The 922,746-nt window shown below is 62.9% G+C and carries 810 protein-coding genes, 10 tRNA genes, 1 other RNA gene, 8 pseudogenes and 2 riboswitches (2 of these 831 cut by a window edge); of the genes and pseudogenes, 368 read left to right on the top strand and 461 right to left on the bottom strand.

Going from position 1 to position 922,746, the window contains the following annotated elements; all coding sequences use genetic code 11:
- Positions 1-48, top strand: partial view of a hypothetical protein gene (locus EV679_RS06100; protein WP_127774787.1) — the 3' end only. 246 nt of this gene lie to the left of the window's left edge; only the last 48 of its 294 coding nucleotides appear in the window; its start codon lies off the left edge, out of view; the stop codon is at positions 46-48.
- A gap of 119 nt (positions 49-167) precedes the next feature.
- On the opposite strand, the gene pobA is transcribed toward EV679_RS06100, so the two are convergent.
- Positions 168-1,343 carry a 4-hydroxybenzoate 3-monooxygenase gene (gene pobA, locus EV679_RS06095; RefSeq protein WP_068366182.1) on the bottom strand — a complete coding sequence of 392 codons (1,176 nt, stop codon included), beginning with the start codon at positions 1,341-1,343 and terminating at the stop codon, positions 168-170.
- A gap of 259 nt (positions 1,344-1,602) precedes the next feature.
- Between pobA and EV679_RS06090 the strand changes: the two genes are divergently transcribed.
- Positions 1,603-2,403 carry an IclR family transcriptional regulator domain-containing protein gene (locus EV679_RS06090; protein ID WP_068367625.1) on the top strand — a complete coding sequence of 267 codons (801 nt, stop codon included), beginning with the start codon at positions 1,603-1,605 and terminating at the stop codon, positions 2,401-2,403.
- A 17-nt stretch (positions 2,404-2,420) separates the two neighbouring features.
- Here EV679_RS06090 and EV679_RS06085 read toward each other — a convergent pair whose 3' ends face one another.
- The gene (locus EV679_RS06085) at positions 2,421-3,182 is read right to left on the bottom strand and encodes a TSUP family transporter (RefSeq protein WP_130486703.1); all 762 of its coding nucleotides are present in this window, start codon (positions 3,180-3,182) and stop codon (positions 2,421-2,423) included.
- A gap of 304 nt (positions 3,183-3,486) precedes the next feature.
- Here EV679_RS06085 and EV679_RS06080 point away from each other — a divergent pair, with 304 nt between their 5' ends.
- Positions 3,487-4,410 carry a LysR substrate-binding domain-containing protein gene (locus tag EV679_RS06080; protein WP_130486702.1) on the top strand — a complete coding sequence of 308 codons (924 nt, stop codon included), beginning with the start codon at positions 3,487-3,489 and terminating at the stop codon, positions 4,408-4,410.
- Here the strand turns inward: EV679_RS06080 and EV679_RS06075 are convergent.
- The 7 genes from EV679_RS06075 to EV679_RS06045 form a co-directional block, all read right to left on the bottom strand.
- On the bottom strand, positions 4,371-5,351 hold the full coding sequence (locus EV679_RS06075) for an aldo/keto reductase (RefSeq protein ID WP_130486701.1): 981 nt from the start codon (positions 5,349-5,351) through the stop codon (positions 4,371-4,373). The genes EV679_RS06080 and EV679_RS06075 overlap by 40 nt on opposite strands.
- A 193-nt stretch (positions 5,352-5,544) precedes the next feature.
- Positions 5,545-6,489, bottom strand: coding sequence for a prolyl aminopeptidase (gene pip, locus EV679_RS06070; RefSeq protein ID WP_130486700.1), 945 nt, complete (start codon positions 6,487-6,489; stop codon positions 5,545-5,547).
- Between the two features lie 169 nt (positions 6,490-6,658).
- A complete protein-coding gene (locus EV679_RS06065; RefSeq protein ID WP_130486787.1) occupies positions 6,659-7,411 on the bottom strand; it encodes an amino acid ABC transporter ATP-binding protein in 753 nt (250 codons plus the stop codon).
- A gap of 19 nt (positions 7,412-7,430) precedes the next feature.
- Positions 7,431-8,084, bottom strand: coding sequence for an amino acid ABC transporter permease (locus EV679_RS06060; RefSeq protein WP_130486699.1), 654 nt, complete (start codon positions 8,082-8,084; stop codon positions 7,431-7,433).
- A 101-nt stretch (positions 8,085-8,185) separates the two neighbouring features.
- Positions 8,186-8,974: an amino acid ABC transporter substrate-binding protein gene (locus EV679_RS06055; RefSeq protein ID WP_068366202.1), complete on the bottom strand. Its 789-nt coding sequence runs from the start codon at positions 8,972-8,974 to the stop codon at positions 8,186-8,188.
- Positions 8,975-9,307: 333 nt separating this feature from the next.
- The gene (gene lysM, locus EV679_RS06050; protein ID WP_068366205.1) at positions 9,308-9,757 is read right to left on the bottom strand and encodes a peptidoglycan-binding protein LysM; all 450 of its coding nucleotides are present in this window, start codon (positions 9,755-9,757) and stop codon (positions 9,308-9,310) included.
- A gap of 152 nt (positions 9,758-9,909) precedes the next feature.
- Positions 9,910-10,488, bottom strand: a complete 579-nt coding sequence (locus tag EV679_RS06045; RefSeq protein ID WP_130486698.1) for a hypothetical protein — start codon at positions 10,486-10,488, stop codon at positions 9,910-9,912.
- Between the two features lie 266 nt (positions 10,489-10,754).
- Here EV679_RS06045 and EV679_RS06040 point away from each other — a divergent pair, with 266 nt between their 5' ends.
- Positions 10,755-11,051, top strand: coding sequence for a hypothetical protein (locus EV679_RS06040; RefSeq protein ID WP_068366211.1), 297 nt, complete (start codon positions 10,755-10,757; stop codon positions 11,049-11,051).
- A 298-nt stretch (positions 11,052-11,349) separates the two neighbouring features.
- Here EV679_RS06040 and EV679_RS06035 read toward each other — a convergent pair whose 3' ends face one another.
- The 3 genes from EV679_RS06035 to EV679_RS06025 all read right to left on the bottom strand — a co-directional run bounded on the left by EV679_RS06035 (position 11,350) and on the right by EV679_RS06025 (position 14,512).
- The gene (locus tag EV679_RS06035; RefSeq protein WP_130486697.1) at positions 11,350-12,675 is read right to left on the bottom strand and encodes a TRAP transporter large permease; all 1,326 of its coding nucleotides are present in this window, start codon (positions 12,673-12,675) and stop codon (positions 11,350-11,352) included.
- Positions 12,672-13,211, bottom strand: a complete 540-nt coding sequence (locus EV679_RS06030; RefSeq protein ID WP_130486696.1) for a TRAP transporter small permease — start codon at positions 13,209-13,211, stop codon at positions 12,672-12,674. Before EV679_RS06030 ends, EV679_RS06035 begins: the two co-directional genes overlap by 4 nt.
- Positions 13,212-13,474: 263 nt before the next feature.
- On the bottom strand, positions 13,475-14,512 hold the full coding sequence (locus tag EV679_RS06025; RefSeq protein WP_130486695.1) for a TRAP transporter substrate-binding protein: 1,038 nt from the start codon (positions 14,510-14,512) through the stop codon (positions 13,475-13,477).
- 509 nt (positions 14,513-15,021) lie between these two features.
- Here EV679_RS06025 and EV679_RS06020 point away from each other — a divergent pair.
- The 3 genes from EV679_RS06020 (at position 15,022) to EV679_RS06010 (ending at position 16,771) form a co-directional block, all read left to right on the top strand.
- Entirely contained in the window at positions 15,022-15,909 is an 888-nt protein-coding gene (locus EV679_RS06020) for a fructose bisphosphate aldolase (RefSeq protein ID WP_130486694.1), read from the top strand.
- A 168-nt stretch (positions 15,910-16,077) separates the two neighbouring features.
- Positions 16,078-16,425 carry a YidH family protein gene (locus EV679_RS06015; RefSeq protein ID WP_338134544.1) on the top strand — a complete coding sequence of 116 codons (348 nt, stop codon included), beginning with the start codon at positions 16,078-16,080 and terminating at the stop codon, positions 16,423-16,425.
- Positions 16,426-16,438: 13 nt separating this feature from the next.
- A complete protein-coding gene (locus EV679_RS06010; protein ID WP_130486693.1) occupies positions 16,439-16,771 on the top strand; it encodes a DUF202 domain-containing protein in 333 nt (110 codons plus the stop codon).
- A 78-nt stretch (positions 16,772-16,849) separates the two neighbouring features.
- Here the strand turns inward: EV679_RS06010 and zigA are convergent, their stop codons facing one another.
- Together zigA and EV679_RS06000 are read right to left on the bottom strand one after the other, a co-directional pair.
- Entirely contained in the window at positions 16,850-18,052 is a 1,203-nt protein-coding gene (gene zigA / locus EV679_RS06005) for a zinc metallochaperone GTPase ZigA (protein ID WP_130486692.1), read from the bottom strand.
- A 334-nt stretch (positions 18,053-18,386) separates the two neighbouring features.
- Positions 18,387-19,796: an aspartate ammonia-lyase gene (locus tag EV679_RS06000; protein ID WP_068366230.1), complete on the bottom strand. Its 1,410-nt coding sequence runs from the start codon at positions 19,794-19,796 to the stop codon at positions 18,387-18,389.
- Between the two features lie 1,134 nt (positions 19,797-20,930).
- Between EV679_RS06000 and trpB (EV679_RS05995) the strand changes: the two genes are divergently transcribed.
- On the top strand, positions 20,931-22,238 hold the full coding sequence (trpB, locus tag EV679_RS05995) for a tryptophan synthase subunit beta (protein WP_083969314.1): 1,308 nt from the start codon (positions 20,931-20,933) through the stop codon (positions 22,236-22,238).
- 60 nt (positions 22,239-22,298) lie between these two features.
- On the opposite strand, the gene EV679_RS05990 is transcribed toward trpB (EV679_RS05995), so the two are convergent.
- The 6 genes from EV679_RS05990 to EV679_RS05965 all read right to left on the bottom strand — a co-directional run bounded on the left by EV679_RS05990 (position 22,299) and on the right by EV679_RS05965 (position 28,841).
- Positions 22,299-23,579 carry a TRAP transporter large permease gene (locus EV679_RS05990; protein ID WP_130486785.1) on the bottom strand — a complete coding sequence of 427 codons (1,281 nt, stop codon included), beginning with the start codon at positions 23,577-23,579 and terminating at the stop codon, positions 22,299-22,301.
- Positions 23,580-23,587: 8 nt separating this feature from the next.
- Complete coding sequence (locus EV679_RS05985; protein ID WP_068366238.1) at positions 23,588-24,094, bottom strand: TRAP transporter small permease; 507 nt, start codon at positions 24,092-24,094, stop codon at positions 23,588-23,590.
- Between the two features lie 202 nt (positions 24,095-24,296).
- Positions 24,297-25,331 carry a DctP family TRAP transporter solute-binding subunit gene (locus EV679_RS05980; protein ID WP_068366241.1) on the bottom strand — a complete coding sequence of 345 codons (1,035 nt, stop codon included), beginning with the start codon at positions 25,329-25,331 and terminating at the stop codon, positions 24,297-24,299.
- Positions 25,328-26,329, bottom strand: a complete 1,002-nt coding sequence (locus EV679_RS05975; RefSeq protein WP_068366245.1) for an alpha-ketoacid dehydrogenase subunit beta — start codon at positions 26,327-26,329, stop codon at positions 25,328-25,330. The genes EV679_RS05980 and EV679_RS05975 overlap by 4 nt, the downstream gene beginning before the upstream one ends.
- Complete coding sequence (locus EV679_RS05970; RefSeq protein WP_068366247.1) at positions 26,326-27,327, bottom strand: thiamine pyrophosphate-dependent dehydrogenase E1 component subunit alpha; 1,002 nt, start codon at positions 27,325-27,327, stop codon at positions 26,326-26,328. The genes EV679_RS05975 and EV679_RS05970 overlap by 4 nt, the downstream gene beginning before the upstream one ends.
- Positions 27,328-27,638: 311 nt before the next feature.
- Positions 27,639-28,841 carry a multidrug effflux MFS transporter gene (locus EV679_RS05965; protein WP_130486691.1) on the bottom strand — a complete coding sequence of 401 codons (1,203 nt, stop codon included), beginning with the start codon at positions 28,839-28,841 and terminating at the stop codon, positions 27,639-27,641.
- 246 nt (positions 28,842-29,087) lie between these two features.
- Between EV679_RS05965 and EV679_RS05960 the strand changes: the two genes are divergently transcribed.
- A complete protein-coding gene (locus tag EV679_RS05960) occupies positions 29,088-29,432 on the top strand; it encodes a DMT family transporter (RefSeq protein WP_068366253.1) in 345 nt (114 codons plus the stop codon).
- A 30-nt stretch (positions 29,433-29,462) separates the two neighbouring features.
- On the opposite strand, the gene EV679_RS05955 is transcribed toward EV679_RS05960, so the two are convergent.
- From EV679_RS05955 to gyrA, 9 genes are all read right to left on the bottom strand, one after another.
- Positions 29,463-29,990 (bottom strand): DUF1543 domain-containing protein, encoded by a 528-nt coding sequence (locus tag EV679_RS05955; protein ID WP_207224894.1) that lies wholly within the window; start codon positions 29,988-29,990, stop codon positions 29,463-29,465.
- Positions 29,991-30,163: 173 nt separating this feature from the next.
- Positions 30,164-30,493 carry an integration host factor subunit beta gene (locus EV679_RS05950; protein ID WP_068366257.1) on the bottom strand — a complete coding sequence of 110 codons (330 nt, stop codon included), beginning with the start codon at positions 30,491-30,493 and terminating at the stop codon, positions 30,164-30,166.
- Between the two features lie 6 nt (positions 30,494-30,499).
- Positions 30,500-32,212 (bottom strand): 30S ribosomal protein S1, encoded by a 1,713-nt coding sequence (gene rpsA, locus EV679_RS05945; protein ID WP_068366260.1) that lies wholly within the window; start codon positions 32,210-32,212, stop codon positions 30,500-30,502.
- A 100-nt stretch (positions 32,213-32,312) separates the two neighbouring features.
- On the bottom strand, positions 32,313-32,999 hold the full coding sequence (gene cmk, locus EV679_RS05940; RefSeq protein ID WP_068366263.1) for a (d)CMP kinase: 687 nt from the start codon (positions 32,997-32,999) through the stop codon (positions 32,313-32,315).
- A gap of 14 nt (positions 33,000-33,013) precedes the next feature.
- A complete protein-coding gene (aroA, locus tag EV679_RS05935; RefSeq protein ID WP_130486690.1) occupies positions 33,014-34,381 on the bottom strand; it encodes a 3-phosphoshikimate 1-carboxyvinyltransferase in 1,368 nt (455 codons plus the stop codon).
- Positions 34,326-35,237, bottom strand: a complete 912-nt coding sequence (locus EV679_RS05930) for a prephenate dehydrogenase (protein ID WP_130486689.1) — start codon at positions 35,235-35,237, stop codon at positions 34,326-34,328. Before EV679_RS05930 ends, aroA begins: the two co-directional genes overlap by 56 nt.
- A 79-nt stretch (positions 35,238-35,316) precedes the next feature.
- A complete protein-coding gene (pheA, locus tag EV679_RS05925; protein ID WP_068366269.1) occupies positions 35,317-36,420 on the bottom strand; it encodes a prephenate dehydratase in 1,104 nt (367 codons plus the stop codon).
- Positions 36,413-37,543: a 3-phosphoserine/phosphohydroxythreonine transaminase gene (gene serC / locus EV679_RS05920; protein WP_130486688.1), complete on the bottom strand. Its 1,131-nt coding sequence runs from the start codon at positions 37,541-37,543 to the stop codon at positions 36,413-36,415. The genes pheA and serC (EV679_RS05920) overlap by 8 nt, the downstream gene beginning before the upstream one ends.
- A gap of 6 nt (positions 37,544-37,549) precedes the next feature.
- Positions 37,550-40,267 carry a DNA gyrase subunit A gene (gene gyrA / locus EV679_RS05915; protein ID WP_068366276.1) on the bottom strand — a complete coding sequence of 906 codons (2,718 nt, stop codon included), beginning with the start codon at positions 40,265-40,267 and terminating at the stop codon, positions 37,550-37,552.
- A gap of 493 nt (positions 40,268-40,760) precedes the next feature.
- Here gyrA and ompA point away from each other — a divergent pair, with 493 nt between their 5' ends.
- The 5 genes from ompA (at position 40,761) to ssrA (ending at position 44,432) form a co-directional block, all read left to right on the top strand.
- Positions 40,761-41,372: an outer membrane protein OmpA gene (ompA, locus tag EV679_RS05910; protein WP_068366279.1), complete on the top strand. Its 612-nt coding sequence runs from the start codon at positions 40,761-40,763 to the stop codon at positions 41,370-41,372.
- A 162-nt stretch (positions 41,373-41,534) separates the two neighbouring features.
- Positions 41,535-42,263, top strand: coding sequence for a bifunctional 2-polyprenyl-6-hydroxyphenol methylase/3-demethylubiquinol 3-O-methyltransferase UbiG (gene ubiG / locus EV679_RS05905; protein WP_130486687.1), 729 nt, complete (start codon positions 41,535-41,537; stop codon positions 42,261-42,263).
- Entirely contained in the window at positions 42,260-42,940 is a 681-nt protein-coding gene (locus EV679_RS05900) for an HAD family hydrolase (RefSeq protein WP_238591267.1), read from the top strand. The genes ubiG and EV679_RS05900 overlap by 4 nt, the downstream gene beginning before the upstream one ends.
- Before the next feature lie 89 nt (positions 42,941-43,029).
- On the top strand, positions 43,030-43,968 hold the full coding sequence (locus tag EV679_RS05895) for a DMT family transporter (RefSeq protein WP_068366284.1): 939 nt from the start codon (positions 43,030-43,032) through the stop codon (positions 43,966-43,968).
- Positions 43,969-44,068: 100 nt separating this feature from the next.
- Positions 44,069-44,432: a transfer-messenger RNA gene (gene ssrA, locus EV679_RS05890) on the top strand.
- A gap of 57 nt (positions 44,433-44,489) precedes the next feature.
- Here the strand turns inward: ssrA and EV679_RS05885 are convergent.
- The 5 genes from EV679_RS05885 to EV679_RS05865 form a co-directional block, all read right to left on the bottom strand.
- The gene (locus EV679_RS05885; RefSeq protein WP_130486686.1) at positions 44,490-45,362 is read right to left on the bottom strand and encodes an alpha/beta hydrolase; all 873 of its coding nucleotides are present in this window, start codon (positions 45,360-45,362) and stop codon (positions 44,490-44,492) included.
- Between the two features lie 85 nt (positions 45,363-45,447).
- Complete coding sequence (locus EV679_RS05880; protein ID WP_242611426.1) at positions 45,448-46,620, bottom strand: FAD-dependent oxidoreductase; 1,173 nt, start codon at positions 46,618-46,620, stop codon at positions 45,448-45,450.
- An 85-nt stretch (positions 46,621-46,705) separates the two neighbouring features.
- A complete protein-coding gene (locus tag EV679_RS05875) occupies positions 46,706-47,695 on the bottom strand; it encodes a DODA-type extradiol aromatic ring-opening family dioxygenase (RefSeq protein ID WP_068366289.1) in 990 nt (329 codons plus the stop codon).
- Between the two features lie 69 nt (positions 47,696-47,764).
- On the bottom strand, positions 47,765-50,200 hold the full coding sequence (locus tag EV679_RS05870; protein WP_130486685.1) for an efflux RND transporter permease subunit: 2,436 nt from the start codon (positions 50,198-50,200) through the stop codon (positions 47,765-47,767).
- Positions 50,197-51,237, bottom strand: coding sequence for a WD40/YVTN/BNR-like repeat-containing protein (locus tag EV679_RS05865; RefSeq protein ID WP_165389961.1), 1,041 nt, complete (start codon positions 51,235-51,237; stop codon positions 50,197-50,199). Before EV679_RS05865 ends, EV679_RS05870 begins: the two co-directional genes overlap by 4 nt.
- 530 nt (positions 51,238-51,767) lie before the next feature.
- Here EV679_RS05865 and EV679_RS05860 point away from each other — a divergent pair.
- The 3 genes from EV679_RS05860 to EV679_RS05850 all read left to right on the top strand — a co-directional run bounded on the left by EV679_RS05860 (position 51,768) and on the right by EV679_RS05850 (position 56,332).
- The gene (locus tag EV679_RS05860; RefSeq protein ID WP_130486683.1) at positions 51,768-52,913 is read left to right on the top strand and encodes a helix-turn-helix transcriptional regulator; all 1,146 of its coding nucleotides are present in this window, start codon (positions 51,768-51,770) and stop codon (positions 52,911-52,913) included.
- Between the two features lie 402 nt (positions 52,914-53,315).
- Complete coding sequence (locus EV679_RS05855) at positions 53,316-54,953, top strand: DUF1302 domain-containing protein (protein WP_130486682.1); 1,638 nt, start codon at positions 53,316-53,318, stop codon at positions 54,951-54,953.
- Between the two features lie 29 nt (positions 54,954-54,982).
- Positions 54,983-56,332 carry a DUF1329 domain-containing protein gene (locus EV679_RS05850; RefSeq protein ID WP_130486681.1) on the top strand — a complete coding sequence of 450 codons (1,350 nt, stop codon included), beginning with the start codon at positions 54,983-54,985 and terminating at the stop codon, positions 56,330-56,332.
- A gap of 54 nt (positions 56,333-56,386) precedes the next feature.
- Here EV679_RS05850 and EV679_RS05845 read toward each other — a convergent pair whose 3' ends face one another.
- The 10 genes from EV679_RS05845 to EV679_RS05800 all read right to left on the bottom strand — a co-directional run bounded on the left by EV679_RS05845 (position 56,387) and on the right by EV679_RS05800 (position 64,406).
- Entirely contained in the window at positions 56,387-56,689 is a 303-nt protein-coding gene (locus EV679_RS05845) for a Dabb family protein (protein ID WP_068366303.1), read from the bottom strand.
- Between the two features lie 44 nt (positions 56,690-56,733).
- Positions 56,734-57,513 carry an SDR family NAD(P)-dependent oxidoreductase gene (locus EV679_RS05840; protein WP_130486680.1) on the bottom strand — a complete coding sequence of 260 codons (780 nt, stop codon included), beginning with the start codon at positions 57,511-57,513 and terminating at the stop codon, positions 56,734-56,736.
- A gap of 9 nt (positions 57,514-57,522) precedes the next feature.
- Complete coding sequence (locus EV679_RS05835) at positions 57,523-58,311, bottom strand: SDR family oxidoreductase (protein WP_130486679.1); 789 nt, start codon at positions 58,309-58,311, stop codon at positions 57,523-57,525.
- 29 nt (positions 58,312-58,340) lie between these two features.
- Positions 58,341-59,090, bottom strand: a complete 750-nt coding sequence (locus tag EV679_RS05830; RefSeq protein WP_130486678.1) for an SDR family NAD(P)-dependent oxidoreductase — start codon at positions 59,088-59,090, stop codon at positions 58,341-58,343.
- A gap of 115 nt (positions 59,091-59,205) precedes the next feature.
- The gene (locus EV679_RS05825) at positions 59,206-60,255 is read right to left on the bottom strand and encodes a TRAP transporter substrate-binding protein (protein WP_130486677.1); all 1,050 of its coding nucleotides are present in this window, start codon (positions 60,253-60,255) and stop codon (positions 59,206-59,208) included.
- Between the two features lie 97 nt (positions 60,256-60,352).
- Positions 60,353-60,754: a cupin domain-containing protein gene (locus tag EV679_RS05820; RefSeq protein WP_068366311.1), complete on the bottom strand. Its 402-nt coding sequence runs from the start codon at positions 60,752-60,754 to the stop codon at positions 60,353-60,355.
- Between the two features lie 56 nt (positions 60,755-60,810).
- Entirely contained in the window at positions 60,811-61,716 is a 906-nt protein-coding gene (locus EV679_RS05815; protein WP_130486676.1) for a fumarylacetoacetate hydrolase family protein, read from the bottom strand.
- Between the two features lie 125 nt (positions 61,717-61,841).
- Positions 61,842-62,531 (bottom strand): GntR family transcriptional regulator, encoded by a 690-nt coding sequence (locus tag EV679_RS05810; RefSeq protein WP_130486675.1) that lies wholly within the window; start codon positions 62,529-62,531, stop codon positions 61,842-61,844.
- A gap of 24 nt (positions 62,532-62,555) precedes the next feature.
- Positions 62,556-63,836, bottom strand: a complete 1,281-nt coding sequence (locus tag EV679_RS05805) for a TRAP transporter large permease subunit (protein WP_130486674.1) — start codon at positions 63,834-63,836, stop codon at positions 62,556-62,558.
- A 33-nt stretch (positions 63,837-63,869) separates the two neighbouring features.
- Positions 63,870-64,406 (bottom strand): TRAP transporter small permease, encoded by a 537-nt coding sequence (locus EV679_RS05800; protein WP_068366323.1) that lies wholly within the window; start codon positions 64,404-64,406, stop codon positions 63,870-63,872.
- Positions 64,407-64,672: 266 nt separating this feature from the next.
- Between EV679_RS05800 and EV679_RS05795 the strand changes: the two genes are divergently transcribed.
- On the top strand, positions 64,673-65,230 hold the full coding sequence (locus EV679_RS05795) for a DsbA family protein (RefSeq protein WP_130486673.1): 558 nt from the start codon (positions 64,673-64,675) through the stop codon (positions 65,228-65,230).
- Positions 65,231-65,359: 129 nt separating this feature from the next.
- Here the strand turns inward: EV679_RS05795 and EV679_RS05790 are convergent, their stop codons facing one another.
- Positions 65,360-65,551, bottom strand: coding sequence for a hypothetical protein (locus tag EV679_RS05790; protein WP_130486672.1), 192 nt, complete (start codon positions 65,549-65,551; stop codon positions 65,360-65,362).
- Positions 65,552-65,835: 284 nt separating this feature from the next.
- Here EV679_RS05790 and EV679_RS05785 point away from each other — a divergent pair, with 284 nt between their 5' ends.
- The 5 genes from EV679_RS05785 (at position 65,836) to EV679_RS05765 (ending at position 75,412) form a co-directional block, all read left to right on the top strand.
- Entirely contained in the window at positions 65,836-69,261 is a 3,426-nt protein-coding gene (locus EV679_RS05785; RefSeq protein ID WP_165389960.1) for a TonB-dependent receptor, read from the top strand.
- Positions 69,262-69,489: 228 nt separating this feature from the next.
- Positions 69,490-70,308, top strand: coding sequence for a HupA family protein (locus EV679_RS05780; RefSeq protein WP_130486670.1), 819 nt, complete (start codon positions 69,490-69,492; stop codon positions 70,306-70,308).
- Between the two features lie 159 nt (positions 70,309-70,467).
- Positions 70,468-71,970, top strand: coding sequence for a porin family protein (locus EV679_RS05775; protein WP_130486669.1), 1,503 nt, complete (start codon positions 70,468-70,470; stop codon positions 71,968-71,970).
- A 5-nt stretch (positions 71,971-71,975) separates the two neighbouring features.
- Positions 71,976-74,138, top strand: coding sequence for a hypothetical protein (locus EV679_RS05770; protein ID WP_130486668.1), 2,163 nt, complete (start codon positions 71,976-71,978; stop codon positions 74,136-74,138).
- A 311-nt stretch (positions 74,139-74,449) separates the two neighbouring features.
- Entirely contained in the window at positions 74,450-75,412 is a 963-nt protein-coding gene (locus EV679_RS05765) for an RpnC/YadD family protein (RefSeq protein WP_130486667.1), read from the top strand.
- Positions 75,413-75,463: 51 nt separating this feature from the next.
- Here the strand turns inward: EV679_RS05765 and EV679_RS05760 are convergent, their stop codons facing one another.
- From EV679_RS05760 to EV679_RS05735, 6 genes are all read right to left on the bottom strand, one after another.
- A complete protein-coding gene (locus EV679_RS05760) occupies positions 75,464-76,504 on the bottom strand; it encodes a FecR family protein (protein WP_165389959.1) in 1,041 nt (346 codons plus the stop codon).
- Between the two features lie 105 nt (positions 76,505-76,609).
- The gene (locus EV679_RS05755; RefSeq protein ID WP_068366342.1) at positions 76,610-77,140 is read right to left on the bottom strand and encodes an RNA polymerase sigma factor; all 531 of its coding nucleotides are present in this window, start codon (positions 77,138-77,140) and stop codon (positions 76,610-76,612) included.
- A 281-nt stretch (positions 77,141-77,421) separates the two neighbouring features.
- The gene (locus tag EV679_RS05750) at positions 77,422-77,745 is read right to left on the bottom strand and encodes a DUF2149 domain-containing protein (protein WP_068366344.1); all 324 of its coding nucleotides are present in this window, start codon (positions 77,743-77,745) and stop codon (positions 77,422-77,424) included.
- Positions 77,746-77,748: 3 nt separating this feature from the next.
- Positions 77,749-78,267 carry a MotA/TolQ/ExbB proton channel family protein gene (locus EV679_RS05745; RefSeq protein WP_068366349.1) on the bottom strand — a complete coding sequence of 173 codons (519 nt, stop codon included), beginning with the start codon at positions 78,265-78,267 and terminating at the stop codon, positions 77,749-77,751.
- On the bottom strand, positions 78,264-82,421 hold the full coding sequence (locus EV679_RS05740; RefSeq protein ID WP_165389958.1) for a cobaltochelatase subunit CobN: 4,158 nt from the start codon (positions 82,419-82,421) through the stop codon (positions 78,264-78,266). Before EV679_RS05740 ends, EV679_RS05745 begins: the two co-directional genes overlap by 4 nt.
- Before the next feature lie 211 nt (positions 82,422-82,632).
- Positions 82,633-84,714: a TonB-dependent receptor domain-containing protein gene (locus EV679_RS05735; protein ID WP_207224893.1), complete on the bottom strand. Its 2,082-nt coding sequence runs from the start codon at positions 84,712-84,714 to the stop codon at positions 82,633-82,635.
- A 333-nt stretch (positions 84,715-85,047) separates the two neighbouring features.
- Between EV679_RS05735 and EV679_RS05730 the strand changes: the two genes are divergently transcribed.
- Positions 85,048-85,124, top strand: a tRNA-Met gene (locus tag EV679_RS05730).
- Positions 85,125-85,169: 45 nt separating this feature from the next.
- Here the strand turns inward: EV679_RS05730 and EV679_RS17595 are convergent.
- The 4 genes from EV679_RS17595 to atzF form a co-directional block, all read right to left on the bottom strand.
- Complete coding sequence (locus EV679_RS17595; RefSeq protein WP_165389957.1) at positions 85,170-85,325, bottom strand: hypothetical protein; 156 nt, start codon at positions 85,323-85,325, stop codon at positions 85,170-85,172.
- Positions 85,326-85,499: 174 nt separating this feature from the next.
- The gene (locus EV679_RS05725) at positions 85,500-86,261 is read right to left on the bottom strand and encodes a GntR family transcriptional regulator (RefSeq protein WP_130486664.1); all 762 of its coding nucleotides are present in this window, start codon (positions 86,259-86,261) and stop codon (positions 85,500-85,502) included.
- A gap of 4 nt (positions 86,262-86,265) precedes the next feature.
- Positions 86,266-89,901, bottom strand: a complete 3,636-nt coding sequence (gene uca / locus EV679_RS05720; protein WP_130486663.1) for an urea carboxylase — start codon at positions 89,899-89,901, stop codon at positions 86,266-86,268.
- 17 nt (positions 89,902-89,918) lie between these two features.
- Positions 89,919-91,757 carry an allophanate hydrolase gene (gene atzF, locus EV679_RS05715; RefSeq protein ID WP_130486662.1) on the bottom strand — a complete coding sequence of 613 codons (1,839 nt, stop codon included), beginning with the start codon at positions 91,755-91,757 and terminating at the stop codon, positions 89,919-89,921.
- Between the two features lie 473 nt (positions 91,758-92,230).
- Between atzF and urtA the strand changes: the two genes are divergently transcribed.
- From urtA to EV679_RS05670, 9 genes are all read left to right on the top strand, one after another.
- Positions 92,231-93,493: an urea ABC transporter substrate-binding protein gene (gene urtA / locus EV679_RS05710; protein ID WP_130486661.1), complete on the top strand. Its 1,263-nt coding sequence runs from the start codon at positions 92,231-92,233 to the stop codon at positions 93,491-93,493.
- Positions 93,494-93,753: 260 nt separating this feature from the next.
- Positions 93,754-95,421, top strand: coding sequence for an urea ABC transporter permease subunit UrtB (gene urtB, locus EV679_RS05705; protein ID WP_130486660.1), 1,668 nt, complete (start codon positions 93,754-93,756; stop codon positions 95,419-95,421).
- Complete coding sequence (urtC, locus tag EV679_RS05700) at positions 95,418-96,554, top strand: urea ABC transporter permease subunit UrtC (protein WP_130486659.1); 1,137 nt, start codon at positions 95,418-95,420, stop codon at positions 96,552-96,554. The genes urtB and urtC overlap by 4 nt, the downstream gene beginning before the upstream one ends.
- Complete coding sequence (urtD, locus tag EV679_RS05695) at positions 96,547-97,422, top strand: urea ABC transporter ATP-binding protein UrtD (RefSeq protein WP_130486658.1); 876 nt, start codon at positions 96,547-96,549, stop codon at positions 97,420-97,422. Before urtC ends, urtD begins: the two co-directional genes overlap by 8 nt.
- Before the next feature lie 106 nt (positions 97,423-97,528).
- Positions 97,529-98,227 (top strand): urea ABC transporter ATP-binding subunit UrtE, encoded by a 699-nt coding sequence (urtE, locus tag EV679_RS05690; protein WP_068366375.1) that lies wholly within the window; start codon positions 97,529-97,531, stop codon positions 98,225-98,227.
- Positions 98,228-98,382: 155 nt separating this feature from the next.
- Positions 98,383-98,877, top strand: a complete 495-nt coding sequence (locus EV679_RS05685; protein WP_068367653.1) for a sigma-70 family RNA polymerase sigma factor — start codon at positions 98,383-98,385, stop codon at positions 98,875-98,877.
- Between the two features lie 10 nt (positions 98,878-98,887).
- Entirely contained in the window at positions 98,888-99,880 is a 993-nt protein-coding gene (locus tag EV679_RS05680; RefSeq protein ID WP_165389956.1) for a FecR domain-containing protein, read from the top strand.
- Positions 99,881-99,998: 118 nt separating this feature from the next.
- Positions 99,999-102,773, top strand: coding sequence for a TonB-dependent receptor (locus EV679_RS05675; RefSeq protein WP_130486656.1), 2,775 nt, complete (start codon positions 99,999-100,001; stop codon positions 102,771-102,773).
- A 94-nt stretch (positions 102,774-102,867) separates the two neighbouring features.
- On the top strand, positions 102,868-105,291 hold the full coding sequence (locus tag EV679_RS05670; protein WP_130486655.1) for a PKD domain-containing protein: 2,424 nt from the start codon (positions 102,868-102,870) through the stop codon (positions 105,289-105,291).
- A gap of 273 nt (positions 105,292-105,564) precedes the next feature.
- Here EV679_RS05670 and EV679_RS05665 read toward each other — a convergent pair whose 3' ends face one another.
- From EV679_RS05665 to EV679_RS05655, 3 genes are all read right to left on the bottom strand, one after another.
- A complete protein-coding gene (locus tag EV679_RS05665; RefSeq protein ID WP_127774946.1) occupies positions 105,565-106,089 on the bottom strand; it encodes a Fur family transcriptional regulator in 525 nt (174 codons plus the stop codon).
- A gap of 14 nt (positions 106,090-106,103) precedes the next feature.
- Complete coding sequence (locus EV679_RS05660) at positions 106,104-106,508, bottom strand: hypothetical protein (protein WP_130486654.1); 405 nt, start codon at positions 106,506-106,508, stop codon at positions 106,104-106,106.
- A gap of 280 nt (positions 106,509-106,788) precedes the next feature.
- Positions 106,789-107,730, bottom strand: coding sequence for a LysR family transcriptional regulator (locus tag EV679_RS05655; RefSeq protein ID WP_068366391.1), 942 nt, complete (start codon positions 107,728-107,730; stop codon positions 106,789-106,791).
- 342 nt (positions 107,731-108,072) lie between these two features.
- Between EV679_RS05655 and EV679_RS05650 the strand changes: the two genes are divergently transcribed.
- From EV679_RS05650 to cls, 3 genes are all read left to right on the top strand, one after another.
- Complete coding sequence (locus EV679_RS05650; RefSeq protein WP_165389955.1) at positions 108,073-108,576, top strand: ester cyclase; 504 nt, start codon at positions 108,073-108,075, stop codon at positions 108,574-108,576.
- Positions 108,577-108,595: 19 nt separating this feature from the next.
- Positions 108,596-110,800: a TonB-dependent siderophore receptor gene (locus EV679_RS05645; protein WP_207224892.1), complete on the top strand. Its 2,205-nt coding sequence runs from the start codon at positions 108,596-108,598 to the stop codon at positions 110,798-110,800.
- A 388-nt stretch (positions 110,801-111,188) separates the two neighbouring features.
- Positions 111,189-112,652: a cardiolipin synthase gene (gene cls / locus EV679_RS05640; protein ID WP_068366400.1), complete on the top strand. Its 1,464-nt coding sequence runs from the start codon at positions 111,189-111,191 to the stop codon at positions 112,650-112,652.
- Positions 112,653-112,739: 87 nt separating this feature from the next.
- Here the strand turns inward: cls and EV679_RS05635 are convergent, their stop codons facing one another.
- Both EV679_RS05635 and EV679_RS05630 read right to left on the bottom strand, forming a co-directional pair.
- Entirely contained in the window at positions 112,740-114,431 is a 1,692-nt protein-coding gene (locus EV679_RS05635; protein WP_130486652.1) for an NAD+ synthase, read from the bottom strand.
- 15 nt (positions 114,432-114,446) lie between these two features.
- Positions 114,447-114,523: transfer RNA gene (locus EV679_RS05630), tRNA-Arg, on the bottom strand.
- 297 nt (positions 114,524-114,820) lie between these two features.
- On the opposite strand from EV679_RS05630, the gene EV679_RS05625 reads away from it, so the two are divergent.
- Positions 114,821-116,047: a phospholipase A gene (locus EV679_RS05625; RefSeq protein WP_242611425.1), complete on the top strand. Its 1,227-nt coding sequence runs from the start codon at positions 114,821-114,823 to the stop codon at positions 116,045-116,047.
- A 195-nt stretch (positions 116,048-116,242) separates the two neighbouring features.
- Here EV679_RS05625 and EV679_RS05620 read toward each other — a convergent pair whose 3' ends face one another.
- The 10 genes from EV679_RS05620 to EV679_RS05575 form a co-directional block, all read right to left on the bottom strand.
- The gene (locus EV679_RS05620) at positions 116,243-117,037 is read right to left on the bottom strand and encodes an ABC transporter ATP-binding protein (protein ID WP_068366411.1); all 795 of its coding nucleotides are present in this window, start codon (positions 117,035-117,037) and stop codon (positions 116,243-116,245) included.
- A 1-nt stretch (position 117,038) separates the two neighbouring features.
- Entirely contained in the window at positions 117,039-117,929 is an 891-nt protein-coding gene (locus tag EV679_RS05615) for an ABC transporter permease (RefSeq protein WP_068366414.1), read from the bottom strand.
- A gap of 116 nt (positions 117,930-118,045) precedes the next feature.
- A complete protein-coding gene (locus tag EV679_RS05610; RefSeq protein WP_130486650.1) occupies positions 118,046-119,014 on the bottom strand; it encodes an ABC transporter substrate binding protein in 969 nt (322 codons plus the stop codon).
- 288 nt (positions 119,015-119,302) lie between these two features.
- Entirely contained in the window at positions 119,303-120,049 is a 747-nt protein-coding gene (locus EV679_RS05605; RefSeq protein WP_068367660.1) for a class I SAM-dependent methyltransferase, read from the bottom strand.
- A 79-nt stretch (positions 120,050-120,128) separates the two neighbouring features.
- The gene (locus EV679_RS05600; protein WP_130486649.1) at positions 120,129-121,415 is read right to left on the bottom strand and encodes a quaternary amine ABC transporter ATP-binding protein; all 1,287 of its coding nucleotides are present in this window, start codon (positions 121,413-121,415) and stop codon (positions 120,129-120,131) included.
- On the bottom strand, positions 121,412-122,269 hold the full coding sequence (locus EV679_RS05595) for an ABC transporter permease (RefSeq protein WP_127774956.1): 858 nt from the start codon (positions 122,267-122,269) through the stop codon (positions 121,412-121,414). Before EV679_RS05595 ends, EV679_RS05600 begins: the two co-directional genes overlap by 4 nt.
- Positions 122,270-122,418: 149 nt before the next feature.
- Positions 122,419-123,465 (bottom strand): ABC transporter substrate-binding protein, encoded by a 1,047-nt coding sequence (locus EV679_RS05590; protein ID WP_083969328.1) that lies wholly within the window; start codon positions 123,463-123,465, stop codon positions 122,419-122,421.
- A gap of 413 nt (positions 123,466-123,878) precedes the next feature.
- The gene (locus tag EV679_RS05585) at positions 123,879-125,141 is read right to left on the bottom strand and encodes a class I SAM-dependent methyltransferase (protein WP_130486648.1); all 1,263 of its coding nucleotides are present in this window, start codon (positions 125,139-125,141) and stop codon (positions 123,879-123,881) included.
- Between the two features lie 524 nt (positions 125,142-125,665).
- Positions 125,666-126,082, bottom strand: a complete 417-nt coding sequence (rplS, locus tag EV679_RS05580; protein ID WP_068366423.1) for a 50S ribosomal protein L19 — start codon at positions 126,080-126,082, stop codon at positions 125,666-125,668.
- 170 nt (positions 126,083-126,252) lie between these two features.
- Entirely contained in the window at positions 126,253-126,657 is a 405-nt protein-coding gene (locus EV679_RS05575) for a hypothetical protein (protein ID WP_130486647.1), read from the bottom strand.
- Positions 126,658-127,167: 510 nt separating this feature from the next.
- On the opposite strand from EV679_RS05575, the gene EV679_RS05570 reads away from it, so the two are divergent.
- Entirely contained in the window at positions 127,168-127,971 is an 804-nt protein-coding gene (locus tag EV679_RS05570; protein WP_165389954.1) for an alpha/beta hydrolase, read from the top strand.
- Between the two features lie 19 nt (positions 127,972-127,990).
- On the opposite strand, the gene EV679_RS05565 is transcribed toward EV679_RS05570, so the two are convergent.
- Positions 127,991-128,851 (bottom strand): M23 family metallopeptidase, encoded by an 861-nt coding sequence (locus EV679_RS05565; RefSeq protein WP_207224891.1) that lies wholly within the window; start codon positions 128,849-128,851, stop codon positions 127,991-127,993.
- A 253-nt stretch (positions 128,852-129,104) separates the two neighbouring features.
- A complete protein-coding gene (locus EV679_RS05560) occupies positions 129,105-129,752 on the bottom strand; it encodes a peroxiredoxin (protein ID WP_068366433.1) in 648 nt (215 codons plus the stop codon).
- A gap of 276 nt (positions 129,753-130,028) precedes the next feature.
- Between EV679_RS05560 and EV679_RS05555 the strand changes: the two genes are divergently transcribed.
- From EV679_RS05555 to EV679_RS05530, 6 genes are all read left to right on the top strand, one after another.
- A complete protein-coding gene (locus EV679_RS05555; protein ID WP_130486645.1) occupies positions 130,029-130,919 on the top strand; it encodes an AraC family transcriptional regulator in 891 nt (296 codons plus the stop codon).
- Positions 130,920-131,060: 141 nt separating this feature from the next.
- Positions 131,061-131,684, top strand: a complete 624-nt coding sequence (locus tag EV679_RS05550) for an isochorismatase family protein (RefSeq protein WP_165389953.1) — start codon at positions 131,061-131,063, stop codon at positions 131,682-131,684.
- A 4-nt stretch (positions 131,685-131,688) separates the two neighbouring features.
- On the top strand, positions 131,689-132,924 hold the full coding sequence (locus EV679_RS05545; RefSeq protein WP_130486643.1) for an MFS transporter: 1,236 nt from the start codon (positions 131,689-131,691) through the stop codon (positions 132,922-132,924).
- A 206-nt stretch (positions 132,925-133,130) separates the two neighbouring features.
- Positions 133,131-134,081 (top strand): ABC transporter permease, encoded by a 951-nt coding sequence (locus tag EV679_RS05540; protein ID WP_068367670.1) that lies wholly within the window; start codon positions 133,131-133,133, stop codon positions 134,079-134,081.
- Positions 134,078-134,983 carry an ABC transporter permease gene (locus tag EV679_RS05535; protein WP_130486642.1) on the top strand — a complete coding sequence of 302 codons (906 nt, stop codon included), beginning with the start codon at positions 134,078-134,080 and terminating at the stop codon, positions 134,981-134,983. Before EV679_RS05540 ends, EV679_RS05535 begins: the two co-directional genes overlap by 4 nt.
- A 27-nt stretch (positions 134,984-135,010) precedes the next feature.
- Positions 135,011-136,495 carry an ABC transporter substrate-binding protein gene (locus EV679_RS05530; protein ID WP_130486641.1) on the top strand — a complete coding sequence of 495 codons (1,485 nt, stop codon included), beginning with the start codon at positions 135,011-135,013 and terminating at the stop codon, positions 136,493-136,495.
- A gap of 123 nt (positions 136,496-136,618) precedes the next feature.
- On the opposite strand, the gene EV679_RS05525 is transcribed toward EV679_RS05530, so the two are convergent.
- The 7 genes from EV679_RS05525 to EV679_RS05495 form a co-directional block, all read right to left on the bottom strand.
- Complete coding sequence (locus tag EV679_RS05525; RefSeq protein ID WP_242611438.1) at positions 136,619-138,619, bottom strand: TonB-dependent copper receptor; 2,001 nt, start codon at positions 138,617-138,619, stop codon at positions 136,619-136,621.
- A gap of 323 nt (positions 138,620-138,942) precedes the next feature.
- A complete protein-coding gene (locus EV679_RS05520; RefSeq protein WP_130486640.1) occupies positions 138,943-139,428 on the bottom strand; it encodes a hypothetical protein in 486 nt (161 codons plus the stop codon).
- A 102-nt stretch (positions 139,429-139,530) separates the two neighbouring features.
- Complete coding sequence (kdsB, locus tag EV679_RS05515; protein WP_130486639.1) at positions 139,531-140,253, bottom strand: 3-deoxy-manno-octulosonate cytidylyltransferase; 723 nt, start codon at positions 140,251-140,253, stop codon at positions 139,531-139,533.
- Position 140,254: 1 nt separating this feature from the next.
- The gene (gene kdsA, locus EV679_RS05510; RefSeq protein ID WP_130486638.1) at positions 140,255-141,127 is read right to left on the bottom strand and encodes a 3-deoxy-8-phosphooctulonate synthase; all 873 of its coding nucleotides are present in this window, start codon (positions 141,125-141,127) and stop codon (positions 140,255-140,257) included.
- A gap of 296 nt (positions 141,128-141,423) precedes the next feature.
- Positions 141,424-142,353 (bottom strand): electron transfer flavoprotein subunit alpha/FixB family protein, encoded by a 930-nt coding sequence (locus tag EV679_RS05505; protein WP_130486637.1) that lies wholly within the window; start codon positions 142,351-142,353, stop codon positions 141,424-141,426.
- Between the two features lie 2 nt (positions 142,354-142,355).
- A complete protein-coding gene (locus tag EV679_RS05500; RefSeq protein WP_130486636.1) occupies positions 142,356-143,105 on the bottom strand; it encodes an electron transfer flavoprotein subunit beta/FixA family protein in 750 nt (249 codons plus the stop codon).
- Positions 143,106-143,275: 170 nt separating this feature from the next.
- Positions 143,276-144,202, bottom strand: coding sequence for a histone deacetylase family protein (locus EV679_RS05495; protein ID WP_130486635.1), 927 nt, complete (start codon positions 144,200-144,202; stop codon positions 143,276-143,278).
- Positions 144,203-144,212: 10 nt separating this feature from the next.
- On the opposite strand from EV679_RS05495, the gene mltB reads away from it, so the two are divergent.
- A complete protein-coding gene (gene mltB, locus EV679_RS05490; RefSeq protein ID WP_130486634.1) occupies positions 144,213-145,436 on the top strand; it encodes a lytic murein transglycosylase B in 1,224 nt (407 codons plus the stop codon).
- A 135-nt stretch (positions 145,437-145,571) separates the two neighbouring features.
- On the opposite strand, the gene cysM is transcribed toward mltB, so the two are convergent.
- Positions 145,572-146,477 carry a cysteine synthase CysM gene (gene cysM / locus EV679_RS05485; RefSeq protein ID WP_130486633.1) on the bottom strand — a complete coding sequence of 302 codons (906 nt, stop codon included), beginning with the start codon at positions 146,475-146,477 and terminating at the stop codon, positions 145,572-145,574.
- 309 nt (positions 146,478-146,786) lie between these two features.
- Positions 146,787-147,284, bottom strand: coding sequence for a ComEA family DNA-binding protein (locus tag EV679_RS05480; RefSeq protein ID WP_130486632.1), 498 nt, complete (start codon positions 147,282-147,284; stop codon positions 146,787-146,789).
- A gap of 411 nt (positions 147,285-147,695) precedes the next feature.
- Here EV679_RS05480 and EV679_RS05475 point away from each other — a divergent pair, with 411 nt between their 5' ends.
- Positions 147,696-148,787, top strand: a complete 1,092-nt coding sequence (locus tag EV679_RS05475; RefSeq protein ID WP_130486631.1) for a branched-chain amino acid aminotransferase — start codon at positions 147,696-147,698, stop codon at positions 148,785-148,787.
- 111 nt (positions 148,788-148,898) lie between these two features.
- On the opposite strand, the gene rfaE1 is transcribed toward EV679_RS05475, so the two are convergent.
- The 8 genes from rfaE1 to EV679_RS05435 form a co-directional block, all read right to left on the bottom strand.
- Positions 148,899-149,837, bottom strand: coding sequence for a D-glycero-beta-D-manno-heptose-7-phosphate kinase (rfaE1, locus tag EV679_RS05470; RefSeq protein ID WP_068366475.1), 939 nt, complete (start codon positions 149,835-149,837; stop codon positions 148,899-148,901).
- Positions 149,834-151,078 (bottom strand): lipopolysaccharide assembly protein LapB, encoded by a 1,245-nt coding sequence (gene lapB, locus EV679_RS05465; RefSeq protein ID WP_130486630.1) that lies wholly within the window; start codon positions 151,076-151,078, stop codon positions 149,834-149,836. The genes rfaE1 and lapB overlap by 4 nt, the downstream gene beginning before the upstream one ends.
- A 60-nt stretch (positions 151,079-151,138) precedes the next feature.
- On the bottom strand, positions 151,139-151,462 hold the full coding sequence (locus tag EV679_RS05460; protein WP_068366481.1) for a LapA family protein: 324 nt from the start codon (positions 151,460-151,462) through the stop codon (positions 151,139-151,141).
- 204 nt (positions 151,463-151,666) lie between these two features.
- Entirely contained in the window at positions 151,667-152,818 is a 1,152-nt protein-coding gene (gene bamC, locus EV679_RS05455) for an outer membrane protein assembly factor BamC (RefSeq protein WP_068366484.1), read from the bottom strand.
- A 19-nt stretch (positions 152,819-152,837) separates the two neighbouring features.
- A complete protein-coding gene (dapA, locus tag EV679_RS05450; protein ID WP_130486629.1) occupies positions 152,838-153,743 on the bottom strand; it encodes a 4-hydroxy-tetrahydrodipicolinate synthase in 906 nt (301 codons plus the stop codon).
- 158 nt (positions 153,744-153,901) lie between these two features.
- Positions 153,902-154,531, bottom strand: coding sequence for an L-threonylcarbamoyladenylate synthase (locus EV679_RS05445; protein WP_130486628.1), 630 nt, complete (start codon positions 154,529-154,531; stop codon positions 153,902-153,904).
- Positions 154,532-154,961: 430 nt separating this feature from the next.
- Entirely contained in the window at positions 154,962-155,282 is a 321-nt protein-coding gene (locus EV679_RS05440) for an H-NS histone family protein (RefSeq protein WP_068366493.1), read from the bottom strand.
- A 483-nt stretch (positions 155,283-155,765) separates the two neighbouring features.
- Positions 155,766-155,841, bottom strand: a tRNA-His gene (locus EV679_RS05435).
- A gap of 326 nt (positions 155,842-156,167) precedes the next feature.
- Between EV679_RS05435 and EV679_RS05430 the strand changes: the two genes are divergently transcribed.
- The 4 genes from EV679_RS05430 (at position 156,168) to EV679_RS05420 (ending at position 158,027) form a co-directional block, all read left to right on the top strand.
- Positions 156,168-156,647, top strand: a complete 480-nt coding sequence (locus EV679_RS05430; protein WP_068366496.1) for a hypothetical protein — start codon at positions 156,168-156,170, stop codon at positions 156,645-156,647.
- A 26-nt stretch (positions 156,648-156,673) separates the two neighbouring features.
- Entirely contained in the window at positions 156,674-157,135 is a 462-nt protein-coding gene (dtd, locus tag EV679_RS05425) for a D-aminoacyl-tRNA deacylase (protein ID WP_130486627.1), read from the top strand.
- A 143-nt stretch (positions 157,136-157,278) separates the two neighbouring features.
- Positions 157,279-157,437, top strand: a complete 159-nt coding sequence (locus tag EV679_RS17590) for a hypothetical protein (protein ID WP_165389952.1) — start codon at positions 157,279-157,281, stop codon at positions 157,435-157,437.
- 74 nt (positions 157,438-157,511) lie between these two features.
- A complete protein-coding gene (locus tag EV679_RS05420) occupies positions 157,512-158,027 on the top strand; it encodes a GAF domain-containing protein (protein ID WP_068367676.1) in 516 nt (171 codons plus the stop codon).
- Between the two features lie 78 nt (positions 158,028-158,105).
- Here the strand turns inward: EV679_RS05420 and EV679_RS05415 are convergent, their stop codons facing one another.
- The 7 genes from EV679_RS05415 to EV679_RS05385 all read right to left on the bottom strand — a co-directional run bounded on the left by EV679_RS05415 (position 158,106) and on the right by EV679_RS05385 (position 164,235).
- Positions 158,106-159,092, bottom strand: a complete 987-nt coding sequence (locus tag EV679_RS05415; RefSeq protein WP_068366502.1) for an aldo/keto reductase — start codon at positions 159,090-159,092, stop codon at positions 158,106-158,108.
- A 276-nt stretch (positions 159,093-159,368) separates the two neighbouring features.
- Positions 159,369-160,328, bottom strand: a complete 960-nt coding sequence (locus EV679_RS05410) for a Gfo/Idh/MocA family oxidoreductase (protein ID WP_068366505.1) — start codon at positions 160,326-160,328, stop codon at positions 159,369-159,371.
- Positions 160,328-161,182 carry a class III extradiol dioxygenase subunit beta gene (locus EV679_RS05405; protein ID WP_068366508.1) on the bottom strand — a complete coding sequence of 285 codons (855 nt, stop codon included), beginning with the start codon at positions 161,180-161,182 and terminating at the stop codon, positions 160,328-160,330. The genes EV679_RS05410 and EV679_RS05405 overlap by 1 nt, the downstream gene beginning before the upstream one ends.
- Positions 161,182-161,571, bottom strand: a complete 390-nt coding sequence (ligA, locus tag EV679_RS05400) for a protocatechuate 4,5-dioxygenase subunit alpha (protein ID WP_068366511.1) — start codon at positions 161,569-161,571, stop codon at positions 161,182-161,184. Before ligA (EV679_RS05400) ends, EV679_RS05405 begins: the two co-directional genes overlap by 1 nt.
- Positions 161,561-162,484 (bottom strand): amidohydrolase family protein, encoded by a 924-nt coding sequence (locus tag EV679_RS05395; RefSeq protein WP_130486626.1) that lies wholly within the window; start codon positions 162,482-162,484, stop codon positions 161,561-161,563. The genes ligA (EV679_RS05400) and EV679_RS05395 overlap by 11 nt, the downstream gene beginning before the upstream one ends.
- Positions 162,485-162,497: 13 nt before the next feature.
- Complete coding sequence (ligK, locus tag EV679_RS05390) at positions 162,498-163,181, bottom strand: 4-carboxy-4-hydroxy-2-oxoadipate aldolase/oxaloacetate decarboxylase (protein WP_068367678.1); 684 nt, start codon at positions 163,179-163,181, stop codon at positions 162,498-162,500.
- A 28-nt stretch (positions 163,182-163,209) separates the two neighbouring features.
- A complete protein-coding gene (locus EV679_RS05385) occupies positions 163,210-164,235 on the bottom strand; it encodes an amidohydrolase family protein (RefSeq protein ID WP_068366516.1) in 1,026 nt (341 codons plus the stop codon).
- A gap of 318 nt (positions 164,236-164,553) precedes the next feature.
- Here EV679_RS05385 and EV679_RS05380 point away from each other — a divergent pair, with 318 nt between their 5' ends.
- Complete coding sequence (locus tag EV679_RS05380) at positions 164,554-165,459, top strand: LysR substrate-binding domain-containing protein (protein WP_068366520.1); 906 nt, start codon at positions 164,554-164,556, stop codon at positions 165,457-165,459.
- A 97-nt stretch (positions 165,460-165,556) separates the two neighbouring features.
- Positions 165,557-166,021: a bacterioferritin gene (gene bfr / locus EV679_RS05375; RefSeq protein ID WP_068366523.1), complete on the top strand. Its 465-nt coding sequence runs from the start codon at positions 165,557-165,559 to the stop codon at positions 166,019-166,021.
- 221 nt (positions 166,022-166,242) lie between these two features.
- Here bfr and serS read toward each other — a convergent pair whose 3' ends face one another.
- The 4 genes from serS to EV679_RS05355 all read right to left on the bottom strand — a co-directional run bounded on the left by serS (position 166,243) and on the right by EV679_RS05355 (position 172,194).
- Positions 166,243-167,562, bottom strand: coding sequence for a serine--tRNA ligase (gene serS, locus EV679_RS05370; RefSeq protein ID WP_130486625.1), 1,320 nt, complete (start codon positions 167,560-167,562; stop codon positions 166,243-166,245).
- Between the two features lie 168 nt (positions 167,563-167,730).
- Complete coding sequence (locus EV679_RS05365; RefSeq protein ID WP_130486624.1) at positions 167,731-169,074, bottom strand: replication-associated recombination protein A; 1,344 nt, start codon at positions 169,072-169,074, stop codon at positions 167,731-167,733.
- Positions 169,074-169,721, bottom strand: a complete 648-nt coding sequence (lolA, locus tag EV679_RS05360; protein ID WP_240733249.1) for an outer membrane lipoprotein periplasmic chaperone LolA — start codon at positions 169,719-169,721, stop codon at positions 169,074-169,076. The genes EV679_RS05365 and lolA overlap by 1 nt, the downstream gene beginning before the upstream one ends.
- Before the next feature lie 76 nt (positions 169,722-169,797).
- Positions 169,798-172,194: a DNA translocase FtsK gene (locus tag EV679_RS05355; protein ID WP_068366532.1), complete on the bottom strand. Its 2,397-nt coding sequence runs from the start codon at positions 172,192-172,194 to the stop codon at positions 169,798-169,800.
- A gap of 50 nt (positions 172,195-172,244) precedes the next feature.
- Between EV679_RS05355 and trxB the strand changes: the two genes are divergently transcribed.
- Together trxB and EV679_RS05345 are read left to right on the top strand one after the other, a co-directional pair.
- Complete coding sequence (gene trxB, locus EV679_RS05350; protein ID WP_068366534.1) at positions 172,245-173,207, top strand: thioredoxin-disulfide reductase; 963 nt, start codon at positions 172,245-172,247, stop codon at positions 173,205-173,207.
- Positions 173,204-174,055 (top strand): Smr/MutS family protein, encoded by an 852-nt coding sequence (locus EV679_RS05345; RefSeq protein ID WP_130486623.1) that lies wholly within the window; start codon positions 173,204-173,206, stop codon positions 174,053-174,055. Before trxB ends, EV679_RS05345 begins: the two co-directional genes overlap by 4 nt.
- Before the next feature lie 87 nt (positions 174,056-174,142).
- Here the strand turns inward: EV679_RS05345 and EV679_RS05340 are convergent, their stop codons facing one another.
- Both EV679_RS05340 and EV679_RS05335 read right to left on the bottom strand, forming a co-directional pair.
- On the bottom strand, positions 174,143-174,349 hold the full coding sequence (locus EV679_RS05340) for a YgaP family membrane protein (protein WP_068366536.1): 207 nt from the start codon (positions 174,347-174,349) through the stop codon (positions 174,143-174,145).
- Positions 174,350-174,403: 54 nt separating this feature from the next.
- Positions 174,404-174,928 carry a rhodanese-like domain-containing protein gene (locus tag EV679_RS05335; protein ID WP_068366539.1) on the bottom strand — a complete coding sequence of 175 codons (525 nt, stop codon included), beginning with the start codon at positions 174,926-174,928 and terminating at the stop codon, positions 174,404-174,406.
- Between the two features lie 228 nt (positions 174,929-175,156).
- Here EV679_RS05335 and EV679_RS05330 point away from each other — a divergent pair, with 228 nt between their 5' ends.
- Together EV679_RS05330 and ppk2 are read left to right on the top strand one after the other, a co-directional pair.
- The gene (locus EV679_RS05330) at positions 175,157-175,459 is read left to right on the top strand and encodes an ArsR/SmtB family transcription factor (RefSeq protein WP_202969498.1); all 303 of its coding nucleotides are present in this window, start codon (positions 175,157-175,159) and stop codon (positions 175,457-175,459) included.
- 546 nt (positions 175,460-176,005) lie between these two features.
- Positions 176,006-176,941: a polyphosphate kinase 2 gene (ppk2, locus tag EV679_RS05325; RefSeq protein ID WP_127774982.1), complete on the top strand. Its 936-nt coding sequence runs from the start codon at positions 176,006-176,008 to the stop codon at positions 176,939-176,941.
- 26 nt (positions 176,942-176,967) lie between these two features.
- Here ppk2 and EV679_RS05320 read toward each other — a convergent pair whose 3' ends face one another.
- From EV679_RS05320 to icd, 5 genes are all read right to left on the bottom strand, one after another.
- Complete coding sequence (locus tag EV679_RS05320; protein ID WP_068366549.1) at positions 176,968-177,612, bottom strand: DsbA family protein; 645 nt, start codon at positions 177,610-177,612, stop codon at positions 176,968-176,970.
- 25 nt (positions 177,613-177,637) lie between these two features.
- The gene (locus tag EV679_RS05315; RefSeq protein ID WP_415777414.1) at positions 177,638-178,168 is read right to left on the bottom strand and encodes a nuclear transport factor 2 family protein; all 531 of its coding nucleotides are present in this window, start codon (positions 178,166-178,168) and stop codon (positions 177,638-177,640) included.
- Between the two features lie 235 nt (positions 178,169-178,403).
- A complete protein-coding gene (locus EV679_RS05310) occupies positions 178,404-178,712 on the bottom strand; it encodes a ClbS/DfsB family four-helix bundle protein (protein WP_240733250.1) in 309 nt (102 codons plus the stop codon).
- Between the two features lie 16 nt (positions 178,713-178,728).
- On the bottom strand, positions 178,729-179,952 hold the full coding sequence (locus EV679_RS05305; protein WP_207224900.1) for an RNA-guided endonuclease InsQ/TnpB family protein: 1,224 nt from the start codon (positions 179,950-179,952) through the stop codon (positions 178,729-178,731).
- A 292-nt stretch (positions 179,953-180,244) separates the two neighbouring features.
- Positions 180,245-181,504 carry an NADP-dependent isocitrate dehydrogenase gene (gene icd, locus EV679_RS05300; protein ID WP_068366554.1) on the bottom strand — a complete coding sequence of 420 codons (1,260 nt, stop codon included), beginning with the start codon at positions 181,502-181,504 and terminating at the stop codon, positions 180,245-180,247.
- Positions 181,505-181,826: 322 nt separating this feature from the next.
- On the opposite strand from icd, the gene EV679_RS05295 reads away from it, so the two are divergent.
- From EV679_RS05295 to EV679_RS05265, 7 genes are all read left to right on the top strand, one after another.
- Positions 181,827-182,912, top strand: a complete 1,086-nt coding sequence (locus EV679_RS05295; RefSeq protein ID WP_068366558.1) for a DUF4272 domain-containing protein — start codon at positions 181,827-181,829, stop codon at positions 182,910-182,912.
- Between the two features lie 325 nt (positions 182,913-183,237).
- Positions 183,238-183,474, top strand: a complete 237-nt coding sequence (gene rpmB, locus EV679_RS05290) for a 50S ribosomal protein L28 (RefSeq protein WP_068366561.1) — start codon at positions 183,238-183,240, stop codon at positions 183,472-183,474.
- A gap of 32 nt (positions 183,475-183,506) precedes the next feature.
- A complete protein-coding gene (rpmG, locus tag EV679_RS05285) occupies positions 183,507-183,674 on the top strand; it encodes a 50S ribosomal protein L33 (protein WP_068366564.1) in 168 nt (55 codons plus the stop codon).
- Positions 183,675-183,887: 213 nt separating this feature from the next.
- Positions 183,888-185,063: an ABC transporter substrate-binding protein gene (locus tag EV679_RS05280; RefSeq protein ID WP_240733251.1), complete on the top strand. Its 1,176-nt coding sequence runs from the start codon at positions 183,888-183,890 to the stop codon at positions 185,061-185,063.
- A complete protein-coding gene (locus EV679_RS05275) occupies positions 185,060-186,976 on the top strand; it encodes an ABC transporter permease (RefSeq protein ID WP_068366567.1) in 1,917 nt (638 codons plus the stop codon). Before EV679_RS05280 ends, EV679_RS05275 begins: the two co-directional genes overlap by 4 nt.
- Entirely contained in the window at positions 186,969-187,769 is an 801-nt protein-coding gene (locus EV679_RS05270) for an ABC transporter ATP-binding protein (protein WP_130486621.1), read from the top strand. The genes EV679_RS05275 and EV679_RS05270 overlap by 8 nt, the downstream gene beginning before the upstream one ends.
- 427 nt (positions 187,770-188,196) lie before the next feature.
- Positions 188,197-190,368 carry a malate synthase G gene (locus tag EV679_RS05265; RefSeq protein WP_127774989.1) on the top strand — a complete coding sequence of 724 codons (2,172 nt, stop codon included), beginning with the start codon at positions 188,197-188,199 and terminating at the stop codon, positions 190,366-190,368.
- Between the two features lie 96 nt (positions 190,369-190,464).
- On the opposite strand, the gene EV679_RS05260 is transcribed toward EV679_RS05265, so the two are convergent.
- Positions 190,465-190,800 (bottom strand): thioredoxin family protein, encoded by a 336-nt coding sequence (locus tag EV679_RS05260; protein ID WP_068367689.1) that lies wholly within the window; start codon positions 190,798-190,800, stop codon positions 190,465-190,467.
- Positions 190,801-191,084: 284 nt separating this feature from the next.
- Between EV679_RS05260 and EV679_RS05255 the strand changes: the two genes are divergently transcribed.
- The 18 genes from EV679_RS05255 to EV679_RS05170 all read left to right on the top strand — a co-directional run bounded on the left by EV679_RS05255 (position 191,085) and on the right by EV679_RS05170 (position 211,852).
- The gene (locus tag EV679_RS05255) at positions 191,085-192,605 is read left to right on the top strand and encodes a DNA recombination protein RmuC (RefSeq protein ID WP_130486620.1); all 1,521 of its coding nucleotides are present in this window, start codon (positions 191,085-191,087) and stop codon (positions 192,603-192,605) included.
- A 169-nt stretch (positions 192,606-192,774) separates the two neighbouring features.
- Positions 192,775-193,470, top strand: coding sequence for an aspartate/glutamate racemase family protein (locus EV679_RS05250; protein WP_130486619.1), 696 nt, complete (start codon positions 192,775-192,777; stop codon positions 193,468-193,470).
- 22 nt (positions 193,471-193,492) lie between these two features.
- Positions 193,493-194,341, top strand: a complete 849-nt coding sequence (locus EV679_RS05245; RefSeq protein WP_130486618.1) for a helix-turn-helix domain-containing protein — start codon at positions 193,493-193,495, stop codon at positions 194,339-194,341.
- Between the two features lie 138 nt (positions 194,342-194,479).
- Positions 194,480-195,151, top strand: a complete 672-nt coding sequence (locus EV679_RS05240) for a B3/B4 domain-containing protein (RefSeq protein ID WP_130486617.1) — start codon at positions 194,480-194,482, stop codon at positions 195,149-195,151.
- Complete coding sequence (locus EV679_RS05235) at positions 195,148-195,759, top strand: LysE family translocator (protein ID WP_068366585.1); 612 nt, start codon at positions 195,148-195,150, stop codon at positions 195,757-195,759. The genes EV679_RS05240 and EV679_RS05235 overlap by 4 nt, the downstream gene beginning before the upstream one ends.
- 218 nt (positions 195,760-195,977) lie before the next feature.
- Positions 195,978-196,517: a MarR family winged helix-turn-helix transcriptional regulator gene (locus EV679_RS05230; RefSeq protein ID WP_127774992.1), complete on the top strand. Its 540-nt coding sequence runs from the start codon at positions 195,978-195,980 to the stop codon at positions 196,515-196,517.
- A 76-nt stretch (positions 196,518-196,593) separates the two neighbouring features.
- The gene (locus tag EV679_RS05225) at positions 196,594-197,802 is read left to right on the top strand and encodes an MFS transporter (protein ID WP_083969337.1); all 1,209 of its coding nucleotides are present in this window, start codon (positions 196,594-196,596) and stop codon (positions 197,800-197,802) included.
- A gap of 87 nt (positions 197,803-197,889) precedes the next feature.
- Entirely contained in the window at positions 197,890-200,550 is a 2,661-nt protein-coding gene (gene leuS / locus EV679_RS05220) for a leucine--tRNA ligase (RefSeq protein ID WP_130486776.1), read from the top strand.
- A 19-nt stretch (positions 200,551-200,569) separates the two neighbouring features.
- Positions 200,570-201,157 (top strand): LPS-assembly lipoprotein LptE, encoded by a 588-nt coding sequence (locus tag EV679_RS05215; RefSeq protein WP_068366594.1) that lies wholly within the window; start codon positions 200,570-200,572, stop codon positions 201,155-201,157.
- A gap of 15 nt (positions 201,158-201,172) precedes the next feature.
- Positions 201,173-202,216, top strand: a complete 1,044-nt coding sequence (gene holA / locus EV679_RS05210) for a DNA polymerase III subunit delta (protein ID WP_068366598.1) — start codon at positions 201,173-201,175, stop codon at positions 202,214-202,216.
- Positions 202,217-202,250: 34 nt separating this feature from the next.
- Complete coding sequence (locus tag EV679_RS05205; RefSeq protein ID WP_130486775.1) at positions 202,251-203,516, top strand: glutamate-5-semialdehyde dehydrogenase; 1,266 nt, start codon at positions 202,251-202,253, stop codon at positions 203,514-203,516.
- A gap of 902 nt (positions 203,517-204,418) precedes the next feature.
- Positions 204,419-205,876, top strand: a complete 1,458-nt coding sequence (locus tag EV679_RS18000; protein WP_415358552.1) for a THUMP domain-containing class I SAM-dependent RNA methyltransferase — start codon at positions 204,419-204,421, stop codon at positions 205,874-205,876.
- Between the two features lie 93 nt (positions 205,877-205,969).
- On the top strand, positions 205,970-206,989 hold the full coding sequence (locus EV679_RS05195; protein WP_372726434.1) for a UDP-2,3-diacylglucosamine diphosphatase: 1,020 nt from the start codon (positions 205,970-205,972) through the stop codon (positions 206,987-206,989).
- 150 nt (positions 206,990-207,139) lie between these two features.
- Positions 207,140-208,579, top strand: coding sequence for an AMP-binding protein (locus EV679_RS05190; RefSeq protein ID WP_068366604.1), 1,440 nt, complete (start codon positions 207,140-207,142; stop codon positions 208,577-208,579).
- 60 nt (positions 208,580-208,639) lie between these two features.
- On the top strand, positions 208,640-209,161 hold the full coding sequence (locus EV679_RS05185) for a gamma carbonic anhydrase family protein (protein WP_068366607.1): 522 nt from the start codon (positions 208,640-208,642) through the stop codon (positions 209,159-209,161).
- Between the two features lie 45 nt (positions 209,162-209,206).
- Entirely contained in the window at positions 209,207-210,145 is a 939-nt protein-coding gene (gene hslO / locus EV679_RS05180; protein ID WP_068366608.1) for an Hsp33 family molecular chaperone HslO, read from the top strand.
- Positions 210,146-210,277: 132 nt separating this feature from the next.
- Entirely contained in the window at positions 210,278-210,580 is a 303-nt protein-coding gene (locus EV679_RS05175; protein WP_242611423.1) for a polysaccharide deacetylase family protein, read from the top strand.
- A gap of 156 nt (positions 210,581-210,736) precedes the next feature.
- Positions 210,737-211,852 (top strand): hypothetical protein, encoded by a 1,116-nt coding sequence (locus EV679_RS05170; RefSeq protein ID WP_130486616.1) that lies wholly within the window; start codon positions 210,737-210,739, stop codon positions 211,850-211,852.
- Positions 211,853-211,877: 25 nt separating this feature from the next.
- On the opposite strand, the gene EV679_RS05165 is transcribed toward EV679_RS05170, so the two are convergent.
- Entirely contained in the window at positions 211,878-212,714 is an 837-nt protein-coding gene (locus EV679_RS05165; RefSeq protein ID WP_068366617.1) for an EamA family transporter, read from the bottom strand.
- Positions 212,715-212,986: 272 nt separating this feature from the next.
- On the opposite strand from EV679_RS05165, the gene EV679_RS05160 reads away from it, so the two are divergent.
- Both EV679_RS05160 and EV679_RS17810 read left to right on the top strand, forming a co-directional pair.
- Positions 212,987-213,616: a TetR/AcrR family transcriptional regulator gene (locus tag EV679_RS05160; protein WP_238591273.1), complete on the top strand. Its 630-nt coding sequence runs from the start codon at positions 212,987-212,989 to the stop codon at positions 213,614-213,616.
- A gap of 83 nt (positions 213,617-213,699) precedes the next feature.
- Positions 213,700-214,160 (top strand): annotated as a pseudogene (locus EV679_RS17810) (transposase); the annotation flags it as partial.
- Between the two features lie 71 nt (positions 214,161-214,231).
- Here EV679_RS17810 and ftsB read toward each other — a convergent pair.
- The 3 genes and pseudogenes from ftsB to EV679_RS05140 all read right to left on the bottom strand — a co-directional run bounded on the left by ftsB (position 214,232) and on the right by EV679_RS05140 (position 217,831).
- Positions 214,232-214,662, bottom strand: a pseudogene (gene ftsB / locus EV679_RS05150) (cell division protein FtsB).
- Positions 214,663-214,722: 60 nt separating this feature from the next.
- Positions 214,723-216,009, bottom strand: a complete 1,287-nt coding sequence (gene eno / locus EV679_RS05145) for a phosphopyruvate hydratase (protein WP_130486615.1) — start codon at positions 216,007-216,009, stop codon at positions 214,723-214,725.
- Positions 216,010-216,169: 160 nt separating this feature from the next.
- Positions 216,170-217,831 carry a CTP synthase gene (locus EV679_RS05140; protein WP_068366626.1) on the bottom strand — a complete coding sequence of 554 codons (1,662 nt, stop codon included), beginning with the start codon at positions 217,829-217,831 and terminating at the stop codon, positions 216,170-216,172.
- Between the two features lie 375 nt (positions 217,832-218,206).
- Here EV679_RS05140 and EV679_RS05135 point away from each other — a divergent pair, with 375 nt between their 5' ends.
- Positions 218,207-218,635, top strand: coding sequence for a hypothetical protein (locus EV679_RS05135; RefSeq protein WP_083969340.1), 429 nt, complete (start codon positions 218,207-218,209; stop codon positions 218,633-218,635).
- A 136-nt stretch (positions 218,636-218,771) separates the two neighbouring features.
- Here the strand turns inward: EV679_RS05135 and EV679_RS05130 are convergent, their stop codons facing one another.
- The 3 genes from EV679_RS05130 to EV679_RS05120 all read right to left on the bottom strand — a co-directional run bounded on the left by EV679_RS05130 (position 218,772) and on the right by EV679_RS05120 (position 222,133).
- A complete protein-coding gene (locus tag EV679_RS05130) occupies positions 218,772-220,571 on the bottom strand; it encodes an aminopeptidase P family protein (RefSeq protein WP_068366629.1) in 1,800 nt (599 codons plus the stop codon).
- A 199-nt stretch (positions 220,572-220,770) separates the two neighbouring features.
- Entirely contained in the window at positions 220,771-221,421 is a 651-nt protein-coding gene (locus EV679_RS05125; RefSeq protein ID WP_068366632.1) for a 3-oxoacid CoA-transferase subunit B, read from the bottom strand.
- A 13-nt stretch (positions 221,422-221,434) separates the two neighbouring features.
- Positions 221,435-222,133 (bottom strand): CoA transferase subunit A, encoded by a 699-nt coding sequence (locus tag EV679_RS05120; RefSeq protein ID WP_068366635.1) that lies wholly within the window; start codon positions 222,131-222,133, stop codon positions 221,435-221,437.
- 225 nt (positions 222,134-222,358) lie between these two features.
- Here EV679_RS05120 and EV679_RS05115 point away from each other — a divergent pair, with 225 nt between their 5' ends.
- Positions 222,359-223,987, top strand: a complete 1,629-nt coding sequence (locus tag EV679_RS05115; protein WP_130486772.1) for an electron transfer flavoprotein-ubiquinone oxidoreductase — start codon at positions 222,359-222,361, stop codon at positions 223,985-223,987.
- A 54-nt stretch (positions 223,988-224,041) separates the two neighbouring features.
- Here EV679_RS05115 and EV679_RS05110 read toward each other — a convergent pair whose 3' ends face one another.
- Positions 224,042-224,449, bottom strand: coding sequence for a GlcG/HbpS family heme-binding protein (locus tag EV679_RS05110; RefSeq protein WP_068366638.1), 408 nt, complete (start codon positions 224,447-224,449; stop codon positions 224,042-224,044).
- 139 nt (positions 224,450-224,588) lie between these two features.
- Between EV679_RS05110 and EV679_RS17710 the strand changes: the two genes are divergently transcribed.
- The gene (locus tag EV679_RS17710) at positions 224,589-224,822 is read left to right on the top strand and encodes a hypothetical protein (RefSeq protein WP_151098452.1); all 234 of its coding nucleotides are present in this window, start codon (positions 224,589-224,591) and stop codon (positions 224,820-224,822) included.
- Positions 224,822-225,457: a C40 family peptidase gene (locus EV679_RS05105; RefSeq protein WP_068366640.1), complete on the top strand. Its 636-nt coding sequence runs from the start codon at positions 224,822-224,824 to the stop codon at positions 225,455-225,457. Before EV679_RS17710 ends, EV679_RS05105 begins: the two co-directional genes overlap by 1 nt.
- 332 nt (positions 225,458-225,789) lie before the next feature.
- Here the strand turns inward: EV679_RS05105 and EV679_RS05100 are convergent, their stop codons facing one another.
- The 3 genes from EV679_RS05100 to lptF all read right to left on the bottom strand — a co-directional run bounded on the left by EV679_RS05100 (position 225,790) and on the right by lptF (position 228,695).
- Positions 225,790-226,101, bottom strand: a complete 312-nt coding sequence (locus EV679_RS05100) for a DUF2325 domain-containing protein (protein WP_068366642.1) — start codon at positions 226,099-226,101, stop codon at positions 225,790-225,792.
- A gap of 326 nt (positions 226,102-226,427) precedes the next feature.
- Positions 226,428-227,387, bottom strand: a complete 960-nt coding sequence (locus EV679_RS05095; protein WP_068366648.1) for a CysB family HTH-type transcriptional regulator — start codon at positions 227,385-227,387, stop codon at positions 226,428-226,430.
- A 210-nt stretch (positions 227,388-227,597) separates the two neighbouring features.
- On the bottom strand, positions 227,598-228,695 hold the full coding sequence (lptF, locus tag EV679_RS05090; protein ID WP_068366651.1) for an LPS export ABC transporter permease LptF: 1,098 nt from the start codon (positions 228,693-228,695) through the stop codon (positions 227,598-227,600).
- A gap of 59 nt (positions 228,696-228,754) precedes the next feature.
- On the opposite strand from lptF, the gene EV679_RS05085 reads away from it, so the two are divergent.
- The 3 genes from EV679_RS05085 (at position 228,755) to EV679_RS05075 (ending at position 231,587) form a co-directional block, all read left to right on the top strand.
- The gene (locus EV679_RS05085) at positions 228,755-230,275 is read left to right on the top strand and encodes a leucyl aminopeptidase (protein ID WP_068367706.1); all 1,521 of its coding nucleotides are present in this window, start codon (positions 228,755-228,757) and stop codon (positions 230,273-230,275) included.
- A gap of 10 nt (positions 230,276-230,285) precedes the next feature.
- The gene (locus EV679_RS05080; protein ID WP_068366654.1) at positions 230,286-230,717 is read left to right on the top strand and encodes a DNA polymerase III subunit chi; all 432 of its coding nucleotides are present in this window, start codon (positions 230,286-230,288) and stop codon (positions 230,715-230,717) included.
- A gap of 168 nt (positions 230,718-230,885) precedes the next feature.
- Positions 230,886-231,587, top strand: a complete 702-nt coding sequence (locus tag EV679_RS05075) for a Bax inhibitor-1/YccA family protein (protein WP_068366657.1) — start codon at positions 230,886-230,888, stop codon at positions 231,585-231,587.
- Positions 231,588-231,759: 172 nt separating this feature from the next.
- Here the strand turns inward: EV679_RS05075 and EV679_RS05070 are convergent, their stop codons facing one another.
- The 4 genes from EV679_RS05070 to EV679_RS05055 form a co-directional block, all read right to left on the bottom strand.
- Entirely contained in the window at positions 231,760-234,303 is a 2,544-nt protein-coding gene (locus EV679_RS05070) for a TonB-dependent receptor domain-containing protein (RefSeq protein ID WP_205704118.1), read from the bottom strand.
- Between the two features lie 175 nt (positions 234,304-234,478).
- Positions 234,479-235,651, bottom strand: coding sequence for a FecR family protein (locus EV679_RS05065; protein ID WP_130486614.1), 1,173 nt, complete (start codon positions 235,649-235,651; stop codon positions 234,479-234,481).
- A gap of 7 nt (positions 235,652-235,658) precedes the next feature.
- Positions 235,659-236,180 carry a sigma-70 family RNA polymerase sigma factor gene (locus EV679_RS05060; RefSeq protein ID WP_134838774.1) on the bottom strand — a complete coding sequence of 174 codons (522 nt, stop codon included), beginning with the start codon at positions 236,178-236,180 and terminating at the stop codon, positions 235,659-235,661.
- A 169-nt stretch (positions 236,181-236,349) separates the two neighbouring features.
- Positions 236,350-238,740, bottom strand: a complete 2,391-nt coding sequence (locus tag EV679_RS05055) for a 3-hydroxyacyl-CoA dehydrogenase/enoyl-CoA hydratase family protein (protein ID WP_130486613.1) — start codon at positions 238,738-238,740, stop codon at positions 236,350-236,352.
- A gap of 549 nt (positions 238,741-239,289) precedes the next feature.
- Between EV679_RS05055 and EV679_RS05050 the strand changes: the two genes are divergently transcribed.
- The 13 genes from EV679_RS05050 (at position 239,290) to EV679_RS04990 (ending at position 253,215) form a co-directional block, all read left to right on the top strand.
- Positions 239,290-239,961 carry a GntR family transcriptional regulator gene (locus EV679_RS05050; protein WP_202969500.1) on the top strand — a complete coding sequence of 224 codons (672 nt, stop codon included), beginning with the start codon at positions 239,290-239,292 and terminating at the stop codon, positions 239,959-239,961.
- 23 nt (positions 239,962-239,984) lie between these two features.
- Complete coding sequence (locus tag EV679_RS05045) at positions 239,985-240,896, top strand: dihydrodipicolinate synthase family protein (RefSeq protein ID WP_068366668.1); 912 nt, start codon at positions 239,985-239,987, stop codon at positions 240,894-240,896.
- A 175-nt stretch (positions 240,897-241,071) separates the two neighbouring features.
- Positions 241,072-242,253, top strand: a complete 1,182-nt coding sequence (locus EV679_RS05040; RefSeq protein ID WP_130486612.1) for an extracellular solute-binding protein — start codon at positions 241,072-241,074, stop codon at positions 242,251-242,253.
- A gap of 198 nt (positions 242,254-242,451) precedes the next feature.
- On the top strand, positions 242,452-243,510 hold the full coding sequence (locus tag EV679_RS05035) for an ABC transporter ATP-binding protein (protein ID WP_130486611.1): 1,059 nt from the start codon (positions 242,452-242,454) through the stop codon (positions 243,508-243,510).
- Complete coding sequence (locus EV679_RS05030; protein WP_242611422.1) at positions 243,511-244,434, top strand: ABC transporter permease; 924 nt, start codon at positions 243,511-243,513, stop codon at positions 244,432-244,434.
- Positions 244,435-244,438: 4 nt separating this feature from the next.
- Positions 244,439-245,281 (top strand): ABC transporter permease, encoded by an 843-nt coding sequence (locus tag EV679_RS05025; protein WP_068366678.1) that lies wholly within the window; start codon positions 244,439-244,441, stop codon positions 245,279-245,281.
- A 1-nt stretch (position 245,282) separates the two neighbouring features.
- Positions 245,283-246,485 (top strand): mandelate racemase/muconate lactonizing enzyme family protein, encoded by a 1,203-nt coding sequence (locus EV679_RS05020; RefSeq protein ID WP_068366681.1) that lies wholly within the window; start codon positions 245,283-245,285, stop codon positions 246,483-246,485.
- The gene (locus tag EV679_RS05015) at positions 246,482-247,360 is read left to right on the top strand and encodes an SMP-30/gluconolactonase/LRE family protein (protein WP_068366683.1); all 879 of its coding nucleotides are present in this window, start codon (positions 246,482-246,484) and stop codon (positions 247,358-247,360) included. The genes EV679_RS05020 and EV679_RS05015 overlap by 4 nt, the downstream gene beginning before the upstream one ends.
- Position 247,361: 1 nt before the next feature.
- Complete coding sequence (locus EV679_RS05010; RefSeq protein WP_068366686.1) at positions 247,362-248,144, top strand: NAD-dependent epimerase/dehydratase family protein; 783 nt, start codon at positions 247,362-247,364, stop codon at positions 248,142-248,144.
- Between the two features lie 4 nt (positions 248,145-248,148).
- Entirely contained in the window at positions 248,149-249,147 is a 999-nt protein-coding gene (locus tag EV679_RS05005; RefSeq protein WP_165389951.1) for an aldose 1-epimerase, read from the top strand.
- Entirely contained in the window at positions 249,144-250,880 is a 1,737-nt protein-coding gene (araD, locus tag EV679_RS05000; protein ID WP_127775018.1) for an L-arabinonate dehydratase, read from the top strand. The genes EV679_RS05005 and araD overlap by 4 nt, the downstream gene beginning before the upstream one ends.
- A 16-nt stretch (positions 250,881-250,896) precedes the next feature.
- Entirely contained in the window at positions 250,897-251,622 is a 726-nt protein-coding gene (locus EV679_RS04995) for a ribonuclease activity regulator RraA (protein WP_130486609.1), read from the top strand.
- A gap of 72 nt (positions 251,623-251,694) precedes the next feature.
- Positions 251,695-253,215: an aldehyde dehydrogenase (NADP(+)) gene (locus EV679_RS04990; protein ID WP_130486608.1), complete on the top strand. Its 1,521-nt coding sequence runs from the start codon at positions 251,695-251,697 to the stop codon at positions 253,213-253,215.
- A 102-nt stretch (positions 253,216-253,317) separates the two neighbouring features.
- On the opposite strand, the gene EV679_RS04985 is transcribed toward EV679_RS04990, so the two are convergent.
- From EV679_RS04985 to prpC, 3 genes are all read right to left on the bottom strand, one after another.
- The gene (locus tag EV679_RS04985; protein ID WP_127775019.1) at positions 253,318-254,190 is read right to left on the bottom strand and encodes an isocitrate lyase/PEP mutase family protein; all 873 of its coding nucleotides are present in this window, start codon (positions 254,188-254,190) and stop codon (positions 253,318-253,320) included.
- A 189-nt stretch (positions 254,191-254,379) separates the two neighbouring features.
- Positions 254,380-255,834: a bifunctional 2-methylcitrate dehydratase/aconitate hydratase gene (locus EV679_RS04980; protein WP_130486607.1), complete on the bottom strand. Its 1,455-nt coding sequence runs from the start codon at positions 255,832-255,834 to the stop codon at positions 254,380-254,382.
- A 77-nt stretch (positions 255,835-255,911) separates the two neighbouring features.
- Positions 255,912-257,069, bottom strand: coding sequence for a bifunctional 2-methylcitrate synthase/citrate synthase (gene prpC, locus EV679_RS04975; protein ID WP_068366704.1), 1,158 nt, complete (start codon positions 257,067-257,069; stop codon positions 255,912-255,914).
- 194 nt (positions 257,070-257,263) lie between these two features.
- Between prpC and EV679_RS04970 the strand changes: the two genes are divergently transcribed.
- Positions 257,264-258,724, top strand: coding sequence for a short-chain fatty acyl-CoA regulator family protein (locus tag EV679_RS04970; RefSeq protein ID WP_068366707.1), 1,461 nt, complete (start codon positions 257,264-257,266; stop codon positions 258,722-258,724).
- A gap of 64 nt (positions 258,725-258,788) precedes the next feature.
- Here EV679_RS04970 and EV679_RS04965 read toward each other — a convergent pair whose 3' ends face one another.
- From EV679_RS04965 to EV679_RS04950, 4 genes are all read right to left on the bottom strand, one after another.
- A complete protein-coding gene (locus tag EV679_RS04965) occupies positions 258,789-261,296 on the bottom strand; it encodes a PKD domain-containing protein (RefSeq protein WP_130486606.1) in 2,508 nt (835 codons plus the stop codon).
- A 54-nt stretch (positions 261,297-261,350) separates the two neighbouring features.
- Positions 261,351-264,128 carry a TonB-dependent receptor gene (locus tag EV679_RS04960; RefSeq protein ID WP_242611421.1) on the bottom strand — a complete coding sequence of 926 codons (2,778 nt, stop codon included), beginning with the start codon at positions 264,126-264,128 and terminating at the stop codon, positions 261,351-261,353.
- Positions 264,129-264,240: 112 nt separating this feature from the next.
- Entirely contained in the window at positions 264,241-265,269 is a 1,029-nt protein-coding gene (locus EV679_RS04955) for a FecR domain-containing protein (RefSeq protein ID WP_165389950.1), read from the bottom strand.
- Positions 265,256-265,768 carry a sigma-70 family RNA polymerase sigma factor gene (locus EV679_RS04950; RefSeq protein ID WP_068366718.1) on the bottom strand — a complete coding sequence of 171 codons (513 nt, stop codon included), beginning with the start codon at positions 265,766-265,768 and terminating at the stop codon, positions 265,256-265,258. Before EV679_RS04950 ends, EV679_RS04955 begins: the two co-directional genes overlap by 14 nt.
- 434 nt (positions 265,769-266,202) lie before the next feature.
- Here EV679_RS04950 and EV679_RS04945 point away from each other — a divergent pair, with 434 nt between their 5' ends.
- The 6 genes from EV679_RS04945 (at position 266,203) to EV679_RS04920 (ending at position 271,234) form a co-directional block, all read left to right on the top strand.
- Positions 266,203-267,036, top strand: coding sequence for an ABC transporter substrate-binding protein (locus EV679_RS04945; protein WP_068366721.1), 834 nt, complete (start codon positions 266,203-266,205; stop codon positions 267,034-267,036).
- Positions 267,037-267,172: 136 nt separating this feature from the next.
- A complete protein-coding gene (locus tag EV679_RS04940; protein WP_068366724.1) occupies positions 267,173-268,000 on the top strand; it encodes an ABC transporter substrate-binding protein in 828 nt (275 codons plus the stop codon).
- Between the two features lie 15 nt (positions 268,001-268,015).
- Positions 268,016-268,708 carry an amino acid ABC transporter permease gene (locus EV679_RS04935; RefSeq protein ID WP_068366727.1) on the top strand — a complete coding sequence of 231 codons (693 nt, stop codon included), beginning with the start codon at positions 268,016-268,018 and terminating at the stop codon, positions 268,706-268,708.
- The gene (locus EV679_RS04930; RefSeq protein ID WP_068366730.1) at positions 268,705-269,424 is read left to right on the top strand and encodes an amino acid ABC transporter permease; all 720 of its coding nucleotides are present in this window, start codon (positions 268,705-268,707) and stop codon (positions 269,422-269,424) included. Before EV679_RS04935 ends, EV679_RS04930 begins: the two co-directional genes overlap by 4 nt.
- Entirely contained in the window at positions 269,421-270,185 is a 765-nt protein-coding gene (locus EV679_RS04925; protein ID WP_274519705.1) for an amino acid ABC transporter ATP-binding protein, read from the top strand. Before EV679_RS04930 ends, EV679_RS04925 begins: the two co-directional genes overlap by 4 nt.
- Before the next feature lie 20 nt (positions 270,186-270,205).
- Complete coding sequence (locus EV679_RS04920; RefSeq protein WP_068366733.1) at positions 270,206-271,234, top strand: isopenicillin N synthase family dioxygenase; 1,029 nt, start codon at positions 270,206-270,208, stop codon at positions 271,232-271,234.
- Between the two features lie 109 nt (positions 271,235-271,343).
- On the opposite strand, the gene EV679_RS04915 is transcribed toward EV679_RS04920, so the two are convergent.
- Positions 271,344-272,204: an RNA polymerase sigma factor gene (locus tag EV679_RS04915; protein ID WP_068366735.1), complete on the bottom strand. Its 861-nt coding sequence runs from the start codon at positions 272,202-272,204 to the stop codon at positions 271,344-271,346.
- A gap of 53 nt (positions 272,205-272,257) precedes the next feature.
- Between EV679_RS04915 and EV679_RS04910 the strand changes: the two genes are divergently transcribed.
- The 3 genes from EV679_RS04910 (at position 272,258) to EV679_RS04900 (ending at position 275,858) form a co-directional block, all read left to right on the top strand.
- A complete protein-coding gene (locus tag EV679_RS04910; protein ID WP_068366737.1) occupies positions 272,258-272,872 on the top strand; it encodes an ATP-dependent Clp protease proteolytic subunit in 615 nt (204 codons plus the stop codon).
- Between the two features lie 174 nt (positions 272,873-273,046).
- Positions 273,047-273,670, top strand: a complete 624-nt coding sequence (locus tag EV679_RS04905) for a glutathione S-transferase family protein (protein WP_068366739.1) — start codon at positions 273,047-273,049, stop codon at positions 273,668-273,670.
- Between the two features lie 94 nt (positions 273,671-273,764).
- Positions 273,765-275,858 carry a LamG-like jellyroll fold domain-containing protein gene (locus EV679_RS04900; RefSeq protein ID WP_130486604.1) on the top strand — a complete coding sequence of 698 codons (2,094 nt, stop codon included), beginning with the start codon at positions 273,765-273,767 and terminating at the stop codon, positions 275,856-275,858.
- Between the two features lie 203 nt (positions 275,859-276,061).
- Here the strand turns inward: EV679_RS04900 and EV679_RS04895 are convergent, their stop codons facing one another.
- A complete protein-coding gene (locus tag EV679_RS04895) occupies positions 276,062-278,281 on the bottom strand; it encodes a FepA family TonB-dependent siderophore receptor (protein WP_238591275.1) in 2,220 nt (739 codons plus the stop codon).
- Between EV679_RS04895 and EV679_RS17585 the strand changes: the two genes are divergently transcribed.
- On the top strand, positions 278,269-278,523 hold the full coding sequence (locus EV679_RS17585) for a hypothetical protein (RefSeq protein ID WP_165389915.1): 255 nt from the start codon (positions 278,269-278,271) through the stop codon (positions 278,521-278,523). The two genes, EV679_RS04895 and EV679_RS17585, sit on opposite strands and share 13 nt — an antisense overlap.
- A gap of 188 nt (positions 278,524-278,711) precedes the next feature.
- Here the strand turns inward: EV679_RS17585 and recO are convergent, their stop codons facing one another.
- The 18 genes from recO to EV679_RS04805 all read right to left on the bottom strand — a co-directional run bounded on the left by recO (position 278,712) and on the right by EV679_RS04805 (position 294,531).
- Positions 278,712-279,323 carry a DNA repair protein RecO gene (gene recO, locus EV679_RS04890; RefSeq protein ID WP_068366757.1) on the bottom strand — a complete coding sequence of 204 codons (612 nt, stop codon included), beginning with the start codon at positions 279,321-279,323 and terminating at the stop codon, positions 278,712-278,714.
- The gene (era, locus tag EV679_RS04885) at positions 279,316-280,206 is read right to left on the bottom strand and encodes a GTPase Era (RefSeq protein ID WP_068367721.1); all 891 of its coding nucleotides are present in this window, start codon (positions 280,204-280,206) and stop codon (positions 279,316-279,318) included. The genes recO and era overlap by 8 nt, the downstream gene beginning before the upstream one ends.
- A gap of 77 nt (positions 280,207-280,283) precedes the next feature.
- Entirely contained in the window at positions 280,284-281,054 is a 771-nt protein-coding gene (rnc, locus tag EV679_RS04880; protein ID WP_068366760.1) for a ribonuclease III, read from the bottom strand.
- 4 nt (positions 281,055-281,058) lie between these two features.
- Positions 281,059-281,943 (bottom strand): signal peptidase I, encoded by an 885-nt coding sequence (gene lepB, locus EV679_RS04875; RefSeq protein ID WP_068366761.1) that lies wholly within the window; start codon positions 281,941-281,943, stop codon positions 281,059-281,061.
- Positions 281,944-281,956: 13 nt separating this feature from the next.
- Positions 281,957-283,750, bottom strand: a complete 1,794-nt coding sequence (lepA, locus tag EV679_RS04870) for a translation elongation factor 4 (protein WP_127775034.1) — start codon at positions 283,748-283,750, stop codon at positions 281,957-281,959.
- A 145-nt stretch (positions 283,751-283,895) separates the two neighbouring features.
- On the bottom strand, positions 283,896-285,380 hold the full coding sequence (locus tag EV679_RS04865) for a DegQ family serine endoprotease (RefSeq protein WP_240733255.1): 1,485 nt from the start codon (positions 285,378-285,380) through the stop codon (positions 283,896-283,898).
- Between the two features lie 67 nt (positions 285,381-285,447).
- A complete protein-coding gene (locus EV679_RS04860) occupies positions 285,448-286,509 on the bottom strand; it encodes a MucB/RseB C-terminal domain-containing protein (protein WP_130486602.1) in 1,062 nt (353 codons plus the stop codon).
- 8 nt (positions 286,510-286,517) lie between these two features.
- Entirely contained in the window at positions 286,518-287,012 is a 495-nt protein-coding gene (locus EV679_RS04855; RefSeq protein WP_068366765.1) for a sigma-E factor negative regulatory protein, read from the bottom strand.
- 9 nt (positions 287,013-287,021) lie between these two features.
- Complete coding sequence (gene rpoE, locus EV679_RS04850) at positions 287,022-287,621, bottom strand: RNA polymerase sigma factor RpoE (protein ID WP_068366767.1); 600 nt, start codon at positions 287,619-287,621, stop codon at positions 287,022-287,024.
- Positions 287,618-288,076 carry a protein YgfX gene (locus EV679_RS04845; RefSeq protein ID WP_130486601.1) on the bottom strand — a complete coding sequence of 153 codons (459 nt, stop codon included), beginning with the start codon at positions 288,074-288,076 and terminating at the stop codon, positions 287,618-287,620. Before EV679_RS04845 ends, rpoE begins: the two co-directional genes overlap by 4 nt.
- A 4-nt stretch (positions 288,077-288,080) precedes the next feature.
- Positions 288,081-289,310: a beta-ketoacyl-ACP synthase II gene (gene fabF, locus EV679_RS04840; protein WP_068366770.1), complete on the bottom strand. Its 1,230-nt coding sequence runs from the start codon at positions 289,308-289,310 to the stop codon at positions 288,081-288,083.
- A 162-nt stretch (positions 289,311-289,472) separates the two neighbouring features.
- On the bottom strand, positions 289,473-289,712 hold the full coding sequence (gene acpP / locus EV679_RS04835) for an acyl carrier protein (protein WP_068366772.1): 240 nt from the start codon (positions 289,710-289,712) through the stop codon (positions 289,473-289,475).
- A gap of 181 nt (positions 289,713-289,893) precedes the next feature.
- A complete protein-coding gene (fabG, locus tag EV679_RS04830; RefSeq protein WP_068366775.1) occupies positions 289,894-290,628 on the bottom strand; it encodes a 3-oxoacyl-ACP reductase FabG in 735 nt (244 codons plus the stop codon).
- A gap of 18 nt (positions 290,629-290,646) precedes the next feature.
- Entirely contained in the window at positions 290,647-291,582 is a 936-nt protein-coding gene (gene fabD / locus EV679_RS04825) for an ACP S-malonyltransferase (protein WP_127775040.1), read from the bottom strand.
- A gap of 35 nt (positions 291,583-291,617) precedes the next feature.
- Positions 291,618-292,592, bottom strand: coding sequence for a beta-ketoacyl-ACP synthase III (locus tag EV679_RS04820; protein ID WP_068366779.1), 975 nt, complete (start codon positions 292,590-292,592; stop codon positions 291,618-291,620).
- Between the two features lie 10 nt (positions 292,593-292,602).
- The gene (gene plsX / locus EV679_RS04815; RefSeq protein WP_127775042.1) at positions 292,603-293,646 is read right to left on the bottom strand and encodes a phosphate acyltransferase PlsX; all 1,044 of its coding nucleotides are present in this window, start codon (positions 293,644-293,646) and stop codon (positions 292,603-292,605) included.
- Positions 293,647-293,720: 74 nt separating this feature from the next.
- A complete protein-coding gene (rpmF, locus tag EV679_RS04810) occupies positions 293,721-293,903 on the bottom strand; it encodes a 50S ribosomal protein L32 (protein ID WP_068366782.1) in 183 nt (60 codons plus the stop codon).
- Positions 293,904-293,991: 88 nt separating this feature from the next.
- Positions 293,992-294,531, bottom strand: coding sequence for a YceD family protein (locus EV679_RS04805; protein WP_068366784.1), 540 nt, complete (start codon positions 294,529-294,531; stop codon positions 293,992-293,994).
- Between the two features lie 242 nt (positions 294,532-294,773).
- Here EV679_RS04805 and EV679_RS04800 point away from each other — a divergent pair, with 242 nt between their 5' ends.
- From EV679_RS04800 to EV679_RS04790, 3 genes are read left to right on the top strand one after another with little or no spacing between them, the layout of a single operon-like run.
- Positions 294,774-295,379, top strand: a complete 606-nt coding sequence (locus EV679_RS04800; protein ID WP_372726476.1) for a Maf family nucleotide pyrophosphatase — start codon at positions 294,774-294,776, stop codon at positions 295,377-295,379.
- Entirely contained in the window at positions 295,376-296,101 is a 726-nt protein-coding gene (locus tag EV679_RS04795; RefSeq protein ID WP_068366788.1) for an SAM-dependent methyltransferase, read from the top strand. The genes EV679_RS04800 and EV679_RS04795 overlap by 4 nt, the downstream gene beginning before the upstream one ends.
- A 5-nt stretch (positions 296,102-296,106) precedes the next feature.
- Entirely contained in the window at positions 296,107-296,958 is an 852-nt protein-coding gene (locus EV679_RS04790; protein ID WP_238591276.1) for an N-acetylmuramoyl-L-alanine amidase, read from the top strand.
- Here the strand turns inward: EV679_RS04790 and EV679_RS04785 are convergent.
- Positions 296,955-297,881 carry a LysR family transcriptional regulator gene (locus EV679_RS04785; RefSeq protein ID WP_130486600.1) on the bottom strand — a complete coding sequence of 309 codons (927 nt, stop codon included), beginning with the start codon at positions 297,879-297,881 and terminating at the stop codon, positions 296,955-296,957. The two genes, EV679_RS04790 and EV679_RS04785, sit on opposite strands and share 4 nt — an antisense overlap.
- Before the next feature lie 155 nt (positions 297,882-298,036).
- Between EV679_RS04785 and EV679_RS04780 the strand changes: the two genes are divergently transcribed.
- The 6 genes from EV679_RS04780 (at position 298,037) to EV679_RS04755 (ending at position 304,121) form a co-directional block, all read left to right on the top strand.
- Positions 298,037-298,909: a branched-chain amino acid ABC transporter permease gene (locus EV679_RS04780; protein ID WP_068366792.1), complete on the top strand. Its 873-nt coding sequence runs from the start codon at positions 298,037-298,039 to the stop codon at positions 298,907-298,909.
- Between the two features lie 16 nt (positions 298,910-298,925).
- Complete coding sequence (locus EV679_RS04775) at positions 298,926-299,852, top strand: branched-chain amino acid ABC transporter permease (protein WP_127775046.1); 927 nt, start codon at positions 298,926-298,928, stop codon at positions 299,850-299,852.
- Between the two features lies 1 nt (position 299,853).
- Positions 299,854-300,621, top strand: a complete 768-nt coding sequence (locus EV679_RS04770; protein ID WP_130486599.1) for an ABC transporter ATP-binding protein — start codon at positions 299,854-299,856, stop codon at positions 300,619-300,621.
- Complete coding sequence (locus EV679_RS04765; RefSeq protein WP_068366798.1) at positions 300,615-301,328, top strand: ABC transporter ATP-binding protein; 714 nt, start codon at positions 300,615-300,617, stop codon at positions 301,326-301,328. Before EV679_RS04770 ends, EV679_RS04765 begins: the two co-directional genes overlap by 7 nt.
- A gap of 83 nt (positions 301,329-301,411) precedes the next feature.
- Positions 301,412-302,602: an ABC transporter substrate-binding protein gene (locus EV679_RS04760; protein WP_130486598.1), complete on the top strand. Its 1,191-nt coding sequence runs from the start codon at positions 301,412-301,414 to the stop codon at positions 302,600-302,602.
- 67 nt (positions 302,603-302,669) lie between these two features.
- The gene (locus tag EV679_RS04755; RefSeq protein WP_068366802.1) at positions 302,670-304,121 is read left to right on the top strand and encodes an amidase; all 1,452 of its coding nucleotides are present in this window, start codon (positions 302,670-302,672) and stop codon (positions 304,119-304,121) included.
- Positions 304,122-304,171: 50 nt separating this feature from the next.
- On the opposite strand, the gene EV679_RS04750 is transcribed toward EV679_RS04755, so the two are convergent.
- The 4 genes from EV679_RS04750 to EV679_RS04735 form a co-directional block, all read right to left on the bottom strand.
- Positions 304,172-305,380, bottom strand: coding sequence for a benzoate/H(+) symporter BenE family transporter (locus EV679_RS04750; RefSeq protein ID WP_242611420.1), 1,209 nt, complete (start codon positions 305,378-305,380; stop codon positions 304,172-304,174).
- 104 nt (positions 305,381-305,484) lie between these two features.
- Complete coding sequence (locus tag EV679_RS04745) at positions 305,485-306,405, bottom strand: DMT family transporter (RefSeq protein ID WP_130486597.1); 921 nt, start codon at positions 306,403-306,405, stop codon at positions 305,485-305,487.
- Between the two features lie 13 nt (positions 306,406-306,418).
- Positions 306,419-307,075 (bottom strand): HAD-IA family hydrolase, encoded by a 657-nt coding sequence (locus EV679_RS04740; RefSeq protein WP_068366808.1) that lies wholly within the window; start codon positions 307,073-307,075, stop codon positions 306,419-306,421.
- Positions 307,076-307,086: 11 nt separating this feature from the next.
- On the bottom strand, positions 307,087-308,073 hold the full coding sequence (locus EV679_RS04735) for an RluA family pseudouridine synthase (RefSeq protein ID WP_083969348.1): 987 nt from the start codon (positions 308,071-308,073) through the stop codon (positions 307,087-307,089).
- A 525-nt stretch (positions 308,074-308,598) separates the two neighbouring features.
- Here EV679_RS04735 and EV679_RS04730 point away from each other — a divergent pair.
- Positions 308,599-311,994, top strand: a complete 3,396-nt coding sequence (locus tag EV679_RS04730; RefSeq protein ID WP_068366810.1) for an Rne/Rng family ribonuclease — start codon at positions 308,599-308,601, stop codon at positions 311,992-311,994.
- Between the two features lie 117 nt (positions 311,995-312,111).
- Here EV679_RS04730 and EV679_RS04725 read toward each other — a convergent pair whose 3' ends face one another.
- The 5 genes from EV679_RS04725 to EV679_RS04705 form a co-directional block, all read right to left on the bottom strand.
- On the bottom strand, positions 312,112-312,660 hold the full coding sequence (locus EV679_RS04725) for an acyloxyacyl hydrolase (protein ID WP_068366812.1): 549 nt from the start codon (positions 312,658-312,660) through the stop codon (positions 312,112-312,114).
- A gap of 254 nt (positions 312,661-312,914) precedes the next feature.
- Positions 312,915-313,787: an acetyl-CoA carboxylase, carboxyltransferase subunit beta gene (gene accD, locus EV679_RS04720; RefSeq protein WP_127775052.1), complete on the bottom strand. Its 873-nt coding sequence runs from the start codon at positions 313,785-313,787 to the stop codon at positions 312,915-312,917.
- A gap of 25 nt (positions 313,788-313,812) precedes the next feature.
- Positions 313,813-314,646 (bottom strand): tryptophan synthase subunit alpha, encoded by an 834-nt coding sequence (gene trpA / locus EV679_RS04715; protein ID WP_068366816.1) that lies wholly within the window; start codon positions 314,644-314,646, stop codon positions 313,813-313,815.
- Positions 314,647-314,657: 11 nt separating this feature from the next.
- Positions 314,658-315,857, bottom strand: a complete 1,200-nt coding sequence (trpB, locus tag EV679_RS04710) for a tryptophan synthase subunit beta (RefSeq protein WP_068366818.1) — start codon at positions 315,855-315,857, stop codon at positions 314,658-314,660.
- A gap of 180 nt (positions 315,858-316,037) precedes the next feature.
- On the bottom strand, positions 316,038-317,087 hold the full coding sequence (locus EV679_RS04705) for a helix-turn-helix domain-containing protein (RefSeq protein WP_083969349.1): 1,050 nt from the start codon (positions 317,085-317,087) through the stop codon (positions 316,038-316,040).
- A gap of 363 nt (positions 317,088-317,450) precedes the next feature.
- Here EV679_RS04705 and EV679_RS04700 point away from each other — a divergent pair, with 363 nt between their 5' ends.
- Both EV679_RS04700 and EV679_RS04695 read left to right on the top strand, forming a co-directional pair.
- Positions 317,451-318,905: an aldehyde dehydrogenase gene (locus tag EV679_RS04700; protein WP_068366819.1), complete on the top strand. Its 1,455-nt coding sequence runs from the start codon at positions 317,451-317,453 to the stop codon at positions 318,903-318,905.
- A gap of 220 nt (positions 318,906-319,125) precedes the next feature.
- Positions 319,126-319,902: a coniferyl-alcohol dehydrogenase gene (locus tag EV679_RS04695; RefSeq protein WP_068366821.1), complete on the top strand. Its 777-nt coding sequence runs from the start codon at positions 319,126-319,128 to the stop codon at positions 319,900-319,902.
- Between the two features lie 80 nt (positions 319,903-319,982).
- Here the strand turns inward: EV679_RS04695 and EV679_RS04690 are convergent, their stop codons facing one another.
- Entirely contained in the window at positions 319,983-322,184 is a 2,202-nt protein-coding gene (locus tag EV679_RS04690; protein ID WP_130486596.1) for a RelA/SpoT family protein, read from the bottom strand.
- 237 nt (positions 322,185-322,421) lie between these two features.
- Between EV679_RS04690 and EV679_RS04685 the strand changes: the two genes are divergently transcribed.
- Complete coding sequence (locus EV679_RS04685; protein ID WP_130486595.1) at positions 322,422-323,273, top strand: M90 family metallopeptidase; 852 nt, start codon at positions 322,422-322,424, stop codon at positions 323,271-323,273.
- On the opposite strand, the gene EV679_RS04680 is transcribed toward EV679_RS04685, so the two are convergent.
- Both EV679_RS04680 and pncB read right to left on the bottom strand, forming a co-directional pair.
- Positions 323,254-323,607 carry a RidA family protein gene (locus tag EV679_RS04680; protein ID WP_068366827.1) on the bottom strand — a complete coding sequence of 118 codons (354 nt, stop codon included), beginning with the start codon at positions 323,605-323,607 and terminating at the stop codon, positions 323,254-323,256. The genes EV679_RS04685 and EV679_RS04680 overlap by 20 nt on opposite strands.
- 35 nt (positions 323,608-323,642) lie before the next feature.
- Positions 323,643-324,824: pseudogene (gene pncB / locus EV679_RS04675) on the bottom strand (nicotinate phosphoribosyltransferase); the annotation flags it as partial.
- Positions 324,825-324,955: 131 nt separating this feature from the next.
- Between pncB and fdxA the strand changes: the two are divergent.
- From fdxA to EV679_RS04650, 5 genes are all read left to right on the top strand, one after another.
- A complete protein-coding gene (fdxA, locus tag EV679_RS04670) occupies positions 324,956-325,279 on the top strand; it encodes a ferredoxin FdxA (RefSeq protein WP_068366831.1) in 324 nt (107 codons plus the stop codon).
- 38 nt (positions 325,280-325,317) lie between these two features.
- On the top strand, positions 325,318-326,094 hold the full coding sequence (locus tag EV679_RS04665; RefSeq protein WP_130486594.1) for a ferredoxin--NADP reductase: 777 nt from the start codon (positions 325,318-325,320) through the stop codon (positions 326,092-326,094).
- 81 nt (positions 326,095-326,175) lie between these two features.
- A complete protein-coding gene (gene rsxB / locus EV679_RS04660) occupies positions 326,176-326,874 on the top strand; it encodes an electron transport complex subunit RsxB (RefSeq protein ID WP_083969350.1) in 699 nt (232 codons plus the stop codon).
- The gene (gene nth / locus EV679_RS04655) at positions 326,871-327,506 is read left to right on the top strand and encodes an endonuclease III (protein ID WP_068366835.1); all 636 of its coding nucleotides are present in this window, start codon (positions 326,871-326,873) and stop codon (positions 327,504-327,506) included. The genes rsxB and nth overlap by 4 nt, the downstream gene beginning before the upstream one ends.
- A 132-nt stretch (positions 327,507-327,638) precedes the next feature.
- Positions 327,639-328,355, top strand: a complete 717-nt coding sequence (locus tag EV679_RS04650; protein ID WP_068366837.1) for an ABC transporter ATP-binding protein — start codon at positions 327,639-327,641, stop codon at positions 328,353-328,355.
- A gap of 26 nt (positions 328,356-328,381) precedes the next feature.
- On the opposite strand, the gene EV679_RS04645 is transcribed toward EV679_RS04650, so the two are convergent.
- The 3 genes from EV679_RS04645 to EV679_RS04635 form a co-directional block, all read right to left on the bottom strand.
- A complete protein-coding gene (locus tag EV679_RS04645; protein WP_068367732.1) occupies positions 328,382-328,930 on the bottom strand; it encodes a biotin transporter BioY in 549 nt (182 codons plus the stop codon).
- A gap of 117 nt (positions 328,931-329,047) precedes the next feature.
- On the bottom strand, positions 329,048-329,659 hold the full coding sequence (locus EV679_RS04640; protein ID WP_068366839.1) for an energy-coupling factor transporter transmembrane component T family protein: 612 nt from the start codon (positions 329,657-329,659) through the stop codon (positions 329,048-329,050).
- Positions 329,660-329,720: 61 nt separating this feature from the next.
- Positions 329,721-330,398, bottom strand: a complete 678-nt coding sequence (locus tag EV679_RS04635) for an energy-coupling factor ABC transporter ATP-binding protein (protein WP_068366841.1) — start codon at positions 330,396-330,398, stop codon at positions 329,721-329,723.
- Positions 330,399-330,475: 77 nt separating this feature from the next.
- On the opposite strand from EV679_RS04635, the gene msrB reads away from it, so the two are divergent.
- The 4 genes from msrB to EV679_RS04615 are packed head-to-tail and all read left to right on the top strand — an operon-like array spanning position 330,476 to position 332,527.
- Complete coding sequence (gene msrB, locus EV679_RS04630) at positions 330,476-330,880, top strand: peptide-methionine (R)-S-oxide reductase MsrB (RefSeq protein WP_068366843.1); 405 nt, start codon at positions 330,476-330,478, stop codon at positions 330,878-330,880.
- A 16-nt stretch (positions 330,881-330,896) separates the two neighbouring features.
- On the top strand, positions 330,897-331,466 hold the full coding sequence (locus EV679_RS04625; RefSeq protein ID WP_068366845.1) for a septation protein A: 570 nt from the start codon (positions 330,897-330,899) through the stop codon (positions 331,464-331,466).
- Positions 331,450-331,734, top strand: coding sequence for a BolA family protein (locus tag EV679_RS04620; protein ID WP_253099675.1), 285 nt, complete (start codon positions 331,450-331,452; stop codon positions 331,732-331,734). Before EV679_RS04625 ends, EV679_RS04620 begins: the two co-directional genes overlap by 17 nt.
- 10 nt (positions 331,735-331,744) lie before the next feature.
- Positions 331,745-332,527 carry a peptidylprolyl isomerase gene (locus EV679_RS04615; protein WP_068366849.1) on the top strand — a complete coding sequence of 261 codons (783 nt, stop codon included), beginning with the start codon at positions 331,745-331,747 and terminating at the stop codon, positions 332,525-332,527.
- Between the two features lie 136 nt (positions 332,528-332,663).
- Here EV679_RS04615 and EV679_RS04610 read toward each other — a convergent pair whose 3' ends face one another.
- From EV679_RS04610 to smc, 6 genes are all read right to left on the bottom strand, one after another.
- Positions 332,664-333,164, bottom strand: a complete 501-nt coding sequence (locus tag EV679_RS04610; RefSeq protein WP_238591277.1) for a TPM domain-containing protein — start codon at positions 333,162-333,164, stop codon at positions 332,664-332,666.
- A complete protein-coding gene (locus tag EV679_RS04605) occupies positions 333,145-334,089 on the bottom strand; it encodes a TPM domain-containing protein (RefSeq protein ID WP_238591278.1) in 945 nt (314 codons plus the stop codon). Before EV679_RS04605 ends, EV679_RS04610 begins: the two co-directional genes overlap by 20 nt.
- Before the next feature lie 44 nt (positions 334,090-334,133).
- Positions 334,134-334,784: a LemA family protein gene (locus EV679_RS04600; protein ID WP_372726475.1), complete on the bottom strand. Its 651-nt coding sequence runs from the start codon at positions 334,782-334,784 to the stop codon at positions 334,134-334,136.
- Positions 334,785-334,948: 164 nt separating this feature from the next.
- Complete coding sequence (gene ligA, locus EV679_RS04595) at positions 334,949-337,081, bottom strand: NAD-dependent DNA ligase LigA (RefSeq protein WP_068366852.1); 2,133 nt, start codon at positions 337,079-337,081, stop codon at positions 334,949-334,951.
- On the bottom strand, positions 337,078-338,205 hold the full coding sequence (locus EV679_RS04590; protein WP_068366854.1) for a cell division protein ZipA C-terminal FtsZ-binding domain-containing protein: 1,128 nt from the start codon (positions 338,203-338,205) through the stop codon (positions 337,078-337,080). Before EV679_RS04590 ends, ligA (EV679_RS04595) begins: the two co-directional genes overlap by 4 nt.
- A 108-nt stretch (positions 338,206-338,313) precedes the next feature.
- Positions 338,314-341,844 carry a chromosome segregation protein SMC gene (gene smc / locus EV679_RS04585; RefSeq protein WP_068366856.1) on the bottom strand — a complete coding sequence of 1,177 codons (3,531 nt, stop codon included), beginning with the start codon at positions 341,842-341,844 and terminating at the stop codon, positions 338,314-338,316.
- Between the two features lie 383 nt (positions 341,845-342,227).
- Here smc and lplT point away from each other — a divergent pair, with 383 nt between their 5' ends.
- Positions 342,228-343,532, top strand: a complete 1,305-nt coding sequence (lplT, locus tag EV679_RS04580; protein ID WP_068366858.1) for a lysophospholipid transporter LplT — start codon at positions 342,228-342,230, stop codon at positions 343,530-343,532.
- A gap of 71 nt (positions 343,533-343,603) precedes the next feature.
- Here lplT and EV679_RS04575 read toward each other — a convergent pair whose 3' ends face one another.
- The gene (locus tag EV679_RS04575; RefSeq protein ID WP_415777423.1) at positions 343,604-344,629 is read right to left on the bottom strand and encodes a uracil-DNA glycosylase family protein; all 1,026 of its coding nucleotides are present in this window, start codon (positions 344,627-344,629) and stop codon (positions 343,604-343,606) included.
- Positions 344,581-345,813: a tRNA (adenosine(37)-N6)-threonylcarbamoyltransferase complex dimerization subunit type 1 TsaB gene (tsaB, locus tag EV679_RS04570; RefSeq protein ID WP_130486593.1), complete on the bottom strand. Its 1,233-nt coding sequence runs from the start codon at positions 345,811-345,813 to the stop codon at positions 344,581-344,583. The genes EV679_RS04575 and tsaB overlap by 49 nt, the downstream gene beginning before the upstream one ends.
- 227 nt (positions 345,814-346,040) lie before the next feature.
- Here tsaB and ompR point away from each other — a divergent pair, with 227 nt between their 5' ends.
- The 3 genes from ompR to EV679_RS04555 all read left to right on the top strand — a co-directional run bounded on the left by ompR (position 346,041) and on the right by EV679_RS04555 (position 348,803).
- Positions 346,041-346,778, top strand: a complete 738-nt coding sequence (gene ompR, locus EV679_RS04565) for an osmolarity response regulator transcription factor OmpR (RefSeq protein ID WP_068366864.1) — start codon at positions 346,041-346,043, stop codon at positions 346,776-346,778.
- Positions 346,765-348,165: an ATP-binding protein gene (locus EV679_RS04560; protein WP_068366866.1), complete on the top strand. Its 1,401-nt coding sequence runs from the start codon at positions 346,765-346,767 to the stop codon at positions 348,163-348,165. The genes ompR and EV679_RS04560 overlap by 14 nt, the downstream gene beginning before the upstream one ends.
- Before the next feature lie 98 nt (positions 348,166-348,263).
- Positions 348,264-348,803, top strand: coding sequence for a redoxin domain-containing protein (locus tag EV679_RS04555; protein WP_068367738.1), 540 nt, complete (start codon positions 348,264-348,266; stop codon positions 348,801-348,803).
- Positions 348,804-348,845: 42 nt separating this feature from the next.
- Here EV679_RS04555 and ispF read toward each other — a convergent pair whose 3' ends face one another.
- Entirely contained in the window at positions 348,846-349,337 is a 492-nt protein-coding gene (gene ispF / locus EV679_RS04550) for a 2-C-methyl-D-erythritol 2,4-cyclodiphosphate synthase (protein WP_068366868.1), read from the bottom strand.
- Complete coding sequence (gene ispD, locus EV679_RS04545) at positions 349,334-350,026, bottom strand: 2-C-methyl-D-erythritol 4-phosphate cytidylyltransferase (RefSeq protein ID WP_068366870.1); 693 nt, start codon at positions 350,024-350,026, stop codon at positions 349,334-349,336. The genes ispF and ispD overlap by 4 nt, the downstream gene beginning before the upstream one ends.
- A gap of 27 nt (positions 350,027-350,053) precedes the next feature.
- Here ispD and mfd point away from each other — a divergent pair, with 27 nt between their 5' ends.
- From mfd to EV679_RS04530, 3 genes are all read left to right on the top strand, one after another.
- Complete coding sequence (gene mfd, locus EV679_RS04540) at positions 350,054-353,542, top strand: transcription-repair coupling factor (protein ID WP_068366872.1); 3,489 nt, start codon at positions 350,054-350,056, stop codon at positions 353,540-353,542.
- 171 nt (positions 353,543-353,713) lie between these two features.
- Positions 353,714-354,580 carry a phosphoserine phosphatase SerB gene (gene serB, locus EV679_RS04535; RefSeq protein WP_130486592.1) on the top strand — a complete coding sequence of 289 codons (867 nt, stop codon included), beginning with the start codon at positions 353,714-353,716 and terminating at the stop codon, positions 354,578-354,580.
- A 77-nt stretch (positions 354,581-354,657) separates the two neighbouring features.
- On the top strand, positions 354,658-355,113 hold the full coding sequence (locus tag EV679_RS04530; RefSeq protein ID WP_068366876.1) for a GNAT family N-acetyltransferase: 456 nt from the start codon (positions 354,658-354,660) through the stop codon (positions 355,111-355,113).
- 77 nt (positions 355,114-355,190) lie between these two features.
- Here the strand turns inward: EV679_RS04530 and EV679_RS04525 are convergent, their stop codons facing one another.
- Positions 355,191-355,955, bottom strand: coding sequence for an SDR family NAD(P)-dependent oxidoreductase (locus tag EV679_RS04525; RefSeq protein ID WP_130486591.1), 765 nt, complete (start codon positions 355,953-355,955; stop codon positions 355,191-355,193).
- Between the two features lie 266 nt (positions 355,956-356,221).
- Between EV679_RS04525 and EV679_RS04520 the strand changes: the two genes are divergently transcribed.
- Positions 356,222-356,752 carry an RcnB family protein gene (locus EV679_RS04520; RefSeq protein ID WP_130486590.1) on the top strand — a complete coding sequence of 177 codons (531 nt, stop codon included), beginning with the start codon at positions 356,222-356,224 and terminating at the stop codon, positions 356,750-356,752.
- A gap of 100 nt (positions 356,753-356,852) precedes the next feature.
- Complete coding sequence (locus EV679_RS04515) at positions 356,853-357,464, top strand: RcnB family protein (protein WP_130486589.1); 612 nt, start codon at positions 356,853-356,855, stop codon at positions 357,462-357,464.
- An 81-nt stretch (positions 357,465-357,545) separates the two neighbouring features.
- Here the strand turns inward: EV679_RS04515 and nuoN are convergent, their stop codons facing one another.
- From nuoN to EV679_RS04420, 19 genes are all read right to left on the bottom strand, one after another.
- Positions 357,546-359,033 (bottom strand): NADH-quinone oxidoreductase subunit NuoN, encoded by a 1,488-nt coding sequence (nuoN, locus tag EV679_RS04510; RefSeq protein ID WP_068366881.1) that lies wholly within the window; start codon positions 359,031-359,033, stop codon positions 357,546-357,548.
- Between the two features lie 9 nt (positions 359,034-359,042).
- Positions 359,043-360,542, bottom strand: a complete 1,500-nt coding sequence (locus EV679_RS04505; protein ID WP_068366883.1) for an NADH-quinone oxidoreductase subunit M — start codon at positions 360,540-360,542, stop codon at positions 359,043-359,045.
- Positions 360,539-362,557 carry an NADH-quinone oxidoreductase subunit L gene (gene nuoL, locus EV679_RS04500; protein ID WP_165389949.1) on the bottom strand — a complete coding sequence of 673 codons (2,019 nt, stop codon included), beginning with the start codon at positions 362,555-362,557 and terminating at the stop codon, positions 360,539-360,541. Before nuoL ends, EV679_RS04505 begins: the two co-directional genes overlap by 4 nt.
- 14 nt (positions 362,558-362,571) lie before the next feature.
- Positions 362,572-362,880 carry an NADH-quinone oxidoreductase subunit NuoK gene (gene nuoK, locus EV679_RS04495; protein WP_068366885.1) on the bottom strand — a complete coding sequence of 103 codons (309 nt, stop codon included), beginning with the start codon at positions 362,878-362,880 and terminating at the stop codon, positions 362,572-362,574.
- The gene (locus EV679_RS04490) at positions 362,877-363,521 is read right to left on the bottom strand and encodes an NADH-quinone oxidoreductase subunit J (RefSeq protein WP_068366887.1); all 645 of its coding nucleotides are present in this window, start codon (positions 363,519-363,521) and stop codon (positions 362,877-362,879) included. The genes nuoK and EV679_RS04490 overlap by 4 nt, the downstream gene beginning before the upstream one ends.
- Positions 363,522-363,539: 18 nt before the next feature.
- Entirely contained in the window at positions 363,540-364,028 is a 489-nt protein-coding gene (nuoI, locus tag EV679_RS04485; protein WP_068366889.1) for an NADH-quinone oxidoreductase subunit NuoI, read from the bottom strand.
- Between the two features lie 22 nt (positions 364,029-364,050).
- Positions 364,051-365,124: an NADH-quinone oxidoreductase subunit NuoH gene (nuoH, locus tag EV679_RS04480; protein WP_068366891.1), complete on the bottom strand. Its 1,074-nt coding sequence runs from the start codon at positions 365,122-365,124 to the stop codon at positions 364,051-364,053.
- A 1-nt stretch (position 365,125) separates the two neighbouring features.
- Positions 365,126-367,459: an NADH-quinone oxidoreductase subunit NuoG gene (gene nuoG / locus EV679_RS04475; protein ID WP_127775081.1), complete on the bottom strand. Its 2,334-nt coding sequence runs from the start codon at positions 367,457-367,459 to the stop codon at positions 365,126-365,128.
- Positions 367,460-367,474: 15 nt separating this feature from the next.
- The gene (gene nuoF / locus EV679_RS04470) at positions 367,475-368,839 is read right to left on the bottom strand and encodes an NADH-quinone oxidoreductase subunit NuoF (protein ID WP_130486767.1); all 1,365 of its coding nucleotides are present in this window, start codon (positions 368,837-368,839) and stop codon (positions 367,475-367,477) included.
- A 20-nt stretch (positions 368,840-368,859) separates the two neighbouring features.
- Positions 368,860-369,369 (bottom strand): NADH-quinone oxidoreductase subunit NuoE, encoded by a 510-nt coding sequence (gene nuoE / locus EV679_RS04465; protein ID WP_130486588.1) that lies wholly within the window; start codon positions 369,367-369,369, stop codon positions 368,860-368,862.
- A gap of 40 nt (positions 369,370-369,409) precedes the next feature.
- Positions 369,410-370,666 (bottom strand): NADH-quinone oxidoreductase subunit D, encoded by a 1,257-nt coding sequence (locus tag EV679_RS04460; RefSeq protein ID WP_130486587.1) that lies wholly within the window; start codon positions 370,664-370,666, stop codon positions 369,410-369,412.
- A gap of 2 nt (positions 370,667-370,668) precedes the next feature.
- Positions 370,669-371,283, bottom strand: coding sequence for an NADH-quinone oxidoreductase subunit C (locus tag EV679_RS04455; protein ID WP_068366899.1), 615 nt, complete (start codon positions 371,281-371,283; stop codon positions 370,669-370,671).
- 41 nt (positions 371,284-371,324) lie between these two features.
- Positions 371,325-371,801 carry a NuoB/complex I 20 kDa subunit family protein gene (locus tag EV679_RS04450; protein WP_068366901.1) on the bottom strand — a complete coding sequence of 159 codons (477 nt, stop codon included), beginning with the start codon at positions 371,799-371,801 and terminating at the stop codon, positions 371,325-371,327.
- Between the two features lie 30 nt (positions 371,802-371,831).
- Positions 371,832-372,191, bottom strand: coding sequence for an NADH-quinone oxidoreductase subunit A (locus EV679_RS04445; RefSeq protein WP_068366904.1), 360 nt, complete (start codon positions 372,189-372,191; stop codon positions 371,832-371,834).
- 325 nt (positions 372,192-372,516) lie between these two features.
- The gene (locus EV679_RS04440) at positions 372,517-373,593 is read right to left on the bottom strand and encodes a porin (RefSeq protein WP_130486586.1); all 1,077 of its coding nucleotides are present in this window, start codon (positions 373,591-373,593) and stop codon (positions 372,517-372,519) included.
- A gap of 253 nt (positions 373,594-373,846) precedes the next feature.
- On the bottom strand, positions 373,847-374,503 hold the full coding sequence (locus EV679_RS04435; protein WP_130486585.1) for a histidine phosphatase family protein: 657 nt from the start codon (positions 374,501-374,503) through the stop codon (positions 373,847-373,849).
- Positions 374,500-375,534 carry an ABC transporter ATP-binding protein gene (locus EV679_RS04430; protein WP_130486584.1) on the bottom strand — a complete coding sequence of 345 codons (1,035 nt, stop codon included), beginning with the start codon at positions 375,532-375,534 and terminating at the stop codon, positions 374,500-374,502. Before EV679_RS04430 ends, EV679_RS04435 begins: the two co-directional genes overlap by 4 nt.
- Complete coding sequence (locus EV679_RS04425) at positions 375,522-377,246, bottom strand: ABC transporter permease (protein WP_238591279.1); 1,725 nt, start codon at positions 377,244-377,246, stop codon at positions 375,522-375,524. Before EV679_RS04425 ends, EV679_RS04430 begins: the two co-directional genes overlap by 13 nt.
- 272 nt (positions 377,247-377,518) lie before the next feature.
- The gene (locus EV679_RS04420; RefSeq protein WP_068366912.1) at positions 377,519-378,499 is read right to left on the bottom strand and encodes an ABC transporter substrate-binding protein; all 981 of its coding nucleotides are present in this window, start codon (positions 378,497-378,499) and stop codon (positions 377,519-377,521) included.
- A 415-nt stretch (positions 378,500-378,914) separates the two neighbouring features.
- On the opposite strand from EV679_RS04420, the gene EV679_RS04415 reads away from it, so the two are divergent.
- Both EV679_RS04415 and EV679_RS04410 read left to right on the top strand, forming a co-directional pair.
- Positions 378,915-381,623, top strand: a complete 2,709-nt coding sequence (locus tag EV679_RS04415) for an aminotransferase class I/II-fold pyridoxal phosphate-dependent enzyme (protein WP_242611419.1) — start codon at positions 378,915-378,917, stop codon at positions 381,621-381,623.
- 117 nt (positions 381,624-381,740) lie between these two features.
- Positions 381,741-383,213 carry a glycoside hydrolase family 32 protein gene (locus EV679_RS04410; protein ID WP_130486583.1) on the top strand — a complete coding sequence of 491 codons (1,473 nt, stop codon included), beginning with the start codon at positions 381,741-381,743 and terminating at the stop codon, positions 383,211-383,213.
- A gap of 52 nt (positions 383,214-383,265) precedes the next feature.
- On the opposite strand, the gene EV679_RS04405 is transcribed toward EV679_RS04410, so the two are convergent.
- On the bottom strand, positions 383,266-383,775 hold the full coding sequence (locus EV679_RS04405) for a GNAT family N-acetyltransferase (RefSeq protein WP_341272962.1): 510 nt from the start codon (positions 383,773-383,775) through the stop codon (positions 383,266-383,268).
- A gap of 400 nt (positions 383,776-384,175) precedes the next feature.
- On the opposite strand from EV679_RS04405, the gene EV679_RS04400 reads away from it, so the two are divergent.
- The 16 genes from EV679_RS04400 to EV679_RS04325 all read left to right on the top strand — a co-directional run bounded on the left by EV679_RS04400 (position 384,176) and on the right by EV679_RS04325 (position 404,107).
- Positions 384,176-384,664, top strand: a complete 489-nt coding sequence (locus EV679_RS04400; protein WP_068366918.1) for a PACE efflux transporter — start codon at positions 384,176-384,178, stop codon at positions 384,662-384,664.
- 238 nt (positions 384,665-384,902) lie between these two features.
- On the top strand, positions 384,903-386,552 hold the full coding sequence (locus EV679_RS04395) for an ABC transporter substrate-binding protein (RefSeq protein ID WP_205704119.1): 1,650 nt from the start codon (positions 384,903-384,905) through the stop codon (positions 386,550-386,552).
- Positions 386,549-387,580 (top strand): ABC transporter permease, encoded by a 1,032-nt coding sequence (locus EV679_RS04390; RefSeq protein ID WP_083969352.1) that lies wholly within the window; start codon positions 386,549-386,551, stop codon positions 387,578-387,580. The genes EV679_RS04395 and EV679_RS04390 overlap by 4 nt, the downstream gene beginning before the upstream one ends.
- Positions 387,577-388,416 (top strand): ABC transporter permease, encoded by an 840-nt coding sequence (locus EV679_RS04385; RefSeq protein WP_068366920.1) that lies wholly within the window; start codon positions 387,577-387,579, stop codon positions 388,414-388,416. Before EV679_RS04390 ends, EV679_RS04385 begins: the two co-directional genes overlap by 4 nt.
- Entirely contained in the window at positions 388,413-390,098 is a 1,686-nt protein-coding gene (locus EV679_RS04380; RefSeq protein WP_068366922.1) for a dipeptide ABC transporter ATP-binding protein, read from the top strand. The genes EV679_RS04385 and EV679_RS04380 overlap by 4 nt, the downstream gene beginning before the upstream one ends.
- Positions 390,095-391,573 carry an NtaA/DmoA family FMN-dependent monooxygenase gene (locus tag EV679_RS04375; protein WP_130486582.1) on the top strand — a complete coding sequence of 493 codons (1,479 nt, stop codon included), beginning with the start codon at positions 390,095-390,097 and terminating at the stop codon, positions 391,571-391,573. The genes EV679_RS04380 and EV679_RS04375 overlap by 4 nt, the downstream gene beginning before the upstream one ends.
- Before the next feature lie 4 nt (positions 391,574-391,577).
- On the top strand, positions 391,578-392,819 hold the full coding sequence (locus EV679_RS04370; RefSeq protein ID WP_130486581.1) for an acyl-CoA dehydrogenase family protein: 1,242 nt from the start codon (positions 391,578-391,580) through the stop codon (positions 392,817-392,819).
- A 9-nt stretch (positions 392,820-392,828) separates the two neighbouring features.
- Entirely contained in the window at positions 392,829-394,259 is a 1,431-nt protein-coding gene (locus EV679_RS04365; protein WP_130486580.1) for an LLM class flavin-dependent oxidoreductase, read from the top strand.
- Positions 394,256-395,410, top strand: a complete 1,155-nt coding sequence (locus tag EV679_RS04360) for an LLM class flavin-dependent oxidoreductase (RefSeq protein WP_068366930.1) — start codon at positions 394,256-394,258, stop codon at positions 395,408-395,410. Before EV679_RS04365 ends, EV679_RS04360 begins: the two co-directional genes overlap by 4 nt.
- A gap of 22 nt (positions 395,411-395,432) precedes the next feature.
- On the top strand, positions 395,433-396,683 hold the full coding sequence (locus EV679_RS04355; protein WP_068366932.1) for an acyl-CoA dehydrogenase family protein: 1,251 nt from the start codon (positions 395,433-395,435) through the stop codon (positions 396,681-396,683).
- A 3-nt stretch (positions 396,684-396,686) separates the two neighbouring features.
- Positions 396,687-397,916, top strand: a complete 1,230-nt coding sequence (locus EV679_RS04350) for a GNAT family N-acetyltransferase (protein WP_068366935.1) — start codon at positions 396,687-396,689, stop codon at positions 397,914-397,916.
- A 255-nt stretch (positions 397,917-398,171) separates the two neighbouring features.
- Positions 398,172-399,920, top strand: a complete 1,749-nt coding sequence (locus EV679_RS04345) for an ABC transporter substrate-binding protein (RefSeq protein ID WP_068366937.1) — start codon at positions 398,172-398,174, stop codon at positions 399,918-399,920.
- A complete protein-coding gene (locus EV679_RS04340; protein ID WP_207224889.1) occupies positions 399,901-401,646 on the top strand; it encodes a dipeptide ABC transporter ATP-binding protein in 1,746 nt (581 codons plus the stop codon). Before EV679_RS04345 ends, EV679_RS04340 begins: the two co-directional genes overlap by 20 nt.
- Positions 401,639-402,589 (top strand): ABC transporter permease, encoded by a 951-nt coding sequence (locus EV679_RS04335; RefSeq protein ID WP_130486579.1) that lies wholly within the window; start codon positions 401,639-401,641, stop codon positions 402,587-402,589. The genes EV679_RS04340 and EV679_RS04335 overlap by 8 nt, the downstream gene beginning before the upstream one ends.
- A 39-nt stretch (positions 402,590-402,628) precedes the next feature.
- A complete protein-coding gene (locus EV679_RS04330; RefSeq protein ID WP_068367753.1) occupies positions 402,629-403,612 on the top strand; it encodes an ABC transporter permease in 984 nt (327 codons plus the stop codon).
- Positions 403,613-403,729: 117 nt separating this feature from the next.
- Positions 403,730-404,107, top strand: coding sequence for a glyoxalase superfamily protein (locus tag EV679_RS04325; RefSeq protein ID WP_205704121.1), 378 nt, complete (start codon positions 403,730-403,732; stop codon positions 404,105-404,107).
- 125 nt (positions 404,108-404,232) lie between these two features.
- Here the strand turns inward: EV679_RS04325 and EV679_RS04320 are convergent, their stop codons facing one another.
- Both EV679_RS04320 and EV679_RS17580 read right to left on the bottom strand, forming a co-directional pair.
- Complete coding sequence (locus tag EV679_RS04320; protein ID WP_068366945.1) at positions 404,233-405,528, bottom strand: MFS transporter; 1,296 nt, start codon at positions 405,526-405,528, stop codon at positions 404,233-404,235.
- Positions 405,529-405,566: 38 nt separating this feature from the next.
- Positions 405,567-405,773 (bottom strand): hypothetical protein, encoded by a 207-nt coding sequence (locus tag EV679_RS17580; RefSeq protein WP_134838815.1) that lies wholly within the window; start codon positions 405,771-405,773, stop codon positions 405,567-405,569.
- 138 nt (positions 405,774-405,911) lie between these two features.
- Between EV679_RS17580 and EV679_RS04315 the strand changes: the two genes are divergently transcribed.
- The 4 genes from EV679_RS04315 to EV679_RS04300 all read left to right on the top strand — a co-directional run bounded on the left by EV679_RS04315 (position 405,912) and on the right by EV679_RS04300 (position 407,514).
- Positions 405,912-406,502: a helix-turn-helix domain-containing protein gene (locus tag EV679_RS04315; protein ID WP_068366948.1), complete on the top strand. Its 591-nt coding sequence runs from the start codon at positions 405,912-405,914 to the stop codon at positions 406,500-406,502.
- Positions 406,503-406,551: 49 nt separating this feature from the next.
- On the top strand, positions 406,552-406,752 hold the full coding sequence (locus EV679_RS04310) for a DNA-binding protein (protein ID WP_238591280.1): 201 nt from the start codon (positions 406,552-406,554) through the stop codon (positions 406,750-406,752).
- A 163-nt stretch (positions 406,753-406,915) separates the two neighbouring features.
- A complete protein-coding gene (locus EV679_RS04305) occupies positions 406,916-407,221 on the top strand; it encodes a type II toxin-antitoxin system RelE/ParE family toxin (RefSeq protein WP_130486578.1) in 306 nt (101 codons plus the stop codon).
- Entirely contained in the window at positions 407,218-407,514 is a 297-nt protein-coding gene (locus EV679_RS04300; RefSeq protein WP_068366953.1) for an addiction module antidote protein, read from the top strand. Before EV679_RS04305 ends, EV679_RS04300 begins: the two co-directional genes overlap by 4 nt.
- Before the next feature lie 497 nt (positions 407,515-408,011).
- Here EV679_RS04300 and EV679_RS17950 read toward each other — a convergent pair whose 3' ends face one another.
- The 16 genes and pseudogenes from EV679_RS17950 to EV679_RS04225 all read right to left on the bottom strand — a co-directional run bounded on the left by EV679_RS17950 (position 408,012) and on the right by EV679_RS04225 (position 424,515).
- Complete coding sequence (locus tag EV679_RS17950; RefSeq protein WP_257740034.1) at positions 408,012-408,140, bottom strand: hypothetical protein; 129 nt, start codon at positions 408,138-408,140, stop codon at positions 408,012-408,014.
- Positions 408,141-408,221: 81 nt separating this feature from the next.
- Positions 408,222-408,551 (bottom strand): GNAT family N-acetyltransferase, encoded by a 330-nt coding sequence (locus EV679_RS04295; protein WP_332841694.1) that lies wholly within the window; start codon positions 408,549-408,551, stop codon positions 408,222-408,224.
- 29 nt (positions 408,552-408,580) lie between these two features.
- Positions 408,581-409,707 (bottom strand): IS3 family transposase gene (locus EV679_RS04290; protein WP_372726418.1). Its coding sequence is split into 2 segments (ribosomal slippage): positions 408,581-409,455 and positions 409,455-409,707, totalling 1,128 coding nucleotides; the frame shifts between segments, so codons are not numbered across the junction.
- Between the two features lie 223 nt (positions 409,708-409,930).
- Complete coding sequence (locus EV679_RS04280; protein WP_068366960.1) at positions 409,931-410,194, bottom strand: zincin-like metallopeptidase domain-containing protein; 264 nt, start codon at positions 410,192-410,194, stop codon at positions 409,931-409,933.
- A gap of 203 nt (positions 410,195-410,397) precedes the next feature.
- Positions 410,398-410,580 carry a helix-turn-helix domain-containing protein gene (locus EV679_RS17805; protein ID WP_434737179.1) on the bottom strand — a complete coding sequence of 61 codons (183 nt, stop codon included), beginning with the start codon at positions 410,578-410,580 and terminating at the stop codon, positions 410,398-410,400.
- A pseudogene (locus EV679_RS18085) lies at positions 410,575-410,703 on the bottom strand (recombinase family protein); the annotation flags it as partial. The pseudogene EV679_RS18085 and the gene EV679_RS17805, both read right to left, overlap by 6 nt.
- Positions 410,704-411,020: 317 nt before the next feature.
- Positions 411,021-411,824, bottom strand: a complete 804-nt coding sequence (locus tag EV679_RS04270) for an alpha/beta fold hydrolase (protein ID WP_068366961.1) — start codon at positions 411,822-411,824, stop codon at positions 411,021-411,023.
- 102 nt (positions 411,825-411,926) lie between these two features.
- Positions 411,927-412,100 (bottom strand): annotated as a pseudogene (locus EV679_RS04265) (transposase); the annotation flags it as partial.
- A gap of 373 nt (positions 412,101-412,473) precedes the next feature.
- Positions 412,474-413,334, bottom strand: a complete 861-nt coding sequence (locus tag EV679_RS04255; RefSeq protein WP_068366966.1) for a class I SAM-dependent methyltransferase — start codon at positions 413,332-413,334, stop codon at positions 412,474-412,476.
- A gap of 62 nt (positions 413,335-413,396) precedes the next feature.
- Positions 413,397-414,395, bottom strand: a complete 999-nt coding sequence (locus EV679_RS04250; RefSeq protein WP_071535909.1) for a MerR family transcriptional regulator — start codon at positions 414,393-414,395, stop codon at positions 413,397-413,399.
- Between the two features lie 115 nt (positions 414,396-414,510).
- Complete coding sequence (locus EV679_RS17945; RefSeq protein ID WP_257740035.1) at positions 414,511-414,645, bottom strand: hypothetical protein; 135 nt, start codon at positions 414,643-414,645, stop codon at positions 414,511-414,513.
- A 48-nt stretch (positions 414,646-414,693) separates the two neighbouring features.
- Positions 414,694-414,915, bottom strand: a complete 222-nt coding sequence (locus tag EV679_RS18025; RefSeq protein WP_369410286.1) for a DUF4279 domain-containing protein — start codon at positions 414,913-414,915, stop codon at positions 414,694-414,696.
- A gap of 839 nt (positions 414,916-415,754) precedes the next feature.
- Positions 415,755-416,846 (bottom strand): hypothetical protein, encoded by a 1,092-nt coding sequence (locus tag EV679_RS04240; RefSeq protein ID WP_130486575.1) that lies wholly within the window; start codon positions 416,844-416,846, stop codon positions 415,755-415,757.
- 18 nt (positions 416,847-416,864) lie between these two features.
- Positions 416,865-418,436, bottom strand: a complete 1,572-nt coding sequence (locus EV679_RS04235; protein WP_207224888.1) for a hypothetical protein — start codon at positions 418,434-418,436, stop codon at positions 416,865-416,867.
- A complete protein-coding gene (locus tag EV679_RS04230; RefSeq protein WP_130486574.1) occupies positions 418,433-423,316 on the bottom strand; it encodes an AAA domain-containing protein in 4,884 nt (1,627 codons plus the stop codon). The genes EV679_RS04235 and EV679_RS04230 overlap by 4 nt, the downstream gene beginning before the upstream one ends.
- Before the next feature lie 335 nt (positions 423,317-423,651).
- Positions 423,652-424,515, bottom strand: coding sequence for a helix-turn-helix domain-containing protein (locus EV679_RS04225; protein ID WP_130486573.1), 864 nt, complete (start codon positions 424,513-424,515; stop codon positions 423,652-423,654).
- A 111-nt stretch (positions 424,516-424,626) separates the two neighbouring features.
- Between EV679_RS04225 and EV679_RS04220 the strand changes: the two genes are divergently transcribed.
- The 3 genes from EV679_RS04220 (at position 424,627) to EV679_RS04210 (ending at position 426,440) form a co-directional block, all read left to right on the top strand.
- Positions 424,627-424,866 carry a DNA-binding protein gene (locus EV679_RS04220; protein ID WP_415359154.1) on the top strand — a complete coding sequence of 80 codons (240 nt, stop codon included), beginning with the start codon at positions 424,627-424,629 and terminating at the stop codon, positions 424,864-424,866.
- Positions 424,867-424,889: 23 nt separating this feature from the next.
- Positions 424,890-425,708, top strand: coding sequence for a helix-turn-helix domain-containing protein (locus EV679_RS04215; protein WP_170283826.1), 819 nt, complete (start codon positions 424,890-424,892; stop codon positions 425,706-425,708).
- Positions 425,709-426,059: 351 nt separating this feature from the next.
- Complete coding sequence (locus EV679_RS04210; protein WP_130486571.1) at positions 426,060-426,440, top strand: plasmid mobilization protein; 381 nt, start codon at positions 426,060-426,062, stop codon at positions 426,438-426,440.
- Between the two features lie 60 nt (positions 426,441-426,500).
- Here the strand turns inward: EV679_RS04210 and EV679_RS04205 are convergent, their stop codons facing one another.
- Positions 426,501-426,686: a hypothetical protein gene (locus EV679_RS04205; RefSeq protein ID WP_130486570.1), complete on the bottom strand. Its 186-nt coding sequence runs from the start codon at positions 426,684-426,686 to the stop codon at positions 426,501-426,503.
- A gap of 99 nt (positions 426,687-426,785) precedes the next feature.
- Here EV679_RS04205 and EV679_RS04200 point away from each other — a divergent pair, with 99 nt between their 5' ends.
- Entirely contained in the window at positions 426,786-427,004 is a 219-nt protein-coding gene (locus tag EV679_RS04200; RefSeq protein WP_130486569.1) for a helix-turn-helix domain-containing protein, read from the top strand.
- A gap of 11 nt (positions 427,005-427,015) precedes the next feature.
- Here EV679_RS04200 and EV679_RS04195 read toward each other — a convergent pair whose 3' ends face one another.
- The 5 genes from EV679_RS04195 to mnmC all read right to left on the bottom strand — a co-directional run bounded on the left by EV679_RS04195 (position 427,016) and on the right by mnmC (position 433,524).
- Positions 427,016-427,297: a HigA family addiction module antitoxin gene (locus tag EV679_RS04195; RefSeq protein WP_130486568.1), complete on the bottom strand. Its 282-nt coding sequence runs from the start codon at positions 427,295-427,297 to the stop codon at positions 427,016-427,018.
- A 23-nt stretch (positions 427,298-427,320) separates the two neighbouring features.
- Positions 427,321-428,406, bottom strand: coding sequence for an integrase (locus EV679_RS04190; RefSeq protein ID WP_068366991.1), 1,086 nt, complete (start codon positions 428,404-428,406; stop codon positions 427,321-427,323).
- 127 nt (positions 428,407-428,533) lie between these two features.
- Positions 428,534-428,609: transfer RNA gene (locus tag EV679_RS04185), tRNA-Lys, on the bottom strand.
- A 220-nt stretch (positions 428,610-428,829) separates the two neighbouring features.
- Entirely contained in the window at positions 428,830-431,049 is a 2,220-nt protein-coding gene (locus EV679_RS04180) for a glycoside hydrolase family 31 protein (RefSeq protein WP_130486567.1), read from the bottom strand.
- A gap of 594 nt (positions 431,050-431,643) precedes the next feature.
- Positions 431,644-433,524, bottom strand: coding sequence for a bifunctional tRNA (5-methylaminomethyl-2-thiouridine)(34)-methyltransferase MnmC2/FAD-dependent 5-carboxymethylaminomethyl-2-thiouridine(34) oxidoreductase MnmC1 (gene mnmC / locus EV679_RS04175; RefSeq protein ID WP_130486566.1), 1,881 nt, complete (start codon positions 433,522-433,524; stop codon positions 431,644-431,646).
- Positions 433,525-433,607: 83 nt separating this feature from the next.
- On the opposite strand from mnmC, the gene EV679_RS04170 reads away from it, so the two are divergent.
- The 4 genes from EV679_RS04170 to mgtE all read left to right on the top strand — a co-directional run bounded on the left by EV679_RS04170 (position 433,608) and on the right by mgtE (position 438,070).
- Complete coding sequence (locus EV679_RS04170) at positions 433,608-434,510, top strand: inositol monophosphatase family protein (RefSeq protein ID WP_068367759.1); 903 nt, start codon at positions 433,608-433,610, stop codon at positions 434,508-434,510.
- A complete protein-coding gene (locus EV679_RS04165; protein ID WP_130486565.1) occupies positions 434,507-435,715 on the top strand; it encodes a M20 aminoacylase family protein in 1,209 nt (402 codons plus the stop codon). The genes EV679_RS04170 and EV679_RS04165 overlap by 4 nt, the downstream gene beginning before the upstream one ends.
- A gap of 430 nt (positions 435,716-436,145) precedes the next feature.
- Positions 436,146-436,583: an acyl-CoA thioesterase gene (locus EV679_RS04160; RefSeq protein WP_083969357.1), complete on the top strand. Its 438-nt coding sequence runs from the start codon at positions 436,146-436,148 to the stop codon at positions 436,581-436,583.
- Positions 436,584-436,606: 23 nt separating this feature from the next.
- On the top strand, positions 436,607-438,070 hold the full coding sequence (mgtE, locus tag EV679_RS04155) for a magnesium transporter (protein ID WP_068366999.1): 1,464 nt from the start codon (positions 436,607-436,609) through the stop codon (positions 438,068-438,070).
- A gap of 562 nt (positions 438,071-438,632) precedes the next feature.
- On the opposite strand, the gene secA is transcribed toward mgtE, so the two are convergent.
- Complete coding sequence (secA, locus tag EV679_RS04150; protein WP_130486564.1) at positions 438,633-441,344, bottom strand: preprotein translocase subunit SecA; 2,712 nt, start codon at positions 441,342-441,344, stop codon at positions 438,633-438,635.
- Positions 441,345-441,394: 50 nt separating this feature from the next.
- Positions 441,395-442,378 (bottom strand): M23 family metallopeptidase, encoded by a 984-nt coding sequence (locus EV679_RS04145; RefSeq protein ID WP_068367763.1) that lies wholly within the window; start codon positions 442,376-442,378, stop codon positions 441,395-441,397.
- A gap of 59 nt (positions 442,379-442,437) precedes the next feature.
- Here EV679_RS04145 and EV679_RS04140 point away from each other — a divergent pair, with 59 nt between their 5' ends.
- Positions 442,438-442,917 (top strand): DciA family protein, encoded by a 480-nt coding sequence (locus EV679_RS04140; protein ID WP_130486762.1) that lies wholly within the window; start codon positions 442,438-442,440, stop codon positions 442,915-442,917.
- Positions 442,918-443,108: 191 nt separating this feature from the next.
- Here the strand turns inward: EV679_RS04140 and lpxC are convergent, their stop codons facing one another.
- From lpxC to EV679_RS04125, 3 genes are all read right to left on the bottom strand, one after another.
- On the bottom strand, positions 443,109-444,035 hold the full coding sequence (gene lpxC, locus EV679_RS04135) for a UDP-3-O-acyl-N-acetylglucosamine deacetylase (RefSeq protein ID WP_068367004.1): 927 nt from the start codon (positions 444,033-444,035) through the stop codon (positions 443,109-443,111).
- Positions 444,036-444,201: 166 nt separating this feature from the next.
- On the bottom strand, positions 444,202-444,681 hold the full coding sequence (locus EV679_RS04130; RefSeq protein ID WP_068367006.1) for a barstar family protein: 480 nt from the start codon (positions 444,679-444,681) through the stop codon (positions 444,202-444,204).
- A 475-nt stretch (positions 444,682-445,156) separates the two neighbouring features.
- Positions 445,157-447,448: an NADP-dependent malic enzyme gene (locus tag EV679_RS04125; RefSeq protein ID WP_068367008.1), complete on the bottom strand. Its 2,292-nt coding sequence runs from the start codon at positions 447,446-447,448 to the stop codon at positions 445,157-445,159.
- 204 nt (positions 447,449-447,652) lie between these two features.
- Between EV679_RS04125 and EV679_RS04120 the strand changes: the two genes are divergently transcribed.
- Positions 447,653-448,819, top strand: a complete 1,167-nt coding sequence (locus tag EV679_RS04120; RefSeq protein ID WP_068367010.1) for a pyridoxal phosphate-dependent aminotransferase — start codon at positions 447,653-447,655, stop codon at positions 448,817-448,819.
- A 110-nt stretch (positions 448,820-448,929) separates the two neighbouring features.
- Here the strand turns inward: EV679_RS04120 and EV679_RS04115 are convergent, their stop codons facing one another.
- Positions 448,930-449,718: a lytic transglycosylase domain-containing protein gene (locus EV679_RS04115; RefSeq protein WP_068367022.1), complete on the bottom strand. Its 789-nt coding sequence runs from the start codon at positions 449,716-449,718 to the stop codon at positions 448,930-448,932.
- 143 nt (positions 449,719-449,861) lie between these two features.
- Between EV679_RS04115 and EV679_RS04110 the strand changes: the two genes are divergently transcribed.
- Entirely contained in the window at positions 449,862-451,406 is a 1,545-nt protein-coding gene (locus EV679_RS04110; protein WP_130486563.1) for a UbiD family decarboxylase, read from the top strand.
- An 82-nt stretch (positions 451,407-451,488) separates the two neighbouring features.
- On the opposite strand, the gene EV679_RS04105 is transcribed toward EV679_RS04110, so the two are convergent.
- From EV679_RS04105 to EV679_RS04080, 6 genes are all read right to left on the bottom strand, one after another.
- Entirely contained in the window at positions 451,489-452,283 is a 795-nt protein-coding gene (locus tag EV679_RS04105) for a heme ABC transporter ATP-binding protein (protein WP_130486562.1), read from the bottom strand.
- Positions 452,280-453,278 (bottom strand): FecCD family ABC transporter permease, encoded by a 999-nt coding sequence (locus tag EV679_RS04100; RefSeq protein ID WP_264622989.1) that lies wholly within the window; start codon positions 453,276-453,278, stop codon positions 452,280-452,282. The genes EV679_RS04105 and EV679_RS04100 overlap by 4 nt, the downstream gene beginning before the upstream one ends.
- Before the next feature lie 7 nt (positions 453,279-453,285).
- Entirely contained in the window at positions 453,286-454,131 is an 846-nt protein-coding gene (locus EV679_RS04095; protein ID WP_130486561.1) for a heme/hemin ABC transporter substrate-binding protein, read from the bottom strand.
- Between the two features lie 240 nt (positions 454,132-454,371).
- The gene (locus EV679_RS04090; RefSeq protein ID WP_130486560.1) at positions 454,372-454,692 is read right to left on the bottom strand and encodes a hypothetical protein; all 321 of its coding nucleotides are present in this window, start codon (positions 454,690-454,692) and stop codon (positions 454,372-454,374) included.
- Entirely contained in the window at positions 454,689-455,126 is a 438-nt protein-coding gene (locus tag EV679_RS04085; RefSeq protein WP_068367036.1) for a phage holin family protein, read from the bottom strand. The genes EV679_RS04090 and EV679_RS04085 overlap by 4 nt, the downstream gene beginning before the upstream one ends.
- A gap of 36 nt (positions 455,127-455,162) precedes the next feature.
- Entirely contained in the window at positions 455,163-455,477 is a 315-nt protein-coding gene (locus EV679_RS04080; protein ID WP_068367037.1) for an ElaB/YgaM/YqjD family protein, read from the bottom strand.
- A gap of 414 nt (positions 455,478-455,891) precedes the next feature.
- On the opposite strand from EV679_RS04080, the gene cysG reads away from it, so the two are divergent.
- Complete coding sequence (gene cysG / locus EV679_RS04075) at positions 455,892-457,331, top strand: siroheme synthase CysG (protein WP_130486559.1); 1,440 nt, start codon at positions 455,892-455,894, stop codon at positions 457,329-457,331.
- 132 nt (positions 457,332-457,463) lie between these two features.
- Here the strand turns inward: cysG and upp are convergent, their stop codons facing one another.
- Positions 457,464-458,102 carry a uracil phosphoribosyltransferase gene (upp, locus tag EV679_RS04070; RefSeq protein WP_068367039.1) on the bottom strand — a complete coding sequence of 213 codons (639 nt, stop codon included), beginning with the start codon at positions 458,100-458,102 and terminating at the stop codon, positions 457,464-457,466.
- 216 nt (positions 458,103-458,318) lie between these two features.
- On the bottom strand, positions 458,319-459,779 hold the full coding sequence (gene dacB, locus EV679_RS04065; RefSeq protein WP_068367043.1) for a D-alanyl-D-alanine carboxypeptidase/D-alanyl-D-alanine endopeptidase: 1,461 nt from the start codon (positions 459,777-459,779) through the stop codon (positions 458,319-458,321).
- 210 nt (positions 459,780-459,989) lie between these two features.
- Between dacB and queA the strand changes: the two genes are divergently transcribed.
- From queA to aqpZ, 12 genes are all read left to right on the top strand, one after another.
- The gene (gene queA, locus EV679_RS04060; protein ID WP_130486558.1) at positions 459,990-461,042 is read left to right on the top strand and encodes a tRNA preQ1(34) S-adenosylmethionine ribosyltransferase-isomerase QueA; all 1,053 of its coding nucleotides are present in this window, start codon (positions 459,990-459,992) and stop codon (positions 461,040-461,042) included.
- A 4-nt stretch (positions 461,043-461,046) separates the two neighbouring features.
- Positions 461,047-462,183, top strand: a complete 1,137-nt coding sequence (gene tgt / locus EV679_RS04055; protein WP_130486557.1) for a tRNA guanosine(34) transglycosylase Tgt — start codon at positions 461,047-461,049, stop codon at positions 462,181-462,183.
- A gap of 175 nt (positions 462,184-462,358) precedes the next feature.
- Positions 462,359-462,709 (top strand): preprotein translocase subunit YajC, encoded by a 351-nt coding sequence (yajC, locus tag EV679_RS04050; protein WP_068367051.1) that lies wholly within the window; start codon positions 462,359-462,361, stop codon positions 462,707-462,709.
- 63 nt (positions 462,710-462,772) lie between these two features.
- Complete coding sequence (gene secD / locus EV679_RS04045) at positions 462,773-464,644, top strand: protein translocase subunit SecD (RefSeq protein ID WP_130486556.1); 1,872 nt, start codon at positions 462,773-462,775, stop codon at positions 464,642-464,644.
- Positions 464,645-464,652: 8 nt separating this feature from the next.
- On the top strand, positions 464,653-465,591 hold the full coding sequence (gene secF, locus EV679_RS04040) for a protein translocase subunit SecF (protein ID WP_068367055.1): 939 nt from the start codon (positions 464,653-464,655) through the stop codon (positions 465,589-465,591).
- Between the two features lie 233 nt (positions 465,592-465,824).
- On the top strand, positions 465,825-467,138 hold the full coding sequence (locus EV679_RS04035) for an MFS transporter (protein ID WP_130486555.1): 1,314 nt from the start codon (positions 465,825-465,827) through the stop codon (positions 467,136-467,138).
- Positions 467,139-467,428: 290 nt separating this feature from the next.
- Positions 467,429-468,907, top strand: a complete 1,479-nt coding sequence (miaB, locus tag EV679_RS04030) for a tRNA (N6-isopentenyl adenosine(37)-C2)-methylthiotransferase MiaB (RefSeq protein ID WP_068367061.1) — start codon at positions 467,429-467,431, stop codon at positions 468,905-468,907.
- A complete protein-coding gene (locus EV679_RS04025; protein WP_130486554.1) occupies positions 468,900-469,907 on the top strand; it encodes a PhoH family protein in 1,008 nt (335 codons plus the stop codon). The genes miaB and EV679_RS04025 overlap by 8 nt, the downstream gene beginning before the upstream one ends.
- 7 nt (positions 469,908-469,914) lie before the next feature.
- Entirely contained in the window at positions 469,915-470,442 is a 528-nt protein-coding gene (gene ybeY, locus EV679_RS04020) for an rRNA maturation RNase YbeY (RefSeq protein WP_068367065.1), read from the top strand.
- Positions 470,443-470,614: 172 nt separating this feature from the next.
- Positions 470,615-471,505: an HlyC/CorC family transporter gene (locus EV679_RS04015; RefSeq protein ID WP_068367069.1), complete on the top strand. Its 891-nt coding sequence runs from the start codon at positions 470,615-470,617 to the stop codon at positions 471,503-471,505.
- A 219-nt stretch (positions 471,506-471,724) separates the two neighbouring features.
- Complete coding sequence (gene lnt / locus EV679_RS04010) at positions 471,725-473,317, top strand: apolipoprotein N-acyltransferase (protein WP_130486553.1); 1,593 nt, start codon at positions 471,725-471,727, stop codon at positions 473,315-473,317.
- Positions 473,318-473,500: 183 nt separating this feature from the next.
- Positions 473,501-474,211 (top strand): aquaporin Z, encoded by a 711-nt coding sequence (gene aqpZ / locus EV679_RS04005; RefSeq protein WP_257740045.1) that lies wholly within the window; start codon positions 473,501-473,503, stop codon positions 474,209-474,211.
- A gap of 43 nt (positions 474,212-474,254) precedes the next feature.
- Here aqpZ and EV679_RS17995 read toward each other — a convergent pair whose 3' ends face one another.
- The 9 genes and pseudogenes from EV679_RS17995 to EV679_RS17575 form a co-directional block, all read right to left on the bottom strand.
- A complete protein-coding gene (locus EV679_RS17995) occupies positions 474,255-475,388 on the bottom strand; it encodes a glycosyltransferase family 4 protein (RefSeq protein ID WP_068367771.1) in 1,134 nt (377 codons plus the stop codon).
- A 192-nt stretch (positions 475,389-475,580) separates the two neighbouring features.
- Positions 475,581-476,633, bottom strand: a pseudogene (locus EV679_RS17990) (glycosyltransferase); the annotation flags it as partial.
- 49 nt (positions 476,634-476,682) lie between these two features.
- On the bottom strand, positions 476,683-477,807 hold the full coding sequence (locus EV679_RS03995; protein ID WP_068367073.1) for a glycosyltransferase family 4 protein: 1,125 nt from the start codon (positions 477,805-477,807) through the stop codon (positions 476,683-476,685).
- On the bottom strand, positions 477,804-478,982 hold the full coding sequence (locus tag EV679_RS03990) for a glycosyltransferase family 4 protein (protein ID WP_130486551.1): 1,179 nt from the start codon (positions 478,980-478,982) through the stop codon (positions 477,804-477,806). The genes EV679_RS03995 and EV679_RS03990 overlap by 4 nt, the downstream gene beginning before the upstream one ends.
- Positions 478,979-480,358 (bottom strand): murein biosynthesis integral membrane protein MurJ, encoded by a 1,380-nt coding sequence (gene murJ / locus EV679_RS03985; RefSeq protein ID WP_068367079.1) that lies wholly within the window; start codon positions 480,356-480,358, stop codon positions 478,979-478,981. The genes EV679_RS03990 and murJ overlap by 4 nt, the downstream gene beginning before the upstream one ends.
- Positions 480,359-480,378: 20 nt before the next feature.
- A complete protein-coding gene (locus EV679_RS03980; RefSeq protein WP_068367086.1) occupies positions 480,379-481,401 on the bottom strand; it encodes an SDR family oxidoreductase in 1,023 nt (340 codons plus the stop codon).
- Positions 481,402-481,410: 9 nt separating this feature from the next.
- Entirely contained in the window at positions 481,411-482,691 is a 1,281-nt protein-coding gene (gene tviB, locus EV679_RS03975) for a Vi polysaccharide biosynthesis UDP-N-acetylglucosamine C-6 dehydrogenase TviB (protein ID WP_130486550.1), read from the bottom strand.
- A 40-nt stretch (positions 482,692-482,731) separates the two neighbouring features.
- Entirely contained in the window at positions 482,732-483,838 is a 1,107-nt protein-coding gene (locus EV679_RS03970; RefSeq protein ID WP_068367087.1) for an MraY family glycosyltransferase, read from the bottom strand.
- Positions 483,839-484,378: 540 nt separating this feature from the next.
- Positions 484,379-484,654, bottom strand: coding sequence for a hypothetical protein (locus EV679_RS17575; RefSeq protein ID WP_165389948.1), 276 nt, complete (start codon positions 484,652-484,654; stop codon positions 484,379-484,381).
- 56 nt (positions 484,655-484,710) lie between these two features.
- Here EV679_RS17575 and EV679_RS03965 point away from each other — a divergent pair, with 56 nt between their 5' ends.
- The 4 genes from EV679_RS03965 to EV679_RS03950 all read left to right on the top strand — a co-directional run bounded on the left by EV679_RS03965 (position 484,711) and on the right by EV679_RS03950 (position 488,132).
- On the top strand, positions 484,711-485,148 hold the full coding sequence (locus tag EV679_RS03965) for an OsmC family protein (RefSeq protein ID WP_068367090.1): 438 nt from the start codon (positions 484,711-484,713) through the stop codon (positions 485,146-485,148).
- A gap of 4 nt (positions 485,149-485,152) precedes the next feature.
- Entirely contained in the window at positions 485,153-485,947 is a 795-nt protein-coding gene (locus EV679_RS03960; protein WP_068367091.1) for a thymidylate synthase, read from the top strand.
- Between the two features lie 103 nt (positions 485,948-486,050).
- Positions 486,051-486,563, top strand: a complete 513-nt coding sequence (locus tag EV679_RS03955; protein WP_130486549.1) for a dihydrofolate reductase — start codon at positions 486,051-486,053, stop codon at positions 486,561-486,563.
- 45 nt (positions 486,564-486,608) lie between these two features.
- A complete protein-coding gene (locus EV679_RS03950; protein ID WP_068367094.1) occupies positions 486,609-488,132 on the top strand; it encodes a YdgA family protein in 1,524 nt (507 codons plus the stop codon).
- A 115-nt stretch (positions 488,133-488,247) separates the two neighbouring features.
- Here the strand turns inward: EV679_RS03950 and gcvH are convergent, their stop codons facing one another.
- The 9 genes from gcvH to apbC all read right to left on the bottom strand — a co-directional run bounded on the left by gcvH (position 488,248) and on the right by apbC (position 501,294).
- Positions 488,248-488,625 carry a glycine cleavage system protein GcvH gene (gene gcvH, locus EV679_RS03945; protein WP_068367096.1) on the bottom strand — a complete coding sequence of 126 codons (378 nt, stop codon included), beginning with the start codon at positions 488,623-488,625 and terminating at the stop codon, positions 488,248-488,250.
- Between the two features lie 168 nt (positions 488,626-488,793).
- Positions 488,794-489,408 (bottom strand): superoxide dismutase, encoded by a 615-nt coding sequence (locus EV679_RS03940; RefSeq protein WP_068367098.1) that lies wholly within the window; start codon positions 489,406-489,408, stop codon positions 488,794-488,796.
- A 200-nt stretch (positions 489,409-489,608) separates the two neighbouring features.
- Positions 489,609-490,049 carry a hypothetical protein gene (locus EV679_RS03935; RefSeq protein WP_068367102.1) on the bottom strand — a complete coding sequence of 147 codons (441 nt, stop codon included), beginning with the start codon at positions 490,047-490,049 and terminating at the stop codon, positions 489,609-489,611.
- Between the two features lie 370 nt (positions 490,050-490,419).
- Positions 490,420-491,670 (bottom strand): BaiN/RdsA family NAD(P)/FAD-dependent oxidoreductase, encoded by a 1,251-nt coding sequence (locus tag EV679_RS03930; RefSeq protein WP_278043806.1) that lies wholly within the window; start codon positions 491,668-491,670, stop codon positions 490,420-490,422.
- Entirely contained in the window at positions 491,667-493,931 is a 2,265-nt protein-coding gene (locus tag EV679_RS03925) for an arginine/lysine/ornithine decarboxylase (protein ID WP_068367104.1), read from the bottom strand. The genes EV679_RS03930 and EV679_RS03925 overlap by 4 nt, the downstream gene beginning before the upstream one ends.
- A gap of 268 nt (positions 493,932-494,199) precedes the next feature.
- The gene (gene dcd, locus EV679_RS03920) at positions 494,200-494,763 is read right to left on the bottom strand and encodes a dCTP deaminase (protein ID WP_068367106.1); all 564 of its coding nucleotides are present in this window, start codon (positions 494,761-494,763) and stop codon (positions 494,200-494,202) included.
- A 166-nt stretch (positions 494,764-494,929) separates the two neighbouring features.
- Entirely contained in the window at positions 494,930-498,409 is a 3,480-nt protein-coding gene (locus EV679_RS03915) for a translocation/assembly module TamB domain-containing protein (RefSeq protein WP_130486547.1), read from the bottom strand.
- On the bottom strand, positions 498,406-500,205 hold the full coding sequence (locus EV679_RS03910) for an autotransporter assembly complex protein TamA (protein WP_068367110.1): 1,800 nt from the start codon (positions 500,203-500,205) through the stop codon (positions 498,406-498,408). The genes EV679_RS03915 and EV679_RS03910 overlap by 4 nt, the downstream gene beginning before the upstream one ends.
- Positions 500,206-500,208: 3 nt before the next feature.
- Positions 500,209-501,294: an iron-sulfur cluster carrier protein ApbC gene (apbC, locus tag EV679_RS03905; RefSeq protein ID WP_068367112.1), complete on the bottom strand. Its 1,086-nt coding sequence runs from the start codon at positions 501,292-501,294 to the stop codon at positions 500,209-500,211.
- 144 nt (positions 501,295-501,438) lie between these two features.
- On the opposite strand from apbC, the gene EV679_RS03900 reads away from it, so the two are divergent.
- Entirely contained in the window at positions 501,439-501,726 is a 288-nt protein-coding gene (locus EV679_RS03900) for a hypothetical protein (RefSeq protein WP_068367114.1), read from the top strand.
- 182 nt (positions 501,727-501,908) lie between these two features.
- Here the strand turns inward: EV679_RS03900 and EV679_RS03895 are convergent, their stop codons facing one another.
- From EV679_RS03895 to ahpC, 3 genes are all read right to left on the bottom strand, one after another.
- The gene (locus EV679_RS03895) at positions 501,909-502,583 is read right to left on the bottom strand and encodes a DUF4328 domain-containing protein (protein WP_130486546.1); all 675 of its coding nucleotides are present in this window, start codon (positions 502,581-502,583) and stop codon (positions 501,909-501,911) included.
- 248 nt (positions 502,584-502,831) lie between these two features.
- On the bottom strand, positions 502,832-504,412 hold the full coding sequence (gene ahpF / locus EV679_RS03890) for an alkyl hydroperoxide reductase subunit F (protein ID WP_068367117.1): 1,581 nt from the start codon (positions 504,410-504,412) through the stop codon (positions 502,832-502,834).
- Between the two features lie 182 nt (positions 504,413-504,594).
- A complete protein-coding gene (ahpC, locus tag EV679_RS03885) occupies positions 504,595-505,158 on the bottom strand; it encodes an alkyl hydroperoxide reductase subunit C (protein ID WP_068367119.1) in 564 nt (187 codons plus the stop codon).
- Between the two features lie 247 nt (positions 505,159-505,405).
- On the opposite strand from ahpC, the gene metG reads away from it, so the two are divergent.
- Positions 505,406-507,475 (top strand): methionine--tRNA ligase, encoded by a 2,070-nt coding sequence (gene metG, locus EV679_RS03880; RefSeq protein ID WP_068367121.1) that lies wholly within the window; start codon positions 505,406-505,408, stop codon positions 507,473-507,475.
- 143 nt (positions 507,476-507,618) lie between these two features.
- Here the strand turns inward: metG and EV679_RS03875 are convergent, their stop codons facing one another.
- Positions 507,619-508,377 (bottom strand): sulfurtransferase, encoded by a 759-nt coding sequence (locus EV679_RS03875; protein ID WP_068367123.1) that lies wholly within the window; start codon positions 508,375-508,377, stop codon positions 507,619-507,621.
- A 77-nt stretch (positions 508,378-508,454) separates the two neighbouring features.
- Positions 508,455-509,243 (bottom strand): META and DUF4377 domain-containing protein, encoded by a 789-nt coding sequence (locus EV679_RS03870; protein ID WP_165389947.1) that lies wholly within the window; start codon positions 509,241-509,243, stop codon positions 508,455-508,457.
- Between the two features lie 294 nt (positions 509,244-509,537).
- Between EV679_RS03870 and EV679_RS03865 the strand changes: the two genes are divergently transcribed.
- From EV679_RS03865 to EV679_RS03850, 4 genes are all read left to right on the top strand, one after another.
- Positions 509,538-510,896, top strand: coding sequence for an MBL fold metallo-hydrolase RNA specificity domain-containing protein (locus tag EV679_RS03865; protein ID WP_130486544.1), 1,359 nt, complete (start codon positions 509,538-509,540; stop codon positions 510,894-510,896).
- A gap of 25 nt (positions 510,897-510,921) precedes the next feature.
- Positions 510,922-513,807: a sensor histidine kinase gene (locus EV679_RS03860; RefSeq protein WP_130486543.1), complete on the top strand. Its 2,886-nt coding sequence runs from the start codon at positions 510,922-510,924 to the stop codon at positions 513,805-513,807.
- A 51-nt stretch (positions 513,808-513,858) separates the two neighbouring features.
- Complete coding sequence (locus tag EV679_RS03855; RefSeq protein WP_068367130.1) at positions 513,859-514,530, top strand: response regulator; 672 nt, start codon at positions 513,859-513,861, stop codon at positions 514,528-514,530.
- 226 nt (positions 514,531-514,756) lie between these two features.
- On the top strand, positions 514,757-518,011 hold the full coding sequence (locus EV679_RS03850) for a hybrid sensor histidine kinase/response regulator (protein WP_130486542.1): 3,255 nt from the start codon (positions 514,757-514,759) through the stop codon (positions 518,009-518,011).
- A gap of 34 nt (positions 518,012-518,045) precedes the next feature.
- On the opposite strand, the gene ptsJ (EV679_RS03845) is transcribed toward EV679_RS03850, so the two are convergent.
- A complete protein-coding gene (gene ptsJ / locus EV679_RS03845; protein ID WP_130486541.1) occupies positions 518,046-519,353 on the bottom strand; it encodes a MocR-like B6 salvage transcription factor PtsJ in 1,308 nt (435 codons plus the stop codon).
- 256 nt (positions 519,354-519,609) lie between these two features.
- Here ptsJ (EV679_RS03845) and EV679_RS03840 point away from each other — a divergent pair, with 256 nt between their 5' ends.
- A complete protein-coding gene (locus EV679_RS03840) occupies positions 519,610-519,867 on the top strand; it encodes a cytoplasmic protein (RefSeq protein ID WP_127775148.1) in 258 nt (85 codons plus the stop codon).
- 144 nt (positions 519,868-520,011) lie between these two features.
- On the opposite strand, the gene gadC is transcribed toward EV679_RS03840, so the two are convergent.
- From gadC to EV679_RS03800, 8 genes are all read right to left on the bottom strand, one after another.
- Positions 520,012-521,565, bottom strand: coding sequence for a glutamate/gamma-aminobutyrate antiporter (gadC, locus tag EV679_RS03835; RefSeq protein ID WP_130486540.1), 1,554 nt, complete (start codon positions 521,563-521,565; stop codon positions 520,012-520,014).
- 353 nt (positions 521,566-521,918) lie between these two features.
- Positions 521,919-522,482: a hypothetical protein gene (locus EV679_RS03830; RefSeq protein ID WP_130486539.1), complete on the bottom strand. Its 564-nt coding sequence runs from the start codon at positions 522,480-522,482 to the stop codon at positions 521,919-521,921.
- A 175-nt stretch (positions 522,483-522,657) separates the two neighbouring features.
- Positions 522,658-523,284, bottom strand: coding sequence for a hypothetical protein (locus EV679_RS03825; protein WP_068367149.1), 627 nt, complete (start codon positions 523,282-523,284; stop codon positions 522,658-522,660).
- Positions 523,281-523,895 (bottom strand): hypothetical protein, encoded by a 615-nt coding sequence (locus EV679_RS03820; RefSeq protein WP_130486538.1) that lies wholly within the window; start codon positions 523,893-523,895, stop codon positions 523,281-523,283. The genes EV679_RS03825 and EV679_RS03820 overlap by 4 nt, the downstream gene beginning before the upstream one ends.
- Before the next feature lie 2 nt (positions 523,896-523,897).
- Positions 523,898-524,650, bottom strand: coding sequence for an ABC transporter ATP-binding protein (locus tag EV679_RS03815; RefSeq protein WP_130486537.1), 753 nt, complete (start codon positions 524,648-524,650; stop codon positions 523,898-523,900).
- Complete coding sequence (locus tag EV679_RS03810; protein ID WP_165389946.1) at positions 524,643-525,695, bottom strand: FecCD family ABC transporter permease; 1,053 nt, start codon at positions 525,693-525,695, stop codon at positions 524,643-524,645. The genes EV679_RS03815 and EV679_RS03810 overlap by 8 nt, the downstream gene beginning before the upstream one ends.
- Positions 525,692-526,819, bottom strand: a complete 1,128-nt coding sequence (locus tag EV679_RS03805) for an ABC transporter substrate-binding protein (RefSeq protein WP_127775154.1) — start codon at positions 526,817-526,819, stop codon at positions 525,692-525,694. Before EV679_RS03805 ends, EV679_RS03810 begins: the two co-directional genes overlap by 4 nt.
- Positions 526,820-526,836: 17 nt before the next feature.
- Positions 526,837-529,038 carry a TonB-dependent receptor gene (locus tag EV679_RS03800; RefSeq protein ID WP_130486536.1) on the bottom strand — a complete coding sequence of 734 codons (2,202 nt, stop codon included), beginning with the start codon at positions 529,036-529,038 and terminating at the stop codon, positions 526,837-526,839.
- A 267-nt stretch (positions 529,039-529,305) separates the two neighbouring features.
- Here EV679_RS03800 and EV679_RS03795 point away from each other — a divergent pair, with 267 nt between their 5' ends.
- The gene (locus EV679_RS03795) at positions 529,306-530,022 is read left to right on the top strand and encodes a Crp/Fnr family transcriptional regulator (RefSeq protein ID WP_068367162.1); all 717 of its coding nucleotides are present in this window, start codon (positions 529,306-529,308) and stop codon (positions 530,020-530,022) included.
- A gap of 27 nt (positions 530,023-530,049) precedes the next feature.
- Entirely contained in the window at positions 530,050-530,607 is a 558-nt protein-coding gene (hemG, locus tag EV679_RS03790) for a menaquinone-dependent protoporphyrinogen IX dehydrogenase (protein WP_238591286.1), read from the top strand.
- A 72-nt stretch (positions 530,608-530,679) separates the two neighbouring features.
- On the opposite strand, the gene EV679_RS03785 is transcribed toward hemG, so the two are convergent.
- The gene (locus tag EV679_RS03785) at positions 530,680-531,996 is read right to left on the bottom strand and encodes a pyridoxal phosphate-dependent aminotransferase (RefSeq protein WP_068367164.1); all 1,317 of its coding nucleotides are present in this window, start codon (positions 531,994-531,996) and stop codon (positions 530,680-530,682) included.
- Between the two features lie 490 nt (positions 531,997-532,486).
- Here EV679_RS03785 and EV679_RS03780 point away from each other — a divergent pair, with 490 nt between their 5' ends.
- Positions 532,487-533,692, top strand: a complete 1,206-nt coding sequence (locus EV679_RS03780) for a benzoate/H(+) symporter BenE family transporter (RefSeq protein ID WP_068367166.1) — start codon at positions 532,487-532,489, stop codon at positions 533,690-533,692.
- Between the two features lie 18 nt (positions 533,693-533,710).
- Here the strand turns inward: EV679_RS03780 and pdxR (EV679_RS03775) are convergent, their stop codons facing one another.
- From pdxR (EV679_RS03775) to EV679_RS03765, 3 genes are all read right to left on the bottom strand, one after another.
- A complete protein-coding gene (pdxR, locus tag EV679_RS03775) occupies positions 533,711-535,216 on the bottom strand; it encodes a MocR-like pyridoxine biosynthesis transcription factor PdxR (RefSeq protein ID WP_068367170.1) in 1,506 nt (501 codons plus the stop codon).
- A gap of 27 nt (positions 535,217-535,243) precedes the next feature.
- A complete protein-coding gene (locus EV679_RS03770; protein ID WP_068367171.1) occupies positions 535,244-535,816 on the bottom strand; it encodes a GNAT family N-acetyltransferase in 573 nt (190 codons plus the stop codon).
- A 163-nt stretch (positions 535,817-535,979) separates the two neighbouring features.
- The gene (locus EV679_RS03765; RefSeq protein WP_130486535.1) at positions 535,980-536,828 is read right to left on the bottom strand and encodes a siderophore-interacting protein; all 849 of its coding nucleotides are present in this window, start codon (positions 536,826-536,828) and stop codon (positions 535,980-535,982) included.
- Positions 536,829-536,962: 134 nt separating this feature from the next.
- Here EV679_RS03765 and EV679_RS03760 point away from each other — a divergent pair, with 134 nt between their 5' ends.
- Together EV679_RS03760 and EV679_RS03755 are read left to right on the top strand one after the other, a co-directional pair.
- Complete coding sequence (locus tag EV679_RS03760; RefSeq protein WP_130486534.1) at positions 536,963-537,601, top strand: TetR/AcrR family transcriptional regulator; 639 nt, start codon at positions 536,963-536,965, stop codon at positions 537,599-537,601.
- 111 nt (positions 537,602-537,712) lie between these two features.
- Positions 537,713-539,089 (top strand): CoA transferase, encoded by a 1,377-nt coding sequence (locus EV679_RS03755; protein WP_130486533.1) that lies wholly within the window; start codon positions 537,713-537,715, stop codon positions 539,087-539,089.
- Between the two features lie 43 nt (positions 539,090-539,132).
- Here the strand turns inward: EV679_RS03755 and gabP are convergent, their stop codons facing one another.
- The 3 genes from gabP to aptA all read right to left on the bottom strand — a co-directional run bounded on the left by gabP (position 539,133) and on the right by aptA (position 543,848).
- Entirely contained in the window at positions 539,133-540,575 is a 1,443-nt protein-coding gene (gene gabP, locus EV679_RS03750; protein ID WP_068367177.1) for a GABA permease, read from the bottom strand.
- Positions 540,576-540,834: 259 nt separating this feature from the next.
- Positions 540,835-542,328: a CoA-acylating methylmalonate-semialdehyde dehydrogenase gene (locus EV679_RS03745; RefSeq protein ID WP_127775164.1), complete on the bottom strand. Its 1,494-nt coding sequence runs from the start codon at positions 542,326-542,328 to the stop codon at positions 540,835-540,837.
- A 173-nt stretch (positions 542,329-542,501) separates the two neighbouring features.
- Positions 542,502-543,848, bottom strand: coding sequence for an omega-aminotransferase AptA (gene aptA / locus EV679_RS03740; protein ID WP_068367181.1), 1,347 nt, complete (start codon positions 543,846-543,848; stop codon positions 542,502-542,504).
- 106 nt (positions 543,849-543,954) lie between these two features.
- Between aptA and EV679_RS03735 the strand changes: the two genes are divergently transcribed.
- Both EV679_RS03735 and EV679_RS03730 read left to right on the top strand, forming a co-directional pair.
- On the top strand, positions 543,955-544,875 hold the full coding sequence (locus tag EV679_RS03735; protein WP_068367183.1) for a LysR family transcriptional regulator: 921 nt from the start codon (positions 543,955-543,957) through the stop codon (positions 544,873-544,875).
- A 209-nt stretch (positions 544,876-545,084) separates the two neighbouring features.
- Positions 545,085-546,506 carry a short-chain fatty acid transporter gene (locus EV679_RS03730; protein ID WP_127775165.1) on the top strand — a complete coding sequence of 474 codons (1,422 nt, stop codon included), beginning with the start codon at positions 545,085-545,087 and terminating at the stop codon, positions 546,504-546,506.
- A 64-nt stretch (positions 546,507-546,570) separates the two neighbouring features.
- Here the strand turns inward: EV679_RS03730 and EV679_RS03725 are convergent, their stop codons facing one another.
- Together EV679_RS03725 and asd are read right to left on the bottom strand one after the other, a co-directional pair.
- Complete coding sequence (locus tag EV679_RS03725) at positions 546,571-547,371, bottom strand: hypothetical protein (protein ID WP_130486532.1); 801 nt, start codon at positions 547,369-547,371, stop codon at positions 546,571-546,573.
- Between the two features lie 83 nt (positions 547,372-547,454).
- The gene (gene asd, locus EV679_RS03720) at positions 547,455-548,297 is read right to left on the bottom strand and encodes an archaetidylserine decarboxylase (protein WP_130486531.1); all 843 of its coding nucleotides are present in this window, start codon (positions 548,295-548,297) and stop codon (positions 547,455-547,457) included.
- 245 nt (positions 548,298-548,542) lie between these two features.
- Between asd and serC (EV679_RS03715) the strand changes: the two genes are divergently transcribed.
- Positions 548,543-549,661: a 3-phosphoserine/phosphohydroxythreonine transaminase gene (serC, locus tag EV679_RS03715; RefSeq protein WP_130486530.1), complete on the top strand. Its 1,119-nt coding sequence runs from the start codon at positions 548,543-548,545 to the stop codon at positions 549,659-549,661.
- A 2-nt stretch (positions 549,662-549,663) separates the two neighbouring features.
- Positions 549,664-550,767 (top strand): histidinol-phosphate transaminase, encoded by a 1,104-nt coding sequence (gene hisC, locus EV679_RS03710; RefSeq protein ID WP_415777361.1) that lies wholly within the window; start codon positions 549,664-549,666, stop codon positions 550,765-550,767.
- Between the two features lie 38 nt (positions 550,768-550,805).
- On the opposite strand, the gene EV679_RS03705 is transcribed toward hisC, so the two are convergent.
- A complete protein-coding gene (locus EV679_RS03705; RefSeq protein ID WP_127775169.1) occupies positions 550,806-553,070 on the bottom strand; it encodes an arginine/lysine/ornithine decarboxylase in 2,265 nt (754 codons plus the stop codon).
- Positions 553,071-553,210: 140 nt separating this feature from the next.
- Here EV679_RS03705 and EV679_RS03700 point away from each other — a divergent pair.
- Positions 553,211-553,284: transfer RNA gene (locus tag EV679_RS03700), tRNA-Cys, on the top strand.
- Between the two features lie 117 nt (positions 553,285-553,401).
- The gene (gene ptsJ, locus EV679_RS03695; RefSeq protein WP_130486528.1) at positions 553,402-554,700 is read left to right on the top strand and encodes a MocR-like B6 salvage transcription factor PtsJ; all 1,299 of its coding nucleotides are present in this window, start codon (positions 553,402-553,404) and stop codon (positions 554,698-554,700) included.
- Between the two features lie 72 nt (positions 554,701-554,772).
- On the opposite strand, the gene glyA is transcribed toward ptsJ (EV679_RS03695), so the two are convergent.
- The 5 genes and pseudogenes from glyA to EV679_RS03670 form a co-directional block, all read right to left on the bottom strand.
- Positions 554,773-556,038: a serine hydroxymethyltransferase gene (gene glyA, locus EV679_RS03690; RefSeq protein WP_130486527.1), complete on the bottom strand. Its 1,266-nt coding sequence runs from the start codon at positions 556,036-556,038 to the stop codon at positions 554,773-554,775.
- 10 nt (positions 556,039-556,048) lie between these two features.
- Positions 556,049-556,921 carry a tryptophan synthase subunit alpha gene (locus EV679_RS03685; RefSeq protein ID WP_130486526.1) on the bottom strand — a complete coding sequence of 291 codons (873 nt, stop codon included), beginning with the start codon at positions 556,919-556,921 and terminating at the stop codon, positions 556,049-556,051.
- A gap of 195 nt (positions 556,922-557,116) precedes the next feature.
- Positions 557,117-557,920, bottom strand: a pseudogene (gene pdxK, locus EV679_RS03680) (pyridoxine/pyridoxal/pyridoxamine kinase); the annotation flags it as partial.
- Positions 557,917-558,636: a glutamine amidotransferase gene (locus tag EV679_RS03675; protein WP_130486524.1), complete on the bottom strand. Its 720-nt coding sequence runs from the start codon at positions 558,634-558,636 to the stop codon at positions 557,917-557,919. The pseudogene pdxK and the gene EV679_RS03675, both read right to left, overlap by 4 nt.
- Positions 558,633-559,472: a YggS family pyridoxal phosphate-dependent enzyme gene (locus EV679_RS03670; RefSeq protein WP_130486523.1), complete on the bottom strand. Its 840-nt coding sequence runs from the start codon at positions 559,470-559,472 to the stop codon at positions 558,633-558,635. Before EV679_RS03670 ends, EV679_RS03675 begins: the two co-directional genes overlap by 4 nt.
- A gap of 111 nt (positions 559,473-559,583) precedes the next feature.
- Here EV679_RS03670 and pdxR (EV679_RS03665) point away from each other — a divergent pair, with 111 nt between their 5' ends.
- On the top strand, positions 559,584-561,095 hold the full coding sequence (gene pdxR / locus EV679_RS03665) for a MocR-like pyridoxine biosynthesis transcription factor PdxR (protein WP_130486522.1): 1,512 nt from the start codon (positions 559,584-559,586) through the stop codon (positions 561,093-561,095).
- A gap of 389 nt (positions 561,096-561,484) precedes the next feature.
- On the opposite strand, the gene EV679_RS03660 is transcribed toward pdxR (EV679_RS03665), so the two are convergent.
- Positions 561,485-561,808 carry a helix-turn-helix domain-containing protein gene (locus EV679_RS03660; RefSeq protein ID WP_238591287.1) on the bottom strand — a complete coding sequence of 108 codons (324 nt, stop codon included), beginning with the start codon at positions 561,806-561,808 and terminating at the stop codon, positions 561,485-561,487.
- 477 nt (positions 561,809-562,285) lie between these two features.
- A tRNA-Gly gene (locus tag EV679_RS03655) sits at positions 562,286-562,359 on the bottom strand.
- A gap of 215 nt (positions 562,360-562,574) precedes the next feature.
- Here EV679_RS03655 and EV679_RS03650 point away from each other — a divergent pair.
- The 4 genes from EV679_RS03650 (at position 562,575) to EV679_RS03635 (ending at position 567,161) form a co-directional block, all read left to right on the top strand.
- Complete coding sequence (locus EV679_RS03650; protein WP_242611415.1) at positions 562,575-563,705, top strand: porin; 1,131 nt, start codon at positions 562,575-562,577, stop codon at positions 563,703-563,705.
- A complete protein-coding gene (locus EV679_RS03645; protein WP_130486521.1) occupies positions 563,705-564,424 on the top strand; it encodes an ABC transporter ATP-binding protein in 720 nt (239 codons plus the stop codon). Before EV679_RS03650 ends, EV679_RS03645 begins: the two co-directional genes overlap by 1 nt.
- A 72-nt stretch (positions 564,425-564,496) precedes the next feature.
- Positions 564,497-565,441 carry an ABC transporter substrate-binding protein gene (locus EV679_RS03640; RefSeq protein WP_207224899.1) on the top strand — a complete coding sequence of 315 codons (945 nt, stop codon included), beginning with the start codon at positions 564,497-564,499 and terminating at the stop codon, positions 565,439-565,441.
- Positions 565,442-565,496: 55 nt separating this feature from the next.
- On the top strand, positions 565,497-567,161 hold the full coding sequence (locus EV679_RS03635) for an ABC transporter permease (protein WP_130486519.1): 1,665 nt from the start codon (positions 565,497-565,499) through the stop codon (positions 567,159-567,161).
- A 71-nt stretch (positions 567,162-567,232) separates the two neighbouring features.
- On the opposite strand, the gene EV679_RS03630 is transcribed toward EV679_RS03635, so the two are convergent.
- Complete coding sequence (locus EV679_RS03630; RefSeq protein ID WP_130486518.1) at positions 567,233-569,542, bottom strand: TonB-dependent siderophore receptor; 2,310 nt, start codon at positions 569,540-569,542, stop codon at positions 567,233-567,235.
- A 563-nt stretch (positions 569,543-570,105) separates the two neighbouring features.
- On the opposite strand from EV679_RS03630, the gene EV679_RS03625 reads away from it, so the two are divergent.
- The 6 genes from EV679_RS03625 to EV679_RS03600 all read left to right on the top strand — a co-directional run bounded on the left by EV679_RS03625 (position 570,106) and on the right by EV679_RS03600 (position 575,643).
- Positions 570,106-571,101 (top strand): RpnC/YadD family protein, encoded by a 996-nt coding sequence (locus tag EV679_RS03625; protein WP_130486517.1) that lies wholly within the window; start codon positions 570,106-570,108, stop codon positions 571,099-571,101.
- 310 nt (positions 571,102-571,411) lie between these two features.
- The gene (gene rplU, locus EV679_RS03620; RefSeq protein WP_068367227.1) at positions 571,412-571,723 is read left to right on the top strand and encodes a 50S ribosomal protein L21; all 312 of its coding nucleotides are present in this window, start codon (positions 571,412-571,414) and stop codon (positions 571,721-571,723) included.
- 99 nt (positions 571,724-571,822) lie between these two features.
- Entirely contained in the window at positions 571,823-572,083 is a 261-nt protein-coding gene (rpmA, locus tag EV679_RS03615; RefSeq protein WP_068367228.1) for a 50S ribosomal protein L27, read from the top strand.
- A 163-nt stretch (positions 572,084-572,246) separates the two neighbouring features.
- Positions 572,247-573,410: a GTPase ObgE gene (gene obgE / locus EV679_RS03610; RefSeq protein WP_068367230.1), complete on the top strand. Its 1,164-nt coding sequence runs from the start codon at positions 572,247-572,249 to the stop codon at positions 573,408-573,410.
- Positions 573,411-573,499: 89 nt separating this feature from the next.
- A complete protein-coding gene (proB, locus tag EV679_RS03605; RefSeq protein ID WP_068367232.1) occupies positions 573,500-574,636 on the top strand; it encodes a glutamate 5-kinase in 1,137 nt (378 codons plus the stop codon).
- A 32-nt stretch (positions 574,637-574,668) separates the two neighbouring features.
- Positions 574,669-575,643: a LysR family transcriptional regulator gene (locus tag EV679_RS03600; protein ID WP_068367233.1), complete on the top strand. Its 975-nt coding sequence runs from the start codon at positions 574,669-574,671 to the stop codon at positions 575,641-575,643.
- Positions 575,644-575,711: 68 nt separating this feature from the next.
- Here EV679_RS03600 and EV679_RS03595 read toward each other — a convergent pair whose 3' ends face one another.
- From EV679_RS03595 to EV679_RS03565, 7 genes are all read right to left on the bottom strand, one after another.
- A complete protein-coding gene (locus EV679_RS03595) occupies positions 575,712-576,263 on the bottom strand; it encodes an adenine phosphoribosyltransferase (RefSeq protein WP_068367235.1) in 552 nt (183 codons plus the stop codon).
- Between the two features lie 167 nt (positions 576,264-576,430).
- The gene (gene cydC / locus EV679_RS03590; RefSeq protein ID WP_130486516.1) at positions 576,431-578,116 is read right to left on the bottom strand and encodes a thiol reductant ABC exporter subunit CydC; all 1,686 of its coding nucleotides are present in this window, start codon (positions 578,114-578,116) and stop codon (positions 576,431-576,433) included.
- Positions 578,113-579,942: a thiol reductant ABC exporter subunit CydD gene (cydD, locus tag EV679_RS03585; RefSeq protein WP_068367238.1), complete on the bottom strand. Its 1,830-nt coding sequence runs from the start codon at positions 579,940-579,942 to the stop codon at positions 578,113-578,115. The genes cydC and cydD overlap by 4 nt, the downstream gene beginning before the upstream one ends.
- Positions 579,943-579,944: 2 nt before the next feature.
- Positions 579,945-580,085, bottom strand: a complete 141-nt coding sequence (gene cydX / locus EV679_RS03580; RefSeq protein ID WP_068367239.1) for a cytochrome bd-I oxidase subunit CydX — start codon at positions 580,083-580,085, stop codon at positions 579,945-579,947.
- A 12-nt stretch (positions 580,086-580,097) separates the two neighbouring features.
- On the bottom strand, positions 580,098-581,252 hold the full coding sequence (gene cydB, locus EV679_RS03575) for a cytochrome d ubiquinol oxidase subunit II (protein ID WP_068367241.1): 1,155 nt from the start codon (positions 581,250-581,252) through the stop codon (positions 580,098-580,100).
- Positions 581,253-581,267: 15 nt separating this feature from the next.
- Positions 581,268-582,860 (bottom strand): cytochrome ubiquinol oxidase subunit I, encoded by a 1,593-nt coding sequence (locus tag EV679_RS03570; RefSeq protein WP_068367243.1) that lies wholly within the window; start codon positions 582,858-582,860, stop codon positions 581,268-581,270.
- A gap of 101 nt (positions 582,861-582,961) precedes the next feature.
- Complete coding sequence (locus EV679_RS03565; RefSeq protein WP_068367245.1) at positions 582,962-583,519, bottom strand: GbsR/MarR family transcriptional regulator; 558 nt, start codon at positions 583,517-583,519, stop codon at positions 582,962-582,964.
- Between the two features lie 607 nt (positions 583,520-584,126).
- On the opposite strand from EV679_RS03565, the gene EV679_RS03560 reads away from it, so the two are divergent.
- The 4 genes from EV679_RS03560 (at position 584,127) to mutY (ending at position 589,217) form a co-directional block, all read left to right on the top strand.
- The gene (locus tag EV679_RS03560; RefSeq protein ID WP_068367247.1) at positions 584,127-584,807 is read left to right on the top strand and encodes a cell division ATP-binding protein FtsE; all 681 of its coding nucleotides are present in this window, start codon (positions 584,127-584,129) and stop codon (positions 584,805-584,807) included.
- Entirely contained in the window at positions 584,804-585,712 is a 909-nt protein-coding gene (locus EV679_RS03555; RefSeq protein ID WP_130486515.1) for a cell division protein FtsX, read from the top strand. The genes EV679_RS03560 and EV679_RS03555 overlap by 4 nt, the downstream gene beginning before the upstream one ends.
- A gap of 244 nt (positions 585,713-585,956) precedes the next feature.
- Positions 585,957-588,089, top strand: a complete 2,133-nt coding sequence (locus EV679_RS03550) for a PhoX family protein (protein WP_130486514.1) — start codon at positions 585,957-585,959, stop codon at positions 588,087-588,089.
- Between the two features lie 60 nt (positions 588,090-588,149).
- Positions 588,150-589,217, top strand: coding sequence for an A/G-specific adenine glycosylase (gene mutY, locus EV679_RS03545; protein ID WP_130486513.1), 1,068 nt, complete (start codon positions 588,150-588,152; stop codon positions 589,215-589,217).
- Between the two features lie 21 nt (positions 589,218-589,238).
- Here the strand turns inward: mutY and rodA are convergent, their stop codons facing one another.
- The 5 genes from rodA to EV679_RS03520 are packed head-to-tail and all read right to left on the bottom strand — an operon-like array spanning position 589,239 to position 594,922.
- Positions 589,239-590,375 (bottom strand): rod shape-determining protein RodA, encoded by a 1,137-nt coding sequence (rodA, locus tag EV679_RS03540; protein WP_068367255.1) that lies wholly within the window; start codon positions 590,373-590,375, stop codon positions 589,239-589,241.
- Entirely contained in the window at positions 590,372-592,366 is a 1,995-nt protein-coding gene (gene mrdA / locus EV679_RS03535) for a penicillin-binding protein 2 (protein WP_083969363.1), read from the bottom strand. Before mrdA ends, rodA begins: the two co-directional genes overlap by 4 nt.
- 8 nt (positions 592,367-592,374) lie before the next feature.
- Positions 592,375-592,956: a rod shape-determining protein MreD gene (mreD, locus tag EV679_RS03530; RefSeq protein WP_083969364.1), complete on the bottom strand. Its 582-nt coding sequence runs from the start codon at positions 592,954-592,956 to the stop codon at positions 592,375-592,377.
- Positions 592,953-593,837, bottom strand: a complete 885-nt coding sequence (gene mreC / locus EV679_RS03525) for a rod shape-determining protein MreC (RefSeq protein WP_127775197.1) — start codon at positions 593,835-593,837, stop codon at positions 592,953-592,955. The genes mreD and mreC overlap by 4 nt, the downstream gene beginning before the upstream one ends.
- Positions 593,838-593,878: 41 nt before the next feature.
- Positions 593,879-594,922, bottom strand: coding sequence for a rod shape-determining protein (locus EV679_RS03520; protein WP_130486512.1), 1,044 nt, complete (start codon positions 594,920-594,922; stop codon positions 593,879-593,881).
- 284 nt (positions 594,923-595,206) lie between these two features.
- On the opposite strand from EV679_RS03520, the gene gatC reads away from it, so the two are divergent.
- The 6 genes from gatC (at position 595,207) to yfaE (ending at position 603,842) form a co-directional block, all read left to right on the top strand.
- The gene (gene gatC / locus EV679_RS03515) at positions 595,207-595,518 is read left to right on the top strand and encodes an Asp-tRNA(Asn)/Glu-tRNA(Gln) amidotransferase subunit GatC (protein ID WP_068367263.1); all 312 of its coding nucleotides are present in this window, start codon (positions 595,207-595,209) and stop codon (positions 595,516-595,518) included.
- A gap of 2 nt (positions 595,519-595,520) precedes the next feature.
- The gene (gatA, locus tag EV679_RS03510; protein WP_068367265.1) at positions 595,521-597,038 is read left to right on the top strand and encodes an Asp-tRNA(Asn)/Glu-tRNA(Gln) amidotransferase subunit GatA; all 1,518 of its coding nucleotides are present in this window, start codon (positions 595,521-595,523) and stop codon (positions 597,036-597,038) included.
- Entirely contained in the window at positions 597,038-598,495 is a 1,458-nt protein-coding gene (gene gatB / locus EV679_RS03505) for an Asp-tRNA(Asn)/Glu-tRNA(Gln) amidotransferase subunit GatB (RefSeq protein WP_130486511.1), read from the top strand. The genes gatA and gatB overlap by 1 nt, the downstream gene beginning before the upstream one ends.
- Before the next feature lie 1,286 nt (positions 598,496-599,781).
- Positions 599,782-602,061 carry a class 1a ribonucleoside-diphosphate reductase subunit alpha gene (gene nrdA, locus EV679_RS03500; protein WP_068367269.1) on the top strand — a complete coding sequence of 760 codons (2,280 nt, stop codon included), beginning with the start codon at positions 599,782-599,784 and terminating at the stop codon, positions 602,059-602,061.
- A 306-nt stretch (positions 602,062-602,367) separates the two neighbouring features.
- Positions 602,368-603,501 carry a class Ia ribonucleoside-diphosphate reductase subunit beta gene (nrdB, locus tag EV679_RS03495; RefSeq protein ID WP_068367785.1) on the top strand — a complete coding sequence of 378 codons (1,134 nt, stop codon included), beginning with the start codon at positions 602,368-602,370 and terminating at the stop codon, positions 603,499-603,501.
- Positions 603,498-603,842, top strand: a complete 345-nt coding sequence (gene yfaE, locus EV679_RS03490; RefSeq protein ID WP_068367271.1) for a class I ribonucleotide reductase maintenance protein YfaE — start codon at positions 603,498-603,500, stop codon at positions 603,840-603,842. Before nrdB ends, yfaE begins: the two co-directional genes overlap by 4 nt.
- Positions 603,843-603,946: 104 nt before the next feature.
- Here yfaE and EV679_RS03485 read toward each other — a convergent pair whose 3' ends face one another.
- The 6 genes from EV679_RS03485 to pyrE form a co-directional block, all read right to left on the bottom strand.
- Complete coding sequence (locus EV679_RS03485; RefSeq protein ID WP_130486510.1) at positions 603,947-605,824, bottom strand: hypothetical protein; 1,878 nt, start codon at positions 605,822-605,824, stop codon at positions 603,947-603,949.
- Positions 605,825-605,862: 38 nt separating this feature from the next.
- Positions 605,863-608,043: a choice-of-anchor tandem repeat GloVer-containing protein gene (locus EV679_RS03480; protein ID WP_130486509.1), complete on the bottom strand. Its 2,181-nt coding sequence runs from the start codon at positions 608,041-608,043 to the stop codon at positions 605,863-605,865.
- A 166-nt stretch (positions 608,044-608,209) separates the two neighbouring features.
- Positions 608,210-610,753, bottom strand: a complete 2,544-nt coding sequence (locus tag EV679_RS03475) for a TonB-dependent receptor (RefSeq protein ID WP_130486508.1) — start codon at positions 610,751-610,753, stop codon at positions 608,210-608,212.
- A gap of 133 nt (positions 610,754-610,886) precedes the next feature.
- On the bottom strand, positions 610,887-611,891 hold the full coding sequence (locus EV679_RS03470; RefSeq protein ID WP_130486507.1) for a FecR domain-containing protein: 1,005 nt from the start codon (positions 611,889-611,891) through the stop codon (positions 610,887-610,889).
- A complete protein-coding gene (locus tag EV679_RS03465) occupies positions 611,884-612,390 on the bottom strand; it encodes a sigma-70 family RNA polymerase sigma factor (protein ID WP_341272959.1) in 507 nt (168 codons plus the stop codon). Before EV679_RS03465 ends, EV679_RS03470 begins: the two co-directional genes overlap by 8 nt.
- Positions 612,391-612,682: 292 nt before the next feature.
- Positions 612,683-613,363 carry an orotate phosphoribosyltransferase gene (gene pyrE, locus EV679_RS03460; RefSeq protein WP_068367278.1) on the bottom strand — a complete coding sequence of 227 codons (681 nt, stop codon included), beginning with the start codon at positions 613,361-613,363 and terminating at the stop codon, positions 612,683-612,685.
- Between the two features lie 339 nt (positions 613,364-613,702).
- On the opposite strand from pyrE, the gene EV679_RS03455 reads away from it, so the two are divergent.
- The 3 genes from EV679_RS03455 (at position 613,703) to EV679_RS03445 (ending at position 617,497) form a co-directional block, all read left to right on the top strand.
- Complete coding sequence (locus tag EV679_RS03455; RefSeq protein ID WP_127775205.1) at positions 613,703-614,500, top strand: exodeoxyribonuclease III; 798 nt, start codon at positions 613,703-613,705, stop codon at positions 614,498-614,500.
- Positions 614,501-614,903: 403 nt separating this feature from the next.
- Positions 614,904-616,253, top strand: coding sequence for an NADP-specific glutamate dehydrogenase (gene gdhA / locus EV679_RS03450; RefSeq protein ID WP_193755138.1), 1,350 nt, complete (start codon positions 614,904-614,906; stop codon positions 616,251-616,253).
- A 353-nt stretch (positions 616,254-616,606) separates the two neighbouring features.
- On the top strand, positions 616,607-617,497 hold the full coding sequence (locus EV679_RS03445; RefSeq protein ID WP_068367282.1) for a universal stress protein: 891 nt from the start codon (positions 616,607-616,609) through the stop codon (positions 617,495-617,497).
- 70 nt (positions 617,498-617,567) lie between these two features.
- Here EV679_RS03445 and EV679_RS03440 read toward each other — a convergent pair whose 3' ends face one another.
- The 4 genes from EV679_RS03440 to EV679_RS03425 all read right to left on the bottom strand — a co-directional run bounded on the left by EV679_RS03440 (position 617,568) and on the right by EV679_RS03425 (position 621,916).
- The gene (locus tag EV679_RS03440; RefSeq protein ID WP_068367284.1) at positions 617,568-618,836 is read right to left on the bottom strand and encodes an AmpG family muropeptide MFS transporter; all 1,269 of its coding nucleotides are present in this window, start codon (positions 618,834-618,836) and stop codon (positions 617,568-617,570) included.
- 25 nt (positions 618,837-618,861) lie between these two features.
- Positions 618,862-619,497 (bottom strand): methionine biosynthesis protein MetW, encoded by a 636-nt coding sequence (gene metW / locus EV679_RS03435; protein ID WP_240733266.1) that lies wholly within the window; start codon positions 619,495-619,497, stop codon positions 618,862-618,864.
- A complete protein-coding gene (gene metX, locus EV679_RS03430; protein ID WP_068367795.1) occupies positions 619,494-620,720 on the bottom strand; it encodes a homoserine O-succinyltransferase MetX in 1,227 nt (408 codons plus the stop codon). The genes metW and metX overlap by 4 nt, the downstream gene beginning before the upstream one ends.
- 25 nt (positions 620,721-620,745) lie before the next feature.
- Positions 620,746-620,824: riboswitch (SAM riboswitch) on the bottom strand.
- 189 nt (positions 620,825-621,013) lie between these two features.
- Positions 621,014-621,916 carry an AEC family transporter gene (locus tag EV679_RS03425; protein WP_130486506.1) on the bottom strand — a complete coding sequence of 301 codons (903 nt, stop codon included), beginning with the start codon at positions 621,914-621,916 and terminating at the stop codon, positions 621,014-621,016.
- Positions 621,917-622,038: 122 nt separating this feature from the next.
- Here EV679_RS03425 and EV679_RS17940 point away from each other — a divergent pair, with 122 nt between their 5' ends.
- On the top strand, positions 622,039-622,314 hold the full coding sequence (locus tag EV679_RS17940; RefSeq protein WP_127775209.1) for a helix-turn-helix domain-containing protein: 276 nt from the start codon (positions 622,039-622,041) through the stop codon (positions 622,312-622,314).
- A 152-nt stretch (positions 622,315-622,466) separates the two neighbouring features.
- Positions 622,467-624,056 carry a glutamate--cysteine ligase gene (gene gshA, locus EV679_RS03415; protein WP_130486505.1) on the top strand — a complete coding sequence of 530 codons (1,590 nt, stop codon included), beginning with the start codon at positions 622,467-622,469 and terminating at the stop codon, positions 624,054-624,056.
- Between the two features lie 63 nt (positions 624,057-624,119).
- On the opposite strand, the gene EV679_RS03410 is transcribed toward gshA, so the two are convergent.
- Positions 624,120-625,814 carry an FAD-binding protein gene (locus EV679_RS03410; protein ID WP_130486504.1) on the bottom strand — a complete coding sequence of 565 codons (1,695 nt, stop codon included), beginning with the start codon at positions 625,812-625,814 and terminating at the stop codon, positions 624,120-624,122.
- 417 nt (positions 625,815-626,231) lie between these two features.
- Here EV679_RS03410 and EV679_RS03405 point away from each other — a divergent pair, with 417 nt between their 5' ends.
- Positions 626,232-626,777, top strand: a complete 546-nt coding sequence (locus EV679_RS03405) for a hypothetical protein (protein ID WP_068367294.1) — start codon at positions 626,232-626,234, stop codon at positions 626,775-626,777.
- Positions 626,778-626,923: 146 nt separating this feature from the next.
- Here EV679_RS03405 and EV679_RS03400 read toward each other — a convergent pair whose 3' ends face one another.
- From EV679_RS03400 to EV679_RS03355, 10 genes are all read right to left on the bottom strand, one after another.
- On the bottom strand, positions 626,924-628,579 hold the full coding sequence (locus EV679_RS03400; protein WP_207224887.1) for a thiamine pyrophosphate-dependent enzyme: 1,656 nt from the start codon (positions 628,577-628,579) through the stop codon (positions 626,924-626,926).
- A gap of 92 nt (positions 628,580-628,671) precedes the next feature.
- Positions 628,672-629,625 carry a LysR family transcriptional regulator gene (locus EV679_RS03395; RefSeq protein ID WP_068367296.1) on the bottom strand — a complete coding sequence of 318 codons (954 nt, stop codon included), beginning with the start codon at positions 629,623-629,625 and terminating at the stop codon, positions 628,672-628,674.
- Positions 629,626-629,635: 10 nt separating this feature from the next.
- Positions 629,636-630,358 carry a B3/B4 domain-containing protein gene (locus tag EV679_RS03390; RefSeq protein WP_068367298.1) on the bottom strand — a complete coding sequence of 241 codons (723 nt, stop codon included), beginning with the start codon at positions 630,356-630,358 and terminating at the stop codon, positions 629,636-629,638.
- Between the two features lie 250 nt (positions 630,359-630,608).
- Entirely contained in the window at positions 630,609-631,430 is an 822-nt protein-coding gene (locus EV679_RS03385; RefSeq protein ID WP_130486503.1) for a DUF1460 domain-containing protein, read from the bottom strand.
- A 169-nt stretch (positions 631,431-631,599) separates the two neighbouring features.
- Positions 631,600-632,727, bottom strand: coding sequence for an endonuclease domain-containing protein (locus tag EV679_RS03380; protein ID WP_165389945.1), 1,128 nt, complete (start codon positions 632,725-632,727; stop codon positions 631,600-631,602).
- A gap of 72 nt (positions 632,728-632,799) precedes the next feature.
- Positions 632,800-632,876: transfer RNA gene (locus EV679_RS03375), tRNA-Asp, on the bottom strand.
- A 21-nt stretch (positions 632,877-632,897) separates the two neighbouring features.
- Positions 632,898-632,973 (bottom strand) — tRNA-Glu (locus EV679_RS03370).
- Positions 632,974-633,053: 80 nt separating this feature from the next.
- A tRNA-Ala gene (locus EV679_RS03365) sits at positions 633,054-633,129 on the bottom strand.
- Positions 633,130-633,602: 473 nt separating this feature from the next.
- Complete coding sequence (locus tag EV679_RS03360; RefSeq protein WP_165389944.1) at positions 633,603-634,571, bottom strand: FecR domain-containing protein; 969 nt, start codon at positions 634,569-634,571, stop codon at positions 633,603-633,605.
- 5 nt (positions 634,572-634,576) lie between these two features.
- Positions 634,577-635,086, bottom strand: a complete 510-nt coding sequence (locus EV679_RS03355) for a sigma-70 family RNA polymerase sigma factor (RefSeq protein ID WP_130486501.1) — start codon at positions 635,084-635,086, stop codon at positions 634,577-634,579.
- Positions 635,087-635,336: 250 nt separating this feature from the next.
- Between EV679_RS03355 and EV679_RS03350 the strand changes: the two genes are divergently transcribed.
- Entirely contained in the window at positions 635,337-636,473 is a 1,137-nt protein-coding gene (locus tag EV679_RS03350) for an HPP family protein (protein WP_068367308.1), read from the top strand.
- A 74-nt stretch (positions 636,474-636,547) separates the two neighbouring features.
- On the opposite strand, the gene EV679_RS03345 is transcribed toward EV679_RS03350, so the two are convergent.
- The 3 genes from EV679_RS03345 to EV679_RS17570 all read right to left on the bottom strand — a co-directional run bounded on the left by EV679_RS03345 (position 636,548) and on the right by EV679_RS17570 (position 638,270).
- Positions 636,548-636,988 (bottom strand): HIT family protein, encoded by a 441-nt coding sequence (locus tag EV679_RS03345; RefSeq protein WP_068367311.1) that lies wholly within the window; start codon positions 636,986-636,988, stop codon positions 636,548-636,550.
- Between the two features lie 45 nt (positions 636,989-637,033).
- Positions 637,034-637,849, bottom strand: coding sequence for a type I methionyl aminopeptidase (map, locus tag EV679_RS03340; protein ID WP_068367313.1), 816 nt, complete (start codon positions 637,847-637,849; stop codon positions 637,034-637,036).
- Between the two features lie 244 nt (positions 637,850-638,093).
- Positions 638,094-638,270, bottom strand: coding sequence for a hypothetical protein (locus EV679_RS17570; protein ID WP_165389943.1), 177 nt, complete (start codon positions 638,268-638,270; stop codon positions 638,094-638,096).
- On the opposite strand from EV679_RS17570, the gene bioB reads away from it, so the two are divergent.
- Both bioB and EV679_RS03330 read left to right on the top strand, forming a co-directional pair.
- Positions 638,269-639,387, top strand: coding sequence for a biotin synthase BioB (bioB, locus tag EV679_RS03335; protein WP_127775221.1), 1,119 nt, complete (start codon positions 638,269-638,271; stop codon positions 639,385-639,387). The two genes, EV679_RS17570 and bioB, sit on opposite strands and share 2 nt — an antisense overlap.
- On the top strand, positions 639,375-640,247 hold the full coding sequence (locus tag EV679_RS03330) for an EamA family transporter (protein WP_130486500.1): 873 nt from the start codon (positions 639,375-639,377) through the stop codon (positions 640,245-640,247). The genes bioB and EV679_RS03330 overlap by 13 nt, the downstream gene beginning before the upstream one ends.
- Here the strand turns inward: EV679_RS03330 and EV679_RS03325 are convergent.
- From EV679_RS03325 to EV679_RS03310, 4 genes are all read right to left on the bottom strand, one after another.
- Positions 640,185-641,699, bottom strand: coding sequence for an MFS transporter (locus tag EV679_RS03325; protein WP_068367317.1), 1,515 nt, complete (start codon positions 641,697-641,699; stop codon positions 640,185-640,187). The two genes, EV679_RS03330 and EV679_RS03325, sit on opposite strands and share 63 nt — an antisense overlap.
- A gap of 329 nt (positions 641,700-642,028) precedes the next feature.
- Positions 642,029-642,490 (bottom strand): universal stress protein, encoded by a 462-nt coding sequence (locus tag EV679_RS03320; RefSeq protein WP_068367318.1) that lies wholly within the window; start codon positions 642,488-642,490, stop codon positions 642,029-642,031.
- 163 nt (positions 642,491-642,653) lie between these two features.
- Positions 642,654-642,995 (bottom strand): protein tyrosine phosphatase family protein, encoded by a 342-nt coding sequence (locus EV679_RS03315; protein WP_068367320.1) that lies wholly within the window; start codon positions 642,993-642,995, stop codon positions 642,654-642,656.
- 128 nt (positions 642,996-643,123) lie between these two features.
- Positions 643,124-644,572, bottom strand: coding sequence for an aminotransferase-like domain-containing protein (locus EV679_RS03310; RefSeq protein WP_127775224.1), 1,449 nt, complete (start codon positions 644,570-644,572; stop codon positions 643,124-643,126).
- Between the two features lie 159 nt (positions 644,573-644,731).
- On the opposite strand from EV679_RS03310, the gene EV679_RS03305 reads away from it, so the two are divergent.
- Positions 644,732-645,364, top strand: coding sequence for a LysE family translocator (locus EV679_RS03305; protein ID WP_130486499.1), 633 nt, complete (start codon positions 644,732-644,734; stop codon positions 645,362-645,364).
- Between the two features lie 20 nt (positions 645,365-645,384).
- Here the strand turns inward: EV679_RS03305 and pdxY are convergent, their stop codons facing one another.
- Positions 645,385-646,221 (bottom strand): pyridoxal kinase, encoded by an 837-nt coding sequence (gene pdxY / locus EV679_RS03300; RefSeq protein ID WP_068367324.1) that lies wholly within the window; start codon positions 646,219-646,221, stop codon positions 645,385-645,387.
- Between the two features lie 249 nt (positions 646,222-646,470).
- On the bottom strand, positions 646,471-647,073 hold the full coding sequence (locus tag EV679_RS03295) for a YqaA family protein (protein WP_068367326.1): 603 nt from the start codon (positions 647,071-647,073) through the stop codon (positions 646,471-646,473).
- A 66-nt stretch (positions 647,074-647,139) separates the two neighbouring features.
- On the opposite strand from EV679_RS03295, the pseudogene ilvA reads away from it, so the two are divergent.
- Both ilvA and EV679_RS03285 read left to right on the top strand, forming a co-directional pair.
- Positions 647,140-648,669, top strand: a pseudogene (gene ilvA, locus EV679_RS03290) (threonine ammonia-lyase, biosynthetic); the annotation flags it as partial.
- 67 nt (positions 648,670-648,736) lie between these two features.
- On the top strand, positions 648,737-650,056 hold the full coding sequence (locus EV679_RS03285) for a glycerate kinase type-2 family protein (RefSeq protein ID WP_130486498.1): 1,320 nt from the start codon (positions 648,737-648,739) through the stop codon (positions 650,054-650,056).
- A 15-nt stretch (positions 650,057-650,071) separates the two neighbouring features.
- Here EV679_RS03285 and EV679_RS03280 read toward each other — a convergent pair whose 3' ends face one another.
- The 3 genes from EV679_RS03280 to EV679_RS03270 all read right to left on the bottom strand — a co-directional run bounded on the left by EV679_RS03280 (position 650,072) and on the right by EV679_RS03270 (position 654,847).
- Complete coding sequence (locus EV679_RS03280; RefSeq protein WP_068367332.1) at positions 650,072-651,442, bottom strand: sigma-54-dependent transcriptional regulator; 1,371 nt, start codon at positions 651,440-651,442, stop codon at positions 650,072-650,074.
- Positions 651,439-653,301: an ATP-binding protein gene (locus EV679_RS03275; RefSeq protein ID WP_068367801.1), complete on the bottom strand. Its 1,863-nt coding sequence runs from the start codon at positions 653,299-653,301 to the stop codon at positions 651,439-651,441. The genes EV679_RS03280 and EV679_RS03275 overlap by 4 nt, the downstream gene beginning before the upstream one ends.
- A gap of 172 nt (positions 653,302-653,473) precedes the next feature.
- Positions 653,474-654,847 carry a dicarboxylate/amino acid:cation symporter gene (locus EV679_RS03270; protein ID WP_415358798.1) on the bottom strand — a complete coding sequence of 458 codons (1,374 nt, stop codon included), beginning with the start codon at positions 654,845-654,847 and terminating at the stop codon, positions 653,474-653,476.
- Between the two features lie 508 nt (positions 654,848-655,355).
- Here EV679_RS03270 and thiC point away from each other — a divergent pair.
- From thiC to EV679_RS03245, 5 genes are all read left to right on the top strand, one after another.
- Positions 655,356-657,272 (top strand): phosphomethylpyrimidine synthase ThiC, encoded by a 1,917-nt coding sequence (gene thiC / locus EV679_RS03265; RefSeq protein ID WP_130486497.1) that lies wholly within the window; start codon positions 655,356-655,358, stop codon positions 657,270-657,272.
- A 167-nt stretch (positions 657,273-657,439) separates the two neighbouring features.
- Positions 657,440-657,979 (top strand): YaeQ family protein, encoded by a 540-nt coding sequence (locus EV679_RS03260; protein WP_068367805.1) that lies wholly within the window; start codon positions 657,440-657,442, stop codon positions 657,977-657,979.
- Positions 657,980-658,052: 73 nt separating this feature from the next.
- Entirely contained in the window at positions 658,053-658,862 is an 810-nt protein-coding gene (locus EV679_RS03255; RefSeq protein WP_127775233.1) for a thiazole synthase, read from the top strand.
- 5 nt (positions 658,863-658,867) lie between these two features.
- On the top strand, positions 658,868-659,713 hold the full coding sequence (thiD, locus tag EV679_RS03250; protein ID WP_130486496.1) for a bifunctional hydroxymethylpyrimidine kinase/phosphomethylpyrimidine kinase: 846 nt from the start codon (positions 658,868-658,870) through the stop codon (positions 659,711-659,713).
- A gap of 124 nt (positions 659,714-659,837) precedes the next feature.
- A complete protein-coding gene (locus tag EV679_RS03245) occupies positions 659,838-660,518 on the top strand; it encodes a protein-L-isoaspartate O-methyltransferase family protein (RefSeq protein ID WP_068367340.1) in 681 nt (226 codons plus the stop codon).
- A gap of 150 nt (positions 660,519-660,668) precedes the next feature.
- Here EV679_RS03245 and rfaE2 read toward each other — a convergent pair whose 3' ends face one another.
- The 5 genes from rfaE2 to ubiE all read right to left on the bottom strand — a co-directional run bounded on the left by rfaE2 (position 660,669) and on the right by ubiE (position 665,903).
- A complete protein-coding gene (gene rfaE2, locus EV679_RS03240) occupies positions 660,669-661,166 on the bottom strand; it encodes a D-glycero-beta-D-manno-heptose 1-phosphate adenylyltransferase (protein ID WP_130486495.1) in 498 nt (165 codons plus the stop codon).
- Positions 661,167-661,236: 70 nt separating this feature from the next.
- Positions 661,237-662,790, bottom strand: a complete 1,554-nt coding sequence (ubiB, locus tag EV679_RS03235) for a ubiquinone biosynthesis regulatory protein kinase UbiB (RefSeq protein WP_068367345.1) — start codon at positions 662,788-662,790, stop codon at positions 661,237-661,239.
- A complete protein-coding gene (locus EV679_RS03230; protein WP_165389942.1) occupies positions 662,787-663,434 on the bottom strand; it encodes a ubiquinone biosynthesis accessory factor UbiJ in 648 nt (215 codons plus the stop codon). The genes ubiB and EV679_RS03230 overlap by 4 nt, the downstream gene beginning before the upstream one ends.
- A gap of 251 nt (positions 663,435-663,685) precedes the next feature.
- A complete protein-coding gene (locus EV679_RS03225) occupies positions 663,686-664,675 on the bottom strand; it encodes a Tim44 domain-containing protein (RefSeq protein ID WP_130486493.1) in 990 nt (329 codons plus the stop codon).
- Between the two features lie 430 nt (positions 664,676-665,105).
- Positions 665,106-665,903: a bifunctional demethylmenaquinone methyltransferase/2-methoxy-6-polyprenyl-1,4-benzoquinol methylase UbiE gene (gene ubiE / locus EV679_RS03220; protein WP_068367349.1), complete on the bottom strand. Its 798-nt coding sequence runs from the start codon at positions 665,901-665,903 to the stop codon at positions 665,106-665,108.
- A 186-nt stretch (positions 665,904-666,089) separates the two neighbouring features.
- On the opposite strand from ubiE, the gene phoB reads away from it, so the two are divergent.
- The 3 genes from phoB (at position 666,090) to serA (ending at position 669,600) form a co-directional block, all read left to right on the top strand.
- Positions 666,090-666,788, top strand: coding sequence for a phosphate regulon transcriptional regulator PhoB (phoB, locus tag EV679_RS03215; RefSeq protein ID WP_068367350.1), 699 nt, complete (start codon positions 666,090-666,092; stop codon positions 666,786-666,788).
- A gap of 95 nt (positions 666,789-666,883) precedes the next feature.
- Complete coding sequence (gene phoR / locus EV679_RS03210; protein WP_130486754.1) at positions 666,884-668,185, top strand: phosphate regulon sensor histidine kinase PhoR; 1,302 nt, start codon at positions 666,884-666,886, stop codon at positions 668,183-668,185.
- A 206-nt stretch (positions 668,186-668,391) separates the two neighbouring features.
- Positions 668,392-669,600, top strand: a complete 1,209-nt coding sequence (serA, locus tag EV679_RS03205) for a phosphoglycerate dehydrogenase (protein WP_068367354.1) — start codon at positions 668,392-668,394, stop codon at positions 669,598-669,600.
- A 134-nt stretch (positions 669,601-669,734) separates the two neighbouring features.
- On the opposite strand, the gene EV679_RS03200 is transcribed toward serA, so the two are convergent.
- Together EV679_RS03200 and EV679_RS03195 are read right to left on the bottom strand one after the other, a co-directional pair.
- Positions 669,735-670,634 carry an HpcH/HpaI aldolase/citrate lyase family protein gene (locus EV679_RS03200; protein ID WP_130486753.1) on the bottom strand — a complete coding sequence of 300 codons (900 nt, stop codon included), beginning with the start codon at positions 670,632-670,634 and terminating at the stop codon, positions 669,735-669,737.
- 84 nt (positions 670,635-670,718) lie between these two features.
- The gene (locus tag EV679_RS03195; RefSeq protein ID WP_202969506.1) at positions 670,719-671,516 is read right to left on the bottom strand and encodes a sulfite exporter TauE/SafE family protein; all 798 of its coding nucleotides are present in this window, start codon (positions 671,514-671,516) and stop codon (positions 670,719-670,721) included.
- 188 nt (positions 671,517-671,704) lie between these two features.
- Here EV679_RS03195 and EV679_RS03190 point away from each other — a divergent pair, with 188 nt between their 5' ends.
- The 3 genes from EV679_RS03190 (at position 671,705) to EV679_RS03180 (ending at position 676,502) form a co-directional block, all read left to right on the top strand.
- Positions 671,705-674,146, top strand: a complete 2,442-nt coding sequence (locus EV679_RS03190; protein ID WP_130486492.1) for an ExeM/NucH family extracellular endonuclease — start codon at positions 671,705-671,707, stop codon at positions 674,144-674,146.
- A 158-nt stretch (positions 674,147-674,304) separates the two neighbouring features.
- Entirely contained in the window at positions 674,305-675,225 is a 921-nt protein-coding gene (locus EV679_RS03185; protein WP_068367815.1) for a sulfurtransferase, read from the top strand.
- A 2-nt stretch (positions 675,226-675,227) separates the two neighbouring features.
- A complete protein-coding gene (locus EV679_RS03180) occupies positions 675,228-676,502 on the top strand; it encodes a YeeE/YedE family protein (protein WP_130486491.1) in 1,275 nt (424 codons plus the stop codon).
- 243 nt (positions 676,503-676,745) lie between these two features.
- Here EV679_RS03180 and EV679_RS03175 read toward each other — a convergent pair whose 3' ends face one another.
- Positions 676,746-677,354, bottom strand: a complete 609-nt coding sequence (locus EV679_RS03175) for an arylesterase (protein ID WP_130486490.1) — start codon at positions 677,352-677,354, stop codon at positions 676,746-676,748.
- Between EV679_RS03175 and EV679_RS03170 the strand changes: the two genes are divergently transcribed.
- From EV679_RS03170 to EV679_RS03155, 4 genes are all read left to right on the top strand, one after another.
- The gene (locus tag EV679_RS03170; RefSeq protein WP_068367358.1) at positions 677,353-678,045 is read left to right on the top strand and encodes an ABC transporter ATP-binding protein; all 693 of its coding nucleotides are present in this window, start codon (positions 677,353-677,355) and stop codon (positions 678,043-678,045) included. The genes EV679_RS03175 and EV679_RS03170 overlap by 2 nt on opposite strands.
- 63 nt (positions 678,046-678,108) lie before the next feature.
- On the top strand, positions 678,109-680,592 hold the full coding sequence (locus EV679_RS03165; protein WP_130486489.1) for an ABC transporter permease: 2,484 nt from the start codon (positions 678,109-678,111) through the stop codon (positions 680,590-680,592).
- Positions 680,593-680,754: 162 nt separating this feature from the next.
- Positions 680,755-682,356, top strand: a complete 1,602-nt coding sequence (locus tag EV679_RS03160; RefSeq protein ID WP_068367362.1) for a flavin monoamine oxidase family protein — start codon at positions 680,755-680,757, stop codon at positions 682,354-682,356.
- A gap of 75 nt (positions 682,357-682,431) precedes the next feature.
- Positions 682,432-682,938: a RidA family protein gene (locus EV679_RS03155; protein ID WP_130486488.1), complete on the top strand. Its 507-nt coding sequence runs from the start codon at positions 682,432-682,434 to the stop codon at positions 682,936-682,938.
- 51 nt (positions 682,939-682,989) lie between these two features.
- Here EV679_RS03155 and EV679_RS03150 read toward each other — a convergent pair whose 3' ends face one another.
- Positions 682,990-684,387, bottom strand: coding sequence for an aminotransferase-like domain-containing protein (locus EV679_RS03150; protein ID WP_068367366.1), 1,398 nt, complete (start codon positions 684,385-684,387; stop codon positions 682,990-682,992).
- Positions 684,388-684,616: 229 nt separating this feature from the next.
- On the opposite strand from EV679_RS03150, the gene cyoA reads away from it, so the two are divergent.
- From cyoA to EV679_RS03120, 6 genes are all read left to right on the top strand, one after another.
- The gene (gene cyoA, locus EV679_RS03145; RefSeq protein ID WP_130486487.1) at positions 684,617-685,585 is read left to right on the top strand and encodes a ubiquinol oxidase subunit II; all 969 of its coding nucleotides are present in this window, start codon (positions 684,617-684,619) and stop codon (positions 685,583-685,585) included.
- Between the two features lie 12 nt (positions 685,586-685,597).
- Positions 685,598-687,601, top strand: coding sequence for a cytochrome o ubiquinol oxidase subunit I (gene cyoB, locus EV679_RS03140; RefSeq protein WP_068367370.1), 2,004 nt, complete (start codon positions 685,598-685,600; stop codon positions 687,599-687,601).
- 2 nt (positions 687,602-687,603) lie between these two features.
- Positions 687,604-688,251 carry a cytochrome o ubiquinol oxidase subunit III gene (gene cyoC, locus EV679_RS03135; protein WP_068367373.1) on the top strand — a complete coding sequence of 216 codons (648 nt, stop codon included), beginning with the start codon at positions 687,604-687,606 and terminating at the stop codon, positions 688,249-688,251.
- Between the two features lie 2 nt (positions 688,252-688,253).
- Complete coding sequence (gene cyoD / locus EV679_RS03130) at positions 688,254-688,595, top strand: cytochrome o ubiquinol oxidase subunit IV (RefSeq protein ID WP_068367375.1); 342 nt, start codon at positions 688,254-688,256, stop codon at positions 688,593-688,595.
- A 20-nt stretch (positions 688,596-688,615) separates the two neighbouring features.
- The gene (gene cyoE, locus EV679_RS03125) at positions 688,616-689,485 is read left to right on the top strand and encodes a heme o synthase (protein WP_068367377.1); all 870 of its coding nucleotides are present in this window, start codon (positions 688,616-688,618) and stop codon (positions 689,483-689,485) included.
- A 204-nt stretch (positions 689,486-689,689) separates the two neighbouring features.
- Complete coding sequence (locus EV679_RS03120; RefSeq protein ID WP_068367379.1) at positions 689,690-690,448, top strand: glucose 1-dehydrogenase; 759 nt, start codon at positions 689,690-689,692, stop codon at positions 690,446-690,448.
- A gap of 180 nt (positions 690,449-690,628) precedes the next feature.
- On the opposite strand, the gene EV679_RS17565 is transcribed toward EV679_RS03120, so the two are convergent.
- The 5 genes from EV679_RS17565 to EV679_RS03100 form a co-directional block, all read right to left on the bottom strand.
- A complete protein-coding gene (locus EV679_RS17565) occupies positions 690,629-690,793 on the bottom strand; it encodes a hypothetical protein (RefSeq protein WP_165389941.1) in 165 nt (54 codons plus the stop codon).
- Positions 690,794-690,949: 156 nt separating this feature from the next.
- A tRNA-Val gene (locus EV679_RS03115) sits at positions 690,950-691,024 on the bottom strand.
- A 149-nt stretch (positions 691,025-691,173) separates the two neighbouring features.
- Entirely contained in the window at positions 691,174-691,917 is a 744-nt protein-coding gene (dnaQ, locus tag EV679_RS03110) for a DNA polymerase III subunit epsilon (protein WP_068367381.1), read from the bottom strand.
- 116 nt (positions 691,918-692,033) lie between these two features.
- Positions 692,034-692,549, bottom strand: a complete 516-nt coding sequence (rnhA, locus tag EV679_RS03105) for a ribonuclease HI (protein ID WP_068367383.1) — start codon at positions 692,547-692,549, stop codon at positions 692,034-692,036.
- Between the two features lie 5 nt (positions 692,550-692,554).
- Positions 692,555-693,370 (bottom strand): class I SAM-dependent methyltransferase, encoded by an 816-nt coding sequence (locus EV679_RS03100; protein ID WP_130486486.1) that lies wholly within the window; start codon positions 693,368-693,370, stop codon positions 692,555-692,557.
- A 14-nt stretch (positions 693,371-693,384) separates the two neighbouring features.
- On the opposite strand from EV679_RS03100, the gene gloB reads away from it, so the two are divergent.
- The 3 genes from gloB (at position 693,385) to fabI (ending at position 696,545) form a co-directional block, all read left to right on the top strand.
- Positions 693,385-694,203 carry a hydroxyacylglutathione hydrolase gene (gloB, locus tag EV679_RS03095; protein ID WP_130486485.1) on the top strand — a complete coding sequence of 273 codons (819 nt, stop codon included), beginning with the start codon at positions 693,385-693,387 and terminating at the stop codon, positions 694,201-694,203.
- Positions 694,204-694,254: 51 nt separating this feature from the next.
- Positions 694,255-695,658: a LysM peptidoglycan-binding domain-containing protein gene (locus EV679_RS03090; RefSeq protein WP_068367389.1), complete on the top strand. Its 1,404-nt coding sequence runs from the start codon at positions 694,255-694,257 to the stop codon at positions 695,656-695,658.
- Between the two features lie 101 nt (positions 695,659-695,759).
- Complete coding sequence (gene fabI, locus EV679_RS03085; protein ID WP_068367391.1) at positions 695,760-696,545, top strand: enoyl-ACP reductase FabI; 786 nt, start codon at positions 695,760-695,762, stop codon at positions 696,543-696,545.
- Positions 696,546-696,673: 128 nt separating this feature from the next.
- On the opposite strand, the gene EV679_RS03080 is transcribed toward fabI, so the two are convergent.
- The 6 genes from EV679_RS03080 to apaG form a co-directional block, all read right to left on the bottom strand.
- Positions 696,674-697,063 (bottom strand): OsmC family protein, encoded by a 390-nt coding sequence (locus EV679_RS03080; RefSeq protein ID WP_068367393.1) that lies wholly within the window; start codon positions 697,061-697,063, stop codon positions 696,674-696,676.
- Positions 697,064-697,109: 46 nt separating this feature from the next.
- Complete coding sequence (locus tag EV679_RS03075; RefSeq protein WP_083969373.1) at positions 697,110-698,246, bottom strand: AI-2E family transporter; 1,137 nt, start codon at positions 698,244-698,246, stop codon at positions 697,110-697,112.
- 38 nt (positions 698,247-698,284) lie between these two features.
- The gene (locus tag EV679_RS03070; RefSeq protein ID WP_068367395.1) at positions 698,285-699,052 is read right to left on the bottom strand and encodes a DsbC family protein; all 768 of its coding nucleotides are present in this window, start codon (positions 699,050-699,052) and stop codon (positions 698,285-698,287) included.
- Positions 699,053-699,097: 45 nt separating this feature from the next.
- Positions 699,098-700,261, bottom strand: a complete 1,164-nt coding sequence (locus EV679_RS03065) for an FAD-dependent monooxygenase (protein WP_127775701.1) — start codon at positions 700,259-700,261, stop codon at positions 699,098-699,100.
- Positions 700,258-701,595 carry a murein transglycosylase A gene (mltA, locus tag EV679_RS03060; protein ID WP_130486484.1) on the bottom strand — a complete coding sequence of 446 codons (1,338 nt, stop codon included), beginning with the start codon at positions 701,593-701,595 and terminating at the stop codon, positions 700,258-700,260. Before mltA ends, EV679_RS03065 begins: the two co-directional genes overlap by 4 nt.
- An 83-nt stretch (positions 701,596-701,678) precedes the next feature.
- Positions 701,679-702,059: a Co2+/Mg2+ efflux protein ApaG gene (gene apaG, locus EV679_RS03055; protein ID WP_068367399.1), complete on the bottom strand. Its 381-nt coding sequence runs from the start codon at positions 702,057-702,059 to the stop codon at positions 701,679-701,681.
- A 272-nt stretch (positions 702,060-702,331) separates the two neighbouring features.
- On the opposite strand from apaG, the gene rpe reads away from it, so the two are divergent.
- From rpe to EV679_RS02945, 22 genes are all read left to right on the top strand, one after another.
- Positions 702,332-703,030 carry a ribulose-phosphate 3-epimerase gene (gene rpe, locus EV679_RS03050; protein WP_253100126.1) on the top strand — a complete coding sequence of 233 codons (699 nt, stop codon included), beginning with the start codon at positions 702,332-702,334 and terminating at the stop codon, positions 703,028-703,030.
- 13 nt (positions 703,031-703,043) lie between these two features.
- The gene (locus tag EV679_RS03045; RefSeq protein WP_130486483.1) at positions 703,044-703,727 is read left to right on the top strand and encodes a phosphoglycolate phosphatase; all 684 of its coding nucleotides are present in this window, start codon (positions 703,044-703,046) and stop codon (positions 703,725-703,727) included.
- A gap of 226 nt (positions 703,728-703,953) precedes the next feature.
- The gene (locus EV679_RS03040) at positions 703,954-705,519 is read left to right on the top strand and encodes an anthranilate synthase component I family protein (protein ID WP_068367405.1); all 1,566 of its coding nucleotides are present in this window, start codon (positions 703,954-703,956) and stop codon (positions 705,517-705,519) included.
- A gap of 98 nt (positions 705,520-705,617) precedes the next feature.
- Positions 705,618-707,729: an LTA synthase family protein gene (locus EV679_RS03035; RefSeq protein ID WP_068367407.1), complete on the top strand. Its 2,112-nt coding sequence runs from the start codon at positions 705,618-705,620 to the stop codon at positions 707,727-707,729.
- Between the two features lie 550 nt (positions 707,730-708,279).
- Entirely contained in the window at positions 708,280-708,849 is a 570-nt protein-coding gene (locus EV679_RS03030) for an anthranilate synthase component II (protein ID WP_068367821.1), read from the top strand.
- 29 nt (positions 708,850-708,878) lie between these two features.
- The gene (trpD, locus tag EV679_RS03025) at positions 708,879-709,913 is read left to right on the top strand and encodes an anthranilate phosphoribosyltransferase (protein ID WP_127775702.1); all 1,035 of its coding nucleotides are present in this window, start codon (positions 708,879-708,881) and stop codon (positions 709,911-709,913) included.
- Complete coding sequence (gene trpC / locus EV679_RS03020) at positions 709,910-710,698, top strand: indole-3-glycerol phosphate synthase TrpC (protein ID WP_068367410.1); 789 nt, start codon at positions 709,910-709,912, stop codon at positions 710,696-710,698. The genes trpD and trpC overlap by 4 nt, the downstream gene beginning before the upstream one ends.
- A 240-nt stretch (positions 710,699-710,938) precedes the next feature.
- Complete coding sequence (locus tag EV679_RS03015; protein ID WP_127775263.1) at positions 710,939-711,787, top strand: MurR/RpiR family transcriptional regulator; 849 nt, start codon at positions 710,939-710,941, stop codon at positions 711,785-711,787.
- 32 nt (positions 711,788-711,819) lie between these two features.
- Positions 711,820-713,061: a diaminopropionate ammonia-lyase gene (locus tag EV679_RS03010; RefSeq protein WP_130486482.1), complete on the top strand. Its 1,242-nt coding sequence runs from the start codon at positions 711,820-711,822 to the stop codon at positions 713,059-713,061.
- On the top strand, positions 713,058-714,287 hold the full coding sequence (locus EV679_RS03005) for a M20 family metallo-hydrolase (RefSeq protein ID WP_127775265.1): 1,230 nt from the start codon (positions 713,058-713,060) through the stop codon (positions 714,285-714,287). Before EV679_RS03010 ends, EV679_RS03005 begins: the two co-directional genes overlap by 4 nt.
- 37 nt (positions 714,288-714,324) lie before the next feature.
- Entirely contained in the window at positions 714,325-715,269 is a 945-nt protein-coding gene (locus tag EV679_RS03000) for an N-carbamoyl-D-amino-acid hydrolase (protein ID WP_130486481.1), read from the top strand.
- Between the two features lie 147 nt (positions 715,270-715,416).
- Positions 715,417-716,748: an MFS transporter gene (locus tag EV679_RS02995; protein ID WP_068367417.1), complete on the top strand. Its 1,332-nt coding sequence runs from the start codon at positions 715,417-715,419 to the stop codon at positions 716,746-716,748.
- A gap of 69 nt (positions 716,749-716,817) precedes the next feature.
- Complete coding sequence (locus EV679_RS02990; RefSeq protein ID WP_130486480.1) at positions 716,818-717,966, top strand: YgeY family selenium metabolism-linked hydrolase; 1,149 nt, start codon at positions 716,818-716,820, stop codon at positions 717,964-717,966.
- Positions 717,967-718,122: 156 nt separating this feature from the next.
- Positions 718,123-719,685 (top strand): polyphosphate:AMP phosphotransferase, encoded by a 1,563-nt coding sequence (gene pap / locus EV679_RS02985; protein WP_130486479.1) that lies wholly within the window; start codon positions 718,123-718,125, stop codon positions 719,683-719,685.
- A 20-nt stretch (positions 719,686-719,705) separates the two neighbouring features.
- On the top strand, positions 719,706-720,146 hold the full coding sequence (locus EV679_RS02980; RefSeq protein ID WP_130486478.1) for an HIT family protein: 441 nt from the start codon (positions 719,706-719,708) through the stop codon (positions 720,144-720,146).
- A gap of 104 nt (positions 720,147-720,250) precedes the next feature.
- Positions 720,251-720,820: an RNA polymerase sigma factor gene (locus EV679_RS02975; RefSeq protein ID WP_130486477.1), complete on the top strand. Its 570-nt coding sequence runs from the start codon at positions 720,251-720,253 to the stop codon at positions 720,818-720,820.
- Positions 720,810-721,886, top strand: coding sequence for a FecR family protein (locus EV679_RS02970; protein WP_130486476.1), 1,077 nt, complete (start codon positions 720,810-720,812; stop codon positions 721,884-721,886). Before EV679_RS02975 ends, EV679_RS02970 begins: the two co-directional genes overlap by 11 nt.
- Before the next feature lie 178 nt (positions 721,887-722,064).
- Positions 722,065-724,695 carry a TonB-dependent siderophore receptor gene (locus EV679_RS02965; RefSeq protein ID WP_130486475.1) on the top strand — a complete coding sequence of 877 codons (2,631 nt, stop codon included), beginning with the start codon at positions 722,065-722,067 and terminating at the stop codon, positions 724,693-724,695.
- A 20-nt stretch (positions 724,696-724,715) separates the two neighbouring features.
- A complete protein-coding gene (locus EV679_RS02960) occupies positions 724,716-726,668 on the top strand; it encodes a hypothetical protein (RefSeq protein WP_130486474.1) in 1,953 nt (650 codons plus the stop codon).
- Positions 726,669-726,791: 123 nt separating this feature from the next.
- The gene (locus EV679_RS02955) at positions 726,792-728,690 is read left to right on the top strand and encodes a hypothetical protein (RefSeq protein ID WP_130486473.1); all 1,899 of its coding nucleotides are present in this window, start codon (positions 726,792-726,794) and stop codon (positions 728,688-728,690) included.
- A 247-nt stretch (positions 728,691-728,937) separates the two neighbouring features.
- Entirely contained in the window at positions 728,938-729,720 is a 783-nt protein-coding gene (locus tag EV679_RS02950) for a factor H binding protein domain-containing protein (protein ID WP_130486472.1), read from the top strand.
- Positions 729,721-729,863: 143 nt separating this feature from the next.
- Complete coding sequence (locus EV679_RS02945; RefSeq protein WP_130486471.1) at positions 729,864-731,501, top strand: surface lipoprotein assembly modifier; 1,638 nt, start codon at positions 729,864-729,866, stop codon at positions 731,499-731,501.
- Between the two features lie 171 nt (positions 731,502-731,672).
- On the opposite strand, the gene thpD is transcribed toward EV679_RS02945, so the two are convergent.
- From thpD to EV679_RS02920, 5 genes are all read right to left on the bottom strand, one after another.
- Positions 731,673-732,608, bottom strand: a complete 936-nt coding sequence (gene thpD / locus EV679_RS02940; RefSeq protein ID WP_130486470.1) for an ectoine hydroxylase — start codon at positions 732,606-732,608, stop codon at positions 731,673-731,675.
- A 51-nt stretch (positions 732,609-732,659) separates the two neighbouring features.
- On the bottom strand, positions 732,660-733,052 hold the full coding sequence (locus tag EV679_RS02935; protein WP_068367439.1) for an ectoine synthase: 393 nt from the start codon (positions 733,050-733,052) through the stop codon (positions 732,660-732,662).
- Entirely contained in the window at positions 733,052-734,356 is a 1,305-nt protein-coding gene (ectB, locus tag EV679_RS02930) for a diaminobutyrate--2-oxoglutarate transaminase (RefSeq protein ID WP_068367830.1), read from the bottom strand. Before ectB ends, EV679_RS02935 begins: the two co-directional genes overlap by 1 nt.
- A 166-nt stretch (positions 734,357-734,522) precedes the next feature.
- Positions 734,523-735,068, bottom strand: a complete 546-nt coding sequence (gene ectA, locus EV679_RS02925) for a diaminobutyrate acetyltransferase (RefSeq protein ID WP_068367441.1) — start codon at positions 735,066-735,068, stop codon at positions 734,523-734,525.
- Positions 735,065-735,628 carry a MarR family winged helix-turn-helix transcriptional regulator gene (locus EV679_RS02920; RefSeq protein WP_068367443.1) on the bottom strand — a complete coding sequence of 188 codons (564 nt, stop codon included), beginning with the start codon at positions 735,626-735,628 and terminating at the stop codon, positions 735,065-735,067. Before EV679_RS02920 ends, ectA begins: the two co-directional genes overlap by 4 nt.
- A gap of 207 nt (positions 735,629-735,835) precedes the next feature.
- Between EV679_RS02920 and EV679_RS02915 the strand changes: the two genes are divergently transcribed.
- The 5 genes from EV679_RS02915 (at position 735,836) to EV679_RS02895 (ending at position 741,767) form a co-directional block, all read left to right on the top strand.
- Entirely contained in the window at positions 735,836-736,201 is a 366-nt protein-coding gene (locus tag EV679_RS02915) for an ElaB/YgaM/YqjD family protein (protein ID WP_083969375.1), read from the top strand.
- Between the two features lie 144 nt (positions 736,202-736,345).
- Positions 736,346-737,152: a uracil-DNA glycosylase gene (locus EV679_RS02910; RefSeq protein WP_083969376.1), complete on the top strand. Its 807-nt coding sequence runs from the start codon at positions 736,346-736,348 to the stop codon at positions 737,150-737,152.
- A 450-nt stretch (positions 737,153-737,602) separates the two neighbouring features.
- A complete protein-coding gene (locus tag EV679_RS02905; protein WP_130486469.1) occupies positions 737,603-739,267 on the top strand; it encodes a DEAD/DEAH box helicase in 1,665 nt (554 codons plus the stop codon).
- A gap of 217 nt (positions 739,268-739,484) precedes the next feature.
- Entirely contained in the window at positions 739,485-740,675 is a 1,191-nt protein-coding gene (locus EV679_RS02900; protein WP_130486468.1) for a class I SAM-dependent methyltransferase, read from the top strand.
- A gap of 159 nt (positions 740,676-740,834) precedes the next feature.
- The gene (locus EV679_RS02895) at positions 740,835-741,767 is read left to right on the top strand and encodes an Rpn family recombination-promoting nuclease/putative transposase (RefSeq protein WP_130486467.1); all 933 of its coding nucleotides are present in this window, start codon (positions 740,835-740,837) and stop codon (positions 741,765-741,767) included.
- 99 nt (positions 741,768-741,866) lie between these two features.
- Here the strand turns inward: EV679_RS02895 and EV679_RS02890 are convergent, their stop codons facing one another.
- Positions 741,867-742,991, bottom strand: coding sequence for a tRNA nucleotidyltransferase/poly(A) polymerase-related protein (locus EV679_RS02890; protein WP_127775276.1), 1,125 nt, complete (start codon positions 742,989-742,991; stop codon positions 741,867-741,869).
- Positions 742,988-745,021 carry a lytic transglycosylase domain-containing protein gene (locus tag EV679_RS02885; protein WP_127775277.1) on the bottom strand — a complete coding sequence of 678 codons (2,034 nt, stop codon included), beginning with the start codon at positions 745,019-745,021 and terminating at the stop codon, positions 742,988-742,990. The genes EV679_RS02890 and EV679_RS02885 overlap by 4 nt, the downstream gene beginning before the upstream one ends.
- Positions 745,022-745,035: 14 nt before the next feature.
- Between EV679_RS02885 and EV679_RS02880 the strand changes: the two genes are divergently transcribed.
- Together EV679_RS02880 and EV679_RS02875 are read left to right on the top strand one after the other, a co-directional pair.
- Positions 745,036-745,677: a 5-formyltetrahydrofolate cyclo-ligase gene (locus EV679_RS02880; RefSeq protein ID WP_068367453.1), complete on the top strand. Its 642-nt coding sequence runs from the start codon at positions 745,036-745,038 to the stop codon at positions 745,675-745,677.
- A gap of 328 nt (positions 745,678-746,005) precedes the next feature.
- Entirely contained in the window at positions 746,006-746,932 is a 927-nt protein-coding gene (locus EV679_RS02875) for a TauD/TfdA dioxygenase family protein (RefSeq protein WP_130486466.1), read from the top strand.
- A gap of 87 nt (positions 746,933-747,019) precedes the next feature.
- Here EV679_RS02875 and metF read toward each other — a convergent pair whose 3' ends face one another.
- The 5 genes from metF to metK form a co-directional block, all read right to left on the bottom strand.
- On the bottom strand, positions 747,020-747,874 hold the full coding sequence (metF, locus tag EV679_RS02870; RefSeq protein ID WP_068367455.1) for a methylenetetrahydrofolate reductase [NAD(P)H]: 855 nt from the start codon (positions 747,872-747,874) through the stop codon (positions 747,020-747,022).
- On the bottom strand, positions 747,871-748,206 hold the full coding sequence (locus EV679_RS02865; protein ID WP_068367457.1) for a phage holin family protein: 336 nt from the start codon (positions 748,204-748,206) through the stop codon (positions 747,871-747,873). Before EV679_RS02865 ends, metF begins: the two co-directional genes overlap by 4 nt.
- 136 nt (positions 748,207-748,342) lie before the next feature.
- On the bottom strand, positions 748,343-749,755 hold the full coding sequence (gene ahcY, locus EV679_RS02860; protein WP_127775281.1) for an adenosylhomocysteinase: 1,413 nt from the start codon (positions 749,753-749,755) through the stop codon (positions 748,343-748,345).
- Positions 749,756-749,921: 166 nt separating this feature from the next.
- Positions 749,922-750,005: riboswitch (S-adenosyl-L-homocysteine riboswitch) on the bottom strand.
- Positions 749,998-751,026, bottom strand: a complete 1,029-nt coding sequence (locus EV679_RS02855) for a glycosyltransferase family 4 protein (RefSeq protein ID WP_068367461.1) — start codon at positions 751,024-751,026, stop codon at positions 749,998-750,000. Its footprint overlaps the riboswitch before it by 8 nt.
- 205 nt (positions 751,027-751,231) lie before the next feature.
- Positions 751,232-752,392, bottom strand: coding sequence for a methionine adenosyltransferase (metK, locus tag EV679_RS02850; protein ID WP_127775283.1), 1,161 nt, complete (start codon positions 752,390-752,392; stop codon positions 751,232-751,234).
- Between the two features lie 252 nt (positions 752,393-752,644).
- On the opposite strand from metK, the gene EV679_RS02845 reads away from it, so the two are divergent.
- From EV679_RS02845 to xerC, 5 genes are all read left to right on the top strand, one after another.
- On the top strand, positions 752,645-753,508 hold the full coding sequence (locus tag EV679_RS02845; protein WP_130486465.1) for a lysophospholipid acyltransferase family protein: 864 nt from the start codon (positions 752,645-752,647) through the stop codon (positions 753,506-753,508).
- Positions 753,509-753,671: 163 nt separating this feature from the next.
- The gene (locus tag EV679_RS02840; protein WP_068367467.1) at positions 753,672-754,568 is read left to right on the top strand and encodes a lysophospholipid acyltransferase family protein; all 897 of its coding nucleotides are present in this window, start codon (positions 753,672-753,674) and stop codon (positions 754,566-754,568) included.
- A 110-nt stretch (positions 754,569-754,678) separates the two neighbouring features.
- Positions 754,679-755,587, top strand: coding sequence for a diaminopimelate epimerase (gene dapF / locus EV679_RS02835; RefSeq protein ID WP_130486464.1), 909 nt, complete (start codon positions 754,679-754,681; stop codon positions 755,585-755,587).
- Between the two features lie 31 nt (positions 755,588-755,618).
- Entirely contained in the window at positions 755,619-756,434 is an 816-nt protein-coding gene (locus EV679_RS02830) for a DUF484 family protein (protein WP_068367470.1), read from the top strand.
- Between the two features lie 14 nt (positions 756,435-756,448).
- Positions 756,449-757,423: a tyrosine recombinase XerC gene (xerC, locus tag EV679_RS02825; protein WP_068367473.1), complete on the top strand. Its 975-nt coding sequence runs from the start codon at positions 756,449-756,451 to the stop codon at positions 757,421-757,423.
- Positions 757,424-757,435: 12 nt separating this feature from the next.
- Here the strand turns inward: xerC and feaR are convergent, their stop codons facing one another.
- Positions 757,436-758,428, bottom strand: a complete 993-nt coding sequence (gene feaR / locus EV679_RS02820; RefSeq protein WP_130486463.1) for a transcriptional regulator FeaR — start codon at positions 758,426-758,428, stop codon at positions 757,436-757,438.
- Between the two features lie 345 nt (positions 758,429-758,773).
- Here feaR and EV679_RS02815 point away from each other — a divergent pair, with 345 nt between their 5' ends.
- The 4 genes from EV679_RS02815 to EV679_RS02800 all read left to right on the top strand — a co-directional run bounded on the left by EV679_RS02815 (position 758,774) and on the right by EV679_RS02800 (position 763,922).
- Positions 758,774-760,075 carry an NAD(P)/FAD-dependent oxidoreductase gene (locus tag EV679_RS02815; protein ID WP_068367477.1) on the top strand — a complete coding sequence of 434 codons (1,302 nt, stop codon included), beginning with the start codon at positions 758,774-758,776 and terminating at the stop codon, positions 760,073-760,075.
- 49 nt (positions 760,076-760,124) lie between these two features.
- Positions 760,125-760,493, top strand: a complete 369-nt coding sequence (locus EV679_RS02810) for a cupin domain-containing protein (protein WP_068367479.1) — start codon at positions 760,125-760,127, stop codon at positions 760,491-760,493.
- A gap of 161 nt (positions 760,494-760,654) precedes the next feature.
- Entirely contained in the window at positions 760,655-762,097 is a 1,443-nt protein-coding gene (locus tag EV679_RS02805; RefSeq protein WP_068367481.1) for an APC family permease, read from the top strand.
- A gap of 244 nt (positions 762,098-762,341) precedes the next feature.
- A complete protein-coding gene (locus tag EV679_RS02800) occupies positions 762,342-763,922 on the top strand; it encodes an amidase (protein WP_130486462.1) in 1,581 nt (526 codons plus the stop codon).
- Between the two features lie 31 nt (positions 763,923-763,953).
- On the opposite strand, the gene EV679_RS02795 is transcribed toward EV679_RS02800, so the two are convergent.
- From EV679_RS02795 to EV679_RS02770, 6 genes are read right to left on the bottom strand one after another with little or no spacing between them, the layout of a single operon-like run.
- Positions 763,954-765,165, bottom strand: a complete 1,212-nt coding sequence (locus EV679_RS02795) for a nickel/cobalt transporter (protein ID WP_130486461.1) — start codon at positions 765,163-765,165, stop codon at positions 763,954-763,956.
- Positions 765,166-765,180: 15 nt separating this feature from the next.
- Entirely contained in the window at positions 765,181-765,957 is a 777-nt protein-coding gene (locus EV679_RS02790) for a DUF1007 family protein (protein ID WP_242611414.1), read from the bottom strand.
- On the bottom strand, positions 765,954-767,015 hold the full coding sequence (locus tag EV679_RS02785; protein WP_068367841.1) for a metal ABC transporter solute-binding protein, Zn/Mn family: 1,062 nt from the start codon (positions 767,013-767,015) through the stop codon (positions 765,954-765,956). The genes EV679_RS02790 and EV679_RS02785 overlap by 4 nt, the downstream gene beginning before the upstream one ends.
- Positions 767,016-767,026: 11 nt before the next feature.
- Positions 767,027-767,902 (bottom strand): metal ABC transporter permease, encoded by an 876-nt coding sequence (locus EV679_RS02780; RefSeq protein WP_068367483.1) that lies wholly within the window; start codon positions 767,900-767,902, stop codon positions 767,027-767,029.
- Entirely contained in the window at positions 767,899-768,642 is a 744-nt protein-coding gene (locus EV679_RS02775; protein WP_068367485.1) for a metal ABC transporter ATP-binding protein, read from the bottom strand. The genes EV679_RS02780 and EV679_RS02775 overlap by 4 nt, the downstream gene beginning before the upstream one ends.
- On the bottom strand, positions 768,639-768,872 hold the full coding sequence (locus tag EV679_RS02770; protein ID WP_165389938.1) for a hypothetical protein: 234 nt from the start codon (positions 768,870-768,872) through the stop codon (positions 768,639-768,641). Before EV679_RS02770 ends, EV679_RS02775 begins: the two co-directional genes overlap by 4 nt.
- A 193-nt stretch (positions 768,873-769,065) precedes the next feature.
- Here EV679_RS02770 and EV679_RS02765 point away from each other — a divergent pair, with 193 nt between their 5' ends.
- The 5 genes from EV679_RS02765 to hslU all read left to right on the top strand — a co-directional run bounded on the left by EV679_RS02765 (position 769,066) and on the right by hslU (position 773,884).
- On the top strand, positions 769,066-769,575 hold the full coding sequence (locus tag EV679_RS02765) for a Fur family transcriptional regulator (RefSeq protein ID WP_068367489.1): 510 nt from the start codon (positions 769,066-769,068) through the stop codon (positions 769,573-769,575).
- A gap of 369 nt (positions 769,576-769,944) precedes the next feature.
- Entirely contained in the window at positions 769,945-771,090 is a 1,146-nt protein-coding gene (locus EV679_RS02760) for a CobW family GTP-binding protein (protein ID WP_130486460.1), read from the top strand.
- Positions 771,091-771,286: 196 nt separating this feature from the next.
- The gene (dksA, locus tag EV679_RS02755) at positions 771,287-771,664 is read left to right on the top strand and encodes an RNA polymerase-binding protein DksA (RefSeq protein WP_193755146.1); all 378 of its coding nucleotides are present in this window, start codon (positions 771,287-771,289) and stop codon (positions 771,662-771,664) included.
- A gap of 289 nt (positions 771,665-771,953) precedes the next feature.
- A complete protein-coding gene (gene hslV, locus EV679_RS02750; protein WP_068367493.1) occupies positions 771,954-772,493 on the top strand; it encodes an ATP-dependent protease subunit HslV in 540 nt (179 codons plus the stop codon).
- Positions 772,494-772,555: 62 nt separating this feature from the next.
- Positions 772,556-773,884 carry an ATP-dependent protease ATPase subunit HslU gene (gene hslU / locus EV679_RS02745; protein WP_130486459.1) on the top strand — a complete coding sequence of 443 codons (1,329 nt, stop codon included), beginning with the start codon at positions 772,556-772,558 and terminating at the stop codon, positions 773,882-773,884.
- 74 nt (positions 773,885-773,958) lie between these two features.
- Here the strand turns inward: hslU and EV679_RS02740 are convergent, their stop codons facing one another.
- From EV679_RS02740 to EV679_RS02720, 5 genes are all read right to left on the bottom strand, one after another.
- Complete coding sequence (locus tag EV679_RS02740) at positions 773,959-774,288, bottom strand: copper-binding protein (RefSeq protein WP_238591291.1); 330 nt, start codon at positions 774,286-774,288, stop codon at positions 773,959-773,961.
- A gap of 99 nt (positions 774,289-774,387) precedes the next feature.
- Complete coding sequence (locus tag EV679_RS02735; protein WP_130486458.1) at positions 774,388-775,647, bottom strand: Bcr/CflA family multidrug efflux MFS transporter; 1,260 nt, start codon at positions 775,645-775,647, stop codon at positions 774,388-774,390.
- Between the two features lie 144 nt (positions 775,648-775,791).
- Positions 775,792-777,111: a TRAP transporter large permease gene (locus tag EV679_RS02730; protein WP_068367496.1), complete on the bottom strand. Its 1,320-nt coding sequence runs from the start codon at positions 777,109-777,111 to the stop codon at positions 775,792-775,794.
- Positions 777,108-777,677 (bottom strand): TRAP transporter small permease, encoded by a 570-nt coding sequence (locus EV679_RS02725; protein ID WP_068367498.1) that lies wholly within the window; start codon positions 777,675-777,677, stop codon positions 777,108-777,110. The genes EV679_RS02730 and EV679_RS02725 overlap by 4 nt, the downstream gene beginning before the upstream one ends.
- Before the next feature lie 30 nt (positions 777,678-777,707).
- Complete coding sequence (locus EV679_RS02720; RefSeq protein WP_130486457.1) at positions 777,708-778,727, bottom strand: TRAP transporter substrate-binding protein; 1,020 nt, start codon at positions 778,725-778,727, stop codon at positions 777,708-777,710.
- Positions 778,728-779,018: 291 nt separating this feature from the next.
- Here EV679_RS02720 and EV679_RS02715 point away from each other — a divergent pair, with 291 nt between their 5' ends.
- From EV679_RS02715 to hpaA (EV679_RS02650), 14 genes are all read left to right on the top strand, one after another.
- Positions 779,019-779,699: a fumarylacetoacetate hydrolase family protein gene (locus EV679_RS02715; RefSeq protein ID WP_130486456.1), complete on the top strand. Its 681-nt coding sequence runs from the start codon at positions 779,019-779,021 to the stop codon at positions 779,697-779,699.
- 1 nt (position 779,700) lies between these two features.
- Positions 779,701-780,477: a fumarylacetoacetate hydrolase family protein gene (locus EV679_RS02710; RefSeq protein WP_068367504.1), complete on the top strand. Its 777-nt coding sequence runs from the start codon at positions 779,701-779,703 to the stop codon at positions 780,475-780,477.
- 175 nt (positions 780,478-780,652) lie between these two features.
- The gene (gene hpaE / locus EV679_RS02705; protein ID WP_068367852.1) at positions 780,653-782,113 is read left to right on the top strand and encodes a 5-carboxymethyl-2-hydroxymuconate semialdehyde dehydrogenase; all 1,461 of its coding nucleotides are present in this window, start codon (positions 780,653-780,655) and stop codon (positions 782,111-782,113) included.
- A gap of 110 nt (positions 782,114-782,223) precedes the next feature.
- The gene (gene hpaD / locus EV679_RS02700) at positions 782,224-783,147 is read left to right on the top strand and encodes a 3,4-dihydroxyphenylacetate 2,3-dioxygenase (RefSeq protein ID WP_068367506.1); all 924 of its coding nucleotides are present in this window, start codon (positions 782,224-782,226) and stop codon (positions 783,145-783,147) included.
- A 63-nt stretch (positions 783,148-783,210) separates the two neighbouring features.
- Complete coding sequence (locus EV679_RS02695; protein WP_068367508.1) at positions 783,211-783,618, top strand: 5-carboxymethyl-2-hydroxymuconate Delta-isomerase; 408 nt, start codon at positions 783,211-783,213, stop codon at positions 783,616-783,618.
- Positions 783,619-783,659: 41 nt separating this feature from the next.
- Positions 783,660-784,463, top strand: coding sequence for a 2-oxo-hept-4-ene-1,7-dioate hydratase (gene hpaH, locus EV679_RS02690; RefSeq protein ID WP_068367510.1), 804 nt, complete (start codon positions 783,660-783,662; stop codon positions 784,461-784,463).
- A gap of 10 nt (positions 784,464-784,473) precedes the next feature.
- Complete coding sequence (hpaI, locus tag EV679_RS02685) at positions 784,474-785,283, top strand: 4-hydroxy-2-oxoheptanedioate aldolase (protein ID WP_068367512.1); 810 nt, start codon at positions 784,474-784,476, stop codon at positions 785,281-785,283.
- 90 nt (positions 785,284-785,373) lie between these two features.
- Complete coding sequence (locus tag EV679_RS02680; protein WP_068367514.1) at positions 785,374-786,981, top strand: GMC family oxidoreductase; 1,608 nt, start codon at positions 785,374-785,376, stop codon at positions 786,979-786,981.
- Between the two features lie 43 nt (positions 786,982-787,024).
- On the top strand, positions 787,025-788,512 hold the full coding sequence (locus tag EV679_RS02675) for an aldehyde dehydrogenase family protein (protein ID WP_130486455.1): 1,488 nt from the start codon (positions 787,025-787,027) through the stop codon (positions 788,510-788,512).
- Positions 788,513-788,527: 15 nt separating this feature from the next.
- Positions 788,528-790,012 carry an NADP-dependent succinate-semialdehyde dehydrogenase gene (gene gabD, locus EV679_RS02670; protein WP_068367518.1) on the top strand — a complete coding sequence of 495 codons (1,485 nt, stop codon included), beginning with the start codon at positions 788,528-788,530 and terminating at the stop codon, positions 790,010-790,012.
- Between the two features lie 303 nt (positions 790,013-790,315).
- On the top strand, positions 790,316-791,248 hold the full coding sequence (hpaA, locus tag EV679_RS02665) for a 4-hydroxyphenylacetate catabolism regulatory protein HpaA (protein ID WP_068367520.1): 933 nt from the start codon (positions 790,316-790,318) through the stop codon (positions 791,246-791,248).
- A 153-nt stretch (positions 791,249-791,401) separates the two neighbouring features.
- On the top strand, positions 791,402-793,000 hold the full coding sequence (gene hpaB, locus EV679_RS02660; protein ID WP_202969508.1) for a 4-hydroxyphenylacetate 3-monooxygenase, oxygenase component: 1,599 nt from the start codon (positions 791,402-791,404) through the stop codon (positions 792,998-793,000).
- Between the two features lie 334 nt (positions 793,001-793,334).
- Positions 793,335-793,760: a homoprotocatechuate degradation operon regulator HpaR gene (gene hpaR, locus EV679_RS02655; protein ID WP_068367524.1), complete on the top strand. Its 426-nt coding sequence runs from the start codon at positions 793,335-793,337 to the stop codon at positions 793,758-793,760.
- Between the two features lie 76 nt (positions 793,761-793,836).
- The gene (gene hpaA / locus EV679_RS02650; protein WP_068367526.1) at positions 793,837-794,742 is read left to right on the top strand and encodes a 4-hydroxyphenylacetate catabolism regulatory protein HpaA; all 906 of its coding nucleotides are present in this window, start codon (positions 793,837-793,839) and stop codon (positions 794,740-794,742) included.
- Here the strand turns inward: hpaA (EV679_RS02650) and EV679_RS02645 are convergent.
- From EV679_RS02645 to EV679_RS02590, 12 genes are all read right to left on the bottom strand, one after another.
- Positions 794,717-795,676, bottom strand: a complete 960-nt coding sequence (locus EV679_RS02645; RefSeq protein WP_068367528.1) for a p-hydroxyphenylacetate 3-hydroxylase reductase component — start codon at positions 795,674-795,676, stop codon at positions 794,717-794,719. The two genes, hpaA (EV679_RS02650) and EV679_RS02645, sit on opposite strands and share 26 nt — an antisense overlap.
- Positions 795,677-795,835: 159 nt before the next feature.
- On the bottom strand, positions 795,836-797,011 hold the full coding sequence (locus EV679_RS02640) for a p-hydroxyphenylacetate 3-hydroxylase oxygenase component (protein WP_068367530.1): 1,176 nt from the start codon (positions 797,009-797,011) through the stop codon (positions 795,836-795,838).
- A 351-nt stretch (positions 797,012-797,362) separates the two neighbouring features.
- A complete protein-coding gene (locus tag EV679_RS02635; protein WP_068367532.1) occupies positions 797,363-797,578 on the bottom strand; it encodes a TOBE domain-containing protein in 216 nt (71 codons plus the stop codon).
- 67 nt (positions 797,579-797,645) lie between these two features.
- On the bottom strand, positions 797,646-798,233 hold the full coding sequence (ssuE, locus tag EV679_RS02630) for an NADPH-dependent FMN reductase (protein WP_130486454.1): 588 nt from the start codon (positions 798,231-798,233) through the stop codon (positions 797,646-797,648).
- Positions 798,234-798,457: 224 nt separating this feature from the next.
- The gene (gene pbpC / locus EV679_RS02625) at positions 798,458-800,794 is read right to left on the bottom strand and encodes a peptidoglycan glycosyltransferase PbpC (protein WP_130486453.1); all 2,337 of its coding nucleotides are present in this window, start codon (positions 800,792-800,794) and stop codon (positions 798,458-798,460) included.
- Between the two features lie 76 nt (positions 800,795-800,870).
- Positions 800,871-805,823 (bottom strand): alpha-2-macroglobulin family protein, encoded by a 4,953-nt coding sequence (locus EV679_RS02620; RefSeq protein WP_130486452.1) that lies wholly within the window; start codon positions 805,821-805,823, stop codon positions 800,871-800,873.
- Positions 805,824-805,901: 78 nt separating this feature from the next.
- The gene (gene lipA, locus EV679_RS02615; RefSeq protein ID WP_068367538.1) at positions 805,902-806,927 is read right to left on the bottom strand and encodes a lipoyl synthase; all 1,026 of its coding nucleotides are present in this window, start codon (positions 806,925-806,927) and stop codon (positions 805,902-805,904) included.
- A gap of 166 nt (positions 806,928-807,093) precedes the next feature.
- On the bottom strand, positions 807,094-807,795 hold the full coding sequence (gene lipB / locus EV679_RS02610) for a lipoyl(octanoyl) transferase LipB (protein WP_130486750.1): 702 nt from the start codon (positions 807,793-807,795) through the stop codon (positions 807,094-807,096).
- A complete protein-coding gene (locus tag EV679_RS02605; RefSeq protein ID WP_068367541.1) occupies positions 807,795-808,064 on the bottom strand; it encodes a DUF493 family protein in 270 nt (89 codons plus the stop codon). The genes lipB and EV679_RS02605 overlap by 1 nt, the downstream gene beginning before the upstream one ends.
- 87 nt (positions 808,065-808,151) lie before the next feature.
- Positions 808,152-809,045 carry a D-amino acid aminotransferase gene (locus EV679_RS02600; protein WP_130486451.1) on the bottom strand — a complete coding sequence of 298 codons (894 nt, stop codon included), beginning with the start codon at positions 809,043-809,045 and terminating at the stop codon, positions 808,152-808,154.
- Between the two features lie 135 nt (positions 809,046-809,180).
- Entirely contained in the window at positions 809,181-810,395 is a 1,215-nt protein-coding gene (locus EV679_RS02595; protein WP_130486450.1) for a D-alanyl-D-alanine carboxypeptidase family protein, read from the bottom strand.
- Positions 810,396-810,612: 217 nt separating this feature from the next.
- On the bottom strand, positions 810,613-811,275 hold the full coding sequence (locus EV679_RS02590) for an alpha/beta hydrolase (RefSeq protein ID WP_068367547.1): 663 nt from the start codon (positions 811,273-811,275) through the stop codon (positions 810,613-810,615).
- A gap of 149 nt (positions 811,276-811,424) precedes the next feature.
- On the opposite strand from EV679_RS02590, the gene EV679_RS02585 reads away from it, so the two are divergent.
- Together EV679_RS02585 and EV679_RS02580 are read left to right on the top strand one after the other, a co-directional pair.
- Complete coding sequence (locus EV679_RS02585) at positions 811,425-812,285, top strand: biotin--[acetyl-CoA-carboxylase] ligase (protein ID WP_130486449.1); 861 nt, start codon at positions 811,425-811,427, stop codon at positions 812,283-812,285.
- Positions 812,282-813,076 carry a type III pantothenate kinase gene (locus EV679_RS02580; RefSeq protein WP_068367549.1) on the top strand — a complete coding sequence of 265 codons (795 nt, stop codon included), beginning with the start codon at positions 812,282-812,284 and terminating at the stop codon, positions 813,074-813,076. Before EV679_RS02585 ends, EV679_RS02580 begins: the two co-directional genes overlap by 4 nt.
- 118 nt (positions 813,077-813,194) lie before the next feature.
- Here the strand turns inward: EV679_RS02580 and EV679_RS02575 are convergent, their stop codons facing one another.
- The 9 genes from EV679_RS02575 to EV679_RS02535 all read right to left on the bottom strand — a co-directional run bounded on the left by EV679_RS02575 (position 813,195) and on the right by EV679_RS02535 (position 824,967).
- The gene (locus EV679_RS02575) at positions 813,195-814,496 is read right to left on the bottom strand and encodes a 3-deoxy-D-manno-octulosonic acid transferase (RefSeq protein WP_415777753.1); all 1,302 of its coding nucleotides are present in this window, start codon (positions 814,494-814,496) and stop codon (positions 813,195-813,197) included.
- Positions 814,497-814,607: 111 nt separating this feature from the next.
- A complete protein-coding gene (gene waaC / locus EV679_RS02570) occupies positions 814,608-815,612 on the bottom strand; it encodes a lipopolysaccharide heptosyltransferase I (protein ID WP_130486447.1) in 1,005 nt (334 codons plus the stop codon).
- A 319-nt stretch (positions 815,613-815,931) separates the two neighbouring features.
- Entirely contained in the window at positions 815,932-816,795 is an 864-nt protein-coding gene (locus tag EV679_RS02565) for an endonuclease/exonuclease/phosphatase family protein (RefSeq protein ID WP_068367553.1), read from the bottom strand.
- Positions 816,796-816,831: 36 nt separating this feature from the next.
- Positions 816,832-818,622 carry an aspartate--tRNA ligase gene (gene aspS, locus EV679_RS02560; protein ID WP_068367555.1) on the bottom strand — a complete coding sequence of 597 codons (1,791 nt, stop codon included), beginning with the start codon at positions 818,620-818,622 and terminating at the stop codon, positions 816,832-816,834.
- A gap of 306 nt (positions 818,623-818,928) precedes the next feature.
- Positions 818,929-820,191, bottom strand: a complete 1,263-nt coding sequence (locus tag EV679_RS02555) for a putative Na+/H+ antiporter (RefSeq protein WP_068367556.1) — start codon at positions 820,189-820,191, stop codon at positions 818,929-818,931.
- 683 nt (positions 820,192-820,874) lie between these two features.
- Positions 820,875-822,230, bottom strand: a complete 1,356-nt coding sequence (locus EV679_RS02550) for an LLM class flavin-dependent oxidoreductase (RefSeq protein WP_130486446.1) — start codon at positions 822,228-822,230, stop codon at positions 820,875-820,877.
- A 25-nt stretch (positions 822,231-822,255) separates the two neighbouring features.
- Positions 822,256-823,089 carry an ABC transporter permease gene (locus tag EV679_RS02545; RefSeq protein ID WP_127775316.1) on the bottom strand — a complete coding sequence of 278 codons (834 nt, stop codon included), beginning with the start codon at positions 823,087-823,089 and terminating at the stop codon, positions 822,256-822,258.
- A complete protein-coding gene (locus EV679_RS02540; protein ID WP_130486445.1) occupies positions 823,082-823,966 on the bottom strand; it encodes an ABC transporter ATP-binding protein in 885 nt (294 codons plus the stop codon). Before EV679_RS02540 ends, EV679_RS02545 begins: the two co-directional genes overlap by 8 nt.
- Positions 823,963-824,967 carry an ABC transporter substrate-binding protein gene (locus EV679_RS02535; RefSeq protein ID WP_242611413.1) on the bottom strand — a complete coding sequence of 335 codons (1,005 nt, stop codon included), beginning with the start codon at positions 824,965-824,967 and terminating at the stop codon, positions 823,963-823,965. The genes EV679_RS02540 and EV679_RS02535 overlap by 4 nt, the downstream gene beginning before the upstream one ends.
- A 297-nt stretch (positions 824,968-825,264) precedes the next feature.
- On the opposite strand from EV679_RS02535, the gene EV679_RS02530 reads away from it, so the two are divergent.
- Positions 825,265-826,470: an MFS transporter gene (locus EV679_RS02530; protein WP_165389937.1), complete on the top strand. Its 1,206-nt coding sequence runs from the start codon at positions 825,265-825,267 to the stop codon at positions 826,468-826,470.
- Between the two features lie 7 nt (positions 826,471-826,477).
- Here EV679_RS02530 and EV679_RS02525 read toward each other — a convergent pair whose 3' ends face one another.
- The 5 genes from EV679_RS02525 to ehuB form a co-directional block, all read right to left on the bottom strand.
- Positions 826,478-827,770 (bottom strand): TIGR03862 family flavoprotein, encoded by a 1,293-nt coding sequence (locus EV679_RS02525; protein WP_127775320.1) that lies wholly within the window; start codon positions 827,768-827,770, stop codon positions 826,478-826,480.
- A gap of 103 nt (positions 827,771-827,873) precedes the next feature.
- Positions 827,874-828,641: an ectoine/hydroxyectoine ABC transporter ATP-binding protein EhuA gene (ehuA, locus tag EV679_RS02520; RefSeq protein ID WP_165389967.1), complete on the bottom strand. Its 768-nt coding sequence runs from the start codon at positions 828,639-828,641 to the stop codon at positions 827,874-827,876.
- Between the two features lie 74 nt (positions 828,642-828,715).
- Positions 828,716-829,378: an ectoine/hydroxyectoine ABC transporter permease subunit EhuD gene (gene ehuD / locus EV679_RS02515; RefSeq protein ID WP_202969509.1), complete on the bottom strand. Its 663-nt coding sequence runs from the start codon at positions 829,376-829,378 to the stop codon at positions 828,716-828,718.
- Positions 829,375-830,022, bottom strand: coding sequence for an ectoine/hydroxyectoine ABC transporter permease subunit EhuC (gene ehuC, locus EV679_RS02510; protein WP_207224886.1), 648 nt, complete (start codon positions 830,020-830,022; stop codon positions 829,375-829,377). The genes ehuD and ehuC overlap by 4 nt, the downstream gene beginning before the upstream one ends.
- Positions 830,023-830,094: 72 nt before the next feature.
- On the bottom strand, positions 830,095-830,946 hold the full coding sequence (gene ehuB / locus EV679_RS02505) for an ectoine/hydroxyectoine ABC transporter substrate-binding protein EhuB (protein ID WP_130486441.1): 852 nt from the start codon (positions 830,944-830,946) through the stop codon (positions 830,095-830,097).
- A 397-nt stretch (positions 830,947-831,343) separates the two neighbouring features.
- Between ehuB and EV679_RS02500 the strand changes: the two genes are divergently transcribed.
- Together EV679_RS02500 and trmA are read left to right on the top strand one after the other, a co-directional pair.
- Positions 831,344-831,826 carry a MarR family winged helix-turn-helix transcriptional regulator gene (locus EV679_RS02500; protein WP_068367576.1) on the top strand — a complete coding sequence of 161 codons (483 nt, stop codon included), beginning with the start codon at positions 831,344-831,346 and terminating at the stop codon, positions 831,824-831,826.
- Between the two features lie 68 nt (positions 831,827-831,894).
- Positions 831,895-832,983, top strand: coding sequence for a tRNA (uridine(54)-C5)-methyltransferase TrmA (gene trmA, locus EV679_RS02495; RefSeq protein ID WP_130486440.1), 1,089 nt, complete (start codon positions 831,895-831,897; stop codon positions 832,981-832,983).
- A gap of 31 nt (positions 832,984-833,014) precedes the next feature.
- Here trmA and EV679_RS02490 read toward each other — a convergent pair whose 3' ends face one another.
- The 6 genes from EV679_RS02490 to EV679_RS02465 form a co-directional block, all read right to left on the bottom strand.
- A complete protein-coding gene (locus EV679_RS02490) occupies positions 833,015-834,328 on the bottom strand; it encodes a TRAP transporter large permease (protein ID WP_068367580.1) in 1,314 nt (437 codons plus the stop codon).
- Between the two features lies 1 nt (position 834,329).
- Entirely contained in the window at positions 834,330-834,839 is a 510-nt protein-coding gene (locus EV679_RS02485) for a TRAP transporter small permease subunit (protein ID WP_165389936.1), read from the bottom strand.
- 115 nt (positions 834,840-834,954) lie between these two features.
- Positions 834,955-836,025, bottom strand: a complete 1,071-nt coding sequence (gene dctP, locus EV679_RS02480; protein ID WP_130486439.1) for a TRAP transporter substrate-binding protein DctP — start codon at positions 836,023-836,025, stop codon at positions 834,955-834,957.
- A 91-nt stretch (positions 836,026-836,116) separates the two neighbouring features.
- Positions 836,117-836,857 carry an SDR family NAD(P)-dependent oxidoreductase gene (locus EV679_RS02475; protein WP_068367586.1) on the bottom strand — a complete coding sequence of 247 codons (741 nt, stop codon included), beginning with the start codon at positions 836,855-836,857 and terminating at the stop codon, positions 836,117-836,119.
- The gene (locus tag EV679_RS02470; RefSeq protein ID WP_068367588.1) at positions 836,854-837,783 is read right to left on the bottom strand and encodes an NAD-dependent epimerase/dehydratase family protein; all 930 of its coding nucleotides are present in this window, start codon (positions 837,781-837,783) and stop codon (positions 836,854-836,856) included. Before EV679_RS02470 ends, EV679_RS02475 begins: the two co-directional genes overlap by 4 nt.
- Before the next feature lie 113 nt (positions 837,784-837,896).
- Positions 837,897-838,847: a LysR family transcriptional regulator gene (locus EV679_RS02465; protein ID WP_242611412.1), complete on the bottom strand. Its 951-nt coding sequence runs from the start codon at positions 838,845-838,847 to the stop codon at positions 837,897-837,899.
- A gap of 157 nt (positions 838,848-839,004) precedes the next feature.
- On the opposite strand from EV679_RS02465, the gene EV679_RS02460 reads away from it, so the two are divergent.
- Positions 839,005-839,793: an SDR family NAD(P)-dependent oxidoreductase gene (locus EV679_RS02460; RefSeq protein WP_130486438.1), complete on the top strand. Its 789-nt coding sequence runs from the start codon at positions 839,005-839,007 to the stop codon at positions 839,791-839,793.
- Here EV679_RS02460 and EV679_RS02455 read toward each other — a convergent pair.
- Complete coding sequence (locus tag EV679_RS02455) at positions 839,743-840,483, bottom strand: creatininase family protein (protein ID WP_068367590.1); 741 nt, start codon at positions 840,481-840,483, stop codon at positions 839,743-839,745. The genes EV679_RS02460 and EV679_RS02455 overlap by 51 nt on opposite strands.
- A 254-nt stretch (positions 840,484-840,737) precedes the next feature.
- Between EV679_RS02455 and EV679_RS02450 the strand changes: the two genes are divergently transcribed.
- Positions 840,738-841,316, top strand: coding sequence for a DoxX family protein (locus tag EV679_RS02450; RefSeq protein WP_068367866.1), 579 nt, complete (start codon positions 840,738-840,740; stop codon positions 841,314-841,316).
- 164 nt (positions 841,317-841,480) lie between these two features.
- Here EV679_RS02450 and ssb read toward each other — a convergent pair whose 3' ends face one another.
- Entirely contained in the window at positions 841,481-841,999 is a 519-nt protein-coding gene (gene ssb, locus EV679_RS02445; RefSeq protein ID WP_068367592.1) for a single-stranded DNA-binding protein, read from the bottom strand.
- A gap of 72 nt (positions 842,000-842,071) precedes the next feature.
- Between ssb and uvrA the strand changes: the two genes are divergently transcribed.
- From uvrA to EV679_RS02430, 3 genes are read left to right on the top strand one after another with little or no spacing between them, the layout of a single operon-like run.
- Complete coding sequence (gene uvrA, locus EV679_RS02440; RefSeq protein ID WP_068367594.1) at positions 842,072-844,933, top strand: excinuclease ABC subunit UvrA; 2,862 nt, start codon at positions 842,072-842,074, stop codon at positions 844,931-844,933.
- A gap of 52 nt (positions 844,934-844,985) precedes the next feature.
- A complete protein-coding gene (locus EV679_RS02435) occupies positions 844,986-845,885 on the top strand; it encodes a 4-hydroxyphenylpyruvate dioxygenase (RefSeq protein WP_130486437.1) in 900 nt (299 codons plus the stop codon).
- The gene (locus EV679_RS02430) at positions 845,882-846,760 is read left to right on the top strand and encodes a sugar phosphate isomerase/epimerase family protein (RefSeq protein WP_130486436.1); all 879 of its coding nucleotides are present in this window, start codon (positions 845,882-845,884) and stop codon (positions 846,758-846,760) included. The genes EV679_RS02435 and EV679_RS02430 overlap by 4 nt, the downstream gene beginning before the upstream one ends.
- Before the next feature lie 35 nt (positions 846,761-846,795).
- On the opposite strand, the gene EV679_RS02425 is transcribed toward EV679_RS02430, so the two are convergent.
- Genes EV679_RS02425 through EV679_RS02415 form a run of 3 tightly spaced genes read right to left on the bottom strand, consistent with a single transcriptional unit; the run spans position 846,796 to position 849,747 of the window.
- A complete protein-coding gene (locus EV679_RS02425; RefSeq protein ID WP_130486747.1) occupies positions 846,796-847,959 on the bottom strand; it encodes a deoxyguanosinetriphosphate triphosphohydrolase in 1,164 nt (387 codons plus the stop codon).
- Positions 847,960-847,970: 11 nt separating this feature from the next.
- Positions 847,971-849,062: a 3-dehydroquinate synthase gene (gene aroB / locus EV679_RS02420; protein ID WP_068367600.1), complete on the bottom strand. Its 1,092-nt coding sequence runs from the start codon at positions 849,060-849,062 to the stop codon at positions 847,971-847,973.
- Positions 849,063-849,090: 28 nt separating this feature from the next.
- Complete coding sequence (locus EV679_RS02415) at positions 849,091-849,747, bottom strand: shikimate kinase (RefSeq protein WP_068367601.1); 657 nt, start codon at positions 849,745-849,747, stop codon at positions 849,091-849,093.
- Between the two features lie 125 nt (positions 849,748-849,872).
- On the opposite strand from EV679_RS02415, the gene EV679_RS02410 reads away from it, so the two are divergent.
- The gene (locus tag EV679_RS02410) at positions 849,873-852,329 is read left to right on the top strand and encodes a penicillin-binding protein 1A (RefSeq protein WP_083969389.1); all 2,457 of its coding nucleotides are present in this window, start codon (positions 849,873-849,875) and stop codon (positions 852,327-852,329) included.
- A 111-nt stretch (positions 852,330-852,440) separates the two neighbouring features.
- Here the strand turns inward: EV679_RS02410 and cyaY are convergent, their stop codons facing one another.
- Positions 852,441-852,773, bottom strand: a complete 333-nt coding sequence (cyaY, locus tag EV679_RS02405) for an iron donor protein CyaY (protein WP_068367603.1) — start codon at positions 852,771-852,773, stop codon at positions 852,441-852,443.
- 179 nt (positions 852,774-852,952) lie between these two features.
- Here cyaY and lysA point away from each other — a divergent pair, with 179 nt between their 5' ends.
- Together lysA and EV679_RS02395 are read left to right on the top strand one after the other, a co-directional pair.
- Complete coding sequence (gene lysA, locus EV679_RS02400; protein ID WP_130486435.1) at positions 852,953-854,266, top strand: diaminopimelate decarboxylase; 1,314 nt, start codon at positions 852,953-852,955, stop codon at positions 854,264-854,266.
- Positions 854,267-854,538: 272 nt separating this feature from the next.
- Complete coding sequence (locus EV679_RS02395) at positions 854,539-855,513, top strand: DUF6607 family protein (RefSeq protein WP_207224885.1); 975 nt, start codon at positions 854,539-854,541, stop codon at positions 855,511-855,513.
- A 52-nt stretch (positions 855,514-855,565) separates the two neighbouring features.
- On the opposite strand, the gene EV679_RS02390 is transcribed toward EV679_RS02395, so the two are convergent.
- Complete coding sequence (locus EV679_RS02390) at positions 855,566-856,129, bottom strand: Rrf2 family transcriptional regulator (protein ID WP_068367607.1); 564 nt, start codon at positions 856,127-856,129, stop codon at positions 855,566-855,568.
- Positions 856,130-856,408: 279 nt separating this feature from the next.
- Between EV679_RS02390 and EV679_RS02385 the strand changes: the two genes are divergently transcribed.
- From EV679_RS02385 to EV679_RS02355, 7 genes are all read left to right on the top strand, one after another.
- Positions 856,409-856,834, top strand: a complete 426-nt coding sequence (locus EV679_RS02385) for a PAS domain-containing protein (RefSeq protein WP_068367609.1) — start codon at positions 856,409-856,411, stop codon at positions 856,832-856,834.
- Between the two features lie 5 nt (positions 856,835-856,839).
- The gene (locus EV679_RS02380; RefSeq protein WP_130486434.1) at positions 856,840-858,384 is read left to right on the top strand and encodes a flavodoxin domain-containing protein; all 1,545 of its coding nucleotides are present in this window, start codon (positions 856,840-856,842) and stop codon (positions 858,382-858,384) included.
- Between the two features lie 156 nt (positions 858,385-858,540).
- Entirely contained in the window at positions 858,541-859,632 is a 1,092-nt protein-coding gene (locus EV679_RS02375; RefSeq protein ID WP_130486433.1) for an Rpn family recombination-promoting nuclease/putative transposase, read from the top strand.
- A 59-nt stretch (positions 859,633-859,691) separates the two neighbouring features.
- Positions 859,692-860,315, top strand: a complete 624-nt coding sequence (yihA, locus tag EV679_RS02370; protein WP_068367617.1) for a ribosome biogenesis GTP-binding protein YihA/YsxC — start codon at positions 859,692-859,694, stop codon at positions 860,313-860,315.
- A 135-nt stretch (positions 860,316-860,450) separates the two neighbouring features.
- Positions 860,451-861,467, top strand: coding sequence for a porphobilinogen synthase (gene hemB, locus EV679_RS02365; RefSeq protein WP_068367619.1), 1,017 nt, complete (start codon positions 860,451-860,453; stop codon positions 861,465-861,467).
- 188 nt (positions 861,468-861,655) lie between these two features.
- Entirely contained in the window at positions 861,656-862,231 is a 576-nt protein-coding gene (locus EV679_RS02360) for an ATPase (RefSeq protein ID WP_193755141.1), read from the top strand.
- Positions 862,228-862,416 (top strand): hypothetical protein, encoded by a 189-nt coding sequence (locus EV679_RS02355; RefSeq protein WP_127775344.1) that lies wholly within the window; start codon positions 862,228-862,230, stop codon positions 862,414-862,416. The genes EV679_RS02360 and EV679_RS02355 overlap by 4 nt, the downstream gene beginning before the upstream one ends.
- Positions 862,417-862,856: 440 nt before the next feature.
- Here EV679_RS02355 and EV679_RS17795 read toward each other — a convergent pair whose 3' ends face one another.
- Both EV679_RS17795 and EV679_RS02345 read right to left on the bottom strand, forming a co-directional pair.
- Positions 862,857-863,192, bottom strand: coding sequence for an integrase core domain-containing protein (locus EV679_RS17795; protein WP_242611411.1), 336 nt, complete (start codon positions 863,190-863,192; stop codon positions 862,857-862,859).
- Positions 863,193-863,545: 353 nt separating this feature from the next.
- Complete coding sequence (locus EV679_RS02345; RefSeq protein ID WP_068375548.1) at positions 863,546-863,860, bottom strand: DUF1153 domain-containing protein; 315 nt, start codon at positions 863,858-863,860, stop codon at positions 863,546-863,548.
- Positions 863,861-863,919: 59 nt separating this feature from the next.
- On the opposite strand from EV679_RS02345, the gene EV679_RS02340 reads away from it, so the two are divergent.
- The 15 genes from EV679_RS02340 (at position 863,920) to EV679_RS02270 (ending at position 882,532) form a co-directional block, all read left to right on the top strand.
- Positions 863,920-864,621: an ABC transporter substrate-binding protein gene (locus EV679_RS02340; protein WP_068375459.1), complete on the top strand. Its 702-nt coding sequence runs from the start codon at positions 863,920-863,922 to the stop codon at positions 864,619-864,621.
- On the top strand, positions 864,618-865,118 hold the full coding sequence (locus EV679_RS02335) for a DUF3237 domain-containing protein (RefSeq protein WP_130486432.1): 501 nt from the start codon (positions 864,618-864,620) through the stop codon (positions 865,116-865,118). The genes EV679_RS02340 and EV679_RS02335 overlap by 4 nt, the downstream gene beginning before the upstream one ends.
- A 342-nt stretch (positions 865,119-865,460) precedes the next feature.
- Positions 865,461-866,579 (top strand): aromatic ring-hydroxylating dioxygenase subunit alpha, encoded by a 1,119-nt coding sequence (locus tag EV679_RS02330; protein ID WP_068375454.1) that lies wholly within the window; start codon positions 865,461-865,463, stop codon positions 866,577-866,579.
- Positions 866,580-866,705: 126 nt separating this feature from the next.
- Positions 866,706-867,485, top strand: a complete 780-nt coding sequence (locus tag EV679_RS02325) for a GntR family transcriptional regulator (RefSeq protein WP_068375451.1) — start codon at positions 866,706-866,708, stop codon at positions 867,483-867,485.
- Positions 867,486-867,511: 26 nt separating this feature from the next.
- Positions 867,512-868,522 (top strand): PDR/VanB family oxidoreductase, encoded by a 1,011-nt coding sequence (locus EV679_RS02320; protein ID WP_068375448.1) that lies wholly within the window; start codon positions 867,512-867,514, stop codon positions 868,520-868,522.
- Positions 868,523-868,667: 145 nt separating this feature from the next.
- Entirely contained in the window at positions 868,668-869,861 is a 1,194-nt protein-coding gene (locus EV679_RS02315; protein WP_130486431.1) for an ABC transporter substrate-binding protein, read from the top strand.
- Between the two features lie 107 nt (positions 869,862-869,968).
- On the top strand, positions 869,969-870,847 hold the full coding sequence (locus EV679_RS02310) for a branched-chain amino acid ABC transporter permease (RefSeq protein WP_130486430.1): 879 nt from the start codon (positions 869,969-869,971) through the stop codon (positions 870,845-870,847).
- Positions 870,844-871,860, top strand: coding sequence for a branched-chain amino acid ABC transporter permease (locus EV679_RS02305; protein WP_068375439.1), 1,017 nt, complete (start codon positions 870,844-870,846; stop codon positions 871,858-871,860). Before EV679_RS02310 ends, EV679_RS02305 begins: the two co-directional genes overlap by 4 nt.
- Positions 871,857-872,639, top strand: coding sequence for an ABC transporter ATP-binding protein (locus tag EV679_RS02300; protein ID WP_068375436.1), 783 nt, complete (start codon positions 871,857-871,859; stop codon positions 872,637-872,639). Before EV679_RS02305 ends, EV679_RS02300 begins: the two co-directional genes overlap by 4 nt.
- Positions 872,632-873,336, top strand: coding sequence for an ABC transporter ATP-binding protein (locus EV679_RS02295; RefSeq protein ID WP_068375433.1), 705 nt, complete (start codon positions 872,632-872,634; stop codon positions 873,334-873,336). The genes EV679_RS02300 and EV679_RS02295 overlap by 8 nt, the downstream gene beginning before the upstream one ends.
- 568 nt (positions 873,337-873,904) lie before the next feature.
- The gene (locus EV679_RS02290; protein WP_068375431.1) at positions 873,905-874,432 is read left to right on the top strand and encodes an RNA polymerase sigma factor; all 528 of its coding nucleotides are present in this window, start codon (positions 873,905-873,907) and stop codon (positions 874,430-874,432) included.
- Positions 874,429-875,409: a FecR family protein gene (locus EV679_RS02285; protein WP_130486429.1), complete on the top strand. Its 981-nt coding sequence runs from the start codon at positions 874,429-874,431 to the stop codon at positions 875,407-875,409. Before EV679_RS02290 ends, EV679_RS02285 begins: the two co-directional genes overlap by 4 nt.
- 234 nt (positions 875,410-875,643) lie before the next feature.
- Positions 875,644-878,196 carry a TonB-dependent receptor gene (locus EV679_RS02280; protein ID WP_130486428.1) on the top strand — a complete coding sequence of 851 codons (2,553 nt, stop codon included), beginning with the start codon at positions 875,644-875,646 and terminating at the stop codon, positions 878,194-878,196.
- A 101-nt stretch (positions 878,197-878,297) separates the two neighbouring features.
- Positions 878,298-880,139: a hypothetical protein gene (locus tag EV679_RS02275; RefSeq protein WP_151098404.1), complete on the top strand. Its 1,842-nt coding sequence runs from the start codon at positions 878,298-878,300 to the stop codon at positions 880,137-880,139.
- Positions 880,140-880,276: 137 nt separating this feature from the next.
- The gene (locus EV679_RS02270) at positions 880,277-882,532 is read left to right on the top strand and encodes a choice-of-anchor tandem repeat GloVer-containing protein (protein ID WP_130486427.1); all 2,256 of its coding nucleotides are present in this window, start codon (positions 880,277-880,279) and stop codon (positions 882,530-882,532) included.
- An 82-nt stretch (positions 882,533-882,614) separates the two neighbouring features.
- Here the strand turns inward: EV679_RS02270 and EV679_RS02265 are convergent, their stop codons facing one another.
- The 7 genes from EV679_RS02265 to EV679_RS02235 all read right to left on the bottom strand — a co-directional run bounded on the left by EV679_RS02265 (position 882,615) and on the right by EV679_RS02235 (position 890,828).
- On the bottom strand, positions 882,615-883,298 hold the full coding sequence (locus tag EV679_RS02265) for an FMN-binding negative transcriptional regulator (RefSeq protein WP_127775355.1): 684 nt from the start codon (positions 883,296-883,298) through the stop codon (positions 882,615-882,617).
- A gap of 112 nt (positions 883,299-883,410) precedes the next feature.
- Positions 883,411-884,400, bottom strand: coding sequence for an alpha/beta hydrolase fold domain-containing protein (locus EV679_RS02260; protein WP_130486426.1), 990 nt, complete (start codon positions 884,398-884,400; stop codon positions 883,411-883,413).
- 70 nt (positions 884,401-884,470) lie between these two features.
- Complete coding sequence (locus EV679_RS02255; protein WP_068375410.1) at positions 884,471-885,445, bottom strand: 2-hydroxyacid dehydrogenase; 975 nt, start codon at positions 885,443-885,445, stop codon at positions 884,471-884,473.
- Between the two features lie 56 nt (positions 885,446-885,501).
- The gene (locus tag EV679_RS02250) at positions 885,502-887,313 is read right to left on the bottom strand and encodes an ABC transporter ATP-binding protein (protein ID WP_238591454.1); all 1,812 of its coding nucleotides are present in this window, start codon (positions 887,311-887,313) and stop codon (positions 885,502-885,504) included.
- A gap of 27 nt (positions 887,314-887,340) precedes the next feature.
- On the bottom strand, positions 887,341-888,180 hold the full coding sequence (locus EV679_RS02245) for an ABC transporter permease (RefSeq protein ID WP_127775358.1): 840 nt from the start codon (positions 888,178-888,180) through the stop codon (positions 887,341-887,343).
- Complete coding sequence (locus tag EV679_RS02240; protein WP_130486425.1) at positions 888,177-889,172, bottom strand: ABC transporter permease; 996 nt, start codon at positions 889,170-889,172, stop codon at positions 888,177-888,179. The genes EV679_RS02245 and EV679_RS02240 overlap by 4 nt, the downstream gene beginning before the upstream one ends.
- A gap of 69 nt (positions 889,173-889,241) precedes the next feature.
- A complete protein-coding gene (locus tag EV679_RS02235; RefSeq protein WP_308219082.1) occupies positions 889,242-890,828 on the bottom strand; it encodes an ABC transporter substrate-binding protein in 1,587 nt (528 codons plus the stop codon).
- Between the two features lie 309 nt (positions 890,829-891,137).
- Between EV679_RS02235 and pdxR (EV679_RS02230) the strand changes: the two genes are divergently transcribed.
- Positions 891,138-892,649, top strand: coding sequence for a MocR-like pyridoxine biosynthesis transcription factor PdxR (gene pdxR / locus EV679_RS02230; protein ID WP_068375401.1), 1,512 nt, complete (start codon positions 891,138-891,140; stop codon positions 892,647-892,649).
- 63 nt (positions 892,650-892,712) lie between these two features.
- On the opposite strand, the gene EV679_RS02225 is transcribed toward pdxR (EV679_RS02230), so the two are convergent.
- Together EV679_RS02225 and EV679_RS02220 are read right to left on the bottom strand one after the other, a co-directional pair.
- Complete coding sequence (locus tag EV679_RS02225; RefSeq protein WP_207224884.1) at positions 892,713-893,594, bottom strand: alpha/beta hydrolase; 882 nt, start codon at positions 893,592-893,594, stop codon at positions 892,713-892,715.
- 212 nt (positions 893,595-893,806) lie between these two features.
- Positions 893,807-894,661 (bottom strand): AraC family transcriptional regulator, encoded by an 855-nt coding sequence (locus EV679_RS02220; protein WP_068375396.1) that lies wholly within the window; start codon positions 894,659-894,661, stop codon positions 893,807-893,809.
- Positions 894,662-894,808: 147 nt separating this feature from the next.
- Here EV679_RS02220 and cutA point away from each other — a divergent pair, with 147 nt between their 5' ends.
- Positions 894,809-895,162 (top strand): divalent-cation tolerance protein CutA, encoded by a 354-nt coding sequence (gene cutA / locus EV679_RS02215; RefSeq protein ID WP_068375393.1) that lies wholly within the window; start codon positions 894,809-894,811, stop codon positions 895,160-895,162.
- A gap of 5 nt (positions 895,163-895,167) precedes the next feature.
- Positions 895,168-897,213, top strand: a complete 2,046-nt coding sequence (gene dsbD, locus EV679_RS02210; RefSeq protein ID WP_165389935.1) for a protein-disulfide reductase DsbD — start codon at positions 895,168-895,170, stop codon at positions 897,211-897,213.
- A 129-nt stretch (positions 897,214-897,342) separates the two neighbouring features.
- Here dsbD and EV679_RS02205 read toward each other — a convergent pair whose 3' ends face one another.
- From EV679_RS02205 to EV679_RS02065, 29 genes are all read right to left on the bottom strand, one after another.
- Positions 897,343-897,969 (bottom strand): LysE family translocator, encoded by a 627-nt coding sequence (locus EV679_RS02205; RefSeq protein ID WP_130486423.1) that lies wholly within the window; start codon positions 897,967-897,969, stop codon positions 897,343-897,345.
- A 244-nt stretch (positions 897,970-898,213) separates the two neighbouring features.
- Positions 898,214-898,615: a 50S ribosomal protein L17 gene (gene rplQ / locus EV679_RS02200; protein ID WP_068375385.1), complete on the bottom strand. Its 402-nt coding sequence runs from the start codon at positions 898,613-898,615 to the stop codon at positions 898,214-898,216.
- A gap of 275 nt (positions 898,616-898,890) precedes the next feature.
- Complete coding sequence (locus tag EV679_RS02195) at positions 898,891-899,883, bottom strand: DNA-directed RNA polymerase subunit alpha (RefSeq protein ID WP_068375382.1); 993 nt, start codon at positions 899,881-899,883, stop codon at positions 898,891-898,893.
- Positions 899,884-900,188: 305 nt separating this feature from the next.
- Complete coding sequence (gene rpsD, locus EV679_RS02190) at positions 900,189-900,812, bottom strand: 30S ribosomal protein S4 (protein WP_130486422.1); 624 nt, start codon at positions 900,810-900,812, stop codon at positions 900,189-900,191.
- Positions 900,813-900,823: 11 nt separating this feature from the next.
- Positions 900,824-901,222, bottom strand: coding sequence for a 30S ribosomal protein S11 (rpsK, locus tag EV679_RS02185; protein ID WP_068375377.1), 399 nt, complete (start codon positions 901,220-901,222; stop codon positions 900,824-900,826).
- A 15-nt stretch (positions 901,223-901,237) separates the two neighbouring features.
- Positions 901,238-901,603: a 30S ribosomal protein S13 gene (rpsM, locus tag EV679_RS02180; RefSeq protein ID WP_068375374.1), complete on the bottom strand. Its 366-nt coding sequence runs from the start codon at positions 901,601-901,603 to the stop codon at positions 901,238-901,240.
- A 77-nt stretch (positions 901,604-901,680) separates the two neighbouring features.
- Positions 901,681-901,899, bottom strand: coding sequence for a translation initiation factor IF-1 (gene infA, locus EV679_RS02175; RefSeq protein ID WP_068375372.1), 219 nt, complete (start codon positions 901,897-901,899; stop codon positions 901,681-901,683).
- Positions 901,900-901,916: 17 nt separating this feature from the next.
- Positions 901,917-903,248, bottom strand: coding sequence for a preprotein translocase subunit SecY (gene secY, locus EV679_RS02170; protein ID WP_068375370.1), 1,332 nt, complete (start codon positions 903,246-903,248; stop codon positions 901,917-901,919).
- Positions 903,249-903,262: 14 nt separating this feature from the next.
- On the bottom strand, positions 903,263-903,703 hold the full coding sequence (rplO, locus tag EV679_RS02165; protein ID WP_068375367.1) for a 50S ribosomal protein L15: 441 nt from the start codon (positions 903,701-903,703) through the stop codon (positions 903,263-903,265).
- 9 nt (positions 903,704-903,712) lie between these two features.
- Entirely contained in the window at positions 903,713-903,898 is a 186-nt protein-coding gene (gene rpmD / locus EV679_RS02160) for a 50S ribosomal protein L30 (protein ID WP_068375364.1), read from the bottom strand.
- A 3-nt stretch (positions 903,899-903,901) separates the two neighbouring features.
- Positions 903,902-904,423 (bottom strand): 30S ribosomal protein S5, encoded by a 522-nt coding sequence (gene rpsE, locus EV679_RS02155; RefSeq protein WP_068375360.1) that lies wholly within the window; start codon positions 904,421-904,423, stop codon positions 903,902-903,904.
- 15 nt (positions 904,424-904,438) lie between these two features.
- Entirely contained in the window at positions 904,439-904,795 is a 357-nt protein-coding gene (rplR, locus tag EV679_RS02150) for a 50S ribosomal protein L18 (RefSeq protein WP_068375359.1), read from the bottom strand.
- Positions 904,796-904,816: 21 nt separating this feature from the next.
- Positions 904,817-905,350, bottom strand: a complete 534-nt coding sequence (gene rplF, locus EV679_RS02145; protein ID WP_130486421.1) for a 50S ribosomal protein L6 — start codon at positions 905,348-905,350, stop codon at positions 904,817-904,819.
- A gap of 12 nt (positions 905,351-905,362) precedes the next feature.
- On the bottom strand, positions 905,363-905,758 hold the full coding sequence (rpsH, locus tag EV679_RS02140; RefSeq protein WP_068375353.1) for a 30S ribosomal protein S8: 396 nt from the start codon (positions 905,756-905,758) through the stop codon (positions 905,363-905,365).
- A gap of 11 nt (positions 905,759-905,769) precedes the next feature.
- Positions 905,770-906,075 (bottom strand): 30S ribosomal protein S14, encoded by a 306-nt coding sequence (gene rpsN, locus EV679_RS02135; protein ID WP_068375350.1) that lies wholly within the window; start codon positions 906,073-906,075, stop codon positions 905,770-905,772.
- Between the two features lie 10 nt (positions 906,076-906,085).
- Positions 906,086-906,625, bottom strand: a complete 540-nt coding sequence (rplE, locus tag EV679_RS02130) for a 50S ribosomal protein L5 (protein WP_068375347.1) — start codon at positions 906,623-906,625, stop codon at positions 906,086-906,088.
- A 9-nt stretch (positions 906,626-906,634) separates the two neighbouring features.
- Positions 906,635-906,955, bottom strand: coding sequence for a 50S ribosomal protein L24 (gene rplX / locus EV679_RS02125; RefSeq protein WP_068375344.1), 321 nt, complete (start codon positions 906,953-906,955; stop codon positions 906,635-906,637).
- Positions 906,956-906,965: 10 nt separating this feature from the next.
- Positions 906,966-907,334, bottom strand: coding sequence for a 50S ribosomal protein L14 (gene rplN, locus EV679_RS02120; protein ID WP_068375341.1), 369 nt, complete (start codon positions 907,332-907,334; stop codon positions 906,966-906,968).
- 367 nt (positions 907,335-907,701) lie between these two features.
- The gene (gene rpsQ / locus EV679_RS02115) at positions 907,702-907,983 is read right to left on the bottom strand and encodes a 30S ribosomal protein S17 (RefSeq protein WP_068375338.1); all 282 of its coding nucleotides are present in this window, start codon (positions 907,981-907,983) and stop codon (positions 907,702-907,704) included.
- 1 nt (position 907,984) lies between these two features.
- Entirely contained in the window at positions 907,985-908,176 is a 192-nt protein-coding gene (rpmC, locus tag EV679_RS02110; protein WP_068375329.1) for a 50S ribosomal protein L29, read from the bottom strand.
- 10 nt (positions 908,177-908,186) lie between these two features.
- On the bottom strand, positions 908,187-908,603 hold the full coding sequence (gene rplP, locus EV679_RS02105; RefSeq protein ID WP_068375326.1) for a 50S ribosomal protein L16: 417 nt from the start codon (positions 908,601-908,603) through the stop codon (positions 908,187-908,189).
- Positions 908,604-908,605: 2 nt separating this feature from the next.
- Complete coding sequence (rpsC, locus tag EV679_RS02100; protein ID WP_068375323.1) at positions 908,606-909,394, bottom strand: 30S ribosomal protein S3; 789 nt, start codon at positions 909,392-909,394, stop codon at positions 908,606-908,608.
- A gap of 9 nt (positions 909,395-909,403) precedes the next feature.
- Positions 909,404-909,733, bottom strand: coding sequence for a 50S ribosomal protein L22 (rplV, locus tag EV679_RS02095; protein WP_068375321.1), 330 nt, complete (start codon positions 909,731-909,733; stop codon positions 909,404-909,406).
- A gap of 3 nt (positions 909,734-909,736) precedes the next feature.
- The gene (rpsS, locus tag EV679_RS02090; protein ID WP_068375319.1) at positions 909,737-910,012 is read right to left on the bottom strand and encodes a 30S ribosomal protein S19; all 276 of its coding nucleotides are present in this window, start codon (positions 910,010-910,012) and stop codon (positions 909,737-909,739) included.
- Positions 910,013-910,024: 12 nt separating this feature from the next.
- On the bottom strand, positions 910,025-910,852 hold the full coding sequence (rplB, locus tag EV679_RS02085) for a 50S ribosomal protein L2 (protein WP_068375316.1): 828 nt from the start codon (positions 910,850-910,852) through the stop codon (positions 910,025-910,027).
- A complete protein-coding gene (gene rplW / locus EV679_RS02080) occupies positions 910,853-911,149 on the bottom strand; it encodes a 50S ribosomal protein L23 (RefSeq protein ID WP_068375313.1) in 297 nt (98 codons plus the stop codon).
- Entirely contained in the window at positions 911,146-911,766 is a 621-nt protein-coding gene (gene rplD, locus EV679_RS02075) for a 50S ribosomal protein L4 (RefSeq protein WP_068375310.1), read from the bottom strand. The genes rplW and rplD overlap by 4 nt, the downstream gene beginning before the upstream one ends.
- A gap of 3 nt (positions 911,767-911,769) precedes the next feature.
- Positions 911,770-912,459: a 50S ribosomal protein L3 gene (gene rplC / locus EV679_RS02070; protein WP_068375308.1), complete on the bottom strand. Its 690-nt coding sequence runs from the start codon at positions 912,457-912,459 to the stop codon at positions 911,770-911,772.
- A 276-nt stretch (positions 912,460-912,735) separates the two neighbouring features.
- Positions 912,736-913,644, bottom strand: coding sequence for a LysR family transcriptional regulator (locus EV679_RS02065; RefSeq protein ID WP_068375305.1), 909 nt, complete (start codon positions 913,642-913,644; stop codon positions 912,736-912,738).
- 185 nt (positions 913,645-913,829) lie between these two features.
- On the opposite strand from EV679_RS02065, the gene EV679_RS02060 reads away from it, so the two are divergent.
- Together EV679_RS02060 and EV679_RS02055 are read left to right on the top strand one after the other, a co-directional pair.
- Positions 913,830-914,450, top strand: coding sequence for a trimeric intracellular cation channel family protein (locus tag EV679_RS02060; protein ID WP_068375302.1), 621 nt, complete (start codon positions 913,830-913,832; stop codon positions 914,448-914,450).
- Positions 914,451-914,541: 91 nt separating this feature from the next.
- Positions 914,542-915,438, top strand: a complete 897-nt coding sequence (locus EV679_RS02055; RefSeq protein ID WP_130486420.1) for a glutamate racemase — start codon at positions 914,542-914,544, stop codon at positions 915,436-915,438.
- 138 nt (positions 915,439-915,576) lie between these two features.
- Here the strand turns inward: EV679_RS02055 and rpsJ are convergent, their stop codons facing one another.
- The 8 genes from rpsJ to EV679_RS02015 all read right to left on the bottom strand — a co-directional run bounded on the left by rpsJ (position 915,577) and on the right by EV679_RS02015 (position 922,345).
- Positions 915,577-915,885, bottom strand: coding sequence for a 30S ribosomal protein S10 (gene rpsJ / locus EV679_RS02050; RefSeq protein ID WP_068375295.1), 309 nt, complete (start codon positions 915,883-915,885; stop codon positions 915,577-915,579).
- 65 nt (positions 915,886-915,950) lie between these two features.
- On the bottom strand, positions 915,951-917,141 hold the full coding sequence (tuf, locus tag EV679_RS02045; RefSeq protein WP_068375540.1) for an elongation factor Tu: 1,191 nt from the start codon (positions 917,139-917,141) through the stop codon (positions 915,951-915,953).
- Positions 917,142-917,215: 74 nt separating this feature from the next.
- The gene (gene fusA / locus EV679_RS02040) at positions 917,216-919,318 is read right to left on the bottom strand and encodes an elongation factor G (protein WP_068373039.1); all 2,103 of its coding nucleotides are present in this window, start codon (positions 919,316-919,318) and stop codon (positions 917,216-917,218) included.
- A 27-nt stretch (positions 919,319-919,345) separates the two neighbouring features.
- A complete protein-coding gene (gene rpsG, locus EV679_RS02035; RefSeq protein WP_068373042.1) occupies positions 919,346-919,816 on the bottom strand; it encodes a 30S ribosomal protein S7 in 471 nt (156 codons plus the stop codon).
- 146 nt (positions 919,817-919,962) lie between these two features.
- Positions 919,963-920,343: a 30S ribosomal protein S12 gene (gene rpsL / locus EV679_RS02030; RefSeq protein WP_068373045.1), complete on the bottom strand. Its 381-nt coding sequence runs from the start codon at positions 920,341-920,343 to the stop codon at positions 919,963-919,965.
- A 344-nt stretch (positions 920,344-920,687) separates the two neighbouring features.
- Positions 920,688-921,098 carry a YchJ family protein gene (locus tag EV679_RS02025; protein ID WP_130486419.1) on the bottom strand — a complete coding sequence of 137 codons (411 nt, stop codon included), beginning with the start codon at positions 921,096-921,098 and terminating at the stop codon, positions 920,688-920,690.
- Positions 921,095-921,286: a hypothetical protein gene (locus EV679_RS02020; RefSeq protein ID WP_130486418.1), complete on the bottom strand. Its 192-nt coding sequence runs from the start codon at positions 921,284-921,286 to the stop codon at positions 921,095-921,097. The genes EV679_RS02025 and EV679_RS02020 overlap by 4 nt, the downstream gene beginning before the upstream one ends.
- 99 nt (positions 921,287-921,385) lie before the next feature.
- Positions 921,386-922,345: an AEC family transporter gene (locus tag EV679_RS02015; protein WP_165389934.1), complete on the bottom strand. Its 960-nt coding sequence runs from the start codon at positions 922,343-922,345 to the stop codon at positions 921,386-921,388.
- Positions 922,346-922,659: 314 nt separating this feature from the next.
- On the opposite strand from EV679_RS02015, the gene EV679_RS02010 reads away from it, so the two are divergent.
- On the top strand, positions 922,660-922,746 hold the 5' end (the start) of the coding sequence (locus EV679_RS02010) for a YegP family protein (RefSeq protein WP_130486417.1). 258 nt of this gene lie beyond the right edge of the window; only the first 87 of its 345 coding nucleotides appear in the window; the start codon lies at positions 922,660-922,662; its stop codon lies beyond the right edge, outside the window.

The following is a 922,746-nucleotide window of genomic DNA, read 5'->3' as shown; positions in this document are numbered from 1 at the left end:
ATACTCGCCACGTTGTTCGCGCCAGACCCTTCCCGTCAGGAAGTCTGAACCGCCCCGGCTGCTGCGGGCGAGCGGGCAGTAAAAACGCATCACGGCAAAAAAACCGTTTCCGCCCCAAGGGCCGGAAACGGCAGATGCCTGCTTTTCCGCGCATCGCGGAACCGGCCTTATTTCATCGGCAGGCCGACATAGTTCTCCGCCAGCGACGTCGATGCCGCCACGGATTTCACCAAGTACTCCAGCTCGGCTTCCTGAATCTTCTGGCCGAACTCCCCTTCGGCAGGGAAACGGTGCATCAGCGACGTAAACCACCAGGAGAAGCGCTCGGCCTTCCAGATACGGCTCAGGCAACGCTGCGAGTAAGTGTCGATACCAGCCTGGCTCTTCTCGTCATAGTACTCGGTGATGGATTCGGACAGATAGCCCACATCGGACGCGGCCAGGTTCAGGCCCTTGGCGCCCGTGGGCGGCACGATGTGCGCGGCGTCGCCAGCCAGGAACAGCCGGCCAAAGCGCATGGGTTCCGCCACGAAGCTGCGCAGCGGGGCAATGCTCTTTTCCAGCGACGGGCCGGTCACCAGGCGTTCGCGGGCCTCGGCATCCAGGCGCAGGCGCAATTCGTTCCAGAAGGCCTCGTCGCTCCACGATTCGACCTTGTCGGTCAGTGGCACCTGCAGGTAATAGCGGCTGCGCGTCAGGCTACGCATGCTGCACAGCGCGAAGCCCCGTGGCGTATTGGCATAAATCAGTTCGTCGCTGACCGGTGGCGTGTCGGACAGCAGGCCCAACCAGCCAAACGGATAGACTTTCTCGTAATTGTGGATGGCGGACGCCGGTACGCTGGCGCGGCTCACGCCATGGAAGCCATCACAGCCAGCGATGAAATCGCATTCGATCTCGTGCTCCTGGCCATTTTTGGTATAGCGCACACGCGGGCGTTCGCTGTCGAAATCATGCAGGCTGACATTGGACGCCTCGTAGATGGTCGTCAGGCCTTCGGCAGCCCGGACTTCCATCAGGTCGCGGGTCACTTCGGTCTGACCGTAGACCAGCACCGACTTGCCGCCGGACAGCCCCGTCAGGTCGATACGGTGGCGCTCGCCCTTGAACAACAACTCAATACCGTGGTGGGGCAAGCCTTCCTCGTGCATGCGAGAACCCACGCCAGCACGATCCAGCAGATCGACCGCCACCTGCTCCAACACGCCGGCCCGGATGCGGCCCAGCACATATTCGCCAGTCTGGCGTTCAAGGATGATGTTGTCGATGCCGGCCTTGTACAGCAACTGGCCCAGCAGCAAACCGGAAGGACCGGCGCCAACGATGACGACTTGGGTACGCATGGGGGAGTCTCCTTGTGATTTTTGCTTGGCCGGAATCTGATTCCGAACCGACGCTCACAGACTAAGAGACCGGCTTTCTTTGCGCCATGGCCCGCCCTGGCTATTGCGCGATCATTAGAATGGCCGTGCGATAATCGCGCAATTATTGATAAAACCTAACTGTCTCGTCGCTCAACTGAACGGACCGCGCACCATGCCGAACTCCCACCCGCCCGGGATTGGCCCCCACTCGAACACCCATCCGACCACGCAGCCAGCACTGTCTGCCGGCGGCATCGCCCATGCGGATTTCATTGCCGGCCTGGCCAAGGGGCTGGCAGTCCTGGAAAGCTTCGATACCGAACGCCAGCGCCTCAATGCCACCCTGGCCGCCGAACGCGCCGGACTGACACGCGCCGCCGCCAGGCGTCACCTGCTGACACTCACGCATTTGGGCTACCTTGAGAGCGATGGACATTATTTCTGGCTGTCCCCCAAGGTACTGCGCTTCTCCGGCAGCTATTTATCCTCTGCACGCCTGCCACGCGTGGTGCAGGCCACGCTCAACCGGCTGGCAGCACAGACCGGTGGATCGTTCTCCGTTGCCGTGCTGGATGGCGATGAAAGCGTCATTGTGGCCCGCAGCGCCAATTACGGGGGAGGCGAGCGCGCCATGCTGCCTTACGGCTTGCATCTCGGGGCGCGCCTGCCTGCCCATGCGACGTCTACCGGACGCATGATGCTGGCCCTGCTGGCCCCCCAGGAACTGGCTCACTGGCTAGAGGGCCCCGCGCCCGGCAGCATGCGCGAACTGCCGCGTCTTACTCCGAACTCGATCACCGACATCAGGGAACTGCGTGGCAGCCTCGAAACCGCGCGCAAACAGGATTTCTGCCAGGTCAGCGAAGAGCATGAACTGGGCGTGCATGCGCTGGCCATCCCGCTGCGCAACATGAAGGGCATGGCCCTGGCCGCGCTGAATATCGTTTCATCCACACAAGGCCGTACAACCCTGCAGGTTCGCCAGGACATATTGCCGGCCATGCTTGATGCCGCCCGGGAACTGCGCGGTCTGCTATAGCAGGGGCCGGCGTCGCGTCAGCCCCACTGACGCAGGATCATGTGCAGACCCAGCCCGGCCAGGCACAGGAAGAAACAGAAACGGAAGTGTTCAAGCGACAATCGGGCGCGTAGCGCCGCACCCAGTTGCATGCCCGCCACGGCGGGCAGCAACATCAGGCAGGAAGCCGCCAAGGTCCAGCCATCGTAACTGGCGTTCAACCACAATCCGGCGGCCAACGCCAGCGTCGATGCGGTAAAAGCCAGCCCCATGGCGCGTATGAGTTCATCCTTGGCGAGGCCCAAGCCTTGCAGATAGGGCACAGCCGGCAAGACAAACACGCCTGAAGCGGCTGTCAGCAAACCGGTCAGCAGGCCGGCCAGCGGTCCCATCCAAGCCTCATGGCGGCGCGGCACAAGAAACCTGCGGCCAGCCAGCCCCCATGCGGCATAGGCCAGCAATGCCAGGCCCAGCACCACGCTGGCGGCACCGCCTGCCGGCGCCCCCAGCCAGGCCGCGCCGGCCAGCGTCCCGGCGACACAACCGGCCAGCAGCCCGCCCAGCCTGCCTACCTCCGTCCTGACCGCACGCCAGGGGCCAGCCTGCCAGAGATTCGTCAGCAAGGACGGCACGACCAGCAAGGCGGCCGCTTGCGCCGGAGCAATCAACAGGGCCAGCAAAGCCATGGAAATCGTCGGCAATCCCAGGCCCACCACGCCCTTGACGACACCTGCCAGCAAAAAGACCGCCACCACTGCAAGCAGGACACCCACTGACACTTCATGTACGGACAACACCATTGCCATGCTCCCGGGCCACGTCGGCCACTATGGAAATTCACGGTATTGTGCGCCGCTGCCCGGCCCTGGTGTGATCGGGATATTCTTGACCCAGCCTCAGGCCTATCCTTAGCCTATTTCAGTCACGGCTACCGCAACCCAACACGCGCCCCAGGCACTGGCAGGCATCGAAGAATGGTGTCTATAAGCGATAATTTTCGCTATTTCGGCAGCTATCATGTGGCATGGCCTGAACCGCCGGCGGTCCGCCGGACACCTGAAAACCTAAGGCTGACACTGAGCCTGCCAAGTTGCGGAATTTCCCATGCGCTTCGACCTGACGGACCTGAGCCTGTTCCAGCACATCTGCGAGAGCGGGACCATCACCGCCGGCGCAGAACGTTCCCACCTGACGCTGGCATCAGCCAGCGAACGCGTGCGCGGCATGGAAGCCACGCTTGGGGTTGCACTGCTGCGGCGCGACCGGCGCGGCGTGACGCCCACTCCCGCCGGACAAACCCTGCTGCACCATGCGCGGCTCATGACCCAGCAAATGGCACTGATGCACGGCGAACTGCAGCAATACGGCCAGGGGCTCAAGGGCCTGGTGCGCATGAGCAGCAACGGCGCGGCGTTCAGCGAATACCTGCCCACCCTGCTGGGCAGCTTCCTGCATCGCTATCCGGGCATTTCCATTGATATTGAGGAACGTGCCAGCCATGAAGTCGTCGATGCCTTGCGGCGCGGCGCCTGCGAACTGGGCATTGCCGCCGACAGCGCGGACCTGTCGGGCTTGCGCCAACTGCCCTTCCGCCACGACACGCTGGTGCTGATCGTTCCGCCCGGGCATGCGCTGGCAGCGCGGCGCAGCATTGGTTTCGACGAAGTGGCCGGCGCGGATTTCGTCGGCCTGGACAACGACAGCGCGCTGCAGCAGCACATCGCCCAGCATGCGCGCCGCCAGCATGGCGGCCTGCCGGCCTATCGCATACGCGCACGCAGCTTCGAGGCCGTATGCCGGATGGTCGGCAGCGGCGCCGGCATCGCCGTGGTGCCCAAAGTCACGGCCGTGCGCTGCGCCCGCCATTCTGGCATCCGCCGCCTCACACTGGAAGACGCCTGGGCCGAGCGCACGCTGGTACTGTGCACGCGGGCCGGGGAACCGTTATCGCGGCATGCTGGCCAGCTCGCCGCCCACTTGCTTGGGTGTCAGGAAGACGCGACGCTGGCCTGGTCCAGCACGGCGTAATCTTCCGCCGACAGCCGCAGGGTTGTGGCCTTGAGCAGGCTTTCCAACTGATCCAGGCGCGTGGCGCTGGCGATAGGCGCAGTCACGCCATCGCTGCCTATCAGCCATGCCAACGCCACTTCCGCCGGCCGGGCATTGTGCCGCCCCGCCACTTTATCCAGTGCATCCAGGATGCGCAGGCCACGCGGGTTCAGATATTTTTCCACGCGGCTGCCCCGGGCGCTCTGCCCCAGGTCGTCCAGGCTGCGGTACTTGCCGGACAGGAAGCCGGAAGCCAGGCTGAAGTAAGTGATGACCCCCAGCCCTGCGTCGCGTGCCAAGGCCCGCAAGGCGCCTTCGAAACCGGCCCGATCATACAGGTTGTACTCGGGTTGCAGGACGTCATAGCGCGGCAGGTTTTCGCGCTCGGAGACCGTCAAGGCCTCGCGCAGCTGCGCGGCATCATAGTTGGAAGCGCCGATGGCGCGCACCTTGCCTTGCTGCAGCAGTTTTTCATGGGCCCGCAACGTCTCCTCGATGGGCGTCTGCGCATCCGGATGGTGGCTGAAGTACAGGTCGATATAGTCGGTCTGCAGGCGCCTGAGCGAATCTTCCACGGCCTTCAGGATGTATTCCGCCTTCAATCCGCCGCCGCCCGGGGCGTCAGGCCAGCCGACCTTGGTGATCAGCACGGCCTGGCTGCGCCGAGATGGCGAGGCCTTGAACCAATTGCCGATGATGGTTTCCGATTCCCCGCCCTGGTTGCCCGGCACCCAGGCCGAATAGACGTCGGCCGTATCGACGGCATTGAAACCGGCGTCGAAGAAACGGTCCAGCAATTCGAAGGAGCGTTTCTCGTCCACCGTCCAGCCGAACACATTGCCGCCGAACACCAGCGGCGCGATTTCCAGGCCGGAGCGGCCCAGCGGGCGCTTGCCCGGGTTTCCCTTCGATGCGGTCATGAACGTCTCCTGAAGATCGGTTGCGTGATATCGCCGGCGCCCTGGCGCGCCGGCAGCGCAACTATTGTAAGTGGCTGGCGCGGCCTGTAAATCCCGGCTGAGAAATAAACTCATTTCCGCCTGCTGCGCCTCGCCCCCAGGCCGCAAACCAGCAGAGTGACGGCCTGGCGCCGCCACTCTGCCCGCACCGGCATCAGCCCGCGAATTCGTCCGTGGCGCGCACCAGCGCATCCACGTTCTGCACTTCCGAGGCCGCATGGCCCGCCAACGGCGAAATGTGCAGACGCGACCCGGGCCAGGCATGATGCAAGTCCCAGGCATTGGCCAGGGGGCAGATCATGTCGTAGCGGCCATGCACGATGACGCCGGGGATACCTGCCAGACGGTGCGCATCCCGCAGCAGCTGGCCATCTTCCTCGAAAAAGCCGCCATTGAAGAAATAATGGTTTTCGATGCTGGCGAACGCAAGCGCGAACATGTCTTCCTCATGGCCGGCAATCGCCTGCGGGTCCATTTCCAGGCGGCTGGTCGAACCTTCCCAGGCGCTCCATGCCTTCGCCGCAGCCAGCCGCGCGGCAGGATCGCAACCATTGAGGCGGCGGTGATAGGCTGCAATCATGTCGCTGCGCTCATCGGCCGGAATCGCATCACGGAACCCTTCCCAGGTATCGGGGAACAGGTGGCAGGCCCCTTCCTGGTAAAACCATTCAAGCTCCCAGCGACGCACCAGGAAAATGCCGCGCAGCACCAGATGCAGTACCTGCTCCGGATGGCGCTCGGCATAGGCCAGCGCCAGCGTTGAACCCCAGCTGCCGCCAAATACCTGCCAACGCTCGATGCCCAGGTGGCGCCGCAGCGTCTCGATATCTTCGACCAGATGCCAGGTGGTGTTGTTACTCAGGTCCACATGCGGCGTAGAACGGCCGCAGCCCCGCTGGTCGAACAGCACGATGCGGTAGCGCTCTGGGTTGTGGAAACGACGCATGTCGGCATTGCAGCCGCCGCCAGGCCCGCCATGCAGGATCACGACCGGCAGCCCATCCGGGTTGCCGCATTGCTCGTAATAGAGTTCATGCCGGTCGTCCACACGCAGACGGCCGTGGTCAAAAGGTTCGATTTCCGGATACAAGGTACGCATGTCTGGCCTTCTTCAGCACCCTGCCGCCAGGAACGGCGGCAGGCAACCGACCGATTGTATGCCTGTGCCCCGCTGGCGCGGCAGATCCCCCAAAATATGACAAGGGCCCAGGCACGCATGCGCCGGGGCCCTTGCAATGCGCCATGCCGCCAGGCATGGGCTGGATAGCCTACAGCATGCGCCCAAGGAAGGCGCGAGCGCGTTCATGGCGCGGCGCATCGAAGAATTCGGCGGAAGGCGCTTCCTCCACAATCTGCCCCTGGTCCATGAACACCACGCGTTGCGCCACTTCCCTGGCGAAACCCATTTCATGGGTCACGACCAGCATGGTCATATGCTCCTCAGCCAGCTGGCGCATGGTGCGCAGCACTTCAACCGTCAGCTCCGGGTCCAGCGCGGACGTCGGCTCGTCGAACAGCATGATTTCCGGCTCCATCGCCAGCGCCCGGGCAATGGCCACGCGCTGCTTCTGGCCCCCAGACAGGCGCGAAGGATAGTTGTCGCGCTTGTTCAGCAGGCCCACCTTGCGCAGCAGTTCCTCAGCCCGGGGAACCGCCTCTTCGGCCTTCATTCCCTTGACGGTCACCGGCGCTTCGATGATGTTCTGCAGCACCGTCATGTGCGGGAACAGATTGAACGACTGGAACACCATGCCCATCTTGCGGCACAGGCGCCGCACATCGGCGTCTGGGGCATAACGGCTGCGGCCATCGGCCTGCGCCTGCGCCAGCGTCTCGCCTTCGACGCTGATGCTGCCTTCGTCTATGGTTTCCAGATGATTGAGGCAGCGCAGGAAAGTGCTTTTGCCCGACCCTGACGGGCCGATCACTGCCACCACCTCGCCTTTGCCCAGGGTCAGCGAAACGTCGCGCAATACCCGGGTCGCGCCGAAGGACTTGCCCACGCCACAGGCTTCGATCATGATGTGGCGCGCCGCGGCTTCAATTGTCGTACTTGGCATAGTGCTTCTCCAGGCGCTGGAAGATCCAGGTCAGCAACAGGGTCATGGTCAGGTAGAACACTGCCGCGACGATGAAAGGCGTACTGGTGAAATCACGCTGCACGAATCCCCGCGCCACGCGCAGCACTTCGTTCAACGCAAGCACGTAGATCAGCGCCGTGTCCTTGATCAGCGTAATGGTCTCGTTGCTCATGGGCGGCAGAATGCGCTGCACCATCTGCGGCAGCACGATGCGCCGCATGGTCTGCACATAATTCATGCCCAGCACTTTTGCGCCTTCGTACTGCCCCCGGTCTATGGACTGGATGCCAGCCCGGAAGATCTCGGCAAAATAGGCAGCGTAATTCAGGGTGAAGGCCACCACCGCCGCAGGAAAATCATCCAGCCTCACCCCGATCACCGGGACATAAGGCAGGGCGAAATAGATGAACAGCAATTGCAGCATCAGCGGCGTGCCGCGCATCAGCCAGATGAAGCCATTGACCAGCCAGTTGAGCACCTGGAACCTGGAAATGCGCGCCAGCGCGAGCGCCAGGCCCAAAGGCACCGCCAGTATCAGGGTAATGAAGAATAGCTTGAGCGTTACCTGGGCGCCTTGCGCCATCGGCCCAAGCAGGGAAAAAACATAATCCATGCAAGTTTTCCAGCGGCACAGGCCGGCCACCGCGCGACACGGGGCCGGCCCCTGGCGGATGGCCGGCTAGGGCCTTGGTCTTTGGTGAGAAGGACCGTATTTTATTTGATGATGTCGGCGCCGAACCACTTATTGGAGATCGTGGCGGCGGAACCGTCCTTCTTCATGGCATTGAGCGACTCATCGAGCTTCTTCAGCAATTCGGTGTCGTCCTTGCGCACGCCCACGCCGTATTCCTCGGTGCCGAAGTGGTCTTCCAGCACGCGGAACTCATCCGGACGCTTGCCGACATAATAGCGGCCCACCACTTCGTCGACCACCACGGCTTCCAGACGGCCCGTACCCAGGTCCATCAGCGCGGTGATGTTATCGCCGAAGGTCTTCAGGTCCTTGAAGCTGGCGGCGACTTCGGTTTCCTTCTTGATGGCATCAACGGCGCTGCTGCCTTCCTGGGCACCCACCACGCGGCCAGCCAGATCAGCCTTGGATTGCACTGGCGAATCCTTGGTCACAATGATGATCTGGTGGTTTTCCATGTACGGCTCGGTGAAACCGATGTTCTTGCGGCGCTCGTCGGTGATCGTCAGGCCGTTCCACAGCACATCGACGCGCTTGCCGTTGAGCTCCGCTTCCTTGGAGCCCCAGTCGATCGACTTGAACTCGACGTCAGCACCCAGGCGCTTGGCAGCTTCGCGGGCCATGTCGATATCGAAGCCAACCAGTTCATTCTTGTCATCGCGAAAGCCCATGGGCGGGAAATTGTCATCCAGGCCCACGACAATCTTGGCCGGAATGGCGGGCGCAGCCGCCACGGGCGCGGGATCGTCTTTCTTGCCGCAAGCGGCCAGGACAGCAGCAGACACCAGGAGAACAGCAGAGATTTTTTTCATAGCCAGGAACGCCGTAGCGAAAAAGTCAGAAACGTTTGCCGAGCCAGGGCGCGGCGGGAATCTTCCATTTTAGCCTCTGGCTGAAATAAAAAGCGCCCAGGCCTGTAAAAGGCGGCAAAGATGCCCCGACCGGCCAAGTCCGCCACGACGGCAGCCAGGCGGCAGGCGCCGCCCATGGGCACGCCGCCAGCCCGCGCCGCCTGTGGCAACACGGCTGGCCCCGCGACAGATACAAAAAAGGCATGGCCGGCCTGGGACGCTTGCGGCGCCCCGGCCTGCCATGCCCGGAACTGCACCACCCGCCCCGCCACGCAATCATGGCGGGCGCCAGCTTCAGGCCTCCAGTGCAGGAATGCGCAGCACCTGGCCCGGATAAATCTTGTCCGGGTGGGTCAGCATCGGCTTGTTGGCCTCGAAAATGACGGTGTACTTCGCACCTTTGCCCTTACCGTACTGGGTCTCGGCAACCTTCCAGAGCGTGTCGCCCTTCTGCACGGTATAGAACACCGCCTCGACGGCGGGCGCATCCACTTGCAGTTGATTGTCCACGGCGGCCACACCCAGCGTATTGCCCAGCGCCAGCGCGATTTTTTCAGCTTCCTCGGTGGAAGCCGCCTTGCCCTTGACCGTCACCTTGTCGCCATCGACAGAAACATCCAGGCCTTCAGCGCCCAGGCCCAGCTTATCCAGCTCTTTCTTCAGCGCGTCCGGCGTCGCCGCCTGGGCTTCGCTGCCACCGAAAATCTTCTCACCGACGTCTTTGATAAAACTCAGCAGGCCCATGGCTGGACTCCTATCTGGTTGGGAAAACGGAAACATCCCAACCATCATATCGGCATATCCGGCTATCCGTCTGTCAACGGCTGTTAAAAAAAGCAATTCCGGTAAATACTGGCAATAGCGGAAATGATGGGGAGGCGCCAGGCTGGCAGCCTTCAGACACTGGCCGGACGGCTCACTCGCTCATTGAGCGACTGCATCAATTCATGTTCGCGCAGCAGGACGAGCCGCATACCCAGGATCACGACCACGAACGGCCCCAGGAGCGCCAGCAGCCAACTGCCCCAGACCAACCCGGCCAGAGACAGTGACAGATACATCGCAAACGTAAAGGCCGCGACGCGGACGATGTAACGGGCATTGGCAGCGTCATAGCCCAGTGCCCGGCCGATCACCATGGGCAGGATCAGCAACAGGGCGATGACCTGCCCGAGGAAAGGAATGGCGCACATCACGCCAGTCTGGATCGCCAGCGCCCCGGCGGCCGCGCGGGTGGTCTGGCCGCCTTTTTCATACAGCATGCGCGCGTCGCTGACATCGTAGATCCGCACGATATCGTGCCTGGCGTCACTGAGCAGCCTGACCACATGCCCCAGCTCCATCTGTTCCGCCACCGACAGCGCCACGGTAAAGGTATGGGACTGCGTTCCGCTGGACAGTGTGACACTGTCGCCCACACTGGCCACCACCGTGCCTTCCAACATTCGATAGTCCCGTTTACTCATGGCAGTCATGACTGATTTCCGTGCGCCTGGCAAAAAGCGACAGCTTAACCGCTATCCGCCTCGTCCGTCGCCGCTGCTTGCCCATCACACGCCTGGCCCGCTGGCAGCGCGCGTCCCGTCCCGGTAAGCGACCCGACGCGGCGCCGCCCTGCCGGGCCGTACGGTGCTGCCGCCCGACAGGCTGAAATATGTGTTCGCATGGTGCGGCACGGTCATGTCACTGACAGGCCGACTCTGCTATCGTGTTGATTCACTACCAGCCAACGAGGCCAGCCATGCAACGCGATTTCGACTTGATCGTCACTCTCCTGGGCGCCTTCCGCGATGCGGATTCCGCCACCCTTACCGCTAACGACCTGACCGTACTCCTCCAGGAAGAAGACAGCAGCGAAGATCTGGAACGCGTGCTGCTACACCTGGACCTGCTCGAAGACGCCGGCCTGGCCCGCAAGGTCGACGAAACCGGCATTCCGGAAGACGATGCCTGGCGCATCACCTGGAAGGGCTATGACGCCCTGGAACAGGACGAGGAAGACGACCTCGATGATGACGAAGACGAACTGAACGACTGAAGCCTGTGCCTGAGGCGGCGCCGCAGGCAAACCGGCGTCCGCTCCGTGTAAAAAAGGCCCCCTACGCTGCGCCTTCGGCTTGCTGCCCCCGTTGGGGCGTATTTGTCTTGGGGCAGCCCGAAAAAAAGGACCTTCCTTTGCAGGGAGGTCCTTTTTTCGTCACCCGGCCGCCCCAAGACAATCACTTGGGGGCAGCCGGCCGGAAAGCACTGCTTGGGAACTTTGTCCCCTACTGCCCCGGCGAGACCGGCAGCGGCATGCATCATGCCAGCTACCGGCAACCCGGATCGTGCCGCGCCTAGCCAAGCCAGCGAATCATGCCCAGCGACAGCACGGGGAACAGCACCAGCAACACGATACGAACCAGGTCGGAAGCCAGGAACGGCACCACGCCACGGAAGATGGTGCCCGGGGAAATGTCCTTGGCCATGCTGTGGATGATGAACACGTTCATCCCCACCGGAGGTGTGATCAGGCCGATTTCCATGACCACCAAGGCCAGCACACCGAACCAGATGGCCTTTTCATCAGGTGTCAGGCCCCAGAATTCCAGGCCCATAATGATGGGCAGGAAAATGGGAATGGTCAGCAGGATCATCGACAGGCTGTCCATCACGCATCCGAGCAGGATGTAGATGATGATGATGGCTGCCAGCACGGTGAAGGGATCCAGGCCCAGGCCCTGCACCCAGGTAGCGAACTCGACCGGCACCTGGCTCACGGCCAGGAAGGCATTGAGCATATCCGCGCCCAGCAGGATCAGGAACATCATGCCGGTACCTTGTGCCGTACCCAGCACGCAGCGCAACAGGCCGCCATTGCTCAGGCCGCCAGCCATCCAGGCGGCCAGGCCCGCCGCCACGGCGCCGATGGCGGCCGCTTCGGTAGGCGTGAACAGGCCGCCATAGATACCGCCCAGCACGACGATGAAGATCGCCATGACCGGCCAGGTCGCGCCCAGCGTGCGCAGGCGCATCATCCAGTTCTGGCGCGGCAGCGGAGGGCCGCTGGCATCGGGATCGCGCCAGCAGATCAGGCCCACGACCAGCATATAGCCCAGCACGGCCAGCACGGAGGGCAGGAAGGCCGCCATGAACACCTTGGCGATATTCTGCTCGGACAGGATGGCGTAAATCACCATGGGCACGGAAGGCGGGATCAACATGCCCAACGTGCCACCCACGGCCAGGGAAGCGCTGGCGAGACCGGGCTTGTACTGGTAGCGGCGCAGCTCGGGCAGCACGACGTGCGACATCGTGGCCGCCGTTGCCAGCGACGAACCGCAAATCGCGCCGAAACCCGCGCAAGATGCGATACCAGCCATGGCCATGCCTCCGCGCCGGTGCCCCAGGAATGCACTACCGGCACGGAACAGCGCCTGAGACAGCCCCCCTTGCGTGGCGAACTGCCCCATCAGCAGGAAGAGCGGCACGACCGACAGGTCATAGACCGAGAAACGCCCGAACGGTGCGTGCTTGAGATGCGCCATCAAAGGATCCCAACCGGAAATCCACCAGTAGCCCAGACCTCCAGCCAGGAACATGGCAATCCCGATATGCATGCGCATCGCCAGGAACAGCATCATCAGAATCCCGATGATGATCCCTATGGTAGTACCGCTCATGCCTGCACCTCGCGCTCATTGTTCAGGGGACGCAGGTCCTGCACCACCGCCATCAGCGCGGCAAGACCGAACAGAACGAAAGAGGGCATCAGCGGCACATAGCCCCACCATACCGGCATGGAAATCACCATGGTGGTTTCGCCATATTCGTGCATTTCCACCATGCCTTCCCAGCAACGCCAGGCCAGCAGGAAAGCGCAGCCTGCCAGCACCAGCGAGGCAAATGCATCCATGTAGCGCTTCACCGGGGCCGGCGCCCACAGCGTAAAGAAATCGACGAACACGTGGCCGCGCTTGATCTGGCAATACGGCAGGCACATGGCAATACCCATCGCCGACATGAGCTGGACCAGCTCATAATCACCGGAGATGGGAGTGGACAGGAAGATACGGCCCAGCACACTGACCACAGACATCAGCGCTTCACAGAGGAACAGCAGGCCGCCCAACACGGCGAGAAATGCGCACGCCTGCTCCAGGGCCTTGCCCCACGCGCTAGATGCCACGGCATCAGGCCGCGGCAATGGTTCGGACATTTTGGATACTCCAGGTTACAAAAAACACCCCTGAACTGGCGATTCGGCAGGCCGGACGCAGGGCTGGCAAGACCGGCCGCAACGCAGCCGGACACTTGTTCCAGCACAGCCCGCCCGGGCATGAAGACGCTGGCGCCTCACAGACAGTTCAACGGAAAACGGCAACGGGTTGATGCCTAGAACGTGAAAAGGGCCGTTATGCGGCCCTTTTCATTCAGGAATGGCAGTCCAGGCCTGTCCCGGACGTGCCATCACTGCTTGCTTTACTGGGCCGAGGAATACTGTTTGACCAGGTCCCGGGCTTCCTGCACCAGCGCTGCGCCATCCACACCCTTGGAGGAAACTTCCTTGATCCACTCGGCGATGACCGGCTGGGTTGTCTGTTCCCACAGCGCGGTCTGCTCGGGGCTCAACGAATAGACAACATTACCGCGCGCAATCGCTGCTTCGCGGCCGGCAGCATCGGCAGCTTCGAACTGGGACGCAACCCAGGCGGAAGTATCGCCACCGCTGTTGTCGTCGATGACCTTCTTCTGTTCCGGCGTCAGGCTATCGTACTTGCGCTGGTTCATGACGAACACCATGGTCGCGGTGGTCATGGCCGTGTCGCCAGCCGTTTCCATATGGAACTTGGTCAGTTCATGCGCCTTGGTGGCGGGCAGGACTTCCCAGGGCACCAGCGCGCCGTCGATCACGCCCTTGGAAAGGCTTTCGGCCATTTGCGGCACGGGCATGCCGACCGGGGTCGCGCCCAGCGCAGCCAGGATCTTGTTACCCAGGCGAGACGGGGCACGGATCTTCAGGCCGCGCAGTTCGTCGAGATTTTCCACCTGCTTGTCACGCAGATGCAACTGGTTGGCGCCGTTGACCCAGATGGCCAGCGGCTTGACGCCACGGAACTCGTTCATGGCGTTCTTCTGGACGAAATCCCAGATGGCGCGCGAAGACGGTTCGTGCTTGGTCGTCAGGAAAGGCAGTTCAAACACTTCGGAAATCGGGAAGCGACCGGCGGTATAACCCGGCAGGGTCCAGACAATGTCGGCAACGCCATCACGCGCCTGGTTGAACAGCTGCGCCGGCGTTCCGCCCAGCTGCATCGCCGGGTAGATCTGGCACTTCAGTTCGCCATTGGATTCCGCTTCAATCTTTTCACACCACGGGGCGATGAATTTGGTATGCCCGGGAGAGACCGGAGGCAAAAAGTGAGCAACCTTCAGAATCACCGGTGCTGCCTGCGCTGCGCCCCCCGCGGCCATTGCCACGACTGCTGCCAGCCCTGCCAACGCTTTGCGTTTGATCATATCTCTCTCCTACGGTACCCGCGGACATCCATGTCGTCCGAGGTGAATTGAAACAATAGGCGGTAATACCCGCCTTCTAACCCCAGTTTGCCAGAGCGGCCGGGATGAAGACAGCAAATTGTCGTTCTAACAGCTATCTGCATGCCACCCCTTAAAACTAGGGATAACACCAGTGCAAAAGAAAAAAATCCCGTGTATTAGATTGCCGCGCCATTGACACACCGGCAGCAGACCGACGGCTGGCGTCTGCTTGCAGCCTGACGGGCGGCACACCCGCGCCAGGGCGCCATTTACGATTTGTTCCGCGCCGCCTGCATCTGGACACAGTATGGCTCGATATCCAGCTAGGTTGTGCGATAAACTCGCGGCATTGCGCCCAGAGCCCCGCCCTGGCTTCGTGCCGTGCGCCTGGCTGCCGCAGGATCCATTCTGCCCGGTGCCGGCCTGCCGCTGTCTCCGGGCCAGCCGATTCACCACCAGATTCATCACTATTACATAAGGATTTCAACGTGAACCAGGAACAACTGGCAAAAGTCTCGCAAGGTAACGGTTTTATTGCGGCGCTCGACCAGAGCGGCGGCAGCACCCCGAAGGCGCTGCGCCTGTATGGCGTCGAGGAATCCGCCTACAGCAACGAAGCGGAAATGTTCGACCTCGTGCACGCCATGCGCAGCCGCATCGTGACCAGCCCGGCTTTCGACGGCCGCCGCATTCTGGGCGCCATCCTGTTCGAAGCCACCATGGACCGCCAGATCGAAGGCCAGGATGCTGCGGCCTATCTGTGGGAAAAGAAGCAAGTCGTTCCCTTCCTGAAAGTGGACAAGGGCCTGGCTGCGCAAGCCGACGGCGTGCAGCTGATGAAGCCCATGCCCGAACTGGAAGCCCTGCTGGAACGCGCCGTGGCCAAGGGCATCTTCGGCACGAAGATGCGCTCGGTGGTTGCCGAGAACAACGCCGCCGGTATCGACCAGGCCCTGGACCAGCAATTCGAATACGGCCTGCGCATCCTCAAGGCCGGCCTGTGCCCGATCCTGGAACCGGAAGTGCTGATCAACGCCCCGGAAAAGGCTGCCATCGAAACCCGCCTGAAGGAAGGTTTCCTCAAGCGCCTGGACGCGCTGACCGGCGACAACCGCGTCATGCTCAAGCTCACGCTGCCCAGCGTTGACGGCTTCTATGACGAACTGGTCAAGCACCCGCGCGTGGTTCGCGTGGTGGCCCTGTCCGGTGGTTACTCGCGTGCCGATGCCAACGACATCCTGGCCCGCAACCCCGGCATCATCGCCAGCTTCAGCCGCGCCCTGACCGAAGGCCTGAGCGCCCAGCAAAGCGATGCGGAATTCAATCAGGCGCTGGATGCTTCCATCGAATCCATTTACCAGGCTTCGCTGAAGTAATCACCCGCCCCTTTCAAGGGGTGGCGGCAGGCCGGATGGACAGCAACGCTGCACCACCGCAGCCGCCAGGCAACAGCGCCTCCCCCACGGGAGGCGCTGTTGTTTTCCCGCCGCCATTTCCTCTCGCCATCGTCTACGCATTTCCTCCCCCAGACAGGAGACCTGCCCGTGTTGAAGCGCCCCCGCTGGCAACAGCAAGGCCAAGACCCCGATTACCGTTTCACGCTGGCCAACGAACGCACCTTCCTGGCCTGGATACGCACGGCACTGGCGGTGCTGGCTGGAGGTGTGGCCCTGGACCAGTTCGCCAGCCAGCTTGGCCCTCCGGGCACCGTGCGCGTGCTGGCGCTGTGCCTCGCCCTGCTGGCAGCCTTGCTCTGCCTGTTGGCCTACATGCGCTGGCGCCAGAATGAACTTGCCATGCGCCTGTCGCGGGGATTGCCGCATACGCCCGCCATTCCGTTGCTGGCGGCGGCCTTGGCAGGGATCGCAATCGTGCTGGCGGTACTGCTCTAGGCTTGCGCGCGCCATGGACCCCAACGATCCCGGTTTGCAGCCGCAACGCACCGTCCTGGCCTGGAACCGCACCTGCCTGGCGCTGATGGCCAACGCGTTGCTGATTCTGCGTTCCGGCATGCTGCAGCAAAGCCATTTCATCCTGGCCCTGGGCTCGGTCGTGCTGGTGCTGGCATCAGCCACCTTGCTGCTGGCCTACCGTCGCCACCATCTCCTGCTGCGCGGCGGACTGGATGCCGCCGCGGACGCCTCGGTACTATCGCGCGCCATCCCGTGGCTCGCCGCGACCTGCGGCCTGGCCACGCTGAGCGGCATCCTCACCATCCTGACCACCACCGCGGCCTGAATGCTGCCGACCGGAAACATCCGGCCGGCCTGAAGACGACTGCCCCCAATACTGTTGCCCGGATCAGGGCAGCACGCTTCAGTCCGGCCAATCCGGAAACGGATTTTTCCAGTCCATCCAGACCCGCGGACCCGCTGCCATTTCTGCGTCGGTCAACAGGCAATGATCAAACCCCTGGCGCAATGCGGGTTCGTCCATGTCCGCACCGATCAATACCAGTTCCTGGCGCGCATCCCCTACCCCATCGACCCATTTCCGCCGGATCAGCGCAATGGCCTCGGGGTCTTGGGGCCAGCGCTCGGCAGGCATGGCAGCCCACCAGAAGCCTGCTACCTGTTGGCGCGCCACCACCCCGGCCTGTGACCAGGTGGCCGCCAGCGCAGGGTGGCTGGCCAGCCAGAAAAAGCCCTTGGCACGAACCACGCCCGCCCAGCGTTGCCGCGTCCAGTCAAAAAAACGTTGCGGATGGAACGGGCGCCGGGCGCGGTAGACGAAACTGGCAATGCCATATTCCTCTGTTTCCGGCACGTGTTCGCCGCGCAGTTCCCGCAGCCAGCCTGGGGCTTGCTCGGCCTGTTCGAAATCGAACAAGCCGGTTTCCAGCACGCTGGACAACGGCACCTGGCCGAAGCTGGCCTGCTCTATCCTGGCGCGCGGATTGAGACTGCGCAGTATGGCCAGCAGGCGTTCGCGCTCGGCGGTGCTGACGAGATCCGTTTTGTTCAGGACGATCACATCGCAAAACTCGACCTGGTCTACCAGCAAATCCACCACGGTGCGCTCGTCTTCCTCTCCCAGCGATTCGCCGCGCGCTTGCAGGCTGTCCCGGGACTCATAATCTCGCAGAAAATTGCAGGCATCCACCACCGTCACCATCGTGTCCAGGCGCGCAATCTCTCCCAGGCTGCGGCCATCCTCTCCCTCGAAAGTGAATGTCTCCGCCACGGGCAAAGGTTCGGAAATACCGGTAGATTCAATCACCAGCTGGTCAAAGCGACCTTCGCGCGCCAGGCGCTGCACTTCCAGCAGCAAATCCTCGCGCAGGGTACAGCAGATGCAGCCATTGCTCATTTCCACCAATTTTTCATCGGTGCGCGACAAGGCGGCCCCACCCTCCCGCACCAGCTCTGCATCAATATTCACTTCCGACATATCGTTGACGATCACCGCCACGCGGCGGCCCTCACGGTTGTTCAGAATGTGATTCAGCAATGTGGTCTTGCCTGCACCGAGAAACCCTGACAGCACCGTGACCGGCAGCCTATCCTGTCTATCTGGCATGACATCTTTCCTTGAAACGTTAAGGCGGGCGCTTGCCGTGGCAGCTCTCGCCGAAAATATAAAATGATATAACATTTCAAATTACGGATGCAGCCATTTCATAGAACGCCACTGCACAGGCAGGCAGCGGTGGAAAATCCAGAGATGAAATGGCGCCAAAGCCCAGACCCGGCACGCACAAGCCCTCGCCTTCCTGGCGGACACAGCCTGACAGCCTGCAGTACCAGTCAGCCCGCCCCCTGCCGCTTGCCATCAAAGAAAAAACCGGGTGGGAGCCTGTCAACGGCTCCCACCCGGTTCCGGCCCGGGCCGGTCAAGGCCACGGACGTATGGATCAGCTATGTGCCGCGACGCGCGGACGCATCATATTTTCCGGCTTGAGCACTTCTTCCAGCACGTCGTCATCAAGCAGCTTTTCTTCGCGCACCAATTCCAGCACGCCACGGCCCGTTTCCAGGGCCAGCGCAGCAATACGCGTGGAGTTTTCGTAACCGATGAACGGGTTCAGCGCTGTCACGAGGCCGATCGAGTTTTCCATCAGCTTGCGGCTGTGCTCGGCGTTGGCAGTGATGCCGACGATGCACAGTTCGCGCAGCATATCCATGGAACGCGCCAGCAGGCGTTGCGACTCGAACAGCTTGAATGCCACCAGCGGTTCCATGACGTTCAGCTGCAACTGGCCAGCTTCAGCCGCCATGGTAATCGCCACGTCGTTGCCCATCACCGCGAAAGCCACCTGGTTGACGGCCTCCGGAATCACGGGGTTGACCTTGCCCGGCATGATGGAGCTGCCCGGCTGGCGCGGCGGCAGGTTCAGTTCCTGCAGGCCGGTGCGCGGACCGCTGCCCAGCAGGCGCAAATCGTTGCACATCTTGGACAGGCGCATCGCCAGGCGCTTGAGCGCCGACGACAACATCACGAACGCACCCATGTCGTAGGTGGCTGCAATCAGGTCGCGCGCCGGCTTCATCGCTTCGCCGCTGACAGCCGCCAGGCGGGCCACGGCCAGGCCGGCGTAATCCGGATGCGTGTTGATGCCGGTGCCAATGGCAGTGCCGCCCAGGTTCACGTCATACAGCAAGCGCTTGGCATCCAGACGCAGGTAATCCGCGTCGTCGGCCAGGGTGCTGGCGAAAGCATGGAATTCCTGGCCCATGGTCATGGGCACGGCATCCTGCAACTGGGTACGGCCCATCTTGAGAACGTCAGCCAGTTCACCCGCCTTGCTCTCCAGCGAGTCGATCAGGCGGTCCAGGCTGGCCACCACTTCCTGCTGCTCCAGCAAGAGGCCCAGGCGGATCGCCGTCGGGTAGACGTCATTGGTGGACTGCGACATGTTGACGTCGTTGTTCGGGTGCAGATTGGCGTACTCGCCTTTCTTGCGCCCCATGAACTCAAGGCCGACATTGGCCACGACTTCATTCATGTTCATATTGGTCGACGTACCTGCGCCGCCCTGAATCATGTCGACCGGGAATTGGTCGCTGAACTCACCGTTCACGATGCGCTGGCAGGCGTGCACAATGGCCTCGTGCCTGTCGTCGGCCATCTGGCCCAGCGCATGGTTGGCATCCGCGCAGGCATGTTTGACCATCGCCAGCGCCCGGACAAAGGAAGGATAGTCGGACAACTTCGTACCGGACAGGTTGAAATTGTGCACGGCACGGTAGGTCTGGATACCGTAGTAAATATCTGCTGGCAATTCCAGGTCGCCGAGCAGATCATGTTCAAGGCGTGTTTCCATCTCGTCTTTAATCATTGCAGATAAACAAGGGACCGGCGGTCTTGCATCCCGCCGCTCCCACTTCCGGTTCCGACCCGAACGGCTTCATGGCCGGGGCCTGCGCGCAGGCGCGTGGTCAGCCATGCGGGAGACGCAGCGCCTCCTGGGCACTGCCGTCAAAGCGCCTACTGCTGTCCGCGCTTCCTTTTGGGAGGCTGACAACAGCAACTGCTCCATACGGACGAGACCCGTCCCGCCTGGCCTGGCTGGCTATGGACTAACCAAAAACTTGCAAACGCCCCCGGAACCGGGGTCTTCGATCTCTCGCGGCTGGAGTTGCAGCACATGCTTCAAGCATGCCGTGCATCGCCGGAGAGTGGGAGAAAAAACAGACTGGAGCCCGGCCAAGGACGCCAGACGAGGCGTCTCATGCGCAATCGGGGAATCGCGCAGCCGCAATACGGCATGAAAGGAAATCAGTCTGATTGATAGCCCAGCACGCCGATGCGGTCAGCGGACAAATTCGAGGGATCGAAAATTATCGTAACACGCTGCAGCGGAAAATCTCCATGCCCCGTCACATTTCCGGCCCTAATTTTTTTATCCAGGTGCAAATTCCTGGACAGACTGTGCCGTCAAGGCGGCAACAGACCAGCATAGACACGAAAAAATTGGCAATTATGCGAACACTCTGCATCTATGCCACATCCGATAAAAAAATGGTCCCGTACTGGCAGGGGGCTTGCGCCACTGGCTTCGGGCGTTAGAATAAGATCAGGACTCTTCAATAACGGCGCCTGCCGTGCTGCGAAGAATCATCATTTCCGACAGGAACCAGACTTGGTCACTTCTTCCAACAAACGCCAGCTCTCGCCGCGCCTCGCGTGGTGGGTGCATATCTGCAAGCGTGAACGATGGCACAGCCCCATCGTTTCCACGCTGCTGATCCCGCACGCCTGAGATCAGCCAGTCGGCATTTGTTGTTTCATTCCGCTCCCTGACGTCCATGCACGCCTGCCGTGGCCGGTCCTATCCGGCTCTGCCGTGCCCTGCTGCCACGCGAACGGGCCGGGCGGAATGATCCCTGGAAATATCCGTCCCCTGTTTTCGGCGCCTCGTACGGCGCCGGCGTGGGCGGAGCAATGGAGTCTGACCATGAGTTTCAATCGTCCCCTGCAAGCAACCGCAACGGCTGCTCCCCAAGCCCAGACCGCCCCGGCAAGCACCGCCACGACAGATTACGCCAACTACCAGCAACCCGACGCCAGCGGCCATTTCGGCCCCTATGGCGGCAGTTTCATCAGCGAAACCCTGGCACAGGCCGTCACGGAACTGGGCGAAGCCTATCGGCACTACCGGCGCGACCCGGCTTTCATTGCCGAATTCCGCAATGAGCTGGCCCATTACGTCGGCCGCCCTTCACCGGTCTATCACGCCAAGCGCCTGAGCGACGAAACCGGCGGTGCACAGATTTTCCTCAAGCGCGAGGACCTCAACCATACCGGCGCGCACAAGATCAACAACGTCATCGGCCAGGCGCTGCTGGCACGCCGCATGGGCAAGCCGCGCATCATCGCCGAGACCGGCGCCGGGCAGCATGGTGTCGCCACCGCCACCATCTGCGCCCGCTATGGCCTGGAATGCGTGGTTTACATGGGCAGTGAAGACATCCGCCGGCAAATGCCCAATGTGCAGCGCATGCAATTGCTGGGTGCCACCGTCACCAGCGTCGATTCAGGCAGCCGGACGCTCAAGGACGCCATGAACGAGGCCATCCGTGACTGGGTCGCCAACGTGGACCGCACCTTTTATCTGATCGGCACGGTGGCAGGCATGCATCCCTACCCCATGATGGTGCGCGACTTCCAGAGCGTGATCGGCAAAGAATGCCGGGTGCAGATGCCCGATATGCTGGGCAGCCTCGGCCTGGGACGGCGCCAGCCCGATGCCGTGGTCGCCTGCGTCGGCGGCGGCAGCAATGCCATCGGCATTTTCCATCCCTATATCAGCGAGGAAAGCGTACGTCTCATTGGTGTGGAAGCCGCCGGCCTGGGGCTGGACAGCGGCAAGCATGCCGCCTCGCTGCAACGGGGCCGGCCCGGCGTGCTGCACGGCAACCGCACCTACATCATCCAGAACGAGGATGGACAGGTCATGGAAACCCATAGCATCAGCGCCGGCCTGGACTACCCTGGCGTCGGGCCAGAACACGCCCTGCTGCATGATATCGGCCGCGTGGAATATGTCGGCATTACCGACGAGGAGGCCCTGCACGCCTTCCATTACCTGTGCCGTGCGGAAGGCATCATCCCCGCGCTGGAATCCAGCCACGCTGTCGCCTATGCACTCAAGCTGGCGCGCGACATGCGCCCGGACCAGGCGGTGCTGGTCAACCTCTCCGGCCGCGGCGACAAGGACATGGGTACTGTCATGGAATACATGGCGGCCAGCAAGGCTCCCTGACTCCCTGCCCGGCTGACCCAGGACGTCTGGCAGGCACGCCTGCCAGACGCAGCGGCATCCTCAATAACCGAGTGCGCGGGGCAGCCAAAGCACGACCTGCGGCACGAAGGTGCACAGCAGCAGCAACAGCACCATGAACAGGCTCAGCATCACGGCCCAATAGGTGGTGGACTCCAGTGATGTCCTGGCGATACGCGCCGTGACGACCAGGTTCAGACCTACCGGCGGCGTGAACTGCCCGATCGCGATATTGATCGTGATGAGAATGCCGAACCACACCGGATCCCACTGAAAGTAATTCATGATGGGGATGAACAGCGGCAGGAAAATGAAGAAAATCGAGATCCCGTCGATGAACATGCCGGCGATCAGCAGTACCAAGTTGATCATCAGCAACAGGCCGACTTCGGAACTGACCGACGCAACCAGGGCGCGAGCCATGTGATCGAAGGTGCCCAGGGCATTGCTGGCCAGCGAAAAGACCGATGCCAGCGCCAGGATGATGAGGATGATGGCCGACAATTCGCAGGCCTCCACCAGTACGCGGTAAAGCACCCGTGGCGTCAGCGTGCGGTAGACCAGCACACCCACGACCAGGCCATAGAACACCGCCAGCACCGCGGCCTCGGTCGGTGTCACCAGCCCGGTGCGCATACTGCCCAAAATCACCACCGGCGCCATCAGAGCCCAGATGGCCTCGCGCAGGCTGGCCCAGAATGGTGGCCTGACATCTTCGCGTTCCGTGCCGATTTCATGGTGGCGCGCCAGCCACACCGAACCGCCGATGAGGCACAGGCCGGCCAGCACGCCCGGCACCATGCCTGCGGCAAACAGGGCCGGCACACTGGCCTCGGGCACCAGCATGCTGTAGATCACCAGCGCGATGGAGGGCGGAATGAGGATATCCGTGGATGCCCCGGCCCCGACGACGGCTGCGGCAAAACCGCTCGGATAGGCAGCGCGTACCATCTGCGGAATCATCACCGCACCGACGGCGGAAGACGCCGCCGGGCCCGAACCGGATATCCCGCCCAGGATCATCGCTACAATGATCGCGGTGGCAGCCAGGCCGCCGCGCCTGGGCCCCACGATGGATGCCGCAAAACGCACCATGGAAGCTGCAATACCGGCGCGTTCGAACAGCACCCCGGCCAGGATGAACATCGGAATCGCCAGCAGCGGATACTTGGAAATACTGTTGTAGACGTTCATCGGCACGGACAGCATGCCCAGATCCGCAAAAGCGACGACCGCCGTACCGGACAGACCCAGCGCCACCGCCAGCGGCACTCCGGTAGCCAGGAACAGCAGAAACAGGGCGAACAGCATCACCCCCAGCATGTCATAGCTCATGGCTGCTTGCGCCTCAATACAATGGCCAGGGCCTGAAGCTGGCGCAGGACAATCAGGCAGGAAAATACCGGCACCACGGCGGTATACCACCACTGCGGCACGCCCAACCCCGGCGACACCAGCCCGCTGTCGTAGTCATCCAGCCAGGCCAGGGCGCCGTACCACGCCAGGATGCCGAACATCAGGATGCCGCAGGCCAGCGCATAGACCCGCTGCCAATACTGCACACGCCAGGGCAGGCGCTCGACCAGCGCCAGCATTGCCAGGTGCAGGCCGCGCGAAAACGCCGTCGCGGTACCGATGAAAGTCATCATCACGACCAGGAAAACCGAGATTTCCTCGGTGAATGCAAAAGAAACATTCGTCAGATAGCGCGTAGCGACATTCAGCAACGTAATGACGCAAAGCACCGCCATGATGCCCGCGGCCAGTGCTTCCTCCACATGGAAGCCGCGCACCGGCACGCCCGACGATGGCTCATCCTTGGATGGCTCAACAGACATAAATCCAATTCCAGAAAATTCCGCCGTGCCCGCCTCTGCGCACATCGTGCGGCGCCCGGCATCCTGCCAGGACGCAAGCGCCGGGCCACGGCCGCTACACCGCGCCCCGGCGAACCCGGCGACGCAGCTAACCCATGCGGCAAAAACCGGCCAGCCGCCAGGCGCAATCCATGCTTGCGGTAGCGGCGGCCGGTACGGCGTATCAGCGTGTCGCCGCGACCTCCTGTTGCGCCTTGCGAACCAGATCCTCGCCGATGGTCCGGGACCATTTTTCGACCACCGGACGTGTCGCCTCGGCAAATGCCGCCTTCTCGGCATCACTGAGAATCGTCACCTGTACGCCTTGCCCGATTGCCTGCTGGATCAAGGCGTCGTCTCCCGGGCTCACGCCCTTGCGAGTCGCGGCAATTTCATTGCGCGCCGCTTCCTGCGCCGCCTGGCGTACGATTTCCTGGTCTTCCGGCGACCAGCTTTCCCAGGCTTTGGCCGACACCGCAAATACCAGCGGATCGTTGACGTAATTCCACTTGGTCAGATACTTCTGCCCCAGGGTATGCATCTTGGCGCCAACAAACAGGGAAATCGGATTTTCCTGGCCATCGACCACGCCGCTTTGCAGCGCCGGCTGGGCGTCAGCAAAGGTCATTTGCGTCGGATTGGCGCCCAGGGCCGTATAGATGTCGTTGAAAATAGGCGAACCGACCACGCGGAACTTCAACCCCTTGAGGTCATCCGGAGTGCGGATCTCGTGCTTGGAATTGCTGATTTCCCGCGCGCCGTTTTCGCCCCAGGCCAAGGGCACCACCCCCCGCTTTTTCACGATTTCAAACAGCTCGTCTGCCACTTCACCGCTGGTCAACGCATCGAAGGCCTTGTCATCCGGCACCAGGAACGGCAGCAGGAACAGGTTCAGTTCCTTGACGTGGGGCGACCAATTGATCACCGACGACACGTTGAAATCAATGCCGCCTTGGCGCAACGCCGTAAATTCACGCGTGGTTTCCCCGCCGACCAATGAAGAGCCGGGATACCACTTCACATTGATGCGGCCATCCGTGCGTTCGGTGACCAGGCGCGCCCATTCCTGCGCGCCGCGCCCCAGTGGGAATGCTTCGTTGACATTGGTGGACAGGCGATATTCCTGTTTGTAATCCGCTGCCTCGGCGCTTCCGGCCACGCCGGCGAGCAAAGGCAGGACCACGGCAGGTATGGCTGCAAGGCTGAACAACGACTTCATGATGCGATCTCCAAGGGAGAATGATTGAGCAAGGCAACGATCGCCGCGCGGACCTTGCCGGCGTCGATACGCGATTCGTTTTCAAGTATCTGGGCATAGCCCACCGGAATGCGCGGCGCGCCCAGGCGCCGCACCCTTGCGCCCGTATGTTCGGCGACAGTCGCCGCCACCTCGGCGCCGAACCCGGCCACCTGCACCGCCTCGTGCGCCACCAGCACATGGCCGGTACGCGCCGCCGACGCCAGCACGGCCTCGCGGTCCCAAGGCCAGATCGTGCGCAAATCCAGCACTTCCACGCTGATGCCTTCAGCGGCCAGTTGTTCTGCCGCCTCGGTGCAGGCATGCACCTGGCGCGACCAGGACACCACCGTGACATCGCTGCCAGCGCGGGCAACCCGGGCCTTGCCCAAGGGCACGGGCTCGCCGGTATGCACCGTGCCCTTGGAACCCCAGAGTTCCTTGTGCTCCATGTAAATCACCGGATCACCGGATGCGAGCGCAGCATGCAGCAGGCCATAGTTGTCTGCCGGCGTCGCCGGCGTCACGACGGTCAGCCCGGGAATATGCGCAAACCAGGCTTCCAGGGATTGCGAATGCTGCGCCGCCGAGGCGCTCCACAAGCCTATGGGCAAGCGCGCCACCATGCCAACGCGTCCCTGCCCGCCAAACATGAAGCGATTCTTGGCTGCCTGATTGACGATTTCGTCGATGGCACAAAGCGCGAAATCCACCACCCGCAACTCCACTACCGGTTTGAGCCCGGCCAGGGCCATGCCCACCGACGCCCCGACAATGGCGGCCTCGGAAATCGGCGTATCCACGATGCGCTGCTCGCCGAAGCGCTGCACCAGCGGCTGGTTCTCGAGATCGCGATACTGCCCGAAGACGCCGCCGCGCCCCAGGTCCTCGCCCAGCGCCACGACGGACGGATCGGCCTCCATGGCCTCGGTCAGCGCCAGCGCCGCTGCTTGCGCATAGCTCAGGTTCAGCGTGCTCATCGCCAGGCTCCTTCACCGGTGGTCGTGATATCCGTATAGGCGTCCGCCACTTCCGGGAACGGGTCCGCCTGCGCGGCGGCCAGCGCCGCGTCTATTTCCGTCTGTGCTTGCGCCTCGATCTGCGCGGCCTCCTGCTGCAGGCCCAGCTGCACCAGGCGCTGGCGTGCCCGCAGCAGCGGGTCCCGCGCCAGCGCGGCCGCCACCTCGGCGGGATCGCGATAAGTACCGGGGTCTACCGATACGTGCCCCTTGTGTCTGTCCGTCAGCGCATGCAGCAACCTGGGGCCCTGCCCTGCGCGTATGTCGGCAATCAGGCCGGCTGCCGCATCAGCGACGGCTTCGACATCATTGCCATCGACCTTGAGCGCCGGCACACCCAGCGAGTTCGCTCTGGCGCTGGCACCTTCACCACCCGTCATCGGCGCGCTGGCGGTCGTTGCGGAAATGCGGTTATCTTCGCAAACGAAAAGCACCGGCAATTGATAAACCACCGCCCAATTCAGGGATTCCAAGAATGGGCCGCGATTGATCGCGCCATCGCCAAAGAAAGAAACGGCAATGGCATCGACGCCACGCAGTTTCAATGCCTGGGCCGCACCGACGGCAATCGGTAATCCCGCTGCCACCACTCCATTGGCGCCCAGCATGCCCACGGAGAAATCCGCGATATGCATGGAACCGCCCTTGCCCTTGTTATAGCCAGTTGCCCGGCCAAACAATTCGGCCATCATGCGCTTGCTGTCCGCGCCCTTGGCCAGCGTATGGCCGTGCCCCCGGTGCGTGGAAGTCAATAGATCCTGTGGCCCCAAATGGGCGCAAACCCCAGCCGCTACGGCTTCCTGCCCCGTGGACAGGTGCAGCGGCCCGCGCACCAGTGCCGGTTTGCTGGATTCTGACAACCCCCATGCCTGCACCCCGCCCTGGCTGGCGATCTCCGCCGCATCCTCGAAGGCGCGTATCCGGACCATGGTCCGGTAAAGCTCCAATAAATCTGCCATACACCCGGTAACTCATAACCATTAGAATTAAATTCACCCCACCTTAATTAAAAATGGAATGAAACCGGGATTAACAATAGCAGTCGGTATTTATCAATAAAACGACTTTCGAATTATGTCGATATACCGGCGCGCGATAATGGAACAAAGACTCCCATCAATCATAACCAGTGGAAATAACAATATCTCCGGCAGGTATTGATGACGAAATTGAAACCACCTCTTGATTCACGAACCGCTGACAGGAAAAAAAACGGCCTCCCGCAGGAGGCCGACCACAGTCAGGAAAGCCGCTCAGGCCCGGGCGGGCCTCACGCCTTGGCGCGGTAGAAACACTTCCACAGCACGGCCGCTGTCGTGCCGCAGATCGCCATGGCGAACGTCATCGGGTAGGCCGTGCCATTCTGTGTCGCCGCCACCACACTGCTGACCACGAAAGCCAGGCTGAACTGCAGCACGCCTATCAAGGCCGAACCGCTGCCCACATGTTGCATGCTGGCGCTCAATGCAACGGCTGCCGCATTCGCACCGATAAAACCCAGCGTGCTGATCGTCAACCAAAGCGGCACGAACAGCAACGGCAGACTATGCAGACTGACCGACAGCACCGTACAAATACCGGCAGCCGCGTTGACGCGCAATGCCCAAGCCAGCAGGCGGGCTGGCGGAAAACGCCGCAACAGCCGCCGATTGATGGAAGCGCCGACAATCAGCGCGCAGGCGATAGCGGCAAACAACAGGCCGTAAGTCTGTTCGTCGGCATGATGCAACTGCATGAATACGAACGGCGAACCGGTAATGAACGCAAACATGCAGGCCTGCGCCATGCCGCCCAGGATAGCGGGCACCACAAAGGCACGCGTGCCCAACAAAGTGCCCCAGGTGCGAAACACACCGCCCAGGCTGGTACGCCTGCGCGCTTCCGGCGGCAGCGTCTCGGGCAGATAGCGCCATGCCAGCACCCAGCAGCTCAGGCCGAACAGCAGCATGATCACGAAAACGGCGCGCCAACCCATGTGGGTAACAACAAAACCGCCGACAATCGGGCCGAGAATCGGCGCCAGCGTGACGATCGCCATCATGAGTGACAGGGCGCGCGCGCTTTCCCGGTCATCGTACAAGTCGCGGATGATGGCCCTGCCGATGACCATGCCGGCGGCACCCCCGGCGGCCTGCAGGAAGCGCAGCAACATGAAAAAGCGGATATCCGTCACCACCAGGCACAATACCGTCGCTACGACATACAGGCTGACACCCACCATCAAAGGCCGCAAGCGGCCATAGCGGTCTATCATCGGGCCATAGACGGCCTGGCCGCAGGCCAGCCCCAGGAAAAATACCGACAGCGAGCCTTCCACGCCGCCTTCCGGTACATTGAAATACTTTTCCAGCAAGTGGAAGGCAGGCAGATACATATCCGTCGCCAACGGCGCGAATGCCGTCAGCATGGCCAGAATGACAATAATGCCGCCTGAAGAAACTGCCCGTTTTTGCCTGTTTATTGGCTCAGCCATCTATTCTTTCCTGATTGAAACGACAAGCGCCAGCCTGCCGGCCGGCGCCTTTGCGTCATGATACGGAGTCTTCCGGCTAGGCGTAAACGCTGTTTTCAGCGCTGTCACACCCGGGCCGGACTCCCCTGCACGGTATCGTGCAAACATTAAAAAAGCCATGATGCCCCTACGCTGCGCTACGATTTCAACTACCGCGCACGAGCGCCGGCTGCCATCTGGCGGCCCTTCACCTGGAACACCCGCAGCATGTCACCCACCGCCGCCAGCTACTGTTATCTGCTGATCGCCATCGTCGCGGAAGTCATCGCGACATCCACGTTGAAACTCTCGAACAGCTTTACCCGCCCCTGGCCCAGCCTGATCACCATCCTTGGCTACGGCATTGCCTTCTACTGCCTGTCCCTCAGCCTGCGCACCATGCCTACCGGCATTGCCTATGCGATCTGGTCCGGGCTGGGTATCGTCCTCATCTCGCTGGTGAGCTGGCTGTTCTTCCGGCAATCACTGGACTGGCCGGCAATACTCGGCCTGGCCTTGATCATTGCCGGAGTGCTGGTCATCAATGTCTTTTCCAAAAGCCTGGCGCACTAAGCAGCGGGCCAGGGCAATCCGGCCCCCGCTTCATCCAGCCGTCCGTGCCGGAACACCTATCGGCTGGTAGCCCTGCCAGGCCGGCTCCGCCTCCCTGCCATCGGGGTTCACGTTCAGATGGATATGCCAGCCCCCCAGCTCGTTCAGCATCAGGCAATCATCCACGTCCTTGAGGTTGTCGCGGTGCTGGTGGCCAATACCTGGCAGCAGGCGCTCTAGCGCCCGGCGTTTTGCCGTCGCAGCGTCAGGGGCAACGAACAAGCCATATTCATGCTGCTCTGCCAGGGTGTCGGCGCGATAGCCACCCACATTCACGAAGAACAGGCGTACCTGTGCTGCAGCGGGCGGCGCAGGCAGCAAGCGGACATCATGCCCATCCGCCCATTCGATCACGCTGTATCCATCAACATGGATTTTGTCGGGGTCGCCAAACCAGGCCTGGCGCAACAGCGGCCAGGCTGCTTCGGGCCGATCCACGGCAGCAAACTGGATATCATGAACCTCGATGTTGGACCGGCCGGCATTGCCGCCGACATAGAACATGTGCAATTTGACCAATTTCTCTCTTCCCGGACAGGCCAGCCATCACTGAACGATACTGCCTGTCGCAGGCAGTGAAACAGAAAAGCCGGTTCCCGCTGTAGCAGGAACCGGCTCTTTTACCGATGACATCAGTTCACTCCGGCGCATGGCCAGAAACGCCGTCATCGCAGTTCGGTGGCCAGGCCACCTTATTCGAAGGGGACTTCTCCGACTGCTTGCGCAGCACTCTCGCCGGGCTCGGATTCATCGACTTTTTCCCGAAGTTCCTTGCCCGCCTTGAAATGCGGAACCTTCTTGCCAGGAACCATCACGGGTTCGCCGGACTTGGGGTTGCGGCCCACACGGGCCGCACGCAGGGACAGGGAAAAGCTCCCGAAGCCCCGTATCTCGATGCGCTGACCCGAGGACAAGGCCTGGGTCATGGCATCAAGGACGGTCTTGACCGCATAATCTGCATCCCTGGCGGCAAGCTGAGGATAGCGTGCCGCCAGGATGGCGATCAATTCCGACTTCGTCACCGCTTCTTAACCGTTGTCGCGCTGGAGATCCAGCTTGGCCTTCAGCAGCGCGCCCAGGTTCGTCGTACCCGACGAAGCGCTGGCTTCGGACATGCGCTGGATGGTTTCAGCGGTTTCAGCGTTGTCGCGAGCCTTGATCGACAGCTGGATCGAACGCGTCTTGCGGTCGATGTTGATGATCATGGCGTCGATGTTGTCACCGGCCTTCAGGGCGGTGGTTGCATCTTCGACACGGCCTTGCGAGATTTCGGAAGCGCGCAGGTAGCCTTCGACATCCACCGACAGGGTCACGACTGCGCCCTTGGCTTCAACCGACTTGACGGTACCTTGAACCACGGCACCCTTTTCATAGGTGGCAACGTAGTTGTTGAACGGATCGCCTTCCAGCTGCTTGATACCCAGCGAGATGCGTTCCTTCTCGACGTCGATGCCCAGAACCACGGCGTCGACTTCGTCGCCCTTCTTGTAGTTGCGCACGGCTTCTTCGCCCGATTCCGTCCAGGACAGGTCGGACAGGTGCACCAGGCCGTCGATGCCGCCTTGCAGGCCGACGAACACGCCGAAGTCGGTGATCGACTTGATGGCGCCGCGGACCTTGTCACCACGCTTGAAGTTCGAGGAGAACTCTTCCCACGGGTTGGCACGGCACTGCTTCATGCCCAGCGAGATACGGCGACGGTCTTCGTCGATTTCCAGGACCATGACTTCGACTTCTTCGCCCAGGGTGACAACCTTGCGCGGATCGACGTTCTTGTTGGTCCAGTCCATTTCGGAAACGTGCACCAGGCCTTCGATGCCGGCTTCCACTTCCACGAACGCACCGTAGTCGGTCAGGTTCGTGACCTTGCCGAACAGGCGGGTGCCTTGCGGGTAGCGGCGGGCCAGGCCGATCCAGGGATCTTCGCCCAGTTGCTTGACGCCCAGGGAGACGCGGCTCTTTTCCTGGTCGAACTTGAGCACCTTGGCTTCGACTTCCTGACCCACTTGCAGGACTTCGGAGGGGTGACGGACACGGCGCCATGCCATGTCGGTGATGTGCAGCAGGCCGTCGATACCGCCCAGGTCAACGAACGCACCGTAGTCGGTGATGTTCTTGACGATGCCCTTGACCACAGCACCTTCGTGCAGGGTTTCGAGCAGCTTCTGACGGTCTTCGCCCATGGTGGCTTCCAGCACGGCGCGACGCGACAACACGACGTTGTTGCGCTTGCGGTCGAGCTTGATGACCTTGAACTCCATGGTCTTGCCTTCGTACGGCGTCGTGTCCTTGACGGGACGCAGGTCAACCAGCGAACCCGGCAGGAAGGCGCGGATGCCGTTGGTCATGACCGTCAGGCCGCCCTTCACCTTGCCGGTGATGGTGCCGGTGACCAGTTCATTGTTTTCGAGCGCCTGCTCCAGTTGCAGCCAGGCCGACAGGCGCTTGGCGCGGTCACGCGACAGGATGGTGTCGCCGTAGCCGTTTTCGAGGGAGTCGATCGCGACGGAAACGAAGTCGCCCGGTTGGACTTCGACTTCGCCCTGATCGTTCAGGAACTCTTCCAGGGGGATCAGCGCTTCGGACTTCAGACCGGCGTTGACAACGACGAAATTGTGGTCGATGCGCACGACTTCAGCGCTGATGACCTCGCCGGAACGCATGTCCTGGTTCTGGACGCTTTCGGCAAACAGATCGGCGAAGCTACCGCCGGCTTGAATAATGGAAGAATTGGCAGACATTGAGAATCCACAGCGGCCCGAGGGCCGTTTGTTACACGCCCGGCAGGGGATCAGCCGGCCAGGCGGAGTTCACGAAAAGCCCAGGCGACCCTTGCGGCCCCTAGGCAACGATTTCGGACCAAAGCTGCAATATGGCCCGGGTGGTTTCCTCGGCTGTCCAGTTGGACGAATCGAGGGTTATTGCATCCTGCGCAGCCACTAGCGGCGCCACACTGCGATGGGTATCGCGCGCATCGCGCTCGCGCATGTCGCGCAAAATATCCTCTAGATTAGCAGAAATCCCTTTGTCACTCAACTGCTTAGCCCTGCGTCGTGCGCGTGCCTCGGCATCCGCGACCAGAAATATCTTCAAAGGGGCATCGGGAAACACGATAGTGCCCATATCCCGGCCGTCTGCCACCAGGCCCGGCACCTGCCGGAATGCCCGCTGGCGGGCCAGCAGCGCCTCGCGCACGGGCAGCAGCGCTGCGATACGCGATGCCCGGTTGCCCACGGCCTCCTGGCGTATGGTTTCCTCGACACGCTGTCCGGCCAGCCAGATCGCCCCACCATCGAAACGCACGTCCAGGCTGCGTGCCGCCTGGGCCAGCCCATCCAGATCCTCATCGGCGATCCCGGCCTGGCTCGCCGCCAGCGCGGTCAGTCGATACAGGGCGCCGCTATCGAGCACCTGCCAGCCCAGCGCGCTGGCCACTGCCTGCGCCACCGTGCCCTTGCCGGACGCAGTCGGGCCATCAATCGTGATCACAGGCGCCGGCGTACTGTCCGTGCTTGGGAAATTCTTCATGAAACAAGCTCCAGCTATGCCACCAGACGGGCATAGACATCGAAATAATCAGGGAAGGTCTTGCTGACGCAGCCTGGTTCCAGAATGCGCACCGGCACCGGCCCGAAGGCAGCCAGCGAAAAGCACATGGCCATGCGGTGGTCATCCCAGGTACCGATGGCGGCCGGCTTCCATTGCTCCGGCCCAGGCGGTACGACACGCAGCCAGTCAGGCCCGGACGTCACCTCTGCCCCCAGTTTCCTCAATTCGGTTTCCATCGCATGGATGCGATCGGTTTCCTTGACGCGCCAGCTGCCAATGTTGCGCAAACGACACGGTCCGTCCGCAAACAGCGCCAGAACAGCCGTCGTCATCGCGGCATCGGGGATCAGATTGAAATCCATGTCGAAGGCACGCAGGCGCTCGCCCCGCGCCACATTGACACCCTCGGCTTCCATCCAGTCATCGCCACGCCGGATGGTGGCGCCTATCTGCGCCAGCGTATCGGCAAACCCGATATCGCCCTGCACGCTGCGCGCGCCCACGCCCTCGACCCGGACCGGACCACCACCGATGGCCCCCAGCGCCAGGAAATAGGATGCGCTGGACGCATCGCCCTCGACCAGATAACGGCCAGGCGACACATAGCGGCTGGCCGCAGGCACCAGGAAGCTGGACCATCCGTCCTGCTCCACCTGGACGCCGAAATCGGCCATCATCGCCAGCGTGATGCCAATATAGGGCTTGGAAATCAGCTCGCCCGCGACGTCGATGCGCAATGCCTTGCCGGTACGCTGGACATGCAACGGCGCAGACAGCAGCAACGCCGTCAGGAACTGGCTGGAAACATTGCCCTGCACGCTGACGCGATCGCCGCCCTGGCCCGCCACACCCTGACCGATTTTCAGGGGCGGATACCCCTCGGCCCCCAGGTAATCAACCCTGGCGCCCAGGACGCGCAAGGCATCGACCAGGTCGCCAATGGGACGCTCGCGCATGCGCGGCACGCCATCCAGGCGGTAATCGCCGCCATGCAGCGCCAACGCCGCCGTCAGCGACCGGAATGCGGTCCCTGCGTTGCCCAGGAAGAACTCAGCCTGGCGGGTGGCGAACTCGGCCACGCCATCGACAGTCACTTCACCTGCCCCGCGCTCCTGCACCCCGACACCCAGCCCTGCCAGGGCATCGAGCATGACACGTGTGTCGTCGGATGCCAGCACGCCGCGCAACTCGGTACGCCCAGGTGACAAGGCCGCCAGCAGCAGCGCCCGGTTGGAAATGCTCTTGGAACCCGGCAGCGCCAGGCTGCCGCGCGCCTGCGTCACCGCAGGCAAATCGAGAAAATGTTCAGTCACTGCGCTTGCCCCCCGGCTGCCATGCCCGCCGCGCCTGCGCGGCCTCATCCAGCCACTGCTGCAGGGCGTCGCTATCCGTCCGGTCCAGTGCCGCCTCAAGGCGATCCAGCGTCCGGCGCAACGCCCGCAGCTCGGCCTGCATGGCTGTTTTGTTCGAAATGAATACGTCCCGCCACATTTCCGGCGAACCGGCCGCGATGCGGGTGAAATCCCGGAAGCCGCTACCCGCGAGTTCGAAACGCAGATCGGCGTCTTCGCCGGTTTCAAGATAGTGCACGTAGGCCGCGGCCAGCCAGTGCGGCAAATGGCTGACAGCCGCGAACACGCCGTCATGGCGATCCGGTGTCATCAGCCGCGTGCGCGCACCACAAGCCCGCCACAGGCTGGCCACATGGGCCACGGCCTGCGGATCGTTCTCGGGCAAAGGCGTGAGGATGACATTCCGGCCGCGGTACAGATCGGCGTCTGCTGCCTGCGGGCCTGTCGCATGCGAGCCGGCAATGGGATGACCGGGAACGAATTGCGCGACCTTGTCACCCAGCGCCAGGCGTGCCTGTTCGATCACGTCCGCCTTGGTACTGCCGGCGTCCGTCAGCACGGCCCGGGAAGACAGGGCATCCTTCATGCCCCCCAGGATCGCGCCCATGGCGCTCACCGGCGTGGCCAGCAGAATAATGTCGGCCTCACGCGCCGCCTGCTCAGGGCTGGCAACCGCGTCGATCAGGCCAAGGTCCAGCGCCTCGTCCAGCGACTTGCGCTGGCGCCCCACGCCCAGCACCCGCCCAACCCGCCCGGCAGCACGCAGGCCGGCCGCAAAAGAGCCGCCGATCAGGCCGACGCCAACGACAGCCAGTGTCTGGCAGACACCGGTCCCATTTCCATCCGCTGCAAGCGGTGAGTTCATCGTTGCAAAGCTTCCCATCAAGGCATCAGTGAAGCCCGCGACCGGGTTGGCCGGCGCCGGCCATGCCGACCCCTTATCGTCACGCCAATTGCTGCGCGGGATAAGAACCAAGGATCTTGAAAAAGGCAGCGCGTTCCTGCAATGCCGCCAGCGCACCGGCGACATTCTCATCCGCGCGATGCCCCTGCACATCCACGTAAAAATAATATTCCCACTGGCCGGTGCGGGCCGGGCGCGATTCGAAGCGCGTCATGGACACGCCAAAGCGCGCCAGCGGGGAGATCATGTCATAGACGGCGCCAGCGCGATTGGGCACGGCAAAGACCAGACTGGTCTTGTCGCCACCGCTGCGTTCGGCATCGCGCTTGCCGATGGCAAGGAAACGCGTGCGATTCTGCGCATCGTCCTGGATGCCTGCAGCCACAACCGCCAGCCCCCAGACTTCGGCCGCACTCTCGCCTGCAATCGCGGCAATCGACGGGTCGGCGGCCGCCAGGCGCGCCGCTTCCGCATTACTGGAAACCGCATCCCGCGGCACGCCGGGGTATTCACGATTCAGCCATTCCTGGCACTGTGCCAGCGCCTGGGGATGCGCCAGGATGCGCTTGACCGCATCCATGCCGTCACGCGCCATCAGGCAGTGGCGGATCTGCAACGAATGCTCGCCCAAGATCTTCAGCGGGGAATGCAACAGCAGATCCAGCGTGCGGTTGACCGCCCCTTCAGTTGAGTTCTCGACCGCAACCATGCCGACATCCGCCTGCCCTGCCTCGACGCAGCGAAATACTTCGTCGAAATTGGGGCACGGGATGCCCTGGGCCGAATGGCCGAAATGGCCAAACGCCGCCTGTTCGGAAAACGAACCCTGAGGCCCGAGGTAGGCCACGGTCAGCGTACGTTCCAGGCCACGACAGGCGGAAATGATTTCCGTCCAGATGGCCGCGACGGCCTCATCGGGCAAGGGGCCGTCGTTGGCCCGCTGCAAGGCGCGCACGATCTGCGCTTCGCGCTCGGGGCGCAGCACCTGGCCATCATCGCCCTTGGCACCTGCGGCTTCCTTGACCTTGCCCACTTCCTGGGCCAGGCGTGCACGGCGCGATACCAGGCCGAGGATCTCGCGATCCATGGCATCTATGCCTTCGCGCAAGGGCCGCAGTTTTGCGGCAAGCGACTCATCAGCCATGGCGACGCTCGAACTCCTGCATGTAGCTGATCAGCGCGCGCACGCCTTCGATGGGCAGCGCGTTGTAGATGGAGGCACGCATGCCGCCGACGCTCTTGTGACCCTTGAGCTGCATCAAGCCGGCTTCCTGCGCCCCGGCCAGGAATGCCGCATCCAGCGAGGCATCACGCAGTACGAAGGGGACGTTCATGCGCGAACGCACTGATTTTTCCACCGGGTTGCGATAGAAGCTGGTGCCGTCCAGATAGGAGTACAGCAGGTCGGCCTTGGCGATATTGGCCTGCTCGATGGCAGCCACGCCCCCCTGCTCCAGCAACCACTTGCACACCAGGCCCAGCATGTAGATGCCATAGGTGGGAGGCGTGTTGAAACTGGAACGGGCTTCGACCACGTTCGCGTAGTCGAACGCGGATGGACAAATCGGCAACGCATGGCCCAGCAGGTCCTTGCGCACGATCACCACGGTCACGCCAGCCGGGCCGGCGTTCTTCTGCGCGCCGGCGTAGATCAGCCCGGCGCGGGACACATCCATGGGGCGCGACAGGAAGTGCGACGACGCATCGACCACCAGTTCGGTATCCGGCGCCCCCAGGCTGGCCAGCTCGGGCCAGTCGACGAACTCGACGCCGCCGATGGTTTCATTGCTGCACAGGTGCACATAGGCGGACTCGGGGCGGACGTGCCAGTCCTGGGCTTGCGGCACCCAGGTCCAGGCTGCCTGCTCAACGCCGCCGAGCACGGTCACGCTATCGCTGGCCGCAGCGACCTGAACATCGCCGTAGCGCTGCGCTTCCTTGAAGGACTTGCGCGACCACTGGCCGGTCAGCACGTAATCCGCAGACTTGGTGCCGCGCAGATTGATCAGGTTCATCGGCACGATGGCATTTTCCGCCGTCGCGCCACCCTGCATGAATACCACGCCGTACTCTTCCGGGATCGACAGCAGCGTGCGCAGGTCGGCTTCCGCTTCGTCGCAGATCTGGATGAACTGCTTGCCGCGGTGGCTCATTTCCATGACGGACATGCCACTGCCATGCCAATCAAGCATTTCCTCGGCGGCGCGCTTGAGCACCGCTTCAGGCAATACCGAAGGTCCTGCCGAGAAATTCCATGGTCTGGCCATTTCGCCTTACTCCTTTGCTTCTTCGCCCGCCTGCGGGTCTGCCGAAGGCGCCTGTCCGGCCGGATCCTGGCCATCAGTCGCGCCGTTTTCCAACGATTCCAACTCTTCCGCTTCGTCCGCGTCGCTTTCCGCGACCCGGCGCACGCCGGACAGCACGCTGCCATCATCCACGCTGATCAGTGTCACGCCTTGCGTGGCGCGGCCCATTTCGCGGATTTCTGCCACCCGGGTGCGCACCAATACGCCGCCAGTGGTGATGAGCATGATTTCATCCTCGGGCTGCACCAGCACTGCGCCCACCACCTTGCCATTGCGAGCCGTGGTCTGGATCGCGATCATGCCCTTGGTGCCGCGCCCGTGGCGCGTGTACTCGACGATGGACGTACGCTTGCCATAGCCATTCTCGGTTGCCGTCAGCACGCTGGGCTGCAACCTGCCATCGACTTCGGCCACGACTTCACCGCCTTCTTCCGGCAGCACTTCGGCGACCAGCAGCGCGATCACACGCTGGCCGTCTTCCAGCATCATGCCGCGCACGCCACGGGCATTGCGGCCCATCGGGCGCACATCGTTTTCGTCGAAGCGCACTGCCTTGCCAGCGTCGGAGAACAGCATCACGTCATGCTTGCCATCCGTCAGGTCGGCGCCGATCAGGTAGTCGCCCTCATCCAGGTCGACCGCGATGATGCCTGCCTTGCGCGGGTTGGAGAAATCGGACAGCGGGGTTTTCTTGACCGTGCCGCGCGACGTCGCCATGAAAACGTAGTGGTCTTCGCTGAACGCCTTGACCGGCAGCACCACCGTGATGCGCTCGCCATCAGCCAGCGGGAACATGTTGACGATGGGGCGGCCGCGCGAATTGCGCGAGCCCTGCGGCACTTCCCACACCTTCAGCCAATAGACGCGTCCGCGGTCGGAGAAGCACAGCAGGAAGTCGTGGGTATTGGCAATGAAGAGCTGGTCGATCCAGTCGTCTTCCTTGGTGGCCGACGCCTGCTTGCCACGCCCGCCGCGACGCTGCGAGCGATACTCGGACAGCGGCTGGCTCTTGATGTAGCCGGATGCAGAAAGCGTCACCACCATATCCATCGGCGTGATCAGGTCTTCGGTATCCAGTTCCGTCGCATTGTGTTCAATGGTGGAACGACGCTCGTCCTTGGCACCGAATTCAGCCTTGATGGCCTGGAGTTCGTCGCCGATGATCTGGTTGACGCGCTCAGGACGCGAAAGAATATCAAGCAAATCCGCCACCAGCAGCATGACGTCGCGGTACTCGCCGACGATCTTGTCCTGCTCCAGCCCGGTCAGGCGTTGCAGGCGCATGTTCAGGATTTCCTGAGCCTGGACTTCGCTCAGGCGGTACAGGCCGTCGGCCTGCATGCCGAATTGCGCTTCCAGCCCTTCGGGGCGATAGGCTTCGCGCCCGCCCGGGGTTTCGCCATCGGCACGCGCGAGCATCTCGCGCACCACTGAGGAATCCCAGGTACGCGCCATCAGTTCCTGGCGCGCCACCGGCGGCGTGGGCGCCGCCTTGATGATGGTGATGAATTCGTCGATATTGGCCAGCGCCACTGCCAGGCCTTCCAGCACATGGCCGCGCTCGCGCGCCTTGCGCAGCTGGAACACCGTGCGGCGCGTCACCACTTCGCGACGGTGCAGCAGGAAGTACTGCACCAGCTGCTTCAGGTTCAGCAGGCGGGGCTGGCCATCGACCAGCGCCACGAAGTTCATGCCGAAGGTATCCTGCAGCTGCGTGTTCTTGTAGAGATTGTTCAGCACAACCTCAGGCACTTCGCCACGCTTGAGCTCGATCACCAGACGCATGCCGTCCTTGTCGGACTCATCGCGGATATCGGAAATGCCTTCGATCTTCTTTTCGTTGACCAGCTCGGCAATGCGTTCCTGCAGCGTCTTCTTGTTGACCTGGTAGGGCAGTTCATCGACGACAATGGCCTGGCGGTTGCCACGTTCCATGTCCTCGAAGTGAGTCTTGGCGCGCATGATCACACGACCACGGCCCGTGCGGTAACCTTCGCGCACGCCGGACATGCCGTAGATGATGCCCCCGGTAGGGAAATCCGGCGCAGGAATGCGCTCCATCAGCTCATCGACCGAGCACTCCGGGTTGGCCAGGCAATAAAGGCAGCCCTCGACCACTTCGGACAGGTTGTGCGGCGGGATATTGGTCGCCATGCCGACGGCAATACCGGAACTGCCGTTGACCAGCAGGTTGGGAAGGCGCGACGGCAACAGCAGAGGTTCCTGCTCGCTGCCATCATAGTTAGGCCCGAAATCCACGGTTTCCTGGTCGATATCGGCCAGCAACTCATGGGCGATCTTCGCCAGGCGGATTTCGGTATAGCGCATGGCAGCCGCACCATCGCCGTCGATGGAGCCGAAGTTGCCCTGGCCATCCACCAGCATGTAGCGCAGCGAGAAGTCCTGGGCCATCCGGACGATGGTGTCATAGACCGCCTGATCACCGTGAGGGTGATATTTACCGATGACGTCCCCGACGATACGCGCAGACTTCTTATAGGCGCGGTTCCAGTCATTGTTCAGCTCATGCATCGCAAACAGCACACGGCGATGCACAGGCTTGAGGCCGTCTCGCACATCAGGCAGTGCCCGTCCGACGATCACGCTCATGGCGTAATCGAGGTAGCTGCGGCGCATTTCGTCTTCCAGCGATACGGGAAGTGTTTCCTTGGCGAAGGAATCCATAGTTGTGGCGGCTATCCAAAATCAGTTACTGCCCACCGGCATGCAGCGCAGCGCTCCCGGGATGGGAATGGCGCCGCACTATCCCGCGCCATCGCAACAGCGCTGGCGGGCAGGCCTCGTACACACGCACGAAAGCATGGCGGACTAAACAGGCCATTCTAGCATTGGCGGCCAAATTCCATGGTTTTCCACCTGACACCGCGTGCAATCCGGCGCAAAAGCCGGCTGACACCCATCCCCCTGGGCATTGTTGCCAAAAACCAACAAGAAAAATGGCCCAACTGCCAGAAATCCACAAAGGAAAGGTCAATCGCCCCACGCCGCAAGACGAAAGCGACGAAATCACCGTAAGATTGACTTCAGGCACGCAGGAAGCCCCCAGCAATGAATGCGCCAAACAAGCCTTGCATTGCTATACTGGCCCCGCTTCCTGATTGTGGCGGGGGATTCGCTGCAAGTCACTTATTCAGCTTCAAGCTTAACGAGGAGAAATATGAACAAGCCCTCCAAATTCGCTCTGGCGCTTGCGTTCGCCGCCGTCACGGCCGCTGGCGCCGCTTCCGCTCAGAATGTGGACAACTGGCGCAACAGCTCCGGCGAAGTCTGGCGCAACGTCAACGGCGAACTGTGCTGGCGCGATGCCTTCTGGACGCCTGCTACCGGCGTTCCCGGCTGCGACGGTGTACCCGTTGCTGAAGCTGCTCCGGCTCCGGCCCCGGCTCCCAAGCCCGCCCCTGCCGTTGTCGCGACCAAGGTTGTCTTCAACGCCGATACCTTCTTTGACTTCGACAAAGCCAACCTGAAGCCGGAAGGCCGTCAGCTGCTGGACCAAGTCGCTGCTCAAGCCAAGGCTATCGACCTGGAAACCATCATCGCCGTCGGTTACACCGACTGGACCGGTCCTGACGCTTACAACCTGAAGCTGTCCGAGCGCCGCGCTCAGTCCGTGAAGAACTACCTGGTTGAGCAAGGCATCGACCCCAACCGTATCTACACGGAAGGCAAGGGCAAGGCTGATCCTATCGCCAACAACCGTACCCGTGAAGGCCGCGCAAAGAACCGTCGCGTGGAAATCGAAATCGTCGGTACGCGTTACAGCCGTTAATAAGCCAGGCAGCCAGTTTTCTGGCTGACGGCTTACAATGAAAGGGTTCCGGTTTCGGAACCCTTTTTTTTGCCCATGCGCAGCCGGGCACGCCGGCAGCGAACCAGGCAAACCTGTTAACGATGCAGGGCCAGGGCCCTCTTCACTGACATTTTCCGTGCCATGACCACCACATCCAAGCCTGCCACCGAGCATCACAACGTCAGCCAGGCCGAACTGGACAAGTTCAGCGCCCTCGCCTCCCGCTGGTGGGACCCCGAAAGTGAATTCAAGCCCTTGCATGCAATCAACCCCCTACGTCTGGGTTGGATACGTGAACAGGCAGGAGGTTCCCTCAATGGCCTGCGTATTCTCGACGTCGGCTGCGGCGGCGGCATTCTTGCCGAAAGCATGGCGGCCCAGGGGGCCGAGGTCAAAGGCATAGACCTGGCTGACGCTTCGCTTCAGGTGGCGCGCCTGCACAGCCTGGAAAGCGGCATCAAGGTTGACTATGAATCCGTCGCTGTCGAAGCGCTGGCCGAACGTGAACCCGGCAGCTACGATGTCGTGACCTGCATGGAAATGCTGGAGCATGTGCCCGACCCCTCCTCCGTGGTTCAGGCCTGCTCCACCCTGCTCAAGCCCGGCGGCCTGGCGACGTTCTCGACGCTGAACCGCAACGCCAAGTCCTTCCTGTTTGCCATCGTCGGCGCCGAGTACATCCTGAAGCTGCTGCCCCGCGGCACGCACCAGCATGACAAATTCATCAAGCCCAGTGAGCTGGCCGCCTACGTGCGCCGGGCCGGTTTAACGGCCCTGGGTTTGCGCGGCCTGGAATACAACCCGCTGACCCAGCACTACCGTCTTTCCGGCGACACCTCGGTCAACTACATGATGGCGACCACCAAATGAACCAAATGACCTACCAGGGCCTGGTTCTCTTCGACTTCGATGGCACCCTGGCTGACTCGGCACCTGATCTGGCGGAAGCTGCCAACAAGCAGCGCCGGCGTCGCGGGCTGGAAGACCTGCCCTATGAAGCACTGCGCCCAGTGGCCTCCCAGGGCGCGCCCGGACTGCTGCGCGTCGCGCTGGGCCTGGAACGCAGCGACACGGAATTCGAGCCTACGCGGCAACAATTCCTGGCCGACTACGCCGCCTGCATGACGGAACGCACCGACCTCTTTCCCGGCATCCCCGAGCTGCTGGGCAACCTCGAAGGCCACGGGCTGGGCTGGGGCATCGTCACCAACAAGGTCGAACGCCTGGCTTTGCCCATCATCGAATACCTGGACCTGATGCGCCGCAGCGCGGCGACTGTCTGCGGCGATACCTGCGCCTACGCCAAGCCCCATCCCGAGCCCGTCGCACATGCGATCCGGCTGGCGGGCTACCAGGCTGCCGACACCATCTATGTCGGCGATGACGAACGCGACATCATCGCTGGCCGGGAAGCCGGAACGCGCACCATCGCCGTCGGCTTCGGCTACTGCGACCCGGCACAGGCCCGCAACTGGGGCGCCGACCTCTATGTCGGGCATCCCGACGAACTTTGGGACGCAGTACTGGAACTGCTGCCGCGCCGCTAGGCACCGGCCTGCCCCGGCGTCGCTGCCGCGCCGGGGCTTATTCCCTCCAAGCCTCCTCTTACCAAACGCGCCTGCGCGCCACCCTCACCATGCCTCGCTCCGCCGTTTCCCGGCCCAGCCGTGCCGTTGCGCTCGCGCCGCAACTGGCCCTGGTGTTCATCACTATGATCTGGGGCGGCACGTTCCTGGCCGTCCAGTACGCCCTGGGCAGCAGCACCCCGATGTTCTTCGTCGGCTGCCGCTTTGCCGCCGCCACCCTGGCCGTCGGGCTGATTTCCCTGAACGCGCTGCGCGGCATGACTTGGCGCGACATCCGGGCCGGCGTCGTCATCGGCATTTCCATCACGCTGGGATATGGCGCCCAGACCCTGGGCCTGCAAACCATCACCAGCAGCGAATCCGCCTTCCTGACCGCGCTCTACATGCCCCTGGTACTGTTGCTGCAATGGCTGCTATTGCGCAAAGCGCCACGCCTCATGACCTGGCTGGGCATCCTGCTGGCCTTCAGCGGCCTGCTGTTGCTGACCGGCAACAACACGGGCGCCATTACCCTGAACCAAGGCCAATGGCTGACCATTTTCTGCGCCTTTGCGGTGGCAGTTGAAATCGTGCTCATCAGCCATTTCTCCAGGAGCGTGAACCTGCGCCGCGTAGTGGTCGTGCAACTGGCCACGGCCTCCGTCACGGCGTTCGCCCTCATGCCGCTTGCCGGAGAAACCCGCATCCCGCCGTTCTCCTGGACGCTGCTCCTGTGCGCGGGCGGCCTGGGGTTGGCCAGCGCCCTGATCCAGCTGGTCATGAACTGGGCGCAGCGCTTCGTCGATCCCGCCAGGGCGGCCATCATCTATGCTGGCGAACCGGTATGGGCCGGGCTGATCGGCCGCATTGCCGGCGAACGCCTGCCTGCGCTGGCGCTGCTGGGCGGCAGCCTGGTCGTACTGGGCATCATTGTGAGCGAGCTCAAGCCGCGCCGCTGGCGCAACCGCCCAGGCGCGCCGGACAGCAAGGCGCCGGCAGCACAGTCATGACGCCACAGAGGCTGGTGCCATGCGGTTGCGCACGGGAGACACCTGTTTGAAACATAATGCTGGCATTAGCCAGCATGTACGCGTAGAATTAACTACCTCTGGGGCCGATCCGGATTCGACGTGGGTCATGAAACAGAGCAGGGCATGTCGAGCACCAGTTCGCTCGTAAATCCACTGGAAAACTACAAACGCCAACGACGAGCGTTTCGCTCTGGCCGCTTAAGCGGTGAGCCGCTGCACTGATTTGTCTTTGGGTCAGCCAGGGTAAAACCTGGAGCAGCGTCATCTACAAAGAATCGGGTCTGTCTGGGTCACGAAGCCAGATCTTAAATCCAGTGAATCGCCAAGGAAGGGCCTGTCGATAGGCATGATCCAAGGTTAAAACTTAAAATTTATCGACTACACATGTAGAACTGCCTGCGGAGGGCTTGCGGACGCGGGTTCAATTCCCGCCGGCTCCACCACTTCCCAGAAAAACCAACCGGTTTCCGGTTGGTTTTTTTTTCGTCCAGCCTGCACTCTTAAACCCGTCCCAGCATCTCCCTGGCGTAGGCCAACCAGACATGACCAGGGTCGACGCAGCGGGCGTGGGCATCGAAATGATCATGGCCGGGCAGAATATTGATGGTGGCTGGCACACCGGCGGCCTGCAACCTGGCGCACAGCATGACGGCCTCGCTGGCGAGATTGCCCAGGTCATGCTGGCCTGCGGTGATGTGAAATGGCGCCGCCCTCGGACTGACGTGCGACAGCGGGCTGGCCGCAGGCAGGTCGGCCGACTCGGGAACGAAGGCCGCACAGATGGCAGCGGCGAAGCGGTTGCGCTCGTCGCTGGTGTCATACTGCAAGTCGTAGAGCCCGCTGATCGGCAACACGCCACGGATGCAATCGACCCCCAACCCTTCGGCTGCCAGCCAGCGTGGGTCCAGCGCCACCAGGCTCGCCAGGTGTGCGCCGGCCGAATGCCCGGACAACAGGATGCGGCCGGGATCGCCGCCGAATTCCGCGATGTGCTGTTGCACCCATTTCAGGGCCGCTGCGACATCCTGAACGGCAGCCGGATAGACATGTTCAGGCGCCAGGCGATATTCCACCGATACCAGGATGGCCGGCTGTGGCAACAGCGCGGGTGCCATGAATCCCGCCCATTCCTTGTAACCGCCGACCCAGGCGCCGCCATGCACAAATACCAATACGGGCAGGCCGGTGCGCTCGCCTGCCGGCGCATAGATGTCCAGCCGCTGGTCAGGGTGGCTGCCATAGGCACGGTCTGCGCTCAGGCGGACGCCGGGCAATGCCGCTGCAGCCCGCGAGCGCGCCAGCACAGCGTCGGAATAGGCATCGGCTGCCGGAAAATGCATGGGGGGACGCTCAGGTAACTGATCAAAAGGCATCTCGTACTCCTCAATGGTTGGTTGAATGGCTGCACCTCAACGCGCAACCGTGGCGGCTTCGCAGCGGCCTGTCTCCTGCGCTGTCTCAAGCCGCCACGCGCCTGCCCGGCCAGGGCGCGGGCGCCCAGTCCGTACGCACGATGGGTTCGGACATGCCGGGCCCACAGATTTTTCCGCCCAGCCAGGCATTGCTGGACACGCTGCGCAGCAGGCGCGTGCGTTCTTCATTGGGCAGGGAAACCAGCTCTCCCCACATGCAGGACCAATACTGGCATTCGTCCGTCAAGGGACGTACCTCCGCCTCCCAGGCCTTGAGCGCGTCCGGGATGTCGCGCCTGTCCATGACGTTTGCCATGTAGGCGGCCAGTGCCATGCCATTCTGCATGGCCATGCCGCCGCCCTGCCCGAAGTTGGGTGGCTGGGCATGCGCCGCATCGCCCAGAATGCAGGCGCGGCCTGCCGACCAGGTGTCGCACTTGACGATGGCATAGACATTCCACAGCACTTCGGCGTCGATGCGGTCGAGCAGAAAGCGCCAGTGCGGGAAGTCCGTGCGCCAGCAATCAAGAACAGCCGGGTCACGCGCTTCGTCGTCGCGCTCCGGGCATGTCAGCGCCAGATAGATTTCCTCGCTGTTGATGGGCGTCACCAGCAGGCGCCGCCTGCCATTCCAGTTCTCGAAGCAGCGGCCTCGATCCGCCGGGTCCAGGTCCTCCTGTTTCGCCTTGACGATGGTGCGCAGTGCTCCTTCAGGTGAACGCAGGAACGAGGTTTCCAGTCCCAGCGAGCGGCGCACCGGGGAGCCGGCCCCGTCACAGCCCACCACCAGGTCGGCCCGGACCCGGTCGCCATTGGCAAAGGCCAGGCTGCCATCAGCGCGCGCACCCACGACCTGCGCATGGGTGACGATGCGCACGCCCGAGCGGCGCGCGGCTTCTTCCAGCCCCGCCAGAAGATCGGTGCGCGCCACGCACAGGATGTCCAGCCCCGGCGGCACGAAGGCCGGGGTCATCATTTCATTGTCCTGGTTACGGTTCTCCACCCCCAGGGACCAGAACGGATCGCGCAGGGTGCGTTCGTAGGCACCGATGTCGCGCAGTACCTTGAGGCCATTGGTCCAAAGGTAGATGCCGGAACCCGTCACGCGCAAGACCGGGTTGGATTCGTATACCGTGACGTCCCAACCGCGCTGCGCCAGCGCTGTTGCCGTGGTCAGCCCGCCGATGCCGCCACCACTGATGATTGCTTTCATGCTCATGTCTCACTCCTGGAGGCCCGTGCCTGCACGGGCATATTGAGGGTCGCTGCTGCGCTGGACGACAGGCCGCCGTCCGGCCCATCCGTCATCCCTGACGCAAGGCCCGTCCATAGCTGATCAGACCCACGCCTCCCATCCACTCCTCCACCGCCTCGTAGAGCACGATGTCTGCCGGTTCGGCGCGCATGGCGCCCATCAGGGCAACCCACAACATCATTTCCAGGCCGCCGTCGCCCCCCTCGGCACGCGCAGCTTCGTGCGTCAGGCTGCTGAAGTAAGCCACATCGCCGGCCGCCAGCTTTTCAAGGATCATGCGATCCCATTCCACATTGATGAGCGGCCGGCCAGAAGCCACCATCTGGTGCTCGCGTTCCAGCAGCGCCATGGGCAGCGCAGGGTCCAGGCGCAAGGCATCGCGGCCCAGCAGGTGCAATTGTTCCAGGCGCGGCACCAGCGGGTCGTCGGCGCTCATGTCATTGGTCGTGATGGGCGGCCAGTGGGAAATACCACCACTGGCCATGAACGCCACGCGTTCCCCCCGGCCATCAACCACTCGACGCACGGCAGCGCCCAGCTCATAGACCCGGCGCCAGCTCGGCAGCGGCGGCAGGAAGCAGTTGACGTAGATCGGCACAACGGGAATGTCCAGGTCTGGCCAAAGATATTTCTTCGGAATCAGGACGTTATGCACGAATTCGGCTTCATCGAACAGGAAAGGCTCTATGCCCTGCTCCATCAGGCCCTGGTAGATCGCATTAGCCACTTCCGGATGGCCCGGCACCGGGCCGCGCTGCATCTGTATCCAGGCTTCGGTTTCCGGCGTCGGCCCCCAGTGGGTCGCACCGGCCCCGACCGCAAATGCCGGCATGCCTCGCCGTGTGAACATGTCGAAGTGGTCGTTCACAAAGGCGATCATCACGTCCGGACGCGCAGCGCTCACCTGCTGTTTCACTACCTCGAACCCTGCCAGGATACGGCCGATCTGTTCGCGGCTGGGCCGGTCCATCAGGTTGCCCAGGCCGGGCGTATGGGTGATGCCGAAAGCGGCAGCCACTTTGTCATGCGTTTGGGTCATCTCTGTACTCCTCTCTCTTTCTGGTTCGTCTCTCCCGATGGCAACGCCGCCGGGAAGAAACATCCACGGTCAATGGGAAGGCGCCGGCGGCAGCGTGGACGCCTGCGCCGGTTCGGGCGCACGTCCGGAACGGAAGGCGCGGGGAAACAGGAAATAGGCCAGCGCCGGCAGCAGCACGAGCGCGCCGAGCATGTTCCACAGGAACATGAATGCCAGCAGCAGCCCCATATCGGCCTGGAATTTGATGGGGCTGAATATCCAGGTGGCGACCCCCGCCGACAGCGTGAAGCCCGTCAGCATCACCACCTTGCCGGTAAACAGCAGCGCCCCGCGATAAGCCTCGCGCAAGGCCATGCCCTGGCGCAGGTTGGCCAGCATGGCCGACAGGATGTAAAGCGCGTAATCGACGCCTATGCCGACGCCCAGCGCAATGACAGGCAGCGTGGACACCTTCACGCCTATGCCCAGCAACACCATGACAGCCTCGGCCAGCAGTGAAGTCAGCACCAGCGGCAACACAGCCACTACCACCGCGCGCCAGTTGCGGAACGTCAGGAAGCACAGCAGCACCACTGCGCCATACACCATGAACAACATGCGCCGCCAGGCATCGCTCACGACTTCGTTGGTGGCGGCTTCAATGCCGGCACTGCCGGCCGCCAGCAGGAAGCGCGCATGTTCGCTGTCATTGACGCGGGCGAAGGCCTCGATATGCTGCGTCACGCGCATCAAGGTGGCTGCCTTGTGATCCTGCAGATAGACATACAGCGTCAGCAGGCTGCAAGCCTCGTTGTAAAGGCCGCGCGGCGAGGCGCCAGTGACGGAGTTCAGAATGCCCTGGTTGGGAATGAATTCATACCACCTGGGGTTCCCTTCGTTCAGACCCATGACTGCCCGGCGTGTCAATTGCGCCAGCGTACTGGTGGCCTCCACGCCCTCCAGGCGCTGCAATTCCCATTCCAGCGCGTCGATGCGGTTCAGGGTTTCATAGCGCGCGCACTCGCCCTCAGGCGTTTCGACCATGACCGCCAGCACATCGGTGCTCGCGCCATACGCCTGCCCCATATAGGCTACGTCCCGGTTGTAGCGGCTATCGGCACGCAGTTCGGGCGCGCCCTGGTCCAGATCGCCGATCTGCAGGCGTGTGCTGGCGTAGAAACCCGCTCCGCCCAGCAGCACGGCCAGCAGCACGGCCGCCCCCGCCCGGCGCGGCTGGGTGAAATCGGCCAGCGCATTCCACAGCCGCTGGCCACGCCCTGTCGCTGCGGCCTGATCAGCCATCAGGCTGCGACGCGCCGCGCGCGCACTCACACCGGTATAGCTGAGCAAAATAGGCAACAGCACCAGATTGGTGACAATCAGCATCGCCACCCCCAGGCTGGCGGCAATCGCCAGTTCGCGGATCGCCTGGATGTCGATCGCCAGCAATACCGCAAACCCGACGGCGTCGGCAAGCAATGCCGTCAGTCCCGCCATGAACAGGCGCCGAAAGGTATAGCGCGCCGCCAGCAGTTTGTGCACACCGCGCCCGACATCCTGCATGATGCCGTTCATCTTCTGGGCGCCATGGCTCATGCCTATCGCGAATACCAGGAAAGGCACCAGGATGGAGTACGGGTCGAGCACATACCCGAGCAGCGGCAGCGTACCCAATTGCCACACGACCGCCACCAGCGACACCAGCACAACCAGCAGCGTGGAACGCACGCAGCGGGTGTACCAGAACACCATAAGCGCCGCGATGGCCAGGGCCAGCATGAAAAAGGCCAGCACGTCATGCACGCCGTCAATCAGGTCGCCCACGATTTTTGCAAAACCAACGATATGCAGCGTTACGCCCCGCTGTTCGTACTTGTCCCGCAATGCTTCCAGGCTGGCGGCCAACGCCCCGTAATCCAGCGCCTGTCCCCTCGCTTGAGCCAGCAAGGGCACGAAGATGACCGAAGAACGGGCATCGAACGCCACAAGCTGCCCGATTTCACCCGAGCGGCCGATATTGGTGGCCAGCTGCTGCAGGCTCTGCGGGCCGCCATCATATTGGTCAGGAATCACCGGCCCGCCTTCCAGGCCTTCTTCGGTCACGCCGGTCCAGCGTGTCGTCGGGGTCCAGAGCGACTTCATCTGCGAACGGTTGACCCCAGGCAACAGGAACACTTCGTCGCTCAGCTCGCGCAAGGTGTCGAGATACTCGCGGTCGTAAATGCTGCCTTGCGGGTTGGCCACCACGATGCGCACCACATTGCCCAGGCCAGCGAGATCGTCCTGGTGCGCGGCGAAATTGACGATATAGGGATGATGCGCCGGGATGGTTTTCTCGAAACTGGCATTAACCTGCAAATGTGTGATCTGCCATCCCATGAAACAGGTCACCAGCAGGCAAAGCAGCACCACCCAGCGGCGGTGATTGAACAGCAAACGCTCCAGCAACGACCCGGAACGCGGATCGAAATCTTCCAGTCTAGCCACCAGGTTTCCCGGCGTCAGGCAGGCGTTGGGCAGACTCATGACGCGCTCCCTGTTTCCACCTTGCAGGGCACGGCCAGCGCTCCGGTGAAGCTCAGGCCCAGGCAGCGGCCCGGCGCCAATGCCAGCAGGCCATTGAGCGCCGGCAAATGCTCGGCGACCGGGTGCAGGCTGCCGTCTTCCAGCATCAGCACCATACCCATCTGGTTGGCCAACAGCACCTTGCCGCTGGCGTCGCGCGTCGAAGCGGTGATATTCACCGGCGGCCCGCCCCGAACCTGCCCCCAGCTCATACCGCCATCCTGACTGCGCCAGACATTGCCGCGCAGGCCCGCTACCAGGAAATCCTGCGGCCCCAACAACTCCGCGGCAAACCAGCTGCCGGCATACGGCACACTCAGGCGCTGGAAACTGCGCCCCTCATCGTGCGATACCATGACCAGCCCCTGCTCGCCAGCGATCAGCACGGTCTGGCCCAGCACACGCACCGCATACAGGTGCAGTGCGCCAGGATTGGGCAAGCGCGCCGACACCGGTTCCCAGCTGGCGCCGCCATCCGCCGTGCGAAATGCCAGGTTGTAAGCACCCACGGCCCAGCCATGGCGGGTATCGGTGAACAGGATGTCGAGAAACGGCTTGTCGGCGCCCTCTTCCACCAGGCGCCGAGCTTCGGCAATGGCAGGTGGCGACCCGCTGCCCTGTGCATGCTCCAGCAGCATGCGCGCGGCCTGTGCGCCATCAAGCTGGCGCGTCCAGTGCAGGCCACCATCCTGGCTGGCCAGTATGCTGCCGCCATGCCCAGCCACCCAGCCGTGACGGGCATCGGCAAAGCTCACCGCTGTCAGGGCCACGCTGGTCGGCAACACTATCTGGCGCCAATGCCCGCCTTCGTCCTCGGATACCAGCAGTACGCCCCTTTCCCCAACTGCAACCAGCCGCTGCCCGGCACGCGCAGCCGCCTGCAATACCGCGTGCCCGGCCCGGGGCGTCACCAGCGCCTCTCGGCGCAAGGCCGGTGCAACCGGCTGCCCGGCACGGGCATCCTGCCCGCCAGCCAGCATGCCAGTTGCCGCCAACACCCCCGCAGGCCGCGCACCGGACCCCGGCAACACTCCCGCCGCCCCGGCCGGCATGCACAGGGCGGCCATATACAACCCAACACCTGCCAACCCGACACCTGCCAGCCCGGCGGCCGGCAGCCCGGCGGCCGGCAAGCGGTGAGCACGTAGGCGCTCACGTAGTGGCGCGCCACTCAAAACCTGGCAGTGAGATCCAGGTATCCCCGCCACCACTGCCTGACTGCCCGGCTGTCTGGCCGGTCCTTGCTGAACTGACGCCATGTTTGCTTCCCCTACCCGCGCAAATCCGGGTTTGCGCCTGCTGTTGCAAAGGCCGGGAGGTGAACCACACCTTCCCTGACCGCTGCCCGCAGTATCCGGACGGTCCATGCCTGCGTCATCTGCAAAACAATAGATAGGGTTTATGCCCAAATGCCGCCAGGCCAGGACGCGGCGGCGCGTGCGTGCCAACCATAGGGGTAATCCTCAAGTGACCATAAAGGTCTGTTTCTTGAGAATTAAAGTAATCTCAGCTGTCGTAACCGCTTTCCATGAACACCGCTTCCACTCTCGCTCCGCTGTTGTTCAACCTGTACGGCTCCTGTACCCGCACGGAGTGCTGGACCCAGGCCCTGGACTTGCTGTGCGACGAACTGGGAGCCAAGGCAGCAGCCGTCTACTGCGTCTCCTTCGATGACCAGCGCGCTGTGCCGTATTGGATGTCGTACAACTCACGCTTCGACAGCGATAGCTATCAGGCCGCCATTGCCGACGACCACAACCCGCGCCTGGAGGCACGCCGGCTGCGCCAGCGTTCCGGCACGGACGGCCTGGGCAGTGACGACACGCTGTTCGCGCCTTCCGAATACAGCGCCCGCGCACAATTGCAGCGGCGCTTTGCCGACATCGGCCTGGGGCGTTTCATCGGTGCCATCGCCCCGTTGGATACAGACCGCTATTTCACGGTCGCCCTGTTTCGCGAGCCGGAAGACCCGCATGAGTATTCGGAAGCCCAGCGGCAGATGCTGAGCGCCCTGCTGCCCCATTTCGTACAGGCCACCCAGCTGTCAGAAACCATGACCCAGGGCCGCTTTGCCGCGACCCTGGTGGATGGTCACCTGGAGCGCTGGCCCTGTGCGCTCGTACTGTGCGATACGCAAGGACAGGTGCAATGGCTCAACCGGCAGGCCAAGACGCTGTTGTACCGTGGCGCCGGCCTGCAAGTACGCAACGGTGAATTGCGCGCAGGACTGCCAGGCACCCAGAAGCGCCTGGCCGAAGCCTGCCAGGAAGCCCTGCAGCGTGACAGCGCCACCTACCTGGCGCTGGAGACCCTCCAGGGCAGGCTGCAGCTGGCCTTGCAACCTGTCACGCCAGCGCATGAATCGTCGGCTTCCTACCTGCTGATTTCCATTGCCACGGAAGACCAGACAGGCCAGGTCCCGCCAGACGCACTGCGTGCGCTCTTTGATCTGACCGAAGCCGAGGCCCAGCTTGCCAGTGCACTGGTCGCCGGCATGACGGTCGAGCAATATGCTCAGAAACGAGGTGTCACCGTCGGCACAGCGCGCTACCAGCTCAACCAGGTACTGGTGAAGTCCGGTGCGCGACGCCAGGCAGACCTGGTACGACGCGTCCTGAATTCGGCAGCTGCGCACCTGGCGGTACTGGGCCAGCACATGGAACCCGACGCCTGATTCTGCCGCCGACCTGCGGCTGTCCGAGGACAGCCGCAGGGTGACTCTAAGGGCAACCTAAAGGAAACCAGAACCTCCACCGTCAGTGCTCGTGGCCACACCCCTACCTTTCTCGCCTTCCCCTGATTTTTTCTCTGCCTGCTCTCCGCCTTTAGCCCCCCCATTCCCTGCCTGCCGTTCCCGTCCAGGGTGCCCGGCCATGCCGCCGCACGTCCTGGCGCTGCCCTGGAACCGGCCTGTTCTGCCGCATGGACGTTAACCATTAGGTATCCACCCTATCTACCGTTTGCAAGATGACCGCCCTGGTCGCGCCTCCCATACTTGGTTGCGCTGGCAGGCCTACCGGCGGCTGCCGGCACGCCGAAGCGAGCATTTCCAATCCATCCAAGAGGAACCACGACCATGCCCAGACTTTCCTACTGGCCACTGGCAGGCATGATGGCGGCGGGGCTGATGAGCACGCCCGCACAGGCAGCCGAGATCGGCACGAGCAATCCCGACGTACGCATACGCTGGGACAACACCCTGAAGTACAGCACCGGCGTGCGGCTGCGCCATCCCTCGGCCACGCTGGTCGACGGCCCGGATACAGTCAATGGCGACGATGGCGACCGTAACCTGGGGCGTGGCTTCATTTCCCAGCGCTTCGACCTGTTGTCCGAACTGGATATCGTCTACCAGCGCTTTGGCGTACGGGTTTCCGGCGCTGCCTGGTACGACAGCATTTACAACCGCGACAACGACAACCACTCGCCGGCAACCGCCAATGCGCTGTCGGTTCCCTACTACGAATTCACCCGCGCCACCGAGAAGCTGCACGGCCGCAAGGCCGAACTGCTCGATGCCTTTGCCTTCGGCTCCACCGAAATCGGCAGCACCAAACTTTCCTTTCGCGCCGGCCGCCACTCCCTGCTCTGGGGAGAAAGCCTGTACTTCGGCGATAACGGCATCGCCGCCGGCCAGGCACCGATAGATGCGGTCAAAGGCCTGTCCGTGCCCGGCACACAGTTCAAGGAACTGATCCGTCCCGTGCCCCAGGTATCCATGCAGCTGCAAATTACCCCCCGCATTTCGGTCGGCGCCTATTACCAGTTCCATTGGGAGGAAACCCGGTTGCCGGGCTCGGGCAGCTACTTTTCGACCTCCGACATCATCGGCGCAGGCGCCGAGCGTCTATTACTGGGCGGCCCCCTGATTCCCGGCGGAGGCGCCATGGGGCTGGTGCGCGGCCCCGACATGAAACCCAGCAATGGCGGGCAAGGCGGCGTACAACTGCGTTTGCGCGTCGGCGAAAGCGATTTCGGCCTGTACGCCATCCGTTACCACGCCAAGACGCCGCAACTCTACGGCCGTTTCTATGACCCAGCCGGCATCGACCCGCATACCGGCCTTGTCGGCCTCTACCAATTGGCCTACCACGAAGGCATACGCGCATTCGGCGCCAGCGCCAGCCGGTCTTTCGGCGACTGGAACGTCGCTGCGGAAGTCTCGATGCGCGACAACATGCCGCTGTCCAGCGACCTGCAGGACAACAGCACGGGCGGCGGCGACAACCACGGTAATGCACTCTATGCCATCGGCAAGACCTTGCACGCCCAGATGTCCTGGCTGGCCAGCTTCGGACCGAACTTCATCGCCCGCGAATCGGATTTCTCCGGAGAAATCGCCTTCAACCGGCGCATGAGCATCACCCACAACCCGCAGGCGCTCAATCCAAACGCGGACCGCGACGCAGTCAACATCCGCTTTTCCTATGAACCACGCTACCGCCAGGTCCTGCCGGGCCTGGATGTGGGCGTGCCGATCGGCATGGGCATCGGGTTCGGTAACTCGTCCATGGTGGATTCGTTCTACGGCAACCACGTGGGCAACATCAATATCGGCCTGAACATGAATTACCTGAACACCTGGCAGATCACTGCCCACTACAACCATTATTTCGGCCCGTCCGGCCCGTATCTGGTCAATAACAGCGTGTCCTACCTGCAAAGCATGAAGGACCGAGATTTCATTGCGCTGTCCGTACAGCGCTCCTTCTGATCCCGCTCTAAAAACAAGGAATTCCCGCCATGACCTTTCTGCGTACTACCTTGCCTCTGGCCCTGACAATGGCGCTGTTGGCCAGCGGCGCACGCGCCGGTGTCGATGCCGCGCAGGCCGAACGCCTGAAGCAGGACCTCACGCCCTTCGGCGCCGAACGCGCCGGCAATGCCGACGGTTCCATTCCGCCCTGGGAAGGCGGCTACACCACGCCCCTGCCCGACCCGCGCACCGACCCCTTTGCAGCCGACAAGCCGCTCTACCAGATCAACGCGCAAAACATGGGCGAATACGCTACTCAGCTGTCGGAAGGCACCCGCGCCCTGCTGCAGAAATACCCAGACTCATTCCATCTTGACGTCTATCCCACGCGGCGCACGGCATCAGCGCCGCAATGGGTCTACGACAACACCTATGCCAATGCCACGCGTGGCCAGCTGGAAGGCGACGACGTGCGCGGTGCCTTCGGCGGCGTCCCCTTCCCCATTCCGCAATCCGGGACGGAAGTCATGTGGAACCACCTGTTGCGCTGGCAGGGCGTGGCCTTGCAGCGTTCGCCATCGCAATACCAGGCAACCGCCAACGGCAAGCTGGTGAAGATCACCGACATTACCAGCGACTATCAATATCCGTTCTATTACCAGGACGGCTCACCCGAAACCTTTTACGACTCCGGCGAGTTTTCCAAGCTGCGCCTGCTGACACGCGCACCGGCAATACGTGCCGGTGACGCCATCGTGGGCATAGAAAATCTGGACCAGGACAAAACCCAGGTCTGGCTGTATCTCACCGGACAGCGCCGCGTGCGCAAGCTGCCCAACCCCTGTTGCGATACGCCGGACCCATCAACCGGAGGCATTACGTCGGTCGATGAAGCCTACGGATTTTTCGGCCGGCTGGACCGCTACGACTGGAAACTGGTGGGCAAGCAGGAGATGTTCATTCCCTACAACAACAACCGCATTTTCGGCGCGGCAACCGACGAGGATGTCATGGCGCCCCATCATGTAAAACCGGAGTACATGCGCTGGGAAAAACACCGAGTTTGGGTAATAGACGCCACGCTGCGTGCAGGCAAGCGTCACCAGGCGCCACGCAGCCGCTACTACTGCGACGAGGACACCTGGATCTGCACGCTGGGCGAACGCTGGGACGGCCATGGGCAGTTGTGGAAAATGACCTGGGTGGCGCCCGTCGTGGCGCCGGATATGCCTGCGCTGCTGCCCGCTGTTTTTGGCGCCCACGATCTGCTGGCGGAAACCGCCTTCATCTCCGGCATCAATTCCCGAGCTTCGGCCAATCCACCATTTGTGGTACGGGAGCGGCAGCCGGACTCCGTCTTCACGCCCGATGCCATGGCAGGCGAAGGCATACGCTAGGCCGGCAGCCCTGGCGGTGCCGCCGCTGCCCACAGGTGCGGCGCCGCCATGACCTCAGCAGGCGTCTGCCACCGGACTGTCGAATACCACCATACGCTCGATGAAGGGCGTCATCCAGGCCTTCATTTCCTGATGGGCCGGACTCACCTGGTATTCCTCATGGGCATGGCTGGACACAAAACCCGACACCATGGCGTAGCCATAGCCCTGGGAACGCGCCGCTTCATTGACATGCAGGCCATACAGCAGCACACCGTCGCACTCCTGGCGGATGCGCTGCGCATAGTGTTCCACCCGTTCGAAAAATCCGGCATCCGCCGACTCATCCAGGGCCATCAATACAATATGCATATACATTGAAAAACTCCCTCATTCCTGCTTAGAAAAGGCCCGGGCCTGGGCTACATGCGCGCCAGCATGCCGCCATCAAGCGCCAGCACCTGCCCGTTGACGAATGCCCCGGCGGCGGATGCCAGATACACCACGGCGGGTGCAATATCGTCCGGCGTCGCCCAGCGCCCCAACGGCACCGCCTGGCGCAGGAAATCATCAAACCCGTCCCGTTCCTGCAGGCCCTGCGTGAAGCGGGTGCGCACAAAACCGGGGGCCAAGGCATTGGCCGTAATGCCTGACGCGCCATACTCCACCGCCAGCGCGCGCGTGAAAGCGGCAATGGCGCCCTTGGCCGAGGCATAGGCCGCGATGCCTGGCATGCAGGCCTGCCCTGCAACTGAGGACATCATGACGATGCGGCCGAAGCCCGCCTGCTGCATGTGTGGCAGAACGGCGTGCGCGCAATTGAAGGCGCCGTTCACATGCACATCGAACAGTGCCTGCCATTCCTGTTGCGTCATGTCCACGACAGGCTTGCGGTTCTGATTGCCTGCATTGCTCACGAGAATGGCCGGTGCCCAGCCCGCCGCCACCAGACCGGCCATTGCTGCCTCGACCTCATCGGCGCTGGCCACATTGAACACGGCGTGGCGCGCCTGGATGCCTTCTTCGGCCAGCGCTTGCACCGCCGCCGCGCAGCGCGCTGCATCCAGGTCGTTGATCACCACGCGCGCGCCTGCCAGCCCCAGATGCCGGGCGATGGCCAGCCCCAGGCCGGACGCACTGCCGGTAATGCATGCGACACGGCCCTGCAGGCCGAAGGTCTGCTCAAAATAATGAGTGTTCATGGTCATTGTTCAGATCAAGGTTTGTATGCCGGCGCAGACATTGAAATTCTGGCCAGTGAAACTGCGGCCCGCAGGCGAGGCCAGGAACAGCGCCGTTGCGGCCACGTCCTGCAGCGGCACCTTGCGATGCAATGCCACATTGCCCAGGATGAGGGCTTCCTGCTCGGCGACGCTTACCCCCCTGGCACGAGCCTTGGTCTCCGTGACCGTCCGCGAGCGTTCGCTATCCACGATGCCCGGCAGGATGGCATTGACCGTAATGTCATCGCCCCCCAGTTCCAGCGCCAGGCTCTGGGTCAGCCCGACGACGGCCCACTTGGATGCCGCATAAGGCGTTCGCAATGGATAGCCCAGGCGGCCCGCCACCGAACTCAGGTTGATGATGACGCCCCTGCCGGACTGCCGCAGCGCCGGCACTGCCAGCCGCGTACACAAGAACTGACTGCGCAGGTTCACGGCCATCACCTGGTCCCACTGTGCCGGTTCGATGTTTTCGATGCCGGCCGTCGGCCCGGCGATACCGGCGTTGTTCACCAGCACATCCAGCCCGCCCAGGTCTGCCAGCGCCGTCCGGAACCAGCTATCTACCGCAGCCGCATCGCTGGCGTCGGCCACGCAAGCTCCGCCACCCGGCAAAGTTTCCAGTGCCACGGCCAGCGGCCCGGCAGCAATATCACTGATATGCACCCGAGCGCCTGCGCGCGCAAATGCCTGGGCGATGGCCAACCCGATGCCGGAAGCACCTGCACTGACCATGACCCGCAAGCCGCGCCAGGCGTCCCCTGTGTGTTCATGCATGTTTTTCTCCCCTGCCGCACCCGGATTGCTCAGCGCAAATAGGCGCCGCCATTGACGTCCAGGGTGATGCCGCAAATGAAACTGGCACCCGGCGAGCACAGAAAGGCCAGCGGCCAGGCCACCTCTTCCGGACGGCCGAACCGCGGCACCGGCACGTTCTGCATCATGGCAGGATCAGCCATGGCGACCATACGCGTGGCAATGGCCCCCGGCGCCACCAGGTTCACCATGACTTCCGGTGCGGCGCGGCGTGCCAGCCAACGTGTAAAGCTGTGCAGCGCCCCCTTGGAAGCCGCATAGTGGACCGGCGCATGGGCAAAGGAACCGCCGGTATGCGCCGCGATCGAACCGACAACCGCCAGGCGGCCATAGCCTGCGGCCTTCATGCCTGGCAACAGGGCGCGAGCGAAATTCACCGGTCCGGCCAGATTGACGTCCATCGTTTCGGCCAGGCTGTCGTTCCAGTCCTCATCCTCCCAGGACTTCAACGCATACACGCCGGCATTGAGAATCGCCGCATGAACGGGCGCATGGGCAGCGCACAGCGCCTCCACTGCCATGCGGTCGCGGACATCGCAGACCACGAAATGATGGTCGCGGCTGGCGCTGTCTGGCAGCGCCTCCATGAACCCCGCAGGCGGCGCCACGCAATCGGTCAACACCAGCTCGGCGCCCAGGCGTGCACACAGGCGTGCCGTCGCCTGTCCGATGCCACCGCAAGCGCCTGTCACCAGCACACGCTGGCCGCTGAGGTCATAGGGAAGTCTATCGACATCCATGCTTTTTGCTCCTTGGATAGTTTTCCCGGCTGGCAGCAGCAGGCAGGCCTGCGCGCCTGCGCCAGCCTGCTACTGCCGTGCTACCGGAAAGCGGCGCGGAGGCGCCGCCCAGGAATCAGTTGGCCTTGTTGCGGGCTTCGCTGATGATCTCCAGCGTGCGGTCCACCAGCGCCGCCCCGAGTTCTGGCTTGTACTTTTCGACTACTGGCGCCGTCACTTCCACCATGCGCTCGTGCTCTGCCGGATCTATCGAGTTGAAAACCATGCCTGCGGCAGTCAGTTCCTTGACTACGTCCGCCTCCATCTGGCGGCTCAGATCCCGGTGAAACGCCTGGGTTTCCACGCAGGCCGATTGCAGCACGCCACGTTCTTCATCATTGAGCTTGTCCCAGAATTTCTTGCTGGCCATGACCACGGCGGGCAGATAGACATGGCGTGTCTCGCTCAGGTACTTCTGGATATCCTGGTACGAACTGGACTTCGTGACCAGGAACGAGCTTTCCTGTCCATCTATCGCCTTCGTTTCCAGCGCCGTGTAGGTCTCCGGATACGGCAGCGGCAAGGGGTTCGCCCCCAGCGCCTTGAAGATGTCGATGTATACCCGGTTCTGCAAGGTGCGTATCTTCAGGTCGCGGAAATCTTCCAGCCGGTTGATGGGATGCTTGCTGTTGGTCACCTGGCGAAAGCCATAATCCAGGTAGCACATGCCGACCAGCCCTTTGGCCGAGAATTTGTCGAGCAGTTGCTGGCCGACTTCGCTGTCAATCACGGCATCCGCTTCCTCCGGGCTCTGGAAGATGAACGGCAGGTCGAAGATGGCCAGTTCCTTGACGTTGCCGGCCGCTCCGGCGGTAGACACGACCGTCATTTCAAGGATGCCACCCTGCGCCGAGGACATGGCCTGGATTTCATTGCCCAGCGTCGCGTTGGGGTAGCCGGTCACCTTGATGCGGCCACCGCTTTTCTGCTCCACCAGTTTCGCGTAGTGATCCACGGCAATGCCCACCGGATTGTCCTGGGCCACCGGATAGCTGAACTTGACCCGCTGGTCGCGGATATCCGCGGCTTGCGCCGCCGCCGCGCCCCACACCATCATGATGGCCGCGCACAGCGCTGCGCCACGGCCGCGACCTGCTCCTGCCTGGGAAATGTTGCGAGTTTTCATTGTTGTCTCCTGCCTGGTGGATAAACCAGTATTTTTCTAATTGATGGAACGGTGCAGGCCGCGTGCCACACAGGGGCGGCAGGCAGGCCTGCGGACATCACTTGAGTTCGGTACCGGCCAGATCACCGTCGATGAACTTGTTGGGCTTGAGGAAGAAACAGAGCACCAGCGCGCCCTTGGGGGAGCGCGCCACATGCCTGTGACCTTTGGGACGCCAGACAAAATTACCGGCGCGATACACGCCATCCTCGTCCTCGAACTCTCCTTCGAGCACATAGCTCTGCTCAACTTCGACGTGTTCATGCAAGGCCAGCACGCTGCCCGGCTGCCAACGAAACAACGCCGTCAGCAGGCCGGTTTCCTCGTCCTGTACCAGGACCTTCATGTCCACGCCTGGCGTCGGGGTCTTTTTCCACGGCAGATCATCGACGGCCATGTTGCGCGAATCCAGCGGGCCATAGCGTTCGGCATTGGGCAAATGGGGGGTATTCAAAGCCATGTCTCTCTCCTTATCGGGTTCTTCTTTCGTAAAAAACGGAACGGCTGCCGTGCCGCTCAATCGACGACCGTATTGACGAGCTCTCCAATGCCCTCGATACGGGCGCGCACCGTCTGCCCCACCTGTAAACAGCGTTGCGGCCGCATCGCGAAACCGACCCCTTTGGGCGTGCCTGTCGCGATAATGTCGCCCGGCAACAGCGTCATGCCGGCGGACAACGCCGACACAATCGTTGCCACGCTGAAAATCATGGAGGCAGTGTTATCACGCTGGCGCAGTTCACCATCCACATCCAGTTCCAGCATGAGCGCATCCGGGTCTGCGATAGCGCTTGCGTGAACCACTGCCGGCCCCAGTGGACAGCTGGTGTCCAGGCTTTTTCCCTTGAACCACTGGCCGTGCAGGCGCTGCAGGTCACGCGCCGTCACATCGTTCAGGATGGTGTAGCCGAACACGTGCGACAACGCATCCGCCACCGCGATATCGCGCCCCGCCCTGCCGATCACGATCGCCAGTTCCACCTCGTAATCCAGGCTGTTGGTCAGGCTGGCATGGCGCAGCACCTGGCCTTTGTGGCCGACCATGGCCGTACGCGGCTTGGTAAAGAACTCGATTGCCGTGGGGAAGGCATCGGCGGGCCGGCCATTGGCCAGATTGCCTTCGATGATGTGATCGCGGTAGTTCCTGCCCACATTGAAGATATTGCGCCCCTGGGGATCGGCCGGCGGCAGGATTTCCAGCGCCTCGTATCGGTGTACATGTGGTCCGGCGTCGGCGCCGCCGTACTGTTGCAACAGCTCTCGTGTTATCGCCAGTGCGGGCTCGCCTGCCTGGATCAGGGCATCCACTGAAGCGGGTGCTGGCCGCGACGGCCAGGCGGCGCCCAGGTCCAGCACATGCGCGGCGCCAAGCATGACGCCCAGGCAAGGGCTGCCATTGTGCAAAAAGTTAAGGAATTTCATAGGACTCAACCTCTTCAAGAAATCCGGCCTGGCGGCGGCAAGTGCTGTACCGCCATTCGGTGGAGCCTGCGCGGCTCCGGATGGAAAACATCGGCGCCAGCGCCGGCCTGGGCCATGGCTTGCGCTCAGATCGTGCCGACGCCGGAGGCCGGCTCTCGCCCGGCCTCCTGCTCCACGGCAATGAACAATGCACGCACGTGCGCCCGCGCCAGCGCTGCTGCTTTTTCCGCATCACCCTCTTCGATCGCCTGGATGATCTCCATGTGTTCGCGCAGCGAATCCTCGGCGCGATGCAGTCGCGCAATGGTGCGACGCCGGTAGCTGGTCTGGCGGTGGCCAAATGAGGCCCAGACCCGTTCAAGCAAATGATTGTTGGCCAGCCGGAAGATCTCCTTGTGAAAGCTCACATTGGCCTGCGCATAACGCTCCGGCGCCGCTTCCGCTGCACCGGGTTCCATAAAAGGCGCGAACAGCGCCCTCAGGCCCATCACGTCACGCCGCGAAGCATTGAGCGCGGCTTCCCGGGCCGCGAAGCCTTCGAGCTGCTCGCGCAATTGCAGCCATTCCATGTAGTCTTTATCACTGACTGGCTGAAGCAACGCGCCACGTCCCGGACGCAGGCTGATCAGGCCCGTGCTGTCCAGCCGGATAAGCGCTTCGCGCACTGGCGTGCGGCTCACGCCCAGCTTGTTCGCCAGGTCTTCTTCGCGCACGCGCACGGGCTCCGTGATCTGGGCACGCAATTCATTGAGGTGCGTACTGACCGCCTCGAAAATATCCTGGCTGGTGGTCTTGGGCGACGGTTTACTGGTCATAGTGGCAAGCAATCGAAAAAGGGTTCAACGTGTCAGGAAGTTCAGCGGCACCATCACGATGGACGGGAACAGCACCAGCAGGAACATGACGGCAAACTGGGCAAACATGAAGGGCAACACGCCGCGAGCAACCTCATCGAGGCGCATTTTCCCTACGCCTGCGACGACATTCAGCACCGAGCCAACCGGCGGTGTTACCAGGCCGATGGCATTGTTCATGATGAACAACACGCCGAAGTAGACAGGATCTATGCCTGCGCTTTTGATGACCGGCATCAGGATGGGCGTGAGGATCAACACGGTCGGCATCATATCCATGGCGGTGCCGACCACCATCACCAGCAGCATGATCACGATCAGCAGCAGGGTCGGGTTGTCCATGAAGGGTTGCAGCAGGCCAATCACCTGCGAAGGAATATCCGCAATCGTGATCAGCCAGGCGGACACCATGGACGCCGCCACCAGGAACATGATCACAGCAGTAATGCGCGACGCCGAGACAAAGACATCGTAGAGCTGGCGCAGGCTCATTTCCCGGTAGACCACGGTGGCGACCAGCAGTGCATAAACCGCCGCCACCACAGCGGCCTCGGTCGGCGTAAAAATCCCGAAGCGCAGGCCGAACAGCACGATAACCGGCAAGCCCAGCGCCCACAGCGACTCCTTGAATGCCACCAGTTTCTGGCGCAGGCTGGCCGGCGGCGGCAAAGTCACCGATTCGCGGGAAGCCACAAACCACCATGCCAGGGCAATGGCCACGCCCATCAACAGGCCCGGCACGATGCCGGCCAGGAACAGCTTGCCGATGGAAACATTGGCGGCCACGCCAAACACGACAAACCCGATGGATGGCGGAATCACTGGCGCAATAATGCCCGCCGATGCAATCAGCCCGCCAGCCTTGGCCTTGTCATGGCCGGCCTTCACCATCATAGGCAACAGCAGTGCCGCCAGCGCAGCGGTATCGGCCACTGCGGACCCTGACAACGCCGCCATCAGGCAGGCCGCGATAATGGCGACAAACCCCAACCCGCCACGCATGTGCCCCACCAGCGCAATCGCCAGCCCGACAATGCGGCGCGACAGGCCGCCCACGTTCATGATCTCGCCGGCCAGCATGAAGAACGGTACGGCCAGCAGCGGAAAGCTATCGGCGCCGTTGATGACATTCTGGGCAAGGATCTGCGCATCAAACACATCCAGGTGCCACATCAGGGCCACGCCAGACAACAGCAGCGCGTAAGCAATGGGCATGCCAATGGCCATGCCCGCCAGCAACGCACCGACAAAGATATAGACAGTCATAGGATTCTCCGGGACTCGGTAATCGGTGCGTCATCAATCGCGGCTGGCCGCGGACCTGGGAGGCTCGAGATCAGCGCATTCCTGTACCATCAAGGCGCTGCTGTCCCTGCGCCCGCTGAGATTCATCCACAGTTCGTAGAACAGGATGAGCAGGGTCGATACGGCAAACACCACGCCGCAGAAATACAGGAATGACAAGGGCAACCCACTCACCGGCGCCTCCGTGCCGGCGTTGATTTCCACCTGGCTCCAGCTGCCCGAGAGCATCAGCCAGCTGATGTAAAGCATGATCAGCTGCGCTACCACGGTACAGGCGCGGCGGACACCCGCAGGCAAACGCACCACCACCATATCCGTACCCAGGTGGGCGTTTTCACGCAAGGCGACAATGCTGCCGATGAACACCATCCAGACAAACATCCAGCGAGAGATTTCCTCGGAAATCAACCAGCCGGTGCTGAACGCATAACGCAGCACCACATTGCCAAATACCAGCACAACCATCGCAGCCATCAACAGCGCACAGATTGCCGACAGCGCCCGGCAATAGACATCCAGCACCCGGTTCATGCGTTTCTCCCTGTGACCTGCCCGGCGGCACACCGCCTTTCGTCTCCCGAGCCAAACATTTTTGTACTCCGTTTTTATATTTTGCATACAAAATCTATTTTCTGTGTGCCATTTTATTTTCCGTATGCATAAATGGAATCGGGGTTTTCCTGTTCAGGGTTTCCGGGGAGATACTTGCCATATGGCTAAATCAGCCCGGCGCTTGGCAGCCCGGCCGATCTGGCGCAAGATTGCCCCCGACGTTTCAACTGCAAGGAAATCCATTCATGACACAAGCCGCACGCAAGGCCGACCCGCTCTCCTGGGGCCATGGTGACAAGATTTTTGAAATGTTCCTGGAACCCACCTGCCCTTTTTCAGTCCGGGCGTTCAACAAGATGGATACGCTGCTGGCCCAGGCGGGCGCAGACCGGATCACGGTGAAACTCCGGCTGCAATCGCAGCCCTGGCATATGTATTCGGGTGTGATCACCCGCTGCATTCTTGCCGCCTCCCTGCTGGAAGGCGGACGCGACAACGCCAAACGCGTGCTACAGGTCGTCGGCGAACACCGTGAGGAATTCGAATTCGAAGGCCACTGCAAGGGGCCGAACATGGACGCCACGCCGCGCGACATCATCCGGCGCATCGAAGCCTACAGCGGCCTGACGCTAGCCGAGGCTTTCGAATTCCCGGAACTGGAAACCGAAATCAAATGGCACGCCAAATATGCGCGTCAGAACGGCATTCATGTCTCGCCCACTTTCATGGTGGATGGACTGATCCAGCCCAAACTGGGCAGCGGTGACCCGGTGGAAGATTGGGTCCAGGCGCTGCTGGGCTGAACACAAAAAAGGATGCCGCCTCGCAGGCGGCATCTACAGCAACAGACACGCGCCGGCAGCGATGTGCCAACAGCGATCCAACGTACCCAGTATCGCAAACCGTTTTGGCGCTCAGGCGCGCTTCAGGTCTTAACGACGCTGCCCGAGCCAGGCCAAGGGCAGCAGCAAAGCGACGGCACCACCGCCACCACCGGACGAGGCTTCCCGACCTTCGGTCTTTTCAGTGCCAGAGTCATTACCGCCAGGATTGCCCGTGCCTTCGCTGCCGGTCGGACCGCCCTCCCCTGATACCGAATAGCCACTCTCGATATACCTAAACATCGAATCAATCACCGCCGTGCGTCACAGTGTTGCGCTGCCCACTCCTCAAGGCTTGGCATATTAATTAAGAAAAATAAAATATAAAAACAGTATGCCACGCATTAATTCTCTCTGAGGTGTCTCCATTTTTTATCGCTACCCGTCTACTGCTACAGATGGGCAATAAAAAAGAATGACTTTCTTTAAGATTTGCATCCTTGACTTGAACTTTGACCCTGTCGGGATTGACGCTTTTCGACCTGCCCCAGGCCTCTCCCATGCTTACGCCAGGAAAAAATAAAAACATGTCACACAGGAAATACAGCCAGCCGGCAAGCCGTTCGTCGGTCCGGGTATCACCTTCGATCCCGGCTTTCCGCCACACGCTTATTTCCCTTGCCATCGCCGCACTGCTGGGCGGCCATACCCTGCCTTCCACGGCCTATGCGCAAGACAGTACGGTCATCCATGGCACCCTGGAACTCTCCCTGCCCGCCCAGCCACTGACCGATACCCTGACCGAGATTTCCCGCCTCAGCGGCATCCAGATATTTGCCAATGGCGCAATACTGGCCAATCTGCAGGCGCCTGCCATCAGTGGCGCCATGACCCCGCAGCAGGCCGTCAGCCGTGCGCTGGCCAACAGCGGCCTGCAGGCCATGGCCAGCGGGCCGGATGTCCTCACCATCATCAAACCCAGTGAGCAGGGCCACAATGCCGTCACCACCCTGGAAGAAGTCACGGTCATCGGCGCCAACCGCCACGATCAGGGTCACCAGAATGTCTACGACAAGGACATCACCAATATCTACCTGGACCGAGCCTATCTGGATACCTACCGCGCCACCTCGCCGGCAGACATCTTCCAGGGCGCGCCAGGGGTATTCAGCGGCGAAGCCCGCAACAGCGCTGCCCTGGACCCGAACATCCGCAATATCCAGGGCCAGGGCCGCGTGCCGGTGGCCGTGGACGGCACGGAACAGGCCGTCACTGTCTATCGCGGCTATTTCGGCGCCAACAACCGCAACTACATCGACCCTGCGCTGATCAGTTCCGTCGCCATCGAAAAAGGCCCGACGCTCAGCCGTGACATGCCGCATGGCGGCATAGGCGGCGGCATTGCCATCACCACGCTGCGCGCAGACGACATCATCAAGGATGACCAATCCTTCGGCGCCGAGCTCAAGCTGGAAACCGGCAACAACGCCACCAAGCCCCGCATCAATGACAGCATCTACAACACGGACTACCGGGATATCCCTGGCGCGCACCGCAACTGGGAAACTTTCGCTTCCAGCTGGAAATGGACCAACCTGACCAGCGACGCCAAACGCAGCGGCCGCAGCGGTTTCAACATGGAAGATGCCGCCGCCCGGCTGGCGCTGGCCTGGCAGGGCGAAAAATACGAAGTCCTGGCCGCCACGGCCGTGCGCCGGCGCGGCAACTATTACTCGGGCACCAAGGGCGCGGACAAATACATGGATGCCGCCCCCAACACCAGTAACTCCTTGAACCCCTGGCGCAGCCCCTTCGCCCCCTTCATTGCGCGCGTGGCGCTGCCGGGCACCGAGGTCATGAACACCTCGATGGACACCACCTCTTTCCTGCTGAAAGCCAATCTGCTGATGCCGCAGGAACAGCGTCTGGGCCTCAGCTATCGCAAGACCATCATCGAAAACGGCGAAATCATGCCCTCGCGCCTGAACTGGGCACAGCTGGAAAAAGACGGCGGCCTGCCGCAATGGCCGCTGGCTGAAGTGGACCAGCAGGCCTTCAGCCTGGACTACGCCTGGAACCCCGACAACAACCGCTGGATAGACCTGAAAGCCCAGGTTTGGGCGACACGCACCAAATCGGATACGAACAGTTCTGGCGGCTACGCGGTGGAGCCCTATGAACAGGATGATGCCTGGAATGCCTATCAACGCTCCAAGGAATATCACGAAAGCAATACCGGTACGCCTTACACCGGCACACCCGTTCTACCCAACCCGAACATAGATGGCCGCCTCGTCAATAAGTCAAAGATGCGCTCCACCGAGAACCGCATCGGTATCCGCCTGGACAACAACATCACCCTGCGCGACAACCTCAGCCTGCTGCTGAGCGCCGATTTCCAGCATGAACGGCTCAAGCCTGACCCCCACTACAACTACTACACCCATGGCGGTGAATTCGAGGCCCGCCCGCGCGACGGCAAACGCCGTGAATCCAAGTTCGGTTTCAACTTCAGCTGGCAGCCGCTGTCCTGGCTGGACGTCAATGCGGGCGCCCGGTATGTGAGCTATGCCTCTACCGATTTTGAAGTGGACGCAATGCTTGAAAACAGGGGCTGGGGGCCGTTTACTGGCTCCGACAGCAAATCCTACAGTACCGGTCTCTTTTCCGCCTGGCTGGTTCCCCTGGACAAGGAAATGGCCACCCTGAAAGCACTTCAGGAAAAAGCCAAGCAGGAAGGCAACAATGCCATCGCGACTGAAGCCAGCAACAAACTCAATGCGGCGTTGCGAACCAAATATCCTGATACCGACAATACTTACGGACATCAAGGCATCCCCTACGAAGTCAAACAGGTGACAGATCCTCTGAGCGGTCAGGCCATCTGGGTCGCCCATGTCCCTATTGAATGGAAGCGCAGCACGGAAGGCTACAAATTCGAGGCCGAGGACAACCCCTTTACCAATGGCACTTATGACGCCGACAACGGTACGGTCGAATACTACGCAGATCCCTTGAACCCGGATGCCGCTCCCATTGAGGTCAAGCAGTTACAACAACAAATCAGTGCCTTCCGCCATTCCAGAAAAAGCATCAGGCTGACCAGTCCGGAAGAATTGCGCGCACTGATCGAGAAGAACAAGAAGCGCCATGCTTGGGCCCCCGTCTTTTCAATTAGCGCCCGCCTGACAGATAACAGCCGCATCTACAGCCGCTACGCCCAAAGTGTGCGCATGCCCAGCATCTTCGAAGACACTTCCGGCTTTTCCAAAGGCGCCGCAGATATTGGCGCCCCCTTCGCCAGCAGTTTCAAGCCGGAGCGCGCCACCAACATCGAAGTCGGCTATGCCCACAATCTGACGTCTTACCTGCCATCGGCACGGCATGCGGACATCCGCTTTTCCTATTACCACACCACCGTCAAGAACATCATCGACCGCATCGACGACAACCTGTTCTGGCAATTCGACAAGATGAAAACCTCGGGCCTGGAACTGCAAGGGCGCCTGGACACCGGCCGCTGGTTCTTCAACGTCGGCGGCAATTACAACCTCAGCCAGGAAGTCTGCGACAAAGGCGAAGCCCTGGCGCTGGACCCGCTCTATGGCCGTATTCCCGAATGCATAGAAGGCGGTTTCCCTACCGGATTCCTGCGCAGCATGGTCGGGCCGCGCTACTCCATCACCACCGACCTGGGCACGCGCTGGTTCAATGATGACCTGGAAATCGGCGGCCGCCTGACCTACCACAGCAGCCGCAACCAGACCCAGGAAGCCGAGTTTGCCAATATCGAAGGCGCGCGCTGGCCGGAAGTCTCAGCAGGCAACCGCCCTATCCAGTGGCACCCGGTAGCCGTCTTCGACGCCTATGTGCGCTACCGCTTCAACGATCACTACGCCATGGAAGTCGTCGGCACCAACCTGAGCGACCGCTACTACCTGGACCCGCTGACACGCACCATGATGCCCGCGCCTGGCCGCGCCGTCAGGCTCAGCGCCACGATGAAATTCTGAACGGACATGCCAATGAAAAACGCACCCAGTTTTTAAGACGCCTTGACCAAGACTCCAGGCCACACGCTACCCCATGCAGCGTTTCATCCAAACACGGAAGAAACGCTGCCGACGACAGACCTGCACCTTGCTCACGCTGGATTTTCGAATGGAACCGCACCATGACACACGCTGCCTGCTGTACCTGGCCAACGCCAGTTTCCCACACTCACTTTTAAGGTGAACAGCATGAAAAAGTCCGTTATCTTCGCTGCGGTCGTTATCCTGTCTACTACGACATGTGCATACGCACAGTCTGGTCCATATCAAGTCATAGGCGATGACTCAATCAATGGCTCTTTAGTTGGCGTAGCTAATTACACCACTCCTGGCCACGGCCTAATGGGCATACCAACAATAATGAACTTGCGCACCCATACTCTTTATGAAACGGGTACGTCAATTAGCACTACGGCACAAGGCAATTTCATTATTAAAAAAATCAGTATAGGATCTCCTTACACGACGATGGGCCGCATCGTCGATGGCGCTAAGAGCGCGCAAGGCTACTACGAGAACGAGGTTTACTTCGGCTCGTGGGTCTATGACCCGGCCATCTACCAGCCCACCACGTGGGACCGCGCCCAGTTCTACACCGGCATGCAAGGCAGCGGCGATATTTCCGCCAAAACCGGAACCGTCATGTATGACGTGCGCGGCATCAGCAACTACGTCAATGGAGCGGGCACACAAACCGATTCCTTCCTGATCGGCTCGCTGAGCGCCAACTTCACGACTTCCGTGCTGAATGGAGGCATCAGCAACGCTTCGGGCAACAAGCAAATCGCCTTTGTCAATGTCAAGATCGACAAAGCCTCGGGCTCTTATGGTACTGCGGGTGGCGGCCTTGTTATCGGCGTACAGGGCACCACCCAATACAACGGCGTGACTACCGGTCTCTTCTACGGTGATCAAGCACAAATCCTGGCAGGTTATGCCACGTTTGCCGGCAATTCTGACCTGAACACAGCTTACGGTGGCGCCAGCGGCTCGGCCAAGTTCGAGTAAGCGCTAACCCACATTCCGTGGGTTAGTTCTCTACGCACAGGCCCACTTCAAGTGTGCCTGTGCCTTTGTTTTCTGTCTTACTCACGCACAGATACTGCTTTGGCCTTTCCTGCTTATCCCACCTCGTTGCGACTTGTAAGGTTCAAACACCTTCCCGTTTTGCGCCTGCTATCCGGTCTTACCCTTTTTTTCGGTATATCTCTATCGCTGGCGCATGCCCAACCCGTCAGCGCCAATATCGAAGATGACCAGCGCCTGATCTTCGACAAGGCGCGTGCGCTGACACAACAACGTGAACAGGCCATCCTTCCGGCGGCCGACACGGCCGAATCCTTCACGCTGAAACCGGAAGTCAACGGGTTAAGCCTGGAATACAACGGCCAGATCCTGCGCCTGGGTTATAGCGAACAAGACCTTGGCCGGGCGCTGTTCATCAGCATCAACCTGCAGCGCTGGGATGACGTGCGCACGCTGCAAAAATTCTATCTTGGCCTGCCCGAACACAAACCCGCCATGGCGGCATTTGTCGAGGCCGGCCTGTTGCAGGCAGAAGGCCGCTTCGCCGCAGCCAAGGAACGCTACCGTGCCGCGCTGGACCTGGACCCCGCCTTCACCCGCGCCCAGCTGGATCTGGCGCAGCTGCTGTTCCTGGACAAAGAAGACCGTGAATCACAACAGTTCTTTTCCAGCCTGCAGGCCGCGCCGCTGCCCGCCGGACTCTCACAGCGCATCACCGCTTATCTGAATGCGCTGGACCTGCGCCAGGCCTGGAACGGTTATATCTCGCTGGGTATGGTGGACAACAACAATATCAATCAAAGCAATGGCAATGAAATCTTCCAGTTAATGTCCAACCCTGGCGGCAATCCGCCCTTTCTGCTGATCGTCACCCGTCTCCCCAAGCCCATCCGCGCCCGAGGCCCCGCCTACGAATTCAGCGCCAACAAGAACTGGCAATTGCGCAGCCATCATTACCTGACGTTCCGCAGCAGTGCTTATGGCCAGCACTACAACAATTACCGGGAATATTCGGACGACCACGTTTCCGTCCATACCGGCTACGCCTACCAGAGCGCGCGCGATACGCTGGCCGGCCTGCTGGTCGGCGAGTTGCACCGCCAGGATGCCAGTACCGATTACCGCGTCTATGGCCTGCGCGGCGAATGGGGGCGCAATTTCCTGCCCCGGGCCAACCTGAGCCTGCAGGCCGAACACAAGTTGCGCCGTTACACCGATCAGAACATCGCCCAGCGCATGGACGGCCGCCAGGCGTATGTCGGCCTGCAAGGCTATTACTCCTTCACCCCCAACACATTGCTATTCGGCGGCGTGGACTATACACGTTTCAAAACCGACAACAGCCCGACTGATAGCTACCGCCAGAAAGGCTTGCGCCTGGGCTTGTACCAGCAGTTCGGCAGCAGTTTCAGCACCACACTGATGGGCATGCAGCGCAACCGGCGCTTCGATGGACCGTTCCTGAGTGCAGAGCACTACGACAAGGAACGCATTTATATGGCCACGCTCAAGGCCGATGCCCTGGCGCTGGCCGGCTTCACCCCTGTCCTGAGTTTCAAGCACACCCGCCTGCGCAGCTCCATCGACTGGATGCTCGACTACCACCAGAACGAAGTTTCCCTGAAATTCGAAAAGCAATTCTGACCGCCATGATGACCTGCCCCTATTTCCCTATCAAAACCGCTACGCCTGCGCTGCGCCCGAAGATTGCCCACATGGTGCTGACGCACCTGATCCTGTGGGCTGGCCTGCAAGCCACGCTGGTGCCAGCACAGGCCGCCACTAGCGCAGCCCCAAGCTACCGCACATTGGGCATTCTCAATACAGCAAAACTGCCTGGCGCCCAGCCCGGGCAGTTGCTCTACAGCCAGGGCAAGTTCTATGGCAGCGTGATAAACGGCGGCAAGGACGGCAAGGCTTTTTTGCAGCGCTGGGGGCGTCTTTTCGTCGGCGCGGCAGCCCCCGGCGCCGCCTTCCAAACGCTGGATGCCAGCGACATCCAGGGCCAGGATCTAGGCCGCGGTGCCATGCTGGAGTATGTCAGCCCTGGGACAGGTACGATTTATGGCTGGCGGCCCTATCAGCGGCCGCTAGACAATCAGCTGGAATGGAGCCGACCGGAACAACGCAGCGCCATTCTGAAGTGGACACCCGGCCAGCCAGCCCCCGATGTGCTCGAAGTCGATAATGCACTGGAGTTCTCACCCCATTATCAAGTGGGGGGGCTGGAACTTGGGGCATTTGGCACCACTTGGGCTGAGGACTCCCAAGGAAATATTTACATCCCGGCATGGAACTCAGGCTTGTTCCAGCTGAATGCTGAACAGAAAATTTCTCCTATTTTCATATCGACGCAATCAGTAACCACACCCAAGGTGCCTGACGCATCGCTTCCTCCTGTCGTACCAGACCACATATGGGCCTTTCCCTTGCCGAACCCAACAATGTGCCTGGATATGGCCAACAATTACGCCCCTGTAGATTGCGCCCTGTATTTCCCACCTGCAGGCTCAATTACAGTTACCTACGAATACTGGCCCAACGGCAGCAATACTCATGCAGTCGTCCACAGCTCAGACCATGGCGGGACGCTTTATGTGCTGGTGGGCGGAGGCAACACTTATACCGCCTTCAATTCTGAAACCGTTAACGAAGCCACAAAATGGATAGGCACCTACCCCAACGCCAGCATCCCCATGGATGACTCCGCTGGCGCTGCCATCCTGGCGGTTCGCACCTCGGAACTGAACGGCACCGATGCGCCGTCAATCACTTTCCTGCAAAGCCTGGCGCGCGCACGTGATGGCCAGACAGTATTCGAATCCAGCGGATTGATAACACCTGCCCCTAATGGCATGGTCGAAGTCGGCGACTATCTTTACGGCACAACAGATAAAGTGCTTTGGCGCTACAACAAGGCCGAGGGCTCTGGCGGAACAATTGAACACGTTCATGTGTTCAATACCGCTGCGTCCGATGGCAGCATCACGGGCGACCTGAACACCAACACCTTCCGCCCCTACGGCCCCATGGTGCTGGCCAAGGATGGCTGGCTCTACGGGACGGCGGCCAATCGCGTGGCCAATGCCAGGAATACGGAAACCGGCGAACTAGGCTCAGTGAAAGACTACGGCGCCATCTTCCGGGTCAAACCCGGCCACACCACGACAGAAGAGGATGACGCCAGTTTTGAAATCGTGCACCGCATGGCCATTCTGGACGGCACGCACCCAATAGGCCTGAGCAGCGGCCCCGTCACGACCCAGGCGGACGGCAGGCATATCCATACCCTGCTGGGCGCCAACCGCTGGGGGGGCTACGCACGCTCGGGCGGCGGCGACGATATCGACCCCAGCCGCTACACACCCAGCAGTGAACGCGGCGGCGGCTCCTTCTTTGCCCTGGATCTCACGATTCCGGCCATGCTGACGCTGAACCCGGCCAGCATTCAGGCCGGACAAAGCGCCGAACTCAGCTGGAGCACAAACAGCCTGAGTTGCCAGGCCCGCAGCAGCGATGGCAGTTTTAACGGCGCGCAGGGCGTGTCGGGCAAGCTGCAACTGCAGCCGGCGCAGAATGGCCGCTATACCTACGAGCTGGACTGCCGTGACGCCCAAGGCCGTGTGTATGGCGATGCCGTGAGCTTGCAGGTGGGCGACGCTAAAGAAGAAACCCCTGGCGACACCGACAATGACGGCGACAGCGGCTCGGGCGGCGGCCCGCTGGGCTGGCCACTGGGATTGGTGCTGCTTGCGCTGCTGGCGGCACGACCGGCCATGCGGCAGGCTGGCAGGCCGTCGTCCACCCGTTGAGCTCGTATTCGGCGCGACAACGAGTGCCTGCCATAATCGGCATGCACTCGTTTGGGATCTCAGATTCAAAAAGCGTGACGTTTCCGTCACGCCTGCCCTTGGCAGACACAAGCCAGCCGCGCATGCTGTGAGGGTCGTCAACCCGCCCGCTGTTTCCCATGTTGCCAGCCATTCCCCAGCAGGCCATGTGCCGGCCTGCCCGCTCACGCCGCAGTTGCCGGCCCGGCCCAACGCGCAGTGCCGCGCAAATGCCGGTTCCGCCGTCTTCCGATAGACCGGAAGCGGCATCGGCCCTACTACCGGCAAGCTCATTGCGTGCCGACTCGGACGGCCACTGGAAAGATGCCCTGGAAACCTGGCTGCAACCCTGCACCGCACTTTTCTGGCCGGAATTCCATGATTTGATCGACTGGCGCACGGCTCCGGTTTTCATGGACAAGGAACTGCGCCGCATCGGCGGCAGTCTTTACCGCGACCGGCTCTATGTGGACAAGCTCGCGCAACTGCACACCCGGCACGGCCCGGTGCTGCTATTGATGCACACGGAAATCCAGGCACGCCTGGAACGTGATTTCCCCCAACGCATGTTCCGCTATTACTGCCGCCTGGAAGCGCGGTACCCCAAACACGACATCGTGCAATTCGCTATCGTCACCAAGAGCAAGAATTCCAGAAAAATCCGTTATTTGGAACACCGCCGTGCCCCCCTGAATGGCAATTTTCTGACCCTTTTCTATGCCGCACCAGTGATACATTTACAGGACTGGGCCGGCCAGGAAAAAGCCTTGCAGGCACAGGCCGGGCATAACCCTTTTGCGATGGTACTGCTGGCCGAACTGGAAGCGGCCAAACGCCCTACATCGGCGCGCACGCGGCTGCACAGCAAAATCCGGCTGGTGCGCCGGCTCTATCAACTGAAGTACTCGGAAACCGAGATACGGCAGCTGTTCCTGTTCATCGACCATGTCCTGCGTCTTCCCGTTGCACAGGAACTTGCATTCACCCAATCTCTGGAACGCCTGGAACAGGAGGAAAACGTGGCATACATCTCTAGCGTCGAACGCGTCTGGCTGCATCGTGGCCTGGAACAAGGCATAGAACAAGGCAGAGAACAGGGGCTGTCGCAAGCCCTCACTGCCCAGTTGCAGCAACGCTTCGGTTGCCTGCCCACCGACTTGCAGCAACAGCTGGACCGCGCCTCGGTGGAACAATTGCAACGTTGGCTACTGTCCGTCATGCATGCTGAATCACCACAAGCGGTGTTCAACAGCTGACAAGCCCCATGCCCTCAGCCTGAAGCTCCGGTATTCACCGCAACCTCACATTTAACGCAACCGCAATAGCAGCGCGTTGCGTTCTGCGTCAGGCTCCACACGGATTGGCAGAATCAATGGCAAGGCAGCCAGCAAGGCCTTGGGGTCGTCCGCACGCAGCCGGGCAGTCAGGCGCAGCTGCCCAACCCTGGGGTCCAGGCTCTTCAAGGGCCGGACCAGATAGGCATTCAGCACAGGCAAGGCTTCCAGCAGCGGCATATTATCGAAGACCAGCCAGCCGTCACGCCAGCTGTCTTCGCGCCCACCCGGTATCACGACACGCCTATCCACCGCTGGCGCCTGGCCGGTACGAACGGACAGACGGTCGCCGGCATACAGGTCTACGGTTCCGCCATCCCCCCAGGGCCAGTATCCATCAGGACGCCAGCGGACATGTCCCTGCGATACCCCCACCTGTACGCTCTCGCCGCGGTCGGTGACCGTGAAAATCGTGCCGACGACCTCAACTTCGCCTATGCGCAGCGGCACAATGAATGGCCTCTGCACATCTGGCGTCACCTCGAAACGAACCCGGCCTCGTTGCAAAGCCACTTCGCGCTTGCCGGCATACATTTCCGCCAGGATTTCACTGTCGGCATCCAGATACAACTGACTGCCGTCCGGCAATTCGACAGCAAAGGATTCCGCGATCCGGGTGCGATAGCGCCGGCTGAATTCTCGCAGGGAATGCTGCCAGGCCAGTATGGCAGCGCCGCCCAGCAGGCCTGCGGCCGCCATGGCCAGGAATTTCCGGCGGCCGGGCTGCGCCAGCGTCGCGGCAAACATTAACCCTGGATGTATTGGCCGGCGTGGCGCGGGTTCCGCGAACTGATCGCGCAAACCGGTCCCGATCTGATCAAGCATCTTCCAGCGCCGCAACGCTTCGGCATGTGCCATGGCATGGCGTTCGGAGCGGGCCACCCACAAGCGCAATTGCTGGCGCGCCGCCTGAGCTTCGTCGTCAGGCGCCACCGCTGCGGTTGCGATCAGGCGCAGCGCGTGCGCGATCATCCGTTCGGATGGCGGAGCCGGCCGCGTGCTTGCCGCACTCACGGCGCACCCCGCAATGCAGGCCGTGCAACACCAACAGGCCGCCATTCAGGGCGGCATGACCGATAGGGGCAACAGGAATTCCGCAGGGCTTTCATCTTCGGCAGACTAACACTCCGGCCCGGCCAATGCCCGCAATTCAGACAACGCGGCAGCGCAATCCAGTGTAGCCCGCACGACATGCTTGGCAACCGCTGCCTCGGTAATGGCCAGCCGTTGTGCAATTTCCGCCCTGGAATAGCCATACACACGGAACAGCACGTAAACATCACGACGCCGACCAGGCAGGCTTTCCAGCTTGGCAACGACTTTTTCCATCAACTGGCGATACATGACGATGGTCTCCGCAGAGGCCGCATGACACGGCATGGCTTCAGCCGCAACCAGGCTGGCTTCCAGGTAATCCTGTTGATGTTTGCGTTGTCTGATGAAGTCGATGACGATATTGTGCGCGGTGTGGAACAGCAGGGCCTGCGGCGATTCGATCGCCCCCGCCCCCTCGCGCATCATCTTGGCATAGACTTTCTCAAAGCTGTGCTGAGCAATGTCATCGGCAGTATGCGGATCACGCAGCTCACGCGCCAGATGCCTGCACAACTTGTTGTAGCAGGCCAGCAATTCTTCCACGACATTGTTCATCTGGTACCCACGATACGCCAGTACCGCCAGGAAAAAATTGGATGGATCGGCAGAAAATCAACAATTGCCGGCGCGCTCCGACAGTCTGGCCGCCAGCCTGAAGCAAAGTGGAACAGCGGCAAGAAGTATGATAATCATTATCATATCATGCAATGGGACATCCGATTTTGAGAGAATTCTCAAGATTGTTGCCCGCTGTCCACGCTCACTATTTTCCCCCTGAATTCCGCGCGGATCACACCCGCTATCCGCCCTGCTGTCCATGGGCCATCTCTGGACATTCAAGGCTGCGCGGCATCGCCCTCCGGCACGTAAATCATGCGCCCATCATCCAGCCTATAAGTTACGCCCGCTCGCATACCTTGACCTTCTCCGAGTTTTCCGGAAGATTCGTAACGTTGCAGTTCCTGGCCATTCTTGATGGTGATGCGCATATTGTCCTCGCCGGGATTCTCTACCACCACGACATGCTCGCTGGCATAGGGATTGAGCGGATTGCTTGCGATCACTACCATCAGAACGCCGATGACAACCAGGAATAGGTCTATCAGATTGACGACCGACAAAATGGGATCATCGGCGTCGTCAGATTCCAGAAACCGCATCGCTCAACCCTCTCCTACAGCGCCGGCAGCACTATGCGGCTTGCCGTTTTTCTCGATCTCCCGCAATTCTTCCAGCAACCAGCGGCGCCGGATCGTCAACAGAAAAAACGCGATGCTGGCGCCGGCGAGCGCCAGGATCACTGCTGCGAACGACACCACCATATTCCTTCCCACTGTCGCCGTATCGCCACTGCCCAGGGCCAGCAAGGCCGGCCCCATGGGAATCATGGTGGCAATCAGCCCCAGCATCGGCGCCACACGTGACACCATCCGCAGGCACTCCAGGCGCTTCATGATCCATAGCTCCATATCGTCCGTGGCCCATTGCTGTTCCTGCGCTTCCCAGCGCCTGCGCAACAACGACTGATGCCGGCCACGCAGGCGCGCCAGCCATTCGGCCAGGAAGCCACCCAAGGCAAACAAGGAATAAGCCAGCGCAGCAAGAATCAGCACCAGCACCGGCCACAGCAATACCCTGGAAATTTCATATAGGCCTGTTTCCAGGCTAGGCGCACCCATCATTTTTCTTCATGTCCTTTTGTCATTGCGTGAATGCCGGATCGGGTCATGCGCGGACGCTGATTGGCATGGCGGTACTGCCAGGCGCCAGCCACCAACAGCAGCAGCACTGCCAGCGCGATCGCGCCCTGCAGCAACGCGAGCTGCTGCGCGTCCGCCATGTCCGCCACAGGCTGCAGCTCCTGCCCGGTCACTGGCACCGATGGCGTTGGCTCCTGACCCTGATCCGCTTCCGGCTGTGGCATGGCCGCCTGCCCTGCCGCTGTTGCAGCAGCCTCCGATGGCGCTGCACCATCCTGCAGGCCGAAACCCGCCAGCAGGTCCGCCAGATAGTCTTGGGTTACCGCCGCGCTGGCCTGAACCTGGAAATCACGTTGCAGCGCCTGCCAGCGCTGGGCCAGCTTGCGGCGCGTGTCTGCCGGCGCGTCCCAGTATCCTTTGCGCACTGCTTCGGCCATGCGCTCCAGCATCTGCGCCTGGGCGTGCGGGTTGTCGCGCTCGAACCATTCCTGCATACCCAGTTCGCGGGTATCGGAAACATAGGTATCGAACATGGCCTGCCATTGATCCGCGCGTACCGTGGAGGCATCCATGGCTTGCCAGCCATACAGGTTGTTCGTTGCCTCGAGCACCGCCAGGGTACCGGCGTAACCCTCTTCCTGCATGCCCTTTATCCAGGCAGGGTTGAGGTAGCGCACCCGCATCTCATCAGACAGGAAACGTTGCAGGCTGGCCGTGCGCGGCTGTCCCTGGCGAAGGTCGGAAATCAGCAATTGCGGCGCGGCGCCGTCTATCTGCCGAATGGCCGCCGATAGCCCGCCCATGAATTCAAAGGGGTGGTCAGTGGACAGCACGCCATGCAAATGGGATGAACGCGACATCACCACTGCCTGTACGCCACTCAGTTGGGTTTGCAGCACCTGGATACCGCCACTGGCATCCCCCCAGGCAGCCGTGCCATAACCATACTGGCTGCTCTGCATGAACTGCTGCGCCAGAGCCGACTCATCCTCCCAGGCATCCGCGCGCAGGGTCAGATGCGGCACGCCGGTGCCATAGGCGCCTGGTGCATTGCCGAAAATACGCAGCAGCGCGCCCTGCCGCGCCTGTTCCGGCGTGACGCCGGCAGCCAGCAGGCGAGCTTGCGCGGCCCGGGTATTGGCAGCCACCTGGTTGCCTGGCTCGTCCAGTTGCGCCAGGCGCTCCATGGCCTCTGCCAGCAGGCGCATGAAACCGTCGAACTGATCCCGGTATACGCCGGTCACCTGTACCACCACATCCACGCGCGGCCGGCCCAGTTCACTGGCTGGAATGATTTCCAGGGCTTCCACCCGGCCACCGCGCCCCCAGACCGGCCGCAAACCCAGCGCATGCAGCACCTGGGCCTCCGTGACTCCCAGGTGGCGAATGGCTTCCGAGGACCACAGGCTGAATGCCAGCTTGCCCGGTACGGCACCCTCATGGCTGGCTGCATAAGCCTGCAGCAGCTGCGCATAGGCGGCGCCGCCTGCTTCGAACGCCGCCGGGCTGGGAATGCGGTCCGCCTCGAAGGCATAGAGATTGCGGCCGCTGGCGATATCCGGATTGCGCAGCGGGTCTCCGCCTGCGCCCGGCAGCACGAAGCGGCCTGCCAGTCCGGCCAGCAGGGCTTCGATTTCCTGCGTATCTTCCAGTGCCCGGTCCAGCTGGCGCGCACGCGTCACCTGTTCCTGCAATGCGGGTTCCAGACCGGGCGCCGCTGCCGGCCCGTCATCCTGCACCGGCGCACGCAAATGGGTTTGCAGAAAACGGTAGGGCAGCGACTGCTGCAAGGTATCCATCCCGGTCGCCACCGATGCGGCGACTGCCTGCTGCGGTAGTTCTCCTGTCAGCGCATCATCCTGCCGGCTTTGCTGCCCGTTTGCCGCAGCGCCGACGGCAGCAGCAACACCTGGAACATGCCCTTGCGCCAGCCATTCGTCATCCTGTAGGCCCAGCGCACGATAGAAGGGCTCACCCAATTGCTGCATCACGGTCATCAGGCGATGCTCCGGCTCGGCCGGCTCGCCGAACGTATGCAGGCCCAGCGGCATGGCCGCGCGTGCCAGCTCGTGCAGGTGATCATGCAGTTCCTGCACAAAATCCTCGAAATGCAACCGCGCCCGGTTTTCATCCCAGCCCAGGTCTGCCACCATGTGGTTGGCCTCGGCAGCGGCCAGCACTTTGTCGCGGGCCACCGCCTGCGCAGCCCCTTCATCGAGCTGCTGGTATTCGTGGATCAGCTGGTGCAGGTCCGACAGGGTGTCGTACAAACCGGCGGGGGCGAACGGTGGCGTCTGGTGACTGATGATGACGGCGCGGCCTCTGCGCCGGGCCTGCATGGCTTCGCCGACGTTATCCTGCAAATAGGGATAAAACACCGGCACGTCACCCACCGCCAGAAAAGGGAAGTCCGTCGCTGCCAGCCCCCTGTCCTTGCCGGGCAGCCATTCCTGCGTGCCATGCGTTCCCATGTGGATGATGGCGTGCACGCCCAGCCGCTCGCGCAGATACAGATAGGCGGCCAGATAGAGATGGTCCGGCGCACTGGCCGTATCATGATAATGCTGGCCCATTTCCGCCGCGCGCGGCATCTGCGGCATGACCGTGAGATTGCCCAGCTGCAGGCGCGGGATAATGAATGCCGGTTCGCCCGCCACCATGCGCACGGACCAATGCTTGCCAGGATCGCCCCAATGCAGCAGCGCCTGACGCTGCGCAGTTGGCAGACGGCGCAACCATTGCCGGTAGGCATGTACCGGATAGCTGTCTGCCAGGCCTTGCTGCAGCAAGGTTTCCAGCGGTACCTGGCGGTACAGGGCGCCCAGCATCTGCTGCGCCTGCTCGATCAGCTCGGTTTCACCCGGTACTGTCACCTGATATCCCGCTGCATTCAGGCCGCGCGCCAGCGCCACCACGCTGCGCGGCAGGTTCAGGTGCGACGCTGCGAGGTTTTTCTCGCCTTGGGGATAGTTCCAGAACAGCAAAGCCAGCTTCTTGCCGGCTGCCGGCAACTGCCGCAGCGCCACCAGGCCCTGCAGTTTGCCGATCAGGGCATCAGCCTGTTCTGGCAGCAAACGCTGCTCCCCCTGTACCGAGGCCCGCAAAACAATGGGGTCCATCATGCCCCAACCTTCCGGGCCCGCCAGGAAAATCGCCAGCGTGCGCGGCGGCATGCCACTGGCAGCGTGCGCCCAGTCGGCCTCGCCAGGTTCCTGGCGAAAAGTGGTGGTCTGCAAGACGGGAATATCCAGCGCCCGGAAATCTGCGCTGCGCGCCTTGCCATCCTGCAAATGCCCCAGATTCACCAGCGCATCCACTCGCCCCTGCCCCAGTACCTCCGGCAAGGTTTCGTGCTCGGCATCAAACCAGAATATGACGGGCACCATGCCGGCAGCTTCGGTTTTGCTGGCCAGCACATCCAGCGCATCGGTCTGCAGATCGCCCAGCGCGCCGGCATGCGTCAGGAAAGCCACCACGCCGCTGCCCGGTTGCCAGCGGGCCTTGCCCCAGGCCAGATACGCCTCCAGCGTCGAAAATACCCCGGGGGCCGCAGGATGATAAAACCCGGTGCCTGCCGGTGCCTGCGCAGCAGGGAAAGCACTGGTATCACCGCCCGCCAAGGCTGCCCTGACATAGCCGAAGAAATGCTCAAAATTGGCAGCGCCGCCCGCGGCATAATAGGCCGCCAGGCGCCGCGCCGCGCCCGCATCCAGACCACTCTGCCCCGGCGCCCCGCCCCCTACGGCCAGCCAGCGCCGTCCCGGCGTATGCAAGGCCTCGCCCAGCGAGGCCTCCACTTGCGCACGGTCTGCCGGCCTGGGGACATCCAGCACCACCAGATCGGCATTCGCCAGCCAGTTGGCGGCAGTCCCTGTGGCGTACTCAACATTGACATGTTCCAGCTGGACGCCGGCCGCTGCCGCCAGAGGAAGCATGCGTTCGAACTTGCCGTTGGGCACAAAGCTGTTGCTGAATACGCGCACCATGGGGCGAGCTGCTGCGGCCTCTGCGCCATCCCCTGCCGCCGGTTGCGGCATGCCATGCCCAATCACACCGCCTTGAACAACTTCGTGGCCGGCCCCCGGCTGGCTGGCCCGGGCCTGTCCGGCCAGGCCGCCCAGGCTGACTGCCAACAAACACAGCAACGCCAGGAGCCAAGCATCCAGACCATTTCTCATGCGGCCCGCGCAAAAACAAGCAATTTCAAGCCCGCTTTCAAACCCTATGTCGGGCCGTCTTTCAAGCCCACTTTCACGTCCGATTCCATGGCTGATTCCGCAACCGGCGTGACATCCTGAGCCACGCCCCATCCGGCTCCCAATGTATTTCGTCCAGGCAGGCATGCGTTCAGAACCTCGCATTCATGCCCAGGTAGTAGCGCCGCCCCTCATCAGCCAGGGAATAGCTCGTCGCATCTTCGGCGGCCAGCCTGCGGTCACCCAGGTTTTCCACACCCGCCTGCAAGGTGAGATAACGGTTGATGGCGTAATCTGCGTACAGCGACAACAAGGCATAGCCCGGACGTTCGGTGCGTGGCGTGCTGCCCGAGTTGTACTGTCGTCCAACGATTTCCGCGCGCAACCGCGCAGTCCAGGCCGGCAGCGGCGACCAGGCCAGCGTCGCGCCACCGCTGTGCCTTGGCCGGTCTGCCAGGGTCTCGCCAGTTTCCCGGTTCTTCGGGTCCAGCCACATGTAGTTGGCATCCAGGCGCATTTGCCACGGCAGGTCCACGCCTCCCCCCAGTTCCAGGCCGCGGATACGCGCCTTGGCGACATTCTGGTAGTACAGGCAGGTCAGCCCCTTGATATCGCAACTGGCGGCACGCTGGGTTTCGATCAGTTTTTTGACATCGTTCTGGAATACCATGGCATTGGCATTCCAGCCGCCGCCGTCATAGTCCAGTCCGGCCTCGAAGGACACCGCCGTTTCCGGCTGCAAGTCCGGATTGCCACGAATGATGCCGCGCCCACCCATGGCTGCGCGCGACTCATATTCGGGCGAAAGCTGCTTGAGCGTCGGTGCCTTGAAGCCTTTGCCGATCCCCCCCTTGAATGTCAGCGCGTCATTGAAGTGGTACAGCACGTACGCACGCGGGCTGGCCTCACGGCCGAACTCCTCGTGCCAATCCAGGCGCCCGCCCAGCACCAGTTCCCATTGCCGATTCAAGCGCCACTCATCCTGCAGCAATGCAGCGTAGTGCTGCATGGAAAGACGACCCGCACGATTGACGGTCGGGTCCTCGAGTTTCTCGCGACGCGCCGTGCCACCCAGGGTCAGGGTATGCCCAGCCCAGGGGACCAGTTTGAGGCTGGCGTCGGCCACGGTATCGACAAACCGGTTGGGGCCGGTTGCCGTGCCGCCGTCGCTGCGCCAGTTTTCCCGGTACAGGGTGGAGCGATAAAGTTTGACGTCGCTGCTGCCCCAGCTCCAATCGCCGCGGTACGCCGCAGAATAGTGCCGCCGCCGCACGGTATCGTCGGATTCATAACTGGCTGCCGTCGTGCCACGCACGCCGTCGCGCTCCTCATTGCCCGCACCAGCCGTGACGTCAATACGTTGCCGCCCGTCCGGCGTCCAGCTCAAGGCTGCGTTGCCACTGCGTGCGACATTCCTGTCCAACAGGCTCAAACCGGGATTGCTGCCATCCTCCAGCGCATTGCGGCGCAGGTACTCCCCCCAGACACTCAGGCCCAGCACATCCTTTACCAGCGGGCCGCCCGCATACAGGCCTGTCTTGAACTGGGCGCCGCCCGTGTCGTGGGCAGGCTTCACGTAATAGGATGACAGGGAACCCTGCCATTCATCGGTCGCGGTCCGGGTGATGACATTCACCACGCCGCCCAAGGCTTCCGATCCATACAGCGACGATAAGGGGCCGCGCACCACCTCCACCCGTTCAATCGCCTCGGTCGGCACCCAGCCCAGCTCGTAATCCGAATGGGAAATCCCGGAAGACGAAGCGCTGATACGCTTGCCATCCACCAGGAACAAGGTATGTGCGGCATCCATGCCACGGATGGAAATTGCCCGCCTCCCCAGCCCCGCGCTCTGGATATTGATACCTTCCGTGCCGCGCAGGGCATCGGCCAGATCCAGCACCGGCCGCTCGCGCAGTGCCGCGCCCTGCACGACGCTAACGCTGGCTGGCACATCGGCCAGATTGCGCTCCCCGGCAGTAGCCGTCACAACCACCGGCTGCAAGGCCGCCACCTGCGGCGCGGCAGCAGGCCGTAGCGGCACTGCCTGCGCATGCGCCTGGGCGCACAATAAGGACAGCACGGCCGCCAGGGGCAACATGCGCCAGACAGGTGCTCCCCAACCACCCAGCCCTGTGCGGCTCTCGCCGCCTCCGCCTGTCACACTGGCATGCGCCAGGAATCGTTCGCTGCCCTCTGGCAGCGGATCGGGCAGGAAATTGCGGCAAAACATGAAAACCCCGTCAGGCATGCTCAGGCCGCCCGGATAGCGGCCCGCAAAAATTGGAATGATATATCAAATCAAATAAATTGAAATGATATATCAAAACATATGGCAGCGTGACGTCAAAAGATGCCAGATCGCAGAGCCTGGCCCCCAGGGCACAAGCCCTGGATGGACGAAAGCCGTCAACCCAAGTGGCCCCGTCCCCTTGGAATTGCTCACTAAGTGAGCAAAATTCCGGCGAAATTCTGTCGCGAAGAACAAAAATCCGTCTTTTATAGAAAAAAACACAGAAAAGACTTGCGCACATCGAAAAAAATAGGTTATATTTAATTCTTCAGACGCGGGGTGGAGCAGTCTGGCAGCTCGTCGGGCTCATAACCCGAAGGTCGTAGGTTCAAATCCTGCCCCCGCAACCAAATACAGAAATGCCCTGATGCTTACGCATCAGGGCATTTTTATTTTCAAAAACGGTTAACCGGAATAAAAACGGCACGGAATAAAAACGGCACGGAATAAACACGGCGCGGAATAAACACGGCGCAGATAAGCACGACGGTTTTAGCTGCCCCCTGCTGACGCAAGCCTCCGTCACCGACGACAGAGAGTCGTCGATTCATCCCAGCATATTCATCCCCGCATACGCGAGGAACACCGGGGCGATCAAGGCAATGTCCGGGATGGAGATGGTTCCCAGATGAAAAGAGAACGGCATTCATGCCGGCGTCTGAGAAAAACGGCAAAAAGCCAGGGCAAGGCACCGACAATACGCTGGCCGCCAGGCAGGCACCAGGCTACTCCGTTAGCCGACGGCTCCAGGCCAATTGGCCAAGACCGATCTTGCGCGCCGATTGCAGGTGATGGATAGTAATCTTCCGAACTTCCGCCTTGCTGGCTTCGATATGCGTGCACAACAAGCACTTGGCCGCGTCCCCCCGTCGCTCTAGTATGGCCTGCAAAATTGCAGCATGCTCGGCATAGGTCGCCGCCACCCGGTTCTGCTTGGTGAAGTCCAGACGGCGCACGATGCTGATCTTCTCGGTCACATCCCGATGCATGGCCGCCAGCTCCTTGTTGCCTGTCGCTACCACCAGCATGCAATGGAACTCCTCGTCCAGCAAGGCAACCTCACGGCAGGCCGGTAAACGCTGCTCCGGCGTCACATTCCAGAGACTGTCGAGTTCCTGCAGCATACTGTTGACGCGCAGGCCCGGCTGCTGGCACAGACGTTCCACCGCTGCCAGTTCCAGAATGATGCGCACATCGTAGAGCTGTTCGAAACGATCGAAGTCGAACGGGCACACCTGCCAGCCATGGCGCTGGCTGACACGCACGAAGCCTTCCCGGGCCAGTTGTTGCAAGGCCTGCCGCACAGGCGTGCGGCTCACCCCAAGCGCGCTGACCACATCGGATTCGGTGAAGTGATCACCAGGCAGCAGCGCCAGATCGAACAGTCCGGCTTTCACATGCTCGTACACCTGTTCGGCCAGACTGGGCGCCAACGAGGCGTCCTGGTGCATTTTCAGCTGCAAGCGCAGCCCCTGTGACGCCGCCATCTGCTCACCTCTCCGCCACCAGCCGTTCCGACAGCACCAGCAATGCGTCGCCGCTGTCCACTGGCCTGCCTGACTGGCAGAAAATCTCATCGACCACGCCAGCGACGGGCGCTGCCACATGGATCTCCATCTTCATGGCCTCCACGATGACCAGCGTGTCACCGGCCTGCACGATCTGACCCGCTTCCACCTGGATTTTCCAGATGTTGCCGGACAAATCGGCTTCGACCAGCACTTGTCCTTCTTCCAGTACGATTTCTGCAGTTTCCGCCGCTGGCGGCTCGATCGCGGCGATGTCCTCTTCCTGCCACAGGGCCACTTCATTGCGGAAGGCTTTGGCCTGATGCGCCTGGAAGGCGGCGATATCTTCCTGGCTGTCCTCCAGGAAGCGACGGTACTCGGCATAGTCGAAGATTTCCTCTTCAATCCGCACCATCGCCCGGCCTTCACGGAAATCCTCCCGGAAACGATTCAGCTCGGCCTCTTCCACCGGGTAGAAACGCACCTGATCGAAGAAACGCAACAGCCACGGCTCGCCAGCATGAAATACCGGGTTCTTCAGGAATTTGTTCCAGATCGGTACCGTGCGCCCCACCAGCTGATACCCGCCAGGAGAATCCATGCCATAAATGCACATATAGACCCCGCCGATGCCTACCGTACCTTCCGCCGTGAAGGTGCGCGCCGGGTTGTACTTGGACGTCAGCAGGCGGTGGCGCGGGTCCAGCGGCACCGCGCAAGGCGCCCCCAGGTACACGTCGCCCAGGCCCATCACCAGATAGCTGGTATCAAAGAAAATGCGCCGGACATCCTCGCGCTCCTTCAGTCCGTTGATGCGCTGGATGAAGTCCACATTGTTGGGCAGCCAGGGGGCCTTGGCCTTCACGGTTTCGCGGTAACGTTCGACGGCACCCAGGGTGGCGCTGTCTTCCCAGGCCACCGGCAGATACACCACGCGCGTCGGCACTTTGACAGTATTGACGTCAGGCAGCAAGGCTTCGATCGCGAGCAAGCGCCGCACCAGTTCTCCCTGGGCGATCACCAGCCCGTCATAGCGCACCTGCAAGGAGCGCACCCCTGGCGACAGTTCCCGCACGCCATCAATCGGCTGCACCTTTAAGTATTGCATCAGCAGATGGATGCGCAGCCGAGAAGATATATGCAGTTCGTTTTCCCCGTACTCAAGCAGCAGGTAGCTATCGCCCGCCTGGCGATAGGTAATCAAGGGCTGATGCCCCTGGGCCGGCACGCAGGCCACGATGGTAGAGGCCAGTGCTGCCGCCTGACGCACCGGCAGGCTGGCAATGCCTTCCTGCGGCGCCCTGAGCGTCGCCACCGCTTCTTCCTGGCGTAGCAGCAGCGTCACGGACTGCTCGTAGCTGAGGGGATGAAATCGGATGGTATCGCCAGGCTTGACCTGCCCGACTTTCCACAACTCTGCCCTGGCAATGGTGACGGGGCAGACAAAGCCGCCCAGGCTGGGGCCGTCGCGCGTCAGGATGATCGGCGTGTCGCCAGAGAAATTGATGCTGCCCAGGGCGTATTCGCAATCATGCACATTGGACGGATGCAGACCAGCCTCACCGCCGTCACTGCGGGCCCAGACCGGCTTGGGGCCAACCAGACGGATGCCCAGGCGGTTGGAGTTGTAGTGCACCTGCCAATCCGTGCCGAAGAACATGTCCAGCGCTTCGGGCTTGAGAAAATCCGGCGCACCATGCGGGCCATACAGCACGCCAATATCCCAATGACTGCGATACACCGGTACCAATTGGGCCTCCAGCCGCTGTGGCAGCGCCACAGGCGCCGGCGTCGAGCAGGCCGGCAATTCAGGCTGGGACACGGCCAGCATATCGCCGCTGCGCAACACCCGGCCCGCGTGTCCGCCAAACTGGCCCAGCGCAAAAGTGGAACGGCTGCCAAGGTAGAGCGGCACATCCAGGCCATTGCGTACTGCCACATAGGTCCGGCAGCCCGACAGCACCTTGCCCAGCCGCAGCACCTGCCCCGCTTTGACTTCAAAGGCATGCCACATGGGGCAGGCATCGCCATCCAGCGTCGCTGGGGTATTCGCGCCCGTCAGCGCTACGACCCCATCACAATGAAAGCGCAGTACCGGGCCGTTGAGCGTGCATTCCAGACCTGCGGCCTCGTCGGCGTTTCCCACCAGGCGGTTGGCAATGCGGAAAGCGAAGTCATCCATCGGGCCGGAAGGCGGCACGCCGATATCCCAATAGCCTTCGCGGCCCGGCCAATCCTGCACGCTGGTGGCCGTGCCCGCTTCCAGCACCTCAATCACGTGCGGCCGAAAGTCGAAACTGCCCAGGAACTGGGTCGTGGCACGCCCGGCCTGGAATACCTCGGAGGCAATGATCTGGCGCAGGTAGTCCAGATTACTGGCAATGCCATGCAAACGCGTCTGCGCCAGCGCCTGCTGCATGCGCGCCAGCGCTGCGCCGCGATCCTTGCCATGCACGATGATCTTGGCCAGCATCGGGTCGTAGAATGAGGCCACTTCTGTGCCGGTTTCGACCCAGCCATCCACGCGGACATCCTGCGGAAATGCGACATCGGTGATCGTGCCCGGCGAGGGCAGGAAATTCTTCTGCGGGTCTTCCGCATACAGGCGCACCTCTATCGCCGCGCCTTGCGGCACCCAACGCAGGGCTTCCCAGTCCAGGGCATCGCCAGCTGCCACACGCAGCATACACTCCACCAGATCCAGGCCAGTCACCGCTTCGGTCACAGGGTGCTCTACTTGCAGACGGGTATTGACCTCCAGGAAATAAAACTCGTCGCGGGCGCTGTCATAGACGAATTCCACCGTGCCCGCGCTGCGATACTGCACTGACTCCCCCAGCAGCGTGGCCGCCTTGAGCAGCGCTTCCCGCGTCGCCGCAGGCAGGTTGGGTGCCGGCGTCTCTTCGATCACCTTCTGGTTGCGGCGCTGCACGGAACAATCGCGCTCGCCCAGCGCGGCCACCTGCCCCAATCCATCACCGAATATCTGCACTTCCACATGGCGGGCGTTATCGACAAAACGCTCCAGGAACACGCCCCCGTCACGGAAAAACGTCTCGCCCAGGCGCTGCACACTCTCATAGGCGCGCGCCAGATCTTCGGCATCGTTGCAGCGTGTCAGGCCAATCCCGCCGCCTCCCGCCGTGGTCTTGAGCATCACGGGATAACCTATGCGCTCGGCCGCTTGCACGGCCTCTTCCAGGCTTTGCAGCAAACCCGTGCCCGGCGTCATGGGTACCCCTGCAGCCGCTGCCAGTTCCCGCGCCCGATGCTTCAGGCCGAATGCTTCTATCTGCTGCGCCGTCGGGCCAATGAACACAATGCCTGCGGCTTCGCACAGGCCGCTGAACTCGGTACTCTCGGACAGAAAGCCATAACCGGGAAACACTGCTTGCGCGCCGGTGCGGCGGCAAGCCTCCAGCACTTTGGCGATATCCAGGTAGCTCTCTGCTGGTTTATCGCCCCCCAGGGCAATGGCTTCGTCAGCCAATTGAACATGCGCGGCATTGCGATCGGCATCGGAATAAATGGCGACGCTGAGTACACCCAGTTTCTTGAGCGTTCGGATGGCACGGACAGCGATTTCGCCGCGATTGGCGATCAGGACTTTGGTAAACATGAAAAACTCCCCCGGGTTCAGCGGCTTTGCAAGTAGGCGCGCCAGCCGCCAAAAGCAGTAATGTCGGTCGCACCGTCCAGCGCGGCAGGCTCGCAAATAAAGCCTTTGACCACCCGGCCATCGGCCAGCATGACGTTGCCTATGCCCAAAGGCTGCGGCACCTCGGCCACGAACTCGCCAAAGGCATGCGGCGTCAACGCCCACAGTTCCAGCACAATGGCGTCGCCCTGGCCTGGCGCATATTTGAGGCCAGGCTTGGGAGGAACCGTGCCCGGCAGCGCATACAGCCGGTAGTCGCCTGTTGCGGTCTGCGTCTCTTCCAGGAAACGCGCCTGACGGCTGGTAAGCTGGTGATTCAAGGGCATGCCGCGCAGGTGCGCGCCCACGACGGCCAGAATGATTTCGCCTTCGTCCTCCAGCCAGGCAGCTGGGCTGTCCGGTAGCGGCAGAGACTGCGCCACCACGCCAGGCGCGCCGGGCAACACACTGGCCCGAGCTTGCCAGCGCCTGCCGAAATCCGCCAAGGCCCAGTCGTGCCAGGCCGGTGCAATCAGGGTAATGCCCGCAGGCAGACCGTCCTGGCGCAGGCCGGCAGGCAAGGCCAGCGCGCTCAGGTCGGCCAGATTGGTGAAATTGGTATAGATACCCAATTCCGAGTTGCGGCGTACCGGCTCCTGGCACAACTGCTCAATGGTGTAGATCGAAGGCGTGCTGGGAACCACCAATGCGTCGAAGCCGGCCAGGCTGACCTGGATACGCCTTGCCAGGTCCGCCCGGCGGTACTCGGCGCGAAAGGCATCGGCCGCCGAATAATTCCCCGCCTGCCCCACGATGCCTGCGACCACCGGGTCCAATGCAGACGGCTCTTGAGCCAACAAAGCCGCAACGGTCACGAAGCGCTCCGCGACCCATGGCCCCTGGTACAACAGCCCGGCCAATTCCGCAAAGGGGGAAAAATCAATTTCTTCCAGCACTGCCCCCATTTGCTGCAGCTGCTGCCGTGCTTCGGCAAAATTCGAACGAGCCTGTTCATCGCCAAAGAATTCGAGATGGTCTGGCACCGCCAGGCGCGGCACAGCCGGAAACCGCACTGGCGCGGTGACAGGACGCTGGCGCGCGTAGCCATCGGCAGCGTCATAGCCGGCCATGCTGCGCATCACCAGCGCAGCGTCTTCTACCGTCAAGGCAAAAGTACTGATGCAATCCAGGGTACGGCAGGCAGGCACCAGGCCGGTGTTGCCCACCCAGCCCTTGGTCGGCTTGAAGCCAACAATGTTGTTGAATGCGGCCGGCACACGTCCGGAACCCGCCGTATCGGTTCCCAGCGCGAACGGCACCAGGCCGCGTGCCACCACACTCGCAGAACCGGAACTCGAACCGCCGCTGATGTAGGCAGGATCGAAACTGTTGGGCACGACGCCAAAGGGGGAACGCGTCCCCACCAGGCCGGTGGCAAATTGATCCAGGTTTGTCTTGCCCACCAGAATCGCGCCCGCCGCCTTCAGGCGAGCCACGGCAAAGGCATCCTGCCGGGCCAGATAGGCGAATGCCGGGCAAGCGGCAGTCGTCATCCAGCCTGCGGCATCAATGTTGTCCTTGACGGCAAACGGTACGCCATACAAAGGCAGGCGGCTGCGGTCACCGCCAGCCGCGTGCAGCAAGGCTTCCAGCGTCTGTAACTGCTGTGCCAACTGCTCTGCCGAAGCCTTCGCAATCCAGGCGGCATCGCCCGCCGCCAGGGCGGCCAGCAACTGCGTCAATAATTCGCTGGCATCCGCATTCTGTTCGATATAGGCATGCCGCCACTGCGCCAGGGTCCAGCCACTGGAAGGAAATGAGGATGTGCAGGAAATCATGCTGTGGAATCCTTATTGGTATACAAGCAAGCATCACCCAGCAATATCCGTGCCATCACACTCGTACGCAGCTATCCGATAGCCCCATAAGACACTGATAAATATGAAAATCCGATACTGAAAAAGAGGTTTCTCACGCAGTTTCCCTGGCGGTTCGCCACGAGACAGGCACCTCTCTGCCCTCCCCCTTCAGGCATCCCACAATGGTGCGTCGCGCACCTTTTTCTATCAAAAAACTGTCGGGATGGTGCCTGCGACCCTGCCGCAAAGGGCAGCAGAATCTCTTCGAATTGCCCAGAAAGCCGCCCCACGGTGTTCCCCTGAAAGTGCCTTGCCGCAGGCACGCCTGCGCTGGCCGAAGCCTGAGCCTCCATGGCGATCCGAAATCTGGCACGGATCTTGCTGAATGGACTGCAGGTGGCGTCCTGCCATCGCCCCGCAGCAATCCAACCTCTTTCAGGGAAGGCTTTCTCATGCAACGCAGAACGATCCTCAAGCAATTGACCGTAGCGACCCTCCTGGCGGCCTCCGGGCTGTCCTTGAACGCCTATGCCGAAGACACCATCAAGGTCGGCATCCTGCATTCGCTCACAGGCACGATGGCTATTTCCGAGACCGCGCTCAAGGATGTAGCGCTGATGACCATTGACGAAATCAACGCCAATGGCGGCGTCCTTGGCAAAAAACTGCAAGCCGTGGTGGTCGATCCTGCCTCCAGCGAACCGCTCTTCGCGGAAAAGGCACGCGAACTGCTGGGGCAGGAAAAAGTGGCCGTGGTATTCGGCAACTGGACCTCCGCCTCGCGCAAGGCCGTGCTGCCGGTGTTCAAGGAGCTCAACGGCCTGCTGTTCTACCCGGTGCAATATGAAGGCGAGGAGCTGGAACGCAATGTGTTCTACTCCGGCGCGGCCCCAAATCAGCAGGCCATTCCCGCTGTCGAATACCTGTTGAGCGAAGACGGCGGCGGCGCCAAGCGTTTCGTGCTGCTGGGCACGGACTACGTCTACCCCCGCACCACCAACAAGATCCTGCGCGCCTTCCTGAACAGCAAGGGCATCACCGACGAGAACATCATGGAGGTGTACACGCCCTTCGGGCATTCGGACTACCAGACCATCATCGCCGACATCAAACGCTTCGCGGCGGGCGGCCCCACAGCCGTGGTCTCTACCATCAACGGCGACTCCAACGTCCCCTTCTACAAGGAACTGGGCAATGCCGGCCTGAAGGCCACCGACGTGCCGGTTGTCGCCTTCTCCGTGGGCGAAGAGGAACTGCGCGGCGTGGACACCAAGCCGCTGGTCGGTCACCTCGCAGCTTGGAACTACTTTCAATCGCTGGACAATCCCACCAACGAAGCCTTCATCTCAAAATGGAAAGCCTATGCCAAGGCCAGGAACCTGCCCAAGGCCGACTCTGTCGTGACCAACGACCCGATGGAAGCTACCTACATCGGCATCAATTTGTGGAAACAGGCGGTCGAGCAAGCAGGCAGCACGGATGTGGACAAGGTCATCGAAGCAATCGGTGGCCAGAGCTTCGCGGCGCCTGACGGCTTCACCATCAAAATGGATGAAACCAATCATCACCTGCACAAGCCAGTATTCATCGGTGAAATCCGCGACGATGGTCAGTTCGACGTAGTGTGGAAAACCGACGGCCCGATCCGTGCCCAGCCCTGGAGTCCCTACTTGCCCGGCAACGACAAGAAGCCGGACACGGCGCCGGCCAAGTAAGCCGCACCGTTGCAGGAACGGCGAGGCCACCAGCCCCCAGGGGCCGCAGACCTCGCCCCCTCCCCAGACAGCGCGTCATTGCCTGGCCTGGCTCCCCCAGGATCAATGGGCCTCAAACTTACTGGCCATGAACCTGGGCCGAACCCCGCTTCTCTCGCAGCAAACGGGCAGCGAGGCCGGACGGCTTCTGCTTTTTGGCCGAAGAGTCTTACCGCCGACATGGCAACAAGACAGACCGACTACACACCAGGGCATCCATTATGTTTCCTACCCTGTTCCACGCATCAAGCCGGCCTGCCTGGCTGGCAGCCGTGCTGGCCTTGCTGGCCTGCCTGCTGCTAGTCTCCGCGCCAGCCCAGGCTGCCGTCTCTACCGAAAGCCTGGCCCAACTGGCTTCGGGCGACAACAACGAACGCCTGGAAGCCATAGACCGCCTGGGCAAATCCGGCGATGCACAAAGCCTGGCGATATTGCAGGCACTGGCCGACGGCCGCCTGCGCGGCACGCCAAATGGCGGCGTTTGGATCATAGACAGTGGCGCCGACAACACTGGCATTGCAGCCAACCACCCGGCCATCAATGCCCTGACCGGCGCGCATGAGCCGCTGCCCGTCGATGCCAGCCGCATTACCATCAACAACAGGCTGCGCCGCGCCCTCTCCGGCGCGCTCGCCACCGGGCAGCTGTACGCGCCCGACGCGGCCACCCGGCTGGCTGCCGCCCAACAACTGCGCAACACCACCGATGCCAGCCTGCTGCCCATGCTGCAGCAGGCGCTGGCAAGCGAAGGCCATGACAAGGTCAAGCAGGCGCTGGCTGTCGCGCAAGCCAATCTGGAACTGCAAAGCCCTGACGCCGCGACCCGGCTACATGCCGTGCAATTGTTGACTGCCGCCAACGACGCATCGTTCCGCAACGTGCTCGCCGGCATGCTGGTGCAACACAACGGCAACTGGGCCGAACCCGACGCCGAGGTGCGCCGCGCTGCGCAGCAAGCCGTCGCCGCCATCGACCGCCACCTGCAAACTGTGCAATGGCTGGGCAACCTGTTCTACGGCATCAGCCTGGGCAGCGTCCTGTTGCTGGCAGCGCTGGGCCTGGCCATCATCTTCGGGCTGATGGGCGTGATCAACATGGCGCATGGAGAACTGCTGATGATAGGCGCCTACGCCACTTACCTGGTGCAATCCGGTTTCCGCCAATTCGCTCCGCAATGGCTGGAATGGTATGTGGTGGCAGCCCTGCCCGTGGCTTTCGTCATCACGGCCTGCGTCGGCATGGTGCTCGAACGCACCGTCATCCGCTGGCTCTACGGCCGTCCGCTGGAAACGCTGCTGGCGACCTGGGGCATCAGCCTGGTGCTGATGCAGGCCGTGCGCAGCCTGTTCGGCGCGCAGAACGTTGAAGTGGCCAACCCAGGCTGGCTCAGCGGCGGCCAGGAAATCATGAATGGTCTGGTACTGAGCTACAACCGCCTGGCCGTCATCGTGTTCTCGCTGCTGGTGGTGGCTTTCGTCTGGCTGCTGCTGAACCACACCCGCCTGGGCCTGTTCGTGCGCGCCATTACGCAGAACCGGCGCATGGCCGGCTGTGTAGGCGTCGCCACCGGCCGCGTCGATATGCTGACCTTCGGCCTGGGCGCAGGCATCGCCGGCCTGGCCGGCGTCGCGCTTTCACAGTTGGGCAACGTCGGCCCCGACCTCGGCAAATCCTACATCATCGACTCTTTCATGGTGGTGGTACTGGGTGGCGTAGGCCAACTGGCAGGCACCGTGATTGCCGCCTTCGGTCTGGGTAGCATCAGCAAATTCATCGAACCCTTCTCCGGCGCGGTCCTTGCCAAGATTGCCATCCTGGTCCTGATCGTGCTGTTCATCCAGAAGCGCCCGCAAGGGCTGTTCGCCCCCAAAGGAAGGAGCGTGGAATGAACAAGCGCCACCGCGATACCCTGCTGGCGCTCAACCGCCAGCCGCTGTTCCCCGCCAAGGCCTGGACCGCCCTGGCCATCGCCACCGCGATACTGGCCATCCTGCCGCTGCTGAACCTGTTCTTTGCCCCCGGCCATGCCCTGCATGTGCCAGCGCATACGGTTGCGCTGCTGGGCAAGTTCATGTGCTACGCCCTGGCCGCGCTGGCGCTCGACCTGGTGTGGGGCTACGCCGGCATCCTCTCGCTCGGGCATGGCATTTTCTTCGCACTGGGCGCCTATGCCCAAGGCATGTACCTGATGCGCAGCACTGCTGAAGTAACCGCTGCCGCAGGCGGCTCCCGCCTGCCCGCCTTCATGTCCTTCCTCGGCTGGACCGAATACCCCTGGTACTGGTCCATGACACAGCATTTCTGGTGGGCCATGCTGCTGGCGCTGGCCGTCCCCGGTTTGCTGGCCTTCCTGTTCGGCTACTTCGCCTTCCGCTCGCGCATCAAGGGGGTGTACTTCTCCATCATCACCCAGGCATTGACGTTCGCCGCTATGCTGCTGTTCTTCCGCAATGAAACCGGTTTTGGCGGCACCAACGGTTTCACCGACTTCCAGCGCATCCTGGGTTTCAACCTCACCGCGCCAGCCACGCGCGCCTGGCTGTTCTGGATCACCCTGGCCGTGCTGTTCGCCGCCCTGGTGCTCTCGCGTCTGCTGACGCAATCACGCTATGGCCGGGTACTGACCGCCGTGCGCGACGCCGAAAGCCGCGTGCGCTTCCTGGGCTACGAACCGCTGGGCTTCAAGCTTTTCGTCTGGACCATTTCCGCCATGCTGTGCGGCCTGGCCGGCGCGCTCTACGTGCCGCAGGTAGGCATCATCAACCCCAGCGAAATGTCCCCGGCCAATTCCATTGAAATGGTGATCTGGGTTGCCACCGGCGGCCGTGGCACGCTCTTCGGCCCGATCATCGGCGCTGGCACCGTCAATGGTCTGAAAACCTGGTTCACCACAGCCATGCCGGAATACTGGCTGTACGCACTGGGCGCGCTTTTCGTGATCGTGACAATTTTCCTGCCGCAAGGCATGGTCGGCCTGGCCCGCAAACTGGCGGCCCGGCGCAAGGAGCAGGCCCATGATTGATGCACCCAAGACGCAAGCCTCCGTCAAAGAACCGGACATCCGCTCCGAACTGCACCCCGGCGGCGAAGCCAGCTACAGCCGCGCCCTGCCCGCCGCCGCGGCCGGTAATACCGTGGACACCACTCATGGCGTCATTCTCTACCTGGAGAATATCAACGTGGTATTCGACGGATTCCGCGCCATCAAGGACCTGAATCTGTATATCGGCGTCGGTGAACTACGCTGCATCATTGGCCCCAACGGCGCGGGCAAAACCACGATGATGGACGTCATCACTGGCAAAACCCGGCCCACCAGCGGCAGCGCCTTCTTCGGACAGAACATTGACCTGACCAAGCTCAGCGAAACCGAAATCGCCAACATAGGCATAGGCCGCAAGTTCCAGCGTCCCACGGTATTCGAGGCGCATAGCGTACTGGAAAACCTCGAACTGGCCATGAAGGCCGACAAACGTGTTTGGCCGACCTTGCGGTCGCGGCTGACCAGCGAACAGGCAGACCGCATTGCCGAAGTCATGGAAACCGTTGGCTTGACACAGGCCTATGCGCGCCAGGCCGGCCTGCTGTCGCACGGACAGAAACAATGGCTGGAGATCGGCATGCTGCTGATGCAGGAACCCCAACTGCTGCTGCTCGACGAACCCGTAGCCGGCATGACCGATGCTGAAACCGAACGCACGGGCGAACTGTTCAACACACTCAAGGGCAAGCACTCGCTGATGGTAGTTGAGCACGATATGGACTTCGTCACGCAAATTGCCCAGGGCGGCAACGTCACGGTCCTGAGCGAAGGCTCGGTACTCGCGGAAGGCAGCATGGACCAGGTACAGAACGATGAGCGGGTCATTGAGGTGTATTTGGGGCGTTAATAACGGAAGCATTGCAGCCCTGAGAGCGCCATCTGCCGCATCGGCCGCCCGCAAACCGGACACGCCGAACAGCGCGCCTGAGCCCCTCAGGAAAAGGAAGAGTGACATGCTGGAAATCAAGCAAATCGAGCAATACTATGGCAGCAGCCACACGCTGCGCAGCGTCTCCATGGACGTTCGCAGCGGCGAGTGCATGGCGCTGCTGGGCCGCAATGGCGTCGGCAAGACCACACTGCTCAAGTGTCTGATGGGCGTGTTGCCCATCGCCCGGGGCCAGATCCTGCTGGATGGCACGGACATCACGCGGCTGGCGCCGCACCAGCGCGCCGGGCTGGGCATGGCCTACGTGCCTCAAGGACGCGACATCTTCGCGCGCCTGAGCGTGGAAGAAAATATCCTGATGGGTATGGCACGCTTTCCTGCGGCCAAGGCCCGGCGTATCCGCGAAGATGTCTACGAACTGTTCCCGGTGCTGCAAACCATGCTGGCGCGGCGCGGCGGCGACCTGTCCGGCGGTCAACAACAGCAACTCGCCATTGCCCGCGCGCTGGTATCCGAACCCCGCTTCATCATTTTCGATGAACCCACCGAGGGCATACAGCCTTCCATCATCAAGGACATAGGCCGGGTCATCCAATTGCTCAAGCAACGCGGCAACATCGCCATTCTGCTGTGCGAACAGTACTTCGACTTTGCCCACGAACTGGCCGACCGCTTCGTCGTCCTGAACCGTGGCGAAGTCGCGGCACACGGTTCGCATACGGAAATGGGGTCCGAAGACGTGCGCATGCTGCTGGCGGTCTAGCACCCTGAAGACCTTGGGCAACCGGGGGCTGATGACGCGCAAGCTGCATCCTGTACTGAGCCAACTACTGCACGTGGCGGGAAAATGCTTGCATCTCCCCCCATTTCCAGACAACAATGAGAATTAATATTAACCTCATGTCTGGTCTGGCTTCCATGAATGGTACCTTGGCTGCGCACCTGTACGATAGTCACTATGGATGGCTGGAACGCTGGCTGCGGCGCTGGGTCTCCACGCCCGCCGATGCCGCCGACTTCGCGCAGGACACTTTTGTCCAGCTGCTGATACGCAAGGGCGGAGTGGACATTGGCGACAACCCCCGCGCCTTGCTGGTGCGCATCGCCAAGGCCAGGCTTATCGACCACTGGCGCCACCAGGAAGTCGAACGCATCTATCTGGAAGCACTGGCTGCGCAGCCGGAAGCGGAAGCGCCCTCGCCCGAATCCATCCTGCTAGTACGCGAAGCATTGATGCGCATCGACGCCATGCTGGGTGCCATGCCAGAACGCACCCGCACGATTTTCCTGATGGTGCGTGTCGATGGCATGCGACATGCGGAAATCGCCGAACGCCTGGGCATGGCCGAAACCTCCGTCAAGCGCCACGTCCAGCGCGCTTATCTGGCCTGCCTGTCCCTGGCTGCCTCCTGACGCTGGCGACATGGCTTCGGATACCGACATCGACCCTCGCATCCTGAACGAAGCCGCCGCATGGCTGGCTCGTTTCGATGAAGGTGCGCTGAGCGCCGACGAAACTGCCTCACTGCGCGCCTGGCAACAACGCAGCCCGCAGCATACGGAAGCATGGTCGCGGGTGCAGGCGCTGATGGCAATCTTCAACCAGATTCCTGCCCAGGTGCAGCCGCAGGTCCTGCCGGCCATGGCCCTTTCCAGATCCCAGGGCCGGCGCCGCATGATGCGCGGCCTGGGCATGCTGGCCCTGGCTGCCCCCCTGGGCTGGCTGTCCTATCGCTACCATGCGGACGGCCTCGCGGGCGGGCCATGGCAACCGGTTTCCGACTGGCACACGAGGCTGGGCGAAATCAGCGAACAGCGGCTGGATGACGGCTCGCTGCTTGTCATGAATACCGACACAGCTGTCGATATCCGCTTCACCGCGCAGGAACGGCGCATACGCCTGCGCGCAGGCGAAATTTTCCTGGAATCCGCCCGGCAACCCGACCCGCTGCAACGCCCCTTGCTGGTGGAAACCCGGGAAGGTACCGCACGTGCGCTGGGTACCGGCTACGTGGTCCGCCAACATGCCGACCGCACCGAAGTGGCGGTGCACGAAGGCCGGGTCGCCCTGAGGCGCCATGGCGAAACCCGGGACTTTATCGTACTGGAACCCGGCCAGGCCATGGACTTCAGCCGCACCGGCACGCCAGGCGCCGTTCGGCACGCGACGCCGGACGCATTGATGTGGCGCCATGGTCTGCTGGTGGCCAACGGTATGCGCCTGGACACCCTGCTGGCAGAGCTCGGGCGCTATCGCCCCGGCCTGTTGCAGGTTCAGCCCGAAATTGCCGGCCTGCGTGCCTCGGGGTCCTTTTCCTTGCGCGATACGGACGCCAGCCTGGCCCTGCTGGCCGACACCCTGCAACTGCGCATCACGCGTCGTACCCCATACTGGATCGTCCTCGGCCGCAGTTGATACAAATTTTTTTGCGCGGTTTTTCAATCTCACCCGATAGAACAAGTAAGAGCCTCCATCATCACCGTTCCGGGGATGGGGGGTCATCTTCTTCCAGTTCTTGCGACGAAAAACCACCATGCTGCGTTCCGTACCCCGCCCGGCCCTTTCCTTGCGTGCGTCCGCGCCTCCTGCACGCCATGGCAACACGCCCAGTGCCATCTACCTGGCCTGCCTGGCCAGCCTGCTGATCATCGGCCAGCTGCCGGATGCCGCGCAGGCGCAAGGCGCGGCGCAACAAGCGCATGCTGAAAGCGAAAAACGCGACATCCGGCTCGCGCCAGGGCCGCTGGGCACAGTCCTGGCCCGCTATGCTGCGCAGTCGGGCGTCCTGCTTTCCTTCGATTCGGCACAGCTGGACAATCTGCAAAGCGCCGGCCTGCAAGGCAGCTATACCATCAGAGAAGGCTTTGACCATCTGCTGCGCGGCAGCGGCTATGTACTTGAACGACGCCCCAACGGCTACGCCTTGAAAAAAGCTGCCAGCGTAGTGGAACTGGATACCGTCCAGGTCACTGCCCTGCGCGAGGAAGACCTGCGCGACAGTCCCTACCGCACCGCAGGTTCGCAGGCCGTACTCAACCGCGAAGATATCGAGCGTTCACGCGGGCTGTCCGTCGGTGATATCTTTCGCGGCATCCCTGGCGTGCTGGTCGGGGAAAACCGCAACAGCGGCGGCCTGGACGTGAATGTGCGCGGGATGCAGGGCCAGGGACGGGTGCCTGTCCTGATTGACGGCACACGCCAGGAAACCACGGTATACCGCGGTTATGCCGGGGTCGCCTCGCGCAGCTATGTCGATCCGGACCTGATAGGCAGCGTCCAGATCGACAAAGGCCCGACCATGTCCGCCCAAGGCACGGGCGCCACCGGCGGGCTGGTCAGCATGCGTACCATCAATGCAGAGGATATTGTTCCCGATGGCGACAGCTTCGGCATGCGCGTGCGCGGCAGCGCCACAGGCAACAACAGCGGTTCCGCCCCCGACCCCGGCACGTATGCTGGCTACTTCCTGGAGAAAAACGCCTACCGTTCCGATTGCCGGATCAGCAGCTATTGCTCCGAGGACTACACCATGCCGGACAGCTTCGCCCCTGACGACGGCATGGACCGGCCCGGCACCTACCGCCCGAAGAGCTTCGCCGGCAGCATTGCCATCGCCAAGCGGCTGGAACACATCGACCTGGTTGCCGCCTATGCGCAGCGCAAGCAGGGCAACTATTACGCCGGGCGCCACGGCCCGTCCCCGTATATCAAGCAGGGCGAAAAGCAGTTCGCAGGCTGGTACTGGGAAACGCCGGTTTCCATCGAAGGCGTCTCGCGCTTTCGCGCCGGAGAACGTATCCCCAATACCCAGTACGAGAGCAAATCCTTCCTGCTCAAGAGCAATATCTACCTGAACGATGCCAGCGAACTGGACCTGAGCTACCTGCGCTATTCCAGCGACTTCGGCGAAATGATGCCCTCCCAGATCCAGGGCTTCGGCCAGGCTCGCCAGTGGATCCCCAGCCAGGTAAAGCAGGACACCTATGCCCTGCGCCACCGCTGGCAACCTCAGGACAACAACTGGATATCGCTGCATACCAATCTCTGGCACACCGACAACCGCAGCGATATCAATACGCCTGAAATCTATAGCGTAGATATCGAAAAAAACACGCATCGGGAGGAAACCTACCGGCGCTGGGGCGGCGACATCAGCAACACCATGCAGTTCGATGTCCTGGGCGGGATCAAACTTGAATATGGCGTGGCCGGGCAACAGGAAAAAATGAATACCGATGTCGCCGAGGGCAGCTACACCGGCTTCTATGGTGGCGCTCGCTCGGGCAAACGCTGGGAAGCCAGCACCTTCGGCAACCTGGCCTGGACGGTATTGCCCAGCGTCACACTTAATGCCGGCATCCGCCAGACCTGGTTTGGTTCCGAGGACAATAATGCCCTGCCGGTGGCCGAAAACAGCCAGTACTGCAACGATGCCGATGGCGATGGTGAATGCGATGCCGTGTTCTACAAGAACCGGAAAAGTGGCTCGGCCCCCATGTTCAGCCTGGTCTGGGAGCCGATCGACGGCTTGCAGTTCTACGGCCGCTATGCCGAGGCGCTGCGCATGCCCAGCCTGTTCGAAACCACATCCGGCTGGTCCGTCGGACCCGCCCTGGATATAGACCTCAAACCCGAACACACCAAGAACAAAGAAGTCGGCATCAATTACATGCGGGACGGCCTGCTGCGCAGCAACGACAAGCTGCGCCTGAAATTCGCCTACTTCCGCAACCACACCAAGGACTATCTCACACGCACGATACCGAATATGTGGGAAGAAGGCGCCTCCTATGGTTTTTTCCGCATGCGCAATATCCAGGGGGTCCGTTTCGAGGGCCTGGAACTGTCCGGCAGCTATGACCTGGGCATGATCTATACCCACTTCGGCGCCACGCGCTACACGCGCATCGAAGTGTGCAACGTCGGCAGCCGCGTGCGGGATTACTGCACCAATTACGGCATTGCCCAAAGCTATATCAGCAACATGATCCCGCCCAACTGGCATGCCAGCGTCACGCTGGGAACGCGCCTGCTGGACCGCCGCCTGGATCTCGGCCTGCGCGCCATCCTCATGGGCGAACGCAACCAGGTGCCACGCTACAACGCCCAGGTCGGCTTCAACGCTCCCGTGCTCTGGCACTCCTACCGGCTCTTCGACCTCTACGCCAACTACAAGGTCACCGACCAGTTCAGCGTGAATTTCACCATCGACAACCTGACCGACCGTTTTTACCTCGACGCGCTCAGCCTTGGCATTGTGCCTGCGCCGGGACGCACGGCGCGCCTGGGCATGACGATGACCTTCTGAACCCGATCCTCATTCCAGCGCGCCCGGGCAAGCGCGCTTTCATTCCGCGTCCGGCCTGCCGGGCGTGACTTTTCAGCATAGGAAGTTCACCACCATGAAATTCTCACTACGCAATCTTGCGGCTGGACTGGGCGCCGCCCTGTTTCTCGCCGCTTGCGGCGGCGGCAGCGATTCCTCCCCGCCGACCGAAACCAGCCTGCCGGTTGCCGATGCAGGCAGCAATCAGACCGTGAACATGGGCGATATCGTCACCCTGCGGGGTTCCGGCAGCTCTCCCAACCAAGGCAGCCTGTCCTACAAGTGGACGCTGGCGGGCAAGCCGACCAGCAGCACGGCATCGCTCAACGGCGACAACACGCAGGCGCCCAGCTTCACTGCCGACCTGCCGGGCACTTATACGGCCGACCTGATCGTCCATGATGGGACTGCTTCGAGCAAGCCCTCCCGCGTCGTCATTACGGCAAACAATACCGAACCGGTCGCCATCACCCAGACGCAATACAGCGTCCGGCTGGGCACCGCCACCCTGGGCCTGGACGGTACCGCCAGCCTGGCTCCCACCGGCTCCTCCGGCGCCTTGAGCTACCTCTGGACGCTGCTGGAAAAACCCGAAGGCAGCGCCGGCAATATTTCCGACTACACCTCGGGCAATGCCACCTTGCACCTGGATATCGCCGGCAGCTACATCCTGCAGCTGGTGGTCAGCCACAACGGCAAGGACAGCCAGCCCGCCCGCGTGGAAGTCACCGTATCCTCGGGCAATGCGCCGCCCGTTGCCGTGGCTGAAGACATCACCATCAAGCTCGGCGAAACCGCCAGGCTCGACGGCAGCGCCAGCTATGACCCGGATCAGCAACCCCTGCAATACCGCTGGCGTTTCGCCCAGTACGGGGCGGCCCCGGCCTATTCGCCTTTGCCGGAACTGGCGAATGCGAATTCGGCACGTCCCAGCTTCACGCCGGCCGCCGTCGGTGACTACCTGCTCGAATTCTTTGTCTATGACGGCAACTGGCAAAGCGCGATACAGAAAGTCAAAGTGACGGTCGTGAAACCTGACAGTTTCCCCGGCAAGAACCTGCCGCTGGCAGGGCAATTGGTCGGCACTGGCTACTATCCGTCCAGCAGCGTCGGCGAACAGGAAGTTGGCGGCCGCGCGAACTTCATCTTTGAAGGCTATGACCCGGAAGGCGAACCGATACAACTGATCAAGGCCGAATTGATCACTATCCCCCAAGGCAGCACTGCCACGCTGGTCGAGGCACTTCCTGGCTCCGGCATGCCTACCTATCAAAAGATTCAGAAGCTGGATCTGGCTGGCGACTATACCGTCCGCATGACGGTTTCCGATGGCGTCAACGAGCTCGTCTCGACCGCCACCGTCACCGCCAAAATCGGCGGTGTCAACAATACGCCCTCGGCCGGCACGATCAAACCCATTGCAGCATCCGTGCTGGTCAACGAGCCCATGCTGTTCCTGGCATCCAGCGCCAGTGACCCCGACGGCGACCCCTTTAGCTTCCACTGGTCGCTGTTTGATAAACCGGATGGCAGCCAGGCTGCGCTGGTTGCGGAAATCGAACCGGAATCCCGCGAATACCGCCGTGCCCGACTGATTCCTGATGTACCGGGCGTTTATACCGTGCGTCTGGAAGTCGAGGATGACCGCGGCATGCGCTCCAGCAGTTATGCCCAGACCCAGGCCATTGCCAAGCTCGTGAACAATCCACCGGAAATCCGCCGGATCGCCTACCGTACCCAGCATACGCAGTTGCGGGATACTACCCCGTACCAGCTGCTGCCGTGCATGATCATCCCCTTCACCCCCGTGGTGATTGACCCCGACGGCGACACCATCTATACCCATCGCACCCTGATCAGCAAGCCGGAGGGCGGCAACCACGGCAACAACCGCAACAGCGGCCTATGCAAAACCTCGTCCGAGACCTTCAGTGTGCCAGGCGAGTATGTGTTCCGCTATCAGATCAGTGACGGTATTGCCGACCTGCCGGACTACGATTTCACGATCGCCATTGATTCCCTGAGCAACGCCAGGGGCATCGTCCTGGAAGACATCTTTTCGCCCGGCTCCGCCAGTGAGCAGTCCGCCCTGCAACCTTGGCCGTATGTCCGCCAGGTACCTGAAAACTACGGTGGCGGCAGCAGCCAGCCCGGCACCGCCCCGATGGCCGAGAAAACATTCCGGCTGACGGCCATGAATGGAAACTACACCATCGTGGACGTCCGCGGCGAGCATCTCAATGGCAACATTTCCCGCCTGACGCCCTACTTCGATGGACTGACCGAAGGCCAGGTCATTCCCCAAGGCAGCACCGTGGAAGTCAAGCTGATGAGCCCGCTCTTCAATTGCCTGCGCAACGACGAAACGCTGTATGAGGGTTTCCGCTGGACGTTCCGCGTCAAGGAGATTCCGGAACAGACCTTCGTCTATGAACATTGGCGCAGCGCCATTCTCAACAATGGCGCCACGCCGTGGCCGCAATGCGCCCCGGAGCAATGACACACCGAACGGCCCGGCCTGCTGATGCGAGTCCTGTTGGTACTGGGCTGACCCAGGCGGCCAGGCTGCAGCCGGCCTGAAGCCTGGCATCCCGGAACGCAGCCTGACAGCAGGCTGTGCCTGGCGCCCGAAAGCCGCACCTGCCATGACCGGCCGGTGCGGCTTTTTCACCCTCATTGGCACGACGGGTTCACCGTGCCCCCATCTTCCATACGAACTGGCGCCAGTAGCACCCATTCGGGTCTTTCAGCTTGGCAACCGCGGTGCAACCAATCACAAGCTGCAACTTGCGCATACGGTCTGGATGATCAGCGGGCCGCCAGCCAGGGACAAGCCCTGGGCATCCGCCAACCGCAACAGCTGGTCGCGCAGGCCAGGCGCATCCAGGGTGACCGTGCCACCGCACTCCACACACATCAGCCTGTCCTGCTGGCGGTCGATATGCTGTTGCACCAGGCGGTGCAGCGTTTTGGCGCCATTGCGGCTGGGGCGATATTCACGCCGCACAATGCCGCGCTCTTCCAGCTCGCGCAGGATACGATAGACACTGGCCAGGCCGGTACGCACGTTACGCAGCAACAGATGGCGCAGGACTTCCTCGGCAGCCAGCGGCTCCGGCGCCACGGCCTCCATGGTCTGCAGGATCGCAATGCGCGCCATGGTCGGCCGCAGGCGCAGGTCGCGCAAACGCGACAGCGCCGGCTCATCCTGGCGCACCGTCCTGGCCCTTGCCTTGGTTCGGGCAGTCAAGCCGCTCTCGTGGGGAACGTCCGCCACTGTCAGGTCTTCCGTATACATGCGCGCCCCCTGTTCTAAAGCGCGGAAGCAATCAGGCTGTCTGCAATTTCCCTGGCGGCTTCATGGGTGGCAAGCACTTCCTGGCGGATACCGAATGCCTTTTGCGCCGTTGCAGCAAAGGCGCGCACGTTTTCACGCTTTTGCTCATCCGGCTCGATACTGATCAGCGCCAGGCATACCTTGCCCAGAGCTTCTTTGTTGTGCTTGAGCCAGAGCGCCCGCACCTTGCGGTCCTCATGTTCTTCTTCGTGACTGAGCTGGTCGTACACGATCACGAACGGCAGGCCGCTGGCCACCAGCGCATCCATTTCGGTTTGCCACTGGCCGGCATAGCCGGGCTTGGCCGCCTCGTTACGGAAGACGATGTACGGAAACGCCTGGACATCGTGAATGATGAAAGAGTTGGAATCGAACGCCATGGCCGGATTTTCCTGTAGTCAGACTGCCGCGCGTCACGCCCTGTGACAGCGGCTGATCCCGACGCACTGCCAACCCTCAGAGACCCGATGACAGCCGGGCCGGGCCAGCAACGCGCCGGACGGGACCAGCCTGGCCTCCCGCCGTCCTGACACTGCGCCAGGGTTGCAGCGCAAGCAAGAAACCACGGTGATTGGCATGACTGGCCTGCCCAATGTATGCCCGGCCATGCATGCGGAAAAGTGACATCTCTTAAATTCATGATTGCATCAAACGCAATCTTTAGATCAACGGTGAGCGGGCTTGCCAGGCAACCGAGGCATCGTCTCCGGTACACAGCGCCCGAATGGTCCGGCGCAGCCATTGATGCCCCGGATCATTCTGGAAACGCGGATGCCAAGCCTGGGTGATGGGCACCGTCGCCAGCGAAATCGGCAGATCGAACAGCCGGATTTTCAGGCCTGCCGCCAGGGCGCCGTGCGCCAGATGACCGGGCAGCGGCAGCAGCAGGTCGGAATCACGCAGGGCGAAAACTGCGGAATATGGCGTGGGCACGACCAGCGCCACATGCCGGCGCAAGCCCAGGGCCGCCAGCGCGCTGTCTATCGGACCGGTGGATTTCCCGCGCCGCGACACACCGATATGCCCCCAGCGCGTCAACCGCTCCGGCGTGATTTCATCATCGAAGATGGGGTGACCGGCACGCGCCACACCTATCACCGATGTCGTGAACAATGATTGTTCGCAGATCTCCGGCCCCAGCTTGCGCGCCGCGCTGATGAACAGGTCGATGCGTCCGCTGCGCAGGGCTTCATCGTCGATGTCATCTTCTTCCGGCGCAAAACGCAACATGGCGCGCGGCATCTCCCTTGCCATGACATCCAGCAGGCGGCCAGCGTGGGCACCCACGAAAATGTCGTTGGCACGTACGCTGAAACGACGCTCCAGGGTTTTCAGGTCCACGCCGGTGGCAGGCTGGAACACCAGTCCGGCCTGCTCCACCGCCAGCCGGACCTGTTCGCGCAAGGCCAGCGCCCGTGGCGTGGGGACCAGGCGGCGGCCTGCCTGCACGAATACCGGGTCGCCCAGGGCTTCCCGGATGCGTCCCAGCGTGCGGCTCATCGCTGGCGCGCTCAGATTCATCCGCCGGGCCGCGCCGATCACGCTGCCCTCCTCAAGCAGGACATCCAGCGCAACCAGCAAATTCAGGTCAGGAAGTTCCATGGCATTTCCCTATTCATTGCGGCCCGGCATACGGCAACGCACATGCCGGCCTCATTGCGTATGCCGCAATCGTACCGGCATGACGCCTGCGTGGAAAGCTAGGAGTAATCATTGCGCAAGACGCACTTCTGAAATGCAGACGCCGGCATTTACCACCAAATCCATGCGCAGCAGAATCATTTTCATCTGCGTTTGCAGAAATTGCCCCCCGCCCATTTCCGTGCCGCAGCACTTCCGGTCCCGGTAGGACGCCATGCTTCACGGCTAGGCCCTGTACCGATCCCAGGCATGCAGGAATACCGGCGGGCACAGGCACTGTTTCCTGTCCATCTGGAGATCCTGATGCAAAGTTCCCGCGCCGGCCTCGCCCGTGTCATCCGCCCTGCCTTGTGGCTGGCCGCCTTCCTGCCCGTTGCCCCGGCACTGGCGACCTCTTGCGACGCGCCAGCCTGGCCTGTCGTGCAGCAGTACATCGCCGCCTGGAATGAACACGATGTCCTGGCGGCCGGCACCACGCTGGATGCCCAGGTCAGCTACTTCAGCACCAGCGCCGCAACCACACGCCAGGGTAGCCAGGTAGTGCTCGATGTCGTCAAGGGACTGACCGGGCTGATCCCCGACCTGCGCTGGCGAGTGCTGGGCACGCCCGTGCAGGCCTGCGAGCAACTGGCCTTCGAATGGGAATTCAGCGGTACCGCACAGTTTCCTGCCCAGGACGGCAAACCCGCCGCTTCCCGCCCCGTCAGCCTGCGCGGCGCCAGTTTCGTCCGCGTGGAACACGGGCGCATCGTGCAACTGGCCGACTACTACAACGGCCTGACCATGCGCGAGCAACTGGCCCACTAAGACTGCAGCGACAATGATCATGATTGCCCCCCCTCCCCTGTTTTCCAGCCCTTGCGGCAAGCCCCGGCCCACCGCACTGGCGCTGGCCCTGGCGACCTGCCTTTTCAGCGCGGTGGCCGGTGCGCAGGACGCCCGCCCACCCATGCCTCCTGACCCTGCCGGGGCCCGTCCGGCCACGCTGGATGCGATTGTCATCACCGCCACGGAAGACAACAGTGCCACGGAAGGCAGCGGCGCCTATACCGTGCGGCAGACATCGGCCGCCACCCGCCTGCCGCTTTCGCTGCGCGAAACCCCGCAATCCGTCACCGTGATGACACGCCAGCGCCTGGATGACCAGCAACTGGGCTCGGTACAGCAGGCGCTGGAGCAAACCGTGGGTATCTCGTCACAAACGCTAGACAGCGAACGTGTGAGTTTCCACGCCCGTGGTTTCTCCATCGACAGCTTCCAGTTCGATGGCATCCCGACCGAATTTCTCGACGGCGCCAGTTTTCTCGATACCGCGTTCTATGACCGTATCGAAGTCGTCCGTGGTGCCACCGGCCTGCTGACCGGCGCCGGCAATCCGTCCGCTTCGGTCAATCTGGTGCGCAAGCGGCCCGGACGGGACTTCGCCGCCAAACTCTCCGCCAGCGCCGGTTCCTGGGACAATTACCGGGGCATGGCTGACCTGTCCACCCCGCTGGTCGAAGACGGACGCATCCGCATGCGCGTGGTCGGTGCTTACCAGGACCGCCATTCCTTCATAGACCTGTATCAGCAGAAGAAACAGGCCTTCTATGGCATCATCGAAGCCGACCTTAGCGATACGACGCTGCTCAGCCTTGGTTATGACTACCAGAACATCAAGCCCGAGGGCACGACCTGGGGAGGTGTGCCACGCTGGTACAGCGATGGCACGCAGGCCGACTGGCGCCGCTCGAAAACGCTAGCCGCCGACTGGAGCCACTGGGACAACCGCATCAGCACCGCCTTCGCCACACTGGAGCAGGATCTGGGCCATGGCTGGAACGCCCGCTTGTCATTCAACCAGCAACGCAGCCATTCGCATGCCCAGCTGTTTTCCGGCCTGGGCTACCCGGATCGCGATACCGGGCAGGGCTTGTTGCCGGTCGCGCTGGCCAGCGACGGACAGACTCGTCAGAACAGCCTGGATGCCATGATTTCCGGCCCATTCGAACTGCTGGGCCGCCGCCATGAACTGACGCTGGGCATGATGAACTCGCGCCGCAGTGCAGATGACAACAGCACCGGTTTCGTGTTTCCCGCCACGCCCATCGGTAATTTCAACGACTGGAACGGCAACTATCCTCGCCCTGATTTCGGCGCCCAGCCGCACACCCTCACCCATACGACAACCCGCCAGCGCGGCATCTATGGCGTGGCGCGCTTTTCGCTGAGCGAGCGTCTCAAACTGATCGCCGGGGGGCGGCTGAACCGCTACGAAATCAGCCAGACGGCAGCCGGCAAGGCCTTCCACAACAAGGAAACCGGCAAATTCACGCCCTATGCCGGCCTGGTCTTCGACCTGAGCGCCCAGCATTCCATCTATGCCAGCTACACGGAAATTTTCAATCCGCAAACCACACGAGACCGCGACAATCAGGTGCTGTCGCCCACCAAGGGGAAGAATCGTGAAATCGGCCTGAAGAGCGAGTATCTGGGTGGCCGGCTCAACACTGCCATCGCGCTGTTCGATATCCGCATGGATAACGTGGCCCAGATAGACGCAGGCCAAATGCTGCCAGACGGCACACAAGCCTATTACGCTGCCAGCGGCACGAAATCGCGCGGCTTCGACATCGACATCCAGGGTGAGCCGCTACCGGGCTGGAACCTGTACGCAGGAGTCTCGCACTTCACCGCTGCAGATGCCAACGGCAGCCGCCTGAGCACGCAATTGCCGCGCACCACGGCCAGGTTGTTCACCACCTGGCAGCTGCCTGGAGACTGGCGGAAACTGACGTTGGGCGCCGGTCTCAATTGGCAAAGCCGCTTCTACCAGACGGCCACCAGCCCGGCGGGAGCCGCCGTGACCGAGCAGTCTTCCTATGCACTGGCCTCGGTGATGGCGCGTTATGCCATCACGCCCGAGCTGGACGCCACGCTCAACATCAACAATCTATTCGACAAGAAGTACGCCGTCATGAGCGGCTTCTACAACCAGGTGCTGTATGGCGAGCCCCGCAACGCCATGCTGACGCTGAACTACCGCCACTGACAGCATCGCCCTCTGGCTGACGGCCCCGGCGCGCCCTGAAGGCGCCCGGGGCCTTGCTCATGCGGATACGCGGGTACGAGTATGTGGTTAGCGGGTACGCGCAGGCAAGCTGCGCCACCAGGCTGAAAGCAGAATACCGCCCGGGGAATATGACAATCCTTGTCGCCCCGCCCACGCCGCACGGCCCGTCGCACGCCCCCCGGCGCGGCGATACGGGCACTATGGCGGGCTTGATCCAGCCCCTGACGCACGCCGTTGCGAGACGCAGGGCATCCGCCGCCCCGACCTGGCCGGATCGGAAATGCCTAAATCGTTGTCAAATCAGCGACAATAAGCATTGTTTCATATTGCATTCCGACCAACACATCCTCAAAAAGCCTACCGACCCGTGACCAGCACGAATCAGCTCGAACACCTGTTCCAGGAATACTGGCCGCACATCATCTTTGTCGTCTCGCTGATAATCAGCCTTGCGGCAGCCGTGCATATCGCCATGAACAAGCGCGATGCGCGCGCCGCCATCGGCTGGGTCGGCGTGGTCATGCTTTCTCCTATCCTCGGCACGCTGCTCTACATCATTGCCGGAATCAACCGGGTGCGCGAGCAGCGTGTTTCGCAACAGCGCAGCGAAACCCACCTGGACGCGTATCCCGACATGCGCCCCAGCGATGTCGATCTGGTCCATACCTACGGCGTGGCCCTGGCGGGCCAGAAAACCCTGGGCGACCGCGTCAGCGAATTCCCCCTGCTCGACGGCAACCTGGTACAGATACTGCCGGGTGGCGACAGTACCTATCCCGCCATGCTGGAAGCGATACGCAACGCCAAGACCTGCATTGCAATGCAGAGCTATATCTTCGACCATGACCGCGTCGGCGTGGAGCTCGCCCAGGCGCTGGTGGATGCCCATCAGCGTGGCGTACAAGTACGCGTACTGGTCGATGCCGTCGGCGAAAAGTATTCGCGCCCGCCCATCACCCGGATCTTTGCCCAGCACAAAGTCCCGCACGCACGATTCATGAGCACCGGTCTGGGCCTGCGCCTGGCCTATGCCAATATGCGCAGCCATCGCAAGATACTGGTGATCGACGGCTGCCTAGGTTTTACCGGCGGCATGAATATCCGCGAAGCCTTTACCCACCGCTATGGCGGCGACAATATGGCGCGCGATACCCACTTCCGCCTGGAAGGGCCCATCGTGTCGCAACTGATGTACGGCTTTGCACATGACTGGGAATTCACCACCGGCGAATCCCTGTACGACACCCAGTGCGACTGGTTCCCCGTCATTCCCACGCCAGGCTATGTACCGGCACGCTGCGTGCCCTCGGGGCCGGATCAGGCCCTGGGAAGCAACCACAGCATGATCATGGGTGCGCTGGCCGCCGCACAGCATCACGTCATGATCCAGACCCCGTATTTCCTGCCTGATCCCGCCCTGATCGGTGCGCTGGCCACCACGGCGCGCCGTGGCGTTGCCGTGGATATCGTGATTCCCGGCCAGAACAACCTGCGCCTGGTTGATTACGCCATGAAGGCGCAAATCGACCTCGTCATCGCCAACGGCTGCCGCGTCTGGCGCTCGAATGGCGGCTTCGATCACTCCAAGCTGATTACGCTGGACGACGTCTATTCCTACGTGGGCTCGTCGAATATGGACCCACGCAGCCTGCGCCTGAACTTCGAAATGGATGTGGAAATCTACGACCGAAATACGGCCGACTGGATCAAGCAACGCATTCAGTCGCAGATCGAATCTGCCACGCTGGTCACGCTGAAACACCTCAACAGCCAACCTTTTCTCAGCCGGCTGCGCAACAAGATCATCTGGCTGGCCTCGCCGTATCTGTAACACCCGGCCCTGCGATAGGCCCTGTCGTACCCAGCGCAATGCCCGGTGCGCTGCCCGCCATGCAGGCAGCGCACCCACATGGCCCGTTCAGCGCGCCGCTACCGGCATCTGCCAGCCCGCGCCGAAAGCGCGGCCACGCAACTTCAGTATCGGCGGCGCCTGCCGCCGCTTGAACTCGGCGCGCGCCACGAGTTGCTGCACCCGCGCCACTGTTTCCGCGCCCCCCGCTTCCTGCATCAGGCGTTCCACGAAATCGGTCGCGGCAGCCAGTTCCTGCGGACGCAGCGCCTCGCCCTCGATATGCCACTTCAGGATTTCATCCAGCACCGGATACGGTGGCAAGGAATCGCTGTCGCGCTGGCCTTCGGCCAGCTCTGCCGAAGGCTCCTTGGTAATGATGGCTTCGGGAATGATCTCGGCGCCATGGATGCGGTTGAATTCCCGCGACAGCTCGAACACCTCGGTTTTGTACAAATCCCCGATCAGGTTCAAGCCGCCGTTGGTATCGCCATACAGCGTGCAGTAGCCCACCGCCACCTCCGATTTGTTGCCAGTGGTCAGCAGCAAGGGGCCATGGCGGTTGGAAAACGCCATCAGGATGGTTCCGCGCACGCGCGACTGCAGGTTTTCCAGCGACAAGCCTGCGAGCTCGCTCGCAAAAGCGGCCTGGAAACCCGTGCCATAGGCCTCCACCAGCGGCGCGATCGGAAATTCGTGCAGCGCAATGCCCAGATTGCGGCACAGATCGACGGAATCCGACACGCTGCCCGCGGTGGAAACGCGCGAGGGCATGGTTACCGCCTGCACGTTTTCCGCACCCAGCGCATCCCGGGCCAGAGCCAGGGTCAAGGCGCTGTCTATGCCGCCCGAGCAACCGACGACCACGCTGCGCACGCCTATCTTGCGCAGGTAGCCACGCAGTCCAAGCAAAATCTGCTGATAATAGAAACGACTGTCGTTGAGTTCAGGCAGGGCCACGGGTGAGTCCAGAACGCCGGCCTTTCTGGAAAAGCCCCGGCCTGGTTCAAACGCCAGGCTTTCCTGCGCCGGCTCGAACCAGGGCAGGCGCGCCACCACGCCGACGGCGGGGTCGGCCACGAATGATGCGCCATCGAACACCAGGCTGTCGTTGCCGCCGACCTGATTCACGAATACCAGCGGCAACTGCAGGCGGCGACTCAAGGCAGTGAACAGGGCGTCGCGCTGTGCCTGTTTGCCCACGCACGAAGGGCTGGCATTGATGCTGACCACCAACTGCGCCCCGGCATCCCGCAAATCCTGCGCCGGGTCCTGCTCGTACAGGCTGGTAGCGTCGTGCCAGGCATCCTCGCACACGAGGAACCCCACCTTCACACCGGCCAGTTCCAGCACCGCCGGCTGACGCGGGCCGGGTTCGAAATGACGCTGCTCGTTGAACACGTCATAGTCAGGCAGCAATTGCTTGTGGTATCGCAGAACTTCCCGGCCCGCCTGCAGCACCACCAGACTATTGAACCAGGGCTTGCCCGGCCCCTGATTGGGCGTGGCCATGCCGAACGCCAGCGCGGCCGGGGTCTGCCGTGACACGGCCGCCAGCTGCTCCAGCGCACGCGCCTGGCCTGCGCGGAAAGCCGGCAAGTCCAGTTTGTCGGCGGGATAGTAGCCGGACAGTGAAAGCTCGGAAAAAACGATGAGATCGGCTGGTCCGGCCGCTGCGACGGCTTGCGCCATGAGTTGGGCATTGCCGTCGAAATCGCCGACCGTATAGTCGAGCTGGACCAGGGAAAGACGTAACGTCATCAGGACCACCTGTGATGGCGCCCCCGGCGTGACTCGAACACGCAACCCCTCGCTTAGAAGGCGAGTGCTCTATCCGGTTGAGCTACGGGGACGGTATAAGGGCCGTATTCTAACGCGAGCGGCGCAGCCTTGCGAATCCTGGCGCGCCGCTGCCCCCGAGGCGGCGCCGGGCAGCACGCTTTACTCACATTTTTAGTACAGCGGCTATCGACAGGCTCAGGCAAATCGGATTCAATCCTCATATCGCATCGCCTCGTTTCCGCCCGATCATGGCCCCGCCCCTACCCGTTTTCCGCCGCAACCTCCCAAGCCGCCCAAGCAGCCCACGTCGCCGCGCCCCATGGCCGCACCTGCACCTGCGTTGGTTCGCCTGTCTGCTCGGGCTGGGCATGTCCGCCGTGGCCCATGCCGGGTTGACCTTCTCGCTGGACAGGCCGCAGGCCGTCAGCGGCGAACCCATCGCCGTCCAGGGCCTGTTCTTCAACGACCAGAAGAACAAGACCTCCTGGGTCGCCCCCGAGCTGATCGTGCTGCAATGGCGTTCGCCCCAGGGCGAAATCATCCGCACAACAGCCAGGCTGGACGGACGTCCCGGCACCATCAGCCTGCCGGTAGGGGGCTACACCCGCGTTTTCTGGAAAACCGAGGTACCGGCGTCACTGGTCGGCCTGCAAGCCATTTCCGTGGAAGGCTACCCGGCACTGCTGGCGCTGGATACCGACCCCATCGAGGACAGCCGGGTCGCTGCCACGCCTGCCAATGTTCCCTTGCAGGAAGTGCCTGTGGTGCAGACCGGCAACCTGCTGGCGGCCTCCCCCAGCGGTATTTCGGTTGATCATGGCCCAGCGCCCTTGGAAAGTGCTGCCGTCCATGCCCAGGCGCAGCCGGTTCCCAGCGCGTCCGAGCGTTTCCTCAGCGCGTTTTCCGCCTATGAGCCGCTTTACTTCGCCTTCGGCAACCGTGGCGGTTTTCACTCCCGCTTCCAGCTCAGCTTCCGCTACCGCCTGTTCAACCCGCGCAGCGAACCCAATCTGCTGCTGGACAATCTGTTCCTGGGGTACACCCAGACAGCGATGTGGGACCTGTCCGGTGAATCCAAGCCTTTCATCGACACCACCTACAACCCCAGCCTGTTCTGGCGGGCCGAACGGCTGGTGCAATCCGATGATGCGCGCTGGGGCCTGGGTTTTGCCACCGGCGCAGAGCACGCTTCCAACGGCCGCGATGGCCCGGAATCGCGCTCGCTCAATGATTTCTATATCCAGCCTATTGCGCACCTGCGCTTCGGCAGCAATCTGCTGACCTTCCAGCCGAGGTTCAAGCAGTACTTCGGCGTCGAAGAGGAAAACCATGACTTCCGCCGCTATGCCGGACGGGTCGACTGGCGCCTGCGCTGGGCGCAGGACAACGGCATCATCATGCATCTGCTGTACCGCCAGGGCAGCCACAGCCGCCGCGCCACCCAGGTCGATGCCTCCTGGCCCCTCAAGCGCATCTGGCCCGACATGAACGGCTATCTGTTCGTGCAGTATTTCAACGGCTATGGCGAAACCCTGCTGGGCTACAACGAACGCCAGTCGTCGCAGTTCCGCGTGGGCATTTCCATCGTGCCGTAATTCTGCCGGACAACCCGGCTTGCGGGGCTGCGCCCATGGCGTCCTCGGCAACACCCCGGAGACAGGCCCGAGCAGGCCAACATCGCTACCGCCCAACAAAAACGCCAGGCCGGGATTTTCCCAGCCTGGCGTTTTCCTATCCGCACTGCCCGGTCCCGGCCCATACGGCATGGCCGGGAACTGCATGCGGCAGGCCTATCCCAGCAACAAAGCGTCGTCGTCCACCGATTCGCCACGCACCCGCTCGAACATGGACAGCAAGTCCCGCACGTCCATGCCACGGCGCTCTTCGCCTGATACGTCCAATACCACCTTGCCCTGGTGCAGCATCACCGTGCGGTCGCCGACATCCAGCGCCTGGCGCATGCTGTGCGTCACCATCATCGTGGTCAGCCCGTAATCGGCAACGATGCGTACCGTCAGTTGCAGCACGAAGTCTGCCGTGCGCGGGTCCAGCGCTGCCGTATGCTCGTCGAGTAGCAGGATGCGCGACGGCTGGAGCGCCGCCATCAACAGGCTGACAGCCTGGCGCTGGCCGCCAGACAACAGGCCGATGCGATCGGTCAGGCGGTTTTCCAGGCCCAGGCCCAGGGTAGCCAGGCGTTCGCGGTAGAGCTCACGCCCTGCAGTATCAACCGCGCGGGCAAAGCCCCGGCCACGTCCGCGGCGATGGGCCAGCGCCATGTTTTCCTCGATGGTGAGGTCTTCGCAGGTTCCGGCCAGCGGGTCCTGGAACACCCGCGCCACCTGGGTTGCACGCGTCCAGACGGGCATGCGTGTGACGTCCTGGTCGCCGATATGGATGCTGCCTTCGTCTACCGACAGTTCACCCGATACCGTATTCAGGAAGGTCGACTTACCCGCCCCGTTGGAACCGATCACCGTCACGAACTGGCCTGCCGGAATGTCCAGGCTCAGCCCCTGCAAGGCCTTGGTTTCTATCGGCGTGCCCGGATTGAAGGTCAGCCGCAAGTCTTTTACCGTCAACATATCAGCGTGCTCCCTTGCCGGAACGCCGTTTCTTCAGGCGCGGCAATACCAGTGCAATCGTAACCAGGACAGCAGTCACCAGGTTCAGGTCCTGGGCCTGCAGGCCGATGAAGTCGCTATTGAGCGCCAGGGCGATGAAGAGCCGGTAGACCAGCGCCCCCAGAATCACCGCCAGCGTCGCCAGCACCAGCTTGCGCGAAGGCAGCAGGCTTTCGCCCACGATGACCGCCGCCAGACCGATCACGATGACGCCCACGCCCATGGAGATGTCCGCGCCGCCCTGGGTTTGCGCAAACAGCGCCCCCGCCAGACCCACCAGCGCGTTCGACAATGCCATGCCGCCGATGATCATCGCACCGGTACGGATGCCCTGGGCCCGCGCCATGCGGGGATTGGAACCCGTGGCACGCATCGCCATGCCGGAATGCGTGCTGAAGTAGGCATCCAGCGCGAACTTCGCTATCAGCACCACCAGCAACAACAGCAACGGCCGCATGAAGGAATCCGCCAGGACGTCCGTTTGCAGAATGGAAAAGACCGTTGGTTCCAGGATCAGCGGCACATTGGGCCGCCCCATGATGCGCAGATTGACCGAGTAAAGCGCGATCATCATGAGGATACTGGCCAGCAGATCCATGATTTTCAGGCGCACGTTCAGCCAGCCGGTCATCATGCCAGCCAGGGCGCCGGCACCCGCCGCCGCCAGGGTGGAGACGAAGGGATCATGGCCTGCGCTGATCAGGGTGGCGGCAACGGCACCGCCCAGCGGGAAGCTGCCATCGACCGTCAGGTCGGGAAAGCGCAGCACACGGAAGGAAATAAAGACACCCAGCGCCACCAGACCGAAAATCAGGCCCAGCTCCAGGGCACCCATCAAGGAGAAGAGAGACATGATGCGTCGCGAGAGAATGTGCCGGTACTACTGATCCGCAGCGCCGCGCATAAGCGCGGCGCTGGCGCATTCATTTCTCCGGCGAACCGGCCGCAGCCGGTGCTAGACAGCAGTGATTACGGCACTACCTGGTCGGCCTTCTTGATGAAGGCTTCCGACAGGGGCGCGCCCTGCTTCACGGCAGCGGCCGGATTCACGTACAGCAACAGGTCCTGCGGCACGGCCGATGCAATGGTGCCGGGGGCTTCGCCATTGAGAATGCGCACCACGACTTCGCCGGTCTGTTCGCCCAGCTTGCGGTAATTCACACCCAATGCTGCGATGGCACCGCGCGCGACGCTGTCGGTATCCGAAGCAACCAGCGGGATCTTGGCATCGTTGGCCACCTTGACCAAGGCTTCGAAGGCGGACACGACATTGTTGTCGGTGTTGGTGTAGAACACATCGACCTTGCCGATCAGGCTGCGGCCGGCTGCGCCGACATCAACCGTACGTGGCGCCGCGGCTTCGACCAGCGTCATGCCGCGCTGGCCCAGCAATTCGCGCAGTTCCTGCACGACCACCACCGAATTGGCTTCGCCGGGGTTGTAGACGATGCCCACGCGCTTGGCATCGGGCACGATTTCGGTGATCAGGTCGATCTGGCGCGACAGGTCCAGCTTGTCGGACACGCCCGTCACGTTATTGCCGGAGGCATCAAAGCTGGGCACAAGCTGTGCAGCGACCGGATCGGTAATGGCGGCATAAACGATGGGGACATTCTTGGTCGCGGCGACGGCAGCCTGCGCCGCTGGCGTCGCGACCGCAACGATGGCGTCGGGCTTGTCACCCACGAACTTGCGCACGATCTGGGCGGCCGTGGCCGTATTGCCCTGCGCACTCTGATATTGCCACTTGAGCGCCTTGCCATCCTCATAACCGGCCTTGGCCAGCGCATCCTTGACGCCATCACGCACCGCGTCCAGCGCAGGGTGCTCGACAATGGTGACCAAAGCAACGGATTTCTGCTGTGCGAACGACGGTGCGGCAGCTGCCAGGCCAGCGGCGGCGACCATGGCCAGGACTGTACGTTTGATATGCAACATAACGAGATTCCCCCGGAAAAGCCCTGTGAAAGTGGGGAAATAGTAACCCGCACAGACCTATATCGGTGAATTATGGAATACGCAGGTTGCGCAAATCGCCAGACCAATATATAGCGAAATTGCAGGCATCATGCTTGGATGGATAACTTGACGCAGGAATACACCCAATAAAAGGATAACGCTGCACTTCCTCACCACCAAAATGCCATTGCATGACGCGCCCCGCCAGCGCTGCGAGGGCGCCGCCAGGACGCCCATGCACGCCGGAAACCCCCGGCCCGCGCCAGATCAGACCCGCAGGATGCCGTCCTGCGCTTCGCTCAGCAAACTCCGGGCCCAGCGCCGCGCCGGCAGGCCGTAGCTCGACTCTACCGTCTCGGCACGCGCCAGCAGGCGCTGCGCATCCACCTCCAGGGGAGGACCGCTGAAGGCGATGGCAATGCGGTTGCCCGCGTCGATTTCAGGCAGGAGCAGCAGCCGACCGTCAAAGGCCTCCCGCAGGTTGGCAATATTGGGCGCGAAGCTCTCGTGCGCCCCGAACAGATTCACCGTCAGCACGCCGGTATCCCCAAGCACGCGGCGGCAATTGCCATAGAACTCGACGGAATCCCGTACCGGACCCTGGGCATCGGCATCGTAAAGATCGACCATCAGGACCGGGCAGCTGCCCGCGTTCAGCGGGTCGGCCACCCAGTGCTCGGCATCGTCGATCTCTATATTGAGACGCGCTGCATCCGGCAAGCGAAAATACAGACGGCACATCATGGGCAGCATGCGGTTCCATTCCACCACCGTCAGGCGGCTGCGGGTCTGCTTCAGGCAAAACCGCGTCAAAGACCCTGCCCCCAGGCCCAGCTGCCCGATGGCGCCGTCACGCGGCGGCTCCAGAAACAGCAGCCAAGCCATCATCTGCCGGGTATATTCGAGCACCAGCTCGGCAGGCCGGTCCACCGCCATCGCTCCCTGTATCCATTCCGTACCGAAATGCAGGTAGCGGATGCCATCCTCTTCGGACAAGGTGGGGTCGTCATACATGCGGCGATCTGCGCCTTTGCGTGCGCGGCTGGCGCCGCGCCCGTTTACTGCTGCCACGAATACTTCTCCTGTTTCAGGCTCAGGCCGTCGCACCACGATCGCCAGCGTCCGGCGGCGTACCACCCTCGGCAGGTGGCACCGCTTCGTCCGATGCCCGGTCCTGCACTTGCGCGGCAGCCTCCTGGGCGTCGGCCACGATCGGGGCCACCAGTTCCGCTACCTTCTTGCGCGACAGCATGCCTATGAATTCATCATCCTCGCCCGTAACAGCAACGGGGTCATTGCTGTCGAGCATGCGGCTCAAGACTTCGTCGAGCCCCGCCGTCGCCGGCACCGAGGTCATATCGCCAGTGTAGGCTGAAATGTCACGCGCATGCGCGGCAATGGCCTCATCCAGGCGCTCGCGCAGAATGATACCCGCGAGACGCTTGCCATCGAGCACTGGCGCATATTCATAGTCCAGCATCTTCATGCGCTGCAGGGCATGCGCCGGCTGCGAACGCATGGTGAGCGTCAGGCGGGGCGGGTTGACCACATGACTGGCATTGAGAACCTTGGTGCGGTTGACGTCCTGCAGGAAGGCCTGGACGTAATCCGTCGCGGGGTTGAGCAGGATATCCTCCGGCGTTCCCTCCTGGACCAGTTCGCCATCCTTCAGGATGGCAATCCGGTTGCCCAGGCGCAGCGCCTCGTCCAGGTCGTGGGTAATGAACACGATGGTCTTGTTGAGCTTCAACTGCAACTGCAACAGCTGGTCCTGCATCTCCCGGCGGATCAGCGGGTCCAGCGCGGAAAATGCCTCGTCCATCAGCAGGATTTCTGCATCTGTCGCCAGCGCGCGCGCCAACCCGACACGCTGCTGCATCCCGCCGGACAACTGGTCCGGGTATTGTTCCTCGAACCCGGCCAGGCCCACCTGCTCCAGCCAGTAGCGCGCCTTTTCTTCGCGCTGCGCCCGCCCCACGCCCTGCACTGACAGCCCATAGGCGGCATTCTCCAGCACCGTGCGGTGCGGGAACAGGCCGAAGCGCTGGAAAACCATGCTCATGGTCTTCTGCCGGAACTGTTCCAGCTCGCGCTTGCCCAGGCTCATGACATCGACGTCATCGACCAGAATCTGGCCCGCCGTCGGTTCGATCAGGCGGTTGAAATGGCGGATCAGGGTGGATTTGCCCGACCCCGACAGGCCCATGATCACGTAGATACTGCCCTCTTCGATGGACAGGCTGATATCCCTCAGGCCCAGCGTATGGCGGCTGCGCTTGAGCAGTTCTTCCTTGCTGATGCCGGATTGCGCCTCGGCCAGCCATTTCTTGGGGTGCGAGCCGAAAATCTTGTAGATACCCTTGACTTCGATCTTGCTCATCGCGCACCTCCTTGCCGCACTCGCTGTCCATACGATTGCGTAATGCGGTCGAACAGCACGGCCAGCACCACGATACCCAGGCCGGCCAACAGGCCGCGCCCCACTTCCAGGCGGTTGATGCCCAGCAGGACTTCATAGCCCAGGCCACGGGCGCCGATCATGGAAGCGATCACCACCATCGACAAGGCCATCATCGTGGTCTGGTTGATACCGGCCATGATGTTGGGCAGCGCCAGCGGCAGCTGCACGCCGAACAATTGCTGGCGCGAATTGGCGCCAAACGCCCGCGACGCTTCCAGGACCTCCTGGTCTACCAGGCGGATGCCCAGGTCGGTCAGGCGGATCAGCGGGGGCACCGCATAGATCACCGTCGCGATAATGGCAGGAATCTTGCCCAGGCCGAACAGCATGACCACCGGGATCAGGTAGACGAAACTGGGCATGGTCTGCATGACGTCCAGCACCGGCATCATGACGCTGCGCAGCCAATTGACGCGTGCCATGATGATGCCCAGCGGAATGCCTATGATGACGGAGGTCACGACCGCCATGATCATGAGCGACAAGGTCTGCATGCCGGCATCCCACAGCCCGAGCAGGCCGATCACGCACAACAGCGCCCCCATGGAAATGCTGAGAACCAGCCGGCGGCTGACCAGCCATGCAATGACGATGACCGCCAACACGACCACCCACCAGGGCGTGCCGCGAAGAACTTGCTCAAGCCAGACCAGTACATGCAGGAAAGGCTTGGACAAAGTCTCCAGCGTATCCGCATAGCGGGAAACGAGAGTTTCGACAAAACCGTCGATAGCGCGCCGCAAATCGCGCGCGGGAATCAATTCAGGGAACATGATGTGCACCATTAAGCATGCCGGGAACGCGTACGCCCCCGGCATGTCGTGATGAGAGGAAATGGCCGGCGCAGGCGTACCCGCCGCAGCGCCGGACAGCCAGGCTGCCCGGCGGCGACAGTTGCGCGCCGCGCGTGTTCAGGACTGGCTTAGAGCGCAGCCTGCACCCGTGTGGCCACGTCTTCGGGCACCCATTGCTTCCAGACATCGCCATGGTTCTTCAGGAACCATTGGGCCACGTCGCCAGCGTCATCGCCGGTTTCCTCGAGATGCGCCAGGGTGGCGTTCATCACCGGCAGCGGCACGGACATCTTGGTGAAGAATTCCGTCAAGACTGGCGCCTTCTCGGCAAACGCCACGTTCAAGCCGGTGAAGACCGGGTTTTCAGGATAGGCGCTGGGCTCGGGGTTGGCGCACTTGGGAGCCGTCAGGCACTCGTGCTTGGCCTTGTCGTAGGGCGGCAATTCCAGTTCCACGAGATCCATGGCACCGACCAGCGGGGTCGGCGACCAGTAGTAGAAAACGATGTCCTGCTTGCGCTTGTAGGCCGAGGTCAGTGCCGCCTTCTGTGCCGCACCGGTGCCCGGCGAGTACAACGTGAAGCTGTCTTCCAGGCCCAGCGCGCGGTACAGGTTGGAACTCACGACTTCGCAGCCCCAGCCAGCCGGGCAGCCATAGAATCGGCCCTTGCCCGGTTCCTCGGGGTCCGCGAATTTGTCCTTGAACTTCGGCAGATCAGCGGCCGACTTCAGCTCGGGATAGCGTTCGGCCGTATAGCGCGGGATGTACCAGGCCTCGCCACCCATGTACAGCTCACCCACGCGCTTGACCTTGCCGCCGCTTTCCGCCTTGGTCCAGGGTTCAGCCACGCTGTTGAGCCAGATTTCCGTATTCACATCGAGGTCGCCACGTTCCAGCGCCGCCAGCGCGGGCAAGGTTTCCGTAGGCAACACATCGGTCTTGCAGCCATATCCCTGCTCGAGGATAAAGCGCTGCACATCGACCAGCACCAGGTTGGACTCCCAGTTCATACCGCCGAAATTGACCGGGCGGCTGACTTCGCATTCAGGGGCCGATTGCGCCTGCGCGGTTCCGGCAATACCGGAAAGCGCCAGCAGAACGGCACCCGCCAGCAATGTGCTGCGCTGATTGCGCGCCACATTGCGAGCAGAATTGAAACGACGGGAAATACTCATGATTCGCCTCCTTAAGGGTCTTGGACGCGGTGTCGCCGACTAGAAGCAGCAACGCGCCATTTAGCAGATAAGGAAGGTGTGCGGAAGACGGGCAAGACCGCCAATACATACCGACATTTTGACGGGGAGCCAGGCAGAGGCTCTCCACAAGGGATCGTTTTTCGTTATGGAAAGCCAAAACGAATACAACGAAATTGACACCAAACTGAATGAAGAAGGGGGCATTTTAACCAAAAATGGCCGAAACCCCAAATAATCCAGGAAAACCCTGAGATGCAGACCGTCCCGCTGGCCCGGATTCCGGCAACAAAAAGGCCTGGAAACCGCGGGAGTTTCCAGGCCCGTCCAAGCCGGAGAAAAGCGCGTGAAAACACGCTTGCCCCCCGTCAGAAAATAGCCTTGCAGGCAGACGCTCAGGCCTCCCGGTAGATATCGTCGCGGCGCCACGGATAGGCCAGGTCTGCCGGATAATCCAGCTCGTCAGCCCGGCCCCGGCGGGGCTGGTGCTGGGCCACGACCTGATGCAAGGCAATCCAGCCGTTTTCGAAGCCTGCCGCACATCCCGCCAGGTACAGCCGGTAGGCACGCAACGAGCGCTGCCCCTGCTCGCCTGCCAGAATACTCGAGGCTTCATCCAGGCGCTGCTCCAGAGCGTCACTCCAGGCCCACAGCGTGCGTGCGTAATGGGGCCGCAGATTCTCGGTATCAAGCATTTCCAGCCCACCCGCCGACAGGCTTTCGATGACATGGCTGATGTGAGTCAGCTCGCCCCCCGGGAAGATGTACTTACCGATGAATTCACCCATGCCACCGCCAACTTCGGCGTTATACAAACCGCCAGCCGTGATGCCGTGATTCATCACCAGCCCGCCCGGGCGAATCAATTGTGCCAGGCGTTCGAAATACTTGCTCAGCTGCGCCCGGCCTACGTGCTCGAACATGCCGACCGAAGCAATCTTGTCGTAGGGGCGCGAGGTATCGAGCTTGCGGTAATCCAGCAATGACATCCGCACCCGGCTGCCCAACCCCTTTTCTTCGATCAGACGATTCACATAGGCATGCTGGTTGCGCGACAGCGTGATCCCTTCGGCTTCCACCCCATAGTGTTCGGCCGCCCACAGCAACAGGCCGCCCCAACCCGCACCCACATCCAAGAAACGTTCACCAGGCTGTAGGCGCAATTTGCGGCAGATAAGATCCAGCTTGGCTTCCTGGGCCTGCGCCAGCGTCATTTCAGGCTTGGCGTAGTAGGCGCAGGAATAGACGCGGCGCGGATCGAGCCAGAGGCCATAGAAATCGTCCGACAGGTCATAGTGGAACTCGATTTGCTTGGCGTCTCGTTCGATGGAGTGGCGCCAGACTGACAGCAGGCGGCGCACCAGATCCGTAAACAGGCCGCCGCGCGCCGCCTCGACCGGCGAGCCGGGCAGCAACTCTGCCGCTGCCGCCATGATGTCGCGCATACTGCCCTGGATATCCACCCGGCCTTCGACATAGTCCTGCCCCAGGATACCGATGTCGCCAGACACCAGGCGCGCCAGGACAGCCTTGTCATTGATAGTAAGCACTACCTTGGGGTCAGACGCCCCCAGTTTCTCGCCGCCCGGCATATTGACCTGCACCGGCGTGGCAAGATTTTCCAGAATCGAACTGACTTTGGACAACAGTGGATTCACCAATATCTCCCAAGCTGAATGATCCCAGCCGCAATGGCGGCACACCATTGTGAGGCACTCCAGCCTGATGGCGGGACTGTCTCCGCAGCCATTCAGGGAAGCATAAACCTCATAAACCACCGTGCTCGACCTCGCCATCAACCGCAAGGTTCCGCATTGGCGTTTGGTCACGGCCGGAGGAACATGCCCGATCCGGCCATGAAGCCGAGCGAGTATCCAAGCCTGTGATCAGACTGTTATAAACGTTATGAGCAGTACTTGGCAAACCACTTGATCAGCGATCCTTCGGTTTTTTAGAAAATAAAAGACAAAGCTGAAACAATTGGACATCCACCGGAAATCCAGCCGCCTTGCCACAAGGCGGCTGGCCGTGAGCACCATTTTTCTTATGACGATTGCCCCGCCTGTCTTTGGCAGACGAGGGGTAGAAAGCAGCACAACAGCGGGAGCTGACACCGCACCAGGCAAAGAAAAACGGCCTGGAGAGGTTTCCCTCTCCAGGCCGTTCAAACCAGTTGCCGGTATTATTCGGCAGCTGCTTGGGCTTGGGCTTGCGCTTGAGCCTGGCGCTTGTTGCTGCGCACCAGCTTTTCCTTGATGCGAGCCGACTTGCCGGAACGCTCACGCAGGTAGTACAGCTTGGCACGGCGAACGTCGCCACGGCGCTTGATTTCGATCGAGGCAATTTGCGGCGAGTACAGTTGGAACGTACGTTCCACAGCTTCACCGGACGAGATCTTGCGCACGATGAAAGCGGAGTTCAGGCCACGATTGCGCTTGGCGATCACGACGCCTTCGTAAGCCTGGACGCGCTTGCGCGTGCCTTCAACCACGTTGACGTTGACCACGACGGTGTCGCCAGGGGCGAAATCAGGAAATACCTTGCCAGCCGACAGGCGGGCAATTTCTTCCTGCTCGATGATTTCAATGATGTTGGCCATTTAGGGCTCCAGAACCATCATGCTCGGGGATGTTATAGGAACAGAACTGCTGAACCCCGGCAGAGGATGCGTTGAAAAACCAGCTATTCTACACCAGATTCAGCCACTTACGCTGGTTTCCTGCCTCCGCCGTTGCATGGCCGCCAAGATTGAAAACCAGGCAGTCGCCCTCAAAAGCCGGCATAGTGCCCCAGCCACATGAACCCGGGGATCAAGGCGGCCCACATGCCCAGCAGCACGACGTCCACGCATTTCTGCCGGAAGCTCACCGTTCCAGCGACGCCACGGAACGCCTGGGTTCCCCCCATGGACACGGCGGCGGCCAGCTCTTCTGCCGCCACCGCCCTGTCGACGGGCGCGCAGACGGCGGCCGGGGCCACGACGACGACACCGGACGGCTGGCCCGCCGCAACCTGGCGGTCAGCAGGTGCAACGGGAGCCGTCGTGGCAACGGGACGCACCGCTGCCGCCTGGCGGGCGACAGGACGGCGGTTTGCGCCGCCGCTACTGCTCACGCCCCCGGACAAGGGGAACGCGATAGAATCGAATTGGGAAACAAGTGCTGAACTGGACATGGGATCGCTCCGGCAAGGAAACTGGCTTGAGGTCGTGCCAACGGAATGTTGTTGTCACGATGCCCGTGAACGCTTTTCGTGGACACGGTTACGCCTGGACCCCCTGTTGCAGCCTTGGGGGGCTTGCAAGCCCTGGCGCCGCAACTGCCCTGTGATCGGTAATCGGTGATCTGTACCTACCTGGCAATTGAGCAAATCCGGCCTGCTGATTGATACTGTATAAAAACACAGTATTTTCTGCAAGCGTTTTTGCGCGCCGGTGCGGTAGCAATGCAACACCTGGCTGCCATTTGGCAGGCAGCACCCGCCAGGCCAGCAGCGGCCAACCGCCGGCCCGCCAACCGACGCTGTTCCCGACTGCCCTTAGCCGCCCCATCCGAACCTTCGCCTGCCATGCCGCCTAGCCCCCCAGCTTCATCCGCCCCTGCCTCCCGGCCAAATGTCCCGGTCGCAAGCGGCCTGCCCGCGCAATGGGAAGCCGCCACGCTGTCCGCGGCATTGCAATTTGAAATGCGTTCTGCACATACTGGCCGGCAGTACCGCATCCTGATCGGCCTGCCTGGCGAACCTGCGCCGGCGACGGGCTATCCCACGCTCTGGATGCTGGATGGCAGCGCCAGCTTTCCACTGGCCAGCGCATCCCTGGGACGCGCCGTCCGCCATGTACCGGAAGCGCGCCGGCCCGCGCCGCCAGCCATGCCTGCCGGCCTGACCATTGCAGTCGCCCATGCCGGAGCCTGCAACTTCGACGTAGACGCCAGGGCCTGCGACTACACCCCTGAGCCGGATGGTGCGCCGGGCGACCTGCTGTCGCCGGCATTCGGCGGCGCCGCCGCGTTCCGCCGCTTCCTGGTGGAAGAATTGCGGCCGCTGATTGCCGCCCGGTTTCCCCTGGATGCCTCGCGCCACACGCTGTTCGGTTTTTCCTATGGCGGGCTGTTCACCGTCGATACGCTATGCACGGCCCCCGCGCACTTCCAGCGTTACTGGGCCGCCAGCCCTTCCCTCTGGTTCAGCGATGCCCTGCCCATGCGCAGGCTGCGCAAATCCGCACGCCTGCCGGCCGGCCAAGTGGCGCGCATCATGCTGACGGTCGGACGCGAAGAACAGTTTCCTGCGGCCGCGCTGCCCCCGGAGCGCCTGGCGCACCTGGAACGGCGCGCCATGGTCGGCCATGTCAGCGAAGCTGCCGCACTGCTGGCCACTGCAAACCCCGGCGTTACCGTGCAAAGCATCATCGCGGCCGATCACGATCATTTCGACATGCTGATGCATGGCGCGCGCCGCGCCATTGCATTTGCCTTTGGCGACTGAGCCCGGCCGCCAGCCGCCATCAGCGCTGGCGCTCCAGCACCAGCTGCGGGTCCACCCTGACCCCGAACCAGTTCATGCCCCAGTGCAGGTGCGGGCCGGTGGAACGGCCGGTGGAACCAACCGCACCTATCACTTCGCCCTGCTGCACGCGTTGCCCGACCTTGACGTCCAGGCGTGACAGATGCAGGAAATTCGAGCTGACGCCATGGCCATGATCCAGCAGAATCGTGCCGCCCGTCAGGTACAGATCCGGATCGGCGAAGGTCACGATGCCGGCTGCCGGCGCCTTGACCGGCGTCCCGCTGGGCACGGCGATATCCATGCCCGAGTGCGGTGAACCCGGTTTGCCGTTGTAGACGCGCGCACGGCCAAAGCGGCCGCTGATACGGCCTTGCACCGGCCAGATGAAAATCTGGGCAAAATCGGCGCGCTCATCGTCTCGTTCCCTCGCCGCCACGACCCGCTCCTGCTCTTCACGTATGCGGCGCGCCAACGCAGGCGGCGGCTCCACGGTGGAAGGCGGCACGCCGTTGACGTGTTGCAGCGGCCAATCACGTGGCTCGACGCGAATCTGCGCTTGCTGGACGGAGCCGTCCGGCAGGGTGATGGACACCTGTGCGGGGCCGCGCTCATCGCGGCCTATGCCGAATACCACCGAACCATAGGGCGTCACCCGCAATTGCCGTCCACCATACTGCACCAGGCTGCCAGGCGGCACACGGCCGATCACCAGGGCGCCCTGCTGCACCGCAGCCGGAAAGACAACCCGCCGGTCATCCGGCTGCGCCAGGACCGGCAGGGCCACGCCCCACGCAGGCAGCATCAGCGCGGCCGCTACCAGGCGACGGCGCGCAGACAGGTGATCTGACATACCGGACATTCATCTCTCCTCTGATTCCATTCAAACAGCAGCTTGTGCAGCGCATGCGCTGCATCACGCAGGTTACCCCGCGCCAGGCCCGCTGGGCCAGCACGGCACGGCGGCGCTGCAAGAAAAAGCAAAGGCCGCATCAGCCTGTCAGCCGGCACGGTGCCCCAAAAGAAAACGGCCTGCCCGATAAGGGGCAGGCCGTTGATTTCCTGAAAGGAGAAATCACTGCACGACAACAATCACTGCATTACCCAAAAAAGCATCAGTCCTTGTTCGGCTGCGGCGTCAGGCGCAGGTAGGGACGGACGGCCTTGTAGCCCTTGGGGAATTTCTGCTTGATGACTTCCTCATCCTTCAGCGAGGGCACGATCACCACGTCGTCGCCATCCTGCCAGTTCACCGGCGTGGCAACGCTGTAGTTGTCCGTCAGTTGCAGCGAGTCGATCACGCGCAGGATTTCGTTGAAGTTGCGGCCGGTGCTGGCAGGGTAGGTCAGCGTCAGGCGCACTTTCTTGTTCGGGTCGATGATGAACACGGAACGCACCGTCAGCGTGGAGTTCGCATTCGGGTGGATCATGTCATACAGGGTGGAAACCTTACGGTCCTCATCAGCCAGGATGGGGAAATTCACCGTGGTGTCCTGTGTATCATTGATGTCGTCGATCCAGCGGCCATGGGAATCCACGCCATCAACCGACAGGGCCAGCACCTTCACGTTGCGCTTGGCGAATTCGTCCGCCAGCTTGGCGGTATAACCCAGCTCGGTCGTGCAGATCGGCGTGAAATCGGCAGGGTGGGAGAAAAGCACACCCCATTGATCGCCCAGGTAATCGTAGAAACGGATGCGGCCGATGGAGGAATCCTGCTCGAAATCAGGGGCAATATCGCCCAGCCTCAAAGTATTGCTCATGAATAACCTCTTGCGATGATGGCGATGCCTGCGGCAGAAACGGCGGCATCACGGAAGTGATGGATTGATTTTCACACCGGCATCCCAGTTGGGGAAATAAGTTTTTCATATAACTTTATGCTATTTCGATCTGGTTTATCCAAATATTGAAATATGGACCGGCGCAGCCTGCCCGTCCGCCCACGGCACCTGCCCGAGGCTGGGCGCAAGCGCAAACCCCGATGGCAAGACAGCCCGGTATCGCTTGAAATACTTTCTTTTGCATGAGGTTTCCGCATGCCGACCGCCGCCTCATTCCATGACCTGATCGCCGCCAACGCCGCCTACCGCCTGGAAACCCAGACAGCGCGCCCGGACGCCGGCGCGCGCCTGACGACCTGCCGCTTCGTCGCCCACGACCTGCAAAGCCCGGCCTTGCCCGAGCTGGTGATGCTGGCTTCCCATGAATACCAGTTGTCCACCGCCATGGTAGACCTGGGCTGGGGCTACCATGATCACTTCAGCAGCGCGCCGCACCCGGTGCATGTCATTCCCCCTGATACCGCGTTCCGCTGGGTCAAGGATGGCGCAGCGCGCGTGACCTTCCTGTCGATAGACAAACAAAGCGTCTTCGACTACTTCGAGCAGCTGGAAGTCGGCAACGCGGAGCACGGCCTGTGGATGCTGGCGCAAAAGGGCTTTGCCAACCCCTTCCTGTATGCCAGCATCATCGCGTTTGCCGAACAGGCCGGACGCAACGGCTGCCCCCGGCTGCTGGCCGACAGTTATTGCGTCACCATTCTCAACGCGCTGGCACAGCAATGGCGCCGCCACGACGAACGCGGGGCCGGGCGCCAGGCACCGCGCCTGAACGCCAGGGCGCTCAAGCAGGCGCTGGAAGTACTGGAACAGCGTCTGGCCGAGGATTTTTCACTCGACAGCCTGGCCCAGGCCTGCGGCATGACCAAATTCCACTTTACCCGCTGCTTCAAGGCGTCTACCGGCGTCTCTCCCTATCACTACCTGCTGCAGCGCCGCGTGGCGCGCGCCAAGCAATTGCTGGGCGCCACGAACTGGCCGCTGGAACGCATCGCGGCCAGCGTCGGGTACCAGGACCCGGACAGCCTGGCGCGCCTGTTCCGCCGCCATGAAGGCATGAGCCCGGCCGCCTGGCGCCGCCTGAACTGAAGGCCGAGGCTCGCGCTCAGGCCCGTGGTCAGGCACAAAGCGCGCAATATCGTCGGGAATAGCGCAATTTCCGCCGGGCGGCCCGTCCAACGCGGCCCATACACTCCTTCGGACAATTCACTGATGTTCCGGAGGAGACAAATGCGTACCGAGAATTCCCTGCGTTGGCCCATCATTCCCAGCCGCTCGATGCTGCTGGTCATCGACATGCAGAATGACTTCGTCCGGGCCGGAGCCGTCATGGAAGTGGCCGCCGCGCGCGAACGGCTGCCCGCAATGCAGTCCGTGCTGGACTGCTGCCGCCGCCACGACGTGCCGGTCGCCTACACCCGTCACGTGCTGTATGACGGCTTCGACATTTCCCCCATCGAAACCCAGATGCATCCACAGCTGACAGGCAGAGGCTTGCGCGAAGGCACCTCCGGCGCGGAAGTCGTGGAAGAACTCGCGCCCCGGCCCGGCGACGCCATTATCGTGAAGCACCGCTACGATGCTTTCTACAACACCAATCTCGAAACGCTGATCCGCACCCTGCGCGGCAACGCCACCATCGACACTCTGATCATCATCGGGACCGTCACCAGCGTCTGCTGCGAATCAACCGCCCGCAGCGCCTTCATGCGCGACTTCAAGGTTGCTTTCGTCGGCGACGCCACCGGCGGCTTTGACGACGCGTCGCAACAGGCCACACAGGCCGCCATCGAATCCGCCTTCGGGCAGGTGCTCTCCGCCGAGGCTCTGGCGCGGGCGCTGGCCAGGGGGTAGCAAGATGAAAAATGCTCATTTCGACACACGCTATGAGTGGCAATCCGTATCGCTGCTGGCACTGGGTTTCGGCTTGATCGGGCTGGACCGCTGGCTGCTGGCACCGCTGTTTCCCTTCATGATGAAAGACCTCGGTCTGGGCTACCAGGACCTGGGCAACCTGATCGGGGCGCTAGGCATCGCCTGGGGCGTGTCCGCCATTCTGATGGGTCGCCTGGCCGATCAAATCGGAAGACGCAAGGTACTGGTGATTTCCACCATCGTCTTTTCCCTGCTGTCCAGCATCTCTGGCCTGGCCGGCGGCTTGACCAGCCTGCTGCTGATCCGCGTTGCCATGGGCATCTCCGAGGGTGCGTTCTGCCCCGCGAGCGTCGCAGCAGCCGGGGAAGCTTCGCATCCGCGCCGCAGAGGGCTCAACCAGGGCCTGCAACAAAGCGCCTTCGCCCTGTTCGGGCTGGGTTTCGCCCCCATCATCGCCACCCAGTTGCTGGTCATCATGCCGTCCTGGCGTTATGTCTTCCTGGTTTCAGCGCTGCCTGGCCTGCTGGTTGCCTGGGGACTGTATCGCGTGATCCGCGAACCCGGTGCGCGGACAAACATACCGGCGGCGCCCACGGCCAAGCCTTCCCCTGCCCCGGTACGCTGGTCCGACCTGCTGCGCTCACGGAATGTCGTGCTTGCCATGCTGGGCATTCTCTGCGCCATGACCGGCATCTTCGTGATCGGTGCCATGATGCCCAGCTATCTGATCGACTATCTGCACCTCAATGGCACGCAGATGGGCTGGATCGTGTCAGCCGTGGGTTTCGGCGGGTTCCTGGGTGAATTCCTGGTACCCGGAGCGTCCGACCTCATCGGCCGGCGGCTTGCCGCCGTACTGGCCTTTATCGGCGGCGCCATGGCCCTGCTGGTCTTCACCCGGATCGGCGCCACACCGTGGCAACTGTTTGCCGCATTGTTCGTGGTGTCCTTCTTCTGCCTGGGACTGCTGGCGCTGTTCACCGGCCCGGTGGCCATGGAAGCCGCGCCGCCGGGCCTGGTCGCCGCTGCCATCGGTGCGGTCTGCGGCGTCGGTGAAATTTTCGGCGGCGGCTTTGCGCCCGCCATCGCAGGCCACATCGCCCAGCAATACGGTATCGAATACACCCTGTACTTCGCCTTCGGCGGTATTGCGGCCGGCGCGCTGATCAGCCTGTTCCTGGCGGAATCTGCGCCGCGCAAGCTGCGCCAGGCCGGCTGACGGCCGATCAGCGACTGCGGCCGGCACCGGAGCGGGCCGGCCGCCATCCAACACCCCGCTCGCTCGAAAGGGTATATTGCGCTTTTCCGTCCAAGGATGGCGATAGTGAGCTTCTCCCGGCCCTGTTTTCCCGCTAGCCCGGCACCGCGCAGCAGCGCGGGCGGCATGGCGGCGCCGTGGACGCCCGCGGCCATCTGATCCGCCTCATGCAACATTATCTGGCGCGACGGGCGGCAGGCCTGCTGGCCACGCTGGCTGTCGCCACCCTGCTGATTTTCCTGGCGCTGGAGGTACTGCCCGGCAACGCCGCCCAGATGCGCCTGGGGCCTGACGCGCCGCCCGAGGCCGTGGCCGCCCTGAGCACTCATCTCGGTCTGGACCTGCCCGCCTGGCAACGTTACCTGCAATGGCTGTCGGGCCTGGCCACCGGCAACCTCGGGGAAAGCCATGCCTATGGCGTGCCCGTTGCCAGCCTGATCACCGAGCGCATGGCGCTGACATTGCCGCTGTCGCTGGCCGCCATGGCCCTGACCATTCTGCTGGCCCTGGCCGCAGGCATCTACGCCGCGCTGCGCCATGGCCGCAGTGGCGACCTGCTGGTCATGGGCATCTGCCAGCTGGGCCTGGCCGTCCCAGGATTCTGGCTGGGCATTCTGCTGATCATCATCTTTGCCGTACAGCTGCAATGGTTCCAGGCCGGTGGCTTCCCTGGCTGGCAGGACGCCCCCCTGGCCTCGCTGCAAGCCCTGGTGCTGCCCGCCATCGCGCTGGCGCTGGTACAGGCCGCCGTCCTGGCCCGCATCACCCGTGCCGCGGTGCTGGATGTGCTGCGCGAAGACTATGTACGCACCGCCATGGCCAAAGGCCTGCCCCGCCGCCAGGTGGTCGCCCGCCATGTGCTGCGCAATGCCCTGATTCCCATCCTGACCATCGCCGGCCTGCAATTCGCCCACCTGCTGGCCGGCGCCATCGTGATCGAAAATGTTTTCAATCTGCCCGGCCTGGGCCGCCTGATCCTGCAGTCCATCGCCAACCGGGATCTGGTAGTCGTGCGCAACGCCGTCCTGTTCCTGGCGCTCATGGTCATTTGTGTCAATTTCCTGGCAGACCTGGCCTGCGGCCTGGCCGACCCGCGCAGGCGGAGGGCCAGCACATGACAGACCATCGCCTGCTTGCCACGGTCCTCCCCCCCCGGCGGCGCCAACGCGGGCTGGCCGGCCGGCTGCTGGGCCAGCCCCGTTTCGTCGCCGGCGCGGTGCTGGTCGTGCTGTTCGTCGGCATTGCGCTGCTCGCTGAAATCTGGACGCCCTGGCCGGTCGAAGGCATTTTCATGAAGCATCGGCTGCTGCCCCCTTCGCTGGAACACTGGCTGGGCACGGACCCGCTGGGGCGCGATATCGCTTCCCTGCTCATGGCCGGCGCCGCCAGCAGCCTGCTGGCAGGCGCCATTTCCGTCTCCCTGGGGCTGCTGGCGGGTGCGCTGCTGGGGCTGCTGGCCGCCATGCGCGGCGGCTGGCTGGATGAAATCATCATGCGGGCAGCAGACTTCAGCTTTGCCTTTCCCGCCATCCTGCTGGCCACAATCCTGGCCGCCGCATCGGAAAGCGGCCCCGGGCTGGACATCGCCATCCTTGCCATCGCCCTGGCCATGATCCCGACGTTCACTCGGGTCACGCGTGCCTCGGCCGGTGTCATATGGCAAATGGAATATATCGCCGCCGCACGCGCCGCCGGACGCAGCGAATGGCATATCGCGCTGCGCCACGTGCTGCCCAATCTGGCTTCGCCGTTGATTGTCCAGGCCACGCTGCAATTTTCCATTGCCATCCTGGCCGAATCCGCGCTTTCATATCTGGGGCTGGGCGTGCAGCCGCCTGCGCCATCCTGGGGCAGAATGCTGAGTGAAGCGCAGTCGATGATATTCACGGCGCCGGAACTCGCGTTCTATCCCGGCGCCGCCATTGTGCTGGCCGTAATGGGGCTGAACCTGCTGGGTGACGGCCTGCGCGACGCGCTGGACCCACGGCTGGCGCCTGTGCGACGCCGTCCCCTGGCATGACAAAACAAGAAACCGGAGAGACTTGAAATGCTATGCAAACTGCTGCTGGGTTGTGTCCTGGGCACCCTGGGTTCGATCCCGGCACTCGCGCTATCCGCCCCGGAACGCCTGACCATAGGCATGACGCTGGAACCCCCTGCGCTGGACCCGACTGCCAACGCGGCGGAAACCATTGCCGACGTCACGCTCTACAACATCTACGAAACCCTGACGAAAATCCAGGAAGACGGCAGCGTGACGCCGCTGCTCGCCGAAAGCTGGACAGTCTCCGATGACGGCCGGACCTACACGTTCCGGCTGCGCGATGGCGTGCGCTTCCATAATGGCGCAGCCATGGATGCGCAGACAGTACGCTATGCCTTTGAACGCGCTGGTGCTGAGAACAGCACCAACAAGGACAGGCGCCATTTTTCGCAGTGGCAGATCGACACCCCGGACCCGCTGACCGTACAAATCACCCTGCCGCAGGCCGACCCCGATCTGCCCTTCCGCCTGGGCATGATGACCGCCGCCATCGTCGAACCCGGCAGCGCCGGCACCAATGCCACCCAGCCTACGGGCACCGGCCCGTACCAGCTGGCGGGATGGCAACGCGGCAGCCGCCTGCAACTGAAGAAGTGGCCGGATTACCGCAATGCTTCCCAGGTTGCCCTGGACGAAGTGACGATACGCTTCATCAGCGACCCGGCCGCGCAGGCCGCCGCCCTGCTGGCCGGCGATATCGACGCCTTCCCGCGCATCCAGGCTTCGCGTAGCCTGCCCCGGCTGCAGCAGGATTCCCGCTTCGACATCGTGGTCGGCGGTTCCAGAGCCAAAACCATGATGGCTATCAACCAGCGCCGCGCGCCGCTTGATGACGTACGCGTGCGCCGCGCCATTCTTGCCGCCATCGACCGCGATGCCGTCATCGAAGGCGCAGCTGACGGCTACGGCCTGCCTATCGGCAGCTTCTATACGCCGGGCACGCCCGGCTACGTCGATACGACAGGTATCAATCCCTATGATCCCGCCAAGGCCAGGGCTCTCCTGCAGGAAGCCGGTGTCGCGCAGCCCTTGCGCCTGGACCTGCTGCTGCCCCCGCCGCCCTACGCACGCCAGGGGGGGGAAATCATCGCCGCCCTGCTGGCCCAGGCTGGCATCCAGGTCCGCATCAAGAACGTCGAATGGGCGCAGTGGCTGGCCAATGTCTACGGCGGCGCACACGATTACGACCTCACCATCGTGTCGCATGTCGAGCCGCTGGACCTCGGGAATTTTGCCAACCCGGACTACTACACCGGCTACGATTCTGCGGCCTTCCAGCAGATTTACCAGGACACGCGTTCGGCCGCCGACGAGAACCAGCGCCTGAGCGCCCTGCAGGCCGCGCAACGCCAACTGGCCGAGGATGCCGCCGCCGCCTTCCTGTACCAACCGCAATGGATCAGCATCGCCCGCAAGGGACTGAGCGGCATGCGCAAGGATGTGCCGGTTTTCATTACCGACTTTGCCACCTGGCGCTGGCAGGACTGAAGCTCCCGGCACAGGCGACAGCGCCGCCCGCCAACGCCATGAACAAGACAGGCCCGTGCGCAAAAACGCGCCGGGCCTGTTTTCTTTAGGGCGGGCCGGATCGGCCCGCCCGTAGCCTTGGCATCAGAACTTCATGCCCAACCGGGCCCAGACGGTACGGCCGGGTTCGTTGATGGCCGTCGTGCCGGAATAGCCCCAGGCGCCGTTGCCGGCCATGTTCAGGTGCTCGTGATAGGTCTTGTCCAGTAGGTTGTCGATACCGACATTCAGCTGCCAGCGCTTGTCGATGGCATAGCCGCCATTGAGCGACAGCACGCCGTAGCCGGGCGTCGCGCCGAAATCCTTGCTGGCGACGTTGCCCAGGCCGTCGGAATAACGGTTCTGGCTGGCCACCAGGCGCCATAGCGCCCCGAACGACCACGTACCATCGTCATAGCTGGCGCTCAGGCGCACTTCCAGCGGCGGTTGCTGCGGCAAGGCGCCGCCACCACTCATGCGACCCCAGGCATAGGCCAGGCTGGCTTCCGTGCGCCAGGCGGACGTCCAGTTGTAGCCCGCGCCCAGCTCGCCGCCCAGCGTGCGGGCATTGATGTTCTCCGCCCTGCTGGAGGCACCGTGGCCGCCGCCCATGGCATGCACGTTGTAATCGAACAGGATGTAATCCGTCACATGACCGGCATAGGCGGAAATCCAGGCATCGAAATTGTCGCCATGGTAATCGGCACCGATATCCAGTTGCGTGGTCTTTTCCGGCTTGATGGCGGAGAAAGCGTTCACGCTACCCGCCGGGCCCATCTTCGGCGAAAACAGTTCCCAATAATCAGGCATGCGCTGCACGTGGCCCAAACCGACATACCAGCTGACCGGCAGGCTGGACAGGTCCGCCTCATAGCGGGCAAATGCCGAAGGCAGGGTCTTGCTGCGCTTGTCGCCATAGGTCGGCGACGCCGTGCGGTAATCCTTAACTTCCGCACGGTCGATGCGCAGGCCGGTGATAACGCGGCGTTCGTCGGCCAGTTCCCAGCGCAACTCGCCAAACACGCCGATATTGTCGAAAGCGGCATCCTTGACGCGAAACTGAGTCCGGTAGTCTATCCAAGTGCCATCCTGCTCCTTACCACCTTTTCGCGCACGATGCGTGTCATGCCGAACGTCAATGCCTCCCGTCAACTTCAGGGCATCAGCCAAGCGGAAGGTTCCAGCAATGCGCCCACCGTTTGTACTGCGATCGACGTTGCTAGCCATCGGTCTAGGCATCATCATATTAGCGGGATCCGGATCACGCAGCTTGTAGTTGTCCATCACGTGGTCGGCGTAGTTGTGATAGACCCGCGCCTCGACCTTTTCCAGCCACGGCGTGATGTTTTCCTTCTCGAAACGAAAGCCTATGCTTTCGCGCTTGAAGCGGGTGCCATCCATGCCGCGCCCAGCCGAGCGCGCTTCGCCATCGCCTACACCGGCGGTCAATTCATACAGGGTGTCCGTATCCGGCGTCAGGCCCACGGCCAGGTCCACGTTCCATTTGTCCCAGCGCGACGGAACCTCGTCACCATTGCCGTCTTTGTAGTTCTGGGAATGCGAATGGTTGGCCGCCACACGGGCATAGATGTGCTCATTGCCGGCGATCAGGTCGGCATTCTGGTCGTTGCGCCCCCAGGACCCGCCCACCACGCTGCCCTCGAAGCGCACCGGCGCATCTTCCTCGGTGAAAACCGGCTTGCTGCGCTCGAAACGCACCGTGCCAGCCGAGGCGCCCGGCCCCCACAATACGGTCTGCGGCCCCTTGACCACAATCAGTTCGTCGAAGTTTTCCGGCGCGATATAGGACACCGGCGTATCCATGCGGCTGGGGCATGCCCCCAGCATCGTGGTGTCATCGACCAGGATGTTCAGGCGCGAACCGAACATGCCGCGCAGCACGGGATCGGCATTGGCGCCACCGCTGCGCACGGCCGTGAAGCCGGGAATGGTCTTGAGGTAGTCGGCGCCATCGGCAGCCGGCAGCGGCTGGCGCGGAATCTTGGGATCGGTCTCGATCACCAGCGGTGAGCTGGGCGGCAGGGCCGTGATCACGACCGGTGCCAAGCGGCCGCCATCGGCCACTTTGTCGGCCTGCGCCACCATCGGCAAGGCTGCCGCCAGCGCGGCGCACAATACATGCAGGGCCAGGCCAGCCTGGCCATGGGAGGCGGTCTTTGCTGCCCCAGTGGGAGAAACGGAAAATGTGGAAAGCTGCGCCTGGGCGCGGATCATTGCTGACATTGAAAACCTTTCATGGTCTGTCACGCACGGCAGCGCGAACGCCTGCCCTGCGGAACACACAAGCGGTATTCCGCACGGGCTGCGGGACGCAAGCCATGCGTAGAAAATTCAACTTTTGGGAAGTCCTGCCGGCGGCGGCCAGGCAACGGGCGGCCCGGCAACGCGGAACGGCAGACTGGACAGGACTATGAAAGGAGAGGTGGCGCCTGGGAACCCACGGGCGGGCCGCATACGGGCCCATAGGCAATGCGGGCGGGAAGCTGGCGCGGCAGCGGGCGCACCATGGCGGGCACCAGCGCCAGCACAGGCGGCCACCAGAGTGCAGGTGCCACTGCCTGGGACAACATGATGCCCGTCGGGCAATCCACGCTGATATGTTCGACTTCGGCGCCCTTGCCATCGCGGGACTGGAGATGGTGTTCACCACCGCCATGACTGCCGTGGTGGCCATGTGCGCCACCGGCCGCGTCGGGCTGCGGCGCATCCACCGGCCAGCGCCATCCCGTCGCCGGGCACGGCATCAGGGCGTAATGGCCCGCGCGCGCGGCGGCAGGGTCGACCATGTAGCCATTGGGGATGATGGCCCGCAGCCACATCAGCACCAGCAGCAACAGCATGACGCCCAGGCGTTCCAGCGGCAATGCCGATACCCGTCGCGATGACCGGCCCATTGCCTTGCACGCCCCGCCCCGCCGGGACACCCGGCGAGCATGCGGAGGCGCAGCGGCAATGCCGCCAGCCCTGGCGTCGGTCATCGGCAGGCGCAACAAGACTTACCCCGCCATCAGCGCCCGGACGCGCTCCAGGCCTTCGGGCGTATCCACCCCCGGCCCGACGGCCTCGACCTGCCAGGCACGGATGCGCAGGCCAGCCGCCAGCAGGCGCAACTGTTCGAGCTGCTCGGCGCGCTCCATGACAGGACGCGGCAGGCGCGCGTAATCGCGCAGCACATCATGCCGATAGGCATAGATGCCGATATGCTTCAGGTAGGTCACCTCAGTGTCCGCATCCCGTACATAGGGAATGCGGGCGCGGCTGAAATACAGCGCGTCGCCGTTGTCCGCCAGAACCACCTTGACCTGGTTCGGGTCCTCGGCGTCCTGCACACTGATCGGATGGCACAGCGTGGCGACGGCAATGGCCGGATCGGCGCGCATGCCTTCAGCCAGAATCTCAATGTCGCCGGGCCGGATCATGGGTTCATCGCCCTGCACATTGATGTAGACCTCGGCCGGCAGCTTGGCCATGACTTCCGCCAGGCGGTCGGTACCGGAAGGATGGTCGTCACGCGTCATGACCGCCTGGCCGCCAAAGCCGCGCACGGCATCGAAAATACGCGCATCGTCCGTCGCCACCACGACATGATCGACCCCACGCGCCTGACTGGCGCGCTCGTAGACATGCTGCACCATGGGCTTGCCATGGATATCCAGCAGCGGCTTGCCCGGCAGGCGGGACGACGCGTAGCGCGCCGGAATGACGATGGCGATACGCATGTCAGGCTCCGGCAATGTTCAGGGGTGCAAACCCTTTCACCAGATCATCCAGCGCCTTGAGCTGGGCCAGGAAGGGTTCGAGCTGGTCCAGCGGCAACGCGCTGGGGCCATCGCACTTGGCTTGTGCAGGGTCCGGATGTGCTTCCAGGAACAGGCCCGCCAGCCCGACCGCCATGCCCGCACGCGCCAGGTCAGCCACCTGTTCGCGGCGGCCGCCGGATGCGGCGCCCATGGGGTCGCGCTGCTGCAGCGCATGAGTCACGTCGAAAATCTGCGGCAGGTTGTTCGTCACTTTCTTCATGACGCCAAAACCGAGCATGTCGACCACCAGATTATCGTAGCCAAAACAACTGCCGCGTTCGCAAACCAGCAAGCGCTGGTTGCCTGCCTCATGGAATTTTTCCACGATGTTCGCCATCTGCGTCGGGCTGAGGAACTGCGGCTTCTTGATGTTGACCACCCGGCCCGTCCGGGCCAGCGCCACGACCAGGTCGGTCTGGCGCGCCAGGAAGGCGGGCAATTGCAGGACGTCGATCACCTCGGCGGCCACCGCAGCCTGCTCGGGCTCATGCACGTCCGTCAGCACCGGCACGCCGAAGCGTTCCTTGACCCCGCGGAATATCTCCAGGCCTTCGTGCAGGCCGGGTCCGCGGAACGAATGGATGGAAGAACGGTTGGCCTTGTCGAACGAGGCCTTGAACACATAGGGAATGCCGAGCTTGGCAGTCACTGCCTGGTAGGCCTCGCAGGCCCGGAATGCCAGGTCGCGCGACTCCAGCACATTGATGCCGCCGAACAGTACGAAGGGCCTGTCATTGGAGCAAACCATTCCAGGGATGATTTCAACGGCGATCGGGGGCGTGGTAGCGGTCATGATAGTCGCGCAAGAGTCATATTCGGCAAGCCGAGATGATACCTGAGAGCGCCAGCTGCCCCCAAGCATCCCCCCTGCAACAGGCATGGAATCCTGCCATCTGCTTGCGGCAGGCTGCCAGGCAAGCGCGGCCGCAACACCTGCCGTCACACCAGCCTGCGCCACGCCCGGCACCAGGCGCGGGCGGAAAAAAGCCCCAGGGCCGCCGATGACGGCAAGCCCTGGGGCCACGGGAAGCAGGCCTGGCCTGCCTCCTGTCTGCCGGCCGGGGCACCCGGCACGGCAGACGGAAAACATCAGAGCGCTGCGGTCAGCGCAGGCACGGCCTGGAACAGATCCGCTTCGATCCCGTAGTCAGCCACGCCGAAGATCGGTGCTTCCGGGTCCTTGTTGATCGCCACGATCACCTTGGAATCCTTCATGCCGGCCAGGTGCTGGATGGCGCCGGAGATACCGACCGCGACATAGAGCTGCGGCGCGACGATCTTGCCGGTCTGCCCGACCTGCCAGTCATTCGGCGCATAGCCCGCATCGACAGCGGCACGCGAGGCACCCAGCGCTGCACCGAGCTTGTCGGCCAGCGGTTCGAGCAGCTTGAAATTCTCGGCGCTGCCCAGGCCACGGCCACCAGACACGACGACTGTGGCAGCCGTCAGTTCCGGGCGTTCGCTGGCAGCCACTTCACGGCTCACGAACTGCGACAGGCCGCTGTCGGCAACTGCAGCCACGGTTTCGACGGCAGCGCTGCCGCCATCCGCAGGCGCGGCATCAAATGCCGTGGTACGCACGGTCAGCACCTTGACGGGGTCGGCCGATTGCACCGTGGCAATCGCATTGCCGGCGTATATCGGGCGCTGGAACGTATCGGCGGATTCGACCGCGATGATGTCCGACACCTGGGCCACATCCAGCCGCGCCGCCACGCGCGGCGCCACGTTCTTGCCTGACGCCGTCGCCGGAAACAAGATGTGGCTGTAGCCGCCGGCCACCGCCAGCACCTGTTCCGACAGATTTTCAGCCAGGCCATCGGCCAGTTGCGGCGCATCGGCCAGCAACACTTTGGAGACACCAGCCACCTTGGCCGCCTGCGCAGCCACTTCCGCCGCCTGGGAGCCCGCCACCAGCACGTGTACATCGCCGCCGATGGCAGCTGCCGCCGCCACGGTATTCAGGGTCGCGCCCTTCAGCTGGGCGTTGTCGTGTTCAGCAATTACCAGGATAGCCATCTTCAAACCACCTTCGCTTCATTCTTGAGTTTATCGACCAGCGCGGCCACATCCGGCACCTTGATGCCTGCCTTGCGCGGCGCGGGTTCGGAGACCTTCAACGTCTTCAGGCGCGGCGTGGGGTCCACGCCCAGTGCGTCGGGCGTCACGGTTTCCAGCGGCTTTTTCTTGGCCTTCATGATGTTGGGCAAGGTCACGAAGCGCGGCTCGTTGAGGCGCAGATCGGTCGTGATGATGGCCGGCAGCTTGACGGAAACGGTTTCCAGCCCGCCGTCGACCTCACGGGTAACGATGGCGCGCTCGCCGTCGATTTCCACCTTGCTTGCGAAAGTCGCCTGGCTCCAACCCAGCAGCGCCGCGAGCGCCTGGCCGGTCTGGTTGGCGTCGTCGTCGATGGCCTGCTTGCCCAGCAGCACCAATTGCGGCGCTTCCTTGTCCACCACGGCCTTGAGCAGCTTGGCCACGGCCAGCGGCTGCAGTTCGACGTCGGTCTGCACCAGCACGCCACGGTCGGCACCGATGGCCAACGCCGTGCGCAGCGTATCCTGGCACTGGGCCACGCCGCACGATACCGCGACGACTTCCGTCGCCGTTCCCTTTTCTTTCAGCCTGATGGCCTCTTCGACGGCGATTTCGTCGAAGGGATTCATCGACATCTTGACGTTGGCGATATCGACGTCCGACTGGTCGGACTTCACGCGTACTTTGACGTTGTAGTCAACGACACGCTTGACGGGTACGAGAACCTTCATCCAGCAATCTCCAAAAAATCAAAACGGGCAGGCTTCCCCGCGCAGCATGCCGGCCCCATTGCCGGCGTCCTTCATTTACGACACGGCGGACGCGCCGATACTCTGCGTTTGCAGCCCGCCATGCGGGAAACGCGCCACACCTGGGCCTGTCAGGCCCAAACCTTGCGATTCTACAGCTTCGACAACGCACGTACGTGCGCCACCACGCTGCGCCCCAGCGAGGACAACTCGTAGCCGCCTTCCAGCATACTGACGATGCGGCCCTGCGCATACCTGTCGGCCACGTCAACCAGCACGCGGGTCAGCCAGGCGAAGTCCGCTTCCGTCAGCTTCATGCCCCCCATGTCATCTTCACGATGGGCATCGAATCCGGCTGAGATCAGCAGCAACTGCGGCCTGTGGGCCTCAAGGCGCGGCAACCATTGTGTTTCAACCAGTTCCCGCACCGCGTCGCCCCCGCTACAGGGAGGCAGCGGCACGTTGCACATATTGGGCGCCTGCGGCGCCTCGCCACGGTGAGGAAACAGGGCTTCCTGATAGAACCCGCACATCAGCACGCGCCCGTCGCCCGCGAACATGGCCTCGGTGCCATTGCCGTGGTGCACATCGAAATCAATGATCGCCACGCGTTCCAGGCCATGCGCATCCAGCGCATGGCGGGCGGCCACGGCGATATTGTTGAAGAAACAGAAGCCCATGGCCTGGTCCGGCAAGGCATGATGCCCCGGCGGACGCACGGCGCAAAAGGCCACATGGCTTTCGTCGCCCCCCATCACCGCGTCGACGGCGGCGATGCCAGCGCCGGCAGCATGGCGAGCAGCGTTGAAGGTGTAGGGATTGATCTGCGTATCCTGGTCCAGGCGCACATAGCCTTCGGACGGAGTGATGTCGCGCAGCCGGGCGATATATGCCGGATCATGCACGCTCGCCAGCGCCTCGTCGCTGGCGGGCCCCGCCTGCATTTCCCGCAGGCAGGTCATCAGCCCACTGGCCAGCAACTGGTCGGAAACCGCACCCAGCCTCTGCGGGCATTCGGGATGATACGGCCCCATCTCATGCAGCCAGCCTGAGGGGTGGGTAATATATAGTGTCTCCATAAGGTTCATTATGTTCGCCACCTCGCGTTTCCCGCAACTGGGATTTCTTGCCATGATGCTTGCGGGCTGCGCCAATACGGCCAGCTCCATCGCCAGCGCCCCCGCCACCGGCCTCGCGCCGCAAGCCTTCCAGGCCGCCCGCATCACCGCGGACGGCATTCAGCCGCTTCCCCTGCGTCCGGCCGACACGGTTGCGCCGCCCGCCCCGGCGGCCGTGCCCGCACCTGCTGCCAGACCGCTCGCCGCCCCTGGCCCGCTACCTGATTTTCCCAGCACCCCTGGCGGCTTCTCTCCCGAAACCGGGACTGCCTTCGCCCACGCCGCCGCCAGCTCGCGCGGCCTGCCTGCCGAATGGGCCGAAAGCGCCATGGCCGAAGCGCAATACCATCCGCAAGTGGCGCGCCTGATGGCCCCCACGCGTGGCGGCAAGCCAGTCGTGCGCAGCTGGACTACCTACCGTGGACGTTTCGTCGAACCCATCCGCATCCGCAAGGGACGCGCCTTCATGGAGGAAAACCGGGCTGCGCTGCAACGCGCTGAAACGGAATACGGCGTTCCCGGACACGTCATCGCCGCCATCATCGGCGTCGAAACCCTCTATGGAGAACAGACTGGCGGTTTCCGCGTGCTGGACGCACTGGCCACGCTGGCCTTCGCCTACCCCGACCCGAACCGGCCAGAACGCGCCAACATGTTCCAGGAACAACTGGCCGATTTCCTGCTCTGGACCTATCAATCGGGCCAGGACCCGGCTGCCCCGCGCGGCTCCTTTGCCGGCGCCATGGGCATGCCGCAGTTCATGCCGACCAGCATCCTCAAATTCGCGGTGGACGGTGATGGCGATGGCCAGGTCGACCTGCAGAACAACAGCACCGACGCTATCCTGTCCGTGGCCAATTTCCTGCGCCAGCACGGCTGGGTGCCTGGACTGCCCGTGTTCGCGCCGGCACGACTGAGCCAGCAGGCACAGACGCTGGCGGATGGCGGCCTGGTGCCGCGCCAGGATTGGCAAGCGCTGCAACTGGCAGGCGCCAGTCTGGCGCCGGGTGCATCCACCCAGGCCGCCTGGCTGCAGCACCCGCTGGGAGTCATAGACTTGAAGGATGAAGCCCGCGGCGTCACCGAGTTCCGTACCGCAACGCCGAACTTCTTCGCGCTGACGCAATACAACCGAAGCTATTTCTACGCGACTGCCGTGAGCGACCTGTCGCAGGCGCTGCTGAAGCAACCCTGAATGCGCCCAGGCAGGTTTTCTGCACCTGCCGCCTGCCACTCGGCGGCCGACGGCAGGCCTGAAGGTCTGAAGGCCGTGCGGGAACCCGCCATGTGCGAGGTGTGTCAGGGCCTGCCCGGCACACCTGCCGGCGTGTCAGTTGAACACGCCGGTGGACAGGTAGCGGTCGCCCCGGTCACAGACGATGAACACGATCGTCGCGTTCTCGACCCTTTCGGCAACCCGCAGCGCAGCAATCAATGCACCGGCAGATGAAATGCCGGCAAAAATGCCTTCCTCGGCAGCCAACCGGCGTGCCATGGTTTCTGCCGCAGACTGCTCGATGAGTTCAAATTCATCGACGCGATCCGCCTGGTAGATGGCAGGCAGATAGGCTTCCGGCCATTTGCGTATGCCGGCGATCTGCGAACCGGGCGCCGGTTGCGCACCTACCACGCGTATCCCTGGATTCTGGCTCTTCAGGTAGGTCGAGACCCCCATGATGGTGCCAGTAGTGCCCATCGCACTGACGAAATGGCTCACCTGCCCGTCGGTCTGGCGCCAGATTTCCGGACCGGTCGTGTCGATATGCGCCCGCGGATTGTCCGGGTTTGCAAACTGGTCCAGCACCTTGCCCTTGCCTTCCCTCTGCATGGACTGCGCCAGGTCGCGTGCATATTCCATCCCGCCCTGGTCTGCCGGCGTCAGGATCAGCTCCGCCCCGTAGGCGGTCATCGCCGCGCGCCGCTCCACCGTCAGGTTGTCGGGCATGATCAGGATCATGCGGTAGCCCTTCATGGCTGCCGCCATCGCCAGGGCAATGCCGGTATTGCCGCTGGTGGCCTCGATCAGGGTATCGCCAGGATGGATATCCCCACGCGCCTCGGCATGGCGGATCATGGACAGTGCCGGACGATCCTTGACCGAACCAGCGGGATTGTTACCTTCCAGCTTGGCCAGCAGCACATTGCCGCGCGCAGCGATGGCATCACCGGGAATGCGCTGCAGCCTGACCAGCGGGGTATTGCCAACGGTTTCTTCAATCGTAGGGTAGTTCTTCATAAGCCACCGGAAATCACGAGCCTGCGCCCTCGGAACAGGCACGGCGCACCACCGGGCCAGACACCTGCTGACAGGGTGCGTCATGCGGCGCAAAGCGCCAGGGCATCCGCGTAGAAAAAACAGCCATCATACGCCTATCGCCCCAGGCGCACGCAAGCGCCCCCTTCACAACAGGCTTCAGCGCGACCGCCGCCCCCCTCCTGGCGGCCCCGAGCAACCCAGGCACCCCCTGGTGATCCTCCTCGACACCGACACCCGCCCTTCTGCCCCCCCCCTCTGCTCCCTACAGCTCCCTACAGCTCCCTACAGCTACCTGCCGCTACCTGCCGCAACGCCGCTGCCCGCAGCGCCGGTTGGTTGCCCATGGACCTCCAGCCCGCCCGCCTGCATGGCCCTGGCCCGCTTGGGACCTATTCCCCGCACCCGGTCCGCCAGATCGGACAAGGACTCGTAAGCACCGCCACGCTCACGCTCTCGAACGATCAGCAACGCGGTTTTCGGCCCGATGCCGCGCACCGAAATCAGCTCCGCCACGGTCGCAGAATTCGCATCCACAGCGCCAGCGGCGAAACTTGCGCATGCACCGGAAACCGCCAGCGCCGTCCAGGCCAGGCCACGGCGCCACGCCGTGGCCTGCTTGCCTGGTTGTTGGGCGGCCGGCGCAGGCCGCAGCCGGCCCCCAACCACCTGCCCGGCATCCGACCCTGGCCGGCCCGTGGCCCTGCTGCAACATGCCGGCACCCGGGCTGCATCCGGTTTATCCCGCAATGTTCGCCATGCCAGTGCAGGCGCAAGAAATGGGTTCATATCCTCTCCGTCAAGGTTGCCGTCTCGTGCCGGGGCAGGATTGCCCCCAGCGCCAAGCGCCATTGGCCCGCGCAAGCCCGGCCAGGGCGCAGCGCAGGCTGGAAACATCGGCCTGCGTCAGAGCACATCATGCACCGCCGCAGCTCGCCGGCGACAGCCCTGCGGCACGGGTTTGGTCATGGGGAAAAACCGGCGTGCAAGCCGTTGGCCCCATGCCCATGACACAATGTCCACGCCATTGCGCCCAACAATGGTTATCATGTATGAACTACGGGATGGCGGCCTCATGACACCTGCGCAGCGTGCCAGTTACCGCCTTCGCCGCGAGATTACCTAGCTACCCATCCTCGTGTGCTACCTCCGCCGGCAATGGTTCGTCCGTTGCGCGGGGTTCGTTTATCAGAGAACAACATGTCCGCTGCATTGTCTTTCACGCATATTCCCAACCCGACCCCCACTCCTGCCGCCGAGCGTGAAGCCCTGCTGGCCCAAGGCGGCTTCGGCACCGTCTTTTCCGATCACATGGTTACCATCGAGTGGTCGCAGGACAAGGGTTGGCACAAGGCCGAAGTACGCAAGCGTGAACCCTTCCTGCTGGACCCCGCCGCGGCCGTGCTGCATTACGCACAGGAAATTTTCGAAGGGATGAAGGCCTACCGCACGCCCGAAGGCAAGATCACGCTGTTCCGCCCGGACCAGAATGCGCGCCGCTTCAACCTGTCGGCCGAGCGCATGGCCATGCCCACGCTGCCGGAGGAAACCTTCCTGGAAGCCGTCGAACTGCTGGTGCAGACCGACAAGGACTGGATCCCCGGCGGCAACGGCAGCCTGTATCTGCGTCCCTTCATGTTCGCCAGCGAAGCATTCCTGGGCGTGCGCCCGGCCCATCACTACACCTTCTGTGTCATCGCCTCACCGGTGGGCGACTATTTCAAGGGCGGCGCCAAGCCGGTGTCGGTGTGGGTTTCCACGGAATACACCCGTGCATCGCAAGGCGGTACCGGTGCCGCCAAATGCGGCGGCAACTATGCCTCCAGCCTGGTGGCGCAGGCAGAAGCCTACGATAACGGCTGCGACCAGGTTGTCTTCCTGGATGCCGCCGAACACCGTTGGATCGAAGAACTGGGCGGTATGAATGTGTTCTTCGTCCTGGAGGACGGCAGCCTGCTGACCACGCCGCTGGCCGGCACCATCCTGCCCGGCATCACCCGTGCCTCGCTGCTCGAACTGGCCCGCGCGCGCGGCCTGAAGGTCGAGGAACGGCGCTACTCCTTCGAGGAATGGCAAGCCGATGCCCGTAGCGGCAAGATCAAGGAAGCCTTCGCCTGCGGTACGGCGGCCGTGGTGGCAGCCATTGGTGAAGTGCGTTATGCCGGCGGCAGCTTCAAGATCGCCGACGGCCAGACCGGCCCGCTGACGGAAAGCCTGCGTGAAGAACTGACCGGCATGCAGCGCGGCCGTGTCGCCGACACCCGCGGCTGGACTCGTCCCGTCGCCATTTAAGGCAGCGCTATCGCATTGCCTCGTCGGCCCCGCCGGCAATAAAGCGGCCGGCCAGCAATATGCTGGCCGGCCGCTTTTGCTCATGCGCCTGCCGCCTGGCTGGCAGCCGGATCAGACAGCTGCCGCCATCTCCTCGGCAGTCACGATGGACGTCCCAAGCTTGCCCACGACAATGCCGCCAGCCTTGTTGGCCCAACGCATGGCCTGGTGCCAGTCCATGCCTGCAGCGCGCATGACCGCCAGGGTAGCGAGGACGGTATCCCCGGCACCCGAGACATCGAAGACCTCGTGCGCCTGGGCGGCCACGTGATCCTCGCCCTCATCCGTATACAGGGACATGCCCTGTTCCGAACGCGTCAGCATCAGGCCACGCAGGCCCAGCTGCTGGCGTAACGCCTGCGCTCGCCGCGTCAGGTCTTCTTCGGTACGCCAGGCACCAGCCACCACTTGCAATTCTTGGCGGTTCGGCGTCACCAGATCGGCGCCGCGATAGCGGGAAAAATCGTCACCCTTGGGGTCCACCAGGATGGGAACGCCCGCAGCCCTGGCTCGTTCGATCAGGACTTCCACCTCGGCCAGCGCCCCCTTGGCATAGTCTGACAGTACCAGCACGTCATAGCCGGCCAGCAGCGTATCGACCTGATCCCGAATCCCGCGCAACACCGACACGCCCAGGGTTTCCTCGAAATCTATGCGCAGCAGTTGCTGCTGCCTGCCCAGCACGCGCAGCTTCAGCGTGGTCGGGCAGTCCGGCGTTCTAACCAGCGCCGATGCAATCCCGGCCTCGTCCAGCAGGCCTGCGATGCGCCTGCCGGGTTCATCTTCACCGACCACGCCCACCACGCAAGCCTGGGCGCCCAGCGCCGCAACGTTACGCGCCACGTTGGCAGCACCGCCCAGCCTGTCCTCGCGCCGCGCCACCCGCACCACGGGTACCGGCGCCTCCGGCGAGATACGCTCGACCTCGCCGAACCAGTAGCGGTCCAGCATCAGATCGCCAACGATCAGAATACGCGCACGCTTGACGGCATCGACAGGAAAAACGTTCATTGCGCCTCCTCCAGGCGCCTGGGCGGATATGTCTCCCAGGCATTGCATCCCGGGCACTGCCAATAGAAACGACGGGCCTGGAAACCGCAGGCGGTGCAACCATAACGATCCAGCCGCTGGGTATGCTTGTGGATCAACGTCCGCAGCAGCGCCAGGTCTTCATGCTGGCCGCCGATGACAGCGGCCACGGAACCCTCAGGCGCGTCCTTGGTCGCGGCCAGCTCGATTTCCAGCAGGCGGTCCAGGCCCAGCAAAGATGGGCGGCGCGACAATGCACTGCGCGCAAAACTCCATGCCGTGCCTTCGGACTGCTGGGCGCGCAATTCACGAAATACGATATTGAACAGGTCCAGAGACGGCTGGCTGACATACTGCGCCTGCAACTGTGCCAAGCCCTCGGCTGCCTGCCCGGCGGCGCGATAGTTCTGCAACAGGGCCTCGGCCACCAGACCCGCATACGCGGGATGCTCGCGCAATACGGATTCCAGGTGCAGGCGCTCCGCCTTGGCGTCGTCCTGACGCGCGGCAATCTGGGCGCGCAGCATGGCGACACGCACGGCCGCAGCAGCCCCCCGTTGCACGGCGCCATCTTCCCCGCCCTGCCGTTGCAAGGCGGCTTCCGCCGCATCCAGCGCTTCCTGGGCGCCCAGCAGATCCGGCGTTTTGGCCTGCAAGGCCATTTGTGCCAGTTCACAATAATAGTGTGCCAGTTCGGGCACCGGTTCATTGGTCATCGCACGCAGCATGCGCACGGTTTCAATCGCCTTGGGCCAGTCGTGGCCAGCTTCATAGATACGGATCAGGGCTTGCAGCGCCTGCTGGGCGTAGCGCGTATCCTGCAATTGCCGGAAGGCTTCTTCGGCTCGGTCCAGCATGCCGGATTTCAGGAAATCCTGCGCCAGTTCGTACAGGGCCTGCTCACGCTGGGGCGCAGGCAGGTCTGCCCGCGACAGCAGGCTCTGGTGCACGCGGATCGCCCGTTCGATCTCTCCACGGCGGCGGAACAGGTTCCCCAGCGCGAAATGCAGCTCTATGGTTTCAGTATCGAGCTTGGCGACTTCGACAAATGCGTCGATGGCGCGATCAGGCTGCTCGTTGAGCAGGAAGTTCAGCCCACGAAAATAGGAATCCGGCAATTGGCGCGTCTCGCGCAGCATTTGCCGGATATCCACACGCGCCGCCACCCAGCCCAATCCAAACAGGACAGGCACGAAAATGAGCCACCAAGGTTCGAAGTTCACGCGAAGAATCCGCCAGAAAAATACATATCAACAAGCCGGGCCGCCGCGGCGGCCGGGCAATTACAACGGCGACAGCGGTGCGACGGTTTCCGGCGCAACGACAGGTTGCTGGTCATGGTCGCGAGCGACGATTTCCCGCACTTTTTCAAGTTCGCGCCGCAGGCGGGCCGCCTCGCGGCGGTTGCGCAGCACAGCCGGCACCATCAGCAACAGGCCAAACAGCGTGCCAAGCACGAACACGGCCAGCATCACGACAATCAGCGGCACCTGGTCAGCCACGTAATCGCCATAGAATTTCACGGCAACAGGCTCGGTATTCTTCAACGCGAACATCAATACCGCGATGAAAACCAGCGCACGAAGGAACCAGACGAAATAGCGCATGAGACAAGCTCCGCAATGGATGGGGTACTGTTTATTGTAATCTGCTATGGATGCCGGGGTTTCTTCATTCGCCCTGCTACGGGGCAACCCTGAAGCGACCTCCCCGTGCCCATGCCAGACCCGGGCAGAACCAACAGAAACGCCGCACTTGCCGGCAAGGCAAGGCGGCGTTCTTTCAAGGCCTGACGGCCCTGGCGTTCAGGATCAGAGCTTATCCTTGAGCACCGTCAGCAGACGCCGGGCAGCGCCATCGGACACCTTTTCGCCCTTGTCGTCCACAACGTAGACCTGGGTCAGGTCGCCGACCTGCTGCAGGCGCAGGCGATAAACCTGCACGTCGAGATCGGGAGAAGTGCGGAACAGGCGCGTGAAGAAATTGGCCGATTCGTTCTTCATGCCGCTGTCGATGTCGGCATAGCGCACGAAGTACTCGCCCGCTGCGCGATCGCGGTCATCTACCGTGAAACCGGCAGAATCCAGCCCCATGCCCACACGGCGCCATGCGCGATCGAAGGGCTCGGGCACTTCCAGCACGTCTGCGCCGCTGGTCAGCGACACGGCTGCCGGCTGAATCTCTCCGGTACGGTCGACGACTGCCTGCTCGGCCTTGGCCTGCTCTGCCTTCTTGACGGCTTCTTCGTCGCCGCCCCCCAGATAGACCATCATGCGCGACAACATGGCGGCATTCAGTTCGGGCGACTCCGGACCGACCTCCCAGGTGATGCGGGAGTCATCGTAGTTCATGCGGCGCTCGAACATGTGGTCGTGACTGATGAAGATTTCCGTACGGCCATCCACGCGCTCCAGACGGGTACGGAAGCGCTCGCGCTCGCCGCTGTCCCAGGCCTGGTCGATGATGCGGCCCAACAGATTACGCAGACCGCTTTCCGGAATCTTCGCACGGTTTTCCGCCCAGCCCGTCTGGATGATGCCGACGGTTGGGTTGTTGCTGGCGATAGGGAAGCCCTGCTCTTCCCAGAAGGTCACAATGCGCGGATAGAGCTCGCTGGGAGGCGCATCGGCCTCAAGCCAGCGGCGGTCGCCATCGCGCACGATGCGCAAGCCGGGAAACTCCGGCAGCACGTTGGGGCCCACAGGCTTGGCCTGTGCCGCCGCCTCAGCACCTTGCTGCTGGAATTCGGTAAACGTCGTGGAGCCGGAAGCCGGCATCTGATAACGCGGATCGCTCGCCGCCTGGGTCAGGTCGGGAGGAATACTGAGGGGCTTGGTCCGGTTGGCGCCAGCCCCCTTGTAGTCGATGGACTCTTCGTTGCCCAGCAATTCATTGACACTGCTGCAACCTGCCAGCAGGACGACGAGGGTCAATGCCGGGACGGCCAATCGGCCTTTATTCATTCGCAACCTCTTCATTCAATTACAGGCCCGCTCGTTGCATGGCGTCCCGCACCGTGGAGTGATACTCCGGCGACAGGGTAACCAGCGGCAGACGATAGCCAGGCGGGATCAGACCACGTTCGGCCATGGCCCACTTGACGGGGATGGGGTTTCCTTCTACGAACAATGCCTTGTTCAGACGCCCCAGACGTCCATTTAGTTCACGAACCCGAGCAATATCTCCGGCCAGCGCGGCAGCACACAGTTCGCTCATGGCGCGCGGCGCCACATTGGCCGTGACGGAAATGTTGCCGGATGCCCCCAGCAGGATCAGGGCGGCGGCCGTGGCATCGTCACCGCTGAATACCTGGAAGCCTGCCGGCACCTCGTTGAGCAGCAACGCGCCACGGCCGATATCGCCGGTGGCGTCCTTGATACCGATGATGCCGGGTACCTGCGCCAGACGCAGGACGGTATCGTGACTCAGGTCGGCAACCGTGCGACCAGGCACGTTATAGAGAACGGTAGGCAGATCGACGGTTTCGGCGATGGAGCGGAAATGCTGATACAGACCTTCCTGGGAAGGACGGTTGTAATAAGGCACAACGGACAGGCCGGCATCCGCACCGACGGCCTTGGCATGCTTGGCCAGTTCAATGGCTTCGCGGGTGGAGTTGGCGCCAACACCCGCGATAACGGGGATGCGTCCGGCGGCATGGGCCACCGCCACGCGGATCAATTCCGCGTGCTCGTCCACATTCACGGTCGGGGATTCGCCCGACGTCCCGACAACCACGAGAGCATTGGTGCCCTCGGCGATATGCCAATCAATCAAAGCGCGGTATGTCTCGTAATCCAGGCTGCCGTCGGCATGCATGGGCGTCACCAGCGCGACCAGACTACCGCGGAAGACCGGGTTCTGGGATGCAGTCGCGTTCTCTGCCATTTTGAAAGCTCCAGCCGTGCCCGGCATGGGCCACGGTAACGTATCAAACTACTGAGTTTAACGGATGCCGGCCGGGCAATTTCAAAAAAGAGCGCAAACCGGCGCGCGCCAGCCCATCAGGGACTGGCGCGCAGGAACGCAGCATAGAAAATTGGCAATCAGACGGCAAGACCCAATGTTGCCGGATCCCCCTGCCCCAGGCGTTCGATCACCGGCGTCGCCCCCGACATATCTATTACCGTAGTCGGCAAACTTGGGCAGACACCGGCGTCGATGATGCCGGCCAGCTGGTGGGAATAGCGCGCTTCTATTTCTTCCGCTTCGGTCAGTGCATCGGTCTCGCCCTGGGGAATCAACGAGGCGGAAATCAGCGGCGTCTGCGCACTTTCCAGCAGCGCCAGCGCTGCCGTATGCGACGGCACGCGTATGCCGATGGTCTTGCGCGAAGGATGGGACACGCGCCGAGGCACTTCGCGGCTGGCTTCCAGAATGAAAGTCCAGGGACCCGGCGTGGCGGCCTTCAGCAGTCGATACTGTGAATTATCGACTTTGGCCAGATGCCCGATTTCCGCAAGATCACGGCACAGCAATGTCAGATGATGTTTGTCGGTCAAACCGCGCAGGCGCCGTAAATCATCGGCTGCGGATTTATCGTCGAGGCGCGCCACGACGGCATAACCGGAATCCGTCGGGATTGCCAGCAAACCGCCATTACGCAGTAAATCGGCAGCCTGGGCAATCAGGCGGGGCTGGGGATTCTGGGGATGAACAGAAAAAATTTGTGCCATATTCCTGAATACTGAGCCATTAAATAGTTCTTCCAATCTACCACAACTCTGTACACGAGATGCAACGCAGCGTGCTTCAAACAGCACCTATCAAGCACCTCAAAGACGTTTATTGCAGGTTTTTTCAGGGTCTATTCATTTGCTCATCATTTATGAATACCTAGTCACCTTTTGCGACAAACCCTGCGTCATTGCAGTGCAATAAATTCAAGAAAATTCCCATATTCAAAGATTCGGAAATACCAAAAATGGAGAATCCACCTACATTGCCTCAAGAACAGTCAAGAAACTCTGAACACCCTTCTACGCAAAACGCCAGAAAAGAAAAAGCCCCTCTACGAAGAGGGGCTTTCCAGGGCAGTGATAAAACCTGCCATTGCCTGGACTGTGATGCAGCGGGCGGGAAGGATTGCTAAAGAAAGCAAATTCCTTACACCCGGAAATCTTCCTTGTTCTTGCCTTCAGCCAGTGCATTTTTCAACCATTGGGGCTGGCGGCCCATACCGGACCAGGGTTCACCGTTCGGTCCGCGATAGCGCACCACAGAAGCCGTTTGTTCGGCTTTGCGACCAGCAGTTGCCTTGCGGGCGGAAGCGACATTGGCAAAACCAAGATCAGCGGCGCTCAGGCCATATTCAGCAATCTTGGCCTTGATATCGTTAATCACGACAGCGATCTCCTGCCGACGCAGATGCTCGGCCTCCTCGAGCAGTTTCTCTGCCTGTGCTTTGAGTTCGAGATAGGTAGCCATATATGTATTAATCAACACGTAAGTTAACGAGGATTTTATTCTAGCATAAACAACTACTAAGCTTGGTACGCAATTCCACCCAAAACCAGACAGTCCTTATTCAAACAGAGACAATCGAAAGCATCCGAAACAATCAGCGCTATCTGTTGTCTCTCAACACTTGCCAAATATGAAAAAATGGCCTGCATAGATAGTCGAAAGACGTCCAGAATAGAACCCTCCGGAAGTCAGGCTGAGAATAATCGGGGGGCGATGTTGCAGCGTAAAGCGAGATGAGATTCATTCCCAGACATAAAACATGTCATATGACAAGAATGGCCATTGCGAACTGCCGACGACCGCCAAACAATTAGCGCAGCCGACAATTCAATGAAACCTTGACTGGGAAATGAAAGAATTAGGCAACAAGCCTGGGCCGAATGGCCGGATAGATATGGGAAAATAACGCAAAAAAGCCCTTGACTATGCAAGGGCTTGGAAATCTGGGGTGGCCGATGGGGCTCGAACCCACGACAACCGGAATCACAATCCGGGACTCTACCAACTGAGCTACGGCCACCACCGCAGAAACAGAACTATAGCACGTTTTTTGGTTTTGGCAAATACTACAGTCGCATGTCGCATTATTTTCAGCATGCTGCACGATGCGCCAACCCCGGAAACCCTCGCCCTGATGAAGCGCACATCCGGCACGCGCCAGGGAACCAGGGCCTGCGCCGGCACACTAAGCCACTGACCAGCCGCCCGAAAAATGGCATGCCTCGCATCCTTACCGGACACAATGCGTGTTCCAGATCACGTACGGCGTGCGGCAAGGCGCCGGTGTAACAAGGCGAACACGCCCCTCCAATCACCACGATTTTTCCTATTTCAGTCAGGAGCCTCATGAAACTCTCCCAATTCGCCGTCGCTGCTTCCCTGGCTGTCCTGAGCAGCCAGGGGCAAGCCGCCCAATATCCATTTGCCGATCTCCAGGCTTTCCAGGGACTGGAAAACGGCTTGTGGCATTGGACCATGACCACTCAGCCACGCCAGCCCGTCATTCCTGACCAGGACCAGCGCCGCTGCGTTGACATTGCCCGCTCGCTGGAACGCGCCATGCAGGAAATCCAGAAAAATGCGCCGCAATGCGCCATACAGGTACAAAGCGATACGGCGGAGCGGGCCGAATTGAGCAGCCAGTGCCCTGCCATGCAGATCATGCCGGGCATTGCCGTGCCCGCCATGCAAATCAGCTATCTGGTACAACGGCTAGGAAAAAATGAAATCCAGGTCGTGGCTACCGCACCCAATTTCCTGACCGGCAGCGGCAACCTGAGCTTCCGGCATCAGGCACAACGCCTGGGCGCTTGCCCACAACAATAATTCCGCCATTTCAGGGAGAACAAGGAATGCAGGCATTGATTCAGCGCGTCACCCGTGCCGAAGTACGTATCGGCGGCCAGGTCCATGGTGCCATCGGCGCCGGCCTGCTGATACTGTTATGCGCCGAAATCGGAGACGGTGCGGAACAGGCCGATGCCTTGCTTGGAAAAATTCTGAAACTGAGAATTTTCAGTGACGACGCAGGAAAAATGAATCTCAGTGTGCAGGATGTTCGCGGCGGCCTGCTGATCGTCAGCCAATTCACACTGGCTGCCGATACCCGGCGCGGCAACCGTCCCAGTTTCACGCAAACCGCGCCCCCCGCCCTGGGGCGAGAGCTCTACGATTATTTTGTCGGCGCCGCGCGCCGGCTGCACCCGGAAGTGGCTACTGGGGCGTTCGGCGCAGACATGGCGGTCGAACTGATCAATGACGGCCCTGTAACGATTCCGTTGCATATTCCGGCGCCAACGCACGGCCAGGATTGAAACTTCTGTGCCATACTCAGGTCGTATATTAAATATCTTGATAAGAAAAGCCATTTTTCATCGTTCCTTATCATTCGAAACGAGGCTATAAACGATGGCAACCCGCACGGCATGTGCCGTGCATAACAAAAAAGGAGAGTCATATGACCAGAACCTCCAATCAACTGATGGGCTACGCCCGCATCCGTACCCGCCGCGCCCAGGAACTTTATGACCTGGATACCAAGGCGGAACTGCAGGAACCCGTACGCGAACAAGGTAAATCCGGCGTACCGCAAAGTTCCAGCGCCAATCGGGCCTAAGCGCCCTTAACCAGAACGGCATCGCGACAGCGGTGCCGTTTGCATTTCAGCCTGCCTTTTTCAGCCCGTTTTTCATGCACGCCCTGCCCATCCTTTCCAGCCTGCCCGCCACCACCGCCACCGAACGCCAAGAGCAATACAAGGAATTGCTCGGCCAGGCACAAGCGCTGTTTTCCGGCGAGACCGATGCCATCGCCAATGCCGCCAACCTCAGCGCGCTGGTATATCAGGCCTTGCCTGGCCTGAATTGGGCGGGATTCTATTTCCTGAAAGAAGGAGAATTGGTGCTGGGACCCTTCCAGGGCCGGCCGGCCTGCGTGCGCATTCAGCTGGAACGCGGCGTCTGCGGTGCTGCAGCCCGCACCCGCGATATCCAGATAGTGCCGGATGTCCATGCCTTTCCCGGACATATCGCCTGCGACCCGGCCTCGCGTTCGGAGATCGTCGTACCCCTGGTCGATGCGCAAGGAGAATTGCTGGGCGTATGGGATGTGGACAGCCCCCTGCCCGGCCGCTTCGACGATATCGACGCCGCCGGCATGCAGGCCTTGTGCCTGGCCTGGCGCGACAGCCTGGCGCCAGCGAACTGATCAGTCGGCCGCATTGGGGCGGATGCCCCGGCTTTCATGCGGCACTGGCCGGCGGAGAACGCGGCCAGGGACAGAGACTCAGAACTCCTCGGTATCAATCTCCACCTGCGTGGCAGCTGGATAGCGCGGCCCGACGACCGTTTCCTGATTGATCAGTTCATCAAGCTGGGCCAGCACGGTGGCGTCCAGCTTGATATCGGCCGCCTGCGCGTTGTCGCGCGCGTGCTGCGGATTGGTCGTGCCGGGAATGGCGAAGATATGGTCATCCTGCGCCAGCAACCAGGCCAATGCCAATTGCGCCGGCGTAATTTCCAGTTCGTCGGCGATTTCCAGGTATGGCTCCAGCAATTCCAGATTGCGGGCATAGTTTTCCGGCGCGAAACGCGGCATGCCGCGACGGATATCCTTGGGCTCCAGCGCCGTCACATCGCGTAGCTCTCCCCCCAGATAGCCACGCGCCACAGGGCTGAACGCCACGAATGCAGCGCCCAGTTCACGGCAGGCCTGGAGCACGGCAATTTCTGCATTGCGCGTCCACAGCGAATATTCCGTTTGTACCGCCGCGATGGGATGTACCGCATGAGCCTTGCGCAAAGTCGCAGCCGACACTTCCGACAAGCCAATGGCGCGGATCTTGCCCGCCTGCACCAGGTCGGCCAGGGCGCCGATACTGTCTTCGATGGGTACGTTCTTGTCCCAGCGGTGCAGGTAATACAGGTCAATGACATCGGTGCGCAAGCGTTGCAGAGAGGCGTCGCAGGTTGCCTTCAGGGTTTCCGGGCGACCGTCGATCACGCGCTTGCCGTCCACACCGGTCATGCCGCACTTGCTCGCCAGGAAAATATCCTTGCGATGCGGCGCCAGCAATTCGCCCATCAGGGTTTCGTTGGCGCCAAAGCCGTAGAGCGCGGCCGTATCGAAGAATGTCACGCCCTCGTCCAGGGAAGCACGCACGACCTGTTCGGCGACCTCACGCCCTGGCGGCGAGCCATAGGCATGACTGAGATTCATGCAGCCCAGACCGATGGCGCTGGTCGATGAAGATCCAATCTTACGTTGTTGCATGGTGGGATGCTCCGGTAATGGCGTTCCGGCCTGCCGCGGCAGTTTTGCATGCCACCGGCGGCCCGCCGTCTTTGATCTGATTGTCATTTGCGCTACAGCCCTGCCTGGGCCGCCCGCTGGCAAATACACTATCTATCGTACAGAGAAAATGGCCTTGCCATCTGCAGCACACGGAGTGCCCGATGGCAAGGCCATGGATGCCGGCAAGTCAGTCGGGTGAGAGACAGGCCGGCTGCGGGCGCGGGCCGCGACACCGTCGCCTGCCCGTCCTGCCATTTAGTTATCGCGCGCCAGTTGCTGTTCCAGCTGATGCAGCACTTCATAGCAAGGCAGCACCTGGGCAACGCTGGAGTTCGGCTCGCGGCCTTCGCGGATGGCGGCAAAGAATTCGCGATCCTGAAGTTCGATACCGTTCATCGACACATCAACCTTGGACACGTCGATCTTTTCGTCACGGCCGTTGACCAGATCATCGTAACGGGCGATATAGGTCTCCGTGTCACCGATATAACGGAAGAAGGTTCCCAGCGGGCCGTTGTTATTGAAGCTCAGGCTCAAGGTGCAGATCGCGCCGGTTTCGCTCTTGAGCTGGATGGACATGTCCATTGCAATGCCCAGGTCCGGATGAATCGGGCCCTGCATGGCATGGGCCTGCACGATCTTGCCGGCCTGGTAGGCGAACAGGTCCACCGTATGGGCGGCGTGGTGCCACAGCAGGTGGTCGGTCCAGCTGCGCGGCTGGCCCAGCGCATTGGTATTGGTGCGGCGGAAGAAATAGGTTTGCACGTCCATTTGCTGGACATGGAAATCACCCTTTTCGATCTGCTTGTGCACATACTGGTGGCTGGGGTTGAAGCGGCGCGTATGGCCGACCATCGCCACCAGGCCGGTTTCCTTCTGCAGGCGCGCAACTTCGCGCGCGCCTTCCAGGCTATCGGCCAGCGGGATTTCGACCTGCACATGCTTGCCGGCCTTCAGGGCCTGTACCGCCTGGGCCGCGTGCATTTGCGTCGGCGTGCACAGGATGACGGCATCCAGTTCCGGCAAGGCCAGGCTTTCCGACAACTCGGTGGTGACGTGCCCCACGCCATACTTGCCAGCCACTTCCTTGGTCTTTTCCAGATCGCGGCCAACCAGCGAGATCACTTCCACGCCGTCGATATTCTTGATGCCGTCCAGGTGCTTGACGCCGAATGCGCCGGCGCCCGCCAGGGCGACCTTGATGGTCTTGCTCATCAGTTGTCCTCCAGAATCAGGTGGCCCACCGCCGTATTCGACGCAGGCACATGGTAGAAACGCTGCGCGACGGTAGGCGCTTCGCCACCGACCGCATCAGCCATCGCGCCGCGCGCGATCAGCCACATGACCAGTTCGATGCCTTCCGAACCAGCCTCGCGCACATATTCGATATGCGGCACTTGGGACAGGCTGTCCGGATTGGCGATCAGGCGGTCCAGGAACTTATTATCCCACTCGCGGTTGATGAGACCTGCGCGCGGACCTTGCAGCTGGTGGCTCATGCCGCCCGTGCCCCAGATCTGCACGTTCAGGTCTTTGTCGAAGGATTCCACTGCGCGGCGGATAGCCTTGCCCAGCTCGAAGCAGCGGCGGCCCGAGGGCACCGGGTACTGCACCACGTTCACCGCGAACGGAATCACCGTGCAAGGCCATGCCTCGGGCTGGCCGAACATCAACGAAAGCGGCACGGTCAGGCCGTGATCCACGTCCATCTTGTTGACGATGGTCAGATCGAAGTCTTCCTGAATCACCGATTGCGCAATGTGCGCCGCCAGCTCCGGATGGCCGATCACCGGCGGCACGGGACGCGGGCCCCAGCCTTCGTCAGCCGGCGGATAGAACGGGCCGGTACCGATGGCAAACGTGGGAATCAGGTCCAGACTGAAGGCCGTGGCGTGGTCGTTATAGACCAGGAACACGACATCCGGCTTATTCTGCTTGATCCATTCCTTGCCGAAGTCATAGCCGGCGAATACCGGCTTCCAGTAATCCTCGTTCTGCTTGTTCAGATCGAGCGCCGCGCCAATGGCGGGAACGTGCGAGGTGTAAACACTGGCAGTGATCTTGGCCATTATTTCTGGTCTCCGGTGTAGCGGTTGCCCTCGACGGAGCGGCCGCCCTTGAGCATCATGTCACGGTACTCGGCTTCGCTCATGCCGGTCATGCTGCCCGCCATTTGCTGGAACGACTTGCCATCGGTGGCACCGATCTTGGCAAGAAAGTAGATGTTGCCGCCCAAGGCGATGCAGCGGTTCAGGTCGCGGTCGAGCACTGCCTGCTTCTGCTCCTCGCTCATGTCCCATTCATCCAGGTAGGCGCGCTCATCGGCCTTGAAGCGATCGCGGTTCTCTGCCTTCATCAGCGACATGCAGAACTGGTTCAGCCAGTAGCCTTTGCGCGACTGGTCCGCGTCAAAGATCGTCGTGCCAGGCACGTTGGAGTAAGGTTTTTCAAGCGACATGCGATTCTCCCCAATAAAGTCGGGTGGGATTATCGACCAGCAGCTTGCGCTGCAGATCGGCCGTCGGAGCAATGTGCGGAATGAAGTCGACCAGCAGACCGTCGTCCGGCATGTGATCCTTCAGGTTCGGGTGCGGCCAGTCGGTGCCCCAAAGCACGCGGTCGGGAAAGGTTTCCACGATACGGCGCGCAAACGGCACAACATCCCGATAAGCGTTCTGCTCGCCGTCCAGCGCGCGCGGGCCGGTATGGCTCAGACGTTCGGGGCAGCTTACCTTGCTCCAGACATTCGGATTTTCGCGCATGAACTTCACGAACAGTTCGAACTCGGGGCCGTCGACCGGCTTGGTCACATCCGGACGGCCCATGTGGTCCACCACGACCGTGGTTGGCAGGCTGGTGAAGAAGTCCCACAGTTCAGGCAGGTCCACCGCCTCGAAATAGATGACGACATGCCAGCCCAGCGGCGCGATGCGGCTGGCGATCTCCATCAGCTCGTCCTTGGGCGTGAAGTCCACCAGGCGCTTGACGAAGTTGAAACGCACACCGCGCACACCGGCTTCGTGCAATTCCTTCAGTTCTTCGTCGGTAATGTTGCGGCGCACAGTCGCCACGCCCCGGGCACGGCCATCGGCAGCCTGCAGCGCATCGACCAGCGCCCGGTTGTCGGCGCCATGGCAGGTGGCCTGCACGATGACATTCTTGTCGAAACCGAGGTGATCGCGCAGCGCGAACAACTGGTCCTTGGATGCGTCGCACGGCGTGTACTTGCGCTCCGGCGCAAACGGGAACTGGTCGCCAGGGCCGAAGACGTGGCAATGCGCATCGACGGCGCCTGCCGGCACCTGAAAGCGCGGCTTGCTCGGATTGGCATACCAGTCCAGCCAGCCTGGGGTTTTCTCAAATGCTGCCATGATGTCGCCGTCCTCAGTCGATATACTTCAGACCGGCAGCAGCCAGGTCTTCACGCATTTTGTACATATCCAGGCCAAGCACACCGCTGGCCAGCTTGGCGCGCTTGCTGGTTTCGTTGTCTTCGCGCTTTTGCGCGGCGTCGGCCACCTGGCCGGCAATCGCCGCCGGCACCACGACCACGCCGTCATCGTCGGCCACGACCACGTCGCCAGGGTTGACCAGCGCACCGGCGCACACCACCGGGATATTGACCGAACCCAGCGTCGCCTTGACCGTGCCCTTGGCGCTGATGGCCTTGGAAAACACCGGGAAGTTCATCTCCGTCAGGTCACGCACATCGCGCACGCCGCCGTCGATCACCAAACCGACTGCGCCCTGGGCACGGAAGGACGTCGCCAGCAGGTCGCCGAAGAAACCGTCTGTCGATTCCGCCGTAACCGCCGCCACGACGATGTCGCCCGGGCGGATCTGTTCTGCCGCCACGTGGAACATCCAGTTGTCACCCGGCTGCAGCAGCACCGTCACGGCGGTACCGGTCGCCTTGGCGCCGGTGAAGATCGGGCGCAGATAGGGTTTCATCAGGCCGACGCGGCCCATGGCTTCGTGCACGGTGGCGGAACCGAATTTCGACAGGCGCTCCACCGCTTCGCGGTCGGCGCGCTGGATGTTGCGGTAAACCACTCCGAGATTGTTCAGGCTCATTGCAATTATCCTTTCTGGCTGATTACAGGCCCTTGGCCTTCAGTTGCTGGTCAAGACGTGAGAACACGCGACGCGCATTGCCTTCGTAGATCATGTGGCGCTCTTCGGCAGTCAGCTCGGCCGCTTCGATGTAACGCTTGGTGTCGTCGTAGTAATGGCCGGTCAGCGGGTCCACACCGCGTACTGCGCCGATCATTTCCGAAGCAAACAGGATGTTATCCACCGGGATGACGTTGGTCAGCAGGTCGATGCCAGGCTGGTGATACACGCAGGTATCGAAGAAGATGTTTTTCAGCAGGTGCTCGCGCAGGTCGGGCTTCTTGAGCTCTTGCGCCAGGCCGCGGAAACGTCCCCAGTGGTAGGGCACGGCGCCGCCGCCATGGGGGATCAGGAACTTCAGCGTCGGGAAATCCTTGAACAGTTCGCTCGTCAGGCACTGCATGAACGCGGTGGTATCGGCGTTCAGGTAATGCGCGCCAGTGGTGTGGAAACACGCGTTGCAGCTGGTGCTGACGTGGATCATCGCCGGGATGTCATACTCGACCATCTTTTCATAGATGGGATACCACTGGCGGTCGGACAGCGGCGGCGAGGTCCAGTGGCCGCCAGACGGATCAGGATTCAGGTTGATGCCGACAAAGCCGTATTCCTTGACCGTCTTTTCCAGCTCGGGAATGCAGGTGGCAGGATCGACGCCCGGGGATTGCGGCAGCATGGCGGCGCCAACGAAATTATCAGGGAACAGTTGCGACACGCGGTAGCAAAGCTCATTGCAGATCGCCGCCCAGGTAGAACTGGTATTGAAGTCACCGATGTGATGCGCCATGAAGCTCGCACGCGGCGAGAAGATCGTCAGATCAGAGCCACGCTCCTTCATCTTGGCCAGCTGGTTCTTCTCGATGCTTTCGCGCAGTTCGTCATCGCTGATGTGCAGGTCGCTGGCCTTGGGGCCCAGTTCCGGCGTATTCAGATTGGCGATCTGCTGCTCGCGCCAATCAGCCAGCGCCTTGGGCGCGGTAGTATAGTGACCGTGGCAGTCGATGATCATGGCTTATCTCCTGTGACAATGAGTTGTTCTGCTGCGCGCGTCTGCTGTACGCACTGGCCGCCGAATGCGCGCCGTGAATGGCGGAAAACCGTGCCAGCGCTCTGGCGAACGTTTTCCGCCCGCGCTGAAGCGCCATCCGAAGCATTCCTGACGGGTACGGGCGGCCCCAATATGGGTCTTGGTCTATTATGGTGGCCGTGGACCCCCTTGGCTAGAACAAGGTCCTGCTAACAGATATAGCATTAGGACATAACTCAAGAGATTCCATCCAGCTTTTGAATAGCCATTTCCGGCATCTGTCCGGCTGATCTATTTCCTATGGACCTGAAACAACTTGAATACTTCGTCCACGTCGCTGAACTGGGCAGTTTTACCCGGGCTTCCAGCGTGCTGGACGTGGCTCAGCCTGCGCTGAGCCGGCAGATCCGCCTGCTTGAAGTCGAGTTGCGCCAGCACTTGCTGACTCGCAACGGGCGCGGCGTGACCGTCACCGAAGCGGGACGCCTGCTTTTGGATCATGCCCGCGGCATTCTGCACCAGGTCGCCCGCGCCCAGGAAGACCTCGGGCGCGTTCGGGGCTCGCTCGCCGGCCGCGTGGCGCTGGGCATGCCGCCCAGCATCGCCCGTGCGCTGACGGTGGCCCTCACCCGGGAATTTCGCCAGCGCCTGCCGGACGCCGCCCTGTCCATCAGCGAAGGCTTGTCCATTCCGATGCAGGAATGGCTGCAGGGCGGCCGGCTGGACATTGCTCTGCTTTACAATCCCACCTCATCGGCGGAAGTGGAAATCGAACCGCTGATGGAAGAAACCCTGTTTTTGATCGGTCACGGCGAACCCGGCCATGACGGCCAGCCCATCAAGCTGGCGGAAGTCTCCGAGTTGCCGCTGATCCTGCCGGCGCGGCCCAATGCAATCCGCACACTGGTCGAAACACGCATGGCCAGCATTGGCCGCAAGCCGCGCATCGCGCTGGAAATCGACGGCGTGCCTGCCATCCTTGACCTGGTGGCAGATGGTGCCGGGCTGGCCATCCTGCCGCATTACGCGTTGAATTCGGCCGCCAGCCCCAAGGATTACTACGCCCGCCCGATCAACGAACCCACGCTGACCAGCACGCTATGCATCGCAACCTCGTCGCGGCGCACCGGCACCCTGACACAGCAGGCCATGCTCGACCTGATCCGCGACATGGTCAAGCGCGTTTTCCCGGAAAACGCGCTATAAAACGGATCATCGGCCGCGCCGCCCCGCTGCCCTGCGCCTGCAAAGGCGCCATGGCCGCGCATGGCGCGCCACATTACCGAACCGGAGTATCGTTACCATGAAAGGCCATCCCGAAGTCCTCGACTATCTCAAGAAGCTGCTGCGCGGCGAACTGAGCGCACGCGACCAGTACTTCCTGCATTCGCGCATGTACGAAGACCTGGGCCTCAGCAAGCTCTACACGCGCATCAACCACGAGATGGAAGAGGAAACCCAGCACGCCGACGCACTGCTGCGCCGCATCCTCATGCTCGAAGGCACGCCGGACATGCGCCCCGATCCATTCACGCCCGGCACCGATGTTCCGTCGATGCTGCGCGCTGACCTGGATCTGGAATACCACGTCCGCCAGGCGCTCAAGGACGGCATGGCGCTGTGCGAAAAGCATGGCGACTATGTCAGCCGCGACATCATCCTGGCCCAGCTGCGCGATACGGAAGAAGACCACGCCTACTGGCTGGAAACCCAGCTCGACCTGATCGAAAAGATCGGCCTGGAAAACTACCAGCAGTCGCAGATCTGATTTCCACCGGCCGCCGGCGACACACCCGCTGACGGCCCCCCTTCCGGCGGGTCAAACCGCCTGTAGCCTCCGGTCGGCTTGCAATATGGAATGGCCCTGTAATCCAGGGCCATTTTCATTTCTCTTTCCAGGCGGCACGCCGGCCTGCCATCGTGATCAATGCAATGGCCCAGCAGCCTCCGCCAGGACCTGCAACCCGCCGGTGAGCCGGCGCCTGGTGATCAGGCCTGCAGAACTTCCAGGCCGCCGACGTACGGACGCAGCGCGGCAGGCACTCGGATGGAACCATCTTCCTGCTGGTGGTTTTCCAAGACGGCCACCAGCGCACGGCCCACGGCCAAGCCGGAACCATTGAGGGTGTGCACGTATTCGGGCTTGCCCTTCTCCTGGCGGCGCACACGCGCCTGCAAACGGCGCGCCTGGAAGGCTTCGCAGTTCGACACCGACGAAATTTCACGCCAGGTATCCTGCGCCGGCAGCCAGACCTCCAGGTCATAGGTTTTGGCAGCGGAGAAACCCATGTCGCCGGTGCACAGCAGCACCACGCGGTATGGCAATTCCAGGGCCTGCAACACATGCTCGGCATGGCCGACCATTTCTTCCAAAGCCTGGTAGGAAGCATCCGGGTCGGTGATCTGCACCATTTCGACCTTGTCGAACTGGTGCTGGCGGATCATGCCGCGCGTATCGCGACCGCCGCTACCCGCTTCCGAACGAAAGCAGGGCGAATGGGCCGTCAGTTTCAGCGGCAGCTGGTCTGCAGCCAGGATTTCATCGCGCACCGAGCCGGTCAGCGTGATTTCCGAAGTCGAGATCAGGTAGAGGTCTTCAGCCGTTCCGTCTTCCTGGCCGCCCTTGGTCACCCAGAACATGTCGTCCTTGAACTTGGGCAACTGGCCTGTGCCGAACAGCGTCGGGCTTTGCACGATGTACGGCGTATAGCATTCGGTATAGCCATGCTGCTGCGTCTGCAGGTCCAGCATGAATTGCGACAATGCACGATGCAGGCGTGCCACAGGGCCGCGCATAAAGGCGAAGCGCGAACCCGACAGCTTGGCGGCCGTTTCGAAATCCAGGCCCAGCGGTGCGCCCAGTTCAACGTGGTCGCGCGGCGCGAAAGGCAGCGGCGCCGGACGGCCATCAGCCGCGGCAGCTCCCGGCAGCCAACGACGCACTTCGACGTTTTCGTCGCTGTCCCTGCCTTGCGGCACGCTTTCATGCGGCAGGTTGGGCACGGCCAGCAACAACGCATTGAGATCCTGCTGCAGGTTGCCCAGTTCATCTTCCAGCGCCTTCAGCTGGGACGGAATCTGCTGTGACTCGGCCAGCACCGTGCTGGCATCTTCGCCCTTGGCCTTGAGCTGGCCGATCTGCTTGGCCAGCGCATTGCGGCGCGCCTGCAGGTTCTCGGTTTCCATTTGCAGGGATTTGCGGCGGCCTTCCAGCGCATTGAAGCGCTCGACATCGAAGGAGAAGCCACGCGACGACAGGCGTTCGACGATGGCAGGCAAATCTTTACGCAGCAGGGTGGGCTCTAGCATGATGAAAAGTAACAGAGTAATGAGGAATCGACTCCAGCCCTGAGGCTGGAACGGAGATTGTTGCACGCCGGCGCGCTCCCTGAAAGGGCAAGCGCGCATAACGTGAATCGGCCCGCCGCCATGCAACAAACCAGCGGCACGAACAAGAGGCGCGACAAGCGCTCCGAATCAAGAGGGCTTGCGACGCGATTCGCGATCCAGCTCACGCAGAAAGGCCAGCTTCTGCTGAATTTTAGCTTCCAGTCCGCGATCGGTTGGCTGGTAGAAGCGCGCCTTCATGCCGTCCGGGAAATAGCTCTCGCCAGCGGCATAGCCGTGCGGCTCGTCGTGAGCATAGCGATAGGCCTTGCCATGGCCCAGCGCTTTCATGAGTTTGGTCGGCGCATTGCGCAGATGGATGGGGACAGGCGCGCTGCCGTTGGTTTCAGCAAACTTGCGCGCCGCTTTATAAGCGTTATAGACCGCATTGGACTTGGCCGCACAGGCCATATAGACCACTGCCTGCGCCAACGCCAGCTCCCCCTCGGGCGAGCCCAGGCGTTCATAGATATCGGCGGCATTCAAAGCCAGTTCTGTCGCGCGCGGGTCGGCCAGGCCGATATCTTCGACAGCCATGCGCACAATACGCCGCGACAGGTAGCGCGGGTCTGCCCCGCCATCGAGCATACGGGCGAACCAGTACAGCGATGCGTCCGGGTCGGAACCGCGCACCGACTTGTGCAACGCGCTGATCTGATCGTAGAAGGCATCGCCGCCTTTGTCGAAACGACGCAGGTTCTGCGATAGCGAGGTTTCCAGCCATTCGGGGTCGACGGTATCCCGGCCCGCCCCCAGCGCGGATTCCGCCACCACTTCCACGGCATTGATCAGGCGGCGCGCATCGCCATCGGCCCAACCGGCCAATTGCACGATAGCGTCCTCGTCGAAGCTCAGCGCCGGCACGGTATCATCGGCGCGGTCGGCATTGAATGCCTCGACGGCCCGGCGCGCCAGGCTCGCCAGCTGCTCGCCATTGAGGGCCTGCAACACGTAAACGCGGGCCCGCGACAACAATGCCGAATTCACTTCAAACGAGGGGTTCTCTGTGGTGGCGCCGATGAAAGTGAACAGGCCGCTTTCGACATAGGGCAGGAATGCATCCTGCTGCGCCTTGTTGAAACGGTGGACCTCGTCAACAAACAGGATGGTCCGCCGCCCCTGGCCCTGCGCTGCCTGCGCCGACACTACGGCATCGCGAATATCCTTGACGCCGCCCAGCACGGCGGAAATGGCGATGAAATGCGCATCGAAGCCATCAGCCATGAGCCGTGCCAGCGTCGTCTTGCCAACCCCCGGCGGGCCCCAGAAAATCATCGAATGCGGGCGGCCTGATTCGAAAGCCACGCGCAGCGGCTTGCCCGGCCCGAGCAGGTGCTCCTGCCCGACCACTTCATCCAGGCTGCGCGGCCGCAGGCGCTCGGCCAACGGCACGCTGCCCGGTAATGCCTGAGAGAACAGATCCCCTGCCGTCATTACATGACCACCACGTCCGTCCCTGCCGGCGGCACAAAGGAGAACAGGCTGTCATCCAATTGCCCGGCCGTCCGCAGGTTGTCCAATTCGATGCGCGTCATCTGGCCGAAGCCGTCGCGCACTTCCAGCACCACGGGCAGGTTGTCACGCAAGCCGATATCCAGGCTTTCAAAACCGGCGTCTGCCTGGCGCGGCGTGGCTCGCAGCCACTCCATACCGGCGCGCGCCGGACGCGGCGTCAGGACGAAATTGTCATCCAGCTTGCCGGAACCGAACAGGATCGCCGCCGGAGAAGCGCCTATGGCTTCGTCCACGCGGCGTTGTGTCATCTGTTCCAAGTCAGGATCATATTGCAGCAGCACGCTGCCATCGGACAGCACCAGTTGTTCATAAGGTTGCTTCACTTCCCAGCGGAACCGGCCCGGGCGCTGAAAGGCAAAATCGCCCTGCTGCTGCGGCGCCAGGCTGCCATCCTCGGCCTGCACGACCTGGGTAAAGCTGCCTTGCGCCGCCTGCACGCCATTGATAAAGGCCTGCAACTGCGCCAGCGCGTCGGCGCGGGCCAGCGAAGCGGAACACATCAGGACCGCAAACAACATCCACTTGCGCATACCGGCCTCCCAGCCAAAAACGCTACGGTGCTTCATTTTTCCTGCGACGCCAGGCGCCGCACCTCCCTGTGGTGAGGGACGCCGGCACAAAGGCCGGCGCCAGGGCACGAGATCAATCCGCGTCGTCGTCACGCCGGGGCGCGAGAATTTCACGGTTGCCATTGGACTGCATGGGCGATACGACCCCGGCAACTTCCATTTGTTCCAGCAAGCGTGCAGCGCGGTTGTATCCAATGCGCAAATGGCGCTGCACCAGCGAAATCGACGCGCGCTTGTTCTTGAGCACGATTTCCACCGCCTGGTCGTACAGCGGGTCTGATTCGGCATCGGCAAAGCCAGTCACGCTGCTCACGCCGTCGCCGGTTTCACCCTCGACGGCGCCTTCGAGCAGGCCTTCCACATAGTTGGCTTCGCCCTGTTCCTTCAGGGATTCGACGACACGGTGCACTTCGTCATCAGAAACAAAAGCACCGTGCACACGCTCGGGCAGACCTGAGCCTGGCGGCATGTAGAGCATGTCACCCTGCCCCAGCAGGGTTTCCGCGCCCATCTGGTCAAGAATGGTACGAGAGTCGATCTTGGACGAAACCTGGAATGCAATGCGGGTCGGGATGTTCGCCTTGATCAGGCCGGTAATGACATCCACGCTGGGCCGCTGCGTCGCCAGCACCAGGTGTATCCCGGCAGCCCGCGCCTTTTGCGCCAGGCGGGCGATCAATTCTTCGATCTTCTTGCCCACCACCATCATGAGGTCGGCCAGCTCGTCGATGAACACCACGATATGCGGCAGATGGCCCAGGGGCTCGGGGGCATCCGGCGTCAGCGAGAAAGGATTGGGGATATTTTCCTCGCGCTTCTCTGCCTCGCGTATCTTGGCGTTGTAGCCGGCCAGGTTGCGCACGCCCAGCTTACTCATCAGCCGGTAGCGCTTTTCCATTTCATTGACGCACCAGTTCAGCGCATTGGCTGCCTGGCGCATGTCGGTCACGACCGGCGCCAGCAGGTGCGGAATACCTTCGTAGACGCTCATTTCCAGCATCTTCGGGTCGATCAGGATCAGGCGCGTGTGGTTGGCATCCGCCTTGTACAGCAGCGACAGGATCATGGCATTGATCCCCACCGACTTACCCGAACCGGTGGTGCCGGCGACCAGTACGTGCGGCATGCGGGCCAGGTCGGCCACGACCGGGTTGCCGGCGATGTCCTTGCCCAGCGCCATGGTCAGCACCGAAGCACTGTCGTGATAGGTGCGGGAGCCCAAGATCTCCGACAGCTTCACCATTTGCCGGCGCGGATTGGGCAATTCCAGCCCCATCAGGTTCTTGCCTGGAATAGTTTCGACGACGCGGATATTGACCATGCTCAGAGCACGGGCCAGATCCTTGGCCAGGTTGACGATCTGGCTGCCCTTCACCCCCGTGGCGGGCTCGATTTCGTAACGAGTGATGACAGGCCCGGCCTGGGCCGCCACGACCGTCACCTGCACGCCGAAATCCGCCAGCTTCTTTTCGATCAGGCGCGAGGTGTATTCGATGGTTTCCTGCGAGACGGTTTCCTGCGCTTCAGGCGCCGGGTCCAGCAGGTTCAGTGCTGGCAGGTCGCCCTGCACGGCATCGGTAAAGAGGGTCTGCTGCTTTTCTTTTTCCACCCTGGGCGACTTCTGCACCTCGCGCACGGCAGGCTCGATGCGCACCGGTTCGTGCACCATTTTTTCCTGCTTGGCCACGACCTGCTCCTCGCGTTCGGCCTTCGCCACCGCGCCCACGCGCCTGTCCTGGCGCGCCACATAGGCATCGCGTATGCGGCAGATGACCGTTTCGATCAGGAAACCGATGCGCTCCGCCAGGCGGACCCAGGAAAAGCCGAAGAACAGGCTCAGGCCAATGGCCATGATCACCAGCAATGCCAGCGTGCTGCCGGTGAAGCCTATGATTTCCTGCAAGCCGCCCTTGAGCAATTGCCCGATGACGCCGCCTGCGCCGCTGGCGGTCGAACTGGCGGCAGGCAGGTCCATGCCCCAGGAATAGAAACGCAAGGCCTCCAGGCCGACCGAGCCCAGCAGTATCAGGCCGAACCCCAGCCCCTGCTCCCAGCGTACACGCGGCAGCTCGCTGTCGGCTTCATCCTCGGCCTGCAGGCCAAACATGCGCGCCAGCCGGCGATAGCCTGCCCGCACGCGCTGCGCCAGCAGCACGACCCACCACCAGGCCGAGAAACCGAACACCAGCAACAGGACATCAGCTACGTGCGCACCCGCAACGCCTCCCATATTTGTAACTTCCACGCCTGGCATGGACGAACGCATCCAGCCAGGATCCTGGCTGCTCCAGGTATACAGGCTGATGCCCAGCCAGACGGCCAGGAATGCAAACAGAATCCAGCGAGCTTCGCGGAACAGCGAGGAAAGACGGCTCTGCAGCGGCGATGGGCCGTTGCGCGTATTCCGGGACGAACGAGAGGAACGTGTTACCCGCGACGCGCGGGATTTGGAAACAGGTATGCGCGGCATGGGGTCATTATAATTGCTGCACTGTTCAACGAATGTAAACCTTGTCAGCCATGTCCACGACCAAACACGCCAAAGTACTGATCCTGGGTTCCGGCCCCGCCGGCTACACCGCCGCCGTCTACGCCGCCCGTGCCAATCTGCAGCCCATGCTGGTCACCGGCCTGGCCCAGGGCGGCCAGCTGATGACCACGACGGAAGTCGACAACTGGCCTGCCGATCCGCTCGGCGTGCAAGGCCCCGAACTGATGGAACGCTTCCAGAAGCATGCCGAACGGTTCAATACGGAAATCGTATTTGACCAGATCGACAAGGTCGACTTCAGCGCCCGCCCGTTCCGCCTGCACGGCGACAGCGGCACCGATTACACCGCCGATGCCGTCATCCTGGCCACCGGCGCATCCGCCAAGTACCTGGGCCTGCCCTCGGAAACCGCGTTCATGGGCCGCGGCGTGTCGGGCTGCGCCACCTGCGACGGCTTTTTCTACAAGAACCAGGACGTCATCGTCGTGGGCGGCGGCAATACCGCCGTGGAAGAAGCCCTGTATCTGTCCAACATCTGCCGCAACGTTACGGTGGTGCACCGCCGTGATTCTTTCCGCGCCGAGCCCATTCTGGTCGACAAGCTGATGGAGAAAGTCCGCTCGGGCAATATTTCCCTCAAGCTGTTCCATGAGCTCGACGAAGTGCTGGGCGACGAAAGCGGCGTGACCGGGGTGCAGTTGCGCGACGTACAGACCGGCCAGACCAGCAAGCTGGACGTGAAGGGCGCCTTTATCGCCATCGGCCACCACCCGAACACCGACCTTTTCGTTGGCCAGCTGCAGATGAAGGATGGCTACATCATCACGCGCAGCGGTCAGAACGGCTTTGCCACCATGACGTCGGTACCTGGCGTCTTCGCTGCCGGCGATGTGCAGGATCACGTCTACCGCCAAGCCATCACCAGCGCCGGTACCGGTTGCATGGCAGCGCTCGACGCCCAGCGCTGGCTGGACAACGAAGCGCAGAAATGAGTACGCGCAACAAACCGCTGAAAGGCAACCTGGAAGACCTGAAACGCCTGCACCAGCAAGCGCGCGAACGCGACGAGCAATTGCTGGCGCGACAGCGGCTGGCTGCACGCCAGACTGCGGCCGCCGCCCCGTCCAGGGCGGCGGACAGCCGTGCGGCAGACCGTGCCACGGCGGCGGCCCAGGCAGCCGCCAGGCAAGCGGCCCGCCCCGCCGTCCAGCCTGCCGCCCCAGGCGCAAAACCGGAACCCGCTGCCGAAACTTATCGCCCGCAAGCCGGTGAAGATGATTTCACGCTACTGCTGCGCAGCATGGCTGGGGTCACGCCCATCCGCCAGGGCCGCGACGTCAACACCCGGGTCTACCGTGCCGCGCCGTCCGATGAACAGTTGCGCAAGCGCCAGGCAGCCGCCGGCGTGACCACGCTGGAGGAAGCGCACATTCCCGCCCCGGCCGTTTCGGATGAATACATTGCCGCACGCCTCATCGAGAATGGGACGGCCTACCTGCGCGCCGGCATGGCGCCCGACACCATCAAGCGCCTGCGGCGCGGCAAATGGCCCTTCCGCGCGGAAATCGACCTGCACGGCATGACGGTGGACAACGCCCGCCAGGCCTTGCTGCCCTTTCTGGCCCAAAGCCGTATCCAGGGCCACCGTGGCGTGCGCGTCATCCATGGCAAGGGCCTGGGCTCACCCGAGCAACAGCCCGTGCTGCGCGAAAAGGTGAAAACCTGGCTGGTGCAATATCCTGATGTGCAGGCATTTGCCCAGGGCCGCGAGGCCGATGGCGGCGCTGGCGCCGTCCTGGTGCTGTTGTCCAGCCTGGACGGCACGCACGACGACGACTGAAGCCCCCACGGAACTTCCGCCCGCGCCGCCCTGGCCGCGGGCGGGTTCCTCAGGCCCCCCTTGGGAGGCCTCTTAATGCGCTTCCTCTTAGTGCGTTTTTTTCCTCGCTTGCAAAGGGCAGGTACTCAACCCCAGCAGCCGGTAGAGAGGGCAGTAGCGCGCCAGCCCCGTCAGCAGCGGTAGCACCCCCAGCCACCCCCACCAGCCGATGACGCCGGCTGCCGCCAGCACGATCAATACCAGGCCGATAACAACACGCAGCACCCGGTCCATTCCACCGACATTGCTCTTCATGGTCTTTTCCTTCATTCAACTTGAGATATGAACCTGGCCTCGCCCACCGCAGCCTCAGCCGATGAGTGCACGGCGGTTCCAGGGCATTTTCATGAGCAGCCTGGCCAGCCCGCAGAACCCGGAAGCACCGGCGAACACGAGCCCGCCGCCCATGAATCCGGGCACGAGATAAAACAACGGGGAAACCGTTGCGCCCAGAATGGTTCCCAGCAAGATCATCGTCCCTGCCGCGATCTGCACCTGGCGTTGCAGTTCCATGGGCTGGGAGGCATCCATGACTACCGGCAGGCCCGCCTTCTTCCAGGCGTCCAGACCACCTTCCAGCACATAGGCCTGGCAATCCGTGCATGCCGCCAGGGCCCCAGCATTGAGTCGTGTGCGATTGCCGGAGCGGCAATGGAAGATAACCGCCGGCACACCGGAAACCCCGGCACCGGCCAGCAATTGCGTCATCGGGATAGGACGTGCGTCGCTGATATGTTCACGCGCATATTCATCCATGCTACGAATATCGACCAGCAAAGCACCCTGAGCCATCTGCTCGCGCGCCGCCTGGGGAGAAAGCAACGGTAATGACATATTCAATACTCCTGGCAAAGCCTAAGATTGCAGGCAGCCTCCGCTTCGGGCCAGCATACCCAGCCATGTGCGAAGATATGCCATGCCCGCCAGCCGCCCTTGCTGCGGACCCTCGCCTTGGCAAGAAAAGTTTGTTGCCTGGCCAGGCCATCAATATATTAATTCATATTATATAGTTTTCTTAATAATTTGACGTCAGACATGCAAACAACAGCCCAGGCTTTTGACATGACCCCGGAACAGCTGCGCGAACACGCCGGCCAGGCATGCGCGCTGCTCAAGGCACTGGCCAATGAAGACCGGCTGATGCTGCTGTGCCAGATCGCCTCGCGCCAGCGCCTCAATGTTGGAGAACTGGAAAACGCTACCGGCATTCGGCAACCCACCTTGTCGCAACAACTGGGCGTGCTGCGCCAGGAAGGCCTGGTAGCAACGGAAAAGGAAGGGAAATTCGTTTACTACAAACTGGCCAATGAGAATGTCGTGCAGGTAATGCGCACGCTATGGGAGATCTACTGCGCCCCACGCTGAAACATCCGCAGGCCCGCGATGCAAAAATGGCAGCGGAAATGCAGAAAGGCCAGCTTGCGCTGGCCTTTCTGCTTTCTTCTTTTTATAGGGTACTGCTGGTTTTATGGTTTTTATCAGCCGGATCACGCCGGTTCGCTGCCCCTTGCAGGGCATGTCTCCTCACCTGCATGGACGCAATTGTGCACGATGACGGTGCGCGATGCACTAGGGGAATGCCCTAGATAGGGTCACTACCAAGAAGCAGCGAAAACCGCCAATTTTCAGCCTGACCATGACGCGTACAGATATCAATCGCGACACAAAACCCGCATTCATGCGGCTTTCCGGCGCATGGGCTGTGCCAGGCGTGACGCCGTGCACCACGGTGGGGCCCATGGTCGGGAGATCGGCTGCGCCAGTCTGCGCCGCGCTTGAAGGCCCGGTCATTGAACAGTCATACTATTTCAATATGCTTGCGGTCGCGCCCGAGCAGCCCGTCCGACGCCGTACGGACCGCCATTCCACTGCCTTTCTCCCTTACTGCCCATCTCTGACTGAGGTCTTTCCATGAGCGATTCTTCCCGCGTTCCCTCCCTGGACGATACCGCCCGCCGCATGCGGGCGGATCTCATCGACAGTCTGGATGAAGAACTGGAAATGGAGCTCGATGACGAACGCCTGGCGCACTTCGCCGACCTGCTGCCGCGCAGCGAGGACTGCGAAGGCGAGGAAATGGATCGCAGGCGCTACTTTCGAGAACTGCTGCGTTTGCAGGGCGAACTCGTCAAACTGCAGGACTGGGTCGTCCACAAGAAGCTGAAGATCGTCGTGCTCTTCGAAGGGCGCGATGCCGCCGGCAAGGGCGGCACCATCAAACGCATCACCCAGCGCCTCAACCCGCGTATCTGCCGCGTGGCCGCCCTGCCCGCCCCCAGCGAACGTGAGCGTTCGCAATGGTACTTCCAGCGCTATGTGCAGCACCTGCCCGCCGGCGGCGAAATCGTGCTGTTCGACCGCAGCTGGTACAACCGGGCAGGCGTCGAACGCGTGATGGGCTTCTGCACCGACGATGAATACGAGGAATTCTTCAACAGCGTCAGCGAGTTCGAAAAGATGCTGGTGCGTTCCGGCATCGTCCTCATCAAATACTGGTTCTCGATTACCGACGACGAACAGCACCGCCGCTTCCTGATGCGCATCCATGATCCGCTCAAGCAGTGGAAGCTGTCGCCCATGGACCTGGAATCCCGGCGTCGCTGGGAAGACTACACCAAGGCCAAGGAGACCATGCTGGAACGCTCGCACATTCCGGAAGCACCATGGTGGATCGTCGAAGGCGTGGACAAGAAGCGCGCGCGACTCAACTGCATCAACCATCTGCTGGGACAAATTCCCTACCAGACGGTACCGCACGAAGAAATCGCGCTGCCCCCGCGCATCCATCACCCCGACTACATCCGCCACCCGGTACCCAAAGATATGTACGTACCGGAAATCTATTGAACGATGGCCGCGGCGCGCCGCGGCGTTCAAAGCGCCCGTATCTGGGCCAGCAGCTCGTCCGGGCTGCCATAGACAGCCGTGGACGGCAGCAACTGCATGGTTTCGTTCACCTCCAGCAGTAACGTCGGAACGCCACGCGCATGGGCTGCCTGCATCAGCCGGCGCGCATGCTGCGTGCGCGCCTGCAAGGCTTGCACCAGGGTCAGATCCGGTTCCGCCAGCGCAGTGGCCGCCGGCTCCAATCCCAACTCGCCCAGCAAACTGACCAGCGAGCCGGTGCGCGTGATATCACGCCCATCGACATAACGGGCCAGCTGGATAGCCTTGAGGGCTTCCAGTTCGCGCTCGGGTGCGCTTTGGTGGACGGCCTGCAAGGCCAGCGTCGCCGCACCGCTGTCGAACATGCCGCCCGCTTCCAACACCTGCCGACGATAAGCCTCGGTAAAACGCTGCCCGGTCAACTGTTCGATACGCTGGTCATTCGACCACGCATATGCGGCAAATTCCGTATCCATGGCGCGCGCCCCCGGCCCGGAAAACAGGCCGGTCGGCCACAGCGACAGCGTCAAGCCCGGTTCCGACTGCGCCTTGCCCATGAAGGCCGACGCACCGTAGCACCATCCGCAGAGCGGATCGAACAGGTAATGCAGTGTTTTTTCTTTGATGGACATTTTTTATGCTCCAGGCCAGGCGGGTTCAGAACATGGTGTTGCGGTTGGCTGCTTCTGCCGGTACTTCCTGGATGACATCCCAATGTTCGACAATGCGGCCATCCTGCACCCGGAAGATATCAATGACAGCCTGACCTCGGTCCAGCTCACCATTGGTCGAATGCACGTGCAGGTAAACCAGATCGCCCTCGGTGGCGCTGCGGACAATACGTGCACGCGATTGCGGGTTCTCCTGGAAATAACCAGTGAAGAAGTCCACAAACGGCGCCTTGCCATCGGGCACTGCCGGATTGTGCTGGATGTAGTCTTCCGCCACGACAGCCGCCGCCGCAACCGTGTCATGCTGATTGAAGAAACGTTCGTAGAACTCGACGACCAGGCGGCGGTTGGCTTCCTCCTGGGCCAGATTCCTGGCGGCGGCGTGCTGCACCACCGGTTTGTTTGCAGAGGCCGGAGCGGCCGGTGCGCTTGCCGCTGCCGATTGCGTTGCAGCGGCCAGCGCACTCATGGAAAACAGGACCGCGCCCAGAAGGGCATGACGGAAATTGAGGGACATGGAAACTCCTTATCGTCCTTGTCGCTGCCCGCAGCATCAATGCGCGAACAGCGTGGCGGGATAGGTGCAATGGCTGACTGGCATCCGGGCACACTCATGGCGCTCCGTTTGCTGCCTGTCTTGCGCCTCTCGGCGAACATCAATGGTCTACAAAATAGACCAATAAATCGCATACTACCCCTTACTGCCTGACGCCGACAAGAAGTCACACCGGCGTGACTACCTCGTTGCCGGCCTAGGCAATGCCCTGGTCTTTCTTCCATTTGCGCAATCTGCTGCGGGCGTTGGCATAGGGAGATGATGTATTGAACTGGATCATCCGGCCCATGGTGTATTTTTCATACCAGGGCTCGCCATAAAGAGAGACATCATTTTCCGCCTCTATCCTGGCCACAATGCGCGTATACGCCGCATCCAGCCGTTGCAACAATGCGGGATAGCCGAGCTCGGCGAAATCCGCATAGAAACGCTGTGCCAGACGGCCAAGCTCGTTCCATTTGTAGCCTGTGTCGGGAAATTGACATCCTCCCCTGCCAGAAAGCAAGGGATTCCTACGGCGCTCACAGCGGCAAGGGGCTGCTGTGAGTCGCTTCGGCGGGTTCCTGCTTCGCAGAGGCTGCACGTCTGGCCTTCGTCCTTGCGGCTTCGGGCCGGGCGCGACTGACATCCTCTCCACAGGCTAACCGGGCGTGTCCCGCCCTTAATATATTCATCGCGCCGACCACATCGGCGTTTTCCTCATAGCCACACGCCACGCACAGAAACAACGCCTGCGTGCGCCGATTGTCCTTGGCCACCTGCCCGCAGCACGGGCAGGTTCTACTGGTGTTCTGTGGCGGCACCGCAACCAGAATGCCGCCGTTCCACGCCAGCTTGTATTCCAACTGCCGCCGGAACTCGAACCAGCCCTGATCCAGAATGGCCTTGTTCAGACCCGACTTGGCCTTGACGTTCCTGCCATGCTGATCGGCATTGCCCCTGGCCGAGTGGCTCATGTTGCGCACCTGCAAGTCCTCGATACTCACCATCGCGTGGTTTTGGCTGATGGCACTGGTGGCCTTGTGCAGGTAATCGCGCCGGGCGTTGCCGATGCAGGTGTGGGTAGCTTGCACTCTCCTTCTGGCTCTGTGCCAGTTGTTGCTGAATTTCTGCTTGCGGCTCATCGCCCGCTGGTAGCGGCGCAGGCGCATTTCGTGCTTCTGGAAACTGGACAACGGCGCAAGGAAACTGCCGTCCGAGAACGTGGCAAACCTTGCAATACCCATGTCAATGCCGATGGCCGATGTGGCCTGCGGCACGGGCTGCCGCACCTCGCGCTCGGTCTGGATAGCGACGAACCACTTGCCGCCCGATTGGCTGATGGTGGCGCTGCAGGGCTTGCCCAGCAACGCACGAGACAACCGCAGCCGCATCCAGCCCAGCTTGAACTGTTTGGCGTCGGGGTAGCGAAAGCTTTCGTACTGCCCCTTCTTCTTGAAACGTGGGAAATTTGCACGTTTGGCGAAGAAGTTCCTGTAGGCCCGCTCCAAGTCCTTGAGGGCGTGTTGCAAGGGATGCACGGGCGCGTCCTTGAGCCACGGCGTTTCAGTGCCATTGCGCCAGGCGGTCAGGTGCCTGGCCATGGCGACGTAGCCGATAAACTTGCCGCCTGCCTCGTGGTTGGCCTTTTGCAGCGCCAATGCCTTGTTGAACACGAAGCGGCACGAGCCAGAAAAACGGCGCATTTGCCGCTCTTGCTGGCCGTTGGGGCGCAATTCGTATTTGAAGGCTTGAAGGCGTTGCATGGCCATGCTGTATACATATACAGCGATAGTATAGGGCCACTGCGTGGCCCGCGCTATCCTTCCGCGCCCTGAAGGGCATGGTTTGACGCGCTTTCTGATCAAATAGGCCACCAGATCGGACACGCTCATCCACGTGTTCCGGGCATGGCCGACCATGCTGGCTTCACGCACGCGTTCTGCCGGTACGGTCGCGCCGGATTCCTCCCGCACGACCGCCCTACATCCGGGCTTGATGCCCAGATGCCCGGCAAGCACCATGCCCTGCCGGGCCGACGCTTGCACACATTGTTGTTTACATCTGGTCGATCATGACCTTGCCGAAGCCCGAGCACGATACCTGGGCAGCCCCTTCGAGCTGACGCGCAAAATCGTAGGTCACGTGCTTGGAAAGAATGGCCTTTTCCATGCTGGAGACGATCAACGCCGCCGCTTCCACCCAGCCCAGGTGGCGCAGCATCATCGCCGCCGCCAGGATTTCCGAGCCGGGATTCACGTAATCCTTGCCAGCGTAGCGCGGCGCCGTGCCGTGCGTAACTTCGAACAGCGCGGTGGAATCGGACAGGTTGGCGCTGGGAGCAATCCCGACAGCGCCGACCTGTGCGGTCAACGCATCGGAAATGTAGTCGCCGTTCAGATTTAGCGTAGCGATGACATCGTATTCCGCAGGGCGGCGCAGGCTGCGCTGCAGGAAGGCATCCGCCACCACATCCTTGACGATGATCTCGCGGCCCGTCTTGGGATTGCGGAACTTGCACCACGGCCCGCCATCAATAGGCTTGGCATCGAATTCACGGCGCAGCAGCTCATAGCCCCAATCACGGAAGCTGCCTTCCGTGAACTTCATGATATTGCCCTTGTGCACCAGCGTGATCGAACTGCGGTCGTGGTCGATGGCGTACTGCGCGGCCTTGCGCACCAGGCGCTCGGTACCTTCGCGGGACACCACCTTCACCGCCAGCGACGCCGTATCCGGGAAGCGGATCTTATTGCCCACGCCCAGGCGGTTGCGCAGGAATTCGATCAGTTCCTTGGTCTGCTCGGACTCAGCCTGGAATTCAATCCCGGCATAAATATCCTCGGAATTCTCACGGAAGATGACCACATCCGTCTTTTCCGGTTCACGTACCGGTGCCGGGACGCCCTTGAAATACGCCACCGGGCGCAGGCAGACATACAAGTCCAGGCGCTGGCGCATGGCGACGTTCAGAGACCGGATGCCACCGCCGACAGGCGCTGCCAGCGGGCCCTTGATCGACACGACGTATTCGCGCAGCGCATCCAGAGTTTCATCCGGCAGCAGGACGTCGGGGCCGTAGACCCGCGTCGCCTTGGCACCAGCGAAGACCTCCATCCAGTGTATGGCGCGCTTGCCGCCATAGGCTTTCTCGACAGCAGCGGCCACGACCGACTGCATGACAGGGGTAATATCCACGCCCACGCCATCGCCCTCGATGAAGGGAATGATGACCTGATCGGGAACATTCAGCGAGCCATCGCTATTGACTGTAATTTTCTGGCCCTGCTCTGGAACCTTGATGTGCTGGAAAGACATAGGCGCTCGTATGCTTGGTTCGATGCTTGTGCGACACTGCCGGCCATCCGGACGGCCCCAAAGGCCGAACCTTCCCTCCTGTGCGCCGCAAGCGGCGTGGCCAGGCAGAATGATCACTGATTTTATCCTGCATCCGCCGATTGCGCCGCCAGACGCCGTGCCATGGAGAACCCGGTGCGCAAAGGACACATTCCCTCACCAGAAGAAAGCAGGCCCTGCAACCGGACTGACCCATCGGACTGGCACAATTCAGGTCGGCCCAGGCCGCGATCACCCTGAGCAGCCATCACTGCATGCCTGTCACCCGAGCAAGGAAAAAGATATGAACGCCACCCCGGCAGAACGCCTGTCCATCAACGCCTATGCCACCGTGCAAACCCTGCCTGCCCTGGATTTTCCCCATGAGATGCTGGGTTGCCGCGGGCTGGACGACTCCGAACTGGCACCGCACCTGCAAGGTTTCGTCGGCTACATCATGAATCGGGGTGATGGCAGCATGACGGCACGGCGCTACCATCTGTGGCGTCATATCCAGCGTGTCGGCCAGCATGCCAGCTTCACCATCGACAGCAAGGACAGCGACGCACTGGCCGGCATGCAGGAGTGGGCCTACCGCGCCAATGCCATCCTGTTCCTGCCCGACGGCTCGGTGCGTGACCCGGCCCTGCGTATCCTGATGGCAGCCGATGGCGCAGCCGACGACGAAGCACGGCTGCCCTATCCGCCTGACGCGCTGCAGCGGCGCGTCCGTACCCTCGCCCTGCTGGAGCAGGCGCGCCCCGCGCCGCCCGCCGGCATGCCGCCCTCACTGGGCGTCGACGAAGCTGCCCTGCCGGCTGCCGAACAGGTCGTGCAGCGTGCCATGGCCTTGTTCTGCGTCGCGGCGCATGCTGAAGCCATCCTCAACGGCGACTTCGGCTTCGCGGCCATCATGCGCGCGCGCAACCCCGACGGCGTCGCGGCCCTCACGCCCCAGGAAAACGAGTTCCTGGAGGCAACCCCGGACAATCCGGAAGCCGCCTCGGCCCAGACTGAAACCGCCAATAACATGGTGTGGCGCTATGAAGCGCTGCGGGCCCTGCTCTGGGCGCTCTCCCTGGCCGAGATGGATCCGGCGGACGCCGTCTCGGCAGCGCAACCGCAGGCGCTGTCGCGCATCGTGCTGCGCCTGGCGGAAGATGCCGCGTTCCGCCAGGCCACGCGCCTGCGGCCAGCCGATGAAATTCTGGATGCGCTGGACATCGTCTGGCGCCAGCACTGGATCGTCCGCCAGGCCGGGCAGCAGGACACTGCGCCGCAAGGCGTCAATGGCGACATCGTAATGGAACGCCACCATGCCCTGAACTGGCTGACCGGCTTTCAGAATGACGCGGGCACGCCTTGGGACGAAATCGACACCCCCACCTGAATGTCTCCGCAAGCCGCGCCGCGCTTGGCCCACGGACTTCAATGCGTGGCGAGAACAACACAACTTGTCAAGTACAGGCCCGGCATAGTAGAATAGCCGTCTTTACGAGACACGATTTGTGTCCCGAGCCGTATTTTTTGAGTTGGCGCCTCGTCCCTGGCCTTCACCGGCCCTGCTGGCGCCCCCGTGAATGCGGTGCTGTAGCGCAATAACAGCGCCACAACGGGTTTTTATATTCAACAGACGCCTGCAGCCTGGCCATGATGGCGGGGCGCCCAGCCTGAAACACGGTTGGCAGCGACATTTATTGACTAGAGGTGCAACCATGGCACGCGTATGCCAAGTGACCGGCAAGGGCCCGACTGTGGGCAACAACGTTTCGCACGCGAACAACAAGACCAAACGTCGTTTCCTGCCCAACCTGCAATCGCGCCGGTTCTGGGTTGAAAGCGAAAACCGCTGGGTTCGCCTGCGCGTTTCCGCCAGCGCCCTGCGCACCATCGACAAGCACGGTATCGACGCCGTCCTGGCCGACCTGCGCGCCCGCGGCCAAGCCGCCTAAGCAGCCAAGCTGCATATCACTAGGAGCTCACCATGGCCAAAGGTATTCGCGAAAAGATCAAGCTGGAATCCACTGCCGGCACCGGTCACTTCTACACGACCAGCAAAAACAAGCGCAACATGCCCGAGAAGATGCTGATCAAGAAGTTCGATCCCGTCGCTCGCAAGCACGTGGACTACAAGGAAACCAAGCTGAAGTAAGCCTTCGTGCTGCCACAGCCTGAAAAAGGCCCTGCTCCTGCAGGGCCTTTTCTTTTGCCTGCGTCATTCGCTACCATCCAGACAGAAACCAAGGGTTATCCCTTATCAATCAATTGATCGTCGCGGCGAACGAGCGACTTATACTTACATTGACGATAACTCTTGGACGCCGCCATCATGTCCTGCCTCCGCCGATTTGCACTAGGCCTGATCATGGGCCCCACCCTAGCCCTGGCCGCCTTGCAGGCTCATGCCGAAAAGCCTTTGCGCATCGGCGAAGTCAACAGCTACAAGGCCATTCCCGCCTTCCTGGAACCCTATAAGCTGGGCTGGGAACTGGCGCGAGAGGAAATCAACGCACGTGGCGGCATTCTCGGCCGGCCGGTGGAAGTCATCTGGCGCGACGACAACGCGAACCCGGGCGAATCCGTGCGTGCGGCCCAGGAACTGCTGGCGCGCGAGCGCGTGGAAGTCCTGTTTGGCGGTTTTCTGTCCCATACCGGCCTGGCGCTGACCGACTTCGCCCGCCAGCGCAAAGTCTTTTTCCTGGCGGCCGAACCCCTGACCGACAAGATCACCTGGGGCAACGGCAACCGTTACACCTTCCGCCTACGCCCCTCCACCTGGATGCACGTGGCGGCCCTTGCCCCCGAAGCCATCGCCCTCAAGAAAAAGCGCTGGGCCATCGTCTATCCTGATTATGAATATGGCCAATCCGCCGTTGCCACCTTCAAGGAAATGCTGCGCGCAGCCCAGCCGGATGTCGAATTCGTCGCAGAGATCGCTGCACCGCTCAACAAGCTGGATGCCGGCCCGGTCGTGCAGGCGCTGGCCGATGCCCGGCCCGATGCGATCTTCAATGTCCTGTTCGCTGCTGACCTGACGCGCTTCGTTCGCGAAGGCAACACCCGTGGCCTGTTCGAAGGCCGCGATGTCGTGTCGGTACTCTCCGGCGAACCTGAATACCTGGAAGCGCTGGGCGCAGAAACGCCCAAGGGCTGGATCGTCACCGGCTACCCCTGGTATGCCATCGACACACCTGAGAACCAGGCCTTCGTCAAGGCTTACCAGGAACGTTTCAAGCAGAATCCCAAGGTCGGTTCGGTCGTGGGCTATGCGTCGCTGATGTCGCTGGCGGCAGGTATCGAGAAGGCCGGCAGCACCGATACGGAAGCGCTGATCCAGGCCTTCCGCGGCCTGCAGCTCGACAGCCCGTACGGTCCCATCGAATACCGCGATCTCGACCATCAATCGACGCTGGGTGTCTATATCGGCACCACCGACGTCGAGAACGGCGAAGGCGTGATGCGCAACATCCGCTATCTGGATGGCGCCACGCTGCAGCCCAGCGACGACGAAGTACGCAAGCTGAGGACTGCGCCGCGATGAGCTTCAGCGGGCTGCTGCTGCAGCTGCTCAATGGCCTGGCCGACGCCAGTGCGCTGTTCCTGGTAGCCGCCGGACTGTCGCTGGTCTTCGGTGTCACGCGCATCGTCAATTTCGCCCATGGCTCGTTCTACATGCTGGGCATGTATCTGGCCGTCAGCCTGACCCGGACAGCCACCGGCTGGAGCGCTGGCACGCCATGGGAGACAGCTGCCTACTGGCTCGCGCTACCGCTGGCTGCCGTGGTCATCGGCCTGCTCGGCGGGCTGCTGGAGATCGTGGTGTTGCGCCGTATTTATCGAGCGCCCGAACTGTTCCAGCTGCTGGCCACTTTTGCCTTCGTCCTGCTGTTGGGCGACCTGGCGCTGGCTGTGTGGGGCCCGGCCGACCAATTCGCCGCGCGCGCGCCCGGCCTGGGCTACGCCGTTGTACTGCTGGGACGCCGTTTCCCGGCCTATGACCTGTTCCTGATACTTGCCGGCCCCGCCGTGCTGGGCTTGTTGTGGCTGCTGCAACAGCGCACGCGCTGGGGCATGCTGCTGCGCGCTGCTGCCGAGAATCGCAGCATGCTGTCGGCCCTGGGCGTGAACCAGGCGCTGCTGTTCACCAGTGCCTTCATGCTGGGCGCGTTCCTGGCCGGCCTGGGTGGCGCTCTGGCCGCGCCCCGCACACCCGCCACGCTGAGCCTGGATATCGAGGTCATCGCCAGCGCTTTTGTCGTGGTGGTCGTCGGCGGCCTGGGTTCCATCCCTGGAGCCTTCCTGGCCGCGCTGCTGATCTGCGAAATCAAGGCGCTGTGCATTTTCATCGGTGACATCACTATCGCGGGGCAAGTGTTCAGCCTGTCGCGCCTGACCCTCGCGGCGGAATTCATCGTCATGGCGATCGTGCTGATCTGGCGCCCCTGGGGCTTGCTGGGCCAGCCCCAGCCGGCGCCGCCCCCCGAGCGCGGCGCGGCAACACTGCGGCCAGCCAGCCCGCGCGTGCGGCTGGCCTACCTGTTCCTGTTGGCGATACTGGCCGCGCTGCCCCTGCTGGCAGACACCTGGCCGTATCTCACCATCCTGGGTACGGACATCCTCATTGCCGCGCTGTTTGCCGCCAGCCTGCATTTCCTCATCGGCCCGGCCGGCATGCATTCCTTCGGCCATGCCGCCTGGTTCGGCCTGGGCGCCTACGGCGCTGCCTTCGCCGCCATCCATGCAGGCTTGCCCATGGAAGCCGCGCTGTTGCTCGGCCCGCTACTGGCGGTGCTGGCTGCCCTGCTGTTCGGTTGGTTCTGCGTGCGGCTTTCCGGCGTCTATATGGCCATGCTCACACTGGCATGCGCGCAAATCATCTGGGCGCTGGCCTATCAGTTCGAAAGCCTGACCGGCGGCAGCAACGGGCTGATCGGCCTGTGGCCATCTCCCTGGCTGGATACGCCCGAGACCTACTATTACCTGAGCCTGGCAAGCTGCGCGGGATGTGTCTGGCTGCTGCGCCGTCTGATTTTTTCGCCGCTGGGCCTGGGCTTGCGCGCCACGCGCGACCACAGCGCCAGGGCGCAGGCGCTGGGCATGGACACGCGCCGCCTGCAATGGGCAGGATTCATCGCCGCCGCGCTGTTTGCCGGCATGGCAGGTTCGCTCTATGCCTTTTCCAAGGGCAGCATCGCCCCGGACGTGCTGGCCGTGGGCCGCTCCGTCGATGGCCTGGTGATGGTCATGCTGGGCGGCCTGAACGCCCTGGCCGGGCCGCTCGCCGGCGCGAGCGCCTATACCTGGCTGCACGATACCGTCGCGCGCGCCACGGAATACTGGCATGCCGTGCTGGGTCTGGTCATCCTGTTGCTGGTGGTGCTGCTGCCAGGCGGACTGCTGGGCGGCCGCAACCGGCCTGCGCCGCCCCCGGCTCCGGGAGCCTCCCATGCCTGAACAGCAATTGCTTGCCCGCGGCACCCTGCCCAGCGCCGCCGTACCGCTGCTGCAAGTCAGTGGCCTGCGCCAGGTTTTCGGCGGCGTCACGGCGCTGGATGATGTCTCCTTCGATTTGCATGCCGGTGAAATCCTGGCGTTGATCGGCCCCAATGGCGCGGGCAAGTCCACCTGCTTCAATATTCTCGGCGGCCAGGCGCGTCCCACGGCGGGCTCGGTGCGCTTCGACGGCAAGGAACTGACCCGGCTGGGCCCGCAGGCCATCTGGCGGCTGGGCATAGGCCGCACCTTCCAGACTGCGGCCACCTTCGCCATGCTGAGCGTACTGGAAAACGTGCAGGCCGCACTGCTGTCGCGCGACCGCCGGCTGATGCACTTCTGGCGCCGCGCCGCCAGCTACGCGCCACATGAAGCCCTGGCCCTGCTGGAACAGGTGGGACTGCGACAACAGGCGGCGCGGCCCGCTGGTGTGCTGGCCTATGGTGACGTCAAACGGCTGGAACTGGCCATGGCCTTGGCCCATGCCCCCAGACTGCTGCTGATGGACGAACCGGCCGCCGGCATGAACAGCGCCGAGCGGCATGCGCTCATGGAACTCGTGCGCTCGCTGGTCGAGCAACGCCGCCTGGCCGTCCTGTTTACCGAACACAGCCTGGACGTGGTGTTCCGGCATGCCAGCCGCGTCGCCGTGCTGGCCCAGGGCCGGCTCATCGCGCTGGGTTCGCCTGCCATCGTCGCCGAAGACCCTCAGGTCAGGCGCGCCTACCTGGGCAACGACAGCTTCCAGCGCTAGCCATTTCGCCGTCCGGCAGCCATCACCCATACTGCCCGGTGCTGCAGTCACCCGCTCAAGCGGCCTGCCCAGCCCTGGCCTGATATCCATGTGCCTGTCCGACGCCTGCCTGCTGCCGTCACCGCCCCGCGACGCAGCAATCCAATGACAAGACCGCCCCACTTCGGTACTCGTCCGGCTTGCCAAGACACATGACGATGCCGCCAAGCCAGGCGCCAACGCATGCAAAACAGCACTGCCATGCCACGCCATGCAACGGCAATTCACCATCTGAAATAAAGCCCATGCAAGGCATTGATTTCATACATGAAAATGGCAATTACCATATACGCAGGAACGCTTTTCAGGTAAAAAGCCTGAAAGACGTTCGCTGCAATGCAGCATTGCCAGCGGCGATAAAAGTTTCAATCAAGGTGGAGTCAACACAATGTCTGATCGCATTACACGTCACGGTCTGCGCGTCGCCCGTGAGCTCGACGAATTCCTGAATAATGAAGCCCTGCCGGCCGCAGGCATCCCGGGCGATGCGTTCTGGGCCGGATTCGCTGCTATCGTCAACGATCTCACGCCGCGCAACCAACAACTGCTGGAAGAACGCGACCGCCTGCAGCAACAACTGGACGAATGGCATGCCCGCCATCCGGGCCCCATCAGCGACGCCGCAGCCTACCGCGCGTTTCTGCAGGAGATCGGCTACCTGCAGGCCCTGCCGGAAGCCGTATCCGCCGGCTCGGACGACGTGGACGAGGAAATCGCCCACCAGGCCGGCCCCCAGCTGGTCGTGCCTGCCAGCAATGCACGCTATGCCCTGAATGCCGCCAATGCGCGCTGGGGCAGCCTGTACGACGCCCTTTATGGCACGGACGCCATTCCCCGCGAAGCCGGCAGCCAGCCCAAGGGCTACGACCCGGTGCGCGGTGCCCAAGTCATCGCGCGCGGCCGGGCGCTGCTCGATGAGGCAGCCCCCCTGCAGCAGGGTTCCCATGCTGACGCCACCGGCTACCGTATCGTCAACGGCCAATTGCAGGTCAGCCTAGGCAATACCGTCACTGCACTGCGCGATGCCGGACAGCTGCGCGGCTACCAGGGCCAGGCCGACGCCCCCCAGGCCATCCTGCTGCAGCATCACGGCCTGCACCTGGAAATCCAGTTCGACTCCCAGCACGCCATTGGCCGCAGCGATCCGGCCCATATCAAGGACATCGTGCTCGAAGCTGCGCTCAGCACCATCATCGACTGCGAGGATTCCGTCGCCGCCGTCGACGCGGCGGACAAGACCGAGATCTACCGCAACTGGCTGGGTCTGATTCTGGGCACACTGACCGAAGCTGTCAGCAAGGATGGCCAGACCTTCACACGCAGGTTGAACGCCGACCGCGAATACACCACCCCCGAGGGCGGCAAGCTCACCTTGCACGGCCGCTCCCTGCTGTTCATACGCAACGTCGGCCATCTCATGCGCAACCCGGCCGTACTCGACGCCCAGGGCGCTGAAATCTTCGAAGGCATTCTCGACGCCGTGGTCACGACGCTGGCCGCCTTGCCCGACCTGAATAGCGGCCGCAACTCGCGGCGCCGCTCCATCTATATCGTCAAGCCGAAGATGCACGGCCCAGCCGAAGTGCGCTACGCAGATGATCTGTTCAGCCGTGTCGAAAGCCTGTTCGGGCTGCCCCGCAATACCGTGAAGCTGGGCATCATGGACGAAGAGCGCCGCACCAGCGTCAACCTGCTGGCCAGCATTGCGGCAGCGCCGGCACGCGTGGCCTTCATCAACACCGGCTTCCTGGACCGCACCGGCGACGAAATCCACAGCATCATGAATGCCGGCCCGGTGCTGCGCAAGGGCGACATGAAGCACTCTGCATGGATCCAGGCCTATGAACGCAACAACGTGCTGGCAGGCCTGCATGCCGGCCTGGGTGGCCGGGCGCAGATCGGCAAGGGCATGTGGGCCATGCCCGACCTGATGGCGGCCATGCTGGAACAGAAAATCGCCCACCCCAAGGCCGGCGCCAATACCGCCTGGGTTCCCTCGCCCACGGCCGCCGTGCTGCACGCCATCCACTACCACCAGGTGAACGTGCAGGAAGTGCAGCGCGAACTGGCCAAGACCGCCTATCTGCAGGTGCGCGATGCCCTGCTGGACGACCTGCTGCAAATTCCAGTTGTCGCCCAACCCGATTGGAGTGCGGAAGACATACAGCGCGAACTGGACAATAACGCCCAGGGCATCCTGGGATACGTGGTGCGCTGGGTGGACCAGGGCGTAGGGTGCTCCAAGGTGCCCGACATCAATAACGTCGGCCTCATGGAAGACCGCGCAACCCTGCGAATTTCCAGCCAGCATATCGCCAACTGGCTGCACCACGGCATTGTCAGCGCGGAACAGGTCGAAGCCACGCTGCGCCGCATGGCTGCCGTCGTCGACCAGCAGAACGCCGGCGACCCGGCCTACCAGAACATGGCGGGCCGCTTTGATGAATCGCTGGCCTTCCAGGCGGCTCGCGCCCTGGTGTTCCAGGGCCGGGCCCAGCCCAACGGCTACACCGAGCCCCTGCTGCACGCCTACCGACTGAAAGTGAAGGCGCAGGGCTGACGCCTAGCAGACGACAGCCTGGTTGCGGCGCCTGCAGGGGCCGCAACCAACGCCCTGGCCTGCGGTGTGCTCAGGACGGCAACAGCGCCTGGGCGGTCAGGGCAATTCCGCCGGATAGCTGTCCAGGGCCAGCCTGATCTGACGGCCGATATCCACGGCGCTCAGGTGCGCCTGGATCGCGCCATAAAAAACGCCATCACGCACCACGAACAGCGCCGGCAGGTGAAACACCTCGTAGCGTTCCACCAGGCCGCCATTGTCACCGGCATCGACCCAGGCCAGCCTGGCCACCGGCAGGCGCATGCCGGGCAACTGGCGCCGCGCCACCGCGCAATTGGCGCAGGTCTTGCTGTGGAATACCACCAGCGTCGTGCCTTTCGCATCCAGCAGGAAGCGGTCTGCCGTGCCGTCGTTCAAATCGGTTTCCGGCAGGTCGGCCTGTGCCCATGCGTCTTCGTCCCGCACCGGTTCCATGGCTTCCTCGGAACCCCGCTCGCTGCTACGCCATCCCATCGTCTTCCTCTCCCGGCGCATCCGCGAGGGCGCCACACTCCAGTGTTGATTACCAGGCATTGCCCCGGCAGCCAGCGGCCGTGTTGCAGCCGGAACAATGGGCGACATCGTAGCCTGTCCCGGGGCGCCATGGGACAATGACAGCTTGCTAGAGTTTGCTTCCGTTGTTTCGTTTCCGTTGTTTCGTTTCCGCCACCTGCGCCATGCCATCCTCCCTGAATGATTTCCCCGCCCTTTGGCTTGTGCTCGCCGCGCTGGCCGGATTTGCCGCTGCCGCGCTGCTGCTGCGCATCCGCCAACGCACCGCCGTCGAACGCGCCAGCCAAGGCTTGCAGACGGAAGTGCTTGCCCTGCAGGCCCGCCTGGAATCCCGCGAAGCAGAGATCATCAACCTGCACCAGCGCCTGGAAGACCAGACCGAACAGACGGAATACTGGCGTGCTGCCATGGAAGCGCTGCGCAGCGAACACGCCACGCTGCAGGAACGCCTGAACCAGCAGGGCCGCCTGGGCGCAGAAATCAGCCACCTGCAGCTTGAACTGCAACAGAGTCACGCGCTGGCGGCCGCGCTGCGCGAACGCCTGGTCAGCATGCAGGCCCAGCTTGAATCCGAACGCGAACGCCACGCCGAAAAACTGGCACTGCTGCAGGATGCCCGCCAATCCCTGACGGATCAGTTCCGCAGCCTGGCCAACGACATACTGGAAGACAAAAGCCAGCGCTTCACCCAATCCAACCGGGACAGCATGAACCAGATTCTGCAGCCGCTGCGCGAACGCCTGCAGGAATTCCGCGGCAAGATCGAAGAAATCCACGGCCAGGACATCGCCCGCCATGCCAGCCTGAAAGCCGAACTGGCCCAGCTCAAGGAGCTGAACCGGCAAATGTCGGAAGAAGCCCACGGGCTGGCCGTTGCGCTCAAGGGGCAAGCCAAGAAACAGGGCAATTGGGGGGAACTGGTGCTGGAAAACGTGCTGGATCGCTCCGGCCTGCAGGATGGCCGCGACTACCGCCGCGAAGTCAGCTTCCAGACCGAGGATGGCCGGCGCCGCCCGGATGCAATCATCTATCTGCCGCAGGGCAAGCACCTGATCGTCGACGCCAAGGCCTCGCTCAACGCCTACACCCGCTATGTCAATGCAGAAGACCCCGCCGAACGCGCCCAGGCACTGAAGGAGCACGTGGCGGCCATAGGCAGCCGCATCAAGGAACTCTCGGACCGATCGTACTTCCAGCTGCCGGGGCTCAATACCCCGGAAATGGTCTTCATGTTCATTCCCATCGAATCCGCATTTGCTGAAGCCATGCGGGCCGACAGCGAACTGTTCCAGCGCGCCATCGAAAGCAATGTGCTGGTGACTACTCCCACCACGCTGCTGTCCAGCCTGAACATCGTGCGCCAGCTATGGCGCTTCGAGGCCCAGAACAAGCACACCATGGAACTGGCCGAACGGGCCGCCAGCGTGTACCGCAAGCTGGCCGGTTTCCTGAGCAGCATGGAAGAAGTCGGCAAGGCCCTGGAGCGCGCCCGCGACGCACACAATACCGCCATGAACCGGCTGGTCACCGGACGCGGCAATCTGATCCAGCAAGCCAACGACTTCCAGCGTCTGGGGGTGGCGGTACAGGGCAACCTGCCCGCGCACCTGGTCCAGCGCGCCGCGCTGGAACTGGAGCTGGACGACACTGCCCCCGCCCCCGAACCTGATGAGGCCACGCCCTGAACCCCATAGTGCCTGGCAACAGGCGGCCGCACGCCGCCTCGCGGCTTTGGCACGGATATAAACTGGTCTGCCGGCGCCAGGCCTGCCTGGACACCGGAATCGCCCCAAACACGCCTGCCGCGCCATGCTTTCCAGTGGTCACAGGCACTTTTCCTACGCAAGGATTGCAATGAAAACCCTGGGCCTGCTCGGCGGCATGAGTTGGGAATCCACCATTCCGTACTATCGCCAGATCAACGAAACCATCAAGGCGCAGCTGGGCGGCCTGCACTCGGCGCGCATCCTGCTCTACAGCGTAGATTTCCACGATATCGAACGCCTGCAACATGCGGGCCGGTGGGACGAGGCAGGCGCGCTGCTGGCCGATGCCGCCCGGCGGCTGCAAACCGCAGGCGCCGACGGGCTGGTGCTGTGTACCAACACCATGCATAAAGTCGCCGACCGGATCGAACAGGCAACGGACATTCCCTTGCTGCACATTGCCGATCCAACTGCGCAAGCCATACAGGCGGCGGGTTTTACCAGCGTCGGCCTGCTGGGCACGCGCTTCACCATGGAACAGGACTTCTATCGCGCCAGGCTGGAAAACCGCTACCGGCTGCAAGTGCTGACCCCGGACGATGCCGACCGCGGCACCGTACACCGCATCATCTACGAAGAGCTCTGCCAGGGCATCATCCGTGATGAATCCCTCGCGGCCTACCTGGAAATCATTCAGCGGCTGGTCGGCAACGGCGCGCAGGCCATCATCCTGGGCTGCACCGAGATCTCGCTGCTGGTGCAGGCTCAGCATGTGGACGTGCCGCTATTCGATACCACGCGCCTGCACGCACTGCATGCAGCGCAATGGGCGCTGCGCCCATAAGCGGTTCCAGGTGGAAGCCAGCATGACAGACCACGCTTTCAACGTACGCCGGGTGGCCGGGTTGGGCATGGAAATGGTTGAGGCCCAGTCCAGCCGCCACTTCGGCCGGCATATCCACGATGATTTCGGCATCGGCCTGATCCTTGGCGGGGCGCAACGCTCGGCCAGCGGCCGGGGACAGGTGGAAGCCATGGCGGGTGACCTCATTTCGGTCAATCCCGGAGAAGTGCATGATGGCATGCCTGTCGGTGACGGCCCGCGCTGTTGGCACATGCTTTACTTCAGCCAGGAACGGATGGCCGCCGCCCTGGCAGACATGGTGGACAGCACAGGCAATCCCGTGCAAGAGCTCGCCTATCCCGTCCTGCGCCACACGCAAGCGCGCAGGCGGTTCCTGGCGCTCTACCAGGCGGCGGTCGAGGCAAGCATTGGCGGCGACCCGCTGGCAGTAGACGAAACCTTGCCCCTGCTGCTGACGCACCTGCTGGATCGCCCCCTGCCCGCCCCCGTGGCTGCCCACACCCTGGTCGGCCGGGCCAACCGTGCGAAAGCCATGATAGACGATGCGCCGCAGGCGCCGCTTTCGCTGGCGGACCTGGCCCGCGAAGCCGGCTTGAGCCGCTTCCAGCTGGTACGTGCCTTCGCCGGCCTGACCGGGCTCACGCCTCATGCCTATCTGGTGCAGCGACGCATACTGAGGGCGCGGCAGTTCATTGCCAAGGGCATGTCCCTGGCCAATGCTGCATTGGCCTGCGGCTTTGCAGACCAAAGCCACATGACACGCTGCTTTGTCCGCAACTTCGGATTTTCACCCGGCAGCTATGCCCGGCAGTCGCGCTCAGCAGCCGGGGCCGTGACTGCAGCAGGCTGAAGCGGCCATCAGGCAAAGGGCCGACAGCCTTTCTTGCACCCTTGCGGCTCCCGGCCAACGAATGGCTGCAATTTTCTTCAAGACGCCAGCCCCCGCGAACCGCAAACTGATGCTTGGTCCCTCAGCCGGAGAACAGTCGTGCGATTCAGCTACGCCCCCGAAATACGTTCGGATTTTCCCGACCTGGCCACTCACGCCATCATGCTGGACGGCATTACCCCCCAGGCCCGGCCTGAGGGGCATATTGCCTTGCTTTGGACCCAGGCGGCCCGCCGCCTGGAAACCGGGCAGGAAGGCAGCTTCGCCGAAATTACCGCATGGCGGCAGGCATTTTCGCGCATGGGTCTGAAGCCCTCGCAATACCGTTGCGCCGCCGAAGCCCTGCTGCGCCGCTTTCGCCGTGAACGCCTGCTGCCTGCCATCCATCCGCTGGTCGATCTTTGCAACGCGGTATCGTTGGCCCACGCCATTCCCATTGCCGTCTTCGACCTGTCCTGCATCCAAGGTTCGCTGCAGGTGCGCCCTGCCACCGGGCAGGAAAGCTACCATACCTTCGACGGCACCCAGGAGCAGCCGGATGCCGGCGAGGTCATCTTTGCCGATGACGCCGGGCTGGCCCACGCCCGGCGCTGGTGCAACCGGCAGAGCGCGGCGTCCGCCGTGTGCGCCACGACCCGCAGCGCCCTGATCGTGGCCGAGGCGCTGCACGCCCGGGCAACGGCAGACCTGGCGCGGCTGGCGGAAGTCCTGCAACTCGCGCTGGCCGAAACATGGCCCCAGGCGCGCCTCCAGCAGGTGGAAACGGCATGACCCCGGAATTCCTGCTGACCTCTTTCATTGTCGTGGCCTCGCCTGGCACGGGTGCCGTCTATACCGTAGCTGCCGGCCTGGCGCAGGGTGGGCGCGCCAGCCTGGCCGCCGCGCTGGGCTGCACGCTTGGGATCGTGCCGCACATAGCCGCCGCCATGACCGGCCTGGCGGCACTGCTGCACGCCAGCGCCCTGGCCTTCGAGATCGTGAAATACCTGGGCGTGGCCTACCTGCTATGGATGGCCTGGCATACCCTCAGGCGCCAGGGCGCGCTCAGGGTAGCACCCGGCCAGGCACCACGTTCACATGGCGCCACGGTGCTGTCCGGCATTCTGCTCAACCTGCTGAACCCGAAGCTGTCCATCTTCTTCCTGGCCTTCCTGCCGCAATTCGTCGCGCCTGGCGACCCTGACGCCACGCTGCACATGCTGGCCCTCAGCCTGGTCTTCATGGCCATGACCTTCGCAGTATTCGCGTTCTATGGCGTATTCGCGGCAGCCATGCGCCGCCATGTGCTGGAACGTCCGCCGGTACTGTTGTGGATGCGCCGCACTTTCGCGGCCGCCTTCCTTCTGCTGGCAGCCCGGCTGGCCTATATGCAGCGCTGAGCCCGCGGCCAGTACGGGCTCGGCCTCTCTTCCCGGCGTCAGCGCGGGCCGGGAAGCACCTGCGCCAGCCTGCCACGTCCCTCCTGGCCTCGGCAGGATCGAGCGCGACGCCGCCACCCGTAGCCTGCACCATGCGTTGCAATGCGATACAGCTTCTTTGACTCGCTGCGATCTGCCCCATAAAATATCTTTAATTAAAGATATTTAACTTAAAGATAATGCAGCCTGACCTTTCCCTTGCCCCCGACACCCCCGCTGAGGCGACCGGCACGGACTTCGTCGACGGCATCCTGGGCCAATGGCAACAACATGCGCCAGACGCCGACACCTCGCCCATGCATGTCACCAGCCGCATCTGGCGCCTGGCGGCCCTGCTGGACCGGGACATGCAGCGCCGCTTCCGCGAGCATGCGCTGCAAATGGGCGATTTCGACGTGCTGGCGGCGCTGTACCGCAGCGGCCCGCCCTATTCCCTGCACCCGCAGCAGCTCACGCAACAATTGCTGCTGACTTCCGGCGCCATGACCTACCGCCTGGACACCCTGGAAAAACGCGGACTGATCGTACGCGCCCCCAACCCCGACGACCGGCGCAGCATCTTCGTCAGCCTGACTGCCAGCGGGCAGGCCACCTTGCTCGCGTCGCTGGACACCTATATGGCAGAGATGAAGCGCGTGCTGCATCCTCTGGACACGGCCGAAAGCCTCATGCTGGCAGCGCTGCTGCGCAAGCTCCTGCTGCCCTACGACCGGACATAGTCAACGCAAGCCATGCCGGCCCGGCCGGCGTCCTGTTCAGATATTTCCCTTCCCCCAGACAATCAGGCATCCCTTCATGAAACTCCGTCCTGGCCAACTGTTCTGCATCGCCGCCATTTTGCTCGTCGGCCTCAATCTCCGGCCTGCGCTGGCCGTCATCAGCCCGCTGATAGAAACCATACGCAGCGCGACCGGCCTGAGCTACCAGGCCATGGGTTGGGTAACCGGGCTGCCCATCATGGCCATGGGTATCCTGGCGCTGGCGGGCGCTACCGTCTACCGGCTGGGCATGCGGCGCGGCATCGCCATCGGCGTGCTGCTGGTATTCATTGCCTGCCTACTGCGCCTGATGGCGGCCAACCCTGCCTGGCTGCTGGGCAGCGCCCTGCTGGCCGGCATCGGCATTGGCATCGCGCAAACGCTGGTCCCCGGTTTCATCAAGCTGCACTTCCCGACCCGCATAGACACGCTGATGGCGCTCTATGTGAGCATGATCATGGGCGGCGCCGCCATGTCCGCCGCCGGCACCCCTGTCCTGTTGCACAGCATGGACTGGCAGCCAGCGCTGGCAATGTGGGCGCTGCCCGCGCTGCTGGCATTGGTGCTCTGGCTGTCCGCCACCCGCAATTTCCGTGACCCGGCCCGCACGCCAGCCGCTGCCGGAACGCCGGCCCCCGCCGGCACGGTCTTCCGCCCCTGGCGCTATCGGCGCGCCTGGCTGCTGGCCGGCCTGTTCTGCGCCTCGGGCAGTTGCTATACGCTCGCACTGGCCTGGCTGGCGCCGTACTACATCGAACTGGGTGCTTCGCCCCAGCGGGCAGGCATCCTGCTGGCCGTACTCACGCTGTTCGAAGTCGTCGCCGGTTTCCTGGTGGCCTGGCTGGCCCCGCGCAGCCCGGACCGCCGCTACCTGCTGGCCGGCTGCACCGTCCTGGCAACGGCAGGCTACCTCATGCTGGCCTGGATGCCGCTGGCCGCCCCCTGGCTCATCATCGCCATGCTGGGCCTGGGCATAGGTGCGCTTTTCCCCCTGACGCTCATCCTGGCCATGGATCACGCCAGCCAGCCGCGCCACGCCGGCGTCCTCGCCGCCTTCGTGCAGGGCATCGGCTATCTCGTGGCGGGCGTCCTGCCTTTTGCCGCCGGCCAGCTGCGCGACAGCCTGGGCAGTCTCGAGGCTGCCTGGAGCCTGATGGCAGGCTTGGTGCTGCTGTCCCTGGTCCTGGTGGTGCAGGCATCGCCGGCCAGCGCCAAGGCATTCGACCAGCGCTGCCGCCAGGGTTAGCCGCCTGGCGGCGCATCCCCCTATAATGGATACCTTCTCGCGCGGCCCGATGGCCGCGCTCATTATTTTCTGAATGACGTGAATATCATGCAGGATCGCTACCAGCCCCTCGCCGTCGAATCCCAGGCCCAGCAAAACTGGCAGAGCCGCGACGCCTATCGTGTCACCGAACACGCCACGAACGCCGACGGCACGGAAAAGCCGAAATTCTACGCTTGCAGCATGCTGCCGTACCCCAGCGGCAAGCTGCACATGGGGCACGTGCGCAACTACACCATCAATGACATGATGACGCGCCAGCTGCGCATGCGCGGCTACAACGTGCTCATGCCGATGGGCTGGGATGCGTTCGGCATGCCGGCCGAGAATGCCGCCATCAAGTCCAAGGTGCCGCCTGCAAAGTGGACCTACGACAACATCGCCTACATGAAGAAGCAGATGAAGGCGATGGGCCTGGCGATCGACTGGTCGCGCGAAATGTGCGCCTGCGATCCGTCCTACTACAAATGGAACCAGTGGCTGTTCCTGAAGATGCTGGAAAAAGGCATCGCCTACCGCAAGACCCAGATCGTCAACTGGGACCCGGTGGACCAGACCGTGCTGGCCAACGAACAAGTGGTCGATGGCCGCGGCTGGCGCTCCGGCGCCCCGGTGGAAAAGCGTGAAATCCCCGGCTATTACCTGCGCATCACCGACTACGCCGAAGAACTGCACGAAACGCTGGAAAGCGGCCTGCCTGGCTGGCCCGAGCGCGTGCGCATCATGCAGGACAACTGGATCGGCAAGAGCCAGGGCGTGCGCTTCGCCTTCACGCATGACATCCGCGATGATGCCGGCCAACTGATCCAGGACGGCCGCATGTATGTCTTCACCACGCGTGCCGACACCATCATGGGCGTGACCTTCTGCGCCGTGGCGCCGGAGCATCCGCTGGCCCAACATGCGGCCCGCAACAACCCGGAACTGGCCGCCTTCATCGAAAAAACCCGCCTGGGCGGCACGACCGAAGCCGAAATCGCCACTCGCGAAAAAGAAGGCCTGCCCACCGGCCTGAGCGTCATCCACCCGCTGACTGGCGCGCAGGTGCCGGTCTGGGTCGGCAACTACGTGCTGATGAGCTATGGCGATGGCGCCGTCATGGGCGTGCCCGCGCACGACGAACGCGACTTTGCCTTTGCGCTGAAATACCAGTTGCCCATCCGCCAGGTCATCGCGCTCGAAGGCAAGGAATTCTCCGACCAGGCCTGGCAGGACTGGTATGGCGACAAGCAAAGCGGTCTGACCGTCAATTCCGGCAAGTACGACAACCTGAGTTCTGCCGCTGCCGTGGATGCCATCGCCAATGATCTCGCCGCCCTCGGCCTGGGCGAAAAGCGCATCACCTACCGCCTGCGCGACTGGGGCATTTCGCGCCAGCGTTACTGGGGCACCCCCATCCCCATCATCCACTGCCCGGATTGCGGCCCGGTGCCGGTTCCCGAACAGGACCTGCCGGTGGTGCTGCCCGAACACCTGATCCCGGACGGCAGCGGCAACCCGCTGGCCAGCGACGAAGCCTTCCTGAAGTGCAGCTGCCCCAAATGCGGCAAGGCGTCGCGCCGCGAAACAGACACCATGGACACCTTCGTGGATTCGTCCTGGTATTTCATGCGCTATACCTCGCCCGGCAACGATCAGGCGATGGTGGATGCCCGCAATGACTACTGGATGCCGATGGATCAATACATCGGCGGCATCGAGCACGCTGTGCTGCACCTGCTGTATGCGCGCTTCTGGACCCGCGTGATGCGCGACATGGATCTCGTCAAATTCGACGAACCCTTCACCCGCCTGCTGTGCCAGGGCATGGTGCTGAACCACATCTATTCGCGCCGCAATGAACGCGGCGGCATCGAATACTTCTGGCCGGAAGAAGTCGAAAACGTCTACGACGCCAAGGGTTCCATCACCGGCGCTCGCTTGAAGGCGGATGACAGCCACATCGACTATGGCGGCGTGGGCACCATGTCCAAGTCCAAGAACAACGGCGTCGACCCGCAATCGCTGATCGACAGCCAGGGCGCCGACACTGCCCGCCTGTTCGTGATGTTCGCCAGCCCGCCCGAGCAGACGCTCGAATGGTCGGAAGCCGGCGTTGAAGGCGCCAACCGATTCCTGCGCCGCCTGTGGTCCGTGGCCCATCGCCTGCAAGCCTCCGTGGCCCAGGGTCTGGCCGTCGCTGCCCCGGACTGGCAAGGCGCGGACAAGCCCGTCAAGGAACTGCGCCGCGAAATCTACGCCCTGCTCAAGCAGGCAGACTACGATTACAGCCGCATCCAGTACAACACCGTGGTGTCGGCCTGCATGAAGATGCTGAACGTCATCGACAGCGCCGAGTTGCCCGATACCCCGGCAGCGCATGCCGCCCAGGCGGAAGTGCTGGGTATCCTGGTGCGCGTGCTCTACCCGGTGGTCCCTCACGTTACCTGGAACCTCTGGAACGAACTGGGCTATGCCGCCAAGCTGGGCGACCTGCTCGACGCGCCCTGGCCCCTGGTCGACGAACAGGCCCTGGTCGCAGACGAGATCGAACTCATGCTGCAGGTCAACGGCAAGCTGCGCGGCAGCCTGAGCGTGCCCAATGGCGCCAGCAAGGAATCCATCGAGCAAACCGCTACCAGCCACGAAGCCGTCGTCCGCTACCTGGAAGGCCGCCAGCCCAAGCGCGTGATCGTCGTGCCGGGCAAACTGGTCAACGTCGTCGGCTGATAGCCCGAGGAGAAGCAGCATGTCCCGTTCCCTGCGCATACTGGCCACCCTGGCACTCATGCTCACATTGGGCGCATGCGGCTTCACGCTGCGCGGCGTGTCGCCGCTGCCCTTCGACAGCCTGTACATCAGCATCCCGGAAAACACCCGCTTCGGGTCCAGCCTGCGACGCGCGCTGCAGGCGGCGTCGCCCGGCACCCGCCTGGTGGACAGCGCCGACCAGGCCGCCGCCAGCCTGATCCAGGTCAGCCATTCCCGTACCCAGCGCGAAGTCAGCCTGACGCCGCAGGGCCGCGTGGAAGAGTACGAACTCATCCTGAGCTATGTCTTCCGGCTCACGACAGCCAGCGGCGACATCCTGCTGCCGGACACCACGCTCACCGCCAGCCGCGACATGCCCTATGAAGAACAACTGGTCCAGGCCAAGCAAAGCGAAATGGACACCCTCTTCAACAGCATGGAGCAAAGCCTGGTCGAGCGCCTGCTGCGGCGCCTGACGGCCCCGGATGTTGCCGAGGCCTTCGAGGCCTACCAGAAGGAAAACGCCGAACTGCCGCCGGCCCCGGCCGAAGGCGGCGGACGCATGGCGCCCGCGCTGCAACCCTGAGGCAACACCCTACCCATGGATGTTTCCCACCTGCGCCAGCAACTGGCCCGCCAGCCTGACAGCCTGTCGCCCATTTATATCGTGGCAGGCGACGAAACCCTGCTGGTCATGGAAACCGTCGATCTGCTACGCCAGGCCGCCCGTGCCGCAGGCTACACCGACCGCAGTTCCATGGTCGTCGACGCGCGCAGCGACTGGTCGCAGATCGAAGCATCCACCCGCAGCATTTCCCTGTTTGGCGACCGCCAGCTGCTGGAACTCAAGCTGCCCACCGGCAAGCCAGGCAAGCCGGGCGCCGAGGCCCTGCAACGCATGGCCGAACAGGCTGGCGGCCAGGCCCTGCCCGATGCCCTGATCATCCTTGCGCTGCCTCGGCTGGACAAAACCCTGCGCGACAGCAAATGGCTGCAGGCGCTGGCCAGCAGCGGTACGCTGATCGAAATTCCCAATATCGACCTGCCACGCCTGCCCGCCTGGATAGGCGAGCGGCTGGCGGCGCAGAACCAGAGCGTAGACAAGGATACGCGCCAATGGCTGGCAGAGAAGGTGGAAGGCAACCTGCTTGCTGCCCACCAGGAAATCCTCAAGCTCGGCCTGCTGTTTCCCGAAGGCGAACTGTCGGCCGAACAAGTGCAGTCTGCCGTGCTGAACGTCGCGCGCTACAACATTTTCGGGCTGCGCGACGCGATGCTGGTCGGCGACCCGGCCCGGGTGACACGCATCCTGGACGGCCTGCGTGCCGAAGGCGAAGCACTGCCCCTGGTATTGTGGGCCGTCGGCGAAGAGGTTCGCCTGCTGGCCCGTCTCGCCCAGGCGCGCGCCGCCGGCCAGGACCTCAATGCCCTGATGCGGAAAATGCGTGTCTTCGGCGAACATGAACGCCTGGCGCGCCAGGCCCTGGGCCGGATTCCACCACGTATCTGGCCCGCCGCCGTGCAGCATGCCCACGACATAGACCGGCTCATCAAGGGGCTACGGGTGGAAGGACGCATGCAGGATCCCTGGGAAGAAATGCTGCGACTGGCCTTGCGTCTGTCACTGCCGTCCAGAGCCGGATAGAATGGCGCATAGCCCTATTTTTTTCTCCGCCCCCATGACCACCGATACGCTTTTCACCGCCATGCAGGAGCTGGGCCAGCGCGCCCGTGCCGCATCGCGCCACATGATGCGGGCCAGCAGCCAGGCCAAGAACGACGCCCTGCGCGGTATGGCCCAGGCCCTGCACGAGCAGCGCAAGGCCATCCTGGCCGCCAATGCCCTGGATCTCCAGGCCGCTGTAGACAACCAGTTGCCGCCGGCACTGGTGGATCGGTTGCGTATCTCGGAAAAAACCCTGGGCCTGATGGCCACCGGCCTGGAACAGATCGCCGCCATGCCTGACCCGGTCGGCAGCCTGTCGCCCACGACGCAACGCCCCAATGGCATGCGGATTGCCAAGATGCGTGTGCCCCTGGGCGTGATCGGCATCATCTACGAATCCCGCCCCAACGTCACCATCGACGCGGCCGCCCTGTGCCTGAAATCCGGCAATGCCGCGATCCTGCGCGGTGGCAAGGAAGCCCTGCATTCGAATATCGCATTGGGTGCCGTCGTGCGCCAGGGTCTGTCAGCCGCCGGTTTGCCGGCCGAGGCCGTGCAGGTCGTGGAAACCACGGATCGCGCCGCCGTCGGCCATCTGGTCACCATGACGGAATATGTCGATGTCATCGTGCCGCGCGGCGGCAAGAGCCTGGTGGCTCGCCTGTCGGCCGAGGCACGGGTGCCGATGATCAAGCACCTGGACGGCAATTGCCACGTCTACGTCGACCAGCACGCCGATCTGGCCGTTGCGCATCGCGTCGCCTTCAATGCCAAGACCTACCGCTATGGCGTCTGTGGCACGATGGAAACCCTGCTGGTGCACCAGGCGGTGGCCAATCAGTTCCTGCCCGGCCTGGCGCGTGCCTTGCTGGATCATGGCGTAGAACTGCGTGGCTGCGAGCGCACCCGCGCGCTGGTTCCGCAAGCGCATGCAGCCAGCAATGAAGACTGGGCCACGGAATACCTGGCGCCCATCCTTGCCATCCGCGTTGTTGATTCCATCGACGATGCCATGGAGCATATCGCCACCTGGAGCTCCGGCCATACCGAAAGCATCGTGACGGAAGCGCTGCGCGAAGCCCAACGCTTCCAGCGCGAAGTCGATTCCAGTTCGGTCTACGTCAACTTGCCCACTGTCTTTGCCGACGGTTTCGAGTACGGGCTGGGTGCGGAGATCGGCATTTCCACCAACCGCCTGCATGCGCGTGGTCCCGTCGGCCTCGAAGGCCTGACCACCGAAAAGTGGGTATTGACCGGCGAAGGCCAGGTACGCGGCTGAAGGCTGGCGGCCCTGGCCAGGGACAACGCAGGCAGCCATTGCCGCTCGGGCGGCGACCTGCCTGCGCACTGCATATGAAACTGCCCTGCCCGGATGCCATGACGCCGGGCGCGAGGATATCTGGTCCTGCCTGCTGCACGGGAAAAAAGGATATCTCCTTATCCCGCCGATGAATGATCGGCACTGACGTTCCCCGGTACCTGCCGGATTTTTTTCTTCTTATTGCGCGGCCTGCCGCCACATCCATGTCATCCAACGATTCCGCACCTCCCCGCAAGACCCTGTCCATCTCGGCCCGTCCTGCAGCGCCTTCCGCGCAGAAAAAAGACACCCCCAGCATGCGATCCGGCAGCCGGGCGCGCGTGCACAAGGAAAGGTTGCGCGCCCAGGACGACGGCGACAAGCGCCCTGCCGGAGAGCGCGCACCGCGTGAACGCCGGGATGGTGAGTTCTCCCAACGCCCGCGCCGTGACGGTGACTTCCAGTCCCGCCCGCGCCGCGAAGGCGAATTCCAACCGCGCGAACGTCGCGAAGGCGGATTCGTGCCACGCGAACGCCGCGAGGGTGAGTTCTCCCAACGCCCGCGTCGTGACGGTGACTTCCAGTCCCGCCCGCGCCGCGAAGGCGAATTCCAACCGCGCGAACGTCGCGAAGGCGGATTCGTGCCGCGTGAACGCCGCGAGGGTGAGTTCTCCCAACGCCCGCGTCGTGACGGTGACTTCCAGTCCCGCCCGCGCCGCGAAGGCGAATTCCAGCCACGCGAACGTCGCGAGGGCAGCTTCGTGCCGCGTGAACGCCGCGAGGGTGATTTCTCCCAGCGCCCGCGTCGTGACGGTGACTTCCAGTCCCGCCCGCGCCGTGAAGGCGAATTCCAGCCGCGCGAACGTCGCGAGGGCAGCTTCGTGCCGCGTGGACGCCGCGAGGGTGATTTCTCCCAGCGCCCGCGTCGTGACGGTGACTTCCAGTCCCGCCCGCGCCGCGAAGGCGAATTCCAGCCGCGCGAACGTCGCGAGGGCAGCTTCGTGCCGCGTGAACGCCGCGAGGGTGATTTCTCCCAGCGCCCGCGTCGTGACGTTGACTTCCAGTCCCGCCCGCGCCGCGAAGGCGAATCCCAACCCCGCGACCGCCGGGAAGGCGGTTTCCAGGGCCGTGAACAGCGCGACCATGGTTTCCAGCCGCGCAACAGCACCATTGGCGCTGGCGCCAGCGCCCGCGAGTCTGCCGTGTTCAAGATTTTCGCTTCCTGCCCGCAAGGCCTGGAAGCCGCGCTGGAAGCAGAATTGCAGGCCCTGGACTTCGTCGAAGTGCGCCAGGGCCGTGCCGGCTGCCACTTTGAATCAGATTGGCGCGGCGTCATGCGTGCCAATCTGTACTCACGCCTGGCGACCCGCATCCTCATCCAGCTGGCCCAGGCGCCGGTGCAGACCGAGGACGACATCCTGGCACTGGCCGTAGATACGGAATGGGAACAATGGTTCGGCCCGGAACACCGGCTGCGCGTCGATACCTCGGCCATCCGCAGCCCCATGCAAAGCCTGCAATACTGCAACCTGCGCGTGAAGGACGGCATTTGCGACCGCCTGCGCGCACGCGAAGGCGCGCGTCCGGATATCGACACCGTCCGTCCTGACGCCCGTGTGCACCTGTTCCTGTCCGAAGACACCGCGACGCTTTACCTGGACACATCAGGCGAATCGCTGTTCAAGCGCGGCTGGCGCTACGACAAGGGTGCCGCCCCCTTGCGCGAAAACCTCGCTGCCGGCCTGCTTGCGCTATCCGACTGGGACCCCGCCGCAGCACTGCTCGATCCGTTCTGCGGCAGTGGCACCATCCTGATCGAAGCGGCATGGATCGCACTGGGCGTGCCACCCGGCATGAACCGCCCCTTCGGTTTCGAACGCCTGCGCGATTACGACGCCTACCAGCTGGGTCAATTGCGCCAGGAAGCCCAGGCTGCCATCCTGCCCTCGCTGGATGCACCGCTGGTCGGCGTAGATCTTGACCCCGCCGTCATCGCTGCGGCTCGCAGCAACGCAGAACGTGCGCGCCTGAGCCCGGACGCCATCCGGTTCGAAGTCGGTGACGCGCGTCATTTCGCGCCGCCAGCCGACAGCGGCTGGATCGTGACCAATCCCCCTTATGGCGAACGCCTGGATGAACACGAAGACGCGCTCTGGCAGGAATGGGCCACCCATCTCAAGCACAGCTACGCCGGATGGCGCCTGAACGTCATTTCCAATGACATGTCTCTGCCCCAGGCGCTGCGCCTGAAGGCTTCACGCCGCCAGCCCGTTTTCAACGGCTCGCTGGAATGCCGCCTGTTCTCCTTTGACCTGGTCGAAGGTTCGAACCGCAGCTAAAGCAAAAAGCGCCGTTTCCGCAAACGGGAACGGCGCCATTCGCACCGGAAAAAATCGAACACGATCCGGGCCTGCTGCGGAAAAACCGTATCAATGGATATCAGGCGCCAAGGCGCCGCACCCTGGTCACAAACGCGTCATCCTGCCGTGTTTCCATGTGTGCAACGCCATCGTACGGGAGCCGCCATGACCACCTCGCCTCATCCAGAAGACCAGGCCGGCCAGGCCGCCGACAGCACGGCTTCCGGCGGCAAGACCGTCAGGCGCTGGCGCACGCTCTGGATATCCGACCTGCATCTCGGTTCTTCGGGCTGCAAGGCCAATTTCCTGCTGGACTTCCTCGAATACAACGAAACCCAGACGCTGTACCTGGTCGGCGACATCATCGACGGCTGGCAATTGCGGCGCCACTGGCACTGGCCGCGTGCGCACAACGACGTCGTGCAAAAAATCCTGCGCATGTCGCGCAATGGCACGCGCGTCTATTTCATTCCCGGCAACCATGATGAATTCGCCCGTCAGTTCCTGGGCTATGCCTTCGGCGACATAGAGATCCACGACGAGATCGAGCATCTCACGGCGGACAAGCGCCGTTTCCTGGTCATGCACGGCGACCGCTTCGATGCCGTCATCCAGCACGGCAAATGGCTGGCCTACCTGGGCGACCGCCTCTATACCTGCGCCATCTGGATCAACAACCATTACAACCGTTTCCGTCACCGCCGCGGCCTGCACTACTGGTCGCTGTCGCAATACCTGAAGCACAAGGTCAAGAACGCCGTCACCTACATCACGGACTTCGAGGAAGCCCTGGCTGGCGAAGCGCGGCGCCGTGGCATGCACGGCATCATCTGCGGCCATATCCACAAGCCGGAAATGCGCGACATCGACGGCATCCTGTACTGTAACGACGGGGATTGGGTAGAAAGCCTGTCGGCGCTGACCGAGGATCACGACGGCAAGCTGGCCTTGCTGGACTGGTCTGTGCATGCCAACCTGCATGCACGCCACCCAACAGCCTCGCACCAACCGGTTTCCCTGCCCGCGCTGCCTTCCGCCCTGAGCCGGAAAAGTAAAAGCGCCGGCCTGCGAACGTCGGGGAAAACACGCTAAAACCGTCGGGCATATTGCGCAATCCTTCGCCCTGGTTCATGCTTATGGCGTGAAAGCATACCAGCGCAAGCATGCGCGCATCGCTCGCACGCCTGTTACTGCACGCGTGCGGCCCTGTCGCACCCCTGCGCCCTCCCTACCCACGGGCCTATGAACGACCAATATTCGCAGCTTTACGAATCCTTCCGGTGGTTGTTGCCTGCCCAGTTCAATCTGGCGCAGCCCTGTTGTGTCCAATGGGCGATCAGCCCATCCGACGCCCGCCGCGTCGCCCTGGTCGTCGAAAAAAGCGAAGGCGATGCCACAACCTGGCAATACGGCCAATTGCAGAATATCTCCAGCCGGCTGGCCGGCGGCATGGCGCGCATGGGCGTACAGCGTGGCGACCGTGTCGCACTGCTGCTCTCCGACCCGGCCTACCTGGTCATCGCCGCACTGGCCGCCTGGACCCTGGGCGCCATCGTCATGCCGCTGTCCGCACGCCTGTCGCCCACGCAACTGGCCCAGCGCCTGCGCCAGGCCGCCCCGCGTGTCGTCGTGCTTGATGATCTGGCCCTGGCGGCCTACCTGGCTGAACGCGCCCGCCTGCCGGCAGGCACGCGTCTGGTGGGCCAGGGCATGGATAGCGAACACTGCATCGCCTGGAAAGGCCTGCTGGCCCGCCAGCCCAACGGCCTGCAACCCGTACCGCTGCCGCCGGATGCGCCGGCCATGCTGCACTTTCCGCCGGAAGCCGGCCCGCATCATGGCGGTGTGCTGCTGCCGCACAGCGCCCTGATCGGCAACCTTCCCGCCTTTGTCGCCTCGCTGGACTGGTTCCCGCGCGGCAAGGACCGCCTGTGGGTGGCCGCCAACTGGTCGCAGGCAGATGTCCTGCTGGGTGCGGTGCTGCCAGCCCTGTACTTCGGCGCCACGGCCATTGCCATCACACAACCACCCGATGCCGCTTCGCTGCTGTCGCGGCTCTACCGCCTGCGCATCAGCGACATGATCGCCACCCAGGACACCCTGCGTGAATTCTGCGCACCAGGCCATCCGCCCCTGCCCCTGGCCAGCCTCAACGCCATCGCCGCGATCGTGACCGACGCCTATCGGGAAACCGACATGCAACGCTGCCAGGAGTTGCTGGGCCGCCGCCCCAACGCGGTCTACGGCGTGCATGGCATGTATGGCCTGGCTGGCGACAGCGGCGAAAAATGGCCGGTTGCCGACCATAGCCCCGGCCGGCCGTATCCTGGCCATTACCTGGCCGCACTCGACCCCGCCGACAATGAACTGCCGCCGGGCGTACAGGGCGAGTTGGCCTTGCGCCAATACGACCGACACGGCCATGCCGACCCACTGTTTCCGGTCGGCATCTGGCAACAAGGCGAAATCCAGCCCGCGCCTGCTACCTGGATGCGCACCGGGCTGCAGGCGGCACTCGACAGCGAAGGCCGCATCATGCCCCTGCCGCCCCCGGCTGCCGAAAAAGCCCAGGGCTCGCACCGCAGCAGTCGGCCGTCAGCCAGCCGCGCCAACCATCGCCCGGCCCCGAAACCCAAGACACCCTTGCCACGCAACCGGCGTGCGCCTGGCTCCACCGCCTGACCGCCTGTGCGCCGCACGCCACGTCCTTGCTCCCTGTTCCTGCCCTAGCCGCGCCTTGCCATGCCCATTTACCAACTGGATGACCTGACCCCGAACATCGACCCGGATGCCTTCCTGTTCGAGAACACCACCGTCATCGGCGACGTCACCCTGCATGCCGGTGCCAGCCTCTGGCCAGGCACCATCCTGCGCGGCGACAGCGCCCCCATCGTGGTTGGCGCCAACAGCAACATCCAGGATGGCTGCGTGTTGCATGCCGACCCCGGCTTTCCCATGACAGTCGCTGAAAACGTGACAGTCGGCCACCAGGCGATGCTGCACGGCTGTACGATCGGGGCGGGCAGCCTGATCGGTATCCAGGCCGTCGTCCTCAATGGCGCCGTGATCGGCCGTGATTGTCTGATCGGCGCCGGCGCGCTGGTCCCTGAAGGCCGTCATATTCCCGATCGCTCGCTGGTCATCGGCGTGGGCAAGGTTGTGCGCACGCTGGACGACGAAGAAATTGCCGGCCTGCATGCCAACACACAGCGATATGTGGCGCGCGCGCAGCTTTACCGCAACCGCCTGCGGCGACTCGCCTGAGCCTGGCGCCAGCCGGCCATGGGCTTGAGTTAAGATGTAGCCATCATGACCGACACCCTGAAAAAATACCTTTTTACCGATCGTCGCGTCCGTGTTGTCACGGCTTCGCTGGATCAGTCCTGGCAGGATTCCCTGCAGCACGTCCAGTATCCCGAAGGCGTGCGTGACCTGCTCGGCGAGCTGGTTGCCGCCGCAACGCTGCTGACGGCGAATCTGAAACTGGACGGTTCGCTGCTGCTGCAGATCCAGGGCGACGGCGCCATCGCGCTGCTGGTCGTGGAATGCCGCAGCGATCTCTCCATCCGCGCTACCGTCAAACTGCGCTCCGGCCAGTCCTGGCCGCAAGGCGTGGGTTTGCAGGCGCTGCTCAACCCCGGCGGCCAGGGCCGTTTCGTCGCGGTACTCGACCCGCGCAACAAGCTGCCCGGCCAACAGGCCTACCAGGCTGTCGTCCCTCTCGTCGGCAACAATGTTTCCGAAGTGCTGGAACACTACATGAAGTCGTCCGAACAGCTCGATACGCGTCTTTGGCTTGCCGCCAACGACAAGCGGGCAGCCGGTCTGCTGATTCAGCGCCTGCCCGATCACGGCGGCACGCTGGCCACCGACAGCGAACTGCCGGCCGACCAGATGGACGACTCCTGGGAACGCGCCGTCACGCTGGCCAGCACGCTGAGCTACCAGGAACTGCTGGCCCACGACACGGACATCCTGATCCATCGTCTGTTCTGGGAGGAAAGCCTGCTGGAACTCCCGCCGCGCAGCATCCGCTACTTCTGTCCGTGCACACGCGAGCGCGTCGCCGGCATGCTGCGCATGCTGGGCCAGCAGGAAACCGATGCCATCATCGCCGAACAGGGCAAGATCGAAGTGCAGTGCGATTTCTGCGGCAAGCCGTATGTCTTCGACCCGGTCGATGCCGCCGCACTTTTCACGGCCCCCAGCCCTGCCCCCAGCGCAGACCAGGCGGAAACGCGACACTGACCAGACTGGCACGCTCGCACCGTGCCAGGCCTGAACAAAGCCGGCCAGCGCCGGCTTTTTTTATTTTCCCTACCGGCCAGGCGCTCGCGCTGCCCGCCTGACCTGCCCATAACCTGTTTCCAGGACATGACCTTGCGATTGATCTCTTTCCGCCTGCCAGCCATCCTGCTGCTTTCGCTGGCAACTGCCTTGTGCCAGGCGAAAACGATTGCCCTGAGTTTCGACGATGGATTCAACCCGACGCAACAGCCGCGGGCGGCCCAATGGAATACGCAGTTACTGGAGGCATTGCAGGCGCACGACGTGCAAGCGGCACTATTCCCCGCGCTGGTCCGCCTGGGCAACGCTGACTCAGGCCTGGCATTGGTTGCGGAATGGTCGCGCGCCGGCCACCTGGTGGGCAACCATACGGCCGGCCATCGCAGCCTATACTAAACCTGCATTCCGCTCGGCACCCGGCGCCCTAGGCATGCCCCGCCCCCGTCCCTCGCTTCCAGGGAAATGGGGAATTCTGCGACCTGACAGACGCCAGCCGGGCGGGCAGACTGCTGGCAGATGCATATCTCTCCTGCCTGCCTCCCAGCCTGCTCCATGCGCCGCCTTCCGCCCTGCCTTCGCCACGGCCCCGGCACGACCACGCCGCTCACCTCCGTCTGCGCCGGTTCACCCTGGCGCCAGGCTGGCAGCAGCATGGCCGAGGCATGCCTGGCCTTTGCCGTGCTCGGCAGCATCGCGCTGGCGGCGCTGGAACTGGAACATGCCGGCAATATGGCGCAAATCGCCGAAGTCGCGCTGCTGGATGCGCTGCGCGCCGGCGCCAGTGATCACGCACGCCCGCAGGCCATGCGCCAGGCCTTCGAGCACACGATGCGGGCCAGCCTGCCTGATGCGCCCGGCCAGACGCCAGGCTCCCGCCTATACCAGGCCTGGCAGAGGCGTCAGCAGGCCAGCGGCGGACTGCCCGTCTGGCGTCTGGATATCCTCAACCCTGGCCCCGACAGCCTGGCCGACCATGCTGCGCCGGGACGCGATATCACCGGCAATATCGCCGCTGCACAGCCTGCGGACGCTGGTGCCGCTGCGCTGGCCTTCTACTACCAGGACCTGCGCCATCGCGAGAACCTGGCCAGAGGCTGGCAACAAGGCCAGGGCATCGCTTCCGGGCAGAACGTCTTCGAAGCCAATGTGCTGACCCTGCAGTTGCGCTATCTGCATCGTCCTCTCAGCCCACCGGCCCGCTGGCTGCTGCGCCTGGGAAGCACGCTATTTGCCAGTGCCGGGGACACGGATCACCCTGCCATCGCCCAGGCCGGCCTCTGGCCGATCTATCGTCGCGCGGCGCTGCCCATGGCGTCCGAAGCCTGGGCATGGCCGCAACGCCGCCTGCAAAGCACCGACGGCCCGGGCGGCACAGGCAGCCCCATCCCCTCGGGCAACGCGCATGAGCCCACGTCCATTGGTTCAGAAAACAGCGGCCCGCCATGGCCGCTGCCCGTCCCAGGCGCACCTTCCACGCCGCCAGAGAATAGCCATCACGATACAGATCGCGATCCTTGGCTCACTTGGCCCACTACCCCGGCAGTCTCTCTGCCTGACGGACCTGGCTCATCGCCCAGACTACCGGAAGCCCCCGGTGCCCCCGCCGGAAGCGGTTTGCCCGAAGCCGGCGAACCGCTTTGCGGGTTGATGTTCTGCTGCAGCGGCTGACGCACCACCCAAGCCGGCACCCGCCTCAGGCGAGCCGCAACACCCCGGCGCCCAGCGCAATCACAGCCACGGCGATCAAGCGCTGCCGGCCAATATGCTCTTTCAGGATCAGGCCGGAAATCAATACGCCGAACAGGATGGACGTTTCGCGCAACGCCGACACCATGGCCACCGGCGCCTGCGTCATGGCCCACAGTGCTACGCCATAGGACACCAGCGTGCCCGCGCCTCCCACCATGCCCATCGGCCAATTGCCGCGCAGATAACGGATGAATGCCCGGTGGCGCGTAGCCAGCGCCCAGACCAGCAACGGCACGCCGGTCAGCAGAAAGATCCACAGCGTATAAGCCGCCGGTGCGCCCGACAGCCGGACACCTGCGCCATCGACCAGGGTATAGCTGGCAATGAATACCGCATTGATCATGGCCAGCCTGACCCCGCGGCTATCCTGCCCGGCGCGGCGCGCCAGGGCCATGCTCAGCACCCCCAGGCAAATGACGACTATGCCGATCCAGCCAGCGGGCGCAACGGCGTCATGCAGGAACAAGGCGCCCGCGCAGGCCACGATCAGTGGTGCCGTGCCGCGCATGACTGGATAGGTCTGGCTCATGTCCGCAATACGATAGGTATTGGCCAGCAGAACGTAATACGCCACCTGCAATAGCATGGAAACTGCGATGAATGGCCAGCTGGCCCGCGCTGGCATATCCAGGAAGGGCAGCACCACGCCAGCCATCAGCATCGCACCGAATGCCACCAGCACCGTGCTCAACAAGGTATCCGTCCCGCCCTTGACGATGGCATTCCACGAGGCGTGACACGCGGCAGCCATCAGCACCAACCCAAATACCAACAGCGACATGGCGATCTACATCCCTACGCGACAGACCAAAATGAAACCGAAAAAACGGATCTTGCCATTGGAATCCTCGCCGGCCGGCAATGCAAGCCGCCGCTGTCTCGCCGGCCGCTGACGTGTAAGACCCGGTAACCGGCGCCCTGTTCTGCTTCATTGCGTCCGCTAATGTCCTTGCGGACACAATGATGATGCATTTCATGCTAAACAAATAGGGGGCTGATCATTGAGCGCTTACCTTTAAACTACTCACTTTGACGCAAATCGAGTACCAAGAAATGTACAAGATGTCCTCCGATGTGAAGGAGCCAGGCAAGCAAGCGCCCCGTCCTCGGACAAAACCAGCGGAAGTTCGCCTGGATGAACTGATGAACGCGGCGGAAAGGTTATTTCTCGAAAAAGGCGTCGACTCGACGACGATTAACGAAATCGTCGAGGCTGCACAGGTAGCCAAGGGCACGTTCTATCACTACTTTTCGTCCAAGAACGAAATTTTGGAGGCGCTTGGCAGACGCTATACCGATCAATTCCTTGTTAGCCTGGAAACGGCAGTTGGCGCCTGTGCGGAAGGGGACTGGGTCGGGCGGCTACGCGCCTGGATCCACGCCAGTGTCGTGACTTACGTTGACACATTCCGCATACACGACATTGTCTACACCAACCATCACCATCATGATCGTTCCAACCAGGCCAAGAATGCCATTCTTGATCAGTTGCTCGGGATCATTGAGGGCGGCACGGTTGCTGGTCTCTGGACACCGAAAAATCCGAGAGTGGTAGCGCTGTTGATCTACTCGGGCGTACATGGCGCAACCGATGACGTGATCGCCGCTCAAGCAAAGGATTGCACGGCGTTTGCACAAGCAGTCACGGAAAACTGTTTGCGCATGCTGGGCATCTTTCCATAAAAAAGATCGGCATCCATCAAGCCTTGGGACAAAGTGCGTTGAGTAGCGCAGTGACAGATGGCGCATCTTCAAGCATCTCGGCGAGTTTCGAACCCATCCTAATTCCCAAGCATGGGCGGCATTTCACGGGTTTTGACGACGAGGGCATGGCCGAAGCGCCTGCCTGGCAAGTCCGGCCGCTGGAGATCATGCACCTGGTCGCGCTCTTCGATAGCCTGCGAGTCAAGATCCGCGAGGATGCCATGGCGCGCGACAAGGCGGTCTGTTCTACATTCTGGATACGGGGTCTTTAACGATCGAAGACCCGTGATGTCCTGGACTCCTGAGCGCTGCCTACGATGGCCTCAAGGACATGCCTGAGGCGCTGGCAGCGGTACGCAAGGCCATCAAGACAGGTGGCCACTACCCTGACGGCGAAGCTGCCAACAAGCTGATCTGGCTGGCCCTATGCCACATCACTAAAAAATGGGATCGTTCTGCCCATGATTGGCAGACCGTCATGAATCAATTCGCTCTCCATGGTGAAGAGCGATTCATCCAGCCTTCCGTCTGTTGGTCAATTCGCCTGGAACCCGGCATGAAGGACACTCCCAGCCGACACTCCCGGCTCAGGCCTCAGGGCTTTAGGGCTTTAGCCGACCGTTCAACCCCTGGGGTCAGTTCACAAGGAGCGATCGTCACCGACGGCACTGGCATCAGCCGATTGCAAGTCCGGTTCAGCGGCGCCGGTTGGCTTGTTTGGGGTCCGGCTGCTTGACTTCGGGTAGCGGGGCGCCGGGCGGCAGGATGCGTACGAAGATTTCTTCCTGGCGCATCATGCTCAACTCGCCCCTGGCCCGCTCTTCCAGCGCCTCGGTGCCGGTGCGCAAGTCACGGACTTCAGCATCCAGCGCCAGGTTGCGCGCACGCAAGCCTTCGTTGACATCCAACTGCTCGACCAGCTGCCGCTGCAACTCATGGGTCGCGAACCAGCCGCCCTTGCCCAGCCACAATGGGTACTGGATCAGGCCAACCAGAATCAACAGAAGCAGGGCGAACAGCCGCATGGGATTATCCGTCTGGGAAGGCTGGCAGGCACCATGCCCGCTGCCCCCTCCCGGCTACGATCAGCGCAGATTATAGAAAGCTTCGACGCCCGGATAATGCGCCACGTCCGCCAGTTCCTCTTCAATGCGCAGCAACTGGTTGTACTTGGCCATGCGGTCCGAGCGCGACAGCGAACCGGTCTTGATCTGCATGGCGTTGGTTGCCACCGCGATATCGGCGATCGTGGAATCCTCGGTTTCGCCCGAACGGTGCGACACGACTGCCGTGTAGCCCGCACGCTTGGCCATTTCGATGGCAGCGAAGGTTTCCGTCAGCGTACCGATCTGGTTGATCTTGATGAGGATCGAATTGGCGATGCCCTTGTCGATGCCTTCCTTCAGGATCTTGGTGTTGGTCACGAACAGGTCGTCACCCACCAGCTGGACTTTCTTGCCCAGGCGCTCGGTCAGGTGCTTCCAGCCGGCCCAGTCGCCTTCGGCCATGCCGTCTTCGATGGTGATGATCGGATACTTGTCGCACCAGGTTGCCAGCAGGTCGGTGAACTGCTCGGCGGTCAGGGAAACACCGCCCTCGCCTTCCAGGTGGTACTTGCCGTCGCGGTAGAACTCGGAACTGGCGCAATCCAGGCCCAGCGCAACCTGGATACCCGGCTCGTAGCCGGCGTCCTCGATGGCGCGCAGGATCAACTGGATGGCCGCTTCGTGGCTTTCCACGCTGGGAGCAAAGCCACCTTCGTCGCCCACGGCAGTGGAGAGGCCCTGGTCGTGCAGGATTTTCTTCAGCGCATGGAACACTTCGGCGCCGACGCGCAGCGCTTCACGGAAGCTGCGGGCACCCACCGGCAGGATCATGAATTCCTGCAGGTCCAGCGAGTTGTTGGCGTGCGCGCCGCCGTTGATGATGTTCATCATCGGAACGGGCATGCTCAGCGGGCCGCTGCCACCGAAATAGCGGTACAGGGACAGGCCGGCTTCGTCAGCAGCAGCGCGGGCCACGGCCATGCTCACGGCCAGCATCGCATTGGCGCCCAGGCGCTCCTTGTTCTCGGTACCGTCCAGCTCGATCAGGGTGCGGTCGATGAAGGTCTGTTCCTGGGCATCCAGGCCGATCAGCGCTTCGGAGATTTCGGTATTGACGTTCTCGACGGCGCGCAGTACGCCCTTGCCGAGATAGCGCGACTTGTCGCCATCACGCAGTTCGATGGCTTCACGCGAACCGGTGGATGCGCCCGACGGTACCGAGGCGCGGCCCATGGCGCCGGATTCCAGCAGGACGTCGCATTCGACGGTGGGATTGCCGCGCGAATCCAGAATTTCGCGGCCGATGATGTCGACGATAGCACTCATTGTCTTAAAACCCCCAGATGGTTACTGATTCATGTGTTCTTGCGCCCAAGGCGCCTGCAAGCAGCCTGTGCGTCCTGCTCATGGCAGCCAGCGGCAGGAGGCGCGAGGCGCTTCCTGCCGCTGGCTGTCGCAGGACATCCTGCATGGCCGCTGCCGCTGCTTACTTCTGCTCGGCCTGCTGGCGCGCCTGGCGATGAGCCTGGGCAGCGCGCACATAGCCGATGAACAACGGGTGGCCGTCACGCGGCGTGGACGTGAATTCCGGGTGGAACTGCACGCCCAGGAACCACGGGTGATCCGGAATTTCCATGATTTCCGGCAGATTCTCGGTCGGCGTGCGTGCGCTGATGACCAGCCCGGCTTCTTCCAGGCGAGGCACGTACACGTTGTTGACTTCATAGCGGTGGCGATGGCGCTCGTTGACTTCGTCACCGTAGATCTTGTGCGCCAGCGTGCCCGGCTTGACCGGCACGCGTTGCGCACCCTTGCGCATGGTGCCACCCAAGTCGGAGTTATCGCTGCGGCGTTCGACCTTGCCTTCGCGGTCCATCCATTCGGTAATCAGCGCCACCACCGGATGCGGTGCGGACGGATCGAATTCCGTGCTGTTGGCGCCGCCCAGGCCGGCCTTGTGGCGGGCGTATTCGACGACAGCCAGCTGCATGCCCAGGCAAATGCCCAGGTAGGGCACCTTGTTTTCACGGGCATAGCGCACCGCAGCGATCTTGCCTTCGGTACCACGCTTGCCGAAGCCGCCGGGCACCAGAATGGCATCCAGACCGGAAAGCAGCTCGGCCGCGCCGCGCTTTTCGATTTCTTCGGAGTCGATGTAGTCGATGACAACCTTGCTGCGCGTGTGAATGCTTGCATGCACCAGGGCTTCGCTCAAGGACTTGTAGGACTCGGTCAGGTCGACATACTTGCCCACCATGCCAATACGCACTTCCGATTCCGGATGGCGCAGCGCCTCGTTCATGGTATCCCAGGCGCTCAGGTCGGCCGGTGGCGGCGTGAGGTTCAGCGCATCGCACACCAGGCTGTCCAGCCCCTGCTTGTGCAGCATGGACGGGATTTCATAGATGGACTCGGCGTCCCACACGGAAATCACCGCATCCTGCGGCACATTGGCGAACAGCGAAATCTTGGCGCGCTCTTCGTCCGGGATCGGACGGTCGGCGCGGCAAAGCAACGCGTTCGGATAAATACCGATTTCGCGCAACTTCTGCACCGAATGCTGCGTAGGCTTGGTCTTCAGTTCGCCGGCGGAAGGAATGAAAGGCACCAGGGTCAGGTGCACGAACGCCGCATTGCCGCGCCCCAGGCGCAGGCTCATCTGGCGTACGGCCTCGAGGAACGGCAGGGACTCGATATCCCCGACGGTGCCGCCGATCTCGACGATGGCGACATCAGCATTGCCGTTGTAGGCCGCCTTGGCGCCACGGGCGATGAAATCCTGGATTTCATTGGTGATGTGCGGAATCACCTGGACTGTCTTGCCCAGGTAATCGCCACGGCGTTCCTTGCGCAGCACCGACTCGTAGATTTGTCCGGTGGTGAAGTTATTCACCTTGTGCATGCGCGCCGAGATGAAGCGCTCATAGTGGCCGAGATCCAGGTCGGTCTCGGCGCCGTCCTCGGTCACGAACACTTCGCCGTGCTGGAACGGACTCATCGTGCCCGGATCGACGTTGATGTAGGGGTCCAGCTTGAGCATCGTCACCAGCAGGCCACGCGATTCCAGAATCGCGGCCAGGGAAGCTGCAGATATGCCTTTACCAAGCGAGGACACTACCCCGCCCGTCACGAATACGTACTTGGTCATTTCAGAATACGGCCGGGGCAATCGGCCGTTGCGGTCTGGAACAGAACAGGCGGCTTGCGCCAAGCCCGCACCATCCCCAGGAACCCCGGGCACGGCCTGCCACGTCCGGGGTTCGGGTTGATAGGGATAAAGACGAAGTTTAACTCAGCTTCCGGACCACTAGTGGCCTGCGTTGCAAGTTGTCTCCTGGCGCACGGTCACCAGATGTCGCAGACGGACACATACCGGAGAACCTTGTACCCGCAGCCACAGATATGATGAACATGTCACTTTGCCGGCCCAGGCAGCCCGGCAAGCCCAGCAAACCGTTGTGCCCCGCCGGGCTGCCGCCCGCCGCATCACCCTGGATCGCCCATCCCTCATACAGGAGTCCCTATGCGTATCAAATCCCGTCAATTCGCCAGTGCCTGCGTTCTGGTCCCCGCCCTGGCCCTGCTGGCCGCCTGCGACAACAAGGCCAACGATGCCACGCCTCCCGCACCGCCTGCCACTTCGGCGCCTGCACCGGCTGCCGAACCCCCGGTGACGGCACCCACCACGCCGCCGGCCCCGGCCGACAACGGCACGCAAACCCCGGCCACACCGTCGGCCGACACGCCGTCCATCGGCACCAACGAATGGTTCGACTGGGTTGAAACCAAGGCAGGCATCACGGACGGCCAGGGCCACGGCCCCGACCAGGGTTCGGAAGAATGGTGCCGTGCGGTGTCGTTCAAGGTATACGGCAAGGAGCCCGAAGGCGCCGTCACCTGCGATCAGGTCTGGATGGCGGATATCGACGCCCGCCTGCGCGCAGCCCAATAAAGCCAGCAGAGCCCCCCGCCGCCGCGCCTGGCTAGGTGCGGCGCTGCCGCTGCGTGCGGTCATTGGCGCGACGCCCCGATCAGACGTCTTCCGCACCCGGTGGACGATTGCCATCGCACTCACCGGGCGCCATTGCTTATTGTGGCGCCAGCAACGGCTCGGTCCGCTGTTCCAGCCAATGCAATGCCTCTCCCTGCAACAGGGGTGCCAGCCGTTGCCGGACGTCGGCATGGTAGCCGTCCAGCCAGCGTAGCTCGTCCTCGCGCAGCAGGCTGATGTCCATGCAACGGGTATCTATCGGGCAAAGCGTCAGGGTTTCGAAGGCCAGGAAATCACCGAACTCCGTTTCCCCGGCGGGCACGGCCAGTACCAGGTTCTCAATACGGATCCCCCACTGGCCCGGGCGGTACAGCCCGGGTTCATTGGAAGTCACCATGCCGGCTTCCAGCGGCACCTGCACGGCAGCACGCCAGGAAATGCTCTGCGGCCCTTCGTGCACATTCAGGAAATAGCCGACGCCATGGCCCGTCCCATGGCCGTAATCCAGGCCATGTTCCCACAAGGGCGCCCGGGCCAGCACATCCAGCGCCTGGCCGCTGGCCCCATGGGGGAAGCGCGCACGCGACAGGCCGATCATGCCCTTGAGCACCAGGGTGAAGTCCCGCTTCTGGGCCGCCGAAGGCTGCCCGATGGGAATGACCCGAGTGATGTCTGTCGTGCCGCCCAGATATTGAGCGCCCGAATCTATCAGCAACAGGCCATTGCCACGAATATCCGCATAGGATTCCGGCAGGGCGCGGTAATGCGGCATGGCGCCGTTGGCATTGAAACCGGCGATGGTAGGAAAGCTCAGAGATACATAGCCGGGCCGGCGTGCACGCGCAGCAGTCAGGACTTCGTCCACCGTGAGTTCGGTCAGTGCCGCGCCAGCTGCCAGTTCGCGCTCGAACCAGGCAAAGAATTCACACAGGGCTGCCCCATCCTGCTCCATTGCCTGGCGGATATGCGCCTGCTGCGCAGGCAATTTGCAGGCTTTGAACAGGCGCGAAGGATTCGGTGCTTCTATTGTCGGCAAGGCATCCGGTACCCGCCGCACAAGATCCACAACGACATTGGCCGGATCAAGCAGCAGGCCCTCGCCCTCCAGCCCTTCAATGGCTGCCGTTATCGCTTCATAGGAATGCAGGGTCACACCGGCTTGCTGCAATGCCGGCGCCACACCGGCCGCCAGGCGCGAGGCATCGACAAACAGGTGCGCCTGCCCCTGCACGCTGATCAATGCATGGGCCAGAAACACCGGGTTGTAATCGACATCGCTGCCGCGCAGGTTGAACAGCCAGGCGATGTCGTCCAGCGTGGATAGCAAATGCCAATCCGCCCCGTGCTCGCGCATGGCGGCACGTACCCGTTCCAGTTTGCCGGTACGAGCCTCGGCAGCCCAGGCCAGATCATGTTCTACGACTGGCGCTGCCGGCAATGCCGGCCTGTCGCGCCATGCCTGATCCACGCCATCGAAATCCACTTGCAGTGCCCAGCCATGTGCCGCCAGGTCCGCTTCCATACGGCGCCAGAAAGACAAGGACACGGTGCGACCATCCACGGCCAGGCGGCCAGGTTCGCCTTGCTGCGCCAGCCAATCGGCCATGCCCGGCGCACCGCCGCCCAGGCGCATCAGCACGATACCCGTGCCGGCCAATTGCGCTTGTGCCTGTTCCCAGTAGCGGCTGTCGGCCCATAACGCAGCGGCTTGCTGCGTGACCAGCAGATTGCCCGCCGAGCCGGTGAAACCACTGAGCCACTCGCGCACCTGCCAGTATCCAGGCAGGTATTCGGAAAGATGGGGATCGGAAGTCAGTACCAGGCCGGCCTGGCAGCCGGCATCAGCCAGGGCACGCCGAAATGCGGCCAGGCGCGCTTGTATTGCATCTTGATTCATTGCGGCACTCTCGGGTTTGCACGTTTTGCATCATACCGCCGCCCCCATGCAGGTACCTATTGCCGCACCTGATGTCACTGCTGATATCACGCCTGTGCCATGCCTGTTCCAGCCCCCAGCCGCGCATGGCCTGGCAGCGGCTACCGGAACAAGGACGAAGGCATGCGCCATGCTTGCCTTCGTCCGGCATGCATGCGGCCTACAGCGCCGGCACTTCCAGCCTGGCGGACGTTTTCGCCTGGACTTCCTCTACCGTGACGCCAGGCGCCAGTTCCAGCAGGCGCAGGCCGTCAGGCGTGACTTCCAGGACGCACAGGTCGGTAATGATCAAATCGACCACGCCCACGCCGGTCAGGGGCAAGGTGCATTCCGGCAGCAGCTTGATGTCCTCGCCACCGTCCTTGCGGCGCGCGACGTGCTCCATCAGCACGACGACGCGGCCAACACCGGCCACCAGATCCATCGCGCCCCCCATGCCCTTGACCATCTTGCCCGGAATCATCCAGTTGGCAAGGTCACCACGCTCGGAAACCTGCATGGCCCCCAGGATGGCCAGGTTGATCTTGCCGCCGCGTATCATTGCGAAGGAATCCGCCGACGAAAAGAACGACGACCCCGGCAAGGTGGTGACAGTCTGCTTGCCAGCGTTGATAAGGTCGGGATCGACCTCGCTTTCCGTGGGGAAAGGACCGATGCCCAGCAGGCCGTTTTCCGATTGCAGCCAGACTTCCACACCAGGCGGCACATGGTTGGCCACCAGCGTCGGCAGACCAATGCCCAGGTTGACGTAGAAACCGTCCTGCAATTCACGAGCGGCGCGTGCCGCCATTTCATCTCTGCTCCATGCCACGATGGTGTCCTCCTCAGGCGCTGCGCGTCGTGCGCTGTTCTATGCGTTTTTCAGGGTTGGCATTGACGACGATGCGATGCACGAAAATACCGGGCAGATGGATTTCATCCGGCTCCAGGTCGCCGACTTCAACCAGATGCTCCACTTCCACCACCGTGACCCGCCCCGCCATCGCAACATTGGGATTGAAGTTGCGCGCCGTCTTGCGGAAGATCAGGTTGCCGCTGCGGTCGGCCTTCCAGGCATGAACCAGCGAGACATCGGGCACGATGGCGCGTTCCAGCACGTAATCATGTCCATCGAAATGCCTGATTTCCTTGCCTTCCGCAACAATGGTACCCACGCCTGTGCGGGTATAGAAAGCCGGAATGCCGGCTCCGCCCGCCCTCAGTTTTTCGGCCAGGGTACCTTGCGGCGTGAATTCAACCTCCAGCTCGCCCGCCAGGTACTGGCGCTCGAATTCCTTGTTTTCCCCAACATAGGAGGAAACCATCTTGCGCACCTGCCGGGTTTCCAGCAACTGTCCCAGGCCGGCGCCATCGACGCCGGCATTGTTGCTCACGCACGTCAGGCCACGGACGCCGCTGTCGCGCAGCGCGCGTATCAGGGCTTCCGGAATGCCACACAGCCCGAAGCCCCCCACCCCGATGGTCTGGCCGTCCTTCACGATTCCATCCAGCGCTTGTTCCGCGCTTCGATAGACTTTATCCATTGATTGTCGCTCCTTACTGGCATTGATACTGCACAACAACGAGACCCCGGCACCAGCCAGATAACCCTTGGCTATGAGCAGGACAAGGTTAAGAAAAACCGGCAATCAGAGGGCCAGGCCCTGCGGGTGGCACCCCGCTGGCTTGCCCTACAATCCCGCCCATCATACTTCGAGTCCCAGCAAGGAAAACCATTAGCTATGTCGCAATTGTTGCAACGCGAATCCATGGAATATGACGTGGTGATCGTCGGCGGGGGGCCGGCGGGCCTGTCGGCGGCGATCCGGCTCAAGCAGCTGGCGGCGGCGTCCGGCAGCGAGCTGGGCGTGTGCGTGCTGGAGAAGGGCGCGGAACTGGGCGCGCACACGTTGTCGGGCGCGATCATGGACCCGCGTGCGTTAGATGAGCTGTTGCCGGACTGGCGCGAACGCGGCGCGCCGCTGGACGTGCCGGTCACGCAGGACCGCTTCCTGTTTCTCACGCAGGAGAAGGCGCTGCGCACGCCGGACTGGCTGCTGCCGTCCTGTTTCCACAATGAAGGCAACTACATCGTGCGCCTGGGGCACGTGGTGCGCTGGCTGGGCGAGCAGGCCGAGGCGCTGGGCGTGGACATCTTTCCCGGCTTTGCCGCCGTGGAGGTGCTGTACGACGCACAGGGCGCGGTGCGCGGCGTGGCGACCGGCGACATGGGCGTGGCGCGCGACGGCAGCCACACGGCGAACTACCAGCCCGGCATGGAGCTGCTGGCGCGCTATACGGTGTTTGCCGAGGGCGCGCGCGGCCAGCTCGGGCGCGAACTGATCACGCGCTTCGGGCTGGATGCCGGACGCGACCCGCAGAGCTATGGCATAGGTATCAAGGAACTCTGGGAGGTAGACCCGGCACAGTCGCAGCCTGGCCTGGCGATCCACACCAGCGGCTGGCCGCTGGACAGCAAGACCTACGGCGGCACCTTCCTGTATCACCTCAATGACAATCAGGTGGCGCTGGGCATGGTAGTGGGGCTGGACTATGCCAACCCCTGGCTGTCGCCCTTCGAGGAATTCCAGCGCTTCAAGACGCACCCGGCCATCCGCCCCATGCTCGAAGGCGGCAAGCGCCTGGCTTATGGCGCACGCGCCATCACGGCCGGCGGCCTGTTGTCGCTGCCCAGGCTGGATTTCCCGGGCGGCGTGCTGGTGGGTTGCGAGGCCGGTTTCATGAATGCCTCGCGCATCAAGGGCAGCCATGCCGCCATCAAGTCCGGCATGCTGGCGGCGCAGGCCATTCATGCGGCGCTGGCCCAGGGGCGTGGCCAGGATGCGCTGGACGGCTATGGCCAGGCCTTCCAGTCTTCCTGGCTGCACGAGGAACTGAACCGGGCGCGCAACTTCAAGCAGTGGTTCAAGAAGGGGCTGCCGGTCGCAAGCTTCATGACGTTCGTGGAGCAGGGCCTGCTCAAGGGGCGGATGCCCTGGACACTGCACCGCAAGCAGCCCGACCACGCCTGTCTGCGGCCGGCGGCGGAGTACGAGCGCATCGACTACCCGAAGCCGGATGGCAAGATCACTTTCGACCGCCTGAGTTCGGTCTTCATCTCGAACACCAACCACGATGAAGACGAACCGGTGCACCTGACCCTCAAGGACCCGGCCGTGCCGGTGCAGGTGAATCTGGCCATCTATGCGGGGCCGGAGGCGCGCTACTGCCCGGCCGGGGTGTACGAGTTCGTCAAGGACGAAGCTGGTGCCGACGCGCTGCGCATCAATGCGCAGAACTGCGTGCATTGCAAGACCTGTGACATCAAGGACCCGACGCAGAATATCGTCTGGGTCGCGCCCCAGGGCGGCGAAGGGCCGGTTTACAACGGCCTGTGATGCCCCTCTCCCTAGGCCCGTGCCCGGGCGGGCAGGGCCTGTCGTCCTGACGACCTACAGGCCCAGTGCAGCGATACCGGCGCGGGCGATTTCGACGTCTTCCGCCGACTTTACTCCGGAGACCCCCACCGAGCCAGCCACCTGCCCGTCCACGATGATGGGCACACCGCCTTCCAGCATGCCTTCGCTCAAGGGAGCGGAACCAAAGGCGTAGCGCCCCTGATTGATGAGATCTTCGAAACCTTTGCTTTCGCGCCGCCCCATTGCCGCAGCACGCGCCTTGGCCGGCGCCACCAACGACGTGAACGGCGAAGCTCGGTCCATGCGCAGCAGCCCGAGCAGATGGCCGCCATCATCGGCCACGGCGATCGTCACCGCCCATTGCTTCTGCCGTGCATACGACTGGGCTGCGTCCAGGATCTGCGTCACTTCGGACTGTGTCAGAAAAAACTTCTGCTGCATACGGAACTCCCTAGCTGAACCAGCGATAAGACAATCGGGCGACAGCGCCCTTGGCCCATCATAACCACAGAAACCGGCACTGGCGGCCCGGCGAGAGACCAGCGCGCCCCGCCTGCCCTGGGATATATGACCGCCATTTATGTCTCGTATTAACACCAGAAACGATGAGCATATGGCCAGGATGAAAAATTTCCTTGCATTTCACGGCCTTCGATCAGGTTTCGCACCCGATTTATTGGCAGATTTGCTAAAATTGACGCTCACCGCCAAGCCCATTCAAGCTGGCGCTGCTGCTGCAGCGCTGCCGCCAAGTTTTCAACGACGCCCATGCACGCCGCCCGCTCAAACCGTTCAGGCATTACCTCCATTCTAATGTCTGCGCCGCGCTGCCTGATTGCATGCGGAGTCCTGTTCCTGGCTGGCTGCGCCAGCACCAATCCCCCCCAGCAGCAGCAAGCGCGCCTGATCTCACTGGAAAAGCCGGGTTCGGCCCGCCAGCCGCAGGCCGATGAAAGCTCCCTGGATGCCCTGATCGCCAGCTACACCGCCAGGCAACGTGACCGCGCAGCCCTGCCGCGCAGCAACCTGGCCTCGGACCGCTACGCGGACCACGGCACTTCCGATACCGACAACGCGCTGGTCAGCTCCGCCCTGGAACACCTGGGCGTGCGCTACAAGTGGGGCGGCACCAATCCCGACACCGGTTTCGATTGCAGCGGCCTGGTCGTCTATGCCGCGCGCGAATCCCTGGGCCTGCAACTGCCGCGCAGCGCCTCTGAAATGGCACATTCCGGCAAGGCCGTCTCCCGTTCGGAACTGCAACCTGGCGATCTCGTCTTCTTCAATACGCTGGGGCGGCGCTATTCCCATGTCGGCATCTATGTCGGCGACAATCAGTTCGTGCACGCACCGAACTCCAAGGGCGTCGTCCGTATCGAAAGCATGGATATCCGCTATTGGAGCAAGCGCTTCAATGGCGCACGCCGCCTGTCGGCTGCCGCCAGCTGAATCCTACCCGCTGAAAAACCTTTGGCTGCGTTCCCTTCCCTGGATCCTCAGGGACGGGCCTGCAACACAAGGGTGCCAGTCCACCCTGCCCTTGCTGCCCGTAGCCGGCCCTAGATCTGGCCCTAGTGCCGACGCCAGGATCGCCCCCCTGCCGCTGATTGCATGCGGACCGGCAGCGCTCACCCGTCCTGGCTGTGGCAGATGCCCCATGAAATAAAAAACCCGTCAGGACTCTTTGCTCTGGCAAAGAGTCCTGACGGGTGCTGCATGATTTTTTCCTGTATGGCCCGCCATACCGGACAACACGCAAATGCTATGGGAAAAAAACCGTTTCAGCAGGAAGAACAGAGGCCGCACTGATTGAGCGCCTGCTTCATGCTGCAGACAGAACGGCGGCAGGCGACGACACGGACGCCGCTGCGCATGGCCGCGCTACGGAAGGTCTTCATGACGTTATGCCCGAGGAAGTCGGTCAGCAGGATGACCAGCTCGGTACCGGAAGGCAATTGCAAGGTTTTCTTCTGATGGGAAGGATCACGGCCACTGATGTGGTGCGTGATGGCAATATTGTGGCCTTTCAGGAGATCCGGGATATTGCCCAGACGGTCGGCCCCGACGACGACGGCACTCAGTGATTGCGACATGGTTTTCCTCATAGCATCGTTACGATAGATGTAATGATAGTGATTCCTATTTGGAATGCAAGAGTAAAAAAGTCGGGTATGCCGAATTTATTTCTATTCAAGCTATTGCGTCGTTAGGTTTTCGCTATTGCAAGGCGGACAACGGCCTTGCAGGGCCGTCCAACAGGCCCGCACAAACGTGGTAGCCGCCCCACACACCCAAAAGAAAAAACGCGCCTGCATCAGCCGCAGGCGCGTTCCTATCCCCATTCAACAACAGCACCTGCCGGCGGGCATGCGTGGGCACACTCTCTTTGCGTTCCCGGTCATGCAGGCGCAGGCGCATGTTATTCCGGCGCGATATCGCCGCCGTGTTCCATGATGGCCTGCTGCACGACCTCGCGGGTCAGCTGCGGCGCCGCCATTTCCAGGAAGGTATAGACGTAGTCGCGCAGGAACACCCCTGCTTTGACCCCTATGCGCGTGGTATGCGTGCCGAACAGCCGTCCTACAGGCAGGCCCACCAGCCCGGAGTCGCGCCTCGGGTCGTAGGCCACGCCGGCAATGATGCCGATACCCATGCCCACATCCACGTAGGTCTTGATCACGTCGGCATCAATGGCCTCGAGCACGATATCGGGATGGATACGCTGCCCGGCAAAGGCGTCGTCTATTGCCGTCCGGCCGGAAAAGGCCCGGTCGTAGGTAACGATCGGGTATTCGGCCAGTTGCTCCAGCGACAATTTCTTCACGGCGCTGGAGCGCAAATCCGCCAGCGGATGATCTGGGCGCACCACCACCACGTGTTCCCACGTGTAGCAGGGCAGCGTTACCAGGCCAGGGGTCAACGCCAGCGATTCCGTAGCGATGGCCAGGTCGGCTTGCCCGTGCAGCACCATTTCCGCCAATTGCCGCGGGCTGCCTTCGGCCAGCGAAAGGTGGACCTTGGGGAAACGTTGCCTGAACGCCGGGATGACCTTGGGCAGCATATACCGGGCCTGGGTATGGGTACAGGCGATGGTCAGCCCGCCCTCATCGCGGCGCGCGTACTCGTCGCTGACTTTCTTGAGATTGTCGACTTCGAGCATGATGCGGTCGATGACCTGGGAAACCGCCAGGCCGGGGCGGGTCAGGCCCTTGATACGCTTACCATGGCGTTCGAAAATCTTGATTCCCAGTTCGTCCTCGAATTCGAGGATGGCCTTGGAAACACCTGGCTGCGAGGTGTAGAGCATCCGGGCGGCTTCAGTCAGGTTGAAGTCGCGGCGAATGGTTTCCCGGACAAAACGAAATTGCTGCAGGTTCATGGTGTGGCTACCTCGACATCGTAGCAACCGATTGTAGGGAATAAGGGAAGCAAAGCTTATAAATAATGCACATAAGCTATTTCCCTACGGCATAAGCGACTTCCCCGGACAGGGGTTTGTCCACTGCCTGCCCCCTGCGCTGGCCTGCCCGTTACCTGCCGAAGGCGGGTTCAGCCCCCCCTCCGGCAGGTAGGCCAATGTCTGCCGCCGCTACTGTTTCGGCGCCTTGATACGCATGCGTACATAGAATAGCCAGGCCGTCAGCAAGGCAAACACGCCATGCACCGCCCAGACACCGATGCCGAACGACAGGCTGCCCGAGCCGATCCAGCTGCGCGAAAGATTGATCAGATTCATGTAGAGCAAGGCAATCAGACCCGCCAGCAGCAGGTCGCCGGAACGTCCCAGGCGCGGATTGACCGCGCCCAGCGGAATGGCCAGCAACGCCAGGTTGAGCGCCGCCAGCGGCAAGGCCAGGCGCCACATGATCTGGGCGCGCGACCGATCAGTACCATCTTCCAGCAGAGCGCCCAGCGGACGCGCCTTCACTACGTTTTCGGCCTCCAGCCGCGCCTGCTTGAGCGCTTCTTCCCCGCCCCGGCTTTCCAGGCGCGCACCGTAGCGTTCGAATTCCGCCATGCGGAACTCCGGCGTGCCCGGCTTGAAGTCATAGCGGTAGCCTTCGCCCAGCACCAGGAAACGGTCGCCGTTATCCTGATTTTCAATGCGCACGCCATCGGCGGAAACGACGCTGAGCCAGCCATCTTCATTGAGCCGCAGGAATACCGTACCCAACTCGTCGTCCGGCGCCTTGGGTTCTTCCGCGAAGAACACCCGAGCGCCGCCGCTGGTTTCCAGGAACTGTCCCGCCGAGACTTTGGAAAGATCGGAGCGTTGTTCATAGCGCTGGCGATATTCGGCAATCTGCCGGTAGGCCCAGGGTGAGGCCTGCAAAGTCAGCACGGCAATCAGGATGGACGTGGGCACCGCGCAACGCAGTACCGGCCGCAGCCAGTCCAGCAAAGAAAGGCCGCTGGCGAACCAGACCACCATTTCCGACTCACGGTAATTGCGCGTTACCGTCGTGAGCACTGCAATGAAAAGCGAAACGGACAGCACCACCGGCAAGGCGGTGATGGTGGAGAAGGCGGCCAGGCCCAGCACGACATCGGCGCCAATGGAGCCGCTGGCGGCATCGCCCAGCAGGCGGATGAGCAGCACGCTCAGCCAAACAATGACGAGCGTGGAGAACACCACGCCTGCATGGCTGGTGATCTCGCCCACCACGGATTTCTTGAACAGGGACATGAAGAAGCAAATTGCGGGATAATCGTCGCGTTCCTTATTGAATGCAACGGGAAATCCTCATGGAATTTAGCACACAGTCAACCGTGTCGCTGCACCGGATTAAAAGTGCCGCTCTGGCCGTCGGCGTTTACGCTGACGGCACCCTGACGCCTGAAGCGCAAGCGCTGGATCGCGCCAGCCAGGGCCTGATTACCGAAGTCGTCAAACAGGATTTTCGCGGCACTGCCGGCGCAACCCTGACCCTGCACCGTATCGAGGGCATCACGGCCCGCCGCGTCGTTCTGGTCGGCCTGGGCAAGGCGGAAGAATACACCGCTGCCGCCCACGCCAAGGCTGAACGCGGCCTGGCAGCGGCGCTCTCCCAGCTCTCGCTGGCGGATGCCGCCTCGACCCTGGCCGCCCTGCCCACCACCAATGCCAGCACGCTGCGCAGCCGCGCCAGCCAGGCAGCCCAGGCCGCTATCAATGCCGGCTACCGCTATGATGCAACGCTGAGCAAGAAAGACGACAAAAAAACGCCATCCGGCCCGAAGAAGCTCACGCTGATCGTCGCCCGCAACGAAGCTGCCGAAGCGCAGCGCGGCCTGGCCGAAGGCGCCGCCATTGCCAACGGCATGGCGCTGACCCGCACGCTGGGCAACCTGCCGGGCAATATCTGCACCCCCACCTACCTCGCGGATCAGGCCAAGCAACTGGCCAACACCTACGACAGCATCAAGGTCCAGGTGCTGGAGCGCAAGCAGATCGAAGCCCTGAAAATGGGTTCTTTCCTGTCCGTCGCCAAGGGTTCGGCGGAACCGCCGCGCTTCATCGTGCTGCATTACAAGCCCGCCAAGGCAGTCAAGGCCAAGGGCAAGGCCGCGCAGCCCATCGTGCTGGTGGGCAAGGGCATCACCTTCGATGCCGGCGGCATTTCCCTCAAGCCTGCTGCCACCATGGATGAAATGAAGTACGACATGGGGGGCGCCGCCAGCGTGCTGGGCACCTTCCGCGCCATCGCCGAACTGGGCCTGGAGCGTGAAGTCGTCGGCCTCATCCCCTCGTGCGAGAACCTGCCCAGCGGCACGGCCAACAAGCCCGGCGACGTGGTCACCAGCATGGCTGGCCTGACCATCGAAATCCTCAATACCGACGCCGAAGGCCGCCTGGTACTGTGCGACGCGCTGACCTATGCGGAACGCTTCAAGCCTGCTGCCGTCATTGATATCGCAACGCTGACCGGCGCCTGCGTCGTGGCGCTGGGCCATGTCAACAGCGGCCTGTTCTCGACCGACGACGAACTGGCCCAGTCCCTGCTGGATGCCGGCCGCGCCGCCCAGGACCCCGCATGGCGCATGCCGCTGGAAGAGGCCTACCAGGAACAGCTGAAGTCCAACTTCGCCGACCTGGCCAACATCGGCGGCCCCCCTGCCGGTTCCGTCACGGCTGCCTGCTTCCTGTCCCGCTTCACCCAGGCCTACTCCTGGGCGCACCTGGACATCGCCGGCACCGCATGGCGTGGTGGCAAGGACAAGGGCAGCACGGGCCGTCCCGTGCCGCTGCTGGTGCACTACCTGCTGAGCCAACAGGCTTCGGCCTGAGCCCACGGCCATGGCGCGCATCGACTTCGCCTTCGGCGCAGCCGACCGCCTGCTGGTGGCCTGCCAGACTGTCCACCGACAGTATCTGGCAGGCCGCCGGTTGCTGGTCTACTGCAGCGATACGCAAAGGCTGCAGGCCTTCGACCGCCTGCTTTGGACCTTCGACGACATTTCTTTCGTCCCGCATGTCGCCATCAATGATCCGCTGGCACCGCAGACGCCGGTACTGCTGACCCGCAGCCAGCCGCTGCCACCGCCTGACTCAGCCGAAAGCTGGTTGATCAACCTGGATGACGGCTGCCCCCAGGAGTACGGCCACTACACCAGAATTCTGGAATTCGTCTCCGGCAGCGACGCCGATCGGCAGCATGCCCGCCTGCGCTGGCGCCGCTACCAGGACGACGGCCACGAACTGAAGGCGCACGATCTCTCGCAGCGCTGATATGCGCCCACCGCTGCCCGCCACGGGCATGCCGCTGTGTACCCTGCCTCCCTGTGCTCATTTTTTCACTGGATTATTTGAGTTTTCAGGGAACTGTAAGCTATGCTACGTGTCTGAACTTGCGTCCGGGCCCTTGCGCCCGGCATTCGGAACCCTATAGGAGCCGTCATGAATACCGAACGACCTTCCCCCTTCAATCGCTCGGCCAGCGCCCCAGGCGAGGTCGTGCGCAACCGTGTCCTGCGCAATACCTACTGGCTGCTGGCGCTATCGCTGATTCCCACTGTGCTGGGCGCAGCACTGGGCCTGTCGATGAACTTCGGCGCCCTGACTGCCGGCAGCCCCGGCCTGACCGCCATCCTGTTCCTGGCCGGCGCCTTCGGCCTGATGTACATGATCGAGCGCAACAAGAACAACAGCATGGGTGTCGTACTGCTGCTGGCCTTCACCTTCTTCATGGGCCTGATGCTGTCGCGCCTGCTGGGCTTCGTGCTCGGCATGAGCAACGGTGCGCAGCTGGTGATGACCGCCTTCGGCGGCACCGCCATCGTCTTCGGCACCATGGCCACGCTCGCCACGACCATCAAGCGTGACCTGTCCGGCATGCAGAAGTGGCTGTTCACTGGCGCCATCGTGATCCTGGTGGCTGCCCTGGCCAACATCTTCCTGCAAATGCCGGCCATGATGCTGACCATCTCGGTCCTGGCGGTCGTGATTTTCTCGGCCTTCATGCTGGTAGACCTGCAGCGCGTCATCAATGGCGGCGAAACCAACTACGTGTCCGCCACCCTGGCCATCTACCTGGACGTCTACAACGTCTTCTCTAACCTGCTGGCGCTGCTGGGCATCGCCGGCGGCAGCCGTGACTGATGCCGAGACCGTAGCGGGCGGCCTGCTGCCCGTTACGCGCTGACCTGACGCTTTACCCCTGTATCCTGCCCGGCCGTTCAGGCCTGCGGCAGGATTTTTTTGGCCCAGGGCTGGCAACGGCATCTACCATGGAACAAAAAACGGGGGGCTGCCTGGGCCCCCGCTGCCATCCTCAGAACCGCAATTCGGCACCGATCATGTAGGTACGGCCGCGCGCCGTGGTGTTGATGGACATCCCCTCTTCAGCGTAATACAGGTCCTGATTCATCCGGTTCAGGGCTTCGGCATAGTCCTTGTCGGCCAGGTTCTGCACCGAGAAGCGCAGGCTCAGCGCCTCGGACACCTTGTAGCTGCCATACAGGTCCACGATGGTCGGAATGCGCGGCATGTCTTCCTTTTCCACGGTGTTGCTGTCCAGGCTGATGCCTTCGGTACTCAGGCGTTTAACGCGTCCGGTGTACTTGATCAGGCTGCCGATGACCAGGCGGCGGTCGAAGAAGCGCCCTCCTAGGTCTATCGTTCCATAGCTGCGCGGCAAGTCGGCCATGTCGTCATAGCCGAACCCGAGCTGCGTCGTGCTGGCAATCGAGGTTGGCTGGTTGGTATGCTGCCAGCTCCATGCCACATTGACGAAACCGACACCGGCATCGTAGGCAGCTTCCAGTTCATAGCCCCGCGTGGTGACAGGCGAAAGCGTATTGACCGACATGTGCGCATTGAAACTGGCGCTGGAATTGTCGATATCCTTGCAGCGGGAGCCGTCGTTGCACAGGAAGAACGATTCGCTGGCAATGTAGTCACGGATGCGCGTGCGGTATGCCAGCGCCTTCAGCCGGAAGGAATCACCAGCAGTCAGCAGGTCCGGCTTGATCAGGTTGAACCCCGCCTCGACAGTGCGCGCATGCTCGGGCTTGAGGAAAGGATTCATGGAGCCACCGCCTTCATTGCCGAAAAACACTTCCTGCACGTTGGGCGCCCGGGTGGAATGGCTGTAGCCGACAAAGGGCTGCAGCCATGGCGTCACCTGCGCCGAGAACGTTACCGAAGGATTGAAGGACGAATCCTTCAGGTTGAGTTCCGAGGCCCCCTGCGGGAAGCAGGCCACATCCTCCGGGCATTCGGGCTTGAAGCCCTGGACCTTGCTGCGCGTGTAATTCAGGTTCAGGTCGAGCTGGTAAATACCGCGACTGATCCCCAGCCCGGTATACAGGGCTGCGATGCGCTGGCGTCCTTCAGGCAGGAAGGCGTTGTAACCCTCGTCTTCCCATACTCGGGAGTAATCGCGCTGATAACGAGTGTTCATGAACTTGCCGCCCACCAGCAGCGCCAGCCTGGTCTCGCCCAGCGCAAACCGGCTGGTGTTGCTGAGGTCCACGGTTTGCGAACGGTTTTTGATGGCTGCGCTTTCGTAGGTGAACGGAGCACCCGGCTCGAAATCCTGTTGCGAGCGGCTGGTACTGAGCAGCATGTTCACATCCACCAGATCGGAACCCGGCGCGTAGTTGTACTTCAGGTAGTAATCATCGCTGCGGATGTCGCGCTTGGTCATCTGCGTCTTGTAGTTACGGCCGCTGAATTCCAGGCGATGGAAGCGGTTGGGCCGCAGCTCCACCTTGTAAAGCTGGGACCGGGGGCTTTGCTTGAGGAATTCGTTGTCCTCGCCCAGGAAATCCTCGCTGCTGCGGCCGCCGCCATTGGTGTAGGTGGCATGCAGCGTGCTGGCGCTCATGCCGACCAGCGCAGCAATGCTGCCGCTATCAGTGAAAGCCTGGGTACGCCCGGCCAGCGTTACCATGCCGGTGCGGCCCAGGCCATTGCTGCCCACTGAAGCCCGGCCCAGCATCCCGAAGCTGCGTCCTTCTCGCAGCACATCATCAACGCCTATGGTGCGCATATTGGCGCTGCCCGCCAGCGCATTGACGCCCTGTGAACCCGCGCTGCTGCCCCGGCTGACATCCACGCCCACCAGGAAATTCGGGTCTATCATCACGCCCGAAGACGTATTTGCACCCGCGCCGTGATAGCTCGAAGGCGCCACGCCGTAGTAGGTCTGGGTCACGCCATCAACCATGGTGTTCACCCGCCCCAGGCCGCTCATGCCGCGCACGTTCACCGTTACCGCGCCCTGCAAGGGATCCAGCTGCGTATAGGTGCCCGGCATGCTGCGCAGGACGGCATCCAGGCTTTGCATGTTCTCGTTCATCACGCGCGAACTGTGCGCCCCCGGCTTGCCATAGCTGCCATCAACACCTGTCACCGTCACCACATCCAACAGTGCCGGGCCGGCGCCATGTGCACGCGCCGGTGTGCGTTGCAGCATATAGCCGCCGCTTCCGGTTTCCACCGCCTGCAGGCCCGTATTTTCCAGCAGCAGTGCCAGCGCGGCCTGAGGCAGATAATTACCTTCCAGGCCGGGGCTTTGCTTGTGCTCGACCAGTTCGGGCGCATAGGTCAGCAGCCAGCCCGCCTGCGTGCCAAAATCGTTGAGTACCTGCTCCAGCGGGCCCGCCGCAATGGAAAAAGCCCTGACACCGGCGCTGCCGGCCTGCACTGCCGCCGCATTGCCCGCAACCCCAGCAGCGACGCCGGACGCGGCAAAAGCCGGAGGTGCACCCAACGCGAGCAAGGCCGACACTACTGCAACAGGTAATTGGGCTGGCATGACGGCGCCCGCGACGGAGGCCTTCCAGGCCCGGGAATTTTTGACAGTCATCATTTCATCCGCGTACAAGTAGCGCCATCCAGGCAGGATGACCGCATGCCCCGGCGCACCACGGCCAGGGCTTCTACCTGTCATGTCGCATGAGACTGAAAAACAGACCACCCATGAAAAAAATGGCACCAGTCATGCCATGGGTACTGCGAGCCGCCAGCCTCGTTCGCCTGGCGACCTAGCGGCCTGGCCCGTCGGCCCGCGCGGACAGATGGAATGCATCGCTGCGCCAGCGCCGACGCCGAGCCTCGACTTCCAGGCCCAGCATGCGCGCCACGCTGAAAATCACATCCTCGGGCCGGTCCAGCGGATACGAGCCTGACAGGCGGCGTCCGGCCACCGCCGGATCGACACTGACAGTGAACGGCAGGAAGGGATCCAGTTCCGCCAGGAAAACATCCAGGCGCTGCTGGTGCGCGACCATCATGCCGCGCCGCCAGCTTTCCCGGTTGACGTCTGCCGGGCCGGGTTGCCCGTAGCCACCGGCATGGAATTCGACCTGTTCCCCGGCATCCAGCACCAGGCCAACTGCCGCACTCTCCCCGTCCCCTGGCCCGGCGCCAGCTTCGGCACCAGCCTGCGTCCCATTGAACCAACCGGTGTCCGTCACCGAACCGGTCAGCCCGGCTTCTGGCCGGACCAGCACCCGGCCACTGAAGACCGCTACCTGGGCTGCCGGCCGGCCCTGCCCTTGCAACAGGCGCACGGAATATTCAGTTCCCAGCGCCTGGGCGCTGCCCAGCGGCGTGCGCACCAGAAATGGCCGCGACTCGCCGGTTGCATGTGCGGTGCTGATGAATACCTCTCCGGCCAGCAACTCGATCACGCGTTGCGCGGCATCGAACCGAACGTTCAGCGCACTGTTTCCCGCCACGGCCAGTTCCGTGCCGTCATCCAGACGTTGCTGCCAGCGCTCGCCCTTGCCGGTGCGCACCTGGGCAGTCCAACGCCGCACCGGCAGGCTGTCCTGCGCCGTCCAGGCGCCACCGCCTACCAGCAGTGCCGCCATCATGCCCGCAAAGACACGGCGGCGCCGGTCTGGCGGCGCGCCCACCAGGGCACGCCTTGCTGCAGCAGCCGAATCGGGCGTCACAGCCTGCACTTGCTGGAACTTGCCGTGCAACGCTTCGATACGGCGCCAGGCACGAGCGTGCTCAGGCGACGCATCGCGCCAGCACAGCCATTCACGCAAGGTTTGGCGTGAGCCAGGGTCTTCCTGCAGGGTCAACAGCCAAAGCACGGCCTGCTGGGCAATGTCCCTGGGCACCGGTGCCTCTTCCTGATCTGGCGCATCTGCGGCCGACGGGTTGCCCGGCCGCTGGCCGGCATCACGCGAAAAATCTTGATGCATGAGGCTATCAGCCACCCTGGCCGCAAATGGCTTGCACCCCTTCCGGGAAATAGCACTGCAGGGCAGCCCGCGCCAGGTAGCGTTTGACCGTCGTCACCGAGATACCCATTTTCTCGGCGATTTCTGCCTGTCTCAAGCCTTCCAGCTGGCTCAGAAGAAACGCCTCCCTGACCGCACGCGGCAAGCCTGCCAACAGTTGGTCCACTTCCATCAAGGTTTCGATCACGATGGCCTGCGCCTCGGCAGACATGGCATAGGCCTGTTCATGCTGTGCCAGCGAATCAAGGTAGGCACGTTCCAGTTGCTCTCGCCGCCAGCGGCTGGCCAGCACACGCTGGGCAATCGTCGTCAGCATGGCGCGCGGTTCCAGCAGGGGCGCAGGTTCGATGCGTGTCAGCAGGCGCATGAAGACATCCTGCACCACGTCGGCCGCGCCATGGACGTCACCCAGCTTGCGTGCCAGCCAGGACTTCAGCCAGGGCTGGTGCGCATGGTAGATCTGCTCGATATCGGTATAGGGGGCACGCATGAAAGCCAAGCTTGTGGGACATGCTGGATGCACAAGCCGACCGGCCTGACCGGCACGGCAGTGGCACGCCCACACATACAAATGAAAATTGATGTTAATTGCATTTTTAACACATGAGTATGCGAATGGACTCGATTCCTGCATGCCTACCCGCCCGAAAGAGGAATCATCAGTTGCGCAAGGGCTTGCCAGTCTTAAGTGTATGGGCGACGCGCGCCTGTGTTTCCGGCGTGCGCAGCAGCTCGATGAATACCCTGCGTTCAGCTGCCAGCATCTGTGCAACCGGCGCCTGCGTGCCGCTATCTGGCTGGCCGCCGCACAATACCGTCGCCGCCCCCAGCGCCACACGGTAATCGTGCTTGCTGATGCGGCCAGCCTCGCGCTGGACACTCAGTTCGGTTTCCAGCATATCCAGGCCAGCCTGTCCGGCGACAGGAATCACGGCATAACGCGGCGGCGGCGCATAACCGGACTCCGCCAGACCGCGCGCCGCCCTGATGCCCGAGTACAAAAGTTCCGCGGGATGGAACAGCACCGTATCGCCATGGCGTGCATAACCCAGGGCCTGGGCATCCCAGGCGCTGCGCGACGTCCGCGCCTGAGCCACGTTCTGGAACAGCGGGCGCAAATGCGGCAGAATGGTGCCGGTAGCATCCGCCGTGGCTGCCAGCAGGGCGGCGCGCTGCGCCACATAGACGCAACCGCCGCCAGCGGGAATCAGGCCCACGCCCGTTTCCACCAGGCCGATGGAGGTTTCCAGCGCCAGGACGCGCCGCGCCGCATGGACGGCGAATTCGCAGCCGCCGCCCAGCGCCATGCCCTCCACGGCGGCCACCACCGGCACCTGTGCATATTGCAGCGCCAGCGACACCTGCTGGAAACGCTGCAGGATACCGTCCACGGCCTCGAACTGCCCATCCTGCGCAGCGGCAAGCAACTGCTTCAGGTTCGCACCGACTGAAAATGGCGCAGAATGCCACAACACCAGGCCATCGAAATCCTGCTCGGCGCGGGAAATCGCCTGCAACAGGCCGTCGAGCACTTCCTCGCCCACGGCATGCATGCGGCTCTTGAAAGACACCACCGCGATGCGTGCATCCAGCCCATCCAGAGCCCAAAGACTGACGCCCTCATTTTCCCAATGCACGGTACGCCCGGACGCCGCACTTTCCCCGGCCAGCCGCTCCGGGAAACATTGGCGCCGGTAAACGGGCAAGGCGCTGCGAGGATGCAGGCGGCCGTCACCAGCGCCATAGGAACCTTCAGCCTGGTGCACGCCCCGGCGCGACGTCTCCAGTGCCCAGCCAGGCAGGGGAGCATCGGCCAGTGCCCTGCCTGCCGCGACATCCGCCGCGATGGCCTGCGCCGTTGCCTGCCAGTCACTCTGCTGCCATGTCTCGAACGGCCCTTGCGACCAGGCGAACCCCCAGCGCAACGTCAGATCCAGGTCTCGTGCGCAATGTGCGATCTCCGCCAGGTGGTACGCGCTGTAATGGAAAATATCGCGGAACACATTCCACAGGAAATTTGCCTGCTTATCGCTGCTGTCGCGCAGGGCGCGCATACGCGCGGCCGGGTCTTCCAGCTTCAGTATCTCTGCCAGGGCTGCGGACATGCGGCCGGCGCCGTCGCGATACTTGCCCGTGCCGGCATCCAGCACCTGGATGACACGGCCTTCCTTGCGATAGACCCCTGCCCCGGTTTTCTGCCCCAACGCGCCCTGGCGGATCAAATCCTGCATCCAGGCTGGCAGGCGGAAGTAGCGATGCCAGGGATCGTCCGGCAAGTGCTGGTCCATGGTTGCCACCACATGCGCGAAAGTATCCAGGCCGATCACGTCTGCCGTACGATAGGTTGCGCTCTTGGGCCGACCGATCGCAGGGCCGGTAATGGCATCGACCTCGTCCGGCGCCAGGCCCATGGCTTCGGCGTGATGCAGTGCCGCCAGCATGGCAAAAATCCCGATGCGATTGCCAATGAAATTCGGGGTATCCAGCGCCCGCACGACGCCCTTGCCTAGCCGCGTCGTCAGCCAGCTTTCCAGGCCGTCGAGCACGGCGGCATCAGTATCGCGCGCGGCAATCAGCTCCACCAGCCGCATATAGCGCGGCGGATTGAAAAAATGCACGCCGCAGAAACGCCGGCGCAGGGATTCCGGCAGCGCATCCGCCAACGTATTGATGGACAGCCCGGATGTATTGGTGGCGAACACCGCATGGACAGGCAGGTGCGGCACCACACGCCGGTAAAGATCGAGCTTCCAGTCCAGCCGCTCCGCAATCGCTTCCAGCACCAGATCGCAATTTGCAAGCAGAGGCAGGTCATCGTCATAGTTGGCAGGCTGGATCAGGCCGGCGCGCGCGGCCTCGGCCAGCGGCGGCGGTTGCAGGCGCGCCAGATTGGCCACAGCGCGCGCCGCGGCCCCGCTGCGATCACCGTCTTTGGCGGTCAGGTCATACAGCAGCACCGAAATGCCGGCATTGGCAAAATGCGCGGCAATCTGCGCCCCCATGACACCTGCACCCAGCACGGCTACCTGTTTGACTATGAGCTTGTCCAAGCGAATCTCCCGTTCGTGGATGCGCCAGCCCCATCCAGCCCGCCAGCGCGTGGTAAGGAACCAGCATAGCATCGGGCCGAAATCATCCTCTACCCAGCCTCATAGCCTATTCATCGAAGATGACGGCAATAGGCTGGCTGCGCACGTGCCCACGCCTATCTGCATGCCTCGACAATGACCGGCTGACTGCTTTGCCGTCCTTGTGCTTCGTCACTAGTCACCAAGCCTTCTTTTCCCCTTTTCCCCTTGCCATCCCTGTAGCCAGGTCACCTGGCAGAAGAGTCAGCCCTGGCGCGACGGGATCACGGCAGCCGTCAGGCTGCCTGCCCAGGACTAGCATTTCTCCCTACGGGAAACTCCCCATGAAATCTGATATATCAGATATTGACTGTGATATATCAGAATGGAAAAATGGCTTCAACACAAAACAACAAAAAGACGCAGCGAAAACCCGGGTTCCGGCCCAGTCCCAGTCATTTTCCTGTTGATGCCAAGACCGTATTTCGCTGTCACCCGTTTCCTTTTTTGATCCCCACCGGGGCTGCAACAATGTCCAATGCCGTTTTCTCCTCGCCCATCCAGCCGATCAAGCTGCGCAGCCTGCGCGACCACGTGCACGATCAACTGCGCTCGGCCATCATCGCCGGCAAGCTCCGCACCGGGGAAAAGCTCAACGAGCGACAGCTGGCCGCACAGTTCGGCATCAGCACCAGCCCGCTCAAGGAAGCGCTGCGGCAGTTGGAAGGCGAAGGCCTGGTCCACACCGAAGCCAGGCGTGGCACCTATGTCACCTTCTCTGCCCGCCAGGCCGAAGAAATGACGCTGGCCCGGGCCGCGCTGGAAAGCATCATTGCCCGCCAGGCCGCCAAACACGGCAGCGACGCAGATTTCAGTTTCCTGAGCAACGCCATCGTGCAAATGCAGCAGGCCGTGGACGCGGGCGACATTGACGCCCTGGTGGAACTCAATGAAAGCTTCCACGACGGCATCCACAGCGCCTCCGGCTGTACGTATCTGTGCCGGCTGCAGAACGCCCAGCGCATGTACGACCATGCGGCACGCATCACCGTCCTGAGCAGCCCCGAGGTGCGTGAGCAATCGTTCTGCGAGCACCGGGACATCATGGCCGCCATCACTTCAAGAAATGAAGACCTTGCCGAACGGCTGATGCGCGAGCACATCCTGAAAGCCGGTCAGACACATATCGAACTGGTTTTCTAAGCCAATAACAAAAGGAGGAGACAATGGATTTCAAGGCATACCGCCAGGTGCTGCATGGCATCTCGGGGGTTCACGCAACCGCTTACGACGCGCAAGGGGAAATAGATCCAGCGCTCACCGGGCGCATCATTTCCAGCATTGCGGCAGCCGGTGTGCACAACATCGTCAGTGGCGGCAATACCGGCGAGTTCTACAGTCTGACGCTCGACGAGATCATCCGCCTGCAGGCAATTGCCATCGAAGCCAACGCCGGCCGTGCCGCCGTCACCGCCTCTGCGGGCCGCTCGGTGCGTGATGCGATCCACCTGGCGCAAGCCGCCACTGCCAACGGCGCCGACGGTTTGATGATCCATCATCCGCTGGACCCTTTCGCGGCGCCACATGCTCAGGTGGACTATTTCATCGCCATCGCCGAAGCCACCGAGCTGCCCGTCGTTGCGTATATCCGTTCCGACCAGATTCCTCTGGACGACATGGTGCGCCTGGCCACCCACCCCCGCATCGCCGGGGTCAAGTTCGCCGCCACCAATACCATGCTGTTCTTTGAATGCTGCCGCGCCACAAAGGGTACGGATGCCACCTGGATCTGCGGCCTGGCCGAAAGCTGGGCCCTGCCCTTCCACGCACTGGGCGGCAAGGGATTCACTTCCGGGCTGGTGAATATCGCCCCCGAGCGCTCCCTGGCAGTCTGGCGTGCGCTTGAGGCCGGGGACTATGCCCGCGCCCGCGCCGTGGTGGACAGCATCGCAGAATTCGAAACCATGCGTACCAAGTATCGCAATGGAGCCAACGTCACGGTCGTGAAGGAAGCGCTGCAAATCCGCGGTTTGCCTGTCGGCCCTACGCGCTTGCCTGGCCTGGAGCGCCTGGAACCCCAGGACCGCGCTCGCCTGGAACACATCATCAAACACTGGGAGACCGACGGAATCATGTAGCGCATCCGGCAACGACCCGGAATGGAGCGCACCACCACCCGCGCATCCCTGCCGAGTTGCTTGCCTGAAACAGTGGCTTCTGGAGGAGACATGAAGCCGGCTGGACCTGGTTTTTATAGAAAACGGCCGTGACACAACACACAAGACGAGCCGTTCAATGACAAAGGAGGATGACATGGATGCACGCTTTTCCCGGCGCAGCTTTATCGCAGGCGCCAGTGCTGCAGGGCTGGGGCTGGTTCTGCCCAAGGGCAACGCCTGGGCACAGCTGGCGCTGCCCAGCAAACCCGTGGCCCTGAACGTGATCGACGCGGCAGGCAATCTTGCATTGACGCAACAGATCTTCGACAACTTCGCCAAGGCGCGCCCCGAGCTGGTTTCGCGCTTCACCTTCAACAAGGCCCCGGCCCCCGAATTGCCCGGCAAGATCAAGGCGCAGCAACGGGCCCGCCGCATCGACATTGACCTGGTCATCATCGGCCCCGATGCCCTGTCCGCCGGCCTGGGGGACGACATCTGGACGGACTTTTCCGCCATCCCCAATAGCGGCCTGCCCGACCTGAAAAACATCTACCTGGACCCCGCCTGGCGGATGCAGGAAATGGGCAAGGGCCGAGGCGTGGTGGTGTCCTATTACCCTTCCGGCCCCCTGCTTGAGTACAACCCGGCCAAGGTTCCCAACCCGCCCAAAAATGCCGAGCAGCTGCTGGCCTGGGCCAAGGCCAACCCGAACAAGTTCATCTATGCCCGTCCCGCGAATTCCGGTCCGGGACGCACCTTCCTGATGGGCTTGCCCTACCTGCTGGGCGACAGCAATCCCAAGGACCCGGTCAATGGCTGGAGCAACACCTGGGCCTACCTGAAGGAACTCAATCGCTATGTCGAGTACTACCCCGCAGGTACCGGCGCCCTGATGAAAGAACTGGGCGAAGGCACGCGCGACATGACGGTCACCACCACGGGCTGGGATATCAACCCGCGGGCCCTGGGCGTGGTGCCGAAATCCATGGCGGTAGGCAAGCTGGACGGTTTCCATTGGGTCTGCGACGCCCACTACTTCTCCATTCCCCGCGGCGTGCCGGAAGAACGCATCGCCGTGCTGCTGGAATTCATCAAGTTCGCGCTGCAACCTGACCAGCAGGCCTATTCGTACGACGCGGGCTACTTCTATCCCGGCCCCGCCGTCAAGGACGTCACCATCGAAATGGCGCCCAAGTCCAGCCAGGAAATCATGGCGGAATACGGACGCCCTGAATACGCAGACTGGATTGCCAACAATCCGATCGACCTGCCGCTGGAACCGGAAGCGCTGGTCGCGGCATTCCGGATGTGGGACGAACTGGTCGCCTCGGTCTGAGCCGTCCAGCGGAGGTAGACCGCCTGCGCCCCGGCGGGTAGCGCCCAGCGCGCCACCCGTTGCCGGCCTCGCTGCCGCAAGGCATGCCAGGCGCTGCCTCCCGCCCGCATTTCGCCGTCCTTAGATTCATCGCCTTGCCCCGGCGCCCGCCTGCGCGCGCCGGGTGTTTGCCCCATGTCAACATTCTGGGTATCCGCTATGTCTTTCAGCGAACTCCGGCTCAACCGCATGAGCCGCGCCTTCGGAGCATTCAACGCCCTGAAGGCCATCGACCTCTCCATCCGCAAGGGTGAATTCATTGCTTTGCTGGGCCCGTCGGGCTGCGGCAAATCCACGGCGCTCAATTGCATCGCCGGCCTGCTCGGCACGACGGGCGGCGGCATCTACATGGATGACCGCCGCATCGACCGGCTCAAGCCCGAAGAACGTGGCTTCGGCATGGTGTTTCAGAACTATGCGCTCTTTCCCCACATGAGCGTGCTGCACAACGTCGGTTTCGGCCTGAAGATGCGCGGCATGCCCAAGGCGGAAATCGAAAAACGCGCCCGCCAGGCTCTCTCGCTGGTCCGGCTGGAAGGCCAGGCGGAAAAGTTGCCGGGACAACTGTCCGGCGGCCAACAGCAACGCGTGGCAATCGCTCGCGCCATTGTCATCGAACCGCCGCTGGTGCTGATGGATGAGCCGCTGTCCAACCTCGACGCCAAGCTCAGGCTGGAAATGCGCTCGGAGATCCGCCGCATCCACAACCAGCTGGGCGCCACGACCATCTACGTCACCCACGACCAGGACGAGGCCCTGTCGCTGGCCGACCGCATCGTCGTCATGCGCGAAGGCGAAATCCGGCAAATGGGCGCTCCCAGCGAACTGTATGAAAGCCCGCAATACCTGGACGTCGCCGCATTCATGGGCTTTCGCAATGCCATCCCCGGCAAGGTGGTGGAAAAGGCCGGCGATCAAGTCACGATTGCCGTCGCCGGCGACCGCCTGACCGGCCGCGCCATGGCAGCACTGGACATCGGCGACGAAGCCATCCTGGCCGCACGCGGCGACGATGTCACCGCCTGCGGCGCCAGTTCCAACACGATCTCCGCCACGGTGGAAACCATTGAGTACCGCGGCCGCGAATACGTCGGTACCGCCCGCACCGACACCGGCTTGCAACTGATTTTCCACGCACCGAAGAATGTCGAACTGGGCAGCCGCATTTCCCTGCATATCGACCAGTCGCGCGCACTGGTATTCGCACCGGAGGGCTGAATGATGTCCATCACCGAAACCCTGCCGGTCACGCGACGTGACGACGACCAGCCCGGCTGGCGTCAGCGGCTTGCCAATCGCGGCGTGGACGGCACGACGCTGCTGATCCTGCCCGCCCTGATCTTCGTCGTCGGCGTATTCATCTATCCGTTCCTGTACGGTCTTTTCCTGTCGTTCGACCCACTGGACGGAGGCGGTGCACTGGCGAACTACAGCAAGTTCTTTTCCGACCCCTACCTGTACAAAACCATCAGTGCCACGCTTTGGCTGGCCGTGCCGGTCACCGTCTTCTCGGTGCTGTTTGCCGTCCCCATCGCCATGCGCGTGCGGCTGATGTCGCGGCAACGCCTGCTGACCACCATCCTGGTGCTGCCGGTGACGCTGGGAACGGTTCTGATCGCGGAAGGCCTGCTCAACTACCTGGGCCCCCAGGGCTGGTTCAGCCGCACGCTGATGGCCATCGGACTGGTGGATAACCCGCTGAAACTGACCAACAACTACTGGGGGGTCTTCGTATCACTGGTGATCACGGTCTTCCCGTTCACCTTCCTGCTGACACTTTCCTACGTCACAGGCATAGACCCTGCCCTGGAACGGGCGGCTGCCACCCAAGGCGCCGGCAGTTGGCAACGTTTCCGCCACGTCATGCTGCCCTTGCTGGTTCCCGGTCTGGTGGTGGCTTCGTGCCTGACCTTCGTGCAGGCCTTCGCGGTATTCCCTTCGGCTGTCCTGCTGGGCGCGCCGTCCGGGCCGACACGCGTCATTTCGATCGCAGCCGCCCAGGCCGCCTTCGAACAGTATGACGATTCCATGGCGTCGGCGATCGCCATGATCATGGCCGCAGTGCAGCTGATTGTCGTCGGCGCGCTGCTGGGCGTGCGCTCCATGTTCTACCGCGGCTCCGCTGCTGGCGGCAAAGGATAAAAAAATGATCCGCGACACTACATTCCTCTCCCGCCTCTGGATCACTGCAGTCTGGGTGATCACCGGTTTCTTCGTCCTCAACGTGATTGCCGTCATCGGCGCAGTGCTGGTGTCCAGTTTTGGCACGCGCTGGCTGGGCACCTGGTTTCCGGAAGGCTTCACCACCCAGTGGTACGCCGCTTCCTGGGCCGAATTCCAGCTTGGGCAAGTCCTGCTGGTGACGTTCCAGGTCGTCTTCCTGGTCGTGCTGCTATCCGGCCTGATCGGCGTCACCGCGGCCTATGCGATGGCGCGCCGCGAGTTCCCGGGCAAGAAGGCCGTCATGCTGATCTTCCTGCTGCCGCTGCTGGTACCGCCCATCACCTTCGGTATCCCGCTGGCCACCGTTCTGTACAAAGTCGGCGTGGGCGGCACATTCTGGGGGGTCGTACTGGCCAATCTCGTCCCGACAGTGCCTTTCGTCATCCTGGTCATGATTCCCTTCATCGAGCAGATCGACACGAAGATCGAATCCGCTGCGCGGGTCTTCGGCGCAGGCACGTTCAAGCTGTTCTGGCACGTACTGCTGCCCATGCTGCTGCCCGGCATCCTGGCCGCCATGCTGCTGGTGCTGGTCCGTACCGTCGCCATGTTCGAACTGACCTTCCTGACCGCAGGCCCGACCTCGCAAACACTGGTCGTCTCCCTCTACTACTCGGTATTTGCTGCCGGGGTGCGCTCGGTGCAGTCCATTGACGCCATGGCCGTGATCTACATGGTCACTTCCCTGGTCTGGCTGCTGCTTGCCCTGCGTTTCGTCAACCCTACCCAGATTGTGGCGCGCAGCCGCCAGCCCTCGGAACACTGAGATGAAGATTACTGCCCTGGAAACCATCCAACTGCCGCACCTCAACAATATCCTGTGGGTGCGCATCCATACTGATGAAGGCATCATCGGGCTGGGTGAAACCTTCCGTGGCGCCACGGCCGTGGCGGCCTACCTGCACAGCGAGGTAGCGCCACAGCTGCTGGGACGCGATCCTCTGGAAATCGACAGCATTTCCAAGCTGCTGCTGGAACCTTATGTCGGCTTCCGTTCCTCCGGCGTGGAAATCCGCGCAGCATCCGCAGTCGATATCGCCTTGTGGGACATCTTCGGCAAAGTCACCGGACAACCCGTGCACCAGTTGCTTGGCGGCTTATCCCGGCCACGAATCCGTACCTACAACACCTGCGCCGGCTATACGTACAACAAGGCCGGCGCACGCCGCTACATCGGCGATGGGGACCAGGGCGCGGAAGGCCCTTACGAAGACCAGATCGCGTTCCACCGCGATGCGGGCGCCCTCGCCGAAAGCCTGCTGGAACAAGGCATCAGCGCCATGAAGATCTGGCCTTTCGACCCCTACGCGGTGGCCAATGGCGGCAACTTCATCCACGCCACGGAAATCGACCAGGCGCTCAAGCCTTTCCGGCAGATACGCGATGCCGTCGGCGACCGAATGGAGATCATGGTCGAGCTGCACTCGATGTGGGACCTGACTTCGGCGCTGTCGATTGCCAGCGCGCTGCGCGACTTCAGGCCCTTCTGGGCCGAAGACCCGCTGAAGATGTCCAACCCGCAGGCGCTGGCCACCTATTCCCGGCAAGCCGGAATTCCCGTCTGCGCCAGCGAAACCATGGCCACGCGTGCGCAATTCCTGGATGTGCTGCGCGTGGATGCCACGGACTACGTGATGCTGGATATCTCCTGGTGCGGCGGCCTGTCGGAAGCCAAGAAAATCGCGACCATGGCCGAAGCCTTCCAGCGGCCCGTGGCGCCGCACGACTGCACCGGTCCCGTTGTCTTCGCAGCATCCATCCACCTTGCGCTGAACGCCCCCAATGCAGTCTTCCAGGAATCGGTCCGGGCCTATTACACGTCCTGGTACCGCGACCTGGTCACCGTCATGCCGCATATCGAGGCAGGTCATATCCATCCCTTCGAAGGAGCCGGCCTGGGCCTGGAGCTTTCGGAATTCGTGCTGACGCACCCTGATGTGATCCGCCGCCGTACGGAAGCCGAATCATGACTGGCCCCTTTCTCTGTCTGGCGGATCTGCGCGGCGGGCTGCTGGAAAGCCCGCTGTGGGATGATCGGCGCCAGCTGCTGTTTGCCTGCGACATCGACACCGGCCTCGTCCTGGCGCTTGACCTGCAAGGCAACACGCATGGCCGCTGGCAATTCGGCCAGGCGGTCACGGCACTGGGCCTGGGCACCAGCGGCGCGCTGGTGGTCGCCCTCGCCCGGTCGGTGCTGCGCTTCAACCCCGACACCGGCGCCCGCGAGGTGCTGTGGAACGGGTTCGACGAACCCGCGACCTCTCGCCTGAACGACGGCAAAGTCGGCCCCGACGGCGCGTTCTGGGTCGGCAGCATGGATGGACGGCCACAACGGGAAAAGGTCAGCCGGCTTTACCGGATCACCGCAGACGGCACGGCGGAAATCAAGGCGACCGGCATCGAGATTTCCAATGGCCTGGCCTGGACCGCAGACGGCCGCACCATGTTCCATTCCGATTCGCGCGGCCCCTGGATAGACCGCTATGACTTCGATTGCAGCAACGGCGGCCTGTCCAACCACCGACGTATCCGCGAACTCGACGAAGCCAGCGGCAGGCCGGACGGCGGTGCCTGCGACGCCAACGGTAATTACCTGAGCGCAGGCGTCTCGGCGGGCGTCCTGAACCTGTTTTCGCCGGAAGGCGCCTTGCTGGACTGCTATCCCTTCCCTGTCCCGGCCCCGACCATGCCCTGCTTCTGCGGCCCCGGGCTCACGCAGTTGGCAGTGACCAGCCACCGGCACGTCAGCGCAGCACAACTGGCAGCAGCGCCACAATCCGGCGGCATTTTCCTGGCCAGATCCGGTGTGGCGGGCGCGCCGGTGGCCCGTATGAAAGGAATCTGAGATGAAAAAGCACTTGTTGCTGACCGGGGCTTCCGGCAACCTTGGGCGCCTGCTGGCCCGCGAACTTTCCGCGCTGGGCTACCGGCTGCGGCTGTCCGATATCGTGCCGTTTCCGGACCCCCTGCCTGCCGGGTGCGAATTCCGGGCAGCCGATCTGGCAGATGCCAGCGCTGTCGCCAGCCTGGTGCAGGGCACGGACTGCATCCTGCATTTCGGCGGCATCAGCGTGGAAAAACCGTATCCCGGCATTATTGAATCCAATGTGCTGGGCAGCACGCATATTTTCGAAGCCGCACGGCAGGCACGCCAGCGCGTGATCTTCGCCAGTTCGAATCACGCCATCGGCTTCCATGGGCGCGACACGCCGCTCGATAGCCATGACAGCTATCGTCCCGACGGCTACTACGGTTTGTCGAAGGCATGGGGAGAGTTGCTGGGCCGCATGATGTTCGATAAGCATGGCATCGAAAGCGTGCACCTGCGCATCGGCTCCTGCCTGCCCGCGCCGACCGAGGCCAGGCACCTGGCCACCTGGCTTTCGCACGGCGACCTGCTGCGGCTGGTGTGCGCTGCCATCGAAGCGCCGGAGACCGGCTGCGCCATCGTCTGGGGCGCCTCGGCCAACCGTGCCAGATGGTGGCACCAGGACGATGCCGCACGCATCGGCTACACCCCGGAAGACGACGCCTCCCGGCATGGCGAATTGCCTGAAGTCGGAGATGCCATCGCACAGCGCTTCCAGGGCGGCAGCTTCACCGCCATCGACTATTCGAAAACGGAGTAGCGCAATGCTGGTTCTCGACGCGCATGGATACCGCCTGACCGTTGCACCTGAATATGGCGCAACGATGCTGACGGCTGACTGGCAACATCCCGACGGCCGTCGTGTTCCGCTTCTGGCGCCGCTGGATCAGCCAGGCCAGGGCTTGAAGGCGGGCTGTTTCATCATGGCCCCGTTTGCCAATCGCATCGCCGCAGGCCGCTTCGAGTTCGAGCATGTCACGCATCAACTGCCCATCAACCGGTCGGAAGAGAACGTCGCCATTCACGGTTTTTCCCGGGATCGCTCCTGGCAAGTCCTGCAAGCCGACGCCAGCCTCGCGGTGCTGGCCGATGAGTCCGGCACCCCGGCCGGCCAGACCGGAATGCCCTGGTGCTATCGCATCGAACAGCGCATCCAGCTGTCCTCGACGGGCATCGAGATCCAGCTGTGCCTGACCAACCGGGGCAAGCACGCCCTGCCGTTCGGCATGGGCCTGCACCCCTGGTTTCCCAGGTCTGCCGGCACGACGCTGGCATTCTCGGCGAACGGCCACTTCCCCCGGGATGCCGACGGCCTGCCGGCAGGTTCCTGGCAGCCCCATCCGGAACTGGGGCGAGGCACGCCGACGCTGCTGTCTGCGTGGCAGGGCACGGACTTGTGCTTTCTGCAATGGCAGCCGTCCCTGGCCCGCATCAACTGGCCAGAACAGCAAACGACGCTATCGCTGATTGGCACTGGCGCACTGCGACATCTCCATGTCTACCTCCCGCGTGACCGCGACGTGTTCTGCGCCGAACCCGTCAGCCACCTGCCCGACGCCATCAACCGCCCCGGCCTGGGGTCGCTGGCGGCCATGAGCACACTGGCCCCCGGGGAGAGACTGGCAGGCGGGCTGACGCTATCGGCCTTGGCCCTGGATGAAGCGACCGGCCTGGCAGCGGCCACGCCCTGCTCATCCTCATCCGGACACGCCGGACAACTGAAAGCTGCACTTGAAAATCAACACCAAAGGCAACAGATATGACTGAAAAGAAAAAATACAGTGATCTGCGCTCCGCACGCTGGTTTGCACCCGATGACCAGCGCTCATCCGGGCACCGCTCCCGCACCCTGCAAATGGGCTACGACCCGGCCGACTGGGAGGGCAAGCCTTGCATCGCCATCATCAATACCTGGTCTGACGCGCAGCCCTGCCACATGCACTTCAAGGAACGGGTGGAACGGGTCAAGCGCGGCGTGCTCCAGGCCGGCGGCTTCCCGCTGGAACTGCCCGCCCTCTCTTTGTCGGAAAGCTACGTCAAACCCACGACCATGCTCTACCGCAATCTGCTGGCGCTGGAAACGGAAGAACTGCTGCGCTCCCATCCGATCGACGGCGCCGTGCTCATGGGCGGCTGTGACAAAACCACGCCGGCACTGGTCATGGGTGCCGTCAGCGCCGGACTGCCCTTCATTTACCTGCCGGCCGGCCCCATGCTGCGGGGTAACTACGCCGGAAAGTACCTGGGTTCCGGCACCGACATGTTCAAGCTCTGGGATGAGCGCCGCGCCGGCAATGTCACGCAAAAGGAATGGCAGGGCATGGAAGCCGGCATCGCCCGTTCCTACGGGCATTGCATGACCATGGGAACCGCGTCCACCATGACGGCCATCGCCGAAGCCATGGGCCTGTGCCTGCCGGGGGCGTCATCCATTCCCGCCGCCGACGCCAATCACCAACGCATGTCCACCGAGTGCGGGCGTCGCATCGTGGATATGGTGTGGGAAGACCTGACACCCAACAAGATCATCACCCCGGCCGCCGTCCGGAATGCCGTGACGGTGGCAATGGCGACCGGCTGCTCCACCAACGCCATCATTCACCTGATTGCCATGGCCAGGCGCGCAGGCATTCCACTGGAGCTTGACGACCTGGACCGCATCGGACGCACCACGCCCGTCATTGCCAACATCCGGCCCTCAGGTACGCAGTATCTGATGGAGGATTTTTTCTACGCTGGCGGCTTGCGCGCGCTCATGCGCCAGCTTGGCGACAAACTGGATGCCAGCGCGATCGACGTCACGGGCCGGCCGCTGGTGGAGGGCCTGGCAGATACGCCCATCTGGAATGAAGACGTGATCCGGCCACTGTCGAATCCGGTCTACCACGAAGGTTCACTGGCAGTTTTGAAAGGCAATCTCTGTCCGGATGGCGCGGTCATCAAGCCTGCGGCCTGCGACCCGAAATTCCACCGCCACCGCGGTCCGGCGCTGGTTGCCGACAGCTACCCCGAACTGAAGAAGATCATCGACGACCCGGATTATCCGATGACGCCCGACACCGTACTGGTGCTGCGCAATGCCGGCCCGCTGGGCGGGCCCGGCATGCCTGAATGGGGCATGATCCCGATGCCCAAGGCGCTGATGAAACTGGGCATGCGCGACATGGTGCGGATTTCCGACGCGCGCATGTCCGGCACCAGCTTTGGCGCCTGCGTGCTGCACGTCGCGCCGGAATCCTTCATCGGCGGTCCGCTGGCGCTGCTGCGCAACGGAGACATCGTGGAGCTGGATATTCCCGCGCGCCGCCTTGACATGCTGGTCCCCGAGGCGGAACTGGCCGAGCGCCGTGCCGCCTGGCAAGCCCCCGAACCCAAGTACGAACGCGGCTACGGACATATTTTTTCCAAGCATGTCGAACAGGCTGACAAGGGCTGCGATTTCGACTTCCTGAAAACCGATCATGGCCGGCCTGTCGATGAGCCGGTCATCTACTGACCCACTGGAGTATCAGATGTCTGACTATGTGCTTTCAGAAGCTACACGCGCCAAGCTGAAAAAAGTGTCCACCGCCTCTGTGGCGACGGCGCTCTACAAGCGCGGCCTTCGGACCCAATTCATCCAGGGAGTTGTGCCCGTCACCCCCAAGCCCGAGAACATGGTGGGGCAGGCATTCACGCTGCGCTACATTCCGGCCCGCGAAGACCGCAATCCGCTCAGTGTTTTCCGCAACGTAGACCACCCCCAGCGCGTCGCAGTGGAAACCTGCCCGCCCGGCTGGGTCCTGGTCATGGACGGCCGCAAGGATGCCCGTGCCGCCACGGCGGGTTCCATCCTGATCACCCGGCTGGCATTGCGCGGCGCTGCCGGTATCGTGACGGACGGAGGCCTGCGCGATGTCACTTCCATCGGCGCACTGGACATGCCGGCCTATTGCGCCAGGGCATCGGCGCCCACCAACCTGACGCTGCATGAAGCGCTGGATATCAATGTGCCCATCGCCTGCGGCGACGCGGCGGTTTTCCCCGGTGATGTACTGGTTGGCGATGGTGATGGCGTGATGGTGATCCCCGCGCATCTGGCCGATGAAATTGCGAATGAATGCGCCGATATGGAGCGCTTCGAAGATTTCGTGCTGTCGGAAGTCCAGGCAGGCACGCCCATCATCGGCCTCTACCCCTGCACCCAGGAAGAGAACCAGAAGAAATACGAGGAGTGGCGCGTCAGGACCGGGCGCTGAACCGGCCGGCAACACCTGACTTTTCCCTACCGCGCCTGGCCGCGCGGCCAGTACCAAAATGCAAGGATGACCATGACTTTCACCCCGCACGGCAAGCATCTGATCGCCGGAGAATGGGTCGCCACCACTGACGCCTTCCAGAGCAGCCCGGCCCACGGCCCGTCGTACCGTTTTTCCACAGGCTCGCCTGAACTGGTGGACCGTGCCTGCCAGGCCGCCGAAGCCGCCTTCCCGGCCTATGCAGCCAGCAGCCGCCAGGACCGGGCTGCCCTGCTCGAAGCCATCGCAGATGAAATCGAGGCTCGCGGCGCCGATATCACGGCCATTGGCAGCCAGGAAACCGGGCTGCCTGAAGCCCGCCTCAATGGCGAACGCGGCCGCACCACCGGCCAGTTGCGACTGTTCGCCCGGCACATACTGAAAGGCGAATACCTGGACCGGCGCCTCGATGAAGCCCAACCGGAACGCCAACCGCAAGCACGCCCCGAAATTCGCATGATGCAACGCCCGGTCGGGCCTGTTGCCGTGTTCGGAGCCTCTAATTTTCCCCTCGCCTTTTCCGTGGCCGGGGGCGACACGGCGGCAGCTCTGGCAGCAGGTTGCCCGGTCGTGGTCAAGGGCCATCCCGCCCATCCCGGTACCGGTGAAATTGTCGCGCAGGCCATCCTCGCCGCCATTCAGCGCACCAACATGCCACCCGGGATTTTTTCGCTGATCCAGGACGGCGGGCCGGCGACTGGCGCCGCCCTGGTCCAGCACCCGCTGATTCTTGCCGTCGGATTCACCGGCTCACAGGCAGGCGGCCGGGCGCTCTTTGATCTCTGCGCCCAGCGCCCCGAACCCATTCCGTTTTTCGGCGAACTGGGCTCCGTCAACCCCATGTTCATCCTGCCCGCCGCTCTGCACGCCAGGGGCGCAGAACTGGCGCAGGGCTGGGCGGCATCCTTGACCCTGGGAGCCGGCCAGTTCTGCACCAACCCCGGCATTGCCATCGTCAGCACTGGCCCGCAGGGAGATGCCTTTGTGAATGCCACGGCCAGCGCCCTGGCGAATATCGGCCCCCAGACCATGCTGACCAGCGGCATTGCCGATGCCTACTGCCACGGCAAGCAGCGTTTCGAGCAACATCCCGCCGTGCGCGAGGTCTACGTCAGCGGCAGCAGCGGGCGCAGCGCCAGCCCGAACCTCTATGAGGTCTGCGCGCAGGATTTCCTGGCTGCCCCCACCCTGGCGCATGAAGTTTTCGGCCCCCTGGGCCTGGTGGTACGTGCAAGCAACGACCAGGACATGACACGGCTCGCCCGCCAGCTGGAAGGCCAGCTGACCGCCACGCTGCAGATGGATGACGACGACACGGCATTGGCGCACGCACTACTGCCCATCCTGGAGCGCAAGGCCGGCCGCATTCTGGTCAATGGCTTTCCTACCGGCGTGGAAGTCGTCGACAGCATGGTGCATGGCGGCCCCTATCCTGCCAGCACCAACTTCGGTGCAACATCGGTAGGCACCTTGTCGATACGCCGCTTCCTGCGCCCTGTGGCATACCAGAACCTGCCTGGCGCCATCATGCCGGATGACCTGCGACAGTTCTGAAACCTCGCCCCTGGCCAGGCCCCTGAAAAGTAAAAGCCGGACCGCCAACTCGTGGCGGTCCGGCTTTCAAGGGCGAACAGCAATGGCGGCCGCCCTCCTGCCTCAGCTGTATTTTTTCTCCAAGCCGTCCCAGAAAGGCTTGTTCACCAGGCGCTGGCGTTCCAGGAACGGAGTGACCAGGGCGGGATCTTCCTGCACTTCCTTTTCATCGCGCAGCACCGTCAGCGCTTTCTGCATGCCGGCCACCGCCCCTTGCAGAGCCGCATTGGCATAGAGCACGAACGCAAAACCCAGCCCGCCCAGTTCCGTGGCATTGAAAATCGGAGTTTTTCCGCCGATGACCAGGTTCATGAGCTGCGGTTTATCGACCAGCTCAGGCAGGCGACGGACCTCTTCCTGGGTCTCCAGCGCCTCGACAAACAGGATGTCGGCGCCAGCTTCGGCATAGCGTCCGGCACGCTCCAGGGTTTCCTCGAAGCTATGCGTACTACGGGCATCGGTACGCGCCATGACCAGGAAATCCGGGTCGCGGCGGGCATCGACAGCTGCCTTGATCTTGCCGACCATTTCATCGGCGGCAATGACTTCCTTGCCGGAGAAGTGGCCACAGCGCTTGGGGCTGACCTGGTCTTCCAATTGAATGCAGTCCGCGCCCGCACGCTCCAGCGTACGTACCGCGTGGTAGGTATTGAGTGCATTGCCAAAGCCCGTATCCGCATCCACCAGCAGCGGCACCTCGACCGCGTCACGGATGCGCGCGGTGTGCTCGGCGATGTCGCTCAGGCCCATGAAGCCCTGGTCCGGCAAGCCGAAACTCATGTTGGTCACACCCGCGCCGGTGATGTAGATGGCCTCGAATCCAAGGTCCGCAATAACGCGGGCCGACAAGGCGTTGAACGCGCCCGGCACGATGATGCCGCGGCGAGCCTCGGCCAGCGCGCGCAACTGCTTCCTGGGGGATGATGCCTGACTCATTGATAGACTCCTTCGATTGCTCGCCGCACAGGCCCGCCATCCAGACCGGTCCTGCGCCGCCGTTCCGGGCGCGGCGAGGGTATCTCGATCCCCGCCGCGCCCGGCATGGCCGGTGACCCGGCGCCAGCCGTGGGGACTGGCGGGGTGCTGCCGGCATTCTCCTGCGGTCACGGCCCTGCCGCAGGCCGCTCAGATGACGTAGAGGTCAACGTATTCGTTGACCGGGATGTCCTCCAGCTTCGCCTGGTCCAGGCTCACCGCCAGGATGGCTTCCTGCTGGCGTGCCGGGAACTGGCGCGCCAGGTTGGTGCGGAACTTGGCTTCCAGCAGGGGGATGCCCTGCCCGCGGCGGCGCTTGTGGCCAATGGGGTACTCCACCACGACCTCGTCCAGGCGGCTGCCGTCATTGAATTCCACGGTCAGCGCGTTGGCGATGCTGCGCTTTTCCGGGTCATGGTAATCCGCGGTGAACTGCGGGTCTTCCTCGCAGTGGATCTTGGCGCGCAGCGCGTCGATGCGTTCGTCGGATTGTGCGAAGGCATCTTCATAGTGCGCTGCCACCAGGTTGCCATGGATCAACGGCACGGCAACCATGTACTGGATGCAGTGATCGCGGTCGGCCGGGTTGTTGAGCGGGCCCTGTTTGTCGATGATGCGGATGCAGGCCTCATGCGTGCGAATGGTGATCTTGCGAATGTCCTCGATCGACTTGCCGGCCGCCTTGAGCTTGCCATGCAGCGTGACTGCTGCCTCGACTGCCGTCTGGCTGTGGAACTCCGCAGGGAAGCTGATCTTGAACAGCACGTTTTCCATGACATACGAACCATAGCTGCGCTGGAACTTGAAGGGCTGGCCCTTGAAGAGCACGTCGTAGAAGCCCCAGGTCTTGGCCGTCAACACGCTGGGATAGCCCATTTCGCCGGTTTTGGCGATGAGCGCCAGGCGCACCGCACGGCTGGTGGCATCACCCGCGGCCCAGCTCTTGCGGCTGCCGGCGTTGGGCGCATGGCGGTAGGTGCGCAGCGACTGGCCATCGACCCAGGCCAGCGATACCGCATTGATGATTTCGTCACGCGACAGGCCCAGCATTTCCGCGACGACAGCTGTCGAAGCCACCTTGACCAGCACCACGTGATCCAGGCCCACCTTGTTGAAGGAATTTTCCAAAGCGATGACGCCTTGGATTTCATGGGCCTTGATCATACCCGTCAGCACGTCACGCATTTTCAGCGGCGTCTTGCCCTGAGCCACGCGGTTGCGGCTGATCCAGTCGGCCGTCGCAAGAATGCCACCCAGGTTGTCACTGGGATGGCCCCACTCCGCCGCCAGCCAGGTGTCGTTGAAATCCAGCCAGCGGATCATGGCGCCGATATTGAAGGCGGCCTGCACCGGGTCCAGTTGGAACTGCGTGCCCGGTACCTTGGCGCCATGCGGCACGATGGTGCCGGGCACGATCGGCCCGAGCAGCTTGCGGCAAGCCGGATATTCCAGGGCTTCCAGCCCGCAACCCAAGGTGTCGATCAGGCAGTTGCGTGCGGTTTCATAGGCCAGCGACGACTCGATGCGATAGTTGATGACGTAATCGGCAATATCGACCAGGACCTGATCGGGTTCGGGGCGGACGTTGGAAATGTGTGCGGACATGGCGCTTCTCGTCTGTCAGAAAGTATGGGTAAAAAATGCCGGCCCATGCAGGCCGGCTGGGGCAAGGCGGCTGGCGCTCAGCCGCGCTTTGCCAACGGCACGAAGACCTGGTCTTCCGGGCCGATGTAATTGGCGCTGGGGCGGATGATCTTGCCGTCCTGGCGCTGTTCGATCGCATGCGCGCTCCAGCCCGCAGTACGGGCCAACACGAACAGCGGCGTGAAGTGCGCGGTAGGAACGCCCATCATGTGATAGCTCACGGCGCTGAACCAGTCCAGATTGGGGAACATTTTCTTGGCGTCCCACATGACGCTTTCGAGGCGCTCGGCAATGTCGAACAGGCGCAGCGTGCCGGCTTCGCCGGACAGCTGGCGCGCCACTTCCTTGATGACCTTGTTGCGCGGATCGCTGACGGTATAAACCGGGTGGCCGAAGCCGATCACGACTTCCTTGCGTTCCACACGGGCGCGGATGTCGGCCTCGGCTTCGTCAGGGGTGGCATAGCGATTCTGGATTTCAAAGGCGACTTCGTTGGCGCCGCCATGCTTGGGGCCGCGCAGCGCGCCAATGGCCCCGGTAATCGCCGAGTACAGGTCCGCGCCCGTGCCCGTGATGACGCGGCAGGCGAACGTCGAGGCATTGAACTCGTGCTCTGCGTACAGGATCAGGCTGGTGTGCATGGCCTCGACCCAGGATGCAGGCGGTGTCTTGCCATGCAGCAGGTGCAGGTAGTGGCCGCCAATGGAATCATCGTCGGTTTCCACTTCGATGCGACGGCCATTGTTGGCGTAGTGGTACCAGTACAGCAACGCGGACCCCAGCGAAGCCAGGAGCTTATCGGCGATATCGCGAGCGCCCGGCAGGTTGTGGTCGTCCTTTTCCGGCTGCACCGTGCCCAACGCCGACACGTAGGTACGCATGACGTCCATGGGGTGCGCAGCGGCGGGCAGTGCCTCCAGCACGGCACGTACCTGCACCGGCAGGCCACGCAGGCTTTTCAGCTTGGTCTTGTAGGCGGTCAGTTCGGCCTGGCTGGGCAATTTGCCATGCACCAGCAGGTAGGCGATTTCTTCGAATTCGCTACCATTGGCGAGGTCCAGGATGTCGTAGCCGCGATAGTGCAGGTCGTTGCCGCTGCGACCTACCGTACACAAGGCGGTATTGCCCGCCACGATGCCGGACAGTGCCACGGATTTCTTGGGCTTGAAGCCTGTGGAAGTCGTTTCTTCACTCATTTTTGCTCTCCTCTTGTTCCTGGCGGTCAGTGCCGCTGACTGGGCGGAATCGCTGAATTTTTATTTGCAGTCTACGCAAGCCACCCCGCCATGTCATCCTTTACAAGGCGAAAATCGGCGTACCCTGAATGCCACTTTTGCGAATCTTGCGAATAAAATGCCGGCTTAAATGGCTTTCAGGGATAGGTACAGGTATGCGTAAGGTTTTCATGGGCGTACGGCTGCGCCGGCTGCGTGAAGAGCACGGCATGACGCAGGCAGCGCTGGCGCGCACGCTGGGGCTGTCTCCCAGCTACCTGAACCAGCTTGAAAAAAACCAGCGCCCCCTCACCATGCCGGTGTTGCTGCGCCTGAACGAAGTCCTGGGCGTGGACGTTCAGAGCTTTTCCGATGACGGCGAAGCACGCATGGTCGCCGCTTTGCGCGAGGTGACGGCCAGCCTGCCTGCCTCGGCCGTGGGCGGTACCGACGACGCCCGTATTTCTCTCGCGGAAATCCGTGAAATCGCAGCGAACATGCCCGCGGTCGGGCGCGTGCTGATCCAGTTGCACCGGCGCCATCGCGAAGCCCTGGAACGCCTGGACAGCATGGCCGAAGTACTGGCGGGCGACGATGCCGGCGACCGCGGCCGGGCGCTGGCGGCCCCCGACCAGCCCTACGAGGAAGTGCGGGATTTCTTTTTCACCCATCACAATCACTTCACCGAACTGGATCGCCGCGCCGAACAGTGTTTCGACGAATGGGAACTGGCCGACTGCCACCCGCAGCAGCTCGCGGACCGCCTTGCCGCGCGTCTGCAGGCGCGCCACGCCATCACGGTGCGTCTGCATTCTCCCGGTCCTGGCCTGCAGCGCAGGCTGGATGCCAGGACCGGCGAGCTGTCTCTGTCACCCGCCCTGGCACCGGGCCAGCAGGCCTTCCAGCTGGCCACGCAACTGGCTTTCCTGGAAATGGACGATACCCTGCGCCGGATGTCAGAAGCACCCCGATTTTCCGGCGCCGAAGTCCGCCGCCTGGTACGCCTGGGCCTGGCCAATTATTTCGCTGGTGCGCTGATCCTGCCTTACGGCCGCTTCCTGGCTGCCGCCGAAGCCTTGCGCTACGACATTGATCTGCTCGGACAACAATTCGGCGTCAGCTTCGAGACCATCTGCCATCGCCTCAGCACCATGCAGCGGCCGGATGCCACCGGCGTGCCCTTTTTCTTTATCCGGGTAGACCGGGCCGGCAATATTTCCAAGCGCCAGTCGGCCGCGCATTTCCATTTTTCACGCATAGGCGGCACCTGTCCGCTGTGGAACGTGTATGAAGCGTTTTCCCATCCCGGCCGCATTCTGCGACAGCTGGCGCGCATGCCGGATGGCCGCGTCTATCTCTGGATCGCCCGTACCGTGTCACACCAGACTGGCGGCTTCGGCCAGCCTGAAAAAATGTTTGCCGTGGCCCTGGGGTGTGACATCGAACATGCGCACCGTCTGGTATATGCACAAGGACTGGATCTGCATGACCCCCAGGCGCCCACGCCCATAGGCATGGGTTGCAAAGTCTGTGAACGGCCCGCCTGTCCGCAGCGGGCCTTTCCGTACATCGGCGGGAAGCTGGCCGTCAGCGAGGACCTGGGCAGCTTCTCGCCCTACCCGCTGGCGGCCGGCTAGGCGGCCATTCCGGTACGCCCCATCACCATGGCGTACCGGAACCCGGCCGACAAGACTTGCCGGCTTACATATAGGTCAACCAGCCGGTGTAGCTGAAGTTCCAGTCCGGACGGCCGGCGATCTCGAAGGACCACAGCAGCGTTGCGTTGAAAATCATCTCCGCATTCGGATTGTCCCGCTGCAGCTGCAGGCGGAACACGACGGATTCCCCCTTGCGGATGATCTGGCCATTTTCCAGCCCCTCGAAGATTGCACTGAAATCGGCCGCATCGGATACAGCCTTCAGGTTCTCTATCTTGTAATCCTTGTCGAAGGCTGTCAGGCGGTAATAGCTGACATCGGGATCAAAGTTCTCCGAGAAAGAATAGCGGTTCACGTAGTTCTGCTGTTTGTTGGGCAGGGCACGCTGACTCAATTCGGTTTCGTCGGCCGACTCCAGCGTCTTCAGCTGCTCCAGCAGCAGGGTCGGGAAGTGGGCCCTATCCACGGCCGGCACGCTCAGGGTGTAAGGCCCGACGGTGATGGAACCGTCGTACACCAATGCCTCCATCAAGTAGTTGCCTGGCATGGTAGGCGCCAAGGTCTGCTTGGCGCACGACCAGCTGCGCGCTTCCAGGATTTCCGCCCAATACTGCATCAGGGTCTTGCCCGCCGCAGCCAGCGAGGCATCCGAAGCGGTACGGCCATTCTGGCACGCAGCGTCGGAGGCGAAGGCGAACTGGTGGCCCGACGGTTCCCCCGTGAGATTCCACAGATAGGTCATGGTATCGCCATCCGGGTCGTAGGCATTGGCGTCGACCGAGAACGAGTTGTACACCACCACGTCTTCCGTCACATTGGTCACCCCGCTGGTGTACTTGCGCCGTTCCCGCACGCCCAGGACCAGAGGCTGTTCCGCGGTATACGGCTGGTCCAGCGTAGGCCGGACTACCGGGGCATGGTTTTCGGACTTCGCCTTGATGGTGATGTAGTTCGGACGGTTATTGGCGTAGTAGTTCGGAAAGCCCCACTCGTCAGTGACCGTCAGGCGCGCCGTGTAATAGCCCGGCTTGTCCAGCATCAACAGCGGCCTTTCCACCTTCGCATTGTCAAAAGCGGCCTCGCTGCCATCCGGCCGATCCAGCAGCTCCCAGCGGAATACCAGGCGGTTGCCATCCACATCAGAACTGTTGCTACCGGAAAGCGAAGCCTTTTCGCCCACCATGAAGTTCGTATTGCCGGTCGCACTGCTGGCCTCGGCGCGCGGCGCATGGTTGGCGCCCAGCATCACCGTGTAAGTCTGGCGCACGGTATTGCTGTAGGCGCCCTTGCTGTCCTTGAGGCGCGCCTCGATGACGTAGTCGCCGTCCACCTTGGGAATGAAACCGCTGTCCCAATAGGACGTGCTCAATGTGGAATCGGCCACCGGGTCAAAGCCCGAGGGATAGGACACCCAGGTCCATTCATAGACATAGCTGTCGCCATCAGGATCGAAGGCAGCGCGATCGCTCGTGAAGATCACTTTCTGGTTGCTGCGTTCGATCTCATAGGTGTTGTTGCCCGAAGGCGGCAACGGCGACGCCAGAACCGGCGGCATGTTTTCCGCCCCCTCCGGCGGCTGCGCACGCAGGCCCAGCATGGTCGAGGAACGCGTCACGCCGTCATAGACATAGAGCGTAACGTAATAGGTCGCGGCGACATCGGGCGTGAACGTCATGGTCACCGTGCGCTCGCCCTGCATGGAGGCTTCCGAGCCGATAGGCAAACCGTTGGAATTGCCGTTGCCCTGGAAATCCCAGCGGTATTGCAGGTGGCCGGTCTCGCCGGGATGATCCGGATCCGTGCTCAGTTCAGCGCTCAGCGTCACCGGCTGGCCCCGCACAACCATCAGCGTCTTGCCATTGACGGACTGGCCGTCCTGGCTGATGACGGCCACTGGCGGCACATTGGCCGCCACGACCTTGATATCGACTTCGTCCACCGCACTGACCATATCGCCATAGCGCACCGTCAACGCAGCCTTGTAGTCCCCGGTCTTGTCGGCCGTGAAGCGAGGCTGCACCTGCGTGGCGTCGTCAATGCTGGCCGTGCTGCCTTCGGGCACCGTTACCAATACCCAGGAATACATCAGCCGGGTCGGGTCGCCCTGGTAAGGCGGCTGGCTGCCGGAACCGTCCAATTGCACCGGTCCTGGCAAGGTGGCGATATCCTCGCCGGCATTGGCCGTGGGTTCCTTGCTGAACGCCGTCACCGTCACTTGCGCCTCTGCGCCGCGCTGCCCGTCCGTGATGTTCAGCCCGACGACATAATCCCCGACGCGATCCGGCGTGATGGCGCTGCCCGGCTGGTCAGTCGTGGCCAGCACCGCCTTGCTTGCGGGCGGGAAGCTGCGCAGCTTCCAGGCATAGGCGGGCGAACCGCCAGCATCGGTGCTGCTCGTTAGCTTGACGGTCTGCCCCACTTCGACCAAGGTCTTGTCGGCGCTGATGCTGACACTGGGCGCGGCACTGCCGCCATCTCCGCCCCCGCCGCAGGCGGCCAGGAACAGCGCCATGCCCAGCCCGGCCATGGAATGTTTGAATATGGAACTCATAAAAACTAGCCTCCCGGGGCTTGCGGCCCCTTGGAAAAATCGAAGCGCTGCAAATCAGAAGGAAACCGTGGCGCTCAAGCGCGCGGTGCGGCCGGGCGCCGGCACCAGCCCGAGGCTCAGTGCATCCAGGTAATAACGGTCGGTGAAGTTGTCGATGTTGAAATCCACGCTGAGGCTGTCGTTCACCTTGTAGGACGCGAACAGATCGAACACCTTGTACGCATGCCATTCCACCGGCGCAGTCGAGGCCAGGCCGATGTTGCTGGACGCCTGGTTATTGTTTTCCGGCACCGGATTGCGCTTGCCCATGAAGGTACCGCGCACGCCCATCGTCAGGCGCTGATCGAACAGACGCGTGCCGATAGTGGCCGTGGCGTGCCACTTGGGCGGAATCATATTGTTGATGTAGCTGTTGGCAATACCGTAATCCGTGCAGGCATAGCGGCGGTAGCTGCCCGTCAGGCAGGTTTCGATCTTGGTATAGCGAGTAGCGCCAAAATCCGTGAACAAAAAGCCCAGGTCATAGGAGCCGCTGACTTCCAGGCCATTGAAGGTGGCGCGGTCGATATTACGCATACGCCAGAAAGAGTTCTGCCCGGTCGAGGTATCTTCCCAGGTATTGCTGATGGTGCGCGTGAGGTAATTGCGCACGGTATTGCGGAAATAGGCGAATTTCAGGCGCAGGTGATCGTTCGACGCCAGCACGCCATCCTGGAAGATGTTCAGGCCGAATTCACGGTTGTAGGCATGTTCCGGCTTGAGGTCGGCATCCAGCGTGGGCGTCACGGAAAACCCGCTGGAGCTTTCGAACAGGCTGGGCATGCGGATCGCCTCGGCATACAGGCCATAGAGCTGCCAGCCGTTGGTGAATTCCCAGGTTGCGCTGAGACTGGGTGTGACGCCCGTCTTGCGGTTGCTGTAGAACACCGGGTCGCAACGACCGTCGTTGTCCGCATCCACGCAGAACGCACTTTCTTCGTCGATCTCGATGGCGTTGTCGTCCTGAACACGGAAGCGCGTATAGCGCAGCCCCGCGTCCAGCGTCAGGCTGTCCACCGGCTTCCATTGCAGCGAGGTGAACAGGCCATATTCGGTGCGCTTGCCGTCACGGAAGAAGCCATTATTTGTCCCCTGGTCGTCACCCAGCGCATGGGAACCGATTTTTTCCCACTGTACCGACGCACCGTAATCCAGGCGGATGCTGCCCAGGCGATAGAACATCATGGAATTGGTGAGATCCACGCCGCGCCGCTTGTATTTCTCGCGGCCATTGAGCGAACCACCTGAAACCTGCCCTATCGTTTCCGAGTAGTTGCGGTTGAGCGTGTCGGTGTCCGTCAGCCAGGCATTCAGGCGTACGTCGATCAGGTCATTGTCCAGGGGATTCCAGCGGTAGCGCGAGGTATAGGTCTTGACCGTGACCTCGCTGTTCTCCGTCTGCTCGGCATTACCGAACCAGATCAGCTGCGAGGGCATCAGCTGCCCGTAGGAACTGTCGTAGCGCATGAAGCCCAGTTCCAGCTCCTGGTCGGCCGGCAGCCAGGTCTTGGCCTTGAGCAGCGTCGAATTGCTCTTGTAGTTGCTGTTGACGATCAGCTCTTCGCCGCGAAACCGCGAAGCGCCTTCCAGCTTGGGCACCACCTGGGTGTAGAAACCGCGATTGTACTTCTCGCTCAGGTCCAGCCAGGGGGTCTGACCATGCTTGCCGGCGTAGTAATTGCCCTGCTCGCGGTGCGCGTAGGCAGCCACCAGGTCCAGTTTCTCGAAGCGCTTGGCAATGGCGATGCTGCCGGCATAGCTTTTCGGCGTGAAGGTACCGGGGCGGTCCATGGTGTCGTCGGTGGGATACAGCTGGGCCACGTCCGACCCCTGGCACAGCCAGGCGCTGGCGCAATCCTGCCGGTATTCCGTCACGCCGCCCAGCAGCCCGCCCACCGAGCGGTAGCCCGATTGCGTGCCCGGGTCCACTGGTGAACCGCTGTTGTTGCCGATGGCACTACCGCGCATGCGGATGCCAAAGGTTTCACCGTCCTTGACGATATCTGCCGCCTCCAGCGTGCGCATACTGACCATGCCGCCAATGGCGCCCGTGCTTTGCGCCGTCATGGTCACGCCCTTGTCGATCTGGATGCCACCGATCAGATCAGGATCGACATAGCTGCGTGACGACACGCCGGAGTAGCCACGGTAGACCGTCGTTTCCTGGCGTGCGCCGTCGATCAGCACCGGTACGCGGCCCTGGCCCTGCATGCCGCGGATATTGATATCCAGGCCGCCGCTGTTGCGATTCTCGCCCACCAGCACGCCAGGCGTGCCCTTGAAGATATCGCCCACCGAGGTTCCGCGGAAACGTTCGATGTCGTCGCGCGAAATGTAGCTGGATGAACCCGCCTTGCGGTAAGCCTCGTCCTTGGGAGACAGATCATCCCCTGTCACGACGACAGTATCCAGCACCGCCGTGTCACTCGCCTGGGGAGCGGCGCGCAACAGGAAACTGCCATCCTCAAGCTGGCGCGCTTCCAGGCCGGTACCGGAGAGCAGGCGCCCCAAGCCATCGGCCGCCGAGTAACGCCCTTGCAGGCCGGGGCTGCTCACTCCCTGCGTCAGGGCCGGCGCGCTGCCCACCATGACGCCGGCCTGCTGCCCGAACTGGCCCAGCACCTCATTAAGGCGGCCAGGGGCAATGCTGAAATCCAGCAGTGCAGCGGCCGGCGCGGCTTCCGCCGCAACAGCTACGGAAACGCCTGGACCGGGCAAATGTCCCATCCCCAGGAAAACAGTGATCAGGCACGCCCGCGTCACAGTGAGACGAGGAAGAAAAGTAACTGGCATGGCTACGGCATCCCATCAAAACGGTTGCTGGCGCCCATGTGGTGTCCGGGCGCTTCAGCAGGGTTGTCGCTTGAAGGACGGAAATCCGCCGTATTGCTTACAACTCTTACAATCAGCTCGGCAAACTTTCCACTGTGACCCAGAAACGGGAACGATGGCGCACCTGGACCGGCAGGATCTGCGACAGAAGCAACAAGGAAGCATCGGTATCTTCCACGGAAAACACTCCGACGACAGGCAGGCTGGCAATGGCCGGATCGCAGCGCAGCCAGCCACGGCGATAACGCCCCAGTTCCACCAGGAAGTCGGCCAGGGGCATGTTGTCGGCCACAATCATGCCGCGCTCCCAGGCGGCGGCATTGCGCTGCGCCGGCTCCGGGGTTTGCGCGCCCCCGGCACCGAAGGCCAGGCGTTCGCCCGCGTGCACCCGCAAGGCCGCGCGTCCGTCCGCCGGCAGCGGCAGCCAGTCCACCGCGCCTTGCAGCACGGTGAGGTCGTAATGCATGCCGGCGCGTTCGCGCACCACGAAACGCGTTCCCACGGGTTGCAGGACAGCATTGGCCGTCTGCACGAAAAAGGGCCGCCCTTGCAGATCCACGGCCGTTTCGATCAGGATTTCCCCCTGCAGCAGGGTGACGCTGCGAGCGGTTGCGGTGTAGTTCACATCCACCGCAGAACGCGTGTTCAGATACAGCAGCGTGCCATCATCCAGTTCCAGGATGCGGCGCTCGCCGGGTGCGCTGCTGGCATCCGCCAGCCAGATCGCGGACGTCTGGCGCACCGGCCCGGCGCCATACCAGATGGCAGCCAGCGCGGCTGCACCGGTCACGCCGCGCAGCAGGCCCCGGCGCGCTGCGCGATGCTGCGCCCGGCCCAGTACTTCTCGCACCTGCGGTCCGCCGGCAGCGCCAAGGTGATCCTGCAGCGCCACGCCCAGCCCGGTCACCCGTTGCCAGGCGATTTCATGCCGGGGATCGGCCGCGCGCCAGCGTCGACAGGACTCCTGGTCCTGCTGCTCCGCACCGGCCTGTATGCGCGCAGCCCAGGCTGCCGCCTGGCGCACGATGCCGCGTTCCAGCGGCGCCTCGTCCGCCGGGCCGGGGGGCCGCAATAGCGTGCCTTGTCTGTCAGGAGAAGTCATAGACAGCGAAATAGCATTGTTCCAGGCCTCGCGCAACAGCTTTCTGCACCGCATTGGCCGTGACGCCCAACTGCGCCGCAATTTCCTTGTGCGACAGGCCGTCTATCTGGGCCATCAGGAATATCTGGCGGGTACGCAGCGATAGCCCATCGAGGGCTTTCCAGACCGCCAGCAATGACTCCAGGATCAGATACTGTGTTTCCACCGAATCGCAGCAGGGTTCAGGCTGGCCGGCCATGACTTCCTCCCAGGCCTGCTCCAGCGCACGGCGGCGGAAATGGGAAGCGACCAACCGCGTCGCGATGGTGCTGAGATAGGCGCGAGGTTCCAGCAGGTGCGCCAGGTCGACCCGCAACAGGCGTTCGAACACATCCTGCGCCAGGTCGGCCGCCTGATGGTTGTCCCCCAGCCGCCGGCGCAACAGCGAAACCAGCCAGGCATGATGTTCGCGGTACAGACCATGTACGATCTGGTCGCGTTGCGCAATATCGCCCGCCATGTTGTCGGTACCTTACTCCAGGGAAATCCAGGGGGAAAACTCGCCAGCCGCGGAATCCGGCGGGCATGGGCCCGCCGCTGCGCCAGGATTGCCCACTGGCGGCCAGGCAAACTTCGGGGGGCCCAGGAATGGAATGATAATACTTATTATCAACAGATGTATATTCCCGCAACGTTCCCAGCCACCGCCCGCGTTGTTTTTTCGTTCCTGGCCCGCCCTCCCGGTTTTCCCTGATGCCGCCCCGGCCCGTCGCCCTGGACCGCACCCTGCCCTTTTGAGGTGAAACCAGCACAGGCGCGGGATGCGTCACACCTGGCGTATGCCCTCTGCAGGCCAAATAAAAAGATATCCTTTGTTTATATGAAAATGTGATTTCATAATTTTCCGTCCTATTGATAGTCTTGCAATCACTCAACGTGAATCAGGGATGCAAGATGAAATTCCGCCGTTTGTTCTCCGTTCTGGCTGGCTCCGTGCTTGGGCTGGCCGCGCTGTCGGCACAGGCCGACCAGCTCGATGACATCAAGCAGAAAGGCGAGTTGGTCGTGGGCGTGCTGGGCACGGACGAACCTGCGACTTTCATCGACCCCAAGACCCGCCAGTTCATTGGCTATGAAGTGGACCTGGCCACCGAAGTTGCCAAGGCCATCGGCGTCAAGCCGGTCTTCAAACAGGTGGCAGTGGCGGCCCGAATTCCCGAACTGCAACAGGGCCATGTGGACCTGATCGCCGCCGGCCTGACACACAACAAGGAACGCGAGGAACTGATTGATTTCTCCGTCACCACTTTTGTGACCGGCCAGAAGGCCCTGGTGCGCGCGGACAGCGGCATTACCGACCTCTCCGGCCTGGAAGGCCGCAAAGTCGTGACCATCCGCGGCGGCACGCAGGAACCCAATATCCGCAAGGCGGTGCCGGGCGTGGACGTGGTCACTTTCGATACGAGCCAGCAAGCCTTCCAGGCCCTGCAGCAGCGCAAGGGCGTAGGTTACGTGGACGACGAGGCGGCGCTGATGCGCGTCTACGCCAAGCTGGGCGATGCCAAGAAAGATTACGTGGTGCTCAAGGACAACCTGAGCCAAGAATCCCTGGCCTTCGGAATCCGCAAGGGAGAAACCGGCCTGAAGGCCGTGGTGGATGAGACCTTGCGCGGCCTGGAAGGCAGCGGCGAAGCCGAACGCATCTTCTTCAAGTGGTACGGTCCGGACACCAAGTCTCAGTTCGAATCCCGCGATTTCAAGCTGGAAACCGATCAGATCGACGGCTAAGCCTGGCGCACGGCTTTCCGGCAGCGGCCCGCATGGCAACCATGCGGGCCGCGCCGCCGTTTCCCGTCCGTGCCGCCAGCCTGTACCATTCCTCTCCCGCCGCAATCCCGGCGCAGACCTTCTGGAACCTATCCGCATGATCCGCAAATTCACCCTGTCTGCGGCCTTCGCCCTGACCTCCCTGCTGACCCTGCCCGCCGCCCACGCCGACCAGCTCGATGACATCCGCGCCAAGGGCGAAATCGTCATCGGCGTGCTGGGCACGGCCGAACCCTACAGCTATATCGACCCGAAAAGCCGGCAGCTGGTCGGCTATGAAATCGACCTCGGCCATGAAATCGCGCAGGCTCTGGGCGTCAAGCCGGTGTTCCGCCAGATTGCCGTGGCGGCCCGCATCCCGTCCTTGCAGCAGGGACACGTGGATATCCTCGCGGCCGCTCTGGCCCGCATTCCCGAACGCGAGCAGCAGATCGACTTTTCGTTGCCCATCTTTGTGACCGGGCAAAAGGTGCTGGTGCCGAACCGCGGCGGCTTGCAGCACGTGGCGGAACTGGACGGACGCAAGGTCGTGACCATCAAGGGCGGCACCCAGGAAGACAACATCAAGGCAGCCGTCCCTGGCGTCACCGTGGTGAGCTTCGACAGCGCGCCCCAGGCTTTCCTTGCCTTGCAGCAAGGCAAGGCGGAAGGTTTCGTCGATGATGAATCCGGCCTGATCGGCGTCCTTTCCAAGGCGGGCACCAAGGCCAGCGACTACGCCATCCTGCCCGAACGCGTCAGCACCACGACCGTCGGCATTGGCCTGCGCAAAAACGAACCGGCGCTGCTCGATGCCGTCAACGCCGCGCTGGGCGCGCTGGAACAGGACGGCAAGGCAGAGAACCTGTTTTTCAAGTGGTACGGCCCGAACACCCGCCACGGCTTCACGCAGCGGGACTTCCGCTTCGAGGCTTCCCAGCCCTGACGCCGGCAGGTGACCATGGGTTTTGATCTCTCCATGCTGATGGGCGGCCAGTATCACGAGATGCTGATGGCTGGCCTGCGCCTATCGCTGCTGCTGTTCGTGGTTTCGCTGGCCTGTGCGCTGCCGCTGGCGGTCATCGTGGCCCTCATGCGCCTGTCGCGCTTCGCCATGCTGCGCGCGCTGGGCATGGCCTATGTGGAAGCCATCCGCAACGTGCCGCTGCTGGCGCAAATGCTGTTCTGGTATTTCGGCGCGCCCGAATTGCTGCCGGAAAGCGTGCGCTACTGGCTTTATGACGGCGAAATCGAGGCCGTCGCGGCCATCGTCGCCCTCTCCCTCTATACCGCCGCCTACATGGCCGAAGACATCCGCAGCGGCATACGCGCCGTCGCACCGGTGCAGTCCGAAGCCGCCCGGGCGCTGGGCCTCAGCTACCTGGAAAGCATGCGCTTGGTCATCCTGCCACAGGCGGTGCGCATTACCGTGCCGCCGCTGATTTCGCAGACCCTCAATCTGTGGAAGGGCACCAGTATCGCCACCGTCATCGGCGTATCCGAGCTGATGTACCAGGCCGGCCAGGTGGAAAGCGCAAGCTTCCGCAGCTTCGAGGCCTTCGCCTTCGCATCTGCCTCCTATCTGGGCCTGTCGCTGCTCATCACCGCGCTGGCCGCCTGGTACCAGCATCGTTATCCGGCGAGGGCGCTATGAGTTTCCTGGAAGTCATCGACACCTATTGGCTGTATTTCCTCGTCGGCCAGTACCCCAACGGCCCGCTGGGCGGCCTGGCGCTGACCCTCGTACTGGCGGCAGCGGCCTTGCTGCTGGCCTTTCCGCTGGGCGTGCTCCTGGCCTTCGCGCGCCTGAGCCCCTGGAAAGTGCTGCGCTGGCCGGTCACAGGGCTGGTTTTCGTGGTGCGCGGCACGCCGCTGCTGATGGTCGTGTTCTGGGCCTATTTCTTCCTGCCCAGCGTTACCGGCGTCAAGACCGACCAATTCGGCACCATGCTGATCGCCCTGGTGATTTTCGACGCCGCCTACCTGTCGGAGATCGTGCGTGCCGGCATCCAGGGTCTGCCGCCAGGGCAGATGGAAAGCGCCCGCTCGCTGGGTCTGGGCTATTTCCGCGCCATGCGCTTCATCGTGCTGCCGCAGGCCCTGGTCAACATGCTGCCGTCCCTGGTGAATCAATTCGTCTCCACCATCAAGGAAACCTCGCTGGGCTATATCATCGGCCTGTCCGAAGTGTCCTTCGTCACCTCGCAAATCAACACCCAGGTCATGACCCATCCGGTGGAAATCTACCTGGTGCTGGGCCTGACCTACTTCCTGCTGTGCTTTGCACTGTCGCGCTGCGCCTATGCCATGGAGCGGCGCCTGGCGCGCCGTCCGCAAGCCCGGCAGGAACCCCAAGGAGTTCCTGCATGAACATGATTCAGTTCGAGAACGTCAACAAATGGTATGGCAAGTACCAGGCGCTGACCGATGTCAACGAGACTGTCGCCAAGGGCGAGGTCGTGGTCGTCTGCGGCCCGTCCGGTTCGGGCAAGTCCACGCTGATCCGCACCATCAACCGGCTGGAACCCATACAGTCCGGCACCATCAGCGTGAACGGCCAGGACATCTACGACCCCAAGCTGGACCTCAACGAGTTCCGTTCTCACATCGGCTTCGTCTTCCAGCAGTTCAATCTGTTCCCGCACCTGAGCGTGCTGGAAAACTGCACGCTGGCCCCCATCCGCCTGCGCGGCCTGGCGCCCGCTGCGGCCAGGACCCGCGCCATGGCGCTGCTGGAACGGGTCGGACTGGCCGCCAAGGCCGACGCCATGCCGCACTCGCTGTCCGGCGGCCAGCAGCAACGCGTCGCCATTGCCCGCGCCTTGGCCATGGAACCGCCGCTGATGCTGTTCGATGAGCCCACCAGTGCGCTGGACCCGGAGATGGTCAGCGAAGTGCTGCTGGTCATGCGCGACCTGGCTCGCGAAGGCATGACCATGGTCTGCGTCACTCATGAAATGGGATTTGCCCGCGAAGTCGCGGACCGCATCATTTTCATGGATGCCGGACAGGTCCTGGAACGCGGCACGCCCAAGGATTTCTTCGAACGCCCGCAACATCCGCGTGCACAGAAGTTCCTGGCAGACATCCGTTCTCCCTTCGCCACGCCCAACGCCCAGCCTGCCGCCTGATTACCCGTCCGAGACCCGCCATGACGACCCCGAACGCCTCTCCCGCCTCCACCGGCCTGCCCATCATCGACGTCGCGGCGCTGCGCGCCCCGGACGATGCAGACGGCCGCACCCGCGTCGCCCAACAGATACGCGCAGCCTGCCGCGAGCATGGTTTTTTCTATGTCAACGGCCATGGCGTCAGCCCGGAACTGATCAGCCGCCTGGAACGCCTGAGCCATGATTTCTTCAATCTTGACGAAACCACCAAGCTGCAGTGGCGCATGGCGCTGGGCGGCCGCGCCTGGCGCGGCTACTTCCCGCTGGGCGGCGAACTGACCTCCGGACGCCCCGACTGGAAGGAAGGCCTGTACCTGGGCACCGAGCTTGCCGCCGACCATCCGCTGGTACAGGCCGGCACGCCCGTGCATGGCGCCAACCTGTTCCCGGACGTTCCCGGCCTGCGCGCAACCATCCTCGAATACATGGCCGCCACAACCCAGCTGGGCCATCAACTGATGGAAGGCATCGCACTCAGCCTGGACCTGCCGGCCAGCTACTTCCATGACCGCTACACGGCAGATCCGCTGATCCTGTTCCGCATTTTCAACTATCCATCGCAAGCCGTGCCCGAAGGGCTGGATGTGCAGTGGGGCGTGGGCGAACATACCGACTACGGTTTGCTGACCATCCTGCTGCAGGACCATATCGGCGGGCTGGAAGTACGCACGCCCGGAGGCTGGATAGACGCGCCGCCAGTGGCCGGCGCCTTCGTCTGCAATATCGGCGACATGCTGGACCGCATGACGGGCGGGCTCTACAAATCCACGCCGCACCGCGTCAAACGCAATACCTCGGGCCATGACCGCCTGTCCTTCCCGCTGTTTTTCGACCCGAATTTCTTCGCACGGGTGCAACGTATCGAAGGCCTGGCCGATGCCCCTGCCCAGGATGACAGCGCCGAGCGCTGGGACCGCGCCAATGTCCATGCCTTCAACGGCATCTATGGCGACTACCTGCTGGACAAGGTCTCCAAGGTTTTCCCCGAATTGCGCCGCGAAGTCCTCTGACACCCCTGCCGCCTTGAGGCGAAAAGGCCTTGCCGCCCCCAATTGCACCAGCGCCCGCCGGGGGCTGGCGAAGCAGGCCGGTGACGAGGCCGACTTCCAAGCCTTTGATTCACGCCATGCAGGCGATATCCTCGGCATCCCCGGCGTAGGCCAGAGCGGCAGGCTGCCACGCCCAGCCCGTCAGGCTGCCCGCCAGGAGCGCCAATAGCGTATCGACCCGATATGCCCTGGCCTGAACCATCCCCTGGCTCAGGCCGGCTGCGCAACTTGCAGCCAGCCCCAGCGCCTGGGCCGCACCTGCGCTGTCGACTCGCTGCGGCGCCGCCCCCAGCATCTGCGGCTGGGCCGTACGCAGGATGGCGATAAGATTGAAAGGATCACGCTGCGCCAGCGCCTGGCTGCAAAGCAGGAACAACTCGCTGTGTTCCTCTTCATCGGCCATTGCGACGGCTGCCGCCCCGCCGCTGGGTGCGCAGCGACCGCGCAGCCGCTGCAGCCAGCGATGCATCTGCTGGCGCGACGCCGCCTCGCTGCGGCCAGACAGGGCACCCAGTTCCGCATGCCCGAAGCCGAATACCTCATAGAGCAAAACTGCCGCCACGGCGCCAGCCGACAGGGTCTGTATCAACAAGGCCAGCGCCTGTTCGACCCGGCGGGCCTGATCCGCCTGCGCCGCCGGTTCCGGCGCTTCATCCATGGGAATCAGTGGGTCACGCGCCAGGATGGCCTGGTAGCGGCCCTGCCGGCGCCAGGCGTCGATGCACAGGCGCTGCAACACGGTCACCAGCCAGGCCTCACGCCCTGCCTCGGTTTCCGGCAGGCCTCCCTGCGCCGTGCGCAGATAGGCATCCTGCACCAGATCCTCGGCATCGGCGCCATGCCCGACCCAACGCCGGGCCAGCGCCAGCAGGCGCCGGCGCAACGCCGCGTCACTGGCCAGGGGATGAATGGAAGTCGGTGTCACGTTCATAGGCGCTCATTCGTCTAGCTAGGCAAACTTAACACGCAAAGGAGTTATTCCGCATGTACCCCCAACATACGTTTGCCAGTGAAACAGACACTCCCGCCCCGGCTCCCGGCAGCCAGAACAGCGCCTTCCTGGAAGAAAAGGCCTTCCGCGCCAGAACCGTACTGGTGTTCGGCACCATTACGGATATCGTCGCCGCCGAAACCGTGCGCCGGCTGCTGGCGCTGGACGCCGAATCCTCCGCTCCCATAGACATGATTGTGTCATCGCCCGGCGGCCACCTGGAATCCGGCGACGCCATCCATGACGTGGTGCGTTTCATCGACTCGCCGGTGAACATGATAGGCACGGGCTGGGTCGGCAGCGCCGCGACCCACCTGTACCTGAGCGCGCCGCTGGAGCGCCGCGTCTGCCTGCCCCAGACCCGTTTCCTGATACACCAGCCCAGCGGTGGCGCCGGCGGACGCGCCAGCGACATGGCATTGCAGGCCAGGGAAATCATCAAGGCGCGTGAACGTATCGCTGCCGTCATCGCGCGCCAGACCGGCCAGCCACTGGAGCGCGTGCGCGAGGATATCGAACGTGATCTCTGGATGCCCGCCACCGAGGCCATCAGCTACGGGCTGGTATCGCGCATTATCGAGCGGCGCCAGGAACTGACGCGGTTCTAGGCGCCCTCATCGCCTGCCGGCACTCCTGCCATCACTCCTGCCAGTACGGCCGCTGTGACGCCTGCCATGACGGCCGCAGCCACAACGGCCATGACAGCTGACGCGGGCACGCGGTAAGCTGTCATGACAAACCGTCCGCCATTCCCGCCCCACCCACCTTGCCGCCTTTCTGCCATGCTGACCATCCTCGGAAAACGTTCCTCCATCAATGTCCGCAAAGTCATGTGGGCCTGCGACGAGCTCGGGCTGGCCTGGCAGCAGGAAGACTGGGGCAGCGGGTTTCGCGATACCCATGCGCCGGAATTCCTGGCGCTCAACCCGAACGCCATGGTGCCTGTGCTGCGCGATGGCGACTTCGTGCTATGGGAATCAAACAGCATCCTGCGCTACCTCGCCAATCGCTATGATGGCAACGCTCTCTATCCGCAACCTGCCCACGCGCGGGCGCGCGTCGACCAATGGCTGGACTGGCAGGCATCCGATCTGAACCGGTCCTGGAGCTATGCCTTCATGGCGCTGGTGCGACTATCCCCCAACCACGCCGACCCCGCGCAGATCCAGGCTTCGCTGGATGCCTGGCATGGTTTCATGCGCATTCTCGACGCCCGCCTGGAAAAAACCCGGGCCTTTGTCGCCGGCGCCGATTTCAGCCTGGCGGATATCGCCATCGGCCTGTCCGTCAACCGCTGGTTCGCCACGCCTTGCGCCCACCCTGAACTGCCCGCCGTACAAGACTATTTCACACGCCTGGGCACCCGTCCGGGCTTTCGCAAGCACGGATGCAACGGCGTGGCCTGACGCCCGTGCTGTACAAAGCACCGTAGTCACCGTGCTGACATGAGAAAAAAGTACAAACAGGTCTTTCTTCACTGGTTGGACCTTTTACTGCATCATGTCTTCTTCCCCTTCCGATCGTTCCGTTCCCGTCCTGGCCCCGGCCGACTCTTCACGCCGGCGCCTGCTGCGCGGCAGCCTGGCTGCCAGCCTGCTGCCGCTGGGCGGCTCGGTCTTGCTGACGGCCTGTGGCAGCAGCAGCGACGATGATTCCGGCAACGTCGCCCCGACGCCGGAGGGCGCTTCGCGATTCGCGCTGGCCGTCCTGCCCGACACCCAGTTCTATTCGCGCTACGCCACGCCTGACGAAAACAGCCAGTACAGCCGCAAATTCGGCAGCGAGCCCTTCATGGCCCAGACCTACTGGATTGCCGAACACGCGCGCGAGCTGGGCATCTCATTCGTGGCCCACCTGGGCGATGTCGTGGATCAGGTCCGCAAGCCCGACCAGTGGAAAGTGGCGGATCAGGCCATGCGCGTGCTGGAAACCGGCAAAGTGCCTTACTCCATCCTGGCCGGCAACCATGACGTCCTGAGTGACCGTGGCTATGTGGATGCCAGCAGCCAGGCAAGCGGCACCGATGCCCAGCGCGACCTGGCCGAGGAACCCTACCTGCAATGGTTCGGCCCGACACGCGCCAAATGGCAGTCGACCTTCGGCGCCCGCGACAGCAGCGGCTTCCACGAATATCACATCTTCGAAGCCGAAGGGCAGCAGTTCATGGTGTTGTCGCTATCGTGGCGAATTTCCGATGCCGGTATCGAATGGGCTCGCCAGGTCATTGCCAAACATCCCACGGTACCCGTCATTCTGGTCAACCACCAGTTGCTCAATATCGACCGCGACGGCGTCAGCCCGCTGGAAACGTCCTATGGCCTGATGCTCTGGGAAAAGCTGATCCGCGACAACGACCAGATTTTCCTGACGCTCAACGGCCACCACCATGGTGCGGCCCACCTGACCAAGGTGAACGACTTCGGCCATAACGTCGAACTGATGGTCGTGGATTACCAGATGGCCTACCAGGGCGGCAATGGCCTGATGCGCCTGTATGAATTCGACCTCACCCACAACCTGATAGACATCCTGTCGTTCTCGCCCTGGGTCGTGCAAAAACCAGCCGATACGCTGACCCGCTTCGACCAGGCCGTACTGACCGGCAACAACGAACGCCTGACCATCCAGATGAACTTCGCGGAGCGCTTCTCCGGCTTCAACAAGTCGTTCATCGCCGGCCCCGGCAAGCGCGCCGCCATCGTGGCCCAGACCAGCGCCCTGATCCTGGATGGCTACACCGAACCGGAAGTGGTTGAACCCCGTGCGCCTGCGGACAGCGACGATTACGCGCACGTGGCCTCGACGGTCGCCCACTGGCGCTTCTTCGGCGGCAGCGCAGGCACGCCGGTACCGGCCAATCATGTCATTGCCGACGAAACCGGCGCCAACCCGCTCCACCGTGCCGCCCTGAATGCCGAACGCGGCGTGACCTCGGCTCGGCTGGAAGACATGGTGTGGTCCGACGATCGCCACCACCTGTCGGCAGCCCCGGGTTCCGTGCGTTTCCTCAATACCAGCAAGCGCGATGGCCGCCTGAGCTACTTCCTGACCGATACCAGCGCGGCGCTCAACGCCATGGAATTCGCCGATAGCGGCTACACCATCGAAGCCTTCGTGAAGCTCGACAAGGACTGGAACTCCAGCCTGCATGCCTGGATGAACATCATGACGCGCGATGGCATGCGCGGCTCGGTGCCCGGCTTCTCCGGTGGCGATCCGGAATCGCCACCGCTGCTGTTCGCCGTGTCCAGCCTGAGGGAAATCCAATGGGAAGTGGTCACGGCCCAATCGGGCAGCCGTTCGCCCCAGGCCAGCTGGTCGGGTGAAATCATGGCCGACACCTGGGTGCACATTGCCATCGTCGCTGACCCGACCACCAAGGAAAGCACCATGTATATCGAAGGTGCCCCAGTGCTGCGCAATTCCGGCAACGCCAGCGGCCTGGCCTCGGCCGGCGCCACCCTGCCCTGGGTCATAGGCGCAGGCAGCTGGGAAGGCGAACGGACCGACGGCTTCTTCGGCCAGCTGGGCGAAGTCCGCGTCGCCGCTGCCCCCCTGGCGCCGGAGCAATGGTTGACGGCACGCCGCAGCTGAACCTGAATGCGCTGCGCCTGGATGCTTTTCAGGTGCAGCGCCAGCATTCCAGCACATGCTGGAACACTTGTGTGCCTCGCAACAGCTGATGCTGAAAAAAATGCCGCATGATGCCGGAATCGGCTGTCATGCGGCATTTTCCAATTATCCGCCTGGTCGTGCCGTTGCCAGCGCAACGACAGAACCAGAAGGACAGGCAGCGATCAGAAACGAGCCGTCAGATTCAGGAAGTAGGAACGACCGTGTTCGTTATAGGTGCGGGCCCCTGCACCTTCGATCAACGTATTGCCAGTACCGTAATTCAGACCCTGGCGATACAGCTTCTTGTTGAACAGGTTATTGATCCCCAGACGCACACTGAAATTCTTGCTGATTTCATAGCCGCCATTGACACCGACCAGCGCATAGGGATTCAGGCCAGGACCGATAGCGACATCGGTACCGCGCCGGACATCAAAGGTCGCCGGCTCCTGCTTGCCATACCAGGTCAAGTTCGCTTGCAGCGACAAACGCTCATTCACGGCCCAATCCAGCCAGGAATTTACGGTGTACTTGGGAATAATACTCAGGGGCTGGTTGTAGGTCTTGTCCTTGGACGAAATCATGTAGGTGAAGTTCGTATTCCAAGAAACTGCTTCCGTAAACGGAATGAAGACATTGCCTTCCAGCCCGGAAACTTCAGCCTTGGGCGTGTTCACCCATTGCAGCAGATAAGGATTCTGGGTACCCAACTCGACTTGTCCGATGGGATCAACACCTGCAACGATCTTATTCTTGTAATCGTTGCGGAAATAGGCCAGGCTGGCATTGAAAATGCCATCATCATAGGCAAAACCGATTTCCTTGTTAATGCTGGTTTCGCTCTTCAAGTCCGCATTGCCCTGCAGGTAGCATCCGCCCTGCGAGCTCATATTCCCACGGCAACCATTGCCCCGGCTGTAAAGCAGGTAATTGGGATTCGCTTGATACAGATTAGGCGTCTTGTAGGCCCGGGCAATCCCACCACGAACCGTCCAGACATCATTGATCGCATAGGAAGCCGTCAGGCCAGGACTCACATTGTTGCCAAACTCCTGGTGATGATTGAAACGCACCGTGGGCGTCAGTGTGAATGCCTCTGTAACCCGAATATTGTCTTCGGCCCAGATGGCAAAGCTGTTGTAGGCCACCTTGGAGTCTCCATCGCGCCCAGGCACACCAACGGGTTCGAAGTCACGCGACCCCAGCGCCAGGGCCCTCAGACTGCCAGGATCATCCAGCGACTCGCGCTTGAATTCTCCGCCTAGTGTCAACATCTGCTCGATCCCACCGATATCCAGCGGCAAGCTGACATCCCCATCCAGCCGCCACTCCTTGAAGCGGCTGTCATAGCGACCTTGCGGCGATTGGCCTTCACCCAGGAAGGCCCCTTCCGGCCCTCCGAACAGCCCTTCAGCATCGCGCGAATTGCGGGTATAGCCATAACTCAGACCAATATTGGATACCCCCCAATCCCAGGTGCCCTTGTGCGTCAGGCCCAGATCCGTCCGATAAACAATGGTGGTTTCACTCCCCCAGAGTTCATTGACAGGGGTAAAGGTTCCGCCCGAGCCAGTTTCGTAACCATTGAGATTCTGCGTATCGCCGGAGTACAGATCACTCTTGCGACTGAAGCCAAGGTCCAGTTCCAGCGATTGGCGGCTATCAATATCCAGTACCAGTTCGCCATTAACAAACTTATCCCGCTTCCCAGTCTTGCCTGCCGCACCGGTAATGCCGTTTGCCGTATAGGCGCCATGTCCTTCGTTGATATTCAGATCGTCAGGACTCGTCTTGGCATAGCCACCATAGAGGCGAAATCCCAGCTTGTCGGCAGCCGGACCAGACAGCAAGAAATTCACACGCCGGCTATTACCTTCGTCGGAATCCTGGTGCCAGTCGTTATACGTCGTCACCGAACCGTGGAACTCGTCCGTCGGCTTCTTGGTAATGATATTGACCACGCCGCCCATGGCGCCAGACCCATAGCGTGCCGCTGCCGGGCCGCGCAGGATTTCCACGCGCTCGATGGCTTCCGGCGGAACCCAGCCGGTATCGCCATCCGTGTCACGCTCGCCCGTCCAGCCCTGGCGCGAGGCATTGCGCGAATTGGCCGGACGGCCGTCGATCAGCACCATGGTGTTGTCCGGACCCATGCCGCGGATGTCGAGCTGACGGCGGTTGCCGCGCATGCCGGAAGCGGCGCTGCCGGTCAGGTTCACCCCTGGCTCACGGCGCAGGATCTCCGCCAGGTCGGATGCCGGCGGCCGCTTTTCCAGTTCCGCGGCCGTGATCACCGATACGCCCAGCGCTTCTTTCTGCTCTTCTGCCGCAGTTCCTATCACTGTAACGGCTTCCAGTTCCCGCGAGGGTTGAACCGGAGTGGTCTGCTGTGCTTGCGACACAGGCAACACAGACAGCAGGCATAGCGCGGCAGCTATCCGGCTGGGCCGGAATTTGGCGTGATGAAGCATGGGAAGAAGTCTCGCTCAAGGAATATTCTGGCATCATTCAAACCCAAGCTCATGGGAATCATGCCAAGATAAAAGAAAAAACATTAAGAACCATTCTCTTTCGATTCTTACATGAAAGCCTTGGTCAAACAAGAAACCATAAGAAGTCTGTAGTTTCTATTCCACAGATATAGATCCAGCACAAAGACCTGCCGCCTATCTGCCCATCTGCTCCCGCGCCAGCGTTGCGCGCAGGCGTACGCCTGCCCATCAGCACAGGCAAGTCAACTTAATTGGGGAAAATGACAGCAAGGAAAAACGCGGCCCAGACTAGCGCCACGTGGCATCTGACCACAGCACTGGCTCGGCCTGCGGCCCTGGTTCAGCCGCCCGGCTGGTTCTGCGCCAGCCAGCGCTGCAGGTCTACCAGCACCCGGCGTGTCGCGAGTTGGCGGCCTGCCAGGTGTTCTGCCAGGCGTTCACGCAAGCGGGCTCGCAGGCCCGGCTCATTGTCCAGCGCGGAAAAATCGGGCTCGGCTTCATCCAGGCCGTAACCGGTTTCACGTAGCAAAATCCATTCGAAGTGGCGCAAGGCCGCTACGGCCGGGCCGCCGCTGGCCAGCTGCCGCAACGCGGCTTCATAGGCATCGAAGACTTCCGGGTAGGCATCTTCACGCGGCAGGAGCCGCAACAGCAGCTCGTTCATGTACCAGGCCGACATCAGCGCGGCGCCAGACAATGGCATGAGCCCGGCAATGTCGGCGCGCACCAGCGTCTTGACCTCTCCTGCCCCGCTCCAGGAAAGCAGCAGCGGTTGGAAAGTATGCAACACCGGGCGCAAGGTGGAATACGGGCGCTTGGCGCCCTTGGCAACCAGCGCCACGCAACCGTGATCGCGGCTGAATGCCTGGACGATCAGCGAGGTTTCCCGCCATGCTGTCGCATGCAGCAGGTAGGCAATGACATCATTGACGCGCCGTGCGCGTTTATTCATATCCCAGATCGCGCAGCGCGCTTTCACGCTCGGACCAGCCCTTGCGCACCTTGATATAGATTTCAAGGAACACCGGCTGCTCCAGCAGCTTGGAAATATCCTGGCGTGCTTCGGTGGCGATGCGCTTCATGTGCTGGCCGCCCGCACCCAGCAGGATGGGACGATGGCTTTCACGCTCGACCACCACACACGCCGCAATGCGCACGCCGCCGTTTTCGTTTTCTTCCCACTGCTCGATCACGACGGTGCAGCCGTAGGGCAGCTCGTCGCCTACCAGGCGGAAAATCTTTTCGCGGATCAGTTCGGCGGCAATGAAACGCATCGGCCGGTCTGTCAGCGTATCCGGCTCGAACATGGCTTCGCCTTGTGGCAGGCCAGCAGCGATTTCCGTCAGCAAGACGTCCAGCTGCTTGTCCTTGGCCGCGCTGACCGGCACCACGGCATCATAGGGATACTGCGCGGTGAGCTTGGCCACGAAGGGGAACAGCTCATTGCGCTGCTTCAGCAAGTCAACCTTGTTGACCGCCAGGATGACGCGCTTGCCCTTGGGCAGCAGCGGCAGCAGCTTGGCGTCGCCTTCGGACCATTTGCCCGCCTCGACCACATGCACCACCACATCGACATCGGCCAGTGCCTGAGTCACGACACGGTTCATCATGCGGTTCATGGCGCCGCCATGGCGGGTCTGGAAACCGGGGGTATCGACGAAAACGAATTGGGCATCGTCGCGCGTCAGCACCCCTTGGATGCGATGGCGCGTCGTTTGCGCCTTGCGCGACACGATGGAAAGCTTGGCGCCTATCAGCGCGTTCGACAGGGTTGATTTCCCGACATTGGGACGCCCCACCAGCGCGACGAAGCCACAGCGGTAATCGGTGTCCACGCTATCCTCTGCCGGCAGCGCCTGCGCCGGGTCTGCCGCACCGTCCGGTACGCCTGAATCTTTGTTGTGCTCGCTGTTCATGTGCCCTTGCGCTTCATGCGCTCCTGTTCAACCGCGACGGTCAGCGCCGACTGCGAGGATTTCTTGGCGGCCTTGCCGCGCAGCGGTGCCGGACAGGCGCGCTGCGCCTGGACCAGCGCTTCGGCTGCCGCCAGCTGTTCGGCTGCCCGGCGACTGCCGCCTGCCGCCGTCACCTGGATATTCAATGGCGCGATCGAGCACTGCAGTTCAAACTGCTGGTCATGCGCCGCGCCGTGGATGGCCAGCACCGTATAGACCGGCAACGGCAGCTTGCGCCCTTGCAGGAATTCCTGCAGCAGCGTCTTGGCATCCTTGCCCAGCGTGTGCGGATCGACGCTTTCCAGCACCGGTTCGTACAGGCGCCGGATGACCCGGCGGGCTTCATCGAAGCCCGAATCCAGGAACACGGCACCGAAAATGGCTTCAAGCGCATCTGCCAGAATCGAAGGACGGCGATAGCCGCCGCTCTTCAGTTCGCCTTCGCCCAGGCGCAGGAATTCCGACAGCGCCAGGGTCTGGGCGATATCCGCCAGCGCCGACTGCTTGACAAGATTGGCACGGATGCGCGACAGGTCGCCTTCATCCAGCCGTTCATAACGCTGATACAGCAAGTCCGCCACCACAAAGTTCAGCACGGAATCACCAAGAAATTCCAGGCGCTCGTTGTGCTTGCCACTATGGCTGCGGTGCGTCACGGCCTGATCCAGCAGGGCCGGGTCCGTAAACTTATGGTCTATGCGCTGTTCCAGCAAACGCAAAGGGGTCATTGTCTTATTTAAATCCGCCGATACGGCTGGGCTCGCGGAAATTCATCCAGATGAAGAATGCGCGGCCAACCAGGTTTTCATCGGGCACGAACCCCCAATAGCGGCTGTCCAGGCTATTGTCGCGGTTATCGCCCAACACAAAATAATTCCCTTCCGGCACGATGCAACGCACGCCTTCGCGGCCATAGCGGCACTGGTCGAAATGCGGGAAACGCCAGATCGGGCTCAGATTCGGCATGGCATTCTCATTGAGCAGGATGTCATGCTTGCGCTCGCCCAGCGTTTCGAGATAACGGGCCCCATAAGCCATGCGCTCAGGATCGTAATAATCGCCATCGCGCACATGGGGCACGACCTTGCCGTTGATCAGCAAGGTCTGGTTGATATAGGCAACTTCATCGCCAGGCAGGCCGACGATGCGCTTGATGTAATCGGTCTGCGGCTCCACCGGATAGCGGAATACCACGACGTCACCGCGTTGCGGGTCACCCAGCGGGATGACCTTCTTGTCCAGTACCGGCAGACGTATGCCGTAGCTGAACTTGTTCACAAGGATCAGGTCGCCGGATTGCAGGGTCGGCAGCATCGAGCCCGACGGAATGCGGAACGGCTCGACAATGAACGAACGCAAGACGAAGACAAACAGGATGACCGGGAAAAAGCTGACCGCATATTCCACCCACCAGGGGGCACGGTTCATCTTGTTGCGCAGCGCGCGCGAACGCTCCTCGGCGGAATCGGCATCCAGCACGCCTTCCTTGAGCTGACGCTGGATCTCCGCTTCGGCACGCGCTGCCCTGGCTTTCCTCAACCACACCCGGTCGATGATCTTGACGGCCCCCGTCAATACCAGCAGCAGAAACAATATCAGGGCGAAATTCCAGCTCATCCGCGTTCCAACCTTATTTATCCTCAACCTGCAGAATGGCCAGGAACGCCTCCTGCGGGATTTCCACCGTGCCGACCTGCTTCATGCGCTTCTTGCCCGCCTTCTGTTTCTCGAGCAGCTTCTTCTTGCGCGTGATGTCTCCACCATAGCACTTCGCCAGCACGTTCTTGCGCAGCGCCTTGACGTTCTCGCGCGCAATGATTTCCGCGCCGATCGCCGCCTGAATGGCCACATCATACATTTGGCGCGGGATCAGTTCGCGCATCTTGGAAACCACCTCGCGCGCCCGGAAACGCGCATTGCTGCGGTGAACGATCATGGACAAGGCATCTACCCTGTCGCTGTTGATCAGCAGGTCGACCTTGACCACGTCCGCCGAGCGATATTCCACGAACTCGTAATCCATCGACGCGTAACCGCGCGAGACCGACTTCAGGCGGTCGAAGAAGTCCAGCACGATTTCCGCCAGCGGGATTTCGTAGACCAGGTGCACCTGCTTGCCGTGGTAGCTCATGTTGACCTGGGCGCCGCGCTTCTGGTTGCACAACGTCATGACCGGCCCCACGTACTCCTGCGGCATGAACAGCGTCACTTTCACGATAGGCTCGCGAATATCTTCGATCTTGCCCACTTCCGGCATGCGCGATGGGCTTTCGACCATCAGCATCTCGCCATCGCGCTGCATCACCTCGTACACCACCGACGGCGCGGTGGTGATGATATCCATGTCGAACTCGCGCTCCAGGCGCTCCTGCACGATTTCCATGTGCAGCAGGCCAAGGAAGCCGCAACGGAAACCGAAGCCCAACGCCTGGGAAACTTCCGGCTCGAACATCAGCGCAGCGTCGTTGAGCTTGAGTTTCTCCAGCGCATCGCGCAGCTGGTCATATTCGCTGGATTCGACCGGATACAGGCCGGAGAACACCTGCGGCTGGACTTCCTTGAAACCCGGCAGCGCACTGGCAGCAGGCTTGCCCGCCAGCGTCACGGTATCCCCTACCTTGGCGTGTTCCAGCTCCTTGATGCCGGCAATAATGAAACCAACCTCGCCTGCCGACAGGCTCTCGCGCTTGACCGACTTGGGCGTAAACACCCCGACCTGTTCACACAGGTGGGTATAACCTGTTGCCATCAACAGAATTTTGTCCTTGGTACGCAGGACACCGTTGACAATACGTACCAACATCACAACCCCGACGTAATTGTCGAACCAGGAGTCGATGATCAATGCCTGCAAAGGCTCGTCCACGCTGCCTCGCGGCGGCGGCACCTTGGCCACCACCATCTCCAGGATGTCGTCTATGCCCATGCCGCTCTTGGCGCTGGCCAGCACTGCCTGAGAGGCGTCGATGCCGATGACATCCTCGATTTCCGAGCGGGCGCTTTCCGGATCTGCCTGCGGCAAGTCCATTTTATTGAGCACCGGCAGCACTTCCACGCCCAGCTCGATGGCGGTGTAGCAGTTGGCGACCGTCTGCGCTTCCACCCCTTGCGATGCATCAACCACCAGCAGCGCGCCCTCGCAGGCGGACAGCGAGCGGCTGACCTCGTAGGAGAAGTCAACGTGCCCCGGGGTGTCGATCAGGTTGAGCTGGTAGACCTGGCCGTCGCCAGCCTTGTAGGTCAGCGCGGCTGTCTGCGCCTTGATGGTGATGCCGCGCTCGCGCTCAAGATCCATGGAATCGAGCACCTGCGATGACATCTCCCGGTCCTGCAGACCGCCGCAGCGCTGGATCAGGCGATCCGCCAGCGTGGATTTACCGTGGTCGATGTGGGCAATGATGGAGAAATTGCGGATATGCTGCATAAACCGTCATGAAAAAGGCGGGAACAGGCCGGCAGATGCCCAAGGGGCGGACATTCGCCGCCCGGCCGGGAATTAGCCGTGATAGCAAAAAGGGGCGCGACGCGCCCCTTTTTGCGGCAACCAGCCATTTTAGCGGGTTTTGCTCTTACTTCGCGGGCAGTTCCAGCGTCACCCACAGGCTGATGTCATCACGGCGCACCAACAGGGCCACGCGGCTGCCCGGTTTAAGCTCCGAAACCAGCTTGTTGAACTGATCTGGCGCGCTGATATCCTGGGTGTTGAGCGTCAGCAACACATCGCCTTCACGGATGCCCGCGGCTGCCGCCACACCTTCGGCACGGCGCACCACAACCCCGCCGGCCACCTTGAGCGCGGCACGTGCCTCGGCATCCAGCGGCGCCACGGCCAGGCCCAGCGCATTGGCGTTGGCGCTGGCAGGCGCCTGGGCCACGGCCGCACCCTCTTCTGTCGGGATTTCGCCGATGCGCACGTTGAGCGTCATCTTCTTGCCCTTGCGCCACACTTCCAGCGGCGCCTTGGTATCAGGCTTGGTATCACCGACCAGGCGCGGCAGGTCGGACCAGCGCTTGATTTCATGGTCATTGAAACGGACGATCACATCACCAGGCTGTACACCAGCGGCTTCCGCGGGCCCCTTTTCCTCAACCATGCTGACCAGGGCACCCTGGGCATTGGGCAGGCCAATGGCATCGGCCACGTCCTTGCTGACTTCGGAAATCTGGACGCCGATACGGCCCCGCACCACCCGGCCATTGGACTTGAGCTGGTCGGCAACGCGCATGGCCTCGTCAATGGGAATGGCCAGAGAGATGCCGATGAAACCGCCGCTACGCGTGACGATCTGTGAATTGATGCCCACGGCCTCGCCATCCAGGTTAATCAGCGGACCGCCGGAGTTACCGGGATTGACGGCCACATCAGTCTGGATGAACGGCAGGTAATCCCCGGTTTCCCGGCCGATGGCGCTCACGATACCGGATGTGACGGTCGACTCCAGGCCAAAGGGTGAGCCGATGGCCAGCACCCATTGGCCTTTGCGCAGCTTGTTGGAATCACCAATGGCCAGGGGCTGCAGGTCTTTCTGGTCGTCGACCTTGATCACGGCCACGTCAGTGCGCGCATCGGCCCCGATCAGGCGCGCCTTGACCTCGCGTCCGTCGGTGAAGGTCACGAAAATATCGGTCGCGCCTTCCACCACGTGATTGTTGGTGAGGATATAGCCATCGTCGGACACGATGAACCCGGAACCGATGCCGCGCGGCACGGTACGGGGCTCGGCCGGCGCGGCGCCAGCACCAGGACCAGGGCGACGGCCGGCACCGGGCGGCACCATGTCCGGCCCGAAGAACCAGCGGAACATTTCATAGGGGTCTTCGCCGCCGAAACCGGGCATGCCGCCGCGCGCCTGCACGGTGGCAGTGGTGCGGATGTTGACGACCGAGCCTTCGGTCTTTTCCACGATGGGGGTGAAATCCGGCAGGCCATCCAGTGTGCGCGTCTGCGCCACCGCCTGCTGTGCGCCCAGCGACATACACGCCGCCAGGGCCACGGTCACCGCCTTGAAAGCGGCAGAACGGAATAGTCCGGTCATGAAAGAATCACTACGCATAATAGCCTTCTGCTCCATGCTCATTCCTGTGCAATGAGAAACCCAGTTTTTATCTGGGCAAGGTCTTTTACTGCGGCGCGCCCGGCACGTACTCCACTGCGTCGACCACGTGCGCCAGCGCATCAGCAGGCACTTCACCCACTGCCGTCAGCCAGTAATCGGCTATGCGCACGCCATGGATATGCGTTGCGCCCCGCTGCGCCTGCTCTCGGACCGGACGTCCGGTCCGTTGCGAGGACTGCAGTGGCTCGATGAACACCGAGAAAGCCGCCAACCCATCTGACAGCACCAACTGGCTAACAGTTTCACGGTGGTTTAAATTTCTTTGCACTTGCATCACCGGAACAAAGCCCGGCGGCGGCGTGATACGCCAACCCTGGCTCGCCAGATCGGCAGGCGCCATGTGGCTTTCCTGAACTTCCCAGTCAGGCTCGGCAGAACCGCCACGCAGGCGGGCGGGATCGACGTCGGCGCCGGTATCCAGCGCCGCAAAGGCATATTGCTCCAGCACCTGGCCATCCTGGCCGATGATCTGCGCCTTGAGCAGCAGGCCGGTCGCCTGGTCTATGCAGACCCGATGGGCGTAGCGGTAGTTGTCCTTGGGTTCGATGTACGCCACCTGGCACGGCCTGCCGGCAATGCGGGCCAGCCCAGTGTCATCGACACGCACGACGTAATGCTGCAGCAGCTTGGCCGCCTCACCTTGCAACAAGGACGGAAAGCGCCCGGATTTCCCGGTTTCCTGCTTGACCAGCTTGCGCTGCGGCAGAATGTAGCTGACTTCGTCGTTGTGGCGCAGGTATTCCCTGGGTTCGCCATCCAGCGCGTACATGCGCTCGCGCTCACCAGTGCCATCCATGATGTGCGCAAGCAGGGACGACTGCAGCGCCTGGCCCTGCTGGTAGACCACAATGCCACTGTAGTCGGCATCCCTGGCCGCCGCCTGCACATGTTCCAGCAGCGCCTTGGCTTCGTCATCGCTGAGGGTCAGCGGCAACGCAGGCGCTGCCTGCACCGCGCCGGCCAGGGTCAGGGCGCCCATCAGGCCCAATGCACCCAGGGCCGCCAGGCCGCGCCGCCACGACGGCGGCAAGCCTGTTTGTCCTCCGGTGGTAGACAGTCCGAACATGGGCCGCCTCACAGACCGCCGTCGAACGACACCTGGCGGATACCGGAACCCGGGTTTGCCAGTTCACGATGCGCATCGACGTACTCGAGCAGCGCAGGCGCTTCCGTGTTGCGGCCGTCAGCCAGCACCGGCGCGGGAGACGTGCCGGTGGAAAAATAAGGTTGCGCCACCCAGGCCACCGATGCCACCGCCGCCGCCACGGCCAGCCCGGACAGACCGAAACGCCAGGCGCGACCACCCCGGCGCGGCGCCATCAGTGTGGGCTCCGCTTCGAGTGCGCCGGCCAGACGCACGCGCCACTTCTCCGAAACCTGAATAGACAGGCCCGGGCTGCGCAGCACATCGCCAATCAGATGATAGGTATCCCAATCCTGACGCCCCTTGGGGGTGTCCAGATCCAGCGGCCAGGCATCCGCGCCTTCGCCGTCCATGAAGGCGGACAATGCCTGTTCGCGTGACAGGACATCCGCCTCGGCCTCTTGCCTTCGCGTACTTGACTGCATGATAGCTCCTTACCAGCGTCGTTCCTGGTCCGTATCCAGCAACGGACGCAAGCGGGCGGCGATCGCCTCCCGCGCGCGGAAAATCCGCGACCTTACCGTCCCAATGGGGCAATTCATGGTCTGAGCAATTTCATCGTAGCTCATCCCTTCTATTTCCCTCAGCACGATAGCCGTACGCAGCTCTTCCGGCAGTTCCTCGATCACTGCATTGACCGTCGCGGCAATTTCGCGGCTGGCCAGCACCGATTCTGGTGTGCTGATATCGCTTAGGTTGTCGGTTTCGCTAAAAGTTTCACCGTCCTCGTTTTCCACCATGCCGCTGCCGCTGGGACGCCGACCGGAAGCCGACAGCCAATTGCGCGCGGTATTGATGGCAATACGATACAGCCAGGTATAGAAAGCGCTTTCGCCACGGAACTGGCCCAAGGCGCGGTAGGCCTTGATGAAAGTTTCCTGCGCGACGTCTTCCAGGTCTGCCGGGTCGCGGATCATGCGCGACAGCAAACGCATGATCTTGCGCTGGTACTTGCGCACCAACAGATCAAACGCAGTCTTGTCGCCTTGCTGCACCCTTGCGACCAGGGCGCTATCGACCTCTTTTTCACTCATGCAGTCCCTCCCTGACGCGGCTCGCCCGCATTGGACCGCTGGCGCACCGCCAGCAGATTCAGGCGCCGCCAGCCTGCCGGCTCGACGGCATCGCGCCAGATCGTTATGTTCCGCACGCCTTGCGGCACTTCCAGCCGCAGCGCCAGGCAGGCAGGCGAGGCCTGAGCCGACCAGTACCGAGCCGGTTGCCAACCCGAGGCAGTGGCCAGGCTGACGCGGCCCTGGGCATCGACGCGCAGCATGCCCTGGCGCGCTACCAGATGGTACTCGCGCCAGGCCATCAAAAGCATGGCGGACAGGCCAGCCAGCAAAGCCAGCCGGATGTCCGCCATCCACCAGGACAGAAATAGCGCCAGGCATGCGCCTGCCGCCAGGCTCATGGCCAGAACCAGCACCCGGCGGCGCCTGGAGCCACCGGGCACGACCAGCAGCACGCCCTGTCCGGCGGAATCCACGGTATCAGACCTTGCGGACAACCATAGAGCCGTTGGTGCCACCGAAACCGAAGGAGTTCGACAGGGCCACGTCGATCTTGAGGTCACGCGCCTGGTTGGCGCAGTAATCCAGATCGCATTCGGGATCCTGGTTGAACAGGTTGATGGTCGGAGGCGAAACCTGGTTGTAGACGGCCAGGGTCGTGAACACGGCTTCAATGCCACCTGCCGCTCCCAGCAAGTGGCCGGTCATGGATTTGGTGGAATTGATGACGAGCTTGTGCGCATGATCGCCAAAGGCCAGTTTCAGCGCTTCGGTTTCGTTCTTGTCGCCCAGCGGCGTCGAAGTACCATGCGCATTCACGTAGCTCACGTCTTCGGCGTTGATGCCGCCGTTGCGCAACGCGTTCTGCACGCCACGGGCCGGCCCCTCGCGGTTCGGGGCAGTGATGTGATGCGCGTCGGAACTCATGCCATAGCCAGCGAATTCGCCGTAGATACGGGCACCGCGCTTGCGCGCATGTTCGTATTCTTCCAGCACCAGCACGCCTGCACCTTCGCCCAGAACGAAACCGTCGCGGTCGCGGTCCCAGGGACGCGATGCCGTTGCCGGATCATCATTGCGCAGCGACAGGGCACGCATGGCGGCAAAGCCACCGATGCCCAGCGGCGACACGGTGGATTCCGCACCCCCAGCCAGCATCACGTCGGCATCGCCGTATTCGATCAGGCGGGCAGCATCGCCGATGCTGTGCAGGCCGGTCGTACACGCCGAAACCACGGCATAGCTCGGCCCACGCATGCCGAAACGGATGGACAGCTGGCCGGAAATGAGGTTGATCAGCGAAGCCGGCACGAAGAACGGGGAGATACGGCGCGCGCCGCGCTCCAGATACTCCGTCTGGGTTTCTTCGATACGGGGCAGGCCGCCAATACCCGAACCGACGATGACGCCGACACGGTCTGCATTGGCTTCGGTAATTTCCAGCCCGCTATCTTGCCACGCCTGCACCCCTGCAGCCACGCCGTAATGGATGAAGGTATCCATCTGGCGCGCTTCCTTGGAGGGAATGTATTGCGTGACATCAAAATCTTTTACTTCGCCGGCGATCTGGGCCGTCAGACCAGACGGATCGAAGCGGGTAATGCGCCCGATCCCGGACCGTCCGTTGACGATGTTGTCCCATGCCGTAGCGATGTCGTTGCCGACGGGGCTGACGATACCCAGGCCTGTAATCACGACACGTCGCTTCACGGGTGACTCCTAAAACAGACAAAGAAAAGGCGGCCTGCAGACCACGACAAATGCCGTATCAGCCAGGATGACCGGTCGATCGGAATACGTCGCTAGTCTTCAGTAACCGCCTGACGGACGGGCGCGCCAGGCGCGCCCGTTACCTAGAACAGACAACAAGAATTACGACTTCAGGTTAGCGCTGACGTAGTCGATGGCTTGCTGAACGTTGGTGATCTTCTCCGCCTCTTCGTCGGGGATCTCGGTTTCGAATTCGTCTTCCAGCGCCATGACCAATTCGACCATGTCGAGCGAATCGGCACCGAGGTCGTCAAGGAAGGAAGATTCGTTCTTGACCTCGGCTTCGTTGACGCCAAGTTGTTCAGCGACGATCTTCTTGACGCGCTGTTCGATGCTTTCCATGCAGATCTCCAAATGGGGAAAAATCCCGCGAATTATAGCCAAGCGTGAAAATTTTCAAACACCGGCCGTGACAAAAAAAACATGTACACGCGCAATTGCCCGCTGCGCGGCGTACGCCTCTGAAAAGCACCAGCCTTCCGCGGCCCTGTTTCAGGGCCGCCAGGCGGCTGGCACAGCGGCATTACTGCATATACATGCCACCGTTCACGTGCAGCGTGCTGCCCGTAATGTAACCTGCCTGCGGTCCGGCCAGGAAGGCCACCGCATGAGCGATATCCGCCGGATCGCCGAGGCGGCCCAGGGGAATCTGTGACAACAGCGCGCTGGTCTGATTTTCGCCCAGCGCACGCGTCATGTCAGTTTCGATGAAACCCGGCGCAACGCAGTTTACCGTGATTCCACGGCTGCCCAGCTCGCGGGCCAGCGCCCGGGCCATGCCGGCAACACCAGCCTTGGCGGCGGCATAGTTGGCCTGACCGGCATTGCCGCTGGCGCCAACGACCGACGTGATGTTGATGATACGGCCCCAGCGGGCCTTCATCATGGGGCGCATGACAGCGCGCGACATGCGGAACACAGCGGTGAGATTGGTTGCCAGCACGGCATCCCAATCTTCGTCCTTCATGCGCATGGCCAGCATGTCGCGGGTAATGCCCGCGTTGTTGATCAGGATGTGCGGGCCGCCCTGGGCCGCCAGTTCGTCGACCAGCGCCGTGCAGGCGGCGGGGTCATTGACATTGAGCACCACGCCGCGGCCGCCCTGGGCGGCCAGCGCTGCGCTGATGTCCTGCGCGCCCGATTCGGAAGTCGCCGTACCAATGACCGTCGCCCCGCGTGCCGCCAGCTCCAGCGCCACGGCGCGGCCGATACCACGGGAAGCCCCCGTCACCAGTGCAATCTTGTCCTGCAGTTCCATAAATTCGTTCCTTGATCCTCAGGCGCCTGCCAGCGCGGCCAGGGCCGCTTCCAGCGAGGCAGGGTCAGCTACCGACAGGGCAGTGATTTCCGGTTCGATGCGGCGCACCAGGCCGGTCAGTACCTTGCCCGGCCCGAATTCGACGATATGGGTCACGCCCTGGGCGCGGAAGGCCTGGATCGTTTCCACCCAGCGCACCGGATGCCAGGCCTGGCGTACCAGCGCGTCGCGGATGGCGTCCGGGGACGTTTCCACGGCCACATCGACGTTATTGATGACAGGCACTTCGGGTGCATTGACCGCTACGCCCGCCAGCGCCTGCGCCAGCACGTCGGCGGCCGGGCGCAACAAGCTGGAATGGAACGGTGCAGAGACCGGCAATGGCAGCGCACGCTTGGCGCCAGCTGCCTTGGCACCCGCGCAGGCACGCTCGACCGCGCCTTTGTGGCCAGCGATCACGACTTGCGCAGGCGCATTGAAATTCACGGCTTCGACCACTTCGCCCTGGGCTGCGTCACGGCAGACGGCACGCACGGTATCGTCGTCCAGGCCGAGGATGGCGGCCATGCCGCCCTCGCCCACCGGCACGGCCTGCTGCATGGCATTGGCGCGCACACGCACCAGCGGCACGGCATCGGCCAGCGACAGAGCGCCCGCCGCGACCAGCGCAGAATACTCGCCCAGGCTATGGCCTGCCATCACGGCGCCCTGCGCGCCACCCGCCGCGCGCCAGGCGCGGCAGGCTGCAACAGCAGCCACCAGCATGGCGGGCTGGGTATTGGTCGTCAGGTTGAGTTGCTCCGCAGGCCCCTGGGCGATCAGCGCGGCCAGGTCTTCACCCAACGCGGCATTGGCTTCGGCGAGCACGGCAGCCACATCGGCCTGCCCGGCCCAGGCATCGAGCATGCCTACTGATTGCGAGCCCTGGCCCGGAAAGACGAACGCGAGTTTCATCAATGCGTCTCCTGTTTGATGATGTCTGGGGGCAATTACATGCGCACCAGCACCGAGCCCCAGGTGAAACCGCCACCCACGCCTTGCAGCAGCACATGCTGGCCAGGCTGGATGCGGCCATCGCGGCGCGCGGTATCCAGGGCCAGCGGCACGCTGGCGGCAGAGGTATTGGCGTGCTTGTCCAGCGTCACGACCACCCGTTCCAGCGGCACGCCCAGTTTGCGCGCCAGCATGGTCAGGATGCGGACATTGGCCTGGTGCGGCACCATCCAGTCGATATCGGCAAGGCTGATGCCAGCCTGCTCGCAGACGATACGTGCGGAACGGTCCAGCAGCGTGACGGCCTGCTTGAATACCGCCTGCCCGTCCATGCGCAGGAAGGGATCGCCAAAGACTTCACCATAGGCGACGTTACCCGCCGCGCACAGAATCTTGCTCTGCGAACCATCGGCCTGCAGGTGGGCGGCCAGCACGCCAGGCTGTTCGGCCGCACGCAGCACGACAGCACCGGCGCCGTCGCCAAACAGCACGCAAGTGCCACGATCGCTCCAGTCAAGGATGCTGGAAAACACCTCAGCACCGATGACCAGCGCGCAACGCGCACGGCCCGCGCGGATGAAGGCATCCGCCGTGCTCAGTGCGTACACGAAACCACTGCAGACCGCCTGCACATCAAAGGCGGCGGCGTTGGCCGCACCGATATTGGCCTGAACCAGGCAAGCGGTGCTGGGAAAAACGAAATCCGGGGTGGAGGTCGCCAGAATGATGAGATCGACCTCTTCCGCCTTGGCGCCGGCATTCTCCAGCGCAGCAAATGCCGCGCGCGTCGCCAGCTCGCTGGTGCGCACGCCGCGTTCGGCCAGGTGACGCTGGCGTATGCCTGTACGCGTCACAATCCACTCATCGGAGGTTTCCACGCCGCGTGCAGCCAGGTCGGCGGCCAGCTCATCGTTGGAAACACTGCGCGGCGGCAGGAAACTGCCCGTCCCGGCGATCACGGCATATTGCATAGCTTTTCCATTAAGTAGGCGTTTCCAGGGACTCGCCACCCTGCTGCGTCATCTGCGCAATATAGGATGCGGTACGTTCCAGCACGCCTTTCGCGACCGCGTCGCGCGCGCGCTGCAGCGCAAAGCCGAAAGCATAGCTATCTGCCGAGCCGTGGCTTTTGATGACCACGCCCCGCAAGCCCAGCAATGCTGCGCCATTGTAATGACGATGATCCATCCTATCCTTGAAGCGATTGAGCACCGGCTTGGCGATCATTCCCGACATCATGGAATAGGCATTGCGCTGGAATTCCTCGCGGATCATGCTGCCCAGCATCTTGGCAATGCCTTCCATGGCCTTGAGCACGGCATTGCCGACAAAGCCATCGCAGACCACGACGTCCACCGTGCCCTTGAAGATGTCATTGCCTTCGACATTGCCGTAGAAATTCAGCGGGCTGTCGCGCAGCAGCACGGCGGCGTGCTTCACGACATCATTACCCTTGATGATTTCCTCGCCGATGTTCAGCAAGCCCACGCTAGGACGTGCAGACGCATCGCGCCCCTGTGCCAGGGCGGCACCCATGATGCCGAATTGCAGCAGGTGCTCGGCGGAACAGTCGACGTTGGCGCCCAGGTCCAGCATGATCGTCGCCCCACCCAACTGGTTGGGAATGGACGTCGCGATCGCTGGCCGGTCAATGCCGTCCAGGGTTTTCAGCACATAGCGCGTAATCGCCATCCAGGCGCCGGTATTGCCGGCGGACACACAGGCATCCGCCCGCCCATCCTTGACAGCCTGGGCGGCCACGCGCATGGAGGAGTCTTTTTTGCGGCGCAAAGCCACTTCGACGGGATCGTCCATCGCCACGACTTCCGTGGCAGGCACGACTTCCACCCTGTCGGCGAGCACGCGCGAACGCGCATCAGCCGCCAATGCAGCAGATACGGCGTCAGGCTGCCCGACCAGCAGCAAATGGACATCAGCGAACCTGCTGGCAAAATCCAGCGCAGACGGTACCGTGACGGGCAGGCCGAAATCGCCACCCATGCAATCTATCGCGATGCGTATCACAATCGCCAGCTATTTGTTCGACAGCCCGGCGAGTATCGCCGGGCGTGTTTTTGCATCAGACCGCAGACCGTCAATTACTCGTCGTTCTTGGTCTTCAGCACCTTGCGGCCACGATACACGCCGTTGGGGCTGATGTGGTGGCGCAGGTGGATTTCGCCCGTGTTGGGCTCGATCGCCGTCGGCGGATTCGTGAGGAAATCATGCGAACGGTGCATGTTGCGCTTGGACGGACTCTTTTTGTTTTGTTGAACAGCCATGATGGACTCCTGGAAAACGGAACGGATTGTACGACAAGCCGGCCTGATTAACCGCTAATCCCTCGCCGGACACCCCGGCAAGGGCACTTTACTTTTTCAGTTTGGCTAGCACCGCGAAAGGTGAAGGCCGTTTTGCGGCGGGCGCTTCCTGCTCATCCCCGGCACCCGCCGCCGACGCGTCCGGGCAGACATCGTGCCGGGGCGCGTAGGGAATACTCAAAATCAACTCATCCTCGACCTGCTCCAGCAGATCGAAGCGCGACGAGCCCAAAATTTTCTCTGGCTCATCCTCTTCGCCGTCATCGCCGGAACCATCCGACTCGGCGTCACCTTCAAGCCGGGCCTCGTCGGCGACAGGCTGCAACAGCGTATCGACATCGACCGGCCAAACAAACGGCACCAAACAGCGTTGGCACATCACGACAGGCTGCGCCTGCGCCCGTAGGCGTAGCAACGACTCACCGTGGCGGCCGGCAACACCTTCAGCCTGCCAGCGCACCATGCCGGCCTCGCCCTGGGGCTGTTCCGGCAAATCCGACACCAGGCGCGTGAAGCGCGCCAGGGGCTGCTCGCCCCGGGTCTGGCGGCGTGTACGCACAAACGCGAAAATATCGACGACAGCACCCATGTCCAGCCCCTCGAAGCGAATGCGCTACCTGCTTGATCCGCCGCCTGCCTGTTACGCTTGCCCCGTCAGGATCTCGGCTGGCGCACAAAAAAGACGCCCCCGGCCGAACCTCCGGCATCACCGGAATCGGTAAAACCCCCGGCAAAGCGGAACGCCGCTACGGAACAAAACATAGCGAAACGGGCGATAATACCGTGATTGCAGATTGACCGTCAATTCCAGACTCGCATATGCCCTCCTCCCTGCCAGCCTCTTCTCCCCATCCGCAGCTGATCCTCGCCTCGTCGTCCCGCTATCGCCGGGGCATGCTGGAACGGCTTGCCCTGCCTTTCGAAAGCATTTCACCCGATGTGGACGAAACGCCACAGCCCGGCGAAATGCCGGCCGCGCTGGCCCTGCGCCTGTCCATCGCCAAGGCCCAGGCGGTGGCGCGCCAGCGGCCCGGCAGCATTGTCATCGGCTCGGACCAGGTTGCAACACTGGGCAACGACCCCATCGGCAAACCCGGCAGTTTCGACAAGGCGCTGGAACAGTTGCGCCGCCTGTCCGGGCAAATCGTTACCTTTCATTCCGCACTGGCGGTGACCGACGGCCATACCGTCCTGCACGACGACATCATCACCGAGTGCCATTTCCGTCAGCTGGACGATGCGGAAATCACCGCTTACCTGCTCGCTGACCAGCCGTTTGATACAGCCGGCAGCGCCAAGGCGGAAAGCCTGGGCATTACGCTGATGGAACGCATGCGCAGCGACGACCCCACGGCAATCATCGGCCTGCCGCTTATCGCGCTCAGCCGCATGCTGCGGCACTTCGGCCTGTCGGCCACTCAGGGAGCCGCGGCATGAACACCAGCGGCACCCTGCACCTGATTCCGGTCGGCCTGGGCGAAGATGCCCCCCTGTCCGCCTGGCTGCCCGAAGACACGCGCGCGCTGGCGGCGCGCCTGGATACCTATATCGCCGAGAACGCCAAGACCGCCCGCGCCTTCCTGAAACTGGTCGGCGCGGAAAAACCCTTGCGCGACATCACGATACACGCCATCGACGCCTCGACCGACGCGGCAACCATCACTCGCTGGCTCAAGCCCTTCCAGGCCGGCGGCGAAATCGGGCTGGTATCGGAAGCCGGCTGCCCGGCCGTGGCCGACCCTGGCGCCAATGCCGCCCGCGTGGCCCATGAGCTGGGTCTCAGGGTGCGCCCCTGGGTCGGCCCTTCCTCGCTGCTGCTCGGCCTGATGGCCAGCGGGTTGAATGGCCAGCAATTCGTTTTTCATGGCTATCCTCCCAAGGACGCCCCCTCGCGCGCACGCTCGCTGCAACAATGGGAACGCACCTCGGCCCAACTGTCACAAACACAGCTCTTCATTGAAACACCGTACCGCAATGCCGCCATGGTGGATGCGCTGCTGCAAACCCTGAGACCCGACACCCGGCTGTGCCTGGCCCGCGCCCTGACCACCGGCGATGAATGGGTGTGCACGCGCACCATCGCCGAATGGCGCAAGAACCCGCCGCCCGAGCTGGGCAAGCACCCGACCCTGTTCCTTTTCCTGGCCCACGGAAAATGACCCTCATGCGCAGCCTCCGCCTTTCCGCCCCGCAAGCCCGCATCCTTCCATGGCTGCGCCTGCGCCACCATGGCCTAGCGGGATTGCTCTGCGCACTGGCGCTGGCAGGCTGCGCGACGGCGCCATCACGGCCCTACACGCTGGACGACAGCCTGCAGGCTGCCAGCCAGAGCAGCCGCGTGCGCTTCATCGTGCTGCACTACACCGCTTCCGACCGCGCCCGTTCGCTGCAACTGCTGAGCCAGGGCAAGGTCAGCAGCCACTATCTGGTCAGCGACGAGCTGCCGGGCAAGGTCTATGCCCTGGTGGACGAAAACCGTGCCGCCTGGCATGCGGGCCCCAGCAGCTGGTACGGCTATACCTGGCTGAATGCCAGCTCCATCGGCATAGAAATCGTCAATCCCGGATGGGTCGACGACGGCCGCGGCGGCCGTGCCTGGCTCCACCCTTTCAATGAAGCCCAGATCCAGGCCATCATCGCGCTGGTCCAGGACATTGCCCAGCGCCACGGCGTCGAGCCACGAAACATCGTGGCCCACAGTGATATCGCCCCTACCCGCAAACAGGACCCCGGCCCTCTCTTTCCCTGGAAGCGCCTGGCCGCAGCCGGCCTGGGCCGCTGGTACGACGAAGCGCTGGCCGCCGATTTCCGCCTGGCCTTCGAAGCCAAGGGCGTACCCGATGCCGCCTGGTTCCAGGAAAACCTGGCCCGCGTCGGCTACGGTATCGAACGCACCGGCAACTTCGACGAAGCAACGATAAAAACCATTGCTGCGTTCCAGATGCACTATCGACCGGCGCGCAGCGACGGCCTGCCGGATGCAGAAACTGCGGCAGTCCTGCAAGCCCTGCGCTAGACCTGCTCCCCGACGCCCCCCGGCCCGGCCGGCACTGGACGCTCAGCCGCATAGGCCACGTCCAGAAAGCGCGCCAGCACCGGGGAATCATCATCCGTGCGCCAGACCAGCTCTAGATCGAGCTGCGTATCGAGGTCAGGCACCTTGTGGAACACGATCCCGTGAGGATGCATGACCCGGCTCACGCCGGGCACGATGGCAATGCCCATGCCCGCCGCCACCAGCCCCAGCATGACCAGGAAGTTGTTGCCCATCTGGACCACCCTTGGCTTGAAATTCAGGCGCCGGTATTCGCTTTCCACGTAATCATTGAAGTGCAGCGATGATTCCTTGGGTGTACCGATATAGGCCTCGCCGGACAGTTCGCACAGGCGCGCTGGCGGCGCACTGGCATAAGGCGAGTTCTCCGGTACGGCCAGCACCAGGCTTTCCTCGTGGATCAGGATGCCCGACAGCGCCGGGTCCTCCCTGGGACGCATGAACATGAACCCCGCGTCCAGTTCCCCGCGGCGGATGGCGTCGAGCTGACCGCCCGATTGCAGCATGTTCAGCGCCAGCGTGACCTGGGGATGGTCATTCCGAAAGCTGGCCAACATGCTGCGTATCAGGGGCAGCCAGACGTGCTGCGGGCTGACCCCAAGGCGCAGGTTGCCCAGCACGCCTTCGCTGGCCTGGATAGCGTTGTTACAGGCCTGCGCCGTCTGCTGCAGGATGCGCACCGCGTCCTGGTAAAACTGCTGGCCTGCCGGCGTAAGTTTGACGCCCCGCGCATGCCGCACGAACAGCCGTACGCCCACACTGTCCTCCAGGGATTGAATGGAGCGTGTCAGCGCGGGCTGCACCATGCACAGGATGCGGGCAGCGGAAGCAATATTCTCCTGCTGCGCCGCCACGACGAAATGACGCAAATGCCGCAACTCCATGCCAGCCTCCTGGTATGCATTTAATGCATCAATACCTAAAAAATTAAGCACTTCTTTTTTATACCACCATTGGATACGCTAGCCGTCACAAAACATAAAACACGGCGGATCCATACCCTCGCGGGATGCCCGCTTCCCCTTCGGAGACAAACTGAATGACAGAGTTTCTGCAACAGCTGCTCTATGGATTATCCGTAGGCAGCACCTACGCGCTCATTGCCTTGGGCATCACCCTGGTCTATCGCGGCATGGACCTCATCAATTTCGCCCAGGGCGAACTGTTCATGGCAGGCGCCTTCATGGGCTATGTCTTTCATGTGGATGCCGGCCTGCCCATCTGGCTGGCGCTGCCTTGCGCCATGGCTTCCGCACTGGCGCTGGGCGCGGCGCTGGAACGCGTTTTCCTGCGGCGCATCGAGAACGCCAGCCCGCTCACCCTGTTCATGATGACCGTCGCGCTGTTCATCCTGCTGCGCAGCGCAGCCCAGCTCATTTTCGGTTCCTCGGCCTACCGCTTCCCGCCGTTCAGCGACAAGGTGATAGACATCGGCGGCGTACAGATAGGCATGCAATATCTGCTCATCATCGCCGTGAGCCTGATCATGATGGCCGCGCTGTACTGGCTGTTCACGAAAACCAAGATCGGGCTGTCGGCGCGCGCCGTCGCGCAGGACAAGACCACGGCGCGCATGATGGGCATCAACGTCTCCCGCATCAACTGCTTCACCTACGCGCTCAGTGCACTGCTGGGAACAGTGGCCGGCGTCGTCTACGCTCCCATTGCCGTACTCAGCTTCGACATGGGCAACCTCATCATGCTCAAGGGCTTTACCGCCGCCCTGCTGGGCGGCCTGGGCCTGGTATCGGGCGCGGTGTTCGGTGGCTACGCCCTGGGCATCATCGAGCAGTTCGGTACGCTGGCGCTCAGCTCCGCCTACAAGGACATGGTGTCCTTTTCGATCCTGCTGCTGATCATCCTGCTCAAGCCCAACGGCATCCTGGGCAAGAAAGTCGTGAAAAAAGTCTGAGCGGAGCACGCCTGCCATGAATCGCAAATACCTTGCCGCCCTCGCGGCCATCCTGCTGTTGCTGCTGCCCGCGCTGCTCAACGATCCATTCATCACCCACTTGTCGATACGCGCGGCCACCTACGCCATCGTGGTCATGGGCCTGACCCTGTTCGTCGGCTGCACCGGGCAGATTTCGCTGGGCCATGCGGCCTTCTTCGGGCTGGCAGCCTATATCTCCGGCATCCTGGCCAAGGCCGGCGTGCCCTACCTGCTGGCCGCGCTCGGCGCTACCGCTGCCACCGGCCTGGTTGGCGCACTGGTAGGCATGATTGTGCTGCGCACCAGCGGGCATTACCTGGCGCTGGCCAGTATCGCCGTGGCCGTCATCATCCAGACGCTGATCAAGAACGCAACGATCACCGGCGGCCCCTCCGGCCTGACGGCCATCCCCGCGCCCGAGTTCTGGGGCTTCGAGCTCGACGGCGGCCTGGGCTATTACTACTACGTGCTCATCATCATGGCCCTGGGCCTGCTGATCCTGCACCGCATCGTGGCCTCCCGCACTGGCGACGCCCTGCAGGCCATCGCCAACAATGAACTGGCCGCACAGTCGCTGGGCATCCCGGTATTCCGCTACAAGGTCCTGTCCTTCACCATCAGCGTTCTTTTCGCGGCATTCGCCGGCACCTTGCTGGCCCACTACGACGGCTTCATCGACCCCGACCGCCTGGGGACCAACGTGTCGATCCTGTTCCTGATCATGGCCTTCGTCGGCGGCATAGGCAGTCTGCCTGGCGCTTTGCTGGGTGCATTCTCGCTGACCATCATGGAGGAATACGCGCAGGAATTCGGCGAATACAACGTGCTGGTCTACGGCCTCATGCTGGCCCTGGTCATACTTTTCATGCCCAAAGGCCTGATTTCACTGATACAGCGCATTAGCAGCCGGGAGGCAAAATAAGATGTTGACCGTCAATAATGTCAGCCTGGCCTTCGGCGGCGTCCGGGCACTCACCGATGTCTCGTTCACCATCCAGCCCGGCACCGTGACCGGCCTGATCGGCCCCAATGGCGCAGGCAAGACCTCGCTGTTCAATGTCGTCAGCGGCATCTATACCCCGACCAGCGGCTCGGTGCATTTCGGCGAGCACGAGATCAGCAGGCTCTCGCTGCATCGGATCAACCGCCTGGGCGTAGCCCGTACCTTCCAGCACGTCATGGTATTTCCGGAACTGACGCTGGTGGAGAACGTCATGATCGGCCGCCAGGCCCGCACCCGCGCCGGCGTGTTCGCCTCCGTGCTGCGCACGCCAGGGGAACGCCGGGAACGCGCAGCCACCCGCCAGCATGCGCTGGCGCTATTGGAAGATGTCGGCCTGGCCGGCAAGGCCGATGAACTGGCAGGCAATCTGCCCTATGGCGACCAGCGCCAGCTGGATATCGCCCGCGCCCTGGCGACCGACCCGCGCATCATCCTGCTCGACGAACCCGCTGCCGGCCTCAACCTGCAGGAACGCATCGCGCTCAAGGCGCTGGTGCGCCGGCTGCACGACAAGGGCTACACGGTGGTGCTCATCGAGCACGACATCCGGCTCGTCATGGAGCTGTGCAGCCATATCGTCGTCCTGAACTACGGCACCAAAATCGCCGATGGCACCCCGGAGGCCGTCCAGCAGGACCCTCAGGTCATCGCCGCCTATCTGGGCGAAGGAGCAAAACAAGCATGCTGAAACTAAACAATCTCAGTGCCCGATATGACCATATCGAAGCCCTGAAGGGCTGCTCCCTGGAAATTGCCGCTGGCGAGTTCGTTACCCTGATCGGCGCGAACGGCGCGGGCAAAAGCACCATGCTGAAGGCCATCCTGGGCCTGGTGCGGCCCAGCCAGGGCAACATCGAATTCGACGGCAAGAGCCTGGCCGGCCAATCGACCGAGTCCATCGTGCGCAGCGGTATCAGCATCGTGCCCGAGGGCCGACGCGTGTTCCCGGACTTCACCGTCGCCGAGAATCTCATGATAGGCGCGCAGATCCGCAACGCCTCCAAGGACGACATCGAGGCTGATCTGGAACGGATCGTCGCGCAGTTCCCGCGCCTCAAGGAACGCTGGCAGCAACGCGCCGGGACCATGAGCGGCGGTGAACAGCAGATGGTGGCGATCGGCCGCGCACTGATGAGCCGCCCGCGCCTGCTGCTGCTGGATGAACCCTCACTGGGACTGGCGCCGCTGGTCGTGGCTGAACTGATGGAAAAACTCAAGGAAATCCATCAGGCTGGCACCACGATTTTTCTGGTGGAACAGAACGTCACCCTGGCCTTGCAGACCGCCCAGCGCGGTTACCTCATGGAAACCGGCCATATCGTCGGCGCCGATAGCGCCGCCGCGCTGCTGGCCAGCGATACCGTCAGGAAGGCCTATCTGGGCATAGAAGATTAAGCAGGATCAGTTAAGCAGGCATAAGCCCGCGTCATCGCACGCCGCGCTGCGCGGGCACCTATCTTGATAACAAGGAGAGAGACATGCAACATCATCAACCCAAACTGCGCCTGGGCATCCTGGCCGCCGTCCTGCTCGCGGTCGGACTGAGCGCCTGCAACCGCAACGATACCCAGGCCTCGCAACCGACTGCGAACACCAGCGGCACGGCGGGCGCCGACAGCAGCCCGCAGGCCATGCGCCTGGGCTTCATCGAATCCATTACCGGCCCGGGTGCCGCCTACGGCGAAGCCCACTACAAGGGCACGCGCCTGGCCATAGACCTGATCAATGCGGAAGGCGGCGTTAACGGCCAGGCCATAGAAATCTTCGCGGAAGACGACAAAAGCGATCCCACGGCCGGCATCAACGCAGCCAAGAAGCTGATTTCCCAACGCAATGTCGATGTCATCGCAGGCTCGTCCGCCAGCCTCGTCACCATTGCATTCTCACGGGAAAATGAAAAATCCAAGATTCCGCTGGTCGTGGGCGTGGCCGGCTCGCCGACCATCACCAACCAGGGATACGGCTATGTCTGGCGCGTCAATGTGACCGACAATCAGCTCGATGCCAAGGCCATGGAGCATTTCTTCACGGAACACGGCAAGCGCCGCTTCGCTTTCCTGGCCGAAAACTCCGATTACGGCAAGCCGCCCACCAAGGGTGCGGCCGACCTGATCCGTTCACTGGGCGGTGAAGTCGTGGCATACGAGGAATACAACCGCGGCGAAACCGACTTCAAGGCGCAGCTGACCAATATCCGCAAGCAGAACCCCGACGTTCTACTGGTTCATGGCTACTACACCGAAGGCTCCATCATTGCACGCCAGGTCAAAGAGCTGGGCATAGAAGGCCAACTTGTCGTGAACATGGGACAAGGTGTTCCCAAGTTCGCCGAACTGGCCGGCAACGCTGCGGAAGGCGTCATCTTCCCGACCAACTGGGCCGCCGGCTCCGACCCGCGCCATGCTGCCTTCGAAGCCGCCTTCAAACAGAAGTACGGCACCGAGGCCAGCGCATTTGACGCGGCAGCCTTCGCCGCAGTCGAAGCCATCGTGGAAGCGGCGCGCCGGGGCGGCGGCAACCGCGCGGCGGATATCCAGAAGGGCCTGGCGATGCTCGATGGATCCGAAACGCTGCTGGGCCCCATCCAGTGGGACAGCAATAACCAGAATGACGGCAAGGTGCTGCTGGCCCGCTTCGAAAACGGCCAGATCGTCCCCGTCGAGCAATAACCCCCACCCAGGCCGCCAGGCTGGCGGCCTGCCTCTTTCCGCCCCCAATTCCGTTTACTCCCGACTCATGGATACATACGAATATTGTGATGGCATTGACCTCGCCACAGCCGTCAGGCGGGCCGAAGTGTCTGCCGAAGAACTGCTGCAGGAAGCCATCGCCCGGATCAAGGCGCTCAACCCGGCACTCAATTGCATCGCCTATTACGACACCCAGGCTGGGCGCGACAGCATAGGCCAGGCCAGCCCCAATGGCCCGTTCTATGGCGTCCCCTTCCTGCTGAAAGACCTGTCGGCAACGGCTGCCGGCCTGCCTCTGGGCAACGGCTCACGCTTTTTCCAGGGCGAACGCTCTACCGAGGATTCGGAACTGGTGGCGCGCTACCGCCGTGCCGGACTGGTTATTTTCGGTACCACTACCACACCCGAATTCGGGGCCAATTGCACCACCGAAGCCCTTGCCTATGGCGGTCCGACCCGCAATCCCTGGGATCTGAACCGATCCGGCGGCGGCTCCAGCGGCGGCTCGGCCGTGGCTGTCGCCGCAGGCATCGTGCCGGTAGCCCATGGTGGCGATGGCGGCGGTTCGCTGCGTATCCCGGCCTCGGCCTGCGGCCTGTTCGGCTTCAAGCCTTCGCGCATGCGCAACCCCACCGGCCCCACTGGGGGCGAGGGCTGGGGCGGGCTGGCGGGCGACAACGTCATTTCGCGTTCGGTGCGCGACAGCGCCGCCATGCTGGACTTCAGCCATGGCATGGACGCAGGCACGCCCTATGCCGCGCCGCCTTTCAGCGGCTCCTTCCTCAAGGCAGCCGGCCAGCCTCCCGGAAAACTGCGCATCGGCCTGATCACCCGCTCGCCTTCCGGCGAACCCGTCCATCCCGACTGCCTGGCTGCCGCCGAGGATGCCGCCGCGCTTTGCGCCTCGCTGGGCCATCAGGTCGAACCCACCGACTTCCCGGCGGCAATCGACTATGAACGTTTCGGTCACGCCATGCGCCTGATCGTCGCCTCCGGCATGGCCTCCGCCATCCGCGCCCGCGAGCAGGCGCTGGGACGCCACGCCACCCATGATGACCTGGAACTATCTGTCTTCAGCGCCATCGAGTTTGCCCGCAGCCATTCCGCCGTCGAATATTTCGATTCGGTCAGCATGATGCACAGCATCGGGCGCCATCTGGGGCGCCTGATGGGCCAATACGATGTCCTGCTGACCCCAACCCTGACGGAGCCGCCGGTCGAGCTGGGCCGCTATGCCGCAGACAAGGAATATGTCGCGCACCGCAGCGCCACGCTGAAATACACCGCGTTCCTGCCCTATTTCAATGCCAGCGGCCAGCCGGCCATGTCGGTTCCGCTGTACTGGAATGAAGACGGACTGCCCATTGGCGTGCAATTTGCCGCCGCACTGGGCGGAGAAGCCTTGTTATTCAGCCTGGCCAGCCAGCTGGAAGCCGCCCGTCCATGGTTCCACCGCCGGCCGGATTGTCTGGTCGCCACCCCAGCCACGGTGGCATAAGCCCCATCGCCGGGCGATCCCTGCCCGGCACTGGCCCGGTCAGCGGCGGATCAAACCCGCCGCTGACCGTTCAGCAGCATGACCAGGCCGCCACCCACCAATCCCCAGAACGCCGACCCTATCCCGAACAGCGTCACACCAGAAGCCGTGGCCAGGAAGGTCACCATGGCCGCATCCCTGCGGAATTCATCACGCATGGCCAGCGACAGGCTGTTGCCCATGGTGCCCAGCAGCGCCAGCCCGGCCACCGCCAGCACCATTTCCCGGGGCATGGCCGCCAGGAAAGAAACGACCGTCGCCCCAAGCAGGGCCACCACCAGATAGAACACCCCCGATGCCACAGCGGCGGTATAGCGGCGGCGCGGGTCCGGATGGGCATCGGTGCCCATGCAGATGGCAGCCGTAATGGCGGCCAGGCCGATGGCATAGCCACCAAAAGGCGCCAGCAGCAGGGTCGCCAGCCCGGTCCAGCTGACCTGTGGAGAAATCGGCACGTCGTAGCCGGAAGCACGCTGTGTGGCGATGCCAGGCACGTATTGCGACGCCATGGTCACCATGAACAGCGGCAATGCCACCCCGATGGCGGTCGACAGACTGAAGGCGGGCGTGGTCCATTGCGGCATTGCCAGCGTCAGGCTGACCTTCTCCCAGTGCAGCTCGCCCTGCAGGCCGGCGCAGATGCCTCCCACCAGCAACACCACCAGGATGACATAGCGCGGCAGGATGCGCCTGACGATGAAGAAGGCCAGGAACATCAGGCCCACCAGGGTCAAGGCACTGTTCATGGAAAGAAACAGGTCCATGCCGAACCGCAGCAGCACGCCTGCCAGCATGGCAGCAGCCAGGGACAGGGGAATGCGCGACATGGCTCGTTCGAACCAGCGCGTCACGCCGCAGATGAAGATCAGGACACCGCAAATGACGAAGGCCCCCGAAGCCAGTTCCGGTGTCAGGCCGGAAGTCGTTGCCAGCAAGGCGGCCCCCGGCGTGGACCACGCGGTCACCACCGGCTGCCGGTAGCGCAATGACAGGCCAACACCCGTCAGGCCGCACCCCAGACACAGGGCCCACATCCAGGAAGCGATGCCGGCTTCGTCATAGCCGCTGGCGCGGGCAGCCTCGAACACGATAACGGCCGAGCTGGCGAACCCCACCAGGACGGCAACCGCGCCGGCGACGATGCTGGACGGTGATAGGTCTTTCCAGAAATTCAGTCCCGCTTCGTCATCCTGCCACTGCCCGGCCATGTTTTTCTCCATGCTGTTGTTGTTTTCCCTGCCGACCCGATGCGGGCGGAGCCGCCCCTCTTCCTTGGCAGACTATCGCAGATTCCGGCTGTCATCGGCCTGACAGGCCGCCACCGTCAAGTGGTCTGCGCGTCCTGGCGTCCACCGGCCCGGGATTCGCGCCATGCAATATAGATACCGCTGGCGGCAATCAGCGCCGCTCCCAGGCAGGCGATCCAGCCCGGCACCTCATCCCAGAACAGCCAGCCGAAAATACCTGCCCACAGCAAGCCGCTGTAGTCGAACGGCGCTACCACCGATGCCGGCGCAATGCGGAACGCCTGCGTGATCAGGCCCAGCCCGGCCGTGCTGCAGATGGCCATGCCCGTCAGCCCCAGCCAGTGGATTTCCTGGTTGATGGGTTGCCAGAACCAGGCCACGACCGCGCCGGCGACGATGACCTGCGCCAACGCGATATAGAACATGGTGGTCAGCAGCCCTTCCTCGCGCCCGATGCCACGCGCGCTCACCATCATGACGGCATAGCCGAAGGCGGTCGCCAGCGGGAACAGCGCAGCCGGCTGGAACGCAGGCCCGCCCGGCTGCACGACAATCATCACCCCGGCAAAGCCAGCGATCACTGCGGCCCAGCGCCTGCCGTCCACCTGTTCCTTCAGGTAAAGCACCGACAGCAAGGTAACGAACAGCGGCGCAGAAAAGGCGATGGCCGTATTTTCCGCCAGCGGCAGTTGTGTCAGCCCGTAGTAGAAAAAACTGGCCGACACTACATTCAGGAAGCCGCGAAACAGGTGCAGGCCCGGATAGCGCGTGCGCAGGGCAGGCCGCCCGGCCAGCGCCAGGATCAGCACCAGCATGATAGGCACCGCCAATGAGCCGCGCAGGAACAGCAGTTGCACTGGCGCATAGGTGCCGCCCAGCCATTTCGCCAGGGAATCACTGATTGTCAGGAAAAATATGCCGCACAGCAGGCAGAGAATGCCGCGCATGGCGGGCGAAGCGGCACCCACGCCGGCCCGCGCGGCGGAAACAACTGACATAGATGCCTCTGCTTCAGCCGCGCAGGCGCGGCTGCACCCATTCACGCATGGCGGTCACGCTATCGACCACATGCAGCGGCTCGCCTGCCAGCAGTTCCGGCAGCGGATGCGCACCATAGGTCACCCCCAGGCCATGCACCCCGGCGTTGTTCGCCATGCGCATGTCATGGGAGGTATCCCCGATCATCAGCACCTCCTCGGCGGGCACCATCAGTTCTTCCATCAGCTCATGCAACATCGCCGGATGCGGCTTGCTATGGGTTTCGTCGGCGCAGCGGGTCGCCTCGAACACCCCTTCCAGGCCGAAACCGCGAATCACGCGATCCAGCCCGGCCCGGCTCTTGCCAGTCGCCACGGCCAGCCGCACCCCCTGCTTGCCCCACTCGGACAACAGGTCGGGAATGCCATCGAACAGGCGCAGATCAGGATCCCGCAACAGGTAATGGATACGGTAGCGTTCAATGAAACGAGGCAGCAGCGATGGCGGCAGGTCGGGCACCACTTTCGTCAGCGCCGCGTCCAGCGACAGGCCGATGACCCAGCTCGCGCTGGATGCTGCCGGCACCGGCAGGTCCAGGTCCCGGCAGGCATTCTGAATGGCCGTAACGATACTGGGCGTGGAATCCATCAAGGTTCCATCCCAATCAAACACAACGACTGAATACTGCATGCAGCTGCTCCTCAATATTTCCCGGCGCGGCGAGGCTGGCCTTGGGCAGGCGCACCGCCCGTACCGGACGCCTTGTCCAGCACAAGAAGGAGATTCTCACATTCTGGTGGCAATTGCGCTACCAGGCGCAGGGCTTCGCCGCTCACTGGATGGGGAATCTCCAGCCGGTGAGCATGCAGGAACATGCGTCGGAAGCCCTTGGCCACGAGCGCCGCGTCGGCTGCCTCGTCGCCATATTTGTCGTCGCCCACAATGGGAAAGCCACTTGCCGAAAGGTGCACCCGGATCTGGTGCGTGCGTCCGGTGCGCAGCTCCGCATCCACCAGTGAGACCTCGCCATAGCGGCGCTCCAGGCTGATGATGGTATGGGCGGCCTGACCTTCCTGCTCATCGACCCGCACGCGGCGCTCACCGGTACGCGTCAGCCATTTCAGCAAAGGCAGGCGGATATGCTGGCGGCCGTTGACCCAATCGCCGTGCACCAGCGCGAAATAATGCTTGCGCCCCCGCCCTTCGCGGAACATTTCGTGCAACCCCAGCAGCGCGCTGCGTTTTTTCGCCACCAGCAACAGGCCCGAGGTATCGCGGTCCAGGCGGTGGGCGAGCTCCAGGAACCGCGCCTGCGGCCGCGCGGCGCGCAGTTGTTCGATGACGCCAAAGGAAACGCCGCTGCCGCCATGCACCGCCACCCCTGCCGGCTTGTCGACCACCAGCAGCGCGTCATCTTCATAGACGATGGGAAACTCGCAGCCCGGCACCGGCGCCTGGGCCGTTTCGGCCGGCAGGCGAAAGGGCGGAATGCGCACGGTGTCGCCCGGTTCCAGGCGGCTGTCAGCGCTGCAACGGCCCTTGTTGATGCGTACCTGGCCGCCGCGTATGGCCTTGTAGATATGGCTTTTCGGCACCCCTTTGCACATGCGCAAAAGAAAGTTATCCAGACGCTGGCCCGCATGTTCTTCGGTCACCTCGACGAGGCGTACCACTGGTGATTCTGACATTATTTATATTTGTTTGCGCATTGCGAAAAGCGGCATATAATCGTTTCACCCTAAAAAAGGTGTGCCTGCCGCCACTCGACGTAGAGATACGAAACCGCGTCTCCGTCGGTGAAAACATTGTACTGCCAGAGCAGGCGCTCCTTGGGGTCACATGGTCGCCGATCCAACCGAGGCGCCGCTCGGAAAAGCCGACAAGGCTACCCCTGCACGAGCGCCCGTTGCATCCGTATGCGTCCTGAAGCGAAAAGGCAAAACAAGTCGTCATTTCCTGCACCAGCCGCCATTCTAGAAATGGAGGCTGTTGTGTTCCAAAGCAACCGCCATCCGTCAACACATACCATTGTGCCCCTGACCTCCCGACTGCTAACAGAACCCCGCGCCCCAACAAGGCGTGCCGTGCCGGCCTGACCGCCAAGAGCGGTTGCCGTTCGCACGGCGCCGCCTGCCCCCCGTTTCAGCCCGCTGCGCCAGTGACCCGAGGTGACGAGTCGATTTCGGCTCGCCATACAACGGAGAACATCACTCATGAAGCGCATGCTGTTCAATGCAACGCACCAGGAAGAACTGCGCGTTGCCATCGTCGACGGGCAAAAGCTCATCGACCTAGACATTGAGACTGCCGGCCGCGAGCAACGCAAAGGCAATATCTACAAGGGCGTCATCACCCGTATCGAACCAGGCCTGGAAGCCTGCTTCGTCAATTACGGCGAAGAGCGCCATGGCTTCCTGCCGTTCAAGGAAGTCGCGCGCAGCTACTTCAAGGACGGCGTTGAAGTTCGCAGCGCCCGCATCCAGGATGCCCTGACCGAAGGCCAGGAAATCATCGTCCAGGTCGAGAAGGAAGAACGCGGCAACAAGGGTGCCGCGTTGACCACCTTCATTTCGCTGGCTGGCCGCCATCTGGTCCTGATGCCCAACAACCCGCGTGGCGGTGGCGTTTCGCGCCGCGTCGAGGGCGAAGAGCGCCAGGAACTGCGCGACGCGATGGACCAGCTCAACATTCCGCAAGGTATGAGCGTCATCGCCCGCACTGCCGGCATCGGTCGCAGTGTGGAAGAATTGCAGTGGGACCTCTCCTACCTGCAGCAGCTCTGGGATGCCATCGACACCGCCGCGCGCGACAACGCTGCGCCGGTGCTGATCTACCTGGAATCCAGCCTGGTCATCCGCGCCATCCGCGATTATTTCTCGCCAGATATCGGTGAAATCCTCATCGACACCGACGACATCGCCGATCAGGCCACGGCTTTCATGAGCGTCGTGATGCCGGACAACGTCAACCGCGTCAAGCGGTATCGTGACGATATCCCGCTGTTCTCGCGCTTCCAGATCGAACACCAGATCGAAACCGCCTACGCCCGCACGGTGGAACTGCCCTCCGGCGGCGCGGTGGTCATCGACCATACCGAAGCCCTGGTCGCCGTCGACGTCAACTCGGCCCGCTCCACGCGTGGCGCCGACATCGAGGAAACCGCGCTGCGCACCAACCTCGAAGCCGCCGACGAAGTGGCCCGTCAGCTGCGCCTGCGCGACCTGGGCGGCCTGATCGTGATCGACTTCATCGACATGGAGGACAGCAAGAACCAGCGCGCCGTCGAACAGCGCCTGCGCGATGCCCTCCGTTTCGACCGTGCCCGCGTGCAAATGGGCAAGATTTCGCGCTTCGGCCTGATGGAACTGTCGCGCCAGCGCCTGCGCCCGGCCCTGAACGAAGGCTCGCACATCACCTGCCCGCGCTGCAACGGCACCGGCGTGATCCGCGACGCGGAATCCAGCGCGCTGCACATCCTGCGCCTGATCCAGGAAGAAGCCATGAAGGACAACACCGCCGCCGTGCATGCACAGGTGCCGGTGGATGTCGCCACCTTCCTGCTCAACGAAAAACGCGGCGATATCGCCAAGCTTGAGGCACGCCTCAAGGTCAACGTCATCCTGATTCCGAACAAGAACCTGGAAACGCCGCACCACAGCCTGGAGCGCCTGCGTCACGACGATCCGCGCCTGGAAGAAACCAAGCCCAGCTTCACGTTGGCTGAAGCCGCCGCCGAAGTCTCGGTCTGGAAGGCTCGCGAAGAAAACACCAAGCCGCGCCAGGAAGCCCTGGTCAAGGGTGTGACGCCGGAAACTCCCGCACCGCTGCATACGCCGCGTCCTGCCGCCGCTGCCGCAGGTACCAGCGACAGCGCTGCCGGCGGCATTGCCGGCCTGTTCAAGCGTATTGCCGCCTGGTTCGGCGGCAGCACGGCGGAAAGCAAGCCTGCCGCGCAGCCGGCCAGCGCCAAGCCCGCCGGCGCTCGTCCGGAAGGCGCATCCTCGCGCCGCCAGTCGGATTCGCGCCAGCAAAACGGCGAACGCCAGCGCAATAATCGCCGCAATGGCAGCGAACGCCGCGCTCCGGAAACCACAGAAGCCGGCAGTACCGCTGCCAGCCAGCAACAGGAACGCCGCCAGCCGCGCACGCCCCGCAACGCGGATGCCCGCGATGCCGTGCGCCAGCACCAGGTCGCCACCCGTCACCAAGATGCCCAGGCCCCCGTGCCCGCCGCCGCCGAAGGTGAAGACGGCAGCCCGCGCAACTCCCGCAACCGCCGCAGCCGCAGCCGTGGTGGCCGCCGTGAAGATCTCGCCCTGAACGGCGACGTCCAGACGACGGACACGAACGCCAGCGTCCTGCCCGTGGCCGCCGCCGGCATTGCCGCCAACGCCACGGCGGAAGCCGGCATACCGCAGGCCGCGCCGGTAGCCGCCGCGCAATCCCTGGACCAGGTCGATGACAGCCAGGACCTGGATGCACTGCGCCAGGACGGCGCTGACGACAACGGTGAAGCCGATCCGGAACGCAAGCGCCGCCGTCGCCGCAGCCGTCGTGGCCGCCGTCAGACCGGCGACGAGAACGGCACGCAGCTTGATGGCGAAAACAGCAACGAAGATGGCAGCTCCGTCCAGGCAGCAGCCGATGACGAAACCAGCGCAGCCACACCGGTCGCTGCCGTTGCCGCCATTGCCGCTACCGTACAGAGCGCAGAAGCCTCGGAAGCCCAGGCCGTTGCTCCGGCAATCACCCCTGCCGCTGAAGCGCCCGCAACGACGCTAGCCGACGACGCCAGCCCCGCTGCCGAAGCCGCTGCACCCGCCGCTGTCAGCACCACGCCGGCACAGGCGCAAGAAGCCGTACAAGCCGCACAGGAACCGGCGGCTGCCGAAGCCCTTGCAAGCCTTGCTGAACCCCAGGAAGCGGCAGCCCAGCCAGTTCAGGCCGACGCCACCGTAGCACCGGAACAGGCATCTGCCACGCAGGAAACGCTGGCTGCAGCCGTGGAAACTGCCGAGACCAGCGCTACCGCCACCACCGCCGAAGGCAGCATCAGCGCCTCTGACGATGCGGCCGTCGTAGTGGAAATCACGGCTGCGCAACCCGCGGAACAGCAGGCTGCCGATGCCGTAGCAACGACCAACGCGGCCCAGGCCGCGCAGCCGGAACAAGCCGAGCCCGCCGTACAGGTGGAACAGGCGCCGGTGCAGGCCGTACAAGCCGAAAACACGGCAGCAGCAGTCGCCACACCCGCCGCACAAACGGTAGAAATGGCAGAAGCAGCACAGGCGGAACAGGCAGCACAAACCGCTGAACCGGTTGCAAGCACCGTCAGCAACATCGAAACGGTGGTCGAGCAAGCCATCCAGGTGCGTGCTGCCGCTGGCAGCCACGGTAGCGCCAACGGTCAGGCTCAGCCCCTGGAATCCGTCATCGCCGCCGCAGGCCTGCAGTGGGTCGAGACCCGCCACGATGCCGTCACGCCGGCAGCCAGCGCTGCGCCCCCCGTCAAGCTGGGCCGCCCGCGCAAGACGGCTGCTGCCGCGCCGGCACCTGTTGCCCTGCAGCAAGTGGAAACCGCTGACGCGGACGCCCCTCACGCCGGTTGAGCCACGCTGCGGCCCCTGCGGGGGCCGCGCGGGCAGCACCAGCCATAAAAAATCCCTCGGCAAGCATGGCTTGCCGAGGGATTTTCATTCTCCGGCCTGCAGGCCGCAGCAAGGCACTCAGAAACGGTAAACGTAATTGAGTTGCAGCGAGTTCAGCCCGGGATTGGGACGCTTGATACTGGCGTTCGAATAATGGGCGAAGCGCAGGCTGATATCGTGGGAACGCGACGGCCGGAAGCCGATACCGATCTGGTCCGCGAACTGGAATGCCGTGCTGATCTGCTTGCCGGCCACATGCGTGGTGCTGAACACGCTGGGGCCCACGCCACCTTCCAGATAGAAGGTGGGCGTCATCCACCAGCGCAACATGGGCGTCGCAGTGAATTGCCAGGCATTGCCGGATTCGTCGTTGTGGCGCGCCTTCCAGTAAGCCACGCCGAACTCGCCGTCGAGCGTCAGTTTGCCCCAATTGCCGCCCAACTCATAGGACCAGAACGGCTCGGTCTGATAGAACACCTCGGCGCGATAGGCTTCCGAGCCCATCCCCGCACGTAGACCCAGCCCGCCTTCGGCGGCCTGGGCCGACGGAGCACAGCTCAGGAAAGCCATTGGCAGGGCTGCCAATGCATAGCGCAGCCGATGCGCCAAAGCTTGCTTAATCTGCATGATTTCTCCCTAACTTCCACTCAATACTGGAGCCATACACGCAAGGCGCCTTGTCTGGCGCGAAAATTCCGCGTGCGTAAAACCCTTATCAAACCACAAGGCCAACGAAACCAACAGATGCTGGATCATGCCTTGAGATCAAAGCTTTTTCAAAAACGAAACATTTTGTGGCAGCGCGCCCTTCTGCCGGCCTAAAAACAAAGGGCGGCATCGCCATCGCTGGCAGTACCGCCCCTGCCGGTCCAGAAGAGGAATCAGGCCTTGTCTGTCACCGCAACACCCGTCAGCAGGCTAAGCAGGTCTGCCAGCTCCTGCTTCAGGTGGCGACGATCGACCACGCGGTCGATGGCGCCCTTCTGCATCAGGAATTCCGCGCGCTGGAAGCCTTCCGGCAATTTCTCGCGCACGGTTTGTTCGATCACACGCGGGCCGGCAAAACCGATCAGGGCCTTGGGTTCGGCAATCACCACGTCGCCCATGAAGGCGAAGCTGGCGGATACGCCACCCATGGTCGGATCGGTCAGGACGCTGATGAACGGCAGACCGGCCTGCGACAGGCGCGTCAGCATGGCGTTGGTCTTGGCCATCTGCATCAGCGACAGCAGGCTTTCCTGCATGCGGGCGCCGCCCGAGGTCGCCACGCAGATGAACGGGGTACGCTGGTCCAGCGCCGCCTGCACGCCACGCGCGAAGCGCTCACCCACCACCGAGCCCATGGAGCCGGCCATGAAAGAGAACTCGAAGCAGGCCAGCACCGCAGCCACGCCGTGGATGCTGCCGCTCATCACGATCAGCGCATCGGTTTCACCCGTCTGCTTCATCGCTTCCTGGAGACGGTCCGGATACTTCCGGCTGTCCTTGAACTTCAGCGTGTCCACCGAACGCGTGTTCTGGCCGATTTCCATGCGACCGCCCAGATCCAGCAGGGAATCAATGCGGGCACGTGCACCAATGCGCATGTGGTGATCGCACTTGGGGCAGACGTTCAGGTTTGCGGCCAGGTCTTCGTTGTAGAGAACCGCCTCGCAAGACGGACATTTGACCCACAGCCCTTCCGGCACCCGGCGGGCGCCGGAGTCCTGGGATTTGGTCAGGCGTGGGGGAAGGATTTTCTCGATCCAGCTCATATTCGGTTGATCCGGAATGAAGGTTTCAGTGACGGGCGGTGTCCAGCGCGCGACGGATGCCGCGCAGCCAGTCGGCGACGGCCTGGATGGCCGCCTGCGTATCGCCAGCATGGTCACGCAGCGCCTGCTGCATGACCTCGATAATCTTGGTGCCGATCACCACGGCATCGGCAAAACTGCCGATGCGACTGGCGGTGGCCGCATCGCGGATACCAAAGCCGACACCAATGGGAATCTGCACGTCGCGACGGATCTGCGACAGCCTGGATTCGACTTCCGCCACATCCAGGCCGCCGGCGCCCGTCACACCGCGCAGCGAAACATAATAGACATACCCCCGAGCCACCCGCGCGACCGAGCGGATGCGTTCTTCGGTGGAAGTCGGCGCCAAGAGGAAGATAGGCGCAATGCCTGCCGTTTCCAGCGACTGCGCCAGTTCGCCGATTTCTTCGGCGGGATAGTCTACCGTCAACACGCCGTCCACGCCGGCCGCCTTCGCCTGGCGGACGAATTCAGCCTCGCCCATGCGTTCGATGGGATTGGCGTAACCCATCAGTACGACTGGGGTTTCCTGGTCACGCTGACGAAACTCGGCAACCATTTCCAGCGTGCGGCGCAAGCCAACGCCCTGGGCGATGGCTCGCTCGGCCGCCAGCTGTATGACCGGGCCATCGGCCGTGGGGTCGGAGAACGGCACGCCCAGTTCAATGACATCGGCACCGGCATCAACCAGTGCGTGCATCAGGGCCGGAATGCTGGCCGCATCCGGATCGCCTGCGGGAATGTAGGGAATCAAGGCCGCACGGCCGGCTTCCCGGGTCCGGGCAAAGGCCCGGTCGATACGCGAATTGCTCTGCATGGTTTGATCCGTCACAGTTCAATACCGCCGCGTTCGGCAACGGTATGCATGTCCTTGTCACCTCGGCCCGAGAGATTGACGAGGATAATCTTGTCGCTGGGCAGGGTCGGCGCCAATGCCACGGCATGCGCTATGGCGTGTGACGATTCCAGCGCGGGCATGATGCCCTCGATGCGACAGCAGTCATGGAAGGCCTGCAATGCCGCGTTGTCGTCGACGGCAACGTAGCTGGCGCGGCCGCTGTCCTTGAGCCAGGCATGTTCCGGCCCGACGCCCGGATAGTCAAGGCCTGCAGATACCGAATGCGTCCCCAGCACCTGGCCATCCTCGTCCTGCAGGACATAGGTACGGTTGCCGTGCAGGACGCCAACCGAGCCACGCGCCAGCGATGCCGCATGGCGGCCGCTGTTCAGGCCGTCGCCGGCAGCTTCGACACCGACCAGTTGCACGGCAGCATCGTTGATGTACGGATGGAAAATGCCGATGGCGTTCGAGCCGCCGCCCACCGCCGCCACCACGACATCCGGCTGGCGGCCGGCATCACGCGGCATCTGTTCGCGGCATTCCTTGCCAATAACGGTCTGGAAATCCCGTACCAGCATCGGATAGGGATGCGGGCCGGCAGCCGTGCCGATGATATAGAAGGTGTTGTCGACGTTGGTGGCCCAGTCGCGCATGGCCTCGTTGAGCGCGTCCTTGAGCGTACGCGTGCCAGACTCGACTGGAACGACCGTGGCGCCCAGCAGCTTCATGCGGTAGACGTTGGAAGCCTGGCGGCGCACATCCTCGCTGCCCATGTAGACCACGCATTCCATGCCATAGCGCGCCGCAACGGTGGCCGTGGCAACGCCGTGCTGGCCGGCGCCGGTTTCGGCGATCACGCGGCGCTTGCCCATGCGGTTGGCCAGCAGGGCCTGGCCGATGCAGTTGTTGACCTTATGCGCACCGGTATGGTTGAGATCCTCGCGCTTGAACCAGATCTGCGCTCCGCCCAGCTGTTCCGACCAGCGCCGCGCATGATAGACCGGCGTGGGACGACCGACGAAATGCGCCAGTTCGTTCTGGAACTCCTTGAGGAATTCCGGGTCTTTGCGGTAGTGCTCGTACGCCGCGGTCAATTCGTCCAGCGCAAAACGCAGGGTTTCCGCTGCGAAAACGCCACCAAATGGGCCGAAGTGCCCAGCAGCGTCCGGCAGATCGTAAGGTTTCACCAGGATTCTCCCGCCTCTAACAATATCCCGCCAGACAAGGCGGGATCCGATAAGCAATCGGGCATTTTACCCGAGCTGAACCGACCTGTAGCGCGTCCGTCCCGGAACAGGCCCACACAGGCCGCCAGGATACCCTTTCATGCAGTGGCGCGGCCCCGGCGGAATGGCCGCCCGCGAGCCTCAGGACAACATGGCCTGGCGCCGGAAATCCGTCGGGGACAGCCCGCTGTGGTCACGGAAGACGCGGCTGAAATGCGCGCCATTGCTGAATCCCCAGGCAAAGGCAATATCCGTGATGGTCTGCCCCGCCATGGCCGGATCACGCAAATCCCGCATGCAGGCCTGCAAGCGGCGCTGCATGATGTAGTGCGCGATAGACTGCTCCGCACCGGCAAAGGCATGGTGCAAATGTCGCTTGCTGCAACCGAACGCCAGGGCGATCTGATCCAGCGTCAGTCCCGGGTCGCGCAAGTGGCGTCCGATGTATTCCCGCACACTATCCCGGAAAGCTTCCTGGCGGCTGACAGCGGTCTGCTCGCCGCTCATTTCCAGCAACGACAGGCGCACCAGCTCGGCGATTGCCGCGCCTGCGCCACTGGCCGTGCCAGGCGCCATGTGCTGCAGTTCCTGGTAGGTACTACGCATGGCTTCCAGCGCGACCCGCGCAATGCCGCTGCCGCCCGTGCCCCGCCCCATCAGGGGCGCCAGCGCCAAACCTCGTTCGGCCAGCGCGGCGCGCGGCACCATGACAATCAGATGATCGGAATACTGGGGGTTGGACACGCAATAGCTGCGTGTCATGTCGTAGACCGCCCACCCACCGGGGCGCACCCGAGCCAGGCGCCCTTCCTGCTCCACCTGAGCCTCACCCTGCCAGGGCGCGACGATTTTCAGGTAATCCGCGTCGGGACGGCAACTGGCGCTGCCGCGCCGCCGCACCCGGTGGCGGTTGGCCTGCAGCCGTGTCAGCACGACGTCGCCGGCGCAGGCCGTGGCTACGCGGCCATCGAAACTGGCGTCGCCATAAAGATCGGATTCAATGCCATGGAACAGTTGGCCCATCCATTCCGTCCAGGCCGGCGCCGTTTCGGCTGCATGCAGGCCATCCGTGCTCAACACCGTCCCCGCCCCTGACGGGCGTTGCGCGTGCGCGGCAGTGGGCGTTGCCTGGCCTGGCGCGGCCGGCAACAGCGACGTTCCTGAGCGACTGGCAAGCGGACTGGACGCCATGACGAAACTCCCGGATCTGGATGGATGCCCTGTATGGGCATCCGGCTGGACTGTCATTATCCCCCCAATTATTCCCCACTGGCGCGCCATACTCCACCGCCCCTGACCGGAGCAGGCATAAAACGCCATGAAGCGCCGTGGGTCGAGCCAACCAAGGGAAAACACTGATCTTCTTGCCTCATCAGGCAAACCGTCACTGCGCTTTCAGGCAAGCAGGCATGGCGCCTCCGGTCTACGATAGGCAAAGCGCAGCCAGGCAGGCGGCCGGACAGGCCGCCGCGAGCGCCATTCAATACGCGAGACAAAACAGTCGGCCGGCCCGCAAGCGGCGGGCCTCTGCCCACACAAGGAAAGGAACAAGCCATGACCACTGACATCCAGATGCTGATTGGCGGCCAGCGCCGCAGCGCCGCCAACGGTGCCACCTTCGAGCGCCGCAACCCGCTGGACGGCAGCGTTGCCACGCGCGCGCCCGCCGCCACCGCCGACGACGCCCATGCCGCTGCCGAAGCCGCTGCCCGCGCCTTCCCTGCCTGGGCTGCCATGGGTCCGGGCGAACGCCGCGACCTGCTGCTGAAAGCGGCCGTGTCCCTGGAAGCCAAGGGCGAAGCCTTCGCCCGCGCCATGGCCAGCGAAACCGGCGCTTCGGCCATGTGGGCCGGCTTCAACGTCCACCTGGCTGCCGGCATGCTGCAGGAAGCCGCCTCCCTGACCACGCAGATCAACGGCGAGCTGATTCCTTCCAATGTTCCTGGCAGCCTTGCCATGGCCGTGCGTCAACCTGCCGGCGTCGTGCTGGGCATTGCTCCCTGGAACGCCCCCATCATCCTGGCGGTGCGTGCCATTGCCACGCCGCTGGCCTGCGGCAATACCGTCATCCTGAAAGGCTCGGAACTGAGCCCCGCCACCCATGGCCTGATCATCGAGGCGCTGCAGGAAGCCGGCCTGCCGGACGGCGTAGTCAACTTCGTCACCAACGCCCCTGCCGATGCCGGCGCGGTAGTGGAAGCCATCGTCGCCCATCCGGCCGTACGCCGCGTGAACTTCACCGGCTCCACCCGGGTGGGCCGCATCATCGCGCAAACCTGCGCCAAGTATCTCAAGCCCGCCGTGCTGGAACTGGGCGGCAAGGCGCCCTTCCTGGTGCTGGCCGATGCCGATATCGACGCCGCCGTGCAGGCCGCCAGTTTCGGCGCGTTCGCCAATTCAGGGCAGATCTGCATGTCCACCGAACGCATCATCGTGGATAACGCCATTGGCGACGAATTCGTCGCGCGCCTGGCTGCCAAGGCGCAATCCCTGCCGCTGGGCGACCCGCGCAAAGGCCCGGCAGTCCTTGGCTCCGTGGTTGACCAAAGCACCGTGGACCGCTGCAATGCACTGGTCGACGATGCGCTGGCCAAGGGCGCCAAGCTGGTATGCGGCGGCAAGGCCGACAGCACCCTGATTCCCGCCACGCTGCTGGATCACGTCACGCCGGAAATGGGCATCTACAGCGAAGAAACCTTCGGCCCGGTCAAGGCCATCGTGCGCGTCAATGGCGACGAAGAAGCCATCGCCATCGCCAACGACAATGAATTCGGCCTGTCGTCGGCCATCTTCAGCCGCGACATCGCCCGCGCCTGGCAGATCGCTGCCCGCATCGAAGCCGGCATCTGCCATATCAACGGCCCGACGGTGCACGACGAAGCACAGATGCCCTTTGGCGGCGTGAAGAATTCCGGCTATGGCCGTTTCGGCGGCAAAGCCGGCATCGAAGCCTTCACCGAATTGCGCTGGATCACGGTGCAGACCGCGCCGCGCCATTATCCTTTCTAAGGTATTGCAGGCTCGGCCGTCCCGGCACGTCTGGCCTTCTGCCAGGCGCCGCGGAACCGGCCCCGCCCGCCAGCCTTGCCCAGGCCACGGCTTCCTGCGAAGCGCGGCCTGCTTCTCCTGCGGCCTCGCTGCACCCTGAGCCAGTCCGGCCCTTCGTCCGGCCCTGGCATTCCCTGCCAGCCCCGGGCTGGCATGCGGGAGTCTGTCAAAAGGAACCGTTATGCTGCAAGATAAAACCCTAGTGATCACAGGCGTCTCGTCCGGCATCGGCGCAGAAACCGCCAAAGTCGCTACCGCCCAGGGGGCACGCGTCATTGGTGTGGACATCAACCCGCCCAAGGTAGATGTCGCGCAGTTCATCCAGGCTGATCTGGGCGACCGCACTTCCATCGACACGCTGCTGGCACAGTTGCCCGCCCAGCTTGACGGTCTGGCCAATATCGCCGGCCTGCCGCCCACCCGGCCAGCCGAACAGGTGCTGCGTGTCAATCTGGTGGGCCTGAAATACCTGACGCAAGGCGTGCTGCCCAAGCTGGCGCAGAATGCCGCCATCGTCAACCTGGCCTCGCTGGCCGGTATTGGCTGGCCCGAAGCCATTCCTGCTATCCGCGCCAGCGAATCGCTGGATTTCGATGGCGTCGCCGACTTCTGCCAGCAGCATGACATCAGCGGCGCACGCAGTTATTTCTTTTCCAAGGAAGCCCTGATCGCCTGGACCATGCAGAACCGCTGGACCTGGCGCGATCGCGGGATACGCATGAATGCAGTCAGCCCCGGGCCAGTCGATACGCCCATTCTGGGAGATTTCATCGAAACGCTGGGCGCGCGAGCCGAAGAAGACATGAAAACCATGGACCGCCCCGGCCGTCCTTCGGATATCGCGCCTGTCGTGGCCTTCCTGCTGAGCAGCGGCTCGGTCTGGATGCGCGGCGTCAATGTGCCCGTCGATGGCGGCATGCAGTCGCACATCCTGGTGCAGCAGCACGGCCTGGCCTGAGGCCGTCGCGGCACGCGCAGCCACCAGGGCCGCCAGGGTCGCACCAGCAAGGGACGCGGCCCTGGTTTTTCCGGGCAGAATCAGCGGCGCTGCACCGACAATACGCCCGGGACTTCACCCAGCACATGAACAGCACGCCCCAGCTGTTCGCCGTCAATGACCTCTACCGTGAAGATCATGTGCGCCAGGGATTGCCTGCTCTGAGTGTTCACACCGATGACATTGAGCCGCAGCTTGGCAAAGGCTTCGGAAATATCGCGCAACAGGCCTGAGCGGTCCTGCGCGCGCACGCTGATGTCCACCGGATAGCGTGCGTCGTCGGCGCGGCCGCCCCAGGCCACGTCAATCACACGCTCAGGATGGCGCGCCGCCAATGCCGCGAAACTGTGGCAATCGTCGCGATGGATGGACACGCCCCGGCCACGCGTCACGAAACCGCGGATGGCATCGGGCGGCGCAGGCCGGCAGCAGCGCGCCAATTGCGTCATCAGGGAATCGACCCCCACGACCAGCACGCCGGTCTTCCCGCCGGCCATCTGGGTGGACTTGCCGCTGGCCACCATGCCGGGCTCGTCGCGTTCAACCGGGCCATTGAAGCCCGCTTCGAGATGGCGCAGGCTGAACTCGTCCTTGGCCACCGCGATATAGAGGTCGTCAGCCTTGGCAAAACCATGCTGCTGCGCCAGCTGTTCCAGGTTCACCGCCGTCTTGCCCAGGCGTTGCAATTCCTTTTCCACCAGCGCCTGGCCCTGCGTAATGCGCTGCTGCAGTTCGATGGCGTTGAACCACAGCCGAACCTTGCTGCGCGCCCGGGAACTGGCCAGGTAGCCCAGTTGCGGATTAAGCCAGTCCCGGGATGGCCCGCCAGACTTGGCCGCGATAATTTCCACCGTCTGGCCCGTCGACAGCCGCGTGAGCAAAGGCACCATCTGCCCGTTGACGCGCGCGCCACGGCAACGGTGGCCAAGGTCGGTGTGCAGGCTATAGGCGAAATCCACCGGTGTGGCGCCCTCCGGCAGCTCTATCACCCGCGCCTGCGGCGTCATTACATAAATGCGACCACCGCTCTTGCCGGCCTCATCCTGCGCCCCCGGACCGCCTGCCGAGACGTCGGCATTCCAGGCCAGCAGCTGGCGCAGCCAGGACACTTGCCGGTCTTCCGCACTGGAAGCTGCAACCTGGCCGCCACGCTTGCCGGCCTCTTTGTAGTGCCAGTGCGCCGCCATGCCGAACTCGGCATGGTTATGCATTTCGCGGGTACGGATCTGCACTTCGAAGGGCCGTCCATCCTTATCGAGCAGCACCGTATGCAGCGAGCGGTAGCCATTGGGCTTGGGACGCGAAATGTAATCGTCGAATTCATCCGTCAGCGGCGACCAGAGCGCCTGCACCACGCCAAGCGCGGTATAGCAGGCCCGCTCGTCCTCGACGATCACGCGCAGTGCGCGCAGGTCGTAGAGCTGCGAGAACGCCAGCCGCTTGATGCGCATCTTGTTCCAGATGCTGTAGATATGCTTGGGCCTGCCGCTGATATCGGCATCCAGGCCCGCCGCTGCCAGCGCCTCGCGGATGCGCTCAATGGCATTGCGGATGAAAGCCTCGCGCTCGGTGCGTTTTTCTTCCAGCAGCCGCGCGATTTCCTTGTATTTGTCGCTGTCGAGAAAGCGGAAGGCCAGGTCTTCCATTTCCCACTTGATTTGCCAGATGCCCAGGCGGTTGGCCAGCGGCGTGTAGATATCCAGCGTTTCGCGAGCGAACTCGCGCGTGCAGGGCTGCTTGGTGGCCGCATGCCAGCGCAATGTCTGGTAGCGCGAAGCCAGCCGCATCAGCACGATGCGCAGGTCTGCGGCCATGGCCAGCAGCATCTTGCGCAGCATTTCCTTCTGCGCGCCGCTGTCGGCGGCGCTGTCGCTGGAATCACGCGTGGCAGCCGTCAGTTTCAGCAACGCCCGGCTGCCCTGCACCAGGCGGCCAATGGCCGGACCGAAGGCCTTGATGACCATTTCGTCACGGGTCGCGCTGGTTTCAGGAATAGCGCCCAGCAACGCCGCCGCGCGCACTTCCGCGTCAGTCTGCAAATCGGCCAGGATGCGCGCGGCCCCGGCGGCATGGTGTTCCACCGGCTCGCCGGAAATCGCGATTTCTCCCTGCAGATGCGGCAACGCCCAGTCCCTGGCACGCAGCACCAGTTCGCGTCCAGCTTCGTCCAGACCGGCGCAAACGCGCTCCTGCCATGCGGCATCGGACAGTGAATCGGCGGGCGGATCGTCAGATAACTTCATAAAGCGCCATCGCGGCTGATAACACGAAAAGCCCGCGAACACCGCGGGCCAATATCGGAGCAGACACTCTACACCAGCCCGAATCGACATTCAAACGAGAAAACGGCATATGCACCATCATGGCACGCCAGTGACGCCAAGGGGCCTGAGCATGCAACAATTCACCCTGGCGGTGCAGCCCCTGCACCGCTGCAGTCACCCGCCCAACGAACTCCCTGACCCAGGACGCAAGCCGATATGTTCCGCTGGTTGACAGGTTCCGGCGCCTCCCGCAGCGCCACCGAACGCATGCAGGCCAGGATTCCAGCCGACCTCTGGGAGGCAACGTTGCGCGCCGCGCCCTACCTCGCCGCGCTCGACGACACTGAACGCACGCTCTTGCTGCAACGCACGGCCTGGCTGCTGGCCAGCAAAACCATCAATGGTGCGCAGGGCATGGTGATAGACAACCGCATCCGGCTGACCATCGCAGCACAGGCCTGCCTGCCCATCCTGCACTTGCCGGTGGAACTTTATGCGGGTTGGGATGAAATCATCGTTTATCCCAGCGGTTTTCTCATCCCGCGCCAGGATGCCGATGTCTTCGGCGTGGTGCACGAATATATGGAAGAAGCGGCTGGCCAGGCCTGGGACGGCGGGCCGGTGCTGCTGTCTTGGGACGATACCGTCGACCCGGGCAGCCCGGGTTTCAATGTGGTGATCCATGAGTTCGCGCACAAGCTCGACCTCTATGCCGGCGATGCCGATGGCACGCCGCTGCTCGAGGGGCATGCAGGACTCGCGCCGCGCCGCTGGCGGCAGATTCTGGATGAAGCCCTGGAAACCCTGCGCTGCCAACTCGAAGATATTGAAGCAACGCTGCCGCCGGATGTCGATCCTGACAGCCCGGAGGCAGACCCCTGGTACGAGGACCTGCTGCTGGACCCTTATGCGGCAACCGACGAAGCAGAATTCTTCGCGGTCAGTTCGGAGGTCTTTTTCGTCGACCCCCTGCGTCTGGCGCAGGCCATGCCGGCCTGGTACGAGCAGCTGAGCCGCTATTACCGGCAAGACCCGCGCAATCGTTCAATTACTGCAGCGCAGCCGTAACAACGATTTCCACCTTGACGTCCGGATTGGCCAGGCGGGCTTCGATCGTGGCACGCGGAGGCGCCTGGATACCGGCGACCCATTCGTCCCAGGCCTGGTTCATGCCATCGAATTCCTTCATGTTGGCAACGAAAACCTGGGCGTACAGGATGCGCGACTTGTCGGTGCCGGCTTCCTTGAGCAGGCCGTCGATGATCGCCAGGACTTCCTTCGTCTGGCCGACGATGTCCTTGGTCGTGTCATCCGGCACTTGACCGGCCAGATAGGCCACGCCGTTGTAAACAGCCATATCCGACAGGCGCTTGCCCACGTTGAATCGTTTGATTTCCGACATTTTTTGCTTCCTAAATAAAAACCGGCCTGGCCAAATCAGACCGGCGGCAGATTGAATACCTGGCGCAGGTACGCCAGATAGGCAGGATCATCGCACATGGTTTTTTCCGGTGCATCAGAGACCTTTGCCACCGGCTGGCCATTGCAGCGCACCATTTTCATGACGATCTGCAATGGCGCATAGCCCAGGTCGTTGGTCAGGTTGGTACCTATGCCGAACGATACCTTGCAGCGCCCTTCGAAGCGACGGGCCAGCTCGATGGCCTTGGGAAAATCCAGTGAATCCGAAAATACCAGTGTTTTGTCGCGAGGATCGACCCGGTTGGCCTGGTAGTGCGCCAGCAGCCGTTCACCCCACTCGAAGGGATCGCCGGAATCATGGCGCGCGCCATCGAAAAGCTTGCAGAAATACATGTCGAAGTCGCGCAGGAAAGCTTCCAGCCCGTAGACGTCCGACAGGGCGATGCCCAGGTCTCCGCGGTACTCGCGCGCCCACATTTCCAGGGCGAACACCTGGGAATCACGCAGGCGCGGCCCCAGCGCCTGACATGCCTGCAGGTATTCGTGCGCCATGGTGCCCAGCGGAATCAAGCCGTTGCGCATGGCCAGGTCGACGTTGCTGGTGCCGACCAGATGCTTGCCCAGGCCGGCCTGCAAGGTCTGCAGGACTTCTTCGTGCCAGGTACGGGAAAACCGGCGCCGGGTGCCGTAATCCGCCAGGCGGAAATGCTCGAGATCGGAGGCCTGGCGGACCAGCTGGATCTTGTCTTTCAGCCGCTGCCGGCCTTCTTCCCAGTCCGGTTGCTGCCGAGTGTTGCGAAAATACACTTCATTGACAATCGCCAGAACCGGAATTTCAAACAGGATGGTATGCAGCCACGGGCCACGCACGGTGATGGCAATTTCGCCGGGCTGCTCGCCCTTTTCGATGTGGATGCAACGCTCGGGCAGATGGAACAGGCCGAGGAAATCGACGAAGTCGCTCTTGATGAAGCGCAGGCCGCTGAGGTAGGCCAGCTCGTCGTCCGTGAAGCGCAGCGCGCACAGCGCGCGCACTTCGTCGCGAATTTCGTCGAGGTACGGAACGAGGTCCACGCCCTGGGTGCGGCACTTGTAGCGATACTCGACCTGAGCGGCGGGGAAATGATGCAGGACGACTTGCATCATAGTAAATTTGTATAAGTCGGTATCGAGTAAAGATTTAATAATCATGGCTGCATGAGAATTTTTCTCAACATTAGCACAAGTACCATGTGCAGGTAGGGGTAATTACGGCTGCTACGGCCACAATTCGTTAAAATTGTGCCCTATTTGCCGATACTTTACGCGCCCAGAGCGCATCTGCCAGCATGACTCACGTCGTTACCGAAAACTGCATCAAATGCAAATTCACCGATTGCGTTGACGTATGTCCTGTCGATTGCTTCCGTGAAGGCCCCAATTTCCTGGTCATCGACCCGGACGAGTGTATCGACTGTGCCGTCTGTATTCCAGAGTGCCCAGCCAATGCCATTTTCGCCGAGGAAGACGTGCCCGAGGACCAGCAGGCGTTCATTGAACTGAACGCTGAACTGGCCCCGGTCTTTACCAGCATCAGCCGGGCCAAGGACCCCTTGCCAGACGCCGAAGACTGGAACGGCAAGACCGATAAACTTCAATACCTGGAACGCTGACCCTGGCGTATTCCAGGCGTTGGCCAACCAGGAAAGCCATGAGCACCGACGCTGACAAATACACCCGGCAAACCTTGCTGTCCCGCACCGAATGGATGCCGGGCAAATTGTTTTCCGTGCGGGTCAGCCGTCCTGAGGGTTTCAGTTTCCAGCCGGGCCAGTTCGCCCGCCTGGGGTTGCCCGAGGAATCCGCCGATGACGCAGCACCCACGATCTGGCGCGCCTATTCCATGGTGTCCGCCCCCGACGAAGCGGAACTGGAGTTCTACTCCGTCGTCGTGCCCGAAGGCGATTTCAGCACGCGTCTGGCCCAGCTTGCGCCCGGCGCCAGCCTGTATATCGACCGCACGGTCTTTGGCTTCCTGACGCTGGAGCGCTTCGTCGACGGCGAAGACATATGGCTGGTGGCGTCCGGCACCGGCCTGTCCGCCTATCTGTCCATGCTGCGCGACCCGGCGCTATGGCAGCGCTTCCCCCGCGTCATCCTGGCCCATGGCGTTCGCGAAGTCGCGGAACTGGCCTACCGCGAGGAAATCGAAGCCCTGGCGCGCCGCCATCAAGGCCAGTTGATCTATCTGCCTCTGCCCACGCGGGAAGCCTATGGCAACCATCCCCAGGCGCGGCTGACGCACCTGTTCGAGGATGGCCGTCTGGAACAGCTTGCCGGCGTCACCCTGGACCCGGCCCGTTCCCGCATCATGCTGTGCGGCAACCCGGATATGGTCGCCGACACCCGCAAACTGCTCTCCGCACGCGGTTTCGCGCCCGGCCGGCGGGGCAATGCCGGCAACCTCGCCGTCGAAAACTACTGGTAATCCTGCTGGCGTCATCGGGCGCCAGCCCCGTTTTTCTTTGTGGCCCTATCTGTTCTGGTCCTTGTCCTTTCCGTCCCGCTTATGTCCGATCCCCTGTCCGGCCCCCGGCTGGCCCTCCGTATCGACGCCCTGTTGCCGCAAACCCAATGCACGCAATGCGGGTATGACGGCTGCCGTCCGTATGCCGATGCCATCGCCGCTGGCGACGCGGAAATCAACCGCTGCCCACCCGGCGGAACCGCAGGCGTCGACGCCCTGGCCAGCCTGCTGGACCGTCCGGCCCTGCCCTTGGACCCGTCCTGTGGCGAGTTCAACGGTTTCCACCTGGCCGTCATCGAAGAAAAGCACTGCATCGGCTGTACGCTGTGCATCACCGCCTGTCCGGTCGATGCCATCGTCGGCGCCAACAAGCGCATGCACACGGTGCTGGAAGACTGGTGCACCGGCTGTGAGCTCTGTCTGCCGGCCTGTCCGGTCGATTGCATCGCCATGGTGCCTGCCGGCCGAGACTGGCAGCGCGGCGACGCCGATATCGCGCGCCAACGCCATCAAGCCAGCCAGAGCCGGCGGCAGCGCCTGCGCCAGGCCAGCCAGCAGGCGCCGGCGCTGCCGCCGATTCCCCTGGCCGCCGCTGCAACGGCCAATGCGCCTTCCGGTACGCCTGCACCCGTTGGTGGCGCCAGCGCCGATACCCGCAAACGCGCCGTCATTGCCGATGTTCTGGCTCGCGCCCGCGCCCGCCGCGCAGCACCGGCTGCACCAGGCGGCGACACGCCATGAACCAGGCCCAGCGCGAGGAGATGTTCGCCCGCTTCCAGGCCGCCAATCCTCATCCCACCACCGAACTGGAATACAGCAGCAACTTTCAATTGCTGATTGCCGTGCTGCTGTCCGCCCAAGCCACGGACAAATCCGTCAATATCGCCACACGGCGCTTCTTTCCAGAGCATGGCACGGCCGCCGGGCTGGTGGCGCTGGGCGAAGAAGGACTGGCCGAGTACATCAAGACCATCGGGCTCTACCGCACCAAGGCCAAGAATGCCGTGGCCACCAGCCGCATCCTGCAGGAACGCTTCGGCGGTGAGGTGCCGCCCGACCGCGCCGTGCTGGAATCCCTGCCCGGCGTGGGACGCAAGACCGCCAATGTCGTGCTCAATACCGCATTCGGCATGCCCACCATTGCTGTCGACACCCATATTTTCCGCGTCTCCAACCGCACCGGCCTGGCACCCGGCAAAGATGTCGTCGCGGTGGAGCAACGGCTGGAACGTGTCGTCCCGCGCAAGTACAAGCAGGACGCCCACCACTGGCTGATCCTGCATGGCCGCTACGTCTGCGTCGCACGCAAGCCGAAATGCCCCCAGTGCGGCGTTTCGGACCTGTGCGACTTCAAGGAAAAGACCACTGCCTGAACCGCCTCTGCGGCAGGAGCCTGCGCGCTGCCATCGGCCGGTGACGACCCGCCCTGCCATGCTTGAGCATCACCGTTTCCGTCTATGATTGGCAGATGGCGCGCCGGGCCTGACGCCACCCCTGGAATCATCATGACCGACAGTCCTGCCCTTGTTCTGAAAGACCTGCATGCCTGGTACGGCAATGTCCATGTGCTGCGCGGCGTCGACCTGACCGTCCCGCGCGGGGAGGCCGTGGCCTTGCTGGGCCGCAACGGCGCGGGCCGCACCACGACACTGCGCGCCATCATGGGACTGGACGTACGGCGCAGCGGCTCGGTACTGGTCAACGGCACCGAGGCCATTGCGCTGCCGCCACACCGTATTGTCCGCCTGGGCGCAGGCTACTGCCCGGAAGAGCGCGGCATTTTCGCCAGCCTGAGTTGCGAGGAAAACCTGATGCTGCCGCCCGAAACACCAGTGCCCGGCGGCCAGGCCATGCCTTTGCAGGACATCTATCAGCTGTTCCCCAATCTTGAGGCACGCCGCCATACGCCCGGCACCCGGCTATCGGGCGGCGAACAGCAGATGCTGGCACTGGCGCGCATCCTGCGCACCCAGGCCAACCTGCTCCTGCTCGACGAAGTTTCCGAAGGCCTGGCTCCCGTCATCATCGAAGCCATGGCGGACAGCATTGCGGCGCTCAAGCGGCGGGGCTACAGCATTCTGCTCATCGAACAGAACTTCCCCTTTGCCTCCTACCTGGCCGACCGATTCTACGTGATGGAAAACGGCATGATCGTCGACCACTTCCCGGCTGCGGAACTCGCTTCGCGCCAGGAAAACCTGATGCAGCAGCTGGGGGTCTGAACCCCAGCCATATGCAAACAGCCTGCTTACAGCGGATAGATGCGCCGCACGCGGAACGTCAGCCAGGCAGCAATCAGCACCTTGATGATGTCACCGGGCAGGAACATCAGGGCTGCCATCAGCGCCTGCTGCAGGCTCATATTCAAGGCCAGCGCCATGCCCGGCACGCCGAACAGGTAGACCACCAACACGCCACCGATGAAGGCCGACAGCGCATAGCCCGAGACCGCATGCAGCAGTTCCTTCTGATGATAGGCGGCACGTCTCGCCAGGTAGCCCACGACCCAGCTGCCCGCCAGCATGCCCAGCAGGAAGCCGCCGCTGGGCCCCATGAACGCGCCCAGGCCACCACGCCCGCCGGTCAGGACAGGCAGGCCGGCTGCGGCCAGCAATAGATAAAGCACCACCGCCATCAGGCCGCGCCACGGCCCCAGCATCAGGCCAGCCAGCATCACCCCCAGCGTCTGCAGGGTCAAAGGCACTGGAACCAATGGCAAGGCGATGGGCGGCATGACGCCCAGCACGATGATGATGGCGGCAAAAAGCGCCACCAGGACAAGATCTTTGGTCTTCAGCACAACTGTTTCTCCGTGATTCCGGCAAGCGCCTGCCGGCTGGCGCATTTTAGTGAAGAACCCGCAACACAGACAGGTCGTACCGGACGGCGGCTGCCAGCCAGGCCAGCTGCGGCCTCAGTGTTGCCGTCCGCCGCCGTCCCTGGCGTCGATGGCATCGGATATTTCCTCGGCCCGCCGCAAGGTGCGCACGATCAGCGGCACCAGCAACGCCACGGCATTGGCCTTCAGCCCCCGTGCCTGCTGGGCCTCGCGCAATTCGCCGTATTGGCGCAGGATTTCCGGTACAAAACGCAACACCAGCCCGATGGCCAACGCCACCCGGCCAGCGTCCACCCAGCCACGCCGCTGCAAGGGCTGCAGCAGGCGCTCCACCACGCGCAGCAAATCCCCGCTGCGCGTGGTGAAAGTGACCGCCATGCCCAACATGCAGACGGCGCCCACCCGCAGCGCGGCAATACCTGCCCGCGCAGCGCTATCGAATATCGCCATGAACAGGCACAGCAACAGAATCAGGCTCAGCAACGCCCGCCCCTGGCGCCAGATACGCACCCAGCCCGCCCCCGAACGCCACAGCAGGATGGCTGACAAAACCAGCGCCACCGCCAGGGCCAACGGTTGGGTGATGACATAAACCACCAGCCCTGCCAGGCACAAGAGCGCCAGCTTCCAGCCGGCAGGCAGGCGATGCAGCCAGCTGTCACCCGGCACATACAGCGACAGCATCATGCCCGCCCTCCGTTCTCATGGCACGACCCGATGCCAGCCTTGGGTTTACTCATGGCCCGTCTCAGCCACAATGCCGCCGATACCAGGACAGCGCCGCCGCTGGCGTATCGTCGGCAGCCACCCGGCCGGCCTCTATGACCAGGACACGATCGCAGCCCGCCAGCAGATCCAGGTCATGGCTGACAACCACGGCCTGCTGCGGCAAACGCGCCAGCAGGCTTTCGAAACGATTGCGGTGCCGCAAATCCAGCTGAGTGGTCGGTTCGTCGAACACCAGCAGTGCCGGCTGCATCAACAGCACGGCCGCCAGCGCCACCAATTGCCGCTCTCCCCCGGAAAGCGCATGGGCAGGCCGTTCGAGCAAATGCGCAATGCCGAGATCGGCCAGTTGCGCTTCGATACGCGCCTGGCGCGCTGCGGCATCCAGCCCGGCCGCACGCAGGCTGAATGCCAGGTCTTCGCTGACAACCGGAAATACGATCTGGTTTTCAGGATTCTGGAACATGAAGCCTACGCGCTGGCGTACCTGCGCGGTCTGCCTGCGGGTATCCAGCCCGTCGACCCGCACCTGGCCACGCGTCGGCATGCGCAAGCCGTTGAGCAGGCGCGCAAACGTACTCTTGCCTGCGCCATTGGGCCCGGCAATACCAATGCGACGCTCGGACAGCGCAATGCCGATGCCGTCCAGCACACAGCCCGAGGGGGTTTCGACGCCGACGTTTTCAAACTCGATTAACATGAGGGGCGATTATGCACCAAGCGTCTCCCAAAGCCTTTCATTAGTCTTTCAACTACCAGGCCGATCACGCACTGTTTATGCAGAAAGTCCATAAAACCGAGGAAGAGTGGCGCGAGCAGCTCAGCCCCGAGGAATTTGCCGTCACCCGCCGCAAGGCCACCGAACGCGCCTTCACGGGCCGCTACTGGGATACCGCCACGCCCGGCATCTACCGCTGCGTCTGTTGCGGCACAGCCCTGTTCGCCTCGGACACCAAGTTCGACGCCGGCTGTGGCTGGCCCAGCTATTTCGACCCCATCGTGCCGGAATATGTGCGCGAAGAAGTCGACACCAGCCATGGCATGGTACGCACCGAGGTGCTCTGCAATATCTGCGATGCCCACCTGGGGCATGTCTTTCCCGATGGCCCGCCACCGACCGGCAGGCGCTATTGCATCAATTCCCTTGCCCTGACCTTCGAACCCGAAAACCGCGAGCCCTGAACGCGCGCGCCCCAGCATGAAAAAATTCCTGTTCGACCTGTTCCCCCTGCTGCTGTTTTTCGTCGCCTACCGCTTTGCCGACATCCAGGTAGCAACCGCCGTGGCCGTCGCCGCAGCCGTGCTGCAAATCCTCTGGATGCGCGTCCGGCGCCAACCCATCGAAATGATGCAATGGCTCACGCTAGGCATCATCGTGGTATTTGGCGGCGCCACCCTCTGGCTGAACGACCCGGCCTTCATCAAGTGGAAACCCACGGCGCTGTATTGGCTATTCGCCGCCGCCCTGCTGGGCGCCCGGCTGCTGCGGGGCCAGAACCTGCTGAAGAAGCTGCTTGGGGAAAAGGTATCCATGCCCGACCACGCCTGGGAAAAGATGAACGCCAGCTGGATACTGTTCTTCCTGGTAGCCGGCGCACTCAACCTGTACGTGGCATTTTCCGGCCATTTCTCAGAAGAACAGTGGGTCAACTTCAAGGTCTTCGGCCTGATGATCCTGATGCTGGTCTTTGTCGTCATCCAATCCATCTGGCTGGGCCGCCATATGCAGGACAATGGCAAGGGCGCCGCCAATGACGAGAATTATTGAGATGGCGGATTTTGAAACACTTCAGGCAGTACTGACTGAACGTTTGCAGGAACTGCATCCTTCCAGCCTGGTCATACTCGATGAGTCGCACCTGCACGCCGGACATGCCGGCGCTCAGGGCGGCGCCAAGCATTTGCGGGTAAAAATCGCAGCGGCAGGTTTTACCGGGCTTTCCCATGTGGCGCGCCATCGCCTCGTGTATGATCGCCTACGCGATTTGATTCCGCACCCTATCCACGCGCTTGCGCTGGAAACGCAGGCCTCCTGAAAGGATCTTCATGAAACGCTTTGCCGTACTGCTCGCAGCAGCCGCCATTTCGGCGCCGATCTACGCCCAGAACATCGCGACCGTCAACGGGAAACCCATCTCCCAGAAAGACTTCGACCAATTCATCTCCTTGCTGGTCGACCAGGGCGCCACGGATTCGCCGCAGCTGCGCGAACAGGTCAAGCAGGAATTGATCAATCGCCAGGTGCTGGTGCAAGCGGCCGAAAGCGCCAAGGTCGGCAGCAAGCCTGAAATCGTCACCGAAATCGAACTGGCTCGTCAGGGCATTCTGGTGCGCGGCCTGATGGACGACTACCTGGAAAAGAACCCGGTTTCCGACTCCGCCATACAGGCCGAGTACGACAAGGTCAAGGCCGAACAGGGCAACCAGCAGGAATACAAGGTTCGTCACATCCTGGTGGAAGACGAGAAAACTGCACAGGACGTCCAGAAGCAGCTGAAGGACAAGAAGAGCAGCTTCGCCGACCTGGCCAAGAAATACTCGCGTGACCCGGGCAGCGCCCAGCGTGGCGGTGATCTGGGCTGGGGTGCCGCAACCAACTATGTGAAGCCCTTCGCTGACGCCGTGACCGCCTTGCAAAAGGGCCAGATGAGCGCCGCGCCGGTCAAGAGCGACTTCGGCTGGCACATCATCGAACTGGAAGACGTGCGCCCGGTGGCCTTCCCGCCGCTGGAACAAGTGCGCCCGCAGATCGAACAGATGCTGCGCCAGCAGGCCCTCTCCAAGTACCAGCAGGACCTGGTGGAAAAGGCAAAGATTCAGGAAAACTGATTCCAGTCGCGGTTTGACTGCACACCCGGTTGCGGCCCTGGCTGCAACCGGGTGTTTTCATAGGAACGTCAACAAGGGACAGGCAAGGCACAACCGCATGAGTCGGGGCTGCCAAGACCGCGGCCTTCAGCCGCGCTCAGAGCACGACCGGGGCGTTCGGCAGGCCTTCGCTGTCTTCACGGTCCGATATCGGGCAGCAGTATTCAAGCCGGGTTTCTATACCGGCAATCGCCATTTCCAGGCCGGCCGCGAACTCTCCGCGCGCCAGATAGGCTTGCAGGCTGGCGCACAGCATGGCCCAATCTTCCTTGGCCACGTTCACGCCCCGATCGGCCACCAGTTCTATGCTGTGGTCGCCCAGGCACAGATAAAGCAGCACGCCGGTGCGCCGTGGCGTATCCCAGACCCGCAGGCGGCCGAAGACCTCCAGCGCCCGCGCCAGGCTATCTGGCTGGGAATCAGGCAAGGCCTGCTCGACGGCCAGCACCAGTTCTCCGGCATGGCGGGTTTCACTCTCGCTAATTCGCTGTTCGAGCTGCTTGAGCACGGCTGGCGGAAAATGGCGCGACCTCAACCAGCGACCATGCAGGTTGCTCCAACCGACGGCCCTCAGGCACTTACCAACGACCGGATGCACCGCCACCTCCGCTACGGCCACCGCCGCCCCGAAACCCGCCGCCACGGCTGGACCCCGAGGATCGGCCGCCCCAACTGCCCGAAGAAAACCCGCCACGGGACGAACCGCCGCGGCGCACTGCGGTCCCCTGCACACGATGCAACAACTGGTTGAGCACCATGACCAGCACGGCAGCGCCAATGCCCAGCCAGATGCTGCCGGTCAGAAAGAAGATGGCCACACCTGCAATGGGACCGGGCACGGCCTTGAATACCAGGATGACCAGAAGCACCAGGCTTTCGAGCAGGCCCACGCCCCAGGATTCACCACTGCTGTCAGAGGACTCGCCAGACGGCTGCCCCTGCGGCGCAGGCAACTCGCCGGTACGTACCAGCAGCGCCAGCTGCTCCACGGCGCCATGCAGCCCACCGGCGAAATCCCCCTGGGCGAAACGCGGCGCCATCTGTTCACGGATGATGCGGCTGGCACGGGTATCCGTCACCACGCCTTCCAGCCCATAGCCCACTTCGATGCGCATGGCGCGATCGTCTTTGGCAACCACCACCAGAATGCCGTCATCGACATCCTTGCGCCCCAGCTTCCAGGTTTCAAATGCCCGCACGGCATACTGTTCAATACTGTCATCCCCGGTCGTGGGAACGATCAGCACGGCAATCTGCGCACCACTTTCCTGCTCCAGCGCAGCCAGTTTTTCGGTGAGCTGGCGCTGCTGCTCCGCATTCAGCGTAGCCGTCCGGTCCAGCACGCGGCCGCTAAGCTGCGGAATGGCGACATCCTGCGACCAACCCGGGACGGGCAACAGGACGGTGCACAACAAGACCAGCAAGGCCAGGCAGTGTTGCAGGGCGTGCCGGACCGCAGAGCGGGCCGGCACGCCTGCGTCTGCCATGCGCGGGTGCAGGACGCCGTCGGGCGCAGGCATCATCCCTGTGCCCGACGTCCGGCCCGCGCCTGCGCATGGCCGCTGCATCACTGTGCGGCTCCTGCCGCCGGCGCGTTGCCCGTGCCGAAGTTGACGACGGGCGCGCGCGAGATATCGGCCTCGTTTTCTACGCTGAAATTGGCCTTGGTCTTGTAGCCAAACATCTTGGCAGTCATGACAGCCGGGAACTGGCGCACCAATACGTTGTAATCCTGGACCGCCTGCACATACCGGTTGCGCGCCACGGTGATACGGTTTTCCGTGCCATCGAGCTGCGCCTGCAGATCGCGGAACGCGGCATCAGCCTTCAGCTCAGGATAGTTTTCAGCCACCACCAGCAAACGCGACAACGACGAGCTCAGTTGCGACTGCGCCGCCTGGAAACGCGCCAACTGTTCCGGATCTTCCAGCATTTCCGGCGTGACCTGCATGGAACCCACTTTCGAACGTGCCTGTGTCACTTCGGTCAGCACCTGGCGCTCGTGTGTTGCGTAGCCCTGCACCGTATTGACCAGATTCGGAATCAGATCGGCACGGCGCTGATACTGGTTCAGGACTTCCGACCAGGCCGCGCTGACCTTTTCATCGGCCGCCTGAATGGCGTTGTAGCCACAACCACTGAGCAACAGCGCGCTCAACAGCACGCTGAATAAAGCCGCGATGCGTTTCATTTCAACTCCTTGCCCGCCGGGGACCATCCCCGGACCTTGATCATATTCAGTAAATCCGGCGCGTGGCGGCCAAAACCGCTCAACACATTCCAAAGTGCCATAGAAAAAACCGATCGTCCGGCAACGCGCCGCCGGAAGCACGGCGGTGCGTCACAGGAAATATCCGGCCACACCGCCTGGCGGCAAGCCGCTCAGGGCTCGCCCAGCATGGCACGCAACTCGTCTTCGTCCAGCACCGTGACCCCCAGTTCCCTGGCCTTGGTCAACTTGCTGCCCGCTTCCACGCCGGCCACCACGAACGAAGTCTTGCGCGACACCGAGCCGCTCACCTTGCCGCCAGCCGCGATAATGCGTTGCGAGGCTTCCTCGCGTGTCCAGCGTGGAAACGTGCCGGTCAGCACGAATGTCTTGCCAGTCAAGCCGGTCGAAGCCGGCGCCACTTCCGGCTGCGGCTCGACGCCATGACGTTTGAGCGCTTCAAGCACTTCGCGGTTATGCGGTTCGTCGAAGAAACGCCGCACGGACGCCGCCACCACCGGACCGACGTCGGGTGCACGCTGCAAGGCCTCGAGATCGGCATCGGCCAGCGCTTCCATGCTGCCGAAATGCCTTGCCAGGTCCCGCGCCGTGGTTTCACCCACATGGCGGATACCCAGCGCATAAATCAGCCGGCCCAGCGTGGGGCGACGTGCAGCCTCTATGGCAGCGACCAGATTGGCCGCCGACTTCGCTCCCATGCGGTCATAGGACGCCAGCAGCTCGGCACGCAAGTCGAACAGATCCGCCAGGGAATGCACCCGGCCATCGTCCACCAGCTGCTCTATCAGCTTCTCTCCCAACCCGCCGATATCCAGCGCCTTGCGGCTGGCAGCGTGCCAGAGGGACTGCTTGCGCTGCGCAGCGCAGAACAGGCCGCCGGAACAGCGTGCGATGGTTTCGTCCTCGGGCCGCTCGATGGCCGAACCGCAGATCGGACAATGCGTCGGCATGACAAATGCACGCGCATCGGCCGGTCGCAGCTCTGGCAACGGGCGCACCACTTCGGGAATCACGTCCCCTGCGCGGCGCACGATCACCGTATCGCCGATCATCACATCCTTGCGGCGGATTTCATCTTCGTTGTGCAGCGTGGCATTGGTCACCGTCACGCCACCGACGAATACCGGCGCCAGGCGCGCCACTGGCGTGATGGCGCCAGTACGGCCCACCTGTACCTCGATATCCAGCAAGCGGGTCTGCGCCTCTTCGGCCGGAAATTTATGGGCCAGTGCAAAACGCGGCGCGCGCGCCACGAACCCCAGCGTCTGCTGGCTACGCAGGCTATCCACCTTGTAGACCACGCCGTCGATGTCGTACTTGAGCCCGGCACGCGTCGCGCCGACCTCGTTATAGAAGGCCATCAGCCCATCGACACCGCGTGCAACCCGGTTGTACTTGCTGTTGACCGGCAAACCCAGTTCAGCCAGCCAGGCCAGCATGCCGCTATGCGTGCGGGCGGGCAAGGCGGCATCTTGGGCCGCAGCCTCCGCAGACGCAGCAGCAAACAGATCACCGCTGCCGCCTGCCGGCGCCACACCATCCTGCCCTGCGCGGTATTCTCCCCATCCGTAGGCGTAGAAACGCAGATTGCGCTTGGCGGTAATCGTGGAATCCAGCTGCCGCAGGCTGCCGGCCGCCGCATTGCGCGGATTGACGAAGACTTTCTCGTTACGGGCCTGCTGGGCCAGATTCAGGCGCTCGAAATCTTCCCGGAACATCAGGACCTCGCCACGCACTTCCAGCACCTCGGGCACGGCCCGGCCAGATGCCTGCAAACGCAAGGGGATCGCACGGATGGTACGGACGTTATGCGTGACATCCTCGCCTTCATAGCCGTCGCCGCGCGTCGCGGCCTGCACCAGCACGCCGTTTTCATAGCGCAAGCTGATGGCCAGCCCGTCGAACTTCATCTCGCAGAAATATTCCGCTGCTTCCGCCAGGCCCAACTGGCCTGCATCACGCAGGGTATCGGTGACACGACGGTCAAACGCTTCGACTTCTTCCCGATTGAAGGCATTGCCCAGCGACAACATGGGGACGGCATGGCGCACGCTGCCGAACGCCGAGGATGGCGTGGCCCCGACACGCTGCGTCGGGGAATCCGGCGTACGCAATTCCTCCCACTCGGCCTCCAGCGCTTCCAGCTCGCGCATCTGGCCGTCATAGACAGCGTCCGGCACACTGGGATCATCCAGCACGTAATACCGGTGGTTGTGGCCTTCAATTTCCCTGCGCAATGCCCCGGCCCGTTCCCGGGCCGCTTCCAACGTCAAACCTGAACTCACGAAAACACCCTCAACGCCCTCGCACTACCGGCCGTCAGGCCTGCCTTGTCCAGTTGGCCGTACAGCCGCACCAACTGCTGGTCTATGACCTGCTCGGCACCCTCGGCCAGCGGCCTGCCGCTGTCGTCGATCAAATGGGCATCCAGGCGCAGCGCCAGGTCGCGGCCGACCTTCACCATGCGGCCGAATGCGTGCTCGTCAGCCGGACTGCGCGGCACGTCGAGCAACAGGCTCAGGTGAGCCAACGGCGCCTGCCCCATCTCGAACAGCGCGCCGTCGCCGCGCGCCAGCGTGAAACGCACCAACCCCTGCTCGGACAGCCAGGCCAGGACGCCGCCAGTGGACTGGAAGCCCAGCTCATGGGCCACGGCCAGCACTTCGGCTGCCGGACGCGGCTCCGTCAGCGCCAGGGTAACGCTCAATTCTGCATCCAGTGCGGCCGCCACGCGGTCCAGCTGCGCCGCCTGCTCCAGAACGGCCACTTGCTCCGGGCCGTACAGCTTGCCATTGCAGCGCTTGGCGATCTCCTGGGCACGCGACCAGATCTGCAGCCATTCCGCCGGACTGATGGCGCCCGCCCGATTGGCCAGTTGCACGGCGATATGCACGGAGGTGTAGGAATCCTGGGTGGTCAGGTGCTGGCGCAGGGTGCCTTGAGCGGAAAAAGCAAAGAAACGCAGGGGCTTGCGGGCCTGCTGGCGCAAGGGATGGGCAGCGCCCAGCAGGTCGGCTCCCGCCACTGGTGCAGCGAATTCAATGGAAATCAGTGCCTCGGTTGCCCGATCTGCCGGCACGTCAGCTGCACCACGTGCCGTTACTGGCGCCGCAGGTGCGGATTCGGTGGCCGGGGTGGCAGGCGCCGGAGTATCTCCGCCCAGCCCTGGTTCACGGCGTTCCGCGACCGGCGCGGCAGCGCTCTGCCCCAGCGTGGGGTCGGCCGTGGGCGCTGCACCAGCCTGTGCGCGAGCGGCCTGATCCGCATCCAGCAGCGGGTCGTGCGCCGGAGGCTGGAATTGCTGCTGCATGCGGCGGCGCACACGGCGGTCCTGCCACCAGTTGAAGGCAAGCAGCACCCCAATCAGCACCAGCCCCAGGATGATCAAACCAATCTGCAAATCACTCATTCCATACTCCACGCCTGTTCCGGCGTCTATCCTGCATCCAGCGCCCTTGCCGGACGATTTCCATTTCCGCCCCGTTTGCCGGCAAACGCCGGCCCACGCGCCTGCGTGCTACGCCGCCCCATCAGCCCACTTGGCCGCCAGGTCGATATCCACTGCCACAATGCGCGATACCCCCTGTTCCTGCATGGTAACGCCGACCAACTGCTTTGCCATCTGCATTGCGATCTTATTGTGAGAAATAAAAAGAAACTGTGTCTGGTCGCTCATGCTGCTGACCAGATTGGCATAGCGCTCGGTGTTGGCATCGTCCAGCGGCGCGTCGACCTCATCGAGCAGGCAGAACGGCGCCGGATTCAGCTTGAACAACGCGAACACCAGCGCCGTCGCCGTCAGCGCCTTTTCACCACCTGACAACAGGTGGATCGTACTGTTGCGCTTGCCCGGCGGCTGCGCCATCACCTGGATGCCGGCATCGAGAATCTCGTCGCCGGTCATGGTGAGCCTGGCCTCGCCGCCGCCGAACAGACGCGGGAACAACTCTCCAAAGTGACCATTCACGATATTGAAAGTTTCCTGCAGCAACTGCCGGGTTTCACGGTCGATGCGGCGGATGGCGTCCTCCAGGGTCTCTATGGCCTCCAGCAGATCAGCATGCTGGGAGTCCAGGAAGGTCTTGCGTTCGCGGGCTGTCGTCAATTCTTCCAGCGCCGCCAGGTTGACCGCGCCCAGGCTGTCGACCTGCCTGGAAATGCGTTGCACCTCGCTTTGGAGCCAGCTGCCCTTGCGCCAATCCGGCGGTAATTCATCAAGTTCGCGGGCCAGCGCCTCGCGCACCAGCTGGCGCGCATCCAGCTGTTCGGCGAATTGCTCCACCGCCAGGCGCGCAGCCTGTTCCTGCAGTTGCAGCGCCGTAATTTTTTCGCGCAACGGGTCCAGTGCCCGCTCGCGCACCATGCGCTGCTCATCGGCGGAACGCAGCATGGCAGCCAGGTTGTCCAACTCGATGCGCGCCCGGGTCAGCTCTTCCTCGGCCGCCGCCCGCATTTCCAGCGCATCCTGCAGGCCAGCCTGTGCCGCCGAAGCATCCAGCACGGCCAGATCCTGTTGCAACTGTTCCTGCTCCACGCCGGCCCGCCGCACCTGCTCGATGGCCAGTTGCAGATTGCGGCGCAGTTCATCCAGCCGCGCCTTCAGGCCTTTCTCTGCAAATTGCGCTTCCTGCGCGCGCCGGTCCAGATCGCGCAACCTGGATCGCGCGGCATCCGCACTGGCGACCAGGGCTTCATCGGCAATTTCCAGGTCGGCATAGCGTGACTGCTGCTCGCCCAGTTCCTCATCCAGGCGTTCAAAGCGCTCTTCCGCTTCCGCCCGGGCGCCGCGCCACTCTTCCTGCAATGCAGCGATTTCCTCGAGGTCTTCCTGCAGGCGTGCAGCACGCTCGCCGGATTGCGCCGCCAATTGCTGCATGCGGGTATGTTCAAGCTGCACGTCGTGCAGGCGGCGCGTTACCTCTGCAACGCGCTGCCGCGCCGGGGCCATGGCTTCGCCAACTTGCCGCCAAGCCGCCTCTGCCTGGGCCACGCGATCCTTGGCGGCATCCGCCAGCAGGCGCTGCGCACGCGCTTCCTTCTGCAGGTTTTCCAGTTCCTGGCGCCGCGCAAGCATCCCGGCCTGCTCGGAATCGGCGGCATAAAAGCGCACACCATGCGCATCGACCATATGGCCGCTGCGCAGCACCAGCACGGCGCCAGGCGGCAGGCTGCCGCGCCGCGCCAGCGCCTGCTCCATATCTTCGGCCGTAAAAACGCCCTGCAGCCAATCCTGCAACAAGGCGCGCAGGATAGGGTCGGACAACTGCAGCAGCGACGACAGCGCGGTGAAGCCAGCCGGGCTCGCCGGCGCTACCGGCGAGCCCGGCAACTGATAGAACGCCAGCCGCGCCGGTGGTGGGTCATTCACAAAAGCACGCACCCAGTCCAAACGACTGACGGGCAAGGCCGCCATGCGCTCGCGCAGGCTGGCCTCCAGTGCCGTTTCCCAACCCGGCGCCACCTTCAGTTCACGCCACAGCCGCGGCAGGCTCTCCAGCTCGTGCTTGGCGAGCCAGGGCGCCAACGTGCCCTGCTTTTCCACATCTTCCTGCAACTTGCCCAAGGCCGCGTGACGGGCCTCCAGGCGCGCCAGCGCCTGGGCTTCGTGCTGCGCTGCAGCCTGCGCCTGTATCCGCGCCGAATCGGCCTCGGGCAGGCGCACTTCGAGCTCGGCCAACACTGCCTGCGCTTCTTCCAGGCTGCCTTCAAGCACCTCGCATTCGCCGCGCAATTGCTCCAGGCGCTGCGGGTCCGGCCGCTCCAGGCCGCGTGACTCCTGCTCCAGCCTTTCCCGGCGCAGTGCCAGATCCTGCAACTGGCGGTCGGCGTCGCGTTGCGATTGCGCCGACAGGGCCAGTTGTTGTTCCAGCTTGGACAATTCAGTGCGCAGAACTTCGCGCCGGACCGCCGCGTCACGCACCCGCCGCTCGATATCCGGCAGTTCATCCTGGGCCTGTGCGGCGGCAATCTGCGCTTCCTCGGTCAAGGCAGCGCCGGCCTCCAGCTCGTCTTCCGTGGCCGTGATCTGACTTTCACAGTGCTCGCGCTGAGACAGCCACTCTTCCATCTGAGCCTGCAATTGCGCTTGCCGCGCTTGCAGGCGATTGCGTGAATCCACGACATGGCGGATTTCCGCTTCCAGCGTACTGACCTGCGCATTGGCTTCGTACATCTTGCCTTGCGCCGCATGTACCGCATCACTGGCGGCGTAATGGGCCTGGCGCCGGCTTTCCAGATCGGTTTCCCCGGCACGCAAGGCGGCAACTGCCGCCTCCAGCTCGTTTTGCGCCTGTTCCGTCTCGCGGGCACGGGCACGTTGCTCGTCACGCGCCGCCTGCTCCCGGACGTACCAGAGAAAGGTCTGTTTGCGCTCGCCGTCTTCCTGCAACGCACGATAATGCCGCGCCACTTCAGCCTGGGCCTCGAGCTTTTCCAGCTGGGTATCGAGTTCGCGGCGGATATCCTCGACCCGGGTGAGGTTCTCGCGGGTATCGGACAGGCGGTTCTCGGTCTCGCGGCGGCGCTCTTTGTAGCGCGACACGCCTGCGGCTTCCTCGAGATAGACCCGCAACTCTTCCGGCTTGGCTTCGATCAGCCGGTTGATCATGCCCTGCCCGATGATGGCATAGCCACGCGCCCCCAGGCCCGTGCCCAGGAACAGATCATGGATGTCGCGCCTGCGCACCTGCTGGTTATTGATGAAATAACTGCTGGCGCCATCGCGGGTCAGCACGCGGCGCACCGCGATTTCGGCGTAGGTGCTCCATTGGCCCACTGCGCGGCCGGCATCATTGCTGAACACCAATTCCACCGACGCCCGGCCGGCCGGGCGGCGCTGGCCCGAGCCATTGAAAATCACGTCCTGCATGGACTCGCCGCGCAACTCGGAAGCACGCGTCTCGCCCAGCACCCAACGCACCGCGTCGATGATATTGGATTTGCCACAGCCATTCGGCCCGACGACGCCCACCAGTTGGCTGGGCACCGGTATCACTGTCGGGTCAACGAAGGATTTGAAGCCAGCAAGCTTGATCTGCGTAAGACGCACGGTAGGAAAGCCAGAAGCAGGTCATTGTTCTCTCCAGCGGACCCTCGCAACGCCTTGCAGCGGCAAGCCCGTGGAATCAATCTGCAATGATAACGCAGCGCCTTGCGCCACCAGATTCAATTCTCACCCATCACGGTACATTTACGCTCTTTTACCGGATTATTACGCCCGCCGGCCCTGCCCCGATCCCCCCTATCCAGCCCCCAGGCGCGGCCCTTGCGCGCACGTCACGTAAAACCCGTACGCTTCATGGGGGCTATACTCCCCCACCGAACGGACGGTAATGCCCCCCTGGCAAAAAAAACAGCCTCCAGGCAAACCGGCATTTGTTTACACTTTGACGTTCATTGGCACCAATACCTTACACATCCGGGAGCAGCTGCTTGAAAAGAGGCTTTTATCTGGTCATGGCCGCGCAGGCTTTGTCATCGCTGGCCGACAACGCGCTTTTCATTGCCGCCCTCGCGCTCATCCAGGAACTGTCCGGCCCCGACTGGATGGCGCCAATGCTGAAATGGTGGTTTGCCCTGGCATACGTCCTGCTGGCCGCTTTCGTCGGGGCTTTTGCGGACTCCGTTCCCAAAGGCCGGGTCATGCTGATGACCAACGCCCTCAAGACACTGGGCTGCATCATCATGCTGGCCTATACCTGTTTCGGCATGTCTTCCGTGCAGCAAACCTGGCTGATCTGTGGCGCCTACGCCCTGGTCGGCATCGGTGCCGCCGCCTACTCTCCGGCCAAATACGGCATCGTCACAGAAATGCTGCCCCCCTCGCTCCTGGTCAAGGGCAACAGCTGGATCGAAGGCCTGACCGTGACGTCCATCATCATCGGCACAGTGCTGGGCGGCGCGCTGATTTCGCCGCATGTTTCCAGCCTGCTGCTGACCCAAACGCCCCTGGGCAGCTTCCTGTCCACGCCGGCTGAAGCGGCCATCTTCTGTATTGTCTTCATTTATGTCGGCGCTGCGATCTGCAATCTGCTGATCCCCCACACCGGCTACTACTATCCCAAGCAACCCCGGCAGATCTCGGTACTGCTGCGCACCTTCTTCGGCTACGTGGGCATCCTCTGGCTCGACAAGCTGGGCCGCATTTCCCTGGCCATCACTACGCTGTTCTGGGGGGCTGGCGCCACGCTGCAGCTGATCGTCATCGAATGGGGCCACGCCCACCTGGGCCTGCGACTGGACCAGGCTTCGGTGCTGATGGGCATTTCCGCGTTCGGCACGGTCGTGGGCGCGATTCTGGCCGGCCGCCTGCCGCTGCAAAAATCCCTGGTCGTCCTGCCGCTGGGCGCTGTCATGGGGCTGCTGGTGCTGTGCATGCCCATGGTCAGCGCTACCTACACGGTCTACACCCTGCTGTTCCTGATCGGGGCGGCCGCCGGCTACTTCGTCGTGCCGATGAATGCGCTGCTGCAACACCGGGGCCACGTACTGCTGTCTGCGGGGCACTCCATTGCCGTGCAGAACTTCAATGAACAGATCAATATCCTGTTCATGGTGGCGCTGTACACCCTGCTGCTCAAGATGGAACTGCACATCAACACCATCATCACCATCTTCGGCCTGGCCGTGTTCGGCCTGATGACCCTGATCATCGTGACCTGCAAGCTGATGCTGCACCGCGACCCCAGCCTGGAAGCCCAGATTGGGCAGACCGGACACGGGCAGGCGCTGAAGTAAGCGGCCTCAGGCAAGCGAGCAGCCGACGGGCCACGCCCGTCGCTGCGGCACTTGACGCCTGGGCCGGAAAATCAGCCCTGCGGCGCCTGCGCCACCGCCAGCCGCAAGTCTTGCCAGGCTGCTGCCTTGGCATGAGGGCTGCGCAACAGATAGGCCGGGTGATAGCTGACCACCAGCGGAATATCCCTGCCACTGCCATCGCGCCAGGCGTGTACACGGCCGCGCAGATTGCCAATGGAAGCCTCGGTCTGCAATAACGTGTGGGCGGCAAAGCGCCCCAGCACCAGAATGCCTTCAGGCTTGATCAGCTCAATCTGCTTCATCAGATAAGGACTGCACGCGGCGATTTCTTCCGGCCTGGGATTGCGGTTCGCTGGCGGCCGGCACTTGATCACGTTGGCAATGAAAACCTCGCGCCCGCGTTGCAGGTCGACGGCGGCCAGCATGGAATCCAGCAATTGCCCGGCCCGCCCGACAAACGGCGAACCCTGGCGGTCTTCCTGCTCCCCGGGCGCTTCGCCGATCACCATCCAGCGTGCCGGGAAAGCGCCGTCGCCAAATACTGCCTGGCGCCGCGTCTTGCATAGATCGCAGGCGGTACAGGCCAGCACCTGCTCGCGCAGACCCTCCATATCCTGGGCCAGCGGCCCACGCTCCGCCATCACGACAGGCTCACCGCCCGGCTGATCCACTCTTTGCGCCGGCGCCTGGGCCACGGACTGTCCGGCTTGTGGCGCCTGCGCCAGGGACACTGCCGCAGGCGCACCAGGGCGCGCAGCGGCCGGACGGCCCGCCTGCCTGTCGCGACCGGCAGCCAGCAGAGCCAGCGCATCGCCAGCACCGCTGCGACGTACCTGGCCGCTGGCGTCGTCCGCAGGCCGGCGGGCTTCGGCCGGGCCGGACGGCGCAGCGGCTGCCGTCGCCACCTGCACGCCCGCATCGGCCGACGGTGCCGGACGGCGCGGCGGCTCGGGCAACAGCCAGCGCCCAACGCCCATTTCCTTGAGCCAAAGGCGCTGCATGGACGATACGGACACCTGCGGCTCGCTCACGCCTGGCTCCCTGCAGCCACTGGCAGGCGCTTCTGGAATACCCAGGCGTCCTCCCGTTCCGTGCCCGCTTCGTAATAGCCCTTGCGCACACCGATCTGCTCGAAACCGAAACGGCGGTACAGCGCCAACGCCCCGGTATTGGACGGCCGAACTTCAAGCAGCAAGCCTTCCAGCCCCGCCTCGGCGGCGCGCTGCGAAAAATGCTCCAGCAGACGCCAGCCCCATCCACGGCGCTGGCGCTCGGGCGCAACGGCCACTGCCAGCAAATGCGAGACATCCGGCGCCAGCATGGCGATATAGAAGCCAACGACGGCATCGCCTTCGCACAGCACCCAGGCGTCATAGCCGGCAGCCAGCGCATCCTCGAAATTGCGGCGCGTCCACGGATGCAGTTGTACCTGGGCCTCGAGATCGACCACGCTGTCCAAATGTGCGGCACCCATGGCCTGCACATAAATAGGTGCGGACGCCCTGGGATTGCCGCCATCGCCGTTGGCGCGCTCGGCCGTCGTGAAAGCCACTTTATCCCGCACGTATAGCGGCATGGCTTCGGGCGCCGGCCGCCCCTCGCCGCGCAGCAAGGCTTCCAGGCCCAGCCGCGCCACGATTTCCGCCTCTGGGCGCAAAGCCAGCAATTCCGGCGCGAACCTGACACCAGCCTGGGTCAGCCGCCATCCATCACCAGCCCACAACGGCGCAGCGACACCAGCGCCGTGGCTGGCTTGCCAGCCCGGCAACAGGCTTTCCACCCAGGGCACGGCGTCGGCTGCGGCAACCAGCTGCGGCGCCAGCAATTCCTGCCAAGCGGCACCAGCCTGCGTCGGCGCGCGGTAGACCGCCAGATAGACCTCATCCATGCGTGCATCCAGCGCCGTCATTACCAATTGTCCTGGTGCAGCGCTGCTTGCTGCAGCCACTGCCAGATTGGACACCACCGGCAGCACTGGCACGTCCAGCGTGTAGGCAACGCCCTGCGCCACGCCGCAAGCCACGCGCAAGCCGGTAAAGCCGCCAGGCCCCTGCCCGAAAGCCACGCCATGCAGGCTGGCCACCGTCAGGCCGGCATCGCGCAGCAGGCTGCTGGCCAGAGGCAGTATCTGCTGCCCATGATCCTGTCCCCCATCATGGCTGCGCGTCGCTATACTACGGATGGCCCCAGCAGAAGCGCGCAGCAATGCCACGCTGCAACGCGGCCCCGAGGTTTCAAAACTGATCAGATTGATGTCCATTCCAGGATTGTAAGGAATGCAGCCCGGAAACGGGCAGATGGAATCGTCACGCCGGGCAGGCCACTGACCCTGACATCCGTCCGGAACAGGAGCAGGCAAGGAACTACTGGCGCGCCGAGCGCTCTACAGAAGGATATGCTGAGCTGCCACTTGTGGCGAAACTTACACTTGTGTAACGTTAAGTAAGCCCCTTTGGCCCCCTTTTAGCCCGCTGTTACATTTACGCCATGCCTACACCACAAACGCCTCCAACTCCTCGCAAACTGCTGGTCGTCGATGACGATCCCCGTCTGCGCGACCTGCTGCGCCGTTACCTTTCGGAACAAGGCTTCAATGTTTTTGTGGCTGAAGATTCCAAGGAGATGGCGCGCCTGTGGCAACGTGAGCATTTCGACCTGCTGGTGCTCGACCTGATGCTGCCCGGGGAAGATGGTCTTTCGATCTGTCGCCGGCTGCGTGGCGCGCATGACAATACGCCTATCATCATCCTGACGGCCAAGGCGGAAGAAATCGACCGCATCCTGGGCCTGGAAATGGGTGCTGACGACTACCTGTCCAAGCCGTTCAACCCGCGTGAACTGCTGGCCCGCATCAATGCGATCCTGCGCCGCCGTGGCGCCGAAGAGCATCCCGGCGCGCCCAGCCAGGAAAACGAGTCCGTCGCATTCGGTCCCTATACCCTGAATCTCTCAACCCGCACCCTGATGCGCAACGGCGAAACCGTGCCCATCACCACGGGCGAGTTCTCGGTCCTGAAAGTTTTCGCACGCCATCCCAAGGTACCGCTGTCGCGCGACAAACTGATGGAACTGGCCCGTGGCCGCGAATACGAAGCCTTCGACCGCAGCCTGGACGTGCAGATTTCGCGCCTGCGCAAGCTGATCGAGCCGAATCCTTCCAAGCCCGTCTTCATCCAGACGGTCTGGGGCCTGGGCTACGTCTTCGTCCCCGATGGCGGCAACTGACACTCAGGCACCGAACCGACCAACTGCCCGCCACGCCGAACAGTCCCGCTGGACGCGACTGTTCCGTCTCGGGCTGTTCGGACGCACATTCCTGCTGCTCAGCACGCTGATGATCGCCAGCCTGCTGGCCTGGCTGCAAGTCTTCTTCAGCATGGAAATCGGCCCGCGCGCCTACCAGATGGCGCAGCGAGTCGTCACTTCCGTCAATATCACCCGCGCCGCGCTGATCTATTCAGCGCCGGATTCCCGCAGCCGGCTGCTGCTGGACCTGGCAACCAATGAAGGCTTGCAGGTCTATCCCCGCACCGAGCAGGACGATATCCAGGCGCTGCCGCACGACGATTACTGGACTCGCGTCGCCACGCTGATCCGCAGCCGCCAGGGCGAAGACATCCGCCTGGCCAGTTCCGTCAACAATATCTCCGGTATCTGGGTCAGTTTCCGCATCGACGATGAGGATTACTGGCTGGTCTTCGAACGCGACCAGTTCGGCCTGACAGGCGGGATGGAATGGATAGGCTGGGGGGTGACCGCGCTCATCCTCTCGCTGATAGGTGCAGCCATCAGTGTGGGCTTCGTCAACCGCCCGCTGTCACGCCTGGCCAAGGCCGTGCAGGAACTATCGCGTGGCTCCACTCCTTTGCCGCTGCCCGAAGGCGGCCCGGAAGAACTGCGCCGCATCAATGCCAGCTTCAACCGCATGGCGCATGAGTTGCGCCAGAGCGAAGAAGACCGGGAACTGATGCTGGCCGGCCTCTCTCATGACCTGCGTACGCCGCTGGCGCGGCTGCGCCTGGAAATCGAAATGAGCGGAGTGTCTGAAGATACGCTGCAGAATATCGACCAGGATCTCGGCCAGATCGAACGCTGTATCGGCCAGCTCATGGATTACGCCCGCCCTGCCGGCACATCCGGCCAGGAAGTCACTTTCGTCTCGGACGTACTGCACGAAATCTACCAGCGCGAACGCAGCCATACCGAAGCGCTGGGCGGTACCCTGCAAGCGGATATCGCCCCAGATCTTTACGCCCGCATCTCGGATTTCGACCTCAAGCGCATCATCACCAACCTCATCGAGAACGCCAGGCGCTATGGCCTGTCCGGTGACGGCCGGGCCCATATCAACCTGTCCGCCAGCGTACAGGGCAAATGGCTGCGCATCGACGTTTCCGACCAGGGCCCAGGCATACCGCTTTCCGATAGCGCCAAGATGCTGCGCCCGTTCTCGCGCGGCGAAAGCGCGCGCACCGGCGTCAGCGGGGCCGGCCTGGGGTTGTCCATCGTCGAACGCTTGCTGAGCCAGATCGGCGGACGCCTGAACCTGTTGCAAAACGACCCCTCGGGCCTGCTGGTCCGCATCGAACTGCCACGCCCCCAGCAAAGCTGACGCCCCCCCCGGCACGCTCTTATCTCCAGCCCTGGCTCTCGCGTAGAATGCTTCCAGCGAGCGTCATCCTGACGCTTTGGGACTCCTGGGAGATTTTGATGAAAACCATCGGCGACAAACTCGACTCGTTTCGCATTATCGGCGTCAAGCCTGGCTTTACCCTGGCGGAGGAAAACGGCGTTTCGGCCTTCGAAGACATCACCGAAAGCACCTTTCCCGGCAAGTGGAAAGTCATCTATTTCTACCCCAAGGACTTTTCTTCGGTCTGCCCGACGGAAATCGTCGGCTTCGATGCCCTGGCCGAAGCCTTCGAAGAACGCGATGCCATCCTGCTGGGCGGCTCCAGCGACAATGAACACGTCAAGCTGGCCTGGCGCCGCGAACAAAACGAACTGGCGCGCATCCAGCATCACCAGTTCGCCGATACGTCCGGTTCCCTGATCGACCAGCTGGGCATCCGCGAACGCAGCCAGGGCGTGGCACTGCGCGCCACCCTGATCGTCGACCCGGACAACGTGATCCAGCACATTTCGGTCAACAGCCTGAAGGTAGGCCGCAACCCGGAAGAAGTGCTGCGCGTGCTGGATGCACTGCTGACCGACGAACCCAGCGTCTGCAACCGTCCCATCGGCGGCTGACCCGGACAGCCTGCGCAGCCGGACCGCGCACCACGCCTGGCCTCAGTTCTGGCGGCGTGCCAGCAGAGCCACCGTCGTGGCCGCAATCCCTTCCTTGCGGCCCAGGTAACCCAGATGCTCGTTGGTCTTGGCCTTCACATTCACGGCGCCAGCCTCAAGGGCGAGATCAGCAGCGATATTGGCCACCATCGCCGCGGCATGCGGGCCTATCTTCGGCGCCTGGGCATGTACCGTCGCATCCACGTTGACGACTTCCCAGCCAGCGGCACGTACCCGCGCAAACGCCTCGCGCAACAGCACGCGGCTGTCCGCTCCCTTGAATGCCGGATCGGTATCGGGAAAATGCCGGCCGATATCACCCAGGCCCGCCGCGCCCAGTACAGCATCGGTCACGGCGTGCAGCAACACGTCGGCATCCGAATGCCCGGCCAGACCATGCGTATGCGGAATCGTCACGCCACCGATGATCAGCGGGCGGCCCTCGACCAGCGCATGTACGTCAAACCCCTGGCCCACGCGAAACGGAATACTCATCCCCAATTCTCCATCCATTCAAAATCTTCGCTCCAGGTCAGCTTGGCATTACGCGGCGACCCTCTTACCAGCAACGGCGCATGTCCCGCCGCCTCCATTGCGCTGGCCTCATCCGTGACGGCCACGCCAGCGGCGCGTGCTTCGGCCAGCGCCTGGCGCAGCAGACCGGCACGAAACATCTGCGGCGTCTGCGCCAGCCATATTTCATCACGAGGCAGAGTGCGTGCCACCCTTTCTCGGCCCTGCTTGACGGTATCTGCCGCCGGCAGGGCCAGCAGGCCGCCACAGGCATCGGCCAGGCAGGCGTCTATCAGGCGTGCCAGGGCCTGCACCGGCAGGCCCGGCCTGGCGGCATCATGCACCAAAACCCAGTCGCGCTCGCCCAGGCCGGCATGCAACGCCGCATCGGCGAGCGCATTGGCCACGGTATCGGCGCGTTCGACGCCGCCGCAAGGACGGCACTCGACCCTGGGCAGGCCGGCCAGCGCTTCGGCTGCCCAGCCGTCGCCGGGCGCCACCGCGACCCGCACCTGGCTCACCCGTGCATCCGCCAGCAAGGCCTGCACCGCCAGGCGCAGCACGGGTTCGCCGCGTAGTTGGCGGTATTGTTTCGGCACATCGCCATCATGCCGGCTGGCGCGTTTCCCGACCCCGGCGGCGGGAACGATCGCAATCAGTTTCTCTGTCATGCCAGGGATTTTATAATCAGAGTCCTCATGCCTGAATCCACCACCACTTCCAGCGCCTCGCTGCTGCCCGAATCGCCGGCCACCGCCAGCGTCCTTGCCGCCCTGAAACCCGGCCTGCGCCATGCCCAGCCGCGCCCGCACGGCTCCGGCGATGCCTGCTGGCTGGCGGAACTCTCGGAGCGCGCCGGCCAGCCCATGCTGATCCTGTGCGCCGAGCCCCTGCAAGCCCAGCGCCTGGCCGAGGAAATCCGCCTGTTCGCGCCGGAACGCCGGGTGCGCCAGCTGCCGGATTGGGAAACCCTGCCCTACGATGGATTCTCGCCGCACCAGGATCTCATTTCCGAGCGTCTCAAAACGCTGCATGCGCTGATGCAGGGCCAGGTAGACATTCTTACCGTCCCTGTCACCACCGCGCTCTACCGGCTCGCGCCACCCTCGTTCCTGGCAGCCTATACTTTTTCCTTCCGCAAGGGCGACAAGCTCGATGAGGCCGCGCTGCGCGCCCAGCTGGTCCTGGCCAACTACAGCCATGTCACGCAGGTCAGCGCGCCGGGAGAATTCAGCCTGCGCGGCGGCATCATCGACCTCTTTCCCATGGGGTCGGCGGTGCCCTACCGCATTGACCTGTTCGACGATGAAATCGAATCGCTGCGCAGCTTCGATGTCGATACGCAACGCACACTCTACCCCGTGCGCGAGATCGAACTGCTGCCCGGCCGCGAGTTTCCGCTGGACGAAGACGCACGCACGCGCTTTCGCGCACGCTTTCGCGAAGAATTCGAAGGCGACCCCAGCCGCGCACTGCCCTACCGCGATATCGGCAACGGCATCGCCTTTGCCGGCGTCGAATACTACCTGCCGCTGTTCTTCGACGAAACCGCCACGCTGTTCGACTACCTGCCTGCCGGTACGCTGGCGGTCACGCACGGCGATATCGACAACACCATCCAGGGCTTCGCCCGCGACACCCAGAGCCGCTACCAATTCCTGAAAAGCGATCGCGAGCGGCCGCTGCTGCCGCCCGACCGCCTTTTCATGAACCAGGAAGTCCTGTTCGGTCATCTGCGCCAGCTGCCGCGCCTGGCGCTGACCGATACCCCCAACCCGGACTTCACCGCGCCACCCGATGTCGCCATTGCGCGCCGCGCCGAAGACCCGCTGGCGCGCCTGCGCCTGTGCATCCACGGCCTGAAGGGCGTCAGCGACAGCGCAGCCCGGCGCGTCGTCCTGTGCGCCGATTCCGCCGGTCGCCGCGAAACTCTGCTGCTCATGCTGCAGGAGCACGGCCTGGCGCCGCACGAACAGGCCGACAGCCTGCCTGCCGCCAGGGTTGCGGACGGCCGGTTCATACTGGCGACAGCACCGCTGACGGCAGGCTTCATCCGGCATGCCGACGGCACGGTCTTCCTGACCGAAAACGATCTCTACCCGGATAGCGGCGGCAGCCTGCGCCGGCCGCGCCGTGCCCAGGAACAGGCCAGCAACGTCGAGGCCATGGTACGCGACCTGGCCGAGCTGCGCGAAGGCGACCCTGTGGTACACCTGCAGCACGGCATTGCACGCTACCGCGGACTGGCCAGCATGGACCTGGGCGAAGGCCAGATGGAATTCCTGCATCTGGAATACGCGCAGGGCAGCACGCTGTATGTACCGGTGTCGCAGTTGCATCTGATCGCCCGCTACAGCGGCGCCGACCCGGAATCCGCGCCGCTGCACCAGCTGGGCTCGGGCCAATGGGAAAAAGCCCGGCGCAAGGCGGCCAAACAAGTGCGCGACAGCGCCGCCGAGCTCCTGGACCTCTATGCGCGGCGCGCTGCCCGCCAGGGTTACGCCTTCGAGCTGTCTCCGTCCGACTACGGCACCTTCGCCCAGGGTTTCGGTTTCGACGAAACCCCGGACCAGGCCGCCGCCATCGAAGCCGTCATCGACGACATGACTTCCGGCCGGCCGATGGACCGCCTGGTGTGCGGCGATGTCGGCTTCGGCAAGACCGAAGTCGCCCTGCGCGCTGCATTCATCGCCGTGGCCAATGGCAAGCAGGTCGCCCTGCTGTGCCCGACCACACTGCTGGCGGAACAACATGCCCAGACCTTCTCCGACCGCTTCGCGGAATGGCCGGTCAAGGTCGTGGAACTGTCGCGCTTTCGCTCCGCCAAGGAAATCACCAGCGCCATCGGCGGCATCAACGACGGCACCATAGATATCGTCATCGGCACCCACAAGATCCTGTCCAAGGATGTGCGTTTCAAACGCCTGGGCCTGGTGATCATCGACGAAGAGCACCGTTTCGGCGTGCGCCAGAAAGAAGCGCTCAAGGCACTGCGCGCGGAAGTGGATGTCCTCACCCTCACCGCAACGCCTATCCCGCGCACGCTGGGCATGTCGCTCGAAGGCATACGCGACTTCTCTGTCATCGCCACCGCACCGCAGAAGCGCCTGGCGATCAAGACCTTCGTGCGCCGCGAGGACGGCAGCACCATCCGCGAAGCGCTGCTGCGCGAACTCAAGCGTGGCGGTCAGGCCTATTTCCTGCACAACGAAGTGGAAACCATACACAACCGCCGTGCACGGCTTGAAGAACTGGTTCCCGAGGCCCGCATCGCCGTGGCGCACGGACAGATGCCCGAGCGCGAACTGGAACAGGTCATGAAGGGCTTCTACCAGCAGCGCTACAACGTGCTGCTGTGCACGACCATCATCGAAACCGGGATCGACGTTCCCAGCGCCAACACCATCATCATCCACCGCGCCGACCGCTTCGGCCTGGCCCAGCTGCACCAGTTGCGCGGCCGCGTCGGCCGCTCGCACCACCAGGCCTACGCCTACCTGCTGACCCCGGGCGAGGACGCCATCACCAGCAACGCGAAGAAGCGCCTGGAAGCGATCCAGGCCATGGAAGAGTTGGGTTCCGGCTTCTACCTGGCCATGCATGACCTGGAAATCCGTGGCGCCGGCGAAGTCCTGGGCGAATCGCAATCGGGCAATATCCAGGAGATTGGCTTCTCCTTGTATTCGGACATGCTCAACGCCGCCGTGCGCGCGCTGAAATCCGGCAAGGAACCCGACCTGGATGCCGACCTGCACGCCGGTTGCGAAATCAACCTGCATGCGCCGGCGCTGCTGCCTTCCGATTACTGCCCCGACGTGCACGCCCGCCTGGCGCTCTACAAGCGCCTGTCGCACGCGCCTGACGACGACACCCTGCTGGGCCTTCAGGAAGAGCTGATCGACCGCTTCGGCCCGTTGCCGGAAGCCGCCAAGACGCTGCTCGCCAGCCACCGACTGCGCCTGCGCGCCGAAGCCCTGGGCATCCAGAAGATAGACGCCAGCGAAACGCAGGCATTGCTGCATTTCCGCACCGATACCCGGGTCGATCCGGTACGCCTGATCGAACTGGTTCAAAAGCAGCGCCACATCCGCCTGAGCGGCCCGGACAAGCTGCGCATGGAGATATCCAAGCCCGACATTGCCGCGCGCATCGACGCCGTACGTGGCCTGCTGCGCGCGCTGGGTTGATGCGGGCAGCAAACCACCGGCAGGAAGCAGGCCATTGCCGCCGGGATATCCTGTTTTTGCGGCAACCGGCTATGATGCCTGCTGGCCAAATCCACGCCCGCAGCACCGCTACCCCAGGTGCTGCGGCTCTTACCCGCCCCGCCCGCGCCTACTGGTGCCGGCCCGAAAGCCATGACTGATTCCAGCATCCATCTCATCCTGCAATCTCCCGACCTGTCTGCCGACCGTATCGAACAGGCGGCCGCGCTGGCCTGTGCCAATGGCGTGCGCCGCATCAGCACGACCGCAGCCCGTCTGACCGGTGTGGCCGGCGACGAAGCCAGCCGCAAGGAACTGGCTGATTGGTGTGCCAGCCGCCACATGGACTATGCCTATGTGCCGGGCCAGGCCAAGCTGTCCGATTACCGCGTGCTGGCCATGGACATGGATTCCACGCTGATCAATATCGAGTGCATCGACGAAATTGCCGATGCCGTCGGCCGCAAGCCAGAAGTGGCTGCCATCACCGAGGCTGCCATGCGCGGTGAAATCAAGGATTTCTCGGAAAGCCTGCGCCGCCGGGTCGCGCTCTTGCAAGGTGTGGCGGCCACGGCACTCGAAGAAGTCTATGCCGACCGCCTCAAACTCAACCCTGGCGCCGAACGCCTGGTGGAATCGGCCCGTGCCGCCGGCCTGAAGATTCTGCTGGTTTCCGGAGGATTCACCTTCTTCACGGAACGCCTGCGCCAGCGCCTGCAGCTGGATGCGGCCCATGCCAATACGCTGGAAGTCAACGACAGCGGCATACTCACCGGCCGCGTGCTGGGCGATATCGTCGATGCCCAGGCCAAGGCCCGCCTGGTGCAACAGTTCGCCGCCAGCCATGGCGCACAGACCAGCCAGGCGATCGTCATCGGCGATGGCGCCAACGACCTGCAAATGATGAAGCTGGCAGGTATTTCGGTCGCCTACCGCGCCAAGCCTGTGGTGCAGCAACAGGCCAGCCACGCCCTGAACTACACCGGCCTGGATGGCGTGCTGAACTGGTTCGCCAGCTGAGTCCTGCCGACCGTGCCCCTGTGCCGTCGGCCCCGCCCGGCGGCGCCGGCCCGTCATTGCCCCCCACAAAACCGACCATGCCCGACACGCTTACGCCTGCCACGCCTCCCTCCACCCAGCTGCGCCTGGGCAATTGGGAAGCACTGCGCGCTGATGCCACCCCCATCCGCTTCGAAGTCTTTGTCGATGAACAAGGCGTGCCGCCGGAAATCGAGCTCGACGACATGGACCCACTATGCCTGCATGCCGTCGCCTACGATGCACATGGCATTGCGCTGGGCACCGGCCGCCTGCTGCCCGACGGCCATATCGGCCGCATGGCCGTGCGCCGCCCGGCGCGGGGTACCGGGTTGGGTGGGCTGCTGCTCGAGGCACTGGTCGATGCCGGCCTGCGCCAAGGGCACACCACGCTGGTACTGCATGCGCAATGCCATGCCCGGCCGTTTTACGAACGGCACGGCTTCCAGGCGGAAGGCGCCCCTTTCCAGGAAGCCGGGATAGACCACATCGCCATGGTACGCCGCGCCCGCTGAGGCGCCTGGCGCTGGAAGCGGACGGCATGCGCCGTCCGACGCTGCGTACCAAGCGACAGGCAGCAATCGGTACGCGATTACCTGGCGGTATAGCCGCCGTCGATCACCAACTCGCTGCCGGTCACGAACTTGGCCTCGTCGGAAGCCAGGTACACCACGCCCCAGGCGATATCGTCCGGGTCGCCGACATAGCCCAACGGATGGCGTGCATCCAGTTCGGCACGGAAGGCCGCCGGTCCCGCCGGCGAATTGTTGGCCAGATCCTCGACCAGCGGCGTCCAGATGAAGCCCGGATGCACCGAGTTCACGCGGATGTGGTCACGGGCATACAGCAAGGCGTCGTTCTTGCTCATCAGGCGCACCGCGCCTTTGGAGGCGTGATAGGGCGGCAGGTCTGCTGCGCCGACCAGGCCATAGATGGAAGACAGATTGATGATGCTGCCGCCACCCTGCTCCTGCATGGTCGGCACCGCATGCTTGGTGCAGAAAAATACACCCTTGACGTTGACGTCCATGACGCGGTCCCATTCCGCTTCCGTGATTTCATGCGTGGGCTTGTTCACGCCGGAAATACCGGCATTGTTCACCAGAATGTCGATGCGGCCAAAATACTCGGCCACTTCGATGAAGGATTCGGCAACCGAGGCCTCATCCGTGGTGTCTACACGCCAGAACTTGGCCAGCCCGCCCAGCTTGCTGATGGTGTCCACGACTTCGGCGCCGTCCTGCACATCCGTCACGGCGACCTTGGCGCCTTCCTGTGCGAGGCGCAGCGCGATGGCACGCCCGATACCGACTGCAGCGCCGGTGACGATGGCGACCTTACCTTCCAGACGTTTCATTGCTTTCTCCTGTTCAGCAAGCGGCAACGGCAAACACCGCTGCGCCCAAGCATTGTCAGCCTCCCCGCTGTCGCCTGTAAATGGTCGCAAATGCCGCCGCTTGCGGTAAATCAAATTGCGAACATTTATCAATATTGCCGGTAAGAAGACGCAATTTATTACACGTACCCCGAACTTCTCCATGAAATCTCCACGGCCCATGCAAAGCGCAGGCACACACTGGTATCCACGGATTCCTCCGCTGCCTACCTGAAAGGAGCTCCATCATGGCGAGCCGCAATAAAACTACCTCTGTCATTATTTCGACCCTGCTGGGCATCTCCGCGGTAGCCTTCAACCTGACTGCCAGCGCCCAACCTTCGCAAGAGGGCCTCCGGGATAACGCCCAGCAAGAACGACGCGACAATCCTCAATCCTCTCCGAACCGCCCGTCCACCCAGAACCAGCCGCAGACGCACAATCAGCGCCCGTCATCCTCACCCGGCAATAACAACCAGGCCAGGCCCCAGCAAAGCCATGAGACGGGCCGGAAAGCAGCACCATCCAGAAACCACACCACACCAGCCGCTCAGCAGCATCCCAGCCAGGCCAGGCATGGCGCCGGCCCGGATGACCGCTATCACAAGGGCGACACCCTGCCCCAACCGTACCAGGGCCGCAGGTACTACGTCAGCCAGCCTGAACGTTACAACCTGCCAGCGCCGGGCCACGGCCAACGCTGGGTCAAAGTGGGTGCGGATTATGTGCTGATCACCATCGCTACCGGCCTGATTATCGACCTCGTACTGAATCACTGAGGCCCGCCCTTGCGCCCCGCCAGGCAAGCAATCCGGGCGCCTGGCTGCGACACGCCTGGGCACACAGCCATTTACCGATTGCAGAAACAAGGGAGGCTTCATGGCACACCCATACTTTCGTTCCGTGGCGATTTTCGTCCTTTCGAGCTGCGCGACGGCCGGTGTCAGCACCAGTCTGCAGGCGCAGCCCTACAACGAACAGCATTCCCGCGTGCAGCGCGACGAGCCGCGCCGCGACGCCAGGCGAACAATCCATGGTCCAACGACAGATAACCACCACGCAGACCAGCAGAACCAGCACGAACACTCACATGGCCACGGTAACCGTGCCGGGCAGAAAGGTCTGCAAGACCCGTTCCGGGACAACAGTTCGCGCAACCATATCGAACACGCCCGCGACACCGGTCGCGCTCATCCTGGCTCCCATCGCGTCACCAGCCATCGGCCGCAGCAAGGCCCTGCCTGGCGGGATGGCCCGCCAATCCACGCAGGCCGCGCACCCTGGCACTTGCCAGACCCATCCCCGCGCTTTCAGCGGGGAGGCCTGCTGCCGGCCCCTTACGCCGGCCCTGGCTACTATGTTGCCCATCCCCGCCATCATGGCCTGCGTCCTCCGCCCCATGGCCAGCGCTGGGTAAGAATAGGCGCGGATTACCTGCTGATCACCATCGCTACCGGCCTGATCATCGACCTGGTGATTCACCCACGTTAATCGCCTCTCGTTGCCCGACACAAAAACAGAGACAAAAAAAACGCCGGCCTAGGGCCGGCGTTTTTTACTGGAATCAGGCGATCAGAATGCCAGCGAAGCGCGGATCACGTCCACCGAAAGCTGGATGATGCCGTTTTCCTGGATGCCCAGCAGCAGGAGCAGTGCAGCGTTGATCGCCATCACCGCGCGCGGCAGACAGCCGGCCTTGATCGTCGGCGCATTTTCTTCCGGTTCGTCGAAGTACACCACCTTGACCACACGGATGTAGTAGAACGCGCCGATCAGCGAGAACAGCACCGCAAGGATGGCCAGCCACAGGTGGCCAGCCTGCACCACCGCTTGCAGCACGGCCAGCTTGGCATAGAAGCCAACCAGCGGCGGGATGCCAGCCAGCGAGAACATCAACAGCAGCAGGACCAGCGCATACAACGGGCTGCGCTTGTTCAGGCCCTTCAGATCGCTGATGCTGTCGCATTCGAAGCCTTCGCGCGACATCAGCATGACCACACCGAAACCGCCCAGCGTCGTCAGCACATAGACCAGCATGTAGAACAAGGCAGCACCGTAGGCCGAACCTGCCGCGCCTGGGTTGCCGTCCACCACGCCCGAAAGCAGGCCCAGGATGACGAAACCCATGTGGGAAATGCTCGAATACGCCAGCATGCGCTTGAAGCTGGTCTGCATGATCGCGGTCAGGTTACCGATGGCCAGCGACAACACGGCCATGATCATGAGCATACTCTGCCAGTCGGCAGCCAGCGCATGCAGGCCTTCCACCAGCAGGCGCAGCGTGATGGCAAAGGCGGCCAGCTTGGGTGCAGCACCCAGCAGCAGGGTCGAGGCCGTGGGCGAACCCTGATAAACGTCGGGCACCCACATATGGAAGGGCACCACGCCCAGCTTGAAAGCCAGGCCAGCCACCACGAACACCACGCCGAACACCAGGGCCATGTGCTGGAAGTCGCCCGCACGCAGCACTGCGGCGATTTCTCCGAGGTCGAGCTTGCCGGTCGCGCCGTACACCATGGACATGCCGTAGAGCAGGAAACCGGAAGCCAGCGCGCCAAGCACGAAGTACTTCATCGCCGCCTCGGTGGCCACCACGTGGTCGCGGCGCAGTGCGATGAGCGCGTACAACGCCAGGGACATCAATTCGAGGCCCAGGTACATGGACATCAGGTTGCCGGCCGAAATCATGACCATCTGGCCCAGCAGCGCAAACAGCGACAACACGTAGATCTCGCCGCCGCGGGTCATCATGTCGCGGGCCTGCGCATAGGCACGGCCGTAGATCAGGCTGACCGCCACGGCGATGTAGGACGCGACCTTCAGCAAGTGCGCCAGCGGGTCCAGCACGAACATGCCGGAGAAGGTGGAGCCGCGCACGCCATCAGACCACTGCACCAGCGAGACAACCGTCAGCACCAGCAGCAGCACAAGGCTAAGGGTGTGCGTCATGCGGCGCAGGGGATCATTGCGGACGGCGTCCAGCAGCAGGATCGCCATGCCGCCTATCAGCAGGATGATCTCCGGCAGCGCAAGGGTAAAGTTGAACGAAGATTGCATGATGGTCCAGCCTTACAGTTTCGAGATGGCAACGTGCTGCAGCAGCGCATCGACCGAGACGTGGATGAGATCGACAAAGGGCTTCGGATAGATACCCATGAACAGCACCGCGATGGCCAGGATGCTCAGCATCAGGAATTCGCGGCTGCACAGGTCCTTCAGCTTGCGCACGTTGTCATTGGCGATATCGCCCAGCACCACGCGCTTGGTCATCCAGAGCGAATAGGCTGCGCCCAGGATCAAGGCCGTAGCCGTCAGCAGGCCGATCCAGAAGTTGTATTCGACAGCGCCCATGATCACCATGAACTCACCGACGAAACCGCTGGTGGCCGGCAGGCCGCTATTGGCCATCGAGAACAGGATGAAGAAGGTGGCGAACTTGGGCATGGTGTTGACCACACCACCGTAAGCCGAAATCTCGCGGCTGTGCACGCGGTCATACAACACACCGATACAGAGGAACATCGCGCCTGCCACGAAACCGTGCGAGATCATCTGGACGATGGCGCCTTCCATGCCGGCGGTATTGAAGATGAAGAAGCCCAGCGTCACGAAACCCATGTGGGCAACGGACGAATAAGCCACCAGTTTCTTCATGTCCGCCTGGATGATTGCCACCAGACCGATATAGATCACTGCAATCAGCGACAGCGTGATCATCAGCCAGGACAGCTCATGCGCAGCATCCGGCGCGATGGGCAGCGAGAAGCGCAGGAAACCATAGGCGCCCAGCTTCAGCATGATCGCGGCCAGCACCACGGAACCACCGGTAGGCGCTTCCACGTGGGCATCCGGCAGCCAGGTGTGCACCGGCCACATCGGCACCTTGACCGCGAATGCAGCCAGCAGCGCCAGGAAGATCAGGATCTGCGGCGTCATGCCCAGCGGCTGTTGCTGCCAGGTGGCGATATCGAAGGTTCCCGTGACACTCCACAGGTAGATAAAGGCCACCAGCGTAAGCAGCGAGCCCATCAGGGTGTAGAGGAAGAACTTGAACGCTGCGTACACACGGTTCGGGCCGCCCCAGACACCGACGATGATGTACATCGGAATCAGCGTGGCTTCGAAGAAGATGTAGAACAGCAGGCCGTCCAGCGCCGCGAAGACACCAATCATCAAGCCGGAGAGGATCAGGAACGCCGCCATGTACTGAGCGACGCGCTTGGTGATGACTTCCCAGCCCGCCACCACCACGATGATGGTGATGAAGGCAGTCAACAGCACGAACCACACCGAGATGCCGTCAACACCCAGGTGGTAATCCACGCCGAGCGCCTCGATCCAGCTCGATTTCTCGACGAACTGCATGTTGGCGGTGGTGGCATCAAAACGCGTGTACAGCGGAATGGTGACCAGGAAGCTGACGATGGCGCCAATCAGCGACAGCCAGCGGGTGCGGCCAGGCGCGGAATCGCGTCCGAGCGCCAGGACCAGCACGCCGAAAACGATGGGCGTGAAGATGGCCCATGTCAGCCAGGGGAATGTTGTAGATACCATGTCGCTAGCCATCATTTGTAAATCAGCACATAGAAGGTCACCAGAACCATCACACCGATGATCATGGCAAACGCATAGTGATAGATGTAGCCGGTCTGTACCTTGCGGCTGACGGCGGCGATCCAGCCCACCATGCGGGCGCTGCCGTTGACCAGGCCGTCGATCAGGCCGCGGTCACCGTAGCGCCACAGGCCGCGACCCAGCGCACGAGCGCCACGGGCGATGACCTGCTCGTTGAACCAGTCGACGTAGTACTTGTTCTCCAGGATACGCAGCAGCCAACCCATGCGGGCGTGGATGGCGGCAGGCACCTTGGGATTGATCAGGTAGCAGTACCAGGCAATGACGGCGCCAGCGACCACCAGCCAGAACGGCAAGGTCTGGAACGCATGCAGGCCGTAGGCCACCCAGCCGTGCCAGGTCGAAGCAATGTCAGCCATGGCCGGGTGTTGCGGCAGCACCGTGATGACACCGTCGAAGAACGAGCCGAACAGCATGGGATCAACTACCAGTGCGCCGATGATGATCGACGGAATGGCCAGCAGGATCAGCGGCAGCGTAACCACCCAGGGCGACTCATGCGGCTTGCCGCCATGATGGCCGTGATCGTCATGTCCATGGTCGTCGTGGCCATGGCCGTGCGCGTCATGGCCGTGCTCAGGGAAGCGCTCCTTGCCGTGGAAAACCAGGAAGTAGACGCGGAACGAGTACAGCGAAGTGACGAACACGCCGATCAGCACCGCCCAGTAGGCGAAGTCCGCGCCCCAGACGTTGGCGGCATGCGCGGCCTCGATCAGGTTTTCCTTGGAGTAGAAACCCGAGAAGAACGGCGTGCCGACCAGCGCCAGCGTACCGATCAGGAAGGTGATCCAGGTGATGGGCATGTACTTGCGCAGGCCGCCCATGTTGCGGATGTCCTGATCATGGTGCATGCCGATGATGACGGAACCAGCACCCAGGAACAGCAGGGCCTTGAAGAAGGCGTGCGTCAGCAGGTGCAGCACGGCCACCGAGTAGGCCGAAGCCCCCAGCGCCACCGTCATGTAGCCCAGCTGCGACAGCGTGGAATAGGCCACGACGCGCTTGATATCGTTCTGGATGATGCCCAGGATGCCGAGGAACAGCGCACCGATGCCGCCCACCACGATCATCAGCGACAGCGCCGTATCCGACAGTTCAAACAGCGGCGAGAAACGCGACACCATGAAGATACCGGCGGTCACCATGGTGGCCGCGTGAATCAGCGCGGAAATCGGGGTCGGGCCTTCCATCGAGTCAGGCAGCCAGGCGTGCAGCGGCACCTGCGCCGATTTACCCATGGCGCCGATGAACAGACAGATACATGCCACCGTCAGCAGTTGCCAGTCAGTGCCCGGCAGTTGCAGCGCGTCCAGCTTGTCGGCCTGGGCGAAGACTTCGCCGTAGTGCATGGTGCCGGTGTAGGCAAACAGCAGGCCGATGCCCAGCACGAAGCCGAAGTCGCCGACACGGTTGATCAGGAAGGCCTTCATGTTGGCGAAGATCGCCGTCGGACGCGTGTACCAGAAGCCGATCAGCAGGTAGGACACCAGGCCCACCGCTTCCCAGCCGAAGAACAGCTGAACCATGTTGTTGGACATGACCAGCATCAGCATCGAGAAGGTGAACAGCGAAATGTACGAGAAGAAACGCTGGTAACCGGGATCGTCGGCCATGTAGCCGATGGTGTAGATGTGCACCATCAGCGACACCGAGGTCACGACGACCATCATCATGGCCGACAACGAGTCGATCAGGAAGCCGATTTCCAGTTTGGTCGTACCGATCAGCGTCCAGGTATAGACCGTGCCGTCGAAGGTATGGCCATTGAGTACGTCACGCAGCACGAACACCGAGCCGATGGCCGAGATCGCCACGCCCAGAATCGTGATGCAATGCGCTGCCCGGCGCCCGACCGGACGGCCCAGGAAGCCAGTGCCGAACAGGCCGGACAGGATGGCGCCGACCAGCGGAGCCAGCGCAATGAGCAGATAAAAATTGGTTTCAGACATGATTCCGGGCCCCATCAGCCTTTCAGGCGATCAAGATCGTCGACGTTGATCGTGTTCAGGTTACGGAACAGCAACACCAGGATCGCCAGACCAATCGCGGCTTCGGCAGCCGCCACCGTGAGGATGAAGAACACGAAGACCTGCCCCGCCGCATCGCCCATCCAGGAAGAGAAGGCGACGAAGTTCATGTTCACGGCAAGCAGCATCAGCTCCATGGACATCAGCAGAATGATGAGATTGCGCCGGTTCAGGAACATCCCGAAAACGCCGATGGCGAAGAGGATGGCCCCCAGCACCAGATAGTGCGCCAGAGTGAGTGTCATTGTTTTTCTCCTTCGCCAGCTGCCTCGGCTGCCGGTGCCTCAGGCGCCACATCGCGCTGAGGCTTGACGTTGACGATACGGAAGCGGTCCTTGGCCTTGACCTTCACGGCACCGGACGGATCGTTGTAGCGCACGTCGGTACGGCGGCGCAGCGTCAGCGCGATGGCGCTGATCATGCCGACCAGCAGCAGCACGGCGCCGACTTCCACGCCAAAGACATACTTCGTATACATCAGTTCACCCAGCACGCGGGTGTTGTTGTAATCGCCCGGCTGCACCGGCAGTTCGCCGACGCCGCCCCAGGTTGCCCACAGCACGAATGCCATTTCCAGCACCATGACCAGGCCGACGATGCCGCCGATGAACATGTAGTTGCGCGCACCGGCGCGCAGCATGTCGAGCTTGATGTCCAGCATCATCACGACGAACAGGAACAGCACCATGACGGCGCCCACGTACACCACAACCAGCAGCAGCCCGAGGAACTCGGCGCCGATCAGCACCCACAGCATGGCGGCGTTGAAGAACGCCAGGATCAGGTGCAGCACCGCAGTGACCGGGCTGCTCGCGGTAATCACGCGCACAGCCGCGATGACCAGGATGGCCGCAACGACGTAAAAGAGAATGGTAGAGAAGATCATGAGCCAGCTACCCCGTTATCAACGATAGGGCGCGTCGGCCGCGCGCCGTTTGGCGATTTCATTTTCGTAGCGGTCGCCCACGGCCAGCAGCATGTCCTTGGTGAAGTACAGGTCGCCACGCTTTTCACCATGGTATTCATGGATATGCGTTTCGACGATGGAATCCACCGGGCAGCTCTCTTCGCAGAAGCCACAGAAAATACACTTGGTTAGGTCGATGTCGTAACGCGTGGTACGGCGCGTGCCGTCGTCGCGTTCGCCCGATTCGATCGTGATCGCCATGGCCGGACAGACCGCTTCGCACAGCTTGCAGGCGATGCAGCGCTCTTCCCCATTGGGGTAGCGGCGCAAAGCGTGCAGGCCACGGAAACGCGGCGAAGCCGGCGTTTTCTCAAACGGGTAGCGCAACGTGATCTTGCGCCGGAAAAAGTACCTGCCGGTCAGGCGCATGCCCTTGAGCAGTTCCGACAGCATCAGGCTGCCGAAGAAATCCTTGATCGCTTCCATATCTTGCCTCTGCTCGTCCGCTTCAGTTCCAGATATTCCAGGGCGTCTGCATCCAGATCGCCACCACCACCAGCCACACACCGGTCAGCGGGATGAAGATCTTCCAGCCCAGGCGCATGATGTGGTCATAGCGGTAACGCGGGAACGACGCACGGAACCAGATGAAAAGGGACACTACGACAAACGTCTTCAAAGCCAGCCAGAGCCAGCCTGGCACCCAGGTAAACGGCGCGAAGTCCAGCGGTGCGGACCAGCCGCCCAGGAACATGATCGACGCCATCGCCGACAGGAAGATCATGTTGGCGTATTCGCCCAGGAAGAACAGCGCGAAGGCCATGCCCGAGTACTCGACCATGTGGCCGGCCACGATCTCCGATTCGCCTTCCACCACGTCAAACGGGTGGCGGTTGGTTTCAGCCACCATACAGATGATGTAGATGACGAACAGCGGCAGCAGCGGCAGCCAGTTCCACGACAGGAACGTCAGGCCCATGCCGGCGAAGGTGCCGCGCAATTGCACGTTCACGATCTCGGACACGTTCATGCTGCCGGACACCAGCACCACGACCAGCAAGACGAAGCTGATGGCCAGTTCATAGGACAGCATCTGCGCCGAGGCACGCATTGCCGCCAGCAGCGCGTACTTGGAGTTGGATGCCCAGCCGGCCACGATCACGCCGTAAACGCCCAGCGAAGTGATCGCCATGACATACAGCAGGCCGGCGTTCACATTGGCCAGCACGGTTTCAGGGCCAAAGGGAATCACCGCCCAGGCCGCCAGCGCCGGCATCAGCACCACGACAGGCGCCACGATGAACAGCACCTTGTTGGCCTGGCTGGGAACCACGACTTCCTTGGTCAGCAGCTTGAACACGTCGGCGAACGGCTGCAGCAGCCCGCGCGGACCGACACGGTTCGGTCCGCGGCGCACGTGCATGAAGCCGATCATCTTGCGTTCCCAATAGGTCAGGAACGCCACGCAAATAATGATGGGCAGCGCGATCACGACAATCTTGATCACCGTCCACACCACCAGCCAGGCGGTCGGGCCCAGCAGAGCCTCACCGTGGCTATTGATCACATCGAGCCAGCTCATGTCAGACACGCTCCACCGAAATTGCACCGAAGGCGCTGCCCAGCGCCGCCGTCTGTTCGAAACCGGCAGCGACGCGCACGGCGCCATCAGCCACCTTGTCATCACGCGCAGCCGTCAGCTCCGCTTCGCCATGGGCTGAACGCACACGGACCTTGGCGCCCTCTTCCAGGCCCAGGCGTTCCAGCGTAGCAGCGTTCATGCGAGCCTTGGGCGCGCGTGAAGCGGCCGCTTCCTGCAACGATTCTGCACGACGCACAATGGCGTCGGTACGGAAGATAGGCAGCTCGGCCAGGCGTTCCAACGTGCCTTCAGCGCGAACAGCCGGCAGGCCGGGTTCAGCCTTGACGCGATTCGACAAGCGAGCCGGGATGTCGCCAGCCAGGGCCGTGTCGCGCACGGACTCGGAAGTTTCGTCGTCGAAACCAGCCAGCTTGAGCACGTTGCCCAGCACACGCAGCACCTTCCAGGCCGGACGGGCCTGGCCCAGGGGCGCAGTCGTGCCCTTGAAGCTTTGCGCCAGGCCGGCCGCGTTGACGTAGGTACCGGAGGTTTCGGTGAACGGCGCCACCGGCAGCATGATGTCGGCCCAGCTTTCGGCAGCGCTGCGATAGGACGTCAGCGCCACGGTGAACTGCGAGCCGCGCAGTGCTGCCAGCGCCTGAGGCGCATTGTCGGCATCCAGCTGCGGTTCGGCGTGCAGCACCACATAGGCGCGCATCGGCTCGGCCAGCATGGCGGCGGCGTTCTTGCCGCCGACGCCGGGCACGGCGCCCGCCAGGTAGCCGCCTACCGTGTTGCCACCGGCCGTCAGATGGCCCAGCGTTGCACCGCTGTTGTCGGCAATCCATTGCGCATTGGCAGCCAGCAGCGTGGCATCGGGCGAATTCACCGCCAGATTGCCCAACAGCACGGCGCCCTGTTGCGAACCTGCCAGCAGTGCGGCGATGGCCTGGGCTGCTGCGCCCGCCTGCACACCGGCAAAGGCGGCAGGCACGGCGGTTTCCTTGGCCGCAGCCAGCGCCACGGCGATTTCGGCCAGCGCGCGCGGCAGCTCGGACGGCGCCACGGTGATGCGCGCGGCCACCGGCAGCAGAGGATCATCGGCAGCGCTGTCCACCAGGATGACCTTGGTGCCACGCTTGGCGGCCTGACGCAGGCGCTGCGCGAACAGCGGATGGTCCTTGCGCAGGAAAGAACCTACCACCAGGACAACATCGCGGTTATCCAGATCGGTGATGGGCATGCCCAGCCAGGGCGTGCCCTCCAGGGCAGCATCCAGCCCAGCGTCGGTCTGGCGCAGGCGGAAGTCGATATTCTCGGAACCCAGCGCACGGCCCAGGCGGGCCAGCAGCGCGTATTCCTCGACCGTGGCGTTTTCGGACGCCAGCAGGCCGATGTCGTTGCCGCCATGGCTTTCGCGCACGCGGCCCAAGCCTTCCGCCACGGCTTCCAGGGCTTCCGCCCAGGAAATCTCGCGCCAGCGGCCATCACAGCTCTTGAGCATCGGCACCGTCAGGCGGTCTTCGACGTTCAGGCCTTCGTAGGAGAAGCGGTCACGGTCGCTGATCCAGCATTCGTTGACGGCATCGTTCTCGAACGGAACGACACGCAGGACCTTGTTGTCCTTGACCTGAACCACCAGGTTCGCACCCACGCTGTCGTGCGGGCTGACGGCGCGGCGGCGGGCCAGTTCCCAGGTACGGGCCTGGTAGCGGAACGGCTTGGAAGTCAGCGCGCCGACAGGACAGAGGTCGATCATGTTGCCGGAGAGTTCGGACTCGATCGAACGGCCCACAAACGTGGTGATCTCGGAGTGCTCGCCGCGCTTGATCATGCCCAGCTCCATCACGCCGGCAATTTCCTGGCCGAAGCGCACGCAGCGGGTGCAATGGATGCAGCGGCTCATTTCTTCAGCCGACACCAGCGGACCGAGGTCCTTGTGGAACACCACACGCTTTTCTTCGTTGTAGCGCGAAGATGAGCCACCGTAGCCTACCGCCAGATCCTGCAGCTGGCATTCTCCACCCTGGTCACAGATCGGGCAATCCAGCGGGTGATTGATCAGCAGAAACTCCATCACGCTCTTCTGAGCCGCGACAGCACGCTCCGAACTGGTATGCACCACCATGCCGTTGGTGGCAGGCGTCGCGCAGGCCGGTAAAGCCTTGGGCGCCTTTTCCACTTCGACCAGACACATACGGCAGTTGGCCGCGATGGACAGTTTCTTGTGATAGCAGAAATGCGGAACGTACACGCCCAGCTTGTGGGCAGCGTGCATCACCATGCTGCCTTCCGGCACCTCGACGACCCGGCCGTCTATGGTCAATTCAACCATTTTGAATCCTCTGTCTCACAGATACGGGGCAACGACGCCCCGCTTGTGCTCGATGTAGTGCATGAACTCGTGCCGGTAGTGCTTCAGGAAAGCACGTACCGGCATGGCTGCGGCGTCACCCAGGGCGCAGATGGTGCGGCCCATAATGTTTCCTGCCACGCTATCGAGCAGTTCCAGATCCTCGGGACGGCCCTCGCCGTTATAGATACGCTTGACGATCCGGTACAGCCAGCCCGTGCCTTCGCGGCAGGGCGTGCACTGGCCGCAACTTTCTTCATGGTAGAAGTACGACAGACGCAGCAGCGACTTCACCATGCAGCGGCGCTCGTCCATGACGATGACAGCGCCCGAGCCCAGCATGGAGCCGGCCTTGGAAATGCTGTCATAGTCCATGGTGCATTCCATCATGATGTCGGCCGGCAGCACGGGCGCGCTCGAACCGCCAGGGATCACCGCCTTCAGCTTGCGGCCACCGCTGACGCCACCCGCCAGTTCCAGCAACTTGCTGAACGGGGTGCCCATCGGGATTTCATAGCAGCCCGGGCGCTCGATATCGCCAGAGATCGAATAAATCTTGGTGCCACCGTTGTTGGGCTTGCCGACTTCCAGATAGGCTTGACCACCATTGCGGATGATCCAGGGCACCGCCGCGAAAGTCTCGGTGTTGTTGATGGTCGTCGGCTTGCCGTACAGCCCGAAGCTGGCCGGGAAAGGCGGCTTGAAGCGCGGCTGGCCTTTCTTGCCTTCCAGCGATTCAAGCAGCGCAGTTTCCTCGCCGCAAATGTAGGCGCCGTAGCCGTGGAAAGCATTCAACTGGAAGTTGAAGCCGGAACCCAGGATGTTGTCGCCCAGGAAGCCCGCCTTGCGGGCCTCTTCCAGTGCCGCCTCGAAGCGTTCGTACACTTCGAAGATCTCACCGTGGATGTAGTTGTAGCCGGCGCTGATGCCCATTGCATAAGCGGCAATGGCCATGCCCTCGATCACCACGTGCGGGTTGAAGCGCAGGATGTCGCGGTCCTTGAACGTCCCCGGCTCGCCCTCGTCCGAATTGCAGACCAGGTACTTCTGGCCCGGAAAAGTGCGCGGCATGAAGCTCCACTTCAGGCCGGTGGGGAAACCTGCGCCGCCACGGCCACGCAGGCCCGAGGCCTTGACTTCGGCAATCACGTCTTCCGGCTTCATGCCGGAGGTCAGCACCTTGCGCAGGGCTTCGTAGCCGCCGCGCTTGACGTAATCTTCCAGGTGCCAGTTGCTACCGTCGATGCCCGCCAGGATCTGCGGTTCGATGTGACGGCCATGGAAACACATGGACTGGCTCAGGTCGCCCAGCGGATCAGGCTCCAGGCCTTGGGAAAATCGGCTGAGGTCCAGCGCCGCCAACGGTTGTTCGAGCATCGTCGTCATGCCGATTCTCCTTGCAGTTTCGCTGCTTCCGCCTTGAGGCTGTCCAGCATGGCATCCAGGCGTTCTTCGGACATGCGCACGCACATGTGCCGGTTGTTGACCAGCATCACGGGGGCATCGCCACAGGCGCCCATGCACTCACCTTCGACAACGGTGAACATGCCGTCCGGCGTCGTTTCGCCCAGGCTCACACCTAGCTTGCGCTGCACGACTTCGGCGGCCTGCTCGCCGCCGCGCAGAGCACAGGGCAGGTTGGTGCACACCGTCACCTTGATGCGCCCGACCGGGCGCACGTCGAACATGTTGTAGAAAGTCGCGACTTCCTGGACGGCGATAGGAGGCACGCCGATATATTCCGCGACGTCCTCGATGACCTCGGCCGACACCCAGCCCTTCTCGACTTGCGCAATGCCCAGGGCCGCCATGATGGCAGACTGCCTCTGGTCGACAGGGTACTTGGCCAGTTCCCTGTCGATCTTCTGATATGCCTGTTCGGAAAGCAGCATAATTTTGAATCCGTGTATGTAAAGGGAGAAAACCGGCCGCTCAGCGGTCGATTTCCCCGAACACGATGTCCTGCGTACCGATGATGGTTACGGCATCGGCCAGCATGTGGCCGCGCGACATCTCGTCCAGCGCCTGCAAGTGCGTATATCCGGGCGCGCGGATTTTCAGGCGGTAAGGCTTGTTGGCCCCGTCTGAAACCACATGCACGCCGAATTCGCCCTTGGGGTGTTCCACTGCCGCATAGACTTCGCCAGGCGGTACGTGGAAGCCTTCCGAGAAGAGCTTGAAATGGTGAATCAGCTCTTCCATGCTGCTCTTCATGCCGGTGCGCTTGGGCGGTGCAACCTTGTGGTTGTCCACCATGACGGGACCGGGATTGTTGCGCAGCCACTCGACGCACTGCTTGATGATGCGGTTGCTCTGGCGCATTTCATTCACACGCACCAGGTAACGGTCATAGCAGTCGCCGTTGACCCCCACGGGAATATCGAAATCCAGCAGGCCGTAGACTTCATAGGGCTGGAACTTGCGCAGGTCCCACACCACGCCGGAGCCGCGCAACATCGGGCCGGTGAAGCCCAGGGCCTTGGCACGCTCGGGATCAACCACGCCGATGCCCACCAGGCGCTGCTTCCAGATACGGTTATCAGTCAGCAGCGCTTCGTACTCGTCCACACAGGCGGGGAAACGATTGGTGAAAGCTTCGATGAAATCCAGCAGCGAACCCTCGCGCGTTTCGTTCAGCGCGCGCAGTTCCTTTTCGGTACGGTACTTGCTGGTGCCTTCGTTCAGCGGCATGCTGTCCGGCAGGTCTCGGTACACGCCACCAGGGCGGTAATAAGCCGCGTGCATACGGGCGCCCGAGACAGCTTCGTAGCAGTCCATCAGGTCTTCGCGCTCGCGGAAGGCATACAGCATGACGGCCATGGCGCCCACGTCCAGCGCGTGCGTCCCGACCGACATCAGGTGATTCAGGATGCGCGTGATTTCATCGAACATCACACGGATGTACTGGGCGCGCAGCGGCGGCTCAATACCCAGCATGCGTTCGATCGCCATGCAGTAGGCGTGCTCGTTGCACATCATGGAGACGTAATCCAGGCGATCCATGTAGGGCAGCGCCTGGAGATAGGTCTTGTATTCGGCCAGCTTTTCAGTGCCGCGGTGCAGCAGGCCGATGTGCGGATCGGCGCGCTGGATGACTTCGCCATCCAGTTCCAGCACCAGGCGCAGCACGCCGTGCGCGGCCGGGTGCTGAGGGCCGAAGTTCAGGGTGTAGTTCTTGATTTCGGACATGCTTACCGCCCTATTCCGTATGCATCTTCACGAACGATGCGCGGCGTGATTTCACGCGTCTCGATGGTGACAGGCTGATAGACCACGCGCTTTTCGGCTTCGTCGTAACGCATTTCGACGTGGCCGGACAGCGGGAAATCCTTGCGGAACGGGTGACCAATGAAGCCGTAGTCGGTCAGGATGCGGCGCAGGTCGTTGTGGCCTTCGAAAACGATGCCGAACATATCGAACGCTTCGCGCTCGGGCCAGCCCACGGCAGGCCACACGTCGGTCAGCGAGTCGATCACGGGAAATTCGTCAGACTCGAGCCAGGCACGCACGCGCAAACGCCAGTTGTGCGTGACCGACAACAGATGGATCACCACCGCGAAGCGTGCCGGGAAGGACTCGCCGGAGGGCTCGCCCACCTTGCCCACGCCGTAGGTCAGGTAATCGACACCGGTGAGGTCGATGCAAGTCTCGAAACGCAACGACGCTTCGTCGCGCAGCCGGGCACAGCCAGCCGTCCATTGCGTTGCAGGAAGCTCCAGCGTCAGCTCGCCCAGCGCTTCGGTCAGCGCGGCGTCTTCGCCAAATGCCTGGAGCAGGTTATGTTTCAGGGTTTCCAGCCTGGTCATGTCATTCAATCCTGGATGTCAGTCTTGTGTTGCGCCATGACTCAGCGCGCAATGGTATTGGTGCGGCGGATCTTGCCCTGCATTTGCAGCAGGCCGTAGACCAGCGCTTCCGCGGTGGGCGGACAGCCCGGCACGTAGATATCGACCGGCACAATGCGATCACAGCCCCGCACCACCGAATACGAGTAGTGGTAATAGCCACCGCCGTTGGCACAGGAGCCCATGGAGAGCACCCAGCGCGGCTCCGGCATCTGGTCATAGACCTTGCGCAGCGCCGGCGCCATCTTGTTGCACAGCGTGCCAGCCACGATCATCAGATCGGATTGGCGCGGACTGGGACGGAAGATAATGCCGAATTGGTCGAGATCGTAACGCGCCGCACCGGCGTGCATCATCTCGACCGCACAACAGGCCAGACCGAAAGTCATGGGCCACATGGAGCCCGTCTTGGCCCAGTTCAGGACCTTATCGGCGCTGGTGGTAATAAAACCCTGCTTGAGTATGCCGTCTATCGCCATGATTGCCTCGTCAGGAAAACCGTTCCGGGATTACTCCCAGTCCAGCGCTCCCTTTTTCCATTCGTAGATAAAACCGACGGTGAGCACCGCCAGGAAGACCATGACCGTCCAGAAGCCAACCAGGCCTACCGCGCCCTGGGCCATGGCCCACGGGAACAGGAACGCAATTTCAAGGTCGAAGAGGATGAAAAGAATGGCAACCAGGTAATAGCGGATATCGAAACGCATACGCGCGTCATCGAACGTTTCAAAGCCGCACTCATAGGGTGAAAGCTTTTCCGCATCAGGGCGCCTCGGCCCCAAAAGGGAGCCTGCTCCAATCAGCGCGAAACCGATGCCTGTCGCCACCAGAATGAAGAGCAGTACGGGAAAATATTGTTGCAGATTCATAACCGACCCGCCTATATGCAAACTTTCCTATTGTAGCATTCGAGCGCCTTACAGCGCCCTTTAAACCCCTATCACCGCGCATATCTGGTTAAAGCGAACCATTTTCAATTACACACAATGTTTCTCTGGCGCAGCGCACCATCGCCCCTGCTTTCTTCCCCGGAAACCAGATAACAGAGAAATGAAAAAGACAAAACTATAGAAAAATGACGAAAAAAAAGCCGCCCCGAAGGGCGGCTTTCATTCGCTTGTCACTCACCGACATTACTGCCGGTTGCAACCACCACCAGCGGGTCAGATGACCTGCCGGAGGCGGAAGTCGTGATTAGAAGCGGTGACGCAGACCGATACCGGCTTGAGCGGCCTTTTGGTCCTTGATGTACAGGTAGTCTTGCGTGTAGTTGCCGTAGACGTACAGGTTGGTACGCTTGGACAGGTCGTAGGTGTAGCCGACGGTGAAGGCGTTGGACTTCTTCTCCTTGTCCTTGGCATCCGACAGGCTCCATTGGCCGTAGATGTTGCCGTTGGCGCCCAGAGGAGCACCAACGCCGACCAGGTAGGAGTTCACGCTGTCAGCGTCGAGCAGAGCAGCTTCGCTGCCGTTGTTCAGGGCGAATTGAGCGCCGTGCTTGACGTGTTGGTAGCCCAGCTGCAGAGCCACGACTTCGAAGTCATACGAAGCGCCAACGATCAGGGCCTTGGGGTCCTTGCCCGGATCAGCCTTCTTCAGGTAGATCTGGTCGTAACCGACGGCAACAGCCAGGGGGCCGTTGGCGTACTTGATGGCGGCGTTCAGTTCACGATCGAAATCGGAGTTCTTGGCACCGGAAGCGGAGCTGTTGCCCGGGCTGACGCCGTCGTTGTTGAACGAGTAGCCAACGCCGAATTCAATGCCGCCGAAGCTGGGGCTGCGGTATTGGATTTGGTTGTCGTAGCGCGTGGTATCGCCGGTGGAGAAGAACGTGCCGTTCACCGGAGCGTAGATGCTGCCGAAGTTCACGATGCCGCCAACGTACTTGTTAACGGTGGTGATTTGGCGACCGAAGTCGATTTGACCCCAGGCATCACTGGCCAGACCGATGGTAGCTTGACGACCGAACAGACGGCCACCTTGACCAGACTTGCCGTTGTTGGAGTTGAAGCCGCTTTCCAGCGTGAAGACAGCGCGCAGGCCGTCACCCAGATCTTCCGTGCCACGCAGGCCCCAACGGCTGCCGCTCTGAGCACCGTCACGCAGACCGAATTGGTTGGTGGAGTGGGTGTCACCCGCAGCATCCTTGGTCTTGACGTATTGATAGGACAGGCCGGTGTCAACGATACCGTACAGGGTAACCGAGTTCGCCGCTTGAGCGGAACCAGCAAAGCCAGCAAGCAGAGCGGCGGCAAGCAGAGTCTTTTTCATTTAAGAAATCTCCGAATATTTGAGTGACAAGAGCAGCGTATCCGTTTGTCGGCCTACCGCTCCCCTAACTCCGCTAAGGGAAGTTGTAGCTATTGCATCAAAAATCGCTGCATTCGGCTACGTTCCCCCGCGGAAAACAGCACAGGAACAGGATTATTGTTGGTTTAAGACAACATCCCAACCCGGATTCAGACCAGGCGCAGCCTGCGCCACGCCTGCCCATAAATCATGAAAAACCAATAATTTCAAACAATTAAAGATAGAACACCGGAATATCCCGGCATCCTTGAGCCGCCGGCGTGGCGTTGCTGCACGCTGCGCCAGGCCGTTGCCCGCCCTGCGCTGGCACCATCGTGGTGCCAGCCAACAGGCCACCGGAGAGTACCACCATAGCGGGTGCGGCATTGGCGATGCGCGGGCCTTCCGGCGCGCCGGTCGCAAGTGTACGCATGGCCCGCCAGACACCGGAATGAGCAATCACCAGCGGCTGCTCGTGAGCAGCCAGCAGTTGCCGCAAGGCATCCAGCACCCGCGCCAGGAAATCATCCCAAGGCTCCCCCCCGGGCGGCGTATCGCGATAGGCGCATTGTTCCGCCAGCGGCCGGCCCTCCAGGTCACCCCAGTCCCGTTCACGCAGGCCGTCGAACACCAGGGGCGCGGACTGGGGCACGGCGAGTAAGGCCGTTTGCCGGGCCCGCAGTTGCGGGCTGACCGCCACGCAATCGAACGGCAGGCTAGCCAGCCGCGCGCCGGCGTCCTGGGCCTGTTGCCTGCCGACGGCATCCAGCGGGGGCTCCAGCCTGCCGCAGATCGCGCCAGCCGCATTGAACGCAGTTTGCCCATGCCGCATGAAATAAAACGTCCGGCCCGGCTTACCAGCCAGGCCCTGAACCAATGGTATGCCTGTCATCCCTGCTCCAGTCCCCAGGCCTGCCGCACCTCGGCCGCCACCACATCCCCGACAGCCAGGCCAGCCTCGTGGTACGCCAGCAACCGCTGCCCGCCAGCCAGCACCAACTGCACTTCATAGCGCTCGCCGCGAAACACGCAATCCTCTACCTGCCCTGCCAGCTCCCCCCACTGCGCGGGACGCTGGTGCAACCGCACATGCTGCGGACGCAGCAGCACCGGATACGCACCACCTGCCGCCAATGCCTGCGCCAAGTCCGTTCCCGCCAGCACCCGGCCAGCTTCGGACCGGGGCACGCGCAGGACACTGCCCTGCCCGACGAAGCCTGCCAGCCATTCACTCCGGGGACGAGCGTAGAGTTCCTGGGGCGTGGCCCACTGCACCAGCTGGCCACGATTCATCACCGCCACATAATCCGCGAGAGACATCGCTTCGGCCTGATCATGGGTAACATAGACAAACGTGCTGCCGGTCCGGCGATGAAATTCGCGGAAGGTATCCTCCATCGAGGCTCGCAAGTGACGGTCAAGATTGGCCAACGGTTCATCCAGCAGGATCACCTCGGGTTCGGCCACCAGGCAGCGTGCCAGCGCAACGCGCTGGCGCTGGCCGCCGCTGAGGTCCTGGGGCGCCGCCTGCGCACGGCCATCCAGATGAACCAATTCCAGCGCTTCGCGTACCCTGGCCTCGTAGGCCGCACCACGCACGCCGCGCAGTTTCAACGGATAGCCGACATTTTCGGCCACCGTCAGATGGGGCCAGAGCGCATAGGATTGGAACACCATGCCCATGCCGCGCTGCTCGGGCGGCACGCAACCCTGGGGGCCGGCCAGCACCCGGTTGCCCAGACGGATCTCACCGGCATCCGGATTCTCGAAGCCGGCGACCATGCGCAGCGTCGTCGTCTTGCCGCAGCCGCTGGGGCCCAGCAAGGCCACAAACGCCCCCTGGGGAATGCAAAGACTCAAACCATCCACGACAGTCGCGCTGCCATAGCTGCGCGACACCATGGACAACATCAATTCCGCCATGGAATGACTCCCGGGGGCAAACGTCCACCCAATAAAGATAAGGCCGCCATCAATAATGCGACACCGGCCACGATGGCCACGGACACCGCCGACGCCAGAACGTTGTCGCCACTTTCGCTGAAGTTGAAGATCAGCACGCCCAATGTTTCCGTTCCGGCACTCCAGAGCAGCGCAGACACTGTCAGCTCATTGACCGCCGTCAGGAACACCAGCAGCGCGCCGGCGAATGCCGATGGTGCCAGCAAGGGCAGCAGCATGTCCCACAGGCGCCGCAGTGGCCCGGCACCCGCCAGCCGGGCGGCTTCTTCCAGTGCGGGGTCGAGCTGGCGCATGCCCGCCTGCACCGGCTTGAGCGCCACCGTCAGGAAGCGCGCCAGATAGGCAAAAAAGATGATTCCCAGCGTGCCGTACAGACTGACTTCGATCCAGGGCAAGGGACGGGCGAACAACAGGATGCAGGCCACGGCCAGCACGGTTCCCGGCAAGGCATAGGGAATTTCGACAATCGCTTCCAGCAGGCGCGTCCAGCGCCCCGGCTGCCGCGCCATCAGCCAGGCCAGCGGCAGGCTCAACGCCATCAAGGCCAGCGCCGCCCCGCCCGCCAGCAGACTGCTGTTCCAGGCGGCACGCCAGGTCGTTCCCTGCCGCGTGAGCATTTCCACATAGGCGGACCCGGTCACGGTGTCCCAATTCAGCGGCACGCCCATGGCCGGCACCAGCGACGCAGCCAGCAAAGCCCCCAGCGGAGCCACCAGGATCAGGGCCAGCACCAGCGCCATGCCTGCTTCAGCCAAGTGGCGCTTGCGGCCCAGCACGATCACCGCCATCCGCCGTCCAGCGCCGATCAGACGATAGGATGCCCGCGCCTGCAAGCGCCCCTGCAGCCACACGCCGGCGACGGCAAGCACCCCCACCAGCATGGACAACGCAGCCACCTGCTGCAACATGGACGGACCGAAACTGGCCATCTTCTGGTAAATCAGTGTCGGCAGGACATAATAGCCAGCGGGAATACCCAGCATGGCGGGGATACCGAAGTTGCCCAGCGCCGACACGAATGCCATGGCGGCACCGGCAACCAGGCCAGGACGCGCCAGCGGCAGGATGATGCCCCGCAGCACCTGGGCCTGCGAAGCGCCTGCCAGCCGCGCCGCCTCGCAAAGATCGCCCGGCAGCGTCAGCAGGCTGGCGCGCAATGCCAGGAATACCAGCGGCGCATGCTGCACGCCCAGCAAGAGGGCGATGCCGTCGGCCGAATACAAGGGCTGTGGACGGCCCATCGCAGGCGCCAGTCCCAGCGTCTGCAACAGGGCGCTGGACGGCCCGAATAGTTGCAACCAGGCCAGGGCCGTCACCTGCGGCGGAATCATCATGGGCAGCATGAACAGGAAGACCCACCAGGATTTCCGCTTGACGTCAGTCAACACCACCATCCAGGCGAAGCCCGCGCCCAGGATCACGGCGATGACGGTGCCCAGCACACCGGTATAAAAACTATTGAACAATGCCCGCCAGGTGCCGGGCTCGGACAGCACGCGTGCCAGGGCGCCCTCGCTGCCCGCCGCCATGCCGGCCGCCGCCTCCCAAACCAGGCGCACACTCGGCAGCAGGCCAAGCAGGGCCACCAGCCCCAGCAGCGCATAGGCCAGCCATTCGGCACGCCACCACGTCAATGGCGTGGGCAGGCCCGGCATGCCTGACGGCATGGGCATGGTTCCCAGATTTCTTGATATTTCAGACACGGGTGTATCCCCTCTTGCCGGACCGGCCCATGGCGCCCCCAGGCGACATGCCCGCCAGGCACACAATGGCGGCAACCTTCACTGCGGCAATTTGCCGCCAGCGTCGCCGCGCCGATCCCATACGCCAAGACCGTTCCCGCGTCTTGCGCCGGAACGGTCCCCGGCCATGCCGCAACGGCGCAGGCCACTCTGTGCGCCCGGCAATTGCGCCGGGCGGTTGACGCCGCCATGCGGCACCACGCTTACTTGGTACCGAATAACTCACCAAAACGACGCTTGTTGCTTTCTGCATCACGCAGCGCTTGCCCGGCATCGAACGGCAGCAGCTTGATCTCGCTGCGCGCCGGGAAGCCCTCGGGCACGGACACCGATTCCAGCGCCGGCACATAGCCTTGCTCACGCACCAGTTCCTGGCCAGCCTGGGACAGCACGAAATCGACAAAGCGGCGCGCCGCCTCGGGATGCGCCGCCGACTTCAGGATGCCTACCGGCTCGGTCACGATGCTCACGCCCTCCTGGGGGAAAACGAACTCGATAGGCGCGCCCTTGGCCTTTTCCCGGATAGCCATGTAGTCCACCAACATGCCATAGGGCTTGGTACCGCTGGCGATTGCCTTCAATACCGCGCCATTACCCCCCTGGGCACTGACATCATTGGCCTTGAGCTTTTCATAGTATTCCCAGCCCAGCCCCGGGGTCTCGGTAATGCTGGCCAGATGGATCAACGCGGCGCCGGAATACAGCGGGCTGGGCATGGACACCTGCCCCTTGAGCCTGGGGTCCAGCAGATCCTGCCAGCTTTCGGGCTTGACGGCGGCCTGGCTGTGATGGGCAATACCGGTGGTGATCAGCTTGGTGCCGTAATAGTGGCCATCCGCGTCGTAGAGCGCGCCGTCATACGCCTTGCGTTCGGGGCTCAGGTAGGCTTGCAGCAGGTCACGCTGCTTGAGCGATTCCATAGTGACGCTGTCTGCGATCAGCAGGACATCCGGCTTCACGGCGCCGGCGCTGATTTCCGCTTCCAGGCGCGCCATCAGCTGCGTGGTGCCGTCGCGCACCCATTCCACCTTGATGTCGGGATTGGCCTTGCTGAACAGATCGACCGTCGATTGCGCATCCGCATTGGGCTGGCTGGTATACAGCACCAGCGTCTCGGCCTGGGCCCCGAATGCCAGGCCTGCCAGCAAGGTCGCGGCCACGTAGGAAACTTGTCTGATAATCATGATCACTCCGGATGTAACGACGGGAAAAGCCGGTTAGATCGCCAGCTTATCCAGCGTCAATGACAAGCATGTGACCCTGCATTACTCTAAAGTCATCAGCCTTGAGCAGGCAGCAACAATGCGGCTGTCCATGCGCCATGGGCGACAAGCGCGCCACTTGCGCAGACGCAGTCTTTTACAGCGATTCCTAACATAATGAAACAGAATAGCTTGAAGCCAAGCTGCGAAATGGACTAGAACACGTACATCCCGCAACGACCGGTCGGCAGCGGACTGTCGCCAGCCTGCCGTTCGTGGCGAACTGCTCCATCTCATTGCATGTGCTGTTTTTCCCTGCCCAGGCTACCCGCAGGACATGTGGGCATGTCTAGGCAGCCCCACCCGTCACACCCACCTTTGAGCAAAGGAAGTAGCAATGACAGTACCCGAGCAAAAGGACTTCAATCTGGGCAGCCTGATGGCCGCACCTTCCCTGCGTTCCGATCTCTGGCTGGAACTGCTGGCCCAGGCGCGCAGCCTGGCCCATAGCGAACCAGGCCAGGCGCTGGACACTGACAAATTCTCCGATCTGCTGGCAAAGATCACGCAGACGGAAAAATACTTTGCCTACCCCGGTTCGGGCGTCCTCGACACCCTCGCGCACTTGCTGGCCGAGCAGGACATCAAGGGCCTGCTGAAACTCACCCAGAGCACCGCCACCTCCATCATTGCGCAAAAATACGCGCAAGACCCGGACCTGGCCGAACACGGCGAAAGCGACAGCAGCAGCCCGGCCGACCGCCTGCCCCCCTCGCTGAGCAGCAACAGCCACCGCCCCTATTTCGAAGTCCTGAGCGTGGTGCCGCATGCGCCTTCGCGCTGGCCGCATATCGTCCAGGAGTCGCGCGCCGTACGCCGCCCCGAGGATGAGTTCATTTATGACGTGGTGGTCACCGGCAATGCCGAAGACGCGCTGACGGCCGTCATCCTGAACCACCACATCAATGCGGTCGTTCTCTATGAAGGCTTCGGCGCCAAGGGCGCTGCTGAGAACCCCATCGTTGCTGCCATCCAGGCATCCGTTTCCATGGACCTGGGCAACGACGAAGAAGAATACGCCCAGCGGCTGGCCACACTGATCCACCGCATCCGCCCGGAGCTGGATATCTACCTGCTCAGCGACCGCTCGGTGGAAAAACTGGCTGCCGATGCCAGCAACCTGACTTTCCGCCGTATTTTCTATCAGGTGGAAGAAGCGCTGGAACTGCACCTGTCCATACTGGAAGGCATACGCGACCGCTTCAGCACGCCGTTCTTCGACAACCTGAAGCGCTACGCTCAGCGCCCGATCTCCACCTTCCATGCACTGCCCATCGCCCGCGGCAAGTCCATCTTCAAATCGAACTGGATCCGCGACATGGCCGAGTTCTACGGCACCAACCTGTTCCTGGCGGAAAGTTCGGCAACCACCGGCGGGCTGGACAGCCTGCTCGAACCCACCGGCAACATCAAGGTAGCCCAGGAAAAGGCCGCCCGTGCCTTCGGCGCCCAGGAAGCCTACTTCGTCACGAACGGCACGTCCACCAGCAATAAGATTGTGCTGCAGGCCCTGCTGGCGCCCGGCGACATCGTGATCATCGACCGCAATTGCCATAAATCGCACCACTATGGTTGCGTGCTGAGCGGTGCCCAGCCTTATTACGTGGAAGCCTACCCGCTGACGGAATATTCCATGTATGGCGCCGTGCCGCTGGCAACGATCAAGCGCGCGCTGCTGACCCTGAAGGCGGAAGGACAGCTGGACAAGGTAAAGATGGTCGACCTGACCAACTGCACCTTCGACGGCCACGTATACAACGTCCGCCGCGTCATGGAAGAATGCCTGGCGATCAAGCCCGACCTCATCTTCCTGTGGGACGAAGCCTGGTTCGGTTTCGCCCACTGGTCGCCGCTGCTGCGCCAGCGCACCGCCATGGGTGCGGCCGCTGCGCTGACCGAACACCTGCAGAGCGACGCAGCGCGCACGGCCTACGCCCGGCAACGCGAGGAACTCGGCGACAACCCCGACGACGCCCGCCTGCTGGCAACGCGCCTGGTCCCGGACCCCGACAAAGTGCTGCTGCGTGTCTACCAGACCAACTCCGTGCACAAATCCATGTCGGCGCTGCGCCAGGGCTCCATCGTGCTGGCGCATGACGTATTGCACGAAAAGGTCAAGGGCCGCTTCCGCGAAGCCATCTTCACGCATTCGACCACCAGCCCCAACCAGCAGATCATCGCCACGCTCGACCTGGCTCGCCGCCAGATGGAACTGGAAGGCTACGGCCTGGTGACCAACGCGATCCAGATCGCGCTGTCCATCCGCCGCGCGGTCAACCACCACCCGCTGATCTCCAAGTATTTCCGCATCCTGACCAACGAAAACCTGGTCCCGGCGGAATACCGCGACACCGGCATCAACGAATACACCGCACACGACCTGTCCTGGGCCGACGCGGCGCAAGCCATCCGCCAGGATGAATTCCTGCTCGACCCCACGCGGCTGACGCTGCTGTGCGGCACAGCCGGCTTCGACGGCACGTCCTTCAAGAAGTTGCTGGCCGACAAGTACAGCATCCAGGTCAACAAGACGTCTCGCAACAGCATCCTGCTGCAATCGAACATCAACAACACGCGCAGTGACATCGCCATGCTGTTGCGCGTACTGATTGAAATTTCGATCGAACTGGAAAAGCACCTGGTCGACCCGGCAGAACGCGCCCGCTTCGAACAGCGCGTGCAATCGCTGATCGAGGACGTGCCGCACCTGCCCAACTTCAGCGCCTTCGACTCACGCTATCGCGACCAGGCGGACAGCACTACCCTCCATGGCGACATCCGAACGGCATTCTTCGACGCCTACGATGACGAGCAATGCGCGTACCTGGCGTTGAACGGCCCGGAAATCGACCAGCTGCTGGCTTCCGGCGCGAACGTGGTGTCGGCCAATTTCGTGATTCCCTACCCCCCCGGCTTCCCCATCCTGGTACCGGGCCAGCTCATCACGAGCGACGTCATCGAGTTCATGCGCAAGCTCGACGTCAAGGAAATCCATGGCTATGACGCCAGCCTGGGCCTGAAAGTCATTCAGCGCGGCCAAGGCTGATCTGTTGCGCCGCAATGCCTCGCCTGGCGCGGCATTGCAACGGCGGCATCCGTTCACTCCGGCGGATGCAGCCCCTTTCTGTCTTTGCTGCCTGGAATCAGTCCCGCGGATCGCACCATGACGCCAGCCATAGACCTTATCTCCCGCCGCAGCCAGCGCGGCGCAGCCGTGCCTGACGCCCGCTATCGACCTGTCATCCACTACAGCCCTGCCAACGGCTTCATGAATGACCCCAACGGCCTGATCCTGGCCGATGGCATCTACCATCTCTATTACCAGCACAACCCCGGCGCCCCGGTATCGGGCAATGTCCACTGGGGCCATGCCACCAGCCGCGACCTGATCCACTGGCAGGAACAGGCGCTGGCGCTCTTTCCCGATGCCAGGGGCCAGGCATTCAGCGGCTCCATGGTCTGGGATGGCGCCAATACCTCGGGACTCTTCCCGGACGGCCAGGGGGGCATGGCGGCGCTATTCACCCGAGCAGGCCCCGGTCGGCAGGTTCAGGAACTGGCCCATGTGCAGACACAATCACCACGGCTGGCCCTGTATAAAGGCAACCCGGTACTGGACGAACAATCGGCCTCGTTCCGCGACCCGAAGGTGTTCTGGCATGACCCGATCCAGCGCTGGGTCATGGTGGTTGCCCATGCGCGCCGCCATGAAATCGGCTTCTATCACTCCACCAACCTGCGCGACTGGCGCCATACGGGCAGCTTCGGCCATGCCGGCCTGCTCGGCCTGGACTACGAATGCCCGGACCTGGTCGAACTGCCTGTCGAAGGCGGCAGCAGCCGCTGGGTCCTGTTCCTGTCCATCAATCCCGGCGCGCCTACGGGCGGCAGCACCGTGCAGTATTTTGTCGGCCATTTCGATGGCCTGGGTTTCACCGCACAGGACCAGGCCACCCGCCTGCTGGACGCAGGACAGGACTTCTATGCCCTGCAAACCTTCGCCAATACACCGGGGCGCGTGCTGGGCATGGCCTGGATGAACAATTGGCTGTACTGCAACGCCACCCCGGCCCACCCGGCACGCGGTGCCATGACGCTGCCGCGCGAACTGTCGCTGCGTCGGCGTGACGACCATTGGCATATCGTGCAACGGCTGCCGGACCTGAGCCCCTGGGCCGCAGAAGCGGGGCAGGAACTGTCCTGGCATGACGCCACCAGCGGCACGCTGGCCTGTCAATCCTGGTCCGACCTCCACGCGCTGGAAATCACCGCCAGCGGCCGGCTCAGCCCGGACAGCCGCCTGCGCATACGGCTGACCAACCGCCAGGGTGAATGCCTGGAAGCCGGCCTGGACAACGGCAGCTACCCCGGCTTCTACCTGGACCGTTCCAACGTGCGCGGCTTCGAACATCCCTTCTGGAACCACAAGGCCATTATCCAGGTTCTGCACACGCCGCTGCCGCATTTCGACTGCCAGATCGTCATCGACCAGAGCTCCATTGAACTCCTGGGCATGCAAGGCGAAAACGCCGCTACCTTCCTGCACTTTTTCAAATACCCGCCGGAACAGTTGAGCGTTCAGCTGGAAAACGGCCATTGGCAGGATGGCAAGCTACGCATACGCCCTATCGGATAGCACCGCCGCCGCAACGGGCAGCGCACCGAGGCTGCCGCCCAGCCCGCCTTGCCTACGGGCGGGCGCGCAAGCGATACAGCACATGCCTGCGCATGGGATGCCCGACAGGCAGCAAGGGATGGTCGAAATCCTCCGCTGCATCCCGGGTCATGCCCAGCTTTTCCATAACCCGGCGCGATGGGTGGTTCTCCCGCAAGGTATACGCCACCACTTCTTTCAACGCCAACGTACCGAACGCATAATCGCGTACGGCGGCAGCAGCCTCGGGTGCCAGCCCCTGGCCCCACCAATCACGCGCCAGGCGCCAGGCCAGTTCCACGCACGGGGTGAAAGGCGCATCGAAACGAGGCTCCGCAAGTCCGACAAAACCGATGAAACCAGCCTGCCCCGGCACCTCCACGGCCCATATGCCATAACCCTGGCTATCGAACTGCTGGCGCAGCCGCGCTGCCAGCGCATCGCTTTCATGGCGTTGCAGTACTGCCGGAAAAAAACGCATGACCTGCGGATCTGCGTTCAAGGCAGCAAACGGCTCCAGATCGCTATCGCGCCAGGGCCGCAACAGCAAACGGCCGGTGCGCAGTGCCTGCCCGGCGGCATCCCACTGCGCAGATGCCTCTGCTGCAGGAAGACCGCGAGGGCATCGCCCTTCTGCCTCCGTCACGGCCCCTACGCTGACACGATCCTGCATAAAAATAACCTCTCTCAAAATAGCCGCCCCCTCGGAGCGCATGGAACAACACGGCAACAAATAGCACGGCCGCTGACATGGCAATGGCGCAACGCGGGAAATTGCCTCGCCCTGCCCGGCGGGCTATGATGACAGGCGCCGGCGGAAACCGTGGCCGGTATGGCGTGTACATCCTTCATCGCAAATACTGCGAATACAGTGCCCAATTTCTTGAAAGACCCGGGACGGACCGGCTCTACCGAAACGAGATGCCCTGTCTCGCGAGCCGAAAATGATATATCTCAAACCGCTTACCCGTCGCATTATCTACGTCGCCACCTTCGAAGTCATCGCCATCGCGGCATCCACGCTTTTGCTGAGCCTGCTCAGCGGCGGTCCGGCGCATGATTCGCTGCCCGTAGCCGCGGCGGTATCCGCCATAGCCGTGGCCTGGAACTACATTTTCAACACGCTATTCGAAGCCTGGGAACGCCGCACGCACCGCAGTTCCCGCAGCCTGGCCTTGCGCTCCGTCCACGCCATCGCCTTCGAAGGCGGCCTGTTCCTGTTCACCATCCCGCTTTATATGGGCTGGTATCACGTCGGCCTCTGGGAAGCCGTCAAAATGGAAGCCGCGCTGCTACTGTTCTTCCTCTTCTACACCTTCCTCTTCACCCTGGCATTCGACATGATCTTCGCCTTGCCCGGGCAGAAAGCAAAGCAACCAGCGGCACCTCAGGCGGCAACGGCAGAAAGCATTGCGACGGAAGCCACCCGCTGATCCTGACGGCCAGCATGGCTGGCTGCCATTGCGCGCAGTCTTGACGATACGGCCAGAATAGCGGTCCAGGGCACAGGCAAGCCGCCATCACGCGGTGTTCGCCTGCTCCTGGCGTGACGAAGCGGCATCACCAGCCGGGCAATCATGCAGATAGATATGAGTTTTCTATCGTTTGGCTGCGGCCCGGGCAATCCGACAATCTCCTGTCCGATTGCTCCTTGCCTACGTGGCGGCCGCCATGCATACCGCATCTTCCTCCCGCTTTCTTCTCCTCAACCTGCTGCATGCCTGCCTGGCCCGCACCCGCATGGCCTGTATGCTGGCGCTGCACCTCAGTGTTGTGGGACTGATGCTGGGCACCCCTCAGTCCAACGCCCAGGAAACGCATCATGGCGGCACACTGAATCTGATCGTGCAGCCCGAACCGGTATCCCTGAACCCCGGCATCAACCGCCTGGGGCCGGCAACCTTTGTCGGCAACAAAATTTATGACTCGCTGCTCGGCTATGCCCAACAGGGCGTCACACCCATTCCCCGGTTGGCCAGTGCATGGACGGTTTCTGCGGATGGCCGGGTTTATACCTTTACGCTGCGCCCGGGCGTCAAATGGCATGACGGCCAACCGTTTACCTCCCGGGATGTCGCCTTCAGCCTGGGGGAATTCCTGCCCGCCCAGCATGCGCGCTCCCGCGACCTTCGCAACGAAATAGAGCGCATAGAAACCCCCGATGAGCTGACCGTCGTTTTCAGCTTGAAACAGGCCTATCCCGCCTTCATTCATTCTCTTAACGTCCCCATCGTTCCCGCCCACAAGTATGTCGGCGTGACTGACTATCGCAACGCGCCGGCAAATGCTGAATTCATCGGAACCGGCCCCTTCAAACTGGTGGAGTGGAAACGCGGCAGCCACATTCGGCTGGCACGCAATGAATCCTATTGGGATGCGGGCAAGCCATATCTGGACAACATTGTTTTTCATATCATCCCCGACGCCAATTCCCGTGCCATTGCCTTCGAAACCGGCAAGGTGGATGTGCTTCGCTCAGGTGACATAGAAAGCTTCGACGTCGCACGCCTGCAGGCATTGCCTGGCGTGACATTGCGCGAGGACGGCTGGGAATACCTGCAGCCTGTCGGGTATGTGCATATCAATAATCGCACGCCCGAACTGGCCAATCTGAAAGTGCGGCAGGCGATCAACCACGCCATAGACCGCAACTTCATCATAGAGACCATTTTCGCGGGCTTCGGCAAGCCGATAAACGGCCCATTCTCACGCCTCTCAGCCTATAAGGACGAGGACGTCGAAACCCGTTATCCCTACGATCCGGCCCGCGCCACCACCTTGCTGGACGAAGCCGGCTATCCGGTTCGTGCCGACGGCACGCGCTTCACCTTGAGACTGGTTCCCCTGCCTTACGGCGAACTGTGGGCACGCCAGGCCGAATACCTGCGTGAAGCACTGACGGGAGTCGGAATCAAAGTGGACATCGTCTCCACCGATGTGGCGGGTTGGTTCCAGCGACTGGTGCACTTTGACTACGACCTGGCGCAGAATTTCGTTTACACCACGCCGGATCCTGCCATCGGCATTTCCTATGGCTACAAGACCGTCATCGGCGACAACGCCGGCACGACAGGCGCCAACGTCAACGGCTACTCGAATCCAGAGGTCGATGCCCTGCTGGATCAGGGCGCGCACGATGCCAATCCAGCCGAACGCCAGCGCATCTACTCCCGCGTACAGCAGATCCTGTCCCGGGACGTACCCCTGGTCTGGACCCACGACATCATCTTCCCGACCCTGCACCGCAATCGGGTGCATGCATTGATTTCGACAGCGCTGGGCACGGATGACAACTTTGCCGATGTCTGGCTTGAACCATGACCCCCAGCGCACAGGCATCCTCCCGCCTGGGCAAGCGGATTTTCCTGGCGGCCAATCCTGCCCTGATCGCGCAGCGCCTGGCCCAGGCTGCGCTGACGCTGCTGGCCGTCATTATCGTCAGCTTCGTCCTGATCCGCCTGGCACCTGGCGACCCGGCTTTGCTGCTGGCCGGCGATTCCGGCGCCAATGACGCAGCCTTCGTCGAGGAGATCCGCCGTGACCTCGGCCTGGATCAACCCATTGCCGTCCAATTGTTCCGTTATCTGAAGGCCGTACTCAGTCTGGATTTCGGGCTTTCGTACCGCGACCGCCAACCCGTCCTGGATATCGTGCTGGAACGGGTGCCAGCGACGCTGCTGCTGACCACATGCGCTTTCATCCTCTCCTTGCTGGCAGGCATTGGCCTGGGCGCGCTGGCTGCCCGCCGTCCGGGTTCGTGGCTGGATAGCGGCATCACGGCGCTATCCGTCATGTTCTTTGCCATGCCCATGTTCTGGATCGGCCTGATGCTGATCATCATCTTTGCCGTCAATCTGGGCTGGTTGCCTTCCTACGGCATGCTGGACCCGGGGGTTCATGGGTTCTGGCCGTCACTGCGGGATCTTCTCGCCCACATGACGCTGCCGGTGCTGACGCTGGGCCTGTATTACATGTCCATTCAAGCCCGTGTCAGCCGCGCCGCATTGCTGCAAGTCTCCGGTAAAGAGTTCATCCGCACCGCCAGGGCCAAGGGCATGGCGCCATCACTCATCTGGCGCGACCACTTGTTGCGCAATGCCCTGCTACCCATCCTGACCATCGCCGCGCTACAGGCCGGCCACCTGATCGGCGGGTCGGTGCTGGTGGAAACCGTCTTTGCCTGGCCCGGCATGGGACGCCTGGCCTTCGACGCATTGATGGCTCGCGATTACAACGTGCTGCTGGCCGTGTTCATGCTGTCTTCGCTGGGCGTGATTGTCGTGAATCTGCTGGCGGATATCGCCTACCAGCTGATTGACCCGCGCGTGAACCTGAGGGCAGGCGCATGACGACGACCCGATCGCTGCACCCCATGCTGCGCCCAGCCCCGCTGTTCGGGCTGGCCATCCTGGCCTTGCTTTTGTTTTTCGTCCTCTGCGCCGACTGGCTGTACCCGGGCAACCCGTGGCGCATGGCCGGCCGCCCCAACCTGCCGCCCCTATCGCCGGGATTTCCTGCCGGCACAGACATGCTGGGCCGCAACCTCGCGGCCGGCCTGGTCCATGGGGCGCGCGCCACGCTGGCCGTCGCTTTCGGCGTCATGGCCATCGCTACCAGCACAGGCGTCATCGTGGGCCTGGCGGCCGGGTATCTGGGAGGAAAAACAGATGCGCTGCTGATGCGCCTGACGGAATTCGTCCAGACGATTCCTGGCTTTCTGCTCACCTTGCTCATCGTCGCCATTCTTTCCGCCACGCCTCGTGACGTCATTTTTGCCATTGCGCTGATTTCCTGGCCTTCGGTGGCGCGTGTCGTGCGTGCGGAAACGCTGGCCTTGCGACGCCTGGACTGGGTGCGTGCGGCGCGTCTCGGCGGCCTGTCGCAAACGCGCATTGCCTTGTTGCACGTATTGCCCAATGTCCTGCCGCAAGTTGTCATCCAGGCTTCGCTGATGGTAGCCAGCGCCATCATGATTGAATCCAGCATCAGCTTTCTCGGGCTGGGCAGCCGGGATGCCATTTCCTGGGGGTTTCTGCTCGGCTCGGGCCGCACCGCCTTCAGTGTGAACTGGTGGCTGCCAACCTTGCCCGGCTTTGCCATTTTCTTCACGGTGCTGGCTTTCAACCTGGTCGGTGATGGCCTGGAGCGCTGGCTACACCCCGACTCCCGGCGAGGGCAAGCATGACAACACCCCCTGCACCCGGCCATGTACCGCAAACCCTCCGCCCCTGCGCCTTGCTCGAAATAGAAGGCCTGGATATCTCTCTGCCCGATGGCGCGGATCGTCCCCTGGCAGTCAGCGGTGCCAGCCTGACCCTGCAACGTGGCGAAGTGCTATGCCTGGTAGGGGAAAGCGGCTCGGGCAAATCCGTACTGGCCTCGGCAATCGCCGGCCTCTTGCCTCACCCCGCGCTACGCGTTACCGCCGGCCGATTGCATTTCTCGGGCCAGGACATCCTGAGCCTCAAAGAAGCCGGATTGCGCCGATTGCGAGGCGCCCATATCGGCTACGTCTTCCAGGAACCGATGAATGCGCTCAATCCACTGTTGAGCATCGGTCATCAGCTGGCTGAAGCCCTGCAGGCACATGGCCTGCCAGCGCCACCGGATACCATCGCTGCCCTGTTGCGCGCCATGCGCTTGCCCGAACCGGAAACGCTGGGCAGGCGCTATCCACACGAATTGTCAGGCGGCCAGCGTCAGCGTATCGCCATTGCGATTGCCATCGCCTGCCAGCCCGAACTGCTGATTGCTGACGAACCCACCACTGCGCTGGACGTCACCACGCAGGCCGAAATTCTGCGCATCATCCTGGCACTGCGAAAAAGCCAGGGTCTGGCCGTCCTGTTCATCACACATGATTTCGGTATCGTCCGGGAAATTGCCGACCGCATCATCGTGATGCAACATGGCTGCATCGTTGAGGCCGGCCGGGCCAAAACCGTACTGCAGCAGCCCCGTCATGAGTACACGCGCCGCCTGCTGGCCGCCGTCCCTCGGCTGGCTGCCTTGCGCCCGCCGCCGCAAGCGCCTGCGCCCCAGGTACTGACACTGGCCGGCATCCAAAAAACACATGCCGAGCGCCGGTTCTGGGGAGCGCCCCGGCGTGTCACGCAGGCCCTGCTCGGCGTGGATCTGCAACTGCATGCCGGGGAGACCGTCGCCCTGGTCGGCGAAAGCGGTTCGGGTAAATCCACGCTCGGCAACATCATTACTGGCCTGGCCGAACGCGATGCGGGCAACTTCCTGCTGGACGGCCAGCCGATTGCGACAGCCCGCGATCTTTTCACCCGCGAACGGCGCCCTGCCGTGCAAATGGTTTTCCAGGACCCTCAGGCTTCCCTCAATCCGCGTCACAGCATTCGGCGGATTCTTACCGAACCCCTGCTTCAACTGGGCGTGACACGCGCAGAAGCGGAACAGCGTATGCAGCAACTGCTGTCCCGGGTAGGCCTGAACCCTGCCGCCGCCGACCGGCGCCCGGGCGCCTTTTCCGGCGGCCAACGCCAACGCATCGGCCTGGCCCGGGCCTTGATGTTGCGCCCGCGGGTTCTGGTCGCCGACGAACCCGTCTCGGCGCTCGATGTATCGGTGCAGGCCCAGGTTCTCACGCTGCTCGACGAACTGCAGCGCGAACTGGGATTGGCCATGTTGTTCATTACCCATGATCTGCGCGTTGCCGCGCAGGTCGCCGACCGCATTGCCGTCATGCAGCACGGCCGCATCGTGGAAACCGCAGCAACCGCCCAGCTCCTGCGCGCGCCCTGCTCGGACTACACCCGCGCCCTGCTTGCCGCGATTCCCGGCGAACACGCCCGCCCCCAGGCCACCGTGTTCCCTTCCTACGCAGAGAAAGTGTCCGCATGAATTCCAGACCTCCGCCCCGCCCGGGCAAAAAGCCCATTCTGTTGAACGCCTTCACGATGAACGCCGCCAGCCATGTCGCCTATGGGCTGTGGCGCCACCCTGAAGACCAGCACTACCGGCATGCCGAACTGGATTACTGGCAGACCCTGGGCCGGCTGTTGGACGGCTCCGGCTTTGACAACCTCTTCATTGCCGATGCACTGGGCTTGCTGGATACCTATGGCGGCAATGCCGCAGCATCGCTGGAGCGCGGCGTGCAGTCGCCACTGACCGACCCGCTGCTGGTGGCTTCGGGAATCGCTGCCGTCACTGAACAGCTGGGCATAACGATCACGGTATCCACGACCTATGAACATCCCTGGCTGCTGGCTCGCAAATTCACCACGCTGGATCACGCCACGAACGGGCGGATCGGTTGGAATGTCGTGACTTCGCAGCTGGAAAGCGCCGCACGCAACCTGGGCCTGGGCACGCAACTTGATCACGACCTGCGTTATGAGCGCGCCGAGGAGTTCCTGGAGGTCGCCTATAAGCTCTGGCTGGCCTCATGGGAAGATGGCGCCGTCGTCCGTGATAAAGGCAGCCCGGCGCATCCTGATGGGCTATACACCGACCCGACGCGCGTGCACGCCATCAACCACGAAGGCAGATTCTTCCGCGTACCGGGGCCGTACATCAGTGAACCCAGCCCCCAGCGCGTGCCGGTGCTGATGCAGGCTGGCGGTTCGCCCAGGGGTGTCGCCTTCGCGGCGCGACACGCCGAAGTCATCTTCGTCGTCGGCGCTAATGATGACGCACTGCGCCGCAATATCGCCCGTACCAAGGCGCTGGCCACTGCCGAGGGCCGCGCACCAGATGCCATCCAGTTTGTCACATCCGTCGCTGTTGTCACGGGTGCCACCGACGAACAGGCGCAGCAAAAGCTGGAACAGTATCGGGAATATTTCGATTTCCAGGGCGCAGTCGTTCACTATGCCGCGTCCACCAATATCGACTTCTCGTCCTACGGCCCGGAAACCCCCATCCGGCAGCTGGATACGCAATCCGGGCGCGGCCTGCTGAATCTGTTCACCCCGGAAGAATCCGGCCGCGAATGGACCTTGCGGGATGCACTCGCCCCCGCAGACGGCCTGGGCCGCTCCCGCCTGTTCGTCGGCAGCGGCAAGACCGTCGCCCTGGCGCTAGACCAATGGCTGGATGACACCGGACTGGACGGCATCAATTTGCTGCATCTGGTCAGTCCGGGTTCGTACACAGACTTCATCGAGCACGTCATTCCTGAATTGCGCCGCCTGGGTCGTATCCGTCCGGATACCGGTAGCGGCACATTGCGCAGCCGTCTTGCAAGCGCATCCCATCCCCCGACTCCCCGCGTGGACGGCGCCGCCCGGAACAATGACCTGCCCGCCACGCACCATCCCTCTCACCGGCTGGCAACGGCCTCAAACCGGCCTGCAAGCCTAGCAAAGGACTGATGCAATGAGCCTAGTGGAAGCACAGGAAGAATCCAAGGCAGTGGACCGTCTGGCAATCTGGCTGGACCAGGCGGGCCAGGTAGCTGCCGAACTGGAAAAAACAGCCGTCGAACGCGACGCTGCCGGCCATGATCCGATTGCGGAAATCGCGCTGCTGCGCGACGCCGGCCTGCTGACCATCGCCATCCCGGCAGAACTGGGCGGCGGCGGCGCCACAGATAGCCAAATACTGCGCGTCATCCGTCGACTGGCTCAGGCCGACACATCCATCGCGCAAATTCTCACCTATCACCTGTTCGGCTCACGCATCGGTCTAGGCCACAACAACCCCGGTTTACGCCGTAAACGCCTGACCGGTTTTCTGCAGCATGGCTGGTTTCATGCAGGAATCGCCCAGGCAGCCTATCCGCCGCTGCTGCAAGCCAGCAATACCGGCGATGGCTATGCGATCAACGGCAGCAAGCCTTTTACTTCAGGCGCAGCCGTGGCCGACACCCTGCAGGTCTGGGTGCGCTTCGCCCCGGGCGCGACCGTGGACGGACAGGATGTCTCACACCACCTGGGCCAGTTCATCGTCGATAACCCCAGCCCTGGCCTGAGCTTCGGCGGGGACTGGAATGCCATCGGCCAGCGCCAGACCGTCAGCGGCAGCGCCCGCCTGGAAAATGTCCGTGTGGCCCGATCGGATCTGGTGAACCACTACCCGGAAACCCAGAAACTTCCGCCGCACGTAACCGTACATGTTCCGATCATTCAACTCTCCTTTGCCGAACTCTATATCGGCACGGCCCAGGGCGCCCTGCATGCCGCGCGCCAATACATCCGGCAGGAAAGCCGTCCCTGGGTCACATCCGGCCACGAACATGCGGCGGCGGACCCGCTGATCGTCGACCGTTTTGGCCGCCTCTCTGTGCAGCTGGCAGCTGCCACCGCCCTGGCCGATGCCGCTGGAGCCCAGGCAGATGCTGCTATCGCCCGGGGGCCGGCGCTGACCGAAATTGAACGCGGTGAGCTGGCCATCCTTGCCTATCAGGCCAAGGTGGCGGCCCACGAAGCCGCACTGGAAGTCACCTCCCGCATTTTCGAACTGATGGGCGCCCGCGCAGCCGCACGCAAATACGGTTTCGACCGCTACTGGCGCAACGTACGTACCCATACCCTGCACGACCCCATTCATTACAAGCTGCTGGAGGTAGGCGACTGGGCGCTCAACGGCCGCTACCCGGAACCCGACTACTACCGCTGAGGCCGACTGATGAGCTCCACTCCCAAACCCCTCATTCTCAACGGCTTCGCCATGACCGTGCCGGGCCACGTTTCGGCCGGTGTCTGGCGTCACCCCGACGACCGCTCGCATGAGTACACCAGACTGTCCTACTGGACTCATCTTGCAAAACTGCTCGACGAGGGCGGCTTCGATAATCTGTTCATTGCCGATGCGCTGGGCCCTATCGACGTTTATGGCGGCACGCCAGACGCCGCCCTGCGCACCGCTGCGCAGCAACCCCTCAATGACCCGCTGGTGCTGGTCGCCGCGATGGCAGGTGTGACCCGACGGCTGGGTTTTGGCGTCACCGTCTCCACCACCTATGAACAGCCCTATGCCCTGGCCCGCAAGTTCTCCACGCTGGATCACCTGACCCAGGGCCGAGTGGCCTGGAACGTCGTGACATCCGTGCTTGAAAGTGCAGCCCGAAACCTGGGCCTGCCCCGGCAGATCGAACATGACGAACGCTACGATCTGGCGCAGGAATTCCTGGAAGTCTGCTACAAGCTCTGGGAAGGCTCCTGGGAAGACGAAGCCCTGTTGCGCGACCGCACCCATGGCCGTTACATCGACCCCGCACGCGTGCATCCCATCGAACATGCCGGGCGCTATTTCCAGGTACCGGATGCCCATGTCAGTGCGCCATCGCCACAACGCACACCGTTGATTTTCCAGGCAGGCACCTCGGCAAGAGGCAGGGAATTCGCCGCCCGCAATGCCGAGGTTGTCTTCCTTGGCGGAACCAGTCCGATACAGATACGAACATCCGTCGATGCGATTCGCGCCAGGGCCGTCGAGCTGGGCCGCCGGCCTGACAGCATCAAGTTCATCACGGCCATCGTGGCCATCCCGGCAGCAAGCGCTGACGCCGCCCAGGCGAAGTACCAGGACTATCTGAGCCATACCAGCCTGGAAGCCGCACTGGCGCTATTTTCCGCATGGACGGGCGTGGACTGGTCGCAATACGACCTGGACCATCCACTGGAATATATCGAAACCAATGCAGGGCGCTCGGCCCTGCGTGGCCTGACGGCCAAGGACGCAAGCCGGCGCTGGACTGTACGCGACATCGCCGAATACATCGGCGTTGGCGGTATCCACCCCAAGCTGGTAGGCACCGGCGCACAGATTGCCGACCAGCTCGAACAGCTGGCCGAAGAAGCAGGCGTGGATGGCTTCAACATCGCCTATGCCATCAGCCCTGGATCATTCGAGGACTTTATCGAATATGTCATTCCTGAATTGCGCGCCCGCGGCCGCCTGACACTGCCAGGCCACGGACGTACCTTGCGTGGCCGCCTCATAGGCACCGACAGACTGAGCGACGACCATCCCGGCGCAGCATTTCGTGCCCTGCTGCAAGGCCCGTCCGTCCTGGCGCAGGACTATCGCGCAAGCGCAGCCAGGGAACCAGCATGAGCGGCAATATCCATCTGCACTGGTACCTGCCGACCAACGGCGACAGCCGGGGACTGACCGGTTCGGGCAATGACAGTCATGTCGTGGGGGCCAGCGGCAGCTTCCGCGCACCGACCCTGGCTTATCTCACAGATGTGGCGCGTGCGGCCGAAGCCCAGCCATTCCATGCTGTCCTGACCCCCACGGGCACCTGGTGCGAGGATGCCTGGATTACGACCGCCGCGCTCTCACGTGAAACGGAACGGCTGAAGTTCCTGGTGGCCTTCCGCCCAGGGCTGATTTCCCCGACGCTGGTCGCCCATCAGGCAGCCACCTTCCAGCGTCTGACAGGCGGACGCCTGCTGCTCAACGTCGTGACAGGCGGAGACCGTTTCGAACAGGCACGCTTTGGCGACCACCTGGATCACGATGCCCGTTACGCCCGTACCCATGAATTCCTGGATGTCCTGCGCGGCGTCACCTCGGCCTCGCCTGGCGCGCCGTTCTCCTACGCCGGACAGCACTATGACATCCGTGATGCCCGCATCGAGACGTCCCCTTACGGGCTGCCGCCAATTTTCTTCGGTGGTGCCAGCCCGGCAGCTGAAGCCGTGGCCATCGCACATGCCGATGTCCAGCTGTTCTGGGGCCAGCCCCCTGCTGTCGAAGCCGCCCGGGTGGCACGCTTGCGGGCTGCCGCCGCGCAGCGGGGCCGGCAATTGCGCTTCGGCATCCGCCTGCATGTCATTTCCCGCGATACCGAAGCCGAGGCCTGGGCCGTCGCCGATCGGCTGCTTTCCGGTCTGTCTGAAGACAGTATCAAGGCTGCGCAAAGCTTGCTGGCGCAATCGGAATCGGTCGCACAACAGCAAATGTCAGCCTTGCATCACGCTCGCACCAGCATTCCGCGCTCGGCCCGTGAACTGGAGATTTACCCCGGCCTCTGGTCAGGCTACGGCCTGGTGCGCGGCGGTGCCGGCACGGCACTGGTTGGCAGCCATGCACAGGTCGCCGCACTGATACGCGAATACCACCAAGCGGGTTTCGACCACTTCGTGCTCTCGGGCCAGCCGCACCTGGAAGAAGCCTGGCATTTCGGCGAAGGCGCTGCATCACTGCTGCGCGCCGAAGGCCTGCTGGCCGCACCCACCGAGCCCGCACCCGCCCACTGAACTGAACGCAAAGGAAACCTTCATGTCATTCGAGACTGCCTTGGCAGAATCCACCGCCGCCACGCTGTACCAGGGAATCCCGGCAGCGGACTTCTCACGCTGGCAACAACGTGCCCGTACTGTGGCCGATGAACTGGCGCGCACCATCATCACCAGGGACAAGGCCAACCAGGACCCCCACGCAGAAATTGAACTGTTGCGTGGTGAAGGACTGCTGGGTCTGGCCGTCCCGCGTGCACTGGGCGGCGCAGGCGCCAGCCTGCTGCAAGCCATGGAAATCGTCCGCATCATCTCGGAAGCCGACGGCTCCATCGGCCAGTTGCTCGCCTACCATTATTCAAATGGCGTCTGGACCTGGATACTCGGCACGCCTGAACAATGGGAAGACACCGTACGCCACGTCGCGCAAGACGGCTGGTTCCAGGGCGGCGTTTCGAACCCGCGAGATCAATGGGCCGAAATCGAGCGCGATGGCGACCGCCGCTTCATTTCAGGCAAACGCACATTTGCCACGGGCACAGCCATTTCCCAGATCATTACCGTCAGCCTGTGGGACCAGGGCAAGCGTGTGCATTACCAGATTCCGACCAATCGCCCAGGCATCACCTTCGGCGACGACTGGGACAATCTGGGCCAGCGCCTCACCGCCTCCGGATCAGTCACCTTCGAGCGGGTCGAGTTGTTCGAGCACGAAAGGCTATCCGGACTGGATCATTGGCCGGCTGATGCCAACCAGCGTGATGGCTTGCGCCCCCTGTTCAGCCAGATCATTTTCGCGCACTTCTATCTGGGCATCGCCGAAGGTGCACTGAAAGCCGCTGAATCCTATGTGCGACATCATGGCCGCCCCTGGCCTGAATCAGGTGTATCGAGCGCCCTGGAAGACCCGTACAACCTTGCCATTCTCGGCCGTTTTTCCGCGGCCATCGAGGCAGGCGTAGCGCTGGCGGACAAAGCCACCGTCAGCTATCAGCAAGCCCTTTTTGCTGGCGCCGCGCTGAGCGCGGAGGCATGGGGACAGCTGGCAATCCTGGTGGACCAGGCCAAAGTCGTGGCCAACGACGTTGTGCTGGAAGTGACTTCCCGCATTTATGAAGTGACCGGCGGCCGCTCGACGGCAAACCGGCATGGGCTGGATCATTTCTGGCGCAATGCGCGAACGCATTCGGTGCACGACCCGGTCTCCTATCGTGCACGTGAAATCGGGCAGGCACGCCTGGGCAGAAGCTGGCCCAAGCCCAGGGTCTACACGGAACCGCCCAAGGCGCAGTGAACCATGGATGCTTTTTTTCCCCCTGTGACGGTCCGTCCGCTGGATAGCGAGGCAGAACGTCGCAACGGCTTTGCCTGCTTCCGCCAGGCCATGTTGGCCCTGCCTGATCTGGGCAGTATCGAACCCGACATGGAAACCGCGTATCTCGCGCATGGCAGAATGCTGGGCGCATTCGATGGCGCAACGCTGCTGGGCGTCACCAATGGCTATGACTCTGCCATTACCGTACCGGGCGGCGCACAGATACGCCACCTGAGCGTCACCCACGTCGGCGTCACCGCCACGGCGACCCGGCGTGGCATTGCACGCCAGCTACTCACACAGCAATTGCGACAGGCCCGTGACACAGGCTATGCCGTGGCAGGACTGCGCGCCTCCAATGCCGGCCTGTATGGCCGCTACGGCTATGGCGTGGCTTCGTGGTCCGTACGCCAGGAACTCGACCTGGCTCAGGCACACCCCGCCATCGCCTTGCCGCGCACAGGAGTGCGCCCGGTCGATCCGAGCACAGCCTTTCCTTTGCTGCGCCGCATTGCCGCAGCACACCCCCCCACACGAGCCGCAGGCCTGGTGCGCTGGGACGCGTGGTGGGCCATGCAGGCTTTCCGTGCACGGCACGGTAGCACCCCCTTTCACGCAGCCGTTTTTGGCGCAGAGGACGACGAACGCGGCTTTCTTCGCTTCCATGTCGCCCCCAATGACAACTGGTTGATGTCCGCCAGCCGCAGCATCATCGTCGACGATCTTTATGCCGCTGATGACGAAGCCTGGCGCGCCTTGATCGGCTATCTTTTTTCCTTGGACATCGTGCAGCGAGTGATCTTCAACTCCCGCCCCGTGGATGACCCTTTGCCCCTGTTGCTGCGCGACCAACGCGTATTGGAGACTTCCCTGCGCCGTGACGAAAGCTGGATACGGCCACTGGATGTCGCCACACTGCTGACGGCAAGAACCTATGGTGACGCCAACGCCATCGTCCTGGCCATTGAGGATGAACTGTTCCCGGAGAACAACGGGCCTTGGCGCATCTCACCGCAAGGCGTGGCTCGCGTCGTTGCTGCGCCGCAGGCACGGATCGCTGTTGCAGACCTGGCATCGCTGGCATTCGGCGCGCATGGCGCCCATGAACTGGCAGCGGCACAACGACTGCATACAACCGCACCGGACACCCTGGACCAGCTTGCACGACTCTTTCACACGCCACGTTCCCCCCATGCCGGGCTGATGTTCTAGAAACGCAGCCATCCCGCCAAGGTCACACCGACCGCCAGCCCGCCTTCCTGGCCTGTGGCTGGCGCACTGTCATGCGCGAGGCATCCCGGTTCGCCTCGCTCGCATTGCCGCTTCCTGCAACGCTTGACCCGTTGATGCGAGACGCGCCGAATGAAGCCTGGCCATTAGCAAATGCCGACAAAGTCGAAGGCCACAGCTAACGACCGACTCATAATGCTTCATCCAAAACAGCAAAGTTTTCAAGAGGATCCCTCCATGCCGTATCCGATGTTCAGGGCTGCGCTGGCCAGTCTCGCCCTGGCTGCCGCCTTCGCGCCGCAGCAGGCCATGGCTGATAACCCGCAACGCGGTGGTACCTTGCGCATAGCGTCGCTCAACGCCGACCTCGATGCTTTCGACCCGCTGACCGGATACAGCATTGACTCATGGACCATTCTGCGCGCCACCACCCGGCAATTGGTCACCTACGCCGGCTCACCCGTCAGCCTGAAAGACGACACAACCCTGGTCCCGGACCTGGCGGAATCCTGGCAGGTTTCAGACGATGGAAAGACCTATACCTTCAAGTTGCGCCAGGGTGTCCGCTACTCCGGGCCAACCGACCGGGAAATCAAGGCCGAAGACTTCGTCTATGCCATCAAGCGCTTCTGCGACCCCAACAAACAGGTTGCCGCGGTCAATTACTTCAACCTGGCATTTTCCGGATTCAGCGAATATTGCCAGGCATACGCCAAGGTACCAACCGGCGATCTCGGCGCATCGCAAGCCTTCCTGGATGCCCACGACATTCCCGGCGTCAAGGCGCTGGACGATTACACGCTGCAACTGCGTTCCGACACCAAGAACTACGATTTTCTGAATATCCTCTCGATGAATTTCGTCACGCCCCTGCCGCGCGAAATTGCCTCGAAATACTTTCCTGACTCTATCGAATTCCGCAAGAATTTCCCGTCCAGCGGCCCCTACTATGTCGATCGCTACACGCAAGGCAAAGAACTGGTGTTGCAACGCTCCCCCCATTACGACGGCAAACTGGACCCGGCACGCCATGCGTGGGTAGACAGCATTGTGGTGGATTTCACCACCAACAACGAAGAAACCATCGTCCAGAAGATCGCGACCGGTGAAGCTGACCTGACGCTGTACCTGGAAGTGCCGCCACGCGCGACCATCGCCCGCTACGTACGCGAGAAAAGCCCGCAGTTGCACGCCACCAACTCAGGCTCCGCAAACTTCATCACCTTCAACGCCAGACCGCAAGCCCAGACTCCTGGCGCCACGGCACTGCGCGACCTGCGTGTGCGCCAGGCACTGACATATGCCGTCAACCGCGCGCACATTGTGCAAACCCAGGGCGGGCCGATCGCCGCTGTTCCCCTGACGCAAATCATCACCTCCACCATCCTGGGCCACGAACCCTTCGACCCCTACCCCACGCCCGAGCATCAAGGCGACCCCGCCAAGGCGCGCCAATTGCTGGCCGAGGCAGGCTACCCGGACGGCCTGACGCTGGATGCCATCTACCGCAGCACCGCCCAGTTCGAAGCCATCGCCCTGACCGTCAAGGAAGATGCCGCACGCGCGGGGATCAACATCAACCTGATCGCCATTCCACCCACGCAATGGTATGCCCATATCCAGGACCCCAAGAGCCGCTGGGACATTTCATTGGGCAGCCAATTCGCCCCGGACTGGCAAGGCCCCAGCACCCGCATGCTGCTGGGCGGTTGGCTGAATTCTGACGCTGCGCCTTGCGGCACCGGCAATGTGCATGCGATCTGCTACTCCAACCTTGAATTGAACAAACTGGCCGCCCAGGCCTATGTATCAGACAACCCCGGCCCGATATGGACCCAGGCCGACCAGCTGGTCTCGACCGACCTGCCCTGGATTCCACTGATCGAGAAACGCAAGATTTCCCTTAGCTCCAAGCGCGTGACCAACTGGCACTGGTCCTCACTCTCGGTACAGGCGGACATTACCAATGTCGCCCTACAACCCTGAACCGGAAACAACACCGATGGATGAAGACAGCCATACCGGCGCCAGCGAGGCCAGCTTCCCGCACGACACATTGTTCGAGATCCGGCAATTGCACGTCGGGTTTGGCAACGCATCCCAGCCCGTGGTGAGTGGTGTCTCGCTGCATGTGCGGCGCGGCGAAACCCTGGCCCTGGTGGGAGAATCCGGCTCTGGCAAAAGCATTTCCTTGCTGGCGGCGACAGGCCTGGCTTCACGACAGGCACAGGTATCAGGCGCAGTGCTGTTCGAAGGCCAGGACCTGTTGCGCCTGTCAGACCGGGAACTGCGCCGCCTGCGCGGCGCCCGCATTGGCTACGTTTTCCAGGACCCTCAAAGCAACCTGCATCCCTACCAAACGGTCTATGAACAGCTGGCCGAAGCCATTCTGGTGCACACGCCCAGGCCATACCCAGGACGGCGCGCCTTGCGCCAGCGTGTGACCGAACTGCTGACCGAAGTCGGCATACGCGACGCTGCACACCGCCTGGACGACCTGCCCCGACAATTCTCTGGCGGCATGCGCCAGCGTGTGATGATCGCCATGGCACTGGCGCTGGAACCGGCCCTGCTGATTGCTGACGAACCCACCACCGCACTGGATGTCACCGTACAGGCGCAAATCCTGGCCCTGCTCAAAGACTTGCAGCGACGACACGGCCTGGCGGTGATTTTCGTCAGCCATGACCTGGCGGTCGTCTCTGACATCGCCGACCGCATTGCCGTCATGCAGGAGGGAAAAATCGTTGAAAGTGGCAGTACGGAACAATTGCTGGCCCGGCCCCGGCATCCGTATTCACGCCGCCTGCTGCATGCGGCCGGGCTCGCTCATGGCGCCCTGCCCGGCACATCGGCCTGCGATACCCTGAGCCGGCCCGCTGCAGCACCACTGCTGCACGTCCAGGGGCTGACACGCAGTTTTGGCGAGCGCCCGGTGCTGTCAGATATCAACCTGGAGATAGCCGAAGGAGAAATCTTCGGACTGGTGGGCGAAAGCGGCTCAGGCAAAACAACATTGGGAAGATTGATTGCTGGGCTGGATCGGCCGGATCATGGCACCATGACCCTGCAGGGAGCCGCCTTGCAGGTTCCCTATCCCCCTGCAACACGCCATGCCATCCAGGTGGTATTCCAGGATCCTTATGCCAGCCTGAATCCACATCGTCGCATTGGCGCAATGCTTGCAGAAATCCTGCGGCGCCGTGGCGTCGCCCAACCCGCCCGGGAAATCGAACGGCTCCTGCAGGCAGTACGTCTGGACCCTGCGCTGGCGCAACGCCTGCCTGTCCAGCTATCCGGCGGGCAGCGCCAGCGCGTTGCCATTGCCCGTGCACTGGCGCTGCAACCCCGCCTGATCATCGCCGACGAACCCGTTTCCGCACTGGACATCACAACGCAGGCGGAAATCCTCCAGCTCCTGCTGCAGCTACGCCGTGAAACCGGCCTGTCCCTGCTATTCATCACACATGACCTGGGCGTTGTGGCCCGCTTCTGCGATCGGGTCGGCGTACTACAGCATGGCGTGCTGGTGGAACACGGCGCCGTCGCCTCCATTTTCGCCCAGCCTGCCCACGCCTACACCCGCCAGCTTCTGGCCGCCATCCCGGGCCAACGCTTGCGCACCCCGCCTCCGGCCAATGCGCCACTGCCAACGGCGGCCCTGATACCGATTGTCAGTCCATCTGCCGCACCCGCTCTGTGCTATGCCTGAATCACTCTCTTTGCCTGATCGGCAGCAACAACATTCGACAGGCCGATCATTTCTCCGTCCACGGCGCGCCTGGCGCGCCGGCAACATTGCCCTGACAAGCGGCCTGCTGCTTTTCGGCGTGGTCATTGCAGGCGCCCTCGCCGCCCCCCTTATCGCCGCGCTGACAGGCCATGGCCCTACCGAGCAATTCCGTGCAACCGGCCTCGATGAAATGGGCCTGCCTGTCGGGCCCGGCAAAGAATTCCTGCTGGGAACGGACGGCCTGGGACGGGATGTCCTGGTACGCATCCTTTACGGTGCCAGGGTATCGTTACTGGTCGGCATACCAGCCACCACACTGGCTCTCGTCATCGGCACGCTACTGGGCTTGCTGGCAGGCTGGTTCCGCGACTGGCGCGGCAAGCTGCTAGACAGGATCATGGATGTTGTCCTCGCCTTCCCGTTTGTGCTGATGGCGCTGGCGCTGATCACACTTAACCGCGACGCGGCAGGCAGGCCTGTCTTGGCGCCGGAAGTGCTGGTCATCCTGGTGATTGCGCTCTTCTCGTGGATCTACTTCGCCAGGCTGGTCCGCAGCATCGTACAGACCCTGCGCCATGGCCCGCTGGTAGAAGCGGCACAAGTTTCCGGCGCGGACACTGCCACCATCCTGTTGCGCGATATCCTGCCCATCCTGGCCCCAAAACTTGCCGTTTTCTGGGCCGTGCAACTTCCGGTCAACATCGTCGCCGAAGCCACCTTATCCTTCCTGGGCGTCGGCATTGCAGCCCCCATGCCCAGCCTGGGCAACATGATTGCCGACGCCCAGCGTTCCGGCCTCTATCAGATTCAGCCATGGCTATTGCTGGGCCCCGGGCTGATGCTTTTTCTGGCCGTCGCCGGTGCCAATCTCATTGCAGCCGGCACGCGTACCTGGCTGGACCCGAACTCCGCGCGATCCTAATTCTGATCCTGCGCCATCATCCCAGTGAATGCCTCCGCCATGCTTGCCCGTCTCTTGCGCTCCCTGCTCCAGGCCCTGTTCACCCTGCTGGCGTTGCTGGCCGCCAGCTTTTTCCTTACCCGGCTGGCCTACCGCAACCCGGCCGCCATGCTGGCCCCGCACAACGCCACGCAGGAATCCATAGACAGCATCGCCAATGCGCTGCGGCTGAACGAACCCTGGTGGCAACAGCTCTGGCATTACTTCTACCGCGGGCCGGATATTCAAGGCGCCCCCATGGGCCTCATGAACTGGCCCCCGGCACTGGGCTATTCCTTCCGCAAACAGGCCCCCGTCACCGACCTTATCCTGGAAAAACTACCCGCCACCCTTTCCCTGGTGCTGGGCGCTGCACTGATCTGGTTCATCCTCTCCACCCTATGGGGAGTCTGGGCGGCGCGCCATCAGGGGCGCTGGCAAGATCAGCTGACTGGCGTGCTGGCCTGCATCTTCATGTCTATCCCCGTCCTGCTTTCGGGCATCCTGCTGTCGTACGTATTTTTCTATCTGCTGACCGAAGCCGGTTGGCCCCTGTTTCCTTCCTCGGGCTACGTCGCGCTCACCGACAATCCATGGCAATGGGCGCGGCACCTGGCCCTACCTTGGGCCACACTGGTTCTGGTGCAGGTGGGCGTCTTCCAGCGAGTTATCCGAGGAGCCGTTCTGGACGTACTCGGCCACGACTATATCCGCACCGCACGTGCCAAAGGCGTGGGTGAAAACAGCGTGCATTTCCGCCACGCACTGAGCGCCGCCCTCAACCCCATCATCACGCTGGGTGCCCTGGAAATCGGCACACTGCTGGGCGGCGCCATCGTCACCGAAACCATCTTCGGCATAGACGGCCTGGGCCGCCTGGCCATCTCCTCGGCCCTGGACGGCGATTTCCCCGTGGTCATCGGCACCACCGTCATTGCGGGCGCGGGCATCATCTTGATGACCAGCCTGGGTGACCTGCTGGTCAGGAGCCGGGAACGGGCCTGACTCGTTCATGCCCTTTTTCTCGGGCCAGAGGTATGCTACTTTTCCAATCTGATAGGACACTGCTCCTGACCTGGCAAGCGCATCGCCGCCCCTGCCGTTATTTGTTGGGAACTTGCGATGAACCCATCCATCATTCAGTCCATCACTTTCGTCCGTACCGCGCCATGCCTGCCCGTCCGTAATATCCAGGCAGCGCTGGCCTTTTACTCGGGCGTTCTCGGGTTTCAGAAAACCTTCGAAAACGGCGATCCTGTCGGTTTCGTGGTGCTGAAAAAAGATGCCGCCGAAATCCATCTCAGCCAGAATCGTGAGCACCTTGCCACCCGCATGAATGCGCTGCACATGTTCGTCGATGATATCGACGCGCTCTACCAACTGTGCGTAAGTGCAAGGGTGCGCATCATCAAATCCCTGAGCGACAAGGACTACGGCCAGCGCGCATTCGTGTTTGCTGATCCGGATGGCAACCGGATTGATGTCGGGGAAAAGCGGTAAGTCTTCCCCTTCATCCTGGCAATATGCAAAAGGGCCTGCAGGCATGAATGCCTGCAGGCCCTTTTCTGATGGCGACAGGCCGGCGTCATAACGCGCAGGCCTGTCGAACACACCTGGCAGTCCGATCACTCCACCCGGCGAAGCCTGACGGTGGAAACCGCCGCCATCGAAATCAATGCCGCCACAATAATGTAAACCGCGACGGGCACCCACGAGCCATCGTATATATCCAGCAGCCAGGTAGCGATCAGCGGTGCCGTACCACCGGCAACGGCTGCGCCGATCTGGTAGCCCAGCGTAATGCCGGTATAGCGCACGCGGGTGGCAAAAATTTCCGAGAACATGGTACCGAGCACCGCCGTAATGGGCGCCCAGATCAAGCCGAGAGCCACGACCGTCGCAATAATCAGGGCCGTATTCGAACGCATATCCAGCAGCATGAAGTAAGGCACTGCGAACAAGGCCATCGCCAGCGCGCCAACCATGAACACCTTCACGCGGCCCACATAATCGGACAGCAGGCCCATCAGCGGTATGCAGAACGTGGTAATCAGGGTAGCGATGGTGACCGCATTGAGCACGTCGAAACGATCGTACTTGAGGCCACCGGTGGCATAACTCACGACGAAGGTCGAGAACAGGTAGAACGGTGCGGTCTCCACCACCTTGGCGCCGATGGCGATCAGCACCTCGCGCCAGTGGTCGCGCAGGGTTTCGACCAGCGGCATCTTGGCCACCTGACCTTCTTCCTTGGCTTTCTGGAAATCCGGCGTTTCATCTATGCCATTGCGCACCCACAGGCCCAGGAACACCAGGCCTGCACTGGCCAGGAACGGCACACGCCAGCCCCAGCTCATGAACTGGTCATCAGGCAACAGGCTCATCAAGGTCATGGCCAGCGTGGCCAGCAACATGCCGATGGTCACCCCCATTTGCGGCACGCTGCCAAACAGACCGCGACGGTTGGGTGCGGCATATTCGTAGGCAAGCAACAAGGCGCCCCCCCATTCGCCACCAATACCCAGCCCCTGGATCAGGCGCAACAACACCAGCAGGATAGGCGCCCACACGCCTATATAGTCATAGCCAGGCAACAGGCCAATCCCGACCGTCGCGCCACCCATCAGTGAGAGTGTAATAACCAGCGTTTTCTTGCGCCCGATGCGATCGCCAATATGCGCAAAAATCAGGCCGCCCAAGGGACGAATGAAAAACGTCAGCGCAAACGACAGGTACGACAGCATAAGGCCGACGACCGGGTCGAAATTCGGGAAAAACAGCTTATTGAAAACCAGGGCAGCGGTGGTGCCGTACAAAAAGTAATCGAACCACTCGATGGAGCTGCCGGTCAGGCTGGCAAGCAAAACCCGTTTGGCCGATGCGCGTTTGCCGGGCGTGGCGGCGGTTTGTTGGACCGTCATGACGAAAATTCCTTGTGATGTAAAGCGCGTGGGGCGTATCAGCCCGGCGGTGCAGAGACTAGTTGTTGCCGGCTTTTGGCGCCTGGCATAAGCAGCAGACTTGTGGCCTGCCTTGTCTGGTTGTCCTGCCAGTGAATGTTCCTGAGCGGGGCATAACACCCTTCGATGAACTTGGCCTTGATGGCTGCAAGCAGCCGATCGAAAGGTAAACAGCGCTCAGTCAGCGCTTGATCAAGGATTTGCATATAACTACCATCGTCGTACAGATAAAACCTGTACTTTCTTAAAAAATATTTCGTATAAGAAATATTATTCCGATACTAAAAAAATCGCCTTTAGGGTTTTCCACAGGAAAAGAAAGTCCTGATATACAGGAGACAAACATGGTTGCTACCGAAGAGGTGGTCAACGTACTGGCGGACAAACTGCGCCAACTGCGCAAGCAAGCCGGGTTGACCTTGCAACAGCTCAGTGAACGCTCTGGCATCTCCGCATCGGCCCTGTCGAAGATCGAGAACGGCCAACTCTCGCCGACCTATGAAAAAATCGCCGCCCTGGCGCGGGGACTGGACATCAACGTCGGTGCACTGTTTCAGCCGGACGACCGCAAACCCACGGCCTTATGGCGCCGCAGCGTCACCCGGCGCGGCGAAGGCGTCACGCACGACACACCACAATATGGCTACGAAATCCTGCACAGCGACCTGGCGGACAAACAATTCCTACCCCTGGTCACCACCATCAAAGTGCACGACTCGAAAGCCTTCTCCGAATTGCTGCGCCACGATGGCGAGGAATTTCTCTACGTACTCTCCGGCACAATCGTCATCCACACCGATTGCTACGCCCCGCTGACCCTGCAACCGGGCGACGCCTGCTATTTCGACAGCAACATGGGCCACGCCTGCATATCCGGAGGTCAAGAGGATGCACGGATTTTATGGGTGAGTTCGCATCCGGATTCGATGCACTGAAAAGTGCGGTCAACGAGTGGATGGAAAACAAGAAGGGCCTATGCATGGTTTGCGTAGGCCCCTTCGTATTCTGGTGGGCCTGCCGCAGTTGGCAGAGCTGCTGCATCACAGCCCGGACGGCTTGCGGGTGGCACTTCGTACGTCGCAACCCTATGCGCTGCAAATCCGGCAGGCCCGCGTGAAGATCGGGCGCAGGGTGTATTTCCGCACTGCCGACATTGCCAGCTATCTCAGTCAAGCTGCTGCCTGATGTTCGCCAGGTTTGAATGAGCTTGGTCATTGCGTATCAAGCCCGTCGAACCTGATATGGATGAAGACAGCGTGCTACCAAAGATTCGCTCTCACACGACCAGGCGGCATCACTGCAAGCCCATACCTTGATAAAGCGTATCCGTTCGGATACTATCTTAGCCATGAACACGATCAACCTCACCGAAGAGTTTGGCCGGTGGCTTTCAAGCCTCAAAGATGTGATGGGCAAAGCCAAGATCCTCGCTCGCATCAGGAATGCCAGCTTGGGAAACTTTGGTGAGATCAAACCTATTGGCGACGGCGTCTCAGAAATGCGGATTGATTTCGGCCCAGGCTACCGTGTCTACTACGCCCGAGAAGGGCGCGTGGTTTATCTCCTGCTTCATGGTGGCGACAAGTCCACCCAACAGAAAGACATCGCGACTGCCATCAGGATGTGGAAAAAAATTCAAGAGGAACAATCATGACCGCCATCAAAACCGTCCCGTTCGATGCTGCGGAATACCTCGACAACGAAGAAGCGATTGCAGCCTATCTGTCTGCCGCCCTGGAAGAGAATGAACCGGCGCTCTTTCTGGCTGCACTCGCAGATGTGGCCAAGGCACGCGGCATGACAAAAATGGCTCAAGATGCAGGACTAGGCCGTGAAAGCCTGTACAAAGCACTGGCGCCTGGTGCAAAGCCACGATACGACACAGTGCTCAAGCTGGCACGTGCCGCTGGCGTGAGACTAACCGTGGAGCCGATTCCATCCCATTGACGCCATCGGCGGCCAATCATCTTAAAACACACACGAGACGCCGCCGCTCACCATACGCTCAAAGCAAAAACAAAAAGGGCCTACGCACGCTGTGCGTAGGCCCTTCATATTCTGGTGGGTCCTGAGGGACTCGAACCCTCGACCAACGGATTAAAAGTTTGTGATGGAAAGGCAGTGCTTGGGGGAATGGGGTGCAGGGGTGCGGAGGTGATGGGAGGGGAAAGTAGTTTGGTGACAGTAGGTTAGCGGAGTTTTGGGGAAGCGGTGAAAACGGATGGGTGTACCGGGAGTGTACCGAAGGCACATATCAACCGCACTGTCTGCTAACGACCCAAACCGGAAGTTCGTCTTGCACCAAAGCGGTCATTCAGCCCGTACCCGGCGCCCACAAAAAAGCACCAAGGACATGACTCCCTAGTGCTCTAAAAAGCCAGCGGCCATCAATTACCGCCAGCTATAGGCGCAGCTTCCGCTGCATTGCAATCGTCACGCCATCACTAGCGGCGCATGTACAGGCCGAGCGCTGCAAAGCCCAGCACCATCACCGACAACAGCAGCCGCTCCCACAGTTCGCCAAACAGCGGCACCGGTGTGGGAGTTGCAGGAACCTCCACAGCCGCTGTCACGTTAATGCTTTAAGTCTGTACCACTGTGGGCACTCATGGTGAACTAAGCCGCCTCCGGCATGAAGACTGCCTACGTCCAAGTTATTGTTCTGGCCTCGTTATGGGCAAACGCATTGCCACTCGCCGCTCGACTGGGAGGCCGTGAGCAGCCTCGGCATTCAGCGCATCTCGAAGATGCAGGACGGGGTTCATCACGGGTTTGAACCCGAATTTTGCATACGCCGGCGCACACCACGGAACATCTTTAAAAGTCGTCAGCGTCAGCGCAGCCAAGCCGGTCTCCACCGCATATTGGTAAGCGCTGCGAAGCAGTCCCGTGCCAACACCTTGTCGTTGCCAATCGCCATGAACAGAAAGCTCCCAAATGTGAAGCTCATGATTCAAAACTTCGGCATTCAAAAATCCGACCAGGTTGTCCTGCGATTGACCTGCCCCCAGATTTAGTACGGCGCCGACATAGAGTCCGGGGTTAAAAGCATTTTTTCCTGATGTGCCTGCGCAAACTGCGTAGGGGTTAAATATCCTAGCGCACTGTGAGGCCGATCGGTGTTGTACTCGACCCGCCAGTTTTCGATCAAGGTTTTGGCCTTGCGAAGCGACAGGAACCAATGCTCGTTGAGGCATTCGTCGCGGAACTTGCCATTGAAACTTTCGATGTAGGCATTCTCCACGGGCTTGCCTGGCCGAATGAACGACAGGGTGACTCCTGCCTGATAGGCCCAGGCATCCAACGCCCTGCCGGCAAACTCCGGCCCGTTGTCCACGGTGATGGATCGAGGCAGGCCACGCATTTCTACCAACCGTTCAAGCACGTTGGTAACCCGCAGTCCCGGCAGCGACGTATCAACCTCGATGGCCAAGCATTCGCGAGTGTAGTCATCGACAATATTCAAGCAGCGGAACCGGCGACCATAGGCCAGACCGTCGGCGACAAAGTCCATTGACCAACTCTGATTCGGCCCGGTCGCCGCTGGACGAACCACGCGCTCGGTTGCCGCGATGCGCTTGCGCTTGCGTTGACGCACGCTCAACCCAGCTTGGCTGTACAGCCGCCAAACTCGTTTGTGATTCGAATGCCAGCCCTCGCGGCGCAACAGCACGTGGATGCGACGGTAACCATAGCGCCGCTTGACCGCCGCCATCTCTTTCATGCGTTCAGTCAGCGCCGCATCGCCCGTGCGCCGGCTCTCGTAGTGAAACAGAGACCGAGAAATCCCTACGAGCCCGCAGGCCCGGGTGATACCCATGCCGCGCTCGGTCATTAGCGTCCTGACCGCCTCGCGCCTGGCCTGCGGGCTGACTACTTTCGGCCTAAGAGATCCTGAAGCGCCGCTTTGTCCAACATCGACTCAGCCAACAGCTTCTTGAGCTTGTTGTTCTCCAGCTCCAGCTCCAGCTCCTTCAGGCGCTGAGCGTCCGACACCGTCATGCCACCGAACTTCGCCTTCCAGTTGTAGTACGTCGCCTCGGAGATCCCGTGCTTGCGGCACAGTTCAGCAGGCTTGGCACCCGCATCGGCCTCCTTGAGCACGCCGATGATCTGTTCTTCCGTGAATCGTTTCTTCATTGCCATTCCTTTGGGAATGGACTCTACATCGTTTCCGTACTATTTACGGGGGGCAGGTCAAAACGGCCATGGCCGCAAGCACGGCGAAGGCCGGGCGCAGCCCTTGACTGCGAGAACGGCATGATAGTGTGAGGGGACCAGCAAGACAGCCACTTCCAACCGTAAGCCAGTAGCCCCCGGCAAGCGAAGCGCGCAGGCCTCGCAGGCCGGAGAAAAGCGGCCATCAGGCCGCTTGCTTTTGCTCCTGATTGGCCAGGGCCAGCAGGTAATCGCTGGCCTCGGCTGCCTTGGATGCAGCGGTGATGAACGCCTTGCGATCATCTTTCAGGACCTTGATCCAGCTGGCCAGGTATTTGGCGTGATCTTCGCGGGGTTCTGCAGTGATGCCCAGGCGGGCGCTGAGGAACGCTGCCCCCAGCTCGGCAACATATCCTGACAGTCCAGCCCTATTTTGATGTTTTTGGCCGTAAGTGGTGATGTTGGTCATGGGAATCTCCGTGACCGGCGGAGTAAGCCTATCTTACTCCTTCACAAGTCACTCTATTCCTGCATCCCTCTTCCTCTCCTCCGCCTGACAGGGCGGAAGCCTTTGTTGATTTTTTGGAGGTGGTCTGCAAAACACCGGTTAGGCCTAGTCGGCCCGAAGCTGCGATTTTGGCCAACTCGAAGAACGGACAGAGAACACCAGATTTACGTGATTTCTGAGTTGGCTCCCTGACCTGCGAGAGCACGGTATACGGTCATTCTGGAAACGTTCAGATCGCGTGCAACCGCTGCTTTGGTTGCGCCCGCAAGTATTCGTTTGCGGATTTCAACGTCATCGACATTCTTCTTCCGCCCCTTGTACGTCCGCGTGGCTTTTGCCGTGTCGATCCCGGCTCTTTGCCTGTCCTTGATGAACTTGAGCTCCATATCGGCAACCATGCCGAGGATAGTAATGACCATTCGCCCCATGCTTCCAGCCGTCGTGACTTCAGGTTCGAGGACACGCAGGGATGCACCTTTTCGTCAAGCTCATGAACAAGGTTGAGAACATCGCGCGTTGATCGTCCAAGCCGATCAAGCCGCAGCACCACCAGAGCGATAGTAATAGAGGGGCCGTTTATCCTGCATGTGTGCGACGATGATCTTGCGCCGGTCGTCCGACATTCCGTTGAAAACCAAGTCGTCTGAAAGCTGCTCGGCAAGTGTGTTAAAGTCCTGCCGATATTCGGGGTCGAGAACCTTCCACCTTGTGCGGTCAAACAGGCTGGCAGCAGCTATCGGTCGCGAAGCCCGCAACAGCGGGCTTCTTAGCGTTCCCTGAATTCTGCTTAATCGAGAAATTCCGTCAGGATCCGTCGAAATTGTCTACTGCATTCAACCGGGGCCATATGGGTTTGCCCTTTGAGGAGCTGCAGCGTAGCGTGGGAGATACCATTTTGGGCTGCTTCCATCATGCCATCGCCAAAAAACTGATCCAGTTCCCCGCCGATAATCAATGTCCTTGCTGTAATTGAGTTTAGATCGACTGGCTCGGCCAGCATTATCAATTGAAGATACCGGACAATAACTTCACCGGAATTCATTTTTTCGGGAAGTTTGTTGCGGTCAACCCAGAGGTTTATCTTCAATAATAAGTTCAACAAGGGATTACGGAATATTGCCGCAAAATCATTGATCAGACCGTAGTACTGCGCCTGTTGAGCAAACTGGATTTGTCGTTGAATCCTGATTTCTCCATTCATGCTGAACTTGTGAGCGCTCGCCACCAGAATCAGCTTCTTAACCCACCCTTCGCGCGCTGCCGCAAGCCTTGTCGCTAGCAGTCCGCCATAGGATATCCCCATGAGCGAAAACGCCGAGACCTTCAGTTCTCTGATGGCGTGCTCATAATCTGACACAATCGTTTCAATTGTCGCCTTTGCATCGGGCTGCTGATCGTAGCCGATCAGGATAAAGCCCTGTGTTGGCGGCAGGATACGTGCGACACGCTTTGCGTCACGCATCATCCTGTCAAAGCTGTGTTTGCGTACAAAGCCCTGCCCGCCATTGATCACGATCACGGGGTCAATTTGATCTCCCTTACGAATATAGGGAATTCTTCCCAGCAAAACGCCGGTCTTAAAGTTAGTCATGATAATTCCTCAGCAGCATTAGCTGCTTTCGTCAGCACATTAGCTGTTGAGTTATTTGTTAGTGATCTGGCGAGCAATAGCTTGCGCTAGAGGCGGCATCGGCAGCTCCTTCAGGCGCTGAGCGTCCGACACCGTCATGCCGCCGAACTTCGCCTTCCAGTTGTAGTACGTCGCCTCGGAGATCCCGTGCTTGCGGCACAGTTCAGCAGGCTTGGCACCCGCATCGGCCTCCTTGAGCACGCCGATGATCTGTTCTTCCGTGAATCGTTTCTTCATTGCCATTCCTTTGGGAATGGACTCTACATCGTTTCCGTACTATTTACGGGGGGCAGGTCACGATGTCTCAGCGACCCAAACGCTTCTCTTGAGAATGAGCCGCTCATGTTCAGCCCGCGCGATGACCTGGCCAGCTGCCAGCCAATCCAAATGGGGGATAGCTCGATAGAGCTCGCTGGCGGACTTTTCGATTCGCGGCAAATATGCCGCGTCCTCAAGGGTGGCAACACGAATGAACATGTGGGCGGAAATGACCGGTCAATTGGAAGGCTGCACCCGCGCCAGTGAACCAGGCACTTTAGTGAGGTGCAGTCCTCCACAACGATTGTGGGGTAGCATCTGCACGCAAACTGTACAGATGATCTTGGTCAGTCTATCGCTTGACCGCACTCAGATAACGGAAGCCGCCGCCTGCAATCTGCAAGCCATCTCTGCGGCCCGCGAAATAGCGGGCGTTGAGTTCTGCCGGCCCCAAGTCTTCATCGACTTCAAAGCCCGCAAATGACAGCAGTTCACGCATGCGCTCCGGCGTACAAGATGATTGCCACGGCTCGCCTCCCGCAGCCATCATGCTGGCCGTGAACTGCATCATGACTCGCTCCACAGGATGCAGTTGGGCCTCATCCAGGCGGTAGTCCAGCGTAACGGTGGAGCCTGGAGCAAGTTGCTGTAACGCAGCAATCTCGCGCTCAACCACATCGTTGCAAAGGTAGACGAGCACCCCCAGCACAGACAGGCTGACAGGCTTGGCAAGGTCTGCTCCACCTGCGAGAAGACCATCAACACTGGTCATCTCCCGCAAATCGGTGGCTACATAGCGCAGGCTTGCGGGCTGAGCCCATCCGTTGTCTGTATAAAGGTCTGTCTTCCATTTCTGCATTGAAGGCTGGTCCAGTTCAAACGTGGTGACGGCAGGAAGCGTGGACGCACTGCGCAGTGCCCATGTATCCAGACCTGCCCCGACTACGCCGTATTGCACAGTCCCGTTGGCAATGGCTTTCAGCAAATGGTCTTCCGCGAATCGTGAGCGGGCTACGATGCCCGCCCGCATGGAGCGTGACGGGACATCGTTTTGCACCATTGGTTCGCGCATCAGTGATGCAGCATTGGCACTTCCCAAAGACGCTATGGCGAAGGGGTCCTTGAATACCAGGTCGTCTTCGAGAATCTGGTGCGCTGCTCGTGAAGTGGCGACACGCATGGCCGAGGGGCTTGGACAGCCAGTGAATTTCATTGGAATACTCCTGTTGTTAGTTCAACGAAAGGAGTACTTTCAGGCCTGACGTAACGTCAGGGTCAAGAGGCAGCAGCTTCGAGGTATGCCCTCAGCTGTGGACCAACAAAGTGACCGAGCGCCAATATGGGCTCCGAGGTATAGGCCTGCTTCAGCTTGACCGCAAGCGACATATCCTGCGCTACGGTTCTAAGCGAGAGTTCGCGATATCGCGCCACCAACTCGCGCGCAGCCTTTGTCTTTGGAGAGACTCTATTGGCGAGCAGCCTCTCTCCTTGAGCCGCAAATGTCTCCCACTCAGGCCCTGTAGAGCCATCCAGTCTGTTAAGTTCGTCTGGCGAGAGATGACGGCGCAATGCTTCCAGGCGCAACTCGATGGCTTGTTCAAGGTATTGCATGAGCTCTGGCTCAAGTCCAGCGTGCCGCGCCGTCTCAGGCGCTTCCCGATGCATTCGCGCCCAATCAAGGATGGCGCCCAGCCGTCCTCCGAAAACAGACATTGCGATGTTCATCCACCGTTGTGCGAGCAACTGCGTTTGCGCTGCATCGACCGGAACAGCGCCGCTTCGGCATGCAAGCAATTTTCCGGCAACTGGCTGCCATCGGGCCTTGGCGCGACGCCAGCGCGCAAGCAGCCGCCGTACGTCCTCTGAGGGAAGGTACAACTGATGAGTCTCAAGGAGGCGAATGCCGTCGAGCAAATCACCGGCCGATGCGTTTTGGCGAGAGACAGCGTGCTCCAGAAACAGCAGCTTTTCTTTGAGCTCCTGGATTTCCACCAGCTTGCGCGTAGCATCTTCTACCTGGCGACGCAGTAACACTTGAGGTGTGACTTCACCTCCAGTCAATGTTGCCGCAATCGCTTCGAGGCTGAGTCCTAGTTGTTTGAGGGACTGAACGGCATGCAATCGCTCGATGTCGTTGGCACTGTAGAGGCGATACCCCGACTCGCTTCGAGCACTGGGGCATACCAATCCGATATGGTCGTAATGATGCAGAGTACGTACAGTGATACCCGCACGCTTGGCGACTGCTCCTATGGTGAGATGAATGGCGTCCACGGTTTACACGGTTTGTCAGATTTACCACGATTGTCTGGTAAAGGTCGAGCCTGTAGGGGGTAACCGCCCTAAAGCGGGCTTAGCGTTCTTTCAATTGCCGGCATGGCGGGTTAACCTAAGTCTGCGACACACGCTCAAGGCCATCCGAAGCTTCCGGCCCGTAGGTGTCAAACGACAACTTGATGCCGCGCTGCGCTGGTGCAAGCGTGTTCTCGGGTGAAAGCTCCACGCCCTTGCTATTATTGTCCATGAACCATCCGCAGAACAGGTCAACACGAAACCGAGTCACGATGTCACCCTAAACCGCTAGGTCCGACGTGACTTGACCAAGCAACTCCGAGACCTGATCATCCAAGTCTTCTGGCTCGGTCTCCTTCGCCCTTAGACGCCACATGCCAGATTTCTTCGTGCCAATGCGGCCCGATGGGCTCGAAGGAATCTGCGGCCCTTTCACATGAGCTGACGTCGGCATTGCACTGAGTAGCCTCGAAATTTCCTCAGGCACTTGTTCGTCACCCATGATGCGCAACGTTGCCACAGACCGTTCGAGATGAACCATTAGTGAAGCCTATTCAGCTTGACGAAGGACCGCTGTTGGCTCCATTGTGCCCGTGGAGCGAATGTCGGGTCATGGCCGAAAGCAGACGCTGATAAACGACCATTTTCGAACCACAGCGAAAGCATGAATTTGTCTTATGAAAGGTTCGATTCGAACTTGGCAACGCCGACGAGCATACCGCCATAATCGCTCACGATAGAAGGCAGTACGTGCGGCACAAGAAGATATTCATGTGAAGAGCAAGACACCCCACCTACTACATCCGCAAAACTTCCGAATCGTAGGCAACGACCTCTTCTGAGGTGTGAGGGACGCCTCCCCTACATCTTGAATGCATACCAAGGTCAGCATCCCAGTTAAGCTGCCGATCTGCTAACTCAGGATTAAAGCCGTGGCTTACGGCCCCAACATCAAAATCTGTTTACAAAACGCTTACACAGACCCAGAAAAGCAAAAGGCCAACCCCGAAGGATTGGCCTAAGTGCTTGAAAATATTGGTGGGTCCTGAGGGACTCGAACCCTCGACCAACGGATTAAAAGTTTGTGGTGGAAAGGAGGTACTTGGGGGAATGGGGTGTAGTGGTGCGGAGGTGATGGGAGGGGAAAGTATTTTGGTGACAGTAGGTTAGCGGAATTTTGGGGAGGCGGTGAAAACGGATTGGTGTACCGGTAGTGTACCGAGGACACATATCAGCCGCACTGTCTGCTAACGACCCAGAGCGGAAGATCAATGTGAAAACCCGATAACTACTTGGCAGCGGTAGCGGCCATTCAGCGGCACCCATTCCGCTTTTGACGAATTAGTTGCTCTCCGAGAGCATTTTCAGCACTGCCTCCATCTCCTGTTTGTCTAGGCGGACGAACAATGCAGTGTGCGGGTTCATGGCGCAGTGGAGGCTGGTCCCATTCCTGCGATGGCTGTGCGTCTGCATGCCCACCCAGAACAGGGCCAACGCTCGGTCTTCTGTTAGGAGTGCCACCCTCTTGTCTGGAAAATCAGTCCCTGCAGCGATCAACAAGTCCAAGGAGCGAAGATCCGCCAATGCGTTGAAGGCGTTCTTTTCCGTGTATTGGCGGCGTGGTTTCAGGACCCTTATGGCCGGATTCATCGCGGGGTGCGCGGCGCTGGCACTGAAAAGCGCGCACACCAGCATCGATGCGCGTGCCACCCCATGCCGTTCGGCGAGTTCCAGCAACTGCTGCCATAGGTCAGGGAGTCGCTTGCGACCGACGGAGGTGGCTAGCAGCGGAGCCGCCTTTGTAAGGAAGCGTTGCCGCGCGGCAAACCCTTTCGCCTGATCTCGCAGCAATCCAAGGACACCCTGCAGCGCGTCTTCCTTGTCCGGGAACATGACAGCCTTGGGCAGGGCCTCTCCAATTTTGAGCGCCGCTCGGTCGTACAACGCCGAGAGTTCTTCTGCGTCGGGGTTGCGGCTACCCGAGGTACCTTCCATGGCATACAGCATGGGATTGACTTTGAGAGCCTTGCCGCGAGCAAAGTCGAGGAAGTCCGGCGGCACTCCATCCTTGGGTTCGCCCCCGACGAACCGGCTGCGCAGTGCCGCCACCGTGCACCGATCCGGTAACAAGAGCGTGTCTTCATCCAGGATCAGTCCCGAGGGCAACCATCCGCCCTTGACCAGGCCCAGTACCGTGGATCCAAGGTGGCTTTGCAATTCCGCCTTGACGTTAAGCTTCTCCGCGATCCGCAAGTGCTCGAATTCCGTTGAAACAACTTGAGCAGCCCGAATTCGAAGTGGGAAAACGATGGGTTCGCGCAGTTTCCCGTGGAGGGCTACCAGGTCATCGAAGCCGAGCGGCACGAGTTCGCCCGCGCTGAGCGCTAGGCGCTTTTGCGTCGTCTCTTCCACGTATTCCAGGTTGACGGTCATGAAGCATGCGTGCTCTCGTTATTTCTTCAGCGTCAGTCGGACGCGGCCACCCTTTGTGGACCCGTCGGCGTCAACTTCGCGTGGCGGCATCAGCCGTGCCATCAGTTGCGCCAGACTGTCAATCAGGGCCGAGCCGCCCTCCTCGCGCGCCGCAGTGACGCTGTCCGAGCGGCCTCGCATTCGTGCAGAAACCAGCGCCCCTGCGGATGCAATGTGCTCAGGGGCGGACGACATGAAACCGATCGGCACGGCCGTCGCGTTGTGAGCCAAGTTGAAGTGAAACATGGCACAAACCAAGGCGTCCGGCACGAGCAACAGTTCCAAGCTTCCACCCATCAACACTACATCCGCCGCCAGCAGGCGGCTGAACTGGTCCTGGTAGACGGCCAGGCGCTCCCGTGGCGACCGGCGTGCGGTCGGCACCACGACATGCAGCCCGGTCGAGATCCGTTCGCCACCCTGAGGGGCCATCAACCGTTCGATCTTCTGCGCCAAGTCCCGCGCACTTCGCGTGCGGGCCCACAGCGGCGATTGTGGTGCCCACCACAGGGCCTCCCACTGCGCGGGATGAGTCGTTTTTGCAGCCTCCTTGGTGTCGGCTTCTGTCCCTTCTGTGGAAGGCGGCTCATGCTCAAACCGTGTGTCCAACTGCGCCACTGCTGCCTGAATACGCTCGAGCAGCAAGCCGGCGTTGCGGGGGAGGTACAGCGCGCCCAGCATTGGCGTAACGCGGTCGTCGACCGGGCGCACGAAACGCGTCAGATGGACCTCCTGGGCGTAACGGCGCAGATCGAACGCATCCCCTGTCACGTAGCTCTGCAGCAGCGTGTCATCGAAGGTCTGGATGAAGTCCCGAAAACACTCGTTGTCGCCTCGCTCCTGGCTGGCCAGCGCATCGGTGATCGCCTCGGATATTTCCAGCCGGCTGCCGAAGCTCTCATCGTCGATGTTGCGGCGGATGCTCGTCTGCCCGCCAAGATCGAGGTGGAATGTGCATGGCAGCGGAATGCTGAAGCGCTCGCCGGCGTCAATAGCACTGATCTTGTAGATCTCGGCCTTCTCCTTGGTGCAGATCTGGCGGAAGTTCTGCTGGAAGGATTGCTCCGCATATTGCCGCGTGCGCGACTGCTTATCCAGGTTGCGTGTCGCCAATTCGATCTGGGAGCGCACCCGCTTCAGGCGGTTTGGACGTCCTGCCGGGCTAAAGCTGATCAGGTCGAATACGACTTCGGCGCTCCAGTCCTGGATCTTGAAGAAGCGCGGCAAATTGTCCGAGCTGTCCTGAAAACGCGCAAGGGCATAAGTGGTGAGTTCCAGGTGCTCGTCGTTCCATTGCAGCAGACGCTCGTCCAGCAGAGACTTGAGAACGGCGTCGGTCTCCTTCTTCGAGAAGCCGAAAAAATCCTGGATCTGCGCGGGGCTGAGCGTGCCGCAGACGTATGCGATGCGCAGGGCAAACTCCGTCACCACGGGCAGAGCTTCCTCAGCGCTGATGGCGCACGAGATCGCAAAGCTCTGCGCGGGAATGGCGAACGTGATCTCTTCTACCACGAGGTGTTCGCGCAGTTGTTGTTCCTCGAGGGTGATCATGCCAGCCTCCCTTCCAAAGCTGATGCCTGAACCAACGCGAACGCCTTATCGTCCCGGTGCGCTTCGATGTGTGCGAGGACCCGCCCCATGGGCGAACGCTGGTGGCGCTCGCGCCACATGCGAGCCGCGCCAACGATTACCAGTCGATCCATGGCGCGCGAGATCGCCACGTTCACTCGTTCGTTGCTATTCAGGAACCCCTGCTCGAAGCGGCCGTTGTTGCGCGTGGTGGACACGATGATGATTCGGTTTTCCTTGCCCTGGTAGCTGTCGACGGTGTCGATCTTGATCAACCGCCGATAGCCCGTGGCCCAGTCCTGTTCGCTGAGCATGCGCTGCAGCAGGCGCTCCTGCGCGGCGTACATGCAAATGACCCCGATAGGTTTCTCCTCCTCGGTGCTATGGTCCATCAGGGACTGGACGAAGAGGCCACTGGTGCAGATCGTGCGCAGCAGATCCAGAATTTCGCGCGCCTCATAGACGTTGTCGAAGCCCGGGGTCTTGGGCCTGTCGTGGGATTCGCGCCCGGCGTCCGATGTATCGACCCAGGTCACGACCGCGCGGATGCGCTCCGGCAACTGATCGAACCACGGCGGCGGTTCACCGCGGCCGGGCTGCAGCGGCACTGGGTAGAAGCATGCGGACACCAACGCGCCGATCGGTGGCGCCATACGGTACTGCGTCTGCAGGGTTGCGCCGACCTGGCGGCCGTAATCTGACTCGAAGGCGCGCTCGAAGTCGCTACGGGTAAGCACCGTGCGGTCCGACCATTGCAGCTCAGCAGCGATCCGGCGCACGAGCGGCTCGGTGTAGAGCGGCGGCAACTGGCGGTGGTCGCCGACAAGCAAGACGCGGCGCCCCGACTGGATCGCGACGGCCAGCTCGCCCGGCGTGGCCCGGGCGGCTTCATCGACGATCACCCAGTCGTAGCGGTTGCGGGCCACCCCGAACTGGGAACGCCCCAGTCCCACGCAGGTGCCGCACACCAAGGACCGCGTCTTGGCGAGAAACTCCTCGAAATTGCCGCGCAGCGTCCCCAGCCGATCCACCCATTCCTGGGCTATCGCCATGACTTGATCGAGCTTGGACACCGTGTCGGCTGATGTCACTCCGTGGGTCTCCATCGCGGCGCGTCGTAGCTGGGCGATCGTCTCGGCTGGCTCGGCCACATCATGCACGCCGAATTTCTCCCGCGCCAACGTGCGTAGACGTTCGGTGCGTTGCCCGATGCGCGCGGCCACAGACGCGAGGCCCTCCTCCGTCGCATTGGCTTCCGAGCGCTTGCGCGCCAGCCGCTCGATATCTCTCAACAGGCGTCCGAGGTGGAAATCGATGTCGAACCATGCTTCCACGAAGTCATTGGGCAGGCCCAGATTGCGATTGAGCGCCGCGACACGCTGGCGCATTTCGGATCGGAATAGATCGCGGTAGGCCTGCAGGATGGACGCCGAATGGTGCGGCCGCAGTTGCTCGGACACCATGCCCTCAGCCCCGAAGCGCACCACGTCCAGCGGCAGGTCCGTGCGTTGACACAGTTCGATGACCTTCTCGGCGGCGTTGTTCACTGCTTCGTGCGACTGGCTTGCCAGCAGGATGCTCTGCGCACCATGGGACATCGCGTAGTGGATGAAGGAGGCGATAAAGGACGTCTTGCCGGTGCCTGGCGGCCCCTGCAGCAGGCTCAGCGGCCCCTGGGACCACAGTTTGGCGAAGGCGTCCCGCTGTTGCCGATTGAGGGAGAACACCAACTGCCCCGATTCGTTGTGGCGGTCGTAGGCATCCAGCTCTGCATCGGTGGGCGCGGCCTGCAGGGCTTGCGGCAACGGGCATTGCACCGGATCGAAGTAGTCGACCAAGTCGGGGAGCACCGATTCACGCCCCAAGATCCGGGTAACGGCAAGATGTCGTCGGCGAAACGAAGATAGGTCCTGCTGGCTGCGCAGCTTGATCCGATCGTCCACGCCGGTCTGTATGCGGATGCGCGGATTGTCGATCACAAGGATGGCCTGGGTGGTCTCGCGCATGTCGATGTCGCCGACTTTCACCAACTCGCCATTGATCTCCTGCAGGGCCTCGACCTTTGCGTCGGACTCGTAGTCGAGCGCCTCACCGTCCTTGCGATACGGGATGCGCAGCTTGTCGCGGCGCCCCATCTCGCGCGTCACCGGCGCGGCGATCTCGACTTCGGGTAGTGTGGCCTCTTCGGCATCGAGAATAGCTCGCCACAACGCCTCTGTCCGCGGGGCAGCGCGTGGCACGCCGGCCTGAACATCTTCATCAGCGTCGACCTCCTCCTCAGGTGCATCCAGGCCGAGGATCTGGGCGCGGACGGCGTCAATGGCCTGGCGGACCTCCGCTATCGCATCCAGCGCCGCGAGCAGGTCGCTGGCATCGTCCGTCGGCGCAGGTTCGAAGTGAATGTCTGCTTTCAGCGTAGCAGTCGCCTGGGTGACCATACGCACGAACTGGCTGTGCGAGATATCATGCACACGCAGCGACGCAAAGTCGAGCGTCGTTGGTTTGAGCAAGATCAGCAGACGCCGACGCACCCCGGACAGCGAAACCTCCACCTGAGGCTGGTGCCGGCCATTGCGCACCCGCTCGATAGCCACCCCTACATGGAACTCGCCATTGTCGCCCGCCAAAGGCGTGCGCGAGGTGAGCTGGCGCATCTGCACGGGCAGCCGTGGTCCGGTATCGGACAAGGGCGGATGCAACAGCCGCGCTAGTGCGTCGTCAACGCGGTCGAGCGCATGCACGCGCAGTTCCCGATCAAGGCAGCGCTGGATCTCCCCGCGCAAGGGGCCTGCATCAGTCCCCTCCCAGGACGCAACACAGTCCAGCAGTTCTCCACACATCTTCGCAACGGCGTAGCAATCGCGCTGTTCGGGCGAAACAGACTCGTGGTCCGCAGGTGCATAGGCAGGGTTGTGGGGGCCGGCCGCGCCACCCTGCACCATGTCGATGGCGTCGATGAAGCGCACGTCGGCGCCTTCGACTAGGACATTTCCGGGATGCAGGTCGCCGTGTTGCAGATCCAGCCCGTGCAGATGCAGCGTAGCCTTGACCAGTTGGTGACACAGCGTGAGGATCTCGCGCGCCGCTGGGCAGGCCTTGCCGGCCTCCAGCAGCCCCTGCCCCTCCACCCAGTGCTGGACCAGGAACGTGCCCGCGTCAGAAAGACCGAAGTCCACCACCGGCGCCAACGAGGCACAGGGCTGAGTCTTTACTAGGCGGGCCTTGTCCAGAAACATCTTCAGCGCATGGGTTTCCTCGGGACGCTTCGGATCGGGCCGCCGTCCGTACCAGACCTTCACCGACACCGGGCGTCCGCCCACGGTCGAACGATAGAGATGGCTATGGCCCTGCTTGATGTTTTCCTCAAGCGGATAGGCCACCATCGGCATGACTTCGCTGCGGTAAGCCTCAAAGACGCGCAGATCCACCTCGGCCCTTGACGCTCGCCCGACCGGCAGAGCGTTCAAGGCGTCCAGCATGACGCGGGCATTCGCAAAGCGCGCCGATGGAACCCAATCCATGGCTCGGGCGAACCAGGCGGCTAGGCCAGGATCGCATTCGCCCCCCTCCGGGGGCTCCCATAGGAACAAGCCTTCCATCTGACGCGGTAGGCGCAAGAACAGCACGTGGTGCGCGGCCGCACCGAGCAGGTAGACGTCTCCCTGAAATGCGTCGCTGGATTCGCCCTCACCCAGTTCGGAGTCCTCGGGCAGCACGGCCTTGCCGGCACGCAGGCTGTCGCGCAGCGGCCCCACCGTGCCCGCCTCGGGAAAGTAGGCGGTCAGGAAGCTGGAGATAGACACCTTCGACGGCCGCTCCAGCCACAGGCTGTGGTCGCTGACGTCGCGATGGGCCACGCCGGCATCGTGCAGTTCCGCAAAGTGCGACAGCAGCACCTTGATCAATGCCAGGCGGTCCGCGAACGCCAGGTCCTGTCCGTGGCGTTGCACGAATTCGTTGAGCCGCAGTTGGCGCGAGGGCAACCGGTAAAGTTCGCAGAAGTCCGCGTCGATATCGTCCCGGGTGGGATGGGACAGCGGCTGCAGCACCACGCCATCCAACTGCTCACACTGCTCATGGATGAAACCGAGCACCTTGTGCTCGCGCAGCGCGATGCGCGCCCGCTCATCAAGGGTGTCGGCGATGCCGGTGAGCGCGGAGAAGTCCCAGCGCCGCAGCAAGGCTTCGTGCCGCTGGTCGTCCTTCTTGACCGATTTGTATTCCTTATACAGGCCCTGCGGATGTGTAAATGTCGCCTCGCCCACGATCTGGAAGTTTCCAAACGAAAAGCCGGAGGGCTTGAAGTCCCGGCCGCGGAAGAATTGCGTGAAGGTCTGCAGATGCAGGTTGGGCTTGCCTGCGCCGGGATTGTCAAACTCCTGCCGATAGCCGCCTTGCTTGGCGATCTTCAGGAACTGGTCGAGCGTCAGGACGAAGGCCTTTTCATCATCAGGGATCGCAGAGAAATCTGCTGTGCCACACATAACAACACGATAGTCGATGTAAACGGACCTGGCCGGCTCAGTAAGGCGGTTTCGGATCTTAGACGAGAGAATCTTCCACTTGTCGGCAAGCACTTTGACTGGTGATCGCCCCATGTCATCGCCGTCGCGCAACCAGTGGTCTTGCATCGGCTCAATCTTGCCGCGCCACTTCTTGAGCTCAATAAGCAGCAAGCGATCATGGGTCAGAAGCACTAGGTCGATCTCACGGTCCCGGTAGGTTGTATCCATCATCATGAAGCCGGCGTAGCCTTGCCAATTCAGGCTGAACTCAGATGCATTGAATGCCTGCCGCATGCGCTCCAGAGCCTCCTTCTCCGATGCGTGGATGCCATCACTGCTGATGATGCTGATCTTCATTTTTATATCTGCTTAGCCTAATTGGAAAATATTAGGGGTGCCAATCTCCGCCTTGAATCGCTTATTTAATCGTCCATATTCAATGCTTAGGCGCTCAGTCATTCGAATAGACTAATAATCCAAATTTTGCGCGATAAACTCCAAATTAATGTTAAGCCTATGGGTAATATTATCGAACCCTGTGATTGGTTGGAATTTAATGCTCGTAGCTGACTAGGGCTCACTATTGCTGCCAAGCAAGCTGTACTTATGAACATCCACAAACGCTGCAAAGTCGCTAGTGAACTGCGTCTGCACAACTTCTGCTTCTGGCCGAAAGCAACCCATCCATATTACTAAATATTTTTCACCAAAACCTTATAAACCGCCTGCCGACTCACGCCAAACCGTTCCGAAATCTCCCGCCTGGAAGCCCCCAGCTGCGCCATCTCCCTTATCTCATCCGCCCGCGTCCTCTCTGGCACCCGCGCCAAAATAAACGCCTGCATCCGCACCGCCGCCTCATCCGGCACCTGCTCCCAAGGCGCTTCCAGTCTCCTCACCAACTCCCACTGTCGTTTCACCTCATCCTGAAACCGTTGTCGATACCGATGATCTACACGGTAGCGTGACGTGGGGTCTGAAGGATTGTGCTCTGTGCAGAACCGTCCACTGAACTTCCACGCATTACCTCTACGTTTGCCATCCTCTGACGCCTCCACCACCGCGCGCATTGTCTTGCGCCAACAAAGCTCACAAAACGGATAATCCGACGATACCTTGCGACCATGATTGACGGCCTCAGCAGCCTTGGTCGCTTTGACGCCCACCGACTGACGCGATCGACGCAGCAGCACGAACATACCTACCTCGTAAAGCGTTTCCAGCAAAGCCATCAATCGCAGATCGTGCCGATGCTGTCTCAGTAATGCTTTGTGTGCCGTGCGCAACCGCCCCACGCGCTCACGCTCCCCGCGTTCCCTCCCCATCTCCAACCAACGCGAAAACGGCCCATCAAGCAGCTTGGGCTGCCCCAAGTCATCCAAAGCCTGCGCCACCGATGCATCCAGATATTCGCGCACCTTGCTCCAAATCGAATACCGCCGCGAAGCCATGGTGTATGACGGCGTACAGACCTGTTCGAACTCTGCTACAGCCGCTCTCACCGCCTCCGGGCAGTCGTCCCACACCACGATCTGATTTTTCCCTTTTGGTGCCATGTCTTTGTTCAGCCCAGCCCTGTCAACCTAGCTGTCATATTTCAATCCTTTCAAGGCCTGAAGTTTCGAATAACTTTAGTACCTACTGAATTATTTTGGAAGGAGTCGAATGTGAATACCCCACACAGCACCCAGGCACTGGAAACAAATCTGAACCAGATGTACGGCCCGTTGCTGAGCCTGCCGCAGCTGGCAGAGCTGCTGCATCGCAGCCCGGACGGTTTACGGGTGGCCCTACGCACGTCACAGCCCTATGCGTTGCAAATCCGGCAGGCTCGCGTGAAGATCGGGCGCAGGGTGTATTTCCGCACTGCCGACATCGCCAGCTATCTCAGCCAAGCCGGTGCCTGATGTTCACCAGGTTTGAGTGGGCTTTGTCTTTGCGCATCAAGCCCGTCGAAAAACTGATCCTGCTGGTGCTGGTGAAGATGACTGATACCAAGGGAGGTTGCTTTCCCAGCATTCGCTTACTGGCCGAGCAATGCTGCGTGTCGGAACGCACGGTGCAGCGCACTTTGAAGCGCTTTGAGGCCAATGGATGGCTGAAGATCGAGGCACGCTGGCGCGATAAAAACGCAGGACAAACTTCTAACGGCTATCAGTTATTGGTTGAGCCGTCTGAAAACACGCCCTCTGAAAACGATCCATACCCCCCTGTCAATTTGTCACCCTCCCTCCGTCAAATTGTCAGGGGCGGGGTGACACAGCTATGTCACCGGGGGGGTGACATAGCTGTGTCACCCCATGAACTACCAACTGAACTATCTATTGAAGATGTAGTACCGGAACAAGCTGTGGATAACAGACGGTTGAGGATGCCGGAGCCGTTCAACGCAGGCGAAGCCGCAGAAGCAGCCGTTTTGCTGCAAGGCATTACGTCTGACGACGCGCAGTTGCTGCTGGACGAGGTAGCGGGAGCGATGCACAAGCCAGGAACCATCAAGACCACGCCGATGCAATTCCTGCGCGGGCTGATCAAAAAGCACCAAAAGGGCGATTTCAGGCCTTATCTCGGCAAACAGTTATCAGCCCATGCCGCAAGCAGAGACAGCGCCGTAGCGGCCTCAAAATCAGCCGATAGCAGCATTGCCACAGCTCACATTGAACAGATCACGCAAATGTTGCGCGGCCGAGCTTCAAAATCTGTTGATCGTGACTCCACCGGCCCGCCTTCGGATCGCCCTTCTGCATGACGGCCAAGGCGTCAGTACCGCTGCACGAGGAACATCAAACCAAGCAGCCTCTGAAAACACCTAGCGTATGCGATCAAACGCGACGATGCGCGAAAGAACGCGAGGCGATGCGATTCAACGCGACGGAATGCGACTTTATGCGAGGAAACGCGAACATGCGCGATTTCAACCAACCCAGCCAAAGAGTCGCGCATGTTCGCGTGAAAAGTGACGGCAAGATGTGTGTTGCACCGGTACAGGCAAGGCCTGCACCGATCCAACACCTCCCTGATTCGCGGGTCGCTCAACATGTCTTGCTCTGCGAGGCGAACGAGAGCTACCGCTCTTTCAACTTAACCACAGGAGAACGTGATGGATGAACAGAAGACAGACGCACCAAAAAAGAAACGCGGTGGACGTCCACGCGGCAATTGCGTGGACGTGTATCTCACACCAGAGGAAAAGGCCGCTATCAGCAGCTTGGCCAGCCGTTCGGAGACGTCTCATTCCAAGTGCCTGCGGGCATTGGCTTTGAACACACCCATTCCGTCAGCGTTGGATAAGGATGTGGTGGACGAGATGGTCAGGCTGGGCGCTGATGTGCGTCAGGCGGGCAGCCAGTTGAAACGTTGGCTTTCAGAGGATAGCAAAGACGGCGCACCGGAGATCAATCCCGAAGCGCTGTTGCATGAACTGCAAGCACTGGCCAAACAGATGCGGGTTTTGATGGCCAAGGCAGTACGCGAACGCTGATGCGCTGGACAATTCGACGGAAGACCTGGAATCTGTCAGATACAGATTCCAGGCTTTGTCTCAGTATTCCTTGTACCGAGCGTCGCTGTTCTGCGGAGCCTTGTGTGTAAAGCCTTTTGTCGCAGGTAGCGTATTCACTTCTGCGGACGGCTTGCTGTCGGCTTCGCTGCTGCCACCCACGTTTATCACGACGACCGACACCGCCACGATGGCGGCCACAAGAATAACGATGAGCTTGGTGTTCATTTCCCTGCCTCGACCCGGCTCAGGCGGCGCACAATCGCACTGCCCAAACCCAAAATAGTCTAAATTCGAATATTCAAAAGCGGACTATAGCATCGGTAGATGCTCTATGGTCCCGCCTACGAGGCAATCCGCAACCTGCTCCGTGAGACTCGCAAACACGCGAATCTGACGCAGGTGGAGCTTGCCCAAAAATTGGGCCGTGGGCAAAGCTACGTTTCCAAGGTGGAACGCGGCGAACAATACATTGATCTGGTGGAATTTCTGGATTGGTGCCGGGCCTGCAACGCCAAGCCTGCGGAAGTCATAGACAAACTCTAAGCGCCCTCGCCCTACGCACGCTGCTGCTTGCGCCGCAGGTCATGATTGGCCTGCATGGCCAGCCATGTTCTGGCGGTACTGAACCCCGCATTTCCCAGCCGCTGCGCCAAGCCGGCATCCACAGCAGCTCTGCCATCCAGCACGGCTTGCAACGCGGAAACCTCGATACCAAAGCGGCAGGCAGCATCGGCCACTGATAGACCCAGCGCGGCTATCACGTCTTCACGCAAGATTTCCCCTGGATGGCACGGAATCTGCACAGCCCTATTCCTTTCATTCAACCAGGGCGACATGACGACATGCCGCCCCATCGCCATCACGCCCGCACCTTGCGCGGCTTGATGGCATCCAGTTTGTCCACCAGATCCTCGGCCCGCAAGTGGGTGTAGCGCTTGAGCATCTGCATGGATTTGTGGCCGCTAATCGCTGCCACTTCCTGGTCACTCAAACCCGCTTCCACCAAGCGGCTGACCGCTTCATGCCGCAGGTCGTGAAAGCGCAACCCCTCGATACCCAACCGCGCCTTGATGCCCAGCCATACCTTGTTGAAGTTGTACGGCCTGCGTTTGCCGTCCTTGCCCGGTTCACCGTAGAAAATCAGGTCAGTATCCAGCGGGCGCACAGGATGCGTCAGGGCTTCACGGAATACCTGCGCCGCCTGTGCAGTCAGCGGCACGGTGCGCGGCTGGGTATTTTTGGTTTCCAACAACCGCACGACCCGGCGCGGCAAATCGACCTGTGAGCGTTTCAAGGACGTGATTTCCGACGAGCGCATGCCGGTTTCAATGGCGATACGCACGATCCAGCGCAGCATGGGGTTCGAATGTGCGTCCACGGCTTCCAAGAGCGCCGTTTCTTCCGCTGGCGACAGCCGCCGGTTGCGCCCGGCTCCCGGCGATGGGCGGCGCACATTGGCTACCGGGTTGTAGGCCAGCCCCAAGCCCCATTCCTTGATGGCGACGTTATACAGATGCCCCATCAATGCCAGTTCCAAACGCACCGTGTTAGACGCACGAGGTTGCGGCACGCCATCCACGCAGCGGTCTTCGCCCGACAAACGCCGGTCGCGGAAGGTGGCCACCATGTCGGGCGTGATGGCTGCCAGCGAATATTTGCCAAAAAAGTTGACCAGCGCCGTCGAGCGCTTGCGCTCGGCATTCTGCGTCATGGGCCGCTTGGTGGGCGTCACTTCGTCCAGGTAGCGCTGCATGGCGGTGGCGAAGGTTTGCCGCTCCGCTGGCGCACGCTGGATAAACAGGCCGCGCACCATTTCATCTTCGGTGCGCCTAGCCCAGTCTTCGGCATCACGCTTCAGGCGGAAGGTCTTGATGGTGGTGGGAAAGCCGGTGCGACGGATGACGGCTTTCCATGTGCCAGAGGGTGTTTTTACAAGGGTGGCCATGGTGCTTCGGTACAGTGTCTGCGTAGGGCCACTGTACCGAAACTGTACCGCAGCGCAACTTTTGTACCGAAGCAAAGAAAAAAGCCTGCTGAAAAATCAGCAAGCCTTTGATCTAAAAGATAAATTCTGGTGGGTCCTGTGGGATTCGAACCCACGACCAACGGATTAAAAGTCCGCTGCTCTACCGACTGAGCTAAAGACCCTTTTACTGCCTAGCTTCACCAGCGTTCAAAAACTGGTGAAGCTATAAATTATGACGCAAACATCGCCTTGTGTCAAAAATCAGCGGCAAAAATGCAAAAAAGGGAGGTTCAGACTAACGCCCCTTTTCGTCTCGCAGCATCAGGCCCACACAGGATTGGCAGGCAGGCTGTCGGTTGCCATAACGCTCCGGTCTCAGCCCGCCCAATCCACTCTGCAGCCTTAGCGTGCCCGCGAGATTCGCACTTCTGCCCCGCGGCGCTTGACCTCAAGACCTTGCGACGGCAGGATGCGCAGGCCTTCCAGGCCCTTGATGTAGCTCGATCCCTGCATTTGCATGACGCGGATTTTGTTGCGCATGACGACCGGGTTGTTGACCGGCATGCCGAACATCCAGACTTCGTCAAGCAGGCGGGCGGAGTTGAATTCGCCCGTGTGCAGCGTTGCCGGCCCCAGACAGAGCATGTGGCCTTCGCGGCCGAAGACGGGATACTGGTCCAGGCCGCATTCCATCGTAATGACGGTGCCGCCTTCGTAGCGCCAGCCGGTGTTCAGATCCCACCAGGCTTCGCCTTCGGGCAGGTAGACGGTCTGGGTCTTGCCGGCTTCGAGGATGGGCGCTACCAGCAGGGCCGGGCCCAGCAGGTACTGGGTTTGCCATTGCTGCGCACGTTCGTCGTTCGGGAACGACAGCGCCATGGAGCGCTGTACCGGCAAGCCGGTACGCGCGGCGTCTTCGATGGCCCCCAGCACGTAGGGGATGAGCCGGTAGCGCCAGCGCATCCAGACTTGGGCGGCCGCTTCGGCTTCTTCACCGAATTGCCAAGGCAGCAGGCCCTGCACGCCCTGGAAGATGAAGTTGCCGGAGAAGGTCAGTGCGGTGAGCCAACGAATGTAAAGCTCGGGCGTGACGGCATCGAGCGGCGCACGCACGTTGCCCAGCGCATGCATTTGCAATGGTACGGCACTGTCACCCAGAGCCAGCGCAGTGCGCAGGCTGAATGCCAAGCCGGCCCAATTATTGGGAACTTCGGGCGCAGCTTGCCACGGCAGGCGTTGCGCTGCCGGGAACAGGTCGCTGCCCGGCACCACGCCTTCCGGCGGGATTTTGTGTCCGGCGACAGCATCAAACAAGGAGCGGCGCGCCAGCAGCGGGTACAGGGTGCGCAAGGCCGCGCCGCTGTCGTCGCCACGCGAGACCAGGCCATCTTCCAGGTTGGCGGGCACGCTGCAATAAGGCGCTTCCAGTCCGTCCTGGAATAACTGGTGGTGACGGTCGCGCCATTGCGCGTAGACGTCCTTGTTGGTCAGGTCCAGCAAGGCATAGGCCTGTCCGTTGGTCGCAGCGATGCCAGGAAATACCTTGGCGTCGCCGGATTCTTCGGCCAGCAGCCAGCCGCGGTCTTCCAGTTCAGTGAAGGCTTCGGAACCGGCCAGGACGCCCGGAAATACGCTGGCGCTGACGTGCAGATCGCGCTGCTTGAAGAGCGCAAGGGCTTGCTTCGGATCAGGGAAGCGCTGCGCGTCCCATTCCAGGTTCAGCTTGCCCTCGCGCACCAGACACGCGGCCGGCTCGGGCAGTTGAACAACGTCCAGGCCCAAGCCGTGCTCGCGGAATTCCGCCGCCAGTTCAGCGGCTTCCGTCACCGACAGGTTTTCCGGCGTTTGCAGCCAGGTTCCCATGGCCCACAGGCTAGGCTGGCCAGCGCGGCCCGTCAGCTGGGTGTACTGGTTGAGGATTTCGCCCGGTTCGCCCGCGAACAGGAACAGGTCCAGAACGCCGCTGTCTACGCCAATGCGATAGTCGTCGGGGAATTCGCTGTCGCCCACGGCGTGCACGATGCGTTCAACACCGTTGACGTAGACGCCCCAGCCGCGCACGCTCCACGCCAGCGGCAGGGAACGGTGCGAAGGGTCGTCTGAAACGATGGTTTCGCCACGACGATCCAGGTCGCCAGCGGTTTCGCCCAGGCCATAGACGGCTTCGCCAGGCTCCAGGCCAAAGGCCAGCGCCCAGTAAGGTTCATCCTCACCGGCAGCACCGTGCCAGCTGCCCTGCTGCGCTGAATCTGCGCTCAGCAGGACGCGGTCGCCACGGCGCAGCACCAGCCGCCACGGGTGATGAGCCACTTCCAGCTCGACCTCACCTTGCTGCAAGCGCCAGATACCGGCATCACTGTCGGTATGGACTTCCATTTCGCCCACCGCTTCTTCACGCGCCAGCAGCATTTCCGCCACGGCTCGCGCACGCTGGATGCGCGGCTTGTCGCCGGTAATTTTTTCCTGCGGCCCGGCACGCAGACGGAATACGCCCGGTGCATGCGGCTCGATCACCAGCACGCTTCCCGCACCCGCATCGAATTCGATGCGATTGGCAGAAGACTGACTGGGTTCGAGATGATCCAGTTGTATCGTATGGACGGAGTCGTACGTTGACGGCACTGAGCATCCCCCGGCCACGCGCAAACGGCCACGCGCGGCCTCCCCGGGAGGGATTCCGCACGCCCGACCATTCGCCCGAAGGCCTAAATAGCTTCAAAAGTCAGTATTCTGACGGATTTGCGCGGCGAAATAAACTCACCCCCGGATTTTCGAACTAAAATCCTGCCCTTTTTTCAGTCCGCCTGCCGCTTTTGTGCCGTCCCGATACGGGGAAAAGGCTAGCGATCTCTTGCACTAAGGGCTGCCCATCTATATCCGCTGCGGCAAATCGCCACATTCAGCCCGAAAACACATTTTGTTACTTTCGTCAGGCTTTTATCTTGCAGTCTGACTGCCGGCCCGGATATTGCTGGCACCGACACCCCAACCCAAGGCGCCGCCTGCAATCCTGGCAATCGGCAATAAAACTGCTTCCATCCGCTACGTCACTTCGTGACCGCCGCTATGGCCGCCATCCCCTGCATCGGTATGCAACGCCGATCGCCCCCATCAGCCCCCCCGTCAGCCCTCCCATTGGCCGGCACATCCTCCTGCGCCATTCCGCCCTGATCACGCCTGCCCATAGCGTCACGCATCCGCGCATCAATGCGCCGCCTAAGGCCGTATGGCTTCCAACAGGTCCCGCTCCAACGGCAGGGGCTCGCCTTCCAGGCTGGCCGCCACCACATCGCCAGCCAGCGCGGCCCAGGAGAAACCCCGGGAACCAAACGCAGTCGCTACCCAGGCATCCGGCAATTGCGGCACGGGACCGAGTACCGGCAAGCGCCCTGGTACGACCGCACGCCAGCCAGCCCAATCTCCACCCCACCAGTCTTCTGCTCCATCTGTCGTCGCCAGGCCGGTATCAGCCAGCATCGCCGGCATTTTTTCTGCGATGGCCAGACGCCGAGCCGTTTGGGTCCAGGTCGCTTTGCCTTCCTCATATGTGCTGCCCAACACGCAGCGGCCAGCAAGCGCGGGCAGCACATAGCCCTCGGCCCCCAGCACGCAGGATGGCCCGCCGGCCAGGCGGCCAGACGGCCAGGAAGCAATCGCGCCCCCCGTCGCTTGCACGGTGGCCAGCCGGGGGGCCGCGTCAGCAGGCAGGCCGGTTTGTTGCAGCAATGGCCATGATGCCACCGCGCTCGTCATTATCAGCACCGCCCCCACTGCCAGCACCTGCCCGGCAGCATCCTGCGCCTGCCAGCCGTCGGTGCCATGCCGCAAAGCCGCAACACTGGCCTGCACGTGCCGGATACCCGGGAATGCCAGCAACGCGCCCAGCAGTTGCGGCGGGCGCACCAACATACCGGAGGCGAAATACACCCCGCCCTGACTCAGGTGCAGACCAGCGCACTCACTGGCTTCGTCCTGCTCCATCCAGCGCACCCAATCCGCCGGGAAGTCCAGCGCAGCCAGCGCGTCCCTGGGATCACCAGCCCGCCCTTCCAGGCGCTGCATCTGCAAGGCGCCGCAACGCAAAGGCGCAGCGTCTCCCGCCAATGCAGACCAGCGCGCCCAGGTGCGCAGGTTGCCGGCACGCGCCAGCCTGGCGCGCGGGTTGTCGTCGCGCGCAATCAGGGGCACACAGGCCGCTGCGGTGTGCCCCTGATGCACACCTCCATCCCGCACGGCCATCGGGTCCACTACCGTCACCTGCCAGCCCCGCAACGCCAGGGCATGGGCCATGCCGGCACCCGCCGGGCCGCCCCCGATCACCAGTGCGGTACGCGGTCCGCCATGGGCCTGCGGCAAGCGTGCCTTGCCAGGTGTGCGCAATGTTCTCCGCACCCCGGCCACCATATGCCGCTTGCCATGCAGGCCAGGTTTGCGCTCCACCAGGAAACCCGCATCTTCCATGGCCCGGCGCACATGCCCGGCGCTGCACCAGGTTGCCAGGGTTGCATCTGGCGCGGCCATGCGCGCCAGCCGGCGGAACAGGTGGGGCGACCACATTTCCGGGTTGCGTGCCGGGGAAAATCCATCGAAGAAATAGGCATCCACCCGCGCCTCCAGGCGCGGCGCCAATTCCAGTGCCTGCCCGAAACCCAGCGTCAGCGTCAGCGCGCCACCCTCGAACTCCAGCCGGTGCAAACCGGGCAGCGGATCCGGCCATTGTGCGTGCAACTGGGCGGCCAGATCCTGCAATTCGGGAGCCAGGCTGGCACGCCACATGGCCAACAGGCCCTCGCGTGTAAACGGATGGGCTTCAAGCGACACCACATGCAGGCGGCGACAACGGGACGGGTCGGCACGCCAAGCCTGCCATAACGCCAGGAAATTGCCCCCCAGGCCGAAACCCGTTTCACATACGACGAAGCGCTCACGCCCGGCCCAGCGCCCGGGCAGGCTGTTGCCAGCCAGAAACACATGACGCGCCTGCGCCAGGGACCCTTGCGCCGCGTGATAGATATCGCCATAGTCAGGGCTATAGGGCAGCCCGGCGGAATCCAGGTCCGGCCGGGCCGGCTTCAATGCTTGATACGAAGAAGACATGTAAAAGAGATAGACTCCTGCATGGAATAATGAATATTACTGCCAGCGACCGCGCTGGCCTGTTTCTCCTGGATGAGCGAAGCATGAAGACCTCCTTTCCCGACCTGCCGGATCTCCTCTCGCTGCGCGCCCTGAGCGAAGCCATAGATACCGCCGTCAGCGCCGCCCATGCGGGCGCCGCCATCCTGCAGGCGTATTCACACCGCCGCGGCGATCTGGTGATCGACCACAAGGCGCAGAACGACCTGGTGTCCCAGGCCGACCGCGAGGCCGAAGAGGCGATCATCAGCGTGCTGCGTGAACGCACGCCCGACTTCGGCATCGTCGCCGAGGAAACTGGCGGCCGTCCCGAAGGCAAGGCCACCTGGTGCATAGACCCGCTGGACGGCACGACCAACTACCTGCACGGCATTCCTCACTATGCCGTCTCCATCGCCCTGGTCGCGCACGACGACGTCAGCAGCGACGGCCAGGAGAACCCTATCGTCGCCGTGGTCTACGACCCCAATCGCGAAGAGCTGTTCACGGCCGTGCAGGGCATAGGCGCATGGCTCAATGGCCGCCGCATCAGTGTGTCGCGTTCGCCATCGCTGGATCAATCGGTACTGGCGACCGGCTTCCCGTTCCGCGACTTCTCCTTTGAAGCGCAGTACATGCCGATGCTGCACGACGCCATCCACTCGACCCGCGGCATCCGCCGCATCGGCGCGGCCGCGCTGGACCTGGCCTGGACGGCTTGCGGCCGCTTCGACGGTTACTGGGAAATGGGCCTGGCGCCCTGGGATGTCGCTGCCGGCACGCTGCTGGTGCGTGAAGCCGGCGGGCTGGCCGACGATATGTACGGACGCGAACCCTGGGCCCGTAGCGGTAATATCGTAGCTGGGAACAAAGCCGTCGCGCGCAGCCTGCAGGCGCTTGTCGCCCCCCATCTCGACCATGCCAGCCCGGCCAGCGGGCCCGGCGCATGCAACCAGGAACTGCCATGAACATCATTCCCGAGCTAAAAGACTGGCACGGTGAATTCCGCGATATCCGCCGGGACATCCATGCCCATCCGGAACTGAGCTACGAAGAAAAGCGCACCTCGGCGTTGATCCAGTCACTGCTGCAACAATGGGGCGTAGAAACCACCAGCGGCCTCGCCGGCACTGGCGTGGTGGGCACCATCCGCGGCAAACGCGGCAACAGCACCCGCGCCATCGGCCTGCGCGCCGATATCGACGCCCTGCCCATGCAGGAAGCCAACCAGTTCGGCCACGCCAGCACCTACGCCGGCCGTATGCATGCCTGCGGCCACGACGGTCATACCACCATGCTGCTGGCCGCCACGCGCTACCTGGCGCAGACGCGTGACTTCGACGGCGTCGTGCACGTCATTTTCCAACCTGCCGAAGAAGGCGGCGCCGGCGCCCGGCGCATGATAGAAGACGGCCTGTTCAAGCGTTTTCCGGTCGAAGCGGTCTTCGGCATGCATAACTGGCCGGGCCTGCCCGCTGGCGAATTCGGCGTGTGCGCCGGCCCCATCATGGCCTCCTGCGCCGAGTTCCAGATTCACATCGACGGCAAGGGCACCCATGCCGCCATGCCACACCTGGGCGTGGACCCGATCATGCCTGCCGTGCAGATCGCCCAGGCCCTGCAGACCATCATCTCGCGCAACCGCAATCCGCTGGATACTGCCGTGCTGAGCATTACCCAGATCCATACCGGCAGCGCGGACAACATCATTCCCACGCATGCCGTGGTAAGCGGCACCGTGCGCACCTACGCCGACAGCATGACTGACATGGTCGAACAGCGCATGCAAACCATCACGGAACAGATCGCCGCTGCATTCAATTGCGTCGGGCGATTGAAATTCCACCGCACCTATCCGGCCACCATCAACGACCCCGGCGAAGCCGCATTCTGCGCCCAGGCGCTCAAAAGCGTCGCTGGCGCGGCACATGTCAATGACGCGGTGCGGCCGTCCATGGCGTCGGAAGATTTCGCCTACATGCTGAGGGTGCGGCCTGGCTGCTACTTCTGGCTGGGCTCCGGCGACGGCAGCCACCGCAGCGAAGGCCACGGCGAAGGCCCCTGTCTGCTGCATAACGACAGCTATGACTTCAACGACGAACTCATTCCCGTCGGCGCCTCGGCCTGGGTGGGCCTGGCACAGCAACGCCTGGCTCAAGCCGAGCCGACCTGAGCTGCGCCCGCACAACAGCCCCGCGGCCTGAGCCCCGGGGCCAGGCCTGATCCTGTGATGCGCCAGGCGCCCCGGGGTCGGAACCGATGTCTTGGTCCGTCTCCCCCGCTGCCCCTTCCGGGCCTACCACCGGCCCGGACCCTGCACCCCCTTTCCCATCCTCGCCGTATTACCGAAACACGCTACCAACATACCAACCCTCGCCCCAAAGGCCTCATGGGGGCTATCATCATGGTTTTCCCGCTACGCCGCCGGAGTCCTGCTGACAGGACAGCGAAGGTGGCGCATGCCCTGGCATGGCAGCTGGCACTGTTTTCCAGAAACAGCATCCGGCCTGTCCCGGCCCGTGCACAGCGCTCGCCCGAGACTGGCCTTTCCTGCATAATCGCCACCATTTTTCTCAATTGAGTCGACAAGGACTTCAGGCATCATGAGCATCACCCCCTCCCAGCAACCGGCGGCGCCCAATCCCGGCGTGGAAACCCTGCCCGACTGGCCCGAAGGCAAGCACGCCACCCTGCGCGTCGTTCCCATGCCGGCCGACGCCAATTACTACGGCGATGTTTTCGGCGGCTGGATCATGTCCCATATCGACGTGGCTGGCGCCATTGTGGCGGCCCAGCTGGCCCAAGGCCGCGTTGGCACCGTGGCGGTCAACGCCATGCAATTCCGCCAGCCTGTGGGCGTGGGCGACCTGCTCGCCTTCTATGCCGAGATCACCCGTGTCGGCACAACCTCGGTGACCGTGCGCGTCGATGTTTTCGCACAACGACGCCTCATCGGCGATATCGTCAAGGTCACCGAAGCGACGTTAACCTATGTCGCCATGGATGAAGCTGGCAAGAAACGCAAGCTGCCCACGGCCTGAACCCGCGTAGCAGGAACCCATTGATGACGATCGCCTCCAGTACTCCCCCCGCACCGCGCCGCCTGGACCCGGAAGACGCCCAGCTCGCCCTGCGCCAGGTACAGGATTTGCTGCGCCGGCAGCAACTGGTTTCCGAACTGGCCCATCGCCAATACGCCGAGAACGACCGCGCCGGCCTGATGGAAAACCTGCTGCACCGGCAGCACGATGCGGAAATCAAGCTGCTGGTGGATCAGCTGCATCCGGCTGATATCGCCTTCATCCTTGAGTCCCTGCCCAAGGATGAACGCCAGATCATCTGGAGCCTGGTGGATCACAGCCACGATGCGGACGTGCTGCTGGAAGTCGACGACTGGGTGCGTGAATCGCTGATTGAGGCGATGGACCGCCAGGATCTGGTGGCCGCCACCAGCGACATGGATGCCGACGAACTGGCGGATATCGCGCCCGACCTGCCGCCGGATGTCGTCGCGGAAGTCCAGAAGGGACTGACCGACGAGGAACGCGCGCGTCTGCTGACGGCCATGGGCTACCCCGAAGACAGTGTCGGCGCCATCATGGACTTCGAAATGGTGCGCGTGCGCGAAGACGTCACCCTGGAGGTCGTCCTGCGCTACCTGCGCCGCCTGGGCGAACTGCCCGACCATACCGACCAGATCTTCGTCGTCGACCGCCAGGACCGCCTGCAAGGCACGCTGCCCTTGACGCGACTGCTGGTCTCGGAACCTGAAACCGATGTGCGCGACGTCATGAGCCCGGATTTCCTGGCGCTCAGCCCGACCGATTCCGATGCCGACGCCGCCGGCGCCTTCGAACGCTACGATCTGGTGTCCGCCCCCGTCACGGATGAACAAGGCAGACTCATCGGCCGCGTGACCATCGCGGATGTCGTGGACGTGATCCGCGAAGATTCCGATGAACAAGCCCTGTCACGCGCCGGGATGCAGGAAGAAGACATCTTCGCCCCCATGCGCGCCGCCATGCGCAACCGGGCGCCCTGGCTGCTGCTCAACCTCTGTACCGCCGCCATCGCTTCCATTGTTGCCTCGCGCTTTGAAGATACCGTCAGCCACATCGTCATCCTGGCCTTCCTCATGTCCATCGTCGCCGGGATCGGTGGCAACTCGGGCAATCAGACCATGACCATGATCATCCGCGCGCTGGCGGTCGGGCGCGTTACGCCAGACAACGTCTGGCGGCTGATCAAGAAAGAACTCAGCGTCACATTGCTGGTCGGGCTGTGCGGCAGCCTGGTCGCCGGGGGCTTCGCCTGGTTCATCTCCGGCGAAATATCCATTGCCCTCGTCATGATGGGCGCCATGGTCTGCAATATGCTGGTAGGCGCAGGCGTAGGGGTGCTGGTCCCCATGGTCCGTGCTCGCTTCGGCAAGGACCCGGCCCTGGGCTCTTCTGTGCTACTGACTTTCGCGACCGACAGTCTCGGCTTTTTCATCTTCCTGGGCCTGGCAACCATCTTCCTGGTCTGAGGCTCACACGCGGCCCCTGACCCGCCCAAGCCTTCCGGCGGCCAGCAAGCCTAGCGGAAGAGGTCTTGCTGGGTCGCTGCGTCGAACAACTGCTCGGTCCATTGCTCCAGTTTGGTCACGCTGGCCTCGGACAGGCAACGTTGACTGTCTGCGGATACTGCGCCAAATTTCCGTACCAGCAAGCTGATACTGACAGCAGGTTTAAGTGATTGATATTTCCGGCCGCCGAGAGCTGATCCGAAAGCATCCGGGCCAGGTAGAACATATTGCGCAAAGGCCACTGGGGGTAGCGGTCGCACACTGTATTGATCAAGTCGGAAAGCAAGTGCAACTGCCGCGTAAACAGGGTCTTGAATACCAGGTCATGACTGAGCGCCAGCCCTCGCGTCGGCGGCAAACTTGTACCCAATCGCAGGCTTGCCTCCTGTCGTCCTGACACCTGCATTCAGACACGGTCCGAAAACAAAAAGGCGTGAAACAGGCCATTGCCTATTTCACGCCCCTTATCCGATAGCCCCTGCTACGAAGGGCTGTCAGTGCAGCCTGCCAGCCTTTAGCCGACTCAGGCCAGCTTGCCGTGGCACTGCTTGTATTTCTTGCCACTGCCACAAGGGCATGGATCGTTGCGGCCCACCACAGGCACATCCGCACCAGCAGCGGCAGCCTCGTCGACCTTTTCGCCGCCAGCCTCATATTGCGCATTGCGCACCTGGGCATCCGGCTCGGTCTGAACGACCTGCTCGGCCTGTTCCGGCGACTGGATACGCACCGTCATCAATACCTTGACGACTTCATTGCGCACGCGGTCCAGCATGTCTGAGAACAGTTCGAAGGCTTCGCGCTTGTATTCCTGCTTCGGATTCTTCTGGGCATAGCCGCGCAGGTGAATCCCCTGGCGCAGGTGATCCAGCGCCGAAAGGTGCACACGCCATTGCATATCCATGGCCTGCAACAGGATGGAACGCTCGAACTGGCCCCAGCTTTCGGCGCCCACGCGTTCAATCTTGCCGTGGTACACCGCACGGGCCGCTTCCAGGACGTCAGCCAGGATCTCTTCCTCGCCGTAGTCAGCCTGCTTCTCGAGCTTTTCCGCCAGCGGCAATTGCAACTGCCATTCGGCTTCCAGCACGTTCTGCAGGCCTGTGATGTTCCATTGCTCTTCCAGCGTGCCATGCGGCACATACTGGGCGACCAGTTCCTGGAACGTGGCGTCACGCAGGTTATCGACCATCTCGGTCAGGGAGTCCGATTCCAGCACTTCATTGCGCTGGGCGTAGATCACCTTGCGCTGGTCGTTGGCGACGTCGTCGTACTCCAGCAGCTGCTTGCGGATATCGAAGTTGCGCGCTTCGACCTTGCGCTGCGCGGTTTCGATGGAACGCGACACCATTCCGGCCTCGATGGGCTCACCTTCCGGCAGGCGCAGGCGTTCCATGATGGCGCGCACGCGCTCACCGGCGAAGATGCGCATCAGCGGATCTTCCAGCGACAGGTAGAAACGCGAGGAACCCGGATCACCCTGGCGGCCGGCACGGCCACGCAGCTGGTTGTCGATACGGCGCGATTCATGGCGTTCAGTACCGATGATACGCAGGCCGCCGGCTTCCTTCACCTGGCGGTTGAGCGGCTCCCATTCGGTGCGCACGGCAGCAATCTGCTCAGCCTTGGCGGCTTCGGGCAGGCTGTCATCCAGCTGGATCAGGCCGATCTGCTTCTCGATGCTGCCACCCAACACGATATCGGTACCACGACCCGCCATGTTGGTGGCAATGGTGATGTGGCCCGGCTTGCCGGCTTCAGCAACGATTTCTGCTTCGCGGGCGTGCTGCTTGGCGTTCAGCACGCTGTGCGGCAGGCCGGCGGCCTTCAGGCGCTCGGAAATCAGCTCGGAGTTTTCAATGCTGGTCGTACCGACCAGCACGGGCTGGCCGCGCTCATGGCAATCGCGGATATCCGCGATGATGGCGTTGTACTTTTCTTCGTTGGTCTTGAAGACCTGATCGTTCTGATCCTTGCGAACCATCGGCCGGTTGGTCGGAATGATCACCGTTTCCAGGCCATAGATCTGCTGGAACTCGTAGGCTTCGGTATCTGCCGTGCCCGTCATGCCGCCCAGCTTGTCGTACATGCGGAAGTAGTTCTGGAAGGTGATCGAGGCCAGCGTCTGGTTCTCGTTCTGGATCTTCACGCCTTCCTTGGCCTCGACCGCCTGGTGCAGGCCGTCGGACCAGCGCCGGCCTACCATCAGGCGGCCGGTGAACTCATCAACGATGACCACTTCGCCGTCCTGCACCACATAGTGCTGGTCGCGGTGGAACAGGTTGTGCGCACGCAATGCTGCCATCAAGTGGTGCATCAGCGTGATATGACGCGGGTCGTACAGCGATTCACCTTCCGGCAGCAGGCCCAGGCGCGCCAGGATCTGTTCAGAATGTTCGTGACCGCTTTCGGACAGGTAGACCTGGTGGCTCTTTTCGTCCACCCAGAAGTCGCCTTCGGGTTCCGGCTCGTGCGGCTTGGGCTCGGATGCCATGCGCTTGAGCAACGGCGGCACGGCGTTCATGCCCACATACATCTGGGTATGGTCTTCGGCCGGACCGGAAATGATCAGCGGAGTCCGGGCTTCGTCGATCAGAATGGAATCGACTTCGTCGACGATGGCGAAGAACAGCTTGCGCTGACGCTTGTCGTCGGCGCGATATTCCATATTGTCGCGCAGGTAGTCGAAACCGAATTCATTGTTCGTGCCGTAGGTGATGTCGGCACGATAGGCGGCGCGCTTTTCCTCGTTATCCTGCTGGGGCACGACAACGCCCACGGTCAGGCCAAGGAAATTGTAGAGGCGCGACATCTGGGCCGCATCGCGCCGCGCCAGGTAGTCATTGACCGTCACGACGTGTACGCCCTGGCCTGCCAACGCATTGAGGTAGACCGGCAAGGTCGCCATCAGCGTCTTGCCTTCGCCAGTGCGCATTTCGGCGATCTTGCCATCATGCAGGGCCATGCCACCCATCAACTGGACGTCGAAGTGGCGCATGCCAAAGACACGGCGGCCGACTTCGCGCACCACGGCAAAAGCCTCAGGCAACAGGTCATCCAGCTTGGCGCCATCGGCCAGGCGCTTCTTGAATTCCGGCGTTTTGGCCGCCAGCGCTTCATCGGACAGCGCCTTGATGGAATCTTCCAGCGCATTGATTTGCGCCACCTGGCGCCGGTACTGCTTGAGCAGCCGATCATTGCGGCTGCCAACGATTTTTTTCAGCAGAGAAAGCATGCGAGTGGGGACACAGTTAGCGGACTCGCCGCACAAGGAAACAGCCCAGTTTAACGCAGTCGGGCCGACTTATTCCCGGCTTCGTCCAAAATACCCGCCAAAGTGCTTTGAGATGCATTCGCAGCCAGGAACAGCTTGGGGTCCAGCGCCTGTCCCGCCATCCGCACTTCGAAATGCAAATGGGGGCCGGTGGAGCGCCCGGTCGAGCCAACTTCCGCGATGGGCTGGCCCGGTGCGACGAGGTCGCCGGTTTTCACCAGCAGCTTGCGCGCATGCGCGTAACGCGTGATCAGGCCGTCGCCGTGGTCGATTTCCACCAGGTTGCCATAGGCATTGTGGTAGCGCGACTCGACCACCACACCGCCCGATGCTGCCACAATGGGGGTACCAGGAGGCGCGGCAAAATCCAGGCCTTCGTGCATGGACATACGGCCAGTCACAGGGTTACGGCGCCAGCCATAGGATGAAGACAGGTAGGGATATTTCTCAGCCAGCGGCTGGCGCGTAGGCAGCCGTGCCTTGTCCGCGCCCTGCCGCGTGAGCGCGGCATCGAGCACCGTATACATGCCGGACTGCTCTTCCAGCTTGCGCTGCAGTTCATCCAGCAGGCGGCCGATGTCCTCTGCGCTGTAGCGCGGCACCGTCGCCGCGCCATCGGTATCATCCATGACGCCATCGACCGGGCTCAGGGCGCCGCCACTGGCAGCGGCATGGAACTCACCTTCCGGCACACGCAGGCCAGCGCGGTTGGCCAGGCGCCTGCCCAGGCCGTCGAGCGTCGCCAGGCGCGCCTGAAGATCGCCGACCTTGCCGGCAAGCATGCCGACGTTGTCACGCAAAAATGCGGAATCCCGCAACACTTGTTCGGGCGGCATGATACCTTCACGCGGTACGCCCCCGCGCACGTCCCAGTAGCGCATGCCCAGCGCGCCCAGTGCCGCGGCCGCCACCAGTCCGGCCATCAGCAGCAGTGTCACGGGAAGGCCGCCCAGCACCCGCCGCGTCACCTCACCGCCGCTGCGGTGAACTATCATGATCTTCATTAAAGACTTCCCTTGAACCTTGCAGCCACTGTATGACCACCGCCAAGAACATGCGTTCCCGCACGACCGACAGCCGGATACAACATTGGCTGGATGCCAGCCCTGGCGGCTCCAGCATCATGGCCGTCGCCAAGCACCACATCCAGATACAGGAGGCGCTGCAAAAGATACTGCCGACCGCCCTGGGGGCGGTCTGTGAGGTTGCGCGCGCCGAACAGAACCGTCTGTTGCTGGCGGTTCCCAGTGCCGCCCACGCGGCAAAAATACGGCAATTGGCGCCCTCTATCAGCAGGACGCTCTGCGCTCAAGGCTGGAACCTTACAGAAATTAGCATCAGGATTCAAGCAGATTTGCGACAATTGAAGTCTCAATGGCAACGGCCCAAGCCCATGGCCCGCCCGCTGGACGCCTCTGCGCTGCAGGCTTTTTCCGAACTGCACCAGGATTTACAGCCCGGCCCGCTGGCCGATGCCGTCGCTCGCCTGCTGCGCCACCATGCGCCAGAAAAATCAGACGATTCCACCAACTGATCTCTCCCTGGCAGGCCAGCAGCGGCGGCTGGACACGCGTGTCCAGCACATCTGCCCCGCAAAAAACTGCCCCTGTGGCTGGTCAAGATCCAGCAACAGGGGCAGTGTGTTTCCGGCACCCGTTCGCGCCTGGCCTATCAGGCTTCAAGGCAGCCGCCCCGAGGCTGGGACACGCCGCCGCAACAGGGCAATCAGGCCAGCTTCCAGGCGCGCTGGAAGACAGGCGCACTTTCCGCTGGCTCTTCTTCGAAAGTGACGATTTCCCAGGCATCCTGCTGCTCCAGCAGGGCGCGGGAAATACGGTTGTTCAGTGCGTGACCCGACTTGCAGGCCACATAGCGCGCCATCAGCGGCTTGCCGATCAGGTAAAGATCGCCAATGGCGTCCAGGATCTTGTGTTTGACGAACTCGTCGTCATAGCGCAGGCCATCGTTGTTGAGCACACGGTACTCGTCCATCACGATGGCATTGTCCAGGCTGCCGCCCCGCGCCAGGCCGACGGCACGCAGGGCTTCCACATCGTTGACGAAACCAAAGGTGCGCGCACGGGCGATCTCGCGCGTGTAGGAATGGGTAGCGAAGTCGATTTCCGCGAACCCCGCCGTTGCGTCGATGGCCGGGTGATGGAAGTCGATGGAAAACGACATGGAGAAACCGTTGTAGGGTTCCAGGCGCGCCCATTTTTCATTGCGGCCTTCGCCTTCGCGCACTTCGACGGTCTTGAGCACGCGCAGGAATTTCTTGGGCGCTTTCTGTTCCTCGATACCAGCCGAGCGCAGCAGGTAGACGAAGGTACCGGCACTGCCGTCCATGATGGGCACTTCTTCGGCCGTCAGGTCGATATGGATATTGTCTATCCCCAGGCCGGCCAGCGCCGACATGATGTGCTCCACGGTGGAAACGCGCACATTGCCCTGCTGCAGCACGGATGCCAGGCGGGTATCACCGACCTGATCGGCCTGAGCCGGCAGATCGACCACTTCCGGCAGGTCTACGCGATGGAAGACGATGCCGGTATCAGGTGCCGCCGGACGCATGACGAGCTCTACCCGCAGGCCTGAATGCAGGCCAACGCCAGCGGTGCGTACGACATTTTTGATGGTGCGTTGACGGAGCATGATACGGACAGGAAAAAGATGAACCCGAAGCGGCACTGTCCTCGGACAGTGCCTTTCACGCTATTGTAACGCTGGCCAGGCCGCAGGGACAGGAACCTGACATTTATTGAAAAAGGAAACCACGCGGACCGGCGTCTGGTTGTACGACCCGGCCCGCCACACAGGCTTATTCTTCGTCACCGCCGGCCTGCGCGCTCCAGGACTGCGATCGTCCCGGCTCGGGGTCGGGATGGCGCCCGGCGTGCTCAATCACGAAAGCGAAGACTTTGCCGGTATCCGCCACGGCTTCGGCCACGTTTTCGCAGACGGTCTGGATTTCGCGCGCGTCGCCTTCCAGCGCCGGATCACCCGAATGCAGGCGGCGCAAATACAACAGCACGCCCTGGCGCTGCTCTTGCACCGTATCCGTCAGGCAGTCATAGAGACTGTCCATGTCATTGCCGAAGAAGACCGGGAAATCCACAGCCTTGGCAATGGCACGCAGCACAGCCGAACGACTGCGCGCGCGGTCGCAGTCGGCAACAAAGAAACCCAGGCCCTGTGCGGACGCGGCGGCCTCCAGGCCGGCGGCATCCGCCTTGCCCAGATCAATGGCACCCCCGCGCTGCAGCGCCTGCGCCAGACCGTTTGAAGGGGTCGAACTCATGTTTGCGTCTCCCTGAACAACGCAGTAACAGTCTCGCTAGGCCGCATCGTATCGGCATAGCGTAATCCAATCAATTCCCGGGTTTTCCCGGCAATACGCGGGGGACGAGCCTCCTGCCTGCCTCACCTGGAGACACGGCTGCCCCGGCTTGCCCCACCCATCCTGCACTGCGACGAGCAAGGCGGACAAAGCGCCGGATGCGACAGGCTGACAAAGCTGCACCGGACCGCGCGGGCGAAGAATACCGGATTTTTTTCCCGCCGTTTCATTTCCCGTGCATTTCGTTGTCACAACGCGATCCATCATTGCCTATCCAGACCCTGTCGCGCCGCCATGGTTCCCGCCAGAAACACCTTCGGCATGCAAAAACGGCGCCACTTCCGTTCTGGAAATGGCGCCGTCGGGCAGAGGGAACCAGCAGACCCGCCTGGCTGGCGGAGAACCGGCCACGGCAGCTCTGGTCAAGGAGAACACATCAGCGGCCGCTGTTGGCGTCCACGACTGTCAGCGCGGTCATGTTGACGATGCGCCGCACGGTCGAGCTGGAGGTCAGCACATGCACCGGCGCATTGGCGCCCAGCAGGAAGGGGCCGATGGCAATATTGCCGCCCGCGGCCGTCTTCAGCAGGTTGTAGGCAATATTGCCGGCATCGACGTTGGGGCATACCAGCAGATTCGCTTCGCCCGACAGCGTCGAGGAAGGCAGAATGCGCAGGCGCAGGCTCTCGTCAAGCGCGCAATCACCATGCATTTCGCCATCCACTTCCAGTTCCGGCGCACGTTCGCGCAACAGCGCCAGGGCTTCACGCATTTTCTCGCCGGACCGCGCACCGCCACCGCCGAAGTTGGAGCGCGACAGCAGCGCCACCTTGGGCACAAGCTTCAGGCGACGCATCTCTTCGGCAGCCGCCATGGTGAACTCGGCGATCTGCTCGGCGGTGGGATCATCGTTGACGTGCGTATCCACCAGCGCCAGCGCACGCGACTCCAGCAGCAGGATGTTCATGGCCGCATAGGTCTTGGCGCCCGGACGCTTGCCGATGACTTCGTCAATCAGCTGCAGATGGTTGCCATAAGAACCGACCGTGCCGCAAACCATGCCGTCGGCATCGCCCAGGTGCACCATCATGGCACCGATCAGCGTCAGGCGGCGACGCATTTCCACGCGCGCCATTTCCTTGGAAATGCCGCGCCGGCTCATGATCTCCCAATAGGTGCTCCAGTAGCGGTTGAAACGCTCATCGAACTCCGGATTGGTCACTTCGACGTCCACGCCCAGACGCAGGCGCAGGCCGAATTTTTCAATGCGGCTGGCCAGCACATTGGGACGGCCGATCAGGATGGGCTTGGCCAGTTTTTCATCGACCACCACCTGTACGGCGCGCAGCACGCGTTCGTCCTCGCCTTCGGCAAACACGATGCGGGTCTTGCCGCCCTCTGCCACCAGGCGCTTGGCCTCTGCAAAAGCCGGGCGCATGAAGGCGCCGGAGTGATAGACGAACTGCTGCAGCTGCGCCACGTAGCTGTCCATGTCGGCAATCGGGCGCCGCGCCACACCGCCGTCCATGGCGGCACGCGCCACGGCAGGCGCAATGCGTACCAACAAGCGCGGATCAAAAGGCTTGGGAATGAAGTATTCAGGGCCGAACGAGGTACCGTAGGAACCATAGGCTGCCGCCACCGTTTCATCCTGCTCTTCCTTGGCCAGGTCGGCAATGGCGTAGACTGCCGCCTTTTCCATGTCCAGGGTGATTGTGGTCGCGCCCACATCCAGCGCCCCCCGGAAGATGTAGGGGAAGCACAGGACGTTATTGACCTGGTTGGGGTAATCCGAGCGCCCGGTGGCGATCACCACATCATCACGCACCGCATGGGCATCCTCGGGCAGGATTTCCGGCTGCGGATTGGCCAGCGCCAGGATCAGCGGACGCGCAGCCATAACCTTGACCATATCGGGCTTGAGCACACCACCGGCCGATGCTCCCAGGAACACATCCGCACCGCCGATCACGTCGGCCAGCTTGCGGGCTTCGGTATCCTGCGCATAGCGCGCCTTGTTGTCATCCATCAGCACGGTGCGACCGGTGTAGACCACGCCTTCGATGTCCGTCACCCAGATGTGCTCGCGCGGCAAGCCCAGCTCGACCAGCAGGTCCAGGCAGGCCAGCGCCGCAGCACCGGCGCCGGAAGCTACCAGCTTGATATCCTTGATATCTTTGTCGACCACGCGCAGGCCGTTGATGATTGCGGCCGCCACGCAAATGGCCGTGCCGTGCTGGTCGTCGTGGAACACCGGGATGTTCATGCGTTCGCGCAGCGTGCGTTCGACGGTGAAACACTCCGGCGCCTTGATATCCTCAAGGTTGATGCCACCGAAGGTAGGTTCGAGACTGGCGATGATGTCGATCAGCTTTTGCGGATCGGACTCATTGATTTCGATGTCGAATACATCAATGCCGGCGAACTTCTTGAACAGGACCGCCTTGCCTTCCATGACCGGCTTGGAGGCCAGCGCGCCGATATTGCCCAGGCCCAGCACCGCCGAACCATTGGTGATGACGCCGACCAGGTTGCCTTTGCCGGTGAAACGGAACGCGTTGGCGGGATCCGCCACGATTTCCTCACAGGGAACCGCCACGCCGGGCGAATAGGCCAGGGCCATGTCCCGCTGATTGCTCAATTGCTTGGTCGGCACAACCGACAATTTGCCGGGACGACCTTTCTCGTGATAGTCGAGCGCGGTCTGACGCAGAGTATCGTTAACCATGGCGAATCCGAAAACCGTGTTGATGATAGGGATATACGGGGGCTCATTCTAGCCCCTTAACGCGGAAAGCGCCGCATTGCGCCACTTTCCCCCAACACGGCTGCCCTTGCCAGGTTGGCCAGACCCGCCGCGGCTCACTACAATCGTCCTTTTATGCCGGCCCCCTGGCTGGCAGCTGATCCGATTCTTCCGTTCAGGACCCACATGTCATCCCCCTCTCCCGCGCAGCGCACCCTGGATATCCAGCCGTTCCAGGCCATGGAAGTTTTCAAGCAGGCCCTGGCGCGCCAGGCTGCCGGCGCGGATATCATCAGCCTGGGCATAGGCGAGCCCGATTTCACTGCCCCCGAACCCGTGCTCGATGCGCTGATGCGTGCTGCGCGCGACGGCCGCAGCGGCTACACGCCGACACTGGGCATCCCGGCCCTGCGCGAAGCCATCGCCCGTTATTACGGTGAGCAACTGGGCGCGCCGGTCGATCCCGCACGCGTCGTCGTCACCCAGGGCGCCTCAGGTGCCTTGCTGCTGGCCGCGCTGACGCTCATCAATCCCGGCGATGAAATCCTGATGCCGGACCCCTGCTACCCCGCCAACCGCAATTTCATCAGCAGCGCTGGCGGCGTCTCGCGCCTCATTCCCTGCCATGCGTCGGAGCGCTACCAGCTTTCCGCTGCCAGCGTCGCTGCCAACTGGGGGCCGAAAACACGCGGCATCCTCGTGGCTTCGCCCAGCAACCCCACCGGCACGTCCATTCCACGCCCCGCGCTGGCCGAACTGCTGGAGGCCGTGCGCACCCGTGGCGGGCTGTCTATTGTCGATGAGATCTACCTGGGGTTGTCCTATGAAGCAGCACCGCGTTCGGCCTTGTCGCTGGACGATGACCTGATCATCCTGAACAGCTTTTCCAAATACTTCCACATGACCGGCTGGCGCCTGGGCTGGATGATCGTGCCGCAGCCGCTGGTAGCAGTGGTGGAGAAACTGGCATCCAACCTGATGATCTGCCCGCCCGCCTTGTCGCAATACGCAGCCCTGGCCTGCTTCGAGCCGGCATCGCTGGAAATTTTCGAAGCGCGCCGGGAAATCTTCAAGGCGCGGCGCGACTTCCTGCTGCCCGCCTTCGAACGCCTGGGCCTGCGGGTGGACGCCCGGCCTGATGGCGCTTTCTATATCTTCGCAGATATCAGCGCCCATGCCAGCGACAGCGCGGCCTTCTCGCGGCGGCTGCTCGATGAAGCCGGCATTGCCGCCGTCCCCGGGCACGACTTCGGCCCGACGCATGGCGCACGTGCCATGCGCTTTTCCTACGCGACGGCAACCGAAAAGCTGGAAGAAGCGGTCGCCCGCATCGGCACGATGCTGGGCCGTTGAGCCTGCCAGGCAACACCCGCCCCGGCTGTCAGCCTGCTTGAGTGTGCTGACAGCGGGGAAAGCCGGCAGTTTTTCCCTGCATCGCTTTCTGCCTGCGCCGTCGCCTTGGGTCAGCGCACCAGCGGAATGCCGGCCGCCAGCGCCAGGCGGCGGCGTTCGGCCAGTACGCGTGCGCCATAGCCGCCATCCGAAGGGCCGGTGGCCCCCACATAACAGGCCAGGCCGCCCTGCACCGAACCACGGCGGCGGATACAGTCGGACAGGATCATGCTGCCCACGTTGATGTTCACGACGGGATTGAGCGCTTGCGAAGGTCCACCATAGGGGTCGAGCTTGTCGCGGTGCACCCGCGTCATGACCTGCATCAGGCCCTGGGCACCAACCGAGCTTTCGGCCAGCGGGTTGTAGCGGGACTCAATGGCAATCACGGCCAGCAGGAGCAATGGGTCCAGTTCCTTTTCGTGGCCTACCCGGAAACTGGTCGCAACGACGCCGCCGGTGGCATCGTAGGCAACGCGGTACTTACGTGCGATATAGCTGCGCAGCGCATCCACCTGCCCGACGCTGACGCCCAGCTCGCGCATGATGTCTAGCGGCAGGGAGACATGGTTCAGCGCCGCCAGCCCTTGGCTGCTGCCGGCTGAGGCCACGCTCTGGCCCAATGCCTGGGCCGGGGAATGAGCAAAGGATTCGGATTCCAGCGGATAGATTTCCGCCAATACCGCCTGCTGGATACGTACCATCTGCTGGCGGACATCCGGCAACAGGGCGGTCAACAGGCCGGCGACCAGCACACCCAGCCCCAGATAACGGGTGCCGACACGGGTGAGTGCCCCCAGAGAACCATACGCGCTCTTCGCATACCGCCGCCAGCTCCCGGATTCAGGATCTGCGGACATGGTTAAACTCCATTAATAATATGCATGACATGCAAATCAAGCCTGGATGTTAACCTCTTTCCCCCGTACTCCCTGCCCGGAACGGCCATGGGTGACGGCGAGAAACGTTTTTTACATTCGGCTTCGTTCCATCGGGAGTCATCTTGAAGTATCGCGACCTCAGGGATTTCATTGCCCAGCTCGAACAGCGCGATGCGCTGCGGCGCATCAGCGCACCAGTTTCCACCCACCTGGAAATGACCGAAATCGGCGACCGCATCCTGCGCCAGGGCGGACCGGCGCTACTGTTCGAAAATGCGCGCCACAACGGCAGCAAGGCTGCCATGCCGGTACTGGCCAATCTGTTCGGCACGCCCCAGCGCGTGGCATGGGGCATGGGCGCGGAAGACGTGTCGGCGCTGCGTGAAACCGGCGAACTGCTGGCTTCGCTGCGCGAACCCGAACCGCCACGCGACCTGCGCGATACTTTTGCCAAGGTCGGCATGCTCAAGGCTGCGCTCTGGGATATGCGCCCAAGCAATGTACGCAGCCCGGCCTGCCAGGAAATCGTGCTGGAAGGCAATGATGTCGACCTCAACAACCTGCCCCTGCAGCACTGCTGGCCCGGCGATGCCGCGCCGCTGCTGACCTGGGGCCTGGTCATCACCCAGGGGCCGCGCGCCAAGCGCCAGAACCTGGGCATCTACCGCCAGCAATTGCTAGGACGCAACAAGCTCATCATGCGCTGGCTGTCGCACCGTGGCGGCGCGCTGGACTTCCGCGACCACCAACTGGCCAATCCAGGACAACCTTTCCCGGTCGCCGTGGCGCTGGGCGCCGACCCTGCCACCATCCTGGGTGCCGTCACGCCAGTTCCCGACAGCCTGTCGGAATACCAGTTCGCCGGACTGCTGCGCGGCGGACGTACCGAAGTGGCGTCGGCGCTGGGCAGCAAGCTGTCGGTGCCGGCACGCGCGGAAATCATTCTGGAAGGCCATCTGCTGCCCAGCAGCGACCCGCGCGCCATTGCGCCGCAGGTGCCCGAAGGCGCTCCGCCACCGCCCGACAGCGGCTATGAGATGGCGCTGGAAGGCCCCTATGGCGACCACACCGGCTATTACAACGAGCAGGACTGGTTCCCGGTCTTTACCGTGGATCGCATTACCATGCGCCGCGATCCGATCTATCACACAACCTACACCGGCAAGCCGCCAGACGAACCGGCCGTGCTCGGCGTGGCGCTCAATGAAGTGTTCGTGCCGCTATTGCGCCGGCAGTTGCCGGAAATCACCGATTTCTACCTGCCGCCCGAGGGCTGCAGCTATCGCCTGGCCATCGTTTCGATCCGCAAGCAGTATGCAGGCCATGCCAAGCGCGTCATGTTCGGTATCTGGAGCATCCTGCGCCAGTTCATGTATACGAAGTTCATCATCGTGGTCGATGAGGACATCAACATCCGCGACTGGAAGGAAGTGGTGTGGGCCATGACGACGCGCATGGACCCCGTGCGCGATGCCGTGCCAGTGGAAAACACGCCCATCGACTACCTGGACTTTGCCTCGCCTGTCTCGGGCATGGGAGGCAAGATGGGTTTCGACGCCACCAACAAGTGGCCTGGAGAAACCAGCCGGGAATGGGGCCGCCCCATCACCATGGACAAGTCGGTGCAAGAACGGGTCGACGCCATGTGGGAAACGCTGGGGCTGTAACAGCACCACCGCGACGTGGGCACCGGCTCGCCCTGCCCACGCCCGGGCTCATGCCGCCAGTATGGGCGGCATGGCCTGGTCTTCAATCCAGGTCGAAGCAAACCAGCGGACGTTCCGGCGCCAGCGGATGCGGCAGGACACGCACCGGCATGTCGTAGACTTCGGCCAGGTTGGCTTCCGTCAGCACCTCCGCCGGCGCACCGCAGGCGATCAGCCGGCCTTGCGCCAGCAGCGCGATGCGGTCGCACCAGCGCGCCGCCAGATTGACATCATGCAGGATGGCCAACACCCCGAGACGTTCGGTTGCCGCCAGTTGCGTGACGGCGCGCAGCAGGCCTTGCTGGTGACGCGGGTCCAGGCTTGCGGTAGGTTCATCCAGCATCAGATAGCGCGCATCACCTGCGGTACGGCCAACCAGGCATTGCAGCAGCACCCGGGCGCTCTGCACGCGCTGCTGCTCCCCTCCCGATAGTTCACCATAGCGCCGGCCCAGGAAGGCTTCGCATTCGACACAGGCCAACGCCCGGCGAATCTCCGCTTCAACCACGGCTGGCTCGACTTCGGGGAACGGATAGGCCCCCATGGCGACAACCTGATCCACCGGCATATCGAAGGACAGCGACGAATGCTGCGGCAATACCGCGCGGCGGCGGGCCAGACCATGGTGCCCGACTTCCGCCAGCTCGGTGCCATCCAGCGTCACCTGCCCACGCTGGTAGGACAGTTCATTGGCCAAAGCGCCCAGCAAGGTGGATTTGCCTGCCCCGTTGGCGCCCAGCAGCGCGACAACACTGCCCGACAGCAGATCCAGCGAAACATCCGACAGTATTTCACGCGTCCGCCGGGAAACCGCGATCGTATTTGCACTCAGGCTCATGTCAGCCCCTTGCGACGGGCCAGCAGCCACAGGAAGAACGGACCGCCGATAAGGCTGGTCACCAAGCCAATGGGCAGCTCCGCCGGAATCACCGCAATGCGAGAAACCCAGTCGGCCAGCGTCAAGCCCAGGCCACCGGCCACGACCGACCCCGGCAGCAACCAGCGGTGGTCGGCACCGAAGGTCAGGCGGATCAAGTGCGGCACGACCAGCCCAACAAACGCGATGCCGCCCGTGACGGCAACCAGCGGACCGACGATCAGCGCCGTGCCCACGACCAGGCGGCGGCGGATGGATTTCAATGCATAGCCCAGATGCTGCGCTTCGCGCTCACCCAGCAGCAAGGCATTGAGCGCCCGCCACTGGAATAGCATCCAGGCGCCTACGATCACCAGCCATGGCGCGAGGTAGGACAGCAGCTTCCAGTCTGCCGCAGCCAGACTGCCCATGCTCCAGAAAGTCAGATCGCGCAGTTGGGTATCCGTGGCAATGAATGTGAAGATACCGATGATGCTGCCTGCGACCGCGTTAATCGCGATCCCTGCCAGCAACAAACCGGCAACGCCGGGAAAGCGGCGGCCCAGCATATAGGCCAGCATGGTCGCCAGCAGGCTGCCGACAAAGGCCGAAGGCGCCAGCACCCAGAACCCGCCATTGGTCAGCACAATGGCCCCGACAGCCCCCAGGGAGCCGCCGGCTGAAATACCGACCAGGCCAGGCTCGGCCAGCGGATTGCGGAACAGCGCCTGCATCACCGCGCCGGATACGGCCAGCGCCGCTCCCGCCAGCAAGGCGAACAGCACCCGAGGCAGGCGGATATCCAGCAGCACATTGCGCCACAGGGTTTCCTCCGGCGCCTGGGTTCCGGCCAGCAGCGCCGGAATCCGCATCAGGGGAATCTCGACAGCCCCGGAAACTGCGGCCAGTAAGGCAATCAACAGGGTAAATGCAGTCAACCCCAGCAGCCCGACACGCTGGGAACGGCTTGAACTCAGTGCCACGTCAGGAACCGCTGCTGCTGCCGGTAGCCGGTTTGGCGGCTGCTTCCTTGAGACTGCGAACGGCCTCGGGCAAACGCGGCCCCATACCCATGATCAACAGGTCGTCGAGTGCAAGCACCCGGCCAGCCTTGGCGGCAGGGGTCGCAGAGACGCCAAGCAACTGCAGGAATTTTTCCATGCCGCCCACGGCTTCCAGTGACATCGTGGTGGTCACGATCATCTCGGGCGCAAGCTGGATGACGCCTTCGGCCGACAGCGTCTTGTATCCTTGCTGCTCCGCCATGGCATTCTTCAGGCCGGCCAGCTTCAGGACCTCATTGACCGCCGTGCCATTGCCCGCCCCGGAAGGCTTGCTGGTGCGCACCATGATGAACAGGGCGGACAGGGGCGTTTCCGGCAGTGCCAGGCTGGCATCGAGATCCGTGCGAATTTTCTCGGCCAGGGCCTTGCCGGCCGCTTGGTCGTCCAGCGCATCTGCCACGCTGTCAATGCGCTCGAACAGGGATTCAATGGAGTGGCCGTCGGAAACCTGTACGACCTTGATGCCCAGATCACTCAGGCGCTTGAAGGTTTGCTGCGGACCGGCCTGTTCCGAAGCCAGAATCAGGTCCGGCTGCATGGCGGCAATGCCTTCCACCGGTGCGGTACGGTAGTAGCCGACACGCGGCAGGGACTGCACGGCTGGTGGGTAGATGCTGGAGATATCACTGGCCACGACACTGTCGCCATGGCCCAGGTCATAGATGATCTCGGTCACCGTGCCACCCAGCGACACAATACGTTCCGGGGCAGCCTGGGCCCCCGCGCAAAACGCCGCGCCCAGCAGCGCTACCAGCAGTTTCTTCATAGAATTTCCGTCATTATTCCGGATACCGGGACCAGCGCCCGCACACGCAGGCGTCCATCCACCGAACGATCAAGGCCAGGGGAAAAAAGGACTAAAAGATAATCGTTCTATATTACAGCAAGTTTCCCGCTCAGGCCGGGCAAATCGTGCTGTACGGCAATTGACGCAATTGACGGAAACACCCCTGCCCCGCCAGCGGCAAACAGTGCCAGACGCCGTCAGGCCAGGGCAGGAGCTTGCTTAACGACGCCCGCCCAGCATGCTGAAGACACGCCAGGCCACGACGGCCACGCCGCCCAGCCGCAGCCAGCGCGAACGCTTGCCGCGCAACAGCCACGCCGATGCCGTCGACGTAATCACCGGATGACGCAAGGCCAGCGTCCAAATACGGAACACACTGCCGATGATCCCGCTGCCACCGACCTTGCCGCCCCAGCTGGTCACGCGCGAAACGTTATCCCGCGCCGAGGCAGCATATTGCAGTAACAATTCACGCTCGACGGATGCCTGCGTACGCAGGAGGGCGATCTTCATCTGGCGATCCGACATTTTCTTGCTCACGGACGATCCTCCCGGCCAGATTGCAGGGATTGCCGCTCGAGCGCCTGGCCTGCCGCGTCGACTTCACTGCGCAGATGCTTGAGCATGTCTGCGTCACGGCGCAGCTCTTCCAGGGTCGCGGCAAAAGGAGATTCACCATGCACCAGGTCGTGCCGCAGCCGGTATAGCAGGAACAGGCCGATCAGCGCGTAAACGCCGGCCAGCGCCCCCAATGCGATGTAGCGGTACTCAGTCTGCCAGAACAACATGGCGAACCAGAGCGAAAATAGCAGGACAGCCAGCGCCAACAGAAAAACCGCGACGAAGAACATGCCCAGCAGCTTGACCAGCCGCAGGCGCGCTTCCGCGAGCTCGAGACCGAACAGTTCCAAACGCGTCCTGAACGCCTCCAGAACGGTCGCACCCAAGGCGGTAAGAGAGTCTTTCAGGTTCATACGGATTTCCCGGTAGCGTCTGGCCGGCTACGCCAGTCAGCGACGGCCGATTACCAAGCCCAGCAACAGTCCCACCACGCCGGCGGCAGCAATGGCCTGCCAGGGCTTGTCGTGCACATAGTCATCGGTGGCGCGCGCAGCGCGACGGCCTTGCGTCACGATGGCGTCCTGTGCGTCATGCACGGCTTCTCGGGTGCGCTTGAGGGAAACCAAGGCCCGCTCGCGCAGCTCGGCGGCTTTCTCGCCACTGCTGGCAGCCGCTTCACGCAACAGCGCTTCAGCATCATGCAACGTGGACTTCACGTTGTCGATCAGGACGTCCCTGGTGGATTCCGCGGATTTACGAGACATGGATTCTGCTCCTGGAAAACGCGCCCCACAGGGCGCGGCGATGAAATGCCGCCATGACTGACGGATGAAAATACATGTTCTAGCCATCCTCCAGCGCTGCCAGGCAACATCCGCCGCAAAGCGTAGACACCGCGGACAGGCGCCGTCAAAACGGCCCATGTCGTCATGATAGCAGCGCAAAGCGCTGCGGCAAGCCATAGTTCAGGCCAAGTCAGACAAATTGTTTCAAACGCGCCGTACCGCCGCTTTCAGGCCAGATACCGCCTCGAAAAACAGACTGCCAGGTCTGTATCGCCCCAGGCAATCGCGCTGCCTCCCATATGCCGATAAGTCATTAAGTCATGAGTTTTCAATCATTCCAGCAGTGGAGCGTCGATGCCAAAATAAGCTGCCCTTTCTGCCATGCCTGCCGCCATGCCGTTGTTTCCAATTTTTGCCGACTTACGCAACCGCGCCGTTCTGGTCGTGGGCGGGGGCGATGTCGCCGAGCGTAAAACGCTCGCCTTGCTGGACGCCGGCGCGGCAGTCACCCTGGGCGCCCCCGCATTGACGCCAGCACTGCGCGCACTGCGCGACCAGGGCAGGCTGCGCCACATAGACGGCCACTTCGAACCGGGCTGGGTGGCCGGCAACTGGCTGATCATTGCCGCCACCGACGATGTCGCACTGAATGCAGCCGTCGCGGCAGCAGGCGAGCAGCACCACATCTTCACCAATGTCGTCGACGATCCGCAACGCTGCAGTTTCCAGGTGCCGTCCGTCATCAACCGCGACCCCATACAGATCGCCATTTCATCTGGCGGCACGGCGCCGGTGCTGGCCCGCCGCATCCGCGAGCGCCTGGAAAGCCTGCTGGACCACTCCCTGGGCCAGCTCGCCAGCCTGGCCGCCAAGCGGCGTATCAGCATCCGTGCGCGCCTGCCCGACCTGCGGCGCCGGCGCCAGTTCTATGATTGGCTGCTGGACGGCCCGGTGGCTGCCCTGCTGCGCCAGGCTCGCCCGCAAGCCGCCGAACAGGCCTTGCAGCAGGCGCTGGCACAGGAATACCCGCCGCTGCCGGGCAGTGTCACGCTGGTAGGAGCCGGACCAGGCGACCCCGGGCTCCTGACGCTCAAGGCCCTGCGTGCCCTGAATGAAGCCGACGTCATCCTGTACGACCGGCTGGTGAGTGATGAGATCCTGTCGCTGGCGCGACGCGACGCCACCCGCATTTCCGTGGGCAAGCGCCTGGGCGGCAACCATGATGCCACCCAGGAGAATATCCACGCCTTGATGCGCGAACACGCCGGCGCCGGCCGAAAAGTCGTGCGCCTGAAAGGCGGGGATGCTTTCATTTTCGGGCGTGGGGGCGAGGAAATCAGCGCTTTGCGCGCCGACGGCATCCCCTACGAAATCGTGCCGGGCATTACCGCCGCGCTGGCCTGTGCGGCCTATAGCGGCATCCCCCTGACCCATCGTGACCACGCGCAGTCCGTGCGCCTGATCACAGCGCATTGCGCCAAGTCGGAAGATACGCTCGATTGGCGCGCGCTGGCGGCAGAACACCAGACCCTGGCGTTCTACATGGGCGTCGGCCAGCTGGACACCCTGAGCCAGCAATTGCAGGCCCATGGCCGTGCGGCAAACACGCCCTGTGCCCTGATAGAAAATGGGTCGCTACCCGGGCAGCGCGTGCTGCCCACGACCCTGGCACGCCTGGCGCAGGATGCCCAGCGACACGCCATTCATGCGCCTGCCTTGCTGATCATCGGCGAAGTGGCAGCCCTGGCAACGACCCACCACTGGTTCGGCGAACTGCTGGACAGCACACCCAAAGCGATACAGACGCCAGCCTCGCTGGTTCCTGCCACCTGAAGCCGACGCCTGCCGCTGAAGCCCGAAGCCCGAAGCCCGAAGCCCGAAGCCCGAAGCCAACATTCTCCACCGACTTCACCACGCTGCTTCGGCAGGCGGACCTTGCCGCCTGCGGTTGCTGCCGTTGCCGGATCAGCTGCTTTTCTGCTGCGTACCAAAAATGCGGTCGCCGGCGTCACCCAGGCCGGGCACGATGTAACCGTGCTCATTGAGGCCCTGGTCTATGGATGCCGTATAGATGTCCACCTCCGGATGGCGTGATTGCACTTTTTCGATACCGGCGGGCGCAGCCACCAGAACCAGCGCGCGAATGTCGCGGCAGCCAGCGCGCTTGAGCAGGTCGATGGTCGCCACCATGGAACCGCCAGTCGCCAGCATCGGGTCTATGATCAGCGCCAGGCGCTGGTCCATGTCGCTGGCAAGCTTTTCCAGGTAGGTATGGGCTTCCAGCGTTTCCTCGTTGCGCGCCACCCCGACGGCGCTCACGCGCGCACCCGGGATCAGTGTCAGCACGCCATCCAGCATGCCGATACCGGCACGCAGGATAGGCACGACCGTCACTTTTTTGCCAGCCAGTTTTTCCACGCTGACGGCGCCACACCATCCCTGGACTTCATGCGCTTCCAGCGGCATATCCCGCGAAGCCTCGTAGGTCAGCAGGGCGGCGACCTCTTGTGAAAGCTCGCGAAAACTCTTGGTGCTCAAATCGGCTCGCCGCATCAACCCGAGCTTGTGACGAATCAGCGGGTGGCGGACTTCGTAAAGTGCCATGAAATATCTCCGTATATCTGCGCTCGCATCTATAACGGAAGGGCAGGCGACTGGCAAGAACTAAATGCAGCCTGCCCCGGCCCGCGCCTCGAAAAACACCTTTTTCGGCATTGCGGCCGCCACGCCGCCAGGGCTGCCGCCACCAGCAAGCAAGCCCTTAACCCGGCCCTATCCTGCCCTCACGCCCGCCAGGGGTAATAAGCGAACGCCCGACATTCACCGCTCGGCGAGCCAGGCCACCAACGCGTCGTCGAATGCGCGCACCTTGTCCGCCTCGGCATGATTGACGATGCTGACGACGATGTAGCGCTTGCCGCTGGCGCCGGACACATAGCCCGCAATCGCACGAACATCCCGTAAAGACCCCGTCTTCAGGTGCGCCCGGCCCTGCGCCTGCTTGTTCTGCAAGCGCCGCCTGACCGTGCCATCCACGCCCACAATTGCCAGAGAAGACAGAAACTCCGGCATCCACGGAGAACGCCAGGCCACATCCAGCAGGGATGCCAGGCTATCTGCCGAAACAGCCGCCTGGCGGGATAGCCCGGCGCCGTTGTCCAGCACCAGCTCCGGCATGGCCAGCCCCTGGCGCGCCAGCACGGCCTGCGCCACCTGGCCGCTGCCTGACACCGTCGCCGGCCCGCGGCCACGCTCGACGCCCAGCGCCAGCAGCACCATGCGCGCCATAACGTTGTTGCTGCGTTTATTGATGACCCGGATTACATCCGACAGCGGCGGCGACTCGTGCTGTGCCAGCAGCACCGCATCCGGCGGCACCTGGCCATCGCGCCATTGCCCGCCAAACGTCCCGCCCATGGAGCGCCAGAGATACTCGAAAGTACGCTGGGCAAAGTCGACCTGCCCCAGCGCCAGCCGATACAGGCTGAATTCACCGCAAGACCCTGCCACCTTGCCGCTCAGCTTCAGCACGATGCCGTCCTGGTGAATCACCGGCTCGGTACGCACGACCGGCGCACCCGGGCAGCGGACATCGCTCCATTCCACCTCGCCTTCCAGGCGCACGCCCGGCAGCGGCGGGTCCATCGTGGCACGCCATTTGCGCGCAGGCGCATCGGGCAGGAACAACAGCCGCGACGCACCGAACCCGACCACCAGGGCATCGGGGCTGGCGTTGTAGGGACGGTCCCCGGCGCCATCGAACGCGCCGGGATCTATCTGCACCGGCCCGAAAACACTACGGTCCACCACTACCTGGCCGATATGCTGTACGCCGCGCAGACGCAGTTCGCGCAGCAGCGCCCAAAGGTCGCGTATATCGAACAAGGGGTCGCCCGAGGCGCGCAGATAAAGAGCGCCAGGCAAGCGGCCCTGCTCATCGGGACGCGCGCCGGGTTCGGTCAGCAGGGCCGTGCGCCAGGTATGCGCCGGCCCCAGCTCGGACAAGGCCGCCCAGGTAGTCACCAACTTCATGACGGAAGCCGGGTTGCGCGGCACTTCACCGTTGATGTGCACCAATTCCTTGCCGGCGAGTTCGCGCACCACCAACGACAGTGACTCTTCTGGCAGGCCCGTCGCCCGCCATGCGCTGTCGACTTCGGCCGGCACTCCCTTGAGCGCCGCCTGCACCGGCGCACCCAGGCAAGCCAGGGCCAGCAGCATCCACGCCGCCAGTTGCCTGCCCGCCACCTGTCCTGCCCATTTTCTTGCTACTGACGCCATATTCTTCCCGCTGTCGTACCGCTGCCTTGCCGCATGCCTGCCACACCCGGCCCGCCGCTGGAAGCAACACGGCAACGGGCCACGCCTGCGCCAGCATAACCAAAACCGGACCTGCCCCACAAACCTGGCACGCAGCGTCTAAAATGCAGCGACCTGCCGGCTTGTTGCGCCGGCCCACCGCGCCCTGCGCGCCAGATATTCGTCCGTCCTGTGTCCACACCCTTGTTGCTTTCCGATTACGACTATACGCTGCCCCCGGAACTGATTGCGCAAACCCCCGCAGCCAGGCGCGATGCCAGCCGGCTCTTGCGGCTGGATCCGCAGGCCCAGCTGCACGACATGCATTTCAGCCAGTTACCGGCGTTGTTGCGCCCTGCCGACCTGCTGGTTTTCAACGACACCCGTGTCATCAAGGCACGCCTGTTCGGCATCAAGCACAGTGGCGGCAAGATAGAAGTTTTGGTCGAGCGCATACTCAGCGGCACGGAAGTCTTGGCGCATATCCGCTCGAGCAAATCCCCCAAGCCCGGCAGCGGCATTCGCCTGGCCGATGCCTTCGACGCCGAGGTACTGGGACGCGACGGCGCCCTGTTCCACCTGCGCTTTCCCGCAGATGCCCTGAGCCTGCTCGACCAGCACGGCTCCACGCCTCTGCCGCCATATATCGAGCACAGCCCCGACGCAGAGGACGACAGCCGCTATCAGACGGTCTATGCGCGCGAACCCGGCGCGGTAGCTGCGCCTACCGCCGGGCTGCACTTCGACGAAGCGATGCTGGATCGACTGGCGGCCCAGGGCGTGGCGCGCGCCTTCGTCACACTGCATGTAGGCGCAGGCACGTTCCAGCCGGTGCGTGCCGAACGTCTTGAAGACCACGTCATGCATGCCGAGCGCTATACCGTACCGGCAGCCACGCTGGAAGCTATCGCCCAGGCCCGTGCCGCGGGCGGCCGCGTGATCGCCGTTGGCACAACCAGCGTGCGGGCCCTGGAATCGGCAGCAGCGCAGCTCGCGGGCAAGGCACCGCCGCCAGGGCAGGCCATGACGGGGGATACCCGCCTGTTCATCACGCCAGGCTACCGCTTCCACTATATTGATGCCCTGATCACCAATTTCCACCTGCCGCAATCAACCCTGCTGATGCTGGTTTCGGCGCTGGCCGGCGTGGAACCCATCAAGCGCGCCTACGCCCATGCGGTTGCCGAGCGCTACCGTTTCTTCAGCTATGGCGACGCCATGTTCATCGAATCCCCCGCAGCGTGACCCCATGACCGGACTGAATTTCGAACTGCTGGCCACCGACGGCCTGGCCCGACGCGGCCGCATGACCCTGAACCACGGCGTGGTCGAGACCCCCATTTTCATGCCCGTGGGCACCTATGGCAGCGTCAAGGCCATGCTGCCCCACGAACTGGAAGAAATCGGCGCGCAGATCGTGCTGGGCAATACCTTCCACCTGTGGCTGCGTCCTGGCGTGGAAATCATGCAAAAGCATGGCGGCCTGCATGGTTTCATGCAGTGGCAGCGCCCCATCCTGACCGACTCTGGCGGCTTCCAGGTATTCAGCCTGCAAGGCATGCGCAAGATCACCGAAGAAGGCGTACGCTTTGCATCGCCCATCGACGGCGCCAGGCTATTCCTGACGCCGGAGGAATCCATGCGCATCCAGCGCGGCCTGAACTCCGACATCGCCATGGTATTCGACGAATGCACGCCCTATGAAATCAAGGGCCGCCCAGCCACGGTCGATGAAGCCGCCACGTCCATGCGCATGTCCTTACGCTGGGCCCGGCGCTCGCGCGATGCCTTCGACCAGCTGGAAAACCCCAACGCCCTGTTCGGCATCGTACAGGGCGGCATGTACGAATCCCTGCGCGATGAATCACTGGCCGGCCTGACCGATATCGGATTCCATGGCTATGCCATCGGCGGCCTGTCGGTAGGTGAACCCAAGGCAGAGATGATCCGCATCCTGCAACACGTCGCGCCGCGCATGCCGCAGGATAAGCCACGCTACCTGATGGGCGTGGGCACGCCCGAAGACCTGGTGGAAGGCGTGGCCAACGGGGTCGACATGTTCGACTGCGTCATGCCCACGCGCAATGCCCGCAATGGCTGGCTGTTCACGCGCCATGGCGACGTGAAGATCCGCAATGCGCGCTACCGCGACGATACCCGCCCGCTGGATATGCATTGCGCCTGTCATACCTGCCGCCAGTTCTCGCGCGCCTACCTGCACCACCTGCAACGTGCCAACGAAATCACTGGCGCCCGCCTGAACACGCTGCACAACCTGCACTTCTACCTGCAGATCATGCAGGAGATGCGCGACGCGATCGCAGCCGGCACGTTCCAGTCCTGGCGCGAGCAATTCGCAGCCGACCGCGCCCGCGGCGTGGACTGAAACCATCATGGAACCCAGGGCAAGCGCCTTTGAATCACCGCATGCCGCCCGGGCATGCGGTGCCGCCATACCCTTGTCTTCGCGTACCGCTACAATAAACGGTTCGAATTCCACTCGCCGGCATGTTGCCGGTGCTTTTTCAAACACCTATAACTAAACATCAACGGGAGAATTCATGCTCGCAACCGACACCACCCGCCTGATCCTGGCCCAAGCCGCACCCGGCGGCGACGCCGGCAGCAGCCTGCTGCAGTTCCTGCCTATCATCGCAATGTTCGTGATCCTCTATTTCCTGATGATCCGTCCGCAGATGAAGCGCCAGAAAGAACACCGCAACCTCGTCGCCGCGCTGTCCAAGGGCGATGAAGTCATGACCGCCGGGGGCATCCTCGGCAAGGTCACCCGCGTGACCGACGCCTACGTCGCCGTGGAAGTGGCTGAACTGGCCGACAAGCCGGTGGAAATCCTGCTGCAGAAGACTGCAGTCACCACCGTGCTGCCCAAGGGAACCATCAAGTCCCTGTAAGCGTCATACCCGCCGATATGGTCCCATCCGGGGCCATATCCGACTTTTCAAGACAGACCGGCAATGAACCGCTACCCAATATGGAAGTACATCACCGTCGCCGTCGCGCTGGTGATTGGCCTGCTCTATACCCTGCCCAACTTCTTCGGTGAATCTCCCGCCGTCCAGATATCCAGCGCACGGGCCACGATGCGCGTCGACCAGGGCACGCTGACCCGGGTGGAAAATGTGTTGCGGGACGCCGGTCTGGAGTCGACCGGAGTCAGTTTCGAGCAGAGCGGCACGATAGGCACGGTACGCGCCCGTTTCGCCAATACCGATATTCAGCTGCAGGCCCGCGACCTGCTGGACCGCACGCTGAACCCCGACCCTGAGAATCCCTCCTATACCGTCGCCCTCAACCTGCTGTCGGCCTCGCCGCAATGGCTGAGTGCACTCGGCGCCCACCCCATGTTCCTGGGCCTGGACCTGCGAGGCGGCGTGCACTTCCTGCTGCAGGTCGACATGAACGGCGCGCTCAATGCCCGCTACGACTCGCTGGCTGGTGATGTGCGCAGCATCCTGCGCGACCAGAAAATCAGCGCGGCCAGCGTCGAACGCACCGGCCACAGCGTCACCCTGCGTTTTGCCGACGAGACTACCCGCGACCGCGCCCTGACAACCTTGCGCGGCCGCCTGCCCGACCTCGAATTCAGCGACAACCCCAATGATCCGGTACTGCTGACCGGCGTGCTGAGTCCGACGGCCATCAGCGCGGTCCAGACCAATGCGCTGCGCCAGAACATCACCACGCTGCACAACCGTATCAACGAACTGGGCGTAGCCGAACCCATCATCCAGCAGCAAGGTGGCGACCGTATCGTCGTCCAACTGCCGGGCGTACAGGACGTGGCACGAGCCAAGGAACTGCTGGGCCGTACCGCCACGCTGGAAATCCGTCTCGTGGACGACTCCCCTGCAGCGCAATCGGCCCTGGCTGCCGGCCGCGTGCCCTTCGGCCTGGAACGCTACGAAGACCGCGAAGGCCGTCCCCTGCTGGTACGCCGCCAGGTCCTGCTGACCGGCGAAAACCTGCAGGACGCCCAGCCCGGCCGCGACCAGCAAACCCAGCTGCCTGCCGTGCACCTGACGCTGGACGCCAAGGGCGCGCGTATCTTCCGCGACATCACCCGCGACAACATCGACAAGCGCATGGCCATTCTGCTGTTCGAGAAAGGCAAGGGCGAAGTGGTGACGGCGCCGGTAATCCGCACCGAAATCCCTGGCGGCCAGGTACAGATTTCCGGCAGCATGGGCCCCGAAGAAGCCGCTGACATTTCGCTGCTGCTGCGCGCCGGCGCGCTGGCCGCGCCGATGGAAATCATCGAAGAGCGCACCATCGGCCCGAGCCTGGGTGCCGAAAACATCGCGCAAGGCTTCAATGCCACGCTGTACGGTTTCCTGGCCATCGCCGTCTTCATCATTCTGTACTACCACCTGATCGGCATTTTCTCGACCATCGGCCTGGTGTTCAACGTGCTGCTGCTGCTGGCGCTGCTATCCATGCTGCAGGCCACCCTTACCCTGCCGGGCATCGCCGCCATCGCGCTGACGCTGGGCATGGCGATCGACGCCAACGTGCTGATCAACGAGCGGATACGTGAAGAACTGCGCAACGGAGCCACGCCGCAACAGGCCATCAACCTGGGCTTCGAGCGTGCCTGGGGCACCATCCTGGACTCCAACCTGACCACGCTGATCGTCGGCCTGGCGCTGCTGGCGTTCGGCACGGGCCCGGTACGCGGCTTTGCCGTCGTGCACTGCCTGGGCATTCTGACGTCGATGTTCTCGTCGGTGGTCGGCGTGCGCGCGCTGGTCAATCTCTGGTACGGCCACCTGCACCGCAAGGCCACCAAGATATCTATCGGCACCATCTGGAAACCCGGTAAGGACTGAGACGCATCATGGAATTTTTCCGCATACACCGTACCATCCCGTTCATGCGCCATGCATTGGTGCTGAACCTGATCAGTCTGATCACCTTCGTGGCGGCGGTCTTCTTCATTGTTACCAAGGGCTTCCACCTTTCCATCGAGTTCACTGGTGGAACCGTGCTGGAGGTGGCCTACACGCAGAGCGCACCACTGGACGACGTACGCAAGACCGTCTCCGGTCTGGGCTACACCGACTTCCAGGTACAGAACTTCGGCACTTCGCGTGACGTCATGATCCGCCTGCCGCTGTCCGAAGGGCAAACCTCGGCCACGCAAAGCGAGACCGTGCTGGCGGCCCTGCAGGCAGCCGACCCCTCGGTCGAACTGCGGCGCGTGGAATTCGTCGGCCCGCAGGTGGGCCGGGAACTGGTGGAAAACGGCCTGATGGCCCTGCTGGTCGTGGTGCTGGGCATCATGGTGTACCTGGGCTTCCGCTTCGAATGGAAGTTCGCCGTCGCCGGCGTGATCGCCAACCTGCACGACGTGGTCATCATCCTGGGCTTCTTTGCGTTCTTCCAGTGGGAGTTTTCGCTGCCCGTGCTGGCCGGCGTCCTGGCCGTACTGGGCTATTCGGTCAACGAATCCGTGGTCATCATGGACCGGATCCGCGAAAACTTCCGCAAACAGCGCAAGTCCGACGTCAAGGAAGTCATCAACAGCGCCATCACCCAGACCATCTCGCGGACCATCATTACCCACGGTTCGACGCAGATGATGGTGCTGGCCATGTTCTTCTTCGGCGGCCCGTCGCTGCACTACTTCTCGCTGGCCCTGACCATCGGTATCTGGTTCGGCATCTACTCCTCGGTGTTCGTCGCCGCCTCCATCGCCATGTGGCTGGGCGTCAAGCGCGAAGACCTGGTCAAGCCGGTCAAGGAAGAAAATCCTGCGGACGTTATCGAAGGCTGAGCCCCGGTAGACGCAGGAAAACAGGAACGCCGCCCCCAGGGGCGGCGTTTTTTTGCATGCGCATCCCAGTTGACGCCGTGTCCTGGAGATGAAAATGATTTATTGTCCATACGCTACGATGTTGCCCATGGCATTACCGTCGCTCATTGCGACAGCGCCGACAACACAAAACACCCGGGACGCCCGCTGCGTCCCCCTTTCATTTCTACGGATGCAGACTTGCAGCACCTTTCATGACTTCCGCCTCGACCAACCCGCCTGATTCAAGCCAACGCCCCCTTAACCGGGAAGACTACAAAACACTCGCGCTGTCCGCCCTGGGCGGTACGCTGGAGTTCTACGACTTCGTCATTTTCGTCTTCTTCGCCCTCACCATCGGGCACCTGTTTTTCCCGCCGGAAATGCCGGAATGGCTGTCCCAGTTGCAAACGCTGGGCATTTTCGCCGCGGGCTACCTGGCCCGCCCGCTGGGGGGCATCATCATCGCCCACTTCGGCGATCGCCTGGGCCGCAAGCGCATGTTCGCGCTGTCCATCTTCCTGATGTCCCTGCCTACGCTGGTTATCGGCCTGACCCCCACCTTTGCCGATATCGGCATTGCCGCACCGCTGATCCTGTTGCTGATGCGCGTACTCCAGGGCGCTGCCATCGGCGGTGAAATGCCCGGTGCATGGGTCTTTGTTGCCGAACACGTTCCCCGCCAGCACTATGGCTTCGGCGTTGGTGCGCTGACATCCGGCATCACTGGCGGCATCCTGCTGGGCAGCATCATGTCCATTGCCATTTCCACCATTTACAGCCCGGAAGAGGTCAATGAATTCGCCTGGCGCATTCCGTTCATCCTGGGCGGGATCTTCGGCCTGATCTCGGTCTACCTGCGCCGCTTCCTGGGCGAAACGCCGATTTTCAAGGAACTGGCCGCCAAGCGCATGCTGGCGACTGAAATGCCGGTCAAGACCGTGATGCGCGAACACCGCAAGGCCTGCATGATCACCGCGGGCCTGACGTGGTCGCTGTCGACCGCTGTCGTCGTACTGATCCTGATGACGCCCACGCTGCTGCAGGCGCGCTATCAAATTCCACGCCCGCTGGCCCTGCAGGCCAACTGCGTCGCCACGCTGATGCTCACGCTGGGCTGCGTGTTCTTCGGCTGGCTGTGCGACCGCGTCAGTATTCGTGCCAGCATGATCATCAGCTGGGGTGGCCTGATCATCACCTCGTACTGGTTCTACCTTAGCCTGCCGGGTATCGACGCCACCAGCCTGATCCTGCTGTACGGCCTCATGGGCCTGTTCTGCGGCGCCATTGCCACGACGCCCATCGCCTCCACTCATACCTTCCCGCCGGCCATCCGTTTCTCGGGCCTGAGCTTCGCCTATAACGTGGCCTATGCCATCTTCGGCGGCCTCACCCCGGTGCTGACCCAGCTGTGGCTGCAAAAAGACCCGCTGGCCCCGGCGCACTACGTTGCCGTCACGGCTGTCGTGGCCATCATCATCGCCATGATGCCGCTGGCCCGCTTCGGCTGGCGCCCCAAGGCCGCCTGATTCCAGGCTGGCTGCGACAACCTTTCCCGAGGCTGTCGCAGCCTATCCCGGCGGAACCGGTATTTTCCTGCGCCCCCACGCAAGCATTACCGGCACGCCGGCGCTGTTCTGCCCGGCGGATCATCCGCGCGATGCGCAGCAAGGCCGGTTTGGACAGGCGCAGGCTCATACAGCAAAAACTCCCCTTTTTGCCACACTTGCCAATCACCCCTTGCCCGGCAAGTTAAAATCCCCGGCTACCCTCCATTTTTCTCTTGCCCCCGGGATAAACACCCGTCACGGCACCGCCCATGAAAGAAACCACACTCCGTCGCACCGGCATCGAGCCGGCCGCGCCTGCTCCCATTCCCGATACCGCCCAGACCCTGGCCCAGTTCGCTGCCACGGATGGCTCGACGCGCAAGCTGTACATCCGCACCTTCGGCTGTCAAATGAACGAGTACGACTCGGACAAGATGGCCGATGTTCTGCGTGAAAACGAAGGCCTGGAACTGACCGACGACCCGGAACAGGCTGATGTCATCCTGTTCAATACCTGTTCGGTGCGCGAAAAGGCGCAGGAAAAAGTCTTTTCCGACCTGGGCCGCGTCAAACACCTGAAGCAAACCAAGCCGGAACTCATCATCGGCGTGGGAGGCTGTGTCGCCAGCCAGGAAGGCGACGCCATCGTGGCGCGCGCGCCCTATGTCGATGTCGTGTTCGGCCCGCAAACGCTGCATCGCCTGCCTGACCTGATCGCGCGCCGGCGCGAGGAAGGCCGTTCGCAGGTGGACATCAGCTTCCCGGAAATCGAAAAATTCGATTCCATGCCGCCCGCCCGCATCGACGGCCCGACCGCCTTCGTCTCCATCATGGAAGGCTGTAGCAAGTACTGTAGCTTCTGCGTCGTGCCTTATACGCGCGGCGCAGAGGTCTCTCGTCCCTTCGATGACGTGCTGGTGGAAATCGCCGACCTGGCCGACCAGGGTGTACGCGAAGTCACCTTGCTGGGGCAGAACGTGAACGCCTACCGTGGCGCCATGGGCGATACCGATGAAATCGCCGATTTCGCACTGCTGCTGGAATACGTGCACGAAATCCCCGGCATCGAGCGCATCCGCTACACCACCTCGCACCCCAAGGAAATGACGCCCCGCCTGATCGCAGCGCACGGCAACCTGCCCAAGCTGGTGCCCTTCCTGCACCTCCCGGTGCAGGCGGGTAGCGACCGGGTGCTGGCGGCCATGAAACGCGGCTATACCTCGCTGGAATTCAAGTCCATCGTGCGCCGGCTGCGCGCCGCCCGTCCGGGGTTGACGCTGTCGTCGGACTTCATCGTCGGCTTCCCTGGCGAGACCGAAGAAGATTTCGAGAAAACCATGAAGCTGATCGCCGACGTCGGTTTCGACACCTCATTTTCCTTCGTCTATTCGCGGCGTCCCGGCACCCCGGCCGCCGACCTCAGCGACGATACGCCGCAGGACGTCAAGCTCAAGCGGCTGCAACGCCTGCAGGCCTTGATCAACGAACAGGCTGGCGCCATCAGTGCCGCCATGGTTGGCACAACCCAGCGCGTGCTGGTCGAAGGCGTGTCCCGACGCGATCCGAATGAGCTGATGGCGCGCACGGAAAACAACCGTACCGTCAACTTCCCCGCGCCGCAACGCCTCATCGGGCAGATGGTCGATGTACTCATCACCCACGCCAATACCAACTCCCTGCGTGGCCGCATCGCGCTGCGCGATTCGGACATCCAGCCTGCAGTCATGGCAGAATCCATTAATGAGTGAACAACACAACACCAAGCACGCCGTCACCGATATCGTTCTGGGAGGCGACAACACGCACCTGGCCAACCTGCTGGGCCCGCTGGACGAGAACCTGAAGCAGATCGCCAATGGTCTGGATGCCACACTTTCGCGGCGCGGCAATCGCGTCAGCATCAGCGGCAAGGATGCCGGCATCGCCGCCCAGGCGCTGCAGCGCCTGCACCAGCGTGCCGCGCAGCAGGCGCTGACGGTCGATGACGTGCAACTGGAACTGGTCGAGCTGGGTGCCAGCCGCGCCAGCGCCAGCCAGGACTTCGACCCGGCCGACCTGCCCCCGGTGGATGACGCCAGCGGCAGCATCGCACTGCGCACCCGGCGCACCGACCTGCGCCCGCGCACGCCGCGCCAGCGCGAATACCTGGATAACATCCTCAAGCACGACATCACGTTCGGCATCGGCCCGGCAGGAACAGGCAAGACCTGGCTGGCCGTGGCCTGCGCCATCGACGCGCTGGAGCGCGATACCGTGCAGCGCCTGATCCTGACTCGTCCTGCCGTCGAGGCCGGCGAGCGCCTGGGCTTTCTGCCCGGCGACCTGACACAGAAGGTCGACCCCTACCTGCGACCGCTATATGACGCGCTCTACGACCTGATGGGCTTCGAGAAAGTGCAGCGCCTGTTCGAAAAGCACACCATCGAAATTGCACCGCTGGCCTATATGCGCGGGCGCACGCTCAACCATGCCTTCGTGATCCTCGATGAAGCCCAGAACACAACGCCGGAACAGATGAAGATGTTCCTGACGCGTATAGGTTTCGGCAGCAAGGCCGTCATTACCGGCGACCCGAGCCAGGTCGATCTGCCCAAGGGGCAGCGCAGCGGGCTGGCTCACGCTGTCGGTGTGCTGTCGGAGGTCAAGGGCATCGCCACCACCCAGTTCACCAGCCGCGACGTCGTGCGCCACCCGCTGGTGGCCCGCATCGTCGACGCCTATGAACGCCATGACGCGGAAAACGCCTGAAGCTGCCATGACGCGTTCCGCCACTCCCTCCCCCAGCCGTGCGGCGACGCCAGCGCTGTCCCTGGCCGTGCAATACGCCGTTCCTGAATCCCGCCTGCCGCGCTGGCGGCTGCGGCGCTGGTTGCAGATGGCCCTGCAGGAAGCCGCTGCCGCTGGCGCCGCTGGCGAAATCGGTGCGCCCGAGTTCCAGGCCGCCAGCCTGACCTTGCGCTTTGTCGACGCGGAAGAAGGCCATGCCCTCAACCTCGAGTTTCGCCAGCGCGATTACGCCACGAATGTGCTGACCTTCGAATATGGCACCGACCCCGAAGGGACGGCGCACGGCGACATCGTCATCTGCCTGGAAGTGCTGGACCGCGAGGCGGCGGAACAAGGCAAGCCCTTCCTGGCCCACGCCGCCCACCTGACCGTGCACGGCGCCTTGCACGCGCTGGGCTATGACCATATCGACGAGGACGAGGCCGAGCGCATGGAAGCGCTGGAAACCCGTATCCTCGGCCGCATGGGCCTGCCAGATCCCTACGCACCGCGCTGAAAACGGCCCGGCGTCCCCTGACGGGGCGCCGTCCCTGCTGCCAGCCGCGTCTGGCGCAAAGCTGCAATTTCTGGTAAATATTTTAGTGTTACCTCGTATTTACCCTTAAATCGCCACATATCCCCGCTTTTATTGGGTTATGCTGGTTTTCCCATAATCAGTCCTCAGGACGATGTCAGACCCTTATCCTGCAACCAGTTCCGACCATTCGGAACGCAAATCCACCTCCTCAAAATCCCTGTTCCACAGGCTGTTTTCGCGCCAGCATATCGAGCTGGACAGCCTGGAGGACGTCAAGGCGCTGATCGCCGCCGCACAAGAACACCAGCTGCTGGACCCCGACACGCTTTCCATGCTCAATGGCGTGCTGGAAGTCTCCGAGTTGACGGCTGGTGATGTCATGGTGCCGCGCTCGCGCATCGACATGCTGGACATTGCCACGCCCATCCCGGCAATGCTGAGCGCTGTCCAGGAAACGACCCACTCCCGTTTTCCCGTCTATGAAGACGACAAGGAAAACATCATCGGTATCCTGATGGCCAAGGACTTGCTGCGCTGGATCCGCGAACCGGAACTGGATGTGCGCAGCCTGCTGCGCCCGGCCATCTTCATTCCCGAATCCAAGCCCCTGACCGTGCTGCTGCGGGATTTCCGCAACAAGCGCAGCCACCTGGCGCTGATCATCGACGAACATGGCGGAATCTCCGGCCTGGTCACCATGGAAGACGTGCTGGAAGAAATCGTCGGCAATATCGAAGACGAATTCGATGCCGATACGCCCACCATCTTCCCGGAAAGCGCCAGCTCCTGGCGCATCGAGGCCACGACGGAAATCGAGGATTTCAACGAAGCCCTCCATGCCGACCTGCCTACCGATGACTATGACACCGTCGGCGGCTGGCTGGCCGACGAACTGGACCGCATTCCCCGCCGTGGCGACCGCCACAGCCACGGGGACCTGCTGTTCGAGGTGCTGCGCGCCGATGCCCGCCGCGCCCTGTGGCTGCGCGTGTCGCGCCAGGCCGCGCCGCCGGTCGCCCCCGAAAACAAGGAAGCACGCTGAGGCAGCGCCCGGCGCCTGCCCGGCGGTACCCGCCACGGCTGCCGAACGTCTGTCCGGCAGCCGTTTTCGTGTGCGTCAGCGCAGCGCCAGCAGGCTACACTTCCGGCCAGGCTTTCCTGCCAGCAGCGCGCCCCAACCGCTGCCGGCATCCGCTGCAACCCTGCTGATGGCACCGCGCCCTGTGCTTGCCCGTACCCTGATTATCCATTGCTGACCACGATGAACCGTTCCCGGCACCCGGACGCTCCTCTGAACCGCCTGCCCTGGCTCCTGGCCGGCGCCCTGCTCTATGCCCTGGCCTTCGCCCCCGGCCCCCTGCCAGCGTGGTTGCTGCCAGGCGCCCAATGGCTGGGCCTGGGTCTGCTGGCGCGACACACGCTGCTTGCCCCAAGCCCATGGCGCGCCGCTCGCGACGCCTGGCTGTTCGGCATTTTCTTTTTCGCGCTGGGCACCTACTGGATCTTCATCAGCCTGCATACCTATGGCGGCATACCTGCGGCGCTGGCCGTCATTGCCGTCGTCGCACTGGCAGCGGTCATGGCGCTCTACTTTGGCCTGGCCGCACTCGTTGCGCGCTGGCTCGCACCTGCAGGCCTCGGCTTGCCCGCGATCCTGGCCTGGAGCGCCGCCTGGACGGGTGCGGAATGGCTGCGCGGCACGTTGTTCACCGGCTTTCCCTGGCTAAATGCCGCCTACGCACAAGTGGACGGTCCCTATGCTGGTTGGGCCATCCTCGGGGGTGCCTACACCGTTGCATTCTGGGCGGCATTTTCCAGCGCCGCCCTGCTGGTCTGGCTACCCACCGGTATCCAGACCACTGCGCGGCGCCTGCCGGCGCTGGGGCTGGCGCTGACCGCCGCCCTGGCAGGCGTGCTGCTGGCACGCACCGACTGGAGCGTCGCCGAAGGCGAGCCATTGCGCGTTGCCCTGGTACAAGGCAATATCGGACAGGACATCAAGTTCGATCCCATCCATATCGTCAATGCGCTGCAAACCCACTTGCAGATGAGTACCGCCGCACTCGAAAGCGAGCAAGGCGCAGACCTGGTATTGCTGCCGGAAACCATGATCCCGCTGTTCCAGCACCAGTTGCCCATGGCCTTCTGGGAGCAATGGCGCGACCTGGCCGATAGCCACAATGCCGTGGTGCTGATGGGCGTTCCGTTATATTCCGGGCCGCCTGACCGCTACACTAATAGCATCATCGCGCTGCATGGCGGCACCGACCTCCAGGCCCTTTATGCCGGTACGCCGGACGAACACTACGACAAGCAGCATTTGGTACCCTTCGGGGAGTTCATTCCTTCCGGGTTCCGCTGGTTCGTCGACATGATGGAAATGCCCTTGGGCGACTTCAATCGCGGTGATATTTCCCAGCCGCCCTTTCCGGCGCACGACCAGTTCGTCGCCGCCAATATCTGCTACGAAGACGTTTTCGGCGAAGAACTGCTGCCTGCCGTACGCGGCGGCGCCACGCTGCTGGCGAACTTCAGTAATCTCGGCTGGTTCGGCAGCAGTTGGGCCCTGCGCCAGCACCTGCAGATGTCGCGCCTGCGCGCCCAGGAAACCGCCAGGCCCATGCTGCGTGCCACCAACACCGGCGCCACAGCCATCGTCGACGAACACGGCCAAGTGCAAACCAGCCTGCCTACCGCTGCTGTCGGCACCCTGTATGGCTCGGTCCAGGGCCGCAGTGGCCTGACGCCCTATGTCCGCGCCGGCAACACGCCCATTCTGGCCATCATCGCCTTGCTGCTGGTCGGGCTGGGTATTGCTCGCCTGCGTCGCCGCCAAGCCCGAACCGGACACTGATCCCCAGGCAGGCGGTCCAGGCCGCCTGCCGTACGCATTTCGCCCACCCATGGTGCATTAAAGGAAATTACGCGTAATTCCTGACATTTTTTGCGTTTTTCTTTTCAGTCGTTGACACCTGCCTGCATCCACCAGCTAACGCACATCCCTATCATCTGCATCGAAGTTCTTCGATATTCTTCCTTGCAGGAGTCAACTATGTTCAAGCGTCTGGGTGCCGAACTCTTCGGCACTTTCTGGCTGGTTTTCGGTGGTTGCGGCAGCGCCATCCTCGCGGCAGCCTACCCTGAACTCGGCATCGGTTTTGCCGGCGTCGCCCTGGCCTTTGGCCTGACCGTGCTGACCATGGCCTACGCCGTCGGCCACATTTCCGGCGGCCACTTCAACCCCGCCGTCACCCTGGGCCTCTGGGCCGGCGGCCGCTTCAAGTGCGGCGAAGTCATTCCCTACATCATCGCCCAGGTCATCGGCGGCCTGCTGGCCGGCGCGGCGCTGTACCTGATCGCCAGCGGCAAGGCAGGCTTCGACGCCACCGCCAGCGGTTTCGCATCCAACGGCTATGGCGATCATTCACCCGACCACTACTCGCTGCAGGCCGTCGTGATCGCTGAGCTGATCCTGACTGCGTTCTTCCTGCTGATCATCATGGGCGTTACGGACAAGGCCGCTGCCGCCGGCTTCGCGCCGCTGGCCATCGGCCTGGCCCTGACACTGATCCACCTGATCAGCGTGCCTGTCAGCAACACCTCCGTGAACCCCGCACGCAGCACCGGCGTCGCCCTGTTCCAGGGCACCTGGGCCATAGAGCAACTGTGGGTCTTCTGGCTGGTGCCACTGGCCGGTGGTGTCATCGGCGGCCTGATCTACCGCCTGTTCTTCAGCAAGGCTCAGTAAGTACGGATATGGGGCCCGGCAGCCGGGCCCCCTCCATGCCCGTCTAGGCAGCGGGCGTCACCAGGCGGCGGGGCGACACGGCATCATAAATCGCCAAGTGCGCCTGGATCACCTTGCGGATATCGAATTCGGCTTGCGCCAGCAGGCGGCCCTGCCGGCCCATTTCCTGACGGCGGGCATCATCGGCGGCAAGTGCCTGCACGGCCTGCATCAACGCACCGGCGTCGCGCACAGGGACCAGCACACCCGTCACTCCCGGCGTAATGGCATCCCGACAACCCGCCACATCGGTGGTCACCACCGCCCGGCCGCAGGCCGCAGCCTCTACCAGCGACTTGGGCAAGCCCTCCCGGTAGGACGGCAGGGCCACGATATGTGCCGACGCATACAAGGCTGCGATATCGTGGCGCTCGCCCAGTACTTCCACCGCGCCTTCGGCCCGCCAGGCCGCGACATCGGTTTCGGTGGCCGAAGCCGGATTGCCTGGATCGGGCTGGCCCGCCAGCAACCATTGCACCGTCCCCCCCGCTGCCTTCGATTGCCTGGCGGCGGCAACATATTCCTCTACCCCCTTATCACGCAGCAGGCGCGCCGCCATCACGACCCGCACCGGGGCCGGAGGTTCAGGCAAGGCTGGGTAACGGTCCAGGTCGACACCGGAACCTCGGATCATCACCACTTGTTCCGGCCGCACGGCTCCCGCCCGCAGCAAGGCGTCGCGGTCTTCTTCGTTCTGGAAGATCACGCGGCTATTGCGGTGGCCCAACGCCCAGCGATAAAGCTGCAAGGCCACGCGCCGCATCCAGCTGCGCTGCGAGGCCTGCCCGGTAAACAGGAAACCCAGGCCGGAAATCGCCGCAACCACGCCGGGCACTCCGGCGAACCTGGCGGCGATGCCGCCGTACAGCACGGGCTTGATGGTGACCAGGTGAACAACGTCCGGACGCACGCGCAGAAACAGCCGCCACAGCGACCATAGGGTGCGGAGTTCCTGCAAGGGGTTGCCACCGCTGCGCGTCATGGGCAGGCTATGGTGCACCAACCCATGGGACAGCACTTCCGATACGCTAGTCCCGGGCATGGTGGCCAGGTGCACTTCGTCGCCATTGGCCAGTGCGGCCTGCGCCAGCGGCAGGCGGTGCGACAGGAAGAATGCCGGATTATTGACCACATACATCAGGCGGCGCGGCCGCCGTGCAGGCACAGGCTGCCCCAGCGCCTGGCACCGCAATGCCGACAGCCCCAGGCGGGCGCGCAGGCCCTCCCAGATCGCTTCATAGCGCTGCGCCATGCGCTCCAGGCCAAAGCGCGCCGTCACACTGGCACGCCCGCGCTCCGCCCGCCCTTCGCCATCAGTTTGCCAGGCCTGCGCCATGCCCTGAGCCAACGCATCGGCATCCCTGGCCGGCACGATCCAGCCTGCGTCCCCGACGATATCGGCGGCATCCCCCACATCCGTGGCTACCACCAACGTACCGCAAGCCATGGCTTCCGCCACCACATTGGGAAATCCTTCTGCCAGGCTGGACAGCACATGCGTATCCAGGGCGCTCATCACCGCTGGAATATCCTGGCTCGGGCCGGCAAGAATCACGCTGTCCGTCAGTTGCAGGCGTTGCAACAGCGACGCCAGCGCGGTATTGGCGGCATCCATGTCGCGCCCCACCAGCACGCAGCGCAAGGGCGCCTCCGGGTGGTCACGCCGCAACCGGGCAAAAGCTTCCAGCAGATTGGTGTGGTCCTTGAGCGGGTCCCAGCGAGCCACGCATCCGAACAGCCAGGTATCCGCGTCCACCTTCCATTCGCGCCGCAGGCGCTCACGCCCCGCCGGATCACGCGTGAATCTTGCCAGATCGTAACCGTTGGGGACGGTCACCAGCTTTTCAGCGACATATCCCGCCTGTTCATGGCGCACGCGTGCATCCTGCGCGCAACATACGATCAAGCGCGGCAACCAGCCCGAGCACCACGCGCCCAGCCGGAATGTCAGGCGCGCCAGGCGGCTGCTTTTTTCCAGGCTGACGCCCGCGTTGCGTATGCCCCAGGCAACATTGTTCAGGCCCACGCTGCGTGCCGCCAGGCCACCGATGACATTGCCGTGATACATCCAGGTCTGCACCGCATCCGGGCGCAGGTTGCGCAACAGCTGGCGCAATTGCCGGAAAGCTCGCCACATGCCGCCGCCACGCGATGCACCCAGCGCGATCACCTCGGCGCCGGCCTCACGCAAGGGCGCGCCATAGACACCCTCATCGGACAGGGAGATCACGGTATGCTGGCAACGCGACGCACTGGCCGCCACCAGGCGCAACAGTACCGCTTCGGCGCCGCCCTGGCCCAGGCCGCCGATGATGTGCGTGACACGCAATTTTCCATCTGCAGCGGCGCCATGCACTGTCGCGCCTTCGCTTCGTTCACTCATTGATTTCACTCCTTGTCGTCCGACTGGCTGCATGCGGACGCCTGCGCCCCTAGGGTTGCGCCACGACACCCAGCTCGGCGAACAGCGCATCCCAGCGGGACAGCACCGCCTCCAGGCTGTAGCGTTCGCGCACCTGGCGCGCGCCGCGCAGGCCCAGCTCATCCCTGAGCGCGGCATCCGCCATGACGCGTGCCAGCGCCTCTTCCAACGCGACTTCATCGCCCGCCGGCACCAGCAGCCCATCTTCGCCCTGCCGCGTCATTTCCGCAGGCCCTGCCGGGCAATCAAAGGCGACACAGGGCAAGCCCAGCGCCATGGCTTCCAGCAGGGCATTGGGGAAACCTTCCACCTCCGAACTGAGGACGAAGGCATCGCCATCGGCGAGAGCATCCCAGGGCTGTGCCGTACGCCCGGCCAGTTCGACACGCGCTGCCAGACCCAGGCGCTCCACCTGCTCCTGCAGCGCAGGCCGCAACGGCCCTTCGCCCCAGATACGCAAACGCCAGTCCGGATAGCGCGGCGCCAGCCGTGCGAAGGCGTCGATCAGGAGATCGAAACGCTTGGCGCGAGTCAGGCGGCCCATGGCCATCAGGGTATGCACTTCCGTTGTGCGGGTTTCAGGATGCAGGGGCAACGGACGACGCAACAACGCGTCCGGCAAGGGGTTCGGCATGATGGCCAGGCGCCGCACGCCGGGCAGGCTGTCGCGCACCCACTGCGCCGCCGCCTCGGTCTGCACCGCAACGGCACTGGCACGCGGGTAGCACCAGCGCCGCGCCCGCGCCAGCATCTTGCCGATATTGTGTCCGGCAGCGGGATGCGTGCGCTCGCACACAATCAGCGGAATCCGCCGGCCAAAATTGGCCAGGACGGCGGCTATGTTGACGTTGGTCAGGAAAGACACAATGACATCCGGCCGCTCGCGGCGGATGAAACGCCGCAACGCGCACAGGCGCTTCAGGCTGCGCAGCGGTCCGCTGGACGCACCGCGCAAATCCGCCAGCCAGACCATGCGCACATTGCCGGCTACTTCATACACACATTCGCCGCGCCCGGAATAGGTTGGCATCAGAACGACATCATCGCCCCTGGCGGCCCAGGCATTGGCCAGCGTGGCCGCGACACGCTCGGCACCGCCGCCATGCATGGAACTCAGCAGAAACAGGATTTTCATCGTGGCGGCCGCAGCGGCTCGGCGCTGATCTCTTCGAACAGGTGTTCCCAACGACCCAACACGCTTTCCACGGAGAAGCGCTCGCGCACCGCCAGGCCCGCCTGGGCCAACCGCGCCCGGCGCGCCTCATCCGGCATCAGGGTATCGAGCGCGGCCGCCAGGGCGGCGCTGTCGCCCGCAGGCTGCACCAGTACGCCATCGACATCGTTCTCGATAATTTCACGCGGCCCCGTGTCGCAATCGCATGCCACGACCGGGCAGCCGCTGGCCATGGCCTCCAGCAGCGTGTTGGACAGGCCCTCCACGCGCGAACTCAGCACATAGAGATCGGCACGCTGGTACCAGTCGCCGATATTGCCGACCCGGCCGGGCAGTTGTACCCGGCCCTGCAAGCCATGCTTCTCGATGGCCAGATCCAGCGCCGTGCGCTCGGAACCTTCGCCTGCGATCCAGAGGTCCCAATCAGGGTGCCGGACTGCCACACGCGCAAACGCCTCCAGCAGGAGATCAAAACCTTTCAGGTAGTGCAGGCGCCCCACGGCCAGCAGGACCTTGCGCCCGGCAGCAGGCGGCTCCACCCAGGGCGACATATCTGTCAGCGGCCATTGCACCGGGTTGGGGATGACGGCAGTCCGGGTGCCGGGAATATTGCCTTCCAGCCAATTCGCCGTGGTGCGGGTCAAGGCCACCACCCGGCTGGCCTGGGGATAGCTGCGCCGCCGCAGCCAGCGCCAGAAGCGGCTGATGGGCTGAGCCGGCGGATGCGTATGCTCGGTTGCCACGACCCGGCACGGCAGGCCACGAGCAGCCAGGATCGCGAGAATGGAAGAAGTGCGCATCATGCCCAGCACGATGTCCGGCTTGCGGTCTTGCAACAGGCGGCGCAGGCGGCGCAGGCGGCGCACGTTGGCCACCATGCCGTTCCAGCCGCCGCCGCTCATGCCTGCCGTTCCCAGGACTTCGCGCCTGACGCCCAACTGCAGCGGATAGGCGTCATCCACGGTATCGGTCTGGGTAACGACCGTCACCTGCCAGCCGCGCCGGGCCCATTGGGCGGCAAGGTCGGCGGCAACCCGTTCGGCGCCACCGCCGCGCAGGGAATGAATGAAGATCAGCAGGCGACGCGCTTGGCTCGCGCCGCCCGCCGTCAGCGTATCGTTCGCGTTCCGGTTCATGGACGACTCCGTGGCGGCCCGGCCTGCCCTGCCGTCCCTGAGGACGGAGAGCTACGCCAGGCGACTATGGCATAACAGGTAAAGGAACTGGCATACATCATGACCGTGGCCAGCATGATGCCGGCCACTCCCATGACTGGCGCCAGCACGGTATTCATCACCGCCTTGACCGCAAAATTGGCAACGGCAATGGCCGCCATGATGCGATAGCGGCGCTGGCTGGCCAGGAGCTGCACCAGGACCAGCACGCCAAAATAGAATGGCAGCTGCAGCAGGCCCCAGCGGAAGACTTCCGTCACGATAACAGTGTCTTCGGCGGTAAACGCGCCGCGCTCGAACAACAGGCGCACTCCCCAGGGAGCCAGCAGCCAGCCCAGCAGCACGGCCACCAGGCCGGCGGCGATCATGGCCAGGGACCATTTCAGCGCCATCGTCCGGGCTTGCGCGCCGTCGCCCCGGTTCTGGATATCCGCCAGCACCGGCAGCGCCGCACGCCCCACGGAAACCGCGCCTATGCCCAATATCAAGGCCAGCAGCCGGGCGGCATAGCCCAGGGTGGCATTGGCATTCTGCCCCAGGTTGGCCGCCGTGTACTGGTCTATCGGACCGACGAAGCTCATCGCCACCTGGCCGACCAGCATCACGCCAGCCGCCTCCATGATGCCATGCCAGCGCGGCGAGGAGCGCCCCAGCAAGGGCAAGGCCCGGACGCCATCCGCACGCGTCGCCAGCCAGGACAGCCAAACGGCCTGCAGGATGAAACCCAGCAACGAGCCCCACATCAGAGGGCGCACGTCATCGACAGCCGGTGCCAGTATGAGCACGCACGCCAGCAGCAGCATGGCAGGAACGCCATCCAGCAGGGTGTTGACGTGCCGTTCGTAGGCCCGCAGGCGCGCCGCGCTCAGGCCTGACCAGACCGTCAGCGCAGCAATGGGGGCAAAACCCACGATCAAATCTTCGGAAAGCGCCCGCGTCGACGCCGACAGCCCCTGCCCCGCCACTGACATCACCCAGGGCCACAGCACCCAGGTCAACGCCGCCAGAATCAGGCCCAGCATGGCGCCCCAACCCGACATTTCCCGGATAAACAGGCGCCGCTCTTCCAGACTACCTCGCCTGCCCTGCACCAGTACGGGAATCAGGACGACGGACAGCACGCCCACGAGTGTCACCGGCAGCCATGTCGCCATGGTCATGGTGAACTGATAGGCATCGACTGCCGCGCTGACGCCATAGCGATAGGCGACGGCCATTTCCTTGAAGGCGCCCATGGCCTTGCCCAGGAGCAGAAAGAACGCTACCCGGGAGGCGCCTTTGAGCACCCGGAGATGATCCGGGTGCAAGCGATGACGGAGCCGAGGCAAAATGGGGATTCCCCGCTACCGCGCCTGGATCAGCTGAGAAAGCCGATGTACCAGGGCATGGCAAGCTCCACGCCTTCGCGGATGGTTGCCGTGGGCTCGTAGCCCAGCAGGCGCTGCGCCTTGCCGATATCTGCCTGTGAATGCCGCACGTCGCCCGCACGGAAATCCCGGTGCACCGGCGCCTTGGTGTATTCCACGCCATTGCGCTGCAGCGCACCGCGCAGGATTTCCACCAGTTCGTTAAGCGAGGTCCGTGCATTGACGGCCACGTTGTAGACCTGGTTCAGGCTGTCACCTTCGGCGACCGCCGCCAGGATGTTGGCCTGGACCGCATTGTCCACAAAACAGAAATCGCGGCTGGTTTCACCGTCGCCGTTGATGAACAGATCTTCGTCGCGGATCATCGAGGCCACCCACTTCGGAATCACTGCGGCATAGGCGCCGTCCGGATCCTGGCGCGGGCCGAAGACGTTGAAATAACGCAGGCCCACGCTCTTCACGCCATAGGCGCGGCCAAAGACATCGGCGTACAGCTCATTGACGTACTTGGTCACCGCGTAGGGCGACAAGGGGCGCCCGATCAGGTCTTCAACCTTCGGCAAGCCCGGATGGTCGCCGTAGGTTGAGCTGGAAGCCGCGTAGACGAAGCTGGCCACGCCCGCTTCCTTGGCTGCGATCAGCATATTCAGGAAACCCGAGATATTCACCGCATTGGTCGTTGCCGGGTCAACCAACGAACGCGGCACCGAGCCCAGGGCAGCCTGGTGCAGGACGTGGTTGACGCCAGCCATGGCGCGCTGGCAGGTTTCGAGGTCGCGGATATCGCCCTCAATGAACTGGAAACGTGCCCACTGTTCCGGCGTCACGCGTGATTGGACTTCGTCCAGGTTGCGTTGGTAGCCAGTGGAAAAGTTGTCCAGCCCGACCACGGTCTGGTCGAGCTTCAGGAGTTTTTCCAGCAGGTTGGAACCAATGAAGCCGGCAGAGCCGGTCACCAGCCAGGTACGGGGCGACTGCTTCAGCGCTGCCTGTACGGATTCGAAACGGGTCATGAATACCTCTTACAAGCGAAGATCGGAGTCGTCCGCGGACAACACGTACTTCAAGTCATACAGAACATGTTCGGGCTTGCCCAGCTTGCGGATGGCGGCGGCGCCCATTTCCACGAACTGGTGATGCGACACGGCCAGGATGATGCCATCGTATTCGCCGGCAGCCGGCTGCGCCACCGGCGTGATGCCGTATTCGTGCTGCGCTTCGGCCGGGTCCACCCAGGGATCGTACACGTCCACGTCGACGTTGTAGTCCTTGAGTTCCTTGACGATGTCCACCACGCGCGTGTTGCGCAGGTCCGGGCAGTTTTCCTTGAAGGTCAGGCCCATGATCAGTACGCGTGCACCCTGCACCTGGATGCGGCGCTTCATCATCGCCTTGACCAGTTGCGACACCACATAGCGGCCCATGTCGTCGTTCAGGCGACGGCCAGCCAGGATGATTTCCGGGTGATAGCCGATGGCCTGCGCCTTGTGCGTCAGGTAGTAAGGGTCCACGCCTATGCAGTGGCCGCCCACCAGGCCCGGACGGAACGGCAGGAAATTCCACTTCGTGCCCGCCGCCTGCAGCACCGCTTCGGTATCAATACCCATGCGGTTGAAGATCAGCGCCAGTTCGTTGATCAGCGCGATGTTCACGTCGCGCTGCGTGTTTTCGATGACCTTGGCCGCTTCCGCCACGCGGATGCTCGGCGCCTTGTGCGTGCCCGCCACGATGATCGAGCCATACAGCTGGTCCACCAGCTCCGCCACTTCCGGGTTCGAGCCGGAGGTCACTTTCTTGATGGTGCTGACACGGTGCTGTTTATCACCCGGGTTGATGCGCTCAGGGCTGTAACCGGCATGGAAGTCCGTGCCGAACTTCAGGCCCGATACCCGTTCCAGCACCGGCACGCAGTCTTCTTCCGTCGCGCCAGGATAGACCGTCGATTCATAGATCACGATATCGCCGCGCTTGAGCACCCCGCCTATCGTTTCGCTCGCCTTGATCAGCGGCGTCAGGTCCGGGCGCTTGTAATCGTCGATCGGCGTCGGCACCGTCACGATGTAGACGTTGGCCTGGGCCAGTTCCGACTTATCAGCGGAAAAACGCAGCTGGGCAGCCTCGGCCAGTTCCGCATCGCTGACTTCCAGCGTGTGGTCCTTGCCCTGCTTCAGTTCGGCAATGCGCGCCGCATTGATATCAAAACCAATGACCGGGCGCTTCTTGCCGAATTCGACGGCCAGCGGCAGACCAACGTAACCCAGGCCGACAACGGCCAACTTCACTTCATTCAGTACCAAGATCATCCTCCCTGCCGCGCATGCGGCAAGCTTTTCAATATGTGATTCAACGCCGCTGGCGCGAAGCCGAGGGCAACAGCAGCCAGCGCGGACGGCGCCAGGACACCAGGCGGGAATACAGCCAGATATACGCACCCGCAAATGCCAGCATCCCGCCGCACAAGGCCCAGGCGTTATCCCACCAGAGCGTGGCAGGCGCCAGCACCACCAGTGTCAGCACCCACAGATAGGGTGAAGTCATGGCGTTGCAAAAAGCCGGCACTTCCTGGCGACGGTGCCGGCTAAAGGTGGAGCGCACCAGCCTGCGGAACACCAGCTGGTGCAAGTGCAGGGCATCCGGCTGGTCCACCGGGACGCCGCGCTTGAAGCGGCGGCGCCAGATCGAGAAAATTGTCTCGAAAATGGGATAGAACAACACGGCCAGCGCATAGAACGGCGACACGGACGGATTGCGAACCACCAGCAGGACGGCCAATTCGGCCAGCATGAAACCCAGGAAATAGGCGCCGCCATCCCCCAGGAAGACTCGGCCGAACGGGAAATTCCAGACCAGAAAGCCCAGCGTGGCGGAAGCCAGCGCCGCCGCGATCATCGAAATGGGCATATCGCCCACCTGCAGCGCCACCAGTGCCAGCGACACTGCGATCAGTGTCGCGACCATGCCTGCCAAGCCGTTCATGCCGTCGACGATATTGAGCGCATGCGTGCAGCCCCCGACGGCAAACATGGTGAACACCAGCGATACCGGCCAATAAGAAAGAATGACGTCGGCCCAGCCGATACCGACGCGGCTGACGCCGCCCAGCAGCCACCAGGCGATGGCCGCCGACAGAAACGCTGCCAGCAAGCGCTTGCTGGCGCCGATATCCTTGGTGATGTCTTCCAGCAGGCCGGCGACAAAAACCGGCAACGCGGAGACAAACAGCGCCGGCCAGAGCCAGCCTAAGGTCATGTTGCCCGGCCCCAACACCAGCAGACCCGCCAAAGAACCTGCCAGCACCGCCAGGCCGCCAACCCGCGGCGTGGCACGGCTGTGGGAAGCTTGCGGCTTGTTGAGATCCGCATCACCGGTAAATGCGCCATGCCAGCGCTCGGAAGCTACGATCAGCCCTCCGACCACGAATGCCACGACACAAATGGATAGCCAGGTCACACAGTCCCCCGATAAGCACCCAGAGCAACATTTGAAGGTAATGCCGCAAACTGGTTCCCGCGAAGTTGCATTTGCGCAACATCACGCACAAATAGACACAGAAGCCCATGTCCGCAGACGCCTTCCGGCGCCAGCGTATCAAAGTCATCCCCCCTTGATGAGGAGTGACGATGGCGGCTCATTCTACTGCGCCTGTCCAGGGCATACATCATCAATATGAGCAAAAAAGCCGCTATTCGGCCGGTTTTTGGCAAACGCATGTAAGCCTGCCCCTGCCGCACCCCGGCCTGATTGCAACCAGGCCGGGCCCGGGTCAGCGCTGAGCGGCCATAAGTGATATGCCCTGCGCTGAAAAAACAAAAAAAAGGCCCGAGATTTTGCAATCTCGGGCCAAATCCACCAAAGGAGGAGGGTGGAGGAGACAACCGTGGCATGCCTTTCAGGCCTTGCAAGCACTAGGGACTTTCCCTGTAGCACCTGCCCTGAATGAACCGGGGTTTTCACCGCGCCGCTTCATCTGTGGCATCCATGGGTTGAATATTAAAACAGTTTTTGGTGCAACGCAAGAACTCTATCCAGCCCACTAACGTTTGATTGCAAAAGCTTATTTCCAAAATTCGCTGCAATGCAGCATTTTTCCTCGAAAAAAATTTTGTGTCCCACGCCGAAACCACAAGAGGGATAACCCTGAAAACCCGCACCGGTGCTTTCCCGGACGTGAATTGCAGCATCCGGGCCACTCACTTTCCAGTCAACATCCCTGCCGGGTTTTCCCGGCTTGCGCGTTGCATCAAGATCCGTATCTATACCAGACATCGCCCCAAGGTTATGATGTCGCCATCACACCACACTCGCTGACAAGGTTCATCATCATGGAATGCACCATCGACTGGGGCGGCCCCGACGGCATGCTTTTTGTGGCGCGCACGGGTAGCGGCCACGTCACCACCATGGATGGCGCGCCCGAAGGCGGCGGCAACAATCTGGCTCCGCGTCCCATGGAGCTGCTGCTGGCGGGTGCCGGCGGCTGCGCATCCTATGACGTCGTGCTGATTCTCAAGCGGGGCCGCCATGCCATCAGCGGCTGCCGGGTTGCGCTGCAGGCCGACCGCGCTGACACCGACCCCAAGGTGTTCACCCGCATCAACTTCCATTTCACCGTGACCGGCCGCAATTTGCCGCGCACAGCGGTGGAGCGTGCCGTCAGCCTGTCACATGACAAGTATTGCTCGGCCTCCGCCATGCTTGGCAAGACCGCCGAATTGAGCTGGTCGCTGGATATCGTCGAAACCCATCCCGAGGACAATTGAGATCATGCGCCAGTACGAAGACTTCCTGCGCCACGTCCATGAAAATGGCACGATCAAAACCGATCGTACCGGTACCGGCACGCGTTCGGTCTTCGGCTATCAGATGCGCTTCGACCTGTCGCAGGGCTTTCCCCTGATCACCACCAAGAAGCTTCACACCAAGAGCATCATTCTTGAGCTGCTCTGGTTCCTGCGCGGCGACAACAATGTCCGCTGGCTGCAAGAACGTGGGGTCAGCATCTGGAATGAATGGGCCGACGCCGATGGCAACCTCGGCCCGATCTACGGCGTACAGTGGCGTTCTTGGCCCACGCCGGACGGCGGCCACATCGACCAGATCAGCCAGGTGCTCGAGCAAATCCGTTCCACGCCCGATTCACGGCGCATGATCGTCTCTGCCTGGAACGTCGCGGAAATCCAGAACATGGCGCTGCCGCCCTGCCACGCACTGTTCCAGTTCTATGTCGCCGACGGACGCCTGTCTTGCCAGCTTTACCAGCGCAGCGCGGATATTTTCCTGGGCGTGCCGTTCAATATCGCCAGCTACGCGCTACTCACCCATATGGTGGCCCAGCAGACCGGCCTGCAACCCGGAGATTTCATCTGGACTGGCGGCGATTGCCATATCTACAGTAATCACGAAGAGCAGGTCGCGCTGCAACTGTCGCGCGAACCCTACCCGTACCCGCGCCTGGAAATCCTGCGCAAGCCCGATAGCCTGTTCGACTATGCGCTGGAAGACTTCAGCATCGTCGATTACCAGAGCCACCCGCACATCAAGGGCGCCGTTGCCGTCTGAGCACGGCGCTCCTGCCTTCGCAGCGCTGGCGGGCAGCACATGCTGCCCACCAGCCACATCCGCCCAGCACCGCGCCCTTCCACTACCCCAACGAGACGTACTGATGTCCGCCAAGCTCGCTGCCCCCGATCTGATCGTCGCCTATGCCGCCAATCGTGTAATAGGCCACGACAACACACTGCCGTGGCGGCTACCGGGCGACCTGGCGCACTTCAAGCGTTCCACGCTGGGCCACCCGGTCATCATGGGACGCAATACCTGGGAATCCCTGGGGCGGCCCCTGCCCGGCAGGCTGAATATTGTGATAAGCCGTAACTCTTGTTACGAAGCGGCCGGCGCCAGCGTCTATCCGTCACTAGAAGCGGCCCTGGCGGCTTGCACTGCCGAGGCATCGCCCTATATCATCGGCGGCGCACAAATCTATCGGTTAGCCCTGCCCCTTGCCCGACGCGTTGTCGCCACAGAAGTTCATGCCAGCATCGAAGGCGATGCCTACTTTCCTCAACTGCCTGGGGATGAGTGGATGGAAACATCTCGCAGTGAACGGCAAACTGAAAATGGCTATGAATACGACTTTGTCGTTTACGAGCGCAAGACATCACCGGCAGCCGCCTGACAGCCACCCAGTCATCAAACCTCGCAACTAGGAATCCCTTCGACCATGAAGAAAACCCCCATTGCCATCGCCGTTGTCGGCGTACTGGCTGTCGCCTATGTCGGCAGCTCCTGGTATCTCGGCACCAAGATCGAAAAGATGGTGGATACCCAGATCACGCGCCTGAATAGCCGCCTGGCATCGGAGTTTGCGCTCAATGGCATCGACACGCCGCCCTACCTCGAGAAGGTCAGCTACGAACGTGGCATCTTCTCCAGCGAAGCGCGCTACCGCGTCGGCATTCGTGGCGAAGAAGGTTCTCTGGTCCTGCACGACGCCATCAGCCACGGCCCGCTGCCCTGGGCGGCCCTGAGCCACGGCATGTTCGCGCCGGCGCTGGCCTTCAGCAAAACCACCGTGGATGCCAATGATCCCAACGCCGCCAAGGCCAAGGCATTCTTCGGCGACAAGGAACCGTTCATCGGCTACACCCGCATCGGTTTCGGCCAGACCATCGCCTTCGACTGGAAGATCTCCCCGGCCAAGCACAGTACCGAAGAAGTCTCGATTGACTTCGCTGGCCTCAACCTCGAAGGCACGGCCTCGACCGACGGCCAGGAATGGGATGCCAAGGGCGGCAGCGCTGGCCTGACCGTCAATGATCTCGAAAGCGAGAACCCCTTCCGCCTGTCGTTCGGCAAAATGGACTTCGTTGCCAAGACCGAGCGCAGCGCCTTTGACATCGGCGTGGGCACCAGCTCCCTGTCGATCGACGACTTCCTCATCGACAATATCGACAACAACTCTGACCGCAAGATCTCGATCAAGCGCATCGGCGTGACTTCCGGTGTTGCCGAAGAAGGCAAGACCGCCTTCAACGCCAATGCCGTCTATTCCGTCAACGGCATCAACATCGGCCAGCAGGACTTCGGCGACGTGGTGCTGGACGCTCGTCTCAACCGCCTGGACGGCGCTGCCCTGCAAGGCCTCTACAAGGCCTACGAAGACCTGATGGAAAGTGGCAAGCTGCGTACCATCAGCGACCCGAGCCAAATCCTGGCCATGCCTGGCATCCAGGACAACCTGATCGGCTTGCTCAGCCAGGCGCCGCAATTGCTCGTCACGCTGGACACCACCAATACCGCAGGCAAATCCACGCTGGACCTGGCTGTGGACACGGCTGCGCCTGCCAAGCTGAACCAGCCTGGCCCGGAAATCATCAAGCGCGTTCACGCAACGCTGACGCTGGACAAGAACATGGTGGCCGAGAGCTATCAGCGCTTCCTGATGATCGACGGCATGCCTGCTGATACCGCCAAGGAACACGTGGAAGCCACGCTGCCGGCCACCATGGAAAGCCTGGTCGAGGAGGGCGCCCTGACGTTGACCGACGACGGCAAATACACCGGCTACATTACCTTCGAGAACGGCAGCCTGGTCATCAACGGCGATGAAGTCCCGCCCTTCATGATCCCGCTGTTGTTCGGCATGCTGGCCAGCGGCTTCGATTCGCCCGAGATTTCCCAGGGCAGCGCTCCCGAACTGGAAGAATTCCGCTTCGAGGAAGAGCAGGTCGTTCCGCAACAGTAAAGCCATGCGTTGCCGTCCATGACGGCATCATGCAAAAAGCCCGATCATGTTGTGATCGGGCTTTTTTATACCGCGCCAGCGTGGCCGCTGGCCGCGGCCCGGCCCGAAACCGGGTTCAGCCGTTGGCCACGCTCGAATAGGCGCCTGCATCCAGCAGGGTGTCAATATCGTCGAAGGCATCCGGTACGATACGGAAAATCCAAGTCGTATAAGGATCGCTGTTGAGCCCCGAGGGATCGTCAGCCAGGTCTTCATTGAAGGCCACGACACGGCCCGCGACCGGGGCATGGATATCGGAAGCAGCCTTTACTGACTCCACCACGCCAGCCACCTGACCGGCCTGCAGCGTCTGCCCTACCGGCACATCGCCCACATACACCACATCGCCCAGCTGGTCTTGCGCGGGATCGGAAATCCCCACGATACAGCTATCGCCATCGCGCAGAATCCATTCATGGGTGGCGGCATAGCGCCTGTCGTCAGGTATGTTCATGGTTAGTGACCTCTCGGCGGAAATCGTGCAAACAAGCCGCGATCATACAGGATAGGTCTGCCGCGCCGGCAAGAAAAAGCCATGCCCGGCATGGCAGCCGGGCATGGCGTTGGGAATGCATTCCCGGCTGCGCCAGCGCCACGCGGGCGCTGGCGCGTGCCTTGCCTATCAGCCAGCCAGTGCGGCTTCGTAGCGGCGGGACACTTCGGCCCAGTTCACCACGTTGAAGAACGCGCCGATGTACTCGGGACGACGGTTCTGGTACTTCAGGTAATAAGCGTGCTCCCAAACGTCCAGGCCCAGGATGGGAGTACGGCCGTCGATCAGAGGGCTATCCTGGTTGGCGCTGCTTTCGACTGCCAGCTTGCCGGCCTTGTCCACGGTCAGCCAGGCCCAGCCGCTGCCGAAGCGGGTCAGTGCAGCCTTGATGAAGGCCTCCTTGAAGGCTTCGAAGCCGCCCAGTTCGTTCTTGATCGCGTCAGCCAGCTTGCCCGTCGGCTCGCCACCACCGTTCGGGGACATGACGGTCCAGAACAGCGAGTGGTTGGCATGGCCGCCACCGTTGTTGCGCACGGCACCCTGCACGGCTTGCGGCAGGCTGGCGAAGTTGCGCAGCAGGTCTTCCACGGGTTGCTCGGCGATGCCGGCCCCTTCCAGCGCAGCATTCACGTTGTTAATGTAGGTCTGGTGATGCTTGGTATGGTGGATCTGCATCGTTTCCGTGTCGATGTGCGGCTCCAGCGCATCATAGGCATAGGGAAGGGGGGGAAGGGTATAAGCCATTGAATTCTCCTGTTGTACTGTTGCAGCCGGACGGACAGGCGCAGCGCGCCCTTCCAGGACTACAGCAACGTTGCTCTTCTTGCCACCGCAATGATGGCAGAATCCGGGGCATAACGTCCACCCTCCCCAACCTGCGGGAGGGCATCCGCATACCCTCTAAGCATACGCGATCAACAGGAAATTGGCCTAGACGGCCCTAATCAGTGCAGGGTCAAGGCCTGCAGGCGCTCGTGCCCGGGAAACCGGCCCAGCAGTTCTGCCAGCACGCCCCTGGCATGCCGCCCCCAGCGCCCCGAGGCTTCACGCCAGCCGGGCGCCAGCGCGCCATCATGTGCGGCCTGCGCCAGGATTTCATAGGCGACGCAGACGTGTTCGATCTGCATGTCCATGTGGCCCAGTGTTTCATACAGGCGGGCCAAATTGCGGTGGGAAGCAAACAACGCCGATGCGCCCGCCTCTGCGTCTGCAATATGGGGGAAACATGCATCGGCCAGACTGAGCGCCGCTCGGTATTGCGTCATGGCCGAATGGCCATCGCCACGCGCCAGTGCCCGGTCGCCCCGCTCCGTCAGGCGGCGCCAGGGATCGAGCGGACAGCGCTCGGTACGGCTAGGCTCAAAGGCAATGAAATCTGGCAACATGGGCATTCCTGCAAGAACGGATTGGCTATCGGAAAGCTGTTTGCTAATAATAATATTTTTCATTTAGAAATTCAAGCATGGCCAGTCCTGACATGTCTTTGCCTTCGGGCACCCGCATGCGCCCTGTTGGGGGTTACGCCCTGCCCGGTCTGCCGATCCCTGCCGCCCTGCTCCCACCTGTCGCCACCCGCCGTACTCGCCGAAACACAGGCCTGCCGCACGCATGCGGATGCAGCGACACGTACATACGGAGATATGAACTGTGGGGAGGTGGAGAGGGTGAACCGACGCAGGTGCCCAGATGCCGCCGCGCATGCGTCACATGCATAAAGCTACCCGCTGGGTGCGCAGCCAGGCTGCGCACCCAGGTTCAAACTGCCTTGCCGCAGGCCACGCCGGAGGCCCAGGCCCATTGGAAGTTGTAGCCGCCCAGCCAGCCGGTGACATCGACGGCTTCACCGATGAAATGCAGCCCCGGCGCGCGCCGGGCTTCCATGGTCTTCTGGTTCAGCTCCCGGGTATCCACGCCGCCGCGCATCACTTCGGCTTTCTTGTAGCCTGCCGTCCCGGAGGGCACCAGCTGCCACGCCTGAATAGTCTGCGCCAGCTGGCGCAATAGGCGATCAGGCACATCCGCCAGGCGTGCCGAGAACGCGTCAGGCATATTGCCTTGCGCCGACAACCAGTGTTCGGCCAGGCGCCGTGGCCAGAGCTGCGCCAGCACCGTCCCCAGTTGCTGGCGGCTGCCCGGCTTGGCACGCAACAGCTCTGCCTCCATATCCAGGGCAGGCGCCAGGTCGATACAAATGGGCTGGCCCGGTTCCCAGAAGCTGGAAATCTGCAGCACGGCCGGTCCCGACAGGCCCCGATGCGTAAACAACAGGTCCCCCAGGAACGCCCCACCGCCCCGCTTCGCTGCACCCGTGGCAATGCCGACCTCCACCGCAACACCGGACAGTGCGGCATAAGGCTTCCAATCTGCGGCGTCGAACACCAGCGGCACCAGCGCCGGACGCGGCTCGATGATCTTCAGGCCCCACTGGCGCGCCAGTTTCAGGCCGAAATCCGTGGCGCCAAGCTGGGGAATGGCCATGCCGCCGGTCGCCACGACCACCCTGTGCGCGGTAATCACCCCGGCGCTGGTATCCAGGGCATAGCCCTCGCCATCGGCACGCACCGCATCGACGCGGGTTTCCATGCGCCAGCGCACGCCGCCTTTATCGCACTCGGCGCGCAGCATGCGGATGATGTCTTCACTGCTATCGTCGCAGAACAGCTGGCCCTTGTGCTTCTCATGCCAACTGATCCGGTGCTGCCGCAACAAGCCCAGGAAATCCTGCGGGGTATAACCGGCCAGGGCGGAACGGCAGAATGCCGGGTTGGCCGACAGATAATTGGACGGCCCAGCCCCCAGGTTGGTGAAGTTGCAGCGCCCGCCGCCGGAGATGCGTATTTTCTCGGCAAGCCGGGCAGCATGGTCGATCAGGACCACACGCCGGCCGCGCTGCGCCGCCACGGCCGCACACATCATGCCGGCCGCGCCGGCACCCAGTACTGCTACGTCGTACTGCAGCCGGCCCAGGCCAGCGCCGGCCTGGGCCGTGCCACTGTTTGCCGTCACTCGCGTTCCCGGATGCAATCCACGTAATAACGCACCGAGCCGTCTTCACGCACTTCGGAACCCAGGCCGTGGATATCGACGCCGAAGCCAGGGAAGCGGGCATTGAATTCCTGCGAAAAGAACAGGTAATCAACAATGGTACGGTTGAAGCGCTCGCCCGGGATCAACAGAGGGATGCCCGGCGGATACGGCGTCAGCAGCACGCCTGTGACACGGCCTTCCAGCTCGCTCAGCTCCACGCGCTCGATCTCGCGGTGTGCCATGCGGGCAAAGGCGTCAGACGGCTTGAGCGCGGGTTCCATGTCGCTCAGATAGACTTCCGTGGTCAGGCGGGCGATGTCGCCCGCACGATAGGCCACGTGGATCTGCTGGCACAGGTCGCGCACGCCCAGGCGCTCGTAGCGCGGATGGTTGCGGCAGAAGTCCGGCATGGCGCGCCACAGCGGCTGGTTGCGGTCGTAATCGTCCTTGAACTGTTGCAACGCGGTCAGCAGCGTATTCCAGCGGCCCTTGGTAATGCCGATGGTGAACAGGATGAAGAACGAGTACAGGCCCGTCTTCTCGACCACCACGCCGTGCTCGGCCAGATAGCGCGACACGATGACCGCCGGGATGCCGGTTTCATCAAAACGGCCGGAAATATCCAGGCCCGGCGTAACGATGGTGGCCTTGATGGGGTCGAGCATATTGAAGCCCGGCGCCAGATCGCCGAAACCGTGCCATGCGGCGCCGGATTCCAGTATCCAGTCGTCGCGGTTGCCCATGCCTTCGGAGGCCAGGCGGTTGGGTCCCCAGACCTTGAACCACCAGTCGTTCTTGCCATATTCGGATGCCACCTTGCGCATGGCGCGGCGGAAATCCATCGCTTCGCGAATGCTTTCCTCGACCAGAGCAGTGCCCCCGGGCGGCTCCATCATTGCCGCCGCCACGTCGCAGGACGCGATGATCGCGTACTGCGGCGAGGTCGAGGTGTGCATCAGGTAGGCCTCGTTGAACAGGTTGCGGTCCAGCGTGCGGGTCTGCGACTCCTGCACGATGATCTGCGAGGCCTGCGACAGGCCTGCCAGCAGCTTGTGCGTGGAGTGCGTGGCATACACCATGGCGTTCTCGGTACGCGGACGATCCGGGCCAATGGCGTGCATGTCGCGGTAGAACTCGTGGAAGGCGGCATGTGGCAGCCAGGCTTCGTCGAAATGCAGCGTGTCGATTTCGTTGCCCAGCACTTCCTTGATCATTTCGACGTTATAGATCACCCCGTCATAGGTGCTCTGCGTCAGCGTCAGGATGCGCGGGCGCTTGTTGACCGCTTCTCGGGCAAAGGGATTGGCCTCGATTTTCCTGCGGATGTTGTCGGGGTGGAACTCTTCCAGCGGGATGGGCCCGATGATGCCAAGGTGATTGCGCGAGGGCCGCAGGAACACGGGAATCGCGCCCGTCATCGTAATGGCGTGCAGGATGGACTTGTGACAGTTGCGGTCCACCACCACCACGTCGCCGGCCGCCACATTTGCGTGCCACACCACCTTGTTGGAAGTGGAAGTGCCGTTGGTGATGAAGAAACAGTGATCGGCATGAAATATCCGCGCCGCATTGCGCTCGGACTCCGCGATCGGCCCGGTGTGGTCCAGCAACTGGCCCAGTTCGTCCACGGCGTTGCAGACGTCGGCGCGCAGCATGTTCTCGCCGAAGAACTGGTGGAACATTTGACCCACCGGGCTCTTCAGGAAAGCCACGCCGCCGGAGTGCCCGGGACAGTGCCAGGAATAGGAGCCGTCCTGGGCGTAATCCACCAGTTCGCGGAAGAACGGCGGCGCCAGGCTCTCGACATAGGAGCGGGCTTCGCGAATGATGTGGCGCGCCACGAACTCCGGCGTATCCTCGAACATGTGGATGAAGCCGTGCAGTTCCCGCAGGATATCGTTCGGGATGTGTTCGGAAGTACGCGTTTCGCCGTAGAGATAAATGGGAATCTCGGCATTGCGAAAGCGCAGCTCGCCGATGAACGAGCGCAGATTCTTGATGGCGCTGGCAACATCCTCGGGAGAATCGACGTCGAATTCCTCATCGTCGATGGACAGAATGAATGCGCTGGCGCGGCTCTGCTGCTGGGCAAACGAACTCAGATCGCCGTAGCTGGTCACGCCGATGACCTCGACGCCTTCAGCCTCTATGGCTTCGGCAAGGGCTCGCACACCAAGCCCCGAAACATTCTCGGAGCGATAGTCTTCATCAATGATGAAAATGGGAAAACGGAATTTCATCGGGCGCTCCCGGCCACAGGAAAAAACGGGGCGAGTGTACAGCTTCAAGACGGCTGGCGGATGAAGCCCGCCGGGATTTCATCCCAGGCGTCGCATGTTACCGACACACTCTTTGGAAAAATGCCATCGCCTCTTTCGGGAGACGATGGCGGCGGGAAACGGTACGGCCTGCCCCGGCGGGGAATCAGGCACGATAACGGGCGCCAGGCAGGCGTCCGTCAACGGGGAGAAAGTCGCTCTGCGCCTTGACACCCCGGCAAACCTGCGCTCAAGTACGCGGCAGGGTCACACCACGCTGGCCCAGATACTTGCCGCCGCGGTCGCGATAGGACACTTCACAGACTTCGTCGCTTTCCAGGAACAGGAACTGCGCGCAGCCCTCGCCGGCATAAATCTTGGCTGGCAGCGGCGTGGTGTTGGAGAATTCCAGCGTCACGTGACCTTCCCACTCGGGTTCCAGCGGCGTCACGTTGACGATGATGCCGCAACGCGCATAGGTGCTCTTGCCCAGGCAGATGGTCAGCACATTGCGCGGAATGCGGAAATACTCCATGGTACGGGCCAGCGCAAAGGAATTCGGCGGAATGATGCAGACATCTCCCTTGAAGTCCACCAGCGAACGTTCGTCGAACGACTTGGGGTCGACGATCGTGGAATTGATATTGGTAAATATCTTGAACTCGTTGGCACAGCGCACATCATAGCCATAGCTGCTGGTCCCGTAGCTCACGATACGCTTGCCATCCTGCTCGCGTACCTGGCCCGGCTCGTAGGGTTCGATCATCCCCTGCGTGGCCTGTTCGCGAATCCAGCGGTCGCTCTTGATGCTCATTCTGTCGTGCTCCTTGATGAACCTCGCATTGTAGCGACTGCCGACCGCGCCGGCAGCCCGGAAACATCCCTTTTATGCAAACGGCCGGCTCATCCTGCAGCTGCCTCTGCTGGACGCAATGCAAGGGAACGGGCGGGCGCCAGTCGGTTCACCGGCGCCCCTATGCTCATTCCTGGTAGATGCGGCGGTAGGTCAGGCCCAGGCCATTGACTTCACCGGCCCGCAGGTCAGCCGACAGGCGGCGGGAAATCCAGTAGCTCAAGCGCGCCACCAACCCCGAACCGGACAGAGCCTGCTCGACCGTCAGTGTCAATCCATCCGAGAAGCGCTTGCTGGCGACCAGAAACTGGTTCTCGACGCTATCGTCGTTACCCGAAGCCTGGCTGGCGACAGTGGTATCCGGCAGCAGGCTACCGGCCGTCCCCATGGCGCCCGATTTGATGCCGACGTCATCCAGACCCAGCTGCTTGTACATGGGCGTTCCGCCACTGAATAGCGAGGCGCCGACGGCCAGCAGCAAGGCCGTATCGTTGCCGCTCTGGTCCGGGCCGCGTCCCAGGATCAGCCATGACAGCTTTTCAACCTCGCTGACGTTCGGATAGGACACCAGGGTGATGCGCGGCCGCTGCGCGGTACCGGTCACCTTCACGCCGGCCTCCACCGTTTCGCCGCGCCGCAAGGCCTCGATATCCAGCAGCGGATTGTCCAGCATGCCCTGGAACGTGATGTTGCCGCGCGTCAGTTGCAGTCTCTGGCCATAGGCCTCGAAACGCCCCCCGCGGGTGCGCAAGGTACCGGCAGCCGACAGCTGGCCATTTTTCATCATCAGGCGCAGCGAACCCGTCAGGCCGGAGTCTATGCCCATGCCCGTCAGGTAGAAGCGCGGCCCCAGGTCCACGACCAGGTCCATGGACATGTCCAGCCCATCTTCGCTTTCCACATGCGGCGCCGCCTGCGTCGTCATGACGTGCACATCGTCATCCAGCGTGGGCACGGCCGACAGCATATCGGCGCTGACCCAGCCCGCGTCGGCCACGATCTTGCCCGTGATATCCACCTTGGGCAAGGCCGCCTCGACGTCGATCTTGCCTGAGAACATGGCATAGCGGTCATTACGCTGCACGATCGGGTAGCGATGCAGCTCGACCTGCAGCTTGCCGGACGAATCCGTCAGGCGCCAGCGTCCGGATACATTGAGGAAACCGTTCTGTGCGTCAGCCTCTTCGGTGATCCAGGTACGTGTGCGCCACTCGGGCGGCGTCACGCGCAGCACAGCCGGGAAGCGCAGGCTATCCAGAATGACCACGTCGTTTTCGATGCGCAGCGACAAGGTGCCGTCCAGCAGCCGGATGCCATCGTCGATACGCACGATGCGCAGCTTCTGGCCATTCACGCCCCCCTGTAAATTCCAGGGGCCCGCCAGCGAGCCTTGCGCCGTCAGGTTGGCCGTCAGTTCGCCATGCACTTCCTGAGCATCACCGGCAAACATATTGACCCACGACAGGTCGAGTTTGTCGGTGCGCAGCGCAGCATTGATGCGCGCTTCCGGGTCCAGGCCGGGCACGCCGTTACGCGCGCTGAGGGTCGTGTCGGCATCAGCCTGCACACCACCCAGCAGCTTGCTGCCGAGCACCAGACTGGCGCGCGCCTGGCTGTCATGACCGCGCCCCGGTACCAGGTCCACGGTCACACCCAGGGCCTCCAGGCCCACGGTCTTGCCGCCACCACCGGGCAGAGCAATATCCCCGGAACGGCGGTTAATGGACACATGCCCGCCCAGGGCACGGTCGAAGCGCAGATCCCAGGCGCCGTCCAACACCAGGTTGCGCAGCAGCCCCAGGGCTTCCGGCTCGTCCTTGACCTCGGCCAGGCTGAGCACCGACATGATCCAGTCGCGATTCAGCGCCAGGGCATTGATACGGCCCGCTGTCTGCCAGCGAGCGCCACCACCACGTGCGCCCAGGCTTTCCAGTTCCAGCGCCTGCCGGCGCGGCAGGCCCAGGCGCAGCGCGGTCGCGCCGACCTGCCACTGCCACTGGCTGGCGCTGGCATCCGGCATGAATGCCACGTCCATGGGGCGCTGCAGCGCAGCCCCCAGACCGGCATGGCTGACGTCCAGGCTGCGCAAGGTGCCGCGCCAGCCCGTCAACGTCGGCTGAAAACCGCGCCCGCTGCCCCAACCGCCCTCCAGGTCCACCTTGGCCTGGACCGGCGCTTCACCCAGCGTCGTGCTCTTGCGGTCGCCCAAGGCGTAGTTGGCCTCCAGCCGGGCGCGATGTGCGCCCACCGTTCCGCCAACTGTCCCTTTGGCCTGTACTGCACCCGGCAGGCTCGGCCACCAATTGGCCAGTTGCGACAACGCCGCATCCAGCTTCATTTCCGCCTGCGGCGTGCCCCAGCCGCCGGCCAGGCTCAGCCGGTCCGTGCCCAGTGCCAGCGCAATATCCACGCCGCTGGCTCGCGCCTGCATCCAGTCCGGCGCCTGTTGTGCCTCGGACCACGGAAACTCCGCCCGTGCCACGACTTTCCCGCTCAAGGGCTGGCCATTCCAGCGGCTGGCATCGGCGATATCCAATTTCAGGTCCAGCCATTCCGGCCAGCTCTGGTCGCGCAGCATCACGTCGAAACTGCCGTTCATGGTGAGCACGCCCGGCGGCACTGCGCCCCCCGACAGCAGACCGAGATCCAGGCGGCGTGCCTGTAACTCGCCGCGCAAACGATCACGCTGCACCGCGTTGCCGGCATCCCTGTCCAGCTCGACATTCAGGGTGGCGGACGACCCGTCGGCCAGTGTCAGCGCCACGGCGGCATCGCGCAACGGGAACGCCGCCTGCAAGGCCAGTTCTGTCTTGGCGTCCATTGCCAGGCCCGGCGCATTGCCTTGCAATGCCACCGCCAGCTGTTCCAGCGAACCGTGCAACTGCAGGCTGGCCTGAGCTTCGCAAGCCGCGTCGGCCGGACGGCCTGGCAATGCCTTCAGACACACAGGGGAGTCTTCCCCTCGTCCTTTGGCATGCACGCTCAGCGCCACGTCCATGGGCCAGGGCTCTGCCAGTTTCTCCAGGCGGACTTCGCCGGAAATCCAGGCGTCCGCCATGTCATGGCCGATTTCCACGTTGCCCAGGCGCAACTGCGCCTCATCAGCAGCTGCAATGCTGGCCTGCAACCCCTTGACCGTTACGGGCAAGGGCGTGCCGTCCTGGGTCAGCACGAACTCACCCAGGGCCAGTTTATCCACGCGTATACCTACCGGCAGGTCCACCACCACCGGCCCTTCCTTGGGCGGTTCTTCTTCCCCGGTATCCGACAAGGCCACGCTCAATTTGCTGGCAGACAGTTCGCGCACCCAGACCTGCTTTTCCATCAGGAAGCGCCATTCACCACGCAAGACCAGGTCGCTGGCATCCACATCGACGCCCGGCAGGCTCAAGACCAGCCGTCCAATCTTCACACCGTGCCAGATGTCGCCCTCAATCGCTTCCACCTTGCCATCCAGCTGCGACGCCACCATGCGCAAGGCCGCGCGCGTGCCTGCCTGGGTCAGCAGTACCCAGGCAACCAGCGAAGTCGCCAGCGCGACCAGCAACACCACGGTGGGCAGCCCCCACCACAACAGGCGGCGCAGGAAGGAACGTCGCTTCTTCAAAATGCTATCCCCAGCGAAAAGTGCAGCCTCAGGTCACGATCTTCCTGGCCATAGGCCAGGTCCAGGGAAATCGGACCGGCGGGCGTGCGCACCACGCCGCCCACGCCATACCCCAGTTTCATGTTCATGTCGCGGAAGGAATCGCTCACGTCACCCGCGTCGAAAAACACGCTCATGCCCAAAATGTCGGTAAAAAAGTGCATGTACTCGATACTTGCCACCGCCATCGCGGCACCGCCCACGGTCGCGCCATGCGACTCTGCGCCGATAGACATGTAGCGGTAGCCACGCACAGTACGCGCGCCACCCGTACGGAAACCGAAATCATCCGGAACCCGGGTACGACGCTGAGACCAGACCTTGCCCGCTTCTCCACGGACAGTCAGCACATCACGCGGCCCGATCGGCCACCACTGCTGCAGACGCATGGACGCCCGTGTATAAGGTTTGGCATCATCCAGTGTCAGGCCCACACCGCCTTGAAGGTCGATGACATTACCCTTGCGCGGATCATATTTGTCATTGACGTCTATGCGAGTCCAGCCCGCCGTACCAGTGAAGGTCGGCAGATCTTCCGCCTCGGTATCGCCGATCTTCACCCGGTCATGCGCCAGCAACATGCCGAAGCGCGTTTCGTATTCGACCGGATTATCGCCCTTGCCAAAACGTGTGCGGGTACGCGTCGCACCCAGTGCATAACGGGTCACGTCCAGGCCTTCGATATCCGAGTGCTTCACCAGCAGCCCGATACTGTCTTTCTGGCCCTGCGCCGTCGGCGGCAGATAGAAGTCCAGAAAGGCACGCTGACGCTTGCGGTCCAGGCCGATGCCGGTTTCCATGCTGACGGGATGGCCAAGCACGACATTCTGCTTGTACAGTGTCTCGAAGCGCAGGCCCACATCATCATCCAGGCCCAGCCCGACAGCCACTTGCCGCGCAGCTGCCTCGGCCACCGAGACGTTCACCGGAACAATGACATCCTCGGGCAAGCCCGAAGGCGGTGCATCTTCTGCAAGCGTATCGGTTTCGCCATCCTGCCCCGGCATCACGAACGCGCCACGGAACAGATTGGTTTCCTGCAATTCCTGTTGCCAGTTCTCAAACTCCGCCCGCTCATAGAGCGCAAGCGGCGGATATTCCACATAACGCGTCACCAGGCGCTCCGGTACGCGCTTGAGACCCTCGATGTGCAGCTCGCCCAGGCGCACCCGGGGGCCGCTGTCCACCAGCACATTCAGCGCCACGCGGGCGGTCAGGGGATCGACGTCCGCGCTCGTGTGTGCCAGGCGCGCACGATAGAAATCCTTGGCCGACACACTTTCCAGCAATGAGGTCTTGGCCTTGCTCCAGTCGTTATTGATGAACACCTGGCCTTCCGGCAGTTTCCAGGCGTCCGTCAGAGCGGCCCGGCGATCTTCGTAGTCTTCACCCAGGATGCGGCCTTCGAAGCGGATGTCCACGCTGGCCACTGTCGCACGCTTGCCCGGCTGGATCACAATGTCCCAGGTTTCCCCGACAACGTCCTGCCCTGCTTCCAGCGTTACCACCGGACTGAAATACCCCTGTGTGGCCAGTGCCGACAGAACAGCTTCACGTGCTCGGCGCCGCAGGCGTGAAGCCTCGCCGCCATCTTCGTCATCATCCAGGCGCGCAATCGCATCGACGGCTTCATGAATAATGCCCAGTACCGTTGGCGGCAGACCGCCGGGATCTATGGTCACCTCGGGCCTGGCCCAGGCCTGGGTACAAAGCAGGGAGAACAGGCTGGCACACGTCAGTCTGGCCGCAAAACGCATCGCTCAAGCTCCCTTGACCACGACAGTAGGAATTTTCATGGAACGGTCTCGCGGCAGCCTGGCAATGCTCGCGGCGATACGTTGGGCGATCTGTTGGTAAATGACAGCGGCAGGCCCCTGCGGCGCGGCCACCACGCTGGGGCGCCCGGCATCGGCGTCCTGGCGTATATCCAGGGCCAGCGGCAGGCTGCCCAGGAACGGCAGTTCGAATTGTTCCGCCAGCGCCTGGCCGCCGCCTTCGCCGAAAATGTGCTCGGCGTGGCCGCATTTGGAGCAGATGTGCACGGACATGTTTTCCACCACGCCCAGGACTGGCACGTCGACCTTTTCAAACATGCGCACGCCACGGCGCACATCCAGCAAGGCCAGATCCTGCGGCGTGGTGACAACCACCGCGCCCGTCACCGGCATTTTCTGCGCCATGCTGAGCGCGATATCGCCGGTGCCAGGCGGCATATCGACAAAAAGATAATCCAGGTCTGACCAGTTGGTCTGGTTCAGCAGTTGATCCAGCGCCTGCACCACCATCGCGCCGCGCCAGATGGCCGGCGCATCGGCGGCAATCAGCAGGCCGATCGAATTGGCCTGCACGCCATAACCGATCAAGGGGTCCATGGTCTTGCCGTCGCTGCTGCCGGGCTTGCCTTCCAGCGCCAGCAGCGCCGGCACACTGGGGCCATAGATATCCGCATCCAACACGCCGACACGCGCGCCCTGGGCGGCCAGCGCCAACGCGATATTGACAGTCGTGGTGCTTTTACCGACCCCCCCCTTGCCCGACGCCACCGCAATGATGTTGCGCACATTGGGCAGGGGCTTCAGGCCTCGATGCACCATATGAGTACGTACGCGCCAGCCCAGGGTCACCTGCGCCTCTGCCGCACCAGCGCGACGCAGCGCAGCTTGCGCCTCGGCGCGCAACAGTTCATTGGCGCCAGGCGCCGGATATCCCAATTCCAGACTGACGGATACGCGCTCACCCTCGACCTGCACGGCCTGGTCTTTCAATTCATGATCAAGGGGCAATTCCGTCGCCGGATCAACAACTTCATGCAACGCGGCGCGGATTTGCTGTATCGTCAAACTCATGTCACTATGGCTCTTAGTGGTGTAACTTCAGATGCTGCCGGAAAAATCCGGTACGTACCCTAAAGAATAGCGGATCGGCCAGCGTTTACGCCGATTTACCTTGCAACGGGAACTTTCCGCCACGCCAGCCCTCAGTCCTATACCATGACCGATACTATCGCACGCTTCTTCCGCTACGTCCTCCTGTTCACACTGGGACTGGTTGGCCTGTTCATGGCGTTGGTGTTCATGATCTCCAGCGCCATTGCCGTAGGCATCCTTTACGTCTGGGCCCGCCTGCGCGGCCGCCCCTTCGGCGTGAAAGCCTACTGGCAGCAACGCAGTGCCGGCCGCAGCCCGCAAGCGCAGGCCTGGCAACAGCCCCGCCGCCCCTACGGCAACAAGTCCGGCAAGGACGACATCATCGACGTGCAGGTCCGCGACCTGCCCTGACAGCATGACCAACGTGAGCTTGCCCTAGTAAGCTCGCTTCTACCCTTCCTGCCACCCAGCGCCGCATGCGCTGCCTTTCGATAGCTGCCCGATAGCTACCCGCGCATATGGGATGGTGGCCTGCTTCCAGTGCAACATTGCCAGCCGGACATCGCCGCGCTGACCGATGTCTGGTACGCCACTCAGACTATCCCTGGCGCACCCCTTGTGCGAGCAGGCATCCGTGCCTGTTGCAGGCCCGCAATGCGCTGAATCAGGATCAATCCGGCAATACACAACGGGATGTCCATCAGGTCTGCAACCTGCATCACCAGGTTTGCCTGCATCAAGGCGGGCAGCGTTTCCGCACGCTGCCCCAATTGATACGCGGCATTGCCCAGCACGCAGGCCAGCAGCCAGAACAGCCACCACCAGTGCAATACCGCAGGCACACGCGCTGTCTGCCAGGCGTCTGGCACCGCGCTGGCCTGCCAGATCTCCTTCATGGCCTGATAGGGCTTCCAGAGATTGACGATAGGCACGAAATAGCACCCCACCGCCCATGCTGGCGAATAGCGCAGGTTTTCTGCTGTCAGCGCATTCGCATTGCGGTTGGCGAAATAGATCCAGCTGCCGATCATCACTATCAGTGCAATAAACAGGCCAATCTGCAACAGGCCTACGGTTCCCTGCCGCATTGCATTGGCTGTGGCCGCGTCAAGGGCCTGGGCATGGCTGGCAAAAACCTGATTATCCAGGTCTGTCAGCAACCCGTACTCCACCATACCCGATAACCAGGCCACTGCGGACAATGCGATATTGGCCAGCAGCAGACGGCGTATCCAGCGCGTGGAGCGCGTCAAATCCCTGAGTTCCATCTATGCCTCATGCATGCAAACCAGCCTGCCTGTCGCCCATCCCGGGCACAAATAGGAATGATACGCTCTTTCAACAAGTCAGGCGCTGATCAAGACGCTTGCAGCCAGGGCGCAGCACAGGTCAAGGAATGCAAAAACCATGGCAAAAATGACACAAGCCAGCGCAAAACAATGCGCTGGCTTGTGCGGGAACGCCACAACTGCGGCGTTTGAATCTGGCGACGTTATCCCGTTGCCATCGTAACGGCTCAGGCAGTCACTTCCGCCTCGCCTGCCGCCGGCTGGCGGATCAGGTAGTCGAATGCGCCCAGAGCTGCCTTGGCGCCTTCACCCGCAGCGATGATGATCTGCTTGTAGGGCACCGTCGTCACGTCGCCGGCAGCGAATACGCCGGGCAGCGAGGTTGCGCCACGCGTATCCACTTCGATCTCGCCATGCTTGGAGAGATTCAGCGTGCCCTTGAGCCATTCGCTGTTGGGCACCAGGCCGATCTGGATAAACACACCAGCCAGCTCGACCTTGCGGCTTTCTCCGCTCTTGCGATCGGTATAGACCAGGCCGTTGACCTTCTGGCCGTCACCCACGATTTCCGTGGTCTGCGCATGCAGGATGACTTCGACGTTCGGCAGGCTGTAGAGCTTGCGTTGCAGCACGGCATCGGCACGCAGCGCTTCGCCGAATTCGATCAGCGTGACGTGGCCGACCACACCGGCCAGGTCGATGGCCGCTTCCACGCCGGAGTTGCCGCCGCCAATCACCGCGACGCGCTTGCCCTTGAACAGCGGGCCGTCGCAGTGCGGGCAGTAGGCCACGCCATGGTTGCGGTATTCGCGCTCACCCGGCACGTTGATTTCGCGCCAGCGCGCGCCCGTCGCCAGAATGACCGAACGGCTGCGCAGTTCCGCGCCACTTTCCAGCTTGACCGACAGCAGGCCGTCGCCTTCCTCCAGCGCAACGACGCGCTGCAGGTTCATGATGTCCACGTCATACGACTTGACGTGCTCTTCCAGCGCCGCGGCAAAGCGCGGGCCTTCGGTGTGAGGCACCGAGATGAAGTTCTCGATTGCCATGGTGTCGAGCACCTGGCCGCCGAAACGCTCGGCCACCACGCCCGTGCGGATACCCTTGCGAGCCGCATAGACCGCTGCCGCAGCACCGGCCGGGCCACCGCCGACGACCAGCACGTCGAATGCATCCTTGGCGTCAAGCTGGGCAGCCTTGCGGGCCGCCGCGCCGCTATCGAGCTTGGCCAGGATTTCCTCGACCGAGGAACGGCCCTGGCCGAACACTTCGCCATTCAGGTAGACGGTCGGCACGGCCATGATCTGGCGCTGCTCGACTTCATCCTGGAACAGCGCGCCGTCGATGACAACGTTGCGGATGCGCGGGTTGATGACTGCCATCGCGTTGAGCGCCTGGACCACGTCCGGGCAGTTCTGGCAGCTCAGCGACATATAGGTTTCAAACAGGTACTCGCCATCGAGGTTGCGGATCTGCTCGACGACTTCCGGCTCGAATTTGATCGGATGGCCGCCGACCTGCAACAGGGCAAGCACCAGCGAGGTGAATTCGTGACCCATGGGGATAGCGGCGAAACGAATGCCGATATTCTCGCCAGGGCGATTGACGCTGAAGGACGGTTTGCGCACACCGGCCTCGTCGCGCTCGACAAAGCTCACGCGATCGGACAGCGCTGCGATTTCCTGCAGCAGTTCACGCAGCTCCTTGGACTTGGCGCCATCGTCAAGCGACGCAACGAGCTCTACCGGCTGCGTGACACGTTCCAGATAGGCTTTCAATTGATTCTTGAGGTTGGCATCCAACGACATGAGAAGCTCCGGTATTCAGTGATGTGTATTCGTGGCAGCATGCCTTGTGGGCATGACACCTCTGTTGCCGGGACAGCGCGGCGCGGCGGTCCTGGCCGGGGGCCGGCCACCAGGCCTGCCCCCGCAGTGCGCGTCCGCAATCGGACACGCACCGGTTTTATCTCCGGCTCTTGGCGTGGAGATTAGATCTTGCCGACCAGATCCAGCGAGGGGGTCAGCGTGGCTTCGCCTTCCTTCCACTTGGCGGGGCAGACTTCGCCCGGGTGCGAGGCGACGTACTGGGCAGCCTTGACCTTGCGCAGCAGCTCGCTGGCGTCGCGGCCGATGCCGTTGTCATGGATTTCGCACAGTTTGATCTGGCCTTCCGGGTTGATCAGGAAGGTGCCGCGCAGCGCCAGGCCTTCTTCTTCGATCAGCACGTCGAAGTTGCGGGCCAGGGTGGCGGTGGGGTCACCGACCATCACGTATTGCACTTTCTTGATGGCGTCCGAGGTGTCGTGCCATGCCTTGTGCGCGAAGTGGGTATCGGTCGACACGCTGTAGACTTCAACGCCCAGCTTCTTGAATTCTTCGTAATGATCGGCCAGGTCTTCCAGCTCGGTCGGGCACACAAAGGTGAAGTCGGCAGGATAGAACACCACGACCGACCACTTGCCGGTCAGCGATGCGTCGCTGACTTCGATGAACTTGCCATTTTGGTACGCCTGAGCCTTGAACGGTTTGATCTGGGTATTGATAAGAGACATGGTGATAATCCTGTTGTCTGGGTTGAACACGTCGGCACCGTTGCCGGTACCGCTCTTGCAGGCATATAGTGCCTTTTCTTTTCAGATATGAAAAGTGAATTAATTCTATCCCACTGATTGATTTTTTCAATGACAGGGGAATGACCGCATGCTTTGGGGGACGTCGCGGCACAAAGCGCCGCCAGGCCCTAAAATGGCCTGACCGGTTCCTCGCAATCGGCCTTCCTACAACCTTTCTATAGTTGCCATGTCTCGCACACTGTTCGTTACGACTGCCCTGCCCTACGCCAACGGCTCCTTCCACGTGGGCCACATCATGGAATACATCCAGGCCGATATCTGGGTGCGGGCGATGCGAATGTCGGGACACACGGTGCACTTCGTCGGCGCTGACGACGTCCACGGCGCGCCCATCATGCTGAAGGCTGAAAGCGAAGGCATCACACCGCAGGAACTGGTGGCGCGCTATGCCGCCGAGCGTCCGATGTACCTGAACGGCTTCCATATCCGTTTCGACCACTGGCACAGCACGGATTCGCGTGAGAACGTCGAACTGTCGCAACAGATATACCGCAGCCTGCGTGACGCCGGCCTGGTAGAGACGCGCACCATCGAACAATTCTACGACCCGGTCAAAGGCATGTTCCTGCCGGACCGCTACATCAAGGGCGGCTGCCCGCGCTGCAAGGCGCCAGACCAATATGGCGATGCCTGCGAAGTCTGTAGCGCCGTCTACAGCCCGACCGAACTCATCGACCCGTATTCGACACTGAGCGGTGCCCGCCCGGTGCTCAAGCAATCCGAACATTTCTTCTTCAAGCTCTCCGACCCGCGCTGCGTGGAATTCCTCAAGCAATGGACCACCGGCAGCAATGCCCACGGCGCACGCCACCTGCAGGCCGAAGTGCTGGCCAAGACGCGTGAATGGCTGGGCGGCAGCGGCGAAGAAGAAAGCGGCCTGGCCGACTGGGATATTTCCCGCGACGCCCCCTACTTCGGTATCGAGATTCCCGATGCGCCGGGCAAGTACTTCTATGTCTGGCTGGATGCGCCAGTGGGCTACCTGGCGTCGCTCAAGGCCTATTGCGCCAAGCAGGGCCTGGATTTCGACGCGCTGCTGGACCCTGCCGGCAACACTGAACAGATCCACTTCATCGGCAAGGACATTGTTTATTTCCACGCGCTGTTCTGGCCGGCCATGTTGAAGTTCGCCGGCCGCAAGACGCCGGATCAACTGAACGTGCACGGTTTCATAACCGTCAGCGGCGAAAAGATGTCCAAGAGCCGCGGCACCGGCATTTCCCCGCTGCGCTACCTGCAGATCGGCATGAATGCCGAATGGCTGCGCTATTACATTGCCGCCAAGCTGAACAGCAAGGTCGAAGACATAGACTTCAATCCCGAAGACTTCATCGCCCGCGTCAACAGCGACCTGATCGGCAAATACATCAATATCGCCAGCCGCGCCGCCAACTTCATCGCCCGCCATTTCGACGGCCAGCTGGCCTACCGTGGCGACGAGGCCGAACTGTCCGCCAGCCTGCAGGCGGCAGCCGAACAGATGCGCGCCGACCTGGAGGTGCGCGAGTATGGCCGCGCCATCCGCGAAGCCATGGCACTGGCCGACCGCATCAACCAGGAATTCGATACCGCCCAGCCCTGGGTGCTGGCCAAGAACTGGCAAGAAGCCGATGCCGAACGCCAGGCCGCCCTGCAGGATATCTGCTCGCGCGCCCTGGCCGGCTTCAAGGCCCTGACTGTCATGCTGAGCCCCATCCTCCCGGAACTGTCGCAACGCGTGGCCAGCGAGCTGTTCGGCCTGGATCGCGGTTTTGTCTGGACGGACGCCGGCGAGCTGCCGCGCAACGTGGCCCCGTTCAAGCACCTGATGCAGCGCGTCGCGCCTGAAATGCTGGACCAGCTGTTCGAACCGCCCGCAGCGCCGGTGGTCGTGCCAGGCGGCGAACCCATTGCCGACACCATCAAGATCGACGATTTCGCCAAGATAGACCTGCGCATTGCGCGTATCGTCGAATGCAAGCGCGTCGAAGGCTCCACCAAGCTGCTACAGCTGACGCTGGACGCGGGCGAAGGGCGCCATCGCAACGTATTCTCCGGCATTCAGTCGGCCTACGAACCTGAACAGCTGGTCGGCAAGCTAACCGTACTGGTTGCCAACCTGGCGCCGCGCAAGATGAAGTTCGGCGTGTCGGAAGGCATGGTGCTGGCAGCCAGCCACGCCGACGACAAGGTGGATGCCGGACTCTACATCCTCGAGCCCTGGCCCGGTGCGCAGCCCGGCATGCGTGTAGGCTGATGTCCCACTGGCCGCTTGCGCGGCCAGCGTGCCAGAGGAAGCAGACAAGCCCCGCAGCATTGCCATGCTGCGGGGCTTGTTCGTTGTTGCGGAAGCTGGCTGCGAAATCACAAACCCGGTCGGTTGCGTTCAGCCGTCTTCGTTCAGTTGCTTGCGTGATGCACCAGCGGGCTGGGCTGCAACGCGGGGTCCAGCGTTTCGCGTTCGTCAAAGACGAAACAGGTACCGCGATAGCCCACGCCCCCGGTGTCCTCGAAGTATTTGAGGATACCGCCGTCAAGCTGAAAGATATTCTCCACACCTTGCTCGGCCATGTAGATCGCCGCTTTTTCGCAGCGAATGCCACCCGTGCAGAAACTCACCACGGTCTTGCCTTTCAGCTCGTCCTTGTGCGCCTGGACGGCCTGGGGAAACTGGGTAAAGCGGTCTATGCGCCAATCCAGCGCGCCCTCGAAGGTACCCGCATCAACTTCAAATGCATTGCGCGTATCCAACATGACGACCGGGCGTCCAGCATCGTCGCTGCCCTGCTCCAGCCAGCGTGCCAGGGTACGCGGCGCAACCGCCGGCGCCCGCCCGCCTTCAGGCCGGATGGCCGGCTCGTCCATGCGGATGATTTCCCGTTTGATGCGCACCTTCATGCGCTTGAACGGCACGTCTTCGGACAGGCTGTATTTAACTTCCAGCGGCGCAAAGCGCGGGTCGGCGCGCAAGGCGGCCAGCCAGCTTTCGATGTCCTCCGCCTGGCCGGCCAGGAAAAGGTTGATCCCTTCTTCGGCCAGCAGCACCGTGCCCTTGAGCGACAGGGCGACCGCCTGCTGCAACAGCCGTTCGCGCAGGCTGGGCAGATCATTGAGGGAAACAAACAGGTAGGCGGCAATATTGGTGACGGCTGCAGACATGGCGGCATTCAGGACTTCAGGACTGCGGGACAAGCCTGCTGGCCCGGCAGGCGCCGCACCAGCAGGTGGAAATAACTTTACTCAACGACGGAGCGCTGTTCCAGCACGCCATCGAGCACCCAGCGCACAGACGGCGCGTCCGCAGGCGGCTGGTCGACCTGGATTTCAGTGATGCGCAGCAGGTAAGACGTGCCTGGCTGGAAATCAAAACCGGCGATCTCGCCATAGAAAAGCTGCCAGGGCGAATCCTTGCTGTCGCGTACCCGGTAGCAAGTCTGCGGCGCAACACCGGTACAAGGCACCTTGCGGTCGTCCAGGTAGATCTGCCGCTTATTGCCGGTTTCCTGCATGTTGCCGGAACGCCGCGAGAAGGACAGCACATCGCCATCATCGAGCACCAGCACCAGATGGCGCGGTTGCGCGACGGGTTCGGGCGCCGCCGATACGATGGATGCCAGGCCATGCAGGAAATCGGCTTCCAGCACCATGGCCTCGGGGTTGCAGGCCATGCGGGTGGAACCGAGCTCATCTATGCTGAGCGCAGACAGGCCATCGTAGCGATAGCTGCCGAAATAGCGATTGCAACCCGCAAAGCCGCTCACGCGGCCGGCCTGCGAGATATCATCGCGTGCGAATTCGAGCGTCAGTGCCCGGTTCATCCCAACGCGCACGGGGATATCGCGCACTTTGCCATCCGCAGATGCCCAGCGCACCAATTCCCAGCTCGTGCCGTCATAAGGACTCTGGTACGAGACAGTTGTTGCTTGCTTTGAAGATGCCGCGTCGTCCCCGGATGACAGCGTTCCACACGCAGCCAGGCTGGCGCTCAACGCCGCCCCGGTCAGACACTTCATCGTAATACCCATGCGCCTCAACGCAATCTCCTGGAGATTCGCCTGTTTGACTCCGCCCGCAACACGCGCAGGCGTTCGGAAAAATCTGGAACCCGGATAACAGGCATGCATTGATTATATGTCCAAGCACACCGCGCCTTGCCCCCCGGATAGCCCGCATCAGCGCGCCTGCGGGCGGCCGACGGGGCCCTGCCGCTGCTCGTCCGGCCAGGCGGGTTCCATGCGCGGCAGAGTATCATGACAGGCAAGCCGGCTGTTTTTCAGTGCAGCCATAAGCTCATACGTTCAATGACAGGGGCCGCAATCATGCTTTCATTGACTTCTCTGGGCGGCGCAGGCACCGTCACGGGCTCGAAACATCTGCTCACGCATGGCAATACCCGCTTGCTAATTGACTGCGGACTGTTCCAGGGGCTGAAGAATCTGCGCGAGCTGAACTGGGAAGGACTGCCCATCGCGGCCAGTGATATCAATGCTGTCGTACTGACCCACGCGCACCTGGATCATTCTGGCTATCTGCCCCGCCTGGTTCGCGAAGGGTTTCGCGGCCCCATCTATGCTACCGACGCCACGCGTGATGTCGCTGCCCTGATCCTGCGCGACAGCGCCCACCTGCAGGAAAAGGATGCGGAATATGCCAATCGCAAAGGCTTTTCGCGCCATGCCGTGGCAGAGCCACTCTATCGCGTGCGCGATGCGGACCGTGCCATCACCGCCATGCAGTCCGTCGCCTGGCACAGCCCGGTGGATCTGCCCGGCGGCGCCACGCTGCTGATGCGCCGCGCCGGCCACATCCTGGGCGCGGCCAGCGCGCAGATCGACATAGGCGGGCGCAGCATCGTTTTTTCCGGTGACCTCGGGCGCTACGACGATCCGGTCCTGCATGACCCCGAACCCGTGCCGGCTGCAGACTATATCGTCATTGAATCCACCTATGGCGACCGTGTCCATGATGAGGCAGACCCCGTCGCCCTGCTGGGCGACATCATCGAACGCACGGCGAAACGGGGCGGCACGGTAGTGATCCCGGCGTTCGCCGTCGGCCGCGCCCAGTCGCTGATCTACTACCTATGGCAATTGCGGCAGGCGGGGCGGCTGCAGAACATTCCCGCCTACCTGGACAGCCCGATGGCAGGCAACGCCACGCAATTGCTGCACGCCCATCCTGCCGAACACAAGCTGGACGATGGCGAGTATGAAGCCGCCTGCCAGGCCATTGCCTATGTACGCGACGTGGAAGAATCCAAGGCGCTGTCCGCCAACCGCTATCCCAAGGTCATTATTTCGGCCAGCGGCATGGCCACCGGCGGCCGTGTCCTGCACCACCTGGCAGCCTTTGCCCACGACCACCGCAACACCATACTCTTTTCCGGCTTCCAGGCCGCCGGCACGCGCGGCCGCAAACTGCTGCAAGGGGCGCGGGAAGTGAAGATACACGGCAATTGGGTACCGGTACGGGCGGAAGTCGCCGAATTGCCCATGCTGTCGGCGCATGCGGACAGCAATGAGCTGATGCGCTGGCTGTCCGGTTTCCGCAGAGCGCCGCAACGCGTTTTCATCGTCCATGGCGAACCGGAGGCCGCCGATGCCCTGCGAGTCCGCATAGAACGCGAGCTCGGCTGGAACGCCTGCGTTCCCCGCCAGGATCAGGAATTCCAACTCTAAACGGCACCCGCCATATCAAGCGCCCATGACTTCGCCACGCGTGCCCGATATGACCGGCCATCCACCCGCCCCTTCCCGGCTGACTATCGTGCTGGCCGTGCTGGCACCGTTCATCGTGCTGGCGACGTTGTTGCTGGCCTGGAGCGCCCAGCACGCTCTGGGTGCACGGCAACAGCAGCTGGACGCCGAGTTTGCCCGCCTGGCGCGCTATTTTGATGCCCAGAAGCAGTTTTTGCTCGCGCTGGACGCCAGCAGCCGAAGGCTGTCCAGGCTGCCTTTCAGCCACCTGTCCGAAGCTGGCACGCAGATATCGCCACCGGACAGTTCCGTGCGCGTCTACCAGGCCCGGCAGAATACAGCCGACCTGCCGTATGCGCTCATCTGCGGCACGGCCAGCACCTGCGAGGAAAATGGCGAACCCGCTGGCAACCAGTGGTACGCCATCGGCAATTTCCTGACGGATTTCTATGCTGCCTACTGGTCGGGCATGAGTGAAGCCGGCCCCTACCTGCTCTTCAATGACAGGACAACGGGCAACAGTCTGGGGCTGCCCACCAGCAGCCAGCCCCAGGGCATATCGCGCACCCTGCCGGCGTCGCAGCGGGCCGCCGTGCTGACCTTCGTCACCGGCATCGACGCCGCCACCATCCCGGCGTCGCCTGCGGCAGGCGTGCTCTGGTTCCGGCTGCCGGAATCCCCGGACCTCATCGCCGGACTGGCCCGCATCAACCTGCCGCCACATCTCTGGCCAGACAGTAAGACGCCGCCCCGTTTTTTTGCCGCGCCCCTGTCCAGGATCAGCCGCTTCCTTTCCGCAGAAACCACAGCAGGCATCTTGTCGCTGACACTGCAAGGGCAAACGCTGGCCAACGACGCAGCGCCGCTGCCCGAAGCCGCTGCGCCGGGTTTCCGCCTGAGCGCCAGGGGTGCCGTCTTTTCGCTGGGCCGCCATGGCACCAGCCATGCCGCCGTCCTGGTTCCATACCGTGAACTGCTGCGCGGACACGGCTGGCTGGGCTACTCGCTGGCCGCGCTATTGGTCCTGGCGCTTATTGCCACCTGGCTTGCCTTGCGCTGGCATCAGCGGCGGGTCCTCACGCCTGCCCGGCATGCCGCCGTCCAGGCCAGTGAGCACGCGCAACTGAACCAGGCGCTGCTGGCCCAACCACAGGCTGCCATCTGCATCGCCAACCGCCATCATGGCCGCCTGCTTTACGCCAATCCGCTGGCTCAGGCCTGGCTGCAACAGGGCCTGCCTGCCTCCCTGCCCTCACCCTTGCCTCCGCCCTTGCCGCTGCCCGATGACCCCGGCCTTCCGTTGGACGCCGCCGGACTGCTGCCTATCCAACAGGTGGACTGGTGCGGCCGGCGCCTGCAGGCCAGCTATATGCCAATCCGGCACGCCGGCCAGGAAGCCTGGCTATGCGTGCTGCACGACCAGGCGCCGCTGCTGCGCTGCCAGGACAACTTGCGTGCAGCGCGCCACCAGGCAGGGGTGGCCCTGCAAACCCACAGGCGCTTCCTGGCTGCCATCCGCAACGAACTGGACGCCCCGCTACACAACCTGAATGAAGCGCTGGCTATTCTCTCCCTGGTCCGGCCCGACGCCTTGCGGCAATCCGTAGCATGCATCAGGCAAACCACGGACGAGCTATCGCGCTTTCTCTGCAACCTGCAGGAAATTCACCGGATGGATAGCGGTGCGGTGTCCCTGGCGAATGCGCCTCTGGACCCTCACCGGCTACTGCAGGACTGCATCGCTGAACATCAGCCGCAAGCCCGGCAGAAAGGCGTGCTGCTGTTTGCCCATGTGGATATTGCCGTGCCCCCAGGCGTCAAGGGCGATGCCACCCGCTTGCAGCAGATCATCCACAACTTTCTGCACAACGCGATGCAGCTCACCCCTGCCGGCCATATCATCGCCCGCCTGCATGCGCGCCCTGCCGACACGGATCATGCAACGCTGGTACTGCAAATCAGCGACAGCGGAGCAGGCATCCCGCCCGATGCCTTGCAGGAATTGGCATCTACCTTCCAGGCCCCCGCCGACCACCCCCTGCCTGTCCACGGCAGTAGCCTGAACCTGGCCGTCAACGCCCGTCTGGCCCGGCTCATGCAGGCGGACATCCGCGTGACCAGCGAAGCGGGCCTCGGCAGCAGCTTTGTCTTGACGCTCACCCTGCCGCTGGCCCCTGCGCCCACCGCTGCGGCAGCAATCAGGGCAGCCCCCAGACTGGATGGCCTGCAGGTCTGCGTGCGCAGCCCTCACGCGGAACTGAGCGCCAACATCAGCGCATGGCTGGATAAATTCGGCGCCCAGGCCCGACCGGCACAGGGCACCCCGCTGCCTGAGGCCACGCGGAGCCACGGCATTCTGCTGGATGTGCTCATGCCACGCGCGCACCGTCCGGCAGAATTCGCCGGCACCTACGCCACGGCAGGCATGCCGGACGCAGCCGGCGCAGCGGTCAATCTGAGTCTGCCAACGGCTGATCCGATGGCCATTGCAGATGGCCTGCAGCGTGCCGCAACGCCCGGAGTGGACGGCCCGGCGCCGGGAATTCTCGCAACGACAGCACCAGCCACGCTGACACCGGACAGCCAGAAAACCATTCTGAGTGAATTGAGCCTGATCCCCGGCAATTACCAATCCCTGTTCCGCGATACCATGTCTGAAGACACCCTGGCGCTATCCCAGGCCTGCACTGCCGGTGATGCAACCCGGGTCACCTGGTTGCTGCACCGAGTTCACGGCATTTTGATTGCGCTGCGCCAGAACGGGCTTGCACAGTTGTTCCAGGCCCATGAAACCGCCATCAGGCAGCTCGGGCTCACCCCCGGCACCCGCACCAACCTGGGCAGCCTGGTAGCCGAAACCCAGGCACTCATGGACGAGCGCCTGAAAGATTGAAGAGCACTGCTGCGCCAATGAACCAGAACCAGCAGGACAAGGGAAACCGCGATGAAAAAACTAAGCATTGCCTTTGCAGATGATCATCCTCTCGTCCTGGCGGGCCTCAGCAATCTGATTGCGGACGATCCCCGGTTTGAACTTTCCGGCTGTCTGGAAACCCCGACGGCGCTGGTGCAGCATATGACCCAGTCCCGCCCGGATATCGTGGTTACCGATTTCTCCATGCCCGGAGATGCGCATTATGGCGATGGCCTGAGCTTCATCGGTTACCTGGTGCGCAACTTCCCCTCCACTCGTCTGCTCGTGGTCACGATGATATCCAGCCCCCCTATCATCGCGTCGCTATACCGTGCCGGCGTCAGCGGCGTCATCCTGAAATCCGATCAACCGCACGACCTGCTCGAAGCCCTGGATTGCCTCTACCTGGGGAAGCGCTACCTGCGCGATGGCCACGCTGCCACACCGGAAGCGGAGCAGGCTGCCAGCGAAGATACCTCCGTCGCCACACTCCGCACCCGCGCCACCACCCTGCTGTCCCCCAAGGAGCTTGAGGTTCTGCGCCTGTTCATCGCCGGGCATTCGCTGACTACCATCGCCCACAAGCTCAACCGCAGCATCAAGACAATCAGCAACCAGAAGCGCTCGGCCATGCGGAAACTGGATATGCCCAGCGACCAGGCGCTCATCGAGTTCTGCGTCCACGCTGGCCTGTTCCGTTGAAACCGCGCCCTTGGGGCAGCCCCTGCCGCACAATGGCTACACCGGTGCGCTGCGGGCGTTCTGCGACAGCGCGTCCTTGACTTCGCCTGCCAGATAGGCTGTGATTGCATCAGAATTTTCTTTTATTTGATGACATTACCCTGGCGCGGACGGCGTGACAGCTGCCGGCTGCCTGCATACGGGCCTGCCGCCGGGGAAGCCGGTCACCTCCTTGGCCTGATCATTCATGTCCCAGCCGTCTCTCCATACCATCCGCAGGCTATTCCTGCGCCAAAGCACCGCGATTTTTGGCGCCAGCATGCTGGTGCTGATCCTGAGCTGCGTACTCGCCATGGGATCGCAACTGGTTCTGGAGCAGGAACGCGCAGCCCTGACGTCGGACTTCACCACGACCATCTCCTACGTGCGCGAGCAGGAACAATTCCTGCGTCAGCTACAGGATGAAAACACGCGGGTCCTGTCCCTGCTGGACCCGCAACCCTCGCTCAGGCGCCCCGCCACGCCGATGCACATGGAATACCTGCCGGAAGCCGGACCGGCCTTTTCCCTGTTGCGCGGCAACCTGCCCGACCAGGCGGACGCCAGGCTACGCCAGGCCTATACCGCGCTGGCATCCCACCTGGCCTCGAACTACAGCTCGTTCTGGACATTTTCCTACTATCCCTCGACCAACCTGCTGCTACTCGATGCCAGCGGCCGGGCGCTGATCACCGTTCCTGCCGTCGATGCCGCCAATGCGCCGGAACCGCTTTCGCCTCGGCAGCTCGAGCAAATCCGCCAGGTTGCCCAGCAGTACCTGTCGAACCCGCAGGCAGAGCGACTGCGAGGCTCGCCGCCGACCAGTTCCGGCGTGCGCTGGTTTCCCTTCCCCGGCGCGCCCCATAAAATGCTCGCATTCCTGCCGGCTGGGCTGCCTAGCGCCGCCTGGCCCGGCGGCTCAGCTGGCCCTGGCGAACACTACATGGTGTCTCTCTGGAATCACCAGCGGCTGTTGACTGCCAGCAGCGCACACCATGAAACACCGCCATATCTGTTCTGGCTGTCCAATGCCAGGCAAGGTATTCTGCTGGGCAGCGGCGAACCGCCTCCCATGGACCATGACGGCTTCCAGCTGACCGCCGAAGGGCTGGTGCTGTGCTTGCACAGCCAGCCCGGCGACTGGACGGGTTGCTTCCGGATCGAATACGGCAGTTTCGTCGCCGAAAACATGTGGATGCCGGTGACTGCCAGTCTGCTTCTACTGCTGTGCCTGCTATGGGCGATAGGCTACCTGCGCTGGTATCAGCGCAGCATCATCGACCCGGCGCAGCAAGCCCAGAATGCGCTTGAAGAAAGCGAAAAGTTCAACCGCGAACTGGTGGCGACCGCACCGGTCGCCCTGTGCCTGCTCAGCCAGTCAGACGGCAGCATTGTCTTCGCCTCGAAGGCAGCGCTGCAATGGCTAGAGCTGGAGCCCGATGCCACCCATCCGAAGTGGACCAGCCAGGCCGAACGGCATCAGGTACTGGAAGCCCGCAAACCAGGCGAAATCGAACAGGTGGAACTGCCCAGCGGCCGCAGCCTGCATGTTTCCTATACGCCTACGCGTTACCGTCAACAGGATGTCGTGTTGTGCGCCTTCACCGATATTACGGCCCGCGCTGAGGAACAACGGGCACTGGAGCGCGCCAAACAGGCGGCAGATGAAGCCAGCGAGGCAAAAACCGTCTTTCTGTCGACCATGAGCCATGAAATCCGCACGCCGCTCTACGGCGTGCTCGGCACACTGGAACTATTATCCCTGACCTCACTCGATACGGTGCAACGGCAACATGTGGCACGCATTCAGAAGGCGTCTCAGCTACTGATGGAGCAGATCAGCGATATCCTGGATATCAGCAAAATCGAGGCCAATCAGCTGCAACTGGAACCATCCCCCTTCTGCCCGCGCCGCCTGGTGCAGGAATGCGTCGGCTCCTATGCCGGCATGGCGCAACAGAAGCAGCTGCTGCTGTTCTGCCTGATTGATCCCCAGGTGCCGGATATGCTGGAAGGCGATGCCATCCGCATCCGCCAGGTACTTTCCAACCTGGTCAGCAACGCCATCAAGTTCACCGCTGCCGGCCAGATCATTGTGCGCCTGGGCCTGGCCAGCCAGGACGAAAGCCACTGCACCGTCCGATTCCAGGTCGCAGATACCGGCATAGGCATCCCGCCAGAAGCCCTGCCCCAACTGTTCACCCCGTTCTACATGGCCGAGACCAACCGGCACACCATACGTGGCGCCGGCCTGGGCCTGTCGATCTGCGAAAGGCTGGTACACCTGATGGATGGCCACATCCATGTGACCAGCGAGCCCGGACTGGGCAGCCAGTTCTCATTGACGCTGCCCCTGCAGCGTTGCGACGCCACACCACCCGCCGTGCCGGCACTCGACGGCCTGCGCATACTGCTGCGCACTGCGCGCCCGGAATTGACGCACAATCTGGCGTGCTGGCTGGAACGCTGGGGCGCGCAGGCCAGCGCAGCTGGCACACCATTGCCGCCGCCCGATGAGCATACCTGGCTACTCGAAGTACAGATGCCTGCACAGGAATGCCCGCCCGGCTGGGAACAGCGCTATATGAGCCTGGCGCCTGCCGATGGCAACGGCACCCATCCTGCCATCGACGCCTGCAGCGTAGACGATATTGCCATGGGCCTGGCCCGGCTAGGCGGGCATCTGGCGGAAGACACGCCAGCCCAACCATCGCGCCAGCTGGCGCTGCACGTCCTGATCGCCGACGACAACCCCATCAACCAGGCCACGCTGGCCAATCAGCTGGAACAACTGGGCTGTCGTGTCAGTATGGCGGATGATGGCGCTGCGGCACTGGAACTCTGGCGCCGGCAAGCGCACGATGTCGTTCTCACGGACGTCAATATGCCGCGCATGAACGGCTATGAACTGAGCCGGGCGCTGCGTGCCATGGGCGTGCAGCAACCCATCATCGGCATCACCGCCAACGCCACCCGCAACGACGGCAGGAACTGCATGCAAAGCGGCATGAACACCTGGCTGGTCAAGCCCATTGCGCTGGATGCGCTCTATCAGCAACTGGCCCGGCTTTGCCCCGCTGCGGTCGGCACCGCCGCTCCAGCGGCCCCTCCGACGCCTACCCAGCCGTCCCCTCCGGCTTCGCCGCCGGCCAGCGCATGCACGCCGGCCATGGATGATGTCGCTATCGCACCGGTTCCGGAAAAATACCGTGCCCTGTTCCGCGACACCATGGCAGCGGACCTGAGCAAACTGGAGCACAATATACAGGCGCAGGATCTGCCTCAGGTGCTGCAAAACCTGCACCGGATCAGTGGCGGACTGGCAGTGGTCGATAACCAGGCACTGGCTGAGGCCAGCGTGGCCCTGCAGGAACAACTGCGCAACCAGGGACTCGCCGACGCCCCGGCAGCGGAACTGGCAAGTCTGTGCCGCCGCCTGCACGACATGATCGCGCCGGCCTAGGCGCAGGAAGCCCGCCACGCCGGCGGCCCGCCGGTCAGTGGCGACCTTGCAGCACCTTGCCGACATCAGCGGCGAAGCGCTCGACCTGATCGTCCCTCAGCGTTGAAATCGTCACCCGCAGGCCACAGGCCGGGGCCTGCACGCCAAATACCTCGCCGCTGCGCACCAGCCAACCGCGGCAGGCCAGCCGCGACGCATATGGCTGGGCAGCCTCGCCCGGCAGGGGCAGCCAGAGATTCAGGCCATCCACCGGTTGCGCCACGGCCACGCCCTGAGCTTCCAGCGCCTGCTTGAGGATATTGCGGCGGTAGCAGTATTCCTGCGTCGCCAGGCCCATGCGGCCTGCCAGTGCCGGCACTTGCAGGCAGGCGCTGGCCGCCTCCTGCAGCAGATGACTGACCCAACCCGTGCCCGGCGCCAGGCGCAGTCGCAGACGTTGCGAGGTCTGCAGGTCACTGGCCACCAGCGCCAGCCTCAGGTCCGGCCCCAGCGCCTTCGATACCGACCGCACCAGCGCCCAATGCATGCTGCTGGCCGGAATCAGCTGCCGGTAACGGGTATACGCCAGCAAGGCGAAATGATCGTCTACGATGACCAGGACATGAGGGTAGCGCTCCAGCACGCTGCGCAGGGCCTGCGCCCTGCCGCACGTCAGGCTGCACCCAGTGGGGTTGTGCGCGCGCGGCGTCACGATGACAGCCTGTGCCCCCTGCTCCAGGGCATGTTCCAGCGCGGCCGGGGACATGCCCTCGCTATCCATCCCGACCCCCATGGCCTGAAAACCGGCGATGCGCAGCGTATTGATACTGCTGAGGAAACAGGGGTCTTCCACTGCGACTTTATCGCCCGGCACCAGATAGGCCGCCAGCAAACGCTCTATCGCATCAACGGCGCCATGAGTCACATCCAGGGCGTATTCGCCGGGGCAATCCGGCCCCAGCCATTTCCGGCCATAAGCCGCCAGATCAGCCTGTATCGGCGCTGCCCCATAAAGCTGAGGCACATAGGGGCGGCGAGCCAGGGCTTGATTGATGTCCGGCAACCATGCCGGGTTGGGATTGCCGCTGGCGAAATCGACCAGCGGTGTGCCTGCCATCCAGCCTTCCTGCTCGCCGGCATCGAGTTGCCCGCGTATCACCGTGCCGCGCCGCCCATGCGCCGTGGCCAGGCCAGCGGCGGCAAGCCGCTTGTAGACCGCAGCGACGGTATTGCGGTTGACGCCCAGCGTCACGGCCAGGTCACGTACCGGCGGCAGCACCTGTCCGGGGGGCAAATCGCCGGCCAGCACCTGCAGACGTATGCTTTCGAAAATGCTGGTGACGGTGTTGCCCGTAATATTCATTTTGACCTATGACAATATATAATTTGGCACAAGATGATTTTATAGGAACCCTTGTGCCGTCCTTAGACGGAATAACGGTTCTTAACAATGCCTGAAGATCGCGTTGCCCACGCGACCATGCGTTCCCGCAGGCAGGCCTGCCCATGCAGCGGAATGGCCATAGCGGCATCCACCGAGGCCGGCGATCGCGTCCGGCCCCCTGGATCACCTGGGCAGTCCTCCCACTCTCGCCGATAAACCGCTTCCAGGAGCCGATATGCCAACCTACCGCCTCATCATTCAGCAGCACGGCAAGCTGCTGGGGCATTTTGAATCTTCCGCCTCCTGGTCACGTGCCGCGATCGAGGAAATCGCCAGCCGCCTGCCAGCCACGGCGGGCTACCAGCTGGAACTGCTGGCCGAAGACGGCGAACGCCGCCTGCTGGAAAGCACCCCGGAAGGCGTGCGCCTGCTGGCCCGCGAACCCATCTTCAAGCCCGCCAGCTGGCAACAACCCGCCCTGGCGGAAAGCTGAGCGGGCGAAGCGCCAGGAGCAGCCATTCACACGCAGGCCGAACTTACCGGTGAACCGCCCATGAAAAACAGCCACTGCCACCCTGACGGGAAGCAGTGGCTGCGTTCATTTCCGTGCGGTTGAGACCGCTCGGACCCCCACCGGTCAAGCCTTCGGATCGCTATGCTGCGTATTGTCCACGACCAGATGGTGGGTAGCGCGAGCGCGCGGGCGAATGAAGAAGTGCCCGGACGGCGCGTTCTCGGTCGTGACCGGCACCAGTCTCACATTGAGCTTCTTGCCGCGCTTGTCATGCAGGGCGTAGATGATGAAGGGAACCAGGAACACCACGATGAAGCTGACCGCGAGCAGCCAGACGTAGACCCGGCCATCTTCTGCCGTCGGCAGCGTGCTGGGCGGCACGAAGGAGATCACGAAGGCAAAGGCCGACACCAGGAAACCGACAACGGCAATGGCCAGCTTCAAGCCCTTGCTGCCCGGAATGGAGAAGCCACGTGGCAGGTCTTCCTGCTTGCGCACCAGGTGGATATAGGCAAGGAACAGCATGAAATAGCTGCTGAGGTAGATCACCACCGTCAAGGCCATTGCCACCAGGAAGGACATGTTGTTGCCACCGCCGACGTTGGTCAGCACGATCACCGCCACCGTGGAGATCAACAGCTGCGCAATCACCAGATTGACCGGCACCTGGTTCTTGTTCACCTTGGCCAGCACAGACGGCAGGATGCCTCGTTGCGCCGCAACGAACAGGCCACGCGACGGCCCAACGATCCAGGAAGCAATTTCCGCCAGCACACCCAGCACCAGCAAGGCGGACACCCCGCGCACCGCCCACTCCAGGTTCGGGCCATGGTGCAGGATCAGAACCTCGAACGTCTGGACCACGCCAGCCGACAGATTGATCTTGTCCAGCGGGATCACGGCCGCCACGGCAAGGCCACCGATAGAGCTCAACAGGATGGCCGCGATCATCAGGACGAAGATGGCCAGCGGGTAGTCACGGCCGGGATTGGCCATTTCATTGACGTGCGTGGCGGAAGCCTCGACGCCCATGTAGCTCAGGATGAAGGCGACGAACACCACCAGCGTTCCGATCTTGGTCAGGTCGGGAAAGAAGGTCTTGGCGGTGAACTCGATCTGCAGTGGCGCGCCACTCATCAGGTAGCTGATCGCCAGGCACACCAGGATGAATACCGGCAGCAATATCCCACCAAAGAAACCCACCTTGGCGATGGTCGCCGTGTACTTGGTGCCGCCAAACTGCGTGATGGCCAATACCCAAAGGATCACCAGCGCACCGATGGTCTTGGTTACCGGGTCCTGGTTCAGGGCCGGCCAGGCCAGAATATATGACAGGGCGCCCAGGACGAAATACAGCATCGTCACAAAGCCGACCGCTATCTGCAAATAGCCGAACACGATTGCCGCAAAGCCCCATTTCTCACCCAGGGTGTTGGAAACCCAGGTGAAGACCCCGCCCTCTTCCCAGCCCTTGACTGTCGCCATTTCGGCCGAACACAGCCCGACCGGAATGAACCACAGCAAGCCACCCAGCACCAGGAAAAATACCAGGCTGAAGCCGGAAGTCGCGAAGGTTGGATATTCATACGGAGCCATCACCATGGAGGCGGTGATGGAGAAGAAGCCCAGCAAGGAAAGCTGCTTGGCCGAAACACCTGTCTTTTTCACATCAGTCATGGTCGACTCACCGGATAGTAGGCATGGAACGCTGCCGCAGGTCCTCGGAACATGCGGTTGACTTCACCTTTGCGGCCGGCCTGCGGGCGCAATGGCGAAGGACGAACATTGATGCGGGAACGGGCGCCTGGGCACCCGTTCGATACGGCATGGCAACCTTCCACCGCTGTGGGCGAAAGCGAAAAAACATGATGCGCCTGGCAGCCGCCTAGCCGCCAAAGCAGCTTCATTATGGTTCAACGGGTATATCAGCTTTTGACCAACATGAAACCATATGAAACAAAACCCAGCATATTCCTGCAAACGCGTCCGGCGTGTCCGAGCCTGTCGGATCAGGCGAAAACAAGGCCCCATCAAGCTGGCAGCGGCACCTCCACGTCAGAGACGGTGTAGTCGAACAGCGCCTCAGGCTCGGCATCCAGCATTTGGTGTGCCAGTTGCCGGCGCAACAGGCGAAATGGCTCGGCATCCTCCTGGCGCCGTGAGGACAGCAGTTGGAAGAAGGCCGGCGGCAGCACGCCAGCGCGGAGAACGGCGCGTACCGACTGCTCGCGGCAGGTCAACACGAAACTGTAGGAACGCGAACCATCCTGGCTGTAACGTGCCCAGGGCAAGGCAGTATCGACCTGATAACAGCCGCGCGTCGCGGCACGCGTGATGAACTCGAAAGCATCCCGCACGCCAGGGCCGGGATGGCCGCTCAGCACGCTCAGTTCATTGCGCCGAGGCAGGTCGCCCGGCAGCCGTGCCAGCGCGCCATGCATGCCCATGTAGGTCACTGCCAGCATCGCCAACGCACCATGGCCGTGATAGGCAGCGACCGCATCAAATGGAATGTTGATGACGCCTTCTTCGCCTTGCACCTGTACGGTGTGGCGGCAGGGAAAAGTATCGGAAAACGGAGAAGTGGTCTGCATGGAAAATCCAGAAAAAAACAGAGAAGGGAAACGAGGGAAAATTACGAATGGCAGTAGGCACAACGCCGGCGTCAGACTGCTGCCGCCCAGCGTCGGACGCAAGGCGGTCCAGGCTGCGAATCAACGCGCCAACGGTCTGCCCGGGCCCGACAGGGCAAACAATCCACAGGGAAATTCAGATGCGCCCGGCAGGCTGCTGGCGCTTGAGCCAGGGCAGGAAAGCATGCAGAAAGCGCGTGGTCGCCGGCATGAAATGGCTGCCGTGGTGGTACATCGGGTCCAGCGATGTCAGGATCAGGCGGCCAGGCGTAGACTGCCGGTCGTCATACAGCACTGACCCCGCACCCACCTTGTCTATGAGTGACCGAACCCCTGGCGGCGGCTCATAGGCGCCATGCTGGTGCCAGGTGGCATCGGCCAGGGTGAGGCACTGGAAAAGATCATGTTCCGGCGCCACCAGGCGCAGTCCGGAGTCAGCCCCAGGCTCTTTCCACCACCAGAAATTGACCGGGCTGGGCACGTGCCGCACGCCATCGAGCCATTGCTCCGCGCCGTTGCCTCCCATCACCACCAGTGTGCGCCCCTGCTGCAGGAAATCCCGGAACAGGCTGCGCCGGCTCACCAGCTGGTCAACCGGCGATGCGCAGGAAACGATAAAAGTGTCGCAACCCGCCAGCGCTGCGGCGTCCAGTTCACGGACATATACGGTGTAATCCAGGCAAGCGGCCAAGCCGGGCGTCTGGAACGTGCGGTGGTGGTAGTAGGTGCCGGCATCCAGTGCCGCAATGACAGGCGCGCTCATGCAGCGTCTCCTTGATTCAGCCAGGCGAACAGCTGCGGCACGATACGCGCTGCCGAATCCTGCCCATGGGCATACATCCAGAGGTCATTGCCCGAATGCACCAGCAGCCTCCCGCCGCCAGGCAGTTGCAGCAACCAGTCTATGGGCTGGTGATCCGGCCCCAGGGTATTGATCACCCGAGCATCCGGCGGCGGCGGATTGGCCCCCCGGGCATAGAAGCCGGCCACGCCACGGCGGTAGGTCAGATGCTCGGCCTCGACACCCTCGAAAACCGGATGCATGGCGTGGCGATGCACCTGCAAACCGGCCAGCCCGGGACAGGGCTGAACTTCGAAAGGCTGCAACCAGCGCAGGAACGGATGGCCGATATGGCCGTTGATGACCATCGTGCCGCCTGCCAGCAACCATCGTTCCAGGGGCCGCCGCAGGGTCGCCAGGAAACGCTGGTCGGCATGGGCGGGCAACAACAGCGCATCCCAGTCCGCCAGTTGCCGGTCCGGCTCCACTTCGAGGTCATACAGATAGACATTGGCCGCCTGCGGAGCGTCCCCTCCGGTCAGCGCTTCCGGCCCGCTGCCCTGCCGGCTGTTGAGATAAGCCACGCGTTTCATGTTCATGCTCCCTGGAACAAGGGGATCACTCCCCGTACCGGACGCCCCGAGGCATCCTGCGCCTCGCCCAGCGCCACCGGCATCTGGTAGACACGCCCCAGCCGCTCGGCCTCGCACACCTGTTGCGTCGGCCCGGCCTCGCAGGCGTCCGGATAAAGCAGCAAGGTCTGGTCGGCGATATGCAGGGCATGCTGTGGGCTGTGGGTGGAAAAAACAATGCACAAGCGCTGCTCGCGCGCCAGCCGCGCCAGGATGCCCAGCACCAGGTCCTGATTGCGCAGGTCCAGCGCCGCCATGGGTTCGTCGAGCACGACGATAGGGCTGGCGCTCGCCATCGCGCGCGCAATGTGCACCAGCTGCTTCTGCCCGCCGCTCAGCTCATGGAAGCTGCGCCCTGCCAGCCCGCCCAGCCCCACGGCTTCCAGGCAGGCCTGTGCCACGCTCATATCTTCCCGGCCCGGCGACTGCCACCAGCGCAGATGACGCGCCCGCCCCATGGCCACCATGCTGAGCACCGGATAGGGGAACGTGGATTCACCCTGCTGGGGAACGTAGGCGGCATGGCCGCCCAGGCGCACCTTGCCCACAGCCGCAGGCAACAGCCCGAGCAACGTGCGCAGCAAAGTGGTCTTGCCGCGCCCGTTGGGGCCCAGCACCGCCATTACCTGCCCGGCCGCAACGTCCAGGCTTAGGCCGCTCAACAGGCAGCGGCCGTTGCCGCCTGCCCTGACATCGAGATCTCGGACTTCAATCATGACGCCATCCTCGTGCGTGCGTGCGGCGCAGCAGCCATGCAAATACCGGTGCACCGATCAAGGCCGTCATCACGCCCAGCGGAATTTCCGCGCTGCTGATGCTGCGTGCCAGGGTATCCACGGCCACCATATAGACGGCGCCGACCAGCGCGGATGCCGGCAGCAGTACCCGATGATCCGGGCCGACCAGCATGCGCGCGAAATGCGGCACCACCAGACCGACCCAGCCCACTGTTCCGGACACCGCGACGCTGGCCGACACCACCAAGGTGACACAGGCCAGCAGGCCCCAGCGCAAGGGTTCCACCGCCACCCCCTGCGCACTGGCCTGCTCGTCGCCCAGCGACAGGACATTGATGCGAAAACGCAAGGCATACAGCAGCAGGCTGCCTGCCAGCACCGGCAGCAGAATGACGCCAAGCTTGAAGTAGGATGCCGTGGCGAAACTGCCCATCAGCCAGAACACAATGGCCGGCAGGGAATCGTTGGGATCGGCGAAGTAAGTCGCCAGCGAGATCAGCGCAGCGAAGAACGCGCTGCAGACCACACCGGACAGCACCAGCATCAGCATCGTCGTGCGCCCCTGCGAACGCCCCATGTAGTAGACCGCCGCAACCGCCAGCAGCCCTCCGGCAAATGCGCCCCCCATGATGAGCGGCAAAGACGTGAACAGGAGTATCGCCAGGCAGCCGCCCAGCGCCGCCCCCGAAGAAATACCCAGCACCTGCGGCCCGACCAGCGGGTTGCGGAAAGCCCCCTGCAGGGCCGCGCCGCACAATGCCAGGCTGCCCCCGACCAGCACCGCCATCAGGATGCGTGGCAGGCGCACCTGCCACAGGACGCGGCGCTGCATATCGGTAATGTCCGGCAACAGCGGCAACCATTTTTCCGGCAGGACCGGCTCGGCCAGCATGGTCGCAATCTGGTCCAGCGACAGCGCATAGCGGCCGGTTGCCAGCGCCAGCATCACCATGGCCAGCAACAGGCCGGACAGCAGCAGCCAGGCCCACAGGCCAGCAACACCTGACGCTCTTTCATGCTTCATCTTGAGAACCTTTCATAGCCCTGCGAACCGCGGTTCTCCGCCAGATGCAACACGGCATCGAGATCGTCCTCCGTCGCGTCATAGCCATACAACTGCTGCAACTGAGTGCGGATATTCGCGCGCAAGGGCCAGTCGAAATGCGCCGGCTGCAGGATCAGGCTGAGCCATTGCCAGTACAGCGGCGACTCCTGGCTGGGCGGGTCCCAGCGGTATCCCGCCGCCGGTATCTTGTAGACCCGTCGCTGCCGTACCGCCTCTAGTTCGGCCAGCATGGGATCGGCATAAATGGTATCGGGCGTCAGCCCCGGTTCGAAATTGTTGAGCAGAATGACCTCCGGGTTCCATGCCAGAATCTGCTCCACGTTGACGATGTTGGCATTGCCGATACCGGCTGCGACATTGCGGCCGCCGGCCAGTTCGACATCGAACTGAAAATTGCCACTGCCGCCGCCCACCGCATACTGCGGTGCATAGCGCGAAAACATCATGACGCGCGGCCGCTGCGCCGGTGCGATGGCGGCAGTCACGGCACGGATGCCGTGTTCGACCGCCGCGCGCCAGGCCAGTTGCGCGGCGGCACGATCCTCCTGGCCCAGCGCCTGCCCCATCAATCGGATCCATTCCCGCGTGCGGGCTTCGTCGCCATACAACAGCGCAGCCACCGGCAAGCCGGCATTGCGCAATGGGGCAATCAGGTCGTCGCCCATATGGCCCCATTGCCAGACCAGATCGGGTTCAATCTGCAGCAGGGTTTCTACATTCGGCACGAAACCTGAACGCGTCACATCTGCGCGAATCCGGCCGCTATCCGGGAATATCCGTGCCAGCAGGCCTTGCTGCATGAACGCATGCGCATCTGGATGCATGCCGGCCAACCGGCGAGCGTCACCCGCCAGCGACAGAAACATGGACCCCGCAGGCATGGGCAGGGTAACGGCACGCTGCACCGGCCCCGCCAACGCCACCGGCTGGCCCAGCATATCCTGCAGGTCGATGCCTGCCTGGCCAGGCCCCGCCCCGGTGCCGGCCAGGACCGGCGGCAGGGGCAGCAGGGCCAGCGCCAGCCAGGCCAGCACCTGCCGGCCGATCTTGGCACGACTCGCACACGGAAGGATGCCTGGCATGATGACGTTCATCGCGATCAGAAGCTGGTACGCAGCGTGAGGTTGAAACTGCGGCCCGGCGACACCAGCGGATTGAGTGCAGACATCGGCCGGCTCACGACAGAGCTGGTACTGGCCGAACGGTATTCCTTGTCGAACAGGTTGGTGATGCCGAACACCAGCTGGGTATTGCGCGCCGGGCTGAGCCCCAGACGGTCCAGCTGCAGCTGTGCGTACAGATTGACCAGCGCGTAGCCTGCCGTGCGGTATTCGCTGGCCGGATTCCAGCGGTTCTGGCCCTTGGCGTACTGCACTTCACCCGTGACCGCCCATGCCTCGTTGGCGCCGACGTACTGCACGCCGGCTGAACCGCTCCAGGGCGCCAGGCCAGCCAGCGGAACGTCCGTACGGCGGTTGGTGCCGTGCACGTAGGCCACGCTGCCATGCAGGTTGACCTGCGGGTCGATCTGCCATTTGCCGGCCAGTTCGAAACCCTTGATACGCGCCCTGCCCACGTTGCGGGTCTGGTTGGCCAGCGAACCTTCGTAGGTGGTCTGCACTGTCTCCAGGAAGTTGCGATAGCGGGCATCGAAGGCGGCGAAATCCACGAATGCCTTGGCCATATGCAGGCGCAGGCCGATTTCACCGGTATTGGAATACTCAGGTTTCAGGCCCGGATTCGGAATCGTGTAGGTGTCGGTGTTGGCGTTCCAGCCCGAACTGAACATCTGCGAGTGCCAGGGCATGCGGAACCCCGACCCGTAGCTGGCGGTCAATTCCACCACGTCCGTCAGAAAGTACGAGGTTCCCACACTGCCGGTCCAGGCGTGCGTACTGCTGTTCTTCGCATCTTCGAACAAAGGGCGCAGCGCTTCGTTTTCCAGGAAGGCGATCTCCACGTCGGAACGGTAGTAATCGAAACGGCCGCCGGCATTCAAGGTCCAGCCCTGACGCGCTTCCCAGTTGCCCAGCACGAACATCCCGACGTTGCTCTGGGTCATGGAGCGGCCCGTCAGCTGATAGCCAGTGTCCGTCGTCGTGCCTGCAGCCACGTCTGTCACCTGCACCCGGGTTTTGTTGCCCAGCCAGTGATCATGCGCGAAATCCACGCCAAAGGCTGCATCCATGCCGTAGGCATTCTTCGGTGTTTCGAAGGTGATGTGGCCACCAAAAATATTCGGCCCGCGCACGTTGCTGGTCTGGGTGCGGATGGTGTTGCCGTTGTTGCTGACCGTGGTAGCCGGCAATTTGGACTCGAAGAAATTCAGGTACAGGCTGGCATCCATACGGCTGAACAGCCAGTCGTCATAAGTGCCCTCGTAGCCCAGCCGCAACTGATGGATGCTGAGCGGATCACGGCGGCTCCAGGCCGTTTCCGTCGTGCTGGCATTGGACGTGCCATCGCGGATTTCGCCGTAGCGGTAACCGAACTCATAGCGCTCGCGCGCATTGGGCATGTAGCCCGCGACAAACCCGCCGCCGGCCGTCTTGTAGTGACTGTTGGCGATATCACCCGCCGGCGTCTTGTAGTCCTGCGCGCGCCGGCCCGTCACGTAGGCCATGAAGTCGAAATTGTTGCCCGCCGCTTCCAGGCTGACGCTGCCCTGCAGCCCGTTGCCGTTGGAACGGTAGGTCGCTTCAGCCTGCCCGCCCTGGAAGGTAAAGGTATCGCCCAGCGTCCCCTTGGGTTTGCGCGTCACGAAGTTCACCATGCCCGACAGGCCGTCGCTGCCATAGCGGATGGAAGCCGGGCCACGGATGACTTCCACCCGTTCGAGTTCCGTCGGCTCCACCATCATGAACTGGAAGGCCGGCCGCCCGCGGAAACGATCGCCATTGATGAACATGGGGACCCGGAAGCCGCTGCTGTCCATGCCGCGCAGCACAATGGTGCCGTCCAGGCTGCCGGTCCTGGAAATCGTGACGCCAGGCACGCGCTCAAGCACGTCCAGCGTGTTCATCGCGCTCACCATATCCAGTTCATCGCGTGTCACCACGGAGGTATGCTGCGACGGCAGCGTTTCCAGCGTCACCGTTTCCGGTTCGCTGCCGATCGCACGTACCCGTGATTCGCTGCGACGCAGCTTCTGCCAGTTCGGATCGCCTGCGTCGCCCTGCACGGTAACGGCTTCCAAGGTGCTGACCTGCGCCTGCGCGGCAGGCCAGTAAATTGCCGCGCCAGCCGCGATGGCGGCGCACAGCGCCTCGCGCAGCGGTGATTTCAAGGGTGTCTGTATCATGATCGTCGATGAATGCGGTGAGTACTGAAAAAATCCGGGCGCACGGCTCCGCCGCGCCAGGCCGGCGGCCGGGCCTGGACGCCGAAGGATCACCCCGTGCGCGTCCGGCCCGGCAGACAATCTGGCTGCCGGAACTGTTTGCTGTGTTTCCTGGGAAAGAACCCCGCGCTGATGACCTGGCCATGCCACCCGCGAGCGATTCCAGTCGTAAAATCAGAAATAAGAATCAGTGCTTTTAATGTTAACCAACCGGACCCGATTTCTGAAATGACGTTTGTCAAGTGCCAGGCTGCGGCACCCGCCATGGCGGCACGATTGCGCCAGCATCCATGGTTTCTCGCCCTGGACGAGAACACTTTCAAGGCCCTGGCCAGCCATTGCCGCGACCTGAACTTCCAGCCCGGGCAGGAAATCTTCAGCCATGGCGACCCCTGCAACACATGCATGCTGGTCTTCGAAGGCCAGTTGCAAGGCTTGCGCTATACCCAGGAAGGCGAGGAAAAAATCTTCGGACACATCTCGCCCGGGGCCTTCATCGGCCTGCACTCGCTGTTTGCCCAGCCCCCCCTGCACTGGCATACCATCCGTGCCGTGACCACCGGCAACGGCTGCCTGCTGGAAGCCGGCGCGCTGCGCAAAGCCTGTCTTGCCGCACCAGCGCTGGCACTCAGCGTCATCGAGCACGGCGCCCGGCTCCTGCGTCACCACACGGAGCAGATCGACTGGCTGACGTCCAGCACCGCGGAACAGCGCCTGGCGGATTACATCCTGCGTTTCGGCAAACCGCAAAGCGACGACGCCCGCATCCAACTGCCGCTGTCCTGGGCGCAAATCGCCACCAAACTGGGCATGCGCCCCGAAACACTGAGCCGGCTACTGGCCAAGTGGCGACGCCAGGGTTTCATCCGCAGCCAGCGCGCCTCGCTCTATGTGCTCGATAGCAGCGCCCTGCGTGAAATCGTGCGCACCGATCGCGTCATCTGAGCCCTGCGGGGCCACGCATGGCGGCGGATGCAGTACATTGCCGCCATGGAACGCATCGCCATTTTCTATTCGACCGTCGACGGTCATACCCGCACGATATGTGCCCGCCTGCAGGCTGCCATGGAGGCGGCCGGGCATGAAGTCACGCTGGCTTCGCTGGACCAGCCGGATGACCCGGCGTTTGCGCACGTCCAGAATTTCGACCGTCTGCTCATTGGTGCCAGCATCCGCTACGGCAAGCATCGCCCACCCGTATTCCGTTTCATCGAGCAGCATCGCGCGCTGCTGGAAAGCCGGCCTGCTGCGTTTTTCACCGTCAATCTGGTCGCGCGCAAGCCGGGCAAGGATACGCCGGAAGGCAGCCCCTATATGCGCAAGTTCATCGAGCGTTCCGGCTGGCAGCCACCGCTGGCCGGCGTATTCGCCGGCCGTCTCGATTACGCCAGCTACGGCCCGCTGGACCGGACCATGATCCGCTTCATCATGTGGCTGACCCAAGGGCCGACATCCGCGTCAGCCCCCGTCGTCTTCACCGACTGGGCCAGCGTGGACGCGTTCGGGCAGCATTTCCTCACGCTACGCTGAACCCTGCCACGACAGGCTGAGGGCAGCGCGGCAACCCGCTTCCGCCGCTATGCTGCCCTGGCGCCAGGCGGCTCAGGCGCTGGCTTCGGTCACTGCAGGCGCCACTTCGGCGGCCTTTTTCTTGCCGGACGGTGCCACTGCGCCTCCCGTTGCCTGGACTTTCTGCTGCGCCACCCGGGCGCGATACTTGCCCAGGAAATCCGCAATGCGAGTAATGGCTTCCTTCAGGTCCGGCTCATGCGGCAGGAAAACCATGCGGAAGTGATCCGGCGCCGGCCAGTTGAAACCCGTGCCCTGAACCAGCATGACGCGTGTGGCTTCCAGCAGCTCCAGGAAGAACTGCCTGTCGTCCTTGATCGGATAAATGTCCGGGTCCAGGCGCGGGAACATATACAGTGCCGCCTGTGGCTTGACGCAGCTCACGCCGGGAATCGCGGTCAGCATTTCATAGGCCAGGTCGCGCTGGCGGCGCAGGCGCCCGCCTTCGCACACCAGATCGTTGATGCTCTGATAGCCGCCCAACGCCGTCTGGATGGCCCACTGTCCCGGCACATTCGAGCACAACCGCATATTGGCCAACATGTTCAGCCCTTCGATGTAATCGCGGGCGTTCTGCTTGTCGCCCGAAACAACCATCCAGCCGGCACGATAACCGCAGGCGCGGTAGCTCTTGGACAAGGAGTTGAAGGTCAGCGTCAGGACATCGGTGGACAGGCTGGCCAGCGCCGTATGCTTGTTGTCGTCATACAGTACCTTGTCATAGACCTCATCCGCCAGGATTACCAGGCCATGCTCGCGCGCCAGCTCGACAATGGCTTGCAGCACGTAGTCCGGGTACAGCACGCCGGTCGGGTTGTTCGGATTGATGACGACGATGCCCTTGGTGCGCGGCGTGATCTTGCTGCGGATATCGTTCAGATCGGGAATCCAGCCCTTGCTTTCATCACAGAGATAATGCACGGGGGTGCCGCCCGACAGGCTGGTCACTGCCGTCCACAGCGGGTAATCCGGCGCGGGCAACAGCAATTCATCGCCATCGTCGAGCAAGGCATTGGTCGCCATCGCGATCAGGTCCGATGCACCATTGCCCAGGTAGACATCTTCCAGCGTCACGCCTTTGATGCCCTGTTGCTGGGTATAGTGCATCACCGCCTTGCGGGCGGCGAAAATCCCCTTGCTGTCCGAATAGCCGGCCGAATTGGGCAGATTGCGGATCATGTCCTGCTGCACCTCTTCGGGGGCATCGAAACCGAACACGGCCAGGTTGCCGATATTCAGCTTGATGATCTTCTGCCCTTCGTCTTCCATCTGCCGGGCTCGTTCCATGATGGGGCCGCGGATGTCGTAGAGAACGTGAGCAAGCTTGTGGGATTTATTGATCGGTTTCATGGTTGCGGCGCATCAGGAAATCTGCAGGCGGATCGGCAATGCGGCCTGAGCCGTTGCAACGAAGGCATGCGGAATTGAACAGGGGCGGAACGGATACGTCATGGGCAGTCAGCACCCGGCGCCAGAAATACCTGCGCCACGCTGATCCATCCTTATCCGACTAAGTATATGCCCACTCCGGCGCCGTGGGCGCACGGAAATGCCTGCGCACTGCCCTTGCAACACCTCTCCGCTGCCGCGGCCCGCCAGCCGTGCCTGAGCGCAGCAGAGCCTGGCGTCCCGGGCGCCACAGTCCTTACCCTGAACGGCGCGGCAAGGATGGGAAAAGTGGACTGAAAATTGAGTTGGATGTGGTACGTAAATACAGGCCATTGCCCTCCTAGAATGCGAGTTCCGCCAGCAGCAAACCTGCCGCCGGCCACCTGGCCGCCACCGTGCAGGCCGCCTGCCACCGCCTCTGCAACATCTCCTACTGCTTTGGGTATCGCCCATGAATACACCGTCCGCCAGTCTCCGAACTGCTGATTTCTTTCCGCTTTGCATCGCCGCCCTGGTATCCGTCCTCGTGAACTATGGCGGCACCTTCGTGCTGGTGTTCCAGGCCGCGGGCTTGGCCGGCCTTACGCCCGCACAGACCGCATCCTGGGTATGGGCCGTGTCCATCGGCGTCGGCGTCACGGGCATTCTGCTCAGCTGGCGCTACCGCGAACCCATCATTACGGCCTGGTCTACCCCCGGCGCCGCGTTCCTGGCCACCGTCATGCCCTTCACCCCTTACGGCGAAGTCATAGGCGCCTACATGTTGTCGGCGCTGGGCTTCATGTTGCTGGGCCTCTCAGGCGCTTTCGAAAAGCTGGTCCGCATGATTCCCGCCGGCATCGCCGCCGGGCTGCTGGCCGGCATCCTGCTGCAATTCGGTGTGAATGCTTTTGGCGGCGCCAGCGCCGACCCGCTGCTGGTCATCACCATGGTCATCGCCTATGCCATACTCAAGCGCTATACCTCGCGCTTCGCGGTCGTGGGCATCCTGCTGGTCGGTCTGGCCATGCTGATCGCACAACAACGCGTGGATTTCTCTGCGATCCACCTGAGCCTGGCCATGCCGGTCTTCCAAACCCCGCAGTTTTCGCTGCATGCGCTGCTGGGCGTGGCCCTGCCTCTGTTCACCATCACGTTGACCGGACAATATATGCCCGGCATGCTGGTACTGCGCAATGACGGCTTCAAGACCAGCGCCAATCCCATCCTCGGCGTGACCGGCCTGGGTTCGCTGCTGATGGCTCCCTTCGGCGCCCACGCCTTCAATGTAGCCGCCATTACCGCCGCCATCTGTACCGGCCCCGATGCCCATCCCGACCCGCGCAAGCGCTATATCGCCGGCCTGGCCTGCGGAGTGTTCTACATCCTGGTCGGAACCTTCGGCGTAACACTGGCCACGCTCTTCATGATTCTGCCCAAGGCGTTCATCACTACGCTGGCAGGGCTGGCGCTGCTGGGAACCATAGGTGGCAGCCTCGCGCATGCCATGTCTGATGCCCGGACCCGCGAAACCGCGCTGATTACCTTCCTGGCGACAGCCGCCAACATCACGCTGCTGGGCGTGGGCGGCGCCTTCTGGGGACTGCTGGCGGGGCTGGGCGCCCATGCCTTGATCCACGGCCGGCTGCGCCCCCGTGCGACCAGCCCGACCCATTGATCATCCGGCTGACTCAGACTACCCCCGCACAGGCCGCAGCGCTGCGGCCAGCCTTCCCATAGCCTCGCGGATTTCGTTGTCGGTCAGCGCGGCATAGCCCAGCAACCATCCTTCGCGCGGCGCCTGTCCCCGGTACAGACGGCTGAGTCCGGGCAGGCGGATGCCGGCCTCGGCCGCGCGCCGGATAGTCTCGGCCTCCTGCCAGTCCGGCAACAGGAAGCAGGGCACCTGCAGGCCGCCAGCTGGCCGCGCCGCCACGGCCACATCGCCCAGGTGCCTGCCTATGGCCTCCAGCATGACTTCCCGCCGTGCCGCATAGAGCTTGCGCATGGCCCGCACATGCGTGTTGTAGTAACCATCTTCCATGAAACGCGCCAGCGTCAGCTGCAGGATTTGCGGCGTATGGCCGTCCATGATGCTGCGCGCATTCACAAATGCGCCGACCAGCGCCTCGGGCACGGCCATGTAGCCCATGCGCAATCCCGGGTACAGCGTCTTGCTGAACGTACCGACATACAAGGTGCGGTCATGGCGGTCCAGCCCCTGCACGCAGGCGGTAGGCAGCCCGTCGTAATGGAATTCGCTGTCGTAGTCATCCTCGATGATCCACTTGCCATTACCGGCCGCCCAATTGATCAGGTCCAGCCGGCGTTCCAGTGGCAAGGTGGCACCAGTCGGGTACTGGTGAGACGGCGTCACGTACACGGCATTGGCGCCACTGCTGTCCGCGTGCAGCAGGTCTGTCCGAAGCCCCTGCCCATCCACCGCAATGGGAACGACCCGGGTCTGTGCGGCAACAAAGGCCTGGCGGGCGCCAAAATAGCCCGGGTCTTCCATCAGGATGGACTGCCCCGCGTCGGCCAGCACCTGCGCGCAAAGGTAAAGCGCCTGCCGCGTGCTGCTCAGCACGATGATCTGCGCCGGCGTTACCCTGGCTCCGCGCTCCAGGTTCAGGTAAGCCGCGATCGCTTCGCGCAGCGGCGCTTCACCTTGCGGATCACCATGCAGCAAGAGGCTGCCGCGATGTTCACGCAAGGCCTGGCGCTGCAGGCGTTCCCAGGTTGAGGTCGGGAAACTGCGCGTTTCCGGCAAGCCCGTGGCAAACGCCTGGATGGCGCGCGTATCCTGCACGCCGCCGCCCTGCAGAAAGTCCTGGCCCCGCCGGCTCAGCCCCGCCACGCCTGCGGCACCGGATGCCAACGCCCCCGACCGCCGCGTCCGACGCGGCGCCGCGCCACGCAATTCGGTACCCAGCGTTGCAGACACATAGCTTCCCGAACCGCCGCGTCGCGCAATGAAGCCATCACGCTGTAGCTGGACATAGGCGTTTTCCACCGTCTCGCGCGACACGCCCAGGGACTCCGCCAGCACCCGCGTGGCCGGCAACTTCACCCCAGGTGCCAGGGCGCCATCCAGGATCAGCGCGCGCAAAGCGCGCTGCAGGCGCAAATGCAGGGCCTGCCGCTGCTGGCCGGGCTGCGCCAGCTGCATGCGCAAGGTTTCCAGCTCGAAAGTCCGGTTCATGGGCAACCGTCCGCGCAGCGTGTCAATTCACGACCGTGGCGGCATGGCCGCCAGGTCATGGATCAAATGAATATCGTCCGGCTCCAGGCCATGCAGATGCCGGTCCGGGCGAGCAGCCAGCCGAGCACCCTTGGCACGGTAGAAATCCACCGTCCGGCGCGTGGAGGTTGCCGAGATATACAGGCCTGACCCGCCAAGTGAATGGACATCTTCCATACAACGGTCATACAGCATAGAGGCCAGCCCCAGCCCGCGCCTGTCATGGCTGACATGCAGAAAAGCCATCTGCCGCAGCGACGGCCAATCCGCCACTGGTGCGCTATCGAGCACGCTGGCGGCCACCAGGCGCCCCCCATCGAACACGCCACGGAATATCCCGCCACGGTCAAAGCAAGCCAATAGCAGCGGCGCCTGGCTTTCCGGTTCGCCTTCCGGCCAACCCCGCGTATCGTAAAACTCGCGGCGCAGCGTCAATTGCCCATCCACCACGGCATATACCTCATCGACCCGTTCGCGGCGGTCTATGGTCCAGAGCGCCGGCAATTCGGTGCGCATCAAGCACCGAGTCACCAGCCCGTTGCTGGCGGTCACTTCATTCATGGTCCTGTTCCCTGGCCTGCCCGCCACCCTGGCGGCCCGCGCCCGGAGCGCCACCGCATCACGGCAGCAACACGGCAGCCCTTACGCACGAAAACCGCCATGCTACCGAACCCGGCCCACTGCGCACAATCCCGACGGCTGCCCTGCGGCTTGCAGTCGGCCCTCAGGCCCCTACGGCAAGATCATCCACGTCCGCCAGGCTGCCACCCGCCGCCACGATTTTTTCATAGTTGCGCCGGCGCTGCTCGTCCAGTTCCGTATTGCTGACGCCACGCGTCCAGTACCCGGCAATGGCTATCTCGCTCTTGCTCAGACCGGCCGCGCTGAAATGCTGGCGGATGGCCCGCATTTCGTCACGCTCGCCTGCTCCCCACACAACATAGCGTCCGGGGTCTGGCAATTCACGGGCACGCCGAGCCAGCACGCCCCCCGCGCCAACCCCCTGTTCATTCACATGTTGCAGGTCCAGTCCCGCAATGACAGGCAGCTCGGCAAAGGCGGCGACATCCGGCGTAGCCACCCAGCCCACACCGTGCAAGCCCGTCGGGCGCTGGCTCAACAGCGCATACAGCGCGGGAATGGCGGTGGCATCCAGGAACAAGGCGACCGGACGGCCATCCACCGCCGGAATCAGGAAGTGCGGCCGCGGGCCGCTGAGCGCGAAGCAACTGCCAGGCTGCAAATCCGCCACCCAGCGCATCATCGGACTGCTGTAGCCGTGCACCACTACGTCAAACACCATCGTGGCGCTATCCGCAGCGAAAGTGCGCAAGGTATAGACTCGCGACGCATCGTCATAATCGCTGCCCAGCCTCAACCGGATCGCGACATTGGGCAATTGCCACTCAGGACTGAGCCGGGATTCTTCCAGTCGCGCACGGATGCGCACCACGCCTGGCGTAGGGCGCTCCAGCGCCTCGACCCGCGCTGTCGTATGGATCAAACCACGGTCGTGGTCCGGTGTGCTGAGCATGCCCGACGCTTTCCCGGGCGTCTGATTCAATGTCGTCATGACCGCTTTCCTTGCAGGGATTCGATAATTAGTTACACCATAGTAAACTAATTGTACTGCGCAATGGAAATGAAAATATTTCGCTGCTGGCTTACCATGCCGCTACCGCGGGCCTTTCTCCACTCAAGACACCCATGACCAGTGCTTCCCCACCACGCGGCCGGCCGCCCACGATCACCCTGGCACGCATTGCCCAAGCCGGCATGGAAATGACGCTGCCGCTGATCACCTTCACCGGTGTGGCCGCACGTCTTGGCGTCAGCCACGTGGCCCTGTACAAATACGTCGCCAACCTCGACGTGCTCAAGCAGGTTGTCGCCGATGCCATCTTCGGCCAGTGGCGCATGCCTGCTCCCTGCATGGCAAATACCGCCGGCCTGGCTGACTATCTGGCCGAATTTGCGCGCTCCCTGCGCCAACTCGTGCACCAGAACCCCGGCCTGGCGGGCTACCTGACCCGCCATGACCAGAAAACACCAGCCATGCTGGCCCGTATCCTGGATCACCACGCCCAGGTCGCCAGCGCCTACGCCATCCCTACCGAAACCGCAGGGTGGCTGCTGTCCACCGTGGCCTACCACTGCATCGCGCTGGCCGACACCGTCTACGCCTGCCCGGCAGGCTCCGGCACTGGGCTGCTGGCCAGTGATGCCGCCCTGCATGAGGAATTCGATCTCAGCATGCAAGCGCTGATCATTGGTGCACTGCAGATGGCCTCACAGCAGGATGGCCGACCACGCCGCCCTTCGGCGCAACCACCCCTGGTAAATTAAACGGCGCAGCCACGTGGCGCGTTTGTTTTCCTGCCCGTGGCGCCGTTTCCCAACCAGCGCCGGCCAGGCTTGCTTACTGTTGCCGGACAACCATCCGCCAGGAGTCTGCCCATGAATTCCCGAGCCGCCTTGGACGCACTGTGGCAATTGAGTGGTCTGCCACCCGACGCACTGGAGCACATTTCCCTGACCGGCCGCGACCCGGTTTTCCCGTCCTCTTTCGCTGTAGGCGCTGCCGCCCAGGCCAGTATTGCAGCCGCCGCGCTTGCCGCCTGTGAACTGGGGCATGCGCGAGGCGTCCCCCGGCAGAACGTTGCGGTAGACATGACGCATGCCGCCGTGGAGTGCACCGGCTGGTTTTCACTGGACGGCACCGCGCCAGACCTGTGGGACCCCTTCGCCGGCCTGTACCGCTGCGCCGATGGCCATGTCCGCGTGCATACCAACTTCCGCCATCATCGCGATGGCGCCCTGCGCCTGCTGGGCCTGGCCCCGGACACGGCCACGCGCGCGGACGCCGAACGCGCCATGTTGAACTGGCGCGCGCTGGACTTCGAACGTGCCACCGCTGAACGCGGGCTGGTGGCGACGGCGCTGCGCAGCTTCGACCAATGGGACGCTTCGCCGCAAGGCCAGGCCATCAGCGCCCAGCCGCTGCTGAGCATCACCCGCATTGGCGATGCACCACCCCGGACGCTGCCGGCGCTGGCCCAGAATGAGCGTCCGCTATCAGGCGTGCGTACGCTGGACCTGACACGCATCCTGGCCGGCCCAGTTGGTGGACGCGCGCTGGCGTCCTTTGGCGCTGACGTGATGCTGGTCAATTCGCCGCAGCTACCGAATATCGCAGCCATCGCCGAGACCAGCCGTGGCAAGCGCTCTGTCCACCTCGACCTGCGCACCGAAGACGGACGCGACGCCTTGTGGCGGCTCATCGGTGACGCGCACGTTTTCTCGCAGGGCTACCGGCCCGGCGGGCTGGCGGCTCTCGGCTTTTCACCGGCAGCGCTGGCGCACCGCCGTCCCGGCATTGTGGCGGTGTCGCTGACTGCCTATGGCTCCCAGGGCCCTTGGAGCCAGCGGCGCGGCTTTGATTCGCTGGTCCAGACCGCCATGGGTTTCAACCACGCAGAAGGCGCCGCTGCGGGCGACGGCAAACCGCGCGCGCTTCCCATGCAGATTCTTGACCAGGCCAGCGGCTTCCTGATGGCCTTCGGCGCGGCTTGCGCGCTATGGCGCCAGCAACAGGAAGGCGGCAGCTGGCATGTCGAGGTATCCCTGGCCCAGACCGGCCAATGGCTGCGCAGCCTGGGGCGTGTCGAACATGGACTGGCGGCGGAAAAACCAGACGACACCCCGTGGCTGGACAGCGTGCCCTCCGGTTTCGGGCTGCTGCGCGCCATACGTCCCAGCGCGCAACTGTTGCGCACGCCTGCCGGTTATGACAGGCCCTCCGTTCCGCCTGGAACGGACCGGCCCGAGTGGTAGGCTGGCACCCGCCTAGCAGGCCTGACAGCGCCAGCGGCCAGCGTTACACCACCGATCCTGCGGGTCGTGCTGCCGTGACGCCGTGGTGGGCATCCCTTGCCCTGCTGCGGCGGGCGTTCCAAACACCCAATGCCACGATCATGGCCGTCAGCAATGCCGTCGCCAGCACCTCATTGCGATGTTTTTCGAGGGTCAGCATGATGCCCAGCGCCAGCACGATGAAACCAATCACCGCCCAGGTCAGCCAGGGATACAGCCACATGCGGAATTCGATCGGATGGCCGCCGGCGATCAACTGACGCCGCATCCGCAACTGTGAAACCGCAATGACCAGATAGACCAGCAAGGCGACAGCGCCAGACGAAGCCAGCAGGAACGTGAAGACTTTCTCAGGCATGAAGTAATTGACAATGGTCGTCAGAAAACCGACCGCCGTGCTCGCCAGCACCGCCGCCCGGGGCACATGGTTCACGCTGGTCCTTTGCAGCGCTTCCGGCGCATCGCCACGGCGCGCCAGCGAAAACACCATGCGCGACGAGGTGTAGATGGCGGAGTTCAGGCAACTGGCCACGGCCACCAGCACCACCAGGTCCACAATCAGTTTGGCATGCGGGATGTTGAGCAGTTCCAGGGCACGCTGATAGGACCCGACCTGCAGCAGCGTCGGGTCGTTCCAGGGCACGATGGAAACCACAATGAAGATGGACACCAGGTAGAACAGGCCAATGCGCCAGATCACCGAATTGGTCGCACGCGTGATCTGGCGCGCCGGGTCGCGAGACTCGGCTGCGGCAATGGTCACGATTTCCGTGCCCATGAAACTGAACATGGTCGTCAGCAAAGCGCCCAGCACAGCCGCCGCGCCGTTGGGCATGAAGCCGCCGGTAGTCGCCATCAGCGTGGCCAGCCCGCTGGCGCGGTGATCCGGCAATCCGCCTGCCAGCGCCATGGCGCCCAGCACGATAAAGGCGATGATGGCCAGCACCTTGAGCAGCGCAAACCAGAATTCGAACTCGCCATAGCGCGCCACGCTGAACAGGTTTGTCACCGTCAGCAAGGTGGTCACGGCCAGGGCGAACACCCAGGTATCAACTACCGGGAACCAGGCATGCAGGATGGCTGCCGCCGCGATGGCCTCCAGCGGAATCACCAGCACCCAGAACCACCAGTACAGCCAACCAATGGTAAAGCCGGCCCAGCGCCCGATGGAGCGATCGGCGTAGGTGGAAAACGAGCCAGTATCCGGCGCGGCGACCGCCATTTCGCCGAGCATGCGCATCACCAGAACCACCAGAGTACCGGCAATCAGATAGGCCAGCAGCACCGCCGGCCCGGCGGACGCGATGGCATGGCCAGAACCGACGAACAAGCCGGCACCGATCACGCCGGCAATGGACAGCATCGTGACGTGGCGCTGCTTCAGTCCTGGCGCCAGGGACGCATTGCCTCCCTTGTTGAGCTGCGAAGCCAAAATGACTTTTGACATATTCTTGTCTCCTGTGTGCATCGACAGGGCCACGTCCCGCGTGAATACGGCAACGGTACGGTAATACCGCCGGAACGCTGCCCGCCGTGCGGCGGCGCATGATTGATAAGGTGGATTGCCGCCATCATTTGTTGTCTCGCCAAGGCCTTGCAGGCCTTTTCTCCTTTTGTTCACTGCGACTGCACTACCGTGTGTTCCGGTGCACCTCCCATAACGAAAACAGGCATGACCTGCGGGCCATGCCTGTTTTTGGTTTTTCCTAGAGGCTGGGGAATGCAAACTGTGAGGCCTCGTGGGTGGCGCGCTGCGGCCAGCGCTGGGTAATGGCCTTGCGGCGCGTATAAAAGCGCACGCCATCGGGGCCATAGGCATGCAGATCGCCAAAGAGCGAACGCTTCCAGCCGCCGAAGCTGTGATACGCAACCGGTACGGGCAAGGGCACGTTGACCCCAACCATCCCGACCTCGATTTCGTCGCAGAACAAACGCGCCGCTTCGCCGTCGCGCGTGAAGATGCAGGTGCCATTGCCATACTCATGCTCATTGATGAGCTGCATGGCGGCTTCCAGGCTATCGACCCGCACAATGCACAGCACCGGCCCGAAAATTTCATCGGTATAGATGCTCATGTCTGGCCTGACGTGATCAAACAGCGTGCCGCCAACAAAGAAACCCGACTCATAACCTCCCACCTTCAGATTGCGGCCATCCACCACCAGCTTCGCCCCAGCCTGTACCCCGGCGTCGATATAGCCTCGCACCCGGTCGCGCGCTGCCGCCGTCACCAGCGGTCCCATGTCCAGCCCGCAGGTCGTCCCTGCCCCTATCCTGAGCGCCTGGATCTTGGGCACCAGTTTTTCCACCAGCGCATCCGCGACCGCATCGCCCACGCACACGGCGACCGATATCGCCATGCAACGCTCGCCGCAGGAACCGTAGGCGGCGCCCATCAGGGCATTGACGGCGTTGTCGAGATCCGCGTCCGGCAGCAGCACGGCGTGATTCTTCGCGCCACCCAGCGCCTGCACCCGTTTGCCATGGCGGCAGCCTTCGGCATAGATGTACTCGGCAATCGGCGTGGAACCGACAAAGCTCAGGGCCTTGACCTCGGGCGCGGCGATCAGCCCGTCCACGGCTTCCTTGTCGCCGTTCACCACATTGAGCACCCCCTTGGGCAAGCCCGCTTCCAGGAACAGTTCGGCAATGCGCAATGTCGAGCTGGGATCACGCTCCGACGGTTTGAGAATGAAGGTATTGCCGCAGGCGATGGCCAGCGGATACATCCAAAGCGGCACCATGGCCGGGAAGTTGAATGGTGTGATGCCGGCCACGACACCCAGCGGCTGGAAATCGCTCCATGCGTCGATGGCGGGACCGACATTGCGGTTGTATTCGCCCTTGAGCAATTCCGGCGCGGCGCAGGCATATTCAACGTTTTCTATGCCACGCTTGAGCTCGCCTGCCGCGTCTTCGATCGTCTTGCCATGCTCCTGGCTGATCAGCAGCGAGATTTCGTCCTGGTGCTGCTCCAGCAGTTGCTTGAAACGAAACAGCACCTGGGCCCGGCGCGCCGGCGGCGTATTGCGCCATGCGGGAAAAGCGGCGCTGGCCGAAGCAATGGCCTGCTGCAGCGTTGCGGCGTCGGCCAGCGCCACCTGCCCGGTGACCTCGCCTGTCGAAGGATTATAGACATCCGCCTGGCGGCCGCCCCCCTGAACCCGAACGCCATCAATCAGATGCGGAATGATCGACATACTCTTGTCTCCTAGGCTGAATCTTGGAAATTGCTTGTTATTGCGTTGTTGTGTCCGAGCCGCCCCTGAATGGCCGATGGCCCAGGCTGCCCGGTCGCGCAGGCGGGCCTGGCCCGTCCGCGCATGGTCTTGCTGCGTAAGCGCCTGGTAAAAGCCCAGGGGCCCCAAGAAGTTCAAGGCACCTGGTTGAGGACTTCACCCACAGCATTGAACAGGCTGTCGAGCTCGGCAGGCGTGGCGCTAAAGGGCGGCCCGAACTGCAGGGTGTCGCCACCGAAGCGCACATAAAACCCTTTGCGCCACAGCGCCAGCCCGGCCTCGAACGGACGGATGGCGGGATCGCCGTCGCGGGGCGCCAGTTGCAAGGCGCCAGCCAATCCGCAATTGCGGATGTCTATCACATGACGGGTGCCCCTAAGGCCATGCAGCGCCTGTTCGAAGTGCGGCGCCAGCGCGGCAGCGCGTTCGATCAGGCTTTCGCGTTCCAGCAGTTCCAGCGTGGCCAGCCCCGCCGCGCAAGCCACCGGATGCGCAGAGTAGGTGTAGCCATGGCCGAACTCGACCAGATGCTCGCCGATGTCCTGCCCCATGAAAGTGTCATAGATAGCATCGCTGGCGATCACGGCACCCATCGGGATGGCGCCATTGGTCAGTTGCTTGGCGACCGTCATGATGTCTGGCGTCACGCCGAAGTATTCCGCACCAGTCGTGCGGCCCATGCGGCCGAAACCGGTGATCACTTCGTCGAAAATCAGCAGGATATTGTGCTGATCGCAGATTTCGCGCAGGCGTTGCAGATAGCCTTGCGGCGGAACCAGCACGCCGGCCGACCCGGACATAGGCTCGACTATCACGGCGGCGATATTCGACGCATCATGCAGCTCGATCAGGCGCAGCAAATCGTTGGCCAATGCCACACCGCCAGTCTCGGCCTGACCGCGCGTGAATTCGCAACCGGCCTGCAAGGTGTGCGGCAGGTGGTCCGCATCCATCAACACACCGAACATCTTGCGATTGCCACCTATGCCCCCCAGGCTGGTGCCTGCGACGTTCACCCCGTGGTATCCGCGCGCACGGCCTATCATTTTCGTCTTGGAAGCCTGGCCACGAATACGCCAATAGGCACGTGCCAGTTTCACGGCAGTATCCGCACATTCGGAACCCGAATTGGTGAAGAACACATGGTTCAGCTGGCCCGGTGTCAGCTCGGCCACTTTCTCCGCCAGCTGAAAAGCCAGCGGATGGCTGAACTGAAAGGCCGGCGCATAATCCAGCGTGCCCAGTTGCTGGGCGACCGCTTCCTGGATTTCCGTCCGACTATGGCCGGCGCCGCAAGTCCAGAGGCCGGACAGGCCATCGAACACCTTGCGGCCCGTGGCGTCGATCAGCCAATGGCCGGATGCCGCAATGATCAGGCGCGGGTCCTTCTGGAAATTCCTGTTGGAACTGAACGGCATCCAATGCGCCTTCAAGTTCAGGCCCGTCTCCGTCTCGGATGGGGAAAATGTCTGCAAATTCATCGCGATACCCCTTTGTTGTAAGGAAGGATGCGACTCATTATGCCCAGCAGATTAGATGAGTAAAATACAAATGTTCTCAACAATACTTATCGGTTTTCTAACCTGAATGGAAAAGAACTTTTTGGCCCAGGTCACGGATTTCGATCTGCGCATGCTGCTGGTTTTCCGTACCGTGGCCGAATATGGAGGCTTCGCCGCCGCAGAAAGCGCGCTGGGCATCACTCGCTCGGCCATCAGCCAGCATATGTCAGACTTGGAAAAGCGCCTGGGCATGCGCTTGTGCCAACGCGGCCGTGCCGGGTTTGCCCTGACTGACCAGGGTAGGGAAATCCTTAGGGCCAGCGAGGCCCTGCTGGCATCCATCGAAGACTTCCGGCGCGAAGTCAACCAGCTGCACAACCATCTGCGCGGCGAACTGAACCTGGGATTGATGAACAACCTCGTGACCCAGACCCGCACCCGCATCACCAACACACTGCGCGACCTGCGTCGCCAGAGCGACGGCATCCGCATCAACATCAGCATGAGCACGCCCGGCGACATCGAGCGCGGCCTGCTAGACGGACGTCTGCACATCGGCGCCCTGCCCGATATCACGCCACTTTCCGGACTGGAGTACTTGCCGCTCTATGACGAAATTTCCCTGCTCTACTGCAGCCATCTGCATCCATTGGCGCAAACCGGCGGCCAGGCGACGCTGGCGCAGATCCAGCAGGCTGGGACCGTGGCCCCGGGCTATCGCATGACCGCCGAAGCCTTGCGGCTGCACCAGGATCTCAATTGCGTCGCCCGCGCTACCGACCGCGAAGGTATCGCCTTCCTGATCCTCACGGGCGAATACATCGGCTTTTTGCCCTGCCACTATGCCGCCACCTGGGTCGAAAAAGGCCTGATGGTGGCTCTGCAGCCAGAACGCATGCAATTCACCGTTCCGCTGGCCATCGCCACCCGCAAGGGCCGGCGTTCCAACCTGCTGGTCGAACACTTCCTGACCACCCTCTCCAACGACGGGCAAAGCCCGCGCTGAACCCGGCCATCCCAGGCGTCACATGCCCCATTGGCAGGCGCCATATCCCTATATACCCGCAGTAATGCAGTATTTATGCATATTCCGTCTGTGCGGCGCCGTATCCTGCGGCTAGACTATCCTGCACTGCCCTGGCTGGCGCCCACCAGGCTGATGGCCGGGCAGCATTCCTCAAAATCAAGACCACAAATCAATAGGGGTAGCAGGAGATGACAACAAGCACTCTGCAGGAAAGCCGCTCGGCACGTTTCGCCATGCGCTGCGCGGCCTGGGCGGAACGATGGTTTCCAGACTCGTGGGTGTTCGCAACCATAGGCGTTCTGCTGGTCGCCATCGCCGCACTGGCCATAGGCGCCACGCCGGCTGCCACCGCCAAGGCCTTTGGCGACGGCTACTGGAGCCTGATCCCGTTTACCATGCAAATGGCCTTTGTCGTCATTGGCGGCTATGTGGTCGCCACATCGAGCCCGGCGTCGCGCCTGATCGACATGCTGGCCAAGCTGCCGCGCAATGGCCGTTCGGCCGTCGGCTGGGTAGCGCTGATTTCCATGCTGGCCTCGCTGCTCAACTGGGGCCTGAGCCTGGTATTCGGCGGCCTGCTGGTCCGTGCCATGGCTAGGCGCGCCGACCTGAAGATGGATTACCGTGCTGCTGGTGCTGCCGCCTATCTCGGGCTGGGCGCCGTCTGGGCGCTGGGCATCTCCTCATCCGCCGCCCAGTTGCAGGCCAACCCTGGCAGCCTGCCGCCGTCCATCCTGGCCATCACCGGCGTCATCCCCTTCACGGAAACCATTTTCCTGTGGCAATCGGGCCTGATGCTGCTAGTGCTCATCATCGCGTCGCTCATCATTGCCTATCTCACCGCTCCCAGCGCCGCCTCGGCGCGCAGCGCGCAGGACTGCGGCATAGACCCGGCCTTCTCGATGCCCGAGGCGCACAAGCCCACGCGCCCGGGCGAATGGCTGGAGCACAGCCCGCTGCTCATCATCCTGCTAGTCGCCCTGGCCGCCGGCTGGCTGCTGCAGGAATTCGCGTCAAAGCCCGCCATCCTGGCGATATCCGGGTTGAATACCTATAACCTCATGTTCATCATGGCCGGCGCCCTGCTGCACTGGCGGCCGCGCAGCTTCCTGGATGCAGTGGCCCGCGCCGTACCCACCACCACCGGCGTGCTGATCCAGTTCCCGCTCTATGGCTCCATTGCAGCGATCATGACGCAGGTGCCCGGCAGCGGTGGCGAAACCATCGCCCACCACATCTCCGCCTTTTTCATGAAGATCGCTTCGCATGACACCTTTGCGGTGTTGATGAGCGCATACTCCGCCGTGCTGGGCTTCTTCATTCCATCGGGTGGTGGAAAATGGATTATCGAAGCGCCCTACGTCATGCAGGTCGCCAACGAGCTCCAGTACCACCTGGGCTGGACAGTACAGATCTACAACGCCGCCGAAGCGCTGCCCAACCTCATCAATCCGTTCTACATGCTGCCATTGCTGGGCGTGCTCGGCCTGAAGGCCCGCGACCTGATCGGTTTCACCTTCGTGCAGTTGCTGGTCCACATTCCGCTGGTTCTGCTACTGCTCTGGGGGCTGGGCCAGACCCTGACCTACTTCCCGCCGATACAGCCTTGACGCAAGCCGGCCCGGATACCATCGACGGCATCCGGGCCAGCCGCCGCCTTTTCTTCATTCATGATTACAAATGCCGATGGCTGCATACCATCGGCACGCCCGCCAGCTGGCCGATCATGGCCGCCATCCCCTCGGCGCTGGACTGATCCAGCCCTGCCAGCCGCACCATGCGAAACCCCATCGCCAGGCTGTATTGCCAATCCAGCTCCAGGATGCGATAGCTGCGTCCGTTGGCCGTGCAATACCACTGCGCCGCAGGATCATCGTAGGCTGCACCGATGAAATCGGCCGGCGAATCGAACGGAGGCAGGCTAGCCAATGCTTCCTGCGTGCCGGGCAAACAGGGATTGTCCAGGTTTTCGCCAACGGCCACTGCGGGTGCCGGGCCGTCGTAAGCCAAAAGCATCAAGGGGAAATCGGCGGGCTGCGCATCATGGGCAGCCTGCACTTCCTGACTGAGCCAGGGCCGGGCTGCCGGCCCCAGGCAATACTGCGCGCTGTGCCAGTCACTGCCTTCATCATCCGAATACAGGTGTGCCAACTCGATGCCCCGGCTGGCCAGCAAGGCCTGCGTTTCTTCTATCGTCGCGTCATGCCGAATCGGCAGGTCCGCCGGCAGATAGCCGGCCCGCACATACTGCGCCAGCACATCGCCGGTCGTGCGCTGGCGCTCGTCATACTGGTACGACCCGGCATTCAGGGCCGCCAGCGCGAAACTCAGGTTCAACAGAGCAGGACGGGGAATCATCGCGCCACGCGGCTCCAGCACATACCCGCCCGCCAGCAAGCAGGCTTGCAGCGCGCGCCAGTCCGGCGGTGGCAGGTGCATGTCGCGCGGACACAGGAACTGGTGGTGTTCAGACATAGCGATGACTCGTCATGAGAGGGGAACCAAGCATAGCCCGGCACCGGCAATTGTCGGAACCCGTGCGGCAGGCCCGCTGCGTTTTACATATTGCTCATGGCCTGGCCCTGGCGCACTTTTTGTCCTTCCTGCCAGCCCGGATGAAAGCCCAGCGCAGTCTGCGGCATCAATACGACAACCGTCGAACCCAACTGGAAATGCCCCATTTCCGCACCTTGCACCAACTTGAGCGCAGGCTCGCCATCCTGGTAATCCCATTGGCGTATCGGCCCCCGGCCCGGCTGGGTGACCAAGCCGTGCCAAACGGTGGAGATGCTGCCGACGATGGCTGCGCCGACCAGCACCATGGCGAATATTCCATGCTGCGGATGCTCGAACCAGCAGATGAGCCGTTCATTGCGGGCCAACAGGCCATCCATGCCGCGCACGATATCCGGCCGCACTGAAAAGAGCGTACCAGGCACATGGCGCATGCCCAACAAGCGCCCGGCACATGGCATGTGGACACGGTGGTAATCACGCGGGCTCAGGTACACAGTGGTAAAGCGTCCGCCTTCGAAATGACGAGCCAATGCCGCATCGGCCAGCAGTTCACCGACACCATAGGCCCGCTGCTTGGCGAGGATCATTCGCCCGGCACCTATCCAGCCCAGCTGACTCACCGTGCCGTCGGCGGGACTGACCCAGCTGGCCCTGGCAACAGGACGTGCGCCAGGACGCAATTTCCTGGCGAAGAAATCGTTGAAGCTCGGGTAGTCGGCCGGCGCATGGCGGCAAGCCTCTTTCAGGCTGACGCTATGCCGCCACATGAAAGACCGGATCAGCGCCTGCGCGACCAGGGGATGGCGATTCTGCGCCAGGCGGCCGACCACGCGCGTCAACAGGCGCAAAGGCAGGAGATGCTGCAAAAGGACGGAAACGGACATGGCATGGACGACACAGGCAGATTTTCAGACAATCATTATTGTACCGGTACATAATATATAATGACACGTGACAAAATGGCGGCCTGAAAAATGCCATCCCATCAGCACACATCATCGGCCGTGCGCAGCGCCAGGCGCGCCGCACAGCGGCTCTGGCAGCACCTTCTTTTTACACAGGCACGTCGCCTTGATCCGGTCCGCGCCTGCCCACCACCCCGACGGGTGACACCCTTTGAGCGGAAACCATGACAACACAGCAGCGCCCCTTCAATTTCGGCCCCGGCCCGGCAACACTGCCCGCAGAAGTCCTCCAGCAGGCTGCGGACGAATTGCCGAATTGGCACGGCAGTGGCATGAGCGTGATGGAAATGAGCCATCGCGGCCCGGAGTTCATCGCCATCTACGAGCATGCGGTCTCCGGGCTGCGCACGCTGCTGGATGTACCGCCCGACTTTCACATCCTGTTCCTGCAAGGCGGCGGCATCGGCGAGAACGCCATTGCACCGCTGAACCTTTCGCAAGGCGGCGTTCTCGATTTCATATTGACCGGCAGCTGGAGCAGAAAGTCCTATGAAGAAGCCGGCCGCTACGCCAGCGCCGCACGTATCGCCGCCAACGGCAAAGCCTCTGGCCATACGGGCATTCCACCAGCGGCAAGCTGGAATATCAGCCCTGACGCGGCTTATGTGCACCTGTGCAGCAACGAGACCATCCAGGGCGTGCAGTTCCAGGAACTGCCGGATCTGGCCGCGCTGGGCGCCGACGTGCCGCTGGTCGTGGACTGCTCCTCCGATATTGCTTCCAGGCGCTTTGACTGGCGCCGGATAGGCATGGCGTTTGCCGGGGCGCAAAAGAACCTGGGGCCGGCGGGCCTGACACTGGTCTTCGTGCGCGAGGCCTTGCTCGGCCGGGCCTTGCCCATTTGTCCCAGCGCGTTCAATTACGAGCTGGTGGCGCGCAACCAATCCATGTACAACACCCCGCCGACATGGGGCATTTATCTGGTCGGCCTGATGGTGGACTGGATGCTGCGTCAGCGTGAAGGAGACCTGAGCGGCCTGGCGGCGCTGGAAGTACGCAATCAGCGGCAGGCAGCCAAGCTGTATGCTGCCCTGGACGCCAGCGATTTCTATATCAATCGGGTCGATCCAGCTGTGCGCTCGTGGATGAACGTCCCCTTTACGCTGGCCGACGCACGGCGCGACGAGGCGTTTCTCGATGGCGCCGCCCGGCGCGGACTGCTTCAGCTCAGGGGGCACAACTCGGTAGGCGGCATGCGCGCCAGCCTCTACAACGCCATGACCGATGAGGGTGTCGATGCCCTGATCGCCTATCTCCAGGATTTCGAACGCAGGCAGGCATGAGCATGGAAAACTCGTCTTTCATCAGCCCGCTGATCCGTGATTTGCGTCCCTACCAACCCGGCGAGCAGCCGCTGGACAGCGGGTTCCTCAAGCTCAATACCAACGAGAACCCGTACCCGCCCTCACCCCGCGTCATAGACAGCATCTGCGATGAAGCGAACCGCAACCTGGCGCGCTACCCGGACCCGGAATCCGAGATGCTGTGCGCCACGATCGCCTCTTTTTACGGCGTTGCGCGAGGCCAGGTTTTCGTTGGCAATGGTTCAGATGAGATCCTGGCCCACGCGTTCAACGCCTTTTTCCGCCACGGCAACGCCAGGCTGCTGATCCCGGACATCACCTATGGCTTCTATAAAGTCTATTGCCAGTTGTTCGGCATTCCACCCGGCTTGGTGGCGGTCGACCCGTCGCTGCGCATCAGCCTGGAGAACTTTGCCGTACAGGCCCGTGCCGATGGCACTATCGCAGGCATCGTGATTGCCAACCCCAATGCCCCGACCGGGGAGGGCCTCACGCTGGACGCGATCCGGTATCTGCTCGCCATCAACCCCATGCGTGTGGTGCTGGTGGATGAAGCCTATGTCGATTTCGGTGGCCATTCGGCAGTCGGCCTGGTGGCGCAGCACCCCAACCTGCTGATCGTCCAGACCCTGTCGAAATCGCGCGCGCTCGCAGGCCTGCGCGTGGGTTTTGCCATCGGCCAGGAAGGCTTGATCAGCGCCTTGAAAAGCGTGAAGGACAGCTTCAATTCCTATCCGTTGGGACGTCTGGCCCAGCAGGGAGCCATTGCCGCCTTCGAAGACCTGACCTATTTCGAACAAACACGCAAAGCCGTCATCGCCACCCGGGAAAAATTGGCGAGGCAGCTCGCCGGCCTGGGCTTCGACGTGCTGCCTTCCTGTACGAACTTCCTGTTTGTCCGGCATCCGAAGCACGATGCCGCCTGGCTGGCCGGCCAGTTGCGCGAGGCAAGAATCCTGGTGCGCCATTTCCCCCAGGAACGGATAGGGCAATTCCTGCGTATCACTGTCGGCACGGATCAGCAGTCAGCGCGACTGCTGAGTGTGCTTGCTGGCATTCTGGGCGGACGCGCCGCCAGGCGGTGAGGCTTGCCAACGCCCACCGCCCCTTGCTGCCTCTGCGCTCAGGCCACGCAATCCACGAAATAACGCATCTGGCCAGCAGCATCCTTCACTTCCACAAAACCGTGGATATCGGTGCCAAAGCCCGGCGCCAGACGGTGCAGTTCGCGAGAGAACCGTAGATACTCGACAATCGTCCGATTGAAAACCTCGCCAGGAATCAACAAGGGGATTCCTGGCGGGTAAGGCGTAATCAGGCTGGTCGTGATGCGGCCTTCCAGCTGGTCGATTTCCACCCGTTCTGTCCGGTGCGTGGCGATATGCGCATAGGCTTCGCTGGGCTTCATCGCCGGAACCGCTTCTTCCAGGTACATGCCGGTCGTCAGACGCGCAATATCGTGGCTCGCATAAATGGCATGGACATGTTCGCAGAGGTCGCGCAAACCCATTTCTTCGTAGCAAGGATATTTCTGGCAGAAATCCGGCAAGATGCGCCACATCGGCACATTGCGGGCATAGTCGTCCTTGAACTGCTGCAAGGCCGTTACCAGGGAATTCCAGCGGCCTTTGGTAATGCCGATGGTGAACATGATGAAGAAGCTGTAGAGCCCGGTCTTTTCGATGATCACGCCGTGCTCTGCCAGGAACTTGGTCACGATGGGCGCAGGTATCCCGGTGGTGTCAAAACGCCCGTCCAGACTCAGTCCCGGCGTCACGATGGTAGCCTTGATCGGGTCGAGCATATTGAAGCCCGCCGCTATCCCGCCAAAACCGTGCCACGGCGCTTCCTGGCCGTCGCTGGACAATACCCAGTCCTGCGCGCTGCCCATGCCCTCCATTTCCAGCGTCGCCGGTCCCCACACCTTGAACCACCAGTCCCCGGCAGCAAACTGCTCGCCCACCTGGCGCATGGCACGACGAAAATCCAGCGCTTCGGCGATACTTTCCTCGACGAGCGTCTGGCCGCCCGGCGGCTCCATCATGGCCGCAGCCACGTCGCAGCTGGCAATGATGGCGTACTGCGGCGATGTGGACGTATGCATGAGATACGCCTCGTTGAACAGGTGTCGGTCAAAACGCGGATTCGCCGCATCCTGCACCAGGATATGGCTGGCCTGGCTGATGCCGGCCAGGAGCTTGTGAGTCGATTGCGTGGAATACACCACGGAACTGACCGGCCGTGCGCGTTTCTTGCCCATGGCGTGATACGTGCTGTAGAACGGATGAAAGGCCGCATGGGGAATCCAGGCCTCGTCGAAATGCAATGCCTCGACATAGCCATCCAGCGCGGACTTGATGACCTCGGTGTCGTACATGATGCCGTCATAGGTGGACTGCGTCAGCACCAGCACACGCGGCGTGACCGCATCCGTGTCCATGCCGGCCAGCAAGGGATGCGCACGCATCCTGGCCTTGATGGCTGCCGGGGAGAACGCCTCGCGCGGAATCGGGCCGATGATGCCCAGATGGTTGCGCGTGGGACGCAGGAAAACCGGAATCGCGCCGGTCAGCACAATGCTGTGCAGGATGGACTTATGGCAATTCCTGTCCACGACCACGACATCGCCAGGCGCCACCGCATGCTGCCAGACAATCTTGTTGCTCGTACTGGTGCCGTTGGTCACAAAAAAGCAGTGGTCGGCGTTGAAGATGCGCGCCGCATTGCGCTCACTGGCGCCGATGGCACCATTGTGATCGAGCAACTGGCCCAGTTCCTCCACGGCATTGCAAACATCCGCACGCAGCATGTTCTCCCCGAAAAACTGATGGAACACCTGCCCCACCGGACTCTTCAAGAAGGCCACGCCACCGGAGTGTCCGGGGCAGTGCCAGGAATAGGAGCCGTCTTCCGCATAGTCCAGCAAGGCCTTCAGGAATGGCGGCTTGATGCCGTTGAGATAGTTTTTCGCCTCGCGGATCAGATGGCGTGCAACGAATTCCGGCGTGTCCTCGAACATGTGCAAGACACCGTGCAGTTCGCGCAGGATGTCGTTCGGCATGTGGCGCGCTGTTTTCGTTTCTCCGTACACATAGATCGGCACATCCACATTGCGCCGCCGCACTTCGCGAATGAATGTACGGATGTTCTGCAGCGCCGGGGCGGTTTCAGCGTCCTGTGTGAATTCTTCATCATCTATGGACAGGATGAACGTACTGGCCCGGCTCTGTTGCTGGGCGAACTGGCTGAGGTCATGGTAGCTGGTGACGCCAAGGGCATCGAACCCTTCGGACTGGATCGCCTGCGCCAGTGCGCGTATGCCCAGGCCCGAGGTGTTTTCTGAACGGAAGTCTTCGTCGATGATGACGATGGGAAAGTGGAACGGCATGACATGTCCTGTCGAGGGGAAAGGGTTCTAAAACGGGAAAGCGCTGTGTTCCGTCGCCTGCTGGCCGCGATGATGTTGAAAAAACGCTTGCCCAAATCTTTGACACGGATCATAATATGTTTTGTACCATGACAAAACACGGCGCGGTAGCAAAGTGGCCATGCGATGGATTGCAAATCCATTCAGGTTGGTTCGATTCCAACCCGCGCCTCCACAAGCCAGTTCCCTGAGCCATTGCCCCAGACCGGGCTATGGCAAAATCCAGTCTTTCAGCCTGGCGGGCCAATATGAGTTCTGGCCTGTCTGGAACAGATCTTTGTCACGGAACGATATGGCTATACAAGGCAAGACCGCCGCGGAACTCTTCGACTGCGTGCGCGCCCTGGCGCAATCGCAACAACTGCGCCCCGGTGATTCCCTGCCGCCGGTCCGGGATCTGGCAGCGGAGCTGGGCATAGGCAGAAATACGGTGGCTGCGGCCTACCGCCGGCTGGTCGTGGCAGGTATCGCATCCACCCATGGCCGTCTCGGCACGATCATCCGCAACCAGTACGACCCTGGAGAACAGGAAGGCACACTGGCAGGCTCTCCGCTGACCGACCTGGCCAGTGGCAACCCCAATCTCGACTGGCTGCCTGATGTCGCCGCAGCCTTGCAGCGCAAGCCCTACCAGCCCAGGCTCTATGGAGAACCTTCCGTCAACCCTGGCCTGAAACAACACTTACAGCAGTGGATGGCGCCGGATTGCCCGCCACAGGGCTTCGAGATCGACCTGGCGCATGGCGCCGTCGACGCCATTGAAAGACTGCTGATTTCCTATCTGGTCGCTGGCGACAAGGTCGCTGTCGAAAACCCCTGCTTCCTGAGCAGCATCCATACCTTGCGCACCCTGGGACTCCAGCCAACCGGCGTTCCCGTCGATACCGAAGGCATGATGGCCGGCGAACTGGAAACCGCCCTGGAAAAAGGCGCACGGGCGGTCATTCTGACTCCGCGGGCGCACAACCCCACCGGTTGCAGCCTGAGCGAAAAGCGCGCCCGCGCCATCTCCCGTGTACTGGCCCGGCATCCCAACGTGCTGGTCATTGTGGACGATCACTTTGCACTATTGTCCGATGCCGCCTATCACTCCGTCATTCCGAAGGATGCGGCGCGCTGGGCCGTGATCCGTTCATTCACCAAAGCGCTGGGGCCGGATATCCGCATGGCGGCCATCGCCAGCGACAGCGCCACCTCACGACAATTGCGCCTGCGGCTGACTTCCGGCACGAACTGGGTCAGCCATCTGTTGCAGGACATCGTCGAAACCATCATCACACAAGCTGAAACCGCCAGCCTGCTGGCCTGCGCTCGGGCGGACTACCGCCAGCGACGCCAGGCGCTGGAACAGGCCTTGCACAAGGAAGGCGTGGCATTCCTGCCCGGCGGCGACGGCCTCAACCTCTGGCTCCCTCTGGAGACGGACGACCAGGCGGTTGCGCTGGACCTGGCCCGCCGGGGCTGGCTGGTACGCCAAGGCAGGAGTTTCTCGGTGGATGATCCCGTCCAGGGGCTGCGCATCACCATTTCAAGCATCAACCCGGTGCAATGCGCGCAGCTGGCCCGGGATATCCGGCGCAGCCTGGATTAGAAACACCAGTGGAACACCGGCGCGGCGTTTGCCTGATCTGCAGGCGCCGCGCCAGTACTGCCTGGCGCCGTATCAGCGATACACGGGATGCCTGCGGCAGAGCGCCACGACTTGCTCGCGCACCTGCGCCACCACCGAATCCAGGCGCCCTGTTTCCAGGGCATCCAGCACATCGCACAACCAACCTGCAAGCTGCTCACATTCGGCCTCGCCGAAACCGCGCGTCGTCACTGCCGGAGTGCCGATGCGCAGCCCCGACGTCACAAAAGGCGAGCGCGGATCATTGGGCACTGAGTTCTTGTTCGCCGTGATGTAGGCATCGCTCAGGGCGGTATCGGCGTCCTTGCCGGTGTAGGGTTTGCTCGACAGGTCGATCAGCATCAGGTGGTTGTCGGTACCGCCAGAAACAATGCGGTAGCCGCGCTGCATCAGCACCGCTGCCATGGCGCGGGCGTTGGTTACGACCTGGCGCTGATAGGTCTTGAACGCCGGTTGCAGGGCTTCCTTGAAGGCGATGGCCTTGGCTGCGATCACGTGCATCAGCGGGCCGCCTTGAACACCGGGGAAGACGGCGGCATTGAGCTTGCGGCAGAACTCTTCATCCTGGCCTTTGGCAAGAATAATGCCTCCGCGCGGGCCGCGCATGGTTTTGTGAGTGGTGCTGGTCACCACATGGGCGTGCGGCAGCGGGTTCGGATATTCGCCTGCAGCAACCAGGCCGGCAACGTGTGCCATGTCCACCCAGAAGATAGCCCCCACCTTGTCGGCAATAGCGCGCATGCGCGCCCAATCCTTGTAGCGCGAATAGGCAGAAAAGCCCCCGATCAGCATTTTGGGCCGGGTAGCCAGCGCAATGCGTTCCATCTCGTCATAGTCGATCAAGCCAGTTTCCGTATCCAGGCCATAAGGCACGATCTTGTAATGCCGGCCGGAAAAATTCGACGGATTGCCATGGGTCAGGTGGCCGCCCTGGGCCAGATTCATGCCCATGACCGTATCACCGGGCTGTGCCAGCGCCAGGAACACAGCGGCATTGGCCTGCGCGCCGGCATGAGGCTGGACGTTGGCGTAATCACAGTCGAACAGCAACTTGAGGCGCTCAATGGCCAGGCTCTCAGCCACATCCACGTTCTCACAGCCACTGTAGTAGCGCTTGCCAGGGTAGCCCTCGGCATATTTGTTGGTAAACACTGAATTCTGGATCGCCATGACCAGCGGGCTGGCATAGTTTTCGGAAGCAATCAGCTCGACATGGTCCTCCTGGCGGCGCTCTTCGCGCTGCACGGCGGCGGCAAGTTCGGGGTCGAATTCGGCAAGAATCAGGGATGGGTCGTACATGATGAAAGTCCTATCGTCGGAAAGGTGCATGTTTGGAGATACGTGGCACGCTGGGAATGTCCTGATCCAGCTGGCCGCGAAGCTCCCGAAAAAGATCACTGGCCGCGGCCAGCGCGGCAGCAGCGGGTTTGTCCGCCAGGCGTGCGGCCAGCCATGGGCCGACAATCAACGCATCGGCCATGCTGGCGGCCCGGCGGGCTGTATGCATATCCCCGATACCGGCGGCCAGCCCGAGGGGAATGGCAATATGGCGGCGGATGCGCCATATGCAGTCCCGTGCCTGGCCAGCAGGTTGAGCATCTATCCCGTCCGGAAAGAAGCGTCCATGGACATAGCCGCTGGTGCAAGCTGCCAGCTGGCGGATGTCATCATCCGTTACCGTAGGCGCCAGGCTGGCAAGCCAGTCCAAGCCGCAGCGCCGCAAGGGCCGCGCCAGGGCGTGCGACAAGGCGGGCGACGGGTCGAAGGCCAGCACGCCGTCCAACCCGGCAACGGCCGCCGATTCTGCAAACGCCACCGGATGGCGCAAGCCCCCGCCACCTTCGATGCTCTGCGCAGTGCCTGACAGCACGACCGGCGTAGAGCTATCGGACAGCCGAAACTGTGCGACCTGCTCCAACAACTGCTGTAGCCCGGCAGCCTGCGGCCGGGCCGGGCCGCCATTTCCCGCGGAATGAGGCGAGAGAGCATGCAAAGACGCACCACGGGCCGGCAGTGCCGATGACGGCATGCCCAACTCGATAATGTCCGCACCGGCCTCGACCAATACATGCATCAGCGCCGGCGTGATATCGGCATGCGGATAACCTGCCGTGACTGAGGAAATCAGAGCCTTGCGGGACTGCGCGCGCAAACGCTCGAACGTGGCTGCTATCCGCTCCATGGCCTTGCCTCCGGCTCAGTCGCAGATCTGATAGGTGAAGTGGCGCAGAAACGCCGGCGCGGGCGCTTCCTGCGCTGAATCATGCGCCGCTTCATGTGTCGATTCTTGCGCCACCTCATGCATCGAACAATGTGCCGAACCCTGCTCGGGCCCCTGCCCCAAACCATGCGCCGCACCCTGGCGGCAGACCGGCGGCAACAGCAGTTCGTCGCACTGCGCACGGCTGGTACGGCGCAAAACCTGGACCAATTGAGCACACGCCATGGCCGCGGCTTCAGGCAGGCTGGCACCATTGAGCCAATGGCCGGTCAGGGCAGCACAGAACATATCGCCGGTTCCCTTGGGCGCAAGCGCTACGCGCGGATGCGTGATGACTTCGGCCTGCGCGCGGGTCACCAATACCACCTGCATCTCATCGCTGGCGCAGGAATCAGGTGCAGCACTGGTCACGGCAACCCATTCGGTCCGCCCTGTCAACAGGGTACGCGCGGCAGCGATGACATCATCGGTATTGCTCACGGGCAGGCCGGTCAGCTGGGCCAGTTCAAATCCGTTCGGCGTCAGCCCGTCGGCCAGCGGCAAGATGTCGCGGCGGTACGCTTCCACCAGACCGGTATCGACATAGATACCATGGTCGTGGTCGCCAAGCACCGGGTCTACCACAATGCGCACGCCCGGCTGCTGGCGCAGCCGTTCTGCCAGCCAGCCCACCAGCGCGCCGGCCTGTGCCGGCCCGCCCAGATAGCCAACCAGCACCGCGCGCAAGGCATGCAGCGCGCCACGCGCCGCAAGATCGTGCAGATAGCCTGTGAACCATTCCACCGGCACCGCACCGCCATGCATGCTCGGATAATGCGGCGTATTGCTAAACAGCACGGTCGGCACCGCCGCCACGGACAGCCCCAGGGCTTCAAGGGTGGGAACGGCCACACTATTGCCCACGCGGCCATAGACCACCTGGGATTGTACGGAGACCACATCTATCGGCAGTGGATTCATGACGGTTCGCGCTCCGGCCCGGTGGCGATGTCATCCAGCCAGCGCCGGAACACGGCAGTCGCGGCTTGCGGCAGGCGTGTCAGCAATGCCTGTGCATCGGCGCGCAAGCGGCGGGGGTCCACGCCCGCCTGAGCCAGTTCACAAGCGTGCCCGAGCAGCCAGGATTCAAGCCGGCGCGGATCGGCCTCCAGATGGCATTGCAGCGCCAGCACATTACTCCCCCACGCAAATGCCTGGTTGGCGCAGGTGCCAGTTTCCGCCAATCGGACAGCACCGGCAGGAATATCAAAACGGTCGCCATGCCAATGCAGCACGGGCACGCCCGCCAGCGCTGCCAGCGGCGAATCTTCCCCTTCGGAAGTCAGGCTCAGCGGTGCGAAGCCGATCTCCTTCGCACCCATGGACACGACATCCACCCCCAAGGCGCGGGCGATCAGTTGCGCCCCCAGGCAGATACCCAGCAGCGGCCGACCCGACGTCAGGCGCGCACGCACCAGCGCCAGTTCCTGGCTGATGCACGGATACATCAGTTCATCAAAGGCGCCAATCGGGCCGCCCAGCAACACCAGCAGATCCGAGGTTTCGCCCTCCAGCAGGCTCAGGTCATCGCGTGCGGCATCGACATAGCGGATGGCATACCCCCGGGACCGCAACACGGGCTCCAGCGTGCCCAGGTCCTCGAAATGGACGTGACGAATGGCAATGACGGTTTTCATGAGGGATCCCCTGCTGCGGCCTGGGCCGTGCCATCGGCAGCGGCATTGGCCGACGGCCAGTAATAGCTGTCCGGCAAGGGACGGGCACCGAAGATGGCCTGGCCCACACGCACCACCGTGGCGCCCTCCTCGATGGCGATTTCGAAGTCGCCTGACATGCCCATGGACAGTTCCGCCAGGTCTATCCCTGCCGGTGCGTCCTGCCGCAGCCTGTCGCGCAGATTGCGCAACAGGATGAAGCATTGGCGCACGCGCTCGGCTTCGGCGGAAAACAGTGCCAGGGTCATCAGGCCACGCACCCGCAACGCGGAAAACGCAGGCAACTGTTTGACGAAACCTTCGACATCTTCCGGCGCCAGGCCGTACTTGCTTTCCTCGCCGGAGGTATTCACCTGGACAAACACATCCAGCGACCGTCCTTCTGCCTGCAAACGCTTGTCCAGCGCTTCCGCCAGGCGCAGGCTGTCCAGGGCCTGGAACTCGCTTGCAAAGCGTGCCACCAGCCTGGCCTTGTTGGTTTGCAGGTGGCCGATCACCGACCAGCGCAGGTCGGTCAGATCCTGCATGGCTTCCCACTTGCCGTAGGCCTCCTGGACCTTGTTTTCCCCCAGCAGGCGGCAACCGGCGGCATAGGCCAGGCGCAGGCTGGATTCGGGCTTGGTTTTGCTGACCGGCAGCAGGCGGACGCTGGCGGGATCACGTCCCGCGCGTCGGCAGGCGGCCGCAATACGGGCCTGCACGTCAGCGATATTCTGGCGAAAGTCTTCGACGGTGGCGGCCTGCGGATAGCGGCCATGCTGATCGTGCCGAGTTTGAGTTCCTGTTGATTCCGACATGGCTTGACTGTGGCTCCTGAGGTACATGCGATTGCTCCAGACTCATGACTGATTTATATATCTGAAATGGCCCATAAAACCTGACCACTTTTTCAAAGACATATAGACCAATTGTTCAAGCACGCCCAACTCGAATCCGTCAAAGCGTGGATCGCCGACCCTGCGCACTACGCCCTGCCGCTGCATGCCCGCATCCGTCGGGCGATACGGCAGCTGATACTCGACGGTGCGCTGGAAGCCGGCCGCCCCCTGCCCGCATCGCGCCTGCTGGCCCGTTCGCTGGGCGTTTCACGCGGCACGGTGGAGGAAGCCTATAGCCAGCTGCAAACCGAGGGCTTCATCGAACGGCGAGTGGGCAGCGGCACCTTCGTCTCGGCGCAGATACAACGCCGGCCCGGCCGCCAGCGTACGCAGCAGGCTGCCGTGCACAGCCCCTTGCTGCGCCTAAGCCGGCGCGGCTGTGCCATGCTGGAAGGCGGCGGCCTGCGCGATTTCGTCGCGCCGCGAGCATTTGCCCCCGGCGTACCGGAAACACGCAACTTTCCGCTGCATACCTGGGAACGCCTGCAGCGTCAGGTCATCAAGGAATATGGCACCAGCATCCTGCTGCACAGCCCGCCGCAAGGCATGGAAGCACTGCGCCAGGCCATTGCCGACTACGTCAATCTTGAACGCGGGGCGCACGCCTCGGCGGACCGCGTGCTGGTACTGACCAGCTCCCAACAGGCCCTGACCCTATGCGCCAATGTTCTGCTCGATGCCGGTGACCGCATCTACATTGAAGACCCGGTCTACCACGGCGCCCGCAAGGCCTTCGATGCTGCGGGCCTGACCTGCATACCTGTGCCCCTGGATGCCGAAGGCATGCGGACGGAATACCTGAAACCAGCCGCGTCGGCGGAAGCACCGGCCCTGGCGGTATTCCTCACGCCCTCACACCAGTTTCCTACCGGCACGACACTGGCACTGGAACGGCGCCTGTCCATCATCGACTGGGCTCAGCGCGAACAGGCCTGGATCATCGAAGACGACTACGACAGCGAATTCCATTACGTCGGCAAACCCACGGCCTGCGTGCAAGGACTGGACCCGCATGAACGCACGATCTACATCGGCACCTTCAGCAAATCACTGTTTCCCGGCCTGCGCATCGGCTACATGGTCCTGCCGCCGCAGCTCGTCGCCCCCATGAGCGTGGCCCGCACCCTGCTGGACGGGCACAGCGCCCCCATCCCCCAACTGACCCTGGCGCGTTTCATAGACGGCGGGCATTTCGGCGCCCATGTCCGCACGATGCGGGCCGTCTATGCCGAGCGGCGCGATGTCCTGGCGCGGCTGGTGCGCGAACACCTTGGCAGCTTCCTGGAACCCCGCATCCCCGACGGCGGCATGCAAATGCCGTGCCTGCTGACCCAGGACATCCCGGAAGCCGAGGCCGTCGCCACCGCACGCCGGGCTGGCATAGACCTGCTGGGCCTGACCGCCCTGCATGCGTCCGCACAGCACCAGGCCGGGTTCCTGACCGGGTTTGCGGCGCATACGCCGGGCGAAATGGAAATCGCCGTCAAGAAGCTGGCGAGCGTGTTGCGTGCGCTGGAAAGAAAGGGTGGGGAATGGCGGTGAGGGGTGGCATGAACACTCTCCGGTATTCATGATGCCATCATTCCGGGGCGATGCAAACGTCGCCAGCGTCTCTCTTGAGATCCTGACCGACTCGAGGCCAAACTGAAATTTTTTTTATACCCGGCTTACTCAGTACTTGCTACGCAACCCGCGCCGTCTTATGTCCCTGTGCCGCTGTCCAGGAAAAAGGCCGATTCGAAGTCCAACAAGTCTGTAGCACGCATGCCCAATCCCCGTGCCACTGCCCGCCAATTCGCCACGGCCTGCGCCACCTCAATCCAGATCGCCCTCGCCTGTTCGGCGTCCCGCCTGAAATAGCCTCACAATCTGTCCACCGGACCCTAGATGCACTTCCAGATCACCGCGTCTGGATGAATGGTTCATTGCCATCAGAAGCCCTCCAGATCATCGGAGCCAACACGGGTGCTGCCTTCGCTGGCCGCGACAGACTGGCTGGCTTGCCGCTTGTTTCCTGAAGATGTTCTGACCCTTTGCGGCAATTGCTCGCGCACCAGATCCATACCCAGCGCATCGTTCTCCATGGACATTGCCTTGACCACAGCATCCAGGCGGCCAAGCACCTGCAAGGCGCGTAGAAAAGTGTGCAGGGCTGTGCCAGGATAGCCATTCTCCATGCGCCTGACTGTGCTCAACGATGTGCCGATGCGCAGTGCCAAGTCCTCTTGGCTCAAGCGTCGCAGGCGACGTGCCATGGAGATGTCCTGCCCCATACGCTGCAGTGCGCGTTCGACAGGCAGAGGCAAGGCAACCTGTGCGCCAGAGCGTTTCTGTGTAGAGGGCCGCATAAAATTTACCACTCAGATATGATATTTAATTTTATATAAACTACCATATCTGATCAATTAGTTAAAAATATCAAGTATTTATTCCCTACAGTACATTCTTGGCGCCTCATTGCCAACGGCCCACCGATATGCACCGCCCGAGCATGTAGCGCATGCCGCCCAGAGACGGACCGGTTGCTGACACCAGCGTTACGATTCATTCAATCCCAAGCACTTGGCCTGAGCCTCGGTGACACGTGCCTCTTCTGCCCCTTTTGACCTTTACCGTATCGTCCCTGCTGCCACGGCAGACCGGCATTGCCATCAGTCGGTGAGCGCATGAAGGCCATGGAAACAAGCGCAGAGGATGCGCAAGCAATTTGGTGCTGGAGTTTTGAAACTACTTGGAGCGGGTGAAGGGAATCGAACCCTCGTATGCAGCTTGGGAAGCTGCCGTTCTACCATTGAACTACACCCGCATTTGACCGTGCTGCCAACGTACCGCAGCAGGAAAGAAGACAATAATTCTAGCAGAAGGCGGCGCATTCGTGCGGCAGTGTGTCTTTTTCCCGTATTTGTTGCCGCCAGGCTGCGTTCACTCTGCGCGCCGCCCGACTTTTCTCTTGGTCATGGCGCTGTCATGCCCGCCCCTTACGCTGGCGTCTCTTATTCAAGTCCCAAAGAGGATAACAATATGTCGATGCCGTTCCCCCGCCTGCGCGCGGGTCTGCTTTGTTGCGCCCTGCCGCTTTGCGCGCTGCCTTTCGGCTCTGCTTCCGCACAGGCCTCCCCTTCTTCCGTCACGCTTTACGGCACGATTGATGTGGCCGTGGAAAAGCTGTCCAACGGCCCTGGGCCAACCAACAAGCCCAATATGATTTCCGGCGGCCTGAGCGGGTCACGCTGGGGCATCAAGGGCAGCGAAGATCTGGGCGGCGGGCTGAATGCCATTTATACGCTGGAAAGCGGCTTCGACGTCTCCGACGGCACCCTGCTGCAAGGCGGCCGCCTGTTCGGACGCCAGGCCTATATCGGGCTATCCGACAAATCCTGGGGGCAATTGATGGCCGGCCGCCAGAATACCTTGATGATCGACTGGATCAGCAAGTACAACCCTTTCGGCAATGGCAATTACTCCGCCAAGCGTGTCGATGGCGCCTTCTCGGATCGCGCCGACAACGCCCTGAAATACACCGGCAAATTCGGCGCATTCAGTCTGGGCGCGCTCTACAGCTTCGGCTGGAATAACGATCAGGACGCTGAAGATTCCAAGGTCGGCCGCATGTATAGCGCCGGGGTGCGGTATCAGCAGGACGGCCTGGATGCCGCCGTGCTGTATCACGTCAAACACGCCAACAAACCCGGCCTCAATGCCGACAGCAATAACCGCGAACAGCGCATTGCCGCCGGCCTGTCGTACAAGACCGGCGCCTTCCAGGTTTACGGCGGCTACCGCTGGCTGAAGCAGGAACTCACCACGCAGAACTACACCAGCAATATGTACTGGGCCGGCGCCAGCTATCAGGTGAGCAAGCCGGCCACGCTGTCGCTGGCGCTGTACTACCTGGATGGCACGACCTGCGACAACCTGAATGCCGCCGCCTGCCCTGCCGCGCAACAGGCGGGCAAGGATCAAAAGCCCTGGCTGTTCGTGCTGGGCGCCGATTATCAGGCGTCCAAACGCACGACGTTTTACGCAACCGGCGCCTATGCCCTGAACCGCCATGACTCGTCGCTGAGCGTGATCGGCGGCAAATTCGGCGAAAACGTCAACCCAGGGGCGAACCAGTTCGGCCTGAATATCGGCATGCGCCACAGCTTCTGATGTCCCCTTCCCACGCCCCCCACGCTTCCCACGCCAGCGCGCCGCGCCACGGCGTCGCCATCGGCATCCGCCAGTTGCGCCATGCTTTCGGCGGCAACACGGTGCTCAACGGTATAGACCTGGACATTCCCGCGGGAACCATCCTGGCCCTGCTCGGGCCATCAGGCTGCGGCAAGAGCACCTTGCTCAAATCCCTGGCAGGGCTGTTGCGGCCCGATGCGGGCAGCATCCACTTCGGTGAACGCGCCGTCCATGAAACCCGCCGGACGCTGCCCCCGGAGCAGCGCGACCTGGGCATGGTATTCCAGGATTACGCGCTCTGGCCGCACATGACGGTCGCGGGCAATATTGCCTTTCCGCTGCAAATGCGCGGCGTGCCCAAGGCCGAACAGCGCGGGCGCGTGGAAGAAGCGCTGCAACTTGTTGGCCTGCAAGGCTACGGCAAGCGCCGCCCCGCCGATCTGTCCGGCGGCCAGCAACAGCGTGTCGCCCTGGCGCGCGCCATCGTGGCGCGCCCCCAGGTGCTGCTTTTTGATGAGCCGCTCTCCAACCTGGACCGCGACTTGCGCGAAAGCCTGTCCGCCGAGCTGGCGACGCTGTTGCGGCGCCTGGGAACCACAGCCGTCTATGTCACCCATGACCCACAGGAAGCCCACACGCTGGCGCACCGCATCGTGCGCCTGTCGGCCGGCAATGTCCACGAAGACATCCTCCTGTAACCTGATTGCAAGATACCCATGACACACTCTATTGTTTCCCGTTTGCTACTGCCTATCCTGGCCCTTTCCATCATGCCCGCATTTGTTTCGACGGCCCACGCCCAGCAAGGCGAACGCAGCCTGACGGTCTATACCGCCGGGCCCGGCAGCCTGATCAAGAAACTTGCTGCCGGCTTCGAGCAGCAAAGCGGCATCAAGGTCGATGTTTTCCAGGCAACAACCGGCAAGGTCATGGCACGACTGGAGGCCGAAGCCGCCAACCCGCGTGCCGACGTACTGATTTCCGCTTCCTGGGATACTGCCCAAGACCTGGAACAACGTGGCTGGCTGCAGGCCTATGAAAGCCCGAACGCCGCGGAAGTACCCGCCGCCTTCAAGACGCCCTACTACGTGGCTCAAGGCATTTCGGCGCTGGGCATTGTCTGGAATACCCAGAGCGGCAAGCCCGAACCCAAGGATTGGAGTGATCTGGCCACACCAGAGTACAAGGATCTGGTCACCATGCCTGACCCGGCCCTGTCCGGCGCCACGCTGGATCTGATCCTGGGCCTGTACGCCGCCCGTGGCGACCAGGCCTGGGAGCTGCTGGCTTCGCTGCGCGACAACGGCATGACCGTCTCCGGCCCCAACGCCCAGGCGCTCACGCCGGTGCTGCAAGGCGCCAAGGCCGCCGTGTTCGGCGGCGTGGATTACGTGTCCTATGCCGGCATCACCAAGGGCGAATCCATCAAGGTGATTTTCCCCGCCAGCGGTACGGTGATCGCGCCGCGCCCGATGATGATCCTGAAGGAAAGCAAGCGCCCCGAAGCTGCGCGCCAGTTCATCGACTACGTGCTATCGCCGGAAGGCCAGGCTGCCGTGGCCGAGGCCTGGCTCATGCCGGCCCGTCAGGATGTGGCCGCCAGCCGCCCGCTGTTCCAGGAGCTGACGCTGCTGCCCGCTGCCGCTGACGGCGGCTCGAGCACCTTGCGCGCCGATGTGCTGCAACGCTTCAGCACCCTGTTCGGCCAACGCTGATTTCTGATTGTCGTCTCCGGCAGCGGCCGCTGGCCGCGCCGGAACTGGAGAGATCATGCGCGGCATGTCCATGCTGGCAATGCTCACTCTCGCGGCCCTGGCCGTGCTGGTGGCATTGCCTATCTGTTTTATCGTTCTGCAGGCGATATTTCCACATCTGGGCGCAGCCTCGCTGAGTGGCGCGTTCAGCAATATTCTGCCGGTACTAAGCCAGGAAAATGTCACGCCCCTGCTGGGCAACACCCTGCAACTGGGTGTGGGTGTCATGCTGGCCAGCACGCTGATCGGCGCCCCGCTAGGCGCGCTGCGCGGCCTGTTCCGTCTGCCCGGCGCCCCTGTCTGGGACCTGCTGTTCCTCGTGCCTTTCCTGCTGCCGCCCTATATTGCCGCGCTATCCTGGATGATGGCACTACAGCCCGGCGGCTATCTCATGCAACTGACTGGCCTGCATCTGGGCGCCCTGCTGTTTTCGCCAACGGGGATCATCCTCATCATGGCGCTGGGCACGTTTCCAGTGGTGTATTTCGCGGTGTCCCGCAGCCTCGCGGCAGCGGGCGGCCGGCTGGCCGATGTCGGCCGCGTCTGTGGCGCCACGCCCTGGCGCGCATTCTTCCGCATCACGCTGCCGCTGGCGCTACCCGCGCTGGCCGCCTGCATGCTGCTGACGTTCACGCTGGCCATCGAGGAATACGGTGTCCCGGCGGCCTTGGGCAGCCAGGCAGGTTTTCTGGTGCTGACCACTGCCATCGAAAGGCGCCTGTCGGACTGGCCCATAGACTTGTCGGGCGCGGCCATGCTGGCGCTGCTGCTGGTTTCCCTGGCGCTGCTGGCCTACGCTTTGCAGCGCGCCATGCTGGCGGGCCGGCGTTTCGAAACGACCAACGGCAAACCGGTGGAATCCGCGCGCCGCGAGCTCGGGCCATGGCGCGTGCCAGTGCTGCTGCTGTTCACGCTGATCAGTTTGCTGGCGGTCGCCGTGCCCATTGCTTCCATGCTGGCCTCTGCGCTGACACGCACGCTATCCGGCGGGCTCAGCCTGCAAAACTTCAGCCTGGACCACTTCAGCGCCCTGCTGGAGCAAGGCGGAGAACCGCTGCAAGCCTTGTCCACCAGCCTGTCGCTGGCAGTCGGCACAGCGCTGCTGGCAGGCCTGGTCGGTTTTGCCTCGGCCTGGTGCGTGCACGGCCAGCGCATACGCACCGCCGGCTGGATAGACGCGCTGTCGCTGCTGCCCGCTTCACTGCCTGGCGTGGTGGTCGGTGTCGGCCTGATCCTGGCCTGGAACCAATCTTTCTGGCCAGTCACGCCCTACGGCACCTGGGTGATTCTGCTGCTGTCCTACACCTGCCTGCTGCTGCCCTACCCCGTGCGCTATGTGTCTGCGGCCCTGGCACAGATAGACGCCAGCCTGGAAGCCGCCGCGCGCGTGCACGGCGCCGGGGTCATGCGCAGTTTGCGGCATGTCACGCTGCCGCTGGCGCTGCCCAGTCTGGTGGCGGCCATGCTGATGGTGTTCGCCGTGGCATCGCGGGAACTGGTGACCTCCTTGCTGCTGGCTCCCGCCGGGGTGCAGACCGTATCCATCTTCGTCTGGCGTCAGTTTGAACAGGGCACCATCGGCCAAGGCATGGCCATGGCTGTGGTTGCTGCTGCGATCAGCCTGAGCCTGATGCTGCTGGGCATGCGCCTGCAAGGCAGGCAAACCGCCGGCCCAGGCTGAGCCCGTCTGGGGAATGCCTCGCCAGCCTCGGCCTGAAGGCCGAGGCTGGCGCTTTGGCCGTGCTCAAGGCATCAGAACGAAGACGTTACCGACAGGTAGTATGCCCGCCCGGGTTCGTTATACGTGGCCGCCCCGGCGCCCGTGAGATTACCCACCGGGGAGTTCACCGTAACGGCATTGCCGCGCCGGTACAGGCGCTTGTCAAACAGGTTGCTGACGCCCGCCGTCACGGACAGATGGCGCGACACGCGATAGTTCGCCCCCAGGCCAAACAGCGCATAGGGCGACAGCGACTCCGTGGCTTCGCCCGTCAGCGGCTTGCCGTGGTAATCGTATTTCTTGGGCTTTTGCTTGCCGTACCAGGTCAGCGTGGCATTAAGCCCCAGGCTGTCACTCACGCGCCAGTCCAGGCGTGAATTCAAGGTGTACTTCGGAATGACGGACAACACTTCGCCCGTGGTTTTGTTCTTGCTCGTCAACATGACGGTAAAGTTGTTGCTCAGCGATACGGACGGCGTGAAGGTGTAGCCCAAATTGCCTTCCAGGCCCTCGACTACCGCCTTGGGCACATTTTCCCAGCGGAAGATGTTCGCCGACGTTCCCTGCGTGCCACCTGCGGGCACCATGCCTGCTTCGATCTTGTCGCGGTAATCGTTGCGGAAGTAGGTCAGCCCGGCCTGCAGGGCATCGCCCTGGTACTCCACCCCCAGTTCCTTGTTGACGCTGGTTTCCGCCTTCAGGTCGGGATTGCCCTGCAGATAGCAGGGGCCGCCGGCGCCCCAGCACCCATTACCATTGCTGTAGAGCAGATAATTGTCATTGGTCTGGTACAGGTTCGGCGTCTTGTAGGCGCGTGCGATGCCAGCCTTGATGGTGAAGCGATCGGTGATCAGGTGCGACAGGTTCAGCGACGGGCTCCAGTTGCTGCCCGTCACGCTGTGATGGTCGTAGCGCACACCCGGCGTCAGGATGGTGTCCGCCGTCAATTCGATATTGTCCTCGGCAAACACTGAGAACGTATTGGCTGCCGTCTTGCTGGCGCGCCCCATGGACACAGCACCGGGCACCTGGGCGCCACCCATGAAGCCCTGCGTCATGGAGTTGGCGTCGTCCAGTTCGTTACGTACCCATTCCATCCCCAGGGTGAGTACCTGCTGGCGGCCGAGCACATGCCCCGGCAGGCTGGTTTCGCCATGCAGGCTATAGGCGCGCAGCACGGCCTGGCCGAATTCACCAGAAGAGAACAAGCCTTCGGTACCTCCGGCCAGACCTTCCTTCAGGCGCTTGTTGCGCGTTTTTTCATACTGCGCGTAGACGTGCGAGGTGCCGAAATCGTAATCGCCCCGATGCGTCAGCGCATAGGTCTCGCGGTACAGGATATTGGTTTCCGCCCCCAGGTTTTCCTCGACCAGCTTGGTCAGGTCTTCCAGGGTCGGGTTGCCATGCATGTAGTTGTTGGTGTTCTGCGTGTCGCCGGTATAGATATTGCCCTGGCGGCTGAAGGCCGCATCGAACTCGATGGTGTGGCCCTGCACCGGTTTCCAGGTCAGGCGGCCGGCGGCGTCGCGGTTGCGCACGCCTTCGCGCCCGGCCGGGAAGGTATTTTCATGGAAACCGGTACGCGTGGACGCATGGCCACGGTTGATATCCCAGGCATCGGAATCGGTCTTGGCGATGTTGCCGTTCAGGCGAAAGCCCAGGGTCTCGGAAATCGGCCCGGCCAAGCCGAAGCTGGCCCGGCGCGTGTCGCCGTCCTTGGAGGCTTCCGGCTGGTTGGCGTACAGCGTCAGCGAACCTTGCAGGGTTTCCGGGATGCCCTTGGTAATGATGTTCACCACACCGCCTGCCGCCCCATTGCCATAGCGCGCTGCGGCCGGGCCGCGCAGCACTTCAATGCGTTCGACGGCATCGACCGGCACCCAATTGGTGTCGCCGCGCGTGTCGCGTTCGCCACGCCAGCCATAGCGCACCGAGGTGCGGCTGCTGACGGGCCTGCCGTCGATCAGAATGAGCGTGTTTTCCGGCCCCATGCCACGGATGTCGATCTGGCGGCTATTGCCGCGCTGGCCGCTGGTGGAGTTGCCGGTCAGATTGACGCCTGGCTGGCGGCGGATGATATCCGCCAGGTCATTGCTGGGCGGGTTCTCGGCGATATCCTCGGCGGTGATGATGGATACCCCCGGCGCCTGCTTGAGCGTTTCCTCTGCCGTGCCCAGCACTTCGACGGCCTCCAGGGCACGGACGGCCAAGGCCGGAAGCGGTGCTGGGGCCGGATTTTGCACTGCCGCCGATTGCGCCCAAGCACTTCCCGCCAGACCACCCAGCAAACCGCCAAGCAACACCCTGGCACCATAGATTGAAAAGCAGCGACCCGCAGACATAGCTATCTCGTGAGCAAAAAAAGGAAATCCAGCGCCTGCCCGCACGGCCCGCACCAAACAAAATCGAGAACAATTATAGCTATCATTTGATGGCTGCCCTGTCACTCCGAGCCTGCTGAATACCCTTGGCCCTCCAGGGGTACGGCGCCTCCCACCGGGCCGAAAATCCAGCATGCCCACGGTATCCTGCCCGCCGCCGCGAGCTGGCGCAATTTGGCCAAGCCGTCCGCCGCTGGCCAGGGATCAGGAGAAACAACGGGCCGGTGCAGGTCTGAGGGTGTGCTCTTTTGAGCCCGCCATGACGCCACTCATCCGCGCCCGGGCGTAGGCTATGCCTGTTCGTCCAGCCAGGAGAGCGCATGATCTCAGCCATGTCCCCCCTCTTCCCCTCGTGCACTTCGCCCCTCCGGCAAGCGCTGCCCGAGCTGCCGCCTGCTCACTCGACAGACCACCATCCGGCACAGGCAACCCCGCCACGACGGCCGCTCTTGCGCTACCAGGTGCTACCTTTTCCCAACCTGATGCTACGGGCTCCCGAGACGCCATACGGCCATGAAACAGCCATGCCCGTCATGTCGGCAGACGATACCCAAGCCACCGATTTCGATGGACACTGGAAAGACGCCCTCGAAGCCCTGCTGGCTCCGTGCGTTGCCCTTTTCTGGCCGCGCCTGCATGCGGCTATCGACTGGTCCTGCCCGCCGGACTTCCTTGACAAGGAATTGCGCGCCCTGGCTCCTGGCCGCCGTCGCTACCGCCGCTACCTGGACAAACTCGTGCGTGTCCGCCTGCGTAGCGGCGCTCCCGCGCTGATGCTGCTGCACCTGGAAATCCAACAACGCCTGGCCAGCCACTTTGCCCGGCGCATGTACACCTACTTCGCCCGGCTTCAGGAGACATTCCCCGATAGCCTCATCCTGCAATTTGCCATCGTCACCCGTAGCCCGCGGCAAACGTCCTACCTGCACTATCACTACGCGCCGCAGGGTTACGCCCAGGAAGGTCAGGATTTTCTGAGTCTGAGCTACCGGGTACCGGTGGTACATTTGCAGGACTGGGCCGGGCGAGAGCAGGCACTGCTGGCGCTGGCGCCAGACAACCCGTTTGCCCTCGTCGTCCTTGCCGAACTCGCCGCCGCCAGGCGTTCGACGCCGCAGACGCTGCTGAAAGAAAAAAAGCAGTTGGTGCGCCAGCTGTACCAATATGGCTGGCAGGCCCGGCGCATCCGCCAACTGTTCCTGTTCATCGACGGCATCCTGGCCCTGCCGCCCGAGCTGGACGATGATTTCTGGCAATCCCTGGCAAGCTTCGAGGAAGAACGAAACATGGCTTACATCAGCAGCGTCGAACGCATCGGCATCCGCAAAGGGTTGCAGCAAGGACTGAAACAAGGACGCAACGAAGGCATGGCGGGTTTGTTGCGTGCCCTACTGGAAACACGCTTCGGCCCATTGTCTGACGCAGACCTGGCGCGCCTGCAACAAGCCGACCAGACCCGCCTGCACCGCTGGGCCCAACGTCTGCTGGAAGCCCAGACGCTGGAACATGTCTGGCATTAGCCATGCCAGCCGGCCTGGAGCGCAGCGCCCGATAGACACGCCAGACGGCATCCTCCTGGCCCTGCCCCATTGTGCCTGGCAGGATACCTGCCGTCGCGTGGATGCGACAACACCTCCTTGCCGAGGCAAGGGATGAACACAGTCATACCCCGCTGCTTTCCACGGAAAGTACGCGAGATGCCGCTTCCATACCTGCATCCACACTCGCCGACCCAGGGCTTTCCCGACTTTCCCTTTGACGATCAAACAATTAGCAAGATATAATCGGGAGTTCGACATTCTGTCGTTCCATTTTTACGAGGTTCATCCCATGTACGCGGTCATAAAAACCGGCGGCAAGCAATATCGTGTTGCTGCTGGCGAAAAACTCAAGGTAGAACAGATACCTGCAGACATCGGGCAAGAAATCACCCTGGATCAAGTTCTGTCCGTGGGCGAAGGCGAGTCGCTGAAGGTTGGCACGCCGGTCGTCGCTGGTGCAGTGGTCAAGGCAACGGTTCTTGCGCACGGTCGTCACGACAAGGTCAAGATCTTCAAGCTGCGTCGCCGCAAGCACTACCAGAAGCATCAAGGCCATCGCCAGAACTACACCGAGATCCGCATCGAGACGATCTCCGCCTGAGCCATACAGGCTCTCCGGTAAGGTCACGTTTCTTGCAAGCAACCCATTCCCGGCGCAGCCAGGCGCTTGCGGCGGGAATTTGAATATCAGGAGCCAGACATGGCACAGAAAAAGGGCGGCGGCTCAACTCGCAACGGCCGCGACTCAGAAGCTAAACGACTTGGCGTCAAGGTTTATGGCGGTCAAGCCATCTCCGCCGGCGCCATCATCGTGCGCCAGCGCGGCACCCGCTTCCACCCGGGCGTCAACGTGGGCCTGGGCAAGGATCACACCCTGTTCGCACTGGCCGACGGCGTTGTCGAATTCGGCGTCAAGGGCAAGCTGAACAAGGCTACCGTCTCCATCGTCGCGGCTGAATAAGCCACGACGCATCGACGGATGCCGGCGCTTGGCGGTGTGAACCGCCAGCGCTTCCCGTGCCAGCCACGGGTCCGGTCCCTGCGCAGCGCTCGTCGCTGGCGGGGACTTTGCATTTCTTCTCTGGGAATTTTCCCCACTATCGCCTCTCCAAGGCCCCGCAATCATGAAATTCGTAGATGAAGCGACCATTGAGGTCATCGCCGGCAAAGGCGGCAACGGCGTGGCCAGTTTCCGCCGTGAAAAATTCATCCCCTTCGGCGGCCCCAACGGCGGCGATGGGGGACGCGGCGGCAGCATTTATGCCATCGCCGACCGCAATATCAATACACTGATAGATTACCGCTACAGCCGCCTGCACCGCGCCAAGAACGGCGAGAACGGCCGTGGCTCCGACCAGTATGGCGCCGCTGCGCCAGACATCGTGCTGCGCGTGCCGGTCGGCACGGTGTTCTACGATGCCGATACCGGTGAACAGCTCTTCGACCTGGACCACCATGACAAGCGCGTCACGCTGGCCGAAGGCGGCCAGGGCGGCCTGGGCAACCTGCACTTCAAGTCCAGCGTGAACCGCGCACCGCGCCAGTTCACCTATGGCAAGGAAGGCGAACAACGCCGCCTGCGCCTGGAACTGAAGGTGCTGGCCGACGTCGGCCTGCTGGGCCTGCCCAATGCCGGTAAATCCACCTTCATTACGCGCGTTTCCAACGCCCGCCCGAAGATCGCGGATTACCCGTTCACCACGCTGCACCCCAATCTGGGGGTCGTGCGCACCTCTGAATCGCGCAGCTTCGTCGTGGCCGATATTCCCGGCCTGATCGAAGGGGCTTCGGAAGGCGCCGGCCTGGGCCACCGCTTCCTGCGTCACCTGGCCCGCACGCGCGTGCTGCTGCATCTGGTGGATGTGTCCTCCCCCGATCCGGACATCGACCCGCTGCCCCAGGCCGTGGCCGACGCCCGCGCCATCGTGGAAGAACTGCGCCGCTACGACCCCGAACTGTATGCCAAGCCGCGCTGGCTGGTGCTCAACAAGCTGGACATGCATGCCGACCCGGATGCGCTGCGCGACGCGTTCGTGCGCGAGCTGGGTTGGGAAGGCCCGGTCTACGGCATTTCCGCGCTGACTGGCGATGGCGTGCAGGCACTGCTGTGGGCACTGCAGGACTACGTCGACCAGACGCGCCGCGAGGCTGACGAAGCCCAGGCCCGTGCGGAAGGCACCTATGTCGAATCCGACCCGCGCTTTGACGAAGCCCGCCAGCTGTCCGACACGCCGTCGCCCGCCGACGACAGCGCCAGCACTGACGAGCCCCCGGCCACGCCACGATAAGTCATAATCATTGCTTGCCCTCCCCGGCCTGTGAATACACGCCGGGGTTTTCCGCCATCCATCTTCTACGCTGTTGCGCTGCTGCTTCCATGGCTTCCGCTCCTGTTTCCGTTATTGCCTCCGCCGACCGCCTGGTGGTCAAGGTGGGTTCGTCACTGGTCACCAACGAAGGCCGCGGCCTCGACCTGACCGCGCTGGGCAATTGGGCCCGCCAGATCGCCGCGCTGCATGCTGCCGGCAAGCAGGTGGTGCTGGTGTCCAGCGGCGCCATTGCGGAAGGCCTGGCACGGCTGGGCTGGCTGCAGCGTCCCAAAGTCATGCATGAACTGCAAGCAGCGGCGGCTGTGGGACAGATGGGCCTGGCCCAAGCCTATGAAGCGGCATTTGCCCGCCATGGGCTGCGGACGGCGCAGATTCTGCTGACCCACGAAGACCTGGCGGACCGCACCCGCTACCTGAATGCGCGCTCCACCCTGTTCGAACTGCTGCGCCTGGGCGTCGTTCCCATCATCAACGAAAACGACACCGTCGTGACCGATGAAATCCGCGTGGGCGACAACGATACGCTGGGCGCGCTCGTGACCCACCTGATCGACGCGGATGCGCTGATCATCCTGACGGACCAGCGCGGCCTGTATTCCGCCGACCCACGCAAGAACCCCGACGCACGCTTCATTTCCCATGCGGAAGCCGGTTCGCCCGAACTTGAGGCCATGGCCGGGGGCGCGGGCAGCAACGTCGGCACCGGCGGCATGCTGACTAAAATCCTGGCGGCCAAGCGCGCCGCCCACAGCGGCGCCCATACCTTGATTGCCTCCGGCCGGGAAAACGATGTGCTGATCCGCCTGGCCAGCGGGGAATGCATAGGCACCGAACTGCATGCCAGCGCGCAGTCGCTCTCGTCGCGCAAGCAATGGCTGGCCGACCACCTGCGCCTGCGCGGCCGGCTGGTGCTGGACCGCGGCGCCGCCCGCGCCGTCGAGCAGGAAGGCAAAAGCCTGCTGCCCATCGGCGTCATCCGCGCGCAAGGCGAGTTCGAACGTGGCGATGCAGTGGCCTGCGTCGATGAGTCCGGCCGCGAAATCGCTCGCGGCCTGGTCAACTACAATGCCTCCGACGCGCGGCGCCTGCTACGCCAGCCGTCCTCCCGCATTGCTGATATCCTGGGAGAAGAAGCCACTTCACCCGAATTGATACACCGCGACAACATGGTGCTCGTCAATTAGGATTTTCTGACGCACCGGTCTCCCAGAAAGATATGGAACGCCCTGCCGACCTGCCGAACATCCCGCTCAATGACATCGCGCTGTTCGTCGAGGTCGCCCGGCGCAAAAGCTTTTCCCGCGCCGGCGAGGCCCTGGGCATCCCGACATCCACGCTGTCGCGCCGCATTACCGAGTTGGAAAAGGTCCTGGGCCTGAAGCTGCTCAACCGCAGCACGCGCCGCATCGAGCTGACCGAAGCCGGCGACCTGTATTACCAGCGCTGCCGCTACCTGATCGACGAAGCGCGCATCGCGCATGAGCAGATCCTCGGCCAGCTGTCGCAACCCCAAGGCCTGCTGCATATTTCCATGCCGGTCAGCCTGGGAACGCTGCTACTACCCGACCTGCTGCCCTCGCTGCGTCAGGCCTATCCGCGCCTGGAATTCGAGTTCGACATGAACATCGTCTCGGTCGACAGCATCAGCAATCCCTATGACCTGATCCTGCGCATGGGCCCGCAGCCTGACTCCGACCTGGTTCTGCATCACATCCATTCGATGCCGCACCAGCTCTACGCGTCAGCGGAATACCTGGCCCGCCATGGCTATCCGCGCCATCCGTCCGACCTCAGCAAGCATGTGTGCCTGCGGCCCGACCAGAACCCCGACAAGGCCGTCTGGCACCTGTCACGCGGGGAGGAGCAGGAACAGGTGGAAGTGCACGGCCCCATCGCCGTCAACAATATCGCGATGCTGCTGCGCCTGGCCGAATGCGGCCTGGGCATCACGCGCCTGCCGGTGTTGCAACTGCCACACCTGAACCTGTCACAGCGCCTGGAGGCCAAGCATCTGGTGCGCATCCTGCCGGACTGGGAAATGGACAAACTGCCGCTCTACGCGCTGCTGCCTTCCCGGGTACTGCCCGCCAAAACCAAGGCGTTCCTCACCTTCCTGCAACAGGCACTGAACCCAGATGGCAACGATGCACCGGGCAGCAAGCGCTCGGTATCGGATATCTTCTTCTTGTAGCGCGGCGCTGCTGCCTCAGGACAAGGGCACGCACAACGCGTGCCCGGTCTTGGTCAGACAGAACTTCGTCAGACCGAATCTTCGTTGAACGAACAGACCGTATAGAGCGGCGTACCGGTCCCGGCAATGGAACGCGAACCGCCCAACTCCGGCAGGTCGATGATGCCAGCGGCTTCGACCACGTTCGCGCCCATGCGTTGCAGCAGCTTGATCGCAGCCAGCATGGTGCCGCCCGTGGCGATCAGGTCGTCCACCAGCAACACGCGCTGCCCTGTCTTGACCGCATCTGCGTGGATTTCGACAGTGGCATTGCCGTATTCCAGCGAATAGTCTTCCGACAGTGTTTCGAAAGGCAGCTTGCCTTTCTTGCGCACCGGCACGAAACCCAGATTCAGTTCATAGGCCAGCACGCTGCCCACGATAAAGCCACGCGCATCCACCCCTGCCACCAGATCCAGACGCTGGCGCATGTAGCGGTATACGAAGAGGTCGATCAGGATACGAAAGGTGCGCGGATCCTGCAGGACCGGCGTGATATCCCTGAACGTCACGCCGGGTTTGGGCCAGTTCGGCACGCTGCGTATCGTCCGACGAATCAGGATCTCAAGATCGGTTTGCATGTTGCTGTCACAAAAGGAAAAACTGATAGAAAAACTCAGGACTGCGCCACTATAACCCTCTGGACATGACATGACTACCGGCGCCGTACCACTTAGCAACAGTGGTGCGCAGGCCGCAGAGATGCCGGCAGCATGGCGGCCACCTGCCGGCTGGCCGTCCGGCAAGATCAGCGCGGCATCAGCGGATGCAGGACACCATCGCGCAGTTCCAGGACACGGTCTGCCGCGCCTTCGGGCAGGCGCGCATGGGTCACGAGCAGCACGGCTCGCCCCCTGGCCGCGCTGGCCAGGTCCGACAGGAAGGCGCGTTCGGCTTCGGCGTCCAGGCCCTGCGTCGGTTCATCCAGCGCCAGCACCTGTGCGGGCGAAAGCAAGGCACGCGCCAGGCACAACCGGCGTGCCTGCCCTGCCGAAAGGGTACGGCCAGTTTCGCCCGTCCAGGTATCCAGGCCATCGGGCAGCGTACGCACGAAATCGCCCAGCCGCGCATCGTCCAGCGCACGCCACAGCGTGTCATCGTCCGCCTCTGGCGCACCGATCTGCAGATTGCTGCGTATGGTGCCCAGGAATACCGGTTCGTTCTGCGACAGCAAGGCCACCCTGGCGTGCACCTCTTCCTGACGGGTATCGCTCAGCGCCACGCCGCCAAAACTCACGGTGCCCTGGCGCGGGTCGGCCAGGCGCAGCAGCAAGCTCAGCAAGGTCGATTTCCCGGCGCCGCTGGCGCCAACCACCGCCACCAATTCGCCAGGCCTCAGGCGCAAGTCCAGCCCGCGCAGGACGTCGCCACCACGTTCGTCGCCGGCCTTGCCATAGGCATAAAATACCTTGTCGAAGACAACCTCGCCCTGTTGCGGCAAGGCCACCGGATGAGCGGGGTCGACGATCTGTGGCGGCTCTTCCGCCAGCGCCTCGATGCGGCGCGCGGCAGCGGCGGCAGCGCCCAGGCGCGAGGCCCCGCGCATGATGGGGCCAATGACCTCGAACACGCCCAATACGGCCAGCACCATACCGGCCAACACCGGGCCGCTTACCGTACCGGCTCGCAGGGGTTCGATACCAAAATAAAGCACTGCCACAACGCATAGTCCGGCCACGGCCTGCAACACCAGCTGGCCCGCCGAGCCAATGGCAGCCTGGCGCTCACGCGCCACGGCCGCCTCCAGGCAATTGGCGGCAAAGGCCTTGCGCGCCTCTTCAGCGGCATCCAGCGCCAGCAGGTCGGCGTGCGCCTGCACGGCTTCCAGCACGCCATCCCGCAACGCGGCTGAGGTCTGTTGCACGACGGCGCCCGGACGCCTGGCACTGCGCGCCAGCCAAGCCGGCACCACCAGCGTGGCAAGCAGAATGCCGGCCAGCAGCACCAGCGCAGCCGCAGGCACCCAGGCGCCGAGAACGGCAACCAGGATGCCGCCCACGCACAAGGCGGTGATGATGGGCGCGATTGCAAACAGATAGACGGTATCCAGCGCGTCGACGTCGCCGGTCAGACGCGCCACCAGGTCGCCATCGCGATAGCGCGCCAGTTGCGCCGGGTCCAGCTTCAGCAGGCGGCGAAAGATGTTGCCGCGCAGGTCCGCCAGTAATTTGAGCGTCGCGTCGTGGCCGGTCAGCCGTTCGCCATAGCGCGCCAGAATGCGGATAAAGGAAAAGCCTCGCACCAACGCCGAGGGCGCGAACAGATTGAACGCCGCGCCAGCGCCCGCCAGGGCGGCGCCAGTGAGGAACCAACCGGACACACCCAACAGGCCGACGCCGGCAAGCAGCGCGACGATGGTCAGCAACAGCGCCACCAGCAGGCCGTCGCGGCGCTGGCGATACATGGGACTAAGCAGGCGCCACAGGGACTTCATGAGCGCACCTCCAGGGATTCCGTCATCTCGCCCTGCAGGGATGCCAGCGCCTCCGGCGAGACTTCCTGCAGACGGCCGTCAGTGCCGAACCGCCAGATGCGGTCCAGACGCCGGGCGACGTCGATATCGTGCGTGGCAACCAACAAGGTGCGGCCGCGAGCAAACGCCAGGATGGCATCCATGACCCGGTCACGGGTGACGCCATCCAGGTGCGCGGTGGGCTCATCCAGCAGGATCAGGCCGGGATCGCGCAGGAACAGGCGGGCCAGGGCCACGCGCTGGGCCTGGCCGCCCGACAGGCCATAGCCGCGCTGGCCCAGGCGGGTATCCAGCCCTTGGGGCAGCTCCGCCAGGAAATCGTCCATGCCGGCCTGGGCCGCCGCCGCCAGCAGTTCGCTGTGGCTGGCCTGGGGCGCAGCCAGGCGCAGGTTGCCGGCAATGCTGTCCTGGTGCAGGTAGGGATGCTGGCCGATCAGGGCGATGCGGCGGCGCAGCGCCGCTGGCTGCCATTGCGCCAGCATCTGGCCATCCAGCAGAATGTCGCCTGCCGCAGCCGGACGCAGCCCGGCCAGTGTTTCCAGCAGCGAGGATTTGCCAATGCCGCTGTCGCCCATCAGGGCAATGCGTTCCCCCGGGGCTACGCTCAGGTCACAGCCCTGCAGCAACGGCGCTTCACGGCCCGGCGCACGGACCTCCAGTTGCCGCATGGTCAGGCCGGCCGCCCCCTGGGCTGGTTGGCCGGGAGCGGACTCAGGCACGCCACCCTGGCCGGCCCCCGGCGTGGCGGCGCTGTCCGCGCTGACAGCCGGCAGGTTTTCATAGATGGCCGCGATTTCCGCCACTGCCGCACGCGCAGCGGCACGGTCATGGTAATGCGCGGCAAACTGGCGCAGCGGGTTATAGACTTCCGGCGCCATCAGCAGGCAGAACATGCCAGCCTGCAGGGTCAGGATATCCGAGCGGATTGTCACGAAACCCAGATAGGTCAGGCCGACATAAAGCGCCACGCCCGCCACGCCCAGCGCAGCGAAGAACTCCAGCGTGGCGGACGAAAGGAACGCAATGCGCAGCACCGACATGGTCTTGCCACGCAGGGTTTCGCTGGCTTCCTGTACCGCTTCGGCCTCCGCGCGCGCCCTGCCATACAGCTTCAGGGTGGACAGGCCGCGCAGGCGGTCGGCGAAGAAGCCGGACAGGCGTGCGAATGCTTCCAGGTGACGGCGGCTCGCGGCTTCCGCGCCCCAGCCCACCAGAGCCATGAACACGGGGATCAGCGGCGCAGTCAGCAACAGCAGCAGTCCGGCGACGTAATCGACCGGCAGCACGACGATGGCAAAAGCCACCGGCAGGAAGGTTCCCGACACCATGGTCGGCAGATAACGGGAGAAAAAGCCGTCAAAGGCCTCGACCTGCTCGACCATCACGCTGGCCAGCGAGCCTGAAGCCTGCCCGCGCGTCCATTGCGGACCACGGGACAACATATCGGCAAACAGGGACTGGCGTACCAGTACCTTGATGCGTTCTGCAGCGCGTATGCCGGCGCGCTCACCGACCCATGTCAGGATGGCGCGCACGACAATCAACGCGGCGATGGCAGCGATGCCCGGCAACAGGGCTTCACGCCCCGCCCCCTGGACTATCGCCTTGTCCAGCACGCTGGCCAACAGCCAGGCCTGGAAAACCAACAGCGCCCCGGCAAGCAGTGGCGCAGCCACTGCCAGCCCGAGGGCGCCGCGGGCTTGGCGCGCCAAGCCCGAAAGCCAGCGCGATTGCTCGCGCGGCAGCTTCAGCAGGACTGCCGAAGGATCGTGCTCGACGCCCGCCATGTTCAGCTACGCTTGACGGCAGGTCCGACGCCGCCGGGGTCGGCGCCATCCAGGTCCTTCTGGTGCACTTCGTACCAGAGGCCGCAACCGACTGTAAACGCGCATGCCAGCGCCAATCCGAGTAACCAGGTGAGATACCACATGGACAGACTCCTTTAATAGGTATTGGTGGTTTCGGACAGCGTCGCTGCCGACACCTTGCCACGCATGACACGGTACACGTAGGACGTGTAGGCCAGCACCATGGGCAGGAAAATAATCGTGGCGATCAGCATGACCCACAGCGTCAGATGGCTGGACGATGCATCCCAGACCGTCAGGCCGATGCCCGGTTGCACGGACGAAGGCAGCAGGAAGGGGAACAGCGCAAAGCCGACAGTCAGGATGATACCGGCAATACTGGCGCACGACGACAGGAAGGCCAGCATCGGACGACGCACCGCCAGCAGCAGACTGGCCAGCAGCGCAGCCGCCACGCCCACCACGGGAGCAATCCACATCAGGGGCCAGGTTTCGAAGTTCTGCAGCCAGGCGCCTTGCTCCAGCGCCACCGTCTTGCCGGCAGGGTTGGACGGGCCGTCGACGCTCAGCGCGGAGGTCACGATATGGCCATCCATGTTAGCCACCCAGAAGCCGCCAACCACGAACAGCACGGCCACCAGCACGCCGGTCCAGATGCCCAGCTTGCGGGCACGCGAGGCCACCGGGTCCACGGTACGCCAGGCCAGCAGCGCGGCGCCATGGGTCACGTGCATCATCAGGCTGAGCACACCGCACATCAGTGCGAACGGCGAGAACAGCGCGAAGAAGCTGCCGTGGTACAGCGGGCGCAGGGTATTGGGTTCGATGGCAAACGGCAGGCCCAGGATGACGTTGCCGAAGGCGACGCCGAACACCACCGGCGCCACGACGCCCGAGAACGTCAGCACGCCGTCCCAGGTGTTGCGCCACTTGGTGTTTTCGAACTTGCTGCGGTACTTGAAGCCGGCCGGACGCGTGATCAGCGCCAGCAGCAACAGCATCATGGCCAGGTACAGCCCCGAGAACGAGGCTGCATACAGCGCCGGCCAGGCGGCGAAGATCGCGCCGCCCCCGGTGATCAGCCACACCTGGTTGCCTTCCCAGACCGGGCCGACCAGGTTGATCATGATGCGGCGCTCTTCGTCAGTGCGGCCGATGACGGGCAGCAGCGATGCCACCCCGAGGTCGAACCCGTCCATGATGGTGAAGCCGATCAGCAGGATGCCCAGCAGCAGCCACCAGATGACACGCAGGGTTGGATAGTCAAGCAGTATCAGGGAGTTTTCCATTTCCGTGCTCCGAGTTCAATGCTGGACCGCGGGCTTGACGCCCCGTCCGGCTGCCGTGTCAGGCTTGCTGTTGGCGATGACGGGCGCGTAGTAATCCGGGCCCTTGCGGATCGCGTGCAACATGACCTTGGTGCCAATGATGAACAGCGTTACATACAGCGTCACGTAGATCGCCAGGCTGATGGACAGCTGCGTCACGCTCAGCGCCGAGGCGGCGTAGGCGGTCGGCAGGATGCCGTCGATCACCCAGGGCTGGCGGCCATACTCGGCCACGAACCAGCCGCACTCAATCGCCACCCAGGGGGTGAAGATGTTCCACATCAGGAACTTCAGGCGGCCCGGCGTCATGGCGCCAACCCGGTTCTTCACGCTCAGCCAGAACATGATCGAGAAGAAGATCAGGAAGTAGAAGCCCAGCGCAACCATGATGCGGAAGCCGTAGAACAGCGGCCAGACATCCGGCAGGGTATCGCGGGCAGCCATGGCGACTTCTTCAGGCGTGGCGTTGGCGATGTCGTCGCGGTACTTCTTCAGCAACAGGCCATAGCCCAGGTTGCGCCAGTTCTCGGTGAAGTAGGTCTTGGCTTCGATATCAGCAGGATTGGCACGCACGGCTTCCAGCGCGGAGTAGGCCTTGATGCCCTCTGCCACGCGGCCTTCGGCGCGCTCGATCAGCTCATGGATGCCAGGCATGACTTCGGTGAACGAACGCGTGCCGATCAGGCCCATGACCCAGGGAATCTGAATGGCGAAGTCGTTCTTCATTTCCGCCTGGTTGGGGATGGCAATCACATTGAAGGGCGCAGGCGCGGGTTCGGTTTCCCACATGGCTTCCAGCGCAGCAATCTTCATTTGCTGGTGTTCGCCGATCAGATAGCCGCTTTCGTCGCCCAGCGTGATGGAACCCAGCGACACCAGCATGCCGAAGGCCGAACCGACCAGGATGGAACGTTTGGCCAGGTCGACGTTGCGGCGGCGCAGCAGATACCAGGCGCTGACGGCCACGAGGAACATGGAACCGGTGATGTAGCCGGCAATGACCGTGTGCAGGAACTTGGCCTGTGCCACCGGATTGAGGATGACCTCGACGAAGCTGGTCATCTCCATGCGCATGGTGTCGGGATTGAAGATGGCGCCCACCGGATACTGCATCCAGCCGTTGGCCACCAGAATCCACAATGCGGAGAAGTTCGTGCCCAGCGCGACCAGCCAGGTCACGATCAAGTGGGCGCGCTTCGACATGCGGTTCCAGCCGAAGAAGAACAGGCCGATGAAGGTCGCTTCAAGGAAGAATGCCATCAGGCCTTCGATCGCCAGCGGCGCCCCGAAGATATCGCCCACGTAGTGGCTGTAGTAGGACCAGTTCATGCCGAACTGGAATTCCATGACCACGCCGGTGCCGACGCCAATGGCGAAGTTGATACCGAACAGCGTGCCCCAGAACAGAGTCATGCGACGCCAGATATCCTTGCCGGAAACGAAGTAGATCGTTTCCATGATGGCGAGCAGGAACGACAGCCCGAGCGTCAATGGCACAAAGATGAAGTGGAAAAGCGCCGTCGCGGCGAACTGCAGGCGCGACAGACCTACGACGTCGAATTCAAACATGGCCGGCCTCTTCTTGCATGCGGGCCCGGCTACAGGTAGCTGCCGAGGCCCGGGTCCGGGTCGCCTGCGGGGCAGCCGTAATTAAAAGGGTGTGCATGATGTCAACTCGCGCGTGCTTTTCCACTCAGTTTTCCGGCAAGGCCGAGAACCTTCTGCACCCGGCTTCCCAGGCGCATCAGGCTCTCAAGAGTTTCCGGCGGCAGCCGGTGGACCTCATCGAACCAGCCGGTAGACAGTTCGATAAGTTCCAGCATTTCCGTCATGCGCTGCTGCGCGTAGGCTTCTTTGCCGTCCGCAGGCGGTTCCAGCAAAGCATCGCGCAGCAATGACATGGTCGGATCAATTTCGCGTTTGCGCTTTTCCTCCACCAGGATGCGGAAAATTTCCCAGACATCCTTGGGCGACTCGAAGAAATCGCGCCTGTCTCCTACTTTGTGCACCAGTTTCACCAGCCGCCAGGACTGCAGCTCTTTCAAGCCCATGCTGACGTTGGAACGGGAAAAACCCAGCGCATCACCAATGTCGTCCGCGCACAACGGGTCGGGCGCCAGGAACAGCAATGCGTAAATCTGGCCGACGGTGCGGTTGACCCCCCAGCGGCTGCCCATCTCACCAAAGTGGAGAATGAAGCGTTGAATCTGCGGGCTGAGCTCCTGCATACGGAGGTCCTTTTTAATCTCTTGTTACGATGATTTCTGTATTTACTGAAATTATCGAACATTCGATCATGGAACGCAAACCTGAGCCTTGACTCACATCAAGACGCCAGGGCAGCGATGTGCGGTTGCAACAATTCTTTGCCACCAGGCCGTTCCATGGAACAAGGATTCCAGGCAGGCTACAGACCGCAACGGGAACAGCACCGGCATATCGGCCAGACGGGCCGCGAAGCACTGGCGGCGCAACTCTTTTTCCGGACGCGGCATTCCGGCAACAGTGGCATCATACGAACGGCTGCGCTGATACCATTTGTTCCATATCAAATTTCCCCCTGATGGCCTGCACGGCCCGATACGGACATATTGGCAATCACCCGGCGCTGCGTGGATTCCCCATCATTTCAAGGACCTGCAAGGCCGCCAGGCAAATCGCTCGGCAGGCCATTGCACGCCAGCGGCCGCCGGGCAGTCCGAACCGCACTGTCCGCCCCCTTCCGGCGCAGCCTGCCCTCCTGCGGCGCACCTTTAACTCTGGCGCGGCTGTGAGTAGAATCATTAATCAACCCTGCGTCCGCTTTATTACGCGTCCGCCTGCACCAGGCATGACATGATCGAATTCCAGCACGTATTCAAATCCTACGGACAAGGCGCCAATATCCTGGCCGACGTCAGCTTTCACGTCACGGCGGGTGAATTCGTCTTTGTGTCCGGCCCGTCCGGCGCGGGCAAATCGACACTGCTGAAACTGGTGGGCGGACTGGAAGACGCCAGCCGCGGGCGCATCATCGTCAGCGGACAGCAGTTGCAATCATTGCCGGCCCGCGCGCGCCCCTACCTGCGCCGCGCCGTCGGAGTGATCCTGCAGGACACCCACTTGCTGTACGACCGCAGCGCCTTCGAAAACGTCATGCTGCCGCTGGCTGTCATGGGGCTGCCGCGTACGCAGGCTGCCGCACGAGCCCGCGCCGCAATGGAGAAGGTCGGCCTGTCCAGCAAGGAAATGCTCAATCCCATCGCACTGTCCGGTGGCGAGCAGCAGCGCCTGGCCATTGCGCGCGCCATCGTCAACCGGCCCGCCATCCTGATCGCAGACGAACCCACTGCCAACCTCGACCAGGACAATGCGCGCCGCATCATGAATGTCTTCCGGGATTTCAATCGTGTCGGCGTGACCCTGTTGATCGCCTCCCATGACGAAGCCCTGATGGCGCACTATGCCAGCCGCAAGCTGGTGCTGGAAGCCGGGGGACGCTTCCGCGACGCCGGCCGCATGGAGGCCCGCTCATGAAAAGCCTGTTGCGACAACACCGCTATGCCCTGGGCATTGCCTTGCAACGGCTGGCGCGCCAACCTTTCTCGTCGCTGGCCAATCTGTGCATCATGGCGCTGGCACTGTGCCTGCCCTTGCTGGGCGCGGCCATCCTCGACGCTGCCCGACCAGTTACCCGTGATCTTTCCGTCACACCGGAAGTCACTGTCTTCATGCAGGTAGGCACGCCACGCGATGCCAGCACCAAAACGCTGGAACGCGTGCGCAGAGAAAACGGTGCCGAGATCCAGTCTGCACGGCTGGTGCCCAAGGAAAATGCACTGGCTGCGCTGCAGCGTACCCCTGGCTGGCGCGATGCGCTGGCGGTACTGCCCGACAACCCCTTGCCGGATGCCATCACGGTCACCTTTGCCGCTGGCCCGCAGGCCACCGAAACGGCCACGCAGCTGGCACAGCAGTGGCAGTCCTGGCCTGGCGTGGACCGCGTCCAGCTCGACAGCGACTGGATGCAACGACTGGAGGCCCTGGCCAGCACTGCCCGCATCGCCTTGCTGCTGCTGGCCATCGCCGTTGGCCTGGTAGTGCTGGCCACCGTGTTCAATACCGTTCGCATGCAGGCCCTGACCCAGCGCGAGGAAATCGCCGTGGCCAGGCTGGTCGGCGCCACGGAATCCTTCGTGCGGCGGCCATTCCTGTACCAGGGTGCACTGAGCGGCCTGCTGGCTTCGCTGCTGGCGATCGTCTTCGCCGTGTTTGCCCTGCACCCGATGAACGGCGCCTTGACGCGCCTGGCGCAAAGCTACAACACCACCATTACCCTGCAGCTGCCCGCCGCGGCGGATCTTCTGCCGGCCATCGTCATCACCGCTGCGCTATGCGCCCTGGCGGCACGCTGGTCGGTCACCCGCAGCACCCGGTTCTGAAGCGCCGGCGGCGGCCCGGCTCCGGCCCGCCGCCCACCTTCCGCAGCCTGTCACCCTGCGGCAGTCGCACCCGGCCCCGCCTGACGCTGCCCACCCAATCAAATAAACAAATCATTCTCATTGCTAGACATGACAATCAGATAACGCTTCGTCACTGACGAGTCATATCGGACACGCATCATGCGGCCTGCGCGGCATTTCACTTGCCACTGTTCTCCACCCGCACGCCAAGGATGATTTCCGAATGAACGAACTCGATCTCGACGATATCCCGTCCAACCCTTCCAAAGCCCGCTCATTCAACGAGGTAGTCAGCATCGCCCAAGCTCGCCGTGGCTTCCTGAAAACCGGCCTGGGCATGGGTGCCGTCGGCTTTTTCGGCAGCACCCTGGCAGCCTGTGGCAGCAGCGGCGACAAAGACGACGACAATCATGGCGGCGGCGACACGGACGGCTCGACCCTGCCCAAGCTGGATGCCGAACAAATCAAGGCGTTCAAGGGCATTCCCCACAACACCGCCGACGCCATCACCCTGCCGGACGGCTACGCCAGCGCCGTCATCACGCGCTGGGGCGATCCCCTGCACGTCTACTCGCCCACATTCAAGGGTGATGCCAGCGACGGCGGCACCGCGCAGTCACTGCAGATCGGCTACAACCATGATGGCATGCACTTCTTCCCGATCGACGGCAGCAACAGCATTTCGGGTAGCAGTACGGAAGGCCTGCTGGTCACCAACCACGAATACATCACCCCGCACTTCTTCTTCCCCAAAGGCATAGAGCCAGGCAAGGCTGGCTGGAACCTGGACTGGGTGCGCAAATCGCAACATGCCCAGGGCGCCTCGGTCAAGCACATCCGCCTCAATGGCCAGGGCAACTGGGAAATGGTGCTGGATTCGCGCTACAACCGCAGTGTCAATGCCACCACGCTGATGCAGCTGGTCGGCCCCGCCGCCGGCAGCCGTCTGGCCAAGACCAACGCCGACCCGGAAGGCCGCTACGCCTACGGCACCTACGGCAACTGCGGCAACGGCCATACGTTCTGGAACACCTACCTGACCTGTGAGGAAAACTTCACCGACTACTTCGGCGTGGGAAACAAGGACGCCAACGCCGTCGATTACGTCGATGCAGAACAGAAATCCCACCTGCAGCGCTACAAGGGCAGTGGCAAGACCTCCAGCAGCTCCTACAAATGGGACACGCATGATTCGCGCTTCGACTGGAGCGCAGAACCCAACGAAGCCAACCGCTTCGGCTGGGTGGTGGAAATCAACCCCTTCGACCCCTCTTCCGCTCCCAAGAAGCTGACCGCACTGGGCCGCTTCAAGCATGAAAACGCCGCCATCACCCTGGCGGACGACAAGCGCGTCGTCGTCTATATGGGCGATGACCAAGTCAGCGAATACATCTACAAGTTCGTCTCAAGCGGCAAGTACGACCCCGCCACGCCGGAACTGAACCACCGGCTGCTGCACGAAGGCACGCTGTACGTGGCGATCTTCGACAACGGCGACACCAGCGGCGACTTCGCCGGTGTGGGCCGCTGGATTCCGCTGACGCTGGACACCCCGACACTCGACGGCAAACGCCTGGGCGACCTGTTCAACAACGACATGGGAGAACTGCTGATCAAGACGCGCCAGGCCGCCGACGCCGTAGGCGCCACCCCCATGGACCGACCCGAGTGGGTGGCTGTGCACCCCGACACCCGCGAGGCCTATGTCACGCTGACCAACAACAGCTCGCGCGGCAATGGCAAGGAACGCTATCCAGGCGGCCCGCTGCACCCGGAAGCCAACGACGCCAACCCGCGCAACGGCAACAAGTACGGCCAGATCGTGCGCTGGCGCGAAGCCGGCGGCGACCCCGCCAACCTGAGCTTCGAATGGGACATTTTCGTACTGGCCGGCAACCCCAATGTCTATCCGGAAGGTGATCTGCGCGCCGGTTCGGCCAACATTACCAAGGACAACACCTTCAACAGCCCGGACGGCCTGGCATTCGACCCGCGCGGCCTGCTGTGGATCCAGACGGACGGCAGCTATGACAATAGCGGCGACTACGAAGGCCAGGGCAACAACCAGATGCTGGTGGCCGACCCGGTCTCCAAGGAAATCCGCCGCTTCATGGTCGGCCCCAAGGGCTGCGAGGTCACAGGCGTGACCTGGACGCCGGACATGAAGTATCTGTTCATCAATATCCAGCACCCCGGCGAAGGCGCTGGCGTTGCCGAGTCGCAAGCCGCTCCCACCGCCATTTCCACCTGGCCGGACGGCGCCAAGGCCACGCGCCCGCGCCCCGCGACAGTGGTGATCTGGCGCAAGGACGGTGGCCTGGTCGGCACCTTCCCCGAAGCCCAGGCCCAGGCCTGAGCGGGAGTCCGGGCTGGCAGCAGTATCCAGCCAGCCCGGGCCGGTGCGATAATCCAAGCCATGGATATCGCGCCCCGCATCATCGACTGGCAGGCCAGGGCCGGCCGCCACGGCCTGCCCTGGCAGCAGACCCGCGACCCGTACCGGGTCTGGCTCTCCGAAATCATGCTGCAGCAAACCCAGGTCAGTACTGTCCTGGGCTACTACGTGCGTTTTCTCTCCCGCTTTCCCGATATTGCCGCGCTTGCCGCCGCCGACCAGGAAGAAGTCATGCCCTACTGGGCGGGGCTGGGTTATTACGCCCGTGCCCGCAACCTGCATCGCTGCGCCCAGACCATTGCTACCGAATGGAACGGGCAATTCCCGCAGGACCCTGCCGATATTAAAACCCTGCCAGGCATCGGGCGTTCGACGGCGGCGGCCATTGCCGCCTTTTCCTGGGACCGCCGTGCCGCCATCCTCGACGGCAACGTCAAGCGCGTCTTTGCCCGCTATTTCGGTATTGATGGCGACCCGTCGAAACGCGAAACGGAAACGCGGCTCTGGGACCTTGCCGATGCCGCACTGCCCGGCACCGGCATGCATGATGCCGGCATGCCGGCCTACACCCAGGGGCTGATGGATCTCGGCGCCACCGTCTGTACGCGCGGCACGCCCTCCTGTAGCCAATGTCCGCTGGCAAGCGGCTGCATCGCCCTGAAAACCGGGCGCCAGCTGGAGCTGCCCACCCCCAAGGCGCGCAAGGCCATTCCCGAGAAAAGCACGTCCATGCTGCTTATTCGTTGCGGTGATCGCTTGCTTCTGCAGCAGCGGCCGCAGCACGGCATCTGGGGCGGCCTGTGGAGCCTGCCTGAATTCGGCAGCGGCGAAGCCCCGGTACACGCGCTGCAAGCCCTGTGCGGCGCCGTGCCGGCCGACTTCGTAACCTTGGCACCCTTTTCACATGTCTTCACCCATTACCGGCTGCTGGCGCAACCCTGCCTGGCCGAATTGGCGCAGCCCTGCGACGCGCCTGCCGATTGCCGCTGGTTCGATATCAGCACGCTGGAACAGCTGGCGCTGCCGCGCCCGGTCGAGAAACTATTGCTGGGCCTTTACGGCAATACCCCCAGCCTGTTGCCCGCCTGACGCATCCCCCGCCTGCCGCCGCTAATCCCTGGGCGGCCGGTAGCGCGCAATACTCATCATGATGCCGCAGGCCACACCCAGCGTAACCAGTGCCGTTCCGCCATAGCTCATGAAGGGCAAGGGAACACCCACCACGGGCAGTATCCCCGTCACCATGCCGATATTGACGAAGACATAGGCGCAAAACATCATCGCCAGCGCCCCCGCCATCAGGCGGCCGAAGTGCGTGGCGGCGCCGCTTGCGATCACCAGGCAGCGCGCAATCAGCAAGCCGTACAGCACCAGCAGCAGGATGCCGCCGTACATGCCGAATTCTTCGGCATAAACCGCAAAGACGAAGTCCGTCGTCCGTTCCGGAATGAAATCCAGGTGGGTCTGCGTACCGCGCATATAACCTTTGCCATACAAGCCGCCCGAGCCCACCGCGACCATGGACTGAATGGTATGGAAGCCCCGGCCCAGCGGATCTGAGCCGGGATTGAGCAGGGTGCAGACCCGGTGCTTCTGGTAATCATGCAGAACCACCCAATCGACTTCCGGCTCGCACAGATAGGGTTCGTTGTAGATCAGCGCTCCCAGCGCCAGCACACCGACGATCAGCACAGGGGCCAGCAGGCGGAACGAGAGCCCGGCAAAATAGATGGCGCAGAAACCGGCGGCAAAGACCAGCAGCGCCGTGCCCAGGTCGGGCTGCTTCACGATCAGCAGGAACGGCACCAGCAGCAGCAAGCCTGCCAGCAACATGTCGCGCGCCCGCAGGACGCCATCGCCACGGTGGAAATGCCAGGCCAGCATCAGCGGCACGGCGATTTTCATCATTTCCGACGGCTGCACCCGGATGAAACCGAGATTCAGCCAGCGCTGCGCTCCCAGGCTGGTTTCGCCGAACAGTTCGACCGCCATCAGCAGCGCCACGCCAACCATATAGGCCGGCACCGCAAAACGCATCAGCTGTGGCGGGGGCACCATGGCAACCACCCACATCGCGCAAAAAGCGATCAGGAAGTTGCGCGCCTGGTCGGCAAAACGCCAATCCGTGCTACCCACCGCCGAATGCATGACAATCAGGCCCAGCGCCGCCATCATGCACAGGATCATCAGCAACGGCCAATCCAGCACGCTGAACATATACCGGACACCGGCCAGGAAACGTTTCATCCGCGGCTCCCTTGTCCTTGCGTCTTGCCGCCGGCCGGGGAAACAGCAGCCGCCCCGGCAGCGTCGCCAGCAGAAGCTGACGGCGCAGCCACATCGGCAGACTGCACCGTCCGGGCCTGGGCTTCGGCGGCCTCGCGCTCCAGCGCCGGGCGCTCCACCAACCAGTAATCCAGCACCTTGCGGGCAATGGGCGCCGCAGAACGTCCGCCCCAGCCGCCGTTTTCCACCAGGACGGCCACTGCGATGGCTGGCTTTTCCGCCGGCGCAAAGGCAATGAAGACCCCGTGGTCGCGCAAGCGCTCGTCAATGGCTTCGGCACGGTACTTGGTGCCGCGCAGGCTGAATACCTGCGCCGTCCCGGTCTTGCCGCCAGCCTGGTAGGGAGTATTGGCGAATGCCGAACGCGCCGTGCCGGCCCGTACCGTCTCGACCATGGCCTTGCGTATGACGTCCACGTTTTCGGGCTTCAGGCCGAGTTCGTGTTCCGGCTTGTTGGGCAATTGCTGCAACAGGCCGGTGGCTGCATTCTGCAGCGCCTGCACCAGCCTGGGCGTCATGTACTTGCCGCCATTGGCCAGCACGGCCGTGGCCTGCGCCAGTTGCAGCAGGGTGAAGGAGTTATAGCCCTGCCCCACTGCGATGGACACGGTTTCGCCAGCGTACCAGCGCTGCTGAGCCGGGTCGCGGTAGGCGCGCCGCTTCCACTCGCGTGACGGCAACACCCCGGCTTTTTCTCCATCCAGGTCAATGCCGGTCAGGCGGCCAAAACCGAAGGGCTGCATGAAATCATGCAAGGCATCCACGCCGATCTCCGGCCCCAGCGAATAGAAGTAGGTATCCGAGGACACAATCAGCGCGCGCGTCATGTCGATAGAGCCATAGGCGGCCGAACCGGCATTGCGGAAGCGCTGGCCGCCGAATTCGTAGTAGCCGGGGTCGAACATGCGGTCCGAAGCCTTGCGCTTGCCCATTTCCAGCGCCGCAAGCGCCACGAACGGCTTATAGGTCGAACCGATGGGATAGGTGCCGAACAGCGGGCGATTGATGAGCGGCCGATCCGGCGACTCGTTCAGGCGGCGCCAGTTGGCCACGTCTATTCCGTCGATGAACAGGTTCGGGTCGAAAGAAGGCTGCGAGACAAATGCCAGCACGTCGCCGGTCTCGGGTTCTATCGCCACCAGCGCGCCCCGACGGCCTTCGAATGCATCTTCGGCCACCTTCTGCAGGTGGATGTCCAGGGACAGATACAAATTGCGTCCCGGCTCGGGCATGGTCCGGCGCAGCACCCGTACCGGCCGGCCGCGCGCCGTGACTTCCACTTCCTCTATCCCGGTACGGCCGTGCAGTGCTTCTTCCCAGGTTTTTTCCAGGCCTTTTTTGCCGATGACATCTGTACCGCGGTAGTTGCCCAACTGGCCGCGCTCTTCGAGGTTGGCAAAATCCTGCTCCGACAGCCGGCCGACATAACCGATCACATGGGCCGCCACTTCACCAAAGGGATACTCGCGCACCCAGCGCGCCTTGATTTCCACGCCAGGAAAACGGAAGGACTGCGCGGCAAACCAGGCAGCCTCGGTATCGTTCAGGTTATTGCGCAGGACAATGCTGGTATAGCGCCCGCTTTCGCCGACGCGGCGTTTGAAACGCCGCCGCTCCGATTCACCGATATGCACCACGGCCCCCAGGTCATCGAGCATCTTGTCGATATCCCCGGCGTGGGCAGGCACGACCTCCAGCGTGTAGCTGCGGTAGTTGCGCGCCAGCACCTCGCCATTGCGGTCACGTATTTCGCCGCGCCTGGGTGTAATCGGCGCCACCGAGATACGGTTGCTTTCGGCGCGTGCCGACAGATTGTCATAGCGCACCACCTGGAGGTAATAGAAACGCCAGACCAGAATGCCGAACAGCACCAGGATGAAGACGCCTGCCACCAGCACGCGCAGGCCGAAGCGCTCTTTCAGCTGCTTGGATGTGTGCTTGAACTCGAACATGGCGGGGGTCAGCGCACCGTACCGTCGGTATCGTCAATACGGCGCTGCGGCAACAGCAGCACCCAACCCAGCACCGGCCACAATACGCCGGTCAGCACGGCGCCCTGCAGCCAGACCCAGCCCGGCCAGGCGCCCATCAGCCAGGCGGAAACCATCAGCCCCAGCAATGTGGCGGCCACGAAAATGGGCAGCATATGCAGCGCCTGCCGCAACAGGTCGAACCGTTGCAGGCGGCGATGCAGGGCCTGCGCGCCATAGACTACCAGCACATAGATCAGGGCATGCTGCCCCAGCAGCACGGTATCGTGCACATCCATCAGGATGCCAAAGACGAAGGCGACCAGCATCCCTACCCGCGCAGGCTCGTGCACGGCCCAGAAGGCCAGGGCAAGCAGCAGCAAGTCCGGCGAACTTGGCCAGGCGCGCCAGGGCAACAGGGACAGCAGCCAGAAGCCAATAAGCGTCACCCAGACAAACCAGCCCCGCGCCGGCACCAGGATGTCGTCCTCGACAATCCGCGAACGCGGCACTGGCGGTTTGCCGGAGCGCGCCCGCGAGCGCAGCGCAGCCTCTTCGCGCCGGGTGCTCATGGCGTCTCCTCAGGTGTCGCGCCATCCGGCTGGGACGCCGCCTCGCCATCGAGCAGCACCAGGAAGTGCCGGTAGCGCTCGGGATGCGACAAGGGTTCGCCAACGGCGCTGGCAAAGCCAGACTCGGTATCCCGCTCCACCCGTTCGATGCGCGCCACTGGCAGGCCCGCCGGGAAAAAGCCCCCCAGGCCGCTGGTGACAAGGATGTCGCCTTCGGTAATGTCGTCATCAGCGGACAGGTAGCGGACTTCCACCTTGCCAGGCGATTTGCCGCCAAATGCAATCAGGCGCAAGCCATTGCGCAGAGACTGCACGGGAATGGACACCCCTTCGTCGGTAAGCAACGCGGCCTCGGAGGTCATGGGCGTGGTGCGAACGATCTGCCCAACCACGCCGCCTTCGTCGATGACAGGCATGCCGGCAGCAATGCCGCTGGAGGCGCCTTTATCGAATACCAGCCGGCGGTTGTAGACGCTCAAGGGCTCGTACATGACCTGCACGACCACAGCGCCCCGCCCTGCCGGGCGGTCGCCAACGCCCAAAAGGCGCCGCAACTGCGCATTTTCCGCCGCGAGCTGGGCCGCATGCGTGGAAATCTGAGCCAGTTCGATGCGCTGGCGCTGCAGCAACTCGTTCTCGGAACGTACCAGTGCCGCCGCATTGAGCCAATCATTGACCGAACGCACCAGGTCGCGCGGCAACAGTACCGCACGCTGGAAAGGATAGATGGCCAGGCTCAGGCCCTGGCGCACCGGTTCGAGCGCCGGACGCCATTGGGCGTCCGCCACCAGCAGCGCCAGCGCCAACAGCGCCAGGGCTATCATCCGGGTTTCGAGCGACGGCGCATGCTTGAACAGGCGCGGTGCAGGAGCGTGTTGCATATCAGGCCAGAAACCGACCCGGCCCGCACGTCAGGCCAGGATTATTCGTTAACGAAGATCGCGCCGAGCTTTTCAAGGTGCTCCAGCGCATCGCCGCAGCCACGCACCACGCAAGTCAGCGGGTCCTCGGCCACCACGACCGGCAGGCCGGTTTCTTCCTGCAGCAAGCGATCCAGATCGCGCAACAGAGCCCCGCCGCCAGTCAGCACGATACCTTTGTCGGTAATATCGGCGCCAAGTTCCGGAGGCGTGTTTTCCAGCGCCACCTTGACGGCCGATACGATCTGGTTGAGCGGGTCGGTCAGCGATTCAAGGATCTCGTTGGAAGATACCGTGAAACTGCGCGGCACGCCTTCGGCCAGATTGCGGCCCTTGACCTCGATTTCGCGGACTTCGGAGCCAGGGAAAGCAGAACCGATTTCTTTTTTGATCAGCTCGGCCGTCGGGTCGCCGATCAGCATGCCGTAGTTGCGGCGGATGTAAGTCACGATGGCTTCATCGAACTTGTCGCCGCCGACGCGCACGGAGCCCTTGTAGACCATGCCGCCCAGCGAGATCACGGTTACCTCGGTGGTGCCGCCGCCGATGTCAACGACCATGGAGCCGCTGGCATCGGACACATTCAGGCCCGCGCCGATGGCGGCAGCCATGGGTTCCTCGATGAGGAACACCTGGCTTGCGCCTGCGCCCTGGGCAGACTCGCGGATCGCGCGGCGCTCGACCTGCGTGGAACCGCAGGGAACGCACACGATGATACGCGGGCTGGGCGCCAGCATGTTGCGGGGATGCACCATGCGAATGAACTGCTTGAGCATTTGCTCGGTAACGGTGAAGTCGGCAATCACGCCGTCCTTCATGGGCCGGATCGCCTCGATGTTGCCGGGCACACGGCCCAGCATCTGCTTGGCTTCCTGGCCCACTGCCTGGATAATCTTCTTGCCGTGAGGGCCGCCCTCATGGCGGATGGCGACAACGGAAGGCTCATCGAGCACGATACCTTTGCCACGAACATAAATCAGCGTGTTGGCGGTACCCAGGTCGATCGCCATATCGCTGGAAAAATAACTGCGCAAGAATCCGAACATGGGAACTCAGCTAGCAGGATTGCGGGGGAAAACGGGAAACGGACGCCAGCTGTCAGTCATGGCGCCGCAAGGAGACCAGATCGGCGTCGGGCGGACACGCACACGGGCACGCCATCCTGGCCAGGCCGAATGGATCATGAATCATAACTTATAATTTTCGCACGCCCTTTAAGAAGCAAAGAGTTTTGCGACTTTCTTACTTCTTGTCGGGCTCATTTTCTTCCAACTTCCTTGACAGACAGTCCGGGCCGGCGTTTTTCGCCCCCCCGTCGCTGCAGAGAATTATGGCGCTCAATCAACAAGACGTGGCACGCATCGCCCGGCTGGCCCGCATCGCCCTGACCCCGGAGCAAACTGCCCGCACCCAGGATGAACTCAACCGTCTGCTGGATATCTATACGCAGCTCGGCCAGGCCGATACCAGCGGCGTGGAACCGCTGGCCCACCCGCTGGCGGTGAATGGCGAAGTCGTGGCCCGCCTGCGCGAAGATGCCGTCACCGCAGCCCCGGCCACGCCGGCGGAGCGCGACGCCCTGATGGCCAACGCTCCCGCAGCGGCCGACGGCCTGTTCCTGGTTCCCAAGGTGATCGAATAATCATGTCCCAATCTCCCCTCCATGCCGGGTTCGACGGCATTGCCGGCCTGCGCCTGGCCCTGGACCAGCGCCAGGTCAGCGCCGCCGAACTGGCCCAGAGTGCGCTGGACGCCATCGGCCGCACCGACACCCTCAACGCTTTCCTGCATGTCGATGCCGACCTGACCCTGGCCCAGGCCCGTGCCGCCGATGCCCGCATCGCCGCCGGCCAGGCCGGCCCGCTGACCGGTGTGCCCATCGCCCACAAGGATACTTTCGTCACCCAGGGCTGGCGCACGACAGCCGGCAGCCGCATGCTGGCCAATTACGTCAGCCCCTTCGACGCCACCGTGGTCGAGAAGCTGCTGGCAGCCGGCACAGTCTCGCTGGGCAAGCTCAACTGCGACGAATTCGCCATGGGCTCGGCCAACGAGAACTCGGCCTTCGGCCCGGTACGCAACCCCTGGGATCAGGATGCCGTCCCCGGCGGTTCGTCGGGTGGTTCGGCCGCCGCCGTGGCGGCGGGCCTGGTGCCTGCCGCCACCGGCACGGATACCGGCGGCTCAGTACGCCAGCCGGCCGCGCTGTGCGGCGTCAGCGGCATCAAGCCGACCTATGGCGCGGTATCGCGCTTCGGCATCATCGCCTACGGCTCCAGCCTGGATCAGGCCGGCCCGCTGGCGCGCAGCGCCCGTGACGTCTACCTGATGCTGGACGCCATTGCCGGTTTCGATGCCAAGGATGCCACCAGCCACGACATCCCGGATGGCTGGCTGTCGCGTGACTACGATGCCAGCCAGGCGGCCCAGGCCGCTGCTGGTGCCCGCCCGCTGGAAGGCCTGCGTATCGGCCTGCCGCGCGAATACTTCAGCGACGGGCTGGACCCCCAGGTGGCGGATGCCATCGAAGCCGCCTTGCGCGAATTCGAAGCGCTGGGCGCCCGCCGCGTGGACATTTCATTGCCGCGCACCGAACTGGCCATTCCGGCCTACTACGTGATCGCCCCGGCAGAAGCCTCCAGCAACCTGGCCCGCTATGACGGCGTGCGCTACGGTCACCGTGCCGAGCAGTTCACCGACCTGAACGACATGATCAGCCGCTCGCGCGCCGAGGGTTTCGGCACCGAAACCCAGCGCCGCATCCTGCTGGGCACCTATGTGCTGTCGCATGGTTATTACGATGCCTATTACCTGCAGGCCCAGCGCCTGCGCCGCCTGATCGCGGAAGACTTCCAGAAGGCCTTGCGCGAAGAGTGCGATGTGATCCTCGGCCCAGTCTCGCCCCAGGCTGCCCGCCGCATCGGCGAGAACAGCGATGACCCGCGCGCCGACTGGCTGTCGGATATCTATACGCTGGGCGTGAACCTGGCCGGCCTGCCGTCCGTCGCCATTCCCTGCGGTTTCGATACCACCCGCGCCAAGCCGCTGCCCGTGGGCATGCAGCTGATCGGCAACCATTTCCAGGACGGCCGCTTGCTGGCCATCGCCGAGCGTTATCAGCAAGTCACCGATTGGCATCAACGTAAACCGGAGTCGCTCTAATGGCCTGGGAAATCGTCATCGGATTGGAAACCCATACCCAGCTTTCCACCCATTCCAAAATTTTCTCTGGCAGCAGCACCCGCTTCGGCGCCGCGCCCAATACCCAGGCCAACCTGGTGGATATGGCGCTGCCCGGCAGCCTACCCGTGCCCAACTATGGCGCCGTGGAGCGTGCCATCCGTTTCGGCCTGGCCGTTGGCGCGCATATCGCGCCGCTGTCGGTGTTTGCCCGGAAGAATTATTTCTACGCGGACTTGCCCAAGGGTTATCAGATTTCGCAGTTTGAGATCCCGGTGGTGCAGGGCGGCAGCCTGAGCTTTTTCGTGGGCGAGGAGCGCAGGACGGTCAACCTGACCCGCGCCCACCTGGAAGAAGACGCCGGCAAGTCGCTGCATGATGATTTCGCGTTTGCCAATGGCACGCCTGCAACCGGCATCGACCTGAACCGCGCCGGTACGCCGCTGCTGGAAATTGTTTCCGAACCAGAAATGCGTTCGGCAGCCGAGGCCGTGGGCTACGCCCGCGCCCTGCATAGCCTGGTAGTTTGGCTGGGCATCTGCGACGGCAACATGCAGGAAGGTTCGTTCCGCGTGGACGCCAACGTGTCGGTGCGTCCGGTTGGCCAGAAGGAGTTCGGCACCCGTACGGAAATCAAGAACGTGAACTCGTTCCGTTTCCTGGAACGCGCCATCCTCTACGAGGCGCGCCGCCAGATCGAGCTGATCGAGGACGGCGGCACCGTGGTGCAGGAAACCCGCCTGTACGATGCCGACCGCGACGAAACGCGCAGCATGCGCAGCAAGGAAGATGCGCACGATTACCGCTACTTCCCCGATCCCGACCTGCCTCCGATCGCGATTTCACCGGAATGGATCGAGGCAGTGCGCTCGGCCATGCCCGAGCTGCCCGCCGCCCTGCAGGCCCGCCTGCAGGAGCAGTATGGCGTGACGGCCTATGATGCATCCCAACTGGGCGCAGACCGCGACACCGCCGCCTATTTCGAGCAGGCCGCTGCAGCCGTGCCGGAAGGCCATGCCAAGACGCTAGCCAACTGGATCATGGGCGAACTGGCAGCTGCGCTGAACCGCGAGGAGAAGACGATTGCGGACAGCCCGATCAGCGCCGCGAGCCTGGCCAAGCTGGTAACCCGTATTGCCGACGGCACGGTATCCAACAAGATCGCCCGCGAGATATTCGCGGCGCTGTGGGCCGGCGAAGGCAATGGCGATGCCGATGCGATCATCGAGTCTCGCGGCCTGAAGCAGATCAGCGATTCTGGCGCGATCGGCGCGATGATCGACGAAGTGCTGGCGACCAATCCGGCGATTGTCGAGGAGTATCGCGCCGGGAAGCAGAAGGCGTTCAACTCGCTGGTAGGCCAGATCATGAAGGCCGCCAAGGGCAAGGCGAACCCGCAGCAGGTCAATAGTCTGTTGAAAGAAAAGCTCGAGAGCTAAAAGCGCGACCGCCAGGCGACCAGCGGTGGTCACCTGGCGGCAAGAGCGAAGGGGCAGGCGCATGGGCAATCATGCGCCTGCCCTTGCCAAGCCGCAACCAGAGGTGACAAGCCTGGGCCAGGCCGATCGCATGGTTCTGGCTGCGCCAGAACTTCCCGCCATCCCGCAGGCAAACGGGGCGGTCGCGCAACTCGCGAGGTCAGCAGTCCCCCGGACTGCTGACATGCACTCGCTCAGACATGCGCAACCTCTTCTCCCCGTTTGCCTGCGGGATGGCGACATGCTCCACGCCCCGGCCCAGGCTTGTCACCTCTGGCCGCTGATTCATCCCCCACCGCACTGAACGATCGAGTCGCGCCCGGCTTCGGCAAGGCCTTGTACTGGCGGAATAGAGGCAACCGATACGGCTGGCAACTTGGCCTGGATTCATGGCCGTTTTCCATCGCCATCCGAGTCTGGTAATGATGCAAGCACGACCGGTATTCAAGGCACTGAAAAGACGGAAAAAAAACCCGGCATTTCGATTGGCCTGGCCAGCCTTTTGACGACCCGAAAACACAGCGCTTGCCGGTCGGAACGAGAGCGAGGCTGAGGCCATTCCTCAAGGAGTTCGCCGACGGATTTCGCCCAATTTTTCATATATTGAAATGCCGTCAGCCCCTGTTAAGAAATACTACATATGGGCTTTTCTATAGAAAAAACCCTAGATGTCGTCATTTTCATCACAGCCCCCATTTATTTTTTGATTATTTTTTTGCTCCTTCTTTGAGCATTTTCCCAGCCAAGGAAATGGTCTGACCAGGCGCAATCCCAGCACCCATGGGGCTTACGCGGTTTTCGACGAGTCATGCCCGTGTTCGCCTACATCTTTTGGCACGGAAACACCAGTCTTTAAAGTTACCGAGCCACGCGATAAACTCGCTTCGACTCTGTTCACCACCTACGCCGCAGCGCTGTGTTTTCCGGCAGAGTACGCTTCCCGTGAACTGATGACAGAGCCATGTTCCCCACCCGGCGTTCAGGCGAGTTGGATGCGGCCTGTCTATAACAAAGGGACTCTCTCCGTTGATGTCGTACCGCCGTTTCCCCATGACCAGGCAGCCTGCTGCCGGAACGGCAGGCCAGCGCAACGAGGGGGGCTTTTTTTTGTGGACAGGTACATAAGGCACCGCACCGGTGCCACGGCAACACTGTTAGCTGCAACACAGATATTTTGACGAACTATTGCGCTCCGCCTGCCGCTGCTTCGCAGGCCGGGGCTGTTCTACCGACGAAAGGTTTTCCTGATGACGAAATACGAGACGATGAAAGTGACCAAGCGCGACGGGCGCCAGGAGTCAATCAACCTCGACAAGATTCATCGTGTCATTACCTGGGCCGCCGAAGGCCTGGACAATGTCTCGGTTTCGCAAGTGGAGCTGAAATCCCACATCCAGTTCTACGACGGGATCCGCACCGACGATATCCATGAAACCATCATCAAGTCGGCTGCCGACCTGATTTCGGAAGACACGCCCGATTACCAGTACCTCGCCGCCCGTCTGGCGATTTTCCACCTGCGCAAGATCGCTTTCGGCCAGTTCGAGCCGCCGCACCTGCTCGAACACGTGCGCAAGCTGACGGCGCTGGGCAAGTACGACGAGCACCTGCTGAAGGATTACGACGAAGCCGAGTTCGATGAACTCAACCAGTACATCGACCACTGGCGCGACATGGATTTTGCCTATGCCGCCGTGAAGCAGCTGGAAGGCAAGTACCTGGTGCAGAACCGCGTGACCAAGCAGCTCTACGAGAGCCCACAGTTCCTGTATATCCTGGTGGCCATGTGCCTGTTCTCCAAGTATCCCAAGGAGACCCGCCTGGATTACGTCAAGCGCTTCTACGACGCCGTGTCGCGCTTCAAGATTTCCCTGCCCACGCCCATCATGTCCGGCGTGCGCACGCCGACCCGCCAGTTCAGTTCCTGCGTGCTGATCGAATGCGGCGACAGCCTGGACAGCATCAACGCCACGACCAGCGCCATCGTGCGCTATGTGTCGCAACGCGCCGGCATCGGCATCAACGGTGGCCGCATCCGCGCGCTCGGCAGCGAGATCCGTGGCGGCGAAGCCCAGCATACCGGCTGCATCCCGTTCTACAAGATGTTCCAGGCAGCGGTGAAATCCTGCTCGCAGGGTGGAGTGCGCGGTGGCGCCGCCACCCTGTTCTACCCGCTGTGGCACCTGGAAGTGGAGTCGCTGCTGGTATTGAAGAACAACCGTGGCGTCGAGGAAAACCGTATCCGCCACCTGGACTACGGCGTGCAGATCAACCGCCTGCTGTACCAGCGCCTGATCAAGGGCCAGAACATCACGCTGTTCTCGCCGCATGACGTGCCGGGCATGTACGACGCCTTCTTCGCCGACCAGGATGAATTCGAGCGCCTGTACCTGAAATACGAAGCCGACCCGTCCATCCGCAAGCGCAGCCTGCCTGCCACCGAACTGTTCTCGCTGGTCATGCAGGAACGCGCCGGTACCGGCCGTATCTACATCCAGAACGTCGATCACTGCAACACCCACAGCCCCTTCGATCCGGCTGTGGCACCGGTGCGCCAATCCAATCTGTGCATGGAAATCGCGCTGCCTACCCGTGAGCTCGACGACATCAACGACCCGGACGGCGAAATCGCGCTGTGCACGCTGTCGGCCTTCAACCTGGGCGCCCTGGAATCGCTGGACGAACTGGAAGGCCTGGCCGACCTCGCCGTACGCGCGCTGGATGCGCTGCTGGATTACCAGGACTACCCGGTCAAGGCAGCCCTGAACGCCACGGAAAAACGCCGTTCGCTGGGCGTCGGCGTCATCAACTACGCCTATTACCTGGCCAAGAACGGCACGCGTTATTCCGACGCCGCCGCCATCGGCCTGACGCACCGCACCTTCGAAGCCATTCAGTACTATCTGCTGAAGGCGTCGATGCAACTGTCGCGCGAGTACGGCCCCTGCAAGGCGTTCGACGAAACGACCTATGCCAAGGGCATCCTGCCGATCGACACCTACAAGCGCGACCTGGATGCCTTCTGCACCGAGCCGCTGCACCTGGACTGGGAATCGCTGCGCCGCGACATCCAGCAGTATGGCCTGCGCAATTCGACGCTGACCGCACTGATGCCCTCCGAGACTTCCAGCCAGATCGCCAATGCCACCAACGGCATCGAGCCGCCGCGCGGCCTGGTGTCGGTGAAACAATCCAAGGATGGCATCCTGCGCCAGGTGGTGCCGGACTTCCCGCGCCTGCGCAACCAGTACGAACTGCTGTGGCAGATGCCCAGCAATGAGGGCTACCTGAAGCTCGTGGGCGTCATGCAGAAGTTCGTGGACCAGTCGATTTCGGCCAACACGAACTACGACCCGCAACGCTTCGAAGGCGGCCGCGTGCCGATGAAGCAGCTGCTCAAGGACCTGTTGCAAGCCTACAAGTACGGTCTCAAGACGCTGTACTACCACAACACCCGCGACGGCGCGGCAGATGCCCAGGCAGAAGCCGAGGACGATTCCTGCGCGGGTGGCGCCTGCAAGATCTGACGCCGAGCGGGGTGCGGCGCCCGGCAGCATGACCTATGCTGCCGGGCGGCACACCACCGGTTTCAGGCCCCGGGCGGCTGGACACTGGTACCAGCCGCCTGACAAGAAATTCCGGGCTGCCGGCCTGCAAAGCGGCGGCAGCCGATGGCCGTCCGGCCCGGGACGGCCATCATCCGGGCGGTGCTGTCACCATTGCCCGCCCGTCGCGCGCCGTCCGCCAGCCTGACGCGCGCCCACAGCTCGCGCTGCCCTCAGGCAGCGCGCCGCGGCCACTGCCGCCGTATTGCCGAAGCAACACTGACCATCATGGCTTACAGTATTTTTTCCCGCACCGATAACGACCAGCTGAAAGAACCGATGTTCTTCGGCCAGCCCGTCAACGTCGCACGCTATGACCAGCAGAAGTACCCGATTTTCGAAAAATTGATCGAAAAGCAGCTGTCCTTCTTCTGGCGCCCCGAAGAAGTCGATATCTCGCAGGACCGCATCGACTACCAGAACCTGCCAGAGCACGAAAAGCACATTTTCATCAGCAACCTGAAATACCAGACGCTGCTGGATTCGATCCAGGGCCGCAGCCCCAACGTCGCGCTGCTGCCGCTGGTATCCCTGCCCGAGCTGGAAACCTGGATCGAGACCTGGGCCTTTTCCGAGACCATCCACTCGCGCTCGTACACGCACATCATCCGCAACATCGTCAATGATCCTTCGATCATCTTCGACGACATCGTGCGCAACGAGAACATCAAGCTGCGGGCCAACGATATCTCGTCCTACTACGACAACCTGATCCACCAGACCATGCTGTATTCGCAGCTGGGCGCCGGCGAACATGTCATCAATGGCGAAACCCAGCGCGTGGATCTGCGCGAGCTGAAGAAGACGCTTTATCTGTGCCTGATGAACGTCAATATCCTGGAAGCCATCCGCTTCTACGTCAGTTTCGCCTGTTCCTTTGCTTTCGCCGAACGCAAGCTGATGGAAGGCAATGCCAAGATCATCCGCCTGATCGCCCGCGACGAGGCGCTGCACCTGACCGGCACGCAGCATATCCTGAACATCATGCGCTCCGGCCACGACGACCCGGAATTCGCCACCATCGCCCGTGAAGTCGAGCAGCAATGCTTCGACATGTTCCGCGATGCCGCGGAACAGGAGAAACGCTGGGCCGATTACCTGTTCAAGGACGGTTCCATGATCGGCCTGAACAAGGACATCCTGGCGCAATATGTGGAATACATCACCAATATCCGCATGAGCGCGGTGGGCCTGAAGCCGGCCTTCCCGAATGCCAAGAACAACCCCATTCCCTGGATCAACACCTGGCTGGCATCCGATACGGTGCAGGTGGCGCCGCAGGAAGTCGAACTGAGCTCCTACCTGGTGGGCCAGATCGACGCCGAAGTGTCTGCCGACGACCTGAACGACTTTGAACTATGAGCAGTACCAAAACGCGCGTCACCTCGGTGTCTACGCGCGACAAGCACTTTCATCTGCTAGAGGGAGAAACCCTGCTGGAAGGCCTGGAACGGACAGGTCACGAGGTTGAATACCAGTGCCGCAGCGGTTATTGCGGCATGTGCCGCATGACGCTGATTCAGGGGAACGTGACCTATGAGTCGCTGCCCCTGGCCTTCGTCGGCCCCAGTGAGGTTCTGCCCTGCTGCTGCACGCTGGAAACCCCCGTCACGGTGGATTGCGGCCTGCGCAGCGACCTGGACAGCCAGTACGAACTGTTCCGCGAAGACCTGCTGGACGATCCGCGACACGATCAGGCCTGAATCGCCATGAAAAAACTCCCCGCTGAACCAGCGGGGAGTTTTTTTGCTGTGGGACAAGCGGCCCGGTGACGCCGCGGCGTCACCGGGTACGGGATTGCAGCCTTTTACAGCAACACCGTCCCCTTGCGTGCAGCACGCAGGCGTTGGCGCAGCAGGGCCAGCGGCAACAGGGCCAGGGCCTGCCATGGCAGCGAACCGCCACCGCCCCCCTTGCCTTCATTGCCCGCGCCACTTTCCTCGCCAGGTTCCGGTGTGACAGCCTTTTGCTCGACACTGACAGTCACGGCCTGTTCCTGCGATGCCGCGCCATCGGCGCTCTGGCACACCAGCGTGTAACGGTAAGGCTCGGCACGATAGGCCAGCGGCCCGACTTGCGCACTGCCTTCGGTCTGCTGGGCACCACTCCAATCACCACCGGCCTCGCAAACCGAGGCGCCGGAAGAAGCCCAGGCCAGCGTCACCTTGCTGCCCTCTGCCACCTTGGCGGCCTGGCTGCCATCGGCCTGGAAGCGCGTAATGGCGGCAGCAGGCAGTGCGACCTCGAAAGCAAACACCGTGCCAAAACCGGTACCGATATTGTCCACCGCGTTATAGGTATCCGACGCGTTGCCGCCGAACTCCGTCACGCCGACGATGGTCTGCTTGCCATCTGCCTTGGTCGCCAATGCCAGGCCGCTGGGCCGGCTGCCTGTCGAACTGGCGTCGAAGGCATGCAACTGGGCGAACTCGACATCTTCCAGTTTCGCTGCGGTGGGGTTTACGATGCGGAACAGGGTACCCTGGCCATTCTGCTCGCTGGTGGCATCCTTGCCGCCCTGGAAAGTGGTGCCGTAAACATTGCCGTCAGCCGCATAGACCAACGGCCCCAAGGGCAGCGCGCCACCATTGGCGGCCGTCAGCACGCCTGCCGTATCGAAGCGGTACACGATTTCCAGGCAGCTGCTCTCTGCCGTGCTGACGCAATCCTTGCGCATGCGCCAAATGCGGCCATCCTGCTTGTCGTTGGCATTGCCAACCTTGGTGCCGGCCGTCGTCGTGCCGTATAGCCACTCGCCGACTTCCAGCAGCGCAGGCGCGCGATAGGTCAAGCTCTTGGCGGCGCCGTCGCGACTGGCGGCGAAAGTATGCAGGATCTCTATCGGGCTGCTGCCGTCTGCCTTGAATCCGGAGGCCTTGATGCGATAGATCGTCCCCGCCGGCTTGTCACCCGGTACCGTCTGCGCATCGCCGTTCTTGCCGGTGGAAGACACATCCTCCGTCACGCCGTACAGGGCCTGGTCGGCCTCGCTCCAGACCAGGGCAATCGTGCTGTCGCCCTTCAGGTACTTGTCCACCATCGAAATGCCAGGAATGATTTCCTTGCTGACGACATATTCCGGGCGGCCGAAGTCCGCTACCAGTTCAAAGCCGCCAGCGGCAAGACGGCGCCACACCTGCGGATTGGTGTTGCTCGTACGGCCGCCAAAGAACACCGAGCCATCGGCCCCGGCAGCCATGGCCGAAGATAACGAGGAAATCTTCAATGCCTCGCCAGCCGGCGTGGCAGGCTCAAGCTTGACGGCAGCCTGGCCGGGCACCATTTCGAATGCAGCCGTACCAGTACTGCCAAACAATTTGCCCGCACTCCCCTGGCCCGTGCTGACCAGCGGTCCTGCCACCATCGCGATCACATCATCCGGCTGACGGACAGTATAGCCCTGCCCGTCGGCCGCCACGCTGAACCAGCGGCTGTCCTTGAAATAACTCGAGCCCGCCGTCATGCCGTGCAGCTTGCCATCCGGGCCCAGCGTCGGCGGCATCCGCATCCAGCGGCCGGGCTTGTCGCCCGGATCGGCCTCGCCCGCCACCCCCACGCCGCTGAAGACGACGATGGCATGCGGCTGGACAGCCTGCTCCTGGGCCGAAACGCCCAGCGCGATCAAAAGCCCGGCAGCACCGCCGGCCAAGCGCGCGGTCTGACGCGCTGAAATGCTATAGCTCATGTCCTCTCCTCGAGATGGATCACATAGAAAGTTTGAATTCAGTACGTGTGGCGCTGGCGGCGCCAGGCCCAGGCCACCGGTAATAGCGCCAGCAGGCCCAGCGGCATCCCGCCAGCGCCGCCATTGCCGTATTCCACGCTGTTGCCGTCGTCCACATTGGCAGCGGTATCCACGTAAAGCACGGCAGTGGCTGAGACTTCCGTCAGCTTGACGCTGTCGGTGCAGCTCAGGCGGTAGCGGTACGTGCCCGCCGGCTTCTCCAGGTCAATGCTGCCCTGCGGCTCTACCGGCCCGCTCCAGCTGCCATCCGACGAGGAGGCCTGGCAGTCCTTGGCCTGGAAGCTGGTCCAGGTCAGCTCGGCCTTCTGGCCCACTGCTACCTGCCCAGGGGCTGCCACCAGCGTGACTGCGCCCGAAGGCGTATTGCCGTTCAGGTCCACCGTGAACACCGCCCCTTTGTCGTCCGCCAGGAAATTGATGCCATTGCGCGACTGGTAGCCCTGCCCGCCCAGGCCGGTCACGCCGTACAGGCGGCCGTCCGAGGCTGCCTTCACGCCCAGCGGGTGATAGCCTTCGATGTCATGCTTGAAGGAGTGCAGCAACTCGAATGGCCCGGCCTCGGTACCGATGCGTGCCGGCACGATGCGGTACAGCACGCCATTGCTGACATCCTGGCCGCTTTGCTGTAGCGAGACATAGTTTTCCGCGCCCGCTTCCAGGCAACGCCGACGAAAGGTATCCATCCAAAAATCTTCGCAGGTCGGCTTGCGATCCAGTCGCAGGCGGCCATCGGCGGCATAGGAGAAGCCCCAGTGCCGGTTGGCTCCGCCGCTGGCCGTGGTGCCGTAAATGGCACCATCCTGGCCAATCGCCAGGCTGCCGCGCGGCGTGCTGCCGTCGGTACCGCTGAAGCGGTGCAATAGTTCGAAGCCGGTGCCGTCCTTGCGCATGCGATAGATCGCGCCATGAGGCAAGGGGCCGTCATAGTAGGGATAGCTCAGCGCGCCATACTGGCGCGCCGCATTATGCGCGCGGCCGCACAGGGGCGACGCGGCATTGACGACGGTGAAGGTGCCTGCGGGAATCAGGGCCGGCGAATACAACTGGCATTGCGACACGGAAGTCGTGCCATACAACCAACCATCCGGCCCTTCGATCAAGGCCGACAGGCCGACGCTCGTTTCGTCGTAACTGGTGAACACCTGCTTGCCGTACAAGGATTGCGTCGGTTCCCGTGAAGGATAATCGCGGTTGCCGTGACTGGTGACGTTGTCTTCGACATTGATTTCACCTTCCGCCAGCGTAAAGGTGTGCAGCACCGTGAAGGATGCCGGCCGGGCCGGGTCTATGCGGTACAACGAACCGACCTGCGTATCGGGCGCCACCAGCGTGCCGGCATCGAACGGCATGCCTCGGTCGTAGCCCGTCACGCCGTACAGCAACCCGTCACTGCCCAGCGTGAGTTCATTGGCAACCTGGCGCCTGCCATCCGGGCCGGGGCCGAACTCATGGATCACGCCGAAGCTGCCGTCCGCGCGCACGGAAAATATCCGTCCATGGCCCTTGGGCCCTTTATCCACGCCATAGAGATTGCCGGCTGCGTCCATGACCAGTGCGCCGTTGGGGGTATGCAATTGCCCCACCGTGGACTCGACCGCTCGCAAATGCGTGCCATCAGGATCCGCCTGGAAAACGATGCCCTGGCCCACGCCCTTGCTGTAGTTCAGGATGTAGTACGTGGTCACGTTGCCGTCGGCATCCAGCAGATCCGGTTTGTTTGCATATTCCTCGCCCTTCACGCTGGTCATGACGCCATACAGGCTCTTGCCGTCGGGCGCACGCACGGGCGTGCCGGGAATCAGGCCATACAACCGGTCGGCCTCCAGTTCCAGGCGCTCATACAGGCCAGGCGACGGTTGCAGCCAGTACAGGCCGGCTGCAGTGAAGATCGTGTTCCGTATTTCCCCTTCGAGGCCGCGCAGCGGCCCCATGCCCTTGAAGCCGCCAAACAGATAGCTGCGCTTGCGCACCGGGTCCAGGCTCAGGACCGGAGGCGCGGAAGGATAGGCCACGGCAGGCCAGCCCTTGGGGTTGTCGCCGGTGGTCGTGTCCTCGCCCGAGGAGTGGAAGGACGTCAGGTGCGTCACGCTGACAGCGGGGCTGGTACTGCCATACGCCACGCCGGCCATGGCCAGTGCCGGCACGAGAACTGCACTCATTAGGGAAAGTCGCGGCATCAGATCAGTCTCTCGGAAAAGGATTGGGATGCGCTGGCGGCATAGCCGGGCACAGCGGCAAACACGGCAGCGCTGCGAACCTGCATGGGTTGGCTGGTGCCGGTAGAAATCACGGCCTGCCCGCCCCAGGGAACGCGGCAATGCAAGCTCAGAAACGCACGGACACGGTGCCGCTGATCGTGCGGCCCGGTGCCAGGAAATAAGAACCACCGCTCATCTCGGAATAGTTGCGGTCGGTCAGGTTGTCCACCGCCATGCGCAGCGTCAGCGCCTTGCTGAATTCATAGCTGGCCCACAGATCGACGATCTGCGCGTTGGCAGCATTGGCCACGCTGATTTCCTGGAACTGCTCGGAAATCTGGTAGCGTTGCGGCGAACGCCAGCGCATCCGGCTGCCCAGCGTCAGGCGGCGCTCGAACAAGCGGGTGCCAATGGTCAGCGACGCCATCTTCCTGGGCGGCAGCATGTAGCCGATATTGCCGTCGCCAGGCTTGCCCAGCGAGGTGCTGCCTTCACCCACCATGCTGCCCAGCGGGAACGGGTCATAGCCGCCATCACCGGGATAGACAAGCATGTGGGTATAGGACACCCCGGCGAACACGACACCGGCGTCGTAATCCGCTTGCAGTTCCAGCCCACGCGAACGGAACGGGTCGTCCAGGTTGACATAGGCGCGCGGCGCGAACGTGCCCTCGCCGGATTTGCCATCCGGCGACTTCACCACGGCCATGGCCATGTAGTTGCGCACCTTGTTCTCGAACCAGGCCGCCTTCAGTTTGAAGCTATCGTGCGGCGTGAGCAGGCCATCCAGGATCAGGTTGCTGCCCAGTTCCCAGTTGGTCGCCCGCTCTTCGAGCAGGCCGGGATTGGGGTAATAAAGCATCATGTTGCCGGGGTGTGCGCCACCGATGAGGGTTTCGGTGATCGCCGGCGGACGCATGCCCTTGCCAAAGCTCGCGAACAATTGCACGGGCTCCCAGGGCTTGAACGCAGCGGAAAACCGGGGTGACACCGCGCTGGCATGACGGTTCACGCCAAAGGCCGTCCACACGTAGGTGGTTCCCGGCCGCACGCCCGGCGGGTTGGCAATGTCACCGATCATGATCTTGCCATTGCCTTCCAGGCCATACCAGTCATAGCGCAGGCCGGCCGTCAATTCCAGCCATTCGCGGTAGGACAGCGTGGCTTCGCTGAACAGGCTGGCCACCGTGCGCTTGCCTTCCGGCGTACTGCCGGTAAACCAGACCGAGTTGTAGTTCTGCTGCCCGCTCAGGGAGGTATCGCTGCTCTGGGCCTCGGGATCGGTCCAGTCATGGAAGAATTCGCTGCCCAACCGCCAGGACAGCGCGTAATCGCCCAGGTCGTAGCGTGCGGTATTTTCCAGCGAACCGCCCACCGTGCTGGTTTGATAGCGGACGTTGTAGGCGCCATAGCCCAGCTGTTCACTGCCATCGCGCTGTTCCGAGTTCCGGGTACGGGTGTAGTACAGCGCGGCGGCCAGGTCGACATGCGGATTGTCCGGTGTCCAGCGGTAATTGCCGATCAGCGTATCGCGGCGCACGCGGCTGTTCGCACTGCTTTCCCGGCTCAGGTCGCGACGCGATTCAAAACCCAGGTAGCTGAGTTTCAGGTGATGGCCGGGCGCCACCTGCCAACCCAGCTTGGCCAGGCCCGACCAGTATTCCTGCGACAGGATATAGCCCGGCCAGATCAGCTGCGCATAGGCATCGTCGGCCAGCCCGCCGTGCTTGCCCGGCTCGAAGCTGCCAAGCTTGCGGCGGCTGACTGCCGCAATCAGATCAACATCCTCGCCCAGCCGCGCCGCGACAGCCGCGCTGCCGGAAAAATGAAAAGCATTGTTGCCGGTGGTCGCCGTGACCTGGCCACCGTAACTCTCGTCCGCTGCCATGAGATCATTGGCTTCCAGCGTGCGGAAATTCACGACCCCGCCAATGACGGCAGCGCCGCCAGTGGTGGAACTGGGGCCTTTGGACACGTCCACGCCGGCGAGCAATTCCGGGTCTATATAGGCAGAGCCATTGCTGCCATGGCCGCTCTGCTGATAATTCTGGCGGGCGCCATCTATCATGACATTGACACGGCCGAAGTCCTGCATGCCGCGGATGTTGACCGACAGCCCGCCGCCCTGGCGGGAGCCTACTGAGTAAACACCGGGTACATCGGCCAGCACATCGCCAATGCTGCGCGCCGGGATGCGATCCATCTGTTCGCGCGTGACCACCGCCACGGACCCAGGGGTTTCATAGACGGCAGCGGCGCGGTCCAGTTCAGCCGTCACCAGCACGGGGGCCAGCGCTGAAACGCCATCATTCCTGCCCATGGGCACGCGTTGCAGACGGTAGCCGCCCTGGGGTGCCGCCACGGCCTCCAGGCCGCTGCCAGTCAGGAGCCGCTCCAGCGCAGCACGTTCGCCATACTCGCCATTCAGGCCCTGGCTGTTCAAGCCCTGCGTCAATGCCGGATCTATCGCCACCAGCACGCCACTGTCACGTCCGAAACGGCCCAGCACCTGGTCTAGCGACCCTGGCGCGATGTCATAGTGCCGCACAGCCACCGCAGCGCCCGCCGATTGATCGGCCAGCGCAAACCCGCTGGCCAGGCCCAGCATCGGCACCAATGCTGCCCACAGCACCGCCCGCGCCATCACCGGTGGCAAAATTTTCTGCGCCATGCCTGCGTCTTCCCTTTCTGTATCAGCCCTGTGGCAGCTCACAGGAGCTGCTTCTGATGGGCTTGATGCGCGAAAGAAGAAAACCTGCCGCTTATTTACACCGAGTTACAAACGAGAATGACTCTGACGTCGTTCACGGCGGCACCAGCGTGACCCAATAAGGCGTCATGCTGCGTACCGACACCGGCAGGATGGCGGCCACGCTGGCCAGCACCGCATCGGTATCAGCCAGGGGGAATGCCCCGGAAATCTGCAAACCGGCCACTGCCGGATCACACCGCAACCGGCCGGGACGATAGCGTCCGAGTTCATCCACGAATTCGCCCAGCGGCATGCGCTCGACCACCAACATGCCCGCTTCCCAGGAGTCGCAGATATCCTCAAACGGCCGGATCGCATCCCAGCCCGCCGGGCGCCCCCTGCCCTGCTCCCCTGCGTGCACCACTTGGGCCTGGGCCAGTGTGGCATGGCGCAACGCCACGGCGCCTTCACGGACAGCCACCCTGACATCGCCGCTGTTGAACCGGCGCACGGCAAAGCGCGTGCCCAACGGCTGGATATCCATCTGCCCGGTGCGCACCAGCATCGGCCGCCCCAGGTTGTCCGCGGCAGTCTCCAGCAGCAATTCACCGCGCAACAAAGACAGCATGCGCTGACTGCCATCGAAGTCGATATCGACAGCGCTGTCGGTATTGAGTACCAGGCGGCTGCCGTCCGGCAAGGTAATGTGTTCGCGCTCGCCTGTGCCGGTACGGTAATCCGCCATCAAGGTCGTCACGCCAGCATCCATGCGCCAGAGTGCGCTCCAGGCCAACACGCCGGTACCGGCCGAGCCCAGCATCCATTTCACTGCCTTGCGCCGGCCATTGGCACGCGCGCCGCCGGCCAGCACCTGGCGCGCCATGGGTGCCGGCGTGCCGGCGGCGCTGCGCTGTACGTCTCCACGCAAGCCTTCCAGGCGCCGCCATGCCAATTCGTGGTCCGCGCTCATTGCACGCCAGCGCCTACAGGCCTCGCGCTCCGGTTCGCCAGCCGTGCCGGATTGCAGAATGGTCACCCAGTGGATAGCCTGATCGAGCACGGCTTCCGGCACTTCGCGGCGGTCATCGCTGGGGTCGAACAGCGCGCGCTCAGCCATAGACAGCCAGATAGCAATGGCGCAGCGCCTGGGACATCGCCTTCTGCACGATATTGATGCTGATACCCATGGACTCCGCTATCTGCGGGTAGCTCAAGCCATCCAGCTGCGACAGCAGGAATACCGCGCGGGAGCGCTCGGGCAAGCCCTCCAGAACCCGGCTGACCTGGACCAGGGCTTCCAGCACCAGCGCCTGCTCTTCCACCGAAGGCATGCTGGGCTCCGGCTGGGCAGCCAGGGCTTCCATGTAGGCCAGCTCCAGCGCCTGGCGCCGGAAGTACTGAGCCGCCAGACGCGACGCCACGGTCGTCAGGTAGGCTCGCGGTTCCTTGATTTGCATCAGTGACGGCGACGGTGCGCGCAACAGCCGCTCGAACGTATCCTGGGCGAGATCCGCCGCGTTTTCCACGTTGCCCCCCAGCTTGCGCCGCAACAACGCCACCAGCCACTGGTGGTGTTCACGGTACAAGGCCTGCATGGACAGATCGGGCGTGGGCACGTAAAGCTCCTGATATTCGTGTTAACGAATGTAAATCAGTCTCAATTATATGTTGAAGAACGCTTGCAACTCTCGCCTATCGCATCTACGCCACACTTATCTGCCGGAGACGCAATGCAAAAAGCCATGGCTGCGGCGCGAACACCGCGATAGCCATGGCCTCTGTGCCACTGCACTGCAATCTACCCGGCTCGCCTGATGGGTGAACCATGGGCGGCGGCAAAAAATCCGGCCCGCCGGTATGGCGGCCGCGGGAATGGATATCCGCCCGTGCCCTCACCCCGGGCAGGCGTCAGACCGTCACGCCATAGCGGGCACGGTAGGCCAGCACATCGGCACGATAAGCTTCCATCTCGCCACGCTCGGCCAGCACCGACAGGATATCTTCCAGCGACGCAATGCTGATGACGGGCAGGCCATAGCGCTGCTGTACTTCCTCTACCGCCGAATGCGGCGCCAGGGAATCATCACTGCCGGCGCGCTCCATACGATCCATCGCGATCAGCACGGCGCACGGTTCTGCACCGGCATCACGGATCATGGCCACGGATTCGCGCACCGAAGTGCCCGCCGTAATGACGTCGTCGATGATGACCACCTTGCCGGCCAGGGGCGCACCTACCAGCACGCCGCCTTCGCCATGGTCCTTGGCTTCCTTGCGGTTGTAGGCGAAGGGCACTTCCAGGTCGCCGCCACGCGCAGCCGAACGGCTGGCCAGCGCCACGGAAGTTGCGGTCGCCAGCGGAATACCCTTGTAGGCCGGGCCAAACAGCATGTCATAGCCCAGGCCCGACGCTTCCAGCGCCTGCGCATAGAAATCCGCCAGGCGGCCCACACTGCGGCCGGTGTTGAACAGGCCCGCATTGAAGAAATACGGGCTGACCCGCCCCGACTTCGTGACAAAGCTGCCAAAGCGCAAGACACCCTCTTCCAGGGCGAAACGGACGAAATCAGTGCGAAAAGTCGTGCTCATGATAGAAAAACCGGCGATAGGCGATGAAAACCGCAATTATCCCCTATTTGCCGGCCAACCAGCGGCCTTGCCAACGACCGGATGCGCTTTCCATGCCATGACGGCGCACCGGGAAACCCCATGCTGGCGTGACGACATCGGTTAAATTGACCACGTGCCTAAGCGCAAGCCCCGGACTTCAGGCCGGGGTCGAGCGAGGCAATATCCATACGGCGCCGCAGGCGCCCCTATATCGTGGCGGAGAAGCTTCGGCCTTTAGGCCGAAGTTCTTCACCCTTGCCTGCCCCACCCGGGGCCAATGATGCCCTCTCCCCTCAACCCGCACAAAAGGATAACGGCTTGCTACGCATTACCTCGCTCAACCTGAACGGCATACGCTCCGCCTTCCGCAAAGGCCTGCCCGACTGGCTCGCCCGGCAAAGCGCCGATATCGTCTGCCTGCAGGAAATCAAGGCCCAGGATGCCGACCTGACGGATGAACTGCGCCATCCCTCGGGCTACTCCGGACATTTCCACGCCGCCGAGAAAAAAGGCTATAGCGGTGTCGGCCTGTATTTGTCGCGTCCTGCGGAACTGGTGGTGGCCGGCATGGAATCGCCGGAATTCGACCGTGAAGGCCGCATCATCCGCGCCGACTGGCCCGGATTCAGCGTCATCAGCGCCTATCTGCCCTCCGGTTCCAGCGGCGACGAACGCCAGCAGGCCAAATACCGGTTCCTGGATCATTTCGGTGCATGGCTAGATGCCCTCATGCACGAAAACCGTGCAGACGGCCGCGAGTTCATCATCTGCGGCGACTGGAATATCGCCCACCATGAGATCGACCTGAAGAACTGGAAAGGCAACCGCAAGAACTCCGGCTTCCTGCCGGAAGAGCGCGAGTGGATGACACAAGTCATTGATGAAAAAGGATTTGTCGATGTCTACCGGCGTCTGCATCCAGAGACAACCGATGAATGCTACACCTGGTGGAGCAATAGGGGACAGGCTTGGGCCAAAAATGTCGGATGGCGTATCGACTACCATGTCGCAACCCCTGGCATCGCTGCAAAAGCCCGTTCCGCGTCCATTTACAAGGACGAACGCTTCTCCGATCACGCTCCCTTGACCATCGACTACGACTTTTCGCTGGTCTGATGCCATCTTTTCCGCCGGCGCTTGCATGCGCCGGCGCGTCTCCGGGCTGCTGGCCCGCCCCAAACCCTCCCATTCCCGTCCGTTCCCGCTCCGCCAGCACCTGCGTGCTCTTGCCAGCCAGCGCTCAGACACGGCAAACGCCCCCCGGGAAATCCCGCAACGCATTGTCATGACAGGGTTTTCCGTATTTCCAAACGAACAGCAACAAGCAGCGCCAGTCTTTATCAAAAGACTGTCCCTGTTTTTAGCAAAACAGGCATTTTGATTTCAATCCGTCCCCATTTATTTTTATCGTAAGTCATTCACGCAAAAGCCTTTTTTGGTAATAGAATGCGTCTCTCGCACCGTTTTGCACCATTTTGCGCACCAAATTGTTGCGCCTACCCAAGAGGGAGCTCGCATTTTGAAGACCTTGAAGAGCCTGGACGATTTTCTGGCACAAGTCGCCCGTCGTGATCCGCACCAGCCGGAATTCCTGCAAGCCGTGCAAGAAGTAACCTCCAGTCTCTGGCCCTTCCTGCAAGCCAACCCTCGTTACGCCGAACAAGGCCTGCTGGAACGCCTGGTCGAACCCGAGCGCGCCATCCAGTTCCGCATCTCCTGGACCGACGATAAGGGTGAAGTCCATGTGAACCGCGGTTTCCGCATCCAGCACAGCTCCGCTGTCGGCCCCTTCAAGGGCGGCATGCGCTTCCACCCGTCGGTGAACCTCTCCATCCTGAAGTTCCTGGCCTTCGAGCAAACCTTCAAGAATGCACTGACCACGCTGCCGATGGGTGGCGCCAAGGGCGGTTCCGATTTCGACCCCAAGGGCCGCTCGGACGCTGAAATCATGCGCTTCTGCCAGGCCCTGGTCATCGAACTGTTCCGCCACATCGGCCCCGATACCGACGTACCGGCAGGCGATATGGGCGTGGGCGCTCGCGAGGTCGGCTTCATGGCCGGCATGATGAAAAAGCTTTCCAACCAGACCGGCGCGGTCTTCACCGGCAAGGGCCTGAGCTTCGGCGGCAGCCTGATCCGCCCGGAAGCCACCGGCTACGGCACGGTCTACTTCGCCCAGCACATGCTGCAAGCCCAGGGCAAGTCATTCGACGGCCTGCGCGTCGCGGTCTCCGGTTCGGGCAACGTGGCCCAGTACGCTGTGGAAAAAGCCATGCAGCTCGGCGCCCGGGTACTGACGGTTTCCGATTCCCAGGGCTTCGTGTTCGATGCCGAAGGCTTCACGCCGGAAAAACTGCAGGCGCTGATGCACATCAAGAACGTCGAACGCCAGCCGCTGAAGGTGTATGCCGAACGCTTCGGCCTGCCCTTCCACTCCGGCCAGCGCCCCTGGGGCGTGGTCGTCGACGTGGCTCTGCCCTGCGCCACGCAGAACGAGCTGGAAATCGAAGACGCCCGCACGCTCATCAAGAACGGCGTGATCTGCGTTGCCGAAGGCGCCAACATGCCTTCGACGCTGGAAGCCGCCCATGCCTTCATCGAAGCTGGCGTGCTGTACGCACCCGGCAAGGCCAGCAATGCCGGCGGCGTGGCTGTGTCCGGCCTGGAAATGAGCCAGAACGCCATGCGCCTGGCCTGGACCCGCGACGAAGTCGATGCCCGCCTGCAAGCCATCATGAGCGACATCCACGCCAACTGCGTGCGCTACGGCACCAGCGACACGACCGGCAAGGTCAACTACCTGGATGGCGCCAACATCGCCGGCTTCGTCAAAGTCGCCGACGCCATGTTGCAGCAAGGCCTGTATTGATCCTGGCCCGGCAAGGCCCTGCCGGCCTTGCCACACCAAGCCTGGCATATCGCCGGGCGCGCCGATCAGGCATCATGAAATAGGGACAGGGGCAGAGCCATCGCGCCGCCATCATGTTCCCACCCTGGATAGCACCAAGACAGCCCCGCACCGGAACTACCGGTGCGGGGCTGTTTCACTTATCTGGCAACTAAAGCCACGCCTGCTACCGGCCATTTTTCACGCCCGGCAGGGCCGGAACTGCGCCCTGCGTTCCTGGCGCTTGATACACGTCAAAACACGGATTGCGCCGACGCGGCATGATATCGTCAAGAGCCCGTGTTCAGCTTGGCCCCCTTGCCGGAGACAATTCCATGCCCCATTCCGACGCTGCACCGCAGCGCACCATCCTTCTGACCACCGACCTCAGCGCCCGCTGTGACCGAGCCCTGGACCGCGCCGTCCAGCTGGCCCGGTCCCGCCAGGCACGCCTGGTCGCCCTGCATGTCATCGAACCGTCCCTGACGGCGCAACTGATCACGCCCACCTGGCGCAAGCTGGCGCCGGATCACCGCAGCCTGGCCGAGCGCCGCCTGCTTGATGACCTGGCAGAAAGCGGAGTGGACATCGAAGTCCGCGTGGAACAGGGCAAGGCGCTGGATGTCATCCTGCAAGTGGCAGAAGAAACCCAGGCCGAACTGGTCGTGGCCGGTGTCGCCCGGGATGAAACCCTGGGCCGCCTGCTGCTGGGCACCACGGTGGAAAAGCTGGTGCGCCACATTCCCGTTCCGGTGCTGGTGGTCAAGGAACGTCCGCGTCACCCCTACCGCAACGTGCTGGTTGCCACCGACTTCTCCGAAGGATCGCGCCACGCCGTCGATGCCGTGGTGAACCTGTTACCAGGCACGCCTTTCAAGCTCTATCACGCCCTTGAACTGCCCACCGCGACCGGCGTACTGCACACCCAGACGCTCATCAATGGTTTCCGCCAGGCTGCCAAGCAGACCGGCGAGGAATTCCTGGACGACACGGCCGGCCTGCAGGACGGCCAGCGTCCGGAAATCCTGATTGAAATCGGCGACTCCGTCTCGCTGCTGTCCGAATACGCCTACAAGAACCATGTGGATCTGGTTGCCGTCGGCACCCACGGCCTGACTGGCATCCTGCGCACGGCCATCGGCAGCATCGCCGCCAGCCTGCTGGAAAATCTCTCTTGCGACGTACTGGTGGTACGCCAGCCCCACGACGCTGACGACGAAATCTGATCCCATCCGGATAACGCGCCATGCGTAACATCGCCGCCGGGCTACAAGGCCTGGCGGCGATTTTTTCATCTCAGGACGGATCACCCGACTCCGGGTCCTGCCGCGTATCCAGGTGCTCTATTTCGGTCTTGCGCCGCCAGAGCAGCCACAGGCCTGGAACCGCCACCGCCACGGACAGCAGGAAAAACCCCGGCCAGCCCAACCAGCCTACCAGCGGCGGCGTCAAGGGTCCGGCAATATAAGTACGTCCGATCGCGGCCAGTGCCGATAGCAGCGCAAACTGCGTGGCGGAATAGCGAGCGTCGCATACGGCCAGCAGCAAAGCCACGAATGCCGCCGTACCCAACCCGCTGCAGACATTCTCGAACGCCACGACCGGCACCATCAGCGCAAGCTCGCCCGGATACCAGGCAATCAATGCATAGCCCAGGTTGGATGCGCCTTGCAGGGCGCCGAACAGCAGCAGCGCACGGAACAACCGCAGCCGCGCCAGCAAGGCACCGCCCAGCACCGCCCCGACCACCGTCGCAGCAATGCCCAGGACGTTGTTGACCCACCCGACCGTCTCGGCATTGAACTGGCCATGGCGAATCAGGAAAGTATTGGACAGCGCCGAGGCAAAGGCATCACCCAGCTTGTAGATGATGATGAACAACACCATTTCCCAGGCGCCGTTGCGTCCGAAAAACTCGCGGAATGGCTCCATCACGGCCGCGCGCAGCGATACCGGTGCCTGCACATCGCGCTGCGGTTCCACCGCGAACAGCGTGACGGCAGACAGCGCCGCCATGCAAACACCCATCAGGATGTAAACGTTGTTCCAGCCCAGCCATTTTTCGGCGGCAACCACCGCCAGGCCGCCAGAGACCACCTTGGCCAGGCGGTACCCCAGAACGGACAGGGCCACACCGGCGCCACGCTCATAGGGTTGCAGCAGGTCGGCCCGGTAGGCATCAAAGGCGATATCCTGCGTCGCGGAAAAAAAAGCCACCATCACGGCCAGCAGGGCCAGCGTGCCCAGCGACTCCCTGGGCGACAGCAGGCCCATGCCGACCAGCGCCAACGCCAGCAACCATTGCGTCAGGAAAATCCAGCCACGGCGGCGGCCCAGGCCGGGCGGCGCATAGCGGTCCACCAGCGGTGACCACAGAAACTTCAGGGTGTAGGCAGCACCGGCCAGCGTCAGTAGGCCGATTTCCTGCAGCGATACACCCGCGACCGTCAGCCAGACTTGCAGGGTATTGCTGGTCAGCTCCAGCGGCAGGCCGCTGGCCATGCCCAGCAGGAAAAGAGGAGCGACTCGGCGGCTGGTGAACAGGCGGGCAAAACGAATGGGAATCTCCTGGTGCCGGCCGCCGCACGCCTCAGGCGCCGGCCGAACTGAAACGATAGACCGCCAGCGTGCTGCGCCAGCTCGGCAACCAGCGTACTTCGCGGTTGTGGTCGAAGGTGGCGCGTTCCAGGATGCGCAATCCGCACTGTTGCGCCAGATCCTCGAAATCGCTCAGGGTGCAAAGATGGATATTCGGCGTGTTGTACCACTGGTAGGGCATTTCACCCGTCACCGGCATACGGCCGCGCAGAATGGACCAGCCATGGGGCCAATAGCCAAAATTGGGGAAGGACACCACGCCATAGCGCGCCACCCGCGCCATTTCCTTGAGGATATGCTCGGTATTGTGCATGGCCTGCAAGGTCTTGGACAGCACCACGGTATCGAAAGCCTGGTCGCCGAACAATGCCAGGCCGTCCTCCAGGTTCTGCTGGATCACGTCCACGCCACGGCGGGCGCAAGCAATCACGCACTGGTCGCTCAGTTCCACACCACGGCCGCGCACCTGGCGGCGATCACGCAATTCCGCCAGTAGCGTGCCATCCCCGCAACCCAGGTCCAGCACGCGGCTGCCTGATTCGATCCAGCTGGCGATACGCGCCAGATCGGGACGCAGCGCCGTGCCGCCACGCACGATCATGCCATTGACGCCGACAATTTCACTCATGCCTGTTCTCCTGCCTGCGCCGGCGCCTGGCGTTCACCCAGGCGGCATGCCCGCGCCACCCTGTCGAAATAGGCCGATACCAGCGCGTGATAGCGCGAATCCGTCAGCAAGAACGCATCATGGCCATGCGGCGCATTGATTTCACCGTAGGTCACGGAGCGGTCGTTCTGCAGCAAGGCGCCGACGATCTCGCGTGAACGCTCGGGCGGGAAACGCCAGTCAGTCGTGAACGACACCAGCAAAAAATCCGCCGTGGCAGGCGCCAGCGCACGCGCCAGGTCGCCCCCGGTACGCCGCGCCGGATCGAAATAATCCAGCGCTCGGGTAATCAGCAGATAGGTATTCGCGTCGAAGGTACGCGAGAATTTTTCGCCCTGGTAGCGCAGGTAGGATTCCACCTCGAATTCCACGTCATAGCCGTAGTGGTAATCGCCATTGGCCGCCGGCTCGCGCTGGACCCGACCGAATTTTTCGGCCATGTCGTCGTCCGACAGATAGGTAATGTGCCCCACCATGCGCGCAACCGACAGGCCCCGCGCTGGCACCGTGCCATGGGCATAGTAATCACCGCCATGGAAATCAGGGTCGGTGATGATGGCGCGCCGCGCTACTTCATTGAAGCCGATATTCTGCGCCGACAGGCGCGGCGTGCTGGCGATCACCACGCAATGGGCCACCCGTTCCGGGCAGGTAACGGCCCAGCTGAGCGCCTGCATGCCACCCAGCGAGCCCCCCATCACGGCAGCAAAGCGTTCTATACCCAGATAATCGGCCACGCGAGCCTGCGCGTGCACCCAGTCCTCGACAGTCACCACCGGGAAGGCCGCGCCCCAGGGCTTGCCAGTCGCCGGATTGATGCTGGCAGGCCCGGTGGAACCGAAGCAGGAACCCAGGTTGTTGATGCCAATGACAAAGAAACGGTTGGTATCCACCGGCTTGCCGGGGCCTACCATGTTGTCCCACCACCCCACGTCCTTGGGGTTGTCGGCATTGATGCCGGCCACATGGTGCGAGGCGTTCAGCGCATGGCAGATCAGGACAGCATTGGAACGGTCGGCATTGAGCTCGCCATAGGTTTCGATGGCCAGCTCGTAGCTGGGCAGCACCTGGCCGCTGACCAGTTGCAGCGGTTCATCGAAAGCGATTTTCTGTGCCCGGACCACGCCGACGGAACCCGCCGGAATGGCAGCCTGCAATGGGTCCTGAGCCACGCACGACCCAATGCCGGTGGCGTTTGAAGATACGGATGAAGGAGTCACATGGACCTCTTTAGCGGGATTTATCGGGCGCCCGCAAGCAGATCAAGCAAATCGGCGCCATGAAGATGAGAAAGAATTCTAACACCGACATCCCGGAACGGGGTGTATCGGCCACGCCGCAAGCAGGGTTACGACGGTACGAGGGCATTCGGTATGAACGGGAACACGAACCACCACTGGCGCAGAGCCTGTCGCGCGGCATCACTTTCCCGCCCCGCTTCCCCGACAAAAGAATGGCCCATAGCAGAACGTCCGGCCTACACCCTCAGGAACCACAGCAGAATAGGTGCAAATACCAGGAATATGCCGGTGGACACCAGAACCGCGCCAGCGGCCTCGTCACCGCGGTCCGTGTAAGTACGTGCGTACATGTAGCTCATCACGGCGCAGGGCATGGACATCTGCAGGACCACGGCATTGGCGATCAGCGGCGGCGCGCCCATGGCCCAGGTCACCAGCAGCGCCGTGGCGCAGCCGCCGATCAGGCGCATGCCTGCCATCAACGACCCCGCACGCAGGCCCGAAGCTGGAATCTGCGACAACGCATGGCCCAGGCTTAGCAGCATCAGCGGTACCGCCAGGCTGCCCAGCAGGCGCGCCGATTCCAGTGACCAGTCCGGCAGGCCCAGGCCCAGCGCGCGCAGCAGTACAGCCAGCACGCACAGCGCCATCGTCGGATTGCGCCAGGCGCCGCCACGCGCCACGCCCCCCGGCAAGATACGCAAACCGACGGTATGTTGCAGGAAAGACGACACGGTGAAGATCGCCACCGCCACGGCCAGCCCGGTTTCGCCAAAAGCCATGTAGGACACCGGCAGGCCGATATTGCCCGCATTCGGCATGCTGGTGGTCGGCAGCAGCTTGCGCACCGGCAGCCCGGCCAGTTTCAGCCCGGCAGCGGACACCAGTGTCACGGCCGCCATACAGGCCAGCGTAAGCAAGACGACATCGGCCAGCAGGGCGTTATCCAGCGTGCTGGTCATCAGCGTATGGAATACCAGCGCAGGCGTCGCCACCTGCGTCACCAGCTGGGAGATGAACTGACCTGCGAACGGCAGGCTGCGCCGCCCCCAGACAAAACCGGCGCCCACCACGACCATGGTCGGCGCCAGCAGGGCCAGCGCGTTCAGGTAGAACTGCATCATCGAGGAAGGTGCCATGCGTATCCTTGGCAGCAAGGATTTATGCATGCGTGCATGATCCCTTGCCCCGTCATTTCAACGTAACAATAATCTTTCTCACTGCCGCCTCCTGTCATGCGGCAGGTTGGAAACATAGGCATATGACACTCGTCACACACAACATCCTGTCGGCCAGGGAACAGGAGTGTCTGGTATGGGCGGCGCATGGAAAAACCAGTTGGGAAACCGGCGTCATCCTAGGAATCAGCGAACGCACGGTCAATTTCCACCTGCAGAACGCCTGCCGGAAACTGCGCGTCAATGGCAGACGCGCTGCCATTCTGCTGGCCATGCACAGACGGCTGATCCATCCGCTTCCGCCCTGGCACGGCGCCGATATGCCTGCCTCCCGGCATCATAGCGCCATGCCGGCCTGAAACAAGCACGTCGGCACTGATCAGCCGCCGGTTTGCGTCATGCCATGCCGGACAAACCTTGCTTTTTTACCCTCAACTGATAGGGATTAAGCACCGTGCGGCCAGCAAACCCGTAAAATCGGCTCCCTGTGAATACGATAAAAAGAGTCGATGTGACCGATCTTCTGCTATCCCGCCTGCAACGCCTGGACAATCACCGCAATATTCTTGAGAACACGCAACGTGGCATCGAGAAGGAAGGCTTGCGCGTCAATGCACAGGGCCAGTTGTCGCAGGCACCCCACCCTGCTGCGCTGGGTGCCGCGCTGACGCATCCGCATATCACGACCGATTATTCCGAAGCCCTGCTGGAACTCATCACCGATCCCTTCCCCCGCACGGACGATGTCCTGTCTGCGTTGCTGGACACCCATCGCGCCACCTATGCCGCCCTGGGCGACGAGTTGATCTGGAATCACTCGATGCCGGCCCGCCTGCCAGCCGACCAGGAAATTCCCATCGCCTGGTACGGCACCTCGAACAGCGGCATGCTCAAGCATGTCTATCGTCGTGGCCTGGCGGTGCGCTATGGCCGTTCCATGCAGTGCATCGCAGGCATTCACTACAATTTTTCGCTGGACGACGCGATCTGGCCCTTGCTGGACCTGCCCGGCGCCAACCTGCGCGAGCAACGTGACGCAGGCTATATCGCGCTGGTGCGCAACTTTACGCGAGCCAGCTGGCTGCTGATGTACCTGTTCGGCGCCTCGCCCGCCATCGCCAGCAACTTCCCCGCCGTGCAAAACGGCGGGCTGGAACGCTGGGACGCCGATACCTGCTTCCTGCCCCATGCCACCAGCCTGCGCATGAGCGACCTGGGCTACCAGAACAAGGCCCAGTCTCAGCTGAAGCTGAACTACAACGACCTGGAAACCTTTCTGGACCGCCTCTACAACGCCGTGACCACTCCCTGGCCGGCCTACGAGGCCTTCGGCACCAAGCGCGACGGCGAGTGGATCCAGCTCAACACCAATGTCCTGCAAATAGAGAACGAGTACTACTCGAATATCCGTCTCAAGCGCAGCACCAAACGCTGCGAACGACCGCTGACCGCCCTGGACGAGCGCGGTGTGCAATATGTGGAAGTGCGCTGCCTGGATATTGACCCCTTTGAGCCCGCCGGCATCAGCGCCGACACCATGCGATTCATGGATGCCTTCCTGCTGTATTGCACGCTGGACGAAAGCCCGGCATTCGCGCCGCAGGGTTATTGCGAGCGCAGCAGCCAGAACTTCGCCAAGGTCGTGCGCCAGGGCCGCGAACCCGGCCTGATGCTGGAACGCAACTGCGAAGCCGTTTCCCTGCAGCAGTGGGGCAAGGACATCCTGGACCGCGTCGAGGCGTGTGCAGAACTGCTGGACCGCGTTCACGGCAGTACGTTGCACCGCCAGGCCGTCGCCATGCAGCGTGCCAAGCTGGAAGACCCGGCGCTCACGCCATCGGCCCGCCTGCTGGCAGGCATGCGCGACACCCAGACATCGTTCTTCGAATATGGCCTGAGCACCAGCCGCGCCCACGCCGACGCCCTGCGCAGCCAGGCGCTGGATGCCGCCACCCAGGCGCGTTACCAGGAACTGGCCGCCCGATCACTGGCCGAGCAGCATGCACTGGAAGCTGACCGCAAGGAAAGCTTCGACGAATACGTGGCGCGCTACCACGCCAATCTGCAACGCCCTCATCGCAAGCAGCACGACGCGGCCTGAATCCAAGAACCGCCAGGCAACCTGGCGGTTCTTTTTACTGCTCACGGGCAAGCACCCGGATGATCAGGTCTTCCGCGCGGCGTGCTTGGCAATACGCCAGGCAAACACCATGGCCGGACCTATCGTGGTGCCGGGGCCGGGGTAAGTGCCCCTGAACAGCGAAGTCAGGTCATTGCCGCAGGCATACAGGCCCTCGATGGGCCGCCCCTGCTGATCCAATACCTGGCCGTTCACATCGCCCCGCAAGCCGGCACTGCAAGCCAGGTCCATGGGGACGACGCGCAATGCATAGTACGGCCCCTGTTCCCGGATCGGGCGCAGGCAAGGATTGGGCTGCTGCGTCTCGTCGCCATTGAAGCGGTTCATGACACTGGTCCCTCGACCGAAATCGGCATCCACCCCAGTTTGCGCCTGCTCGTTATAGCGCTTGACCGTCTGCCGGAAAGCGTCCGCATCCAGGCCAACCTTGGCCGCCAGTGCTTCCAGTGTCGGGGCTTCCGTCAGGTAGCCCTTGCGCAGCTTTTCCGCCAGCCCGCGTCCACCGGGCATGACCAGCCCGAGCCCATAGGACTTGATGAAATCTGCGTCGCAGACCAGCCATGCCTCGCTCAGGCCATGGCGCAGCATGCCCATGCAGAAGTCATGGTAGGAGTCCGATTCATTGACGAAACGCCTGCCATCCCGACCCACGGCAATCAAACCTGGCTTGGCGCGATCCAGCAGGATGTGCGGCCAGATGCCACGCGTGCCATCGGCACGCTGGATAAAGGAACATGGCATCCACAGGGCCGGGCTGTCATGGCCATCATCAAATGCCGCCCCGGCCTGCATGGCGCGCACAATCCCGTCGCCCGTATTGGTTTCCGGCGCCTGGGATTCCAGGCTGACTTCCGGCGGAAAATACTGTTTGCGCAGCGCTTCGTTCCAGGCCACGCCGCCGGTGGCCAGCACCACGCCACGGCGGGCACGTATGCGTTTCTGGCCTTGCGGCGTATCCACCACGGCCCCCACAACCTTACCCTGCTCGAGCAGCAGCTCGCGCAAGGGGGTCTCGAACAACACGGGCACCTTGCGCTGGCGCAGGCTATAGAACAGCCGCGCCACCAGGGCATTGCCCATCAGCAGCCGTGTGCCACGCCGGTAGCGCAGGCGGTCCAGCGCATAGCGGCCGACAATGCCCAGGGTCAGTTTCAGATTGCCCAGTGATGCGAACGGCTGCAGCAGCGGCGCCAGTTCGGCGCGCCCCACCATCATGCCACCCAGGCCCATGAACTCGGGGCGCGGCGGCCGGACACGATCGAAATCCGCGCCCAGCAGACGGCCATCGAAGGGCAAGGGCCCGAGCGCACGCCCACCAAAGGCAGAACCCGGCCCATCCAGGTAATCCGGATGCGCGGCGGCGGCGGCGAACTTCACTTCGGTTTTCTGCTCCAGCTCGTCGATGGCCTGGCGCCCGGCTTCCAGGAACGCGGCCCTGACATCATCGCCGCCACGGTCCCCCACGATGGCACGCAGAAAGGCCGCGGCATCTTCCAGAGAGTCCTGCGCCCCGACGCGCCCGCCCTGCGAATTGCCAGGCACCCACGTGGTGCCGCCGGAGGTAGAAGTATTGCCCCCTACCTGCGTAGTCTTTTCACACAGCAGGACATCCAACCCGCTCAGTGCCCCCACCAGCGCAGCGGTCATTCCGCCCGCACCCGCGCCGAAAACCAGCAGGTCGACCTCCTGGTCAAACCCCGCCTTGCCTTGATCCGTCATGCAGCCTCCATCCCTTTTTTTGCTTCCTGCCGGAAAGGAAAATGACACGCACGGCAGGCGTCCAGATAATTTTATGGAATTATATTCATAAATGGAATCTGATTCCATTTGGTTGCACAAAAGAGAAAACGGCCTGCCGAGATAGCCTCGTGAACAACTGGAAAACGGGCGGACAGCCTGCTGCAGTGCGGTATTCCCGCTGAAGATGCGACAAATCAATATTGCGTCGCAATCCTATTTGCAAATGTGCTAATCCTGACGCACAATCCTTTACAAATCATGGAAGTTAATTCTTTCCGCAACAGTTCTAATGCAGTCATCACGCCGTCCTTGCGGACGGTGTCGTCGTACCCATCCCGATGCCCGGCCGAGCGCCGCGCCCGGAAGCCTGTTCATTCACTTTCACGAGTCTTCATCATGATCGGAAATACGCTGAATCAAGCAAAGAAACGCCTGCAGCTCGCGGGCGCCGCCACGGTTTGCGTGCTCGCCGCCGGCTGCGCTTCGCTGGGCGGCCCCGAGCCTTATTCTGCGCAAGCCTGGGTAGGCAAGCCCGTGGCGACGGCCACCAAGGTCTTCGGCCAGCCTTCCGCAACCAAGGCGCTGCCCAATGGCGCGACCGACTACGCCTGGTACGGCCTGTATGACCGCACCTACGACCGTCCGCTGGGCTACTTCATGGACCCGGGCTACTACCAGCCGCCCTTCGACCAATTCGAAGGCCCTGACTACTACCCGCCCCTGGCAGCCTTCGGCAATCCCGAATTCGACGGCCCCTACCCCTATCCGGAAAGCGGCCTGAACTATGTGGCGGAACGCCGCCTGGTCAAGTGCAAGGTTTCGCTGACGGCTGAACAAGGCGTCATCAAGTCGTTCAAGGTGCAGAACCTGACGACCCCGGACCAGTTCATGGCCGGCGGCTGCGACAACTACGTCACGAACTGGGTGCAACAGGCCCAGTAAGGCCAGACTTGCAGCCTCCGTTGCCTACACCGTGACGGGGGCTACAAGCAAAAAACAAAGCCCTGCCAGCTTGTGCTGGCAGGGCTTTGTACATTGAGCGGCCCGCCGGCGATAGCGCACCGCACAACCAGAATCCGCCTATGGCTTTATATGGCTGCCTTGGAAAAGTCCGGGTGCAGGAATTTCCATGGGCTGGCATCACTGCCACGCGGCACCACCACTTCAATGAGGACCGGCCGTTCAGCGGCAAATGCATGTTCCAGCACGCCACGCAAGGCGTCGGGCGCATGCACCCGGTGCGCCTGCACGCCGAACGATTCGGCGAACTTCATGAAGTCCGGGTTCACCAGTTCCGAACCCAGCAAACGGCCGCCAAAAGCTTCCTGCTGGTCACGGTAGACATTACCGAATGCACTGTTGTTGAACACGATCGTCACGACATTGATGCCGTACTGCACGGCGGTCGCCAGTTCCTGGGCCGCGAACATGAAACCACCATCCCCGCAGATGGAGACCACCGCCTTGCCCGGATTGGCCACCTTCACGCCCAGCGCCGTCGGGAAACCAAAGCCCAGCGTGCCCTGCTGGCCAGATGTCACCAGGGTACGCGGTTCATAGACCGGAAAGCCGAAAATGGACGTAAAACCGACCTGTGAAATTTCCTCGACAAAGAAACCGTCGCGCGGCAGCACATCGCGGATCACGCGCAGGTAATCCAGCTGCGGCTGGATGCACTGGATATCCTGTTCCGCCGCCGCCTTCGCGGCGGCCAGCTCGGCATCGCGGCGCGGCGGCGTGCCGGTGCGCTTCACTTCAGCCGCCAACGCCGCCGCCCCTTCGGCGGCATCGGCCAGCACGCTGACATCCGCGCTGATGCGCCGCACTTCCGCCGGATCTATGTCGATGCGGATCAGCTTCAGGCCTGCCGGGCGGTGACGCCAGCGGATATCGAACAGCTCGAAGCGCGAGCCGATCACAACGGCCACGTCTGTCTGCGGCCAGAGCCGAGCACCGGAAGCCACTGTGAAACCCAGCGGATGATCGTCCCCCACCACGCCACGGCCGCCACGGAAACTCACGACGGGCGCGCCCAGCGTTTCCGCCAGCTCGCGCACTTCGGCGCTGGCTTCCAGCGCGCCAGACCCGACGAAAATCATGGGGGCCTTGGCCTGGCCCAGCAGCTTTGCCGCACGTGCAATGGCATCGGTGTCCACCGGCGGCTTGGGCTGCAGCGGCAACGGCGCCTGGGTACGCACCCGCCCTGGCTGGGTAAAGAAATCCCATGAAGCCTGCAGCGACACTACGCCAGGCCGCCCCGACTGCATTTCCTGAAAGGCACGCGCGACCTGCCAGGGCGTATCGGCGGGTTGCTCGATATGAGCGGCCCACTTGCCCAGGTCGCGCAGGATTTCCAGCTGCCGGGGCAGTTCGTGCAGCTGCCCCCGGCCACGGTCCTTGAAGCCGCTCATGACGTCACCCGTGATGGCCAACACCGGCGCATTGCAGCCATGTGCCGTCAGCATCGCCGCGCTGGCGTTGAGAATTCCGGGGCCGGGCACGACTGCGAAAACCCCCGGCTTACCACTGGAGCGCGCATAACCGAAGGCCATGTAGGCGCTGGTCTGTTCATGACGCGCTCCGATGGTGCGCACGCTGTCCTGGTTGCGCGCCAACGCGTCCGTAAAGCCATAAATCTGCGCACCGGGCAGCGCGAATACGGTATCGACGCCATGGGTTTGCAGGCTATGCACCAGGGCATCCCCCCCTGTCATGGGGTACGCGGTGTTCGGGTCTTTTTGCATGTCATTTGCCTCCTGGCCAATTACGGTGGTCTTTTCGGTGAATTCCGGGATGGATGCCGCAGCCAGGCATACCCCGGCTGCGGGAAAAATATTCAGGCAGTATGGTTCGGCGGCCAGGCATCGCCAGGGCTGAGGAAACGCGAACTGCGGCAATGATCGAACACGAATTGCCGGAACCACTGCTGCTCGGGTGAACTCTGGATGCGACTGTGCCAGACCACCCAGTAGCGGAAACGGTGTTCGATGAAAGACAGGGGCCGGGCACAGACATCCGCCTGCTGCGCCCATTGGCGGGCAATGTGTTCGGGCAGCGTCAGCAACATATCGCTTTGCTGAATGACGCTGAGCGCGGCGCTGTAGAACGGCACCGCCAGTTTCAGGTCGCGCCGCAGGTGCTGGCGGCGCAGGTGCGCGTCGATGAAACTGTCCTTGTCGCCCCCCATGCTGATCGTGGCATGCGGCCAGGAAAGGTACTGCGCCTGGGATATCCGCGCCTGCCGGGCCAACGCATGGCCCTTGCGCATGCAGCAAACCGGAGTATCCTCGCCCAGCACCCGGCCGTGATAATCGGCCGGCGTGTCTTCCAGCATGGTCGTCACCAGATCGACTTTGCCGTCCTCAAGCCAGTCATAGCGGTCGGCCTGCCAGATGCGGAACTCCACGCTGACGCCGGGCGCCTGCAAGGCCAGGTCATGCAGCAAGCCGGGCAGGATGTATTGCGCGACATAATCGGAACCTGCCAGGCAAAAACGCCGCTCGCAGCGCGCAGGGGAAAACTCGGCAGGAGAGCTCAGGCGCTCCAGTCCGGCCAGGACGTCACGCAGCGGGTCCAGCAAGGCCTGCCCGCGTTCAGTCAGTACATACTCGCGCCCGCGCCGAACCATCAATGGGTCGCCCAAGGCCTCGCGGAACTGCGCCAGGTGGCGGCTCAGGGCAGGCTGGCTCGTGCCCAGCAGCCTTGCTGCCCGACTCAGGTTACGCACTTCTAGTATGGCCGCCAACGCCATCAACTGAGACACGCTCAGGTGATTGAAGGCCAGATTCATGGCCGCGCGCTCAGTCCAGCGCTATCTGCATGGCGGGCTGTGCTGCATCCAGCACGGCTTGCCCCACGCAACGTCCGCCACAATAACGGCCGACCAGGGCCACGACATCCGCCACGGCACTTTCGACGTCAGCTCGGCTGGTCGGCGGCAAACCGTCGATATCGAAAAACACGCATGAGGTATCTGCCAGCGTCCGCGTATCGGCAGCCTGGCGCCAGGTCCAGCGCCGCGTCAGCACGCGCTGGCCGGCAGCCAGCACGATTTCGCCGGCGGCGATGCTTTCAGGCGCCTTGCCGGGGTCGGCCAGAAAACCGTCAGCCTCCGCAGCCTTGCGCAGGCAGATCTCCTGCGATTGCGCTCCGATGGGATGCACCCCGGCCGGCAGCACATAACGCAAAGACAGCAAGTTGCCGATATCCACCAACGGATTGATATCCGGCAAGGTATCCGGCTTGAGCACGCGGCGGCTCAGCGCTTCGATGGCGCTGCGATGTTCGGAGGGCTTGGCGCCAAACCGGCGATAGGCATCCCGCCAGGCGGCGATCTGCGGATACTCGGCCGGATTACCGGTGATGCGCTCGCGCAATGCCGCTTCGCTGGCACGCAGCAAGGCCGTCAATCCGGCGTCGGGCTGCGAATTGTCCAGGTCCGTGAATACGACCACGCCCCGCCGGTATTCCGGATAGTCCTGGAAGATTTCGGGATGAATGGTATAGGAGAAATTCGTCGACATGCGGTCTCGATACGGAGCAGATGCACAGGCCCAGCCAGGCGCGGCTGGATTCGCAAGGACTATACACTGACGCCGGATGCCATATCATGCAGATACTGAATGCCAACTATACGGATAATGAATACATTGAAGAGGCTATATCAATTAGCCCGGTGCTGCGCTCCACATAAGCGCGAGTTCATGCCGTTCGTTGCCTGCTGTGGTCCATATGGACCACCTGTGACCGCCATAAGCCCCCCACTCATAAAACTCAGGGCGCGCGCAGAACCACCATGCCGGTTTTGGCCGCCATATAGTCCCGCAGGGGCACATCGACCACTTTCATATTGGCCTGCACGGACGAAGCGTTGCGGAACCAGACCTGGCCGGCGGCCTTGACCACGATGCCCACATGCGTCACATCCAGGCCATCGAGCGGGGTATAGGCACCGACATAATCGCCAGTCTGCAGCTTGGCCAGCACCTGTTCGTCAATGGCAAACGCCGGAATGTAATCTATCGTGCGCGGCGTCTCGCCCAGGCCGGGCAGATACTCCGTGCCGTCGGCCTTGCGGTTCAACACCTTGTCCACCGAAACATAGATGCCACCGACCTCACGCGTGACGTCCGTGGCATTCCTCGGTTCGACGGCCGCCCAGTCGGAGAAAAAGTGGCGGCGATGCCGGAAATCAACATTGCCATCCGCGTAGCGGACAGCAGCCAGCCGGGTCAGGAAGTCATTGCCGTCCGTGGCGCGGCTCAGGGCCTCAACGTAATCAATGAACGTAAAGCAATCGACCCGGTTGAAATCCGCAACCAGCATTTCATTGGTATCACGCGATCCCACCAGCGTATTGGCCCGGTATGGAACACCCAGAAACAGGGAGGACACCTGGGCCAGCCTTGCGCCATGGTCCAAGCCAGGTTCGGACAGCGCAGGCATGGCAATAATCGCCTTCACCCGGGCGCGGGTCGCTTCATCCGTCTTGACCAGGTATTGCCCTTGCTGCGCTGTGGCAGGATTGACAATGGCCATGGCCAGGAACAGGCCCGCCAATCTGGCAGACAGGCTGATGCCGGGATGAAAGTGCATGATTTCCTTGCGTCCGTCCGCCCTGCCAGCGGGTGCAGACAGGGATGATGCACAGAATACCTGCGCGGTGAGGGAAACAACATCCCCCGGAGCGGCTTGCCATGATGCCGATAGTCAGCCGGCGCGATGCCCAGGCACCTTAGCCGGTCACAGACAACTGAACACACACTCAGGCAATGAGCCGCCAGCAACCTTCAGCATTGAATTCGAGCAAGGCCTGGCGCACGGCGTCTCGCATCCGCTCATTTCCCTGAAGGCGCAACCTAACCTGCTCGAAATATTCTGCACGACGAGCAGCCAAATGCCGGAACGCTTCCTCCACCGCCAAGTTGAATTGCGGCGATGCGCCGGACGCTGGCGCCCTGAACGGCGCAATAGGTGTGAACGTCACCGTACGATCAGACTCGCCACGCCGCTCGCGTAACGCGACGATCTGAGCCCTCAGATTGTCCAGATTCGTCTGGAACTGCTCCCTGCGCCCTTCTTTCTGTCCAATCCAACTCTCAATCTCCTGACGCACTTGTGCCAGTTCGAAGGCCTTCTCGATCACCACGCATTCCTCGTCGAAGATATCCCGGGGACCACGCAGAACATCCGCGACACGCTGCTGCTCCTTTGCTGCATCCAGCATCTCCAGCGCGTCGCCAAACTTCATTGCTATGGTCTTGAATCCAGAGGCCAGCTGCGCAGAGGCCTGCCCCCATTGGGTATCCACCGACGCAGAGGAAGACGACACAGGCATGGCAGCCAAGGCTGCATTGACCTGTTCCACCGCCTGTTCGGGCCTGTCGAATACAAGCCTGGCAGGAATCCGCAAGGTAATGTAGCCCTGGGTACGCAGATACTCGTCCCGCTGGCGGTCTCTTGCCATCGCCTCAGGCGAAGAATGATAAGTCTCTCCGTCGATCTCCACGACCAAGCGATCATTGACAAGAAAATCCACCCGGTAAGGCGGCATTTTGACTTGCAGCGCCAATGTCAACGCCTTGCCATGCAACTGGCCATTCTGCGGCTGCAGGTGATGCGCCAGTATCATGGCTTTCAGGAATGCCTCTTCGGCAGGAGACTCACACAGATCCAGGAATATTTTCTGCCAACCCGGCGTCTGCGCGGTTGCCCTGAATAAGGGCGCGATGGATTCGGGATCCGGCGCAGGCCTGCGCCAGTCTGCAATCAAAGACCAGGCAATCAACGCGGCAATCAGCAACAGCCACGGAAAAATAAAACCACCCAGCGAAAAACCCAGCACCATCGCCAGACGACCTGACAGATTATGAATCCGTTGCTGCTGCGCCATGGAAATATGGGGAATTACGAGCATCAGAACGAAAAAAGCACCTTTTTCAAGGTGCTTTTTTCTGGAATCTTTTGGCGGAGCGGACGGGGCTCGAACCCGCGACCCCCGGCGTGACAGGCCGGTATTCTAACCAACTGAACTACCGCTCCGCAGCGGTACCACAAAATTAGTGGCGTCCCCTAGGGGATTCGAACCCCTGTACTCACCGTGAAAGGGTGATGTCCTAGGCCTCTAGACGAAGGGGACAGGACCAAACAACAGATCGAAGATTATATGGCATTTCTTCGATTTACTGCAAGTTCTTTTTCAAGAACCTCTTCGCTTTTTGGTGGAGGTAAGCGGGATCGAACCGCTGACCTCTTGCATGCCATGCAAGCGCTCTCCCAGCTGAGCTATACCCCCATTTGCCTCTACATTCTACCAACGTTTCCACTCGGCTTTCGCGTCGTTTCTTTCGTTGGTTGCTCTGTGTCAGCAGCGAAGAATTGAATTATGCACGAACTAAAATCCGTATGCAAGCGCCGTGTCGAATATTTTTCATATTTGCACAAATACAACATTTTTTGTTTTCACGCTTGCAGGACTTGCCCTGGCTTTTTTTTTCCTGTCGAGGACAACGGCTACCCACCTGACCACAGTCCAGGCGGGCCGACTGCCGCCCGAGCGGGCGCATGCCGACCAGGCCGCCGACCGCGCCCGTACCGCCCGCAGCCATGTCAGAGCCCTTGTCTATGCGCACGCCACCAATCAGGTCGGGATCAACATAGGTGCGCGACGAGACGCCGGCGTAGCCCGGTATACCGTGGTTTCCTGGCGCGAACCGTCGATCAGCACCGGACCCCGCCCTAGTGGCCCTTCACGCCAGGCGCGAGGAATCAGGCAGGCACCAGCTTGAGCCAGTAGCGGCTGCGGCGCTGTACCCGGATGGGAAGCGCCTGGGTAATGGCGGTCAGTACCCTTTCCGTATCCATATAGGGAAAGAGCCCGGTCAGGCGCAGGTCGGCGACCGCCGGATCGCACAGCAGCCAACCGCGACGGTAGCGGCCCAGCTCAGCGACGAAATCGGCCAGGCGAACATTGTCGGCCACGAGCTCGCCGCGCGCCCAGGCACCGTCCTCGTCCTTCAGCGGACGGGCTTGCGGCCCGGTGCCAGGCTGGATCACGGCACGCTGCCCGGCTTCCAGCACATAGGAACGCAACCAGCCATCTGCCATCAACACGACGCGATGCTCGAACACGCTTACCACCGTATCGGCCTCGCGTTGCCTGACGATGAACCGCGTGCCCAACGGGGCTACCCAACCCTGCGCCGTTTCCACCCGCATGGGGCGGTCCAGCGTGTCCTTGCCGGTTTCTATCAGCACTTCGCCCTGACGCAGCCGGATCAGGCGCAGCCCGGCGGTGAAATCAACGTCCACAGCACTATCGGTATTGAGCAACAGCCGGGTGCCATCGCTCAACGTCAGCACCCGCTGTTCGCCAACACCGGTGCTGTAATCCGCCACCAGGCTTTGCCAGCCATGAACCTGCATCAGCGTACCCAGGCTGGCGCCACCGACCGCCACAACAGCGGCACGCTTGAACGCCCGCCGGCGCCCGGCATCGCGCAGGGTCGACAAACCCTGGCGCGCCGCGGCCGGATTCAGGGTGCGCAAGCCGACCCCCAGGCTCTCGAAACGCGCCCAGGCTTCACGATGCGCCGGATCGGCCTCCAGCCATTGCCGCCAGCGCCGCCGGGTATCGGCGGAAACATCGTCGGCCATCAGTTCAGTCATCCAGTAGGCGGCGGCACGCGCAATTTCCTCGCGCCCGCCATCGACACCAGTGAGCCAGGAAGACACCATGCCGCTCATCCCAGCAAGACCAGGAAAGCCTGCTGGTTGGCTCGCATCAGGTATTGCTTGACCGAGCTGGTCGACACGCCCAGCGCCTGCGCCACGTCTTGGTAGGAGGCCCCTTGCAGGTGCACGAGCATGAATGCCTCGCGCACCTTGGTCGGCAGGCCGTCGAGCATCTGGTCCAGGCGCAGCAGGGTTTCCAGCGCCAGCGCCCGGGTTTCCGGCGACATTTCCATCTCTTCAGGCAAAGCGGCCAAAGCGGCCAGGTAGGCCTCTTCGAGCTGCCTGCGCCGGTGCCGGTGCGCCACCAGGCAACGGGCAATCGTGGTGAGGTAGGGGCGCGGCTCGATGATCTCCCCCGCCTTGCCTGAGCAGATCACACTGAGGAAGGTGTCCTGCACCAGATCTGCCGCATCGGCATCATTGCCCAGACGACGGCGCAGCCAGCCATGCAACCACCCCTGGTGGTCTTGGTACAGGGCATCTACAGGATCGGCGGGCGTAAGGGCTTTGACTGACACAGGCGGGCTCCGGCGACCAGATCCCTGGGGCAACAGCGGGGATTGGCCATTCGGTCAAAGATAGGTGAACGCAAGAATTGTATGAGAATTATTCTTATTACTCAAAGAATTTAACATGCCCTTGAAAACTGCTGCATGAATACCACGGTGCCCGGGTGGGATATTTAGTGCGGCATCCGGCGCCTGTCCGGCTCGGGCCCGGCCTGAATTTCTTCACGGCGGGGGTCGAAGCGGTCTATTATTTATCATCATGTCCGGTTTAATGCATCGCCTGCTGCTGGCACTCAAGCCCGCCCCCTTCCAGATCAACAATCGTGAACGTCTGCGCGCCCTCATCGGCGCCGGCCTGGCAATTCTGATCACCTCCCAGCTCAGCCAATGGATGATTGGCGACGACCTGCACACCTATTGGATGGTCGGTTCGCTGGGGGCAACCTCCCTGCTGGTATTCCTGCTGCCCGGCAGCCCGCTGGCCCAACCTTATGCCGCCGTGCTGGGCAATACGGCCGGCGCCTGCATCGGCGTGCTGTGTGCCCATGCAGGCCTGCCGCCAGTACCCAGCACCGCGCTGGCGGTATCCGGCGCCATGGCCGCCATGTTCATCCTGCGCTGCGTGCACCCGCCAGGCGTAGCAGTGGCGCTATTTGCCTCGCTGACGCACATTACCGATATTTCGTTTGCCCTGGTGCCCATCTTCACGGACACCCTGCTGCTGGTCATCCTTGCCGCCATCTATAACAACCTGACGGGCAAGGCCTACCCCCACATGGAGCCGAAAAAACCTGCCTCGCCAGCCAAGCCTGCTTCCAGCCGCTTTACCGACGAAGACCTGGACCGGGCACTGGCGCGCTACAACCAGGCCCTCAATATCAGCCGCAGCGAACTGGCACAGGTACTGGAGTACACCGAGAACGCCACCTACGAGCGCATCCTGGGCGCCACGCTGTGCCGCGACATCATGAGCCGCGACCCCATCGCCGTTTCGCCGGACACCCCCCAGCCGCAAGCCTGGGAAATCATCCGCAGCAACAAGCTCAAGGCGCTGCCTATCGTTGACGACAGACATCACCTGCTGGGCATCGCCACCGCCTCGGATTTTGCCGATTCATCGCTGGCATCCGCCACGCCAGCGCCCGGCCCGCGCGGCCTGCGCGCCTTGCTGGGACGGCGCAAACCCAAGACACCGGACGCCCCCACTGTCGCCGACATCATGACCTCGCCCGTCACCCATGCCAGCGAAGATGCCCCGATCAGCAGCCTGATACCGCTCTTCGCCCAGCAGCGTCTGCGCCATATTCCGGTACTGGACGCCAGCGGCCAACTCACGGGCATCGTCACCCAATCCGACCTGCTGCAGGCGCTGTACCAGGCCGTGCAGCCGGACTGAAATGAAAAAGCCGCTGCCGGCGAAACACCGGCAGCGGCTTACCCTTGCCTGCGGCATGCGCCGCAGGCGAAAAGTCAGGCCTCGTCCTTGGCCATTTCGGCCAGCACCTTGCGCAACTTTTCCGCGTTGGCCACCAATTCCGCCATATCGCCTTTCTCGGCGGCATGGGCCAGCACTTCTTGCCCTGCGTTGCGTGGAATGACGTGGAAATGGATGTGCGGCACGGTTTGCCCGGCTGCGGCGCCATTCATCTGCGCCACCAGGATGCCCTGCGGTGCGAATGCCTGCTTGGCCGCAATGGCCAGGTGGCGCGTGGTGCTGATCACGGCGCGCGCGCCGTCGTCGGACAAGTCGAGCAGTGTCTCGGCGGCTTCCTTGGGGATCACGAGCACGTGCCCGGGCGCCTGCGGCATGATGTCCATGAATGCAACCGTGTACTCGTCTTCATAGACACGGATGCTGGGCAATTCATCGCGCAGAATGCGCGCAAACACATTATTGTTATCGTAAGCCACGTCGAAGAGTCTCCTCAGACAAGAATTCGGCGCCCGCAGCCAGCCTCAGGCCGCGACGGTATGCACCAGGGGAATCTCGGGATAATCGCCGGTGCCTTCGGGCCACGGGGTCAAGAGTTCGTAGCCATCGGCGGTGACGGCCACCATGTGTTCCCACTGCGCCGACAGCGAATGGTCCTTGGTCACGACCGTCCAGCCATCGCCCAGCACCTTCACGCCAGCGCGGCCGGCATTGATCATCGGTTCGATGGTGAACACCATGCCCTCGACCAGTTTCAGGCCCTGGCCCTTGCTGCCATAGTGCAGCACCTGCGGTTCGTCGTGATAGACGCGGCCGATGCCGTGCCCGCAATACTCGCGCACCACGGAAAAGCCCTCGCGATGCGCCACGGTCTGGATGGCATGGCCCACGTCGCCCAGGGTCGCGCCCGGACGGACCACCATGATGCCAGCACGCATTGCCTCGTAGGTCACGTTCACCAGGCGGCGGCCCAGCGGGCCGACCTTGCCAACGAAGTACATACGGCTGGTATCGCCGTAGTAGCCGTCCTTGATCAGCGCGACGTCGATATTGACGATGTCGCCGTCCTTGAGGATCTTCGTGGGCGACGGAATGCCATGGCAAACCACGTGGTTCACCGAGGTGCAGGACGTCTTGGTATAGCCGTGGTAGCCGATATTGGCCGGCGTTGCCTGCAATTCGTTGATGATGTATTCACGGCAGATATCATCCAGCGCTTCCGTGGAAACGCCAGGCTTCACATGAGGCGTGATCATTTCCAGAACGGAAGCGGCCAGACGCCCTGAGATGCGCAGTTTTTCAAGATCTGCTTCGGTATTGATGACGATTTTCCTGCTCACAAGCCTGCTCCCTGAACCATGGCGCCCTGAATGGGTGTTGTTTCCTGCGCATGTGTGGCCCGGCGGAGCGCAGCGCCTGCGGCACGCAGACTGGCGTGCATAGGTTCGAATATGTTGACAATGCCCATGGCGGGATTATACGCCCCGGCCCCAGGCAGACAGCCCCATGCGTCCTGCATCGAAAGGCTTTGCCGTCGATCCAGCGCTGAAATACCGCAAAAAAGCAGCCATTTATCACAATTTGTCACAAAATACCCAGGCCATCAACGAGAAAAATATAAACGAAGATAGCTGCAATTGACCAATAAGAAGACAAAAACCATTCTATTGACGGCAACATGCAGCCAAAAACCTCTAAAAACCCAGCTTGAGATTTAATTTGGCGAACTCCTACGATCTGCTGATTACAGGAGGTCATCATGTCCCTATCCCAACAGACCCCGGCCACGACGGCTGCCGTTCCCCTTCCCCTGACGCCGCGCCAGGCCGACGCGCTGGCGCCGGCACGCAATTGGAGCCGGGAAGCCATTCTGTCCCTCTACGACCTGCCTTTCCCCGAATTGCTGTTCCGCGCCCAGGAAGCACACCGCGAACATTTCGATCCCGCCAGGATAGAGCTGGCCACCCTGCTCTCCATCAAAACCGGAGGCTGTGCCGAGGATTGCTCGTACTGCCCGCAATCGTCCCACTATGACACCCCGGTGCAGGCCGACAAACTCATGGACGTGAACGCCGTCATCGCGGCCGCACAGCGCGCCAAGGACTCAGGCGCCACCCGCTTCTGCATGGGTGCGGCCTGGAGCCGGCCGAAGCCCCGTCACATGGACGCCCTGACCGGCATCGTGCGGGCGGTACGCGGACTGGGCCTGGAAACCTGCATGACCCTGGGCATGCTGGAAGCCGAACAGGCCCAGGAACTGAGCGAAGCCGGGCTGGATTACTACAACCACAACCTGGATACCGCGCCCGAGTTCTATGGCCGCATCATCACCACGCGCACCTACCAGGACCGCCTGGATACACTGCAGCACGTCCGCGACGCCGGCATCAAGATCTGCTGTGGCGGCATTGTCGGGCTGGGCGAATCGCGCCGCGAGCGCGCCGGCCTGATCGCCCAGTTGGCCAATATGTCGCCCTATCCGGAATCCGTGCCCATCAACAATCTGGTGCAGGTTGCCGGCACGCCGCTGTCTGGCCTGGATGAACTGGACCCCTTCGAGTTCGTCCGCACGATCGCCGTAGCCCGCATTACCATGCCCAAGACTCGCGTACGCCTGTCCGCCGGCCGGGAAAAAATGCCGGAAGGCATCCAGGCGCTGTGTTTCCTGGCCGGTGCCAATTCCATTTTCTACGGCGACATGATGCTGACCACGCCCAACCCGCAGACGGATGTCGACCGCAGGTTGCTCGACCGCCTGGGCATGCGTACCAGCGCGCAACTGCCGGGAGCCGTACATGCGCACGAAGACGCCGGCAGCGCCACGAATGGGCAGCCAGCCCCGGCACGAGAAGCCTGCCACACCACATGCTCGCGCTGATCCTGGCCGTTTGCAGCAGCGTGGCCGTCACGCTGCTGCTCAAGGTGTCTGCACGGCGTGGCCGTGACCACGCCACGATGATTGCAGTGAACTACCTGCTGGCATCCCTGCTGTGTTTCATCTGGCTGCCCCCCAGCCTGTCGGGCTGGCAGAACTTGCAGACACCCTGGGGCATTCTACTGGCCCTGGGGTTGCTGCTTCCCGCAGGCTTCCTGGTCATGGGCGCGGCCGTCAAGCATGCAGGCGTCGTGCGCTGCGATGCCGCCCAGCGCTTATCTGTCTGCCTGCCATTGCTGGCGGCATTCCTGCTATTCGGCCAACCCCTGACGCCCGGCCTGATGCTGGGCATCACGCTGGCCCTGCTGGCCTTGCTGCTCCTGATGCAGCCGGCTCGCGGCGCTGCTGCGGCCGACCTGACGGCAATCCGTTCAGGCGCGAACGCGCCGGGCAGTTGGGCCCTGCTGCTGGCCGTCTGGCTGGCCTATGGCAGCGTAGATACACTGTTCAAGCAGGTTGCGCGCCACCACGACCACTTTGCCACGGTACTGCTGGCCTGCTTCGTCCTGGCAGGCATCATCATGGCAGGCTACCTGTGCTGGCGCGGCAAACGCCTGCAAACACGTGACCTCTCCTGGGGCCTGGCGCTGGGACTGCTGAACTTCAGCAATATTGTGTTCTACCTGCGCGCCCACCGCGCCTATCCGGACAACCCGGCGCTGATCTTCACCGCCATGAATATCGGCGTGATTGCCACTGGCGCCCTGGCTGGCGCCTGGCTGTTCCACGAACGTCCAGGGTTACGCGGCTGGGCCGGTGTCGCCCTTGCGGCCCTCGCCATCGTCGCGCTCTGGCCGCGCTGATGCAGCCTGCCCGGCACCTGCAGCGGGCGCGGCAGCAGGAGATACGGCCAGCGATACAGCAGACGACGCATCGCTGGCAGCCTCGGCTTGAGGTGCCGCCACGGGCTCAGCCCGCGCCGCATCGTCCTCTTGCTCAGCCGCAGGCTGGGGCTGCGGGCCCGCCTGCTCGGTCACCGGTGTATTGTCCACCGCAACGGTCTCGATATAGACATCGTCTTCGGGCGTACTGCGCGGGTCCAGCGCGGTGGCCAGCGGCGAACCATGCGAAATGTCAGGCGTCGCCACGAACTGCACCGGCGCATCGCCTGCCGGACGCATGCTGGTCACCCGGCGCGGGTTCATGATGAACACCAGCAATACGCTGCATGCCGACACAAACACGAAGAACCAGGACGGCCCGACCTTATCCATCAGCACGCCGGCCAGCAAGGGGCCGATACAGGCGCCCAGCCCGTAGACCATGAGCAGTACCGCGCTCAGGCCCACGCGCCGCTCCTGGTCAACGTGGTCATTGGCAAACGCGGTGCTGAGAGAATACAACGTGAACATCAGGATGCCCGCCAGGCCGGCAAGAATCATCAGCGCCATGGTCGGCAGGTAACTGCCCCACCACATGGGCACCACAATGACCGTCAGCAGGATCGAATTGACACGGATCAGCGCCACGCGGTTAACGCGATCGGACAGCCAGCCCATGGGCCACTGGAACAGCACGCCAGCGGCCACGGCGATGGCCACGAAAATCGCCGCCTGCGATGTATCCATACCCTGCTTGGCGGCGTAGACCGGCGCCAGGCCATAGAACGCGCCCGTCAGGTTACCCGACACCAGGATGGCAGCCAGCGCCTGGGGCACCTTGCGCACGAAATAAGGAACATCGAGCGGTGCGGGCAATTGCGCCGCCGGATGCGAACGAGCTGTGAGAGCGATCGGGACCAGGCAAATGGACAGGCAGATGGCCACGAATGTCAGCGGCCGCAGGTCCAGCACCGGATAAGCGCTCAAGGCCACCTGGCCCAGCACCGTGCCCAGCCCGGACACCAGCATGTAGAAAGCGAATACTCGGCCGCGCTGATGGTTTTCCGTCTGTTCGTTGAGCCAGCTTTCGATCGCCATGAACTGCGTCACCATGGCAAGCCCGGAAATCAGGCGAAACAGCAGCCACAGCCAGAGCGAATCGCCCAGGCTTTGCGCCAGCACCATGACGGTGGCGATTGCCGCGCACGCCACATAGGCCCGCACGTGCCCCACCCGGATGATCAGTTTATGGCCCAGGCGCGCACCGCCAACCAGGCCCAGGTAATACGCCGCGATCAAGGCACCAACCCAGATTTCACTGACAGACTGGGCCGTCAGGCGCAACGCCATGTAGGTATTGAACATGCCGGTGCCCAGGAGCATCAGCAGGGTGGCGACATACAGGGCAGAGAAGGACGTCAGGGTGGACAACATGAAAGGCGCGCTCCTCAGGCGTGAGACGGTCCGTGCAGGACCCAGGCCAGCAGTCCGCCCAGTCCATTCTGCCAGCCACGGACAGTTGCTTCCTGGCAATGGGCGTCCCAGAAACCGGGGCGCCATGCTCGGCTGCCCCGCCTGCAAGCATTATGGCCCGAGTTGCCGGCCGACCGCCACCCTGTCGCTGGCGGCAGCCCTTGCTCGCAACCGCGCGGGCAGCGAAGAACCCATGACAAACCGTTGCAGCAAAAAAAATCCCCGGCTGAACCCAGCCGGGGATTTTTTTTGACTCATGCCCGTCACCGGACATGCCCGAACCGGAAAGATCAGTCTTCGTCCTTGACGCGGTACACCAGCACGGCGGTCGAGGACAGCGACAGGACCTTGGAGGTCACGCTGCCCAACAACAGGCGCGACAGGCCGCTGCGGCCATGGCTGCCGATGAAGATCAGGTCTGCGCCGTGTTCCTTGGCGGCTTCGGCGATGCCTTCGGCGACGTTGAAGTGAGTCACGGCCTTCAGTTGCACCGGCACGCCAGCAGCCTGTGCGGCTTCACCGATCTGCTTCAGGTACTTGTCGGCCTGCTCGGCAGCGGCCTTCTCGTAGTTTTCATCCGTCAGCGCATAGGCTGCGGCCATGCCATCGAAGCCGATCGTGGCAGCGAACGGTTGCGTCACATACAGGCCGAGAACTTCGGCGCCGACGGAACGGGCAAACGCAATACCGGCATTGACTGCCTGGATGGACAGCGGGGAACCGTCGGTCGGGATCAGAATCTTTTTGAACATAACCCTACTCCTTGTTCTGTATTGATTGAAAGGTGCAACCCGGTTGCGCGAGCCCGCGCAGCTGAGAATCATACTGTTTCATGCTAGCGGAAAACCAGCCACCGCACGGCAATTCCATCCGGTCCGAAGCGATTTTGTTCAGTTTTCTTTGAGCCAGCGCAAATCAATTGCCCACGGCGGCACGGTACAGCACGCTACAGCGGGTGCCGGTACGGCAATACGCCAGGACCGGCGCCGGCAGCGTCTGGAGCAATTCGGCAAAGCGGGCAACGTCCGCTGCCGTCATGGCGCCGCTCACGACCGGCTGATACACGCACTGCAGGCCAGCGGCCTGGGCGGCAGCGGCAACGGCCTCGGCTGTCGGCTGCTCGGGGCCGGCCTCGAAATCCGGGCGGTTGATGATAACGCTGCGATAACCGGCTGCAGCCACCGCAGCCATGTCCTCAGGCTGCAGTTGCGGGGCGACGGAAAAGTTGTCGGACAGGGCGTTGATGGGTACAGACATACTGAAACTCCAGCAGGCAGGAAGGCGAATCATCCCGCAATCAATTAAATAAATTCCTCAGTCGCACAGTAGCACAGTCCTTGGCTTTCCGAAGCCACTTTCCCGGCCCGCACGCCCCCTTTTCCCTGTCAGCCCCTGGCCACGGCCAGCGCATGGCTGAGCCGCGGCCAGGCCTTTTCATCCTGCATCAGCGAAATGGAAAAACGGATATGGGTAGATGGCTGCTGCGCTGGGGAGAACAGGGAACCTGGCGCCAGCAGCAGGCCCTGGTCGGCGGCTGCCATGGCCAGCCGCTCTGCGTCCACGCCGCAATCCGTCCACAGAAACAGGCCGGCATCCGGCAGGTCGCCAGGGCCCAGCCCGAGCGCACGCAAGCGCTCATGGCTGACGCGCCTGGCGGTATCCGTCTTCTCCCGTGCACGCAGGACGTGGCGCCGGTATTGTCCGCCGGCCAATACCGAATAGACCAGGCGTTCACCCATTTCCGGCGAGCTCAGGCCGCTCAGCATTTTCAAGTCGCACAGTGCAGCAACATGTTCGGGCGCCGCCGCCAGATAGCCCACCCGCAAATTGGCCGCCATGAGCTTGGAAAAACCGCCCACCAGAATGACGCGCTTGAAGCTGTCCAGCGCGGCCAGGCGCACCGGCGTACCGCTGGACAGGTCGCCATAGGTGTCGTCCTCTACCACCATGAAATCGTAGCGCTCGGCCAAACGCAGGATTTCATGCGCCATCCTGGCCGTCATGACGTTGCCCGTCGGGTTGTGGACGACGGAATTGCACAGGAAGAAACGCGGCTTGTGCACCTGCGCCAATTCTTCCAGCCGAGCCAGGTCCAGTCCGCGCACGCTGCGCGGTACACCGATGGGGCGGATGCCCTGGGCCGCAATGTTGGCAAAGCCGACGAACCAGGAAGGGTCCTCGACCAGCACGGTGTCACCAGGCCGGGCCAGGTAGCGCGTCACCAGCCCCAAGGCATGGGTGACACCGCCAGTCGTCATCAGGTTGCTGGCGGGATTGAGTTCGACGCCGTCGCGCTGCAATATGCGCGCCACCTGCTGACGCAACGGCAAATAGCCCTCCGGCACGCCATAGTGCAGCAGATAGCCGGTCGGCAGGCGGCCCAGTCGGCGCATGGCAGCAGACAGCATATCCGGGTCGGTCCATGCGGGCGGCAGCATGCCGCTGCTGCCGGGCAGCACGTCGCCTGCGGGCGCTTCCTGGAACATGCTGCGCAACAGCCAGCTGACATCCAGCCCGGCGCGGGCTGACGGCATCGCCGGCGCCTGGGCGCTATCGGCCGACAAAGCCGGCGCCTGCACATAGAACCCCGCCCCTCGGCGGGACTGAATCAAGCCATGGGCAACCAGCAACTCATAGGCTTCGACCACGGTGAAACGACTGACCGCCGCCAGCGCTGCCATGTCGCGAATCGACGGCAGGCGCGCCCCGACGCGCAGGGCGCGCTGCCCGATCTGTTCGGCCACCTTGTCGGCCAACTGCTGCGCCAGCGGCACGCTGCTGTTGCGCGCCAGGCGCCAGGAAAAAACGGGCGTTTCGGCTTGCTCAAGTGTCATGGTCATATCACCAGGCCAGTTCAGATAACTGTTTGATCAACTGTACAGGTACTGTACCGCCATTGATGCTTACAGTGGAAGCCATGCCCGCTGCATCTGCCGGAATTTTTTCCGCTGGGCCGTTTTCCGATTTTCCGAGATTCCCGCAGGAAACTGACCATGGACACCATGCTTCCCACTGATTTGATGACCCCGGCCCTGGCCGGCTCCCTGGCGCTGTTCATGTTCGCCTCATCCATTACCCCCGGGCCCAACAATGTCATGCTGGCGGCCTCGGGCCTGAACTTCGGTTTCCGCCGCTCCATCCCGCACATGCTGGGCATCAGCCTGGGGATGATGAGCATGCTGATCCTGGTCGGCGCCGGCATGGGCAGCGTCTTCCTCAGGTTTCCGTGGTTCTATGACGTACTGCGCTATGCAGGTGCTGCCTATCTGCTTTATCTGGCCTGGCGTATCGCCACGGCCGGCGGCATGGACGACGCCGACCAGCGCGGCCGCCCCATGACACTGCTTGAGGCCCTGCTGTTCCAGTGGGTCAACCCAAAGGCCTGGATCATGGTCGTGGGCGCGATCGCCACTTATGTGCCGCAGCAGAATTTCTTCGTCAACCTGGCCCAGGCCACCTTGCTGTCCGGCGTGGTCAACCTGCCCTGCATCAGTGTCTGGGCCTGGTGCGGCACAGCCTTGCGCACCGTACTGACTGCCCCCTTGGCCGTGCGCTGTTTCAACGTGGCCATGGCACTGCTGCTGGTGCTATCGCTTTACCCCATCCTGACATCCCTGGCGCAATAACCAGACAGGCGCTCCCGGCCTCAGGACGGCCGGGGTGTTGCCGGAAAGCGCCGCGTCGGCGTCTGAATCGCCGGCATCGCCTGTGTCAGGGGCATTTCATGGGCATCTGTCGCCGCTGCCAGTTCAATGACGGCATATACCCCGCTGACAGCGTCGGCCAGGGCCCGGTCCAATTCCGCCCCGCGCAGCAGCGACACCAGGAAACGTGCCGTCATGACATCACCCGTCCCGCTGAGATCCACCGCCAGGCGCGGCGTACGTACCTGCCAGGCCTGGCCGCCCCGGCCCACCACATTGATGATGCCGCCCTGGTCATCTTCCACGCTGCTGACGACGACCACGCGCTGGCGCTCACCGCTGAGCACCGCCATGCGTCCGGCCAGGCCTGCCGGCTCGGGCACCAGCCGCTGCAATTCAAAGGTGTTGGGCGTGAGGACATCCGCCAGCGGCACCAGTTCGTCCGCGATGGCCTGGGCACAGGCTGCATCGACATACAGGCCTTTCTGGGCATCCCCCATGACGGGATCGCAGACATACAGCAGGCCGGGATGAAGACGCTTGAGCTCCTTCAGCCACTGCGCCACTTCGCGCACGATGGCGGCGCTGCCCATCCAGCCGGTCAGGACCACGTCCAGTTCCTGCGCCGCCACCCGCTGCGACAAGCCCGCGCACAGGGCACGAACGTCTTCCGCCCGGACCGGCAGACAAGCCCATTCCGGGTAATGCGGGGTATTGGACAGCAAGGTAGTCGGCACCGGATACACGGTCAGTCCGGCAGACTGCAAAACAGGCACTGCCGCACTGTTGCCGGCATAGCCGAACACCAATTGCGACTGTATGGAAACGACAGTTTTCATGGAAAGCAGCGTAGTGGCAGGATGGGCGAAAAGGCACTGACAGGCAAGCGGACGGTCAGGGCGTGCGGGGTGCAATCAAGCCCGGCCGGACACGGCCACTGTAACCAGGAGAAATATTCATCATACGCCTTTGCCGGCGGATTGACGGCCGCGCAGCTCCGAAAACAAGCAGCAAGGCAACAAACGCACCCGGCACCGCGCCGGCACGAACCTCGGCGGCGCGCAGGCGGCGCCAGCACGCCCCCAGAATCAGAGGCCTGGCAGCGCCTGCCCCGATACCCACATCAGGAAGGCCGTCATCAGGACGTAGCGCAGGAACTTGCCGATCGCCATATAGAACATGCACGGCCAGAAGGAAAAGCGCAGCCAGCCGGCGGCGGCGCACAGGGGGTCGCCCACAGCCGGCAGCCAGGACAGCAGCAAGGCGGGCGGGCCGATGCGGCGCATCCAGTTGCGGGCGCGCACATCCCAGCGCCCCGCCTTGCCCTGCCCCACGCCATCGGCCGCCTGGGCGTCGTCCCCGGTGTCATCACTGTCACCGTCTCGCGGCAGGCCTTCCTGCGCAGCCGCCAGGCGCTTGCGCCGGCGCCAGAGCACAAAAGCCCTGCGCGCGCCCAGCCCCATGGCATAGGAAATGCCGCCACCAATGGTATTGCCGGCCGTCGCCACCAGCATCGCGGGCCAGAACATATGTGGGGTCAGGCTCAGGTAGCCGAACACGACTGGCTCGGACCCCAGTGGCAGCAAGGTCGCCGAAACCAGGCTGACAATGAAAATCGCGCTCAGCCCGACCTGTGGCAATGCGAACATTTCCAACAGGCTATTGATCGCGGACATCAAGGTGCTTTCCATAGCCGAAGTTTATAGGACGCTGTGCTACTCTGGACGGTTTCCTGATTCCATTTTTCTCAACCCACCCAGGCCCAAGCGCCGAAAACCATGAACACCGATTATCTGAAACGCATCCTGACATCCAAGGTCTATGACGTCGCGGTCGAAACGCCGCTGGAATATGCCCCGTTGATTTCAGAGCGAATTCAGAACAAGGTCTGGTTCAAGCGCGAAGACATGCAGGAAGTCTTCAGCTTCAAGCTGCGCGGCGCCTACAACAAGATCGCCAATCTATCGCCAGCGGCACTGTCGCGTGGCGTGATCGCTGCATCCGCCGGCAACCATGCCCAGGGCGTGGCACTGTCGGCGCGCAAGCTGGGCTGCCGCGCCGTCATCGTGATGCCGGTGACCACGCCGCGCATCAAGGTGGATGCTGTCCTGGCGCATGGCGCGGAGGTCGTCCTGGCAGGCGAAAGCTATTCCGACGCCTACCAGCATGCCCTGACGCTGGAGAAGGAACAGAAGCTGACCTTCGTGCACCCGTTCGATGACCCGGACGTCATCGCCGGCCAGGGCACCGTTGCGATGGAAATCCTGCACCAGCACCCCGGCCCCATCGACGCGGTATTCGTCGCCATCGGCGGCGGCGGCCTGGTTTCCGGCGTAGGCGCCTATATCAAGGCGCTGCGGCCGGAGATCAAGGTCATCGGCGTGCAAACCGTGGATTCCGACGCCATGCTGCGCAGTGTGCAGGCAGGCAAGCGGGTCAACCTGACCGACGTCGGCCTGTTCTCGGATGGCACCGCCGTCAAGCAGGTGGGCCAGGAAACCTTCCGCATTGCGCGGGAAGTCGTGGATGAATTCGTGGTCGTCGATACCGACGAAATCTGCGCCGCGCTCAAGGACGTTTTCACGGAAACCCGCAGCGTGCTGGAACCCGCCGGCGCCATGGCCCTGGCTGCCGCGAAGAAGTATGCGGCCGACAACAAGCTGAAGAACAAAACGCTGATCACGATTGCCTGTGGCGCGAACATGAACTTCGACCGGCTGCGCTTCGTTGCCGAACGCACCGCCATAGGCGAACAGCGCGAAGCACTGTTCGCTGTCAGCATGCCGGAGCAGCGCGGCAGTTTCCGCCGCTTCTGTGCGCTGCTGGGTGACCGCGCCGTGACCGAGTTCAAATACCGGATGGAAGACAGCGACCGCGCCCACGTGTTCGTCGGCCTGCAGGTCAGCTCGCCCGCCGAAGCGGAGAAGCTGGCCGTCAACCTGGGCAAGCATGACTTCGAGATCCTGGACCTGACCCAGAACGAACTGGCCAAGACCCATTTGCGGCACATGGTGGGCGGCAAATCCACCCAGGCCACTGATGAACTGCTGTATCGCTTCGACTTCCCGGAACGTCCAGGCGCCCTGATGCGATTCCTGGCCGCCATGCAACCCGACTGGAACATCAGCCTGTTCCACTACCGCAACCAGGGCGGCGACGCCGCCAGCGTGCTGGTCGGTATCCAGGTACCCAGCGCCGACCGCAAGGCCTTCCGTGAATTCCTGAAAGCGCTGGACTATCCCCACGCCAACGAAACGGATAACCCGGCCTACCGCCTGTTCCTTTAACCCGCCGCCTGCCGCCGACCGGCGCAGGCAAGCCGGTCTGCGGTGGCAGCCTGCCCGGCCCGCTGCCATGACGACCCGCCACGACCCGCCCGAGTTTCTGTCCGAACACCTGCCAGAACATTTGCTGCGCAGGCTGTTCGACGCAGCCGTCGATGCCGCCGATCCGGCACGTTGCCTCCCTCCGCTGGTCGCCCGGCTGCGCGCCTGCGCCACGGGCGGACGCGTCGTGGTCATCGGCGCCGGCAAAGCCTCGGCGGCCATGGCTGCCGCGCTGGAACAGGCCTGGGATGGCCCGCTCTCAGGCCTGGTGGTCACGCGCTATGGCCACGCCGTGCCTTGCCGCCAGATAGAAATCATCGAGGCCGCCCACCCCGTTCCCGACGACGCCGGCGCTGCCGCTGCACAGCGCATGCTGGCACAGGTCGCAGGACTCGGGCCTGACGACCTGGTCATCGGTCTGTTTTCGGGCGGCGGTTCCGCACTGCTGGCAGCGCCCCTGGCCGGCATCAGCCTGGCAGACAAACAGGCGCTCAGCCGGGCGCTGCTGGCCAGCGGCGCTTCGATTTCGGAAATCAACTGCGTGCGGCGTCACCTGTCCGCCATCAAGGGCGGACGCCTGGCTGCCGCCTGCCACCCCGCGCCGATCATCAACCTGCTGATTTCCGACGTACCAGGCGACGATCCTGCCGATGTCGCTTCCGGCCCGACGGTTGCCGACGCCAGCACCTGTGAACAGGCGCAGGCCATCCTGCAGCGCTATGGCATCGAGCCTCCCGCCCCGGTGCAGCACGTGCTGTCATCCCAGGCCGCGGAATCCTGCAAACCCGGCGATCCGGCCCTGCCCGCCATCAGCACCCACCTGGTCGCCACGCCACGCATGGCCTTGCTGGCGGCAGCAGCGGCCGCCCGGGAAGCCGGCATACCAGCCTGGATACTGGGTGACGCCATCGAGGGCGAAGCCCGCGAAGTGGCCCGCGCCATGGCGGGGATTGCGCTGTCCTGCGCCCGGTACGGGGAACCCTTTGCCGCGCCCTGCGTGCTGTTGTCCGGCGGCGAAACCACCGTCACGCTGCGTGGCCAGGGACGCGGTGGCCGCAATGTCGAATTCCTGCTGGCGCTTGCCCTGGCCTTGCGCGGGCAAGCCGGCATCCATGCGCTGGCTGCCGATACCGACGGCGTAGACGGCCAGGAACCCGTGGCGGGTGCCATCATCACGCCCGCCACGCTGGCACGCGCCCGTACGCTGGGCCTGGACCCGGCGGCCTGCCTGGCCGACAACGACGGCCATGGCTTCTTCGAGCGCCTGGGTGATGGCGTCATTACCGGCCCGACACTGACCAACGTGAATGATTTCCGCGCCTTGCTGATCCTGCCCGGCCGCAACTAACGCCGGCCACAGCCATCAGGACAGATTGAGCCCGTACTTGCGTACCTTGTCGTGCAGGGTGGTCTTGGGAACCTGCAAGGCCGCGCTGGCGCGCGTCAGGTTGTTGTCATGCCGACGCAGCGCCTCGACGATCAGCGCACGCTCGAACTCCGCCACGGCCTGGGCCAGTGGACGCTCCTGGGTACTGCCATCGTCCGCGCCGCCATCGGCGGAAAACGGCGGAAAACCGGCAGCAATGCCCAGTACGCAACGTTCGGCAGCATTGCGCAGCTCGCGCACATTGCCCGGCCAGTGATAGGCCATCATGCTGCGCAGCCGGCCCGGGTCCTGCGCCAGCGGCGTGCGTCCATGCCGCGTCGCGGCCTGCAGCGCGAAGTGCTCGAACAGAATGCTGATGTCTTCGCGCCGTTCGCGCAAGGGAGGCAGGGGCAGCGTCGCCACACTCAGGCGGTAATAAAGGTCGGCGCGAAAGCCACCGCTTTCCGCCAGCGCCAGCAGATCCACCTTGGTTGCGGCGATGACCCGGCAATCCACCAATACCGGCGTATTCGAGCCCAGCCGTTCCAGCGTGCGCTCCTGCAGAACGCGCAGCAGCTTGACCTGCATGGACATCGGCATGCTCTCGATTTCATCGAGGAACAGCGTGCCGCCGCTGGCGTGTTCGATCCGGCCAATACGGCGCCGGCCGGCCCCGGTGAAGGCGCCGGCCTCATGGCCGAAGATTTCGCTTTCGAACAGGTGCTCGGGCAGGCCGCCGCAATTGATCGCAACGAAATTACCATGTCGCCGCGCGCTGGCATCATGCAGGCAGCGCGCCACCAGTTCCTTGCCGGTGCCGGTTTCTCCGTGGATCAGGACGTCTGCCTCGCTGTCACCCAGTTCTCCCACCAATCGGCGCACACGTCGCATGGGTTCCGATTCCCCCAGGATGCGTGCCTCGATGGTGTCGCGATTCTGCAGCGTGGCCCGCAATGCACGCACTTCCAACGACAGCCGCCGGTGCTCCTGCGCACGGCGCACCAGCTCCACCAGGTAGTCGGGCGAAAACGGCTTCTCGATGAAGTCGTGCGCGCCATCCTTCATGGCCTGCACTGCCAGGGCCACGTCGCCATGGCCGGTCATCAGGATGACCGGCAGCTCCGGGTCCTGCGCGCGCAGCTGGCGCAGCAAGGCCATGCCGTCCATGCCAGGCAGGCGCATGTCCGTCACCACCAGGCCAGGCGTCGCGCCAGCCTCCAGGCGCCGCAGCGCCTGTTCGGCACTGGCGACAGCCTCCACTTCAATATCGGCCAATTGCAGCGTCTGGACGCATCCCAGGCGGACGTTCTCGTCATCCTCGACCAACAGGACACCCAGGCCCGAACCGCTCGCGAGATCGCTTTTCATAGCGCGCCTTCCTTTGCTGCAATCGCCTGCGCCGCAGGCAGGTCCACGACAAACATCGCGCCGCCGGACGCCGCTGCGGCCGCACTGAGCGTTCCGCCGAAATCACGCACGATGCCGGCGGAAATCGCCAGCCCCAGGCCCAACCCGCGCCCAGCTTCTTTGGTCGTAAAAAAGGGTTCGAACAGGTGCGCCAGCACTTCCTCGGGCAGGCCGGGGCCGTTATCCGCCACTTCGATGCGCACGCGCTCGCCGTCGCGCCTGGCACTGATCCGTACCGCCGGCGACGCATGGCCTTCAACCGCATCCAGCGCGTTGCCTATCAGGTTGACCAGCACCTGTTCCAGGCGGTTGGCATCACACAGCGCTGTCACTCCCCCGGCGACCATCATGCGCATGCCTGCGCCTACCTGGCGCAGGCGCGGCTCCAGCAGGAACAGCGCATTGTCGATGGTACGGCGCACGTCCACCGGCTGCGGCGCGCCATCGGACTTGCGCGCAAACAACTTGAGCCGGCTCGTCAACCCGCCCATGGTATCGACCAGCGTGCCGATACGGTCCAGGTTGCCGCGCGCGGCGTCCAGATCGCCCCGTTCCATGAAGCGGCCCGCATTGCCCGACAGCGTGCGCAAGGCCGCCAGCGGCTGGCTCAGTTCATGCGCCAGCTCCGCCGACAACTGGCCGATCACCGCCATCTTGCCGGCATGTACCAACTCATCCTGGGCCGCACGCAGATTGCGCGTGCGCTCCTCGACCTTTAGTTCCAGTTCGTCATGGGCACGCTGCAGGGCCTCGCGCGCCTGCAGGCGTTCGCGCAGGTAGGCGCGACGCTGCTGCCACAGCAGCAACAAAATGCACACCAGGGCGGTCGCGGCGGCAGCCAGCGCCGCCCGTGTCCATGCCATCCAGGCCAGTTGCCCAGCCGGTGACAGCACTGTCAGGGTCCAGCCGGTTCCGTCCAGCGCCTGTTCCTGGGCCAGGTAGGGCGGCACGCGCCGGGCGCCGCCCTGGCGGGGTTCCGCTGCAGGCAGGCTGACCAGGTGGGTGCCGCCAGGCAGCCCTCCGGCGTCGCCCAGCCCCAGCGGGTCCAGGGGCTGGTCGAAGTACTGCAGGCTGGCGCGCAAGCGCTCGCGGTCCGCATCGGACAGCGGCCGCAAGGCCGTGAATTTCCATTCTGGCGTCGAGGCCAGAATGACGATGCCGTTGGCATCGCTCACCAGCACCGGCACCTCTGCCTTGCTCCAGGACTGTTCCAGCTGTTCCAGCCCGACCTTGACCACGGCTACGCCGGCCACCTCGCCATCTTCATAGAGCGGGGAAGACAGGTAATAGCCGGGGTCGCCACGAGTCGTGCCGACACCGAAAAACCGGCCGGCACGGCCGGCGGCAGCCTCGCGGAAATAATCGCGATAGGAGAGGTCTTCGCCCAGGAAACTGTCGGCTTGCTGCCAATTGCTGGTGGCCTGCACCTGCCCCTGCTTGTCCAGGATATAGATGACCCGCGTACCAGCCAGTTGATTCAAGCGTTCCAGGAAGCGGTTGACCGCATGTGCCAGTTCGGGGCCGGGACCGGGTTCAGGGTCCAGCCCCAGGATGGGGTCGTGGGTATCCACCGGCCGGCGTGCGACCAACAGACTCACATCCCGCTCTAGCGCCAGTGTCGCGGGCAGGAAGGCATATTTGTCGATTTGCCGCTCCAGGCTGGCGGCATACAGGGCCAGACGGCCCTGGCCGGCGCGCTGCAACGCATCGAGATCGACGCCCAGGCTATGGCGATAACCGGCCCAGCCCGCCAACGCGGCCAACAGCGCGATCCCCGGCAACAACAGCCCCAGTCTGCGGAAAAAACGGGATACGGGCATCAGGTTGATCCAGAAAGGAAACGCTCCGGGCATCATAGCAGAGCCTTCCCACCCGCCCCTGGCGGCGGACATGCCTGGCCTTCCCTGGGCCTGCCGGCCAGCGCGCAGCCGGCCCCCAACGCAAGCCCGGGATCGGACGTATGCCGACGCACAGCCGGCATACGCATGCGGATCACGCAGCCCGGCTCTCGCCGTGGGCAACGGCGGAAGCCGCCGCGCCGGCTGGCGCCAGCCCTTCGGCAGCCACCTCATCCTCCAGGCCATCCGCCAGCGCTTCATCGGGCCCGCCCAGCCCCCGCTCCCATTTGGCCACGACTGCCGTTGCAATCGTATTGCCCAGCACATTGGTAGCACTGCGTCCCATATCCAGGAAGTGGTCTATCCCCAGAATCAGCAGGATTCCGGCTTCCGGCAAACCGAACATGGGCAGCACGGCGGCCACCACCACCAGGGAAGCGCGCGGCACGCCGGCGATACCCTTGCTGGAAACCATCAGCACCAGCAGCATCAGGAACTGCTGCTGCAGGGACAGCGGAATATCGTAGGCCTGCGAGATGAACAGCGCCACGAAGGTGGTGTAGATCATCGAACCATCGAGGTTGAAGGAATAGCCCAGCGGCAGAACGAAGCCGATCAGGCGCTTGCGCACCCCGAAGGCCTCCAGCTTTTCCATGACCAGCGGGTAGGCCGCTTCGCTGGATGCCGTGGAAAAGCCCAGCAGCATGGGCTCGCGCACGGCGCGCACCAGGCGGAAGACATCGCGGCCCAGCACCATGAAACCCGCGCCGATCAACACGATCCACAAGGCCACCAGCGCAATCGCAAAGCACAGCATGAAACGGCCGTAGACCAGCAGGATACCCAGCCCTTCGGTGGTAATGATGTTGGCGACCGCGCCAAACACACCCAGCGGCGCAAAGCGCATGACATAGTTCGTCACGCGCAGCATCACAGGCACCAGCCCTTCGATGGATTGCGCCAGCACCAGCGAGGTCTTGTCGCGCAAATGGCCCAGCGCCAGGCCAAAGAAGACGGCGAACACCAGGATCTGCAGGATCTCGTTGTTTGCCATGGCTTCGATGAAGTTGCGCGGCACCACGTGCAGCAGGAAATCATGCAGATTCAGCGAACCGGTGCTGAGCCCGGAGCTGGCGTGAACGTCGGGCAAGGGCACGCCGACATTGGCGCCAGGCTGCAGCAAATTGGCGAACAACAGGCCCAGCAGCAGCGAAATGAACGATGCCATCATGAACCAGCCGACCGCCTTGCCACCGATGCGACCCACCGCCCGGCCGTCGCCCATGCTGGCCAGGCCCGCCACCAGGGTAGCGAAAATCAGCGGGGCGATGATCATCTTGATCATGCGCATGAACAGCTCGGTCAGCAACGCGAAGTAGCCCGCAATTTCCTTGGCCTGCGCTGCGCTGCCCGCCCACAAATGGCAGGCATAGCCGACAACGATACCCACGACCAGGGCAATAAGTATCCACTGGGTCAGCCGGTTCATCTTGGGTTTCTTGCCCAGGGCAGGCGGTGCGGGCGGCATGGAAGCCCCGCCGCCCTGCTGCGCGGCACCGAATTCCTTCCTGGAACCCGTCAATTCGGCTGCATGCTGGGCAGTGGGGGTTGCGCTATGGCGTGTCGTCATTGTTTTCTCTCCACCTGTAGATACCGGCCGTGACCGGACGCAGATATCTAGCAAGCTTCATGCCAACTTCCAGGACCTGACAAAAAAACCCAACCCATTGAAAAAAATAATAAAAGCCGTTTACCCATCAGCGCACTATCCGAAAAACCGGACAAACCTGTTTTTTTTCGTACGGAAATCCGTACGTCGCCTTTCGGCACATGCAGGTTCCCCTGATTCGCCAGCTGCGCTTATACTGGGCGCCACGCAGGGGTACATCCCGCCGCTTATCGCGGCGTGATTGTTGAGAGAGTCCCTTCGTACCAGTACGGATAATGCCGACGCTGGGAGCGTATGCCGGGCGTCTCTGCGCGCCCGGTATCCTTTCCCTCTCGGCTCCACGATTCCTTCTTCATGGAGCTTCACCTTGAATCAAAAAGCCAACTTCCTGGCCGCCACGGCCCAGGTCGACGCGGCAGCCATCGCACCGCTTCCCCAATCCCGCAAGATCTACCAGACCGGCTCGCGGCCCGACATCCGCGTCCCGTTCCGGGAAATCACCCAGGAGCGCACCCCGACGCTCTTCGGCGGAGAGGAAAATCCGCCCCTGACGGTGTATGACACCAGCGGCCCCTATACCGACCCAGATGTGCAGATCGACATCCGCCAGGGCCTGCCGGCCCTGCGTGCAGGCTGGATCGCCGAACGAGGCGACACCGAACAGCTCGACGGCCCCGGTAGCGCCTACGGCCAGGAGCGCCTGCGCGACCCCAAGCTGGCGTCCATGCGCTTCGGCCTGCAACGTCCGCCCCGGCGGGCACTGGCTGGCGCCAACGTCACGCAGATGCACTACGCGCGGCGCGGCATTGTCACGCCGGAAATGGAATTTGCGGCCATCCGCGAAAACCTGCGGCGTGAACAAACCATCGAAACCTTGCGCGCCAGCGGCCCGGAAGGCGAAAAAATGGTCCGCCGCCTGCTGCGCCAGCACCCCGGCCAAAGTTTTGGCGCCAGCATTCCGGCGAGCATCACGCCGGAATTCGTCCGCGACGAAATCGCCCGGGGCCGCGCCATCCTGCCGCTCAACATCAATCACCCCGAAATCGAACCGATGCTCATCGGCCGCAATTTCCTGGTGAAGATCAACGCCAATATCGGCAACTCGGCGGTCAGCTCCGGCATCAGCGAGGAGGTCGAGAAAATGACCTGGGCGATCCGCTGGGGTGCGGATACGGTCATGGACTTGTCCACGGGCAAGAATATCCACGAAACGCGGGAATGGATCATCCGCAATTCGCCCGTACCCATCGGCACCGTGCCCATTTACCAGGCGCTGGAGAAGGTCAACGGCAAGGCGGAAGACCTGACCTGGGAAATCTTCCGCGATACGCTGATCGAACAGGCCGAACAGGGCGTGGACTACTTCACCATCCACGCTGGCGTGCGCCTGCCGTTCATCCCCATGACGGCCGACCGCATGACGGGCATCGTGTCGCGCGGCGGTTCCATCATGGCCAAATGGTGTCTGGCGCACCACAAGGAAAGCTTCCTCTACACACACTTCGAGGATATCTGCGACATCATGAAGGCCTATGACGTCAGCTTCTCGCTGGGCGACGGCCTGCGGCCCGGCTCGGCCTATGATGCCAATGACGAAGCCCAGTTCGCCGAACTGAAAACCCTGGGCGAACTGACGCAGATCGCCTGGAAGCACGATGTCCAGGTGATGATCGAAGGCCCTGGCCACGTGCCCATGCAGATGATCCGCGAAAACATGGAGCTGCAGCTGGAGCACTGTCATGAAGCCCCCTTCTATACGCTGGGGCCGCTGACGACAGATATCGCGCCGGGCTACGACCACATCACTTCCGGAATCGGCGCGGCACTCATCGGCTGGTATGGCACGGCCATGCTGTGCTATGTCACGCCCAAGGAACACCTGGGCCTGCCCAACAAGAAGGATGTGAAGGACGGCATCATCACCTACAAGATCGCCGCCCACGCCGCCGACCTCGCCAAGGGCCACCCTGGCGCGGCCATCCGCGACAACGCACTGTCCAAGGCACGCTTCGAGTTCCGCTGGGAGGATCAGTTCAACCTGGGGCTGGACCCGGACACCGCACGGGAATTCCACGACGAAACCCTGCCCAAGGACTCCATGAAGGTGGCACACTTCTGCTCCATGTGCGGGCCGCACTTCTGCAGCATGAAGATCACCCAGGATGTGCGCGAATATGCGCAGCGCCAGGGACTGGAAGCCGGCAAGGAGGCGCTGGCGGTCGGCATGCAGGAAAAGGCGGTCGAATTCCGCGCACGTGGCGCAGAAATCTACCAGACCGTCTGACACCCTGGCCCGGGAAGCCGCAGATGCAGGCCTTGCCGCGTACCCGCCAGGCCACGCTTGCTGCATTGCAGCGAGCGTGGCCTGTCACCTGTGCCTACAATGCCTGTTTGGCCGCGCCGCGTACCCAGTGCGCGGCGCCGGCTTCCACTTTCCACGCAGCTTCCTACATGGCCCTGTCCGCAACCATCTACAAAGTCGACGTCAACGTCGCCGACAATGACCGTGCCTACTACGGCAGCCATTCGCTGACCCTGGCCCGGCACCCATCAGAAACCGACGAGCGCCTGATGGTCCGGCTTCTGGCCTATGCGCTGAACGCCGACACCGACGAGAACCTGCGTTTCACGCGGGGCCTGAGCGAAGCCGACGAGCCCGAACTCTGGCGCCTGGACCTGACCGGCGCCGTCCAGGCCTGGATCGAAGTCGGCACACCCGACGAACGCCGGATACTGAAGGCCTGCGGCCGCGCCGACGAGGTCATCATCTATGCCTACGGGCGCAATGCGCCGCTCTGGTGGAGCGGCGTGCGCAACAAGTTGCGCAAGGCCGAAGGCAAGCTGCGCGTTTACCTGCTGCCCGCCGACGCCACTGCCAGCCTGGCAACCCTGGCGCGCCGGGGCATGACGCTCAACATCAATATCCAGGACGGTGCCGCCTGGGTTTCAGCCGAAGCCGGCGAAGCCACCGTGGAGATCACGCCGGCCTGAGGCCGTGCCTGCCCTGGCCAGCCGGCGGCGCTCCCTATTCCTTTCAACGACAAAACACCACACTCTGACGACCATGAGCAAGCAAGAACAAGACATCCTGCGCATCGGCGAACGCGAATTCAGCTCCCGCCTGCTGGTGGGCACCGGCAAGTACGCCGACTTCCAACAGACCCGCGAGGCCATCGACGCCAGTGGCGCGCAGATCGTGACCCTGGCCATCCGCCGCATCAATATCGGCCAGGACCCATCCGCCCCCAACCTGCTGGACTACCTGCCGCCTTCGCAATTCACGCTGCTGCCCAATACCGCCGGCTGCTACACCGCCGACGATGCCGTGCGCACGCTGCGCCTGGCGCGTGAACTGCTGGACGGCCATGACCTGGTCAAGCTGGAAGTCCTGGGTGACGCGCAGAACCTGTTCCCCAACATGCCCGAAACCCTGAAGGCCGCCGAAACCCTGGTCAAGGATGGCTTCAAGGTGATGGTCTACTGTTCTGACGACCCCATCCAGGCACGCATGCTGGAAGATATCGGCTGCGTCGCCATCATGCCGCTGGCCTCGCTGATCGGCTCCGGCATGGGCATCCTCAACCCCTGGAACCTGCGCCTCATCATCGACCAGTCGCGCGTTCCCGTCATCGTCGATGCAGGCGTGGGTACGGCCTCGGATGCGACAGTGGCCATGGAACTGGGCTGCGATGCCGTCCTGATGAATACCGCCATCGCTGGCGCACGCGAACCCGTACGCATGGCCCGCGCCATGCAGCTGGCCGTCGAGGCTGGCCGCAACGCCTACCTGGCCGGCCGCATGCCACGCAAGTTCTACAGCGCCGACCCGAGCTCGCCCACGGAAGGCCTGCTGACGCCGCGCAAGGGAGGCTGAACGCCATGGTACGCACTGCCCCGCCCGCCCGTCAGCCCGGTTCCGCGCCGCATGCGCTCACCATCGCCGGCGTCGATCCGTCCGGCGGTGCCGGCGTCCTGGCCGATATCAAGGCCATGAGCGCGCTGGGCGCCTATGGCTGCGGTGTCATTGCCGCGCTGACGGCGCAGAATACGCAAGGCGTCACCGGCATTCTGCCGGTGGACCCCGCCTTCGTCGGGCAACAGCTCGACACCTTGTTCGACGATGTGCGCATCGACGCCGCCAAGATCGGCATGCTGGGCCAGCGCCGCGTGACGGAAACCGTCGCGGAAAAACTGGCGGCGCGCCCGGTGCCGCACCTGGTGCTGGACCCGGTCATGGTTGCCAAGAGTGGCGACATGCTGCTGGAAACGGAAGCGGTGGGGGCATTGCGCGAGACCTTGTTGCCGCTGGCGACCATCATCACCCCCAACCTGCCGGAAGCCGGGGTGCTGCTGGAGCAAAGCGCAGTCGAGAATGTCCGTGACATGCGCCGCGTGGCGGAAAAGCTGCGCAACCTGATGGACACCAGCAGCCACCGCTGGGTGCTGCTCAAGGGCGGCCACCTGCCGGGCGACGATACCGTGGACCTGTTGCACGACGGCGACGTCATGCTGGAGCTGCCCGGCCGGCGCATTGCCACCCGCAATACGCACGGCACCGGCTGCACGCTCTCGGCCGCGCTGGCCGCATTGCTGCCGCAATCAAGCGACGTGCCCGAAGCGGCGCGCCGGGCCAAGGCCTATCTGATGACGGCACTGGAACAGGCCGACCGCCTTCGCATCGGCAACGGCCAGGGGCCGGTGCATCACTTCCACGCCTGGTGGTAACACCGGCGGCCAGGCACGAGCCCTCCCCATTGCACCATCCCAACCGGTACAATCGGGAGGTATCTCACATTCCCCGCACTGGCGCGGCTGACCCCGTGCCGCCTGCATTGGACGCAATCACGCCATGAACGCTGCAAACCTGCCTGCCCTCGAGCAAGCTCGCTTCAACATGATCGAACAGCAGATCCGTCCCTGGGTAGCGCTGAACGAAACCCTGTCGGACGCACTCTACGCGCTGCGCCGTGAACAGTTCGTGCCCGCCGCCCAGCGTGCGCTGGCCTTCTCCGACCTGGAGATTCCGCTGGTCATCGACGGCATCGACAGCAACCAGGTCATGCTGGCCCCCAAGATCGAAGCCCGCCTGGCGCTGGCGCTGGATCTCAAGCCCACGGACTGTATTCTCGAGATCGGCACCGGCTCCGGCTTCCAGGCCGCACTGCTGGGCCGTCTCGGCCAACAAGTCCTGTCAGTGGAAATCGACCCGCGCCTGGCTGCCTTCGCACAGCAGAACCTGCAACAGAACCAGGTCGGCAACGTCAAGGTTGAAACCGGCGACGGCCGTTCCGGCTGGGGTTCCACGGAATATGATGCCATCCTGCTGACGGGCTCCGTGCCCGTCGTGCCCGACGCGTTGAAGTATCAACTGCGCATCGGCGGCCGCCTGGTGGCTGTCGTCGGCCAGCATCCGGTCATGACAGCCTGTCGCATCACGCGCACCACGGCAGCGACCTTCGAAACCGAACCGCTGTTCGAAACCATCATCAAGCCCTTGCGTGGCGCAACGGTATCCAAGTTCAAGTTCTGAACACCACCATGCCTTGAGGCCAGGCTTGCCGCGCCACGGCAAGCCCCAGCCCCTACCAGAAAACGCCAACCTGTTGCCAGGCTGGCGTTTTGTCTTTCTGCCTTCCGGCTGCCGGGCGTATGGCAAGCGTCCCGACCGGGAACAGCGTACCTAGCCCTTGTTGGCCGCCGCCATGATTTTCTGCACCAGCCTTGTGGTGGAACGGTCATGGGCAAAGGGAATCGCCACGGCCTTGCCGCCCCAGCTGCGCACCGCAGCCGTCTCCGGCAGCACTTCCATGTCATAGTCTCCCCCCTTGACGATGATATCCGGGCGCAAAGCCTGGATCAGCGCCAGCGGCGTGCTTTCCTCGAAGCAGGTCACCTGATCCACGCTGGCCAGCGCGGCCAGCATGGCCATGCGGTCGTCCTGATTGTTGAGCGGCCGTTCCTCGCCCTTGCCCAACATGCGCACGGACGCATCGCTGTTCACCGCGACCAGCAGGGTAGCGCCCAGCTGCGCGGCTTCGTCCAGATAGCTGACATGCCCACGGTGCAGGATATCGAACACGCCGTTGGTGAAGACCAGCGGCCGGGGCAGCTCGCCACGGCCGGCCGCCTGGATGCAGGCTTCGCGGGTCAGGATTTTCGCTTCGAAACGGATGGTCATGCTTTGCGTCCAGTTCGGCCGGGGCAGACGCGCCCGCAGCCCTATGCGTATCGTGTCGGTGCCGTCGTGCCTAGCGGGTCAACGCCCACAGCCCGACTGCCAGCGCCGCGGCCAGCACGCCGGTCAGTACCGCCAGCAGGCGGTTGCCGGTTTCCTTGGCCTTGCGCAGGCGTTGGGTTTCGTCGAGCAGCTCGGGCATCAGGTTCTGGCGCGCCAGGTTCTCGTGCAGCAGGCGCGGCAACTCCGGCAACGTCTGTGCCCAGCGCCCGGCTTCCTGGTGCAGTTTCTCGCGCAGCCCGCGCCACCCCATGCGCCGGTGCATCCAGCGCTCCAGGTAGGGCTTGGCCGTCTTCCAGAGGTCCAGGTTGGGGTCCAGTTCGCGCCCCATGCCCTCGACGTTCAGCAAGGTCTTCTGCAATAGCACCAATTGCGGCTGCACTTCCATGTTGAAGCGCCGCGAAGTCTGGAACAGGCGCAGCAGCACCTGCCCCAGCGAGATTTCAGCAAGCGGACGGTCGAAGTGCGGTTCACAAACCGCCCGGACCGCGCCTTCCAGCTCTTCTTCACGCGTGTCGGCCGGTACCCAGCCCGATTCGATATGCAGCTTGGCGACCTGGCGGTAATCCCGCTGGAAGAACGCCAGGAAGTTCAGCGCCAGATAGTTCTTGTCGAAATCGGACAACGAACCGACGATACCGAAATCCAGCGCAATATAGCGCCCCAGGGTTTCCGGCTGGTCGGAAACATAGATATTGCCCGGGTGCATGTCGGCATGGAAAAAGCCGTCGTCGAACACCTGTGCGAAGAAAATCTCCACGCCGGTGCGGGCCAGCGTCGGCAAATCCACGCCTGCCGCCTTCAGGGCCTCGACCTTGCTGACCTGAATGCCGCGCATGCGCTCCATCGTGAACACGGTCGACGAGGTGTAGTCCCAGAAAACCTCAGGCACGATCAACTGGCTGGCACGCACGCTATCGACGGAGAAGTTGCGGCGCAGCTGGCTGCAATTCGAGGCTTCGCGCAACAGATCGAGCTCGTCGTGCAGGTATTTGTCGAATTCCCCCACGACTTCGCGCGCCTTGAGCCGGCGCGCATCGGCCGACATGCGCTCGAGCAGCGTCGCCAGGCGGCGCATCAGGCCCAGATCCTGGTCTATGACCTTGCGCATGCCTGGCCGCAACACCTTCACCGCGACTTCCCGTCCATTGTGCAGGACGGCGAAGTGCACCTGCGCCACCGAAGCCGACGCCACCGGTGTCATCTCGAACTGCGCGAACAGCTGCGACGGCGGCGCGCCCAGCGCCTTTTCGATGGAAGCCACGGCCTGCTCGGAAGGAAATGGCGGCACGTTGTCCTGCAGGCGCGCCAGTTCCTCGGCGAAATCCGGAGAAATCAAATCCCGGCGAGTCGACAACACCTGCCCGAACTTGACGAAAATCGGGCCCAGGGACTCCAGCGCCAGGCGCAGGCGCACCGCCCGGGGCTGACGCGGCGGTCGCCCGAAACGCACGCAGCGCAAGGCTATCCGCGCCCAGCGGAACTGCAGGCCGGACAATACGATTTCATCCAGCCGGTAACGCAGGCAGACAAACAGGATACGCCAGAGGCGGAACATCGAATTCACGGACGGCCTCCCCGCTTGGCAGCGGCTTCCAGGCGCTCCAGGCGGCGCAATGCGGCATCGGCGCGCGCCCCCAGGCTATCGAGCTGTTGCTCTGCCTGCAGGCGGTCCAGCTGCCATTGCCTCCACTGCGAAGCACCCAGCACGGTTTCTGTTTCTTCGGAAAGATATTCGGCGGTATTGCCCGCCAGGCGCAACATGAACTCCCTCATGCCGTGATGCAGCTGGCGCGCCCCGGCAACCAGGCGGACAGCCGGCACATCGCCGATCCAGCGCGCCAGTGTGTCCTCGGCGTCCCAACGCAGGCCCCGGGCCAGTTCGGCCAGCGTCTGTGCCAGACCGGCTTCGCCCGAGATATGCATGATCTCCGCCAGCGGCGGGTTGACAACACCCGGGCGGGGCAAGGCCATGCGCTCGAGCGGCAGCGTCAGGATGACGTCGGATGCAACGCCATCTTCGCCTTCGAGAAACTCCAGGCATGCGTCCGGCGCCACCAGGAATACCACACGCATGCCGCCAACAACCAGCGTAATGCGCTTGCCTGCATGACGCGCCAGTTTTTCCCGGGCCCAGGGCTCCTGCTCCGTCAAGGCATTGAACGCCCGAACGGCCAGATCGACAGGATGAGGCAAAAATGCTGGCAACATGAAGACAATCCTGGGCTTGCCGCCCGAATGAATCTGAAAGAAGTTGATGGGGAATCCCGGTACAGCGAGCAGTTTAACGGCTTTGGCCTGACTGCACATGCCTGCACCGGCGGCCGGCCCGCTTTCACTCCTGCCCAGCGCAGGCGGCAAAAAGCCCTGGCAGGCATCACCCGGCCAGGGCTTTTCATGACCCGCCCTGCCGCCGCGCCACTGCCAGCAGGAAGAGGCAGCAGGCAGGCGTCAGGCCGGCATCAGGATTGCTGATCGACGTTCATCTGCTGGATACCTGCCAGCATCCAGCCGCCGTCCGCGCTCTTGAACAGGTTCCAGACCTCTTCGAAACGGAATGCTTCGGCGCCCGCTTCCTCGCGCAGCATGCCGGAGAAACGCACGCTGGCCAGGTGGCCGCCGGACACCTGCTCGACCCCCAGCAGCTCCGCGTTCAGCAGCACCACCGAGGTTTCGCCGCCGGCATTGGCGGTGATCTGCGAACGCAGTTCGGCCAGCAGATCGTCCGTCAGGTATTCGCGCAGCGACTCGACGTCACCGCTGTCCCACAGTTTCTGGATGGCGACAAACTGCGATTTGGCATTTTGCAGGAAGGCGTGAGTGTCGAAATCCGCCGGAATGAACCAGCTGGGGTCCACGGGAGCAGCAGCGGCAGCAGGCGCTGCGGCAGCCACCGGAGCCGCTGCCGGTGCAGCGGCGGGCTGTGCGGATTCACGCCACATCGGCGCGGCGGGCTGGGCGCCACGGCCGCCGGTACCGGCACCCGCGCCGGCGCTCGCGCCTTGCATCGCCGGACGCGCACCGGCGCCACGCAGGCGGCGCACGATGAACATGATGGCGAACACGACCAGACCGATCAGCAGGGCGCTGGAGAGGAATTCAAGCAAGGCGCCGGACAGGCCCATGCTGGACAGCAAGGCTGCCAGGCCCAGGCCGGCCGCGATACCAGCGATGGGGCCCAGGAAGCGCGACATGCCGCTGCGCGTGGCGGCGGCACCTGCTGCGGCGCCAGCGGCAGCAGGTGCGGCGGCCGAACGGGCGCTGTTGGCGCCGGTATTGGCTGCCGGAGGCGTAACGGCCTGGCGCTGCTTCATCACATTGCTGGATTGGCGGCCGAAACTGCCGCCACCACCCATGCGGCGCGCATCGGCGTCAAAGGAAGCGCCCACCATGGCAACGCCGGTCAGGGCGATCACAGCGGCAGCACAGAATTTCGTAAAACGTCGAGACATGGACAATTTTCCCCGTATTGGAGCGCCGCACGCAAGGCAGCCGCCCCTAAAACACCCCCACGCTGCGTCCGGCCACCACGCCCCTGAAAAGGAGACGCTGCCTACGAGCGACCTGGCGGAACCCGGCGTGCGCCGGCAGCGGATGAATCCAGGCGTCATGCATAGCGACGCCTGCCGGCAACGGTTCCGCCCCCCGTTTTTTTGGGGGACATGGACAAAGCTTACTAGAAGCTTAATTTTTTTGCCAGACCTGTGTTGATTCTGGCCAACCCGCATATCGGCGGCGCCAATGAACAGGGGCCGGCAACCAGGCGCTGCCGCAGCAGCAGCGGGCAGTTCCAGCGTAAACGAAGCTGGCGCTGCCCCTGCGGGCAGGGTGCAGAAAGTGGTTTTACCGTGTTACAGGCCTGCGCGCAGGCGGTAGCAGGACTCAGCCGTCCAGACGCACGCCTTCGTGCAGCGCCGCGATGCCGGCGGTCAGATTGAAGTAGCGCACCCGCGACAGGCCGACATCGCGCATCATCTGGGCCAGGGTTTCCTGGTCAGGGTGCATGCGGATGGATTCAGCCAGATAGCGGTAGCTTTCCTCGTCCTTGGCAATCACCTTGCCCAGGCGCGGCAGCACGTTGAAGGAATACCAGTCGTAAGCCGGTTCCAGCGGTTTGGCCACGCGCGAGAACTCCAGCACCAGCAGCTTGCCGCCTGGTTTGAGCACCCGGTGCATTTCCGCCAGGGCCGCATCCTTGTGCGTCATGTTGCGCAGGCCGAAGGCCACGCTCACGCGGTCGAAATAGGCATCGGGGAACGGCAGCTTTTCAGCGTCGCACACCGCCACCGGCAGTACCAGGCCGCTATCCATCATGCGGTCGCGGCCGACCGACAGCATGGAATCATTGATGTCCGTCAGCCAGACTTCGCCCTGCGGGCCCGCCCGACGCGCGAAGGCCCGGGCCAAATCACCAGTACCGCCCGCGATATCCAGCACCTTCATGCCAGGACGAATGGCAGCGCGACCGACGGTAAAGGTTTTCCAGACACGGTGCAGGCCGACTGACATCATGTCGTTCATGATGTCGTAGCGCTTGGCCACCGAATGGAACACGCCGGCCACACGCCGCGCCTTGTCATGCTCGGCGACGGTCTGGAAGCCGAAGTGGGTGGTCTGGTCCGCTGCGCCCGGGGCCGTGCCAGCGTCCGTTTGTGCGGGGGAAATCTGTTTTTCGCTCATCCCGATATCGTAGCCGATTCCATGGCAGCCGGAAGTATCAGCGTGGCGCAAATTGACACCTCAGGACACGATTTTCTCGCCATGCCTCCCAAGGAAAGCACAAGACAGTCACAGACCTGAAACATTGCCGCCATATTATGGCAACGTCCGCGCCATACGGCGCCTTTTCCCTACTGCCTGATCGCCATGTCCAGCACTATTCTCGTGGTTGAAGACGAACCCGCCATCCAGGAGCTTATCGCCGTCAATCTGTCCTTCGCCGGACACAAGGTCCTGCGCGCTTTCAATGTGGAACAGGCGCACACCCTGATCCGCGCCGAACTGCCAGACCTGATCCTGCTCGACTGGATGCTGCCCGGCGCATCCGGGCTGAACATGGCGCGCAGCCTGCGTGCCGACGAGCGTACCCGCAGCGTGCCCATCATCATGCTGACGGCCAAGGGCTCAGAGCAGGACAAGGTGGACGGCCTGGAAGCCGGTGCCGACGACTACATCACCAAGCCCTTCTCGCCCAAGGAACTGATGGCGCGCATCAAGGCAGTCCTGCGCCGCCGCGCACCGCAGCTGACCGATGACGTCATCGACGTGTCCGGCCTGCGCCTGGACCCCGTCACCCACCGCCTGACCGGCAACGGTAAGGCGCTGCATATCGGGCCGACGGAATTCCGCCTGCTGCACTTCTTCATGACCCATCCGGAGCGCGTCTTTTCACGCGCCCAACTGCTGGACCAGGTATGGGGCGACCACGTGTTCGTCGAAGAGCGCACGGTGGACGTTCATATCCGCCGCCTGCGCAAGGCGCTTGAACCCACCAGCCATGACGCGCACGTGGAAACAGTACGCGGCAGCGGCTACCGCTTCACCAACCAGATCACCAGCAACTGAGCCCGCCCCCCCTTGGCGAGCGCCGGCCCGGCCTGCCACAGGCGGCGGGCTGACGCGCCCCGCAGCGCTGCGGCAATGCGACAATGGATGCCACTATGATCTGGATACGCACGCTCGCCACCCTGCTCGCCTGGGCTGTCGTTGCCGCACTGGTGCATTGGCGCCTGGGCGGCAGCAGCGGCATGCTGGTGTTCGCCTGCGGCGCCGGCTTGCAGACCTTCCGCCAGGCGCGCCAGATTCAGCGCTTTTCACAGTGGCTCAAGACCCCGGAAAGCGCGCCGCCCTATGCGCTGGGCGTGCTCGACGACAGCGCGGCCATGCTATACCGCTACCAGCGCCGCCGCATCCGTGAATTCGAAGAAAACCAGCGCATGCTGCAAGGCATGATCGCCGCCGCCCAAGCATTGCCCGATGGCGCCGTCACGCTCAACGAAACCCTGCACATCGAGTGGTGCAACCGCATGGCGCGCCGCCACCTGGGGCTGCGCCTGCCGGCCGACCGCGGACAATACCTGCTGAACCTGCTGCGCGAACCCGAATTCGTCGCCTATGCCCAGCAGGAAGAATGGCCTGAGCCCATTCTGGTGCGCCTGGTGCGGGAAGGCCAGGAACGGCTGATGATGATGCAACTGACGGCCTATGCGAGCGACCAGCGCCTGCTGATCACCCGCGACGTCACCCAGATAGAAAAGCTCGAGACCACGCGGCGCGACTTCGTCGCCAACGTCTCGCACGAACTGCGCACCCCGCTCACCGTGCTGAGCGGCTTCCTGGAAACGCTGCGCGAGCTGCCGGCCGAAGCAATTCCGCCGGAGCAGCACGACTACTACCTGTCCCTGATGCACGAACAGGCGCAGCGCATGCAAACCATCGTCGCCGATCTGCTGACACTGTCTGCGCTGGAATCATCGCCCTCGGCAGACCCGCAGGAGATCTCCGTCAGCGAACTGGTGCAGGCCGCCAGGCTGCAGGCCGAAGGGCTATCGGCGGGCCGCCATACCTTCTCCTGGCAGATAGACGACAGCCTGGCGCTTTTGGGATCGGAAACCGAACTGAGTTCTGCCTTCACCAACCTGCTGACCAACGCCGTGCGCTATACACCGGACGGTGGCACCATAGATGTCGCCTGGCGCCAGTTGCCCGATGGCGGCGCACGCTACAGCGTACGCGATTCCGGCATCGGCATCGCCGCCGTGCACATCCCGCGCCTGACCGAGCGCTTCTACCGGGTGGACCGCGGCCGCTCGCGCGCGGTCGGCGGCACCGGACTGGGGCTGGCCATCACCAAGCACATCGCCATGCGCCACGACGCCGAACTCCAGATTGAAAGCAAACCTGGCCAAGGCAGCACTTTTTCCCTGGTTTTCCCGTCCGACCGCATCGTCGCCAGGCGCTGAGCCGACAGGAAAACAACAGCCGCCGCCTGTGGCCGGCAGCCGCACATCCTTGGTGCAGCAGGGAATCTGGCGTGAAGTAAACGTCCGCGGGCCTTGCCCCGCGACAGGGGAATCCCTTATGCGGCCGGCAAAGCGATTACAATGGATCGCTTCCCGACGCGCCCAGCCGACGCGCCGCCACTTCCTCAATTAGGCTCTTGTCTGTCATGGCAAATATCGTTCTCTTCGAAAACATCCATCCCAGCGCCCGCGAAGTGTTCAAGCAGGCCGGCCTGACCAACATCGTCTCGCATGCCATCGCGCTCCCGCCCGATGAGCTGCGTGCGGCCCTGAAGACTGCCGACATCGTCGGCATCCGCTCCCGCACCAACCTCGATGCAGGCCTGCTCAACGAGTTCCCCAACATCCGCGTGATCGGCTGCTTCTGCATCGGCACCAACCAGGTCGCCCTGGATGTAGCGGCCCAACGTGGCATCCCGGTGTTCAACGCCCCCTTCTCCAACACCCGCTCGGTCGCCGAACTGGTGCTGGCCGAGGCCATCCTGCTGCTGCGCCGCATTCCCGAAAAGAATGATCGCGTGCATGGCGGCCACTGGGACAAGACGGCAACCGGTGCCTTCGAGGCCCGGGGCAAGACGCTGGGTATCGTCGGCTACGGCAACATCGGCTCTCAAGTCAGCACGCTGGCCGAAGGCCTGGGCATGCGCGTCATCTACCATGACATCGAAGCCAAGCTGCCGCTGGGCAATGCCCGCGCCGCGCTGTCACTGGATCAGCTGCTGGAAGAATCGGACGTCGTGACGCTGCACGTTCCCGGCGGTTCGGGTACGGCCAACATCATCAATGCCGAGCGCCTGGCGCGCACGAAGAAGGGCGCGATCATCATCAACGCCTCACGCGGCACGGTGGTGGATATCCAGGCCCTGCGCGACGCCATCGTCAGCGGCCACATCGCTGGTGCGGCGCTGGACGTGTTCCCGACGGAGCCCAAGGGTCCGAACGAACCGCTGCAAAGCCCGCTGGTCGGCCTGCCCAACGTGATCCTGACGCCGCACATCGGCGGCAGCACCCAGGAATCCCAGGAAAACATCGGCCGTGAAGTAGCGGAAAAGCTGGTGCGCTACTGGCTCAGCGGCACCACCAAGGGCGCCGTCAACTTCCCCGAACTGCCTTACCTGGAAGCCAACGGCGAAACACGCGTCCTGCACATTCACCGCAATGCGCCGGGCGCCGTCAGCGCGCTCAACAACACGCTGGCGGAAAAGGGCCTGAACATCGTCAGCCAGACGCTGCAAACCAAGGGCCAGCTGGGCTATGTCGTGACCGACGTCGACGGCCCCGTGGGCGACGACGTGCTGGAACTGCTGCGCAGCCACCCGGCCACGATCCGCGTCGAGCGCGTGTCCGTCAACTAAGGCAATACACCGCTACCCTGCCCTGATCCGGCCCGCCGGCCGAGGATGGGCAGCCAGTAAAAACCCCGTTCACGCCCCACCGGTCGTGAACGGGGTTTTTTCATAGCCTGCGCCAGATGATGGCGCCATGCCGTTCAGCCGGGGCCTCGCCCGGCAATCTTGTCAGCGCGCGCCATCAGCATTTCAGCGGCATCCACATGCAGCTGTTCCACCAGCACGCCATCGACGACCACCACGCCCAAACCTTGTGCCTGGGCCTCGGCCCAGGCGGCCACGCGTTTGCGCGCCTGCGCCACGTCTTCGTCCGAAGGGCTGAAGGCCTCGTTGGCCGCCGCCAGCTGGCGGGGGTGGATCAAGGTTTTGCCATCAAAGCCAAGATCCCGGCCCTGCCGGCAGACCAGGGCCAACCCGGCGTCGTCTTCCAGGTCACCATGCACGCCATCCAGGGCGACACAGCCCCAGGCTCGAGCCGCCAGCACGATCTGCGACAGCGCAAACAGCAAGGGCAGGCGGTCTGCCGCCGGACGCGCATCCAGCGCCTTGGCCAGGTCCGACGTTCCGGCCACCAGCGCGGCCACGCCCTGCTCCGCGATGGCATCGGCACGCAACACGCCCAGCGGCGTTTCCACCATGGCCCACAGTGGCAGGTCTTGCCGGCAACCCGCTGCATGCAGGGCCTGGCGGGCCTCACGCACGGCGGCCGCGCTTTCCACCTTGGGCAACAGCACACCGTCGATATCCTGGCTGGCCAGCCATTCGATATCCGCCACGCCCCATGCCGTCGCCAGGCCATTGATGCGCACGATACGCTCGCGATGGCCATAACCCTGCGGCTGAGCCAAGGCCGTGCCGATGCGTTGGCGCGCCAGCGCCTTGGTTTCAGGCGCGACGGCGTCTTCCAGGTCGAATATCAGCGTATCTGCATCGAGGCCACGCGCCTTTTCCAGTGCGCGTTCGTTGGCGCCGGAAATATAGAGCACGGACCGGCGCGGCCTCAGCCTCAGGCCATCGGGCCGGTGCGCCGGCTCGCCCATGCGGGCCGACGTGTCATGTGACGGATGATGCGGCATGAATGAATACCTCCGGAACGATCTCTGGCTGCGCGACAACCAGGCGCCTTAAAGAATGAAGTTCAGGCCCACGCACAGCAGCAAGACGGCGAACAGCTTTTTCAGCATGACCGGGGAAAGCTTGTGCGCCAGCTTCACGCCCAGACCGGCTGAGAACATGCTGGTCACGGCAATGCCGACCAAGGCCGGCAGATAGATATAGCCGAAGCTGTGCGGCGGCCGGTTGGGCTCGCTCCAGCCGAAGTAGATGAACGACAAGGCGCCAAAAATGGCAATGGGCAGGCCGCAGGCTGCCGATGTTCCCACCGCCTGCTGCATAGGCAGGCGACGCCAGGACAACAGGGGCACGGTCAGCGACCCGCCGCCAATGCCAAAAATCGAGGACGCGCAACCCACCACCGCACCGCTGATGCCCAGCCACAATTTGCTGGGCTGACGGAAAGGCTCGCCCGCCGCGTTCTTGGTGCCCAGGCCAAAATAAAGCTGGATAGCCATGCAGATGGCAAAGACCCCGATGATCACTTGCAGGTCGGTTCCTGGCAGCAGCGACGCCACCCGGCCACCCAGGATGGCGCCCACCAGCAGGCCTACTGTCATCCAGCGCACCAGGTACCAGTTGATCGCGCCGCGCTTCTGGTGCCCGGCGATGGAATTGATGGAGGTGAATACGATGGTAGCAAGCGATGTACCGACTGCCATGTGAGTCAGGACGTTCGGGTCCAGCCCCTGGGCGGTAAAGCTATAGACAAGCACCGGGACGATAATCAGGCCACCGCCGATGCCGAACAGGCCGGCCAGCACGCCGGAGAACACCCCGAGCACAAGGTAAAGCAAAAAGGTCAGCATAATCAAAACATTCCAGATAAGGCCCAGGTGGCCGCCACACGGCGGGCTTCCAGGCGCGGCGCCCGCTACCCAGGGTACGTGCCAGCATGTTAACGCCATGCGGCCGCCACGGGCTGCGGCGATTTAATGTCCTTGTCACCGATGGCGTTTACTTTGCGGGTTCCCAGGATGCCATGGAACCCTCCATCATGACGAGCCACAGACGCCTTGCCCCTTGCTATGCCGCCCTGCTGACCGCCTTTATGGCCGCGCCCGCTGCCGCTGACGTGATATTCAGCGAATATGTCGAAGGCTCGTCCAACAACAAGGCGCTGGAACTGCACAACTCAGGCGACAGCGTGGTGGACCTGAGCCAGTATGAAGTTCATGTGTATGCCAACGGTTCCAAGACGGTGTCATCCACCTTCAAGCCCACCGGCAACCTGGCAGCGGGAGCGACTTATGTCATCGCCCACTCGTACATGGCCGACACCCTCGGCAGCCGCATCAACCTGACCGCCGGCCTGAACTACAACGGCGACGATGCCGTCATCCTGAGTCACCAGGGCAATATCGTCGACCGCATCGGCCAGGTCGGATTCCGTCCTGCCGACGCCTGGACCGGCGCCAGCGGCGCATCGACGAAAGACAACACGCTGCGCCGCAAGGCCAGCATCAAGACGGGCGATGCCGCCGCAGACACCGTTTTCGACGTTGACCAGCAATGGGATGCCTTCCCGGTCGACAGTTTCGACGGCCTGGGCGCGCACCCTGGCCTGGCGGAAACCGGCGGCGGCGCCACGGCCCAGTGCGGCGCACCCGCCACCGCCATTGCTGACCTGCAAGGCCGCGCCGACGGCGCCACGCTGGAAAAAGTCCATGTAGAAGCCATCGTCACGGCAAGCTACACCTACAGCAACGGCTTTTCCGGTTTCTTCATCCAGACGGCCGACGCCGAACGGCTGCGCCGCCCCGGGGTTTCCGAAGGGCTGTTCGTCTATGCCCCGGGCAAGACGGTTGCAGCAGGCCAGCGCGTGCATCTGGTCGGCAGGATCGAGGAAAAGTACGAACAGACGCAGTTGACACTGGCCAGCGACATCGCCGTGTGCGCCACCGGCCAGGCCGTCCAGGCCGAAACGCTGGCCCTGCCGCTGCCCGAAGGCAGCGACCACTCCCAATACGAAGGCATGCTGGTGGAGCTGGCGCCCGGCCTGACTGTCAATAATGTCTACGAACTGGGCCGCTATGGCAGCATCCTGCTGGGCAACGGCCTGCTGCAAACCCCTACGCACGCCGTCGCTCCCGGCACTGGCGCGCAAGCGCTGCTGGACGCCAATACCCGCAACAGCATCATTCTGGATGACGGCTACAACCACCAGAATCCGGCCTCCGTCCCCTACCCGGCCCCGGAACTCTCGGCGGCCAATACACTGCGGCGCGGCTACACCACGACTTCCCCGGTACGCGGCGTGGTGGAAAAACGCTTCAGCGCCTGGCGCATCCAGCCGATTCCGGGCGCCGAGGCGCCCTCCTTCAGCAGCGCAGGCAATCCGCGCCCCGAAGCCCCGGCGCGCGCTGGCGACACCGACGTGCGCGTGGCTTCCTTCAACGTTCTGAACTACTTCAATGGCGACGGCAAGGGCGGCGGCTTCCCCACGTCGCGTGGCGCCCAGAGCGCCGAAGAACTGCAGCGGCAGGAAGACAAGATCGTGGCTGCGCTCAAGCAGCTTGATGCCGACATCATCGGCCTGATGGAAATCGAGAACGACGGCTATGACGATACCAGCGCCATCAGCCAGCTGACGCGCCGCATGGGCAGCAACTGGAGCTACATCCAGCCCGGCAGCGAACGCCTCGGCACCGACGAAATCACAGTCGCGATGATGTACCGCAATGACACGGTTCGCGAGACGGGCAAGGTTGCCACGCTGGAAATCGACGACAAGAACCGCATGCCGCTGGCCCAAACCTTTGAATCGGTGCGCGGCGGGCTGCCGGTTACGGTTGCGGTGAACCACTTCAAGTCCAAGGGCTGCAACAATGCCACGGACGGCGATGCCGACCAGAACGATGGCCAGAGCTGCTGGAACCCGACACGCCTCAAGGCCGCCAAGGCACTGAGCGACTGGCTCGCGACCCAGCCCACGGGCATCAACACTGCGGGCCAGCTGATCATCGGCGACCTGAACAGCTACGCCAAGGAAGACCCCATCGTGGCGCTGGCCAACGCCGGCTATGCCGACCTGCTGGCACGTGACGGCGACGGCGCCGAGTACAGCTACGTCTTCAATGGCATGTCGGGCTACCTGGATCATGCGCTGGCCGACAAGACCCTGGCGGCCAAGGCGCTGAAAGCCCAGGCCTGGCACATCAATGCCGATGAACCGCCGGCACTGCAGTATTCGCTGCAATACAAAAGCACGCAGCAGCAGGCATCGTTCTATGCCGCCGATCCCTACAGTTCCTCCGACCACGACCCGGTCGTGATCGACCTGGCGTTGTCCAAACCCGACGACAACGGTGGCGGTGAAACGGAAACCCCGGAACCGTCGCCCGGTTCCGATGACAAAAGCGGCGGCGGCGCGCTGGGGCTGGGCCTGCTGGCCGCCCTGGCCTGGATGCGACGCCGCGCCGTCTCTGCGCCACGCTGAACGCGCACCGGCCGGCGCTGCTGCCCAGGCTGCGCCGGCTGGCAGCCAAAAGCTGACGAATTCCTGAATAGGTTATCTGCTCATCACCAATAGATATTTCCGGCTCGCGAAGCAGAAAGTTACTGTCTGGCTTCCTAGCACTGCAACCGGAGATGTCCATGTCACTTCGTACCTTGTGGACCAGCGCCCTGGCTGCGCTGGCCCTTTCCTCTGCCCCTGCGCTGGCCAGCAACCCCTATCTGGTCTCCACCGATTGGCTGGAACAGAACCTGAACGACCCCGCAGTACGCGTGGTGGAAGTCAGCGTAAACCCCGGCCTCTACGAACGCGGCCACGTGCCTGGCGCCGTCAACTTCAACTGGCACACTGACCTGGTCGACACGGTGCAACGCGATATCGCTTCCCCCGAGAAATTCCAGACACTGCTGCGCCAGGCCGGCATCAACCCGGACACCACCACCATCCTCTATGGCGACAACAACAACTGGTTCGCCGCCTGGGGCGCGTGGGTCTTCGACATCTACGGCATCGACAACGTCAAGTTGCTTGATGGCGGCCGCAAGAAGTGGGAAGCTGAAGGCCGCCCGCTGAGCACGGCTGCCGCCACCCCGTCCGCCGGCACCGTCAGCGTGAAACCCGCCAATACAGCCCTGCGGGCCCGCCTGGCCGATGTGCTGGCCGCTGCCCGCCAGGAAGCAGACGTGGCCCTGGTGGATATCCGTTCCGCCGATGAGTACAGCGGCAAAATATTCGCCCCCAACGGCGTGCCCGAGCTGGCCGTGCGCGCCGGTCATGTCCCCGGCGCCGTGAATGTCACCTGGAGCAAGCTGGTGGCCGAAGACGGCAGCTTCAAGCCGGTCGAGGAGCTCAAGGCGATCTACAGCGCCGTCGGCATCGACGGCAACAAGCCCATCATCACCTACTGCCGCATCGGCGAACGCTCCAGCCATTCCTGGTTTGCGCTGAGCAAGCTGCTGGGCTATGACGTGCGCAACTACGATGGCTCGTGGACCGAGTACGGCAACAGCGTCGGCGCACCTATCGAGAACCCGGCAGGCACCATCTGGGGCCAGACCTGAGCATGACCGTGTTATCCCAGCCGCCCGCCGCCCTGCTGCCGGCGGCCACGCATCCCCCGCCTGCCAGCGGCGCTACCCAGACGGCAGAGGAACCTGCCGCCTGGCGTCGCCCCCGGCTGCCGGCACTCGCTGCGGCCACGCTGGTTGCCTGCGGGCTGGCCTGGTGGGCCTGGCAGTTACAGGGCATTCCCGGCACCGGCCGGGGGCTGGCGTTCTCGCTGCTGGCTGGTGCATTTTTCGGCTTCGCGCTGCAACGCTCGCGCTTCTGTTTTTATTGCATCACGCGCGACTACCTGGCCCATCGTGACGCACGCGGGTTGCTGGGCCTGATTGCGGCGCTGGCACTGGGGCTGCTGGGCTATTACGCCGTGTTCGGCGCTTTCCTGCCGGTGCCTGCGCCCGGACGGCTGCCGCCGGGCGCCCATATCGGGCCGGTAAGCTGGGTGCTGGCGCTGGGCGCGGCAACCTTCGGACTGGGCATGGCCATTTCGGGCTCCTGCATCAGCGCACACCTTTACCGCCTGGGCGAAGGCGCGTTCCATTCACTGTTCGCCCTGCTGGGCGCGCTGGCTGGCTTCGGCCTGGGCTTCGTCACCTGGAACCCGCTTTATACGGCTGTCATCCGCGACGCCCCCGTCATCTGGCTGCCCCATCACCTGGGCTACGGCGGTTCGCTGGCCCTGCAACTGACACTGCTGGCCGCATTGGCCGCCTGGCTGCTGCGCAATCAGGGCCGCCATCACGCCGCCGCCAGCGGCACAGCCGCACCGGTAAGCCTGCTGGCCCTATTGTTCAGCCAGCGCTGGCCGACCTATGCCGGCGGCCTGTTGATTGCCGGCCTGGGCGCCATGGCCTACTTCCGCGTTGCGCCGCTGGGCGTCACGGCCGAACTGGGCAGCATCGCCCGCACACTGGCCGACAGTCTGGGTGCGCTACCCGCCAGGCTGGAAGGCCTGGATGGCTTCGCAGGCTGCGCCACGGTCATCAAGCAAAGCCTGCTGTCCAACAACGGGGTATTTGTCGCGGCCCTGGTAATGGCGTCTTTTGCCAGCGCCATTCTGGCAGGAGATTTCCTGCCGGTGCGACTGCACCCCGGCACGGCACTGCGCCATGCGCTGGGCGGCCTGCTGATGGGTTGGGGCGGCATGCTGGCGCTGGGCTGCACGATAGGCACCCTGTTGTCAGGCATCATGGCGGGAGCCGCATCCGGCTGGATTTTCGCCCTCTTCTGCCTGGTCGGTGCCTGGCTGGGCTGGCGGCTGCGGCAGCGGGCCTGAAATTCGTTGAAATCCGGCGGAATGCAGCACCTGAAAAGGCCGCTGGCTGCCCGCCAGCCGCCCGTTATACTGCCTGCTTCCGAGCGTCCCTAACAAACCATGGACACACCGCCATTTCCGCCGGCATTACCGGCATGGCGCCTGCCCACAGGCGCCATGGTGGCTGGCCTCATGGCCGGGGCCAGGCCCCGCAGCCGCCTACCATCCGGTTTGGAATGGCGCCGCTGCGAGCCGGTACAAGCATCAGGGCAGCAATTCACGCAGCGCCGGCCACACGTTTTCCAGCACCTGCGGCTGGGCCGCCGCCACCGGATGCAGGCCATCGCTTTGCATCAGCGCCGGGTCCAGCGCCACCCCTTCAAGCAGGAACGGCACCAGGCCGGTCTGGTAGCGCTGCGCCAACCCGGCATACACCTGGCGCAAGCCATCGCGGTAGCGCGGCCCATAATTCACCGGCAGTTCGATACCGATGAGCAGGACTTCGGCCCCGGCCGTACGCGCATCTTCTATCATGTCGGCCAGGTTACCTTCCAGCGCGGCCAACGGTTGGCCGCGCAATCCGTCATTGGCGCCCAGTTCCAGCACGAGTATCTCGGGGTGGTGCTCTTCGAGCAACGCGGGCAATGCCGCCTTGCCATTGGCGCTGGTCGCGCCGCTGACACTGGCATTGACGACCTTCCAATCCGGCGCCTCGGTGGCCAGGCGTTGGGACAGCAGGCTGACCCAGCCCTGCTCCGCAGGAATGTTATGCGCAGCAGATAGGGAATCCCCCATTACCAGAATCACCGGATCAGCCGCATGCGCGAAAGGCGCGGCCATCCACAGGCACAGCAAGCAAAGGAAACGACGCATGAGCGGTTCATCCCAGGAACAGGTACTTTTGGAAAGCCTGAATGTTAGCAAGTCGGTGACAGGCCCCACCGGCAGACTCGATATCCTGGAGGATATCTCGCTGCGCATCCATGCCGGAGAAAGCGCCGCCATCATCGGCGCATCCGGTTCCGGCAAGACGACCCTGCTGGGACTGCTGGCCGGGCTGGATGTTCCCAGCAGCGGCAGCATACGCCTGGACGGCCACGCGCTGGAAACCCTGGATGAAGAGGCCCGAGCGGGATTGCGCCGCCGCCTGGTCGGTTTCGTCTTCCAATCGTTCCATCTGCTGCCGGCGCTCAGTGCCGAGGAAAACGTCATGCTGCCGCTGGAACTGGAAGGTGCCGCGCGCGCGCGTGAACGCGCCCAGGCCGCACTCGATGCCGTCGGCCTGTCGCACCGCCGCGGGCACTATCCGGCACAGTTGTCCGGTGGAGAACAGCAGCGCGTTGCCATAGCTCGCGCCTTCGTCAACGAACCGCGCATCCTGTTTGCCGATGAACCGACCGGCAACCTGGATGCCCGCACCGGCGGCGCCGTCAGCGACCTGTTGTTCCGTCTCAACCAGGAGCATGGCACGACGCTGGTGCTGGTCACACACGACCTGACACTGGCGCAGCGCTGCCAGCAGACCCTGCACATTACAGCCGGCCGCCTGGTCGATGCCGCCTGAGGCCGCCGCCGTGCCTGTTCCCTGCTTCCCGTGTCGTCCCACTCCCGCTGTTGCCCGACATCCATGAATATCCTCCCCCTGGCTTTCCGTACCGTCCGGCGTGAATGGCGCCTGGCGGAATTGCGCACCCTGGCGCTCGCGCTGGTGCTTTCGATTGTTGCGCTGGGAGTGGTCGCCACCCTGGCACTACGGGTTGAACACAGCATTGCCGCAGGTTCCGCCGAGCTGGTCGGCGGCGATGGCGGCATCAACGCCCCCAGCCCTATCCCTGCCGAATACGAAATCCAGGCCCGGGAAATGGCGCTCGCCACGGCCCATGCCGTGCGTTTTCCCAGCATGGCCTTCGCCCAGGAACAGGCCCAGTTGCTGAACCTGGCTGCCGTCTCGCCCGAATGGCCCCTGCGCGGGGAAATCACGCTGCGCGACGCGGACGGCAGGCAACACACCGCCCCCGCTCCCCAGCCCGGTGAAATTTACCTGGATGCGCGCGCGCTTGCCGCACTGGGCGTCGACATAGGCGCCACCGTGCAGATCGGCGACGCCAATCTGCGGATTGCCGGTGAACTGCTGCGCCAGCCCGACGGCGGCAACGTCTTCGCACTGGCCCCCACGGCCCTGGCCCCGCTTGCCGACATCGAACGCGCCGGCCTGCTGGGGCCCGGCAGCCGCGCCCGCTACAGCCTGCTGCTGGCCGGCGCGCCCGGCGCCGTGCAGGACTGGAAGCAATGGGCGGCCAGCCAGGCCTTGCCAGACAACGCTCGCCTCATTGAACTGGAAGACGCGCAACAAAACCTGGGCGGCGCCTTCGAGCGCGCCAACGCCTTCCTGCGCCTGTGCGCATTGCTCGCAGCACTGCTGGCCGGCGTCGCCATCGCACTGGCATCTCAGCGCTATGCGCAACGCAAGACCGATGAAGTGGCGCTGCTACGCGCACTGGGCGCCCCGCGCGCCGACGTGCTGAAGCTCTTGGCTGGCACGCTGGCCGCACTGGCCCTGCCCGCCGCCCTGCTGGGTATCGCACTGACACAAGGGCTGTCCGCCCTGGCCTGGCAAGTCGCAGGCAAGCTGTTCAGCGGCGCCCTGCCAACCGTACAACCTGTCCTGCCGTCGCTGGCCGCTGCCGCCATGGGCCTGGCCATCCTGGCCGGATTCGCCCTGCCGCCGCTGGCCCGGCTGGCAGACGTCCCGCCAGCGGCGGTGTTCCGCCGCAGCGTGGCACCCCGCGTGCGCCGTTTCGACCTGTTCTACCTGCTGCCACTGGCTACCGCGCTGGGACTGATCTGGATGCAGGCCGGCAGCGCCAGGCTGGCCATCATCCTTGCCATCAGCCTTGCGGTCGTAGCCCTGGTGGCTGCCATCCTGGCGCTGCTGGCCCTGTGGCTGGCGCGCCGTGTCGCCGCCGGCATCCACCCCGCCCTGCGCCTGGGCCTGGCGTCGCTGGCCCGCCGCCGCTTCACCAGCGCCGTCCAGGCCGTGGCGCTGAGCCTGGGTCTGTGCGCGCTGCTGATACTGGCCGTGGCCGCCCCGGCCCTGTTGCAGGAATGGCGTTCGGAACTGCCGGATGAAACACCGAACTGGTTCGCCCTGAATGTCCTGGAGGAACAAGTGCCCGATTACCGGGCCGCCCTGGAACAGGCCAGTGCCTCCCAGGCCGCAATGCTGCCGCTGGCCGTAGGCAAACTGACTGCCATCAACGGCGAGCCTGCTGAGAGCTTCTACCAGACCCCGGAACAGCGCGAGCGCGCCGCCGAGCAACTGCGTTTTTCCTGGAGCGCCACGCTGCCCTCGGCCAATCGGCTGGTCGCCGGCGCCTGGCAGGCGCCTGAGGCCGGAGCGGCCGGCCTGTCGGTGGAAAAGGGCTGGATGGAACGCTTTGGCCTGAAGCTGGGCGACAGCCTGACACTGGAGAGCGGCGGGCGCAGCGTCACCGCCACCATAGACAGCGTGCGGGAAGTCGACTGGAGCTCCTTCCGCGTCAATTTCTTCCTGCTGCTGGACCCGGCCCACGCGGACGGCATGCCGCATACCTGGATCGCCAGCTATTACCTGCCGCCAGCGCAGAACAACCATTTGGCGGACATGGCCCGACAATTCCCCAACGTCAGCATGCTGGACGTCAATGACCTGCTGGAACGCGTGCGCAGCATCATCGAGCGTGTCAGCAGCGCAGTGAGCTGGGTGCTTTCCTTCAGCCTGCTGGCCGGCGCACTGGTGCTGGCTGCCGCGCTGGCCGCCAGCGCGCAGCAACGCCGCCACGAAGCCGCGCTGCTGCGTACCCTGGGGGCCCAGCGGCGCCAACTGCGCCTGGCCGCGCTATGCGAATTCCTGGTCCTGGGACTGATTGCCGCACTGACCGCCACGATGGGCGCCGCAGGTGCCGGAAGCTGGCTGGGGCAAAGCGTGTTCCGCATGGCGGCAGTACCGCTGCCCTGGGCGCAATTGGCCGGCACCGCCCTGCTGGCGGCGCTGGTCATCACCTTGCTGGGCCTGGCCGGGACACGGCGCATCCTGAATACCCCGCCCATGGCGTTACTGCGCGCAGCCTGACCCCAGGGCCGCCTGGCGGCGCGCCCGCACTGCCGCAAGGCCTCGTCACAGTGCGGGTTGCGTCATTCTGGTGCCTGCCCTGGGCCTGCCCACAGTGACCGGAAGATGGCATGGATATTGCTTTGCATGTGGAGTTCTCACCCACCCGCAAGGCAGAAATCCATGTCAGACAGCATCCGCACCCCTTCTTCCGCTATCCCCACCCGCCGGGAATTTCTTTACCGTGCCGCCGCACTGGGCGGCCTGGGCCTGGCCATGGCAACGATGAACGCCTGGGGCCTGACGCTGGCATCGCAGAGCGACCAGCCCCCCAGGCTGCAAGGCAGCGGCAAGGGCAAGCGCGTGCTGATACTGGGCGCCGGCATCGCCGGGCTGACCAGCGCCTACGAACTGCGCAAGGCGGGCTATGACTGCATGATCGTGGAAGCCCGGCCCATCGCTGGCGGCCGGGCGCGCACCGCCCGCAAAGGGACGCGCAGCGAAGAACCCGGCAATCCCTCTGTCTGCGACTTCGACAGCGGAGATTTCTTCAATCTGGGGCCGATGCGCATCCCCTACCACCATCGTTCCACGCTGTACTACACGCGCGAATTCAAGGTGCCGCTGGGCATTTTCGTCAACGACAACGACGCTGCCTATGTCTACCATGAAAACGCAGGTGCGCTTTCAGGCCAGCGCCTGCGGCAGGGCGAGGTCAAGGCGGACATGCGTGGCTACGTCAATGAACTGCTGGCCAAAAGCATCGTGGACGGCAAGCTGGACGAGCAAATCACCGCCGCCGACAAGGCGTTGTTGCTGGACTACCTGGCGCAGGAAGGTTATCTGGGCAAGGACGACCTGCGCTATCACGGCACCAATGGCCGTGGCTACGCCGTCAATCCGGGCGCGGGCACCGAACCCGGCCCTGGCACGCCATCCGACCCGCTGGGCTTCGCAGAACTACTGGGTTCCAGGCTGGGGCATATCTACCAATCGGTGCAGAGCTTCAACCAGCAGATCACCATGTTCCATCCGCTGGAGGGCATGGACCAGATTCCCGCCGCCTTTGCACGGCAGCTCAACGGCCTGATCCGCTACCAGGCGGAAGTGCAATCGCTGCGCCAGAACGATGCGGGCGTCACCGTGGTCGTCAAGGACACCCGCTCCGGCACGGCCGAAACGCTGCAGGCCGATTACTGCATTTGCACGATCCCGCTGCCCGTGCTGAAAGACCTGGACACCGATTTTTCCGCCGCCTTCAAGGCCGCCATCGCCTCGGTGCCCTACATGCCCGCCGGCAAAATCGGCCTGCAGATGAAAAACCGGTTCTGGGAAGTGGATGACGCCATCTATGGCGGCCACGTCCGCACCGATATCAAGGGCATAGGCAACATTACACTGCCCTCGAACAACTGGCAGGGTGCGGCAGGCATCATCCTGGGCTACTACAACTTCGGCGGCAACGCCGAAACCATCGGCAAGCTTGACCCGGCCGAACGCACCACCTTCGCGCTGACCAACGGCCAGAAGATATTCCCGCAATACCAGGAAAGCTTCCGCAACAGCTTTTCCATTGCCTGGCAAAACGTACCCTACAACCGGGGCGGCTGGGCCCACTGGAGCGAAGAAGGACGCCGCACCACCTATCCCCTGCTCCTGGAGCCGGAAGGCCGGGTCTATCTTGCCGGCGAACACCTGAGCTACCAGACCGGCTGGCTCTCCGGTGCCATCGAATCCGCCTGGCAACAGATCGCCAAGCTGCACGCCCACGCGCAAGCGGCCTGAACCCATCCCAGCACGCCGGCCCGCAGGCCGGCGCGCTGCCGACCCTTTCCCCTGCCACTCAGACGAGGTCTATCCATGCAAGCCCACTTCCGCCGCCAGCTGATTCCCGCCGCCCTCATTGCCGCCGCGCTGGTTCATACGCCTGCCAACGCCACTGGCATTACGCGCCATGCCTCCGGCAATCCGCAATCTCCCATCGCCGCCGCCACGGAAGTCGCACCCGGCCTGGCAACCGTCTATCTCAGCGGCCAGGTGCCATCGGTGCAGAACCAGGACGCGCCGCCTACCAGCGCCGCTGCGTTCGGCGACACGAAAACCCAGACCATCAGCGTCCTGGGCAAGATCAAGAGCCAGCTTGCCGCGCTGGGACTGGGGCTGGAGGATGTCGTCAAGGTCCAGGCCTATCTGGTTGCCGACCCGGCGACCGGCAAAATGGATTTCGCCGGATTCAGCGCCGGCTATGCCGAATTCTTCGGCGGCAGCCCGGCCATCCTGAATGCCCGCTCCACCATGCAGGTGGCCGGCCTGGTGAACCCCGGCTGGCTGGTTGAAATCGAAGTCACCGCTGTCAAACGGCCCTGAGCACAATCCGGCGGGCGCACGGCCCGCCCCTCCGTCTGCACCGCCCCCCCCCTACACCACCACGGCTGGCAAGGCCGGGCGCTGCTGCGCCAGCAGATCCGCCAGCACCTTGAGTGCGCGTTCCAGTCGGCGCCGGTCCGGCACCGCACCCAGCGAAATCCGTATGGCCTTGGGCGCCACGCCTTCCACCGTGAAAAACTCGGAAGTGCAAATGCCCAGTCCATGGGCGCTGGCCGCCGCCAGCAGACCGTTCAGGCTCCATTGCGCCGGCACAGCTTGCCAGATATGAAAGCCACGCGGTCCTTCACGGTGCGCGAAGGGCAGCACGGCTTCCGCCAGCTCATAGCGTATGCGTGCTTCCGCGGCAACGGCATCGCGGAAAGCATCCGCCACGCCGCTGCGTATCCATTGCGTCGCCAACGCCGCCATCAGCGGTGCGCCCATCAGCGTGAGCGCCCGCATGGCCAGCGCAAACCCGTCCTGGGTGGCGGCATCCGGCAAAGCGACGAAAGCAGTGCGCAAGCCCGGCGTCAATGATTTCGACAGCGTCGCCACATGGCTCACGATATCCGGCGCGAGCTGCGCCAGCGCAGGCGGGCGTTCCGTTGCCAGGAAACTGTAGGGGTCGTCTTCGATGACATGGACCCCATGTGCGCGCGCCACGGCCAGGATGTCCTGGCGGCGCCCGGCCGGCATGGTCATGGCGGTCGGGTTCTGAATCGTCGGGTTGAGATACAACAGGCGCACACGCTGGGTGCGGCAAGCGCGTTCCAGCTCGTCCGGCAGCATGCCGCACTCGTCGGTCGCCACCGCCACCATGCGCCTGCCGCTTTGCCGCACCGCCTGCATCAGGCCGGGGTAACTCAATACCTCGGCTGCCACGGCATCGCCCGGGGCGCTGTGCGCCAGCACCAGTCCTGCCAGCGCCACCTGGGCCCCCGGCACCACCGCAATACGCGCCGGGTCCACCCGGCCCAGGCTGGCTTCCAGCCATGCCGCCGCCGCTTCGCGGTCGGCCAGGCTGCCCGCCCCCCAGTGGTAAGTCATCAGTGTGTCGACATCGGCACGCGCCAGTACGTCGTTCATGCCCTGGCGCAACATGCGCTCCAGCTTGTCGCCCGGCGGCGGCGGCGGAATATTCATGCTGAGGTCGGCCACCCGGCCGTCGTCGGCGGGGCCATGGGACACAAACGACCCCTGCCCGACACGCGCGTCCAGCAGGCCACGGCGGCGAGCCTCCGCATAGGCACGCGTCACTGTCGTCAGATCCAGCCCGAGTTGCCGGGCCAGGTGCCGCTGCGGTGGCAGCCGATCCCCGGGCCGCAGGCGTCCTTCATCCACCGCCGTGCCAATGGCATCGGCAATCTGCAGGTAGCGCGGTCCGCCGCCGTCGACCAGCGCATCCAGCCAGGCAGGCGCAGCCATCGACGCATCGCTTTTGTCATTCATGCGAATCGTATGGTGATTGTTTGTGATATATTCCGATCCTGCAGAATATTGTATGCATACATTATATGTATAAATACATACAAATCTCGCAAGCCTCGTCCGGCCCGGTCCTGCAGCCTGCCCCAATCATAGAGCATGTCACGCCAGGACACGCCCTCTCGGCGTCCGCGTCCGGCCCCCCGCCTGCGACTCCTCATCCGGCGTCCCCGCCCATGTCCAAGAAATGACGATGAAACCGTTGAAAATACGACACCTATGCATGCTTCCAGCCTTGCTGGCGCTGGCCGGCCTGTCAGGCTGTGACTGGGAACTGATCAACTCCAAGGGCCAGGTCGGCATAGAGGAGCGCAACCTGATCTTCACGGCTGTCGGCCTGATGCTGATCGTGGTCCTGCCTGCCATCATCCTCAGCCTGGTCTTCGCGTGGAGATACCGCGCCTCGGCCAAGGCCCGCTATATGCCGGAATGGTCACACTCCACCGCAGTCGAAGTGGTTGTATGGGGCTTCCCCATCATTATTATTTGCATACTCTCAGTAGTTGTATGGAAAAGTACACACAAACTTGATCCATACAGGCCGCTGGACTCGGAGGTGCCGCCCATCACCGTGCAGGCCATTTCGGCGGACTGGAAGTGGATCTTCCTCTATCCGGAACAGGGCGTCGCCACCGTCAACGAACTGTATATCCCGGCCAATACCCCCGTCGCCTTCGAAATCACCTCCAACAGCTCGATGAATACCTTTTTCATCCCGCAGCTGGGCGGCCAGATTTATGCCATGGGCGGCATGCGCACCATGCTTCACCTGATCGCCAACGAACCGGGCGACTATCGCGGATTTTCCGGCAACTACAGCGGCAATGGCTTCTCCGACATGCACTTCGTCGCCCACGCGCTGCCGCCAGAGCAATTCGAACAGTGGGTGCAGCACACCCGCGCCGGCAGCGGAGACTTCGATTTCGAGCGTTTCCTGCAAGTTGCCAAGCGCCCGGAAAACCCGCCCTACCGCTACCCGATCGAGCAGTACGCCAGCCTCGAGCCCAAGCTGTTCGAACGCATCATCGGCCAGTTCGTCGATATGAGCCACCACGCCGCCGCACCGGCAGACGGGCACGGCCATGCCCAGGACGACGCCCCCAGCCACGATAGCCTCCAGGGCGGACATGCCGCCCCGGAAACGCACCCGAATGCCCTGTAACCGAGACCGGACATGTTAGGAAAACTCAGCCTGGCGGATATACCGCTACACGAACCCATCGTCGTCATCACCCTGATCGCCATCCTGATTGGCGGCCTGGCGGTGGTCGGCGGCATCACCTACCTGCGCAAGTGGAGCTATCTCTGGTCTGAATGGATCACCTCCGTCGATCACAAGAAGATCGGCATCATGTATATCTTCGTGGCGCTGGTCATGCTGGTGCGCGGCTTTGCCGACGCCATCATGATGCGTGCCCAGCTGGCTGTGGCCAATGGCGGCAGCGAAGGTTTCCTGCACCCCGACCACTACGACCAGATCTTCACCGCCCACGGCGTGATCATGATCTTCTTCGTGGCCACGCCATTTGTCGTGGGCCTGATGAATATCGTCGTGCCGCTGCAGATTGGCGCGCGCGACATGGCCTACCCCTTCCTCAACGCATTCAGCTTCTGGCTGTTCGTGGTGGGCGTGGTGCTGGTCATGCTGTCGCTGGGCATAGGCGAATTCGCCATGACCGGCTGGGTCGCCTATCCGCCGTTGTCCGGCATCGAGCTCAGTCCGGGCGTGGGGGTGGATTACTACATCTGGGCGCTACAGGCATCCGGTCTGGGCACTCTGCTCACCGGGGTCAACCTGTTCGTGACCATCATCAAGATGCGCGCCCCCGGCATGACGCTGATGAAAATGCCCGTGTTCACCTGGACCGTGCTCGTCACCTGCGTCATCATCATCGCCTCCTTCCCCATTCTGACCGGAACGCTGGCCATGCTGACGCTGGACCGCTATCTGGACACCCACTACTTCACCAATGATCTTGGCGGCAACGCCATGATGTACGCGAACCTGGTGTGGGCCTGGGGCCACCCCGAGGTATATATCCTGGTGCTGCCGGCCTTCGGCGTGTTCTCCGAAGTTACCGCAACCTTCGCCCGCAAGAAGCTGTTCGGCTACAAGTCCATGGTGGGCGCGACCGTTGCCATCGGCATTCTGTCGTTCATCGTCTGGCTGCACCACTTCTTCACCATGGGGTCCGGCGCCAACGTCAATGCCTTCTTCGGCATCATGACGATGATCATCGCCGTCCCGACAGGCGTGAAGATCTTCACCTGGCTGTTCACGATCTACCGCGGCCGGCTGGAATTCACCACGCCCATCCTGTGGACCATCGGCTTTCTGGTCACCTTCGCCATCGGGGGCATGACCGGCGTGCTGCTGGCCATCCCCGGCGCCGACTTCCTGCTGCACAACAGCCTGTTCCTGATCGCCCACTTCCACAACACCATCATCGGTGGCGCGCTGTTCGGCTACTTCGCCGGCTACGCCTACTGGTTCCCCAAGGTCTTCGGCTTCAAGCTCAACGAGCGCCTGGGCCGCTACTCCTTCTGGTGCTGGATCATCGGTTTCTACCTGGCCTTCATGCCGCTCTACATGCTGGGCTTCATGGGCATGACGCGCCGCCTGAACCACTACGACAACCCCGCCTGGGTACCCTACCTGTACGTGGCCTTCGTGGGCGCGTGCTTCGTGGCGCTGGGCATCTTCTTCATGGTGCTGCAGCTGGTGGTCAGCATCCGCGACCGCAACAAGAACCGCGACCTGACGGGCGACCCCTGGAATGCACGCACGCTGGAATGGGCGACTTCCTCGCCGCCGCCGTTCTACAACTTCGCCGTCACGCCGCGCGCCGATACGCTCGATGCCTTCCATGAAGCCAAGAAGCATGGCGGCATTGCGCGCCCTGCGCACTACGAGCCCATCCATATGCCCCGCAACAGCGGCCTGCCCTTCATCATGTCGGCCTTCGTGCTGGCGCTGTGCTTCGCATTGATCTGGCATATCTGGTGGATGGCCATTGCCGGGCTGGCAGGCACGATCATCACCTTCATCTGGCGCACCTATGACAAGGACACGGACTACTACGTGCCGGTCAAGGAAATCGAGCGCATCGAGAACGCCCATTACCAAGCTGCCCACTCCCAAGCTGCCCAATCCCAAGTCCAAGCGAGCCAGGCCTGAATATGTCCACTCATACCTTGAACCCGAGTACCGGCGCGCACGCCAAGCCGCACACAGGCCACGGCCACAGCCATGACCACCACGGGCACGAAGCACACGGCGACAACACCGTCTTCGGCCTGTGGATCTACCTCATGTCCGACGTCGTACTGTTCGGCAGCCTGTTCGCCACCTACGTCGTGCTCATGAACGCCTATGCCGGCGGCCCGACCGGCCAGGAAATCTTCAACCTGAAGTTTGTCCTGGGCGAAACCTTCGTGCTGCTGTTCTCCAGCATCACCTTCGGCTATGCCTCGCTGGCCATCCACCGTGGCGACAAGAGCAACGCCTTGCGCTGGCTGTGCGTGACTTTCGTGCTGGGCGCGCTGTTCATCGCCATGGAAATCTATGAATTCCAGCACCTGGCCAGCATAGGCGCCGGCCCCAGCCGCAGCGCCTTCCTGGGCGCTTTCTACGGTCTGGTCGGCACGCACGGCCTGCACGTCACCGCCGGCCTGATCTGGCTGGCAGTGCTGATCCACCAGACCTCGATGGATGGCCTGACGCCGCGCAACCAGACCCGCCTGGCCTGCCTGGGCCTGTTCTGGCACTTCCTGGACCTGGTCTGGATTTGCGTCTTCACTGTTGTCTATCTGACGGGAGCCCTGTAATCATGTCCCAACACGGCCACACTGATACCGATAGCGCTGGCGCCAGCTACGGCACGCTGCGCTCGTACAACACCGGCTTCATCCTGGCGGTCATCCTGACGCTGATTCCGTTCGCGCTGGTGATGTACCCCACCGGCCTGGAACGTTCCACCACCTTGCTGCTGATTTTCGGTTTCGCCATCGTGCAGACCATCGTGCAACTGGTGTACTTCCTGCACATGAACCGGCACTCGGAAGGCGGCTGGAACCTGTCCAGTTTTGTCTTCACGATAGTCATTCTGCTGATCGTGGTCGGCCTGTCGCTCTGGATCATCTGGAGCATGAACGACCACATGATGATGTAAAGGCAAGGCCCGCCGTGCGCATGTTCAGGCAATACCTGCTGTTGACCAAACCCGGCATCATCGCCGGCAACCTGGTCAGCTTTGTCGGCGGCTTCCTCCTGGGAACCGCCGGCCACGCCAGCCTCGCCACCCTGCTGGCGGCTGCGGCCGGCGTGGCCCTGGTGATCGCCTCGGGCTGCGTCTTCAACAACTATATCGACCGCGACATCGACGCCGCGATGACGCGCACGCGCCAACGCAGCCTGGTCACCGGCCTCATCGCCCCCCGCCACGCCCTGCTCTACGGCACATTGCTGGGGCTGGCCGGCCTGCTGCTGCTGGGCACCCAGGGCGGCGGTACGCTCGCCGCCCTGCTGGGACTGCTGGGTTTTGCCGTCTATGTCGGCGCCTACAGCCTCTACGGCAAGCGCAATACCGTGCACGGCACGCTGATCGGCAGCCTGTCGGGCGCCATGCCGCCCGTGATCGGCTATTGTGCGGCCAGCGGCTGTTTCGACATGGGTGCGCTGATGCTGCTGCTGATGTTCTGCCTGTGGCAAATGCCGCACTCCTACGCCATCGCCATCTTCCGGGCGCAAGACTATCGCGCCGCTCGAATCCCGGTGCTGCCGCTGCAATACGGGCTCGCTTCGGCCCGCAGCCAGATCATCGGCTATACCGCCGCCTTCGCCGCCTGCAGCCTGATGCTGCCGCTTTTCAGCGCCGCCAGCTGGCTCTACCTGGTCACGGCCCTGGCTGGCGGGCTCTACTGGCTCAGGCTGACGCTGGCGCCCTGCGACCCAGGCAACCCCGGCCCCTGGGCACGCAAGCTCTTCCTTTTCTCCATCCTGCTGGTCGTGCTGCTGAGCCTCACCATGGGTATCGACGGCCTGCTGCACACGCCTGACTGAACCCGGCCAGCGCGGCCAGCCGGCAGCGCCAGGACCAACAGCGACGCTCCCGCGGCAACGCCATTGCCCGTGCCTGCCCGCCACCGCGACCGGGGCACCCGTCCCCTTGCCACCCAAAAATGGAATACCATTCCAGAACCAGTCTGGGCTGTGGATTTCCCCCGCTGCCAGCACTGGCGCCATTGACAAGGAGACATCATCACCATGGCAAACCCGGCACAGCAACTTTTTGATTTGAGCGGCCAGGTCGCGGTCGTGACCGGCGGCGGCTCCGGCCTGGGCGCAGCCGCCGCTCGCGCGCTGCGCAACGCCGGCGCGACTGTCATCATCCTGGGCCGGCGCGCAGACGTACTGCAGGAACAGGCTGACCGCCTGGGTGCGCAAGCCATGCGCTGCGACACGCGCGAACGCACGCAGGTCAGCGCCGTGATGCAGGAAGTACTCGCCCGCCACGGCCGCCTGGATATTCTGGTGAATGCGGCGGGCATCCACCGCAAGTGCCCGTCGCTGGATTTCCCGGATGAGGAATGGATTGCCGTCCATGCTGTCAACACGCATGGCAGCTTCATCTGCGCCACCGAAGCGCTGCGCCACATGCGCACGGCCGGACACGGCAAGATCATCAATTTCTGTTCATATGGCAGCGCCAACGGCCTGCCCGAAAGCGTCGCTTATGCTTCCAGCAAGGGCGGCCTGCGACAGATGACCAAAAGCCTGGCCATCGAATTCGCACCGGCGGGCATCCAGGTCAATGCCATCGAGCCCGGCTGGTTCAAGACCGAAATGACATCGGCCATGTTCAGCGATCCGGCCTGGCTGGAACGCACCCAGCGCCGCATTCCCGCCGGTCGGCCCGGCGATCCCCAAGACCTGGATGGCGCCGTGATCTTCCTGGCATCCAGGGCCTCCGATTACGTGACCGGTATCGCCCTGCCCGTGGATGGCGGCGCTCAGGCCGTGTAAAGGTTACTAAAGGGCGGTAGAGGCTGATAGAGCCTGGCCAAGGTTGGATCTATCCCGGCACCTATCCACCACCAACCGGCACGCACCAGTCAAACAGCGACACCATGCCCGGCGTCTTGCCTCGCGCAGCCGGGCAGGCTCCGCCTGCCTGCCGAGGCAAGACGCTTAGACGATGCGCCCTTACACAATGCGCCAGATGACCGTGCCGATGACCCAAGCCACGCCGATCACAATCAGGCACAGAACGAACTTCCACAGCAGCTCGGCGAATCTGACCAGCACACAGGCCAGGATACCGCTTCCGGCCAGCACCAGTGCGAAACGCAGCCACTTGGGCCACTCCATGCCGAACCGCTGCGATTACGGGCTCATCCCTTTGGTATCTTCGACAGGCGCGACCATCGTGCCCATGCTTCATGGCCCGATACAGTGCCGCAGACGCAAAAAAACCTGCATGGCTATGCCATACAGGTTTCTGCCGTACGTTTCCGTACATGAATCTGGTGGGCGGTACAGGGTTCGAACCTGTGACCCCTGCCGTGTGAAGGCAGTGCTCTACCACTGAGCTAACCGCCCAGATTTCTTCAAACCTCGAACAGAAAGAAATAATAGCATCGTAATCACCGAAGCAGCAAGTTTTTTCTTGCATGGCCGACAAACCAGCCTGCGCCACAGGACGGCCAGCACAGAGAAACACAAATCGGCACTGGTCTCACATCGGCCTGTCAGGACTGCGCAGCTTCGGACTGCGGTTCATAGCGCCGCCAGACGCACTCCCCCTTGACCGCCTTGTCCAGCGCCGCCAGGTAATCCGCGTGCGCCTGTATCTCGTCGGCGCCCGCTGGCAGGACAGCCAGCCTGGACGGGTCGAAATCGTCGCTGCCGCTGCGGAACTGGATCGCGTTGCCGCTGGCTTGGTTATCCGCAGCATCGACATCACCCAGCAGCGACTCCTGGCCACGCGTCATGGCCAGCCAGACTTCCGCCAGCAGGCGCGTATCCAGCAAGGCGCCGTGCAGCGTACGGTGCGCATTGGAAATGCCGTAGCGGTCGCATAGCGCATCCAGCGAATTGCGCTTGCCCGGATGCATCTCGCGCGCCACCATGAGGCTGTCCGTCACCTTGGCGCAGTAATCCCGCACCTTGCCCAGGCCTACCCGTTGCAGTTCGGCATCGAGGAACTTGATGTCAAAGGCCGCGTTATGGATCAACAGCTCGCCGTCGCGGATGAACTCCACGAAATCCCTGGCCACTTCCTCGAAACGGGGATGGCCGGACAGGAACTCCGTGGTCAAGCCGTGCACCGCCAGGGCCTCGGGGTCGCTGTCGCGGTCGGGATTCAGATATTGATGGTAGTAGTTGTCGGTAACCATGCGGTTATCGACCTCCACGGCACCGATTTCAACGATGCGATGCCCTTGCGCCGGTTCCAGGCCGGTGGTTTCGGTATCCAGTACGATCAGTCGCATGCGGGCAAGACTCCTCACTCATAGAAACAGGCAGGGCACTGCCGGAAAGACATCAGTGTAAAACAAGCCGGGCGCCGCGCTGATTGCCCGCCGCCGCACCTGGGCCAACAACCAGGCTAGTCCCCGGCTGCCGGCGCCGCCTCGGCAGCAGCCTGCCCGGCAGTGCCGCGCACCGAATCCACGCCCTGGTTGGCCAGCTGGTCGGCACGCTCGTTACCCGGGTCCCCGGCGTGCCCCTTGACCCAACGCCAGGTCACATCATGGCGGCCGACTTCCTCGTCGAGCATTTTCCAGAGGTCTGCATTCTTGACCGGCTTTTTGTCCGCAGTACGCCAGTCCCGGCGCTTCCAGTTGGGCATCCACTCCGTGATGCCCTTCATGACGTACTGCGAATCGGTATGCAAGGTCACCTGGCACGGTTCGCGCAACGCCTGCAGCGCCCGGATCACGGCCATCATTTCCATGCGGTTGTTGGTCGTTTCCCGCTCGCCCCCGCACATGGGCTTTTCGTGCCGGCCATAGCGCAACAGCGCACCCCAGCCGCCCAGGCCGGGATTGCCCTTGCAGGCCCCGTCGGTCCAGATTTCCACCTGCTTGGCCGTCTGGGCCGATGCTGCCGTATTTCCTGCCATTACCTTCACCGATTATCCTTGTCCACCGGCATGTCACGCGCAGGCAGTGCCTGCGGCGCAACCGCCTGCTCCATGCTGGCGGCCCCGGCTACCCGGGCGCCACGCGGCATACGCCGCTTTTTTTTCTTCCAGGGCTGGCCGATCAGACGCACGCCCTGCACCTTCTTGACTGCCGATACCGCATAGACCGCACCGCAGAACGGCCACCAGCGCTCACCCGCCGATTCCATGAAGTGCCAGCGCTGCAACCAGGTTTCCGTCCGGCACGGCGGCGCGTAGCAGCCGTAGCGGCCGCGTTCCACCTCGAAGCCCAGCAACTTGAACCAATCCCGCAGGCGCACCAGCGACACCTGCGCGGCCTGGGCATGCGGCAGCCACGGGTCGATACCGGGAATGGACTCCCGCAATCCCCAGAGACTCCACGGATTGAAACCTGAAATCACGACCCGCCCTTCCGGCACCAGCACGCGATCGACCTCGCGCAGCACCTCGTGCGGACGGCTGGCGAATTCAAGCACGTGCGGCAGCACCAGCAGGTCTATGCTTTGCGCATCGAATGGCAAGGCCTCCGGATCGGCCTGGATTTGCGCCTGCCATGCGCCTGTTCCCTTGCTCGGCAGCACCAGGCCGGCATAGGCCTTGAAAGGCATGCGATTATCCTTGAGCGCATCCAGTTGCGGCATACCGACTTGCCAGGCCTGATAGCCAAAAACATCGGCTACCATGGCATCGAACTGGGCCTGCTCCCAGGCGCGGACATATTCCCCTGGCGGCGTGGCCAGCCACTCGCCCAATTTACTGATTGTGCTTTCGTCAGTCACTGGAACATATCCCCATGATTCTTCAGACAACGCCCCCTACCGCCGACGCTGTCGCTCCCGGCGCGCTGATCCCGCTGCCCGCACTGCGGGATAACTATATCTGGCTGGCCGCCGGTTCAAGCCAGGCCGTCGTGGTGGACCCGGGCGAAGCACGTCCTGTGCTCGATTTCCTGGAACGCCACCCTTTTCAGCTAGCTGCCATTCTACTCACCCATCACCATGCGGATCATGTCGGAGGCGTGCTGGAACTGGTTCAGGCCACCGGTGCCCGGGTCTATGGCCCGGCAACGGAACAACTGCCGCACTGTGACGTGCTGCTGCGCGAGAACGATAGCGTCGTGTTCGAGGACCCGGCCCTGGCGCTGCGCGTGCTGGACGTTCCCGGCCATACCGCCGGGCATATCGCCTATGCCGGAGAACTGGCAGGACAGCCGCTGCTGTTCTGTGGCGACACCCTGTTTTCCGCCGGCTGCGGCCGTCTGTTCGAAGGCACACCACGCCATATGCATGACTCTCTGGCGAAGTTCAGCGGCCTGCCGCCAGAGACCCTGGTTTGCTGTGCCCATGAATATACGCTATCCAACCTGGCCTGGGCGGCCAGCGTCGATCCTGGTAATCAGACGTTAAAAGAATGGAAAAATCGTGCATCCGAGCTCAGAAAACACGGAATTCCAACATTACCCACACAGCTCGCACTAGAATACGGGATTAATCCCTTCCTCCGCCTTGGCGATCCCCAGGTCATGCAGGCTGCCCAACAATGGGCGCAGCGCTCGCTTTCCAACAGTGTGGACATCTTCGCCGCCTTGCGTGAATGGAAGAATGCAGCCTGAGCGCGGCCTTGGCCGTACCTGCTGCGCCTAACGAATTCGCCACTTATCTGCATGAACCTGATCAAATTCATCCTACCGTTGTGCCTGGCAGTCCTGGCCGGTTGCGCCAGCGCCCCCCAACAACAGGCTGCCCAGGACAACGACCCGGTATCGTTGCTGATCGCCCGTTCTTCCCCGCCCCCGCAGAGATCCAACCGCGCCACGCTGCTCCAGGCACGCATGGCCGACAGCTCGCGCATCATCGACCTGACGCGCCCGGCCTCCGACGCCTGGGAACGCATCCGCCTGGGCTTCGCGATCCCCAACCTGGATACGCCGCTGGTCCAGAAGTGGACGGACTACTACGCCGCCCACCCCGAATATGTGCAGCGCATGGCAGACCGCGCCGGCAAGTACCTGTACCACATCCTCGATGAAATCGACCGCCGCGGCCTGCCGACCGAACTGGCGCTGCTGCCGTTCGTCGAAAGCGCCTACAACCCGGACGCCTATTCCCGCGCACATGCCTCCGGGCTGTGGCAATTCGTTCCGGCCACCGGCCAGAACTTCAACCTGAAACAGGACTGGTGGCGTGACGAACGCCGCGACCCCATCGCCTCCACTCGGGCAGCGCTGGATTACCTGGAATACCTGTTCGAACTGCAGGGCGACTGGCACCTGGCGCTGGCCTCGTACAACTGGGGAGAAGGCTCGGTACGCCGCGCCATGGCCCGCAACGAAGCCGACAACAAGCCGACGGACTACCTGTCGCTGAACATGCCGGACGAGACGCGCAACTATCTGCCCAAGCTGCAGGCCATCAAGAACATCGTGGCCATGCCCCAGCAGTACGCCATCGCCTTGCCGGAAGTCCCCAATTCGCCGTATTTCACGACCATCGCCAAAACGCGCGATATCGACATCGACATCGCCGCCAAGCTGGCGGAAATGCCGCTGGACGAATTCCGTGCGCTGAACCCGTCCTACAACCTGCCTATCATTCCGGGCTCGGACAGCACGACGCTGATCCTGCCGCTGGACCGGGTCGAGGTGTTCTATGCCAATCTCAACACCTACAAAGGTGAACTGAGCGCCTGGAAGACCTACCACCCCAAACGCGGCGAAACCCTGCGCGACATCGCCCGCGAACACGGCATCTCCGAAGCCGAGTTGCGCCGCCTCAATGGCCTGGGCGCACGCCAGCGCACGGCCAGCGGCCAGCCGCTGCTGCTGCCTGCCAAGCCGGGCAACCAGGTGAAGTTCGCCTCGCTGGCGCCGGTCGCACCGGTGGCTGCCAGCAACTCCCGCGCTGCGACCGTGCGCTCGCACACGGTACGCCGGGGCGACACCCTGTCCGCCATTGCACGCCGCTACGGCACTGATGTCAGCACGCTGCGCCGCCTCAACAACCTCAAGGGCAGCAACCTGGCCGTCGGCCGCAAGCTGCGCATCCCCGGCACCAATTCGCGCGGTTGAGCGCGCCTTTCCCGCCCCCGGCGCAAGCCGGGCGGTATGATTGCCATGCGGCCGGCCCTGCCCGGCCCTTCTGCCTTCGTTAATTTTCAGGATAGACACACATGGGTTTTCTTAGCGGCAAGCGCATTCTCGTTACCGGCGTCCTGTCCAACCGCTCCATCGCCTACGGCATTGCCAAGGCTTGCCATCAGCAAGGCGCGGAACTGGCCTTCACCTATGTCGGCGACCGCTTCGCCGACCGCGTCAAGGAATTCGCCGCCGATTTCGGCAGCGATATCGTGCTGCCTTGCGACGTCGCCGAGGATGCCAGCATCGACGGCGCCATCGCGGCACTGAGCGAGCGCTGGGACGGCCTGGACGGTCTGGTGCATTCCATCGGTTTTGCGCCGCGCGAAGCCATCGCCGGCGAATTCCTTGACGGCCTGTCGCGCGAAGGTTTCCGCATCGCGCACGACATCTCCGCCTACAGCTTCCCGGCACTGGCCAAGGCCGCACTGCCCTTGTTGCAAGCCCGTCGCGGCTCGCTGCTCACCCTGACCTATCTGGGTTCCGAGCGCGTCGTGCCGAACTACAACACCATGGGCCTGGCCAAGGCATCGCTGGAAGCCAGTGTGCGCTACCTCGCCAACAACCTCGGCCCGCTGGGCATCCGCGCCAACGGTATTTCCGCCGGCCCGATCAAGACCCTGGCAGCCAGCGGCATCAAGGACTTCTCCTCGATCCTGAAGTTCGTCGAACAGACCGCGCCGCTGCGCCGCAACGTGACCATCGAAGACGTCGGCAACGCCGCCGCCTTCCTGTTGTCCGACCTGGCGGCCGGCATCACAGGTGAAATCACCCACGTCGATGCAGGCTTCTCCACGGTAGTGCCGGGCATGCAGGGCTGACAGCCAGTCTTGCAACAATAGAAAAATGGCGCAGGAGCATGCAGCTCCTGCGCCATTTTTCATGAAGGCCAGACAAGCGCCTGGCCGCCTTGCGGGGCCGCGTCCGGGCGCAGCCAACCCTGCGGGGTTCAGCCCAGGCGGGTGCTGACTTCGATGTCGGCCTGGGTCATGAGGCGATGAATGGGACAGCGGTCCGCTATGGCCAGCAGGTCCTGCCGTTGCGCCTCGTCGAGCGCCCCCTGCAGCGTCAGGGTCACGGACAGGCCATAGACTCCTTCCCGTTCGCGGCTGGCGTCGCGCTCGACATTCACGGCGACATGTTCCAGCGGGTAGCCCTTGCGGCGCGCATACAGCAGCACCGTCATGGCCTTGCAGCCACCCAGCGCGGTATCGAAGTAATCATGCGGATCCGGCCCCTCGCCCTGGGGTGCGGGCATATCCAGCGCCAACTCGTGCCCTGCCGCGACTGCGGTCAGGCGCAGCGCGTCCTTGTCGTTCTGGCGAATGCTGATACTCATGCTGTCCTCGCGATGTGAAAAATTCCCGCCCCGACACCGGAACAGGTCAAATCCCGTCGTCCTGCCCTTCCGCCTGGACCTTGCCGCGCTCCTGCGTCAGCCGGCCCTGTTGCTTGCGCGCGCGCTCAGCGCGGATATTGCGCAGCCATTCGCGCCACATCGCCACCAGCAACGCCATCAGTACCGGCCCGACGAACAGGCCGACGAAACCCATGGTCTTGACCCCGCCCACCAGGCCGAAAAAGGTTGGCAGGAACGGCAGCTTGACCGGGCCGCCCACCAGGCGCGGCCGCAACGTTTTGTCCACGATGAACAGCTCGATACTACCCCAGGCCAGCAGACCCACGCCGGCAACGATGTCGCCAGACGCCATCAAGTAGAGCGAGACCAAGGTGAAGGACAACGGGGCGCCGCCAGGAATCAAGGCCATGAAACCGGTGATCACGCCAAGCAGCACCGGCGACGGCACGCCCGCCACCCAGTACGCGATACCCAGCACCACGCCTTCGCCAATGGCGATCACCCCCATGCCGGTCACAGTCGAACCGATGGTCGCCGGCACCATGCGCGAAAACTGTTGCCAGCGCGCCGGGAAAATCCGCTCGCCGGCCAGGTCCAGCTGCGCCACGACAGCGGTCCCGTCCTTGTAAACGAAAAACAGCGTGATCAGCATGAACAGTACCGTCAGCGCCAGATGGAACAGGTTGCCGGTGGCCGACAGCACCCAGCGGTAGATGTTGCCCAGATGCTGCCCGCTCAGAACCTGCACCCAGTAGCCCAGCGCATGCGGTTCGCCCAGGTGTTCCTGCCAATAGCCCGCCCAGCGCTCGCCGACCACCGGCAGGGCCGGCAGCCACTCCGGCACGGGCAGGCCGTTGCGGTTGGCACCCTGCAGCCAGCCCAGGACATTACCTGCCTCCTGGATGGCGTAGGACAGCGCCAGCGACAGCGGCACGATCAACACCAGGATAACGACCAGCAGCGCGCAGGTCGCCGCCAGCGCAGTGCGCCCATTGCAAACCCGCACCCAGCGTGAATACAAGGGCCAGGAAGCGATGCCTATGATCAGCGCGGCCAGCGCCGGCACCAGGAAGCTGCCGAAGAAATAGACGCCGGCAACCAACACCAGTATCAAGAGCCATCGCGCGATGACTTGCGCGGGAAAAACTGGTGGCAAAGACATATTCGGCTTCCTGATATCTGGCGGGGGCAGCTGAAGGTTCAGCGTGTGGCTTGCTGGGCGCGATCCAGACGCGCCCGCAATTCATCGGCGGGCAGCGCACCGGGCGCGCGCGTTCCGTCCTCGAAGAAAACGGCGGGCGTACCGCGCACATTAAGGCGCTTTCCCAGCGCCAGCAACTGATCCAGCGGCGCATCGCAGTTTTCGGCCCGGGGCGCGATTCCCTTCAGCATCCAGGCGTCCCAGGTCGCCCCAGGATCTTTGGCGCACAGCACCGCACGCGACTTGTCATGCGAATCCTGGGACAGAATGGGGAACAGGAAAGCATAGACCGTCACATTGTCGATATCCGCCAGCGTCTGGCGCAATTGCTTGCAAAAACGGCAGTTCGGATCTTCGAACACGGCCAGGCGGCGCGAGCCGTCTCCATGCACCTGCTTGATCGCCAGGTCCAGCGGCAGCTGGTCGAAGTCAATGGCGGACAATTGGTCCATGCGTTCCTGGGTCAGGTTGCGGCGCGTCGCCGCATCCACCAGGTAGCCCTGCATCAAGTAACTGACGCCGGCATCGGTATAGAACAGGCTGTCGTCAATCCGCACCTCATAGAGCCCATAGCCGACGCTGCGCACTTCGTCCGGCTGCACGCCGTCGAAACGCTGCGCGAACAGGCGGCTGATCGTGGCCGCTTCGGCAACCGCAGGCTCGGTGGCCTTCGCCGCCTGGGCCGCCGGCGCCAGCACGCCCATCATGCAGACCACGAAAGCGGCTGCGGCAGCGGCGCGCCAGCGCCGGATTGAATTGACTGACATGAACGGGTTTCTCCTGAGACTTCCCGGGACGCATCCCTGTTATTCCTAGCGCGACGCCTGTTCGATCAACAAGCGCTGCACCCCTGGCAGGCGCCCTGCCAGCGACATGCCGGTGTTGCGCAGCCACGCCAGCGGCGCTGGCTGCGCATCGAACAGGCGTTGCAGGCCGTCGGTCGCCAGCGCCATCGCGCCCACGGCCTCAGCCCGCCTGCGACGATAACGCCGCAACAGCAGCGGGTCGCCAGCGGTGCGAAAATCTTCCCTGCCGCCAACAATGGCCGCCAGTTCACGCGCATCGCCCAGGCCCAGGTTCAAGCCCTGCCCGGCCAACGGATGCACCCGATGTGCAGCATCGCCCACCAGCGCCAGGCGCTCGCCGATCATGCCGGTGCGATCCAGCGTCAGAGGGAAGCCGTGCACGGCGCTGCGCAGGGCCAGGTTGCCCAGGCACCCTTCGGTGGCCTGCGCCAGGCGGCGCGACCAGGCCTGCGCGGCCTCGTCCGCCGGCAAGGCTTTCATGGCCCGCGCGTGTTCATCCTTCATCGACCAGACCATCGAAACCTGCGGCCCCTGCGCGGTATCCGGCATGGGCAGCAAGGCCAGCACGCCATCATCGCGGAACCACTGCCGGGCGATACCGCCGTGCGGCAACTCGGCATCCAGGTGCGCCACCAGGCCGGTGGCGCCATAGGCCCGCGAACTGACGTCGGGAACATGCGCCCGCAGCAGCGAGCGCGCGCCGTCCGCACCGATCAGCAGATCCGGCTGCAAGGCAGCGCCCTTGCTGGTATGCAGCACCCCGGCGTCATAGCGCACGGCTTCCTCGTCGCGCCATTCCAGGCCGAACACTCTCACGGCCTGCTGCAACGCACGCTCTATTTCGCTGGATTCGACGATCCAGGCCAATGCGTCGCGTGCCGCCTGCCAGGCGTGCAGGTCCAGGCGGCCATCGGCATCACCATGGATGTCCATACCGGCCACGGGTGCCACGCGCCCGGGTTCCATCGCCTCCCAGACCCCCAATTCCTGCAGGAATGCCTGGCTGGCGGGAGAAATGGCATAGACACGTGCATGATAGACGTCCGCCTGGGGCGGCGGCACGGGCCGGCGTGGCGCCAGAATCACCGGACGCTGGCCCTGGCGCGCCAGGGCCAGGGCTGTTGCCAGCCCGGCATTGCCGGCGCCGCAGATAACAATGCCGCCCATCATCGTGCTGCCGGCTGCCCGGCCGTCTTGGGCCAAAGCACCCACATGCGGCCGCGCTGCTTCATGCGGCCGGCCTGTTCACCCGCTTCGTCGCCAAAGCCCCAATAGAAGTCCGCCCGCGCCGCACCCTTGATCGCCGCGCCGGTATCCTGCGCGAAGACCAGGCGGTTGAGCGGCTGGTTGGACGACGGCAGCGTGGTGGCAAGATACACCGGCGCACCCAACGGCACATAGCGGGTATCCACTGCGATGGAGCGCTGCCCCGTCAGCGGAATGCCATAGGCACCCTTGGGGCCCTCGGACGGATCGACGATGGTTTCCTCGCGGAAGAAGACCATGGCGGGGTTGGCATTGAGCATTTCCTGCACACGCGCCGGATTGCGGCGCGCCCAGGCCCGGATATTCTGCATCGAAGCCTGGGCCAGCGTCAGCTCACCCTGATCCGCCAGCCAGCGGCCTATCGACGCATATGGCCGCCCGTTGTGATCCGCATAGGCCAGGCGCAAGGTCTTGCCTTTGTCCGGACCGTCGGTCAGCAGCACCCGGCCCGAGCCTTGAATCTGCAAGAAGAAGGCATCGACAGGATCATCCACCCAGACAATTGCAGCCGGCTGGCGCGCGCTGTCGGCGGCGATCTCGGCGCGGGTGTCATAGGGCACCACACGGCGGCCATCGACGAGCTTGCCGCGCACGCGCTTACCTGCCAGTTCGGGATAGACCGCGCCCAGGTCTATCGTCAGCAGATCGGCCGGCACGGCATACAGCGGCCATTGGTAAACGCCGCCGCGCTCGCGCGAACCGCGCACCAGCGGCTCGTAATAGCCCGTCACGGTATTGGCGGCAGCGCCCTTGCCTTCGTCCAGGCGCCAGGGCTGCAAATGCTGTTGCAGGAAGCGGCGAATGGAGGCGGGGTCGTTGGCGTCCGGCGCCTTGGAAGCATCAGCGGCGGCAGCGCACACCGCATGCCAGGGGCGCGGCGCGGCACGCGCTGGCGCCGTCAGCGAACCGCCGGTGGGCCGCATCAGGCCGGCGCAGTTGCGCAGGAAGGCCACCCAGGCCTGGTCCATGGGCTCGGTGCTCCAGTCAGGCATTTCCGACCACTCGGCGCGCGTCCAGCCGCCATCGAGACGGCGTGCCGTGGTATCGCGCAGGCTGGACAAGGGGGGCACCCGCAAGGGCAACAGGCTACGCGCCTCAGGCGCTGCCTCGCCCGTCACCACATCGGTCGCCGACTGCACCGGGGGCTGGCCGCCCTCGGGCACAGGCCCCGTCGTGCTACAAGACGCCAGCAATGCGGCGCCACCTATCAAAAATGGAAGTAAACGCGTCAGCTTCATGAACCGCCCGGTAAGTTCTTGAACAATTATAGGACCGCCATAACAGCGGCGCGCGAAGTTTTTCCGCGTGCCGTGGCTCAGGGTCAATGTAACGTACTGGGCACTGCCAGCATGAATTCCGGTATCGCGACATCGAAGGGGATGCCGTTCTCACCTACGCAATGATACGTGCCACGCATGGTTCCCGCAGGAGTCCGCAAGGGGCAGGCACTGGTGTACTCGAAGGACTCCCCCGGTGCCAGCAGTGGCTGCTTGCCCACCACGCCCAGGCCGCGCACTTCGTGCTGGTGCTGCTGCGCATCGGTAATCACCCAATGGCGCGCGATCACCTGCGCCGGGCGCGTACCGGTATTGGCGATCGTCACGGTATACGCAAACAGATACTCGTCCGCCGACGGCTGCGATTGCTCGGGCACATAGCGCGGCACGACGGTCACCGTCAGGTCATATGTTTTGTCTCGCATGAAAATCTTCCCCCTAGTCCCTCACATGGCCGCGGCCGCCCTGCGAACGGCGCAAAACGCGACCTCTGCCCCCCAAAACTGCAATAATGTCGGCAGCCTGCCTGGCCATCTGGCGTCACCGGTCCTACCGGTGCCCAGCCATGCCCGGCGGCAATACTGCAGGATCGCGGCCAGTGGGCCGCCGTCCGCCAGATCTGATCGCCATTACAGCGCGGCGCACTGCACCGCCATTCATTGCCTTCCAGGCCGCTATCATGCCAGAACAAACGTCCCTGCCGCCCGCCCGCATCGCTCCCAGCATTCTGTCCGCCGATTTCGCCCGCCTGGGCGAAGAAGTGCGCAACGTCCTGCTCGCTGGCGCGGACTGGATCCACTTCGACGTCATGGACAACCATTTCGTTCCCAACCTGACTATCGGCCCGCTGGTCTGTGAAGCGATCCGCCCACACGTCAAGGCGCCGATCGACGTGCACCTGATGGTCGAACCGGTGGATGCCCTGATCCCGATGTTCGCCAAGGCTGGCGCCGATATCATCAGCTTCCACCCCGAGGGTTCGCGCCACGTGGACCGCACCTTGTCGCTGATCCGCGACCACGGCTGCAAGGCCGGCCTGGTCTTCAACCCTGCCACGCCGCTGGACTGGATGGACCATGTCATGGACAAGCTCGACCTCGTCCTGCTGATGTCGGTCAACCCCGGCTTCGGCGGCCAGGCCTTCCTGCCGTCCAGCCTGCCCAAGCTGCGCCAGGCGCGTGCCCGCATTGACGCCTGGACGGCGCAGGGCGGCCAGGAAATCGCCCTGGAAATCGACGGCGGGGTCAAGGTCGACAACATCGGCGCCATCCGCGCAGCCGGTGCCGACACCTTCGTCGCAGGCTCGGCCATTTTCGGCAAGCCCGACTACGCCGCCGTGATCAACGCCATGCGCGCCGAAATGGCACGCGTGGACGGCAGCCTGCAAACCTGTTGAGCCGGAAGCTGACATGAGCGCCATCAAGCTGGTCCTGCTGGATCTGGACGGCACCCTGCTGGACACCATTCCAGACCTCGCCAACGCCGCCAACGGCATGCGTGCCGACCTCGGCCTGCCGCCGCTGCCCCTGGCGCTGCTGGCGACTTTCGTCGGCAAGGGCATGCAGGTCCTGGTGCGGCGGGCCATGACCGGCGACGCCAGTCTTGAAGGCCCCCTGCCCGACGGGTTCGAGCATGCGCTGGCGTGTTTCCAACGGCATTACCGCGAACTCAACGGCGCCGATACCCGTGTCTACCCCGGCGTCATCGCCGGCCTGGATGCCATGCGCGCCCAGGGCCTGCCGCTGGCCGTGGTCACCAACAAGCCCCAGGCCTATACCCCGCCGCTGCTGGCTCGAATGGGCCTGGATGGGTACTTCCCCATCGTGGTATGCGGCGACACCTGCGCACGCAAGAAACCGGAAGCCGAACCGCTGCTGCATGCCTGCGGGCTGGCAGGCGTGGCACCGGCCGAGGCGCTCATGATCGGCGACTCCATCAACGACACCCAGGCGGCGCGCGCCGCAGGCTGCGCCGCGCTGGCCGTCAGCTACGGCTACAACGAAGGGCTGGATGTGCAGACGCTGGATGTCGATGGTATAGTTGACACGTTGCTGGAAGCCGCCGGGTGGATTGCCCGCCGCAACCAGCCCTGACCACAGAAAAGACCAGACCCGAATTCCATGTTCATCGCACCCGCATCCCGTTCCGCACGCGCCAGCTGGCGCTGGTGGCGCAGCATGTCCGGGTGTTGGTGACGACCTCTCGGCTGGCGCTCCTGTATGCCAGCCCTACGCAGCAAAAGATCACACGCCCGGCCCACCTTCAGGCCGGGCTTTTTTGTGCGCGCCCGGCCTCCCCAGCATCCCACGGAGAGTCCCCATGACCGAGATTGAATTCCAAGCCCTGGCCGCACAAGGCTACAACCGCATCCCGCTGATCGCCGAAAGCCATGCCGATCTGGATACGCCACTATCGCTCTACCTGAAGCTGGCGCACCAGGGCGGCACGCAGGGCCGCATGAGCTGCCTGCTCGAATCCGTCGTCGGCGGCGAGCGCTTCGGCCGCTACTCCTTCATCGGCCTGCCGGCACGCACCGTGCTGCGCGCCAGCGGCGAGCAGGTGGAAGTCCTGCGCGACGGCCAGGTCATCGAACGCCATACCGGCGACCCGCTGGCATTCATCGAGGACTACCAGAAACGCTTCAAGGTTGCCCTGCGCCCCGGCCTGCCCCGTTTCGCAGGCGGCCTGGCGGGCTATTTCGGCTACGACACCATCCGCCACATCGAAAAGCGCCTGGGCCCGGCAGTCAAGCCCTTCCCGGCGGGCATGGAAGAAGGCGTGCCGGACATCATGCTGCTGCATGTCGATGAACTGGCCATCGTGGACAACCTCAGCGGCAAACTGTATCTGATCGTCTATGCCGACCCGGCCCAGCCGGAAGCCTACGCCCGCGCCCAGCAACGGCTCAAGACCCTGCGCGCCCAGTTGCGCCGCCCCGTCGAAGTGCCCTACAGCCACGCCAGCACGCGCACCCAGGAACGCCGTGATTTCGACAAGCCCGATTACCTCAAGGCCGTGCTCCAGGCCAAGGAATACATCGCGGCTGGCGACCTGATGCAGGTACAGGTCGGCCAGGTTATCGCCAAGCCTTTCCGCGACGCGCCGCTTTCGCTGTACCGCGCCCTGCGCTCGCTCAATCCGTCGCCATACATGTACTTCTGGAATTTTGGCGACTTCCACGTGGTTGGCGCCTCGCCGGAAATCCTGGTGCGCCAGGAAAACCTGCCGCAGTCCGCCGGGCCTGTGCCCGCCTTCTCCAGCGCTCCCCCCGCTACGCCACTGGAGGCTGGCAGCCGCATCACCATCCGTCCGCTGGCCGGCACCCGCCGCCGCGGCAATACGCCCGAAGAAGATGCTGAACTGGCCGTCGAACTGCAGGCCGATGCCAAGGAACGCGCCGAACACGTCATGCTCATCGACCTCGCGCGCAATGACATCGGCCGCGTGGCCGAGCCGGGCAGCGTGGTCGTCACCGACACCATGACCATCGAGCGCTACTCCCACGTGATGCACCTGGTCTCCAACGTCGCCGGCACGCTGCGCCCCGGCATAGGCAACATGGATGTGCTGCGCGCCAGCTTCCCGGCAGGCACCCTGACCGGCGCTCCCAAAGTGCGCGCCATGGAACTGATCGACGAGCTGGAACCGGTGCGCCGTGGCATCTATGGCGGCGCAGCCGGCTACCTGAGCTACGGCGGCGAAATGGACCTCGCCATCGCCATCCGCACCGGCGTGATCAAGAACGGCACCCTGTATGTCCAGGCCGCCGCCGGCATCGTTGCCGACTCCGATCCTGAAATGGAATGGAGGGAAACTGAAGCCAAGGCGCGCGCCGTACTGCGCGCGGCAGAACAAGTACAGGAAGGGCTGGACAACGCCGACTGAGGCCGCCGGTTTCTTTTTCTGTTGCAAACCAGTGCTGGCGCCGTGCTGGGCAAGGGGTAGAATCAGCTTCCGTTCGAGACTTGTCATCAAACTGAAGCATGAGTGCATCACCCGGCACCAGGGCACCCAAGCGTGCCGCAAAAAAAGAAAATCAAACCTGGACCCCCTGGCTGCGGCTGCACCGCCAGTACTGGATGCTGCTGGTGCTGGCCGTCATCGGCCTGGCGCTGGGACGCATGGCCGTGATCATGATCCAGGCGCCGGTGCAATGGCACCCTGCCGGGCAGGACCTTACCCGCGCCTTTTGGATGGGCGCCCGCTTCGACGTCAAGAACCTGGCAGTCCTGCTCGGCCTGCCACTGTTCCTGGCCTTCCTCATGCCAGCCCGGCTGCGCAACTTCTGGCAAAAGCTGCTGGCCGGCTGGCAAGTGCTGGTCATGCTGTTGATCAACCTGCTGATGGTGGTCAACTATTACTACTTCCAGTTCTACAACGGCCCCATCAACGGCCTGGTCTTTGGCTTTGCCGAGGATGACACGGCCGCGATTTCCCGCACACTGTGGAACGACCTGCCTGTCATCCGGCTGGTCATCGGCATTCTGTTGCTGACCTTCGTGCAAGTCGCCATCGCCCGTTGGTGGGCCAGGCGCCAGCCTGGCGGCCCCACGGGCTGGCGCCTGGCAGCGCTGGCCATTGCCAGCCTGCTGCTGACGGCAGGCCTGGCGCGCGGCAGCCTGGGCACGTTCCCCTTGCGTACCATGCACATGGCCGTGTCCACCGACGCCTTGGTAAACAACCTGGTGCCCAATGGCTGGGTGGCGCTGCAAATGGCCTGGAAGGAGCGCAATGCCTCGGACATGGGCAGTACGCCCGAGGCCGGCATGAAGCTCTATGGCCTGCAATCCCTCGAAGACGCGCTGCAACAGGCCGGCCTGCAATCCCCAGGCGAGTCCCTGGGCGCGGAACAGGCGGCCGAACGCGCCCACCAGGCGCTGCTGCAGCCGCTGCCGGCGCAAGCCGCCTGGCAACAGGCGCGCAAGCCGAATGTGCTGGTGGCTGTCATGGAAGGCTGGGGCCGGCACCTGCTGGAATACGACGACCCGGAACGCAACGACCTGCTGGGCCACCTGCGCCCCTGGCTGCACGGCAAGGCGGATTACTTCGACAAGGCGCTGTCCTACCAGCATGGCACCTACCAGAGCCTGGAAGGCCTGCTGCTGGACAGCCCGGTCACCCCCCTGATGCAGAGCCGCTACGGCTATCGCGGCTACTCCACCTCGGTGGCCCAGGCCTACCGTGACGCAGGCTACCGCACCGTGTTCCTGAGCGCCGGCCAGGATAGCTGGCGCAAGCTGGATACCGCGCTATTGCAGCAGGGCTTCGACCAGGTGCTGGGCGAAAGCGCGATCACGGAGCGCTATCCCGAGGCCACCACCCATACCTGGGGCGTGGATGATGAGTGGATGTTCCGCTACGCGCAGGATATCGTGGCCGAGGCGGAAGCAGCCGGCCAACCGCTCATGCTGGTCATGCTGACCACCACCAACCATCCGCCGTTCCGTTCGCCGCCGGGCTACCAGCCGGCCGTCCTGGACCCTGATACCCTGGGAACTGCCATGGCAGTGGATGCCGAGCATGGCCGGACCATCCTCTCTACCTACCAGTACGCCAACAATGCCCTGGGGCAGTTCCTGGACAACCTGGAACGCGACGGCGTCATGGAACATACCCTGTTCGCTGCCACCGGTGACCACAACACGCGCCAGATATTCACCTATCCCGACGCAAGCCAGCTGAATTTCAAGTACGGCGTGCCCATCATCATGTGGGTCCCTGAGCCCTATCGCCTGGGTGGCATCCCCCACACCGGTGAATGGGCCAGCCACCAGGACATTTTCGCCACGCTGATGGCGCATTCGCTGCAAGACACCAGCGTTGCCAAGCGCGGCCGCGACCTGTATGCCGATACCACTGCCCCCATTGCCCTGTCCTTCATCGGCGACGAGTCCGGCGCCGGCCCCGGCATTTTCATCAGCGCCGAAGGCGCAGTGGTGGGCATGACGCATCCCCAGTTCTACCACTGGAACAGCGACGGCCGGCTGCTGCCTGCCGCCACGCCATCGCAACCCCTGCAGGTGCAATGGCAGAAGCAGCGCGCCCTGCTGGCCTTGCGCGACTGGCGCATCCGCGCCGAGGCCCTGCAACCCTGAGGCCGGCGCCGCACTTGCCCGCCCAGGCAGCAAGTGCGGCCTGCCGGCAACGGCCGCCAGCAGCCTTGGCCACCACGCTCGACAGCGGCCAAGGCTGCCGCTACAATCGACGCATTATCCGGGTTGCCTGCGGCCTTGCTGGCCCCCGCGCCCGGTTTTCATCAAGCAACAGACTGAATCCATGAACCGTTACGCAACGTCCCTCACTTGCCAGTGGTGGCGCTTCCAATAGGAAGCGGCTCGACGTTACGGTTTCACACCACGCCTTGCCGCCGTTTCGGGTGGATACAAGGCGTTTTTTTATTCTGATTCCCGGTACGGCGGCTCCAACGCTCAGGAGATTGCCCAGTGCCACACGCCCCCACAGCCCAATACCTCCCCGGCCTTTACCGGCAGGATGGCTGCGCGCGCGCATATCCCGCGTTGGTCCCCCGATGGCGAAGCTTGCCCACCCCAGGCAAGCACTGAACCTTGCACAGACATTCCCGGCCATGCCAGTTCCGGCAACCGGCCGGCAACCGAATACCGCAAAGATACAAGGATCGCCATCATGGCCCTGCTGATGATAGACAACTACGACTCGTTCACCTACAACCTGGTCCAGTACTTCGGTGAGCTGGGCGAGGAAGTGAAAGTCGCCCGCAACGACGAAATCACGCTCGATGAAATCGAAGCCCTGGCGCCCGCACGCATCTGCGTGTCGCCCGGCCCATGCTCCCCGGCCGAGGCTGGCATCTCCATTGCCGCCATCCAGCGCTTCGCCGGCCGCATTCCCATCCTGGGCGTCTGCCTGGGGCATCAATCCATAGGCGCAGCCTACGGCGGCAAGATCATCCGCGCCAAGCAGATCATGCATGGCAAGACCTCGCCTATCACCCACACCGGCACTGACATTTTCCGCGACCTGCCCTCGCCCTACACCGTCACCCGCTATCACTCCCTGGCCATCGAGCGCGAATCACTGCCGGACTGCCTGCAAATCACGGCGGAAACGGAAGATGGGGAAATCATGGGTATCCGACATAAAGAATTAGCGATATACGGAGTACAGTTCCATCCCGAATCGGTTCTGAGTGAACACGGCCATGCCCTGCTGCGCAACTTCCTGACGCAGGACTGACCGCCATGAACCAGCCAGCCAGCCAACCCATGCCCATTACTCCGACAGAAGCCCTGGTCCGCTGCATCGAGCACCGCGAGATCTTCCACGATGAAATGCTCACGCTCATGCGCAGCCTGATGCGCGGCGAAATTTCACCGCCCATGATGGCCGCCCTGCTGATGGGCCTGCGCGTGAAGAAGGAAACCGTCGGCGAAATCACGGCTGCCGCGCAGGTCATGCGCGAATTCGCCACCCCCGTCACCGCCCCCGACACACAAGACCTGCTGGACATGTGCGGCACCGGCGGGGACGGCAGCAATACCTTCAATATTTCCACTGCGGCCATGTTCGTCGCCGCCGCTGCCGGCGTGCCCATCGCCAAGCATGGCGGGCGCAGCGCCTCGTCATCCTCAGGCAGCGCCGACGTGCTGGAAGCCCTGGGCGCTCGCATCGACCTGCCGCCGCCTGCCGTCGCCGAATGCCTGGCCGCGACCGGCATCGGCTTCATGTATGCCCCCAATCACCATAGCGCCATGAAGAATGTCGCGCCCATCCGCAAAGAACTGGGCGTGCGTACCATCTTCAATATCCTGGGGCCGCTGACCAATCCGGCCAAGGCCGCCAACCAGCTGATGGGCGTGTTCCACCCCGACCTGGTCGGCATCCTGGTCCGCGTGCTGCAACGGCTGGGCTCGCGTCACGTCCTGATCGTCCATGGCATGGACGGCATGGACGAAGCATCCCTTGGGGCTTCTACCCTGGTCGGGGAACTCAAGGACGATATCGTGACCGAATACCAGATACACCCGGAAGACTTCGGTCTGAACATGGTGTCCAACCGCAGCATCCGCGTCTCCAGCCGCGAAGAATCCCGCGACATGGTACTGTCCGCCCTGAATAATGAACCCGGCACCGCGCGCGACATCGTCGCCTTCAATGCCGGCCTCGCCATTTACGCCGGCAACCGCGCCACCTCTATCGAGGACGGCCTGCGCCTGGCCGGTTCGGTGCTGGACAGCGGCGCGGCCCGCGCCAAACTGGAAGAATTCTGCGCATTCACGCGCAAAGGACGACAGGAATGAACGACATCCTTACCCGTATCCTGGAAGTAAAGAAAGAAGAAGTCACCGCCTCGCGCCAACTGCGCAGCGAAGCCGAACTGCTGCGCGAAGCCCAGGCGCGCAAGGACGTGCGCGGCTTCGCCCGCGCCATCGAGGACGCCATTGCGGTCGGCCGGCCTGGCGTCATCGCGGAAATCAAGAAGGCATCCCCCTCCAAGGGCATCATCCGCGAGAACTTTTCCCCGGCCGAAATCGCCGGCTCCTACGCGGCCCATGGCGCCGCCTGCCTGTCGGTGCTGACCGACGTGCAATTCTTCCAGGGCTCGCACGACCACCTGCGCCAGGCCCGCGCCGCTTGCAGCCTGCCCGTCTTGCGCAAGGACTTCGTCATCGACAGCTATCAGGTCGTTGCCGCCCGCGCCATGGGCGCCGACTGCGTGCTGCTGATCGCCGCCGCCCTCAGCGATGCGCAGATGCGCGACCTGGAAGATTGCGCCCGTGCGCTCGACCTCGATGTCCTGGTCGAAGTGCATGATGCCGAGGAACTGGAGCGCGCGCTGAAACTGCACACGCCCCTGCTGGGTATCAATAACCGCAACCTGCGCACCTTCGAAACCAGCCTGCAGACCACGCTGGACCTGCTGCCGCGCATTCCCGAAGGCAGGCGCGTCGTCACTGAAAGCGGCATTGCCAGCGCCGAGGATATCCGCCGCATGCGCGAACACGGCGTCCAAGCCTTCCTGATCGGCGAAACCTTCATGCGCGCCGCCGAGCCGGGCGCGGAGCTGGCGCGCCTGGTCGCCTGACGACCTGCCGGCCACTCGCACACCCGGCCAACCCCGTTTCCTTTCTTTTCAGTCCTCCCAGTCTCCTGCCAACACGGCAAGGCCCGCGTCCACCCCGGGCCTTGCGAGACACTTTCCCGCCTGATTCCCCCTTGCGCCCCCTGGGATAACTCCCTAGTCGCGCCTGCTCAATTTTTATTGACACTATAGTTTCACAAAACTATTCTACTGAAACTACAGTTTCATTAGGGCATGGCGATCATGACTTCCACTTTGCAGGAACGCATCCTGTCCCTCCAGGACACCTTTACCGATAGCGAGCAGCGCCTGGCCCATGTCACGCTGGAGTGCCTGGGCAATATCGCAGCCTGGTCCGGCGCTGACCTGGCCAAGAAAGCTGGCGTGTCCAAGGCCACTGCCAGCCGCTTTTTCCGCCGCCTGGGCTACGACAACTTCAATGAAATCCGCGCCCAGGCCCGCGATGATGCCGAACGCGGCTCCCCTCTTTATGAAATGGCCGGCGTCCGGCCGCCCGATGCATCGGGCGATGCGCTGGCCGCCCACCTGTCTACCGACCTGCAGAACCTGGCGCAAACCTTCGAACGCCTGGACAGCCGCGATGTTGAAACCACGGTTTCATTGCTGGCCCAGTCGCGCCGCGTCTGGATCGCCGGCTTTCGCAACGGGCGCGTGCTGGCGCAATACGCCTGGGCGCTGCTCACCCAATTGCGTGACGGCGTGACGCTGGCCCCTGGTGCCGGCCTGAACCTGGCCGAAGATCTGGCCGACATGGGGCCCGACGATGTCCTGCTGGTCATGGACTTCCGCCGCCGCGTCACACTGCTCAAGCCCGTGGTGGAACACGCCAGCCGCATCGGCGCCAGGGTCGTGGTGCTGACCGACCCCACCGCCACCGAATTGCCCGCACGCGCCGATGTCGTGTTGCGCTGCGTGAACCGCAGCCCAGCCGTCTTCGACTCCTACATTGCAGCCATGAGCCTGATCAACCACCTGTGCTCCGTGCTCGCGCGCACACTGGGCGACGCCGCCCGACAGCGCCTCAAGCACATCGAATCCCTGCACGACCTTTACGGCGACCTGCATCGCTGATCCCGACCATACCTATAAAAAAGGAGTTTCCCTTGTCCACCATCCTGCCCGATGTCCGCCTGCACTGGACCCTCAACCCCGCCTTCGACGCCGATGCGCCCTATGGCCCCAGGCAGCAAGCCATCCTCGGCGGCGAAGCGTTCCGCCGCGCCGATGCTCAGATACGCCGCTGGCCCGGCTACTGCCCGACGCCGCTGCGCGATCTCGCCGGGCTGGCGCAAGCCGCCGGCGTGCGCCAGATCCTCTACAAACAGGAAGCCCACCGATTCGGCCTGGGCAGCTTCAAGGCGCTGGGCGGCGCCTATGCCGTCAGCCGCCTGCTGCTGCGCGAACTCGGGCAACGCCTGGGCCGTGACGACCTCGGCATCGACGACCTGCTGTCCGGAAAATATCGCGAAACCACCCAGGACATTACCGTCACCTGCGCCACTGACGGCAACCATGGCCGTTCCGTCGCCTGGGGCGCGGAGCGCTTCGGCTGCCAGTGCGTCATCTATATCCATGCCACCGTCAGCGAAGGCCGCAAGACTGCTATCGAAAGCTATGGCGCGCAGGTAGTACGCACACCCGGCAACTATGACGACTCCGTGCGCCAGGCGGCCGAAGATGCCGCACGCCTGGGCCGCTTCGTCGTTTCCGACACCTCCTACCCCGGCTATATGGAAGTGCCCAAGGATGTCATGCAGGGCTATGGCGTCATGGCCGACGAAGCCTTGCAGCAACTGACGCAAAGCGGAGATGGCGGCCTGCCCACCCATGTCTTCCTGCAAGGCGGTGTCGGTGGCCTGGCTGCGGCAGTCTGCGCCCACTTCTGGGAACAGCTCGGCGCGCGCCGACCCCGGTTCATCGTCGTCGAACCCGACAAGGCAGCCTGCCTGTACGAGAGCGCCAAGGCGGGCAAGCCCGTGGCGGTGCATGGTGAACTGGATACCGTCATGGCTGGCCTGGCCTGCGGCGAAGTGTCGCTGCTGGCCTGGGAAATCCTTCATCCAGGCGTCCAGGCCTTCCTCACCGTCGATGACGAAGCCGCGCTGGACACCGTGCGCCTGCTGGCCGACAGCCCCTATGGCGACGCGCCACTGGTCGCAGGTGAATCGGCTGTCGCCGGACTGGCTGGCGCGCTGGCGGCACTGGCCGACCCCGCCGCCCGCCAGGCGCTGGGCCTGGATGCGAACAGCCGGGTGCTGCTGTTCGGCAGCGAAGGCGCTACCGACCCCGTGCTGTATGAACAGATCGTCGGCCGCAAGCCAGCGGAAATCGGAGAACCTGCATGACACAAGCCCGCATCAACCTGCCCCGCCTGCTGGCACGCATTGCCGCGCTGGGCCAGGTCGGCGCCATCGAGGGTGGCGGCGTGTGCCGCCTCGCTCTGACGGAGGAAGACCGCCAGGGCCGCGACCTGGTTACCGGCTGGATGCGCGAACTGGGCCTGGAAATCACGGTGGACGCCATCGGCAACGTCACCGGCCTGCGCCGCGGGCGGGAGGACGGCCCGCCTGTCATGACCGGCTCACACATAGATACGGTCCGCACCGGGGGCCGCTATGACGGCAACCTGGGCGTGCTGGCCGGCCTGGAAGTCATCGCCGCACTCAATGACGCGGGCATACGGACACGTCGGCCGCTGGCAGTGACCTTCTTCACCAACGAAGAAGGCTCACGCTTTGCCCCTGACATGATGGGCAGCCTGGTCTACCAGGGCGGCCTGCCCCTGCAACAGGCGCTCGATACCGTGGGCATAGACGGCACGACAGTCGGCGAAAACCTACGCCGCATCGGCTATGACGGCCCGGCCCCGGTTGGCAGCAACCGGGTCCACGCCTTCGTCGAGCTGCATATCGAACAAGGCCCGCTGCTGGAACACGAAGGCATCACCATCGGTGCGGTCACCGGCGTGCAGGGTATCCACTGGCTGGAGTTCAGCATCGAAGGAACGTCCAACCATGCTGGCACCACGCCCATGGCACTGCGCCATGATGCCGGCCTGGCGGCCGCGCGCATGGCCTGCTTCGCCCGCGATCTGGCCAGCCGCATGGGTGGCGGGCAACTGGCCACCGTCGGCCACATGCAGTTGCACCCCAGCCTGATCAACGTCATTGCCAACCGCGCCACTTTCACGCTGGACCTGCGCAACACAGACGGCGCTGCACTGCGCCAGGCCGTCGCCGACTGCCTGGCCTATGCCGGGGAACTGGCAAGCCAGGAGGGTATCCGCATTTCGCACCGGGTGCTGGCGGACTTCGAACCGGTCGCCTTCGACGAACGGATTGTCGGCCGTGTCGAGGCGCTCGCCCGTGCCCACGGCCACAGCGTGCGCCGCATGCCCAGCGGCGCCGGCCATGACGCGCAGATGCTGGCGCGCATGTGCCCGACCGGCATGATTTTCGTCCCCAGCGTTGGCGGCCTGTCGCACAACGTCGCCGAATTCACGCAGGACCAGGACATCGGCGCAGGCGCGGCCATCCTGCTCGACCTGCTGCTTGAACTGGCGCAAGCCTGACACCTACCGAAAAAAACAACCGCAAGGAGCTTCCACCATGTCCCGCATCGTCAATGTCGCCGCCGCCCAGCTTGGCCCCATCCACCGTACCGACAGCCGCCGCGCCGTCGTCGCACGGCTCCTCGAACACTTGCGCAACGCGCACGCCATGGGCTGCCAGCTCGTCGTCTTTCCCGAACTGGCGCTGACCACCTTCTTTCCGCGCTGGTATGTGGAGGACCAGGCCGAAATGGACGCCTACTACGAAGCCGAAATGCCCGGCCCGGAAACTCGCATCCTGTTCGAAACCGCTGCGCAGCTGCGCGTCGGCTTCTATATCGGCTATGCCGAGCTGGCAGTGGAAAATGGCGTCAAGCGTCGCTACAACACCTCCATCCTGGTCGACCAGAGCGGCAAGATCATCGGCAAATACCGCAAGGTTCACCTGCCTGGCCATGCCCAGAACGAGCCCTGGCGCGCCTTTCAGCACCTGGAAAAATACTACTTCGAACCGGGTTCGTCTTTTGATGTCTGGCGCGGCTTCGACGGCATCATGGGCATGGCGCTTTGCAACGACAGGCGCTGGTCCGAAACCTACCGTGTCATGGGCCTGCAAGGTGTGGAAATGATCATGATGGGCTACAACACCCCGGTGCACAATCCGCCAGCGCCGGAACACGACGACCTTTCCATGTTCCACAACCAGCTCGTGATGCAGGCCGGCGCCTACCAGAACGGCACATGGGTCGTGGGCGTGGCCAAGGCCGGCAATGAAGAAGGCTGCGAAATGATAGGCGGCAGCTGCATCATCGCCCCTTCCGGGGAGATCGTTGCCGCCTGCTCCACCAAGGGCGACGAACTGGCCATCGCGCGCTGCGACCTGGACCTGTGCCGTTCCTACAAAACCACCACCTTCAACTTCGAGCGCCACCGCCGCCCCGAGGCCTATGGCCTGATCACCGAACGGCGCGGCGCCATCGAACCGGAGGCCCTGCCCACATGACTGACGCCTGACCCCCGGCCCGGACGGTTTTGAGGAGAGCCGCCCGGGCAGGCCAGTCTTCCCCCAACAACAAACAAGGCATGCGGCCATCTCGGCACGCAGGGGGACGCTTTGCCTGAAAAAACATACACCACCAAAGGAGACCACATGAATCAATCACTAGGAGGCGTCGCGACGCCTGGCATTGCCGCTGCCTCAGCCACCTCGGCCGCCACTGACAACACGCTGTACCGCAAAGTCGCCTGGCGCCTGCTGCCCTTCCTGATGGCCTGCTACATCGCGGCCTTTCTCGACCGGGTCAATGTCGGCTTCGCCAAGCTGCAAATGCTCGACGACCTGCAATTCAGCGAAGCCGTGTATGGCCTGGGCGCCGGGATCTTCTTCATCGGCTACTTTCTTTTCGAGGTTCCCAGCAATGTCCTGATGCACCGGATAGGCGCCAAGAAAACCCTGGCCCGGATCATGGTGCTCTGGGGGCTGATTTCCGCCGCCATGGCGCTCACCCAGACGCCCACCCAGTTCTATATCCTGCGCTTCCTGCTGGGCGCAGCCGAAGCTGGTTTCTATCCCGGCATCATCCTCTACCTGACTTACTGGTTCCCTTCCCACCGCCGCGGCCAGATCGTTGCCGTCTTCATGACCGCCGTGCCTTTCGCCGGCATCCTGGGCGGGCCGCTGTCGGGCTGGATCATGGAAGCGTTCCACGAGACACACAACCTGGCCGGCTGGCAATGGATGTTCCTTATCGAAGCCGTGCCTTCACTGCTGCTTGGCGTGGCTGTGCTCTGGTACCTGGATGACCGCATCGACGACGCCCGCTGGCTCAGCCCCGAGGAAAAGGCGCGGCTCAATGGCAACCTGAGCGCCGAACGCGCCACCAAGACCGAACATGTCTCGCTGCTGCGGTTATTCCGCGACCGTCGCGTGGTGCACATGGCGCTCATCTGCTACTGCACCGTCTCCAGCCTGTCAGGCCTCGCCTTCTGGATTCCGTCCGTCATCCGGTCCACCGGCGTCAGTTCCCTGCTGGATGTCGGCCTGCTGACCGCCATCCCCAACATCTGCGCCGTCATTTCGATGATCCTGGTGTGCCGCCACTCCGACCGCAGCCGCGAACGCCGCTGGCACATGATCATTCCGTTCCTGGTCGGCGGCACCGGGCTGGCGCTCAGCACGCTGTTCAGCCACAACCCGATGCTGGCCGTCGCCATGCTGTCCGTGGCTGCCGCTGGCTGCATGGTCTGCTCGCCCCTGTTCTGGAGCCTGCCCACCGCCTTTCTGGATGGCAAGAGCGCTGCGGCGGGGATTGCCGGCATCAACTCCTTTGCGGGCCTGGCCGCCTTCGTCAGCCCGTACGCCATCGGCTGGATCAAGGAGCTGACCGGCTCCACCGATGGCGGCATGTACTTCCTTGCCAGCTTCACGGTCCTGGGCGCCATTCTGGTCTACCGCGTGCCGCGCGAGCTGGTGAACCGCTGATTTCCGCTGATTCCTTTAACCCGGGCGCGGGCGGCACCGTCCGCACCCCTTGCAACAATGGACACAAAAATGGACATGGACGTCGTAGCCCTGACCCAAGCCATGGTCAGAATTCCCAGTCTGTCCGGCCAGGAGGCCGGCATGGCACGCTTGATGGCCGACACCATGCGAGCCGCCGGCTTCGATGAAGTACGCACCGATGCCAACGGCTCCGTGCTGGGCATCGTCGGCCCCGCAGGCACCGACATCGCCTTGCTGTTCGATGGCCACATGGATGTCGTGCCGGTCACCGGCAATTGGCGCTTCGATCCCTTCGGGGGAGAAATCCATGACGGCCGCCTGTACGGGCGCGGCAGTACCGACATGAAGGGCGGTGTCGCCGCCGCCATCTGCGGCGTCGCCCAGGCAGCACGCCAGGGGCTTAGGCAACGCGTGGCGGTATCCGCCAGTGTGCTGGAAGAAGTGATCGAAGGGCATGCCCTGGCGCCGGTGCTGGATGTCTGCCAGCCAGGCGCCGTCGTGATCTGCGAACCGTCGAAATTACAGATACGCGCCGGCCAGAAAGGCCGCGTGGAAATCCTGCTGCGTTTTCATGGCAAACCCGCCCACGCGGCCAACCCCCACATGGGCGTCAACCCGCTGCACGCGGCCGCCCGGGCGCTGACTGCGCTGGAAAGTCTGCCGCTGCCGCAGGATCCGGTGCTGGGCCCGGCACTGCTGGTTCCCACAGACATCATTTCCGACCCGTATCCGTCGATTTCCATGATTCCGTTGAGCGCCACCCTCCGTTTCGACCGGCGCACCATCGTGGGCGAAAGCCTGGACGACGTCCTCGGGCAGATCCGCCACCACCTGCAGCGGCACGGCCTGGACGGTTTCACGCTACAGGTCAGCGAAGACAGCGTCTCCACCTTCACCGGCTGTCACGCCAACCCGCCCCGCTGGCTACCCGCCTGGCGTTGCGAAGCCGATTCCAGCCTGTTGCGGCTGACGCGCGAAGCCGTCCGCCAGACCGGCCGGGAACCCATCGTGGGCAGTTGGCCGTTCTGCACCAATGGCTCGGAATCTGCCGGCAGGCGCGGCATCCCCACCATCGGCCTGGGCCCCGGCAACGAAGAGGACGCGCACATCATCGACGAATCCATCGCCGTGGAACAGTTGCACGGCGCCACCGCCATCTACGCCCGCATGGTACGCCTGATGTGCGGCCAGGACTGATGGCATCTCGCCCGCGCGCGGCACGCCCATAAGGGAAGCCCACGCCCTGACAACCCTGACGCCGTTACCCCTTTACGCCCTGCCGGCCGTCCAGGACTCTGGCATGCTTGCCCCGGGTCTGTTAGCCTGAAAACTAAACAAACCCGGGGAGCCTCCATGGGCAGCAACAACCAGAAAAACGATGGCCTGCCGAGCGCAGCCGAACTGCTGGAAAACGTGCCGCGCGCCTATACGCGCGGTGCGGACGATCTGTTTTCCGCCGCCGAAGCCGACCCAGCGTTGCCCAAGGCGCTCGCCAAGGAACGCGAAGCCCGGCTGCGTACCAGCCTGATCCAGGCCCAGTACGACCGGCTGCAGGAAAACCAGCGCTCGCTGCTGATCGTCGTGACGGGGCTCGATGGGGTGGGCAAGGGCGCGGCCATCAACCAGCTCAACGAATGGATGGACCCGCGCCACATCAACACCATCGCCTTTGGCGAGCCGACGCAGGAACAGGCCATGCGCCCCCCGCTGTGGCGCTACTGGAATGCCCTGCCCGCGCGCGGTCGCACCGGCATCGTCTTTGGTTCATGGTACGAAGCGCATCTGCGCCAGTATGCCCACAGCGACATGACCTCAACGGACCTGCTGCGCGGCATCCGCGAAATTCGCGCCTTCGAAGCCCTGCTGGCTGCCGAAGGGGTGCAGATCATCAAACTCTGGTTCCATATGTCGCGCGAAGCCCAGAGCGCACGCACCCTGGAGTTGTTGTCCAACAAGATGACCGCATGGCAAGTCACGGACACCGACAAGCAGGTGGCCGAAAACTTCAAGGCCATCCGCGACATTGGCGCCGCCGCTATCGAAGCAACCCAGACGCCTTATGCCCCCTGGCATGTGATCCCCAGTGCGGACGAACGCGTGCGCGCCATCGAAACCGCCAGCATCGTGCTCAAGGCGCTGCAGGCGCCGCCACGCAAGCGCATCACGCCGCCGGCCGATTCCTCCGTGCCCTGCAAGCGGCCGGTCACGCTGGACCTGCCTGCCGACACGCCGCGCCTGTCACGCAAACAGTACAAAAAAACCCTGCTCAAATGGCAGGCACGCCTGGGCCGGCTGGTCCGCGAAGCGGCGTTCGGCAAGCGCAGCCTCGTGCTTGCGCTGGAGGGCATGGATGCCTCCGGCAAAGGCGGTTCCATCCGCCGCGTCACACGCGCCCTGGATGCCCGCAGCTATGAAGTCGTCCCCATCAGCGCACCTACCGACGAAGAACTGGCGCACCCCTACCTGTGGCGTTTCTGGCGCCATATTCCCGGCAACGGCCGCACAACCGTGTTCGATCGCACCTGGTATGGCCGCGTCCTGGTCGAGCGTGTCGAAGGCCTGATCAATGAATCCGCCAGGCGGCGCGCCTATGCGGAAATCAACGACTTCGAGCGCCAGTTGCATGAACACGGCACCATCGTCGTGAAGGTCTGGCTGTCCATCAATCGCGACGAGCAGCTGCGCCGCTTCCACGAACGCGAGCACAACCCCGCCAAACGCTACAAAATCACGCCTGACGACTGGCGCAACCGCAAACGCTGGCCGCAATATGAAAAAGCCGCCAGGGACATGCTACAACTCACGCACACTGAACATGCGCCCTGGTGCGTGCTGCCCGCCAACGACAAGCGCCAGGCGCGCGTCGCGCTGCTGCAGCACATTGTCACCGTGCTCGAAAAAGCGCTCAAAAGCTGAACTGCCCCTGCCTGCCCGATATGAACCCGACCCTCTCCGCTTCTGCCTGCCCGCTATGCCAATCCGCAGGCGGCACCCTGCTCTGGCAAGACGATGAGCTGCGTGTCATCGAAGTCGACATGCCCGGCTACCCCGGCTACCTGCGCGTCGTCTGGAACGGACATATTGCAGAAATGAGCGACCTGTCCGCTGCACAGCGGGCGCGCCTGATGGACGTCGTCATGCGTACCGAAACCGCACTGCGCGACAGCCTCGCACCGGACAAGATCAACCTGGCGGCACTGGGTAACATGGTGCCGCACTTGCATTGGCACATCATTCCGCGCTGGCGCGACGACCCCCACTTTCCCGACGCCATCTGGGCCGCGCCACACCGCGAGCCCGACCCGCAACAGGAATCCGCCAGGCGCGCGAAACTGGCCACCTGCCACCAAGCGCTGCTTGAGGCGCTGGCCCGCTAGCAGCACCCGCTCCGGGCGCCTTTTCCCCATCCCGGTAGCGGAAAAATCTATTTAGATTAATGGCATATAATCGCCGTCAACAGAATTGATTCTTCTTTTCATTCTTGGGCGGCAGCAGTATCTCGTCATCAAGCCTGAAGTCTGTCACGTGTCACGGTGCCATAAATCTCATGGTTGATGTTGTACTTCGTTATTATCAAGAGCTGCGGCGATTTCTGCTGCGCCAAGGCGAAGACGTCCATACCGTCGACGATATTGCCCAGGAAAGCATCACCCGCATCCTGCATGCCTCTCAGGCTGGCACCGAAGTCCGCAACCCCCGTGGTCTCCTGTACCAGGTCGCTCGCAACCTGCTGGCAGATGCCTCCCGCCGCCGCCAGATCCGCGCGGAAGAGCCGCTGGAAAACTGGCAGGCCGACGACCTGCAGGCGAGCGAGACGCAGCAGGAAGAGCCTGCAGCGATACTGGAACGCAAACGTGCGGCCGAGATCTATGTCAATACCATCCGGTCGCTACCGCCACGCTGCCAGGAGGCCTTCCGGATGCACTTGTACGACGGTCTTTCCAATGACGAGATCGCGCAACGCATGGGTATCTCCAGCAGCATGGTAAAAAAACACATCTTGCGCGCCATGATGGCTTGCAAAGCATGCAGAGATCAGCATGAGCCGTAACCCTGGCCCGACACTTCCCGAGGCTGGCGCTATCGACGATGTCGCCGCCGACTGGCTGCTGCAAAGCAGCCAACCGGATTTCAGCCCTGCCCAGGCGCAGGCATTGGCTGACTGGCTGGACGCCGCCCCCGCGCATCGGGCAGCCTACGACAACCTTGCCGCCCTGATGCAGGATCTGCGCCGGATTCCCCGCGCACATCTGGAGCCCGACACGCAGGCGCAACCGCATCCACGCCCACGGAAAACACGACCCGCCTGCATGCGTCGCCTGCGCCAGCTGCTCTTGCCCACGCCCTCCACCCGGCGTCCGCTGTTCGCCTGTATGGCATTCTCTTTTCTGGTCACTGCCATCGCCGGCTATATCTGGCATCAGTATGAATATCCGCAGTTTCAGGCCAGTTATGCCACGGGCGTCGGCGAGCAGGAGCGCATCGTCCTGCCCGATGGCAGCGTCATCGTGCTGGACAGCGCAACGCGCCTCACCGCTACCACCTACGCCAGGCACAGAAAAATTGTGCTCGAAGATGGCCAGGCCTGGTTTGAAGTTGTTCCTGATCCCGCGCGCCCGTTCACCGTTCGGACCCCGGTGCTGCAAGCCACCGTGCTCGGCACGCAATTCGCCGTCCGCTACAGCACCACTGGCGTGGCGCCAGGGCGCGCAGGCGTTGCCGTTGCCACTGGCAAGGTTGCCGTCGCCCCCACTCGAACCTGGTGGCCGGACTGGCCTTGGATCACCCCGGCTGGCGATACCTTGACGACTGGCATGCGCGCCAGTCTGGCCCCCGGTCAAAGCCGCCTCACCTTCTCGCGCATCGCCCCGGAAAGCATCGCCAACTGGCGCCATGGCCGGATCACTTTCGAAGATACGCCACTTACCCAGGCCATCGAAGAATTCCAGCGCTATGCCCCCGTCCAGGTCACCGTCGCCAGCACCGCCGTCTCTTCGTTGCGTATCGGCGGCAGTTTCAATAGCAAGGATTTCGACAACTTTGCGCACTTGCTGCCACGCATGCTACCGGTACAGTTGAGGCAGACCGACCAGGGCCTGGAAATCCGCAGCCGCTGACGGAAATACGCCGGCATACCCGGACCGTACATCAGGAACCCCCGCCAAAAATCGAAATTCAATTTCGATAAAAAAAAACAATCACCCCTCCAGGTGTCCGAAAGACCCGCTCGTGCGTCTTCATCTTAAGAAAGCATAGGCGTTCTCATTTTCTTTCCGATCCACTTAGGAGAAGGGTTTGTCCTCCTTCCGGTTTTCCCTGGCCCCGATTCTGGTCGCGCTGACCCTGGCCTATACCCATGACGCCCTGCAACCGGCCTGGAGCCAAAACAGTGCGTCCTCCGGCACCATCGCCCTGGCCCTGGAGTCCCAACCCCTGAACCGCGCCCTGAATGAACTTGCACGGCAAGCGGACATGCAGCTGATCTACACGCCGGACATGCTGTCAGGGCTGCAAGCACCCGCGCTGCACGGCAACTACAGTCTGCGCCAGGCACTGGATCAACTACTGGCCGGCAGCGGCCTGAGCGGCAGCGGCCTGAGCGGCAGCATAGACGGCACCAACATCCTCATCCGGCGGCTGGACACCTCGCACATCCAGGATACCGACGAAACACGCACCCTGTCGGCGATTACCGTAGCCGGTGCCTACCTCCCGACCACAGCGGAAGAGGCCGCCACCAACTACACCGTGCGCCGTTCCAGCAATGCCACCAAGCTGGACCTGAGCATCAAGGAAACACCGCAAAGCCTGAGCATCTTCACCCAGAAGCAAATCGAGGACCAGAACCTGTTCCAAGTGGTGGATATCCTGAAAAACACCCCTGGTGTCTCGGTACAGGAGTTCGGCGTGCCTGGCGCCGGCCGCGCCACCTTCTATTCGCGTGGCTACGCCATCAACAACTTCCAGATTGACGGCATGCCGACCACTGCGAGCATGTTCGGCGGCGCCGACATGCTGGCCAGCATGGATACCGCCCTGTATGAGCGCGTTGAAATTATCCGGGGTTCCACCGGGCTGACCACCGGCACCGGCGATCCGTCAGCCAGTATCAACTTCGTGCGCAAGCGCCCTGGCTACGAACCGCTACGCCAGGTCAGCCTGAGCTACGGCACGCACGCCAAACGCCGCGCCGAAGTCGACCTGTCGCAACCCTTCAATGAGTCTGGCACTCTGCGTGGCCGCATCGTGGGAGTGGCTTCCGAAGGCAACCATTGGATGGAACGTGTGCATGAAAAAACCCGCATGTTCTATGGTATCGCCGAAGCCGACATTACCGATAACACCACACTGGCACTGAGCTATACCCGCTTTAGCCGTAACGTGGATGATGCAACGCCACATGGCAGCGCCCTGCGGACTGATACCGACAGCATTTACCAACTATTTGGCGACAAAGGCCGTCATTTCAACTCCGCCACGCAGTGGTCCTACGCCAAGCAGGACACCACGCAATGGTTTGTGGATGTACGCCATCACTTCAACGATAACTGGAGTCTGAGCGCGGCATACCAGCACACAAACACTACGCCAGACCGCGTGTACGGCATGGTGGGAATCGACTGGTACAAAGCGATCACCGGCGAGGCCAGCTTGAGCTATGGCCGGATAAAAACCGAGAATAGCCTGCATAACCTAGACCTTACCCTGCTGGGCAAATTCGAACTTTGGGGTCGCGATGCGCAGATCGCCGCCGGCTTCAATGGCTACAAGGGCACCATAGTCAGCCCCAGTTGGTGGTCCGAGGACTCCGCATCCTCCTGCCGCATGCCCTCTCAAATCACTTTCGACGACTGGAACAATGGCGGCATTCCCATCCCCATGTGCGGCCGCGACTTCATCGTCGATATTCATGGCCCTATCTATGAAAACCGGGAAAAACAATACGGCGCCTTCCTAAGCGCGAAACTCAAGCCCTTGGAACGCCTCACGCTGATTCTTGGTACACGCTACCACGCTTACGACCTGGAATTGACTGCCTTGCGCGCCGATCGCAGCCAAACCATCAGCGACCAGTACCCGATGGATCTCAAACATCCCAAGCGTTTCATCCCTTACGCCGGCATCATATTCGACCTGACGTCCAAGACATCGCTCTACGCCAGCTACACCGGCATCCATAAAGACCAAGCCTATGTGCGCGGGGTCACGCAAGAGGAAATCAACGCCGGCATGCGCTTCAGGCTAATGCCACCTAAAAAGGGCAATACGGTAGAAATCGGTCTGAAAAGCGCGCTGGCCGACGACAGCCTAAATATCCAAGCGGCCCTATTTCGCATGCGCGAACGTAACGCGCCCTACGTGCAATCGACCGTAACGTCGAACGGCGACCCGCAACGACTGGCCTGCTACAACCCTTTCTCCTACAGCAGCGATTGCACGCCGATGGAAGCCACCGATGGCCCGACTGTCACGGGACTGGAGCTCTCAGTCGCAGGCCAGTTGACGCAAAGCTGGCTGATCAACGCCGGCTACACCTATCTGCATCTCAAGCCCTACGACACCAGCCTATTTCCGCCACCATCCTGGGACGACCTGGTCGTCCAGCACGACTTCAACCGTCCCAAACACACCTTCAGCTTATTCACCACCCACAAATTCGGGGATCGCCTGACTCTAGGCGGCGGTGTTCGCTGGAAAAGCCGCACCATCAAAAGCACCCATAACTTCTACACCGGCAGAACCTACGACTTTTCCCAGGGTAGCCATGCGATCTACGACCTGATGGCACGCTATGAACTGAACAAGCATCTCACGCTGGGCGTGAACGTCAACAACGTGTTCGACAAAACCTACTTTGCCAACAACGCCGCCAGCTACTTTGGTGCGCCACGCAACGTATCCGCCTCGCTCGGCATGAAATTCTGATTCCTGCAGGAAACCGTCCAGTGAAACCAGCCCTATTCATTCCCTCATTGACCTTGTCGTGCCTCAGTATCGCACTGGCCTCCTGCGTCAGCGGCGATGGTGACGATGCCTGGCGCATCGAACCCGGCGACGATACAGAACAGCCTGCTGTCGTTGAACGGGATTGCCCTCTCGCAACAACGCCCGCAGGCCTGACGCTCAAAGTTTGCGATCTGCCGGAAGGCTCTCGCCTGGAAATCGCGCACGGTTCTGGCGAGACATCAACGTCGGTCTCAATCACCGGAAACACGACCCGCACAGCAGTTGGTAACCTCCCCAGCGCTCAGCCCGGAGACACCTTGAGCCTGGACACGATCCAGGTTCCCGCGCCGCAACAGTTCCTGGTGAACTGCCGTTTCGTCAGCTACGGCAGCCATGGAACGCTGCAGCCGGATGGCAAGCTGCGTTTGGACAAGGCCCTGGACAATGCGGTGCAAGCCGTGCACTGCGGCCGAGTCTATCTCAGCAGCGAATTCCTGAGCCAGGGCCAAGGTAACGCCACCCGGCTAGGCTGGTTACGTGTCGATGTCGATCGTGGTTCAGCATCGTGGCTACGAGACGAGCACGGTCAAACCGTCCAAGCAGATAGATCCGGCACAGGAATCGCACAGCAAGTTCCGTCCGCTTATGCGGGTGGACATTTGTTGTTCACCGCCTGGCATCCCGGCAGGAACACAAAACTCACATGGAGCACGACTGGTACCGATGCCGGTACGCGCATGCTGACACGCACGGAACCCGATGGCACCGTGAGGACATTCAACTTCTTCACCGCTACCGAAAACCGCACCAACACTGGCTCTGTGCTGACCAATGGCACATCCCCCCAACTGCAATTCTTCAATACGACGTATTTGGGAGCCGTGGGCGATGGCTGGCAAACCGATGGCACTGGCGCCGGGACAGTGCCTAGCGATGTCGCGCTGCCATTGCCGCAGGGATACAGCGGCCGGGTCATGGGACAGTGGCAAAACGGTGAGACCATTTACTTCAGCTACCTTGACGGCGATCTGTGGTCCCTCTACGGCAAGAACATCAACACAGGCATCAGCACACAGCTGTTCTCAGGCTTAGATGCAAATATCCCACCTTCGGCACATCGCTCCCAAATTGCCCGCCTAGGCACTATTTTCCTGTTCTCCGGACGCCTGAAACGCGATGGAATTTCGGAAGCTGGCCTCTGGCGCAGTGACGGCACAGCTGCGGGCACATTCCCCTTGTTCACCGGCCCAGGTGCCAACACGACTCGCTCCTTCGTCACATTCAAAGAACTGGTTTACTTCATCCGCAACGACCAGCAACTCTGGCGCAGCGACGGTACCGTGGCGGGCACGAATCTCATCTATGACGTCACAACCCATTCTGGCTATGCCCGCGCCAGCATCGGTGAATTGGCCGCGACGGATAGCACCCTGGTATTCACCGCCCAACTGGACCTGCGCGATAACGTTCCCATCCGCGCCCTGATGCGCAGCGATGGGACAACCGCAGGAACCCAGTGGATTATCGAACCAGAAACACTCATGCCCGACACCGGGTCGAACCGCGACGCGTTCAGCAAGATTCACGGGAACTATCAAACCGGCCTATTCGTCGCCGGTAACCGCGTCGTGTTCGGTGACGACGGCTCCAACGGATCCCGCTTCACCAATCACCTCTGGACGACCGACGGTACCCGTGAAGGCACCGTGCGCCTATTTCCGAACGCCGAAGTCAGCCCTGTACATACCGCGGGCCAGTGCCGTTTGAGCTGCCATGTCCATCTACCGACCCCCTTGGGCAACAAACTGCTGTACCGCGTACAGAACATGGTAGAGACCGCCAACGGCGACGAAATCAGGATTTTCTACTGGATCAGCGACGGCACACCCGAAGGTAGCACACAAGTCATGGGCGAAGACGGTAACCCCTTCTGGTTCCCTCGCGGCTCCTGAACCCAGCCGGCCCTGGGCCACGCATCGAGAACCGGAGCGACCACGCTGCCGGTTCTCGACGTCACGCTCCCATCTCGATTGAGACGAAACCCTATCTCAGCCTCCCCTCGGAGATAAAAAAACATGACAAGACATCACATTACCTACCCATTGACGATCACCACTTTGACCGTCGCGCTGGCAGCCTGCGGCGGTGGTGGCAGCAGCGACAGCAGCCAGCCATCCACGCCCACCCCGGAACCCGCCGAACCCGGCCAGGTATCACTACAAGTACAACAACTGCCGGCCGGTGCCAGCGTCGCGCTGGAATATCGCAATGGCAACGATACATTGGCGACCTTCGATTTCACAGACAATGGCAGCCGCGTGCTTGCCACGTATGACCGTGGCAATGTGCTGCGTATCAACACAGTCACACCGCCTCAACCTCAGGCCCACCTATTGCAGTGCCGTTTCACCTCGACTGACTTGGGCACAATCGACCCGAGCGGCACCAGCCTGACGCTGACCGCCAATCCTCCGGCAACAGACACCCGCATCGCCGTAGCGTGCGGACGTATTCAGTTAATCCACGACATGCTGGAGGATGGCGGCACACAAACCTGGAACAACGGCACCCAAACCCGCGCCTATGTTCAGCAAGGCTGGCTGCAACTGGATGTGGACCATGGCCGCATCGACTGGCTCAAGGATACGGCCGGAGAAACCGTTATATACCGCAATTTCCTAGATACGACCCTATTCAACCTCAACACCGTCAACACAGCCTACCCAGACTTCTTCCAAGGCAAACTGTTCTTCCTGGCATTGGACCAAAACTACGGCCGGGAATGGTGGTCCACAACAGGCACCGCCAGCAGCACCAAGGTCTATGCTGACACCAGTGACTCTCCCAATGGGCCCTCGGAGATATTCACCAATGTCGCGAACAAATATTTTTATATCCAGGGACCGGGTAACGGCACGACAACGTCAGACAGCCTGGTCAGACATGACGGCAATCCGGAAACCGAATCCGTTCCGGTAACCATCAATGGGGGACAGCTGTTCAACGCGCCAAGGCGTGCTTCGGCCGTCGCTACAGGCAACCAGCTGTTCTTCTTCAACAACAAGACCGAGACGCTCTACGTCAAGAATATCGACACCGACGAAGAAGCGAAATTGGTTAAGAACGTCAAAGACTGGAACAATCGCTACGGTTCTACCGACACCCTCCTGAACGTCATCGGCAAAAAACTGTTTGTCCTCTCGCTAGCATCACGCCCCTATCTGGCCGTCGTGGACACAGACACCCACGCCATCAACACCCTTTTCGACAGCAGCGACACGACACTGGTAAAGGGCAACTACCTGCCTGAAGACAATGCCGCCATTTTTAACGGTGCACTGCATTTCGTACGCAAGGACGCCACAAGCGGCCAGCAGCAACTCTGGCGCAGCAATGGCAGCGCAGATGCCTCAGGCACTCTGGCGCTGAGCACCTTCGCCAACGGCGAAACGCTCAGTTTCCTGACGCCCACGGCTAACGCACTGTTCTTCCTTGCCAGCAACGGCAGCCAGGAAACCTTATGGCGGCTGGGTAGCGACGGCAAGCTGAACGCCGTCGCCGCCGATAAAATCCATCCCCAGATCATCCTGACCGCCCCCAACGTCCGCACCACAATCGCTTCACTACACCCCGTCGGAGAGCGCGTCGTGTTCGTTGGCACTGATGGCCACCTTTGGTCTTCGGATGGAACAAGTGCCGGCACCCAGCGTCTGTTCTCGAACGCAGTATCAGCGACAAGCCCCTTCCCCGCCACGGATGCCTGCGCAAGCGGCCAATGCAGCCTGACCGGCGTGCTGAGCGTTGCCAATGACAAACTGCTGATTTCGGCTCGAGTCACAGAAAGCAGTGCCACTGTCACAACCTATCGCCAGCAATACTGGCTCACCGACGGCACACCAACAGGCACTCAGGCAGTACGGCAGGCAGACACTGAAGCAAACTTCGTCCACACGTTTACCCGCCCTATCCGCTGACACACAATCGTGCACCCGGCCAGTCAACCCTGGCCGGGGATAGGATTTTTCTATGAAAAATCCATTTATACATAAAAATCCAATCTAACCCATAGGTGGCAAAACCAGCGCCTCAAACGTCTTCTTAACGTAACGAAAGAAAAAACAATATTGATTTCATTTTTCATTCAGAAATAACCAGGAGTGTAGTGATGATCAGAGCCACAGCCTGTCTTGTTTTCCTCTTCCTCATCAAAGGAACTACATCATGAAACTACGCACTACAGCTCCCTTCCTGGCCATCACCCTGGCATTCGTTGCGCAAAACGCTTCCGCCTTTAACATCAACGACCGTGCCTTGAATGCCTTCGTTTTGGACAATGCCATCTACAAAGGCTCGTTCACCTACAACAGTGTGCCGTATACCCCCGGCCCTTCCACCACTTTCAACCTCGCTGATCCGTCGCTCAAAAACACGACGACTCGTATCACTGGCACACACACTGAAGGGAGCACTACCTACAACGCTGTGTACCGTGTCCACAGCCTGACGCACTCTTCTGTAGTGGGCAACATCCTGCAGGGCGGAGCTGACCGCAGTTTCGTCAAGGAAGCCGTCGGCGTCCAAACGACGACGACCAGCGTGCTGCCCACGGGTAGCAACAAATTCGAATATACCGGCAAAGCCTTCAACCACATCGTTGCAGGTGATGGCGATTTCTTCTATGAAATCCGTCAGGACGGCGCCGGCTGGGTCGGTGAGGGCAGCGTAGCAAATATCACCGGCAATCGTCCTGGGGTGGGCTCATTCAACATTCAAGGTGATCTGCAAGCGGCTGCTATCAGCGCCGCTGGCGGCAAACTGTCCGTATCCGGCGTCGCTACATTGACGGAACTCAATGGCGGCACCTCCCTCGATGCCACCGGTCTCGCCAATTCGACCTACACGCTGGGTATCTTTGGCCCCAACGCCGAGGAAGTCGCAGGCCAACTCGGCGGCACCGAGCTGGTGGACAAACTCAATGGCTACGCACTGATCGGGGAACGCTGAGACTTCACGAAGTCTCTCTTACTCTGACTGTCACTTGAGTCTCTGGCGACGGCACCGCAAGGCGGGACCGTCGCCAAATGACTTTGGTGCCTCTCATCACGCCTAGCTGATCTTTTCCATCAGCGGCCGTCCGCTGGCATGACATGTGCGACTTCCTCTCATGTCAAACAAACGCCACTAACGGCCACACCATACCGGACGTTTGCTGCCTTCTGCCCACGATGCCCCGCCTATCCGCAAACCCAGCCTATTTCCGTTCACTTCGGCTTTCTGCTTTCGCACCAGCCTGCCTCGTTTCCACATTACGGAACGTAGGCAAGGTATCTTTGCTACTTAGTCTACTGGGTACTCTTGCCACGAACACACTGGCTCAAACCGTTGAGCCCCCGCGACAAGAACCTATCGAAAATCTGCGCCGCCTGGACTCCGATTGGCAAGAACGCTTACAACCGACAGGCCGCCAGCAACCCGCCCCGCCCAGACATGTCGCTGACGCTGAGGCCCCTCCCCCTTCTGTCACTGACGACGACCTGCGCCAATACCCGCAATTGGCCGAAATAGTCATCACTGCCTCGTTACACAGCCAGGATTGGAAAACACTGGCTCATGTGCTGCACCTATACCAACAATCTCCTGGTCACGATCCACAATTGGTGCGCTACGGCCAAGGCGCCATCCTCCGCCAGCAACGGCACCATAGCGCTGCAATCGCCCAATACCGTGACATGCTGAATGAGGATGCCAGCCTGGACTACGTCCGCTTCGACCTGGCCGCGATGCTGTTCGAAAATAAACAATACCGGGATGCCCGGACCCAGTTCGAAGCTACCGCCGGCAACGAGACACTGCCTCCCAGCATGCGCCAGCTCGCGCAGCTCTATCTGAATACCATCGACCAGCAACAGCGTGTTGTGCCGCGCCTGCGTCTTCGGCTGATACACAATAGCAATGTCAACCAAAGCGGTGACGAACGCGACATCATCTTCAGCAACGTCATCCTCCGCAAGCCTTTAGACGCCATGCCTCAATCGTCCTGGGGCACCAACTACGCCCTGATACTGGAACAAGAGGCCAATATCGGCGGCAACCACTTCCTGGCCTATGACGCATCCGTCGATGGCCTGCGTTACACCAGCCTATCAGGTTATGACGAGAACGCCATTGCACTTGCGTTCCACTACAAAAACCAGACTGTATCTAGCTGGTTGGCGCTAGGCCCTGCCCTGCAATGGCAGTGGCTCGATGGCAAACGCTACTCCCACGGTGAGGGACTGAACGCCAGCATCGGACATTGGTTCACGCCCAGCGTGCAAGTATCAACATACGCACGCTGGCTCAAACGTCATTATTACGATGTGCGCCTACGCAGCTATGAAGGCGATACATCCAGTATTTCTCCTGGCCTGCTCTGGATGATCACCCCCCGCGCATCGCTCTTCGCAGGTCTGAGCTATCAACGAGATAGCCTAGCGGCACCTAGCGAATCCTTCCGGCAGCGGAGCATCAACGCAGGCTTCGCTACTCAATTGGAGAACGGACTGAATCTAAACGCTTTCGCACAAATTGGATTTCGTCGTTACGACGCTGTCGATACCTTGCTACATGAATGGCGCAAAGATCGCCGGTTCACAACCAATCTCAGTATTGGCCATTCTCAGCTAACCTTCGCCGGTTTTGAACCCAAGCTAGGTCTGCTGTACGAACGGGTTCGCAGCAGCCACACCGCTTTGTACACACGGCGTACCCGACAATGGATGCTGACACTGGAAAAACGTTTCTAACCATACCCCAAGGCTCCTCCTCACAAAAGCACCAGCAGCTTCAACGCCAACGCGTTCGCCCAGCGGGCTTTCGCCGCTATGATGAACACTCACTAATGCACAAATAGCGCAGGGAACGGCGCTTCTAAGCACCCGGCGCCGCTACGCCCTGCGCCTGCGCCGGCACGCCTGTTACGCCCGGACCCGTTGCATGAACGTGCCCGCCGGCAGCGCCGCCAGGGGCTCGCCTCCAACTCGCGCCGCAATGTGCTCCGGACGTGGAGACAGGCCGTATTTCGGCGGGCCCAGGCGATTTTCGACGCTGTTGTAGACCATGAACACGTTGGCTCGCGGCCAGGGCGAAATATTGCTGCTCGAACCATGCATGGTGTTGCAATCAAAAAACACCACTGAACCGGCCCTGGCGATGACCGGAACCACGCCGCCTTTCTCCGCAAGCAACTGCAGGCTGACCGGATCCGGCACGCCATATTCCTGTTGCTTGAGCGAGGATTTATAGTGAGCCTCAGGCGTACGGCCGACGCAGGAAATGAACTGGTTCTGCGAGCCGGGCATCAGCATCAGAGGGCCGTTTACCGCCGAGTTGTCCGTCAGCAATACCGAGCAACTGAGCGCCCGCATTGCCGGCATGCCATCCTCGACGTGCCAGGTTTCGAAATCAGAGTGCCAGTAGAAATCCTTGCCCTTGAAGCCGGGCTTGAGATTGGCGCGCGATTGATGGATATAGGCTTCCGACCCCAGTATCAGCCGGGCCACGTTCAGCAGCCGCTCATCCTGGGCCAACGCCTGGATGATGGGGCTCAGTTCATGCACACGGAAGATGGAACGGACGGCATTGCTGCCTTTTTCCGTAATGGCCTCCTCGCGCTGCCGGATAGCAGGATCGCGAGTCATCCGGTCAACCTCATCCAGCAGGATATCTACTTCATCAGCGGGCAATAAATCCTCCAGCACGATGAAACCATCGCGTGTATAAGCTTCCTGCTGCCCGAGGTTCAAGGCATCGGCATAGCTCCCGCCACCGTGGATGACCGGTTCGACACGCTGCACAATGCCGGCGTCGCGGTCGGTGCGGGATGCGTAAGGGTCCAGCGTAGGGGTAATCATGACGTTTTCTCCTTTCCGTGCGGCGAGACACCGCACGGCATTGCTCACGGCTCAGCTCTCCTGCGCCAGCGGATAGACGCCCTCGGCGTCGTGCACTTCCTTGCCGGTCAAGGGCGGATTGAAAACGCAGATCACACGCAGCGGCTCTTTGCCGCCGCGCAGCCAATGTTCGTCATGCTGATCCAGCGCATAGACCACGCCGGGCCCCAACGCATACTTGCGGCCATCGGCGATGGTTTCGATTTCGCCATCGCCTTCGATGCACCACACGGCTTCCAGGTGGTTGCGGTAATGGATATGGGTTTCGGTCCCGGGGAAAATGGTGGTCTCGTGGAACGAGAACCCCATGCCGTCTTTCTTCAACAAGACGCGGCGACTCATCCAGGTATCGGTGCGGACCTCGTCACTTGTCCCCACGACGTCATTCACATGTTTGACCAGCATCAGCGTACTCCTCCGATTTTCAGAATCCGTGCCCGGCGGCCCGAGACGGCCAGCACCTCGGCCACGCTGCGCTCCAGCACATCCAGGCCGCGCGCCAAGAGTTCGTCCTCAATGGTCAGCGCCGGCAGCAGCTTGAGCACTTCGTCATGCGCGCCGGACGTTTCGATCACCACGCCATGCTTGAACGCCTGGGCCGCGATACGGCCTGCAAGCGCCGGATCGTCCTGGCAGACCAGCCCCTGTATCAGGCCGCGCCCCCGTGCCGCCAGGCCCGCATCCGGGTAGCTATGCACCAGGTTTTCCAACCAGTCCCTGACCTTGCGCTCCTTGCGCGCTATTTCGCGGCTGAAGGCATCGTCGCGCCAGTAGCTCTCCAACGCCTGTGCTGCTGTTACGAACGCGAGGTTGTTACCGCGGAACGTGCCGCTGTGCGCGCCCGGCTTCCAGATATCCAGTTCCGGACGCATCAGTACCAGTGACATGGGCAGGCCGAAACCGGATAGCGACTTGGACAGCGTGATGATGTCGGGCTGCAAGCCCATGGCTTCGAAACTGAAGAACTTTCCGGTACGGCCGCAGCCCACCTGGATATCATCGACGATCAGCAGGACTTCATGGCGGCGGCACAGGCGCTGCAACTCCTTGAGCCAGCGCACCGTGGCGACATTGACCCCACCTTCGCCCTGCACCGTCTCCACGATGACCGCCGCTGGCTTGTCCAGGCCGCTGGACGGGTCTTCCAGCATGCGCTCGAAATAGACCATGGTGTCGACATCCGGCCCGAAGTAGCCGTCATAGGGCATGAATGCCGTATTGCCCAGCGCCACTCCGGCGGCCTCCCGGAACTTTTCGTTGGCGGTCGTGGCCAGCGAACCGCCGCTGACGCCGTGGAAGCCATGCGTGAACGACACCACGTTGCTGCGTCCCGTCACCTGCCGGGCAATCTTCAGCGCGGCTTCCACGGCATTGGTGCCGGTCGGCCCGGTGAATTGCAGGGTGTAGCGCCAGCCGCGCGGCGCAAGCAGCAGTTGCTCCACGGATTCAAGGAAATGCTTCTTCGCACTGGTGGCCATGTCCAGCCCGTGCACGACCCCGTCAGCGCCGAGATATTCCAGCAGCTTTTCCTTGAATACGGGATTGTTATGGCCGTAGTTCAGCGTGCCTGCGCCGCTGAAGAAATCTACATACTCGCCACCTTCCTCGTCGACCAGCAGCGATCCCCTGGCCTGGCTGAATATCACCGGAAAGGAGCGGATATATCCCCGCACCTCCGACTCCATCCGGTCGAATATTTTCAAATCCATCATGCTTCCTCCCTTGCTTCATCTTTGAATGAATCCATCGCCCATCCCGCCAGCCGCCCCCTGGTTCCCGGGGCCATGCCCAAGGGGGGGGAACCGGTACTGCGCCGGATGACCATTGCGCCGCCCGGCCGCGCCATGCACATACAGCCGGCGCCCGGGAACAGGATCAACGCGATGGAAAGTGGAACGGGCCGTAGCGCAGCAAACGCTCGTCCTCGTGGGAGGCGCCGCCGAACAACGCAACGTCAAACAACGGACGTTCCGTGCAAGGGGCACCGAGAGCCTCGCCCAGTGCCGCAAACGTGCGGCGCGAGGCGTGGTTGTCAGGTCCTATGGTGGTTTCCAGGTAGCGCACCCACTTCATGGCGGGGCGCGCGAGCAAATGCGCCAGCATCTTCCGGGCCAATCCCTGGCCCCGGGCGCGCTCATGAACGGCAACCTGCCAGATGAAAATCGTATCTTCGCGTCCCGGCGGCAGGTAGGCCGAAACGAAGCCGTCGATATCGGCGCCTTGGCGCGCTACCACGCAGGTAGCGCTGAAATGCTCGCACAACAGCAGATAGGCGTAGACGGAATTGAGGTCCAGCGGCGGGCTCGCCGCAATCAGTGCATGGATGGCCGCGCCGTCAGCCACGACGGGCGCATCCAGAACGTAATTCGCCGCGCCTGGAGGCGCACCTCCGCGCGCGATCTGGTAGCCCGCGGCGCTCATACCGCCAGCCCCGATTCAGGCGCCGTATCGCCATCCGGCACTTCCAGCAAGGGCGATGCCAATTCCGCTGCGCTTTCCGGCGCCGCCTGCGCGCCCGGCAATTCCGGCTCCATCAACCCGACGATACGTTCGAGCGACAGCGTGATGGTCGCCCGTTCTATCTCCGGCAGGTTGGACAAGCCGGCCGACAGCGCCTGCTGCAATGGCAAGGGCGCCTGCCGCGCCAGCGCAACGCCGGCTGGCGTCGCCGTGATGAACACAATGCGCCGGTCTTCCTTGCCGCGCTCGCGCCGGATCAAGGCCTTGTCTTCCAGGCGATCCAGGATGCCCACCACCGTGCTTGGGCTGATGTGCATTTCCTTGCTGATGGCCGTCGCCGTCAGCGGCCCGGCCTCAATCACGATGCGCAGGCAGACCAGCTGCGGCGCCGTGATGTGGCTGCAGGATTCCAGATGCCTGGAATGCAGGGCGATTGCGCGGGTGATGCGCCTCAGGGAGCGCAGGATGCGCAGCTCGTAGTCCTGCACACCGCTATTATTTTTCACAGAATCATTCCCCATGAAATCACTTCAATAGAATTCATTTCAGTACGAATGATATGAACAGCATCCATCTCGGTCAACCCAGGGATAACCTCCGGAAACATCTTCGGCGCAGCAGGGCAGGCATGGCAGCATCCGGCAACAAAACAAGGGTGACGCCATCGGGATTTCCACCGATAATTAAGCTAATGGCGTCTATTCCTGGACGCATCTTCAAGGAGAACGATGATGGGCATTCTGAATCGCACCAGCCGTGGTCTCGAACAAGGTTACGAAGAAATCAAGAGTGTCGGTAAACGCGCCGGCCAGGATGTACAGGACTCGCTGCGCGAGGACGTTCTGGAAGCGCTCGGCAACCTGGAAGCTGCCCTGCAGGACAAGGACGCCGACGTCGCAGAACTGCGCGCCCGCCTGGAAGACCAGATTTACAAGGTCCGCGGCATCGTGGAAGACAAGGCAGCCACCGCTACGCAGACAGTACGCGGCTACGTCGATTCCGCCGAGGAATGCATCCAGGCCAAACCCTGGCAGGCCCTGGGCGTGGTCGCAGCGGTTTCCTTCCTGCTGGGTGCGCTGATCACCCGCCGTTGATTCCCCACGGCGGGGCAACAGCCTCCCGCCAGTCCGGCGCGCCGCCGCAACGGCGGCGTGCTGCTGCCGGAGCCTGGGCCGGGCAGGCCCGCCGCTCCACCTGCTATGCTTGCCGCCATCGTTGTTCTCTCATGGCAGCTCCGCATGGCCTCCCTTCCCGCTCCCGCATCCCTGACGCAGCAAATCCTGCACCCCGAGACTACCGGCCTGGACCCTGAGTGGCTGGCCGTATTGCAGCAACCCGCTGTCGCCCAGGCACGGCAGGACGTCGCCGCTTTCCTGGCCCGAAGGCTGGCGGAAGGCGCCGTGATCTATCCGCCGCATCCATGGCGGGCCCTGGCACTGACGCCCGCCCGCCAGACCCGCGTCGTCATTCTCGGCCAGGACCCCTACCACGGGCAGGGACAGGCGCAGGGGCTGGCTTTCTCCGTACCGGACGCCATGAAGCGCCCGCCCAGCCTGCGCAATATGTTCCTGGAAATCGCCCGGGATGATGGCGCGCGTGCCGCACTACCGGAAATTCCTGCCGCAACGGCCATCGCCCACTGGGGCAATGACTTGACCCGCTGGGCCGAACAGGGTGTGCTGCTGCTCAATACCGTGATGACAGTGGAAGATGGCCAGCCAGCCGCCCATGCCAAACGCGGCTGGGAAATCGTCACCGATGCACTGATACGCCATATTGCCGACCGGGCAGAACCTGCCGCCTTCCTGCTATGGGGCGGCCACGCCCAGGCCAAGCAGGCGCTGCTGCCGGCAGGCCAGGGTCATCTGGTGCTGTGCGCCAACCACCCCTCGCCCTTGTCGGCCCGCCGCCCGCCGGTACCATTCCTGGGATGCGGGCATTTTCGCCGGGTCAACGAATGGCTGGCCGAACGGCACCTGCCAGCCATCGCCTGGCGCACCGATACATCCCAAGCAGGCCGGCAGGAAGGGCTGTTTCCGGAATGAGCGATAAGCGATATGGATAGATCTTTTCTTGCGCCCCAGAAGTGTCTGAACGAAAGAAATGTATTTCTTCCATTGGCTGTCCGATCTGGGTCCAGGCACAGCGCGCACCTTTCGACTGCGCGAATCACGCGGCAAAAAACAACAGCCAATTGAAATCCCTGGATTTTTCCTGGGGTTAACACTAAAATCGCGGCACTGCATATGTCCGTGCCATCATTTCGCGCCCTGTGCGCCAGCAGTCGTCCGGTCCAAGACCTTCGCCCATGATGGCCGTCATCGCTCCCTGACCTCTTTCCCTACGCTCAGGTTCCGCCAGGAACCCACGCGCTGCGGTTGTTCCGGTCGGCACGATGCTCCGTTCAACCGTACCGCCACAGGCACCTCTCCCGCCCTGCTGCCGTACACCCATTATCGGGATGCCTTCGTGCGTCCCTGGGAAACTTTTTACCTATGACTTTTGATACCCTGGGGCTATCGCCCGCACTGCTGTCCGCTCTGACTGAAGCTGGCTTTTCCACCCCCACGTCCGTCCAGGCCGCAGCCATTCCGCAAGCACTGGCCGGCCACGACCTGATGGTTTCGGCCCAGACTGGTAGCGGCAAGACCGCCGCCTTCATGCTGCCCGCGCTCGAGCGTGTAGTCGGCAAGCCCACCAACCAAGGCCGTGGCGTGCAGATCCTGGTGCTGGCCCCGACCCGCGAACTGGCCCTGCAAGTCAACGAGGCCACGCAGATCTACGGCAAGAACATCCCCGGCCTGCGCACCACCACCGCCGTCGGCGGCATGCCCTATGGCGCACAGCTGCGCGCCCTGTCGCGCCGCGTGGACGTGCTGGTTGCCACGCCCGGCCGCCTGATCGACCACCTGAAATCGCGCCGCGTCGACCTCTCCACGGTCCACACGCTGGTTCTTGACGAAGCCGACCGCATGCTGGACATGGGCTTCATCGAAGACATCGAAACCATCGTCGCGGCCACCCCGGCATCGCGCCAGACCCTGCTGTTCTCCGCGACGCTGGATGGCAGCGTGGCTCGCCTGGCCGAACGCATGATGCGCGAACCCAAGCGCATCGACATCTCCGGCCACCGCGACAAGCACCAGAACATCACGCAAACCCTGCTGTACGCCGACGATGCCGCCCACAAGCTGCGTCTGCTGGACCACATGCTGCGTGATACGGCGCTGGATCAGGCCATCATTTTCACGGCTACCAAGCGTGGCGCCGATGACCTGGCTGATGTGCTGAGCAACGACGGCTTCAGCGCCGCCGCCCTGCACGGCGACATGAACCAGCGTCAACGTACGCGTACCCTGTCCATGCTGCAACGCGGTCAGCTGCAGATCCTGGTTGCCACGGACGTTGCCGCTCGCGGTATCGACGTGCAAGGCATCAGCCACGCCTTCAACTTCGACCTGCCCATGCAGGCGGAAGACTACGTGCACCGCATTGGCCGTACCGGCCGTGCCGGCCGCGACGGCCAGGCTTTCACGCTGGCTACGCACAGCGAGCGCCACAAGATCCGCCGTATCGAGCATTACATCGGCCAGACCCTGGACGTGGGCGAAATCCCCGGCCTGGAGCCGCAACGCCGCGCCCGTCCGGCAGGTGGCCCCAAGGGTCGTCCGGGCAGCCGCCCCGGTGGCCGTCGTCCCGGCGAATCGCGCCCGTCATTCAGCCAGGGCAAGTACGGCAAGTCGCCCAGCCGCTTCGGTAACAACGCCGACGGCGCGGAACGCAGCGAACGCCCCGCCTTCGATCGCGGCGAGCGTCCGGCCCGCCCCGAGTTCGCCGACCGTGGTGACCGCCCGGCACGTCCGGAACGCTTCAGCCGCCCGGAACGCAGCGAACGCCCCGGCTTCGATCGTGGTGACCGTCCTGCATTCGCTGACCGCGGTGACCGTCCCGCCCGTCCGGAACGTAGCGAGCGCCCCGGCTTTGACCGCGGCGAACGCCCGGCCCGCGCCGAATTCGGTGACCGTGCCCCGCGCGCGCGCCGTGAAGGTGGTGAAGCTCATGCCGGCAAACCTTACGTCAAGACCGCCGGTGCCGGCCGTACGCAAGGCCAGGGCGACAAGCGCCGCGAATTCGCTCCCCGTGGCGATTTCCGCCGCTAAGCTCTCGCGGCACTGACTCGGTGACCCAGCAGCGTCCCTGACGCGTCGCCACCTGGTGCCTGTACCGCAAAAAAGCGGGAAGCCGCCCCTCCGGGCCGCTTCCCGCTTTTTCTATCTGCCCCCATCCTCCCTTCTGGCGTGCAGCACGGCCTGCACACCCGGCCGCCCGGCATGGGACAATACCCCGTTTCCCTCGCTGCCTTTTTGCCACTCTGCCATGCATCCTTCCCTGGACACCCTGATTCAACGCCTGGACCCCGTCACCCTGGCCGTCAGCCAGCAGCTGCGCGAACGCCTGGCAGCGGCAATTGGACAGGCTGGTGGTGCCCTGCCCTTCGACGCCTGGATGGAAACGGCGTTGTATGAACCGGGCCTGGGCTATTACAGCGGCGCACAGGTCAAACTCGCCGCCGATCCTGATGCCAGTGCGGCCCCCCAACCGGGCAGCGACTTTATTACCGCGCCCGAACTCACGCCAGCCTTTGCAGCGACCCTGGCGCGCCAGATGGCAGAAGTCCTGGTACAGATCGACAGTTTGAACGTGCTGGAATTCGGCGCAGGCAGCGGCGCGCTGGCCGAAGGCCTGCTGGACAGCCTGGATGCGCTGGGGCTGCCGGTACGCTATGAAATCCTGGAGCTGTCTGCCGACCTGAGGGCGCGTCAACAACAACGCCTGGCGCGTTTTGGCGACCGCGTGCAATGGCGCGACACCCTGCCGGCAGGCTGGCAAGGCTGCGTCGTTGCCAATGAGGTGCTCGATGCCATGCCCGTGAAGCTGTTCCGCTGGGATGACAGCGGCCAATTGCTTGAACGACATGTCGGCCTGGGTGACCAGGGCGAGTTTGTCTGGCTGGACCAGCCAGCTTCCGCCGATCTGTCCGACACCGTCGCCAGCCGCATGCCACCCCTGCCCGGCTATGTGTCGGAAGTCAATCTGCGCGCCGAGGCCTGGATACACGATATGGGCCGATGGCTGCTGCGCGGTGCCGCGCTGCTGATCGACTATGGCTTTCCACGCCACGAGTACTACCATCCGCAGCGTGCCGAAGGCACGCTGATGTGCCATCTACGCCACCATGCGCACGGCGATCCCCTGGTCGTGCCCGGCGCCCAGGATATCACGGCGCACGTCGACTTCACCGCCATGGCGGATGCTGCGCTGGCAGGCGGCCTGGAGGTTCTGGGCTATACCTCCCAGGCACGTTTCCTGGCCAATGCCGGCCTGCTGGAATGGCTATCCACCCTGGACAGCAGCGACAGCCTCGCCTACGCGCGCCAGGTGGCCCCGATACAAAAGCTGCTGTCAGAGGCGGAAATGGGCGAGCTCTTCAAAGTCCTGGTCATCGGGCGCGACATCGAAGCCCCCCTGCTGGGTTTCCTGCGAGGCGACCGCCGCGACATGCTCTGAAAGTGCCTCGCTGGCCATCCCGCCCACACACGAGCCGCTGGCTGCCTGAGGATGCGGGTATAACTCCCCATCCAGAACGGGATCGTTTCATCCCGCGAGCTTGCCGCCGCTCCTTCAGACTGTTCCTGTCCCGTTTTCGCATACAGGCACAGCACCATCATGACGACTCCCCGCTCGGATACCGGCACGCATGCCATCCCGCCGCCCTTCAGGCGCCGGACCTTGGCGCTCAGTAACGATCTGGTCTTCAAGACCCTGTTTTCACAGCAGCGGCACCTGCTCACCGACCTGATCAATGCGGTGCGTTACCGCGAACCGCCCATAGAAGTCGTACAGATACGTAACCCGAATATTCTGCCGGCTGACGTTTCCAGCAAACAGATTATTCTGGATATCCTGGCGCAGGATACGCACGGCAGCCTGTTCAATGTCGAAATGCAGCTGCGCCATTACCCGCAATGGCCCTTGTGCAATATGTTCTATCTGGCCCGCATGCTCTCGGATCAGTTGACTGCAGGCCAGCAATATCAATCACTTAAACCTGCCATCAGTATCGGCCTGCTGGAGCACGACCTGTACCCGGACGTTCCCGGCCAGGCAGATTGGCACTTTACCTTGCGCGACTCGCGGCTCCCCGCGGTGCAATTGGGCCAGGCCATGCAGGTCCATATAATCGAACTCACCAAGGCGGAAACCCTGCATGCATTTCCGCCGGCGCTCACTGACTGGGTGACCTGCCTGCATCACAACCTGGAAGAGAATCCTATGAACCGCATCGAACACGCCCCTGTGCGGGAAGCCTTGCAGCATCTGGAAGATATGTATGCCGACAGAGACTTTCGGCTACTCGCCCTGCGCCGTGAAATGGCAATCGCAGACGAACAGCTGGCGCTGGATTACGCCAAACAGAAAGGGCATGAAGAAGGGCTGGCTGCAGGTCAGGCAGCCTTGCTCGCGCAGTTGCTGAGCCTGCGTTTCGGTGAGTTATCTCCCGCCACTCGCGACAAACTGCAGCACGCGGACGGCACCAGCCTGTCACTATGGGCGCAGCGCCTGCTGCAGGCCCCCACGCTGGAGGCCGTGTTTCACTAGCCACATGGGTTGCACCAACGGCTCGCCGGCCTGCCGCATGGCGTGCAGTCCATCCAACGACACGACATGGGCCTACCCCGAAGGGCCCCCGCTATTGCTCTATTCCGGCAAGGCCTGCAACGCCATTGCGCGGGCCTGCCGCACTGCGGCCCTGATGGCCTGGGGCTGCTCGCGCAGCGCAGCCGCAATTGCGCCCGCATCCACCCCACGCACGGCATCCAGCGCCTGGCGCCAGGCACGAATATCCACCGGCACCAGCAAACTGGCGGCATCCAGCAAGGCCAAAAAGCGTTCGGGCTTGCGCAAGGCGTCGCAGGTTTCCAGCGCATCCAGGCGGCCAGCGCCGGTTTCTGCTGCCGCGGCCAATACCACTGGCAACAGGCGTGCCTGATCTGCACATTCAGACGGCACTTTCCACAAGCTGGACAAGGCTGCCACATTACTGGCGGTGCGGCCCAATAAGGCGTAGCGTCCGGCCAGCGGCAAACCAGCCTGCGCAGCCCGATCCAGCACGGCCCAACTCTCGGGCGCCCCATCAAGCGCCAGCATGGGCGCAATCCGCGCCAGGGCATGGGTGTCCTGCAAGACCTGCAACATACGGGAAGGCTGCATGGACATCAGCCCACGCGACAACTCTTTCCAGACCCGCTCTGGCACCAGCGCGTCTACCTCGCCCGCTCGCACCATTTCCCGCGCCAGAGCCAGCGTTTCGTCGGCCACGCGGAAATCCGTGAAGCGGGCGCTGAACCGCGCCAGCCTGAGTATCCGTACGGGGTCTTCGACAAACGCCGGCCCTACGTGCCGGAACAGTCGGGCTCGCACATCGGCCACGCCGCCATATGGGTCCACCAGCACACCATCCGGGCGGCGGGCGATGGCATTGACGGTCAGGTCGCGGCGGGCCAGGTCTTCTTCCAGCGTGACTTCCGGCCCGGTATGGAACGTAAAGCCCTTGTAGCCCCGCCCGGACTTCCGCTCCGTGCGCGCCAGGGCATATTCTTCCTTGGTCCTGGGATGCAGGAATACCGGAAAGTCGCCGCCCACCGGCAGAAAGCCGCGTGCCGCGAGGTCTTCCGGCCTGGCGCCGACGACGACCCAGTCATGGTCGCCGGCGGGCAGGCCCAGCAGTTCGTCGCGGACGGCGCCGCCGACTTCATAGACATCCAGGCCAGCCAGGCTGTCGTCTGCCCGCTTGCCTGGCGTGGCAACGGTATCCTGGCTCACGGCAGGTCCACCGCGGCATTGGCCTTGGGCTCGATATTGCCCAGCCTGGCCTTGAGCGACTGCGGCTCGCCCGTGAACATGGCGGCATAGTAGGTCGCGTTGGACAAGACGTTCTTCACGTAGATACGGGTCTCCGTAAAGGGGATGGTCTCGGCGAAAATTGCGCCTTCAACCGGGTGTGTCAGGCGCGAACGCCACAGCACCGGCCGCTTGGGCCCGGCGTTGTAACCCGCGCTGGCCAGCACCTGTGAACCATCCAAGTCTTGCAGGACCATGTTCAGGTAATTGGTGCCCAGCACCGTATTGACCTCGAACTCGTTGACCCTGGACGGATGGAAATCCGTCATGCCGATTTTTTTAGCCACCCATTTGGCTGTGCCCGGCATGAGCTGCATCAGCCCCGACGCGCCTACCGTCGAACGTGCATCGGTGATGAAACGTGATTCCTGGCGGATCAGGCCATAGACCCATGCCGGGTCCAGGTCGATGGCGCGCGCCTGGGCGCTCACCCGCCCCTCGAAGGGAGCGATATAGCGCTGCGAGAAATCAATCTGGTCGCGCGTGCGTTCGGATGTATTCACCACGCGGTCGTAAATATGTTCCTGGCGCGCCAATTCAGCCGCCGCCAGCAACTGCCGGTCATTCATGCCGCGCAACGCGAAATTCCATTCCGGTACGGCTTCGGCCCGCCAGCCTTCACGGAACAGCGCGATGGAACGGCGCAGGCCAGGGTTGGCCGCGACGTCCGCCAGTTCAGCCGCCGTGACTCGCGCAGGAGCCGGTGGCGGTGCAATGGCAAATCCCAGCTCCTCGGCAGCCAGCTGGCCATAGAAGCCGTATTCTCCGGCAATTGACGCAAATGCATCATTGGCAGCCGTTTCCTGGCCGCGCGCCTTCAGACTGCGCGCATTCCAGTACACCCAGACGGATTCGTTACGCTGCGACGGCGTCATCTGCGCAATGGAACGCGACACCCAGCCCCAGTCGATTTCGGGTTGGCGCAACGCGGCCCGGACCCGCCAGGCGGCGTTGTACTCGGTCAAACGCACGCCATCGGCCTCCTGGTACCAACGGTGGGCAACCGGGTTCAGGTTCAGCGCGGCAACCAGCGCGAACTGGCTGCGCACCCATTTCAGGTCTTCTTCCGGCAGGCGGCCGTTCCAGGCACGGCGCAGATAGGCGTCGCCATCCTCCATGTTCTTGCGCGCCAGGCGCGACAACGCCACCGTGGCAATATCGCGCTGCGCCGGCGTACGCAGCCGTTGTTCCTGGCGCGACAGCCACTGCATGGGATTCTTCAGCGCCGCGTCGTACTCCTTGAGTTCGGCCGGATTCAGCACATAGGAAGCCATGCGGCGCGCGTGAGCCAGCTTGTTTTCATCGAGCAGGTCGCGCCACATCAGCACCAGCGTGCTGCGGTCCAATACCTTGTCAGCGGACAGTTTGTCGAATAGCGCCCAACAGGCATTGCCCGGCGCAAACACGGTAACGGCATCGAGATCACGCACCGTCTCGCCGCCACGATAGCGCGCATCGAGTTGCGCGCAGCTCACTTGCGGGCTGCCTACCTGTACGTCACCGACACGGCGCACCTGCGCAAAGTCACCGGCGCGCGCCGCCGCCAGAACCCAGTCGCCCTTGAGCTTGTCCGCCAGGTAAGTGCCGGGATAACGGTCGACAAACGCCTGCAGCAGGGTCGGGTCTATGGTGCGTTGCTCGGTCAACAGGTAGCGCAACATCCAGTATTCGGCATACATGCCGAGTTCCGCGTCGCGCGCGCTTTCCACCAGTCCAGGCAGCGCCTTCCAATCCTTTTTCTGGAACGCTTCCCGTGCCGCGCTCAAGGCGCTGTCGGCATTGCGCTGCGCCGGCTGCATCTGCGGCGACAGCGAAGCCAGGCGCAAGCTGCCCTCCTGCGCCAGCACCGGCGCCGTGCCGGCCAACAACAAAGCCCCCAACCAGGCGCGCCAGGCAGGACGGACGCTCCCAGCCGATTTCTGATACCGTGCTGATACTTGACTATGACTCATGACTGGCATTCCGCATGAAAACCGCTAATACCATACAGGATACCGCAGCCACGCTGCGGACTACGCTGCGTGAGCGGCGAAACAACATGGATCACGCCAACCGCAGCCGCGGCGGGCTGCTGTTGCGCGGCCGGCTTTTTACCTGGCTGGCGCTGCGACGCGAAACCGCCGAAAAGGCTGGCCACGCGTCGCCCGCTCGCATTGCCGCTTTCCATGCCCTGGACGGCGAGCCCGACCTGCTGCCGCTGCTGGCGAAATGGGTAGAGGAAGACGGACTGGAAGTCCTGCTGCCTGCCGTCATCAGCGCGGATCAGCCACTGGTGTTCCGCGCATGGCATCCCGATAGTCCGATGAAAACCGGCGCTTATGGCGTGCAGGAAGTCGATGGCCCGGACCTGGCAGCTGCCGATGCGTGCCTGGATGTCGTGCTGGTCCCTACCCTGGGCTGGACCGCCAAAGGCGACCGCCTGGGCTACGGCGGCGGCTATTACGACCGCACGCTGGCACAACTGCGCCAAGCCAATCCCGCACTGATTGCGCTGGGCATTTCGTGGGAAGAAGGACGCCTGCCGGTGGACTACCAGCCCGCCGGCCACGATGCGAAGCTGGACGCCGTGCTGACGCCTGGCGGCTGGTATCCGCGCATGCCGGCCTGACACGCAAGCAGGGCAAGCACCCCAGCGCTACGCCAGTAAAGATGTACGACCAGGAACCCGCCCCCGGCGGGTTCCTGCCTTTGCATCCAGGTAGGAAATCGTCTCAACGAAGAAAATAAGCCATTAATAAACAAAAGGAATTTCAATAATCTGCATTTGATAATGCCGATAAGCAAAGCAGCAAAATATCGTTGGCGAAAGTCCAGCCCGACATTGAAATAGCAAGGCAGCCCCGCCCGAGAAAATCGGGACGCAACAAGAGATCGCCTCAGCGGCAAACCGTCGCCGATGCGCAGGCCCTTCGACACTTTCGCCAACTGGAACCGTCATGAGCTTTGTCACCGAAATTGCCTCGCCCGAAGTCCACAGTGAATACTCCCTGCAAAAACTGAGCGGCCATATCGGCGCGCAGATCCATGGTGTCACCTTGCACGACACGCTCGCGCCCGAGCTGTTTCAACGCCTGTATCGCGACTTATTGACGCACAAAGTACTGTTCTTCCGGGGCCAGCATCACCTCGACGATACCAGTCACGAAGCCTTTGCACGATTGTTCGGCACGCTGGTTCCACACCCCACTCAGCCCGCGCTCCAACAAAGTGAAAGTATCCTGGAACTGGATGCATCCAAAGGCGGCTGTCGTGCCGATTCCTGGCACACCGACGTCACCTTCGTACCTGATTACCCGAAAATTGCGGTCCTGCGTGGCGTCGTCATTCCAGAATATGGTGGCGATACCGTGTGGGCCAACACCGCCACGGCCTATCAAGACTTGCCAGACACGCTCAAGGCATTTGTAGACCAGGCCTGGGCCATACACAGCAATGAATACGACTACGCGGCCAACCGGCAGGAAGTCTCCAGCGAACAGCTGCGCCATTACACCGAAGTGTTTCTCTCCAAACGCTTCGAGACGGCACACCCTCTGGTGCACGTGCATCCCGAAACCGGCGAGCGCAATCTGCTGCTGGGCCACTTCCTTAAGCGCATCATCGGCTTGCGCTCCACTGAATCCAGAGTCCTGTTCGACATACTCCAGAACCGTACCAACCGTCTGGAAAACACTGTACGCTGGTCCTGGCAGCCAGGCGACGTCGCCATCTGGGACAATCGTGCAACACAACACTATGCGATCAACGACTACGGCACTCAGCCGCGCGTCGTCCGACGTGTCACTGTGGCAGGCGAACCCGCCCATGCGCTGGACGGTAGGCGCAGCCATGTATACGCCAGCGCCACGGCCACGACTCATTGACCCTAGGCGTTCATAGTCTGAGGCAAGCCATCCCCCTTGCAAGCTGGCAGCCATGTTCTACCGCCACCGGCAAGCTGGCACGGCCTGCTACAGTTCCCCAGGGCTGAGACGACGCCAGATATTGCGTACCGCCTCGCTGCCGTTCAGGGTATAGAAGTGCAGGCCCGGTGCGCCGCGTTCCAGCAAGGTCTGGCACAACTGCGCCACGACGTCCGCGCCAAAGGCGCGCAGCGACTCGCGATCATCTGCGTAATCATTGAGCCGCAAGCGCAACCAGCGCGGGATTTCCGCCCCGCACATCTGCGAGAAACGCGTCAGCTGGGTATTGTTGACGATGGGCATGATGCCCGGAATGATGGGAATCGCGACGCCGCGCGCCTGTGCGCGTTCGACAAAATCCGAGTAGGCATCGGGATTGAAAAAGTATTGGGTGATGGCGCTGTCAGCGCCCGCCTGCACTTTTTCCACGAAGTGGTCCATGTCACGCGCCAGGCTTTCGGCCTGGGGATGCATTTCCGGATAGGCCGCCACCTCGATGTGGAACCAGTCACCCGTGGTTTCTCGAATGAAGGCCACCAGTTCGCTGGCATAGCGGAACTCACCGTAGAGGCTGCCCATGCCCGACGGCAGATCGCCCCGCAGGGCCACCACCCGCCTGACACCCTGCTCGCGATAAGCCCCCAGAATGGCTGACAGGTCGGCGCGGCTGGTGCCTATGCAAGCCAGGTGCGGCGCCACCTCGCAGCCCAGGTTCGCAAACGTGCGCACCGTGTCGGCCGTACCATCGCGAGTCGCGCCGCCAGCGCCAAAAGTGACGCTGACGTAGCCAGGGTTCAATGCCATCAATTGCTTGGCCGTCCGGACCAGGCGTTCCTGCGCAGCAAGATCCCTGGGCGGAAAGAATTCCAGGCTGATGGCGTATTGGGATGAAAGGGAAGTCATTTCACCAGAAGGGAAGACAAGGCGCTGGAAATCAGGCTGTACAGCAAGGCGCCCGCCAGGGCCCACCAGAAGCCGTTGACCGTGAAGCCACGGAACAGGGAACCTGCCAGCCAGAACACCAGTGCGTTGATCACGAACAGGAACAGTCCCAACGTGACGATGGTGATGGGAAAGGTCAGGAACACCAGGATAGGTTTGACCACGGCATTGAGCAGGCCGAGCACGACGGCAGCCGCCAGGGCAGACCAGAAACTGGAGATGGCAATACCAGGCAGGATCGAGGCGACGATCAGCAGCGCAACAGCATTAAGGATCCAGATCAGTAGAAACATGGCACAGCTCCTATGACAGACAGTAATGGAAATCCTGCGCGAAGCAGTCTGCAACCCGTGCCCCCGCCGTTCCTGTGGCGAAGGCGCGCCAGCTACCCCTGTCCTGTAGACGCGGGGCCTGGCGCGTCAGCCTGCCTCAATAGCGATAATGATCAGGCTTGAACGGGCCGTCAACCGGCACGCCGATATAAGCCGCCTGATCCGGGCGCAACACGCTCAGGTTCACGCCCAGCTTCTTCAAGTGCAGACGCGCCACTTTTTCATCCAGGTGCTTGGGCAGCACGTAGACCTTGCCCTTGGTATAGGCTTCGTTGCGCGTGAACAGCTCGATCTGCGCAATGGTCTGGTTGGTGAACGAAGACGACATCACGAAGGACGGATGGCCGGTCGCACAACCCAGGTTCACCAGGCGCCCCTTGGCCAGCAGGATGATGCGGCGGCCGTCAGGGAAAATGACGTGATCGACCTGCGGCTTGATTTCTTCCCACTCCAGCTCTTCCAGGCTGGCGACGTCGATTTCGTTGTCGAAGTGGCCGATGTTGCAGACGATGGCCTGATCCTTCATGCGGTACAGGTGCTCACGCGTGATGACGTGGTAGTTGCCCGTCGCCGTGACGAAGATGTCGGCCTTGTCGGCCACCTCGTCCATGCTCACGACCTTGTAGCCTTCCATGGCTGCCTGCAGGGCGCAGATCGGGTCGATTTCCACCACCCAGACCTGGGCACGCAGCGCAGCCAGCGCCTGGGCGCAACCCTTGCCCACGTCACCGTAGCCGATCACCACGGCGGTCTTGCCGGCCACCATCACGTCGGTCGCGCGCTTGATGCCGTCCACCAGCGATTCGCGGCAGCCATACAGGTTGTCGAACTTGGACTTGGTCACCGAATCATTGACGTTGATGGCGGCAAAGGCCAGTTCGCCCTTCTGCGACATCTGGTATAGGCGGTGCACGCCCGTCGTGGTTTCTTCCGTGACGCCCTTGATCTGCGCCAGGCGTACCGAGTACCACTTGGGGTCGATCGCCAGTTGCTTGCGGATGGCGGCGAACAGCACGCGCTCTTCTTCGCTGGAGGGATTGTCGAGCACCGACGGATCGGACTCGGCGCGCGTGCCCAGATGCAGCAGCAGGGTAGCATCGCCGCCGTCGTCCAGGATCATGTTGGCATGCTGGCCATTGGGCCAGGAGAAGATCTGGTGCGTGTACTCCCAGTATTCTTCCAGCGATTCGCCCTTGACGGCATACACCGGCGTGCCGCCGGCAGCAATCGCCGCCGCAGCATGATCCTGTGTGGAATAGATGTTGCACGAGGCCCAGCGCACTTCCGCGCCCAGCGCCTTCAGGGTTTCGATCAGCACGGCTGTCTGTATCGTCATGTGCAGGCTGCCGGCGATGCGCGCGCCTTTGAGCGGCTGGCTGGCAGCATATTCTTCCCGGGTCGCCATCAGGCCGGGCATTTCAGTTTCGGCAATGGCGATTTCACGGCGGCCCCAGCCTGCCAGGCCCAGGTCGGCCACCTTGTAATCAACGGAAGAATTCACAGTCGTCATGTCAGTCTAGCTCCAGATATCCGGTATCCATGCACGGAGCCGACTGCGCAAGCACGCGCCGCCATCCCCGTGCGAAAGGGAATTGGCGAGCGCCGTTCGTCCCGCGCCCAGGCGCAGGCAATGCGGCCTGGGCAAACGCCCGGGCTGCCCCACGCACGGCAAGATGACCCTGCCGGCCACGTGGGTGACGAAACTATCCTGAGCCTGGCACACCGAAACCGGCTGGTGCGTCGCAGCGCTCCTCAGGATGCGCGGAATTGTACCGTACTGACCCCGCACAGTGCATCCAGCAGTTGCTGCGCAATGGCGTCCCAGGTGAAGGCCTGCACCCCTTCGCGCACGCTGCCACGCGGTAATTGCGCCGCGCGCAGGCAGGCGGCCGCCAGATCCGCGTCCAGGCAACCGGTCACCCCTTCCCGCACAACCTCGCGAGGCGCATCCGCCGGCAATGCCGCAACCGGCGTACCGCAGGCCATGGCCTCCAACATGACCAGACCGAACGTGTCGGTCTGGCTCGGAAAGACAAATGCATCCGCGGCCGCGTAGTACGGTGGCAGTTCCGCATGCCGGCGCGGCCCCACGAACAGGACATCCGGATACTGCTCGCGCAGGCGCCTGTCTTCCGGGCCGCTGCCGACCACCACCTTGGTGCCCGGCAATTTCAGGGCCAGAAAGGCATCCAGGTTTTTCTCTCGTGCCACCCGCCCCACATTCAGCCAGACCGGACGCGGCAGATGGGCCAGTTCCGGCGGTGCCGGCAGATCCGGCGCGAACGCCGCCAGATCGACGCCGCGCGCCCATACCTGCAGGTTCTTCAAGCCACGCGCACTCAGCACATCCGCAATATTGCGCGTCGGCACCAGCACGCGCTGGGACGGTTTGTGGAACCAGCGCATGAACGCCCACGACCAGCGGGCGGGCACACCCATGCGTACTTTCAGGTAATCGGGAAACATGGTGTGGAACGACGTCGTGAAGCGCCAGCCATGCCGGAGCGCATGACGCCGCGCCGCGAGCCCCAACGGCCCTTCCGTGGCAATGTGCACGGCATCAGGCTGGAACGCGCCCAGCTGGCGCCGGAAGTGGCGTCCGGGGTTAATGCACAACCTCAGGGTGGGCTCGGACGGAGCGCCTATCGTGCGTGCGCCGCCAGGCTCAATCACCCGGACCTCATGTCCCCAGGCTGTCAGCAATGCGCACATGACGGTCCAGGTCCGTACAACGCCATTGACCTGGGGATGCCAGGCATCGGTCACGAGCAGAATTTTCATGTCGGCACGGAGCAGTGGAACATAGCGCCATTGGGCCAGACGTGCATGACAGCAACAATACACCTGCCCGGAGGCTGCCCATGCAAACGCCCATGCCCGCCACCCTGCCGTTTGCGCCCGGACAGAATGACCAACGGGGAGCCTGCCATGGGCAGCTCCCCGTTATTCCCGGCGGCCTGGGCCGCCAGCTGCCGAGTTGAACCCCTCAGCCCTTGCGCAACAATGCCGCGCGGTCTGTGGCTTCCCAGCTGAACTCCGGCTCGGGACGGCCGAAGTGGCCATAGGCCGCCGTCTTGGAATAGATGGGGCGCAGCAGGTCGAGCATGTTGACGATGCCGCGCGGACGCAGGTCGAAATGCTCACGCACCAGCTTGGCGATTTCGTCATCCGGAATGATGCCGGTGCCTTCTGTGTAGATCGTGATGTTGATGGGTTCGGCCACGCCGATGGCATAGCTCAGCTGCACCTGGCACTGGCGCGCCAAGCCGGAAGCCACGACGTTCTTGGCAACGTAGCGCGCCGCATAGGCGGCCGAGCGGTCGACCTTGGAAGGGTCCTTGCCGGAGAAAGCGCCACCACCGTGCGGGCATGCGCCGCCATAGGTATCGACGATGATCTTGCGCCCGGTCAGGCCGCAATCGCCTTGCGGGCCGCCGATGACGAAACGGCCGGTCGGGTTCACCAGGAAGCGTGTCTTGGGGGTCAGTAGGCCCTCGGCAAAGCAAGGACGAATGATTTCCTCGATCACTGCTTCCCTGATCGTCTCCTGCGAAATTTCGGGCGCATGCTGGGTAGACAGCACCACGGTATCGACTTCCGCCGGCTTGCCATCCACATAGCGGAAGGTAACCTGGGATTTCGCGTCCGGACGCAGCCACGGCAGGCGGCCGTCCTTGCGCAGTTCGCTCTGGCGCTGCACCAGGCGGTGCGCATACCAGATCGGCGCGGGCATGAGGTCCGGGGTTTCATCGCAGGCATAACCGAACATCAGGCCCTGGTCGCCCGCGCCCTGGTTCAGGTAATCCTCGCTGGAGCGATCCACGCCCTGGGCGATATCGGGAGACTGCTTGTCGTAGGCAACCAGAACGGCGCAACCCTTGTAGTCGATCCCGTAATCGGTGTTGTCGTAGCCGATGCGGCGGATGGTATCCCGCGCTACCTGGATATAGTCGACATTGGCCGTGGTGGAAATTTCGCCCGCCAGCAACACCAGACCGGTGTTGCACAGTGTTTCGGCCGCCACCCGAGCGTTGGGGTCCTGCTCGAAAATGGCATCCAGCACCGCATCGGAGATCTGGTCGGCAACCTTGTCAGGATGCCCTTCGGATACGGACTCGGAGGTGAAAAGGAAAGAGTTCTGCACCACGATTATGTCCTTTATAGACCGGCATGGGCCGGCTCTCAGATGAAACGAGGCGTTGCACCCCCAGGAGCCGGCGTGACAGGACGGAATCGGGCGCGACGCTTTAGCGGTAATACCACAGCCGGATAATTCCGGCGCCACCCCGCAAGTTGTCGGTTAACACGGTAGCGATTGCCATTCTAAGCGAAAATGCAACGATAATCTCAAATAGACCCTGTTGCCGACGCGAACTTTCGCCCTGTCCATACCCCGACCATGCTGCTGTTCCTGCTCCGATTGCTAGCCCGCCTGCCCCTGCCTGTCCTGCATATGCTGGGGCGTGGCGCCGGCCGCCTGATCTACGCCCTGCCCGGCAAGTATCGTGAGCGCCTGCGTGCCAATACCATCCAGGCCGGCTACGACGATCCTGCCTTTGCCCGCCGCGCGGCCGCCGAAACCGGCGCGATGATCCTCGAATCCCCGCGCATCTGGTTTCGCAACGATGCCAGTCTGGCACAGGTCGTCTGCGACGATGAGTACGTCGTCGATGACGCCCGCCAGGAAGGGCGTGCGTTGCTGATGCTGACACCGCACCTGGGGTCATTCGAGATCACGGCGCGCTATTTCGCACGCAAGCGCCCCGTCACCGTGATGTTCCGGCCGCCGCGCAAGCCCTGGCTGGCCCCGGCCATGGAAGCTGCGCGCAATACGTCCGGGGTCTCCACGGTGCCCGCCACCAGCCAGGGCGTGCGGGCTTTCGTGCGCATCCTGCGCGACAAGGAAACCGTGGGCATGTTGCCCGACCAGGCGCCGAGCCAGGGTGAAGGCGTCTGGGCACCATTTTTCGGCCGCCTGGCTTATACCGTTACCCTGCCCGGCAAACTGGCGCGCAACAGCAATGCCATCGTGATACTGACCGCCGCCGAGCGCCTGCCCGGCGGCAAGGGCTGGCGCATCCACCACGCCCGCGTCCCCGAGCCCCTGCCGGAATCTGCGGAAGAGCAGGCCGCCCTGATCAATGTCGAAATGGAAAAACTGATACGGCGTTTCCCGGAACAGTACCTGTGGGGCTATAACCGCTACAAGGTTCCGCGTGGCGCGCCGCCGCCCGGCGCCACGGCCCCGGATGCCGGCGAGTAACCGCCATGCTGGCGGGAAACCGCCGGGCCGCCATTGCGGGCCCCCTCAGGCGTCCCGCCCCCCAGGATCGCCACTACCACTGCCCCTGTTATTGCCACGGCAGCTCATCCTCACCCCGCACCTGCCTGCCCCCCGGCAGGTGCTGCCTTAGCCCTGTCACACCATGGACCGTCCTTCGTTGAAAATCCGCCTCCTGCGCCGGCTGTTTGCCTGGTTCGGCCGCATGCGCCCAAGCACGCGCCTGCGCCTGGGCAAGACACTGGGATGGCTGTCGTACAAGCTCGTCAAGCCGCGTGTGCGCGTGGCCCGACGCAACCTTGAACTCTGCTTTCCGGCGCTCACCGGCGACGAACGCGAACACCTGCTGCGCCAACATTTCCATGCGCTGGCACAATCGGTACTCGACCGCGGCGTGCTTTGGTTCGGCACGCCCGATGCAGTGCGCGCCATGGTGCGCGTGGAAGGCTTCGAACACCTGCAACGCTGCCTGGACGACAAGCAGCCCTCGCTGCTGCTGGCGCCCCACTTCATCGGCCTGGATGCCGCGGCATCCCGCCTGACCATGGACGTGCCCAGTTCCGCCACCATGTACTCGACCCAGAGCGATGCGGAAATCGACGCGCTGATCCGCGAAGGCCGTACACGCTTCAACGATGTGCAACTGGTCAGCCGCCGCGACGGTATCCGTACCCTGCTCAAGCATGTTCGGGACGGCCGGCCGATCTATTATCTGCCGGACATGGATTTCGGCAGCCGGGGTTCCATCTTCGCCCCCTTCTTCGGCAACCCCGCCGCAACGCTGACCTCGACGGCACAGATTGCCGGCAAATGGGCGCTGCCCGTGCTGCCCATCCTGTCCGTCTGGCATCCCGAGGACGGCACCTACACGATCCGTGTCCTGCCTCCGCTGGAGGACTTCCCGGGCGAGGACGGCCCCGAAGCCGCAACGGTACGTCTCAACCAGCTCATCGAAGGCTGGGTACGCGAATGCCCGAGCCAGTATTACTGGGTGCATCGTCGCTTCAAAACCACGCCGCCCGGCATGACTGGCCGCTATTGAACGGGCGGCTGCCCCACGCGCCGCCCGCTGGCGCGAAAATGCCACAATGGGGATGAAATCCCGGGGGCAGCCCAGCCTGCCCCGACACCCTCCGGATGGAAAATGAAGTCATGAGCAAGCTCTGGAAATTCAGCAAGATGCATGGCGCCGGCAACGATTTTGTCGTGCTCGACGGCGTGCGCGCCACCTTGGACATCACGCCGGAGCGCATTCGCGCCCTGGCCGATCGCCATCGGGGCGTGGGCGCCGACCAAGTGCTGGTGGTAGAGCCTGCCAGTCGGGCCGACGCCGATTTCCGCTACCGCATTTTCAATGCCGACGGCAGTGAAGTGGAGCACTGCGGCAATGGCGCGCGTTGCTTCGTGCGCTATGTCCATGAGCATGGGCTGTCGGCGCGCAATCCGCTGCGCGCGGAAATCTGTACCGGCGTCATTCTGCTGGAAGAGGGCCCCGATGGGGAAGTCACCGTCAACATGGGCAGTACGTCCTTCCTGCCTGGCAGCCTGCCCTTCGATGCCAGCAGCCTGGCAACACGCCAGTCAGGCGAGGATACGCAATGGCAATTGCCGCTTTCCGCCCCCGGCCTGCCCCAAGGTTGGCAGCAGCCCTGGCTATCGGTAGTCAGCGTGTCCAACCCCCATACCGTGCTACGCGTGGAAGATGTAGAGACCGCGCCCGTCGAACAGCTCGGGCCGGTGCTGGAAAGCCATCCGCGCTTCGCCCGCCGCGTCAACGTCGGCTTTCTCCAGGTGACCGGCCCGCATGAGGCCCGGCTGCGCGTGTACGAACGCGGCGCCGGGGAAACCCTGGCCTGCGGTTCCGGCGCCTGCGCCGCCGTGGTGACCGGCATCCGCCAGGGCGACCTGATCTCCCCCGTGCGCGTGCAGACTCGCGGCGGCGTACTCACCATCGCCTGGGACGGCCAACAACTGCGCATGACCGGCCCAGCCGTCACGGTCTATCATGGGGAAATCGACATCGACCGACTGGTCGCCCAGCAACTGCCTGCCGGTTGCTGACCCAGGCCCATTTCCAGGAATGCCAGACGCCATGCCCAACGACTCGCTACACGCCGCCGAGGTTGCCCGTTTTCTTGAACACAACCCCGGTTTCCTGACGGAACATGCAGAGATTTTCAGCGCCGTTTCCGTGCCGCACCCGCGCCTGCCACATGTCATTCCGCTAGGAGAACGCCAGAATCTGCTGCTGCGCGACCGGGTGCGTACGCTGGAACTGGCCCTGGCCGAACTGCGCCAGCAGGCGGCGCGCAACGAACGCATCAGCGCGCAGCTGCACGCCTGGCTGGCCGGCCTGCTGGCCGAAGCAGACGCCAGCCAGCTGGGCCCGCGCTTCGTACTGGGGTTGGCACGCGAATTCGACCTGCAAAGCGTCACGCTGCTGGCCTGGCAACCCGAGCTCCACGTGCAGGCAGGCCCGGATGGCGTGATGCCAGCTCCCGCGCATGCTCTGGATGAAGCCGCTGTGCAGGCCCTGCGCCAGTACGCCACGGCACAGTCTCGCCCAGCCTGCTGCGCCAGCAGCACCGCCAACCAGGCGCTGGCTCCGCTGCTGGCGGCCATGCCCGGCGATGCCGCGCCGCCGGCAGGTTCGCTGGCCATCGTGCCGCTGCATGCGCTGCAGCAGCACGACGACGGCAGCACCGAAGAAGGCGCGCTGACCACCGGCCTGCTGATCCTCGCCGACAGCAGCCGGGAACGTTATGTGCCGAACATGGAAACACTGTTCCTGGAACGCATCGCGCAACTGGCGGGCGCCATGCTGACTCGCCTGGAAGCCTCAGCCCCGGCACAGGCCCCCGCCCCGGCCGAGACAGCCGACACCTGCCCCCCCGAACAAAACGCCTGACAGCGCCCAGAACCATGACTTCCTCCTCCAGCCAGGCCCGGCCCTTGCCGACCTCCATGCTGCAATGGCTGGATTACCTGGCGCACCAGCGCCGCTATGCGCCGCCGACCCTGGCTGCCTATCGCACCGACCTGACGCGCCTGGCTGCATGCCTGGACGGCATGGCGCCGGAACAGGCCGCCAACGGCCACCTGCGCCAGTACCTGGCACGCATGCACGGCCAAGGCATGCAACCGCGCGCGCTGGCGCGCATGCTGGCGGCATGGCGCGGTTTCTACCGCTGGTGGGCACCGCAATCCGGCATGCCCGGCAACCCCACCACCGACCTGCGCCCGCCCAAGGCTGCGCGCGGCCTGCCCAAGGCCTTGTCCGTGGAGCAGGCCCAGGGGCTGATGAATCACGCAGCGGCACGCGCCGGCCACGACAGCGCCGCCACCCGCGACCACGCCATGGCGGAACTGTTCTACTCCAGTGGACTGCGCCTGTCCGAGCTGGTGGCGCTCGACATCCGCTATGCCGATGATGATGGCTACCGCTCACAGGCCTGGATAGACCTGGATGAAAATGAAGCCCATCTGCTGGGCAAGGGTGGCAAACGGCGTATCGTGCCTGTCGGTTCGCATGCCCGCCAGGCGCTGCAATCCTGGCTGGCGGCACGGCCCGCGCTGGCCCCGGCGCAGGCCCTGCCCCAAGACCGCCACGCGCTGTTCCTGGGTGCGCGCGGCCGCCGCATTTCACCACGCATGGTGCAAAAGCAACTGGCCCAACTGGCCATCGCCGCAGGCCTGCCCACGCATCTGCACCCGCACATGCTGCGCCACAGTTTCGCCAGCCACGTACTGCAATCCGCGCAGGACCTGCGTGCTGTCCAGGAAATGCTGGGGCACGCGAATATTTCCACCACGCAAATCTACACCCGCCTGGATTTCCAGCATTTGGCCAAGGTCTATGACCAGGCCCACCCTCGGGCCCGGCGCCGCGACGGCTGACGCTGCCCGACCCTACTGCGCTCCCATGCGATATTCGCGTGGCGACATGCCGAACTGCTTGCGGAACGCGCGGCTGAAATGCGCCGCGTCATTGAAGCCGCAGGCAAAGGCGATGTCCGTGATGGAACGGGTTTCGGTCAGCACGCTGCGCAGCGCCACGGCCGCCTGTTGCAGACGCGCCCGCTGGATATAGCGGCATACGCTGTCACCGGTTTCCTCGAACAGGCGGTACAGCTGGCGCACCGATACCCCCATGCGGTCGGCAATACGCACCGGCGACAGCAAGGGGTCTGCCAGGGATTGCTCTATCAGGCCGCGCGCCACTGCCAGCAGCCCGCCGCCGTTGCGACCGCGCGCGGCAACTGGCAACAGGGCGTCCTCGGCCTGTGCAGCTTCCGGCCAAATGCTGGCGGCCCGCCCTTCTCCTTGCCGCAGCGACTGCGCCAGCAGCGACAGCAAGGCTTCCTGCATGGCAGCGCCATCGCCCGCCACTGCGCATTCACCGATATCGCCCGCGCAGATCTGCTCCACCAGGATGCGTGCCAGCCGGCTGCTGGAACTGAAGCGGCCGATACGGCACAGCTGGTTGAGCTTTTCCGGCAGCAGGCGTGCCACCTTGCCGCGGTCCAGATGTACCGACGCGTGCTCCATCAGTCCCTTGGGCACGATTTCGCAACCCTGCACCGCATCCATCAGCACCATGTCGCCCGGCAGCAGCTCCATCGCCAGGCCTTTCTGGCGCAACAGGGAACTGCCCTGGCGCTGCACCACCAGGAAGCAATGGCTGTCGTCGGCAGAATCCTGCGCCGCTGCCATCTGGCGGCACACGATGCGCCCCGCATTGGTGCGTATCCGTGTCAGCCCCAGCCCGTCGATATCCTGCTGCTGGATGCTGCCTATGAAGATGCCCTGGTCTTCCGACAAACTGGCTTCGAACTGGCCGCAGGCCTGCCGCAACAACTCGTTCCAGCACTTCAGATCATGGGCAACGGGAAGCATTTCCATAGCACGGCACCTTTGCATTCATGCACGAAACCAGCCAATACGGCTTGTGACACAACGACTCTCAACCACGAGATCAGCAAATTCTGTGCCAAAGCCCCGAAAGCAACGATTAGGGTTTACCTGAGTATGCTGCGGCGCTTACAGGCAAAATTTGGCAAGCACGTACCAGATCAACCGGGTCGATTTGCGAGTTAATAAACAAGTTAACGAATTTTCCGGAATCCTGCCGCAGGTCTGCCTGTTTCGCTCCACGACGGCACGCCTCCGGCCCCAAACCGGGCACCTTGTGTCATTTACGCCACGCCGTGCCGGTTTCCGACAAGAAAGAGAGCACAAGGACAGGCCATGCATATCGACGAAACCGCAACCTACTATACCGCCACCAAAAAATACGAGCTGAGCTTTCCCTCCCTGGAAGAGGTCATCGAGGCGGATGTCGCCATCATCGGCGGCGGCTTCTCCGGCATCCATACCGCGCTGGAACTGTCCGAAAACGGTGTCGAGAACATTGTGGTCCTGGAAGCCCGCTACCTCGGCTTCGGTGGCTCCGGCCGCAATGGCGGCCAGGTCATGGCCGGCATCGGCCATGACCTCGGCAAGCTGCGCAAGGATGTCGGCGACGAAGGCGTACAGGCCATTTTCGCGCTGAGCGACATCGGCCCGCAGATCATGCGCGACCGCATCGCCAAGTACAACATCGACGCCGACTTCCACAGCGGCTACGGCTACATGGCCTACAACGGCCGCCAGGCCAAGACGCTGCGCGCCTGGGAAAAGGAATTCAAGTCGCTGGGTTCGCCCTACGAAATCCGCTACGTCGAAGGCAAGGACGTGCAGCAGCTCATCGGCACGGATGTCTACCAGGCCGGCCTGCTGCACCGTGGTGGTGGCCACGTGCACTCGCTCAACCTGCTGCTGGGCGAAGCCAAGGCTGTGACCGAAATCTATGGCGTGCGCATTTTCGAACACAGCCCCGTGGTGGAAGTCACCTATGGCGACTACGTCGAACTGCGTACCGCCAAGGGCCGCGTGCGCGCCAAGCGCCTGGTCTGGGCCTGCGACGGCTTCATCAACCGCCTGGAGCCGGAACTGCACCGCAGCACCATCAATACCTATGCATTCCAGCTGATGACAGAGCCGCTGTCCGATGCGCTGATCGAGCGCATCAGCCCGATCCGGGGCGCCTACAGCGACATCCGTCCGATCATCAACTACTACCGCGTTACTGCCGAAAACCGCGTGCTGTTCGGCGCGGCGACCTCCTACTTCGACTACATCCCGAATGACCTGAAGGCCTGGAACCGACAGCTGATGCTGGAAGTCTTCCCCTACCTGAAGGACGTGCGCATCGACCTGGCATGGGGCGGCCCCATGGCCACCTCGCGCAATCTGTTCCCGCAGATCGGCAACCTGCCCGGTCACGACAACGTCTTTTTCGTGCAGGGTTACTCGGGCTTTGGCGTCACGCCCAGCCAGATCATCTGCAAGATCCTGGCCGAAGGCATTCTTGGCGGCTCCGAGCGCTACAAGCTCGTCAGCGCCATCAGCCGCCCCTCCATCCATGGCAAGGACCGCTCCCGCGCCCTGCTGTGCACCCTGGGCAAGATCGCGCACCAGACCGCCGGCTTCTGGCAAGGTCGCCGCTGATCCCCACGCCCACTCTTTTCACCCATTCAACCCACAAGGAAACACCACCATGGCACTGACCCCCCTCCAACAAGGCACCACCATCAAGGAACTGGACTCCTGGGGCAGCCTGACCGGCATCGGCGGCGAAATCCTCGAAGGCGGCGACATCCAGGCCTACGGCAAAATGACCCACGGCGCACCGACCGACGCGATCAGCGCCGGCTACTTCGGCACCGGCAAGGGCAAGTACCGCCTGGTCTACCCCTTCAACGAACAGGCCACCATCCTGCAAGGCGAAGTCCGTATCACCGACGAATCCACCGGCGAAAGCAAGCTGTACCGCACCGGCGACAGCTGGTTCGTGACCAAGGGCACCTCCACCGTCTGGGAAGTGCTGAGCGACGGCTACACCAAGCACTACCTGTCGTTCAACTAAGCCGCTCAGGAGCAGCGCGCCCGCAAGCGCGCCGCTTCCGGGCCTCGCGTCACAGGAGCCCGAGGCTCCCGATAAGAAAAACAGCCCCGTCCGCCGGCAGGCTGGCCTACCGCAAACCGTCGGACGGACCCGGCCTCGCACCAGGGTCAGGAGACAACACTATGCAAAACAATGAAACCGGACAGGCCACAGGCCTGAACCGCAACGCCATCGGCCTGTGGAGCCTGGTGTTCTTCGTCCTGGCCACCAACGGCCCGCTGACCGGGCTGGTAGGCGTAGCCCCCACCGCCATCCTGCTGGGCAATGGCATCGGCCTGCCCAGCTCGTACCTGGTCGCCGGCATCGTTTACCTGCTGTTCTGCGTGGGCTTCGTAGCGATGAGCCGCTATATCCACAACACTGGCGCGTTCTACGCCTATATCTCCACCGGCCTGGGACGCCCCATGGGCACAGCCGCCGCGTTCCTCGCCATCGTCGCCTACGGCGGCCTGCAGATGTCCTGCTACGGCATGATCGGCTTTTTCCTGTCACTGGCACTCAGCGAAGTCGGCATCAATGTGGCCTGGTGGGTCGCCAGCATCGTCATTGCCTGCATCGTCCAGCCGCTCAGCTCGCGCAATGTCGCGCTCAACGGCAAGACGCTGGGCATCCTGATGAGCATAGAAGTCATCACCCTGATTGTCTTCGACCTGGCCGTCATCGGCGACGGTGGCGGACCGGAATCCTTCAGCACGGCATCCTTCACCGTGGATGCCTTCCTGTCGCCGGGCGTAGGCGCGGTGTTCGCCTTCGTGGCCAGTTCTTTCATCGGCATCGAAACCACGGCCATCTATGCCGAGGAAGCACGCGACCCGACCCGCACCATTCCGCGCGCCACCTATATTTCCGTGGTCCTGATCACCGCGCTGCTGGTGCTGTCGTCCTGGCTGCTGATCGTCAGTTACGGACCCAGCCAGGCGATAGCCATCGCCGAGCAGAACCCCGGCACCATGTGGTTCGATACCGCCGCCCGCGTGGCCGGCCACTGGCTGTCGCTGCTGATGAATGCCCTGCTGATCACCAGCCTGTTTTCCATTGTCCTCAGCCTGCAGAATACGCTGTCGCGCTACCTGTATGCACTGGGCCGCGAGCAGGTCTTCCTGCCATTCTTCGCCCGCCTGCACCCGCGCCACAAGACACCGCATGTCGCCAGCTTCGTCCTGGCCATCGTCAACATCATCCTGCTGGCCGCCTTCGGCCTGGCCAGCATCGACCCGATGACGGGCGTCCTGCCGCTGGGTAGCGCACCGGCCGCGCTGGGTATCCTGAGCGTGCAGGTGCTGACCTCGTTGGCCGTGATCTGCTTCTTCCAGCACGACAAACGCCATACCAACATCTGGCAGCGCCTGGTCGCGCCGTTGCTGAGCCTGAGCGCCATGAGCACCGGCGTATTCCTGATCGCCACACACATGGAACTGCTGACCGGCGGCATTGAGTTTCTCAATACCGCCATCCCGATCGGCCTGGTTCTGGTAGCTGCCTACGGCATCCTGGTTGCACTCTGGCTGCGCCGCTACCGTCCGCAACGCTACGCCAAACTGGCCAACGCGTCCCTGGACACCTGAACCAACAGCCCGGCCTGCCACGACAGACCGGGCCTCACCCCTTACACAGACATTGCCTGACAGGCCCATACAAAAATCTGGCAGGCATTTCCTATTCAAGACCGACCCTTCTGCCTCCTAATAGCAGTTCCGGCAGTATTGCGCGGCTTCTTGTACGTTCAAGCACTGCCACCCCGGTTTTTTACGCTTCGTTCCAGCAGAACAATAACGAGATGCCGTACCAGGCAACAACAGGAGAGACTTCATGAGCCACCTCATTACGGATAGCCAGGCCGCCGCACAGGACGGCCGCCGCCACTTCCTCAAGACCCTGGGCGCCGCCGCACTGGCCAGCAGCGCCAGCCCTGCCGTGTTTGCCGCTGCCGCCCCGGCACGGCCCGAGGGTACCATCACCGGCTGGAGCGCGACCGAGCTGTCCAAAGCCATTCACGGCGGCCAGGTCTCCTGCGTGGAAGTCATGGGGGCATACCTGGATCAGATCGACCGCCTGAATCCCACCTACAACGCCATCGTTTCGCTGCAGCCGCGCGAACAGTTGCTGGCCGCCGCCACCGAGGCCGACCGCCAGGCCGTCACCGCCCGCCGCACCGGCACCCGCCTGGGCTGGATGCACGGTTTCCCGCAAGCGCCCAAAGACCTCGCCGCCACGGCAGGCATCCTGACCACCAACGGTTCGCCGCTCTTCAAGGAATACGTGCCCAAGCACGACGCCATCATCGTCGAGCGTGCCCGCAAGGCTGGTGCCATCCTGATCGGCAAAACCAACACGCCGGAATTCGGCCTGGGTTCGCACACCTACAACCCGGTGTTCGGCACCACCGTGAACGCCTTCGACCCCACCCGCAGCGCAGGCGGCTCCAGCGGCGGCGCGGCCGTGGCACTGGCCCTTGACATGCTGCCCGTCGCGGATGGCAGCGACATGATGGGTTCGCTGCGCAACCCGGCGGCCTGGAACAATATCTTTGGTTTCCGCCCGTCCTTCGGCCGCGTGCCTTTCGGCCCGACCAGCGATGTGTTCATGCAGCAGCTCGGCTATGAAGGCCCCATGGGCCGCAATGTCTCCGACCTGGCCATGCTGCTTTCCATCCAGGCCGGGTTTGACCGCCGTGCGCCGCTGTCCATCAAGGAAGACCCGGCGCAGTTCGCCCAACCGCTGCAACGCGACGTCAAGGGCATGCGCATCGGCTGGCTGGGTGATTTCAATGGCTATCTGCCCATGGACCCCGGTGTCATGGACACCTGCGTCGCCGCACTGGAAAACTTCCGCACCCTGGGCTGCAAGGTGGAAGCCGTGCAACCGGAATTCGACATGGACTCGCTCTGGAAGACCTGGCTGGCGCTGCGCAGCAGCACCATCGCCGGCGGCCTGGGCGGTTTCTACAAAGACCCTGCCAAGCGCGCCCTGTTCAAGCCGGAAGCCATCTGGGAAATCGAAAACGGGCTCAAGCTGAGCGCCATGGATGTCCAGGCGGCCGCGGCGAACCGCACGGCCTGGTACAAGGCGCTCGATACGCTGTTCCAGGACTACGATTACCTGGTGCTGCCCTCGGCGCAGATTTTCCCTTTCGATGCCAAGCAGCATTGGCCCAAGCAGGTCGGCGGCCGCGACATGGACACCTATCACCGCTGGATGGAAGTTGTGATAGGCGGCTCCCTGGGCGGGCTGCCGGTACTCAACGTGCCGGCAGGCTTCGGGCCCAACGGCCTGCCCATGGGCCTGCAAGTGATGGGGCCGGCACATGCGGATCTGGCCGTCTTGCAACTGGGCCACGCCTACGAACAGGCCAGCGGCTACACGAAGCGCCGTAGCCCCGCCCTGAGCTGAGCCCGGCATCCCTGTCCCACACCCCCTGGGTTTATCCGCCCAGGGGCGCGGCGCTCATCCAGGCGCCACCGAACAACAGTACGCCCAGGGCAAATACCGCGCATGCGGCCAGCGCCTGTATCCAACCGTACAGGATGGCGCCCCAGCGCCCCTCGCCCCCCACCAGGTGAGTAGCCAGATTGCCTGCCACCAGCGCGACCACCGCCATCGCAGCTACCGTCAGGCCAGTGCCCACGCCCATGGCCAGGGCCGACCAGACGCCCGCCATGAACATGCCCTGCGAATAGGCGAACACCAGCACGATGATGGCGCCCGAGCAAGGCCGCAAGCCTACGGCCAGCAAGGCCGACCAGGCCTGGCGCCAGTTCAGTTCGCCCGCCACGCTGCTGGCTGGCGGAATATGCACATGACCGCAGCTGCAGCTCCCGTCATGCACATGGCCGTCGTGCTCGTGGACATGATCGCGATGAAGGTCATGATGATGTGCGTGACCCTGCGCCAGGACGGCATGACCGTCCGAGCCATGAGATGCATGAGCATGCCCATGAGCCGGGGCAGGGCCCTGTCCCGGTGCGAAATGCTCCCTCTGTCCGCGAGCACGCGCCGTGCGTCCCTGCCACCAGCGCCAGACCGGACGAAGCGCATGCTTCCAGACCAGCCAGGCGCCCAGCAGCGCCACGCAACCGAAGGAAGCCAGCTCTAGCCACCAGGTCGCCTGCGTGAGCGTGGCGCCGCCCCATTGCAGCACACTCACGGCCAGGCCTACCAGCACCACCGCCACCAGTGCCTGCACCATGGCCGATACCAGGGACAATATCGCGCCATTGCGCACGGTCTGGCGGTTAGCCAGCACATAGGCGGTAATGACGGCCTTGCCATGCCCCGGCCCCAACGCATGAAACACGCCGTAGGCAAAGGACAGCCAGACCAGCAGCCAGGCGCCGCCACCATCGCGCCAGGTACGCACCGCGCCTGTCAACTGACGGTAAAAACCGCTTTGCCAGGCCGATATCTGCGCCATCCAGCCCTGGCTGTACGCCCCTCCGCCCGCACTGGCCTCCGGCACGCCAAAGGGATGCGCCATGCCCTGCGCCCAGGCGCCGGAGGCCCAGCCGCATGCCAGCAGCAATACCACAACAGCCAGGCACGCAGGCAGCCTCCCTTCCCCGGAACGCGGCCGGTAAACCTGAGCTGCCGGCGCCACGTGCCATAGAGAAAAACGAGAACGGGGACGCGTAAGCATGACGGAAAATACCTTTTACGGGCAGCTCAATTCAATACGATGAGACAGGCTGCGGGTGATGAGGAACAGTTCTTCTGGCAGCGTTTCGATATCAGCGGGCAACTCGGCCAGTTTGGCGGCTGTCTGCCAGTCCAGTTCGTTCGGCGGATGATAGGTATGGGCGCAGCCTGCGGGCGCATTTTTCAAGGTCACGGCGCCGGGCGCGCTGAAATCGTAGGCCACGTAATAGGTCGGGTCGAACACATCCAGTCGCAAAGGCTGGCCGCCGGCTGCGGCGGGCTGTTTCAATGGCAGATAGAAGGTCATGGAGATACGACCGGAATCGCCATGCCAGGCCATGCTGGCGTCGCGCCATGGACCAAACGGCAAGCGTGGCGCGTCACCGCCGCCACGCCTGACCCCAGAGAAAAAATGGGTCTGCGGCACGGCCAGCGCTTCCATCCACTCCTGCGCCAGTGGCGCCAGCGTGGCCTGGGAATAGCTGCCGTCCTTTTTCTTCTCCAGGCCCAGCAGCGCATAGGCCGTGAACATTTCATCGAACAGCCAGGTCTGGCGCACCGCGGCCAGACGCCCGGCCTCATCGAATTCAAACTCCGCGCTGGCGTCTATCCACATATGCGGATGCGCCTGCGCCGCCAGCGGGCTCAGGCCGGCAAGCACCACGGCCAGCATGCCGGCCAGGCTTGCCAAAGCCCGGCAACGCGCCGGGCTGGCCAGCCACCCTGAAGGCCGCGAGACCGTGCAGGTACCGGCCGGGCTGGTACTGCAGCCCGGGCCGGCCAGATTGCTCAAGACTGGGGCTTCAATGCGTCGAGAAGCTGCTGCGCGTTCCATTCCATCATGTCCAGGTAGGTCGAACCGCGCTGCCCGGAAGCCGCCAGCGCGTCGGTAAAGAGTAGACCGCCAACCTGCGCGCCGGTTTCCCGGGCAATCTGGTCAGCCAACCTGGAGCGTGACACATTTTCGATGAAAACGGCATTGATATGCTCGTCGCGGATCTGCTTGATGAGACGAGCCATCTCTGCGGCCGAAGGCTCAGCCGCCGTGGATTGCCCAGCCACCGGCAGGAAGACCAGCCCATAAGCCTGGCCGAAATAATCCAGCGCCGCATGCGCCACCACCACTTTACGGTGATCCTGCGGCAATGCGCCGAACGCCTCGCGCAGGCGTCCGTCCAGCGCCTGCAGACGGGCAACGTAATCGTTGGCGCGCTGGCGATAGCCCTCGGCGTGTTCCGGGTCAGCAGCAATCAGCGCACGCTCGATATTGCGCGCGTACAGGATGCCGTTCCTGACATCCTGCCAGGCATGCGGGTCGAACTCACCATGATGATGGTGGCCGTGCGCATCCTCCGCATGGCCGTGGCTGTCATTGCCATGGGCCTGATCATCATGCCCATGGTCGTCATGGCCGTGATCATCGTGATCATCGTCATCGTGTCCGTGGTCGTGATCATCATCGTCGTCGTGCCCGTCCTCCGCATTGCGCAGCGCCTTCACGCCGGCGCTGGCCACGGCAGTACTGCCCTTGAAGCCGGACGCCTTGACCAGACCGGGCAGCCAGGTTTCGAATTCCAGGCCATTGACGACCAGCAGCTGGGCTTCGCCCAGCTTGCGCGCGTCGCCCGGCCGCGGCTCGAAACTATGAGCGTCCTGGTTCGGGCCGATCAGGGCCACGGTCTGCACCTGGTCGCCACCCACTTCATTGACCATATCGGCCAGAATGGAAAAACTCGCCACGACTTTCAGCGGCTCGGCCTGCGCGGCACCAACCCCGCAGACCGCCATCACGGCCATTGCCGCGCCCAACCGTGCCCAGCCGCGCCGCGCACGCCCACCTGCAAACAACATCCCTGCACTCATCACTTATCTCCTTGCGTTTCAGTCCGGAAAAGGCCGCGCAGCAACCCGTCACGGGAGCCGCACAGCAGGGAAAACAGGTAGATCACGCCAGCAGAAAGAATGATGGCCGGCGACGACGGGATATCCCAATGGAAAGACCAGAGCAGGCCGATCAGTCCGGCCGTCACGCCCAGCAGCGCGGCCAGCGCGATCTGGCCGTCAATGAATTCGGCCCAGAACCGGGCAGCAGCAGCGGGCAGCATCATCAAGCCTACGGCCATCAAGGTGCCCAGCACCTGGAACCCGGAAACCAGGTTCAGCACCACCAGCCCCAGGAACACCATGTGCGCCAGGCCGCCCTTGCCGTATTCGGTGCGGATGAATTCGCTGTCCAGGCATTCCGCGACCCAGATGCGGTAGAACATCGCCAGCGCCAGCAAGGTAATGGCCGTACTGCCGCTGACCAGATAGAGCGCGGAGTTGTCCAGGCCCAGCACCGTACCGAACAGCACATGCATCAGATCGACGCTGGTTCCCTTGAGTGACACCAGCAATACGCCCAGGCTCAACGAAATCAGGTAGAAGGCCGCCATGCTGGCATCTTCCCGCAAGGGCGTCAGGCGCGACACGATGCCGGACAGCAACGCCACCAGCAGGCCCGTCACCAGACCGCCGGCCAGCATCGCCGGCCATGACAGGCCGGCCACCAGGAAACCTACCGCCACCCCAGGCAGCAGGGCGTGGGACATGGCGTCGCCCATCAGACTCATGCGGCGCAGGATCAGGAACACCCCCAGCGGAGCCGCCGCCAGTGCCAGCAGCACGGTGCCGGCCAGTGCGCGGCGCATGAAGCCGAAATCAACGAAGGGCGCCAACAGGAAATCATAGAGGGTCATAGCCACTCTCCGTGGCCAGACTGGCGCGCACGCTGCAAGTTGGCAGTGCTCAGCGCTTCACGCGAAGGCCCCCAGGCCAGCATCCCGCCCGCTCCCAGCAACAAGGTTTCGGGAAAGTGCTGCCGCACCAGTTCAAGGTCGTGCAGCACCGCAATGATGGTGCGGCCTTCGTCATGCCAGTTGTGCAGCAATTGCATCAGGTCTTCGGTAGTTTCACGGTCGACGGCGGCGAAAGGCTCATCGAGCAGCAGCACTTGCGCGTCCTGCATGATGAGCCTGGCAAACAGCACGCGCTGCATCTGCCCGCCCGACAACTGGCGCAACGGACGGTTGGCGCAAAATGCCAGGCCAGCGGCGTCCAGGGCGGCGTGGGCACGCTCCCACTCGCTGCGAGACAGCCTGCCCCATGGGCCGACACGGCGCCAGGCGCCCAGGGCAACGAGATCTATCACCCGCACCGGCATCGAGCGGTCGATGGCGCAGGCCTGCGGCAGCCAGGCACGCGCCTGGCGCGCCCACTCGGCCCATGACACCGTGCCGCCACACGGCGGCAACTGCTCCATCATGGTGCGCAGCAACGTGGATTTGCCGCTGCCGTTGGCCCCGACGATGGCCGTCAGGCTGCCATGGCGCACTTCGCCATTCAAATCGTGCAGCACAATGCGTTCCCGCCACCCCACGCACAGGCCGCGCAGGCTGATCGCAGCCGGCAAAGGCTGCGCCACGGATAAAGCCGTCATGGCAAGGTCGCCCAGATAACCAGCAAGGCGCCCGCAACCGCCACGCCGCCAACCAGCCACAAGCGCGCCGCCGCCGAGGCATCCAGCCAGGCACGCGGCGCCAGCCCCTGCGCTTCGCGGCGCGCCGGCGCATGCTGACAGGCATGCGCCACGGTCGCGGCAGCGTGCGTGGCGTCGGTTGTGGATTGGTCAGAGGTCACGGCAGACATGGCGTTGTCACGATATATCATTAATAGGGTTATATCATAACATTTCATCCATGGCAGCCGATCGCCGCGTGGCAGCCGATCGCCGCGCCATACGCGCGAGAGTGGTTAGAATAGAGACATATATCCTGGCCGCAGCGGATCTTCCGGCGCGGCTTTCCATCATTCCCGGCGGAACAGTGTCCCGCGCCGCCGCTTAGCGTGAACAGGCCAAAGAATGTCCCAAGCACCTCGCCCGCCCCAGGCGGACCCGGTAGCCGAAAGGCTGGCCGTCGCCGAATCCCTGTGCCTTAGCCGGGGACGCCGCCTGACGCCTATCCGCCGCAAAGTCCTGGAGCTGCTGCTGCGCCACGACCGCAGCCTGAAGGCTTATGAACTGCTCGATGCGATGCGCGCCAGCCATCCAGGTGCCGCGCCGCCAACGGTCTATCGTGCGCTCGACTTCCTGATGGAAGAAGGGCTGATCCACCGCCTGGATGCCGTCAATGCCTGGACCGCCTGCCTGGATGCGGGCGGCGCGCCGCATGACATCCTGATCGTCTGCACCGCCTGCGGCAACGTCGCCGAACTCAGCGACCCGGACATGACGCGCGCGCTGGCCCAGCGCGTGGCCCATACCGGCTACGCCCTGAGCACCCACGAAATAGAAATCCGGGCCTTGTGCCCGGCCTGCCAGCAGGCGGGCAAACAGGCCGATTGCGGCCACGGCCACTCCCACGCGCACTGAGGCGTGCATGCAGCACGCGCAGTGAACGGCTGACGCGCCGCTGGCTGCTGCCTGCCCCCTTCAGCCGGTCGCTTTGACACTTGTTGTCCGCAAGCACATCCCTACCGGCAGTGTCATGCCGCCAGCCAGCACTGGCGCGGCTTGCCAGCCTGAAGCACGGCCATTCATGCCGCGCCATTGCCGAATTTCCCTGCTGATGCACGAGCGTTATAACCGGCGGTTACAGCCATACGTCGCGCCGGTATGCTAAAAGTTTGCCCAACTCGCCGTGCTGTGATGTAATCCAGCGTTCCCTATACGTTACCGAGGACGTTCCAGCCTGTATTTTCGGTGGATTATCCCGTCACTCCAGGCAAGAACCGGCCAAGCATGAATCAACCGCTCAGACTCGAACAAATGGTCCCCGTCACTGTCCTGACAGGCTTTCTCGGCGCAGGCAAAACCACCCTGCTCAAGCGCATCCTGACGGAGCATCACGGCCGCCGCATCGCAGTCATCGAAAACGAATTCGGGCCGGAAAGCATTGATAACGACCTGCTGGTGCAGGATAGCGAAGAACAGATCGTCGAACTGAACAACGGCTGCGTCTGCTGCACGGTGCGCGGCGATCTGCTGCGCGCCCTGATCGACCTGAAGCAGCGCCGTGACAGCGGCGCCATCCAGTTCGAGCGCGTCATCATCGAAACCACCGGCCTGGCCAATCCCGGCCCTGTGTGCCAGACCTTCTTCATGGACGACGAAGTCGCGGGCTACTACCGCCTGGACGCCGTCGTCACCATCGTCGATGCCAAGCACGGCATGGAAACGCTGGACCGCCAGCCCGAAGCCCAGAAGCAGATCGGCTTTGCCGACCGCATCCTGGTGTCCAAGAAAGACCTGGTAAACCAGGCCGATTACGACGCGCTGCGCCACCGTCTGGTGCGCATCAACCCGCGTGCGCCCATCGAGCCGGTCAACTTCGGCGATACCGATCTGAACAAGATCCTGGACATCAGCGGCTTCAATATCGACTCCATCCTGGAGCTGGACCCTGAATTCCTGTCGGACAACCATCCCGACGCCGCGCATGACCACGATCATCACGACCATGACCACCACGGTCATGATCACCATGACCACGGTCACGAACATCATCACCACGATCATGACGATGACGAAGGCCACGAATGCGGCCCGAACTGCCATCATCATGACCATGCCCATCCCGCCCATGACGACGAGATCGGCGCTTTCATCTTCCGCTCCGACAAGCCCTTCGACCCGGGCCTGCTGGAAGAATTCCTGGGTGGCGTCCTGGAGGTCTATGGTCCTGACCTGCTGCGCTACAAGGGTATCCTGTACCTCAAGGGCGTGAACCGCCGCATGCTGTTCCAGGGCGTTCACATGCTGATGGGCGCCGAGCCCGGCAAACCCTGGGGTGCGCAGGAAAAGAAATCCACCAAACTGGTGTTTATCGGTCGAAAATTGCCCAAGGAAATCTTTACCCAAGGGCTGGAGCAGTGCCTGGCGAAATAAGGGGCGGGCCACGCCTGGAAACGTCCACCGGCAGTATGCAGGTTGCGCATTCAGAGTGATATGCCCCGACACGACGCCGTAACATCATCAAGACGGAGTGTTTTTCATGGCTACCAAGGCTGCAAACCAAGAAACGAACCCGGTTGCTGGCAACGCCGAAGTCATCGACCTGCCCACGGAACAAGAGCTGCTGGCCATGCCCGAGTCGGACTACATGAACGACGTACAGCTGGCTTTCTTCCGCAACCGGCTCCGCCAGATCGAACAGGACATCCTGAACAATGCCGGCGCCACGACGGAAAACCTCAGGGAAACGCAATTCGTCCCTGATCCCGCCGACCGTGCCACGATCGAGGAAGAGCATGCGCTGGAGTTGCGCACACGCGATCGTGAGCGCAAATTGCTGAAGAAGGTGCAGCAATCCATCGCCCGTATCGACAGCGGTGAATACGGCTGGTGTGAGGAAACCGGCGAGCCCATCGGCATCCCGCGCCTGCTGGCGCGCCCGACCGCCACGCTGTCGCTGGAAGCCCAGGAACGCCGCGAAATGCGGCAGAAAATGTTCGGCGACTGATCGCTCGGTCACACCGCCCTGCGGCTCACAGGACTCGCTTGCCATCCTGGCGATGGCAAGCAGCCCCTCTGGGATAAATGCTAGCGCGCCTATGCGCGCACCGCCTGCAGAAACGGCAGGCAGCCACTGCCGGCGCCATCTTCCGCCATGGCCACTCCCCTGCCCGGCGCACCTCGCCTGACCGGCCTGCGTACCCGCCGAAGCGGGTCAGACAGGTCCGGCTCTTGAAAATCCCCTGTCTGCCCCCATGTTTCATGCTTGATCCGCATACCGGAAAACAAGGCACGCCATGGAACAATTTCACGCTACTACCATCCTCTGTGTCCGCCGCGGCAACCGCGTCGCGCTGGGCGGCGACGGCCAGGTCACGCTGGGCAATGTCGTCATCAAGGGCACAGCCCGGAAAATCCGCCGTCTCTACCACGGCAAGGTGCTGGCCGGATTCGCAGGCGCCACGGCTGACGCCTTCACGCTGCAGGAACGTTTCGAAGCCAAGCTGGAAAAGCACCAGGGCCACCTGATGCGCGCCGCCGTCGAGCTGACCCGCGACTGGCGCACCGACCGCGTGCTGCGCCGCCTGGAAGCCATGCTCATCGTGGCAGACAAGGACCACACCCTGGTCCTGACCGGCAATGGCGATGTCCTGGAACCCGAGCACAGCCTGGCGGCCATTGGCTCCGGCGGTTCCTATGCCCAGTCGGCCGCCCTGGCCCTGCTGCACAACACCGATATGGCGCCGGAAACCATCGTCAAGAAATCGCTGGAAATCGCCGGCGACCTGTGCATCTACACCAACCAGAACCACGTCATCGAAATTCTGGAAGACTGAGCCGCGCCGCGCGCCCCGGATGCGCCGAACCGCCCAGCTTCCCCCACACCAGGATAGCCCACATGTCCGCTTCGACCATGACCCCCGGAGAAATCGTCTCCGAACTCGACAAATTCATCATCGGCCAGAATCGCGCCAAGCGCGCGGTTGCCGTGGCGCTGCGCAACCGCTGGCGCCGCCAGCAGGTGGCCGAGCCGCTGCGCCATGAGATCCACCCCAAGAACATCCTGATGATAGGACCGACCGGCGTCGGCAAGACCGAAATCGCCCGCCGCCTGGCCAAGCTGGCCGGTGCGCCCTTCATCAAGATCGAAGCCACCAAGTTCACCGAAGTCGGCTACGTCGGCCGCGACGTCGACACCATCATCCGCGATCTGGTCGAATACGCCATCAAGCAGACGCGCGAGCGTGAAATGCAGCGTGTGCGCACCCTGGCCGAAGATGCCGCCGAAGACCGCATCCTGGACGTGCTGATTCCGCCCGCGCGCGATGCCAGCGGTAGCCCCCAGCGCGAGGAAAACACCGCCCGCCAGGTATTCCGCAAGCGCCTGCGCGAAGGCCAGCTGGACGACACCGAGATCGAAATCGACGTGGCCCAGCCCCTGCCGCAGATGGACATCATGGGTCCGGCGGGCATGGAAGAAATGACCGAGCAGTTGCGCGGCATGTTCGCTGGCCTGGCCAAGGAACGCACCAAGCCCCGCAAGATCACCGTCAAGGAAGCTTTCAAGCTGCTGGTCGATGAAGAAGCCGGCAAGAAAATCAACGAAGAAGACCTGCGTCGCAGCGCCATTTCCAGCGTGGAACAGAACGGCATCGTTTTCCTCGATGAAATCGACAAGATCGCCACGCGCCAGGAACAAAGCGGCGGCGACGTGTCGCGCCAGGGTGTGCAGCGCGACCTGCTGCCGCTGATCGAGGGTACGACGGTCAATACGCGCTACGGCATGGTGCGCACCGATCACATCCTGTTCATCGCTTCGGGCGCCTTCCATCTGGCACGCCCGTCCGACCTGATCCCCGAGCTGCAGGGCCGCCTGCCCATTCGCGTGGAACTGGACTCCCTGAGCGCAGAGGATTTCGTGCGCATCCTGAAGGAAACCGATGCTTCGCTGGTGAAGCAGTACACCGCCTTGCTGACCACCGAAGGCGTGGAACTGGAATTCACCGAAGATGGCATCCGTCGCCTTGCAGAACTGGCTTCAGAGGTCAATGAACGCACCGAGAACATCGGCGCGCGCCGTCTCTACACCATCATGGAAAAGCTGCTCGAGGAAATTTCCTTCGATGCCTCCAGCCATCATGGCAAGGTCGTGATCGACACCGCCTATGTCAACCAGCGCCTGGCGGAAACCGCCGGCAGCGAAGACCTGGCGCGCTACGTGCTGTAACCCGGCATGGCCGCCCACGGCCATGCGGACATGACCTCGCCCCAGCGGCGAGGTTTTTTTTCGCCCGGGCAGGATCAGTCGATGGCAATGACCCAATACTGTCCGTCAGTGCGGGTTGCCGTAAAGCGGATGTTGTCGCCCGGCTTGACCAGCACGATCAGTTCGGGGCTGATCCGATACACCAGCGTCATGGCCCCAAGCTCCAGTTCCGGAATGGCGCCATGCTTGATGGTGACCTTGCCGTTGGCGGCATCGACCCGCCGGACTTCGCCAGACGCCTTGGCCTGCACGGCAGGCTCGGCCGCCTGGCTCACGCCGGCCAGCGGCACGGCCACTGCAGCCATCACGGCCGAGCAACGCAACGAGAAAGAAAAAAACGCGGAAATCGCAGAAGTGCGCATCATGGGTCCTCCTGTGGCAAACGGCAGGAAAGGCGCCCTGTTTGCCAGGGCACTGCACCGCTTGCAGCGCTGGCATGCATCACGCCAGCCCTTGTCCCCATTCTATGCCGATCCGGGTTTTCCTGCCCACCAGGCTGCCGCGCACGCAACCATCCCGGCCAATGCCACACCGCTGCCCATGGCCAGCGGCGTGCCGTCATGCATCCAGGCCACCAGCGCATTGAATACCGCTCCCAGGCCGAATTGCAGTGCGACAGCCAGGCCCGTGGCTGCACCGGCCTGCAGCGGATACCAGGCCAGCAGGCAGGCCAGCGCATTGGCGCCCATCATGCCCGTCACACTGAAGAAGGCCAGCATGGCCACGACGATCCACGGCAGCCCGCCCGGCCCGCCCAGCACGCAGGCCACCAGCAGCGCGATGCCCGCCAGCGCGGCGATACTGCCCCCCAGGCGCAGCAATTGCTGCGGCCGCATGCGCTTGAGCATCCGGGTATTGGCGTATGTCATGACCATCACGCCCAGGATATTCAAGCTGAAGAGCCAGGCATAGCTGCGCGGGGACAAGCCGAAATACTCGATATAGACGAACGGCGATGCGGTGATATAGGCGAACATGCCGCCAAAGGTGAAGCCCATGGCCAAAATGCAGGCCAGTGCGCGTGAACGGCGCAGAATGTCTCCATAGGATTTGAACGCCGCCAGGACCGAATCCCGGCGCTCTGCCGGCGGCAGGGTTTCAGGCACCCGCTGCAGCACCGCCAGCCACACCAGCGCCGCCAGGACGGCCAGTGCCGCAAACACGGCGCGCCAGCCCAGCACCGTCAGCAGCAGGCTGCCCAGCAACGGCGCCACCAGCGTGGCTACCATGGTGATCATGTGCATCCAGGACAGCACGGTGGCGGCCTTGCCTATCGGAAAAGCATCCCGCACCACCGCCCTGGCCAATACCGATGCGCCGGCGCCACCCAGGGCCTGCAGCAAGCGCCAGCCGATGAGCTGCCCGGCCGACTGGGCCAGCAGGCAGCCAATGCTGGCAATGACATACAGCGCCACACCGCCCAGCAGCAGCCTGCGGCGTCCGAAGCGGTCCGACAGCGGGCCGTAGAACAACATGCCCACGCCGAAGCCCGCCAGGAACACGCCTATGGTCGACTGTATCCTGCCGGTATCCACACCCAGGGCGGCGGCAATATCCGGCAGCGCCGGCAGGTACATATCAATGGACAGCGGCCCGAACGCCGCCAGCGCGGCCAGGATGACCATCAGCCGCCCGCTGCCGGACTGCGGCTGGCCAGCACTGCCTGCCACGTTGCCCTGCGGGGCTGCGCTGCCCGCCACACCGATGCCTTGGCCTGTCGTCATGGCCTCTCCTTTAACCAAGCGCCATCAGCCGTGGCGCACATCAAACACCCATGGAAAACGGCCCGAAGAAGCGCAACACCTCTTCGGGCCGTCATGTCGCCGCCTGGGCGATGCGCCCGGCCTATGCGGCCTGCGGCGCGCTGATCAGAACTGCAGCAGCCAGAGCGCCAGCCCCGGGAATACCAGCAGCAGGCCGATCCGGATGAAGTCCGAGATCAGGAACGGCACCACCGCCTTGGCCGAGGCCATGAACGGCACGTCAGGCGCAGCGCGCTGCACAATGAACAGGTTCATGCCATGCGGCGGTACGATCAGGCCGATTTCCACCACCATCAGCGCCAGGATACCGAACCAGATGGCGCGGTTTTCGCCCATCAGTCCCGGCATATCCAGCCCCATCACGATGGGGAAGAAGATGGGGATCGTCAGCAGCAGCATGGCCAGCGAATCCATCAGGCAACCCAGGATCAGGTAGATCAGCAGGATGGCAGTGATCACCAGCATGGGCGACAGGCCGGACTCGCTGATGCGCGTCGCCAGTTCCACCGGCATTTGCGTCAGCGCCATGCCCGAGTTGAGCAAGTCCGCCCCCAGCAGCACCAGGAAGATCATGGCCGTCGTCTCCGACGTGCCGATGATGCTGGCGCGCAGGCCGGGCCAGCGCATGCCGCCCTGCACCACAGCCAGAATGCCGCAGGCCGATGCGCCAATGGCTGCTGCTTCGGTCGGGTTGGACCAGCCGCCGTAGATACCGACGATGACCACCAGGAACACGCCGATCACGGGCAGGATGCCGATGAAGGCCTTGACGCGTTCCATCAGGGGCGCCTTGGTCAGTTCGGTGGTGATGTTCCGGCGGCTGACGATGATGCGCAGCACGATCAGGTAGCCGATGATGGCGATCGTGCCGGGAATCACCGCTGCGACGAACAGCTTGGCAATGGATTCCTGCGTCAGCACCGCATAGACGATCAGCGGCACCGAAGGCGGGATCAGGATGCCCAGCGTGCCGCCCACCGCGACCGTGGCCGAAGCCAGCGGGCCGGGATAGCCATTGCGGCGCAGCTCCGGCAGGATCACGTGGCTCATGGTGGCCGCCGTTGCCAGCGAGGAGCCGCAGATGGCGCCAAAACCGGCGCAAGCGCCGATCGCCGACATGCCGATGCCGCCCTTCTGGTGCCCGACGAAGGCCGAGGCGCACCGGAAAATGGCACGCGACAGGCCGCCGTGGGTCGCGAACTGCCCCATCAGCACGAACAGCGGAATCACCGCCAGGTCGTAGTTCGACAAACGGGCATAGGCCAGGTTATTGAGCGTGAACAGCAGGCCGGAAAAATCGCCGTCGTTAACCGCCCAATAGCACAGGATGCCGCCCGCCAGCATGGTCAGGCCGATATGCACACGCAGTACCAGCAGCACCAGCGTAAAGCCAAGTGCAATCAATCCAAGGGTCATGCCGCTCATGCTTGCACCCCTTGTTGCGCGGCTGCCGCCGTTTCTTCCCTGCCGATCTTCAGCAGGTCAAGGATGCGCGCCAGCGCGGCCAGGGCCAGCAGCAGGAGGCTGGGAAGCAGAAGCATCATCGGTATCCACATGGGAACGGACAACAGCGTGGATACGTCGCCGTATTCCATGTTGTCCTGCATTTGCAGGAACGTGCGCCACAAAAGCAGCGAGGCCGCCAGCAGCATCAACAGGTGCGCGAAGATATCCAGGCGCCGGTTGACTCGGGCAGGCGCCCAAAGGGTAAAGGCATCCGCCTTGATATGCCGGCCGTGCAATTCACACAGCGGCAGGAAGGCGGCGATGGCAATGGCGGCGCCCATTTCCATCAGTTCCATGTCGCCCCGGATGGGGGTCGCAAACAGCTTGCGGCCCACCAGGGAAATCAGGGACATGATGATCAGGGCCACCAGGACCAGGCCGCCCGCCAGGGAAAATCCCCGGCAGACGGGCTCCAGCAGCCTGTGCAGGCGGCTGGGCAGTGACAGGGTGGACGGATCCATCCCTGTTGGGTGTGCTTCATTCATAGCTGTACTCGTATGCAGTCCAGCAATCCATTACTGGGCCAGCAGGCCACGGGCGGCTTCGAACAATTCGGCACCATCCTTCTTGCCGCGCTTGTTGTAGTCCACCACCCACTCCTGGCCGACAGCGTCCGTTGCCTTGCGCATGGCTTCATAGTCAGCCGGCTCGATGGCGATGATCTGCTCGGCAGTCACCAGTTCCTTGGCCTTGCGGGTCGCTTCGTCCCAGGCCACGCCGAAGTCGTTCACCAGCGCATCGCCACTGTTGCGATCGAGGATTTCCTTCAGGTCGGCAGGCATCTGGTCATACTTGCGCTTGTTCATCAGCATGGACAGCACGGTGTAGCCAATGGCGGGCTCGCCCTCGGCAATGGCGCTGTGGTAGCGCGTCACTTCTTCCAGCTTGGTCGAAGGCACGACTTCCCAGGCACCCAGCGCGCCATCGACCACGCCCTTGGAAATGGCTTCAGTCATCTGCGCCGGCGGCATGCTCACGGGCGTGGCGCCCAGGGCTTCCAGGGTACGGGCCACCGTGCGGCTGGAAGCACGCAGCTTCAGGCCCTTGAAGTCTTCCAGGGTACGCACGGCGCGGGGACGCGAATGGATATCCATGCCGCCGTCACCGAACATGGCCAGGACCTTGTAGTCCTTGAAGTCATCCGTGCCGTGCTCCTGGTAGAACTTCCAGATCAGCTCGTTACCCTTCACGCCGCCATAAGGCAGCATGAACGGCAGTTCCAAAACTTCCAGGGTCGGGAACTTGCCTGCCGAATAGGCCGGCGCCGTCCAGACGATGTCGGCCACGCCATTGCGTGCCATGTCGGCCAACTGCGCCGGCGTGCCGCCCAATTGCATGGAAGGATAGATCTGGCAATTGATGCGGCCTTCGGACTCGGTCTTGAGCTTGGCGCACCAGGGTTCGATCACATTGGCCTGCGCGTTCGACGCGGCAGGCAGGAAGTGTGCGATTTTGAGGGTCACATTGTCCGCTGCCATAGCGGTGCTAGCGGCTGCCGCCATCGCGCAGATGGCTGCCAATCTGGACAGTTTCATCGCCTTGTCTCCGTAAAGGATTTGACCGGCAGACGGGACGGCATCATGCGCCTCTGACCGGTCTATTGTGAAAATCAATTTTGTTAACAAGTTAATTACTTGGTGTTTTGGTGTCAATAGGATTCTAGCCGCCTAAGGGATAACCCGCCCCCCTTTCATGCATGGTTGACAACGCATCCGCGCCGTCTCCATAATGATTAACATGTTAATTAAATGAGGCACATGCCCGGCGGCTTGCCAGCCTCTCACCAGCCAGGGAAACCTGCGGGACAAGCCGGGCTCGGAGCACCCATGACATCATCGACCCATACCCCGCTCAGCGACGCCACGCGTGGCACCCTGTTCGGCATCGCCCTGAACTATCGCGGACTGCTCGACAGCCGCCTGGAAGAATTCCAGCAGCCGCCCTATCAGCGTCCGCCGGTCAAACCCGTGCTGTTCATCAAGACGCCAAATACGCGCAACCAGGATGGCGGCCAGGTCGCCAAGCCTGCGGACGCCCGCCTGCAGCCCGGCCCGGCGCTGGGCGTGGTGATCGGCAAGCGCGCCAGCCGCGTCAAGGCCGCCGATGCCATGTCGCACGTGGCCGGCTACGTCATCGTCAATGAATTCAGCCTGCCCGAGGACAGCTATTACCGTCCGGCAGTCAAGGCGAAATGCCGCGACGGCTTCTGCGCCATCGGCCCGGCCCTGGTGCCTGCCGCCGACATCGCTGACGTCAACCAGCTCGGCCTGCGCGTGTTTGTCAACGGCGAACTGCGCCAGCAGAACTCGACGGCGAACTGGGTGCGCACCATCCCCGAACTGATCGAAACGCTGAGCGAATTCATGACGCTCAACGAAGGCGACGTGCTGATCACCGGCACGCCGGAAGGCCGCGTGGACGTCGAACCCGGTGACGAAGTCATCGTCGAGATCGACGGCCTGGGCAAACTGCGCAACGTCATCGTGCAGGAACAGGAGAACCACTGACATGAAACGCGCCATCATCCGTCACCAGGGCCAGCCCGTCCATGTCACCGTCGAGGATATCGGCGGCAAGATCGAAGCCGTGCTGCAGGACGGCACGCGCCTGGCAGAACAGGACGTCGAATGGCTGCCGCCCGCCAGCGGCAGCATGTTCGCACTGGGCCTGAACTACGCCGACCACGCCCGCGAGCTGGCCTTCAAGCCGCCCACGGAGCCGCTGGCCTTCGTCAAGGCACCCAATACCTATACCGGCCACCGCCAGCAGACCTGGCGCCCCGACAACGTCGAATACATGCACTATGAGTGCGAACTGGTGGCCGTCATCGGCAAGCCGGCGCGCAACGTGCGCAAGGAAGACGCGCTGGAATACCTGGCGGGCTATACCGTCTGCAACGACTACGCCATCCGCGACTACCTGGAAAACTACTACCGTCCCAATCTGCGCGTGAAGAACCGCGACGCCACCACGCCGGTGGGTCCGTGGATCGTGGATGCCGCCGATGTGCCCAACCCGGCCGCGCTGACGCTGCGCACCTGGGTCAACGGCGAGCTGCGCCAGGAAGGCACGACGGCGGATATGATTTTCGACATCCCGACGCTGATCGAATACTTCTCCAGCTTCATGACCCTGCTGCCGGGCGACATGATCGCCACGGGCACGCCGGAAGGACTGTCGGACGTGAAGCCGGGCGATGAGGTCGTCACCGAAGTCGAAGGCGTGGGCCGCCTGGTGAACTTCATCGTCAGCGAAAGCGATTTCTTCGCCAAGCACAATCGCTGAACCGCAGCACCCGCCTGCGGCCAGCCCCGGCAAGCCGCAGGCAACACGATGCACCGAACGGAGCGCCCGCGCTCCTCGCAGTACTGGAACAGCCCGGCCCCGAGCCGGCGTTTTTCAAACGGCGCGCCGGCATGAGCCTGGCGCCCCCGCCACCCCACAGGATATCGACATGAGCATGATCAAGCACTGGATCAACGGCCAAGAGGTCGAAAGCAAGGAAACCTTCACCAACTACAACCCGGCCACCAACGAAGCCATCGGCGAAGTCGCCAGTGGCGGTGCCGAGGAAGTCAATGCCGCCGTGGCCGCCGCCAAGGCCGCCTTCCCGGGCTGGGCTGCCACGCCTGCCAAGGAACGCGCCCGCCTGATGCGCCGCCTGGGCGACCTGATCGACGAAAACGTCGGCCGCATCGCGGAACTGGAAACGCTGGACACCGGCCTGCCCATCCACCAGACCCGCAACGTACTGATCCCGCGCGCTTCGCACAACTTCAACTTCTTCGCCGAAGTGTGCACCCGCGTGAACGGCCATACCTATCCGGTCGACGACCAGATGCTGAACTACACGCTGCACCAGCCGGTGGGCGTGTGCGCGCTGGTGTCGCCCTGGAACGTGCCCTTCATGACGGCCACCTGGAAGACCGCACCGTGTCTGGCGCTGGGCAACACCGCTGTCCTGAAGATGAGCGAACTGTCGCCGCTGACCGCCAATGAACTGGGCCGCCTGGCACATGAAGCCGGCATTCCTCCGGGCGTGTTCAACGTCATCCAGGGCTATGGCGCCCAGGCGGGCGAACCGCTGGTGCAGCACCCCGACGTGCGTGCCATCTCCTTTACCGGCGGCACGGCCACCGGCCGCCGCATCATGAGCAACGCCGGCCTGAAGAAGTATTCGATGGAACTGGGCGGCAAGTCGCCGGTGCTGGTGTTCGCCGACGCCGACCTGAACCGCGCGCTGGATGCCGCCCTGTTCACCATTTTCTCGCTCAATGGCGAGCGCTGCACCGCCGGCAGCCGCATCTTCATTCAGGAATCGGTCTACGACGAGTTCGTGGCCGAATTCGCCGCGCGCGCCAAGCGCCTGCTGGTCGGCGATCCGCAGGACCCCAAAACCCAGGTCGGCTCGATGATCACCAAGCAGCACTACGACAAGGTCACGGGCTACATCCGCATCGGTATCGAAGAAGGCGCCAACCTGCTGGCCGGCGGCCTGGAGCGCCCGGCCAACCTGCCCGAGCACCTGAAGAACGGCCAGTTCATTCAGCCGACGGTATTCGCCGACGTGGACAACCGCATGCGCATCGCCCAGGAAGAAATCTTCGGGCCGGTGGTCTGCCTGATGAAGTTCAAGGACGAAGCCGAGGCCCTGCGCCTGGCCAACGACGTGGAATACGGCCTGGCGTCCTATATCTGGACCCAGGATATCGGCAAGGCGCACCGCCTGGCGCGCGGCATCGAAGCCGGCATGGTCTTCATCAACAGCCAGAACGTACGCGACCTGCGCCAGCCCTTCGGCGGAGTCAAGGCATCCGGCACGGGACGCGAAGGCGGCGACTATAGCTTCGAAGTCTTTACCGAGATCAAGAACGTGTGCATTTCCATGGGCAGCCATCACATTCCCCGCTGGGGAGTCTGATACGCTGTATCCACAGCGCTGAAAACGGCCCGCCCTGTGCCCTGCCGGGGCCGGGCCGAACCGACAGATGACAGGGCAGGCCTTGCCGTCCGGCAAGGAAGGAGACAGTTATGGGCAAACTCGCACTGGCTGCAAAAATCACCCACGTTCCGTCCATGTATCTGAGCGAGCTGGACGGCCCCCGCAAGGGTTTCCGCCAGTCCGCCATCGACGGCCACATTGAAATCGGCCGCCGCTGCCGCGAGCTGGGCGTGGATACCATCGTGGTGTTCGATACGCACTGGCTGGTCAACGCCGGCTATCACATCAACTGCGCGCCCCACTTCAAGGGCAACTACACCAGCAACGAACTGCCGCACTTCATCAGCAACATGCAGTACGAGTTTCCCGGCAACCCGGAGCTGGGCCAGATTCTGGCGAAGGTCGGCCGCGAGTACGGCATTGAAACCCTGGCGCACGACAAGACCACGCTGGGCCCGGAATACGGCACGCTGGTGCCGATGCGCTACATGAACGCGGACCAGCACTTCAAGGTGATCTCCGTGTCCGCGCTGTGTACCGTGCACTTCCTGAACGACAGCGCACGCCTGGGCTGGGCCTTCCGCAAGGCCGTGGAAGACCACTATGACGGCACCGTCGCCTTCTTCGCCAGCGGTTCACTCTCGCACCGCTTCGCCCAGAACGGCCTGGCGCCCGATTTCTCGGACAAGATCTGGAGCCCCTTCCTGGGCACGCTGGACGAGGAAGTCGTCCGCATGTGGGAACGCGGCCAATGGCAGGACTTCTGCGCCATGCTGCCCGAGTACGCCTCCAAGGGCCATGGCGAAGGCTTCATGCACGACACCGCCATGCTGCTGGGCGCGCTGGGCTGGTCCGAGTATGACGGCCATGCCGAAGTGGTCACGCCGTACTTCCCGTCCTCGGGCACCGGCCAGATCAACGCCATTTTCCCCGTGACGCCGCAGACCGGGGCCTCGATCCCGGAAGCCCAGGCCAACCAGCAGGCCTACGTGCCGGCCTCCGCCCGCCTCTGATGCCACGCACCGGGAAGCCTACAGGCTTCCCGGCTTCCTTTATCTCTCTGCGCGGATTTCGCCATGCCTCACCTCGTACTGCTTTTCACCCCTGACCTGGAACGCGACGCCGATATCGGTGCCGTCTGCCGCGACCTGGCCGACACCATGCTGGAACAGCGCGACGAACAGGGCAAGGCGGTTTTCCCCAAGGGCGGCACACGCGTGCTGGCCTACCCGGCTGCCTATTCGGCAGTGGCCGACGGCAAGGGTGACTACGGCTTCTGCTATGCCAACCTGCGCATGGGTTCCGGCCGCAGCAGCCTGGTCCACAAGCAGGTCGGCGACGCCCTGCTGGCCATATTGCGCCGCCATTTCGACAGCGTCCTGGCGCAACGCCCCGTCGGCGTCACGCTGCAGATAGACGAAGGCACCGGCCAGGTCTACGACGCCAAGCACAGCAGCCTGCACCCCCTGTTCGCCAAGGGCTGATACCAGACCCGCGCGCCTAGCCCTTTTACCGCTTCCATTCCATGCTCTCTTCCGACATCATCGAACAAGCCGCCGCCCGCCTCGACGAGGCCGAGCGCAGCGGCAAGCAAATCCGCCAGTTCTCGCTGGAATATCCCGGCATCACCATTGAAGACGCCTACGCCATCCAGCGCGCCTGGGTGGCCAAGAAGATCGCCGACGGGCGCCGCCTGGTCGGCCACAAAATCGGCCTGACCTCGCGTGCCATGCAGGTGTCGTCCAACATCACCGAGCCGGATTACGGCGCGCTGCTCGACGACATGGTGTTCGAGGAAGGTTCCGACATTCCCATCAGCCGCTTCATCGTGCCGCGTGTGGAAGTCGAACTGGCCTTCATCCTCGGCAAGCCGCTGCGCGGCCCCGGCTGCACCATTTTCGACGTACTGGACGCGACTGAATACGTGGTGCCCGCGCTGGAAATCATCGACGCGCGTATCCACCAGATCGACCCGGAAACCAAGGTGACCCGCAAGGTCTTCGACACCATTTCCGACAATGCCGCCAACGCCGGCATCGTGATGGGCGGCCGCCCCGTGCGCCCCAACGATATCGACCTGCGCCGCGTACCAGCCATCCTCTACCGCAATGGCGTGATCGAGGAATCCGGCGTCTCCGCCGCCGTGCTCAACCACCCTGCCAAAGGCGTGGCCTGGCTGGCCAATAAACTGGCGCCGTATGGTGTTACGCTGGAAGCGGGCCAGACCATCCTGGGCGGCTCCTTCACCCGCCCGGTTTCGGGCAGCGCGGGCGATACCTTCCATGTCGACTACGACCTGCTGGGCTCCATCGCCTTCCGTTTCGTCTGAGGTACGCAGCATGGATCTCCCCATCAATACTTTCAAGAAGAACCTCAAGACCCGCCCGCAGATCGGCCTGTGGGTCGGGCTGGCAGAAGGCTATGGCGCGGAAATCGCCGCCACCGCCGGCTTCGACTGGCTGCTGCTCGACGGCGAGCATGCCCCCAACGACCTGCGCGCCGTGCTGGCGCAGTTGCAGGCTGTCGCGCCTTATCACAGCCATCCCATCGTGCGTCCTGCCACTGGCGACGCCGTACTGATCAAGCAACTGCTCGACATCGGCACGCAGACCCTGCTGGTACCCATGGTGGAAAACGCCGAACAGGCGCGCCAGCTGGTGCGTGCCACGCGCTACCCGCCGCACGGCATTCGCGGCGTCGGCGCTGCCCTGGCCCGCGCATCGCGCTGGAACACCGTGCCGGACTACCTGAACCGCGCCGATGAAGAAATCTGCCTGCTGCTGCAGGTGGAAACCCCGACCGCACTGCAAAACCTCGACGAAATCGCTGCCGTCGAAGGCGTCGATGGCGTTTTCATCGGCCCCGCCGATCTGTCGGCATCCATGGGCCATCGCGGCAACCCCGGCCACCCGGATGTGCAGGCCGCCATCGAAGATGGCATCGCCCGCATCGTCAAGGCAGGCAAGGCTGCCGGCATTCTGTCCGCCAACGAGGCGCTGGCACGGCGCTATCTGGAACTGGGCTGCTCCTTCGTTGCGGTCGGCGTGGATACCAGCCTGCTCGCCAATGCGCTGGGCCAACTGGCCGCCCGTTTCCAGGGCAATGGCCAAACCGCCGCACCGGCACAACCCGCAGGCCCAGGCTACTGATGGCACCACGCAGCGGCCTTCTCGGCCGCTGCCCCCAGCGCTAACCTTTGATGCCGCCACAAGACGGCAAGAGAAACCCAGGAGACATTCATGTCCAGCCAGGAATTCGATTACGTCATTATCGGTGCCGGTTCCGCCGGCGCCGTTATCGCCGCCCAGATCATCCGCCGCGGTGGCGGCAGCGTGCTGCTGCTGGAGGCGGGCGGCAGCGACGACAACCTGATGATCCGCATGCCCGCGGGCGTCGCCAAGATCATCGCCAAGAAAACCTGGCCCTACATGACCGACCCGGCCCCGGAAACCCTGAACCGCCCGATGATCGTGGCGCAAGGCAAGGTACTGGGCGGCAGCAGTTCGGTCAACGGCATGATCTACATGCGCGGCCATCGAGAAGATTACGACGCCTGGGCGCAGCAGCATCAATGCACTGGCTGGGGCTTCGACGACCTGCTGCCTTATTTCAAGCGCGCCGAAGCGCATGAAAGCCTGACTGGCGAATACCATGGCAATGACGGCCTGTTGCCGGTAAGCGAAAACCGCTACCGGCATCCGCTGTCCATGGCATTCATCCGCGCCGGCCAGGAACTGGGGCTCGATTACGTCAACGATTTCAATGGCAAATCGCAGCAGGGCGTCGGCTATTACCAGACCACCACCCTGCGCGGCGAACGCGCCAGCACCTCGCGCACCTACCTGAAATCCATCCAGGGCAAAGGCCAGTTCGAACTGATCCTTGATGCCATGGTGGAAAAAATCAATATCCAGAACAAACGCGCCGAAGGCGTCACCTACCGGCGCGGCAACGGTAGCCCGGTAACGGTCAAGGCGCGCCGCGAAGTGATTGTCTGCGCGGGCGCCATCGGTTCGCCCAAGCTGCTGATGCTCTCCGGCATCGGCCCGGAGGCACACCTCAAGGAGCATGGCATCACGCCCGTGCAGGACCTGCCGGTGGGGCAGCACTTCAAGGACCACCTGCACCTGTCGGTCAACGCCGAAACCCGCGAACCCGTCAGCCTGTATGGTCAGGATAGCGGCTTGAACGCCATCCGCAACGGCATTGAATGGCTGGCCTTCCGCTCCGGCCCGGTCAGTTCCAACGTGCTGGAAGGCGGCGCCTTCGTCGATACCCACGGCGAAGGACGGCCCGATGTGCAGATCCATTTCCTGCCCATTCTGGATACCTGGGATGACCCGGACGGCGTCGGCAAGGGCCGCACCCATGGCCTGACCCTGAAAGTCGGCCACCTGCGCCCGCGCTCCGAAGGGGAAGTCCTGCTTTCCAGCGCCGACCCGGCGGCATTGCCGCGCATCAAGGCCAACTTCCTGTCGCACCCGGACGACCTGCCGGCCCAGATCCGCGCCGTGCGCCTGGGGCTGCAGTTCCTGGGTACCCAGACCATGCAACCCCTGCTGCGCGATATCTTCTCGCCCAACCCTGACTGGCTGAGCGACCCTGCAGCGCTGGAACAGTTCGTCAGGGGCGGCGTCAAAACCACTTACCATCCCATCGGTACCTGCCGCATGGGCCCGGATGCCCGCAGCGCCGTGGTCGACACGGAACTGCGGGTGCATGGCATCGACGGCCTGCGCGTCGCCGATTCCTCCATCTTCCCGGACATCCCCAGCGGCAACACCAACGCGCCGGTCATCGCCGTCGCGGAAAAAGCCGCCGACCTGATCCTGGGCCGTTCACTCTGATCACCACGGCACACGGCAAGCCGAACACACGGAGTCATATCAAATGAGCCAAGTCACTCTGCTCCCCGAAGTCGAAGCCTTCCTGGCCCGCCAGCACGGCCATTTCATCGACGGCCAGGCCGTCGCCAGCAGCGGCGCCCGTATCGCCATCGTCAATCCGGCTACCGGCCAGACCGTTGCCAGCATCGCCAGCGCCACACAGGCGGATATCGACGCCGCCGTCGCATCGTCGCAGCGCGCCTTCAGCGGCGCCTGGGCCAACACCACGCCGGCGCAACGCGGTGAACTGCTGCTGCGCATCGCCGACAAGCTGCTGGAACACACTGAAGAACTGGCGCAGCTGGAAACCCTGCAATCGGGCAAGCTGATCAATATTTCGCGCGCCTTCGAAGTCGGCCAGGCGGCCGCCTTCCTGCGCCACTATGCCGGCGCCGCCACACGCATCACGGGCGAAACCATCAACCCGTCGCTGCCGTCCTTCAATGGCGAGCGCTACACCGCTTTCACGCGCCGCGAGCCCCTGGGCGTCGTGGCCGGCATCGTGCCATGGAACTTCTCCATCATGATCGCCGTCTGGAAGTTCGGCTCGGCCCTGGCAACGGGTTGCACCAGCATTATCAAGCCCAGCGAATTCACCCCGCTCACGCTGCTGCGCGTGGCCGAACTGGCTCGCGAAGCCGGCCTGCCGGATGGCGTGCTGAACGTGCTCAACGGCGGTGGCGATGTCGGCCGCCAGCTCATCGAACATGACGGCACCGCGAAGGTCAGCTTTACCGGCTCCGTGCCTACCGGCATCGCCGTGGGCCGCACCGCGCTGGGGGCCAAGCTGACGCGCTTCACGCTGGAGCTGGGCGGCAAGAATTCCGTCGGTTTCCTCAAGGATGTCGATGCCGACAAGGCCGTGGCCGGCATCATGGAAGCAGGCTTTCTGCACCAGGGCCAGATCTGCGCCGCTGGCGAGCGTTTCTTCGTGCACCGTTCGCGCCAGGACGAAATCCTGGAAAAACTTTCCGCCACCCTGAGCACGCTGCGCATCGGCGACCCGCTGGACGACGCCTCGCAATTCGGTCCGCTGTCCAACAAACCTCACTTCGACAAGCTGCTGTCACTGTTCTCCCAGGCCCGCGCCGAAGGCTGCACTATCGTGCACGGCGCCAAACCGGTGGACGGCCCCGGCTACTTCGTCGAGCCCACCGTACTGGTGGCCAAGGATGCCAAGGCTGCGCTGCTCAACGAGGAAACCTTCGGCCCCGTGGCCACTTTCCTCGCCTATGACGACGAAGAAGAACTGCTGAACCTCTTCAACGATACGCCCTATGGCCTGTCGGCCAGCCTCTGGACCAACGACCTGGGCAAGGCCCTGAACTACGTGCCGCGCATCCAGGCCGGCACTGTCTGGGTCAACATGCATACGCTGCTGGACCCCGCCGTGCCTTTCGGCGGCGCCAAGCAGTCCGGCCTGGGCCGAGAATTCGGTTCGGCCTTCATCGACGACTACACGGAACTGAAGTCCGTCATCATCCGGCACTGAGATCAGGATCTGACAATGAGCACCCAACACACCCCCGCTTCGCTTGCCCTGAACGACGCCAGCCTGCTGCGTACGCAAGCCTATATCAACGGCCAATGGGTCAACGCCGACAGCGGCAAGACTTTCCCGGTCACCAACCCCGCTGACCTCAGCCAGATCGCCAGCGTTCCATCGCTGGGCGAGGCCGAGACCGACCGCGCCATCCAGGCCGCCGAGCAGGCCCTGCCGGCCTGGCGCGCAATGACGGCCAAGCAGCGCTCCGCGTTGCTGCGCCGCTGGTTCGAGCTGATGATGGAAAACCAGGAAGACCTGGCCCGCCTGCTGAGCCTGGAACAAGGCAAGCCGCTGGCAGAAAGCCGTGGCGAAATTGCCTACGGTGCCAGCTTCATCGAATGGTTTGCCGAGGAAGCCAAGCGCATTTACGGCGACATCATCCCGCAAGACCGCTCCGGTCGCCGCCTGCTGGTCGTCAAGCAGCCCATCGGTGTGGTCGCGGCCATCACGCCGTGGAACTTCCCCAATGCGATGATTACCCGCAAGGCCGGCCCGGCCCTGGCGGCAGGCTGCACGGTCGTGATCAAGCCGGCTTCGGAAACCCCGCTGTCCGCGCTGGCGCTGGCTGAACTGGCCGAGCGCGCCGGCATCCCCGCCGGCGTGGTCAACGTCGTCACCGGCGACGCCCGCGCCATCGGCGGCGCGCTGACGCGCAGCCCGGTCGTGCGCAAGCTGTCCTTCACCGGTTCCACCGGCATCGGCAAGCTGCTGATGGCGCAAAGCGCAGACACCATGAAGAAGGTCAGCATGGAACTGGGCGGCAATGCGCCGTTCATCGTATTTGACGACGCCGACCTGGACGCCGCCATCCAGGGCGTGCTGGCCTCGAAATTCCGCAATAGCGGCCAGACCTGCGTCTGCACCAACCGCGTGCTGGTACAAGACGGTATCTATGACACCTTCGCCGCCAAGCTGGCCGAGGCCGTCAATGCACTCAAGGTGGCTCCGGCCCAGGAGCCCGGTGCAGAGCAAGGTCCGCTGATCAACGCCAAGGCCGTGGCCAAGGTCGAAGAACACATTGCCGATGCCATCGGCAAGGGCGCTCGCGTCCTGGCTGGCGGCAAACCGCATGCGCTGGGCGGCACCTTCTTCGAACCGACTGTGCTGGGCGATGTCACGCCTGAAATGCTGGTGGCGCGCGACGAAACTTTCGGCCCGCTGGCTCCCATCTTCCGTTTCAGCACCGAAGCCGACGCCATCCGCATGGCCAACGACACCGAGTTCGGCCTGGCCTCCTACCTGTTTACCCGCGACCTGGGCCGCGCCTGGCGCGTCAGCGAAGCACTGGAATATGGCATGGTAGGCGTCAACGAAGGCATCATCTCCACCGAGATCGCGCCTTTCGGCGGCATCAAGGAATCGGGCATGGGCCGTGAAGGCTCGAAGTACGGCATCGAAGACTACCTCGAACTGAAGTACGTCTGCATGGGCGGCATCGGCGCCTGACGCCCTGCCCCCGGCGCCCCCCCGCGCCGCAGCGCAAGACTGGCATGGCCACGCCCGCCGGCCTTGCGCCTGCATGGCGCCCGCGTGCTGAAACGCTGCCCGGATACTCCGGGCAGCGTTCCCTGCCTCAGGCAGACCGCCACGGCCAGGGCAAATACCCTGCGCACAACCAGTAAAAAGCAGCAATCAGGCCATGGCCTTGCTACCATCGCGCCAGCCCGTGCATTGCCGCTGCTGCCGCGATGCATGTCCGCCCCCCTTTGCGTGGCCCCCGCCCGGATATTGATATAGGTAAGCCAATCGTTGACGAGCACGACCTGGAAAACCGCGCCCATTCCCTTTCTGGACCTGGGCCCCGTTCATGACCAGCGCTATGCCGACGCAGATTTCCACTGCGACGAACATGGCCGGCTGAGTTCATTTTTCGGCCGCAGCGTGCCGGTTCACCGACACGACCGATTCTTCCAGATCCATTGCATTTTCAATGGTCAGGTACACCTGTACCTCGACGACCAGCAATACCGGCTGCCGGGACCCGTGTGCTTTTTCACCCCGCCGGGCGTCCCCCATGCCTTTGTCACGGATGCCGACAGCGAAGGCATCACTCTGACCATCCGGCAGCAACGCGTCTGGAGCCTGTTCCACGACGAAGCCGAATTCAGCGTGGCGCTGGGCCAGCCGCTGTGCGTGGCGCTGGCGCCGCACCAGAAGCACGAACAGGACGCCGGCCATACGCTGCAGCGCCTGTTCCACCAGGCCCAGGCCGAATTCCATGCCAGCCACCCGGGACGTGACGGCAACCTGATGGCGCTATTGCGCCTGATCATCGCGTCCCTGCTGCGCCTGGGAACAGCCGCCCCGGCACGGCGCCCGGTTGCGCCAACCGAGCTACAGCTATTCCATCGCTTCAATCAGTTGCTCGTGGCGCACTGCGTCGACAACTGGCCCTTGCAACGCTACGCCGATACGCTGGGGCTGACGACGGCACGCCTGAACCTGATCTGCCGCCGCCTGGCGGATATGTCTTCCAAACAGATCATCGCTGAACGCCAGCTGCAGGAAGCCAAGCGCCTGCTGCTGCACAGCAATCAGTCCGTCAGCCAGATATGCTTTGCGCTGGGGTTCCAGGACCCTGCGTATTTTTCGCGCTTTTTCAGCCTGCGCACCGGCATGCCGCCAGTCCGTTTCCGCCAGTTGGGCGCCACGCCCGGCGCCTTGCGAAAAGTCCAAGCTTAACGGCGAAAGCTGCATTCCACTTCTGTCTTTGTGTTCCTACCATGTGGGTTCCACGCACGCACCGTCCGGTAACGAACCGGCGGCCCGCAGGGTTCTTTCCCGGCCCAGCCATAGGCCCACGCCCTGGCATGCCCATGACACCAGAATCCAGGAATGGAGACAGCACGCATGTACCCTGAACGCTACCGCAGCGACACCCACCGCCCCCTGACCGGTGCGGAATACCTGGCCAGCCTGCGCGATGGCCGTGAAATCTATATCTACGGCGACCGCGTCGAAGATGTGACCACCCACCCGGCGTTTCGCAATGCCGCCGCCTCGGTCGCGCACCTGTATGACGCGCTGCACGACCCAGCCACTCGGGATGAGCTGTGCTGGAACACCGACACGGGCAGCGGCGGCTATACCCACAAGTTCTTCACCATTCCCAGGACGCAGGACGAGCTGCGCGAACAACGCGATGCCATCGCCGCCTGGTCGCGCCTGTCCTATGGCTGGATGGGCCGCACGCCGGACTACAAGGCCGCCTTCGGCCAGGCGCTGGGCGCCAACCCGGAGTTCTACGGTCGCTTCGCCGACAACGCGCGCCACTGGTACCGCCGCATCCAGGAATCGGTGCTGTACCTCAACCATGCCATCGTCAACCCACCCATAGACCGCAACCTGCCCAGCGACCAGGTCAGCGACGTGTTCATGCGCATCGTCGAAGAAAACGACAAGGGCATCGTGGTCAGCGGTGCCAAAGTGGTGGCCACCAATTCGGCGCTCACCCACTACAACTTCATCGGCTTCGGCTCGGCGCAGGTCATGGGCGACAACACCGATTTCGCCGTCATGTTCCTGGCGCCCATGAATGCCCGGGGCGTCAAGCTGATCTGCCGGCCGTCCTATGAGCTGCAGGCCGGCCTGACCGGCGGCGCCTTCGAGTACCCGCTGTCGAGCCGTTTCGATGAAAACGACGCCATCCTGGTCCTCGACAAGGTATTCGTGCCCTGGGAAGACGTGCTGGTACACCGCGACTACGAACGCTGCCGCAACTTCGCCAGTCAGGGCGGCTTCGGCCGCATCTATCCCATGCAGGGCTGCACCCGCCTGGCGGTAAAACTGGACTTCATCAGCGGCCTGCTGGTCAAGGCGCTGGAATGCACCGGCACGCTGGAGTTCCGCGGCGTCGCCGCCCAGGTCGGCGAAGTCGTTGCCTGGCGCAACCTGTTCTGGTCGCTGACCGACGCCATGTACGGCGCAGCCGAGCGCCAGGATAGCTGGAGCACGCCAGCGCTGCTGCCCAGCAACCAGGCCATGCAGACCTACCGCGTCATGGCGCCCACCGCCTACCCCGCCATCAAGAAGATCATCGAACAGACCGTGGCCAGCGGCCTCATCTACCTGCCATCGGGCGCGCGCGATCTCGCCAACCCGGAACTGGACAAATACCTGTCGGTCTACTGCCGAGGCTCGGGCGGCATGGACCACGTGCAACGCATCAAGATACTCAAGCTGATGTGGGATGCCATCGGCAGTGAATTCGGCGGCCGTCACGAGTTGTATGAAATCAACTACGCCGGCAACCAGGACGACATTCGCCTGCAGACGTTGGGCTATGCCAAAACCTCCGGCAAACTGGCGCAGATGACGGGCTTGGTGGACCAGTGCCTGTCCGAATACGACCAGCACGGCTGGACCGTGCCCCATCTGCACAACTCGAATGACATCAACGCCCTGGACCGCATCCGCCAGCCCCGCCAGGCCTGAGCGCGGGCAAGCGAATCCTGGCACCACGGCAGAGCCGCAACAACGCTCCGGCAGCAGCCCGGGGCGTTACTGGCCAGGCCTGTCGCGGCCCCCTGAAAATAGGGTGGCCAACCTGCCGGAACACTTCCCTACGGCAGCGCAAAATCCGTCATAATCAGGCATTAACCACCGTCCCTGGCCGGCATCAACGCTTCATGCGGAAACCTTGTGGCCAGACGGCATAACAATGCCCAGGAGACTGTCCCCGCTGCGGGTCAGCGCCAGCCCGGCCAATGCGCCGGGCTGGTCATATCCGCCTGCTTCCGGCAGGGGCTCCCCTTCCGCTGATCAACCCATGTCCATCATCACCCGTCCTTTTCTTACCCTCTCCCTGCTGCAGGCCCGCGAAGCGTCCATGCAGTTTTTCCGTCCGTCGCTCAACCGCAACAATCTTACCGAGCAGCAATGGCGCATCCTGCGCACGCTAGAGCAGCATGGCGACATGGAAAGCCACCAACTGGCTGACCTGGTCTGTATCCTGAAGCCCAGCATGACCGGCATCCTGAACCGCATGGAGCGCGATGGCCTGGTGAGCAAGCGCAAGGCCGAGCACGACCAGCGCCGCATCTACGTCAGCATCACGGAAAACGGCAGCAATATCTACCAGCGCATGACCGCCGAGGTCGAACAGAACCACAACCGCCTGCAGCAGCAGTTCGGCAAGGACAAGCTGGACCAATTGCTGGCCCTGCTCGACGAACTCAAGCAAGTCAAACCCTGAGGCGGGCCACCATGCCGCCACGCCGGCACCTGCGCAGGCCAACCCTGCCAGCCGCGCGGTGGTTTCCTGTGCCACCATGAACATTCCGACCGGACAACCCATTCCCAATCTCGGCATCGGCCATCTGGCCGGCGCCGAGCATGCCGATGCCGATGTCCACTACGCCGAGCTGGACACCCTGGCCAACCGGCTGGGCCGCAGCATGTCGGTGCACAGGCACGATCGCTACTTCCAGGTGCATTACGTTGCCAGCGGAGCCGTGCGTGTCCATATGGACGAAAGCCTGTACCGCCTGGACGGGCCGATGATCTTCCTGACGCCGCCAGCCTTCGCCCACGCCTTCGTGACCGAAGACAACGCCAGCGGCCATGTGCTGACCGTTCGCCAGCCCATCATCACCGATCTGTTGAATGCGGAACCAGGGCTGGTGCATGGGCAGGCCATCGCGCCCATCTGCCTGTCCATTGAAGCGCTGGACGGCAGCCACCGCGAGGAAATCCACGGCCTGACCCAGCTGTTCGAACGCCTGCGCGCCGAGTTCCAGTCACGCCGTCCTGCCCGCGCGCAGGCCTTGCGCCTGCTGGCGCAGCTGACGTTCATCAGCCTGTTGCGGCTGGCGCCGGCGTCCATGCCCGCGCCACCGGCACGCAAGGATGATCTGGCACTGTTTCGCGCCTTCAATACCCTGCTGGAGGAGCACTTCCTGCAACATTGGCCCATCGCACGCTACTGCGAACTGCTCAATGTCAGCGACCTACGCCTGAATGAGACATGCCGGCGCGTCGCCGGCTGCTCATCGAAGCAATTGGTCAATGAACGGCTATTGCAGGAATCAAAGCGGCTGCTGATTTTCACCAGCCATCCTGTCGCGGAGATCGCCCATTTGCTGGGCTTCAAGGACCCCGCCTATTTCAGCCGCTTTTTCCATCGCCTGGCGGGCCAGCCGCCAGGAGCGTTCAGGAACGAGGCTGCGAGTCGATGACAGCGGACAGCACGGTGCGGAAGGCATGCAACTGCGCCGGGCTGAAATTACCAAATACACGCTCCTGCTGCGCCTGGGCCACTTCCCAGACCGCCTTGGCCTCCGCCGCGCCAGCGTCGGACAGCAGCACGCCATCGGCGCTGTCCTGTACCAGGCCGCGTTCGCGCAACAAGGCCAGCGCGCCGTCGATCTCGCGCATCGGCATGTCCGCCTCGCGCACCAACGCGCCCAGGCTCAACGGCTGCACCGGGTCCAGCACCATCAGCAGGCGCGCTTCCCCGGCACGCCAGCCAGTCTTGAGCTGCTCGGGCTGGTAGTCTTCCTGGTAGCGGCGCACGGCCTGCGTCATCAGGTAGTAGAAATTGTCGCGCAGACGCGACTGGTAGCCACTGGGCAGCTGGGGAGCCGCATTCTCGCCGCGCGCACCATGCGGATGCGGCAAGACCATGGAATACGCACCCTGGTGATACAGCAGCGGTGCCTGGCCGCCATCTTCGAATTCCAGCACGCGGCCGATCAGAATCCAGTGGTCCCCGGCGTCGATCACCTGGTGCTTTTCGCACTGGAAGCTGGCGGCGCAACCATCGAGCAGCAAGCTGCCGCCGTGGCCTTCACGCACAGCCACCCCGGCAAACTTATCGGCGCTGGGGCGGGCAAACTGATTGGACAGCGGAATCTGGTCCGATGCCAGGATGTTGACGGCGAAATGGCTGGCCTGCTCGAATACGGCGCAACTGCCGGCACGCTTGTCCAGGCTCCACAGCACCAGCGGCGGGTCCAGCGATACCGAGTTGAAGCTGTTGGCGGTCACGCCGGTGCGCTCGCCGCTGGGCGAGCTGGCCGTCACGATCGTCACGCCGGTTGCGAAGTTGCCCAGCGCGCGGCGCAGGACTCGCGGGTCAATCGAAGTACCCGTCTGAGAGGCTTGTGTCATATCGTCTCCTTGCCATCCATGGCATGCGGCGCCTGTCGCGCTGCGCCCTCATGATGGAAAACGACTGCCCGCCAGCAGCAGGCAGTCCAGGTGAGCCGGCCTGCCGCCCTGGCGCCGCCCCACCGGACAGCGCAGGCCGGCAGGCCGGCTCACGGTACATCAGGTCAGGCTGGGATCGGGATCCAGGCCCATCAGTTCACGGCCCAGGATCTGGGCGCAGACATCATAGTCGGTGTACGCGTGCGCACCCGTCATGTGGCTGTCGCGGAACAGGCGTTGCATTTCGTTGGTTTCGAACCAGGCGCCGCCGCCAGCGGCAGCGAACAGGCGATCCACGGCTTCGATGCACATCTTCACGGCATAGGCCTGGTTGGTACGCCAGAACGTCAGCGTTTCGCGGGTCGGGTAGCGCTTGGCTTCGCCGTGCTCGCGGTGCTCTTCCCAGGCCTTTTCCAGCAGCGCGCGCGCAGCGGCGACCTGGTGGGTGGACTCGGCCAGGCGCATCAACGCCGGCACGGAGTTGCCCACGGAAGCGCCGGTATAGGCACGCACGCGGTTCTTGGTCTTTTCCTTGAACGCTTCGAGCATGCGTTCGGCCACGCCCAGGCTAATGGCCGAAAAACCGCTGGCGAAGTACGGACGGTACGGCGTGTAGTAGATCTTGCTGTCCGGGTAGAGGCCAAACCCGGCAGACTTGCCTTCCATCATGTCCTTGGCTGCCTGGATACGGTGGTTGGGCACGAAGGCCTTGTCCACGACCAGGGTCTTGGAGCCACTGCCACGCATGCCGATGGCATACCAGTCGTCCAGGATTTCATAGTCCTGGCGCGGCAACACGGCGAAACAGTAGACCTTTTCGCCCGCCTGGTTCAGGCGGTGGAAGCCCAGAATGGCCCATTCGGCGTGGTCACAGCCACTGCTCCAGCCCATGCGGCCGCTGAACATCACACCGCCTTCGACTTCTTCGATCTTGCCGAACGGCGCGATGCTGCTACTGGCGGTGGCATCCGGGTTCTCGCCCCAGATTTCATCCTGCAGCTGCTTGGGGAACATGGCCAGCTGGTGATTGTGCGTGCACAGCAGGCTGAATGCCCACGCGGTGCTGGCACATGCGCCGGCCAGGGTGACGATGCATTGCGCGAAATCCGGCAACGACATTTCCAGGCCGCCATAGGCCTTGGGCAGGAAGGCGCGATTCAGGCCAATGCCCTTGAGCAGCGCGATGTTTTCGGCCGGCACCTGACGGTCCTGTTCAGCCTGGGCCGCACGCGAAGCGATCTCCGGCAGCAGCGCCTTGACCTTCTCCAGCATCGGATTGGAAATTGTGTTTTCCATATCTGTCTCCTTATAAATGGCCGCTGCGGAAAACGCGCAGCCAGGCAAGCCAGGAATATGGAAAACCCTTGCATGACGGAGACTTGCCGCCAAAAAACAGGTATCCCTGGCAGATTACGAGGAGATTATAAATATGTTAACGATGCATCCGAAATGCAATATTCCGGACAATCATTGCACTTTTCCATGAACCAAGGGAAAACCCTCATCTCTTTCGTCTGCCGCCCGGTAGCCTGGCCTGCGCCCCAGGATCGGGTTCAGCATAAAGCAAAAAGGATGGGCGCGAGGCCGCAATCAGCGCGACCCGGGTTTCCCCAGGCGCGACAGCTGGAACACGTCGGCGCAAAACGCCTAGAGCTTGGCGACCGACACCTCGGTGGCCTTCACGAAAGCCAGGACGTCGGTGCCGATTTCCAGCCCGAGGTCTTCGACCGAACGGGTCGTGATGACCGAGGTCACGATGCCCGCCGGGGTTTCGATCTCGACTTCGGAGACCACCGGACCAAGGATGATGGCTTTCACTTTGCCACGGAACTGATTGCGTGCGTTAATCGAAGAAACTGTCATGTTCTCGCTCCTGCGGGGCAGAGGGACCAAAATAAAGGTGACAGGCCGCAGACCGGCCCGGCATGATTCAGACGGCCAGCTGCAACTGGCTGGCCAAGCGGCCCAGGTCATAGGGACGCGGGGCAGTCCGGGCCGGCAACAGCTGGCTGACAGCCTCGATGGCGGCATCGAGCCTTACCCGTATGTCTTCGTCGAGCTGCGCGTTGCCCTGTTCGTCAACCTGCACCTGGGCTTCGGTGGCATAAACACCTGCCAGGATATGGCGCGCCCCCAGCGCAGACAGCACTGGCTTGAGGCTGTATTCCAGCGCCAGAAGATGCGCGGCACTGCCGCCCGTCGCCAGGGGCAATACGATCTTGCCCGCCAGCGCGGTCTGGTCCAGCAGGTCCAGCAAGGCCTTGAGGCCGCCGGCAAACGATGCCTTGTAGACCGGCGTGGCGATCAGGACGACACGTGCCGGCGTGACGCGCTGGCGCAGCCTGGCGGCATCTTCACTGGCATAGTTGCCATGGACCAGGTCTTCCGCGCTGACGTCGCGGATTCCCAGGCTGTCCACTGAACCATGTTGCTGCGAAAGCGCCTGCGCGGCATAGCGCAACAGGGCATTTGAACGTGAGCGGGCCGACGGGCTGCCCGCTATCGCGATGATAGACATAACGGCGTGATACCTATTCCACAACGATGCCTGGACGACGCGGACAGCCTGACAGCGGCAGCCCGGGGCAGCAAGGCGAAAGAGTCATGCTACCCATGCATGGCGGAAATCAGAACAACGCTTTCCCTATTTCCTAATTCCCAATCGTGGCGTCCACACCGACCTGCCCGATGCATGCCCCTGAACTGTCCCAGTGCCGCTGAGGCAGGACCATGGCAAAGATGCTACTCCAGCACCTCGAAACCCACGCTGGCGGTCTGCCCAGCTTCATCCAGCAAGGTGATGCGGTAGCGTCCGGGCTGGCGCAGCGCCACTTTCAGCAGTCCTGCCAGCTCGCGTTCCTGCAATGCCCGGCCATTCATGTACCACCAGCGCTGGCCGCTGCCGCCCAGCGCGCTCAGGTTGAGCGTCACCGGTGCCTGACTGCGCGCCGGGCGGCGCAGGCGGTCACCCTCGCGCACGCCCAGGATCACCAATGGCGTGCCGGTATCCACAACCGGTGGCGGGCAGGCCGGGTCGACACCGGGCAGGCGCGCGGACAGGCGTTCCTGTCGCGGCAACCAGGGTTCCAGCGGCTGCGGCCAGGCCACCATGCTGGCTGGCCGCGCCCCAGGGCAGGCCGCCGCCACTCGCAAGCCTGCGGCAGACACCCAGTAATCCAGCAGCAGGCCGGCGCCAGGACGCTGGTCGCCCGCCAATAGCGTCGGCGGCGTAACGCCATCGAGCACCCATGCCTGGCGCGCCTGGCGGCAATCCGGGCTGCCTTCCGGCATCGGCTGCCCCAAGGGCCAGCAGATGCGCGCCGTCCCGACCTGTGCCGGGGCACCAGCCGCCATCTGCCGGGCCAGGCTGGCACTCTCGCGATGCGCCAGCCGGTGTATCTGAAACAGCAGCGGCGCCGCAGCAGCCTGCCCGAACTGCCCAGCCACCGGTGCCCCATCGGGACGGCCGACCCAGACACCGATCAGATAGCGCGGCCCGACACCCACCGCCCAGGCATCACGGAATCCATAGCTCGTGCCGGTTTTCCAGGCCAGGGCATTGGCGCCTGCCGCCGGCTGGTCCGGCGTCAGGCGGCCGCTCAGCACCTGGCGCGTAATCCATGCGGCACCGGGAGAAATCAGGCGACGCTCAAGCAGCGGGTCGTCATCCGCATAGCGCGGCGCCGCCATGTTGCCACCCCGGGCATAGACGCTATAGGCCGCAACCAACTGCTCCAGTGACGTACCGGCACCGCCCAGGATCAGCGACAAATTGGGCACTGCCTGCTGCGGCAGGCGCAAAGGCAGCCCGGCTTCGCGCAACTCGGTGGCGAAGCGCACCGGGCCATAGGCTTCGAGCAATTGCACCAAGGGCAGATTCAGCGAACGCGACAGCGCCTCGGCTGCCGACACCGGCCCGGAAAAATCCGCAGCGAAGTTCTGTGGCCGGTACTCGCCATAGTGGCGCGGCACATCCTGCAGCAACGAGGAAGAATGGATCAGGCCTTCGTCCAGCGCCAGTGAAAACAGGAAGGGCTTGAGAGTGGAACCAGGCGAGCGTATCGCCGTCACCATATCGACCTGCCCGTTGCGGGCAGTATCCAGAAAATCCACCGACCCGGCGTAGGCGCGCACGGCCATGGTGTCATGCTCTATCACCAGCACCGCTGCGGATACGCGCGGCGGCAAGGTGGCTTTCCAGCGCTGCATGGCCTGTTCAATACGCAATTGCAGCATGCCATCTATGGTGGTGCGTATCACCGGGGCCGCCCCCTGCTGCTGCACCAGCCTGCGCGCCAACAACGGCGCCGCCTGCGGCCTGGGCAGGGTAAAGAGGTGCACCGGTTCCATCAGGGCTTCCTCGACCTCCGCCGCGCTCCAGATGCCCTGTTCGGCCATGCGCGCCAATACCTTGTCGCGCGCCTGCTGCGCCAGCTCCGGATGGCGATCTGGCCGCAGCCGGCTGGGAGCCTGCGGCAGCACTGCCAGCAACGCCGCCTCGGCACGGCTCAACTCCGCCGGGGATTTACCCAGGTATGTCCAGCTGGCGGCCGCCACGCCTTCCAGCACCCCGCCAAAAGGCGCCCGATTAAGGTAGAGCTCGAGAATATCTTCCTTGGAATAGTGCCATTCCAACTGCAAGGTACGCCATACCTGGCGCAGCTTGCCGGCCACCGTACGAGGATGCGGGTCCAGCAGGCGCGCCACCTGCATGGAAATCGTGCTGCCGCCGGAAACGACCCGGCCATAACGCAGGTTAAGCCAGGTGGCGCGGCCCAGTGCGACCGGATTGATGCCCGGATGCTGCCAGAACCAGCGGTCCTCATAGGCCAACAGGGCTTCGATGTAGTACGGCGATATATCCTCGCGCCTGGCCTCGTAACGCCAGACACCATCGGCATCAGCAAAGCGCCACAGCGGCGTGCCGTCTTCGGCCAGCACGACCCGAGCCGTCGCGGCCGCAGGCATGGGCAAGGGAAAGCAGCGGTCTGCCAGCCAGAGCAGCGCCACGGCCACCAGCAGGCCTGCCGCCGCCCAGGCGCACCGGCGGCGCCAATGGCCGGCTCGCTTCGCGCTCACGGCCGTGCGGCCCTTCCTGTCGGGTGCGGCCCTGCTCCCGCACCCTGTTGCACCTTGCCCATTGCCATCCGGCCTGTCAGGGCTTGATGGTCATGCGCCCTGGCGCCGCACCCAGGCCATTGCGCGACGGCGTGTACATAGACTCGACAAAGGGCGGCGGCACCAGATAGATGCCCGGCGTCACTGCGCGCGCCAGGTACAACAGGCTGGTGTTCGTGTTGGGCGACAACGGCAGCGCCGCCACGTAGCGATCATCCCGGTATTCCTGGTGGATGATGTTGGTCTGCATCGCCCGCTGCCACAGATCATTGACCTGCCCCCCAGCTTGCTCCAAGCTGGCGGAGGCATTTGCCAGGTTCTGGTTTTCCGGCTCCAGGCCGGCAGGCAACAGGTCCACGACCAACGCATCGGGCACGTAAATATCAGCGCGCACGCTGATGGATACCAGAATCAGCTCGCCACTGCGGACATCGGCAAGGTTGATTGCATTGCCTGCCGTATCCAGGTACTGGCGCCGGATGGAGATGCCGTTGCTTTGCGCCTGTGGCACGGTTTTCGGATAGCCGCGCAGCGTCAGGCCTGCGTACAGTTCCGTCTCGCCCTCATTGCGCAGCGTCAGGGCATGGCCTGCCAGGTCTGCCGCAGGCACCATGACGCCACGAGCGCGATCGGAAGAAATCGTCTCGCTGCTGGCACCGGCTTCCCAGGTGGCGGTCCAGCGCGGCTGGGTCGATTGATCCAGCCGCACTGCGGCCAGCAGCAAGGAGGCACGTTCCTGCGTCGAGAGCCAGCGCTTATCGTGCATCAGGTCTGCGACCGACAACAACAGCTGATTGCGCTCGGTCGGCAAGGCGTCACTTTCCAGCATCAGTTGCAGGATGGCGGCCCCGTCGCGCAGCTGGCTGCCGTAATCATTCAGCCAATAGTTTTCCGGACGTTGCTTGCCCAGTGCCTCGCGCAACGCAATTTCTCCGCGCTGGCTGTCGCCCATGGCGATCAGGGCCAGGCCCAGATGCGCCAGCGGCAGGCCGGACAGCGCCACGTCCCTGCGCTCGAACAGCGCGCGCAGGCTGGCCAGCGGCGCCTGCTTGCTGCGCGCCAGCACCGATCCGGCATAGGCGCGCACGGCGAAGATCGCATGTGCCGGCCGCTCCGAGTGAAAGTCCAGGCCAACATTGCCGTCAGTCAGGTAGGACTGCAGCTTGCGGGTTGCCTGTTCCAGCGCGAAGGCGGGCACCTCGTGTCCCTGCGCCTTGGCGCGCAGCAGGAAATCAGTCGCATACACCGTCACCCAGTGCGCCTCGGGCGACTCCGGGCTCCACAAGCCGAAGGCGCCATCGGCACGCTGCATGGACAGCAGACGCTGGATACCGATATCTACCGATTTGCGACGCTGCTCGTCCGGTTCGCTCTTCACGCCCAGACGCATGAGCGCCGCCTGGTCCAGGTACAGCGAAGCGTAAAGCCCGCTGACGGTCTGCTCGGTGCAACCGTACGGATAGGCAATCAGTTCCCGCACCTGTTCGGCGACATTCAGCGGCGGTTGCGATGACAGGTCGAGCACGGCCTGCAGGCCGCCCTCCTGCCAGCCACCATCCATATCGGCAGGCAGGGTCCAGGCCTCACCCGCCGCCGGCAGGACGGCCCGGAACTTGCGTGTCTGCGCGGGCACGGCCGGACGCACACCGATCTGCCAGTCGCGCGCCAGGGTGCCGCTGGCATCGTCGTCCACCTTCAGGCCACTGATCTTCACGGCGACAGTGCCCTGGCCGAAGCCACCCACGGCCTTGATCGGGATGTCCAACGTGCGTTTGGCGCCATTGGCCAACTTGAGCCTGGTGCCCTTGGCGCGCTCACCATCAGCCGCCAGCGAACCGCTGAACTCCAACTTGATATCGAGATCCTGGACTGCACCAGACAGATTATGCAGATCCAGCGCCAGGGTGCTGCGGTCGCCGCCGGCCAGGAAACGCGGCGCAGCCAGTTCCGCCACCAACGGCGCAGACACGACCGTGGCAGCTTCGCTGGCGCCGTAGGAAGCGTCATTCCAGACTTGCGCCATGACACGCAGCTCGCCATTGAAATCCGGCACGTCGACATTGACGTCCACATAGCCTTCTTCGCTGGTCTTTACCGGGGCCGCCAGCAGCGACACCAGCCTGACCGTGGTCAGCGGCGGCAGGCCGCCAGGCGTGGACGTGGCATCCCCGCCGAAGGCCAGCGAGGCCTGGCGCAGATTGCCGCCTTCGATCAGGCGGCCATACATGTCCATCTGATCGACACCGTAACGCTTGCGGCCGAAGAAGGCGGTGTACGGGTCAGGGGTCTTGAATTCGGTGATATTGAGGATGCCCACATCCACTGCGGACAGCAGGACATGCGCATTGGCCACCGGCTTGCCCTGCTCGTCCTTGACCTGCACTCGCGTGGTCAAGGCGCGTTCCGGGCGCATCTGCCCCGGTGCTTCCAGCGTCACGTTCAGCTTGCGGTCTTCGCGAGACAGCGGCAAATACAACACGCCCACGGCACGCTTGGGCGTCTGCACGGTTTTGCGCTCACCGGGGCGCAAGACCAATGCGCTGATATACAGATCGTGGCGATCCCAGTCACGCGCCACCGGAATCTCGAATACCTGGCCTTCGGCGGGCACGTCTATGGCCTGCCACCACAAGGGGCCTTCCGCAGACTCCACCATGAGATAGCCGCTGCCGGCAACGGGCGGCGCCACTGTCACCTTGGCCACGTCGCCAGCACGGTAGGACGCCTTGTCCAAAGTCAGGGCAACCTGGTCGGGACGCACCACGCCGGAACCTTCGCCGGTATCCTGCCAGCGATAGCCGGCCCAGAATCGTTCGCTGGAAACCAGGCCGGTGACCGGGTCTTCCACTTCCACGCGGTAAGGGCCCCACTCCACCATAAAGCCGGCCTCGGCGGACTGTCCGGCGGCGACATCAAGCGTGCGTTCGTCCACGACAAAATGTTTTTCATCGTAGCGGTAGCCCCAGCCGTCGCTACCGCCGTAGCTCCAGTAATAATCACGGCGCTCACGCACCAGGCGGACGATCAGCCCCTTGCTTGCCAGGCGCTTGCCTTCCCGGTCAGCCAAGACAAAATTGAACTCGGCCAGGCTATCCGCATCCACGCTGCCATCGCTGTCGACATTGACCAGGCGCACGCCCGGCAGACGCTCTGCCGGCCAGACGGCCACCGACTGGCGGCGCGTTACCGGCCGGCCCCCGGTTTCCTGGACGCTGGCCTGCAAGGTGATCTGTACCGGCGAACGCACCTCGCGCCACTGCGAAGGCTGCGAAATCACTGCAGTTCCGTCATCGGCCAGCACCGAAGGTTCCAGCTCGATGGTCTGGGTCAGCCCGGTTTCATCCACCCGGCCGAACTGATAGCCAGGCAAGGCGGCGACCGCTTCGCGCAATGGCGCGACGTAGATCTGCCCCGACAGGCGATTGCCGCCGGCCGGCGCACCGTAAAGATAGCGGGCCTCTATCCCGAACGCCACCTCGTCCGCCGGCTGCAGCAGCTCGGCGGGCTCTTCCAACGCCAGGCTCATGCGCTCGGGCATGAAATCCTCGATATGGAACGTGTAGGTATGCACATCGCCGTTGCCAGTTCGAGCCTGCACCGTCCACAACCCGGCCTGCACATCGGATGGCAGGGCCAGATCACGCTGGTACAGGCCGCCGCTGTCTGCCGTCCAGGTAAAGCGCAAGCGCACATTGCCATCCGGCTGCATGACCTCCACCGCGACTGGCTGCGCGGCAACGGGCTTGCCGTCGGCGTCACGCAGCAAGGCATTGATAGGCACGGTTTCACCCGGACGGTAGAGATCGCGCGGGCCGAACATGAAGAAATTCAGGCTGCCCGATGGCGGCCCCTGCACCTTGAATTCAGACAGGTCCAGAACCGATGTGGCCAGGCGCAGCAAGGTGGTCTGGCCATCCTGCTGGGCAATGACCAGCCGGGCTTCTTCTTTCTGCGGCAATTCCAGCATGCCATGGCTGTCGGTGCTGCCACTGGCCAGCACCTTGCCGTCCTTGTCATGCACCGAGACTTCCACCCCGGACTTCGGCTTGCCACCAGTCAGCGCCTGTGTCAGGACCAGCATGCGGTCATGGTAGCGGTGCACCGAAAGGCCGATATCACTCAGGCTGAACAGGGTGGTGGGCAAGGAATACTGATAGCTGCCCGCCCGCTGCATCACGGCGAAATAGACGCCCGGCTGCTTGAGTGGCTCGATGCTGCCCAATGGCAGGAGCACGGTCTCGCGGATATTGGGCTTGGTATGCAGATCGAAGCGCCCCGAATACACCAGATCGGCGCTTCTGGTCAGATAGTCGGCATCCCAAAGATCCATGCCACCACGAATATTGCCGTACTCCAGCACCGAAACCAGGTTCTCCGGCCGGACGCGGAAGAAGTCGACATTCACTTTGTCGACATTCAACGCCATCACGGGCAGGCCGTCGACCAATTCCGTCGGCAACAGCGAACCGCTGGACGCGAAGCCCACGACCGGATCGGCGTCACGGGTCTTGATCGTCTCCCTGTTATCCTTTTGGAGGCGGGTGCCGCCCAGGCTGGACAAGCCGGCAGAAACCGTCACGTCCAGCGTCCGGCGCGGCGACAGCGGCCCCAGCGTGGCCGTCATCAGGTTGCGGGACAATTGCCAGGCGCCATCGACCTTGCCACTGCTCTGGTCGGAAACGCTCAGGTAATTATCCAGCTTCTGCTGCGGATCCAGCGGCGCCGAGAATGTTACGGCCAGCGTCGCAGCGCCGTCCTGCTGAATTTCCGAGATATCGAGCACTTCCAGCCAGCGCCCAGCGTACACCCGTGCCAGCTCGGCGCGCTCCTCTGCGCTCAGTTCCGCTCGCGGCGCCGAAGCGGCAGGCGCCTGTTGTTCCGAAGCGGCGGTCGGGGAAGTGGCTGGCGCGGGGGCTTGCGTGTCGGACGAGCGATCGCAGGCGGCCAATACCAGCAACGACAGGGCTACGGCAAGAGTCCTGAACGACATGGCGGAAATTCCAGAAAAAGAAGGGAACCCTGTTTCTGGCCGCCACGGCGGCCAGAAATCAGGAACGACAGGAAGTCATCAATTCACGCCAGCGGCGTTCGCCTGCTGGTCAGCATGGTAAGAAGAACGGACCATGGCGCCGACGGCGGCATGGCTGAAGCCCATGTCGTAGGCCTCGCGTTCGAACATGGCAAAGACATCGGGATGCACATAGCGCAACACGGGCAAGTGGTGCTCGGAAGGCTGCAGGTACTGGCCGATGGTCAGCATGTCGACATTGTGCTCACGCATGTCACGCATGACCTGCAGGATTTCCTCGTCGGTCTCCCCCAGGCCCAGCATCAGGCCGGACTTGGTCGGGATATGCGGCTGGCGTTCCTTGAACTGGGCCAGCAGCTTGAGCGAATGCATGTAGTCGGAGCCCGGACGCGACTGGCGATACAGGCGCGGCACGGTTTCCAGATTGTGGTTCATGACGTCGGGCGGCGCGATATCGAAGATATCCAGCGCGCGCTCCAGGCGGCCACGGAAATCCGGCACGAGCACTTCGATGCGCGTATTGGGCGACAGCTCGCGGATGCGCTGGATGCACTCGACGAAGTGCCCGGCACCACCGTCGCGCAGGTCGTCGCGGTCCACCGAGGTAATGACCACGTAGGACAGCTTCATGGCCGCAATGGAACGCGCCAGATTCAATGGCTCATCGACATCCAGCGGATCGGGGCGGCCATGACCGACGTCACAGAACGGGCAGCGCCGGGTGCACTTGTCACCCATGATCATGAAGGTCGCCGTACCCTTGCCGAAACATTCACCGATGTTCGGGCAGGACGCTTCTTCACAGACCGTAAACAGATTGTGTTCGCGCAGGATCTTCTTGATCTCGTAGAAGCGCGAACCGGGCGTCGCCGCCTTGACTCGGATCCACTCCGGCTTCTTGAGCCGCTCCACCGGCACGATCTTGATGGGAATGCGCGCGGTCTTGGCCTGCGACTTCTGTTTCTGGGTCGGGTCATAAGCCGGCTGCGCGGCGGCGGCAGCGGGCTGCACCGCGCCAGTGGCAGCCGGCACGGCGATTTGGGCGGATTCTGCGGATTGGCTCATGCGTAGGATCTTTTGCAGCGCAACACGGATTCGGCCGTGTGGCGCAGTAAGAATGAGGAATAGCGCCAGTTTACTACCCCTGGCCCGCTGCGCCAGTCCCAGGGATGGTTACACAAGGTTATCGCGCGCTGCGCGCAGGCTGGCCATGGCCCAGCCCAGGCCACCGTCAGGCGCGCAGCGCACGCCACAGGCTGGCGGCAAGTTCGTCTCCAGCCCCCTGGAAGTCACGGCGGATACCCAGGCCGGCCAGGTCTACGGTACGCAGTCCGGCGTACCCGCAGGGATTGATACGATCGAACGGTTCCAGGTTCATCGCCAGGTTGAGTGATACGCCGTGGTAGGCCCTGCCGTTGCGGATCTTGACGCCCAGCGCCGCGACCTTTCCCACATTTGGCGCGGGCTGGCCAGGCATGGCGGGTGCCGGCGGCAAGCCGTCCAACGGCACATAAATACCCGGCGCGCCCGCCTGCCGGCAGGCGCCTGCCAGCCCCCAGCCATGCAGCACATCCAGTACGCCCTGCTCCAGACGGTAGACGTAGTCGCGCACATGGATGCCGGCCCGGCGCAAATCGAACAGGACATAGGCCATGATCTGCCCCGGACCGTGATAGGTCACTTGTCCGCCACGGTCACATTGCACGATAGGGATGTCGCCTGGACACAACAGATGCTCGGGCTTGCCCGCCTGACCCAGCGTATAGACCGGTGCGTGCTCGGTCAGCCAGATCTCATCGGCGGAATCGGCGCCACGCGTTTCGGTATAGCTGCGCATGGCTTCCCAGACCGGCAGGTAGGCAACCGGCCCGGCCAGCCAGCGGGTGCAATCCGCCGGCGTTGCCACTGGCGCGGAATGCACGGCTTCGGCCATCACAGCAGATAGACCACCATGGGATGGCCATGCAGCGCGCGATACAGGTTATCGAGCTGCTCGCGCGACGTCGCCCGTACCGTGAAGGTGAGCCCGACATAATTGCCGCCGCTGCTGGGGCGCCGTTCCACGTTCGCGGAATCGAAATCCGGCGCGTGTTCGCGCACGATTGCACTCAGCAGGTCTTCCAGCTCCGGATGCTGGCGCCCCATGACCTTGATGGGGAAATCCAGCGGGAACTCGATAGCGGGTTGTTGCGGGGTCGTCATACTGCGGCTCCAAATAAAAACGGCCCGGCGCCCTCTCGGACAGCGCCGGCAAACACCTGGCATCGGCTGCCAGGATCAAGCCACCTATCAGGCGGCCGTCACTGGCGGCTGCGCCATTAAGGCTTCAATACGGGAATCATACGCCTGCGCCAGGCGTCGAAACACCGGGCCAGGCACGCCTGCGCCAACCGCGGCGCCATCCCGGCGCAGGACAGGCAGGACTTCCTTGCTTGCGGAAGTCAGCAGCAGCTCGTCAGCGGTTTCCACATCCGCCCGCGTGATGTCGCGGGCCTGGAATTCTATGCCCGCCTCCCTGGCCAGTTCGAGCATCAGCCCGTAGCGTATGCCTTCGAGAATCTTCGGCCCCAGCGGCGGCGCCAGCAACTTGCCGCCCTGCACCACCCAGGCGTTGCAGGACGAGCCTTCCGTCAGCAGGCCATCGCGAAACTGCAGCACTTCATCGACACCGGCCTCCACGGCCGCCTGTTTGGCCAGCACGTTGCCCAGCAGGGAAATGGACTTGATGTCGCAATGCAACCAGCGCTCGTCGGTGATGCTGATGACCGACAACCCGCGCTCGCGGGCCGCCGCATCCGGGCGCCGGAAAGCCGTCGCCATGGCGAAAACCGTGGGCTCGGGCGCAGGCACGGGAAACGGGTGATCGCGGCGCGCAACGCCGCGCGTCACCTGGAAGTAAACAATGCAGTTCTCGGCTGCCTGGCGTGCGATCAAGGTTTCGACAATGCGCCGCACCCCTGCCATGCCCATGGGCAATTCCAGACGTATCGCAGCCAGGCTGCGCGCCAGGCGGGCAAGGTGCTCGTCCATGCGGAACGGCCGGCCCTGATAGGCAGGCACCACTTCATAGATACCGTCGCCGAAGATGAACCCCCGGTCGAGGACGGAAATCTTCGCTTCGCCTACCGGAAGATAAGCGCCATTCAGATAGACCAGCGTATCGGCTGCCATGCCTGGAATCATTGCTACTCCTTGCGGCGTTTAACCGCAGGAACGGGAAAAAGGCCACGAAGGAAACTGCCATGCCAGGCGGGTAGCCGCCCTGCCCGAAGACAGGGACGGCCCCCGGGCGCGGGTCAGCCCCGCACCCGGCGTGGATCAATCAAACCAGGACTTGACGTTATCCACCAGGCGGCCGAAGAAACCGGCACGCTCGACATCCTGCTTGACGACGAGCGGCGCAGTGGTCAGGACCTTGTCGTCGAGCGACAGCGATACCGTACCGATCTCCTGGCCGACATGCAGCGGCGCCAGCAAGGGGTCCGGGCGCGAGGCCACGGGCTTGACGTCCTGGGCGCGGCCACGCGGCACGGACAGCCACAGCGGCTCGGACGTACCCAGCTGCACCGTATCTTCCTTGCCTTCGCGCACCGGCACCACGAGGTTGGCGCTGTCATCGGCGAAGACCTTCACGGTATCGAAGTTCTGGAAGCTCCAGTTGAGCAGCTTCAGGCTTTCCTCGGCACGCGCAGCGTCGCTGTCGGTACCGACAACCACCGTCAGGATGCGGCGGTCACCGCGCATGGCCGTCGCGATCAGGCAGTAGCCTGCGGCGTCGGTAAAGCCCGTCTTCATGCCATCGACAGACGGATCGGCCCAGAGCAGACGATTGCGATTGGGCTGGGTAATGTTGTTATAGGTGAATTCGCGCTGCTTGTAGAAGCCGAAATACTGGGGATAGTCGCGGATCAGCGCCGTCGCCAGGGTCGCCAGGTCGCGCACCGTCGTGGTGTGCTGCGGGTCGGGCAGGCCCGTGGCGTTCATGAAATGACTGTCGGTCATGCCCAGTCGCTTCGCTTCCTTGTTCATCAGGTCGGCGAACACGGCTTCGCTACCGGCAATGGTCTCGGCCACTGCGACCGATGCGTCGTTGCCCGACTGCACGATCATGCCCTGCAGCAATTCATTGAAGGTCACCGGTTTGCGCGGTTCGATGAACATGCGCGAGCCACCGGTCTTCCAGGCATGCTGCGACACGGCCACCTGCTGGTCGGCCGTCACGCGCTTTTCATCCAGCGCAGCAAAAGCCAGATAGGCCGTCATGACTTTGGTCAGCGAAGCCGGCTCGACACGCATGTCCGGCTGCGAACCTGCCAGCACCTGGCCGCTGGTAACGTCGATGGAGATCCAGGCGCGTGCCGCGATGACCGGTGCAGGAATGGACGACAGCTCGGCGACTGCGGCCGGCATACCCGGCGCCTGCGCCGCGGTAGTCTGGGCGGTGGCCAGCAATGGCGCAGCGGCCAGCGCCAGCGTCACCAGGGTACGCCGCACGGGACGCCATGGGGATTTCTTGTGAGAAGCAGCTGTCATGGATAAAAGCAGAAAAGACGAATCCGGAGGCGCGGATTACCGCCCGGCCCCCGGACGGGGTTCAGGATGGAAGCGGTTATTGTCTCACCTTCCCGCCGGCACAAGAAAGCCAACGGCGGAAACCCTCTGTAACGATACCGCCACCGCATACATAGCAATGCCTTGTGACCGGCACTCGCCCCGCAAAGTTCCTGCCAAGTTCCGGCATTCCCGGGATTCAGCCGCACAGCCTGGCGATGTGCGCTTCGGCCAGGCCACGCAAGGTGATCAGATGCCCATGGAAGAAATGGCCAGCCCCGGGCACGACAGTAACCGGCACACCATCGGCGCGCAGCCAGTCGAACACTTCCGCCAGGGGCACGACGTCATCCACTTCGCCATGCACCAGCAGCGTGCGGTCCAGCGGCACCCGCCGGGCTTCTTCCTGGCCTTCCAGCGGAAAACGCGCCACTGCCGGCCCCGCCAGCAGCAAGGCATCCGGCGCGCGCTCCTGGCGCGCATAGGCATCGTAGACATGCGCCGCCACGGCGGTGCCAAAGGAAAATCCACCCAGCGCCCACGCGCCTGCGGCAGCATCGGGGTAGCGGGTACGGAACTGCTCGACCAGCGCAATCATGTCGCGGGTTTCGCCACGTGCATGGTCGAAGCTGCCTTCGGACTGCCCCACACCACGGAAATCGGGGCGCACGGCCAGCAGGCCGCGCTGGTTGGCCGCACGCGCGATAGTCGTCACTACCTTGTTGCCGCGCGCACCGCCATGCAGGGGGTGGGGGTGCAACACCAATGCCCACCCCTTGACCTCACCGTCGGGCCAGTCCAGCGCGCAGTCGATGCGGCCGGCTTCGCCCTCGAAGATTTCAGTTTCCGTTCTTGCTGCCATAGTCTGTCCTCCTGTCGCCGCCCACGGCGAATACATACAGGACGAATCATACCGGCGCGGCCGGCCGCATGCAGGCCCGGCAGCCAGCCGGCCAGCGCTTTCCCACTGTGCCAAAGGCGGTCGCGGCCAATTCCTATAAAATCGCCGCCATGAGTATGCCCACTGCCCCATTTGCCCTGCCTGCCGCCGCCATGCTGCAGTCCGCGCTGGCCCCCAGGCTCGCGGACTTTGGCATGCTGCGCTGGGTTGAGGAAACCGGTTCCACGAACGCGGACCTGATGACCCTGATCCGCGAGGCCACCCCACCCGCCCTGCCCTGGCTGCTGGGCGCGCACCTGCAGATCCAGGGCCGGGGCCGTGCTGGACGCCCCTGGAATGCCGCGCCAGGCGCGGCACTGATGCTTTCCTGTGCCTTCCCCACCACTGCCGCGCCCGCACTGTTGCCCAGCCTGTCCCTGGTTGCCGGCATTGCCGCCTGCGAAGCGTTGCGACGCCACGCAGGTGACAATGCCGGCCAGGTACTGATGAAATGGCCCAACGATTTGCAGTACGGCGACGCCAAGCTGGCCGGCATCCTGGTGGAAACCGCCCGCCAACCCGCCACGGGCCAGCGCGCTGTCGTCATGGGCATGGGCGTAAACCTGCGCGACGCCGCGGTGGTCAGCCAGCATTTCGGCCGCGCCGTGGCCGACTGGAGCCAGGTCAGCGGCGCCGCCCCCGGCAGCGCCGAGCAATGGCTGGATATGGCCGTGCAACTGGCCGTTGACGTCGCCAGCGCCTGGCAGGCCGCCGTGCACCTGCATGAAACCGCAGGCTTCCAGCCCTTTCTGGACCGGCATGCCAGCATGGACGCGCTGGCCAGCCGGCAGGTCAATGTCATCGAGGACGGCCGGGTACTGTTGTCCGGCACAGCCGCCGGACTGGACGGGTTCGGCCGTTTGCAAGTGCGCCACGCCCTGGGCATGGATGCAATTACCGTCGGCGAGATTTCCGTCAGGGCCCAAGCATGAAACTATTGATAGATGCCGGCAACACCCGGATCAAGCTGGCGGCCTGGAGCGCGCCGGATGGCCGGGCCACGGACGTGTTGTCGCTGGCCCATGAAGACATTCCGACCGTGCTGCCTGGCTGGCTTGCGGCGCAGCAACCGCCATTCCGGCAAGCCTGTGGCGTCAATGTGGCCGGCACGGCGCTCGGACAGCGCCTGGCGGACATCCTTGCCGCCGCAGGCTGCGCGCTGGAATGGCTCAAGCCGGCTGCCAGCGCCCTCGGACTGCACAATGGCTACGACGCGCCAGGGCAATTGGGCGCGGACCGCTGGGCGGCGCTGCTGGGCATCTGGCACAAGCGCCGCCAGGCCGGCACGCCCCTGCTGCTGGCCACCTTCGGCACGGCCACGACGATAGACGCCATCAGCCCGGAAGGCGGCTTTCTGGGCGGATTGATTCTGCCCGGCGCAGCCATGATGCGACGCAGCCTGGCCCAGGGCACGGCCCACCTGCCGCTGGCTGCCGGCGATCTGCAAAATTTCCCGACCAATACGCATGACGCCATCTCCAGCGGCATGGCCGCCGCTCAGGCCGGGGCCGTGCTGCGCCAATGGCTGGCGCTGCGTCAGCATTGCGACGCAGCGCCGCAGCTTTTCGTGTCCGGCGGCAACTGGCCGCAACTGGCCGGCGAAGTGGAAAGCCTGCTGCAAAGCCTGGCCGCATTGGCGAACCTGCCCCCTATTGTCCCGCAACTGGTGCCGCATGCCGTGCTGGACGGCCTGGCACACCTGGCTGGTAACGCCCCCGCGTGAGCTCTGCCCGACCCCTTATGCGCCTGGAGACAAGCGCATAAGGAAGAACCCGTTCAAAATACAGTGTCAGGCTGCGGACTCAAGCGGCAAACTCAGGCAACAAACTCAGGCAGAAAAATCAGGCGGCAGGTGCCGCGTCCAGGCCCAAGGCGGTCATCATGCGCGCCGTGGCGCCTGTATGGCTGTCGGCCCACTGCCGTGCGCGCGCTGCCATGGCGGTACGGCGCGCATCATTGCACACCAGATCCCAGGCCAGTTTCACGGCAGCGTCGGCATCGCCGGCCCGCAAACAGGCGCCACGTGCCAGGGCATCTTCCACCGCATCCTTGAAATTGAAGGTATGAGGCCCCACGATGACCGGCGCACCGGCCAGACAGGCTTCTATCAGGTTGTGGCCCCCCATGGGCTCGAAACTGCCAGCCACGATCGCCACATCCGCCGCCGCATAGAAGAACGCCAGCTCCCCCATGGAATCGCCCAGCAGCACGGCCGTTTCCAGCCCGGGCAGCGGCACTTCCTCGCTTTCGCTGCGACGCCGGGCGGGCAATTCGCGCTCTGCCAGCACGGCAGCCGCGGAATCAAACCTTTGCGGGTGACGCGGCACCAGGACGAACAGGCAATCCGCAGCCGCCAGGTGCGCACGCAGCAAGGCGGCAATCGCCTGCGCGATCTGGACGTCTTCCCCTTCCCGCGTGCTGGCAATCAGGATAACCGGCCGCCCCAGACGGATGCGCCAACCGCGCCCCGCCTGCAATTGGCGTGCCGGCACCTGCTGGTCGAATTTCAGGTTTCCCACGACCTGCACGTTCCGCGCACCGGCCAGCGTCAGGCGTCCGGCGTCGGCCTGGGTCTGCGCCAGCACCGGCGCCAAGCCCCGCAGGGCCGGCCGGATGAGCCAGGCAAAACGGCGCGCCTGGCGCAGTGATTTGCCGGAAAAGCGCGCGCTGGCCAGGGCTACGGGCAAGCCACGCTGGCGCGCAGCAGCCAGCAAATTCGGCCAGATTTCACGCTCGATCAATATGCCCTGGGCAGGCTGGTGATACGCCAGGAAACGACGCGTAGCACCAGGGAAATCATAGGGAATCCAGGCTTGCTGCAACTGGCCAGATGCAATGGCAGCGGCAAACAGGCGCTCGCCCTCGGCGCGGCCAGTGGCCGTCATGTGCGTGAGCAATACCGGATGGCCAGCAGCGAGGATTTGCTGCACCAGGGGCTGCGCCGCCCGGGTCTCCCCGACACTGACGGCATGCACCCACTGCGCCCCGGTACGCGCTGGCGCCTGCTGGCGGCCGTAGTAGCCGAAGCGCCCGGCCCCCAGCACCTCCCAGCGGCCGCCCGCACGGCGGCCACGGCGGGCCAGCATCAACCATGCCAATGGCGCCAACAGATACAGTAGACAGCAGTACAGCAGCCTGGCCAGCCGTTCCACGCTCGTTGAAGAAATGGGCGGCTCCGAAGGGGAACTGCCTCGCTGGCCCTCGGCCTGCTGACCAGGGCTTGCGCTTGGGCGCGTGTTCATGACATCTCCGGATTAAATCGGCAAGCTTACCGTCGGCCCCATGGCCTGCTCGATGGCGCGCCTGACGGCTTCGTAGTCGGGCGGCTGGCCTTTGTCGCCCAGGCTGGCCGTGTAAGCAGTACCCACCAGGCCGCCGCGCCTGGGAGTGGAGTCGGTATAAATGCCTATGGTCGGGCGTCCCAAGGCTGCAGACAGATGCGTCAGCCCAGTGTCAAGGCCCAGCATCACACGCGCTCCGGCCAGGAGCTGCGCCACTTCCGTCAAGGCCATGCGCGGCAGGACAGTCACGCCGTCCATATCCTGCACCAGGGCTTGCGCCCACTCAAACTCCGCCTGGCTGCCAGACACAATGCGCAGTTGCAGGCCGGCCTGGCGCAGTTGCGCGAAAACCTGGTGCCAATGAGCGTCGGCCCAGCGCTTTTCCGGGCGGCTGGCAGACGGCATGATCACGGCATAGGGAGCTTCGCGCTGCTCATAGGCTTCGACAAAGGACGCAGGCGGCTCTGGCCGGATCAGGAAGCGCGACAGGCCGAAATCCGGCGGCGCATCCAGGTTGTAGCCAAATGTCTTGGCGCCCAGCTGGCGCTGGCGCAGAACGCCGGGCTGCCAGAACTCGATGCGGTGTTTCACATCGTAGAACAGCGACGCAATCGCTTCGCGCGCGGATTTCCAGTCCAGCCCATGACGCCGCCCCTGAGCCTGGCGTGCAACCCATACGGTCTTGAGCATGCCCTGCATGTCGAGGACGACATCGTAGTGATAGCGCCCCAGACGCTCCCTCAAGGCTTCGCGTTCCGCCTTGACCTCGGGTGCCCACCAGCTCTTGCGCCAGCGCCTGTGCGCCACCTTGATGACCTCGTTGACGCCGGGGTGCCAGGCAGGGATTTCGGCGAACGCCTCTTCCGCCACCCAATCTATGGTGGCGCCAGGGAAATGACGCTGAATATCTGAAACTACCGGCAGCACGTGAATCATGTCCCCCAGGGACGATGTGCGCACTAGAAGAATACGATTCATGCAGTTTCCGGCCGTGCAAAAAAGCCTCTTCGCCATGCCGTCCGCAAGGTGCCCCGCAAGGAGGTGCCTGCGCCCCGGAATGGCCTAGCGGCAAAAAACAGGAATTCAGCCACACATGACAGTATGGCAACAATTGAAAACAGGTATGTCTTGCAGTGTACCGAAAAAAAACGCCAGGCAAAAAAAGCGGCCGAGAAGAAACACAGCCTGGAAGTCCGAGCCGCCTCGCCACCAGGCGCAACAGCCCTCTGCGCCACACCGGAACCGCGCTGCCCAGGGCCTTGCCACCAAGGGCGCGACCAGCGCCAGGACAGCAGCCTCAGGGCAGTTCGAGTTCGGTCAGGATAGGGGAATGATCGGAGAACTTGCCCCAGGGCTGGCCGCGCAACACCCGGGCGCTGCGCACGGCAAAGCCCCGCTGGTAAATGCGGTCCAGGCGGAACCAGGGGAAGACGGCGGGGAAAGTGCGTGGCGGCGGCACCAGGCGCGAAGAACTGCCCATGCCCAGCTGGTTGACGCGGTGCTCCACCTCGCCAGCGCCGCGGCCCTGGCCACGCAGCGTATTGCTGATGGCGCGCACGGATTCTCGCAGCCTGGGCAGGCCCACACCCTGCGCACGCGGCGCATTCGCAAAGACTTCATAGACCCCGAGCTGCTCAACGAACAGCGGCGACAGGCTGTTCTGCCAGTCGTTGAAATCGCCCGCGATCAGCAGCGGGGAATCACCCGGCACCTGGGTCTTGATGCGCTCCATCAAGGCCTGGATCTGCCGCACCCGGCTGCCTGCGAACAGGCCCAGGTGCACCACGAAGCAATGCACCTCGTGGCCATCCAGTTCCACCCGCACGTGCAGCAGCCCGCGCTGCTCCAGCTTATGGTCGGAGATATCCTGGTTTTCGTGGCCGATGATGGGATAGCGCGACAACAGTGCATTGCCATGCTCGGAGTGGTCGCGGACGGCGTTGCGGCCATACGCGACCTGGAGATCCAGCCCCGCCGCCAGGGATTCGTGCTGCGCATCGAGCACGCCCGACAAGTCGTTGCGGCCCTGGACTTCCTGCAGGAAGACCAGGTCCGGGCTGAGCCCATGCAGCCCCAGCCGCAAGTCATACAGTGATTCCCGACTGCCCAGCGCCGAACGTCCCTTGTGGATGTTGTAGCTGACGACCCGGATCACTGACATGCCTGCGCCTCCCGAGGCTTCATGGTAACTGGAAGCTTACTTCACTTCCGTTTGGCGCAGGCGGATATGCAACTCGCGCAATTGCTTTTCATCAACTTCCGACGGCGCCTGGGTCAGCAGGCACTGCGCACGTTGGGTCTTGGGGAAGGCAATCACGTCACGGATGGACTCGGCGCCGGTCATCATGGTGACGATGCGATCCAGGCCGAACGCCAGGCCGCCATGGGGCGGCGCGCCATACTGCAGCGCATCGAGCAGGAAGCCGAATTTCTCGCGGGCTTCTTCCGGGCCGATCTTCAGCGCATTGAACACCTTGCTCTGCACTTCGGCACGGTGGATACGCACCGAACCGCCACCGATTTCCCAGCCGTTCAGCACCATGTCGTAGGCCTTGGCCAGCGCCTTGCCCGGATCGGTTTCGAGCAGATCCTCGTGGCCGTCCTTGGGGCTGGTGAAGGGATGGTGGGCCGCCACGTAGCGATCGTCTTCCTCGTCGTATTCGAACATCGGGAAATCGACCACCCACAGCGGCTTCCAGCCACTTTCGAACAGGCCGTTGTTGCGGCCGAATTCGCTGTGGCCGATCTTGACGCGCAAGCCGCCAATGGCGTCGTTCACGACCTTGGCGCGGTCGGCGCCAAAGAAGATGATGTCGCCGTCCTGGGCGCCGCTGCGCTTGACCAGTTCGGCCAGCGCGGCATCGTGCAGGTTCTTGACGATGGGCGACTGCAGGCCTTCGCGGCCCTTGGCCACTTCATTGACCTTGATCCAGGCCAGGCCCTTGGCGCCATAGATACCGACGAACTGGGTGTAGCTGTCGATTTCGCTGCGCGACAGGGCCGCGCCGCCCGGCACGCGCAGCGCCACGACACGGCTGCCCGGCGCATTGGCGGCAGCGGAAAATACCTTGAAATCCACGTCACGCATCACATCGGTGACATCGGTGAATTCCAGCTTGACGCGCAGGTCGGGCTTGTCCGAGCCATAGCGGCGCATGGCTTCGTCCCAGGTCATCGTGGGGAAGCTTTCGGCCAGGTCCACGCCTTGCACCGACTTGAAGACCGAGCGGATCATGCCTTCGAAGATCGCGCGAATCTCGACTTCATCGAGGAAGGAGGTTTCGCAGTCGATCTGGGTAAATTCAGGCTGGCGGTCGGCGCGCAGGTCTTCGTCGCGGAAGCACTTGGTGATCTGGTAGTAACGGTCGAAACCGGCCACCATCAGCATCTGCTTGAAGAGCTGCGGCGATTGCGGCAGCGCGAAGAAGTGGCCGGCGTTCACACGCGAGGGCACCAGGTAGTCGCGCGCGCCTTCCGGCGTGCTCTTGGTCAGCATCGGGGTTTCGATGTCGATGAAGCCCAGGCTGTCGAGGTACTTGCGCACTTCGATGGACACGCGGTAGCGCAGCATCAGGTTGCGCTGCATCTGCGGGCGGCGCAGGTCCAGCACGCGGTGCGTCAGGCGGGTCGTTTCGGACAGATTGTCGTCATCGAGCTGGAACGGCGGCGTGACCGAGGCGTTGAGGATTTCGACCTCGCGGCACAGGATTTCGATTTCGCCGGATTTCAGGTCTTTATTGACCGTGCCTTCGGGGCGGGCACGCACCAGGCCGGTGACTCGCACGCAAAACTCGTTGCGCAGGCGTTCGGCAATGGCAAAGGACTCGACGCCATCGGGGTCGAACACCACCTGGGCCAGGCCCTCGCGGTCGCGAAGGTCGATGAAGATCACGCCACCGTGATCACGACGACGATGCACCCAGCCGTACAAGGTGACGGTCTGGCCGAGATGGTCGCGACAAACCTGGCCGGTGTAGCAGGTACGCATGCGAGGAAACTCCGTGTATGAACTTGTTTGGTTCGGACTGTCCGCCGGGGCGGGCATGGCGTAAGCGCAGCAGGCCCGGGCGCATGATGCGGCACACAAGGCGCCGCCACGCTGGCGCCGGCCCCCGCCCAAAGGAGAGGCCAGCCGGAAAAACACGATTTTAGCCTCTTTTGTGCAGGTGGCCGTGACAGACATGGACAAGTCTGCGCCGGCCGCCCTCATCCCGCCTGCCACAACCGTCCGTTTGCGCACGATATCAGGACAAAGCAGTGCCTCTGGCCAGCCCGGCCGGCCCCTGCGCCGGATTCAGACCGGCAGCAGGAACATGGCCGCCGCCACGGCTGTCGGCACCAGCGCCGACAGCAGCAGGCGCCCGGCGGAAATACTGCCATCCGGGAACGCATGCTTGAGGATGGCGTAGCCCGCCGGATTGGGAGCATTGGCGATGACCGTCAGCCCCCCGCCCGTCACGGCGCCGGCCACCAGCATATAGCGCCAGGCCTCCGAGGTGCCGTCCACCAGCGACCCCAGATAGGTCAGGGCCGCATTGTCCGTTACAGCCGTAAGCAGCGTCGCGCCCCAGAACAGTACCTGGGGAGCAAGACCGCCCAGCAGGTCCTGCAACCACCATTTCTGCATGCCGCCCAGCACCACCAGGCCAGCCAGGAAAAAGCCCACCATCAGCCCTTCCTTGAGCATCAGTGGCGACTGGAAACGCTTGTAGGCCTGCGTATAGCCCATGAACATCAGGAAGAGACCCAGGAAAACCGCTGGGTGATGCGCCGTCACGACAATGCAGACGAGGAAAGCCAGATGCACCAGCGTGCATATCCAGGGCACCTGCACGTCTTGCTGCTTGCCGGCCTGCACTTCCCCGGCCAGCAGCACCCGGCGGCAGACCAGGGTCAGCAGGGAGGCATTGATCACCACGGCCAGCGCGGCACGCCAACCGAAATGCGCCGCCATGAAAGTACTATCCCAACCGAAGGTGGAGGCCACCATCAGGACAGGCGGCGCGGCATAGGAGGTCAGGACGCCGCCGATGGAGACATTGACGAACAACACCCCTAGCGTCAGGTACTTGAAGCCGGCCTGGCCCGGACGCCGGAAATAGGCATCGCGCAACAGCAGCGCCGCCAGCGTCATGGCAGCAGGCTCGGTAATGAACGACCCGGCCAGGGGTACGGCCGACATGGTGACGAAGAACAGCGCCAGTTCGCGTGGCACCGGCAGCAGGCGCGCCAGGGCGCGCACCACAACGCCCACCAGTTCGATGATGGGCCGGCTGGAAGCCACCACCATAATGACGAACACGAACAGCGGCTCAGTGAAGTTGCGCGTGTCCATGTATTCGATCATCGGCCCGGCGCCCTGCAGCGCTGCCATGCCGACCAGGAAGGCAAAGGCCCACAGGCCGAAGACGGCCTCGACCTCGGCGAACATGTGCCACAACCCAGCATGCGGGCCGTTGCGGTGCGCCAGCCGGGCGAACACCGGCACGGAAAACGTATGGATGATGGCAATGGCGAACAAGGCGGTCGCCAGGATTTCCAGAGTTGAAACCTGCATGGGGGAATATCCGTAATCTGTGCCCGGACGGCCTTCCAGGAGCCGTGCATCGGGCGGTTTGTCTCTTGTTGTTCGAGTCTCGTTCAGCGGCAGTGGCCGCTGGCGACCGGCAGCCCGGCATCAGCCGCCCGGATCAGGCGGCCGGATCGGGCGACCCGATCAGGTGGCTTCAGGCGCCGCATGCGCCAGCACTCGGCGCATGGTCGGACTGGCGCGGCGCCACGCCGAAACGCCACGGCAACCCGGGCCGGGATAGCCGGGCCAAGCAGGCAAGCAGCAGAAGGAACAAAAGGAAGCCGGCCCCATGCACGACGGAACGGCAGCAGCGCCTGCGGCGCCACGCAGGGGCGCGGCCAGGCATGCGCCGGACGCTTGCAGGAAAGAGGGGGACGGAGGTGAAGATGGCGCAGGCGGCGAAGGCGGCACAGGCAGCACGAACGCAAGGGTTCGCGGGCGCACGGGCAGACGGAAGTCATGGACGCGATGGCTCCGCGCGGCGGCCCGACCAGCGCATGAACCTGTCTCGCCGCAATATGCGGCTAACACCCTGCTGCGTATTCTACATAGCGCCGCAGGGGATCGCCATCATTTTCGCCCTGCGCCCGGCTCAATGCGGGACAACCCCGATCACCCGGCACCACCCTGGCCTGGCCCGGTATCGCGGCCAGGCCAGGGCGCTGTCTTCAGGCCGCAGCCCGGCTGCGGGTACCCGCTTCCACGTCCACCGGCACGCGCAGGCCCAGGTTGGCGCGCAGGGTATCGCCTTCATATTCTTCACGGAACAGGCCGCGCCGACGCAATTCCGGCAGTACGCCGGCGATGAACTCGGTCAGGCCGCCGGGCAAAGTGGGCGGCATGATATTGAAACCGTCCGCGCCGCCGCCCACGAAATATGCCTCCAGTTCGTCCGCGACATCCTTGGCCGTACCGACCAGTTGCCAATGGCCACGCGCCCCGGCGATCTTGCGCGCCAATTGCAGGATGCTCAGGTTTTCATCACGCGCCAGGGCAAGCAGCAGTTGCTGGCGGCTTTGCCCGCCATTGGAAACCGGCAGGGTCGGCAACGGCCCATCCACCGGATAGCCCGTCAGATCGAAGCCGATCATGTCGGACAAAAGGTGTACCGCCACTTCCGGATGGATCAGGGCCTGCAAGGCCTCGAACTTCTCCTGGGCCTCAGTGCGGCTGGCGCCGATGACTGGAAAAATGCCGGGCATGATTTTCAGGTCGTCCGGATCGCGGCCGTAGGCCTGCACCCGGCTTTTCAAGGTTCGGTAGAACGCCTGCGCTTCCTCCAGGGTGCGCTGCGCCGTAAACACGACTTCCGCCGTGCGCGCCGCCAGCTCTATCCCCGGCCCCGACGAGCCTGCCTGCACGATGACCGGATGCCCCTGCGCGGACGGCGCCACGTGCAACGGCCCCTGCACCTGGAAATGCCGGCCAGCGTGGCGGGTATCACGCAGCTTGGCCGGGTCGTAGTAGCGACCCTCAGGCTTGTCGTACAGGAAAGCATCCGGCGCCCAGGATTGCCAGAGTTTGAGCACGACATCGACAAACTCCTCGGCGCGCTCATAGCGCAGGTCATGCTGCAGGTGACGGCCGGCACCGAAATTGTCCGCCTCGGACTGATGATTCGACGTCACCAGATTCCAGCCTGCCCGCCCCTGGCTGATAAGGTCCAGCGAGGCAAATTTCCTGGCGACATTGAATGGCTCGTTGAATGATGTCGACACCGTCGCAATCAGGCCGATCCGGTGCGTCACCGCCGCCAGGCCCGACAGCAGCGTCAACGGTTCGAAATAAGACACCCGCGCCGTGCGCGAACTGGCGCTGGCCGAGGTATCGCCGGCAGACAGGGTATCGGCCAGGAATACCGCATCGAAGCGCGCCGCCTCGGCCTCTTGCGCAATACGCGCATACGCGGCGAAATCCCGCCCCAGATCCGCCTGCGCCCCGGGATGGCGCCAGGCGGCCACATGATGGCCCGGTGCCATCAGGAAAGCGCCCAGTTTCAATTGCCTGCGTCCCTGCTTGCTCATATCCAGTTCTCCTTCCGACCGTGTCTCAGGCCGGTTGCCCTTTCCAGGTCGTGAAGTGCTGCTCCAGGCGTTGCAGCAGATAGTTCAGGACGACACCGATCACCGTGATGGCGATGATGCCGAAATACATGTCCGGTATCAGGAAGCTGTACTGGGCATAGATGATCAGATAGCCCAAGCCGGCCTTGGCCCCCACCATTTCAGTAGCGATCAGCACCAGCATGGCCGACGCGCTGGCCAACCGTATGCCGACGAAAATCGTCGGCACCGACGCCGGCAGGATGACCTTGCTGAACAATTGCCAGGGCGTGGCCCCCATGGTCCGTGCCGACTTGATCAGCAAGGGATCCACCTGCTTGACCGCCGCGATCGTATTGAGCAGCAGCGGCCAGGAGCAGGCATATACCACCATGCTGACTTTGGAGACCTCGCCAATCCCGAGCAACAGGATGAATACCGGCAGCAGCGCCAACGGCGCCGTGTTGCGCAGCAACTCGATCAGCGGATTGAGAAAATCCCCCAGCCGCCCGTACCAGCCGACCGCCAGGCCCAGCGGCACGGCATAGGCCACGGAAATAGCAAGCCCCCCGACTGCGCGCAGCAAGCTAACGCTGGTGTGCTCCCAAAGCTGGCCATTGAGCGCCAGCACCCAGCCCGCTTCCAGCACCTCGCTGAGTGGCGGCAGGAAGACGCGATCTATCCAGCCCAGGCGGGGCACCAGTTCCCAGACGGCGATCAGGATCAACACCAACGCCGAACGCCAGGCCAGCCGGGCCAGGCGTACCTGCAGTTGCGGCCAGGAAGGCCATGCCAGGACGGGCTTGCCCGCCGGCAGGACGGCAGAAGATGATTCAGACATGGCTGGGCTCCTTGATCAATGGCTGGCGTGCGATACGCTCGCGGCGTGCCTGGCGCGCCGTACTGATTTCGTCATGCAGCTGCGTCCAGATTTCATGGCGCAGCTCACCAAACAATGGCAGCGACCGCACATCATCGACATCGGCCCGCAAAGCATCCGGAATATCAACGATGTGCTTGATGCGGCCTGGCCGAGATGTCATGACCGCCACTCTCTGCCCCAGCACCACGGCTTCGTCTATGCCGTGCGTGATGAAGACGATGGTCTTGCCGGTCCGCTGCCAGATGTCTACCAGCTCCTCCTGCAGCGTTTCTCGCGTCTGCGCATCCAGCGCCGCAAACGGCTCATCCATCAGCAGCACCTGGGGGTCGTAAGCCAGACTGCGCGCAATCGCCACGCGCTGCTTCATGCCGCCGGACAACTCGTGCGGGTAACGGCTGGCAAAGGCTCCCAACCCAACCAGGTCCAGATAGTGCAGTGCCTGTTCGCGCCGCTGGCGCCGGTTCAGGCCAGCCACCTCCAGGCCGAACGCCACGTTATCCAGCGCGGTGCGCCAGGGGAACAGGGCATATTGCTGGAACACCACGCCACGGTCACGCGCCGGGCCACGTATCGGCACCCCATCGAGCAGCACCTGACCGCTGGTGGGCAGCGACAGGCCAGCCAGCAAGTCCAGCAACGTCGACTTGCCGCAGCCGCTGGGCCCGACCAGCACCAGGAATTCACCCGCATGTATCTCGAGGTCCAGCCCGTCGACCGCGACGAACCGTTGATCCCTTGTGCCGTTCTCGGCGCGCACCAGGAATTCCTTGCGTACCTGCTGGAAACGGATTTTCACCGCCCCATGCCGCGCCTGGCCTGCCGCCTGCGCGCTCATGGCTGCGCCCCGGCGCCGGCAGCTCCGGCATAAGGATTGAACTGGTTGGTATACAGGCTGGCCGGCTGGACCTGGCCCGGCTGCAGCAGGCCATCCTTCACCAGCCAATTGATCCATATCTGGAATTCGTCATCGGTGATGAGCCCGCCCGGCTGGGCCACGCCGGTACTCTTCCAGTAGGGAATCGCATCGGCACTCTCCGCGCGCCGGCGTTCCTTGATGATGCGCGTATAGCGCGCCCGCACCTCGTCCGGCGGTGTCTCCCGTGCCCACTCTATCGCCCGGGCCAGTGCCGTCACGAGATGGCGCGTAGTATTGGGGTTCTTCGCAATAAAATCATCTCGCAGCACATAGCTGCCCGCCGTGAAGGTGCCGAACAGATCCTGGTCGGTAAACAACGGATGAATGCCGCCGCGCTCCAGCGCCTTATCGCGCAGTACGCCGCCCAGCTGCGCCACGTCGACATTGGCGCTGCGCAGGCTTTGCTCGGCCGCGACCGGCGGCGTGACGATCAGCGATACCTGCTTGGCATCCTGGGCGTTGAGACCCGCACGCTCCAGGTATTCACGCACCATGAATTCGTGGTGCGCGCCCAATGTATTGACCGCCACTTTCTTGCCAATCAAATCCTGCGCGCTTTTTATCGGACTGTCATCGGTTACGTAATAACCGGTCCAGGTATGATCGTCGACGCCGTAATAACCAATCACGGCAGTCACCGGTGCTTTCTTGCTCAGCAATTTGACGACTGCGCCATTAAATGCCCCGCCAATATCCGTGTCGCGCGTCACGACCGCCTGAATGTCCTGGGGCCCGCTGATCGTATTGCCTACCCATTTGGCCTGCAATGGCGCAAGGAACCCCAGGTCGTCGGCCAATTCTATCCATATCACCTGTCCGGCCCAGCCCTGATAGCGGATTTCCGTCTGTTCCAGCGCGGCTGGCTGCCCGTCCCCCTGTGCTGCCGCCGCTATTGGCGTTGCCGCCATGGCGGCGGACAAAATAATTCCTGCGGCCTGGCCAGGCCATTTCCAAAAATGCACCATGAGAATTCCCGCGTAGATTTGATTGTTTTGATACCTCCTTGCCAGTATCTTTGCCGCCGCCAAACAGCGTCAAATACAATTAATTCATTTACTTCCCCAAGCATGAATTAATAACAATCCCACCGTAGCAAACGCGAATAACCAAATAGAAAACCAGATGCAATGAAAATCGCCAGGCGGCAGATAATTAAAAGACGGAATATTTCCGGTATTCCGTCTTTCCGGCTTGCAGCCGCCTTTCCCGAGCGTGACATGCACATAGATACCGGCCGCCGCCCTGCTGCCCTGGGCGCCGCCTTCGCCTTTCTGGCCCGGCACCGTTTCCTGGCCTCTTTCGCCGCTCTTTCCCTGTTCATGGGCATCAGTGTGGGCCTGGCAAAAATCAACACCACGCTCTACGCCCTGCACCTCCAGGCCTCCCCCTGGCTGCTCGGGCTGGTCGCCGCCGGCCAGAGCCTGGGCATTCTGTTCACCAGCCTGCCCATGGGCTACTGGGTGGAACGCTACGGGGCCGTACGGCTGTTCATCGCTGGCTCGCTGGCGGCAGGATCGCTGTATGTGATCCTGCCGCTGGTGTCCGATGCCTTGTTCCTGTTGATCGTGACGGTCGCCATCAGCGCGATCATGCCGGCGCGCTTCGTTTCCCTGAACACGGTTTTCATGGCCGCCCTCAGCCGCATCGGCCAGGAACGCGCGGGCTGGTACCGGGCCACGCATATGGCTGGAATGTTCCTGCTGGGCCCCATCCTGGGCGCCAGCGTCATCGAAGCCGTCGGCTTTCGCGGCGGCTTCTGGCTGATTGCCGCCATGTTCCTGATAACGGCGCTACTGGCACCGCTGGTTTTCACGCAACAACCGCTGGGGCCACCGGCAGGACAATCCCGGCGCTTCGATACCCGTGCGCTGGTCGCCCACCCGCAAGCACGCCGCCTGGCCTTGCGCGAGGCGTTCATACAGATGCTGCATATGTACTATGCGTTCTATATCGTGGTCATCGCGATCCAACACCTGGGGCTGGGCGAAACGACTGCGGCTACCCTGGTCTCGGTGCAGGGGGTCGCCTTTATCCTGGCGCTGTTCCTGGGTGGCGGGCTGGTGGCCCGCCTGGGGCACGATACCAGCCTGCTCAGCGCCGCCCTGCTGGCTGGCGGCACGCTGGTACTGGGACTGGCCGCCCAGGTACCGCTCTTGTGGCTGGGCGGCATACTGCTGGGCTGCGGCCTGGGGCTGTTGCAAATCCAGACACTGACGCAATTCGCCTTGCTGGGCCAGCGTGTCGGCCTGGGCCGGGTTGCGGGTTTCCAGGCCATGGCCGGGCCTGCCGGCGCACTGGTGGGCGGCCTGCTGGGCAGCTTTCCCGGTCAGTGGCTGGGGCAGCAGGCAGTCTTCCTGCTGTTCATACCCTTGTGCGCCCTGCTGGCCTGGTCCAGCCGCCGGGAGCGGATTGAACCCGACTGAAGCTCGCTCAGTCGCGCGGTGCCGGCGTACCCGTACCTTGCCTATCCCGCAGCCAGGTGCTCACGCCCTCGGCCACCACGGCGCCGCCTGCCAGGCAGGCGGTCAGCAAATAGCCGCCCGTAGGCGCTTCCCAATCCAGCATTTCCCCAGCGCAGAACACGCCCGGCAGGCGCAGCAACTGGCCATGCCGATCGACTTCGGAAAATTCCACCCCCCCTGCGCTGCTGATGGCTTCGGCCACCGGACGCATACCGGACAAGCGCACCGGCAGGCACTTGATGGCCGCAGCCAGGCGCCGGGGGTCAGTGAAGACATCTGCGGGCAGGCATTCCCGCAACAAAGCCATCTTCACGCCCTTGAGGCCCAGCCGGCTCTGCAAGTGCGATGACCAGGAACGCGCCCCGCGCGGCCGCCGGACTTCAGCCTCCACCCAGGCCGCATCGCGTTGCGGCAGCAAATCCAGCCAGAACGCCGGCTGTTCCTCGTGCGCCAGGCGCTGGCGCAAGGCCGCGCCCAAGGCATAGATCAGCCCGCCTTCCAGGCCATAGCGCGTTGCCATGCATTCGCCTCGGCGCCAGGCCAGGGCAGCGCTGTCGTCGCCAGCACCGTCGCCCGTCCCGGGCACCGCTATGGCGATATCTTTCAGGGGTTCACCGGCATGGCGCTCAATGAAGTGCTCGCTCCAGTCGAGCAGAAACCCGGCATTTGCCGCCTGCCATGGCGCCACGGCTACCCCGCGTGCGCGCAGCCATTCCGCCCAGCTGCCATTCGTCCCCATGCGGGGCCAGCTGGCGCCGCCCAGCGCCAGCACCACAGCATCCGCCACGACCTTGCATTCGCCCGCCGGTGTGGAAAATCGCAGTGCGCCGTCTTCCGACCAGCCCTGCCAGCGGTGCCGCACATGCAAGTGGGCCCCCTGGGCCGCCAGCCGCGCCAGCCAGGCGCGCAGCAAGGGAGCGGCTTTCATGCCGTTCGGAAAGACCCTGCCGGACGACCCCACGAACGTTTCCACCCCCAGACCCGCAGCCCAGGCGCGCACCGCCTCGGCATCAAATGCCGCCAACCAGACGCCGACCTCGCCGGCACGTTCACCATAGCGGCGCACGAAGGCATCGTGCGCCTCCGTGTGGGTCAGATTCAGGCCGCCACGGCCAGCCAGCAGGAATTTCCGGCCCGGAGAAGGCATGGCTTCGTAGATATCCACCGCCACGCCCTGGGCGGACAACCGCTCTGCGGCCATCAGGCCCGCCGGGCCTGCTCCCACGATGGCAACCCGCGCCACTTTTCCTTCTGCATCCATGATGATCGTCCCGGCCGCCCGCCGCCTGCGGCACCGGGCCTTGTCCGCAACCCCCATGGCTGCGGAAACCGCGCGATTGTAAACCTGGCGGACGCATGCGCGATCAGGCGGCTTCCTGCACCGCGCTCAGAAAGGCCTGGGTACGCGGCTCGCGCGGCGCGGAGAAGATTTCTTCAGGCGGGCCTTCCTCGTGGATACGCCCGGCATAGAAGAAGCACACGCGATCGGCGAACTGCCGCGCAAACCCCATCTGGTGAGTCACCATGAGCATGGTCAGGTCATGCTCCTCGCCCAGTTGCTGGATGACAGACAACACCTCGCCGCACAATTCAGGGTCCAGCGCCGATGTCACTTCATCGAACAGCATGACCTTGGGCCGCATCGCCAGCGCCCGCGCAATCGCCACGCGCTGCTGCTGGCCGCCGGACAACTGGGCCGGATAGTGATCCATTTTTTCGCCCAGGCCCACCTGTTCCAGCAGCGCCCGCCCCCGCTCCAGCGCTTCTGCGGCTTGCAGCCCCAGCACCTGTACCGGCGCTTCGACGACATTCTGCAAGGCAGTGAGGTGCGGGAACAAGTTGAAGCTCTGAAACACCATGCCTATCTTGCCCCGCACCTGGCGCAGGTGCCGCTCGCTGGCCGGGACAGGCGTGCCGTCCGGCCCGGGCATATGCGTCAACCACTCGCCGTCCACTTCGATCAGGCCGCTGTCTATGTCTTCCAGCGTCATGAGTGTGCGCAGCAGCGTGGACTTGCCCGAACCGCTGGGGCCGATAATGGCGATTTTTTCATTGGGACGGACATCCAGGTTGAGCCCGTCGAGCACCTTGAAATCGCCATAGCGCTTTTCCACGTTCTGGAAGCGCACCATGTAGTCCGACGGGGCAGGCGACGGCGCGCCGGACTGCGAGCCGGGCCCGAAGGCAGAGATCATGCGAAACAGGTTCATCTTGGCAGCTCCATGCGAATTTCCAGGCGCCGCACCAGGTAGGCCAGCACCAGGCTGAGCGCGAGAAAGAACAGGCCCACCATGGTGATGGGTTCCAGATAACGGAAATGCTCGGCCCCGAGATTCTTGGCTTCCTGCATGATCTCCACCACGGTAATCGCCGACAGCACCGGCGTATCCTTGAGCATGGCGATCATGTAGTTGCCCAATGCCGGCAGGACCGGCCTCAGCGCCTGCGGCAGGATGATGCGCCGATAGGCGCGGCCTGCCTCGAAGTTCAGGGCGCGCACGGCTTCCCATTGTGCGCGCGGCACGACGTCCAGCCCCGCCCGGTAGACTTCGGCGGTATAGCTGGCGTAATACACGGCAATACCGAGTATGCCGATCTGCATCGCGGTCAGATTCAGGCCTATCGACGGCCCGACATAGAACAGAAAATACACCTGGATCAGCAGTGGCGTGCTGCGTATGAATTCGATCAGCGCCGTGGCAGGCCAGGACAACCAGGCGTGCCGGCTGCGGCGCCATACGGCCAGGAATAACCCCAGCACCACGGCTATGGCAAAACCCAGCACCGTGATCAGCAGCGTCTTCAATGACGCATGCAACAGTGCGGGCAGGATATCCCAGGCATATTTCCAGTCGATCAGTTCGCTCACGACATGCCTCCCTTCAGCCTGCCGCGCGCCAGCCTGCGCTCGAGCAGCCGCATCGCGGCATTGATGCACTGCGCCATGGCGAAATACAGCAGCATCACCAGGCCGAATACCGTGACGGTCTCGAAGGTGGCCTGTTCGATCTGACGGGCGCGGAAGGTCAGGTCTGCCAGCGTGATGAGTGATACCAGCGAGGTATTCTTCAGCAGTTCGATCAGCAGGTTGGTGCCCGGCCCGATAGCCGCCAGCAAGGCTTGCGGCAGGATAATGCGGAAGAACCGCCGGCCGCGCCCCATGTTGAGCGCAATGCAGGCTTCATACTGCGCGCGCGGCACCGACAGGATAGCGCCACGCATGACTTCCGCCCCGTAGGCGCCAATGTGCAGCCCCAGGCCCAGTATGCCCACCACATAGGGCGACAGGGACACATTGAAAGGCGGCAGGGGCAACACGAAGAACAGCCAGAACAATTGCACCAGCAGCGACGTGCCCCGGAACAACTCGATATAGGCAATGCTGAACCAGCGCAGGAAGCGCCAGGGCGAGAGCCGGCCCAGCGCCCCCGCTACCGCCAGCACGATGGCAACCAGCGCGCCGAAGAACGTGATCTGCACCGTGAGCCAGGCGCCTTGCAGCAAGAGTGGCATCCAGTCAGGCACGGGAGCCTCCCGGATGAACGTCGCCCCGCCTCGGACGGACTGGGCCTGAAAATGCTGCCATTACTCCGCCTGGCAAAGCTCGGCGGCCGTCTTGTGCGTAATGTTGCGCTCGTCGAAACCGAACGGCGCGACTGCGGCCAGATGCGCCTCAGACCCCAGCCATTGTTTCAAGGCCGTATTGACAGCATCGCGCAATGCACGGTCTTCGGGACGAAATGCCAGCGCACCGTAGCCCATATGCGCCGGGTCGTCCTTGAACTCCCTCAGGGCCTCGGCACGGCCGCGCGATAGTTCTTCCAGCCCCTGCATGGTGAGCTGCGTACCTATCGTCGCGTCCGCGCGGCCGCTCAGCACCGCCTGCAACTGCGAGGAGGTATCGGGTACCTGGACGATCTGGTCGTCGCTGATCCCAGCATCACGCGCATACTTCAGGTTAACGGTGCCGGAGGTGATCGCCAGTTTCACCGACGGATCAGCCGCGATGGACTCGTAGCTATCGAGATTCTTGGGATTGCCTTGGGCCACCAGCAGCGTATCGGGCAACTGATAGTGCGGATCGGTGAAAAGCACCTGCTTGCAGCGCTCGGGCGTGATGTACATGCCGGCGGCGATGAGATCGAAACGCTGGGCGCGCAAGCCCGGGATCAACGCGCCCCACTCCGTCAGCACCGGTTCGATTTTCGCAATGCCCAGCGCGGGCAAGATGGCCGCGACGATCTGCGGCGATTCCCCCGTGACATGCCCGTCCATCTCGGTATAGGCAAATGGTTTTTCATTGGCATAGCCAATGCGCGCGCCGCGTGACTGCAAGTCCTCGACCGTGGTTTGCGCCTGCGCCGAAGCGCCCAGCAGCGCCAGGCCCGCTGCGACGGCCAGCCTCTGCCAGGGCCGGCGTGTGAAAACCGCTTGCATCTCTATCCTCCTTGTTTTTTCCCGGCAGCCCATGTGTTGCCAAGACAGAAACAGGCCATTGCATGGCCCGTCATCCACCCGGAAAAATACTTAGTGATTCAATGTATTTTTTATCCTAACACCATGATTTAAACGATAACAACCTAATTTTTAGATACAAATAAGGGGAAAACCCTAGGATAATCAAATAAAACCGATTCAAGACCGGAATAATTTAATTTGAATTACTAATCATATTTATGCATGATTTCAGGCGACAGCACCGCACACCGCTTCGGGAGCCGGGCCCGGGCAAAGGCGTTAAACTTGCCTGCGCCGCCCTTCCCGGGCGCCCCCTCTTTGCCGTCCCCGAATCCCTCTTACCCCCTCCACCCCTCTATCTCTCTACCCGGTAAGCATGGAACAAAGCAAAACCGCCCTGGTCCTGTTGCGTCAGATCATCCGAGCCACGGATTTTTCCGACAAACAGCTCAGCCGCAGCCATGGCCTGACCTTGCCGCAGCTGCTCGCCATGCAGGCGCTCCGGGAACACGCCCCCATGCAGGGCAGCCAGCTGGCCCAGGCCATGAACCTGACGCAAGCCACCATCACCACCATCCTCGACCGGCTGGAAAAGAAAGGGCTGGTGCGCCGACGCCGCGACGAACACGACAAGCGCCGTGTCTGGATTGAACTGACCGACGCCGGTATCACCCTCATGCAGAACTCACCCGCCTGCCTGCAGGAACAGTTCGTGCAGCGCTTCGATGGCCTGCCAGGCTGGGAACAGGCCGTGCTGCTGGCCTCGCTGCAACGCCTCACCAGCCTGCTCAACGCCAGCGAGATAGACGCCGCGCCGGTGCTTGCGCTTGGCGACCTGGCGCGCGCCGAAAGCGAATAGGCCGGAACGCCGCCAGCCACCCCGGCGCTGGGTTACGATACCGCCCGGATCACCGCCCGGCCTGCACCATGTCGCACACTTATCAAGAATCCGAATACCAGACCCAGCTGGAAGCCAAGCGCCTGCGCCTGGCGCAGCTGCTGGCTCCGTTCAGCGCGCCCGCGCCTGACGTCCATGACTCGCCGCGCCAGCACTACCGCCTGCGGGCCGAGTTTCACCTCTGGCGTGACGGCGACGAGCGCCACTACGCCATGTTCGCGCCCGGCGAAGGCAAGCGTTCGCCTATCCTGCTGGAACAATTCCCGCCTGCCAGCCAGCACATCAACGCCTTGATGCCACTGCTCAAGCAAGCCTGGAACAGCAACCCGGTGCTGGGCGAGCGTCTGTTCCAGGTCGAATTCCTCACCACACTGTCGGGCGAAGCGCTGGTCACCCTGTGTTATCACCGCAGGCTCGACGAAGCCTGGACACAGGCCGCCACGGCACTGGCAGAGCAGCTGGGCGTGAGCCTCATCGGCCGTTCGCGGGGACAGCGCTGCGTCATCGGCCAGGATTACGTCACAGAAACCCTGAATGTCCTGGGACGCGAATTCCACTACCGGCAGCCGGAAGGCGCTTTCACCCAGCCTAACGGCACGGTCAATATCAAGATGATCGAATGGGCCTGTGCCGCGTTGGGGCAACGCAATGACGACCTGCTGGAGCTGTACTGCGGCAACGGCAACTTCACCTTGCCCTTCGCCACCCAGGTGCGGCGCGTGCTGGCCACCGAAATCAGCAAGACATCGGTGGCGGCGGCACAAGCCAATATCGCAACCAACGGCATCGACAATCTCGTCATTGCCAGGCTGTCTGCGGAAGAATTCACCCAGGCGCTCAACAAAGTTCGTGCCTTCCAGCGCCTCAAGGAAATAGACCTCGACAGCTACGACTTCGGCACGCTGTTCGTCGACCCGCCACGTGCAGGCATGGACCCCGACACCTGCGAACTGGCCCGCCGCTTCGACCGCATCCTGTACGTATCCTGCAACCCGGAAACCCTGGCACAGAATATTGCGCAGCTGCACGATACGCATCGCATCACGCGCTGCGCGCTGTTCGACCAGTTCCCATGGACGCACCACATGGAAAGCGGCGTGCTGCTGGAGCGGCGCTAGACGTTCCCTTTCCTGGCGCCCCCCGGCGGCGTTAGCGCATGCTGTGCACCAGGCCCATGGCGATGTTCGGGTAGGCGATGATCAGCCCCAGCACCACTGCCATGGCCACCACGAACGGCACCGTACTCGCGAATACCTGGGTAATCGGGCCGACGCGATGCGCACCATCCAGACGCATGCGCAGCCCTTGCATGACGAACAGGTTCATGCCCACCGGCGGCGTGATCAGCGACATTTCCACCAGGATCACGGCAATGATGCCGAACCACACCAGGTCCACGCCAGCCATCTTGAGGATAGGCAGCAAGATGGGCATCGTGCAAACGATCAGCGCCATGCTTTCCATGAAAGTGCCCAGCAGCACCAGGATGACGGCAATCAGCAGTATCAGCTCCAGCTGGCTCAGGCCCAGGCCGCCAATCCAGTTGGACACGGCCGCCGGCACGCCTCCCAGCGACAGCACGAACTGCAGGACGAATGCCGTCACGACGACCAGCATCACCATGCTGGTCGTCGACGCGGTGGCCAGGAACACCTCCCGCAACATGGCGCGGTTCACCCGGCGGCGTAGCAAGGCCAGGAAGAATGCCCCCACGGAGCCAAAGCCCGCCGCCTCGGTCGGCGTGGCAATGCCTGCATAAATCGTGCCCAACACCATGAACATCAGGATCAGCACCGGCACGATGGCCCGCAACCCACGGATGCGCTCCTGCCAGCTGGCCCGCGCCTGGAGCCGTGGCGCCTTGGTCGGCACCAACAGCGCCGCGATGAAAATGACCAGCATGAAGGCCACCATCATCAGCAGGCCTGGCACGATGCCAGCCATATAAAGCTGCGCGATGGATACCTCGGCCATGATCGCGTAGATGATCATGATGACGCTGGGCGGAATCAGAATGCCCAGGGTGCCACCGGACGCAATGGAGCCCATGGCCAGTTTCTCGTCATAGCCATGCCGGCGCATTTGCGGCAGCGCCACGGCGCCAATGGTAGATGTCGTCGCTACGCTGGAGCCGCAAATGGACGCGAACAGGCCGCTGGCCAGCACGTTGGAATGTAGCAGGCCGCCAGGCACGCGGCCCATCCATTTGGACAGCGTTTCATAGAGATCCTCGGTCACGCCGCTGCGCAACAGCAGTTCACCCATCAGGATGAAAAGCGGCACGACGATCAGCCCGCTATTGCTGATGTTGTTCCAGGGGATCTGCGCGAAAAAGCTCCAGATATCCCCCAGGAACAGCGAACCGGTAATCGCGGCCGTCAGCCCCAGTGCACTGGCGACGTGGAAACTCAGCATGAAGAAGGCAAACAGCACCAACAGGGAAGTTGTCACGACGGCGGCCATTTCATGCACCTCCTTCTTCTGCACCCGCGCGACCCGCAATGGCAATCAACAAGGCCAGTGTCGAGGTCAGGGCAAACACCAGGAAACCAAACGTGGAAATGGCCTGCGGGATATACAGCTGCATCTCCACAATGGACTGCGGCAGCATGGCGCCAATTTCATAGGATTCCAGCGCCATGACATAGAAGTTGCAAGTCAGTATCCATGCCAGCACCGTCAGTCCGATCAGCGCGAAAATACCGAACAGACGCTTGAGCGGCGCGGGCAACAAGGGCAGCAGGATGTCGGAACGGACATGCGTACCGTTGTTGACCCCCATGGCCAGCGCCCAGGATGCGCCCAGCGCCAGCGTCAGCGACGCAACCTGGTCAGCCACACCAGTGAACGGCCCACCCAGCGTGCGGCTGAGCGCATCGCCCGTCATGTAGAACGCCAGCAGCAGGAACAACAGTCCACTGACCCATGCCATGCCTTCGGCCAAGCGGGCCAGGAAATTACGTAAAACGATCACAATCATCCCCTAGGAACGGCATCCCCCTGGGCCGGCCGCGCCGTACCGGGGAACCGGGGTTGGAGGAAAAAGCCGGCGGCGCCACGCCCTGGCGGGCGTGTGCGGTGGCGATGGCTCAGCTCAAGGTGTAGCCAACGATGGGCGCCAGGAACTCATTGAAGTTTTTCCTGGCTTGCGGCCCAGCCCGCCCGGCCCACCAGGGCACGATGTCCTGGGAGGAAATCCGCGTCAGTTCCGGCACCCATTGAGGCTTGGCTTCAAGGGTCAGCACCATGTCCTTTTCGCGGGCATACTCAAAACCCAGCACGTCGTTGTCGCGCCCCAGCTTCCAGCCCAGGTCCGTCAATGCCGGGCCGATGTCGATGAAGATCTGCTGCAGATCCGCAGGCAGCCTGGCCCAGGAGCGTGCGCCGAGCACAATGTAGGAGCCCATGGGGGGAATATTGATGTTGGTCATGTAGCGCGTCACCTCCCACAAGCTGCTGGCCTTCACATGCTCGGTACCGGTAATGGCGCCGTCGATGATGCCGCGCTGCAACGCGGGGTACATATCGGCAGTTGTCATACTGACCGGCTCCGCCCCCAATGCCGTGAGGAAACGCGCCTGCGCTGGCGCGAAAACACGGATCTTCCGGCCCTTGAAGTCCGTCAGCGCATCCAGCGGAAACTTGGTGTACATGAACATGGTGGACCAGCAGAAGGAACTGATGACCTTTCCGCCCAATACCGATTCATGCCTGGCCACGACATTGCTGGTCCAGACATCGTACATATGGCGCGACTGATCGAAGCTGGTAGAGATACCCGGCAGGTCGCAGGCTTCTATCATCGGAAAATCGCTGGCGACGTAGCCAGGCAGCACCTCGGCCATGTCGATGACCCCACTTTTGAGCACACGCAGCATCTCGGAGCCGCCCAGGCCCAGTTCACCGATGGTGGTGATCTCTATGGCCAGTCTGCCATCGCTGCGCTGCGCCACCTGCTCCTGCAACCAGGCCCATTTCTTGTAGGATTCGCCGTTGCGATGCTGCACCACGGCCTTGAGCGTGATGGGCTTGGCCTGCGCCAGCGCCGGCAGCGACAAGCCCGCCGCCAGGCCCGCCACCGTGGCGCCGCTGCAGGTCTTGAGAAACTGGCGGCGGCCAGCCGGTGCTTCCGGCACCATGCGAAGAAGGTCTTTTTTCATGTTTGTCTCCTTTGGTTTTTATCGTGCGCAGCGGTGGCACCCTGCCCGCCGCCGCGCCTTTGCTGCCCGGCCCGTCTTCCGGCACCGGCACTCAGTACGTCGCCCTGCCCCCTGAAAGATCGAAAGTCGCGCCAGTGGAAAACGAACATTCGTCCGACGCCAGCCAGGACACCATGCCGGCAACTTCCTGCGGTTCACCCGGCCGGCCCATGGGAATGCGCGCCAGCACCGATGCCTTGACTTCGGGTGTCATCTGTTCGGCCAGCGCGGTCTGTATCACTGCAGGCGCAATGCCATTGACGCGTATGCCCGTGCGCGCCAACTCTTTGCCTTGCGACTTCACCAGCGCAATGACCCCCGCCTTGGATGCGGAATAAGCCGATTGCTGTGCGTTGCCCTCCTTGCCCGCAATCGAGGCGATATGCACGATGCGGCCATAATCGTGCTCAAGCATGGGAGCCACGACCGCCCGCGTGCACAGGAATGCGCTGCGCAGATTCACCGCCATAATGCGGTCCCAGTCGCAGACCGGCAGTTCATGCACCGGCAGCGAGGAACCGATCAGCCCGACGCTGTGCACCAGGATATCCAGCCGCCCCCAGTGCGCCACGGTTTGCCCGACCGCCGCGGCCACCTCGGCTTCGTCCGTCAAGTCACAGGCCAGCGCCAGGCTGCCAGGCAAACTGTCTGCCAGGACCATCACCCGCTCCACATCCCGGTCCAGCAGCGCCAGCGCAGCGCCTTCGCGCGCCAGCCGCTGCGCCACGGCTGCCCCGATACCGCCAGCCGCACCAGCCACCAGCGCGACGCGCCCACGTTTTTCCATGTTCATGCCGGTTGCTCCGGGTTGGCCGCTGGCACGGCGGCTGCGGTGCGGTAATAGGCGATGGTCTGCGCCAGCCCAGCCACCAGCCCCGTACGTGGCCGCCCCGGAAACCAGTCGTCCAGACCCGCCGCGCCTTGCCCGGCCGCAATTGGCAGGGCAGGCCCGTGCGCACTGAGGCTGGCACCCGGCACCTGTTGCCGGATGGCATCCAGCAAGGCTGCAACAGCTACGTCCTCGCCCCCCATGTTGAACACCTGCGCGCCCGGTGTGGCCTGCAAGGCCGCTTGCACAAAGACAGCCGCAACATCCTCGACATACACCAGGCCACAGCTGCCGGTGAAGGGGTGGCGGTATGCCTCGCCCAGGGCCGCGGCGCGGCAGGCCAATGTCGGGCCAGCACTGAGCCCCCCCTCGCGACCCGGCCCATAGACCACGAAAGGCCGCAAGCCGATACTGGAAATGCCATAGTCGCGCCAATAGGCCCTGGCCGCGCCCTCGCAGGCCAGCTTGTAGGCACCATAGAATGTGGCCGGCTGCGGCATCGTGCTGCTTTCCGGGCCGTAGACACCGGCGCTGCTGGCGTAGGCCACATGCCCGATACCGGAGCGGCGTGCCATGTCAAACACATTGAGGGTGCCGATCAGGTTGACCTCGGCACCCAGCACCGGGTCTGCCGAGCACTCCGGCGTGAGCATACCGGCCAGATGGATAACGCCCTTGCACCCTTCAGCCGCCAGCATGACTTCATCTGAGCGGCGGATATCACCCACAACCCAGACCAGGTCGCGTGCCAGCTCAGCCCCTGCCACCTGCGCCACCTTGTCGCGCGCGCCGCTCATGTCGAACACCACGGGCGTCACGCCTGCCGCCGCCAGTTGCCGCACGACCCAGGCCCCCAAAAAACCGCTGCCCCCGGTCACCAATACCCTCATAGCTGCCTCCTCGTTTTTTTGCGAATTCTAGGAAGCTGAGCCATGGCTGGCACTGGGGCAGAGGCAAAGTGCGAGTTTGCCTTTGGCAAACTTGCGCCATGCAACGCCCCGGATCAGACCGGAACAGGCGTGCGGGTGCGGTCGGCGCAAACCTCGTGCACCGCCTGGCGCAGCCAGCGGTGGCCGGCATCCAGGTGCACGCGCTCATGCCAGTACTGCATGACGGTGAAGGGGGGCACAGGTACCGGGCAGGGATGGATGCTGAGACCAGAACGGCGCGCCAGCGTATGGCCAGTCAGACTGGGCACGGTGGCGATCAGGTCGCTGCTCGAAATGATCGCCGGGATTCCCAGGTAGACCGGGATCTCCAGTGCGACGCGGCGCATGACCTGGTGCCGCGCCAGGGCATCGGCCAGCATGGCATGTCCGGTGCCGCCGGGAATCTCGATATGGCGCGCCTGCGCGTAGGTTTCCAGATCCAACCGCTTGCCGATCACGGGATGGTCCGGATTGACCAGGCACACCCATACCTGGTCGAACAACGCCTGTTGATAAAAGCCTGTGGCCAGTGTGGGCACGAAGCCCAGCGCGAGGTCGGCCTCGCCGCTTTCCAGCAGCCGGGGCGTCCTGGCATTGATCTTGATGGCCTTGAGCTTGACCTGCGGTGCCTGCAGCCGCAGGTGCGCCAGAATGCGTGGCAGCAAGGTCAGCATGCTGCCGTCGGTCATGCAGAGGCGGAACTGCCGCTCGGCCGTCTGCGGGTCGAAGCTGCCCGGGCCGGCCACGATGCCGCGCAATGAATCCAGCGCATTACGCACCAGCGGCATCAGGGATTCGGTGCGTGGCGTCGGTTGCATGCCCCCGGGCGTGCGCACGAACAGGGCATCGCGCAGCTGCTCGCGCAAAGCTGCCAGCCAGATACTCATGGTTGGCGCGCTCTGGCCCAACAGTTCCGCCGTGCGGCTCAGGCGCCGGGTGCGGTACAGCGTATCGAGAAAACGCAGGTATTTAACGTCGGGCAAGGACTCATCATGCTGCAGCGGCAGGCTCGTATTCGGTTTCACTGGCCATCCATCCGGAACGCATCGCGGCGCGGCCTTTTCCTGTCATCCGGCCAGGCTGCCCCTACCCACGACGCCAAAACTGGAACATGATTCAATATTGGAATGCTATTTCTATCACGGATTTCGCCCGTCCTGCAAAAAAACCAAGGAGACAACGATGCAAGCGATTTCTTCCCCTGCCGCCATCCTCATCACCGGCGCGGCCCAAGGCATAGGTTGGGCGACCGCCCGGCATATGGCGGACAGCGGCTGGCGGGTAGGCATACTCGACCTGGACGCCGCCCAGGCCAGCCAATGCGCCGCTGAACTGGGGCCCGCCCACCTGGGGCTGGGCTGCGACGTCAGCCAGGAGGACAGCGTGCGCGACGCCGTGGCAGCTGCCATTGCGCATTTCGGGCGTATCCATGCCTTGATCAACAACGCCGGCATAGGCGAACAGGTCGCGCCCACGCTGGAACAAAGCGCCGCCGGCTTCAACCACCTGCTTTCGATACACCTGGGCGGCGCCTTCTTGATGAGCCAGTCCGTCGCCGCCCATATGCTGCACCAGCAAGCGGATGCGCGCGGCAACCGGGGAGCCATCGTCAATACCGGTTCTATTGCCAGTTTCGTCGGCATTCCCGCCCGCAATGCATATAGCGCCGCCAAGGCCGGGATTCTCGGCATGACGCGCGCCATGGCAGTCGAATGGGGCAACCAGGGCATACGCGTCAATGCCATTGCCCCTGGCTATGTCACCACCGCGCTGACGCTGGCCCTGCAGGACAAGGGGGCACTGGATATGCAGGCCATTGCCCGCCGCACGCCCCTGGGTCGCCTAGGCGAACCCGAGGAAATCGCCGCTGCGGCCGCCTTCCTGGTATCGCCAGCGGCCAGCTACATTACCGGCACGACCCTATCGGTCGATGGCGGCTGGGCCGTCAAGGGGACACCCGATGCTCTCTAGCGCTGCCTGGATCTCGCCTGCCAGCAGCTCCGCCATCTTCTCCAGCAACAACCGGCCTTTACCAGCTGTTGCCCTCGACGGGAAACCGATCACGCCCTGCTCGGCATAGTGGCGCATGCCATGGAACGTCAGCAAGGGCCGGTTCGGCGCGGCATGGTCCTGGATCAGATCCACGCGCACCGCCTGAGGCCACAGATGCAGCAGCAGGGAAGTTTCGATCTCGCCGCCATGCATGTCGGCGCTCGGGCTGCTTTCCACGCCGGCATGGGCCACTGCCGCTTCCCAATGCTGGCGCGCTGGCAACAGCAGCATGCGCGGACGCCTCACGTTGCGTTCCTGCGCCACATTGGACAAGACATAATTGCCGCCATGGCAATTCAGCACGACCACCAGGCCAAACCCGGCCTGCTCCAAGGAATCGGCCATGTCATGGACCTGCATCGCCAGCGTCGTCGCCGACACCGAAACCGTACCCGGAAACCCGGCATGTTCATGCGAGCAGCTGACCGTCACCGGGCTGACCAGCATGCCGCCGGCGCGCTCGCAGACCGCCTGTCCGATGGCCTGGGCAATCAGGGTATCGGTCGTCACCGGCAGATGAGGGCCGTGCTGCTCGAAGGCGCCTACCGGAATCAAGGCAAAGCGCGGTGCGCGGGCGGCGATATCGGCACTGCTCAATGTACTTATCATTTTTAACCATATAGTAGGCATGTCACGACCATGGCCATGGCATGCACGGTTGCGCCCCCGGACCAGCCGATGGTGGCGGGACGAAGCAGCCTGCACGCCGCCATTGTCCGGCAACAGCCTTGCCGGCAGGCATGTATTCATGCGCAACTAAAGCTTGCGCTTTGGCAAATGATCCTCAATCATTATAAGAATTGCAGCAACAACGGCGGGATACTCTGCCGCTGGTCGATTCCTTCCTTCATACCGAGAGTTCCATGAAAACACCGCTGGATTTCAATACCTCGCCAGACCAGCTGATTATCCCCAAACTATCTGGTTTCTATAACCAGTTCGCCCAGCCCCTGGGCTGGCTGCTGCTGCGCGTCGCGCTGGGCGGCTGGCTGCTGATCGAAGGCTGGCCCAAGATCCTGGACCCGCTGGGCCAGGTGGGCTTTGTCGAAAACATTGGCTTTCACCCCGGCTGGCTGTTTTCACCGCTCCTGGCCATTGTGCAGGTCGTGGGCGGCATTGCCATCCTGCTCGGGTTCTATACCCGGGCCTTCGCGCTGGCCAATGCCGTCATGCTGTTCACGACAGTCTGGTACCACCTGCACTTCCCGTATGACGCCGAACCGCTGCTCAGTCCGGACGGCATCGCCGCCATCAAGGAAACCGCCACGCTGGTCACCGCCAACGGTGCGCGGCGCCTGGCCGATGGTGGTGCCGCCCTGCTTTCGACGCTGCAACACAAGGCCGTCCAGCTGTCCAGCCTCTGGGCCTTCGGCTGCCTGTTCTTCGCAGCCTTCGGCGGCGGCCTGATTTCCCTGGACCGGAAACTGCGCAAGACGTTCTGAGCGCCAACTGCCCAGACTTTGATGCAAAAAACAGACAGGCCGGCACAAGGCCGGCCTGCAGCGGCCGCTTCTGCGACCGTGGCACTGCATGACATCCGCAGCGGCGCCTGGCAGTCTGGCTCCCGCTACAGGAGCCTACCGCCGGCAGCACGCCACGGCCATCCTCAGAACGGAATATCGTCGTCCATGTCCGCCAGGTTCGCCGCCTGGCTGGGACGCGGTGCGGATTGCTGCGGCGCCTGGCGCTGTTGCGGCACCTGGCGCGGTGCGGGCGCCGAATCACCATAATCGGAACCACCGGAACGGCCACCACCATAGCTGCCGCCAGCACCACCGGCACCGCCGTCTTCACGGCCACCCAGCATCTGCATCTGGTCCGCCACGATTTCCGTGGTGTAGCGCTCGATGTTGTCCTTGTCCGTCCACTTGCGGGTTTTCAGGCGGCCTTCGAGATAAATGGAACGCCCCTTGCGCAGGTATTCACCGGCAATTTCGGCCAGTCGGCCGTAGAACACCACGCGGTGCCATTCCGTTTCCTCGCGGCGGTCGCCGCTTGCCTTGTCCTTCCATTGAGAAGTCGTTGCCACGGATACGTTGCAGATTGCCGCGCCATCCGCGCTGTAGCGGACTTCGGGGTCGCGCCCCAGGTTGCCCACGATAATGACCTTGTTGACCGACGCCATGCCGTTCTCCTCTACGTACTACATTGAAGGGCGCTATAGTACCAAGTTGGCCTACGCATCTGTGACTACCGGATGGATGAAATTCGCATACGCGGCGCACGCACCCATAACCTGAAAAACATTTCCCTGGACCTGCCTCGCCACAAGCTTGTGGTGATGACGGGCGTCTCGGGTTCGGGCAAATCTTCCCTGGCTTTCGACACCTTGTATGCCGAAGGCCAGCGGCGCTACGTCGAAAGCCTGTCGGCCTACGCGCGCCAGTTCCTGCAACTGATGGACAAGCCGGACGTCGACCTGATCGAGGGACTGTCGCCCGCCATTGCCATCGAGCAGAAATCCGCAGGCCACAACCCGCGTTCCACCGTCGGCACGGTAACAGAAATCCACGACTATCTGCGCCTGCTGTATGCCAGAGTTGGCACACCTTATTGCCCCGAACATGGCGAGCCGCTGGAAGCGCAAAGCGTCGCGCAGATGGTCGATGCCGTGCTCGCCATGCCGGAAGAAAGCCGCATCGCCATTCTCGCGCCCGTGGCACACGACCGCAAGGGCAGTTTCGAAGCCGAATGTGCCAATCTGCAAGCTCAGGGGTATGTACGCCTGCGTCTGGACGGCGAGATGACGGACATCGACTCCATGCCGGCGCTGGACCCCAACACCCGCCACAGCCTGGATGTCGTGGTGGACCGCCTGCGTGTACGCGCAGGCGTGCGCTCGCGCCTGGCCGAAAGCCTGGAAACCGCGCTGGCGCTGTCCCAGGGACGCATCCTGTTGCTGGATATGGACAACAATGCCGAACAGGTATTTTCCAGCCGCTATGCCTGTCCCGTCTGCAGCCGCGGGCTGACAGAACTGGAACCGCGCCTGTTCAGCTTCAACAACCCCATGGGTGCCTGCCCCTGCTGCGATGGGCTGGGACAGGTCGGCGTGTTCGATGCCAAGCGCATCGTCGCCTTTCCCGAACTGAGCCTGGCAAGCGGCGCCATCAAGGGCTGGGACCGGCGCAATGCCTTTGCCTTCAATATGCTCAACAGCCTGGCGACGCATTATGGCTTCGACCTGGAAACCCCGTTCGAAGCCTTGCCAGAAGACGTCCGCGGGATCGTGCTGAACGGTTCCGGCAGCGAAGAAATCGAATTCGCCTATCTTAACGAGAAAGGCCGCAGCACTGTGCGCCGCCATCCGTTCGAAGGCATTATTCCCAACCTGGAACGGCGCTGGCGCGAAACCGATTCATCGGCCGTCCGTGAAGAGCTGGAAAAATTCCGCAGCATCCAGACCTGTCCGGAATGCGGCGGCTCGCGCCTGCGCGCCGAGGCCCGTCATGTCCGTATCGGTCATGACATGCCGCCAGGCGAACGCCTGGGCCAGGAAACCGGCCTGGCCATCTACGAGGTAGAAGCCATGCCGCTGGCCGCCTGCCAGAACTGGTTCGACAACCTCGCGCTCGAAGGCGCACGCCAGGAAATCGCCGCACGCATCGTCAACGAGATCAGCGCCCGGCTGCGCTTCCTGAATAATGTCGGCCTGGGGTATCTGTCCTTGGATCGCAGCGCCACCACGATTTCCGGCGGCGAGGCCCAGCGCATCCGTCTGGCCAGCCAAATCGGCTCCGGCCTGACCGGCGTCATGTATGTGCTGGACGAACCCTCCATCGGCCTGCACCAGCGCGACAACGACCGCCTCATCAGTACGCTCAAGCACCTGCGCGACCTGGGCAATAGCGTCATCGTCGTCGAACACGACGAAGACATGATCCGCGAGGCTGATTGGGTCGTGGACATGGGACCGGGCGCAGGAGAGCACGGCGGCACGGTCACGGCCCAGGGCACGCCCGCCGACATCCAGACACAGCCCGCCTCCCTGACCGGCCAGTATCTCAATGGCACGCGTGCAGTGGCTGTCCCGCAGCGCCGTGCCGTGGATGACGATACCCGCTGGCTGGAACTGTCGGGCTGCACCGGCAACAACCTGAAGAATGTCGACCTGCGCCTGCCCGTGGGCAAGCTCGTCTGCGTCGCAGGGGTTTCCGGTTCCGGCAAATCCACGCTGGTCAACGACACCCTGGCCCGCGTGGCGGCCATGGCATTGAACCGTGCCCAGGAAGAACCTGCCCCCTATGCGGCCATCACCGGCCTGGAGCACTTCGACAAGATCATCACCGTCGACCAGAGCCCGATCGGCCGCACCCCGCGCAGCAACCCGGCCACCTACACCGGCCTGTTCACGCCCATGCGCGAACTGTTCGCCGGGGTGCCTGAGTCGCGGGCACGGGGCTACGACCCCGGCCGCTTCAGCTTCAATGTGAAGGGCGGCCGCTGCGAAGCCTGCCAGGGCGACGGCGTGGTCAAGGTCGAAATGCACTTCCTGCCGGATATGTACGTGCCTTGCGACACCTGCCAGGGCAAGCGCTACAACCGTGAAACCCTGGAAATCCGCTATCGCGGCCGCAACATCAGCGAAGTGCTGGACCTGACCGTGGAACAGGCACTGGAATACTTCGAAGCCGTCCCGGCGATTGCCCGGCGGCTGCAAACCCTGGCGGACGTCGGCCTGTCCTATATCCGCCTGGGACAAAGCGCCACTACGCTGTCGGGCGGCGAAGCCCAGCGCGTCAAGCTCTCGCTGGAACTGGCGCGGCGCGGTACCGGCAAGACCCTGTACGTCCTGGACGAACCCACTACCGGCCTGCACTTCCAGGATATACAGATGCTGCTGCAGGTACTCAACCAGCTGGTCGAGGCAGGCAATACCGTCCTGGTGATCGAGCACAATCTCGATGTCATCAAAACAGCGGACTGGGTGATCGACATGGGGCCGGAAGGCGGCCAGGGCGGCGGGCGGATTGTGGCCCAGGGCACACCGGAAGCCATCGCAGCCACGGACAGCCCCACGGCCCCGTATCTGCAACGCGTGCTTTCCATGGCAATATAGTGCTGGCTCGCACCCGCCAGCCCCCTCTCATTCGCAACAGGAGTTTTACCCTATGAACGGTATTTCGGATCGTGAAGCCATCGGCGAGCTGCGCAATACCCTGGGGCTGGATTGCGTTGAGTTCATCGAATACGCCACCACCCGCCCGCAGGCTTTCGGGCAGCTGCTGGAAAAACTGGGCTTTCACCTTGCCGGACGCCACCGTTCCCGTGAAGTCCTGCTGTACCGCCAGGGCGGCATGAACATCATCGTCAACGCCCATACCCAGGAAGGCCTGAGCACCGCCTATCCGTCCGCCATGCCAGAGATCGCGGCCATCGCCTTCCGCGTGCGCGACGCAGGCGCCGCCTGGCGCGCCGCCACGGCACGTGGCGCCTGGCCTGTCGCCCCCCAGGTCGAAGCCATGGAGTTGAATATTCCCGCCATTCGGGGCGTAGGCGCCAGCAAGATCTATTTCGTCGACCGCTACGAGGAATTCTCCATCTACGACGTCGACTTCGTTCCCGTCGATGTACCGGCGGCACGCCGCCCGCTGGCCACGCCGCTGCGTTTCTTCGGCATCGTGCAGTATGTCGGCATCGGCCGCCTGGACGACTGGATCGCCTTCTACGAAAACCTGCTCGACTTCAGCGCCCTGCCGCCGGGCACGCGCTTTGGCAACCTGCCCAGCGGACGGGTCCTGCAAAGCCCCTGCCGCCGCTTTTTCCTGCAATTGATAGAACCCACGCCGGACGCCGCCAGTGCCCACCCGGTGGAACAGCTGCACCGCCTGGCCTTCGCCACGCCAGACGTCCTGGCCAGCGTGGCGGAAATGCGCCGCAACGGCCTGGATTTCGTGGAGTCCTCGCTGCTGCACAGCGATGAACGCGGCGCATTGACCCAGGCCTACCTGGATGGCGTGCACTTCGAATTGGTGCGAGAGCTGGAAGACAGCCCGGGAGCGGCGTCATGAACATCGGACAATTCGGCATAGACAGCGTTTCGCTGGCCGGACCGCTGCAGGCCCGTCTGGCTGCCGCACAGGCCAGCGGCTTCACCCGCATCAGCCTGTCCGCCCGTGACCTGGTCGAGCATCCGCAGGGGCTGGACGACGCCATCGGCCTGGTACGCCGCAGCGGCCTGGAAGTCACCGCCCTGCAGGCGCTGCGCGACTACGAAGGCCTGCCCGGCCTGTTGCGCGAATACAAGACGGACATCGCCAAGCATCTGCTGGAACTGTGCCAGGCGCTGGATTGCCGGGTGCTGATTGCCAGCGCCTCTACCTCAGGCCATGCCAGCCAGGACCAGGACATCATCGCCACTGACCTGCGGCGACTGGCCACGCTGGCCATTCCGCTGAACATACGTATCGCCTATGAAGCCATTTCCTGGGCGCGCACCGTCAACGATTACCGCCTGGCCTGGGATATCGTCGAAGCAGCAGACAGCCCCAACCTCGGGCTGGTGCTGGATTCATACCATATCCTCGCAACAGCCACGCCGCTGGCCGCCATCAGCGACATTTCCCCGGAAAAAATCTTCCTCGTCCAGTTGGCCGATTTTCTCTGGCACAGTGTCGATACGGCCAGCGAGCGCCGCGCCGCTGCCCGCCACTTCCGCGTGTTTCCCGGCGAAGGCCCGCACAATGCCCAGTTGACGGACATCGTGATGCGGCTGCACGAAATCGGCTACACCGGTCCGTACAGTTTCGAAGTATTCAATGATGATTACCGCCAACTGCCGGCAGACCTGGTGGCGCGCCGCGCCTACCGTGCCGCGGCCTGGTTGAGCGAAGCCGTGCTGCGGCAATCGGCCCCCATGCCGGTATTCAACCGCAACACGGGTTGAAACGCCGCAGGCGGCTGCCGGGCAGCCCTGCCCGGCTACTCCACCCTGCGCATATCGAACAACCGTTCATGCTCGCGCATGGCATAGCGGTCCGTCATTCCAGCGATGTAATCAGCAATGGCGCGGGCCTGCTCTGCCTTGCACTGGCGCCGGTAATCCGGCGGCAACAGGCGCGGGTCATCCAGGAAGGCAGCATAAAGCTCGCGCACGATGCGGCGCGCCTTGCCCGTCATGCGCATGACCTTGTAGTGCCGGTAAAGGTGCTCGAACAGAAAGCGCTTGAGTTCATCGCTATCGCGCCGCAATGCCGGTGAAAAGCCCGCCAGCAAGGGCGCGGCGCGTACGGCTTCGATGGAGTCCGGCGCATGTTCGGCAATGCGCCCGGCCGTCGCCACCGTCAGGTCCAGGATCAGGGTGCCTATCATCTGCCGTATGGTTTCAGCCACCAGCCGCCGCTCCGGCAAATCCGGGTAGCGCGCGCAGGCTTCGGCATAATGACGTCCGAATACCGGCACTTCGCGCAACTGCGGCAACTGCACCAACCCGGAACGCAGGCCGTCGTCGATATCGTGGTTGTTATAGGCGATTTCATCCGCCAGATTCGCCAGTTGGGCCTCCAGCGAAGGTTGCGTTCGGTCCAGGAAACGCTGGCCGACCTCGCCCAGTTGCCGCGCATGCGACACCGAGCAATGCTTGAGAATGCCTTCACGGGTTTCGAAGCAGAGGTTCAGGCCCTTGAATTCCGCGTAGCGTTCTTCCAGCTCATCGACAACCCGCAGGCTTTGCAGGTTGTGCTCGAAACCGCCCGCCTCCGGCGAAAGCTCGCGCATGCAGGCATTGAGTTCATCCTGCCCGGCATGGCCGAAGGGCGTATGCCCAAGATCGTGCGCCAGGGAAATGGCCTCGATCAGGTCTTCATTGAGATGCAGGCTGCGCGCCAGCGTGCGGGCGATCTGCGCGACCTCCAGGCTATGCGTGAGCCGGGTGCGGAACAGGTCACCCTCGTGATTGATGAAAACCTGGGTTTTGTATTCAAGCCTGCGAAATGCGCCGGCGTGGATAATGCGATCGCGGTCACGCTGGAACTCGGTGCGGTTTGATGGCGGGGCCTCGGGCACCCGCCGGCCACGCGTTCGGCCAGGGTCGCACGCATAGGCGCCCAGGCCGTTGGCGCCCGGCGCGGGCAACAGCCTGGCCAGGCGCTCGGCGCTCACGCCAACGCTCCGTCGGCCACGGTACGCGAAAGTACGGCGCGCACGGCATCGTCCGGCGCGGTGCGCGTAACGGCCCGCCCGATTTCCGGCGTCAGGACGAAACGGATTTCACCGGCCGCCGCCTTCTTGTCTACCTTCATCAGATCGAACCAGCGCTGCTCGCCCAGGTCCGGTGCCTGCACCGGGCAACCCAGCGCAGCCACGACCTGGCGCACGCGCTCGACATCCGCACGCGGCAGCCCTTCCACCTCGGCAGACAGCTCGGCCGCCTGCACCAGCCCGCAGCCCACAGCCTCGCCGTGCAGCCACTTGCCGTAGCCCAGACCGGCCTCGATCGCGTGCCCGAAGGTATGCCCCAGGTTGAGGATGGCCCGCAGGCCCGATTCCCGTTCATCCTGCGACACCACCCAGGCCTTCAGCTCGCAGGAGCGGCGAATGGCGTAGCCCATGGCCTGCGGCTCCAGCGCGCGCAGGGCCTGGGCGTTCTGCTCGCACCAGTCAAAAAATTCGCGGTCCAGGATCAGGCCGTACTTCACCACTTCCGCCAGACCGGCTGAAATTTCCCGGGCTGGCAGGCTGCGCAGCACGTCAGTGTCGATCTCCACCGCCACCGGCTGGTAGAAAGCGCCGATCATGTTCTTGCCCAGCGGATGATTGATGCCGGTCTTGCCACCCACCGAGGAGTCCACCTGTGCCAGCAAGGTGGTGGGCACCTGCACGAAACGGATGCCGCGCATGTAGGATGCCGCCGCGAAACCGGCGATATCGCCCGTCACCCCGCCCCCCAGGGCCACGATGACGGCGCGCCGATCGCATTTCTGGCGCAGCATGGCGTCGAAGATCAGTTGCAGCGTTTCCCAGGTCTTGTATTGCTCCCCATCGGGCAACATCACATCGAACACAGGCTTGCCGCTGGCCGCCAGGGCCTGGCGCACGCGGTCGCCATAAATCGCGTCTATGGTGGGGTTCGTCACCAGCGCCACGCGCGTCGCGTCCGCCGGAATCGCCGCCGCCAGGGAGTCCAGGCGACCCGGCGCAATGGTGATGGGATATTGGCCCCCAGGGGTATCAACGGTAACGACGTTCATGTGCTCTTCTCAATGACAGTTCTGTTCTTTACTCGCGGCCAGGCGCCGGGCCGGCCTGGGCGCTGGCGGGCGGGGCCAGGCTGATTTCCTTTTCGATATTCTGCAACAGCGGCACCAGGTTCTTCAGAACCTGGGAAATCGAGACGCTGCCGGTATCGACGACGATATCTGCCACTTCCTCGTAGATGGGCTCGCGCCGGGCCAGCAAGTCGCGCAGCGTCGTGCGCGGGTCGCTGGTCGCCAGCAACGGTCGGTTGCGGTCCGAGCAGGTGCGGCGCCACAACTCATCGACGGATGCGCGCAGATAGACGACAATACCCCGCTGCCTGAGCAGCGCACGGTTTTCCGGCGCAACCGGCGCGCCACCGCCCGTCGCCAGGATGATGCCACGCTGACGCGTGCATTCTTCCAGGGCCGCGGTTTCGCGCCGCCGGAAACCAGCTTCACCTTCAATCTCGAAAATGACGGGCACGCGCACGCCGCAGCGGGCTTCCAGTTCATGGTCGAGGTCGAGAAAATCCCTGCCGCAGGCACGCGCCAGCCGCTTGCCTATGGTGGTTTTGCCCGCGCCCATCATGCCTACCAGAAAAATCGGCAGGTCATGATGCAACCAAGTTACGCGTTCGCCATCTAAGGATGAAGCCGCCGGTGACGAATCCGGTGGCAAGGAAGAAATTGCATTCATTCGCACATTATCCCATCGCGGCGTGCGTCGCGGGGGCTAAACTGCGCGATCGGGACAGCATATTCCGGGCGCCGTAACGAAAATTTGCCCGTCCTGTCGTCGCCTGCCCTTTAAAATCCCCGGTCATGAGTAAAACCGCCACTTCGAAATCCCCCGACAAGCCCCGCCGCAAGTTTTCCCTGGGCCGTTTCCTGATGAAAACAGCTGTGCTCTGCGCCGGCCTGGGCGTGGCTGTCGCGCTGCTGGTCGGCCTGGCGCTGGCGCTGGCCTGGCCCAACTTGCCAGAATTGCACGCGATGACCGATTACCGGCCGCGCGTGCCACTGCGCGTCTATACCGCGGACAACGTCCTGATCGGCGAATTCGGCGAAGAACGCCGCAATGTGCTGCGCATCGACGAAATCCCGGATGTCATGAAATCCGCCGTACTGGCCGCAGAAGATGACAACTTCTACCATCATGGCGGCATTGACTGGCGCGGCGTGGCACGCGCAGGCCTGACCAACATGCTCAGCATGTCCAAGAGCCAGGGTGCCAGCACGATCACGATGCAGGTCGCGCGCAACTTCTATCTGTCATCCGACAAGACCTATTCGCGCAAATTCTACGAACTGCTGCTGACGTTCAAGATCGAGGCCAACCTGACCAAGGATCAGATCCTCGAGCTGTACATGAACCAGATCTATCTGGGCCACCGTTCCTACGGCTTTGCCGCCGCCGCACGGACCTACTTCGGCAAACCGCTGTCGGAAATCACGACGGCGGAAGCCGCCATGCTGGCCGGCATTCCCAAGGCGCCGTCGCGCATCAACCCGATCGCCAACCTGGCCCGCGCCACGACACGCCAGCATTACGTGCTGAACCGCATGCGCCAGCTCGGCTACATCACCGAGGCCGAATACCAGACCGCCATGGCGCAGCCCATTGAGCTGCGCTCCATGCAGGGTTCACGTTCCGGCGGTTACGCCGTGCACGGTGAGTATGTGGCCGAACTGGCCCGCCAACTGCTGTTCGACATCTACCAGGACGACCTGTATGGCCGCGGCCTGAATGTCTACACCACGGTAACCTCGCAGGAGCAGGAACAGGCCTACCGCGCCTTGCGCAACGGCGTGCTCGATTACACCCGCCGCTCGCGCTACCCCGGCCCCGAAGCCCAACTGGACCTGCCGGAAGGTCTGGAAGACAATGCCACGGCATTCGACGAATTCCTCGACGGCGTGATCGAACAGTACCCGGACAGCGATGACCTGCTGACCGGCGTGGTGCTGTCCGCCAGCCCGACGGAAATCCGCGTGGCACGCAATGCCGCGGAAATCCATACGATCACCGACAAAAAAACGCTGGCCATCGTCGCCCGCGCGCTGTCGAGCACCGCCAAGCCTGAAGAACAGTTGCGCCGTGGTTCGGTCGTGCACCTGCACAAGAATGGCGACGGCTGGGAAGTGATCAACATGCCAGCGGTGCAGGCGGCTTTCGTCGCACTGTCGCCGGATGATGGCGCCATTCGCGCCATGGTCGGCGGCTTCGACTTCGACCGAGGCAAATTCAACCGCGTGACGCAAGCCTGGCGCCAACCGGGCTCGGTCTTCAAGCCCTTCATCTATGCCGCCGCGCTGGAACGCGGTCTGACGCCGGGCACCCAGGTTTCCGACCAGCCATTCACGCTGACGGCCGCCCAGACCGGCTCACGCCCGTGGAATCCCAAGAACTACGGCGGCGGCTACGAGGACATGCTGACCATGCGTACCGGGCTCTACAAGTCCAAGAACATGGTTTCCATCCGTATCCTGCAGGCCATTACCCCGGCTTACGCGCAGGAATACATTGCCCGCTTCGGTTTCGACCCGGCCCGCCATCCCGCCGTCCTGCCCATGGCGCTGGGCGCCGGTGCCGTAACGCCGCTGCAGTTGGCCAGTGCCTACTCGGTCTTCGCCAATGGCGGCTACCGTGTCGAGCCCTACCTGATTCAACGCGTGACCGACAGCGAAGGCAAGATTCTGATGCGTGCCAACCCGGCCGTCGCCGGCGATGTGCAGGCCCGCGTGATAGACCCCCGCACAGCCTATGTCATGGATGACCTGCTGCGTGGCGTCGCCACGTCGGGCACGGCGGCCCGCGCACGGGCGGCGCTGCACCGCAACGACGTCGGCGGCAAGACCGGCACCACGAACGAATCCCACGACGCGTGGTTCGCCGGCTATACGCCCCACCTGACCGGCATCGCCTGGATGGGCTTTGACAACCCGCGCTCGCTGGGCTCGCGTGAAACCGGTGGCGGCGTCGCCATGCCGATCTGGGTCAGCTTCATGTCGCAAGCGCTCAAGGGCAAGCCGGAAAGCCGCCTGTCCAAACCCGATGGCCTGATCTTCGAGAACGGCGACATCTACTTCGCAGAGTTCCCGCCAGGGCAATCCATTGCCAGCGTCGGCCTGCCGACGCCGGACACCCTGGGCGAGTTCCTGATGAACCTGCCGACGGCCGAGGGCGAAGCCATTCCCATCCATGCTGATACGAACCAGCCCTCGATGAGCAATGACGAACTGGGCCAGTTGCTGAACCGCCTGGAACGCAACAACTGATGACGGACCTGTTCTGGCGGCGGCACAGCCTTGCCGCCAGAACACAACGGGCCACCATGACGCCAGAAATGGCGCCATGGTGGCCCGTTTCAAATGCCCGGCCCTTGCTGCTCAGAGTTTGAGCGTCAAGGCTTCGCCGCTGGCATTCGAACAGATTTGCGACAGCGCGTCTTCCAGATTCGGACCGCCGCGCGTGTCCTGCCAGGTCTTGTCGTCCACCAGGCGATAATGGAAGCCGCCGCTACGGGCCGCCACCCATATTTCCCGCATGGCGGCCTGGCTGTTGATGACGACTTGCTCGCCATTTTCGAAAACCAGCGTCAGCACATTGCCGCTGAAACTGGCTTCGATATCGACATCGGCTGTGGAATTCCAGTCATCCACCTGCCGTTCTATGGTTTCCAGCACAGCATGGGCTCGCGCCAGGAATTCAGTTTCAGTCATAATCGTACCTTGCACGCATTAACGGAGTTTCCAGTGTTCACATTGGCCCGCTTACGCTCGGCCTGCCGCATTTTAGCCAGCATCGTCCTGATAGGGCAGTTGCTCGCGTGCGGTTACAAAGGCCCCCTGTCCCTGCCGACCTCGCAATCCCAGACTGCGACCACCTCTTCCACTGCAACATGAGCCAACCCACCAGCGTTCCCGCCTCCCTGCCCGAACCCGTCGGCGCCCCCTATTTCCACTATGAGCACGGCGAGCTCCATGCCGAAGGCGTACCCGTCGGCGACCTGGCGCGCCAGCATGGCTCGCCGCTATACGTGTACTCCCGCGCGGCCCTGCGTGCCGCCTGGCAGCGCTTCGAGGATGCCATCGACGGCCGCAATGCGCTGGTGTGCTATGGCATGAAGGCGAATTCGAACCTGGCTGTGCTGCGCGAATTCGCACGCCTGGGCGCGGGTTTCGATATTGTCTCTGGCGGAGAACTGGCGCGCGTGCAGGCTGCCGGCGGCGATCCCGGCAAGGTCGTGTTCTCCGGCGTCGGCAAGCAGACCTGGGAAATCGAAGCCGCCCTGCGCGCTGGCGTGCGCAGCTTCAATGTCGAATCAGTGGCCGAGTTGCGCCATCTGTCGGCTACTGCCACCCGGCTGGGCCTGACCGCACCGGTATCGCTGCGCGTGAACCCGGACGTCGACGCTCATACCCACCCCTATATCTCCACCGGGCTGAAGGAAAACAAATTCGGCATCGCCATCGAGGAAGCCGAGGAAGCCTATCGCCTGGCTGCCGCGCTGCCGGGCCTCGAGATTGTCGGCGTGGATTGCCATATCGGCTCCCAGCTGACGGAAATCTCGCCCTATCTGGATGCGCTGGACAAGCTGATCAACCTGATCGACGCCCTGGCTGCTGACGGCATCCGCCTGCACCACCTGGATATCGGCGGCGGCGTGGGCATCCGCTACCGCGACGAACAGCCGCTGTCGCTGCGCGACCTGCTCGATGAAGTCTTCCTGCGCCTGGCCGCACGCGGCCATGGCGGCCTGCAGCTGGTCATGGAACCGGGCCGTTCGCTGGTCGGCAATGCCGGCATTCTGGTCACTGAGGTGCTGTACCTGAAGCATGCCGAAGCCAAGAACTTCGCCATTGTCGATGCCGCCATGACCGACCTCATCCGACCGACACTGTATGACGCCTGGCACGGCGTGCTGCCGGTGCGTGCGCCATCGGCGGGCTGTAGCGCCAAGCTGTACGACATCGTCGGCCCGGTTTGCGAAAGCGGCGACTGGCTGGCACGCGACCGTGAACTGGCGTTGCGCCAGGGCGACCTGCTTGCAGTGGAATCCGCCGGCGCCTATGCCTTCGTGATGAGCAGCCAGTACAACACCCGTCCCCGTGCCGCGGAGGTGCTGGTGGATGGCGCCCAGGCCTATCTGATCCGCGAGCGCGAGCAGGTGCCGCAACTGTTCGCCGGCGAAATCCTGCCGCCAGACGCCTGACTCCACGCGTGAGCCCGCCGGGCGCACACCCGGCCTTTCAGAAACCGGCAGCCTCTGCCGGTTTTTTCTTGTCCGGCTTCCCCTGGGGCGTATGAACTACCCCTGGCCGGACAGGATGCTATTGCCTACAGAATGATCCCGTTTATCATATGGCCCGAATAATGAGAACGCTTTTCATAGCGTGATCCTGATTCGTTCCATGACGCGACGTCTCGGCATTATCACCCGGCCGGCGCCCTATTCCTTCTGGCATCACCTGGACATCAAGAAGCATGCTACGTCTGGCCTCCCTGCTCGCTGCCGCGCTATCGCTCAGCGGCTGTCTTTCCACCTCCGGTATCAAAACCATCGACGACCCCGCCAAGTTGCAGGCCATCTCGGCCCAGCAAGGGCTGGAGCGCGACCGTCAGGCCATCCTGGCAATGCAGGGCGAATATGAAGTCACTTTCGCCTTCGACGAAACCGACCCCGCACCGGGCTATGAACCCAAGCCCCCCAAGCGCAGCGGCGCCTTCGAACTGGTACTGGTCGAAGAAGACAACGGCAAGGACATCATCCTGCAGCACCTGCTGGTACACCGCACCATGGGCTTCGTCATCAAGCACTGGCGCCAGGACTGGCACTACGAGGCCCCTACCCGTCTGGTGTTCACCGATGACCAGACCTGGCGCCGGGAAGCCATTCCTGCCGAATTGACGGCCGGCGCCTGGACGCAATGCGTGTATGAAGTCAGCGATGCGCCGCGCTATTGCGGCACCGGCAAATGGACCTACGACAGCGGCGAACCGCTGTGGACGTCCGACCCCGGCTGGCGGCCACTGCCGCGCCGCGAATACAGCACCCGCAGCGACTACAACGCCGTGGGCATGGTCAACCGCCACCGCATTACACGCAACGGCTGGCTGCACGAACAGGACAACCGCAAGGTCGTCCGCGAGCATGGCAAGGAAGTCGCCACGCTGGTGCAGGAACACGGCGTCAACACTTACAAGCGCATTGAAGGCTTCAATTTCAATAGTGGCTACCGCTATTGGAACGACAATAGCCGCGACTACTGGAAACGCATCCGTGCCGAATGGCAGCGCCGCGCCGACATGAACGACGGCATACGCCTGTTGTATCCGATTGACGGCATGGACATGATCTGGAAGATGTACTGGCAGTCCGAAGCGGCCCGCCAAGGCAATCGCGAAGTTGGCACGGACGAAATCGTGGAACTGTTCGAGCCCTGGGTGGCCGCACCCTGAGCCTTTGGCTCACTACCGCCGTCCGCGCCGCTCATGAAGGCTGGTGCGGCGTTTACGCCGTGTCGCCGGGTTGCCCCGCAGCGCCAACAACCGTACTGCCAGACGCATCGTCAACCACGGCCGGCGCGGACGTCTTCCCGGGACGTTGCGCCTGGATCTCGCGCATCACATCCTGCAGGGGAATCATGCCTTCCGCACGCTGCGCGGAAGCATGGCCCAGCATATCCGCCAGGCTACGGGCGTCCAATGTTGCCATGAAGGCTCGCAGGGCCTGATGCAACAGGCCCTGCAGGCTACAGGAATCAGTCAGCAGGCAAGCGCGCTCGGGCTCCTGCGGACCAAAGCAGGCAACCAGCGCCATGTCGTCTTCCATGGCCCGTACCACGTCGCCGATGATGATGTCAGACGGCTGGCGCAACAGGCGGATGCCCCCGCCCTTCCCGCGCAAGGTTTCGATGAAGCCCTTGCGGCCCAGTTCGTGCACGACCTTGACCAGATGGTTCTCGGAAATGCCATAGAACTCCGCTACCGACGCAATGGACGTCAGGCGGCCACGCTGCTGTCCCAAATACATCAGCGTGCGCAAGGCATAGTCCGTTTTCAGCGTCAATCTCATCGGTATTCCATCGCTTCCGGCAGGCCAGCCGTGGCACGGCCGGAAATCCCAAGGGTACTCAAATCACCCGCCAGGCGCCAGCGCCGCACCGCGGCTGTGGCCGCCTCGCATCAAAAGATGTATTTTTCTTGCATCTTAAAATGCATCGGCTATAAGATATATAGAAAATGCATCTTATGATGCAGCGTGCCCGAAAGATATTTTCACCGGCCGCGGCGGTGCGGGTTTGAACCCCGTCCTGGCGTGGCAGCCGTCACCCACCCCAAGCAAGGAACTACCATGAGCCAAACCCTCGATTCTTCCAAACTGCTGGCCGCCCTGGAAAACGTAGCCGTCATTTCCACCACTGACCTGCAAGGCAACATTACCTACGCCAATGACCTGTTCTGCAAGCTGACGGGCTATGCCCGCGAGGAACTGATCGGCCAGCCGCACAGCCTGGTGCGCCATCCTGCCGTCCCCAAGGCCGTCTACAAGGACATGTGGGACACCATCAAGGCCGGCAAGATCTGGACCGGCATCATCCCCAACGTCGGCAAGGGCGGCGGCGTCTATGTTGTGGACACCACCGTACAACCCCTGTATGACGAACAAGGCAATATCAATTCCTACATCAGCATCCGCCGCGTCATCAACGACCTGATGCAGGATTTCGAGTCGGTAGAATTCTCCAAGGAACAATTCGACGAGTACTACGACAAGTAAGCATCATGCCCGCCATCATCGAACATCTGCTGATCGGCTACGGCTCGGAATCCGGCAATGCCCGTACCCTGGCCCGGCGCCTGGGCGACCTGCCCGCGCTGCAGGCCTATGCGCCTGAGGTTCGGGCGCTCAACGACATCGAGCCCACCCGTCTCCCTGCCGGCACCCTGCTGGCAGTCATTTCCAGCTCTTTCGGTGATGGCGACCCGCCAGGCAACGCCGAAACCTTCCTGGCCCAGGTACAGCAGGCCGAGCGCCTGGATGGCCTGAACTACGTGATTTTCGGACTGGGCGACACCGCCTACCCGAATTTCTGCGGCTTCACCAAAACGCTGGATCAGGCACTGAGCGAACGTGGCGCGCACGCCAGCATTCCGCGCGTGGATGCCGACGCCTGCTACGAAGACTTCTTCGAACGCTGGACACCGGTGCTGCAGCAAGTGCTGGCAGGCAACGCGCAGGCCGGCCAGGCACTGCGGCTGCAAGTGACTGCCTACGGCGCAAACACCGCATTTCCCGCCAGTATCATCGAACGCCGCCAGCTCAACCAAAGCCTGCCCGGCGCCTGGCATATCCGCCTGGACATCACCGGCAGCGGCATGGTTTACCGCGCGGGCGACAATCTTTATGTCATGCCGGAGAATGACCCGGCACTGTTGCAAGGCCTGGCGGATTGGTATGGAACACCTGAGGCGGCAGAGGCGCTGGCAGGCAAGGAATTGCGCCAGCTCGGCAAAGGCCTGCTGCGCGAACTGGCCCGGCTGTCGGGCAATGAACAGTTGAAGGACCTGCTGAAAATCAGCCAGCGCAAGGAACTCGAAAGCTATCTCTGGGGCGCCGACCTGCTCGATCTGCTGCAGGATTTCTGCACCCCGCAGACTGTGCCGCTGGCAGCCCTGCTGAACTGCGCCCTGCCGGCCTGCCTGCCGCGCGCCTATTCCATTGCTTCCGCGGGTGGCGATCATGTCGATCTTTGCATCCGGGAAGTCATCCATGAACGCAATGGCAGGACACACCGTGGCTGCGCCACCAACTGGCTGCTGCGCAGCGACGATCCGATACGTGTCTTCTGCCGCGCCAACCCTGGCTTCCACCTGCCGCGCGATACCAGCATTCCACTGATTCTGGTTGGCACCGGCACCGGCATCGCGCCCCTGATGGGCCTGCTGCGTGACATACGTACCAGTGGCAAGCGGCGCGACACTTGCCTGATCTTCGGCGAAAAATGCAGCGACAAGGATTTCCTGTATCGCCAGGAACTGCGCGCCATGCTCGATGACGGCACGCTGTCCGACCTCTATACCGCCTTTTCACGCGATGGCGGCGCCAAATACTATGTCCAGCATGCCATGGCCGACCAGAGCGGCTACCTGCGCAACATGCTGGCCCAGGGCGCCCATCTGTACCTGTGCGGCAACAAGCGGCACCTGGAACAGGCCGTCGCCGGTGCGGTGGACAGCATCATGGAAGGACTGCCCGGCCTGGGCGAAAACGAAACCGGCTGGCAACTGCTGGGACGCACGGGCAGACTGCACCGGGAACTGTACTAGCGCTGCCGGCTATCCGGCGGCACAAACTAGCGACGGCAGCCAGGCAAAACCAGCCTGGCAAGGCGCAGAACCCGCCCTGGACGAACCCTTTCACAACGGCAACGCCAGCCGCGCCGCCCCGGCTATGGTGGGCATCCCTGTTCACGGGACACCCACATGGCCCTCTCCGACCACGGCTACAAACTACTGTTCAGCCAACCCTGCATCGTCAGCAGCCTGCTGCGCGATATCGTCCCGGCGCTGGATGGGGGCTGGACTGATATCCTGGCCCTGGAACACATGACACCGGTGCGCAGCGAACTCATCAGCAACACCCTGCAGCGCCGCCATGGTGACATGATCTGGCGTATTCCGCGCAAAGACCGGCATGAGCTGTTCCTGGTACTCATGCTCGAATTCCAGTCGCGCACCGACCACGCCATGGCCTTGCGGCTGACGACCTACCGCAGCCTGTTGTATGAAGACCTGCTGGCCAGAACCCCCCTCAAGGCCCGGCAAACCCTGCCCGCCGTAGTGCCGCTGGTCATACACACTGGTGTGCGTCCCTGGCATGCGCGCCGCGACCTGGCCGAGCTCATCGACCCGGTGCCGCCACCCCTGACCCCCTATCAGCCGCGCCAGCGCTACCTGTTGATAGACGCCCGTACCCAAGCGCATAATCAATTACTACCCACTGATAGCCTGGCCCGCCTGATCTTCCGGCTGGAGCACAACCATGGCTTGCATGACACCACCCGCATCATCGACCGGCTAGGTCGATTGATGCAGGCCCCCCAGTACCAGGAAGCCCGCCGCGCCATCCTGGCCTGGCTACAGCACGTGCTACTGCCCCGCAACCTGCCGGATCAAGCGATACCCCCATTCGAGGATCTGATGGAATTGAACACCCTGCTGCGTACCAAACGCTATACCTGGAAAGAATACGAGGAACTGAAAGCCCACCGGCTGGGCATACGACGAGGCCGACGAGAAGGTCGGCTGGAAGGGCGAACATTGGGCCGAAACGAAGGAAGGATTGAGGGCCGAGCCGAAGGCAGGATTGAGGGCCACACCGAAGGCAGGATTGAGGGCCGCACCGAAGGCCTGACCGAAGGAAGCGTCGCCATCCTGCAACGGCTTCTTCAACGAAAATTCGGAACCTTGCCGCCGGACGTGGTGGCAAAGCTGGGCCAAGCACCGATCCCATTGCTGTGCCGATGGTCCGAACGCTTGCTGGATGCCCAAACCCTGGAGGAAGTCTTCGACTGATCCGGCGGCAGGCGCTGGCCAGACTACAATACGCACTATCCCTTTTTCCAGGCTTTCCCGTGTCCCTATTGCATCGTGCCGCCTTTACGGTTTCCGCCGCCCGGCTGGACCAGCTCCCGCCGCCCGGCCCACCCGAGGTCTGTTTCGTGGGCCGCTCGAACTCCGGCAAATCGTCTTCCATCAATGTGCTGACCAATCAGCGCCGCCTGGCCTTTTCCAGTAAAACGCCCGGCCGCACGCGGCTCATCAATCTGTTCGGCATCCCCGACCCGCTGGAACCCGGCGCCCAGCTGGGTTATCTGGTTGACCTGCCGGGTTATGGCTATGCCGCCGTTGACAAGAAATCCCGCGAGGAGTGGGCCGATGTCCTGGGCGGCTACCTGCACACCCGCACATCGCTGGCGGGCGTCGTAATGCTGATAGACATCCGCCGCGGCGTCACCGAACTGGACCGGCGTCTGGTGAACTGGATCGCCCCGACTGGCCGGCCGGTACTGGCACTGCTCACCAAGGCTGACAAACTGCCCTATGGCCAGCGCATCAAGGCCGTCTATGCCGCGCGCAAGGATCTGGCCGACATCGGCGCCCTGCACACGGTGCCGTTTTCCGCCCCCGAACGCATCGGCCTGGAAGAAGCGACGCTGCTGATCCAGAACTGGATTTCCCCGACCTTCGTGCCCTGAACACGGCTATTTACCCGCCGGTGCGATCATCGTTTCCGCGCACCGGCTGCCTCACACCGCACAGGCTGCCGCCGCCGTGCTTCTCCGGTGCCCCAGCCTGCCACCATGAACCCATGGTCTCACCTGGAGCCCGCCATGACGCACACCCCCTCCTACACCGCCGACTTTCCCCTGTCCCGCCCGCGCCGCCTGCGCCGCGATGACTTCTCCCGCCGCCTGGTCCGTGAACACAGCCTGAGTGTCGATGACCTGATCTATCCCGTCTTCGTGGCCGACGGCACTGGCCCGGACGAACCCGTGCCCTCCATGCCCGGCGTCGTCCGCCATACGCTCGACAGCCTGCTGCGCACGGCCGAAGAATGCGTCAAACTCGGCATTCCCGTCCTGTCGCTCTTTCCCGTCATCGACCCGGCGCTGAAAACCCCTGACGGCGTGGAAGCTGCCAACCCTGACGGCCTGGTGCCGCGTGTCGTCCGTGCGCTCAAACAACGCTTCCCGGAGCTGGGCATCCTGACCGACGTTGCCCTGGACCCTTACACCAGCCACGGCCAGGACGGCCTGATCGACGAACAGGGCCACATCCTCAATGACCCCACCGTCGAAATGCTCACGCGCCAGGCCCTCACCCAGGCTCATGCCGGCGTGGACATTGTTGCCCCCAGCGACATGATGGACGGCCGCATAGGCAACATCCGCCAGGCGCTGGAAGACACTGGCCACATCAACACCCGCATCATGGCCTACTCGGCCAAATTCGCCAGCGCCTTCTATGGGCCCTTCCGCGACGCCGTCGGCTCGGCCGGAAACCTCGGCAAATCCGACAAAAAAACCTACCAGATGGACCCAGGCAACATCGACGAAGCCCTGCGCGAAGTCGCCGCCGACCTGCGCGAAGGCGCGGACATGGTCATGGTCAAGCCCGGCATGCCTTACCTGGACGTCTTGCGCCGCGTCAAGGACGCCTTCCGCGTCCCCACCTTCGCCTATCAGGTCAGCGGTGAATACGCCATGATCAAAGCCGCCGCCCAGAACGGCTGGTTAGACCACGACAAAGTCGTCATGGAATCCCTGCTCGGTTTCAAACGCGCCGGGGCCGATGGCGTGCTGACGTACTTCGCGCTGGATGCCGCGCGCTTGCTGCAACGCGCATAGATAGATACGGTACCCATCAGGCCCTCGGGCGGCCATCGCGCCGCCTGGGGCCTGTGGCCCTATCCGTGAATGCAGGAACAGCCTAATATCGGCACGCTGAGGCAGTGCTTATCAGGCAGGCCCGCGGCACACGCCACAGCAACAATATGCTTGCCGCGCGCAGGCTCCGCGCCGCATGGCGCGCGTCCATGCAGATCCTGCAAAAACAGCAGGGCGCGCATTCGTATCAAGAGGACTGCGTGAACAACGGGAAAAAGATCATCATCATCGCTGGCCCAAATGGGGCAGGTAAAACGACCTTCGCCCGTTCTTTCCTGCCTGCCGAAGCCGGGGTGTTGCGCTTCATCAACGCGGATCTTATCGCTGCGGGGCTCTCACCCTTTGAACCAGAAGCCGCTGCCATCAAGGCAGGCCGTCTCATGCTCGAAGAAGTGAAGCAATCCGTCGCCGATGGCGCCAGCTTCGCGCTGGAAACGACACTATCGGGCCATGGTTATCTGCGCCACATCCGACGCTGGCAAACGCTGGGCTACCGCGTCAGCCTGTATTTTCTCAGTCTGTCCGATGCCGACACAGCAGTCGCCCGTGTGGCAGAAAGAGTCAGGCAAGGCGGCCACCATATTCCTGAACCCGTCATTCGCAGACGCTTTATTGCTGGCATGAAAAACTTTATCCAGCACTATCGCCAGCAAGTCGATGACTGGGCGCTGTATGATAATTCCGGTAGCCATCCTATATTATTGGAATGGGGAGAAAATTCATGAGCCACGCAGACATCTCGACCGCCAAGAACCCGGACTTGCGGGCATCCATGGCTGCCTTGCAACGTGCGGCCGAAGCCGCCAGGCAACTCGCCATACAAACCAATACCGCCATTGTTCTGGTGGAACACGGCAAACTGGTCAAAGTCTCTGCCGAGCAGTTGCGCCGGCAAACGCGCCAGCGCTGAAACCGCCTTCCGCCGTCAAGACCCCACACTGACCCATCAAATAAACCGGCCAGGCCTGCCCGCCTTCCCGCATGGCCTTGCGCGTGCCCAGGCACGTGTCCCGCCAATCTCCTGGCTGCTCTGGCACGCCGCTGCCCGATTCAGCCTCATTCCGCACTAGCATGACGTGATGCGGCACAAGCGTGCCCAAGGCACACTTGCGCCCCGCCCGCCCCTCCCCGGATAGAAAGACCATCCGTGCGCCATGGCAGGCCTATGACGCGGTCAAACATCGTTTCGGTCCCCCCTGGCCCCATCCGCGTCCTGCAAACCGCGCCATTATCTTAATGCGTTTCATTATCGGAACCATTTTTATCTAATATAGGTATCTCGCCCTGAGAACCTTCGCCTGAACCGGCCCCGAACTCACCAGTGTAATGACCCAGCAGAACCTGCTCAACTTATGCGGCTAAAGCGTAGGCTTGAGCCGGGGTTTTCATCTTCAGTGCCTGGTGGGGCCGTTGATGGTTATAAAAGCGTATCCAGTCACCAATCACGCGGCTGGCATGCTGCAGGGTTTCGAAGCGGTGGCGATGTGCACATTGCTCTTTCAGTGTGCGGATCACGCGTTCGACCATGCCATTTTGCTGTGGGCAGTGTGGCGTGATGAACTCCTGGCGCAGGCCATAGCTGCGCACCAACGCGGTGTAGTCACGAGACGTAAAAACGAGCCCGTTATCTGACCGAAGCAGGAACGGCACCGGCACTCGTCCCAGCGTACCGAACCGGGCGATCAAGGCGTGTTCCAGGGCACTGCCCGCCGTGCAGGCCTTGCCGCTGAAGGTAATGCCTGGATCCGTGGCCTGAAGCCAATCGGACGCTTGCGCACCTCACCTGCCAGCCCTTGATCTGGAAGATGCGCTGGACGGTGTTCTTGTTGAATCCCAGCAGCCAGGCCACCGTCCGGTACCCAAACGACGGCGACTCCTCGATCATCGCTTTGATCGGTTCGACATACTTTGAATCGACCTTCGGCGCCGACTTCACCGGTCGGTCATCACCGTTCGACGCGGCACACCAAACCAGCGGCAGAGCTTCGACACCGACACCTCGAAACCCTCAGCAGCCAGGCCCTGCTGCACGCGAAGGATCATTTCCCTTCCTCGTCCAGCAGGGCTTGAAGCTTTTTTCGGGCACGCAGCTCCAGCATCGCTTCGCCGTACGCTTCCTGCAGATCCTTTAGCTGGCGCTCGTACTGTTCCTTGATATCCAAAGGATTGGCACGCAAGGCATTCTCCATGCCCCGTTTGGCATCATCGACCCATTGCTCGACTTCCGATGGCGACAGATCGTACTGTCGGCTCGCTTCTGAAACCGTCGTTTTGCCCTGGATGATGTCCAATACCAACGCGCTTTTACGCTTGGCCGTACAGCGTTTGATGTCTTCTTCCATCGTCTTGCTCATGTCTTCTTTCCTCGATTATGACCTGAGCAGGTTTTCACTGGGTCATTACATTGGCGCATATGCAAGCAAACCAGCAGACCCGCCTGGGCGCCGCCGCGATTACCACCAGCTATGGTGATGGCTTTCTGAAAGCCCTGACGGAGGCCGCGCCACACTATGGCGTTCAGCTGACCGGCGTGGAACGCTACAACCAGACAGATCCCAGCTTTACGGCCCAGGCCTTGAAACTCATAGCAGGCAAGCCAGACGCGATTTACATCTTCAGTGCGGGCACGCCTGGCGCCCTCCCTCAGCTGGAACTGGCGGCACGCAACTACCGCGGCCAGATTTACCAAACCCAGGGGGTCGCCAATGCTGACTTTCTGCGGGTTGGAGGCAAGATCCTGGAAGGAACGCTGTTAACAGCCGGGCCGGTTCTGGTTGCAGAGCAACTGCCAGACACCCATTCCAGCAAAGCCACAGCAGTCGATTACGTCAACCGCTATGAAGCCGCCCATGGCCCTGGGTCACGCTCTTTATTCGGCGCCAGCGCCTGGACCGCCATGCTGTGGCTGGATCACGCCGTGCCCCAGGCCTTGGCGCACGCGCAACCCGGTACACCCGCATTCCGTTCCGCCCTTCGTGACGCGCTCGAAACCATGCAAGGTGTCACCACGCCGGAAGGCAGCTACAGCATGTCGGCTGATGACCACAATGGCGCCGGTGATGACACACAGGTTCTGGTCCGCATCGGACACAATGCCTGGAGGCTGGCGGAATGACAACAACATTGCATCTGCCGTCGCCTGGCCTGATTCCCGCCATGACGCTTTCTGTCGATGTCGGTGAAGCGCAGGACGTCGGCTGGGTGAACTCCGCTCATGGCAGCGGGCGCAGACGTGTCGTGCCTATCCTGGGCGGCCATGCCCGTTGCGTCCACCCGAGCGGCCAGTGGCAGGCGCGGATTTTGCCTGCTGGCGCCGACTTTCAGTTGCTGAGGCAAGACGGCGTTGCCTGCCTGAATGCCCGCTATTTGCTGGAAACCGATGCGGGCGACCTGATTTATGTTGACAACACCGCCATTCGCCACGGCCCGCCAGATGTCATCGCCCGTTTGTTGGCGGGCGATGCCGTTGACCCCGCGCAGGTTTATTTTCGCTGCCAGCCACGCTTTGAAACGCAGCAAAACAGCCTGCGCTGGCTCAATGAGAGCCTGTTTCTAGGCAGCGGCACCCGCCAGCCAACAGACGTCTATCTAGAAATCTACGCCGTCACATGAAGGCAGCAATGCCTTCTTAACACCGCTCGCACCGTCCCGCAGACGGCACAGCCTGTTCTGGGCCTGACTCACCGCCCAAATAATGTATACATAACCTCCTAAAAACTCAGACAACAGGGCAAGCATTGATCCTCACCAGTTGATTTCAACTTATTGGAAATCTGCATTGCATCTCATCAAAAACGCCTTATACCCAGGAAAAAAATACTCAAAAACATCAAGATAAAGGTTTTCCCTAGCTCTCGCTTACCCTCGAATTCACACTCACCCCATTGTCATTCCCGACCCAGGATGAATACATTATGTATACAACATATCCAATACCCTTCCGGGAGACAAAACATGAGCGAACGCAAGCCGGCCTTTCCCCTTAATGCCTGGTATGCCGCCGCCTATGACGTGGAGATCACGCACGCGCTGCTGGCCCGCACCATCTGCAAGCAGGATATGGTGTTCTACCGCCGCACCGATGGCGTGGTCGCCGCGCTGGAAGATGCCTGTTGGCACCGGCTGCTGCCCTTGTCCATGGGGCGCCTGGAAGGCGATGAGCTGGTCTGCGGCTATCACGGCCTGGTGTTTAATTCGGCGGGCCGCTGCACCCATATGCCCAGCCAGGAAACACTGAACCCTTCGGCCTGTGTGCGCACTTTCCCAGTGGTGGAGCGCCACCGTTTTGTTTGGGTATGGCCCGGTGATCCGGCCAAGGCCGACCCTGCGCTGATTCCCGACCTGCATTGGAACCACCACCCTGAATGGGCTGGCGACGGCAAGCGCATTTCGGTGAAGTGCGATTACCGCCTGGTGATCGACAACCTGATGGATCTGACGCACGAAACCTTTGTGCATGGCTCCAGCATCGGCAACCGCGCCGTCGCGGAAGCGCCCTTTGTCGCCACCCACGGCGACCGCACTGCGACGGTGACGCGCTGGATGGAAAACATCGAAGCGCCGCCGTTCTGGGCCGGGCAAATCAAGCAGGCGCGCGGCTACACCGGCCCGGTGGACCGCTGGCAGATCATCCGCTTCGAAGCGCCCTGTACGGTCACCATTGATGTGGGCGTTGCCGAGACTGGCACCGGCGCCATTCCGCCTGGCGGCAATGCCGGCGACCCGAATGCCGGTGACCGCAGCTGCGGCGTCAATGGCTTCGTGCTCAATACCATTACGCCGGAAACGGATGGCACCTGCCATTACTTCTGGGCCATCACGCGCAATTACCTGACGGACGAACAGCGCCTGACACACCAGATGCGCGAAGGGGTTTCTTCGATTTTCCGTGAGGATGAAGTGGTGCTCGAAGCCCAGCAGCGCGCCATCGACGCCCGCCCCGGCCACAAGTTCTACAACCTGAATATCGACGCCGGTTCCATGTGGGCGCGGCGCCTGATCGACGGTTTGGTCGAGCAGGAAGCCACGGGCAGCAAACGCGCCAGCGTGGTCCCCATCCGCCAGGTGGCGTGAACACCACATGCGCACGGGTATCGTGAGGCAGGACGCGCAGGCAAAATAGCTGCGCCATCCCATGGAATTGCCACGTCCAGGCGGTTACCCTGCTGACCGGCTTACCTTACACCGCAGGAATGAAACATGCCCACCGCTCTCCGCAACCCTGGCGACAACACTGCCGCCAGCACTTCGCAAACCGTCAAGGCGCAGCGCCAGATCCGGGAACTGATCCTGGCCGGCACCCTGCCCGGCGGCAGTCGTATCGCCGAACTGACCATTGTGGAAAAGCTTGGCATTTCCCGCACGCCCATCCGCGCCGCGCTGATGCGCCTGGAACAAGAAGGCCTGCTGGAAACGCTGCCCAGCGGCGGCTACGCGGTCAAGATTTTCTCTGAACGCGATGTGACCGATGCCATCGAACTGCGCGGCATGCTCGAAGGCCTGCTGGCACGCCTGGCGGCCGAGCGCGGCGTATCCGGCACCTTGCTGCAGGAAGCGCGCCGCTGCCTGGTGCATATCGACGAATGGCTGCGTGCGCCTACGCTGAGTGACGATACCTTCTCTCAGTACGTGGTCATGAACGAACGCTTCCACGCCCTGCTGCATGAAATGGCCGACAGCCCAACCATCGTGCGGCAACTGGAGCGAGTCATCAGCCTGCCGTTTGCCTCGCCGTCCGGATTTGTCATCGCCGAGGCCGAATCGCCCAATGCCCGCGACCTGCTGGCTGTCGCCCAGTACCAGCACTGGCGGGTACTGGACGCCATCGAGGCACGCGAAGGCGCTCGCGCGGAAATCATCATGCGTGAACACTCCCGCATCGCCCAGCACAATTTCCAGCGCGTGCTGCACAACCCCGACGCCGTGCCGGCGCTGTCTCCACAAACCATAGGCGTACCCCTGATACGCCGCAAGACCTGATTTTCCGTCCTGGCAGGAAGCCCACCATGAAAACCCATGACAGCACGCCCATCCCCGCCGTCGTCGCCGGCATTGCAGACCTGACGCCCACGATCCGCGAATTCCTGATCCAGCCTCAGGACGGCGCCGTCATCGAGCATGAACCGGGCGCTCACCTGCCCGTGCAGGCCATGGTGCCCAATGCCGATGGCCTGCTGCAACCGCAACTGCGGCACTATTCGCTGGTCGGCGAACCCGACGCCGCTGGCTACCGCATCGCCGTCAAGCGGCAGGATGACGGCCGTGGCGGTTCGCTGTCCATGTGGCGCCTGGAAACAGGCGACAGGCTGTCCGTTTTCTCTCCTGCCAATCACTTCCCACTGGATCTCAATGCAGGCAGTTACCTGCTGGCCGCAGGCGGCATAGGCATTACACCGCTGGTCTTCATGGCGCAACGGCTGCAAGCGCGCGGCGCCAGCCTGCAGATGATTTACAGCGCCCGCTCGGCCCAGGAGCTGGCCTATGCCCAGCTCTTGCGCGGGCAGCTGGGTGATGCGCTGCAACTGCATGACGGCAGCAGTGCGGCCCTGCCTGACTACGCCGCCGCCATTCGCCAACTGCCCGCCGATGGCCTGATGTACACCTGTGGCCCCGCCCCCATGCTGGAAGCGCTCAAACGCTGCTGGGCGGAAAGCGGCCGCCCGCTGGCGAATCTGCGTTTCGAAACCTTCGGCAGCAGCGGCAGCCACCCGGCCCAGGCATTCACCGTGCGGATCCCGCGCCACGATATGGAAGTGACCGTCCCGGTGGGCGCCAGTCTGCTGGACACACTGGAAGCCGCAGGCGTTGCCACGATTTCCGACTGCCGCCGGGGCGAATGCGGCCTGTGCGCCATGGATGTCCTGGGGGTGGAGGGTGTCATCGACCACCGCGACGTCTTCCTGTCTGAAGAAGAAAAGCATAGCAACGCCCGCCTGTGCGCCTGTGTTTCACGCGTGGTGGGTAGTATCTCGCTGGATACGGCCTATCGGGTCGACACTTTGCCGATGCCAGCCTAGCTCACACCTAATATGAAATATATTCATAATTATTGGATATAAATTCAATTTGAAACCAGCGTAAGAACTGGTGTTATCCCTACATATTTAGGACAATTACAATCCTTGTCTGACTCACCTGCTGTTCCGCCGGAGACTTCCTAACATGAAAAAACGTCAATTTCTGGGTGCCATCCTGGGTGCTGCCGCCTTCGCCGGCATCGTTCCTTCCGCCATGGCGCAGGAAAAGCCTTTCAAAGTGGGCCTGTTGCTGCCCATGACGGGCCAGTTCGCCACCACGGGCCGCCAGCTCGAAGCGGCCGCCAAACTGTACGTTCAGGAACATGGCGATGTCGTCGCCGGCCGCAAGGTCGAACTGATCGTCAAGGACGACACCGGCGTGCCGGATATCTCGCGCCGCCAGGCCCAGGAGTTGCTGGTCAAGGACAAGGTAGACGTTCTGGCCGGTTTCGGCCTGACGCCGCTGGCGCTGGCCGCCGCCCCGCTGGCGACGCAATCCAAAACACCTGAAGTCGTCATGGCGGCAGGCACTGCCAGCATTACCGAAGCATCGCCCTACATCGTGCGCACCAGCGTCACCCTGCCGCAAGGCGCAGCCACCATGGCCAAGTGGGCCCCGGAAAACGGCATCAAGAAAGTCGTGACACTGGTCAGCGACTACGGCCCCGGTATCGACGCCGAACAGTCCTTCATCGAAGAATTCAAGAGCAAGGGCGGTGAAGTCGTCGAAACCCTGCGCGTGCCGCTGCGCAATCCGGACTTCTCTCCCTTCCTGCAGAAAGTGCGTGACATCCAGCCCGATGCCGTCTTCGTCTTCGTGCCCTCTGGCGCTGGCGCAGCCCTGGTCAAGCAGTTCGTGGAACGCGGCATGGACAAGGCCGGCATCCGCCTGATCGGCACCGGCGACCTGACCGACGACGACCTGCTCAACGGCATGGGCGACGACGCGCTGGGCATCATCACCGCCTATCACTACTCAGCCGCGCACCCGTCGGAAGCCAACAAACAATTCGTGGACGCCTTCAAGAAGGCCAACAACGGCATGCGCCCCAACTTCATGGCCATTGGCGCCTATGACGGCATGCACGTGATCTACGAAGCCATCAAGGCCACCGACGGCAAGGGCGACGGCCCGGCGCTGCTGGCCGCCATGAAAGGCCTGAGCTATGAAAGCCCACGCGGTCCGGTCACCATCGACCCGGAAACGCGTGACATCATTCAGAACATCTACCTGCGTGAAGTGAAGCGCGACCCGGCCGATGGCGAACTCTACAATATCGAATTCGACGTGGCCGAAGCCGTGAAGGATCCGTACAAGGAAGCCAAGAAGAACAAGTAATCCGCGTTCAGCGGCGGCCGGGCCTTGCCGTCCGCCGCTGCCCGCCAGGCGCGCGCCCCACGGCGCCGCCCGCCCTTTCCGCTTCTCTCCGCTACGCCCCGCCCCCTATGCTGACCATACTTTTCGACGGCATCGCCTACGGCATGCTGCTCTTCGTATTGGCTGTTGGCCTGGCAGTCACCATGGGCCTGATGAATTTCATCAACCTGGCCCATGGCGCCTTCGCCATGGTTGGCGGCTATGTCACCGTGATCCTGATGCAGCGTCACGGCATTCCCTTCCTCGTCTGTCTGCCGGTGGCCTTCATTGTGGCCGCCACCCTGGGCGCCCTGCTTGAGCGAACGCTCTACCGCCATATGTATGGCCGCCCCCACCTGGACCAGGTGCTGTTTTCCATCGGCCTGACCTTCATGGCGATTGCCGCCGCCGACTACTACATGGGCTCGTCCCAGCAGCTCGTCCAGATGCCGGACTGGCTGCGCGGCCGCACCGAAGTCGCCATCGGCCCCTGGACACTGGGCATGGGGTACTACCGTATCTTCATCATCGCGGTCTGCGCCGCGCTGACGCTGGTCCTGCAGTATCTGCTGTCCCGCACCCGTTTCGGCAGCCGCCTGCGCGCCGCCGTGGACGATCAGCGTGTCGCGGCCGGCATGGGCATCAATGTCAACCGTGTCTTTCTGCTGACCTTTGCCGCAGGCTCCGGGCTGGCCGGGCTGGGCGGCGCCATGGGGGCTGACCTCATGGGCCTGGATCCCAGCTTTCCGCTCAAGTTCATGGTGTATTTCCTGATCGTGGTCGCCGTCGGCGGCACCGCTTCCATCACCGGGCCCTTGCTGGCCGCACTGCTGCTGGGGATTGCTGACATCGCCGGCAAATACTACATCCCGCAACTGGGCGGTTTCATTGTCTATGGCGTCATGATCGTCATCCTGATCTGGCGCCCCCAGGGCCTGTTTGCCCGCAAAGGAGGCCGAAAAGCATGAACTCCTCCACTTCTCTTTCCCCCGCGCTGGCCCTGCGCCGCCAGGGTGCCTGGCGTCTCTGGGAAGCGCCATTCTGGCTGGCGGTATTCCTGCTGCCATGGCTGGCCAGCGACTATGCCATGCTCATCAATGAGATCGCCATCGTTGCGCTGTTCGCGCTCTCGCTGGACCTGATCCTGGGCTATGCCGGTATCGTCTCGCTGGGCCACGCCGCCTTCTTTGGCATGGGTGCCTATAGCGCTGGCCTGTTCGCCCTGCATGTGTCCCCGGATCCGCTGCTGGGCCTGGCCTTCGGCACAGTTTGCGCCTTGCTGCTGGGCCTGCTGTTCAGCCCGTCCATCATGCGCGGCACCGACCTCAGCCGCCTGATGGTCACCATCGGCGTCACACTGATCCTGTACGAACTGGCCAACCAGATGGCCTGGCTGACGGGCGGCGCGGATGGCCTGCAAGGCATCTTCATGGGGCCTTTGTTCGGCGCCATTGAATTCGACTTCTACGGCCAGACCGCCGCCTGGTATTCCATCACCGTCCTGCTATTGATGCTGGCCTTCATGCGCGTGCTGGTGAATTCGCCCTTTGGCGCCACCCTGCAAGCCGTGCGCGACAACCCCTTGCGTGCCTCTGCCATCGGCATTCCCGTGGCAGCGCGCCTGGCAGTGGCCTATACCCTCTCGGCTGGCATGGCGGGCATGGCGGGTTCGCTGCTGGCGCAAACCAATGCCTTTGTTTCGCTGGATGTATTCGACTTCGCGCGTTCGGCCGACGTCGTCCTGATTCTGGTGATAGGCGGCGCGGGCTGGCTCTACGGCGGTATTTTCGGCGCCATCGTCTTCAAGCTGATGCACGATGTGCTCTCGGCCATTACGCCGCAGTACTGGATGTTCTGGCTGGGCCTGTTCCTGGTGCTCCTGACGCTGGTAGGCCGTGACCGCCTGCTGCGCCCCTGGACCTTGCTGCGCCGCCCTGGCAAGCGCGCCAGCGCCTCGAACGCTGCGGGAGAAACGCCATGAGCCATACCACTCCGGACACCGCCCCCGTCGTCTTGCAGGCCGAAGGCCTGGCCAAGAAATTCGGCGGCATCGTTGCCACCAACAACGTCTCGCTGGCCCTGCGCCGCGGCGCCCGCCATGCACTCATCGGCCCCAACGGCGCGGGCAAGACCACACTCATCAACCTGCTGACGGGTGTGCTGACGCCCACCAGCGGCCGTATCCTGCTGGAAGGCGAAGATATCTCCCGCTTGCAGCCCTACAAGCGCGTGCAGCGCGGTCTGGTGCGCACCTTCCAGATCAATCAGCTGTTCGACCAGTTCACACCGCTGCAAACACTGGCGATGACCCTGAGCCAGCACCGTGGCCTGGGTGCGCGCCTGTTCGGCAAACTGGGACGCGACCCCGGCATCGCGGAACGCTGCGAAGAACTGCTGCAACGCTTCCACCTGAGCAGCGTGATGCACCAAAGCACGCGCACCCTACCCTACGGCAAGCGCCGCCTGCTGGAAATTGCCATCGCGCTGGCCTGCGAACCGCGCGTGCTGCTGCTCGACGAACCCGTGGCAGGGGTGCCAGCGGGCGAACGCGAAGAGCTGTTGCGCACGGTGGCGGAACTGCCCGAGGACGTTTCCGTCCTGCTGATCGAACACGACATGGATCTGGTGTTCAGTTTTGCCAAGCGCATGACGGTACTGGTCAACGGCACCGTTCTCACCGAAGGCTCGCCCGAGGAAATCGCCAACGACCCCGAAGTCAAAGCGGTCTATCTCGGCCATGGAGATGAAGCACATGCCTGAATTACTGCAAGTCGAAAACCTGAGCGCAGGCTACGGCGAAGCCATCATCCTGCAGAACCTGAGCTTCACGCTGGCTGAAGGCCATACCCTGGCCTTGCTGGGGCGTAACGGCACGGGCAAAACCACGCTGATCAGCACCCTGGTCGGCGCGACCCGCCGCCATGCCGGCAGCATTACGCTGGCTGGCGTGCCCGTACACAACCGGCCCTCGCACGAACGGGCGGCGGCCGGGATAGGCTGGGTGCCGCAGGAACGCAACATTTTCAAATCGCTGACGGTGCACGAAAACCTGACAGCCGTGGCACGCCCCGGCAAGTGGACGCCGGAACGCATCTACGCCATGTTCCCCAGGCTGGCCGAACGCAAGGAAAGCATGGGCACGCAGCTCTCCGGCGGCGAACAGCAAATGCTGGCCGTCGGGCGGGCACTGGCGCTCAACCCGCGCCTGCTGTTGCTGGACGAACCCCTGGAAGGCTTGGCGCCCATCATCGTCGAGGAACTGCTCAAGGCCATCCGCCGCATCACCCGCGAAGAAGGCCTGAGCGCCATCATCGTGGAACAGCACCCGCAGGCGATCCTGGCGATTTCCGACGACGCCATCGTGCTGGACCGCGGCAGCATCGTGCATCGCGGCGCGGCGCAGGCGTTGAAGGACGATGCGGAACTGCTGGATTCCCTGCTGGGCGTGGCACGTTAGGCCGCCCACAACCCTCCTGGCCATGGGCTGCCCCCCGACCGGCATGGCCAGGGACATGCCCTATGCACCGGCATAGGCCCCGGCGCCTGTTCCCGGATACGGCTGCCAGCACCCCGGAAGGAACCCGCGCCGTCAAGGATGCCGCAAGCCAAAAGGAGTTCTCCTACACGATAGATCCTGCTGCCTGATCATCTCCCTCGCGTAAGGACGAGAGTACGAAAACGGCGCCAGCAGGCGCCGTTTTTTTTTTGCGCTGGACATGCTCCACCGACCGCAAATACCGCTTGCGGGCATATGCGCCAGCACCAGGCCGTAGCATGCCTGCCTGTTCCACCATGTAAGAACCTCTTCTTGACCAGCCCAGATCAAATACCGATAATCACTCTTATTCTCGATATTCATGCGTGCGGATGGTATAGATTTGCAAGAACGCACCCGGCAAGGATAAGCACCATGCCTGGCCAACGTGACAGCAGATTGCCTGATTGCCTACAGCAGCTTATCTGCCGCCATCATCCCCCGCCGTTTTCCTACGTCTTAGTGTTCCTTATCGCGCGAACTTTCCACCGTGGCCCATACAAGCTGGTTCGGCATAGAACTGTCTTATCTTTACGGCACCCTGCTCGACGGTATCGTCCGGCAGACACGCTGTAGCCATCGCGCGCGCGATATCCTGCACGACGCGCTGGTGCGCTATGCCACGGCCGCTTCCGCCAGCCACATCGAAACCCCGCACCTGTACTTGCGCCGCATTGTCGGCTCGGCGCTGGCCGACCATTACCGCCTGGAGCGACGCTATATTGCGCTGCCGGAAGAGGACGGCGACACTGCACTGATCCGGCAGGGCGAAACCAGGGTGCCGTCGCCCGAGGAAATCGCCGACATGCGGCAACGCCTGGCCCAGCTTCAGGCCGTGCTGGAAGCGTTGCCGCCCAAGTGCCGCGAGGTGTTCTGGCTGCTGCGCATCGAGGGCATGAGCCATGAGGAAATTGCCACGCGCCTGGGCATCAGCCGCAAGACCGTGGAAGGCCATGTGGCGCGCGCCTTGGTGCGGCTGGTTGCGCTGCGGCGCCATATCGGAACGGATCTGGGATGAAGACACCGCTGGAACAGGCCGCGCAGTGGTTCATGCGCCTGCAGCAGTCGCCCGACGACGACTCGCTGCAAGCCCGCTTCGAGCGCTGGATATGGCAGGACCCGGCGCACGCCACCGCCTATCGCGAGGTCTGTCACGCCTGGGATGCCTTTGATTCCGACCAGGCGCTGGGCCGTCTGGCCAGCGCCGCCACGCGCGCCAGCACGAATCAGGCGCAGCGCCGCAGAACGCTCAAGCATCTTTCCATCGGGGCGGTGTCCATCCTGGCAGTCGGCGGGCTGGCATGGCAGCGCCAGCGGCCGGATTGGCACGGCCAATGGCAAACGGCCCAGGCTGCCCCGCTATTAGGGCAGGCATTGCCGGACGGCTCAGTATTCGACCTCGGCCCGGACGCCAGCCTGCAAGCCAGCTTCCGGCCTGACCTGCGTTCGGCCGAGCTGCCGCAAGGCGCGCTCATTCTTGCGGCGGCGGCAGACGGGCAACGCCCCTGGCGGCTGCGCAGCCGGAATGTGGACATACAGCTGCAAGATGGCCGCATCGCCATCGACCGCTGGCGCCCGGAACAGATCCGCATCAGCCTGGAACACGGCCAGGCGACTGCCACCCTGAACGAGCCACGCTGGCTGGGCCTGGGCCGCATCGAACGGGGCCAATGGCCCTTGCGCGCCGGACAGGTGCTGGATATTCAAGCAGGACAGGCGCGCTATCTGGATATTCCGGCTGCGGACGCCTATGCCTGGCGTGTAGGCGTGCTGGTGTTCTCGAACGCCAGCCTGGAAGAAATTGCTGCGCAGCTTTCGCGCTATGCCGCCCTGCCCGTCCGCGCGCCACTGGGCAATGGCACCAGCCCGCGCCAGCCGCGCATCGCCGCGTCGGTGCGCCTAACGGATATTCCCCAGTTCCTCGCCAGCCTCCCCACGCTGGGCAACATCCGCGTACGCTCCCTGCCCGACCACATTGAACTGCTGCCGGTCTAGCCCCGGCTCCCGCTGTTTCCGCCCTGTTCCCCCTGTTTTCCCCCATGCAGCCATGAGTGGCCTGCTGCGCTGCCGCCTGCCCGAAGCAGCAGCAGCAGTGCTCCGTGCAAGCAGCCGCCGCCCCGCAAAATTTACATATTGTTTCAAATCCAAACAAGGGTATTTCTCGTCCCCAACCGTCTTTACGGGCATTGCCGGCATGCATGGGCTTGCTGGCTCTCCCGTGGAGTTTTCATGCGTTCCCTTCTGATTCCGCTCGCACTCCCTCTGGCTGTCAGCCTGGCGTCACTGGCGCCGGTAATGATGGCCGAGGCAGCGGACGCGACCGCCAGCGCACGCCTGGTAGATTTCGACGTCCCGGCCCAGACACTGGACCTGGCGCTCAAGGCCGCGGCCGCCCAGGCAGGCCTTTCCGTCGCAGCGGATCAGTCCTTGCTCGGCGGCCGCCGTTCCGCCCCGCTACACGGCAGCTATTCCGTCCAGCAAGGCTTCGAACGCCTGCTGGCAGGCACCGGATTACGGGTGACGGTCAGCGCCAACCTGGTCGCCATTACCGCACCCCCGGCATCCGCCAAGCCCGCCACGGAACTCGCCCCCGTGCTCGTGACCGGCAATATCAACGCACGCGCCGACATCTTCACCACACCAGAAATGCTGGCCAGGGTCACGACAGAAGATCTACGCCGCCTGCCGCCACGCAACACCAGCGACGTTCTGGCCAATGTCTCCGGGGTTTTCACCAGCCAGGGGCGCAGCGATCCGGGCGTCTCCGTCAATATCTGGGGCATGCAGGACTTCGGCCGGGTGAACGTCATGGTGGACGGCACGCGCCAGAATTTCCAGAAAAGCGGGCATGGCAGCAACGGCCAGGTCTATCTCGACCCGGCACTGCTCTCAAGCGTGGATATCGAAAAAGGCCCGACCTCCACCGTGGGCGGCGCCGGCATGATCGCCGGCATCGTGAACTTCCGGACATTGCAGATCGACGATGTGCTGCTGCCTGAACAAACCGTAGGTGGACGGGTTCAGGGCAGTACCGGCACGAATGCCACACATTTTCTGGGCCACGCCGCCATCGGCCTGCGCATGGGAGAGGAAACCGATTTCCTGGCTGCCGTGAGCCGCCGCCACCTGGGCGAATTTCGCCTGGGCCGAAAGGGTGGGATCGACCATTATGAAGGCTCGAACAACCAGAACGCCATCGAAACACCCCTGGGTGAACCGGCACGTGCCACGAACCAGGACATATGGTCCGGCCTGGCCAAGCTGGGTTGGCGCCCATCCATCGACCACCGGCTGCAATTGAGCTACGTAGGCTACGACACCAAGTTCACCAATGGCGACCGCCTGGCTGTCAGCGGCGCGGCGCAATATTCGGTGCGGGTCGATACGATCAAGCTGGAATACGACTACCAGCCTGCCAACCCATGGATATCCATCGAGTCTTCGCTGTACTACACCAATACGAGACGCCACGAAGAACGCATTGCCAACGAAGCCAGGCCAGCCGATAGCTTCGCCCTGGATTTCGAAACCAATACCCTGGGCGGAACCCTGCAGAACACGGCAGTCGTCGAACTAGGCAAATGGCAGCTGACCTCGCGTACCGGCGGCGAGTTCTTCCACGACTGGACTTCCCCCAAGTACAACGACCACGTCAGCGACAATTCCTCGCGCGACCCAGCCTGGTACGAAGGCTCCACACCCAAAGGCAAACGTACCGTGGCCAGCGCTTTCCAGTCCCTGACCTTCGACTACGACGAATGGCTGCGCATTGCCGCTGGCTTGCGCTACGACCATTTCTGGCTCAAGGGCAACGGCCAGATGTTCATGGGCATGGTGCCCAACGAGATGGGCGTGCGGCCGTCGTCTACCGCGCTCTACACCCGGTTTGAAGTGGATCGCTCCGCCTATGGGGTTGCGCCCACGCTGTCGCTGGCCGTCAAACCCGCGCCCTGGGCGCAGCTCTTCGTCAATTATGGCGAAGGCCTGCGGCCACCCGCCATCACCGAAACCATGATGTACGGCATGCACGTCTACAACATGTTTCCCTATTACCCCAGCCCGGGCCTGAAGGAAGAGCGCGCCCGCACCTGGCAGTTTGGCACCAACCTGAACTTCACCCCCGGCCTGCGCCCCAACGACGCGCTGCGCGTGAAGGCGGCCTGGTTCGAAAATCGCGTGCGGAACTACATCGTGATGGGAGCCATCATGTCTCCCATCGCCACCGCCGACTGCGGCGGGATGCTCTGCCCATCGGCCTACGTCAACCTGAACCAACCTGCCCATTTCCGCGGTCTGGATATGCAGGTCGATTACGACAGCGACGACTTCTTCGCCAACCTGAACGTGACGCGCGTGATCTCCAAGCTGGACACGGCAGACTACAACCCTTTCCCGCTGGGCAGCTGGACGGGCTACCCGCCGACATCCATGGGTAGCAGTGGCGGTGCCGGCAGCACGCTCGTAGACATGTTCTATTTCGGCCCGCCCAGCCTGAAGATCGGCCTTTCAGGCGGCGTGCGCCTGTTCGACCGACGCCTGGAACTCGGCGCACGCTGGCGCCTGGAACGCCCCTGGAAAGAAGACACGCAATCCGTTTGGGCCAATCAGACCGTGCGCACGCTGGATCTGTGGGCCGGTCTGCAGGCCACCCGCCAACTGCACCTGGGCCTGGCCGTCGATAACGTGCTCGACCGCAATTATGTGGAAATCACCGGCTCGGGTACCGGCCTGAGCTTTGCGCCCGGACGCACGATCCTGGGCACCCTGACCTATCAGTTCTAGACCATTTGCCAATCATCCCCAACGACTAATTCACCGTCACCCATTCCCCCGACGCCACCGGCACCGCTTCTTGCCCTGACATGCCCAACCACAAGGCCCCCGTGATGAACCCTTCGCCGCTACGCACTTTTACCCTGCCCCTGCGCCCCCTGACGCTTGCCGTCATGCTGGCCGCTGCGCTACCCGCCCAGGCGCAATGGGCCAATCAGGAAGGGCTGGACGCCAAGGTTCTGCATCGCTTTGAAAAGTTCTCGCAGGACGGCAACCTTCAGGGCGTCAACCCGGCCATGGCCCCCATCGCCCACAAAACCGACAACGGCATCCTGCTGCAAGGAAGCACATGGACCGGACGCCCCGCCCAGGATCCCGCCGCATTCGGTATGGATGCAGGCGGCTTGAGCTACCTGCTGACCCTTGATGCGGACGGCAAGCCCGCCGCCTATCAGCAAGCGCCTATCCCGGCCGCCACCGGCATGGTGCATTCCGACCTGTTGGATATAGGCGCAGGCAAAGTGCTCGCTTCCGCATCGCACTATGTCATGACCCCGACATTCGCCCAGATCAACCGCCTGGTCGTCATCCAGGATGGCAAAACTGAGATCCTGGCACCCGCCAACACCGACTTCGACGGCCCCTTGGGAGGAGTAGGACAACATGCCATCGACGATGACGGCAATACCTACTACGGCACGACCAGCCTCTCTCCCACACTCGTCAAACGTGCAGCAGATGGTACTTTCAGCACGATCGTCGACTTCCTGCAGTATCAATCCGGCAAGGCGCTGCTCAAAGGCGGCTACTCCACAGTCTTGCTCTGGAGCAAGCAGGATGACCATCTGTACATCGCGTCGCGCATGCCCGTGTACGAACCCAACAAAACCGGCGATTATCCTGGTGTGGACACAGCCGCCACCGTCTATGGCGCACTGTCCCGGATTCCTGGCCGCGCGCTGCGCGCCGGCAAAGTCACAGCAGACGATATCGAGGTGCTGCACTATTTCACGGAAGGCAACATCGCCAACAATACCCGTGAAAACGTCAATGTCATGATCGAAGACGGCACCTGGCTCTACGGCGGCGGCGCTGCCGGCATGTGGCGTTTCAATCGTGCCGACATCGAAGGTGGCGTGGCGTTCCTGCCCTTCTCGCCGGACCTCAGCGCGGTTCACACTGCCGACGCCCCCAACCTGGCGGGCGGCCCGGCTGGCGCGATACAAGGCCCCATCGCCCTGGGCCTGGACGGCAATATCTACGGCACATCGACTCAGGATGCGTCCATCACTGCCGCCAACAGCCGCGGTGTCATTCGCGCCAACGGCCAGGGCGCGCTCTTCCGCCTTGTGCCCGGCCAAGCCCCGGACCGCTCCGATGACCGCATTGAAGCCGTCCGCTATTTCAACGACAGCGAGTTTGGCAGCGGTCTTTTTGGCGTGCGTGCCGGCCCGGTCGTCAACGGCAAGCACTGGCTGCTCGGCACGACCCGGACGGGCGGCAGCCTCAATCCGGAAAGCGATACCAGCGGCCTCATCTATGCCCTGGAAATCGACCTGCCGGACATCGCCTTTACCGAACCCCTGAAAGCGGACAAGAGCAGCTATACGACAGGCGAACGGCCAGTGCTGACCTGGGCCACCACCGGCGCCCAGAAATGCCTTGCCAGCGGCGGCTGGCAAGGCACCCAGCAAGCCTCTGGCAGAGCCCAGATGCCAGCCCTGGCCACCGCAGGCACCGTCATTTACTCCCTGACCTGCGAAGGCCTGGCTGGCAGCCAGCGCTCTGACGCCAGCATCACCGTCACACAAGGCGACACACCCGTCCAGCCCGTTGCGCCGACAGAGGTGCAGGATGTGGGTGGCGGCGCAACCTTGCCGGCAGGCCTGGCCGGACTGGCATTGCTGGCTCTGCTGCGCCGCAGGCCTGGCCGCCATGCCTGCCGTACGTGACACAGCCACCCCGGGCGATCACAGCTGCCTGCCGTTCTCCGGTGACTATTACCCGCCCACCAATACGCCCGGCCCGCCAGACGACACATCACGCTGGCGGGCTCCCCTGATCACGCGCCCCAACCCAGGCCTGAACCATGTCAATCCAATCTTCCGCCACGACAAAACTGTTAATCGGCACCTGCCTGCTGGGCAGCGCGGTCGGCCTGAGCACGCCCGTGCCGGCACAAGAGGCCACCGCTTTGCAGATGCAGCGCCTGGTCACCCTGTCAACGCGCAACTATACCGATGGCGAACAACTCGAAGGCGTAGCGGCGCTGGAAGCACTGCATAACTCGCCACCCTCTTCGAACCCACCCATTCTGGTGTCCGACGCCACCTATGGCAGCTATCTGTACTGGACAGGGATGGACAGCGTGATAGACCCCAACGATACCGAGTGGGATCAGCTCGCCTACAACTCCCGCACCCGCTTGGGCCCAGCGTTCCTGCGCGTGCCATCCACACCGGCAAAATTCCAGAAGTCCGTGATTTCCCAGGAAATCGTTGGCGCGCCCAGGGCCCAGATCGGCATGGGCACACAGGCGGTGTTGCGCCGCAATGGCGACCTGATCGCCGGCATCGCCAGATATAACGATCGTATCGGCGGTGAACGGTGGTCGCTGGAAAATCAGGCGCCCCGCCCGGGCCAGCGCACCGGCGTACCAGACAACTATGGCACCAGCCTGGTCACCACCGGCGCCCTGGTGCGAGCCGATGCCGACGGCACTCACGCCAGCATCATCGCCAGCACGCTGGACAAGCTGTATTTTCCCTATGGGCGCCTGGCGCAGGCTAGCGATGGCACGCTCTATGGCATGGACGAAGGCCCGGATGGCAACGGCCGCATATACAAACTGTCCGCGCGCGACGAACTAAGCACCCTCCACGCCTTCCCGCTGCGGCAAGCAGGGCGCGGCCAATTGCTCAATGACATCATCCTGGCTGCCGATGGCTGGCTCTATGGACTGATGGCATATAGCCGCGGAACCCCCGGCGCCCCCGGCGCCGATACGGCCGCCAACACGCCTACCGGCATCCTGTTCAAACTCGATCCTGCTCGACCTGATACCAGCTACACCGTCCTGCGCGAATTCACCCTTGCCGATGGCGAATTCAATACCGAGAACGCAGCCATCTGGCAGACCAGCAATACCGTCGATGGCACCTCCATCAGTTTCCTGCTGTCCGACACCGGCATGAACACGCTGACGCAAGGCCCTGACGGCCATCTCTATGGCACTTCGTCTGTCAGCGCCTGCAACATCTACACCACACCCTCACGGTGGCTGTTCCGGCCCGCCCTCCAGGCATACGAGAAAGTGACGATCCGCTATGTCACGCCCAGCCTGCTGTGCGGCCAGGTGCAGGGTTCCGCCTCCATGACGACAGGCGCCACGCCCTACACCACGAAATGGGAATATCCGGCGGACAGCAACCGATACGATGTCGGTTTCAACAGCAATGGCACCCTCTTTCGCATCGGCACGGACGGCAGCAATTTCCAGACCCTGCACCGTTTCGACGGCATCAACGGCGCCACGCCGCGCGGGCCGCTCGCCTTCATCGGCAATACGCTTTATGGCACCACGCTGTCCGGCGGCTCGCTGCACAACTTCTATTTCGGCAACCCCTATAAACCCATACCGCTGGGTTGGACGCGCAACAACCTGAGCGCGGACAAAACAGAGAGCGACTACGCCTTCCAGGTCAGCGATGGCGTGCTGTACGCGCTGGACATGGACAAATGGCGCAGCGACCCGGATAGCGCCTTCAGCGTGCGTCATGAGTTTTCCGAACGCACAACAGGAAAATCACCCACTGGCGTCACGCTGGGGCAAGACGGCGCCTTGTATGGGTCCACGCGGCATGGCGGCGCGGAGCGCTGGTTCGACCGCGTGCAGGGCGGCGTCATGGAATACGACTATTCCAACTCCGGCACCATCTGGCGTTATGGTGCGGATCAGGGTGCCACGATCAACCTTGCCGTCTTTCCTGCTTCCATCAAGCGTGGCGAAACCGCCCGCATTACCTGGACTGCCTCTGGCGTCGTGCCAGGCTCCTGCACGGCCACGTCAAAAGCGCATGACTGGGACGGCCCACAGGCGGAAGACGGCAGTGTGGATGTCACCAAAGCCGCCAGCGGCGTCTATACCTACTCGCTCTCCTGCGTAAACAGCACCACCGGGACGCCCATCGGCTCCAACATCGCCACCTTGCGGGTCGATAGCGTCGCCAGCGAAACCGACGGCAACGCCATCAAGTACACCGGCGGTGGCGGCGCCCTGCCGTTCTGGCCGGCACTGGCCTTGCTGCTGTTGGCCGCAGGACGCCGCGCCCGCAAACCGTACTGACGCCCGGCAGGCACACCACCACACGGCCCTGCTTGAAGGCACAGCCGCCTGTTTTTTTTGCGGAAAAAACGGCGGCTTGTTTTCATACCCGCACTTTGGCTGGCACAGCGTCTTGCGGCTTATCCGCCACGGCCGCATCCAGCCCCAAACAACGCCGCATCAGCGCCGCCATATCACGCGCCTGGGAATCCGGCTGGGCCTCCAGCGCCGCAACCACGCCCAGCTGGTCTTCGCGTGATTTGTCCTGGTTGATCTTGAACTTGCCTTCCAGTTTGGTCACGGGGATACGCACGCCCATGATGGCGCGCAGACGCGGCACGATCATATCGGCGGGCATGACGTCGAAGCGCCAGTTGCCACCCAGCGGCGTGTCGTAGATCGCCACGGTTTCGCGCAGCAGTTCGTGTATGTCCTCGGGGTCTTCTATCAGTTCCGGCTGGCCGCGCGCATGGATGGCGGTGTAGTTCCAGGTCGGGAAAGTCATCTGGTTCACATACCAGCTCGGCGTCACGAAGGCATGCGGCCCCTGGAAGATGACCAGCGCTGGCGCACCGGCCAGCAGATCCTGGCTCTGCGGATTGGCCCGCGCCAAGTGGGTGGTCAGGATGCCCAGGCCTTCCGGCCCGCCTTCTTCCAGCAGGAACGGCAGGTGCGTGGCCTGCACGCCATTGGCGCCGGAGGTCACCAGGGTGGCAAAACTCCAGAGCCGCATGTGTTCATGCAGGACATCAAGATCATTTTCGACATACGCTTTCGGGGTATACATATCCGTCGTCTCCTGCCGCCGCTGATCCGCAGGCGTGCATGTCCCCGGCCCCGGCCCGGCGGGCAGGGGAAAGACAGCGCACGGCTACGGCCTCGCGGCCGCTTTGCTCATCTCATGCTTCGGCGTGCCTGCGCATCCAGTCGCAGCTTTCGTCAAAGGCCCGAACCGCCACATCCGCAATCTCGACCGCTTCCAGGAAGCTGTGCACAGTACCCGGGTAGACCCTGGCATCTACCTCGACCCCGGCCTGTTCCAGGCATTCCGCCATCTCGATGCTGTCGTCGTAAAGCGGGTCGCATTCCGCAATGACCAGCAACGCCGGCGGCAAGCCATCCAAGCGCGCCTTCACCAGGCACATGCGCGGGTCCTCGAAATCTTCCGGGCGCCCGAGGTAAGCCCGGTAGAACCAGGCCATCATGTGCAATGACAGGCCATATTCGCCCCCGCCATAGCGCACCATGGAATCGCGGTACATGCGCGTACTGAAACCGCCGTAATTGAGCAGCATGCCCCGTGGCAAGGGTTCGCCGGCATCGCGCAGGGCCACGCAGGTGCCCAGCGACAGGTTGCCGCCAGCCGAATCCCCGCCGATGAACAATCCTGCTGCGTCCACGTCCAGGTCATCTGCATGCTCGCGCAGCCAACGCATGACATCCGTGCATTCTTCCAGCGGCTGTGGAAAACGGGCCTCCGGCGCCAGCGAATAGTCCACGCCGACTACCACGATGCCGGCCCGCTGCGCATACTCGCGCATGACCCGGTCATGGGTATCCAGGCTGAACACCACGAAACCTCCACCATGGATATACATCAAGGCGCCCGGTAGCCGGCGCTGCGCCGGATAATGCACGCGGATGCGTACCGGACCATGCCGGGTCGGCACGTCGCGTTCCACCGTGCGCGCCATCTCCGGCCCGCCGGCCACCCATTGCGCCTTGACCCGTTCGCCGATGCGGCGCCCTTCTGCCAGGCTGACGCGGTCGCGCCGGGGGTACTGCGCCGCCACTTCCGCCGTCCGGCTCAGGAAGGTGGCTATCTGGGGGTCCACGGGCGCGAAATGCCCGGGGTAGACATCGTTGATATCCCTGTCGTTGCGACTCATGAGTTCTGGCTCCCGGCAATCTGTCTTGAATGAATGAACATGCGAATTTCCAATCCGCTTGGCTGCGGGGTCAATAGCCCAACACCGGGTCCACGGTATTGAGCAAATCCTGCCCGGCGCGCAGCCGCGCCACGTTGTCGGCCACCTGGCTGATCACGGCCTCCCAGGACGCCATGGTGGCCATGTGCGGCGTAACGACCACACCTGGCATGTGCCAGAACGGATGATCCTCGGGCAGCGGCTCGCGCGCGAAAACATCCAGCACCGCGCCGCGCATATGGCCGCTGGCCAATGCATCGACCAGATCCTGCTCCACCAGGTGCGCGCCCCGGCCGCAATGAATCAGCGCCGCCCCCGGCGGCAATGCAGCGAACAGGCGCCGGTTCAGAATGCCGCGCGTGCTGTCCGTCAGCGGCAACAGGCAGACCAGGATGTCGCAGCCCGCCAGGAACTCGTCGAACTGCGCCGCGCCGCTGTATGCCTGCACACCTTCCAGCTGACGCGGCGTGCGTGACCAGCCGCGCACGGCATAGCCCCGCTGCACCAAGCCCTGCGCCACGTGCCCGCCCATTTCGCCCAGCCCCATGATGCCCACGCGGCACGTGGAGGCATGGGTCTGCAACGGCCGGAGCCACTGCGCCTGGCGCTGCTGGGCCAATGCCCGGTCCAGGCTGCGGTGGAAATACAGCACGCTCCACAGCACGTACTGCAACATGCCTTCAGCCAGGTCCGGGTCCACTACCCGGCATACCGGCAGGCCGCGCAGATCCTGGCCTGCCACCACGTTATCCACCCCGGCCGCAATGCTGTGCACCAGCTTCAGCCTGGGCATGCCGGCATAGACCTCATCCGGCACATCCCAGCACACGGCCAGTTCGGCCTGCGCATGGCGTGGGTCAGGCCACTCGACGACCTCCAGGCCGGGAATGGCCGCTTCCAGCTGCGGCTTGAGAAACGACAGGTCGAAAGAGCGGCTCAGCAAAGCAGCCGTCAGTGTGTCGGCACCTTGCGCAGCGTTCGATGATGCTTGCGTACGTTCAGTCATGGATGCGACTTTCCTCTATCCAAAAATTCATGCATTCCCATTTCACTGCAGCCTCATCACGCCATGCCTGGCGTGGCCTGCATACCGCCGGCCTGCAGGCGTTCATCCATCAGGCGGCTGTACCACTGCTGGCCCGGAATCGCCTGCACCAGACGCTGGGTATAGGGATCTGAAGGCGCGTCGAAAATACTGGCGGCCGGCCCGTACTCCACCACCTTGCCTTTGTGCATGACCGCCACGCGGTGGCAGATCTGGGCCGCCACGCGCAAATCGTGGGTGATGAAGATCATCGCGATATTCAGGCTGCGTTGCAGGTCTGCCAGCAAGGCCAGCACCTGCTCCTGCACCGACACGTCCAGGGCCGACACCGATTCGTCTGCCACCAGAAGACGTGGCTCCAGCGCCAACGCACGGGCGATTCCGATGCGTTGCCGCTGCCCGCCGGAAAACTGGCCGGGGTGCCTGTCGTAGGCCGAGGCTTCCAGCCCCACCCGTTCCAGCAGCGCACGAGCGCGCCGCTCGGCCTCGGCCATGGGCACGCCATTGGCGCGCGGCCCGTCGGTAATGATGCGGCCGACTGTATGACGCGGATTGAGCGAAGCAAAAGGGTCCTGGAAAATCATCTGCACATCCTTGCGCAGTGGCCGGAATTCGCGCTCGCTCATGCGCGTGATATCGACGCCGCCGAAATGGATGGCGCCGCCATCCACATGAGTCAGGCGCAGCAGGCACTTGCCGATGGTGGATTTGCCCGACCCGGATTCCCCCACGATGCCCAGTGTTTCCCCTTGGTGCACCGCGAAGCTCACATCATCGGCAGCCACAACCTCGCGGCGCGTGCCCAGCAGCCGGCTGCCGCTGGCATAGACCTTGCGCAAGCCATCCACCCGCATCACGCAACCCTCGTTCATGTCTGGCAACGCCGTACCGCGCCGTCCCGGCACAGCGGCGATCAGCTTGCGTGTATACGGATGCTGGGGCTTCTCCAGCACCTGGACGGCCGGGCCCTGTTCGACCAGCACGCCGCGCTCCATCACCGCCACGCGGTCGGCGATCTCGGCCACCACGCCGAAATCGTGGGTCACGAACACGACTCCCATGCCCTTCTCGCGCTGGATGCGCTTGATCAACGCCAGGATCTGCGCCTGAGTCGTCACGTCCAGAGCCGTCGTAGGTTCGTCTGCAATCAGCAGGCCCGGCTCCAGCGCCAGCGCCATGGCGATCACCACCCGCTGACGCTGGCCGCCGGAAAGCCGGAACGGATAGGCCTTGTACAGCGTGGCAGGCTCTGGCAGACCGACGAATTCCAGCAATTCCAGCACCCGCTGCACGCCTTGCGGGCCGGGGTAGGCCTGGTGCACACGCAGCACCTCCAGTATCTGGTCGCCCACTGTCATGACCGGATTGAGCGCCGACAGCGGCTCCTGGAACACCATGGCGATTTCTCGGCCACGCAACTTGCGCATGTCCTCTTCGCCGGTCTGCAACAAATCACGCCCGCGAAACAGGATGCGGCCGGCCTCCGGCTGCAGGTAATCCGGCAACAGGCCCATGATGGCATTGGCGCTCATGGATTTTCCCGAACCGGATTCCCCTACCAGGCAGAGAATTTCTCCGGCGTGGACGTCATAGGACACATCCCGCACCGCATAGGGCCGGTCGCTACCGCTGGCAGGCAAGGCGATGCTGAGGCCCTGCACCTGCAACAGTGCCGCTTGCGGCAGCGCGGCGGAAGAACTGTCATGCGGGCCAGGCGCGGTGGCTGGCGCGTGACTGCGCGCTGCGAAGAACTGCAGGTCGCGCCTGTCTGCGCCGCCCTGCATCTGTCGCAGCAAACCCGCGTTGGCACTCGTATGGCTCGTATTCATTTCGTGTTTCCCCTTGGCTCGCACGGTTCACTCGCCACGCCGGCGCAGGTGCGGATTGAGCGCGTCATTCAGCCCTTCGCCGATCAGGTTGATGGCCAGCACTGTCATCAGGATCGCCACTCCCGGTGCAATGCTCAGCCACCAGGATTGCCGGATCACACTGCGCGCGGCGCCGATCATGAAGCCCCAGCTCATCTGGTTGCGGTCGCCCAGCCCCAGGAAGGACAGTGCCGCTTCCGTCAGGATGGCGGTCGCCACCATGAAGGAGCCCATGACGATGATGGACGACATGGCATTGGGCAGGATCTGCGTCAGCACGATGCGGCTGGGGCGCTGGCCTATCACCACCGCCGCCTGCACGAATTCACGCTCCCGCAGCGACATGAATTCGCCACGCACCAGCCGCGCCACCGGCGGCCATGACACCAGCGCAATCGCGCCCACCACCGAATAGAGCGAAGGGTTGAGGATGGCGACCACCAGCACGGCCATCACCAGCTGCGGAATGGTCTGGAAAAACTCCGTGACCGCCATCAGGGCATCGTCGATCAGACCGCCGGCATAACCGGCCACCGCCCCGACCAGCACGCCAACACTGAGCGCCACGCCCGTCGCCACCAGGCCTACTGTCAGCGACACCCGGGCGCCATAGATCAGGCCTGCCAGCACGTCACGCCCCAGCATGTCCGTGCCCAGCGGATGAGCCATGTCGGTAAACGGCAGCAGCATGGGCCGCGCCACGATCATCCATGGCGACTGCGAATAAAGCAGTGGCCCCAGCAGCGCCACCAAAGCCACCAGCGCGAAGAACGCCAGCCCTGCCACGGCACCGTAATTACGCAGGTAATGTTTGCTCAGCGATTTCATGATTTCGCTCCGTTGGCGCCTATCCGCGGGTCCAGCACCCGGTACACCAGGTCCGCCATGAAGTTGAAGAACACCACCATGGCCGAAGTCACCAGGAAGCCGCCCAGCAACAGTTGATAATCACGTTGCAACAAGGCATCGAACATCAGCCTGCCCACACCGGGCCAGCCGAATACGGTTTCAGTCAGCACCGCGCCGCCTGCCAGCTGGCCCAGTTGCACGCCAGCGAAGGTAACCACTGGCATCAGCGCATTGCGCATCACGTGCACCCGCAGGACGCGTCCGCGCGGCACGCCCTTGGCGCGTGCCGTCTTGACGTAGTCCATGCCCATGACTTCCAGCATGGAAGCGCGGATCAGGCGCGCATATACCGCCATGAAAAACGCCGCCAGGGAACAGGCCGGCAGCACCAGGTGGCGGCCGATATCCAGCACTTTTTCCCACCCGACATAGCTGGCGGCCACGCTTTCCATGCCGAACGCCGGGAACCAGCCCAGGATGACGGAAAAGATGATCACGCTCAGCAGCGCCAGCCAGAACAGCGGCGTGGCGTACAGCAGCATCGCCGAGGACATTACCAGGCTGTCGACCCAGCGGTGCCGGTTGCGAAACCGCGAACGCGCCGCCAGTGCGCCCAGCGCCACGCCGGCCACAATGGAAATCACGAAGGCTGCCGCCATCAGCAGCAGCGTTGCCGGCAGGCGTTCCATGATGAGGTCGAACACCGGCACATGGTTGCGGTAGGAATAGCCCAGGTCCAGCTGCACCGCCCCCTTCAGATAAACCCACAACTGCGTCAGCAAGGGCTGGTCCAGCCCAAACTGCGCGCGCAGCGCCTCGACAAATGCCGGGTCACTCGCACCCGACTCCCCGGCCAGCACGGCAGCAGGGTCGCCCGGCGCCATGCGGATCAGGAAAAAATTGATGACAACCACACCCAGCATCACCATCAATGCTTTGAACAACCGCGTCGTAAGGAATGAAATAAACATCGGATACCTCGCGTCCAGTTGCCTGGCGCGGCCCCCCTGGCCGCGCCAGCTCGCTTATTGCTGCGCGTACTACTCGATGGATACGGTATCCAGGGATTCAGTCAGGCTATGGCCCGAGCTCACCGGATTCTTCACGTTCGATTTGGAAACCGTGCCGAATTCGATATCCATCAGCCAGTTGTTCGCCACGTCCCGCGCCAGGATTTTCTGCAGGTCGCTGTAGTACGCTGCACGCTTGGCCGGGTCCAGTTCCTGTCCAGCCTTGTCCCACAGGGCGTCGGCCTCGGGGTTGCTGTAGCCCTGGTTGTTGGCAAACGGGCTGCCCTTGGAAATATTGCGTGTCACGTACAGCCGCTCCACGCCCAGGGCCGGGTCCCCGTACTGGTAAGGCAGGTTGAAGGTGATGTCGTAATCCCAGTTGCTGACCTTGCTGGCCCAGGTACCGCCGTCGCTGGCTTCGATTTCGACACGGAAGCCGATCTGCTCGAGCATCTGCTTGGTGTATTCCAGCAGGCGGTCATAGTTGCCGCCGAGCGCCATGTTGAGCAGCTTCACCGGCCGCGCGCCGACATCCACGCCCGATTCCTTGATCAATGCCCGGGCCTTGTCGAGATCGTAGGGATACTGCTGCACATCCTTTTCAAAGAACAGTTCCGTCTTGGCGAACGGCCCGGTTGCCGGCCAATTCAGGCCTTCGAAAATCACATCAACGATGAACTGCCGGTCCAGTGCATGCTGGATCGCCTGGCGCACCTTGACGTTATCGAAGGGCGGCTTGCGCAGGTTGAGCTGCAGGTGATAAGTGGGCGAGAACAACTCCCAGCCCTTGGCCGTGTAGTCCACGCCATCCATGCCCTGCAGGCGCTTGAGGTCGGACACTTCCAGGTCGCCGCTGCGCAACACCTGCACCGTGCCATTCTCGAAGGCCACCACACGGGAGGCCGCATCCGGCATCATGTAGAACACCACGCCATCCAGGTACGGCAAACCGGGCTTCCAGTAATCCGGGTTACGTTCAAGCCGCAGGTAGGAACCGCGCTTCCATTCCTTGAAGCGGAACGGGCCGGTGCCGACCGGCTTCTGGTTGGCCGGATTGCGGGCGAAGTCCGTACCCTCGTACAAATGCTTGGGCATCATCGGCATGGTGCCGGACTCGAACATGTAGATGAACGGCGGGAAAGGCTTCTTCAGCTTGATCTCGACCGTGTGTGCATCCTTGGCCGTCACTGACTCAAGATAGTTCTTCAGCACCAAACCGGTGCGCACATGCACCGCCGGCAGCAATGTGCCAATGGTGAATACCGCATCATCGGCGGTAAATGGCTGGCCGTCGTGCCATTTCACCCCTTCCTGCAACTCGAACACATAGCTCAGGCCATCGTCGGAAACCGTCCAGGATTTGGCCAGTTCAGGACGCGGCTTCAGGTCGCCGTCGTAGGTCAGCAAACCCTGGAAAACCTTGCTGCCCATGTATTGCGCCGCCACCATGGAATTCATGGCCGTGACGATGGACGGAGGTTCCGGGTTGGCAACCAGGCCCAACGTGCCGCCACGTGTCTGCGCCTGCGCTGCCGTGCCCGCCATCATCATGGGCACCAGGGCCAGCGCCAAGCCGCACACAAATTTCCGTGGAAAGGAATTGAGGTTTTTCATCATGGTCTCATCGTCCATAAATGACAACACTGTCGAAAAGCGGAGCACGCCATCATCAGGATCGGCAATGCCTCGCCACCATTCGGAAAAGCCCAGGGCTACAGAATGAATGCCTCGCCTGGCTCCACCCCGAAGGGAGGGCAGCGCGCCGGCCGGGCCACATGTGAAATCAGTCCGTCGCACGCTGTCATCACACAGTACGCGTCATGTGGACCGGTAAAAAGCGCCACTTCAGCCTTTCTTCGTGGTACCACTTGGCACGATTCTTGCTAGGGTTTTCCCTGTCACCCTGCCACTTTCGACGTCGCTATCGTGCTGCTTTCCGACTACCTGCTCCAGTACCTGGATTACGACAAGTTGTCGCCCCACGGGCCGCTCAACCGGCAGATCTACGACCTGCTGCGCCAGGCCATCCTGAAGGGCATGTGGCCCCCGAATACGCGCATGCCGTCCACACGCGCGCTGGCCGACGAGCTGAAGCTGTCGCGCAATACCGTGCTGCATGCTTTCGATCAATTGCTGGCTGAGGGCTACCTGATCAGCCGGCCTGGCAGCGGAACGTATTTATCCGACACCCTGCCCGGCCACGTCCCCGACCGCCTGCTGGTAGCGGGCGAAGCCCAGCCCGCGCCAGATCCAGGCCTGTCACGGCGCGGGCTGCTGGTGCTCAAGGATGCCGCCATCGTCGAAAGCCCTTCCGGCGCTTTCGCGCTGGGGATTTCCGACACCGACCATTTCCCGCACGCGGCCTGGGCCCGCATGATCGGGCGTCACTGGCGCTATTGCCGCCGCGACCGCCTCAACTACGCCCACCATGGCGGCTACTACCCGCTACGCCAGGCCGTCGCCGAACACCTGCGCCTGTCGCGCTCAGTGAACTGCACGCCGGAACAGGTCATCATCACGACCAGCATCCAGCAATCCATCGCGCTGGTCGGCCAGATGCTGGCCGATACCGGCGACCGGGTCTGGGTGGAAGAGCCGGGTTATCGCCCGGCTCGCAGCCTGCTGCAGGCACAGGGCCTGGAGCTGGTGCCGGTACCAGTGGATGCAGAAGGGCTGACGCTGCAAGGCGAGCTGATGCTGCACCCGCCGCGCCTCATCTATGTCACGCCATCGCACCAATTCCCGCTGGGAATGGTGATGAGCCTGGCGCGCCGCCGCCGGCTGCTGGAATACGTGCGCCAGCACGATGCCTGGGTGCTGGAGGACGACTACGACAGCGAGTTCCGCTTCGAAGGCCGGGTACTGGCATCGCTGCAGGGCCTGGACGAACATGGCCGCGTGATCTACATGGGATCCCTGTCCAAAACCCTGTTCCCCGGCATCCGCACCGGTTATCTGGTCCTGCCCGAAGCCATCGCTGCACAATGCGCCGACGGCTACGCCGAACTTTTCCGCGACGGACAACTGGTCCAACAGGCGGCGCTGGCCGAATTCATCTCGCAAGGCATGTATGCCGCCCACATCCGTCGCATGCGCCAGCTCTATGCGCGCAAGCAGACGCTGCTGCGCGCCGCCATCACCAGGCGGCTAGGCGCGGACTGGCCGGTTTCCGCCCATGAGGCCGGGCTGCACCTGGTGCTGCACCTGCCGCCCGACAGCCCGCCCGGCACGGACCAGGCCGTCGTGCTCGAGGCACGCCGCCAGGGGCTGGTCGCTCGGGCGTTGTCCTCACACTATGCGGGCACTTCCACGCCCTGTCAGGGCCTGCTGCTGGGCTATGCAGGCGTTCAGGAAAGCCAGATCGTGCCGGCCTTCGAACGGCTGGCACGGATCATCGAGCAAAGCCTGTCGGCGCACCGGGAAGCCACCCCGGCCTGAAGCGGCCGTCATGAGTCGCACCCAGGGGGAGCGCACCGGATACAACACCGGCTTGGCCCTCACTCAGTCGGCCTGGATCATCGCGGCAAATTCGCGGAACAGCGCCTGATTGGGGTCGCACCAGCGGTCTATCATGTCGAAGTGATGGCCGTCCGGCTGCGGCACGACAGTCACCGCCATGCCCCGCTCCCGGCAGGCCTGCGCATAGGTATCCTGCTGCCGCTGGAATTCCTGAGACTCATCCCCGCCTACCGACAGGATCAAGGGCAGCCCCTGGCGTGGCAGGCGGTACAAGGGACTGTTGCGGCGCGCCTGAACAGTATCCAGGCCCACCACGGCATTGAGGAAGCACAGCCGGATGGGCTCCAGTTCATACACCCCACTGAGCGCGCAGCCGCCGCGCACGATATCCTCGCGCACGCCCAGCGCTGCCCAATCCGTCGCCATCAAGGTTGCCACCAGATGGCCGCCCGCCGAACTGCCGGCGATATAAATACGGTCACGCGCAATGCCCAGCGCCTGCGCCTGGCCATCCAGCCAGGCCACGCTGGCACGCAGGTCATCGACAATCTGGTCCATGTTCACTGCCGGCGCCAGGCGGTAATTCACCAGCGCCACATGGCAGCCCAGAGCCTGATAGGCCGCCGCGGTATAGCCAAATGCCGACTTGTCCTGTGAACGCCAATAGCCGCCATGAATGAACAACACCACCGGTGCTTTCTGGGCACCGCATGAGAAAAAGTCGATTTCCTGCAAGGCGAATGCGCCATACCTCAGCACCTGCAACCGCCCCTCGGCCTGCGCCTGCTGCCGGGCTGCCGCACTGTCCGCATCCCAGCGCGTGAAGATGTCCTTGTAGCCAGGGATCATCCCCAGGATGTTGTATTGGGCGCCCAGCGCGGACTGATCATATGTCCCGTAAACGGGATGGTTAGCTTGTTCCAAGACTTGCCCCCTGAAAACAGTGAAGAACGCCTGCGTCCGGCAATACCGGCATGCATGCGGGCCACGGACGGCAGCACTGGCGCACCACTCGCCCTGCCCCGCTATCTTGCGGCTGCCATTCCAGCGCATCTATCTCATCAAGGCCATTCACTATCGTGATCAGGCCATAGCGTTTCGTCCGGGTGTCGACAGGCCCGCTCTGCCACGACCGCTCAGGCGTGTCCTGCCTGGCATCTGGCATAGGCCGAAGGGGTCATGCCTACCTGCCGCAGAAACATCGCGCCGAATGCGCTGGCAGAGGCATAGCCCAGGTCCAGCGCGACCGCCCCGACGGTCCGGCCCGACGCCAGGCGTTCCAGCGCTGCCAGCAGCAGCAACTGCTGGCGCCAGGCGCTGTAGCTCAGCCCCGTTTCACGGGGGAAAAGCCGCGTCAGCGTACGCTGACTGAGCCCCGACACCCGGGTCCAGTACGCCAGCGGCGCACGGTTGCCCGGATCACGCAACAAGGTTTCACACATGCGTTGCAGGCGCCGGTCCGCCGGCATCGGCAGCCGCAGCGCCAATCCCGGCTGGTGCTGTATCTCCCGCACGGTCAGAGCCATCAGCAAGGCATGGCGGTCGTCAGTGGACGGTTCCCTGGGAATGGCCAGGACGGCCGCGCTCAGTTCGCGCAGCAAGGGGGGCACCGCCACCAGCCGGCAACCCTCTGGCATGCCGGCCTGCCAGAGCCCGGGCGCGATATACAGGCTGCGCACCCGCGCCGGCCCGAAATAGCGGTTGTCATGCGTCAGCCCGGCAGGCAGCAGCAAGGCATGATGCTGCGGCACCAGCCACTGCTGCGTCCCCACCCGCACTGCCAACGCGCCTTCCAGCACCTGCAGGAACTGGATCCGGGCATGGCTGTGCTGCATGCCTTGCGCCGCATGGGAAAACACTGCCTCCACACCGACCAGCAAGCAGCTCTGGTCCTCAAGGCTCCGAACATGGTTCAGCACGCGCTGCGCTGCCTGTGCATCGGCGCTCTCTGCCTGTCGTCCTGCCGGCACCTGCCCACTTTTCCGGTTCATGCCTCGTCCCCCTCGCCATCAAGGGCTAAACTCACACAAAGCGCGCGCCGATGCAAGCCCCCGGCATGCGCCGATATCAAGCCGCCGGCCCAATACCATTTCCTTCCCGCGCGCCTGCCGTGCCAAGGCCGCCCATACGGACCTGCCATGACCACCCTGCCCCCCGATTGCGAACTCCTGCTCAGCACTTTCCCTGATCTGGCACTGGCCCAGGCCGTTGCCGACGAGCTGGTGCTAGGCGGCTTCGCGGCCTGCGTCCAGATTGGTGCCCCGGTGCACTCCACCTATTCATGGGAAGGTAAGCTGGAGCACGCCACGGAGTACCCGCTCCAGGCCAAGTTGAGCCAGGCGCAACGTGCCGGCGCCATCGCCACCATCCAACGGCACCACCCCTATGCCGTCCCGGAAATCATTTGCCTGCCCATCAGCGCGGGCCTGCCCGCCTACCTGGAATGGATCACGGCTTGCTCTACCCCGGCGCCCGCCGGCCCGCAAGCATGAGCCACATGACGCAGAACCGGCCCGGGCGGCCAGGGCTGCAACTGGGCTTGCTGCTGGCCCTGGCGCTGCTGCTATGCCTGTCGCTGGCCCGCCCCGCGCAGGCCCAGCCGACCTCGGCGCTGCCCGGCAATACCTTGCCCGGTTTCTTCCCGACCAAGCCCGCCCTGCTGCCCGAAGAAGAAGCCTTTGCGCTAAGCGCTGGGATCGACGGCCAGCAGCGCCTGGTACTGGACTACACCATCGCGCCCGGCTACTACATGTATCGCGAAAAGCTGGCCTGGCACTGGCTCTCGGCTGCCGGCGCGCAAGCCGCCAGCGCAGCCTTGCCCACCGGCGGCGAAGTGTTCGATACGACCTTCCAGCGCGACATGGAGGTCTACCGCGACCGGCTCGAAATCATCGTCCCCATTCCTGATCTGCCGGGCCACCCGCCGCTGGCCTTCATTGCCGACAGCCAGGGCTGCGCCGAAGACCGCCTGTGCTACCCGCCTTTGCGCCAGCGCCTGCAACTCGAAGACGACGGCCAAGGCAACTATCGCATCGCTGCCCAGGAAACCCTGGAGGACGCACTGGCGCCCCTGTCCAGCCTCCAGACAGACCTGCCCGCCCCTGGCGAGGCCGCCACATCGGTACGCAGCGCACCGCAGAGCGATACAGCCCCAATAACCAGTGCTGGCCCGGCCGGCGCTGCCAGCACTAGCCCTGCTTCCTCTGCCGCTACCGCTTCCGCAACGCCTGCGGCGCCGCCCCTGAGCGGCAGCGACCTGGACATGGCCCGGCGCCTTGGGGCCGCTGACGGCCAGCTGGGTCTGCAATTGCTGAGCTTCCTGGGGCTGGGCCTGCTGCTGTCGCTGACCCCCTGCGTCCTGCCCATGCTGCCCATCGTATCGGCCATGCTGCTGTCTTCGCCAGCGGGCACGCTGACCCGCGGCCGTGGCCTGGCGCTTGCTGCCGCCTATGTGGCAGGCATGTCGATCATTTACACCCTGATGGGCATCCTGGCGGGCGCCACGGGCGCGGCACTCTCCAGCTGGCTGCAGATGCCCTGGCTCATCGGCCTGTTCTCGTTGGCGCTGGCGCTGCTGGCGCTGGCGCAGTTCGACGTTTTCACCTTCCAGATGCCCGGTGCGCTGCAAGGCCGCCTGGGCCGTATCGGACAAGGTGGAATCGCCAACAGCCTGCCACGCGCAGGCCTGCTGGGCGCCGTCTCCGCCCTGGTGATAGGCCCATGCGTCGCTACCCCGCTGGCCGGCGCGCTGTTGTACCTCTCGCAAAGCGGTGATGTCATGCGCGGCGGCCTGTCGCTGTTTGCCATGGCCTGGGGCATGGGATTGCCCCTGCTCCTGCTGGGCTTGCTGGCAGGCCGCTGGCGGCCCCGGCCCGGTCCCTGGATGGAACGTATCCGCCAATTGACCGGCCTGCTGCTGCTGGGCACTGCCTGGTGGCTGGCCAGTACCTTGCTGCCGGGTGCGCTGGCATTGGCCGGCTGGGCAGCCCTGGCCTGCTTTGCTGCCGTGCTCATGGGCGCCTTCGAAGCGCTGCCTCGGCCCATCCAGCCCGGCCCTGCCGCACTGAAGACGGCAGGCCTACTGCTGGCAGGCGTGGCTCTGATCTGGCTGTTCGGTGCGGCCAGTGGCGGCCGCGACCCCCTGGCACCGCTGGCGGCCTGGAACCGCCCCGCTGCGCAGCAGGAAGCTCCGCTGGTCTTCACCGACATCGCCAGCACCCGCGAACTGGACGCCGCGCTGGCAGCCAGCAGCCGTCCCGTCATGCTGGACGTCTATGCCGACTGGTGCGCGATCTGCCACGAAATGGAACGCGACACACTGTCCGATCCGGCCGTGCAGGCGGCGTTGCAACACTTCACGCTGCTGCGCCTGGACGTGACGCGCGCCAGCGCCGCTGACCGTGCGCTCATGAAGCAATTGCGCATTTTCGGCCCCCCCGCCATGCTGTTCCATGATGCAGGCGGACAGCCTAGGGAAGATGCACGTGTCATCGGCTATATGGGGCCTGCAGAATTTCTTGCGGTACTGGAGCGCCTGCGTTGAACCTGGCGCAGGCGGCATTGGCCAGGGCTCTCCCGCCAAGCGCCAAGAAAATGAAACAGGCCCTGCGGCAGAATGCCCGCAGGGCCTGGCCGTACCTGGCTATCTCTCCTGAGCAGCCCCGAGAGCGGATCAGGAGCGCGAAAACAGCAGGCCCAGCCCGGCCGTGCCCAGGAACAGGCCGCAGAACTTGTTGAATCGCCCCATATTGCGCGGTGTCTTGAGCCAGCCGCCGAGATATACGCCCATAAAGGCGTACAGGGCGATGGCCCCCCACTCCAGCACCAGGAACACACCGCCCAGCATCAGCAGTTGCTCGGCCACCGGCTGGGTATGATCGACGAATTGCGGCAGCAACGCACCGAAAATCAAAATGGCCTTGGGGTTGCTGATCGCCACCATGAACTCGGTACGCATCAGTTGCCCCAGCGATTCATGATGCTTCACGCCGGAAAGATCGGGATCAAAGCCACCCACCTTGGCGCGCCACAGCTTGACGGCGATGTACAGCAGATAGGCAGCCCCGACGAACTTCACCACCAGGAAAAACGTCGCGGAAGCGGCCAGCAAGGCCGCAAGGCCCAGCGCCGACAACACGATCAGAATGGCGAAAGCAGCCTCTCGTCCCAAGCCTGCACCCACCGCCTTGCGGAACCCGTAGCAGGCGCCATTGTGCACGCTGAGCAAATTGTTCGGCCCCGGCACCAGGTTCAGAGCGAAACAGGTGGGAACAAAAAACAGCAGACTGGTGAGCGTCATTTCCTATCCTATCAACCAGGCCAGAACGGCGAAAACCCCGCCCGGGAACACGTCGGCCACAAATGCCGCGGCGTGCTCCCGGACGGGGCAACACAATAAGTATGAACCTTTGCCAGCCGTTTGGCGAGCCTTGGGCCAGCCCCCGGGCCGAGTGTCCTCTTTTCACGACGCGGCCGGGCAAAAATAAAGGCGGCGACCGTCAGAAACGGTCGCCGCCTGGCATCAGCGCAAGCTGATGTACGTCTTATTCCTGATCGGCAGCTTGAGCTTGCTCGTCGGCCTCGACTTCAGGACGATCCACCAGTTCCATGAACGCCATCGGGGCGTTATCGCCCTGACGGAAACCCATCTTCAGCACACGGGTGTAGCCGCCATTGCGGGCAGCGTAGCGCGGGCCAACGACTTCAAACAGCTTGACCACGGCGTCGCGATCACGCAGACGGGCGAAAGCCAGGCGCTTGTTGGCCAGGGTGGGGTTCTTGCCCAGCGTGATCAGCGGCTCGATGACGCGACGCAGTTCCTTGGCTTTCGGCAAGGTGGTCTTGATCGCTTCGTGCGTGATCAGCGAGACAGCCATGTTGCGGAACATGGCAAGGCGGTGGCTGCTGGTGCGGTTCAGCTTACGCAGGCCGTGACGGTGACGCATGGTATTTCCTTTGAATCTTGAATGAACGGTGCCTGGGCACCAAGTTAACCGGCTCTTCTATCACCCCTTGCGGGGCGCGGTCCGATGGAATGAATGGCATGCAAACATGCCTGTACTGCCAGGGATTCCGGAAGACTGGCTTCCGGCCAGGGACGAAAAAGCTGCCCTGGAACGGTACGCCGGACGATGCTGCTACCCGGGGGACCGGCCGCCATGCAAGGCACGGCGGCTGAAATCAGCAAGGTCCCGGCACACGGCCGGGACCTGGTTCAGACTCAGGGACGCTCGAGGCCCAGGGGCGGCCAGTTTTCCAGCTTCATGCCCAGGGTCAGGCCGCGTGCGGCCAGCACTTCCTTGATTTCGTTGAGCGACTTGCGGCCCAGGTTCGGGGTCTTGAGCAGCTCGTTTTCGGTACGTTGGATCAGATCGCCGATGTAGTAGATGTTTTCGGCCTTCAGGCAGTTGGCCGAACGCACCGTCAGCTCCAGGTCGTCCACCGGACGCAGCAGGACCGGGTCGATCTGCGGCGCGCCAGCGCGGCTGGGCTGTTCGTAGGCGGATTCGCCCGGGCCTTCCAGCGCGGCGAACACGGAGATCTGGTCCATCAGGATGCGGGCCGATTGGCGCACCGCTTCCTCGGGCGTGATCACGCCGTTGGTTTCGATGTCCAGCACCAGCTTGTCCAGGTCGGTACGCTGCTCGACGCGGGCGTTTTCGACAGCGTAGCTCACGCGGCGCACCGGGCTGAACGAAGCGTCCAGCACGATACGGCCGATGGATTGCGAACGGTCGTCAGCCAGGGCGCGCACGTTGCCGGGCACATAGCCTCGGCCTTGCTCGACCTTGATCTGCATTTCCAGCTTGGCGTTGTCGCTCAGGTGGGCCAGCACGTGATCCGGATTGATGATTTCGACATCATGCGGCAGTTCGATGTCACGCGCAAAAACGTCGCCAGGGCCTTGCTTGCGCAGGGTCAGGGTGACTTCTTCACGGCTGTGCAGCTTGAACACGACGCCCTTCAGGTTCAGGATCAGGTCGACCACGTCTTCCTGGACGCCTGGCAGCGTGGAGTACTCATGCACCACACCGGTGATCTGCACTTCAGTCGGCGCATAACCGGTCATGGACGACAGCAGGATGCGGCGCAGCGCATTGCCCAGCGTGTGGCCGTAGCCGCGCTCGAAGGGCTCCATGATGATTTTGGCATGGGTGGCGCTGAGCGTTTCGACTTCGATCGCACGCGGCTTCAGAAAACCTTGGACGGACATGAATGTTCCTTGATCAATACCCTCGGCTCGTTACACCGATAAGGCTGACGGAAAAAAGAAAGAAATAGACCTGCGAATCTCGAGGACTGCAAACCAGGCGCTACCGGTGCCGCCACCACTGGGGCGACAGCCATCCTGGCGGATGACACGGCGGACTGCCTGTTGCATGGGCACTATCCAGGGCAAGCCTGGCGGTGCACATGCAACAGGCAGCCGGATGCAAAAGCACACGGCTGCCAGACAAGCATCGAAGTATAGCGCACCGCCACCGGAATGGCAGTGCCCAGACCCGATAATCGCGTCGATTAACGCGAGTAAAGTTCCACGACCATGGATTCGTTGATGTCGCGAGCGACGTCAGCACGATCCGGGACGGACTTGAAGGTACCGACCAGCTTGGTGGCGTCAACTTCCACCCACTGGGGGATGCCTTGGCTGGCAGCCAGTTCCAGGGCTTCCTTGATGCGAGCCTGGCCCTTGGCCTTCTCGCGCACGCCGATCACGTCACCTGCCTTGATCAGCATGGACGGGATGTCAGCCGTGTGGCCGTTCAGTTCGATGGCGCGGTGAGCCACCAGCTGGCGGGCTTCAGCACGCGTGGAACCGAAGCCCATGCGGTAGACGACGTTGTCCAGACGCGATTCCAGCAGTTGGATCAGGATTTCGCCGGTGTTGCCACGACGGCGATCGGCTTCTTCGAAGTACTTGCGGAACTGTTTTTCCAGAACGCCGTACATGCGCTTGAGCTTTTGCTTTTCACGCAGTTGCAGGCCGTAGTCCGACGTACGGGCACCGGAGGTGCGGCCGTGCTGACCGGGCTTGGAATCCAGCTTGCACTTGGATTCCAGCGAACGGCGGGCGCTCTTCAGAAACAGATCGGTACCCTCGCGACGCGAGAGCTTGCACTTGGGGCCAATGTAACGTGCCATTTGGTTTTCCCTTAAATACGACGGCGCTTAGGCGGACGGCAGCCGTTGTGCGGCACCGGCGTGATGTCAGCAATGCTGGAGATCTTGATGCCCAGCGCGTTCAGCGCGCGCACCGAAGATTCGCGGCCGGGACCAGGTCCCTTGATGCGGACTTCCAGCGTCTTGATGCCGTACTCGATCGCCACGCGACCGGCGCTCTCGGCAGCAACCTGCGCCGCGAACGGGGTCGATTTACGCGAACCCTTGAAGCCGGCGCCACCAGAAGTGGCCCAGGCCAGGGCATTGCCCTGACGGTCGGTGATCGTGATGATCGTGTTGTTGAAAGAAGCGTGAACGTGGGCGATACCGTCCGATACGTTCTTCTTGACCTTTTTACGGACGCGCGCGGCGCCGCTCGAAGCTTTGGCCATGATGTCTATCCTTGATTATTTCTTCAGAGACGCTGCGGCGCGACGCGGACCCTTGCGGGTACGAGCGTTCGTGCGAGTGCGCTGACCGCGCACCGGCAGGCCACGCTTGTGACGCATACCACGATAGGTACCCAGGTCGATGAGGCGCTTGATGGACAGCTGCACTTCACGACGCAGGTCACCTTCGACCGTGAAGACACCAACGTGCTCGCGGATGCGCTCCAGCTCGGCGTCGGTGAGGTCCTTAACCTTCTTTTCGACAGGTACGCCTGCAGCTTCGCAAATCTTGCGAGCGCGGGTACGACCAATGCCGTAGATGGCGGTCAGGCCGATCTCGGCGTGTTGTTGCGGCGGAATATTGATGCCAGCAATACGGGCCATGACTGTTCCTTGAATAAATCCGTTGCTAATGACCGGCTAAGCCGATCTGAATCCTGTTTCCCTGTACCCCGACCGGATCACTTGGACCGGAATACGATCCTGGCACGTGAAAGATCATAGGGCGTGAGCTCCACTGTGACCTTGTCACCCGGCAGAATCCGGATGTAATGCATGCGCATCTTGCCGGAAATGTGGCCAAGAACTACATGGCCGTTTTCCAGCTTGACGCGGAAAGTTGCGTTGGGGAGGTTTTCTATGACCTCGCCCTGCATCTGAATGACATCGTCCTTTGCCATTTTCTGCTACCACTCTACTAGCGCAAGGGTCGGTTCCCGCCCTTGAAGTTCGCCTTCTTGAGCAGAGAGTCATATTGATGAGACATCATGTAAGCCTGGACCTGGGCCATGAAATCCATGGTCACGACCACCATAATGAGCAGGGAAGTTCCGCCAAACAGGAACGGGACATTCCAACGCATCACCAAGAACTCGGGAATCAAGCACACCAGCGTGATATACAACGCGCCTGCCAGAGTTAGGCGCATGAGGATCTTGTCGATATATCGCGCAGTTTGCTCACCAGGACGAATCCCCGGCACAAAAGCACCGCTCTTCTTGAGATTGTCCGCAGTTTCACGGCTGTTGAACACCAGGGCCGTGTAGAAGAAGCAGAAAAAGATGATGGCAGTGGCGTACAGGGTGACATACAGCGGCTGACGCGGTTGCAAAGCCGCAGCCAGGTCACTCAGCCAACGCATGCTCTCGCCAGTGGCAAACCAGCTTGCCACCGTGGCGGGCAACAGAATGATGGACGAGGCGAAGATCGGAGGGATCACACCAGCCATATTCAGCTTCAGGGGCAGATGCGAGCTCTGGCCACCATAAAGTTTGTTGCCCACCTGGCGTTTCGCATAGTTGACGGTGATCCTGCGCTGCGCACGCTCAACGAACACCACCAACGCCGTGACGGCGATGGACAGCGCAACGATGAACAACGCGGCAGGCACCGACATAGCACTGGTACGCACCAGGTCCAACAAGCCACCGACTGCCGAAGGCAGCCCGGCCACGATACCGGCGAAGATCAGGATCGAAATGCCGTTGCCCAGGCCACGCTCGGTGATCTGCTCGCCCAGCCACATGATGAACATGGTGCCGGTGACCAGCGTCACGACGGTCGTGAAACGGAACAGCATCGCACTGGTGCCTGCAAGGATCAGGCCTTGCTGCGATTCCAGGGCCACCGAGATACCGATGGCCTGCGCCAGTGCCAGCACCACGGTGAAATACCGCGTGTACTGCGTGATCTTGCGGCGCCCTGCTTCGCCTTCCTTCTTCAGCGCTTCCAGCGACGGAACCACCACGGACATCAACTGCATGATGATGGACGCGGAGATATAGGGCATGATGCCCAGCGCGAAGACGGAAAAACGCTCAAGCGCCCCGCCAGAAAACATGTTGAACAGGCCCAGGATCCCACCCGAGTGCTGACGGAACAAGTCCGACAGCGCATCGGGGTTGATACCAGGAACGGGAATATGCGTGCCGAGCCGGTATACAACCAGCGCGAGCAACAGGAACACCAACCGACGCTTCAGATCGCCGTATCGGGGTCCGGTCTTGCCCAGTGCCTGCGCTTTAGCCACACATCACCTCGTGATCAAGCCAGCGAGCCGCCGGCCGCCTCAATGGCGGCGCGAGCGCCGGCCGTCGCCGTGATGCCTTTCAGGACCAGCTTGCGCGTCAGTTCGCCAGACTTCACGACCTTCGCGAAACGCACGGCCTGACCGACCACACCGGCTTGCTTCAGCACTTGCACATCGACTTCGTCGACGGGCAGGCCTTGCAGCTCGGACAGGCGGACTTCAGCATAAAGGTGACGATTCAAGGATTTGAAGCCACGCTTGGGCAGGCGGCGTTGCAGCGGCATTTGGCCGCCTTCAAAACCGACCTTGTGGAAACCACCGGTACGGGATTTCTGACCCTTGTGGCCACGGCCGGCGGTCTTACCCAGGCCGGAACCGATACCACGACCAACGCGGCGGCGGGCGTGCTTGCTGCCTTCAGCCGGGGCCAGGTTATTGAGTTGAATTTCCGACATCGTATTTCCTTAGACGTCCGAGACGGTAACGAGATAATCGACCTTGCGGATCATCCCACGCACTTCCGGCGTATCGACCAGCACCTTGCTGCTGTTCAAACCGCGCAGCCCCAGGCCGCGAACCGTATCACGGTGCGACTTGTGGGTGCCGATGACCGAACGCACCAGCGTAACCTTGATTTGCTTCTGAGCCATGACTTACCCCAGGATTTCTTCGACGGACTTGCCGCGCTTGGCAGCAACTTCCGCCGGCGTCTGGGCCGCGCGCAGACCATTCAGCGTGGCGCGAACCATGTTGTAGGGGTTGCTCGAGCCCAGGCTCTTGGCAACCACGTTACGGACGCCCATCACTTCGAAGATGGCGCGCATCGGGCCGCCGGCGATGACGCCGGTACCTTCGGCTGCCGGCGAGATCAGCACCGTCGAGGCGCCGTGCTTGCCAACCACCGTGTGATGCAGCGTGCCGTTCTTCAGGGGCACCTTGAACAGACCGCGACGGGCCTGTTCCATTGCCTTCTGGACGGAAACCGGCACTTCGCGGGCCTTGCCCTTGCCCATGCCGATACGGCCATCGCCATCGCCAACCACGGTCAGCGCAGCGAAGCTCATGGTGCGGCCACCCTTGACGACCTTGCTGACGCGGTTGACCGCGATCATCTTCTCGCGGAAGCCGTCGTCGATTTCCTTCTCAGCGGCGTTCTTGCCTTGTACTTTAGCCATTTGACAATCCCTCGCTTAGAACTTGAGACCGGCTTCACGCGCGGCTTCGGCCAAGGCCTTCACACGACCGTGATAACGGAAACCCGAGCGGTCGAAAGCAACGCTTTCGATGCCAGCGGCCTTGGCCTTCTCGGCCACGCGCTTGCCAACCAGGGTCGCAGCGGCGACGTTGCCGCCATTGCCTTCCAGCAGCTTGCGGACTTCGGCTTCCTGGGTGGAAGCGCTGACCAGCACGCGATTGCCTTCCGGCGAAATGATGTTTGCGTAAATGTGCAGGTTCGAACGGAAAACCGTCAGGCGATGAGCGCCCAGTTCGGCAATTTTCCGGCGGGTAGGCACCGCACGACGCAAACGGGAAAGATTCTTGTTCATGATATTTCCTTGCTTGCGCGATTACTTCTTCTTGGTTTCCTTGATCGCCACGTATTCGTCAGCGTAGCGCACGCCCTTGCCCTTATAGGGTTCCGGCTTGCGATAGGCGCGAATCTTAGCGGCGGTCTGGCCCAGCACCTGCTTGTCGGCGCCCTTCAGCACGATTTCGGTCGGCGTGGGGGTTTCGGCCTTGATACCAGCAGGCAGCGGGTGCACGATGTCGTGCGAGAAACCGAGTTGAAGCTTGACCGCGTCAGCTTGGGCCTGGGCACGGAAGCCCACGCCAATCAGCGTCAGCTTGCGCTCGAAGCCCTTGCTCACACCAGTCACCATGTTGGCGACCAGAGCGCGCAGGGTGCCGGACATGGCATTGGCGTGGCGGCTCTCGTCAGCAGCGGCGAACGACAGGTTGCCGTCTTCCTGCTTGACCACCACATTGCCGTCCAGCGCTTGCGTCAGGCTGCCCAGGGGGCCCTTGACGACGATCTGTTCCTGGCTCAGGGTAACTTCCACACCCTTCGGCAGTTCAACGGGGTATTTTGCAATACGTGACATTCGAATCTCTCCTTAGGCCACGTAGCACAGCACTTCGCCGCCCACGCCATTGGCGCGAGCCTTGCGGTCGGTCATCACGCCACGCGAGGTGGAGACGATGGCGACGCCCAGGCCGTTCATGACCTGAGGAATGCTGGTGCGACCCTTGTAAATACGCAGACCGGGGCGCGACACGCGCTCGATGCGCTCGATCACGGGACGGCCAGCGTAATACTTCAGGGAAATTTCCAGCTCGGGCTTGGCCGAGCCACCCTTGACTTCGAAACTCTCGATATAGCCTTCGTCCTTCAGCACAGCAGCAATTGCCACTTTCAGCTTCGAGGAGGGCATGCTCACCGAGGCCTTGTCAACTTGCTGCGCATTACGGATGCGAGTCAGCATATCGGCGATGGGATCGCTCATGCTCATAATTGAATCTCCTACCAGCTGGCCTTGGTGACGCCAGGAATCTCACCACGCATTGCGTATTCACGCACTTTGTGACGAGCCAGGCCAAATTTGCGGAACACACCGCGGGGACGACCGGTCACGGCGCAACGGTTGCGCTGGCGAGTCGGGTTCGCGTTGCGCGGCAGCTCTTGGAGCTTCAGGCGCGCTTCGTAACGCTCTTCGTCGGTCTTGGAGGTATCGTCGATGATCGCCTTCAGCGCAGCGCGCTTGGCGGCGAACTTGGCGGCCAGCTTGGCACGCTTGATATCGCGATTGATCAGGGAAAGTTTAGCCACGTATCGCCCCTTAGTTGCGGAACGGGAAACGGAACGCCGTCAACAGCGCCTTTGCTTCCTCGTCGGTCTTGGCAGTGGTCGTGATACTGATGTTCAGGCCACGCAGCGCGTCGATCTTGTCGTATTCGATTTCGGGGAAAATGATCTGTTCCTTGACCCCGACGTTGTAGTTGCCACGACCATCGAACGCACGACCGGAAATACCACGGAAGTCACGCACGCGCGGCAGAGCCACGGTGACCAGACGGTCCAGGAATTCGTACATGCGTTGACCACGCAGGGTCACCATGCAGCCGATCGGATAGTCTTCACGGATCTTGAAGCCGGCGATAGCCTTGCGGGTCTTCGTGATGACGACCTTCTGGCCAGCGATCTTGGTCAGATCACCTGCGGCATTTTCAATGATCTTCTTGTCGGCAACCGCTTCGGACACACCCATGTTCAGGGTGATCTTGGTGATGCGCGGCACTTCCATGACGCTCTTGTAGCCGAACTTTTCCTTCAGTTCGGGCGCGATCTTGTCGCGATACAGTTCTTGAAAACGAGCCATGTCAGTTCCTTAAGCCTTGGCGCCGACGATTTCGCCGCTGGAGCGGTATACGCGCACCTTGCGACCATCGACTTCCTTGATCCCGACGCGGTCAGCCTTGCCAGTGGCAGGGTTGAAGATCGCGACATTCGAGATGTGGATGGGCAGGGTCTTTTCGACGATGCCGCCCGTGGTGCCTTGCATGGGGTTGGGGCGCACGTGCTTTTTCACCACGTTGACGCCTTCGACCAGAACGTGGTCGGCATCAAGACGGGCCAGCACGACACCGCGCTGCTTGCGGCTGCGGCCAGCCAGCACGACGACTTCGTCGCCTTTGCGAATCTTGTTCATCGTATGCTCCTTACAGCACTTCCGGTGCCAGCGACACGATCTTCATGAAGCGGTCGGAACGCAGTTCGCGCGTCACCGGTCCGAAGATGCGGGTGCCGATAGGCTCCAGCTTGGCATTGAGCAAAACAGCGGCATTGCCGCCAAAACGGATCAGCGAGCCATCTTTACGGCGCACGCCCTTGGCGGTACGCACGACGACGGCGTTGTAGATCTCGCCCTTCTTGACGCGGCCGCGGGGAGCCGCATCTTTGACGCTCACCTTGATGATGTCGCCAATGGCGGCATAACGGCGCTTGGAACCGCCGAGCACCTTGATGCACATCACTGACCGTGCACCGGTGTTGTCGGCCACGTCCAGCGTGGTCTGCATTTGAATCATGATTGTCCTTGTTCCAACTTAACCGGAATCCATATTGCCCCGCCCCGGATGCCTTGTGGCATCCCGATCCGGCACAACATGCCCCCGCCAGTTTTGGCCCCGTCAGGTTACGGCCGGTGCGTCCAAGACGCTTGCGCCGTCACCCTGGGATGAAAATCCTGCGGATAAAACTACCTGGCCAAAGCCATACTTCAGCAAAACGCCCAGGTAAGCTCACGAATTTAGCACAGAGGCTACTCAAAGTCCACAATATTTCCGAAAACGCAACACTGGCGGACGTCCATGAAAAAAGCAAGCCCTGGCTGGCAAGGCTTGCTTCATGCACTTCCGCCCCTTTCGAAGCGGAAGTGAACATAGCACCGATGGCTTAGATCACGCGAACCGCTTCGATCAGGCGCGTCACGCTCCAGGACTTGGAACGGGACAGCGGACGACCTTCCGCGATTTCGACGATGTCACCTTCGTTGTATTGGTTGGCTTCGTCGTGCGCCTTGTACTTATTGGAACGCACAACGATCTTGCCGTACAGCGGGTGCTTGGTACGGCGCTCAACCAGCACCACGACGGTCTTGTCCATCTTGTTGCTGACGACCTTGCCGATCAGCGTACGCTGACGCTTGGCCGGAGTGGTGTTTTGGGTTTCGCTCATATCAGTTTCCCGCCTTTTCCGTCAGCAGAGTACGCACGCGAGCGATGTCGCGGCGAACCTTGCGGATCTGGCTGTGATTGGCAAGCTGCTGAGTGGCCTTCTGCAGACGCAGATTGAATTGTGCCTTCAGCAGGCTTTCGAGTTCCTTGCCGAGCTCGGCAGCGTCTTTGGCTCGAAGTTCGCTAGCTTTCATGTCGATCTCCTCAAGCACCGATATGACGCGACACGAACACGGTCGAGATCGGCAGCTTGGCAGCAGCCAGGCGGAACGCCTCGCGCGCCAGCTCTTCGCTGACCCCTTCCATCTCGTACAGCACCTTGCCGGGCTGAATTTCAGCAACCCAGTACTCCGGGTTACCCTTACCATTACCCATACGCACTTCAGCGGGTTTTTGCGAGATCGGTTTGTCCGGGAAAATACGGATCCAGATCCGGCCACCACGCTTGATGTGACGGTTGATAGCACGACGTGCAGCTTCGATCTGACGTGCGGTCAGACGACCGCGGCCCGTGGCCTTCAGACCGAATTCGCCGAACGAGACGGCGGTGCCGCGCGTCGCCAGGCCGGTATTACGGCCCTTCTGCTCTTTGCGGTATTTCCTGCGTGCCGGTTGCAGCATGCTTATTCTCCTTCAGCCGCCGAAGCAGCATCAGACTTGCGCGGACCGCGGCCACGACCGGCGCCACCAGGACGACGGTTGTCCGGACGGTCGCCACGAGGACGACGCGGGCGGCGCTCTTCATCACGCGGCGCAACAGCCACTTCGGGCGGCAGTTCGCCATTGGGCAGACGGTCGCCCTTGTAAACCCAGACCTTGATACCAATGATGCCATAGGTGGTTTGGGCTTCGGACGTGCCGTAGTCGATGTTGGCGCGCAGCGTGTGCAGCGGCACACGGCCTTCGCGATACCACTCGGTACGAGCGATTTCGATGCCGTTCAGACGGCCCGAGCTCATGATCTTGATGCCTTGCGCACCCAGGCGCATGGCATTTTGCATCGCGCGCTTCATGGCGCGACGGAACATGATGCGCTTTTCGAGCTGCTGGGCGATCGAATCGGCGATCAGCTGGGCATCGGTTTCCGGCTTGCGGATTTCCTCGATGTTGACGTGCACGGGCACGCCCATCAGACGCTGCAGATCGCTCTTCAGGCTTTCGATATCCTCGCCGCGCTTGCCGATCACCACGCCCGGACGAGCCGAGTAAACGGTGATGCGGGCATTCTTGGCAGGACGCTCGATGACCACGCGGCCAACGGACGCGCTCTTGAGCTTCTTCTTCAGATACTCGCGGACGCGGATATCTTCAGCCAGCATCGTGCGATACGACGAATCACCGGCGAACCAGCGGGAAGTCCAGTCACGCGAGACTGCCAGGCGGAACCCAGTAGGGTGAATTTTCTGACCCATCTTGACTCCTTAGGCGCCGACCTTAACCACAATGTGGCAGGTCTGCTTCTCGATACGGTTACCGCGGCCTTTAGCGCGTGCGGAAAAACGCTTCAGCGACTGACCCTTGTCGACGTAGATCGTGGTGACCTTCAGTTCGTCGATGTCGGCGCCGTCGTTGTGTTCAGCGTTGGCGATAGCCGAGTCGACAGCCTTCTTCAGGATGACGGCGGCCTTCTTGGGCGAGAACGTGAGGATGGTCAGTGCCTGCGCCACAGACTTGCCACGGATCTGGTCAGCGACCAGACGGACTTTCTGAGCGGAGATACGAACCCCACGGACATTGGCGGTAGTTTCCATCGCTTACCTCTTGGCCTTCTTGTCCGCAGCGTGGCCCTTGAACGTACGGGTCAGTGCGAACTCGCCCAACTTGTGGCCAACCATGTTCTCGTTGATATAAACGGGAACGTGCTGACGACCGTTGTGCACAGCAATCGTCAAGCCGATGAACTCCGGCAGGACGGTGGAACGGCGCGACCAGGTTTTGATCGGCCTCTTGTCGTTGCCCGCGATTGCCTTTTCGACCTTGGAAACCAGGTGCGAATCGACAAACGGGCCTTTCTTGACGGAACGGGACATGATGTTCGCCTCTTACTTGCGCTTGCGCCGTTGGACGATCATGTTGTTCGTCCGCTTGTTGCGACGGGTCTTGAAACCCTTCGCCGGAGTACCCCAGGGGCTGACAGGCTCGCGTGCTTCGCCAGTACGACCTTCACCACCACCGTGCGGGTGGTCGATCGGGTTCATGGCAACACCGCGGACCGTCGGACGGATACCGCGCCAACGCACGGCACCGGCCTTGCCGATCTGGCGCAGGCTGTGTTCTTCGTTACCGACTTCACCTATGGTGGCGCGGCACTCGATGTGCACGCGACGCACTTCACCGGAGCGCAGACGCACTTGGGCGTAGACGCCTTCGCGGGCCAGCAGAACGGCGGATGCGCCAGCCGAACGGGCCATCTGAGCACCCTTGCCCGGCAGCAGCTCGATACCATGAATGGTCGAACCCACCGGAATGTTGCGGATCGGCAGCGTGTTGCCAACGCGGATCGGGGCATCAACACCAGAGAACACCGTTGCGCCGACTTCCAGGCCACGGGGAGCAATGATGTAACGACGTTCGCCGTCTGCGTACACCAGCAGAGCGATGTGCGCGGTACGGTTGGGGTCGTATTCCAGACGCTCGACGCGTGCCGGGATACCATCCTTGTTGCGACGGAAGTCGATAACGCGATAGTGCTGCTTGTGGCCACCGCCACGATGACGGATCGTGATGTGGCCATTGTTGTTGCGGCCCGAACCGCGGCTCTTCTTTTCGAGCAGCGGTGCGTAGGGCGCACCCTTGTGCAGCTTGTCGTTGACGACCTTGATCAGGCCACGACGACCGGCAGAAGTCGGCTTGACTTTAACGAGGGCCATTTAGTTCACCTCCGCAAAGTCGATCTGCTGACCCGGCTTGAGCGAGACGTATGCCTTGCGCTCATTGCGGCGGCGGCCATTGAAACGACCGAAGCGTTTGACTTTGCCCTTGCGATTGAGGACCTGCACGGACTCGACCTGCACCTTGAAGAGCAGTTCGACGGCAGCCTTGATTTCCGGCTTGGTCGCGTCAGCAACCACACGGAAGGCGATTTGTTCGTTCTTTTCGGCGATGAACGTGGCCTTTTCGGTCACGATGGGCGCCAGAATGACTTGCAGCAAACGTTCCGTGCTCATCCCAGCATCTCCTCGAATTGCGCGACCGCCGCCTTGGTGATCAGCAGATTCTTGTAGTGAATCAGCGACAGCGGGTCAATGTAGCGCGGCTCGATCACAGCAACGTGCGGCAGATTGCGCGTCGCCAGGTAGGTGTTCTCATCAACGGAATCCGTGACGATCAGCACCGACTCGAGACCCAGGGTCTTCAGGCGTTCGACAGCCTGCTTGGTCTTGGGCGTTTCCAGCGCGAAATCTTCGACGACGGCCACACGGCCTTCGCGAGCCAGCTGAGAGAGGATCGAACGGATACCCGCGCGATACATCTTCTTGTTGATCTTCTGGCTGAAGTTTTCGTCGGGCGAGTTCGGGAATGCACGACCACCCCCACGCCACAGCGGCGAGGACGTCATACCGGCGCGGGCACGGCCCGTACCTTTCTGGCGCCATGGCTTCTTGGTGGAGTGCTTGACTTCGTCACGACCCTTCTGGGCACGGTTGCCGCTGCGGGCATTGGCCTGGAAGGCAACGACGATCTGGTGCACCAGGGCTTCGTTGAAGTCACGGCCAAACACAGCGTCCGGGACGCTGACGGTCGACTCGGACTTGCCTTGTTCGTTCAGGAGCTTGATTTCCATGGCTTAGGCACCCTTCTTCAGCGGCGTCTTGACGGCAGGACGCACAATGATGTTAGCGCCAGCGTGACCGGGAACGGCGCCCTTGACGAGCAACAGACCGCGCTCGGCGTCGACGCGCACGATGTCCAGGTTCTGAACAGTGCGGGTCACGTCGCCCATATGGCCAGACATCTTCTTGCCCGGGAAAATCCGGCCCGGATCCTGCGCCTGGCCGATGGAGCCGGGCACGCGGTGCGAGCGGGAGTTACCGTGCGAAGCACGCTGAGAGCCGAAGTTGTGGCGCTTGATGGTACCTGCAAAGCCCTTACCGATGCTGGTGCCAGTGACGTCGACCTTTTGGCCGGCTTCGAACACGCTTTCAACAGCAACGACGGCGCCAGGAGCGAACTCGGCGGCGCGGGCGGGGTCAAGACGGAACTCCTTGAGGGAGCTACCGGCTTCGATGCCTGCCTTGGCAAAGTGGCCGGTTTCAGGCTTGGTCACGCGGGAAGCGCGGCGTTCGCCATAGGCCAGTTGCACAGCTGCATAGCCGTCGGTTTCGACGGACTTGACCTGGGCGACGCGATTGTTCGACACGTCCAGCACGGTCACGGGGATGGACACGCCATCATCCGTGAAAATGCGGGTCATGCCGACCTTGCGCCCCACCAGCCCAAGCCGGAACGCGGCAGGCGTGGGTGTCGGATTCGACATTGTTTTCTCCGGGGTTGTAACCCTAATCCCGACTACGATTGGTCGGGGCTGCGTTAATGCACACAACAGCTGCACCAGGAAACCTCTGTTTCCATGGCACCCCGCCTGACGCGAAAAAAACGCGGCATGCGGACTGTTTGCGCGCACATGAATAATGCCCCAGTTAGGGCAAGTCTCCGATTCTAGCATGATGCGCAGAAAATGCGCAATCGTTGGCGTACTCGCAACACCTTTGTCAAGCCCTGGCTGCCCACCTCAGGGAAACCGCCAGGAAACCTATTCCTGGCCTTGCGCGGCGAAGCTTTCCGCCAGAAAATCGAGCAGCGCCCGCACGGCCGGCAATTGCCCCCGGCGCGAGGCAAACACCGCATGCATGATCTCGCAAGGCGGCTCCCACCCCGGCAGCACATTGACCAATTCGCCGCGCGCCAACTGGCTGCTGATCATCATGTGCGGCAGGCGCACCACCCCGACTCCCTGCAATGCCGCGTCTCGCAGCACGTTCAGTCCGCGAGTGACCAGACGCGGCTGGTGGCGCACGACAACTTCTTCATTGTCGGGCCCCAGCAGGTGCCAGGTAAAGTCGCCACGCTGCAACCCATGCCCCATGCTGGGCATGTTGCGCAGGTCGTCCGGCTTACGCGGCCGGCCTTCCCGGGCCAGCAAGGCCGGGCTGGCCACCAGGCACTGGCGCCGGCGGCCCAGGATGCGCATCACCAGCTCGCTATCTTCCAGGGGAGGCGGCCGCACGCGGATGGCGATGTCCATGCCTTCGCCGACGACATCGACCCGCCGGTTGGTTTCTTCCAGATGAATGTTCACCAGCGCGTGGCGGGCCATGAAATTCGCCACCATCTGACCGACGCTGGCATCCAGCAGCGCCACCGGGCAGGTCATGCGTATCATGCCGCGCGGTTCGGAGTGTGCCAACGCCACGGCTTCATCGGCTGCGTCAGCCTCTACCAGCATGGCCTTGCAGTGAGCGTAGTACACCTGCCCGACATCCGTCACCGAGAAACGCCGCGTGGAGCGTTGAATTAGACGTACGCCCAGCCGCTCTTCCAGCACCGCGACATGCCGGCTGAGCTTGGACTTGGGCACACCCAGCACCCGGCCGGCCGGCGCGAAGCCGCCATGCTCGACCACCTCCACGTAGTAATACAGGTCGTTCAGATCACGCCGCATGCCATACGCTCCTGGGATGCCGGGAACCCCGTTCGCAGCCACCGCTGCCTTTTTCCTGCGCTGGCACCACCCCGCTGCCGGCGACACACGCATCCAGCGACTATGATAGCGGAATCCTTTCACCTGCCAAGGCAGCCCTCCCTCTAAAATACGCGCATTCCGCCGCCTGCCACGATCCGCCCGCCATGCTGCTGCACATTCTCTACCTGATCGCCATCGTCGCCGAAGGCATTACCGCCGCCCTGGCCGCCGGCCGCCGCAACATGGACTGGGTGGGCGTTTTCCTGCTGGGTTGCATCACCGCACTGGGCGGCGGTTCGGCACGCGATGTCGTGCTGGGCCACTACCCGCTCACCTGGGTCAAGCACCCCCACTACCTGCTGATCACCGGCGGCGCGGCACTGCTCACCATTGCGGTTGCACGCTTCATGCACCGTCTGCACAAGCTCTTCCTGTTCCTGGATGCCATCGGCCTGGTGGTATTCACCGTGATCGGCTGCAATATCGCCATGGAGATGGAATTGCCCGTCATCATCGTGATTGCCTCCGGCATGATCACCGGCTGCGTGGGCGGCGTCCTGCGGGACATTCTGTGCAATGACATTCCGCTGCTGTTCCGCAGCGAACTGTATGCCACCGTTTCCATCTTTACCGGCTGCCTCTACGTGGGCGGCCTGGCGCTCGAACTGAACCACAACCTGGTCATGGGTACCGCAATGATTGCCGGCCTGGCGCTGCGCCTGCTGGCCCTGCGCTTTGACTGGAGTATGCCCAAGTTCATCTACAACCGGGGCGACCAGCAATAACGCCTGCGTTGCGCCCATCGCTGCGCAACGCCTGCCGCCAGCACAATGACGCCGGCCCGGTCTGCCCGCCCATCTACCTACCGGAGCCGCCATGTCCATCGCACCTTCCGCCAGCGCGCTGCACCGCCCCATCGGCATTTTTGACGCCGGTATTGGCAGCTATGCCATTGTCGAGCTGGTACAGCGCCACTACCCCAGACAGGACATTATCTATTTCGCCGATCGCGCCAGCTTCCCCTACGGCAGCCGCACGCCCGGCGAACTGGCCGCCTCGGTCGGTGCAGCAATAGAGCGCCTGGCCGGCCTGGGCGCCCAGGCCGTGGTGCTGGCATCCAACGCGCCGTCAGTGATGGTGCTCGACACCATCCGTGCCGCCATGCCGGTGCCGGTGCTCGGGATCTATCCGCCCATCGCCGACGCCCTGGCGCAATCGCGCTCGGGCCACATCGCCGTACTGGGCGTGCAGTCCCTGATCGGCAGCCCGGAAATTCGTACGTACATTTCCCGCGAGGCCCAGTCCGTCCTCCAGGCCAGCGCGGCGCCTGCCAGCCCGCCTGCCACAGCCACAGCCACGGGATCGGCCGCACCTGCAGGCCGTCCTGCAGACAGCATCGGCCCGGTGACCCTGGTCAATGCCTCATCCCTGGTGGCCCATGTCGAGGACGGCCGCTTTCTGTCGGCTCCCGAGGCAACCCAGCTTGCCGTCACGGACTTCATGCGGCAACTGCGCCAGGATCTGCCCCTGCTCGATACCTGCACACTGTCTTCCACCCACCTGCCATGGCTGCGCCACTATTTCGAAGCCGCCGCACCGGACATGCTGTTCCTCGACCCGGCACAGGCATTGCTGCCCCTGCTGCAGCCCCATGTCTCCACCGGCAGCGGCAAGGTGCTGTGCCTGGCCAGTGCAACCCCCGCATATCCGCTCGACGGACTCAGGCAGATGCTGCGCCTGCTGGGCGTCGATATCGAGCCGTTTGCGGTCTGAATCCCGACAGCCCTGCTTTGCCCGCAACGCCCTGCGTGGGCGAAAAAAAAGACACTCCGTAGAGTGTCTTCGTGCCTGCATCAGGGCTGCCAGGCTGCTCCGGGGAACCCCCTGCGCCCTGCAAGCGCGCGATAAGGCTTAGACAGCGATATCGACGTCCACACCAGCCGGCAAGTCCAGGCGCATCAGCGCATCAACCGTCTTGTCGGTGGGATCCACGATATCCATCAGGCGTTGGTGCGTGCGGATTTCGAACTGATCACGCGACGTCTTGTTGACGTGCGGCGAACGCAGCACATCATAGCGACGGATACGGGTGGGCAGGGGAACCGGACCACGGACCACAGCACCAGTGCGCTTGGCAGTTTCGACGATTTCAGCGGCCGATTGGTCGATGAGCTTGTAGTCGAACGCTTTCAGACGGATGCGGATTTTCTGGTTTTTCATTGGAATTCCTAAAGAACGCGGTTTGGACGCGGGAGCCAACAGGCCCCCGCAACAAGCAGCAATGCTTACTTGATGATGCTGGCAACGACGCCGGCGCCGACGGTACGACCGCCTTCACGGATGGCGAAACGCAGACCTTCTTCCATGGCGATGGGGGCCAGCAGCTTCACAACGATGGAGACGTTGTCGCCCGGCAGAACCATTTCCTTGTCAGCCGGCAGGTCGATCGTGCCCGTCACGTCCGTGGTACGGAAGTAGAACTGGGGACGATAGCCGTTGAAGAACGGGGTGTGGCGGCCGCCTTCTTCCTTCGACAGGATGTACACCTCGGCGGTGAATTCCGTGTGCGGCTTGATCGAACCGGGCTTGGCCAGCACTTGGCCGCGCTCGACTTCTTCACGCTTGGTGCCGCGCAGCAGGATACCGACGTTGTCGCCAGCCTGACCTTGGTCCAGCAGCTTGCGGAACATTTCCACGCCCGTGCAAGTCGTCTTCACGGTGTCGCGGATACCGACGATTTCGATTTCTTCGCCGACCTTGATGATGCCGCGCTCAACGCGACCCGTCACCACCGTGCCACGGCCCGAGATCGAGAACACGTCTTCCACAGGCATCAGGAACGTGCCGTCCACGGCGCGCTCAGGCGTCGGGATGTACGAATCCAGCGCTTCGGCCAGACGCAGAATGGCCGGCTCGCCCATTTCCGATTGGTCGCCTTCCAGCGCCAGCTTGGCCGAACCCTTGATGATCGGGGTATCGTCGCCCGGGAAGTCGTACTTGGACAGCAGCTCGCGCACTTCCATTTCGACCAGTTCCAGCAGCTCGGCGTCATCAACCATGTCGGCCTTGTTCAGGAACACGATGATGTACGGCACGCCAACCTGACGGCTCAGCAGAATGTGCTCGCGCGTTTGCGGCATGGGACCGTCAGCCGACGACACCACCAGGATCGCGCCGTCCATCTGCGCTGCACCCGTGATCATGTTCTTCACATAGTCCGCGTGGCCCGGGCAGTCAACGTGCGCATAGTGGCGCGACTTCGTCTCGTATTCCACGTGCGAGGTGTTGATCGTGATACCACGAGCCTTTTCTTCCGGCGCGTTGTCGATCTGGTCGTAGCCCTTGGCTTCGCCGCCAAATTGCTTGGACAGCACCGTGGCGATTGCCGCCGTCAGCGTCGTCTTGCCGTGGTCAACGTGACCGATCGTGCCGACGTTCACGTGCGGCTTGGTGCGTTCAAACTTACCTTTTGCCATGATTCATCCCTTTATCAATGCAAGGAAAACTTGTTGACGGCCATCCCCTGGCAGGGATGGCCGATGTCTTTTGATTACTTCGAACGAGCGGCGATGATTTCTTCGGACACGTTCTTCGGAGCTTCGGCGTAATGCTTGAACTCCATGGTGTACGTCGCACGACCTTGCGTCAGCGAACGCAGGTTCGTGGCGTAGCCAAACATTTCGGCCAGGGGGACTTCGGCCTTGATGACCTTGCCACCGCCAACCATGTCGTCCATGCCTTGCACCATGCCGCGACGCGAGGACAGATCGCCCATCACGGTACCGGCGTAGTCTTCCGGCGTTTCGACTTCGACGGCCATCATCGGCTCGAGCAGCACAGGGCTGGCCTTGCGCATACCTTCCTTGAAGGCCATCGAACCGGCCATCTTGAACGCGTTTTCGTTCGAGTCCACATCGTGGTACGAACCGAAGAACAGCGTTACCTTGACGTCCACCACCGGGTAACCGGCCAACACGCCCGCGGGCAGCGTTTCCTGAATACCCTTGTCGACTGCCGGGATGTACTCGCGCGGCACCACACCACCCTTGATGGCGTCCACGAATTCGTAGCCACCACCCGGTTCCAGCGGTTCCAGCTTGAGCACAACGTGACCGTACTGACCACGACCGCCCGACTGCTTGACGAACTTGCCTTCCACTTCGTCGCAGGTCTTGCGGATGGTTTCGCGGTAGGCCACTTGCGGCTTGCCGACGTTGGCTTCCACGCCGAATTCACGCTTCATGCGGTCGACGAGAATTTCCAGGTGCAGCTCGCCCATACCGGAAATGATGGTCTGGCCGGATTCTTCGTCGGTACGCACGCGGAACGACGGATCTTCAGCGGCCAGGCGCGACAGCGCCAGGCCCATCTTTTCCTGGTCAGACTTGGTCTTGGGTTCGACAGCCTGCGAAATCACGGGCTCGGGGAACTCCATGCGCTCCAGAACGATGTGGTCGTCGACGTCGCACAGCGTTTCGCCGGTCGTCACATCCTTCAGGCCAACCACGGCGGCGATATCGCCGGCCACGACTTCCTTGAGCTCTTCACGGTTGTTGGCGTGCATCTGCAGGATGCGGCCAACACGTTCCTTCTTGCCCTTGACCGAGTTGAACACGGTATCGCCGGAGTGCAGCACGCCGGAATACACGCGAACGAAGGTCAGCTGGCCCACGAACGGATCGGTCATCAGCTTGAATGCCAGAACGGCCAGCTTTTCGCTGTCGTCGGCCTTGCGGCTGACCGGCTCGCCTTCGTCATTCTCGCCCTGGACGGGCGGGATGTCGACCGGCGACGGCAGGAACTCGATCACGGCGTCCAGCATGCGCTGCACACCCTTGTTCTTGAACGCGGTGCCGCACAGCATCGGCTGGATTTCGCAAGCAATGGTGCGATCACGCAAAGCCTTGACGATTTCCTCTTCGGACAATTGCTCGCCCTCGAGGTACTTGTTCATCAGGTCTTCGGACGATTCGGCCGCAGCTTCGACCATCTTTTCGCGCCATTCCTCGGCTTGAGCTTGCAGCTCAGCCGGGATGTCCTGGTACTCGAACTTCACGCCATGGCTGGCTTCGTCCCAGATGATCGCCTTCATCTTGATCAGGTCGATCACGCCCTTGAACGTATCCTCGGCACCGATCGGCAAAACGATGGGCACGGGATTGGCTTTCAGGCGGTTACGCAGCTGATCGTAGACCTTGAAGAAGTTCGCACCGGTACGGTCCATCTTGTTCACGAACGCAAGACGGGGCACCTTGTACTTGTTGGCCTGACGCCACACGGTTTCGGACTGGGGCTGAACGCCGCCCACCGAGCAGTAAACCATGCAAGCGCCGTCGAGCACACGCATGGAACGTTCGACTTCAATGGTGAAGTCCACGTGTCCCGGGGTGTCGATGACGTTGATGCGGTGCTCGGGGAACTGGCCGGCCATGCCCTTCCAGAAAGCGGTGGTGGCGGCAGACGTAATGGTGATGCCGCGCTCCTGCTCCTGCTCCATCCAGTCCATGGTGGCTGCGCCATCATGCACTTCGCCAATCTTGTGATTGACGCCGGTGTAGAACAGAATGCGTTCGCTAGTGGTGGTCTTCCCTGCGTCGATGTGGGCAGAGATACCGATGTTGCGGTAACGCGCGATCGGGGTTTTGCGGGCCATGAGAGTGTCCTTAATTTACCAGCTGGATTACCAACGGAAGTGGCTGAATGCCTTGTTGGCTTCGGCCATCTTGTGGGTATCTTCGCGTTTCTTCATTGCAGCGCCACGACCTTCAGCGGCATCCAGCAGTTCGCCGGCCAGACGCAGGTCCATGGACTTCTCGCCACGCTTCTTGGCGGCTTCACGCATCCAGCGCATGGCCAGGGCCAGGCGGCGCACAGGGCGGACTTCCACGGGCACCTGGTAGTTGGCGCCACCGACACGGCGGCTCTTCACTTCAACCAGGGGCTTGACGTTGTTGATCGCAGTATTGAAGACCTCGATCGGCTCTTTGCCGGTCTTGGCCTGGATTTGCTCGAGCGCGCCGTAGACGATACGCTCGGCAACCGCCTTCTTGCCCGAGAGCATGACGACGTTCATGAATTTCGCGAGTTCGACGCTGCCGAACTTGGGATCCGGCAGGATCTCGCGCTTAGGTACTTCGCGACGACGGGGCATTATTGCTTCCTTGTGTCTGTTCAGTTGAACCGCGCATTCTTTGCACGGCCACGGCCGCCCATCCGGGACGACCCCTTAATGCCGCCACGCAGTTCATTCTGCGCAACGGTTGCACGCTTTATCACCAGGGGTGAAAGTCAGACGAATTATTTCGCCTTCTTGGCACGCTTGGCACCGTACTTGGAGCGTGCCTGCTTGCGATCCTTCACGCCTTGCAGGTCGAGCGCGCCGCGCACGATGTGGTAACGCACACCAGGCAAGTCCTTCACACGACCGCCGCGCACGAGCACGACCGAGTGTTCCTGGAGGTTGTGGCCTTCGCCACCGATGTACGAAATGACTTCGAAGCCGTTGGTCAGGCGAACCTTGGCGACCTTACGCAGAGCGGAGTTAGGCTTCTTGGGGGTGGTGGTGTACACGCGGGTGCACACGCCACGACGCTGGGGGCAGTTCTCGAGCGCGGGGCTCTTGCTGGACTCCCGGCTGACTTCGCGCGGCTTGCGCACGAGCTGGCTGATAGTTGGCATTAGCTTGAATATCCCTTAAATCGTCGCTACCGGCATTGAGCAGGGTCTACGGCACAATGCCCGGAGCATTCAGTACCCGATCTGGGGATATCCGTTCCGGCGCGCGCATGATGCGTGTGCCAGTGGTTGATCCCGTTCACGGGCGGTCCATACAAAAACCGCACGTAACGGCAAACCAGGCTGGCCGGCCGGAAAGAGCAGTTCTTGCTAGCGCAACAGGCTTCCGTGCAATTCTGGCGCACAAATGTGACAGATTCATGCAGGACGCAGTACGCTAAGCTTTACAGTTTAGCCCAGTGGTTTGGAAATGGTCAAATACTATACAAACCACCTGCTCGGCAAGCTTATTCGACAAAATCGCCGTCCACGTACAGCCAGACCCCGTCCAGACGCTCGAAACGGCTGACTTCATGCAGACGGTGCGCGCGGCCCTGGAGTCGACTGCGCGCCACGAACTCAACAACTGCGCGGGTTTCGCCCTGTTGCTCATGGCGTTTGACCTGCAGGCCCAACCATTTAAGGCCTGCCGGCTCAGGCTCCAGGTGCGCAGGCCGGGTATCCGGATGCCAGGTATCCAGCAGATATTGGCGCTCATCCAGCACGAAAGCACTGTAGCGTGAACGCATCAGTTCCTCAGCCGTCGCGGCCCCGAGCCGCTGCGCCCCATGATGCCAGCGGCCGCAGCACTGGCGATATGCCACCGCGCTGCCACACGGGCAGGCTGCAGCGCCGGCATCCTTGCCCTGGCCCTTCATTGTCCTTGCTCCAGGCGGCCGGAGGCAGCATCGGTCTGCACCGCTGCAGCAGGATGGCTCACCCACACCAGCAACGGCACCAGCACCAGCGCGAAGATCAACGCGATCAACAGCCACTTGCGCAGCAAGGCTGCACGGGAACGGCGCGGCGCGACAGCCGCATCAGGAGAAGAAGTCCGGTCTGGCATGAATGAAATGGGGGTTCGGGTCCAGGAATAGGCCGCGCAGGCTACCGGCCGTACGCCTGCACGGCCCGGATCGCATGCGGCCTGAGGCTGAGGGCCACGTCAGGGCAATGGCAGCACGGCCTGGGCCGGCAGCAGGGGCATGACGATCATCAGCAGCAGTGTAATGGTAAAGAACGAGGCCAGCGTAGCCACCATCACTGCCGCCGCTGCGAATTCCTCCTGCTGATAGCGCTGCGCCAGCACCGCCACGATGGCGGCCGTCGGCATGGCTGCATACATCACGGCCGCCACGGCCAGCTCCCGGCTCAGCACCGGGAATAGCAGCACCAACAGTGTCATCAGCGCCGGATGCAACAGCAACTTGGCCCCCGCCGCCGCAACCACCGCACGGATATGGTGGCCCAGCCTCAGGCCGAACAGGCTGCCGCCCACGGCGAACAAGGCCAGCGGGCTGGCCACCTGAGACAGCATCTGCACCATGCGTTCAGGCACGGCAGGCAGGCGCCAGCCAGTAAGATTGCACAGCAGGCCGAGCGCCAGCCCCCAGAGCAAGGGGTTGGTCAGCAAGGACATCAGCGACCGTCGCAGTGCCGCACCTGCCCCGCCCTCGCCACCACTGTCGGCATAGGCCAGCGCGCCCGGCATGATGAGGATGTTTTCAACGATAAAGCACATGGCCAGCGCCACGCCTGCCGTCGGCCCCAGCACCTGGTACAACACGGGAAAACCGATAAAAGCCGAATTGGATGCGCCCACAGTCATGCCCAGCACGCCGCCCTGCGCCACGCTGGCGCCCTTGATCCTGCGGGAATAGCCGACGACACAGGCCATGGTCAGCAGGCCACCTGCGGCGTAGATCAGGACATAGTTCCAGTCTATCCCTGCGTTGGCGTGGCGCTGCGTGAGCGCGGTGAACAAGAGCGCCGGCATACCGAACATCAGGACGAAACGCCCCAGAACGCGGCTGTCGGACTTCTGCATGACACCGAACCTGACTGCCGCATAGCCGACGGCAACCAGCAGATAGATCGGCCCGGTAATGGTGAGGATGTGCAACATATCGAAAATGGAAGTCCGCCTGCCCGTTCTGCCCGGCCCCATGCCAGGCAACCTGGCGCCCACGCGTAACCATGGCCGCCACGGAATCTGCCGTATTCTACTCAGTCCAACGCCACTATCCCCGCTTCCAGGCGCACCGCGGCCCGATCCGCCCCACACCCCCGCCCCTATGCCTATTGGCATCAATGCCTGGCCTGCCTGGCGGCAAAAAATTGACAAGCCTGGTGCGTTGCCGCCATTCGGCGCGTCATAATCATGACGCAACAGCGCAGCATCCTGACGTTCCGATTCCCCTACTGATGCAGGAGTTTCCCATGGCAGGTTATTTCATCCTGAAACGCAGCGGCGACCAGTTCCTTTTCGTGCTCAAGGCGGGCAATCACGAAACCATCCTGACCAGC

The sequence above is a fragment of the Kerstersia gyiorum genome (assembly GCF_004216755.1).
In the GTDB taxonomy this organism is placed as follows: Bacteria; Pseudomonadota; Gammaproteobacteria; order Burkholderiales; family Burkholderiaceae_B; genus Kerstersia; species Kerstersia gyiorum.
The sequence above is the reverse complement of the archived record's forward strand: the minus strand, read 5'-3'. Positions and strand labels throughout refer to the sequence as shown.

What these genes read in the sequence shown, in the direction of transcription:
- pobA (WP_068366182.1), bottom strand. Translation starts at nt 1,343, where the DNA reads ATGCGTACCCAAGTCGTCATCGTTGGCGCCGGTCCTTCCGGTTTGCTG.
- EV679_RS06085 (WP_130486703.1), bottom strand. Translation starts at nt 3,182, where the DNA reads ATGGTGTTGTCCGTACATGAAGTGTCAGTGGGTGTCCTGCTTGCAGTG.
- EV679_RS06080 (WP_130486702.1), top strand. Translation starts at nt 3,487, where the DNA reads ATGCGCTTCGACCTGACGGACCTGAGCCTGTTCCAGCACATCTGCGAG.
- EV679_RS06075 (WP_130486701.1), bottom strand. Translation starts at nt 5,351, where the DNA reads ATGACCGCATCGAAGGGAAACCCGGGCAAGCGCCCGCTGGGCCGCTCC.
- pip (WP_130486700.1), bottom strand. Translation starts at nt 6,489, where the DNA reads ATGCGTACCTTGTATCCGGAAATCGAACCTTTTGACCACGGCCGTCTG.
- EV679_RS06065 (WP_130486787.1), bottom strand. Translation starts at nt 7,411, where the DNA reads ATGATCGAAGCCTGTGGCGTGGGCAAGTCCTTCGGCGCGACCCGGGTA.
- EV679_RS06060 (WP_130486699.1), bottom strand. Translation starts at nt 8,084, where the DNA reads ATGGATTATGTTTTTTCCCTGCTTGGGCCGATGGCGCAAGGCGCCCAG.
- EV679_RS06055 (WP_068366202.1), bottom strand. Translation starts at nt 8,974, where the DNA reads ATGAAAAAAATCTCTGCTGTTCTCCTGGTGTCTGCTGCTGTCCTGGCC.
- lysM (WP_068366205.1), bottom strand. Translation starts at nt 9,757, where the DNA reads ATGGGCCTGCTGAGTTTTATCAAAGACGTCGGTGAGAAGATTTTCGGT.
- EV679_RS06045 (WP_130486698.1), bottom strand. Translation starts at nt 10,488, where the DNA reads ATGACTGCCATGAGTAAACGGGACTATCGAATGTTGGAAGGCACGGTG.
- EV679_RS06040 (WP_068366211.1), top strand. Translation starts at nt 10,755, where the DNA reads ATGCAACGCGATTTCGACTTGATCGTCACTCTCCTGGGCGCCTTCCGC.
- EV679_RS06035 (WP_130486697.1), bottom strand. Translation starts at nt 12,675, where the DNA reads ATGAGCGGTACTACCATAGGGATCATCATCGGGATTCTGATGATGCTG.
- EV679_RS06030 (WP_130486696.1), bottom strand. Translation starts at nt 13,211, where the DNA reads ATGTCCGAACCATTGCCGCGGCCTGATGCCGTGGCATCTAGCGCGTGG.
- EV679_RS06025 (WP_130486695.1), bottom strand. Translation starts at nt 14,512, where the DNA reads ATGATCAAACGCAAAGCGTTGGCAGGGCTGGCAGCAGTCGTGGCAATG.
- EV679_RS06010 (WP_130486693.1), top strand. Translation starts at nt 16,439, where the DNA reads ATGGACCCCAACGATCCCGGTTTGCAGCCGCAACGCACCGTCCTGGCC.
- zigA (WP_130486692.1), bottom strand. Translation starts at nt 18,052, where the DNA reads ATGCCAGATAGACAGGATAGGCTGCCGGTCACGGTGCTGTCAGGGTTT.
- EV679_RS06000 (WP_068366230.1), bottom strand. Translation starts at nt 19,796, where the DNA reads ATGGAAACACGCCTTGAACATGATCTGCTCGGCGACCTGGAATTGCCA.
- trpB (WP_083969314.1), top strand. Translation starts at nt 20,931, where the DNA reads ATGAGTTTCAATCGTCCCCTGCAAGCAACCGCAACGGCTGCTCCCCAA.
- EV679_RS05990 (WP_130486785.1), bottom strand. Translation starts at nt 23,579, where the DNA reads ATGCTGGGGGTGATGCTGTTCGCCCTGTTTCTGCTGTTCCTGGCTACC.
- EV679_RS05985 (WP_068366238.1), bottom strand. Translation starts at nt 24,094, where the DNA reads ATGTCTGTTGAGCCATCCAAGGATGAGCCATCGTCGGGCGTGCCGGTG.
- EV679_RS05980 (WP_068366241.1), bottom strand. Translation starts at nt 25,331, where the DNA reads ATGAAGTCGTTGTTCAGCCTTGCAGCCATACCTGCCGTGGTCCTGCCT.
- EV679_RS05975 (WP_068366245.1), bottom strand. Translation starts at nt 26,329, where the DNA reads ATGAGCACGCTGAACCTGAGCTATGCGCAAGCAGCGGCGCTGGCGCTG.
- EV679_RS05970 (WP_068366247.1), bottom strand. Translation starts at nt 27,327, where the DNA reads ATGGCAGATTTATTGGAGCTTTACCGGACCATGGTCCGGATACGCGCC.
- EV679_RS05965 (WP_130486691.1), bottom strand. Translation starts at nt 28,841, where the DNA reads ATGGCTGAGCCAATAAACAGGCAAAAACGGGCAGTTTCTTCAGGCGGC.
- EV679_RS05960 (WP_068366253.1), top strand. Translation starts at nt 29,088, where the DNA reads ATGTCACCCACCGCCGCCAGCTACTGTTATCTGCTGATCGCCATCGTC.
- rpsA (WP_068366260.1), bottom strand. Translation starts at nt 32,212, where the DNA reads ATGTCTGCCAATTCTTCCATTATTCAAGCCGGCGGTAGCTTCGCCGAT.
- cmk (WP_068366263.1), bottom strand. Translation starts at nt 32,999, where the DNA reads ATGAAGAATTTCCCAAGCACGGACAGTACGCCGGCGCCTGTGATCACG.
- aroA (WP_130486690.1), bottom strand. Translation starts at nt 34,381, where the DNA reads ATGAGGCCGCGCAGGCGCGGCGGGCATGGCAGCCGGGGGGCAAGCGCA.
- EV679_RS05930 (WP_130486689.1), bottom strand. Translation starts at nt 35,237, where the DNA reads ATGAACTCACCGCTTGCAGCGGATGGAAATGGGACCGGTGTCTGCCAG.
- pheA (WP_068366269.1), bottom strand. Translation starts at nt 36,420, where the DNA reads ATGGCTGATGAGTCGCTTGCCGCAAAACTGCGGCCCTTGCGCGAAGGC.
- serC (WP_130486688.1), bottom strand. Translation starts at nt 37,543, where the DNA reads ATGGCCAGACCATGGAATTTCTCGGCAGGACCTTCGGTATTGCCTGAA.
- gyrA (WP_068366276.1), bottom strand. Translation starts at nt 40,267, where the DNA reads ATGGATTCCTTCGCCAAGGAAACACTTCCCGTATCGCTGGAAGACGAA.
- ompA (WP_068366279.1), top strand. Translation starts at nt 40,761, where the DNA reads ATGAACAAGCCCTCCAAATTCGCTCTGGCGCTTGCGTTCGCCGCCGTC.
- ubiG (WP_130486687.1), top strand. Translation starts at nt 41,535, where the DNA reads ATGACCACCACATCCAAGCCTGCCACCGAGCATCACAACGTCAGCCAG.
- EV679_RS05900 (WP_238591267.1), top strand. Translation starts at nt 42,260, where the DNA reads ATGAACCAAATGACCTACCAGGGCCTGGTTCTCTTCGACTTCGATGGC.
- EV679_RS05895 (WP_068366284.1), top strand. Translation starts at nt 43,030, where the DNA reads ATGCCTCGCTCCGCCGTTTCCCGGCCCAGCCGTGCCGTTGCGCTCGCG.
- EV679_RS05885 (WP_130486686.1), bottom strand. Translation starts at nt 45,362, where the DNA reads ATGCCTTTTGATCAGTTACCTGAGCGTCCCCCCATGCATTTTCCGGCA.
- EV679_RS05880 (WP_242611426.1), bottom strand. Translation starts at nt 46,620, where the DNA reads ATGAGCATGAAAGCAATCATCAGTGGTGGCGGCATCGGCGGGCTGACC.
- EV679_RS05875 (WP_068366289.1), bottom strand. Translation starts at nt 47,695, where the DNA reads ATGACCCAAACGCATGACAAAGTGGCTGCCGCTTTCGGCATCACCCAT.
- EV679_RS05870 (WP_130486685.1), bottom strand. Translation starts at nt 50,200, where the DNA reads ATGAGTCTGCCCAACGCCTGCCTGACGCCGGGAAACCTGGTGGCTAGA.
- EV679_RS05860 (WP_130486683.1), top strand. Translation starts at nt 51,768, where the DNA reads ATGAACACCGCTTCCACTCTCGCTCCGCTGTTGTTCAACCTGTACGGC.
- EV679_RS05855 (WP_130486682.1), top strand. Translation starts at nt 53,316, where the DNA reads ATGCCCAGACTTTCCTACTGGCCACTGGCAGGCATGATGGCGGCGGGG.
- EV679_RS05850 (WP_130486681.1), top strand. Translation starts at nt 54,983, where the DNA reads ATGACCTTTCTGCGTACTACCTTGCCTCTGGCCCTGACAATGGCGCTG.
- EV679_RS05845 (WP_068366303.1), bottom strand. Translation starts at nt 56,689, where the DNA reads ATGTATATGCATATTGTATTGATGGCCCTGGATGAGTCGGCGGATGCC.
- EV679_RS05840 (WP_130486680.1), bottom strand. Translation starts at nt 57,513, where the DNA reads ATGAACACTCATTATTTTGAGCAGACCTTCGGCCTGCAGGGCCGTGTC.
- EV679_RS05835 (WP_130486679.1), bottom strand. Translation starts at nt 58,311, where the DNA reads ATGCATGAACACACAGGGGACGCCTGGCGCGGCTTGCGGGTCATGGTC.
- EV679_RS05830 (WP_130486678.1), bottom strand. Translation starts at nt 59,090, where the DNA reads ATGGATGTCGATAGACTTCCCTATGACCTCAGCGGCCAGCGTGTGCTG.
- EV679_RS05825 (WP_130486677.1), bottom strand. Translation starts at nt 60,255, where the DNA reads ATGAAAACTCGCAACATTTCCCAGGCAGGAGCAGGTCGCGGCCGTGGC.
- EV679_RS05820 (WP_068366311.1), bottom strand. Translation starts at nt 60,754, where the DNA reads ATGGCTTTGAATACCCCCCATTTGCCCAATGCCGAACGCTATGGCCCG.
- EV679_RS05815 (WP_130486676.1), bottom strand. Translation starts at nt 61,716, where the DNA reads ATGAAATTCCTTAACTTTTTGCACAATGGCAGCCCTTGCCTGGGCGTC.
- EV679_RS05810 (WP_130486675.1), bottom strand. Translation starts at nt 62,531, where the DNA reads ATGACCAGTAAACCGTCGCCCAAGACCACCAGCCAGGATATTTTCGAG.
- EV679_RS05805 (WP_130486674.1), bottom strand. Translation starts at nt 63,836, where the DNA reads ATGACTGTCTATATCTTTGTCGGTGCGTTGCTGGCGGGCATGGCCATT.
- EV679_RS05800 (WP_068366323.1), bottom strand. Translation starts at nt 64,406, where the DNA reads ATGAACCGGGTGCTGGATGTCTATTGCCGGGCGCTGTCGGCAATCTGT.
- EV679_RS05795 (WP_130486673.1), top strand. Translation starts at nt 64,673, where the DNA reads ATGACACAAGCCGCACGCAAGGCCGACCCGCTCTCCTGGGGCCATGGT.
- EV679_RS05790 (WP_130486672.1), bottom strand. Translation starts at nt 65,551, where the DNA reads ATGTTTAGGTATATCGAGAGTGGCTATTCGGTATCAGGGGAGGGCGGT.
- EV679_RS05785 (WP_165389960.1), top strand. Translation starts at nt 65,836, where the DNA reads ATGTCACACAGGAAATACAGCCAGCCGGCAAGCCGTTCGTCGGTCCGG.
- EV679_RS05780 (WP_130486670.1), top strand. Translation starts at nt 69,490, where the DNA reads ATGAAAAAGTCCGTTATCTTCGCTGCGGTCGTTATCCTGTCTACTACG.
- EV679_RS05770 (WP_130486668.1), top strand. Translation starts at nt 71,976, where the DNA reads ATGATGACCTGCCCCTATTTCCCTATCAAAACCGCTACGCCTGCGCTG.
- EV679_RS05755 (WP_068366342.1), bottom strand. Translation starts at nt 77,140, where the DNA reads ATGAACAATGTCGTGGAAGAATTGCTGGCCTGCTACAACAAGTTGTGC.
- EV679_RS05750 (WP_068366344.1), bottom strand. Translation starts at nt 77,745, where the DNA reads ATGCGGTTTCTGGAATCTGACGACGCCGATGATCCCATTTTGTCGGTC.
- EV679_RS05745 (WP_068366349.1), bottom strand. Translation starts at nt 78,267, where the DNA reads ATGATGGGTGCGCCTAGCCTGGAAACAGGCCTATATGAAATTTCCAGG.
- EV679_RS05735 (WP_207224893.1), bottom strand. Translation starts at nt 84,714, where the DNA reads ATGTTTTGCCGCAATTTCCTGCCCGATCCGCTGCCAGAGGGCAGCGAA.
- EV679_RS17595 (WP_165389957.1), bottom strand. Translation starts at nt 85,325, where the DNA reads ATGAATCGACGACTCTCTGTCGTCGGTGACGGAGGCTTGCGTCAGCAG.
- EV679_RS05725 (WP_130486664.1), bottom strand. Translation starts at nt 86,261, where the DNA reads ATGGCGGCGTCACAGGGGCTGCGCTTGCAGCTGAAAATGCACCAGGAC.
- uca (WP_130486663.1), bottom strand. Translation starts at nt 89,901, where the DNA reads ATGTTTACCAAAGTCCTGATCGCCAATCGCGGCGAAATCGCTGTCCGT.
- atzF (WP_130486662.1), bottom strand. Translation starts at nt 91,757, where the DNA reads ATGATTTCCTGCACATCCTCATTTCCTTCCAGTGGCTGGACCCTGGCG.
- urtA (WP_130486661.1), top strand. Translation starts at nt 92,231, where the DNA reads ATGCAACGCAGAACGATCCTCAAGCAATTGACCGTAGCGACCCTCCTG.
- urtB (WP_130486660.1), top strand. Translation starts at nt 93,754, where the DNA reads ATGTTTCCTACCCTGTTCCACGCATCAAGCCGGCCTGCCTGGCTGGCA.
- urtC (WP_130486659.1), top strand. Translation starts at nt 95,418, where the DNA reads ATGAACAAGCGCCACCGCGATACCCTGCTGGCGCTCAACCGCCAGCCG.
- urtD (WP_130486658.1), top strand. Translation starts at nt 96,547, where the DNA reads ATGATTGATGCACCCAAGACGCAAGCCTCCGTCAAAGAACCGGACATC.
- urtE (WP_068366375.1), top strand. Translation starts at nt 97,529, where the DNA reads ATGCTGGAAATCAAGCAAATCGAGCAATACTATGGCAGCAGCCACACG.
- EV679_RS05685 (WP_068367653.1), top strand. Translation starts at nt 98,383, where the DNA reads ATGAATGGTACCTTGGCTGCGCACCTGTACGATAGTCACTATGGATGG.
- EV679_RS05680 (WP_165389956.1), top strand. Translation starts at nt 98,888, where the DNA reads ATGGCTTCGGATACCGACATCGACCCTCGCATCCTGAACGAAGCCGCC.
- EV679_RS05675 (WP_130486656.1), top strand. Translation starts at nt 99,999, where the DNA reads ATGCTGCGTTCCGTACCCCGCCCGGCCCTTTCCTTGCGTGCGTCCGCG.
- EV679_RS05670 (WP_130486655.1), top strand. Translation starts at nt 102,868, where the DNA reads ATGAAATTCTCACTACGCAATCTTGCGGCTGGACTGGGCGCCGCCCTG.
- EV679_RS05665 (WP_127774946.1), bottom strand. Translation starts at nt 106,089, where the DNA reads ATGTATACGGAAGACCTGACAGTGGCGGACGTTCCCCACGAGAGCGGC.
- EV679_RS05660 (WP_130486654.1), bottom strand. Translation starts at nt 106,508, where the DNA reads ATGGCGTTCGATTCCAACTCTTTCATCATTCACGATGTCCAGGCGTTT.
- EV679_RS05655 (WP_068366391.1), bottom strand. Translation starts at nt 107,730, where the DNA reads ATGGAACTTCCTGACCTGAATTTGCTGGTTGCGCTGGATGTCCTGCTT.
- EV679_RS05650 (WP_165389955.1), top strand. Translation starts at nt 108,073, where the DNA reads ATGCAAAGTTCCCGCGCCGGCCTCGCCCGTGTCATCCGCCCTGCCTTG.
- EV679_RS05645 (WP_207224892.1), top strand. Translation starts at nt 108,596, where the DNA reads ATGATTGCCCCCCCTCCCCTGTTTTCCAGCCCTTGCGGCAAGCCCCGG.
- EV679_RS05635 (WP_130486652.1), bottom strand. Translation starts at nt 114,431, where the DNA reads ATGACGTTACGTCTTTCCCTGGTCCAGCTCGACTATACGGTCGGCGAT.
- EV679_RS05625 (WP_242611425.1), top strand. Translation starts at nt 114,821, where the DNA reads ATGTCCGCCGTGGCCCATGCCGGGTTGACCTTCTCGCTGGACAGGCCG.
- EV679_RS05620 (WP_068366411.1), bottom strand. Translation starts at nt 117,037, where the DNA reads ATGTTGACGGTAAAAGACTTGCGGCTGACCTTCAATCCGGGCACGCCG.
- EV679_RS05615 (WP_068366414.1), bottom strand. Translation starts at nt 117,929, where the DNA reads ATGTCTCTCTTCTCCTTGATGGGTGCCCTGGAGCTGGGCCTGATTTTC.
- EV679_RS05610 (WP_130486650.1), bottom strand. Translation starts at nt 119,014, where the DNA reads ATGTTGCATATCAAACGTACAGTCCTGGCCATGGTCGCCGCCGCTGGC.
- EV679_RS05605 (WP_068367660.1), bottom strand. Translation starts at nt 120,049, where the DNA reads ATGTATGACGACCCCACCTTGTCCGAAGAGGATGGCATCCGCTACCTG.
- EV679_RS05600 (WP_130486649.1), bottom strand. Translation starts at nt 121,415, where the DNA reads ATGAGCAAGATCGAAGTCAAGGGTATCTACAAGATTTTCGGCTCGCAC.
- EV679_RS05595 (WP_127774956.1), bottom strand. Translation starts at nt 122,269, where the DNA reads ATGTTCCCTGAATTGATTCCCGCGCGCGATTTGCGGCGCGCTATCGAC.
- EV679_RS05590 (WP_083969328.1), bottom strand. Translation starts at nt 123,465, where the DNA reads ATGAGTATTTCCCGTCGTTTCAATTCTGCTCGCAATGTGGCGCGCAAT.
- rplS (WP_068366423.1), bottom strand. Translation starts at nt 126,082, where the DNA reads ATGGCCAACATCATTGAAATCATCGAGCAGGAAGAAATTGCCCGCCTG.
- EV679_RS05575 (WP_130486647.1), bottom strand. Translation starts at nt 126,657, where the DNA reads ATGTCCAGTTCAGCACTTGTTTCCCAATTCGATTCTATCGCGTTCCCC.
- EV679_RS05570 (WP_165389954.1), top strand. Translation starts at nt 127,168, where the DNA reads ATGCGTTCTGCACATACTGGCCGGCAGTACCGCATCCTGATCGGCCTG.
- EV679_RS05565 (WP_207224891.1), bottom strand. Translation starts at nt 128,851, where the DNA reads ATGTCCGGTATGTCAGATCACCTGTCTGCGCGCCGTCGCCTGGTAGCG.
- EV679_RS05560 (WP_068366433.1), bottom strand. Translation starts at nt 129,752, where the DNA reads ATGAGCAATACTTTGAGGCTGGGCGATATTGCCCCTGATTTCGAGCAG.
- EV679_RS05555 (WP_130486645.1), top strand. Translation starts at nt 130,029, where the DNA reads ATGCCGACCGCCGCCTCATTCCATGACCTGATCGCCGCCAACGCCGCC.
- EV679_RS05550 (WP_165389953.1), top strand. Translation starts at nt 131,061, where the DNA reads ATGCGTACCGAGAATTCCCTGCGTTGGCCCATCATTCCCAGCCGCTCG.
- EV679_RS05545 (WP_130486643.1), top strand. Translation starts at nt 131,689, where the DNA reads ATGAAAAATGCTCATTTCGACACACGCTATGAGTGGCAATCCGTATCG.
- EV679_RS05540 (WP_068367670.1), top strand. Translation starts at nt 133,131, where the DNA reads ATGCAACATTATCTGGCGCGACGGGCGGCAGGCCTGCTGGCCACGCTG.
- EV679_RS05535 (WP_130486642.1), top strand. Translation starts at nt 134,078, where the DNA reads ATGACAGACCATCGCCTGCTTGCCACGGTCCTCCCCCCCCGGCGGCGC.
- EV679_RS05530 (WP_130486641.1), top strand. Translation starts at nt 135,011, where the DNA reads ATGCTATGCAAACTGCTGCTGGGTTGTGTCCTGGGCACCCTGGGTTCG.
- EV679_RS05525 (WP_242611438.1), bottom strand. Translation starts at nt 138,619, where the DNA reads ATGGTGGCGCAGGCCGACAAAGTGGCCGATGGCGGCCGCTTGGCACCG.
- EV679_RS05520 (WP_130486640.1), bottom strand. Translation starts at nt 139,428, where the DNA reads ATGGGCCGGTCATCGCGACGGGTATCGGCATTGCCGCTGGAACGCCTG.
- kdsB (WP_130486639.1), bottom strand. Translation starts at nt 140,253, where the DNA reads ATGCGTATCGCCATCGTCATTCCGGCGCGCTACGCGTCGTCCCGCCTG.
- kdsA (WP_130486638.1), bottom strand. Translation starts at nt 141,127, where the DNA reads ATGACCGCTACCACGCCCCCGATCGCCGTTGAAATCATCCCTGGAATG.
- EV679_RS05505 (WP_130486637.1), bottom strand. Translation starts at nt 142,353, where the DNA reads ATGGCTATCCTGGTAATTGCTGAACACGACAACGCCCAGCTGAAGGGC.
- EV679_RS05500 (WP_130486636.1), bottom strand. Translation starts at nt 143,105, where the DNA reads ATGAAGGTTCTCGTACCCGTCAAGCGTGTCGTTGACTACAACGTCAAA.
- EV679_RS05495 (WP_130486635.1), bottom strand. Translation starts at nt 144,202, where the DNA reads ATGGAGACACTATATATTACCCACCCCTCAGGCTGGCTGCATGAGATG.
- mltB (WP_130486634.1), top strand. Translation starts at nt 144,213, where the DNA reads ATGTTCGCCACCTCGCGTTTCCCGCAACTGGGATTTCTTGCCATGATG.
- cysM (WP_130486633.1), bottom strand. Translation starts at nt 146,477, where the DNA reads ATGAAGAACTACCCTACGATTGAAGAAACCGTTGGCAATACCCCGCTG.
- EV679_RS05480 (WP_130486632.1), bottom strand. Translation starts at nt 147,284, where the DNA reads ATGAACCCATTTCTTGCGCCTGCACTGGCATGGCGAACATTGCGGGAT.
- EV679_RS05475 (WP_130486631.1), top strand. Translation starts at nt 147,696, where the DNA reads ATGTCCGCTGCATTGTCTTTCACGCATATTCCCAACCCGACCCCCACT.
- rfaE1 (WP_068366475.1), bottom strand. Translation starts at nt 149,837, where the DNA reads ATGAACGTTTTTCCTGTCGATGCCGTCAAGCGTGCGCGTATTCTGATC.
- EV679_RS05460 (WP_068366481.1), bottom strand. Translation starts at nt 151,462, where the DNA reads ATGCGCTATTTCGTCTGGTTCCTTCGTGCGCTGGTTTTCATCGCGGTA.
- bamC (WP_068366484.1), bottom strand. Translation starts at nt 152,818, where the DNA reads ATGAATAAAGGCCGATTGGCCGTCCCGGCATTGACCCTCGTCGTCCTG.
- dapA (WP_130486629.1), bottom strand. Translation starts at nt 153,743, where the DNA reads ATGGCAGAGAACGCGACTGCATCCCAGAACCCGGTCTTCCGCGGTAGT.
- EV679_RS05445 (WP_130486628.1), bottom strand. Translation starts at nt 154,531, where the DNA reads ATGGCACAAATTTTTTCTGTTCATCCCCAGAATCCCCAGCCCCGCCTG.
- EV679_RS05440 (WP_068366493.1), bottom strand. Translation starts at nt 155,282, where the DNA reads ATGGCTACCTATCTCGAACTCAAAGCACAGGCAGAGAAACTGCTCGAG.
- EV679_RS05430 (WP_068366496.1), top strand. Translation starts at nt 156,168, where the DNA reads ATGAAACTCTCCCAATTCGCCGTCGCTGCTTCCCTGGCTGTCCTGAGC.
- dtd (WP_130486627.1), top strand. Translation starts at nt 156,674, where the DNA reads ATGCAGGCATTGATTCAGCGCGTCACCCGTGCCGAAGTACGTATCGGC.
- EV679_RS17590 (WP_165389952.1), top strand. Translation starts at nt 157,279, where the DNA reads ATGACCAGAACCTCCAATCAACTGATGGGCTACGCCCGCATCCGTACC.
- EV679_RS05420 (WP_068367676.1), top strand. Translation starts at nt 157,512, where the DNA reads ATGCACGCCCTGCCCATCCTTTCCAGCCTGCCCGCCACCACCGCCACC.
- EV679_RS05415 (WP_068366502.1), bottom strand. Translation starts at nt 159,092, where the DNA reads ATGCAACAACGTAAGATTGGATCTTCATCGACCAGCGCCATCGGTCTG.
- EV679_RS05410 (WP_068366505.1), bottom strand. Translation starts at nt 160,328, where the DNA reads ATGAGCAAGACCATCAAGGTCGCCCTGGCGGGCGCCGGCGCATTCGGC.
- EV679_RS05405 (WP_068366508.1), bottom strand. Translation starts at nt 161,182, where the DNA reads ATGGCCAAGATCACTGCCAGTGTTTACACCTCGCACGTTCCCGCCATT.
- ligA (WP_068366511.1), bottom strand. Translation starts at nt 161,571, where the DNA reads ATGTCGCTTGAAAAACCTTACTCCAACGTGCCTGGCACGACGATCTTT.
- EV679_RS05395 (WP_130486626.1), bottom strand. Translation starts at nt 162,484, where the DNA reads ATGGCAGCATTTGAGAAAACCCCAGGCTGGCTGGACTGGTATGCCAAT.
- EV679_RS05385 (WP_068366516.1), bottom strand. Translation starts at nt 164,235, where the DNA reads ATGATCATCGACTGCCACGGTCACTATACTACCGCGCCCAAGGCGCTG.
- EV679_RS05380 (WP_068366520.1), top strand. Translation starts at nt 164,554, where the DNA reads ATGGACCTGAAACAACTTGAATACTTCGTCCACGTCGCTGAACTGGGC.
- bfr (WP_068366523.1), top strand. Translation starts at nt 165,557, where the DNA reads ATGAAAGGCCATCCCGAAGTCCTCGACTATCTCAAGAAGCTGCTGCGC.
- serS (WP_130486625.1), bottom strand. Translation starts at nt 167,562, where the DNA reads ATGCTAGAGCCCACCCTGCTGCGTAAAGATTTGCCTGCCATCGTCGAA.
- EV679_RS05365 (WP_130486624.1), bottom strand. Translation starts at nt 169,074, where the DNA reads ATGACGGCAGGGGATCTGTTCTCTCAGGCATTACCGGGCAGCGTGCCG.
- lolA (WP_240733249.1), bottom strand. Translation starts at nt 169,721, where the DNA reads ATGAAGCACCGTAGCGTTTTTGGCTGGGAGGCCGGTATGCGCAAGTGG.
- EV679_RS05355 (WP_068366532.1), bottom strand. Translation starts at nt 172,194, where the DNA reads ATGCCGCGCATACCTGTTTCCAAATCCCGCGCGTCGCGGGTAACACGT.
- trxB (WP_068366534.1), top strand. Translation starts at nt 172,245, where the DNA reads ATGTCCACGACCAAACACGCCAAAGTACTGATCCTGGGTTCCGGCCCC.
- EV679_RS05345 (WP_130486623.1), top strand. Translation starts at nt 173,204, where the DNA reads ATGAGTACGCGCAACAAACCGCTGAAAGGCAACCTGGAAGACCTGAAA.
- EV679_RS05340 (WP_068366536.1), bottom strand. Translation starts at nt 174,349, where the DNA reads ATGAAGAGCAATGTCGGTGGAATGGACCGGGTGCTGCGTGTTGTTATC.
- EV679_RS05335 (WP_068366539.1), bottom strand. Translation starts at nt 174,928, where the DNA reads ATGTCATTACCGTTGCTTTCTCCCCAGGCGGCGCGCGAGCAGATGGCT.
- EV679_RS05330 (WP_202969498.1), top strand. Translation starts at nt 175,157, where the DNA reads ATGACCCCGGAACAGCTGCGCGAACACGCCGGCCAGGCATGCGCGCTG.
- ppk2 (WP_127774982.1), top strand. Translation starts at nt 176,006, where the DNA reads ATGAGCGATTCTTCCCGCGTTCCCTCCCTGGACGATACCGCCCGCCGC.
- EV679_RS05320 (WP_068366549.1), bottom strand. Translation starts at nt 177,612, where the DNA reads ATGTCCATCAAAGAAAAAACACTGCATTACCTGTTCGATCCGCTCTGC.
- EV679_RS05315 (WP_415777414.1), bottom strand. Translation starts at nt 178,168, where the DNA reads ATGTCCCTCAATTTCCGTCATGCCCTTCTGGGCGCGGTCCTGTTTTCC.
- EV679_RS05305 (WP_207224900.1), bottom strand. Translation starts at nt 179,952, where the DNA reads ATGCAACGCCTTCAAGCCTTCAAATACGAATTGCGCCCCAACGGCCAG.
- icd (WP_068366554.1), bottom strand. Translation starts at nt 181,504, where the DNA reads ATGTCTTTCCAGCACATCAAGGTTCCAGAGCAGGGCCAGAAAATTACA.
- EV679_RS05295 (WP_068366558.1), top strand. Translation starts at nt 181,827, where the DNA reads ATGAACGCCACCCCGGCAGAACGCCTGTCCATCAACGCCTATGCCACC.
- rpmB (WP_068366561.1), top strand. Translation starts at nt 183,238, where the DNA reads ATGGCACGCGTATGCCAAGTGACCGGCAAGGGCCCGACTGTGGGCAAC.
- rpmG (WP_068366564.1), top strand. Translation starts at nt 183,507, where the DNA reads ATGGCCAAAGGTATTCGCGAAAAGATCAAGCTGGAATCCACTGCCGGC.
- EV679_RS05280 (WP_240733251.1), top strand. Translation starts at nt 183,888, where the DNA reads ATGGGCCCCACCCTAGCCCTGGCCGCCTTGCAGGCTCATGCCGAAAAG.
- EV679_RS05275 (WP_068366567.1), top strand. Translation starts at nt 185,060, where the DNA reads ATGAGCTTCAGCGGGCTGCTGCTGCAGCTGCTCAATGGCCTGGCCGAC.
- EV679_RS05270 (WP_130486621.1), top strand. Translation starts at nt 186,969, where the DNA reads ATGCCTGAACAGCAATTGCTTGCCCGCGGCACCCTGCCCAGCGCCGCC.
- EV679_RS05265 (WP_127774989.1), top strand. Translation starts at nt 188,197, where the DNA reads ATGTCTGATCGCATTACACGTCACGGTCTGCGCGTCGCCCGTGAGCTC.
- EV679_RS05255 (WP_130486620.1), top strand. Translation starts at nt 191,085, where the DNA reads ATGCCATCCTCCCTGAATGATTTCCCCGCCCTTTGGCTTGTGCTCGCC.
- EV679_RS05250 (WP_130486619.1), top strand. Translation starts at nt 192,775, where the DNA reads ATGAAAACCCTGGGCCTGCTCGGCGGCATGAGTTGGGAATCCACCATT.
- EV679_RS05245 (WP_130486618.1), top strand. Translation starts at nt 193,493, where the DNA reads ATGACAGACCACGCTTTCAACGTACGCCGGGTGGCCGGGTTGGGCATG.
- EV679_RS05235 (WP_068366585.1), top strand. Translation starts at nt 195,148, where the DNA reads ATGACCCCGGAATTCCTGCTGACCTCTTTCATTGTCGTGGCCTCGCCT.
- EV679_RS05230 (WP_127774992.1), top strand. Translation starts at nt 195,978, where the DNA reads ATGCAGCCTGACCTTTCCCTTGCCCCCGACACCCCCGCTGAGGCGACC.
- EV679_RS05225 (WP_083969337.1), top strand. Translation starts at nt 196,594, where the DNA reads ATGAAACTCCGTCCTGGCCAACTGTTCTGCATCGCCGCCATTTTGCTC.
- leuS (WP_130486776.1), top strand. Translation starts at nt 197,890, where the DNA reads ATGCAGGATCGCTACCAGCCCCTCGCCGTCGAATCCCAGGCCCAGCAA.
- EV679_RS05215 (WP_068366594.1), top strand. Translation starts at nt 200,570, where the DNA reads ATGTCCCGTTCCCTGCGCATACTGGCCACCCTGGCACTCATGCTCACA.
- holA (WP_068366598.1), top strand. Translation starts at nt 201,173, where the DNA reads ATGGATGTTTCCCACCTGCGCCAGCAACTGGCCCGCCAGCCTGACAGC.
- EV679_RS05205 (WP_130486775.1), top strand. Translation starts at nt 202,251, where the DNA reads ATGACCACCGATACGCTTTTCACCGCCATGCAGGAGCTGGGCCAGCGC.
- EV679_RS05195 (WP_372726434.1), top strand. Translation starts at nt 205,970, where the DNA reads ATGGATATCAGGCGCCAAGGCGCCGCACCCTGGTCACAAACGCGTCAT.
- EV679_RS05190 (WP_068366604.1), top strand. Translation starts at nt 207,140, where the DNA reads ATGAACGACCAATATTCGCAGCTTTACGAATCCTTCCGGTGGTTGTTG.
- EV679_RS05185 (WP_068366607.1), top strand. Translation starts at nt 208,640, where the DNA reads ATGCCCATTTACCAACTGGATGACCTGACCCCGAACATCGACCCGGAT.
- hslO (WP_068366608.1), top strand. Translation starts at nt 209,207, where the DNA reads ATGACCGACACCCTGAAAAAATACCTTTTTACCGATCGTCGCGTCCGT.
- EV679_RS05170 (WP_130486616.1), top strand. Translation starts at nt 210,737, where the DNA reads ATGCGCCGCCTTCCGCCCTGCCTTCGCCACGGCCCCGGCACGACCACG.
- EV679_RS05165 (WP_068366617.1), bottom strand. Translation starts at nt 212,714, where the DNA reads ATGTCGCTGTTGGTATTTGGGTTGGTGCTGATGGCTGCCGCGTGTCAC.
- EV679_RS05160 (WP_238591273.1), top strand. Translation starts at nt 212,987, where the DNA reads ATGTACAAGATGTCCTCCGATGTGAAGGAGCCAGGCAAGCAAGCGCCC.
- eno (WP_130486615.1), bottom strand. Translation starts at nt 216,009, where the DNA reads ATGAGTGCTATCGTCGACATCATCGGCCGCGAAATTCTGGATTCGCGC.
- EV679_RS05140 (WP_068366626.1), bottom strand. Translation starts at nt 217,831, where the DNA reads ATGACCAAGTACGTATTCGTGACGGGCGGGGTAGTGTCCTCGCTTGGT.
- EV679_RS05135 (WP_083969340.1), top strand. Translation starts at nt 218,207, where the DNA reads ATGCGTATCAAATCCCGTCAATTCGCCAGTGCCTGCGTTCTGGTCCCC.
- EV679_RS05130 (WP_068366629.1), bottom strand. Translation starts at nt 220,571, where the DNA reads ATGAATCAAGATGCAATACAAGCGCGCCTGGCCGCATTTCGGCGTGCC.
- EV679_RS05120 (WP_068366635.1), bottom strand. Translation starts at nt 222,133, where the DNA reads ATGGATAAAGTCTATCGAAGCGCGGAACAAGCGCTGGATGGAATCGTG.
- EV679_RS05115 (WP_130486772.1), top strand. Translation starts at nt 222,359, where the DNA reads ATGGAATATGACGTGGTGATCGTCGGCGGGGGGCCGGCGGGCCTGTCG.
- EV679_RS05110 (WP_068366638.1), bottom strand. Translation starts at nt 224,449, where the DNA reads ATGCAGCAGAAGTTTTTTCTGACACAGTCCGAAGTGACGCAGATCCTG.
- EV679_RS17710 (WP_151098452.1), top strand. Translation starts at nt 224,589, where the DNA reads ATGTCTCGTATTAACACCAGAAACGATGAGCATATGGCCAGGATGAAA.
- EV679_RS05105 (WP_068366640.1), top strand. Translation starts at nt 224,822, where the DNA reads ATGTCTGCGCCGCGCTGCCTGATTGCATGCGGAGTCCTGTTCCTGGCT.
- EV679_RS05100 (WP_068366642.1), bottom strand. Translation starts at nt 226,101, where the DNA reads ATGTCGCAATCACTGAGTGCCGTCGTCGTCGGGGCCGACCGTCTGGGC.
- EV679_RS05095 (WP_068366648.1), bottom strand. Translation starts at nt 227,387, where the DNA reads ATGAACCTGCAGCAATTTCGTTTTGTCCGGGAAACCATTCGCCGCGAC.
- lptF (WP_068366651.1), bottom strand. Translation starts at nt 228,695, where the DNA reads ATGTCCCTGTTCAAGAAATCCGTGGTGGGCGAGATCACCAGCCATGCA.
- EV679_RS05085 (WP_068367706.1), top strand. Translation starts at nt 228,755, where the DNA reads ATGGAATTTAGCACACAGTCAACCGTGTCGCTGCACCGGATTAAAAGT.
- EV679_RS05080 (WP_068366654.1), top strand. Translation starts at nt 230,286, where the DNA reads ATGGCGCGCATCGACTTCGCCTTCGGCGCAGCCGACCGCCTGCTGGTG.
- EV679_RS05075 (WP_068366657.1), top strand. Translation starts at nt 230,886, where the DNA reads ATGAATACCGAACGACCTTCCCCCTTCAATCGCTCGGCCAGCGCCCCA.
- EV679_RS05070 (WP_205704118.1), bottom strand. Translation starts at nt 234,303, where the DNA reads ATGATGACTGTCAAAAATTCCCGGGCCTGGAAGGCCTCCGTCGCGGGC.
- EV679_RS05065 (WP_130486614.1), bottom strand. Translation starts at nt 235,651, where the DNA reads ATGCATCAAGATTTTTCGCGTGATGCCGGCCAGCGGCCGGGCAACCCG.
- EV679_RS05060 (WP_134838774.1), bottom strand. Translation starts at nt 236,180, where the DNA reads ATGCGTGCCCCCTATACCGATATCGAGCAGATCTACCATGCGCACCAG.
- EV679_RS05050 (WP_202969500.1), top strand. Translation starts at nt 239,290, where the DNA reads ATGTCCAATGCCGTTTTCTCCTCGCCCATCCAGCCGATCAAGCTGCGC.
- EV679_RS05045 (WP_068366668.1), top strand. Translation starts at nt 239,985, where the DNA reads ATGGATTTCAAGGCATACCGCCAGGTGCTGCATGGCATCTCGGGGGTT.
- EV679_RS05040 (WP_130486612.1), top strand. Translation starts at nt 241,072, where the DNA reads ATGGATGCACGCTTTTCCCGGCGCAGCTTTATCGCAGGCGCCAGTGCT.
- EV679_RS05035 (WP_130486611.1), top strand. Translation starts at nt 242,452, where the DNA reads ATGTCTTTCAGCGAACTCCGGCTCAACCGCATGAGCCGCGCCTTCGGA.
- EV679_RS05030 (WP_242611422.1), top strand. Translation starts at nt 243,511, where the DNA reads ATGATGTCCATCACCGAAACCCTGCCGGTCACGCGACGTGACGACGAC.
- EV679_RS05025 (WP_068366678.1), top strand. Translation starts at nt 244,439, where the DNA reads ATGATCCGCGACACTACATTCCTCTCCCGCCTCTGGATCACTGCAGTC.
- EV679_RS05020 (WP_068366681.1), top strand. Translation starts at nt 245,283, where the DNA reads ATGAAGATTACTGCCCTGGAAACCATCCAACTGCCGCACCTCAACAAT.
- EV679_RS05015 (WP_068366683.1), top strand. Translation starts at nt 246,482, where the DNA reads ATGACTGGCCCCTTTCTCTGTCTGGCGGATCTGCGCGGCGGGCTGCTG.
- EV679_RS05010 (WP_068366686.1), top strand. Translation starts at nt 247,362, where the DNA reads ATGAAAAAGCACTTGTTGCTGACCGGGGCTTCCGGCAACCTTGGGCGC.
- EV679_RS05005 (WP_165389951.1), top strand. Translation starts at nt 248,149, where the DNA reads ATGCTGGTTCTCGACGCGCATGGATACCGCCTGACCGTTGCACCTGAA.
- araD (WP_127775018.1), top strand. Translation starts at nt 249,144, where the DNA reads ATGACTGAAAAGAAAAAATACAGTGATCTGCGCTCCGCACGCTGGTTT.
- EV679_RS04995 (WP_130486609.1), top strand. Translation starts at nt 250,897, where the DNA reads ATGTCTGACTATGTGCTTTCAGAAGCTACACGCGCCAAGCTGAAAAAA.
- EV679_RS04990 (WP_130486608.1), top strand. Translation starts at nt 251,695, where the DNA reads ATGACTTTCACCCCGCACGGCAAGCATCTGATCGCCGGAGAATGGGTC.
- EV679_RS04985 (WP_127775019.1), bottom strand. Translation starts at nt 254,190, where the DNA reads ATGAGTCAGGCATCATCCCCCAGGAAGCAGTTGCGCGCGCTGGCCGAG.
- EV679_RS04980 (WP_130486607.1), bottom strand. Translation starts at nt 255,834, where the DNA reads ATGTCCGCACACATTTCCAACGTCCGCCCCGAACCCGATCAGGTCCTG.
- prpC (WP_068366704.1), bottom strand. Translation starts at nt 257,069, where the DNA reads ATGAGTGAAGAAACGACTTCCACAGGCTTCAAGCCCAAGAAATCCGTG.
- EV679_RS04970 (WP_068366707.1), top strand. Translation starts at nt 257,264, where the DNA reads ATGCGTAAGGTTTTCATGGGCGTACGGCTGCGCCGGCTGCGTGAAGAG.
- EV679_RS04965 (WP_130486606.1), bottom strand. Translation starts at nt 261,296, where the DNA reads ATGAGTTCCATATTCAAACATTCCATGGCCGGGCTGGGCATGGCGCTG.
- EV679_RS04960 (WP_242611421.1), bottom strand. Translation starts at nt 264,128, where the DNA reads ATGCCAGTTACTTTTCTTCCTCGTCTCACTGTGACGCGGGCGTGCCTG.
- EV679_RS04955 (WP_165389950.1), bottom strand. Translation starts at nt 265,269, where the DNA reads ATGACTTCTCCTGACAGACAAGGCACGCTATTGCGGCCCCCCGGCCCG.
- EV679_RS04950 (WP_068366718.1), bottom strand. Translation starts at nt 265,768, where the DNA reads ATGGCGGGCGATATTGCGCAACGCGACCAGATCGTACATGGTCTGTAC.
- EV679_RS04945 (WP_068366721.1), top strand. Translation starts at nt 266,203, where the DNA reads ATGAAATTCCGCCGTTTGTTCTCCGTTCTGGCTGGCTCCGTGCTTGGG.
- EV679_RS04940 (WP_068366724.1), top strand. Translation starts at nt 267,173, where the DNA reads ATGATCCGCAAATTCACCCTGTCTGCGGCCTTCGCCCTGACCTCCCTG.
- EV679_RS04935 (WP_068366727.1), top strand. Translation starts at nt 268,016, where the DNA reads ATGGGTTTTGATCTCTCCATGCTGATGGGCGGCCAGTATCACGAGATG.
- EV679_RS04930 (WP_068366730.1), top strand. Translation starts at nt 268,705, where the DNA reads ATGAGTTTCCTGGAAGTCATCGACACCTATTGGCTGTATTTCCTCGTC.
- EV679_RS04925 (WP_274519705.1), top strand. Translation starts at nt 269,421, where the DNA reads ATGAACATGATTCAGTTCGAGAACGTCAACAAATGGTATGGCAAGTAC.
- EV679_RS04920 (WP_068366733.1), top strand. Translation starts at nt 270,206, where the DNA reads ATGACGACCCCGAACGCCTCTCCCGCCTCCACCGGCCTGCCCATCATC.
- EV679_RS04915 (WP_068366735.1), bottom strand. Translation starts at nt 272,204, where the DNA reads ATGAACGTGACACCGACTTCCATTCATCCCCTGGCCAGTGACGCGGCG.
- EV679_RS04910 (WP_068366737.1), top strand. Translation starts at nt 272,258, where the DNA reads ATGTACCCCCAACATACGTTTGCCAGTGAAACAGACACTCCCGCCCCG.
- EV679_RS04905 (WP_068366739.1), top strand. Translation starts at nt 273,047, where the DNA reads ATGCTGACCATCCTCGGAAAACGTTCCTCCATCAATGTCCGCAAAGTC.
- EV679_RS04900 (WP_130486604.1), top strand. Translation starts at nt 273,765, where the DNA reads ATGTCTTCTTCCCCTTCCGATCGTTCCGTTCCCGTCCTGGCCCCGGCC.
- recO (WP_068366757.1), bottom strand. Translation starts at nt 279,323, where the DNA reads ATGAATAAACGCGCACGGCGCGTCAATGATGTCATTGCCTACCTGCTG.
- rnc (WP_068366760.1), bottom strand. Translation starts at nt 281,054, where the DNA reads ATGACCCCTTTGCGTTTGCTGGAACAGCGCATAGACCATAAGTTTACG.
- lepB (WP_068366761.1), bottom strand. Translation starts at nt 281,943, where the DNA reads ATGAGCTGGAATTTCGCCCTGATATTGTTTCTGCTGCTGGTATTGACG.
- lepA (WP_127775034.1), bottom strand. Translation starts at nt 283,750, where the DNA reads ATGCAGCATATCCGCAATTTCTCCATCATTGCCCACATCGACCACGGT.
- EV679_RS04865 (WP_240733255.1), bottom strand. Translation starts at nt 285,380, where the DNA reads ATGCGTAGTGATTCTTTCATGACCGGACTATTCCGTTCTGCCGCTTTC.
- EV679_RS04860 (WP_130486602.1), bottom strand. Translation starts at nt 286,509, where the DNA reads ATGTTCGGACTGTCTACCACCGGAGGACAAACAGGCTTGCCGCCGTCG.
- EV679_RS04855 (WP_068366765.1), bottom strand. Translation starts at nt 287,012, where the DNA reads ATGCAGTCAAGTACGCGAAGGCAAGAGGCCGAGGCGGATGTCCTGTCA.
- rpoE (WP_068366767.1), bottom strand. Translation starts at nt 287,621, where the DNA reads ATGAGTGAAAAAGAGGTCGATAGCGCCCTGGTCGCAAGGGTGCAGCAA.
- acpP (WP_068366772.1), bottom strand. Translation starts at nt 289,712, where the DNA reads ATGGAAAGCATCGAACAGCGCGTCAAGAAGATCGTCGCTGAACAACTT.
- fabG (WP_068366775.1), bottom strand. Translation starts at nt 290,628, where the DNA reads ATGGAACTGCAGGACAAGATTGCACTGGTGACGGGGGCTTCCCGTGGT.
- fabD (WP_127775040.1), bottom strand. Translation starts at nt 291,582, where the DNA reads ATGAAACTCGCGTTCGTCTTTCCGGGCCAGGGCTCGCAATCAGTAGGC.
- EV679_RS04820 (WP_068366779.1), bottom strand. Translation starts at nt 292,592, where the DNA reads ATGCAATATGCCGTGATCGCCGGGACGGGCAGTTTCCTGCCGCCGCGC.
- rpmF (WP_068366782.1), bottom strand. Translation starts at nt 293,903, where the DNA reads ATGGCTGTTCAACAAAACAAAAAGAGTCCGTCCAAGCGCAACATGCAC.
- EV679_RS04805 (WP_068366784.1), bottom strand. Translation starts at nt 294,531, where the DNA reads ATGGGTGCTGTCGTCGATATTTTCGCGTTTGTGCGTACACGCCGCCAG.
- EV679_RS04795 (WP_068366788.1), top strand. Translation starts at nt 295,376, where the DNA reads ATGAACACCAGCGGCACCCTGCACCTGATTCCGGTCGGCCTGGGCGAA.
- EV679_RS04790 (WP_238591276.1), top strand. Translation starts at nt 296,107, where the DNA reads ATGCGCAGCCTCCGCCTTTCCGCCCCGCAAGCCCGCATCCTTCCATGG.
- EV679_RS04785 (WP_130486600.1), bottom strand. Translation starts at nt 297,881, where the DNA reads ATGGAGTTGCGGCATTTGCGTCATTTCGTCGTGGCGGCGCAGCAGGAG.
- EV679_RS04780 (WP_068366792.1), top strand. Translation starts at nt 298,037, where the DNA reads ATGACAGAGTTTCTGCAACAGCTGCTCTATGGATTATCCGTAGGCAGC.
- EV679_RS04775 (WP_127775046.1), top strand. Translation starts at nt 298,926, where the DNA reads ATGAATCGCAAATACCTTGCCGCCCTCGCGGCCATCCTGCTGTTGCTG.
- EV679_RS04770 (WP_130486599.1), top strand. Translation starts at nt 299,854, where the DNA reads ATGTTGACCGTCAATAATGTCAGCCTGGCCTTCGGCGGCGTCCGGGCA.
- EV679_RS04765 (WP_068366798.1), top strand. Translation starts at nt 300,615, where the DNA reads ATGCTGAAACTAAACAATCTCAGTGCCCGATATGACCATATCGAAGCC.
- EV679_RS04760 (WP_130486598.1), top strand. Translation starts at nt 301,412, where the DNA reads ATGCAACATCATCAACCCAAACTGCGCCTGGGCATCCTGGCCGCCGTC.
- EV679_RS04755 (WP_068366802.1), top strand. Translation starts at nt 302,670, where the DNA reads ATGGATACATACGAATATTGTGATGGCATTGACCTCGCCACAGCCGTC.
- EV679_RS04750 (WP_242611420.1), bottom strand. Translation starts at nt 305,380, where the DNA reads ATGGAGAAAAACATGGCCGGGCAGTGGCAGGATGACGAAGCGGGACTG.
- EV679_RS04745 (WP_130486597.1), bottom strand. Translation starts at nt 306,405, where the DNA reads ATGTCAGTTGTTTCCGCCGCGCGGGCCGGCGTGGGTGCCGCTTCGCCC.
- EV679_RS04740 (WP_068366808.1), bottom strand. Translation starts at nt 307,075, where the DNA reads ATGCAGTATTCAGTCGTTGTGTTTGATTGGGATGGAACCTTGATGGAT.
- EV679_RS04735 (WP_083969348.1), bottom strand. Translation starts at nt 308,073, where the DNA reads ATGTCAGAATCACCAGTGGTACGCCTCGTCGAGGTGACCGAAGAACAT.
- EV679_RS04730 (WP_068366810.1), top strand. Translation starts at nt 308,599, where the DNA reads ATGAAGCGCATGCTGTTCAATGCAACGCACCAGGAAGAACTGCGCGTT.
- EV679_RS04725 (WP_068366812.1), bottom strand. Translation starts at nt 312,660, where the DNA reads ATGCAGATTAAGCAAGCTTTGGCGCATCGGCTGCGCTATGCATTGGCA.
- accD (WP_127775052.1), bottom strand. Translation starts at nt 313,787, where the DNA reads ATGAGCTGGATCGAGAAAATCCTTCCCCCACGCCTGACCAAATCCCAG.
- trpA (WP_068366816.1), bottom strand. Translation starts at nt 314,646, where the DNA reads ATGCAGAGCAATTCGCGTATCGACCGGGCCTTTGCCCGGACCCGGGAA.
- EV679_RS04705 (WP_083969349.1), bottom strand. Translation starts at nt 317,087, where the DNA reads ATGGCGTCCAGTCCGCTTGCCAGTCGCTCAGGAACGTCGCTGTTGCCG.
- EV679_RS04700 (WP_068366819.1), top strand. Translation starts at nt 317,451, where the DNA reads ATGACCACTGACATCCAGATGCTGATTGGCGGCCAGCGCCGCAGCGCC.
- EV679_RS04695 (WP_068366821.1), top strand. Translation starts at nt 319,126, where the DNA reads ATGCTGCAAGATAAAACCCTAGTGATCACAGGCGTCTCGTCCGGCATC.
- EV679_RS04690 (WP_130486596.1), bottom strand. Translation starts at nt 322,184, where the DNA reads ATGAAGTTATCTGACGATCCGCCCGCCGATTCACTGTCCGATGCCGCA.
- EV679_RS04685 (WP_130486595.1), top strand. Translation starts at nt 322,422, where the DNA reads ATGTTCCGCTGGTTGACAGGTTCCGGCGCCTCCCGCAGCGCCACCGAA.
- EV679_RS04680 (WP_068366827.1), bottom strand. Translation starts at nt 323,607, where the DNA reads ATGTCGGAAATCAAACGATTCAACGTGGGCAAGCGCCTGTCGGATATG.
- fdxA (WP_068366831.1), top strand. Translation starts at nt 324,956, where the DNA reads ATGACTCACGTCGTTACCGAAAACTGCATCAAATGCAAATTCACCGAT.
- EV679_RS04665 (WP_130486594.1), top strand. Translation starts at nt 325,318, where the DNA reads ATGAGCACCGACGCTGACAAATACACCCGGCAAACCTTGCTGTCCCGC.
- rsxB (WP_083969350.1), top strand. Translation starts at nt 326,176, where the DNA reads ATGTCCGATCCCCTGTCCGGCCCCCGGCTGGCCCTCCGTATCGACGCC.
- nth (WP_068366835.1), top strand. Translation starts at nt 326,871, where the DNA reads ATGAACCAGGCCCAGCGCGAGGAGATGTTCGCCCGCTTCCAGGCCGCC.
- EV679_RS04650 (WP_068366837.1), top strand. Translation starts at nt 327,639, where the DNA reads ATGACCGACAGTCCTGCCCTTGTTCTGAAAGACCTGCATGCCTGGTAC.
- EV679_RS04640 (WP_068366839.1), bottom strand. Translation starts at nt 329,659, where the DNA reads ATGATGCTGTCGCTGTATGTGCCGGGTGACAGCTGGCTGCATCGCCTG.
- EV679_RS04635 (WP_068366841.1), bottom strand. Translation starts at nt 330,398, where the DNA reads ATGTTAATCGAGTTTGAAAACGTCGGCGTCGAAACCCCCTCGGGCTGT.
- msrB (WP_068366843.1), top strand. Translation starts at nt 330,476, where the DNA reads ATGCAGAAAGTCCATAAAACCGAGGAAGAGTGGCGCGAGCAGCTCAGC.
- EV679_RS04625 (WP_068366845.1), top strand. Translation starts at nt 330,897, where the DNA reads ATGAAAAAATTCCTGTTCGACCTGTTCCCCCTGCTGCTGTTTTTCGTC.
- EV679_RS04620 (WP_253099675.1), top strand. Translation starts at nt 331,450, where the DNA reads ATGACGAGAATTATTGAGATGGCGGATTTTGAAACACTTCAGGCAGTA.
- EV679_RS04615 (WP_068366849.1), top strand. Translation starts at nt 331,745, where the DNA reads ATGAAACGCTTTGCCGTACTGCTCGCAGCAGCCGCCATTTCGGCGCCG.
- EV679_RS04605 (WP_238591278.1), bottom strand. Translation starts at nt 334,089, where the DNA reads ATGATGCCTGCGCCCGACGGCGTCCTGCACCCGCGCATGGCAGACGCA.
- EV679_RS04600 (WP_372726475.1), bottom strand. Translation starts at nt 334,784, where the DNA reads ATGGTCCCCGGCGGGCAAGGAGTTGAAATGAAACGCATCGCGGCTTTA.
- EV679_RS04590 (WP_068366854.1), bottom strand. Translation starts at nt 338,205, where the DNA reads ATGAGTGATTTGCAGATTGGTTTGATCATCCTGGGGCTGGTGCTGATT.
- tsaB (WP_130486593.1), bottom strand. Translation starts at nt 345,813, where the DNA reads ATGGACATCAATCTGATCAGTTTTGAAACCTCGGGGCCGCGTTGCAGC.
- ompR (WP_068366864.1), top strand. Translation starts at nt 346,041, where the DNA reads ATGCCTACACCACAAACGCCTCCAACTCCTCGCAAACTGCTGGTCGTC.
- EV679_RS04560 (WP_068366866.1), top strand. Translation starts at nt 346,765, where the DNA reads ATGGCGGCAACTGACACTCAGGCACCGAACCGACCAACTGCCCGCCAC.
- EV679_RS04555 (WP_068367738.1), top strand. Translation starts at nt 348,264, where the DNA reads ATGAAAACCATCGGCGACAAACTCGACTCGTTTCGCATTATCGGCGTC.
- ispF (WP_068366868.1), bottom strand. Translation starts at nt 349,337, where the DNA reads ATGAGTATTCCGTTTCGCGTGGGCCAGGGGTTTGACGTACATGCGCTG.
- ispD (WP_068366870.1), bottom strand. Translation starts at nt 350,026, where the DNA reads ATGACAGAGAAACTGATTGCGATCGTTCCCGCCGCCGGGGTCGGGAAA.
- mfd (WP_068366872.1), top strand. Translation starts at nt 350,054, where the DNA reads ATGCCTGAATCCACCACCACTTCCAGCGCCTCGCTGCTGCCCGAATCG.
- serB (WP_130486592.1), top strand. Translation starts at nt 353,714, where the DNA reads ATGACTGATTCCAGCATCCATCTCATCCTGCAATCTCCCGACCTGTCT.
- EV679_RS04530 (WP_068366876.1), top strand. Translation starts at nt 354,658, where the DNA reads ATGCCCGACACGCTTACGCCTGCCACGCCTCCCTCCACCCAGCTGCGC.
- EV679_RS04525 (WP_130486591.1), bottom strand. Translation starts at nt 355,955, where the DNA reads ATGAAACGTCTGGAAGGTAAGGTCGCCATCGTCACCGGCGCTGCAGTC.
- EV679_RS04520 (WP_130486590.1), top strand. Translation starts at nt 356,222, where the DNA reads ATGGCGAGCCGCAATAAAACTACCTCTGTCATTATTTCGACCCTGCTG.
- EV679_RS04515 (WP_130486589.1), top strand. Translation starts at nt 356,853, where the DNA reads ATGGCACACCCATACTTTCGTTCCGTGGCGATTTTCGTCCTTTCGAGC.
- EV679_RS04505 (WP_068366883.1), bottom strand. Translation starts at nt 360,542, where the DNA reads ATGATGGCTAGCGACATGGTATCTACAACATTCCCCTGGCTGACATGG.
- nuoL (WP_165389949.1), bottom strand. Translation starts at nt 362,557, where the DNA reads ATGTCTGAAACCAATTTTTATCTGCTCATTGCGCTGGCTCCGCTGGTC.
- nuoK (WP_068366885.1), bottom strand. Translation starts at nt 362,880, where the DNA reads ATGACACTCACTCTGGCGCACTATCTGGTGCTGGGGGCCATCCTCTTC.
- EV679_RS04490 (WP_068366887.1), bottom strand. Translation starts at nt 363,521, where the DNA reads ATGATCTTCTCTACCATTCTCTTTTACGTCGTTGCGGCCATCCTGGTC.
- nuoI (WP_068366889.1), bottom strand. Translation starts at nt 364,028, where the DNA reads ATGGAAGCGATCAAGGATTTCTTCGGCAGCCTGATGCTGTCGGAACTG.
- nuoH (WP_068366891.1), bottom strand. Translation starts at nt 365,124, where the DNA reads ATGAGCTGGCTCGATGTGATCAATAGCCACGGTGAGGCTCTGCTGGGC.
- nuoG (WP_127775081.1), bottom strand. Translation starts at nt 367,459, where the DNA reads ATGGTTGAATTGACCATAGACGGCCGGGTCGTCGAGGTGCCGGAAGGC.
- nuoE (WP_130486588.1), bottom strand. Translation starts at nt 369,369, where the DNA reads ATGCTGCTTTCCGAACAGGCATATCAGAAGATCGACAGGGAACTGGCC.
- EV679_RS04460 (WP_130486587.1), bottom strand. Translation starts at nt 370,666, where the DNA reads ATGTCCGAAATCAAGAACTACACCCTGAACTTCGGCCCTCAGCACCCG.
- EV679_RS04455 (WP_068366899.1), bottom strand. Translation starts at nt 371,283, where the DNA reads ATGACCAGGCTGGAAACCCTGAAACATAACCTGCTCCAGGCATTTGGC.
- EV679_RS04450 (WP_068366901.1), bottom strand. Translation starts at nt 371,801, where the DNA reads ATGGCGATAGACGGCATACTCAAGCAGGGTTTTATTACCACCAGCGCC.
- EV679_RS04445 (WP_068366904.1), bottom strand. Translation starts at nt 372,191, where the DNA reads ATGAATCTGCAACAATATTTTCCCGTACTGCTCTTCATTCTGGTGGCG.
- EV679_RS04440 (WP_130486586.1), bottom strand. Translation starts at nt 373,593, where the DNA reads ATGAAAAAGACTCTGCTTGCCGCCGCTCTGCTTGCTGGCTTTGCTGGT.
- EV679_RS04435 (WP_130486585.1), bottom strand. Translation starts at nt 374,503, where the DNA reads ATGACAGGCATACCATTGGTTCAGGGCCTGGCTGGTAAGCCGGGCCGG.
- EV679_RS04430 (WP_130486584.1), bottom strand. Translation starts at nt 375,534, where the DNA reads ATGGCGGAATTGATGTTGTCCATGGTGTCGCGCAGCTATGGCAGCGCG.
- EV679_RS04425 (WP_238591279.1), bottom strand. Translation starts at nt 377,246, where the DNA reads ATGCCCATGCCGTCAGGCATGCCGGGCCTGCCCACGCCATTGACGTGG.
- EV679_RS04420 (WP_068366912.1), bottom strand. Translation starts at nt 378,499, where the DNA reads ATGATTATCAGACAAGTTTCCTACGTGGCCGCGACCTTGCTGGCAGGC.
- EV679_RS04415 (WP_242611419.1), top strand. Translation starts at nt 378,915, where the DNA reads ATGACAGTACCCGAGCAAAAGGACTTCAATCTGGGCAGCCTGATGGCC.
- EV679_RS04410 (WP_130486583.1), top strand. Translation starts at nt 381,741, where the DNA reads ATGACGCCAGCCATAGACCTTATCTCCCGCCGCAGCCAGCGCGGCGCA.
- EV679_RS04400 (WP_068366918.1), top strand. Translation starts at nt 384,176, where the DNA reads ATGATATATCTCAAACCGCTTACCCGTCGCATTATCTACGTCGCCACC.
- EV679_RS04395 (WP_205704119.1), top strand. Translation starts at nt 384,903, where the DNA reads ATGCATACCGCATCTTCCTCCCGCTTTCTTCTCCTCAACCTGCTGCAT.
- EV679_RS04390 (WP_083969352.1), top strand. Translation starts at nt 386,549, where the DNA reads ATGACCCCCAGCGCACAGGCATCCTCCCGCCTGGGCAAGCGGATTTTC.
- EV679_RS04385 (WP_068366920.1), top strand. Translation starts at nt 387,577, where the DNA reads ATGACGACGACCCGATCGCTGCACCCCATGCTGCGCCCAGCCCCGCTG.
- EV679_RS04380 (WP_068366922.1), top strand. Translation starts at nt 388,413, where the DNA reads ATGACAACACCCCCTGCACCCGGCCATGTACCGCAAACCCTCCGCCCC.
- EV679_RS04375 (WP_130486582.1), top strand. Translation starts at nt 390,095, where the DNA reads ATGAATTCCAGACCTCCGCCCCGCCCGGGCAAAAAGCCCATTCTGTTG.
- EV679_RS04370 (WP_130486581.1), top strand. Translation starts at nt 391,578, where the DNA reads ATGAGCCTAGTGGAAGCACAGGAAGAATCCAAGGCAGTGGACCGTCTG.
- EV679_RS04365 (WP_130486580.1), top strand. Translation starts at nt 392,829, where the DNA reads ATGAGCTCCACTCCCAAACCCCTCATTCTCAACGGCTTCGCCATGACC.
- EV679_RS04360 (WP_068366930.1), top strand. Translation starts at nt 394,256, where the DNA reads ATGAGCGGCAATATCCATCTGCACTGGTACCTGCCGACCAACGGCGAC.
- EV679_RS04355 (WP_068366932.1), top strand. Translation starts at nt 395,433, where the DNA reads ATGTCATTCGAGACTGCCTTGGCAGAATCCACCGCCGCCACGCTGTAC.
- EV679_RS04350 (WP_068366935.1), top strand. Translation starts at nt 396,687, where the DNA reads ATGGATGCTTTTTTTCCCCCTGTGACGGTCCGTCCGCTGGATAGCGAG.
- EV679_RS04345 (WP_068366937.1), top strand. Translation starts at nt 398,172, where the DNA reads ATGCCGTATCCGATGTTCAGGGCTGCGCTGGCCAGTCTCGCCCTGGCT.
- EV679_RS04340 (WP_207224889.1), top strand. Translation starts at nt 399,901, where the DNA reads ATGTCGCCCTACAACCCTGAACCGGAAACAACACCGATGGATGAAGAC.
- EV679_RS04335 (WP_130486579.1), top strand. Translation starts at nt 401,639, where the DNA reads ATGCCTGAATCACTCTCTTTGCCTGATCGGCAGCAACAACATTCGACA.
- EV679_RS04330 (WP_068367753.1), top strand. Translation starts at nt 402,629, where the DNA reads ATGCTTGCCCGTCTCTTGCGCTCCCTGCTCCAGGCCCTGTTCACCCTG.
- EV679_RS04325 (WP_205704121.1), top strand. Translation starts at nt 403,730, where the DNA reads ATGAACCCATCCATCATTCAGTCCATCACTTTCGTCCGTACCGCGCCA.
- EV679_RS04320 (WP_068366945.1), bottom strand. Translation starts at nt 405,528, where the DNA reads ATGACGGTCCAACAAACCGCCGCCACGCCCGGCAAACGCGCATCGGCC.
- EV679_RS17580 (WP_134838815.1), bottom strand. Translation starts at nt 405,773, where the DNA reads ATGCAAATCCTTGATCAAGCGCTGACTGAGCGCTGTTTACCTTTCGAT.
- EV679_RS04315 (WP_068366948.1), top strand. Translation starts at nt 405,912, where the DNA reads ATGGTTGCTACCGAAGAGGTGGTCAACGTACTGGCGGACAAACTGCGC.
- EV679_RS04305 (WP_130486578.1), top strand. Translation starts at nt 406,916, where the DNA reads ATGAACACGATCAACCTCACCGAAGAGTTTGGCCGGTGGCTTTCAAGC.
- EV679_RS04300 (WP_068366953.1), top strand. Translation starts at nt 407,218, where the DNA reads ATGACCGCCATCAAAACCGTCCCGTTCGATGCTGCGGAATACCTCGAC.
- EV679_RS04280 (WP_068366960.1), bottom strand. Translation starts at nt 410,194, where the DNA reads ATGACCAACATCACCACTTACGGCCAAAAACATCAAAATAGGGCTGGA.
- EV679_RS04270 (WP_068366961.1), bottom strand. Translation starts at nt 411,824, where the DNA reads ATGACTAACTTTAAGACCGGCGTTTTGCTGGGAAGAATTCCCTATATT.
- EV679_RS04255 (WP_068366966.1), bottom strand. Translation starts at nt 413,334, where the DNA reads ATGAAATTCACTGGCTGTCCAAGCCCCTCGGCCATGCGTGTCGCCACT.
- EV679_RS17945 (WP_257740035.1), bottom strand. Translation starts at nt 414,645, where the DNA reads ATGGACAATAATAGCAAGGGCGTGGAGCTTTCACCCGAGAACACGCTT.
- EV679_RS18025 (WP_369410286.1), bottom strand. Translation starts at nt 414,915, where the DNA reads ATGGGTGACGAACAAGTGCCTGAGGAAATTTCGAGGCTACTCAGTGCA.
- EV679_RS04240 (WP_130486575.1), bottom strand. Translation starts at nt 416,846, where the DNA reads ATGACCGTCAACCTGGAATACGTGGAAGAGACGACGCAAAAGCGCCTA.
- EV679_RS04235 (WP_207224888.1), bottom strand. Translation starts at nt 418,436, where the DNA reads ATGATCACCCTCGAGGAACAACAACTGCGCGAACACCTCGTGGTAGAA.
- EV679_RS04230 (WP_130486574.1), bottom strand. Translation starts at nt 423,316, where the DNA reads ATGAAGATCAGCATCATCAGCAGTGATGGCATCCACGCATCGGAGAAG.
- EV679_RS04225 (WP_130486573.1), bottom strand. Translation starts at nt 424,515, where the DNA reads ATGGCACCAAAAGGGAAAAATCAGATCGTGGTGTGGGACGACTGCCCG.
- EV679_RS04210 (WP_130486571.1), top strand. Translation starts at nt 426,060, where the DNA reads ATGGATGAACAGAAGACAGACGCACCAAAAAAGAAACGCGGTGGACGT.
- EV679_RS04205 (WP_130486570.1), bottom strand. Translation starts at nt 426,686, where the DNA reads ATGAACACCAAGCTCATCGTTATTCTTGTGGCCGCCATCGTGGCGGTG.
- EV679_RS04200 (WP_130486569.1), top strand. Translation starts at nt 426,786, where the DNA reads ATGCTCTATGGTCCCGCCTACGAGGCAATCCGCAACCTGCTCCGTGAG.
- EV679_RS04195 (WP_130486568.1), bottom strand. Translation starts at nt 427,297, where the DNA reads ATGTCGCCCTGGTTGAATGAAAGGAATAGGGCTGTGCAGATTCCGTGC.
- EV679_RS04190 (WP_068366991.1), bottom strand. Translation starts at nt 428,406, where the DNA reads ATGGCCACCCTTGTAAAAACACCCTCTGGCACATGGAAAGCCGTCATC.
- mnmC (WP_130486566.1), bottom strand. Translation starts at nt 433,524, where the DNA reads ATGTCTTCTTCGTATCAAGCATTGAAGCCGGCCCGGCCGGACCTGGAT.
- EV679_RS04170 (WP_068367759.1), top strand. Translation starts at nt 433,608, where the DNA reads ATGAAGACCTCCTTTCCCGACCTGCCGGATCTCCTCTCGCTGCGCGCC.
- EV679_RS04165 (WP_130486565.1), top strand. Translation starts at nt 434,507, where the DNA reads ATGAACATCATTCCCGAGCTAAAAGACTGGCACGGTGAATTCCGCGAT.
- EV679_RS04160 (WP_083969357.1), top strand. Translation starts at nt 436,146, where the DNA reads ATGAGCATCACCCCCTCCCAGCAACCGGCGGCGCCCAATCCCGGCGTG.
- mgtE (WP_068366999.1), top strand. Translation starts at nt 436,607, where the DNA reads ATGACGATCGCCTCCAGTACTCCCCCCGCACCGCGCCGCCTGGACCCG.
- secA (WP_130486564.1), bottom strand. Translation starts at nt 441,344, where the DNA reads ATGCTTTCTCTGCTGAAAAAAATCGTTGGCAGCCGCAATGATCGGCTG.
- EV679_RS04145 (WP_068367763.1), bottom strand. Translation starts at nt 442,378, where the DNA reads ATGATAGTTCACCGCAGCGGCGGTGAGGTGACGCGGCGGGTGCTGGGC.
- EV679_RS04140 (WP_130486762.1), top strand. Translation starts at nt 442,438, where the DNA reads ATGCGTTCCCGCACGACCGACAGCCGGATACAACATTGGCTGGATGCC.
- lpxC (WP_068367004.1), bottom strand. Translation starts at nt 444,035, where the DNA reads ATGCTCCGTCAACGCACCATCAAAAATGTCGTACGCACCGCTGGCGTT.
- EV679_RS04130 (WP_068367006.1), bottom strand. Translation starts at nt 444,681, where the DNA reads ATGAGTTCGACCCCTTCAAACGGTCTGGCGCAGGCGCTGCAGCGCGGG.
- EV679_RS04125 (WP_068367008.1), bottom strand. Translation starts at nt 447,448, where the DNA reads ATGGTTAACGATACTCTGCGTCAGACCGCGCTCGACTATCACGAGAAA.
- EV679_RS04120 (WP_068367010.1), top strand. Translation starts at nt 447,653, where the DNA reads ATGTCATCCCCCTCTCCCGCGCAGCGCACCCTGGATATCCAGCCGTTC.
- EV679_RS04115 (WP_068367022.1), bottom strand. Translation starts at nt 449,718, where the DNA reads ATGTCCGCAGATCCTGAATCCGGGAGCTGGCGGCGGTATGCGAAGAGC.
- EV679_RS04105 (WP_130486562.1), bottom strand. Translation starts at nt 452,283, where the DNA reads ATGAGCCTGAGTGCAAATACGATCGCGGTTTCCCGGCGGACGCGTGAA.
- EV679_RS04095 (WP_130486561.1), bottom strand. Translation starts at nt 454,131, where the DNA reads ATGAAGAAACTGCTGGTAGCGCTGCTGGGCGCGGCGTTTTGCGCGGGG.
- EV679_RS04085 (WP_068367036.1), bottom strand. Translation starts at nt 455,126, where the DNA reads ATGAACCTGAAAGACTCTCTTACCGCCTTGGGTGCGACCGTTCTGGAG.
- EV679_RS04080 (WP_068367037.1), bottom strand. Translation starts at nt 455,477, where the DNA reads ATGTCTCGTAAATCCGCGGAATCCACCAGGGACGTCCTGATCGACAAC.
- cysG (WP_130486559.1), top strand. Translation starts at nt 455,892, where the DNA reads ATGCCGTTGTTTCCAATTTTTGCCGACTTACGCAACCGCGCCGTTCTG.
- upp (WP_068367039.1), bottom strand. Translation starts at nt 458,102, where the DNA reads ATGGCACTTTACGAAGTCCGCCACCCGCTGATTCGTCACAAGCTCGGG.
- dacB (WP_068367043.1), bottom strand. Translation starts at nt 459,779, where the DNA reads ATGGCGTCAGTAGCAAGAAAATGGGCAGGACAGGTGGCGGGCAGGCAA.
- tgt (WP_130486557.1), top strand. Translation starts at nt 461,047, where the DNA reads ATGACCGGACTGAATTTCGAACTGCTGGCCACCGACGGCCTGGCCCGA.
- yajC (WP_068367051.1), top strand. Translation starts at nt 462,359, where the DNA reads ATGCTCGCAACCGACACCACCCGCCTGATCCTGGCCCAAGCCGCACCC.
- secD (WP_130486556.1), top strand. Translation starts at nt 462,773, where the DNA reads ATGAACCGCTACCCAATATGGAAGTACATCACCGTCGCCGTCGCGCTG.
- secF (WP_068367055.1), top strand. Translation starts at nt 464,653, where the DNA reads ATGGAATTTTTCCGCATACACCGTACCATCCCGTTCATGCGCCATGCA.
- EV679_RS04035 (WP_130486555.1), top strand. Translation starts at nt 465,825, where the DNA reads ATGACTTCCGCCTCGACCAACCCGCCTGATTCAAGCCAACGCCCCCTT.
- miaB (WP_068367061.1), top strand. Translation starts at nt 467,429, where the DNA reads ATGAAAGAAACCACACTCCGTCGCACCGGCATCGAGCCGGCCGCGCCT.
- EV679_RS04025 (WP_130486554.1), top strand. Translation starts at nt 468,900, where the DNA reads ATGAGTGAACAACACAACACCAAGCACGCCGTCACCGATATCGTTCTG.
- ybeY (WP_068367065.1), top strand. Translation starts at nt 469,915, where the DNA reads ATGACGCGTTCCGCCACTCCCTCCCCCAGCCGTGCGGCGACGCCAGCG.
- EV679_RS04015 (WP_068367069.1), top strand. Translation starts at nt 470,615, where the DNA reads ATGTCAGACCCTTATCCTGCAACCAGTTCCGACCATTCGGAACGCAAA.
- lnt (WP_130486553.1), top strand. Translation starts at nt 471,725, where the DNA reads ATGAACCGTTCCCGGCACCCGGACGCTCCTCTGAACCGCCTGCCCTGG.
- EV679_RS17995 (WP_068367771.1), bottom strand. Translation starts at nt 475,388, where the DNA reads ATGTATGTGGTCAATAATCCGGCATTCTTCCTGTCGCACCGCCTGCCG.
- EV679_RS03995 (WP_068367073.1), bottom strand. Translation starts at nt 477,807, where the DNA reads ATGAAAATCCTGTTTCTGCTGAGTTCCATGCATGGCGGCGGTGCCGAG.
- EV679_RS03990 (WP_130486551.1), bottom strand. Translation starts at nt 478,982, where the DNA reads ATGAACCGGAACGCGAACGATACGCTGACGGCGGGCGGCGCGAGCCAA.
- EV679_RS03980 (WP_068367086.1), bottom strand. Translation starts at nt 481,401, where the DNA reads ATGACCCGTTTCGAATCCGTACAGGCAGCGCTGAAGCAGTCGCCCCGT.
- tviB (WP_130486550.1), bottom strand. Translation starts at nt 482,691, where the DNA reads ATGATCTTGGTACTGAATGAAGTGAAGTTGGCCGTTGTCGGCCTGGGT.
- EV679_RS17575 (WP_165389948.1), bottom strand. Translation starts at nt 484,654, where the DNA reads ATGTCTGGTATAGATACGGATCTTGATGCAACGCGCAAGCCGGGAAAA.
- EV679_RS03965 (WP_068367090.1), top strand. Translation starts at nt 484,711, where the DNA reads ATGGAATGCACCATCGACTGGGGCGGCCCCGACGGCATGCTTTTTGTG.
- EV679_RS03960 (WP_068367091.1), top strand. Translation starts at nt 485,153, where the DNA reads ATGCGCCAGTACGAAGACTTCCTGCGCCACGTCCATGAAAATGGCACG.
- EV679_RS03955 (WP_130486549.1), top strand. Translation starts at nt 486,051, where the DNA reads ATGTCCGCCAAGCTCGCTGCCCCCGATCTGATCGTCGCCTATGCCGCC.
- EV679_RS03950 (WP_068367094.1), top strand. Translation starts at nt 486,609, where the DNA reads ATGAAGAAAACCCCCATTGCCATCGCCGTTGTCGGCGTACTGGCTGTC.
- gcvH (WP_068367096.1), bottom strand. Translation starts at nt 488,625, where the DNA reads ATGAACATACCTGACGACAGGCGCTATGCCGCCACCCATGAATGGATT.
- EV679_RS03940 (WP_068367098.1), bottom strand. Translation starts at nt 489,408, where the DNA reads ATGGCTTATACCCTTCCCCCCCTTCCCTATGCCTATGATGCGCTGGAG.
- EV679_RS03935 (WP_068367102.1), bottom strand. Translation starts at nt 490,049, where the DNA reads ATGTTGCCAGATTTCATTGCCTTTGAGCCTAGCCGTACCGAGCGCTGT.
- EV679_RS03925 (WP_068367104.1), bottom strand. Translation starts at nt 493,931, where the DNA reads ATGAAATTCCGTTTTCCCATTTTCATCATTGATGAAGACTATCGCTCC.
- dcd (WP_068367106.1), bottom strand. Translation starts at nt 494,763, where the DNA reads ATGAGCATCAAGAGCGACCGCTGGATTCGCGAACAGGCCACGCAGGGG.
- EV679_RS03910 (WP_068367110.1), bottom strand. Translation starts at nt 500,205, where the DNA reads ATGCGTTTTGCGGCCAGACTGACGTGTGCCAGCCTGTTCTCCCTGCTT.
- apbC (WP_068367112.1), bottom strand. Translation starts at nt 501,294, where the DNA reads ATGAGTTTGACGATACAGCAAATCCGCGCCGCGTTGCATGAAGTTGTT.
- EV679_RS03900 (WP_068367114.1), top strand. Translation starts at nt 501,439, where the DNA reads ATGACCGATACTATCGCACGCTTCTTCCGCTACGTCCTCCTGTTCACA.
- EV679_RS03895 (WP_130486546.1), bottom strand. Translation starts at nt 502,583, where the DNA reads ATGGAACTCAGGGATTTGACGCGCTCCACGCGCTGGATACGCCGTCTG.
- ahpF (WP_068367117.1), bottom strand. Translation starts at nt 504,412, where the DNA reads ATGTCGTTGGATGCCAACCTCAAGAATCAATTGAAAGCCTATCTGGAA.
- ahpC (WP_068367119.1), bottom strand. Translation starts at nt 505,158, where the DNA reads ATGTCTCTTATCAATACCCAGATCAAACCGTTCAAGGCTCAGGCGTAC.
- metG (WP_068367121.1), top strand. Translation starts at nt 505,406, where the DNA reads ATGTCTCGCACACTGTTCGTTACGACTGCCCTGCCCTACGCCAACGGC.
- EV679_RS03875 (WP_068367123.1), bottom strand. Translation starts at nt 508,377, where the DNA reads ATGTCTGCAGCCGTCACCAATATTGCCGCCTACCTGTTTGTTTCCCTC.
- EV679_RS03870 (WP_165389947.1), bottom strand. Translation starts at nt 509,243, where the DNA reads ATGGGTATTACGATGAAGTGTCTGACCGGGGCGGCGTTGAGCGCCAGC.
- EV679_RS03865 (WP_130486544.1), top strand. Translation starts at nt 509,538, where the DNA reads ATGCTTTCATTGACTTCTCTGGGCGGCGCAGGCACCGTCACGGGCTCG.
- EV679_RS03860 (WP_130486543.1), top strand. Translation starts at nt 510,922, where the DNA reads ATGACTTCGCCACGCGTGCCCGATATGACCGGCCATCCACCCGCCCCT.
- EV679_RS03855 (WP_068367130.1), top strand. Translation starts at nt 513,859, where the DNA reads ATGAAAAAACTAAGCATTGCCTTTGCAGATGATCATCCTCTCGTCCTG.
- EV679_RS03850 (WP_130486542.1), top strand. Translation starts at nt 514,757, where the DNA reads ATGTCCCAGCCGTCTCTCCATACCATCCGCAGGCTATTCCTGCGCCAA.
- ptsJ (WP_130486541.1), bottom strand. Translation starts at nt 519,353, where the DNA reads ATGAATATTACGGGCAACACCGTCACCAGCATTTTCGAAAGCATACGT.
- EV679_RS03840 (WP_127775148.1), top strand. Translation starts at nt 519,610, where the DNA reads ATGCCAACCTACCGCCTCATCATTCAGCAGCACGGCAAGCTGCTGGGG.
- gadC (WP_130486540.1), bottom strand. Translation starts at nt 521,565, where the DNA reads ATGACTGATGTGAAAAAGACAGGTGTTTCGGCCAAGCAGCTTTCCTTG.
- EV679_RS03830 (WP_130486539.1), bottom strand. Translation starts at nt 522,482, where the DNA reads ATGCAGACCACTTCTCCGTTTTCCGATACTTTTCCCTGCCGCCACACC.
- EV679_RS03825 (WP_068367149.1), bottom strand. Translation starts at nt 523,284, where the DNA reads ATGAGCGCGCCTGTCATTGCGGCACTGGATGCCGGCACCTACTACCAC.
- EV679_RS03820 (WP_130486538.1), bottom strand. Translation starts at nt 523,895, where the DNA reads ATGAAACGCGTGGCTTATCTCAACAGCCGGCAGGGCAGCGGGCCGGAA.
- EV679_RS03815 (WP_130486537.1), bottom strand. Translation starts at nt 524,650, where the DNA reads ATGATTGAAGTCCGAGATCTCGATGTCAGGGCAGGCGGCAACGGCCGC.
- EV679_RS03810 (WP_165389946.1), bottom strand. Translation starts at nt 525,695, where the DNA reads ATGAAGCATGAAAGAGCGTCAGGTGTTGCTGGCCTGTGGGCCTGGCTG.
- EV679_RS03805 (WP_127775154.1), bottom strand. Translation starts at nt 526,819, where the DNA reads ATGCCAGGCATCCTTCCGTGTGCGAGTCGTGCCAAGATCGGCCGGCAG.
- EV679_RS03800 (WP_130486536.1), bottom strand. Translation starts at nt 529,038, where the DNA reads ATGATACAGACACCCTTGAAATCACCGCTGCGCGAGGCGCTGTGCGCC.
- EV679_RS03795 (WP_068367162.1), top strand. Translation starts at nt 529,306, where the DNA reads ATGACGTTTGTCAAGTGCCAGGCTGCGGCACCCGCCATGGCGGCACGA.
- hemG (WP_238591286.1), top strand. Translation starts at nt 530,050, where the DNA reads ATGCAGTACATTGCCGCCATGGAACGCATCGCCATTTTCTATTCGACC.
- EV679_RS03785 (WP_068367164.1), bottom strand. Translation starts at nt 531,996, where the DNA reads ATGAAACCGATCAATAAATCCCACAAGCTTGCTCACGTTCTCTACGAC.
- EV679_RS03780 (WP_068367166.1), top strand. Translation starts at nt 532,487, where the DNA reads ATGAATACACCGTCCGCCAGTCTCCGAACTGCTGATTTCTTTCCGCTT.
- pdxR (WP_068367170.1), bottom strand. Translation starts at nt 535,216, where the DNA reads ATGAACCGGACTTTCGAGCTGGAAACCTTGCGCATGCAGCTGGCGCAG.
- EV679_RS03770 (WP_068367171.1), bottom strand. Translation starts at nt 535,816, where the DNA reads ATGAATGAAGTGACCGCCAGCAACGGGCTGGTGACTCGGTGCTTGATG.
- EV679_RS03765 (WP_130486535.1), bottom strand. Translation starts at nt 536,828, where the DNA reads ATGACGACATTGAATCAGACGCCCGGGAAAGCGTCGGGCATGCTCAGC.
- EV679_RS03760 (WP_130486534.1), top strand. Translation starts at nt 536,963, where the DNA reads ATGACCAGTGCTTCCCCACCACGCGGCCGGCCGCCCACGATCACCCTG.
- EV679_RS03755 (WP_130486533.1), top strand. Translation starts at nt 537,713, where the DNA reads ATGAATTCCCGAGCCGCCTTGGACGCACTGTGGCAATTGAGTGGTCTG.
- gabP (WP_068367177.1), bottom strand. Translation starts at nt 540,575, where the DNA reads ATGTCAAAAGTCATTTTGGCTTCGCAGCTCAACAAGGGAGGCAATGCG.
- EV679_RS03745 (WP_127775164.1), bottom strand. Translation starts at nt 542,328, where the DNA reads ATGTCGATCATTCCGCATCTGATTGATGGCGTTCGGGTTCAGGGGGGC.
- aptA (WP_068367181.1), bottom strand. Translation starts at nt 543,848, where the DNA reads ATGAATTTGCAGACATTTTCCCCATCCGAGACGGAGACGGGCCTGAAC.
- EV679_RS03735 (WP_068367183.1), top strand. Translation starts at nt 543,955, where the DNA reads ATGGAAAAGAACTTTTTGGCCCAGGTCACGGATTTCGATCTGCGCATG.
- EV679_RS03730 (WP_127775165.1), top strand. Translation starts at nt 545,085, where the DNA reads ATGACAACAAGCACTCTGCAGGAAAGCCGCTCGGCACGTTTCGCCATG.
- EV679_RS03725 (WP_130486532.1), bottom strand. Translation starts at nt 547,371, where the DNA reads ATGTCTGAACACCACCAGTTCCTGTGTCCGCGCGACATGCACCTGCCA.
- asd (WP_130486531.1), bottom strand. Translation starts at nt 548,297, where the DNA reads ATGTCCGTTTCCGTCCTTTTGCAGCATCTCCTGCCTTTGCGCCTGTTG.
- serC (WP_130486530.1), top strand. Translation starts at nt 548,543, where the DNA reads ATGACAACACAGCAGCGCCCCTTCAATTTCGGCCCCGGCCCGGCAACA.
- hisC (WP_415777361.1), top strand. Translation starts at nt 549,664, where the DNA reads ATGGAAAACTCGTCTTTCATCAGCCCGCTGATCCGTGATTTGCGTCCC.
- EV679_RS03705 (WP_127775169.1), bottom strand. Translation starts at nt 553,070, where the DNA reads ATGCCGTTCCACTTTCCCATCGTCATCATCGACGAAGACTTCCGTTCA.
- ptsJ (WP_130486528.1), top strand. Translation starts at nt 553,402, where the DNA reads ATGGCTATACAAGGCAAGACCGCCGCGGAACTCTTCGACTGCGTGCGC.
- glyA (WP_130486527.1), bottom strand. Translation starts at nt 556,038, where the DNA reads ATGTACGACCCATCCCTGATTCTTGCCGAATTCGACCCCGAACTTGCC.
- EV679_RS03685 (WP_130486526.1), bottom strand. Translation starts at nt 556,921, where the DNA reads ATGGAGCGGATAGCAGCCACGTTCGAGCGTTTGCGCGCGCAGTCCCGC.
- EV679_RS03675 (WP_130486524.1), bottom strand. Translation starts at nt 558,636, where the DNA reads ATGAAAACCGTCATTGCCATTCGTCACGTCCATTTCGAGGACCTGGGC.
- EV679_RS03670 (WP_130486523.1), bottom strand. Translation starts at nt 559,472, where the DNA reads ATGTCGGAATCAACAGGAACTCAAACTCGGCACGATCAGCATGGCCGC.
- EV679_RS03660 (WP_238591287.1), bottom strand. Translation starts at nt 561,808, where the DNA reads ATGGCACGTCGCCTGCGACGCTTGAGCCAAGAGGACTTGGCACTGCGC.
- EV679_RS03650 (WP_242611415.1), top strand. Translation starts at nt 562,575, where the DNA reads ATGTCGATGCCGTTCCCCCGCCTGCGCGCGGGTCTGCTTTGTTGCGCC.
- EV679_RS03645 (WP_130486521.1), top strand. Translation starts at nt 563,705, where the DNA reads ATGTCCCCTTCCCACGCCCCCCACGCTTCCCACGCCAGCGCGCCGCGC.
- EV679_RS03640 (WP_207224899.1), top strand. Translation starts at nt 564,497, where the DNA reads ATGCCCGCATTTGTTTCGACGGCCCACGCCCAGCAAGGCGAACGCAGC.
- EV679_RS03635 (WP_130486519.1), top strand. Translation starts at nt 565,497, where the DNA reads ATGCGCGGCATGTCCATGCTGGCAATGCTCACTCTCGCGGCCCTGGCC.
- EV679_RS03630 (WP_130486518.1), bottom strand. Translation starts at nt 569,542, where the DNA reads ATGTCTGCGGGTCGCTGCTTTTCAATCTATGGTGCCAGGGTGTTGCTT.
- EV679_RS03625 (WP_130486517.1), top strand. Translation starts at nt 570,106, where the DNA reads ATGCCCGTCATGTCGGCAGACGATACCCAAGCCACCGATTTCGATGGA.
- rplU (WP_068367227.1), top strand. Translation starts at nt 571,412, where the DNA reads ATGTACGCGGTCATAAAAACCGGCGGCAAGCAATATCGTGTTGCTGCT.
- rpmA (WP_068367228.1), top strand. Translation starts at nt 571,823, where the DNA reads ATGGCACAGAAAAAGGGCGGCGGCTCAACTCGCAACGGCCGCGACTCA.
- obgE (WP_068367230.1), top strand. Translation starts at nt 572,247, where the DNA reads ATGAAATTCGTAGATGAAGCGACCATTGAGGTCATCGCCGGCAAAGGC.
- proB (WP_068367232.1), top strand. Translation starts at nt 573,500, where the DNA reads ATGGCTTCCGCTCCTGTTTCCGTTATTGCCTCCGCCGACCGCCTGGTG.
- EV679_RS03600 (WP_068367233.1), top strand. Translation starts at nt 574,669, where the DNA reads ATGGAACGCCCTGCCGACCTGCCGAACATCCCGCTCAATGACATCGCG.
- EV679_RS03595 (WP_068367235.1), bottom strand. Translation starts at nt 576,263, where the DNA reads ATGCAAACCGATCTTGAGATCCTGATTCGTCGGACGATACGCAGCGTG.
- cydC (WP_130486516.1), bottom strand. Translation starts at nt 578,116, where the DNA reads ATGAAGTCCCTGTGGCGCCTGCTTAGTCCCATGTATCGCCAGCGCCGC.
- cydD (WP_068367238.1), bottom strand. Translation starts at nt 579,942, where the DNA reads ATGGCGGGCGTCGAGCACGATCCTTCGGCAGTCCTGCTGAAGCTGCCG.
- cydX (WP_068367239.1), bottom strand. Translation starts at nt 580,085, where the DNA reads ATGTGGTATCTCACCTGGTTACTCGGATTGGCGCTGGCATGCGCGTTT.
- cydB (WP_068367241.1), bottom strand. Translation starts at nt 581,252, where the DNA reads ATGGAAAACTCCCTGATACTGCTTGACTATCCAACCCTGCGTGTCATC.
- EV679_RS03570 (WP_068367243.1), bottom strand. Translation starts at nt 582,860, where the DNA reads ATGTTTGAATTCGACGTCGTAGGTCTGTCGCGCCTGCAGTTCGCCGCG.
- EV679_RS03565 (WP_068367245.1), bottom strand. Translation starts at nt 583,519, where the DNA reads ATGCAGGAGCTCAGCCCGCAGATTCAACGCTTCATTCTCCACTTTGGT.
- EV679_RS03560 (WP_068367247.1), top strand. Translation starts at nt 584,127, where the DNA reads ATGATCGAATTCCAGCACGTATTCAAATCCTACGGACAAGGCGCCAAT.
- EV679_RS03555 (WP_130486515.1), top strand. Translation starts at nt 584,804, where the DNA reads ATGAAAAGCCTGTTGCGACAACACCGCTATGCCCTGGGCATTGCCTTG.
- EV679_RS03550 (WP_130486514.1), top strand. Translation starts at nt 585,957, where the DNA reads ATGAACGAACTCGATCTCGACGATATCCCGTCCAACCCTTCCAAAGCC.
- mutY (WP_130486513.1), top strand. Translation starts at nt 588,150, where the DNA reads ATGGATATCGCGCCCCGCATCATCGACTGGCAGGCCAGGGCCGGCCGC.
- rodA (WP_068367255.1), bottom strand. Translation starts at nt 590,375, where the DNA reads ATGAAACGTTTCCTGGCCGGTGTCCGGTATATGTTCAGCGTGCTGGAT.
- mrdA (WP_083969363.1), bottom strand. Translation starts at nt 592,366, where the DNA reads ATGTTCGAGTTCAAGCACACATCCAAGCAGCTGAAAGAGCGCTTCGGC.
- mreD (WP_083969364.1), bottom strand. Translation starts at nt 592,956, where the DNA reads ATGAGCACCCGGCGCGAAGAGGCTGCGCTGCGCTCGCGGGCGCGCTCC.
- mreC (WP_127775197.1), bottom strand. Translation starts at nt 593,837, where the DNA reads ATGCAACACGCTCCTGCACCGCGCCTGTTCAAGCATGCGCCGTCGCTC.
- EV679_RS03520 (WP_130486512.1), bottom strand. Translation starts at nt 594,922, where the DNA reads ATGTTCGGATTCTTGCGCAGTTATTTTTCCAGCGATATGGCGATCGAC.
- gatC (WP_068367263.1), top strand. Translation starts at nt 595,207, where the DNA reads ATGGCGCTCAATCAACAAGACGTGGCACGCATCGCCCGGCTGGCCCGC.
- gatA (WP_068367265.1), top strand. Translation starts at nt 595,521, where the DNA reads ATGTCCCAATCTCCCCTCCATGCCGGGTTCGACGGCATTGCCGGCCTG.
- gatB (WP_130486511.1), top strand. Translation starts at nt 597,038, where the DNA reads ATGGCCTGGGAAATCGTCATCGGATTGGAAACCCATACCCAGCTTTCC.
- nrdA (WP_068367269.1), top strand. Translation starts at nt 599,782, where the DNA reads ATGACGAAATACGAGACGATGAAAGTGACCAAGCGCGACGGGCGCCAG.
- nrdB (WP_068367785.1), top strand. Translation starts at nt 602,368, where the DNA reads ATGGCTTACAGTATTTTTTCCCGCACCGATAACGACCAGCTGAAAGAA.
- yfaE (WP_068367271.1), top strand. Translation starts at nt 603,498, where the DNA reads ATGAGCAGTACCAAAACGCGCGTCACCTCGGTGTCTACGCGCGACAAG.
- EV679_RS03485 (WP_130486510.1), bottom strand. Translation starts at nt 605,824, where the DNA reads ATGAGCTATAGCATTTCAGCGCGTCAGACCGCGCGCTTGGCCGGCGGT.
- EV679_RS03480 (WP_130486509.1), bottom strand. Translation starts at nt 608,043, where the DNA reads ATGAGTGCAGTTCTCGTGCCGGCACTGGCCATGGCCGGCGTGGCGTAT.
- EV679_RS03475 (WP_130486508.1), bottom strand. Translation starts at nt 610,753, where the DNA reads ATGGCGCAGAAAATTTTGCCACCGGTGATGGCGCGGGCGGTGCTGTGG.
- EV679_RS03470 (WP_130486507.1), bottom strand. Translation starts at nt 611,891, where the DNA reads ATGGCTGAGCGCGCGCTGTTCGACCCCAGCGATGACCGCCGCGAAGTG.
- pyrE (WP_068367278.1), bottom strand. Translation starts at nt 613,363, where the DNA reads ATGAGCACGACTTTTCGCACTGATTTCGTCCGTTTCGCCCTGGAAGAG.
- EV679_RS03445 (WP_068367282.1), top strand. Translation starts at nt 616,607, where the DNA reads ATGCCCCATTCCGACGCTGCACCGCAGCGCACCATCCTTCTGACCACC.
- metW (WP_240733266.1), bottom strand. Translation starts at nt 619,497, where the DNA reads ATGAGTGAAATTGTCGGCGTCAATGGCATGATCGTGCGTGGCGGCACG.
- EV679_RS03425 (WP_130486506.1), bottom strand. Translation starts at nt 621,916, where the DNA reads ATGGCACCTTCCTCGATGATGCAGTTCTACCTGAACGCGCTGGCCCTG.
- EV679_RS17940 (WP_127775209.1), top strand. Translation starts at nt 622,039, where the DNA reads ATGACACTCGTCACACACAACATCCTGTCGGCCAGGGAACAGGAGTGT.
- EV679_RS03410 (WP_130486504.1), bottom strand. Translation starts at nt 625,814, where the DNA reads ATGACGGATCAAGGCAAGGCGGGGTTTGACCAGGAGGTCGACCTGCTG.
- EV679_RS03405 (WP_068367294.1), top strand. Translation starts at nt 626,232, where the DNA reads ATGATCGGAAATACGCTGAATCAAGCAAAGAAACGCCTGCAGCTCGCG.
- EV679_RS03400 (WP_207224887.1), bottom strand. Translation starts at nt 628,579, where the DNA reads ATGCAAAAAGACCCGAACACCGCGTACCCCATGACAGGGGGGGATGCC.
- EV679_RS03395 (WP_068367296.1), bottom strand. Translation starts at nt 629,625, where the DNA reads ATGAATCTGGCCTTCAATCACCTGAGCGTGTCTCAGTTGATGGCGTTG.
- EV679_RS03390 (WP_068367298.1), bottom strand. Translation starts at nt 630,358, where the DNA reads ATGTCGACGAATTTCTCCTATACCATTCATCCCGAAATCTTCCAGGAC.
- EV679_RS03385 (WP_130486503.1), bottom strand. Translation starts at nt 631,430, where the DNA reads ATGCACTTTCATCCCGGCATCAGCCTGTCTGCCAGATTGGCGGGCCTG.
- EV679_RS03380 (WP_165389945.1), bottom strand. Translation starts at nt 632,727, where the DNA reads ATGGCGCAGCAGCAACGGATTCATAATCTGTCAGGTCGTCTGGCGATG.
- EV679_RS03360 (WP_165389944.1), bottom strand. Translation starts at nt 634,571, where the DNA reads ATGGTGTCTTCCTGGCTCACTGGTGTCGATGGCGGGCGCGAGGAAATT.
- EV679_RS03350 (WP_068367308.1), top strand. Translation starts at nt 635,337, where the DNA reads ATGTCCGGTTTAATGCATCGCCTGCTGCTGGCACTCAAGCCCGCCCCC.
- bioB (WP_127775221.1), top strand. Translation starts at nt 638,269, where the DNA reads ATGTCCCTATCCCAACAGACCCCGGCCACGACGGCTGCCGTTCCCCTT.
- EV679_RS17570 (WP_165389943.1), bottom strand. Translation starts at nt 638,270, where the DNA reads ATGATGACCTCCTGTAATCAGCAGATCGTAGGAGTTCGCCAAATTAAA.
- EV679_RS03330 (WP_130486500.1), top strand. Translation starts at nt 639,375, where the DNA reads ATGCTCGCGCTGATCCTGGCCGTTTGCAGCAGCGTGGCCGTCACGCTG.
- EV679_RS03325 (WP_068367317.1), bottom strand. Translation starts at nt 641,699, where the DNA reads ATGTTGTCCACCCTGACGTCCTTCTCTGCCCTGTATGTCGCCACCCTG.
- EV679_RS03320 (WP_068367318.1), bottom strand. Translation starts at nt 642,490, where the DNA reads ATGTTCAAAAAGATTCTGATCCCGACCGACGGTTCCCCGCTGTCCATC.
- EV679_RS03315 (WP_068367320.1), bottom strand. Translation starts at nt 642,995, where the DNA reads ATGTCTGTACCCATCAACGCCCTGTCCGACAACTTTTCCGTCGCCCCG.
- EV679_RS03310 (WP_127775224.1), bottom strand. Translation starts at nt 644,572, where the DNA reads ATGACACTTGAGCAAGCCGAAACGCCCGTTTTTTCCTGGCGCCTGGCG.
- EV679_RS03305 (WP_130486499.1), top strand. Translation starts at nt 644,732, where the DNA reads ATGGACACCATGCTTCCCACTGATTTGATGACCCCGGCCCTGGCCGGC.
- pdxY (WP_068367324.1), bottom strand. Translation starts at nt 646,221, where the DNA reads ATGAAAACTGTCGTTTCCATACAGTCGCAATTGGTGTTCGGCTATGCC.
- EV679_RS03295 (WP_068367326.1), bottom strand. Translation starts at nt 647,073, where the DNA reads ATGGAAAGCACCTTGATGTCCGCGATCAATAGCCTGTTGGAAATGTTC.
- EV679_RS03285 (WP_130486498.1), top strand. Translation starts at nt 648,737, where the DNA reads ATGACGACCCGCCACGACCCGCCCGAGTTTCTGTCCGAACACCTGCCA.
- EV679_RS03280 (WP_068367332.1), bottom strand. Translation starts at nt 651,442, where the DNA reads ATGAAAAGCGATCTCGCGAGCGGTTCGGGCCTGGGTGTCCTGTTGGTC.
- EV679_RS03275 (WP_068367801.1), bottom strand. Translation starts at nt 653,301, where the DNA reads ATGCCCGTATCCCGTTTTTTCCGCAGACTGGGGCTGTTGTTGCCGGGG.
- EV679_RS03270 (WP_415358798.1), bottom strand. Translation starts at nt 654,847, where the DNA reads ATGCCGCCCGCACCGCCTGCCCTGGGCAAGAAACCCAAGATGAACCGG.
- EV679_RS03260 (WP_068367805.1), top strand. Translation starts at nt 657,440, where the DNA reads ATGGCCCTGTCCGCAACCATCTACAAAGTCGACGTCAACGTCGCCGAC.
- EV679_RS03255 (WP_127775233.1), top strand. Translation starts at nt 658,053, where the DNA reads ATGAGCAAGCAAGAACAAGACATCCTGCGCATCGGCGAACGCGAATTC.
- thiD (WP_130486496.1), top strand. Translation starts at nt 658,868, where the DNA reads ATGGTACGCACTGCCCCGCCCGCCCGTCAGCCCGGTTCCGCGCCGCAT.
- EV679_RS03245 (WP_068367340.1), top strand. Translation starts at nt 659,838, where the DNA reads ATGAACGCTGCAAACCTGCCTGCCCTCGAGCAAGCTCGCTTCAACATG.
- rfaE2 (WP_130486495.1), bottom strand. Translation starts at nt 661,166, where the DNA reads ATGACCATCCGTTTCGAAGCGAAAATCCTGACCCGCGAAGCCTGCATC.
- EV679_RS03230 (WP_165389942.1), bottom strand. Translation starts at nt 663,434, where the DNA reads ATGTTGCCAGCATTTTTGCCTCATCCTGTCGATCTGGCCGTTCGGGCG.
- EV679_RS03225 (WP_130486493.1), bottom strand. Translation starts at nt 664,675, where the DNA reads ATGTCTCGACGTTTTACGAAATTCTGTGCTGCCGCTGTGATCGCCCTG.
- ubiE (WP_068367349.1), bottom strand. Translation starts at nt 665,903, where the DNA reads ATGAGCGAAAAACAGATTTCCCCCGCACAAACGGACGCTGGCACGGCC.
- phoB (WP_068367350.1), top strand. Translation starts at nt 666,090, where the DNA reads ATGTCCAGCACTATTCTCGTGGTTGAAGACGAACCCGCCATCCAGGAG.
- phoR (WP_130486754.1), top strand. Translation starts at nt 666,884, where the DNA reads ATGATCTGGATACGCACGCTCGCCACCCTGCTCGCCTGGGCTGTCGTT.
- serA (WP_068367354.1), top strand. Translation starts at nt 668,392, where the DNA reads ATGGCAAATATCGTTCTCTTCGAAAACATCCATCCCAGCGCCCGCGAA.
- EV679_RS03200 (WP_130486753.1), bottom strand. Translation starts at nt 670,634, where the DNA reads ATGGGCGAGCCGGCGCACCGGCCCGATGGCCTGAGGCTGAGGCCGCGC.
- EV679_RS03195 (WP_202969506.1), bottom strand. Translation starts at nt 671,516, where the DNA reads ATGCTGACCTTTTTGCTTTACCTTGTGCTCGGGGTGTTCTCCGGCGTG.
- EV679_RS03190 (WP_130486492.1), top strand. Translation starts at nt 671,705, where the DNA reads ATGACGAGCCACAGACGCCTTGCCCCTTGCTATGCCGCCCTGCTGACC.
- EV679_RS03185 (WP_068367815.1), top strand. Translation starts at nt 674,305, where the DNA reads ATGTCACTTCGTACCTTGTGGACCAGCGCCCTGGCTGCGCTGGCCCTT.
- EV679_RS03180 (WP_130486491.1), top strand. Translation starts at nt 675,228, where the DNA reads ATGACCGTGTTATCCCAGCCGCCCGCCGCCCTGCTGCCGGCGGCCACG.
- EV679_RS03170 (WP_068367358.1), top strand. Translation starts at nt 677,353, where the DNA reads ATGAGCGGTTCATCCCAGGAACAGGTACTTTTGGAAAGCCTGAATGTT.
- EV679_RS03175 (WP_130486490.1), bottom strand. Translation starts at nt 677,354, where the DNA reads ATGCGTCGTTTCCTTTGCTTGCTGTGCCTGTGGATGGCCGCGCCTTTC.
- EV679_RS03165 (WP_130486489.1), top strand. Translation starts at nt 678,109, where the DNA reads ATGAATATCCTCCCCCTGGCTTTCCGTACCGTCCGGCGTGAATGGCGC.
- EV679_RS03160 (WP_068367362.1), top strand. Translation starts at nt 680,755, where the DNA reads ATGTCAGACAGCATCCGCACCCCTTCTTCCGCTATCCCCACCCGCCGG.
- EV679_RS03155 (WP_130486488.1), top strand. Translation starts at nt 682,432, where the DNA reads ATGCAAGCCCACTTCCGCCGCCAGCTGATTCCCGCCGCCCTCATTGCC.
- EV679_RS03150 (WP_068367366.1), bottom strand. Translation starts at nt 684,387, where the DNA reads ATGAATGACAAAAGCGATGCGTCGATGGCTGCGCCTGCCTGGCTGGAT.
- cyoA (WP_130486487.1), top strand. Translation starts at nt 684,617, where the DNA reads ATGAAACCGTTGAAAATACGACACCTATGCATGCTTCCAGCCTTGCTG.
- cyoB (WP_068367370.1), top strand. Translation starts at nt 685,598, where the DNA reads ATGTTAGGAAAACTCAGCCTGGCGGATATACCGCTACACGAACCCATC.
- cyoC (WP_068367373.1), top strand. Translation starts at nt 687,604, where the DNA reads ATGTCCACTCATACCTTGAACCCGAGTACCGGCGCGCACGCCAAGCCG.
- cyoD (WP_068367375.1), top strand. Translation starts at nt 688,254, where the DNA reads ATGTCCCAACACGGCCACACTGATACCGATAGCGCTGGCGCCAGCTAC.
- cyoE (WP_068367377.1), top strand. Translation starts at nt 688,616, where the DNA reads ATGTTCAGGCAATACCTGCTGTTGACCAAACCCGGCATCATCGCCGGC.
- EV679_RS03120 (WP_068367379.1), top strand. Translation starts at nt 689,690, where the DNA reads ATGGCAAACCCGGCACAGCAACTTTTTGATTTGAGCGGCCAGGTCGCG.
- EV679_RS17565 (WP_165389941.1), bottom strand. Translation starts at nt 690,793, where the DNA reads ATGGAGTGGCCCAAGTGGCTGCGTTTCGCACTGGTGCTGGCCGGAAGC.
- dnaQ (WP_068367381.1), bottom strand. Translation starts at nt 691,917, where the DNA reads ATGCGACTGATCGTACTGGATACCGAAACCACCGGCCTGGAACCGGCG.
- rnhA (WP_068367383.1), bottom strand. Translation starts at nt 692,549, where the DNA reads ATGGCAGGAAATACGGCAGCATCGGCCCAGACGGCCAAGCAGGTGGAA.
- gloB (WP_130486485.1), top strand. Translation starts at nt 693,385, where the DNA reads ATGATTCTTCAGACAACGCCCCCTACCGCCGACGCTGTCGCTCCCGGC.
- EV679_RS03090 (WP_068367389.1), top strand. Translation starts at nt 694,255, where the DNA reads ATGAACCTGATCAAATTCATCCTACCGTTGTGCCTGGCAGTCCTGGCC.
- fabI (WP_068367391.1), top strand. Translation starts at nt 695,760, where the DNA reads ATGGGTTTTCTTAGCGGCAAGCGCATTCTCGTTACCGGCGTCCTGTCC.
- EV679_RS03080 (WP_068367393.1), bottom strand. Translation starts at nt 697,063, where the DNA reads ATGAGTATCAGCATTCGCCAGAACGACAAGGACGCGCTGCGCCTGACC.
- EV679_RS03075 (WP_083969373.1), bottom strand. Translation starts at nt 698,246, where the DNA reads ATGTCTTTGCCACCAGTTTTTCCCGCGCAAGTCATCGCGCGATGGCTC.
- EV679_RS03070 (WP_068367395.1), bottom strand. Translation starts at nt 699,052, where the DNA reads ATGTCAGTCAATTCAATCCGGCGCTGGCGCGCCGCTGCCGCAGCCGCT.
- EV679_RS03065 (WP_127775701.1), bottom strand. Translation starts at nt 700,261, where the DNA reads ATGATGGGCGGCATTGTTATCTGCGGCGCCGGCAATGCCGGGCTGGCA.
- mltA (WP_130486484.1), bottom strand. Translation starts at nt 701,595, where the DNA reads ATGAAGCTGACGCGTTTACTTCCATTTTTGATAGGTGGCGCCGCATTG.
- apaG (WP_068367399.1), bottom strand. Translation starts at nt 702,059, where the DNA reads ATGCGAGACAAAACATATGACCTGACGGTGACCGTCGTGCCGCGCTAT.
- EV679_RS03045 (WP_130486483.1), top strand. Translation starts at nt 703,044, where the DNA reads ATGAGCGCCATCAAGCTGGTCCTGCTGGATCTGGACGGCACCCTGCTG.
- EV679_RS03040 (WP_068367405.1), top strand. Translation starts at nt 703,954, where the DNA reads ATGACCGAGATTGAATTCCAAGCCCTGGCCGCACAAGGCTACAACCGC.
- EV679_RS03035 (WP_068367407.1), top strand. Translation starts at nt 705,618, where the DNA reads ATGAGTGCATCACCCGGCACCAGGGCACCCAAGCGTGCCGCAAAAAAA.
- EV679_RS03030 (WP_068367821.1), top strand. Translation starts at nt 708,280, where the DNA reads ATGGCCCTGCTGATGATAGACAACTACGACTCGTTCACCTACAACCTG.
- trpD (WP_127775702.1), top strand. Translation starts at nt 708,879, where the DNA reads ATGCCCATTACTCCGACAGAAGCCCTGGTCCGCTGCATCGAGCACCGC.
- trpC (WP_068367410.1), top strand. Translation starts at nt 709,910, where the DNA reads ATGAACGACATCCTTACCCGTATCCTGGAAGTAAAGAAAGAAGAAGTC.
- EV679_RS03015 (WP_127775263.1), top strand. Translation starts at nt 710,939, where the DNA reads ATGACTTCCACTTTGCAGGAACGCATCCTGTCCCTCCAGGACACCTTT.
- EV679_RS03005 (WP_127775265.1), top strand. Translation starts at nt 713,058, where the DNA reads ATGACACAAGCCCGCATCAACCTGCCCCGCCTGCTGGCACGCATTGCC.
- EV679_RS03000 (WP_130486481.1), top strand. Translation starts at nt 714,325, where the DNA reads ATGTCCCGCATCGTCAATGTCGCCGCCGCCCAGCTTGGCCCCATCCAC.
- EV679_RS02995 (WP_068367417.1), top strand. Translation starts at nt 715,417, where the DNA reads ATGAATCAATCACTAGGAGGCGTCGCGACGCCTGGCATTGCCGCTGCC.
- EV679_RS02990 (WP_130486480.1), top strand. Translation starts at nt 716,818, where the DNA reads ATGGACATGGACGTCGTAGCCCTGACCCAAGCCATGGTCAGAATTCCC.
- pap (WP_130486479.1), top strand. Translation starts at nt 718,123, where the DNA reads ATGGGCAGCAACAACCAGAAAAACGATGGCCTGCCGAGCGCAGCCGAA.
- EV679_RS02980 (WP_130486478.1), top strand. Translation starts at nt 719,706, where the DNA reads ATGAACCCGACCCTCTCCGCTTCTGCCTGCCCGCTATGCCAATCCGCA.
- EV679_RS02970 (WP_130486476.1), top strand. Translation starts at nt 720,810, where the DNA reads ATGAGCCGTAACCCTGGCCCGACACTTCCCGAGGCTGGCGCTATCGAC.
- EV679_RS02955 (WP_130486473.1), top strand. Translation starts at nt 726,792, where the DNA reads ATGACAAGACATCACATTACCTACCCATTGACGATCACCACTTTGACC.
- EV679_RS02950 (WP_130486472.1), top strand. Translation starts at nt 728,938, where the DNA reads ATGAAACTACGCACTACAGCTCCCTTCCTGGCCATCACCCTGGCATTC.
- EV679_RS02945 (WP_130486471.1), top strand. Translation starts at nt 729,864, where the DNA reads ATGTGCGACTTCCTCTCATGTCAAACAAACGCCACTAACGGCCACACC.
- thpD (WP_130486470.1), bottom strand. Translation starts at nt 732,608, where the DNA reads ATGATTACCCCTACGCTGGACCCTTACGCATCCCGCACCGACCGCGAC.
- EV679_RS02935 (WP_068367439.1), bottom strand. Translation starts at nt 733,052, where the DNA reads ATGCTGGTCAAACATGTGAATGACGTCGTGGGGACAAGTGACGAGGTC.
- ectB (WP_068367830.1), bottom strand. Translation starts at nt 734,356, where the DNA reads ATGGATTTGAAAATATTCGACCGGATGGAGTCGGAGGTGCGGGGATAT.
- ectA (WP_068367441.1), bottom strand. Translation starts at nt 735,068, where the DNA reads ATGAGCGCCGCGGGCTACCAGATCGCGCGCGGAGGTGCGCCTCCAGGC.
- EV679_RS02920 (WP_068367443.1), bottom strand. Translation starts at nt 735,628, where the DNA reads ATGGGGAATGATTCTGTGAAAAATAATAGCGGTGTGCAGGACTACGAG.
- EV679_RS02915 (WP_083969375.1), top strand. Translation starts at nt 735,836, where the DNA reads ATGATGGGCATTCTGAATCGCACCAGCCGTGGTCTCGAACAAGGTTAC.
- EV679_RS02910 (WP_083969376.1), top strand. Translation starts at nt 736,346, where the DNA reads ATGGCCTCCCTTCCCGCTCCCGCATCCCTGACGCAGCAAATCCTGCAC.
- EV679_RS02905 (WP_130486469.1), top strand. Translation starts at nt 737,603, where the DNA reads ATGACTTTTGATACCCTGGGGCTATCGCCCGCACTGCTGTCCGCTCTG.
- EV679_RS02900 (WP_130486468.1), top strand. Translation starts at nt 739,485, where the DNA reads ATGCATCCTTCCCTGGACACCCTGATTCAACGCCTGGACCCCGTCACC.
- EV679_RS02895 (WP_130486467.1), top strand. Translation starts at nt 740,835, where the DNA reads ATGACGACTCCCCGCTCGGATACCGGCACGCATGCCATCCCGCCGCCC.
- EV679_RS02885 (WP_127775277.1), bottom strand. Translation starts at nt 745,021, where the DNA reads ATGAGTCATAGTCAAGTATCAGCACGGTATCAGAAATCGGCTGGGAGC.
- EV679_RS02880 (WP_068367453.1), top strand. Translation starts at nt 745,036, where the DNA reads ATGAAAACCGCTAATACCATACAGGATACCGCAGCCACGCTGCGGACT.
- EV679_RS02875 (WP_130486466.1), top strand. Translation starts at nt 746,006, where the DNA reads ATGAGCTTTGTCACCGAAATTGCCTCGCCCGAAGTCCACAGTGAATAC.
- metF (WP_068367455.1), bottom strand. Translation starts at nt 747,874, where the DNA reads ATGACTTCCCTTTCATCCCAATACGCCATCAGCCTGGAATTCTTTCCG.
- EV679_RS02865 (WP_068367457.1), bottom strand. Translation starts at nt 748,206, where the DNA reads ATGTTTCTACTGATCTGGATCCTTAATGCTGTTGCGCTGCTGATCGTC.
- ahcY (WP_127775281.1), bottom strand. Translation starts at nt 749,755, where the DNA reads ATGACGACTGTGAATTCTTCCGTTGATTACAAGGTGGCCGACCTGGGC.
- EV679_RS02855 (WP_068367461.1), bottom strand. Translation starts at nt 751,026, where the DNA reads ATGAAAATTCTGCTCGTGACCGATGCCTGGCATCCCCAGGTCAATGGC.
- EV679_RS02845 (WP_130486465.1), top strand. Translation starts at nt 752,645, where the DNA reads ATGCTGCTGTTCCTGCTCCGATTGCTAGCCCGCCTGCCCCTGCCTGTC.
- EV679_RS02840 (WP_068367467.1), top strand. Translation starts at nt 753,672, where the DNA reads ATGGACCGTCCTTCGTTGAAAATCCGCCTCCTGCGCCGGCTGTTTGCC.
- dapF (WP_130486464.1), top strand. Translation starts at nt 754,679, where the DNA reads ATGAGCAAGCTCTGGAAATTCAGCAAGATGCATGGCGCCGGCAACGAT.
- EV679_RS02830 (WP_068367470.1), top strand. Translation starts at nt 755,619, where the DNA reads ATGCCCAACGACTCGCTACACGCCGCCGAGGTTGCCCGTTTTCTTGAA.
- xerC (WP_068367473.1), top strand. Translation starts at nt 756,449, where the DNA reads ATGACTTCCTCCTCCAGCCAGGCCCGGCCCTTGCCGACCTCCATGCTG.
- feaR (WP_130486463.1), bottom strand. Translation starts at nt 758,428, where the DNA reads ATGGAAATGCTTCCCGTTGCCCATGATCTGAAGTGCTGGAACGAGTTG.
- EV679_RS02815 (WP_068367477.1), top strand. Translation starts at nt 758,774, where the DNA reads ATGCATATCGACGAAACCGCAACCTACTATACCGCCACCAAAAAATAC.
- EV679_RS02810 (WP_068367479.1), top strand. Translation starts at nt 760,125, where the DNA reads ATGGCACTGACCCCCCTCCAACAAGGCACCACCATCAAGGAACTGGAC.
- EV679_RS02805 (WP_068367481.1), top strand. Translation starts at nt 760,655, where the DNA reads ATGCAAAACAATGAAACCGGACAGGCCACAGGCCTGAACCGCAACGCC.
- EV679_RS02800 (WP_130486462.1), top strand. Translation starts at nt 762,342, where the DNA reads ATGAGCCACCTCATTACGGATAGCCAGGCCGCCGCACAGGACGGCCGC.
- EV679_RS02795 (WP_130486461.1), bottom strand. Translation starts at nt 765,165, where the DNA reads ATGCTTACGCGTCCCCGTTCTCGTTTTTCTCTATGGCACGTGGCGCCG.
- EV679_RS02785 (WP_068367841.1), bottom strand. Translation starts at nt 767,015, where the DNA reads ATGTTGTTTGCAGGTGGGCGTGCGCGGCGCGGCTGGGCACGGTTGGGC.
- EV679_RS02780 (WP_068367483.1), bottom strand. Translation starts at nt 767,902, where the DNA reads ATGACCCTCTATGATTTCCTGTTGGCGCCCTTCGTTGATTTCGGCTTC.
- EV679_RS02775 (WP_068367485.1), bottom strand. Translation starts at nt 768,642, where the DNA reads ATGACGGCTTTATCCGTGGCGCAGCCTTTGCCGGCTGCGATCAGCCTG.
- EV679_RS02770 (WP_165389938.1), bottom strand. Translation starts at nt 768,872, where the DNA reads ATGATATATCGTGACAACGCCATGTCTGCCGTGACCTCTGACCAATCC.
- EV679_RS02765 (WP_068367489.1), top strand. Translation starts at nt 769,066, where the DNA reads ATGTCCCAAGCACCTCGCCCGCCCCAGGCGGACCCGGTAGCCGAAAGG.
- EV679_RS02760 (WP_130486460.1), top strand. Translation starts at nt 769,945, where the DNA reads ATGAATCAACCGCTCAGACTCGAACAAATGGTCCCCGTCACTGTCCTG.
- dksA (WP_193755146.1), top strand. Translation starts at nt 771,287, where the DNA reads ATGCCCGAGTCGGACTACATGAACGACGTACAGCTGGCTTTCTTCCGC.
- hslV (WP_068367493.1), top strand. Translation starts at nt 771,954, where the DNA reads ATGGAACAATTTCACGCTACTACCATCCTCTGTGTCCGCCGCGGCAAC.
- hslU (WP_130486459.1), top strand. Translation starts at nt 772,556, where the DNA reads ATGTCCGCTTCGACCATGACCCCCGGAGAAATCGTCTCCGAACTCGAC.
- EV679_RS02740 (WP_238591291.1), bottom strand. Translation starts at nt 774,288, where the DNA reads ATGATGCGCACTTCTGCGATTTCCGCGTTTTTTTCTTTCTCGTTGCGT.
- EV679_RS02735 (WP_130486458.1), bottom strand. Translation starts at nt 775,647, where the DNA reads ATGACGACAGGCCAAGGCATCGGTGTGGCGGGCAGCGCAGCCCCGCAG.
- EV679_RS02730 (WP_068367496.1), bottom strand. Translation starts at nt 777,111, where the DNA reads ATGAGCGGCATGACCCTTGGATTGATTGCACTTGGCTTTACGCTGGTG.
- EV679_RS02725 (WP_068367498.1), bottom strand. Translation starts at nt 777,677, where the DNA reads ATGAATGAAGCACACCCAACAGGGATGGATCCGTCCACCCTGTCACTG.
- EV679_RS02720 (WP_130486457.1), bottom strand. Translation starts at nt 778,727, where the DNA reads ATGAAACTGTCCAGATTGGCAGCCATCTGCGCGATGGCGGCAGCCGCT.
- EV679_RS02715 (WP_130486456.1), top strand. Translation starts at nt 779,019, where the DNA reads ATGACATCATCGACCCATACCCCGCTCAGCGACGCCACGCGTGGCACC.
- EV679_RS02710 (WP_068367504.1), top strand. Translation starts at nt 779,701, where the DNA reads ATGAAACGCGCCATCATCCGTCACCAGGGCCAGCCCGTCCATGTCACC.
- hpaE (WP_068367852.1), top strand. Translation starts at nt 780,653, where the DNA reads ATGATCAAGCACTGGATCAACGGCCAAGAGGTCGAAAGCAAGGAAACC.
- hpaD (WP_068367506.1), top strand. Translation starts at nt 782,224, where the DNA reads ATGGGCAAACTCGCACTGGCTGCAAAAATCACCCACGTTCCGTCCATG.
- EV679_RS02695 (WP_068367508.1), top strand. Translation starts at nt 783,211, where the DNA reads ATGCCTCACCTCGTACTGCTTTTCACCCCTGACCTGGAACGCGACGCC.
- hpaH (WP_068367510.1), top strand. Translation starts at nt 783,660, where the DNA reads ATGCTCTCTTCCGACATCATCGAACAAGCCGCCGCCCGCCTCGACGAG.
- hpaI (WP_068367512.1), top strand. Translation starts at nt 784,474, where the DNA reads ATGGATCTCCCCATCAATACTTTCAAGAAGAACCTCAAGACCCGCCCG.
- EV679_RS02680 (WP_068367514.1), top strand. Translation starts at nt 785,374, where the DNA reads ATGTCCAGCCAGGAATTCGATTACGTCATTATCGGTGCCGGTTCCGCC.
- EV679_RS02675 (WP_130486455.1), top strand. Translation starts at nt 787,025, where the DNA reads ATGAGCCAAGTCACTCTGCTCCCCGAAGTCGAAGCCTTCCTGGCCCGC.
- gabD (WP_068367518.1), top strand. Translation starts at nt 788,528, where the DNA reads ATGAGCACCCAACACACCCCCGCTTCGCTTGCCCTGAACGACGCCAGC.
- hpaB (WP_202969508.1), top strand. Translation starts at nt 791,402, where the DNA reads ATGGAGACAGCACGCATGTACCCTGAACGCTACCGCAGCGACACCCAC.
- hpaR (WP_068367524.1), top strand. Translation starts at nt 793,335, where the DNA reads ATGTCCATCATCACCCGTCCTTTTCTTACCCTCTCCCTGCTGCAGGCC.
- hpaA (WP_068367526.1), top strand. Translation starts at nt 793,837, where the DNA reads ATGAACATTCCGACCGGACAACCCATTCCCAATCTCGGCATCGGCCAT.
- EV679_RS02645 (WP_068367528.1), bottom strand. Translation starts at nt 795,676, where the DNA reads ATGACACAAGCCTCTCAGACGGGTACTTCGATTGACCCGCGAGTCCTG.
- EV679_RS02640 (WP_068367530.1), bottom strand. Translation starts at nt 797,011, where the DNA reads ATGGAAAACACAATTTCCAATCCGATGCTGGAGAAGGTCAAGGCGCTG.
- EV679_RS02635 (WP_068367532.1), bottom strand. Translation starts at nt 797,578, where the DNA reads ATGACAGTTTCTTCGATTAACGCACGCAATCAGTTCCGTGGCAAAGTG.
- ssuE (WP_130486454.1), bottom strand. Translation starts at nt 798,233, where the DNA reads ATGTCTATCATCGCGATAGCGGGCAGCCCGTCGGCCCGCTCACGTTCA.
- EV679_RS02620 (WP_130486452.1), bottom strand. Translation starts at nt 805,823, where the DNA reads ATGTCGTTCAGGACTCTTGCCGTAGCCCTGTCGTTGCTGGTATTGGCC.
- lipA (WP_068367538.1), bottom strand. Translation starts at nt 806,927, where the DNA reads ATGAGCCAATCCGCAGAATCCGCCCAAATCGCCGTGCCGGCTGCCACT.
- lipB (WP_130486750.1), bottom strand. Translation starts at nt 807,795, where the DNA reads ATGGCCGAAGCCGTGCATTCCGCGCCAGTGGCAACGCCGGCGGATTGC.
- EV679_RS02605 (WP_068367541.1), bottom strand. Translation starts at nt 808,064, where the DNA reads ATGACGACCCCGCAACAACCCGCTATCGAGTTCCCGCTGGATTTCCCC.
- EV679_RS02600 (WP_130486451.1), bottom strand. Translation starts at nt 809,045, where the DNA reads ATGATTCCAGGCATGGCAGCCGATACGCTGGTCTATCTGAATGGCGCT.
- EV679_RS02595 (WP_130486450.1), bottom strand. Translation starts at nt 810,395, where the DNA reads ATGACAGCTGCTTCTCACAAGAAATCCCCATGGCGTCCCGTGCGGCGT.
- EV679_RS02590 (WP_068367547.1), bottom strand. Translation starts at nt 811,275, where the DNA reads ATGGCAGCAAGAACGGAAACTGAAATCTTCGAGGGCGAAGCCGGCCGC.
- EV679_RS02585 (WP_130486449.1), top strand. Translation starts at nt 811,425, where the DNA reads ATGAGTATGCCCACTGCCCCATTTGCCCTGCCTGCCGCCGCCATGCTG.
- EV679_RS02580 (WP_068367549.1), top strand. Translation starts at nt 812,282, where the DNA reads ATGAAACTATTGATAGATGCCGGCAACACCCGGATCAAGCTGGCGGCC.
- waaC (WP_130486447.1), bottom strand. Translation starts at nt 815,612, where the DNA reads ATGAATCGTATTCTTCTAGTGCGCACATCGTCCCTGGGGGACATGATT.
- EV679_RS02565 (WP_068367553.1), bottom strand. Translation starts at nt 816,795, where the DNA reads ATGTCAGTGATCCGGGTCGTCAGCTACAACATCCACAAGGGACGTTCG.
- aspS (WP_068367555.1), bottom strand. Translation starts at nt 818,622, where the DNA reads ATGCGTACCTGCTACACCGGCCAGGTTTGTCGCGACCATCTCGGCCAG.
- EV679_RS02555 (WP_068367556.1), bottom strand. Translation starts at nt 820,191, where the DNA reads ATGCAGGTTTCAACTCTGGAAATCCTGGCGACCGCCTTGTTCGCCATT.
- EV679_RS02550 (WP_130486446.1), bottom strand. Translation starts at nt 822,230, where the DNA reads ATGAGCAAGCAGGGACGCAGGCAATTGAAACTGGGCGCTTTCCTGATG.
- EV679_RS02545 (WP_127775316.1), bottom strand. Translation starts at nt 823,089, where the DNA reads ATGTCTGAATCATCTTCTGCCGTCCTGCCGGCGGGCAAGCCCGTCCTG.
- EV679_RS02540 (WP_130486445.1), bottom strand. Translation starts at nt 823,966, where the DNA reads ATGAGCGCGCAGGCGGCAGGCCAGGCGCGGCATGGGGCGGTGAAAATC.
- EV679_RS02530 (WP_165389937.1), top strand. Translation starts at nt 825,265, where the DNA reads ATGCACATAGATACCGGCCGCCGCCCTGCTGCCCTGGGCGCCGCCTTC.
- EV679_RS02525 (WP_127775320.1), bottom strand. Translation starts at nt 827,770, where the DNA reads ATGGATGCAGAAGGAAAAGTGGCGCGGGTTGCCATCGTGGGAGCAGGC.
- ehuA (WP_165389967.1), bottom strand. Translation starts at nt 828,641, where the DNA reads ATGGTGCGCTTCCAGAACGTGGAAAAGCGCTATGGCGATTTCAAGGTG.
- ehuC (WP_207224886.1), bottom strand. Translation starts at nt 830,022, where the DNA reads ATGCCACTCTTGCTGCAAGGCGCCTGGCTCACGGTGCAGATCACGTTC.
- ehuB (WP_130486441.1), bottom strand. Translation starts at nt 830,946, where the DNA reads ATGCAAGCGGTTTTCACACGCCGGCCCTGGCAGAGGCTGGCCGTCGCA.
- EV679_RS02500 (WP_068367576.1), top strand. Translation starts at nt 831,344, where the DNA reads ATGGAACAAAGCAAAACCGCCCTGGTCCTGTTGCGTCAGATCATCCGA.
- trmA (WP_130486440.1), top strand. Translation starts at nt 831,895, where the DNA reads ATGTCGCACACTTATCAAGAATCCGAATACCAGACCCAGCTGGAAGCC.
- EV679_RS02490 (WP_068367580.1), bottom strand. Translation starts at nt 834,328, where the DNA reads ATGGCCGCCGTCGTGACAACTTCCCTGTTGGTGCTGTTTGCCTTCTTC.
- dctP (WP_130486439.1), bottom strand. Translation starts at nt 836,025, where the DNA reads ATGAAAAAAGACCTTCTTCGCATGGTGCCGGAAGCACCGGCTGGCCGC.
- EV679_RS02475 (WP_068367586.1), bottom strand. Translation starts at nt 836,857, where the DNA reads ATGAACATGGAAAAACGTGGGCGCGTCGCGCTGGTGGCTGGTGCGGCT.
- EV679_RS02470 (WP_068367588.1), bottom strand. Translation starts at nt 837,783, where the DNA reads ATGAGGGTATTGGTGACCGGGGGCAGCGGTTTTTTGGGGGCCTGGGTC.
- EV679_RS02460 (WP_130486438.1), top strand. Translation starts at nt 839,005, where the DNA reads ATGCAAGCGATTTCTTCCCCTGCCGCCATCCTCATCACCGGCGCGGCC.
- EV679_RS02455 (WP_068367590.1), bottom strand. Translation starts at nt 840,483, where the DNA reads ATGATAAGTACATTGAGCAGTGCCGATATCGCCGCCCGCGCACCGCGC.
- EV679_RS02450 (WP_068367866.1), top strand. Translation starts at nt 840,738, where the DNA reads ATGAAAACACCGCTGGATTTCAATACCTCGCCAGACCAGCTGATTATC.
- ssb (WP_068367592.1), bottom strand. Translation starts at nt 841,999, where the DNA reads ATGGCGTCGGTCAACAAGGTCATTATCGTGGGCAACCTGGGGCGCGAC.
- uvrA (WP_068367594.1), top strand. Translation starts at nt 842,072, where the DNA reads ATGGATGAAATTCGCATACGCGGCGCACGCACCCATAACCTGAAAAAC.
- EV679_RS02435 (WP_130486437.1), top strand. Translation starts at nt 844,986, where the DNA reads ATGAACGGTATTTCGGATCGTGAAGCCATCGGCGAGCTGCGCAATACC.
- EV679_RS02430 (WP_130486436.1), top strand. Translation starts at nt 845,882, where the DNA reads ATGAACATCGGACAATTCGGCATAGACAGCGTTTCGCTGGCCGGACCG.
- aroB (WP_068367600.1), bottom strand. Translation starts at nt 849,062, where the DNA reads ATGAACGTCGTTACCGTTGATACCCCTGGGGGCCAATATCCCATCACC.
- EV679_RS02415 (WP_068367601.1), bottom strand. Translation starts at nt 849,747, where the DNA reads ATGAATGCAATTTCTTCCTTGCCACCGGATTCGTCACCGGCGGCTTCA.
- EV679_RS02410 (WP_083969389.1), top strand. Translation starts at nt 849,873, where the DNA reads ATGAGTAAAACCGCCACTTCGAAATCCCCCGACAAGCCCCGCCGCAAG.
- cyaY (WP_068367603.1), bottom strand. Translation starts at nt 852,773, where the DNA reads ATGACTGAAACTGAATTCCTGGCGCGAGCCCATGCTGTGCTGGAAACC.
- lysA (WP_130486435.1), top strand. Translation starts at nt 852,953, where the DNA reads ATGAGCCAACCCACCAGCGTTCCCGCCTCCCTGCCCGAACCCGTCGGC.
- EV679_RS02395 (WP_207224885.1), top strand. Translation starts at nt 854,539, where the DNA reads ATGCTACGTCTGGCCTCCCTGCTCGCTGCCGCGCTATCGCTCAGCGGC.
- EV679_RS02390 (WP_068367607.1), bottom strand. Translation starts at nt 856,129, where the DNA reads ATGAGATTGACGCTGAAAACGGACTATGCCTTGCGCACGCTGATGTAT.
- EV679_RS02385 (WP_068367609.1), top strand. Translation starts at nt 856,409, where the DNA reads ATGAGCCAAACCCTCGATTCTTCCAAACTGCTGGCCGCCCTGGAAAAC.
- EV679_RS02380 (WP_130486434.1), top strand. Translation starts at nt 856,840, where the DNA reads ATGCCCGCCATCATCGAACATCTGCTGATCGGCTACGGCTCGGAATCC.
- EV679_RS02375 (WP_130486433.1), top strand. Translation starts at nt 858,541, where the DNA reads ATGGCCCTCTCCGACCACGGCTACAAACTACTGTTCAGCCAACCCTGC.
- hemB (WP_068367619.1), top strand. Translation starts at nt 860,451, where the DNA reads ATGACGCACACCCCCTCCTACACCGCCGACTTTCCCCTGTCCCGCCCG.
- EV679_RS02360 (WP_193755141.1), top strand. Translation starts at nt 861,656, where the DNA reads ATGCAGATCCTGCAAAAACAGCAGGGCGCGCATTCGTATCAAGAGGAC.
- EV679_RS02355 (WP_127775344.1), top strand. Translation starts at nt 862,228, where the DNA reads ATGAGCCACGCAGACATCTCGACCGCCAAGAACCCGGACTTGCGGGCA.
- EV679_RS02345 (WP_068375548.1), bottom strand. Translation starts at nt 863,860, where the DNA reads ATGAGCAAGACGATGGAAGAAGACATCAAACGCTGTACGGCCAAGCGT.
- EV679_RS02340 (WP_068375459.1), top strand. Translation starts at nt 863,920, where the DNA reads ATGCAAGCAAACCAGCAGACCCGCCTGGGCGCCGCCGCGATTACCACC.
- EV679_RS02335 (WP_130486432.1), top strand. Translation starts at nt 864,618, where the DNA reads ATGACAACAACATTGCATCTGCCGTCGCCTGGCCTGATTCCCGCCATG.
- EV679_RS02330 (WP_068375454.1), top strand. Translation starts at nt 865,461, where the DNA reads ATGAGCGAACGCAAGCCGGCCTTTCCCCTTAATGCCTGGTATGCCGCC.
- EV679_RS02325 (WP_068375451.1), top strand. Translation starts at nt 866,706, where the DNA reads ATGCCCACCGCTCTCCGCAACCCTGGCGACAACACTGCCGCCAGCACT.
- EV679_RS02320 (WP_068375448.1), top strand. Translation starts at nt 867,512, where the DNA reads ATGAAAACCCATGACAGCACGCCCATCCCCGCCGTCGTCGCCGGCATT.
- EV679_RS02315 (WP_130486431.1), top strand. Translation starts at nt 868,668, where the DNA reads ATGAAAAAACGTCAATTTCTGGGTGCCATCCTGGGTGCTGCCGCCTTC.
- EV679_RS02310 (WP_130486430.1), top strand. Translation starts at nt 869,969, where the DNA reads ATGCTGACCATACTTTTCGACGGCATCGCCTACGGCATGCTGCTCTTC.
- EV679_RS02305 (WP_068375439.1), top strand. Translation starts at nt 870,844, where the DNA reads ATGAACTCCTCCACTTCTCTTTCCCCCGCGCTGGCCCTGCGCCGCCAG.
- EV679_RS02300 (WP_068375436.1), top strand. Translation starts at nt 871,857, where the DNA reads ATGAGCCATACCACTCCGGACACCGCCCCCGTCGTCTTGCAGGCCGAA.
- EV679_RS02295 (WP_068375433.1), top strand. Translation starts at nt 872,632, where the DNA reads ATGCCTGAATTACTGCAAGTCGAAAACCTGAGCGCAGGCTACGGCGAA.
- EV679_RS02285 (WP_130486429.1), top strand. Translation starts at nt 874,429, where the DNA reads ATGAAGACACCGCTGGAACAGGCCGCGCAGTGGTTCATGCGCCTGCAG.
- EV679_RS02280 (WP_130486428.1), top strand. Translation starts at nt 875,644, where the DNA reads ATGCGTTCCCTTCTGATTCCGCTCGCACTCCCTCTGGCTGTCAGCCTG.
- EV679_RS02270 (WP_130486427.1), top strand. Translation starts at nt 880,277, where the DNA reads ATGTCAATCCAATCTTCCGCCACGACAAAACTGTTAATCGGCACCTGC.
- EV679_RS02265 (WP_127775355.1), bottom strand. Translation starts at nt 883,298, where the DNA reads ATGTATACCCCGAAAGCGTATGTCGAAAATGATCTTGATGTCCTGCAT.
- EV679_RS02260 (WP_130486426.1), bottom strand. Translation starts at nt 884,400, where the DNA reads ATGAGTCGCAACGACAGGGATATCAACGATGTCTACCCCGGGCATTTC.
- EV679_RS02255 (WP_068375410.1), bottom strand. Translation starts at nt 885,445, where the DNA reads ATGACTGAACGTACGCAAGCATCATCGAACGCTGCGCAAGGTGCCGAC.
- EV679_RS02250 (WP_238591454.1), bottom strand. Translation starts at nt 887,313, where the DNA reads ATGAATACGAGCCATACGAGTGCCAACGCGGGTTTGCTGCGACAGATG.
- EV679_RS02245 (WP_127775358.1), bottom strand. Translation starts at nt 888,180, where the DNA reads ATGAAATCGCTGAGCAAACATTACCTGCGTAATTACGGTGCCGTGGCA.
- EV679_RS02240 (WP_130486425.1), bottom strand. Translation starts at nt 889,172, where the DNA reads ATGTTTATTTCATTCCTTACGACGCGGTTGTTCAAAGCATTGATGGTG.
- EV679_RS02235 (WP_308219082.1), bottom strand. Translation starts at nt 890,828, where the DNA reads ATGATGAAAAACCTCAATTCCTTTCCACGGAAATTTGTGTGCGGCTTG.
- EV679_RS02220 (WP_068375396.1), bottom strand. Translation starts at nt 894,661, where the DNA reads ATGAACCGGAAAAGTGGGCAGGTGCCGGCAGGACGACAGGCAGAGAGC.
- cutA (WP_068375393.1), top strand. Translation starts at nt 894,809, where the DNA reads ATGACCACCCTGCCCCCCGATTGCGAACTCCTGCTCAGCACTTTCCCT.
- dsbD (WP_165389935.1), top strand. Translation starts at nt 895,168, where the DNA reads ATGACGCAGAACCGGCCCGGGCGGCCAGGGCTGCAACTGGGCTTGCTG.
- EV679_RS02205 (WP_130486423.1), bottom strand. Translation starts at nt 897,969, where the DNA reads ATGACGCTCACCAGTCTGCTGTTTTTTGTTCCCACCTGTTTCGCTCTG.
- rplQ (WP_068375385.1), bottom strand. Translation starts at nt 898,615, where the DNA reads ATGCGTCACCGTCACGGCCTGCGTAAGCTGAACCGCACCAGCAGCCAC.
- EV679_RS02195 (WP_068375382.1), bottom strand. Translation starts at nt 899,883, where the DNA reads ATGTCCGTCCAAGGTTTTCTGAAGCCGCGTGCGATCGAAGTCGAAACG.
- rpsD (WP_130486422.1), bottom strand. Translation starts at nt 900,812, where the DNA reads ATGGCACGTTACATTGGCCCCAAGTGCAAGCTCTCGCGTCGCGAGGGT.
- rpsK (WP_068375377.1), bottom strand. Translation starts at nt 901,222, where the DNA reads ATGGCCAAAGCTTCGAGCGGCGCCGCGCGCGTCCGTAAAAAGGTCAAG.
- rpsM (WP_068375374.1), bottom strand. Translation starts at nt 901,603, where the DNA reads ATGGCCCGTATTGCTGGCATCAATATTCCGCCGCAACAACACGCCGAG.
- infA (WP_068375372.1), bottom strand. Translation starts at nt 901,899, where the DNA reads ATGGCAAAGGACGATGTCATTCAGATGCAGGGCGAGGTCATAGAAAAC.
- rplO (WP_068375367.1), bottom strand. Translation starts at nt 903,703, where the DNA reads ATGTCGGAAATTCAACTCAATAACCTGGCCCCGGCTGAAGGCAGCAAG.
- rpmD (WP_068375364.1), bottom strand. Translation starts at nt 903,898, where the DNA reads ATGGCTCAGAAGCAAATCAAGGTTACGCTGGTGCGTTCGGTCATCGGC.
- rpsE (WP_068375360.1), bottom strand. Translation starts at nt 904,423, where the DNA reads ATGGCTAAAGTACAAGGCAAGAACGCCGCTGAGAAGGAAATCGACGAC.
- rplR (WP_068375359.1), bottom strand. Translation starts at nt 904,795, where the DNA reads ATGAACAAGAATCTTTCCCGTTTGCGTCGTGCGGTGCCTACCCGCCGG.
- rplF (WP_130486421.1), bottom strand. Translation starts at nt 905,350, where the DNA reads ATGTCACGTATTGCAAAATACCCCGTTGAACTGCCGAAGGGTGTGGAA.
- rpsH (WP_068375353.1), bottom strand. Translation starts at nt 905,758, where the DNA reads ATGAGCATGAGCGATCCCATCGCCGATATGCTGACTCGCATCCGTAAT.
- rplE (WP_068375347.1), bottom strand. Translation starts at nt 906,625, where the DNA reads ATGGCTCGTTTTCAAGAACTGTATCGCGACAAGATCGCGCCCGAACTG.
- rplX (WP_068375344.1), bottom strand. Translation starts at nt 906,955, where the DNA reads ATGAACAAGATTCGCAAAGGCGACGAAGTCGTCGTGCTGGCTGGCCGC.
- rplN (WP_068375341.1), bottom strand. Translation starts at nt 907,334, where the DNA reads ATGATTCAAATGCAGACCACGCTGGACGTGGCCGACAACACCGGTGCA.
- rpsQ (WP_068375338.1), bottom strand. Translation starts at nt 907,983, where the DNA reads ATGAGCGAAACCCAAAACACCACTCCGGCCAAGCGTCAGCGTACGCTG.
- rpmC (WP_068375329.1), bottom strand. Translation starts at nt 908,176, where the DNA reads ATGAAAGCTAGCGAACTTCGAGCCAAAGACGCTGCCGAGCTCGGCAAG.
- rplP (WP_068375326.1), bottom strand. Translation starts at nt 908,603, where the DNA reads ATGCTGCAACCGGCACGCAGGAAATACCGCAAAGAGCAGAAGGGCCGT.
- rpsC (WP_068375323.1), bottom strand. Translation starts at nt 909,394, where the DNA reads ATGGGTCAGAAAATTCACCCTACTGGGTTCCGCCTGGCAGTCTCGCGT.
- rplV (WP_068375321.1), bottom strand. Translation starts at nt 909,733, where the DNA reads ATGGAAACTACCGCCAATGTCCGTGGGGTTCGTATCTCCGCTCAGAAA.
- rpsS (WP_068375319.1), bottom strand. Translation starts at nt 910,012, where the DNA reads ATGTCCCGTTCCGTCAAGAAAGGCCCGTTTGTCGATTCGCACCTGGTT.
- rplB (WP_068375316.1), bottom strand. Translation starts at nt 910,852, where the DNA reads ATGGCCCTCGTTAAAGTCAAGCCGACTTCTGCCGGTCGTCGTGGCCTG.
- rplW (WP_068375313.1), bottom strand. Translation starts at nt 911,149, where the DNA reads ATGAGCACGGAACGTTTGCTGCAAGTCATTCTGGCGCCCATCGTGACC.
- rplD (WP_068375310.1), bottom strand. Translation starts at nt 911,766, where the DNA reads ATGGAAATCAAGCTCCTGAACGAACAAGGCAAGTCCGAGTCGACCGTC.
- rplC (WP_068375308.1), bottom strand. Translation starts at nt 912,459, where the DNA reads ATGTCGAATCCGACACCCACGCCTGCCGCGTTCCGGCTTGGGCTGGTG.
- EV679_RS02065 (WP_068375305.1), bottom strand. Translation starts at nt 913,644, where the DNA reads ATGCGGCGTGATCTGAACGACCTGTATTACTACGTGGAGGTGGTCGAG.
- EV679_RS02060 (WP_068375302.1), top strand. Translation starts at nt 913,830, where the DNA reads ATGCTGCTGCACATTCTCTACCTGATCGCCATCGTCGCCGAAGGCATT.
- EV679_RS02055 (WP_130486420.1), top strand. Translation starts at nt 914,542, where the DNA reads ATGTCCATCGCACCTTCCGCCAGCGCGCTGCACCGCCCCATCGGCATT.
- rpsJ (WP_068375295.1), bottom strand. Translation starts at nt 915,885, where the DNA reads ATGAAAAACCAGAAAATCCGCATCCGTCTGAAAGCGTTCGACTACAAG.
- tuf (WP_068375540.1), bottom strand. Translation starts at nt 917,141, where the DNA reads ATGGCAAAAGGTAAGTTTGAACGCACCAAGCCGCACGTGAACGTCGGC.
- fusA (WP_068373039.1), bottom strand. Translation starts at nt 919,318, where the DNA reads ATGGCCCGCAAAACCCCGATCGCGCGTTACCGCAACATCGGTATCTCT.
- rpsG (WP_068373042.1), bottom strand. Translation starts at nt 919,816, where the DNA reads ATGCCCCGTCGTCGCGAAGTACCTAAGCGCGAGATCCTGCCGGATCCC.
- rpsL (WP_068373045.1), bottom strand. Translation starts at nt 920,343, where the DNA reads ATGCCAACTATCAGCCAGCTCGTGCGCAAGCCGCGCGAAGTCAGCCGG.
- EV679_RS02025 (WP_130486419.1), bottom strand. Translation starts at nt 921,098, where the DNA reads ATGAAGGGCCAGGGCAAGGATGCCGGCGCTGCAGCCTGCCCGTGTGGC.
- EV679_RS02020 (WP_130486418.1), bottom strand. Translation starts at nt 921,286, where the DNA reads ATGCCAGACCGGACTTCTTCTCCTGATGCGGCTGTCGCGCCGCGCCGT.
- EV679_RS02015 (WP_165389934.1), bottom strand. Translation starts at nt 922,345, where the DNA reads ATGTTGCACATCCTCACCATTACCGGGCCGATCTATCTGCTGGTTGCC.